Annotated in this window: 576 protein-coding genes, 13 tRNA genes, 3 rRNA genes, 3 pseudogenes and 1 riboswitch (1 of these 596 cut by a window edge); of the genes and pseudogenes, 326 read left to right on the plus strand and 269 right to left on the minus strand. The window is 44.1% G+C overall.

The window, feature by feature from the left end; all coding sequences use genetic code 11:
• From ACYVNW_RS13590 to ACYVNW_RS13650, 13 genes are all read left to right on the plus strand, one after another.
• Positions 1 to 2,246, plus strand: the 3' portion of a protein-coding gene (locus ACYVNW_RS13590; RefSeq protein WP_460680417.1) for an ATP-dependent Clp protease ATP-binding subunit. Its footprint begins 235 nt before the window's first position; only the last 2,246 of its 2,481 coding nucleotides appear in the window; its start codon lies beyond the left edge, outside the window; the stop codon is at positions 2,244 to 2,246.
• 92 nt (positions 2,247 to 2,338) lie between these two features.
• Positions 2,339 to 2,779 (plus strand): type VI secretion system contractile sheath small subunit, encoded by a 441-nt coding sequence (locus ACYVNW_RS13595; RefSeq protein ID WP_460680418.1) that lies wholly within the window; start codon positions 2,339 to 2,341, stop codon positions 2,777 to 2,779.
• A gap of 46 nt (positions 2,780 to 2,825) precedes the next feature.
• Entirely contained in the window at positions 2,826 to 4,214 is a 1,389-nt protein-coding gene (locus tag ACYVNW_RS13600) for a DUF5458 family protein (RefSeq protein WP_460680419.1), read from the plus strand.
• Positions 4,215 to 4,333: 119 nt separating this feature from the next.
• Positions 4,334 to 4,900, plus strand: coding sequence for an NAD(P)H-dependent oxidoreductase (locus ACYVNW_RS13605; protein ID WP_460680420.1), 567 nt, complete (start codon positions 4,334 to 4,336; stop codon positions 4,898 to 4,900).
• A 105-nt stretch (positions 4,901 to 5,005) separates the two neighbouring features.
• Entirely contained in the window at positions 5,006 to 5,404 is a 399-nt protein-coding gene (gene tssD / locus ACYVNW_RS13610; protein ID WP_460680421.1) for a type VI secretion system tube protein TssD, read from the plus strand.
• A gap of 77 nt (positions 5,405 to 5,481) precedes the next feature.
• The gene (gene tssD, locus ACYVNW_RS13615; RefSeq protein WP_460680422.1) at positions 5,482 to 5,874 is read left to right on the plus strand and encodes a type VI secretion system tube protein TssD; all 393 of its coding nucleotides are present in this window, start codon (positions 5,482 to 5,484) and stop codon (positions 5,872 to 5,874) included.
• A gap of 87 nt (positions 5,875 to 5,961) precedes the next feature.
• Complete coding sequence (locus ACYVNW_RS13620; protein WP_460680423.1) at positions 5,962 to 6,876, plus strand: hypothetical protein; 915 nt, start codon at positions 5,962 to 5,964, stop codon at positions 6,874 to 6,876.
• 1 nt (position 6,877) lies between these two features.
• Positions 6,878 to 7,507 carry a hypothetical protein gene (locus tag ACYVNW_RS13625; protein ID WP_460680424.1) on the plus strand — a complete coding sequence of 210 codons (630 nt, stop codon included), beginning with the start codon at positions 6,878 to 6,880 and terminating at the stop codon, positions 7,505 to 7,507.
• A gap of 17 nt (positions 7,508 to 7,524) precedes the next feature.
• On the plus strand, positions 7,525 to 9,264 hold the full coding sequence (locus ACYVNW_RS13630) for a type VI secretion system Vgr family protein (RefSeq protein WP_460680425.1): 1,740 nt from the start codon (positions 7,525 to 7,527) through the stop codon (positions 9,262 to 9,264).
• A gap of 17 nt (positions 9,265 to 9,281) precedes the next feature.
• Positions 9,282 to 10,130, plus strand: a complete 849-nt coding sequence (locus tag ACYVNW_RS13635; RefSeq protein ID WP_460680426.1) for a hypothetical protein — start codon at positions 9,282 to 9,284, stop codon at positions 10,128 to 10,130.
• Positions 10,131 to 10,136: 6 nt separating this feature from the next.
• On the plus strand, positions 10,137 to 10,943 hold the full coding sequence (locus tag ACYVNW_RS13640) for an SUKH-3 domain-containing protein (protein ID WP_460680427.1): 807 nt from the start codon (positions 10,137 to 10,139) through the stop codon (positions 10,941 to 10,943).
• A gap of 22 nt (positions 10,944 to 10,965) precedes the next feature.
• The gene (locus ACYVNW_RS13645; RefSeq protein WP_460680428.1) at positions 10,966 to 12,840 is read left to right on the plus strand and encodes a zincin-like metallopeptidase toxin domain-containing protein; all 1,875 of its coding nucleotides are present in this window, start codon (positions 10,966 to 10,968) and stop codon (positions 12,838 to 12,840) included.
• A gap of 5 nt (positions 12,841 to 12,845) precedes the next feature.
• Positions 12,846 to 13,154: an immunity protein Tsi6 family protein gene (locus ACYVNW_RS13650; protein ID WP_460680429.1), complete on the plus strand. Its 309-nt coding sequence runs from the start codon at positions 12,846 to 12,848 to the stop codon at positions 13,152 to 13,154.
• Positions 13,155 to 13,729: 575 nt separating this feature from the next.
• Here ACYVNW_RS13650 and ACYVNW_RS13655 read toward each other — a convergent pair.
• The 4 genes from ACYVNW_RS13655 to ACYVNW_RS13670 form a co-directional block, all read right to left on the minus strand.
• Positions 13,730 to 15,463 (minus strand): hypothetical protein, encoded by a 1,734-nt coding sequence (locus ACYVNW_RS13655; protein ID WP_460680430.1) that lies wholly within the window; start codon positions 15,461 to 15,463, stop codon positions 13,730 to 13,732.
• A 46-nt stretch (positions 15,464 to 15,509) separates the two neighbouring features.
• Positions 15,510 to 15,881, minus strand: coding sequence for a hypothetical protein (locus ACYVNW_RS13660; RefSeq protein ID WP_460680431.1), 372 nt, complete (start codon positions 15,879 to 15,881; stop codon positions 15,510 to 15,512).
• A gap of 321 nt (positions 15,882 to 16,202) precedes the next feature.
• A complete protein-coding gene (locus tag ACYVNW_RS13665) occupies positions 16,203 to 16,607 on the minus strand; it encodes a hypothetical protein (protein ID WP_460680432.1) in 405 nt (134 codons plus the stop codon).
• The gene (locus ACYVNW_RS13670; protein WP_460680433.1) at positions 16,607 to 18,457 is read right to left on the minus strand and encodes an RHS repeat domain-containing protein; all 1,851 of its coding nucleotides are present in this window, start codon (positions 18,455 to 18,457) and stop codon (positions 16,607 to 16,609) included. Before ACYVNW_RS13670 ends, ACYVNW_RS13665 begins: the two co-directional genes overlap by 1 nt.
• Before the next feature lie 466 nt (positions 18,458 to 18,923).
• Here ACYVNW_RS13670 and ACYVNW_RS13675 point away from each other — a divergent pair, with 466 nt between their 5' ends.
• Positions 18,924 to 19,127: a hypothetical protein gene (locus tag ACYVNW_RS13675; RefSeq protein ID WP_460680434.1), complete on the plus strand. Its 204-nt coding sequence runs from the start codon at positions 18,924 to 18,926 to the stop codon at positions 19,125 to 19,127.
• A gap of 6 nt (positions 19,128 to 19,133) precedes the next feature.
• On the opposite strand, the gene ACYVNW_RS13680 is transcribed toward ACYVNW_RS13675, so the two are convergent.
• From ACYVNW_RS13680 to ACYVNW_RS13705, 6 genes are read right to left on the minus strand one after another with little or no spacing between them, the layout of a single operon-like run.
• A complete protein-coding gene (locus ACYVNW_RS13680) occupies positions 19,134 to 27,500 on the minus strand; it encodes a scabin-related ADP-ribosyltransferase (RefSeq protein ID WP_460680435.1) in 8,367 nt (2,788 codons plus the stop codon).
• A 15-nt stretch (positions 27,501 to 27,515) separates the two neighbouring features.
• Positions 27,516 to 28,271 carry a hypothetical protein gene (locus tag ACYVNW_RS13685; protein ID WP_460680436.1) on the minus strand — a complete coding sequence of 252 codons (756 nt, stop codon included), beginning with the start codon at positions 28,269 to 28,271 and terminating at the stop codon, positions 27,516 to 27,518.
• Positions 28,272 to 28,321: 50 nt separating this feature from the next.
• Entirely contained in the window at positions 28,322 to 35,056 is a 6,735-nt protein-coding gene (locus tag ACYVNW_RS13690) for a hypothetical protein (protein ID WP_460680437.1), read from the minus strand.
• Positions 35,057 to 35,061: 5 nt separating this feature from the next.
• Positions 35,062 to 35,505 carry a hypothetical protein gene (locus tag ACYVNW_RS13695; protein WP_460680438.1) on the minus strand — a complete coding sequence of 148 codons (444 nt, stop codon included), beginning with the start codon at positions 35,503 to 35,505 and terminating at the stop codon, positions 35,062 to 35,064.
• Positions 35,492 to 36,574, minus strand: coding sequence for a DUF928 domain-containing protein (locus ACYVNW_RS13700; RefSeq protein WP_460680439.1), 1,083 nt, complete (start codon positions 36,572 to 36,574; stop codon positions 35,492 to 35,494). The genes ACYVNW_RS13695 and ACYVNW_RS13700 overlap by 14 nt, the downstream gene beginning before the upstream one ends.
• 5 nt (positions 36,575 to 36,579) lie before the next feature.
• Complete coding sequence (locus tag ACYVNW_RS13705; RefSeq protein WP_460680440.1) at positions 36,580 to 39,432, minus strand: hypothetical protein; 2,853 nt, start codon at positions 39,430 to 39,432, stop codon at positions 36,580 to 36,582.
• A 468-nt stretch (positions 39,433 to 39,900) separates the two neighbouring features.
• Between ACYVNW_RS13705 and ACYVNW_RS13710 the strand changes: the two genes are divergently transcribed.
• On the plus strand, positions 39,901 to 43,419 hold the full coding sequence (locus ACYVNW_RS13710; RefSeq protein ID WP_460680441.1) for a PKD domain-containing protein: 3,519 nt from the start codon (positions 39,901 to 39,903) through the stop codon (positions 43,417 to 43,419).
• A gap of 109 nt (positions 43,420 to 43,528) precedes the next feature.
• On the opposite strand, the gene ACYVNW_RS13715 is transcribed toward ACYVNW_RS13710, so the two are convergent.
• Positions 43,529 to 43,600, minus strand: a tRNA-Glu gene (locus ACYVNW_RS13715).
• Positions 43,601 to 43,776: 176 nt separating this feature from the next.
• On the opposite strand from ACYVNW_RS13715, the gene ACYVNW_RS13720 reads away from it, so the two are divergent.
• Together ACYVNW_RS13720 and ACYVNW_RS13725 are read left to right on the plus strand one after the other, a co-directional pair.
• Entirely contained in the window at positions 43,777 to 44,565 is a 789-nt protein-coding gene (locus ACYVNW_RS13720) for a ThuA domain-containing protein (protein ID WP_460680442.1), read from the plus strand.
• Positions 44,566 to 44,577: 12 nt separating this feature from the next.
• Positions 44,578 to 46,362 carry a glycoside hydrolase family 9 protein gene (locus tag ACYVNW_RS13725; protein WP_460680443.1) on the plus strand — a complete coding sequence of 595 codons (1,785 nt, stop codon included), beginning with the start codon at positions 44,578 to 44,580 and terminating at the stop codon, positions 46,360 to 46,362.
• A gap of 631 nt (positions 46,363 to 46,993) precedes the next feature.
• On the opposite strand, the gene ACYVNW_RS13730 is transcribed toward ACYVNW_RS13725, so the two are convergent.
• Positions 46,994 to 48,118: an acyltransferase family protein gene (locus tag ACYVNW_RS13730; RefSeq protein ID WP_460680444.1), complete on the minus strand. Its 1,125-nt coding sequence runs from the start codon at positions 48,116 to 48,118 to the stop codon at positions 46,994 to 46,996.
• 226 nt (positions 48,119 to 48,344) lie between these two features.
• Here ACYVNW_RS13730 and ACYVNW_RS13735 point away from each other — a divergent pair, with 226 nt between their 5' ends.
• The 3 genes from ACYVNW_RS13735 to ACYVNW_RS13745 are packed head-to-tail and all read left to right on the plus strand — an operon-like array spanning position 48,345 to position 50,823.
• Positions 48,345 to 49,478 carry an acyl-CoA dehydrogenase family protein gene (locus ACYVNW_RS13735; RefSeq protein WP_460680445.1) on the plus strand — a complete coding sequence of 378 codons (1,134 nt, stop codon included), beginning with the start codon at positions 48,345 to 48,347 and terminating at the stop codon, positions 49,476 to 49,478.
• Positions 49,475 to 50,215 (plus strand): PIG-L deacetylase family protein, encoded by a 741-nt coding sequence (locus ACYVNW_RS13740; protein WP_460680446.1) that lies wholly within the window; start codon positions 49,475 to 49,477, stop codon positions 50,213 to 50,215. The genes ACYVNW_RS13735 and ACYVNW_RS13740 overlap by 4 nt, the downstream gene beginning before the upstream one ends.
• Before the next feature lie 14 nt (positions 50,216 to 50,229).
• A complete protein-coding gene (locus ACYVNW_RS13745) occupies positions 50,230 to 50,823 on the plus strand; it encodes a class I SAM-dependent DNA methyltransferase (RefSeq protein ID WP_460680447.1) in 594 nt (197 codons plus the stop codon).
• On the opposite strand, the gene ACYVNW_RS13750 is transcribed toward ACYVNW_RS13745, so the two are convergent.
• Positions 50,762 to 51,982, minus strand: a complete 1,221-nt coding sequence (locus ACYVNW_RS13750; protein WP_460680448.1) for a glycosyltransferase family 2 protein — start codon at positions 51,980 to 51,982, stop codon at positions 50,762 to 50,764. The two genes, ACYVNW_RS13745 and ACYVNW_RS13750, sit on opposite strands and share 62 nt — an antisense overlap.
• 195 nt (positions 51,983 to 52,177) lie before the next feature.
• A pseudogene (locus ACYVNW_RS13755) lies at positions 52,178 to 54,022 on the minus strand (serine hydrolase domain-containing protein).
• Positions 54,023 to 54,235: 213 nt separating this feature from the next.
• Between ACYVNW_RS13755 and ACYVNW_RS13760 the strand changes: the two are divergent.
• A complete protein-coding gene (locus ACYVNW_RS13760) occupies positions 54,236 to 54,988 on the plus strand; it encodes a histidine kinase (RefSeq protein ID WP_460680449.1) in 753 nt (250 codons plus the stop codon).
• Between the two features lie 254 nt (positions 54,989 to 55,242).
• A complete protein-coding gene (locus tag ACYVNW_RS13765) occupies positions 55,243 to 55,971 on the plus strand; it encodes a LytR/AlgR family response regulator transcription factor (protein WP_460680450.1) in 729 nt (242 codons plus the stop codon).
• Positions 55,972 to 56,218: 247 nt separating this feature from the next.
• Here ACYVNW_RS13765 and ACYVNW_RS13770 read toward each other — a convergent pair.
• Positions 56,219 to 56,290, minus strand: a tRNA-Glu gene (locus ACYVNW_RS13770).
• Between the two features lie 206 nt (positions 56,291 to 56,496).
• Here ACYVNW_RS13770 and ACYVNW_RS13775 point away from each other — a divergent pair.
• The 6 genes from ACYVNW_RS13775 (at position 56,497) to egtD (ending at position 62,944) form a co-directional block, all read left to right on the plus strand.
• Positions 56,497 to 56,778 (plus strand): DUF427 domain-containing protein, encoded by a 282-nt coding sequence (locus ACYVNW_RS13775; RefSeq protein WP_460680451.1) that lies wholly within the window; start codon positions 56,497 to 56,499, stop codon positions 56,776 to 56,778.
• Positions 56,771 to 58,162 carry a mercuric reductase gene (locus ACYVNW_RS13780; protein ID WP_460680452.1) on the plus strand — a complete coding sequence of 464 codons (1,392 nt, stop codon included), beginning with the start codon at positions 56,771 to 56,773 and terminating at the stop codon, positions 58,160 to 58,162. The genes ACYVNW_RS13775 and ACYVNW_RS13780 overlap by 8 nt, the downstream gene beginning before the upstream one ends.
• Before the next feature lie 104 nt (positions 58,163 to 58,266).
• A complete protein-coding gene (locus tag ACYVNW_RS13785; protein WP_460680453.1) occupies positions 58,267 to 59,226 on the plus strand; it encodes an ABC transporter ATP-binding protein in 960 nt (319 codons plus the stop codon).
• Positions 59,223 to 60,800 carry an ABC transporter permease/substrate-binding protein gene (locus ACYVNW_RS13790; RefSeq protein WP_460680454.1) on the plus strand — a complete coding sequence of 526 codons (1,578 nt, stop codon included), beginning with the start codon at positions 59,223 to 59,225 and terminating at the stop codon, positions 60,798 to 60,800. The genes ACYVNW_RS13785 and ACYVNW_RS13790 overlap by 4 nt, the downstream gene beginning before the upstream one ends.
• Positions 60,797 to 61,942 carry an ergothioneine biosynthesis protein EgtB gene (egtB, locus tag ACYVNW_RS13795; RefSeq protein ID WP_460680455.1) on the plus strand — a complete coding sequence of 382 codons (1,146 nt, stop codon included), beginning with the start codon at positions 60,797 to 60,799 and terminating at the stop codon, positions 61,940 to 61,942. Before ACYVNW_RS13790 ends, egtB begins: the two co-directional genes overlap by 4 nt.
• A gap of 24 nt (positions 61,943 to 61,966) precedes the next feature.
• Positions 61,967 to 62,944 carry an L-histidine N(alpha)-methyltransferase gene (egtD, locus tag ACYVNW_RS13800; RefSeq protein ID WP_460680456.1) on the plus strand — a complete coding sequence of 326 codons (978 nt, stop codon included), beginning with the start codon at positions 61,967 to 61,969 and terminating at the stop codon, positions 62,942 to 62,944.
• Between the two features lie 287 nt (positions 62,945 to 63,231).
• On the opposite strand, the gene ACYVNW_RS13805 is transcribed toward egtD, so the two are convergent.
• Positions 63,232 to 63,684: a hypothetical protein gene (locus ACYVNW_RS13805; RefSeq protein ID WP_460680457.1), complete on the minus strand. Its 453-nt coding sequence runs from the start codon at positions 63,682 to 63,684 to the stop codon at positions 63,232 to 63,234.
• 182 nt (positions 63,685 to 63,866) lie between these two features.
• On the opposite strand from ACYVNW_RS13805, the gene ACYVNW_RS13810 reads away from it, so the two are divergent.
• The 3 genes from ACYVNW_RS13810 to ACYVNW_RS13820 all read left to right on the plus strand — a co-directional run bounded on the left by ACYVNW_RS13810 (position 63,867) and on the right by ACYVNW_RS13820 (position 65,574).
• Positions 63,867 to 64,784, plus strand: a complete 918-nt coding sequence (locus tag ACYVNW_RS13810) for a DnaJ C-terminal domain-containing protein (RefSeq protein ID WP_460680458.1) — start codon at positions 63,867 to 63,869, stop codon at positions 64,782 to 64,784.
• Positions 64,785 to 64,796: 12 nt separating this feature from the next.
• Positions 64,797 to 65,087 (plus strand): chaperone modulator CbpM, encoded by a 291-nt coding sequence (locus ACYVNW_RS13815; protein WP_460680459.1) that lies wholly within the window; start codon positions 64,797 to 64,799, stop codon positions 65,085 to 65,087.
• Between the two features lie 82 nt (positions 65,088 to 65,169).
• Entirely contained in the window at positions 65,170 to 65,574 is a 405-nt protein-coding gene (locus ACYVNW_RS13820) for a hypothetical protein (RefSeq protein WP_460680460.1), read from the plus strand.
• 82 nt (positions 65,575 to 65,656) lie between these two features.
• Here ACYVNW_RS13820 and ACYVNW_RS13825 read toward each other — a convergent pair whose 3' ends face one another.
• Positions 65,657 to 67,204: a Do family serine endopeptidase gene (locus tag ACYVNW_RS13825; RefSeq protein ID WP_460680461.1), complete on the minus strand. Its 1,548-nt coding sequence runs from the start codon at positions 67,202 to 67,204 to the stop codon at positions 65,657 to 65,659.
• Positions 67,205 to 67,392: 188 nt separating this feature from the next.
• Here ACYVNW_RS13825 and dapF point away from each other — a divergent pair, with 188 nt between their 5' ends.
• Positions 67,393 to 68,178, plus strand: coding sequence for a diaminopimelate epimerase (dapF, locus tag ACYVNW_RS13830; RefSeq protein WP_460680462.1), 786 nt, complete (start codon positions 67,393 to 67,395; stop codon positions 68,176 to 68,178).
• A gap of 42 nt (positions 68,179 to 68,220) precedes the next feature.
• On the opposite strand, the gene ACYVNW_RS13835 is transcribed toward dapF, so the two are convergent.
• On the minus strand, positions 68,221 to 69,573 hold the full coding sequence (locus tag ACYVNW_RS13835) for a sugar transferase (protein WP_460680463.1): 1,353 nt from the start codon (positions 69,571 to 69,573) through the stop codon (positions 68,221 to 68,223).
• 506 nt (positions 69,574 to 70,079) lie between these two features.
• On the opposite strand from ACYVNW_RS13835, the gene ACYVNW_RS13840 reads away from it, so the two are divergent.
• The 22 genes from ACYVNW_RS13840 to ACYVNW_RS13945 all read left to right on the plus strand — a co-directional run bounded on the left by ACYVNW_RS13840 (position 70,080) and on the right by ACYVNW_RS13945 (position 96,372).
• Positions 70,080 to 72,527, plus strand: a complete 2,448-nt coding sequence (locus ACYVNW_RS13840; protein WP_460680464.1) for an SLBB domain-containing protein — start codon at positions 70,080 to 70,082, stop codon at positions 72,525 to 72,527.
• Positions 72,528 to 73,613, plus strand: a complete 1,086-nt coding sequence (locus tag ACYVNW_RS13845; protein ID WP_460680465.1) for a Wzz/FepE/Etk N-terminal domain-containing protein — start codon at positions 72,528 to 72,530, stop codon at positions 73,611 to 73,613.
• A gap of 114 nt (positions 73,614 to 73,727) precedes the next feature.
• Positions 73,728 to 74,498 (plus strand): glucose-1-phosphate cytidylyltransferase, encoded by a 771-nt coding sequence (rfbF, locus tag ACYVNW_RS13850; RefSeq protein ID WP_460680466.1) that lies wholly within the window; start codon positions 73,728 to 73,730, stop codon positions 74,496 to 74,498.
• A 22-nt stretch (positions 74,499 to 74,520) separates the two neighbouring features.
• Complete coding sequence (rfbG, locus tag ACYVNW_RS13855) at positions 74,521 to 75,624, plus strand: CDP-glucose 4,6-dehydratase (protein ID WP_460680467.1); 1,104 nt, start codon at positions 74,521 to 74,523, stop codon at positions 75,622 to 75,624.
• Positions 75,609 to 76,067, plus strand: a complete 459-nt coding sequence (locus ACYVNW_RS13860) for a hypothetical protein (RefSeq protein ID WP_460680468.1) — start codon at positions 75,609 to 75,611, stop codon at positions 76,065 to 76,067. The genes rfbG and ACYVNW_RS13860 overlap by 16 nt, the downstream gene beginning before the upstream one ends.
• 3 nt (positions 76,068 to 76,070) lie before the next feature.
• Positions 76,071 to 76,928, plus strand: a complete 858-nt coding sequence (locus ACYVNW_RS13865; RefSeq protein ID WP_460680469.1) for an SDR family oxidoreductase — start codon at positions 76,071 to 76,073, stop codon at positions 76,926 to 76,928.
• The gene (locus ACYVNW_RS13870; protein ID WP_460680470.1) at positions 76,928 to 78,298 is read left to right on the plus strand and encodes a protoporphyrinogen/coproporphyrinogen oxidase; all 1,371 of its coding nucleotides are present in this window, start codon (positions 76,928 to 76,930) and stop codon (positions 78,296 to 78,298) included. Before ACYVNW_RS13865 ends, ACYVNW_RS13870 begins: the two co-directional genes overlap by 1 nt.
• Positions 78,295 to 79,248, plus strand: a complete 954-nt coding sequence (locus ACYVNW_RS13875; RefSeq protein ID WP_460680471.1) for a glycosyltransferase family 2 protein — start codon at positions 78,295 to 78,297, stop codon at positions 79,246 to 79,248. Before ACYVNW_RS13870 ends, ACYVNW_RS13875 begins: the two co-directional genes overlap by 4 nt.
• A gap of 34 nt (positions 79,249 to 79,282) precedes the next feature.
• Positions 79,283 to 80,731: a flippase gene (locus ACYVNW_RS13880; protein WP_460680472.1), complete on the plus strand. Its 1,449-nt coding sequence runs from the start codon at positions 79,283 to 79,285 to the stop codon at positions 80,729 to 80,731.
• A 32-nt stretch (positions 80,732 to 80,763) separates the two neighbouring features.
• On the plus strand, positions 80,764 to 81,669 hold the full coding sequence (locus tag ACYVNW_RS13885; RefSeq protein ID WP_460680473.1) for a glycosyltransferase family 2 protein: 906 nt from the start codon (positions 80,764 to 80,766) through the stop codon (positions 81,667 to 81,669).
• Between the two features lie 38 nt (positions 81,670 to 81,707).
• Positions 81,708 to 82,589 (plus strand): glycosyltransferase family 8 protein, encoded by an 882-nt coding sequence (locus ACYVNW_RS13890; RefSeq protein ID WP_460680474.1) that lies wholly within the window; start codon positions 81,708 to 81,710, stop codon positions 82,587 to 82,589.
• Between the two features lie 48 nt (positions 82,590 to 82,637).
• The gene (locus ACYVNW_RS13895) at positions 82,638 to 83,516 is read left to right on the plus strand and encodes a glycosyltransferase family 2 protein (protein WP_460680475.1); all 879 of its coding nucleotides are present in this window, start codon (positions 82,638 to 82,640) and stop codon (positions 83,514 to 83,516) included.
• Between the two features lie 406 nt (positions 83,517 to 83,922).
• Positions 83,923 to 85,047 carry a UDP-galactopyranose mutase gene (gene glf, locus ACYVNW_RS13900; RefSeq protein ID WP_460680476.1) on the plus strand — a complete coding sequence of 375 codons (1,125 nt, stop codon included), beginning with the start codon at positions 83,923 to 83,925 and terminating at the stop codon, positions 85,045 to 85,047.
• Between the two features lie 16 nt (positions 85,048 to 85,063).
• Positions 85,064 to 85,984: a glycosyltransferase family 2 protein gene (locus ACYVNW_RS13905; protein WP_460680477.1), complete on the plus strand. Its 921-nt coding sequence runs from the start codon at positions 85,064 to 85,066 to the stop codon at positions 85,982 to 85,984.
• Positions 85,985 to 86,202: 218 nt separating this feature from the next.
• Entirely contained in the window at positions 86,203 to 87,102 is a 900-nt protein-coding gene (locus ACYVNW_RS13910; RefSeq protein ID WP_460680478.1) for a glycosyltransferase family 2 protein, read from the plus strand.
• The gene (locus tag ACYVNW_RS13915) at positions 87,099 to 88,130 is read left to right on the plus strand and encodes a hypothetical protein (RefSeq protein ID WP_460680479.1); all 1,032 of its coding nucleotides are present in this window, start codon (positions 87,099 to 87,101) and stop codon (positions 88,128 to 88,130) included. The genes ACYVNW_RS13910 and ACYVNW_RS13915 overlap by 4 nt, the downstream gene beginning before the upstream one ends.
• Positions 88,130 to 89,290, plus strand: a complete 1,161-nt coding sequence (locus tag ACYVNW_RS13920; RefSeq protein WP_460680480.1) for a glycosyltransferase family 4 protein — start codon at positions 88,130 to 88,132, stop codon at positions 89,288 to 89,290. The genes ACYVNW_RS13915 and ACYVNW_RS13920 overlap by 1 nt, the downstream gene beginning before the upstream one ends.
• A gap of 41 nt (positions 89,291 to 89,331) precedes the next feature.
• Positions 89,332 to 90,570 (plus strand): hypothetical protein, encoded by a 1,239-nt coding sequence (locus ACYVNW_RS13925; protein ID WP_460680481.1) that lies wholly within the window; start codon positions 89,332 to 89,334, stop codon positions 90,568 to 90,570.
• A gap of 30 nt (positions 90,571 to 90,600) precedes the next feature.
• Positions 90,601 to 91,680, plus strand: a complete 1,080-nt coding sequence (locus tag ACYVNW_RS13930; protein ID WP_460680482.1) for a glycosyltransferase family 4 protein — start codon at positions 90,601 to 90,603, stop codon at positions 91,678 to 91,680.
• On the plus strand, positions 91,673 to 92,767 hold the full coding sequence (locus ACYVNW_RS13935) for a glycosyltransferase family 4 protein (RefSeq protein ID WP_460680483.1): 1,095 nt from the start codon (positions 91,673 to 91,675) through the stop codon (positions 92,765 to 92,767). Before ACYVNW_RS13930 ends, ACYVNW_RS13935 begins: the two co-directional genes overlap by 8 nt.
• A 104-nt stretch (positions 92,768 to 92,871) precedes the next feature.
• Positions 92,872 to 94,338, plus strand: coding sequence for a glycosyl hydrolase family 28 protein (locus ACYVNW_RS13940; protein WP_460680484.1), 1,467 nt, complete (start codon positions 92,872 to 92,874; stop codon positions 94,336 to 94,338).
• 192 nt (positions 94,339 to 94,530) lie between these two features.
• Positions 94,531 to 96,372, plus strand: a complete 1,842-nt coding sequence (locus tag ACYVNW_RS13945; protein WP_460680485.1) for a DUF5060 domain-containing protein — start codon at positions 94,531 to 94,533, stop codon at positions 96,370 to 96,372.
• Between the two features lie 434 nt (positions 96,373 to 96,806).
• On the opposite strand, the gene ACYVNW_RS13950 is transcribed toward ACYVNW_RS13945, so the two are convergent.
• The 3 genes from ACYVNW_RS13950 to ACYVNW_RS13960 all read right to left on the minus strand — a co-directional run bounded on the left by ACYVNW_RS13950 (position 96,807) and on the right by ACYVNW_RS13960 (position 98,074).
• Complete coding sequence (locus ACYVNW_RS13950; RefSeq protein ID WP_460680486.1) at positions 96,807 to 97,085, minus strand: hypothetical protein; 279 nt, start codon at positions 97,083 to 97,085, stop codon at positions 96,807 to 96,809.
• 64 nt (positions 97,086 to 97,149) lie between these two features.
• On the minus strand, positions 97,150 to 97,806 hold the full coding sequence (locus ACYVNW_RS13955; protein WP_460680487.1) for a DUF4279 domain-containing protein: 657 nt from the start codon (positions 97,804 to 97,806) through the stop codon (positions 97,150 to 97,152).
• Between the two features lie 194 nt (positions 97,807 to 98,000).
• Positions 98,001 to 98,074, minus strand: a tRNA-Pro gene (locus ACYVNW_RS13960).
• 222 nt (positions 98,075 to 98,296) lie between these two features.
• Here ACYVNW_RS13960 and ACYVNW_RS13965 point away from each other — a divergent pair.
• From ACYVNW_RS13965 to ACYVNW_RS13980, 4 genes are read left to right on the plus strand one after another with little or no spacing between them, the layout of a single operon-like run.
• Entirely contained in the window at positions 98,297 to 101,620 is a 3,324-nt protein-coding gene (locus ACYVNW_RS13965; protein ID WP_460680488.1) for a DUF4175 family protein, read from the plus strand.
• 1 nt (position 101,621) lies between these two features.
• Complete coding sequence (locus ACYVNW_RS13970) at positions 101,622 to 102,044, plus strand: ATP-binding protein (RefSeq protein WP_460680489.1); 423 nt, start codon at positions 101,622 to 101,624, stop codon at positions 102,042 to 102,044.
• On the plus strand, positions 102,044 to 102,472 hold the full coding sequence (gene ybeY, locus ACYVNW_RS13975) for an rRNA maturation RNase YbeY (protein ID WP_460680490.1): 429 nt from the start codon (positions 102,044 to 102,046) through the stop codon (positions 102,470 to 102,472). The genes ACYVNW_RS13970 and ybeY overlap by 1 nt, the downstream gene beginning before the upstream one ends.
• 45 nt (positions 102,473 to 102,517) lie before the next feature.
• Positions 102,518 to 103,027: a glutathione peroxidase gene (locus ACYVNW_RS13980; protein ID WP_460680491.1), complete on the plus strand. Its 510-nt coding sequence runs from the start codon at positions 102,518 to 102,520 to the stop codon at positions 103,025 to 103,027.
• A 75-nt stretch (positions 103,028 to 103,102) separates the two neighbouring features.
• Here the strand turns inward: ACYVNW_RS13980 and ACYVNW_RS13985 are convergent, their stop codons facing one another.
• From ACYVNW_RS13985 to ACYVNW_RS13995, 3 genes are read right to left on the minus strand one after another with little or no spacing between them, the layout of a single operon-like run.
• Positions 103,103 to 103,864, minus strand: a complete 762-nt coding sequence (locus tag ACYVNW_RS13985; RefSeq protein WP_460680492.1) for an MlaD family protein — start codon at positions 103,862 to 103,864, stop codon at positions 103,103 to 103,105.
• Positions 103,861 to 104,652, minus strand: coding sequence for an ABC transporter ATP-binding protein (locus tag ACYVNW_RS13990; protein WP_460680493.1), 792 nt, complete (start codon positions 104,650 to 104,652; stop codon positions 103,861 to 103,863). The genes ACYVNW_RS13985 and ACYVNW_RS13990 overlap by 4 nt, the downstream gene beginning before the upstream one ends.
• Before the next feature lies 1 nt (position 104,653).
• Positions 104,654 to 105,433 carry an MlaE family ABC transporter permease gene (locus ACYVNW_RS13995; protein ID WP_460680494.1) on the minus strand — a complete coding sequence of 260 codons (780 nt, stop codon included), beginning with the start codon at positions 105,431 to 105,433 and terminating at the stop codon, positions 104,654 to 104,656.
• Positions 105,434 to 105,722: 289 nt separating this feature from the next.
• On the opposite strand from ACYVNW_RS13995, the gene ACYVNW_RS14000 reads away from it, so the two are divergent.
• The 4 genes from ACYVNW_RS14000 to mnmG are packed head-to-tail and all read left to right on the plus strand — an operon-like array spanning position 105,723 to position 110,402.
• The gene (locus ACYVNW_RS14000) at positions 105,723 to 106,379 is read left to right on the plus strand and encodes an NAD(P)H-binding protein (protein ID WP_460680495.1); all 657 of its coding nucleotides are present in this window, start codon (positions 105,723 to 105,725) and stop codon (positions 106,377 to 106,379) included.
• Positions 106,376 to 108,250, plus strand: coding sequence for an ABC-F family ATP-binding cassette domain-containing protein (locus ACYVNW_RS14005; RefSeq protein ID WP_460680496.1), 1,875 nt, complete (start codon positions 106,376 to 106,378; stop codon positions 108,248 to 108,250). The genes ACYVNW_RS14000 and ACYVNW_RS14005 overlap by 4 nt, the downstream gene beginning before the upstream one ends.
• 4 nt (positions 108,251 to 108,254) lie before the next feature.
• Positions 108,255 to 108,509, plus strand: a complete 255-nt coding sequence (locus ACYVNW_RS14010; RefSeq protein WP_460680497.1) for a CBU_0592 family membrane protein — start codon at positions 108,255 to 108,257, stop codon at positions 108,507 to 108,509.
• Between the two features lie 30 nt (positions 108,510 to 108,539).
• Positions 108,540 to 110,402 (plus strand): tRNA uridine-5-carboxymethylaminomethyl(34) synthesis enzyme MnmG, encoded by a 1,863-nt coding sequence (gene mnmG / locus ACYVNW_RS14015; RefSeq protein ID WP_460680498.1) that lies wholly within the window; start codon positions 108,540 to 108,542, stop codon positions 110,400 to 110,402.
• Positions 110,403 to 110,437: 35 nt separating this feature from the next.
• Here the strand turns inward: mnmG and ACYVNW_RS14020 are convergent, their stop codons facing one another.
• Positions 110,438 to 110,605, minus strand: coding sequence for a hypothetical protein (locus tag ACYVNW_RS14020; protein WP_460681029.1), 168 nt, complete (start codon positions 110,603 to 110,605; stop codon positions 110,438 to 110,440).
• Here ACYVNW_RS14020 and ACYVNW_RS14025 point away from each other — a divergent pair.
• Positions 110,538 to 112,184, plus strand: coding sequence for an Ig-like domain-containing protein (locus ACYVNW_RS14025; protein WP_460680499.1), 1,647 nt, complete (start codon positions 110,538 to 110,540; stop codon positions 112,182 to 112,184). The genes ACYVNW_RS14020 and ACYVNW_RS14025 overlap by 68 nt on opposite strands.
• On the opposite strand, the gene ACYVNW_RS14030 is transcribed toward ACYVNW_RS14025, so the two are convergent.
• Complete coding sequence (locus tag ACYVNW_RS14030; protein WP_460680500.1) at positions 112,174 to 112,689, minus strand: gamma carbonic anhydrase family protein; 516 nt, start codon at positions 112,687 to 112,689, stop codon at positions 112,174 to 112,176. The genes ACYVNW_RS14025 and ACYVNW_RS14030 overlap by 11 nt on opposite strands.
• Positions 112,690 to 112,866: 177 nt before the next feature.
• Here ACYVNW_RS14030 and ACYVNW_RS14035 point away from each other — a divergent pair.
• Positions 112,867 to 112,939 (plus strand) — tRNA-Gly (locus ACYVNW_RS14035).
• Between the two features lie 3 nt (positions 112,940 to 112,942).
• Here ACYVNW_RS14035 and nadB read toward each other — a convergent pair.
• The gene (gene nadB / locus ACYVNW_RS14040; RefSeq protein WP_460680501.1) at positions 112,943 to 114,538 is read right to left on the minus strand and encodes an L-aspartate oxidase; all 1,596 of its coding nucleotides are present in this window, start codon (positions 114,536 to 114,538) and stop codon (positions 112,943 to 112,945) included.
• A 410-nt stretch (positions 114,539 to 114,948) separates the two neighbouring features.
• Between nadB and nadA the strand changes: the two genes are divergently transcribed.
• On the plus strand, positions 114,949 to 115,941 hold the full coding sequence (gene nadA, locus ACYVNW_RS14045) for a quinolinate synthase NadA (protein ID WP_460680502.1): 993 nt from the start codon (positions 114,949 to 114,951) through the stop codon (positions 115,939 to 115,941).
• A 287-nt stretch (positions 115,942 to 116,228) separates the two neighbouring features.
• Here nadA and ACYVNW_RS14050 read toward each other — a convergent pair whose 3' ends face one another.
• Positions 116,229 to 117,728 (minus strand): DNA/RNA non-specific endonuclease, encoded by a 1,500-nt coding sequence (locus ACYVNW_RS14050; RefSeq protein ID WP_460680503.1) that lies wholly within the window; start codon positions 117,726 to 117,728, stop codon positions 116,229 to 116,231.
• A gap of 109 nt (positions 117,729 to 117,837) precedes the next feature.
• A complete protein-coding gene (locus tag ACYVNW_RS14055) occupies positions 117,838 to 119,205 on the minus strand; it encodes a DNA/RNA non-specific endonuclease (protein WP_460680504.1) in 1,368 nt (455 codons plus the stop codon).
• Positions 119,206 to 119,408: 203 nt separating this feature from the next.
• Here ACYVNW_RS14055 and thiL point away from each other — a divergent pair, with 203 nt between their 5' ends.
• Both thiL and ACYVNW_RS14065 read left to right on the plus strand, forming a co-directional pair.
• Complete coding sequence (gene thiL, locus ACYVNW_RS14060; protein ID WP_460681022.1) at positions 119,409 to 120,449, plus strand: thiamine-phosphate kinase; 1,041 nt, start codon at positions 119,409 to 119,411, stop codon at positions 120,447 to 120,449.
• A 45-nt stretch (positions 120,450 to 120,494) separates the two neighbouring features.
• Positions 120,495 to 121,562, plus strand: coding sequence for a sodium:calcium antiporter (locus tag ACYVNW_RS14065; protein WP_460680505.1), 1,068 nt, complete (start codon positions 120,495 to 120,497; stop codon positions 121,560 to 121,562).
• A 43-nt stretch (positions 121,563 to 121,605) separates the two neighbouring features.
• Here the strand turns inward: ACYVNW_RS14065 and ACYVNW_RS14070 are convergent, their stop codons facing one another.
• The 7 genes from ACYVNW_RS14070 to ACYVNW_RS14100 all read right to left on the minus strand — a co-directional run bounded on the left by ACYVNW_RS14070 (position 121,606) and on the right by ACYVNW_RS14100 (position 127,658).
• Entirely contained in the window at positions 121,606 to 122,343 is a 738-nt protein-coding gene (locus tag ACYVNW_RS14070; protein ID WP_460680506.1) for a 3-keto-disaccharide hydrolase, read from the minus strand.
• 64 nt (positions 122,344 to 122,407) lie between these two features.
• Positions 122,408 to 123,799 (minus strand): DNA recombination protein RmuC, encoded by a 1,392-nt coding sequence (locus ACYVNW_RS14075; RefSeq protein ID WP_460680507.1) that lies wholly within the window; start codon positions 123,797 to 123,799, stop codon positions 122,408 to 122,410.
• A 64-nt stretch (positions 123,800 to 123,863) separates the two neighbouring features.
• Positions 123,864 to 124,106: a hypothetical protein gene (locus ACYVNW_RS14080; RefSeq protein ID WP_460680508.1), complete on the minus strand. Its 243-nt coding sequence runs from the start codon at positions 124,104 to 124,106 to the stop codon at positions 123,864 to 123,866.
• Between the two features lie 64 nt (positions 124,107 to 124,170).
• The gene (locus ACYVNW_RS14085; RefSeq protein ID WP_460680509.1) at positions 124,171 to 124,491 is read right to left on the minus strand and encodes a hypothetical protein; all 321 of its coding nucleotides are present in this window, start codon (positions 124,489 to 124,491) and stop codon (positions 124,171 to 124,173) included.
• A gap of 160 nt (positions 124,492 to 124,651) precedes the next feature.
• The gene (locus tag ACYVNW_RS14090) at positions 124,652 to 125,140 is read right to left on the minus strand and encodes a gliding motility lipoprotein GldH (RefSeq protein ID WP_460680510.1); all 489 of its coding nucleotides are present in this window, start codon (positions 125,138 to 125,140) and stop codon (positions 124,652 to 124,654) included.
• Positions 125,124 to 126,509, minus strand: a complete 1,386-nt coding sequence (locus ACYVNW_RS14095; protein WP_460680511.1) for a PSP1 domain-containing protein — start codon at positions 126,507 to 126,509, stop codon at positions 125,124 to 125,126. The genes ACYVNW_RS14090 and ACYVNW_RS14095 overlap by 17 nt, the downstream gene beginning before the upstream one ends.
• A gap of 6 nt (positions 126,510 to 126,515) precedes the next feature.
• A complete protein-coding gene (locus tag ACYVNW_RS14100) occupies positions 126,516 to 127,658 on the minus strand; it encodes a DNA polymerase III subunit (protein ID WP_460680512.1) in 1,143 nt (380 codons plus the stop codon).
• Positions 127,659 to 127,838: 180 nt separating this feature from the next.
• Between ACYVNW_RS14100 and ruvX the strand changes: the two genes are divergently transcribed.
• Complete coding sequence (gene ruvX, locus ACYVNW_RS14105; protein WP_460680513.1) at positions 127,839 to 128,258, plus strand: Holliday junction resolvase RuvX; 420 nt, start codon at positions 127,839 to 127,841, stop codon at positions 128,256 to 128,258.
• Positions 128,259 to 128,265: 7 nt separating this feature from the next.
• On the opposite strand, the gene ACYVNW_RS14110 is transcribed toward ruvX, so the two are convergent.
• Positions 128,266 to 129,324 (minus strand): serine hydrolase domain-containing protein, encoded by a 1,059-nt coding sequence (locus ACYVNW_RS14110; protein ID WP_460680514.1) that lies wholly within the window; start codon positions 129,322 to 129,324, stop codon positions 128,266 to 128,268.
• Positions 129,325 to 129,972: 648 nt separating this feature from the next.
• Here ACYVNW_RS14110 and ACYVNW_RS14115 point away from each other — a divergent pair.
• The 5 genes from ACYVNW_RS14115 to ACYVNW_RS14135 all read left to right on the plus strand — a co-directional run bounded on the left by ACYVNW_RS14115 (position 129,973) and on the right by ACYVNW_RS14135 (position 133,312).
• Positions 129,973 to 130,611, plus strand: coding sequence for an O-methyltransferase (locus tag ACYVNW_RS14115; RefSeq protein ID WP_460680515.1), 639 nt, complete (start codon positions 129,973 to 129,975; stop codon positions 130,609 to 130,611).
• A gap of 3 nt (positions 130,612 to 130,614) precedes the next feature.
• Positions 130,615 to 131,136, plus strand: coding sequence for a glucosaminidase domain-containing protein (locus ACYVNW_RS14120; RefSeq protein WP_460680516.1), 522 nt, complete (start codon positions 130,615 to 130,617; stop codon positions 131,134 to 131,136).
• Positions 131,137 to 131,329: 193 nt separating this feature from the next.
• Positions 131,330 to 132,172 (plus strand): glucosaminidase domain-containing protein, encoded by an 843-nt coding sequence (locus tag ACYVNW_RS14125; RefSeq protein WP_460680517.1) that lies wholly within the window; start codon positions 131,330 to 131,332, stop codon positions 132,170 to 132,172.
• A 61-nt stretch (positions 132,173 to 132,233) separates the two neighbouring features.
• A complete protein-coding gene (locus ACYVNW_RS14130; protein ID WP_460680518.1) occupies positions 132,234 to 132,986 on the plus strand; it encodes a peptidase associated/transthyretin-like domain-containing protein in 753 nt (250 codons plus the stop codon).
• Complete coding sequence (locus ACYVNW_RS14135; protein ID WP_460680519.1) at positions 132,983 to 133,312, plus strand: hypothetical protein; 330 nt, start codon at positions 132,983 to 132,985, stop codon at positions 133,310 to 133,312. Before ACYVNW_RS14130 ends, ACYVNW_RS14135 begins: the two co-directional genes overlap by 4 nt.
• A 55-nt stretch (positions 133,313 to 133,367) precedes the next feature.
• On the opposite strand, the gene ACYVNW_RS14140 is transcribed toward ACYVNW_RS14135, so the two are convergent.
• Both ACYVNW_RS14140 and ACYVNW_RS14145 read right to left on the minus strand, forming a co-directional pair.
• The gene (locus ACYVNW_RS14140) at positions 133,368 to 134,147 is read right to left on the minus strand and encodes a TlpA family protein disulfide reductase (protein ID WP_460680520.1); all 780 of its coding nucleotides are present in this window, start codon (positions 134,145 to 134,147) and stop codon (positions 133,368 to 133,370) included.
• A gap of 50 nt (positions 134,148 to 134,197) precedes the next feature.
• Complete coding sequence (locus ACYVNW_RS14145) at positions 134,198 to 134,713, minus strand: GNAT family N-acetyltransferase (protein ID WP_460680521.1); 516 nt, start codon at positions 134,711 to 134,713, stop codon at positions 134,198 to 134,200.
• A gap of 87 nt (positions 134,714 to 134,800) precedes the next feature.
• Between ACYVNW_RS14145 and ACYVNW_RS14150 the strand changes: the two genes are divergently transcribed.
• The gene (locus ACYVNW_RS14150) at positions 134,801 to 137,236 is read left to right on the plus strand and encodes a S9 family peptidase (RefSeq protein WP_460680522.1); all 2,436 of its coding nucleotides are present in this window, start codon (positions 134,801 to 134,803) and stop codon (positions 137,234 to 137,236) included.
• Positions 137,237 to 137,393: 157 nt separating this feature from the next.
• Here ACYVNW_RS14150 and ACYVNW_RS14155 read toward each other — a convergent pair whose 3' ends face one another.
• The gene (locus tag ACYVNW_RS14155) at positions 137,394 to 137,900 is read right to left on the minus strand and encodes a uracil-DNA glycosylase family protein (RefSeq protein WP_460680523.1); all 507 of its coding nucleotides are present in this window, start codon (positions 137,898 to 137,900) and stop codon (positions 137,394 to 137,396) included.
• 160 nt (positions 137,901 to 138,060) lie between these two features.
• Here ACYVNW_RS14155 and ACYVNW_RS14160 point away from each other — a divergent pair, with 160 nt between their 5' ends.
• Together ACYVNW_RS14160 and ACYVNW_RS14165 are read left to right on the plus strand one after the other, a co-directional pair.
• Positions 138,061 to 138,606, plus strand: coding sequence for a peroxiredoxin (locus ACYVNW_RS14160; protein WP_460680524.1), 546 nt, complete (start codon positions 138,061 to 138,063; stop codon positions 138,604 to 138,606).
• Between the two features lie 173 nt (positions 138,607 to 138,779).
• Positions 138,780 to 139,364 (plus strand): carboxymuconolactone decarboxylase family protein, encoded by a 585-nt coding sequence (locus ACYVNW_RS14165; protein ID WP_460680525.1) that lies wholly within the window; start codon positions 138,780 to 138,782, stop codon positions 139,362 to 139,364.
• A 311-nt stretch (positions 139,365 to 139,675) separates the two neighbouring features.
• Here ACYVNW_RS14165 and ACYVNW_RS14170 read toward each other — a convergent pair whose 3' ends face one another.
• From ACYVNW_RS14170 to ACYVNW_RS14185, 4 genes are read right to left on the minus strand one after another with little or no spacing between them, the layout of a single operon-like run.
• Positions 139,676 to 141,226 carry a DHA2 family efflux MFS transporter permease subunit gene (locus tag ACYVNW_RS14170; RefSeq protein WP_460680526.1) on the minus strand — a complete coding sequence of 517 codons (1,551 nt, stop codon included), beginning with the start codon at positions 141,224 to 141,226 and terminating at the stop codon, positions 139,676 to 139,678.
• A gap of 8 nt (positions 141,227 to 141,234) precedes the next feature.
• The gene (locus tag ACYVNW_RS14175) at positions 141,235 to 142,296 is read right to left on the minus strand and encodes an HlyD family secretion protein (protein WP_460680527.1); all 1,062 of its coding nucleotides are present in this window, start codon (positions 142,294 to 142,296) and stop codon (positions 141,235 to 141,237) included.
• 14 nt (positions 142,297 to 142,310) lie between these two features.
• The gene (locus tag ACYVNW_RS14180; RefSeq protein ID WP_460680528.1) at positions 142,311 to 143,681 is read right to left on the minus strand and encodes a TolC family protein; all 1,371 of its coding nucleotides are present in this window, start codon (positions 143,679 to 143,681) and stop codon (positions 142,311 to 142,313) included.
• 2 nt (positions 143,682 to 143,683) lie between these two features.
• Positions 143,684 to 144,313, minus strand: a complete 630-nt coding sequence (locus ACYVNW_RS14185) for a TetR/AcrR family transcriptional regulator (protein WP_460680529.1) — start codon at positions 144,311 to 144,313, stop codon at positions 143,684 to 143,686.
• A 197-nt stretch (positions 144,314 to 144,510) separates the two neighbouring features.
• Here ACYVNW_RS14185 and ACYVNW_RS14190 point away from each other — a divergent pair, with 197 nt between their 5' ends.
• The gene (locus ACYVNW_RS14190; protein ID WP_460680530.1) at positions 144,511 to 146,958 is read left to right on the plus strand and encodes a PIG-L family deacetylase; all 2,448 of its coding nucleotides are present in this window, start codon (positions 144,511 to 144,513) and stop codon (positions 146,956 to 146,958) included.
• A gap of 398 nt (positions 146,959 to 147,356) precedes the next feature.
• Positions 147,357 to 149,540, plus strand: coding sequence for a TonB-dependent receptor (locus tag ACYVNW_RS14195; protein WP_460680531.1), 2,184 nt, complete (start codon positions 147,357 to 147,359; stop codon positions 149,538 to 149,540).
• Positions 149,541 to 149,622: 82 nt separating this feature from the next.
• On the opposite strand, the gene ACYVNW_RS14200 is transcribed toward ACYVNW_RS14195, so the two are convergent.
• Together ACYVNW_RS14200 and ACYVNW_RS14205 are read right to left on the minus strand one after the other, a co-directional pair.
• A complete protein-coding gene (locus ACYVNW_RS14200) occupies positions 149,623 to 152,352 on the minus strand; it encodes an ATP-binding protein (RefSeq protein ID WP_460680532.1) in 2,730 nt (909 codons plus the stop codon).
• Positions 152,353 to 152,588: 236 nt separating this feature from the next.
• Positions 152,589 to 153,746 carry a hypothetical protein gene (locus ACYVNW_RS14205; RefSeq protein WP_460680533.1) on the minus strand — a complete coding sequence of 386 codons (1,158 nt, stop codon included), beginning with the start codon at positions 153,744 to 153,746 and terminating at the stop codon, positions 152,589 to 152,591.
• 332 nt (positions 153,747 to 154,078) lie between these two features.
• Between ACYVNW_RS14205 and ACYVNW_RS14210 the strand changes: the two genes are divergently transcribed.
• Complete coding sequence (locus ACYVNW_RS14210) at positions 154,079 to 154,261, plus strand: hypothetical protein (protein WP_460680534.1); 183 nt, start codon at positions 154,079 to 154,081, stop codon at positions 154,259 to 154,261.
• A gap of 114 nt (positions 154,262 to 154,375) precedes the next feature.
• Positions 154,376 to 156,085, plus strand: a complete 1,710-nt coding sequence (locus ACYVNW_RS14215) for a sodium:solute symporter family transporter (RefSeq protein WP_460680535.1) — start codon at positions 154,376 to 154,378, stop codon at positions 156,083 to 156,085.
• A 20-nt stretch (positions 156,086 to 156,105) separates the two neighbouring features.
• Here the strand turns inward: ACYVNW_RS14215 and ACYVNW_RS14220 are convergent, their stop codons facing one another.
• The 3 genes from ACYVNW_RS14220 to ACYVNW_RS14230 form a co-directional block, all read right to left on the minus strand.
• Entirely contained in the window at positions 156,106 to 156,948 is an 843-nt protein-coding gene (locus ACYVNW_RS14220; protein ID WP_460680536.1) for a DUF2911 domain-containing protein, read from the minus strand.
• A 366-nt stretch (positions 156,949 to 157,314) separates the two neighbouring features.
• Positions 157,315 to 157,812 (minus strand): anti-sigma factor family protein, encoded by a 498-nt coding sequence (locus tag ACYVNW_RS14225; protein WP_460680537.1) that lies wholly within the window; start codon positions 157,810 to 157,812, stop codon positions 157,315 to 157,317.
• On the minus strand, positions 157,809 to 158,390 hold the full coding sequence (locus ACYVNW_RS14230) for an RNA polymerase sigma factor (protein WP_460680538.1): 582 nt from the start codon (positions 158,388 to 158,390) through the stop codon (positions 157,809 to 157,811). Before ACYVNW_RS14230 ends, ACYVNW_RS14225 begins: the two co-directional genes overlap by 4 nt.
• A 276-nt stretch (positions 158,391 to 158,666) precedes the next feature.
• On the opposite strand from ACYVNW_RS14230, the gene ACYVNW_RS14235 reads away from it, so the two are divergent.
• Together ACYVNW_RS14235 and ACYVNW_RS14240 are read left to right on the plus strand one after the other, a co-directional pair.
• On the plus strand, positions 158,667 to 159,041 hold the full coding sequence (locus tag ACYVNW_RS14235; RefSeq protein ID WP_460680539.1) for a DUF6249 domain-containing protein: 375 nt from the start codon (positions 158,667 to 158,669) through the stop codon (positions 159,039 to 159,041).
• Positions 159,042 to 159,118: 77 nt separating this feature from the next.
• Complete coding sequence (locus ACYVNW_RS14240; RefSeq protein WP_460680540.1) at positions 159,119 to 159,817, plus strand: hypothetical protein; 699 nt, start codon at positions 159,119 to 159,121, stop codon at positions 159,815 to 159,817.
• A gap of 24 nt (positions 159,818 to 159,841) precedes the next feature.
• Here ACYVNW_RS14240 and ACYVNW_RS14245 read toward each other — a convergent pair whose 3' ends face one another.
• Positions 159,842 to 161,104: a sensor histidine kinase gene (locus ACYVNW_RS14245; RefSeq protein ID WP_460680541.1), complete on the minus strand. Its 1,263-nt coding sequence runs from the start codon at positions 161,102 to 161,104 to the stop codon at positions 159,842 to 159,844.
• A 155-nt stretch (positions 161,105 to 161,259) separates the two neighbouring features.
• Here ACYVNW_RS14245 and gltX point away from each other — a divergent pair, with 155 nt between their 5' ends.
• Positions 161,260 to 162,777: a glutamate--tRNA ligase gene (gltX, locus tag ACYVNW_RS14250; RefSeq protein ID WP_460680542.1), complete on the plus strand. Its 1,518-nt coding sequence runs from the start codon at positions 161,260 to 161,262 to the stop codon at positions 162,775 to 162,777.
• Between the two features lie 191 nt (positions 162,778 to 162,968).
• Here gltX and ACYVNW_RS14255 read toward each other — a convergent pair whose 3' ends face one another.
• A complete protein-coding gene (locus ACYVNW_RS14255) occupies positions 162,969 to 164,591 on the minus strand; it encodes an NADP-dependent glyceraldehyde-3-phosphate dehydrogenase (protein ID WP_460680543.1) in 1,623 nt (540 codons plus the stop codon).
• Positions 164,592 to 164,944: 353 nt separating this feature from the next.
• On the opposite strand from ACYVNW_RS14255, the gene ACYVNW_RS14260 reads away from it, so the two are divergent.
• On the plus strand, positions 164,945 to 165,628 hold the full coding sequence (locus ACYVNW_RS14260) for an OmpA family protein (protein WP_460680544.1): 684 nt from the start codon (positions 164,945 to 164,947) through the stop codon (positions 165,626 to 165,628).
• Here ACYVNW_RS14260 and ACYVNW_RS14265 read toward each other — a convergent pair.
• The 10 genes from ACYVNW_RS14265 to ACYVNW_RS14310 form a co-directional block, all read right to left on the minus strand.
• Entirely contained in the window at positions 165,622 to 166,098 is a 477-nt protein-coding gene (locus ACYVNW_RS14265; protein ID WP_460680545.1) for a hypothetical protein, read from the minus strand. The two genes, ACYVNW_RS14260 and ACYVNW_RS14265, sit on opposite strands and share 7 nt — an antisense overlap.
• A 207-nt stretch (positions 166,099 to 166,305) precedes the next feature.
• Positions 166,306 to 166,980, minus strand: a complete 675-nt coding sequence (locus ACYVNW_RS14270; protein WP_460680546.1) for an energy transducer TonB — start codon at positions 166,978 to 166,980, stop codon at positions 166,306 to 166,308.
• A gap of 33 nt (positions 166,981 to 167,013) precedes the next feature.
• The gene (locus ACYVNW_RS14275; RefSeq protein ID WP_460680547.1) at positions 167,014 to 167,733 is read right to left on the minus strand and encodes a peptidoglycan DD-metalloendopeptidase family protein; all 720 of its coding nucleotides are present in this window, start codon (positions 167,731 to 167,733) and stop codon (positions 167,014 to 167,016) included.
• Positions 167,720 to 168,094: a 30S ribosome-binding factor RbfA gene (gene rbfA / locus ACYVNW_RS14280; protein ID WP_460680548.1), complete on the minus strand. Its 375-nt coding sequence runs from the start codon at positions 168,092 to 168,094 to the stop codon at positions 167,720 to 167,722. The genes ACYVNW_RS14275 and rbfA overlap by 14 nt, the downstream gene beginning before the upstream one ends.
• Before the next feature lie 78 nt (positions 168,095 to 168,172).
• Positions 168,173 to 168,541 carry a hypothetical protein gene (locus tag ACYVNW_RS14285; protein WP_460680549.1) on the minus strand — a complete coding sequence of 123 codons (369 nt, stop codon included), beginning with the start codon at positions 168,539 to 168,541 and terminating at the stop codon, positions 168,173 to 168,175.
• A gap of 11 nt (positions 168,542 to 168,552) precedes the next feature.
• The gene (locus tag ACYVNW_RS14290; protein ID WP_460680550.1) at positions 168,553 to 169,731 is read right to left on the minus strand and encodes an ABC transporter permease; all 1,179 of its coding nucleotides are present in this window, start codon (positions 169,729 to 169,731) and stop codon (positions 168,553 to 168,555) included.
• Positions 169,732 to 169,813: 82 nt separating this feature from the next.
• Complete coding sequence (locus ACYVNW_RS14295) at positions 169,814 to 170,449, minus strand: MBL fold metallo-hydrolase (protein WP_460680551.1); 636 nt, start codon at positions 170,447 to 170,449, stop codon at positions 169,814 to 169,816.
• Between the two features lie 110 nt (positions 170,450 to 170,559).
• A complete protein-coding gene (gene gldD, locus ACYVNW_RS14300; protein ID WP_460680552.1) occupies positions 170,560 to 171,186 on the minus strand; it encodes a gliding motility lipoprotein GldD in 627 nt (208 codons plus the stop codon).
• A complete protein-coding gene (locus ACYVNW_RS14305; protein ID WP_460680553.1) occupies positions 171,150 to 171,950 on the minus strand; it encodes a shikimate dehydrogenase family protein in 801 nt (266 codons plus the stop codon). Before ACYVNW_RS14305 ends, gldD begins: the two co-directional genes overlap by 37 nt.
• 54 nt (positions 171,951 to 172,004) lie before the next feature.
• Entirely contained in the window at positions 172,005 to 172,769 is a 765-nt protein-coding gene (locus ACYVNW_RS14310) for a phosphosulfolactate synthase (protein WP_460680554.1), read from the minus strand.
• A gap of 152 nt (positions 172,770 to 172,921) precedes the next feature.
• Here ACYVNW_RS14310 and ACYVNW_RS14315 point away from each other — a divergent pair, with 152 nt between their 5' ends.
• Both ACYVNW_RS14315 and ACYVNW_RS14320 read left to right on the plus strand, forming a co-directional pair.
• Positions 172,922 to 173,929 (plus strand): S41 family peptidase, encoded by a 1,008-nt coding sequence (locus ACYVNW_RS14315; RefSeq protein WP_460680555.1) that lies wholly within the window; start codon positions 172,922 to 172,924, stop codon positions 173,927 to 173,929.
• On the plus strand, positions 173,930 to 174,310 hold the full coding sequence (locus ACYVNW_RS14320) for a S41 family peptidase (RefSeq protein ID WP_460680556.1): 381 nt from the start codon (positions 173,930 to 173,932) through the stop codon (positions 174,308 to 174,310).
• Positions 174,311 to 174,380: 70 nt separating this feature from the next.
• Here the strand turns inward: ACYVNW_RS14320 and ACYVNW_RS14325 are convergent, their stop codons facing one another.
• Positions 174,381 to 175,787 (minus strand): tetratricopeptide repeat protein, encoded by a 1,407-nt coding sequence (locus tag ACYVNW_RS14325; RefSeq protein ID WP_460680557.1) that lies wholly within the window; start codon positions 175,785 to 175,787, stop codon positions 174,381 to 174,383.
• A 237-nt stretch (positions 175,788 to 176,024) separates the two neighbouring features.
• Here ACYVNW_RS14325 and amaB point away from each other — a divergent pair, with 237 nt between their 5' ends.
• The 3 genes from amaB (at position 176,025) to ACYVNW_RS14340 (ending at position 179,890) form a co-directional block, all read left to right on the plus strand.
• On the plus strand, positions 176,025 to 177,566 hold the full coding sequence (gene amaB / locus ACYVNW_RS14330) for an L-piperidine-6-carboxylate dehydrogenase (RefSeq protein ID WP_460680558.1): 1,542 nt from the start codon (positions 176,025 to 176,027) through the stop codon (positions 177,564 to 177,566).
• Positions 177,567 to 177,631: 65 nt separating this feature from the next.
• Positions 177,632 to 179,251: a S8 family serine peptidase gene (locus tag ACYVNW_RS14335; RefSeq protein ID WP_460680559.1), complete on the plus strand. Its 1,620-nt coding sequence runs from the start codon at positions 177,632 to 177,634 to the stop codon at positions 179,249 to 179,251.
• A gap of 78 nt (positions 179,252 to 179,329) precedes the next feature.
• Positions 179,330 to 179,890, plus strand: coding sequence for a hypothetical protein (locus ACYVNW_RS14340; RefSeq protein WP_460680560.1), 561 nt, complete (start codon positions 179,330 to 179,332; stop codon positions 179,888 to 179,890).
• A gap of 31 nt (positions 179,891 to 179,921) precedes the next feature.
• On the opposite strand, the gene ACYVNW_RS14345 is transcribed toward ACYVNW_RS14340, so the two are convergent.
• Entirely contained in the window at positions 179,922 to 180,698 is a 777-nt protein-coding gene (locus ACYVNW_RS14345) for an outer membrane beta-barrel protein (RefSeq protein WP_460680561.1), read from the minus strand.
• Positions 180,699 to 181,031: 333 nt separating this feature from the next.
• Here ACYVNW_RS14345 and ACYVNW_RS14350 point away from each other — a divergent pair, with 333 nt between their 5' ends.
• The 3 genes from ACYVNW_RS14350 to ACYVNW_RS14360 all read left to right on the plus strand — a co-directional run bounded on the left by ACYVNW_RS14350 (position 181,032) and on the right by ACYVNW_RS14360 (position 183,545).
• On the plus strand, positions 181,032 to 182,015 hold the full coding sequence (locus tag ACYVNW_RS14350) for a pyruvate dehydrogenase complex E1 component subunit beta (RefSeq protein ID WP_460680562.1): 984 nt from the start codon (positions 181,032 to 181,034) through the stop codon (positions 182,013 to 182,015).
• Between the two features lie 94 nt (positions 182,016 to 182,109).
• Positions 182,110 to 182,712, plus strand: coding sequence for a hypothetical protein (locus tag ACYVNW_RS14355; RefSeq protein ID WP_460680563.1), 603 nt, complete (start codon positions 182,110 to 182,112; stop codon positions 182,710 to 182,712).
• 92 nt (positions 182,713 to 182,804) lie between these two features.
• On the plus strand, positions 182,805 to 183,545 hold the full coding sequence (locus tag ACYVNW_RS14360; protein WP_460680564.1) for a hypothetical protein: 741 nt from the start codon (positions 182,805 to 182,807) through the stop codon (positions 183,543 to 183,545).
• Between the two features lie 126 nt (positions 183,546 to 183,671).
• Here the strand turns inward: ACYVNW_RS14360 and ACYVNW_RS14365 are convergent.
• A tRNA-Asp gene (locus ACYVNW_RS14365) sits at positions 183,672 to 183,785 on the minus strand.
• Positions 183,786 to 183,936: 151 nt separating this feature from the next.
• Here ACYVNW_RS14365 and ACYVNW_RS14370 point away from each other — a divergent pair.
• On the plus strand, positions 183,937 to 184,416 hold the full coding sequence (locus ACYVNW_RS14370; protein WP_460680565.1) for an Lrp/AsnC ligand binding domain-containing protein: 480 nt from the start codon (positions 183,937 to 183,939) through the stop codon (positions 184,414 to 184,416).
• A gap of 4 nt (positions 184,417 to 184,420) precedes the next feature.
• Here ACYVNW_RS14370 and ACYVNW_RS14375 read toward each other — a convergent pair whose 3' ends face one another.
• Both ACYVNW_RS14375 and ACYVNW_RS14380 read right to left on the minus strand, forming a co-directional pair.
• The gene (locus ACYVNW_RS14375) at positions 184,421 to 186,694 is read right to left on the minus strand and encodes a Tex family protein (RefSeq protein ID WP_460680566.1); all 2,274 of its coding nucleotides are present in this window, start codon (positions 186,692 to 186,694) and stop codon (positions 184,421 to 184,423) included.
• Positions 186,695 to 186,781: 87 nt separating this feature from the next.
• Positions 186,782 to 187,240 (minus strand): DinB family protein, encoded by a 459-nt coding sequence (locus ACYVNW_RS14380; protein ID WP_460680567.1) that lies wholly within the window; start codon positions 187,238 to 187,240, stop codon positions 186,782 to 186,784.
• A 536-nt stretch (positions 187,241 to 187,776) separates the two neighbouring features.
• Between ACYVNW_RS14380 and ACYVNW_RS14385 the strand changes: the two genes are divergently transcribed.
• Positions 187,777 to 188,124: a hypothetical protein gene (locus tag ACYVNW_RS14385; protein WP_460680568.1), complete on the plus strand. Its 348-nt coding sequence runs from the start codon at positions 187,777 to 187,779 to the stop codon at positions 188,122 to 188,124.
• 135 nt (positions 188,125 to 188,259) lie between these two features.
• Here the strand turns inward: ACYVNW_RS14385 and ACYVNW_RS14390 are convergent, their stop codons facing one another.
• On the minus strand, positions 188,260 to 189,942 hold the full coding sequence (locus ACYVNW_RS14390; RefSeq protein WP_460680569.1) for an ArnT family glycosyltransferase: 1,683 nt from the start codon (positions 189,940 to 189,942) through the stop codon (positions 188,260 to 188,262).
• 136 nt (positions 189,943 to 190,078) lie between these two features.
• On the opposite strand from ACYVNW_RS14390, the gene ACYVNW_RS14395 reads away from it, so the two are divergent.
• The 4 genes from ACYVNW_RS14395 to infB all read left to right on the plus strand — a co-directional run bounded on the left by ACYVNW_RS14395 (position 190,079) and on the right by infB (position 195,366).
• Positions 190,079 to 190,363, plus strand: a complete 285-nt coding sequence (locus ACYVNW_RS14395) for a hypothetical protein (RefSeq protein WP_460680570.1) — start codon at positions 190,079 to 190,081, stop codon at positions 190,361 to 190,363.
• 143 nt (positions 190,364 to 190,506) lie between these two features.
• Entirely contained in the window at positions 190,507 to 190,971 is a 465-nt protein-coding gene (gene rimP, locus ACYVNW_RS14400; RefSeq protein WP_460680571.1) for a ribosome assembly cofactor RimP, read from the plus strand.
• A 1-nt stretch (position 190,972) separates the two neighbouring features.
• On the plus strand, positions 190,973 to 192,208 hold the full coding sequence (gene nusA, locus ACYVNW_RS14405; RefSeq protein WP_460680572.1) for a transcription termination factor NusA: 1,236 nt from the start codon (positions 190,973 to 190,975) through the stop codon (positions 192,206 to 192,208).
• 68 nt (positions 192,209 to 192,276) lie between these two features.
• Positions 192,277 to 195,366: a translation initiation factor IF-2 gene (gene infB / locus ACYVNW_RS14410; RefSeq protein ID WP_460680573.1), complete on the plus strand. Its 3,090-nt coding sequence runs from the start codon at positions 192,277 to 192,279 to the stop codon at positions 195,364 to 195,366.
• A gap of 68 nt (positions 195,367 to 195,434) precedes the next feature.
• On the opposite strand, the gene ACYVNW_RS14415 is transcribed toward infB, so the two are convergent.
• The 3 genes from ACYVNW_RS14415 to ACYVNW_RS14425 all read right to left on the minus strand — a co-directional run bounded on the left by ACYVNW_RS14415 (position 195,435) and on the right by ACYVNW_RS14425 (position 197,790).
• Positions 195,435 to 195,575, minus strand: coding sequence for a hypothetical protein (locus ACYVNW_RS14415; protein WP_460680574.1), 141 nt, complete (start codon positions 195,573 to 195,575; stop codon positions 195,435 to 195,437).
• Positions 195,576 to 195,687: 112 nt separating this feature from the next.
• On the minus strand, positions 195,688 to 196,719 hold the full coding sequence (locus tag ACYVNW_RS14420; RefSeq protein ID WP_460680575.1) for an LLM class flavin-dependent oxidoreductase: 1,032 nt from the start codon (positions 196,717 to 196,719) through the stop codon (positions 195,688 to 195,690).
• 105 nt (positions 196,720 to 196,824) lie between these two features.
• Positions 196,825 to 197,790 carry an ATP-grasp domain-containing protein gene (locus tag ACYVNW_RS14425; protein WP_460680576.1) on the minus strand — a complete coding sequence of 322 codons (966 nt, stop codon included), beginning with the start codon at positions 197,788 to 197,790 and terminating at the stop codon, positions 196,825 to 196,827.
• Between the two features lie 255 nt (positions 197,791 to 198,045).
• Here ACYVNW_RS14425 and ACYVNW_RS14430 point away from each other — a divergent pair, with 255 nt between their 5' ends.
• The 4 genes from ACYVNW_RS14430 (at position 198,046) to ACYVNW_RS14445 (ending at position 202,841) form a co-directional block, all read left to right on the plus strand.
• Positions 198,046 to 198,264 carry a hypothetical protein gene (locus ACYVNW_RS14430; protein ID WP_460680577.1) on the plus strand — a complete coding sequence of 73 codons (219 nt, stop codon included), beginning with the start codon at positions 198,046 to 198,048 and terminating at the stop codon, positions 198,262 to 198,264.
• A 241-nt stretch (positions 198,265 to 198,505) separates the two neighbouring features.
• Positions 198,506 to 200,647 (plus strand): DNA helicase RecQ, encoded by a 2,142-nt coding sequence (gene recQ, locus ACYVNW_RS14435; protein WP_460680578.1) that lies wholly within the window; start codon positions 198,506 to 198,508, stop codon positions 200,645 to 200,647.
• A gap of 21 nt (positions 200,648 to 200,668) precedes the next feature.
• Positions 200,669 to 201,976, plus strand: a complete 1,308-nt coding sequence (locus tag ACYVNW_RS14440) for a UDP-N-acetylmuramoyl-tripeptide--D-alanyl-D-alanine ligase (RefSeq protein WP_460680579.1) — start codon at positions 200,669 to 200,671, stop codon at positions 201,974 to 201,976.
• Positions 201,977 to 202,160: 184 nt separating this feature from the next.
• Positions 202,161 to 202,841, plus strand: a complete 681-nt coding sequence (locus ACYVNW_RS14445; protein ID WP_460680580.1) for a porin family protein — start codon at positions 202,161 to 202,163, stop codon at positions 202,839 to 202,841.
• A 105-nt stretch (positions 202,842 to 202,946) separates the two neighbouring features.
• Here ACYVNW_RS14445 and ACYVNW_RS14450 read toward each other — a convergent pair whose 3' ends face one another.
• Positions 202,947 to 204,788, minus strand: a complete 1,842-nt coding sequence (locus ACYVNW_RS14450; protein WP_460680581.1) for an ABC transporter ATP-binding protein — start codon at positions 204,786 to 204,788, stop codon at positions 202,947 to 202,949.
• 410 nt (positions 204,789 to 205,198) lie between these two features.
• Here ACYVNW_RS14450 and ACYVNW_RS14455 point away from each other — a divergent pair, with 410 nt between their 5' ends.
• The gene (locus tag ACYVNW_RS14455; protein ID WP_460680582.1) at positions 205,199 to 206,986 is read left to right on the plus strand and encodes a DUF885 domain-containing protein; all 1,788 of its coding nucleotides are present in this window, start codon (positions 205,199 to 205,201) and stop codon (positions 206,984 to 206,986) included.
• Between the two features lie 262 nt (positions 206,987 to 207,248).
• Here the strand turns inward: ACYVNW_RS14455 and ACYVNW_RS14460 are convergent, their stop codons facing one another.
• Together ACYVNW_RS14460 and ACYVNW_RS14465 are read right to left on the minus strand one after the other, a co-directional pair.
• A complete protein-coding gene (locus ACYVNW_RS14460; protein ID WP_460680583.1) occupies positions 207,249 to 208,565 on the minus strand; it encodes a gluconate:H+ symporter in 1,317 nt (438 codons plus the stop codon).
• 49 nt (positions 208,566 to 208,614) lie between these two features.
• Positions 208,615 to 210,936 carry a glycoside hydrolase family 3 protein gene (locus ACYVNW_RS14465; protein WP_460680584.1) on the minus strand — a complete coding sequence of 774 codons (2,322 nt, stop codon included), beginning with the start codon at positions 210,934 to 210,936 and terminating at the stop codon, positions 208,615 to 208,617.
• 322 nt (positions 210,937 to 211,258) lie between these two features.
• Between ACYVNW_RS14465 and ACYVNW_RS14470 the strand changes: the two genes are divergently transcribed.
• Both ACYVNW_RS14470 and ACYVNW_RS14475 read left to right on the plus strand, forming a co-directional pair.
• A complete protein-coding gene (locus ACYVNW_RS14470; RefSeq protein ID WP_460680585.1) occupies positions 211,259 to 212,086 on the plus strand; it encodes a M57 family metalloprotease in 828 nt (275 codons plus the stop codon).
• Positions 212,087 to 212,700: 614 nt separating this feature from the next.
• Positions 212,701 to 214,995: a S8 family serine peptidase gene (locus ACYVNW_RS14475; RefSeq protein ID WP_460680586.1), complete on the plus strand. Its 2,295-nt coding sequence runs from the start codon at positions 212,701 to 212,703 to the stop codon at positions 214,993 to 214,995.
• A gap of 25 nt (positions 214,996 to 215,020) precedes the next feature.
• Here ACYVNW_RS14475 and ACYVNW_RS14480 read toward each other — a convergent pair whose 3' ends face one another.
• Positions 215,021 to 215,869: a hypothetical protein gene (locus tag ACYVNW_RS14480; protein ID WP_460680587.1), complete on the minus strand. Its 849-nt coding sequence runs from the start codon at positions 215,867 to 215,869 to the stop codon at positions 215,021 to 215,023.
• Between the two features lie 62 nt (positions 215,870 to 215,931).
• Here ACYVNW_RS14480 and ACYVNW_RS14485 point away from each other — a divergent pair, with 62 nt between their 5' ends.
• On the plus strand, positions 215,932 to 216,504 hold the full coding sequence (locus tag ACYVNW_RS14485; protein ID WP_460680588.1) for a thiamine pyrophosphokinase: 573 nt from the start codon (positions 215,932 to 215,934) through the stop codon (positions 216,502 to 216,504).
• 59 nt (positions 216,505 to 216,563) lie between these two features.
• Here ACYVNW_RS14485 and ACYVNW_RS14490 read toward each other — a convergent pair whose 3' ends face one another.
• The gene (locus ACYVNW_RS14490) at positions 216,564 to 217,463 is read right to left on the minus strand and encodes a S66 peptidase family protein (RefSeq protein ID WP_460680589.1); all 900 of its coding nucleotides are present in this window, start codon (positions 217,461 to 217,463) and stop codon (positions 216,564 to 216,566) included.
• Positions 217,464 to 217,503: 40 nt separating this feature from the next.
• On the opposite strand from ACYVNW_RS14490, the gene metG reads away from it, so the two are divergent.
• Both metG and ACYVNW_RS14500 read left to right on the plus strand, forming a co-directional pair.
• Positions 217,504 to 219,570 carry a methionine--tRNA ligase gene (metG, locus tag ACYVNW_RS14495; RefSeq protein WP_460680590.1) on the plus strand — a complete coding sequence of 689 codons (2,067 nt, stop codon included), beginning with the start codon at positions 217,504 to 217,506 and terminating at the stop codon, positions 219,568 to 219,570.
• 97 nt (positions 219,571 to 219,667) lie between these two features.
• A tRNA-Arg gene (locus tag ACYVNW_RS14500) sits at positions 219,668 to 219,739 on the plus strand.
• A gap of 186 nt (positions 219,740 to 219,925) precedes the next feature.
• On the opposite strand, the gene ACYVNW_RS14505 is transcribed toward ACYVNW_RS14500, so the two are convergent.
• The 5 genes from ACYVNW_RS14505 to ACYVNW_RS14525 all read right to left on the minus strand — a co-directional run bounded on the left by ACYVNW_RS14505 (position 219,926) and on the right by ACYVNW_RS14525 (position 228,306).
• On the minus strand, positions 219,926 to 221,263 hold the full coding sequence (locus tag ACYVNW_RS14505; protein WP_460680591.1) for a histidine-type phosphatase: 1,338 nt from the start codon (positions 221,261 to 221,263) through the stop codon (positions 219,926 to 219,928).
• 77 nt (positions 221,264 to 221,340) lie between these two features.
• Complete coding sequence (locus ACYVNW_RS14510) at positions 221,341 to 222,714, minus strand: hypothetical protein (RefSeq protein WP_460680592.1); 1,374 nt, start codon at positions 222,712 to 222,714, stop codon at positions 221,341 to 221,343.
• A gap of 12 nt (positions 222,715 to 222,726) precedes the next feature.
• Entirely contained in the window at positions 222,727 to 225,528 is a 2,802-nt protein-coding gene (locus tag ACYVNW_RS14515; protein WP_460680593.1) for a TonB-dependent receptor, read from the minus strand.
• Between the two features lie 277 nt (positions 225,529 to 225,805).
• On the minus strand, positions 225,806 to 226,237 hold the full coding sequence (locus ACYVNW_RS14520) for an SRPBCC family protein (protein WP_460680594.1): 432 nt from the start codon (positions 226,235 to 226,237) through the stop codon (positions 225,806 to 225,808).
• 176 nt (positions 226,238 to 226,413) lie between these two features.
• Complete coding sequence (locus tag ACYVNW_RS14525) at positions 226,414 to 228,306, minus strand: FG-GAP-like repeat-containing protein (protein ID WP_460680595.1); 1,893 nt, start codon at positions 228,304 to 228,306, stop codon at positions 226,414 to 226,416.
• A gap of 575 nt (positions 228,307 to 228,881) precedes the next feature.
• On the opposite strand from ACYVNW_RS14525, the gene ACYVNW_RS14530 reads away from it, so the two are divergent.
• The 3 genes from ACYVNW_RS14530 (at position 228,882) to ACYVNW_RS14540 (ending at position 234,527) form a co-directional block, all read left to right on the plus strand.
• Positions 228,882 to 231,938, plus strand: coding sequence for a SusC/RagA family TonB-linked outer membrane protein (locus tag ACYVNW_RS14530; RefSeq protein WP_460680596.1), 3,057 nt, complete (start codon positions 228,882 to 228,884; stop codon positions 231,936 to 231,938).
• Positions 231,939 to 231,964: 26 nt separating this feature from the next.
• Positions 231,965 to 233,506 carry a RagB/SusD family nutrient uptake outer membrane protein gene (locus tag ACYVNW_RS14535; protein WP_460680597.1) on the plus strand — a complete coding sequence of 514 codons (1,542 nt, stop codon included), beginning with the start codon at positions 231,965 to 231,967 and terminating at the stop codon, positions 233,504 to 233,506.
• Positions 233,507 to 233,621: 115 nt separating this feature from the next.
• The gene (locus ACYVNW_RS14540; RefSeq protein WP_460680598.1) at positions 233,622 to 234,527 is read left to right on the plus strand and encodes a metallophosphoesterase family protein; all 906 of its coding nucleotides are present in this window, start codon (positions 233,622 to 233,624) and stop codon (positions 234,525 to 234,527) included.
• Between the two features lie 73 nt (positions 234,528 to 234,600).
• Here the strand turns inward: ACYVNW_RS14540 and ACYVNW_RS14545 are convergent, their stop codons facing one another.
• Entirely contained in the window at positions 234,601 to 235,668 is a 1,068-nt protein-coding gene (locus ACYVNW_RS14545) for an SDR family oxidoreductase (protein ID WP_460680599.1), read from the minus strand.
• 165 nt (positions 235,669 to 235,833) lie between these two features.
• Here ACYVNW_RS14545 and ACYVNW_RS14550 point away from each other — a divergent pair, with 165 nt between their 5' ends.
• Positions 235,834 to 237,129 (plus strand): BamA/TamA family outer membrane protein, encoded by a 1,296-nt coding sequence (locus ACYVNW_RS14550; protein ID WP_460680600.1) that lies wholly within the window; start codon positions 235,834 to 235,836, stop codon positions 237,127 to 237,129.
• Positions 237,130 to 237,186: 57 nt separating this feature from the next.
• Here the strand turns inward: ACYVNW_RS14550 and ACYVNW_RS14555 are convergent, their stop codons facing one another.
• Positions 237,187 to 237,960 carry an NUDIX hydrolase gene (locus ACYVNW_RS14555; RefSeq protein WP_460680601.1) on the minus strand — a complete coding sequence of 258 codons (774 nt, stop codon included), beginning with the start codon at positions 237,958 to 237,960 and terminating at the stop codon, positions 237,187 to 237,189.
• A gap of 92 nt (positions 237,961 to 238,052) precedes the next feature.
• Between ACYVNW_RS14555 and ACYVNW_RS14560 the strand changes: the two genes are divergently transcribed.
• The 3 genes from ACYVNW_RS14560 (at position 238,053) to ACYVNW_RS14570 (ending at position 242,598) form a co-directional block, all read left to right on the plus strand.
• Positions 238,053 to 240,416, plus strand: coding sequence for a glycoside hydrolase family 3 C-terminal domain-containing protein (locus ACYVNW_RS14560; protein ID WP_460680602.1), 2,364 nt, complete (start codon positions 238,053 to 238,055; stop codon positions 240,414 to 240,416).
• 119 nt (positions 240,417 to 240,535) lie between these two features.
• On the plus strand, positions 240,536 to 242,098 hold the full coding sequence (locus tag ACYVNW_RS14565) for a phage tail sheath family protein (RefSeq protein WP_460680603.1): 1,563 nt from the start codon (positions 240,536 to 240,538) through the stop codon (positions 242,096 to 242,098).
• A 29-nt stretch (positions 242,099 to 242,127) separates the two neighbouring features.
• On the plus strand, positions 242,128 to 242,598 hold the full coding sequence (locus ACYVNW_RS14570) for a phage tail protein (RefSeq protein ID WP_460680604.1): 471 nt from the start codon (positions 242,128 to 242,130) through the stop codon (positions 242,596 to 242,598).
• Between the two features lie 27 nt (positions 242,599 to 242,625).
• Here the strand turns inward: ACYVNW_RS14570 and ACYVNW_RS14575 are convergent, their stop codons facing one another.
• Positions 242,626 to 243,672, minus strand: a complete 1,047-nt coding sequence (locus ACYVNW_RS14575; RefSeq protein ID WP_460680605.1) for a metallophosphoesterase — start codon at positions 243,670 to 243,672, stop codon at positions 242,626 to 242,628.
• Positions 243,673 to 243,837: 165 nt separating this feature from the next.
• On the opposite strand from ACYVNW_RS14575, the gene ACYVNW_RS14580 reads away from it, so the two are divergent.
• A complete protein-coding gene (locus ACYVNW_RS14580) occupies positions 243,838 to 244,074 on the plus strand; it encodes a hypothetical protein (protein ID WP_460680606.1) in 237 nt (78 codons plus the stop codon).
• Between the two features lie 143 nt (positions 244,075 to 244,217).
• Here the strand turns inward: ACYVNW_RS14580 and ACYVNW_RS14585 are convergent, their stop codons facing one another.
• On the minus strand, positions 244,218 to 245,699 hold the full coding sequence (locus ACYVNW_RS14585; protein WP_460680607.1) for a hypothetical protein: 1,482 nt from the start codon (positions 245,697 to 245,699) through the stop codon (positions 244,218 to 244,220).
• A 58-nt stretch (positions 245,700 to 245,757) separates the two neighbouring features.
• Complete coding sequence (locus ACYVNW_RS14590) at positions 245,758 to 248,532, minus strand: TonB-dependent receptor (RefSeq protein WP_460680608.1); 2,775 nt, start codon at positions 248,530 to 248,532, stop codon at positions 245,758 to 245,760.
• A gap of 202 nt (positions 248,533 to 248,734) precedes the next feature.
• On the opposite strand from ACYVNW_RS14590, the gene ACYVNW_RS14595 reads away from it, so the two are divergent.
• The 6 genes from ACYVNW_RS14595 to ACYVNW_RS14620 all read left to right on the plus strand — a co-directional run bounded on the left by ACYVNW_RS14595 (position 248,735) and on the right by ACYVNW_RS14620 (position 252,795).
• The gene (locus tag ACYVNW_RS14595) at positions 248,735 to 249,058 is read left to right on the plus strand and encodes an ArsR/SmtB family transcription factor (protein ID WP_460680609.1); all 324 of its coding nucleotides are present in this window, start codon (positions 248,735 to 248,737) and stop codon (positions 249,056 to 249,058) included.
• Positions 249,059 to 249,264: 206 nt separating this feature from the next.
• A complete protein-coding gene (locus tag ACYVNW_RS14600) occupies positions 249,265 to 249,564 on the plus strand; it encodes a hypothetical protein (protein WP_460680610.1) in 300 nt (99 codons plus the stop codon).
• Positions 249,565 to 249,736: 172 nt separating this feature from the next.
• The gene (locus tag ACYVNW_RS14605; protein WP_460680611.1) at positions 249,737 to 250,972 is read left to right on the plus strand and encodes a cation:proton antiporter; all 1,236 of its coding nucleotides are present in this window, start codon (positions 249,737 to 249,739) and stop codon (positions 250,970 to 250,972) included.
• A 184-nt stretch (positions 250,973 to 251,156) separates the two neighbouring features.
• On the plus strand, positions 251,157 to 251,810 hold the full coding sequence (locus ACYVNW_RS14610) for a response regulator (protein ID WP_460680612.1): 654 nt from the start codon (positions 251,157 to 251,159) through the stop codon (positions 251,808 to 251,810).
• Between the two features lie 209 nt (positions 251,811 to 252,019).
• Positions 252,020 to 252,379, plus strand: a complete 360-nt coding sequence (locus ACYVNW_RS14615) for a response regulator (protein ID WP_460680613.1) — start codon at positions 252,020 to 252,022, stop codon at positions 252,377 to 252,379.
• 35 nt (positions 252,380 to 252,414) lie between these two features.
• Positions 252,415 to 252,795, plus strand: a complete 381-nt coding sequence (locus ACYVNW_RS14620; protein WP_460680614.1) for a single-stranded DNA-binding protein — start codon at positions 252,415 to 252,417, stop codon at positions 252,793 to 252,795.
• Between the two features lie 51 nt (positions 252,796 to 252,846).
• Here ACYVNW_RS14620 and ACYVNW_RS14625 read toward each other — a convergent pair whose 3' ends face one another.
• Both ACYVNW_RS14625 and ACYVNW_RS14630 read right to left on the minus strand, forming a co-directional pair.
• The gene (locus ACYVNW_RS14625) at positions 252,847 to 254,253 is read right to left on the minus strand and encodes a hypothetical protein (protein WP_460680615.1); all 1,407 of its coding nucleotides are present in this window, start codon (positions 254,251 to 254,253) and stop codon (positions 252,847 to 252,849) included.
• Between the two features lie 228 nt (positions 254,254 to 254,481).
• Positions 254,482 to 254,868, minus strand: a complete 387-nt coding sequence (locus ACYVNW_RS14630; protein WP_460680616.1) for an HYC_CC_PP family protein — start codon at positions 254,866 to 254,868, stop codon at positions 254,482 to 254,484.
• A gap of 391 nt (positions 254,869 to 255,259) precedes the next feature.
• Between ACYVNW_RS14630 and hisS the strand changes: the two genes are divergently transcribed.
• Positions 255,260 to 256,633, plus strand: a complete 1,374-nt coding sequence (hisS, locus tag ACYVNW_RS14635; protein ID WP_460680617.1) for a histidine--tRNA ligase — start codon at positions 255,260 to 255,262, stop codon at positions 256,631 to 256,633.
• Positions 256,634 to 256,860: 227 nt separating this feature from the next.
• On the plus strand, positions 256,861 to 257,940 hold the full coding sequence (locus tag ACYVNW_RS14640; protein ID WP_460680618.1) for an SMP-30/gluconolactonase/LRE family protein: 1,080 nt from the start codon (positions 256,861 to 256,863) through the stop codon (positions 257,938 to 257,940).
• Positions 257,941 to 258,007: 67 nt separating this feature from the next.
• Here ACYVNW_RS14640 and ACYVNW_RS14645 read toward each other — a convergent pair whose 3' ends face one another.
• A complete protein-coding gene (locus ACYVNW_RS14645; protein ID WP_460680619.1) occupies positions 258,008 to 260,161 on the minus strand; it encodes a S9 family peptidase in 2,154 nt (717 codons plus the stop codon).
• A gap of 194 nt (positions 260,162 to 260,355) precedes the next feature.
• Here ACYVNW_RS14645 and ACYVNW_RS14650 point away from each other — a divergent pair, with 194 nt between their 5' ends.
• Positions 260,356 to 263,214 carry a M16 family metallopeptidase gene (locus tag ACYVNW_RS14650; RefSeq protein ID WP_460680620.1) on the plus strand — a complete coding sequence of 953 codons (2,859 nt, stop codon included), beginning with the start codon at positions 260,356 to 260,358 and terminating at the stop codon, positions 263,212 to 263,214.
• Between the two features lie 330 nt (positions 263,215 to 263,544).
• Here the strand turns inward: ACYVNW_RS14650 and ACYVNW_RS14655 are convergent, their stop codons facing one another.
• The 3 genes from ACYVNW_RS14655 to ACYVNW_RS14665 are packed head-to-tail and all read right to left on the minus strand — an operon-like array spanning position 263,545 to position 265,477.
• Entirely contained in the window at positions 263,545 to 264,555 is a 1,011-nt protein-coding gene (locus ACYVNW_RS14655) for a DUF4407 domain-containing protein (RefSeq protein ID WP_460680621.1), read from the minus strand.
• A gap of 2 nt (positions 264,556 to 264,557) precedes the next feature.
• Positions 264,558 to 265,169 carry a hypothetical protein gene (locus ACYVNW_RS14660; protein WP_460680622.1) on the minus strand — a complete coding sequence of 204 codons (612 nt, stop codon included), beginning with the start codon at positions 265,167 to 265,169 and terminating at the stop codon, positions 264,558 to 264,560.
• 2 nt (positions 265,170 to 265,171) lie between these two features.
• A complete protein-coding gene (locus tag ACYVNW_RS14665; RefSeq protein WP_460680623.1) occupies positions 265,172 to 265,477 on the minus strand; it encodes an HNH endonuclease in 306 nt (101 codons plus the stop codon).
• 331 nt (positions 265,478 to 265,808) lie between these two features.
• On the opposite strand from ACYVNW_RS14665, the gene ACYVNW_RS14670 reads away from it, so the two are divergent.
• Positions 265,809 to 266,282: a hypothetical protein gene (locus ACYVNW_RS14670; RefSeq protein WP_460680624.1), complete on the plus strand. Its 474-nt coding sequence runs from the start codon at positions 265,809 to 265,811 to the stop codon at positions 266,280 to 266,282.
• A gap of 249 nt (positions 266,283 to 266,531) precedes the next feature.
• Here the strand turns inward: ACYVNW_RS14670 and ACYVNW_RS14675 are convergent, their stop codons facing one another.
• Entirely contained in the window at positions 266,532 to 267,044 is a 513-nt protein-coding gene (locus tag ACYVNW_RS14675; RefSeq protein ID WP_460680625.1) for a hypothetical protein, read from the minus strand.
• A 51-nt stretch (positions 267,045 to 267,095) separates the two neighbouring features.
• A complete protein-coding gene (locus ACYVNW_RS14680) occupies positions 267,096 to 267,725 on the minus strand; it encodes a hypothetical protein (RefSeq protein WP_460680626.1) in 630 nt (209 codons plus the stop codon).
• A gap of 41 nt (positions 267,726 to 267,766) precedes the next feature.
• Here ACYVNW_RS14680 and ACYVNW_RS14685 point away from each other — a divergent pair, with 41 nt between their 5' ends.
• A complete protein-coding gene (locus ACYVNW_RS14685; RefSeq protein ID WP_460680627.1) occupies positions 267,767 to 267,952 on the plus strand; it encodes a hypothetical protein in 186 nt (61 codons plus the stop codon).
• Between the two features lie 24 nt (positions 267,953 to 267,976).
• Here the strand turns inward: ACYVNW_RS14685 and ACYVNW_RS14690 are convergent, their stop codons facing one another.
• The 4 genes from ACYVNW_RS14690 to ACYVNW_RS14705 form a co-directional block, all read right to left on the minus strand.
• Positions 267,977 to 268,534, minus strand: coding sequence for a DUF4251 domain-containing protein (locus ACYVNW_RS14690; protein ID WP_460680628.1), 558 nt, complete (start codon positions 268,532 to 268,534; stop codon positions 267,977 to 267,979).
• Between the two features lie 228 nt (positions 268,535 to 268,762).
• The gene (locus tag ACYVNW_RS14695) at positions 268,763 to 269,206 is read right to left on the minus strand and encodes a hypothetical protein (protein ID WP_460680629.1); all 444 of its coding nucleotides are present in this window, start codon (positions 269,204 to 269,206) and stop codon (positions 268,763 to 268,765) included.
• 102 nt (positions 269,207 to 269,308) lie between these two features.
• Entirely contained in the window at positions 269,309 to 269,890 is a 582-nt protein-coding gene (locus ACYVNW_RS14700) for a TetR/AcrR family transcriptional regulator (RefSeq protein WP_460680630.1), read from the minus strand.
• A 69-nt stretch (positions 269,891 to 269,959) separates the two neighbouring features.
• Positions 269,960 to 270,709, minus strand: coding sequence for an SDR family NAD(P)-dependent oxidoreductase (locus ACYVNW_RS14705; RefSeq protein ID WP_460680631.1), 750 nt, complete (start codon positions 270,707 to 270,709; stop codon positions 269,960 to 269,962).
• Between the two features lie 272 nt (positions 270,710 to 270,981).
• Here ACYVNW_RS14705 and ACYVNW_RS14710 point away from each other — a divergent pair, with 272 nt between their 5' ends.
• From ACYVNW_RS14710 to ACYVNW_RS14730, 5 genes are all read left to right on the plus strand, one after another.
• Positions 270,982 to 271,929: a hypothetical protein gene (locus tag ACYVNW_RS14710; protein WP_460680632.1), complete on the plus strand. Its 948-nt coding sequence runs from the start codon at positions 270,982 to 270,984 to the stop codon at positions 271,927 to 271,929.
• A 54-nt stretch (positions 271,930 to 271,983) separates the two neighbouring features.
• A complete protein-coding gene (locus ACYVNW_RS14715) occupies positions 271,984 to 272,970 on the plus strand; it encodes a hypothetical protein (protein ID WP_460680633.1) in 987 nt (328 codons plus the stop codon).
• A gap of 388 nt (positions 272,971 to 273,358) precedes the next feature.
• On the plus strand, positions 273,359 to 274,330 hold the full coding sequence (locus ACYVNW_RS14720) for an NADP-dependent oxidoreductase (RefSeq protein WP_460680634.1): 972 nt from the start codon (positions 273,359 to 273,361) through the stop codon (positions 274,328 to 274,330).
• A 6-nt stretch (positions 274,331 to 274,336) separates the two neighbouring features.
• Positions 274,337 to 275,254: a helix-turn-helix domain-containing protein gene (locus tag ACYVNW_RS14725; RefSeq protein ID WP_460680635.1), complete on the plus strand. Its 918-nt coding sequence runs from the start codon at positions 274,337 to 274,339 to the stop codon at positions 275,252 to 275,254.
• A gap of 165 nt (positions 275,255 to 275,419) precedes the next feature.
• A complete protein-coding gene (locus tag ACYVNW_RS14730) occupies positions 275,420 to 276,700 on the plus strand; it encodes a hypothetical protein (RefSeq protein ID WP_460680636.1) in 1,281 nt (426 codons plus the stop codon).
• 17 nt (positions 276,701 to 276,717) lie between these two features.
• Here the strand turns inward: ACYVNW_RS14730 and ACYVNW_RS14735 are convergent, their stop codons facing one another.
• From ACYVNW_RS14735 to ACYVNW_RS14745, 3 genes and pseudogenes are all read right to left on the minus strand, one after another.
• On the minus strand, positions 276,718 to 277,260 hold the full coding sequence (locus ACYVNW_RS14735; RefSeq protein ID WP_460681023.1) for a sensor histidine kinase: 543 nt from the start codon (positions 277,258 to 277,260) through the stop codon (positions 276,718 to 276,720).
• Between the two features lie 9 nt (positions 277,261 to 277,269).
• Positions 277,270 to 277,353, minus strand: a pseudogene (locus ACYVNW_RS14740) (hypothetical protein); the annotation flags it as partial.
• Between the two features lie 75 nt (positions 277,354 to 277,428).
• A pseudogene (locus tag ACYVNW_RS14745) lies at positions 277,429 to 278,142 on the minus strand (PAS domain S-box protein); the annotation flags it as partial.
• Positions 278,143 to 278,533: 391 nt separating this feature from the next.
• On the opposite strand from ACYVNW_RS14745, the gene ACYVNW_RS14750 reads away from it, so the two are divergent.
• Entirely contained in the window at positions 278,534 to 278,824 is a 291-nt protein-coding gene (locus ACYVNW_RS14750) for a hypothetical protein (RefSeq protein WP_460680637.1), read from the plus strand.
• Positions 278,825 to 278,913: 89 nt separating this feature from the next.
• Here ACYVNW_RS14750 and ACYVNW_RS14755 read toward each other — a convergent pair whose 3' ends face one another.
• The 4 genes from ACYVNW_RS14755 to ffh form a co-directional block, all read right to left on the minus strand.
• Entirely contained in the window at positions 278,914 to 280,452 is a 1,539-nt protein-coding gene (locus ACYVNW_RS14755; protein ID WP_460680638.1) for a YifB family Mg chelatase-like AAA ATPase, read from the minus strand.
• 165 nt (positions 280,453 to 280,617) lie between these two features.
• Positions 280,618 to 281,004: a hypothetical protein gene (locus tag ACYVNW_RS14760; RefSeq protein ID WP_460680639.1), complete on the minus strand. Its 387-nt coding sequence runs from the start codon at positions 281,002 to 281,004 to the stop codon at positions 280,618 to 280,620.
• Between the two features lie 110 nt (positions 281,005 to 281,114).
• Complete coding sequence (locus tag ACYVNW_RS14765; protein ID WP_460680640.1) at positions 281,115 to 282,710, minus strand: M1 family metallopeptidase; 1,596 nt, start codon at positions 282,708 to 282,710, stop codon at positions 281,115 to 281,117.
• Between the two features lie 78 nt (positions 282,711 to 282,788).
• The gene (gene ffh, locus ACYVNW_RS14770) at positions 282,789 to 284,117 is read right to left on the minus strand and encodes a signal recognition particle protein (RefSeq protein WP_460680641.1); all 1,329 of its coding nucleotides are present in this window, start codon (positions 284,115 to 284,117) and stop codon (positions 282,789 to 282,791) included.
• A gap of 283 nt (positions 284,118 to 284,400) precedes the next feature.
• Between ffh and ACYVNW_RS14775 the strand changes: the two genes are divergently transcribed.
• Both ACYVNW_RS14775 and ACYVNW_RS14780 read left to right on the plus strand, forming a co-directional pair.
• Positions 284,401 to 284,655 carry a type II toxin-antitoxin system HicA family toxin gene (locus tag ACYVNW_RS14775; protein ID WP_460680642.1) on the plus strand — a complete coding sequence of 85 codons (255 nt, stop codon included), beginning with the start codon at positions 284,401 to 284,403 and terminating at the stop codon, positions 284,653 to 284,655.
• A 64-nt stretch (positions 284,656 to 284,719) separates the two neighbouring features.
• Complete coding sequence (locus ACYVNW_RS14780) at positions 284,720 to 285,025, plus strand: type II toxin-antitoxin system HicB family antitoxin (protein WP_460680643.1); 306 nt, start codon at positions 284,720 to 284,722, stop codon at positions 285,023 to 285,025.
• 41 nt (positions 285,026 to 285,066) lie between these two features.
• On the opposite strand, the gene ACYVNW_RS14785 is transcribed toward ACYVNW_RS14780, so the two are convergent.
• On the minus strand, positions 285,067 to 286,146 hold the full coding sequence (locus ACYVNW_RS14785) for a DUF3078 domain-containing protein (protein WP_460680644.1): 1,080 nt from the start codon (positions 286,144 to 286,146) through the stop codon (positions 285,067 to 285,069).
• A gap of 132 nt (positions 286,147 to 286,278) precedes the next feature.
• Entirely contained in the window at positions 286,279 to 287,655 is a 1,377-nt protein-coding gene (locus ACYVNW_RS14790; RefSeq protein ID WP_460680645.1) for an FAD-dependent oxidoreductase, read from the minus strand.
• A gap of 55 nt (positions 287,656 to 287,710) precedes the next feature.
• On the opposite strand from ACYVNW_RS14790, the gene ACYVNW_RS14795 reads away from it, so the two are divergent.
• Together ACYVNW_RS14795 and ACYVNW_RS14800 are read left to right on the plus strand one after the other, a co-directional pair.
• Positions 287,711 to 289,387, plus strand: coding sequence for an amidase (locus ACYVNW_RS14795; protein ID WP_460680646.1), 1,677 nt, complete (start codon positions 287,711 to 287,713; stop codon positions 289,385 to 289,387).
• Between the two features lie 22 nt (positions 289,388 to 289,409).
• On the plus strand, positions 289,410 to 289,943 hold the full coding sequence (locus ACYVNW_RS14800) for a YfiT family bacillithiol transferase (protein ID WP_460680647.1): 534 nt from the start codon (positions 289,410 to 289,412) through the stop codon (positions 289,941 to 289,943).
• Positions 289,944 to 290,092: 149 nt separating this feature from the next.
• On the opposite strand, the gene ACYVNW_RS14805 is transcribed toward ACYVNW_RS14800, so the two are convergent.
• Together ACYVNW_RS14805 and ACYVNW_RS14810 are read right to left on the minus strand one after the other, a co-directional pair.
• On the minus strand, positions 290,093 to 290,278 hold the full coding sequence (locus tag ACYVNW_RS14805; protein ID WP_460680648.1) for a hypothetical protein: 186 nt from the start codon (positions 290,276 to 290,278) through the stop codon (positions 290,093 to 290,095).
• A gap of 234 nt (positions 290,279 to 290,512) precedes the next feature.
• Complete coding sequence (locus tag ACYVNW_RS14810; RefSeq protein ID WP_460680649.1) at positions 290,513 to 292,315, minus strand: tetratricopeptide repeat protein; 1,803 nt, start codon at positions 292,313 to 292,315, stop codon at positions 290,513 to 290,515.
• A 228-nt stretch (positions 292,316 to 292,543) separates the two neighbouring features.
• Between ACYVNW_RS14810 and ACYVNW_RS14815 the strand changes: the two genes are divergently transcribed.
• The gene (locus tag ACYVNW_RS14815; protein WP_460680650.1) at positions 292,544 to 292,981 is read left to right on the plus strand and encodes a hypothetical protein; all 438 of its coding nucleotides are present in this window, start codon (positions 292,544 to 292,546) and stop codon (positions 292,979 to 292,981) included.
• An 8-nt stretch (positions 292,982 to 292,989) separates the two neighbouring features.
• Here ACYVNW_RS14815 and ACYVNW_RS14820 read toward each other — a convergent pair whose 3' ends face one another.
• The 4 genes from ACYVNW_RS14820 to porX all read right to left on the minus strand — a co-directional run bounded on the left by ACYVNW_RS14820 (position 292,990) and on the right by porX (position 297,545).
• A complete protein-coding gene (locus tag ACYVNW_RS14820) occupies positions 292,990 to 293,979 on the minus strand; it encodes a YihY/virulence factor BrkB family protein (protein WP_460680651.1) in 990 nt (329 codons plus the stop codon).
• A gap of 159 nt (positions 293,980 to 294,138) precedes the next feature.
• Positions 294,139 to 295,365, minus strand: coding sequence for an alanine dehydrogenase (locus ACYVNW_RS14825; RefSeq protein ID WP_460680652.1), 1,227 nt, complete (start codon positions 295,363 to 295,365; stop codon positions 294,139 to 294,141).
• Between the two features lie 59 nt (positions 295,366 to 295,424).
• A complete protein-coding gene (tsaE, locus tag ACYVNW_RS14830; protein ID WP_460680653.1) occupies positions 295,425 to 295,841 on the minus strand; it encodes a tRNA (adenosine(37)-N6)-threonylcarbamoyltransferase complex ATPase subunit type 1 TsaE in 417 nt (138 codons plus the stop codon).
• A gap of 153 nt (positions 295,842 to 295,994) precedes the next feature.
• Positions 295,995 to 297,545 carry a T9SS response regulator signal transducer PorX gene (gene porX / locus ACYVNW_RS14835; protein WP_460680654.1) on the minus strand — a complete coding sequence of 517 codons (1,551 nt, stop codon included), beginning with the start codon at positions 297,543 to 297,545 and terminating at the stop codon, positions 295,995 to 295,997.
• Positions 297,546 to 297,686: 141 nt separating this feature from the next.
• Between porX and ACYVNW_RS14840 the strand changes: the two genes are divergently transcribed.
• The 7 genes from ACYVNW_RS14840 to ACYVNW_RS14870 all read left to right on the plus strand — a co-directional run bounded on the left by ACYVNW_RS14840 (position 297,687) and on the right by ACYVNW_RS14870 (position 304,387).
• The gene (locus ACYVNW_RS14840) at positions 297,687 to 298,913 is read left to right on the plus strand and encodes an HD domain-containing protein (RefSeq protein ID WP_460680655.1); all 1,227 of its coding nucleotides are present in this window, start codon (positions 297,687 to 297,689) and stop codon (positions 298,911 to 298,913) included.
• Positions 298,914 to 298,973: 60 nt separating this feature from the next.
• Positions 298,974 to 300,023, plus strand: coding sequence for a UDP-3-O-(3-hydroxymyristoyl)glucosamine N-acyltransferase (gene lpxD, locus ACYVNW_RS14845; RefSeq protein ID WP_460680656.1), 1,050 nt, complete (start codon positions 298,974 to 298,976; stop codon positions 300,021 to 300,023).
• Positions 300,024 to 300,050: 27 nt separating this feature from the next.
• Positions 300,051 to 301,457 (plus strand): bifunctional UDP-3-O-[3-hydroxymyristoyl] N-acetylglucosamine deacetylase/3-hydroxyacyl-ACP dehydratase, encoded by a 1,407-nt coding sequence (locus tag ACYVNW_RS14850; protein ID WP_460680657.1) that lies wholly within the window; start codon positions 300,051 to 300,053, stop codon positions 301,455 to 301,457.
• The gene (gene lpxA / locus ACYVNW_RS14855; protein WP_460680658.1) at positions 301,454 to 302,236 is read left to right on the plus strand and encodes an acyl-ACP--UDP-N-acetylglucosamine O-acyltransferase; all 783 of its coding nucleotides are present in this window, start codon (positions 301,454 to 301,456) and stop codon (positions 302,234 to 302,236) included. Before ACYVNW_RS14850 ends, lpxA begins: the two co-directional genes overlap by 4 nt.
• A 92-nt stretch (positions 302,237 to 302,328) precedes the next feature.
• A complete protein-coding gene (locus ACYVNW_RS14860; protein WP_460680659.1) occupies positions 302,329 to 302,973 on the plus strand; it encodes an ABC transporter ATP-binding protein in 645 nt (214 codons plus the stop codon).
• Between the two features lie 62 nt (positions 302,974 to 303,035).
• Positions 303,036 to 303,599, plus strand: coding sequence for an elongation factor P (efp, locus tag ACYVNW_RS14865; RefSeq protein ID WP_460680660.1), 564 nt, complete (start codon positions 303,036 to 303,038; stop codon positions 303,597 to 303,599).
• A 218-nt stretch (positions 303,600 to 303,817) separates the two neighbouring features.
• Positions 303,818 to 304,387: a 5-formyltetrahydrofolate cyclo-ligase gene (locus tag ACYVNW_RS14870; protein ID WP_460680661.1), complete on the plus strand. Its 570-nt coding sequence runs from the start codon at positions 303,818 to 303,820 to the stop codon at positions 304,385 to 304,387.
• A gap of 123 nt (positions 304,388 to 304,510) precedes the next feature.
• On the opposite strand, the gene ACYVNW_RS14875 is transcribed toward ACYVNW_RS14870, so the two are convergent.
• The gene (locus ACYVNW_RS14875) at positions 304,511 to 305,500 is read right to left on the minus strand and encodes a hypothetical protein (RefSeq protein WP_460680662.1); all 990 of its coding nucleotides are present in this window, start codon (positions 305,498 to 305,500) and stop codon (positions 304,511 to 304,513) included.
• Positions 305,501 to 305,555: 55 nt separating this feature from the next.
• On the opposite strand from ACYVNW_RS14875, the gene ACYVNW_RS14880 reads away from it, so the two are divergent.
• Positions 305,556 to 306,566, plus strand: a complete 1,011-nt coding sequence (locus ACYVNW_RS14880) for a dipeptide epimerase (RefSeq protein ID WP_460680663.1) — start codon at positions 305,556 to 305,558, stop codon at positions 306,564 to 306,566.
• Between the two features lie 58 nt (positions 306,567 to 306,624).
• On the opposite strand, the gene ACYVNW_RS14885 is transcribed toward ACYVNW_RS14880, so the two are convergent.
• The 5 genes from ACYVNW_RS14885 to ACYVNW_RS14905 all read right to left on the minus strand — a co-directional run bounded on the left by ACYVNW_RS14885 (position 306,625) and on the right by ACYVNW_RS14905 (position 311,965).
• The gene (locus tag ACYVNW_RS14885) at positions 306,625 to 307,014 is read right to left on the minus strand and encodes a hypothetical protein (RefSeq protein WP_460680664.1); all 390 of its coding nucleotides are present in this window, start codon (positions 307,012 to 307,014) and stop codon (positions 306,625 to 306,627) included.
• Between the two features lie 283 nt (positions 307,015 to 307,297).
• Positions 307,298 to 308,725 carry a DNA repair protein RadA gene (gene radA, locus ACYVNW_RS14890; protein ID WP_460680665.1) on the minus strand — a complete coding sequence of 476 codons (1,428 nt, stop codon included), beginning with the start codon at positions 308,723 to 308,725 and terminating at the stop codon, positions 307,298 to 307,300.
• A 282-nt stretch (positions 308,726 to 309,007) separates the two neighbouring features.
• Complete coding sequence (locus tag ACYVNW_RS14895) at positions 309,008 to 310,558, minus strand: Rne/Rng family ribonuclease (RefSeq protein ID WP_460680666.1); 1,551 nt, start codon at positions 310,556 to 310,558, stop codon at positions 309,008 to 309,010.
• A gap of 232 nt (positions 310,559 to 310,790) precedes the next feature.
• On the minus strand, positions 310,791 to 311,651 hold the full coding sequence (locus ACYVNW_RS14900) for a tetratricopeptide repeat protein (protein ID WP_460680667.1): 861 nt from the start codon (positions 311,649 to 311,651) through the stop codon (positions 310,791 to 310,793).
• Positions 311,652 to 311,668: 17 nt separating this feature from the next.
• Positions 311,669 to 311,965: an HU family DNA-binding protein gene (locus tag ACYVNW_RS14905; RefSeq protein WP_460680668.1), complete on the minus strand. Its 297-nt coding sequence runs from the start codon at positions 311,963 to 311,965 to the stop codon at positions 311,669 to 311,671.
• Between the two features lie 186 nt (positions 311,966 to 312,151).
• Between ACYVNW_RS14905 and mutY the strand changes: the two genes are divergently transcribed.
• Complete coding sequence (mutY, locus tag ACYVNW_RS14910; protein ID WP_460680669.1) at positions 312,152 to 313,222, plus strand: A/G-specific adenine glycosylase; 1,071 nt, start codon at positions 312,152 to 312,154, stop codon at positions 313,220 to 313,222.
• A 6-nt stretch (positions 313,223 to 313,228) separates the two neighbouring features.
• Complete coding sequence (locus ACYVNW_RS14915; protein WP_460680670.1) at positions 313,229 to 313,657, plus strand: single-stranded DNA-binding protein; 429 nt, start codon at positions 313,229 to 313,231, stop codon at positions 313,655 to 313,657.
• A 225-nt stretch (positions 313,658 to 313,882) separates the two neighbouring features.
• On the opposite strand, the gene ACYVNW_RS14920 is transcribed toward ACYVNW_RS14915, so the two are convergent.
• Positions 313,883 to 316,060, minus strand: coding sequence for a S9 family peptidase (locus tag ACYVNW_RS14920; RefSeq protein WP_460680671.1), 2,178 nt, complete (start codon positions 316,058 to 316,060; stop codon positions 313,883 to 313,885).
• 94 nt (positions 316,061 to 316,154) lie between these two features.
• Here ACYVNW_RS14920 and ACYVNW_RS14925 point away from each other — a divergent pair, with 94 nt between their 5' ends.
• Positions 316,155 to 317,675, plus strand: a complete 1,521-nt coding sequence (locus ACYVNW_RS14925; RefSeq protein ID WP_460680672.1) for a serine hydrolase — start codon at positions 316,155 to 316,157, stop codon at positions 317,673 to 317,675.
• 14 nt (positions 317,676 to 317,689) lie between these two features.
• Here ACYVNW_RS14925 and ACYVNW_RS14930 read toward each other — a convergent pair whose 3' ends face one another.
• Both ACYVNW_RS14930 and ACYVNW_RS14935 read right to left on the minus strand, forming a co-directional pair.
• Positions 317,690 to 321,187, minus strand: coding sequence for a T9SS type B sorting domain-containing protein (locus tag ACYVNW_RS14930; protein ID WP_460680673.1), 3,498 nt, complete (start codon positions 321,185 to 321,187; stop codon positions 317,690 to 317,692).
• A 131-nt stretch (positions 321,188 to 321,318) separates the two neighbouring features.
• The gene (locus ACYVNW_RS14935; RefSeq protein WP_460680674.1) at positions 321,319 to 321,540 is read right to left on the minus strand and encodes a YtxH domain-containing protein; all 222 of its coding nucleotides are present in this window, start codon (positions 321,538 to 321,540) and stop codon (positions 321,319 to 321,321) included.
• A 317-nt stretch (positions 321,541 to 321,857) separates the two neighbouring features.
• Here ACYVNW_RS14935 and ACYVNW_RS14940 point away from each other — a divergent pair, with 317 nt between their 5' ends.
• From ACYVNW_RS14940 to ACYVNW_RS14980, 9 genes are all read left to right on the plus strand, one after another.
• Positions 321,858 to 322,433: a TerD family protein gene (locus ACYVNW_RS14940; RefSeq protein WP_460680675.1), complete on the plus strand. Its 576-nt coding sequence runs from the start codon at positions 321,858 to 321,860 to the stop codon at positions 322,431 to 322,433.
• On the plus strand, positions 322,434 to 323,126 hold the full coding sequence (locus tag ACYVNW_RS14945) for an HAD family hydrolase (protein WP_460680676.1): 693 nt from the start codon (positions 322,434 to 322,436) through the stop codon (positions 323,124 to 323,126).
• Entirely contained in the window at positions 323,126 to 323,965 is an 840-nt protein-coding gene (locus tag ACYVNW_RS14950; RefSeq protein ID WP_460680677.1) for a phosphoribosyltransferase family protein, read from the plus strand. The genes ACYVNW_RS14945 and ACYVNW_RS14950 overlap by 1 nt, the downstream gene beginning before the upstream one ends.
• Complete coding sequence (locus ACYVNW_RS14955; RefSeq protein WP_460680678.1) at positions 323,955 to 324,509, plus strand: TerD family protein; 555 nt, start codon at positions 323,955 to 323,957, stop codon at positions 324,507 to 324,509. Before ACYVNW_RS14950 ends, ACYVNW_RS14955 begins: the two co-directional genes overlap by 11 nt.
• A 6-nt stretch (positions 324,510 to 324,515) precedes the next feature.
• Positions 324,516 to 325,130 (plus strand): TerD family protein, encoded by a 615-nt coding sequence (locus ACYVNW_RS14960; RefSeq protein ID WP_460680679.1) that lies wholly within the window; start codon positions 324,516 to 324,518, stop codon positions 325,128 to 325,130.
• A gap of 65 nt (positions 325,131 to 325,195) precedes the next feature.
• The gene (locus tag ACYVNW_RS14965) at positions 325,196 to 326,326 is read left to right on the plus strand and encodes a toxic anion resistance protein (RefSeq protein WP_460680680.1); all 1,131 of its coding nucleotides are present in this window, start codon (positions 325,196 to 325,198) and stop codon (positions 326,324 to 326,326) included.
• 9 nt (positions 326,327 to 326,335) lie between these two features.
• On the plus strand, positions 326,336 to 327,298 hold the full coding sequence (locus ACYVNW_RS14970; RefSeq protein ID WP_460680681.1) for a hypothetical protein: 963 nt from the start codon (positions 326,336 to 326,338) through the stop codon (positions 327,296 to 327,298).
• A gap of 28 nt (positions 327,299 to 327,326) precedes the next feature.
• On the plus strand, positions 327,327 to 328,130 hold the full coding sequence (locus tag ACYVNW_RS14975; protein WP_460680682.1) for a TerC family protein: 804 nt from the start codon (positions 327,327 to 327,329) through the stop codon (positions 328,128 to 328,130).
• A 19-nt stretch (positions 328,131 to 328,149) separates the two neighbouring features.
• Complete coding sequence (locus ACYVNW_RS14980) at positions 328,150 to 328,602, plus strand: phosphatidylglycerophosphatase A family protein (RefSeq protein ID WP_460680683.1); 453 nt, start codon at positions 328,150 to 328,152, stop codon at positions 328,600 to 328,602.
• Between the two features lie 135 nt (positions 328,603 to 328,737).
• On the opposite strand, the gene ACYVNW_RS14985 is transcribed toward ACYVNW_RS14980, so the two are convergent.
• Positions 328,738 to 329,010, minus strand: a complete 273-nt coding sequence (locus tag ACYVNW_RS14985) for a hypothetical protein (protein WP_460680684.1) — start codon at positions 329,008 to 329,010, stop codon at positions 328,738 to 328,740.
• Positions 329,011 to 329,210: 200 nt separating this feature from the next.
• Here ACYVNW_RS14985 and ACYVNW_RS14990 point away from each other — a divergent pair, with 200 nt between their 5' ends.
• Positions 329,211 to 329,900, plus strand: coding sequence for a hypothetical protein (locus tag ACYVNW_RS14990; RefSeq protein ID WP_460680685.1), 690 nt, complete (start codon positions 329,211 to 329,213; stop codon positions 329,898 to 329,900).
• A gap of 155 nt (positions 329,901 to 330,055) precedes the next feature.
• Complete coding sequence (locus ACYVNW_RS14995; RefSeq protein WP_460680686.1) at positions 330,056 to 333,079, plus strand: outer membrane beta-barrel protein; 3,024 nt, start codon at positions 330,056 to 330,058, stop codon at positions 333,077 to 333,079.
• A gap of 93 nt (positions 333,080 to 333,172) precedes the next feature.
• Here ACYVNW_RS14995 and ACYVNW_RS15000 read toward each other — a convergent pair whose 3' ends face one another.
• Complete coding sequence (locus ACYVNW_RS15000) at positions 333,173 to 333,577, minus strand: response regulator (protein WP_460680687.1); 405 nt, start codon at positions 333,575 to 333,577, stop codon at positions 333,173 to 333,175.
• Positions 333,578 to 333,649: 72 nt separating this feature from the next.
• The gene (locus tag ACYVNW_RS15005; protein ID WP_460680688.1) at positions 333,650 to 334,219 is read right to left on the minus strand and encodes a biliverdin-producing heme oxygenase; all 570 of its coding nucleotides are present in this window, start codon (positions 334,217 to 334,219) and stop codon (positions 333,650 to 333,652) included.
• A 214-nt stretch (positions 334,220 to 334,433) separates the two neighbouring features.
• On the opposite strand from ACYVNW_RS15005, the gene ACYVNW_RS15010 reads away from it, so the two are divergent.
• A complete protein-coding gene (locus ACYVNW_RS15010; RefSeq protein ID WP_460680689.1) occupies positions 334,434 to 335,030 on the plus strand; it encodes a hypothetical protein in 597 nt (198 codons plus the stop codon).
• 149 nt (positions 335,031 to 335,179) lie between these two features.
• Here ACYVNW_RS15010 and ACYVNW_RS15015 read toward each other — a convergent pair whose 3' ends face one another.
• A complete protein-coding gene (locus ACYVNW_RS15015) occupies positions 335,180 to 336,034 on the minus strand; it encodes an oxidoreductase (protein ID WP_460680690.1) in 855 nt (284 codons plus the stop codon).
• Positions 336,035 to 336,233: 199 nt separating this feature from the next.
• Here ACYVNW_RS15015 and ACYVNW_RS15020 point away from each other — a divergent pair, with 199 nt between their 5' ends.
• Entirely contained in the window at positions 336,234 to 337,250 is a 1,017-nt protein-coding gene (locus ACYVNW_RS15020) for a tetratricopeptide repeat protein (protein WP_460680691.1), read from the plus strand.
• Between the two features lie 28 nt (positions 337,251 to 337,278).
• On the opposite strand, the gene ACYVNW_RS15025 is transcribed toward ACYVNW_RS15020, so the two are convergent.
• The 7 genes from ACYVNW_RS15025 to era form a co-directional block, all read right to left on the minus strand.
• Positions 337,279 to 337,983: a DUF4241 domain-containing protein gene (locus ACYVNW_RS15025; protein ID WP_460680692.1), complete on the minus strand. Its 705-nt coding sequence runs from the start codon at positions 337,981 to 337,983 to the stop codon at positions 337,279 to 337,281.
• An 80-nt stretch (positions 337,984 to 338,063) separates the two neighbouring features.
• Complete coding sequence (locus ACYVNW_RS15030) at positions 338,064 to 338,270, minus strand: hypothetical protein (protein ID WP_460680693.1); 207 nt, start codon at positions 338,268 to 338,270, stop codon at positions 338,064 to 338,066.
• On the minus strand, positions 338,270 to 338,857 hold the full coding sequence (locus ACYVNW_RS15035; protein ID WP_460680694.1) for a hypothetical protein: 588 nt from the start codon (positions 338,855 to 338,857) through the stop codon (positions 338,270 to 338,272). Before ACYVNW_RS15035 ends, ACYVNW_RS15030 begins: the two co-directional genes overlap by 1 nt.
• On the minus strand, positions 338,841 to 339,320 hold the full coding sequence (locus ACYVNW_RS15040; RefSeq protein WP_460680695.1) for an RNA polymerase sigma factor: 480 nt from the start codon (positions 339,318 to 339,320) through the stop codon (positions 338,841 to 338,843). The genes ACYVNW_RS15035 and ACYVNW_RS15040 overlap by 17 nt, the downstream gene beginning before the upstream one ends.
• A 524-nt stretch (positions 339,321 to 339,844) precedes the next feature.
• Positions 339,845 to 340,168 (minus strand): hypothetical protein, encoded by a 324-nt coding sequence (locus ACYVNW_RS15045; protein WP_460680696.1) that lies wholly within the window; start codon positions 340,166 to 340,168, stop codon positions 339,845 to 339,847.
• 269 nt (positions 340,169 to 340,437) lie between these two features.
• Positions 340,438 to 341,739, minus strand: a complete 1,302-nt coding sequence (gene der / locus ACYVNW_RS15050; RefSeq protein ID WP_460680697.1) for a ribosome biogenesis GTPase Der — start codon at positions 341,737 to 341,739, stop codon at positions 340,438 to 340,440.
• Between the two features lie 130 nt (positions 341,740 to 341,869).
• Positions 341,870 to 342,748 (minus strand): GTPase Era, encoded by an 879-nt coding sequence (gene era, locus ACYVNW_RS15055; protein WP_460680698.1) that lies wholly within the window; start codon positions 342,746 to 342,748, stop codon positions 341,870 to 341,872.
• 81 nt (positions 342,749 to 342,829) lie between these two features.
• On the opposite strand from era, the gene ACYVNW_RS15060 reads away from it, so the two are divergent.
• The 3 genes from ACYVNW_RS15060 (at position 342,830) to ACYVNW_RS15070 (ending at position 344,930) form a co-directional block, all read left to right on the plus strand.
• Positions 342,830 to 342,906, plus strand: a tRNA-Met gene (locus ACYVNW_RS15060).
• Positions 342,907 to 343,233: 327 nt separating this feature from the next.
• Positions 343,234 to 344,385, plus strand: coding sequence for a zinc-dependent alcohol dehydrogenase (locus ACYVNW_RS15065; protein ID WP_460680699.1), 1,152 nt, complete (start codon positions 343,234 to 343,236; stop codon positions 344,383 to 344,385).
• An 11-nt stretch (positions 344,386 to 344,396) separates the two neighbouring features.
• Positions 344,397 to 344,930, plus strand: coding sequence for a hypothetical protein (locus ACYVNW_RS15070; RefSeq protein ID WP_460680700.1), 534 nt, complete (start codon positions 344,397 to 344,399; stop codon positions 344,928 to 344,930).
• A 356-nt stretch (positions 344,931 to 345,286) separates the two neighbouring features.
• On the opposite strand, the gene ACYVNW_RS15075 is transcribed toward ACYVNW_RS15070, so the two are convergent.
• From ACYVNW_RS15075 to ACYVNW_RS15095, 5 genes are all read right to left on the minus strand, one after another.
• Entirely contained in the window at positions 345,287 to 346,138 is an 852-nt protein-coding gene (locus tag ACYVNW_RS15075) for a 3-keto-disaccharide hydrolase (protein ID WP_460680701.1), read from the minus strand.
• Between the two features lie 230 nt (positions 346,139 to 346,368).
• Entirely contained in the window at positions 346,369 to 346,884 is a 516-nt protein-coding gene (locus tag ACYVNW_RS15080) for a cupin domain-containing protein (protein ID WP_460680702.1), read from the minus strand.
• 18 nt (positions 346,885 to 346,902) lie between these two features.
• Positions 346,903 to 347,289 carry a DUF4267 domain-containing protein gene (locus ACYVNW_RS15085; protein ID WP_460680703.1) on the minus strand — a complete coding sequence of 129 codons (387 nt, stop codon included), beginning with the start codon at positions 347,287 to 347,289 and terminating at the stop codon, positions 346,903 to 346,905.
• 72 nt (positions 347,290 to 347,361) lie between these two features.
• Positions 347,362 to 347,949: a Crp/Fnr family transcriptional regulator gene (locus tag ACYVNW_RS15090; protein ID WP_460680704.1), complete on the minus strand. Its 588-nt coding sequence runs from the start codon at positions 347,947 to 347,949 to the stop codon at positions 347,362 to 347,364.
• A 107-nt stretch (positions 347,950 to 348,056) separates the two neighbouring features.
• Positions 348,057 to 348,764 carry a hypothetical protein gene (locus tag ACYVNW_RS15095; RefSeq protein WP_460680705.1) on the minus strand — a complete coding sequence of 236 codons (708 nt, stop codon included), beginning with the start codon at positions 348,762 to 348,764 and terminating at the stop codon, positions 348,057 to 348,059.
• Positions 348,765 to 349,013: 249 nt separating this feature from the next.
• Between ACYVNW_RS15095 and ACYVNW_RS15100 the strand changes: the two genes are divergently transcribed.
• The 4 genes from ACYVNW_RS15100 (at position 349,014) to ACYVNW_RS15115 (ending at position 355,163) form a co-directional block, all read left to right on the plus strand.
• The gene (locus ACYVNW_RS15100; RefSeq protein ID WP_460680706.1) at positions 349,014 to 350,369 is read left to right on the plus strand and encodes an alkaline phosphatase family protein; all 1,356 of its coding nucleotides are present in this window, start codon (positions 349,014 to 349,016) and stop codon (positions 350,367 to 350,369) included.
• A gap of 148 nt (positions 350,370 to 350,517) precedes the next feature.
• Positions 350,518 to 351,525, plus strand: coding sequence for an SDR family oxidoreductase (locus ACYVNW_RS15105; RefSeq protein WP_460680707.1), 1,008 nt, complete (start codon positions 350,518 to 350,520; stop codon positions 351,523 to 351,525).
• Positions 351,526 to 351,684: 159 nt separating this feature from the next.
• Complete coding sequence (locus ACYVNW_RS15110) at positions 351,685 to 353,022, plus strand: sigma-54-dependent transcriptional regulator (protein WP_460680708.1); 1,338 nt, start codon at positions 351,685 to 351,687, stop codon at positions 353,020 to 353,022.
• A gap of 50 nt (positions 353,023 to 353,072) precedes the next feature.
• Positions 353,073 to 355,163 carry a KUP/HAK/KT family potassium transporter gene (locus tag ACYVNW_RS15115; protein WP_460680709.1) on the plus strand — a complete coding sequence of 697 codons (2,091 nt, stop codon included), beginning with the start codon at positions 353,073 to 353,075 and terminating at the stop codon, positions 355,161 to 355,163.
• Positions 355,164 to 355,364: 201 nt separating this feature from the next.
• On the opposite strand, the gene ACYVNW_RS15120 is transcribed toward ACYVNW_RS15115, so the two are convergent.
• From ACYVNW_RS15120 to ACYVNW_RS15135, 4 genes are all read right to left on the minus strand, one after another.
• The gene (locus ACYVNW_RS15120; RefSeq protein WP_460680710.1) at positions 355,365 to 359,129 is read right to left on the minus strand and encodes a sensor histidine kinase; all 3,765 of its coding nucleotides are present in this window, start codon (positions 359,127 to 359,129) and stop codon (positions 355,365 to 355,367) included.
• Positions 359,130 to 359,187: 58 nt separating this feature from the next.
• A complete protein-coding gene (fabD, locus tag ACYVNW_RS15125) occupies positions 359,188 to 360,075 on the minus strand; it encodes an ACP S-malonyltransferase (RefSeq protein ID WP_460680711.1) in 888 nt (295 codons plus the stop codon).
• Between the two features lie 95 nt (positions 360,076 to 360,170).
• Positions 360,171 to 360,809 carry a GTP cyclohydrolase I FolE gene (folE, locus tag ACYVNW_RS15130; protein WP_460680712.1) on the minus strand — a complete coding sequence of 213 codons (639 nt, stop codon included), beginning with the start codon at positions 360,807 to 360,809 and terminating at the stop codon, positions 360,171 to 360,173.
• Between the two features lie 96 nt (positions 360,810 to 360,905).
• The gene (locus ACYVNW_RS15135) at positions 360,906 to 361,322 is read right to left on the minus strand and encodes a 6-pyruvoyl trahydropterin synthase family protein (RefSeq protein ID WP_460681024.1); all 417 of its coding nucleotides are present in this window, start codon (positions 361,320 to 361,322) and stop codon (positions 360,906 to 360,908) included.
• Between the two features lie 75 nt (positions 361,323 to 361,397).
• Between ACYVNW_RS15135 and mqnB the strand changes: the two genes are divergently transcribed.
• Together mqnB and ACYVNW_RS15145 are read left to right on the plus strand one after the other, a co-directional pair.
• A complete protein-coding gene (gene mqnB / locus ACYVNW_RS15140) occupies positions 361,398 to 362,009 on the plus strand; it encodes a futalosine hydrolase (protein ID WP_460680713.1) in 612 nt (203 codons plus the stop codon).
• Positions 362,010 to 362,104: 95 nt separating this feature from the next.
• Positions 362,105 to 362,956: a menaquinone biosynthesis family protein gene (locus ACYVNW_RS15145; RefSeq protein WP_460680714.1), complete on the plus strand. Its 852-nt coding sequence runs from the start codon at positions 362,105 to 362,107 to the stop codon at positions 362,954 to 362,956.
• A gap of 203 nt (positions 362,957 to 363,159) precedes the next feature.
• Here the strand turns inward: ACYVNW_RS15145 and hflX are convergent, their stop codons facing one another.
• Positions 363,160 to 364,344, minus strand: coding sequence for a GTPase HflX (gene hflX, locus ACYVNW_RS15150; protein ID WP_460680715.1), 1,185 nt, complete (start codon positions 364,342 to 364,344; stop codon positions 363,160 to 363,162).
• Positions 364,345 to 364,551: 207 nt separating this feature from the next.
• Here hflX and ACYVNW_RS15155 point away from each other — a divergent pair, with 207 nt between their 5' ends.
• Entirely contained in the window at positions 364,552 to 364,944 is a 393-nt protein-coding gene (locus tag ACYVNW_RS15155; RefSeq protein ID WP_460680716.1) for a DoxX family protein, read from the plus strand.
• Between the two features lie 13 nt (positions 364,945 to 364,957).
• Here the strand turns inward: ACYVNW_RS15155 and ACYVNW_RS15160 are convergent, their stop codons facing one another.
• From ACYVNW_RS15160 to ACYVNW_RS15190, 7 genes are all read right to left on the minus strand, one after another.
• Positions 364,958 to 365,275 (minus strand): hypothetical protein, encoded by a 318-nt coding sequence (locus tag ACYVNW_RS15160; protein ID WP_460680717.1) that lies wholly within the window; start codon positions 365,273 to 365,275, stop codon positions 364,958 to 364,960.
• Positions 365,276 to 365,451: 176 nt separating this feature from the next.
• Positions 365,452 to 365,805, minus strand: coding sequence for a hypothetical protein (locus tag ACYVNW_RS15165; protein WP_460680718.1), 354 nt, complete (start codon positions 365,803 to 365,805; stop codon positions 365,452 to 365,454).
• A gap of 271 nt (positions 365,806 to 366,076) precedes the next feature.
• The gene (locus ACYVNW_RS15170) at positions 366,077 to 367,162 is read right to left on the minus strand and encodes a transglutaminase domain-containing protein (protein WP_460680719.1); all 1,086 of its coding nucleotides are present in this window, start codon (positions 367,160 to 367,162) and stop codon (positions 366,077 to 366,079) included.
• Between the two features lie 79 nt (positions 367,163 to 367,241).
• Positions 367,242 to 368,027 (minus strand): indole-3-glycerol phosphate synthase TrpC, encoded by a 786-nt coding sequence (gene trpC, locus ACYVNW_RS15175; protein WP_460680720.1) that lies wholly within the window; start codon positions 368,025 to 368,027, stop codon positions 367,242 to 367,244.
• Positions 368,028 to 368,237: 210 nt separating this feature from the next.
• A complete protein-coding gene (locus tag ACYVNW_RS15180) occupies positions 368,238 to 368,840 on the minus strand; it encodes an anthranilate synthase component II (protein WP_460680721.1) in 603 nt (200 codons plus the stop codon).
• 72 nt (positions 368,841 to 368,912) lie between these two features.
• Positions 368,913 to 370,319 (minus strand): anthranilate synthase component I family protein, encoded by a 1,407-nt coding sequence (locus tag ACYVNW_RS15185; protein ID WP_460680722.1) that lies wholly within the window; start codon positions 370,317 to 370,319, stop codon positions 368,913 to 368,915.
• Between the two features lie 220 nt (positions 370,320 to 370,539).
• Positions 370,540 to 370,986 carry a cytochrome B gene (locus ACYVNW_RS15190; protein WP_460680723.1) on the minus strand — a complete coding sequence of 149 codons (447 nt, stop codon included), beginning with the start codon at positions 370,984 to 370,986 and terminating at the stop codon, positions 370,540 to 370,542.
• Between the two features lie 146 nt (positions 370,987 to 371,132).
• Here ACYVNW_RS15190 and ACYVNW_RS15195 point away from each other — a divergent pair, with 146 nt between their 5' ends.
• Entirely contained in the window at positions 371,133 to 374,213 is a 3,081-nt protein-coding gene (locus ACYVNW_RS15195) for an amidohydrolase family protein (protein WP_460680724.1), read from the plus strand.
• A gap of 22 nt (positions 374,214 to 374,235) precedes the next feature.
• Positions 374,236 to 375,558 (plus strand): amidohydrolase family protein, encoded by a 1,323-nt coding sequence (locus tag ACYVNW_RS15200; RefSeq protein WP_460680725.1) that lies wholly within the window; start codon positions 374,236 to 374,238, stop codon positions 375,556 to 375,558.
• A 75-nt stretch (positions 375,559 to 375,633) separates the two neighbouring features.
• Here ACYVNW_RS15200 and ACYVNW_RS15205 read toward each other — a convergent pair whose 3' ends face one another.
• The 4 genes from ACYVNW_RS15205 to ACYVNW_RS15220 form a co-directional block, all read right to left on the minus strand.
• Positions 375,634 to 376,446, minus strand: coding sequence for a DUF4397 domain-containing protein (locus tag ACYVNW_RS15205; protein WP_460680726.1), 813 nt, complete (start codon positions 376,444 to 376,446; stop codon positions 375,634 to 375,636).
• A gap of 20 nt (positions 376,447 to 376,466) precedes the next feature.
• A complete protein-coding gene (locus ACYVNW_RS15210; protein WP_460680727.1) occupies positions 376,467 to 378,080 on the minus strand; it encodes a SusD/RagB family nutrient-binding outer membrane lipoprotein in 1,614 nt (537 codons plus the stop codon).
• A gap of 17 nt (positions 378,081 to 378,097) precedes the next feature.
• The gene (locus ACYVNW_RS15215) at positions 378,098 to 381,217 is read right to left on the minus strand and encodes a SusC/RagA family TonB-linked outer membrane protein (RefSeq protein WP_460680728.1); all 3,120 of its coding nucleotides are present in this window, start codon (positions 381,215 to 381,217) and stop codon (positions 378,098 to 378,100) included.
• A gap of 182 nt (positions 381,218 to 381,399) precedes the next feature.
• Positions 381,400 to 382,590 (minus strand): anhydro-N-acetylmuramic acid kinase, encoded by a 1,191-nt coding sequence (locus tag ACYVNW_RS15220; RefSeq protein WP_460680729.1) that lies wholly within the window; start codon positions 382,588 to 382,590, stop codon positions 381,400 to 381,402.
• A 97-nt stretch (positions 382,591 to 382,687) separates the two neighbouring features.
• Here ACYVNW_RS15220 and ACYVNW_RS15225 point away from each other — a divergent pair, with 97 nt between their 5' ends.
• Positions 382,688 to 383,821 carry an acyltransferase family protein gene (locus ACYVNW_RS15225; RefSeq protein WP_460680730.1) on the plus strand — a complete coding sequence of 378 codons (1,134 nt, stop codon included), beginning with the start codon at positions 382,688 to 382,690 and terminating at the stop codon, positions 383,819 to 383,821.
• 52 nt (positions 383,822 to 383,873) lie between these two features.
• Here ACYVNW_RS15225 and ACYVNW_RS15230 read toward each other — a convergent pair whose 3' ends face one another.
• The gene (locus ACYVNW_RS15230) at positions 383,874 to 384,269 is read right to left on the minus strand and encodes a hypothetical protein (protein ID WP_460680731.1); all 396 of its coding nucleotides are present in this window, start codon (positions 384,267 to 384,269) and stop codon (positions 383,874 to 383,876) included.
• A gap of 86 nt (positions 384,270 to 384,355) precedes the next feature.
• Complete coding sequence (locus ACYVNW_RS15235) at positions 384,356 to 384,607, minus strand: hypothetical protein (RefSeq protein WP_460680732.1); 252 nt, start codon at positions 384,605 to 384,607, stop codon at positions 384,356 to 384,358.
• Positions 384,608 to 384,673: 66 nt separating this feature from the next.
• Here ACYVNW_RS15235 and ACYVNW_RS15240 point away from each other — a divergent pair, with 66 nt between their 5' ends.
• Both ACYVNW_RS15240 and ACYVNW_RS15245 read left to right on the plus strand, forming a co-directional pair.
• The gene (locus ACYVNW_RS15240) at positions 384,674 to 387,208 is read left to right on the plus strand and encodes a ligase-associated DNA damage response DEXH box helicase (protein ID WP_460680733.1); all 2,535 of its coding nucleotides are present in this window, start codon (positions 384,674 to 384,676) and stop codon (positions 387,206 to 387,208) included.
• A gap of 20 nt (positions 387,209 to 387,228) precedes the next feature.
• On the plus strand, positions 387,229 to 387,783 hold the full coding sequence (locus ACYVNW_RS15245) for a sugar O-acetyltransferase (RefSeq protein ID WP_460680734.1): 555 nt from the start codon (positions 387,229 to 387,231) through the stop codon (positions 387,781 to 387,783).
• 13 nt (positions 387,784 to 387,796) lie between these two features.
• Here ACYVNW_RS15245 and ACYVNW_RS15250 read toward each other — a convergent pair whose 3' ends face one another.
• The 4 genes from ACYVNW_RS15250 to ACYVNW_RS15265 form a co-directional block, all read right to left on the minus strand.
• A complete protein-coding gene (locus ACYVNW_RS15250) occupies positions 387,797 to 388,552 on the minus strand; it encodes a TerC family protein (RefSeq protein ID WP_460680735.1) in 756 nt (251 codons plus the stop codon).
• A gap of 69 nt (positions 388,553 to 388,621) precedes the next feature.
• Positions 388,622 to 389,872: a hypothetical protein gene (locus tag ACYVNW_RS15255; RefSeq protein ID WP_460680736.1), complete on the minus strand. Its 1,251-nt coding sequence runs from the start codon at positions 389,870 to 389,872 to the stop codon at positions 388,622 to 388,624.
• Positions 389,853 to 390,422, minus strand: a complete 570-nt coding sequence (locus tag ACYVNW_RS15260; protein ID WP_460680737.1) for a hypothetical protein — start codon at positions 390,420 to 390,422, stop codon at positions 389,853 to 389,855. Before ACYVNW_RS15260 ends, ACYVNW_RS15255 begins: the two co-directional genes overlap by 20 nt.
• Complete coding sequence (locus ACYVNW_RS15265; RefSeq protein WP_460680738.1) at positions 390,419 to 390,979, minus strand: RNA polymerase sigma factor; 561 nt, start codon at positions 390,977 to 390,979, stop codon at positions 390,419 to 390,421. The genes ACYVNW_RS15260 and ACYVNW_RS15265 overlap by 4 nt, the downstream gene beginning before the upstream one ends.
• A 185-nt stretch (positions 390,980 to 391,164) precedes the next feature.
• On the opposite strand from ACYVNW_RS15265, the gene ACYVNW_RS15270 reads away from it, so the two are divergent.
• The 7 genes from ACYVNW_RS15270 (at position 391,165) to ACYVNW_RS15300 (ending at position 398,387) form a co-directional block, all read left to right on the plus strand.
• Entirely contained in the window at positions 391,165 to 392,283 is a 1,119-nt protein-coding gene (locus ACYVNW_RS15270; protein WP_460680739.1) for a DUF4407 domain-containing protein, read from the plus strand.
• A gap of 137 nt (positions 392,284 to 392,420) precedes the next feature.
• Positions 392,421 to 392,756 (plus strand): tRNA-binding protein, encoded by a 336-nt coding sequence (locus ACYVNW_RS15275; RefSeq protein WP_460680740.1) that lies wholly within the window; start codon positions 392,421 to 392,423, stop codon positions 392,754 to 392,756.
• A gap of 215 nt (positions 392,757 to 392,971) precedes the next feature.
• Positions 392,972 to 393,451, plus strand: a complete 480-nt coding sequence (locus ACYVNW_RS15280) for a nucleoside deaminase (protein WP_460680741.1) — start codon at positions 392,972 to 392,974, stop codon at positions 393,449 to 393,451.
• A gap of 78 nt (positions 393,452 to 393,529) precedes the next feature.
• On the plus strand, positions 393,530 to 394,147 hold the full coding sequence (locus ACYVNW_RS15285) for a superoxide dismutase (RefSeq protein ID WP_460680742.1): 618 nt from the start codon (positions 393,530 to 393,532) through the stop codon (positions 394,145 to 394,147).
• Between the two features lie 306 nt (positions 394,148 to 394,453).
• Entirely contained in the window at positions 394,454 to 395,467 is a 1,014-nt protein-coding gene (locus tag ACYVNW_RS15290; RefSeq protein ID WP_460680743.1) for a quinone oxidoreductase family protein, read from the plus strand.
• A 443-nt stretch (positions 395,468 to 395,910) separates the two neighbouring features.
• A complete protein-coding gene (locus tag ACYVNW_RS15295; RefSeq protein WP_460680744.1) occupies positions 395,911 to 397,356 on the plus strand; it encodes an amino acid permease in 1,446 nt (481 codons plus the stop codon).
• Positions 397,357 to 397,361: 5 nt separating this feature from the next.
• Positions 397,362 to 398,387: a flavin reductase family protein gene (locus tag ACYVNW_RS15300; RefSeq protein ID WP_460680745.1), complete on the plus strand. Its 1,026-nt coding sequence runs from the start codon at positions 397,362 to 397,364 to the stop codon at positions 398,385 to 398,387.
• A 188-nt stretch (positions 398,388 to 398,575) separates the two neighbouring features.
• Here ACYVNW_RS15300 and ACYVNW_RS15305 read toward each other — a convergent pair whose 3' ends face one another.
• The 3 genes from ACYVNW_RS15305 to ACYVNW_RS15315 all read right to left on the minus strand — a co-directional run bounded on the left by ACYVNW_RS15305 (position 398,576) and on the right by ACYVNW_RS15315 (position 403,178).
• Positions 398,576 to 399,778 carry a PepSY-associated TM helix domain-containing protein gene (locus ACYVNW_RS15305; RefSeq protein WP_460680746.1) on the minus strand — a complete coding sequence of 401 codons (1,203 nt, stop codon included), beginning with the start codon at positions 399,776 to 399,778 and terminating at the stop codon, positions 398,576 to 398,578.
• A gap of 12 nt (positions 399,779 to 399,790) precedes the next feature.
• Entirely contained in the window at positions 399,791 to 402,151 is a 2,361-nt protein-coding gene (locus ACYVNW_RS15310) for a TonB-dependent siderophore receptor (protein WP_460680747.1), read from the minus strand.
• Between the two features lie 91 nt (positions 402,152 to 402,242).
• Positions 402,243 to 403,178 (minus strand): LysR substrate-binding domain-containing protein, encoded by a 936-nt coding sequence (locus ACYVNW_RS15315; RefSeq protein ID WP_460680748.1) that lies wholly within the window; start codon positions 403,176 to 403,178, stop codon positions 402,243 to 402,245.
• Between the two features lie 177 nt (positions 403,179 to 403,355).
• Here ACYVNW_RS15315 and ACYVNW_RS15320 point away from each other — a divergent pair, with 177 nt between their 5' ends.
• From ACYVNW_RS15320 to ACYVNW_RS15335, 4 genes are all read left to right on the plus strand, one after another.
• Positions 403,356 to 405,200, plus strand: coding sequence for a rhomboid family intramembrane serine protease (locus tag ACYVNW_RS15320; RefSeq protein WP_460680749.1), 1,845 nt, complete (start codon positions 403,356 to 403,358; stop codon positions 405,198 to 405,200).
• A gap of 165 nt (positions 405,201 to 405,365) precedes the next feature.
• Positions 405,366 to 406,790, plus strand: a complete 1,425-nt coding sequence (locus tag ACYVNW_RS15325; RefSeq protein ID WP_460680750.1) for a glycogen synthase — start codon at positions 405,366 to 405,368, stop codon at positions 406,788 to 406,790.
• Positions 406,787 to 408,049: a glucose-1-phosphate adenylyltransferase gene (locus ACYVNW_RS15330; RefSeq protein ID WP_460680751.1), complete on the plus strand. Its 1,263-nt coding sequence runs from the start codon at positions 406,787 to 406,789 to the stop codon at positions 408,047 to 408,049. Before ACYVNW_RS15325 ends, ACYVNW_RS15330 begins: the two co-directional genes overlap by 4 nt.
• Before the next feature lie 79 nt (positions 408,050 to 408,128).
• Positions 408,129 to 408,320 carry a hypothetical protein gene (locus ACYVNW_RS15335; protein WP_460680752.1) on the plus strand — a complete coding sequence of 64 codons (192 nt, stop codon included), beginning with the start codon at positions 408,129 to 408,131 and terminating at the stop codon, positions 408,318 to 408,320.
• A 91-nt stretch (positions 408,321 to 408,411) separates the two neighbouring features.
• Here the strand turns inward: ACYVNW_RS15335 and ACYVNW_RS15340 are convergent, their stop codons facing one another.
• Positions 408,412 to 409,089: a metal-dependent hydrolase gene (locus tag ACYVNW_RS15340; protein ID WP_460680753.1), complete on the minus strand. Its 678-nt coding sequence runs from the start codon at positions 409,087 to 409,089 to the stop codon at positions 408,412 to 408,414.
• Between the two features lie 165 nt (positions 409,090 to 409,254).
• Between ACYVNW_RS15340 and ACYVNW_RS15345 the strand changes: the two genes are divergently transcribed.
• Positions 409,255 to 409,752 (plus strand): DUF1003 domain-containing protein, encoded by a 498-nt coding sequence (locus tag ACYVNW_RS15345; protein WP_460680754.1) that lies wholly within the window; start codon positions 409,255 to 409,257, stop codon positions 409,750 to 409,752.
• A 9-nt stretch (positions 409,753 to 409,761) separates the two neighbouring features.
• Here ACYVNW_RS15345 and ACYVNW_RS15350 read toward each other — a convergent pair whose 3' ends face one another.
• From ACYVNW_RS15350 to ACYVNW_RS15370, 5 genes are all read right to left on the minus strand, one after another.
• Complete coding sequence (locus tag ACYVNW_RS15350) at positions 409,762 to 410,187, minus strand: DUF1810 domain-containing protein (protein WP_460680755.1); 426 nt, start codon at positions 410,185 to 410,187, stop codon at positions 409,762 to 409,764.
• A 91-nt stretch (positions 410,188 to 410,278) separates the two neighbouring features.
• Positions 410,279 to 410,434 (minus strand): lmo0937 family membrane protein, encoded by a 156-nt coding sequence (locus tag ACYVNW_RS15355; protein WP_460680756.1) that lies wholly within the window; start codon positions 410,432 to 410,434, stop codon positions 410,279 to 410,281.
• A gap of 181 nt (positions 410,435 to 410,615) precedes the next feature.
• On the minus strand, positions 410,616 to 410,999 hold the full coding sequence (locus ACYVNW_RS15360) for a nuclease A inhibitor family protein (RefSeq protein WP_460680757.1): 384 nt from the start codon (positions 410,997 to 410,999) through the stop codon (positions 410,616 to 410,618).
• Positions 411,000 to 411,153: 154 nt separating this feature from the next.
• Positions 411,154 to 411,468, minus strand: coding sequence for a YbaB/EbfC family nucleoid-associated protein (locus ACYVNW_RS15365; protein ID WP_460680758.1), 315 nt, complete (start codon positions 411,466 to 411,468; stop codon positions 411,154 to 411,156).
• Positions 411,469 to 411,488: 20 nt separating this feature from the next.
• Positions 411,489 to 412,661: a serine hydrolase domain-containing protein gene (locus tag ACYVNW_RS15370; RefSeq protein WP_460680759.1), complete on the minus strand. Its 1,173-nt coding sequence runs from the start codon at positions 412,659 to 412,661 to the stop codon at positions 411,489 to 411,491.
• Between the two features lie 869 nt (positions 412,662 to 413,530).
• On the opposite strand from ACYVNW_RS15370, the gene ACYVNW_RS15375 reads away from it, so the two are divergent.
• The 12 genes from ACYVNW_RS15375 to ACYVNW_RS15430 all read left to right on the plus strand — a co-directional run bounded on the left by ACYVNW_RS15375 (position 413,531) and on the right by ACYVNW_RS15430 (position 425,641).
• Positions 413,531 to 414,052 carry a YceD family protein gene (locus tag ACYVNW_RS15375; protein WP_460680760.1) on the plus strand — a complete coding sequence of 174 codons (522 nt, stop codon included), beginning with the start codon at positions 413,531 to 413,533 and terminating at the stop codon, positions 414,050 to 414,052.
• Positions 414,053 to 414,069: 17 nt separating this feature from the next.
• Entirely contained in the window at positions 414,070 to 414,261 is a 192-nt protein-coding gene (gene rpmF / locus ACYVNW_RS15380; RefSeq protein ID WP_460680761.1) for a 50S ribosomal protein L32, read from the plus strand.
• Positions 414,262 to 414,276: 15 nt separating this feature from the next.
• The gene (gene plsX, locus ACYVNW_RS15385; RefSeq protein ID WP_460680762.1) at positions 414,277 to 415,215 is read left to right on the plus strand and encodes a phosphate acyltransferase PlsX; all 939 of its coding nucleotides are present in this window, start codon (positions 414,277 to 414,279) and stop codon (positions 415,213 to 415,215) included.
• A 12-nt stretch (positions 415,216 to 415,227) separates the two neighbouring features.
• Entirely contained in the window at positions 415,228 to 416,217 is a 990-nt protein-coding gene (locus ACYVNW_RS15390) for a beta-ketoacyl-ACP synthase III (RefSeq protein ID WP_460680763.1), read from the plus strand.
• An 82-nt stretch (positions 416,218 to 416,299) separates the two neighbouring features.
• On the plus strand, positions 416,300 to 416,794 hold the full coding sequence (gene accB, locus ACYVNW_RS15395) for an acetyl-CoA carboxylase biotin carboxyl carrier protein (RefSeq protein ID WP_460680764.1): 495 nt from the start codon (positions 416,300 to 416,302) through the stop codon (positions 416,792 to 416,794).
• 95 nt (positions 416,795 to 416,889) lie between these two features.
• Entirely contained in the window at positions 416,890 to 418,233 is a 1,344-nt protein-coding gene (gene accC, locus ACYVNW_RS15400) for an acetyl-CoA carboxylase biotin carboxylase subunit (protein ID WP_460680765.1), read from the plus strand.
• Positions 418,234 to 418,307: 74 nt separating this feature from the next.
• Entirely contained in the window at positions 418,308 to 419,177 is an 870-nt protein-coding gene (gene tatC / locus ACYVNW_RS15405; RefSeq protein WP_460680766.1) for a twin-arginine translocase subunit TatC, read from the plus strand.
• A gap of 23 nt (positions 419,178 to 419,200) precedes the next feature.
• Positions 419,201 to 419,635 (plus strand): ribose 5-phosphate isomerase B, encoded by a 435-nt coding sequence (gene rpiB, locus ACYVNW_RS15410; protein WP_460680767.1) that lies wholly within the window; start codon positions 419,201 to 419,203, stop codon positions 419,633 to 419,635.
• Positions 419,636 to 419,688: 53 nt separating this feature from the next.
• Complete coding sequence (locus tag ACYVNW_RS15415) at positions 419,689 to 421,239, plus strand: M28 family peptidase (RefSeq protein ID WP_460680768.1); 1,551 nt, start codon at positions 419,689 to 419,691, stop codon at positions 421,237 to 421,239.
• Positions 421,240 to 421,399: 160 nt separating this feature from the next.
• The gene (locus tag ACYVNW_RS15420) at positions 421,400 to 422,785 is read left to right on the plus strand and encodes a LutB/LldF family L-lactate oxidation iron-sulfur protein (RefSeq protein ID WP_460680769.1); all 1,386 of its coding nucleotides are present in this window, start codon (positions 421,400 to 421,402) and stop codon (positions 422,783 to 422,785) included.
• Between the two features lie 4 nt (positions 422,786 to 422,789).
• Complete coding sequence (locus tag ACYVNW_RS15425) at positions 422,790 to 423,359, plus strand: dihydrofolate reductase family protein (RefSeq protein WP_460680770.1); 570 nt, start codon at positions 422,790 to 422,792, stop codon at positions 423,357 to 423,359.
• Positions 423,360 to 423,655: 296 nt separating this feature from the next.
• Positions 423,656 to 425,641: an alpha-ketoacid dehydrogenase subunit alpha/beta gene (locus tag ACYVNW_RS15430; RefSeq protein ID WP_460680771.1), complete on the plus strand. Its 1,986-nt coding sequence runs from the start codon at positions 423,656 to 423,658 to the stop codon at positions 425,639 to 425,641.
• Here the strand turns inward: ACYVNW_RS15430 and ACYVNW_RS15435 are convergent.
• On the minus strand, positions 425,638 to 426,249 hold the full coding sequence (locus ACYVNW_RS15435) for a SprT-like domain-containing protein (RefSeq protein ID WP_460680772.1): 612 nt from the start codon (positions 426,247 to 426,249) through the stop codon (positions 425,638 to 425,640). The two genes, ACYVNW_RS15430 and ACYVNW_RS15435, sit on opposite strands and share 4 nt — an antisense overlap.
• Positions 426,250 to 426,520: 271 nt before the next feature.
• Here ACYVNW_RS15435 and greA point away from each other — a divergent pair, with 271 nt between their 5' ends.
• On the plus strand, positions 426,521 to 426,994 hold the full coding sequence (gene greA, locus ACYVNW_RS15440; RefSeq protein WP_460680773.1) for a transcription elongation factor GreA: 474 nt from the start codon (positions 426,521 to 426,523) through the stop codon (positions 426,992 to 426,994).
• 89 nt (positions 426,995 to 427,083) lie between these two features.
• Positions 427,084 to 427,500, plus strand: coding sequence for an HIT family protein (locus ACYVNW_RS15445; protein WP_460680774.1), 417 nt, complete (start codon positions 427,084 to 427,086; stop codon positions 427,498 to 427,500).
• 11 nt (positions 427,501 to 427,511) lie between these two features.
• Here ACYVNW_RS15445 and ruvC read toward each other — a convergent pair whose 3' ends face one another.
• The 3 genes from ruvC to ACYVNW_RS15460 form a co-directional block, all read right to left on the minus strand.
• The gene (gene ruvC / locus ACYVNW_RS15450) at positions 427,512 to 428,108 is read right to left on the minus strand and encodes a crossover junction endodeoxyribonuclease RuvC (protein WP_460680775.1); all 597 of its coding nucleotides are present in this window, start codon (positions 428,106 to 428,108) and stop codon (positions 427,512 to 427,514) included.
• Positions 428,109 to 428,126: 18 nt separating this feature from the next.
• Entirely contained in the window at positions 428,127 to 428,765 is a 639-nt protein-coding gene (aat, locus tag ACYVNW_RS15455) for a leucyl/phenylalanyl-tRNA--protein transferase (RefSeq protein ID WP_460680776.1), read from the minus strand.
• A 263-nt stretch (positions 428,766 to 429,028) separates the two neighbouring features.
• Positions 429,029 to 429,271, minus strand: coding sequence for a helix-turn-helix domain-containing protein (locus ACYVNW_RS15460; protein ID WP_460680777.1), 243 nt, complete (start codon positions 429,269 to 429,271; stop codon positions 429,029 to 429,031).
• A 407-nt stretch (positions 429,272 to 429,678) separates the two neighbouring features.
• Between ACYVNW_RS15460 and ACYVNW_RS15465 the strand changes: the two genes are divergently transcribed.
• Both ACYVNW_RS15465 and ACYVNW_RS15470 read left to right on the plus strand, forming a co-directional pair.
• The gene (locus tag ACYVNW_RS15465) at positions 429,679 to 430,818 is read left to right on the plus strand and encodes an acyl-CoA dehydrogenase family protein (RefSeq protein WP_460680778.1); all 1,140 of its coding nucleotides are present in this window, start codon (positions 429,679 to 429,681) and stop codon (positions 430,816 to 430,818) included.
• Between the two features lie 44 nt (positions 430,819 to 430,862).
• The gene (locus ACYVNW_RS15470; RefSeq protein ID WP_460680779.1) at positions 430,863 to 432,089 is read left to right on the plus strand and encodes a TlpA disulfide reductase family protein; all 1,227 of its coding nucleotides are present in this window, start codon (positions 430,863 to 430,865) and stop codon (positions 432,087 to 432,089) included.
• Positions 432,090 to 432,714: 625 nt separating this feature from the next.
• On the opposite strand, the gene pdxA is transcribed toward ACYVNW_RS15470, so the two are convergent.
• Entirely contained in the window at positions 432,715 to 433,770 is a 1,056-nt protein-coding gene (pdxA, locus tag ACYVNW_RS15475; RefSeq protein ID WP_460680780.1) for a 4-hydroxythreonine-4-phosphate dehydrogenase PdxA, read from the minus strand.
• A gap of 238 nt (positions 433,771 to 434,008) precedes the next feature.
• Here pdxA and rsmA point away from each other — a divergent pair, with 238 nt between their 5' ends.
• The 3 genes from rsmA to ACYVNW_RS15490 all read left to right on the plus strand — a co-directional run bounded on the left by rsmA (position 434,009) and on the right by ACYVNW_RS15490 (position 436,320).
• A complete protein-coding gene (gene rsmA, locus ACYVNW_RS15480; protein WP_460680781.1) occupies positions 434,009 to 434,791 on the plus strand; it encodes a 16S rRNA (adenine(1518)-N(6)/adenine(1519)-N(6))-dimethyltransferase RsmA in 783 nt (260 codons plus the stop codon).
• Positions 434,792 to 434,854: 63 nt separating this feature from the next.
• Entirely contained in the window at positions 434,855 to 435,790 is a 936-nt protein-coding gene (locus ACYVNW_RS15485; protein ID WP_460680782.1) for an NAD(P)-dependent oxidoreductase, read from the plus strand.
• Between the two features lie 98 nt (positions 435,791 to 435,888).
• A complete protein-coding gene (locus ACYVNW_RS15490; protein WP_460680783.1) occupies positions 435,889 to 436,320 on the plus strand; it encodes a hypothetical protein in 432 nt (143 codons plus the stop codon).
• Between the two features lie 75 nt (positions 436,321 to 436,395).
• Here the strand turns inward: ACYVNW_RS15490 and feoB are convergent, their stop codons facing one another.
• The 4 genes from feoB to ACYVNW_RS15510 all read right to left on the minus strand — a co-directional run bounded on the left by feoB (position 436,396) and on the right by ACYVNW_RS15510 (position 441,689).
• The gene (gene feoB, locus ACYVNW_RS15495) at positions 436,396 to 438,510 is read right to left on the minus strand and encodes a ferrous iron transport protein B (RefSeq protein WP_460680784.1); all 2,115 of its coding nucleotides are present in this window, start codon (positions 438,508 to 438,510) and stop codon (positions 436,396 to 436,398) included.
• 9 nt (positions 438,511 to 438,519) lie between these two features.
• The gene (locus ACYVNW_RS15500) at positions 438,520 to 438,735 is read right to left on the minus strand and encodes a FeoA family protein (protein ID WP_460681025.1); all 216 of its coding nucleotides are present in this window, start codon (positions 438,733 to 438,735) and stop codon (positions 438,520 to 438,522) included.
• An 86-nt stretch (positions 438,736 to 438,821) separates the two neighbouring features.
• On the minus strand, positions 438,822 to 441,086 hold the full coding sequence (locus ACYVNW_RS15505) for a response regulator (RefSeq protein ID WP_460680785.1): 2,265 nt from the start codon (positions 441,084 to 441,086) through the stop codon (positions 438,822 to 438,824).
• 6 nt (positions 441,087 to 441,092) lie between these two features.
• Positions 441,093 to 441,689: a DUF6436 domain-containing protein gene (locus tag ACYVNW_RS15510; protein ID WP_460680786.1), complete on the minus strand. Its 597-nt coding sequence runs from the start codon at positions 441,687 to 441,689 to the stop codon at positions 441,093 to 441,095.
• A gap of 504 nt (positions 441,690 to 442,193) precedes the next feature.
• Between ACYVNW_RS15510 and ACYVNW_RS15515 the strand changes: the two genes are divergently transcribed.
• A complete protein-coding gene (locus ACYVNW_RS15515) occupies positions 442,194 to 444,233 on the plus strand; it encodes a tetratricopeptide repeat protein (protein ID WP_460680787.1) in 2,040 nt (679 codons plus the stop codon).
• 110 nt (positions 444,234 to 444,343) lie between these two features.
• Positions 444,344 to 446,320, plus strand: a complete 1,977-nt coding sequence (locus ACYVNW_RS15520; RefSeq protein ID WP_460680788.1) for a gliding motility-associated C-terminal domain-containing protein — start codon at positions 444,344 to 444,346, stop codon at positions 446,318 to 446,320.
• A gap of 151 nt (positions 446,321 to 446,471) precedes the next feature.
• Here ACYVNW_RS15520 and ACYVNW_RS15525 read toward each other — a convergent pair whose 3' ends face one another.
• Complete coding sequence (locus tag ACYVNW_RS15525; protein ID WP_460680789.1) at positions 446,472 to 448,271, minus strand: M61 family metallopeptidase; 1,800 nt, start codon at positions 448,269 to 448,271, stop codon at positions 446,472 to 446,474.
• A 303-nt stretch (positions 448,272 to 448,574) separates the two neighbouring features.
• On the opposite strand from ACYVNW_RS15525, the gene ACYVNW_RS15530 reads away from it, so the two are divergent.
• From ACYVNW_RS15530 to pdeM, 12 genes are all read left to right on the plus strand, one after another.
• Positions 448,575 to 449,666, plus strand: a complete 1,092-nt coding sequence (locus ACYVNW_RS15530) for an efflux RND transporter periplasmic adaptor subunit (RefSeq protein WP_460680790.1) — start codon at positions 448,575 to 448,577, stop codon at positions 449,664 to 449,666.
• Between the two features lie 8 nt (positions 449,667 to 449,674).
• Complete coding sequence (locus ACYVNW_RS15535) at positions 449,675 to 452,794, plus strand: efflux RND transporter permease subunit (RefSeq protein WP_460680791.1); 3,120 nt, start codon at positions 449,675 to 449,677, stop codon at positions 452,792 to 452,794.
• A gap of 7 nt (positions 452,795 to 452,801) precedes the next feature.
• On the plus strand, positions 452,802 to 454,154 hold the full coding sequence (locus ACYVNW_RS15540) for a TolC family protein (RefSeq protein WP_460680792.1): 1,353 nt from the start codon (positions 452,802 to 452,804) through the stop codon (positions 454,152 to 454,154).
• Positions 454,155 to 454,205: 51 nt separating this feature from the next.
• Complete coding sequence (locus tag ACYVNW_RS15545; RefSeq protein ID WP_460680793.1) at positions 454,206 to 454,583, plus strand: response regulator; 378 nt, start codon at positions 454,206 to 454,208, stop codon at positions 454,581 to 454,583.
• Positions 454,580 to 455,431 (plus strand): N-acetylglucosamine kinase, encoded by an 852-nt coding sequence (locus ACYVNW_RS15550; RefSeq protein WP_460680794.1) that lies wholly within the window; start codon positions 454,580 to 454,582, stop codon positions 455,429 to 455,431. Before ACYVNW_RS15545 ends, ACYVNW_RS15550 begins: the two co-directional genes overlap by 4 nt.
• An 87-nt stretch (positions 455,432 to 455,518) precedes the next feature.
• Positions 455,519 to 456,511, plus strand: a complete 993-nt coding sequence (locus tag ACYVNW_RS15555) for a toxin-antitoxin system YwqK family antitoxin (protein ID WP_460680795.1) — start codon at positions 455,519 to 455,521, stop codon at positions 456,509 to 456,511.
• 33 nt (positions 456,512 to 456,544) lie between these two features.
• Positions 456,545 to 457,501 (plus strand): hypothetical protein, encoded by a 957-nt coding sequence (locus tag ACYVNW_RS15560; RefSeq protein WP_460680796.1) that lies wholly within the window; start codon positions 456,545 to 456,547, stop codon positions 457,499 to 457,501.
• 181 nt (positions 457,502 to 457,682) lie between these two features.
• The gene (carB, locus tag ACYVNW_RS15565; protein WP_460680797.1) at positions 457,683 to 460,502 is read left to right on the plus strand and encodes a carbamoyl-phosphate synthase large subunit; all 2,820 of its coding nucleotides are present in this window, start codon (positions 457,683 to 457,685) and stop codon (positions 460,500 to 460,502) included.
• A 202-nt stretch (positions 460,503 to 460,704) separates the two neighbouring features.
• Positions 460,705 to 461,625 (plus strand): glycerophosphodiester phosphodiesterase family protein, encoded by a 921-nt coding sequence (locus ACYVNW_RS15570; protein WP_460680798.1) that lies wholly within the window; start codon positions 460,705 to 460,707, stop codon positions 461,623 to 461,625.
• A gap of 141 nt (positions 461,626 to 461,766) precedes the next feature.
• Entirely contained in the window at positions 461,767 to 463,092 is a 1,326-nt protein-coding gene (locus ACYVNW_RS15575) for an APC family permease (RefSeq protein WP_460680799.1), read from the plus strand.
• A gap of 170 nt (positions 463,093 to 463,262) precedes the next feature.
• Positions 463,263 to 463,811, plus strand: a complete 549-nt coding sequence (locus ACYVNW_RS15580) for a YciE/YciF ferroxidase family protein (RefSeq protein ID WP_460680800.1) — start codon at positions 463,263 to 463,265, stop codon at positions 463,809 to 463,811.
• A gap of 282 nt (positions 463,812 to 464,093) precedes the next feature.
• Positions 464,094 to 464,738: a ligase-associated DNA damage response endonuclease PdeM gene (pdeM, locus tag ACYVNW_RS15585; RefSeq protein ID WP_460680801.1), complete on the plus strand. Its 645-nt coding sequence runs from the start codon at positions 464,094 to 464,096 to the stop codon at positions 464,736 to 464,738.
• Here the strand turns inward: pdeM and ACYVNW_RS15590 are convergent.
• Positions 464,646 to 465,863, minus strand: coding sequence for a hypothetical protein (locus ACYVNW_RS15590; protein ID WP_460680802.1), 1,218 nt, complete (start codon positions 465,861 to 465,863; stop codon positions 464,646 to 464,648). The two genes, pdeM and ACYVNW_RS15590, sit on opposite strands and share 93 nt — an antisense overlap.
• 214 nt (positions 465,864 to 466,077) lie before the next feature.
• Here ACYVNW_RS15590 and ACYVNW_RS15595 point away from each other — a divergent pair, with 214 nt between their 5' ends.
• From ACYVNW_RS15595 to ACYVNW_RS15605, 3 genes are all read left to right on the plus strand, one after another.
• Entirely contained in the window at positions 466,078 to 466,866 is a 789-nt protein-coding gene (locus tag ACYVNW_RS15595; RefSeq protein WP_460680803.1) for a succinate dehydrogenase cytochrome b subunit, read from the plus strand.
• A 24-nt stretch (positions 466,867 to 466,890) separates the two neighbouring features.
• Entirely contained in the window at positions 466,891 to 468,825 is a 1,935-nt protein-coding gene (locus ACYVNW_RS15600) for a fumarate reductase/succinate dehydrogenase flavoprotein subunit (protein ID WP_460680804.1), read from the plus strand.
• 91 nt (positions 468,826 to 468,916) lie between these two features.
• Entirely contained in the window at positions 468,917 to 469,714 is a 798-nt protein-coding gene (locus ACYVNW_RS15605; RefSeq protein WP_460680805.1) for a succinate dehydrogenase/fumarate reductase iron-sulfur subunit, read from the plus strand.
• A 193-nt stretch (positions 469,715 to 469,907) separates the two neighbouring features.
• Here ACYVNW_RS15605 and ACYVNW_RS15610 read toward each other — a convergent pair whose 3' ends face one another.
• From ACYVNW_RS15610 to ACYVNW_RS15635, 6 genes are all read right to left on the minus strand, one after another.
• Positions 469,908 to 470,927 (minus strand): asparaginase, encoded by a 1,020-nt coding sequence (locus ACYVNW_RS15610; protein ID WP_460680806.1) that lies wholly within the window; start codon positions 470,925 to 470,927, stop codon positions 469,908 to 469,910.
• 48 nt (positions 470,928 to 470,975) lie between these two features.
• The gene (locus ACYVNW_RS15615) at positions 470,976 to 471,743 is read right to left on the minus strand and encodes a TatD family hydrolase (protein ID WP_460680807.1); all 768 of its coding nucleotides are present in this window, start codon (positions 471,741 to 471,743) and stop codon (positions 470,976 to 470,978) included.
• A 46-nt stretch (positions 471,744 to 471,789) separates the two neighbouring features.
• Complete coding sequence (locus tag ACYVNW_RS15620; RefSeq protein WP_460680808.1) at positions 471,790 to 472,767, minus strand: FKBP-type peptidyl-prolyl cis-trans isomerase; 978 nt, start codon at positions 472,765 to 472,767, stop codon at positions 471,790 to 471,792.
• A 58-nt stretch (positions 472,768 to 472,825) separates the two neighbouring features.
• The gene (locus ACYVNW_RS15625) at positions 472,826 to 473,788 is read right to left on the minus strand and encodes an FKBP-type peptidyl-prolyl cis-trans isomerase (RefSeq protein ID WP_460680809.1); all 963 of its coding nucleotides are present in this window, start codon (positions 473,786 to 473,788) and stop codon (positions 472,826 to 472,828) included.
• A 10-nt stretch (positions 473,789 to 473,798) separates the two neighbouring features.
• The gene (locus tag ACYVNW_RS15630; protein WP_460680810.1) at positions 473,799 to 474,809 is read right to left on the minus strand and encodes a DHH family phosphoesterase; all 1,011 of its coding nucleotides are present in this window, start codon (positions 474,807 to 474,809) and stop codon (positions 473,799 to 473,801) included.
• Positions 474,810 to 474,949: 140 nt separating this feature from the next.
• Positions 474,950 to 475,618 (minus strand): hypothetical protein, encoded by a 669-nt coding sequence (locus tag ACYVNW_RS15635; RefSeq protein WP_460680811.1) that lies wholly within the window; start codon positions 475,616 to 475,618, stop codon positions 474,950 to 474,952.
• A 139-nt stretch (positions 475,619 to 475,757) separates the two neighbouring features.
• Here ACYVNW_RS15635 and ACYVNW_RS15640 point away from each other — a divergent pair, with 139 nt between their 5' ends.
• Together ACYVNW_RS15640 and ACYVNW_RS15645 are read left to right on the plus strand one after the other, a co-directional pair.
• Positions 475,758 to 476,177, plus strand: coding sequence for a nucleoside-diphosphate kinase (locus tag ACYVNW_RS15640; protein WP_460680812.1), 420 nt, complete (start codon positions 475,758 to 475,760; stop codon positions 476,175 to 476,177).
• 505 nt (positions 476,178 to 476,682) lie between these two features.
• On the plus strand, positions 476,683 to 476,880 hold the full coding sequence (locus ACYVNW_RS15645; protein WP_460680813.1) for a hypothetical protein: 198 nt from the start codon (positions 476,683 to 476,685) through the stop codon (positions 476,878 to 476,880).
• Here the strand turns inward: ACYVNW_RS15645 and ACYVNW_RS15650 are convergent.
• From ACYVNW_RS15650 to ACYVNW_RS15665, 4 genes are all read right to left on the minus strand, one after another.
• Positions 476,867 to 477,157: a DciA family protein gene (locus tag ACYVNW_RS15650; RefSeq protein ID WP_460680814.1), complete on the minus strand. Its 291-nt coding sequence runs from the start codon at positions 477,155 to 477,157 to the stop codon at positions 476,867 to 476,869. The genes ACYVNW_RS15645 and ACYVNW_RS15650 overlap by 14 nt on opposite strands.
• On the minus strand, positions 477,141 to 478,250 hold the full coding sequence (gene recF, locus ACYVNW_RS15655) for a DNA replication/repair protein RecF (protein WP_460680815.1): 1,110 nt from the start codon (positions 478,248 to 478,250) through the stop codon (positions 477,141 to 477,143). Before recF ends, ACYVNW_RS15650 begins: the two co-directional genes overlap by 17 nt.
• A gap of 319 nt (positions 478,251 to 478,569) precedes the next feature.
• Positions 478,570 to 479,076: an REP-associated tyrosine transposase gene (locus ACYVNW_RS15660; protein WP_460680816.1), complete on the minus strand. Its 507-nt coding sequence runs from the start codon at positions 479,074 to 479,076 to the stop codon at positions 478,570 to 478,572.
• Between the two features lie 418 nt (positions 479,077 to 479,494).
• Complete coding sequence (locus tag ACYVNW_RS15665; RefSeq protein WP_460680817.1) at positions 479,495 to 480,904, minus strand: alpha/beta hydrolase family protein; 1,410 nt, start codon at positions 480,902 to 480,904, stop codon at positions 479,495 to 479,497.
• Between the two features lie 276 nt (positions 480,905 to 481,180).
• On the opposite strand from ACYVNW_RS15665, the gene ACYVNW_RS15670 reads away from it, so the two are divergent.
• The 7 genes from ACYVNW_RS15670 (at position 481,181) to ACYVNW_RS15700 (ending at position 486,278) form a co-directional block, all read left to right on the plus strand.
• Positions 481,181 to 481,858 carry a tetratricopeptide repeat protein gene (locus ACYVNW_RS15670; protein WP_460680818.1) on the plus strand — a complete coding sequence of 226 codons (678 nt, stop codon included), beginning with the start codon at positions 481,181 to 481,183 and terminating at the stop codon, positions 481,856 to 481,858.
• Positions 481,859 to 481,885: 27 nt separating this feature from the next.
• Entirely contained in the window at positions 481,886 to 482,380 is a 495-nt protein-coding gene (gene ribH / locus ACYVNW_RS15675; protein ID WP_460680819.1) for a 6,7-dimethyl-8-ribityllumazine synthase, read from the plus strand.
• A gap of 242 nt (positions 482,381 to 482,622) precedes the next feature.
• The gene (gene ytxJ, locus ACYVNW_RS15680; RefSeq protein ID WP_460680820.1) at positions 482,623 to 482,952 is read left to right on the plus strand and encodes a bacillithiol system redox-active protein YtxJ; all 330 of its coding nucleotides are present in this window, start codon (positions 482,623 to 482,625) and stop codon (positions 482,950 to 482,952) included.
• 142 nt (positions 482,953 to 483,094) lie between these two features.
• Positions 483,095 to 483,973 (plus strand): lipoyl synthase, encoded by an 879-nt coding sequence (lipA, locus tag ACYVNW_RS15685; RefSeq protein WP_460680821.1) that lies wholly within the window; start codon positions 483,095 to 483,097, stop codon positions 483,971 to 483,973.
• 24 nt (positions 483,974 to 483,997) lie between these two features.
• Positions 483,998 to 484,549: an RNA polymerase sigma factor gene (locus tag ACYVNW_RS15690; protein ID WP_460680822.1), complete on the plus strand. Its 552-nt coding sequence runs from the start codon at positions 483,998 to 484,000 to the stop codon at positions 484,547 to 484,549.
• 1 nt (position 484,550) lies between these two features.
• Entirely contained in the window at positions 484,551 to 485,399 is an 849-nt protein-coding gene (locus ACYVNW_RS15695) for an anti-sigma factor (protein WP_460680823.1), read from the plus strand.
• A gap of 231 nt (positions 485,400 to 485,630) precedes the next feature.
• Complete coding sequence (locus ACYVNW_RS15700) at positions 485,631 to 486,278, plus strand: START domain-containing protein (RefSeq protein WP_460680824.1); 648 nt, start codon at positions 485,631 to 485,633, stop codon at positions 486,276 to 486,278.
• A 124-nt stretch (positions 486,279 to 486,402) separates the two neighbouring features.
• Here the strand turns inward: ACYVNW_RS15700 and ACYVNW_RS15705 are convergent, their stop codons facing one another.
• Positions 486,403 to 487,605: an acetate/propionate family kinase gene (locus ACYVNW_RS15705; protein ID WP_460680825.1), complete on the minus strand. Its 1,203-nt coding sequence runs from the start codon at positions 487,603 to 487,605 to the stop codon at positions 486,403 to 486,405.
• A gap of 95 nt (positions 487,606 to 487,700) precedes the next feature.
• Positions 487,701 to 489,794: a phosphate acetyltransferase gene (gene pta, locus ACYVNW_RS15710; RefSeq protein ID WP_460680826.1), complete on the minus strand. Its 2,094-nt coding sequence runs from the start codon at positions 489,792 to 489,794 to the stop codon at positions 487,701 to 487,703.
• A 470-nt stretch (positions 489,795 to 490,264) separates the two neighbouring features.
• Between pta and ACYVNW_RS15715 the strand changes: the two genes are divergently transcribed.
• Both ACYVNW_RS15715 and ACYVNW_RS15720 read left to right on the plus strand, forming a co-directional pair.
• A complete protein-coding gene (locus ACYVNW_RS15715; RefSeq protein WP_460680827.1) occupies positions 490,265 to 491,356 on the plus strand; it encodes a hypothetical protein in 1,092 nt (363 codons plus the stop codon).
• 146 nt (positions 491,357 to 491,502) lie between these two features.
• Positions 491,503 to 491,985, plus strand: coding sequence for a hypothetical protein (locus ACYVNW_RS15720; protein WP_460680828.1), 483 nt, complete (start codon positions 491,503 to 491,505; stop codon positions 491,983 to 491,985).
• Positions 491,986 to 492,011: 26 nt separating this feature from the next.
• Here ACYVNW_RS15720 and ACYVNW_RS15725 read toward each other — a convergent pair whose 3' ends face one another.
• Positions 492,012 to 493,097, minus strand: coding sequence for an NAD(P)-dependent alcohol dehydrogenase (locus ACYVNW_RS15725; RefSeq protein WP_460680829.1), 1,086 nt, complete (start codon positions 493,095 to 493,097; stop codon positions 492,012 to 492,014).
• A 234-nt stretch (positions 493,098 to 493,331) separates the two neighbouring features.
• Between ACYVNW_RS15725 and ACYVNW_RS15730 the strand changes: the two genes are divergently transcribed.
• Both ACYVNW_RS15730 and ACYVNW_RS15735 read left to right on the plus strand, forming a co-directional pair.
• The gene (locus ACYVNW_RS15730) at positions 493,332 to 494,018 is read left to right on the plus strand and encodes a DUF421 domain-containing protein (protein WP_460680830.1); all 687 of its coding nucleotides are present in this window, start codon (positions 493,332 to 493,334) and stop codon (positions 494,016 to 494,018) included.
• 58 nt (positions 494,019 to 494,076) lie between these two features.
• Entirely contained in the window at positions 494,077 to 494,466 is a 390-nt protein-coding gene (locus tag ACYVNW_RS15735) for a hypothetical protein (RefSeq protein WP_460680831.1), read from the plus strand.
• On the opposite strand, the gene ACYVNW_RS15740 is transcribed toward ACYVNW_RS15735, so the two are convergent.
• Both ACYVNW_RS15740 and ACYVNW_RS15745 read right to left on the minus strand, forming a co-directional pair.
• The gene (locus ACYVNW_RS15740) at positions 494,438 to 495,052 is read right to left on the minus strand and encodes a Crp/Fnr family transcriptional regulator (protein ID WP_460680832.1); all 615 of its coding nucleotides are present in this window, start codon (positions 495,050 to 495,052) and stop codon (positions 494,438 to 494,440) included. The two genes, ACYVNW_RS15735 and ACYVNW_RS15740, sit on opposite strands and share 29 nt — an antisense overlap.
• Before the next feature lie 67 nt (positions 495,053 to 495,119).
• Entirely contained in the window at positions 495,120 to 497,558 is a 2,439-nt protein-coding gene (locus ACYVNW_RS15745; RefSeq protein ID WP_460680833.1) for an AsmA family protein, read from the minus strand.
• 175 nt (positions 497,559 to 497,733) lie between these two features.
• On the opposite strand from ACYVNW_RS15745, the gene ACYVNW_RS15750 reads away from it, so the two are divergent.
• Positions 497,734 to 500,568: an ATP-binding protein gene (locus ACYVNW_RS15750; RefSeq protein ID WP_460680834.1), complete on the plus strand. Its 2,835-nt coding sequence runs from the start codon at positions 497,734 to 497,736 to the stop codon at positions 500,566 to 500,568.
• A 516-nt stretch (positions 500,569 to 501,084) separates the two neighbouring features.
• Positions 501,085 to 502,062, plus strand: coding sequence for an acyltransferase family protein (locus ACYVNW_RS15755; RefSeq protein WP_460680835.1), 978 nt, complete (start codon positions 501,085 to 501,087; stop codon positions 502,060 to 502,062).
• 42 nt (positions 502,063 to 502,104) lie between these two features.
• On the opposite strand, the gene pepT is transcribed toward ACYVNW_RS15755, so the two are convergent.
• The gene (gene pepT, locus ACYVNW_RS15760; protein WP_460680836.1) at positions 502,105 to 503,361 is read right to left on the minus strand and encodes a peptidase T; all 1,257 of its coding nucleotides are present in this window, start codon (positions 503,359 to 503,361) and stop codon (positions 502,105 to 502,107) included.
• Positions 503,362 to 503,436: 75 nt separating this feature from the next.
• Here pepT and ACYVNW_RS15765 point away from each other — a divergent pair, with 75 nt between their 5' ends.
• From ACYVNW_RS15765 to ACYVNW_RS15780, 4 genes are read left to right on the plus strand one after another with little or no spacing between them, the layout of a single operon-like run.
• The gene (locus ACYVNW_RS15765; protein ID WP_460680837.1) at positions 503,437 to 504,183 is read left to right on the plus strand and encodes an outer membrane beta-barrel protein; all 747 of its coding nucleotides are present in this window, start codon (positions 503,437 to 503,439) and stop codon (positions 504,181 to 504,183) included.
• Positions 504,184 to 504,190: 7 nt separating this feature from the next.
• A complete protein-coding gene (locus ACYVNW_RS15770) occupies positions 504,191 to 504,541 on the plus strand; it encodes an MmcQ/YjbR family DNA-binding protein (protein ID WP_460680838.1) in 351 nt (116 codons plus the stop codon).
• A gap of 38 nt (positions 504,542 to 504,579) precedes the next feature.
• Positions 504,580 to 506,337, plus strand: coding sequence for a M14 family zinc carboxypeptidase (locus tag ACYVNW_RS15775; RefSeq protein WP_460680839.1), 1,758 nt, complete (start codon positions 504,580 to 504,582; stop codon positions 506,335 to 506,337).
• Positions 506,337 to 506,951, plus strand: coding sequence for a rhomboid family intramembrane serine protease (locus ACYVNW_RS15780; protein WP_460680840.1), 615 nt, complete (start codon positions 506,337 to 506,339; stop codon positions 506,949 to 506,951). Before ACYVNW_RS15775 ends, ACYVNW_RS15780 begins: the two co-directional genes overlap by 1 nt.
• Positions 506,952 to 506,965: 14 nt before the next feature.
• Here the strand turns inward: ACYVNW_RS15780 and ACYVNW_RS15785 are convergent, their stop codons facing one another.
• A complete protein-coding gene (locus ACYVNW_RS15785) occupies positions 506,966 to 507,604 on the minus strand; it encodes a DNA-3-methyladenine glycosylase family protein (RefSeq protein ID WP_460680841.1) in 639 nt (212 codons plus the stop codon).
• 65 nt (positions 507,605 to 507,669) lie between these two features.
• Between ACYVNW_RS15785 and ACYVNW_RS15790 the strand changes: the two genes are divergently transcribed.
• The gene (locus ACYVNW_RS15790) at positions 507,670 to 508,953 is read left to right on the plus strand and encodes a replication-associated recombination protein A (RefSeq protein ID WP_460680842.1); all 1,284 of its coding nucleotides are present in this window, start codon (positions 507,670 to 507,672) and stop codon (positions 508,951 to 508,953) included.
• Between the two features lie 137 nt (positions 508,954 to 509,090).
• Here ACYVNW_RS15790 and ACYVNW_RS15795 read toward each other — a convergent pair whose 3' ends face one another.
• The 3 genes from ACYVNW_RS15795 to rsgA form a co-directional block, all read right to left on the minus strand.
• Positions 509,091 to 509,417: a nucleotide pyrophosphohydrolase gene (locus tag ACYVNW_RS15795; protein ID WP_460680843.1), complete on the minus strand. Its 327-nt coding sequence runs from the start codon at positions 509,415 to 509,417 to the stop codon at positions 509,091 to 509,093.
• Between the two features lie 10 nt (positions 509,418 to 509,427).
• On the minus strand, positions 509,428 to 509,886 hold the full coding sequence (gene dtd, locus ACYVNW_RS15800) for a D-aminoacyl-tRNA deacylase (protein ID WP_460680844.1): 459 nt from the start codon (positions 509,884 to 509,886) through the stop codon (positions 509,428 to 509,430).
• A gap of 142 nt (positions 509,887 to 510,028) precedes the next feature.
• Complete coding sequence (rsgA, locus tag ACYVNW_RS15805) at positions 510,029 to 510,949, minus strand: ribosome small subunit-dependent GTPase A (protein WP_460680845.1); 921 nt, start codon at positions 510,947 to 510,949, stop codon at positions 510,029 to 510,031.
• 270 nt (positions 510,950 to 511,219) lie between these two features.
• Here rsgA and thrA point away from each other — a divergent pair, with 270 nt between their 5' ends.
• From thrA to ACYVNW_RS15825, 4 genes are all read left to right on the plus strand, one after another.
• Positions 511,220 to 513,664, plus strand: coding sequence for a bifunctional aspartate kinase/homoserine dehydrogenase I (gene thrA / locus ACYVNW_RS15810; RefSeq protein ID WP_460680846.1), 2,445 nt, complete (start codon positions 511,220 to 511,222; stop codon positions 513,662 to 513,664).
• Positions 513,665 to 513,753: 89 nt separating this feature from the next.
• Positions 513,754 to 514,713: a homoserine kinase gene (locus tag ACYVNW_RS15815; protein ID WP_460680847.1), complete on the plus strand. Its 960-nt coding sequence runs from the start codon at positions 513,754 to 513,756 to the stop codon at positions 514,711 to 514,713.
• 21 nt (positions 514,714 to 514,734) lie between these two features.
• Complete coding sequence (gene thrC / locus ACYVNW_RS15820; protein WP_460680848.1) at positions 514,735 to 516,045, plus strand: threonine synthase; 1,311 nt, start codon at positions 514,735 to 514,737, stop codon at positions 516,043 to 516,045.
• Between the two features lie 7 nt (positions 516,046 to 516,052).
• Positions 516,053 to 516,658, plus strand: a complete 606-nt coding sequence (locus tag ACYVNW_RS15825; protein ID WP_460680849.1) for an HAD family hydrolase — start codon at positions 516,053 to 516,055, stop codon at positions 516,656 to 516,658.
• A gap of 7 nt (positions 516,659 to 516,665) precedes the next feature.
• Here the strand turns inward: ACYVNW_RS15825 and ACYVNW_RS15830 are convergent, their stop codons facing one another.
• The 7 genes from ACYVNW_RS15830 to murQ all read right to left on the minus strand — a co-directional run bounded on the left by ACYVNW_RS15830 (position 516,666) and on the right by murQ (position 526,812).
• The gene (locus tag ACYVNW_RS15830) at positions 516,666 to 517,958 is read right to left on the minus strand and encodes a hypothetical protein (RefSeq protein WP_460680850.1); all 1,293 of its coding nucleotides are present in this window, start codon (positions 517,956 to 517,958) and stop codon (positions 516,666 to 516,668) included.
• A 65-nt stretch (positions 517,959 to 518,023) separates the two neighbouring features.
• Positions 518,024 to 519,280 carry a hypothetical protein gene (locus tag ACYVNW_RS15835; RefSeq protein ID WP_460680851.1) on the minus strand — a complete coding sequence of 419 codons (1,257 nt, stop codon included), beginning with the start codon at positions 519,278 to 519,280 and terminating at the stop codon, positions 518,024 to 518,026.
• 70 nt (positions 519,281 to 519,350) lie between these two features.
• Positions 519,351 to 520,307 (minus strand): methylenetetrahydrofolate reductase [NAD(P)H], encoded by a 957-nt coding sequence (gene metF, locus ACYVNW_RS15840; protein WP_460680852.1) that lies wholly within the window; start codon positions 520,305 to 520,307, stop codon positions 519,351 to 519,353.
• Positions 520,308 to 520,340: 33 nt separating this feature from the next.
• Positions 520,341 to 524,021 (minus strand): methionine synthase, encoded by a 3,681-nt coding sequence (gene metH / locus ACYVNW_RS15845; RefSeq protein ID WP_460680853.1) that lies wholly within the window; start codon positions 524,019 to 524,021, stop codon positions 520,341 to 520,343.
• Between the two features lie 195 nt (positions 524,022 to 524,216).
• A riboswitch (SAM riboswitch) is annotated at positions 524,217 to 524,330 on the minus strand.
• A gap of 128 nt (positions 524,331 to 524,458) precedes the next feature.
• Positions 524,459 to 525,196, minus strand: coding sequence for a Bax inhibitor-1/YccA family protein (locus ACYVNW_RS15850; protein WP_460680854.1), 738 nt, complete (start codon positions 525,194 to 525,196; stop codon positions 524,459 to 524,461).
• A gap of 54 nt (positions 525,197 to 525,250) precedes the next feature.
• Positions 525,251 to 525,817, minus strand: coding sequence for a hypothetical protein (locus ACYVNW_RS15855; protein WP_460681026.1), 567 nt, complete (start codon positions 525,815 to 525,817; stop codon positions 525,251 to 525,253).
• A gap of 167 nt (positions 525,818 to 525,984) precedes the next feature.
• A complete protein-coding gene (murQ, locus tag ACYVNW_RS15860; protein WP_460681027.1) occupies positions 525,985 to 526,812 on the minus strand; it encodes an N-acetylmuramic acid 6-phosphate etherase in 828 nt (275 codons plus the stop codon).
• Positions 526,813 to 526,905: 93 nt separating this feature from the next.
• Between murQ and ACYVNW_RS15865 the strand changes: the two genes are divergently transcribed.
• The gene (locus ACYVNW_RS15865) at positions 526,906 to 528,507 is read left to right on the plus strand and encodes a S41 family peptidase (protein WP_460680855.1); all 1,602 of its coding nucleotides are present in this window, start codon (positions 526,906 to 526,908) and stop codon (positions 528,505 to 528,507) included.
• Between the two features lie 48 nt (positions 528,508 to 528,555).
• Here the strand turns inward: ACYVNW_RS15865 and ACYVNW_RS15870 are convergent, their stop codons facing one another.
• The 5 genes from ACYVNW_RS15870 to ACYVNW_RS15890 form a co-directional block, all read right to left on the minus strand.
• Positions 528,556 to 530,037, minus strand: coding sequence for a DUF1090 domain-containing protein (locus ACYVNW_RS15870; protein ID WP_460680856.1), 1,482 nt, complete (start codon positions 530,035 to 530,037; stop codon positions 528,556 to 528,558).
• A 151-nt stretch (positions 530,038 to 530,188) separates the two neighbouring features.
• The gene (locus ACYVNW_RS15875; RefSeq protein ID WP_460680857.1) at positions 530,189 to 530,794 is read right to left on the minus strand and encodes a lipoprotein signal peptidase; all 606 of its coding nucleotides are present in this window, start codon (positions 530,792 to 530,794) and stop codon (positions 530,189 to 530,191) included.
• Positions 530,794 to 531,180 (minus strand): TraR/DksA family transcriptional regulator, encoded by a 387-nt coding sequence (locus tag ACYVNW_RS15880; RefSeq protein ID WP_460680858.1) that lies wholly within the window; start codon positions 531,178 to 531,180, stop codon positions 530,794 to 530,796. Before ACYVNW_RS15880 ends, ACYVNW_RS15875 begins: the two co-directional genes overlap by 1 nt.
• Positions 531,181 to 534,573 (minus strand): isoleucine--tRNA ligase, encoded by a 3,393-nt coding sequence (gene ileS, locus ACYVNW_RS15885; RefSeq protein ID WP_460680859.1) that lies wholly within the window; start codon positions 534,571 to 534,573, stop codon positions 531,181 to 531,183. It abuts the gene before it with no gap.
• 197 nt (positions 534,574 to 534,770) lie between these two features.
• Positions 534,771 to 537,164, minus strand: a complete 2,394-nt coding sequence (locus tag ACYVNW_RS15890; RefSeq protein ID WP_460680860.1) for a TonB-dependent receptor — start codon at positions 537,162 to 537,164, stop codon at positions 534,771 to 534,773.
• A 215-nt stretch (positions 537,165 to 537,379) separates the two neighbouring features.
• On the opposite strand from ACYVNW_RS15890, the gene ACYVNW_RS15895 reads away from it, so the two are divergent.
• Together ACYVNW_RS15895 and ACYVNW_RS15900 are read left to right on the plus strand one after the other, a co-directional pair.
• Positions 537,380 to 538,384 (plus strand): sensor histidine kinase, encoded by a 1,005-nt coding sequence (locus ACYVNW_RS15895; RefSeq protein WP_460680861.1) that lies wholly within the window; start codon positions 537,380 to 537,382, stop codon positions 538,382 to 538,384.
• 32 nt (positions 538,385 to 538,416) lie between these two features.
• Entirely contained in the window at positions 538,417 to 539,178 is a 762-nt protein-coding gene (locus tag ACYVNW_RS15900) for a LytR/AlgR family response regulator transcription factor (protein ID WP_460680862.1), read from the plus strand.
• On the opposite strand, the gene ACYVNW_RS15905 is transcribed toward ACYVNW_RS15900, so the two are convergent.
• Entirely contained in the window at positions 539,175 to 539,951 is a 777-nt protein-coding gene (locus ACYVNW_RS15905; protein WP_460680863.1) for an SDR family NAD(P)-dependent oxidoreductase, read from the minus strand. The two genes, ACYVNW_RS15900 and ACYVNW_RS15905, sit on opposite strands and share 4 nt — an antisense overlap.
• Positions 539,952 to 540,085: 134 nt before the next feature.
• On the opposite strand from ACYVNW_RS15905, the gene ACYVNW_RS15910 reads away from it, so the two are divergent.
• Together ACYVNW_RS15910 and recO are read left to right on the plus strand one after the other, a co-directional pair.
• A complete protein-coding gene (locus tag ACYVNW_RS15910) occupies positions 540,086 to 540,472 on the plus strand; it encodes a diacylglycerol kinase family protein (RefSeq protein WP_460680864.1) in 387 nt (128 codons plus the stop codon).
• Complete coding sequence (gene recO, locus ACYVNW_RS15915; RefSeq protein ID WP_460680865.1) at positions 540,462 to 541,187, plus strand: DNA repair protein RecO; 726 nt, start codon at positions 540,462 to 540,464, stop codon at positions 541,185 to 541,187. Before ACYVNW_RS15910 ends, recO begins: the two co-directional genes overlap by 11 nt.
• Here the strand turns inward: recO and ACYVNW_RS15920 are convergent.
• On the minus strand, positions 541,179 to 542,285 hold the full coding sequence (locus ACYVNW_RS15920; protein WP_460680866.1) for an AI-2E family transporter: 1,107 nt from the start codon (positions 542,283 to 542,285) through the stop codon (positions 541,179 to 541,181). The two genes, recO and ACYVNW_RS15920, sit on opposite strands and share 9 nt — an antisense overlap.
• Before the next feature lie 63 nt (positions 542,286 to 542,348).
• The gene (locus tag ACYVNW_RS15925) at positions 542,349 to 542,594 is read right to left on the minus strand and encodes a hypothetical protein (protein ID WP_460680867.1); all 246 of its coding nucleotides are present in this window, start codon (positions 542,592 to 542,594) and stop codon (positions 542,349 to 542,351) included.
• 174 nt (positions 542,595 to 542,768) lie between these two features.
• Here ACYVNW_RS15925 and ACYVNW_RS15930 point away from each other — a divergent pair.
• Positions 542,769 to 542,843, plus strand: a tRNA-Val gene (locus ACYVNW_RS15930).
• A 200-nt stretch (positions 542,844 to 543,043) separates the two neighbouring features.
• Here the strand turns inward: ACYVNW_RS15930 and ACYVNW_RS15935 are convergent.
• Positions 543,044 to 543,128 (minus strand) — tRNA-Leu (locus tag ACYVNW_RS15935).
• A 55-nt stretch (positions 543,129 to 543,183) separates the two neighbouring features.
• A tRNA-Gly gene (locus ACYVNW_RS15940) sits at positions 543,184 to 543,259 on the minus strand.
• A 325-nt stretch (positions 543,260 to 543,584) separates the two neighbouring features.
• Here ACYVNW_RS15940 and ACYVNW_RS15945 point away from each other — a divergent pair.
• From ACYVNW_RS15945 to ACYVNW_RS15980, 8 genes are all read left to right on the plus strand, one after another.
• Complete coding sequence (locus ACYVNW_RS15945; protein ID WP_460680868.1) at positions 543,585 to 544,748, plus strand: Gfo/Idh/MocA family protein; 1,164 nt, start codon at positions 543,585 to 543,587, stop codon at positions 544,746 to 544,748.
• Positions 544,749 to 544,914: 166 nt separating this feature from the next.
• On the plus strand, positions 544,915 to 545,313 hold the full coding sequence (locus tag ACYVNW_RS15950; RefSeq protein ID WP_460680869.1) for a hypothetical protein: 399 nt from the start codon (positions 544,915 to 544,917) through the stop codon (positions 545,311 to 545,313).
• 127 nt (positions 545,314 to 545,440) lie between these two features.
• Positions 545,441 to 546,568, plus strand: a complete 1,128-nt coding sequence (locus tag ACYVNW_RS15955; protein WP_460680870.1) for an efflux RND transporter periplasmic adaptor subunit — start codon at positions 545,441 to 545,443, stop codon at positions 546,566 to 546,568.
• 66 nt (positions 546,569 to 546,634) lie between these two features.
• Complete coding sequence (locus tag ACYVNW_RS15960) at positions 546,635 to 549,799, plus strand: efflux RND transporter permease subunit (protein ID WP_460680871.1); 3,165 nt, start codon at positions 546,635 to 546,637, stop codon at positions 549,797 to 549,799.
• A 60-nt stretch (positions 549,800 to 549,859) separates the two neighbouring features.
• Positions 549,860 to 551,251: a TolC family protein gene (locus tag ACYVNW_RS15965; protein WP_460680872.1), complete on the plus strand. Its 1,392-nt coding sequence runs from the start codon at positions 549,860 to 549,862 to the stop codon at positions 551,249 to 551,251.
• Between the two features lie 276 nt (positions 551,252 to 551,527).
• A complete protein-coding gene (locus ACYVNW_RS15970) occupies positions 551,528 to 553,972 on the plus strand; it encodes a T9SS type B sorting domain-containing protein (protein ID WP_460680873.1) in 2,445 nt (814 codons plus the stop codon).
• A gap of 7 nt (positions 553,973 to 553,979) precedes the next feature.
• Positions 553,980 to 554,963: a PorP/SprF family type IX secretion system membrane protein gene (locus tag ACYVNW_RS15975; RefSeq protein WP_460680874.1), complete on the plus strand. Its 984-nt coding sequence runs from the start codon at positions 553,980 to 553,982 to the stop codon at positions 554,961 to 554,963.
• A gap of 9 nt (positions 554,964 to 554,972) precedes the next feature.
• Positions 554,973 to 556,697, plus strand: a complete 1,725-nt coding sequence (locus ACYVNW_RS15980; protein ID WP_460680875.1) for an OmpA family protein — start codon at positions 554,973 to 554,975, stop codon at positions 556,695 to 556,697.
• A gap of 116 nt (positions 556,698 to 556,813) precedes the next feature.
• Here ACYVNW_RS15980 and ACYVNW_RS15985 read toward each other — a convergent pair whose 3' ends face one another.
• The 3 genes from ACYVNW_RS15985 to ACYVNW_RS15995 all read right to left on the minus strand — a co-directional run bounded on the left by ACYVNW_RS15985 (position 556,814) and on the right by ACYVNW_RS15995 (position 560,820).
• Complete coding sequence (locus ACYVNW_RS15985; protein WP_460680876.1) at positions 556,814 to 557,509, minus strand: arylesterase; 696 nt, start codon at positions 557,507 to 557,509, stop codon at positions 556,814 to 556,816.
• Positions 557,510 to 557,574: 65 nt separating this feature from the next.
• On the minus strand, positions 557,575 to 560,124 hold the full coding sequence (locus tag ACYVNW_RS15990) for an ABC transporter permease (protein ID WP_460680877.1): 2,550 nt from the start codon (positions 560,122 to 560,124) through the stop codon (positions 557,575 to 557,577).
• A 9-nt stretch (positions 560,125 to 560,133) separates the two neighbouring features.
• Complete coding sequence (locus tag ACYVNW_RS15995; RefSeq protein ID WP_460680878.1) at positions 560,134 to 560,820, minus strand: ABC transporter ATP-binding protein; 687 nt, start codon at positions 560,818 to 560,820, stop codon at positions 560,134 to 560,136.
• 177 nt (positions 560,821 to 560,997) lie between these two features.
• On the opposite strand from ACYVNW_RS15995, the gene ACYVNW_RS16000 reads away from it, so the two are divergent.
• Genes ACYVNW_RS16000 through ACYVNW_RS16015 form a run of 4 tightly spaced genes read left to right on the plus strand, consistent with a single transcriptional unit; the run spans position 560,998 to position 565,532 of the window.
• Entirely contained in the window at positions 560,998 to 562,113 is a 1,116-nt protein-coding gene (locus tag ACYVNW_RS16000) for a Gfo/Idh/MocA family protein (RefSeq protein WP_460680879.1), read from the plus strand.
• A 55-nt stretch (positions 562,114 to 562,168) separates the two neighbouring features.
• Positions 562,169 to 563,572, plus strand: coding sequence for a sensor histidine kinase (locus ACYVNW_RS16005; protein ID WP_460680880.1), 1,404 nt, complete (start codon positions 562,169 to 562,171; stop codon positions 563,570 to 563,572).
• 30 nt (positions 563,573 to 563,602) lie between these two features.
• Positions 563,603 to 565,264, plus strand: a complete 1,662-nt coding sequence (locus tag ACYVNW_RS16010; RefSeq protein ID WP_460680881.1) for an NAD(P)/FAD-dependent oxidoreductase — start codon at positions 563,603 to 563,605, stop codon at positions 565,262 to 565,264.
• 1 nt (position 565,265) lies between these two features.
• Positions 565,266 to 565,532 (plus strand): UBP-type zinc finger domain-containing protein, encoded by a 267-nt coding sequence (locus tag ACYVNW_RS16015; RefSeq protein WP_460680882.1) that lies wholly within the window; start codon positions 565,266 to 565,268, stop codon positions 565,530 to 565,532.
• On the opposite strand, the gene ACYVNW_RS16020 is transcribed toward ACYVNW_RS16015, so the two are convergent.
• Positions 565,529 to 566,089 carry an RNA 2'-phosphotransferase gene (locus ACYVNW_RS16020; RefSeq protein ID WP_460680883.1) on the minus strand — a complete coding sequence of 187 codons (561 nt, stop codon included), beginning with the start codon at positions 566,087 to 566,089 and terminating at the stop codon, positions 565,529 to 565,531. The two genes, ACYVNW_RS16015 and ACYVNW_RS16020, sit on opposite strands and share 4 nt — an antisense overlap.
• 43 nt (positions 566,090 to 566,132) lie before the next feature.
• On the opposite strand from ACYVNW_RS16020, the gene ACYVNW_RS16025 reads away from it, so the two are divergent.
• From ACYVNW_RS16025 to ACYVNW_RS16100, 16 genes are all read left to right on the plus strand, one after another.
• Positions 566,133 to 566,855: a sulfite oxidase-like oxidoreductase gene (locus tag ACYVNW_RS16025; RefSeq protein WP_460680884.1), complete on the plus strand. Its 723-nt coding sequence runs from the start codon at positions 566,133 to 566,135 to the stop codon at positions 566,853 to 566,855.
• 105 nt (positions 566,856 to 566,960) lie between these two features.
• Positions 566,961 to 567,033, plus strand: a tRNA-Phe gene (locus tag ACYVNW_RS16030).
• 100 nt (positions 567,034 to 567,133) lie between these two features.
• Positions 567,134 to 568,030, plus strand: coding sequence for a glycoside hydrolase family 16 protein (locus ACYVNW_RS16035; protein ID WP_460680885.1), 897 nt, complete (start codon positions 567,134 to 567,136; stop codon positions 568,028 to 568,030).
• Between the two features lie 219 nt (positions 568,031 to 568,249).
• Entirely contained in the window at positions 568,250 to 568,834 is a 585-nt protein-coding gene (locus ACYVNW_RS16040) for an RNA polymerase sigma-70 factor (RefSeq protein ID WP_460680886.1), read from the plus strand.
• 96 nt (positions 568,835 to 568,930) lie between these two features.
• The gene (locus ACYVNW_RS16045) at positions 568,931 to 569,881 is read left to right on the plus strand and encodes a FecR family protein (RefSeq protein ID WP_460680887.1); all 951 of its coding nucleotides are present in this window, start codon (positions 568,931 to 568,933) and stop codon (positions 569,879 to 569,881) included.
• Positions 569,882 to 570,197: 316 nt separating this feature from the next.
• Positions 570,198 to 573,470, plus strand: a complete 3,273-nt coding sequence (locus tag ACYVNW_RS16050) for a SusC/RagA family TonB-linked outer membrane protein (protein WP_460680888.1) — start codon at positions 570,198 to 570,200, stop codon at positions 573,468 to 573,470.
• 11 nt (positions 573,471 to 573,481) lie between these two features.
• Positions 573,482 to 575,125 carry a RagB/SusD family nutrient uptake outer membrane protein gene (locus tag ACYVNW_RS16055; RefSeq protein WP_460680889.1) on the plus strand — a complete coding sequence of 548 codons (1,644 nt, stop codon included), beginning with the start codon at positions 573,482 to 573,484 and terminating at the stop codon, positions 575,123 to 575,125.
• A gap of 36 nt (positions 575,126 to 575,161) precedes the next feature.
• The gene (locus tag ACYVNW_RS16060; RefSeq protein WP_460680890.1) at positions 575,162 to 576,301 is read left to right on the plus strand and encodes a SusE domain-containing protein; all 1,140 of its coding nucleotides are present in this window, start codon (positions 575,162 to 575,164) and stop codon (positions 576,299 to 576,301) included.
• Between the two features lie 62 nt (positions 576,302 to 576,363).
• Positions 576,364 to 577,527, plus strand: a complete 1,164-nt coding sequence (locus tag ACYVNW_RS16065; RefSeq protein ID WP_460680891.1) for a glycoside hydrolase family 76 protein — start codon at positions 576,364 to 576,366, stop codon at positions 577,525 to 577,527.
• 78 nt (positions 577,528 to 577,605) lie between these two features.
• Positions 577,606 to 579,030 carry a glycoside hydrolase family 125 protein gene (locus tag ACYVNW_RS16070; RefSeq protein ID WP_460680892.1) on the plus strand — a complete coding sequence of 475 codons (1,425 nt, stop codon included), beginning with the start codon at positions 577,606 to 577,608 and terminating at the stop codon, positions 579,028 to 579,030.
• Positions 579,031 to 579,088: 58 nt separating this feature from the next.
• On the plus strand, positions 579,089 to 580,168 hold the full coding sequence (locus tag ACYVNW_RS16075) for a glycoside hydrolase family 76 protein (protein ID WP_460680893.1): 1,080 nt from the start codon (positions 579,089 to 579,091) through the stop codon (positions 580,166 to 580,168).
• Between the two features lie 53 nt (positions 580,169 to 580,221).
• The gene (locus ACYVNW_RS16080) at positions 580,222 to 582,243 is read left to right on the plus strand and encodes a beta-L-arabinofuranosidase domain-containing protein (RefSeq protein WP_460680894.1); all 2,022 of its coding nucleotides are present in this window, start codon (positions 580,222 to 580,224) and stop codon (positions 582,241 to 582,243) included.
• Between the two features lie 11 nt (positions 582,244 to 582,254).
• Positions 582,255 to 584,765, plus strand: a complete 2,511-nt coding sequence (locus ACYVNW_RS16085) for a glutaminase family protein (protein WP_460680895.1) — start codon at positions 582,255 to 582,257, stop codon at positions 584,763 to 584,765.
• Positions 584,762 to 585,520, plus strand: coding sequence for an SGNH/GDSL hydrolase family protein (locus tag ACYVNW_RS16090; protein WP_460680896.1), 759 nt, complete (start codon positions 584,762 to 584,764; stop codon positions 585,518 to 585,520). Before ACYVNW_RS16085 ends, ACYVNW_RS16090 begins: the two co-directional genes overlap by 4 nt.
• Before the next feature lie 288 nt (positions 585,521 to 585,808).
• Positions 585,809 to 588,091, plus strand: coding sequence for a GH92 family glycosyl hydrolase (locus ACYVNW_RS16095; protein WP_460680897.1), 2,283 nt, complete (start codon positions 585,809 to 585,811; stop codon positions 588,089 to 588,091).
• 203 nt (positions 588,092 to 588,294) lie between these two features.
• A complete protein-coding gene (locus ACYVNW_RS16100; RefSeq protein ID WP_460680898.1) occupies positions 588,295 to 589,641 on the plus strand; it encodes a PhoH family protein in 1,347 nt (448 codons plus the stop codon).
• 19 nt (positions 589,642 to 589,660) lie between these two features.
• Here the strand turns inward: ACYVNW_RS16100 and ACYVNW_RS16105 are convergent, their stop codons facing one another.
• Complete coding sequence (locus ACYVNW_RS16105) at positions 589,661 to 590,029, minus strand: hypothetical protein (RefSeq protein WP_460680899.1); 369 nt, start codon at positions 590,027 to 590,029, stop codon at positions 589,661 to 589,663.
• Positions 590,030 to 590,099: 70 nt separating this feature from the next.
• A complete protein-coding gene (locus tag ACYVNW_RS16110; RefSeq protein WP_460680900.1) occupies positions 590,100 to 591,071 on the minus strand; it encodes a GlxA family transcriptional regulator in 972 nt (323 codons plus the stop codon).
• Positions 591,072 to 591,207: 136 nt separating this feature from the next.
• Between ACYVNW_RS16110 and ACYVNW_RS16115 the strand changes: the two genes are divergently transcribed.
• Positions 591,208 to 592,476 carry a multidrug effflux MFS transporter gene (locus ACYVNW_RS16115; protein WP_460680901.1) on the plus strand — a complete coding sequence of 423 codons (1,269 nt, stop codon included), beginning with the start codon at positions 591,208 to 591,210 and terminating at the stop codon, positions 592,474 to 592,476.
• A 15-nt stretch (positions 592,477 to 592,491) separates the two neighbouring features.
• Here ACYVNW_RS16115 and ACYVNW_RS16120 read toward each other — a convergent pair whose 3' ends face one another.
• Positions 592,492 to 594,111 (minus strand): ATP-binding protein, encoded by a 1,620-nt coding sequence (locus tag ACYVNW_RS16120; RefSeq protein ID WP_460680902.1) that lies wholly within the window; start codon positions 594,109 to 594,111, stop codon positions 592,492 to 592,494.
• 313 nt (positions 594,112 to 594,424) lie between these two features.
• Between ACYVNW_RS16120 and ACYVNW_RS16125 the strand changes: the two genes are divergently transcribed.
• Positions 594,425 to 597,241 (plus strand): outer membrane beta-barrel protein, encoded by a 2,817-nt coding sequence (locus ACYVNW_RS16125; protein WP_460680903.1) that lies wholly within the window; start codon positions 594,425 to 594,427, stop codon positions 597,239 to 597,241.
• Between the two features lie 99 nt (positions 597,242 to 597,340).
• Here ACYVNW_RS16125 and ACYVNW_RS16130 read toward each other — a convergent pair whose 3' ends face one another.
• Positions 597,341 to 597,811, minus strand: coding sequence for a hypothetical protein (locus ACYVNW_RS16130; RefSeq protein WP_460680904.1), 471 nt, complete (start codon positions 597,809 to 597,811; stop codon positions 597,341 to 597,343).
• Positions 597,812 to 597,967: 156 nt separating this feature from the next.
• On the opposite strand from ACYVNW_RS16130, the gene ACYVNW_RS16135 reads away from it, so the two are divergent.
• Positions 597,968 to 600,082 carry a prolyl oligopeptidase family serine peptidase gene (locus ACYVNW_RS16135; RefSeq protein WP_460680905.1) on the plus strand — a complete coding sequence of 705 codons (2,115 nt, stop codon included), beginning with the start codon at positions 597,968 to 597,970 and terminating at the stop codon, positions 600,080 to 600,082.
• 101 nt (positions 600,083 to 600,183) lie between these two features.
• Here the strand turns inward: ACYVNW_RS16135 and ACYVNW_RS16140 are convergent, their stop codons facing one another.
• Together ACYVNW_RS16140 and ACYVNW_RS16145 are read right to left on the minus strand one after the other, a co-directional pair.
• Entirely contained in the window at positions 600,184 to 600,669 is a 486-nt protein-coding gene (locus tag ACYVNW_RS16140; RefSeq protein ID WP_460680906.1) for a hypothetical protein, read from the minus strand.
• A gap of 177 nt (positions 600,670 to 600,846) precedes the next feature.
• Complete coding sequence (locus tag ACYVNW_RS16145) at positions 600,847 to 601,434, minus strand: porin family protein (protein ID WP_460680907.1); 588 nt, start codon at positions 601,432 to 601,434, stop codon at positions 600,847 to 600,849.
• Positions 601,435 to 601,565: 131 nt separating this feature from the next.
• Between ACYVNW_RS16145 and ACYVNW_RS16150 the strand changes: the two genes are divergently transcribed.
• Positions 601,566 to 601,781, plus strand: a complete 216-nt coding sequence (locus tag ACYVNW_RS16150) for a hypothetical protein (RefSeq protein WP_460680908.1) — start codon at positions 601,566 to 601,568, stop codon at positions 601,779 to 601,781.
• A gap of 195 nt (positions 601,782 to 601,976) precedes the next feature.
• Here ACYVNW_RS16150 and ACYVNW_RS16155 read toward each other — a convergent pair whose 3' ends face one another.
• The 4 genes from ACYVNW_RS16155 to ACYVNW_RS16170 form a co-directional block, all read right to left on the minus strand.
• Positions 601,977 to 602,492, minus strand: a complete 516-nt coding sequence (locus tag ACYVNW_RS16155) for a hypothetical protein (RefSeq protein ID WP_460680909.1) — start codon at positions 602,490 to 602,492, stop codon at positions 601,977 to 601,979.
• 75 nt (positions 602,493 to 602,567) lie between these two features.
• Complete coding sequence (locus tag ACYVNW_RS16160; protein ID WP_460680910.1) at positions 602,568 to 604,301, minus strand: S41 family peptidase; 1,734 nt, start codon at positions 604,299 to 604,301, stop codon at positions 602,568 to 602,570.
• A gap of 129 nt (positions 604,302 to 604,430) precedes the next feature.
• The gene (locus tag ACYVNW_RS16165; RefSeq protein WP_460680911.1) at positions 604,431 to 605,012 is read right to left on the minus strand and encodes a DUF922 domain-containing protein; all 582 of its coding nucleotides are present in this window, start codon (positions 605,010 to 605,012) and stop codon (positions 604,431 to 604,433) included.
• A gap of 301 nt (positions 605,013 to 605,313) precedes the next feature.
• Complete coding sequence (locus tag ACYVNW_RS16170) at positions 605,314 to 605,541, minus strand: hypothetical protein (RefSeq protein ID WP_460680912.1); 228 nt, start codon at positions 605,539 to 605,541, stop codon at positions 605,314 to 605,316.
• 221 nt (positions 605,542 to 605,762) lie between these two features.
• On the opposite strand from ACYVNW_RS16170, the gene ACYVNW_RS16175 reads away from it, so the two are divergent.
• A complete protein-coding gene (locus tag ACYVNW_RS16175; RefSeq protein WP_460680913.1) occupies positions 605,763 to 606,071 on the plus strand; it encodes a lipoprotein in 309 nt (102 codons plus the stop codon).
• 38 nt (positions 606,072 to 606,109) lie between these two features.
• Here the strand turns inward: ACYVNW_RS16175 and ACYVNW_RS16180 are convergent, their stop codons facing one another.
• The gene (locus tag ACYVNW_RS16180) at positions 606,110 to 606,493 is read right to left on the minus strand and encodes a hypothetical protein (protein WP_460680914.1); all 384 of its coding nucleotides are present in this window, start codon (positions 606,491 to 606,493) and stop codon (positions 606,110 to 606,112) included.
• Complete coding sequence (locus ACYVNW_RS16185) at positions 606,494 to 607,429, minus strand: SPFH domain-containing protein (protein ID WP_460680915.1); 936 nt, start codon at positions 607,427 to 607,429, stop codon at positions 606,494 to 606,496.
• A gap of 85 nt (positions 607,430 to 607,514) precedes the next feature.
• Here ACYVNW_RS16185 and ACYVNW_RS16190 point away from each other — a divergent pair, with 85 nt between their 5' ends.
• Positions 607,515 to 607,694: a hypothetical protein gene (locus ACYVNW_RS16190; RefSeq protein WP_460680916.1), complete on the plus strand. Its 180-nt coding sequence runs from the start codon at positions 607,515 to 607,517 to the stop codon at positions 607,692 to 607,694.
• Between the two features lie 54 nt (positions 607,695 to 607,748).
• On the opposite strand, the gene ACYVNW_RS16195 is transcribed toward ACYVNW_RS16190, so the two are convergent.
• Positions 607,749 to 608,285, minus strand: coding sequence for a C40 family peptidase (locus ACYVNW_RS16195; RefSeq protein ID WP_460680917.1), 537 nt, complete (start codon positions 608,283 to 608,285; stop codon positions 607,749 to 607,751).
• A 458-nt stretch (positions 608,286 to 608,743) separates the two neighbouring features.
• Between ACYVNW_RS16195 and pdhA the strand changes: the two genes are divergently transcribed.
• From pdhA to ACYVNW_RS16220, 5 genes are all read left to right on the plus strand, one after another.
• Positions 608,744 to 609,739 carry a pyruvate dehydrogenase (acetyl-transferring) E1 component subunit alpha gene (gene pdhA, locus ACYVNW_RS16200; protein ID WP_460680918.1) on the plus strand — a complete coding sequence of 332 codons (996 nt, stop codon included), beginning with the start codon at positions 608,744 to 608,746 and terminating at the stop codon, positions 609,737 to 609,739.
• Positions 609,740 to 609,781: 42 nt separating this feature from the next.
• Positions 609,782 to 611,524, plus strand: coding sequence for a 2-oxo acid dehydrogenase subunit E2 (locus ACYVNW_RS16205; RefSeq protein ID WP_460680919.1), 1,743 nt, complete (start codon positions 609,782 to 609,784; stop codon positions 611,522 to 611,524).
• Between the two features lie 110 nt (positions 611,525 to 611,634).
• Complete coding sequence (locus ACYVNW_RS16210; protein WP_460680920.1) at positions 611,635 to 612,195, plus strand: TetR/AcrR family transcriptional regulator; 561 nt, start codon at positions 611,635 to 611,637, stop codon at positions 612,193 to 612,195.
• Between the two features lie 16 nt (positions 612,196 to 612,211).
• On the plus strand, positions 612,212 to 613,120 hold the full coding sequence (locus ACYVNW_RS16215) for an NAD(P)/FAD-dependent oxidoreductase (protein ID WP_460680921.1): 909 nt from the start codon (positions 612,212 to 612,214) through the stop codon (positions 613,118 to 613,120).
• 9 nt (positions 613,121 to 613,129) lie between these two features.
• Positions 613,130 to 613,837: a uracil-DNA glycosylase family protein gene (locus tag ACYVNW_RS16220; protein ID WP_460680922.1), complete on the plus strand. Its 708-nt coding sequence runs from the start codon at positions 613,130 to 613,132 to the stop codon at positions 613,835 to 613,837.
• Between the two features lie 116 nt (positions 613,838 to 613,953).
• On the opposite strand, the gene ACYVNW_RS16225 is transcribed toward ACYVNW_RS16220, so the two are convergent.
• The 14 genes from ACYVNW_RS16225 to ACYVNW_RS16290 all read right to left on the minus strand — a co-directional run bounded on the left by ACYVNW_RS16225 (position 613,954) and on the right by ACYVNW_RS16290 (position 626,071).
• Positions 613,954 to 614,664, minus strand: coding sequence for a DUF4197 domain-containing protein (locus tag ACYVNW_RS16225; RefSeq protein ID WP_460680923.1), 711 nt, complete (start codon positions 614,662 to 614,664; stop codon positions 613,954 to 613,956).
• Between the two features lie 82 nt (positions 614,665 to 614,746).
• The gene (locus ACYVNW_RS16230) at positions 614,747 to 615,757 is read right to left on the minus strand and encodes an inorganic phosphate transporter (protein WP_460680924.1); all 1,011 of its coding nucleotides are present in this window, start codon (positions 615,755 to 615,757) and stop codon (positions 614,747 to 614,749) included.
• A 25-nt stretch (positions 615,758 to 615,782) separates the two neighbouring features.
• Entirely contained in the window at positions 615,783 to 616,433 is a 651-nt protein-coding gene (locus ACYVNW_RS16235) for a DUF47 domain-containing protein (protein ID WP_460680925.1), read from the minus strand.
• A 52-nt stretch (positions 616,434 to 616,485) separates the two neighbouring features.
• Positions 616,486 to 617,556, minus strand: a complete 1,071-nt coding sequence (locus ACYVNW_RS16240; RefSeq protein ID WP_460680926.1) for a sensor histidine kinase — start codon at positions 617,554 to 617,556, stop codon at positions 616,486 to 616,488.
• 50 nt (positions 617,557 to 617,606) lie between these two features.
• Positions 617,607 to 618,302 carry a methyltransferase domain-containing protein gene (locus tag ACYVNW_RS16245; RefSeq protein ID WP_460680927.1) on the minus strand — a complete coding sequence of 232 codons (696 nt, stop codon included), beginning with the start codon at positions 618,300 to 618,302 and terminating at the stop codon, positions 617,607 to 617,609.
• 227 nt (positions 618,303 to 618,529) lie between these two features.
• The gene (locus tag ACYVNW_RS16250; RefSeq protein ID WP_460680928.1) at positions 618,530 to 619,660 is read right to left on the minus strand and encodes an NAD(P)/FAD-dependent oxidoreductase; all 1,131 of its coding nucleotides are present in this window, start codon (positions 619,658 to 619,660) and stop codon (positions 618,530 to 618,532) included.
• Positions 619,661 to 619,679: 19 nt separating this feature from the next.
• Positions 619,680 to 620,786, minus strand: coding sequence for a type III polyketide synthase (locus tag ACYVNW_RS16255; RefSeq protein WP_460680929.1), 1,107 nt, complete (start codon positions 620,784 to 620,786; stop codon positions 619,680 to 619,682).
• A gap of 9 nt (positions 620,787 to 620,795) precedes the next feature.
• A complete protein-coding gene (locus ACYVNW_RS16260; RefSeq protein WP_460680930.1) occupies positions 620,796 to 621,272 on the minus strand; it encodes a YceI family protein in 477 nt (158 codons plus the stop codon).
• Between the two features lie 11 nt (positions 621,273 to 621,283).
• A complete protein-coding gene (locus ACYVNW_RS16265; protein ID WP_460680931.1) occupies positions 621,284 to 621,817 on the minus strand; it encodes a YceI family protein in 534 nt (177 codons plus the stop codon).
• Between the two features lie 108 nt (positions 621,818 to 621,925).
• The gene (locus ACYVNW_RS16270) at positions 621,926 to 623,290 is read right to left on the minus strand and encodes a carbohydrate porin (protein WP_460680932.1); all 1,365 of its coding nucleotides are present in this window, start codon (positions 623,288 to 623,290) and stop codon (positions 621,926 to 621,928) included.
• Positions 623,291 to 623,324: 34 nt separating this feature from the next.
• Complete coding sequence (locus ACYVNW_RS16275) at positions 623,325 to 623,981, minus strand: HD domain-containing protein (protein WP_460680933.1); 657 nt, start codon at positions 623,979 to 623,981, stop codon at positions 623,325 to 623,327.
• A gap of 54 nt (positions 623,982 to 624,035) precedes the next feature.
• On the minus strand, positions 624,036 to 624,281 hold the full coding sequence (locus ACYVNW_RS16280; RefSeq protein WP_460680934.1) for a helix-turn-helix domain-containing protein: 246 nt from the start codon (positions 624,279 to 624,281) through the stop codon (positions 624,036 to 624,038).
• A gap of 112 nt (positions 624,282 to 624,393) precedes the next feature.
• Positions 624,394 to 624,894 carry a hypothetical protein gene (locus ACYVNW_RS16285; protein ID WP_460680935.1) on the minus strand — a complete coding sequence of 167 codons (501 nt, stop codon included), beginning with the start codon at positions 624,892 to 624,894 and terminating at the stop codon, positions 624,394 to 624,396.
• A gap of 4 nt (positions 624,895 to 624,898) precedes the next feature.
• The gene (locus tag ACYVNW_RS16290) at positions 624,899 to 626,071 is read right to left on the minus strand and encodes a THUMP domain-containing class I SAM-dependent RNA methyltransferase (protein ID WP_460680936.1); all 1,173 of its coding nucleotides are present in this window, start codon (positions 626,069 to 626,071) and stop codon (positions 624,899 to 624,901) included.
• A gap of 83 nt (positions 626,072 to 626,154) precedes the next feature.
• Between ACYVNW_RS16290 and ACYVNW_RS16295 the strand changes: the two genes are divergently transcribed.
• The 6 genes from ACYVNW_RS16295 to ACYVNW_RS16320 all read left to right on the plus strand — a co-directional run bounded on the left by ACYVNW_RS16295 (position 626,155) and on the right by ACYVNW_RS16320 (position 636,844).
• Entirely contained in the window at positions 626,155 to 626,517 is a 363-nt protein-coding gene (locus ACYVNW_RS16295) for a DUF3127 domain-containing protein (RefSeq protein ID WP_460680937.1), read from the plus strand.
• Between the two features lie 811 nt (positions 626,518 to 627,328).
• The gene (locus ACYVNW_RS16300; protein ID WP_460680938.1) at positions 627,329 to 629,131 is read left to right on the plus strand and encodes a sensor histidine kinase; all 1,803 of its coding nucleotides are present in this window, start codon (positions 627,329 to 627,331) and stop codon (positions 629,129 to 629,131) included.
• Positions 629,132 to 629,144: 13 nt separating this feature from the next.
• Positions 629,145 to 629,843: a response regulator transcription factor gene (locus tag ACYVNW_RS16305; RefSeq protein WP_460680939.1), complete on the plus strand. Its 699-nt coding sequence runs from the start codon at positions 629,145 to 629,147 to the stop codon at positions 629,841 to 629,843.
• Positions 629,844 to 629,991: 148 nt separating this feature from the next.
• Positions 629,992 to 631,560, plus strand: a complete 1,569-nt coding sequence (locus ACYVNW_RS16310; RefSeq protein WP_460680940.1) for a M28 family metallopeptidase — start codon at positions 629,992 to 629,994, stop codon at positions 631,558 to 631,560.
• 247 nt (positions 631,561 to 631,807) lie between these two features.
• Positions 631,808 to 636,007 (plus strand): two-component regulator propeller domain-containing protein, encoded by a 4,200-nt coding sequence (locus ACYVNW_RS16315; RefSeq protein WP_460680941.1) that lies wholly within the window; start codon positions 631,808 to 631,810, stop codon positions 636,005 to 636,007.
• Between the two features lie 108 nt (positions 636,008 to 636,115).
• The gene (locus tag ACYVNW_RS16320; protein WP_460680942.1) at positions 636,116 to 636,844 is read left to right on the plus strand and encodes a DUF3891 family protein; all 729 of its coding nucleotides are present in this window, start codon (positions 636,116 to 636,118) and stop codon (positions 636,842 to 636,844) included.
• 28 nt (positions 636,845 to 636,872) lie between these two features.
• Here ACYVNW_RS16320 and ACYVNW_RS16325 read toward each other — a convergent pair whose 3' ends face one another.
• Genes ACYVNW_RS16325 through ACYVNW_RS16335 form a run of 3 tightly spaced genes read right to left on the minus strand, consistent with a single transcriptional unit; the run spans position 636,873 to position 638,945 of the window.
• Positions 636,873 to 637,598, minus strand: a complete 726-nt coding sequence (locus tag ACYVNW_RS16325) for a GDSL-type esterase/lipase family protein (RefSeq protein WP_460680943.1) — start codon at positions 637,596 to 637,598, stop codon at positions 636,873 to 636,875.
• The gene (gene lipB / locus ACYVNW_RS16330) at positions 637,595 to 638,302 is read right to left on the minus strand and encodes a lipoyl(octanoyl) transferase LipB (RefSeq protein WP_460680944.1); all 708 of its coding nucleotides are present in this window, start codon (positions 638,300 to 638,302) and stop codon (positions 637,595 to 637,597) included. The genes ACYVNW_RS16325 and lipB overlap by 4 nt, the downstream gene beginning before the upstream one ends.
• The gene (locus ACYVNW_RS16335) at positions 638,292 to 638,945 is read right to left on the minus strand and encodes a 4'-phosphopantetheinyl transferase family protein (RefSeq protein WP_460680945.1); all 654 of its coding nucleotides are present in this window, start codon (positions 638,943 to 638,945) and stop codon (positions 638,292 to 638,294) included. The genes lipB and ACYVNW_RS16335 overlap by 11 nt, the downstream gene beginning before the upstream one ends.
• 79 nt (positions 638,946 to 639,024) lie before the next feature.
• On the opposite strand from ACYVNW_RS16335, the gene dcd reads away from it, so the two are divergent.
• Both dcd and ACYVNW_RS16345 read left to right on the plus strand, forming a co-directional pair.
• Entirely contained in the window at positions 639,025 to 639,561 is a 537-nt protein-coding gene (gene dcd, locus ACYVNW_RS16340; RefSeq protein WP_460680946.1) for a dCTP deaminase, read from the plus strand.
• A gap of 89 nt (positions 639,562 to 639,650) precedes the next feature.
• Positions 639,651 to 642,383 (plus strand): TonB-dependent receptor plug domain-containing protein, encoded by a 2,733-nt coding sequence (locus tag ACYVNW_RS16345; RefSeq protein ID WP_460680947.1) that lies wholly within the window; start codon positions 639,651 to 639,653, stop codon positions 642,381 to 642,383.
• 129 nt (positions 642,384 to 642,512) lie between these two features.
• Here the strand turns inward: ACYVNW_RS16345 and ACYVNW_RS16350 are convergent, their stop codons facing one another.
• Positions 642,513 to 643,388, minus strand: a complete 876-nt coding sequence (locus ACYVNW_RS16350; RefSeq protein ID WP_460680948.1) for a hypothetical protein — start codon at positions 643,386 to 643,388, stop codon at positions 642,513 to 642,515.
• 78 nt (positions 643,389 to 643,466) lie between these two features.
• Between ACYVNW_RS16350 and ACYVNW_RS16355 the strand changes: the two genes are divergently transcribed.
• Positions 643,467 to 643,748, plus strand: a complete 282-nt coding sequence (locus ACYVNW_RS16355; protein WP_460680949.1) for an ATP-dependent Clp protease adaptor ClpS — start codon at positions 643,467 to 643,469, stop codon at positions 643,746 to 643,748.
• A gap of 175 nt (positions 643,749 to 643,923) precedes the next feature.
• On the opposite strand, the gene ACYVNW_RS16360 is transcribed toward ACYVNW_RS16355, so the two are convergent.
• A complete protein-coding gene (locus tag ACYVNW_RS16360) occupies positions 643,924 to 644,988 on the minus strand; it encodes a branched-chain amino acid aminotransferase (RefSeq protein WP_460680950.1) in 1,065 nt (354 codons plus the stop codon).
• Between the two features lie 79 nt (positions 644,989 to 645,067).
• Here ACYVNW_RS16360 and ACYVNW_RS16365 point away from each other — a divergent pair, with 79 nt between their 5' ends.
• The 5 genes from ACYVNW_RS16365 (at position 645,068) to ACYVNW_RS16385 (ending at position 649,684) form a co-directional block, all read left to right on the plus strand.
• A complete protein-coding gene (locus ACYVNW_RS16365) occupies positions 645,068 to 645,469 on the plus strand; it encodes a hypothetical protein (RefSeq protein ID WP_460680951.1) in 402 nt (133 codons plus the stop codon).
• Positions 645,470 to 645,551: 82 nt separating this feature from the next.
• Positions 645,552 to 646,529: a DUF2157 domain-containing protein gene (locus ACYVNW_RS16370; protein WP_460680952.1), complete on the plus strand. Its 978-nt coding sequence runs from the start codon at positions 645,552 to 645,554 to the stop codon at positions 646,527 to 646,529.
• Positions 646,526 to 647,707: a hypothetical protein gene (locus tag ACYVNW_RS16375; RefSeq protein WP_460680953.1), complete on the plus strand. Its 1,182-nt coding sequence runs from the start codon at positions 646,526 to 646,528 to the stop codon at positions 647,705 to 647,707. Before ACYVNW_RS16370 ends, ACYVNW_RS16375 begins: the two co-directional genes overlap by 4 nt.
• 89 nt (positions 647,708 to 647,796) lie before the next feature.
• Positions 647,797 to 649,116 carry a S41 family peptidase gene (locus tag ACYVNW_RS16380; protein WP_460680954.1) on the plus strand — a complete coding sequence of 440 codons (1,320 nt, stop codon included), beginning with the start codon at positions 647,797 to 647,799 and terminating at the stop codon, positions 649,114 to 649,116.
• Between the two features lie 79 nt (positions 649,117 to 649,195).
• Complete coding sequence (locus ACYVNW_RS16385) at positions 649,196 to 649,684, plus strand: universal stress protein (protein ID WP_460680955.1); 489 nt, start codon at positions 649,196 to 649,198, stop codon at positions 649,682 to 649,684.
• On the opposite strand, the gene ACYVNW_RS16390 is transcribed toward ACYVNW_RS16385, so the two are convergent.
• The 3 genes from ACYVNW_RS16390 to ACYVNW_RS16400 form a co-directional block, all read right to left on the minus strand.
• Positions 649,681 to 650,973 carry an HAD-IB family phosphatase gene (locus ACYVNW_RS16390; RefSeq protein WP_460680956.1) on the minus strand — a complete coding sequence of 431 codons (1,293 nt, stop codon included), beginning with the start codon at positions 650,971 to 650,973 and terminating at the stop codon, positions 649,681 to 649,683. The two genes, ACYVNW_RS16385 and ACYVNW_RS16390, sit on opposite strands and share 4 nt — an antisense overlap.
• A gap of 384 nt (positions 650,974 to 651,357) precedes the next feature.
• Positions 651,358 to 652,248 carry an aldo/keto reductase gene (locus tag ACYVNW_RS16395; protein ID WP_460680957.1) on the minus strand — a complete coding sequence of 297 codons (891 nt, stop codon included), beginning with the start codon at positions 652,246 to 652,248 and terminating at the stop codon, positions 651,358 to 651,360.
• 64 nt (positions 652,249 to 652,312) lie between these two features.
• Positions 652,313 to 652,633 carry a hypothetical protein gene (locus ACYVNW_RS16400; protein WP_460680958.1) on the minus strand — a complete coding sequence of 107 codons (321 nt, stop codon included), beginning with the start codon at positions 652,631 to 652,633 and terminating at the stop codon, positions 652,313 to 652,315.
• Positions 652,634 to 652,820: 187 nt separating this feature from the next.
• Between ACYVNW_RS16400 and ACYVNW_RS16405 the strand changes: the two genes are divergently transcribed.
• From ACYVNW_RS16405 to ACYVNW_RS16425, 5 genes are all read left to right on the plus strand, one after another.
• Positions 652,821 to 653,783: a hypothetical protein gene (locus ACYVNW_RS16405; RefSeq protein ID WP_460680959.1), complete on the plus strand. Its 963-nt coding sequence runs from the start codon at positions 652,821 to 652,823 to the stop codon at positions 653,781 to 653,783.
• A gap of 69 nt (positions 653,784 to 653,852) precedes the next feature.
• The gene (locus ACYVNW_RS16410; protein WP_460680960.1) at positions 653,853 to 654,284 is read left to right on the plus strand and encodes a hypothetical protein; all 432 of its coding nucleotides are present in this window, start codon (positions 653,853 to 653,855) and stop codon (positions 654,282 to 654,284) included.
• Positions 654,281 to 655,501: a hypothetical protein gene (locus tag ACYVNW_RS16415; protein WP_460680961.1), complete on the plus strand. Its 1,221-nt coding sequence runs from the start codon at positions 654,281 to 654,283 to the stop codon at positions 655,499 to 655,501. The genes ACYVNW_RS16410 and ACYVNW_RS16415 overlap by 4 nt, the downstream gene beginning before the upstream one ends.
• A gap of 112 nt (positions 655,502 to 655,613) precedes the next feature.
• Complete coding sequence (locus ACYVNW_RS16420) at positions 655,614 to 656,507, plus strand: helix-turn-helix domain-containing protein (protein ID WP_460680962.1); 894 nt, start codon at positions 655,614 to 655,616, stop codon at positions 656,505 to 656,507.
• Positions 656,508 to 656,573: 66 nt separating this feature from the next.
• On the plus strand, positions 656,574 to 657,314 hold the full coding sequence (locus ACYVNW_RS16425; protein ID WP_460680963.1) for an SDR family oxidoreductase: 741 nt from the start codon (positions 656,574 to 656,576) through the stop codon (positions 657,312 to 657,314).
• Between the two features lie 178 nt (positions 657,315 to 657,492).
• Here ACYVNW_RS16425 and ACYVNW_RS16430 read toward each other — a convergent pair whose 3' ends face one another.
• The 4 genes from ACYVNW_RS16430 to ACYVNW_RS16445 all read right to left on the minus strand — a co-directional run bounded on the left by ACYVNW_RS16430 (position 657,493) and on the right by ACYVNW_RS16445 (position 660,800).
• Complete coding sequence (locus tag ACYVNW_RS16430) at positions 657,493 to 658,023, minus strand: hypothetical protein (protein WP_460680964.1); 531 nt, start codon at positions 658,021 to 658,023, stop codon at positions 657,493 to 657,495.
• A gap of 7 nt (positions 658,024 to 658,030) precedes the next feature.
• On the minus strand, positions 658,031 to 659,209 hold the full coding sequence (locus tag ACYVNW_RS16435; protein WP_460680965.1) for a hypothetical protein: 1,179 nt from the start codon (positions 659,207 to 659,209) through the stop codon (positions 658,031 to 658,033).
• Positions 659,181 to 659,678 carry a hypothetical protein gene (locus tag ACYVNW_RS16440; RefSeq protein ID WP_460680966.1) on the minus strand — a complete coding sequence of 166 codons (498 nt, stop codon included), beginning with the start codon at positions 659,676 to 659,678 and terminating at the stop codon, positions 659,181 to 659,183. The genes ACYVNW_RS16435 and ACYVNW_RS16440 overlap by 29 nt, the downstream gene beginning before the upstream one ends.
• 153 nt (positions 659,679 to 659,831) lie before the next feature.
• Positions 659,832 to 660,800, minus strand: a complete 969-nt coding sequence (locus ACYVNW_RS16445) for an NAD-dependent epimerase/dehydratase family protein (protein ID WP_460680967.1) — start codon at positions 660,798 to 660,800, stop codon at positions 659,832 to 659,834.
• Positions 660,801 to 660,878: 78 nt separating this feature from the next.
• Between ACYVNW_RS16445 and ACYVNW_RS16450 the strand changes: the two genes are divergently transcribed.
• From ACYVNW_RS16450 to ACYVNW_RS16470, 5 genes are all read left to right on the plus strand, one after another.
• Positions 660,879 to 661,016, plus strand: a complete 138-nt coding sequence (locus tag ACYVNW_RS16450) for a hypothetical protein (RefSeq protein WP_460680968.1) — start codon at positions 660,879 to 660,881, stop codon at positions 661,014 to 661,016.
• A gap of 28 nt (positions 661,017 to 661,044) precedes the next feature.
• Positions 661,045 to 662,229 carry a formimidoylglutamase gene (locus tag ACYVNW_RS16455; RefSeq protein ID WP_460680969.1) on the plus strand — a complete coding sequence of 395 codons (1,185 nt, stop codon included), beginning with the start codon at positions 661,045 to 661,047 and terminating at the stop codon, positions 662,227 to 662,229.
• A gap of 48 nt (positions 662,230 to 662,277) precedes the next feature.
• Positions 662,278 to 663,441 carry a redoxin domain-containing protein gene (locus ACYVNW_RS16460; protein WP_460680970.1) on the plus strand — a complete coding sequence of 388 codons (1,164 nt, stop codon included), beginning with the start codon at positions 662,278 to 662,280 and terminating at the stop codon, positions 663,439 to 663,441.
• 216 nt (positions 663,442 to 663,657) lie between these two features.
• The gene (locus ACYVNW_RS16465; RefSeq protein WP_460680971.1) at positions 663,658 to 664,818 is read left to right on the plus strand and encodes a redoxin domain-containing protein; all 1,161 of its coding nucleotides are present in this window, start codon (positions 663,658 to 663,660) and stop codon (positions 664,816 to 664,818) included.
• A 164-nt stretch (positions 664,819 to 664,982) separates the two neighbouring features.
• The gene (locus tag ACYVNW_RS16470; RefSeq protein WP_460680972.1) at positions 664,983 to 668,594 is read left to right on the plus strand and encodes a carboxypeptidase-like regulatory domain-containing protein; all 3,612 of its coding nucleotides are present in this window, start codon (positions 664,983 to 664,985) and stop codon (positions 668,592 to 668,594) included.
• Positions 668,595 to 668,608: 14 nt separating this feature from the next.
• Here ACYVNW_RS16470 and purD read toward each other — a convergent pair whose 3' ends face one another.
• Complete coding sequence (gene purD, locus ACYVNW_RS16475; protein ID WP_460680973.1) at positions 668,609 to 669,883, minus strand: phosphoribosylamine--glycine ligase; 1,275 nt, start codon at positions 669,881 to 669,883, stop codon at positions 668,609 to 668,611.
• Between the two features lie 236 nt (positions 669,884 to 670,119).
• Between purD and secA the strand changes: the two genes are divergently transcribed.
• The 3 genes from secA to ACYVNW_RS16490 all read left to right on the plus strand — a co-directional run bounded on the left by secA (position 670,120) and on the right by ACYVNW_RS16490 (position 675,183).
• Positions 670,120 to 673,419, plus strand: a complete 3,300-nt coding sequence (gene secA, locus ACYVNW_RS16480) for a preprotein translocase subunit SecA (protein ID WP_460680974.1) — start codon at positions 670,120 to 670,122, stop codon at positions 673,417 to 673,419.
• A 125-nt stretch (positions 673,420 to 673,544) separates the two neighbouring features.
• Positions 673,545 to 674,006 (plus strand): SPOR domain-containing protein, encoded by a 462-nt coding sequence (locus ACYVNW_RS16485; RefSeq protein WP_460680975.1) that lies wholly within the window; start codon positions 673,545 to 673,547, stop codon positions 674,004 to 674,006.
• Positions 673,999 to 675,183, plus strand: a complete 1,185-nt coding sequence (locus tag ACYVNW_RS16490) for a M20 metallopeptidase family protein (RefSeq protein ID WP_460680976.1) — start codon at positions 673,999 to 674,001, stop codon at positions 675,181 to 675,183. Before ACYVNW_RS16485 ends, ACYVNW_RS16490 begins: the two co-directional genes overlap by 8 nt.
• A gap of 358 nt (positions 675,184 to 675,541) precedes the next feature.
• Here ACYVNW_RS16490 and ACYVNW_RS16495 read toward each other — a convergent pair whose 3' ends face one another.
• The 9 genes from ACYVNW_RS16495 to ACYVNW_RS16535 all read right to left on the minus strand — a co-directional run bounded on the left by ACYVNW_RS16495 (position 675,542) and on the right by ACYVNW_RS16535 (position 685,160).
• Positions 675,542 to 676,354: an enoyl-ACP reductase FabI gene (locus ACYVNW_RS16495; protein ID WP_460680977.1), complete on the minus strand. Its 813-nt coding sequence runs from the start codon at positions 676,352 to 676,354 to the stop codon at positions 675,542 to 675,544.
• 35 nt (positions 676,355 to 676,389) lie between these two features.
• Positions 676,390 to 677,175, minus strand: a complete 786-nt coding sequence (locus ACYVNW_RS16500; protein ID WP_460680978.1) for an energy transducer TonB — start codon at positions 677,173 to 677,175, stop codon at positions 676,390 to 676,392.
• A 5-nt stretch (positions 677,176 to 677,180) separates the two neighbouring features.
• Entirely contained in the window at positions 677,181 to 678,842 is a 1,662-nt protein-coding gene (gene recN / locus ACYVNW_RS16505; protein WP_460680979.1) for a DNA repair protein RecN, read from the minus strand.
• A 141-nt stretch (positions 678,843 to 678,983) separates the two neighbouring features.
• Positions 678,984 to 680,993 carry a M56 family metallopeptidase gene (locus tag ACYVNW_RS16510; protein ID WP_460680980.1) on the minus strand — a complete coding sequence of 670 codons (2,010 nt, stop codon included), beginning with the start codon at positions 680,991 to 680,993 and terminating at the stop codon, positions 678,984 to 678,986.
• A gap of 8 nt (positions 680,994 to 681,001) precedes the next feature.
• Entirely contained in the window at positions 681,002 to 681,373 is a 372-nt protein-coding gene (locus ACYVNW_RS16515; protein WP_460680981.1) for a BlaI/MecI/CopY family transcriptional regulator, read from the minus strand.
• 278 nt (positions 681,374 to 681,651) lie between these two features.
• The gene (gene porD / locus ACYVNW_RS16520) at positions 681,652 to 682,548 is read right to left on the minus strand and encodes a type IX secretion system protein PorD (protein WP_460680982.1); all 897 of its coding nucleotides are present in this window, start codon (positions 682,546 to 682,548) and stop codon (positions 681,652 to 681,654) included.
• A complete protein-coding gene (gene coaBC / locus ACYVNW_RS16525; protein ID WP_460681028.1) occupies positions 682,532 to 683,746 on the minus strand; it encodes a bifunctional phosphopantothenoylcysteine decarboxylase/phosphopantothenate--cysteine ligase CoaBC in 1,215 nt (404 codons plus the stop codon). Before coaBC ends, porD begins: the two co-directional genes overlap by 17 nt.
• Before the next feature lie 105 nt (positions 683,747 to 683,851).
• Positions 683,852 to 684,190: a DNA-directed RNA polymerase subunit omega gene (locus ACYVNW_RS16530; RefSeq protein WP_460680983.1), complete on the minus strand. Its 339-nt coding sequence runs from the start codon at positions 684,188 to 684,190 to the stop codon at positions 683,852 to 683,854.
• A 16-nt stretch (positions 684,191 to 684,206) separates the two neighbouring features.
• The gene (locus tag ACYVNW_RS16535) at positions 684,207 to 685,160 is read right to left on the minus strand and encodes an outer membrane protein assembly factor BamD (protein WP_460680984.1); all 954 of its coding nucleotides are present in this window, start codon (positions 685,158 to 685,160) and stop codon (positions 684,207 to 684,209) included.
• 938 nt (positions 685,161 to 686,098) lie between these two features.
• Between ACYVNW_RS16535 and ACYVNW_RS16540 the strand changes: the two genes are divergently transcribed.
• The 5 genes from ACYVNW_RS16540 to rrf all read left to right on the plus strand — a co-directional run bounded on the left by ACYVNW_RS16540 (position 686,099) and on the right by rrf (position 691,537).
• Positions 686,099 to 687,622 (plus strand): 16S ribosomal RNA (locus tag ACYVNW_RS16540).
• Between the two features lie 308 nt (positions 687,623 to 687,930).
• Positions 687,931 to 688,005 (plus strand) — tRNA-Ile (locus tag ACYVNW_RS16545).
• A 25-nt stretch (positions 688,006 to 688,030) separates the two neighbouring features.
• A tRNA-Ala gene (locus ACYVNW_RS16550) sits at positions 688,031 to 688,104 on the plus strand.
• 245 nt (positions 688,105 to 688,349) lie between these two features.
• Positions 688,350 to 691,239: ribosomal RNA gene (locus tag ACYVNW_RS16555) — 23S ribosomal RNA — on the plus strand.
• A 186-nt stretch (positions 691,240 to 691,425) separates the two neighbouring features.
• Positions 691,426 to 691,537, plus strand: a 5S ribosomal RNA gene (gene rrf / locus ACYVNW_RS16560).
• The 16S, 23S and 5S rRNA genes sit together here with 2 tRNA genes alongside, the layout of an rRNA operon.
• Positions 691,538 to 691,590: the final 53 nt, after the last annotated feature.

Below are 691,590 nucleotides of genomic sequence, written 5' to 3' on the forward strand. Positions count from 1 at the left end.
AAATGCTGGGCAACAGTGCCGTTAAGCTGGTATTTGAAGAGGCCGATAACGTACGCATCAAATTAGGGCACGATTTAATTACACCTGTATGTGTACTGGTAGCTTTGGTAAAGCCTAATGTAGGTTTCGAAGTAAGCCAGTTAAAATCATTCCCAATAAAAGAGAAAGAACTGCTGGATGTTTACCTGCAGGATGAACAGATACAACAGGCTGTAACTCCACAAGCCACCGGCGGTACTGCAGAGGCTACAAAAAGCACAGGTGCATTACTTAAATACTGTATTGACCGTACTGAACTGGCCCGCCAGGGAAAAACCGACCCCATCATTGGCCGGGATAAAGAAACCCGCATGGTAATGGAGATATTAAGCCGGCGCACCAAACCCAATGTCATCATCACCGGTGATGCCGGGGTAGGTAAAACCGCATTGGTAGACGGCTTTGCATTGGATATTGTCAATAATCAGGTACCGCAATCGCTGTTAAATGTGCAACTGTTCGAGCTGGATTTGGGTTCGCTGATTGCGGGTGCTTCTTATAAAGGAGAAATTGAAGACCGCCTGAAAAATATCCTGCGGGAGATTAAGCAATTCGATAAAGCCATTCTGTTTATTGATGAGATACATACGCTGTTAGATAATAAAGGCCCCATAGGTGGTGGTGTAGGCAATTTGCTGAAACCCGAACTTGCACGTGGAGAAATTACGGTAATAGGCGCCACCACTATTGATGAATACCGCAAAATTATTGAGCCTGAGCAGGCCTTTAGCCGCCGTTTTGAGGTATTACAAGTAAACGAGCCCGATATTGATACGGCTATAAAAATGATGGAAAAGCTGGTGCCGCAGTATGAGCAGCACCACAGCCTTAGCATTAACCCCAATGTAGCCGGAGAGTGTGTACGCCTGGCAAAACGTTACATGAAAGACCGCCGTTTGCCTGACTCGGCTTTTGACTTACTGGACCGCACCATGGCTGCCATCAGGCTGATGAACGACACTTCGGAGTCTACATTAACCGATTTAAACGCGCAATTAAAAGAACTAAAAGAAAGTGAGGCCGACGCAGGTGAAAAGTTGAGAGCGGCCAAATGGTTGTATTCACTGTTACAAAACAGGATGAGCGCCGTGTTACTGGGCAAACTGGAAGATGAAACCCAGGTAGAAGCTTTTGAAACTGCAGATGAGTACATTACTTATTTTGATACCAACCTGCCACGCCTCGAAGAACTGGCCACCAGTAAAGCCAGCGAGGTAGATAAAGAAGATATTGCAGCTATCATCTCCTATAAAACTGGCATTCCATTAGGTAAAATACAAGCGCAGGAAAAAGAACGCCTGCTGAATATGGAAAACTTCCTGAAGCGCCGGGTAGTAGGGCAAGACCAAGCCTTGAAAGCCGTGGCCGATGCCATACTGGAATCGCGCAGCGGTCTGAATAAAAAAGGTCAGCCGATTGGCTCTTTCTTTTTATTGGGGCCAACCGGTACCGGTAAAACAGAACTGGCCAAATCTATTGCCGAGTTTTTATTTAACGATGAAAAGGCGATGATCAGGTTCGACATGTCGGAATTTAAAGAGGAACATTCTGCTGCTTTATTGTATGGTGCGCCTCCGGGATACGTGGGTTACGAAGAAGGCGGGTTGCTGGTTAACAAAATCAGGCAGCAGCCTTATTCGGTGTTGCTGTTTGATGAAATTGAAAAAGCGCACCCTTCGGTTTTTGATATTTTCCTCCAGATTTTGGATGAAGGCCACATGCACGACCGGTTGGGCAAAGAGGGCGATTTTTCCAATGCACTTATCCTGTTTACTTCCAACATCGGCAGCGAGTGGATAGCCGAGCAACTGCAAAAAGGCCACCTGCCGACATCAAACGAGTTGATGGAAGTTATGGCCCGGCATTTCCGCCCCGAATTTTTGGCTCGCCTGTCTGAGATTGTGCCGTTTGCACCTATATCTGAGCAAAACGTGGTGCGCATTTTTGATATACAGCTCAAGAGCCTGATAGAGGCACTTGGCCGGATGGGCATTGGCTTCAGCATTACCGAAGAAGCAAAAAACATGCTTGCACTAAGTGGCTTTACGCCTAAATACGGCGCACGCCAGTTATCAGGTGTTATCAGAAATCAATTGCGCCGGCCTATATCGAGATATATCATATCCGGTGAGTTGAAGAAGGGGCATTCTATTCATGTGGGCAAAGAGCCGGAAGCCGATAAATTATCCTGGAAAATTGATGCATAAAATATGCCCGTTATGCCGTTTAAATCAAACAATTACAAGTTTTAATACTTTATAACAGAGACTCATAACCATCTACTTAATTACAGAGCATCATGTTTAATTACGAAATTGGAGGCAACGAGAGAAAGATTGATACCTCAGAAGCCTTTGGCGAGATATCGCCCAATAAAACGCTGTTTATACAAAAGCTTACTGATAATGAACCTTTAAGACCCGAGAAGGTAGAAGGTTTGAAAACAGTAGAGGAAGTTTTTGAACACTATAAACCAAACGTAAGTGTTGAGCTGGAGAACCAGGAAGGTGGCACTGTAAATGAAACCTTGAACTTTCATAACCTGGGCGATTTTGGGGTGAAAAACCTGGTACAGCAAAGCAATTACCTGCGCAAGCTTAATATTGAGCGCCAAATGTATCTCAATATCATTAAGCAGTTGAAAACCAACAAAACGCTTAAATCATCACTTGATAACGAAGAAACTAAAGCCGCTTTTTTAAATGCGCTTAAAAACTTTGTGCAAGAGCTTGAAAAATAATTATCTGTAACCATCACCGCTTTATCCATACTTAAGCAATTCAACTATGGCATCGTTAAACGAGCAAGCAAATAGCAATTCAGCAGCAGAATTTAAGCAGGCAGAACGGCCTTCGGCTGCACCTGCACAATCATTATCGCAAAGCTTAGAGAAACTTTCAAAAGTAGGCGGTTTTGATTTGCTGGAAACCACCATTGACGGTCTGCAAAACCTTAATCCCGACCGTAAAGCCAGAAAGCAGATATTTTTAACCGACGACGAAAAGAAAAGCGAACGCGAAGAGCTGAAGCAAAAGCTAAACCAATGGATAGCCGCCTTAGAGGGCTCAAATTCGGTTAGCGAAATGATTGAGCAAAGCACTGCCAAGTTGGAGCAGGCAGAAGAGAATTTGAATAAGAACGTACATTCGGTGCTGGAAAGAACACGCGAACTGGAACAAGCTTACCGCTCTGTACATTTATTTTATAAAAACACAGAATCGGATAAACTGAAAAATGTGGTAATGATGAATGCCAGCATGGATCAGTTAAAGGAACTGGACAACCCACGTTTTATTGAATACGTAGGTAATGAGCTGAAACAAAACTACGACCGTTTAGATTTGCGCCAAAACTACTCCATTATGGTTGTACCGGGTTACCTGGGGTCAAACAAAGTGGTGGAACGCTGGTCGAAAATGGCTTTCGAGAACAAAGTAATGCTGGTAACCGACTTTGCAGACTTAGACCAGCCGGATGACGTAATTGACCTGTTTACCTCTGCCAACCTTACCGGTGGCGATGCTTACAAGTCAAACACTATCATGACCTGTAACTGGCTGGTAGGCCGCGGTAAAGTAGCCGAAGTGGGCGAAGAGGACGATTTATTTGTGCCTGGCTCTGCTGCCTTGGCCGGTAAAATGTACTACACCCTAATGTCGCAGGTTACGGCCGGTAAAAAACACGGTGCGGTAAACGAAGTGGATGGCGTGCGCTTTGATTTGAAAAAAAGCGAAATATCTCATCTGGAGCGCATCGGTTTGGTGCCTATGGTAAACGAGTATGGCAAAGTAATGGCCTTCTCGGCTAAAACCTTGTTTAATGGCGATAACATTGGTTTGCAAACTTACTCTGTAGTGCGTGTATTCGATTACATTACCAAAGTATTGTTTGATTTCCTGAACCGCAGAGCTTTCGAAAACTGGAACTCAAAAACCGAACAGGACTTGCGCTCGCAGATTGTGAAGTTTCTGGATAACATTCAAGGCCCTGACCGCCTGATTGAACGCTTCAAAATTATGCGTTTTGAGCGCGACGAGGTGCAGAAGGACCGCATTCACCTGGATATTCACATCACACCTTACTTCCCGGCTAAAAGCTTTGTGGTAAAACTTGATGGCCATAAAGGTGATGATGAAAGCACCACATGGAATACTGCTTACGATTTGCAGCGTTAATTAAATTTTTAAATACTTGAAATTGCCCGCTTACCAGTCATGAAACGCATGATTGGTGAGCGGGCTTTATATATAACCACTTTTTGTTTTGTTAATATACTGTTTACATTTGCTGGCAAATGAAGCAGATATTAATCATCAATGCAGATATCAATAAAACTGATATCACACAGGCATTAATAAATGCTTACCGTTCTGGTGCCGAAGTATCTGGAGCCAGTGTGAGGGAACTCAACATTGCCGACCTCATTTTTAATCCCAATAAGCAATTTGATAATCGCGCTATCGAACTGGAACCTGATTTGCAGCACGCGCTCCAGCACATTGCAGGTGCCAACCATCTGGTTATTTTTTCGATGGTGTACAAAGAGTTTATTCCTACAAAAATTAAAGGTTTTTTTGACCGGTTATTTTTCCCTGATCAGGTTTTTAATCTAAATAATAGCGTACGTAATAATTTCAGCGGCAAATCGGCCAGAATTATATCTGTACTGGATGAGGCCTCCTGGCGCGACTGGCGCATTAATGAAAAAGCCACTTACATTCCTATAAAAAAGGTAATTTTAGAAAAATGCCTTATTAAGCCGGTACGTACTAGCACTATTGGCTATATACAATCGTTGCAAAACGAGTATAGTGTTAAATGGCAAAAGAAATTATACTCGTTCGGCACTAAATTAATCTAATGGTTAATTTATTTATTGTTTTATAAAACAAAAGGCAAATTTCAACGTTATCATAAAAAAGCACTGGTGGTCAGTGCTTATAAGGTAACCTTAAAATTTGTCGTTATGGCTTTCAAAGCAAGATTAAATTTTTCGGGCAGAGAGTACGATGTACTTAATTGCTCGTATGCCCTTAACCGTGATGTAGACTCGAAAGGACGCCCGTCATCAGGTGTTTACGGCGGTACAATTGATGTAGAGATTGAATCTACAGAAGACACTTCAATTGTTGAAGCAATGGTAAACAATCAGTATAAACCACTCACTGGTACAGTATTGATTAAAAAATCCGAAGAGGATGCCAAAATGAAAGAACTCAGTTTTGGTGATGCTTACATTGTTAAGTATTCAGAAGGCCTGAATATCTTAGGTGATACCCCAATGAGCCTGAAATTTACTATTTCGGCCCGTACCTTAAGGGTAGGTAACGCCGAGCATGTAAATGATTGGCCGGGTCAGCGTTAATTGCCCAGTCATCTTTAGCCGGCGTTCAGCTGGCATAACCTTTGTTTAAATTTCTTATAAACTTAATTCATATCTATATGGCTTTCAAAGCAAGATTAAATATAGGTTCTAAAGAGTTTGACGTGCTGCAATGCAGCTACTCTTTAAGCCGCGATGTTGACGCCAAAGGCCGTCCGTCATCAGGTGTATACGGTGGTACCGTACAAGTGGAAATTGAATCTACTGAAGACACCTCAGTAATTGAATCAATGGTGAACAATCAGTATAAGCCATTGAGCGGTACTGTAATATTCAAAAAATCAGAAGAGGATGCTAAAATGAAAGAGCTTTCTTTTGAAGAAGGTTACATCATTCAGTACAACGAGGGTTTATCTATCATTGGTAATAACCCAATGTCTTTAAGCTTCGTTATTTCTGCACGCAAATTAAAAATCGGCAATGCCGAGCACGAAAACGACTGGCCGAAATAATTTCGAACTTGTTTGTTGATCAATATAAAGCGGAGAAGATAGTAAGTATCCTCTCCGCTTTTTTCTTATCATGCTATTCCTCAATTTATGATTAAGAAAAAGAGAGTTATAAAACCCGCTTCTCCTACTGTTAAAAAAAAGACTGTTTCTTCGGCGCCTACCGCAATGGAGTACATCTCTTTGTTTGATACCTGCGAGATTAAGAAGGAAAAAATTGGTGAGATTGATAAATTGATTGATGAGAAATTAACCATCAATATGTCGAGGTATCAGGGTATTTCCACTACCATTAAATCGGGTGGTACTCCTCAGGTATCTGCATTAACACCTGAGTTTCAATTAAATTATATCCCGTTTTACAAGCGTTTTGGTACACCAGCGCCTGCCGATACATCCAACTTTTCTCCCAATAACTTTTTCAACAAAACGCCGTCTGTTTTTCAAGGTTTAAATCAGGGTACGCAAAGCTTGTTGCCGGGCTTATCTCAGTTAAATTATATGGATGGCAATAACTCCCTTTTCAATAAAGACATTTTCTCCGGCACCAGTTTTTACAGCAGCGGCGCAGGTATCCCCTGGTACTTTATTGCGTGTGTGCATTACCTAGAATGTTCTTTGAGTTTTAAAAAGCATTTACACAACGGCGATCCTTTAACCGGCTATACGGTTCACGTTCCGGCTCATCGACCCAAAGTTGGGCACCCGCCTCCGTTTACATTTGAAGAGAGCGCATTTGATGCGCTCAAACTGATGAAATACGACCAAGTAACCAACTGGAGCCTGCCATTTATTTTGCAAAAGCTGGAAGGCTACAATGGTTTTGGCTATAATAAGCGTGGTGTACATACGCCGTATTTATGGAGTTATTCCAACCATTATACCAAAGGTAAATATGTAAAAGATGGGGTGTTTGATGCCAACGCAGTATCATCACAATTAGGAGCCGCAGTGATATTAAAACGTATGGAACAGCGGGGACTTATCAGTATACCCAGAAATTAATATGAAGCTGTACGGTTATAAATATGTATTTGCATTGCTGCTCATCACCTGGGTGCAGTTGAGCTATGGTTGCCAGCAGAGCCGTGTTGAAACTGATAATGCTGTAACTGCAAAACCCAAGAGCAGCGAAGCTGCGGTTGCACAAAATGCTGCTCAATCAACCCGCCAGCACCTTACTGATGAGCAACTGTTCAGGCAATTTCTGCAAAAGTTTAAAAATCAGGTAAAACAGCGTAACAAGGCCGCACTTAACATGTTATTTTATTTTCCATTGCAAACCGACCCGCAGTGGACCAATGAAGACCTAAAAGCGCGCAATGTAAATGCAAACGAGGGATTAATCAATAAAAACCAGTTTGAAGGATATGTTAACGATATGTTTCCTGCTGAGGTTATCAAATTAATTGCATTGAGCCGAGAAGATGACCTGTCGGAAATTGAACGTACCTCACCGGAAAGCTATTATAAAAGCTTAATTAAGGTAACAGATAAAGGAAGCAGGATATACGAACTCGAGAAACAGTATGTTCAGGATAACGGGCAGGAAACCTCATTTGGATTTGTGTTCGGAAAAATAAACGGCAATTATAAAGTAATTAGCTATTACCGCCCATGGCCGCTTAAAGGCTAGCCACTAAACCAATACCTATGGAAACCAAAATCAAAGTAGACATTAATATAGAAGGAACTGTAATTGCTCATTTTTCTGCATTTAGCTTAACCCAGCGGTTCAATGAGCATCATACCTTCGAACTGCGCTTCAATCACGACCAGATTGAAAATACGAATGATGTTACCATTGAAAAATCAAAAGATTTTATTGGTAAAAACCTAACCATACAGTTTGGAACGGCAGACGGCAGCGAAAACCAGTTTACCGGGAAAATTACAAAGGTAGAAATTGCCCAAAGTCACGGCTTTCAGGGCGATATTTTGGTGAGTGGTTATAGCCCGAGTATATTAATTGACCGCGGGCCTGATTTGGGTTCATACCTCAATAAAGACCTTTCAGCTATTCTAAAGCAGGCTACCGCTGATGCTCCGCAAAACGATTTCAACTTTCAAATTAAGCCGGCCTATACTTCTCCTATTGATTACATCATTCAATACCGGGAAAGCGACTTTGAGTTTATCAACCGGTTGTCGGCCGAGTATCATGAATGGTTTTATTACGATGGTACTCAACTGGTGTTTGGTAAACCTGATAAACTTGATGAGGTTAATTTAATATACGGCCGCGATTTGCACAGCCTGCAGTATGGTATGCAAATCGCTCCCCTCACCTATCAAAAATTTTCGTACCACTCACAACAAGACGAACTGCTGCAAGCCCAACCGGCCGACAGTTCATCAGGATCGCCAGACCTATCTCATGCCATTGCTGCTTCAAAACAGGTATTCAGCAAGCGGTACAGCGAGCCTTTGGAAGTGCGTGTAAATTCGCAAAAAGAAATAGACACCTTTGTAAATGATGAGCACAAAGCGCTGGTATCAGAGCTGCTTACCATTATGGGCAATGGCAATAACACCCAGGTAAAGCTGGGCAGCGTGGTTAATATCAGTACCAGTATGCGGGCCGAAACCGGTTTTAAGGTGCAGGATTTTGGCAAGTTTCTGGTAACTGCTGTTTATCACCAGTTAGACGGCGTAGGGCATTACCAAAATACATTTGAAGGCGTAGCCGCCGATAGTGAGAAATTGCCGGTAAGGCAAGCCCAAAAGCCGACGGCCGATATGCAACTGGCAACTGTGTTGGATAATGACGACCCCAAGCAGCAAGGGCGTATTAAAGTACAATTTAAATGGCAATGCACCTCAAATGACCCTACCGAATGGTTAAGGGTTGTAAGCCCAAATGCCGGTAACGGCGATACAGGTAAAAACCGGGGCTTTTTGGTAGTGCCCGAAAAAGGCGACCAGGTAGTTGTGGGCTTCGAGGAAGGTAATATAGCCAAGCCGGTAGTTATGGGTAGCGTATACCATAGCAACAATGTAGATAGCAGCGGCTTTGTTAACAGTAACATTAAAGGCATGACTTCGCGTAAGGGAAGCCATTTGCAGTTTGATGATGCAGCGCATGCATTAACATTAGCCACCTCAGCAGCCAACACTGTAAACATTCATCAGCAGCAAGGTGCCATACAAGCTGTGGCAGCTCAAACCATCAGCCATAAGTCGGGCGAAAATTTGATTGAAATTAAAAACAAAGATGGCTCAATCACCCTGAACTCAAAAACCACCATTACCATACAGAGCGGCGAAAGTTCAATTACGCTTAACACCAACGGAACTATAACCATTAAAGGTAAAAACATTAATATTGAGGCAGAGCATAATCACATTAAGGGTGAAAGTAAAATTGACGGAGGAAATGTATTTATCAACTAAAGCGGTGAAATTATAGCATGTGGAGTATCTTAAATAAAGAAGAAAGCCAAATCGCTATACTTCAACCAAATGTTACACAAAAATATTTGTGCACTATAGACAGCGACATTCAAATTGGCACGTTAAAAGTAGCCACCGTAACTGAATGCAGATGGGTAGTTACAGTAAAAGAAGTGAAAACGCAGGGCTATCGGCTCGAAATTTTAACGCTCGATAATCACATCATTAAAACCAATAACCCCTCAGTGCATGATGTTGCTGCGCTCAACAATTTGTTTAAAGAGATATATAATGAATTAGACGTTGAGGTTGACCGTTCGGGAAAGTTGCTTAAAATTCATAACGTATCACAAATCAGAAACAAGTGGCAGCGGGTAAGAAGCCAATTGAAAGAAATGACGGCTGATGAAACCAGTATCAACAGTGTTGTTCAGCTCAACGACAATATTTTTGATAATGATGCAAACATCTTTCATACCGTAGGCGCTATTGAGTTTTTTGAAATTTATTTTAACGGCATTTACGGCAAAACTTTCCCTTATAACGGGCATTTTATGCGTAAAAGCAAATTTCAGGCGGCTGACATTGATTGGAACATTAATTATTCACTTAGCAGCGACCGGCCCAATAACGTTCGTTTTGAAGGCACGAATACCGGAAGACCATCGGCAGAATGGCTGAAGAATGCCTATGGGCATTTTATTTTTTTAGAACCCGCTACGCTGGTGCCGCTGATTACCTGTAAAGGTAATTATACCATAAATGCGCAAACAGGGTTAATCACCAGTGCAGAGTATTATACCGAAGAGGTGGTGCACACCCAGCTTTTATATAACAAAATTAAATACACGCTTTCTGCTTACTAATTGGATATGCAGTTAACCACACCCTATACCGAAACAACCTTGCAGATACTTAAAGCCGGCGGCTGGTATGAAGGCAGGAAAGTGAGCCCGGAGCCGCTACAGCAGGCGCTTGGTGAATATGAAGGCGAAGAATTTCCTATGATTGAAAGCGCCGTTAAACTCTATCAGGAAATGGGCGGGTTAAAGTTTTCGTTCTACAACAGCCAGGCAAAGCACGAAAACATCATTGGCTTTGATGCTGAAAAAGCAACTGAGTACCTGTTTCCTGGCGACGTTGCTGAGGAATATCTGCCGCTTTCACAAAGCCGGCACCTGATTCCGGTGGGATACTGGAATGATAGCTCGCGCATTATGTTTATTGATGAGCAAAGCCGGCTGTATTTGGGCGCTGATGCTTTTTTTGAGTTATTAGGCAATACGCCTGCCGAGGCGCTCAACCGCATCTTCGGCAACCAGGTGCATATTCCCTCTAATGAAGAGATTGCCTCGATAGAGAGAACACATATACAGGCTCCGCCCCAGCCCCCAAAGCGAGTAAAAAAAGAGGGCTTTTTTTCAGGCCATAATGCGCAGCAAGCATTTCAGGCAGCTAAAAAGCTGCTCGATGAAAAAAAATACACTTACACCAACATAGGAGAGCCTCGCAAGGAGTCCGGCTTTTTGATAGAAGAAACCGGAGAGGTGATTGATGTTTGGGTGATTAGCTATGATCAGGTAGTTCCCAACTTTGATGACAACGTTTCGTTCATTTATTTGGATGATAGAGACCTGGAACTGATACATATTCTTACCAAGTATGGATACGATTATTAGCGTATAACACGAAAGGTTTACCATGAGTAAGTTTTTAAACGAAAGCGACTTTTTCATGTGCAGCGGTGGCATGATGCCGGCCCGCATGAAAAGCTCACAGGTGGTAGTTAGCAAAAAAAACGAGGTTAAGTACATCCGTATAGTTGATGTACAAACCACATCATTTGGTGACTTTGTGTGCAAGAAGCTGATGTTGCTAATGGCGGTGGCTGCTGTGTTATTTGCCTTGCTGTGTGCAGTAACCGGCGGTGCTGCTTTAATTGCTGCAGCGGCAATTGGCGGTGCTGTAGGTGCGGCGGCCGGTGCACTTATTTGCGGTTATAAAGCAGCAGCAGCCCGTAAGTGGCTAATGCCTAAAGAACAGGTATATATTGCTGGCCAAAAGGCCCTTACCGATAGTTCTTACATGGTTTGTATGGCCGTTGGCACTGAGCAAATCAGGCTGGCGCCACATATTAAAAACTGGTGGCAGGCGCTGGCAGTAGGCGTTACCAATTTTGCCGGCGAAATGTTTAAATGCATTATGGTAGGTGCAGCCGCAGCCGGAGGTTTAGTCATATTAACTGAAGGTATAGGAGCTTTCTTATCCAATGCGGCAGCCAATTACCTGTTAACACTTACCTCTGCAAGCGGTCTGGCGCTGCGCGGAGGCCTCGGTGTAATGGAGGGCGTACAGGATAAGTATGTTAAAGGTGAAAGTACTGCAGATGCATTTACCCATGGTTTTGGCAGCGCCGTATTTGGATTAGAGCAAGGTACCATGCAAAGCATGGGCAATATAGTTACCGGCCAGGGGCGCCCCGAAGATTTTGCCGGCCTGCTGGCTTGGGGAGCACCTATTGCCCCAGCCGAAGAAGCTGCCAAACCAATAGACGCAGATGCTATGGGTAATGGCGGGGCTTGGGAGGGTAAACCTCAAAGTGGTAATACAGGTTTCTTGGATAGTCCACGTATGAGCAGGGCTGAAATTCAAGAATATCAAAAAGGATTAAATGAGCAAGGGATAGATTTTGCAGTAGATAAAAAAGGAGTTTTGCCCGAAGGCATGAGAGGCGGTTTTAATAATGAAACCGGAACCGTTTACTTGCGTAAGGGGGCTACACATTATGAAGCATTCCATGAAGCACAACACGCTAAACAATGGAAAGAATTAGGAAAAGAGGCCTATCAAAAGCAAACAACAGCAGAAAAGGAAACCTATGTTTATGATCAGATAGCCAAAAACAAAGATCAATTTAGCCAAGCTGAATTAGAACACGCTGAGGAGTATGTTAATGGCAAAAGAGCCGATGAAGGTTTACCACCTGTTATGGATGCCATGGAGGGCGGCAGCCCTGCAAAAGGAGCTGATGGTGATGTATTTGAAGATCCCGCAGCAGTAAAAGAGAATGCCAAAAAGCAGCCTACCGAAGAGGAAATGGCAGCGCTTAAAGCGCAAAGACGGCAAATGGCCGAAGATTTTTATTTAAAGCACAATCCGGGTAAAGATGCCGATGCTGTTGCATCCGAACTGAACGGTATAGATTTTTCAAAACCGGTAAGCATAGTAAAAATACCGCCCGACGGTTTGGGCCCTAAGGGTAATGAGCTTCATCAATTTACTAAAGTAAATACCGAGGGCGAAGTATTAAGAGGGCAATACTATACCGATAATCCAGCCAATACACCATCAGAATTGGGTATCTCTGATAAGTATAATGTGAGAGACAAAAGCTGGAAACATACCGATGAAGTAAGAACTGTACAGCAGGAGAAAGTAGTTTTTGATGAAAATAAACCTATCGAAGGATTGAAAAGTACATCAAAAGAAATTGATGATAGCTGGAGCCTGAAAGACGGTCAAAAAGTGCCGACTAAAGGTGGCGGCAGTCAAATTTATATCCCTAAAAACCAATAAAAACGATGCAGATTCCTGTTATCACCACAAAAGCATCATTTAAAAAGATGATCAATGAAACTATTGAGGAAACCGAAAACTTGAAAAACAAGTTTCCTGAAATAAGTATGTACAACACGCTTTTTTTACAACTAATAGCACTACGAAGTTTATTGGTAGAGCAAAAATTAATTGTTAGCAAAACTGATATTGATGAGCAATTCACTATAGGCGCAATTGCCACTAAAAACTTTGATTATGAGCATGATCTTTATGCTCAAAAATTAGTGCGGATATTCGGCGCAGCACTGCGCTACAATGAATTACAGGCCTGACATTGTATAACAAAGATTAAAAGTAAAGCCGGTAACATTATACCTCACATTTATTTGCGCCTTTACCTGTGAAACCAAAAAGGCTTTGCAGATTACTCGCTTGCAAAAGTTTTCAGGCAATCAAACTAGTCCGCAGGGTAATAGAAACATCGATACAACAGAGTTAAATAGATACAATTTAAAACATTCAACATACTGTAATTTAATACATCAAGTTAGTGTATGTATTAAATTGATTTTAATTAAATCTATCTAAACCCGTTGAAATAAAGCAAAAAGTGTTCATACATTCATCCGTTGATTAAACCCTACGTACACTTTGGCAAAAGCTAAATTTCACCTCGACAATTAACCTCTATTAAAAAGTGTATTTATCTTTTTTGATGTTCTTTTATAAGGCTAACAATTCCCTTTTTCTCAGCTACAAACCGTTGCGGCATCAATTTCTAAATATTTTCTAACTGATTCTTTTTAGGGGTCTGTAAGCTTTCAGTTTACCTGACAGTATCGTTTAATCAAAGTTAAACGGCAGGTAACCTAAATACCTAATGAGATAGGTAGTATGAATTTCATACTTACTTTTGTTTTGCCTTCAATTCGTCTACTTCTTTTTTCAGTTCAATAACATACAGGGTCAATTCTTCAACTTTTTTTAGCAGTAACTTGTTCATCTCTCCCAGATTTTGCCCATTTTTTTCAATTTCTTCTTCTGAAGGCATTTCTGGTAAGTGATGGTTTTTATCTACATAGGCTTTCACTTCAGTAAGCGAAGGCAGTTTGTAATCAGATTTGAACACATAATCGGGCCAGCCGGCACTTTGCAGTTTAACAGTTACAACCTCTGCTAATATGCCGCCTCCTACGGCCAGCTTATTTGCTCCTAAACTTCCGGCAAAATTAACGGCATTGCCTATTAACACTTCGCCATTGGCCCTAATGCGCATTAATTGAGTTTGCACATTGGTATTACTGTAATCGTAAAAAGCAAACCCGCCTTTTAAGCCACTTGCCTGGTTAGAAATGAAATCCGTTTCACCTTCTCCTGCACTGCGGTTCCAACCGATTAGCATTTGAGCTGAACCAGCTAAAAAGCTGATATTATCTAACCCGTTACCATTGCCGGGCCCTAAATTTCCATAACTTGAACCAGATAATATAGTTCCGTTTGCGGAGATAGTTGCACGGGGCGTAGTTGTACCAACACCTAAAAACCCATTAGAAGCGATGCGCATTCTTTCTTTAAAAGTACCATCACTTTGAGTAGTACTAAACCACATGTTTGACGGAATAGCAGTACTGGTTGGTGCCCCATCAACAGAAACTCCCATTTGTGCCGACCTCAGTAAATTAGTGCCATTATATGCCCAGTAGTCTGTATAACCGATATTATCTGTTGATTGAACAGACAACCTACTACCTGAAGTCCCTCTGTAGCGATTAAAATAAGACCGGGTACCTTGCCAGCCGGTATTGTTAAATGACTCTCCACCGATTTCTGTATAAGAATTATCCATTGCACTACGTATACTTCCCCATACATCCAGCTTTGCTAAAGGTATTGTATTGCCTATACCCACATAACCGTTAGTTGCTATAGTCATTCGCTCAGTTCCATCAGCCCAAAGGTGCATTGCATTGCCGGTAGCTGCTTTCAACGTTAAACCACTGTTATCTCCCCATATTTCCCCTTTTAAGGCTGCTCCCTTCCAGAAGTCAATAAGGCCGCCATTGGTGTTATTTTTTAAAGTTAAAGCCGAATATCCACCCAGATATGTAGGAGAAGTTGTTCCCACCCCTACTCCACCGAGTGATACCGAAAACATATCGGTGCCGTTTGTTCCCATAGCAATAAGCCCGGCTCCCGGATAGGTTGGATTTGAATTACCTAACTCAATAAAAGCGTTTTCACCGTTCGACCCTGTAATATCATAAGCAAACTGTAAACGGTAAGCTGTTCCTATATATTCACTGCCTGCAGGCGCTGCATAGCGGCGGTAAGGAGCAATTTGAAATTTACCGGAATGCCCTCCGGTATTTACATGATGTATTTCGAATGGATATAAATAGGCGCCCGGGTTGTTAGCCAGTGTGGAGCCCCCGTTACCTACAATGAATGAAACAGCCGGATTACCGTCTGGCCCCGTCATGGTGGGGTTAACGCTGAGTTTGGCTATAGGTTGGGTAGTACCAATGCCCACATTACCGGTGTTTGTATTATAAATATTGTTGCTGCCAGCGGGCTGTAACCACTGTGCGGAGGAGGAGAGCCCCAAGCCGGTTAAGGCCAGGACAATTAAAAGCTTTTTCATTAATGATAAGGTTGAGGAGAACGAATATATAGCGTAATAAATGCGTTTAATAGGTAACAGTTGCCGCCCTTGCGTAAATTGAATCTTTACGCCTTGCGCTGAAAGCAGCTAATTCCTGCGGTGTTAAAATAGCTTGGAACTCATCAATCAGTTGCTTTTGAAGTGCTTGTAGTTGGAGCGGTGTACTGTTAGTATTTAGCGCATTGGTTAAAGTACTTTCCTCCTTTTTAAAAAATTCGGCCAGTGTTAGTTGTTTCTGCGGCGATATACCTGCAATTGCAACAATGTCTTTTACTTTAGAGACAACAGAAAGCTGATAGCCCAGAGTATCTAATGGATTAAGGTTAGCAGGATGAAACTGTGCTGTGGCAGAAAAGGTAACTACCAAAAGAATTGCACAAGCAACAATAAACTTCATTTGTGATAAGTGATAAGGTTAAACCAGTGTATAATATCTATTTATAGGCAGTGCACTAAACAGCTATTTACTGGCTTAAAAATAAGCAAAAGTAGCTTGATATGCAAAACAGTATATGATATGAATGCATACTTATTTACAAATAATATAAGTTGCCCAGTTGGTTGGTGAGCTCATAGCGTTTGTTACCCAAGGTGTTCCAGGCGGTGGTTACATTGCCGCTGGCTAAATTTACATTGGGCTGCCATAAATCTAAACGGCTGCTGCCCGCGCCATGTGGCAGTACATAAAGGACCTAATTAATTATTTCTTATAGTTTAATTAAAGATATTGAAGTGGTTCGTTATAATCTTGTATTTCCTTATATAAGGATACATCTTCAATTATATAATCTTCGTTTTCAAATAATACCTCCCAGATCCATATATAAAATAGCTTGGCATCATCAGGATGGTCAAAAGGGATTAATTTGCTGTTAAATTCTTCTGAAAAATCAATTCTGTTAGTGGTTAAATAATAAGACAGTGAAGTTTTTGCCTTGAATTTAAAAACCGCTGAATAGTTTCCTTCATAATATGGTTTTATCATTTCACTAATAATCGCTTTGATTGTTGATTCATCATTGCAATCAATATTCCAATATTTCAAGACCATATCATCATCATCCGCACCTCCGGTTAGAAGACCAGTAAAATAGCCTATATAAGCACTATTAATTTCTATCATTATTTTTTTAATTCAGGGTAAAGTGTATAAGGTTGTCCATTTCTAAAAACCGCTTGTACATCAGAGGTTGTTGTAACATGACCATTGTCTCCTCCTTTTAAATAACCTTCCCCAACAGTGTAACCCATGTCAAATGTAAAAGAAGTTTTTCCTGTGGTATTATATATTTGCTTTGCTTTATTCAAAGCCTCAAGTTGTATGACATTGGATATGAACCTAGAAGCATTAACCGGCCTCCCCTGTTTACCATCAGGAGTAACGCCAGTTGTAGCTCTATTATACTGTTCTGCTAATGTGGTACCTGCACCATGGCGAGAAACGAAATGTGCATTTGGGATAGTAAACTCTTCTTTAACTAATATTATTTTAGCAGCAACTTCTTTGCCAACACCATCTACCTTATCTTTAATTTGATCCGTTATAAGTTTGGGGATGTCTTCAAGTGATTCAATATGTAGCAATCCTTTTAATGAGTTTACTCCATCTAAAACTTTTTTAGCTTTATCATAACTGATGGTCTGTTTCCATGCTGGGTCATTTAAATCTGGTAAGTTTTTTGGACTATACCCTTTAGGCATGCTTACAAAGCTGCCTTTGTATTCTACGAAGTTTAGTTGTATACCATAATCTTTTAAATTCGGACTAATTTCAGTTGGTGGAGCATCATTAATACTTACTTTAAATGATAAAGGATCGTTTATTGTTACAACATTAGTCGTTTTAATTTTAACAGTACCATTTTCATTTATCAGTCTAATAAGGTAAAATTTAAACTCTCCCCCATCTTTATCTAAACCAGCTATAGGGCTATTCGCAGCAAACTGATAGGGAGTATACCAAGGGTAGTTTTTTGTCAACGGGTCCACGCTCAAAACCCTCGCTATCCTGGGGTCATAAATGCGCATGCCGTAGTCCTGCTCATTACCCAGGCCCTTGCCCGCATCGTTATCGTTCTCCTTACCGTTAAAGCCGTAGCGGTAAGTGTCGGTGGCCACTTGCCTACCGGGTTGCAGGGCACCAAAGGCGTAGTAGTCCTGCGCACTGGTTACCTCTGCATCGTAATAGTCAACGGTGGTGCTGTTAGAGCTGTGCTGTAGCCTGCGGTCTGTTATGGTAGCCAGTACATTGCCTAAATGGTTGGTGAGCTCGTAGCGCTTGTTGCCCAGGGTGTTCCACGTGGTGGTTACATTACCATTAGCTAAATTTACATTGGGTTGCCATAAGCCTAAACGGCTGCTGCCATACAATTGCTGCTCGCGCCAGGTGGTGGTGCCGCCAGGCGTTGTTTCGTACACGGCCAGCGGGTTGCCCTGCGCATCGCGCACATAATAAGTAGAGAGGGACGAGGTAGCTTTGCTTACCCGGTTGCCTCCAGCATCATAGCTGTAGCTTAATAAACCTGCGCTGTTGGTGATGCTGCGTATCTTACCATATACCGTCCAGTCTACACTGGTCAGTCCCGCCTGTACGTCCTGGGTTAAATTGCCGATAGCATCGTACTTATAATTGTCAGGCAGCTGGCTGTCCAGGTCGGTAGCGTAGTTGCCCGCAGGTACCTGGTCCGTCAGGTAATTGAGCTTGTTGTTTTGCAGCCGGCCGAACTGGTCGCGGTTGTAGCTGTAGCTCAGGTTGTCCATCGCCAGGGGGCTGCCTGTAGCCGTGCCGTTGCGGTAGGCCGTCAGGATGTTGCCGTTGCCATCATACGTAAAGCCTTCGTTGTGCTCGGCACTGAGCGTAAGGCTGCCGCCCGCCTGGCTTTGGCGCAGCACGGTAAGGGCGGTAAGGCGGTTCAATTGGTCATACCTATACAGGTAGTTGTTCCATTGCGCCCCCAGTTTGGGTACGTTCACCGAAGCCCCCGCTATGTTGCCGTTGTACAGCGGGCTAAAGGCTGCCTGGCCGGGCAGCTGGGTTTCAAAGGGCGGGGTGCCGGCGGCTACCGGGCTGTAATCACTGCTGTTGTAATACAGGTTGTAGCCGTAGGCATCCCTGGCTATGCACCATAGATTTAAACAGTTATTTATATAATCTCAAAGAACGCAGGTACCAGTTATAAATTATAAGTGTATGAGAAGTGAAAACAGCGGTTTTTTTAATGAATAAAGAAGCGACGCTAATAAACATCCTGACAACCAAATGTCGAGTACCTCAACTTGACAGCAGATGGGTTTCCTTTATCATCGCTTTAAATTTAATGAATTATTCAAAGCAGTTTAGTATTTCGTACACGTATGGTTACAAACTAGTGCTAAAAAGAGGAGCTTGCAATAAACTTAAGTTTTTTAAATAAAATTTCTTTATTATAATTACAACTATATGAAAAAAGAACCTTCTGAAGAAGCTATTAAAGAAGCTTTAAATCATCCAAATGAATGGGTATATGAAATTGATGGCTTTTTTAATAAAGATGAAGCTATCCCACCTCAAGCTATTAAAGGAGCTTGGAAAGTTGATTCTAAAGGCAAAATTAGTGGGAACTTTATCCCCAATCCAAACTATGTAGATCTCAGCAGTATATAATCAATATTAATTTGGATTAGCTTGTTTATAAGCAGGATTTACTATAAAATTTTTTGTGTTTATTTTACCATCCTTAATCTGATAAGCACCTTTTATTTGACTGTTTGGTATTTTCGTGTCAAAAATTATTTCCTGCTCTTGAAAATATGGATTCTCCCTTCCCTCTAAAGCCTTGTAATAGTTATTAACATTAATACCTTTGCCTGTGTCGTCTACTATATATAAATATCCATCTTTAGCCTTTTTAGCGGCTTGAACTGATGATTTAGAAGTACCAATGAATACCGATGGTGTATTAACTTCCACATAATCAATTACATCTGTACCAGTTCCTTTGGCTTCAAATCCTGATTTAAAAATTTCAACTGGTGATCTTGTATCACCTCTAAATAGTGTGTTAGCGGCTTTAATTTCAGTAATCTTAAATAAATCTTTTCCTGCCGTAAAAAACCGTCCAAATAAATATCCTGTTGCTTCTCCTAAAGCTGCATTTCCAATATGCTGCCATGATTCCTTGTCTTGTTTGATACGCCCTTCAGCTGTTGTAGCTCTATTATGATTAAAGGCACTAGCCAACTCAGACGCGATCAGCATTCTTGATAACCATCCTTTAGTTACATATATGTCTATCAATAAAACTGGTCCAATTAAATTTGCTTTGCTTGTATGAATAGCCGTTGCAGCATCTGCATCAACCACTGACTTTCCTGTTTTTTTATCAAATTTCATCGGTGGAGCCCACTCAAGGCCCTCTAAATCCACCCCATCAATCGGCCTATTACTTGCAAACTGATATGGCGTCAATTCAGGGTATTTTGGCATTAATGGATCCACACTCAAGAACCTACCTACCCTAGGGTCATAAATGCGCATGCCGTAGTCCTGCTCATTGCCTAAACCTTTGCCCGCATCGTTATCGTTCTCCTTGCCGTTAAAGCCGTAGCGGTACGCATCAGAGCTTATTTGCCGGCCGGGTTGCAGGGCCCCAAAGGCATAATAGTCCTGGGCACTGGTTACCTCCGCATCATAGTAATCAACGGTGCTGTTGTTCGAGGTGTGCTGCAGCCTGCGGTCGGTTATCGTAGCCAGCACGTTGCCCAAGTGGTTGGTCAGCTCGTAGCGCTTGTTGCCCAGCGTGTTCCAGCTCACGTTGTTGTTGCCGTTAGCCAAGTTTACATTGGGTTGCCATAAACCTAATCTTGAGGAACCGTATAGTTGCTGCTCGCGCCAGGTAGTGGTGCCGCCTGCCGTTTCATACACGGCCAGCGGGTTGCCCTGTGCATCTCTAACATAGTAGGTGCTCAGGCTGCTGGTCGCCTTACTCACTCTGTTACCGCCGGCATCATAGCTGTAGTTCAGCGTACCTGCGCTGTTGGTGATGCTTCTTATCTTACCGTACACCGTCCAGTCTACACTAGTTAAACCGGCCTGTACGTCCTGGGTCAAATTGCCTATGTTATCGTACTTATAATTGTCAGGCAACTGGCTGTCCAGGTCGGTGTTGTAGTTACCCGCCGGTACCTGGTCCGTCAGGTAATTGAGCTTGTTGTTTTGCAGCCGGCCGAACTGGTCGCGGTTGTAGCTGTAGCTCAGGTTGTCCATCGCCAGGGGGCTGCCTGTAGCCGTGCCGTTGCGGTAGGCCGTCAGGATGTTGCCGTTGCCATCATACGTAAAGCCTTCGTTGTGCTCGGCACTGAGCGTAAGGCTGCCGCCCGCCTGGCTTTGGCGCAGCACGGTAAGGGCGGTAAGGCGGTTCAATTGGTCATACCTATACAGGTAGTTGTTCCATTGCGCCCCCAGTTTGGGTACGTTTACCGAGGCACCGGCTATGTTACCGTTGTACAGCGGACTAAAGGCCGCCTGGCCGGGCAGCTGGGTTTCAAAGGGCGGGGTGCCGGCGGCCACCGGGCTGTAATCATTGCTGTTGTAATACAGGTTGTAGCCGTAGGCATCCCTGGCTATGGTGGGGTGCAGGGCGGCGCCGTCACCGCCCATATCTTTGGCAGTGATTACGGCGGTGCTGTTGACGCCTTTGAGCCAGCCCTGCAGGGTATAGGCATAGTCTATGCCCTGCACCTTGCCCCGCACGTCGCCCAGCTCTACGCGGGCCAGCGGGCCGTGCAGGTAGTAGCGGTAGCTGGCATCCAGCCGGCGGTTATCGGCCAGCAAACTGCTGCCGGTGTAGGGGCTAATGAGGGCCTGCGTGCCGCTCCAGGCTTCGGTGAGACGGTTTTCGGCATCGTACTTATAGGCGTAATAAAACTGGTCGGTAGCGTTTTGCTGGTAGCGCACAAAGTTTACCTTACCCGAAACCAAATCATACTCATAATCTATGCGCTTGGGCTCGGCATCACCGGTTTTGTACAGGCCGCCTATTTGCTGCCACAGGGTTTTTACGTTGCCGTCTAAATCGTAATTGTAATAGGTGGCGTTCAATACCGGGCCGGCAGCGGTTTCGCGGTAGGTGCTGGCGGCTACGCGCTTGCGCAGGTTATCCTGCCCGGGCACGGGTACCATACCGTTGCCGGTTGTGGCCTGGTCATACCAGGTTTGGGTAATCTGGCTATTGGTACCAACAATTAAAAAGCCGCTTATTGCACCATGGGGCAGGTAGTCGGGGCTGCCCAGGTTTATGGTGTTCTGCTGTTTCTGGCCCACCTCGGTAATGCGGCCAAGTACATCGTATTTAGTGTAGCTATAGTTATTGTCGGGCTGCTGCTTATCATTTTGTGAGGCCACCAGGCGGCTTAGCAAATCGTACCAGTAGCGGTTGGTGCCGCCATCGGGCGTGGTTTGGCTTACTACCTGGTTGGTGCTGTTGTAGCTGTAAGTGGTCATCAGCCCGTGGTCGGGATAAATGGGCGATATGCGGGTTTCTTTGGTGCTGCCAGCGGCAATAGTGGTAGGGCCGCCGGGGTTGGGCACATTAAACCGGAACCACGCCATATCGGGCTGGGCCGGGTAAAAGCAGTTGTTGTTGGCATTAATTACAATTTCGCCGGCGGCATCCATCAGGCGGTTGTATATACGCATGTGCTTAATGGTTGCCAGGTTATCGGGCGCCTTTACCGGCCCCGAAGCGCCGTTTACCTGCCAGTCACACCCGGCCCGCATTCCGTTACTAATGGGGGTAATATAGGTACCGTTAAGATACAGGGCAATAGGGCTACCGGTAGCCAAGCCTGCACCCTGTATCACCACATGCACCCAGGGCCGCAGCGGCACCAGGCTGCTGATGTTGCCCGTAACATGGTTAGACAGGATGAACTGCCCGGTATTGGCCGGCGCACCAGGCTGTAATGAGTACACATCCACATTGAGCAGGCCACCGCTGATGCACATTTGCAGCATGTATTTACGGTCGGGCGTGGTTACCAGCAGCTGGTTGGCGTTTTTGCTTTGGGTGTACAGCCAAAACTCAATGGCATGGTTACCCCCGGCAGCCAGTGCAGTGCTGAGGGCGTTAAAGGCGGCAGTATTATCCACTACCGGCTGGGCACCGGCATAACCGGCCTCGCAAACCGAGGCATCAAAGCCACGGGCGTCTTGAACCCATTGGGTTTCGGCATCCGAGAGTAACTGCACACCTTCGGGCGGCACGGTGCGCACCAGGTTATCGGCCTGATCGTAATAATACAAAGTATGATGATAAATGCGCTGCGTGGTTTGCAACGTTGCTGAGGCCTGCGCCTGCTTGCAGGTGTTAATATAATCGGCCTTAAATTTGGCCCGCTCATTGGCAATATATTCAGCATAACTTGCTTTGCCGTTGTTCACCGCCGTTTCCAGCAGTTCTTTTACGCAGCTGTAGGGATCAATCGCGACAGACGTATACGGCGGAATGTTGGCCAGAATGGCGTTGGGGTCTGTTTTGGCGGCAAAGGCCTGATATTGGTCATATGACAGGGCGAAGCCAAAGCGCTGGTTCATGTAATTGCTCAGTATCTCGCTGTAATTGGCATGAGCTGTGTTTAACTGGTTGCCAAAATCGGCCGAGAGGGCAGCCAATGCCTGCGCATAATCGGTTTTGGTAATTACGCCTTGATTAGACGGGTCTAAAAATACAGGCAGGGTAACGTTACGTTCTGTTAAAAACTGGCAGCGGGTACATGAGCGCTGCAATACGGCCAAATCTTCGCGGCTCATGGTCATGGCCTCCTGGTAGGTGTTTACCAGGTAGGCATATATATCAGGGGTTGAAGTATTGCCCTGTGCTGCCGAAGCTCTTGAAGTAAGGGTGGCAAGCAGGTTACAGATTGAGGGATTACTGTTGGCAATACTTACCGGCGCCCACTGGTTTTTGGTGGTATAAGGTGAGGGACCATCTATCAGCCAGGGGTTAAGATCCATGGTATAAGCCGGTAACTGCAACACGCCTTTAATGGCGCTGCCAAAGCTAGTGTAAGCCGGCTGCGGCGAAACCGAAGGTGAGCTGGTACTGGCGCCCATCGGGTGGTCAATATCCCCGCCTGATATACAAACTCCAACCAAACGCTGGCGTAATAGATTACGAGTATAGTTATCAATGCCACGGCTATCCAGGCCGGCCTGCAGGCGCTGCATCCAGGCATCGGCATTGGCCGCGCATGTCTCACCTACGTTTTGCACTATCAAGGCCTTGGCTGCCTCATTAAGCTGGGCACTTTGGTCTTGACTAATTGATGTAACCGAAGTAGAAGGTTGATCAATCACCCGGGGAGTTTTATTGGCATACTCAGGCGGGCAGTTATTTGACGGAGCCACATAAGCCGGAGGCGGCGTGCTTACATAACCGCTGCAAAAAGAAATTGAAGCGCCGTTATCAGTAGATACTTGCTGAAAGAATGCACCAGTTATGCCTTTGATGCAATCTAAAGTCATTTTATAATAAGCATGTTCACAATCAAAATTTGTAAATCCAATGTACTGGAGTGGAGAACTAGGAGTTACATCTATAGAAGAGTTTGTTATTGTTCCGGGGTTAGATGCACTTTGACCTCCATATCGAGTATAACTAAGTTTAACTGTAACATTAGCACCTGTTATTATATTACCATTGCTATCTTTCACTATTAGCCTTGTTCTTCGAGGTTGATATATGGTTCTGGGGCAACCAGGTTCCGTTGAAAGAGGAGTTGGGTCAGCCTCATCTACGATTGTTACATAATAATTTGTAGTAGTTCCGCTTGGCGGTGCTATACCCGGAACATTATAAACCAGTGGTGGCCCGATGGGGCAACTGTTGCCACATACTGCGTTGCGAGCCAGCACTACATATTTTTGCTTTAAGTCAAAATAGGCATCACGGTAGGCCTGCCATTCGCGGTCGGGTACCCGGCAGGTATTGTCTGGCGAACAATTCCAGGAGGGGTTACCATTTATGTTAATGTTACCCGGTGCACTGCAATACAGCACATAATCATTGAATTGCATCAGGCTTTTTACCGGATAGTCTGCACTTACCGGAAAATGCAAAAAGCTGGATGAGTATGAAAGCAAATCAGCCCGCATCTGACTTTGATACTGGTAACCGGGCGCACCGCTTTGGGTAAAAAACTTATCAGCATTCAGCAGCCAATCACTGTTATTGGTTGATGCATAATTTAAAGGTGTAGCACTCCTTATTTTAATTACATCGGCTGCTGAATTGATGTCATTTTTTACATCTTCATCCCAAGAAAAATAATCTGAATTGGCTTCGCAAAACGTTAGTTTACAATATTCCGGATGATCAGGCAAAAAGCGCTCAGCCCACTCAGGCTTCCAGTATTGAATAAGCAATGCCAGTTTAAAATTGGCATCGTATGGCGAGCTTTGACTGCCATCTTCCAGCGTCACCAAGTTGTTTTGATAGTCTGGATCCGTACTTGCTTTTGGTGGAAAGCGATAACGCCAGTTCTCTGTTCCATCAGGCCGAAGTTTGGCCAATGCATTAATACTGATTTCCAAGGCGCTACCGTTAGTATCAAATAAGGCGTATTGCCCCCCCGGAGAAACATCCAACATCATGTCGTTTTTCAGGTCTGCACAGGGTGAAGATTTACATCCCGCCTGCATTTGATCACATTTAGCTTTTAAAGAATTGTAGAGAGTTCCTGCCCAAGTATCAAAATCACCACTGTTTACGCTACCTGCATTCACATCCAGCGCTAAAAACTTTTTACGGATAGATGTTATAAAATCAGCCTGCCCGCCTGACAACTGCATGGTACAGGTATGGCAATCTGCATAACAGCCGGAAACATCAATATCATTTAAATAACGGGTTTTAATGTAATTGAATTCCTGCTCTAAATAGCCTTTTGCAGTAGCTTGCTGTACAAAATTATCACTCAATTTTTGTATCACATCGCTGTTGAGCGCCAATTCAATACTGATATTGTATTCACCTATTTTGTTAATAGGTATAGTAAACTGCTGAGGAGTTTCATCACCGCTGTACCCACACACAGTACCATCAGAACCCATTTTGACTACCGCTGCTGAGCCGGCAACTAATTCTCCGCAATCATTAGTAACCTGCAACTTCATTTCATAGTAACAATTGCTGCAAATTTGTAAGGCCGGGTTAGGATAAGTGCTGGTGAGCTTCTTCATATTAAAAGTAAGCACATCGTTACCTGTAACAGAAGCCAGATAAGTGGTAACAGCGCTTAACTTTAACTCAGTACTGTTATAAGTAAACTTATCAGGACTGATTACCTTTAAATTCAATGTTTTGTTAGACTCTGCTGCTGTGTATGAAGGCAGTGCATCCTGATTAGCCGGATTTTTTCCGGCCAATGAAGTGGCAATGGTTTTACCACTGGCATTCAGATAGCTGATACTAATTTGATTATTAGGGTCAACAACTACATTTTTAAGATAATGTTCTGCATAACCTACATCATTACCAAACAAACGGTCAATTTCCCATTGCTCGGGTTTGCCGTAATAATATTTGGTAGTTTTACTAGGATCGGCAGCTGAGCCGCTACCTGGCTGATAGTTCGGCCCTACGCCCCCTTGTAATTTAATACGGCCAGTGTTATCTGGTGTGTATTGTGTAACCGATAAGGGATACCCACTTGCATCGGGCAAGTAATTATAAAGATAGTTACTGCTTTTAAAAGTATTATTGGCCGAATAATACCATGCCGCCCCTGATGTTGAGCTACTTAGCTGCCCAGGTAAAATTTCGCAGTTGGCACCAATATTATTAAGATTTTGAGCATTGTACGCTTTACCCGAAGTATTAAGGTTGAAATTTGAAATATATCTTAAATAGGGATTAGCTTCTTTAACTGGCGCAGGCAAAATACTGGCTGCTGCCCTGCCTATTTCATCATAAACATTTTCTTGTACTAAGGCAATATTATCTGTATTATTGATAGTAACTGTTTGGCGCCCTCTTAAAGTACCATCAAAGTAGCTGATCACCTCCTTCTTTTTGCCATCTTCAGCATAAGCTGCCGAGTACTGCCAGTTTAAATTAAAATCAGGTGAGGGATCTTCTATCTTAACAATTGCATATTTTCCGTTAAGTTGCTTGTAATTCCAATTACCTGTTAGCCTTAAGCCGTCAGCCGTATATTGAACCTGCCGTATTCTGGCCAGCAGGTAGTCATCTGTTGATATAGTTGATAATAGATACTGATTACCAGATGTGGTTATCCGGCTGGCATTGTTACGAAACAACTGGTTGGCTACAGAGTTATAAGTAGCATCATCAACACTTAATGTTCCGTTATATATATTTTGTGTTGCGGTGAAATTATCATTACCATTATTTAAAGTAGTCCATTCAATATCATATTCCTCTGCCCCAGCTACTGCACCCCAGTTTATTGCAAGCATATGGTTATTTACTGCATACACAGGTGCAATAACTGCCTGCGGCTGAAATTGATAGTGCCGGTCTATCACAATACTGCTGCTCAGTTGCACCATTTGAGGAGCCGGAGCTGCTCCTCCATTGGTATTTACACTCATTACCGTAACTACTACTTTGTAAGCGCCAGTAAAAGCATAACTATCAACTGATTTATAGGTACTGCCTTGCCCAGGTATATAATTTACAGTAAGTGGCACGGTAACACTGGTTGGTGCCACAGCAGGATTAGGATCTGAATATGTATCTATTTTTACGTTTAGTGTGTACGTAAACTGATAGTTAATTAATACACTATCAACTACCCTTAGAGTCACACTGTTTTTAACAGTACTGTTAGTTATAGCTAACCAGTTATAATTAGAATTCTGAAACTTTTCATCTTTAACTGTTAATGCACTGTCTTTTGCAAAAGGACCATATTTGTAATTATAATATGGCTCTATACCTGCATGACAGAGATGAACAAAACCGAGTATTAAAAACAGCGTAAGTAAGGTAAATTTTTGGATAAGGTTAGGCATACTAAAGGGCTGTAATTACATTTGAAGTAATTGATATTGCGCAAATTTTGGCTTCAGCTTCCACTTACCGCCAGTATTTTCAATTACATTTTGGGCTGAAAAATAATTATTAATCTGAGCTTGCTTTAACCAATGATTGATCCGAACATCAATGATTTTTTCATTGTCTTTTCGCAGTGGTTCTTCCGGATTACTTAACCGAATGAAAAAACGCTTAAAACTTAGCTCGCCGGTAGTATAAGAAACAGAATATTGCTTGCAGCTAACGTGATGTTCGTTGGAAAGCGTTAGTGTCTCTACCGAATCTTTTACCTGACTGGTAAGTTGATAACTTTCAAAATTTAAAGCATCGGCTAAGCCTTTTGTTAATTTGAACACACTGTTATCTACCACAGGCTGCTGGGCAGAAATTAGAATACTTTTAGCCTTGTGATCAATAAACAGGTATACGCCCTCGCCGTTATAAGTTTCTGTTTGGCCCAGTTTGTAATACAGATTATTTGCTTTATGGCACATGATAAATGGCACATTGTTCATTTTAAGTGCGGTATCAGCCTTGTCAACTATGGTCATTGTGCCCCGCATAGTGATGGTATCCTGCTGCTGATTGCACTTTTGCATCACCTCGTTAAAGCGGGTCAGCAATTTTGCATCATATATGATATTGGGTTCAGCAACCAAGGTATCGGCATGATTAACAGTTTTATGAGGCTTTACATAATAAGCCCGTGCCCCAGCCAAGGCAACAGTTAAAGTCACAACACTCAGCATAATTATGCCGGGAAGTTTTATGCTTTTCAAAATTTTTGTCATCACTATTTTTATTGCGCTTTCCTGAAATAAGATGATCGGGATTCTTTGATGGTAGCTATACCTTTTTCGGTTTCTTTCTTAACCCTTACCAGTAAGCCTTCATCATCATACTCGTAAAAAGTAGCAAATGCGTTTTCATCCAGTTCCGCCATCAAACGCATTGTTTTATCATCATAAGCATAGCTTTTTAAATGAGAAGCAAAAGGGTGAATGCGAATGTCATCAATATAGACACCACTGCCTATCGGTTTCAAAGTTAAAGCCAGGCTACTTCCGGCAGACAGGTCATTCATGTTGAAAGAACCCTCTACCAGTTTCCAACCTTCTACTACAGCTTTACATTTAAGTGTAACCGCTGTACCATTTTTAAGCAACTGCACGTTCACCGTACGATCATTAGGATTGCCATCTTTCACCCAAGCATTAAACAAATAGGAATCTGTACCAGCAGCTATGGGCTCAAAACCATGCGGGTACAGCCCTTTGATATTTTGGGTTGTGTACTGTGATTTATTATCCAATATTAGATAATCTCCAGTTTTATGCTTCTGGGTGTGCACTATGGTATTTAACACTACGCCTTCTGTAGGAAGCCCAACACTATAATTGCCACTATGCGATACCGTATTTACCGCCAGCTGTTTGATGGTTTTACTGGTAGAAATTTGAGTAAACTCGGGTAAATTATCTGTATTGTTAGTTGTATAATAATTATCCTCCAGGCTGTTGGCATAAATTTCGCGGTTCATGGCATTGCTGGCCACGGCGGCAGGCAGTTCGCCGTTAAAATCAAACAAAGCGGCACTGTAACGCCCCAGCGCATCTACATTTTCCAGCTGTTGGCCATATTTGTCATATAGGGTAACGGTATTGGCGGTGGTCCAACGCTCTACGTTGGTGCCTTTCACGCTCCAGCCGGCGGACAGCCCGTTGGTTAGGCTACTGTCGAAATACCAATAGCTGTAAAATTGATTAATAAACCCACTGTTACGAATATCAAGCCCTTTCTGAGTAGCATTATTTGTTTTACGGCTTTGCTGGAATACCTTGGTTTGATAAGCGCGCCAGTTTCCATAGAAGCCGGTGATGTATGGATTTACGATTTGAGAAAGTGTGTAAGTATTATTGACATTACAATAACGATCTTTATAAGATTGACCGTTAGACCACATATAATGATCAACTAAGCCGCCAACAACATAATAATAGTTACTATTTCCGCCGCTAACGTTATAATTACTATTTCCGCCGCCACCAACTAATAAAAAACTGTTCAGATCATTCCGGTTTTGTAAGCTCCTTGTTGAAAATAATACATTCAAGCCAGCGCCTGCATTGTCCATATTCAGTAATTCATCACGAGTATTATTATAAATCTCTAAAGCTGCATATGGAACACCGAAACCATTATTGGAAGTTGCAACATTTGGGATATTTAACCCTATTAAGTGTTGGCCAGCAGTTACATAGTGCCCCTCCATAAACCAAACATTAGCTCCGCTTACTCCTAAACTATATTGATTACAATCTATATATAATAGTCCTCCATAATCACTTTGTGAAGTGGTTGAAGTTGCGAAGTAATATGTTTTTGAAACCGGAAAGTTAACTAACATATAAATCCCTCCACCCCAAATTGTGTTCGTATTTTGTGGAGTAAATGCTGCAGGCCATATTGCTACATCTTTAGTTCTACCTGTAATATTTTGTTGCCCTCCCCATAATGAAGAGTTCACTACTGTATATCCATTATTGTTAGGATTAGCTGGATCATATATTTCCGCCGGATAAACTGGAGGCGAGGGTACGCTTGCCTTTGCTATTGCAAAATTGTACGAAGTATTTTCAACTAGGGTAGCATCATTATTTACAACCATGTTTACTTTCGCCCCCCACTGATCATCATAAGTAGTTGCCGAAGCATTAATTACCTTCAAATCACTTATATCATCCGCAGAGAACAACTGGTTGGGGCTGCCAATCCTAGCAAGAGGATTATTCATGCATACCATCGTGCTTGTACCGGCCGAAAGCATATTACGGTAGCCGGAGCGCACTACTTTGGCTAATGATAGGGCTGTAGTGGTCGCCAAGGTGCCATCCCGCTTAATCAGTTTTTTGGTTAGGGCAGTACCCCCGGGTGTAGCGTTGTTAATTACCCAGTAATGTTCGGCATTCGTTCCTTCGGCGCTAATGAGTTCATCACCTGCGGTTAAAAAATCGAGATAAGTACTGACATTGGTAATTTCGCCATTGGCGTTGGTGGTAAGGTCTTTCAAAACGATGCCCCCATTTCTCCCTGCATCGCCCATAGCGGCATACTTCCAGTATGCCGGCATAGTTACCGAGTAAATGCTTTGTTTAAATTCGTTTTGTGTTTTAGTTACTAATGGCTCACCAGTTAGTTTATCAAAGGCAATATTTTCAGTAGCGACAGATGACCCATTCTGCATTTTTACCACTCTACTGATAATACCATAACTCTGTATAATTTTTACTGAACTGGCTGAGCGGAACATTTTGTACTCACTGTTCACATGAATAGGAAAGTGAGGAATACCTATACCAAAGAAGGTTAATAAAAATATGTCTGTCCCTAAATTGATGGCTTTACCATTGTTGTTGGATTCCTGTTCCCTAAAATCAGTAAAGTACTCTACATCGCGCCCTATAGTTGCGGTAGATTTTACACCATTGATATCTACTACATCGGCTGTATTATCCAGGCTCATGCTGCCGCCGTTATCAACTGATTTATAATAATATTCTGTAGATGACAGTTTAGCTCCTCCTTTATCGTATGAACTCACCGCTTTGGCCTTCCCGTCCATATCGTTCAACTCAATAGTATATCCTTGTGATAAGCTCAGCTTTTCTATTACTGAAGTACTCATAAGTGAAATAAAGTTTTCCGGTTTGTAATAATCAGGATCTATTTCAGATACAGTAACCTTTACCGGAAAATCCTTGGTGGTGTAAAACTCATTTACATCGTAGCCGGAATTGAGTGTAGGTTGCTGGTTAGCTCCTAAATTGGTTACCGTTACTTTACTGTACGTTACTGATGGTGCCGGAAAGAAAGATTCGCCAAAAGGCTGTTCCAAATTAAAATAATTTGTAATGCCTCCCTTAATCTTTTCAGTGTAAGGCACAGGGTCATGCATTGAATTTTCATCGCCTCCAATAGCCGGCTCATAGCTGGCTACGCCGCTACTAATGGTTTTGTTATTTTCAATAGTTGTATAATTATATACCTGGCCATATTTGGCCGGCAAACCGGGGTTACTTGCAGTATTTAAATTGACCATGTTGTTCCATTTGTCATCAATCGATATTTGCTTTACCCGCACTGCTCCACCCAATTTCTTGCTACCGGAAACTGCCATCTTTACAAAGCTGCCTGCTATATCTACCTCCGTAGCCACGCTCTTACTATTGGCTCTTTTATAAAAATTCCCGGTAAGTTCCTGCAAATTTTTAGCTGCATTGATAATAGCGCTAACAGCCCCGGATATTTTACTACCGTTATCTTTTACCCTATTCCTGAAACCTGGGTAAGCATAACGAGGATATTCTGTTTTAAAACGCTGCCATGCCGAAATAGCTACAGGATTAATGCCGCCATCAATATCATACATGTCCTGAAAAACAACACTGGCCACATTATTGGCAACGGTAACCTGCTTTACTTTAGCATAACATGGTACATAATCGTACCAGTATCTGGCATCGCCTTCTGAAGTTACCTTAACCCTCATTTTAGTATACAGATAATCGGTTCCGTTAAGATATTTATTCTTAAACCATGAAGTAGCCACTGCCGGATCTGTACCGTTTGAAGGAGTTTCTGCCACGGCTACTTGTACACCGATGCTTTTATTCAGCCTGTTTATAGGGTCTGATGCATTTCTGGGTATCAAACCCAAAATAGGCGTCATTACCGAAGCACGCTTATTTTGAACATAAGCGTAATCACCTGATTCATAATTTACATTAATCTCGCCCCCGGTAGGCAGCTTAATATTGTTCAATTGCCACAGGGCTGATGATGGTATCTGATCTGCAGATTGGCTTGTATACGGAAAAACCTCATTATCCAGCCCGTTTTGGTTTTCCGTTTTAAGTTTATAGTTCCCCCAGCGGTCAGTTACCATCTGGCCATACTGTACATCATTGTATTTAGATGAACTGGTGATATAATTAAATTCGTAAAAATTTCTTTTGCCTTTATCCGAATTACCGTACTGAAACCAAAGCCGCTTTAATGTTAACTTACCACTGCCTTGCACCGCAACATTCGGCACACCTTTACAAAGAGCGTCATTATCAGCAGCGTATTCCAGCTTTACCACCTTTATTGGGCGTGTTACGTCAGCTTTTGAGTAAAGCCTGATTTCGCGTAAACGCTTTTGCCGTACATTTAAATCAGGGGTTCCCAACCAGTCCTGAACACCTAAGGCATCATTGCGGTCTTCAGTTATAAAGTAAACAATTTTTGTTTTAGTTTCAATTGAGCTCAGATACCATAAATCCTTTGTACCATATACTACACTTCCTTTATCATCATCAGGATCTGCAGCCAAGCCCTTTTGAATAGTGGCACCACTATATGGTGAACGCCAGCCGAAAGAGCCATCGACTTTGCTATAATTAAATTTAATAGCAGTACCCAAGTCATCATCTGTAATACCATCACCGGTTTTGTCCACATAATCGGGCGAGAGTATGGCCGTAAGTAAATAGCTGGTAGCATAAGGCGCTCTACTTTCCTTATGGTAATATTCATCAATACTATTGCCATTACCTTTGGGCTGCGACGAAAGTGCTTCGGCCGGAATGGTATTAATTATACCATTGTCGGGGTAACTTGCCAACGGGCCCAAGGCAAAACTGTATTCTTCATGTTTATGATTGTAAACCGGAATCCCATACACCATTCTTTTTCCGGCTTCATCAGTTACCGTAAGCTCAGAAATGTGCCTTGTTTTGGCATCACCAACATCCCTTGATACTGGTTCTTCTTTAAGCTGGGGTTTATTATTGGCAGGTACTTGAAAAGATTGAACTGGGTAGTCTTTATAATTGTTAATATATTTATCTAAACCTGCTCCTCTGGCTGCTTCGCCTGCAGTTAAGTAAGATATCGCAGTTTTACCAGAAATGCGTTGGCTTTGTTTTAAATTGCCTACAGCTAAGGGGGCCCCATTAATGTTCCCTTTGCTGCGGTACGATGCATTAGCCCGATCGGGTGTAATATTAAGCAGCACTGGGCTCTTCTGTGAAAGCTTGTCATAGAGGTTATTATCGGCAACTCCGCGTTCACCTATCATTTTAAAATAAACATGCTGATTATTGGGGTTTTCTTTATCTAAATCCTGAAAATCTCCTTTGTTTAAATAATCATTATCGTTTTTCCATTTTCCGGTTTTGGTAGTACCATCTAAATCATAGTACTCCACTCCACCGTGAAAAAGATTTCCTAAACCCACATCAAGTCCAAGGGTTTTTACATCACTTTCATCTTTTGTTTGATTATCAAAAAATACACCTGAACCGCCACGATATAGCCTGAACTGCCCCGAACCGGTTTGGTTAGTATAACTCCATAGATCGGGCAAATGCACTGGTAGCGCAATATTAGGAATGCTTGGAATTATCGGATTATCTTTTTCACGAACAAAATCCATCATCGCATCAGGTTTGTTTTTGCCCCGTTCGGCGTATAAAAAACCGTAAGCAGGCTTTTTATTCATTTTTGAAGCGATTACACGTGTGTTACGATAGCCGGTACCACCTAAACCACCATAGAAAATGGTAAACGCAGCACCCGCATTAAAGCTAAAGCTTTCATAACTTGACTTATAAGGCACCTGCACTGTTGGATAAACGGGCTCCGTATTATAGCTTATACTTGATGAGGAAAAGGTTTCACTCCAGCTACCTTCTGTTTTTTCTCCTGCTTTCTTACCTTCTTTTGCTGCATAAGTGCCGTAACTGGCACCCAGTGTGCGAGATTTAAGTCCCGAGCGGCTATTGTAACCAAAAGAACCCGTTATACCGGCCTGCCCTGTTGTTTTGTCAGCTACCCCTTTACTTATCGAGAGAGAAAGATAAGGAGAAGCATCCACCCCAGTTTGTGTGTTTGAATTAATGCCAAAGCCTAAACTACCTGTTAGGTTTGAACTATTGGCAAAAGAATAAGAAATGCCGGCATTAACACCCAGTTCAGCACCGATGCCTGTGTAGTTGTCACTAAATACACCAAAGCTTAATGAACCAGAAGGGCGTATATCTTTAGGGATTTTCTCTGTACCCTTTACTTCTAATTTGGCTACAATTCTCCCTCCTACGGTAATTTTGTCCTTTACATGATCGTAAGTACTTATGGCATCATCATCGCCTGACATGTCATCAGCAATGCCTCTAACCTGCCTGTTGATGGCACCGGGGTTTAAACTCCAGCCTAAACCAACCCAGCTGGCCTCGTCATCAATACCGCCCCCTGATTGATAATTTAAATTGATTGGATATCCGTCAATATCTAATAATGGAATATTATATTTAAAACTGCCTGTTTGTAAATCCACCATATCAGAAACGCCAGCAGGTTGAAATCCTTTAACCTCAGGCTGGTCTGGTCCGGAAGTAAGCGCATATGATGCAAGCGGAGTTATTAAATTAACACCAAAAGTGAATAGTAACAGTATAGCTATTTTTCTGCTATACTTAAATACTGTAATCATGCTGGTTATAGGTTATCCACACTAACTTTATAAACTTTGTCGTTAATGTGCTGATCGTGAAAAATTAATGTTCTACTTTGTAATAAGTCTTTATTTCTGAAAGCCACCAAGTACTCGAAAGTGCCGTTTATACCATTAGCTACCGCTTGTACATCTGCAGGATATACATGAAGATTTTTATCTTCAAGATAAAAACAGCTGTCTGCACGGTACAATAACTGCTGCTTTACCTTTGCAGGCATTGCACTAAGAACATCAGCAGATGGCGTTAGCCTAATTTGCAGTGTTGTATACGCTGTACTATCTGCGGGCAATGGTGGCACAAGCACCTGCATAACTATTTCTTTATCTATACTTTGGCTAAATTTATCAGGGGCATTATGGCAAGACATAAAAGCCATTAACACAATTACAGCAACTAGTAAAATTTTGCTATTAAATATTTTCATATAAAAATCTGAGTACTTTTTTTGAGCCATCAGGCAGCCAGATATTCATTAAATAATATTTACCGCTGTGTAATCCTTTTTGGTCTGCCAAATCAATAAATACTTTATTGTCGCCTGCCCTGAGTTTAATTTTGGGTAGCTTTTGAATAGTTTTCTCGCCCGAAAGGGGCTGAATATTGTATTTAAGTGCTTGATTTTCGTAAGGATTAACGATCATGAATTTAATAAATCCGTAAGCGATATAATAGTTGCCTTTGATGAGATCATCTATCTCCCGATATCCATCATCACTTAATGGTTGCGCTTTGGCCTGCTCTGTACATTTCAAAGTAAATGACCACACCTCTGAGCGGTTTAAAATAGTTTGATCTTTATAGGCTGTTACCTGCCATGCATATTGCTTGTCTTTTTCCAGTTGGGGTACAATTGACGGATAAGGAAGAATAGGCGAAGGAATATTACGCTGATTAATGATTGGAAGGTTATAATTTAAAGCTTCAGTTGCGTTTTGACCTTGTTTTATTTCGGTAAGTACAAGCTGATAATAGGCCCCTGCAACCCCTGGAATTAAAGGCTGCCAGCTGAATAATGGCCTTTTTTCACAAATCTGATCTTGATTATAAGGCTCAATTAAATGTAAATCGGCAAAGGGAGCCAATGTGTAAGAAAAACATTGCTCTAATGGTGGATTATCAGAGTTAATAAAATTTAAACTAAAGCAATATTCGTAATCACCCTCAGGGAACAACCTGCTGGAGGCTGTGAGCTGGCCTATACGATTACCCGTAAATTGTACTGCAGCAGCATTAACTGCTGATGAAGGCAGAGGATTGTTACCAGGCAATATTTGAAATGCAGGCGTTTTAATTATACAAACTGTACCTGCGGCGCGTTCGGTTATGACAATGTTTAACGAGGCATTTTGAACTGTATATAGATTATTAATTCTGCAATTAAATATACCATCCACACTACGCCCTGATATTTCTGGTATAAACTGAAATACCACTTGAGCAGAAGATTGAAAACAAACAAGCAAAAGCATTAAAACGATGCTGTATTTAAACATTTAAATTAATAATTTAAGTGATATCTTATTGATAACTCTGCCCGGCATGAAGCATACAAATCTTTGTATAAAGGTGTAATCAAGTTTTCACGAACATCTATATACGTACTCACATCAAACTTTCGTGCATTTAGTAACTGCAAGCTTTGCCTTACTCCCACCTGCTTGGCAATTCCCGTATTGTTGAGGTAAGTTAAACCTGTTGAAAGGTTAAGCTTGCTTAAAAAGCTGTATTGGTAAGTAAGGTCACTGTTCAGCATATCGCCAATAATGTGGTAGGCTGCTAACTCCTTATTATAAAATACATTTAAGGTAAGTGCATTTTTGTTTAATAAAACACTTTGAGTATAATTAAGCAGGGCTGTACTGCTGCCGGCCTGTGAAGCATAAGTATTAGAAAAGCTTTGCATCGCCAGCGTTAAATGACTTACGCTGTAGTTTTTACCAATTTTATAATTTGCATTTCCATCAAACTGATATTTTTCAAAGCCGTACACAGGTGTATTTACATTAGCAATTCTTTTATCAGTAGCATTGTTGCTGTATCTAACTCCCACATTAAAATTTTTATTTATTGTGTATCTGCTATCCAATTGTATCTGGTAAGTTTTCCAACGATCATTCGAAGTATAACTGATAGGCTGGTTGTTAAAGTCAGAGCGGATATTCAAGACCAGTTTATTTTCGTAAAACGCTTTTTTTAAGTTACCGCCGAATTTTAACCGGGCGCCTCCAAAACCATTGTTTCCTGGGTTTTGATATCCCATGCCTGAATAGCTGATATAGGCATTGTCAGACATATTGATTTCTTGTATATCTAAATGGTGATTGAGGCCCAATGCCAATGATTGGAAAAGATCAGTGGACAAATCTGGCCTTATCCCATCCTTTCTTTGCAGGATAGCTTCGCTACCAAGTTGATATTTATTATTAAAAAGCGTATTAGATTTTGACACATCAAATGAGAAGGTTCCCGCATTATCTGTTTGGATGGATTTATTTACTGTGAAGGTGATATTATTGGAAGATATTGCAGGTACATAATATGTATTGGTATATGCCTGCCCCGTAAACGAACTGATTATAGAGATTTTTACCGGGCCATATCCAGCTTTTCTTACTACTGTACTGATGTATGTTAAGTCTCTGGGCCTATTATATACCGATGTTTGATATTCTGCATCCTTAAGCGCATTAAGATCATTTATTTTACCATATCCTAAAGTAACAGGAAAACCTACCGATTTGAAGCTAACACTGGTTCCTTTGGTAAACAAATCTGACCCTTGCGTACTGCCTGGTATTTGAGAACCAAATGCACCAAATTTGAAAGCAGACAAAGCACTAAAAACATGTTGTAATGTATTTTTAGGAGCCTTTGTATAAAAACTACTCTCCAATTCAGAAAGCGAAGCGTTAGTACCCTTTTTGTCAAGATAATTTTGTATTTGAATAAGCTTGGTTATATCACTTCCGTTTGAAGTTAACTGTTTTTGCAACTGGGTTATTGAACTAGTTAATTCTTTAATGGCAGCCAAGCTGCTCGTATCTGCTTCATACACATTAGCACTTAAACCGCGTACATTGCTTAAACCGAGCGGACTGCTAATATTTAAAGAGGATATTTGAGGATTAGAGGTTACAGTTTCGGAAAGCTGTTTGAATATTAGCTGATCTGTTTGCTGTTGATTACTTGTAAGGTTTTTAACAACCGACAAAAAATTGACTTGGGTACTAACAGGATTATAATTTTGTTCCGCTTGTAGGTTTAAAGAGTCCGTTAACCCCTTATAAAAAACCTGGCGTAACTTTGCTATTCTTTCCTGTTCAGACAGGTTTGCTAATTCTGCCAGATTGCTCTTGCTACCCAGATATTGATTGAGTGATTCGCTTTTTGCTATGCTTACAGCCCTAAGTTGCGCAATAGGCAACTGGTATTTATCAATTAAACCACTTGTAATGCTTTGTTGCAAGAATTTATCATTAAGCGCATCATGCAGTATGTTCGAGTATGGTGTAGCCTTTAAGACATTTTGTAGCCTTTCTTCTATTTGCTTCTTATTAGCCGTTAATAAATGTTGTACATTTTCAGGATTTTTTAAATAGCTTACCAGTACCTGGCTGGATGCAGATTGCACAAGGCTTTGTTGCCTGTTGTTAATTTGTTCAAGAGCCATTTTTTGCGTATAAGCAGTTAAACTTAAACCTGCAAAGGCATCTTTACTAAGATCAACATACTTTTGTAAATCACTGCTGAACGAATTTACAAACTGTTTATAATCGAAATCTATTTTGAATAGGTCACCGTAGCTGCTGTATGGCGACAACCGGTTGATGAAATTCTTACTTGTAGAGTAATTGAATTGAAGGGGTAAACCCCATACTTGTAAATTGGCACCTATATTTACAACATTTACCCATTTCCTGCCCACATCAACAGTCGGTACAATATAAGTAGGCTGATATTGTACCTTTTCTTCTAATAATATATTTGCGGAAAATGCTTGCGCCTTAAATTTTGGCACTTTACCTAACAGCGAGCTTTTAGCTTGGTTAAATTGATTAGTTATAGTTGACTTATAATTATTAAGAAGATTCTGGGGATTAAGATTATCCAATTTGTTTTGCAATTGAATTTGATTCACCATCCCGCTTAAAGATGCCGGCATTGCTGCGGTATCAATAAATACCTTCTTTGAATTGTAACCGGGCTTTAAAGTATCTGTGTTGAAACCTCCTTTATCTTGCGCTGCCAACCAGTAACTGCATGTACACAATAACCCCGTAAATAAAAAATGTTTAATGCTTTTTTTACAGCCATAGCCTGCATCAATAAGCAAATAAGGTATTTTTCTCATTTGAGAAAGAGAAGTGTTATAAGGTATGTTAGGCTAAATTCATCTGCTGCTAATTAAAGCAACATATTGCAATATTAAGTTGAAATGCCGCTGTTGGTGTTTGAGGGCTTAAGTAATCGGCGATGCCAAGATATAATTAGGATTCATTGTGTATAAGTTAAGGTTGAGTTAAAAGAAGCTCTGATCAATTAGATTCGAGTTTCTGCTTTTCAAAAATATATTTTTTTAACTATTTCAAATCATAAATTCAAAAAAAATAGATATTAAAAAAAACAATCCGATGCGGAGTAAACAATTCCGATTTCATTTCTTATAAAGTTTAAATATTTTATCATATTTTAGCCTAAATTGTCCTAAACTTTGCCATCAAAACCGATGCACTTCTTTTTAAAAAGAGCTGCTCTAGCTTCATATACATTATTTGTACGATTTATTTTTGTATTAATCATCCTACTCGGCTCCCCTTTATTGGCCTCAGCACAAAATGTTTCTAATAAAGGAAACGAGTTTTGGGCCGTCTTTCCAACTCACGAACCAGATTTCGATAAAGCGTTTAACCCGCTTTTAGCTAAAATCAGTGTATTTATAACTAGCACTCAAGCTTCATCCGGTACCATATCAGCAGGCTCTTTTTCACAAAAATTCACCGTTAACTCCAATAATGTAACTGAAATACCCATACCCTATTCTGCTTCTTATATTGATGCTTCGGATGCAGGAAAAATTTTACATAACCGGGCAATTCATATTGTAGTTGATCCAGGGCAGCCAGAAGTTGTGGTATATGCACACATTTTTGCAGGTAAACGCTCAGCTGCCAGCCTGATTCTTCCTAAAGAAGCACTGGGCCAGCAATACTTTAGCATGAATTATCCGCAATACAGTAATGAGGGTAAAAATTATATTACTGTTATAGCATCTGAACCTAATACTAAAGTTTTTTTTAAAAAAAACGGCAATGACCTTATTCCGGGCGGTGTTCTACTGCCGCAGGTAAACGATGTATATGAATATTTATCTGATGAGGATTTAACCGGTGTATCAGTTGCAGTAAATGTACAAGAATCAGGATGTAACCGCTTTGCTATGTTCTCAGGTTCAACGGGCGTAAAAATTACTGCCAACAATTGTACGCCAACTTCCCTTGATCCGCTGTTTCAGCAATGCTATCCTACAGAGGATTGGGGAACCGAATATGGCATTATTCCCTTTAGCATGATAAGCTCCGGCAAACAGGCACCTGTTAGAACAAAAGGGCAGATAGTGAGAGTGCTGGCTAAAGATGATCAAACTTTATTGACTGTAAATGGAACCCAGGTAGCCAAACTTAATGCAGGGCAATATTATACCAGCAGCCCTATTGATATAGCCAGTATCATCACAGCCAACAAGCCTGTAACTGTAGCTCAATATGCGCTTACACAAAACTGTAGCGCTTCTAACAATTCGCCGGATGCCGGATATAGTGATCCCGATATGGTATTGCTCAATCCGCTTGAATACAGAATAAGTAATACCACCGTCTACTCTTCAAACCGAGAAAATATAACCGAGCAATACATCAATGTGTTAATGAAGTCAACTGCTGTTGCCAGCTTCAGAATTAATAACATGCCTCCTGCAAAACCCTTTACTTCTGTGGCCGGAAGCTCAGGTTACTCCTACCTGCAATTAGATTTAAAGGCTTACCCTACCCATGTTTTTACCCTTACTGCAGATTCTGGTTTTAATGCAACCGCTTATGGATTTGGTGACGTAGAATCTTATGCATATTCGGCCGGCACCAACTTGGCAGCCAGCCAATCGTTAAATGTTATCAGTAATCAAACACAGCAAGTTATCGATTCTGCCTGTATTGAAGATGACTATCACTTTAAGCTCACCTTACCTTATTTATCGCCTAAAATTATATGGCAGATGGATAAGAACGAGGCGCCCATTATTCAGGAAAGTCCGCAAGCTGTTCAAACAGCTTTAAATGGCAAAACAACGTATGAATACTTACTTTCTAAAACAAAGGCTTATCAAAATGCGGGCAATCATCAAATACTGATACAAGCAAGCTATGCCGCCAATTATAATAATTGCAGCACCGGCAACCAGAAAATCACCGGATCATTCAAAGTAATTGCACCTCCCCAAGTTGCTTTTAGCAAACAGCACAATACTTGCAGCTCAACTGTAAAGTTTACCGATTTAAGTAAAGACAATATTCATCCTGTTATTGGCTGGATGTGGGATTTTGGCGATTCAAAAGCTGCTCTTGATCAGCAAACCTCTGCTTTGCAGCATCCCACCCATACGTATACTGATACTGGAGTTTATGTAGTAACGCTAACTGCAACCAGCTCAACCGGGTGCCAGTCGTTTAAGCAAGATACTGTTCAAATCCATCAACGGGTGATGCCTGATTTTACTTTTACACAACCCAACTGTGCGGAAAAAAAAATTGAGTTTTTAGATAATAGTCAAACGTATCATTATAAAGCCAGATCATGGAACTGGAACTTCGGTGATAATGATTCTGTGACTGTTTATAACAATACCCCTATTATACATATTTATAAAACACCAGGTGTTTACCAGGTAACGATGACGATGCAAAATAACTTGGGGTGTAATAGTCCGATTGTTACAAAAACACTTAATATATCGGCCAAACCCCAACCTGATTTTTCATCCTCAGCTGCTTGCTTAACAGATGCTTATACTTCATTTACCAATCTTTCAACCTCCCCTGAAGGCTCCCAATCGGCACTCTTGTATTTTTGGAACTTTGGCGATAACAAATCAACCATCAACAACCCAAACACTTCTACACTTAAAAACCCTACACATAAATATAGCGAGGCAAAATCTTTTAAAGTTACACTTACGGTAACTACACCTAACGGCTGTGACAGCACCATACAAAAAACTATTATGGTTAACGGGGTTACCCCAAAGGCTGATTTTGAGGTTTTGAATGGTAATATCATCTGTAGCGGACGCGAGGTAACATTCAAAGATTTATCCAGGGTGCTTGATGCCGGAAAAATCACAAAGCTGGAGTGGTACTTCGATGCTACCAATCACCCTGAAGAGAAAGTTGAAATAACAGAGCTTAGCAGCAACCAACTTTACTATCATACTTACCCTAAATTTTATCAATTATCGGGAAGCAAGCAAGTAACTGTTAAATTATTAGCTTATAGTGGCAACATATGTTTAGATGAAATTTCGAAAACAGTTACTTTAATGCCTGCTCCCCAAATTATTTTAAATGATATAAATAGCGTTTGTATTAATGCAGCCCCTTTTACGTTAACGGCCGGCAATGAAACCAGTGGCCTAACCGGAACAAACAGCTACACTGGAAAAGGTATAATAAAAGATAATCTTTTTTCTCCTAATGCTGCAGGCTTGGGAAAGCATGAAATTACTTATCATTTTATTACAGCAAATGGCTGCACAGATTCAGCGATGCGATATATTACCGTTGTAGCTCCTCCGCAACTGTCATTCTCTAAAAATTCAATCACCATTAGGAGAGGGACAGGTATACACTTACAACCCCAATATTCGGGTTCAAAACTAAATTTTCAATGGTTACCTCAGTTGGGGCTGGATAGAAGTGATATTGAAACCCCTTTAGCCTCTCCAACAACAACTACAACTTATACATTGATTGCCTCAAATGGTACTTGTAACGAAAATGCAAGTATAACGGTGCATGTACTTCAACCTGTTTTGATTTACAATACATTTACCCCAAATGGCGACGGACTCAATGATTTGTGGAATATTGAGCATATTGAAGATTACCCTGAAGCACATATTCAAATTTTCAACCGTTGGGGAGTTTTATTATTTCAATCTATTGGATATTCACATCCATGGGATGGCAAATACAAAGGCGCAGATGTACCTGCAGGTACATATTATTACTTAATCCAGTTACAGCATGAAGAGAAGCCTTTATCTGGTTACATTACGTTGATTAGATAAGATCTGCAATCTACCTAAATAAATCAAAATGTGTTCGCAATTACGCTCGCATGATAAAACAAAAAACCCTTGCAAGTTACTCACTTACAAGGGTTTAAAATAGACTCAGTAGCCCGTAGGGGAATCGAACCCCTGTTTCAAGAATGAAAATCTTGCGTCCTAACCCCTAGACGAACGGGCCATGCCTGGCTAACAAAATTAAAGATGCAAAGCTAACCTTTTGTTTTTTGTTTAACAGCGTGCAAATATACTAATTATCCGGATTGAGTGCAAACGATGTCGTAAATTTTCTTCAAGCGAATATTTTATTTCATTACTTTTAAAGTATTCCTGTAAACAAATCCCGAAGTGCTGCCCATGAAAAAAATAGCTTATTACTGTACGCTGTTCATCTTAAGCATTACTACTGCGCTTACCAGTAACGCTGCAATTATAGAAATGAAGGCACCGAAACCGCGTTTTAGGGTGCTGGCCTTATACGAAAACGGCGGCCATCATGTGGCTTACTCCCGGGCAGCCCGCATTTGGCTCAACCGCCTGGCGGCCGACAGCAACTTTACAATAGATTACATCCAGCGGCCCAACCAGCTTACCGATTCCATTCTTAACCAATACCAGCTCTTTATTCAACTGGATTACCCGCCATATGGCTGGGGTAAAACGGCCGAACTGGCTTTTCAGCACTACATGGAACAGGGTGATGGCGGATGGATTGGTTTCCACCATGCCAGTTTATTGGGCGAGTTTGATGGCTTTGCCTTGTGGCCCTGGTTTTACCGGTTTATGGGCAGCATTCGTTTCAAAAATTATATTGCCGATTTTGCTTCGGCTAAGGTAATAGTTGAAAACAGCAGCCACCCAGTGATGAAGGGCGTACCTGCTTCGTTTATTATCCAACAGGATGAATGGTATACTTACGATGCCAACCCGCGGCCAAATGCACAGGTGTTGGCGCATGTAGATGAAAGTACCTACCAGCCCGATTCGGATATTAAAATGGGTGATCATCCGGTGATTTGGAGCAACCCTCAAATGAAATCCCGTAATGTATATATTTTTATGGGGCATTCTCCTGCTTTATTCCAAAACACGGCCTACACCACTTTATTTCGTAACGCTATATTTTGGGCAGCGTATCACCATTAATTTTTCCCTCCAATGAAACCCTTACTACTCTTTTATGCGCTGTTTATCATGTGCAAACTGGCTATGGCGCAACCCGATAGCATTGTCATTCACCTCAATCAGGTTGCTTTTGAAGCGCAGGGCCCCAAAATAGCAGTTATTAGCACCAATAGCCCACTACAGGCAGGTATCGCCTTCATAGTAAAGTCAGATGATCCGCGCCATCAAATAATCTATACTGGTTCGCTTACCGGCCCGCAACAAATTACCGACTGGGCACCCGGCAAATTTTATTACCAGGCCAACTTTTCTCCGGTTACCAATCCGGGTAAATATGTGGTCACTTTGGTTCAAAACAACGTGGCCGTCAAGTCATCCGCTGCTTTTCAGATTGACAACAATGCCTTAGCTAAGCTTACCCTCCCTTCTATCATTCATTATTACCATAACCAGCGGGCTAATACGCCGCAAGAACTGGAGGCCGACCGCCACCTGCTGCTGTACGGCAGCAACCAGCGGGTTGATTTGCACGGCGGCTGGTGCGATGCTTCGGGCGATGTAAGTAAATATTTTTCGCATTTAGCATATGCCAACTTTGTATCGCCGCAGCAAATACCATTGGTCACCTGGACAATGCTGAATGCCGCTGAATCCATGCCTAAAATGCTTACCGAAACGGGTGTGAAAGATTCAATAGACAACGAGGCACTATATGGAGCCGACTACCTGCTGCGCTCGCTCTCCAAAGAGGACTATTTTTACATGATCGTGTTCAGCTATTTTAAAAAAGACCCCGAAGCCCGCCGCATAGTGGGGCTGCTGGCCGATAGTAAAACTACCAACCAGTACCAAGCGGCTTTTCGCGAAGGGGGCGGCATGGCCATTGCCGCGCTGGCCCGCGCCGCCCGCTGGCCGCAGCATGGCGAGTATACACAAGCTCAGTACCTGACCGGCGCTAAACGCGCTTTTGCCCATCTGTTGGTGCATAATAAAGAATACGATGATGACGGCAGAGAAAACATTATTGACGATTACTGCGCCCTGATGGCTGCCACCGAATTATGGAACACCACCCACGAGGCGCAATACCAGCAGCAAGCCCGCAAACGTGCCGCTAATTTAACCCGCCGACTGGTACCGCAAGGCTATTTTGTGGCCGATGATGGCAGCCGCCCCTTCTGGCATGCAGCCGATGCAGGCATGCCTGTTGTGGCGTTATGCCGATACCTGGAATTAGAGAAAGACACCCGCTATAGAAACTCCGCTTTAGCCACCATTAAAAAGGCAATTGATTATAACCTGCGCGTTACACAGGAAGTAAGCAACCCTTTTATGTATGCCCGGCAAACCTTCAGGTACCACAACCAGATACAAAACGGCTTTTTCATTCCGCACGAGAATGAGACCGGCTGGTGGTGGCAGGGTGAGGATGCCCGCCTGGCCTCACTGGCGGCGGCAGCCATTACAGGCGGCAGGTTGGTGTACCCCGATGCCCGGCAGCCCTGGGGTGTACGGCCTGATATAGCCGCTTACGCCGCCCGGCAGCTGGATTGGATATTGGGCAGTAACCCGTATGATATGTGCATGCTGTATGGCTTCGGGCAAAAGAATGTGCCTTACATGAGTTCCAATTATGGCCACGGCTCGCAGCGGGGCGGTATTAGCAACGGCATTACCGGCGGCGATGGCCACCCCGACGGCAGCGGCATTGCCTTTAAAACCGAAGCCGCCGGCAACGAATGGCGCTGGACGGAACAATGGCTCCCCCACGCTGCCTGGTTTTTACAGGCGGTGGCCGTAATGGCAAAGGAAAGGTAATGTGAATTTGGTACAATTTGCAAGCGCTTAGCAGTGCAATGGCGGCGGGTGTTCACGTTCACGTGTCGTGAACACTTGTGAACACTGACATATTTATGCTACTGCATTAATAGTTAACCTACTTTCGACACAATAGCTATAAATCTTTGATTTTAAGCCTATTGTCAAAACATTTCTTTGAAGCACAAAGTGTTCATGGCAAAACCGTGAACAGGCGTGAACACCCGTGAACGTTCATGAACACCTCCGTGAACGCTGTGTGAACAGGCCATTATATGCCTGTGGTTGGTATGAGTACCAACCGCTACTTGCACTGCGCGTACCCAAACGCTGTTTCCGGCTATGCTACGTTGCAACCTATCATTGATGCGCCCCGTCGCTTGAGCCTATGCTCATATGGTGGTTGGTGATAACACCAACCGCAGGCAGGAAATATTGATATTACCAGCAAGCTGAAACCTTGTTGTATGGTTGCTCTAAGTTACCCCGCTCTTCGAAGTTTCCAACTTCGAAGCAATATGCCAGTAGATTTCATCTACCCGAAAACCACTGACATATTTATACCACTGCTGCAGGTGTTTTGCAATGCTCTACTTCAGCATTCGTAGCATGCAGTACCTCTCCTACTGCCTTACACCGCCATCTTCTTCCGCAGCCATTTCCGTACCGGCTCATCGTACCATTTCAGGCAGGCGTAGGCCAGCAGTACGGCCACCACAAAAGTGAGCACACCATAGGGCAGGTATTGCTGCCAGTGCAGGTTCGGGTGGTTGCTTACCCAGGCGGTATATACATAAATAAAGCTGTAATGGGTAATGTATATGGGGTAAGAAATATCACCCAAAAAGCGACACACTTTGGTAGCTGCCTTGCCCTTAACCTGTCCGCTGGCACCCAGATACACAATCAGCGGGAACACCAGGATAATGGTTAATGCCTCGTACAGCCCATTAGCCCATAAGTGTTCAGCCCCGCCAATGCGTGGCATGGCCAGTGCGACCAGCAGCAACAAACTGCACCAGGCAAAGGCATTAGGTATAGCTGTTAATTTTACCGTGCGCGAAAGCAGCAAGCCTGCAAAAAACGGGAACATTAGCCGGGTTAAACCGGTGCGTATACCCTCGGCATCCAACGACCATCCGCCCACTACATCGCCGGTTGGCGCAGTTACGGTATAGTGAATGAGCGCCGCACCAGAAATGAGTACCAAAACTGACAGTGCCGTTTTCGAGAACCGGCGTACCACCAGCGCATACAGTATATTGGCCACATACTCGTAAAACAACGACCATCCCGGTCCATCCAGCGGGTGCATCTCGTGCCAGCCCCTGATATCGGCCGATACCGGCAAGGGGAACAGGGTAAAGCCTACCAGCATCACCAGCAGCAGTTGCCACACCGGCACCTGCAGTATACCCGGAAAGGCCACCGAGCCTTGAAAGTAAAACAGGGCCGCCCCTACCAGCATCCCCATCACTACCATGGGCTGCAGCCGGGCAAGCCGCCGCTTAAAAAAGCCGCCAACGGTCAGCTGGTTCCAGCGATCGTCATACGCATAGCCGATCACAAAACCCGAGAGCAGGAAAAAGAAATCAACCGCCAGGTAGCCGTGATTAATCATCAAATCGAGGTGACTGGTGGAATGGGTTTCCAAAATGTGAAAGATGACTACTGTAAGGGCAGCCACACCGCGCAGGCCATCCAGTATCATGTAATGCGGCTTGGTAGCCGGCTGGTTGTTCAAAGAAGAAATCATTATTCAGGTTAAAGCAGGTTGAAACCGGTGAGCAGCACGATTTAATAATCGTTTATACCCATGTTATTGTGCTAAGATAATTATAACTGTTGCAATTAAATAAGAGCAGGATATTAAAATGCATTCTTGTAAGCAACATCAGTGTTTTTCAGCCATATTCTTGCTGGTGCAAAAAACAAAAGTCCTGCTTTGTAGCTTTCTAATAGCGTTACTATCGCCTTCCATTATGATTGCTTCTACCCTGGCTCCGCCGCTTTTGCGGGAGGAAACGTTTTTACATATTGCCCGCCTTTCGGCTGCTACTGACGAAGCCGGCACCTTCCCCGAACAAGAGTTTGAATTGCTGCACGATGCCGGTTTGTTACAAGTGGTACTGCCCGGCCACCCGCTCGATTTTCATCAGCCGCACACTGCTGCGCTGCTTCAGCTACTCAAAGAAGCAGGAAAAGCAAGCCTGCCGGTAGGCCGTATTTATGAGGGTCACATCAACGCCCTATACTTAATTCATTTGTTTGCCTCTGCCGAGCAGCAGGAAAGCTGGTATGCCGATGCCAACCTGCATCAAAAACTCTTCGGCGTATGGAACACCCAGGCAGCAGGCGGTATACGCATCCATGATCTGGGCAATGGCCGTTACCAGTTGGAAGGGGCTAAAACCTTTTGTTCGGGGGCGGAGCATATCCAACGCCCGCTCATTACCGGCGAATGGGTATCGCCCACTAAAAAAGGCTGGCAAATGTGCATCATTCCTACCGAAAGGGTGCAAGCCATTAAGGCCGACGCTTCCTTTTGGAAACCGCTGGGCATGCGTTCATCCGTAAGTTACCGGATGGATTTTAGCGGCATCATCCTCACCGAGGATGACCTCTTGGGGCCACCCGATGCTTATTACCAGCAACCCTATTTTGGCGGCGGCGCTATCCGCTTCGCGGCTGTGCAATTGGGCGCTGCCGAAGCCATACTGCAGGAAACCCACCGCTTTTTACAAGGCATGGGGCGTACCGATGATGCTTTTCAGCGCACCCGGATGGCCGAACTGGCCTATCTTACTGAAACCGGTAACCTATGGCTTAACCAGGCCGGGCAAAAAACCGACGAATGGCTGACCCAACCCGAAACCAACGACAAAATACTGGCCTACGCCAACATGACCCGTACCGTAATTGAAGATCTTTGCCTGCGCGCCATGCAGTTAGCCGAGCGTTCGGTAGGTTCACGCGGATTAATGAAACCTGATGCCCTGGAGCGCATCCACCGCGATTTAACCACTTACCTGCGCCAGCCTGCACCCGATGCAGCTAAGGCAGCCATAGGTGAATATGTATTAACCCAGCCACAAACCAATCAATTGTGGGCATGAGCGGGCTGTGGTATGAAGAGGCGCAATTGCTAAACGCCGAAAATTTAATGCAGTTGGGCACAACCCTGATTGTAGCACCGCACCAGGATGATGAATCACTGGGCTGCGGTGGACTGATTGCCCTGCTCCGCGAACTGTATATACCCGTACATGTGGTGTTTACTACCGATGGCAGCCTGTCCCACCCTAATTCTAAAACCTACCCGGCTTATGAATTAATGCAATTGCGGGAAAAGGAAGCGATCGCTGCATTAAAAATTTTAGGTGTAGATGAGCTGCAAGTCACGTTTTTACGCCTGCAAGACGGCAGTTTACCTGCTACAGATCAACCAGGGTTTATTCAGGCGGCAAATGCAGTACAGCAAGTGCTGCTGAGCGTGCAACCGCACACCATTGTTACGCCCTGGCAGCGCGACCCACATCCCGACCACCGGGCTACCTGGCAAATGGTAAACCATGCCATTGGGCAAACCGGCGCTATTTATCGCCGGCTGGAATATCTGGTTTGGCTGTGGGAACGCGCTGCTGATGATGATTTGCCAAAACCCGGCGAGACGAAAGTATGGAAGGCTGACATTACACCGGTCAACCAGCGCAAGCAGGAAGCCATCAGGGCGCATCTGTCGCAAACTACCCGGATGATTGACGATGATCCGGAAGGGTTCATATTATCACCAGAAGTGCTGGCACACTTTAATACTGGCCAGGAAATATTTGTAGAACGCACTGAACATTAAGTTAACCAGAACAAATGCCACAAGCTGACCAATCATTACCGGAAAATTATTTTAACGAAGTATATCATGCCCACGATGATCCCTGGAATTTTGAAACCAGTGATTATGAGCGCGAAAAGTATACCGCTACAGTAAATGCCTTACCCAGGGAAAAATATGAAAATGCCTTTGAGATAGGTTGTTCTATTGGGGTATTGAGCCGTATGCTGGCTGATAAATGCGAGAAACTGCTATCGGTTGATGTGGCCGAAGCGCCGCTGGTAAAAGCCAGGCAGCGCCTGCAGGATAAACCGCAGGTAACCTTGCAAAAAATGACGGTGCCTAACGAGTTTCCGGAGCAGGAGTTTGATTTGGTGATGATGTCTGAAGTGGGCTATTACCTGTCTATGCCTGATTTGGAGCGCCTGCAGCAGCAAATCATCAGCCACCTGAAACCGGGCGGACAATTGATGCTGGTACACTGGACACCCTACGTGCATGACTACCCGCTCACGGGTGACGAGGTGCATGAATCTTTTTTAAAATTGACCGGAGCCGGCCAGCCCTTTAAGCTGCTGCTTCAGCGCCGTGAACCCAATTACCGTATGGAACTGCTGGAGCGCCAGTAATCGTTTTACTTGCTATCAGGGTTCTTAATTGTGTAATGGCGGTTTCAATAAGCTGCCCGTAATTGTACTGCTTGCTGTAATGTTGTTGCAGCGCCTGCTCTACTTTATGCCACAACTGCCCAAAATACCGGGCATTCATCATTTCATGCAGTAAAGCCTTTTTTGTCCACAAGGTTTTTTGTGCTATGATATTTATAGGTTGCTTGTCTGCTGCCCCCTGTTGCTGCACCTGCAGCCAGCAGCGGCGCAGGCTGCTTTTAACATTTAACAAAAGCAACGAGTATTCAACCGGCTCTACCGTTTGCTGTATGTTGGCATCCTGCTCGCTGGTCCATTTACGTAATTGCTCTGAAAGGCCGATGCTTACCCGCCCATCTAACCGGGCCGAAGTATAGGCTTTAACTTTAAAACTTTTGCGTATACGGGCATCCTGCTGCTGCAATGCCTGATGAAAAGCCATATCCTCCAAACAAGATACCTGCGGCAGGCGGCCTGCCTGCTCATACATAGCGCAGGTAACCGCAAGGCTGGCCCCGAAATATTGAAAATGGCGTGGCATAGGGTCATGAGACAGGGGATCAATCAGTGCTTCGGCTTGGGCCAGCAGGCAACGGTAGGTAACATCGCGCAGGTGACTGCGCCGTGCTGCACCTACGTGGTTTTGTGTGAGTATCCGTCCGCCTACAGCATCGCTGCCCTGGGCAATTTCTTCCATAATATGGTATATCCACTGGCTATCTACCAGCGTATCGCCATCGGTTGAAGCAATGATGCCGTTCTTGTTTCCGGCCCGGTGCAGGCGGCTGTAGGCTTCATCCATCAGCATACGGCGCACGGTGCCAATATTGGCTAAGGGTTGGGGTAACTGTATGTGGTCGATGTGCAATTGAAATTCAGGATACGCCTGCTGATAGCGCTTGGCTATTTCGTAAGAGTGATCAGTGCAGTTATTAATCAGCACCAGTACCTCATAAGTATAGGGCCTCACTGGATGCTTATGCTCATCCGTTTGCAGGCGCAAGGCTTCTAAAGTTTCCCAAAGGCTTTCTGCCTCATTACGTACCGGCACAATAGTGCATACTTGTAAATTTGATTGCGGTAAAGGCGCAGAAGCAAAAATTACCGGCAACATCAAGTCTTTGGGTACAATCCTATGCATAAGTGTGTTAAAATAGCGTATCAGCAAAAATGCTATCTTAATAACGCACAAAGGCTTACCCGGTTTGAGCAGTTAATATTAATAACGAATCTCGGCAGCAAGCATCTTAAATAGAAGAAGTGCAATTTATGCGATATAAATCGCACTTTTTGATAACGCTATGGGGCTAAGCATGAAAATTTAAGCATAGGTCAGCTATAAAATCCAAGTACATAAACCAATCCATCCATATTTGGCAAGCAGGATGTTTAACAGGAAAAGGCCAAACAGTGTTACAATCAGATAAATTCTGAGGTATAGATTTTTTACCGTATACTGGAACTTTGCCAACCAAAAAATAGCAAGAACAGCTAATACAGGGCTCAAACTAAAGCTTATGGCTATAGATATTGAACGCAATGTAACGGTGCTGAACTGATACAACAAGTAATTGTTCTGATTGACCTCATTAAAGCACCAACCGCCCCACAGCAAACATAAAGTACTTAGCATAGGAAGTACAAACACCCATACTTTCTCTTTACTATACTTCCTAAGCACTCCTTTTCCGAGCGCATATAAACCAACAAAGACGGATACGATAGCTAATATTATCGAAATTAAGATGGTTAGTATCTTGGCAAAAGCGACAAAAGCTGGTACTTCTTCACAGTAATGCTTGTTGATGATTAACACTCTTTTACCCTCCTGATTTTTAGTAAATGCAATTGTTGGTTGGGTTGATCCAAGTTGTACGAACAATCTTGACGAAGCTTGCATTATCAACTTCTCTTTACCTAAAATATTGAAATACAAATGCCTTTGATGCCTTTTAATGTGCACCACCATAAATAAATCCAAGAATGATAATGGTTTGAACCGGGAATCTTTGGCTTGATAATATCCTTCGTATGATTCCATGTCCTTTACTTCAACCGGCATTGTTTTCAACGCCTTAGCAGGCATCCTGACTGGTAAATAACTGGTTAATAAATCTTCAATCCTACTAATTCCTCCTCCATTAGAAGCAATGACAAAACCTATACCCAAAGCACGATTATAACGGTAACAAGATCTGAACGTACCCAACATTCCATCATGGCCACGAAATAAACCAAAGTCTTCATTCCCTAAGGCATAACCGCTTTTTAAACCAGCTCTGGCAGCCAACGCAACTTCAGGCGTCTCCATACGTGTTATACTGGATGAAGTAAGTAGCGGATCGCCGCTTTTTAAACAAAACCGAACGAACTTCAACATATCTGCCGAGTTTGACCATAAAGAACCCGCAGCGCCCATTAACAACGTAACTGATGGAACTGCCTGAATACTGCCAGAGGATAAAAGTTGATACTCCTTAGCATCATACCGGGTCATTGAATATAAGTTAAAATTAGAATGCGTCATTCCGAGCGGGCGCAGTACGCGCTGGGTCAGAAAACGATCATATTCCTGTCCGGTCAGCTTTGCGATGATATAACCCAGAATAACATAGTTTACATTACAATAGGTGTAACGCTCACCAGGCCGCCACCTCGAAACCATAGAGGATGCTTGCCGCATCATCATTTCTTTTGCAGTGTATGCCCGGCGCTCTAAACTATACATGTTACCCAGCTTAAAATCATCGAAGCCAGTGGTTTGCTCCAATAAATCCTGCATCCGGATTGGATTGGTTATCTCCCAAGGATTTTGGAAAGGCACTTCCGGGGCAAGTTGTTTCAATCGGTCGTTTAACCTTAATCATCCCTGTTCAACAAGCTCAAGTATGGCAACGGCAATCAATGATTTAGTGATAGATCCCATCCGGAATAGCGTAGCTTGATCAACCAGTCGCTTTTTTATTACATCAGCATAGCCGAAAGTACCGGAATACAGGTCAGCATTCTTTGTTGTTATCCCTACCATTAAGCCAGGAATATGATATTGCTTCACTAAGGCAGTAATAGAATCTGTTAACTGATGGAGGTTAGCAATTTTCTTAGGTGGTTGTGCAACACAATTGAAGTAACCTAATATTGCAATCAGAAAAATTAAAAGACGTTTTTGGAAATGATTCATGCTTAAAATTCAAACAATTCAGGCAGGCGTACTAAACATGAGGCCATACGCTGGTTCTTGCAATACAGACAGGTTAACTTGTTATACCAATACTTTAGTCATCCTTTTAAAGCTGTTTGAATAGTTATCGGCATTGTTCGTACAAGTAAATTACCACTTGGTGATATAAATTAAGATATTCGGATTGTGGATGGTATAAAAGTTATATCCAGGTTGTTTTTTGTAAAAGGTGGCTGGCTGCATTTTTGGTTTCTTATCGGTTTATTTTTGATAACTGCAGCCATCACCTTACAAAGCAGGCATTACCGAACTGTTTCACCAAGAGCGGGGCTCGTTTACGTGCTGCTTATCAGTTCCATTTACACAGGCCGCTGGCTTGTTCAGCAATTTATTATTATAAGCCGATGGTGGCTATTCGTTCTTTTCGGTGTGTTAGCAATATGCTTGCTATCTGGCATTGGCATTGCTGGAATGTATTATTTGCTGGGATACCATGATGGAGCCAATATTTCATCCCTTGTGGTTATAACACCGTTACTGGTTATTGTAAGCATACTCATAGGAAGTTTAATTTCTATCTTACGTATTTTGGTCAGGCAACAACTCAGTGAAGCACAGGCACTGGAATACCAGAAAAATGCAGAAATCAAACAACTTACAGAGAAATTAAGCCCTCATTTTTTATTTAATATACTTAACACGCTCTACGGCTTATCTATTAACGCACCGCAGCAAGTGCCTGATTTGCTACTTCAATTATCAGGCCTGCTCCAGTATAATGTGTATAGCAGTAATTTAACGCTGGTATTGTTAGATGAAGAAATCGCTTATCTATCAAATTATATCGCCTTACAACGTGTACGGATGATGGACAGATTGAAACTGGAAATTAAAATTTCCAATTCAGGCAGCCATATCAGAATAGCGCCATTGTTGCTGAATTACGTTTATCGAAAATGCTTTTAAACACGCCAGAAATAGCCTGTCTGAAACAGTGGAGATAACTATTAAACTTTGGACAACTCCAGAGAACATCTATTTTACTGTATGCAATAGTTTAGCAAATTGCCTGGAACACAGTACTGATACAGCAAATCAATCTGGGTTTGGTTTACCTGCTACCATTCAGCGGTTGGACTTACTCTATCCCAAGGCATACTCCCTAAAATATGGTGAGAGGAATAAAAACTTTGAAGTGGAATTAATATTGGAAAATCGTTTTGAATAAGCTAACCTGTATTATTGTAGATGACGAACCTGTGGCAAGGGATCTATTGGTGACTTATTGCAGCTATTTATCCAACCTGGAAATTATTGCCGTTTGTGGCAATGCGCTTTCGGCCAGGGAAGTAATGGCTAATAAAAAAGTTGATCTGCTTTTTTTGGATATTGATATGCCGGTGCTGGACGGCATTAGTTTGCTAAAAACGTTAAACTATATGCCACAGGTAATTTTTACTACAGCTTATACAGAACATGCAGTGACTGCCTTTGAAATGGCTGCATGCGATTACTTAGTGAAGCCATTCCCATTGGAAAGGTTCATTAAGGCGGTTGATAAAGCTAACATGCACACGGCTGTATCATTAATTCCAACGCAAGTAAACCCATCTCATATCCTTATTAAAGCTGAGAACAAGCTCTATCAGCTTCGGAGTGATGAAATACTTTTTGCAGAGGCGAGTGGTAATTACTCTAAGATTGTGCTTTTTAAGGAAACGATAAAGCCTAATATCAGCTTTACCGCCTTGGAAGAACAACTTTCCAAAAAGCATTTTTTAAGAGTACACCGTTCCTTCATTATCAACCAGGAAAAGGTAGATTACATAGAAGGTAACCGAATCTTTATTGGAACGTTTGAGATACTAATTGGCAATAGTTATAAAGAAAAAGTGGCGATAGCCTTTAGCCAAAATAGTGATAGAACTATATTTTATACCTTACCGTAGATCATCTAAATATAACAACCAGAAAAGATACTATAGTGGCTAAAGTGCTCCTTTCCGTTACTGTTTTAACGGTTCCTATAGAAGCCCAATTTTGCCGTAAATGAATAATGAAACTTCGTCAAAAATCTCAAAAGGTTGTTTCATATAGTTGTATTGAGCACCGATGTGCCCCCTTATAACTTTCACCCTATAGCGACTCCTTAAACGCAAAAAGCGCAATTCCTATGAGAAGAATTGCGCTTTTTAGTAGCCCGTAGGGGAATCGAACCCCTGTTTCAAGAATGAAAATCTTGCGTCCTAACCCCTAGACGAACGGGCCCTTCACCATGTACAATCAGCAACAGATATGCCTTTTGCTTCGGGACTGCAAAAATAGAACTTTCTTTAAACCTGCAAAAATTTAATTGAAATTTTTTATTACCGTTTATTCGTATTAGGATTGAACTTGTATACTACTGCTCAAACAAAATCATCACACATACATTTATTTTAAATTAACTTTTCCGCTCCTTAAACTCAACTTGCATGAAAGCCGTTTGGAACAACCAAATCATAGCCGAAAGTGACCAAACTATTGTTATTGAAAACAATCATTATTTTCCGCCCGATAGTGTGCATCACCATTTGTTAACCCCCTCCTCTACCCATAGCACCTGCCCTTGGAAGGGTGAAGCTTCGTATTATACTGTTAATGTGGATGGCAAGCAGAATAAAGATGCGGCTTGGTATTATCCTGCCCCAAAAAATGCAGCTGCACAGATTAAAGATTACGTTGCTTTTTGGAAAGGAGTTCAGGTAAGTGAGTAATCAAATATTTGATGCCATTATTATCGGCTCGGGCCAGGCCGGCAATCCGCTGGCCCGCAAATTGGCAAAGGCAGGTAAAAAGACGGCAATTATTGAAAAACGCCTGGTAGGCGGTACTTGTGTGAATGATGGCTGCACGCCTACCAAAGCTATGGTAGCCTCGGCCAAAGCGGTATATGAAGCGCAGCACTCTGTAGAGCTAGGTGTATCGGTGAGCGGCTACCGGATAGATATGCCCGCCATTAAAAAGCGCAAGGATGATATTGTAGAACATTCGCGTAGTGGTAACCAGGAAGACTTGGAACAAACCGAAAATTTAAGCCTGATTTTTGGGGAGGCGACTTTCACCGGGCCCAAAACCATACAGGTTAAACTGAATACGGGCGGTGAACTGCAGCTACAGGCCGAATTGATTTTTATTAATGCAGGGGCTAAAACCATCATTCCTGATATTGAGGGTTTGGATCAGATTGATTATCTGACTTCTACTACGATCTTAGATTTAGAAACTGTGCCTGAACATATTTTAGTTATTGGCGGTAATTATATTGGTTTAGAATTCAGTCAGATGTTCCGTCGCTTTGGTAGCCGGATTACTTTATTGGAACGGGGTCCGCGCATTATGGCCAAAGAAGATGAGGATATAGCTGCTGAAATACACACGCTACTCGAAGCAGAGGAAATGGAAATTTATACTGAAGCCCAAACCCAGAAGTTTGAAAAATCTCCCGACGGCAGTATTACGGCTTATGTAAACGTTAAAAATGAAATAAGGCAAATCACCTGCTCGCACGTACTCATTGCCGCCGGCCGGGAGCCACAAACCAAAGCCCTTAATTTACAGGCCACCGGGGTAAATACCGATGATAAAGGGTATATTAAAGTAAACGGAAAACTGGAAACCAACATTCCGGGCATTTATGCGCTGGGTGACATAAAAGGCGGCCCGGCGTTTACCCATATTGCTTATAATGATTATACTATTGTATACCGCAACTTATTAGAAGGCAGTGATTTATCCACTGAAGGCCGCCCTGTTCCCTACTGCATGTTTACCGATCCGCAGCTGGGTCGTGTAGGCATCACCGAAACAGAGGCTCGCAAACAGGGCCTCAACATTAAAGTGGCCAGCCTTCCTATGAAACGCGTAGCACGTGCAATAGAGGTGGGTGATACGCGTGGCCTGATGAAAGCCGTAGTAGATGCCGATAGTAAGCAAATTTTGGGTGTAGCTATATTAGGCGAAGAAGGGGGCGAAATTATGTCGGTATTGCAAATGGCCATGGAGGGCGGCATCACTTATGACCGCATCCGGTATTGTGTGTTTGCTCACCCTACTTATACCGAATCGCTGAATAATTTATTTATGCAAATTGAGGATTGAGCATAATATTCTCTTAATTTTATAATTACAGGCGGCATCTCTATTTATGCCACCCGTAATTACTATGCAAAAGTACCTGTTGCGTAGCCACCTTGCATTTTTACATGATTAAAGCAGAACAGCTTACTAAAACCTATGGCAGCACTAAAGCGGTAAATTGTATCAGCTTTGAAGTGGCCGAACAGGAAAATCTGATTTTGCTGGGTACCAGCGGCTGCGGCAAAACTACTACGCTAAAAATGTTGAACCGACTGGTTGAACCCGACAACGGCACCATTACCATCAATGGCCAGAACATTGCCAGCCAGCCGCCCGAGCAACTGCGCCGCAACATAGGGTATGCAATGCAAAACAATGGCTTATTTCCGCATTATACCGTAGCCGAAAATATTGCCATCGTACCCCGGTTGTTAAAGTGGGATGAAAAGCGCATCAGAAACCGTACGAATGAATTGCTGGAAAAATTGCATCTATCAACCGATCATCTGCCACAATACCCCAACCAACTGAGCGGCGGGCAACAGCAGCGGATAGGTTTGGCAAGGGCACTGATGGCTGATGCACCGGTATTGCTGATGGACGAGCCTTTTGGTGCTTTGGATAACATTACCCGTGCTAAAATTCAGCAGGAATTTAAACAGTTGGACGAGTTAAAGCGCAAAACCATAGTCATGGTAACCCATGATGTGCAGGAAGCTTTTGAACTAGCCGATCGCATATGCCTGATGGACAAGGGGCGCATTATACAAAGCGGCACCCCGGCCGAGTTACTGTTCAAGCCTGCGTCGACTTTTGTAAAAGATTTTTTGCAGGGCCAGCGGTTGCAGCTGGAACTGAAAACAATCCGTTTAAAAGATTTATGGCCGTACCTGCCCTACGCTGCAAATCACGAACCACCGAGGTTAACCATAAGCGAAAGTATATGGAATGCCTTGGAAATGATGAAGTCTCATTCACAGGCTACTGTTTGTAAAAACGCACAAGAGCCCGAAGCCAGCAAACTTTTAAACAGCGAATTATTAATGTCGGCATTTCGCGAATATCAAACCCGGTTCACCGCATGAACGAACCCTCACAAAACTTATGGCAGTTTATGTACCAGGAACGTGATAAGCTGGCGGTACAAACACTGGAGCACATCGGGCTTACCTTTATTTCGTTGCTGTTCGCCATAGTAATTGGGCTACCATTAGGTATTCTTATCGCACGGCGACGAAAACTTTCCGGAACAGTACTGGGTACAGCCGGTGTACTGCAAACCATACCAAGCATTGCCCTTTTAGGCTTCATGATTCCGCTATTGGGTATTGGCGCCAAACCGGCTATTGTTGCCTTGTTTCTTTATGCCCTGCTACCTATCATTCGCAATACCTATACCGGCATTACCGGCATTGATAGTGCCGTAAAAGAAGCAGCTATGGCTATGGGAATGACGCCCGGGCAAGTGCTCACCAAAATAGAATTACCCTTAGCCATGCCGATAATACTGGCTGGTATCCGTACTGCTACTGTAATTAATGTGGGCGTTGCTACATTAGCCTCTTACATTGCAGCCGGCGGCCTGGGTGAGTTTATTTTTGGCGGAATATCGCTTAACAACAGCAACATGATTTTGGCTGGTGCCATCCCTGCTGCCTGCCTGGCCGTGTTGTTTGATTTTTTGCTATCGCGATTACAAAAGCTGAATTTTAAAAAACTGAAACCAGGGCTGTATGCCTTCACTTTAATTACCATACTCCTATCCGTCTTTTATTTGGTTCCTTCGGCCTATGGCAGTAAATTAATTGCAGGTTTTACCCCCGAATTTATGGGCCGGCAAGATGGCGATTTGGGGCTGCACAATAAATATCATCTCAATATCCACACCATTGTAATTAATGATGCGGTGATGTACAAAGCCGCTTATGAAAAGCAATTGGATGTCATCAGTGGCTATTCCACCGACGGGCGTTTGAAAGCTTACCAGCTAACCGTTCTGCAAGATGATAAAAGCATCTTCCCTCCTTATTACGCCGCCCCCATTGTAAACGAAGAAGCATTGAAGCGCTTTCCGGAATTGGAGAAAACGCTGAACTTATTGGCTGGCCTTATCACCGATTCGGCCATGACAGAAATGAACTACCGTACTGATTACCTGCACCAATCGCCGGAACGGGTGGCTAAAGAGTTTTTGGTAGCTCATCACCTATATCAGCCCAGCCGCAATGGTAATACCGGCACCGTGCGTATTGGTTCTAAAATTTTTGGCGAACAGTACATTCTGGCCAATATATACAGTATGCTGATCAGGGGTTATACCTCTTACAATGTAGCGACTAAGACCGGCTTGGGCGGCACCAAAATATGCTTTGATGCGCTCACCAATAAACAGGTTGATTTTTACCCCGAATATACCGGCACCGGTTTACTGGTGCTTTTGCAGCCCGATACTCAAACAGTAAGCGCTCTAACGCATGATAAAGACAAAACGTATCAGTATGTTAAAGCGGCCTTTGCCAGTCAATATCATATTGCTTGGTTAAAACCTATTGGCTTCAATAATTCGTATGCTTTAATGATGCGCAGGCAGCAGGCAAATGCGCTGGGCATCAAAACAATTTCAGATTTGAAACAGTTTTTAGATAAGAACCCGAAATGACTTTACTTGAACGCTACCAAACGGTACGCAAGCGTACCGAAACCATATGCGCCCCTCTGCAAACCGAAGATTATGTAGTACAGCCGGTAGTGGATGTAAGTCCGCCCAAATGGCACATCGGGCATACTACCTGGTTTTTTGAAACTTTTATACTGAAGCCTTACTTAATGGGCTATCAGGAATACAATCCCGAATACAACTATGTGTTTAATAGTTATTACGAAACCGTAGGCGCCCGGGTAATCCGTACCGACCGCGGTAATTTGAGCCGGCCTACAGTAATTGAAGTGTATCAATACCGCGAATATGTAGACCATGCCATAGCCAGCCTGTTATGCGAAGAACTGACACCTCAGTTGCAGGAGCTTTTTACTTTAGGCTTAAACCACGAGGAGCAGCACCAGGAATTGTTAATGACAGATATCAAGTATATCCTTGGCCACAACCCGCTTTTCCCTGCTTACCGGCATGATTACACTTCACCTAAAGCAGTGCAGGAAGAAGGTTTTATAAGCATACCAGAAGGCATATACGAAATTGGTTTTCAAGGCGAGGGCTTTTTCTTTGATAATGAACTGAACCGCCATAAGGTGTACCTTAACCATTACGAGATTAGCCGCAGCTTGGTCACCAATGCCGAATATCAGGAGTTTATCAATTCCGGAGGTTACCAGGATTTCAGGCATTGGCATGCTGAGGCTTGGGATTGGGTGAACAAGAACACAGTTACCGCACCGTTATACTGGCATCTTATAGACGGGCAATGGCATGTGTACACTTATGCAGGCTTGCAAGCGCTTAATTCAGATGAGCCGGTACAGCACATCAGTTATTACGAAGCTTATGCCTACGCTTCTTGGAAAGGCATGCGCCTGCCTACCGAGTTTGAATGGGAAGCGGCTGCCACTCAGTTTAGCTGGGGCAAATGCTGGGAATGGACAGAAAGCGCTTACCTGCCCTATCCGGGCTTCAGTAAAGCGCCCGGCGCTATTGGCGAGTACAACGGTAAATTTATGGTGAACCAAAAGGTGCTGCGCGGTGCATCAGAAGTAACGCCGCCCAGCCATAGCCGTATTACTTACCGTAATTTTTTTCACCCGTATTTACGCTGGCAATTCACCGGTATCCGGCTGGCCCGTTAATTATAACATACTTATCTGCTACTTATGAATACTGTTACCGATACCTTGACTAATACCGTGCAAGACACAACTTTTTACCACGATGTAATCAGCGGCCTGCAATCTTCGCCCAAGCATTTACAATCCAAATACTTCTATGATACTGCCGGCGACAAGCTGTTTCAGCAGATTATGAATTGCCCGGAATATTATCCTACCAACTGCGAACTGGAGATTTTCACACAGCAAACCGCCGAACTGTGCGAAGCGATGATGGCCGACGGCAGCCCTTTTGATTTGATTGAACTGGGAGCCGGTGATGCCACAAAATCTACTTATTTGCTGCATTACCTGCTGGAAAAACGAGCACAGTTTACTTATCTGCCTATCGATATTTCGGCTAATACCATTACTTATCTGCAAGCGGCATTACCAGCAGCATTGCCTAACTTAAAAATTACCGGATTGAACGGTGATTATTTTGATATGCTTAAAAAAGCGGCGCAATTGTCCAACCGGCGTAAAGTGGTATTATTTTTAGGCTCTAATATCGGTAACATGCCGGTACAGGAGGCTGAGGCTTTTTGCCGTGAATTGCGCGCCCATCTTTCTCCGGGCGACAGGGTGCTGATTGGAGTTGACTTAAAGAAAAACCCTGAAGTAGTTTTAGCTGCCTATAATGACCAGCAGGGCATTACCCGGCAATTCAACCTGAACTTGCTTACCCGCATGAACCGTGAGCTGCATGCCGACTTTGATCTTAACCAATTTGCCCATTACCCTACCTATGATCCGGGCACGGGGTCCTGTAACAGCTACCTGATTAGCTTACAGCAACAGGAGGTGCATGTTGGCGAGCATACCATCAAGTTTGAAAAAGACGAATACGTTTTCATGGAAGTCTCGCAGAAGTATAGCCTGCCGCAAACAGAAGCATTGGGTAACCAAGCCGGCTTCAAAGCACTGGCAAGCTTTACTGATAGTAAAGCTTGGTTTTTAGATGCAATTTGGGTAGCGATATAAACCGTTTAATTATTTACGCTCATTAATTTTTTCCTAATTTTTATTAGGTCCGCTAAATACGACTGCCAATCAAGTACCTACTTTATTGGGTTATGTATCATAATGACTTAGAATTTTAGAAGACCTATATGTCAGATAATTAGTCATCTCTTATATTCTTGCGAGTATATCAGAGAATAGTTATAATTAAAGCATCAAAAAAAACAGGTTGTGCATCATTATACAAAAGTATATTAGCGCACAACCTGATTAAATATTACAATGCCAGGCATTTCACTATCATAAGCCTAAAGCATCTTATGATCATATAACAGCAGGTAAGCCCAGGTTAAAATAAACACCAATGAAATAACCACTGGTGATACCCGTTGAAAGCTGCGGTCAAACTTGTTTCCGTTAATCATGGGGTAAGGCTGCTCACCCGAGCTGCCGTTGGTATGCTCTTTATAATTTAAACGCAGTTTGCGCAGGTACATTAACCCGGCCAGTACATCCACAAAAGTAAAAACCGCTACAATGAGTGCCGCTATCGGAAAGATAAGGGCCAGCATCTTTTGCTTGTTCATCAACTCTGGCGTAGGTGCCTTAGCCGTGACCAGCATAGCATACACGTTAAAGAAGAAGGATTGCCCGATAGACAACCAGATTACACGGCTGTTGATGGCATTATCGTAATGCTCTATCTGCGCCCGTGTTACCTTATAGAGTTCTGATACCGGAGGTTGTTCTTGATCAGGCATATAGTTTATATTTTTTAATTATCAGCTTAATTTTATTCCTATTGGTAAACAGGATATAAGGGTACGGGTTTGGACTAAAAACATTATTATCAACACTTTTTATCTTTCATCACTACTTTTTTACAACCATCCGCTGCTTTGGGTTGTTCTTCCTGTATCCAACAAGGTGATTTTTAAAAAACATGGCTTTTATAGATTACTACCAAATATTAGGTATCGACAAAACAGCGTCAGACAAAGACATTAAAAATGCCTACCGTAAGCTGGCCCGTAAGTATCATCCCGATTTAAACCCCAATGATGCCGAGGCCAACAAAAAGTTTCAGCAAATCAATGAGGCCAACGAGGTATTAAGCGACCCGGAAAAACGCAAGAAATATGACCAGTATGGTGAGAACTGGCAGCATGGCGAAGCTTATGAACAGGCACAACAGCAGCAAAGCCGCCAGTATAGCGGTTACCAGGGCGGCGGGCCCGAAGGCGGCTTTAATTTCGAATCTTTCGGTGGTGAAGGCGGCGATTTTTCTGATTTTTTTCAGTCCATGTTTGGCGGTATGGGTGGTAGTGGCCGCAGCCGTCAGCAAGCCCGTTACCGTGGGCAAGATTTTAATGCAGAACTGCGCCTTACTTTACAGGAGGCTGCCGAAACGCATAAAAAAACCCTCGCCGTTAACGGCAAAAACATACGTATTACCATACCCGCCGGTGTTGAGAATGGCCAAACCATAAAAATAGCCGGCCATGGTAGCCCCGGTGCAAATGGCGGCCCCGCTGGTGATCTATATATTACGTTCAATATTGCAGAAGATACCCTATTTAAACGCATTGGGAATGACTTGTACCAAACCATTCAGTTAGACTTGTATACTGCCGTATTGGGTGGAGAAATTACAGTTGATACGCTAACCGGACAAGTAAAACTGAAAGTGAAACCCGAAACGCAGAACAACACCAAAGTTAAATTAAAGGGCAAGGGCTTCCCGGTATATAAAAAGGCTGATGAGTTTGGTGATTTGTATTTAACTTATGAAGTACAGTTACCTACTAACCTTACCGAAGCACAAAAAGAGTTATTTAAACAATTGCAAAATCTTAGCTAACCGATTAAAGTTATGGAAAACGGACAATATATCACCATACAGGAGTTTTGCGGCTATCATCATGTTGAATACACTTTTGTGGATGCTCTAACCGAAGCTGGCCTGGTGCAGATTACTACTATTGATAAAACTCACATGATTGCCGAAAGTGAACTGCCCCGGCTGGAGCGCATGATCAGGCTGCACCAGGAGCTGGATATCAACGTGGCCGGCCTTGAAGCCATTAGCCATTTGCTTGAGCGCGTACAGGCTATGCAAGAAGATATGCGCCAATTGCGCAGCAGGCTAAGTTTATATGAATAGTTACATCATATATACAAACTATGAATACGATATAGTTTGTGTGTAGACTTTTTATATCTTTACTTTTAATTAGAACTCAAAGATGTCTATTAAAAGGAAAGTTCAAAAAAATAATTCTGAAGAAAGATTTGTAAAAAAAATAGAAAATACCCTGTTTGATATGATTGATACCGATGACCCGGTTCACTTATATATGCATACCGACATCTGTAAAGTGTTGCAACAAACAGAAGCCAGCATTAAAATTTCAGACAAATACACATCCGGCGAGTATCATTTAAAACAACTCAGCAAAGGCGATTTTCAGAAAACGCTTGAAGTAACCGAAGCCTTGTATGAAACCTGTATCCGCTTCGAAAAGCCCGAGCTGGCGCTGATTGTATCTTCAGAAGTAATACGTGCTTTACTGCAATGCAAAGTACCGCTCAACTGGATAGACGGTAAATTTATACCTAAGGAAGATACCGATACTATGGCTTCAGAATAGTCATCAACTCTATACATTATTCTAAAATAAAAAGCCCCGGTTGTAACAACCGGGGCTTTTTATTTACTTATTACTTTTGAGCTTATCTTACATCAAAAGTGCTGCTGAAACGGGTGCCGTCAGGATAATAGCCGGCTATTATAATCTGGCCGTTGCGCAGGTTGGTAATGGCTTTATCAATATCAGCTACCCCACCAATAGGTTGCCTGTTGATGCTGGTAATCACCGTACCTACCGGAATTTCAGTATCAGAGAAGAAACCGCCATCGCGTACCTGGGCTACCACTACACCAGAGGTGATATGATATTTAGCTTTTTGCGCCTGGCTCAGCGGCTGGAAGCTTGCCCCAAGTTTATTGTACAGCTCTTCGGCCGATTTTGATACCGCCGCTGTACGGGTAGCTGTACCGGCATCAGCATGCAGGGTTACATCTACAGTGCGCTCATCACCGCCACGTACGTAGGTTAGTTTAATTTTATCGCCGGGTTGCAAACGAGCCACACGCTCTTGCAGGTCTGATGACTCATTAACGGTATTACCTTCAACTTTAGTAATTACGTCGCCTGGTTTTAAACCGGCCTGTGCAGCTCCGCTGCCTGCAATTACATCATTTACATACAAACCTACGGTTCTGTCGCTTTTAACGGCAGCAGCCTGGTCAGGGTCGCTCAAATCGCTAAAGCTCACACCTACATAACCGCGTTTAACCGATCCGAAGCGCTCAATATCATTCAACACTTTTTTAGCCAGGTTAATAGGGATGGCAAAACCATAACCTTCGTATGAACCGGTGTGCGAAGCAATAGCAGAGTTAATACCAATCAGCTCGCCGCGGGTATTCACCAGTGCACCACCACTGTTACCAGGGTTAATAGCGGCATCAGTTTGAATAAATGACTCGATACCACGGTTTACGCGAGGTGCATTTTGCGTACGGCCAAAAGGATTTGAATCCTCTTCATCGCTGCGGCCAATAATACCAATACCACGGCCTTTAGCACTCACAATACCTGCAGTTACGGTAGAGGTTAAATTAAAAGGATTACCTACGGCCAATACCCATTCACCTACACGCACATCATCAGAGTTACCTAATTTAACAATAGGCAGATTTGATGCGGTAATTTTAATCAGGGCCAAATCGGTATTGGGGTCGGTGCCAATTACTTTACCTTTAAAATGGCGGTGGTCATTCAGCGTTACATCAATATCGCTGGCTTTTTCAACTACGTGGTTATTGGTTACAATAAAACCATCGGTTGAAATAATTACACCCGAGCCTGAAGCACGTTGCGGTGTGCGCTGCTGAGGGCGCATACGCTGGCCGAACATATCTCCAAACAAATCTTCAAACGGATCGCGGCCGCTGCTGCTACCGCCTTGCGCTGAAGGATTGTAAGTAGTACGAATATATACCACAGCCGGGGTAACCGCAGCTGCAGCTTGGGTAAAATCAACATCACCGGCAGATGATTTTACTTCCGGGAGGTGATTGCTGGCAAAATAAACTTTCTGGCGATCCTCAAAGCTCATATTATCGGCTTCCTTTTTTTCGAAAACCTTGTATGTGCCCAGCGCCATTGCCCCGCCAACAAAGGCAGTTAATAACGTTAAACCAACTTTTCTCATATCAATAATTAATAATTTACTTGTTTGTTATTACTGGTGGTCAAATTTAATACCATATAGACGATGGCAGCAACAATAAGTTATGTGCATTTTTGTTAAAAAATGTTAAACTTAGCTTTGCAGCAAAACCCGCTATAAAAAGTGATGTTTTTGCCGCTTTTAATTATATACAATATACCGAATTTCAAATGAATTTGCAATTTTATAAGTATCAGGGTGCAGGTAATGACTTTATCCTGATAGATAACCGTCAAAATATAATCAATCATCGCCAACCAGAGTTAATTGCCCATTTATGCGACCGCCGTTTTGGCATAGGTGGCGACGGAATAATGTTTTTACAGGATAAGGAAGGCTATGATTTTGAAATGGTATATTACAATTCAGATGGTCAGCCCAGCAGTATGTGTGGCAACGGAGGCCGCTGTATAGTAGCTTTTGCGCATTTTTTGAAGGTAATTGGCACCGAAACCACCTTTCTGGCAGTTGACGGGCCACACTATGCCAAAATTTCCGGATTGGGCGATTGGGTAAGTTTACAAATGATTGATGTAGCAGAAATCAGCAGAGATGCCGATGCCTATGTATTGAATACCGGCTCACCACATTATGTGCAACTTACCGAGGCACTGGCTGAGAAGGACGTGTATAATGATGGCAGAGCTATCCGCAACAACGCTACCTATCAGGCCAAAGGCATTAATATCAATTTTGTAGAACCTGCAGAGCAAGGCTACTTTGTTCGCACTTACGAGCGCGGCGTTGAAGATGAAACTTATGCCTGCGGCACCGGTGTTACTGCAGTAGCATTAGCCATGGCCCGGCACGAAGGCAAAACCGGTAACATCAGTACTCCTGTTAAAGTATTGGGAGGCAACCTTAACATCAAGTTTCATTATGATGGGGAGCGATATACAAATATCTTCTTAGAAGGCCCGGCATTACAGGTTTTTAAAGGTGAGATTACAGTTTAAATTTACATAACAATAAAGGCCGGTAAATACCGGCCTTTATTGTTATTTTCCTTTTCCCTGTATCATCACTTTCACTGTTTTAAAAATGATGTTTAAATCGGAGTTCAGCGTAATGTTTTGCAGGTACTGCAAATCGTAGTGCATGCGGTCACACATTTGGTCTACGTTCTCGGCATAGCCGTATTGAACCTGGCCTATTGAGGTAATACCCGGCTTTATTTTTAACAAGTGTTTGTAGTTCGGGCTTTTCTCGGTGATTTGCTCAATAAAGTGGCGGCGCTCAGGGCGCGGACCTACTATAGACATATCGCCGCGCAGCACATTCCAAAACTGAGGCAACTCATCTAAACGCGTTTTACGCATTACCTTACCCCATTTGGTTATACGCGGATCTCCATCGCGAGCCAGTTGCGGGCCGGCCTTTTCGGCATCCACGTACATGCTGCGAAACTTGATAATCTTAAAAGGTTTACCGTTTAAGCCTACCCTTTCCTGTGTGTAAAAAGCAGGTCCTTTTGAAGTTACTTTGGTAATTAACCAAAGGCCTGCAAACACCGGTGCACCTGCCATCATTAAGGTAGATGAAAATGCCACATCAAAACCGCGCTTTAATAACCTGATCTTTCTGTCAACCGCATGGTTAGACTGCAGTTGTAATACGGGCAGATTATCATAATTTATAAGCTTAGCCGCAAATGTATGCGTAAGCATTAAGTCTGATACTACCTTGATTTTAACTTTATACGTTTCACCAAACTGCACTAAGAAGTTCAGCAGGCTTTCATCCATATTTTTGTAACAGATAAAAATCTCATAGGGCTTTTTGGCCAGCAGTTGCTCAGTTAAATCTTCTTCAGACAGGGATGCACAATTGTCACCCAAGCTGGTGTCAATTAAATCATAGCCATACTCACGGTGATTAACGAAATGCTCGGCCAATCTCGCTGCAATGTTTTCTTCGCCCAATATAATAATGTTGCGTGCATTGTACCCATTCCTGCGGATGTAATCCAAAAACAGGGAAAGGCAAAGACGCTGAAAAATAACAAGCAGGATGAATATAGTATAGGTAATAAACAGCTTTTCGGCAGGGATGCGATAAATATCTAAAAAATAAATACAGCTGAATACGATAAGTAAGTGGTAAAGGATGTTTTGAAAAAACTTGTTCAGGTAGTTTTTAAGTTGCAGCGGCCTTGGTATTTTATAAGTATTGGCAATAGGCGCTAATACAACCCACACCACATTAACCAACAGTATGAACTGCGGCCCGGCGCTGCTAATATTATAATTGTTAAGCGCTATATAAATAGGATTGTACAGCGCAATGTTGAGCAGTATTATATCGCACAAAAAAGTAAAACCAGGAAGATATTTTGAGTAGCGATAGGGCATTAGCAGATGTTTATATGAGATTAAACGTAAATTCTATAATTACAAAAAAACCTAATTTGTTTTACAAATTTGTTTTACTAACCCCATATGCAAATATAAATCCAATAATCACCTCTTCTTGAACTCTCATAACATTTAACTAAAACATAATATATTTAATTGTTAAATACACTTCAGGACGCTCTACAACGACTTAGAGCAATTCGTAAAAAATTTTTAAATTTTTTTTCATGTTTATATTTTCTCATCAATTGACTTTAAAACTATACATGTTGTTCAAATAATTAAACAAAACTTCCGGCTCTGTGTTTAACCTGTATATTTATTAGTACTCTTTACTGCTTATATGCCGATCCATATTATACCTTCATTACCATGTGGCAAAATTTGTCATTAACATAAAAGAGTATATTTGTACGCCTTAACAAACGTCTACCGTAAATTCTTTAAAAATTTACCTACTGAATTTACCATATTAATAAATGCTTTAGCATCTATTTCATACTATGAATAAAACCGTACTTCGTATAGCGTGTATAGCGTTAGCATCTTTCTTAACAACTGTACAACCCGCTTCGGCACAACTCATCAGCAGTGGTAACCTGTCAACCCTTAATGTCGACCAGCTCTCTGATAAACAAATTGCCGATGCATTGCAGCAGGCACACAGCAGCGGCCTTACTAATGATCAGGTGATCAGCCAGGCACGCCAGCGCGGTTTACCGGCATCTGAAGCCACCAAACTGTCAACCCGTATGGCCGCACTGGGAAATCAGCGCACTGCTACCGATACAGAAGACGTTGTTACCAGCCGAAAAGTAAACCAGCCTGTAACTGCTGATACCGTTTCGTCTGCATCTTCACTTACATCGCAGCTGCCTATTTTTGGTGCCAATTTGTTTTCGGGCCGAGATTTAAAATTTGAACCGAATTTAAGGTTGGCTACTCCGGTGAATTATGTTTTGGGGCCCGATGATCAATTAAATATTAATGTATACGGCAACTCATTGGTAAACTGGAAATTGAATGTTTCGCCCGAGGGCAATATTAACATTCCGGGTGTAGGCGTACTTAATGTAGCCGGCAAAACGGTGGAACAGGCCACCTCAGCCATTAAAGGTAAATTGGCTGCCAATAATTATGCTATCGGCCGGGGCACCAGTGTACAGGTAACCTTAGGTGATATCCGCAGCATTAAAGTGATTATTACGGGGCAGGTAGTAAAGCCAGGTACCTTTACCATACCTTCATTAGCTACGGTGTTTAATGCCCTTTCGGCAGCGGGCGGCCCCAGCAGCAACGGTACCTTTCGTCAAATACAGGTAATCAGGAATAACCGCATCATCAGAACGCTTGATATTTATGATTTTCTGGTAAAAGGCGATCAAAGAAATAACATTGGTTTAAGAGATCAGGATATTATCTATGTGCCTACTTATCGTAACCGCGTATCTATAAAAGGGCAGGTTAAAATTCCGGCTTATTTTGAAGTTGTGCCCGGCGAAACATTGCAAAACGTAATTGACTTTGCCGGTGGCTTTACCGACCGTGCCTATACCGCACGCATCCGCGTATCGCAAGTAAATGACCAGCAGCGCCGCATCAGTGATATTTTTGAGAGTGATTTTAAGAGCTACATCCCGTTGCGGGGCGATGCTTATACTGTAGATGCTATACTTGACCGCTACGAAAACCGGGTAACGCTTAATGGCGCCGTATTCAGACCGGGCGAATTTGAGTTGAGCAAAGGGCTAACGCTTTCTCAATTGATCACCAATGCTGCAGGCCTGCGAGAAGATGCTTTTATGAACCGCGGAACAATAACACGCTTAAAACCTGATAACACTACAGAAACCATAGCTTTTAATGTTAAAGATGTTATCAGTAAAGTGAATGATATTCCGTTGCAACGCGAAGATGTAATTAACATCTCGTCTATTTTTGATCTGCGCAGCCAGTATCTGGTAAGCATCAACGGCGAAGTGCGCAGCCCGGGTAATTACCCTTACTCAGATAGCCTGCGTGTTGAAGATTTGATATTAAAAGCCGGAGGTTTCAGGGATGGTGCCAGCACTGTTCGCATTGAAGTAGCACGCCGTGTTACTGACAGCGATCCGCGTTCTAAAAATGCCCGTGTTGCCCAGGTGTTTACCATAAACGTTAACCGCCAGCTCACGCCCGAACAAGGCAACTTCGTGTTACGCCCTTTTGATATTGTTTCTGTGTATACCTTGCCAGGTTACGAGTCACAGCGCATAGTAAAGGTAGAAGGTGAAGTATTATATCCTGGTGTTTATACAATTGAGAAGAAGGACGAGAAGATTTCGGACATTATTAAGCGTGCAGGTGGCCTTACAGCACTGGCCGACGTATCGGGCGGAACACTACGCCGCGAAAATACGGCTATCTTAGGCATTGACCCTGCCCGGGCCGATACCGGCGCCATCAGCCGTGAGCGCAATGCCCAATTGAACCGTCTTAAACAAATTAACCGCGACAGCACCAGCGATTTCCGCAATAACTATGTAGGTATCAACCTGGAAAAGATATTAGAGAACCCCGGCTCAAAGGCAGACTTGCTGCTGGAGTCTAATGACCTGATACGTGTTCCTAAAGAGCAGCAGATTGTAAAAGTTAACGGCGAGGTATTATACCCAAGTGCGGTAGTATACAGTAATGGCAAATCATTCAAGAGCTATATTTCTAATGCCGGCGGATTTTCTCCTTACGCACTGGAAAGAAGGTCTTACGTAGTTTATCCTAACGGAACCGTTAAAGCAACCCACAAGTTCCTGTTCTTCCGCGTTTATCCTTCCGTAAGGGCCGGAAGCGAAATTTATGTTCCTCGCAAGCCGGTAAAAAGAGGTATTTCTACACAAGAAATTTTAGGCTTAACTACAGGCGTGGCTTCACTGGGTGCGATTATATTAGGTATTATCAGTTTAAATAAATAAATGCAATCCTATACAGATACTTCAAAGACTCTGGATCCTGACGAGGTTACCGTTAAGGCATTAGTGCTGAAAACCGGGCGCGGAGTTAAGTACGTGCGTTCGAAATGGTGGGTTATTTTAATGGCAGTAATAATTGGCGGTGCACTTGGTATAGCTTACGCTTTTTATAAAAAACCGGTTTACACTTCCGAATGCACGTTTGTAATGGATGATGGCAGTAACCGCGGCGGGGGCGCCCTAGGCTCTTATGCAGCACTAGCCTCGGCATTCGGTTTTGATGTAGGCGGCAGTAGTGGCAGTTTATTTCAGGGAGATAATATTACGCAGCTGTATCAGTCCAGGCTGATGGTAGAATCCACGTTATTGTCAAAAGCAAACTTTAACGGGAAACCAGAACTATTAGTTGATCGCTATCTTGACATGAAAAAGATGCGCAAAGGCTGGGAAAATAATCCTAAATTAAAAAACCTCCGCTTTGATATTCCCAAAGAGCAGTTCACGCGGCAGCATGACAGTATTATAACCAATATTGTAAACGATATCAATAAAAATTTGTTAACCGTAAGCAAGGTAGACAAAAAGCTGAGTTTGGTAAGCGTTAAGGTTAAAGCACCTGATGAACTGTTTGCAAAAGCTTTTACCGAAAGTATTGTAAACACTGTAAATGCCTTTTACATTCAAACCAAAACCAAAGGCTCTATGCAGGCTGTTAACCTGCTGCAGCACCAGGCCGATAGTTTGCGCCGTGTACTCAATGCCTCGTTAAGCGGTACTGCTGCAGCGGCAGACTATAATCCGAATCCGAACCCGGCACTGCAAGTTCTCCGGGTACCAGTTCAACGCAAACAAATTGATGTACAAACCAGTTCAGCTATTTATGCAGAAGTAGTTAAGAACTTAACTATAGCCCGCAGTTCATTGCAAACAGCTACACCCATAGTGCAGATTATTGACAGCCCCGTACTGCCGTTAGCAAAAGAAGGCGTAGGCAAATTAAAAGCAGCGTTAACCGGAATGCTGATCGGCGCTATGCTGAGCATTATTATGCTGGTTGTATACAAATTGTATAAAAATTTAATGAGCTAATATACCGGCTATGCAACTGGTTATAGCCTTAATTAACTTATAAGCCGAACAGGCGCAGCTGCTAACAGCAGCATATGATAGCAACACATTATCCTATACACTAATAAAAAACAAATGAAAGTTGTACTCTTAGCAGGTGGCCTTGGAACACGTCTTTCCGAAGAAACCACTTTAAGACCTAAACCTATGGTTGAAGTAGGTGGCATGCCCATTTTATGGCACATTATGAAAATCTACTCCTCTCACGGGTATAACGATTTTGTGGTTTGCTTAGGCTATAAAGGTTATTTAATTAAAGAATACTTTGCCAACTACTTCCTTCACAAATCTGATGTAACTATTGATCTTTCTGATAACTCATTAAAAGTACTGGACTCACAAGCTGAACCCTGGAAAATTACACTGGTTGATACCGGGGTAGATTCATTAACAGGTGGCCGCATTAAACGAGTACAGCAGCATATTGGTAACGAACCCTTCATGCTTACCTATGGTGATGGCGTAAGCGATGTAAACATTACTGAACTGGTTAAATTTCATAAAGAGAACGGCAGGTTATGTACTGTAACTTCAGTTCAGCCATCAGGCCGCTTTGGCGCTTTAAACATTGGCGAGAACAATGAAGTACACTCTTTTATGGAAAAACCTAAAGGCGATGGTTCATGGATCAACGGAGGTTTTTTTGTTTGCCAACCAGAGGTGTTCGATTACATTGAAGGCGACCTGACTACATGGGAGCGCGAGCCAATGGAAAACATTGCAAAAGAAGGTCAGATGGACACCTACAAACATCATGGTTTCTGGAAACCGATGGACACCTTGAGAGATAAACAAGAGTTGGAGGCTGACTGGGCTTCTGGTAACGCAAAATGGAAAACCTGGTAAATCAACTGGTAAAAAATTAAATATGTTCAACAACATCTACGCAGGAAAAAAAGTATTAGTTACAGGGCATACCGGCTTTAAAGGTGGCTGGTTAAGCTTATGGTTAAAATTAATGGGGGCCGATGTATACGGCATCTCGAATGAAATTTATGAAGACCCTTCATTATTTGATGTAGCCAGCATTGAAAGTCAAATGCATTCCTACATCGCCGACATTCGCGATCTGGAAAAAATGAAAGAAATCATCAGCGATATAAAGCCTGATTTTCTATTTCACCTGGCGGCTCAGCCTATTGTTAAAAAAGCTTTTGAAGACCCGATTGATACATTTACTACCAATATTATCGGTACGGCCAATATATTAGAAGCCCTGCGCTTGTCTGATTTCCCTTGCATAGCCGTAATGATTACCAGTGATAAGTGCTATGATAACGTAGAGTGGGTATGGGGATATAAAGAAACTGATCATTTAGGTGGCAAAGATCCATATTCAGCATCGAAGGGCGCAGCCGAACTGATGATCAAAACTTATTTCCATTCTTATTTTAAAAAGGATAACCGCGTAAAAATGTCATCTGTTCGCGCCGGTAACGTAATTGGTGGCGGCGACTGGGCCAATGCCCGCATTGTGCCTGATTGTTTCAGAGCCTGGGCCGATGACCAAAAGGTAGTGATCAGAAGCCCTGATGCTACTCGTCCGTGGCAGCACGTACTGGAGCCTCTAAGCGGCTACCTGCGCACCGGGCAGTTACTGGCCGAGCCGGGTAAAGTTGACATTAATGGCGAAGCTTACAACTTCGGCCCGCCAACCGACCAAAACTATACCGTATTGGACTTGCTGAAAGAACTGGCTATAAACTGGGACCCCAACAATACAGATATTTTACAGGTAGAACCTTCTAATTTCCCTGAATCGGGCTTATTGAAGCTGAATATTGATAAAGCTTTGTTTGATCAGCAATGGAACCCAACGCTTAATTTCAAAGAAACAGCTGCCTTTACTTCTGACTGGTATAAGTTTTATTACCAACAGCACCCTGAAAACATGCTGGACTTTACCATGAAACAGATTAACCAGTACATTGACGTGGCCAAGCAAAAAGGTTTACCATGGGCACTGAAATAATAGAAGGCGTATATTTTTATCCGCTCACACCCATCCGCACCACAGGGGGCAGTGTAATGCATGCCGTTAAAGGCTTGGATGAGCACCTGCCCGCCTTTGGCGAATGCTACTTTTCAACCGCTAAAAGTCAAGATCCTAAAGCTTGGAAAAAGCACTCACGCATGATATGCAACCTTTTCGTTCCTAAAGGTGCGGTGCGGTTCGTGTTTTATGATGACCGCTCTGGTAGTACCAGCGAAGGCAAAATAGCAGAGCTTACCGTTTCGGACGCCAATTATGGCCGCTTGGTTATTAACCCGGGCATCTGGTTTGGCTTTTCGGGTGTTGCAGCGGATGGCGAGGAAAGCATCATTCTTAACGTAGCCAGCATACAGCATGATCCTGCAGAGAGTATCAGGCTGGAGCCGGGTGATGAAAAGATTCCGTTTACCTGGACATTTTAATTTATGAAAGTATTTTTAACCGGCGCTTCAGGCATATTGGGATCAGATATTCTGAACGTGTTGCAGCAGGAAGGCCACGAAGTATTGGGGTTTAATTCTGCCAATATTGAACTGGGCAACCTTGCCAACGTGAAGCAAAAAGTATTGGATTTCCGGCCTGAAGTAGTTATCCATTCAGCCGCCATGACTAATGTAGACTTGTGCGAGGATGACAATGCGGCTGCAATTACCACCAATGTAATCGGTTCGCAAAATTTGGCGCAGGTAGCAGCACAAGTCAACGCACGCATTGTTTACATTAGTAGCTGTGGCGTATATGGCAACGGCAAAACCACACCTTATACCGAACTGGATGAAACGCAGCCTTTAAATTACCACCACTACACCAAACTGGAAGGTGAAAAGCGGGTTAAAGAACATAATAAAGATTTCCTGATTATTCGCCCGGGATGGTTGTTTGGCGGCACTACGCAGCACCGCAAAAATTTTGTGGAAGCCCGGCGTAAAGAGGCCATAAATTCAACACTGCTTAAAAGTGCTTTTGATAAAGTAGGTTCGCCCACCTATACACTTGATTTGGCCAAACAGCTCATAACATTGCTACAGGGCGGGTACTTAGGCACTTTCAACGTAGTAAACGAAGGCTGCGCATCAAGATATGATTATGTGGCCGAAATTGTTAAACTGTTTAACCTGCCAGCACAGGTGGAGGCAGTAGATTCAAAGGCATTTCCGCGCCGGGCCGCTATGCCCGATAACGAATGCCTGGACAATATGTACCTTAGGTTACGCAACATCAATCAGATGCCGCACTGGAAAGAAGCAATTAAAAATTACATCACTCATACTTATAATATATAATGTATACCATACTTGGTGCCGGGCTAAGCGGATTAAGCATAGCCGATCATTTTCAGAAAAAAGGGATTTCTTTCAAATTATATGAGGCCAAAGCGCACGGCGGCGGCCACATCCATAGCGAAACTGTGGATGGATTTGTATGGGATGAAGGTCCGCACGTATCATTTACCAAGTATGAGTATGTAAAAAACTATTTTGCTGATAATGTTAATCAGCAATATTTAGAATACCCTACCAAGCCTACCAATTATTATAAAAATAACTGGATTATGCACCCGGCGCAATCCAACATGTATGCAGTGCCGGAGCCTCTGCGCAGTAACTGCGTGAATGATGTAATTGCCATACGCGAAGAGCTACCGGCTGATTATAATCCGTCTAATTACCAGGAATGGATTGATTATGCCTTTGGTAAAACCTTTGCGCATAACTTTCCGGAAGCTTATACCAAAAAATATTGGACCACAGCACCTGTAAACCTTACTACCGACTGGATTGGCAAGCGCATTTATTTTCCGGAGATTACCGATATGGTAGAGAGCGCAAAGGGCCCACTTGAAAAGCAAACGCACTATATCAGTAAAGTACGTTACCCCGAGCAAGGCGGCTTTTATTCTTATATTAAATCTGTTGAGCAGGCTATTGAAAATATCAGCTATAACAAAAAGCTCAAATACGTTTCATTCGAAAACAAAGAGCTGCAGTTTGAAGATGGCGAAACCACCAGGTATAAAAACTTGATCAGCACCATTCCACTGCCCGTTTTAATATTGAACAGCGATGCGCCAGAAATTATTAAGCAAAGTGCACGTAAACTCAAATGCTCTCAGGTACTGATTGTAAATGTAGTGGCTAACCATGCCCCAACGGTAGATAACCACTGGATTTATGTGTACGATGAAGACTTATACTCTACCCGTATTAATTTTACCGATTTACTGGCCCCTAAAAACGGCATTGAAGGCAAATGCGGTATACAGGTAGAAGTATACTTTTCAGACTATCACCCGCTCAATACCGATGCCAAAAGTATTGAAGCTGCTGTATTGCAAGAGCTGATTGTTATGGGTTTAATTAAAGCCGAAGATAGTATTGAAAGCTATCATTCTAAATGGATTGATTGGGCCAACGTAATTTTTGATAATGAGCGTATAGCAGCACAGGAAGAGGTTTATGGATGGCTGCAAGCGCATGGCTTGCAACGTGAAGCAGATGAACTGGAACCCATGACTGATTGGGATACCAAGGAAGTACAACCTTTGGGTAGTATTATTTTGGCCGGCCGGTTTGCCCAATGGAAATATTACTGGACGGATGATTGCGTAATGCGGGGAAAATATATTAGTGAGTGCGTAGCAGAGCAAAAATGAAAAAAATTCCAATTTTATTAATTACCAAAGACCGCCCAACTTTACTGGAAAAGGTGCTAATGCGCCTGATGAAGTATACAGATTGGTCGAAATTTGACTTATGGATATTAGATAATTATTCCACCGATGCCAACAGGAAAATTATCAACATGTATAAGTACATGTACCCGTTCATTAACGTATACGCTACCACTTACAATCAGTTGGCGGTTATACAAAACGAGGTTATCGGTAAGCTTAAAGCTGATTTCTATATCAAAATAGATGATGATATACTGGTAACCGAAAACTGGACGGATGCTTTTGTAGGCGTTTATGAGCGCAACCATAACAACATGAGCTTTGGCTCGGTAACTATACCGATTAATGGTTTCGGCTGGGTACCTTTTATGGAAATCATGAACCTTACCGAAGAGTTTAAGGCCCGTTTTCCGAATACGCCGCTTAAACAGGAATGTATGGATGTGGCCGTATACCAGGACAAAGAAGTAAATGAGTTTTTGTGGAACCACTGCCTGGATTTAGATAAAACAGCCGAAACCTTTATCAAAAACCAGAACGGCCAATTTCAAGATCTTATCTGCCCTCACCGGTACTCAATAGGCGCTATTGTGTTTTCGCACAAGTTTTGGGAGGATATGGGTGGCTGGTTTGTACAGGGTGATTTTCAGCACGTTCTAAAAAAGCAGGCGCGACTGCAAAAAATAGCCGCATTTATTAAACGCAACCGTCCGCCCCGCCATAATGATAATAAGTTTGCCCTCATTGCCGATATACTTTCAGAAGCACACCAGGGCCAGTTAGGCTTTGAAGAGCGCGAGGTATTCAATTACAGCCAGCAAAAGGGCATGATTATTCCGGTAACTACCCAAGGCGTTGTATTCCATTTTTCATTTGGCCCTGTAGATCAGTATCTGATGAACCGGGTATATACAAAAATCAAGTTCTGATTATAGTGTTTCATCATTCTTCTTTTGATTTGTTATGATAAAGAAAAACCTGTTTTATAATTCTTTATTATCAATAAGTCAGTTCATTTTTCCACTGATTACTTTTCCCTACTCTTCTCGGGTATTAGGGCCGCAGGGTATAGGGTCGGTGAATTTTATTGATAGTTTCACGCAGTACTTCCTTTTGTTTTCGGCGCTTGGCATACCCTTGTACGGCGTACGCGAAATAGCAAAACGGAAGAACAACCCTGAAGAGCTATCAAAAATATTCAACGAGATACTGTCTATACACTTTGTATCAACCTGTATATTTTCAATTATTTATCTTGCGTGCGCCTTTACGCTCCCAGCCTTGCGGGTGCACCTTGATATTGTGCTGGTAGGGATTGTCATCCTGATGGCTAATGTGTTCATGATAGAATGGCTTTACCAAGGCATAGAGCAGTTTTCTTATATCACCACACGTGCACTCATTGTCAGGGTGCTTTCGGTTATATTTTTGTTTGTGTTTTTAAAGCCAGGTTCTAACCCGGTTATTTATTATGGTATATCAGCCAGCGGCTTTGTTATTACCAGTATACTCAACATGTTTTTTCTCAAAAAGCATGTTAAGCTCAAATTTACTTCCTTCAATTTTAAAGAGCACTTAAAACCCCTGGCGGTTATCTTGGGCTCCAACCTGGCCGTGAGCGTTTACTTGCTGATGGATAATATGATTCTGGGTTTTATTAAAAACGAGTCGGCAGTGGGTATTTATTCAACTGCCATACGCATTGTTAAACTTCCATTTGCTGTTATTGTTGCCATTAGTACCGTAATTATACCCCAGGTAAGCCAGGCATTCAGAGATCAGGATACCGAAAGGGTGCAATCACTCATTGATAAGTCCTTTTCGTTTATATGCCTGCTTGGCATTCCTATTGCTGCAGGCCTATATATAAGCTCATCATTTTTGGTACATAACTTTGCAGGGCCTAAATTTTCGGGCGCTGTTGGGGCAGTACAAATCCTGTCTCCTGTAATTATGCTGGTGGGGTTAAACAACATTTGCGGGTTCCAGATTTTAACCCCTATCGGAAAGGAACAATATTTGCTCAGAGCGGTTATTATAGGCATGGTTACCAGCCTGGTGCTTAACCTTTGCCTTATACCTGTGTTTTCATATACAGGCGCTGCTGTAACCAGCCTGTTAACAGAATGTGTAGTTACATTTTTTTGCTACTACTTTGTGCGCAAATTTATTACCATCAGGTTCGACAGCAAGATTTTTATACAATGTACCCTTGGTGTGATAGCATTTTTCCCTATAGCGTACCTGATAAGGAACAGCTTGAATGTAAATTTTAATATCAAAGAAATTATCATCATTCTGAGCTGCGCTGCTTTTTACGCGCTTTACACCTGGTTCTTTGTAAAGAACATATACGTATTAAATTTCAAACAATTGATTATCAATAAGGCGCTTGCTTTCAGGAGTAATTAATTATAAAGAGTATTAAAATAATTATCTAAATAATGGTTTCAGCAGTAGTATTAGCTTATAACAGGTGTGCGGAAGTATTAAAAACAGTATCAGAGCTAAAAAAATTTTCTACTACCCTGCCCTTTCCCTTAGAAATTATTGTGGTTGACAATGAGTCTGTAGATGATACTTCGACGCAAATCAAACAGCTACACCCCGATATTAACTTAGTTCGGATAGATAAAAACAAAGGCATTGCCGGATGGAATGCTGGCTTTGCTGTTGCGAAATATAAATATATGCTTGTACTGGATGATGACAGTCACCCCGAATCGGGCATTGCAGAAGCTGTTAATTATATGGAGCAACACCCGGATACCGGGATATTGGCTTTGAATGTAACGTCTGGCCCTTATCTTACCGATACCTGGTTGTGGCAAAATGGCCAGCCCTGGCAGCACGAACAGGAGATATTAGGCTTTTTTGGTTGCGGCGCATTAATTAAAAAAGAGGTATACGAAAAAATTGGCGGGTTTAATGAGTGGATGATTGTATATGGCCACGAATGGGAATACGGCATTAGGTGTATAGAGGCTGGCTATAAGGTTAAGTACTTTAAACATAGCAGCATTAATCACCGGGCCAGTTCAATTAATAGATCGCAGCGCAGGGCCAGAACCTTTGGTACCCGTAATGATATGGGCATTGTATATAAATATTTTTCTAACCAGAGATGGAAGTATATTTTCACCATGCTGTTTAACAACATTAAACGTGCAAAATCGGGTGATTTTGTGAGTGCTTACTACGATATATTAGGATTTATAGAATTCATGAAATTCAGGCACACCCTGTCTTATACACCGGTATCAAAGCAAACACAAAAGTTCTTTACCGACAATTACATGAATACCCACCCAGTGTTGGGGTTCATTACCAAACCCTTCAAAAAGCGTTAATACTGAACCATATTAAGTTTGCGAGCCCATTATAGTAAATGAAAAAAAAGTTTAATATATTCTTTGCTATCGACAAAAGGTATGTGCAGCATTTTACTGTTGCAGCAACGTCTTTGCTGGAGAATAATAAAGATTTGGATATAAATATTTATGTGCTTCATGATATAGAAGACATGTCTGTTCTGGACATCACCATTCGCTTTATCAAAGAGAAGTACAATGTTGATCTGAACTTTATTCCGGTTGGGGATGTTGATTTTTCAAAGTTCAGGTTAACCGAGCATTATCCAAAATCCACTTATTACCGCCTGCTGCTTGCAGATTTAGTGCCGGAACACATCAACGAAGGATTATTTTTGGATTCGGACCTGATTATTACCGGATCACTCAAACCCTTAGCCGATATTGATATTTCGCAGCATTACATTTGTGCGGCAAGTGAGGCCTCTGTAGCTGATAATGCCGAGCGCTTAAATCAGCTTGGGTTTCCGAACAAAAGCTATTTTAATGCCGGTGTTATACTGGTTAACCTGAAAAAATGGAGAGAAGAAAATCTAACCCAAAGGTTTTTTTCTATAGTGAATCAGTACTCCAAACACCTGGAGTGGGTAGATCAGGATGTACTAAACATGTGCTTTGCCAATAACTGGTATAGGTTCGATAGTACTTTTAATGCCATTCACCTTATCAGAAAATTGCCGGTTACCCCGGTAATTGTACATTATGCCAGTTATTCTAAACCTTGGTATTATGTTGATACTCATCCATATAATTACTTGTACAAAAAGTATTTAAACCTTACTCCTTTTAAGGGAAGCAAACCGGTCGGCTTCTCATTAAAGAACTTTATTTTAAAAAACGGCCGTTTATTTAAACGTCAATTAAGAGAAACAGGAATACTTAAGTACGCTAAACCATAATTAAAATTGGGTTGTTAGTGTAATTGTTATTCCTTGTCATAGCTACCAATGGTATCAGCAGTCATTTTATCATATAACAGGCGCAACGAGGTGCTGATTACAGTTGAAAAGCTAAAGGCGCTAAGGCCTACCCTTCCCTTTCCTCTTGAAATCATTGTTGTCGACAATGCATCTGCGGATGATACCTCTGAGCAAATCAGCGCACAGCATCCGGATATTACACTTATTACAAAACCAAAAAACAATGGCATTGCAGGTTGGAATGAAGGGTTTAAAGTTGTAAAATCAAAATACATACTGGTATTGGATGATGACAGCTGCATTGAACATGGATTAGCCGAGGGCGTAAATTACCTTGAAAACAATGAGAAGGCAGGTATACTTGCCTACAACATTGTTGACCAGGATTTTAAAGGAGACCCGCACTTAGACCCTGAAAAGGCTTGGAAAAACGAAGAACGCATTGTAGGCTTTATTGGATGCGGTGCTTTAATCAGAACTGAGCTATACCACCACATAGGCGGATTTGCCGACTGGATATACGTTTACACCCATGAATTTGAATATGGCATCAGGTGCCTCAATGCAGGGTATGATATAGTATTTTTCGATAAAGGTGTAGTGGTACACCGTACCAGTAACATTAACCGCTCTGTAAAGCGGCAGCGCATTTATGCTACCCGCAACGAAATGGCTATTGTTTATAAGCATTTTGGCCACAACAGGTGGAAATACATTTTCAGGGTATTGGTCAACAACCTGAAATTTATAAAACGTGAAGGTTTAAAAAGTGGCTACTATATGATGCTGGGCGCTTTTAAATTTTTAACACTTAGAAAAACGCTGGGCAATGTCCCTGTAAAAAAAGAGGTGCAAAATTTTTATGCGGAAAACTTTTGGTCTACTAAACCTGTTCTCAATAAGTAACATGAATCCCTAACATTTAGTATGGGATGAGCAACCTGTTAAAGTTGATCTGATTATAAATAAATCAGATAGTAAGATTGCGGCTTCTGGCTGTGTTTTTGTCACAAATAGAACAAGCTACAAATCATTAGGAATTTTAAACCGGGCATCATCCTTTAACAATAATCTGAGATAATTGATTCACAGATTGTTAGGAAACAACTACGCTATTTCTGTACTTGTGCGCAACATATTTACTCATTAAATTAATATTTCGGATTGGTTTTAAAGCAAATACCGGCCTGTTTACAGGACGCTTTATGATATAAATCCAACACGAAATATGCATTTAAATAAGTAAAAGCAGACTTTAATTTTAAACGACTGATACTATAAAATATACGGTATACATCTATCTAAACGCAAAATGCAAAATCAAAAAAATTATGACTATCTCATTGTAGGGAGTGGGCTGTTCGGCTCTGTTTTTGCCCACGAAGCCAAAAAACGCGGAAAAACCTGTTTGATTATCGACAAACGCAGCCATGCAGGCGGCAATGTATATTGTAAAAATGTAGAGGGCATTAATGTGCATGAGTACGGCGCTCACATTTTTCACACCAATGATAAAGCCATATGGGATTATGTAAACTCTTTTGTAGAGTTTAATCGTTATACAAATAGCCCTGTAGCTATATATGAAAACGAGTTGTACAACCTGCCCTTCAACATGAACACCTTTTATCAGTTGTGGAAGGTAAAAACGCCTGATGAAGCCAAAGCCAAAATACAATCGCAAATTGAGCAGCTGAACATTGGCGAGCCTTCAAATTTGGAAGAACAGGCACTTTCTTTAATCGGTACGGATATTTATGAGAAACTGATTAAAGGCTATACTGAAAAGCAATGGGGCCGCTCGGCTACTGAACTTCCGGCCTTTATCATCAAACGCCTACCAGTGCGTTTCACTTATGACAATAACTACTTTAGTGACAAGTATCAGGGTATCCCTATCGGGGGCTATAATAAACTTATAGAAGGCCTGCTTGAGGGCATAGAAGTAAAACTTGGCGTTGATTATTTTGAGGATCGCGAAAGCTGGAATGCTCAAGCAGATCAGATTGTGTTTACCGGCAAAATTGATCAGTTTTACAACTACCAGTTTGGCCAGCTGGAATACCGCAGTGTGAGGTTTGAGCATGAAGTGCTCGACAAGGAAAACCACCAGGGCAATGCAGTAGTTAACTATACTGAACGAGAAGTGCCTTACACCCGCATTATTGAGCATAAGCACTTTGAATTCGGTACACAACCCAAAACAGTAGTTACTAAAGAATATCCTGAAGAGTGGACGACTGAAAAGGAACCTTACTACCCTATAAACGATGCTAAAAATACAGCTGTGTTCAAGCAGTACAGCGAACTGGCCGACCAGGAAAGCAATGTCATCTTTGGTGGCCGCCTTGCCGAGTACCGGTATTATGATATGCATCAGATTATAGGCTCTGCCCTTAAAAAGGTAGCCGATCATTTTAGCAGTGTTTCCATTTAATTAACACTTGTAGCTTATGCAAAGTATAGTAGCCGTTATCGTTACTTACAACCGACTGAGCCTTTTAAAAGAAGCTGTAGCCGCTGTAAAAAATCAGTCTTACCCTGTTAAGCATCTTATTGTGGTCAATAATGGCAGTACCGATGGTACTGCCGATTGGCTTAATGAGCAAGACGGAATTATTATTGAACACATTAAAGATAACTGTGGAGCTTCGGGCGGCTTTTACACTGGTTTAAAAAAAGCGGTTACCTATCACAGCGACTGGCTTTGGGTAATGGATGATGATACTATTGCCAATGAAAATGCATTGCAAAAACTGGCCGAAAAAACAACGGTTACCGACGAGCCGATTGGCTTTATTGGCAGCAAGTGCATCTGGACGGACGGGAAACCGCATTACATGAATTTACCGGCCATAAAGCCCAGCTTTAATGAGCGTATGCCTTTCAATAAGTATGATGCCGATGGATTATTCGTTATAGAATCTAACTCATGGGTGTCTATCCTGATTAATACCGAAGCCATAAGAAAGGTAGGTTTGCCCTATAAAGAGTTTTTCTTCTGGAGCGATGATTTGGAATATACGCAGCGCATTACCAAAGCCGGGTATTTAGGCCTCTATTGTAAAGATAGTGTTGTGGTGCACAAAACTGCCATTAACTATTGCCCTGATTTTTACCGCGATACCGTTCCCAATCTGTGGAAACACAATTACGGTTTCCGTAATGAGTTTTTTCTGAAAAAGAAGTATTATGGCTTTACGTATTACTTCTTTTGGCTATTTGCAAAAATAGGTTACACCTCTTTTAAGCTGTGCCGTATCCGCAAAGACCATCAGTTAATGTTTATCCGCGTATTGTGCGACTCGGCTTGGAAATCGCTTTTTTTCAATCCTAAGATTGATAAAATTATGATGGAAGAGACGATTTTATAACTTAATCCGTTTTAAGTATCGAAATAACACTTACAAATTTTAAAACATTTGCCTTGTTTATGTGTTTGGCAGCATAAACGTTTTTTAATTTCAGCTTTAAATCGCTTACGGCAATTTGTGTTTTGATTATTTTAGCCCGTGCTTGCCATAAAAGTTTTGCGTTTTAACCGTTTATTTTTGAATGCACATTTTTATGGGCAATTAAATACTGACTTTACATGATTAATATAGTAGCCGTTGTTGTTACAAATAACCGGCTTGTATTATTGCAAGAAGCAATAGCAGCAATAAAACAGCAAACCTACCCTTTAACAGACATCGTTGTAGTAGACAATGCCAGTACAGATGGTACCCAGCAATGGTTAGACGAGCAACAAGGCCTTATTGTAATTAAACAAGCGAACTTAGGCGGCTCGGGTGGCTTTTATACAGGCATTAAAAAAGCGTTATCACTTAATGCCGATTGGATTTGGGTGATGGATGACGATAGCATTTGCCGTGAAAACTCTCTGGAAATGCTGGTTGATGCGCTATTGCCTATAACAGAACCTGTAGGATTCATTGGTAGCAAAAGCGTTTGGAAAGATGGCAATCCGCATTTAATGAACTTGCCGGCCATTAAACCTTCATTTAATAAAACCATTCCCTTCAACGTATACGATGATCAGGGCCTATTACTGGTTGAAACCACTTCTTTCGTTTCATTGCTGATTAATGCGGAGGCTGTAAGAGAAGTTGGACTGCCTTATAAGGAATTTTTTATCTGGGGTGATGATCAGGAATACACCAAGCGCATTACAACAGCCGGCTATTTAGGCTTGTACTGCTCAAACAGTATTGTACTGCACAAAACAGGCATCAATTACTTTCCCGATTTTTACCGCGATACCGTACCCAATTTATGGAAACATAATTATGGCTTTCGTAATGAGTTTTTTATGGTAAAAAAGAATAAAGGCTTTTTGTATTTCATCTTTTGGCTTATCATTAAAGTAACCTATACTTCATTTAAGCTTTGTACCATACGGAAAGATCATCGTTTAAAATTTATTGGTGTTTTGTGTAATTCAGCATGGCGCTCTATCTTCTTTAATCCTCAAATTGATACCGTAAAATGAAATATCAATTTTGCATCCGGTTTAAAAATATTGATGCCAACTCTGCCGCCAGTAAAGCCGTAATAGATTGTAACCGCATTTTTTCAGCTCTGGGTTATCAGGATTATACATTCACGGTAGGCGACAATAAGCAAAAGCTAAAATATTACTGCCTGCTGTTAAAAGAACTGCTTACCTTCTTTTTTTCTGTTAAAAAAGGGTCGGTGGTAGGTATTCAGTACCCGCTGCTTAGCATCAACAACGTATTTAAGCGCTTTATTAAAGTTGCACGGTTAAAAGGCGTAAAGTTTTTTTGCGTTGTACACGATTTAGAATCACTGCGCACCGGGGGCAAAGATCAGGCCTTAATTCATACCGAAATAGAAAACCTGAACTGGTATGATATTCTCATTGTACACAACCCTGCAATGCGCAATTGGTTACAGCAACATGGCGTTAGCCGGCCCATGATATCACTGGAGTTGTTTGACTATCTGTCTGATGGTTTCGAAGTGAGTAAATCTGCCGGCCCGGCCGATGCTATTGCATTTGCAGGCAACCTGAGTAAAAGTACCTTCATTTATAATTTGGGCAAATTAAATACCAAGCGGTTTAATGTGTATGGCCCCAACTTTAATCAGGAAAAAGCCGCAGAAAATGTAAATTTGAGCTGGAAAGGCGAATACAGCCCCGATAAAATACCAGAAATGCTGCAAGGCAGTTTTGGTTTGATATGGGATGGCAATCATATTGATGTATGTGATGAGATATTGGGCAATTACCTGATGTATAATAATCCTCACAAATGCTCATTGTATATAGCGGCCGGTTTACCGGTAATTGCACCTGCAAATTCGGCCATAGGTGCTTATATTAAACAGCACAATATTGGCATACTGGTCGATTCACTATATGACCTGGACGTATTAACCATTGATGATACTTTGTATACTACCATGAGAAACAATGTAATGACCCTCAGGGCGAAAGTGATAAAGGGCGATTACTTTGCAGAAGCCGTACGTAAAGCCGAGAAAGAACTATGCTAATGAAAGAAAAGAAGCAGGTGCTATATGTATTCGGTGGAGCCAAAGCCCAGGGTGCTGAAATTGTAATTGAACGGATGATGTCTTATAATACCGATAAGGTAAATGCACATCTGTTTATTTCTCCCGGCGACTTTGCTGATGCACTGATTGAAGCCAAAAAGCCTTATCACATTACCAAAATAAATCAATTAAAAAAGTTAAACCGCAGCAGTACCAGTGCATTTAAATTTATTGTGCGGGCATTAACCAATTACTTTTCCATTTCTTATCAGGTTTACAAATATCTTAAAAAGCACAACATACATACTGTACATGCCAACACCATGGTACCGGCAGCCTACATGCTACCGTTGGTACTGTATTCGCGCTTCTTTTTTAAAAAGGTAAAATGGTATTGGAGTGACCATGACCTTAAGTACTTTTCTAAAATAGACAGTATTCAATCCTCCTTATGCTGCAAGCTTTATGATACCACACTGGTAGTTTCAGAGGCAGTTAAGCGAAAACACCACAGTAGCCCAAAAGCCCTTGTATTATACAATGGCTTGGATATGAATCTTTTTAAAGCTGATGCATTGGTTAGAGCAGCTTTTCGCAGTGAACTAGGTTTAGCAGGGCATCATTTACTCATAGGTATAGCAGCCAGTATTAACCCCGATAAAGGCCAGCTGGAGCTGATTGAAGTATTTAACCAGCTAATTGAAGAACACCCGGATATCAGGCTTATTCTTGCCGGAAGCTACGCCATCAATACACCTGAATATGAAAGCAAAATAAAAGCCACCATTGGAAATAATAGTGCTATTATTCATAAAGGTTTTATTAAAGATATGACTACCTTTTACAACGGTTGTGATATTGTAATTAACAACAGCAATGAACACCGCAGCGAGTCATTAGGTACCACTATATACGAAGCAATGGCGTTTGAAAAAGTTGTTGTGGCCTCTGATACCGGTGGCACGCCCGAAATCATTACAGATCAAAAAGATGGTTTTTTGTTTAAAGTAGATAAGGGTGATGCCTTAAAAGCACAATTGAATGATGTAATTAACCGTTACCATTCATTAACCGCCGTCAGAACCGAAGCCCGTAAAAAAGCTGATGATAAATTTAATATCCAAACGATGATAAGCAAGTATAATGCAATTATACAATAAGGCCAGGTAACAGTACACACAAGCCCGGCACCAGTACGTTTATGGAAAGCTTTTTAATTTGTTCAACCCTGCTTGTTTTAACCTTGGGTGGCTATATATTATGGCCCAGCAGATATAATGCATTACAGCATTTATCTGTTGGCGGTGCCTTTGTATCTATAGTAGTACCCACCATGATCTTGTACATACAAGATTATTATCCTGCCGATATTGTACACCTATATACGCAAATATTAGTTTTAGGTACAGTTGCATTCCTGGCAGGTATGTTTTTAGGCTATATATTAGGTCAGGGTTTAACAACACGTTTTTCTTTTGATGTGATGGGTGTTGAAGCCTATGAAAAAAGAGTAACTAATATTACCACTAATATGATGATGGCCGGCGTTATCGGCTTAATTATCAGCTATGCAGTTATGGGTTTTATACCCATGTTTGCTGAGGATCCTATTTCAGCTAAACTATTCAGAGGGCAATACCAGGCACCTTACAGCCGGGTGGCCTCTTTATACCGTGCCTCTTTCTTTATTCTGTCTACTATTATGCCTATTGCCTGTATCATATGGTACCGATTCAGGCATAAAATGCTGCTGCTGTATATTGTTTCAGCATTGGTATTGATGGCCATGTCATTAGCCAGAAGCGGGGCATTTACCGGGGTGATGATTGCTTTCGCCATTATCATGTCGTTTAAAAGCCGATGGCATTTTGCCATACTAATGGTGGTACTTATTGGTGTATTCGTGCTTAGTTCGTTCTTTTATTACCTGGTAGGAATCAGGGAATACACCGGCGAAAAAAATATCTGGCAGATTATTACTGCGGGCACGCCCGACGTACCCGACCAGTTAGACTTTCTAAGTTTTTTTGAGGAAAGCCCGCAATGGACGTATGGCCGAACGATGTATGGCGGCCTGATACCCGGCCACTATAAATGGAACCCTGCCGTATTTACACTTGTTACTGTTAATCCTGGCAAAGATATCAATGACATAGGATCGGGCGGCTTACGCCTGCCTTTGCCTATGTGGGGCTATGTTTCGTTTGAATGGGTGGGCGTCATCCTGTTTTCTTTGTTTACCGGCATTTTTACCGGCTTGTTTATCAGGATAACGAAAAATTTGTTCAGGAAATATGAATCCATAATCATCAGAACAGTCGTGCTGATTGCCTTCGGAACAGTGTTCGGGTTGCTGGTTAATTTTACGCAGCTCAGTATTTATAGCATTCCGCCTACTATTGTAAGTTTGTTTTATTTATACAGGTTCAGGTGGAAGTAAAAGGGCGATCATACGCTCGAGGTTATTAAAATGAAAAATGTTTTTTTAAATGGACGGTTTTTAACCCGTTCGCTAACAGGCGTTCAGCGTACGGCCTATGAGTTGGTCACCGCGCTGGATGAACTGATTGATACCGGTGAAATTGATTTACAGCAATACTCTTTTTTCCTGATCTATTCCGGAGAAATTATTAATCCTATTCAGCTTAAGCATATTAAGCTACTAAAGAAAGGCTTTTTTACCGGTAACCTTTGGGAACAATTTGAACTTCCGTTATACACGTTTGGCAGTCTATTGCTTAGCATGGGTACCATTTCAACCCTGTTTAAAACCAAACAGATGGTAATTGTGCATGATGCTTCCTTTAACGTAAATCCGGGGTACTTCTCATCCGGCTTTCGCCTCTGGTACAACTTTGCCATACCCCTGCTGGCCAAAATTTCCAGGCACATGATCACGGTTTCAAATTTTTCGAAGAAAGAACTGATTGAACATTGCGGTTTTAAGGCCGAAAATACCTCAGTGGTTTACAATGCCGCCAACCATATCAGGCGTTTCAACGAGCCAGGCAGCGATTTTATTGAAAAAATTGAGCAGTTGAAGCCCTATTGCCTGGCAGTAAGCAGCCTCGGCGCCAATAAAAACTTTGAGGGATTGAGCCGCGCGCTTAATCAAATTGATTTCCGAAAATACCAAATGGTAATTGCAGGCGGTGTGATAGGCGCTTTAAAGCAATCTTCGCGCAGTAAAGCCATCAATTATTTAGGCTATGTTTCTGATGCCGAACTCAAATATCTGTATGGTAATGCTTCTTTGTTTGTATTCCCTTCATTTTACGAAGGATTTGGTATACCGCCCTTAGAAGCCATGCTGATGGGTTGCCCTGTAGCCGCCTCACACACTTCTTCTATCCCGGAAGTGCTGGAAGATGCCTGCGCCTATTTTAACCCGGCCGATGACAGCAGCATTGCCGCCGCTATTGACGAGTTGATTAATAATGAAGGGAAGTTAGCCGAACTAAAGAACAAAGGGTTAGCGCAGGCGGCTAAATATAACTGGCATAAAAGCGCCAGGCAGGTGTACCAGTTAATAAAGCAATACAGTGATTAAGAAAAAGATTTTACATACCGGCCTTTCTACAGGTGGAGTAAAAACCTATATGGCTCATGTATTTGAATACATGGATAAAGATGCTTTTGAATTTGTGGTGGTTGCCCCGCCTGATAAGATATTTGAAGAGTTCTGCCAAAACCTCCGCATCCCTTACTATTATGCTGAGTTAGAACGGGGCAATAATCCTGTAAAAAATGCCGGTGTATTGTTGAACCTAATCAAAGCCATCAGGAAAGAAAAGCCGGATATTATACATGCCCATAGCGCCAAAGGTGGCTTTTTGGGAAGAATAGCAGCAAAGTTTACAGGCACTAAAGTTATATATACTCCTCACGCATTTTCATACCTCTCATTCACCGGTATGAAGCGAATGGTTTTTTTCGGGCTGGAAACCATGGCCAAAAAGTGGACAGATTTACTTTTGGCCATATCCTACTCTGAAGCCAACCGTGCTGTATATGAATTGGGGCACAATAAAAACAAGGTAAACGTAATTTTAAATGCTGTACCTGTTGATTTAAAGCCGGCGCGACCTGTAGGCGGAAACATAAAAATCAGGATGATTGGAAGGCTTACGCTACAGAAAAACCATATGCTGTTTTTAGAAGTAGCTAATATCCTGCTGAAAAAGTATCCTAATGTTGAATTTTCTGTTTTAGGTGCAGGCATACACGATCATTTGGCGGATGAAATCAATGCTTATCTGGAAGAGCACAACTTAACCGAAAAAATAAAATTCGAAAGCTGGGGCGATCCTCAAACCAGTATCCGGTTTCTTCAGGAGGCCGATATTTATGTAATGACTTCTGTTTTTGAAGGCTTGCCCTTCTCACTATTGGAAGCCATGCTATTGGAAAAACCCTGCGTTGTTACCAGGGTTGACGGCAATACCGATGTGATTCAAAATAACGAAAATGGTTTCTCCTGCCTTACTGTCGATGAGTTTGTTGAAAAACTCGAGGCGCTGATTACCCAACCTGAACTGCGCCTTAAAATAGGACGGGCGGCGGCTGAATATGTGAAATCAAAACACGATATCAGGAAGACAATTAAACAATTAGAAGCGGTATACACCAATATTTAAAACGTTACTTGCCATTTTTTACCGTTATTAATTAAAACACCAGTAAATAACGTTGGTTAGCTAATGTGCTGTTTAGCTGTTAATGTGGTTTTAATTGTAAATATATGCGTGTACTCATCTCTTTAGGTTATAAAAATTGTTTACTGGCGGGATTTATATCTTTACTGGCCTTTACCTGTAATGCGGCAACAAATAAAATTTTAAAAACTTATCCGGCACCTAAAGGCGCAGTATTAAGCAGTGCCTTTAAAGTAAGTGTTGATACCAAACCCTTATCTGTTTACTTAGCTAAAGTTGCTGCAGGCAATGCAGTAAGGCGGTTTAAAGCTGTAGATGATCTATTGCATTCCGAACAATATTTTGATGAAGCAGCTTTCACTTATTTCGACCTTCAAGGCACTGCTACAATAACTGTTACCGTTAATCAGAACGTACGGAGTGCAAAAATTCTGCCTTCATCAGCCGGCATCAGGCCTGTGCTGGGCAGGCATACCGTTTCGTTCAAAGTATCAAAACCTCAAAATCTTACTATTGAAATTAACGGGGAGGTAGTAAAATCGTTGCATGTATTTGTTAACCCCATTGAAACGCGTGTACCTTCAAGTAAAGATCCCAATATAATTTATTTTGGCCCGGGTATTCATAAGGTGAGCCATATGGTGATTGGCGATAATAAAACCGTTTACATTGCGCCTGGCGCCGTGATACAGGCGGTTGTTGACCCTAAAGCACCTTTTGGTATTGAGCCTTCCGGGCTAAAAAACTATGCTCCGGTATTTGAGCTAAGGGGTAATCATATCAAATTTTATGGGCACGGCATTATTGATGGCAGCGCCCTGCCTACCCATGCCGGCAATTTTATTTACGTTCATGGTACCGATGTGCAAATGAATGGTGTAATCCTGGTTAATTCTGCCGGTTGGACAGTGCCTCTAAGGCAGTGTACCAACGTAAATATAAGCAACATCAAAATATTAGGATACAGAGCTAATACCGATGGCATAGACATTTGCAACAGTCATAATGTAACGGTAGATAAATGTTTCGTCAGAACAAATGATGATTTGATTGTGATTAAGACGGAACTGGGAGAAGGCCCGTCAGACCATATTGTGGTAAAAAATTGTGTGCTTTGGAACCAGCTGGCCAATGCCTTAAGCTTGGGTGCCGAGCTACGGCACGATGTATCTGACGTATTATTCAGCAACTGCGATATTATACATGATTACAGCCGGGCCTGGTGCCTGCGCGTATTTCATACCGATGCATCCACCATCAGCAATATTACTTTTAACCACATCCGGTTGGAGGAGGCACACTTGTTTATTAACTTATGGATAGGCAAAACCCAGTATGAATCTCATGATAGAGCCGCAGGGCATATCAGGCAGGTAACATTCAGTAACATTACGGCTACAGGCAACCCGCTTAATATAGATATTGTAGGTGCAGGCGATCAAAACAAAGTAGAAGGTGTATATTTTAAAAACATTAAGGTTAACGGAAAACCGTTAGACAGGGATATGATTAAGACCAACCCTTTTGTAAGTAACATTCAATTACAACCTTAAGCCTACTAACTTTAGGATGATGTATTACGGTTGAAAACTGCCCGGTAAGTTTTTAGCAACAATTTTATTAAGTATAGCGCAATTTTGATAGGTTAGTTTATTTTTATAGCCAATATACTTTGCTGGTAGAGTATAAAAGAAATTAAAACTAATCTACCCGCTGTAAATCAATCAACAGCGAACCATCATCCCATGAAAAACCTTGCGCTGGCAGTACTCCTCTTTTTTGCACTACCTTTTTTGCCCTGTAAGGCTCAAATTACAGTAACTGCCGATTCGGCCTCGGTTGGCCGTTTTAATGTAATTGAGCTTACCATTCATCATCCTCAAACTTACCCCAATAATTGGGAAGCAGTTACTATTAATGCGGTATTCAGCGGGCCGCAAAACATAACGGTAAATGGCTTCTATTATGATATCAATACCTGGAAAGTCCGCTTTGCTCCTCCTCAAACCGGTAAATGGAATTATGCCATTGAATTTAAGGCTCCCGGCGGAACGTACACCGCTACCGGTAACTTCGATTGCATAACTTCATCTACAAAAGGTTATCTGCGGCGACATCCTACCAACCCGTTCAGGCTGGTTTATGAAGATGGTACGCTGTTTAACGGACTTGCTTTTGAAGATTGTATATCAGATTTTAATCAAAACGGTACCCCTCTGGATGATTTTGGATTTGATGGCGAAAAAATGAATCCGCCGACTTATTACGGGCGACTTACAGATTTAAAAACATATATGGATGCCTATGGCAACGAAGGTGCGCGTTTCAACCTATTCAGGTGGACTACGGATAATTGCTCTTTCAGGACGTGGAACGATATCAATCCCAATGGCAATACCTATAATTTAAACGAAGGAAAATATGGCGACACTTTGGTTCGCTCGTTGCGTGATCATAATATTCGCATATGGCTTACCTTTTTCGGGCCGCCTGTGTTTAACAATATTGATGGCAGTACTCCTTTAGAGGAAGCGGCAATAAAACGCTACATTAATTACATGGTTGCCCGCTACGGTGCCTACGTAGACATCTGGGAGCTTTTTAACGAAGCATCGGCATCAGAATATTATTTGAGTGTTATCCCCGCTTACATACGCTCTATTGACCCCTATAAAAGGTTGATATCTGTAAGCGATGAGCAGCCTAAGAACCCTTCTATTGATATTGTAGCCCAGCATTGGTACCAGCGGGAGCCTGAACTGGAAAGTGACCAGGTAACCTTTGATCGTATTAACCCACTCAAACTTTTCAACAAACCCATATTGTTCGGCGAGCAAGGTAATTCTGTTGCCAACTGGGACCCGCTCTCGGCCTTACGTATGCGCATCCGCACCTGGACCTCATTTTTTGCAGAAGCAGTTCTGGTATTCTGGAACACCTCCGCCAGTAAAAGTTACGAGCATCCTAAATCTGCCAACATCTATTTGGGGCCCGAAGAACGCGGTTATATCAGGGCATTGCACGATTTTTCAGCCCTGGCAGATGCGGATGTAAAATTTGCTTTAATCAAACCCATCAATTCGTACCAGGTAAGAGGTTATGGCCTGCGCTCAAATAAAGTGATTATGGGTTACTTCCATCATTATGATACACATGATAGCCAGGTAACCACCAGCTTTAAATACCGGCTTTTCAGGCCGGGTAAAGTTTATTGGATTAACCCGGCTGATAACTCAATTATTTCATCGGCCGACTTACCCTACGGAGACCAAACCATTACCTCTCCTCCTTTTGCGGTTGATATTGCCATGCGCATTATGGTAGACAATTCTCCTTTTGCTTTCAATGAAAATGACCCGCTTGATGCTATTTTATACCCTAATCCGGCTGATAATGTGACTTACATTAACGGTAACTTTAACGGCACCGCACATATTGAGATGTTTGATATATTGGGACATAAAGTGTTTATTCAAAACAATGTAGCCAATAACCAGGTGCTAAATCTTGATCTAAAATCAGGAGTTTATATTTATCGCATTGAAACCGACCATCGCAAGGTAACCGGGCGATTGATTATAAGGTAATAAGTAAAAAGCCTTTGAACTTTAAATTCAAAGGCTTTTTACTGTTACAACTGTAAGATAGCCGGGATGGCAGGATTTGAACCTACGACCTCCTGCACCCCATGAGAGCAGCCTACTGTCTGTTTTATTGATAATTGGGCTAATTAAAGCACTTATATAGCTCTCTGTACTTTATAGGAGTAAACAAAGAGGTAAACATGTATGCGAAGTTACAAACTTAGCGTGGTTCCTCAACAGCGTTTACTGCTTAAGTGATTAGCTATTTTTGAAGCCAACACTCAGGCAAGGGCTGGATTAAGCAAAGGAAGAACAGAATAAATTTAAGGAGGTGTGTAGGGCTGTGTTTATGCCGTAGTTCCTTTAAGCGTATCCAGACGGTGGCCTACCTTTGCTTTAAATGTAGATAGCCGCTCTCCGGTCATCTTAGTTTTATTTTACTTATAGCTTATGCGCCCTTTAAATGTTGGCTCTACTGTCATCAATAATATCATGAGCCCACACATTACACCAAATGTGATAGCCTCAGTTTTACTCACCGTAATATTATTGAGAATATCCTCTTGATGCTGATTTAAAGGTTTGCTATCCACCACCGTGTCTTGAACCTCATATTTGTAGCTGACCAGGCTGTTAGCATAGCCAAAAGCAGATAGTAAGCTGAGTAACAAAAAAGCAGCCGTAAGAATGATGAGTAGACGTCTTCTGATATGCATATTACTTAACATTGGGTTTAGGCTAAGATAGTATTCTTGTAGCGTAGCATCAATAACTGTTTACTTACACAAAAGGTTTTCCTGTGGCGTACTGGCTAAATTCGATCCCCAGATTTAACCCGCTCATGCGCCTAATTACCTCCTTGCTTAGGTAAGGTCCTCCAATCAGTCCATTACCGTAGTGTATGTCCTGATCTACCTGTATATAAGCATCTGCCTGCATTACTAATGCCGCAACGCCTGCGTTGTCCTGCTCCAGGTAGTCCAGTAGCTTCATTAACTTATCTTCGAACGCATCTGGCTCCGGATTAGGCTCATAGTTGGCGCAGCTATAGGTGTATGTAACTTTACCTGATTTTCTGAGTTCTCCCTTGTTAAAACTTTCACTTGCCTGAAGTGTAGACAACACTTGAATTTGCGCTGCGGTTAATGTTTCTGAGCTAGCCCTTAGATAAACTTTATTATAACTCTCTGTATTAATGTACCTGATGGCAACTTCCGGCTGCGTATCTACTCCTATGGCTAAGTAAAGCCTTTCGCCTACCATGGAAAAGTAAACGATAGCTAAGCCTTTTGGCTCCTCCATGTCTATTCTTGCGATAACTGGTTTCCCTTCAGCTTTAACCACCTCGTATATTTGCAGGTATTGCTCTGTTGCTCCCCAGCTTTGGGTTTCCAGCTCCTGCAATGCTGCTTGTGTAACTTGCTCTTGTATACCCATGTGTTAATATTAGGTCACAGCCAAGATAACACTTACCAACTAAACTCATTATCCAAACTGACCTTACTTTTTCTTCCTTTTATAAAGGAAGATAACCTTTTTGGACAATAATGTACACATCGGTACTAAACAAAAAAAGCATAACCAGTTAGCCTTAAATGCTTTCTGAATATGCTTTGTATGAGATTCTTAAGTCGGGATGGCAGGATTTGAACCTACGACCTCCAGCACCCCATGCTGGCGCGATACCGGGCTACGCTACATCCCGAGTGGTATATACCGGGGGTGCAAATATATCGCTTTAATAATTAGCTGCAAAATTTGCCTTAAAGTAACAGCCTACTTGTTTAAAACCAGAGTAAGCTGAGATTATATAATGGCAAGCTTTTATTCAAGCGCCGCATGTATACCGTAACGACTGCATTTTTCGTTAACTAATCACTTTCAAATGCTGTAAATTTTGTAGCATTCTGTACATTAGTTGTTAAGCATGGCGGTAACCAGCAATTACAATTTTCTTATTCATCAAATTAATGCTTTCATCCGCAGGTATGAATTGAACCGCTTACTGCGCGGATTAATTTTTTTAGCCGCCGGCATGTGCAGCGCCTTTTTGATCATTGCTTTATGTGAATATTTTGGTAATTTTAATACTGGCTTACGCACGTTGCTGTTTTACTTTTTTATAGTACTCAATTCATTTTTGCTCCTTTGGCTGGTAGCACCTCCCCTAATTGCTTACCTGCGCTTAGGAAAAACGTTATCTCATGAGCAAGCTGCCGAAATTATTGGCCTGCACTTCACTGATGTAAAGGACAAATTGCTGAATACACTACAGTTGAAACAACTGGCCGAACAGGATATACAGCACCGCCAGATTATTGAAGCCAGCATTAATCAGAAAATTGAAGTGTTAAGGCCAGTAAGCTTTCCGTCGGCCATTAATTTTAAAACCAACCGCAGATTCTTAAAATGGGTGATATATCCGCTGCTTATTATTTTAATTATAGCTGCTATTGCACCGTCTATACTTACTGAAAGCACACGACGGATTATCAGGCATAATGAATATTTTGCACCGGTTGCCCCTTTTGAATTTGAAGTGCAGAACCACAGCCTGACCGTAGTCCAAGGCGAAGATTTAAAGTTAGATGTTAAACTCAAAGGCAGCCGTTTGCCCAATGAGGTGTACATAGAAATGGCAGACCGTTCGTTCAAGTTAACTAAAGAAAACATCAGCCGCTTTAATTACTTGTTTACCAATGTGCAGCAGCGCATAGTATTCCGGCTTTCAGCCAATGGTTACCTATCGGCCCCTTACGAAATTAAGGTGGTGTATAAACCTTCTTTATTACACTTTAATGTGCAGCTCCGCTATCCGGCTTACCTGCATAAAAAGAACGAAGTATTAGCTAATACAGGCGAGCTGAACATTCCGGCAGGTACCGCAGTAACCTGGCAGTTGAGTACTAAAAACGCCGCCGGTGTGCAGTTTAGTTTGAATGGCGTAAATGCCTTTGCCAAGCCAGCAGGCAATAGTTATTTTGAGTATGCCAAAAGCATTTTACATAATACACATTATACCATAATACCGGTAAGCAACATAGCCCTTCGGAGAGATAGCGTTGCTTATAATATTCATGTGATAGCAGACCAGGCGCCCGAAATTGCGGTAGTGCAAATAAAAGACTCCATAAGTACAAAGGCATTATATTTTAATGGCAAGATACGTGATGATTATGGCTTCTCTTCCCTCAATTTTTTTGGTGTAATCAATAATCCTGATCATCCGCAGCAAAAAACAGTAATTAGAAAAACTGTTAAAGCAGACTTAACCAAAAACCAAAGCAGCTTTTTCTATTATTTAAATACAGCAGATATACCGGCTAAGCCAGGCAGTACTGTTTCTTATTATTTTGAAGTAGCCGACAATGATGGTGTTAACGGGCCTAAAAAAGTGCGTTCACAAGAGTTTACCTTACAAGTTCCGGATATGCAGCAACTGGATAAACAGCTGAATGCAGGAAGCCAGGCAGTAAAACAAAAGATGCAGTCGGCCATTAAACTGGCAAGCCAGTTAGAACGGGAAACCCAACAATTGAACCAATCTCTGTTCAACAAATCCTCTCTTTCTTACGACGAGAAGAAGCAACTGGAAAACCTGATGCAAAAGCGTAAAGAACTGAACGATTTGATTAAAGACATTCAGCAGGAAAATAAAAAAAACGCCTACAACCGCCAGGAAAATCAGCAGCAAGATGCCGATCTTACGGCTAAACAAAAAGAAATGGAGCAGCTGATGAACCAAATGGCTGATCCTAAAACACAGGAGATGCTGAAGCAGTTAGAAAACTTACTGCAGCAAAACCAAAAAGAAGCCACGCGCAACGAACTATCAGAAATGCAGTCGGACAATCAGTCGGTTAAAAAAGATTTGAACCGGATGTTGGAGTTGTATAAAAAACTGGATTTCGATCAGAAACTGAATCAAAACATTAATCAGCTTAACCAACTGGCGCAACAGCAACAGCAATTGGCGCAGAAAACAGGTGAAAAGATGGCCAGTACCCAGCAGTTACAACAAGAACAGCAGCAGCTACAACAAAAATTTAATGAGTTGAAAAAAAGCCTGGCCGACTTGGATAAAACCAATGAGCAACTGGATCAAAAAACCAATTTCAAAAACCCCGAGCCGCAAAGTAAACAGGTAGAGCAGCAGATGGAGATAAGTGCTGCGCAACTGCAAAAAAATAATCATAAGAGTGCACAGCAAGCCCAGCAGCAAGCCGCACAGCAAATGCAGCAAATGGCCAGCCAGATGAAGCAACAGGAGCAGGAAAGCGAAGAACAGCAAAATCAGTTAAATTTACAGCAACTGCGCGAATTAGTTAAAAATTTGGTCAATAGTTCATTTGAACAAGAAAAATTAATGCAACGCCTGCGCAGTATCAGCTCAAATGATGCATCTTATGTATCTTTGGCCCAACGGCAAAAAGATATTAAGGACAACCTGAAAACGGCTGAAGATACTTTATATGCTTTAAGCACGCGGGTGCCACAAATACAGGCCGCAGTAAACCAGGAAATAAAAAGTATTAATGAGCATATTGCTAGTGCGCTTACCTTGATGGATGAGCGGCGCACACCTGAGGTGAACCGCCACCAGCAATATGCCATGACCAGTATGAATAACCTGGCGCTGATGCTAAGTGAAGTAATGAACCAGTTGCAGCGCATGATGAAGAATTCAAAGCCGGGTAGTGGTAAAAAGCAAGGTTCATTATCGCAGCTATCGCAGCAGCAGCAGCAATTGAACCAAAATATGCAGCGTATGCGCGAGCAATTGCAGCAACAAGGCAATCAGGGGAAAAGTGCCCAGAGCAGTACCAGTGAACAACTGGCCCGCATGGCCAGGCAACAGCAAATGATACGGCAGGCGCTTGAAAAATACAGTAATGAAGAAACCAATCCGGGGAGTGCGGGTGCCAGCGAGCTCAACAAAATAGCCCGGGCAATGGAACAAACAGAAAATGATATCGTAAACAAGAATATTACAAATGAATCGTTAATACGTCAGCAACAAATTCATAGTCGTTTGCTGGAAGCTGAGAAGGCAGAACAGCAGCGTGAACAAGATAAACAGCGGGAAAGTACAGCAGGGAAAAGCTTTCCGCCGGGCTACATCAAAGCGCTGCAAAATTATCAGCAACAGCGTACTAAACAAACGGAGCTGCTGCAAACCGTACCTCCGGCACTGAATTTGTACTTTAAACAACGTGTTAAACTTTATTTCGATCAATTAAATGCACAATAACATGCAAGAAGCGAATATCCCAATTACCGAATTATATACATTACAACTCCCTTCCAAGCGCGACAGCATTACGCAACTGGAGGCTTTAATTGAAGATATAGCAGACAAGCACAATGTAAGTGAAGATACTTTTGCTAACATGATGACCTGCCTGAACGAAGTGGTGACCAATGCTATTGTACACGGAAATAAACTCAATCCCGATAAAAAAGTAATTGTAAATGCCGAAGTAGATGCCAAGCGCATTGTATGGACGGTTACCGATGAAGGTGAAGGCTTTGATTATATTAATTTACCCGACCCTACTGCTGAAGAAAATCTGGAGAAGCTGACAGGGCGCGGTGTATTTATTGTTAAGCATCTGGCCGACCAGTGCATATTTAACGCTTTGGGTAACGAAGTGGAACTTCATTTTAAAATTTAATGCCGGCTATTCATTTTTTTGAAGAAGATATTGCCTACAATTTAAAGCAGAAATTAAAAGTAAAACAGTGGATTAAGGACACTATTATTGCTGAAGGCTTTAAACTGGATGAACTGAATTTTATTTTCTGTTCAGACGCTTATCTGTTAACCATCAATCAGCAATACCTTAATCATAATACTTATACCGACATTATTACTTTTGACAATTCGGAGCGCGAAAGCTACCTTACAGGAGACATTTTTATCTCAGCCGAGCGTATAGCAGAAAATGCACAAAAGTTTGATGTTGACGCCGCTACAGAAATGCACCGTGTAATTATACATGGTACTCTGCACTTGCTGGGCTATAAGGATAAAACTCCGGCTGATAAAACATTAATGACCCAAAAAGAAGACTTTTACCTGACGAAAAGAACTTTCGTTTAGATATCTTTCCTTTATTTTTACAGCATCAATTAAATCACACTGATAATGAAAATCTTAGCTTTATTTTTTGCCCTGCTCTTTACTGCGCCCAGCTCAGTATATGATTTCAAATTAAAAAATATTGATGGCAAAGCATTTGACCTTTCAAAATATAAAGGTAAGAAGCTACTAATTGTTAACACAGCCTCAAAATGCGGTTTTACACCACAGTACAAGGAATTACAGGAGCTTGCAGATAAGTACAAAGGCAAAGTAGTGGTAGTTGGCTTCCCTGCCAATAACTTTGGCGGCCAGGAGCCCGGACTAAATGCAGAGATTAAAACTTTTTGCGAAAAGAATTACGGCGTAACTTTCCCTTTAAGCGAAAAAGTAAGCGTAAAAGGCGATGACATCAGTCCGTTATTCAAATATTTAACCAGCGCCCCTAATCCTGATTTTACCGGTGAAATTAAATGGAACTTTGAAAAGTTTTTAATTGACGAAAATGGTAAATTGGTTCACCGTTACCGCTCGCAAACAAAACCATTAGACCCAGCAATTACAAGTCAGTTGTAATTTTATGGTATACAAAACAAAAGAGGCGCTTGTAAGCGCCTCTTTTGTTTTAAGCTAATTCCTACCACACTTATGTTAATCTTTCTTTTTAGCCGCCTTTTCAGCCTCTTTACGGGCCTTTTCGATAGAGTCACGACGTGCCTTCTCTGCTTTGCGTTTCTTCTTAAAAAAGCCGCGTAATAAGAAATTATGTTGTGCTGCTTTTAAATCCTCATTCAATGTTTGTGTACTGGTGTTTACGTTTCTGACGGTAGTTTTAGCTGAAGCTACGGTAGTTTCTAAATCTCTGGCCATTTTATCATTACTTATTAAACGGCCCAAAGTGCCCTTTCCGGTGTTCACCTTTTTAAATATCCCCGACAAGCTTTCTGATAAATCGGCTGCATTATCCGCAACCTTGGTAATACGGGCAATAATTTTATCTACATCTACCGGGTTAACAGCTACAAGGTGCTGACCATCATTTACAACCTTCGTGCTGCCAGCTCCTGGGCTAATGGTAACCAGCTTATCCCCCATTAAACCGTCGCTGCCAATGGCCACTTTAGCATCCTGCTTAATGAATTTTTTAACGTTGTTATTTATAGTTAAGTCCACCCTTACTGTGCTATCGGTAACAATATTTATGCTTTCTACTACACCAATGTTTATACCGGCAAACCGTACATTATTACCTACCATTAGCCCGTTTACATTTTTAAATATTCCGTATACCCTAAATGTAGATGTGAACATACTTTTTTGGTTACCAATTAAAAATATCCCTAAAAACAGGATAAGTAAACCAGCAATTACAAAAATGCCTATTCTTATTTTTTGTCCGGATGTTGCTTTCATTTGATATCAAGGAAAAAGGATTTTACAAATTCATCGTTTGATTGTTGCAGCTCTTCAAAAGTTCCTTCAGCTACATACTCACCATCTCTCATTACTACTACACGGTCGGCAGTTACTTTAGCGCAATCCATATCGTGGGTAATAATGATTGAAGTGGTTTTATATTTTTTCTGCATTTGCAGTATAAGCTCACTGATTTCGCGTGAAGTGATGGGATCTAATCCGGTTGTAGGTTCATCATACAACATGATCTCCGGGTTAACAATTAAGGTACGTGCCAGGCCAATGCGTTTACGCATACCGCCCGATAAATCTGAAGGGATTTTGGCTGCAGCATCTGGTAACCCTACACTTTCCAATACTTCCTTTACACGCTGGTCAATTTCAGCCTGATCCTTTATTTTTAATACGCGGGTTAAGGGAAATTCCAGATTCTCTTTTACCGGCATAGAATCATACAGCGCAGCCCCCTGAAACAGGAAGCCTATTTTTGAGCGCAGTTCTTTTAATTCAACATCGTTTAATTCGGGCACCTCTTTCCCAAACACTTTTATTGACCCTCCATCCGGCATCAGCATACCTACCAAACATTGAATGGTCACTGACTTGCCCTGACCCGAACGGCCTAATACCACCAGGTTCTCTCCTCTTTTAACTGTAAGATTAATATCTTTTAATACTTCTTTTTTGCCAAAGGACTTTTTAAGGTGCTTGATCTCAATTACGTTCTCATGTAATGAATCAGGTGTTGCTACGTTCTGCTCAACTGATGTATTCACGCTTTCCATTTTAGTAAAACAAGATGTTGGAAATTTGTACAACCAGCATGTCAATAAAGAAAATCCATAAGGATGCAGTTACTACAGCCGAATTTGCCGCTAAGCCTACACTCTCCGTACCCCTGTTGGAGTTATAACCTTTGTAACACCCTACAAATCCAATAGCCAAACCAAAAAAGAAGGTTTTAATTAAAGCCGGCATGTAATCGGTAAAATCAAGCGCAGAAATACATTTATTTAGATACAATGGAAAGCTTATGTTGTCGGTGATGTTTAAAGCGATATAACCACCCACTAGGGAGATAAAGTCACCTATCATAGCCAGTAACGGAATCATGAGTGTAGTAGCCAGTATGCGTGTAACCACCAAGTATTGCACAGGATTAGCGCCAGATACTTCCATTGCATCAATCTGCTCTGTTACTTTCATGCTGCCTAATTCGGCTCCTATGCTAGATGCAATTTTACCGGCGCAGATGATAGCTGTAATAACCGGACCTATCTCGCGTATTACAGAAACAGACAGGGTATGTGGCAACATACTTTCTGCTCCGAAAGAAACCAGCGTAGGCCTTAACTGCAAAATGAGTACCAGGCCCATAATGAACGACGTAATGCCTACCAGCATGAAAGAGCGGTAACCAATTTCGTAGCATTGCCTGATAAATTCAGACCATTCAAATCCGCCTGAAAATATGTTTCGCACAAAGCGCCCAAAAAATATACTCTGGTCACCTACACCTTCTATCCAACGTTTCCACGAAGGTTCTTCTATAATCTGCTCTGCCATATAGCTAATAAAAATTAAAATTGGTTAAACAGCTGCAATCAACAGTAAGCTAGGGCACCATTAAACTGGAGATGTATGATGCCGGTTGTTGAAGCGATATAGTTATTCAACTTAATTTTGTCACTTTTTGTTTACACTCTGGCTATAGAAGCGTTTGAAATATGCTAAATCTTTGCTCAATATCACCAGACAAAAAAAGTTGTCTTTAAAAGCAATATTTGCGTCATACCCATCTTAAATAAGTTAATCTCCTGTTACTTTTCTTATTTTTGTAAATTATTAGGAGTGAATGGCATACAAAGCAATTATAGCTGGAGCAAGCGGACTGGTAGGATCGTCATTACTCAAAATTTTGCTCGAACAACCGGTGTATGATCAAGTGGTTGCTTTGGTAAGAAAGGAACTACCAATCAGTCATGCCAAATTGGTACAAGTGGTTATTAATTTTGATAGTTTGCACCAACAGGCTGCTTTATTGCATGGTCATGCTTTGTTCTGCTGTCTGGGTTCTACCCGCAAAAAAACACCACGTTTATCTGACTATCGTAAAGTAGATTTTGAATATCCTTTAGCTTTAGCAAATATATCACTGGCTAATCATATCACTCAATTTCACTTTATATCTGCCATTGGTGCTAACGCTCAATCTGGCAACTTTTATAATAAGCTTAAAGGTGAAATTGAACAGGCCATTGAGAAATTGAATTTAACTTGTCTGCATATTTACCAGCCCTCGCTACTAACAGGGCAGCGTAATGAATTTAGATTTGCAGAACGAATGGCTGCAATGATGATGAAGGTTATTGACCCATTATTAATCGGCAAATTAAAAAAGTATAGAAGTATTAAAGCGAATGTGGTTGCCATGGCCATGTTCAAACAATCATTACAACATAAAGAAGGGATATACATCCACCCTTCTGATCATATAAAACAATTAGCGTGAGTACTTATTTATCTGCTGAAAATTTAGGTCATTCTTTTCATGACCATTGGCTTTTTCGAAACCTTACTGTTGGTATCAACCGTGGCCGCAGGGTGGCGCTGGTAGGCGTTAATGGTGCAGGGAAGTCTACCTTACTGAAGTTACTGTCTGAACAGTTTTTACCTATGGAAGGTAAAGTGGTACATAGTAAAGATGTACAGATTGGCTACCTGGATCAAGATCCGAAATTTGATAAAGAGGCTACTATTAGCGATTTCATTTTTAGCGCTGATAATGAACAGCAACAACTTATACGGCGGTATGAAGAGTTATTGACCCATGAGCCAGATAATCAGAAAGCCATTGATAAGGTAATGGAACAGTTAAGCGCTACTAATGCCTGGGAATATGAATACCAGATAAAAAATATTTTGGGTAGGTTGGATGTGCATGATTTACAGCAGAAGATCAGCACATTATCTGGTGGGCAAAAAAAGCGTCTATCATTAGCTAAGTTATTAATCGCTGAGCCTGATGTGTATGTATTGGATGAGCCCACTAACCACCTGGATATTGATACGATTGAATGGCTGGAAAAATTACTGACCGAAGGCAGTAAAACCATCCTGATGGTAACGCATGACCGTTACTTTCTGGATAATGTATGTAACGAAATTATTGAATTGGACCGAGGCAAGGTATTCTCTTATCAAGGCAACTATGGATACTTCTTAGAGAAAAAAGCAGAGCGCCAGGCTACACTCGATGTACAGTTTCAACGCAATTCAAATTTGTTAAAAAAAGAACTGGAATGGATGCGTCGTCAGCCCCAAGCACGCGGAACCAAATCTCAGGCTCGCATTAATGCTTTTTATGATCTGGAAGAAAAGACTAAAAATGCCGGCCCCAATGCCAAGGTGGAGTTAAGCATAAAAACTGCTCGCCAGGGAAATAAAATTTTAGAGCTACATCATATAGCGAAGTCTTTTGATCATAAACATATTATTGATGACTTCAATTATGTTTTTAAAAAAGGCGACCGTATAGGTTTAGCCGGTAAAAATGGTAGTGGCAAATCAACTTTGCTCAACCTTATTACGAGTGCTATACAGCCGGATAAAGGGGAAGTAATTAAAGGAGAAACTACCGTAATGGGATATTTTCATCAAGCAGGTATGAACTTTTCCCCCAACGAACGTGTGATAGAAGTGGTTAAAAATGTGGCTGAGTACATCACTATGGCTGACGGAAAACAAATTTCTGCTTCCCAGCTGCTCACCCAGTTCCTCTTCCCTCCTGCTAAACAGCATGGCATGGTGGCTAATTTGAGTGGAGGTGAAAAAAAGCGCCTGCAACTCATGAGCATCCTGATTAAAAACCCAAACTTTTTAATTTTAGATGAGCCGACCAATGACTTGGATATTGATACGCTAAACGTATTAGAGGAGTTCTTACTTTCCTACAATGGTGTACTGATGCTGGTTTCGCATGACAGATACTTACTTGACCGCTTAACGGATCAATTATTTATTATGGAGGGCACAGGTCAGGTCACTTTATACAACGGTAATTACTCGTCTTACAAAGATGAAATTGAATATAAGAAAATAGCGGAAAAACAAGGTGCCAGTATAGTAAAGCAACCGGCACCTGCCCCCCTTACGGCTAAAAAGAGCAAATTAAGCTTTAAAGAAACAAAGGAGTTGGAAACGCTTGAAACAGAAATTGCAGCATTAGAAAATCAAGTTAAGCAATTAACATCAGAACTAAATTCGGGTAATGGTGACTATGAGAAAATATCGAATCTGTCTAAACAAATAGAATCATTAACTGCTGCTTTAGACAAAAAAAGTATGCGCTGGATGGAATTAACTGAACTTAGCGAAGCTTAAAATTATGAGTACTTCAGATATTATTGCCTCTTTAGGCGTTATCATATTATTGATTGGTTTCCTTTTAAACTTGTATAAAAAGATATCATCAGATAGTAAGTTTTATGCGCTATGTAACTTTGTTGGAGCCAGTTTATGTGGCTTTTCATCGTATTTAATCAAGTTCTATCCTTTCGTTTTATTAGAAAGTATATGGGCTTTGGTTGCGTTATCATCACTAATTAAAGTTCCACGTGGAACATCAAATAAGGACTTATAAGACGTTCCACGTGGAACATACACAAAAAACATGTTCAATAAATACAATGTAATAGTGGCTGGCGCAGGCCATGCAGGCTGCGAAGCTGCTGCTGCTGCCGCTAATATGGGTTCATCTGTACTGTTGATTACCATGAATATGGGAACAATTGCACAGATGAGTTGCAACCCGGCAATGGGTGGTGTGGCTAAAGGACAAATTGTTCGGGAAGTTGATGCCCTGGGAGGATATTCAGGCATTATAGCTGATAAGACAACCATTCAGTTCAGGATGCTGAACCGCTCAAAAGGGCCGGCAATGTGGAGCCCACGTACTCAAAACGATCGGATGCGCTTTGCAGAAGAGTGGCGCATAACATTAGAGAGTATACCAAACCTCGATATATGGCAAGATACCGTGGTAGGATTACTGGTTAAGAATGGTAAAGCTTGCGGTGTAAAAACAGCCATGGGTGTTGAGATTGAAAGTGACGCCGTCGTACTTACCAATGGCACTTTCCTAAATGGAATTATTCACATAGGCGAAAAACGCTTCGGCGGTGGGCGCACAGGTGAAAAGGCTGCCCATGGTCTAACTGAACAACTGGTAGAATTAGGCTTTGAAGCCGGACGAATGAAAACGGGTACCCCACCACGCGTAGACGGCCGAACTTTAAATTATTCGGTAATGGAAGAGCAATGGGGTGATGAACAACGTGGCCGCTTTTCTTATACCGATGTACCATTACCAACTGAACAACGTTGCTGCTGGATTACCTATACAAATGGGCAGGTACATGAAACTTTGAAAGAAGGCTTCGAAAAATCACCTATGTTTACCGGCCGCATAAAAGGTTTAGGGCCGCGCTACTGCCCTTCTATTGAAGATAAGATTAACAGGTTTGCCGAACGTGACCGGCACCAGATTTTTGTTGAACCTGAGGGATGGAATACTGTAGAAATTTATGTAAACGGCTTCTCTACTTCACTACCCGAGGATGTACAATTTAAAGCGCTGCGCTTGATACCAGGATTCGAGAATGCTAAAATGTTCAGGCCTGGCTATGCTATTGAATATGATTACTTCCCTCCTACCCAATTGAGCTTAACACTGGAAACTAAATTAATCAGTAACCTTTTCTTTGCTGGTCAAATAAATGGAACTACAGGTTATGAAGAGGCGGCATCTCAAGGTTTAATAGCTGGCATCAACGCTCATCAAAAAGTACATGATCAGCATGAACTGATTTTGAAACGTTCTGAATCTTACATTGGTGTATTAATTGATGACTTGATTACTAAAGGTACAGAAGAGCCTTACCGAATGTTCACCTCTAGAGCAGAGCATCGCCTGTTGCTTCGTCAAGATAATGCGGATATCCGGTTAAGCCCTAAAGGTCATGAGTTAGGCTTGATTAGCGATGAGCGATTGGAAAAAGTAAAAAGGAAAGTGGCAAACTCTGATGAGATTGTAAAATTTACCAAAGCAAAATCAATTGAACCTTCTAAAGTAAATACTTTATTAGAGGAACTTGAAACGAGTCCTTTAAATCAAAATACCAAGCTGTTTAATTTGCTCAGTCGCCCGCAGGTAAGTTTTGAGGATTTGCAGAAAGCTGATGCTGAACTAAACCAGCTCTTATCAAAATATGATCAGGAAACTGTAGAGCAGGCTGAAATAAAAATCAAATACGAGAGTTATTTTGATAAAGAAATGGAGATCGTAGAAAAGATGAAGAAAATGGAAGACCGGGAAATTAATCCCGACTTTAATTATCATCAGTTAGTTTCTTTGTCAAAAGAAGCCCGAGAAAAATTAATGAGAATTAAACCGCGCACTTTGGGTCAGGCCTCTCGCATTTCGGGTGTTTCACCTTCTGATATTTCTGTGTTGATGGTGCATGTAGCACGATAAACACATAAGATGCTGTAAATCAAAGCATTCACATATTAAATAAATGCTTTAAGTAAATTTTTCTTTAAAGCCTTTATTTTTGATTTTTGAGTACAATCTTCATTAAACCTAAAAAATCGCTTATAACGCTTAAAAATGGCTTTAAATTCAAAGTGCTTGTTTTTTGCAAAAATTTCTGTCCTTTTTGTTGTTTTGCTCTTCATTTTTTCGTGTGCAAGTATACAACGCCCTCAGGGCGGACCCAAAGATTTTGCTCCACCTAAATTATTGCAGGCAACACCAGATAACATGACGCGTAATTTTAAAGCTCAACAAATTACGCTTGAGTTTGACGAGTATTTTAAACTGGCCAACCAATATCAGGAAATCAGTATTAGCCCGGCACAAGAAAAACAGCCTGAATATAAAATTAAAGACAAGAGTTTGGTAATTAACCTGCGCGACTCGCTGCTTAAGAACACTACCTACGTTATCAACTTCGGCAAAGCGATTGCTGATAACCATGAGGGCAACATCCTTAAAAATTTTACCTATGTGTTTTCTACCGGTCCGCACATCGACTCTTTGAGTGTATCAGGTTCGGTGAGTAATACCCAAACTGGTGAAAAGGAAAAGGATGCTACAGTCATGTTATTTCCCCTGGATCAGGATACCGCATTCTTTGGTAAAAAGAAACCTTACATTTTTACTACTACCGACTCTGCCGGTAACTTTTCTTTAAATAACCTACATGATGGCGATTACCGTATTTATGCTTTGAAAGAAGCCACGCCCGATAAAGTATATAATAACGATGCTGAGCTGATTGCTTTCTTAAAAAGACCTATTCATCTTACCGGCGATACCAGTAACGTGCAGCTGAAACTTTTCAGGCAGATACCCGAAAAATTCAGGGTTGTAGATAAGCATGTTACCCCTGAAGGCGCCCTATTTTTTAGTTTTAATAAAAGCCTGGTAACACCTGATGTGAAAGTAAACTATCCGCCCGATTTTGACCGGCAAAAACTGGTTGATTTTACAAAAAACCGGGATACAGCATTGGTTTACATGCGCAATATGGATTTTGACTCCATTAGTGTATCAGTAGTTGATCAAAACAAACTATTAGATACAGTATACCTCAGAAAAGGGCGTAAAGAAAGTTTCACGCGCAATTTAGGCTTTGGCTACAACATCAATGTAGATAACCACCTAAAACCTAATACCGATCTTCAAATGACGGCTAACATCCCGATTGAAAGTTTCGACCAATCGCGTATTCAGCTCACTGAAGACTCTGCGCAGGTAAGCGGTTTTACTATTCAGAAAGATGCTGCCAACCCTAAAAGATTATTATTAAAGTATCGGTGGAAACAAGATGTACGCTATGAGTTAACTTTATTGGAAGATGCATTCACCGATATATATGGTGATAAAAACAAACGCCAGCTCAAGCGCTTCACCGTGGACAAGCCTGAAAATTATGGTACCCTCACCGTAAAAGTAACGGTACCGGATAGCACTAAATCTTACATTGTGCAATTAACCGATCCGAAGCAAAATGTCTACCGTTCAGATATAATAAAAAAGAATACATCATTGGTATATAAAGATTACTTTGCTACCAAATACCGGGTAAAAGTAATTTATGATAACAATGGTAACGGCCGCTGGGATAGTGGTAATGTAAAGCAAAAAGTTTATCCCGAAAGCATCTGGACGGATACCAAAGAAATTACCCTGCGACCCAACTGGGAACAGGAGGAAACTGTAGCTATTCCGAAAGAAATAATTACGCCGTAGTGAACCAGCCGGAATACATTACATAATTATTCGGTAAACGATCTAAAAGCTGCTTCTGCTCGTCAGTAAGCGGCTTTATTTTTTTGGCAGGCGTACCGGCATACAGGTAGCCCGATTCGCATACGGTATTTTCGAGCACTACCGAACCAGCACCGATAATGACATATTCTTCTACCACGGCATGATCCATCACAATAGCGCCCATGCCAATTAGTACATTATTTTTCACCGTACAACCATGTACAATAGCATTATGCCCAATGTTTACATTGCTGCCAATAGTGGTTGGTGCTTTCTGATAAGTGGCATGTATTACTGCCCCATCCTGAATATTGGTCTTATCCCCTACCCTAATGTAATGTACATCACCCCTCACCACGGCATTAAACCAAACCGAGCATTGGTTACCCAAGGTAACATCACCTACAATAGTGCAGTTTTCAGCAATAAAACAATCGTTACCCCAGGTAGGTGTTTTGTCTTTTACAGGCAGGATGAGCGGCATAGTGAGTTGATGAATTAATGTGCAAATATGCAGATGTGGTAAAATTCTGTCATTGCGAGGAACGAAGCAATCTCGTCGTATAAATTGTTAAGAAGAATAACTACAAGATTGCTTCGTTCCTCGCAATGACAAAATTATTAATTGATTAATTAAATTTCTTTATGTTTGAATACTTAAGCGGAAATAGCTCAGCTGGTAGAGCATCAGTTTCCCAAACTGAAGGCCGCGGGTTCGAACCCCGTTTTCCGCTCATTTACTTCAACACCGTATCTACCGCTTCAGCCGCATGTTCTGGGTAATCTGTAGTATAATGCAGTCCCCGGCTCTCTTTACGCAGCATGGCCGACTTTACCACAATATAAGATACTTGTATCAAATTACGCAGCTCGCATAATTTGACGGATAGCTTGGTGCGCTTATAAAACTCCTCTGTCTCTTCATAAAGTAAACGCAGCCGGCGCATAGCACGCTCCAAGCGAAAATCGGACCGGACAATGCCGACATAATCATTCATCAGCTTTTGCATCTCGCGGATATTGTGGGTCACCAGCACATCCTCGTTGGAGAGCTGCACCCCTTTTTCGTCCCAATCCGGTATCTGGTCAGGAATAGTCTGATTTCCAAATTGTTGTACCGCATTTTCATAAATACGGTGGGCAAATACCAAGGCTTCTAATAATGAATTGGAAGCCAAACGGTTAGCACCATGCAAACCTGTAGATGAACATTCGCCGCAGGCATACAAATTTAAAATTGAAGATCTGCCGGCATGATCTACCATAATACCGCCGCACATATAATGGCAGGCAGGCGATACGGGAATCATATCCTTAGTCATGTCAATACCAATGTCCAGGCACTTGGCATAAATATTCGGGAAGTGGGCTAAGATATCTGCCTTGCTGCGGTGACGTACATCCAGGTACACATAATCTTCGCCCGATTTTTTAATCTCGGCATCAATGGCACGGGCTACGATATCACGCGGGGCTAATGATTTGCGCTCGTCGTACTCTTGCATAAATTCTTCGCCATTAGTGCGCTTCAGTATTCCCCCAAAACCACGTACGGCTTCCGAAATTAAGAAAGACGGATACTCACCGGGATTATACAAGGCTGTGGGATGGAACTGTATAAACTCCATATTACGCACACGGCCTTTAGCACGGTACACCATGGCCACACCATCGCCGGTAGCAATTACCGGGTTGGTAGTAGTGGCATAAATATGCCCGGCACCACCAGAGGCCATTACGGTTACCTTTGATAAAAATTTATCTACCTGCTGTGTTTCTGTGTTGAAAGCATAAATACCATAGCAGGTAATGTCGGGTGTCGACTTATCTACATACTGCCCCAGGTGATGCTGCGTAATTAAGTCGACGGCAAAGTGATGGGTAAGCACTTCAATATTGGGGTTCTGATGAATCTGCTCCAGCAGGGCACGTTCCATTTCAAAACCGGTAATGTCTTTATAATGCAGTACCCGGTATTCGGAGTGGCCGCCCTCTTTAGCCAGGTCATACATGCCTTCATTCGTTTTGTCGAAGTTGGTACCATAGTCAATAATTTCGCGGATGCGTTCCGGACCTTCAGTGACTACAATTTCTACCACTTCCTTATCGCACAACCCGTCGCCGGCAATCAGCGTATCCTGAATATGCTTTTCAAACGAATCCTCTTGTTTATCCACAACTACGGCCACACCGCCCTGAGCATACTTCGTGTTTGATTCATCGGCGCTGGCCTTTGTAACTATCAGAACCTTACCATGCTTGGCGGCCTTAAGGGCAAAACTGAGCCCGGCGATACCTGATCCGATCACCAGGAAATCCACATTTTTCGTCATCGTAATTCTATAAAATGTGTAAAAGTAGCAGATATGTGAATAACCGCTTCAAAAGATGTTAATTTTGCGTAAGTAAAAAGTGAAAAGTTTGTGCAAATGTGGATAACTCTACATTTTACTGAACACAAGTGTAAGTTGCTCCTGATTTTTAAATGTAATTCACAGCACAATCCACATTTTCAGTAAGAAGATTTATTTCACATTTTTTGTTTGTTAATAACATGTGGAGAACGTGGATATACTGTAAATCAATAACTTAATTCTGTGCAGTATAGAATAACCTGTGGATAAAATGGTGATAACTCAAAATGCAAAGGAATTAACGCTTGAGTTTTACCCCATACCAACACCTTAACAAACAATAAGAATATATATTAATTATAATACTTGTATTTATTAGGTTGTGAACAATGACGGTTGCTGAAGAAATTGACATTAAAGGATACGCGGACGAATACATCGACCCTACGCTGGACTTGTACGATGAGATAGAACGGCTGAAAAAAGAAAAGAACGCCGTGATACTGGCGCACTATTACCAGGAGGGCGACATACAGGATATTGCCGATTACATAGGCGACAGCCTGGGCTTATCGCAACAGGCCGCTAAAACGGATGCGAATATCATTGTATTTGCCGGTGTACACTTTATGGCAGAGACGGCCAAGATTCTCTCCCCTGCCAAGAAAGTATTGCTGCCCGATATTAAAGCCGGCTGCTCACTGGCCGACAGCTGCCCGCCGCACCTGTTTAAAAAGTTTAAAGAGCAGTACCCCGATCATTTGGTAATTACCTATGTAAACTGCACTGCAGAACTGAAAGCGCTAAGCGATATTGTATGTACCAGCAGCAACGCTGTGCAGATTGTAGAAAGCCTGCCGCCTGACCAAAAGATCATCTTCGGGCCCGACCGTAATTTGGGGGCTTATGTTGCCAAGAAAACAGGCCGCGATTTGGTGTTATGGAATGGTGCCTGCATGGTACATGAGATCTTTTCGCGTGAGAAGATTACCAAACTCAAAGAACGTCATCCCGGCGCTAAGCTGCTGGCTCACCCGGAGTGTGAGGAAACGATATTACAGATGGCCGATTATATCGGCTCAACCACAGGTATTCTGAAATATGCTACTTCACACCCAGATAAAGAGTTTATTGTGGCTACTGAATCGGGCATCCTGCACCAAATGCAGAAAGATAACCCAGAGAAGGTGTTTATACCGGCTCCACCGAATAATACTTGTGCGTGCAATGATTGTCCCCACATGAAAAGAAATACGCTGGAGAAGCTTTATTTATGCCTTAAAAATGAACAGCCTGAAATTACCTTGCCAGCTGATATTATTGCGAGAGCTGTAAAGCCGATTGAACGGATGCTGGAGATTTCAGCGCAACTGGGATTGTAAGATTGATGTTCAGATATGCGCGTATGTGCAGATAAATCTTTATTAGCGTAATAGAAAAGCCGCTTCAAGAGCGGCTTTTCTATTATTTATAAGCTATTGTCATTGCGAGGAGGAACGATGTTACAATCGCTTGCTATGCGGGGCGAAGATGCCTCTGTGCGATTGCTACGCTGTCGCTCGCAATGACAAGATTTTAGAAATGTAAAAAAGGGGATTGATGATCAACATCAATCCCCTTTTATTAGCATCTGCACATACGCACACCTGCATATCTACACATCAAAAAATTAAATTCCTGCATCTACTTTTACCTCAATCGCATCCTGAACGCTTTGTGGCAGGCTGGAAAGCAGGTTGTAACCGGTGGCTTTTTCAATATCGCGTACGCTTACAATGTATTTGGTCCAGTCGGTGTTAATGCTGTTTACGTTTGGTGTATTCACTGCAATTACACGGGTGTTATTGGTTACGCGTAATAAATCGCCATTACCATTCGGAATAATTACGGCTACTTTCCAAACATTGCTTGGTACAGTTACGTGGCCATTATCAATAGTAGTTACTGTAGCTGTGCTCTTGCTGCCCACACCACCAGTACCATAGCTACCCATAATGATGTAAACCTCGTTGCCTGCACCTACCTGGTTACGTAAATAACCTTCCAGGTTATTCCAGGTTTGCTGGTTATTTTGTGGTGCCTGCGGAATCATGTTTGTCATCAGGAAAGTAGCGGCGTTAGCATTAGCTGAACTGGTACGATCGGCTGAAGGGCAGTTATGGCCGCGGTCGAATCCTGTACCTGAATAGCTGTTGCTTTGTACTACGTACATAGATGAGGGTAAACCGTTGAAACCGGCAAAATTATCTAAACGACCGGTGGCATTGGTGGTATTGGTGGCATCTAGGTGCCAGCTTACCCAGTTAGGTGTACCGCGAGATGAACTGTAGCTTTCAGTATAGTACCCTTGGTTTAATAGATAATTGTCTAACAATGCGTTATTAGCGCCTGAAGGGTTACCGAATAATAAGTTATTGTTATCGCCGCTTGCCGGAGGCGCATCAGCGCCTACAGTAACACCACGAGGAGCAGTAGCTGTACTTGTAGCTGTTGTATCAACAGGGTTGGTATCAGGTGTGCCTACAATTACACCGGCATCGCCCATACCATTAAAAGTAATATCATCAATACTGATTCTCACTCTGTTGCTGCCATTTAAATCAGAAGTGTTAACAATACGAAAACGCTGAGCGGCAGTATCAGTAATCATAAAAGTGGTAGTTGCCAGGGTAGCTGTATCTGTAGGGTTAACCGTTGCACCAACTTTAGTATAAGTCTTGCCGCCATCTTTTGATGATTGCAATTCCCAATACCCTTTTAAAAGCGTTGTTACATTTGGCCCTGGCTTTTGCTTATCAGCAAAATTGGTAAGTGCCGATTTAACAGAAACGGATGTTACATGCTTAATATTGAAATTCATGCTTAAAATACCATTTCGTTTGGTATTACCATTGGTACCCTGTATGCGTACATCCTGTCTTCCGTTCTTTACATCACTTTTATCGGTACCCAATAAAGCACCGTCCAAGTTCCATGAACCTGTAGCTAAAGTAACATTGTCAGCATCATAGCTGGTTTTAACTCCGCTTTCAAAATCTTCAGTGATGGTAAAAGGCTTTGGTGCAACAGGCAATACCGGGTCAGGGCCGCCGCCATCCATGTTTCTGTCTTTTTTACAACTGGTAACTGCTAAAGCAATTCCAACGAAAAGTAAAAATCTAAATTTCATATAAATTAATTAAGCTGCAAAAATGCAAAAGCTGTGTTAAATTAATGTTAACACAGCTTATTTGTATTACAAATATGACAAATTTTGTAACTGCAAGTAAAATAACAAGTTAAACTGATGAGCCACCATCTTTCTTAGCTTCGAGTATAGATTGGATACTGGTGGCCACATTTGACATGATATCCAGCCCTGTAGCTGCTTCAATGGCATCCACCGTAGTAATGTAAGTGTTCCAGTTAGTGCTGATAGAGTTGGTGTTGGGCATATCTACAGCAATCACCCGGGTGCTGCTGGTAATGCGGCCTAAATCGTTGTTGCCGTTAGGTATTACCACAACTACCTTCCAGGTGCGGGCCGGTACGGTAACATTGCCGTTATCAATAGTGGTGGCAAAGCCATTAGCACCTGTACCGCCTGAACCATAAGAGCCACAAATGACATAACACTCGTTACCTGCACTCACCAATGAGCGGGTATAGTTTTCGAGGTTGGCCCAGGTTTGCTGGTTGTTGTTAGGGGCCTGCGGCATCATGTTGTCCATTAAAAAGGTAGCCCGGTTGGCATCAGTAGTCGTGGTACGGTCGGCCGAAGGGCAGTTGTGGCCGCGGTCGAACCCTGAACCTGAGTAGCTGGTACTTTGCACCTGGTACCATCCTGATGGCAAGGTAGCATCGTTACGGAAGGCATCCGTGCGGTCAGTTGCACCTAATGAAGTGCTGCCTAAGTACCAGCTTACCCAATTAGGTTTACCCTGATCGCGGTTGTAAGATTCAATGAAGTAAGTTTGATCTTTTAAGTAATTGGCAGGAAACATTACACTATTTTGTGCATTGCTGGGGTTACCCAATAGCAGGTTTGAGTTATCAGTTGCAGTACCTGTACCTCCGCCGGTTCCTGTTCCTGAATCATAGCTGGTCACCACAACATCATCCAGGTTAATGCGGTTGGTACCGCCCGAAGTTTTGCGCACCTGAAAGCGCAGGCTGCCACTTTGGTTCACTGTAAATATAGCGGTTTGCAATGCAGTACTGCTGGTGGTAATAGTGCTGCCTACCTGAGTATAGCTGCTGCCACTGTTTGCCGATACCCATAATTGCCATTGTGAACTGCCATCGCTGCCATACAGGGCGTGTTTAATGGTTACGGTAGAAGCGCCTGTGCTCACATCAAAATTCATACTCAGGGTACCGGTATTGCGCATACGTACCGACTGGCTGCCGCTTTTGGCATCCGAACTGCTATTGCCAATCAAGGCGTCATCCAGCGTCCAGCTGCCAGAAGGTAAGGTTACTGATGCTGCAGCATAAGATGTTTTGGTAGCCGATTCAAAACCTTCGCTAAAAGTTTGGGTTACCGCCCTTGGTGTGGTGGTAGTTTCTGCTACAGGCTCATCTATGCCCTGCACATCCTTTTTACAGGAAGAAAACAGCAGTGCGGAAACCACCGTTAAAGAAAGTAAATGTTTAATTTTCATCATGAGTATTGTTGTTTGATGGGGTATGAATGAAGTATTGAAAATCAATACCTTATTACGCAATAATCCGAATGGAAGTTGAGCCCGCAGGTTAGGGAAAGATTAATCTTTAATCAATTATAAGTTAAGTCTGTGCGTATTCCGTGTAACCGCATTTAAAACTGCTTTTGTACCTTTGTTACCCTAAACGGTACTACGCTATGAGCATGTTTGACAATAAAGAAACCACCCATATATCACAATTAGGCGAGTTCGGCCTGATTGAGCACCTCACCAAAAATGTAAAATTGCATCATCCCGGCACGCAAAAAGGCATAGGTGATGATGCGGCCGTATTGGATTATACTGGTAAAAAAGTACTGGTAAGTACCGATATGCTGCTGGAAGGCATTCATTTTGATTTAGCTTATACCCCATTGAAACACCTGGGCTACAAAGCCGTGCAGGTAAACCTGAGCGATATTTGCGCCATGAATGCCACCCCGGCGCAGATTACTGTTTCCATCGGCCTATCCAGTAAATACACCTTAGAAGCTATTGAAGAATTGTATGAAGGCATTTACCTGGCCTGCGAAAAATATAAAGTAGATTTAATTGGCGGCGATACCAGTTCATCGAAACAGGGCCTGGTGATTAGTGTAACTGTGCTGGGTTATGCTGATGAATCGGCGATTACCTACCGTAATGGTGCCGAAGAGGGTGATTTGATTTGTGTTTCAGGCGACTTGGGCGGTGCTTATGTGGGCCTGCAATTGCTGGAACGCGAGAAACTGATTTACCTGGAAAACCCGAACATTCAGCCTGATTTGGAAGGCAAAGATTACATTGTAGAACGCCAGTTGAAGCCTGAAGCGCGGCAGGACATTGTACAACTGCTGAAAGACCTGAATGTAAAGCCAACCTCGATGATTGATGTATCCGACGGTTTGGCCTCAGAAGTGCTGCATATTTGCCGACAGAGCAATAAGGGCTGCAACTTGTATGAAGAAAAAATACCGGTTGACCCTATGACTTACGAGACTGCCCGCGAATTTAACCTCGATCCTACCATATGTGCCCTGAGTGGCGGCGAAGATTATGAGCTGCTGTTTACCGTTAAACAGGCCGACTACGACAGGATTAAGCACGATGTAGACATCAGTATCATTGGTTACATTACTGAGGCTTCAGCCGGCTGTAATTTGATCTCTAAAGGTGGCAGTGTACATGAGCTGAAAGCACAGGGCTGGAATGCATTTAAAGCGTAAGCTAAAATAGATAAATCTATATCTGCTGATGTATGTTTAGCAGGTATGGATTTATCTATGCTATCATTGCCTGTATTATTGCTCATTTTTGTGTTGGCTGCTGCGGCCATATGGCTTGCAGGTATCAAATTATCCAACACTACGGATATCCTCTCCACACGCTTTAATATCGGCGAAGCATTGGGTGGAGCTATTATACTGGCTGTGGTTACCAATTTGCCCGAAATTGCTATTACAGTAAGTGCTGCATTAAAAGGCGATCTAAGTATTGCCATCGGTAACATTCTGGGTGGGATAGCGATACAAACAGTGGTACTGGTAATATTGGATGTATTTGGAACAGGTAAAGCATTTAATTTAACTTATAAGGCCGCTTCCATTCCGCTTATTTTAGAGGCATTATCTGTCATTGCCATTTTATCATTGGTAGTTATCGGGCACCAGATGCCGGCATCGTTCATATTTTTGCGTGTTGAGCCGGCAAGTATGTTAATAGTGGTTTGCTGGATGATTAGTTTATGGCTGGTAAATAAAGCCGGTAAAGGTTTACCGTGGACAGAGCAGGGGCATGCACCTGATAGTCAGGCCGAACCAAAAGGCCATGCTCAGGATAAAACCGGGCAGCAGGCAAAAAACCAGAGCACTGCAAAAGTAGTAATGCTGTTTTTAGGTTGCGCACTGATTACACTTGTTGCAGGCGTAGCGTTAGAAGTAAGCGGTGATGCTATTGCCGGTAAAATACATATGGGCGGGGTAGTGTTTGGCGCCACAGTGCTTGCCCTGGCCACCTCACTGCCCGAAATTTCTACCGGATTGGCTTCTGTAAAATTAGGTGACTACAAACTGGCCATGAGCGATATTTTTGGCGGCAATGCGTTTTTACCGGTACTTTTTCTGGTGGCCTCATTGGTATCAGGAAAAGCTCCGTTGCCGCAGGCACAGCATTCCGATATCTACCTTACCTGTCTGGCCATGCTGCTGACTATCATCTACATTTGTGGCATGATCTTCAGGCCAAAACGGCAATTTTTAAATATGGGTATAGATTCTATACTGGTTTTGCTTGTTTATCTGCTTGGCGTGGGCGGTTTATTTTTAATCAGCAATCATTAATCAGGTTGCTACTTAATTAATGATTGCTGTAATCCATATAAACCTACAGTTTTTTGATTTTAATATCCCTGAAATAGGTAGCATCCAAATGGTCTTGTAAAGCTATTTTGCCTTCTGTGGTCTTTCCAAAGTCGGGGTAAACCTGCATTTTTCCTTGTTGTATGGCTTTCTTCCAGTCTTCACTGTTTAAATCTGCCGTGGCGGTTACTTTACCATTTAAATAGATGGTTACTTTGCCATTTTGCTGTGTAATGCGCCCGGTATTCCACTGCCCGAAAGGCTTAGGTTTAGCCGACTCATTGGTGGGTATTACATTAAATATACTACCCGCCATTTGTGTAAGATGACCTTTGTGCACAGGCGAGTTTTCATCATCTTCCAATTGCATCTCGGGGCCGGTTACAAAGGTGGCACCGTGCTTTTTATCTTCCTGCACATCTATCATCACGCCGCTATTACCGGCTTTGGCAATCTTCCACTCGTATGCTAAATCGAAGTTTTTATATACCGAATCTGATACCAGATCGGCATGGATATTTTTAATTTTCGAATCGCACCACAATTCGCCGTTACTCACCTTCCAGGCCGATGCGGTATCGCCTTTGTTGTAAATGTGCCAGTTGTGCATGGTTTTTCCATCGAACAAAAGTTGCCAGCCATCTTTTTGCTCTTCAGCGGTGAGGGTGTTGTGAGAGGCAGTTGTTTGCTGGCAAGAGGTGGCCAATAAAGCAGATACGGCGAGTAAACACGCAGGAATTACTTTGTTAAGAAGTGGTTTCATATTCAGGTTAACGATTGGAGTGCTGTAAATTCAGAACCCATTGGCTGTTACCGTAAATATATAATTATTGTAATTGATTATCATCAACCGCATCACTAATATACCGCTGCTCAATCTGCTTATTTGCCTTCGCCCCTAACTTCTTCACTTTTTCTGCGGTAATGGTAAGGTTACCCCGGCCTTCCGAGAGCTTGTTCATGGCGCGATCAAAGGCATCCTGACTGGTTCTCAGGTTTTTGCTCAGGCTGTCCATATCGCCCAAGAAGCCAACAAACTTATCGTACATCTCGCCGCTGAGGCGGGCAATTTCCATTACGTTGCGGTTCTGGCGTTCCTGCTTCCACATGCTGGCAATGGTGCGCAGGGTGGCCAGTAAGGTGGATGGACTTACAATTACTACCCGCTTGTCCCAGGCATCGTTAAACAGGTCGGCATCTATCTGTACCGCAAAACTAAAGGAGGACTCTATGGGTACAAACAACAACACAAAATCGGGCGAGTTAATTTGCTTTAAGTCATGATAATTTTTGGCCGACAGGTTGTGCACATGCCCGCGCAATGACTCCACGTGTGCTTTGGCATGCAATTTACGTTCCTCCTCGCTTTCGCAGTTCACCAGGCGGTCATAAGCAATAAGTGATACTTTAGAGTCAATAATGAGGTGCTTATTATCTGGCAAATCAATTACTGCATCCGGGAAGTAACGGTTACCATCGTGCGACTGGTAATTGGCCTGCAAACGGTACTCCCGGTCTTTCACCAAACCGGAGCGCTCCAATACTTTTTCCAGGATAAACTCGCCCCAGTTGCCCTGTTTCTTATTATCACCTTTCAGGGCTGTAGTTAAGTTCTTAGCCTCGTTACTGATCTGGTTGTTCAACTCCATCAGCTGCGTAATTACCCCTTTCAAGGTATTGCGTTCGGCAGCCTCCATATTATACACCTTGTCTACCTTTTCTTCAAAAGCTTTGATGTTTTCTTTTAGTGGGGTAAGGATATGATCCAGATGGGTTTTATTGACATCCGTAAATTCGCGCGATTTCTCTTTCAGGAGCTTCTCGGCCACGTTTTCAAACTCACGTTGCAAGTGCAGGCGAGTTTGAGCCAGCTCTTCTTTTTGCTCGGTAAATTTTTGCTGCTGGGCCTCATTAAATGATTGTGCACGTTGCAGGTTGCGGTTGGCTTCGGCCAGTTCCAGGCGCTCGTCTACCAGTTCGCCGTTCAGCTTTTCAATATCCTGCTGTAACAGGGTTACAATATTGTCTTTTTCGGTAACCAGCCCACGGCATTTTTCTTCGGCAATAGCCAGACTTATTTTCAGCTGTTCGTTAGCTACCTTTAAGCTTTCAAACTCTTCGGCACTGATAACACCAACGGTTGCCTGCGGCTTTTTGATAAACAAAACCACCGCTATGGCTAAAATTACTACCGCAACTATAATCGCAATCATCCCCATTTGATAATAATATTAGCAAATGTAGGAAGTAATTTATGAAGATTGCTAAATTTTATGTAGGTGCTTAGTGTTTTGTACTGTCAACAGTAGGGCTACTCACACCTTTTCCGTTACTCGACATATCAGAACCTCCTGTTGAGGTACTGGCTGGCGTACCTTGCCCCAAAGCTTTTAAAGTATCAGCAGGGCCGGAGTTACCATTGCTCTGACTTGAGTCTTGCGCTGCACCGCCGGTTTGGTTAGTGCCGTTACATGCAGCAATAAACAATGCACCGCCTGCTATGATGGATAAAATCAGCTTTTTCATATCAAAACATTATATAAATTTAACAGAATTGCTGAGCAGGGGTTTCTTTTGAAAGTGTGTATTATTAATTAAGCGTATCTTCTGATTCATCATAAAAGGCGAATATCAAAAAATCGTGAACTTCATTTTCATTATGCTCGCTCATTAATTTGTAGGTATAATCTACATAAAAGTTTGCGATCGGTGCATTACTGTTAGTTGCGATATCATCTAATAGTTCCAACTCAATCTCATTTGGCGCTGTCCTGTAAAATGCTGTAATCAGCATATTACCTTCTATAAGATCAATATCTAGATATAAAAATCTTAGATTTTCAGTTACCTTTTTTGCCAACTGCCTATATACTTTAGTTGATAAGTGGTATTTTTCTTCCTCAATTGTCATATTGTTTTATATTAAATTTGTGATATTGCGATGAGTTGGACAATTGTAACTGACTTAAAATTTTAATATATCTTTTTTGTACTAACAAGTTTACCCAATAAAACTTAAAAAGGCAGGGTTTGTTAAACGCTGCCTTTTAATCAAGTTTTTATTCGCTTTTTTATTCCGTAGCCTTCTCCACCCTCAAACCTACATCACTTACTTCCCTAAGCGGGTTATTACGCATGTTCTGCTCTATCTCAAAATGGTAAACGCCCCTGCCGGGGAAATGAAAACCGGTTTTAAACGGAATCTGATAGCTGTATAAGTTTCCGCTGCCCTTGCCCAGCCATTCGCCGTCAGGGTTGGCCAGCTTAAATTCGTAACGGGTGGTATGCATTTTGGCAGCGCCTGCCTTGCCTTCGCTGATGAGGGCAAACAGGTTGGAATACTTATAATCGGCCGTTACCCGCAGGTTCAAATACAGGTTGTAAGCCGACGTGGTATCCTCAATGCTAACGTCGTATTTAATTTTATTTACATAAGCCCAGTTGCGGTTATCAATACGCGCATTCTGGTCCAATACCGCACGCGGATCAGTACAGCGCACTAACACTAACATAACAACGCAGGCCGAAAGCCGTAAGCCATATCTAAGCGCCGCCTTCATTCCGGTTACCTTGCTGTTGGTTATTAGGGTTTTGCCTGTTTTGGTTACGGTTGCGGTGATGGCGACGGTTATTCTTTTTGGCCGGATTTGCCGGCGTTTGGCCACCCTCGGCTTTGGTTACCTCAACAGTTACCGTTTTAATGGTTTCTTCAATTACCACCTTTTGTACCTGCGGCTGTTTGGCCTGCTGGTTACGGTTATCTGGCTTGCGCTCGCCTTGTGGCTGTTGATTGTTTGGCTTTTTGTTCTTCTTCTTTCTATTGTTGTTACGGTTGCTGCGTTCATCCAAACGGGTTAAGCTGTCCTGCCCTACCACGTTCTCGTAATCAAGCACTTTTACCGGCTCATCTTTTTCTATTACCTCATCGCTCAACTCAGCTGGTATCACACCTTCCTTATTCAGCTTTTGTATTTCTTTTACGCGGCTTACCGGCAATACAATCCAGTTTTCGGCACCGGGCATGCTAAACCACATGAGGCGCTTAAAAATGTCTGTTTTTTGCAGGCGAGCGTCACCTTGCTCGGTACGCAACATGTGTACGTTATCGGGGATGTGTTTTAAAGCATCCATGTAAGTATCCAGCTCGTAATTGAGGCAGCACTTCAATTTACCGCATTGGCCGGCCAGTTTAAGCGTATTGAGCGATAAATTTTGATAGCGCGCTGCCGCAGTAGACACCGTTTTGAAATCGGTAAGCCAGGTAGAGCAGCATAGCTCGCGTCCGCAGGAGCCAATACCACCTAAACGGCTGGCCTCCTGGCGCATGCCAATCTGCCGCATTTCGATACGAATACGGAAAGCCTCAGCCATCTTCTTGATCAGTTCGCGAAAATCGACCCGACCTTCAGCGGTATAATAAAAGGTAGCTTTGGTTTTATCGCCCTGGTAATCTACGTCGCTTATTTTCATCGACAAATTGAGGTTCAGTGCCAGGGTACGCGCCTTGTGCATGGTTTCCCATTCCAGGTCTTTGGCGGCTTTCCACTTGTCTACATCGGCCTGGGTGGCACGGCGGTAGATTTTTTTGGTGACATCGTTTTCCTTTACGCGGCGCTTGGTCATTTGCATGCGCACCAGTTCGCCGGTGAGCGATACGTGGCCTACATCATACCCGCCCGAAGTGGTTTCTACTACTACCAGTTCGCCGTTTTCGAGGTAAATATTATCCTGGTTCACATAGAAATCCTTACGCGAACCTTTAAATTTAACTTCGATAATTTGAAACGGCTTATAATTTGCCGGCATGTCCATGTGCGACAGCCAGTCGTAAACATCTAATTTACTGCATCCGTTGGTGAGGCAAGCCCCATTACTTTTGCAGCCAGCCGGTGCGCATCCGCCCCCGGTTGAGCAACTTCCACATCCCATAATTGGTTATATATATTGAGTCCCTTGCGGGAGCATTTTAAAATGTAATATCTTAACAATCTGCAAAGATACATCTAAAAATAAAATTTTAGGGTTGGCATTGCGCTCAATATGGTAGTGCGCTTTTTCCAACTCGGCACATATAGCCTCTGCCATGGGCAAGGTAATAAAATTTACCATTTTTTTTGCCGTCTCTAATTCGGCAGGCGGCAGGTGTACCAGCTCTTCGGCCCCGGCCAGCAGCAGGCAACACTCGCGCAGGTAACTGATGCCATAGCGCAAAAAGTTTTTCTGGTTTTCGCGGCCGGCTTTGGCAATAGGCTCTACAAAGTTGCTCATTACATTGGGCACTTTGTTACTTACACAATCGCGCAGCCAGTTTAAAAAAGGCAGATGGTAGCCTTTGCCATCCTGCTGTTTTAACAGTTGCAGGGCTTCGGTTAAATTACCATTGCTTAAGTAAGCTGCCTCGGCAGCGGCTGCTTCTGTATGCCCGTGCTTAATCAGTTCTTCTTTTACTTCCTCGTAGCCAAGTGCCGGTATTTTAACCAGCTGCGTACGCGATAAAATTGTGTTCAGTATCTGATCCTGATTTTGGGCAACCAGTAGAAATAGAGTATTGGGCTGCGGCTCTTCAATCAGCTTTAACAACGTATTGCCTTCTTTATCCAAATACTCTGGAAGCCACAGAATCAAAATTTTGTATTCGGATTCGAATGGCTTTAAACTTAGTTTTTTAATAATCTGGTGGCACTCGGCGATGTTAATGTTGGCCTGCTTATTATCGGCCTCCAGGTAACTGCGCCAGATATCCATACTCAGGTAAGGATGTGCGGTTAAAGCTTCACGCCACTGCTCAATAAATGAAAGGGCGGTATCATCCTTGTGCTTGGCAAAAAACGGATATGAAAAGTGCAGATCGGGGTGTACCAACTTCTGATATTTACGGCAGGAAGCACATACCCCGCATGAGTCCTGAGGTTGCTTATCCTCACAGCTTAGATATTGCGCATAAGCTACGGCCAGCGGTAAGCTGCCCGATCCTTCAGGGCCTAAAAACAATTGGGCATGGCTTACCCTGTTTTCTTTCACCGTAGCCAGTAAACGTTGCTTGGTGGCCTGCTGGCCCACTATATCCTTAAACTGCATTGGGGCAAGATAGGAATTAGATGTGAGATGTAAATCAGATTTGAGATGTTAGATATGAGATTTGAGAGAAGAAAAATGTAATAGGTAACTATAAATTTAGAGGCATCTCACCGGCTTTTAGCTGTATCTTTGCGCAAATAGGTTCTCAAATTTCATATCTAACATCTCAAATCTCTCTACATGCGGGTAATGGCTTTTGATTATGGTACCAAGCGTATTGGTATAGCAGTAACTGATCCGCTACAGATGATTGCCGGTAGCCTGGACACCGTACACCCCAACCAGATTATAGATTACCTGAAAAAGTATTTGCAAACTGAGCAGGTAGAGCGCTTTGTGGTAGGCGAGCCTAAACAAATGGACGGTACCCCTTCGCAATCTTTTCAGCATGTAAAGGGCTTTGCGGGCCTGCTGAAAAAGAATTTCCCGGGCATTGAAATCGAAATGATGGATGAGCGATTTACCTCAAAAATGGCATCGGCAGCTATACTGCAAAGCGGTATCAAAAAGTCGGAACGCCGTAATAACAAGGCTTTGGTAGATACGGTATCGGCTACTATTTTACTGCAATTGTGGCTGGAAAAGAAGGCATTTTTGTAATGATCATTTATTTCTCTATTTCAGCAAACACTGCATCAGCAATGTCTTCCAGTAATTGTGCGTCCTGATGGTCTGATAATATCACAATACCCACTTTATTCCGGGTACTGAAACGCAGCAGTGCGGAATTACCAAAAGTATCGCCGCTCTTTTCCAGGTAATGCGGATAAATTTCCCAACCCAACCCAACTACATGCTTATTATCACTGTAGTAGCGTTTGTGCGACAGGTTAATTGCTTGTTTCAAACTGGCTGGCGGATTTAATTGTGCTTGTACATATTTCAGCATATCAGCCGCGTTGGAGCGCAGGCCACCAGCCGCTGCAACAGTATTTAATATCATAGCCGGTTTTGATTCACCTTTGGTAGTAAAACGCCCGGCAATGTTGCCGCTGCCATATGTGCCCAAATAAGTTTGTTTCAAACCCAGCGGACGAATCAGCTGACTTTTGAGCAGTTGCTCATAGCTTTGGTGCGTAGCATTTTGCAGCAGTAAACCCAACAGAGCATAAGCATAATTATTATAGTGATAATCATGATGTCCGTCTAATTCTTTAGTGCGTTTCAGTACCTGATAAATATAACCAGGGTTAACCAGACTAAAAGGTTGCGATGGGTTTTGCTTAAATAAATCATTAATATATTCATCATTGCTCAAATTAGGCAAGCCCGACTGGTGCGAAGCCAGATCAGTAAGTTTTACCTGGTGCTGTAATTTGGGCGCCAAATTAAAATGCGGAGGCAGGTAAGCATCCATATAGGCGTTGGCGCTGATGTGCTTGCCGGCTATTTGCTGCGCCAGCAATAATCCGGTAAAGGTTTTGGTTACCGATCCTACCTCAAACAGGGTATTTTGATCAATAGCTTTTTTGGAGCCAGCCCTTTTGCCAGTGGTGATATAAAATGTTTTATTGCCTTTCACCACACCTATACTAACGCCATAGTCTGCATGGGTATAGAGTAAACCACCTTGTTTAAATAATAACTCGTTGATTTCGGCTTTTTCAACCTGGGCATGGGCAGTTAACGTGATGACAGCAAAAATGGAAAACAGGATTTTCTTCATACGGATACTATAACGGCAAAAATGCATAATGAGTTTAAAATGCGGTAGTAGAATTTATTACTTTAGATGTTTCTGGTATTTCTTCGTTAGGTTGGGTCGCCCGTTATGAAAGGCAGTGGATGCTACTTTTCTTTTTCCGCAAAAGAAAAGTAACCAAAAGAAAACTCGTGGCTGCGTCTTTTTCTTTGTAGGCACTATGCGTGGGCGGCCGGTAGTGGTGGCCGAAAAAGCCAAGGTCACAGGTTGAGGGTATGGGTGTGCAGTTGTGACAATTGCTTGAATCAGAATTTACAGGATTTGAGAATGAACAGAATGCTTAACACCCCCGCGTCATTGCGAGGTACGAAGCAATCTCTATGCACCTTGTCTTAGTCGGGCGTTGAAAGATTGCTTCGTACCTCGCAATGACGTGATGGTGATAGGTGTACGCTGCTTGTTTCTTCTTAACTTTTGTTTTCTGCTTCTTAGCTCTTGATTCTCTTCCGTCTGTGTCAGCCCCTCAGCTTTGGACGAAAGGCGGGCTGTACTTGATTTTTTGGTTCTTTTGTATCAAGACAAAAGAACAATAACATTCAATAAAGCACAAACTCAACCAGCGGATAGCACCACAAAACACTAAACCGCCAAATATCCTACCTTTGCCCTACTATGGAAATCTTAGACCCAGCCTTGCAGCAATACTTGGATGCACATTGCGATCCGGAACCTGAAGCTTTGCAAAAAATTAATCGTGATACTCATGTACAGGTATTGCAGCCGCATATGCTGTCGGGGCACTACCAGGGGCGGGTGCTGAGTATGCTGAGTAAGCTGGTAAGGCCAAAGCATATTTTAGAGATAGGTACCTTTACCGGATATGCTACCATTTGCCTGGCGGAAGGCTTAGTTGAAGGCGGTAAAATTGATACCGTAGAGGTAAAACCCGAGCTGGAAAACCGATTGTTCAACAACTTTCAACTGGCCGGATTAACTGATAAAATCAGCCTGCACATTGGCAACGCGGCTGAAATTATATTTGGATTTTCGGATAATTATTTTGATCTTGCATTTATCGACGCCGATAAAAAAAGTAATTTAGCTTATTATCAGGCAGTTATACAAAAAACAAAACCAGGCGGTGTAGTAATAATTGATAACGTTTTGTGGAAGGGAAAGGTGTATGGGCCAGAAAATGATGCCCAAACCGAAACTTTTAGAAAACTAAATAGCCAGATAACTGTTGACCCTCGGGTAGAAAAATTCATTCTGCCTGTTCGAGACGGCCTTCTGGTTATCAGAAAACTATAAATTATGAAAAAACTCTTACTGATTGCAGTTCTTTTTTTAAGCTCTTTTGCTGCTTCGGCTCAGAACTCTTCACAATCCTACATTCAGAAGTTCAAAGATAATGCCATTCGCATTATGCATGAGAGCGGTGTTCCGGCAAGTATCATTTTAGCTATTGCCATGCACGAATCTGCTAATGGAAACAGCTCTGTTGCTCGAAATTTGAACAATCATTTTGGTATGAAAGGCCGCAGCCAAGTTTCGGCCGGTCATAAAAAGATACACTCATCCTATAAACAATACAATTCTGTAGTAGATTCTTTCCAGGATTTTGCCCGCATCATGACTGAGCGTAAGCAATTTAGCCACCTTTCGGAAAGCCTTACCCACTATGATTACAAGAATTGGGTACATGGCATTCAGCGCAGCGGTTATGCCAGCAGCCATTTATGGGGTTCGCAAGTGCTGGGCCTCATTAATAAATATGGCCTGCATGCGTATGACGAAAGTCCGGACTCTACTAAAGTAAAAGAAAGCAGCCGCTAATCAGGTATTCAACATTAAGGATTCTTTTTTGTCATTGCGAGCGTTAGCAGGCAACCGCATGGAGATATCTGCGCTTATGCTATGACCAAATTATTGTCTGCATAGGTGAGGCATACATAACAAGCACATACTTTTTTTATCTGCCAGCAGTTTAGTAAGTTTGAAACAGTGTTAGCCCTGTAAATTAAACTGAATGATTAAACGGATTGCCCCCTGCCTGGCTTTATGTGCACTGCTTTGTTACTCCTGTTCATCACATAAAAATGTAGCCGGTATTACCAAAAGGCAGGCGCATAACAGTAATGAGCAACTGGAGCGCGAACGCAGTGAGGCCATCAAAAACTTTGTTCCTTATACAGCAGCTTCTTACATACAGCGTTTTAAAAGTGTGGCCATACAAGAAATGAACCTGTACGGCATACCAGCCAGTATTACACTGGCGCAGGGGCTGTTCGAATCGGGTTTTGGTAATGGTAGTTTGGCTAAGGTAGCCAACAACCATTTCGGCATTAAATGTACTGCAGATTGGAAAGGCCGGAGCTATTACAAAAATGATGATCAGGAGAACGATTGTTTCCGGGTGTATGACAACCCTGAAGATTCGTTTCGTGATCATTCTAACTTTTTAAAGCGTAAACGCTACGCAGCGCTGTTCGAGCTGGATAAAAACGATTATGAAAGCTGGGCTTATGGGCTCAAAGCTGCAGGCTATGCCACCAATCCCAAGTATCCCGAATTACTGATTAATACCATCAAAAAATATAACCTCGACCAGTATGACCGGCCTGAAGGCGAAATGCAAAAAATTAGGCGCGAAGACCGGGTACTAACTGAAATCAACCAAAATATTGGCAAAGCTGTAAAAGACTCCATCATCAGCAGTACCCCTGCCAACCGCCTGTACCGTGTGCAGCAGGGTGATACACTTTATTCTATTTCCAGGCGTTTTGGTATCACTGTTGATGAGTTAAAAACGCTGAACCAAATGAGTGATAATACGGTAAAAATTGGTCAGCAACTGGTGGTGGTTAAATAAGGATGTTAAAATAAGTTAAACTATCCGGCATCACCCTGTTCTAAATTAAATTTGCCTGATAATGAAGTTTCTGCTGCTCTTGATTTTATCTGCTTTCACCCTATCCGCTTTCTGCCAGGAAAGAACGGTATCGGGTGTGGTGGCTGATAAAAGCACGCAGGAGCGCATTGCTAAGGTAAGTGTTACCAATACCCGCAATGGCAAGGTAATTTACAATAATTTAAAAGCAGAGTTCACCATTACAGCCCGGCCGGGCGATGTATTGGTATTCAACAGGCAAGGTTATTTCTCCGATACTTTAAAAGTGCCGGTGAGCACCGATATGGCCGTTTACCTGAAACCCAAAGCCATTATGTTGAAGCAGGTGACTATAAAAGACTCGCTGCTGAGCCCGACCCAGCGTTTAGCTAAAGCCAAGGAAGAAAACAGTAAAGCTTATGGGTCACTGGCTAATCATGATTTGTTGAGCGTAGGCCCAGGCGTGGGTGCCGGTATCAGTATCGATGCCATCTGGAACATGTTGAGCCGCAGCGGTCGCAATGCCACCCACCTGCGTAAACTGATAGACCAGGATTACCGGCAGGATGTAATTGACTATCGCTTCAATAAACCATTTGTAGCGCAGATTACCGGTTTAACAGAACCCAATCTCACCCAATTTATGCAGCGTTTCAGGCCCAGTTACTACATGGTAACGGTGGCTTCTGATTATGAGTTTATCAAATACATTAAAGGTAACCTGATGCGTTACCAGCGCAATCCGCACGGTGTACAGGTGCAGCCCTTGCCACAAATAACTACAGCATCTAAATGAAATACCCGGTAGCTGTATGGCCTTTTCTGAAAGTGAGCGGCATGGCTGTTTATCCGTTTATTGTGGTACAGAAAGCCTCCATGAAAACCGATCAAGTACTTATCCGCCACGAAACCATCCACATGAAGCAGGCGCAGGAATTATTGATTATTCCATTTTACCTGCTTTATTTGTTTAATTATCTTATCAACCGTTACAAATACCGAGACCATAACACAGCATACCTGAATATTGTATTTGAGCGCGAGGCTTATCATTACGAAGCTAATCCTGCTTATTTAACCAGGCGAAGATTTTGGGCTTGGCTACAGTTTATAAAAAGTTAAGGTTCAAATTATTTGTTTTGATGTTACAAGCATAGGTGAGCATATTAAACATGTGTTATAACGCCACCTCTCTTTTTAGTGCGCCGGCAATAGGAGTAACATAAGTATCAACAGCAACAATTACCCCTCTTTTATTGATGATCATATGTGTTGGAAACAAATTAAGCCCAAGTTGATGCATAATGTAAGATTCCTGGTTTGGCACCACCGCATAATTTAAGGAATGACTTTTTAGGAATTGTTGCAAATCTTTTTTTGAATCGAGCGCAAGGCTGATGAACAGGATATCTTTTCGGGTTTTATACTGGCTGGCTATTTCGTTTACTTCATCAAACTCCTGAATGCAAGCACCACAACGGATAAACCATGTTTTTAATACCAAGATCTTCCCTTTGGTATTGGCATTGGTATATAAGTTGCCGTTGATATCAGTAAAACGGAATGCAGGCATCACCTTATTGGTTTTGCTGTAGTGGTCGTATTCTGTTCTGGCCAAGTCCTTTACAATGCTTTTAAAGCCGTTTAATGCTTTTGCATCAAACTTATAGAGCTTATAATAAGAGCATGCATCTTTAGTGGTTAATTTTACCGGGTAATAGTTCCCGGTCATCAGCATTTTTAAAGCTTTGGTTTTGGTGATAATGGCCGACTGCGGCGTAAGCCCTACAAAATCATCATTCAGATTCAGGTAATGGCTTTCATAAAATCGCCAGTTTTGCAGGTTACTGGTAATTTGCTCAGGCGGCATTACCGGTCGGCCCGGTTTGTAAGTTTGGGCAAAGCTGATGAGTTTGATACTGCACAATAGTAAAAGAAACAGGTAAGACTTTTTCATAAGTAAGGTTTAACAAGGTATAATGTGGCTTTTATTCAAATATAATTTACTTACCGGATTTTGTAAGCCGCGTATACGTGCTCATCAAACACCTCCTCATTTTTAATTACTGATTGCCGCAAAATTCCCTGCTTTTCATACCCGGCTTTTTCCAGCACCCGCATCGATTTAGGATTTTTACTAAGTACGCACGCTTGTATACAAATAATATTCAGCGTATCAAATGCATGTTGGGTAATCAATTTTACGGCCTCGGGCATGATGCCTTTACCCCAGTGTGCTTCACTGAGCCAGTAGCCCAGTAGCGGTGTTTTGCGGTACACATCGCTGCGTAGTTCTACACCCAATGCACCAATAGCCTCGCCATTTACTTCGATAGCCAGGTGTAAACCCGCAATGTTGGTCCGGCTATTAATGAAGGCAATAGCATCATTCAGCGTATAAGGCTTGGGGAAGCGGTCTAACAGAAAGTCATAAACGTTAGCGTTGTCGGCATGCCGCTGCATGGCCGGGGCATCGTTAATGGTCCAGGGGCGAAGTGTAAAACCGTTGCCGTATAAGTGCATAAGGTAACAATTGAGTTAGTGGTACGGTGTAATCTGCTGCAACTTATTAAATTGCAGCCTGATTTACCAGCGTTGTTCCATCCGGATATGAAAAAAATACTGACTTTATTATTATTAACTGGTGCTGTAACCGGTACCCAGGCTCAAACTTTAGGCCCGCTTACGGTAGAAAAAATTATGCGCGATCCCAAATGGATGGGTACCTCGCCCGACCGCATTCGCTGGAGCGACGACAGCAAAAAGATATATTTTACCTGGAACTCTGATAAAGCCGACCAGGATGCCCTATACAGTATTACCACAGGTAACCTGCGCCCGCAAAAAATGAGTATGGATGAGCGCAGGCAAATGAGTTCGCCCAATGGTACCTGGAACCGTAAACACACCGCCAAACTTTTCGAGAGCAATGGCGATATTTTTTTGTATGACCTGAAAGCTGGTAAAACTACTCAGCTTACCTCAACCACCGATCGTGAAAGTAATGCGGCTTTCGTGGCAGATGAAAGCGGCATCCTGTTTATGCGGGCAGATAACCTGTATTTGTTAAATATGAAATCGGGCTTGCTAACGCAATTAACCAACTTCAGCCGCTCATCAGTGGGTGCAGCAACGCCTGCTTTTGCTGCCGGCCGCCGGGGAGGTGCAGCCGCGCAGGGAAGTGTAACCATGCGCCAAGGCAATAGTACCGACCCTCAGGCTCAATGGCTGAAAAATCAGCAAACAGAACTGTTTGAGGTCATCCGTGATAAAGAAAAAACAGACAAAGAAGAGGCAGCCGACCGCAAGGCTTTGCAGCCAAAACGGTTAAAGGAAATCCCGATAGGTGAGCAATCACTGAGTTATGTGCAATTAAGCCCCAACCAGCGATATATTACTTATCGCCTCATTAAGCAGGCCGAGGGTGCTAAAGCTACCATTGTGCCCAACTATGTAACGGCTTCAGGATACACCGAAGATATTAATAACCGCACCAAAGTAGGTGCGCCGCAATCTACCTCGCAAAGCTTTGTGTTCGACCGTGAACGTGATACAGTGTATGCCATTGCTACTACTGATATTCCGGGTATTAAAGATTTACCCGATTATGTAAAAGATTACCCCAAACAACTGGAAGAGCGCACCCGCCGCAATGAAGACCGTAGAGTAACCATTAACGGCCCATACTGGAGTGAAGATGCCAAAAACGCCGTGGTAGTAATTAATGCCCAGGATAATAAAGACCGCTGGATAATGAAGTTGGATGCCAACACTGGTAAATTAAGTTTGATTGACCGCCAGCGTGATGAAGCCTGGATTGGCGGCCCCGGCATTGGCGGCGGCAGCTACTCGGGCGGCACAGTAGGCTGGCTGGATAATACCCATTTTTATTTCCAGAGCGAAGCCAGCGGCTATTCACACATTTATGTGGCCGATGTAACCAGCGGTACCAAAAAGCAACTCACCAGCGGTAATTGGGAGGTACAAAGCTTGGATTTATCAAACAATAAAAAGACTTTTTATTTTACAGCCAACAAAGAGCACCCGGGTATCACTGAGTTTTACCGTATGCCGGTTACTGGTGGTACTCCTGTGCAAATTACCAGCATGAAGGGCGGCAACGAAGTATCATTGTCGCCCGATGAAAGATGGCTGGCTATCCGGTATTCCTATAGCAATAAACCATGGGAGCTGTACTTGCAGCCCAATAAGGTTGGGGCGAAGGCTATGCAGGTAACCAACTCTATTACCCCGGAGTTTAAATCGTACGCCTGGCGAGATCCGGAAATGGTCACCTTCAAAAACCGCTTTGGCAACACCGTATATGCCCGGGTTTACCCGGCCAAAAATCCGGCGGCTACACGCCCCGCAGTCGTATTCGTACACGGAGCCGGCTACCTGCAAAATGTACATTATTGGTGGAGCAGTTATTTTCACGAATACATGTTTAACAATATGCTGGCCGACAATGGCTATACGGTAATTGATATTGATTATACGGGTAGTTCGGGTTATGGCCGCAACTGGCGTACCGGCATCTACCGGCACATGGGTGGCAAAGATTTGGACGACCAGGTAGACGGTGTAAAATATTTGGTTGAAAAATATAACATCGATCCTAAACATGTGGGCATGTATGGCGGCTCTTACGGTGGTTTTATGACGCTGATGGCCCTGTTTACGCAGCCCGATGTATTTGCTTCAGGCGCGGCCCTGCGCTCGGTTACCGATTGGGCACATTATAACCATGGGTATACCGACAATATTTTGAACGAACCTTACAACGATGAAAAAGCCTACCGCCAGAGTTCCCCCATCTATTTTGCCAACGGCCTGAAAGGCAACTTGCTGATGTGCCATGGCATGGTCGATCAAAACGTAAACTTTCAAGACATTGTGCGCCTCACCCAAAAACTCATCGAACTGCATAAAGACAACTGGAGCCTGGCCCCTTATCCGGTAGAAGACCACGGCTTTACCACCCCCAGCAGTTGGGCGGATGAGTATAAGCGGATATATCACTTGTTTGAGACAACGCTGAAGTAGCGCCCCCTAACCCCCTGAAGGGGGAACAGAAATCAAGGTAACTATAAATCTCCACCCCGCCATTGCGAGGTACGAAGCAATGACGGGGTGGTAAGGTGTGGGTAATATTATAATTGTAAGTAATCTTCAATTCCCCCTTCAGGGGGTTAGGGGGTACTCACCACTCCACCGAGCGCATGGCACTTACCATACCGCTGATGCTGTTGTTAAAGTTCGTCATGCTACCCAACGGAAAAGGGATGGAGGCTATTTTCTCAATGCTTTCGGCTTTGGATTGGCTGATGGCTTCGAGCGCATACTTTTCAATGGCTTTCATGGTGATGATGATCAGCCGGGGCTGCATCTCGGCTATGCGTTCGGCTAAGTAGGGAATACCGCGCCGGCGTTCTTCATTCTGCTCTTTGGGCGAAAGGTGTTTAACCGGCACCAGGCAGATGTTGTCCAGATAGCAGCCAAAAGCCTTGTAAAAGTCTAAAAACTCATCTTTGTCTGCAAACTCACCAAACACCTGGGTAAATGCTGCTTTAACCGCTTTAAACAACTCTGAATTTTTTCGATAAAAAAAGCGGCTGCCTGCCGCCGGTGCATCGGCAATGAACAATACATTCACCTTTTCGGGTTTATAATGCTGGCGCAGATCGTTAAAGTTGTCAATGCTTTCCATTTGAAAATGAAAATCAACAAGTTGTAAAATTGTTTCATCAACAAGGGCAATAACATTTAGCTTATAATATAGATTTCGCCTATATGGCATCGAATATTTCAATGATTAAGGCCAGCAAGAAAGTGTATCTTTGACACAAAATATTTAAATAACCATCTATATGATATCTGTAGGAGAAAAATTTCCATCGTTCAGCAAAACCGCTTGCGTAAGCATTGAAAAAGGTAAAGAGTTTGAAACCTTAACTTCTGATTACTTAGTAAACGAGGATAACGTTTGGACCGTAATTTTCTGGTGGCCAAAAGACTTTACTTTTGTTTGCCCTACCGAGATTGCAGAGTTTAATAAGAGCTTTGGCGAGTTCCGTGACCGTGATGCCCGTTTGATCGGTGCTTCAACCGACTCTGAATTTGTACACGCTGCCTGGAGAAGAAACCATGATGACCTGCGCGACTTGAAATTTCCGATGCTGGCTGATACTTCAAAATCATTGGCTGAAGATTTAGGTATATTGGAGCCAAATGAAAAAGTAGCTTACCGTGCTACCTTCATCATCGATCCTCAGGGCATGGTACGTTGGGTATGTGTAAATGACCTGAACGTAGGCCGTAACGTTAAAGAAGTATTGCGCGTACTTGACGGTTTACAAACCGACGAGCTTTGCCCTTGCAACTGGGAAAAAGGCCAGGAAACTTTAACTGTATAATTAATTTGCATAACAAGGTCTCCGCACTGATAAAGGCGGAGACCTTTTTTTGTCTATACTAAAGTTTGTCATTGCGAGGAACGAAGCAATCCCGTAGCTGTGCTTCTTCGCCCTGTATACGATGAGATTGCTTCGTACCTCGCAATGACAATTTAAATTATAATACTACTACCATGAGCGAAAGCACCGAAATTATACAGGAAATATTACAAAGCATCGGCGTTGATGCCGGCTATCGTACCGACAGTTTAACTTTGCTGGAAAAAGGTGAATCACGTTATCTGCGCGATTTGAAATTGAATTTTACCAGCACACTCACATCTGAGCAATTAAGCACTAAAGAATGTGCCTTATTGGGTTTAACTACTGCCATCAACAATAACAACGGCCCCTTAACCCAATTTTTTACGGCCTATGCCGAGCAACAGGGCGCTACCGCAGCTGATATAGCTGAAGCCGCAGCCTGTGCTTCTTTACTGGCATCAAACAATGTATTTTACCGTTTCCGCCACTTTACGCAGAAGGAGAAGTATACCCAGATTCCGGCACGCATCCGCATGCAGATTATGATGAAACCGGTTACCGGCAAAGAATTTTTTGAGCTGATGAGCTTGGCTATCTCTGCCGTAAACGGCTGCGAAATGTGCGTAAACGCACACGAAGATTCATTGATTAAACTGGGCACCACCGAAGAGCGCATTTTTGATGCTGTACGCATTGCCTCATTAGTAACCGCCACCGGAAAAATCATTTTTTAAGTACTTATTAGTGCTTATTTTGTAATAATATAGTTACAATTAAACCATTACTTATAGCAATTTCTCTTTTCGGGAAAATTCCTACTAATTTTATAGGGAAGATTAAACAACCTGTTAGGCCAATTATACTTTTTTGTTTTACAAAGAAATTAATAGTCAAGTAGGGTAAGTACTAAACGTTTTTAATTGTTAATTTTTTTGGGTAAAGCCGCCTTGTAGAGGGCGGCTTTTATTATTTCATCTCAACTTCATCACGAAACAAAAAAGGCCCTCTCCGTAGAAAGGGCCTTTCAGATATATATAGATTAACTTTAGTGGGCATCAGCAGGCATAGCCACTGCTTTGCGGAAAGGCTGCAAATACAGCAATGGTATGGAAAACAACATCACCAAGCCGGTTAGCCAATAGGCATCATCATAAGTAAGCAAAATACTCTGACGGCTGATTACACCTTCCATCTGTGCATAAGCCAGGCGGGTAGCATCGCTTATGCTGCGGCCATGCGCTATACCATTGGCAATCATACCTTGCAGGCGCTGATTGAAGGTAGGGTTGTACTGGTTGATATTCACCAGCAAATTATTACGGTGTACACCTTGGCGAATATGGATGATGGTAGTTAAAGCCGCAATACCGAATGAACCGCCCAACTGGCGCATCATGTTATTTAAACCGGTACCCTGGCCAATTTCTGGGCCTTTCAAATCGGCAATAGCTAACGTAGTGAGTGGCACGAATAACAGCGCCATACCTACGCCCCGGATAGCCAGCGGCCAAAAGAAATCACCCTGTCCGGTAGCCAGTGTAGACTTGCTCAGCATATGGGTAAACACAAAGAATAAAAACATACCTACCGTAGCCATAAACTGTGCAGGCACACCATTATTCAGCATTTTACCTACAAAAGGCATCATGGCAATGGTAAACAAACCGCCGGGTAGCAATAAAAGGCCTGTTTGAGCCGCCGAGAAGTTGAGCAAGCTCTGACAGAATATCGGAAACACAAACACCGACCCATACAAGCCAAATCCCAGAATGAACGAAGTAAACATCCCCACCGAGAAACTGCGGTAGCGCATAATGCTGAAGTTTACAATAGGGTGGCTGGTAGTCAGCTCTCGCCAGATGAACAGTAATACACCTATAACGGCAGTTATGGTTAATACAATGATATAAGTTTTGGCAAACCAGTCTTCCGACTCACCTTTTTCCAATATGGTTTGTAAACTGCCTACTGCAATAGCCAACAGGGCTATACCCCACCAGTCTACGGGTTGCCCCTTACCGGTTTTAGGTGTGGGCCTTACATAAATATAAGTAAATATCGCTGCCAAAATACCTACCGGGATATTCACATAAAATATCCAGGGCCATGAAAGCTGGCTATCAGTAATGTAACCACCAATAGTTGGGCCTACAGTTGGACCTACTACCGCACCTAAACCAAACAACGCCGTAGCGGTACCTACCTGCTCACGCGGCCAGGTTTCCAGCAGGATGGCCTGAGAAGTGGAAATGAGGCCCCCACCCGCCATACCCTGTAAAATACGGAACATAATCAGCTCGGTTAAGCTGGTGGCATTACCGCACAGGAATGAGGCGATGGTAAATACAATAATAGAAGTAAGAAAATAGTTTTTACGGCCGAATACGCTACCCAGCCAGCCCGACATGGGCAGGATAATTACGTTGGCTACCGCATAACCGGTGGTAATCCAGGCCACATCCTCAAGCGTGGCACCCAGATTACCCTGTATGGTAGGCAGCGAAACGTTTACAATCGTGGTATCAATCAGCTCCAGTAGGGAGGCTGTAATTACCGTAATGGTAATGATCCACTTTTTAAAGCCGGTTTCAGCCATGATCTAATTTAGTCTTTAATAACTACAGAAACATTTACACTCATGCCCGGACGCAGTTTATCCATGGTCTCTTTGCTGGCATTGATTTTAATTTTTACCGGTACACGCTGTACTACTTTCACAAAGTTACCGGTAGCATTATCCGGTGGCAGTAAAGAGAATTTAGCGCCTGTGGCCGGAGAGAAGTTGTACACTGTACCATCCAATTTCAATTCCGGGTAAGCATCTACTTCAACTTCTACCTTCTGGCCGTTACGGATTTTATCCAGCTGGGTTTCTTTAAAGTTAGCGGTAATGTATAAGCTGTTATCATTTACAATAGAGAACAGCGTTTGGCCGGCTTGCACCAATTGACCAACCTGAATACTCTTTTTAGAAGTAACACCGCTGGCAGGAGCCATTACGTTGGTGTATGATAATTGCAATTTGGCAAAATCAACATCAGCCTGGCGCTGTGATACACCGGTGTTGGTTACTTTTAACTGGTTGCGTGTGGCACCTACTTGTTCTTGTGCTGCTTTGTATTGGTCTTGTGCGGCACGTACATTGGCCTGGGCTACTTCCAGATCAGATTTAGCCTGGTCATACTGCTGGCGGGTAATAGAACCATCCTGAATCAGGTTGGCATAGCGGGCAAAATCTTTGCGTGCTCTTTCCAGTTTAGCCTGTTGCGATACGATGTTGGCGCGGGCGTTAGCGGCGTTGGCTGCATTCGTATAAATCTGCGATTCGCCTACACCTACGCTACCTGCTGCACCTTGTTGTGCGGCGCGGGCCTGCTCTAATTTTACTTTATAATCACGGTCATCAATTTTAACCAGTTGCTGGCCTTTGCTCACGTGTTGGTTATCTTCAAAATAAATACTGTCTACATATCCGCCTACACGGGCTACTACTGGGCTGATGTCGCCATCAATCTGGGCATCATCGGTATCCTCGTGCTTGCTGTAATACAGCCATTCTTTCACCCCGAAAATGATACCTACAATCAATACGATTGCCAGTATAATCGGGACTACTTTATTTTTCTTTTTAGGTTCTTGTTCTTGTATAGTTTGTTCCTGTGCCATGGTAGTAATTTCAATTATTGTTTGTTAAGTTTTCCGGTTGATTTTAATAAGTTGTAGTAAGCCATACCTACATCGGCTTTTGCCAGTTCGAGGTTGGTTTGTGCCTGGTATACCAGCGTTTCAGCATCAGCACGATCGGTAGCAGAGGCAGTGCTGTTGGCGTACCTTGAAGCCGTAATACGGTTGTTTTCATTAGCCTGCGCAATAGACGCCTGCAGCAGGTGTACGCGGTCAACAGCAGCAACATAATTCTGGTAGCTGCGGTTCACTTCGTTTTTGATATTATCTAAAGTAACATCCCGGTTAATACTAATCTGGTCGCGCTCAATGCGGGCTTGAGCTACTTTATTCTTGTTGTTCCACAATGAGCCAAAGTTCCATGACAGGGCCAGGCCTGCGGTGATCGGAGTAACAAAATTCCCCTTGGTAGGGAATGGGTTAGCTGATATGTCCAGATAATAAGCAGCAGCGGTAGCAGCCAAAGTTGGCAGCTGGTTAGCGCGTACATTTTTGATGTTGATATCAGCTGCACGGCCGCGCAAATCAAGCGATGTCAGCTCCTGGCGGGTAGCCAGCGCAGTGTCCAGATAGCTGCTCAATGGTGAAATCGGGCGCTCGGTATCTACCACCTGGGTAATATTCAGTTGGGTGCTTTCAGGCAAACCCAATAACACATCGAGGTTGAAATTAATAATCTTGCGGTTGTTTTCCAGGTCGATACCATTCAGTTCGATGTTTGAGCGTTGTAATTGAAAACGCAATACATCATTCTTGGTTACCAAACCCTGATCGAACAGGCGCTGAGCCTGATGAATTTGCTGATCAACTGCATTTAAATTGGCCTGTACTACTTTTTTGTTTTGCAGTACCTTGTACAGGTTATAATATTCGTTTACAATATCAATAGCAATCTGGTCTTTATCGCGGTCAGCATCCAGTCGGGCCACCTGTACCAGCAAGTCGGTCGACTCTTTGGCATAACGGTAACGGCCGCCACCATAAATTACTTCTTCGGCCGAAACGGTGCCCAGGTTGGCATTAGCGCTTTTAGGCAAAGCCAGGCTTTGCTCACCAACGGTTAACTTATTGGCCGGAATTTGCGCCCGGCTGTAAGCAAAACTGGCGCTGCCGGTAGGTAACACCAAATCTTTAGCCTGGTTGTACTGGTTTACAGCCTGATCGATACGTGATTGTGACAGGCGCAGTGTTTTACTGTTTTGCAGGCCTAATTTAATAGCTTCATCTAAAGTGATAGGCCGGTCTTGTGCTGTGGCTGCCTGGAAACTGAATAGCGCCGGCAGGGCAGCCATCAGGCCCCAGCGACCCAGTTTTTGCAATGGGTGCTTAATTGGGTAAGGGTGTTGTTTATTCAAAGGGGTTGTCATTTTCAGTTAACTAAATATGCTTTTAACAAATTTTTCATGTAGGTTTTTAAACGGGGTTTCAGGTTGTTTTCCATAATGTCGGGGTTTTGAATATCAAACCCCAGCATCAACGAAGAAACGCCACTGGTGTTCATAATAAAATTTTTAACGCCGTGTATAGTTGCAATCAGCAAATCGGTATCAGCATCTTTTTTAAATTCATTACGGTCAATGCCTTCCTGTAATATCTTCCTGAGTTCAATTACATTATTCATAATAATATGATTCAACTTATCTGATAACTCCCCGCGTTTAAGGATGGCCATTTCCTGATACAGCAATCTTTGAAAGCAACTGTTGGTAAATACCCTGTCTACATAGGCTTCAACATAATATTCAACCTTTTGCCAGGAACTGAGCTTGTCATCACTTCCTATATTTTGAAGTAAATTTTGAAATACAGAGATACGGCGCTCAAAAATGGCTAAGAACAAACCCTCTTTTGAGCCAAAATAATAGTTCAGCATGGCCATGTTTACACCAGCCTCGCTCGAGATGGTACGTGTAGAAGCACCATCATAACCCAGCTCTGAAAACACCCGCTCGGCTACATCAAGGATATGATCCTTTTTATCTGTCTTTTCTTTGTCCATTATTTTCAGTGCACAAAGTTAATCAAACGATTGATTAAGTATATTGTTTCTATATTTGTTTGACAGTTTATGACAATTTGGAGATAAATGTTGCCAAAATATGAGCAGATGCAGCTATTACTTATAAATATTATAAGCACTTTTGAATTGAAATGTTTACCTGTTTTGTTTAATTTTTAGCAAAAAATATTTGAGCTATGCGATACATCAGCCTATATATTATATTACTTACCTGTACCCTTGTAGTAAAGGCGCAAACTGCACCGCCGGCCGATGTAGCTACCAAAAAGCAACAGCTTAAAAAGCTGAACACTTTGGGTAGCGTACTTTATATTGCAGCCCATCCTGATGATGAAAATACACGCCTGCTGGCCTACTTGGCACAAGAGAAACATTACCGCACCGGCTACCTGGCCCTCACCCGCGGCGATGGCGGCCAGAACCTTATTGGAAACGAACAGGGCGAATTATTAGGGCTCATCCGCACGCAGGAACTATTGGCTGCACGCCGTATGGATGGTGCGGAACAGTTTTTTACCCGGGCCAATGATTTTGGTTTCTCTAAGAACCCGCAGGAAACCTTAAGTATTTGGGATAAAGAAAAAATATTGGGCGATGTGGTATGGGTGATCCGCAAATTCAGGCCCGATGTGATGATTTGCCGTTTTCCTACCACGGGCGAAGGCGGCCACGGCCACCACACCACCTCGGCCATACTGGCGCAGGAAGCTTTCAGTGCCGCGGCCGATCCTAACCGTTTTCCGGAACAGTTGAAATACGTAAAGCCCTGGCAGGCCAAACGCCTGCTGTGGAATACCTTTAACTTTGGTAATACCAATACCACCTCAGCCAGCCAGTTTAAGATAGATGTAGGCGGTTACAACCCATTGTTAGGCAAAGGCTATGGCGAAATTGCAGCCGAAAGCCGTTCTAACCACCGTACACAGGGCTTTGGCAGTGCCCGCCAGCGTGGGCAGGCATTGGAGTATTTCAAAACCATTTTGGGCGATGCCCCGCAAACCAGCCTGCTCGATGAAGTAAACACCACCTGGAGCCGCGTAAAAGACGGTGATGCCATTAGTACCAATATTGATATCATCAGCAAAAACTTTGATGAAGACCACCCCGAGAAATCGGTATCGGCATTGGTAAAACTATCCGATCGCATCAGTAAGGTAGGCGATGTATACTGGCGCACGCAAAAAACTGATGAATTGAACAACCTGATAGCCGAATGTGCCGGCCTTTGGTTTGAAAGCTATGTAACTGAGCCCACTTATGCCGTAGGCGACCAAATGCAGGTGCGTTCACAAATCATCAGCCGTTTTGGTGGCAACATTAAAGTAAGCAGCGTAAACGGACAAACCTTTAATGGTGGCCGCCTGCTGCCTGATAATGAACTGCAGAACTTTGAAAGCACTACAACTGCCGAAAAGATTACTCAGCCCTACTGGCTTGAAGGACCGCATGGCATAGGCATGTATACCATTAATGATGACCTGAAAGTGGGCAACCCCGAAAACCCGGATTTGCCTAAAGCAGCTTTTGAATTTGTAATAGATGGCAAACCCATCCGTTATGAGCGCCGCCTGGTATATAAATCGGTAGACCCGGCGCGTGGCGAACTTTACCAGCCGGTAGAAATTGCACCACCGGTAACAGCCAACATTGAGAATAAGGTGTACATTTTTAGCACCCGGCAACCGCAAAAAATACAGTTGAAGCTAAAAAGCTTTACTGCCAACGCTTCAGGTACTGTAGCCCTGAAGCCGTTAAATGGCTGGAAAATCAGTCCGGCCAGTATTGCGTTTGCGGATAAAGCAAAGGGTGCCGAGTGGACAGAAACCTTTACAGTTACACCGGCTAATGCTACAGCCAATGTAGCCCAGGTGCAGGCAGTAGTTTCGGTTAACGGAAAAGCCTACCCATTGGGTTTTCAGCGCATACAGTACGAGCATGTACCCAATATTACACTGTTCCCCTTTGCGCAGGCTAAATTGGTGAACCTCGATTTAAAAACTGTGGGTAAAAAAATTGGTTACCTGCCCGGTGCCGGCGATTTGATGCCCGAAGCCTTGCAGCAGGTAGGTTACGAGGTGCACCTGCTTACGGATAATGAAGTAATGAATGCTGACCTCTCCAGCTATGATGCCATTGTAACTGGCGTAAGGGCCTATAACGTACTGGACCGGTTGCCTTATGAGCAGCCCAAACTGATGGCTTATGTAAAGAACGGAGGTAACCTGGTGGTGCAGTACAACAATTTTGCCGGGTTGAAGGTAAACCCGATTGGGCCTTACCCCTTCCGTGTGGTAAACGAGCGGGTAACCAATGAAAATGCCAAAGTAACCGTACTGGAGCCGCAAAGCCCGCTGCTCAACTATCCGAATAAAATTACCCAGGCTGATTTTAACGGCTGGATACAAGAGCGGGGCCTATACTTTGTAACCGATATTGCACCCGAGTACCAGGCGCCACTGGCCATGAATGATGCCAACGAAGCGCCCAATAAGGGCTCACTCATTAGCGCAAATTACGGTAAAGGTCGCTTTGTATATACCTCGCTGGCCTTTTTCAGAGAGTTACCGGCCGGTGTGCCGGGTGCTTACCGGTTGTTTGTAAACTTGCTGAGCAAGCCGAAATAATAAACCCATATATTTGCCCCGTGAAGCTACTCTGTTTGTTCTTCCTTTCCTTCATCCTGCTGCTGTCGGTAAAACCGTGTTGCGCAGATGATAGTTGTGATGGGCAGCGGGTATCGTTTTCAGTAAAAAAATCTAAGCTGCCACAGCAAAAAGACTGTGGCGGCTGCTCTCCTTTCTTTTCGTGCGGCTCGTGCACAGGGTTCACCCTTATGCATCCGATAAACTATACGCTTGAAATCATAGAAGAACCTCTGCCGCGCAGTTATCCGTCGTATCACTCTTTTGAATTGTTTAAGTTGGCCCAAGCTATCTGGCAACCGCCACAGCTGGGTTAAGCTTGCACTTTAAGCTTTTAATAAAAGCCCGGCTTACAGGTATTAACTTCAATTCAAAATCAAATGAAATTTATATACGTGCTCATGGCAGCACTGTGCTGTGCCGTTATGGCCCATGCACAACACACATTTAAGGCCATAGTTAAAGACAACTCTACCCGGCAACCTTTAATTGGTGCTACCGCATTATTGCAGGGTACTACACAAGGTGCCGTTGCCGATACCAGCGGTTTACTCATACTTAAAACTGTACCTGATGGCAGGCAGGTAATTCAATTTAGATATGTAGGCTACATTTCCCATACAGATACTTTAACCTTTCCACTAACATCAACAGCGCCGGTAATAATTTACTTAAGCCGTAAGCAGGAAGATGGGGAAGAACTGACAGAAGTACGAGTATCGGCCACCCGTAGCCGCCGCACTATTGCCAGTATCCCCACACGAATAGAGGTCATCTCAGGAGAGGAACTGGAAGAAAAGGGCAACATGAAACCCGGCGACATCCGGATGCTGCTGGCTGAAAGTACAGGTATACAAACCCAGCAAACGTCGGCTACCAGCGCCAATGCCAGTATCCGTATACAGGGGCTGGATGGTAAATATACACAGATCATCCGCGATGGCTTTCCGCTATACTCCGGCTTTTCAGGTGGCTTGGGCTTATTGCAAATTGCCCCGCTGGATTTAAAGCAGGTGGAAGTTATCAAAGGCTCAGCTTCTACCCTGTATGGCGGCGGGGCTATTGCCGGGTTAGTGAACCTGGTATCCAAAACGCCAACAAATGAACGCCAGCTCAATTTTATGCTCAACGGCACTTCAGCCCTGGGACTTGATGCCAGCGGGTTTTATGCCGAAAGATTTAAAAAGCTGGGTATCACTATTTATGCCGCCTATAACCATGGCAGCCCTTACGACCCTGCGGATATTGATTTGACGGCCATTCCTAAGTTCAACCGCTTTACACTCAACCCCAAATTGTACTTTTATTTTAATGAGCGTACCATGTTAATGGCCGGTATTAACAGTACCATTGAAAACCGCATAGGCGGCGATTTGCATTATATTAAAGGTAATGGCAGTGCAGCGCATTCTTATTTTGAGGAAAATAAAACCGGCCGTTATAGCTCACAGTTACAATTAATCCATCAGCTTGACAGCAGCCAGACCTTCACTATCAAAAATAGCGTAAGTTATTTCGACAGGGTGATTACGCTTCCTCAATACCGGTTTTCGGGTGTACAGTTATCTACTTACACTGAGGCCAATTATACACGCAACGGAAAGCGTGCTGATTGGGTTGCCGGCTTTAACCTGCTAACCGACCATTTTGGCGAAGACCCTAACAACAACTTTCCATTACGCAGCTACACCTACAATACCATAGGTGCTTTTGTACAGAATACCTTAAATGCAGGCAGTGGTGTAAGCATAGAATCAGGCTTCAGGGGCGACTATCATAACAAGTACGGTTTCTTCCTGCTGCCAAGGGTTTCGGGCTTATGGAAAATCAACACCCATTTTTCAACCCGCCTGGGTGGCGGCCTGGGGTATAAAGCGCCCACTGTTTTTACTGAGGATGCTGAGCGCATACAATTCAGAAATGTGTTGCCGATTGATGTCAACAACACCAAAGCCGAGCGTTCCTACGGGGCTAACTATGATATGAATTACCGTGGAAGCTTGTTTGACGGGCAATTGGGCTTAAGCATTAATCAATTGTTTTTTTACACTTACATACAAAGCCCTATTCTGCTCAGGGCATTGCCCGATGGTAATTTTCAATACCAGCAGCCCAGTGGCGATATCCATGCCAAGGGTACAGAAACTAATGTGAAGTTTACTTACCAAGATTTTAAGCTGTACATAGGCTATACACTGGCTGATGTGAAACAGCATACAGGCAATGTTTTCAGCACTTATCCGCTGGTATCGCGCCACCGCCTGAATAACGTGCTGATGTATGAGATAGAAGATCAGTGGAAGATAGGTGCCGAAGCCTATTACTTTAGCAGGCAGCAATTAAATGACGGTGCCATAGGCAAGGCCTACTGGACGGCAGGTTTGATGGCAGAAAAGTTATGGGAACGATTTTCAATATTCATCAACTTTGAAAACCTCACTGATACCCGGCAAACTAAATTTGATACCATTTATACCGGTAGTATCACTAACCCAACCTTTCGCGATATTTACGCGCCGCTGGATGGCTTTGTGATTAACGGCGGCATTAAACTGAAGTTATAAGCTCCAAGGCCTAAAGTAAACAGTAAAAGTCCCGGTATACGCCGGGCCTTTACTATATAAACCGTTTGAAGTTGATCAGTGCTCAGATTTGCTGGTTCGGAATGATTACTCTGATGCGTGTGCCTTTTCCTGCTTCAGACTGGATATCGACCTTGCCATTCAGCAATTTAATTTTATTACGGATGGAGGACAGGCCAATGCCTGTTTTTTGGGATGGGTTTTCTGGCATTCCTTTACCGTCATCGTTTACTTCAATAGTTACTGTTGTTTTGGTTGCGGTAATGGTGATATTTACGTTGCTGGCTTCTGCATGCTTTACTACGTTGAGCATCAGTTCCTGCGTGGTGCGGTATATGGCCAGTTCAAGGTACCTGGGCAGCCGGCGGTACAGCCCCTTGTAATAACAATTAAATATGGTATCATCGCTCAGCTGCTGGCAAATATCATCAATGGCCGATCGCAGGCCGAACTCCTCCAGTGTGGAGGGCATCAGTTCGTGCGAGATACGCCGGCTTTCTTTAATGGCATCCATCATCAGACTTTCGGTATAAGCCTTTGCTTTATTAAACCGTTCAGGATGGCTGATGGCTTCCTGCCGGTCAATGTTATTCATACTGATTTTGATGCCATACAGAAGCTGCCCCAGCCCGTTATGCAGGCTTTCAGACATGCGCCGCCTTTCTTCCTCCTGGGCGTTGAGCGTTTCACGAAAAACTTCCATTTGCTGCTCGGCTTTTAACTGTTGCAGCTTTTCTTCGGCCCGGCGCATTGCAGTGATATCCATATCCACCCCCAGTACCCGATGATGGTAGCCGGATTCATCTCTGGTAACAGAGGCTTTGATGTGCAATACTTTGATGTGGCCGCTTATTTCTAATTCAAGCGCTTCTTCAAATGCTTTTTCGCCGCTTTTCAGGTATTTTACCAGGCGTTCGGCTGCTGGCCGGCTGGCTTGTGTTGCATATTGCGAATAAATTTCAGGTTTTATCCCTGCTTCCTTTTCCAATTCAAAAAGGCGGTACATCCCGTCGGACCATGTTAGAACGCCGGTTTGTAAATTATAATCCCAACTGCCGATGCGCGCCAGTTCTTCTGATTGTTGTAGCAGCAGCAGGTCTTTAAGGCGGTCTGCTTCTGCCTGTTTCATCTCTGAAATGTCGGCCGTGCTGGTAGCCACCCCATCATCCAGTTTAACCACCGACTGATGGAACCAGCCATCAAACTGCTCATGTACATAATGTTTGATATAACGCTGCGGGATGCCGCTTTCGGTTACATCTACAAAACTTTTAAATATACCTTCCGTAATTACACCTGGGTTGGTTTCCAGCAAGTTTTTATGCATTACATCGCCATACAAATATGACGAAGTGTAATTATTTAAAATCCAGATAAAATCAATAATCTGCCCTTCATCATTTCGTACAGCTTTAAAAACCTGTATCATGTTAGGCGAGCTATCCAGTGTACCCTGAAGTAATTGTTCGCTTTCTTTGAGTTCGGCAGTACGTACGCGCACTTCTTCCTCTAAACTATTCTTAAATTCCTGTAACTGTGCCTCGGCCTTTTTACGGGCTGTAATATCATTGCCTGCGCCAATCCACTCTGTAATGTCTCCCTGCTCATTTAAAATTGGGATAGCCTTCGAGTGTACCCAGCCAATGGTACCATAGGCCATATATACCTGATGTTCCAGGTCAAAAGTTTGCTTCAGCTCAATGGCTTTATTAATTGTGGCCCAAACTGTTGCCTGCGCTTTGCGGGGTATATAGGTATCTATCCAGTTATCAATCGGCTCCAGAGTGTTCTTTAAATGCTCTTTACTGGTAAGGTTAACCATTTGTTTCCAATCGGCGCTCATACGGTACATCAGGTTCGAACTGGCCGCTATAAAGGAGCGGAAGCGCTGCTCGTTCAGGCGCAGTGCTTCATCGGCCTTGGCCCGGTCAATAGCCGCCCATACACGCTCGGCAGTTTCAGCCACCAGTTGCGTTTCCCACCCTGCCCAAGTACGCGCGCTGCGCATGGCTGCACAAAACGCGCCCACCAGCAAGCCATCCTTCACCACTGGTACGGCAATCCATGCCATGTGCAATGCAGCAGTTGCAGCGCGGTCGGCATCAGGGATGATGGGCGAGGTAAATACATTATCTACAATAACAGGCTCGCCACGCTGGTAAAGGGGTATCACGAAGCCCAGATCTGATACCCGGTATTCGCCCACAAAAAGAGGTTCGCCATTACGCACATGGTCGTTTTTTATCACGCCGTAATCTCTGGCTACATCAATCTCCGCATAATAGGTATGGTCGGCTTCCAAGTGTTCGCCAAGCAGGCGGCAGGCTTCCTGTTCAATGGCCAATGGGTTGCCTAAAGGGCGAAGCGCATCGGTAAGCTGTAGCAGAAAAGTTTGCCGTTGCTCATTGATTCTGCAATCGGTAACGTTTTCAAAAAACACAGCTACTAAATTTTCCTTTGCCTTACCCAGGCGCGATGCATGTACTGCATAATAACAGTTGGTGAAGGCGTTATAACTCTCCATACGGCAGGGCTGGCCGGTTTTTGCTACCTGGTGGTAAGCGGCCAGCCAGTAAGGCTCAATGCCGGGCACCACTTCACTCACTAACTTACCATTTGTATTGTGCAGGCCGGTTTGCCGCTCAAAGGCCGCGTTGGCTTCAATCAGGCGATAATCTACAGGTTGAGCGTCAGCATCATACAGCAGCTGAATAACATGGAAGCCCTGCCCGAGCTGATGAAACAACTGGCGATATTGCTGATCAGTCAACATTTTGGGGGGAATTGCTGACATAAGCCAACCGGATGAAATGTTTATGGAATGTTACAGAAACCTGTTAATACTAATAACTATTATTCTTAAATTGTTTAGAAAATAACTTTTCGGTTTAGCTGTAGGCGTATGTTCCTTGCATAAATAGGCATTTTTTTAAAAAGTTACGGTGCTTAGTTGCCCTGTTGGGTGTTCAATACTTTTGAAATGATAGGGGTGATATTAACTAATAATTTGACTCCTAATTTACTTAAATCTTAAACAGCAGGAGCATCTGCAAATTTGGTAGTATACCAATGATTAGGCTTAAGGTAGATTACGTTTTTCTGAAAATCCAGCACTGTATTGAATCGCTTTAACACATCGCTCCCCAAATAATGAACGTTAACGCCCGGCATAGGTTTGCCTTGTGTCATTACCTGAGCCGGAACGTTTTTCAATACAAATTTTCCGATTTTTAACACTTCAAGGTTAGAAGTGATAACAGGGATCTCGTTACCTTTCGTACCGTGCATAATTACCCGCTTAATAACCTGCATTTTTCCGGCCGGAAACTGTGACGCTGCGAGTGCATCATGATCAAGCATTACCGCCCGTTGATAGCCCAGATCAAAAAAGAACAGGCTTTTTTGTGTAGTGCCGCTTTGTGAAATGGCACTTTCAATAAAGGGCTTGTTTTTGATAAAGGTAAGGTTAAATTTTTCGTACCCGCTGTTGTGCAATACTTGCTTTGGCATTTGCGAATGGACAATCATTCGGTTATGGTCATAATCCAGTTCTACAATCAGGCCATCAAACAAGTTCCAGCCCAGCAGGCCATCCACTCCGTTGCCAGCTATGGTGATATCGTAGAGTTTGCTTTTAAAAATTTTGTTTCCCACCTGTATGTTGTATTCGGTGCTATAAAGTTTAGGCTGCGATTTTACCTTCTGCTTTAAGCCATCATTAGTGATACAAATTTCGGTGGCACCGCTGTCAAAATTAAGGAGTAAAGAATCGGTCCCGTTTAATACAATCGGCAGGTAATTGGTATTAAACTGATTGATGAAAAAAGGAACGGTATCACGAACAGCAACAGGGAGCTTACTGAAGTCTTTTATTTCAGTACTTTGTATGCGGGTAAGACAGGAATCTGTGCCGTTGAGCAACACAATAAAATCTTTGTACTTCCCTGGCGCTATTTTAAAGCTGATGGAGTCGATATCCGTTTTAAACTTTACAACGGCTGGCCTGCTCAGTTTACCGGTAGAATGAATGTCCAGCTTTATTTTCGGGTTAATGCCCCAGGCTGATACAGCGCCGTACGGCTCATATATTTGGGCCTGATTAGTGGTTGAACGCACCACCGGCAACCGGTTTTGTGAGAATCCGCAAAATGAAACCAAAGTGAGTAATAAAGTGAACAGCTGCTTCATGCCCAATGCTTTTAAGCCCTAAATATAATCATAAAGCCAACTGCAAGCTTTTAATTGTCATAACCCATATCTGAACTCTCTGTTTATTTTACAAGTACTGACAAGTTGATGCCACTGTTGCGGGTGTTTCACCTGTTGCATAATGTTGCAGTTGTTTCACTCTGTTGCGCGTAACACTTGTGCAACACCTTAATGTTCATCTGCTCAAACCACTATAGACTCTGGTGGTTAAAAGAGATAAGTAATTTAATATTAAGCTTTACGCTGTATTGCATTTCGATGAATGATGCACTACTTTTGCGGAGAGTTAAAAAAACAGATCGGATATTACTATGGAACATAAAGAAGATAAAAGCCAGGATGCCATTTTTTATATTGTAGCTCTTGTTAGTGGCTTGTTTACAGGTGCTATTATTAACCATGGCTTTGTATGGATACCTGTTGGCGGTATACTGGGCTTATTAACCGCAGCATTATTTATTAAATTACTGGTGAGAGGCCGTGAGGAGGTCTAAAGACCAACCTGATCTTCCTTCATTTATAAAAAGCTGGAACCAGTTTTACGGTATTGTTGCCGTATGGCTGGTTTTTTTAATTTTTGTATTTTGGCTCATCACACAAACCCTTAAATGAGCCTTACCGACTGGATTGTATTAGCCGCTACCCTGCTTACCGTAATTGGCTATGGCTTATGGAAGAGTGGGCGCAGTACAAATACCAGCCAATATTTAATGGGTAACCGCTCGTTGCCCTGGTATACCATCGGCCTGTCGGTAATGGCTACACAGGCCAGTGCCATTACGTTTCTGTCGGCCCCGGGCCAGGCCTTTGATGACGGGATGCGCTTTGTACAGTTTTATTTCGGCCTTCCCCTAGCCATGATTGTGCTGTGCATCACCTTTGTGCCCATCTTTCACCGCCTTAAAGTTTATACCGCCTACGAGTACCTGGAGCAGCGCTTCGACCTGAAAACGCGGGTGTTAACGGCCTTTTTGTTTCTGGTGCAGCGGGGCCTATCTACCGGTATTACCATTTATGCACCTTCGGCTATCTTATCGGTTATACTTAACCTTAATATTGTAGTCACTACGGTGTTTATTGGTACACTGGTGATTTTATACACGGTTTACGGGGGTACCAAGGCCGTATCTTATACCCAGTTGCTGCAAATGAGCATTATTTTCGCAGGTATATTTATGGCGGGCGTGGTGGTAGTGCAGCTGTTACCTGCCAATGTGGGCTTTATTAACGCCTTGCAAATTGCCGGAAAAATGGGGCGCATGAACGTTATCGACTGGCATTTTGACCCCGCCAGCCGCTACAATGTATGGAGCGGGTTGATTGGTGGCTTCTTCCTGCAATTGTCTTACTTCGGCACCGACCAGAGCCAGGTAGGCCGCTACCTTACCGGCAGCTCGGTAGGCCAGAGCCGCATGGGTTTAATTATGAACGGATTGATTAAGATACCTATGCAGTTTCTTATTCTGCTGATTGGTATATTGGTATTCTCTTTTTACCAGTTTAAGCCGGCTCCCTTGTTCTTTAACAGTTATGCGGTTAATGAGGTAAGGCACAGTGCAGGCGGCGCGCAATACCAGCAACTGGAAAAGCAATATGCCGGTTTATCGGCGCAAAAGCAGCAGGCAGCGCATCAATTGGTAGTTGCGCTGAAGCAAGATAACCCAGCCCAAATCAATCGGGCGCAACAGCAGCTAAAAGCAGTAAACGTTTTGGCGGATACCGTACGCAAACAAGGCGTTGCCCTAATCAAACAAGCCAGCAAAACCGCCGATACGGATGATACCAATTATATCTTTCTCAATTTTGTGATCCATTATCTGCCACGCGGACTCATCGGTTTACTCATCGCCATTGTGTTTCTGGCCTCTATGGGTTCTACAGCAAGCGCCTTAAACTCGCTGGCCTCTGCTACCGTGATAGATGTATATAAGCGTATGGTGAATAAAGAAGCCACCGATAAGCAATACCTGGCTGCTTCACGCCTGGCAACTTTGTTTTGGGGCGTGGTATGCATTGTAATGGCCTTATATGCAGGTCGGCTGGGAAATTTACTGGAGGCGGTTAACCAACTGGGCTCGTATATTTATGGCGTAATACTGGGTGTTTTTGTAGTGGCTTTTTACTGTAAACGCATCCGTGCCAACCAGGTATTTACGGCCGCCCTATTGGCCGAAGTAATAGTAATTGTATGCGGTTGGTTGAACCTGGTAGCCTATTTATGGTTTAATGCCATTGGCTGTATAGCCGTAGTGGTATTCGCTTGGATATTACATCTGCTCCGTAAACACAAACACCCAGCTGTTGAGCCGGGTGTTTGATGTTAGTTATCAAAATGATTTTATTTCACTTGTTTCACTACAGCTTCGTTTAAGCGGAAGTACTCATCGTTGTTACTTTCTTTGGCCAAACGGGCGCCTTCCCGGGCGGTAGCGGCGGCGCCTGCTTTATCCCCCATTTTAAGTTGGATGCGGGCTTTCCATAGTTTCATCATCGGGCTTTTAGCATTTGCCTTATCTGCCTCATTAATCCAGCTTAAGGCTTTATTTAAATCCTGGCCGTTTTCATAATAATACTGGGCAGCCTGAAAGTAAGGCTTCTTTTCACCTTTCATAGCTTCTTCAATACTGGCTACTATGCGGGTATTTATTTCAGTAGTCATGGGTATACTTACTACGGTATTTGCCCACATGAGTTGCAGTTGGCAGGTAGTAGGCAGTACGTCGGCAAACTGAATGGTAAAGGTTTCTGCTATTTGTTTCAGTTTAGTGGCTTTTACTTTAAAGCGCAATACATCGTCTGCCTCTTTATAAGTATAAGCGCCCCATTGTTTGGCATTCTTATTTAAAATGATGGTCCATTCATCTTTATTCGGAATAGTAAACAAGCCATACTCGCCCGGCGCTACCTTGTTACCGGCAAGTGAAACCTCATCGGTAAATGTAATAACAGTAGCCGAGTTGGCGCCGGTACGCCATACCTGGCCGTAAGGAGCCAAATCAGCAAATACTTTGCGGCCTTTCACATTCGGGCGCGAATAAGCAACTGTAACTTTACCCAAGCCAAAATCCTGAACGATGGTTTGACCTGAACTGGCTTGCGGAGATTTAAAGCCTTGTGCCTGTACACCCAATGTGGCAGCCAGGCAAAGCAAAGCGATACAATAAGTAAATAATTTTTTCATGCAGGAATAAGTTTATCCGCACGAAGATAGTTAAAATGCGATGAGTTGTAGGATAAGAATATGAGGCTTGAATGTAATGCAAATGTGTCTAAAAAATAAAAAGCCGTTCGGACTTGCTCCGAACGACTTTCAACCTAAACCTTATCACAATTAAACTGGTAAGTTTACCAGTTCGATTATTTTAACTCAATTGCCATACCAAAATTGTAACAAAAGTTAATTTTTTTAAAAAACTCTCTCAGCTATCAGAAATGCCGTTTTTGAAATATTGTCATAAATTCAAGTTCTTTCAGCTGGCAGGCAACGATGAAAAGTATACACTTTTGCTAACACTTGTGTATAATTTTATACACAATTTGAGTCAAATCATACCTGTTTGGTAGAGTTTCGCTTACGCAGATAACCGTCAAATAACGCTAAACCTGCCAGTACATCAAAAAAGATGAAAGCTTTCATTACCGGGGCATTAAATATATTTTTTACAGCAGGTAACTGAATAGAACTAAACCATTGGCTAAATGAAAAATCGCTTGTCCATTTGATACTTGCCAGCGTCGGAAGTAATAAAGCGGCAATGCACACAAAGAATAACCCAGCCAAAAACTTAATGATATTGGGGTTAATGGCAGCCTTTAAAGGTTGGCGTGCTTCCTGCGTGCGGATGTTTTCCATTACATTGTAAGTGAAAGCCATTGGCGGTTCCTCAAACTCGAGGCTCTGTAGTTCGACATTAAACAGTATCAGTTCCTGGTATTTACTGCGCCAGGCTTCATCCTGCTCAATTAATAAGCTGATGGCCTGCTGCTCCTCTGGAGTGCAGTTGCCATCTATATAGTTCCAAATGCGTTCTTCTATGGTATTCATAGCAGTTCGTTTACTTCGTGTTTTAATAAGAGCTGCAGCTTATCTTTCAAACGCTGCCTCGCCCTGAATAGTTTAACCTTAATTGTATTAGGCTCCATACCCAGTGCTGCACCAATTTCCTCCAACGTTTGCTCACTGTTGTAAAACAGGGTTATAATGGCGGCATCATCGGGTAACAACTGGCCGATAGCCTGGTTTACATAGTAAGATTGCGACCGGCGTTCGGCCTGGTTATTTTCCAGGCTGCTGTTGCTGTTTTCCAGTTGAATATATGTGTCTTCGTTATCAATCGAAGTAGTATCAAGCTTTTTCTTACGTAAAAACGTCATGGCGGTCGTATACACCACGCTGTACAGCCAGGTACTGAATTTTGATTGCTGCTGAAAAGAGCTTAAAGCCCGGTAGGCCTTTACAAAAGTATCTTGTGCTACCTCTTCAGCATCCTCACGAGTTTTTACAAAGCGCATAGCCAGCGTAAACACAAAGCGTTGGTGGCGTTTTACCAGCAGGGCGTAAGCCGCCTGATCGCCATCCAGCACCTGTTGTATCAGTTCAATATCGGTCAGCTTACTTTGCATTTGTTCAACTGCAAGATATGACTACGTTATTTCGGTTGAGGTTACAGGTAAATAGAATTATTATGATGTTTTATTATTCGGGTCTTCATTAAAAACTATCGTAAATAAACTTTGCATAAACACTATAATGTTATGTGCCTCATCTCTTTTTGATTTACAATTTAAAAAAAATTAAATGGGGTGTAACCTGCTTAAAAAAGCTGTAGTCATAGCTGTTAATTGTACCACGGTGGTGCAATTAACCAACAATATACACAACATTTAAATTTTATAGTTATGGGAGGCCCAGGAGTATTCGGAATTATAGTAATTACATTTTTTGCCATGTTATTTGGCTTAGGTTACCTGCGTAACCGCGAAAGTATGGCCATGATTGAGCGCGGTATGGATCCACGCCGTTACCGGCCGCAGGCTGCACCTTATCAAACCCTGAAGTGGGGCTTACTGATGATTGGTGCCGGTTTGGGACTGTTTATAGCTTTTATGCTGGACCGTTTGGTGTTCGGTAATTCTGAACACGATAATGCGGCTATTTATTTTGCACTGATTGCGGTGTTTGGCGGGTTGGGTTTGTTTATTTCTTACCTGATTGAGAAAAAAGAGTATGTAGCCCAAAAACAAGTTATAGCAGCGCAAGAGCAGGTGTATTAATATAATTAAAATATAGCAACTGCATACTTACATTAAGGGTGTAGTTGCTATATTTGATTATATGTAAATGCCTTATTATGAAAAAATTATTAATTGGTGCAATAATGCTTACCGCAGCGGTATCCTCAGTAAGCGCACAATCGGCTAAGAGCAAAAAAGTAAATCTTCCGGATGGTTCGCAACTGGTATATGAAGTAGCTGCTGATGGTAAAACAAAAGATGGAACCTACGTAGTAAATAACCGCGAAAATAAAGAGTTATGGATGAATGGTTACTACAAGGATAATAACCCTGTGGGCACCTGGACTTTTTTTAATGATAAATACGAGCCCGCTTTACGTTACAATTATAGCCAGAAGAAGATAACGTACATCAACAACGACAGCTTTAAAGACATTGCCGTGAATATACTGAGCGATGATGAAGCTGTAAAGAAAGGAGCCAGTATTCCTATCCCTTTATGCTCAATTGATGAATTAAAGGCTCTGATAAGCAGCAAAGTATATTTGTTGTACGATAACGTAAACAGTGAGCTGGAAACTAAAGTTGTTGCCCATGTGAATGCAGAAGGTAACGCTCATTATACCATATCTTACCCTACTTCAAATGGTAAAACAGAGGAAGGCAAATTGGTGATAGATAATGGTCAATTTAAAATCAACTGGCTGCCCAGTAAATTCAATGACAAACCCATAGATTCAGAATTTATTATGACTGTTTCTATTACACCGGCCAATGTAGAAAGATGGCACCGTTTCAGGTGGGATGGTAATTAATATTACAAATATTGATAAAAGCCGTTAAGCTATGCTTGCGGCTTTTTTTGGCTTGTTTTTTACCGGGCGGGTAACATTGTTAAGCACAATACGGAAAGTAGTGCCTTTACCCAACTCCGATTCTTTTACAAAAATCTGCCCGTTGTGGTAGTTCTCAACCATCCGCTTGGTAAGAGACAGGCCCAGGCCCCATCCGCGCTTACGGGTAGTATAACCCGGCCTGAATACGGTATCAAATTTTGAACGGGGGATGCCCTTGCCGGTATCGGTTACATCAATATAAATAAGGTTTTGAGTTTTGTTGGAGCCCACTTCTACACTGATGCTGCCAGCTTTACCTTCGATAGCGTTTACCGCATTTTTTAATAAGTTTTCAATCACCCAGTCAAACAGCGGTACATTGAGGCCGGCTTTCAGGTTTTGATTGCCGGTAAGCTCAAAGCTGATCTTATCACTCACCCTCACTTTAAAATAATTAATAAAATCTTCAACCACTGCATATACCTGATGAGGTTCCAACACCGGTTTAGAACCTATTTTGGAAAAACGGTCGGCTACTACTTCCAGCCGTTTTACATCATTTTCCATCTCCAGCATCAGCGGGTCGTTCTCAGCATTAAATTTGTCCTTCAACAGCTCAATCCATGCCATTAACGATGATATAGGCGTACCTAACTGGTGAGCCGTCTCTTTAGCCAGCCCTACCCAAACTTGGTTCTGTTCGGATTTTCGGGAGGAGCTAAATGCCGTATAAGCCGCCAGTAAAAAAATAGCGATTACCGTAAGCTGTATATAAGGGAATACCCTAAGCTGGGTAAGCAGTAATGAATCTTTATAGTATACCAGCCAGTACCCTTTGGCAAAGCCAAACCCGGTACGGATTTTTATCGGCTCGTGCTGCGATTTCATCAGCTCCAGTTCCGATTTAAAATATTCCGGATCGTAATTTTTGGGTTTCTGGCCCGGTTCCAGTATCTCATCGGTAATTTTAATGAAAGTCTTGGTAGAGTCTAAACCACGAGTGTTGATGATATCGCCTTTATAATCGGTAATAATAGCAGGTACGGTTAGGCTATCGCGCACCGCAAAAACGAAGTTGAGGTAATCGTTATCATCTGAGGATAATACCTGGCTCATGGTAAGCGCCCATAGCTGAGCGCGGGTACGCTCAGACCGGCTGATGTTTTTCACCAGGTATTTGGTATATAAAAGGGAGCCGCTGGCAATCACGATGGCAAAAGCCAGCAGGATATATTTCCAGCGCTTGTTCTGTTGATACGGATTCATAAGCCATTCAAATTACGCAAATTAGCGCGGATTGTTGTATGCATCTGCAAAATCAAATGAGTTGCTGCCCGCTTTTCTCATTTCGGTCTCATTTAAAACCAATTAAATTAGCCCCTGTGTTGTAGGGGGCACTGTGGGGCTGTATCTTTGGCCCCATGATGCCAGACAATTCAGTAAGAGTAAGGTTTGCGCCCAGCCCTACCGGTGGTTTGCACCTGGGTGGTGTGCGTACCGTGTTGTTCAATTACCTTTTTGCCCGCAGGCACAACGGTAAGTTTATACTGCGTATTGAAGATACCGACCAGAACCGCTATGTTGAGGGCGCGGAAGATTATATATTTGAGTGCCTGCAATGGTGCGGCCTTATACCAGATGAAAGCCCGTTAACAGGCGGCCCATTTGCACCATACCGCCAAAGCGAACGCAAAAGCCTGTACCGCGAATATGCCGAAAAGCTGGTAGCGCAAGGAAACGCCTACTATGCTTTTGATACCCCTGCCGAACTGGAGCAAAAGCGCAAAGAGGAACCCAATTTTCAATACGGCCACAACCAGCGTTACGATATGCGCAACTCGCTTACACTAAGCGAGGCCGAAGTGAATCAACTACTGGATGCTGGTACGCCGCATGTCATCCGTATTAAAATGCCGGTAGACGAAACCGTAAGCTTTACCGATATGATACGCGGCGATGTAAGTTTTGACACCAACCTGGTGGATGATAAAGTGCTGTTAAAAGCCGACGGTATGCCTACTTATCACCTGGCCGTAGTGGTGGATGATTACCTGATGCAGATTTCGCACGCCTTCCGCGGCGAAGAATGGTTGCCTTCTGCACCGGTGCATTTGTTATTGTGGGAATATTTGGGCTGGAAGGCGCAAATGCCGCAATGGGCACATTTGCCTTTGATATTAAAGCCCGATGGGCATGGCAAACTCAGCAAGCGCGACGGCGCTCGTTTGGGCTTCCCGGTATATGCCATGAACTGGTTTGATGCTAAAACTACGGAAACTACACCTGGTTTTCGCGAATTGGGCTTTTTACCCGAAGCTTTTGTAAACCTGCTGGCCATGCTGGGCTGGAATGATGGTACTGACCAGGAAATTTTTACCATAGAAGAATTAATTGAGAAATTCTCTATCGACCGTGTAAGTAAAGCCGGCGCAAAGTTCGACTTTGAAAAAGCCAAATGGTATAATGCCGAATGGCTGAAGCGTTTGCCAATGGAGGCTTTATTACCGGAAATTGAGGCGTTGCTGGATGAAAAAGATATTGAATTTAAAGAAAACTACGTAAAGCAGGTACTGCCACTGGTTCAGGAACGACTGGTATTCATCAATGATTTCTGGAGCCAGGCTTCCTTCTTTTTTGAGCGCCCGGCTGAATATGATTTAAACGCGGTAAAGCCGAAATGGACCGAAGGTAAAACTGATTTCTTTAATTTGTTAACCAATGTTTATGCAAGTTTAGGCAATTGGAATGCTGCCAGTTTAGAAGAAGCCTTTAAAGCACTGATGGCCGAAAAAGGCTTTAAGCCCGGCGATGTGATGCTGCCTTTCCGCATTATGCTGGTAGGTGGCAAATTCGGCCCGCATGTGTATGATATTGCTGCACTGCTGGGCAAAGAAGAAACTTTGGCCCGGGTGCAGGCGTTTTTGACAGCAATAGCTTAAGTCAACAGACTTTGTCATTGCGAGCGATAGCGTGGCAATCGCTTGCTATACAGAGGCGCAGATACTTCCGTGCGGTTGCCACGCTATCGCTCGCAATGACAAGTTAAATGTTGGTTAATTTGTGCATTTGATATAAAAGAAAAGCGGCTACTGATAAAGTAGCCGCTTTTCTTTTATATGCACAATTATATTTAGAAAATATAATTCGTGCTTAAAAAGCTGGAATCATGGTCGTTCACAATTTCGTTGAGCAGTTGCTTGTTGGTATCGTTAAGTTTGGTAGCTACCAGTGAGCGGATAGAGAATGAACGCAGGGCATCATGTACCGACAGGGTACCCTCGGCGCTGTCTTTACGGCCGGTGAACGGGAAGTTATCCGGGCCGCGCTGGCATTGGGCATTGATGTTCACACGGCTTACCAGGTTCACGTAAGGATCAATCAGTTCACCAATCTCCTTGGCATCATTACTAAAGATACTTACCTGCATACCATGCGGCGAATCAATTTGATATTGAATCGGCTCCTCAATGCTCTCGAACGGAATCACCGGAATTACCGGGCCAAACTGCTCTTCCATATAGAGCTTCATCTGGTTGTTTACTGGGTACATCACGGCCGGGAATACAAATGACTCTACAGTATCGCCGCCATGTTCGTTCATAATCTGAGCGCCGTGGGCTATGGCATCATCAATACACTCTTTCAGGTAATCGGGCTTGTTAGGCTCGGCTACCGGGGTAATGTTTACCTTTTCCGTCCAGGGCAGGCCGGGTTTCAGGGCGCTCACGGCTTCGCTCAGCTGCTTTACAAACTCATCGGCTACATCCTTCTGCACAAAAATTACTTTAATGGCTGTACAACGCTGCCCATTGTATGACAGCGAACCCAGAATACACTCACTTACCGCCAGTTTAAGGTCGGCATGTTTGGTGACTACGGCGGCATTCTTGGCGTCCAGACTTAATACCGCACGCAGGCGGTTAATTTTTGGATGACGTTTTTTCAAATCATTGGCCACCTTGCTGGAGCCAATAAATGCCAGTACATTAATTTTACCGGTAGCCATTAGTCCGGGGGTTACATTGGCACCACGGCCATAAATGGTATTTACCACCCCTTTCGGAAATGCTTCCTGAAAAGCTTTCAATAACGGGTAATGTAATAAGGTACCATGCTTTGGTGGTTTAAATAATACGGTATTGCCCATAATGATGGCCGGAATCAAAGTGGTAAAAGTTTCGTTCAGCGGGTAGTTGAACGGACCCATACACAGCACTACACCCAGCGGCGAGCGACGGATTTGGGCAACTACACCTTCTTCCATCTCAAAACGTGATGACTCACGGTCAATTTCTTTCAGGGCATCAATGGTAGCGTTAATGTAATCAACGGTACGGTCAAATTCTTTAGCCGAGTCGGTGTAGGATTTACCGATTTCCCACATAATGAGTTTTACAATCAGCTCGCGCTGTTCGCTCATTTTGTATACAAACTTTTGCATACACTTAATGCGGCCGTCTACACTCATGGTAGGCCATTCGCCACGGCCGTTATCATAAGCAGCCATTGCTGCATCCAGTGCCTCCATGGCTTCTTTTTCGGTGCCAAGCGGGTAGCTGCCAATCAGCTTGCGCTTCAGTCCTTCGGCGGTAGGAATGCAGATGGGTGAATACACCTCGCTTACCTCACCATTCCACGGAATCATCTCGCCATTGCTCAGATACTCCCGCTGATGAATTTCCTCAATCCGGAACTTTTCCGGTATCTGGCTTTCATCAACAAATAAGTTACGTAGCTCGTCTTTAAAGCCCATTGTTTATGAATTTTTGATAGTTAAATGTGACTATTGAACAAGAAGTTGAACAGGCATATATCGGTTTAAGTTTTGATGTTTAAGGCCTGTTTATAAAAACAAGTATAAGTAATTACATATAAATGATGCAACGCTCCTACATTATAAAGGCGATAAGTATAGCCAAGCCTACATTCTGAATGTTTCCGGCACCAGTTTCTTAAAACAAATTCTTTACTTTGATTATTTGCGTAGTGTTATCAGATAGTGCTTAAATAATTGATAGTCAGTGCTTTTTAAGTATATCCGATTTCGGTTGACCCGGTTTGGCATCAGCTTTGTTACAAACCAAGCACATCTATATTTAAAATATTATGAAAAATTTAAAACTTACCTCTGCCATTGCAGGTGTAGCCATAGTCGTATCAAGCTTTGCTAATACCGGTTGTAACTCATTTACTAAAACACAAAAAGGCGCTGCCATTGGTGGTGTAGGTGGTGGTACTCTGGGTGCAGTTATTGGTAAAGCTGCTGGTAATACTGCTTTGGGCGCTATTATTGGTGGTGCTGTAGGTGGTACCGCAGGTGCTTTCATTGGCCGTAAGATGGACCGCCAGGCTGCTGAGATTAAACAAAGCGTACCCGGTGCTACTGTAGAGCGCGAAGGCGAAGGTATTGTGGTGAAATTTGATTCAGGCATTTTGTTTGACGTAGATAAAACCGATTTAAAACCGGATGCCAAATCTAATTTGCAAAACCTGGCTACTTCATTGAATAACAACCCGCAAACTAATATCCTGATTGTTGGACATACCGATAATACCGGTACTACAGCTCATAACCAGGATTTATCAGTACGCCGTGCGGCAGCTGTGAAGGCTTATTTAACCGGTTACGGTGTAAGCGGCTCGCGCTTAACTACCAAAGGTGAAGGTGAAACTGAACCTATTGCTGACAACAATACCGAAGCCGGCCGTTCACAAAACCGCCGTGTAGAGCTGGCTATTATTGCTAATGACCAGTTGAAACAGGAAGCCCGCCAAAATGGTGGTCAATAATTGTTATTGATTTTAATAAGTAAAAGGAGCAAGATTTTTCTTGCTCCTTTTTTGTTTGTGCAGTTATACGCTGGATGGTTCTGTGCTTTAATGAATGTTAGTTTACTTTTTGCTTGATCAAAAAGTAACAAAAAATCAAGGCAGAAACAATCCTTCACCCGCACAAGGCCACCGCATGGCCCGGGCGGTTTCTGCCAGCCCACCGCGCCTGGGTGAGGATGCATTCCCTCCCTCAAGCACGTCATTGCGAGGAACGAAGCAATCTCTATACACCGTTTAAGCATGATACAGAGAGATTGCTTCGTTCCTCGCAATGACGTGATGTTGATGTGTGCTGCTTGTTCCTTCATAATCCCTGTTTCTTTGCTCTTGATTCTCTTCCTTCCCTTCGTCAGCCCCTCAGCTTTGGGTGAAAGGCGGGCAGCACTGATGGCTTTGTGTGATGGAGAGAGGCCTTTTAGTGTTTGCACTGCCACAAAACACAGTACAAGCCGCACATACGCAAACACTAAACAGCCTGTGGTGTTGACCGGCTTTGCAGGGCAGGCCCCGTGCGGCAAAAAGCCTAAGCGGGCTGTACTTGATTTTTTGGTTCTTTTGTATCAAGACAAAAGAACAACAACGAACATTAAGCACAAGACCATCAAGCGGATAGCACCACATAACAAACCCAACCACTACTTCTTACAATACTTTGCAATCATATCATCGGCCCTGTTACTGCCAATGTTGCGGATGAATTGCCAGGTTTCGCAGGCGCCTTCGCTATCGCCTTGGCGCTGCTTTTCTTCGGCTTGCTGTAACACATCGGTAATAAAATCATCATCGAAACCTAATTGCTTTTTCAACCGGTCAATTTCAGGTTGCTTGGTGGTGTCGGCTTTGCCCAGGTATTTGTTTTTGTAATAGTTGGTTACCGCATTTTGCAGTTCCTGCCGGGCCAGGTAATTATTAATGGCAGTGGATTGATTGACTTGATTTGAATTGAGGGCGCACCTGGAGTAATCGGGCGTAAACCGTACGGGTAGTACCAGTGTGGTGTTACCCTCATAGCCGGCTGGCAGATCCCATTTATTAGAAGTCATTTTTACTACACGCAGGGCTTCATCATCTAAATCAATGCCCAAACCTTGTTGTACATTGGCGTCATATATTTTGCCGGCTTTATCCAGCTTAAAAGCTACCTGCACTACGCCGGCAATGCAGTTTTGCCTTGAGTATTCGGGGTAAATAATATTTTTGGTAAGATAAGCATCCAATGCGCTGCTACCGCCTTTGAACTGAGGCTGCGCAAAGGCACACATTGGGAGTATGAGGTAAGCAATGCTGCTTAGTAATTTTTTGTAGAACATACGTTAAGTTAATGGCTTTAATTAACAATTAACTTAACGTATAGTTGCGGCTTTAAATTGTAAAATCAATTCAGGATCAGGGATGTTACGCTGATAGACACCCTGCTCAGAGTAACGGCATACACCGGGGTAGTCGCCTTTGTAGCCCTGCATATCAAACATCAGCTGAAAGTGCAAATGCGGCGGCCAGCCACCGTTTTCTTCTTCGGTGCCGAAAGCAGCTATTTGCTGGTTTACAGCTACAGGCATACCCTCATACAAGTTAATCATGCTTTCCCGGTTCAAGTGTCCGTATAAGCTGTATAAGGTTAAGTCGTTCAGTTTATGCTGTAAGACGATGGTCGGCCCGTAATCGCCAAAATGGTTATTATCCTGAAAGCTATGCACCTGTCCTTGTAGCGGAGAGTACACCGGAGTTCCGGCTGGCGCCCATATGTCAACACCCAGGTGCAGGCGGCGCGGTTCGCTTTCGGTATTAAAATGCGCACTACGTGCATAAAGGGTGCGGTGTTCCATGTACCCCCCAATCCCATACCGGTAACCGCCGGCTTGCAATTTTTCATTTACCCAGGCACTAAACTTAGGCGTATCGGCCACATCATCAGCGCTGAGTTCGGTGTTGGCCGCAGTAAAGTCAAACTGTAACAAGCGGTCGGTGTCCTGGTTAAAATCTACCACTTTACCTACAGCCTCAGGGTGCTGTTGCAGGTAAGCGGCCAGTTGCTCATGAAGCGGGTATTCAGGACTCAGCATTGTTTTGCTGATCTTCTTTACTGATTTTATCGAAAATCTTGTCCATGCGCTCTACATACTCATTGGTGTCATCCACAAAAAACTCCAGTTGGGGGATAACCCTTACTTGATCTTTAATGCGTGCGCCCAGCTTGTAGCGGATTTCTGAAGCATGTGTTTTTACGGTTTGCAATGCCTGCTGTGTATTGGTATTGTTAAAGAAGCTTAAAAATACGCGGGCAATAGCCAAATCGGGGGTTACCCTTACTTTGGTAATAGTCACCAAAGTATTAGGCAAAAAGTTCATTCCTTCCCGCTGAAAAATAGCAGCTAAATCCTGCTGTATTACACCGGCAAATTTTTGCTGACGTTTTGATTCCATAATAGTTAATTAACGTAATGCAGGCAGATGAGTTTCTGCTGCAGATAAATATAAAGGTGAATAAAAAGAGGGAAGGCTTTAATTACATTCCTGTGGTATCTCTTTGGTGATTTTTACCAGCCGGCGCACTACCAAAGTGCTGTCATATTCTGAGCCAATACCTTCCTTGCCTGATGCTTCTTTATCGCCCTGCACCTCAACATATACGGGTTCATAAGGCTTTTCAAAGTTCATGTTGGCGTATTCCAGCTCCAGTTTATTCGATTTGTCGGTTACCCAGTATTCGTGGCCGGTTTCGCAATCTTTAAATGATTTTACTTCGGGGCCAAAGCTGTATAAACCCTTATATACCTTTGGCTGAGCCGCTTTATTTCCATCCAGGTTACAAGAGCAGCAAATGCTTACCGCTATAAATACAACAATCGCCCGAAAAAATCTGAACTGCATAGCCAACAAATTTATAATTCTTGTTTAATATCGTCTAATCCTTTCACACTTAAACGCGCACTGATGCCTGATGCCAGCGCAGCAATTACAGTTACCGTGAGCAGGACCAAGGCAAAGTCGGTAGCTTTTACATCAACTGGGTAGGCATCTACCACCATCAGGCTGCCGCCCATTTTAATAAAGCCGAAATGCTGTTGCAATAAACAAAAAGCAAGCCCTAGCAGCATACCTGCCAGGCAGCCCACCATGGAGATCAACATACCCTCAAAAAAGAAAATACGCTGAATGAGCCCACGCCCTGCCCCCAGACTGCTCAGTATGGCAATATCCTTACGTTTATCAATTACCAGCATGGTAAGTGAACCAATGATATTGAATATGGCAATAATTAATACAAAGGTGAGAATTAAAAATACGGCCCATTTCTCGGAATGCAGTATTTTGTACAGCAGCGTATTTTGCTCATAGCGGTTTTTCACTGTAAACTGCTTGCCGATATGCGCCTCAATGTCTTTTTGTATAGCCGACAGTCGTGTGCCTTTTTTGTAATTTAACTCCAGCGAAGACACCTGGTTTTGCTCATCCAGCAGGTTGCGGGCAAAGGCAATTGGGGTTACCATCAAGTTATCAAAATCCTGCTGCACAGAAAATATGCCCGAGGGATCAATATAGCCAATTACAAAATCATCGGCCGGGTTAATGCTGGTGCCGCTGCTTTTTCGGTTGGGCGAAAACACCTGCAACTGCGTTAACTGGTCATTGATGTTTACCCCCAAACTGGACTGCACCGTAGTGCCGATTACCGCATACTGATGCCCATTGGTATTAAGTGTGAATGATCCCTGTACAATGGTGCTGTCCAGCTGCGGATTTTTCAGAAAATCGTCACTTACACCTTTAACCATACCAATAAACTGCCGGTTTCCGTACCTGATCAGGGCTTTCTCCTGCAGCACCTGTGTACAAGAAAACAAATGCGGGTCTTTCTTTAGTTCGTTAAAGTAGGCCGTGTTCGGATTAAACGTTTTACCCACTTTGGGCTCAATTTTCAATTCGGGTGTAAAGTTGTTGTAAAGTGATAAAATCACCGTTTCAAATCCGTTAAAAACCGACAGGATAATAATTAAGGCAGCGCTGCCAATCAGTACACCCACCATTGAAATGCCGGAAATGATATTTATGGCATGCATCTTTTTACTCGAAAAAAGATACCGCCGGGCTATATACATGGAGGTGTTCAAAACAATTGAGCTTTAAATAGATAGTAAGATACTAAAAAAACGGGTTATATTCTTTTTCGTAAGCAATAGTGGTTTCGGGGCCATGGCCCGGATAAATTATAGTTTCATCGGGCAGTACAAACAGCTTTTCTTTAATGTTGCTAATAAGTTGCTGATGATTACCACCGGGCAAATCGGTGCGGCCTACACTGTTTCTGAACAGTACATCGCCGCCTACTACCCAGCCGTCTTGCACGTTGTAAAAACATAAATGTGCCGGCGAATGGCCGGGTGCAAAAATGAGCTGTAGGGTAGTATTGCCAAATTGTATGGTGCCGGTTTCCGGCAGATAAGTTTCCGGCAAGGGTGATAACTCATACCGAAGGCCGCTTTGCTGCGCCCAGGCCGGCACTGCTTCCAGTAAAGGTAATTCTCCTTCATTAAATTGAGGGAGCAAGCCGTATTGCTGATGTACAAATAAGTTGCCCAGCACATGGTCAATATGGCAGTGCGTATTCAATAATAACGCCGGCTTCAACTGATGCTCATTAATAAAATTAACTACTGCATTTTGTTCCGCAGCAGTATACATACCCGGATCGATAATAGCGCATTCGCCGCTTTCATCATAAACAAGGTAAGTATTTTCCTGATACGGATTATTGGGAAAGATTTGTAGCTGAGCCATAAACAAAGGTAGTAAATGCCCCCTAACCCCCTAAAGGGGGAATAGAAGTTTATTTTAACAGGAATGAACAATAAAGATTTGAGGAAAGCTTCTGTTCCCCCTTTAGAGGGTTAGGGGGCTTTCCACTTAAAGCTTTTAATCATTACTGCCATATCCTTTTTCACAAAATCAAGCACGGGCTGGATGGAATCCAGTTTGGGTTCGCTGTTGAAGTATAAAGCGCCGCGCAGGTAATGCCGGGTACTGTCAGTAAGATAAAACTGGGCCGAAGAAGCGGTATTGCCATCAATGGTATAGTAAATGCCGTATATTTTGCGCTCAGGGTAATGAATTACGCCTTCATCAATACCTGTAGCTTTAACTGTATGTTTAAATGCAAATTTGTGGGCATATTCAATCAACTTGTCAAACTGGGCTTTAGAAGTTATCGTTTCATACGTTAAGTGCAGGGTAGCATTAAATTGCGGAAACTGCATATTAATAAAGCAGGGCTTGGCACGGGCATCTTTATCCGGCTCAATAATAGCATAGCTGGGATAATTAAATGTATAAGGGCAATCTGAGTTGTAAGCCTGGTAACTATGCTGCGGGAATACTACTCGGAAATAGCCGCGCGGCTTAGGCGAATAATCATTATTGCCCCCACAAGCGGCCAGCAGCAAGCAGCTTAAAGCCAGCAGCAGAACAGGTAAAATGCCTGTTAGGGGTGCTTTTCGTTGGAGTTCCAGATTTCCCATGATTTTTCGGCCTGCAATATCAGCATTTCATAACCATTTTTAGTAACAGCGCCCTGCTCAGCCCCTTTTTTCAAAAATAACGTTTGCTCGGGGTTGTACACCATATCATACAACAGGTGATTTTCGGTCAGTTCCTCATAAGGTATAGTGGGGCATTCATCAATATTGGGTGCAGTACCCAATGGCGTGGTATTAATAATGAGCAAGTGACTGGCGATATGCTCAGGAGTCAGTTCATCAAATGTGATATGATGGTCGGCCTTTTTGCGGGTAACCGATTTATAGCTGATGTTTAAGGTGCTTAAAATATACTTCACTGCACGTGCGGCACCACCGTCACCTAAAATCAAGGCGCTGGTATGCTGTGCTTTCAGTAGGGGCTTTAATGACATTTCAAAGCCATACGCATCGGTGTTAAAGCCTTCCAGCATGTACTCTTTGCCTTCAATACCTACCTCGCCCGAAAAAGCAGCGGTAACAGGGCTGATTTGCGAAATGCGTATGCAGTTTACCGCCCCAATCTCCCTGGCGTATTCACTCATTGAATCCAGCATGGGCAATACTGAAACCTTGTGCGGTACGGTTACATTCAGTCCGCATAGTTGAGGTTCGCTTTTCAGTAATCCGTCAAGCTGGTCAATACTGGCTAAAGGATAAAGTTCGTAGGATGCATTATGAATATGCTCTTCCTCAAACTTTTCGGTAAAGTACTTTTTTGAAAATGAGTGCGAAAGCGGATGGCCAATTAGCCCGTATTTTTTCATGCTGATGAATTGAAACGCAATGTTACTTATTCCAATTTAAACAGCCAACGGGTACTATTGATTTAAGAAATGGTCAAATGTATCGCTGCGCAAGCCCAGGCGCAAAGTTTCCAGCGGAATCAAGTCAAACGGGGCAATGTTACCTAAATTAACGTTGGTGCCCAGTAATTTAATAAACCAAACCTGCTGCGCTTTCTGCGGTGCCTCCCAAATAATGGTATCCTGCTGAATTTGAGTTAATATCTCATCAACCAAACCCTGCCTTACTTCGCCCGAATCGCGATAGATGCCGACGTTGCCACTTTCGCGTGCTTCGGCAATCACCTTCCACGAGCCGGCTTCCATTTCGGCTTTAATCAGCTGTATCCATTTATAAGGCGCAAATATTTTTTGCACATCTTTAGAGCCTACCTCTGACACTACCGTTACCTGCTGGCTGAGTTTACGGATGTATTCGCATTTTTCTTCATGCGGAATAGTAATAGAGCCGTCTGAAACTTCGGCATATTCCATCTGGTATTTATCAAGCAGGCGGCAATAATCATCAAACTGGTTGCGGATAATAAAAGCCTCGAACAAGGTGCCGCCAAAGTAAGCAGGCAAACCGGCGTCTTTGTATAACTTGAGTTTGTCGCTTAAATTGGGTGTTACATAAGAAGTAGCCCAACCCAGTTTCACCAAATCGGTATGAATGCCCGAAACTTCAATAAAGTCTTCGGCCTGGCGCAGGCTTAAGCCTTTATCCATAGCCATAGTTAAGCCGTTGGTACGCGGTTTTTGAGAACGGTCGGGAATTTGAGAAAGCGAATAATTCAGCATAAAAACAATATGTTATAGCCTATAACCAAAAGTTTTAATATTACAAAGATGGGAATTTAATTTTAGACTTATATTTTTAATATTGCTATTCGCATCATTTGCCTGCATTAAATATGTTATTTTTAGCATTTAACAATCTTATACTTATCACCATGAAAAGATTTCTTTTTACCGTATGGATAATTAGTTTATTCAGTACATGTGCATTTGCCCAGCATTGTAATTGTGAAACAGAATTTGGCTATATTAAATCGTACATGGAAAGAAATTATGCCGGTTTTGAAGACAAGCAGGCCATAATAACCAAGGCAAAGTATAACCAATTGGTAAAAAGTTATTTGGCCCTGGCAAAGGCACCATATGGTAACGAGGAGTGTTTAATGATTATTTACCGTTTTCTCTCGGCTTTTAAAGATCATCATGTATCTGTAAGGGCTACGTTTGATGCGAATAAACTCGATTCGGCATACATCAGTCAGCGACAGATTATTCCTATATCGGATGAGAAAATTTCACAATTAAGAAAATCCACCACGTTTGAAGGGATTTATGATTTTCATGATCCGGCCAGATACAAAATAGCAGTAATTAAAGATCAAACACTGCTGCATGACTACATTGGTATAATTGTGAATTCGAACTTGCCCGGATGGAAAAAAGGCATGATAAAGTTTGAGGCCAAAATGGAAACTGATAGTTTAGGTAAGGGCGTATTGTATATGCTGAATGGTATGCCCAAGCTGGAAAGCTTTTCTTTCAGAAAAGATGCGATTTCGGGTGACTGGCATCGTGAGGGCACCACTCCTAACAGATCTGCTTATAACAGTAAACTGGTTGATGCCAAAAAACTGACTGATAAAACCTTATATATCAAAGTGGCCAGCTTTGGTACTTACAATGCCAAAAATGTCGATTCTCTATTGTTAGCCAACAAGGAAAATTTAAACCGTATGCCTAATCTGGTACTCGATCTTCGTGGAAATGGTGGGGGAGCCGATTATGTTTACCGTCCTTTAATGCCTTATATGTACACTTCTCCTGTGCGTTATCGAGGCACAAGTATATGGGCAACTCCTGAAAACATTAAAGGGTGGAAGCGATACCTGGAGGATGATGAGATGTCTGCAGAGAATAAGGCTTCCATTCAAAAAACCATTTAGTTGCTTGAAGCCAATAAAGGTAAATGGGTTAATAAAACCTATGATGCCATATTATCGAATTATGAAAAATTATCTGAGCCCTCTAAAATAGTTATTCTGATCGATGGAAATTGCGCCAGCAGCACTGAAGAATTTTTGCTTTTTGCGCGGCAGAGCACAAAAGTAACGCTGATGGGTAAAAACACTTCTGGTACATTAGACTATTCTAACGTACTGGAAGTGCCCTTTTCATGTATGCCTTATATTTTGAGATATTCTTCCTCACGCAGTAACCGCGTAATTCATGGTGAGGGAATAGATAATACCGGCATCAAGCCTCAGTATTATTTGTCTGACAAGGATGACTGGATGGAAAAAGCAGTAGTCTTTTTAGAGAAATAGGGATAGGTATTAACGGCTCAATAAAAAAGCCCGTACAATTTGCACGGGCTTTTTTATTGATCTATGATTTTTATCGGGTGTACCGGTTAATAATATCCAGGATAATCTTATTCTTTTGCAATTGCGGCAGGTAGTCAAACAAGATATAATGCTTCTCCGGGTCGGCAGTTAAGGCCTGCTCCAGATTGGTTAAAGCCTCGTTATAATCGCCTTTGGCAAACAGGTAGGCCACCATGCGGTAGTACAGCTCAGCTGTATCTGGGTTGTTCTTGATGGCTTGTGCCATCACCTCAATGGCATCTGTCAGCCGGTCCTGCTCATACAAAATAGAAGAATAATCCAGCCAGGCATCCATATCCAGCGGGTTCAATTCCACCACTTTTTCGTAAGCTTTTTCGGCTTCATCCATGTGGCCCAGCTTGTACTCGGCATCGGCAATGGCAAACCAGTAATCGGCATTGGCAATATCCAAATCCAGCGCTTTGCGATAAAAATGCAATGCCTCAAAATAACGCTCTTCAAAATCAAGCGTTACCCCAATGCCAAACCAGGCATCAGCCAGTTTAGAATCCATCCGTACCGATTTTTTGTAAAACGAGCGGGCTTCATCCATTTGCTCCAATTTTTCGTAGCACTCGCCAATGGCACAATAAGTATCAGCATTGGGCTGTTCGTATTCGAAGGTTTGGCGGTACACTTCTATAGCTTCTGCATATTTCTCGAGGTTTACTAAAGCATTGCCTTTATTAAAGTAGGCTGATGCAAAGTTATCCTTAATTAAAATAGCATAATCATAGGCATCAATGGCCTTTTCAAACAGGCTCATTTTGGTGTAAGCATTACCTAAATTATACCAGGCGGCATAGCTGTAAGGTTCGGTATCAATATATTGCTGATAAAACTGTATGCTTTCCTCCTGGTTGTCCAGCACATCGTAGCAAAAAGCCAGTTCGTACAGGGCATCCTGGTTTTCCATGTTCTGCTTCAGGCACTTCTTCAGGCAGTCTATAGCAGCATGGTAGTCGCCCATGTTCTGGTATACATAAGCCATATGCAGCAGGATATCGTCGGTATCTTCGGCCATGCCGAGCGCTTTTTCATAATTCTCCAGTGCCTCGCTATAGCGCTCCATACTTTCGTACAGGTTGCCGCGAATGATATAAATATCGGCATCCGAAGCCTCCAAAAGGGCAGCTTTATCTAAGGCTGCAAACGCTTCAGACACCCGGTTGGTTACCACCAGCAATTGTGCCTGTTTAATTAAAAACACGGCTGCATAAGGATGCTGGTTGCGGGCATACTCTACTACCTGTAATGCACGTACCGCATCGTTCTTTTCAATATAATAATCAATAATGTTTTCAAATGCCGATGCATCAAAAAAATACTGATCATGATTGCGGATCATCTCCTCGTAGCGCTCTACTGAAAACTTCGGGTCTTCGGTAAAGCCATAGTCAAAATCATCTTCTTCCATTCAACCTCTATTTCAGAATTTATATCAATATACAACAATTACCGTAGTATACCAAACACTAAGTACCTTTATAAGCAGCCCCAGGGCGTTTAAGTTTTTAACAAAACAGCCGCCTTTTTCCACACACGCCTTAACTTACTGATAATTAAACCAAAAGCAAGACGTTACTTAAACAGCACTTGTGACAACAAATTTTGTGTGTGCAAAATTTTACATTTGCCTTATTAACACCACACTATGAATTTCGACATCCGCCCTGTTCTTCAACAGCTTCAAATTGCTGATCTCAACCCTGCGCACAGTACCGGCGCTACACATGGGCGTGCTGATACTGATCAAATTAAAACCATTCTTTCCCCGGTTAACGGGCAAGCCATTGCTACAGTTTGCATGGCCGGCTCAGCCGATTATAACACCATTATGCCTGTAGCCGAACAGGCGTCTCTGCAATGGCGGCAATGGCCTGCGCCCAAGCGTGGCGAAGTAGTACGCCAGATTGGCCTTGCCCTGCGCGAGCATAAAGAGGCGCTGGGTAAACTGGTGTCTTACGAAATGGGCAAAAGCCTACAGGAAGGCTGGGGCGAGGTACAGGAGATGATTGACATCTGCGATTTCGCCACCGGCCTGAGCCGCCAGCTCAACGGCGCTACCCTGCACTCGGAGCGGCCCGAGCACCGCATGTATGACCAGTATCATCCTTTGGGTGTGGTAGGTATTATCTCAGCTTTCAACTTTCCGGTAGCAGTATGGAGTTGGAATGCCATGCTGGCCTGGATTTGCGGTAACGTATGTATATGGAAACCTTCGGAAAAAACACCGCTTACCGCCTGGGCCTGCCAGCACATTGTGCAGCAGGTATTTGAGCGTAATGAAGTGCCCGAAGGTGTATCAAACCTGATTGTAGGCGACCGCGCCGTTGGTGAACTGATGGCACGGGATGGCCGCATTGCTTTGCTGTCGGCTACCGGTTCTACCCGCATGGGTAAAGCTGTAGCGGCGGCTGTAGGCGCCCGCCTGGGTAAAAGTTTGTTGGAACTAGGCGGCAACAATGCCATTATTATTACCGAAAATGCCGACTTAGATATGGCGCTGATTGGTGCAGTGTTTGGCGCGGTAGGCACTGCCGGGCAGCGCTGTACTACCACCCGCAGGCTCATTATTCACGAAAGTATTTATGAAAACTTTAAGCAGAAACTCATTAATGCTTATGAGCAATTGAAAATAGGTAACCCCTTGGATGAGGCCAACCACATGGGGCCGCTCATTGACCATGACGCGGTGAATACTTACCTGCAAGCCATTGAAGATGCCAAAGCGCAAGGCTGCCGCTTTATAGTAGAAGGCGGCGTATTAACCGGCGAGGCCTATGCATCGGGCTGTTATGTGAAGCCTTGTATTGCTGAGGCCGAAAATCATTATGCCATTGTACAGCACGAAACCTTCGCGCCCATCTTATACCTGATGAAGTACCAAAACTTAGATCAGGCCATTGCCATGCAAAATGGTGTACCGCAGGGCTTGTCGTCTGCAATCATGACGCAAAATTTGCGCGAGGCAGAACAATTTTTATCAGCCCGGGGTTCTGATTGCGGAATTGCCAACGTGAATATCGGTACCTCCGGAGCAGAAATTGGCGGTGCGTTTGGCGGCGAGAAAGAAACTGGCGGAGGCCGCGAGTCGGGCTCTGATGCCTGGAAAGTATACATGCGCCGGCAAACCAATACCATTAATTATTCTACCCGGTTGCCACTGGCACAGGGCATACAATTTGAATTATAAACTGTACTTTCATATTTATTACGCGCTTATAACTAATGAACAAATTTTATTGTTGCTTAACAGGAATGGCTGCAGCCGCCCTGTTTAATTTTCAGCAAGCTGCCGCACAAACTGCTCCCGCTACCCTGCCCGATCCACCTAAAAACTGGCATACCATGGATTTAAAAACTGATGGCTTTTACGGCATCAGCTTAAATCAGGCTTATATGGCTCTAAAAGGTAAAAAGAGTAAGCCGGTACTGGTAGCTACGATTGACAGCGGTATTGACACTGCCCAAAAAGACCTGAAACCCGTATTATGGATAAATACCAAAGAAATACCGGGTAATGGTAAAGATGATGACGGTAACGGTTACGTAGATGATATACATGGCTGGGACTTTTTAGGTGGCCCAGGCGGCAAATGCGACTTTACCGAAACTACCGAAGAGGTACGTGAATATGCTAAACTGCAAAGCAAATACGGCACTGCCACCAGCGCCCCTGCCGGGCAGGAAAAAGAGTATGCTTACTGGCTAAAGGTAAAAGCCACCCGCGATTCAACCATTGCTAAATCATCGGCCGAAATACAGAATTTAACCCCAGTGATGAATGCACTGATGATTACCAGCGGCTTCGTAAAAAAAGGTTTGAACTTAGGGCCTGATGGTACTTTTACCAAGAATGATTTAAACCGCCTGAAAAGCACCAATGATACCATTGCACAAAGCAAAAATGTATGGAACATGATTTTTCAGGAAGAAGGCGGCAGTACCAATAACGCCAAGGTATTGAAAGAGCTAAGTGAGTACATTACCAAACTGAACAACGACATTACCCCCGACCTTACTGCCCGCCAGCGTATTGTAGGCGATAACCCTGATGTAAGGGACGGCAAACCTTATGGTAATAACCTGCTCAAGTTTGAAGATGCTTCGCATGGTACCGGTGTAGCCGGCCTCATTGGTGCGGTTCGCAATAATAACTATGGTGTAAACGGCGTAGCTGATAATGTGCGCATTATGGCCATTAAGGCTGTACCTAACGGCGATGAATATGATAAAGACATTGCCAATGCTATTCGGTATGCCGTTGATAATGGCGCCAAAATAGTGAACATGAGTTTTGGCAAAAAGATATCGCCACATAAAGAATGGGTAGATGAAGCTTTTAAATATGCTGCCGACCATGATGTGTTGCTGGTACAAGCTGCTGGTAATGATAATCAGGACGTAGATGCCAAGCCACAGTACCCCAACGATACTTTTGTTGATGGCTCGGTTACTAACCTGGATAATGTGATATGTGTAGGCGCATCAGGCCCCCGCCGAGATACCAAACTGGCGGCCAGCTTCAGCAACTACGGCAAAAAGAATGTAGATGTATTTGCTCCGGGCGTAAAAGTAACCTCGGTAGATAAAGATGCGGAGTTTAATACCGCCGACGGCACCAGCTTTGCCTCGCCGGTTACTGCAGGTGTTGCGGCTTTGCTGTTGGAGTATTATCCTGACCTGAGCGCACGCCAGTTAAAACAGGCCATTTTGCAGTCGGCCAAACCTTTAACCGGCACTATGGTAGTAAAACCCGGCGCTAAAGAAGGTACGCCTAATGTTGACTTTACCACCCTCAGCAAAACCGGCGGTGTGGTGAACGCTTACCAGGCGGTACTCATTGCTTCTAAAATGAAGGGTGAACGGAAAAAATAAGTTCTCAAACAAAAAAGCGGGTTTAGGCCCGCTTTTTTGTTTCTATCTTATATGTTTGCGTTAATCTTAATCACTACAATGAAACGCTTTATCCTGCTATGTGCTGTAGGTATCATTAGTCTACATCATGCCACCGCTCAAACCGGCAACAGCACATACCCGTTCATGAAAATCAAGGGTATCCCTCTTGCCGCAAACAAATCATCTATTGTAAAATCATTCGGCAAACCTCAAAAAATATACAGGCCCCATTATGATTGTGGCTTTTTTTCTGAAGACCAGGGACACCCCTATTATTTACTACAATACGCCAATTTAAACTGGATAGGTAATGAAAAAGAAGGTTATCAGGCGGAAGATATATTTTTTACTCCAGAAAGTAATTACCAATTAACTTTTAAAGGGCACTTCCTCTCGGCCAATACCTCTATTCAGGAATTTATGAAGCTTTCCGGAATTAAAGAATTTACTACATCAAAGGCAGGAGAAAGCCCGGAAGATTTATTGCGATTTACACATCACAACCCCAATATTATTGTTAAAGCGATAAATTTATTGCCTGCAAAAGGGGATGGCAAATACATATTCTTTTTTGTAAAAGACAAACTGGTTAAAATAGAGCTTTGGACGCCTTGTTAATATATAGCCAGATACAAGCAATCCCTATAGATTACGGAAAGCGGTAACTCAACGATACCCCGCTTGCCCAAGAGGTATAGATAGTGCCCGACTCTGAAGCACCTTCACGGCTGTTGTAACTATAGCTATAATTTCCGAATACATTGTATTGGGTATGTACGCCCAGGCTCACATCTTCGGTTAGTCGGAAGCTTAAACCCAGTTTAGGGGCAATATAACCCTGGGGTTCAGAAGCGCTGCCAGAAAAGGTAGCGCCTGATACTGCATCCAGCGAGATGAATTTATAGCTGCTAAAGTAATTACCTGAGTTGATACCGGCTACCAAACGCACCTTGGGGTTAATGGGGAACTGGTACATTGCGCTCAGGTAAAAGCCATAGCTTACATAGCTGCCAAAGCTGGTAGCGCTATATACAGTACCATATTGATCTGCCTCATAAAATGTGCTTTGCTTGGGTTGCAACACGCGGTAACTGCCATGAAGGCCAAACACCCAGTTGTTATAGTAATATTGTAAACCTACCTCGCCCGATGGTGAGGCCTTGTATATCTCTTTCAGGTTGTGCATGGGTACATCAATGTTTACCCCGCCAGTGAGCCCGAAGCCGGATTGTGATGAGTTACCATCAAAATTCATGCGCATGGTATTGTACTGCGCCTGTGCTGCCGAACCGGCCAGCACCAGTAGTATAAATACGGCAGTTTTAAAAGCAAAATTTAAATTAAGCGCTTGTAGTGTAACTATTGGCTTTAAACGCCGTTTAACAGTAAAAGCAGAAATCCGGTTTAAATCAGGAGCACAATACATTGCAATAAGTTAGGAGCCAATAAAAGTAGAAAATATATTTCAAATCGAAATCATGTGCCGGGTACAGATGATTAATCCTAACAAAAAATTGCGCCATCATCGAACCAGCTTTTTAACCAGCTTATACCTTCCGGCATAAAATTACGCTGCTCTCTAAGTGCAAACCGCATATGAGCCTCCCTGCTTTGTGCATTTTGTTGAGGCGAAATTGTACTGAAGTTTAATTATTTATCATTATTAATGTAAAAAAGTTGCAGGGTACGCGGTGCGGGTTGTTTTTCGCATTCCATTACCTATATTTGCGTGCAAAAATTTTCATTTTTTAATTAGATAATGAGAGAAATACAGTTCAGAGAAGCGCTTCGTGAAGCTATGAGCGAGGAGATGCGCAAGGATGAGAAAATATACCTGATGGGTGAAGAAGTTGCTGAATATAACGGCGCTTATAAAGTAAGTCAGGGTATGCTGGATGAATTTGGTGCCAAACGGGTAATTGATACGCCGATCTCTGAACTGGGTTTTGCCGGTATAGGTATCGGTTCAGCCATGAACGGCCTGCGCCCAATCATTGAGTTCATGACCTTTAACTTCTCGTTGGTGGCCATTGACCAGATTATTAACGGTGCAGCCAAAATGATGTCAATGAGCGGTGGCCAGTTCTCGGTGCCGGCGGTATTCCGTGGCCCTACCGGTAATGCCGGTATGCTGAGCTCGCAGCATAGCCAGTGTTTTGAAAACTGGTATGCCAACTGTCCCGGCTTAAAAGTAGTAGTGCCATCAAACCCGGCCGATGCTAAAGGTTTGTTAAAGCAATCTATCCTGGATCCGGATCCGGTAATTTTCATGGAATCGGAGCTGATGTACGGCGATAAAGGTGAAGTGCCTGAAGGCGAATATTATATTGAGCTGGGTAAAGCCAAAGTAACCAAAGAAGGTACCGATGTAACTTTAGTAGGTTTCGGTAAAATTATGAAGGTGGTTAATGCTGCCGCTGCCGAATTGGAAAAAGAAGGCATTCATGCCGAGGTGATTGATTTGCGCACCGTACGCCCTATTGACTACGCTACTGTAATTGAATCGGTGAAGAAAACCAACCGCATGATTTTTGTAGAAGAGAGCTGGCCTTTGGCTTCGATCTCTACTGAGGTAGCTTTCAAAGTGCAAAAAGATGCTTTTGATTACCTGGATGCACCTATCCTGCGCATTACCGGCGGCGACGTTCCGCTTCCATACGCTCCAACCCTGATTCAGGAATATTTGCCTAACCCTGAGCGTGTGATTAAGGCGGTAAAAGAGGTAATGTATATTAAAAAGTAAATTATTAAAACCATCTATAATTTAAAAGCCTGCTTAATGCAGGCTTTTTTGTGTTCTGATAATAAATTTAAACCTTAACCATCCTGCTTTTATCATGTTAAAGCGTATTATAATTTTCTGCTTTATTGCTTTTTGTACCATAAATGTGTACAGCCAAAATATAACTGAACTTGAAAGTGCGGGAACAGGCGCAAAACTTCAAGCCGATGAGGCTATTATTTATGGAAATTTTGTTCAGAAGCTTAGTTATTGGAAGAGCGGTTACCAGCAATATATCTTTATCAGGAATCTGGATACACATGCCATCTACTGCTTTCAGGTAAAATCAAAATTAGGTGGTGCTAAAATGCGCCTGTTCTGCTATCATATCCCCTTGGGTAATTATGAAATTCTGAATTATTATTACAGCAAGGCTACCTGGTATGGTAATACTCAAGGATTTAATTCGCCGGTATTTAAGAATATAGATATTGATGTGAACGTAAAAAACAAGCTTGACAGCGGACTGATTAAGCGTGAAGACTTACACCGCTTTACTTTTAGCGCAGCAGGCAATACTTTGGTTTATTTAGGCACCTGGCATTTTGACACCGGTATAATTTCGTTTACCAACAACAAAGCCGAAGCAGACCAAAAGCTACAACCTGAATATACTTATTTGATTTTTAAAGAGGCACTCATCAATATACCTGATTAAAAATGAATTTACTTAAGAATGCTGTTTGGTTGGTGTGCATAATGCTGGTCGGCTATAGATGCACACCTGCAAATCATAAGCAGAAAGCATCAGTGATAAATAACTCAAATCACATCTTACCTTTTGATACTGCTTATAAAACCATACATGTATTAGTTGCCTTATGCGATAATAAATACCAAGGCATTGTACCGGTGCCCACAAAAATAGGTAACGGGCAAAACCCTGAAACTAATTTATACTGGGGCAATGGATATGGTGTTTATACTTATTTTAAACATAGTAAAGACTGGCAGTTCGTGAGCACTCAAAAATCAGGAGGTCAGGTTTTGGAGCGAGCTATATTTAAGCATCGTAAACAAAAATTTTATCTGGTGGCTGATGCTTACGACGGACGGTACATCAAAAATTGTATCATCAGTTTTTTAAACAGCAGTACTGGAAAAATTAAAGACACCCTTAAAGTTACCAAGCATACTTTAGGCATTTATGGTAATGCCAATTTGCTAGCATACATTGGGCATAACGGCCTGATGGATTTCGAATTGAATGATGAATACCAGAGCACTGATGGGCGCACCCGCAATTGCATTGTATTGGCTTGTTACAGCAAAAAATATTTTGGCTACTATGCCCGCAAAGCCGGCATCAACCCATTGCTATGGACTACTAACCTAATGTGCCCCGAAGCTTATACCTTACATGATGCTATTACAGATTATATAAACAAAGGTAATAATGATAGTGTCAGAAACAGTGCTGTAACAGCGTATAATCGTTATCAGAAGTGTGGGATAAATGTAGCAAAAGGTTTATTGGTAAGTGGTTGGTAGGGAGGTCTTACTTATAATGATGTTATCATTATAAGGTTCGATCACAAAACCCTTATAAAAAGCAAAGCCCCCTGATGGGCAGGGGGACTTTTACTAACCAATTATAAACCTAAATTATGAGAAGAGCTGTTGGGGAAGGATTCGAACCTTCACAGAGTAGTTAGTCCTTTTCAGGATTTCCTATTGTTCTCCGCCACCGGGACAAGGAGGTGTGTCTGCCAAAAATTTCACCACCCAACATTGTTTTGTCTTAAGAACGAAGCATCTTTTTTGTTGTTGCTTGATACAAATGTAAAGCACTTATCAATTTCTTGCAAATATTTCAATAAAATATTTTTATTTTTATTTGATTTTTAATTAAACTTGTACTTAAGTAAACAAATCAAAATTTATGCCTCACAAGAAAGCCCATAATTTAGAAATTGATAATCTGGATATACAGATTTTGTCTATCCTGATGAAGAACGCAACCACCCCCTATACGGAGATTGCAAAAGATTTAATTGTATCGGGCGGCACCATACACGTGAGAATGAAAAAGCTGGAGGAGATGGGCATCATTAAAGGTGCAAGCCTCGAAGTTGACGCACAGAAGCTGGGCTTTGATATTACTGCCTTTTTGGGTATATATCTCGAAAAAGGCTCGCAATATAATGATGCCGTGGCAGCATTAAAGGATATAAAAGAGATTACCGAGTTATACTACACCACCGGCAGCTGGAGCATCTTTGCAAAAATTGTATGCCATGATACAAGCCATTTGCGCGAGGTGTTAAACGAGCGCATACAGAGTGTACCAGGCATACAACGTACAGAAACATTTATCTCTTTAGAAGAAAGTATTAAACGTCAGATTACACTAACGGACTAAACAATTACTTAAACTTTGCTTTCAGGGCTGCCAGCTTGGCCTGCATGTCCATTTCGGGTTGCTTCTGGGTTTGATTCCGGTTGCTGCCTGTATGGTTCCGTTGCATGGGTTGCGCTGGCTTTTTTGTGCCTTGCTTTTTGTCTGCCTCTGCTGCAGCCTCTTTCATAGATAATGAAATACGCTTACGGTTGGCATCTACCTCGGTTACTGTTACCTCTACATGCTGGTGTACTTTTAATACCTCATTCGGGTCTTTGATGTAGCGGTTGGTAATCTGGCTCAGGTGCACCAGGCCATCCTGGTGTACGCCAATATCAACAAAGGCACCAAAATTGGTAATATTGGTTACGATGCCGGGCAGCTTCATTCCCACTTTTAAATCTGTAATGGCATTAACGCCTTCAGTAAAACTGAAAGCCTCGAACTGCTCACGCGGGTCGCGGCCGGGTTTGGCCAGCTCGGCCATAATATCATTCAGGGTAGGCAAGCCTACATTACCGGTTACATACTTTTGCAGCGGGATGGCCTTGCGCAGCTTTTCATTCTGCATCAATTCGGTTAAGGTATGGCCGGCATCTTTAGCTATACGCTCTACCAGGGCATAGCGCTCAGGGTGCACGCCGCTTGCATCCAGCAGGTTTTCACCACCACGTATACGTAAAAAGCCGGCTGCCTGCTCATAGGCTTTATCGCCCAGGCGGGCTACTTTCTTCAATTGCTCACGACGTTTAAAGGCACCGTTCTGGTTACGGTAGTCTACAATGTTTTGTGCCAGTTGCGGCCCCAGGCCCGATACATAGGCTAAAATCTGTTTGCTGGCAGTATTCAACTCCACGCCTACCGCATTTACAGCGCTAACAACGGTATCATCCAGCGAGGTTTGCAGTTTATTCTGATCCACATCGTGCTGGTACTGGCCAACGCCGATAGATTTAGGGTCAATTTTTACCAGCTCTGCCAGTGGGTCCATCAACCTGCGACCGATAGATACTGCTCCGCGTACGGTTATATCCTTGTCCGGAAATTCTTCGCGTGCCACTTCTGATGCGGAATAGATAGATGCGCCACTCTCGTTCACCATTACAATAGTAGTGCCCGCTAAATTCAAATTGCGTACAAATTGCTCGGTTTCGCGCCCGGCGGTACCGTTGCCGATAGCAATGGCTTCAATTTTATACGTTTCGGCCAGATGCTTAACCGTTTTCTCGGCCTCACGTGCCTGCCCGGCACCGGTATGCGGATAAATGGTGGTATTTTCCAGCAATTTACCCTGCTCATCCAAACATACCACTTTACAGCCGGTACGGAAGCCCGGATCAATGGCCATTACGCGGCGCTGCCCCAGCGGTGCAGCCAGTAATAACTGACGGGCATTTTCGGCAAATACCCGAATGGCCTCTTCATCTGCCGCTTTTTTAGTCAGCAAGCGTACCTCGGTTTCTATCGAAGGTTTGAGCAGGCGTTTGTAGCCATCGGCAATAGCCAAACGTATCTGGTCTGATGAAGTGTTATTGGCCGTTACAAAAGCACGGTCAATTAAAACCATCGCCTCATCCTCGGGCGGTACAATATCCAGGTATAAAATTTCTTCTTTCTCGCCGCGGCGCATGGCCAGTACCCGGTGCGAAGGTGCGCTTTTCACCGGTTCCGTCCAGTCGAAATAATCTTTGTATTTAATGCCGCTTTCCTCTTTACCCGGCGCTACCTTCGATACAAATTCGCCTTTTTGGGTAAACAGTTCGCGCAGCTGGGTACGGATTTCGGCATTCTCGCTGATGGTTTCCGCTATAATGTCGCGGGCGCCTGATAGGGCTTCTTCGGGAGTGGTTACGCCTTTTTCAGCATCTATATATTTGTCGGCTTCAGCCTGTAAATCTACCTTGTTTTGGGTCAGGATCAAATCGGCAAGCGGCTGTAAGCCTTTATCGCGTGCGGTAGTGGCGCGGGTTTTACGTTTAGGGCGATACGGCAGATACAAGTCTTCCAGCACCAGCATGGTTTCTGCTTCATGCAGTTGTTTTTCCAGTTCGGGCGTTAGTTTGCCCATGTCGGTCAATGATTTCAAGATGGCTTCGCGGCGCTTATCCAGGTCGCGCAGTTGCTGCATACGGTCGCGGATGGCGGCAATCTGCACTTCATCCAGGCTTCCGGTAAGTTCTTTACGGTAACGGGAGATGAAGGGCACGGTAGCACCTTCATCCAATAAGTTTACAGTGGCAGTTACTTGCTTTGATGATACGGCAAGCTCCTGCGCTATTTTAATATAATGATCAGTCATTGTCTGCAATTTTCAGGACTGCAAAGGTGGGGTAGTTTACTGAAAGTTGGAAGTGGATTTTTGAGAAAATATCGCCGGACTTACATCCTATCCAACTACCCTTTTCAATGCCTGTATATATCCTAAATGCAGCCCTTCATGGAAAGGCAAGAAGCTTATTGCATCCTCAATGCTGTTAATTGCAACGCCGTAACGGGTAGTCCATGGTGTATAATCAGCAAAAATGCCGTTGGCGTAATCTTTTTCAAGTTGATCAACAGTAGATATCATCGACTCTTTAATCTCATTTAACTCTGCCGGGGTTACAGGCCGTTCGGGTTTGGTGTCTGATGTATATAAACCAAAAAAAGTATCACTCACACGTATAGGTAATCCTACGCGCCAGTAGCAAATCTTTTGCTGTGCAGCTATAATGTGGCCTAAATTCCAGATGATGTTATTGTTAAAGCCGGCAGGCACCTGGTTTAATTGTGCCAAAGAGAGTTGCTCAGTTAATGAAATTAAAAACTGGCGGGGCTGGCGGATCATTTCAAAGCTTTTTTGCATGAACAAAAGTATCGTTATTTAACGCCTTTATTTAACCGGATAACCGGCAAGTGTTCACGTTCACGTGTCGTGAACACCTGTGAACACTTTTATGACGTTTAAGTAAGTGAAACTTAACTGGTGTAAATTAAATATTGATATAAGATAGTAATATTCAGGCCAATATGGATGAATAGTTGGTTTTGCTTATAGTTAACAGCAATGTGCGTGAACGCTCGTGAACAGACGTGAACACCCGTGAACGTTCATGAACACTTGGGTTGCCGGGCCGTGAACACTGGCATGAACATGTCAGTGTAATCACAAACCATTGTCAGGCGCTCATCCACTTGTCATCTTGAGCGGCCCCCTGAGCTGGCGCGAGTTTGCAACTTGTGACCGCATAAGTATAGTCCGTCCTTATTATTAATTTACAAAATGGTACGAGTTGCAAACTCGCACCAGCGGAGGGTGTTAGAGAAGGAGTTGTGGATCCAATTCCAACAACAAGCTCATCTGTTAGTACCAAAGTTGTTAAAAATTGATTAGTAAATAAAATGCAAAAAATCGGCGATCAATTTCTTTGGCAAGCCAAAATCAATTATAGCTTGAGAGTTACACCAGGAAACCCTTTAGACTATGATAAAGATGAATATATTAGAATGGTTGAAATTGGGCTAGAATATTTTAAACAAGGAAAAATAGATGAATTTGCAACCTTTTTTATGGAAAGTCAATATTACATTCCTTTATGGGTTGCTCATATTATTTTAAGATTTGCTAAACCAGACAATCAACTAGCAGAGGAGTGTATTCAAATAATAAAAGATTTTGCTGATTATCCTATAGATGAAAAAGTTGCCAATGAGGAAAAGCAATGGCTAAAGGAAAATAAAAATCCCTGACCTGAGTAATCAGTTTATACTGGCCCCTACCACTAGTGTAAGTTTAGTGCAACGTAACTTAAGACCCCAAATGCAGCAAGCTTTCAGCTTGCGGGTAGCAGTTCCAAGCAAGTGCGGTAATAAAGCGCCTTCCTCTTACTTGCTCACCTTGATCAAATAATTCCACTCCACTACCTTATAACGCGTGGCCGGGTTTAAAAATTTGGGGGTCAGGCGGGTGATACCGTAGTCGAGGTCGCGGTAGGCGGTGGCTATCTTGAAGCCATCGCGCAACAAGCCGGCTTTGCCTACCTCGCTGGTGAGCAGCCATACGGTTTCGCCCTGGTTCAGTTTGCGGGTAATATCTTCGTTTACAAGCGTGGGTGCCAGGTTGCGGGTATAAAAATCAAAGGTGGTGCTATGGAAATAGTAATTGTACAGTTCGTTTCGGGGAATGTGGTTGCGGTTGGCTACCTGTGCCAGCCCTACGCCTGCCTGGTAATTAAGCAGTTGCGGGTAGGCATTACCATTGAGCAGTACATTGGCCATGGCTATTATAAAAGTTGATGCTGCCACCATCCGCACCAGTAAACTGCGCTCTTTAAACACCACGTAAAATGCAGCGCCTAAAAACAACAGGGATAATAGAGCAACTATAGGCGAATGAACCGGAAAGCACCATGCATCAACCACCGCCACAATAATAAATATAACGGCCGCCACAAAATACTGCACATACAGGTAGCTGCGTAATGTGCGTTCCTGACGGTGTTCCTGTACGTACATCACCTGCCCGGCGGTAAGCAGGGCAAAGAACGGGAACAGGATATTTAAGTAATGCGGCAGCTGGTAGCCCGATGAAGAGATGATGGCGAAGATAATAATGATAGTACCAACAGTTAATAATTCCGCACCTTTAATACGGGCAAACCGGGTTTTGATAAAAAAGCCAATTTTGGTAAAAAAGGCCACATAAGTAAGCAGGCACCAAGGCAAAAATGCCCACAATGCAGTGTGGAAGAAAAAGAAATAATCTTTATGCCCTTTGCCCCATTTAGAGCCTTCCAACCGCTCAAAGTTTTGCGACCACAGGATAAACCTCACGCCCGAAATATGATTCATGCCCCGCGCCATGGCCTCGGGGTGTAAGTCGTATTGCAAATAGTAGCAGTACACACAGGGCGAAATAAATACGGCCCACAACAATAAAACCACCAGCCAGCGCCAGTCGAACATCCGTTTCCAGTTGCGCTGATATAGCAGTAAAAAAAACAGGGCCACACAAGGCATTACAAAGCCAATCATGCCCTTGGTAGTAAAAGCCATGGCCAAACCCAGCGCTGCCAGCACATAATTATACCAGCGTGTAAAGTAAGCGGCTTCTACCAGTTGCCAGGTGGCAAACACAATACTGGCAGTGAGTATAGCATCCATGCGCACATCATTATTGGCCAAAAACTGCGCCTGTGCACTGGCATACATCAGCGCCGCCAGTAAACCGGTTTGCTGGTTGTACAGCAGTTTGCCTAAGCGGAAGGTGGAATAAAAGCCCAAAATGGTAAGCAGCAAGGAGGGCAGCTTATAAGCGATAGTATTGACACCGAATATATTGTAAGATAAAGCCGCCAGCCAGAAATGCAGATGGGGTTTGTCCAGGTAATTCATGCCACGGTCAATCAGGCGCACGTAATCATGGTTGAGGTACATGTGCATGGCAATATCGGCATGGTGCGAGGCATCCTCATTCATGAGTGGCACAAACAAGCCGTAGATGTAAGGCACCAAAAGTGAAACAAACAGCCAGAACCAGGTTTTATTGTTGATATAGTTTTGTGTCATGAGGGGGCAGCGGCAGCTAAAAACATCCGCCGTATGGCGCAAAAATACTCAAATTTAGCATAAGGGCTTAGCCTGGCCCCAAATGCCCAAAACATTCACTTTCGCCCTTGTGTTAAAGCTTGTAAATACTATACCGATGAAAACATTAACCTATATAGCAGGTGCCGCTTTTATAGCCGCCTCGTTAACTGCATGTACCGGCAACGGCGATAACTCTAATAAAACCCTGCATGGTACCACTGATACCATGAATGCAGTAGCCGGCTCAAGCGCAGGCGGCGTTAATCATGCCACTACGGCTGATACCTCTTACAACGGCAACAAAAACCGCGGTAGAGACTCCACCAGTAATGGCAATGCCAACCCCAGCGGACATGTAGAAAACGATACCACTAACCAGAATAAGTATCACAGGCCGTAAAATACTGGAGTAGAAGTAATGAAAAGTGTTGCTTCTAACTTAAAAACACTTGAAAATCAAATATTAATTCTTATATTTGCACTGAATAAAAGAGGGGACCTGTGTCCCCTCTTTTTAGTTTTGAAAAAAATCGGGAGAGACGGATGAACGTTGAACAACGGGTTAAACAACTGGTAGAAGAAAAAATAGCCGACCGCCCCGACCTGTTTATTGTAGATATCAAATTGCAGGGCGGTACTAAGCTGGTGATTTTAGTAGATGGCGATCAGGGTGCAGGTATTGATATTTGTGCGCAAATAAGCCGTCATGTAGGCTTTCACCTGGAAGAGGAAAACACAATTGAACATGCCTATACGCTGGAGGTGTCATCGCCGGGTATTGATACGCCGCTGAAACTCACCCGCCAGTACATTAAAAACATTGGCCGCCAGGTAGCCGTAAAAAAAGCAGACGGTACCAAAGCCGAAGGTGAACTGAAGCTGGCCGGCGATGAGAGCATCACGATAGAAGAAAAAATTAAACCCAAAGGGAAGAAGGCTGAACTGGTTGAAACCACCATCCCGATGAGCGATATAGCAGAAACCAAAGTTTTAATATCATTTAAGTGAAATGAGCAATATTAATTTGATTGATTCCTTTCAGGAATTTAAAGACTTTAAGAACATTGACCGCCCTACCATGATGAGCGTGCTGGAAGACGTTTTCAGAAGCATGATCAGAAAGAAGTACGGTACCGACGAAAATTGCGACGTAATTGTAAATACCGATAACGGTGACTTGGAAATTTGGCGCACCCGTACCGTAATGGAAGATGGTTTTTCGGAAGATGACGACCTGGAGATTGAACTGGCCGAGGCCCACAAATATGATGAAGACCTGGAAGTAGGCGATGAGTTTGTAGAGCAGATTACTTTAGAAAGCTTTGGCCGCCGCGCTATCCTGGCCGCCCGCCAAACGCTGGTATCTAAAATTCTGGAACTGGAAAAAGACGAAATCTTTAAAAAATATAAAGACCGCGTAGGTGAGATTGTAACCGGCGAGGTATACCAGGTTTGGAAAAAAGAAACCCTGGTGCTGGATGATGAAGGCAACGAGTTATTGTTACCTAAAACTGAGCAGATCCCGGCAGACTACTTCAAAAAAGGCGACAGCGTGAAAGCGGTGGTATATAAAGTGGATATGATGAACAGTAATCCTAAAATCATCATCTCGCGTACTGCACCCGAGTTTTTACAGCGTTTGTTTGAATTGGAAGTGCCCGAGATTTTTGATGGCTTAATTACCATTAAAAAAATTGTACGCGAACCGGGCGAAAGAGCAAAAGTGGCTGTAGAGTCATACGATGATCGTATTGACCCTGTAGGTGCCTGTGTGGGGATGAAAGGTTCACGCATCCATGGCATCGTTCGGGAGTTGAAGAACGAGAACATTGACGTTATCAATTACACCAATAATACACAGCTGTACATTCAGCGTGCTTTATCGCCTGCTAAAATTACTTCCATTAAACTGGATGATGAGCGCCATACGGCAGCAGTTTATTTAAAGCCCGATCAGGTATCATTGGCCATTGGCCGTGGCGGTCACAACATTAAACTGGCCGGTAAACTGAGCGGATACGAGATTGATGTGTACCGCGAAGCCGACGAGCAGGAGGAGGATGTGGACATCGAAGAATTCTCAGATGAAATTGATGGCTGGATTATTGATGAGTTTAAACGCATTGGCCTGGATACCGCAAAATCAGTGCTGGCCTTAACCCCCGGCGAACTGGTGAAGCGTACAGATTTGGAAGAAGAAACTGTAAAAGAAGTATTATCAATTCTGCAAGCAGAGTTTGAATAATCTGAATATGCCAATTAAAAGTAGTAAATTTGCGTATATTCTTAAGCAAGAGAAAGAAAATCTATTAAATGTCAGAAGACAAAAGCATAAAATTAATTAAGGCAGTAAAAGAGCTGAACATTGGTATGGGTACCATTGTCGACTTTCTGGCTAAAAAAGGCTACAAGGTAGAAAAACAACCAATGGCCAAGCTGGATGGTGAAATGTACTCCGCATTGTTAAAAGAGTTTGCTGCTGATAAAGACGAAAAAGAAAAGGCCAAGCAAATCAATATCGGGAAAATCCGCAGGGATGAGCCTGGCCAAGCCCCTGAGAAGCCGCAGGAGCCCCGCTCACGCGATTTCGAGAACAGGGAAATTCTGATCAAGAATACCGGTAGTTCTTCTGCCGATAAGCCTAAGCCTACCGAGGCACCTGAAGTTAAACCTGATGGCTTGCCTGGTGTTAAAGTAGTAGGCAAAATTGATTTGAATAACCTGAATGCCCGGCCAAAGCCGGCTGAGCAGCCACGCCAGGAAACCCCTGCGCCAAGCCAGCCTGCAGCTGCTGCACCAAAGGCAGAAACACTGGCTCCGGTGCCAACACCTGAGCCTGCAGCTCCGGCACCTCAGCCGAAAGCTGAACCGGCACCAGCCCCGGTTGCGCCTAAAGCAGAAGTTCCTGCACCAAGCCAGCCTGAGCCTGCCAAAGCTGCGCCGGAGGCACCAAAGCCTGCCGCTCAGCCACCGGTGGCAGAAGCGCCTAAGCCAGCGCCTGCTCCGGCAGCTCCTGTAGCAGAAACACCTGCGGCCACGGCACCAACCCCAGCTTCTGAGCCGGGAAGCGGAAACGGTGAGAATGAGGTAATCAGGGCGAGAGCCGAGCGTTTGAGCGGCCCGCACGTAATTGGTAAAATACAGTTGCCGGTAGATAATGGCCGCCGTGGCGGTGGCCCGGTAGCGTCTTCATCAAACGCCGACCATAAGCGCAAGCGTAAGCGTAAAGATAACCCGCCGGGTAACAACCAGCAGGGTAACAATAATAACCAGCCCGGCCAGCAACAAGGCCAAGGTGGCCAGCAAGGTGGTGGTTTCAATCGCCAGGGTAGCGGTCAGCAAGGCGGTGGTTTCAATCGCCCGGGTGGTCCTAACCAGGGTGGCGGCAACCGCCAGGGTGGCTTTAACCGCGGCCCGCAGCAGGGCGGCCGTCCTGATTTCAGGAACCGTAATGCCGGCGCACCGCAAAACACCGGTCCTAAAGAAGAGCCTACAGAAAAAGAAATACAAGACCAGATTAAAGCTACACTGGCTCGCTTAAGCGGTGCCGGTAAATCGGGCAAATTTGCGCAGCGGGCTAAATTCCGCCGTCAAAAACGCGATGATGTAGCTGCATCGGCCGAGGAAGCAGCACTGGAGCAGGAAGCACAATCACGGGTACTGAAGGTAACCGAGTTTGTAACTGCCAACGAGCTGGCTTCATTGATGGATGTATCAGTAACCCAAATTATCTCAACTTGTATGAGTTTGGGTATGTTCGTATCCATTAACCAGCGTTTGGATGCCGAAACCCTGACCATTGTGGCCGATGAGTTTGGCTATGCCGTTGATTTTGTAAAACCAGAGGACGAAGAAGTTAACCTGGAAGAAGAAGATGCACCGGAAGATTTGATTCCGCGCTCTCCTATTGTAACCATTATGGGTCACGTTGACCATGGTAAAACTTCATTGCTCGATTTTATCCGCAAAACCAACGTAATTGCCGGTGAGGCGGGTGGTATTACCCAGCACATTGGCGCTTATGAAGTACAGGTAGGCGGAGATCGTAAAATTACCTTCCTGGATACACCGGGTCACGAGGCGTTTACCGCCATGCGTGCACGTGGTGCCCAGGTAACCGATATTGTCATCATCGTAATTGCGGCTGATGATAGCGTGATGCCACAAACCCGCGAGGCTATTAACCACGCGCAGGCTGCCGGTGCCCCTATCATTTTTGCCTTCAATAAAATTGATAAGCCCGGCGCTAACCCTGATAAAGTGCGTGAGCAATTAGCAGGTATGAACATTTTGGTGGAAGAGTGGGGGGGTAAATACCAAACTCAGGAAATTTCAGCAAAATCAGGCTTAAATGTAGAATTACTGTTAGAAAAGATATTACTGGAAGCCGATTTATTAGAGCTGACTGCTAATCCTAACAAACGTGCTGTAGGTACAGTAATTGAAGCTGCCCTTGATAAAGGGCGTGGTATTGTAACCACAGTACTGGTACAGGCAGGTACACTGCGTGTAGGCGATCCTATTTTGGCCGGTTCATATAGCGGTCGTGTAAAGGCGTTAACCAACGAGCGCGGCCAGCGTGTGAATTCGGCAGGCCCGTCGGCACCGGTACAAGTGTTGGGTATGCAGGGCGCACCAACCGCAGGTGACCGCTTTAACGTAACCGAAACCGAGGTAGAAGCCCGTGATATTGCCAACAAACGTTTACAATTACAACGTGAGCAAGGCCTGCGTACGCAGAAACACATCACGCTTGATGAAATTGGCCGTCGTTTGGCTATTGGTAACTTTAAGGAACTGAACATCATTGTAAAAGGTGACGTGGATGGTTCTATTGAAGCGCTGTCGGATTCATTATTGAAACTGTCAACCGACCAGATACAGGTAAATGTGATTTCGAAAGCAGTAGGTCAGATTTCCGAATCAGACGTATTGCTGGCTTCGGCATCAGATGCGATTATCATTGGTTTCCAGGTACGCCCGTCAACCAGTGCACGTAAACTGGCCGAGCAGGAGCAGATTGATATCCGCCTGTATTCCATCATCTACGATGCAATTAATGAAATTAAAGCAGCGATGGAAGGCATGCTGGCACCGGTGTTCGAAGAGAAGATTGTGGCCAACGTGGAAATCCGCGAAACCTTTAAAATCAGCAAAGTGGGTACCATTGCAGGTTGTATGGTGCTGGATGGCAAAATTACCCGTAACAGCAGCATCCGCATTATTCGGGATGGCGTAGTGGTTTACACCGGCGAACTGGCTTCATTGAAACGTTACAAAGACGACGTAAAAGAAGTAAATGCGGGTTACGAGTGTGGTTTGAACATTCAAAACTTCAACAACATTGAAGTAGGCGACATTGTGGAAGCTTACGAAAACGTAGAAGTAAAACGTAAGCTGTAATCATATTAAGTTTTCAAAAGAAAGGCTGCCTTATACATTAAGGCAGCCTTTTTTGCTTTTAAGCTATTTTACATCCGGTTATGCCGGTGCTGGCGGTAATGATGTTTGGTATAGCGGTGGTGATGCCTGCGGTGAAACGGTTGGGCGCTTGCGCTTTCGGCCGTAAATAAAGCCAAAAAAGCATAGGCTAAATATTTAATGAGTCTCATAAAATGGGTGTGTATGCTGGAGCGACACTTAGCAGGCCACAATGTTTATTTAAAGCAAAATGCTTTATGGCAAATCTAAAGCCTTTTGCTTTAAATGTTGATGTAAACGTTGTTAAGCACTTATACCAGCCTGAATAATGTGCTCGGCAAAACGCTCCATTTCCTCTAACTGCGGACTGCATTGCAGCAAAAAGAAGTTTACGCCCACCTTTTCAAACTCGGCTATACGGTCTTGTACCTTCCATGGGGTGCCGGTAAGGCCACTACGCAATCCGCGGTTCGATACGGAGTAATCCTGTAAGGATACCTGCTGTTCTAACTGCGTGCCCAATAACCATTGCTGGTAATTTTTATATCCTGAGCTGCCTGCTTTTACATTAGTAATACGATCCAGTTCCTGCTTTACTTCCTGCTCATGGTTACGGATGATGCTATAAGCAGCCACACCATACGTCATGGGTGGCAGGCCTTCTTTATCGCGGCGTTCTTGCAGGTCAGCAATACGGCGGCCAATCATATCGGGCGAGTCGCCGTGCATTACGTAACCATCACAGGTAGAAGAAATCAGATCTTTAGCGGCTTCAGATTCACCGCCGGCATAAATTTTAGGCCTTGGCTTTGATACCGGTTTAGGCTGCAAAATATTATCTTTTACCTTGTAATATTTGCCCTCAAAGCTAAAGTTGTCCTGCTTCCATACGTTATCAACCACTTCCAGCCATTCGCGGGTACGGGCGTAGCGGTCATCGTGCTGCTCAAACTGTATCCCATACTTTTCAGCCTCGTCCTTCCACCATGAGGATACCACATTTAATGAAATACGTCCGTTGCTGATGTGGTCAATATTGGCAGCCTGTTTGGCCAGTTGCGCCGGATTATGGAAAGTAGGGCGTACTGCTACCATCAGTTCCTGCTTATGGGTAACGGCAGCCAGCGCCGCAGCGGTAGACCAGGCATCCAGCGATGGCGCTTGTTCACCTTTAATATCGTTTAAGTATAATTCGGCAATCAGCGCCAAATCAAACCCTATCTCTTCGCTTCTGATGGCCAGTTTTTTGGTATATTCCCAGGTGGGCTGCATATTTTCATCATCCACATTACGCAGCCATCCGCCAAAAACCGGCATCCAATATCCGTAGTTCATAAACCCCTCCCTAAACCCTCCCCAAAGGGGAGGGAATGTTGTTTTTTTATTAAAATTTTTAAATAATGTGTTAAAGCCCTCTCCATTGTAGAGGGTTGGGAAAGGTTATACCTCCGCAGTTTCCTGCACCAACTGCTGCTCTAAAAATGCTACCAAACGCTCGTGCGGATTGAAGCCGATCACATTTACGGCATCAGCCACAAAGTTGGATAGGGCATTTACATCGTAATAATAAATTTCGCCATCGCGGTCATCTACCATATACTCAATGCCGCCTACATCAATACCGCTTTGCTGTACCAGGGTTTCAATGTTGGCAATCACCTCGGCAGGCGGCGTATAAGCTTCTACCTTCAGGCCATTTTTGGGGGCATCCAGGGCGCAGGCATTGCGCACCAAATCCTGTCCGGCTGTAGTTTGGCAAATATCAGCAGGGCACAGGTTAAAACTTTCGCCGGTGGTGTACACCCTGATGGCATATAAATATTTACCACCCAAAGTTTCTACACGGGTAATATAACCGCCGCGCGCCGGAACGAATTCCTGAACCAAAGCAGTATGGTCTACCCCAAAGTCAATCTGGTTATTCGCAATGGCCTCGCGAATTTCTTCAACCGAGTTAAATTTTTCAATGCCGGCACCACTGCCACCAATATTGGCTTTTACTACAATAGGGAAACGCAATCCCTCAGTAGCCGCCTCAATTTGTGACACATGGTTAACCACGTGCGATTTAGGGTACTTAATGCCCAACTGCTGCATCAGCATCATTTGTAGCGCCTTCGAAGTCTCGTAGGTAAAAGCTTTATAGCCGTTAATTACCCTGATGCCATGGTTCTCCAAGTGTTTGAGGTAATTTAAAGTATGAAAAGTGCCCTGTATACCATCGCGCAGATAAGCAGACGGGCTCATGCGGTTAAAAAATAAGGAGAACTCTGGCTTGGCTTCTTCAATAGCAAAGCGGTGCTGTGTAGGATTGATAGAAACATAGGGCAATCCTCTTTTTTCAAGCTCGGCAAACAGCGGCTTAAACCAATCCGGATGCTCATGAAATATAGCAATAGGCTGCATAATAGTATATTTTATAATTGTAAATACAAGTGTATTGAAGCTGATACGGGTGAACCAGCTTGCAATATTTAACTGAATAAATTGGTAACCCGAGTTTATGTTTAAACAGGTTACAACAAAAATAGATAATCTATAAAATTAATAGACTATTGGTATTGAATATTTTACAAAAATAAATTGGGTTTTATTATTAATTAACACCAAATTTAGCTAACCAATTATACCTCTTTACCTTATGAGCAAAAGTGCCCACCTATGGTGTATAGCTATATTACTTTTTTAAGTAGTATGGTATGTGCCCAACCTTTGTCTGATAGCGCTTCCAATGTAAAAGATCAGGGGCCGGCTACGTATTATCATGTGGCCATTGGCCAGTCGTCGGGCTTATACAACGGTATTGAATATATACCTCACCCCGCAAATATTACAGGAGTTGCTTATTATTTAAATAATGATTGGAACGGTAGACTTTAATCTCAAAGCTATTTCTCGAAATGACGTGGTGACTGAAGGCTGGGTTCATTTTTGTATTAAGGTTAATTTATATTTTGGATAGCCATGTTATTAAATGTCGGTACCACACCGTTCACGATGAAATTTGATTTACTGTTCCGCCCATTCCCAAATTCCATCAATTACAATTTGGGCAAAAACACCAGTATATTTTCCTTGTACACCTCGCCCAAAAATCGTATCTTAAAGGTTGATTTTGGATATGACACCCTTACAGGCACTGCAAAAATATTTTGGTTACAGCAGCTTCCGGCACCAGCAGGAAGCCATTATATATCATTTACTTAAAGGCGGCGATGCCGTAGCCCTGATGCCCACCGGCGGCGGCAAGTCACTGTGCTACCAGCTTCCGGCTGTATTATTTAATGGCTTAACCATCGTAATTTCGCCGCTGATTGCACTGATGAAGGATCAGGTAGATGCCCTTAATGTAAACGGCATCCCGGCGGCTTACCTCAATTCATCACAAAACCCCGGCGAACAGCAGGAAGTAATGAACCGGTTGAAAGCCGGTCAGATCAAATTGCTATACCTCGCCCCTGAGCGCCTGTTCAGCAATGGCAGCGCTTTGGTGGGCTTTTTAAAAAGCTTGCAGGTAAGCTTGGTTGCTATAGATGAAGCGCACTGTATATCGCACTGGGGCCACGATTTCAGGCCCGAGTACCTGATGCTGGCTAACCTGAAAACGGAGTTTCCTAAAACGCCTGTAATTGCCCTAACAGCCACAGCCGATCAGTTAACTCAGCAGGATATTATTGAAAAGCTGGCCTTGCATCAGCCTGCCCAATTCGTTTCGTCTTTTAACCGGCCCAACATCAGTTATAAAGTAGTACCTAAAAAAAATAGCTATCAAAAGTTGCTGGCATTTTTAGATGAGCGCCGGGAGGATTCAGGTATCATTTATTGCTTATCGCGAAATTCAACAGTTGATTTAGCCAAACAGCTACAGGCCGAAGGCTATAAGGCAGAGGCTTACCATGCCGGATTAGACCATGAAACGAAGGCCCGCAACCAGGAAATGTTTTTGCGCGATGAGGTGAAAATTATGGTGGCTACCATTGCGTTTGGTATGGGCATCAATAAATCTAACGTGCGCTATGTGGTGCATATGGATTTACCTAAAAACATTGAAGGCTATTATCAGGAAACCGGTCGTGCGGGGCGTGATGGCTTGCCTTCGGAGGCACTATTATTCTTCTCGCCGGGCGATGCTTTTAAACTGCAAAGTTTTGCCAAAGTAGAGGGCAACGAGGAGCAAAGCCGGGTGATGCTGAAAAAGTTGGACGATATGGTAAATTATTGCCAGCTGCATACCTGCCGCCGCCAATACTTGATGCATTATTTCAACGAGGAGTTTCCTGACCATTGCGGCTCATGCGATGTATGCCTCACTGAATTTAAACGGTTCGATGGTACGGTTATCGCCCAAAAGGCCTTATCGGCTGTGGCACGCTTACAGGAGCGTTTTGGCAGCGGCTATGTCATCGACTTTTTGCGAGGTTCGCAAAGTGAAAAGATAAGGGAGGAGCACAAGCAGTTAAAAACGTATGGCATAGGTGCCGACATCAGCAAGGCCGACTGGCAGCGTTACCTGCGCGAGCTGGTGCAGCTGGGCTATCTGCAACCCACCGATGACCAGTACCCTACTTTAAAGCTAACCGCCAAAAGTGCCGCCGTGTTAAAAGGCCAGGAAACGGTACAATTAATTGAGCAGGAGGTTGAAGAGCAGCATGAGGTAAAAGCCTTACCTTATGAGGCCGAACTGCTGCAGCAGCTAAAAGCCATCCGCTGGACGATTGCCGAGCAGGAGAACGTACCGGCTTATATCATCCTGTCGGATGCAGCCTTACTGGAAATGGCTACCTATCTGCCGCAAACACCACAAGAATTAAAGCATATTTCAGGGTTCGGCGATGTAAAGCTGGAGCGTTACGGGCATCAATTTTTACCTGTAATTGTTGCCTATGCCGAGAAGCACGGCTTAAGTTCACAAATGAAGCACAAAGCTACCAAGCGTGAGCGCAAGCCAAAAGCGCCGGGCAGCAAAGCAGGCAGCAGCCAGCTGGAAAGCTTGAACCTGTTTAAATCAGGTTTAACGGTGGCCGAGATTGCACACGAACGCGGTTATTCGCCCATGACTATTGAGGGGCATTTATGTTCATTTGTGCAAACCGGCGATTTAAAGGTAACTGAGCTGGTGCCTGCCCATAAAATGTCCGCCATTGAAGATGCAATACAAAGCTATGGTGCCCAGCGCCTGGCGCCTTTAAAAGAGGTGCTGGGCGAAGAGTATTCTTACACCGAAATAAAAGCTGTAGTAAGCTGGCTGAACCGAACTGAATAATTAGCAAATTTGTTACCAGTTATGACGATTGAGCAATTGTACGAGCTATATCTGGCTCATCCTGTAATTAGTACCGATACCCGCAAGATTGCGCCGGGCAGCCTCTTCTTTGCTTTAAAAGGCGAAAAATTTGATGCTAATACCTTTGCTGCCCAGGCTATAGAAGCTGGTGCTGTATATACAATTATCGATAATGCAGAATACGATACCAGTAACCAATGTATTGTGGTAGACGATGTGCTATCCACTTTGCAGGATTTAGCCCGGTATCACCGCAGCCAATTGAAAATTCCCGTAATTGGCTTAACGGGTTCTAATGGGAAAACCACTACCAAAGAATTAATTAATGCGGTGTTATCACAACGTTTTGTAACGCATGCTACACAGGGCAATTTAAACAACCATATTGGCGTGCCTTTAACTATACTGGCGCTGAATTATAAGCACGAAATTGCGGTGATAGAGATGGGAGCTAATCATCAGAAAGAAATTGAACTGCTGTGCAGTATTGCACAGCCTACCCATGGTTTAATTACCAATATAGGCCGCGCCCATTTGGAGGGTTTTGGCGGTATAGAGGGCGTAAAGAAAGGCAAAGGTGAGCTGTATTATTACCTGAAAGCTGCCAACGGCATTGCCTTTGTAAATAGTAACAGCTCAGATTTGATGAAAATGCAGGCCGACCGTAGTTTAAATCAAACTTACTTTTACGGCAGCGGCCAAACAGAAAACTTTATCAGCGGACAACTTACTGAAAATGCACCTTACCTAAAGCTTAGCTGGACGAACAATCAAACACAGGAAACGCACATAGTTGAATCTCAACTTACCGGTGCTTATAATCTGGATAATATTTTGGCTGCTATTGCTATTGGCACCCATTTCGGGCTGGATGCGAAAGAAATTAATATCGGTGTTAGTACTTATGCACCGGGTAACAACCGCTCGCAGATTGTAAGAACCGCAACAAATACATTAATCTGCGATTATTATAATGCCAACCCCAGCAGCATGGCCGTGGCTATTGATAACCTGAGTCAACTACAGGCCGGCCGCAAAGTGCTGATTTTGGGTGATATGTTTGAAATGGGTGACGAAGCTGCCGCTGAGCACCAGTTCATCCTGCAAAAAGCGCTGGAGGCTCGGGTAACCGACCGTATTTTTGTGGGTAAAGAATTTTGCCGCCTGTTACCGCAGCATAACGCCGTATTTTACCAAACTGCCGAAGACGCCATTGCTGCATTGCAGCAAAAAACATTTACCAATGCCACTATACTAATCAAGGGCTCGCGTGGCATGGCGCTGGAACAATTGGTGCCTTATTTGTAAAATAACCCTTTTGTCATTGCGAGGAACGAAGCAATCCCGTAGCGGTGTTTCTCCGCTCTGTATACAACGGGATTGCTTCGTTCCTCGCAATGACAAAGAAATACTGCAGAAAAATATTTTCTTCCTGAATAAACCAATCCACTTTGCCCATATCTATACTGTAATTCAAAAAAGAAGAATCAGTATGAAAAAATTTTTATTTATGGCTATAGTCCTGCTCATGGCAGGCATTACAGCAGCCGATGCCCAGTACTATCGCCCGCGGCCGCGCTACCGCCGTCCGATACCATCGCACCGTGAGCAGCGCCGTTCGGATGATTTTTACAGGCCGCGTATCGGTTTAACCGGTGGCGTTAACATTGCCGATATTGTGAGCGATGATTATGATGATTTTAATACTCGCAGCAAAGTGGGCTTCAATGCCGGTATCATATTCGATGTGCCTGTGGTGTATCCGTTCTCTATAGCACCCGAAGTGTTATACTCACAAAAAGGTTATCGTGCCAACACCAATTATGGCAGTTTTGCACAACGTGCCAATTTTATTGATGTGCCTGTACTGGCCAAATTTAAACTGGCCCCGGCTTTTAATGTGTTGGTAGGTCCGCAATTTTCTTTCCTGCTGTCTACCCGTAACACTTACTACAACGGCTTTACACCTACATATGAAGAGCGCTACAATTACAACGGCGATAAAAGCTTTGTAGATGGCGTAATTGGTTTAAGCGTAGATGTAAACCCTAACGTAGAATTACGTGCCCGTTACACTATTGATTTGCAGGCAAATGATGCCAACGGTTCAACCGATGGCTATCCTAACTACCGCAACTCAGTTTGGCAATTCGGCTTAGGCTTTAAGTTTTAAAGCCTAAGGCTAAAAGAGAAAGGACAAAAGACAAAGGATGTACACCTAAATCTTTTGTCCTTTCTCGTTTATCGAAAGTCTTGTTTCTTGACTCTTGATTCTCTCCTATTCCTCTGCAAACGTTTGCATATCTATCAGTTTGCGGTACAAGCCGCCGGCTTGCATCAGTTCCTGGTGGGTGCCCTGTTCTACAATGCGGCCGCTTTCCAGCACGATGATTACATCCGCATTTTGGATGGTACTCAACCGGTGAGCAATGATGAGTGAAGTGCGGTTTTTCATCAGGTTATTTAACGCATCCTGCACTAATTTTTCCGATTCGGTATCTAGCGCCGAGGTGGCTTCATCCAGTAGCATGATCGGCGGGTTGCTCAGTACGGCCCTGGCAATGCTGATACGCTGCTTCTGCCCGCCCGAAAGCTTGGTGCCGCGGTCGCCGGTATTGGTTTGATAGCCCTCTTCTGATTGCTCGATAAAATTATGCGCATTGGCAATGCGGGCAGCCGCTTCTACCTCTTGTGGCGTAGCGCCGGGACGGCCAAAGGCGATGTTGTTATAAATGGTATCGTTGAACAAGATGGATTCCTGGTTCACAATACCCATGAGTGCCCGTAACGATTGTGCGGTTACCTGGTTAATGTTGTGCCCATCTACCAAAATCTCACCCGACTTAGGTTCAATAAATCTCGGGATTAAATCCATCAGTGTAGTTTTACCACCACCCGATGGGCCTACCAAAGCTACCGTTTGCCCTTTTTTAATGGTGAAATTAATATTACGAAGTACTTCCTTCTCTCCGTAAGCAAAGCTAACGTTCTTAAACGTCAAGTCATTTTCAAAACCATTTAAAGCCGTAGCAGCAGGGGCATCATTAATCTGCGGTTTTACGTCAATCAGCTCCAGCACCCGCTCGCCGGCGGCAATGCCGGAGTGAATGCTGCTAAACGAATCGGAAATGGACTTTACCGGGCGCATCAGCTGCGAAAACATGGCCACATAACCAATAAACGCTGCCGGCGATAGACTGGACTGGTGGTTAATCACCAGATAACCGCCATACAACACAATGCCGGCTACCATACTTACGCCCAATGCTTCTGATACCGGCGAGGCCATTTGCTGACGGCGCGCCATAGCTTTTACAATTCTGGTATACTCTTGGTTCTCATTATCAAAGCGCTGCTTGGTATAGTTGGTAGCGTTAAAAGCTTTAATAATTTTAATGCCGCCCAAAGCTTCATCCAGATAGCTGATCATACGTCCGTAGCTTTGCTGTGAAGCCACGGCCTGCGCTTTTAGCTTGCGCACAATGCGCGAAATCAAAAAGCCTGAAACCGGGATCACCAGCAAAGAGAATAAGGTAAGTTTAGGCGAAATAAACAGCAGGAAAGCCAAAAATACAATCAGCTGTAAAGGCTCTTTAAATATGACCTGCAATGTGCCGGTAACCGAAAACTGTACTACCTGCACATCAGAAGCTATTTTAGAAATGATATCGCCTTTGCGCTCGTTGTTAAAATAGCCCATATGCAAATCCATCACATTATCAAACACGGCACGGCGCAGGTTGAGCAGCGTATGTGCACGCAAATTTTCCATAATGCGCTGAGACAGGTAACGGAACACATTGGCCAACACTACAGAAGCAATAATAACCCCGCAGGCAAATTGTAAGGCACCCCAGGTACCGTAGCGGGTAATAAATACATCTACATAATAGGTGAAGAAAGCCGAAAGATTGGTAATAGCTGGTGCGCCGCCTCTGATAACCGCCTGTATTTTGGCCTGATTAACAGCCGAGTCTTCAAACAGAGTTTCTAACAAAGGTATGAGTAAAGCCAGATTGAGCGTGTTAAATACTACCGAAAACAAGGTGGCAATTACATAAGGGATGGCAAACTTCTCGATGGGTTTAGCAAAAGAAAGCAGCCTGAAATAAGTTTTCATCTAAAGTAATAAGGAGGCAAAATTAGGTAAAATTTTCAGTCATTGGCGTAAATGCACCCTGAGCATAATTGATATGGATTTAGTATGGCAATACTCAAAGGTTTAAAACAACAAAACCCCGGCAAGAGCAACTTGCCGGGGTTTTGTTGTTTGCCCTGTTAGGGCGTTATCATTATTAGTCTTTCTTTTTAGAAGATGACTTTACACAATTCGGTACAGTTTTACCGTTTTTCTCTTTGGTTCCCTTTTTTTCGTAGCCTGACCAGCAGGTGCTTTTCTTGGTAGTTGCCATAACGTTATTGTTTTAGTGATATATAAGGTTAGACAATTACCGTTCCAATATTTATTTGCCCTGTAACTGTTACAATGATACATTTACAGTATCTAAAATAGTAAACATTCCAGTGTACATGAATAAGTTTCTATCATTATCAGTTTTAGCTGCCGTAGCAGGAATAGGTTGCATACCCATAAAAGTAAAGGCTCAGCCGGCACAAAGCAGCAAAGCTTGGGTAGCCAAATCAGACCGTTATACCCAGTTGTTGATTGATTTGGATAAAAAATACTCGCCTGAATATGGTTCATCTCAGGGGCTGGCCGAATACGACACTCAGATTTCGGTGCCTACTTTGGCTACTCAACTGGCCGAGCGCAAAGATGAAGAGACTTTAGCAGCCCGTTATAAAACAGCGTTAACTACCGAAAAAGATGCACAGGTAGCGCAGGATCTGCATATTCTGATTGACCACCTGAACCTGGGTTTCCGCCAGCAGGATTATAACTTACAGCATGAAGTGCCGTTTTTGAATGCGGCTGAGATTATCTATGGCGGGCTTGAAATCTTGCTGGATGACCAAACACCCGAAGCTCGCCGAAAAGCGGCCATCATCCGCATGCGTAAATATGCCGGGATGGAAAAAGGCTATCGTCCGCTTGCCGCTATTTTACAGGAACGGGTGATTGCCCAAATGATTAAGCCAAATGTTATTTATCCATCCCGTCAGGAAATGGAAGTAGCCCTGTCACGCAATGCCAGTATTATAGAAGGCATTGCTGAACTATGCGAAAAATTCAAACTCACCGGCTGGGAACAGCCCTATGCACAACTAAAAAAGCAGGTAGATGCCTACGACCAGTGGACACGTGCCCAGGTGCTGCCCAAAGCCCGTACCGATTTCAGGTTGCCGCCGGCTGAATATGCTTTGGCTCTGGAAGGTTATGGTATTGAAATGCCGCCTGCTGAATTAGCCAAAATGGCCCATGCCGCTTTTACCGACATTCAGAACCAGATGCAACCCATTGCCGCGCAAATAGCACAGCAACGACACCTGCGCTCGAGTGATTACCGCGATGTGATGCACGAGTTGAAGAAAGCGCAGGTACATGGCGATTCAATCATCCCACTGTATGAGCGGCATTTAAAAGATATTGAAGAGATTATCCGCCAGCACCAATTGGTCACTTTGCCTGCCCGGCCGGCCATTATCCGCTTGGCTACGGCTGCCGAAACGGCTCAAACACCGGCGCCGCATATGGTGCCACCACCTTTTTTGAACAACACCGGCCAGCGCGGAGTATTTGTACTACCGCTGAACATGCCACCTGCGCCCGGCGAAAAGAAAGCTAATCAATACGACGATTTTACATTCGATGCTGCCTCCTGGACCATTATTGCCCATGAAGCGCGCCCGGGGCATGAGCTGCAGTTTGATAAAATGGTAGAAGAAGGTGTATCAAAAGCTCGCTCGCTATATGCTTTTAACTCTACCAATGCCGAAGGCTGGGGCTTGTATTCAGAATCCATAGTGTTGCCATATATGCCGTTGGAAGGCCAGCTGGTATCATTAGACTACCGCCTGCTGCGTGCTGCCCGCGCCTTTTTAGACCCGGAACTACAGGCCGGTAAAATTACCCAGCAACAAGCCATGGAGGTGCTGACTAAAGATGTAGTACAATCTACGGCTATGGCCCAGCAGGAAGTGGAGCGTTATACCCTGCGTGCCCCTGGCCAGGCCAACAGCTATTTTTATGGTTACACCAAAATGATTGCCCTGCGTAAGGCAACTGAGCAGGCTTTAAGCAATAAGTTTAATGCCCTGCGCTTCCATGATTTTGTCCTGTCACAAGGCTTGCTGCCGCCAGATTTAATCAGGGATGCAGTGCTGAAAGAGTTTATTCCGGCTGAGCAATCAAAATAACTGTTTACTTTATCCTTTTTAGTTTCGGCCTAAACGTAAGGAAATACAAAGCTAAATAGTACATTAAACTGTCATTGCGAGCGATAGCGTGGCAATCGCACGGGGGCAGCTGCGCCTCTGTATAGCAAGCGGTTGCCACGCTATCGCTCGCAATGACAATACGTAATTATACCTTTCTTATTCTGTCAGCATTCGCTGTAAGAAGTGTTTATGAACGCTTATAGGCGTTCACAATACATAAATACATATGCTTGTTGCCAAACTAAATAAAGGCATTAATCAGCATTACTCCTGCCAATCCGGCAAAGGCAACGATGGATTCCATCATGGACCAGGAACGGAGTGTATCTTTGATGCTGAGGTTAAAATATTCTTTAAATAGCCAGAAGCCGCTGTCGTTAAAATGGGAAAAGGCCAAACTGCCGGCGCCAATGGCCAGTACCATCAGGTTAGGGTCAGTGTGTTGCTGTACAGTCAATGAGGTAACCATGCCGGCAGCCGTTAATCCAGCCACCGTGCTTGAGCCTAAGCAAATACGAATCACTGCAGCAATTAACCAGCCGGCCACCAGCGGATGCACAGGCAAATGCTTCAATCCTTCGGCAATGGTATCGCTGATGCCGCTATCGGTTAGTACTTGCTTAAATGCACCGGCCCCGGCAATAATGAGCAGCACCAGGGCAATATCTTTTACTGCATCGGCATAAATGGTGTTGATTTGCAGCATGGTTTTACCCTGCCTGATGCCTAATGTAATGGTGGCCACAATTAATGCAATCAGCATTACAATAGAGCCATCACCAAAAAATGAAATGAACTTAGTAAGCGAACTATCATCAGGCTGATGGAACTGGTTGTAAAGCGTATTCAGCATGATAAGCAGTACCGGCAGCAGGGCGGCCATAAAACTGCTGAAAGCGCCGGGAAGCTTCTCGGCAGGAATCTCTTGCGGACGGAAAGCCGCCAGCGGCTGCGCTGTAATACCTTTGAGCGTAGAAGCAAACACCGGCCCGGCCAGTATAATGGTAGGTATGGCAATAATGAGTCCGTAAACCAAAGTACGCCCGATATCGGCATGAAACTGCCCGATAAGTGCTACCGGCGAGGGGTGCGGCGGCAAAAAGCCGTGTGTGACTGACAAGGCCGTTACCATAGGCAGGCCGGTATATACCGCCGGTAGTTTATACTTGTAGGTAACTGAAAAAATTAGAGGTACTACTAACACAAAGCCAATTCCATAGAATAAAGTCAGCCCGGTAATAAAGCCGGTAGCCATCAATCCCCACTGAATATATTTTTCACCGGTAATACCAATCAACACTTCGGCAATTTTTTGCGCCGCGCCGCTTGCCGCAATCAGTTTACCCAGCATGGCACCCAGGCATACAATAATGGCCAGTTGCCCCAGTGTATCACCCAAGCCCTTTTGCACTGATGTGGTTACTTTGGCTATCGGGATGCCCAGCAGCAAGCCCGCAGCAATTGAAGCCAATAAGAAAGCCAGAAAGGGATTAACCTTAAGCCAGCTCACCAATAACACTAACAGTGCAATACAAAACAGTATAGTAAAAAAGGGCATGGAAATATTTCAGGTTAAAATGGTAGACAAATAGAATTAACGCATCAATTTACTTTTTTACATATTTAGCTGTACGTGCATCTCTAATCACACCCTTCCAGTTTAAGCCGTAGCCAAAATTGTAGGTATGGCCCTCGCTGTCTTTATAGCATTTCATATCCAGCGGTACATCTTCATCCTGTTTTTCTACGGTTTTCATATCGGCCGGCATTTGCATAGGCAACAAAGCAGAGGGTTCGCGTGCACCGGTAATAATATCCAGCAGCGCCTGATCTTGCACACCGAAGTGAGCGAGTATGCCGTTGGCTTTGTTTTCAAACTCCGAAAACACCATCGGGTTATTCAGCAGTACTGATACAATAACCGGTTTGCCCTTCATTTGGGCGTATGTATCAGTCACCATATTCAAATCAGTGGTATTGGTGGCCGTAGCGCTTTTGCCTTTATAGCTGCGGTTGGTAAAAGTTTCGAGCGGGTCGCCACCGGCAATACTGGTGGTACGGGCATCTGTAGCGGTGTAAAGTTTGTACTGCAGGGTGATGGGTACATAGCCGGTGCCGCCCTGCTTTACATCGTCATTGCTGTAACCGCTACTGGCCGGACTGTTAATGAATACCAATCCGTAATCAGCTTCATCAGGGTTATCGGTTACTCTGAAGTATTTTTTAACCAGGTTGATGTTCACAGGGTATTCCAGTTTTTCCGGCATAGGTATACCTAAAAAATTAACGCCGGCCGGAGTGTACTGCTTGGGTACGTAAACCGTTTTTTGCCTTTGCAGCGGTAATACATGGTTTTGGTTTTTCAGCATCACAATAGATTTCAGCTGCGCCTCGTAACCTGCCTTCATAAATTCCGGCTTGCCTACGGTGGTCTGTGAAACTTGCGGATTGAGATAAGGATTTTCGAATAACCCGGTTCTGAAAATATTTTTAAGCAACCGTACCGCCGATTGCTCGAAGCGCTTGCGCATAAACAGTTCGCCATGCTCTTTAGCGCCAATATTGTAAGCTTCAATTAGTGGAGCTGCTTCATTATTACCGCCAAACTGGTCAACTCCGGCCATTAATGCTTTGTAGTGCCTTTGAGCAACAGTCAGTTTTTCTACACCCCAAGACTTACCGGTGAGGAAGGTGTTTACCGAAGTTTCATCAGCAGTAACCAGCCAGTCGGTACATACCACACCATCGTAATGATATTTGTTACGCAGCAAATCAGTGATAATGTATTTGTTGTAGTTGTTGCCTACGTTTTCGCCGTATTTGGTATCCTGCCCGTAAGAGATGGTATAATAAGGCATTACTGCGGCTGCCATACCGGTTTTGCCTTTCAGTCTAAAAGCGCCTTCAGTAAAAGGCATCATGTTTTTGTTAAAAAGTTTACCGGGATAAACAGCATACTTTCCATAACCATAATGGGCATCGCGTCCGGCTTCGCCCGAGCCGCCGCTGGGCCAATGTTTTACCATAGCGTTTACACTGGTGTAGCCCCAGCCACCTGCAATTTCCTGGCTGCCAGCCGAGGTTTGAAAACCATCAATGTAGGCGCGGCCCATGTCGGTAGCCAGCAGCGGGTCTTCGCCAAAAGTACCGCTTACGCGGTTCCAGCGTGGGTCGGAGGCAATATCTACCTGCGGCGACAGTGCGGTGGCAATACCCAGTGCCCGGTATTCGGCTGCAGCAATATGGCCAAACTGCTCAACCACAGCCGGGTTAAACGTAGCCGCCATTCCCAATGAACCCGGCCACATGGAAATTTGTCCGCCTGCACCGGCATTAAATTCGGCAAAGGCTACCGTGCCATGCCGCGGATCAGAACTGGTATTTACCGGTATACCCATGCCGGTACCTTCGGCCAGCGCCTGCATGTTATTGTTCCACTCGGCCGCAATAGCCGGACTTTCTACCGAAGTAACCAGCACATGGCGTACATTATCTTTGGTTAAAAATTCCCTTTGCTGGTCAGACAAATCAGATGCCTTGGCGCCGCTTTCTTTAAATGTTTTACCGTTGTAAGTGCCCGCAAAAGGACCGGCGGGTGCTGCAGGCACAGGTTGATGGCGGCTGTACAGCATTAAGCCTGCAATTTGCTGCAAAGACAGTTTGCCTGCCAAATCTTTAGCTCTAACATCAGCTGGCAGCCGCCAGTCTTCGTAGGAGTCAAGTTTGCCGTTTTTGTTTAAGTCTTTAAATGACAGTTTTCCCTGATGCAGAATGCGGATACCTGAAGACGAAGAATATTTCAGTAATTGCCCGCCCGGATTGCGAACTGTAACAATCTCACCGGCAGCGGGAGCATTGATATTCGCCAGGCCTGCAGCACCGCAAAGTAAACCTGAGGCTAACAAAAAAAGAGGGGAAAACTTAATCATGGTGGTTGAATTGGTAAGGCAATATAATACAAATGGCTCGATATACAAGGTGCTAATAAGGGGTAAATGATTCGCCGTTTCAACTGAACCCAAGGGACGATAAAGCAGGTTAAAAAATTATTAAAAATATTTTTTTGCCTCAAAAACTACATTTAAGATAGATTTTGCAGGTTTTTAGTTTTTTCTGTGTTTGGGGTTTGCCGAATAATTAAAAAACTGTGTAACTAAACGTTTACATACGCCGTACAATTCAGTAAGCTGGCCAGCTTAACATCATCAAACAATTATTTTTTACTGTTTTATTTAACTAAAACTTTCTATTATGAAGAAAAAAATGCTACTCAAAACCGGCGTGGCTTCACTGCTGGTGGCTACTGCTTTGTTTGCCTGTAAAAAAAGCAGCGATGTAACTGCAGTGAACAGCCAGAGTGAAATTTCGGCAGCTACATTAAAAAGTATTTCCAATTTAGGTTTCAGCACCGACCAGGCCCGTAAAGTAGATGGCGGTTACCTGGTGGAAGGCGATATTGTGCTTACTGATGCCAATTTGAGCGAAACCAGCACCAGTCCAACTCTGCGCATTGCCGAATCGGAACAATACCGTACCACCAACCTGGTAAAAAACCTGCCGCGCACCATTACCGTATCAGTTTCTAACCTGCCAACGGTATACTCTACCGCTACCGATGCCATGATTTCGCGCTACAATGCACTTAACCTGCAAATTAAATTTCAGCGCGTAAGCAGCGGCGGCCAGGTGCAAATTGTAGGCTTTAACGAAGGGCCAAGCGGTGGTTACATCACTTTAGGCTCATCAGGTTTTCCAACTTCATCGGGTAATCCTTTTAACCAGATTAAAATGAATACCAATGCCTCAGCTTATGGCAGCAACCCCAACCAGGGTTACATTACTTCGGTGCTGCAGCACGAAATGGGGCATTGTATAGGTTTCCGCCATACTGATTACTTCAATCGTGCTTACAGCTGCGGCGGTACTGCCACCAACGAAGGTTCAGCCGGTATAGGCGCTATCCAGATTCCGGGTACACCATCTGCCGCTGATGCCGGGTCATTTATGCTGGCTTGTTCTAACGGTACCGACCGTACCTTTAATACTAACGATAAAGTTGCGCTTAATTACCTGTACTAAGCCAATCCGAATTATTTATTTTGTAATTTGAAATCGTAGTTTTACGCAAAGGGGAGTTGATCAAACTCCCCTTTATTGTTATCTGCCTGCAATTCATGATTAAACTATTTACCTGTTTTGTGCTGCTTTTCAGCTTAAGCGTTAATCAATTGCGTGCGCAGCAACCTGTAAGCGAGCGCAGACTTACCGAACTTTATAGTAAGCAGCCAAATCATCAAATATTATTAACTGATACCACCCGGTATTATCTGGTCAGGCTCCGCCATCCCGATAGGGCAGCGTTAAAAAATGTAAAGGTGCATAAACGGGTAGCTTATAATTACTATGTGGTGTCTTCAGCTATGGCTTTGCAACCTGATGATATGATTGCTGAGGTGAGCCCGGCTAATAGCTTATGGAAAGCGGCCGACAACCTGGCTCAGCAATATCAGCAGCATCCTAAATCCACAATTCAGGTTGAGCTGGTTACAACGACAGTAACTGATGCTGTTTTGAACAGCCTGAATACCTACGGAACAGTAATCGGGCATCAGCATAATGGTGCCGTCTTAAAAGTAAATTTGCAACAACTGCCCGGGTTGCTGGCACAGCCTTTTGTACAGTTTGCCTCTCCTGTGCGCATAGCTCACGAAGAATTAGTAATCAGTGATTTGGATTTAGGGGTCAACCGCATTTCGGCCATTAGGGATCATTATCCTGATTTGTTGGGCACCGGCATCAATGTAGCGGTAAAAGAAGACCGTTATGATGAAGATTTGGATTTACTGGGGCGGTCTTTTACTTCTTTTCAGGCTTCAAACACTACATCGGGTCATGCTACCATTATGGCCACATTAATTGGGGGCAATGGCAATACCTTTATACAATCGCTGGGCGCTGCGCCTGCGGTACGTTTTACGTCTTCTACTTTTGCCCGGTTGTTGCCCGATAGCACGCCTGTGTTTAATCAATATCACATCAGTGTGCAAAATCACTCGTATGGCACAGGCATTGAGAATTACTATGGCATTGAGGCGGTGGCTTATGACCAACAGATACATGATGCCGATACGTTAATGCACGTGTTCTCGGCAGGTAATATTGGTACCACTACGCCCACCACAGGTATATATAACGGGATAAGCAACCGCGCCAATTTATCAGGCACCTTTAAGCAAGCCAAAAACGTGTTGGTAGTAGGCGGAACCGGCCGTACCAGTGTACCAGAAGCATTAAGCTCTAACGGACCGGCGTATGATGGCCGGGTAAAGCCCGAATTGGTAACCGATGGCGAGGATGGTACCTCCGGTGCAGCCGCTTTAACTTCGGGCACAGTAGCTTTGCTGCAGCAGGCTTACAAGAAGCAGTATGGCAAAATGCCTTCATCTGCTTTAATTAAAAGTATACTTATTAACTCTGCCGATGATTTAGGCAACCCTGAAGTAGATTTTAAAACCGGCTACGGACAATTGAATGGATTGGAAGCTTTGCGTACCCTGTTAGATGGGCGCTTTAAAAGTGGTAGCTTAACCAATGGGCAGCAAGCCGGCTTTCAAATTACTGTGCCGGGCAATTGCAGTAAACTCAAAGTATTATTAGCCTGGAATGATGTAGCCGCAGCCCTGAATGTACCCGTGGCTTTGGTTAATGATTTGGATTTGACTGTAATTACGCCCAATGGTGCCATCTATTTGCCTTGGACTTTAAGCACTTATCCATCTGCCGATTCACTAAACAGAACAGCGGTACGCGGCCGCGATTCACTAAATAACACTGAACAGGTTACATTGAATAACCCTGCAGCCGGAACCTATATGATACAGGTAAAAGGTAAACAGGTGAATAGTGGTGCACAAGCTTTTTATGTGGCTTACCAAACCATTGTTGCCAACCACTTTGAATGGACCGATCCCGCGGGCGCAAACCTGCTTTTCGCAGATGCGGAAAACTACCTGCGCTGGCAAAGTTCTTATCCGGCAGGAACCGTCGGCCAGCTCAGTATAAGCTATGATCATGGAACCACCTGGGCAGTGTTGGGCAATTCAAAACTCGATAATAGTTTTTACCTATGGGCAGCTCCAAATGTATTTACGAAAGCTATGGTACGAATGACTGTTAATGGGCAGAACTATACAAGTACGGAATTTACATTATCTAAGCCGCTCACGCTGAACATAGGCTACAATTGTACTGACGGCACACTATTACACTGGAACCCGCAACCCGGTGCTATTGGTTATACTATATATTCTTTAAAAAATAATGTACTTCAAAAACTGAGCACTGCTACAGATACCACATTGCTGATACCGCCTGCAATGCAAACGTCAGCCTATTATGCGGTTAGTGCTTTGGGCAGCGGCTTTGAAGGATTAAGAAGTTATACAATAGATGCTACTGCACAAGGTGTGGGGTGTTATATCAAAACTTTACTGGCCAATGTTACCCCGGCTAATACAATAGAATTGAATTTGCAGGTAGGTTCGGTACTAAATTTAAAATCTATCACCTGGCAAAAGCTCACCTTTGCTAATACGTATACTTCTATTGGAATTACAGAGGTAAATAATCAGACACTCACCTATCAGTTTACGGACAGTAATCCGGTAAAAGGCCTGCAATATTACCGGGCTATGCTTACTTCAGCTAACGGAGCAGTTATTTATTCAGAACCGGCAAGTGCAGTATTACTTCAGGCCGGGCAATTTACAGTGTATCCTAATCCTGCAGGTAGCCAGATTACCGTTCTGAGTGGGGAAGGCAATAGTTATGCTATTAAATTTTATGATGTGACGGGGCAGCTCAAGCTTGAAAAAACTTTCAGCGAATTGCAAAATACAGTGCCGCTTAACCTTATTCCGGGTAATTATATTTATACCATTAGCCAGAATGGTAAGGTGTTGAGTAAAGGAAAGTTGATTAAAATATAACGTCTATTTACAAAGGTACACGGAGTCAGGCCTTCCACCAGTTTTTTAGCTTTTTAAAAAAATCTTCTTTCCGTGGTTTAGGCAGCTCGTCGTGCGTGAGTTGATGGTCATAATGATGCTGTAATTGCTGCGCATAGGCCTGCTGTTCAGCATTGCCCTGGCTAAACGCTTTTATATAAGGCAATACATTGGCGCTCAGCATACTGTTCATCGAAACCGTTTGGTATTCGCTGCGCCCTGTAGCCTGTGGGTTGGTATTATTTTCCGGCTGACCATTCTCGGCAAAATAATCAATCTGGTAGATTTTGGGGTTAAGCTTTTTTAACCGTTTGGTGCCCTTGCGCTCGTTACGCCAAGGGTGCTCGCCCTTGTGCAGTTGCTGTAACAAAAATTCACGCTTCCAAAGCGTTACCTGGTGCGACATGAGAAAGCCTGATTTTTCATTATCTAATAACCCTACCTGGAAACCTTGCAAAGTATAAGGAGTGGTTTGCGTAACATAAGCATCAGAACTGCTTAATTTTACTTGCTGCCACTGCTGTGCAGCTGCTGTTTTGAACAGCTCATTAAAAAAGCGTCCGTTCACGGGTTTATTCAGCCACATATCCTCCTGAAAGTAGATCACATAATCCTCTTCAATCACCTCGCGCAGCAAATAGGCCAGGCGGTCGGCCCATTCGCCTTTGCCGGATTGGATAGTTTGGAAACCCTGTAATTGCACATTCAGTGTTTCGGTGGCAAAGTAATATTGGCAGGGAACAGAAAAATCCCAGTATTGGTTAAAACTGAAATTAAAGCCAGGATACAAGAACCGGTACCTGTCGCAGGTATGTACCAGCAAGGCAAATGTATAGGTGGGTTTGGGTACAGTCATGGCTTCAATGCAAATATGGGATTTATCTGCAAGGGCAGCTCCATTTAATTAAATTTGAAGCCATGTCATCACACCATATTGTACGCGAAAAGCAAGAGCCTGCGCTGTTGATTTTAAGCTTAACCGGTTTTGATACCGAACACTTAGGGCAATTATTAGAATGGAGCCCTACGCTGATTGCAGCGGCTCCGGTAGCTGATGACTTATTAGCTGCAGATATACACATAGATTATTTGCTGACTGATAATGCAGACACGCCCCCTGCACAACCCGGATTACAAATCATCACGGCTGCACCTGATGATTTTTTGAAAGCGGGTTTAAATTTCCTGATTGAAAAAGGCTACCCGGCAGTGAACCTTATTACCCATGAGTTTGAACCGCAGGTTTACGAAACCTACTGGGAATCCATTAACCTGGTGATTTACTGTATGCAACAGAAAGCCTACGCGGTTAAATCTGGCTTCGAGAAGTGGCTGCCTGCCAAAACACATCTTTACATCTTCAATCCGCCGGTTGATTTAAACCGCAAGAACCTGTTATTGCAATCAGGCAATGCCTGGCTGGTACCTGATGATGGCAGGATTCAGCTACGGTTTTCGGCCTCGCGATTGATCATTGCAGAGGATATTTAACCTCGTTCATTAACCATCAGCTATACCATTATGCACTGCTTCAAATCAACCTGTATTTGTTACAAGTAACTACCGGTTACCTGTCGCTCACTTACATTAAGCAGCAGCTCCCGCCCAAAAATTAACGCCTGATTATCCGGAATATGGCCGGCCGGGAAATCAAAGCAAACCGGATAGATATACTCGTGTACTACGTTCATTACCATTTCGGGCACGGTTTCACCAAAAGGAATGTCATTATCCTTTAATTCGGTAAATCCTCCTACCATTAAACCGGCCAGTTTAGCCAGCTTGCCGGCGCGTTTCAAGGCACGCAACATACGGTCAACCGAATACAGATATTCGCCTACATCTTCAATAAACAGAATCTTGCCGTCATAACTATAATCAGATACAGAACCCAGTATCGATATCAGCATGGCTAAATTACCACCAATCACTTCAGCCTGTACCTTCCCCGGCCGGTTTAACACATGCGGGGCAAAACTGTAATTAACTTCCTCGCCGAACAAGGCCCGCCTCAAGGTTTCCAGCGAAGCCGCAGAACCTTCGGTAATATTCACCGGCATTTGCCCATGCAGGGTTTGCAGCTGGTGGTTGGTATGCAAGTGGGCGTGCAACACAGTGATATCACTAAAGCCAATGAACCATTTAGGATGATTAGCTAATCGGGAGAAATCTACCTGGTCAATCATCCGCACGGTGCCATAGCCGCCACGGGCAGCAAATACGGCTTTAATGCTGTCATCATTCACAAAACGCTGCATGTCTGCAGCGCGCAGGGCATCATCGCCGGCAAACTGGTTCCACGAGGCGTTGATGGTATCGCCCAATACCACTTCCAGTTCCCAGCTTTGTAATAGTGCAATAGCATCATCCATAGGCTTGGGCAGCTTTTTGGCCGGGCAGGTAATAGCTACCTTATCGCCTTTTTTTAAGTAAGGGGGCGTTGTGCTCATATTTGAATATCTTTGTGGGCTGTTAAATTAACTCAACATAGTGGAAGCACAAAATTATAAACGATATACCATTACAGCGGCATTGCCTTATGCCAATGGCCCCAAACATATCGGCCACCTGGCCGGCGCTTATATTCCGGCCGATTTATATGCCCGCTACCTGCGCCTTAAACGCCGCGATGTGGTATTTGTATGCGGGTCTGATGAACATGGTACCGCCATTGCCAATCAGGCCATGAAGGAGGGAACTACTCCGCAAGCTATCATTGATAAGTACCACGAACTGATTAAATATTGTTTCGATAAACTGAATATCTCTTTTGATATTTATCATCGTACCAGTTCACCGTTACACCACGAAACCGCTCAGGAGTTTTTTACCAACCTGAACGATAAAGGCATATTTGCCGAGCAGGAATCGGAGCAGTATTATGATGAAGAAGCCGGCGCCTTTCTGGCCGACCGCTATATTGTAGGCACCTGCCCTAATTGCGGCAACGAGAATGCCTATGGCGACCAGTGCGAGCGCTGCGGCACTTCATTGAGCCCAGATGAACTCATTGACCCACGCTCTACCCTAAGCGGTAACAAGCCCGTAAAGCGCCCTACCAAGCACTGGTATTTACCCTTAGATCAGTACGAGGGGTTTTTAAAAGAATGGATTTTAGAAGGCCATGCCGGCGACTGGAAAACCAACGTGTACGGCCAGTGCAAAAGCTGGATTGACGGCGGTCTGCATCCCCGCGCTGTAACCCGCGATTTAGACTGGGGTATTAAAGTACCGGTAGCAGGTGCCGATGGCAAAGTACTCTACGTTTGGTTTGATGCGCCTATCGGCTATATATCAGCTACCCGCCAGTGGGGTATCAATAATAACAAGGATTGGGAGCCTTACTGGAAAAGCCAGGACACCAAACTGGTGCATTTTATTGGTAAGGATAATATTGTATTCCATTGCATTGTGTTCCCGGTGATGCTGAAGGCGCAGGGCGAGTTTATTTTACCGCAAAATGTGCCGGCTAATGAGTTCATGAATCTGGAGGGCGACAAAATGTCGACCAGCAGGGGCTGGAGCATTGAGATGCATGAATACCTGGAGGATTTTCCGACCCGCATTGATGAATTGCGCTATTATTTAACTGCCATTGCTCCCGAAACCAGCGACAGCGAGTTTACCTGGAAAGATTACGAGGCCCGTGTAAATAACGAGCTGGTAGCCATTTTGGGCAACTTTGTGAACAGGGTAATGATACTGATGCACAAATTTTACGACGGTAAGGTGGAAACTGATACCGATAAACTGGTACTGACCGATGCAGCACTATTTACTGAAGTAGGACACCTGTACGATGAGCTTGAAAAAAGTTTTGAAGGCTATAAATTTCGCCAGGCGCAACAAACGGCTATGGAAATGGCCCGCCTGGGTAACCGCTATTTAACTGAGCAGGAGCCCTGGAAAACGATTAAAACCAACCCGGAGCAGGCTAAAACTGCATTGCATAACTGTTTGGTATTGATTGGTCATTTGGCTACTGCCTTCCAGCCATTTTTACCGGACACCACGCAAAAGATTTTCAACATGCTGAACTGGGAGCGTAGCACCGTCCACTTTGATGAAGAAGTGAGTTTTGCCAACGGGCACCAGTTGAACCCCGCCTCGTTGCTGTTTGAAAAAATAGAAGATGAGGTCATCGAAAAGCAGATACAGAAATTACAAGCCAAAAAACAACAAGCAACGCCCACCATGCAGGAAAGTACCCCGATAGCCACACCAGCCAAAGAAAACATTAACTACGAGCAGTTTGCCGCCATGGACATCCGCACCGGCACCATCCTGACTGCCGAAAAAGTAGCCAAAACCAAAAAGCTGCTGAAGCTGACTATTGATACCGGTATTGACCAGCGCACCGTAGTATCGGGCATTGCCGAGCACTACGAGCCCGAAGCCATTATTGGCAGGCAGGTAAGCATCTTGGTTAACCTGGAGCCTCGTGAGATTAAAGGTATCCTGTCGCAGGGGATGATTTTGATGGCCGAAAATGCAGAAGGCAAACTGAGCTTTGTGTCACCCATTGATGCTATGCATAACGGCTCGGTAGTGCGGTAACCGTTTTTAATATGCAGGTGTGCAGGGAAAGAAGATAAAAACTGCACATTTGCACACCAGCATATCTGCACATCTCTGTATATTTGTGCCATATCCTGCCCCTGTAGTTCAACGGATAGAATAGAAGTTTCCTAAACTTTAGATATGAGTTCGATTCTCGTCGGGGGTACTAAACAGGAACAAGCCAGAAGGAGTTCCGGCTTGTTCCTGTTTATTTGCAATAAAAATGGTAATGTATGAGTTAGTTGCCAAAATTGATAAATCTTACCATTTCGCCATTTTTGTTCTTTTGAAAAAATATCTCATTTTCTCATAAATCCTTCAAATTGATATAGCTTCTGTTCATTATTCCAGCTTATAGCACCGTTTGCAGATAGCTACTCATATGAGCGTTTAAAGATGCGCCGGCTTGCCGTAATCTGTTCAGGTAAAAATTTCGCATATCTTCCCAGTTATAATAAAAGCGGTAATGTGTTTTCAGGCCGGTTATAAGCGCAGGCTTTTCATTCAACAGTACCTTTACCAAAAGGTTGCCTTTGGTATTTTTGTATAAAATCCACTGAATATTTGCACTCAAAGGAATAACCTGATTTACCTTCCAATTCCTGTCAAACTGCGATATATGATTAGTAATACTATTGGCTATACTCAAATTCATTAATGTAGCAAAGGGTGAGATGGTTTCAGCGTGGCCAAAGCGTAGCCTGGCGCTTATTTTACCTTGCTTCAGAAAATCATCTGTACTTTTTACAAAGTCAACCAATAAAGGAACGGCAATCTTCACCTGGATACCCATAGCATCAGTTCCGGGGCCCTTCTTTAGAAAATCTTCCGCAGCATCAATTTTGGCTAATTTTTCCAGCTCAGTACATGTAAAGAAAAGTTCAAAATCTAAATCGGCAGGTTGATAACCGGCATTTTGTATTTCTGCTTTAAGGGAGTGGGTAATAGTAGCAAAGCCAAATAAATCCGACACAAAATTTTCCTGGACTTCATTATTCATCCGGCTCAAAAAATCCGCCTTAAATAGGCGTGCAGTAATGGCATGATTGATTTCATTTAACTTGAGCTGTGCTTTTAAAGCAGCCAACTGGGGCATCCAGGATCCGGCCTGCTCAAAATTAAGGTAGGCCGGTGATAAATCATAAAAGCGCAGGGCTGTATCATTGATGCCCTGTTGCTCCACATCAGCACCTAAAGGTTTTGGCAGGCCACTTACAAATGCCTCGGCGCTTTGTTTCGTGCGCACTTCTTTACTATAACTTACCTGTATATGCGGTTGTTCGGCAAAAACTCTTGTATTTTCATGATACATACGGGCAGCAATTCCCTGTAATTCCGCCTTGCCTTCTGCTGAAATGTTTTTGACATTACCCTTTTCCACCTTTTGAAGGTTAGCCAGCATTTGCTTCAGCATTTCACCATTTTTTGTAAGCAATCTTTCGCTATCAGCCTGATTGATCAGTTTGTAAATATCAGCTGATTCAGGTGGCTTGGTCAGATGCCTGGCACCATGCCGTCCAACATAGTTTATAAATACCGGCTGATATCCTGGCGGAATGTTGCCTTGTTCCGGCGAGGGCGCTTCATACAAAGTTTTAGTGCCTAAAAAATCGCCTTTACAATGCTGTGCTTTTACAGATAGTGTTACTCCTGATAAAGCCAGGTTAAGCAGTAGAAAAAACTTTTTCATTCAAAAAATATCTGGATATAAAAATGCAGGATAGCCGGGCTATCCTGCAAAATTCTAATTATAAAAACATAAAATTATTAATGTTGATTACCTGTACCATCGGTTTGGTAGGCTCCCAAATCTTTCCCTGGCAAATCAACCACAGCAACCAATTTACCGGTAGAAGTCACTAAAGATAATGGCTTGAAGTCTGTTTTGCCTTTACCCACTCCCAGGGAGGAAGGCTGCAGGCGGAAATTAGCATTACCCACCATTACCAAATACGCTGGCTGAACCGAAGCGCTTAGCGGGCCGGGATTTGAAGTGTAATTAAACTGGTTAAGGTCGTAGCTATAAAACAAAGGATTATTTTGCTGTGGTGTAGTGCCATGAATATCGTTTGACTGAAATGCTGCTTTGCCATCACCCGCTAAGAATTGAGTTACAATAGCCTGTGAGTTTCCGTAATACAATTGATTGTTATAGGATATATTCTGTAAATCGGCATCGTTCACCAGGCGTATTCCAAACCGGCAGTTCAATATTAGATTGTTATACACTAAACCACGCGCTGCTTTTTCGTAATTAATAGAGCCGCCGCGCCCGGATTTGGTTTGCCTGAAGCCACAGTTTACAATGGTGTTATTATACATGTTTACATTACATTGTACACCAGAACTGCCAGAATCTGAAGCCTTGATGGCATTGGTGGCTGCACCAATCATCATATTATAAGCAATATCACCTGTGGTGCCGCTCTTCATATTAAAGAACTCGCCTCCCGCCTGTCCGCACAGTTCAAAAGTATTACGCATAATATTGATTTTGCCGCCTACTACGCGGATGGCATCATCTTTACTGCCAAATACCCATGAGTCCTCCAGCACAAAGTTCTTTTTTATATTACCGAAATAGATGATGTAACGGGGATCGCCCTGAGCGTAAATAGCTGCATCATTATTCGGGCCCGATGGGCCGCCTGCAAATTCAAGATGCGTCCATTTGATAATAACATCACCGCCATTACCACCGGTGGATGGGGAACAGACAATGCCTCCCCAATACCCGTTAAAAACGTTAGTATAGCTGCCATTGGTAGCCTGGTTATGCAAATCCACAGCGTTGCCCACGGTAATGTAGTTAGGCGCTTCCTTGGTGCCCAGGCTGATAAACGTACCATGTACGATAATTTCAGGGCTGGTTTGATAAGTTTTACCGTCGCCAATAGCAATCAGCCTTACGCCGCTTTGCATTTGAAGGGTATCACCATCATTAACGGTAATATCTGATGTGAAATAATAGGTCTTGCCGCTTAACAAGGTGCCTTTAATTGTCCCTTTCAGCGTATCTGAAGTAATTGGGCTGCTTACCTGTACTAAGCCCTTTGAAATATTTAAATCTTCGGCCTTATGGCAGCCATTAAGCAGCAGCAGGCCACTTAATGAGAATAAAAGTAATTTTATTAATTTCATCTTGATAACGAATTATAATCGGTAACGTAGACCCAGTAAATAGTAGCGGTTGTAAGTATCGCGGCGGATGAAGGCATTGCTGCCCTGCGTATACTGTGGCGGTATAGCTAAACCTGCCGGATAGGGGCGGTGGAGCTCCAACTCATAAGGTGTATTTAACAGATTGGTGGCTTTAAGGTATCCGTAAACATGCTTGAACAGGCGCTTCTCGGTTGAGAAATCAAGTGTGGTAAATCCTTTTTGCCACACATCATTATCCAGGTAGCCTGATACCAAATTGATACGCGAACCGGTATACACTAATGATAACTGTGCATCCAAGCCAATTTTATTTTCCTTATACAACAGGGAGAAATTGCCGATATTTTTAGACTGCCCCTGCAATGGGCGGCTTTGCTGCTCTAAACGGTTAGTAACCACACCGGCATCGTTACGATAATTATACAGCTTTGTGGTAGTGATTTTAGAATTGGTGTAGGTATAATTTGCCCGTACCCCAAAGTTGTGCACATACTTTACAAACTCGAGTTCAAAGCCATAGTTATGTGCTAAACCAAAATTTTGTGGTTGCAGTACCAGGTTGGTACTGGTGCCGCCGGCGCTGCTGGTTTGGCGCACTAAAGCGTTTTCTACCGGGTTATCAATGCTTTTATAAAATACACCTACCAGCAATTCATCTAAACCTTTAGGGAATAGTTCATAGCGCAAATCAAAGTTCTCTGCCGTGGTGCGTTTTAAGTAGGGATTGCCTACCTCTTTGTAATCGGCATCCGGGTCGCCAGAGGTATGAGGCACAATTTCGTAAAAGTTGGGACGGCTGATAGCTGAGTAATAAGATAGGCGCAGATTCTGCTTATCGTTCAGCATGTACTTAAAGCTTAGGCTGGGCAGGAAGTCATAATACTGGTTAGAGCCGTTTTTGCCATCCACAGTTTCTGCCGTGTTGGTTTGATAAGCTTGCTTGGTATGTTCATAGCGTACACCACCAACGGTTTGTAGTTTACCAAGGATAAATTTAAATTGGCCATACCCTGCCGCTATCTTTTCCTGAAAATTATAATTTAGAGCATCATTGGCCCGCCCTTGTGGCGTAAATACATAAAAGCTGTTATTGTTGATGTTGCCATCAAACGTTTGGGCAGTATTACCATCCAAGCGCAGGTCATATTGGTCGTAATCACTATGGCGGTCTTTATCGCGGTACATACCGCCTGCACTTAGCTCCAACCGGGTGCCCAATACCTCGGGACTGTAAATAAAGTTCAAATAACCCGTTTTGTCCTGATCAGTATTATGACTGAAAATGCGGGTTTGGGAGGACAAGGCATCAAAGGTTAATGGGTTTTGTACCACTGAACCATTGGGCTGAATAATTAAGCCTGTATTCAAATTCAAACTGGCGCGGTCCGGCTCATTAAAAATGGCTTTGGAATACAATACAGTCCAGTTGATTTTGAAATTTTCAGTGAGGCGATGATCGCCTTGCAGGTTGGTGTTATAAATAGTTTGCACCGTGCGGTCGCTGCGGTAAGTTTCATTAACGCGGCCATTGCCAACAGCGGTACGGCCTATGAAACTGGTATCAGATACCGAGCGGTATTCGTTTTGGTTCAGATTAATCAACGAGGCATTCAAGTTGATTTTGTTCCATGAGCTAAACCGGTAATCGAGCTTGCCAATCAAAGCCGATCGCTGCTGTTGTATACTGTAGTTGCGTAATTCAAAATTCTGTGCATCGGGGGCATTTGTAATCAGATTTACTTGTGTATCAAAAAATACACCATCCGTGTGGCGGTAAGTGTTTTGGTAGCTTCCGGCCAGCATACCACCCAGCTTTTTGTTACGGCTGCGGCCGCCAATACTTAAACCCAAAATAGTAGCCAGTGGCACATCCTTTTTAGAGTAGTAATAAGGATTATTTGGAAAATCGCTCATGCTGGCCAGATAATTAGACCCGTTTTTAATGCGGGGCGACTGGCTTAGGCTCGCGCTGTGGTCAAACTTGGTAAAGCTGCCATTGAAAAAGTTTTCTGCATAACCCGTTCCCACATTCAGACGGAGGGTGAAATCATCCGGTGCTTCCTTAAGTGCCAGGTTAATAGCACCGCCAATAGCATCCCCTTCCATATTAGGCGTAAGTGATTTGTATACTTCCAGGCGGTCTACAATATCAGCCGGAAAGATGTCCAGCGGTACATAGCGGTTGGTATTGCTCGGGCTGGGAATTTTGATACCATCAATCAGCGTATACTGGTAACGTTGCGGCATACCACGGATAATGGCATATTGCGCCTCGCCATTGTTACTTCGCTCTACTGATAAACCGGAGATGCGCTGGGTAACGTTGGCAATGGTAATATCGGGCGATACCTCAATGCTTTTGGATGAAACGGCATTCAATACCTGGTCTGAACGCTGCACCAATCGGCGGGTGGCTTGGTCGGTGCCACCGTTGCGGCCGCTTGTTATCTTGACTTCAGTAAGGTCGGTTTGCTTGTTTTGCAGCGATAGGTTAATTGTAGTTATTACATTATTGGTTACATTGATGTGCTTTTCCTCATCTTTGTACCCTATATATTTTGCTTCAATCTCGTAAGAACCTTCAGCTACATTACGAAAGGTATAGGTACCGTCTAAACCTACACCAGTGGATGTTTTTTTTCCGGTTTGTTTGTTTTTAAGCGTAACTACAGCGCCGGGAAGCGGCTCGTTGCTTCTTTGGTCAGTCACCAAACCTTTAACTATACCACCTGCAAAAGCAAGGGTATAAAGGCACAATAGTGATAAAATTAACAGGGGTAAAAATCTTTTCATTAAATGCGCAGAATTTTAAGCAAAAGAACTTTGCGCATTTAATGATAACATCAGCATGATGTTATGTAATTATTAAATTGCAGTAAATACCCCCTGTTTTGCCTGCTTATAAAGCGGAGTAGACATAGCTTTACACTTTGCTTTCTGCGCTTTTGGGTCGATGTATGTATCTGTTGTTTTACTGCTCCTTAAAACTTGCTTTTTTATTTAAAAGAGAATTAATGTGAAACTAAGAGATATTACACCACTTTAAAGTAGCAATAACTTGTAAGAGATTTTATGCCGAAGTTTCAACTTGCTTTTTATAATTATCCAATATTGCCTGCCAGCCGCCTTGCTGCATTTCTCGGGGGTGGGTGGTTTCAGGGTCAAAGGTTTCGGTAACCTTGGTAGTGTTATCGCCTGCAGGCTCAAATATTACTTTTATGGTTCTGCCGTCGCCAAGTACATATTCAATAATGTGCTGGGGCTCAATCTTGGTATAAGTACCTTCAAAATCAAAACTAAAACTGCCGTCTTTAGCGGCCATGGTGGTTTTGAGTTTGCCGCCAACGCGCAAATCATTTTCAGAATGGGGCACATGCCAGTCGTCTGAAGCAAAGGCCCACTGTTTGATGTGCTCAGGCTCATTAAATACTTTCCATGCTGTTTCTACTGAAGCGTTTACGGTTGTTTCAATAGTGATCGGGCTTAAATCGGTGGTTTCCATGTAATGTATTTTAAGTGTGGTTTGATATTTCAAAATTAGCAATCGGGCAAAATTACGTGAGGGGCAAAAGCGACAAGTAAAGAGGGCAATACTGCCTTTAATTACCGGTTTTTACATTCAAAAGCCGGTAATGATAGCATTACCGGCTTCCTTAAATCATTCTATTATCTTTTTCCTTACTTGGCAAAATAATTCCGCAGTTCGCCGCTATTCTCGGCATAGTTCCAGCGGTTTTGATCGGCTTTGCCGTCGCCATTAATATCAGCAAAAAAGAAATCGGTATCGGCGCTTTGCGAGGTGCCCCGCAACGAATATACCGGGCCATTAAACTCATTGGCGGTGCTTGAAAAATATACCTTTACCTTACCAATATAGTTATTGGGATTCCAGTAAATTTTATCGGCACGCCCATCGCCATCCACATCAGCAAAGTAAAACGATGTAGCCGGGGTACCACTGGAGGCGCCCGAGTTGCTGAAGCTGGATGAAGCCGTAAAGGTACCGTCGCCGTCGGCCAGGTACACCATGGCCTTGCCCGAATTTAAATCAGAGTGCCAGTAAATTTTGTCGGCACGACCGTCGCCGTTCACATCAGCATAATAATAAATAGTACCAGCAGTAGTACTGGCACCTTCGGTGTTGGAAATCACTGTAGAACTGAAATTACCGCCTGAAGTAGCCAGGTAAACGCGCGTATGGCCCGAGTCAAAAGTAGCGTTCCAATAAACTTTATCTGCTTTGCCATCACCGTTCACATCAGCAAAATTGTACAGGGTGGTGGTACCGGCGCTGGTACCTTCAGGGTTATCTACTACGGTTGAGCTAAAATTACCGCCCGAGGTGGCCAGGTAAACGCGCGTATGGCCCGAGTTAAGGGTAGGATCCCACTTAATTTCATCGGCCTTACCATCGCCGTTTACATCGGCATAATAATAGCGTGTAGTGCTCACTGTAGAAGCGCCTGCCGTATGCGCCACGGCTGGTGAAGCAAAAGTGCCAGTGCCGTTAGACAAAAACACCTGCGGGCGGCCATTGTCATAAGTAGGGTTCCAGTATACTTTGTCATCCTTACCATCGCCATTAATATCAGCAAAATAGAATTTAGTGCCAGCATTGGCGCTTTTACCGTTGACGTCGGCATGCGGGCCGCCAAAAATGGCAGGCACAAAATCGGCCATTACAGGCCAGTGGTCAGAAGGCCAATAGCCGTTATAACTGGTAGTAATTACTTTTGACGAGGTGAAAGCCATACTGCGGCTGCTCATTATCCAATCAATTTTAGCACTGCCGGTAGCATCCCAGCCATGAAAAGTGAAGTCACCGTCAGTATCGCCCAGTGCATCCACTACATCCAGGCTGCTTTTCAGGTTGTTCACCTCATCGGTGCCAGGCTTGGCATTAAAATCGCCAAATATAATTTCAGGCAAATCTTCAGTATTAAATTGGTTTACAGCAGCCACCAGGTTTTGTGAATTTTGCATCCGCACAGATGCTGAATCAAACTGCCAGTGGATGTTACTTACAAAATACCGCTGCGAAGTAGTTTTATCCAGCAGAATAGCCCAGGTACCGGTATTGGTAGGCCCCAGCACAATAGTACCGCTGCTTTGTAGTGTGAAGCGGCTGGTTTTGTAAAAAATTACTTTAGGCGATCCTTTACCGGCGGTTTCATCATAATATACACTATAGCCTAAGGTACCCATTTGCGATATAAACCAGTTTTCGAAAGCATTATCAGTAAACTCCTGCATCCCGAAGATATCAGGATTGTTATCTACTATAATCTGCCGAATGTTACCCTGCCGTTCGCCGATGGTTTGCGGGTCAGAGTCTTCGTTATGCCTCACGTTAAAAGATAACACCCTGATTTTCGATGCATCTGTTACCGCACGGGGCTGGGTAAGTTCAGCAGATGAACTGGCATTAACCGGGAGATCTTTTTTACATGCCGAAAACAACAGGGTAGCCGCCAGGCAAGCGGCGACTAAAGGCTTTAAGCGCAATAAATTAAAATCGCAGCTTTTGTGAGTGTGCAGGCTGTGAGCCTGATTTAGGTAATTGTTTTTCATTGAATAGTATAGGGTTTTGTTAAATGGCGCTGAGGTAATTCTTAAAATATATGTCATACACAAGTGCTTTTAACAACGTTAATAGCCACAGAATAATAAGCAGGCGTGCAGGCATGAATTAAGTAGATAACATAGGCTGTGGGTAAAATTACAAGTTGCCAACCATGCAATTATTCAATTAATATTATCTTATAGTTAAGTAGTGGAGGCGGTTTACGCTTAAAGTTAAGGTAGTATGATATTTAATTTTCAGTGACATAAGCAGATTTTTAATATCATTCAATATGTTGATATTGAGGATTGACCAGAAAATCGCAGTTTTATTCATTTTAGTTGTAACCAGTTCAAAATATTAATTCTGTGTGAACTTTAGTGCAGGTTTTCCTATCCCATTTATCAAAAAGTTAACGTTGGTTTAATTTTTATTACACACCATAAACCGACGTTTGCCAGCAATTGCAAAACGCTCCTCACCCGTCATTTTCCTGTTTTGCAGCGTAACTACATTAATCTTGGTATCTATGCAGAAATTCTACACAATTAAATTATGGGGTAAGTATTTGTTCAATTGCTGTTTGCTTTTTTTGATCTTGCAACGGGTAAATGCACAGCAAAGTACCGGAACCATCAGGGGCCTGGTATCAGATAATACCGGGCCGTTGCCTGGTGCTACCATTGCCATTAAAGGTACCACCACAGGTACAGTGGCCAGCGCCAGCGGCACTTATACATTACGGGTACAGCCCGGAACATATACCGTTACGGCCAGCTTTATTGGTTACTTACCTAAAGAGGTAAAAGATGTTAAAGTAACTGCCGGAGCCGAAACGGTAGTAGATTTGCAACTGGGCGCAGGTACAGGCAGCCAGCTGCAAGAAGTAACAGTAAGTTATGGCCGCCAGCGCCGCAGGGAAATTACCGGCTCGGTAGCTACACTGGATACTGCCCCTTTGCAGGATATGCCGGTGCAGCAGTTTGCACAGCAATTGCAGGGTAAAGTGGCCGGTGTATCGGTAGTGCAAAGCAGCGGGCAGCCAGGGCGGGGTGTCGATTTCCGTATCCGGGGTTCAGCTTCGTTCTATTCAGATAATCAGCCGTTATTTGTAGTGGATGGCTTGCCTATTACCGGGAGCATCAATAACATTAACCCTGCCGAAATTGAAAGTTTCAGCGTACTTAAAGATGCTTCGGCAACGGCGCTGTATGGTTCAAGGGCGGCCAACGGCGTTATCCTGATTACGACTAAGCATGCCAAAGCCGGCGATTCAAAAATTGAGTTTAACGCTAACTATGGTGTGCAGAAGCTACCGGGTAACAGGGTGCCCAAAGTAATGAATGCCCAACAATACGCCACGTTCATGAACGAGCGTTTTCAGGACATCCGCCGTTACGAAAACCCGGCCACACAAACGCCAGCCGAGTATCTTGACCCTTCACAGTATGGCGAAGGCACCAACTGGTATAAACTGCTTACACGTACTGCACCAATTCAAAATTATGACCTAACAGTGCAATCGGCCACCGAAAAATCGTCATCCACAGCAGTTTTTGGATACCAGGAGCAGCAGGGGGTGCTTATTAACACCGGTACTCGTTTATTCACCGGCAGGTTAAATAAAGATTTAACCCTGGCCAGTAATAAGATTAAAGTTGGTTTCAGCCTGGCGCCAAGCTACCGGCTTGATCATAATAACCGCTTAAACACCGATGGTGTAGGCGGTTTATTCGAGCGCATCTTTGAGGCCAGTCCGCTAAAATCGCCTTATAATGCCGATGGCAGCTACAACCGCGATACTTACTCACCGGGCATGGTAGCCTACATCAATCCGCTGGCCCAGTTTAATTTAACCAATGATGATTATAAAACTACACGCATTTTAGGCAACGCCTATTTAAACTATGAGTTTTTAAAAGGCTTGCAACTAAAGATCAATACTGGTGTTGATAAAGCCAACGAGATACGCCATTACTATCAGTCGGGTGTGGTGAGTTCGACCGCCAATAATCCTACCGGTACCAGCAGTGCTGTTGATAACGGTTCTTATACAGCCGAAGCCTATTTAACTTATAACAAGACTTTTAATAATGATCACCGTCTTGAAGTTTTAGGGGGATATTCAATACAGAAGTTCACTCAGGAAAATAATACCCTGACCGGCTTGGGCTTCCCGAATGATGACATCACTTATTTAACTGCTGCCACCAGCGTTACCGGCAACAGTAATTATACGGCTTATGCGCTGCTCTCGGCCATAGGACGTATTAACTATAGTTACAAAGACCGTTATTTACTACAAGCGTCTTTCCGTAACGATGGCTCGTCAAGATTTGGTGCAGATCGCAAATTCGGTACTTTCCCAGCAGTATCTGCCGGCTGGGTAGTAAGCGATGAAGCCTTTATGGAACGGTTTAAGCTGATTAACTTTTTCAAAATAAGAGCTGGATATGGCCTTACCGGAAATAACTTTTTTAGCAATTACACAGCACAGTCAACCACCTCCAATTACTATTATGACCTTAATAATGTAATTACGCAAGGCACTACCTTCAATAACCTGGGCAACCGTAATCTGCGCTGGGAGCGCAGCAAGCAGTTAGACATTGGTATTGACTTAACTATTCTTAATAATCGCATCAATATTACTTACGATTATTATCATAAGATTACTGATGGCCTGATTCAAAACCAGCCGCTACCTGTGTCTTCAGGTTACCCTTCAGTTTTAAACAATGTAGCTAAACTGGCTTTCTGGGGGCATGAGATCAGTATCAATACCATAAATATTTCCAACAGTAACTTCAAATGGAACAGCAGCTTCAATATGTCGTTTGACCGCAACATTATAAAAGCACTGGTTGATCCGGACTATATACGCCGTAACAATACGGTATCCTCAGATTACTTCCGCAATCAGGTAGGGCATCACCTCGGCGAGTTTTATGGCTTTGAGTTTTTGGGTTTGTATAAAGATGCTGCTGATCTGGCCAACTCGGCCAAGTATCAGGCTACAGTCACATCTCCCACTGGCATATCTGATATTGGTACTATTAAAGTAGCCGATATAAACGGCGATGGCGTAATTGATGATGTAAATGACCGTACTTTCATTGGCGATCCTACGCCTACGTTCACCGGCGGGTTCAGCAACTATTTTACCTATAAAAAGTTTGATCTCAGCATCAGTACAGCCTTCTCGGTAGGTGGTCAAATCCTGAATGCGGCTAAATGGGCTTACCAAACCAATCTGGATGGCTCGCGTGTACCGCTGGCTGCCGCTGCCGACCGTTGGCGCTCTGTAGATAATCCCGGCTCGGGTATTTATCCGCGCACCAAAGCGGGCACCACCGTTTTGGGGCGTAACGTGAACAGTCAGTGGTTGGAGAACGCCTCGTACTTTACAGTTAAAAACATATCGCTGGGTTATACTGTGGGTTTAAAAGACAAATATCTTCTGAAAAACTTGCGCTTCTATGCCTCGGTACAGCAGTCCCTGGTACTTACCGGCTATAGCGGTATGAACCCCGAAATTAATTTTTCGGGGCAAGATGCCACGCTCGGTATTAAGGTAGATGAAAACGCCTATCCTATACCCCGCACCTATTCTTTCGGCCTGACAGCCACCTTTAAATAACGGTATTTTACTATCAGCCAATTTATATGAAAAAGATATATTTTTGTTTTGCACTGTTAACCCTAACGGCAACTTCATGCAAAAAAAGCTTTCTAGATCTTTCGCCTAAAGGCCAATACACGGATAAAAATTATTTCCTGAACGATGCCCAGTTTAAGCAGGCCGTTATTGCGGCGTATGCCCCATTGCGCGACCTGATGGTGAATGATTTCTATTTCTCGGAAATGCGCTCGGATAATACCTTTTACCAATCGGCATTATCCAACCGCGGAACAGCATTTGTAAACCGTGAGAATATTTCCGACTTCAAAGATTCTCCGACCAACACTTATACTGCAGCCGAGTGGCAATACCTGTATCAAATTATATCAAGGGCAAACATTGTGATTTCGCGCTTAAAAAATGCTTCGGGCATACCTGCGGCATCGGTAAACAGTTACGATGGGCAATGCAAATTTTTAAGGGCCTTCGCGTACTTTAAACTGGTAAGGTTATTTGGCGGCGTTCCGTTGTTCCTGAATGAGGTAACCACCCCCGATGCTGCATTTTTGCCCCGCTCATCGGCCAATGAGGTGTATAAACAAATTATTGCCGATGCAACCGATGCTGTTAATGAGCTGGCGGCCCCTGCAAAATTTCCGCAAACCGGCGAAGCCACCAAAGGTTCGGCTACGGTATTGCTGGCCGATGTATATGTAACCCTAAAACGCTGGGCCGATGCTGAAACCTTGCTGAACACGCTGCCGGCCATGGGCTACGCCCTGAATGCTGATTATGGCACCGCATTTTCTCCGGCCAACAAAAACAGCAAGGAATCTATTTTTGAGGTGCAGTATCTGGATGGCACAGCCACTGGTAGTACGCCTAATGTACTCACCGCTTACTTTTTGCCCCGCAGCACCAGTACCGCATTGTTAACCGGTATAGCCATCAATAATAGTGGTATGGCTGGATTAAATACTCCAACGCCGGATCTGATTAGTACATACGAGGCGAATGATAAGCGGCTGGATGCCTCTATTGGTATTGCTGAGGGCACTTACAATGCCAGTGATTTATTTACCTTTTCGGCAGTAAAAAGCGCTGTGGGTTACACTACGCCGCCTACCGGGAAAGTGGCTGTGCCGTATATTAAAAAATACCTGCATGCTCCACTGACGGCAATTACCGGCTCTGGCGATAATATGCCTATTTATCGTTACTCAGAGGCACTGCTGTTGCTGGCCGAAGCACAGAATGAACAAGGCAAATCACCGTTGACGGCGCTGAATACGGTGCGCACCCGCGCTGGCCTGCCTGCAGCTGCAGGAGCCGACCAGGCGACTATGCGTAACACCATATTGCACGAACGACGTGTGGAACTGGCCTTTGAAAACAAACGCTGGCATGATTTGGTACGTACCGGAACTGCTATCAGCACACTTAATGCTGCCGGTGCAAAACTTAAATCGCAGTTCAGTTACCTGCCTGCTGACGGGCGCATTGTAACTGATTACAGGCTGTTATTTCCGCTGCCGGCTGCCGAAGTGGGTTTGAATACGCAGCTTACACAAAATCCGGGCTATTAACGCACCAAGTATATTTAACTGCAATCATTAACAGCGCATCAGGTTGATATAAAATCAGGCCTGATGCGCTGTTTGTTTAAATCCTTATTATTTTTATAATTCATCTCATCATGGTATGAAAAGACGCTCGGCATTAAAAAACTTAGGCGGTGCTTTATTGCTGCCGTCGCTCGCTCAAGCCATTCCTGCAACGGCTAAAAAACCGGTAATGCGCATTGCACACATCACCGATGTGCATTTGAAAAACGAATTGAATGCGCCGGCCAAATTTGCAAAGTGCCTGCACCACCTGCAAAGCCAGCAACCTAAAGTAGATTTCATTTTAAACGGCGGCGATGTGGTATTCGATATGAATAAAGAAAACCTCAGCGCTATTAGCCAGCAGTGGCAACTGGTACACCACACTATGCAAACCGAATGCAGCTTGCCGGTACGTTACTGCCTGGGCAACCACGATATCTGGTGGTATGAAAACAGCAAGGGGCAACCCACTTATGGCAAGCAGTATGCTATGAACCAGCTGAAACTGAGCAACCCGTATTATAGCTTTACCCAAAATGGCTGGAAGTTTATTGTGCTGGATAGCGTGCATCTGGATGTAGACGGCACATGGTATATTGGTAAACTGGGCGACGAGCAGTTTGCCTGGCTGGAAAACGAGCTGAAGCAAACCAATGCAAATATGCCGGTACTGGTATTATCACACATTCCAATTCTTACCGCCACCAATTTGATAGAGGATAACGTTGTAAATAAATGGGTGATGCTGGGCGGCGATATGCATACCGATACCGCAAAAATCATCAGCCTGTTTTACCGGCACCCTAATGTGAAGCTCTGTTTAAGCGGCCATATCCACTTACGCGAAAAATTAGTATACAATAATGTAACCTACCTGTGTAACGGCGCGGTAAGTGGTGCCTGGTGGAACGGCAACCGCCGTGAAACAGCACCCGGTTATGGCTTAATTGACTTGTATGCCGATGGTAGTTTTGAAGAGCGGTACGTCAATTATTTATAATACATTATCTCCATGCAGCTTAATCCCCAATGGTGGCATTAAGCTGCATGGAAAATAAAAGTCTATATTTTATTTAAGGAATAAGATGTTCTGCCTTTAATTGTTCAAACAAGCTGAAAAATGATTCGCGTGTATCCTGGTAAAGCGTGAAACCCATTTTGCGGCTTTTAGACATATCTGTCATTACTTCTATAGGGCGGCCTAAATCTAAATCCGTATGCCAGGCAGAAGCCAGGCGGTTAAAATCGGATTCTTTAAGCTGGTATTTTACAGCCATGCTTTTCCATAATTCGCCATCACCGGCCAGTTCTGCTTCCAAAGGATGAATGGTACCATCAAATCCGGCAGCTTCTATTTCAAACCAGTCGGCCAGTTTTTGCCATAGCCACTTCCACCTGAACACCTCACCATTAGTGATATTGAAAGCCTGGTTTTTGGCAGCATCAGTAGTGGATGCCCAAATGAGCTGCTCGGCCAGTATACGAGCATCGGTGACATCTGATAAACCATTCCATTGTGCCTCAGAGCCGGGAAACTGAAAAGATCTGCCGGTCTCCTTACATATACTTGCATACACGGCTAAGGTAGTACCCATATTCATGGCATTGCCAACGGCTTTACCAATTACAGTATGCGGCCGGTGAATGCTCCAGGTAAAACCATCACGTTTGGCGGCGGCATATACTTCATCCTCTTGTGCATAATAAAAATTTTCAATATCCAACCGTGGGTGTTCCTCACGTACTGGTGTTTCGGGTAATGTGCCTGCCTTTGCATAAGCTTCAAAAGGCCCTAAGTAGTGTTTTAACCCGGTTACCAAGGCTACATGCTGTACACTTTTTTGCGGCGATAATGCATTCAGCAGGTTGCGCACCATCAGGCTGTTCACACGAATATTTTCAGCTTCTGTTTCGTTCCGCATCCAGCTGGTGATAAAAACATGAGTGGGTTTAATGTTTTCAAGCGCTTGCTGTAAGCTTTCAGCATTTAACAAGTCCGCAGCAATAGGTTGCAAATTTTTAATATCAGTATTGGGGTTACGGGCTAAACCGTAAGTTGTCCAGCCTTTTTCAATCAATTTTTCCGCTAGGTTACTGCCAGTAATGCCACTGGCTCCAACCACTAATGCAATTTTATCCATATGTATGAAATGCAATTCTGTGACAAATGTTCACGAAACACCATAGTGAGTAATACTCATAATGTCAAAACTTTTAATTGACACGGTAGTTTACCTCTCAGTTATCCATCATGCATACCTGCTATTATGCCTAATTGCTGTCATTTAAAAAAAATACACTTATGGATGCTTGTATTGCTGACAGGGTTAACGGCGATACATAAGGTTAGCTATGCCCAAGTGGCCCCACCGGTAGATTCTTTAAAAAAAGATTCATTACAAATAAAGAGCGGGCAGCGTAACAATGCATCGCAAAATCTCAGTAGTCAATACGATGTAGGCGATTTAATACGTAATCTGCTTCACCCCGGCCGTAAAGCTGATGTTACAAAACAAGGCTCGGGCATTACAGTAGTGCCCAACATTTCGGCTAACCCTACCATTGGGTTTCAGATAGGCATTAAAGCTGTTGGTGCCCGAAGATTAGGTAATGATCCCAATACCCTGTTATCCGTTGGCGCTACTTCAGCATCTATCACTACTAAAGGCATCATTTATTTTTATCTGAATCATAATATATTCACGCCGGGCAACCGTTGGAATTTTCAGGGAAGCCTTGTGGCTGCTAAGACCGTAACTCCCGATTTCGGTTATGGTATAGGCCGTGGCCGGGCTGAAGGCAGCACAGCTGACGTTATATTGGCCAACCCTGCGCATAAAGGTTATGCCATCCATTCCAACTACTACAATTTCAGGGAGAAAGTATACAAGGAGGTTTCTAAGGGCTTATTTGTAGGTGGCGGACTATCGTTTGATATCAGGCGGAATATGGATAAAAGCGACTCGACCAGCGCTACGCCTTCAGGCGTTTATAATCGTAAATATGACTTTCCGGGCGATCATTATTCAGCTAACGGCTTTTTATTTAATGTGGAGTATATCACGCGTGATAACCCCAACAGGCCTTATAAAGGTATTTATTTTGATGCTGGCATACGCCTTAATCAAACCTGGATTGGCAGCACCAGAAATGCTATGCAATTCACTACCGATTTCCGGAAATACTTTAGCCTATCTAAATCCAGACCTGAAACGGTACTGGCCTTTTGGAACTGGGGTTCTTACCTCGTTAGCGGAGCTATACCTTACCTGGAATTGCCGGGTACAGCCAGAGACGGCAGTTTCAGAAGCGGCAGAGGCTATACAGCACAATACTTCAAAGGAACACAATACAATGATACCGAAGCCGAATTTCGCTTCCCGATTACCAAAAACAAGTTTTTAAGCGGGGTTGCTTTTGCCAACATGCAAACGGCTAATGATTTGCAGGGCACTAAAATATTCCAGGTTTTTCAACCCGGTTATGGGGCAGGTTTACGGGTATTGTTCAATAAGGCCACCCGCACCAACCTGGCCTTGGATTATGCTTTTGGGAAATATGGCAATAAAGGTTTCTTCTTGAATTTGAACGAAGCGTTTTAAGGTGTAAACCCGACCGTGTCACTCAGAATGACATTATAGTTTGTAAAAGAATCTATCTTAAAAGTTCTGCTCTAATCCATTCTTTAAGGCTTCAAAGTATTTTTCTTTATTAAAAGAGTACAGGTAAGGGGCCTTGTGTGCTGCGCCGGAGTAGAGTTTGTCCTTTTTTTCCAGTACCCCATAAGCTAAAATTTTACGGTTAAAGTTACCGCGGTCCAGCTTACGGCCCAAAATTGTTTCATAAATCACCTGCAGGTTTTTTAAAGTAAACTCTTTGGGCAGCAGGTTATAGCCAATAGGCTGATAGTTGAGTTGCAGCCGCATGGCCTGCAAAGCTTTTTCTACAATTTGCCGGTGATCAAATATTAAACCGGGTAAATCGTTCAGGTTATGCCATTCGCAGCGTTCCGAAAGTTCATCGGGTTGAGGGCTCACCCGTTCGTATTCTACCAAGGCATAATATCCTACCGAGATAAAGCGCTGCATCAGCCAGCTATTTGCAGACAGATCGAAATCATATCCGTCAAAAGTTTCCTGAATGAATTCAATTTTGGTACGGGCGGTGTCACCAAAAATATGAAATTGCTGCAAAAATAAGTCCTCGAGCTGGGTACGGTCTTTTAAAACCCTCACAGCAGCATCTTCCACATTTTCTTCTTTAAAAACGTAGCCACCCGGTAATCCCCATTTACTGCCTTCGCGCTTTTGCAGCAGCAGTACTTTCAATTCATTATCATGAAAGCCAAAAATCACGTTGTCAACCGATACCGATGGCAGAAAGTAATGCTGTGCGTTAAGCAAAAGTTCGGTAAAGGATATTTTTTCGCCCATTTGGTAAAGAAAAAATAAACTTGGTGATTATGCAAAATAAAGTTTATTATTGAGTCAAAATAACTCAATAATAAACTTAAAATCATTTTTTCATGCAACTCAAACGTTTACATTGCGGCGTTATAAGTGCGGCTTTATTGCTCTCGGGCTTTTCAGCAGCGGCACAAAATAAGGTGCCTCAACTGGGCAAAGCCCCGGTTAAAGAGGTAATAAAAGCCATGACTTTAGAGGAAAAAGTACAGCTGGTGGTGGGCGCCGGCTTCAATATGCCAGGTATGGCCAGTAATGGTACAGGTGTAGGTCAAACGCAGGATCGCGTACCCGGTGCTGCGGGTACCACGCACGCTATTCAGCGTCTGGGCATCCCTTCGCTGGTTACCTCAGACGGGCCTGCTGGCGTACGTATTGATTCGGTACGCAAAGGCAATCCGGGCAAAACCTATTACGCTACCGCCTGGCCGGTGGCTACCCTGCTGGCTTCAACCTGGGATACCACAGTGGTAAAACAAGTAGGTATGGCTTTCGGGCATGAAGTGAAGGAGTATGGCATTGATATTATACTGGCGCCTGCGCTAAACATCCACCGTAACCCGCTGGGTGGCCGTAATTTTGAGTACTATTCTGAAGATCCGCTGATTGCCGGTCGTATGACGGCCGCCATGGTAAACGGACTGGAAGCAAACGGCATCGGTACCTCTATCAAGCACTTTGCCGCCAACAACCAGGAAACCAACCGCAATACCGTAAATACCATTGCAAGCGAAAGAACATTACGCGAAATATATTTAAGAGGCTTTGAAATTGCCGTAAAGCAGTCTCAACCCTGGACGGTGATGAGCTCTTATAATCTGATAAACGGCACTTATGCATCGGAGAGTAATGACTTGCTGACTACCATTTTGCGTAAAGACTGGGGTTTTAAAGGTTTTGTAATGACCGACTGGTTTGGCGGAAAAAATGCTGCCGCGCAAATGCAGGCCGGCAACAACTTGCTGATGCCAGGTACGCCTGCGCAAAGCAAACAGATTATTGATGCTGTAAAAGACGGCCAGCTTTCTGAACAAGTTTTGGATGAGCAGGTAGCAGGCATATTAAATATCATTTTGCAATCACCTTCATTTAAAGGTTATAAATATTCAGACCAACCCGACCTGAAAAAGGATGCGCAGGTAGCCCGAGCCGCAGCTACCGAAGGCATGATTTTATTGAAAAATCAAGGTCAGGCTTTGCCGTTAAAGCAAGCTATGCGTAACGTAGCAGTATTCGGTATTAACGGTTATGAATTGATTGCAGGCGGTACAGGCAGCGGTGATGTGAACAAGGCTTACAAAGTTTCATTGGTACAAGGGCTAAATAATGCAGGATATACTATAGATAATGAAGTAAAAGGCGCCTATAGCACATATTTGGCTGATTATACCCTGAAGCACCCGAAAAAAAGCTTCTTTGCGGAATTCATGAATCCATCGCCACCTACACCGGAATATGCGCTGGATAAGGAAATGATTACTAAAAAAGCATCGTCTACTGACGTAGCGATTATTGCTATTGGCCGCAATGCAGGCGAAGGCCGCGACCGTAAAGTAGAAGGCGATTATGACCTGACGCCTACTGAGCTGGAAATGATTAAAACAGTAACTGATGCATACCATGCCCAGCACAAAAAAGTAATTGTGGTACTTAATATCGGCGGTGTAATTAACGTAACACCTTGGCGCAACGGGCCTGATGCCATTCTGTTAGCCTGGCAACCCGGCTTGGAAGGCGGTAATGCCATGGCCGATATACTGAGTGGCAAAGTCAACCCTTCGGGCAAACTGGCTACTACTTTCCCGGCAGCTTATGCAGATGTGCCTTCGGCCAAAACCTTTCCGGGTAAAGAGTTTCCTGAAAAGGCAACTACCGGCATGCTGGGCATGAAAGCTATCCCGGCCGAAGTTACTTATGATGAAGGCATATATGTAGGTTACCGTTATTACAACACCTTTAAGGTGAAGCCTGCTTATGAGTTTGGGTATGGCTTATCATACACCACTTTTAGTTATAGCCCGGTTAAGCTAAGTTCTTCTGCCTTTAGCGGAAGTTTAACCGCTACAGTAACTATTACCAACACTGGTAAAGTAGCCGGTAAAGAAGTAGCCGAACTGTACTTAAGTGCACCTAAAGGCAAGCTGGATAAACCCACAGAAGAACTAAAAGGCTTTGCTAAAACCCATACCTTACAACCCGGCCAGTCGCAAACATTAAGCTTTACATTAACAGCCAAAGAACTGGCTTCCTTTGATACCGATGCATCTTCCTGGGTAGCCGATGCCGGTAAGTATACTGTTAAGGTAGGCGCATCATCACTAAATATTAAGCAAACTGCTGGTTTTACCCTGGCTAAAACGCTGCTGGTAGAAAAAGTACACAAGGCACTTGCACCACAAGTGACTATCACTGAATTGCACCCGTAGTAAAATATTCCAATCTCTGATTTGGATGTTGTTGATTAAGTAAGCGCTTCCGGCATTGCCGGAGGCGCTTTTTTATTGCTGTATTTTTGTGATATTTAAAAAGTTATTCAACCACCTCAATGAACTTATCCAACATCAATACTCCGGGCGTATACATTCAAGAAGTAAATAGTTTTCCTAACACTGTGGTACAGGTGGAAACCGCTATTCCGGCATTCATCGGCTATACCCCGCAGGCCATGTATGAAGGAAAATCATACAGCCATATTCCTACACTCATTACTTCATTTGCTGATTTTCAGGCAATCTTTTGCTACCCCGATCTATCTGCAAAGCAATACCGCCCACAATATTATGCGGTGCCTCAACAAAATAATGAAGGTAGCGGCACCATACGGATAAATCATACTGATTACGCCTGTTTACCTGACCCTGATACCATTTATTACCTGTATAACAGTGTACGCTTGTTTTATCAAAATGGCGGTGGCAAAGCCTATATTGTTTCTGTTGGCACTTATGGACCGGCTTCGGGCAAAACTATTAACGGTGATGGCAGGTTAGTTAATTCAAACGTATTGCTTACTGATTTGCAAGCCGGTTTAGCCCTGCTAAAAAATGAGGAGGAGCCTACGATGTACATTTGCCCCGAAGCTACATTGTTGTCTGTAGCCGATAACAGCACCCTGATGCAGGAAATGTTATTGCAATGCAGCCAGGTGCAAACTGCCATAAGTGTATTTGATATTATAGGCAGCAAAAGGCCTGACCCGGCTACTTTTATGAATGATATTAATACCTTCAGGCAGGGTACAGGTGTTGAAGGGTTAAACTATGGTACTGCTTATTACCCATTTGTAGGCACTACCCTGATGCAGATGACTGATATTGATTATACCAACTTGTTTGGTGGCAATATACAGCAATTAGCCACTATTATCAATCCGCCCGCTCAGGCAGATGCAGTCACTACCACTATACTTAATGATATTCAACAATCAGATGGCGATAGCTCAGCCACCGCACTTCATCATCAAGCTCTGATAAACGCCAATGCAGCCTATAAAGCAATTATTGAAGCTGTTTTGGCTGATGCCAATATAATGCCGCCCAGCGGAGGTATGGCCGGCGTTATGGCAAAAACAGATACAATGGTTGGTGTGTGGCAGGCACCGGCCAACACTTCAATTGTAGGTGTGGTTTCTTTACCCATTCAACTTAATGATGCACAACAGGAAAAGTTGAATGTAGATGCACTTACAGGCAAGTCAATTAATGCCATTCGCTCATTCAATGGCTCAGGTATATTGGTTTGGGGCGCACGCACGCTGGACGGTAATAGTGAAGATTGGCGTTATTTGCCGGTAAGGCGAACCATAACCATGCTGGAACAATCTTGTAAAATGGCTGCAAACGCTTATGTATTTCAACCCAATGTGAAAAATACATGGGAGGCTGTTAAATCAATGATCAACAGTTTCCTGACCACTATATGGAAAGCTGGCGGACTGCAAGGTGCATCCCCAAGTGACGCCTTTTCGGTTGATTGCGGACTGGGCAGTACCATGACGGCTGATGATGTGTTAAACGGCTATATGAATGTAACGGTTAAAGTGGCGGTTATGCGGCCGGCAGAGTTTATTGTTATCACCTTTCAGCAGCAAATGGCTGTAACCGGTTAAAAAAAATACATTTAGCCTGATTATATCATATGAGTACACCAACAAACGATAGCAACATAAAAAATGAAGCCTGGCCGATGCCTCAATTCGGGTTTGAAGTTGATTTCGGAACGGAAGTAGGAAATGCCACTTTTCAGGAAGTATCCGGATTGGATGTAGCACAGCCGCCTGTTGAATACCAGCCAGGCAACAAAGCGGTGTTCTCAAACATCAAACCGCCAGGCATTGCACAGGTTGGCAACATCACCCTTAAACGTGGTATATTTGTGAGTGATGCTACGTTTTGGGAGCGGCATAGTGAACTATCATTAAATAACATTAAGCGATACACCGTTACTATCAAATTATTGGATGCAACCGGTGAACCCCTTATGCAATGGCAACTTCAAAATGCCTGGCCGGTTAAAATTTCCGGTACCGATTTAAAATCAGATGCTCATGAAGTAGCTGTTCAAACGTTGGAGATGGCATATGAGGCTATGGTCGTCATAAATGAATGAGATTGCTTTCTGTAGCTTTATTCCTGCTTATTGCTTGTCGAACAATGGCACGGTAAATTGACTGTCGCCATCAGTTTCCTCTTCTTTAAAATAGGGAGAGAATGTTCTTACACTAAGCTCATTCTTTTTTACCGAAAATTTGTACAGGCGCATTAAGCCGTGGCCGCCGTTAGGGCGGCTTTGGTAATCGTTCAGAAAAGTTTTAATGGTATGGCCGTTGTATACATCGGTGCGGTAGCCTTCGCCGTTATCGCCTACGTGTCCGCACAGCATCATAAACAGGTTCGGGTTATTTTTTAAAGCTTCGTAAATTGCTTTGCCTTCGGCGTTAAACGGAGCTTGCGGGGTATTTGTGCCCTTAACCGGATTAAAATGCAGTATAGAGTGGCTGACTACAATAGCCTTGCGCGAAGCATTTTTTTTCAGTACCTCATTGGCCCAGCTGTACATATTGGCCTGGTCTTCGTTATGTGCATCAAACTCTAAGAACAGTACCAAAAAATCAATGCCTCCGGCGGTAAATACATCATAATGGCTATCATTATTGGTGCCGTAATGGCCACCATAATACGGGCGGCCTTCAAAATGTTTTATGCCAAAATACTGGTTATAAAAGTTAGTGGTACCCTTTACCGGGTATTGTGACGGAAACTGATCATGATTGCCTACCGTTAAGCCGTAAGGGATGCTCACCGGGTTTTCCAGCCCGTAAAGCGCTGTTTTTGCTAAGTACCATTCTGAGCGGGCGGTAACCGGGTTATCGCCATGTTCGGTAATGTCGCCCATGTGTGCTACGTAAGCTATATTCTCTTTCTTTTGGTTTTTCTGTATCCATTCAATCTGCGCCTTAAACATATCAAAGGTGCCGCCCAGTTGTGCTTGCGCCAGATAGTATTGGGTGTCGGGCAGCACGGCAATAGAAAAGTCGCCGGGCGCTACTGTGGCTGCAGGTCCGGGCGTATTTAATACGGTTTCGGTAGAGGCCGTTTCCTGTGCCATTACGGCTTCAGAACCGTTTACAACTGAACCAGCAATTAAAGAAAAGGATAAAAGTTGAACCAAAGAAAATTTCATAACAGACGCTTTAGCATGTGCATCAAAAGTAGGTACCCTATATTAACTGCATGTTAAATAACAGGTGCTGCAATTGCATATCTGCGCTAAAAAGTTCAACATTAAGTCTGTTGTAGTGTTATGCTATAATATCTCCAGTTTGGGGAACATTAATCATTAAAAATTATGAACCCATCTTCATTCAACCTCAACATCGGTACACGCAAAATAACAGCTACCCCTGATGCCAATGTGCAAGTTAAAAACGGGGAACTGACCGGTACATTTGTGTTAACCGAAAATGATAAAGCTGCCGGAACGATAAGCTTCGATCAAAAATCATGGGAAAACAAGAATACCGGCGATTTAAGCTATGTAGAACTGGAAGCCATTGCCGAAGAACTGATGATGCAATATGTGTAATTGATTTGGTTACGGTTTATGCTAATGATGCAGGCTCTGTATAGGGGGCAATGCCTTGGTCGTGCATAACTTACATATGTTTTCATAAAAAAGCAGGGCTGGTATATACCAGCCCTGCTTTTTTATGATGATTGATATAACGCTTATTTTACTGCACCAGGTGTAGTATAAGGTAGGTTCTGAGGGTCATAAGTGGCCCAGCCAGAAGACCAGTCGGTGGTACCGAAAGCGCCTTTATAATCTACTTTCTCGAAGAAAGAATCGGCATACTTACCGGTAAACGCAGCGCCTGTAGCAGCTACTGAACCTGCTTTTAAAGTAAAGTTAGGGGTACCTGCATTGGCATTACCAGATGCTTTGAAATCCAAGCCATATTTTAAAGGATCATTCAATAAGGCGGTAACTGATTTGGTAGCATCAAATACGTTATTGGCACGCAATGTAGCCTCAAATAAAGATTTATTCTGACCTTTTACTTCATTACCCTTTACGTTAGAACCGTAAATGATATTGCCTGCAAATACCAGGCGGCCGGCATTAAAGTTGGTTGAAGTAGCGCCTGCAGTAGCTACAGTACCGTCATCAATATAAACACCTTCAGTGTAGTTGGTTAACAAAGAGTTGCTGATGCTGATAGCAGAGTTACGGCGAATTTGAGCCGCATGCTGGAAGTTCGCATTGATGTTGCTGGTATTGTTATCAGTTAAGTTTTTGTCCAGCATCGGGCCAACAATCGTCATGTTTGAGAACATAGCGCTGGTTTGTGGCGTATTGTTTGAACCCGAAGCATCGTTGTCAGATTCGAAACCGTTAGAGCCTGAGAAGTCGGCTACTACCTGTGCACGTTGTGCTAAACCAAACTGTACTTTACCAGAAAAACCAAAGTCGGTATCAAAGTCATCATCCACTGCACCGATAGATAATAAGTGCTTGGCTGTAACTGTACCACCAAACCACTCATAAGAGTCATCGCCTGAGCGGTAAACTTCAATATAATCTAAAGTGGTACCGGCACCTACACCGCCCATAGTTAAACCGTTAATCTCGTTATCTGGTGAAAACGGAATACCTGCGTACTCAATACGTACATATTTCATAACACCAGAGTTATCATTGGCATCAGTACCACCGTATTGAATATAGGTAGCTGCATCGCCGCCGTTGGTAGGAATCAAACCACCTTCAATGGTAGCTACGCCACCTGATGGATTAATAGGCGCTTTACCCAGCAGGATAACACCGCCCCAGTCGCCACTTGAACGGCCGCCGGCTGCTACGTTAGAGGTAAATACGATAGGTTTATCTACTGTACCAACAGCATTGATTTTTGAACCGCGGGTAATAACCAGTGTGCCTTTGGTAGCTTTATCGCCTTTAATAATGGTACCCGGCTCAATGGTTAACGTTGCGCCGCTAGTTACGTACACAAAGCCTTTCAGGTAATAAATTTTACCGGCTGTCCAGGTAGTATTGGTTTTAATGTCGCCGGTAACCTCTACTACGTTAGAATTAGTGCCGGTTCCGGTTGTTGGAGGTACGGTACCGCCATTATCAACGCTGTTTTTGCTACAGGCTGAGAACAGCAGGGCTGTGCCTAATAAGAGTACAAGTGAATGCTTTTTCATGTGTGTTAATTGGGGTAATGTTGTTTTCTGTTTTATTTAATTTTAAGGTTGCGCTGTTTTAAAAGGTATAGGCGTATGAAATTGTGAAGGTTTGGCCCAGCTTGTATTGGCTGATAATATTGCCCCGGCTGCGGCTGGTGCCTATTTCATATTGGTTGGTGCTATTTTTGAAATAGAAAGTTGTGTTTTGATTGAAAAGGTCGCTGCCATTCAGTTTGAATTCACCTTTGCCTTTTTGCACCCGGTAGCCTATTTGTAGATCAACCACATTTCTTGAATTTTCATAAACGGCAGGGAACACATAGCCGCGGGCTTTGAAAATGCGTGGGCCGACGCGATTGTACAGCAGGTTAAAATTTAGTTTGTTGTTATAAGCAGTTTGTAACAGGCCAGCGTTAATTACATAAGGTGCTTGCCCTACCATCGGGCGTTTATTAGTTTGTTCAATCAATGTTAAGCGGCTATCAGTTACTACCGATTTTATTAGGGCTACATTGGTATACAGCGTAGTATTTTTAAGGTTAGCACTTAAGAAATCAAGCGTTTTTCGCAACTCAAACTCAACACCATAGTTGTTGGCTTTTTCAGAATTGAAATAGGTGTAATCAGGCGTTGAGTTTTTATCATCAATGATAGACTCGATGGGGTTTTTGAAGTTTTTATAAAAAGCAGATACTGATATAATTTGCCCTGCCGACGGGTAGAATTCGTACCGTAAATCCAGGTTATGAATTTGTGTCCGTTTCAAGGTAGTGCTACCGGTAATATTGGCCAGCAGTTCAAAATCATAATAAGCAAATGGTGCCAACTCTCTTAATTCAGGGCGTGCAACAGTGCGGGAGTAAGATAACCTGAGGTTAGCTTTTGGCGTTACACTATATGTTAAATTGGCCGATGGCAAAAAGTCTAAATTATCCAGTTTGGTTTCTGCCAAACTTGGATCTTTAGTTTGTAAACCTAAATCAAATTTTTCTACACGTAAGCCCCAAACCAAACGGAGCTTCTCACTAAACTTATTATCCAGCATAGCATAGGCTGCATTTGTTAAGGTATGAGCAGTGTAAGGGTCTTTAGTAGTTGTAATTTCTCTGAAATTGTAATAGTTTGCATTAATCAGGTTCCTATTAAATAATTGACTAAGTGGATATTGCCTTACCTGGTCGGCATTGTCGGCAAACACATTCAGCTCTGCACCGATAAAGCGGGGATCAAACGTGCGATAGCGGTATTGTGATGCCAGGCCGGCTTTGAAAGTAGCTTTTTGATTAAACAAGGTTACAGGCTTGGTGTAGTCAAGTTGGGCTGCGCCAATGTTTTCATTTAGGTCAGAAAAAAAACGGGCATTTTGTTTACCTACAGTAGTGTTATCGGCCAGATACACACCATTAATTTGTGCATAATTGGTTTTACGCTGATCGGGCTGATTGTTGGTGATGTTACTGTAGCTGGCTATCCAGGTCAGTTTAGAATTATCATCACCTAAACCATGGTCGCCCTGTAGGGTGGTTTTAAATAAACTTTTTTGAATTAAGTCAAACGCAGTAAAACGGTTATCCGGGTTTTGGGTTTGCCCGTTATAGCCGGTACGGTATAGGTACTGGTCGTCAAAACTGCGGTTATAAATATTTTTCCAAGTAATTTTATTCTTACCATAAGTGTAAGCAATGTTAGCTAATGCACCCAAATTGGTAGAAAACCGGTACTTGGTATCATTGAAATCAAATTCATAATAATTGATTTTTAAATCAGGTATGATTTGAAAGGTATTACGATAAGTGAGCGCAAAAATAGCACCCAGGCGGTTACCGTTTTTGCCAATCTCTTTTACGCGACCAAACGAGATTTGATAATTTTGATTCGGTAAGGCTTTGTAATTATATACACTAAAATTAGGATTGAGTGAGCGAAGAACCGCGTTATTACGCTCTTGAGTAAAAGCGCCACTGGCGGCTTCAGCGGTTGACGGGAAGTTTTTAGGTAACTGCCTCGAACCGTTATCAAAACCCAGATAATCAGTAAAATTGCGGTAGCCGCTTTGGAAGTTTTTAAAAGTGGTGTTGGTGTTATAACCCAAGCCAGCATTAATGCTTATAAAATTTTCTTCAGGGATATCGCGCGTTACAATCTGTACGGCGCCGCCGGCAAAATCACCAGGCAGGTTAGGCGTAGCCGTTTTACTTATAATCAGGTTATCAATCAGGTTGGCCGGTACAATATCAAACGAGAAAGCTTTGCGATTAGGCTCGGTGCTTGGCAGCGGCGTATTATCTAAAGAGGCCGTATTATAACGGTCACTTAAACCGCGCACCACCACAAATTTGTTATCCTGCACGGTGGCACCGCTTACACGGCGCAACACTTCAGATGTATTCTTATCAGGCGAGCGTTTTATGGCTTCGGAGGTGATACCATCAGTAATAGCCGCATTATTTTTTTGTTGCGCGTAAAGCGAATTTACGGACTCCTGGCGATAAGTAGCCTTTACGGTTACTTCTTTCAGTTGCTGTGATGATGCCTGGTCTAAAGTAATGTTCAGCGAGGTGGCATTGCCGGCTTTTACCTGTATATCTGAGATTTGCTTGTTTTGATAACCTACATAACGTACCAGTACGGCATGTGTACCGGCACTTATACCAGTTAACGTATATTCGCCATTTACGTTGGTAGCTGTACCCTTAGTAGTACCCACTACCAAAATAGATGCACCAATGAGCGGTTCTCCAGATTTGCGATCGGTTATTTTTCCGGCAATTTTTCCGGCTTGCTGAGCAAAGGCAGTAAGGCCGGATAATAGAACAATTACAATGAGGGAAAGGGATCTGAGTTGAAGCATAGCGTTTAATCACCGCAAAGCTATTGGCCCCTTGTTAAGCAAAAATTAAGATGAGATTATCAAATCGCATATTTAATATAATGCATTTGTGGGGTTTAGTTAACTTAATTTAACATAAGCCCCGGAATTAGATTTTGATTAGAATTGCGCTGTCGGCAAATTAATTTCTTTCAATCGGTTTACATTTGCTTAAGAAATAAGCATGGCAAAACATAAAAAGTCTGAGTTTACCGCTGCAGACCAGCGGTTGTCTGACACGGCAAAGGCCTTGTCGCATCCTGCCCGCATTACCATTATGCGACTGCTGGCCAGTCATCCTGGCTTTACCTGCGGAGAAATTGTTGATGTGCTACCCCTGGCCCAGCCTACGGTATCACGTCATTTAAAAGAATTACAAATTGCCGGGTTAATTACTGTAGCCTTTGATGGCAAACGCTCATTATATGAAATTAACTGGAATAACTGGAACCAGGGGGCTGCTGAATTTACTACCTTACTGGGCCTGGCTCCGGTTCAGTCGGCCTGAGTAAAGGCATCATTGGCAAGTTAACAAAAGCATAATACTCCATTTACAATAAGGCAACCCAATTTTTACATTATTGCACAATAGTTAAGTACTACCTGTTGTCCTGCCTTTCTATACCTTAAAGTTTTATAGTATTTGCATAAGGATAAAGGTGTTATACTTAACATCTATAAGCAAATAGTGAATATAAAATCAGGGAAGAATTGATGGGCCAAACAAAAGCTAAATTTGATTTGCAGGATGTAGAACTGGCTAATTTTACCAGGGCGCTGGCTTTACCTGCCCGTATCAGTATTATCCGTACCTTATTAAAGCAGGAAGATTGGGTGCCCAGCACCAGGTTTGACAGTCTTCCTTTAAGTCCGCAGGTAATAGAACGCCATCTCAATGCCTTAAAAACCGCCGGCCTCATTTGCAAAATGAGCCGTAACAGCATCACTTTTTGTAAACTAAATACCGAAAATTTCAGATACCAATCGGGCTACCTGGCTGCATTAGTAAAATAGTTGGAGTAATGCTGGCAGCACCCAGTTTAAAGTGCTAATGCAGATTATAGCAGCTTTACTATCCAGGGGCAACAGTAAAACTTATGTACCTGCTGCTTGTTGCAAAAGCAGGTTTTGGCGTGGGTTTATTTCAACTTTTCTTACCTTTCTGCCGGTAAACGCCTATGCTTTTATGGACGTACAAGAAATTTTTACCATTATTCTGGTAGTTACTGCCCTGTTTTCTTACATCAATCACCGTTTAATTAAGTGGCCGCCTACTATAGGCATTATGGTGCTGTCGCTGCTGTCATCAATATTATTGGTTACGTTAGGTACGGCCCAATTTTTTATTTTCGAGAAAGTGGTGCAATTAATCAAGTCGCTTGATTTTCACGAAGTGCTGATGAACTTTATGCTTAGCTTTCTGCTGTTTGCCGGTTCTATTCATATTAAAGCATCCGCATTAAAAAAAGAATTGTGGCCCGTAATGCTGCTGGCCACTATGGGTACGCTGCTATCTACATTTTTGGTAGGCTTTATGGTTACCTACCTGTTTCAGTGGATAGGTCATCCTGTTCCATTTATTTATTGTTTGCTGTTTGGCGCACTTATTTCGCCTACCGATCCTATTGCCGTTATCGGTATATTAAAACAGGCCAAAATGCCGGCCAGCCTTGAAATCAAAATTCAGGGAGAGTCATTATTTAACGATGGCATTGCCGTGGTAATTTTCATTACCATCACAGAAATAGCTGCCTCAGGCACCGGCCACGCTGATGTTTGGAGCATTGGTAAACTTTTTTTACAGGAAGCCGTAGGCGGTTTGTTGTTTGGCGGTTTACTGGGCTACATCGGCTACCTGCTGCTCAAAGGCATTGATGACTACAAGGTAGAGGTGTTGGTTACACTGGCTATAGTAGCAGGTGGATATGCTCTGGCCAACTGGCTGCATGTATCGGGCCCGCTGGCTATGGTGGTAGCAGGGATCATTACCGGCAATAAAATTAAACACGAAATCATGTCGGCCCAAACGCAGGATTACTTAGATAAGTTTTGGGAACTGATAGATGAGATTTTGAATGCCATTTTGTTTCTGCTGGTAGGTTTCGAAATGCTGGTGATTAAAATTAACACCCTGGTACTCATTATTGGTTTTATTGTTATTGGTTTGGTGCTGCTGGCCAGGTGGCTTTCTGTACTGGTGCCTGTAACGCTGTTGCGGTATAAAATAAAATTTGAAAAAAATGCGGTTACTATACTTACCTGGGGTGGTTTGCGGGGAGGCATTTCAGTAGCGCTGGCCTTATCTTTAAGCAGCAATATGTACCGGGATGAATTTGTGCTGATGACTTACATGGTAGTGGTTTTTTCTATTTTGGTACAGGGGCTTACCATTGGAAAAGTAGCGGTAAAGGCACTTGGTTAAGGAGGTGTGTAATTTCGATGCTTGTTAAACCATTGGCTTTTAATTGCGTTTATAGGGTGATATGCTGATACGCCTTGCCAAGCCGATACAAAAGGCGATTAATTGCTTAGATTAATCGCCTTTTTATTTTAAAAATTAATATTGAATATTGTTATACCAAACACTATTGTAAAGTAGGCACTCTATGATAAAAATTGTTCTTACAGAAGACCACAATGTGGTACGCAATGGCATCAGATCATTACTTGAAAAGTCGGGTTTTGTTCAGGTAATTGGCGAAGCTGTGAACGGACAAGAAGCCCTGGCTTTGCTGAATAGCGGGCTGATACCCGATATATTGTTTACCGATATTAATATGCCCGGCATAAGCGGCCTCGATTTAATTACTGAAATTAAAGCCACTTACCCCCAGGTTAAAGTAATTGTACTCAGCATGCTGGATAATGAAAAGTATGTAATCAAAGCTTTTCGTTCGGGCGCCTCCTGCTATTTGCTTAAAAGCATCAGGGCTGATGAAATGATATTTGCCATACAGCACATTCATGCCAATGAACGCTATCTGTGTTCCGAATTGTCGCTGCGCTTTTTAGATCGCCTGATACACTTGCCCGAAATCAGTACCCTGCATGAAATAGGAGCCCATATTGATTTTTCGGAACGCGAACTGGAAACACTCGAATTGATTGCACAGGGGCTTACCAACCAAGATATTGCCGAGCGGCTGTATACCAGTAAACGTACTATTGAAGGTTATCGTAAAAGCATGCTTGAGAAAACGGATATGCCCAATACTGCGGCTCTCATCCGCTTTGCTATACGCAATGGTATCATAAACTAAAGATTAATAATATTAATCTATAATATTGGTTTAAAAGACAGTACGTTTAATTAATAGTATAATATACGTATTTATATCCGTATAGATACCGTATTTATACGCAGTTGCACAAAAATTTCCGAATTATTTTTACAACCAAAAGGTTTAATCTTAAAATAATTATAATTTAACTATAAATTATAGTTGCCAAAAGATAAATGTTGCAAAGTATGCCAAGGAAAATTTTGATTATTGATAATGACGAGGATATACTCGATGTGCTACAGGAGGCTTTGAACTACGAAGGTTTTGAAGTAGTAACCGCAATGGATGCTGATGATATCCTATCTGCAGTACAGCATCACCAGCCGGATTTATTGATGATTGATTACCTGTTAAACGGCATTAATGGTGGCGAATTATGTAGTCAGATAAAAAAGAATGAGGCTACCTGTAATTTGCCTGTCGTTATTATTTCTGCATACCCCCGGGTGTTGCAATCATTAGGCACTTACAACTGCAATGCCTTTATCCCTAAACCTTTCGATTTAAATGATTTAACCCATACCCTTACCCGGTTAATAGCCTGATTGAATTATATATCACTTTAAATATTTGCTGAGAGATGTTGAATAATTGTGGAGTAAACAAAGTGTTTTTATTAGGGGTAATTAGCAAGGAGCCCAGGTGGCATAAAAGCAACCCCGGAATGGAGTTACTATGTTTTCCCTTAACTACCCAGGAGGATATAGGCAAAAACGGAGCAATAATTGAGCACCTTGAAATTCATCTGATTAAGGCACCAATTAAAAGCGTGGCCGATTTGCACCTTAAAAAGGGCCAAACCATTCATTTGGAAGGTAAAATACAAACCACTGCTTTTACGGATGAGCAAAATATCCGCCGGTACAAAACAGAGATTATCGCGGTGCGCATTACCATAGTGGCACAGGCCAATACTGCTACAATTACTGAGTTGACAGAAGAAAAAATAAACCAATTATAAATTTAATAATAACCCGCCTTGCTTATGCAAGGCGGGTTTCTTTTTTAGGCATTACATCACCATGCTCGGCATATGCTGATGGCTTTGCTTACGAATACTCATCTTCATCAATGAAGGGTTAATGCGCAGGTATACTTCAAAGCCTATTGGTACAGTACTGTATAAATTGCGTATCTGTACTGGCGAAAGGTTAACCGTAGCCTGTATACCCAGGCGCAGGTCGGTATTTTTTACTGTAGTTAAAATGCGGTTAGCGCCTAGTGTAAATGCATTAATGTTCAGGTTGGGGTTAACCGGGTACAGGTTCAAAATATCCAGTTCTTCGGCATCTTTTTGCACAAACTCGTAGCGGCCGTAAACAGCGGTTTTGGGCAATTGTAAGTTGCTTTCCAGCAACACGGCAGGTTGTGTTTTGCCATGTTCGGTATGGTGGTTTTGCCCGTATACCAGTGTGGTGGCAATATAACTGTCGGTAGTTAACCATTTAGTATGGATGGCTGATGCGGTGAAACGATCTACATTATCGTGGGTATCTAAATCTTCGGGGCTGCGTATCCACCCGTTAGAGGCCTGCAAAGCCCACTCGGCCGAAGGGTTGTAGGATAAGCGCACCGAGTAAGAGTCGAACCCGATTTTGTCAAAACCATATCGCTCTTCATCCGGTTCGCGACCTTTAAAAGCGGAGCCTTCTAATTTAAAATTACGGTACCTGAAGCCCAATGTAGCCACCCCGAAAGTAATATGCGTAGCATCGGCATAATGATGGCTTAGCGGCGCATCAGGGTTATTATAAGCCGAAAGGCGGTGCATAAACACCGGTGGGCCCAAAGCCGGCTCTCCGGGATAACCGAACGAGGCATATACGTCGGTTTGAGGCGCAATGCGCTGGGCATAATTTACGGTAAGCTGCGAAAATAAATCGTGCGGGTGCTGCTGGTCTACCAGCTTTTGTCCCTTGTACGATTCGCCGGTTTGATACAGCAGAGGGTAACCGCCCAAGCCAACCAAAAAAGGATCAAAAGAGAACATGGTATTCACTGAGAATAATCCGTTTTTGCCCACTTTGCGCTGGGTCATAAACATCAGCCAGTTGGGCGCGTCTACCTGGTTACCGCCACGGCCTGCAGTTTTGTTAAACAAATCCTGATTAGTATAGCGGGGCACAATATTGCCGTGCACCATGCTCATCCACTTTTTACCATGAATCATGTACGCATAAACAGGCGTAGTATCTGGCATCCACGATGAGCCCGAACCGTCGCGACTCATGGGTAAATCGAGCGAGAACTGGCTGCTCATCATGCTGTGCCCTTGCATTTGCATTTGGCTGTGGTCGTGGTTCATAGGTGCGCCCGGCATTGTATTCTTATCCTGCATTATCATGCGCTTGTGCATGGCGCTGTCGGCAGCTGTACGTTTAACAGGTTGGGTAGTATCAGCTTTATTTGCAGGCTGCATATCCATATGGTGTTGATGCTGCGCTTGAACCCTGGCAGTTATTAGTATTGCCAATAGTATTAAAAAGTATTTTTTCATGTTAAAATAGGTGTAGTGCATTAACCGGCAGACAAAGCATGTCTCGCTCGGCAAAAGCATTCTTAAAAAGAAAATTGAACTTAAATTAGGCTAAGGATATAGCCTTATATCAATGCAAGCTGAGATCCCAGCTGCATAACATGGAAAGAATCAAATACGGAAATTGCAGTTTTTTATAAAAACCGGACAGGCACTCGCCGGCACACCGGGCGGGCCGCGATACACCGGTACCTGTAATTGCCGGCTGCTTAAAGCCGGTTTTAAATCGGCATACCTGGTGGCAGGTTTAACTACTGCCATTACAATAGCCGAATATCCAGCTTTGGTAAACTCGTGGCTGTCTTTTACTTTAACAGTAAGTTGTTTGCTTTTGCAGCAGTCGGGCAGTTCATTGCGTTTAATCAGCTTACAATCCGGTTTGCTTTCGTAAAGTTTAACAGACGCCACCCGGCCGAAGCAGTAATGAAAGTTAAGGCCAATACCCATAGCTGTACCGAGGTACAGCAAAGTCATGAGTAATATGGCAGCGCGTTTCATCACAAAGGCAAAGGTAGTAAGAAGTCAATTAAAGTTCATTAAAGAAATCTCATGTAATCCATCACGTCATTGCGATGAACGAAGCAATCTCTCAGGCTCAGTTCTAACCAGGCTTATAGAGATTGCTTCGTTCCTCGCAATGACGTGGTGTTAGATATCAGTTAAACTGTTGTTTAAACATTAAATAAATGTTAATAAGTAAATTTGCAGGTTAAATAAAAATTATAGAATATTACAAAAGTTTCATCTGCGGCAGAGTCCCCCCCGGGCCGATTTGAAACTTGCTAACCAATTATAAATCCTATTTTCATTAAGCGTTATACCGGTATTTTGCCGCTGTTTTACCACAGTGCTGCACTGCCGATATAGCGCTTTTTTTTACCTTTGCCGAATGGCATCTGTGAAACCTTCTGTACCTAAAGGCACGCGCGATTTTTCGCCCGCCGAAATGGCCAAACGCAATCATATTTTCGACACCATTAAAACTGTTTTCCGCAAATACGGCTATCAGCAAATCGAAACGCCTTCGATGGAGAACTCAAATACATTAATGGGTAAATATGGCGAAGAAGGTGACCGCCTGATATTTAAAATTTTGAATAGCGGCGACTATTTGGCTAAAGCTAATGAACAAAAACTGATAGACCGTAACTCTTTGAGCTTAACGGCTGATATTTCAGAAAAAGCCCTGCGCTACGACTTAACTGTTCCCTTTGCACGCTATGTAGTACAGCACCAAAACGAAATTACTTTTCCGTTCAAACGCTTCCAGGTACAACCTGTATGGCGGGCCGACCGGCCGCAAAAAGGCCGCTACCGCGAGTTTTACCAGTGTGATGCCGATGTGGTAGGTTCTGATTCCTTATTAAACGAAGCCGAGTTTATCCTGATTTATGATGAAGCTTTAAGTAAATTAGGGCTCAAAGATTTCAGCATAAAAATCAACAACCGCAAAATATTAGCCGGCATCGCCGAAATTATCGGCAAGCCGGAACTGATTGTGGACATGACGGTAGCCATAGATAAACTGGACAAAATTGGTTTAGAAGGGGTAAGTAAAGAATTACTGGAACGTGGCTTTACCCAGGAAGATATTGAACGCCTTGAGCCGGTTATCCTGCTGCAAGGTACCACCGAAGAAAAAATAGCCGAATTAAAAACCGTACTGTCCGCATCAGAAACCGGTCTGAAAGGCATAGCAGAACTGGAAACGGTATTTGATTACCTGAAATATTTTAAACTGCAACGCGCTACCGTTGAACTGGATATTACTTTGGCCCGTGGCTTAAATTACTATACTGGCGCCATCTTTGAAGTAAAAACCAATGAAGTGAAAATGGGAAGTATTGGCGGCGGCGGCCGTTACGATGATTTAACCGGCATGTTCGGCCTCAAGGGCTTAACCGGTGCCGGCATCTCCTTTGGCGCCGATCGTATTTATGATGTGCTGGAAGAATTGAACCTATTCCCTGAAGCCACCAGCCAAACCACACAAGTATTGATTTGCTGTTTCGATAAAGAAGGCGAGCACTTTGCCCTGCCGGTAATGCAGCAACTGCGCAGCCAGCAGGTAAGCACTGAACTGTACCCGGCCGGAGCCAAAATTAAAAAGCAGTTGGATTATGCCAACAGCAAGCAAATTCCGTTTACCATTGTCATTGGCAGCGATGAAATGCAAAGCGGCCTGCTTACATTTAAAAACATGCTAACCGGCACACAGGAGAAGCTAACGGCCGAGCAAATTGTAGCGGTGCTGGCCGAATAAGCAAGCTTTTAACATATTTGAATAAGGCGGTTAGTGTTCTACTAACCGCCTTATTGTTTTGTAATATATTCCCGTCATTGCGAGGTACGAAGCAAGCTTTCTGCGTTGTGTCTTAATCAAGTGTATAAAGATTGCTTCGTACATCACAATGACGTAAAGGGGGTAAAATAGCGTAAACCTCTCCGCCTTTCCCCTGTTCATTAAGCAGTTGAATTAACAACGGCATCATGAAAGCACTCTTTTTGTCAGGCTTATTATTTGTTACCTTAATTATGAGCACCTCAGCACAAAACCGTCAGTCGGCTCAGTTGATTGAAGTGGCCGAATTCGGGCATTACCAGCCTATTGGCTTGGCGGTTACTCCCAAGGGGCGCGTATTTGTTACCTTCCCTTTCCGTGAGCCTTATCGGTACGGCCTGACCGAACTGGTAAAAGGAAAAACACGCCCTTACCCTAATGCCGAATGGAATACACATAATGAACTGGATGCCCAGCACCATTTAATGAATGTGCAGGCCTTATACGCCGATCGCCACAACTACTTGTGGGTGTTAGATCCTTCCAATCCGGGTGAGAAGGAAACCATCCCGCCAGGTGTGAAACTGCTCAAGATTAACTTAGCAACCAACAAAGTTGAGCGCATTTACCGGTTTGAAGATCTGCCGCGCGCTCAAATTGCCTTAAACGATGTACGTGTAGATAATCAGCATCAAATGGCTTATTTATCCGAACCCAAAACCAGTTCGGTAGTGGTGCTCGATTTAAAGACTGGCAAAAGCCGCATGGTACTTACCCAAAGCCAGTTCACCAAGGCCGACCTCGATTTTAAACTACACCTGGATAACCGCGATGTGGTAGACAAGGATGGTAAACCTTTTAGTTCCAATGTAAACGGCATAGCTTTAACACATGATGATCAATACTTTTACTTTAGGGCCATTAATCAAACCAAATTGTACCGCATTGCTACAAAGTATTTAGCTGATGCAGCTTTGAATACAGTACAATTGGAAAGCCATGTAGAGCAGGTAGCCGCCCCCGGCGTATCTCATGGTATGATTGCCGATAACAAGGGAAATATTTATCAAAGCAGTTCGCCGGATAAATCTATCAAATATGTAACACCTAAAGGTGAGGTTAAAGTATTGGTACAAGACGACCGCCTGAGCTGGCCCGACTCATTTGGTATTGGCAGCGATGGCTACTTGTATATAACCGATTCGCAGATTAACCGCACACCTAAGTACAATCAGGGAGAAGACAGGGTAGTATATCCTTTTAAACTGTATAAAGTGAAGTTGCCTTAGTAAGTGATGCAGGATAATGCTGATGTTACTGAAGTGTAATTACTATGCTATTACTCACCATATAATATCATTCATTTTTAATATATCTGCCAAAAAACTCATAAATGCGCAGCATCTGGTCAATGCGCTGGCGTACGTTGCCCGAGCGGGAAAGCTCGTGGGTGCCGCCGGGATGCTGAACATACTCCACCGGGCGGTTCAGAACTTTAAGCGCTTTATACATCATTTCGCCCTGTACAATGCCGGTGCGTAAATCAGTTTCGCCATGCAGTATTAAATAAGGGGTGGTAATATAGTTTACATAAGTAAACGGCGATTCTCTTGCCAAAATCGGTTTCACGGCCGCCTCCCATGGGTAGCCGCCAAAATACATAGGAACCAGGCGCCAGGAATTGCCTTCGCCAAAAAAGGTAGTTAAATCATACACCCCGCGCTGTGATGATATGGCGGTGAAGCGCTTGGTATGTCCGGCCAGCCATGCGGTAAGGTACCCGGCATAAGAGCCGCCGGTGGCAACAGTTTTAGTTCTGTCGCCCCAGCCCTCGGCCAAAGTACCATCCAAGGCAGCCAGTACATCTTCGGCCGGGCCGGTGCCCCAGTCGCGATAGTTGGCTTTCAAAAAATTAAGCCCATAGCCACCCGAGCCGCGTGGATTGGAATACACTACACCATAACCATGGGCGCAAAAAAACTGGTATTCGTGCCACATGCTGGCTTCGCCCGGCCCCCACATGGCCGTGGGGCCACCGTGTATCTGTAGCATTACCGGGTACTTTTTGCCAGCCTCAAAATCAGTGGGTTTCATTACCCAGTATTCTACCTTTAAACCTTTGCTGTTGGTATAGTATTTCTTTACAGGGAAGCTGAGTTGCTTATCCTTCAGCCACTCGTAATTCAATTCCGTAATGCGTTGGGATGCTTTATTATCTAAATTACTGGTATAAAGTTCATAGGGATTAGCAACCTCTGTTTTGACATAGATCAGTTGAGTAGCACCTACCGCCAAACTGCTTATGCCAGCTTCGAAATTGCCCAAGGGCTGAGGTTTCAAATTGCTGAGGCTTACCCGATAAATTGGAATACCGCCATTAGATTGCGCTGTAAAATACAAATATTCGCCATTGGCCGACCAGGCAAAATTGCCTGCCGAGCGATCAATAGGTATGGTCAACACTTTGGCGGGTTGCTGTGCATCATAAATGTGCACCTCGGGTATATCAATTGCCGTGCTCTTACCCGAAGTATATGCCATATACCTGCCCGAAGGCGATACCGAAGCATTGCTTAGCATGCGGCCCGGCACCCGCAGCAAAGGCTGCAATGTGCCGCCGTTAACAGGTACGGTATAGATAGAGGATTGTAAAGCCCGGTCGGGGTTAGTAGTGCTGTCTGTAGCCGTGAGTACGATGCTGTGGCCATCTGGCATAAAGCGGGCGCTGCTGTAGTTGGCAAAACCCCAGGTAACCGGGCGGGCCGTCGTATTACCTCCGGCATCCATCAGCATATATTCGGTAAAGAAAAACTCAGGTTCGGTGCTGGCTTCTCCCTCAAAATTGAGCCGGTTAAATACTTTGGCTTTACGGTCGGTTTCGTTTTGCGCTAAATAGCTGCGTATGGCATCCATGTTGCCATTAGCATCTGGCTTGATACCTAGTGTAACGGAAAATTGCGTGTAGCCCGGTTTTTCACTTGCCCAGGCAGGCACACGGTGCGAAGGATTAAACAGGCTATCTTGCTCCAATTCTTGTAATGACAGCAAAGTAGTAAACAACAACTGCTTTCCATCCGGCGAAAATTGGGGCTGCGAGGCGCCATATTTTGCACGGGTTAATTGTACCGGTTTGCCGCCTCCGGCAGCCGGAATGGTAAACAGCTGCCCTTTGCCTTTTACCAGGCTTACAAACACAATGGATTGATCATCCTTCGACCATATGGGTTGGCTGCCGGCGCTATCGGTAAGTAAATAGGGTTCACTATGGCCATCAGTAGCGATAATCCATATCTGGGTGAGATAGGCATATTCTTTGGTATTTCGCTTATCGGGCACAATGGTAGTAACGGTGAATGCAGCCTTGCTGCCATCGTGCGAAAGGGCAACACCTCCTATCTGTTTAATGCGGGTTAAATCTGTTACCTCAATGCGGCTGCTGCTTTGCTGGGCCATGCCAGGCTTTATATAAATCAATAAAAGCAGCAGATACAGGAGTACAGATTTTTTCATATTCAATATGGCAGATAACTCAAAATAGTAATTATAACTTGTGCTGCGCAGACTGGTTTTAATACGGATGCAATTGATTGTCACAAATTGGTTACAATAGCTGCTACTATTCTGCATACCCGTAAAAACTCCTAATATTATTCCTTTAATTCAAATCCAACAAAATTTTAGTTTCGAATAAATCTGCAACGATAATGACTAAATCTTTAAAAACAGCATTGTGGGCATCGGCCATGGCATTCATGGCGGTTACTGCTACTGCGCAAACTACCATGCAGCCCAAGCTGGTAGAAAAAGTTACCCGTAAGGGCAGCGAGCTGGTGATCCCCTTCGAACGCTATTTACTGCCCAACGGACTGACCGTAATTTTGGCTGAAGACCATTCTGACCCCCTGGTACACGTGGATGTGACCTACCACGTAGGTTCGGCACGCGAGGAAATCGGTAAATCGGGCTTTGCCCACTTCTTTGAGCACATGATGTTCCAGGGCTCAGACCACGTGGCCAACGGCGATCACTTTAAAATCATCACAGAAGCCGGTGGTACCCTGAACGGTTCTACTAACCGCGACCGTACCAATTATTACGAAACTGTGCCTGCCAACCAGCTGGAAAAAATGCTGTGGCTGGAATCAGACCGGATGGGCTTTTTGCTGGATGCTGTAACTCAGCAAAAGTTTGAAGTGCAGCGTGCTACTGTAAAGAACGAGCGCGGCCAAAATTATGATAACCGCCCTTATGGTTTAGCTTCAGAATATACTTCTAAAAATTTGTATCCTTATGGGCACCCGTATTCTTGGCTGACTATCGGTTATATTGAGGAGTTGAATAAAGTAGGTGTAAACGACCTGAAGAACTTCTTTTTGCGCTGGTACGGCCCTAACAACGCGACCATTACCATCGGCGGCGATTTGAATCCTAAGCAAACCTTAGCCTGGGTAACCAAGTATTTTGGCAGCATTCCACGCGGACCGGAGGTGAAGAAAGCTTACTTCCCGGCGCCTACTTTATCCGCCGACCGTTATGTGTCTTATACTGATAACTACGCTAAATTGCCTTTGCTGTCTATCACCTATCCGGGTGTGAAAACTTATGATAAGGATATGTCGGCGCTGGATGCACTGGCGGAAATTATCGGCCAGGGGCGTAACTCCATTTTTTACAAAAACTTTGTAAAAACCCGTAAAGCGGCGCAGGCTTCCATGAATTCATCGAACACTGAGCTGGCGGGTGAGATCGGTATTTTTGTGGTACCTTTCCCGGGCCAGACGTTAGCTGATGCCAAGAAAATGGTAGATGAATCATTCGCTGAGTTTGAGAAAACCGGTGTTACCGATGATGCATTAACCCGCTTTAAAGCCAGCGCTGAAGCCAACTATATTAATGGCTTAGCCAGTGTAAGCGGCAAGGTATCAGAACTGGCGCAAGCGCAGTATTTAACCGGCGAGCCCAACCAGATTGGCCGCGAACTGGCCGACATCCGCGCTGTGACCAAAGAAGACGTAATGCGCGTGTACAACAAGTACATTAAAGGTAAGCCGGCTGTTATATTAAGCGTATTGCCTAAAGGCGGTACCGTACAGCCTGTAGCTGCCGACAACTATACCATTAACACCGCTGGTTACAAAGCGCCTGATTATGGTTATGCAGGTTTAACCTACAAAAAACCAAAGGACAACTTCGACCGCTCGAAACGGCCAGGTGTGGGTGCCAATCCGTCTATCAAGGTTCCGGCGATATGGTCGGCTACTACGCCTAACGGCATTAAGATTTTAGGTACACAAAATAATGAAATCCCAACTGTGGCCATGAATATGACCATTGAGGGCGGCGGTTTGTATGCGGTGAACAACCCATCAAAAGCTGGTTTGGCCGGTATTGTGGCCCGCATGATGAATGAGGACACCCAGAAGTACACCGCCGAGCAGTTTACCTCTGAGCTGGATAAGCTGGGCAGCGATATCAGCATATATGCCGGTGCCGAGCAAATGGTGGTGAGCGTATCATCATTAACCAAAAACCTGAACGCTACCATGGCTTTGCTGCAAGAGCGTTTACTGCACCCTAAGTTTACACAGGATGCTTTAGACCGTATCAAGAAGCAAACCATTGAGGGCCTGAAACAGGCTAAAACCCAGCCTGCAGGTGTGGCTACTACCGTATACAACAAAATACTGTACGGAACTGATAACGTGCGCACTTATGCCACTACCGGTACCGAGCAAACTGTAGCCGGTATTACCCTGCAGGATGTAGAGGATTATTATAACAACAACTTCTCGCCATCGGTAACTAAAATTGTGGTGGTGGGCGATGTGAACCAGGGTACGGCCCGTGGCAGTTTAGCCTTCCTGAACAGCTGGCCTGCCAAGAAGGTGAACATACCAACCCCGGCTGCCGGCAAGCAGTTTGACAAAACCACCCTGTATTTGGTGGATGTACCCGGAGCGGCACAATCTGAAATACGCATTGGTTACCTGGATAACCTGAACTATGATGCCACCGGCGAATATTACAAGCTGGGCATTGCCAACTATATTTTAGGCGGCGCGTTCAACAGCCATATTAACCTTAACCTGCGCGAAAAACGCGGCTGGACCTATGGTGCCCGTTCCGGCTTCTCATCTGGTAAATACGGTGGCGATTTTACCGCCTCGGCAGGTGTGCTGGCTACGGCTACCGATAGCTCAGTGGTGGAGTTTATGAAGGAAATACGTAACTACCGCGCTACCGGCATTACCCCTGACGAACTGAAGTTTACCCAAACCTCCATCAGCCAGAGCGATGCCCGCCGCTACGAAACCAATGCCCAGAAAGCAGCGTTTTTATCGCGCATGCTGGAGTATGGTTTGGCGCCTACCTATGCCGATGAGCAGGGCAAGATTTTGGCCAACATTACCCCCGGCGAAATTAACCAGCTGGCCGCCAAATACCTGAACCCCGATAACATGGTGATTTTGGTAGTAGGCGACAAAGCCCGCGTGCTACCCGGCCTGCAAAAATTGGGTTACCCCATTGTGGAGCTGGATGCCGACGGCAACCCAAAACAATAATTTTTTAATTAACTCAAACAGCAAAGGCCCGGCGTACTGCCGGGCCTTTTTTGGTATCATTTAAGCGGTGCTGCGTGGGTGCTGCGCGCAGCGGATGCAGCAGGTGCAGCACTACGCAGCAGGCGCAGCACCCTGAAGCAGTGCGCAGCACCCGCAGCACCACGCAGCAGTGGCATGTTGATGTCAGTGGTTTTTAGGGGTTATACAATTTGGAGGCTTGGGGTATCGAAATTGGAAGCTTTGAAGAAGCAAGCGTTATTAAGGTTAGTGGAGCAGCGGGTTGGTGCATAAAAAAGGCACAAGTTGTAAACTCGCGCCAGTGTATGGGTGTCAATGTATAGAAGAAGTCTCTATAGCTTGATACATTAGAGCTAATTTTCTTTTCTGTAATGCCATATGATGCCGAATTGTGAGATCGTAGTCGTTTATGTTTTGTTCATCATTTTTCTTACTAAACATAACAAATAGTTCTATACCTATTAAGAAAGTTAACCACAAAAGCCATACTATCAATGCAACCCAAGAGCTTTTAATTAAATTAACCATAACTATTAATTCATCCAAAAAGCCAGTTTTGTCTTTTATTTCTTTTTCTAAATCAGTTCTTAATTTTATTAATGATGCTTCTTTTGTCGCTTTATCAGTTCTTAAGTCACTTATTTGTTTATCAATAGGAGCTATTAAAGCAATATTTGGGTTGGGTATTGAATTGACAGACACGGTATTTGTTTTAACAACATTAATAGACTGCCTTGTTGCCTTCGTAGAATCTTGGCTCGTGGTTACAACTGGTTGTATATTGCTTTGTGAACTGACTGATTTTATAACAGGGTGCAGAGTAATATCATCGGTTAACTTTTTCCTTTCATTTTCATGTGCAAGTAATGATTCTTGAAGCTGTACAATTTGAGTTTTTATCTCCTTTTCCTTGCTTGGAAGTATCTTATCTACCTTTGCATTCAAAGTTTCAAGTTTTCCTAATTCAATATCTTTTTGAAATATAATTTGGTCTATGATGATAGATCCAATCAAAGCCATTACTATGGCAATCAATATTCTAAAGTTATACATACTCTTATTTGTGCTTGTTGAGAGTATAATTTGCCTTTCAATTTGAATGATTATGAAACATAGAATTAATGCACCAATTACAGAACCCCAAAGTTCTCCACTAAGATATCTTTTAGTAAATACAAACCCAATAAAAGACCACATGACACAAACTATCATCATTGCCGAAGTATATCTTTTTAATGCTTTAACAGATACTTCACTTGAGGCCGCTATGATGTTGTAATTGTAACCTGTTAAAAAGCAGCCAAATTTAATCCACCATTTCATGACTAAAATTTCCTTGTTAAGATATTATGGTGCGAAATTGCTGCTAATCCATTTTTAAAACCTCTGGTATAGCTTATTATTATCCCTTTACAATCTCCCTCATTCTTTTCAACGTTGTCTTCTATCTCTTTTACCTTTTCCATGTGGCCAAGCGCAATTCTCTTTTTCATTTCTAATTCTTCAACAATATCTACCATACCACTTCGACCTCTACTTAATATATGATATTCAGTTTCTTGAATAAAATCTTCATAAAAGGTTTTAACTTTATTAATTGTACGGACTAATTCATTTTTTAACGCCTCTAAGTTTTGTTGCAAATGAGTAGTGTCCGGATTTAATAAGGCATCATCATAACCTTTAGCTTCATGATTGCGATCCAAAAAATGATAAAGCAATGCAATGTTGTTATCTGTACTAGTTTGTGTTTCCATTGGTGGTTTAGGGAGTATTATTTGTTCTTTACTAATTTGTCTTTGATCCGTTTGGGGGGCATGTTCAATAAAAATTCGTTCTTCTATTTCAGGCAAAGGTTTTTCCTGATTATGAGTGTCCATAGCTTCAACTGTGTTCAGTTGTACTGCACGGCGGTTAAAAAGGTCAAAGATTCCCATAATTATATTGACAAGGTTGGTACTTTGAATCTGTTATGTCCTCTATGATGACAGCTTTTGCAAAGTGTAATCAATAATTCATTAACATAGTCCCACGGCGGCTTGAACTGATTTTGGCTTTTTATGTAGTGATATTGCCTATGATGAACTTGTAATTCTTCAGTATTTCCGCATATCACGCAGTGGTGTTTATCTCTAATTAGAATTTCAGCGCGTTTTGAACGCCATCTTTCATCAAATAGCAATTCACCATAAGTTCCATGTGCTGGTGCATTTAAATCAATTGTTCCACCTTTTTGTGGTATCAATGTGTTATCGTGGTAGTGATGATAATTGGGTATCCGTCGGGTAAGGTTCAACGACGGATATCGGTATTTATTCATAAAAAGGCTTAGGTATATTTATTATTAATTAAAAAATCATTATTAGATTTAAATCGTATAATGACTTTCCTTTTATAAATATAAGTATATTTTAATACATATATCTATCACAATGTAATAATAAGTATTTAGGTGATAACCTTCCATACATTGGTCTAATTTTAACACATCGTAATTTAGACACTAAATGCGGTAAGGCTCTAGCTTACTTGTGTGCAGCGAATTTGGGTACAGGGCTTCACTAAAAATTTGAATTATGAAATTTATAATCATTTGGGGATTGTCTTTATTGGGATTACTGATTCAAAATGTCAAACCTGGCGTTAATGAAGTAATGGCCTATGTAAGGTCTAAATACAAAACCCCTGAATCAGTTAGAAACGATTGTCATTGGAACTATGCTGTAGTAAAAATCAAGACTAATCAGCACAATGTTATCACAGGATATGAATTATTGAATGATGCTTCAAAAGATATGTATGGCAGCTTTAGGTTTTTATTAAGTTACCGGTTTTCCGATAAACTCAATTTAAAGCAGCGGCCTGTGGTTTTTTGCCTGACGGTCGATAACCAAAAGTTTGATTGCATACCAGATCAGGCAACGCGTAATCCACCCTCAGAAGTAGTGGCCAGCATTATGTCGGTATTCGAGGCTCAACGGCGTAAACAGCCAAATACTATATTCATTTATGATCTTGCTGAGAGCATCGTATATAGTGATTCAAAATAAATGATATAAAAGTTTTTAGTACCGAAATACTGTCTACTTCTATTCAAGCTTTGGCGCTTGAGTGGAAGCAGATACAACAGAAGAAAAGCAAATTAATTGTTAAAGATAACCCCTCCTTAAATGGCCTAAGTTCAGCACAGTGTAACTTAGACCCAAAAGGCAAGTAATCTTCTAACTTACTTGCCTTTTCACATATTTTATCGCCGCCTTCACTGTTTAAAGGTGAATACAGGCTTCAATATTTAAATTTCAATTGCTACTGGTGAGGTGCCAGCGTGCCTTCAACTTATTCACCAGTTGCCTTACCTGTTTGGGGTAATCGTTGGCATCGGCACCAATGCTAAACAGGTAATTGTCTTTCACCAGGTAGTACCCTTCGGCATTATGTGGCAGTTTGGCCTGCTCCCTTATACGGGCCGCTTGGTTCTTGTATTCTACAATAAAAACAATAAGGCCGTTCTCGGCATGTTTGGATGGGATATAGGAGGCTACAAATACCCGGTTGATTTGGCGGGTATCTACGTTTTCGTACAGGCCTAAGCCTATCAGTTTTTTATCGGTCACTATCCCCTGGTTGGCACTCAGGCTCAGTTGCTTGTCTGCCTTACTAAAAGGGCCCGCCAAGGTAAAGCCCTGAGGTATATCAGCCTTGGTAAGCCGGTAAGGAAATGGCTTTTGTGTCTGGCCAAAAGCGCCCGTAGCTATAGCTGTACAAAGCCATAGTAAACCTGCAAATATGAATACGGTCCTTCTTTTCATCATTCGTGGCTCTAAATGTTAAAACGTATGATTCAGTGCTTTTCAAAAGCAGTATTAATCGTGGTCGTGCTTCGTGGTGTAGGTGGCAATCATCCGGTCGAGCACTGTTTTGTAGCTGCCCTGGTACGAGCCTTTTACGCTATTATCGATAAATATCAGCTGAGCTTTTTCAACCCTCCGGCCATTCACTACCGTACCATAGTCTTTAGACAAAATCATGGATACGCCGGGTCGTACATTGCGCCACAGGTAGGCAGAACCGGTAAGGTAAGGTTTGTTCTGCCGGTCGCGTTCCTGAATTTGTTTTTCCAGCACCACAGGTTTCGCCCGGTGTTTATTAAAAATGTAGGTATTGATGGCTTTTGAGGAAGCCTCAGTATCAAACCAAATCACCAGCCCCACTATTTTTTTCTCTTCTACCGAGTTGAGGATAAACTGGGTTTGGCTCTCGCCATCCAGCTTCACCGGCCCGAAGGTATAACCTTTGGTATCATAAACAGAATAGGCAGGCAAGGTACTCAGGGGCTCCAGGCGGTCGGCAGAGCGCCTGCGGCTCTGAATCAGCGTTTTAGGGTTCTCCTTAAAAGTAAGCTTTTCCAAATCCAGGTTTACCCGTGCATCGGGCTGCGCCTGGCACGCATAGCCCATCATTACCATAGCACAAAACAGCAGTATATTTTTCATTGGCAGGTGTGGTAAATACAACATCAACGTTAACGGGCTCTATGATGTTTGGTGTAAACCAAGACCTTTTTTTTGTCCGCTTACGCCTTAATGCCTTTGTAATTGCCATATTTTACCAATTGCTCCTGCACCTGTTGCGGGCTGAGGTAGTGCAGGTAACTCATCAGTTCGGGCAGATAGCTTTCAAAAGTGGGGTGTTTGGTGCGGTTAGCTGCGTAAATAATTAAAAGCTGAAGGATAGCTGAATGTAATTACTGCTTAATAGCATCCCCTTTGAATATGGGTCTGGAATAAGGCGTATTGGTGTAAATATCTTCACTGGCTTCTAAAGAAGTAATATCTCCATAATAAGTTACCGGATGCATATTGGTGAAAGTGATATACATATTTGCAGAGCCGTTGTTAGCCACATTAAGCTCTATGCTACGAATATTGTACTTACTTTGAGGGCTTAAAAGCAGTTGAGTAGATCCATTCTTCTTTATTTTTACCTTGTACTTATTATAAGTAGAGTTATATGTTAAAAAGCCATAATTAGGTAAGATAGGGCCCGCGCCTTCCCAATGACTGGAAGGGTAATACAAATTTGATATTACACTATTGCTGTCTATCTTAAAGACAGAATAAAAACTGCTGCTAAGAATTGCACGGGGCGTACCTGGCTCTTGTACAGCATTAGCTATAAATACAAACCTTTTGTTCGCTATAGCATCTTGGATAGTATTGGAGGTCTTTAAAGTTTGCTGTGCGTAAATACTTTTACCCAACAATAAGCTCAATACAATGAAAAAAATCTTAATAGGTTTCATAGGATGATAGGTTATTATTAATCAGACTATAAATCAATATATAGGTTTAATTTTTTATTAGATTATTTTCACCATTTACTTTTATTTGAGTTAATTGTATTTTTTATAGTCAGCATTTTAAATGCTTATTTTAATTAAAACATTAAATATTCCCCAACTAAAAACTTAGCTTAAAATAAATCTAAAATGCTTTATTTTAAGCTAACTTAATAAAGTAACTAAGTAATATTATCGGTACTTCACATCAAGTAACACCTGCGTATGGCCGTTTGAGTAATAGGGCGCGGTGCTGTTGGCAGTTGCCTTTAACTCATCATTAATGTAAATTTTGCCGGTAGAAGTGGCTTTGTCTCCATCCAGTACCATATCCACATGCAAGTTAATGGAGCTGGTGCCATTGTCGGGGATGGTGAGGTCTTTCTTCCAGGTGCTGCCGGTATAAGTGTCAAACAGGTAGCCGCCTTCGGTGCCGGTAAACATTAACTGGTTATGGCCCGGAGAGGTTAAGGCCGGTACAGAACTGGTTACCTCGTAGGTAAGCTTAATCATCTTCTGCGGTGCCGGTTCAGGGTTGGGGGCCGGGTTGTCTTTCGCCTTCTTTTTGCAGCCCAAGCTTATTAATAACAAAAGGGAAAAGCATAGGGCGATGTAACGTGCGTAAAATGGTTTCATATAGTTGTGGTAGTGACACCAAACCAACATTAGGATACATTGAAAGTTTTGATTTCTGCCTTGTTGTACGCTTATCAGGCAAATTCAGCAAGTACATCCTTTCTAATCCAACACCGTAAGCACCACCCGCACCACATCCTCAAAAAAGCTTTTGTCGGTGGTTGATTTTACTGAAACCTGCATGCCTTTTACTGTATTGTTCAGAAAACGGGCCAAAGCTTGGGCATCTTTGGCGGGGGGGATTTCGCCGCTCTCCTGCCCCTGGCGCAGTACTTTTAAAAAGGCACTTTCCAGTTGCAGCTCGTTCTCGCAAACCAGCGCATTTACTTTAGCATCGTGGGCAGCCAGTTCAATGCCGGCATTCACTACAAAGCAGCCGCGGCGATTTTGGTCGTTCAGCAATTCGCCCACCACTAGGTCGAGTATACCTCTAATGGCGGCTTTGGCTGAGGGTACCTGGCTAATCAGGGTACACAATTGGTTGCCATAGCCCTGCTGGTAAGCTTCCAGCGCTTTCAGGTACAGCTGGTGCTTATCGCCAAAGGTATCATACAAACTCGAGCGGCTAATGCCCAGGCCGTCTACCAGTTCCTGCATCGAGGTGCCGTTATAGCCCTTGTCCCAAAACAGACACATGGCCTTTTTCAGTACTTCCTGCTCATCAAAATCTTTCGTTCTGGCCATAAAAAAGCAAAAGCTTTATGCTGATTACTCAACACAAAGCTACCAATTATTTTAATGGATTTTCGGGGTTTATCGCATACCGCCGCTGGCAATCAATACCTCGCCGGTGAGCCAGCCTGAGTCTTCGGAAGCTAGGAATACGGCAATCGGCGCAATATCTTCCGGCTGGCCAATGCGCCCCAGCGGTACCTGCGGTTCCATCTGTTTTTGCAAATCGCCGCCAATAAAGCCTGCGGTATGTGTGCCCTCCGTTTCTACCATGCCCGGATTAATGGCATTGACACGGATCTTTTTCGGGCCCAGTTCTTTTGACAGTACCTGAGTAATGGCGTCTACCGAAGCTTTGGTAGCCGTATATACCGAACTTTGCGGCGGCGTAATACGCGATACCGTTGAACTGATATTGATAATGCTGCCCCCACGTTCGCCAAAGCTTTTAACAGCGCCCTGGGTTACCAGTAACAGGCCCAATACATTGGTATTAAACTGGCGGTGGTAATGCTCTTCAGTAATAGCTTCAATAGCGCCAAATTCGTAAACGCCGGCATTATTAACTAAAATATCCAGGGGGCCAAATGCAGCCTCGGCTTCGGTAAACAGGCGCTCTACGTCGGCCGCTTTAGAAACATCGGCTTGTACTGCTACGGCTTTACCACCGGCGGCTGTAATTTCATCTGCTACTTTCTCAGCTCCTGCCTTGGCTGATGCATAGTTTACGATAACTGCTGCACCTTCGGCAGCTAAACTTTTGGCAATACCTGCACCAATACCTTTTGAGGCTCCGGTTACTAATGCTACTTTGTTTGCTAATTTTTTCATGTTCTGTGTTATTTAGGAATGAACGTTCCAATGTATATCCATTTTGGAATATTCGTTCCGTAATAATAAAAAGATTATGAATAGATGACAGAAGGAAGAAGCTGCCAATACATGAGATATAAAAGGTTAATTGTTGTAATATAAATGTTACCATTGAAGTTAAATCATGTTTCTTTTTAAGAAAACTTACAGATTAAATTGATGTTTATATCTCAATTATTACTTCCTAACTAAAGCTCAAGGATTTCTTAAATAAACCTAAAGCCTTTCATATGAAAAAAACATCTTTACTTATTCTGACTTTGTGCGGCTTATGTTTGTTTGCCTGTAAGAAAGAGCATCATGCCACTATTGATGACAACAGCTCACAAAGTACCGGAACTCGTTATCCCGTATCGTTTAATGTATCCGGTTTTAGCCAAAATATTAGTCCAATTAATGCCTCGCCCAACCGTATCAAACTGGCCGCTACCAGCAGTGCAGATTCTTTACGGCAAAACTTAAACCTGCTGTATTACCTGGTATTTGACAGTAACAACAAGCTGGTGCACCGGTTGCTACAACATGCTGGCGATGCCGGTTTTGGTAGTGTAACCGATAGCCTGACTACTGGAAAGTACACCGTGTTTTTTGCCGGATCGTTAAGTAACGAGCTCAATGTGGTTAATTATGCCAACTTTTCACCTGTGCTGTTATCCAACCATTACATTGTATTTAATAACCCAAAGTTTGATGACTGGGGGCACACTTACTTTAAACAATATGATTTACAGGTAGGTAATCAAAACCAGCAGCAGCAGCTTACGCTTGATCGCATTGGCGGGCAACTGCAGGTGAATATACAGGATGCCATACCCGCCAGCGTAACCAAAATCAGCATTGCATTTGTTTATAACGAAATTTATCGTTTTCCGGGCAATTTGAGTTTTACTGTGCCTAACAATTACAACAACATGGACTCCATTACCGTGGCCAAACATGCGATGCCATACCAGTTTTTAAATGATAATTTACCGGGTAACATCACTGCTGATGTATACATTACCGCTTACGATAGCAGGAATGCGAGCCTGTATAAAGCCCTTGTACCTGCAGTAAGCGTGCAGGGAGGTAAAAAGACAGTGCTCTCGGGTTACTTGTTTAAAGGTAGTGGCAATACAGGTGGCTTTACTGTAAATACACAGCCACTGGGCGGTACTGCCTCCACTATCAATTTTTAAACAGTATATTATCTTATCTATCCTTAACCATTTCCAATCGTAATTCAGGTATCCATGAAAAATATTACCTACTATACCGCAGCTCTTTTATGTTTGCTGTGCTTTTCGTGTAAAAAAGATCATTCGGGCGATAAGCCTGATAATACAGGCGCCGATACTAAATTGTATCCGTTTACCCTTTCGCTGGCATCTTTTTCACAAAATATGACAACGCTCGGCATACGTACAGAATCAACTAACCAGCCTGCGGTAAAAACTAATGCCATAGCTGCCTTAAAAGACACCATTGATGTGCTGTATTACACCATAAACAACGGCTATCGCAACACCCGCTCATTAACTCAAACTTCTGATATGGCGGACTTTGGCACCATCAGGGACAGTGTACCAGCCGGCACTTACACGGTATACCTGGTAGCCGGTAAAAAAGGTTTGATAAAAAGCAGAGCCTATATAGGCGATCCTTCTTTTGATTCACTGGATGATTTTGTTTATGCTGCTGATTCAAATACAGTAGCCTCAAACATGGCCCCCTGGAAAGATGTTTTTGTGAAAAAGCTTACTTTTAAAGTGCCGGGCGTTGCTCCGGCAGCACAGCAGGTAACATTAGAACGTGGCGTGGCCCAGTTGCAGATTAATGTTACTGATGCTGTACCTGCCAATGCTGCAACTGTTGAAGCAGACATTATTTATGATATTGCTTCAATTAATTATGTGCCGCAATGGAATGGTAGCAGACCTCTAAATGCTAACGCATTTGCATTAACGCCTAAATATAAAGTGAAAGTTCCGGCAGCAATGATAGGGGAAACAGGCTTGCAACTCACTACTTATACCATGAACTATTACTACCCATTTTCGGTGATACTTACGGCTTATGATGCAGCAGGCAACCGTATAGCAGGTAAAAACATTGATAATGTTACCGCTAAGCAAAATATGCGCACCGTGCTCAGCGGCAAATTATTTGATGGTGTACCATCTATTGGTTTTGGTGTAACTACTAATCAAGCCTGGACAACAGTCAACAGGGGCTTTTAAATTTTTATAGACTGAGGCGAGCCGGTATATTGCAGGTCGCCTCAGTCTAAAGTATGTTAACCTTCGCATAAGCTTTGGAACAAATACACTCATGCCAGTTATAACAACAGCTGCACCAGCTGATTGCATTCTACAAGTTTTTAAAATAGAAGCCATCTGAACTTTTAAGTTGCTTTATATTTCCTAAGGCACTTAAAAAGATAACGTATTAACTGTCGGTTAGCTGCCTGATACTTGTACTACGCCGTTTAAGGTAATAAACAATAAACTTTCTCATAGCCATCTAAGCCAGATAAGATGTTCTGGCTTTTTGGCTAAACCAAAGCGCCATTCGGCTAAATGTTGATATAAACTCTTTATCACTTTTGTGTATCAAGAATAAAGTACCATGAAAGCAGTAAGAGTGAATGAATTTGGCGGACCGGAAGTAATGCAGCTGGAAGAATTAGCATGCCCAACACCAGCACCCGATGAAATTTTAGTAAAAATGTATGCCACCAGTGTTAACCCTGCCGATTATATCATCCGCCAGGGGGGCAACGAGGCCTTGCGTGCCTACCTTAAATTGCCGCTGGGTTTGGGCCTGGATGCCGCAGGCGTAGTAGAGGAAACCGGAAGCGAAGTGACATCATTTAAAAAAGGCGACCGGATTTATGGCGTGCCTAACTTTCCGGGCGATGGCAGTTATGCTGAGTGTATTGCGGCTAAAGCCAGCCAGTTCTCAATGATGCCGCATATTACGTTTAACGAGGCCGGGGCATTGCCCTCTTGTGCCTTAATTGCCTGGAATGGTATTGTAGATTTGGGCAAAGTACAGCCAGGGCAGCGGGTGCTGATACATGGTGCAGCAGGTGGCGTGGGTAATTTAGCGGTGCAGTTTGCCAAAGCTATGGGGGCCTATGTAATTGGTACCGCATCAGCCTATAACTTTGAGTTTTTGAAATATTTGGGCGCTGATGAGGTAATTGACTACAACCATCAGAAATTTGAAGAGCTGCTGAGTGATGTGGATTTGATTTTTAATGCCTCACCGGTGCGCGATAGCAGCATCAGGTTTAAATCGGTAGATGTGATTAAAGAGGGCGGCATCTATGTATGTACCCACCTGGATCAGCCCCTGGAACAAGAGTTTTTGAATGCACTCGCCAAAAAGAAAGCCACCGGTACTTTAGTGGGGGGAGGAAATGTAACTACTTACACCTCCTCATTGGAGGGAACCACGCGGCTCATCAACGCAGGCCGGGTAAAAGCAGTGATCAGCAAAGTGTACCCTTTAGCTGAAGTTGCAGCGGCCCACCGCGAAAGCGAAACCAAACACGTGCGTGGTAAAATTGTATTGGAAATAAGAAAAGAAGATTAATCTCCATTGAAGCGTTTTAAAACCATCAGCGAGTTTTTGCAGTTCAGGCAGCTGCCTAAGCCTGAGCATCCTTTAATTAGTGTGTTTGAAGTGAAAAACGCTGAAAGTTTGCAATTGGCCGAGCCAGCAGCCTGGTGTTATGATTTTTATTGTATCGCATTAAAAAATATAGTGAATGCTGATGAAATCAAGCTCAAATACGGGCAACAGACGTACGATTATGATGAAGGCATATTATCATTTGTAGCTCCCGGCCAGGTGCTGAGTTTAGCCATTGCTCCAAATACCGTACAAGTCAAACAATCAGGGTGGATGTTGCTCATTCATCCTGACTTTTTATGGAATACGACCCTGGCCAGTACTATTAAGCAATATGATTTTTGGGATTACTCGGTAAACGAAGCTCTGTTTCTATCAGAAAAGGAAGAGGTGATATGGGTGGATATAGTAAACCGTATACAGCAGGAAAGCCGGTTGAACATGGATAAATTCACCAAAAGCATCATTATCTCGCATCTGGAAACTTTACTTAAATACGCCGACCGTTTTTATCACCGGCAATTTATTACCCGCGAAAAAGCAAACCATCAAATACTGGAACGTTTAGAGCGGTGGTTGAATGATTATTTAAATAATGATGATTTGATTAAAAAGGGTTTACCTACAGTAAGCGCTGTAGCTCAGTCTTTAAACTTGTCAGCCAAGTATCTCAGCAGCTTGCTTAAAGTACTTACCGGGCAAAATACGCAGCAGCACATTCACGAAAAGCTAATTGAAAAAGCTAAAGAAAAGTTATCTACTACGCAGTTATCGGTAAGTGAGATTGCTTACCAATTGGGCTTTGAACATTTACCCTCATTCAGTAAACTGTTTAAGGCAAAAACTGAAATGTCGCCGCTCGAGTTCAGGCAGTTGTTTAACTGATGCCTTACATAGGTAGCCTGATATAGAGGTTGCACCATTTATGCTTTGTACTTTCAATGTTTAACTTTTGCTAACCTTTAGCTTTAATGTTATAAATGAATAATAAATCTGTACAGCGGAAATAAACTTGTTGCAGTTTATATTTGGTGATTCAATTAAGCTGTTTTGAAAAAGTTATTTGTTATATCAGCTATTTTGCTGGCAGTTTTATCTTCATCTTTTTTGCCTTATAAATGTCCACAGCAGCTTGCGGTTACTTTTCCGAGCTACAATGCTGTATATCCTCCCTCGGCGAATTATCCTCACCCGTTTAAATTAGCGCAGGATTACCCTGATACCTATAACCAGGAAGAAGCTTTTAATTGGGAAAAAATTGATTTCAAAGTTCACCCCGAAAAATACATGAAAACAGTATTAAACTATTGTTTAGAAGGTAACAAGGAGGTTGATTTTGAAGTGCAGCGCAATAAGTACCGAAAATGGTACCATGCACCCTGGCTGCATGATGATGGTAAGTATAGTAAAGGGGGAAAGTACATAGGTAACGGACGTGAGTTTGTACATGGCTTAACACGTGAGCGTTTTACGCCGGCTTATGAATTACATGCCCACCAAAGCACAGACCTGGAAACGTGGGCTATCGGGTTTTATAATGAGCGCGGAGGTTATACGTTAAATAAAGTATGGCGTTCGGGCCCGAACCCTAAGCCGGAACTTTCTGATTTTCCGGAAGGAACAGTGGCGTTCAAACTGCTATTTACCGATGGAACAACACAGCAATTGCCTTTTATGAAAGGAAGCCTTGAATGGATAGCAAATATTTACCCCAAAAATCCGTTAAAAATAAGTGATCCGGAATTAAAGCGAGTGAACCGGTCGGTAAGGCTTTTGCAAATAGATATAGCTGTAAAGGATCATCGTGCTGAAAGAACCGGCTGGGTTTTTGGTACATTTATGTATAACGGTTACAGCAGCGGAAGCACCATATGGGACAGGTTGGTACCAGTAGGGCTTTCCTGGGGGGATGATTCGGCTATAAAAGATGCAATGCGCACAAAAGGGGCTTTTATAAACAACCATTTGCGTGAATGCTATATTAACGAAAAAATTATAGAACCAGCAGGTGAGAAAGAGCCCGGTGCTTTATACATACGCCACCTGGGCTTGGGAGGGCGCCTTAATGGGCCTGTTGATAATCCTGGATCATCCTGCATTTCCTGTCATGGCCGTGCCGCTAATGACATGAGTGGTATAGTTGCAAGCTTTGGAAAGCTGGGCAATATCAATAATTATTCTGATGATGATTTTGGTGAATATTTCAGCACTGTTCCTGCAGGTACCGGAAAAATAGTTCAGCAGGGAAGAAGCTTTACCCGTACCGATTACTCTATGCAGGTAGCTATCGGGATACGCAATTATTATGCATGCCGGAATCAAAGTAAGTGATGGACTTTAATTACAGGTTATTTAAGCGTTACCGGTTGTTCAACAACGGCTAATGGTAACCTGAAATAAAAGGTTGATCCTTTTTCGTATTCACTTTCTAATCCTATCTCCCCGCCATGCAACCTAATGATTTCGGCGCATAGGAAAAGTCCTATCCCGAAACCAGATACTACCTTGGTTTGTTCGTTATGTACCCGGTAATACCGGTTAAAGATTTGAGATTTATCTTCCAACCTTACACCTATGCCTTGATCTTGAACGCTTAATTGCGCCTGCCCTGAATTTACCGAGATGCTTATAGTTATTGGCTTTTCTATTTTGGAGTACTTTGCCGCATTGTTAAGTAAGTTAGTAATAACCGACAGGGTTTTTTCTTTATCAGCAAATACCTTGGCTTCAGTTGCTGAGGTAAACGCTATTTGACGGTTGGGCATTACCAGTTTGCATTCTTCCAGCGCCTCCTCTACTAAGCCAGTTAAATCAAATGTTTCCTTGTTCAGCTCCAGCATACCCGATTCCAGCCTAGAAAGATTAAGGAAGCCGTTGACCATATCGGTCATCTTTTTAACCTGATTGTTTACTTTACGCAAGGCTTCAGAAAAAAAAGAGTCACCAGCTTTCAACGCCCTGACTTCCAAAATCTGCAGGTATGCCTTTACGGAGGTAAGAGGTGTTCTAAGTTCATGACTGGCAACGCCAATAAATCCAGCTTTTTGGTTTTCAAGGCTTACCCGCGAAGTAATATCTCTGCAATGCGAAACCAATGCATTAATGCCAGATTCATTCAAATAGTTAAATAAATCAACCTCTAACCAACCTTGGGTACCATCTTTACGGATAAATTCAAGTTTTAAAACTTCTTTGGCGCCGGGCTCATTAAGAAGGTGTGCCAGGCAGTTTTGATAATTTATAAATGAGTTTTTAGTAAATAGTTTGTCCACCCGGGTAGCCAGATACTCATCAGTAGTGTAGCCAAATATGGCTGTTACCCTTGGGCTAACATAAGTTGCCTGGCCACTAATATCCCTTAATACCAACAGTTCGCATGCTTGTTCAACAAGCAATCTAAATTTATTTTCAGAAGCCTCACATTTTCTCAATGCACGGGTCATGAAATATCCCATTGCTGATATCAGGAGGTTCTGTAATGAAAAAATGATCATTTGGGTTGTAAGCCGGGGTTTAAAAACAAATGAAAAATACGGTTCCAAAAAAAAGTAGTCCATAGCGGCCGTACATACAAAACCCATAATCAGTCCGGCAACCCAACCAGAATACCATGTAGTACCAATAATTACAGTTGTATATAGTAAAAATGGTGTTCTGTTACCCAACTCTGAATTAAAAGCAAATTTAAATAAGGTGATAGCAACAAGTAAAAAAACAGGAAACAGAAACTTTCTTATTTGCTCGTATTTTTTTATGTAAATAAAGGAAGCCAAGGGATAATTGATTTATAAAAAGACTTTAAAGTTAGTGAATCATATACTACAATAAAGAGTAAAGGTGGTTTAAAAAGCACTTATAATTATAATTTGTTTACAGTTAAAAAGCTGATAAACTAATGGTTACGTTTTTATACTATAATGTGCGATATTTAACGTTAGATTATAAACTCAATATATGTTGGTGTGCAAATGCACAAGTTGATCTTCAGTAATTGTACTATACTTTTTGATATAAATATAATATCATAAATCCCAGGCAATTTCAGGAGAAGTTACGCTACTTACACTAATGTTGGTTAACAGCAGGGATATTATATCAAAACCAATTAATTAACTATTTGTTAATTATGTTAACTAAATTCATAGTATCTTAAGATTAACTGTTATGGCAAATCAACAAGAAAATCAGCAAAAGCCCGAAGGCAACCAGCCCCAATATGATAATGATATTGGCGGTGTAAATGTAAATCAGCCCGACCCGAAAACGCAGAACAATACCGGGTATGCAGGTACCACCAATGCAGTAAGCGAAAACCACCAGGAAAGTGATAGCTACCAGATTGCACCCGAAGATACCATGATTGGCTACAATGGTAATGATGAGCAAATGAATATGGACCTGGGTGACAAAGATAAGCTAAGAAGCGGCAAAAGTGGTGTAGATGATAATGACTAAGCTATGCCTGCCATTACAATTTAAAAGCCGCTCCTGTTTTGTTTGAGCGGCTTTTTTATGATATACTTCGATGGATTTAATATTGAATTTTAACCCGCCCAGCCTTCGCGATCCAGGCTTCTGAAGTGTATGGCCTCGGCTAAGTGTGCCAACTCAATATCATTGCTGCCGGCTAAATCAGCAATGGTGCGGGCCACCTTTAAAATACGGTCATAAGCACGGGCGGAGAGGCCCAGCTTTTCCATAGCTTTTTTAAGCAGGGTTTGTCCGGCGGCATCAATCTGGCAAACTTCGCGCACCATTTTAGAACTCATTTGGGCGTTGGCATGTAAATCTGGCTTATTGCCAAAGCGCTCCACCTGTATTTCGCGTGCTTTGATGACCCGCTCGCGGATGTCGTCGCTTTTTTCAGAAACCCGCTCGGAAGATAGTTCGCTAAAATTCACCGGCGTTACCTCCACATGCAAATCAATACGGTCTAATAAAGGGCCTGATATTTTACTCAGATACTTTTGTACCGTTCCGGGAGGACAAATGCACTCCTTTTCCGGGTGATTATAGTAGCCACAGGGGCAAGGGTTCATGCTGGCAATCAGCATAAAGCTGGAAGGGTACTCTACCGTCATCCGCGCCCGTGAGATGGTAATGCGGCGTTCTTCCAGCGGCTGGCGCATTACTTCAAGTACAGTACGTTTAAATTCGGGCAACTCATCTAAAAACAGTACGCCGTTATGGGCCAAAGAAATCTCGCCGGGCTGCGGGTTGCCGCCTCCACCTACAAGAGCCACATCAGAAATGGTATGGTGCGGTGAGCGGAAAGGCCTTATTGTTACCAGCGCATCTGCAGCTGCCATTTTACCGGCTACCGAGTGTATTTTGGTGGTTTCTAAAGCCTCGTGCAGGGTTAATGGCGGCAAAATAGAAGGTAAGCGCCGCGCCAGCATGGTTTTGCCGGCGCCCGGCGGACCAATTAATATTACATTATGCCCACCTGCAGCAGCAATTTCTAAAGCGCGTTTGATGTTTTCCTGCCCTTTTACATCACTGAAGTCGGTATCATAGTTGCACAGGCTGTCGTAAAACTCTTCGCGGGTATTCACTATGGTAGGCTTCAACTGGCCTTCACTGTTGAAAAAGTCAACTACCTCTTTCAGGTTCTCAACGCCGTACACTTCCAGCTCATTTACAATGGCGGCCTCACGGGCGTTTTGTTTAGGCAGGATAAAACCCTTATAACCTTCTTTACGTGCCTGTATGGCAATTGGAAGGGCACCTTTAATGGGCCGCAATTCGCCATCCAAGGCCAGTTCGCCCATAATTAAATATTTGTCTAATTTCTCTGTCTCTATCTGGCTGGAAGCGGCCAGAATGCCGGTAGCAATAGTAAGATCATAAGCCGAACCTTCTTTGCGGATATCGGCTGGGGCCATATTAACCACCAGGCGCTGGCGGGGCATGTGGTAACCGCAGTTTTTTAGGGCCGAATCAATACGGAAATAGCTTTCTTTAACCGCATTATCGGGCAAGCCCACAATAAAATAATTGGTACCCGAAGTAATATTAACTTCAACTGTAATGGTACTGGCCTGCACCCCGTAAACCGCACTGCCAAACGTTTTAACTAACAAAAGATTTAGATTTTTAGATAATGCGGTTAAGATAGGGAGTTTTTTTGATGTGCTGGTAAGCGGAAATTAAATCCTGCAATTACCTCGCTATCCTGTTAAAATGAAAACGCCATTGCTGTTTAAGGCAATGGCGTATAAGTAAAATACTATTTTTGAATAATGCGTTTATCTCACCAGCATGGCCACAGAGAATACACAAACAATAATTACATTCAATAGCAGCACTACCGACCATATGTTTTTATTATGTCGGCTTAACACAGCCATGCGGTCATTCAGGCTTTTCAGCCATTTATTGTTCAGCAGCACCAGGTAGTTCAGCAGCATAAAAAATACGGTGCCCAATGTCATATACAAAGCTATTTCGGCTGTAATATGTACCAAGTGCGAGCTTACCATAAATTGTAAACCCATCAACACATAAGTTAAAACCAAAATAAGCAGAAAGCTTACATTAAACAGCGATTTGGCTTGCGGTAATTTACCCTGGCCAAAGTTTTTGAATATCCACCGGTGCACCATTACGTAAATGGATTGATATGAGTTAATCATGGCTTAAGTGTTTAAATGTTTATACTTGGTACCTTGTCAGCCGCGCTGATATTAAGTTTAACGATGCAATATAATATTTTGTTCAGCGTAAAGAAAAATATTTTTAGCTTTTAATTCTTGTTTTCAACAACATTAAATTTTGATAATAGGGTTACTTTAGGGTCAATTACAATTAACGGGTTACTGGCTCCTGCAGGTAATTGAACCCGGGTTTCTTTACCTATTACATTTACCGTATACACATGGTGGTTGATTTTTACCTCCAACGGAAGTTCAAACAAGTGTTGCTGTTGTTGGATGATGGTGAGAGCAACGGTTTGCTTGCTTTGGTCATAGCGCCAGTTAATGGCCAGATCGGGCATGCCCGCTGTTAGCAGCCACTGCTGAAAGAATGGCTGTAAACTTTGATGGCTGGCCTGCTCCATTACCAACCGGAAATCATCGGTATTGGCATTGCGGCCTTTGTATTTGGCATAGTAAGTACGTATGCCCTGCCAAAAAGCTGCATCGCCTATGCGGCGGCGCAGCATGTGCAACACCCAGCTGCCTTTTTCATAACTGTTGGCATTTAAAAGCTGCATATAGTTATTGTGCACAGTGGTATCTACCACCGGAGTTAAGTTTTCCATTTCGAAAGCCTGTACTTTGCTGCGTTGCTGAGCCATGCGCCTTTGCAGGCTGTCGGCCCCGTATTTGCGCTCCAGGTAGTAATTGGTCATGTAAGTGGCAAAACCTTCGCTCAACCATACATGGTGCCAGTCTTTTTCGCTTATGGCATCGCCAAACCACTGGTGGGCAGTTTCGTGGGCAATCAGGTCTTCCACGCCTTTCTTTTGGTTTACCGATTCCTCGAAATAAAATATAGCACCGGCATTTTCCATACCGCCAAAAATGGTTTTTGATTGCACGTTGGCCAGCTTTTGGTAAGCAAATGGCCCTATTTGCTGAATAAAGAAAGGCAGTATGTTTGCTGCTATTTTGTAAGATTTAAATCCGGCCTCCCTGTTTTCCGGAAATACATAACTGTATACCGGGATATCGTCGGGTTTACCCGATTGTTCCACTGCAAAATTAGCTACACCAATAACCATCACTTTGGTGGGCAAATCGGCAACTTCGGCCCAGTGGGTTAATTTCATTTGGTTAGGTAATAGCTTTTCCTGCTTTTTCAATCCGTTGGCAATTACCTGGTAGTGTGCCGGGGCGGTTACTACAAATTCTACTGAGGCTTTATCGGCCGGATCATCCACACAGGGCAACCAGTTATGCGCCCGGTTGGGCCAGTTATCGCCGAAGAAAGTACGGTGGCCATATTTGTTGGTGGAGATAATTAACCCATCGGCCGGTATGCCATTGTAATTGATGGTGTACGTATGTTGCCCTGACTGGACAGGGGTATAGATAGTCAGCGCATCACTATCCTGCTTAAATTTTACAATTTTGCCGGCTTCTTTAACCGAACTCACCAACATGCCTTTACCGGTTTGGCTTCTCTTAACCAGGTTGAGACTGAACGACTGCGCCGGTTTAATAAACTGAACAGTAACAGCAGCCTGCCCCTGAATATTATTACTGGCATCGTTTAACTGTAAAGCGAATTTGTAGTGCTGTACATTGATGGCGGAGTTTGGAACCTGGGCTTGCGATATTGCACCTGATACTGGCAGCAAGCCAACCATACCGCATATGTAATGGATTAATTTCATGTATAAATGTTAAAGCCGTTTTAAATATGAATTTAAAACGGCTTTAATGTATATAATTACTACTAATTGTGCAACGGCTTACATCTTCGGCATGCGGCGCATCATGTTGGCCATGGCGGCGGGGTTGCTCATTTGTTTCATTACCTTGCGCATATCGTCAAACTGCTTAATCAGGCGGTTAACTTCGGCCAGTTCGGTACCCGAGCCTTTGGCAATACGGTTACGGCGGCTTTGGTTAATAATGTCCGGATTTTCTTTTTCCTGCGGCGTCATAGATTGAATAATGGCCTCGATAGCTTTAAAAGCATTATCATCTATCTCTACATCCTTCATCATTTTGCCTACACCGGGTATCATGCCCATCAGATCCTTCATGTTACCCATTTTTTTGATCTGCTGTATCTGGCTGTAAAAATCGTTGAAGTCGAATTTATTTTTGCGTATTTTCTTTTGAAGTTCGGCAGCCTGCTTCTCGTCAAACTGCTGCTGGGCACGTTCTACCAGTGATACCACGTCGCCCATGCCCAATATACGCGAAGCCATACGGTCGGGGTGGAACACATCCAGCGCTTCCATCTTTTCGCCGGTACCGATGAACTTAATTGGCTTGTTTACTACTGATTTGATAGACAGCGCCGCACCACCACGGGTATCACCATCCAGCTTGGTTAGTACAGCTCCGGTAAAATCCAAACGATCGTTAAAGACCTTGGCGGTGTTCACCGCATCCTGGCCTGTCATGGCATCTACTACAAATAAAATTTCGTGCGGGTTTACAGCCGCTTTAATGCGCTCAACTTCCTGCATCATGGCTTCATCTACCGCTAAACGGCCGGCGGTGTCAATGATGACTACATTATGGCCGTTTTGCTTTGCTAAGGCCACACCTTCACGGGCAATGGCTACCGGGTCGTTGCTTTCGCGGTTGGCATATACGGGTATGCCAATCTGGCCGCCCAATACTTCCAGCTGGTCAATCGCCGCAGGGCGGTACACGTCATCGGCTACCAGTAAAGGCTTTTTGTTTTTCTGCGTTTTTAGAAAGTTAGCCAGCTTGCCGGTAAAGGTAGTTTTACCCGCACCGTTCAAACCTGCAATCAGGATAACGGTTGGCGTGGCCGGAAAATTTAATTCTGATGTACTGCCACCCATCAAGGCGGTCAGTTCATCATTCATAATCTTGGTAAGTAACTGACCCGGAGAAATGGTGGTGAGTACGTTTTCGCCCAGCGCTTTCTGGCGCACTTCGTCAGTAAATGCTTTAGCGGTTTTATAGTTAACGTCGGCATCTAATAAGGCTTTACGGATTTCCTTCATGGTTTCGGCCACGTTGATTTCTGTAATGCTGCCCTGTCCCTTCAGGACTTTAAACGCCCGGTCTAATTTATCGGAAAGATTTTCAAACATGAGTTTTTAAATTCTGATCTTTTTCAAAAGGACACAAAGTTAAGCTTTTGTAAGCAAATGAATTAATACATAAGCAAGTCTATTTATTGTTTATATAATCTTTGACTTGCAACTAAATTTCAGTTGCTTATATTGATGTTCTTAATTATATTTGTATTATTATAGTAACTTATATAAAGGTTGCTTTACCCTCATTCCCCTTTTTACAATATTATTAAACTAAGGAGGAGCTTTATTATGAAAAATAGCAGATGTATCCCTGCACAAGAAACAACCGGCAAAAATGTCGCAGCACGAGAAACTAAGAAACAGACTTTTATCGGTTCCTAAAGATTTTACTTGGGACGAATTAGTTAAAATACTTACCCATTATGGGTACAAAGAACTCACCGGTGGCAAAACCGGAGGATCCCGAAGAAAATTTTCGGATCAAAATAACAACATTATTAGCTTACATAAACCTCATCCGGGCTCGATTGTTAAACAGTATGCACTCCGAGAGGTTATAGAACATTTAAAAGCCAGGGGGCTGATTTAATTTGACAGACGTTATTCAATATAAAGATTATTATGCATCGGTGCACTTTAGCGCCGATGATGAGGTGTTTTTTGGAAAAATATTAGGAATCAACGATTTAATAAGCTTTGAGGGAGAATCTGTTGGCGACTTAAAAAAAGCCTTTGCAGAAGCCGTTGAAGATTATTTAGAAACCTGCGCCGATTTAGGCAAAACGCCCGAAAAAACTTATAAAGGTACTTTTAATGTGCGTGTGCCTGCTACACTTCACAAAGAAGCCGCTTTGTTTGCCGCTGTGCGAAATATTACTTTAAATGAGTTTGTTAAAGTAGCACTTTCATATACACTACAGCATAAAGAAGATATTAACCAATCTCTTCAATCTCAATAACTGATTGGTAAAAACAATGCGGCTGCAATCATTTGCTTGTTTTACGGGAATTTATACAATACCCCAAAATTCAGGTTTTCATTGCCCTGCAATTTGGTAGAGGCATCGCGGTCATAAATACCCGTACCGGTAATAGTTACCTGTACCCAGCGGTTTACTTTTGCGGCCAGCGTTAAATCCAAGCGGTGATCTATATTTTGCAATGAGCGCCCGTAAGGAATAAATAACTGGTAGCGGGTATTGAGGTGCAGGTTTTGGGCAATGTCTTTATCAAACAGGGCCACTACCTGAAAGGCGAGTTCGTTTTTAAACGTGTGGCCTGGTGTTACGCCATAGTTGCCCGGCAGGTTACGGGCAATGTTGGTATCCAGCACAAAGGTTTGCCGGGCAGTACCTGTACCCAGGCGCAAATCAAAGTATTTGGTAGGCTTATACTCAAAACCGATGGACTCGGTTAAATAGCCCGGCGACATAAAACGCGAGATCAGCAAGGGGGGATTCAGTTCCACATTATTGGCATCCAGGTATTGATAACCTTTAGCAAACTGCGACTGAAAGTTGAGCGAGCCGAAGAAAAACCAACTTTTAGACAGCTGGGTAGCTAACTTATTATCCCAAAAAATACGGTCGGTGGTTTTTCGCAGCTGCTGGCCTGCATTGCGCGATTGGCCATACTGTAAAATCAGTTCGGAGGTATAATTCAAAGGCGCTTTGTTATACTCTACCCGGTAATCAATATTTCCACCAATAGCCAAGGAGTTTACACCACCACCGGCCCAGTTATCACTAAATACCGATTGGTTGAAGTTGATACCGATAGTGGCATACTTACGCCAGTAACTAATCTTGTAATCCAGCAACGTAACCGGAATTTTTTGCGGTTCAATTTGTACGGGGCGCAGGCGCAGGGGTAAAGAATTGGGGCGTGGAGCAATGCGGTAGCGGTTGAGTATATTGGTATCGATCTTCACGCTATCGGCTCGCCTGATGCTATCGGCCCGTAGCCGGGCAACTACCTGTTGTAAACTGTCAATTCTCCGCAAACTGTCTGTTTGCTGGGCACGGGCCGTAAAGGCCGCCATTACACACAGTACACAAATCCATACTCTTGCTTTCCACATAGCTATATGCAAATAAAAACAAAAGGTGCTGTTTTTTAAAGTTTAATGTAAAAAGGATAGCACCTTTCAGTTAACGTTCTTTTTCTTCAATTATGAGGGGAGCATCCTAGGTAAAGGGAAGCACATCTGTTATTAATTAGTCATGTTGCCTGCTAAATCTACCCTGCGGGCAAAAGGGTTTAAATACTGATTAGCCAATACCGCAAACTCGCGGCGGGTAATAGGGCGGTTTATAGCAAAAGGGGTTTTAAAATGATAAGCCAGTTGCCATTGCCGCTGTATACGGCTTTCCATCACCTTTGGGTCGGTTAGTGTAAACTCGCTCATCAGCGATAACATATTACCTATTGTAAATTGCTCACCCGGCTTTACTTTATTAAACCACAAAAAAGAGCGGGTATACAGTTCCATCAGTACAGGTTTAATTTCTGTTGTTTTCACCGGGGTGTCGGGCTCAAAAAGCATTTCATTGGCTTTGTTTGGTGCCCCCAACATGCCTTGCAACAGGCCGGTGGCGCTTACCTGGTGAATGGACCGGCGGTCGGGGTCAGTAGCTTCAATATCACTAAATGGCAGCAGGTAACCCTTAAAATCCAGTAGTTCGCCTTGTATGCTGCGCACATTAAGATTGCGGGTAGTGGTTTCGTAAAAAGCACAGAAAGCAGCAATGGTACCTACGCCCTGCCCTAATATCAACTGTGCCGAAGCATTATCAAGCGCGCGGTTAATAGCATAAGCAGCCGATACATGCGGCCCGGCAACCAGTACATTTTCTACACTTTTGGCCACTACTGCACCAAGTGGTAGTGCAAATGCCGGCAGCGGTTTACCGTTGCTCAGGCGGCCATCATTTACGGCAATAGCGGTGCGGTACAATTTGTTATTGATATAAGGGGTGTATACATCATCTACACCAGCATGTACACAACCAATTAACTGGCGGCCGGTACTATCCGGGTGGTCAGCATCTGTGGTAAATACAGCACCGGCTTTAATGGCCGCTTCGCTGTTGGGCGTAGCATCAATCAATACCCGCGCTTTAACAGTTTCGGTATGGCCGTTAGTAGTTATGCTTACATTCCAGTAATCGCTGTTTCTTTTAATCGCCGTCCATGAAGTATTAAAATGTATGGTCAGATTTTTTACGGTATCAGTTAGTTGCCGTAGTACGGTATTGGCAACATCTGCAGTTAATTTTAAAGGTGCAGCAGCCGTGGTGTCATACCCTTTTGTTTTACTATAATAAGCGGTTACTTTTTTTCGGAACTCGCCCCAAATACCGGATGCTAATGTTGTGTTCTCATTAATTGCAAAATTACCCCAAGCAGGAACACCTAAATAATTACCCGATTCAATTAATACGGTTTTTACTTTGCTGCGGGCACATTGTAAAGCTGCCGCCGTTCCGCTGTACGTTCCGCCGATGACCACCACATCTGTTTTAATAGTTTGGGCAAAAACGGCAATTTTTGTAAAAATGATGAGGATAAACAGGATATATTTTAACATGTGCGGAATAAAACAAGCTTAAAACGCTAAATTAGGGCAAACCTTTTGCGTATACATGAAAATTTCTACTAAAAAGTATTTAACCATAGGCGCTATCAGCGGTCTGAGCTTCATCTTTGGTGCATTTGTTAGTCATCGCTTTGACGAAGTGCTGCTGATTAATGCCGGCAATCTGCGCGAGGCTCAGCATGTAATTGGCTTTAGTTTTAATTCGACACAACTTGACTCGGCCGTATTAAATGCTAATCAAAACATGAATAGCTATTCTGCCCTGCGCCAGATAAAAATGCCTAATAGTGTAGTACCGGCACTCAACTTTAATCCGGTGCCTGTAGGCTTTACCAACCCTGATGTTAAAAACGGCTTCAAGTTAAGCAAGGCTGTTAAGGTGCAGTTACCGGCTAACCGCAACGAGCTGGCTTTTTATACCATTACTCAACTGGCCGAACTGATACGCACCAGGCAAATCAGTTCGGTTGAACTTACTAAATTTTTCATTGCCCGTTTAAAGCAGTATCAGCCCAAGTTGCTTAACGTAATTACAATTACTGAAGCACATGCCTTAAAAAAAGCAGCCGAGGCGGATGCTGAAATTAAAGCAGGGCATTACCGTGGCGTACTGCATGGTATTCCTTTCGGGGCTAAAGATTTACTGGCTCAAAGGGAGTACAAAACCACTTTTGGTGCTGTACCTTACCAAAACCAGCAATTAGATGTTACCGCTACTGTAATTACAAAACTTGAAAATGCCGGCGCTATACTGGTTGCCAAAACCACTTTAGGCGAACTGGCGCAAGGCGATGTATGGTTTGGTGGTAAAACCCGTAACCCTTGGGACATCAGCCGGGGCTCCAGCGGTTCGTCGGCCGGCTCGGCTTCAGCCGTGAGCGCCGGCTGTGTGCCTTTCGCTATCGGCTCCGAAACTTTGGGTTCTATTGTGTCGCCTTCTACCGAGTGCGGCGATACCGGCCTGCGACCTTCCTTTGGGCGGGTAAGTAAATACGGGGCTATGGCGCTGAGCTGGAGTATGGATAAACTGGGCCCTATTGCCCGCAGCGTAGAGGATGATGCCATTGTGTTTAACGCCATACAAGGCACCGATGCTAATGACCTGAGCACTATTGCTGCACCATTTAACTACGATGGTACAGTTAAAAGCCTGAAAGGCTACAAAATTGGTTATATAAAAAACGATTTCGATCGTAGATCAGATACGCACACCAGTGATTCGCTTACCCTGAATAAATTGAAAGAGTTAGGTGCAGAATTAGTGCCTATTGAGTACCCGCAGTTCCCGATAGGGGCTTTGCGGTTCATTTTAAGCGCAGAGGCAGGGGCGGCTTTTCAGGAATTGTTATTTACACATAAAGAAGACCAGATGGTGCTGCAAAACAGATCGGCATGGCCCAATACATTCCGTTCCAGCCAATTTATACCCGCCACTGAGTATATACAGGCTAACCGTGCCCGTACCCTGTTGATACAGCAATGGTATGAAAAATTAAAGGGGCTTGATTTGTACATTGCCCCTACCTGGACATCAAACCTGGTGTTAACCAACCTAACCGGTAACCCTTGCTTGGTACTGCCCAATGGCTTTAATGCCCAGGGCCGGCCTACCAGCATCACCTTTATGGGGCAGTTGTTTGGTGAAGGGAAGATGCTGCAGGCTGCTAAATTATATCAGGATGCTACTGATTTTCACAAGAAGCATCCGGCAATGAATTTTTAAGATTTTACATTTTTGACTCCACATGAAAACTGAAGAACAATTACGGTACCCGATTGGAAAATTTCAGCCACCGGCCTCTTACACCCGTGAGGACTTGCTGCATTATATACATGACATTAAAACCTTGCCTGGTAAACTGCGCAATGCAGTAATTAAGCTTACCGATGCACAGCAAAATACCCCGTACCGCACCGGCGGCTGGACGTTGAAGCAGGTAGTGCACCACTTGGCCGACAGCCACATGAATGCCCTATGCCGTATTAAGCTGGCACTTACCGAAGATACGCCCACCATTAAGCCTTATTACCAAGCCGACTGGGCGCTGCTGGCCGATTACCGCCTGCCGGTAGAATCATCATTAAAACTGCTGGAGGGTTTGCACCAGCACCTCACTACCCTGTTTGAAAGCTTTACCGAGCCCGAGTGGGAGAAGGCTTATTTGCATCCCGAATCGGGCAAAAAAGTATCGCTAAAACACATGTTGGCTTTATATGCCTGGCATGGCAACCATCACCTGGCGCATATTACAGAAACAAGTAAGGAGTTTGGCTTATAGTTGCCTAATATAGATGCTTATGATATCATACTAAAAGCGCCTTGAAGTCATCAAGGCGCTTTTAGTATAAACTGTATTTCACTCAGTCTTAACCCGGCGAAAGCCCATAAACATGGCGCTTTCTGCCAGTGTACAAGCGTTGGATAAGGTTAGGAGCTAAGTTCTTCGGGCTGTTTATATACAGAACCCCACACATATGATTTTTGATAGCAAACGCTGCACCGGTAGCGTTTAATGGGCAACCAAAACAAAAAGGTACGTACAAAGGCCCCCCGGCGGGTACGCTCATCTAATACGCCTTTATTACATTTAGGACATTTTTTTCTGCTTTCCATAAGCCATTGGTAATGGTGTATAAGTTGCATGCGGTTATTTTCGCAAAAGTTTAATTAATAGCTTAAATTTAATTAGTACGCAAAAGTAACGGGTTACATTGCTTAAACACTAATAATGACAGGGGACAAAAAGGGGACAAAAGCAGGCAAAAGTCCTTTTTTTACTCAGTACACGCCTTGTATGAGTATTAATAATGAAGGCGCAGGATAAATTGGGGACAAATATACAAGAGCTTACAGGGTAGCCAGTAAATTGCTCAACTCTTCATCATTATTGATGTTTATTTTTTTGCGCAGGCGCTGGCGTGCTTTTTTTACGCCATCTGGTGTAATGCCCAGCATACCGGCCATCTCGCGGCCGTTAAGGTTGAGTTTAATCAGCGCCATCAGGCGAGTATCGGTTGCAGTAAGGTGCGGAAACTGTTTACGCAGATTGTAAAAGAAAGTGCGGTGCACGCCCGAAAATATCCGCTTAAACTCTTCCCAGCTCTCATCGGTCATCAGGTGCACCTGCATCAATTGTGCTAACTGCAGGGCTCCGTAGTGGTTATCGTGCTGTAACTGCAAGCGGTCTACTTCTACCTGAAATTCATCAATTAACCGGTTTTTTTCTTTCAGGCTTTGGGTATAGTTGGCTAAGGCCACTGCAGCATTGGCGCGCTCTGCTTCAGCATTCTGTTTTTCTGCTTTAAATAATTCTTTGTTCCGGTTGGCTTCGAGCCGCTGCTGATGATAAACCAAAAAGCTGATGACTACAATCAGTAGTAATAAAACAATGATGGCGTTGCGTTTAAACGCGCTGTTGGCAGCATCGTTTTTTACCTGGTTCAGCTGCATGGCACTTCTTTCCATTTCGTAATTTAAACGCACACGTTCAACAGCCGCAATATTATCGCGTCGTGTCAGGCTATCGTTAGCCAGTTCAAATATTTTATGATAGTATAAAGCCTGCTGCAAATTGCCGGATTGCTCGTTGGCCTGGGCCTCCAAACTGTAATAGTTAACTTTAAGTTTCAGAGCCTCGTTTTTTAATTGATGCAATATAGCAGCAGCCTTAACGAGCTGTACCTGGGCCGATGACAGACTTCCGCTGTCGAGGTTGATTTTAACCAGGCGCAATAAAGCCGCGACGGCGTTGCGGTTTTCGCCAAACCGGAACGATTCGATATAATCGGTAGTAATTAAAGGCAGCGCCTTTCGGTACTGATGTGTTAAAAAATAAATGGAACCAATATTACCCGAAGTAATGGCAATCCATATGCTGTCGTGCTGTAGTTTAGCTATATGCAGGGCCTTGCTAAAATAACTGATGGCTTTGGGGTATTGCTGCGTATTGCGGTAAATTAAGCCCAGCGTATTCATGATACCCATACGGTGCCGGCCAGAAGGCAACTCATACTTTAAAGCGGTTTGCAATAGTGTTCTGGCATTGGCCCAGTCTTCAATACTGAAATACAAGTTGGCCTCCTGCATAAAATAGATCCCCATTTGCGGAAAGCGGTTTAAACCATATTTGCGAAACCGCTCATTGGCCTGCAAAAAATAATCGGCAGCTGTGCTGTACTTGCTATAAACAAAATAATACAAAGCCTGGCGGTGCAGGTAAATGGCAACTTCTTTATCCAGGTGATGCTCGTGGGCAAAGTGAACCGCCTGACGGTAATACGATGTGCTGCGCTTGTTGAAGCCCCAGTTCACTGAGTAATAGTCAGCCCGCATATCGAATACGGCACATTCCAGTGGCCGGTCTTTAAGTTTACGCGCCAATTGTGTAAGCGCTGTTAGCGTCTGCATTGCAGTTACCGTATCCTGCTTGCGGCAGTTATTTTTGTAAATACGGTTAGCGGCCTCTATGCGCTGCCCGGCTGGTAAGCGTTTAATACTTTCAAATAAGGTGTTGTTAGTAACTGGGGACTGTAAAGTTGCTGCTTTTCCGAAAGTAAAAGAAAGCAGCAGGAAGATAACACTTATAAATGCAGCAGGGGATATAAACCTTAACCGGCTGAATTGAGCATGCAGGGGAACCCTAAGTGTCATCTGAATTGTGTATAAAATTCGGCGAGTGTGAAAATAAGGAGTTTTTCCGGGTATCAGAAACTTATATTGCAGGCAATCTCGATACCTGTATATCATTTGTAATAAAAATCAATTGATATGATGCAGCAAAACTGAATGAACAAAGAATACATGAATGGTTACGCAACCAATATTTCAATTCAACTTTATACCTTTGAGGCCTGAAGATTTACATAATTCAGCCCTGCCATGAAAAAGCTATATATTCCTGTTGCCTGCCTGTTATCAGGTGCATTATTTTCCTGCTCACAATCTGCCCCGGCTAACAAACCAGCGGCCGATTCAGGTGCAACGGCAACCAAAACAGCCCAGGCCACTGCACCCAAAACAAAACTGATTGGCGTTTGGCTGGATGAAGCCATTAAAAGCGAGCAAGGACAGCAAATTGCTTATCAACTGGTACGCCTGGATAAGAAAACCTATCTGCAAGTAATCACCTTCACCGGCAAAAAGCTGAATATTGATGATAATCCGCCACTTTCACCTTCAGCCACTGAATTAAAGCAAAGCGGTCAGCAGTTCATCAGTACTGAGCCTACGCACGAAATTTTTTCGTTCAGCAAAAACGGCGATTTAGAGGTGTATGATAAAACCGGTTTAATAATGAAATGTAAGCGGATGCTGTAAGCCGTTTATTATTCCTCCTTTTCAACCGCAGCTTTGATACTGCCGTGCAGTTCCGGGTTTTGCGGCGGTAACTTAGCTACCGTTTCTTCTACTTCTTCTTGCTTAATATGTACTGCATAAGGCGCCGGCTCAATATGGCTGCCATTGGCCTCGGCATATACCTGGGTAAACTCTGCGCCAATGTATAAGATGGCTGCTGTATAGTAAACCCACACCAGCAATACAATAATGGATCCGGCTGCACCATAAGCCGAACCCTGGGCCGAGTATTGCAAATATAAACTGATTAGATACTGACCTAATAAAAAGAGCAGTGCGGTAAAAAATGCACCAGAGCGCACATCCTTCCATTTAATTTTTGCATCGGGAAGCACCTTAAATATTGTACCGAAAAGAACCGCGATTACTAAGAAAGAAACCGCCAGATTAATAGCACTAAATATCCAAAGGGTAACATCAGGTAAAAAGCGCTGTAACCTGTCACTAATGGCATGAATTACAAAGTTGACCAGCAGCGAAGCCATTAGCAGAAAGCCCAGGCCACCAATAATAGAAAATGATAAAAAGCGGTTGGTTAATATTTTTACCCAGCCCCGTTTAGGCTTGGGTTTTACCCGCCAGATGATATTCAGCGAATCCTGAATCTCCAGAAATAAACTGCTGGCACCAATAAGCAGGGTAACAATGCCCGAAATAAGCGCAAAGCCGGTTTTGCCCGAAAATTGCAGATTTTTAATTACATCCTGAATTTGAGCAGCAGCGCCGGAACCTACATAACGGGCAATTTGTGGATATAAGCTATTGGTAGCTGCCTCATGTCCGAAAAATAAACCGGCCAGCGAGATAATCAGAATTAATAATGGAGCGATGGAAAATATAGTATAATAAGCAAGGGAGGCGCTCATTTTTAAGCCGTTATCATCAGAAAAATTGGAAAATGTGGTTTTCAAAACTCTCCACAATTCTTTAAGATAGGCTTTGCTGAAATATTTTTTCATAGGATGTAAAACGTTTAAATGCAATACAACTGCGAGTTGTTGTAATGCCTGCGCCTTGTGTATTACAAGAAGCTTAAATCTAAAGTTTTACAAATTGCAAAAAACATGCCGTTGATAAGTTCGGTACCGGCGCAACGTATTATAAAATCATGGAAATTACTATCTGGCCGAAACTACCAGTAAGTCCAGATCTTTACAAGGCAGGTTAAAACGCTCGCCCAGGTGTTTGTTGGTGAGGTGACCGTTGTAAATGTATACTGCATTACGCACACCTGCCTTTTGCCATATCACATTACCAATACCGCCCTTTTCGCCAATATCCAGCAAAATAGGGGTAAATATATTGGTTAATGCATATGTAGCCGTACGTGCCACGCGCGATGCAATATTGGGTACACAATAATGAATTACATCATACTTGCGGAACACGGGCTGGGCATGGTTGGTTACACGTGAGGTTTCAAAGCAGCCGCCCTGGTCAATACTTACATCTATAATCACCGAATTGGGCTTCATGTGGCTTACAGTTTCCTCGGTTACAATACAGGGGCTGCGGCCATCTTCGGCGCGCATGGCACCTATCACTACATCGCAGGTGGTAATGGCCTTCTCTAACACAATAGGCTGCATTACCGAGGTAAATACCCGGTTACCGATGCTGCTTTGCAGGCGGCGCAGCTTATAAATGGAGGGGTCAAATACTTTTACTTCAGCACCCAATGCCAGGGCGGTACGGGCCGCCAGTTCGCCTACGGTTCCGGCACCTAATATCACAATTTCGGTAGGAGGCACACCGGTTACGCCGCCCAGCATCAAGCCTTTGCCATTAAATACATTGCTGAGGTATTCGGCGGCTATCAACACAGAGGTTGCACCTACAATTTCGCTCATGGCACGTATTACGGTAAGTACGTTGCCTTCATCGCGCAGGTGCTCATAAGATAGTGCGGTAATGCGCTTGGCCAGCAGGGCTTGCAGTGTTTCGGCTTTCAGGGTCGACATTTGCAAAGTAGATATCAATATCTGTCCCGGCTTCATCAATTCAATCTCAGGCAGCGTAGGCGGCGCTACTTTTAGTACAATATCAGACTCGTACACAGATTTGCTGTCGTACACAATGCGGGCGCCCTGTTCGCTGTAATCCTGGTCAGAGAAGTTAGCGGCCTGGCCAGCGTTGGTTTCCAATACCACCTCGTGGCCATTGTTGACCAGCAGTGCAACCGAAAGTGGGGTTAAGGCAATCCGGTTCTCCTGAAAAGAAATTTCGCGGGGGATGCCAATCTGTAAACTATTCTTTTTGGTTTGCACGGCCAGCATTGACTCCTGCGGCTGCATCATGGCCTGCCTGGCAACATCTGAAAATCCACTATATAACCCTGAGCTCATGTCGCTGTATCTGTTTTCCGGATGATGAAGTTACATAAAAAATCCGGCCTGGATGAAATTTAAGTGTTTTCTATACCCAAATGCCTTACCTGCTGCGCATCTACAGTAAGGCTGATGCGGGTATAATGTTCAGGCAGCAAATCGGCTATTTTTTCCGGCCATTCCACAAAGCAGTAATCGCCCGAATAAAAATACTCTTCGTAACCCATATCCAGTGCCTCCGTTTGATTTTTCAAACGATAAAAATCAAAGTGATATACTTTTCTTTCCCGGCCCTGGTATTCATTTACAATGGAGAAAGTAGGGCTGCTGGCCTGCTCCTGCACGCCCAACTGGCGGCACAGTTCTTTGATTAATGTAGTTTTACCGGCACCCATTTCGCCGTAAAAAAGAAAAACTTTTTGCTGGCCGGCTTGCGTGAGGACCATATTAGCGGCCTGGGAGAGATCGTTTATGGATTCAATTATAACTTGCACAGGTTTTTATTATAGTATCTTTTCATCACGTCATTGCGAGAAACGAAGCAATCTTTCTGTAACATTTTATAATTAAACATAAAGAGATTGCTTCGTTCCTCGCAATGACGTATTGTAGAACACAAAATTAATCGAATTACTTTATGCTAAATCCTACTTCGGCCCGTAAGTAGCGATCGGCACAATCATCTCCTCTAACGAAATACCCCCATGCTGGAAAGTTTCATTATAGAAATTCACAAAGTGGTTGTAATTGTTAGGGTACACAAAGTAGCTGTCTTCCTTAGCAAACACAAAGCTGGAGCTTACGTGCAGGCGGGGCAGCATGGCATCGGCCGGATTGCGCACATGGAATACTTCTTTAGCGGTAAAATTTAAGTTTTTACCCTGCTTATAGCGCAGGTTGGTATTCGTATTACGGTCACCGATGATTTTGCTTGGGTTTTTTACTTTAATGGTGCCGTGGTCAGTAGTTATAATCACCCGTGCCTGTTTTTGCGCCAAAAATTTCAGCAAATCCAGCAAAGGTGAGTGCTCAAACCAAGACAGGGTAAGGGAGCGGTAAGCGGCATCATCACTGGCCAGTTCGCGTATCATCTGCATATCGGTACGGGCATGCGATAGCATATCCACAAAGTTGTATACTACCACATTAAGTTCGTTCTGCATCAGGTTATTGATGGAGTCATTCAATGCCCGGCCTTCGTCGATATTTAAAATTTTATGGTAGGAGTACTTACACTCTTTGCGCAGTGTACGCTTAATCTGGTCGCCCAAAAAGGTTTCTTCATGCAGGTTTTTGCCGCCTTCATCCTCATCATTTTGCCATAGGCCCGGGAAACGTTTTTCCATATCAATAGGCATCATGCCGGCAAATATGGCGTTACGGGCGTATTGGGTAGCGGTAGGCAAAATACTGTAGTAGGTATCTTCCTCTTCCAGCCTAAAGTATTCGGTAATGATAGAATTAATAATCCGGAATTGGTCGTACCGCAGGTTATCAATTAAGATGAAAAATACCGGGCCGCTCTCCAGTTTGGGGAACACCTTCTTTTTAAACAATTGGTGCGAAAACGTAGGTGCCTGATCTGGGTTCTTCAACCAGTCAATGTAATTACGCTCCACAAACTTACAAAACTGGGTATTAGCCTCTGCTTTTTGCAGGGTTAATATCTCATGCATGCCAGCATCTTCCAGGCGTTCCAGTTCCAGTTCCCAGTAAGTTAGTTTTTTATAAACATCCACCCATTCCTGGTGGCTCAGGTTTTCGTTCAGGGTCATGCCCAGGTTACGGAAATCCTGCTGGTAAGCCATCGTAGTGCGCTCGGTAACCAGTCGCTTGTTTTCAGTAAGCTTTTTAATGGTGAGCAGTATCTGCTTGGGGTTTACCGGCTTAATCAGGTAATCATCAATGCGTGAACCAATGGCATCTTCCATCATGGGCTCTTCCTCATTCTTAGTGATCAGCACTACCGGAATATCGCCGTTAATGTTTTTAATTTCCATCAGCGTTTCCAGGCCGGTAAGGCCGGGCATATTCTCGTCCAGAAACACCAGGTCGAAATAACCGCCTTTAAAAGTATCCACTGCATCGGTGCCATTGGTTACTGTAGTAACCTTGTAACCTTTTTCGTTTAAAAATAATATATGAGGGCGTAGTAAGTCGATCTCGTCATCGGCCCAGAGTATGTTGGTTTCCTGCATAAGTAGCGCAAATATGTTCGGTTATAACTGTATATCCATCCAATTGTTGTAAAAATAATAAGGCTGTTAACATTTATTAACACTATAATAGTGCAGGGTTTGCTTTAATTTAACATTTTTGCAAAGTACTTACAGGCACACTTGAACAAGAAGAAAATTATTAATGACCCGGTTTACGGTTTCATCACTGTACCTACCGATTTGGTGTTTGATTTAATTGAGCACCCCTACTTTCAGCGTTTAAGGTATATCAAGCAGCTGGGCATGACACACCTGGTGTACCCTGGTGCATTGCATACCCGCTTTCATCATGCCCTGGGTGCCATGTACCTGATGGGATTGGCCATACAAACACTGTGTGATAAAGGCCTGGATATTACCCTTGAAGAAGAGGAGGCTGTACAGGTTGCCATTTTACTGCATGATATTGGCCATGGCCCTTTTTCTCATGCACTGGAAACCCACATCGTGCAGGGCATATCGCACGAAGATATTTCAGTATTGCTGATGGATAAGCTAAACCAGCGCTTTGAAGGTAAACTTACCATGGCCATCCAGATTTTTAACGACTCCTACCCTAAAAAATACCTGCACCAGTTGGTATCGAGCCAGCTGGATATGGACCGGCTGGATTACCTTAACCGCGATAGCTTTTACACCGGCGTATCAGAAGGTGTCATCAGCTCCGAGCGCATTATTAAAATGTTGAACGTGGTAGATGATAATGTGGTGGTGGAAGCAAAAGGTATTTATTCTATCGAAAAGTTTTTGGTAGCCCGCCGCCTGATGTACTGGCAGGTATACCTGCATAAAACCGTCACCTCGGGCGAACAGTTGCTGGGCAAAATACTAAAGCGGGCACGTATGCTATCGCTTAAGGGTAAGGATCTTTTTGCTACACCTGCGTTAAAGCACTTTTTGGCACAAAACATCTCAAAAGAGATGTTCGAGCATGAAGATCACCACATCGAAACCTTTACCTGCCTTGATGATACGGATATCATGGCAGCCGTTAAGGTATGGATGAGCAGTGATGACAAGGTGCTGGCTATGTTGTGCCGCAATTTTATACAACGCTGTTTATACCATGTGGATATTAGTAACACACCACCCAATGATGTGCTGGTAGAAGAACTGCGCCGCAGAGCCATGAAAAAATATGGCGTTAACGAAGAAGAAGTGGAATATTTTGTGTTTACCGACGTCATCAGCAATAATGCTTACAAGGTGAACGATGCTAAAATAGGTATACTTATGAAAGACCGTACCATTACGGATATTACGGTAGCCAGCGATAATTCAAATTTGGAAGCACTGGCCCGCACCGTAGAAAAATATATACTTTGCTATACCAAAGACTTGGTTTAAAACGTATTGAGGCTAATGTTTATAATTTGCTGCTTAATTTTTAACCTTTAAATTTGCCCGATGCAATTTACTGCCCAGGAGATAAGCTTGTTGCTGAACGGAACTGTTGATGGAGATGCTGCGGCGGTCATCAGTCAATTGGCTAAAATAGAAGAGGCCACGGCTGGTGCATTGTCTTTCCTTTCTAATCCTAAATACGAACAATACTTATATACTACACAGGCTTCGGCCGTTATTGTAAACCGCGATCTGGTACTTACCGAGCCGGTAAGCACCACTTTGATACGTGTAGACAATGCCTACAGCGCCTTTTCTATATTGCTGGAAAAATATAATTCGATAAAGCTGGATAAAAAAGGAACAGAGGAGCCGCATTATATTCATCCTTCGGCCAAAATTGGCACTACGCCCTACATTGGCGCCTTCAGCTACATTGGCCCTGATGTAAAAATTGGTAACAATTGCAAAATTTACCCCAACGTATACATTGGCGATAATGTAGAGATAGGGGATAATGTGACCTTGTTTGCCGGCGTAAAAATTTATTTTGATTGCGTGCTGGGCAGCAACATCACTGTACACGCCGGCGCAGTTATTGGCAGCGATGGTTTTGGGTTTGCGCCCAAGCCTGATGGCAGCTACACCAAAATAGCACAAATTGGTAATGTGGTAATTGAAGATGATGTAGAAATTGGTGCCAATAGCACTATTGACCGTGCCACCATGGGCTCTACCTTAATTCACCGGGGCGTAAAGCTGGATAACCTGATACAAGTAGCGCATAACGTTACCATTGGGCATAATACCGTAATTGCAGCACAAACCGGCATTGCCGGAAGCTCTACAGTAGGCAGCAGTTGTATTATTGGCGGTCAGGTAGGTATTGTAGGCCACCTTACCATTGCCGATGGTACCCAAATGCAGGCTCAAACCGGCGTTAACAGCTCTATTAAAGAGCCCAACAAAAAATGGGGCGGTACACCGGTACAACCTTACCAAAATTTTTTGCGATCAAGCGTTGTGCATGACCGCCTGCCGGATTTGGAAAAGAAAATCAGAGAATTAGAAAAAATTATAACAGAACTACGCAGCCACCCCGAAAGCATATAAGCGGTTTGGCCATCAACTTGAAGTAGGATGAACGTAAAACAGAGAACTATTAAAGCGCCGGTATCGGTATCGGGCACAGGGTTACACACGGGCGAACGTGTAACTATGACTTTTAATCCTGCTCCTGAAAACCACGGGTTTAAGTTCAGGAGGATAGATTTGGAAGGGCAGCCCATTATTGATGCTGATGTAGACAATGTAACTGATACCTCGCGCGGTACCACCATTACCCAAAATGGTGCCAGCGTAAGTACGGTAGAACACGTATTGGCCTCTCTGGTAGGGTTGGAGCTTGATAATGTGCTGATTGATATGGACGGTCCCGAAACACCTATTATGGATGGTAGTTCGATGCCGTTTGTAACGGCTTTAGCCAAAACCGGCTTTACAGAGCAGGAGGCCGATCGCGAATACTATCACATTCCCTACAACATACATTACACCGAGCCCGACCGTAAAGTAGAAATGGTAGCTATGCCACTGGATGACTACCGCTTTACCTGTATGGTAGACTATAACTCGGCCGTACTGGGTACACAGCATGCCAGTATTTCTACATTAAGCGAGTTTGAAAAAGAAATCGCCTCATCACGTACTTTCTGCTTTTTGCACGAACTGGAAATGCTGATGAAGCATAACCTGATTAAAGGCGGCGACCTGAACAATGCCATTGTGGTGGTTGATAAAGAGGTGGATGAGGAAGAATTAGCCCATCTGGCCAAAATGTTTAACCGTGAGGAGATACAGGTAGCCCCTCAGGGTATTTTAAATAATATTGAGCTGCGCCACCAAAACGAGCCGGCACGCCACAAACTGCTGGATATGATTGGCGATTTGGCGTTGGTGGGCGTTCCGCTGCGCGGCCACATTATGGCCGCCCGCCCCGGCCATGCTGCTAACGTAGCCTTTGCCAAAAAAATTAAGGCACTCATTAAAAAAGAGCGCAGCCGTAAACACATTAAGGTATACGACCCTAATGCCAAACCGGTGTATGACACGGTGCAGATTATGAATATTTTGCCGCACCGCCCGCCCATGCTGTTGGTAGATAAAATTTTAGAACTGACTAAAACGCATGTGGTAGGCCTTAAAGGGGTAACCATGAATGAGCCTTTCTTTAGCGGCCATTTTCCGGGTGCGCCGGTAATGCCGGGTGTGCTGCAGATTGAAGCTATGGCCCAAACCGGCGGCATTTTGGTGTTGAATACGGTGCCTGATCCTGAAAATTACCTAACCCTATTCCTTAAAATTGAAAACGCACGGTTTAAGGATAAAGTACTGCCCGGCGATACACTGATTTTCCGCTGCGATTTAGTAGCGCCAATTCGCCGTGGTATTGCCCAAATGAAGGGTATTGGTATGGTAGGCGAAAAAATAGTAGTTGAAGCCGAGCTGATGGCACAAATTGTAAAATACAAAGAGAAAGAAGCATGATCCAGCCATTAGCCTATATTCATCCGCAAGCTAAAATAGCCGATACTGTAGTGATTGAGCCGTTTGTGACCATACACAAAAACGTAGAGATTGGCGAGGGTACCTGGATTGGCTCTAACGTAACCATTATGGAAGGCGCGCGCATAGGTAAGAACTGCCGCATTTTTCCGGGCGCTGTGATTTCCGCTATTCCGCAGGATTTGAAGTATAAAGGCGAAAATACAGTTACTATTATTGGTGATAATACCACCATCCGCGAATGCGTAACCATTAACCGGGGTACCAGCGACCGCTGGAAAACCGAAATTGGGCGCAACTGCCTGATTATGGCTTACTGCCACGTAGCGCACGATTGCTTTGTGGGTGATTACTGCATATTTTCCAACAATACAACTTTAGCTGGTCACATTACTGTAGGCGACTATGTAGTGCTGGCAGGTATGGTGGCTATTCATCAGTTTTGTAAGGTAGGTTCACATGCCTTTATTACCGGTGGTTCACTGGTGCGTAAAGATGTGCCGCCTTATATCAAAGCTGCACGCGAGCCGCTGTCTTATGCCGGTATCAATTCGGTAGGTTTGCGCCGTCGTGGCTTTTCTGATGAAAAGATCAACGAGATTCAGGATATCTACCGTACGCTGTTCGTAAAGAACAACAACGTAACCAAGGCCATGAATATCATTGAAACCGATTTTAAGCCCACCGAAGTGCGCGACGAGATCCTCAACTTCGTACAAGGCTCGCAACGCGGTATAATGAAAGGCTTTGGCAGTAATTAAATGGTTCATTTGTTCATTGGGTAATTAGTTCATTAAGCATTTACTGTAACTAATTACCAAATGAACTAATGAACCAATGAACTAATAACCCAATGACCCACCTCACCATATCCCTTCAAAACACCGGCCGGCGGTATAACCGCGAATGGATTTTCAGGGGGGTGGATTACCAGTTTCAATCTGGCGAGAGCTATGCCATCTTGGGGCCGAACGGTTCGGGCAAATCTACATTGCTGCAGGTGCTCAATGGCAGCTTGTCGCCATCAGAAGGTGCAATTGCCTATACGCTCAATCAAGCGCCATTGCCAGTAGAGGCTGTTTACCAACACCTAAGTATTGCAGCACCTTACCTCGAGGTACTGGAAGAATTTACCTTAACTGAAATGATTGATTTCCATTTTCAGTTTAAAACCATCCGACCGGAGATCACTAAAAAACAAATCATCGAATTACTGGGGCTGCACAGCAGCCGGCACAAAGCCGTGCGCTATTTTTCATCGGGTATGAAGCAGCGCTTAAAGCTGGCCCTGGCTTTTTGTGCTGATACCCCTCTGCTGGTACTCGATGAGCCTACCTCAAACCTGGATAACCAGGGGGTAGATTGGTATCACCAACTGGTGACCCAGTTCTCGGCCGGCCGCCTTACACTGGTAGGCTCCAATCAGGAGCATGAATATAGCTTTTGCCGGCACCAGCTGCATATTACCCAATATAAACCACAGCGGGTTACGCGCTAAGTGCTTAACAGCTTGTTTGTTTGCCCCGAAGTGCCTAAGTTTGCACCCTCGAATCAATTTTTATGGCTAAAGCATCAGAAGTAAAGAATGGAAATATCCTGCGGTTCAATGGCGAGCTGGTTCAGGTAGAAGAATTTATACACCGTACGCCGGGTAACCTGCGTGCATTTTATCAGGCGCGTATGCGCAACGTTAAAACCGGTAAATTGGTAGAGTACCGTTTCCGTACCGATGAGGAAGTAAACATTGCCCGTGTAGAAACCAACGATTACCAATACCTGTACGAGGATGGTAACGATTTGGTAATTATGGACAACACCACTTATGACCAGTATAACGTACCTAAATTTTTATTCGGTAACGGCGTTAAGTTTTTAAAAGAAGGTGCTAACGTAATTGTAGCTTTTGAAAGCGGCGAGCCCATTATGGGCAAAGCCCCGGCCTCAGCCGAACTGGAAATTACTTACACCGAGCCGGCCGTAGCAGGTAATACCTCAACCAACGCCCTTAAAAATGCTACTGTTGAAACCGGTGCCGAAATTAAAGTGCCTCTGTTCATCAACATTGGCGACCGGGTAAAAGTAGATACCGAAACCGGCGCTTACGTAGAGCGTGTAAAGGCTTAATTGGCTTTTAAAGATACCTACTTACATGCTGAGCGACGGCGAAGCACCTGTATCATAAAATACCACTGTCATGCTGAGGCACTTGAAGCATAGGTGCAGAGTTGTTCATCGGAGCAATTTGTGCAACCACCCTTCAACGAGGCTCAGGATGACAGTGGTATTTTATGATACAGGTGCTTTATTGGCGTTCAGCATTTTTGTTTAACACATTTTCGCCCGTGACCAAAAAACAACTCCGTCAATTATATTTCGGTAAACGGCAGCAACTGTCGGTAGCCGCATATGCGGAGTTAAATGCACTATTATTACAGCAGTTTCAGCAGTTGAATTTCAACAGTATCCGCTGCATTCATCTTTTCTTGCCAGCTTTAGAGCGCAAAGAGCCTGATACTTTTCTTATTCGCAATTGGCTCAAAGCTCATCATCCGCATATCACCTTAGTTTTCCCCAAAGCTGATTTTGCAAATTACACCATGCAAAGTTATGCCGATAATGAGCACCTGCAATTGGCTGTAAATAACTTTGGCCTTACGGAGCCTGCAGATGGTAATTTGGTAGATAATTCACTAATTGATTTAATTATTGTCCCCCTGCTGGCCGTTGACCGCCGGGGGTACCGCGTAGGCTACGGCAAAGGATTTTATGATCGTTTCATCGGCCACTGCCGGCCAGATGTACGCCTGGTAGGCTTATCGTTTTTTGAACCGGTGGAGGCAATCGAGGATTTACACGAATTTGATGTACCACTGCAAATGTGTGTAATGCCGACAGGCATCTATCAGTTTTAAATAGATAGGCATTATATCACTGTCATTGCGAGGAACGAAGCAATTTCGTCGTAAATATTTTGAACTGCACAGTTACGAGATTGCTTCGTTCCTCGCAATGACAAATTTTGGTTGAACATGCTGTTACAAAGGCAGCTCTATCTCTTTCCCATTTACCAACCTTCCTTCCGCATCAAACAAAAAACTCATTGGCTTTTCGGGATTCTTGATAATTTCAAACAAAATGAAACCCCATTTTTTCCAGAAGCTTTCCAGTACCTGGCCGTAGGTTTTTTCCTGCCAGTCGTCAAAAGGCGGCTTTTGGTGATGGCTACGCAGTGGCATGGCTTCAATGTCAATTACATCGGGCAAATGCAGTATTTCGTATTCAGGCAACCGGTTAAACAAATAAGCAGAGTAAAAAAAGCGGGCGCACACTTCCTCAAACTGAATAGGATGCAATATCTGCTCTTCCAGCTGCTTTAATAATTCGCGGTGGTAAAAGCGGTTAGCGCCGTTATCCTGCAGGCAGATAATCAATCCAAAATCTTTTACCCGAATAGAAAAGGTCAGCGTATTAATTTCATCACGATAACTGAACTCATTTTCGGCATTGTTTACTTTAAACAGCGCTACGCTGTAAGGCTTAAAACCTTCAAACTGAATTGGTAAATTCAGCGTTTGCAACATTAAGTGCAAATGGCTGAATTTGTGCCGCAGCGCCTGCGATAGATGGAAGCCTTCGCCCAATGCATGTTGCTGGCGTATACCGGCCTGCATTTCGTTAAATATAATGCCGTACAATAACTTTCCGGCCCATTGAAATAATTTGAGTTCCTCTAACTGCTTTACCGCTTCATAGCCTTGTTCAAAAGCATCGGCCACCTCATTTTCCAGTGGCTCCAGGTACTGGTTGTTTACCTGGGCAGCACAAGGTATTTTCAAATCTTTATAGCTGGTGTAGCTTTCATCCAGCAGTTTAAAGGCTTTATCTTCCAGTTGATGGCGTGCCATTAGCCAAGCCGGAAATACCTGTACTTTTTCTTCTTCAGAATTTAAAGGCTGCCCGGTTAAAAAGCAATTGCGGTTGCTAAAGTTAAAATGCTCGAACGGTGAGTAAAGTTGTGCCGACATGGGCTGCAAAGATACACAGCTTTTAGCCGATTAATTTTTAGCTTTGATTTTTAACATGAAACTGACGTATCAGGCCTTCGAGCTGCAATTAAAGCACCGCTTTACCATAGCTAAATTTTCGCGCACCTCAACCCCGCTCATGTTGCTGCAATTGGAACACGAGGGATATACCGGTTATGGCGAAGCCTCTATGGTGCCTTACATGGGCGAAAGTATAGAAACCGCAACAAAGTTTTTGCAATTGGTGGATATTGGTCAGTTTCGCTATCCATTCAATTATGCAGAGATTATCAACTATCTGGACAGCATAGGTACCGGTAACCCTGCCATTAAAGCGGCTACTGATATTGCCCTGCACGATTTGGAAGGTAAGCTCGCGCAGCAGCCCTGCTGGCAGCTATTAGGCAGTAACCCGACTCAAATGCCGGTGAGCAGCATTACCCTGGGTATAGATACCCCCGAAGTGCTGACGCAAAAAGTGAAGGAGGCCGAAGGTTTTAAAGTAATAAAAGTAAAGCTGGGCAGCGATAACGATAAGCAACTGATTACCACCATACGCAGCCTCACCGATGTGCCCCTTTACGTAGATGCCAACCAGGGCTGGACCGATCGCTTTGCCAGCCTCGACTTGATTTATTGGCTGCAGGAGCAGGGCGTTCAACTGATTGAGCAGCCCATGTTAAAAACAGATACAGAGGGCAATGCCTGGTTAACAGCCCGTAGCCCTATCCCTATTATTGGTGATGAAGCCGTACAGCGCCTGGCCGATGTAGCAAAAGCGGCTGGTGTTTATCATGGCATTAATGTAAAATTGATGAAATCGGCCGGGATGCATGAAGCCAAACAAATGATTGATAAAGCCCGCCAATTGGATTTAAAAGTGCTGATTGGCTGCATGAGTGAAACCAGTTGCGCCACACTGGCCGCGGCAGCCCTGGCACCGCAATGTGACTGGGCCGACCTGGATGGTCCTTTTCTAACCAGTAATAATCCTTTTACAATACCACACTTTCAGGATGGTAAATATATATTGAGTGATGCACCCGGCTTAGGTATTGAAAGCTGAAACAATGTTCCCGTTAAATTAAAAAGCCTGTTATCAAATCAATAACAGGCTTTTTAATTTATTTCATGTTGGCAGTGCTATCCTTTTTCATTTTGCGGTTGGCCTGCATTTTTTGCTTTTTCATTTCTTTTATCTGGGCAAACTGCTGTTGTTGGGTGGGGGTAAGCACGGCGTTGATCTGCGCCTGCGTATCTTCGGCAATTGCCTTTTTCTTTTTACCGTTGCCTTTATGGCCTGCCTGTGCTTTTAGGCTATCCAGTTCAGTAGCGCGGGTTACATAAATGGCATCTATCTTTTTAGCCTGCTCATCGGTTAAGTTCAATTGCTTTTTCAGGCTCTTAGTGGCACGATCAGCCTTTTGCTGTGGCGTTAACGGTGTTTTAGTTTGTGCATTGGCCGCAAAGCCTAAGCCGGCTATCAATGCCAGCATTAAAAATAATTTTTTCATGTTGGGTTTTAAGGTATTAGATGGTGTGTAATGATTAAAGGTTTATCAGGCGCAAATTAAAAGTTTTGTTACAGAATTTTTATAGAAATATCAATACGGTGCCAAGTTATACAGAAAGACTCACTTGCACGTCAATATATGCAAGTGAGTCAATGCTGTTATGTAGAGTCGTTCATCGGAGCGGCTTTTGCAACCACCCTTCGACGGTGCTCAGGATGACAGTGGCGTTTGATAATACAGGTATTGCGCTGACGTTCAACATGGCAAGGAGGTTATCTGTTACTTACCCGAACAGCAACCCAAACACTTCTTCAATACGCCCTACCGTTTTAATTTCAATACTGAAGCGGGATAAATCCATCTGTGCTTTATCTTTTTTACCAGAAGGCAGATTGTATTTAGAAATAAATATTTGCTCAAAGCCCAGCTTTTGTGCCTCGGCAATGCGTTGCTCAATGCGGTTTACGGCACGTATCTCACCCGATAGGCCCAATTCACCTGCAAAGCAGGTTTTGGATGGGATAGGAATATCCTCGTGTGAAGACACAATAGCCACTGCTAAGCCCAAATCAATTGCTGGGTCTTCTACCTTAATACCACCGGTAATGTTCAGGAATACATCCTGACTGGATAGCCTGAAGCCACAACGCTTTTCAAGCACGGCCAGCAACATGTTCATACGGCGCGTATCGAAGCCCGTAGCCGAACGTTGGGGCGTACCGTATGCGGAAGTGCTCACCAGCGCCTGCGTTTCAATTAGCATAGGTCTAAGTCCTTCTAACGTGGCGCTGATAGTTACCCCGCTTAAGGCTTCATCCCGCTGCGATAATAAAATTTCGGATGGATTGGATACTTCGCGCAAACCGGCGCCCAGCATTTCGTAAATACCCAACTCTGAGGCTGACCCAAAGCGGTTTTTGTTGGCGCGCAGTATGCGGTATACATGGTGCTGGTCGCCCTCAAACTGTAGTACGGTATCTACCATGTGCTCCAGAATTTTAGGCCCCGCAATAGAGCCATCTTTGGTAATGTGGCCGATGAGGAATACCGGGGTAGAGCTTTCCTTGGCGAAGCGCAGCAATTCGGCCGTACACTCGCGCACTTGTGATACGCTGCCTGGTGTAGATTCAATGTGTGACGAATACAGCGTTTGAATCGAATCCACCACCACCAAATCGGGTTGGATGACCTCAATTTGCTTAAAAATATTTTGGGTAGAAGTTTCCGTCAGGATAAAGCACTCCTGCCCATTAATGCCTTTACCTTTCAGGTAAGGTGTTAATCGCTCGGCACGCATTTTAATCTGCCGGTCGCTTTCCTCACCCGAAATATACAGTACCTTCATATTCGGCATACTCAGGGCCACCTGCAGCATCAGGGTAGATTTACCGATGCCCGGCTCGCCGCCAATGAGCACCAGCGAGCCTGATACAATACCGCCGCCCAATACCCGGTTCAGTTCCTGGTCGGGTGTAATAATGCGGTGCTCTTCGCTGTATTGAATATTAGCTACCTGCACCGCCTTGTTGGCACGCTGCATAGAAGTTGAGCCCGAGCCGGTCGCTTTCCAATCAGGTATAGCAGCGTTGGGCTTTTCTATCACCTCTTCAACAAAGGTGTTCCATTGCTGGCAGGCCGGGCATTTGCCCAGCCATTTGGGCGACTCGAAGCCGCAATGCTGGCAGAAATATGATGTTTTAGTTTTAGCCAATGTATTTGATGTGCAAATTAAGTTTTGTCATTGCGAGGAACGAAGCAATCTCGTAACTATGCCTATTCAAAATATTTACGACAAGATTGCTTCGTTCCTCGCAATGACAAAAGAAGAATACTCATATAAATATAAATAAAAAAGCTGATGTTCGGGCTTGCCAAACATCAGCTTTTTGTAATTTGTAATCGTTTCTTTTCTAATGATTCAGACCGCACCTGGTGCTATCCTACTATTGCTGTTATTATCATTTGCACATATGCATATCAACACATCTGCACATCAGAGCTTTATTTCTTCTTCTTTCGAATTAAAGAAATGGAACTCCGTCATCTGGTAAGACGGATTGCTTTTCACCTTGATCCACTGGTTGTATTTGAAGTACCAGCGTACTTGCTGGCTCATCAACCCTTTTTTAATATAGGCTTCAATATACGGGTGAACACAAAGCGTAATTTTTTTCTCGTTCTGCTCTACCAGGATATAGTTAAAATTATTCTCGATATCATCCATCAGTAATATAGTCGGACGGATGGTACCGGTACCATGGCAGGTAGGGCAAACTTCGCTGGTTACAATGTTCATTTCGGGGCGCACCCGCTGGCGGGTAATTTGCACCAAACCGAACTTGCTGGGCGGCAATATGGTATGCTTGGCCCGGTCATGCGCCATTTCTTCGCGCAGCCAGTCAAACAGTTCCTTGCGGTTTTGCGGCTTGTGCATGTCAATAAAATCAACTACCACAATACCGCCCATATCGCGCAGGCGCAGCTGGCGGGCAATTTCACGTGCCGCCTCTTTGTTTACCATCAGGGCGTTCTCTTCCTGATTTTCCTTATTGGCTGTGCGGTTACCGCTGTTAACATCAATAACGTGCAAAGCCTCGGTATGCTCAATTACCAGATAAGCGCCGCCGGGCAGATTTACAGTTTTACCAAAAGCCGATTTAATTTGCTTTTCGATACCGTAATGCTCAAATATGGGCTCACGGTGTTTGTGCAGCCGAACAATGTTTTCCAAATCGGGCGATATTTCATGCACGTAGGATTTTACTTCCTCGAATATCCCGTTATCATTCACATAAATGTGTTGAAAATCAGGGTTTAGAATATCGCGCAGTAAGGTAGATGTACGGTCAATCTCGCCTAGTATTTTCTTAGACGGATCGGTAGCCGGCAGCTTGGTCATAAAGGTTTCCCATTTGGCAATCAGATCCAGCAAGTCCTTTTGCATTTCGGTTACGCCCTTGCCTTCTGATACGGTACGAACAATAACACCAAAGTGCTCTGGCTTAATGCTTTCAATAATTTTGCGCAAACGGGTACGCTCGGTATTACTTTTTATCTTTTTTGAGATAGAAATAGTTTCCGAGAATGGTACCAGTACCACATAACGCCCTGCAATTGACAAATCAGAGCTTAAACGCGGTCCCTTGGTTGATATGGGTTCCTTGGCAATCTGCACCGGAATCAACTGTCCCTTGGTTAACACCTCGGCAATTTTGCCCGATTTGTTAATGTCCGCCTCCAGCTTAAATTTGTCCAGCAGTTTTGACTGGTAACCGCCGGTACGCACCTGCTTGGTTAATTTCAGCAAGCTTTGCACCTGTGGCCCCAGGTCTAAATAATGCAAAAAAGCATCCTTCTCGTAGCCTACGTCAATAAAGGCAGCATTAAGACCGGGCATGATTTTTTTAACCTTGCCCATGTAAATATCCCCAACGGTATAATTATTGGAAACCTGCTCTTTATGAAGTTCAACGAGTTGCTTATCCTGCAATAAAGCAATAGTAGCCCCATTTGGGGATGAATCGATAATTAATTCTTTTATCAACTGCTACTCCATTTTGTAAGGCAACCCTCCCGGCTGCCTCAATAAAAAGAAAAGAATAAGTAAAAAATATAACCCATTGCCTGCCGTTAAGCAAACAATGGGTTTACCGGCGGGCCGGCTTATTTTTTCTTATGACGGTTTTTTCTTAAACGTTTTTTGCGTTTGTGAGTAGCCATTTTATGTCTTTTACGTTTTTTTCCGCTTGGCATAATTTTTTAAATTTTTAAGTGAGTTAATTTTTTAATTCGTTTATAAAATCGTCAATACGTTTCCCAAAGGTTGGGTCAGGCATTAATTCTTTACATTTTTGGTAGGCCGCAATTGCTTCCTGTTTCTGGCCCAGCTGTTTGTAGCTTTCGGCCAGGTAAAAGTACGGTTCCAGTATTGATTTTTTAGCATCGGGCTTTTGCGCTATCATGGTTTTGAAGCGGCCCACAGCCTTATCATACTGGCCCGATTTCATGGCAAATTGGCCTAAAGCCAAATTTGCATTCCAGTTGTTGGGGTCTTTTTCCACCACACCACGCAGTAAGCCAATACCTTCCATCGGGCTGGCGGCAGCGCCGTTAACATCGGCAATACCCAGTCCGGTTTGTGCATCTAGGCTTTCGGGCTTCTGCTTCAATGCCTGCTGAAAAGCTGCAGCGGCATTAGCTACAAAGGCAGGCTGCATGGTGGTATCCTGCGTAAACTTATAAGCATCGTTAAAGCGGGTGCCGGCAGTCAGCCAGTCTTCAAACTGGTTTTGGTCTTTAGCCAACTGTTGGTAATAGAAAGCTGCAGGAGCGGGTTGATTTACATCATCCCAAGCTTTGGCCAACTGGCGTTGCACTTTTTGTTTGGCATCGCCTTTGGCAGTTTTCAACTGGGTTTCAAGCGTGGCAATCTGCGTAGCCAGGTTTGGGGTAACAGCCGCCTTGGCCGCTGCCGAAACCATATCTACCGTTACATTGGCCACCGGGGCAGCCTCGGTAACCTGGCCTGCGCTTGAACGGCCCTCTTTAGGCTTAATCAGCCCTTTTACCGGCTGCAAATACAAATAGCCCATCATTAATGCAACGATGCCAACTACAGCTATTTGTTTCTTATTCATAATGCGGGTGTTTTAAATTATTTTTTTGCTTTTTTGTTGCCGGTTTTTACTTTCTCAACAAAGGTTTTAGCCGGTTTAAAGCTGGGCACAAAGTGCTCAGGGATAATGATCGCTGTATTTTTAGAAATATTACGGGCGGTCTTTTTCGCTCTTTTTTTAACTACAAAACTTCCGAAACCTCTTACGTATACGTTCTCGCCTTCTACCATTGAGGTTTTTACTACCTTGAAAAACGCCTCAACAGTTTCCTGCACATCCACTTTCTCTATGCCTGTTTTAGATGAGATTTCAGCAATTATTTCCGCCTTGGTCATATCTTTTTTCGATTAATTTTTATTGTAAATACTTAACTGTTTTGGGGTTGCAAAAGTATAGGTAAAAACGGAAAGAGAAAAATAAAACAACGTTTTTTTTAACATACGGCACTGATGTTGACATAAACTTTATAAACTTTTGGCTTACAATTAGGTAAATCCTAACATTTTTAGTATTTTTATATAATGAATTTTGCTGATGAGATAGTGAGCTGGTACCAGCAAAACAAGCGTGATTTACCCTGGCGGCACACCACCGATGCGTACCTGATCTGGCTGTCGGAAATTATATTGCAGCAAACCCGCGTAGAGCAGGGAATGCCTTATTATAAGCGTTTTGCAGAAACTTACCCCACCGTTGCTGATTTTGCCGCAGCAAGCGAAGATGAAATATTAAAGCTGTGGCAGGGCCTGGGTTATTACTCGCGTGGGCGCAACATGCTGGTTACTGCCAGGCAGGTAATGGCTGAGCATGGCGGTGTTTTTCCTACTTCGTTTGAGGAACTGATACGCCTGAAAGGCATTGGTGAATATACGGCTGCAGCCATATCTTCTTTTGCAGCTAACGAAGCCAAAGCCGTAGTTGATGGTAACGTGTACCGCGTATTGGCACGCTATTTTGGTGTGGATACCCCCATAAACAGTACCGAAGGCATCAAAACTTTTAAAAAGCTGGCCGATGAAGTGTTGAACCAAACCGAACCCGGTTTGCATAACCAGGCCATGATGGAGTTTGGTGCCATGCTGTGCAAGCCTAAAAGCCCGGCTTGTGGTACTTGCCCGGTAAGGCAGGGATGCCAGGCTTTTTTACATAACGCCGTAGCGCAACTGCCGGTAAAATTAAAAAAGACAAAAGTGAGGGAGCGCTTTTTTACGTATTTTTTATATACCGACGGTGAGCGCATTTTACTAAACAAGCGAAATGATAAAGATATATGGGCCAACATGTATGATTTGCCGCTGATCGAAACATTATCGCCGGTATCTCCGTATATATTAATAGAACAGGCTGAAGCACAGCAATTTTTTGGTACCGACAATTCCATTAAAGAAGTGTTTGGCAATCAAACCCATGTACTTACCCACCAGCGTCTCGACGTTAGATTTGTACAATTAGCTGATCCTCCAATTCAATTAGAACAAAACTGGTTTTTCACAGAAGTAGAAAATTTAAAAAATTTACCTCTTCCTAAAATCATTTTTATATTTTTAACTAAATTTTTAAATTTAAAAAACAACTCCCTGTTCTCGATTTAAACTAATATGTCTGGTATTAATAAAGTAATTTTAGTGGGTCATTTAGGGAAAGACCCAGAAGTGCGTCACCTGGAAGGCGGCGTATCTGTAGCGAGCTTTCCGCTGGCTACCTCCGAAAGTTTTAACAAAGATGGCCGCAAGGTAGAGCAAACCGAGTGGCATAACATTGTAATGTGGCGTGGTTTGGCCGATGTAGCCGCCAAATTTTTGCAAAAAGGCAAACTGGTATACATTGAGGGCAAGCTCAGAACCCGTTCATTTGAAGATAAAGGCGGTATTAAAAAGTATACCACCGAAATAGTGGCTGAAAACTTTACCATGTTGGGCCGGAAAAGTGATTTTGAAGCTGAAGGCGGCCAACGCCAGGGCTACAAGGCGGAGGAAGAGGTAGAGCAAACGTTTAGCAGTAATGGCGAAGACGATTTACCATTTTAACCCTCAAACTTAAACTTTTATAATTGAAAGAGCCGCCTCGGAAGGGAGCGGCTCTTTTGTTTTATTACTGCTAAAAGGGCCTTGCAACTTCTTCACTACGTCATTGCGAGGTACGAAGCAATTTCTCTGCAAGCGACTTCATATAACGGCTTTGTAAGTCGAGGATTGCTTCGTACCTCGCAATGACGCAATGGAGATGATTTTAAATGAATATAACCTTCAGTCTTATCTCCCTCCCGGTGCGCAATGTTCTTTTAAGTATTGAGTAAACAAGCCCCGCAGGTGTGCGTTAGTACCTTCACCTTCGGAGATGCTGTGCGTACGGTTGGGGTATGACATCAGTTGGAACTGCTTATTATATTTTACCAGTTCGTTAATTAACAATTCGGCATTTTGATAATGCACATTGTCATCACCCGTGCCATGAATATACAGCAAATTGCCTCTCAGGTTTTTGGCATACGTAACCGGCGAGCCTTTTACAAAGTAGGCGCGGCCTTCTTCGGTAGTAGGCACACCCATATAACGCTCCTGGTAAATATTATCATAAGTTAATTGCCAGCCCACAGCGGCTACCGAGATACCGGTTTTATAAATCTCCGGATATTGGAACATCAGGTTCAAGGTAGATGAACCGCCGCCGCTCCAGCCATGCACGGCAATGCGGCTGGTATCAATAAAAGCATATTTTTTAATCATCTCGCGGGCACCTAATGCCTGGTCACGTATGTTGATGATACCGATATTCCGGTAAATCGCTTTACGCCATTCACGGCCTTTGGGGGCAGGTGCGCCACGGTTATCCAATGAGGCATAAATATAACCATCATCAGCCATGCTGCCATTATACAGGCGGTTAAAGCCAATACCATAAGTATCGGTAACAGTTTGTGAGGCCGGTTCGCCATATACAGTAAATACAAGGGGGTATTTTTTATTCGGGTCGAAATTGGTAGGTTTTACCATCCAGCCGTCCATTTCTACGCCATCGGTAGTAGTTACTTTAAAGAACTCTACCCGGTGAGGTGCGGCAGCATCCACTGCTACTGTACTACCGCTCAGGTGCTGGTGTTCGGGCAAACTGATTACTTCGCTCTGCGGGCGGGTGTAGTTGTTAGAAAAGGTATGCAGCGCAATTCTGCCATTGGGCGAAATCTCATAACCATGCGTGCCTGGCTGGTCGGCAGGTGATACCCGTTCTGGCTTGCCGCCAGTCAGTTTTACACGGTACAAGTATTTTTGTGTAGCATTATCTGGCGAAGCAATAAAATAAATTAAACCATCAGCTTCGTCTACCAGGCTCAGGTTGATCACATCATACTTGCCGGGCGTCAATAGTTTTTCTTTGCCATCGCGGTCTATGGTATAAACATGTTTCCAGCCATCTTTTTCGCTCAGCCATATAAACTTACGGCTCTTGTCAATCCACTGCCAGCCCGACTCATCGCGTACGTCTACCCAGGCCTTATCATCTTCCTGATGGATGACGCGGGTAGTACCGTTTGATACATTGCACATGAACACTTTCGCCTCGTTTTGCGCGCGGTTTAGCTGCTCTAAAATCACTTCGTTAGAGTTATCGGCCCATTGCATGCGCGGGATGTAATGCTGCACCGGGTCGCCGGGTACCTGCAGCCAGCGGGTTGGGCCACCGTTTACGTTCACCACACCAATACGTGCCGAGCTGGGATCTTCGCCAGCAGTAGGATATTCAACCGGTACTACAAACGGATAGTGCTTGTCGGTGGTGTTCAGCATCAGATAGTTCGGAATCTTGCTGGCATCAATTTGCCAGTAAGCAATGGCATGCCCATCCGGCGACCAGCGGAAGCCGTCGCGACAGTCAAACTCTTCCTCATAAGCCCAGTCAAAGGTGCCGTTAATCAGCTTTAGTGTGCCATCGGTAGTTAAAGGAGTGATTACGCTGCTGGCCAAATCTTCCACATAAATATTATGTTCGCTTACATAAGCTACCTTAGCGCCGTCTGGCGAAAACTTGGCAAACATCAGCGAAGATTCGGGTTTGCCAGCGCCCAGTTGCTTCAGGGTTTTGGTTTTTAAATCCAATACCCAGTAATCGCCGCGGGTATCATAGCGCCATACTTTTTTGGTATTGGTATTTAATAAAATTTTCTGCCCGTCATCAGATAAAGTGAAGCGGCGCACCTGCAATGCCGGCTTGCCTGCAGGCGTTAACATGGCTTGTGTAGCCAGAACTGTTTTTTTAGAGGCATCGCGGCTGTCAAGCTCTACAATTTCGCCGCCCTGGGTGCGGTAATACTGATAGCCGTCTTTGGCCCATTGGGTGCCCCGCCCAAACTGCGCGGCAGCAGGCTTACTGAAGCCCAGAAAGCCGGCCAGCAGTACTGCGCCCAACAAAGGCTTGTAAAATTTCTTATTCATATAATCAATAATTAAGTTGAGGTTGTTACGTAATGTAGCGATTGCTTTTTCGTTAACCTTTGGTGTTTACGATGGTAAATTTATTGTCTCTGTAATGAAAAAACTATACTTTTTATTTTTTTGCTGCTTCGCCCCCATATTGTTACATGCCCAGCGCATCAATCGCGATAAGTTTTTGCGCGATAGTTTGGACAGCTACGTAAACCGCGCCCTCACCAACTGGCGCATACCGGGTGCAGCAGTAGGTATAGTAAAAGACAATAAAATTGTGCTCATACGCGGCTACGGCATCAAGGAGCTGGGCTTGAATGCCAAGGTGGACAACAATACCTTGTTCATGATTGGCAGTAACACTAAAGCTTTTACTGCTACGGCCCTTGCCACTTTGCAAGCCGAGAATAAAATTAACCTGAACGACCGGGTAACCAAATATCTGCCCGATTTTAAACTGTATGACCCCTTAGCCAATAGCGGTGCTACCTTACGCGACTTGCTTTGCCACCGCCTGGGTTTTGAAACCTTTCAGGGTGATTTTGCTTTTTACAACAGTAACCTTAGCCGGCAGCAGGTGATAACTACGCTGGGTAAAATCAAGCCGGTTTATCCTTTCCGCAGCAAATGGGGCTATACCAACGCGGCTTTTTTAACAGCAGGCGAAGCTTTAGCCCAAATAACCGGCCAGCCTTGGGAAGCTTATATTAAAGAAAAGTTTTTTGCCCCGCTGGGGATGACCAACTCGCTGGCTCTATCGGCGGATTTTGGAAAGGCACTGAACCGTTCGGCGGCTCATACCATTGTTGATAACCGCTTAACGGCTATCCCTTATGCACAAATTGATAACATAGCACCTGCAGGCAGTATTGGCTCATCGGCAGCTGATATGAGCAAGTGGATGCTGGCGCTATTAAACGAAGGCAAAGTGGGCGCTAAACAGGTGATACCTGCTACTGCCATTGAAGCTACCCGTCAACCGCAGGCTATAGTAGGCCAGGCCGAAACCGGCGAATTTGAACTGTACGGCTTGGGTTGGTTTTTGGAGCAGTATCACGATCACCGGCTGGTATTGCATACCGGTGGCGTTAACGGTTTTGTATCTTCGGTTACGCTGGTGCCCAGCCTGAAACTGGGTATTGTGATTTTAACCAACAGCGACCAAAATGATTTGATTTCCTCGCTCAACCGCGAAATTATTGACGCTTACCTAAAGCTGCCTTACCATGGCTATGCCGACCGTTCGGCCTCGCAAACCCGTGCTTATAATTTGGCCGAGCAGCAGCGCGATCGTAAGCTGCGCGATTCAGTAGCACTGAACCTGCGCACCGAAAAAAGCCTAAACGATTATACCGGCACTTACTATAATGAAATTTATGGCAACGTAACCGTTGCCCGAGGCGAAAGCAATGATTTAATTATGCGCTTCGAGCATCACCCTAAAATGTCGGCCCGGATGCAATCACTGGGCGGAAACCGCTTTTATACCGTGTTTTCTGATCCGGCTTTTGGTAAAGCCATCCTGCCCTTTTATGTGCAGAACAATACCGTAACCGGCCTGCGGGTAAAGGTAGCCGACTTTGTGGATATGATGCCTTATGATTTCAGGAAAGTGAGCAAGTAATCCTTGCTCACTTTTTATCTTAATACAGTAATTGAACCCGACAGAACAGCGCTACTATTTCTGAAGTTAATTATATAATAATATACGCCTGTTGGTACCTGGCTGCCATTTTTGGTACCATCCCAAGGCTGGCGGTAGCCGATAGATTGATGTACCGCTTCGCCGTAGCGGTTGTATATAGTCATGTTGCAATCATTATAGGCCAGTAAACCCGGAATGTTCCATACATCGTTTACCCCATCTCCGTTAGGCGTAAATGTGTTGGGGATCACAATCTCGGCAATGCGCTGTGTATTGATGTGTACCATAATGGTATTGGTATTCACACTTGGGGTAATTACACATTTACCGGTTGCGGTGATGGTACAGCTTACTACATCTTTATCTGCCAAAGTACTGCTGGTAAACGTCGGGCTGTTGCCCCCGGTGCTGATACCGTTTACCTGCCAGTTGTAATATAACTGTGGCCCCGTTGCCGGGGTAATAGCAGCTGTAAAGGTAACAGGCACACCGGATAATACCGCGCCTGTTGTTGATGAACTGATAGATGCCGTTATTGAAATGTTGGGGTTTATTGTAACCGTTGCAGTATTGGAAACTGCCGATGCTACAGGCTTGCAACCATCATTATTGGTAACTATACATGTAACCACATCACCTGTTTTTAGCGTACTGCTGTTAAATGTAGCCTGGTTGCTTCCGGCATTAATGCCGTTTACACTCCACTGGTAAGTAGGTTTGGTGCCTGCATTTACCGGGTTTGCGGTAAACAGTAAGTTTTCGCCCTGGCATTTATCGTACGTAGTTGGAGTGATAGTTAGTGATGGGGTAATCAGCGGAACTACTGTAAATGTTCTGGATACCGGCTGTGCTTTTATATATAAAGGGCCTTCATCCTGATTGGCTGTAATAGTTACTGTTCCTGGCGCTAATATAGTAATCTGCCCTGTTGCAGAAACCGTGGCCACCGCAGGGTTGCTGCTGGTATAAGTAAGCGGAATTACGTCGCTGTTGCTGAGTGCATTGGCCGAAAAGCTAACATCGCAGGTTGACTTAGTTGCAATAGCAGGAAAATCAATTACCTGAAATAGTTTGAAGGTATAAAACTGTGGTACAGGGGTTGCCGGTAAATAGTTATCATTACCTTTTTGATAGGCTGTAATGGTGGTATAGCCTATATCAATTACATATACATTACCGTCATTGCCTACATAGGCAACATCCGGGTTGCTGCTGGTGTACGTAATAGGCGTTTCATTGTTGGTACTGGTGGCGTCGGTTTGAAGCGCGCCATTCAAATCCATAGTAGCGGTAGTCGGGGGCGGAAAGTTGATGATGGATGGTTGAAGTGCGGCATTTACCTTGATATTAACAATGGCTGAACTACTGCCAAACGAGTTATATGCCGTTACGGTATAATTTGTAGCAGGCGATGCAACTGTGGGCGTACCACTGATAATTCCGGTTGCTGGATCAAATACCAGCCCTGCCGGTAGCGGTTTATCTATGGTATACTTACTTCCTGATACTTTTTCAACTGACTGGTTGTAAGTAGTGGCGTTCAGCATATAAACATTTCCGTTATTATCGGTTTCTAAATCTACAGCATCGCCGGGTGTGTTAGATGCTGATTTAGTTAACGTACCAGTTGAAATATCATATTTATATAATAAAAATTGTCCATTTGCAGCAAAATATAAACTACCATCATTGGCGGCAGTCAGCGCTGTGTAAGTTCCAAAGTTTGGTAGGTTGATGCTGAAAGAACTAATTTGCCCGGTAGCTACATCAACCTGATAAATTTTAGTTGATGCAGGTTCGGTATAATACAATGTTGTTCCTGCCGCATTTACTGCAATACCCGGAATAAAACTAAATGAATGTAAATTAATAGTTGTGATTTGCCCATTTGGCGTAATTTTTTCAATTCCCTGCTTTTGTAGTGCATATACGTTACCAGCGGCATCAGTAGTTACGTTAAGGTAATTATTGCCACTGCCTATATTTACAGCCGAACCTGTAGCAATATCTATTTTCCATAGGTTGGACGTAAGGTAATCCACTCCATATAAATATTTACCTGCCCGGTCTACAGCCAATTTATAAGGATATGAAACGGAAATATTTAAAGAAGATCTACTACCGTTTGGTGCAATTATTTCGATAGCCTTTTTTGTAGAACTGTTAATATAAACATTACCCGAGGCATCTGTGGCAATGGCGGTGGAGTAGTTCAAATTATTAATCAATGTGGTTAAAGAGGTAGTTGCTGTGGGTAAGCCACCGGTATTAACAGGTACTAACTGTACTATAGCCTGGTTAACTGAGTACACATTAGGAGTTGGATAGCTGATTTTAGGCGGACTTGCAGCTAACGGATCTTTTACTTCGAGGCTAAACGTAGTTATACTGTTACCGGAAGCATTATAGGCTGTAATGGTATAGGTGGCGGCAGCAGAACCGGTTGTAGGCGTACCACTAATTTGCCCGGTTTCGGTATCAAATACCAGTCCGGCTGGCAGAGGCTTGTCAATGCTATATTTAAGATTACTTATTTTTTCAATTTGTGGAATGTTATTATCAGCATCCAGCAGATAAATATTTCCACTGTTATCCAACGCTAAATTTATTCCCCTTAATGGTACAAAGTTGTTAGCGAAAGGGCCTGTTCCCTTAGTTTTGCCATATCGGGTAGCTAACAAAGTTGTTTTGCTTAAGGTTAGCGCATCAAACTTCTCTACAGATGCATCAGTATTAATGCCATAAAGATTGCCTTCATCATCAGTACATATAGATGCATACATTTGGTAAAGCGGAGTGCTAACCGCTATGGTGGTTACAACATGGGTAAGCGTATTAAGTTGGAATACCTCATTGGTTATCGCATTCGTCCAATACACCAATGTGCCAGCAGCATTTACAGCAAGGTGTGCACCACCATAGTATTTAAAGGCAGGAGAAATAGTGGTTTTGTTACTACCATCGGGCAACAGCTTTACAATGCCTGTTTGCTGAATTAAATAAATATTACCACTGGCATCTACGGCTATATCGTTCGAGGTTTCACTCGAAAATTTACTTGCGGTGCCCGTCATTAAATCAGTTTTCCAGATGCTCAGATCAAGGTAGTCAATAGAGTATAAATACTTTCCTCCTCTATCAACCGCCATAGCATAAGGATGCAAAACGCCAACCTTTATAGTAGATGTACTGCCATCTACTTTATGTACTTCAATTGTATTACTAAAGGGGTCTGCAACATAAATGTTCCCTGCACCGTCTACGGTAAATACATGCGTATACATGTTAAAGGTTAAGGCTATTACTGTACTTGCACTGGTACCAGTTACAGCTCCGCCGCTATTAACGGGTAGCACAGGATTTATGCTTTGATTAATGGTATAAACCTGCGGAGAAGGATAAGAAATATTGGGTGCCTGTGCTGCGGCCAGTTGGAAAGAAAAAACAGCGCACAGCCAAAACAACAGCTTAAATAAGGTTCGGGTAATCACAATTATGCTCAGGATAAGGGATGGTTGAAATCCTGATGCAAAATAATTGAATTAAATGAAATAATCCATCCAATCCTTTTAAAAAGCTGGTTTAACGAATAGGCCCCGGTTTTGGCCGGGGCTTATTTATATTATACAGTGGCTTGTTCCTGGTAGCCGGAGGCTTTTTCTTTTACCTTATCAGCAATATCATTAAAGTATTTCTCGCCGGTGGTTTTCAGTTTGTCCATATATTCCGGTGCTTTATCCTTCAGGTCGTCAATTAATGCACGGCCGTTTTCATCTTTTTTGGTTAGGTACTTTACGCCATAGGCTACTGCGGCGCCAATGGCCACGTATTTTAATAAACTCATAGTAGTAGTGTTTTGATGTTAATTATACAAAGTGTTACAAGTATGGTGCCAGTAAATGCTGTTACAGGGATATGACTATATAAGTATTTAATTGTTACACAGCTTTATAGCGCCTTTTTATTGCTGCCCCCCCCCAAACGATATACTGTAACAGCTTAATATAATTTAAAGCTGCATAGGGTTAGTTTTCGAATATGCTTATCTTACCCTCCATTAAACAGATGCACCCAGGCTGAAAATATATGAACCTGTATTGTAATATTCGGGCAGCAGGTGCATCTAACAGGTGTTTATAATTCACTACATATAGCAAACCTATGGCTATAAATTTGCAAAAAGGACAGCGTATTGATATCGGCTTGTCCAAAATCAGCGTCGGCCTGGGCTGGAACCCCAATGAGGGCACCGGCTACGCTTTTGACCTTGATGCCTCGGCATTTATGATTAATGCCGACAGGCTTATTCCCAAAGAGGAATTCTTTGTATTCTATGGTAATACCGACTCGCCTGATGGTGCTCTGCACCACTCGGGCGACGACCCCACTGGCGGCAACAGCGATGGCGGCGATGATGAAACCATTACGGTTGATTTAAGCAAGGTAGATGACCGCATTACTGAAATTCTGTTTGTAGTTACCATTCATGAAGCCATATTGCGCCGCCAAAACTACGGTCAGGTGCGCGATTCGTACATCCGCCTGGTGGATGAAAGCAATGGGCAGGAGATTGCTAAGTATGAACTGGGCGAAGATTTTTCCATTGAAACCGGCGTAGAGTTTGGCCGCCTGTACAAACGCAACGGGCAGTGGAAATTTGAAGCTTCGGGCGTGGGTTACCGCGAGGATCTGGCCTTCTTTTTAAGTAAATATTTTAAAGGGGAGATCATTAAGTAAATGTCGGCCTACTATCATTATTCATTTGATCTCTGGTTGACGCTGATTCGCTCTAACCCGGCGTTTAAGCAGCAGCGGGTGGCTTACTTTCTTCAGCATTATAACTATGCACGCAAAAGCATCGAAGAGATTGCGGCCATCTTCAGGCAGGTAGATATAATGGTGAATGCCATTAACGAAAAAACCGGCAAAAATGTAGATTCGGATGAAATGTATCTGATGGTACTGAGCATCATGAATGATTATCAATTGCCCATGCATGAGGTAGATATGGTGCAGATAGGTGCAGACATGGATGCACTGTTTTTTAATTATATGCCGGTAATCTATTGCGCTCAAACCAGGGATGTGCTTAGCCAATTAAAGCAGCAGGAAGATTGTACGCTAAGCCTGCTCAGTAATACCGGCTTCATCAGGGGCGAAATACTGAGGCAGGTATTGCAGCAATTAGATATTGCGCCTTACTTAAATTTTCAATTGTATTCGGATGAAGTCGGCCTGTCGAAACCTAACCCCAAATTTTTTGAGATGCTGCTGCAGGGGGCAGCGCAGTGCAATAAAAAAGCCTTGCCTGCGAATATAATCCATGTAGGTGATAATAAAAATGCAGATATTGAGGGCGCATTGAAGGCTGGCATACAAAGCCGGCTCATCAATTCCAATAACCAATGTATCACTTGTTTGCTTAGCTAATGGCCGCTACCTACTCATTACACAAAATATATAGCCCTGCAGAATTTGGATTTAGCCCGGGTTTGTACAGCCGTTTTAAATTTGGCGATGGTGTGGCAGCGCAGCATTTTGGCGAAACCCTGGCTGATGGTTTTATTGAATACCTAAAATCAAACCCCATCTGTGAGCAGTTGGTGGTAATCTCCAGCCCCTACTCGTTTATCCCCACGGCTACCTTTGCCATGAAAGACCATTTTGTTTACCGGTTGAACCATTATCTGGCCGAGAATGGTTTGCCTACGGTACAGGAAACCAAAGTACACCGTACCATTACCTACAAAGAAGATTACGGTGAATTAAACGCCGAGGAACGCATGCGCCTCATCGGTAATGATTCTTTTCATATTGATAAAGCTTTTTTAGAGGGCAAAACCCTGCTGTTTCTGGACGATATTAAAATTACAGGCAGCCATGAGCGCATGATCCGTAAAATGGCTGCCGAATATGGTTTGAACAATACCATGTACATGCTGTATTTCGCCGAGCTGGCCGATTCAAATATCCACCCCAATATTGAGAATACACTGAACTATTATGAGGTAAAATCCATCTTTGACCTCGATCGTATCATTAATGGTCAGGATTTTCGTATCAATACCCGGCTGGTGAAGTATATTCTCAATTATGAGCACGGCAGCTTCAGATTATTCATTCAGGATCAAACCGATGCCTTCATCCGGCAGTTATATCATATGGCTATAGGTAACGGCTATCATTTAATGGAAAGTTACGAGGCCAATTTAATTTATATCAAGAACCACTTATTTACCAATCAAAAAATAACATCACATGGCAATTAACTTGCAAAAAGGCCAGCGCGAAGCTATTAACGCACCCAAGTTCGTTATCGGCCTGGGCTGGGATACCAACAGTTCGGTAACGGGCGCAGCATTCGATCTGGATGCTTCTGTATTTATTATGGGCGATAACAAAAAAATACTGGCCGATGAATATTTTGTGTTTTACAATAACGCTAAATCACCAGATGGCGCGGTAGAACATACCGGCGATAACCTAACCGGCGCCGGTGATGGCGACGATGAGCAGATTAAGGTAGACTTATCAAAGATTGACCCGCGCGCTACCGAGATCTGCATTGTGGTAACTATTCATGAAGCTGAGAGCCGCCGCCAGAACTTTGGGCAGGTGCGTAACTCTTTTGTGCGCATTTTTGATGCAGGTACCAATGCCGAATTATTAAAATACGAGCTGGAAGAAGATTTTTCTATTGAGACTGCAGTCGAGTTCGGCCGTATTTACAAACGCAACAACGAGTGGAAATTTGAAGCTGTAGGTGCCGGCATGAAGGGCGGCCTGCAAGATTATTTAAACAAATACAACTAAACCGATATGGCAATCAATCTGCAAAAAGGGCAGCGCATTAACCTGCAAAAAAGTAATGGTACCTCGCTGCAAAATGTATGTGTAGGCATTAACTGGGGTGCTATTGAGCACAAAGGCTTATTCGGCATCGGCTCACGCAAAGAGGCCGTTGACCTGGATGGCAGTTGCGCCTTGTTCGATGCCAATAAAAAGCTGGAAGAAGTGGTGTACTTCGGCCACCTAAAATCAAAAAACGGCGCGGTAAAGCACAGCGGAGATGATTTAACTGGTGATATGGGTGGTGATGATGGCCAGGATAACGAGGTAATTACTTTAGATTTTTCCATGCTGAGCCCTTCTACCGAGTATGTAGCCTTTGTGCTGAACAGTTTCCGTGGGCACGATTTTGGCAAAATTCCTTTTGCCTCCATCCGTATCTATGAAGGTACACCAAAACGCGTAAACGAAGTATTTGCCAAGTATGACATTGCTCACGGTGCCGGTTTTGCGGGCCACGTATCTATGGTGATGGGCGTTTTCTATAAAAAGAACGGCGAATGGAAATTCAATGCCATTGGCGAGCCGACCAGAGACCGCGACCTGAAGCAAACCGTACAAACGGTAGCGCAACAGTATTTATAATTGTATTACCTATTTGCCGGGTGTGTAATTGATTTATATCCGGTAATTCTTAAAACACAATCACAATGGATACCCCAACCATAGAAATGCCCGAAATGCCGGCTGGTGATAACCTGCCCTCTGGCAACCCCTCACAGCTAAAGTTGGATAAAGACGGCAATGTAAATATGGCTTTGATTAAGCCGGAAGATGAAGCCAAATATGCCCAGCTAAGCAAAGACCTCAAACCAGGCAATGCCGATGCGGTGTTGAATTATGGCGTAGAGGTACAAAACTCCATGGAGAAGTACAGCAACCAGTTTTTGAGCTCGGTGCGTACTTACAACTCCGGCGAAGTAGGCGGCCTGATTACCGACTTGCTGACCGAACTGAACTATATTGATGTAGATGAATTGAACCCGAAAGGCTTGAAAGGCTTTTTGATGAAAATCCCTTTTCTGCGTGGCGTAGTGCTTGATGTAGAAAAACTGTTTGCCAAATATGATTTAGTGGTGAATAACATCGACAAGATCACCAATAAAATAAAAGCCGGCCGTTTGAACTCTATTAAAGATAACAGCTCGCTGCAAACCATGTTCGATAGCAATGTGCAGTATATTAAGCAAATGGAGGAGCTGATTATTGCCGGACAGTTAAAATTCAACGAACTCAGCATACAGCTGGCCGCCATGGAAGGCCGTCCGCAGGATTACAACGACTACGAGATTGCCGACATGCGCGATTTTGTGAACCGCCTGGATAAGCGCCTGGCCGATATGAAGGTGGTGCGCTTCATCATGATGCAATCTTTAGCGCAAATACGCGTGGTACAGAACAACAATACCTCTATAGCCGAAAAAGCACAGTCTATTATTTCTACCACCATACCGGTTTGGAAGAACCAGCTCACTATTGCCGTGGCGCTTAACCGTCAGAAGGCCAATGTGGAGATGCAGAAAAAGGTATCGGACGCTACCAACACCATTTTGCAAAAAAATGCCGATTTGCTGAAGCAGAACAGTATTGATGTAGCCCGTGAAAATGAGAAAACTGTAGTTTCTATTGATACGCTGAAACGCACCACACAATCATTAATTGAAACATTGAGCGAGGTGAAACGCATTCACGAAGAAGGTACGCAAAACCGCAAAGTACTAAACGGCGAGCTACAGAAATTAGAAACCGAGCTGCGCAAAAATGTAACGAATGTTGGCTAATTTTGCCGAATGGATGAAACCCGTACGGCGATATTAAATGACTCGAGGCGAATCATCAGCAAGCTGCAACTGCTTGCTGTATTTTTCGGCGATGAGATCATTTATAAAATATATCTGCGTAGTCAGATCATTCACCAGTTGTTTGAGAATAACCCCGAACTGGATATCAATAAGCTGGAGCTGTTCCACCTGCAGTTTACCCAAACGCTGGTAGAACTGCTCCGCAAAATAAAGCGCAACAATGAGCAAAGCATTAGCCTGCTGCTGGAAGAGATGCAGATCAATAAAGATTTGATAGACCAGTTGCAGAGCTCAGGCCTTAGCCGTCAAACATTCCAATTGGAGCAGCAACGGCAGGCGCTGAAGGTGAATAACTCGCTGCGCAAGTTGTACGAGGCATTGTCTAATGACTCGGCCGAGTACCCTTTCGCAAAAAACATTAACGGTTTCAGCGCACGTTTTGCGGCCGATTTTTATCGCGAGGTGCCGCCCGAGGCGATGGTGGAATGGATGAAGTATGCGCCTAACGAGATTTACCAGAATGCCTATGCCGTTATTCAGCGCAAACTGATGGGTACGTTGTGTAAATACGAATTCCGGACTTCATTTTATGAGGGGGTACGTTATGGCGATACTGTTGCCGAAATTTATCAGCTGAGTGGTACCGACCGCTTCTTCATTTTCTTTTTAGCACAGGGCCTGTTCTTGTTTTTTGATATTGATAAACTCAATAATTTAGAAAACAACAGCGGGGCTTCACAAAAGGAAAACTTGATTCAGGAACTGAACAATAAAAACACTCAGCTGCAAAACAGTATTAATTTGGTGAAATCAACCTTAAGTCCTGAAATTAAACAACTGCTGATTGAGAACCATAAAAAATTAAATGACATGAACTTTCTGCAAAGTATTGCCGATGTGGATGCACAGGCAAACATCCTGAAAGCAATGCTGAACACAGATATCATCTAAACCAAATCTTAATATTACCTTTACCTGTATGGATTTTGTACACCAACTTTTAGGCTCAGATATTAAAGCCGCCCTGCTGATTATCCTTAACCTTATTGTAATTGAAAGCTTGCTTTCGGTAGATAATGCCGCAGTGCTGGCCACCATGGTGATGGATTTGCCGCAAAAAGAACGCAGCCGTGCTTTGCGCTATGGCATCATTGGCGCTTATGTATTGCGTGGCGCCTGTTTGCTGCTGGCTTCGTTTTTAGTAAAAGTGTGGTGGCTGAAACCTTTGGGTGGTTTATACCTCATTTACCTGGCTTTTGATTATTTTAAAGGCAAGGCCAATGAGGGCGAAGAAGAGGAATCAGTAGATAAGGGCGGCAACTGGCTGTACAAATCAACCGTAGGTTTGGTAGGTAATTTTTGGGCTACTGTAGCTTTGGTTGAGGTAATGGATTTGGCATTTTCTATTGATAACGTATTTGCCGCCGTGGCCTTTACTGATCATATCTTTTTAATTTATACCGGGGTATTTATCGGTATACTGGCCATGCGTTTTGTAGCTCAGGCCTTTGTTAAATTGCTGGAGAAGTTCAGTTTTTTGGAAACTGTTGCCTTTGTTGTGATTGGCTTATTGGGTACTAAATTGGCCGCTTCTTTATACACTCATTTTTATCCGGGTACGCCTATTGCTGAAGCCCTGGAAGGCGAAAAGGCTGATATCTTCGTATCAGTATTTACTGTAGCCATATTTGTACTGCCGGTGCTGAGTTCATTGTTATTCAACTTTCCGAGAAAACGTGCAGTAGTAGCCGAGAGGGCTGAGGACGTTTTAGATAAAAGTTAACCTGCACTAATTACTTCTGATGAACAAATTAATTGCCTCTTGGGGTGGCATTGGCTATATTAAAGGCGGTGGTACCATTGCTGCCGCTGTTACCTGCCTGCTGGTGTATCCGTTGTGGCAAACAGGTGCAGGCCAAAACCCTTGGATATTTTTGCTCATTACCATCGTTGTTACTTTAATTGGTATTTACGTAGGTAACCAGGTAGAGCCAGACTGGGGTAAAGACAGTTACCGGGTAGTGATTGATGAGGTAGCAGGTATGCTGGTTACCCTGCTTTTTTTACCTCAGCGGCTGGATTTGATGATAGCCGCTTTTATCCTCTTCCGCTTTTTTGATATGGTAAAGCCCCTCGGCATCCGCAAAATGGAAAATCTGCCTGCTGGTACCGGTGTAATGATGGACGATGTATTGGCGGGCGTATATGGCAACATTCTGCTGCAAATTGCGGTAGTACTGTTCAAACTGCGCTAATTCTTACGAAGCAGTGGCTACTTCTGCGGTTGCAACAGACCATTCATAGATTTCATCCCCTAAATAATTTTGAAAAGCCGGTACTAAGGTATCATCAGGCGCTGCTTTTAAAACTTATGTAACAGGCAGGCTGAATTACTTCAACTGGCTTATATTATCAAAAAAGGCTACCTGTAAATCCAGCAGCGATTTTATTTTAATTTGCTCGCCATAGGCATCAAAGCAGGTAAAACGGCTTTTGGCTGGTTCATCATTTTTTGCCTTTTCCAAAAAATTGAACGTCTCGAAAAAATAATGATTGGTGGTCACATTATTTTTTTTATTTAAATCTGATGAATTTAACTGAAACCCGATGGCATCCATCCAATGATGCACTTTTGAGTGTAAAGAAATGCCTGTATTGTTCATGAGTTAAAGTTTTCATATCTCAACGAAATTTTTATAAACATTGTTTATAACTTTTTGCAAAAAGCTGTAAAACAAAAATTTTGAGTTTGAGTTAACGGCTGGCTCTATCGGTGCCGATGGCACTTTTATGCCTTAAACGTCCTGAAACCAAATGCAGGATATACCGTATAGAGTACCACAGACTAATATTTGTGACCTATATGAGAAGATCTATTTACCTATTTTTTATAAGCCTGCTGGCTTTAACTTTAAGCATTTCTGCCTGTAAAAAGAAAGGCGATCCGGGTCCGCAGGGCGAGAAGGGTGAAACCGGCGCCACTGGTGCTACAGGTGCAACCGGGCCCGCAGGACCTCAGGGTGCAACAGGCCCGGCCGGGCCAACAGGAGCTGCTGGTGCTGCAGGGGCAGCCGGAGCGCCGGGTGCAAAAGGCGATAAGGGAGATACAGGTGCCACCGGGGCTACAGGTGCAACGGGTGCAACCGGAGCTACAGGTGCCACAGGCGCTGCAGGGAAAGACGGCAAAGACGGTACTAATAACGTAGCTACTTACCTGTTGTCGGGTAAAACGGTAACCTTAACCGGTTATACTACTTTAGCCATTCCGGCCATTACCCAGGATATTGTAGATAATGGTGTGGTACTGGTGTATTTCAAGGTAAGCGGCGGCACCTCGTGGTATGCCCTGCCTTACAACGAGGCAGACCGTACTTTAACCTTATCCAGTTATGGCGTGGGTTATATCAACTTGAAATCTAATTTTACCGAATCGGGGCTTGATTTTAAAGTGGTAGTGATGAGTGGTACCACTGCTGTAAAATTACAGGCCGCGCATCCGGGTATAAATTTACAAAGTGCTGCCCAGATGGCACAATACTTAAGCATAAATTAAAAAAGCAGTATAATAGTTAATGAAGGAGCCGGCAATTGCCGGCTTTTTTTGTTATAGTGTAACAATAGTATGATTATTAGGGTATTAACTAAACAAATTGAACTTTTGTAGTCCGATAATGTATTACTGAAATATTATATAGTTCTGCAAAGTTTATGATGAAGCGATTTTTACTTTTCCTTTCCCTGGTTTGCCTTTCGGCAATCACTTACGCACAAAAAGGGCGGCCGGTATTAGGTACTGTGGTTGACAGTACCAAACAAACCCTGCCTGGCAGTACCATTGTACTTACCTCAGAGGCTGGCGACAGTGTAGCCACGGCTGCCAATGGCGACGGCCGCTTTATTTTCCCGGCGGTAAAAGGTACCAAACTGGTGCTGCTTATCCGTTCATTTGGTTACCAAACGGTACGCAAGCGTTTTAATGCGGCTAATGATGGTAAAGCTTCAGAGCTGGGCAATATTGTGTTGCAAGCCGAGTCAAAACAATTAAATACAGTTACCATTACGGCCAAAGCTACGCCCATTGTAGTTAAAGAGGACACGGTACAATACAATGCCAGTGCCTATAAAGTGCGGGAAGGTGCCCCGGTAGAAGACTTGCTGAAGAAGCTACCCGGAGTAGATGTGGATGCCAATGGCAACGTATCTGCACAAGGCCAAAGCATTACTAAGGTGCGTGTAAATGGTAAAGATGTGTTTGGTGGCGATGTGCAAACCATTACCAAAAACTTGCCGGCCGACATTGTAGAGAACATGCAAATTGTAGATGACTATGGTGACCAGGCTAATTTAACCGGTATACGTACCGGCGAACCCAATAAAATATTGAATATTACCATCCGTAAGGATAAAAATAAAGGCTATTTCGGTCAGTTGACTGCAGGTGATGGTTATGATGGCCAACCTGCTCCTGCCGATAACAACAACCGTTATTTGGTGAATGGAAGCTTGTTTACCTTTAAAGGCGATCAGCAAATTGCGGTATTGGGCAGTTTAAACAATACCAACGCCAATACTTTTTCGTTCGGGCAGGCCGGTGGCGGCTTTGGCGGCGGCGGGCGGGGTGCAGGTGGTAACTTTGGCAATGGCGGCGGCGGTGGCGGCGGTCGTGGTAACGCAGCACGTGGTGGTGGCGGCAACTTTAACAGTGGTTTGGCTACTACCCAAGATGGTATTAACCGTGCCGGCTCTATCGGTACAAACTTCAGAGACCAATGGGGTAAGTGGACTGTTTACGGTAGCTACAGCTTTGCTGATAATTCATCTTATACGAATAGTTACTCGGTGCAAACATTGTTGAGCCAAACTAACCCGGGCGTGAATAACCAAGCCAGCATTAGTAATGATAACTCTATCAATCATCGCTTAACCTGGAATATGGAATGGCGGCCTGATACACTGAATTATTTAAAAATTACACCCACATTTAGTTATTCAAAGTCCATAACCACTTCGTTTGACTCGGTTAATAATACCCGGCTGGATACAGCTTCAATGTTATACAATACGCAGCTGCGTTATTTTTCTAATACTTATGCCAACTCCAATTCACCAAGTGTAGGGTTAACAGCTTTGTATAACCACCGCTTTGCTAAACGAGGTCGTAATTTCAGCTTAAATTTAACAGGTAATACAGGGGGCAGCGAACAGTCGCAACAAGCCCGGTATACTTATTTGGTTAACTCTTTAAGTGTGCCTCCTAACCTATTGGTGTATAACAGTAGCCGCACCAGCAGTGTAGGTGGTAACTTATCTTACAGCGAGCCTATTGCTAAAACCACATATCTGGAACTAAATTATGCGTATAACCATTCGTATACGTCAACTAATAAAGAATCATACTCATTGGGCTTAGATAATCAGTATCCGTTTTTGGTTAACAATTTGAGTAACGATTATCATTATACCTTTACTACCAACCGTATTGGCTTAAATTTGCGGGGCATTCAAACTAAATACAATTATGTGTTAGGGGTGGGCGTGTTGCCCGCTACGCTGGATGGTTACTCAGCTACAGCAGCAGCGGCTGGTGTAGGTCGCATTCGTACTACTACCGTTAACTTTGCGCCAACTGCACGCTTTGTTTATAATTTTGCCCGAAGCAATTCATTAAGCTTTAATTATGATGGTACCAGTAATCAGCCATCATTTTCTCAATTGCAGCCGGTGGTTGATTTTTCTAATGCCCAGTTCCCGGTACAGGGTAATCCTAACTTAAAGCCTTCTTATACCAATAATGTGTCTATCCGGTATAACAAGTTCAGCATTCAAACCGGCAACGTGTTCTTCAGTAATATTTCATTTAGTCAAACCAACAATCAGGTAGTATCTACCTTAGTTAACTTTCCACGTGCTTTTAGTTCAGCCGTATTGGCTAACAACCCGGATTTGGCCAGATACCAGAATACCCGTTTAACACAGTATACAAATGCTGATGGGTACTATACAGCCCGTGGCTTTGTTACCTATGCCAAACCCTGGATGGAGAGAAGGTACACTTTGTATCTTACCGGTAGTGCCTCTTATACCAATAACGTAGCCTTTATTACCGATGTGGATGCTAATAATAATTATAATCAACAACGTAACGTAGCCAAAACATTCAATGTTACCCCGGGTGCCAGTTTCAGAACTGATATTACAGATGTGATTGATACCCGCGTATTTGCTAATTATAATATTTACAACGTAAACAACAGCATTGAATCATTAAACTCCATTGGTAATCATACCCGTACATTAGCTTTTGGTGTGAACGGCAAAAATTATTTATGGAAGAACTGGACTGTAAGCTATGACTTTACCCGTAACGTAAATTATGGCTATGGCGATGCACTTGTAGTGCCTAATCCTAACATTTTAAATGCTTATGTAGAACGTCGTTTTTTGAAAAACAATATTGCTACTATACGGGCATCAGCATTCGATATTTTTAATCAAAATAAAGGGGTATCATTTACGCCGGGTTCTACCTCGAACACCTTTCAGGTGGTTAACCGTTTGAGCCGTTATTACCTGTTAACTTTTACCCTGCGCCTGCAAAAGTTTGCCGGCCGCTCGCCAATGCAACAAGGAGGCGAGCGCAGAAGAGGCCCGGGCGGTGATCGTGGCGGCTTTGGCGGCCCTGGTGGCGGAGGCCCTCCGGGAGGTGGCGGTTTCGGTGGCCCTAATGAATAAGCAGCAATGCTGCAACAAAAAAGCCTTAGCTATTATAGCTAAGGCTTTTTTGTTATGTTATTATTTTGATGCCGGTGAATAGTGTAGCCTTGGTTAGCTTTTTACCATCACTTCATTAATTACGCGCTCTAAATCTTCTAAATCAAATGGCTTGGCCAGGTAGGTTTCGGCACCAGCATGATCGGCCAGAAGCTGGATGTCACTATTAGCTGAGAAATAAACTACCGGTATATCGCGCAGGTTCTCATCCTTCTTTAAGGTTTGAGTAGCCACAATGCCGCCCGAATCCGGAATCCAATTGTCCATCAAAATCACATCCGGGTTAATTTCAGATACCTTTTCAGTAATATGATTACAATCAGTAAAGGTGTGCACCTCCCAGCCTTGTTCTTCTAATATATATGAGCAAATGGATAGGATATCCTCGTCGTCGTCAAAAATTACAACTTTTTTATTGGTAGGGGTATTCATAGGATCATTACCACGCTTTATCAGCATTCATACAAAGCTAATAAATAAAATAAATAATTAAATACTAATTAAATTTTCAACAGCAATTTAAGCTTTTCATCAGCTATTCTTTTCTATCCACTGCTTAAATTTTACAAAAGTTTCATTGGCTGCCGATATTACTTCAGCTTCATCGGCAGGGTGCTGCGCCTGTGCGTTCAGCGCAGTTTTGAACCTATCCCACATCTCTCCTGAGGTTTCGCCATAACCGTTGAAAAATGATAAGCCATTGCCTTCAGGTAACTGTAGCTGCTTTGCTATCATTTTGCTGATGATTTGTCCGCCTAGGGTAGATCCCTCAATTACATATAATGCGCCAAATGCCTGCAGGTAGTTTTGCAGCAGGGGTAAATCGGCAGCGCTGGCTTTAGGCTGTATAGTGCCGCCCAGCGCTGTAATATCTTCGGCCAAGGCATCAGTTTTACGGCGCTCACTGTAATCGCGCAGATGCGAGGTGCCTATGTGGTTTTTGATGGTATCTTCCAGTCCACCAAAGTAAGTATAGAATAATTGCAGCAGGTTAATGTATTCGGGTACGGTGCGTATGGCCTTCATGCGCAGCACCAGTTGTTTTTCCAGTTGCTGGTGGTTGGTATCAGTAGCAATTTTCAGTTGTTCGGCTAATATCATGTTCTTTTACGGGTAGGTGTAAACGGCTGTAAAGGTAGTGGTTAATACTTGATAACAAAAGCAGATAGGCTTTGAAGTATAATTTACAAAAAGTGCCTTGAATGCAGATGATAATAATGAGCTGAGCTAAATAAACCTACTTCGCAATTAACTATAAAGCAATAAATAATAAGCGCGTACTCTTAAATATTATTTGTGGCATAATAATCGCAATATGTCTGCATTACAGAAAGCTATGTATACATTTAAATTACCTTCCATTAACCTAAAACCTGTTAAAAATAAATTTAAAGACAAGTTTAATGAACTGGCCAAAGGCGGCTTTGAGCAGATATTTAAGCGAATTGACCAATTGGGCATCAAAAAGGGAGTTGACCAATTGGGGTTGGATAAATTTATTAACCAGTGTGCCCTGCTGGCTGCCGGTTCGGGCTTACTTACAGGTACCGGCGGCGTGGCCACCATGGCCGTGGGTGTGCCGCTGGATATGATCAATTTGATTACGCAGCAGTTCAGGGTAACCATGGCTGTATCTTACTACCACACGGGTGCCTACAAGGTTTCGTTTGAAGACTTCTTTAAAATTGTAGCGTCTTCGCTCAAGGTAGATGCCGGCATGACCGTAAGCAAAAAAGTAATGGAAGAGGTAGCCGAAAAATTGATGGTTAACATTGGCTCCAAAACTGCCGAGCGATTGGTGCCGGTAGTAGGCGCCGTCATTGGTGGTTCGGCCAATTATTTGTTCATTAAGCGGGTTGGCGAATCGGTGAAGGGGATGTATCCAAAAGCGGGTAAGGTGATTAAGATATAGAAAATAATACCTGACTATACATCATATCTTATATCATTTCGACCGTAAGGAGAAATTTTCTTCGAGTGATAGCACTGCAGCAGACTGGCTTGGCGGAGAAGATTTCTCCTTACGGTCGAAATGGCAAGTTTGATAGTTGTTTATTGAAACTACCGCTCATTCTCCGGAAAATCGGCGCTGAATGTCAAATCTTTCCAAGCTTCAAAATTATCCTTTAGCATATTGTTCTTTTCAATAGCCATATTATATGCCATTTCTCCGAGTAACAGGCGCAAATGTGGCGTACCTTGCTCTACTGCATCAATAATGGCCTGGCTGCCGCGTACCGGGTCGCCTACCTGCTTGCCGCTGCCTTCCAGGCTGGCGTTCATGCGTTTGCCTACAGTTTCTTTATAATCGTCTAATTGCGTTTCGGTGCGGCTGGTAGACCGGCCGGCCCAGTCGGTACGGAATGGCCCAGGTTCAACCACTAGTACTTTAATACCCAGTGGCGCTACTTCCTGTGATAAGGACTCTGATAAGCCCTCAACCGCAAATTTGGTAGCATGGTAAAAGCCGGTAGCTGTAAAAGCCCGCAAGCCACCTATTGAAGAAAAATTGACAATGGTGCCCGAGCGCTTTTCGCGCATGACCGGCAAAACAGCCTGGGTTAAACTCACCAACCCGAAAAAGTTGGTTTCAAACTGTGCCCTGATTTTTTCTTCCTCCCCTTCTTCAATACTGGTAAAATAGCCATAACCGGCGTTGTTGACCAGTACATCTATTTTGCCAAATTTTTGCTGCGCCTGTGCAACTGCTGAAGCAACTTGTGCTTTGTCGGTTACATCTAAAGCCAGTACCAGGGCATTATCAGTATAGCCATCTGCCAAATCTTGTATCTTAGTGGTATCACGTGCAGTAATTACGGCGTTGTAACCTTTCTGCAAAATGAGTTTTACCAGCTCTCGGCCAAAGCCGGTAGAGCAGCCGGTAATAAACCAAACCGGTTGAGTTGTATTTTCCATAGCTGAAATAAGTATATGATATAAGTTTAACTGAGGAACAACAACCATGCTAAAGCCGGTACAAAAATGATATGCATGGTAACTTGACACCGGTGTGAATAAAAACCTTTACAACAACTGTTAAACCTGCACCGCAATCTGGTGTTAAACCCATATTAGTACCGGGAATTAGTTACTTTTCGGTTTTATTTAAAGCGTAATGAAAAAACTTCACTACATTATTATAATCATTACAACGCTTGCATTTACGCAACATGCATGCGCACAGGATGCCCGTTCATTGGTTAAAGAAGGTACAGAACTTAGCAATGCCCATAATTATGCAGAGGCGATAAATAAATATAAAGCTGCTTTGCAGTTGGAACCCAACAATGCTACGGCTAATTACCAGTTGGCCTTTTCATTAAACGCCGCAGGTAAAGGGCAGGAGGCCTTACCGTATTTGCAGAAAGTGATACAGTCAACTGCTTCGGCCGGGGTGCGTAGCAGCGCTTATGGTTTGATGGCTGGTATCTATGATCAATCCAAACAAGCTAAAAAGGCTATAGAAAGTTATCAGGAAGGTATTCAGCTGGATTCGGCAAGCTATGCCATGCACTATGGCTTAGGGCTGGCTTATTTTCGTAACCACCAGTATGCACAGGCAGAACAAAGTGCCATTAAAGCCCTGCGGCTTGATGCCGGGCAGGCTGATGCGTTCAGGCTGTACGGCTTGGTAACTTTTCATCAGGATAAACGCTTACCGGCACTACTGGGCTTTTGCAGCTATTTGGCCTTGCAGCCCAACGGTACCAAAAGCAACGAAGTATATGGTAACCTGCAAGGCATTTTGCAGGGTGGCGACTTAAAACCTGAGCCTGGCGTAGCCCGCCCCCGGCCTGATGCCAGTACCTTGGCTTTAAACCGGGTAATTACACAATCGGTTGCAGCTATGGCTACCCGCCGATACATTACTGCTGCCGACCAGTTGAGTGCCCAGTTACAGGCCATTTTTGCAGGCGCAGGCCAGCTTGCACCAAAGCAAGCCCGGCAGGATGCTTTTTTCAAAGCGTTGGCTGCGAGGTATGCCCAATTGGCGCAAACGGAACATATGGCGGCCTTTGCACGCTACATAAGGCAGGGAACAGATGCTACTGCCGCCGCCTGGCTGAAAGCACATGCCACGCAGGTAACAGTATTAGAAGGGTGGATGAAAGAAAACAAATTAAATAACTAAGCATAAGGTAGCCAGATTTTGCAGCTTTTTAAGCTTGGTCGTCGGGTAACAGCAGTACAAAGAAGTCGATCACCAGGGAAACAACCTCATTGTTTTTTGTCAGGCCCCAATAAGCCGGATACACGCCGTCGCCGTAGCCTGATTGAAACATGGTAATGTTAAGGTCGGTATCAGGAATTTGAAAATTCACCCAGTTGCCCGGGTCATTGGGGCCTGTTGAGCTTTTTTCGAATTCTGCTTCAAAGAAATCGTCATACATGTTGGCATCAGGGTGCTGCTTAATAAACTCATCAGCAAACTTGTTATAAGCTATTCCTGCCTGCTCATCAAAAAAGCTGCCCAAGCCTGCATCCACCGGGAAACCAAAGAAATCGCTTTCCTCTTTTAATTCCAAAACGTCTTCTCCATCGCGTGTAGCCAGCACCCATTTGTCAGCCGTCTGGGTGCTAAACTCTAATTTAGCAATAGCGTATCTGTCGCCCGAATCTTTTGTTTTGGCAATGTAGATTTTGACAGGGTATTTCCCTGGCTTTACGGTTCTGCTCAGGGGCGGCATATCGGGTGTTACCAGCGGATCGCACACCACAATCTTTCCTGATGGTACCGTAAGGTTGCCAATGTTTAAAACCTCTACCGGTATATCTTCAACAACCGGGTTATTGAAAATTACATTGTAATCTGCATGCGATAGCTTTTCTGCCTGCTTACTTTTCTTTTTAAATAAACCGAACATATCAGGTTGGTTTTAATTGTGATAAGCTATAAATTTAATAAGAATCTAAAAAATTCCAAGTTGCAGGCCAGGTATCTGATTTAAATTTGGCAAATATGCTGCTTTTGCCTGCTTCGCTGAAGTTTAACAATAGCAATCATTTCAATAGCCAAACCCAGACCTGTAATGAAGCCTCTCATGCTATCAGGCAGAGGATAATAGCGGTTTATAACCGGCGTTAAAGTAGTAAGCAATAAACCTGTAATCAGGTACCATAAGGCTGGTTTTGATGCGGGGTAGTGTTTCATTAATATTTGAGTTGATTCAATATTCTTTCGAGTTGCGCTTTGGTAGCATCCAGCTTTTGTTCATCTTTTTTAAATGCACGGGGGCGTACCACAAACCACAATACAGCCAGGTAGGTTAGCATAACAGCATAAACCACATAAAACCACCAAGTGTGCTGATGCAGCGGCTCGTACATGTACAACATCCAGCCTATTGAGCACAGCAACACAATAACTACCATTGTTCTCTTATAATAGCGAAGTTGATTTTGGCGTGTTTGCGCTATGAAAGCTAAAAAATCTGCGTTACTGCAATCATCCAGCCGGTAAAAGCGCCCGAGCGATCTGATATTGGTTACGGCCAGCCACATACCACCAGCTATAATCATGGCCCCGCCTGTATAAGTAGTTACAAGTTTAAACGGCGTTACAAGCAATATAACAAGCATAAGTAAAGACAGCAGGCAGGCCGCTATAATAATCATCCATTTGTTGCGCAGTTTCTGAGAACGAAAGCGCCTGATAAGCCGGTACATCTCAGTTGAACTGGGCAGGCTGTTTGTTTTTGCGGTGTGCCAAATGGCTTTCAAATCATTTAAATTGTCCATTTGCTTTAAATTTTAGTGCCAGCTTCTCTTTAATCCTGTGAATTTTAATACGCACGTTACCACTGCTTAATCCTACAATTTCAGCTATCTCGGCCTGTGGCAAGCCCTCCAGCTCAAGGGAGATGATGATGCGGTCAGTTTCCGGCAGTTCGGCAATACATTGGTACAAAAAGTTTAGTTTGTCCTCGGGCGATTCTTCCCTTACATCAGCCAGGTGCAGGGGCATCTCAGCCGGTGGCATGCGTTTGGCCACTTCCAGTGCACGCAGGCAATGATTGGTGGCAATACGAAAAATCCAGGTGCTCATTTGTGATTGATGGCGAAAGCTGTGCAGGTTTTTCCAAACCGAGATAAAGGTTTCCTGCAACAGGTCTTTAGCCTGGTCGGCATCATTGGTATACCCTAAACATACCCGGAATACTTGCGGGGCATAAAGGTTATATATCGTATCAAAATCTGCCATCTAAATCCAGCAAATTCAGCTGCTGTTGTGCCGGTTTAGATACGGGCATGTAGTAAATGTTACGGTCGTTTAACAGATTTATTAATGCACAATTTGCTTCTTTTAACCCAGTCTATGAAGCAGTGCTTTACCTCACCGTTTAACTGTAGTTGCAATGCTTGCACATGGGTTCACACTTGTTCACTGACTCGGGTGTTCATGAACGTTCACGGGTGTTCACGCCTGTTCACGAGCGTTCACGCTCATCAGGTTTAACTATGAGTAAAATTGTTGATTTTTACTTATGTTGCTAAAATCAGTTATTTAAATGAAAATTCAATTTTCACCGGTTAAATTATACTTACTTAAACGTCATAAAAAGTGTTCACGAGCGTTCACGACACGTGAACGTGAACACCTGGCTGGTTGCAGGTGGTGCATGGTAAAATGCGGGCACCGAAAAGTTGTGGTATGATTTGATAGATATTAGACAGGGCTATAATGCAAGCGGTGGCAGTTGGAGGCCTGCCACCGCAAAAAAAATTTTACTGAGCTTTCGCCAGCGTTTTAAAATCTACCGGCTGGTTATTGCCTTTTACAGGACTTACAAAACGGATAGAGGCATTGGGAACCCGTCTGATTTCGCCGCTGCCCAATTGCACTAAACTAAAAATGCGTTTGCCCATCAGGGTATCGCGCAGGTAAGTAACAGTATCATGGTTCATGGACAGGCCGGCCCGGTACGAGAAAACAACCTGGTGTGAATTGCTGCCCCGTAAATCGCCGCCGGGCAGGCGAGCGGCCAGTTTAGATTGCGCCATTGCACGCCCGGCTGTGAGCGCCAATAACAGGAGGAAAAATGTTTTCATTGGAGGGAGGAGTGTTAGGAGGTAATGTTTAGTTAATTCATGTTAATAGATTTTGTAGGTTATACTGTAGAATACACAAATGTAGTATTCTTAATTTGAATAATAAGCAAGTATTTATACCTGATTTTCTGATATTTATACGTTTGTTAACTTTTTATTTTACTATGAGTTTAAACATCATTTTGTGAATTACTTTATTGAATAAAACAGCAAAGGCGCCGGTAATTACCCGGCGCCTTTGCTGTTTTGTATGTTGCTTATGTGGTTTGCTATTTCTGCCTGAAAAATATTTGTATCGGTACACCCGAAAAGTTAAAGTTTTCGCGCAGTTTGTTTTCTATAAAGCGCTTATAAGGCTCTTTTACATATTGCGGCAGGTTACAGAAAAAGGCAAACATGGGCGAAGTGCCTTTAATCTGCGTAATGTATTTAATTTTCACGTATTTGCCCTTTAATGCCGGCGGCGGATAGTTTTCTATAATGGGGAGCATTACATCATTTAAAGCTGATGTAGCTACTTTCTTGCTACGGTTGGCATACACCTGCTCGGTAGTTTCAATTACCTTCATGATGCGCTGCTTTTCGGTTACTGAGGTGAAAACGATAGGCACATCGGTAAAAGGCGCAATTTTTTGGTGTATCTGCTCTTCAAATACCTTAATGGTTTTGCTGTTCTTTTCAATCAAATCCCATTTGTTTACCACCAGTACAATGCCTTTCTTATTCTTTTCGGCCAGATGAAAAATGTTGATATCCTGTGATTCCAGACCTTCCTGGGCATCAATCATCAGTACAATTACATCGGCTTCTTCCAGGGCTTTAATTGTGCGCATTACCGAGTAAAATTCAATGTTCTCTTTTACTTTGGTTTTTTTGCGCAAACCGGCGGTATCAATCAGCATAAACTCATGGCCGTACTGGTTGTAATGGATATGGATAGAATCGCGCGTGGTGCCGGCAATCGGTGTTACAATATTGCGCTGCTTACCTATCAGGGCATTTATAAATGAAGATTTACCAACGTTAGGGCGGCCTACAATGGCGTACTTAGGAAGGGTATTTTCCTCCGTTGGTTCCTCATCAAAACTTTTAATCAATTCATCCAGCAACTCGCCGGTGCCTGAGCCGGTCATGGAAGAGATATTATAAATTTCGCCTAAACCAAAGCTGTAGAATACGGCAGCATCGTTTTGCTGGGCATTATTATCTACTTTGTTTACCACCACATATACCGGCTTTTTGCTGCGGCGCAGCAGGGTAGCAATCTCATCATCCAAATCGGTAATGCCGGTAGTTACATCTACCACAAATAAAATGGCGGTAGCCTCCTCCAAGGCAATAACTACCTGCTCACGAATGGCAGCTTCAAATACATCTTCGGAGTTGGCTACATAGCCACCAGTATCAATTACGGTGAAGGTGCGGCCCACCCATTCAGCCACGCCGTAATGACGGTCGCGGGTAACGCCGCTCATGTCATCTACAATGGCTTTACGGCTTTCGGTTAAGCGGTTATATAATGTTGATTTGCCCACATTCGGGCGGCCTACAATGGCTACTATATTACTCATGGTTATTCAGAATCAAGAGCCAAGAATCAAGAGTCAAGATATTCATCTGCCTGCTTTTTTCTCTAACTCTAATTTTATCACATTTTTGTTTTATATCTTGATTCTTGGCTCTCGGCTCTTGAATCTATTTTCAGTCCTCATACCCGAATTTCTTCAGGTAATTCTTTTTACTGCGCCAGTCGGCAATTACTTTAACAAACATTTCCAGAAATATTTTTTTCTGAAAAAACTCTTCCATGCTGCGGCGGGCATACGTACCCACAATTTTCAGCATTTTGCCTTGCTGGCCTATTAATATATTTTTTTGCGATTCGCGCTCCACAATAATTTCGGCGCTGATGCGGTAAATATGGTCTTCTTCTTTGAACGCTGTAATTACCACCTCGGTACTGTACGGAATTTCCTTTTTATACTGCTTGAATACTTGCTCGCGTATCATTTCGGCCGCAAAAAAGCGGTCGTTACGGTCGGTAAGGGCATCTTTCTCGTAATAAGCCGGATGCTCGGGCAGGTGTTCCATTACAAAATCCATAATGGCCCTGATGTTATGCTCGTGCAGGGCTGAGATAGCAAAGATGGCTTTTGGGTTTAGCTTTTCTTGCCAGAAAGCGGCCTTTTGCTTTACCGTTTCCTCATCGCTCTTGTCAATTTTATTAATCAATACCACCAAGGGGGCTAATGAGCCTTGTAGTTTGTCAATTACATCAGCTTCGTCATACTTCTCATTTACATCCGTTACCAGCAGCAGCAGGTCGGCATCTACAATAGAGCCTTCTACCTGGTGCATCATGCTTTCCTGCAGGGCATAAGCCGGTTTGATCACGCCGGGGGTATCAGAAAAAACAATTTGATAGTCATCGTCGTTTACAATACCCAGAATGCGGTGGCGCGTGGTTTGCGCCTTTGGGGTAATGATTGACATGTTTTCGCCCACCAAGGCATTCATCAGGGTTGATTTCCCTGCGTTGGGTTTACCAATAATACTCACAAATCCGGCCCGGTGACTCATATAGAAAAAAAAATTAAAATAATATTTGGACTGCAAAGAAACGAATTATATCTTTGCAGTCCCAACAAAAAACAAAAACAGTGCGGGATGGAGCAGTTGGTAGCTCGTCGGGCTCATAACCCGAAGGTCGTAGGTTCGAGTCCTGCTCCCGCTACCCAAGAAACAAAGAAGCCTCAAATCGAAAGATTTGAGGCTTCTTTGTTTATAAATACATTGGATAGGCTTATACTAAAGATATATTAATCTAAGATTAACTTTCGGACGGCGTTCAAAAGTAAATTCATTAGTATTCTCCTCTTTCTACTTTAATCCAAGTATTAAACCATCATACTGCTACCTACTCATTAAAATCCCTTATCCTTTTATCTTGCTAAGTAATTTAAATCAACATTAAAATATTTCCCATTGGTTAAAAATTTAATAATATCGAAAACATACCACTTTTAGGAATGTTTTAATTAAAAAAGGAGGTAATCATGTTAGCTATGAATTATCGAGGCCCATTTAGAATTAGGGCCGACCGGGACAAGCCTGTCCCCCAAATCCAACATCCCTTTGATGCTATTGTACGAGTCACGCGGTCACTGATTTGCGGTTCTGACTTGCACTTGTATCATGGACTGGTGCCAGACACCCGGGTAGGAATGACCTTTGGGCATGAGTTTACGGGCGTGGTAGAAGAAGTAGGCTCAGGCGTACAGAAACTTAAAGTTGGCGACCGGGTACTTGTGCCTTTCAACATTGCCTGCGGTACTTGCCCTTTCTGTAAACAAGAGTTGTATGGCAACTGCCATGAGTCAAACCCTGAGGCTACGGCAGTAGGCGGATTTTTTGGTTATGCACATATCGCAGGGGGATATGATGGCGGACAAGCGGAATATGTCCGTGTACCTTTTGCAGACGTTAGCCCAACTGTAATCCCAGATGGGATGGACATTGAAGATGCCGTACTGCTAACGGATGTTGTACCAACTGGCTATCAGGCGGCTGAAATGGGCGGCATCAGAAAAGGTGATACCGTTGTGGTTTTTGGTGCAGGGCCCGTTGGTATTATGGCAGCAAGGTGTGCCTGGCTATTTGGAGCCGGAAGGGTGATTGTGATTGACCATATTGATTACCGGCTGGAGTTTGTTAAAAAATACGCTTATTGCGAGGCGTACAACTTCAGTGAAATGGATGACCCTGTTGTATTTCTGAAAAAACAGACAGATTGGTTTGGTGCCGATGTCTGTATCGACGCTGTAGGTTGTGATGCCGCAGGCAGCGCTATGCAAACTATTACGGGGAAGAAGTTACTCTTACAGGCAGGCGCAGCAACGGCCTTGCACTGGGCCATTAATTCAGTTAAAAAAGGTGGTATTGTTTCAGTAGTGGGTGTATATGGCCCACCATTTAACATGGTGCCAATGGGGAGTTTGATGAACAAGGGGATTACCCTGCGTGCCAACCAGGCATCAGTTAAAAGGCTACTGCCAAAGCTAATAGATCACGTGATGGCAGGACGATTGAATCCTAAAGGCATAATTACACATCGTTTGCCGCTGGAAGAAATATCGGATGCTTACCACATATTTTCTGCCAAGAGAGATAATTGTATCAAACCACTTTTAATTCCACCAAGAGCCGAAATGGCTTAACTAAATTTGTTATGGAAAAGATTAAAAAAGAGCCGGATCAAATCTCTGGCATTGATAGAAAAATAGCAGATGTATCCAAAGACCATATTCCTGGCTGGGGCATAGATGCAGATCCTGAAAATGATCCTACATACCCCATGAAGCACTGGAATGGTGCAGATTACCAACGGATCAACTACGAAAAACCTCCGCAGCAACGCGTAAACATGGAGATATTGCATTCAATTGAACGACCAGGTATTACCCGCGTTTTCGGCACTTCAACGCCACCCATTGGCTTAAGCGGCAACATCAGGCGCTGGGCATACAAATACAGCGAAGCAACAACCGCGCATTGGATGGGGCTGATACTGGCAGACCGCGTGAATTCAGTAGAAGGCATTATTGATGATTTTACGAGGGGAACCATACCTGATCTGTTCAAAGAACGAGGCTGGTCTGCTGAATGGAAGTATAACAGGCAGGGATTTATAAAAAGTGCGTTAACCGGGGTTTTGATAACCACGGCTCTTATAGCCTTATTTACTTCTAAATCCAAAAGGTAAACGGAGTGATACAGAAAGGCTACGTAATGTCGTAGCTTTTCTGTATAATACATTTCAAATTAGGCGTATTAGTAATGAAAAAAGGGAAGACAGTTCAAGCAAAGTTAATCGCCTATTTAGTAGTCCTAAACAGATAAAACCAGACCGATTAGATAATTAAGTAACTTTAAGTTTAACAATTAATGATTCGATAATCGTCTTATTGTGGCTACTCAAGTAAAAAAGCCTCTTAGAGAAATCTGAGAGGCTTTTTTGGTTATATCCTACAATTAAAGGCAATTTTTAAATTTGTTCAAAGGTAAAGCTTTGAACATTAGTTCTTTGCTTCATATACTGTTAATAGCACTATAGGAATATCATTTACCTTTTGTGGTTAGGTCTACCGGCAGGCGATTGATGGGCTGCATACGAATATTACGGTAAAAGATCTCAGCCCCTTCAGACTGTAGCTGGATCTTGCCTTTTGCCATTGGGCTGGTAGTGCCGTTGTCAATCTGGCTGTTGTGATACAACACCATGGCAACTTTTCCGTTGAGAACGTGGATGCTGGTATCGCCATGGCAATATAGGTCAAGCGTATTCCACTCGCCAGACGGTTTTTCATCGCCCGCCTGCTTTATGCAATGCCTGCCGTTCTTGCTTTTGTCGCTAAAAGATAACAAAGGGCCATTGGCATCATAAACGTAGTCGGTTTCACTTCTTTTAACAGCTGGTATATCAGCTGCGCCGCCAGCACAGCCCCAATAATCGCCGCAATTTCCTTCCTCTACCTGAAATTCCTGCGCACGCATCCAGGCCATGTAATCAGCACCAAACTTGCCAACCGAGTGGTAAAGTAAACCGCTATCCTTTTTGTTGCCCTTTTTCTTCTGGCCCCAAAGCAGTTTACCCCATTTGAATTGTAATTGAAGGTGGTAATTCTCATACTCCTGCTTGGTAGTAATTGCACCCCAGTTTTCTCCCGATATTCTGATGATCTTTTCACCATTCTCATTAACAATGGTGAATACTTTACGCGGGTCATTGTTCAAGCCTAAAGGTGTTGCACTTAGTGGCTTGCCATTATCATCCAGGTCGGGGCCAAGATACGTATCCCAGCCGCTCAAATCTTTACCGTTAAACAGATTCACCCAGCTGTCTTTTTTTACTGAGGTGAGTGACAGGCATAGCATGCCGGCAAAAGCGAATAAGAAAAAAATGTGTTTCATGGTTAAATAATCGGTTAAACGAATATACCACTATATGATGCATTATTTAAGGGGCATTAAGTAATAAAGTGATTACTTAATGCCCTACCTGTTACATAGCTTACAAGTAGCTGAAATCCATTTGCTGCCAACGATTTTATATGAAGTAAGAGTAATAGATAGCCCCCGTTGTAAAGCCACTACTTAATTATAAGGTGAACTGGTAAAAGTTGCCATTGCGGCCAAGTGGTTTACTGGAGGCAATATTTAAGTTCAAGCTCCTTTAAGCGCCCTTTTCTAATTGCTTTTTTAGCCAGATAATTAAAAAGTGGTGCTGCAATTTTTTGTATGCCGACCATTTTAGAGTTATTTAAATAAACGAACAAAGCCAGGTCTGTTAAATTTTTTGGTGTTCCTGCAGCACTGGCCAAGCCATCTGTGGCCAGCCCTTTTGATATCAGCAGCGCATTTTCAAAGTTTTTATTGCCCGGGCTTACCGTTACCCTGATTAAACAATCGTTATCTGAAGTATTGTGAAAGTAGTGCTTTTCATTAGGCTGAATGGTTACTTTATCGCCTATGTTTAATTGCTGAATCCGGTTGTTTAATCCTACTTCAAGAGTTCCTGTCAGTACTTCAAAACTTTCAGCAAACAGGGTGTGGTAATGCCATGGTGTTTTCTCTCCCGGAATGATGTTGAATTCAACCACACTTTCGCTATGAGTATCTGCTGAATTGATCAGTTTAATATATCCTTGCGTTTTCATATAATTTGAGTTAAGATGTTATCGGGTTGAAGATTTATTGATGAGTAAGATAGCGCCAACAGTAGCGCATACCATAATGGCAGCCATATGGGGTATGGCCTGTACAATGCCGTTATAGTTTTTGCTTAATACAATCAGCATATCGGCAATCGGAATCAGCGTTCCTGCGGCCAGCGTAATTCCTAAAGCTTTGGGTTGTTTAGTAAGTACAAGAAGACAAATCAGCAAACCTGAAAACACATCACGAATGCCTTTGATGTAATGAAAAGAGTAGTCGGCATGCTCATTGAAGTGTATCCCGTAACCAGCCTCTGCTGTTTCGGGTGCCAACAGAAACCGGGTGCCGATAAAAAGCATTCCTAACCCGGTTAGAAAAGCAAGTGCCATAGAAATTTTGTGTGTCATGATTATATGTTTTAAATGATGACACAAAATTCCATATCCCCCAGCCGGCATTCATGCACTTGGGTTAACAAATCACTTTTCAGCAAAAATTCTTTTGCGGATACGGCTAAGTGATTGGGGCTTTACCCCTACATAAGATGCAATATGATATTGGGAGATTCTTTGCAGTAGAGCAGGGTGCTTATCTAAAAATTTTTCATAGCGCAGCTCAGGCGTATCTGTATAAAACGAGCTGAGGTCTTGCAGGGTTTGTATAAATACCTGTTCAATCACCAACCGGCCAAACCGCTCGGCCCCGTTCACTGAACTGTAAAACAGTTGCAAATCATGATAAGAGATTTGCAAAATTTCACAGTCTTCTAATGCCTGAATGTTTTTTGTTGAGGGCAATTGCGGAATAAAGCTTTCATAGTTACAAATGAAGTTGTTTTCCTGGGCAAAATCGTAAGTTTTATCCTCGCCGTCATGATTGATATAATACCGCAGGACGCCCTTGTTGACAAAGCCCACCTGTTTGCAAATTTGTCCTTCTGCTAAAAAGAAGTCTCCTTTTTTGTAAGCTTTTTCTTTAAATAAAGAGCTGACGGTATCTTGTTCTGCCGGGCTTAATGTTATGATCTGTTGTATGCTCTGAAGCAGGTTATAAATAATAGCAGGCATCGATTTGAAATGATTATCAGCAGCAAAGGTTTAAAATTATATGCATATCAGTTCAGTATACAGCTGGAGTGATGTGAATATAATTCGATTTGCTTACTAATAACGTTTTATTTTTTGGCAAATCCTTGGGCGGTCAGTTTGAAGCCCTGCAAGTTCATATGATACTGGTTTTGAAACATAGCGGCAATGCTTTGCCGGTAGGCAGCCTGGGTATTGGCTTTTATAGTTTCCTGATAGCCTAAAGCCAGTATTACGGTTTGCAGTTTAAGTTCCTCACCCAATTGAGCCCGCGTGGTGGCTGAGCTAAATTTAGGGTTTTGAGCAATAATACTTGCGGCCTGCACCCGTACGCCACGCTCCATAGTTGGGGTTACCTGGCTGTCTTGTACGTTATTTACAATCTGGTAACCAGCCACCAGGAGGCCCGCCAGTGCATCCGCCAAATTGTTGTTGTGCAGGGCAGATGTTTTCAGCATTTGCTGGTATACCTGATCATAATCGGCTTTACCCGGCCCGAAAGTCGCCTTCAAGGTTTGAGCGCCCTGAGGGCTTTGGCTTTGCAGTCGCCTGGCAAAACTGGTAACTACCTGCTGCCGCAAGGCTGGTGTAGAACTGTAAGCAAAACTGGTTTTAGCAGGAGCTGCTGACCGACCGCTGGCTTTATTGCCGTAAGCAAGATTGCCTATATTGCCTGTCCAGCCAGCCATCAGCGTAGGATCAAGCGCCATAATAGGGTCCTGTGCATAAGTGCAATGGGCGGTAAAAAGCAAAGCACTCAGCAGCGCGCCGGCCACTATCTTGATGAGCTGTTTCATATTAGTAAATGAAGTATTGTGCAAATCAACCATTAGTTAAACTCTTATTCAAGTTCCGTTACTTATCAATTTAATATCTTAAATGTTAAAATGTTTGCATTTAAAATGCTGTTAACCAATGGTTGTGATACTTTTAAGTAAGCAATTTTGTGCTTAAGCATAGGGTACGCTTGTGCCATTTAACCAATCCTTAATATTACCGCAACATTCAGCGCAGGTACACCGCCTATTTTCGCAGCAAAAAAACGGATGAAAAAATTATTACTCAGCATTGTTTCAGTTTTGCTGATCGGCACTTTGGCCAAAGCCCAGGAAAGTCATGTGGTATTGATCAGTATTGATGGCTTACGCCCTGAGTTTTACATGGACCCTTCCTGGGGTATGGTGAACGTCAGGCAGGGCATGAAGGCCGGCGCTTATGCTGAAGGCGTTCGGGGCAGCTTTCCTACAGTAACATATCCTTCTCACACCACCATTGTAACCGGGGTACTGCCGGCCAAGCATGGTATTTATTACAATACGCCCGTAGAGCCGCTGGGTATATCGGGCAAATGGTTTTGGTATTATAAAGATATAAAGGTACCCACCTTGTGGACAGCTGCCAAAGCGGCCGGCTTAACTACAGCAGGCGTGAGCTGGCCTGTTACCGTTGGTGCACCTATTGATTACAATTTGCCCGAGTATGTAATATTACCCAAGGGCAAAGGTGAAAAGAAAGATGAGATCAAAGCCCTTTACGAAGAGTCGAACCCTAAAGCATTATACCAGGAAGTACAGGATAACGCCATTGGTAAATTCGGCGAGTATGGTGCCAGCTTCGATTTTTATAACAGCGACCAGAATAAAGCCCGTATGGCGGCTTACCTGATACGCCGGTATAAACCTTCATTTTTAGCTATACATATTGCCTTAACCGATCACTTTGAGCACGAAGAAGGCCGCGATGGGGATAAAGTGCGCTCAACCGTAGCCGGAGCTGATGCGGCGGTTAAAACCATTATAGACGCCGTTGAAGCTGCAGGCCTGCGTAAAAATACCACCTTCATTATCACCGGCGATCATGGTTTTGTTAACATTCATACCCAGGTAAACCCAAATGTACTATTGGCACAAGCCGGTTTGTATAATGATGCACATAAAGAAGATTGGAAGGCCTATTTCCAGGCCAGTGGCGGCTCCGCCTTTCTGCACTTGCGTAACACAAAAGATAAAGCCACGCTCGAAAAAGTAAACCAAGCATTAGCTGCTTTGCCTGATGGCGTCAAAAAAACGTTCCATATACTGGATAAAAAAGCACTGACCGCAGCCCAAGGCGACCCGAATGCTGCCTTAGCCTTGGCGGCTTATCAGGGTTTCAGTTTTGGTGCTAAAGCTACAGGCGAACTATTGACCGCAGCCAAAGGCGGCACGCATGGTTATCTGCCTACCGATTTTAAGGAAATTCAAACCGGTTTTGTAGCTTTTGGACGCGGCATCAGCCCTCATGTGGTAATACCGCAATTGGGGCAGGAGGATATTGCGCCACTCATTGCTGGTTTGCTGGGGTTGAAGCTGCAAACAGATGGTGTGCTTTATCCCGGTCTGTTGGTTGCAGAAAAGAAATAAAAGCAAGTTTAATCCGGATATATAATCGCAAGCCGCTAAAAATAAATTAGCGGCTTGTTTTGGTTAATTAATGCTGGTAAACAATTAATTAAAAACTAATTCTCTGACGATAAGTTATTTATTCAATATTAAATACGCATACATCGCCATGAATGAAAAAGACAAAATGAACCGCCGTACCGTAATCAGCGGTTTAGGCGCAGGCCTGGCCGCCGCCGCAGTAGCGCCGGTTATGTCAGCCTCGGCAGCGCCGGTTAGTGAGCCCGCAGCACCGGCAGGCTTGGTTGACCCAACCACCAAATATCCCAGACCGCCGTTTAAAAGCCAGTCACAACCCTGGCCTGGGCTGGTAAGCCAGATGGACCCACGGCCAGATCATGGTGAAAAAAGTTATAAAGGCTCGGGCCGTTTAACCGGCCGTAAAGCGCTCATTACCGGTGGCGACTCTGGCATGGGTCGTGCCGCTGCCATTGCCTACGCACGCGAAGGCGCTGATGTAGCCATCAACTATTACCCTACCGAAGAGCCGGATGCACGCGAAGTAATTGCTTTAATAAAAGCCGAAGGCCGCAAAGCTGTAGCCATTCCCGGCGATTTGCGCGACGAGGCTTTTTGCAAGCGTTTGGTGGATGAAGCTGTACAAAAACTGGGCGGATTAGATATACTGGTAAGTAATGCCGGCCGCCAGCAGGCGCACGATTCGATATTGGATATTACCTCGGAGCAATTTGACTGGACAATGAAAACCAATATTTATGCGCCTTTCTGGATCATTAAAGCCGCCCTGCCGCACATGCCGCCGGGATCTGTAATCATTGGTACCACTTCGGAACAGGCTTATGACCCTACGCCCGATTTGTACGATTACGCCCAAACCAAGGCCGCTACCATGAATTACGTAAAATCATTGGCTAAACAATTAGGGCCTAAAGGTATACGGGTAAATGGCGTAGCGCCAGGCCCCATCTGGACTCCATTGCAGGTAAGCGGTGGTGCCAGTCAGGAAAAACTGCAAAAGTTTGGTGGTCAAACACCGCTCGGTCGTCCCGGTCAGCCGGCTGAGTTAGGTTCTATATATGTACAGTTAGCCGCTAACGATGCCAGCTTTGCCACCGGCCAGGTATATGGTGCTGCAGGCGGTGCCGGGCAACCATAAGATTCTTGACATGAACAGCAGAAAGCCGCTTAATTAATTATTGAGCGGCTTTTTTGTTTAAACCGAACCAAAGAGGTTTATTGTTCATATTTATATCGAAACCCAGCTTAAGCCCATATCAATAACAATAGCTAATATTGCCGATAAATATATACCCGCATGAAAGCTCCTTTACTCATTATTGACGACGAGCAAAAGCTAAGTCAGCTACTGGCCCGTATTCTGCAACTGGAAGGTTATCAGGTATGGCAGGCTGCTACAGCTAAAGAAGGTTTGAAGATTTTAACGCAAGAAGAGATTTTTGTGGTATTGAGCGATGTAAAGTTGCCCGATGCCAATGGGGTGGAACTGGTAAAAACCGTTAAAGACAAATCGCCCTATACAGAAGTAATATGTCTGACAGCTTATGGCACTATTGCCGATGGCGTAACAGCCATCAAAAACGGAGCTTTTGATTACATTACCAAAGGTGATGATAACGACCGGATACTCCCCCTGGTAAGTAAAGCCACTGAAAAAGCAGAGTTGCAATTTAGGCTCTTTCAAATGGAGCGCAAACTGATAAAGCGCCACAGTTTCGAAAGTATCATCGGGCGTTCCAAGCCTTTGCAACAAGCCATAGAACTGGCTAAAAGGGTATCGGTAACCGATACTACCGTTTTACTATTAGGCGAAACCGGTACAGGTAAAGAGGTATTTGCCCAAGCCATACATTATAACAATAATCGTAAACAAAAAAGTTTTGTGGCGCTTAATTGCAGCGCCTTTAGTGCCGAGTTGCTGGAGAGTGAATTGTTTGGTTACAAAGCAGGCGCTTTTACCAGTGCTACCAAAGATAAAAAGGGCCTGATTGAAGAAGCAGATGGTGGCACCCTATTTTTGGATGAGATAGGCGAAATGAATATTGATTTGCAGGCCAAATTGCTGAGAGTATTGGAGGCAGGTGAGTTTATTAAACTGGGGCAAACTAAAACCCAAAAAGTAAATATCCGCATTGTAGCGGCTACTAATCGTAACCTGGAAGAGGAGGTGGGGAAAGGAAATTTCAGGCGTGATTTATTTTACCGCCTTTCCATATTTGCAATCACCCTGCCTTCTTTGAATGAGCGCACTGAGGATATCCCGCTGTTGGCGGCGCATTACCTGAAAGAGTTTTCGGCCAAAGTGAACCAACAGGTAAATCATATAGATGATGCCTTTATGGAGCAGCTGAAAGCTCATCGCTGGAAGGGTAATATCCGGGAGCTGAAAAACCTGATAGAACGGGCGGTAATCATCTCCAACACTTCAACTTTAACTGCTGACTTGTTACCATTTGATTTTATTAATGCACCTGTACAGCAATCAAACAGTTTTGATTTGGCCGTAATAGAAAAGCGGCATATTGCTTATGTACTTAACCATACCCGAGGTAATAAAACTGAGGCTGCGCGGTTGCTAAACATAGGTTTAACTACGCTTTACCGTAAAATTGAAGAGTATAAACTGATAGTTTAGGCAAAAAGTTACCCTACCAAAATGAAAATTAACCCTTCCATTTTGGTAGGGTGAAAACAGACATAAAAGTATGTAAAGTGCCTTTGTGGTTTAAAAAGGCACATTGCATATGGTCGGCACAGCAATTGTTAACTGCCCTGATACAACGAAAGCCTTGTATTAGGCAGGTACATATGCAAACTCCTCATTTAAGAAAACTATCAGCTGCCGGCGTGCTGATTACGCTTGGAATCATTTTTGGTGATATTGGTACTTCACCACTTTACACATTTCAAACTTTATTAAAAGAAGGCGGCCGGGCCGATGCTTTTTTAGTGTTGGGCGCCATCTCCTGCGTGTTCTGGACACTTACACTACAAACCACTTTTAAATATATCATTATCACACTACAGGCCGATAATAAAGGCGAGGGTGGCATTTTCTCATTATACGCTTTAGTGAGGCGGTATGGTAAAAAGCTGGCTATACCGGCTATTATTGGTGCCGGTACTTTACTGGCCGATGGTATTATTACACCGCCCATCTCGGTTACCTCAGCTATTGAGGGTTTGGGCCTGGTGCCTGCGTTGAGCAAGGATTTTATTCCGGGCAACGAATTGATTTTGGGCATTGTCATTGGCATTTTGTTGTTATTATTCTTTTTTCAGCAATTTGGTACCAATGTGGTAGGTGCAGCATTTGGGCCGGTAATGCTTATCTGGTTTTTGATGCTGGGTACATTAGGGATGAGTCAGGTAGTACATTGCCCTGCTATATTTAAAGCGCTGAATCCTATGTATGGCTGGCATTTGCTTACCGAGCATCCTAACGGCTTTTGGCTGTTAGGCGCTGTGTTTTTGTGTACCACCGGTGCCGAGGCGTTGTACTCAGATTTGGGGCATTGCGGCCGCAAGAACATACAAGTAAGCTGGATATTGGTAAAAGTGTGCCTGGTATTAAATTACCTGGGGCAGGGGGCCTGGGTGCTTACTCAAACCAAGTATCATAGTTTCGAGGGCGTTAATCCGTTTTTTGAAATTGTACCGCATGCTTTTTTGATACCGGCTATTGGTATTGCTACGCTGGCTACCATTATTGCCAGTCAGGCGCTCATCAGCGGCTCTTTTACCCTCATCAGCGAAGCCATCAGTATGAATTTCTGGCCGCGGGTAACCGTAAAATTCCCCTCCAACATCCGGGGACAAATTTATATTCCCAGCATTAACTGGATTTTGTGTTTTGGCTGTATCGCGGTAGCCTTGTACTTTAAAACTTCTGAGGCGATGACGGCAGCTTACGGTTTTTCTATTACCGTAGCCATGCTGATGACCACCTTTTTAATGTACTACTTTATGCGTTACAAGAAGCACTGGCCGTTGTGGATAGTGATAATAATTGTGTGCATGTTTGTAGCCGTTGAGGGTTCATTCTTTGTGGCCAATGCTGTAAAAATTGTAAAACGGTTATTCTTCCTGGTATTTGAAGTAGGCTTGATTTTTACCATGTACATTTGGTACCGCGCGCGCCAGATTACCAATCGCTTTCTGACTTTTGTTGATTTGAAGGATTACATACCGATGCTAAATGCCTTGAGTCAGGATGAGGGCATCCCAAAATTTGCCACGCACCTGATCTATTTAACCAAAGCCAATAACAGCCGACAGATAGAGGAAAAAGTTATCTATTCCATTTTGAGCCGCAAACCCAAGCGGGCCGATGTGTACTGGTTTGTGCATATTGAGCGTACCGATGAACCGTACACAATGGAATATACTGTAGAAGAGCTGGAAAACGATAAAATTATCAGGCTGGAGTTCCGCATTGGTTTCCGTATTCCAGCGCGCATTAATGTATTGTTCCGTAAAGCGCTGGAAGAAATGATTGCCCGCGGCGAACTGGACATCACCAGCCGCTACGCTTCACTGGGAAGCTACAACTTGCCGGCGGATTTTCAGTTTGTACTCATCGAGCGTTTCCTGTCTTACAATAACATCCTGAGCACAGCAGAAAGCTTTATCCTGAACAGCTATTTTAATATCAGCAACCTCGCCATGAGTGATGCCAAGGCTTTCGGGCTGGATACCAGTGAGACAAGGATTGAAAAGATACCATTGGTGGTTAATCCACTTAGTAATATCAAGCTAAAGCGGGTAGAAGTATAGGCGACCGGTAATTTCAAAAGCTTTCGGACGCGTCATTGCTTCATACCTCGCAATTACGCGTTTAGGAAAATGTACATACTTTATATACCCGTAAACTCTTTTAAAAAGAGTTAGAACGCTTAGATTTCAAGCCAGCGATGCAGGCAAAATCAACATACATTCATTCTGTATTAATTATACAGCAGGCTTTTTTATATGTAACTAAAATCTTGATTTAGGAAAATTAAGGAAAAATGTAGTACCCACATTGGTTTCGGTTTCAAACCACACCTTGCCGCCTGCATTTTCAATAGAATTTTTAACGAAGGCCAGCCCTAAACCTGTACCCGAACTTTTGGTAGTAAAGTTAGGCTCAAATATGCGTTCGCGAAGATTATCGGGGATACCGTTACCGTTATCTTTTATTTTAAGCAAGATGCTGTGCTGATGAATGTTGTAGTCAATTTGAATATCTCCGGGCCGCTCTGGTGGCATGGCTTCAATCGCATTTTTTAACAGGTTGTTAAAGCAGCGCAGCAACTGGTCGCGGTCGGCCAAAATCATAAATTTAGCATCATCGGCCTGGAAATCAATTTTTACATTATCCATATGTTTAAATATGGTAACTGCCTGGCTTAACAAATCCAGGATATTAACCCGCTCCATGCGTGTATCCGGCATTTTAGCGAAAGCCGAAAACTCGGATGCAATGGACGACAAGCTTTCAATTTGCTCCACAAACGATTTGCTGAAACGCTCAAACTTCGTATCAAATTTAGGGTCTTTATCCTTCCATGATTTTTCGAGCAGCTGCAAGCCCAGTTTTAGCGGCGTAAGGGGGTTTTTAATTTCGTGCGCTACCTGCTTGGCCATTTCGCGCCATGCGCTTTCCCGCTCAGATTGTGCCAGGCGGCTGGCGCTGTGCTCCAGCGCAGCAATCATGTGGTTATATTCTTTCACCAAGGCACCAATCTCATCGTCACGCTCCCAGGCAATCGGCTCATTCTTTTTGCCATATACCGTACGGCTCAGGCTTTGCTGTATAAAATTAAGCGGCGCTGTAATTTGTCGCGCTACCACAACTGCCAGCAAGCCGATGGCAATAAAAATAAGCGCATAAATATTAATCATGGCATTCAGCAACGAGCCAATGCGTTCCTTGTAGTCGGCCTCATTAGAGAAATAAGGCAGTTGCAGATAGCCTATAGTCTCATTTTTTGAGTCGCGGATGGGTGCGTAAGCTGATTTAAATTTCAAATCGCCAATTTGCTCTGCATTTACCACTACAGATTTTTGAAGTTTATCCAGCTGCACATAGGCACGCCCGTTCATGCGGCGGGATAATAGTCCATAATCGTATATTTTAGGCTGGGTAGCCAATACCGGTATGCCCTGTTTATTAAAGAGAGTAATGTCAGCCGAAAAGTTTTCAGCAAACTCATTAAACAGCAGTTGGCTATTGTCGGTCATCTCACGCAGCCGGTCAATTTGGCTGGCCTCAAATGCCGAAGCTACCCGGGTGGCTTTATCAGCCATCATTTCATCCTGCTGTTCAATGTACTGCGATTTGATAGAGAGGTAGGTAATTACCCCTACCAGCACCAGCGTAAGCACAACAGAAAAAATCATGAATAATTGTATGCGGGTTTTGTACAGAATGCGGTTCAACTTTACTTTGAACGACCAAATAAGCTGGTTGTCTTTAATGCTTAATACCTTTACCCGTGCCCAAAGCCAGATGATCGTCATGGCAATTAAGCCAAAGGCAAGCAGCACAATAAAAAAGAAAGTAAGCGTGTTGATGCTGTTAAATGCCGTGTCATCTTCGCGGGTTACAATAATGAGTTTGCGCTGACTGGGCTGATAAATTAAGTGGTTGTATTTGGCAACCCGCTGAAACCAGGGTTTGGCTTGGTTGGCATCTTGCGTGGTTTTGAAGGTATAGTTTTTAAGTTTACCGGTAAACTCGGTGTTTACGGTATTATAAATGTATTTGCCGTTCTGACTTTGCAGATTACCATTGCTGTAAAAGGCATAAGAATAACCTTTAAACTCGTTACCTGTGGTTAGCTCACTGTTTACCAACACCTGCGGATAAGAGTAGTTAAACTGTAGTGGTTTTGATTTTAAATCAATAATAATAGTACCCAGTAATTTACCTTCCTGGTATACCGGAATAATAGCAAAGTAGCTCTTAAACCCAAAAGCATTGTTTTCACGATAAAAGTAATCTGATACTTTAAATGAGCTGTAAAGTACCATATCCTTAAAATCGCTGAGGGCAAAGCGGTTAGTGGCGTCAATAGCTTTACCGGCTGCATCAAACTCATTGATTTTTAGATTATAATCAGTGAGGTAACCATCAAAATAGTTGGTTTGGAAATGGGTTTTCAGGTACTCGCCGGTATAAGAATGATTGAGAAAGTATTCGGTAAGTACCTGGTCGTGCGTGATGCGTTTTTCTACCTGCCTGAACAGGCGGTTGGCCACGGTATCATCTGCATTTTCCAGTTTATGTATTAATACCTTGCGCAACTCTTTTTCTTTAAGCGACCGGAAACCGCTGAATTTTACAGCTACGATTAATGAAAAAATAACAATAATACCAAGGAAAGAAAATGGCTCAAACCTGCTCCGGTTATATAATACGGCATACCCCCTGATAATCACAATGGCACCCCATAAAATAAAAAGCAAAGTAAACACTTGGTGATACCAGGTAGAAGCTAAGGTAAGCAGGGCCATGCTGCCTGTAACAATATATAGTTTTTGATTCTGTGACAGCATAAGCCGGTTGCTCAGGCTTACAAATGCTTCATTGAATAAGAATACGCTGAGCAGGCAAAAACATAGCACAATAACAGCCAGCACACTGTAGCCCGATAAATTCAGGATATTATCTAAATCAAAATTAACGCCCGATTTAATTACCAGGCCGGCAAACAGGTTGAGCAACTGCGTAAGCAGTAAGGCAATAATTACTACGCCTGCAGTAGCCATAATATAAGCCGGCCACTTAATGAGCCGTTTTCGAAATAAACGGTGGCGGTAATAATATACAAAAGAGGCTATCCAGCACAAGCCTAAAATGTTAAGACAAAGGTCGCCCAGTGAGGGAAAGACCGGCCCGTTATGATAAAATTTATGGCTGAAAAGCGACAATTCATAAATTACAGAAGGGTAACTGTAATATAAATTAATAAAGCGCAGACCAACAACAAATGTACTTAACAGGCCAACCGCAACCCATATGCGGCCTCTATTGGCATAATGCACCGCCATTAAATGCATAAGCAGGCATAAAACTAACAGGCCTGCACCCCACAACAATACCTCAAAATCTAAAAAAATATGATTTTCTCTAAACCCCTGCTTTAATTTAACCGAAAACAGGTATTGATGATTAAGGCTGCTGATGGTAGTTACCCGCCTGTCGCTGATATCTGCAATTTCCAGGTTGTCATCAGTTAGCAGGTCGCGGTCAAAGCAATTGCCTAAGTATTGATTTTGTATTTGATAATCACTACGGATGGGAATAAAAAACATGGCGCTGAAATTGCCCTGCGTTTTTTTAATTACTTCGTAGTAGCCATTTGGCTGATGGATTAAAGAGGTGCCATCTTTGATTATAGCCGGATTATTGGGAAGGACTTTAATACCCGACCAGAAATTGATCTTACCATTATGCAGGGTAAGCATCCAAATTCTTTTTTCACGGGTATATTCGTCAATCAGATTAAAAGCATGCTCTGGCTTTTGGTTGAGTGTTTTAAGTTGATTGAATTTTTCGGCGGTAAGCAGTTGGTTAACCCATTTTTCTTTTTTGTGAAGGTGATCTTCCAGCGTTTTTGCCGATTGAATTAAGTTATCCTGCGGAGTATAAAACCAACGCACAATTACTGCTGTGAACATTAAACTGGCACACAGCAGCGCCAGCAGAATACGTATTTTTACCGAAACACTCAACTTCGTAACTTTAGAACTCAATACAGGAAACTAAAATACTACAAAAAATATAAGCCACAGTTTCCTGCGGCTTATATTTTTATTCGTTTATGGCGGCGCTGGCGGTAACAGCGGTGCGGTCTACCTTTTTTACCAAGCCTTGTAAAACATTACCGGGGCCGGTTTCAGTAAATGAGGTAGCACCATCCTCCAGCATGTGCATCAGGGTTTGTGTCCAGCGCACAGGGCCGGTTAACTGGGCAATCAGGTTATGTTTAATCTGCTCAGGGTCGGTATGCGGTTTGGCATCAATATTTTGATAAATAGGGCATACCGGAACAGAAATTTGTGTATTCACAATGGCAGCTTCCAGCTCGGCACGCGCTGCTTCCATTAAAGGCGAATGGAAAGCGCCGCCTACATTTAATTTTAACGCACGTTTGGCGCCGGCTTCTTTTAATTTTTCGCAAGCTGCATCAACTCCGGTAATAGTGCCCGAGATTACCAACTGACCTGGGCAGTTATAATTAGCCGGAACCACTACGTCGCTTACACGCTGGCAAATATCCTCTACTGTAAAATCATCAAGGCCTAAAATAGCAGCCATGGTTGAAGGTTGAATTTCGCAGGCTTTTTGCATTGCATTGGCACGGGCCGCCACCAGGCGCAAACCATCTTCAAATGATAAACCACCTGCCGCTACCAGGGCCGAGAATTCGCCCAGCGAGTGACCGGCTACCATATCAGGTTTAAAATCACTGCCCATTACTTTGGCTAATATCACCGAGTGTAAAAATATAGCAGGCTGGGTAACGCGGGTTTGCTTTAGGTCTTCTTCAGTACCGTTAAACATTACATCGGTAATGCTAAAGCCTAAAATCTCGTTGGCCTGCTCAAACAATCGGCGGGCCCGCTCATGGTTGTCATAAAGGTCTTTCCCCATGCCTGGGTACTGCGCACCTTGTCCGGGAAATAGGTATGCTTTCATTCGTTGGTTGATTAAGTGAGAGGTTGATTGTGTGAGTAGTTGATTAAGTGAATGACTCTAAACATAACCACTCACTTAATCAACTACTCACACAATCAACTCAATTTCGACGCTATTAAATTTAAAAATTCGGTGCGGGTTTTTTCTTTCAAAAACTCGCCGGTAAAGGCAGAAGTGGTGGTTACCGAGTTTTGTTTTTGTACGCCGCGCATGCTCATACATAAGTGGCGGCATTCAATTACCACGCCTACGCCCAAAGGCTCCAGGGTTTCTTGTATACAATCGCGTATCTCGTTGGTTAAACGTTCCTGCACCTGTAGCCGGCGGGCAAAGGCATCTACAATGCGCGGTATTTTGCTCAGGCCTACCACATGTCCGTTCGGGATATAAGCTACATGTGCTTTGCCAAAAAAAGGCAGCATGTGGTGTTCACACATCGAGTAAACCTCAATATCTTTTACCACCACCATCTGGCTGTACTCTTCTTTGAACATAGCCGATTTTAAAATCGCCTGTGCATCCAGTGCATAACCATGGGTTAAAAACAGCATGGCTTTGGCTACGCGCTCAGGTGTTTTCAGCAGCCCCTCGCGGGTAGGGTCTTCGCCAATTTGTTTCAGCACCTCGTTGTAATGGCCCGAGAGGCTGGCAATCAGCTCAGGGTTATAGCGGTCTACCTTGTGGTAACCATTAATGCCGGCATCGCGGTCCGGAATGTCGTTATCGTCAATCATGATTAGTTGATTAGTGAGTGGTTAATCAGGTGAGTGGTTGGTGAAATAAATAGTTATAAAATTTAACTGTTCACTCAATCAACTACTCGCTGTTCTCTATCCACCAAAATATTCAGCCGAATTATTCTCAGTTTCATATAGTTTCACTGAGTGTAAAAATACGCCTTCGTAAGCTTCAATGGGGCCCTTTAACTGGTTGAATATCTCAATGGTGAGTATTTCAGTAGATGCCATTTTGCCTGCCATAAAATCTACATCTTTATTGAGGTTTTTATGGTCGAGCTTGTCAATTACATACGTATTAATAATTTCTTTAAGTTCTTTTAAATCTATCAGGTAACCGGTGGCGTGGGTTATTTCACCTTTTACGGTTACAAACAGGTTGTAATTGTGGCCGTGCCAGTTGGGGTTGGCACACTTGCCAAATACTTCCTGGTTTTTTTCTGCGCTCCACTCCTCGCGGTACATGCGGTGGGCGGCATTAAAATGCTCTCTGCGCGTAATGTGAATCATCATAACAAAATTGGGTGCAAATATACAAAACAAAAACAGGTGGGTTGTTTTATATTAGCTTGCAAAAAACAACCTATGAAAGTATTGGTAGTATCGGCCACGCCATTTGAAGTAGCACCCTTAACTGCACATTTTGGCAGCGAGGTAGAAGTACTGGTAACCGGTGTAGGGATGGTGGCTACTGCTTTTGCTTTAGGCAAGCACCTGGCTGGCCATCAGTATGATTTATTGTTGAACCTAGGTATAGCCGGTAGCTTTGACCGCAACATTAAACTGGGTGAGGTGGTAGAAGTGAGTACCGACACACTATCAGAATTAGGCGCTGAGGATGATAGCCGTTTCATTACTATTAATGAATTGGGCTTTGGCGAGGGAGAATTTGAAGCTACAGTTTCATTAGCTGATTACTACAATGCCGAACCGCTTAAAAAGGTAAACGCCATTACCGTAAACACTGTACACGGCAACGCGCATAGCATTGCACAGTTAATTGAACGGATGCCTGCTCAATTGGAAAGTATGGAGGGCGCTGCCTTCTTTTATGCCTGTCGGCAATACCAGGTGCCGGGCCTACAAATCAGGGCTGTGTCAAATTACGTGGAGAAGCGTAACCGCGATGCCTGGCAGATTGGGCTGGCTATTAAAAATCTGAATACTTTTGCTGTGAAACTTTTGAGTGAATTGTAAATAGAGAATAGTTGATTAGGTAAGTAGTGGTATTACTCATTATATTTTTCAACTACTCACCTAATCAACCACTCACGTAATCAACTATTACTACCATGAAACTAACACTCGGCTTTTCGCCATGCCCAAATGATACGTTTATTTTTGATGCGCTGATTCATCATAAGATTGATACCGAAGGATTGGAATTTGAAGTATTTTACGATGATGTGGAAACATTAAACCAGAAAGCTTTTCGGGGCGAATTGGATGTGACCAAACTTAGTTACCATGCCTTTGCGTATGTGGCCAACCAGTATGTGTTGCTGGATGCCGGCAGCGCCTTAGGCTTTGGCGTAGGCCCAATGCTGATTTGTAAGACTGATCCGGAGCAATTGCTTAACGAATTAAAAGCTCAAAACTCAAAAGTTAGAATTGCTATTCCGGGCAAATATACTACCGCTAATTTTTTATTGAGCCTGGCCTTCCCCGAAGCGCAAGACAAGCAGATACTGGTATTTTCGGATATTGAGAATGCCGTATTGGACGGCCGGGTAGATGCCGGACTCATCATCCACGAAAATCGCTTTACCTACCAGGACAAAGGCCTAAAGAAAATTATTGACTTGGGCGATTACTGGGAAAAAGAAACCGGCTGTGCTATTCCGCTGGGCGGCATTGTAGCTAACCGTAACCTGCCAGAAGAGGTGCAACATAAAATTAACCGCGTATTGCACCGCTCGGTAGAGTTTGCTTTTGCCAACCCTAAATCGGGCCTGGATTTTATTCGTTCTCATGCCCAGGAAATGAGCGAAGAGGTAATGTACAAGCACATCGAATTGTACGTGAACCAGTATTCACTGGATTTAGGTGCGGAGGGCAAAAGGGCCATTCAGTACATGTTTGATAAAGCAAATGAAGAGGGTATTATTCCGGAAATTAAAGAGGAGCTCTTTTTGAACCCATAACCCCCCGAAGGGGGAAAAGAAAGTGTACCCACTCCGTCATTGCGAGGAACGAAGCAATCTTTCTGCATCTTGTTTTTACTTGGTGTATGAAGATTGCTTCGTTCCTCGTAATGACGGAATTTCATAAACACAAAAGCCGCTTAGTAAAGCGGCTTTTGTGTTACATATTATTTTTCTACTCCCCCTTCAGGGGGCTGGGGGGGTCAATACAGCAACGCATCATAAGGGTAACGTTCCTGATGAATAGCAATCACTTTATCATACAACAGCTTCCTGAACTCATCCACATTCTCTTTTTTCAAGGCCGAAATGAAGATAGCCGGGCTGTTATTGGCAGCCATCCAGCTGTGCTCAAATTCTTCAATGGTGAGTGGCTGGGCCGGGTCTTCGGGGTGGTGCTGTACTGGTTGATAGGCATCTATTTTGTTAAACACCGTGATAATAGGTTTGTCAATTACGCCTAAATCTTTTAACGTTTCGTTCACCGTTCTAATCTGATCCTCAAAGTTAGGATGCGATACATCTACTACATGAATTAAAATATCAGCCTCGCGTACCTCATCCAGTGTAGATTTAAAACACTCTACCAAATGGTGGGGCAGCTTACGGATGAACCCTACGGTATCGGACAACAGAAAAGGCAAATTATCAATTACTACTTTACGCACCGTAGTGTCCAGCGTAGCAAACAACTTGTTTTCAGCCAGGATATCTGATTTAGATATCATGTTCATGATGGTAGATTTACCTACGTTGGTATACCCTACCAAGGCCACACGCACCAGCTGATGGCGATTTTTGCGCTGAGTTTCGTTCTGCTTGTCAATATTCCGCAGCTTTTCTTTCAACAGCGATATCTTGTTCAAAATTAAACGACGGTCAGTCTCAATCTGCGACTCACCCGGGCCGCGCATACCGATACCACCTTTCTGGCGCTCCAAGTGGGTCCACAAACGGGTTAAACGTGGCAGCAGGTATTGCAGCTGCGCCAGTTCCACCTGCGATTTAGCCTGCGAGGTTTGCGCACGACCGGCAAAGATGTCTAATATCAGATTACTGCGGTCTAAAATTTTAACCTGCAACTCGTTTTCAATATTGCGCAGTTGTGAAGGTGAAAGTTCATCATCGAACACCACCATATCTATTTCTTCGGCCTTTACGTAAGCCTGTATCTCTTCCAGTTTACCTGAACCTACAAAGGTAGCACGATCCGGCTTTTGCATTTTTTGCGTAAAATATTTTACCGTGAGTCCGCCGGCTGTAGTTACCAGAAACTCCAGCTCCTCCAAGTATTCTTTCTCCTGTTCTTCGGTTTCATTAGGTGTAATGATACCTACCAAAACAGCCTTTTCTTGCTTAATAGCAGTATCATAAAATTTTTGTCTCATTACTGATGATAGGGCAATTGAAATGCCAAGTTAATAAAAGGGGCATAATAAGTTAAAATAGTGCGAATTAATGCCAAAATAGCAGTGATAAATTGATGTATAGCGCCAAGTCTTCGTTTAATTCAAATGACTGACAATTGCTCTAAAACTAAAATAATAAAAAGCAGGTTATCTAAAATATACTGATCAGATACGCTATTATAATTTATGGAAACTCAAGAAACTGTTAAAAATATAGCCCGCATCGTGCTGGGCGCTAACCTTATTGTTGCCGGCATAGGGCATTTAACTTTTGCCCGCAAAGGCTTTCAAGCCCAGGTACCCAACTGGGTGCCTTTAACCAAAGATGATACCGTAGTTTACTCCGGTTATGTTGAGATTGCTTTAGGCAGCGCCATCGTATTTGCCCCTAAAAAATATCGAGAAACTGTAGGTAAAATTGCAGCTTCGTTTTTTACCGCCGTTTTTCCGGGTAATGTTGCGCAATATACCCATCACCGCAGCGCATTAGGTTTAAATACCGACCAAAAACGGTTTACGCGCTTGTTTTTCCAGCCCGCTTTAATATTGTGGGCATTGGGCAGCACCCATCAAAAATAGAATTTAAATAAACTTAAAATAACTGCTCATCACTCGGTTTGCAGATGGCCTTTCGCCAGGCTAACGATTGCCGGTTATCTGCAAAAAGCAATTGCGGCTGATGTAGCCAGGCTTCCATCCGGGCAATCATTTGTTCAAGTTGCGCTTCACTTAACTGACTGATCGCAGTTTTGGATGAATTAAGGTGATGATACCATACGTCCTGAAACAGCCAGTCTAATACAATGCGGTTAAAGCAGTGGTTGTGGCGAACTGGTTGGGTAAAAGCTGCAGGAAGTGTTTCGTTTAAAAGTTGTTTGTAGCGGGAAATTAAGGCAGCATGGGTTTTCATTTTGCTACTGTGACTGTATCCAATACATTTGATGCTTAATTACTAAACCTCATGTTTTTAAAGGCTTCTGCTATCTTAATCCAGCAAATTGAAACAGGGAATTAAACAAACAAACCATTATGATTTCTTTATGGTTTGCTTGTTTGTTTTATACCATAACTTCTGGCTTTATATAATTATGGGTTAATACGAGGGCGGCCAGAATAATAAAAATGAGTGCTTTCGTCGTCATTCAAGGTTACGCCCACCCGTGCAACTCCACTGGGGTCAACTGTGCCACTAAAATCACTTACATAATCAGTAGTAGAATTAAAAACGTAAACTCCAGTTACCTGGGCAAATCCATCTGGTTGATCTTCGCCCCAAATTTCATAGGTAAGACCATTCCGGTCAAAGTAGCCAATAACCCGCTCCTGTGTTTTTGTGGCTTGAGTTGCGTTACAAACTTTTGAGGAGATTTGCTTTACTGTAAATGATGAGGACATAATTACCAAAAGCATCATAGCACATAAATACATTAATTTCTTCATAGTGTTATATTGGTTTAATTTATATGCAAAATATAAAATTAAAAGCAATAAGATGCTTCTTTGAAAATATTTTTTTAATTATACTGCTTACTTGCCTGCCATTCATAGTTGCATTATTAAGATGACACGCAAATATTTTATTTTCAGTAAATTAAATGATTACTTAAAAGTGGAATGCGATATGCGTAATGCCGACTATGTTTTGTGAAATTCTTATATTGTTTTAAAAAAAGAGGATGTTAACTTCAGGTTAACTTAGGTGTATTTCGGGTTATCTCCCTGCATTCACTTTAAAGCGCATCACTCGTTTATAGTCAAATAAGATGTCGAGGTAGTTGAGCGAATAATCCCTCACTACGTAAGCAAACTCATAAGTATTGCCATGCTGCCGGTAAGGAATATATTGCTGCCGTTTGAGTGCCATAGAGTCAAGTACTCGTACGGCTTCCCGCTTATTGATGTATTGCATCGTCCATATTTCCTGGTTTTGAAACATGTTGGAGTTGATCTGCACTTTCTGTACCGGGCCGGGATAAACGATAGAGAACCGCACGGTATCACCCCGTTTGGCATTGATGATGCCATTTTTAGGCGCAATTAAATGAATATCAGCAACTACATCAGATTCATAAAAGGGATTGGCTGAAAAATCTGTCTGGGTATAGCGGGGCAGCAGCACCCATTTTGTATCTTCAGGGAAGTGGTTTTTGGCAAAGTCGGCCGCGGGTGTAAGCCAGTAATACTCATTATAGTGCTTATGAAACTCCTTCAAACGGCCATCATCATCTTTGGCGCAGCCGCCTGCCGCCCAGGTAGCATCCAGCAGGTGATAAGTGCCATTGAGCCATACGGCGTTCCAGGCATGGTCAAGATCGCCGGGTGTGCCTATCTCATAAAATTGCGTGCGCGTATAGCCGGTTACCATTTCAGCTTCGATACCTGCTATGCGGCACATGCGTTTAAACAGCAGTGCATAGCCTTCACATACGGCCTTGCCGGTATTCAGGGCTTTATCTATATAGCCATTCTCCCATACCTGCTTTTTGATCTCACAATCGCGTTCATCATTGCAATGATACGTTTTAGGTTCCTTGCCTTTGTAGGCATATCGGTTATAGTACTTATGGTCGTAAGCAATGTTATCCGTAATCCACCTGAAGATGGCCCGGGCTTTCAGTGTTTGGTCGGTAAAGGGGTCAGTCAGTTGGTGGGTGAGGCGGGGTAAGTCGCCCTCATAACGGATATGGAGGGCCAAGGTATCAGCTTTTGAATAATCAATCTGGTGAACAGGTTGTGCAAACAGCAATGCAGGGGTAATCCAGAAGGATAAACAAATGAGAAGTTTATAGATGTTCATTGATAAAGCAGGTTAAGGTTCTGGTTGATAAATATAACCTTTCCAACTTGTAATTAAAACTGTACAGCTACTCAAATTATCATTGCATCTCTCTTACAAAGTCTACCATCGCCTCACCGGGATTAGTCTGCTTCATGAAATTCTCGCCAATTAAAAATCCGCTGAAGCCGGCCTGTTTCAATTGGTTAATGATAGCCGGATCGCTGATAGCACTTTCAGATACTTTCAAAAATTCATTCGGGATATGTTCCGCTAACTGGAAAGAGGTATCTACTGATACACTAAAATCGGCCAGGTTGCGGTTGTTTACACCAATGGCATCCAGGTTAGGGTCGATGCTTCGCTGCAGCTCTTCCAGATTGTGCACCTCCAGCAGTACGCTCATCTCCATGCCTTTGGCCAAGGCAGCAAATCGTTTAATTTGCTCTGGTGTAAGAATAGCAGCAATCAACAGAATTACATCGGCACCAATGGCTTTGGCCTCTACAATCTGATATTCATCAATCATGAAATCCTTGCGCAGGATGGGAATTTCATTCACTCGGCGAGCCTTGGTCAGGTCGCGTTTGCGGCCCATAAAAAACTTATTGTCTGTTAACACAGAAAGACATGATGCCCCGGCGGCGTTATAAGCCTGTGTAACTTCCATTACGTCTGCTTCGCCGTTGATCACACCTTTAGAGGGTGAGCGGCGCTTAAACTCGGCAATAATACCGGTACGGGCCGGGTCGGTTAAAAACTGCTTCAGTGAGTATGGCGTACGGTGGAAGTGTTCGGCTTCTTCTAACGTAGTATACGAAAAGCGCTTTTTACCTGCTTCTACTTCTGTTCTTTTATGTGCAACAATGCGATCTAATATGGTCATACGCCCTCCGCCCCCTAAAGGGGGAACTTTTGTGTGATGTTTTGTCATTGCGAGCGATAGCGTGGCAATCGCTTGCTGTACAGAGGCGCAGATGCCTCCGTGCGATTGCCACGCTATCGCTCGCAATGACAAAGCTGTATATGTTATATTCTGCTAATTTAAAAACTCAAACCAATGAACCCATAAAAAACTCTAACTCCTGCTTCCCCTTTAGGGGGCCGGGGGGCTAATCCAATTCGCCAGCATTGCCTTACCATGATCGGTCAGTACCGATTCAGGGTGAAATTGTACGCCACGCACATCATAAGTGTTATGGCGCAGGGCCATAATAGAGTTGTCTTTTTCATCAATGGCCGTAACGGTTAATTCAGCAGGTAGCCCTTCGTGATTCACCACCCAGGAGTGATAGCGGGCCACATTAATGGTTTCGGGCAGGCCGGTAAACAACTGCTCGCCGCTTTCGGTAACCTTTACCGGTGTGGCAATACCATGCATGGGGCGGCTCAAATTATGCAAGGTGCCGCCAAAAGCTTCGGCAATAGCCTGTTGGCCCAGGCATACGCCCAAAATGCTTTTCTTTGGCGCATATTCTTTGATTACATCTAAAAGCAATCCTGCTTCCGACGGTATACCCGGACCCGGTGACAGGATGATTTTATCAAACGCTTCCACATCTTCCAGTTTAAACTGGTCATTACGCCATACTTCGCATTCCAGGCCCAATTCATTTACCAGGTGCACCAGGTTGTAAGTAAAAGAATCGTAATTATCTATAATCAGTATGCGGGGTGCACCGCTGTGTTCATTAGTCATTGGTTCATTAGTTGTTCGTTCCAAACTTGTTAATTAACTCCCTCTCCTTCGGAGAGAGCCGTGGTGAGGTTCTTAAAGTTCCTCTGCCAACTCCATTGCCCGGCGCAGGGCGGCTACTTTGTGATTTATTTCGTTCAGTTCGCTTTCGGGTACCGAATCGGCCACAATGCCTGCGCCTGCCTGGTAGTGCAGCGTATTGTTTTTGCTTAAAAAAGAGCGGATCATGATGGCATGGTTGAAATCGCCGTTGAAACCCAGGTAACCCAGGGCGCCGCTGTAAAAGCTGCGCTTAATGTTTTCATTCTCGTCAATAATTTCCATCGCCCGGTATTTGGGTGCACCACTTAGCGTACCGGCCGGAAAGGTATCGGCCACAATTTTAAATGAAGGCACACCGGGTTTTAATTTGCCGCTTACTTTAGATACCAGGTGAATGAGGTGGGAGTAGTATTGTATTTCTTTAAACGCTTTTACTTCCACCTGCTCGCAATGGCGGCTTAAATCATTACGGGCCAAATCTACCAGCATCACGTGCTCGGCTGACTCTTTAGGGTCATTCTCCAACTGACGGGCTATTTCGGCATCCTTCTCATCGTCGCCGCTGCGCCTAAAGGTGCCAGCAATGGGGTGAATAGTTGCCACCCGATTTTTAATGGTAATCTGCGCCTCGGGCGATGAGCCGAAAATGCGGAAGTTGCCATAATCAAAATAAAACAGATACGGCGAAGGATTGATGGACCGCAGGGCACGGTACACGTTAAACTCATCGCCGGTAAACTGCTGCGAAAAACCGCGCGAAGGCACAATCTGGAACACATCGCCCCTATACACGTGCTGCTTCATCTTTTCTACGATGCTGATAAAGCCTTCATCGGTAAGGTTAGATTGTTCGCTGCCTTTCAGGTTGAACTGATACTCCGGGAAGTTTTTGTTTTTAATGAGATATTCAATTTTCTCCAAGCCGTCAGTATCATTATCACCAAACTGGTTATGAAAAATGTACAGTTCGTTCTTGAAGTGATCAATACCGATAATATAACGGTAAAAATGATACTGCATTTCCGGTATTTTGCGCACATCGTTTTCACCACTTTTCAGGCGGATGGTTTCAAAATGCTCTACGGCCTCATGGGTAAAATAACCGAATAAACCGTTGGAGATGAGCTTTACCGGTGCATCCTGTGTGCTAAAGGTTTTTAAGAAGCCGTCTACCTCATCGGGCAAACTAAAAGTGCCGGGGGATAGACTTTCTTCACTGCCATCCGGAAAATGTTTGTTGAGAGTACCATCACTTAATATTAATCCGCCGGCCGGATCGCAGCAAATATAGCTGTGGCTGTTCTCGCGGCTGTGGTAATCAGAGCTTTCCAGCAGCAGCGAATTCGGGAAGATATCGCGCAGGCGGAGGTAGATGCTCACCGGTGTAGTGGTATCTGCCAGTATTTTTTTGAAGGTGGTTGTAATGGTAAACTTACTCATCAGAAAACGGTATAAAAAAAGAAAACCCGGCACTTACTTGTAGCCGGGTTTCATTATCAGGTTTATAATTGTTTAATCTTTCAATTCCATAAAAACTTCCGGCGCTCTATAGTATAGAGTGCCACCAGTTTTGAGCGATATGTGCATTGTTCATGTGCATCACCGTAGCAAATATATAAAGAAATTTAGTTTTGCAAATTTTTTCTGCAAAAAAATAAAATTATGCTGTTACCTGAAAAAATCCTCTTTTGCTGAGCACAATTGCCACTGCAACAAGCACTAAAGCCAGGGTGTAAAAAATAGTAATGGCGCGGTGTTTGGCTTCGGGTAAAACCAGTTTTTTTGCGCGACTGTGGCCAATAGTAATCAACACAATAGCAAAAATCATCATGGTAATGTGCTCCGAAGTCCAGTAGCGGGTTTCAAAGCTTTTCATGGCAGCACTGGTAAACTGTACATAAGGGCTTAAAAAGTATAGTGCTAAACCTAACAGTAACTGAATATGTGCCGAAATCATGGCAAACAGGTTGAGTTTCCGGTTGCCGTCGGTATAAGGCTTTTTGCCCAGCCAGCCGGTTAATGATTGCAAAATGGCCAGTAATACCAGCAACATCACCACAAAGCGGAAGCCGGAGTGTAAATGCTTAATAATATCGTAAGTTGACATTGTGATTTTTTTGCCGAAGATACGAAAAAGACATCAAAGCCTGTTTTCCGGCCGCTTTTGTTGTAACAAATGCGTATGAATGGATAAGGATAAAGTGATTAAAACTATATTTAAAGGTCTAATCATTAAATTATTGTTAAACGCTGATGAAAAAACTTTTACTTTTTTGTTTTGCCCTGCTCATTGCTGATTTAAGCCAGGCGCAGGAAACCTTTCCGGTCAATGGGCCGGCCGACATCAGGCCGGGGCAGTATGCCTTTACCCATGCCACCATTGTAGTAAGCGCCGATCAAACCATTGAAAACGGTACCCTGCTGGTAAAAGATCGCCAGATTGAGGCCGTAGGTGCAGGCACCACAGTACCGAAAGGTTATGTAGTGGTTGATTTAAAAGGCAAATACATCTATCCGGGTTTAGTAGATGCCTTTACTACCTATGGCATGCCCGAGGCACCACGCCAGGCCTTCCCGGCAGGCGGTTTTGGCCGGGTCTCTACACCGGTATCTACCAAGCCGGGTGCTTACGGCTGGAACGAGGCGATACGCCCTGATGTAAACGCCGGCAAACTTTTCCATGTAAATGCTACCCGTGCCGAGGAATATAAGCGCAATGGTTTTGCCACCGTACAAACCTTTGTGCAGGATGGCATTGCCCGCGGTACTTCGGCCGTAGTGAGCCTGGGTGATGAGCGCGATAACGAGGTGATGCTGAATGACCAGGCTGCTGCACATTACTCGTTCAGCAAAGGCACGGCGGCTACCAATTATCCATCGTCGCTAATGGGTAGCATTGCCCTGCTGCGCCAAACCTTTCTGGATGCCGCCTGGTACAAAACCCAAAATAAAGAGTACAATATCTCCTTAGCCGAATTTAACCGTACGCAAGCCCTGCCGCAAATTTTTGAAGTAGGCGATGTACAAAGTGTGTTGCGTGCCGCCAAAATTGGCCGCGAGTTTGGCAAACAATATATATTTAAAACCGATGGTGACGAGTATCAACGCATTGATGCCATTAAGGCTTTAGGCAGCAGTTTCATCATCCCGGTAAATTTTCCGGCGGCTTATGATGTAGAGAACCCACTGGATGCCCGCAACATCAGCTACGAGCAGATGAAGAGCTGGGAAATGGCACCTACCAATCCGGCGGCTTTAGAAAAAGCAGGCATCCGGTTTGCCATCACCTCTGCCGGTTTAACCAACAGCCGCGAGTTTTGGGCCAATATGCGTACTGCCATTGATAACGGTTTAACTGAGGCACAGGCCCTGCGCTCGTTAACCGTAATCCCGGCCGAAATGCTGGGCGTAAGCAACCAGGTAGGTACGTTAGCTAAAGGCAAACTGGCCAGCTTCATCATTACCTCAACCGGTTTGTTCAAACGCGATAATGTTATTTACGAAAACTGGGTGGAAGGCCGCCCATTTGTGGTCAACTCTATGAACATTGCCGACCTGCGTGGCACTTATGCCTTAACCGGCGACGGCCTGGCCGGTGCTACCCTGCGCATCACCGGTACACCATCGGCCTTAGAGGCCAGCGTGGAGCGTGCCAATGGTACTGATACTACCCGCACCCGCGGCACCTTAACCCGCAGCGGCGAGATGGTTACTCTATATTTCGATTTACGTAATAAACCGGCCGGCACCATGCGCCTGGAAGGTTATATTGCCTCTATGCAGCCAACCGTACTGCGTGGCAGCGGTGCTTTGCCTGATGGTACGCCTATTAAATGGACGGCTACCAATTCGGGCACTGCTGCAACATCAGCTGCAACCGGTGGACGTGGCGGTAACGCGGCTGGTGCCGGTCGTGGCAATGCATCCATCGGTACTTTAGTGTATCCGTTTACGGCACAAGGTTATACTGAAGTGCCTAAAGCTGAAACCGTATTATTTAAAAATGCTACCGTTTGGACCAACGAAAAAGAAGGCATCTTGCAAAATGCCGATGTACTGATTGAGGGTGGAAAAATAAAAGCTGTAGGCAAAGGCCTGGCCGCAGGTGGCGCTAAAGTAATTGATGCTACCGGCAAGCACATATCGGCCGGTATAGTAGATGAGCACTCGCACATTGCCGCTACGGGCGGTATCAACGAGGGTACACAAGCGGTAACTTCAGAAGTACGCATTGCCGATGTACTTGATGCCGAGGATATCAATATTTACCGCCAGCTGGCAGGTGGGGTGACTACTTCACACATCCTGCATGGTTCGGCCAATCCTATCGGTGGCCAAACCCAGTTAATGAAGCACCGCTGGGGTTTACTACCTGAGCAGTTGAAGTTTGAAGGTGCAGGCGGCTTTATCAAATTCGCTCTGGGCGAAAACGTAAAGCAAAGCAACGGCAACACGCCAAGTGGGCCAAACATCCGTTACCCGCAAACCCGTATGGGCGTAGAGCAGGTGTATGTAGATGCCTTCACCCGTGCCAAAGAGTACAAGGCGGCCCGCGCTGCTAAAAACAGTACCACCCGTCGTGATCTGGAGCTGGATGCTTTAGTTGAAATTCTGGACGGTCAGCGTAATATTACCTGCCACTCTTATGTGCAATCGGAAATTAATATGCTGATGCATGTGGCCGATTCCATGGGCTTTAAGATCAATACTTTTACCCACATTTTGGAAGGCTATAAAGTAGCCGATAAAATGAAGGTGCGCAACATTGCAGGTTCTACTTTTTCTGATTGGTGGGCTTACAAAATGGAAGTGGCTGAAGCCATCCCTTACAACGGTAAGCTGATGCACGAAGTTGGTGTAGTTACCGGCTTTAACTCTGACGATGCCGAGATGGCCCGCCGCCTGAACCAGGAAGCCGGCAAAGCGGTAACTTACGGTAACATGAGCCAAGAAGATGCCCTAAAACTGGTTACCCTGAACCCGGCTAAAATGTTACATGTAGACAACCGCATCGGTAGTCTAAAACCAGGTAAGGATGCCGACTTGGTGGTATGGTCGGCCAACCCGCTATCGGTTTACGCCGTAGCTGAAAAAACCTACGTAGATGGTGCCCCTTACTGGGATATGGAGCGCGATGCGCAGCAGCAAAAGGCCATGAAGGCCGATGAAAGCCGTATCATCCAAAAAATGATTGCTGCCAAAGGCCGTGGTGCAGTTACCCAACGCCCCGGCGGTTTCCAGCGCCCTCGCTTATACGAATGCGAAACCCTAGAAGATGATGCCTTTGTGGTAGCCGACGAGTACATGAAACACAAAGCCGAACTACAGAAATAACAACCCATTCAGAGAAAATAACATGAAGAAAAATATTATATTAAGCCTGGGCGGGTTGTTGCTGAGCGCATCACTCGCTTTCGGGCAGGCCAATATTATGCCGGCCAAGCCACAAAGCGCCCCAGTAGTCATTACCGGCGCTACTATCCACATAGGCAACGGGCGTATCATTAATAACGGTTACATTGCTTTTGACAAAGGAAAGATCACCGCCGTAGGCGAAGGTGCCGCCCCTGCCATAGCCGGTGCTACCCTAATCAATGCCAATGGCAAACAGGTATATCCCGGCTTTATTTGCCCTATTACCTTATTAGGTTTGGTGGAGTTTGAAAGCGTACGCGCCACTATAGATGACAGCGAAACCGGCGACCTCAACCCGGATGCCCGTACCCTGATTGCCTACAATACCGATTCGAAAGTCATTCCTACTGTGCGTTCGAACGGGGTGTTGCTGGCACAGCCTACGCCTGATGGCGGCACCATCTCGGGCCAGTCCTCAGTAATGATGCTGGATGGCTGGAACTGGGAAGATGCCGCCTACAAAAAAGATATCGGTATTCACATGACCTGGCCGATAGTACGCACAGGCCGTGGCCGACGCAGCGGCTTTAACCTGGCTACAGGTGGTAGCCAGCTATCGCCTGCCGAGATTGCACAGCGGGCTATTGATAACATCAACAGCTTATTTAGCCAGGCTAAGGCTTACAATGAAACCAAACCTGCAGTAACCAATCTGCGCTTTGAAGCCATGAAGGGTTTGTTTAACGGCACTAAAAAGCTGTTTGTAAATGCTGACGGCGCGCGCGAAATTGTACAGGCCGTTAACTTCGGTAAAAAATATGGCGTACAAACCGTTATTGTAGGTGGCCGCGAATCGTACCTGGTGGCTGATGTACTGCGCGATAACCAGGTGCCGGTCATTATCAAAGAAACCCAAGCACTGCCTGATAAGGATGAAGATGATGTATTTCTTCCTTATAAATTACCGCATTTGCTGCAGGATGCAGGCGTGCTGTACGGTTTAACCGGTATTGGTTTCTGGCGTCAGCGCAACCTGCCTTTTGAGGCTGGGCAAGCGGTAGGTTATGGCTTAACCAAAGAGCAGGCCCTAAGCATGATCACCCTGAACAACGCCAAAATTTTGGGGATTGATAAAACTACAGGTACGCTTGAAACCGGCAAGGATGCCAACCTGTTCATTTCCTCCGGTGATGCTTTGGATATGATCACCTTAAATGTAGAGAACGCTTACATCATGGGGAAAACCATCAACCTGGATAACCTGCATAAACAATTGTACCGCAGGTACAGCGAAAAATATGGATTGAAAGCAGAGATTAAATAATTGCAACAGTCCTTTAAAACAAAAGCGCCCCGGTGTACACCGGGGCGCTTTTGTTTTAAAGGACATTTACTCAATTTATCTGTTTACATAAACGCCTAATGTTGCACCGGCAGCAACGCGGCTGGTGGTATTCGGGATGGTATAAGCGGTGTTAAAACCATATGCCCATAAGGTATAAATACGTCCCGGAATGAGCGATACACTTAAGGTTTTACCTACAACGGCCTGGCTGGCAGTTTGCTTCATGGTTAGCTGGTATTGCGAGCCGGCCGGAATAGCATCAACCGCAATAAAATTGCCAACACCTCTTGGCGCCAGATTATTGAAGTAGGTAGTAATGGTAGTAGGTACCGAAGCATTGGAGGGTACCAACCCTCCGGTAAGGTCAACTGCATTTCCATCGGGCATTGCATTTACAAAGCGGATGTAAGCTTTGTCACTTGCAGCAACCGGTAATTTGTCCTCTACTATCAATGGGTTTACAGTGGTAGCAGTGGGTTGACCAGTAATAAAGATGCTGTAGTATGCACCTTCATTCAAGGTTAAAGCCGTACTGTTTAAAGTGGTGCCAAACGGGATGACAGGTGCCGCAGCAGGTACAGGTGTTGGTGTATTCACAACGCTTTTAAAGGTATAAGTACCCGCACCGGCACTGCTATAATTGTTATTGGGAAAGGTGACCGGGTAAGCCAGTGCAGTACCGTTAATTTTAGTGTCGTTTAAAAATACGTCAACATTTGGCGCACCGGGTACGGCATAAATAAAACGGGTAAATGCACCACCGTTAACCGGGTTGTTCGGAATAATGGGATAATCATTCTTTTTACAGGCAGTAAAAGCAGAAGCCATTAATGCCATCAGGTATATTCTTTTTGCAATTGTTTTCATGTAACTCATTATTAAAATGGTTATTGATTTTGACTGAACCAGGGCTCTACAGTATGGTAATCGGTTTGTAAAGCGCCGATTTTACGCAAGGCGTCAATATTCCACACGTATTCTGAATTGTAACGAGGGCGGGCACGATAAGCCAGCTTGCCATTATTATCAGGGAATAAAGTTTGTGGTGCCACTGGTGGAGAAAATCCCTGGTAAACGTTGGTGTCATAATGGAAGCGGCGCATATCCACCCAGGTTTCTAACTGGCCGTAGCCAAATTCGGCAATATACTTCTGTTGTAAAATATCGCTGAGTTGCAGTGCAGCAGGGCTTTGTTTTACGCATTTACCTGCCAAATAAGCGGCTTGTGCAGTTGAAGATATATTATTGGCCGAACCTGCGATGCTGTTACCTACCGGAGGATTGCTCACAAAATCGAGGTGGGCAGCAATGCCAAGTTTGTAAGCAGCCAACGCGCCCGACTTATCACCTTTTCTGAACAAAGCCTCGGCTTTCATAAATTGCAGCTGGGCATAGGTGATGATTACAGCACGAGAGTTATCTCTGAATATATATTTTGCCGGATAACCTGCAGTTGGCGGCGTGTTTACAATAACGCTTGATCCGCTGGCCACTGCCGAAGGGTAACCCCACAAGTATGGGATGCTGGCACTGGTGTTCAGGCGGTTAGGGTCGCCGGCTGCGGTGAGTACACCACGGTAAATGCCGTCTTTACTGGCGGTCAGCATCAGGCGCAGCCGTGGGTCAACTGTGGTATCCTGCGTAGCTGCACCGGTAAAAATACGACCGTCGAGCAGGCGTACCATATAGTCAGACTGGCGGAAGGAGTTCAGATTTTGCCTTGCAGGGCCCCAGAAGTTACCATCGCCGGTTGAGCTGCCGTTACATTGTACGGTTGCATTGTCGGCATTGCTCTGGAACGAATGATCAACATAATAGATTACTGAATCCGCATTGTAATTGGATTTGTTAGTACGGTGATGGTAATTCATCGCCATTAAGGCGTTTACAAATTTGATCCACTTGGTGCGGTCGCCGTAATACATGTAATCGCCACGGCCCAAACTGGCTGTTGATACAGCACCATCGGTACGGTTAAGGTAGTTCAGTGCTTCGTTGCATAAGCGTCTTACCTCGGCGTATATTTCTGGCTGAGAATCGTAATCAAACACCGTACGGGTAGGGTCCCAGGCCTGTTTCAGTATCATTTCATTATACTGGTCAGTACTCACCTGCCAGCTCCATGCCCTAATGGCATAGCCTACACCCATATAATCCCATTTCTGGTTCTTTTGGGCATCCTGCCACATTAAATCCACATTGGTGCCAATAGCATAATAATGCTGGCGCCACATTTCGCCAAAGGCATCAGAGCCCGAGGCGTAGCCCTGGCGATCCCAGGTGTTGGCAGCGGTTGAGCTTCCCCACTGTTGTACGTATTGCCCGGCATAGCGCCCGTCAAACCAAAGGCCGCGTGCCATATTCGCTTGCATAGAAGGCAGCAGAGCGGCCGCATCGGCCACCTGGGGAGTACTGGGGTTTTGGTTTACATCAAGGTACTTTTTACACCCTGAGGTAACGGTAATTGCAGCCATTGCTGCTATATAAAAAATCTTTTTCATCTCTTCAGTTCTTGAAATTATAATCCTACACGAACACCGAATAATATGGTGCGTGGTGTTGAAAGTGTACCATAATCAAAACCGGCTGCACCCGAACCTAAGGTTGAAGCGTTAGTGCCGTTCACATTAGGGTCAGCGCCTGAATAATTAGTAATCATAAATAAATCGGTACCGGTTACAAACACGCCTGCACTTTTGAATACATGCTGACGGCCTAAAATAGATTTAGGAAGGCGGTATGATAAGGTAACATCCTGCAAACGCACCCAATTGATGTTGTGCTCAATAAACTGGCTTTCTACAGTTGCAGCGGTATAATAATCTTGCTGATAGTAAGGTGTTACCACAATATTATTGATAGTTGGGTTAGCTGAATTTTCACGGCCATCGCGCAATACGCCCGGAATTACACGCGGAGTTTCGCGGTCAAGCGTATTGGTGCTTAAGCCCCTACGGGTTAAAAAGAAAGCATTACCATTCCATACGTCGCCGCCATGGCGTATATCAAACAGGAAGCTTAAACTTAAATCTTTATAGCTAAAGCTGTTTTGCCACCCCATGGTAAAATGCGGCTGGCGGTCACCGGTTTTCTGAATGGTAGTGGTTTGGATCGGCAAACCATTATCAGGGTTAATCAGCAACTGGCCCTGGTTGTTGCGCTGATAGTCAAACGAACCAATAGTAGTTGGGCTTGAACCCACAAATATACTGGCCCTGATGTTGGCCAGGTAAGTATCGGAGTTATAGTATTCAGAAATACCAGGCGCAAGGCTGAGTACTTTGCCCCATGCATGGGTAAAGTTCACAATAGTATTCCAGCTAAAATTTGCACTTTTTACCGGTGAGCCGGTTAATTGCAACTCAATACCTTGGTTACGTAACGAGCCACCGTTCAAGTATTGCAGCACGAAACCGGTACCATAACTGGTACGTGGGTTAATGATTTGGTTGGTAGGTTGGGTGTTGTAATAAGAGGCATCCAAACCTAAGCGGCCATTGAAGAACTGCAATTCAGTACCCACCTCGAATGAGTTGGTACGTTCAGGCTTCAAGTAAGGGTTACCACCGGTTACATCATAAGCATAACCACCACCAGTAGTAGCTTGCGAAGCCAAGTTGCTACGGGTTAGGTAAGGTGCAGGGGCATCTTTACCTACTTGAGCATAAGAGAAGCGCAGCTTTCCGTATGACAATATGCTGTTATCTTTTAAAAATCCGAGCTTTGTAAATTCGAATGCTAAGCCTGCTGATGGGTAAAAATAGCTCCAGTTAGCCGGTGCCACAGTTTCGTTACCCAAGAAGGTTGAAGACCAGTCATTACGACCAGTAACGGTTAAAGTTAGCAGCTCATTCCAGTTCACTAATAAACGGCCAAATAAAGCCTGTCTTCTGCGCTGGTTGATGGTGTTTTTATTGCGCTGTGTGGTTGGGTTAGTATTGTTAATACTATTAAAAGTAGGATCGTAGAACTGCTCACCATAAAATGAATTTACTTCATCTTTAATGGTGTAATTTTCTGCACCTACTGTAAGCGTACCTCTAAATGCATTCACCTTTTTGTTGGCAGTAGCTAAGAACGAGGTATTGGTAATTAAACTGTTATCAGTATAATTTTCAATAATACCACGTGCCGAAATACCACTGGTGGCATTAAAGCCATTCAAAGGTGAATTTTGGGTAGATGAACTTTGTGGGTTTAATAAGGTATTACCCTGGGTGTTTGAAAAATCGATACCGCCTAAAGCACGCAGGTTTAACCATTTAAAGGGATCATAAGACAACTCATAGTTACTCAAAGCGCGGTTGGTACGGTCGCGGTTGATGTTGTAATTGGCATCAAAGTAAGGGTTATCCGGGTCTGATGCATCCGCACCTGTCAGGCGGCGGCGGGTACCGTCAGGGTTCAGGTAATTGGTAACATCATCGTTCACCGGCCAGGTTAACAAATTGAAAAATGTACCTGTTGCGCCTTTATTCAGTTTACGGGTATCGTTATTAAAGTAATTTACCGAACCTGTTGCCAAAAATTTAGGTGTGATTTGCGATTGCCCTTTTACCCGGATAGATACTTTTTGGTTGCTGGCTACCGGGAAAGTGCCGTTATCCTTGCGGTATTGGCCTGATAAATAAAAATTATTCTTTTCGTCTCCGCCCTGAATGTTCAAGTTATGGATTTGACCAAAAGCTGTTTGTAAATAATTCTTAGTGTTGTTATAAATTGGCGTGCCTGCAGGATATCGGGGACCGAAATAAGAACGGATAGTAGGGTCAAACGCTCCGTTGGTACCACGGTCATACACGGTTTGAATATCCGGAATGCGGTAAACATCAGCGAAGCTGAAAGAGTTACTGTAATTGATTTGTCCGCCACCTTTACGGCCGCTCTTGGTGGTAATAATAATAGCGCCCGATGCACCGTCGCTTCCATACAACGCAGCCGCCTCAGGGCCTTTCAATATGGTATAGGTTTCAATATCTTCGGGGTTAATGTCGGCCGCACGGTTGTTGTAATCGGCATTGCGGTTAGCACCGTTTGAGGCCAGTGCTCCCTGTGCAAAGGTGTTATTATCAATACGGATACCGTCAACAATAAACAAAGGCTGGTTATTACCGCCAATAGAGTTGATCCCGCGCAGGTTAATAGAGGCCGATGCGCCTGGTTGCCCGCTGGTACTGGTTACGGTTACGCCCGGTGATCTGCCTTGCAAGCCGTTTAAAAAGTTAGAGCGTTTGGTATCGGCTACATCAGCACCTTTTACCACAACAGTTGAATAAGCCAGGTCACGTTTTTCCTGCTTAATGCCAAAGCTGGTGGTAATGGTTACTTCCTGCAGGTTTTTGGTATCAGATTGCAAAGCCACGTTAATAACGGTTTGCGTACCTACCACCCGTTCGGCAGTTACGCTGCCTACAAATGTAAACACCAAAGTTTGGCCGGTAGCGGCGCTAATGGTATACTGGCCGTTACCATTGGTGCTGGTAGCGGCAGTGCCGCCTTTAACTTTTACCGTAACGCCGGGCAGCGGGCCGCCATCATCGCTACTGGTTACTTTTCCGGTAATGGTTTGTGTTTGCGCCATTACCTGCATGGCGCAACAGTAGCATACCAGAAGAAAGGAGAGTAGAATTTTCTTCATACACATCTAATTAAAAAATAAAAACTAATAAATTCTTTGAACGAAAAAGCTTAAAACTAAACAGCAAAGTCAGTAACACCACACACGCATGGTGTTTAATGCACACACGTATTGAGATTTAATTAAAATTTTCGGCTGAATTTAAATATTTTTAATTTTTTAAAACAAACTTTACTTTGATTTTATTTTGGGAAGCTGAGCTTGCCCATAAGGGTAGCCGGAGCGGTACCGATAGCCAGTGGTTCGCCTGTTAAAAACTCGTTTCCAAGCAGGGCAAACAGTACAGCTTCTTTGGCATCGGGGTTTAAATTGATAGCGCTGCTGCTGCTGATCTTAGCCTGAGGCAAGTACCCGGCCAGGGTATTCATCACATAAGTATTATGGCTGCCTCCGCCACTTACCAATACCGTTAATGCATTAGCTTTTACAAATGAGTTTATAAAATCTGCAACGGCTTTGGCAGTGAAATGGCTGAGGGTGCAAACGAGATCAGCAGGTGATACAGGGTTGAGCAGGGCATTTAGCCGGTTGTTGAGATAACTCATACTAAATAATTCCTGCCCGGTAGTTTTGGGGGCAGGCTCAGTAAAAAAAGGATGTTCCAGCAAGGCTTGTAGCAGGACTTCATTCACTTGTCCGGAAGCAGCAATTTGTCCGCCTTCGTCATAGGCCTGGTTGAAATATTGACGGCAAGTGGCATCAATTAAAGTATTTGCAGGGCCAACATCGGTACAAATAATTTGGGAGCTGTCGCCATCAGCAGGCAGATAGGTTAAATTGGCAATGCCGCCTAAGTTAAGTAGTATGCGATCTTCACCGGGCTTGCTGCCTAAAATAACGTCGCCATACAAAGCCAAAGGAGCACCCTCCCCACCCGCAGCAATATGTTTCTGCCTGAAATCGCTGATGGTTAAAATGCCGGTTTTTGCTGCAATATGGTCACCATCGCCTATTTGCAGTGTTGCGTCTGGGAAATCATCCCGGTGATGCAGCCGTTTGGGGGCATGGTAGACAGTTTGGCCGTGGCTGGCTATATAATCTACATCTTGGGGTGTGATGTTCCATTCATGCAAAGCGCTTAAAACCATGTCAGCATGTAAAGTACCGATGGAGGCATTCAGCAGGCACAACAATTCCAAATCAATTTGCCTGCCGGCAAACACCTGTTTTACTTGTTGCTTAAACTCCACGGTGTAGGGTATGGTTAAAAAATGCAGCAACTCATAGCGGGTTTGCAAACCATGGCCGCTGAACCTGCATAAAGCAATATCCAATCCGTCGAGCGAGGTGCCCGACATCAGGCCAATGCCTAAACGTTCCGGCTTTTGGGCAACGTAGAGTAGTTTTTGCAGGTTGCTGTTTAGTGGCGCCATGGGCTAAAGTTATAAAATTTGAAAAGTAATTGGACCGCCATGCCTAATAAGCTAAAAATCATCTATATTAGGAAACCGATTAAGACCTCTGAACCCAATGACTGAACTTACTGTGCAACCTAAAATCAGGTTGCTTTCTCTGGATGTATTTCGTGGCATTACCATGGCCGCCATGATTTTGGTAAACAACCCTGGCAACTGGAAACAGGTGTATGCCCCGCTTGACCATGCCGAATGGAATGGCTGGACACCTACCGACTTAATTTTCCCGTTCTTTTTGTTTATGGTGGGCGTTTCTATCGTATTTGCGATGGAAAGCAAAAAAGCAGACCCGGCCAACCATGGTAAACTGATCTGGAAGGCCTTTCGAAGGATGATTACGCTGATTGTCATTACTATGGCTACCCGGTTAATCTATCATCATGATTTATCTACTATCCGCCTCCCCGGTGTATTGCAGCGCATTGCAGTGGTATATTTTATATGTACGCTGCTGTATTTGACTACTTCTACTAAAACTCGTTACTGGATATTTGCCTTTGTACTCATCAGTTATTATCTGATTATGACGCTGGTACCTGTACCTGATTACGGACCGGCCAACCTGGAGCCTGCTACTAACTTGGGTGCCTGGCTGGATCGTTTGGTGTTTACCACTAACCACCTTTGGGCCGAATCAAAAACCTGGGATCCTGAGGGCTTGTTAAGCACCCTGCCGGCCATTGGTACCGGTTTGTTTGGCATTGCCGTAGGTACTTGGCTTAAACGTACCGACCACGATAGCGGCAACAAGGTAAGCTGGATGCTGACCTACGGTATGCTGGCGCTAACGGCAGGTTTTGTGTGGGATTGGTTCTTCCCTATCAATAAAAAATTATGGACCAGCTCTTTTGTGCTGTTTACTGGCGGACTAGCTACCATGGCGCTGGGTATGGCCTACTGGCTGATTGATGTGCACAAACATCGCCGCTTTACTTCATTTTTCAGCGTGTTTGGCACCAATGCTATTGTAGCTTATATTTTGAGTGATATTCTGCCCAGTTTATTAAACTTTATCAAACTGCCATCTAATGGTAAAAGCGTAGGCTTTATGCGTTTTATGAGCGAGCAGGTGTTTGAGCCCTTTTTATCGCCCAAAAATGCTTCACTGGCAGGTGCTATTCTATTGGTATTAATTATCTGGTTGATATTGTACCCACTGTACCGTAAGAAAATTATGGTTAAGATATAGTTAGTCTGTAAACTTGTCATTACGAGGCGCCTCGTAATGACAAGTTCTACTATTACCCTCTGAAATTAAAATTCTTCGCCGCTTTATCGCCCGGCAAATGTACAATGATGGCCGAGCAGTGCTGCTTGCTGTCGAACTCAAAGGCAATGCCTTTTGCTATGTCGTCATATACTTGATAGTTGCCGGAGGCATCATGTAATGCGGCGCCTTTTTCTAAATGGTAAGCTGAGTTAACGGTTTGAAATGAAGCGCCGGCAGAAATGCCGTTAGCTAATTTGAATGCCGGAGAGGTGATACGGATTTGTTTTACCCGTAATGTGGCTTCATCTTTACCACCATAATTATGTTGTAAAACTAAATTGGTTTGATGGCCGCCAAGCTGGTGGTTGGCGTACCATACCATATAAGCCGTGCCCATAGCGGCGTCCTGATGGTCGGGTTTTCCCAAACGATTCAGTACCTGGTCAGCTGATTCATTCAGCCGGGTTTGCCCGATGCCAATGCCCGGTTCAATAGCATTAGCCGCGTTGGTATCTACTTTTTTTTTAAAGTATCCTTGGGGTTAACCGATATTTCGGTGGCTTTGTAGCCGGTAGCCGGTTCGGCAAAGCTTTTGGCTTGCGATGGAGCGGCAGTATCCACCGCTGTAGGCGCTGTACCTGCGGCTGCCCCGGTAGTGGTGCTTGTAGCTGAAGAGGTATCAGTAGTATCGCTGCTGGTTTTGGTGCCGCTTTGCTGGCAGGCTGCTGCGGCAAAAAGTAACGGAATAAAAAATAATTTTTTCATGCGCTGATGATTTGTGAACTGCCTGAATAACATCTTGGCGGCTAATTGGTTTATAAGAGATAAGATATGAACAGCGGCCCGAAGATAATTAGCGAATGGTTTAAGCAAAAAAAGTGGAAGCAATTTCCGTTTCAGAAAGAGATGGAGGAGGCTTACCTATCAGGCTATTCGGGCCTGTTGAACGCGCCTACCGGTAGCGGTAAAACTTTTGCTTTATTTCTGCCCTTTCTGGCCGCTTACATCAACCAGTACCCCGACACTTATCAGACCCGTACCAATAACGGCTTGCTGATGCTATGGATTACCCCGTTGCGGGCACTCACCAACGATATCCGTAAAGCCATGCAGCAGGTATGTGATGATTTAGGCCTGCCTTGGCAGATAGCCACCCGCACCGGCGATACCTCTGCTGCAGAAAAGGCGGCTTTAAAGCGTAAACTACCCGAAGTCCTATTGACCACCCCCGAAAGTCTGCACCTGATGCTGGCGCAAAAAGATTATCCCAAATTGTTTAAAAGCCTCGAAGTAGTAGTGATTGACGAGTGGCACGAGTTGCTGGGCACCAAGCGGGGGGTACAGGTAGAACTGGGGTTAAGCCGGTTAAGGTACCTCGCCGGAGAAGGTCAGGGCGGGGTTCGCATCTGGGGTATTAGCGCTACCATCGGTAATTTGGAACAAGGTGCTGAGGTATTGTTGGGTAACAGTTTTCCGAAAGATCACATCCGCATGGTGAGGGCGAATATTGATAAGAAGCTGGACATCCAGTCCGTCATCCCACAAGATGTAGAAAATTACTCCTGGACGGGCCACATTGGTTTGCGCCTGCTGCCCGAAGTGATGGACATAGTAGCCGCCAGTAAAACCACCCTCATTTTTACCAATACCCGCGCCCAAGCCGAAATTTGGTATCATGCTATTTTAGACAATTACCCGGATTATGCCGGCATTATGGCCATGCACCATGGCTCATTGGATAATGATTTACGCAACTGGGTAGAACAAGCTCTGCACAACGAAATGCTGAAACTGGTGGTTTGTACCTCGAGTTTAGATTTAGGCGTTGACTTTCGGCCGGTAGATACCGTGATACAGGTGGGCAGCCCCAAAGGCGTGGCGCGTTTTATGCAGCGGGCCGGCCGTAGCGGGCACCATCCGGGCGCTACCTCCAAAGCTTACTTTATTCCTACGCACTCCATGGAATTGCTGGAAGGCGCAGCCCTGAAAGAAGCCATATTTACCGGCCACATGGAAAGCCGCGATCCGGTATTGCTGGCCATAGATGTGCTCATTCAGTACATGGTCACTTTGGCTGTATCTGATGGCTTCAAGGCTAATGAATTATTTAAAGAGCTGAAAAGCACCTATGCCTTTGCCGATTTACGCGAGGAGGAATTTGGTGAGTTGCTGGATTTTATTACCACCGGCGGCCAAACGCTGTCGCAGTATGATGAGTTTTTGAAGGTGGAAGTAGAGGACGGCTTGTACAAAGTGAACAGCCGCCGGGTAGCCATGCGGCACCGCATGAGCATTGGCACCATTACCAGTTCGCCAAGCATCAGGGTAAAGCTGCTGCATGGCGGCAGTTTGGGTACCATTGAAGAAGGCTTTGTGGCGCGGTTAAAACCCGGTGATAAATTTTGGTTTGCCGGCCGTAGTCTGGAGTTTGTGCAGGTAAAGGAGATGACCGCCATCGTAAAGAAATCAAATGCTACTAAAGGTTTAATTCCGAGCTGGGCGGGCGGGCGTATGCCACTGTCGTCTCAATTGTCGGAGGTGTTTCGTTTAAAGTTGGATGAGGTGGCACATGGCCTGGAGAAAGATGCCGAGGTAAAGGCATTGAAACCCTTATTTAATTTGCAGTCCAAATTATCTCATCTGCCCAAAAAGAACGAGTTTTTGATTGAAGCCTTTGAAAGCCGCGACGGGCACCACCTGCTGTTTTATCCTTTTGAAGGGCGTTTGGTGCACGAGGGGATGGCTTCGCTGATTGCCTACCGGATATCAAAACTTAAGCCGGCCACCTTTAGCATAGCCATGAATGATTATGGCTTTGAGTTATTAACCGACGATGAAGTAAACATAGAACAAGCACTGGAAACGGATGATTTGTTCACTGCCCATAACTTACTGGAGGATATTCAAAACAGCTTAAATGCCAACGAAATGGCCCGCCGCCGTTTCAGGGATATTGCTCACATTGGCGGATTGGTATTTACTGGCTACCCCGGCCAGCAAATCAAAAACCGGCATTTGCAGGCCTCTACCTCACTGCTGTTTGATGTGTTTGAAGAATATGAGCCTAACAACCTGCTGGTGCGGCAGGCTTATAACGAGGCGCTGGCTTATCAATTAGAGGAGTTCCGGCTGCGGGCTGCTTTGCTGCGTATTCAGCAGCAAAGCATTGTGCTAAAGAAAATCAAGCGGCCTACGCCTTTTGCCTTCCCAATTATGGTTGACCGCCTGCGCGAGAACCTGACTACCGAAAGCCTCGAAGACCGCGTAGCCCGCATGGCCCGCCAATACGATACTTTTGATGATGAACCGGAAGAAATGCCGGTGGTAGCTAAAAAGCGTGGTTACAAAAGAACTGCAGGGAAGTAAGCTGATAATTATATCTAAATATGAAAACAGAGCTTGAAAAAATGCTGGCCGGCGAATTGTACGTAGCCGCCGATGAGACTTTAACCGCCATGCGGTTGAAAGCCCGACAACTGTTTACCGCCTATAATCAGCTGGGCTTCGAAGGCAACGAAGCCTGCCATACGCTGCTCAAACAATTATTGGGCAAATGCCCGGATACCATAGATATTCAGGGGCCGTTCTACTGCGATTACGGCTGCCACATTTTTGCAGGCGAAAATCTGTTCATCAACTTTCATTGTATTATACTGGATTGTGCAGCGGTAACTATTGGCAGTAATGTGGCCATAGCCACCGGTGTGCAAATTTTGACCGCGCATCACCCCACCTTGGCATCGGAGCGAATTAAAGGGCCTGAACTGGCTTCGCCGGTAACTATTGGCGATAATGTATGGATTGGTGCCGGTGCTATTATCTGTCCGGGTGTAACCATTGGCGCTCATACCACCATTGGTGCAGGCAGCGTAGTTACCCGTGATATTCCGGCCAATGTAGTAGCCGCAGGTAATCCCTGCCGGGTAATCAGGCAGCTCTAAGATTGCGGTGGTGTTACGCTTTTGCCCGCACTTTTTTGCGGCTGGCTCGTAGGTTCAGCAACTCTACCAGTATGGCAAAGCCCATAGCAAAATAAATATAACCTTTAGGCACTTCCTGGTCAAAGGCATCCAGCACCAGCGAAAAGCCGATGAGCAGCAGGAAAGATAGCGCCAGCATTTTCACTGTTACGTGCTTGTTTACGAAATTGGCAATGGGCGTGGATGCCCACATCATTACGCCTACGGCAATAATTACGGCGGCAATCATAATTTCAATATGCTGTGCCATGCCCACAGCGGTGATTACCGAATCGAGCGAAAATACAATATCTAAAATGGCAATCTGAAGTACAATGCCCCAAAAGGAATTGGATTTGCTTGTAGTGGTACTTTCCTCTTCTCCCTCAATTTTGTGGTGTATTTCTGCAATGCTTTTATATATCAGGAATAACCCTCCTGCCAGCAAAATCAGATCCCGGCCCGAAAATTCGAATCGCCTCATCCATTCTTTATCCGAAATATGGAATGCATCAGCTAAATTAAATAACGGCGCAGTAAGCTTCATTAACCAAGTAATAGAAAGCAGCAGCAATATGCGGGTACCCATGGCTAAAATTAAACCCAAACGGCGGCCTTTGGCTTGCTGGTCGGCGGGTAGGCGGTCGGCTTGGATAGAGATAAAAATAATATTATCAATGCCTAATACAATTTCAAGTATGGTAAGGGTGGCCAATGAAACCCATGCTTCGGCGCTGGTGAGTAATTCCATAAGCCATAAAATAACAAAACCCCTGCCGCAATGGCAAGGGTTGAGCTTGTATTTATCAGGTAGGGACTATTAATTGAATTTTACGCTGCCATAGGCTGATGAAATTTGTACCTGTGCATCGGCATTGCCTTTACCATAAGTGCCCTGATAGGTTTTGGTTGGACTAAAACCCCTGCTGCCAGGCTCAGGTGTACGCCGTGTAATGTTTACCCGGTTGTTGTCAAAGTCGAAATCGTTATAAGATACCGATACATTAAAGTTAAAATTGCTACGGGGGGTAGGTGATAATACCACACTGGAATAAGCAGAGTTAATTTTCAATGATTTCAGATCATCATCAATCTCGCCGATTTTAATGCCGCCCAGGTAGGCCAGGCTCAATGCAACATCACCTCTTAATTTACCCAAACTTACATTGCCATAGCTAATGCTGCCACGCAGGTTACTTACATCGCCTAAGTTTACATCGCCATAGGCAAAGCTGATTTTGCTGCCACCAAAATTGACAACCTTAACATTGCCATAGCTGCCAGAAATCACCGAAGCCGGGTTACTGATGCGTTGTGCGGTTACATTAGTATAGGCAACTGCTAGTTTAACTTCGCCGCTCAGGTCGGGCAGTATTACGCTGCCATAATTATTGCTGATGCTCAATTGAAGTTTTGCAGGCATATATACCGTGTAGTTGATATCAATACTGTGATGGTTACCGTGGTTCCATTTGCTGTTTTGAGTAATGTTGGTTTTAAAGCTGATCGCATTTCCGTCCTTGCTGTCATCAATATTTACCATATCAATGCCATTTTGGGCAATGGCTTCGTCATTAGCTTGTGCTTTAACCTGCACATCTACCTTTACCTCATTTTTTGCCCAAGTATTTACGGTAATACGGCCATACAGGTTGCTCAAGCTTAAGCGGTCGTTGTCATCGGCCGAATAGCTTTTACTGTAGTTCTTTACCTTTACAAAATCGTACTTGTCTTGCGCATTGTTATTATCGCCATTTTGGAAAGTAGTATTGGAGTTGAAGTTTTGAAAGTTGCCTTTAAACTCCTTATTCATGCGCTCACCCATTTCCTCCATGCTCTTGCCCATTTTTTTGAAGCTTTCCTGCATGGCGAAAGTTTGTTTTTGCCAATCCTGCTTACGCAGTTTTTCAAATTTCAACTTCATTTTAGAAAGGTCGGTGCGGCTTAGCGTATCGGTCATTTTCATGGGCGGCAGTGGCGGTAGCGGTTCGGTTTGCAGGCCGTAGCTCAGGTTGGCGGTGAACAATAATAGAGTAAGTGCGAATAAGATATTATATACTTTGCGTGTCATGGTTTTGATTTTTGAATTGGTTGAATTGTTCTATTACTTCAAGTTGTTGATTAAGCACCTCGGTTTGTATTTGCAAGTTCCGGATCATTGCACGTAAAACACGTTCCTGGTTAGGGCTGGTGGCTAAATCATGTTTAAGCTTTTTATAGGTGGCGTCCATTTTTTCAATTTCGGCGCTAAAGTTTTTATAGAGTTGCGGGTCAACCCTGGCCATGGTTTTTACCTCGGTACGTTTGGTAGCCACCAGCGAGGCATAATGCATTTGCTGTTTGGCATACTCAGGGTTAATGGCCGCCAGGTCTACTCCCTTGTTGCGCTCATTACGCAGGTAGAATACAAAGCCGATACCCATTACCATAATTATCATGGCGGCAATGCGCAATACAAAACCCAGGGTGTAGGTGCGTGCCGCAGGTTTTAATTGTACTTCTTTGGCTTCAAATTGTGGTGGCAGCTTTTGCTCAATGCGGTTCCATAGCTCATTGTCGGGTTCCAGGTCATCAAACTGCTCACGGTTATCTCTGATATATTCTTCTAATCTCCTGCTCATCGTGTAATTCCTTTATGCTTTAAAATTTCTACCAGTTTGCGTTTTGCCCGCAAAAACTGGGTGCGCGATGTATTTTCGCTGATGTTCAACACTTGTCCTATCTCCTCATGGTCATACCCTTCCAGTAAATACAGGGAGAGTACCACCCGGTAGCCATCAGGCAGCTCTTGCATGGCTTGTTTTACCTGCGCTGCCTTATAAATTACCTCTTCATCATCTTCAAACTCTTCATCGGGCAGGTTCTCCAGTTGCTCATCCTGCAATTCGGCCCAGGCCATTTTGCGCTTGCGCAGCAGGTTGATAGACCGGTGCACCACAATTTGCTTCAGCCACAAGCCAAACGTGGTTTCCTGCCTGAAATCTTTTATGCGGTTAAATGCATCTAAAAAAGCCTCCTGCACAGCGTCTTCAGCTTCTGCTATATTGCCTACTACCCTGAACGCTACGTTCAGCATGGCCTTGGCATACAGGCGATAGAGCTCATAGCAAGCCTTTCGGCTGCCCTGCCGGCATTCCACTACCAAATCGTAGTGTTTATCCACATATAAGGTTTCCAAAATTGTGATGAGTTATCTGAGTTAAATGACGCAGAAATTTCCGGTACGTTGCATCAAGGCAAAAAAATAATGAAAATAGTTCATCATCTTAACATCATCCTTATAATATTCCCATCTCTGCGTTGTAACATTCAGGTACCCCGGGCGTTCTAATAAATAGCATTAAAAGCTAAGCTTAGATTTAAATGAAAAAAATTACCCGCTTCTTCTGGTTCTGTTCAGGAGCGCATGTAGAAACTTTACGCAAATACCCCATTGAGCATAATAAATATGTGGGTATTGGCGCTACTATATTTTTTACGGCTTTATTCGCTTCTTTATCAGGCGGCTATGCCATGTACTTCGTGTTCAGTGGCAACCCACTGGCCGTGGTATTTGCTATTCTGTTCGGTTTAATTTGGGGCACGGCCATTTTTAACATGGACCGCTATATAGTTGGCAGCATCAATAAACAGGGCAGCACCAATCAGCAAATACTGCAGGCTACACCGCGTATTTTGCTGGCCATTATGATTGGTGTGGTGATATCGCGTCCGCTGGAGCTGAAAATTTTTGACAAAGAAATTCGACAAAAACTCAAAACATCTTATCTGAAAGGGCAGAACCGCCGTATTGATACACTGCAGAAAACGTACAATCAGAAATATACCAATGAGTTTGCCAAGCTGAAAGATTTGCAACTGGAAAGAGATTCATTAACCAAAGACATCAACCGCTCTCGCGTGCTGTTAAATGAAGAGGTATTTGGCTCGAAGAATGACCAAACCTCGGGTATGGCCGGCTACGGCAGCAACGCCAAACGGCAGGAAGCGGTATTAGGTGAGAAGCAGGCTCGCCTGCAAACCGTAACCCAGGAGCTGGGCAAACTGGAGCAGTACCTAAGTGAGCGTAAAAGTTATGAAGGGCTAAACAGTACACGTTTGTTTACCGACAAGCAACTGGACAGCCTAGCCAATATTGCCGGCTTTGCCGACCGTAACTGGGCGCTGGGCCAGCTGGCTTTTACCAACGAGGGCAAGAAAGACCTGGACACCTACATGGCCGAATCTTTTATTGCCTATCTGTTTATTCTGTTTGAGTGTTTGCCGGTGCTGGTAAAGCTAATGTCGCCCCGTGGGCCGTATGACGTGGCCATACACCGCATTGCTGAAGCCAACATCCATTTTGCCGACCGCGACCGGGACCGGGATGTGGCTGTAACCGACAGTACGTTTGATCACCAGCTGGATGTAGATATTGAACGCCGCAAGCGCATCATCAGTGCCCAGTCTGACTTTGATTTAGAACGGCATAGCTACGATTAACAGTTAAAAGTTGAGATAAACTTATTTAATTTGTCATGCTGAGAGACAGCGAAGAATCTGTACACTTGTTAGCCTAAGTACAGGTTCTTCGCATCGCTCAGCATGACATTTTTGTTTCATACTACTATCTTCGCCCTATGCAAACCATCACCTGGACTGATTTTGAAAAAGTAGAGCTGCGGGCCGGAACGGTGCTGCAGGTACTGGATTTTCCGGAAGCACGTAAACCGGCCTATAAATTACAGGTAGATTTTGGTGAATATGGCATCCGCTGGTCGAGCGCGCAGATCACCAGGCATTATACCAAAGAGGAGCTGGTAGGCCGGCAGATTGTGGGCGTTACCAACTTCCCGAAAAAGCAGATTGCCAATTTTATGTCGGAGTTTTTAGTAACCGGCTTTGCCGATGAAAACGGTGATATTGTGCTTACGGCTGTGGAAAGGCCTGTGCCTAATGGGAGTAAGTTGATTTAATTACTATACCTTCCCAACTTGTCATTTCGACCGTAGGGAGAAATCTTCTTTGGGCGATAGGTCTACAGTAGACCAGCATTGATGACGAAGATTTCTTCTATCGTCGAAATGACAGGAAAAGATTTAATTATATCCTTGTTCGCCGTGCTTCCCCGAAGCCTTTATATTTGCATGGCAAGCACATAGCCTCTGCCCTTGAATTTTAAATCCATTACATGAGATATATTACCTTCGGCGATGAAGAACCTGCAATATCGCCCGATGACTTTTTTATGGCTGAGGCCCTGCGCGAAGCCAAAGTGGCTTTGGCCGAAGATGAAATTCCTATCGGCGCTGTGGTCACCTGCCGCGGACAAATCATTGGCCGGGGGCATAATTTAACCGAGCGTTTAAATGATGTATCGGCCCATGCCGAGATGCAGGCGCTTACGGCAGCGGCCAATTATATAGGCGGCAAATATTTAAAAGACTGTACCTTATATGTAACTATGGAGCCTTGCGTAATGTGTGCTGGTGCTTCCTACTGGTTCCAGGTAGGGCGTATTGTGTTTGGGGCTTATGATGCTAAGTTGGGCTTTGGGCGGCTAAACCAAAAGGTAACTCATCCTAAAACTACCATTACCGGTGGTATACGCGAAAATGAGTGCTCGCAGCTGGTAAAAGACTTCTTTAAAAGCAAACGCCTCAAAACTTAACATTAAACTGAACAAATATCAGGCTGAGGCCTTTATATTTGCACATATACATTTTTTAACCTTAAAAAAATAGTTCTTATGGCATTTACCCTACCGGCGTTACCGTACGCGACTGACGCTCTCGAACCGCACATTGATAAAATGACCATGGAAATTCACCATGGCAAGCACCACCAGGCTTATGTAACCAACCTGAACAAGGCACTGGAAGGCAAGCCCGAAGCCAATGAAAGCATTGAGCAGATTGTAAAAAACATTTCTAAATACCCTGCTGCTGTACGTAACAACGGTGGCGGCCACTATAACCACACCCTATTCTGGACTTTGTTATCACCTAACGGTGGCGGCGAGCCTACAGGCGAACTGGCACAAGCCATTACCAGTACTTTTGGTTCGGTAGCCGAGCTGAAAACCAAAATGAACGAAGCTGGTGCTACCCGTTTCGGTTCAGGTTGGGCATGGCTGGTAGTTACTGCCGATAAAAAACTCGCGGTAACCTCAACCCCTAACCAGGATAACCCATTGATGGACCTGCCGGAAATTGCGGTAAAAGGTACACCAATATTAGGTATCGACGTTTGGGAGCATGCTTACTACCTGAAATACCAAAACCGTCGCCCTGATTACCTGGGTGCTATCTGGAACGTGATTAACTGGAACCACGTAGCGGAACTGTATAAAAAAGCGATTGCCTAAGCATTTCGCATTCAATAAAAAAAGCGGCAGGTTAACTTGCCGCTTTTTTTGTGTCCTGTGTTTAATTTTAATGGTGCTTCAGGGTGCTGCACGCAGCATGTGCAGCGCTACGCAGCAGGCGCAGCACCCTGAAGCAGTGCGCAGCACCACACAGCACCCGCAGCAGTGGTATAAATGTGTCACTACCTGGTTTGTGTACCTCATCTACCCTCATCTACTTGTCATAAAAACTCTACTAACTTAGTATACTAATTATAAACACACTATTATTGCGGACAATTGTTACAACCCTATATACAACTAACTATGAAAGCAGTAGTATTGACCGGCAAAGACGAGCCGCTAAGCATACAGGAAGTAGAGAAACCCACACTGGCCTCAGGCGAAGTGCTGGTGCAAATTAAAGCTGCCGCCCTTAACCGGCGCGATTACTGGATTACCATTGGCCAATACGCCGGTATCAAATACCCGTCAATTTTAGGGTCTGATGGTTCGGGTGTAGTAGTAGAAGCGGCTGATGAAGCCGGACAGGCCTGGCTCAACAAAGAAGTAATTATTAACCCCAGTCATGATTGGGGCGAGCACCCGGAATATCAGGCTGCAGATTTTAAGATTTTAGGATTGCCCGAAGAGGGTACTCTGGCCGAATATGTAAAAGTACGGGCCGAGTATCTGGCCGAGAAACCGGCGCACCTGACCTGGGAACAGGCAGCGGCCATCCCGCTGGCTGGCTTAACCGCTTACCGCGCCTTGTTTACAAAGGGTAGGTTAAAAAAAGGTGATAAAGTGCTGGTGAGCGGCGTAGGTGCAGGTACCGGCAGCTTTGCCTTACAATGGGCCGTAGCAGCAGGATGCCAGGTGTTCGTAACTTCCGGCTCGGGCGAAAAGATTGAGCAGGCCCGCAAACTAGGCGCGGCAGCCGGGGTAAGCTATAAAGCGCAGGACTGGGCCGAGCAGTTGAAAGAACTGGCAGGTGGTTTCGATGTAATTATTGACAGCGCCCTGGGCGATGGCTTTGCTAAACTGATTGACTTATGTAACCCAGGTGCCCGCATTGTATTTTTTGGCGGTACGGCAGGTAACATTCCTGAATTAAACGGCCGGGTAATTTTCTGGAAACAGATACAAATTTTAGGCACCACTATGGGTACCATCGAAGAGTTTACAGCCATGGTTAACCTCGTTAACGAGCACCAGATTGTACCTGTAATTGATGAAGTTTTCCCAATGGCCCAGGCACAGCAGGCGGTTGATAAAATGGGTAATTCGGCCCAGTTCGGTAAACTGGTGCTGGTGAATTGCAATATTATTGGAAAGTAAAATAAAAACAATGTTACGCTGAGCGATAGCGAAGCAGCACCTGTACAATTGATATCTACAAGTGAATCAACACTGTCATGCTGAGGCACTCGAAGCATGGGTGCACAGGCCATACATAGGAGCGTTTATGCAACTACCCTTCGACGTGGCTCAGGATGACAATGGCAGTGTTTCAAAAGGCGAAGAACCCACCTTATGCTCGTTTATAACGAGCCGCTTAAAAATGTTGGGCGCGTTTGTAAGGCCTCTGCGCTTTGCCGGTTTATCGCCTTGCAAACGAGCGTCAGGAAAATAGTTACAGAGCCATTCATAGCAGCAGCCTGTGCGCCTATGCTTCGAGTGCCTCAACATGACAATGGTACTTTGCTTGTAAATGTTGATATACAGCTGCTTCGCTGTCGCTTAACATAACATTTAAAATTAAATAGAATATAACGCCTTTCATGCTCAAAAAATCCATCCCTCAACTCATCGAGGAGTCTAAAAACGAAGGTTCGCAATCATTAAAGCGTTCGCTGGGGCCGGTTAACCTGATACTGATTGGTATCGGTATCATCATCGGGGCCGGTTTGTTTTCCCTTACGGGCATTGCAGCTGGGCAGCATTCGGGGCCCGCGGTTACCATATCATTTATTATTGCGGCACTGGGCTGTACGTTTGCGGCTTTGTGCTATGCCGAATTTTCGGCCATGATACCCGTGGCAGGTAGTGCTTATACTTACTCCTACGCTACCATGGGCGAGCTTTTTGCCTGGATCATCGGCTGGGATCTGGTATTGGAATACTCGGTAGGTGCGGCTACAGTAGCCATCAGCTGGTCGCAGTACCTGTCCAAATTCCTGTCATGGTACGGCTTGTACCTGCCGCCGCAATTGATGCTGTCGCCTTTTGAAACCGCTAAGGCAGCTAACGGCAGTAGTGTGCATGGTATTATCAATTTACCGGCTGTACTTATTGTCATCCTGATTACCGGTATACTCATACGGGGTACCAAAGGTTCGGCTTTATTTAATGCCATTGTGGTTACTTTAAAGGTAGGCGTAGTGCTGGTGTTTATTGCGGTGGGCTGGCATTTTATCAATCCGGCTAATTATCATCCTTACATTCCGCAAAATACAGGTACCTGGGGCGAGTATGGCTGGTCGGGCATCTTGCGTGGCGCAGGCTTGGTATTCTTTGTATTCATTGGGTTTGATGCCGTATCAACTGCAGCGCAGGAAGCTAAGAATCCGCAACGCAATATGCCTATCGGTATCATTGGCTCACTGGTGGTATGTACCATTCTGTTCGTACTGTTTGCTTATGTAATGACCGGGATGGCGAATTATAAGGAGTTCATCGGCTCGGGTGCACCGGTGGCTATTGCTATTGAAAAAACGCATTATTTGTGGCTGAATAAAGCTATTGTGCTGGCTATCCTGATTGGTTATACCTCGGTGATTCTGGTTGATTTGCTGGGCCAGTCGCGCGTATTTTTCTCCATGTCGAAAGACGGATTGCTGCCCAAAGTATTTTCTGATGTACACCCGGTATTCCGTACCCCCTGGAAATCTAATCTGGTACTGTGCGGTTTTATCGCCCTGTTTGCGGCCTTTGTGCCTATTAGCGTGGTAGGCGAAATGACCAGCATCGGTACACTGCTGGCCTTCGTGCTGGTTTGCGCCGGGATAATTATCCTGCGTAAGCAGCAGCCCGATTTACACCGGCCTTTTAAAACCCCATTGGTTCCGTTGGTGCCTATCCTGGGTATATTGACCTGCTTTGGCATGATGACCTTTTTGCCCGGCGATACCTGGATACGTTTGATTATATGGCTGGCCATTGGTTTGGTGATTTATTTCGCCTACGGTAAAAAACATAGTGTAATTGGCCGGGGCATTGCTAAATAAAACCTATGGCAAATGAGCTTCAGTTACGTGTAGAGCGCATTGTTTGGGAAACGCCGGATACAGCTACTTTTTATTTAAAGGAACTGTCGGGCCAAAAGGTAAATTACCTGGCTGGTCAGTTTATCACGTTGCTGTTTCAGCACCACCAAGAAGAAATCAGGCGTTCGTACTCCCTGAGTTCATCGCCTGATGAAGAGCTGCTGGCCATTACGGTAAAGCGAGTAGAGAATGGTGAAATATCGCGCTTTCTACTGATGCATACAAAGGTTGGTGATGTATGGCCGGCCATTCCGCCAGCTGGTAAGTTTACTGTTGCCGAACCTGTAACGGCACCGCATTTGGTGTACTTTGCTGCTGGTGGCGGCATTGCGCCTGTATACGCCCATCTGAAGTATTTGTTATCCCGGCAAGGGAGTAGCCGCATTATGCTCATCTATAGTAGTCAGCAAGAGAATGGCATTATTTTTAAACCAGAGCTGGATGTGTTGGCAGCCCAACATAGCAACCGCTTCAGTATTCATTATTTTATCAGCAGTCAGCACAAGCGTTTAAATAATATTGGGGTAGAGCAACTGGTTCAACAAATTATCCCGTCAGGGCAGTTGCATGATGTGCAATTTTACCTCTGCGGCCCATTTGATTATATGCGGATGGTGCGGCTTACGCTGCAGTTTATGGATGTAAAGCCTAACCACATCCACCGCGAAAACTTTGTGTTGGAAACTGTACCGGTGCTGAGCGCTATTACTAACTTTCCGCCCCATAAACTGCGTATCTTTTTTAATAATGAGTGGCATGATGTAGTGGCGGGCGAAAACCAGTCTATTTTACAGGCCGCCTGGCAAAATAACATACGCTTACCCTTTAGCTGCCGCAGCGGCGTATGTTCGGCCTGTGCCGCCCGCTGTACCGGCGGTAAAGTAGAGCTGATGAAAAACGAAGTGTTAACCGATGAAGATTTAGCCCAGGGCTGGATACTCACCTGCACAGGGTATGCATTGAGCGATGATGTGGTAATAGAGCTGAAGTAGCTTATTACCTATTTATTATTAGGTCATGCTGAGGCACTCGAAGCATGGTCACAGACCGCTGCTATGAATGGCTCTGCAACTACCCTTCGAGTGCCTTAGGGTGGCAATGGTTGTATTTGTGTGAAAAACAATAGCGAAGAATCCAACTACATCTTCTTCGCTATCGAGAAATTACCGTTTAAATATGGTCAGTTAGCGCCTTTATTCAGCACCGCTGTTCTGGGCATAAACTTAGGTTTGCCTTCCATTGCTTTTTCCCTTCGCTGTACTACATGCTTTACTTTTTGAGTTTTCGGCTTTTTGCGCTTACCCAGCCAGATGATGATGCCGGTGAGCGGCAGGCTGGCGCAAATGAAGCTTACTAAAAAGGCAATGATTTTACCTGTAATGCCGAAGATCTGGCCTACATGAATATCATAGTTCATTTCAATTAATTTTTGCCCTGCGCTTTTTTTAGCATAAGGTACAGCACTCAGCAGTTTGCCGCTGTATTGGTCGAAGTAATAATAGCTGTTATGGTCAAATCGTAATGAATTTGGATAAGCTGTTACCCCTATACTGCCATTGGCTGCTGTGTTCTCACTAAAGAGGTACATTTGGGCATATGGAGCCATTCGCTGAGCTGCAGAAAATGCCTCATTGATAGCGGGTTGTAATTGCTTTATTGCTTTTTGGGTAGAATCTGATGTGGGGATAACCCTTTCTGCCGGGTAGTCCTTACCGCCATTAGCTGCCAGGTACATGCCTTTGTTTACCCACTGAAAAGCAATGGCCAGGCCGGTAATCGCCAGTACCAAGGCAATGCCACAGGCATAGAAGCCCAGTACATTATGCAGGTCATAGTTTACGCGGCGCCATTTGCCTTTCCATTTAATGGTAAAGCTGCGCTTGCGATCACTCTTGCGCTTCGGCCACCACAAAATCATACCCGTAATGAGCAGGATGACGAATATAACTACCGACACACCTACCACCATACTGCCAACATTGGCCGGCAATAGTAAGTACAGATGAATATATTTGATGATGGTAAAAAAATCGGTAGCCGTATTTTGCGTGTGCAGTACCTGGCCGGTGTAAGGGTTAAGGTAAATCAGGTTCAGTTCCTTATTGGGCATACTGGCGTAGAGCATGGCCGGGCGATCTTTTCCATAATAATAAGTATAGCTGGCTGTAGCGCCGGGGTACTGCGCTAATCCTTTTTGTTTGATAATTGAAGGCGGCAGGTAGGCCTGCTGCTGTGGTTGCACATGCCGCCACTCGTACATCGCATCCTGTATCTCATCCTGAAAACAAAATATGCAACCGGTAACACTCACAATAAACACCACCAGCCCGGATACAAATCCGAGCCAGCGATGAACAAACAAAAAAGAAGACCGTACCGTCATGCTAAATATTTTTTAAAACCGGTAACCAATAGTTGCCCTTACATTGGTTGGCGCTTCTACCTGCCAGTTGTAAACGGTGCTACCGGTTGGGCTTAGATAATCTTGGTGGCCGCCAGAAATCAAGTAGGCGTTTAGCAAATTATTAACGTTTACGGCTACATTAAATCTTTTGAATTGATAAGAAGCGCCGGCATCCAACCGGAAATAGTTTGGCAAATCAGTTTCGCGGGTGCTTAAGCTCCAGGGGTAACGGTGAATTTGCCATTGGTAACCCACAGATAAACCTAAGCCTTTCAAAGTACCACGCTGTAAGCGATAGGTTAACCAGGCATTAGTAACGTGACGCGCAAAGCCAGGCACCGGAGCGCCGATGCGTGTGGTATCTGTGTCTTTAGAAATTTCTGAATTGGTATAGGCATAATTGGCCATCAGGTTTAAGCCGGTAATGATTTCGCCACGAGCGTCAAATTCCACTCCATGAGTTTTAGTTTGACCTAACTGTATCACATAATTGGCATTAGGATGGGCAGGGTCACTTACCAGCTGATTATTTTTCAATATTTGATAAATGGATACCGAAGTGCTCCATTTGCCATTAAACCAATCTCTTTTGATGCCTGCCTCCAGGTTATTACCGGTAACCGGTTTTACAGTACCGCCTTCAAACAGCGTTCCGCTTTGCGGCAGGAAAGATTGATCAAATACACCGTACACCGCCGTAGCCGGATCTATAGAGAAGCTTACGCCGACACGGGGAGTAAATTGCTTGTTCTTTGCCTCTCCCGCGTAAGAATCAACAGTTAAAGCATGTGTATAACGGCCAGCCAAAGTTAAGCGCAGGCGCTGATCAAAGAAGCCAAGCTCATCCTGTACATATAATGATTGATAGTGCTGTATGCTAACTGCACCTGCACCACGTACACTAAGCGGAGTGGCATGGTCAAACACCGGTAAAGTAACAGCGCTGTTGTTAGGATTGTAAATATTGAAAGGTGTAGTAGGGTCAAGTGAGCCGGACTGGCCGTAATCAGCAATGTAAAACTTATCGCCAATATCCACGCCGCTTAAAATGCGGTGCCGTACAGCACCGGTTTTAATTTCGCCGTTAACAAAAGCTTGTAAAGATTTAATGCGGTTGCTGGCATCCCAAATACCAAGGCTGCGGTCAACGTTGCCATTATCAGCAATGCTGTTAATCCAATAGCTATAGGCGTTTTGCTTATAGTTGAAATAAGCGCCTTGGGCGGTAAATTTCCATTTATCGCTAAACTTATGCTCATAGTTTAAAAAAGCACTCTGATCATAAATATCTGACCTTGGTGAATTGGCAGGGGCGAAGGTAAAGTAACGCGATAAATCATTATATCCTTTGGTGGAAAACAAATAAGCGGTGCCAAAAGCGCTCATGCGCACTCGTTGGTAAGTGTATTCAGCAGTTAATGTGTTCTTGTCATCAAATTTGTAACGCAGCACCGGAGCAATAGAAAGGCGGTTTGAAAAATCAAATGGGCGCCATGAGTCAGATAGTTGTCCCATCAGGTTCAATCGATATTGCAGTTTGCCATTGCTGGTGAGCTTGCCATCAAAATCGGCAGATGCGCGGTAATTGTTGAAACTACCTGCCGTAAAATCAAACGACTGACGGGTAACGCCGGTAGGCTTCTTGGTTACCACATTATAAAAGCCGGAAGGATTGCCGCTGGCCAGCATAAAACCTGCGGGACCCTTAACAAACTCAATACGGTCAACAAATGACATGTCCTCATTTAACGGACCCCAATTAGCTTCCAGGTTAACGCCATTACGGTAAGGAGCAATCCGATCGCCGCGGCCATAAATTAGAGCATAATTACCCCAGTGCTCCTGCAATACCAAGCCACTTACATTGCGCGTTGGGCCTTCCAGCATGTTCAGGATTTGCTGGTCTTTAATCTGGTCATTGGTAATCACCTGAATGTTTTGTGGTACTTGAATTAAAGGCTCGCCCAAACGTAAAGTAGGCGAAGGGTCATCTACTTTATAACGTTTTCTACTGGTAGTAATGGCTACTTCTTTAAGGGTGCCCGAGTTTTCGCGAAGCATAAAATTTATTATAGTAGTACCTGCAGCTACATTAACAGTTTTTTCTTCAGTAGTTAAGCCAATGGCTGATACACGGATAGAATAAGTGCCGGGTTTTATTTTATTGAGCTGAAATTTTCCGTATTCATTAGTCATCACACCTACAGTAGTACCTGGAATGGCTACAGAAACTGCTTCAGCGGGATTACCATCAGAAGTGGTAATAGTTCCTTTTACAATTCCGTTTTGTTGTGCATAGGTATAGCCTGAAAGTTGAACAAGAGATAAGATAAGTAGTAAAGTAAACTTCATTTTATTTAGACCAATTATAAACAATGGTGCAAATGTAAACTTTGAACATATGACAACCAAATTATTTATAATTAATCTAAATAATGATGCGTTAGATATTCATGATATTTTTCTTCTTGCGACTTTTTAAACGTTTGGGAACAAACTCAATAATTTCAGTCTTTAACGCTTCTATCATTCGGCGTTTTAAATAGTTTTTAGGCACCACTAAACTAATCTCGCGCGCTGGCTCGGGCGATTTAAAATAACGTACTTTTTCCAGCTGGCGTTCGGTGAGGTCAGCTATAGCTAATTCGGGCAATATAGTGGCGCCATTGTTTTGGTCAACCATGCGCTTCAGGGTTTCTATGCTGCCGGTGTTGTATTCAAAATGCTGAGTGCCGCGGTTGCTTTTACGGCGCTGGCATAAATTGAGTACTTGGTTACGCATGCAATGGCCTTCGTTTAATAGCCACAGTTCATCTATATCTATTTCCTCGGCGGCTACATGTTTCTTTTTGTAAAGCTTACTGGCTTTAGATACATAGCCTACAAAATTTTCATAAAACACCGGGAACTCCAGTAGGGCATGGTCATGAAGGGGCGTAGAGAGTATGCCGCAATCAATAATGCCCAGTTTTAATTGCTGAATAATTTGCTCTGTGTTCTGTTCCCAGATCAGCAGTTTTACCTGCGGGTACTTTTCCATAAAACGGGAAATAATTTTAGGCAGAATATATGGCGATACGGTAGGTATAATTCCAATCTTAAGTTCTCCGGCCAGTTCCTTGTTCCGGTCTTCAATGATTTCTTTAACCTTATAGCTTTCGGCTAATACTAAACGGGCTTGAGCCACAATCTCCAATCCTACTTCAGTAGTAGTTACAGGTTGATGGCTGCGGTCGAATATTTTAACGCCCAGGGTATCTTCCAGCTTTTGTATCTGCATACTTAATGTGGGCTGGGTGATATAGCACTTTTCGGCCGCCTGTACAAAGCTTTTATAGGTATCAACGGCTACAATATATTCAAGTTGAACTAAGGTCATGAAACTTATAGTTTTTATCAATTCAAATATAAAATTATATTGATAGAAGTTATAAAGTGTTCAAGTATTGGATTATGTGCGATCCATTTGAAGTAGATTAAATTGGGTGTTATACAGGCGTAATTTCATCTGATTTTACTTAATTTGAGGTCTGTAATTATCACAATTTTATTCGTTATGGATTCTTTTATCAAGAAGCTCAAGTTAATATACCTGCCGTATTTATTAATTGCAATTGGCTTCATCAGTGTTTACTCATTTTTAAACTGGTTGTTGGTGATTCAAACCGGTTGGTTAGCTTTAAAAGAAACATGGATTAATTTCGGTTTACCCTTCGGTTTGCCTGCTATTCCGATATGGATATGGTTACGCCCACGCATCAAGCTTTTGAGGTTAAAGCGTAAAAATGGGAAAGATTTGGTTGACTTCTACTTTTTTATCGCTTGGATAACTGTTAGTGCCCCAACAGTTATTGCACAGGAATATTTACTTACTGCTACCGGAAAGCTTACTGAACTAACAACTCCCTCAACCCTCAATTCTCATTCGCTTACCAAGTATTACACCTTAAAGCAATATTACATTGATAAAAAGCATATTGGGGTTTATAATAAAGCCGAAGTAAGTGGTAAACATAATGAGCACATAGATTTCAATATTTATGTTGCCTGCCCTATTTTGGACCATCAGCCGATTGTAAAGCAAATTGCGGTTAATAAGGGTTCGGTAAAACTGCCAGAGTTAAATTTAAAGCATCCGCTTATTATCATTGATGGTGTGCCCTCGGCTCCGTCACGCTTAAATGAAATTAACCCGCAGGATGTAAAATCTGTAAATGTATTGAAAGAGGCAGCCGCAACAGCAATATATGGTATGCGTGCAGTTGACGGCGCCATATTAATACAGCTCAAAACATCAAACCCACCCGAAGACGTATTTGTAGCTCCGGATGCATGGCTGGGCATCACCTATTCTAAACAAATTAGTAACAGAGGAAGTGCCCAAGAAAAGGAACAGGCCTTTCGTGAATTTGCCGAAAGTTGTGAGGAAAAGTTTAAGCAGGAAAACTTGTCACAGTTTACTTATCTCGACCGCATTGGTAATACTGAAAACCGGGAAGGGTACACAAATGCACTTAAAAGGTTTAATCTTAATAATGAGGCAACTCCTATATTTTTAGAACTCCGGCATGATCCTTTTGCTGCGCGTAACGGAAATAAACTGCAATGGATATTCGGCGCTTTTGGTATAGGTGCCGGTATATGGTTAATCATGCTGCTATTTCCGAAGCTGGCCAATACCGAAGTTATAAAGTTTAACAAGGGCATCAATAATAGAAAAGAATCAGAATTCAAGGATGTTGCAGCCTTCTTTATACCCAACAGACAGCAATGGGCGCTTCCTGTTATTATTGATTTAAATCTGTTGCTATACACTGCCATGGTGCTGGCCGGACTTGGGTTTGTGAATTTTGATACAGAGGGAGTAATTAAATGGGGAGCTAATTACGGGCCTTTAACAGTTAATGGCGAATGGTGGCGCTTGTTTACCTGTACATTTTTGCATGGTGGCATTATGCACCTGTTAAACAATATGTATGGGCTGTTTTTTGGTGCTGTGTTTTTGGTGCCGCTTATTGGCAACAAGCGGTTTGTCATAAGCTATGTAATATGCGGTATTGTAGCCAGTTTCACCAGTTTGTACTGGCATCCCATGGTAATTAGTGTTGGTGCTTCAGGAGCAATCATGGGTATATTTGGCATTAACCTGGCACTAATTACTACCAACAGGGTGCCTGCCGATGCTAAAAAGTTTTTGCTTATCAACTGTGTGATATTTGTAGGGTTAACATTGCTGCTGGGGCTGGCTGGTGGCGTTGATAATGCAGCACATACAGGCGGTTTGGTTTGCGGCCTGGTAATTGGTTACCTGTTGAACTTCACGGCGTCTGATTGGCCCAAACCGCCAACTCAGCAGCCTATTGAAAATGAGCTAACCCACGAGGCTACCCTGCATGAGTAATGATTCAGCCGCATGAATTAAAATATCAACAAATAATCCTGTTTGCAGATATATACTTATAACTGTTCACCTCTTTAAAATATAAATTAAATAAAAACACATCCTGCATTTGGGCGCTTAGTATTTTATTAAACAATTCTCTAACTTGACCCCTTTACCTATCTTATGAGAGTTTATCATTTAAGCGCCGAATGTTACCCGATTGCCAAAGTGGGCGGTTTGGGCGATGTGGTGGGCGCTTTACCCAAGTATCAGAACCTGGCCGGCATTGATGCTGCCGTGGTGCTGCCGCATTACGACCGCAAATTTGTGCACGAAAACGAGTTTGAAGTGGTGTTCCGCGCCTCTAACCGTTTGGGCGACCGCCGCCTGGAGTTTGAAGTGTGGAAAGAGAAAACCAACAAACTGGGTTTCGAGCTTTACCTCATTCATATCCCCGGTTTGCTGGACCGCCCTGAGGTATATAGCTACCCTGATGAACGCGAACAGTTCATTGCCTACCAGCTTTCTTTTTTGGACTGGATTACATGGAGCCAGCAAACGCCCGACTTGATCCATTGCCACGATCATCATACCGGGTTGGTGCCTTTCCTGCTGCAGCATTCGGCTTTATACCGCAGGCTGTCAAAAACACCAACGGTGTTTACTATACATAACGGGCAATACCATGGCGCCTTCGGTTGGGAAAAATTTTATTACTTGCCCGAAATCGACCCTGCTGCAACCGGCTTGTTAGACTGGAGCGGAGGAATTAACCCGCTGGCCTCTGCCATTAAATGCTGTAATCATTACACGGCAGTATCGCCAAGTTATTTGCTCGAACTGGCTGAGCGTTCCAACGGCTTAGAATATCTGTTCTTTTTAGAACGAGCCAAAGGTTCGGGTATTATTAACGGTATTGATACCGAGGTTTGGGATCCGGCAACAGATGCCGCCTTAGCTGCCAACTATGATATTACAACGGTAGATACCCAAAAGCAAAAAGATAAAGATGCGCTATGCGAGCGTTTCGGCCTGTCACCAGAGTTGCCGCTCATCTCTTTCATTGGCCGCCTGGTGGTAGAAAAAGGAGCCGATTTACTGGCTGATGCCTTTAGCGATAGCTTAACCGAGCATGCCGGTCACCTGAATATTTTGGTGCTGGGTACCGGCGATAAAGATGTGGAAGAAGCATTGAAAGCGCTGGAGCCACAGTTTCCGGAAAACTACAAAGTGTACATCGGCTATAATGAAGATTTAGCCCACCTTATTTATGCCGGTAGTGATTTTCTGCTCATGCCTTCGCGTGTGGAGCCTTGCGGCTTAAATCAGTTATATGCATTGCGCTACGGGACCATGCCGGTGGTGCATAGCACCGGTGGCTTAAAAGATACGGTGATTGATTTTGGCGAAGATGATGGCTATGGTATTTGTTTTGACCAAAACAATGTTACCGATATTGTTGCTTCTATTAGCCGGGCAAAAGTATTATTTGAGAACACTCCCCATTTACAATTGTTACGTAAACGTATGATGGCGCTTGATTTCTCCTGGGATCAGTCGGCCAGGCAATACATCCAATTATATGAAAGCTTAACTCCTAAAATATGAATTCAAAAGTAATAAGTATCGTACTGGGTGGGGGGCAGGGCAGCCGCCTTTCGCCGCTTACCGCTACCCGCTCCAAGCCGGCAGTACCTATTGCAGCTAAATACCGTTTGGTAGATATTCCCATCTCCAACTGCCTGCACTCCGGTATCGAACGTATATTTGTGCTCACGCAGTTTAATTCAGCCTCATTAAACAAGCACATTAAAAATACTTATCACTTCAGCAGCTTTAGTGATGCTTTTGTAGATATTCTGGCTGCCGAGCAAACCCCTACCAGCGCTGGTTGGTTTCAGGGCACAGCCGATGCCGTACGCCAAAGCTTGCACCACCTGAGCGTATGGGATTTTGAGTATGTACTCATTTTATCGGGCGACCAGCTTTACCAGATGGATTTTCAGGAAATGATAGATCAGCATGTGAAAAAAAATGCGGATATTTCTATTGCTACCATCCCCGTACATGCCAATGATGTGCCCGGCTTTGGTATTTTGAAAACTGATGAGCAAAATAAAATCACGGCCTTTATCGAGAAGCCTAAATCAGATTTCGAGAGTTGGGCATCAGATGTAAGCGCCGAAATGCAAAACCAGGGCCGCGTGTACTTAGCCTCTATGGGTATTTACATGTTTAACCGTAAAACCCTATATGAACTATTGGAAGGCAACAGCCATCCCGATTTTGGTAAGGAAATCATCCCGCAGTCTATTAAAACCCATAATGTGCTGAGTTATCAGTATGAAGGTTATTGGACTGATATTGGTACCATCCCATCTTTCTTTGATGCCAACCTGGAGTTAACGGACGATATTCCGCGGTTTAACCTGTTTGACAAGCACCACATTTTTACCCGTGCCCGCATGCTGCCGCCTTCTAAAATATCAGGCACCCAGCTGGACAGAGCCCTGGTAGCTGATGGTTGTATCATCAATGCCAGTTTGTTAAAGCGCTCTGTTATTGGTATTCGTACCCGCATAGGTCACGGCACTACGCTGGAGAACTGCTATGTAATGGGCAGCGATAATTATCAAACTTTGGAGCAAATTAAAGAATCGAAGGAAAGCGATACGCCTATTATGGGTATTGGCGATAATTGCTGCATTAAAAATGCCATTATTGATAAAAACAGCTATATCGGTAATAATGTAACCATTAATTGTGGCAGTAAAATAGCTGACGGCGATTATGGGTCATACACCGTGCAGGATGGTATTGTGGTAGTAAAAAAGCGTGCGGTAATACCACACGGCACTACAATTTAAAGTTGCGAAAGTTAAAACATTTTCAAACGAAGTTGAATTATTACAGTAATCACTATACGAAAACTAAAAATAAACAACTATGAAAAAGTTAATGTTAATGATGGCCCTGTCTGCTATCTCTTTCGGAAGCGCATTTGCTTATGAGTTTACCCCAGCTAAAGCTGATGTAGTACAAACTGACACCATCAAAACGAAAAAAGTAAAAGTTAAAGGCAACAAAATGAAGAAGAAAAAAGTAGTTACTAAAAAAGACACCATGTCTAAAATGTAATTAAGCTTCATTATTATAAAGCAAAAGCGCCCTGGTATGACATCAGGGCGCTTTTGCTTTATAAAGTGTTTTAAACTTTCAGCAGTTTGTTTTAAAGCGAAAGCGTTTCGCCAATAGCAGGCAGTTTTAAATTAAGATCTGCTTTCACAAACTTTTCTTTCGCTTCTTCCACATCAATTTTAATGGGTGGAAAAGTGTCATAATGTACACCAATGATGTTTTTGCAATTGATAAAATCAGCTGCTTTTACGGCATCATCAATGCCCATCGTATAGTTATCTCCAATAGGCAGGGCAGCCCAGTCTAAATTTTCATCAGCCAATAACTTCATATCATAAGTTAAAGCAGTATCGCCGGCAAAGTAAAATTTCTTGCCTTCGGCATAGATTACAAAACCAGCCGGGTTGCCGCCATAGCTGCCGTCAGGCAGGCCGCTGGAGTGCAGGGCGGTTACCATTTTTACACGGCCAAAATCAAAATTAAAACCACCACCCAGGTTCATGCCATGCGTATCGGCAATGCCTTGTCCGGCCAGCCATCCGGCAATTTCGGCAATGGCAATTACTTTAGCACCGCTGTTTTTCTGAATAGTAAATAAATCGGCAATATGATCGCCATGGCCGTGCGAAAGCAGGATGTAATCCGGTTTCAAGGCATTGATATCAATAGCCGAAGCTAAAGGGTTGGGCGATATAAAGGGATCAAACAATAATTTTTTGCCATTCACCTCCAGCTCGAAGGCGGCATGGCCGTAATATGTGAATTTCATAAGCAGGGCAAAGGTAGGCAATATGAAAAGATGTAGTGTGATTTTGTTGATACGGTAAGTAGTGTGAATGTCAGAAATAGCAAGGGTAAACGCTATATTCGTTCAATAAATTAAACTTTTATTGGTTAAAAAGCTCATAACAAGTGTATTTGATTGACAATATGTATGGCAACAGCAGAAAATAAGCAAGAACCGGAAGCGCCCGTAAAATCAAAGCTGGATATACCCAAAAGCTACAGCCATCGCATTGCCAACTTTTTAATCGGCGCTTTTGGCAGCATGGCCTTTCTGTTCATCATCATCGCCTTTTTTGTGTTTTGGATTGACTGGAACCTTAATCTCATCACCAACTTTAAACCCTTTGATCCTTTCCCGTTCCCGATACTCACTATGGCGGTATCTATGTTCGCCATTATCCTTTCCATTACGGTACTAATTAGTCAGAACCGCCAGAACCGGATAGAAAAGATACGGCAGCAAGTAGAATTTGAGGTAAACGTACGCGCCGAAAACGAAATTACCAAAGTGCTAACCATGCTGCACGACATTCAGAAAAAACTGGGTATGGAAGAAGGGCCAGACAAAGAGCTGGAAGAAATGAAAGAAAAGCTCGATATTAAAGAGCTGCACCAGAAACTGGATGATATGGAAAGCGAAAGCTGATAAAGCGTACTATTGAGCTAATAAACTTAATGTTTTAGTGTCTTTAGCACCGCCGAAAAATTCATTCAGCACTTGTTGAAACACAGGATTTGCACCCGGAGCAGCTGCAAACAAAGTCATGCTCGATCTGAGCTTCATATCATCCGGGCTGCCGAATACTTGTTGGGCACCTCTGGCGGGTTGTTTCAGTAAGGCTTGGCAGATTTCAACCAGCCGGCTGCCTAAAACCGGATGGTTTAAATAAGCTTCGGCTTCCCTGATATCCTGAATACCGTAGTATTGTGATGTAGAGCTAAACCCCAAGCCTTTTAACTGCGGAAAAATATACCACATCCAATGGCTGCGCTTACGCCCGTTACTGATTTCTGCTAAAGCAGTTTGATAGTCGGATTGCTGGGCTTCGACAAATCTCTGTAGTGAATAATTGCTGGGCATAATAATGGAGTTGATAACTGAGTTTCTTGTATAAAAACTAAAGCCACTGTATGGTGGCTTTAGTTTTTATAGCAATGTATCGAAGTATTAATTACACCGCTGTGCCTCTTCTCAGAAAACCTAAAATTAAGGCGATGATTGCAATTACTAACAATACGTGGATTAATCCGCCGGCTGAATAAGCAAATGCGCCAATAGCCCAACCAATGATTAAAATAACTGCGATGATATACAATAAGTTGCTCATGATGAATGTTTTTTAAGTAGATTGATGTTGTTAATTATAACAAGTAATTTACAATCAGCATGCCATAACCTACTTAAAGTATAACTTTAGTCAATTCATCATAGATTAAAGCTATAATTGTATGTTTAATTAAACAGCATGGGAATAAAATAGTACTGTTATCAGCACTTATAATTGCAATTTACGTTTCTATCAGTCGGGTGCGCATTCCGGCAATGCTGCCATCATTGGCTTTGCCTAATATAAATACGTCTATTTGTACCTCACCTACACGGTAAACTGTTAAGCCGGCCAGTTCCTGCTTTAATGCAGCTGCCAGCTGGCTAAACTTTTGTGCCGTAGCCGGCGATACTGAACCAGAAGCCGGGTTGGTCATGTTACGCAGCAGGTAATCGAGCGTAATGGTTTCAACCGGTGTGCCGGCGGGTTTTCCGGCCAGGCTTAATGCCAGTTGCTCATTAATAGTTGTAGCAGGTGCCGAAACATAAGTAAACGGCTCATCCGATTCGCTCATCATCAGCAGGCCGCTGGCTGCATTTTCTAATTTGGTTTGAATGGTGTTCATAGATAGGTAAAGAATAAAATGCTGTATAAACAAAAATGTCATTCCGGGCGATAGCGAGAAGTCTCCTTAACCAAGCTCGTCTGTAATAGATTGAGCGCTTGAAGAAGATTTCTCCCCAACGGTCGAAATGACAAGGGGAAAAACAATAAATGTTTTATTGTCCAAACATACCACCCAGGGCACCTGAATCGCCAAACATGTTGCGCGCCATGGCAGCGGTTTCGCTTTGGCTTGCATTTTCAGCCTGTTCTAACGCTTTGTTGATAGCTACAGCTAATAGCTCTTCCAGTTCCTCGCGGTCGGCTTGCTGGTAAAAGCTATCCTCAATGCTGATGGTTTTAATAGTTTTGTTGCCGGTGGCTGTAACGGTAATTTTACCGCCTTCGGCCATGCCGGTTACGGTAATAGCATCCAGGCGTTGTTTTACCTCGGCTGCTTTTTGTTGAGCTTCAAATATTTTATCAAACATGGTATAATGGTTAAATTATATTAATCGGCATAAGCGCCCTTACGAATCACCGGCATATCGGTAAGCTTATAAAGGTCATCAATTTGGGCAATGCTGCCATTAAATACATTACTTAAAATTACAATAGTAACGTGATTGTTCAAATCGCGCACAAACATATTTTGAAAACCATGCCACCAGCCGGTATGGTAAATTACCACCTTGCCGTCATCCTCAGTAAACAAGCGCCAGCCCAGGCCGTAATTAAAGTGTTTATGGTGTTTGGGCTCAGGTGCTGTGGGTGTATAGGCCATTTTCATGGTTTCGGGTTTCAAAAGTTTTCCTTTTTGCAGCCCCTGGTCAAACAGGTACATGTCTTTTACGGTAGAGTAAATTCCTTTGTCACCAATTACACCATCCAGGTAATTAGGCACCACCGAGCGTCGCCAAACACGGTCATATCCCCAAACGTTGGTAGGCACAGCTTTGTCTTTGGCTTTGGAGTACACAACGGTATTCTTCATCCCCAGCGGATCAAAAATGTTTTCTTTCATAAACTGTGCATAAGGCATACCCGAAGCTTTTTCGATAATAGCCCCCAGCAGCATGAAATTGGTATTGTTGTAAAAAAAGGTTTGCCCCGGCTTGTTGTAATAGTGCGGGTGATATTGCTTATATAATGCCAGCACATCAGTATTATACATAGGTTTATGCTGGTCCCATACTTTCTCGAAGGCATACTGATAATTATTCATGCCACTCTGGTGGCTCAGCAGCATACGCACGGTAATGCCGTGGTACGGAAAATCAGGAAAAAAGTGTTGTACACTATCATCCAGTTTAAGCTTGCCTTGCTCCATCAGCATTAAGGTAGCTGTGCCGGTAAATGGCTTGCTCACGGAAGCAAGTTGAAAACGCGAGTCAATGTTTAGGCTATCGCGGCGCAGATAATCTGCCCAGCCGATAGAGTTTTCATAAATAATCTTGCCGTCTTTAGCCACCAGAATATTGCCATTAAAGCCATGCTTAGCATGCAAATTTTGCACAAAGGCATCAATTTTACGGTCGGCCGTTTTCGGATCGTAGTATAAAATCTTGCGGGTATCAAAGGGTATACTGGCCGCAGTGGTGCTCTCTTTTTTATGATTGGAACAGGAAAATAAGGGCAGTATGCACACCGCTGCCTTGAATATATTTTTATACACAACTCTCATAAAACAATACTCTCGCTCTAACGCACGCGAAAGTGAGAAATTATACTATAGTTAAGAAGTAAAAGTTTTAAATTAATTGTTGTTTATGGTGCTATGCGCTTTGTTGGGCTTGTGCTGTTATTTTCGTTATTGTTCTTTTGTCTTGATACAAAAGAACCAAAAAATCAAGTACAGCCCCATAAGGCTTTTTGCCGCACGGGGCCAGCGCTGCAAAGGCAGTTAGCACCACAGGCCTTTTAGTGTTTGCGTATGTGCGGCTTGTGCTTTATTGAGTGGTAGTGCAAACACTAAAAGACCTCTTCCTTACGCTCAGGGCCATTATGTGCTGCCCACCTTTCATCCAAAGCTGAGGGGCTGACAAAGGAAAGAATCAAGAGCCAAGAGTCAAGAACCAAGAAACAGGGATTAAGAAGGACCAAGCAGCGTAGAGATATCGTTAACACGTCATTGCGAGGAACGAAGCAATCTCTATACGTCAAGTAAAGGCATTAAGCAGAGAGATTGCTTCGTTCCTCGCAATGACGTACTTAAGTAATGCATCAATACTTCTTCGCCCAGGCGCGGTGGACTGGCAGAAACCGCCCGGGCCATGCGGTGGCCTTGTGTGGGGGAAGGATTGTTTCTGCCTTGATTTTTTGTTACTTTTTGATCAAGCAAAAAGTAAACTAACATTCAAAACAACACTAACCCATAATGCGGATAGCAGCACAAAAATTATATCCTCACTACATTCATTTAATATAGATCAAGCCTTGAGTCATTATAATTCATCTCTGTTTGTCACCGCACTTATCCACAATTTAACTATTTGAAAAAAGACTTTTCCACATGCGAGAATTTGCTTACATTTGCGGGCTAATTATCGCTCATTGAAATCATTAAAGAAATATTCAATTCCGTTCACCGGCTTAAAGCTGGGCAAACACGAGTTTGACTATGTGATTACTGACGCTTTTTTTAATGAGTTTGAGTATTCACTGGTAAAAAAGGCCGATGTGCAATGCCATGTGGAGCTGGATAAGCAGGAAACCATGCTTATCCTTAACTTTCACATTAAGGGCACTGTGGGCATGAACTGCGACCGCTGCCTGGCTTCTTTTCCGCTGCCGCTTGATTTAAAAGAGCAGCAGATTGCCAAATTTGCCGAGGCGGAAGTTGACCAGGACGAAGAAATTATTACCCTGAGCAAAAACGATCATGAGATTGATATTGCCGGGCTGATATACGAATACATTACAGTAGCGGTGCCATTTATTGCCACCTGCGGTAATGAAGGGAATACCCCTTACTGTGATAAAGAAATGCTGGACAGATTAAATAAGCTGTCGGGCAGTGAAGATGAAAACAAGGGCACAGACCCCCGCTGGGATGCGCTCAAAAACATTAAATGAATTAATTTTAGGAAGTTATGCCAAATCCGAAACGTAAGTTCTCCAAATCAAGAACAGCAAAGCGCAGAACCCATTACAAAGCTGAAGCGCCTACTTTAACTACATGTACCACTACTGGTGCTGTGCATTTACCTCACCGTGCTTACATGGTTGACGGCAACCTGTACTACAACGGTAAAATACTGATTGATAATACTGCAACTGCCTAAGTTTAATTTTCTGCAATGAAGATTGGCTTAGATATTATGGGCGGCGATTATGCTCCGAAAGCAACAGTTTTAGGAGCAATAGCCGCTTATAAAGCATTATCGCCCGGGCAGCAACTGGTGCTCATTGGCGATAAAAATGTTGCTGCACCTATCCTTCAGGAAAACGACTTTAACCCCGATCTGCTGGAATTCGTGCATACCACCGAAGTAATTGGTATGAGCGAACATCCCACCAAGGCTATTGTACAAAAACCCGACTCCAGCATTAGTGTAGGATTTAAATTGCTGAAAGAGGGGTATTTGCAGGGCTTCGCCTCGGCCGGTAATACCGGTGCTATGCTGGTGGGCTCCATGTTTAGTGTAAAAACCATACCCGGCGTAATACGCCCGGCTATGACAGCTATTGTACCCAAACTGAAAGGCGGTTTGGGTATTTTGTTGGATGTGGGTGCCAATGCAGACTGTAAGCCAGATGTGCTGTTACAGTTTGGGGTATTAGGCAGTTTGCTTGCTCAAAATATTTATAACATGGCTAACCCTAAAGTAGCCCTGATGAATATTGGCGAGGAAGAAGAGAAAGGCAACCTGCTTGCACAGGCTACCTACGCTTTAATGAAGGAATCCACCCAGTTTAACTTCGTGGGCAATATTGAAGGGCGCGACCTGTTTACAGATAGCGCTGATGTTGCCGTGTGCGATGGTTTTACCGGGAACGTGATTTTAAAACTGTCAGAATCTTTTTATGTAATTACCCTGAAAAAGGGATTTAAAGATGAATTTTTTGACCGTTTCAACTACGAGCAATATGGCGGCAGTCCTATTTTAGGCGTGAATGCCCCGGTTGTAGTAGGCCACGGCATCTCCAACCCTGAAGCCATTAAAAACATGATGCTGCTTACCCGGGATATGGTAGAAAGCAATCTGGTAGAGAAAATAAAGCAGGCTTTTCAGTAATTTAGTATACCTATGAGTAAAATTCATGCTGCAATTACTGCAGTGCACGGGTACGCCCCCGAGTATGTGCTCACCAACCAGGAACTGGAAACTATGGTAGATACCAACGATGAGTGGATAACCTCGCGTACCGGTATCAAAGAGCGCCGCATACTGAAAGGCGAAGGCTTGGCTACATCTGATATGGCCGTTCCGGCCGTACAGGCGCTTCTCGAAAAGCGAGGCATCAGCGCCGAAGAAATTGAACTGATTATTTTTTGTACCACTACGCCCGACATGCCCTTCCCGGCAACGGCCAACATCTTGGCTGATAAGGTAGGCGCTAAAAACGCCTGGGGTTTTGATTTGCAGGCGGCCTGTTCAGGCTTTGTATATGGCCTGTCAACCGGTGCACAGTTTATTGAAAGCGGCAAGCATAGTAAGGTGCTGGTAGTAGGGTTTGATAAAATGTCATCCATTATCAATTATCAGGATCGTGCTACCTGTATCATTTTTGGTGATGGCGGCGGCTGTGCCTTGCTCGAACCCAATACAGAAGGCAATGGCATCATAGATTCCATACTGAAAAGCGATGGAGCCGGCCGTAATTATCTGCACCAAAAAGCAGGCGGTTCATTAAAACCGGCCAGCCACGAAACGGTGGATGCTATGGAGCACTTTGCTTACCAGGAAGGTCAAACCGTATTTAAATTTGCGGTAACCAACATGGCCGAGGTAGCTGCTGAGATAATGGACAAGAATAGCCTTACCAGTGATGATATTGCCTGGCTGGTACCGCACCAGGCCAATAAGCGTATCATTGATGCCACTGCTAGCCGCATGGGCATCAGTGCCGACAAGGTTATTGTAAACATTGAGCGTTACGGCAATACCACCAACGGTACCATACCGCTGTGTTTGTGGGAGTGGGAAAATAAGTTTAAAAAAGGAGATAACCTGGTATTGGCGGCCTTTGGCGGCGGGTTTACCTGGGGTTCTATCTACCTGAAGTGGGCTTATTAATTTTCCGCAACATTTTTAGTTTAATTTGTTATACCTTAGATTTTTATATAAATCTTAATCCAAAACCAATTTCATCCTAAGCATGGATATTAAACAAATTCAGGATTTAATTCGCTTTGTATCAAAAGCAGGGGTAAGTGAAGTATCAATTGAACAGAATGAGTTCAAGATTACTATCAAAACCGGTCAGGCACAAACTGTAGTTACGGCTACTGTACCGCTTGCTGCACCTACACCGGTTCAGGCCGCACAGGTTTCAGCTCCGGTAGCTAATGCACCTGCACCTATTGCTGCAGCCGAAGCTGCTGCTGCCCCGGCCGCTGCCGATACCTCAAAATACATTACTATCAAATCGCCAATGATTGGTACTTTTTACCGTTCGGCCAGCCCTGATAAGCCATCGTTTGCAAACGTGGGCGACGAAATTAAAAACGGTTCGGTATTGTGCATCATTGAGGCCATGAAACTGTTTAACGAAATCGAATCAGAAGTTTCGGGCCGCATTGTAAAAGTACTGGTTGAAAACTCTACTCCGGTAGAATATGACCAGCCTTTGTTCCTGGTAGAACCCATGTAATTATCCGGGTTGATTGGGTGAATGGTTGACTAAGTGAGTGGTTCTATCAACTTAGTTAACCATTCACACAATCAACCATTCACTAACATAACCCTATGTTTAAAAAAGTACTTATAGCCAACCGTGGTGAAATTGCCCTGCGAATTATTCGCACCTGTAAAGAGATGGGCATTAAAACTGTGGCCGTATACTCTACTGCCGACCGCGACAGCCTTCATGTGCGCTTTGCCGACGAAGCCGTTTGTATTGGCCCGCCGCCCAGCCGCGATTCTTATTTAAATATCCCCAACATTATATCAGCTGCCGAAGTAACCAATGCGGATGCTATCCATCCGGGTTACGGCTTTTTGTCTGAAAACGCTAAGTTTTCGGCCATATGTGCTGAGTATGGTATCAAGTTTATAGGCGCCACTGCCGATCAGATCAATGCCATGGGCGATAAAGCATCGGCCAAAGCTACCATGAAGAAAGCCGGTGTGCCTACCATTCCGGGCTCTGAAGGTTTATTGACTGATGTGAAGCAGGGCATACAAGTAGCCGGAAAAATTGGTTACCCCATCATATTGAAAGCTACTGCCGGCGGTGGTGGCCGCGGTATGCGCATTGTGTGGAATGATAATGAATTTGAACCCGCCTGGGATTCGGCCCGTGCCGAAGCCGGTGCCGCTTTTGGTAACGATGGTATTTACCTTGAAAAGTATGTAGAAGACCCACGCCACATTGAAATACAAGTGGTAGGCGATCAGTATGGTAAGGTATCTCACCTGTCAGAACGCGATTGCTCTATCCAGCGCCGTCACCAAAAACTGGTAGAAGAATCGCCTTCACCTTTCATGACGGATAAGCTGCGCAAGCAAATGGGTGATGCCGCCGTTAAGGGCGCTAAAGCTGTAAAATACGAAGGTGCTGGTACTATTGAGTTCTTAGTAGATAAACACCGCAACTTCTACTTTATGGAAATGAACACCCGTATCCAGGTAGAGCATCCGGTTACCGAAGAGGTCATCAACTTCGATTTAATTAAAGAGCAGATTAAAGTAGCAGCCGGTATTCCTATTTCAGGCAAAAATTACGAGCCAACCATGCATGCCATTGAGTGCCGTATCAATGCTGAAGATCCGTTTAATAGTTTCCGCCCGTCGCCGGGTAAAATTACCAACTTCCATTCTCCGGGCGGCCACGGTGTACGTGTAGATACGCATGTATATACCGGATACATCATTCCGCCAAATTACGACTCGATGATTGCCAAGCTGATTTGTGTGGCCCAAACCCGCGAAGAAGCATTGAATACCATGGAGCGTGCATTAAGTGAGTTTGTAATTGAGGGTGTAAAAACCACTATTCCTTTCCACTTACAGCTGCTGCGCGATCCAAACTTCAGGGCTGGTAATTTTACCACCAAATTTATGGAAACCTTTGAGCTGGTAACGCCGTAAGTTGTAACATAAAAAATATAATTAAAATACCATTCTTAAGTTAATAGGAATGGTATTTTTGTTTGCCTCAAAAAATGGAAGAAGAGAATAAAATTATAAAAGCAATCAAGGAAAAAGGACAAAGCATGGAAGCCGAAATGTCTTTTTTCGACCATTTGGAAGAATTAAGATGGCACCTCATTCGCGCCTCTATTGCTATTGTGATATTTACCGGCCTGGCCTTTTATTACTATGACTGGATATTTAGCAAGATCATCATGGGGCCGGCCAATAAAGATTTTTGGACATACCAAATGATGTGTAAACTGGGTAACGCCCTCCACCGCTCGGGCTGGTGTATCGACGCTATTCATATTAAACTGATGAATAATGAACTGGCAGGCCAGTTTACACTGCAAATCAACTCTTCTTTAATTATTGGCGTTACCTTGGGTGTGCCTTACCTGTTATTTGAATTATGGCGTTTTATTAAGCCGGCCTTGCATGATAAAGAGCGCAAAGCGGCTAGTGGCTTCGTAGGTTATGCTGTATTTTTGTTCCTGCTGGGTGTGGCATTCGGGTATTTTGTAATTACTCCTATGTCAGTTAACTTCCTCCTGAGTTACCAAGTAAGTGCAACTATCGAAAACCTGATCAGTATTGATTCCTATCTGTCATCAGTAGCCACGCTTACGCTGGCAACAGGGGTAGTATTTCAACTTCCGATTCTGGTATACGTACTCTCTAATTTCGGTATACTCACCGCCAAACTGATGAAAGAAAGCCGTCGCTATGCGGTGGTGATTATCTTGATCATAGCTGCCGTGGTAACGCCCACGCCCGATATGATTACCATGACGGTTGTAGCCATTCCATTATTTATTTTGTTTGAGGTAAGTATTGTAGTAGCCGGTATGGTTGAGAAACGCCGCCAGCAAAAGCAGGATGCCATTGCCAATAGCTAAATGCTCGATCCATTAATATCATTATGAAAGAAAACTTAAAAATAGCCATCGGGTCTGATCACGGCGGATTCTCTTATAAGCAGGAACTTTTGCAGTATTTACAAGGCGCAGAAGTAAAGGATTTTGGTACTTATTCGGCCGATGCTGCCGATTACCCTGATTTTGCCCATCCGGTTGCCTCGGCTGTAGAAAGCGGCGAGTTTGATTTTGGTATATTAATTTGTGGCAGCGCCAATGGGGTAGCTATCACGGCCAACAAACATCAGGGTATACGGGCTGCCATTTGCTGGCAACCTGAACTGGCCAGCCTGGCGCGCCAGCATAATAATGCCAATGTGGTGTGCATACCTGAACGCTTTATCTCATTGGAAACTGCCAAAGAAATTGTTGATCGCTTTTTAAGCGCCGATTTTGAAGGTGGCCGCCATGCCAACCGGGTAAACAAAATATCCTGCTGAAAAATCAGCAAAAAATTACAACTTGCTAAACTATTAACTGATTTTATTTAGATATGAAAAAAACAGCATTGTGCATTACGTTCATGGCGTCAGCCATTGCCGCATGTGCGCAAAACTCTACGGCTACCAAGTACGCCAAGTACATTACGGCCGAAGATGCCCGCAAGCACCTGAGCATACTGGCATCAGATGAATTTGAAGGCCGGGAAACCGGTAAGCCCGGCGCCGATAAAGCCGCTAATTATATTGCCAACGAATTTAAAAAGTTGGGTCTGCAGGCACCGGTAAATGGTTCGTATTTTCTAAATATTCCGCTGGTAGAAACCAGCTTTAATGTCAATAACTTTACCCTGAATGGTACACCATATACCTTTGGTAAAGATTTTTATGCCACCGGTAACTCTGACGCAAAAACCCTGAACGCAAAAGAGGTGGTATTTATTGGCTACGGCTCGGCCGAAGAACTGGCCAATGCAGATATTGCCGGTAAAGTAGTATTAATGATAAGCGGTGCCAAACCTGGCGCAGCAGCAGGAACACGTGCCTCACGTGCACAGTTAATGCAGCGTTTGGCAGAAAAAGGCCCGGCAATGGTATTAAATGCCAATGCTAACCTGGCAGCTATGCTGCAACGTATGGCAGGCCAGTTAGGCGGTGGTCGTTTAGAGATTAAAAAGGATAACGCAGCACCGGCCAGGCAGCAGCCTGTAACGGTAACGGTTACGCCTGAGATGGCCGACCAATTGTTGAAGAACAGCGGTAAAACCTATGCCCAGTTAAAAACAGCTGCTGATGCAGGTGTAGCTACTGAAACCCTGAAAGCGGACATCTCAGCTGCTTATGGCTCAGTTAAAAAAGATGTGAAAGCAGTAGATGTATTAGGTTATATGCCAGGTTCTGATGCTAAATTGAAAAATGAAGTATTGGTAATCTCCGGTCACTATGACCACATCGGCTTAAACCCTAACGGCCCCGATAAAGTAAATAACGGCGCTGATGATGATGGCTCAGGCACTACTGGGGTGCTTGAAATTGCCCGTGCTTTCAGCATGGCCAAAAAAGCCGGTAAAGGCCCGCGTCGCAGCATCTTGTTTTTGGGTAACGTAGGCGAAGAAAAGGGATTGTTAGGCTCTGAATTTTATACCGATCATCCGGTATTCCCGCTGGCAAATACCATTACCGATTTGAATATTGACATGATTGGCCGTATCGGTTTTGATTATCAAAACAAACCGGATTCTGCCAATAACCTGTATGTAATTGGGTCTGCCATGCTGAGCAGCGATTTGCGCAAAATCACTGAAGAGGTGAATAATAAATACACCCAAATCCACCTGGATTATAAGTATGATGACCCTGCTGATCCGAACCGTTTCTATTACCGTTCAGATCACTATAACTTTGCCAAGCATGGTGTGCCGATTATTTTCTATTTTAACGGTGTTCACCAGGATTACCACCAACCCGGAGATGAGGTAAGTAAAATTAACTTCCCGCTGCTGGCTAAACGTGCACAGTTAGTATTCTATACCGGCTGGGAATTAGCCAATCGCGATCAGCGCCCGGTAGTAGATGGAAAAGCCAACTCTGACGGCACAAACTAAAATGCTCAATGACTGCAGGCAGCAGTCAAAACAGCATAACAATATGGCACATTAAACGTTGAATGCCGGGTAACATCATTTGTGACCCCGGCATTCGCTATTTAAGGCGTATTATCCGATATTTACATTATTGCTTTAAAGGCAAGCAGGAAAAAGGAACATGTCAACTACCGCTAAAGAGTTTATAATAGCATCAGAGGAGAAAGCATTTGATTTAAAACACCGCCAGGTAATTGACCATAACATAGGTAAATATGATGTGGCAGTGCAGCGTGGCCTTTCACGGTTGGTAAACTTGGAAAGTGCCAAGCGGAAAGCGCACGTAACCAAATGGCGGGTAATGGAAAATTTAGACCGCTTCCTGCTCGATTTTGAGGCCAATTTTCAGCGCCGTGGTGGTAAAGTAATTTGGGCCAATGATGCTGAGGAAGCTAACCGCGAAATATTAGGTATTATACAACGGGCCGGCGCTAAAAAAGTAATTAAATCAAAAACAATGGTAACCGAGGAACTGCATTTAAATGAGTTTCTGGAAGCCAACGGTATCGAATCATTAGAAAGTGATTTGGGCGAATACATTGTGCAGCTATTGGGTCAAAAACCCTATCATATTGTTACGCCGGCCATGCACCTCTCTAAAGAAGACATTGCCAAGCTGTTTAACGAGCGTTTTGGTACCCCCATTGATGCCACACCTGAGCAACTTACTGCAAAAGCCCGGGAGTTGCTACGCCAAAAATATTTGCAGGCCGATGTGGGAATCACCGGCGCTAATTTTCTGATTGCAGATACCGGCAGTATTGCCCTCAGTGAAAACGAAGGCAATACCCGCCTGAGCACCACATTCCCGAAAATACATATCGCCGTGGCTGGGATAGAAAAACTGATTCCGTCTATTGCCGATTTAGACTTGTTTTGGCCGTTGCTGTCAACACACGGTACCGGGCAAAATTTAACAGTTTACAATACCCTGTTAAGTGGTCCCCAGCAGCCTAACGAAACAGATGGGCCTGAAGAAATGTATGTGGTTTTGCTGGATAACGGTCGTACAAATGTTTTAGCACAAAAAGATCAGCGGCAGGGCTTGTACTGCATTCGTTGCGGAGCCTGCCTTAATGCCTGCCCGGTATATCAGAATATTGGCGGGCATACTTATAACACCACCTATACCGGGCCTATCGGCTCTATCATTACCCCGCACATGCAGGGTATGGAAGAGTTTAAGCACCTGAGTTATGCCTCCAGCTTGTGTGGCAAATGTACCGAAGTATGCCCGGTAAAAATCGATTTACATAAAATGCTGTTGCTTAACCGCCGCGATGCGGTGAAAGAACAACTGGTAACTCAACAGGAAAAATGGGGCTGGGCGGCCTGGAAAAAAGCAATGCTAAGCCGTAAGCTAACTGATTTTTTCAGCGGCAAAACCAAGAACTTTTTAATGCGTTGGTTCTTCAAGAAATCATGGGGCAAATACCGCCAGATGCCTGATGTGGCCGGTAAATCATTCGCCCAGCAGTGGAAAGAACAACACGATACCGAAATTTAACAAAATGCGTAAAGTAATACTAAATCTGGCTGTAAGCTTAGACGGTTATATAGAAGGTCCCGGCGGCGAATACGATTGGTGCTTTACCGATCAGGATTATGGTATGTCTGAATTTTTCAGCGAAATTGATACCATCTTTTTAGGCCGCAAAAGCTATGAGCTATTAATTACTGCAGAGGAAAACCCTTTTCCGGGTATTAAGAAGTACGTTTTTTCTGACACCTTGCCCGAGGTACAGCACGAGGAAATAGAGGTGATAGGCAAAGCTGATTTTAAGCAAACCGTAACCGAACTGATTAACCAGGAAGGCGGCCATATTTGGCTGTTTGGCGGTGCCGATTTGGTCAGCAGCTTTTTGGCTGAAAAATTAATTAGTGATTTTACGCTATCCATCCACCCGGTGTTATTAGGGGGCGGCAAGCCTTTATTCCGGCCATTTCAGCAGCGTACCGAACTGATGCATATCGATACCATTACTTATCCCAGCGGTTTGGTGCAGTTAAAGTATATTTTGAAACCGCATCTTGATTATGATTTGCTGGAAGATAACTATGTGCACTCGAATGCGTTTTAAGTCATAACGGGTTTGTCTACTTGTACATCTTTCGCGTTAGGATAGCAGCGTAAAGCTCGCAGCGAGGTACGGGTGAGGACTTGCAGCGAATAGCCCGGGCCGCAGGCAACGCCCACTTATTAATAAAGAAGTGGATTGCTGAAGTAATGAGCAGCGTACTAATTATTTATCTAACTTAATCAACATCTAACCATCATTCCCTTAACCAACAATTACATAATCATTACTCTTTCAAAGCGCTTGTTGGGTCTTCATTTCTTATTCCTGTTTCGCCAAAACTTCTTTAGCTTAGTGTTATGATTTTCGACCGGCGCGATTTAAGTAACAGCACTCTGATTAATTTCTATAAGACACTGCTGTGGCCGCGGCTGGTAGAAGAGAAAATGCTGGTGCTGCTGCGACAGGGGCGTATTAGCAAATGGTTCTCGGGCATCGGTCAGGAGGCTATTGCTGTAGGTGCTACCCTGGCGCTGCAACAAGATGAATATATATTGCCCATGCACCGCAACCTGGGTGTATTTACAGCCCGCAATATGCCTTTAGCCCGACTAATGGCGCAATGGCAGGGGAAACCCTCCGGATTTACTAAAGGCCGCGACCGCTCGTTCCATTTCGGTACGTATGAGTATCATATCGTGGGTATGATTTCGCATTTAGGACCTCAGTTAGCAGTGGCCGATGGTATTGCTTTGGGCGATGTATTGAGCCGCAAACCAAAAGTTACCTTGGCTTTTACCGGCGAGGGCGCTACCAGTGAAGGCGACTTCCATGAGGCGCTTAATGTAGCCGCCGTTTGGAACCTGCCGGTAATATTCTTGGTGGAGAATAACGGCTACGCACTGTCTACCCCAACTAATGAACAGTATAAATGCGCCCGAATTGTAGATAAAGCCATTGGCTATGGCATGGAAGGGCATCAGATTGATGGCAATAACTTTTTAGAAGTATATCATACTATAAAGGATTTGGCGGCCAGCATGCGCCAGCAACCCCGCCCTGTATTATTGGAGTGCTTAACCTTCCGGATGCGGGGGCATGAAGAAGCATCAGGTGTAAAATACGTACCTGCCGAGTTTTTGGAGGAATGGAAGGCCAAAGACCCGGTATCAAATTTTGAGCAGCAACTGATAGACCATTTCATTATGCGCCCGGAGTGGCCGGAAATTATCCGCCGCGAATTGGTACCGCTTATTGATGCTGAAGTGGAAAAGGCTTTGCTTGAAGATGAATTAATACCTAACGTACAAATTGAATTGCAGGACATGTATGCGCCGGTAGATTCCATACCCTCAGCCAATCGCAACTCATCACCGGCTATGGTAAACAAACGCTTTATTGATGCCATTAGTGATGCGTTGCGACTGGCTATGCAGCAACACCCTAACCTAATACTAATGGGGCAGGACATTGCCGAATACGGCGGCGCCTTTAAAGTAACTGAAGGCTTTGTTCAGGAATTTGGCAAGGCGCGTGTGCGCAATACGCCGCTGTGCGAGTCGGCCATTGTAGGTACAGCTTTAGGCTTGGCTATTAACGGTCATAAATCCGTAGTGGAGATGCAGTTTGCCGATTTTGTAACCTGTGGCTTTAACCAGATTATAAATAACCTGGCCAAAACGCACTACCGATGGGGCCAATCTGCCGATACCGTAATTAGAATGCCTACAGGTGCGGGTACAGGGGCAGGGCCTTTCCATTCGCAAAGCAATGAGGCTTGGTTTACTAAAACGCCGGGATTGAAAGTAGTTTATCCGGCATTCCCGGCTGATGCCAAAGGATTATTGATGGCTGCTATAAATGACCCCAACCCGGTCATTTATTTTGAGCATAAATATTTATACCGAAGCCTGAACGGTGAGGTGCCCGAAGGTAATTATGAAGTTGAAATAGGTAAAGCCCGTGTAATAACCGAAGGTACACAAGTAACTATCATTACTTACGGCTTAGGTGTACACTGGGCTTTAGAGTGGGTGGAGCTGCATCCCCAATATTCGGTAGAAGTATTAGATTTACGAAGCCTGCAACCTTGGGACAAAACAGCGGTGGAAAACAGTGTAAAGAAAACCAGCAAAGTGCTGATCTTACATGAAGATACTTTAACCAGCGGCTTCGGCGGGGAAATTGCAGCATATATTATCGAGCACTGCTTTGAGTACCTGGACGGGCCGGTAATGCGCTGCGCAAGCCTGGACACCGCCATCCCGATGAATAAAGGTTTAGAAGACCAATTTCTGGCTAAATCACGATTAGCAGAAATGATGGAAAAATTGATTAAATATTAATCGCTAATTACTTCAACCTCTGCCACTGGGCTAAACAGATAAATCCGCTTGGTGGCTACTTCCACGCATTTATAACGCTTGCGCAATTGTTCACCTTTTTTGAACACCCGATCGCCTTTAAATTTGAATAAGCTATGTAAGGGTAGTTTTTCTACGGTGAGTACATCCGGTTTAGGAGCATCATAGCTGCGCAGGGTGCGGTATAAGTTTAAATCAGAACAGCTGGAGGCTGCCGGGTTGTTTAAATACCGGGTAATGGCCTGTTGAATATCAGCCGGGAACACCTGCTGCTCGAAAAACGGCTGCATCATCTTTTTAAAATTCTGCTTCCACTCGGTGCCATGCGGCTTTACTTTATTCTGGTGCTGGTTCCAGGTGTGCAGGTGGGCAAACTCATGTACGGTGGTTACCAAAAAAGCATAAGCGTTCAGGTTATGGTTAACCGATATACGGTGCCCTTTGCCCTGAAACGGAGGGCGGTAATCGCCAAATTTGCTGTTACGGTTGCGCGATATTTTAAATTCGCACTTAAAGTAATCTATCCACCTGCTGATTAAGGGGGCCGCTGCCGGCGGCATATATTTTTCCAGTACTTTCGTTTTCTCCACGTCTACCTCAATTCAAATATAAACAAAGGGTTGGAATGGTATACTTCCTATAATAGCTCTTTATTATAACCTTCAATTAAAGAAAATTTGGAGAATAAAATTTAAAACGCTTATCTTCGTTTTATACTCAAGCAAGACTATGATGGCCAGGCGCTGCATAGTCTTGTTTGTTTTTTATAACGGTACGTCCTGCCTTTAACAGAAAGCGCAGGGCGGTTTTGTTTAAACATCATCTATTCATTAAAAGAAGACATTGTAAATTATAAGTGTTATGGCAGAAGTAGCATACTACACCAAAGAGGGATTAGAAAAACTGAAAGAAGAGTTACAACAGTTGAAAACTACCGGCCGTGCCAATATTGCCAAAGCTATTGCCGAAGCGCGCGACAAAGGTGACCTATCTGAAAATGCAGAGTATGACGCTGCTAAGGAAGCCCAGGGCCTGCACGAAACCAAAATTGCCAAATTAGAGGAAACTTTAGCCAATGCCCGTATTTTGGATGAATCGAAGATGGATACTTCTAAGGTGCTGGCTCTATCTATAGTGAAAATCAAAAATATTAAAAACGGCGCTACCATGACCTATCAGTTGGTATCAGAAAGCGAAGCCGATTTAAAGGCCGGTAAAATATCAGTAAGCTCTCCTATTGCCAAAGGCCTGTTAGGTAAAAAGGTAGGCGAAAAAACCGAAATACAGGTACCTGCCGGTAAAATGGAATTTGAAATTTTAGAAATCAGTCGATAGTATAGTATATACAGATGTGCGGATGTAGCAAAACAATTTGCACATCTGTATATTTATAAATTGCACATCAATTATAATATACACCTTTTATGGCAAGCATTTTTTCAAAAATTATAGCAGGCGAAATACCATCACATAAAGTAGCCGAAAGCAACGATTTCCTGGCTTTTTTAGATGTTAACCCGCTGGCCGAAGGCCATGTGCTGGTGATTCCGAAGCAGGAAACCGATTACATTTTTGATTTGGATGATGCCACCTATACTGGCCTGCAATTGTTTGCCAAAATTGTAGCTACTGCCATTAAAGAAGCGATACCTTGCCGAAAAGTTGGCGTAGCTGTTATTGGGTTAGAAGTGCCGCATGTGCACATTCACCTCATCCCCATGAACCGGGTGGATGATTTGAACTTTGCCCGCCCGAAGCTTAGCTTTACTGAGGAGCAACTGGCTGCCACTGCTGAAAAGATCAAGCAAGCCTTACGCCACGATTACGAAGAGCAAGCCTAAAACTCCGGTACTTAGAGCGGCTTTTTAATTTTTAAAGGTGAGGCTACGCGCCTTGTATTTTCTTTTACAAAAGATTCCCAGCCCGAATAGGTAATTTTACTGCCCCTGCCGGTGGTGATTTTTTGAAAACTGTGGCATACGGCCACGGCCAATCCATCAGTAGCATCCAAAAACTCAGGTGTTTCCTGAAAGTTAAGCAAACGTTGCAGCATAGCCGCTACCTGTTCTTTGGTGGCATTACCGTTACCGGTGATGGATTGCTTAATTTTACGCGGAGAGTATTCGTTTACCGGTACATTGCGCGATAATGCCGCCGCAATAGCTACACCCTGCGCCCTGCCCAATTTTAACATTACCTGTATATTTTTGCCGTAAAAAGGGGCCTCAATAGCTAAAGTGTCAGGGTGGTAATTATCAATAAGCGCTTGTGTTTTTTCAAATATGCGCTGCAGCTTCAGCATGTGGTCGTCCGTTTTTTCAATTTTAACGATGCCCAGGCTAATGAGCTCCAGCTTGGTGCCGGTTTCTTTCACTAAGCCGTAGCCCATTACGGCCGTACCGGGGTCAATGCCTAAAATAATCCGTTCCTTCCTGTCTATCTGCTGCATACCAATACAAAGGTACGCTTAGCCGGTGGTATTTTGCAGTACCTGCAAATATTCTTTACGACTGATGTGCCTGGCGCCCATGCTCTCCAGGTGTTCGGTATGCACCTGGCAGTCTATCAGGCGGTACAGGCCGCTTTGCGCTAATGTGATGAGTGCAGTTTTAGAGGCATTACTTACCCGGCTAAACATACTTTCTCCGCAGAATACCTGCCCAATGGCTACTCCGTACAAGCCGCCTACCAGTTCCTGCTGCTGCCATATTTCGTAAGAGTGTGCGTAACCTTGCTGATGTAGTTGAATGTAAGCCTGCTGCATTTCGGTAGTAATCCAGGTGCCGTCCTGCCCTTCGCGCGGGGTAGTGGCACAGGCTCCTATCACTTGCTCGAATGCCTGGTTTTGGGTGATGGCAAAGCGTTTGGAGCGCAATACCTGATGCATGCTTTTGGAAATTCTAAGTTCATTGGGGTAAAGCGCAAATCGCTCATGTGGCGAGTACCACAGGATGGGTGTATCGTCACTGTACCAGGGAAAAATACCATGGCTATAGGCCAGCACTAAGCGGTTTACGCTTAAATCGCCGCCTACAGCCAATAAGCCGTCGGGCTCGGCAAGTTCGGGATCAGGAAACAACAGCCGTTCATCCAGCCTGAATATCATAGGCGCAAGTTACGCGGCTTTACGATGAATTACCAGCTTTTTGTTGCAGTAATAAAAATTACAATGCCTTAATTATGTACTCTGGCATTTGCATTAACATCAATCTAAGAAATAAAGCGAACAAGTAAAATTGATTGAATATAAATTAATATGTTCGATTGCTTAATTTAATATGTTTTGTACCTAATAACATACAGCAATTAAAAAGCACTGTATAGAATAACAGAATTGTACTAAAAACTTAACAGTGAAAAATCAGCCAGTTAATATACTCCTTGAAAAAAACCAGATAAAGAAACATCAAAATAAGCGCATATTTTGCGTAGGGTTTCCAGCCTGATATCTATTTTTCCTGATTCTAAACGTGCGATATTAATATTGGTATCAGTATAAAATTTCTCTTGTGTAATGCGGTGCTGGCGGCGAACTTTACGTATTTGTGCAGCAACTTTCTTCTTAAAAGCTTCGTCGGTTTCTATAATAACCTTATTATCAGAGGGGAGCATATAGGGTGAAAGTGTGAGTGAGTTTAGTTTTATTTTTGAATGGGCTAAATATAAAGCTTCCTTTACAGTATATGTTATGCTGTATTAAAATATTCTCATATTATTATTTGTGCTGGTTTATTTAAAATATATTCCTCGCTAAAAAAAGTTTGGCTTCACATTTGTATTATACCTCACGACTCTGCAACTATCTGTGAAAAATATTAAAGTTTACATCTACCTGTAAAAAACTTTTAAAAAAGCATTCTCAGACGCCCAAGCTGAGGTAAGTTTGTTCTTTGTTTTGGGTTTAATCAATAGTTTAAATTAATTAGGGGAAAGGGAGCTTCAAAAGAGCTCTCTTTTTTTGTGATAACATTTTTTACTATGCATGCATAGTATTATATTTGAGCACCAACGACATAAACATGCATTTCGAATTTACTGAAGAACAACTGATGATACGCCAGGCCGCGCGGGATTTTGCCCAGCAAGAGCTTAAACCCGGCGTAATAGATCGCGATGAACACCAAAAGTTTCCGGCCGAGCAGGTAAAGATGCTGGGCGAGCTGGGCTTTTTAGGTATGATGGTTTCGCCGCAGTATGGTGGCAGCGGTATGGATGCCATCTCTTATGTGCTGGTGATGGAAGAGCTATCTAAAATTGATGCTTCTGCTTCAGTAGTGGTATCGGTAAATAATTCATTGGTTTGTTATGGGCTGGAGAAATTTGGCAACGAAGAACAAAAACAAAAATACCTGATCCCTTTGGCTAAAGGTGAGCAGATTGGCGCTTTCTGCCTTTCAGAACCCGAGGCAGGCTCTGATGCTACCTCACAGCACACCACGGCTATTGATATGGGCGATTATTACTTGTTGAACGGTACCAAGAACTGGATTACCAATGGCAGTACTGCTTCTACTTACCTGGTAATTGCTCAAACCGATGTAGCCAAAGGGCATAAAGGCATTAATGCCCTGATTGTTGAGAAGGGCATGGAAGGCTTTACCATTGGTGCAAAAGAAAATAAACTGGGTATACGTGGCTCTGATACCCATTCGCTGATGTTCACAGATGTGAAGGTGCCCAAAGCGAACCGCATAGGTGACGACGGCTTCGGGTTTAAATTTGCTATGCAGACGCTGGAAGGTGGCCGCATTGGCATTGCTGCGCAAGCGTTAGGTATTGCCTCGGGCGCTTATGAACTGGCTGTGCAATATGCTAAAGAACGCAAAACCTTTGGTAAACCTATTGCTGAGCACCAGGCCATAGCCTTTAAACTGGCCGATATGGCTACGCAAATAGAAGCTGCACGCTTGTTGTGCCTTAAAGCGGCCTGGTTGAAAGATCATCATCAGCCTTATGCTGAAGCCGCCTCTATGGCTAAACTTTATGCCTCAAAAGTGGCTATGGATGTAACTGTGGAAGCTGTGCAGGTACATGGTGGTTATGGCTTTGTGAAAGAGTACCATGTAGAGCGCCTGATGCGTGATGCCAAAATTACGCAGATTTACGAAGGCACTTCAGAAATTCAGAAAATCGTCATCTCTCGCGGATTGTTGAAATAAGTTAAAGGTTTTGCCTAATTTAGCCTACTAAATCAGTAGACTTTATGAAAGGCAAAACCTTTATTGCTATACTTCTGCTTAGCTTTATAACTTTAAGCAGCTTTGCGCAAAAACTTAAGACAGGCACCTGGCGTGGTGTACTCACCACCGAAACCAAACACGAAATACCATTTAATTTTACCATAAAAGATACCGCCGGCAGGCAGTTGATGACCATCATCAATGGTAATGAACGCTTTAAGGTTACTGAGATCAGCGCCAAAGGCGACTCGGTATTCATTAACATGCCGTTGTTTGATTCGGAGTTCAGGTTAAAGAAGCAGGGGCAAATTTTAACCGGTAACTGGGTTAAGCACTTAGGTGAGCGGGACGCAATTACGCCTTTTAAAGCTACCTATGGTCAAAACTGGAGATTTTTTGAGGTAACTACCCAAATGTACAGGGACATTGCCGGCAAATGGTCGGCTGTATTTGGTGAAGGTGATACTCGTGATACAACTGTAGGCGTATTTCAGCAAAAAGGGAATAAAGTAACCGGCACTTTTTTAACTACCACCGGCGACTATCGTTACCTGGAGGGAACCGTAACCAGTAATAAGCTTTACCTTTCTTGCTTTGATGGCGGGCACGCTTTTTTATTCACCGCTGATTTAGCTGATGACCATACTTTAACCAATGGTCAGTTTTATTCCGGCTATAGCGGTAAGGATGTGTGGACAGCCGTAAAGAACCCCAATGCCGCCCTGCCGGATGCTTACCATTTAACAGGTATTAATCCTGATGTTAAATTTAACTTTTCTTATCCTGATTTAAATGGCAAGAAGGTTTCGTTGAGCGATCCTCGTTTTAAGAACAAGGTAGTGATTGTGGAGATTATGGGTTCCTGGTGCCCTAACTGTATGGATCAAACAGCATATTTGGTCAATTACTATAAAAAGTACCACAAGCGTGGTGTTGAAGTAGTAGATCTGGCTTATGAGCGTGCTCCTGATTTCAATAAATCAAAGCAATCATTGCTGCGCGAGGTCAATCATTTCAACATTCCTTACCCGGTGCTCATTACCGGGTATACCAGCAATAAAATGGAAACTGCTAAAAGCTTGCCAGGCATTACCCGTTTTATGGGTTTTCCTACTACGCTGATTATTGATAAAAAGGGTAAGGTACGCAAAGTGTATACCGGCTTCAGCGGCCCCGGCACCGGTAATTATTATACGGAGTTTGTAGATGGTTTTGAAAGGTTAACAGATGAGTTGCTGGCGGAGAAGTAATTTTTCTGTTATTGGTTCTGTGCTTTGTTGAATGTTGTTGTTCTTTTGTCTTGATACAAAAGAACCAAAAAATCAAGTACAGCCCACTTAGGCTTTTTTGCCGCACGGTGCCAGCGCTGCAAAGGCGGTCAGCACCACAGGCTGTTTAGTGTTTGCGTATGAACAGGCTGTGCTTTGCCCGTTGCCAGTGCAAACACTAAAAGGCCTTTCGCCACCGCACAACCCAACACGTGCTGCCCGCCTTTCGCCCAAAGCTGAGGGGCTGACAAGGGAGGAAGAGAATCAAGAGTAAAGAACCAAGAATTAAGAAGGAACAATCGGCGTACGCATATTATCCCACCGTCATTGCGAGGAACGGGCGCCATCTCTATACGCCTGATTAAGGCAAAGCGCAGAAAGATTGCTTCGTTCCTCGCAATGACGTGCTTGAGGGAATGCCTCTTCGCCCAGGCGCGTTGGGCTGGCAGAAACCGCCCGGGCCATGCGGTGGCCTTGTGCGGGGGAAGGATTGTTTCTGCCTTGATTTTTTGTTACTTTTTGATCAAGCAAAAAGTAAACTAACATTCAACATAGCACTAACCCAACCCGGATAGCAGCTGAATGAAGCAACAGCATAAAAAATCTATCAGTCCCTATCCCTGCTCAATTTACTAAAGGGTAGGGTATTCTCGGCCAGTTCGGTAATTTCGCGGCGGTTTTTGACAATATGAATGGCGGAGAATAAGGCTTCGCGGAAAGAAACTTCAGAGGCCTTGTTTTTACCGGCAATGTCATAAGCGGTGCCATGGTCGGGCGAGGTACGTACAAAGCTTAAGCCGGCGGTATAGTTTACACCCGATTCAAAAGAAATTTGTTTGAATGGAATCAGGCCCTGGTCGTGATACATGGCCAGTACAGCATCAAACTTCAGGTAAGCGCCATTGGCAAAAAAGCCGTCGGCCGGGTAAGGGCCAAAGGCTAAAATGTCATTAGCACGGGCTTCTTCCAAAGCAGGAGCAATAATGTCTTTTTCTTCATTGCCAATCAGTCCGTTATCGCCCGCATGCGGGTTCAGGCCCAATACAGCAATCTTAGGTTTGCGAATCCAGAAATCCTGTTTCAGGCTGGTATTCATCAGCTTTAGTTTAGCCACTATTTTATCAGCACTGATGCTTTCAGAAACTTTAGCCACCGGAATATGGCCGGTAACTACACCTACGCGCAAGGTGTCGCTTACTAAAAACATCAATACTTCGGGGGCGCCGTTACGCTGCTGCAGGTATTCGGTATGGCCCGGAAAATTGAAGTTTTCGTTTTGTATATTGTCTTTATTAATGGGGGCAGTCACCAGGGCATCAATTTCGCCGGCCACCAGGTCATCCGTAGCGCGTTCTAATGAAAGAAAGGCGTACTTACCACCGGTTTCATTGGCTATACCAGGTTCGAGGCGCACATCCTCATCCCAGCAATGAATAATGTTAGCTTTCTTATGGTTAGCCTCCGCGGGATGGGTGATGATATTGAAGTTTAAATCATGAATGTTGCAGGTGCGGCGGTAGAACGAAGCCAGTTTGGTGTGCCCGTAAACAATAGGCGTACAGTAATCAAAAATACGGCTATCAGCCAGTGTTTTAATAATTACCTCAAGGCCAATGCCGTTAACATCGCCGATACTGATTCCAATTTTTAATTTTTCACTCATAGCTTTGGTATAATTACACTGATTTAGTGATGGCCGCACCTATCAATACAGTGTCTGCACCTGTTAAAGCAGCGATTATAGCATTTTTTTTACACTTATGGCTACTTAGTGATGGATTAACCATGCAGTGCCTTACTTGTTTAATTAATTAGTCGTCGTTCATTTAGAGTGCAATCGCCAAATCGATCCGTATAATCTTTCAAATTATACCTTAATTTGCACAAATTTTAATCTTTCCATGTCGGTAGTAAGGGCTAAAAAACATCTGGGTCAGCATTTTTTAACAGATAAAAATATTGCCACCCGCATTGTGGATGGCCTGCGGCCTGATGACCGTTACCGCCAGGTACTGGAAGTAGGCCCGGGCATGGGTATCCTGTCCGATATCCTGCTGCAGCGCGATACTTATGAAACTTACCTGATTGATATTGATACAGAATCTTATGAGTTTCTGCAAAAAAAGTATCCGCAGTTAGGCAACCGTTTACTGAATGCTGATTTTTTGGAACTGGATTTTCAATCTTTGTTTCAGCAGCCTTTTGCCATTATCGGTAATTTCCCCTACAATATTTCATCACAAATTTTATTTAAAGTGCTGGATAACCGCCAGCAGGTAGTTGAGGTAGTCGGCATGTTCCAAAAGGAAGTAGCCGAGCGTTGTACGGCTAAAGCTGGCAGTAAGGAATATGGTATATTAAGTGTGTTTTTGCAGGCCTATTACAAGGTAGAATATTTGTTTACCGTAAAAGCTGGTGCCTTTAATCCGCCGCCCAAAGTGCTTTCCGGCGTTATCCGTTTAACCCGTAATGAGGTAAGGGAGTTGCCCTGCGATGAAAAGTTGTTTTGGCAGGTAGTAAAAGCCGGCTTTAACCAGCGACGCAAAACACTGCGCAATGCTGTATCTGGCCTGATGAATAAAGAAAGAATGGGCGATGAACCACTATTAGAACTTCGTGCCGAGCGGTTGACTGTGGATGACTTTGTGAGGCTGACAAACCGTATTAAAGAAAGTAATTCTTAGGTTCAAATGCCATTGTCACACTATCGCTCACAATGACAAAAAAATGTATAACACTACTCTACCATGAATAATAAGCTTCTCATTGTTGATGACCTGCATCCTATATTTATTGAAAAAGCCGGGGCATTAGGTTACGAATGCGATTACAGGCCGGATATAAAACAGGATGAGGCCATACAACTATTGCCTGCATACCTTGGGCTCGTCATCCGTTCCAAATTTCAGGTAAGTAAAGAAATAATAGATGCAGCACCGCAATTGCGCTTTATTGCCCGTGCCGGTGCCGGTATGGATAACATTGATGAAGCTTACGCCCTGCAACGCGGCATTGAATTGATTAATGCGCCGGAAGGTAACGCAGATGCTGTTGGCGAACATGCGGTAGGCATGCTGCTGACCCTGCGCAACCATTTGGCCACTGCTGATGCCGAAGTGCGCGCCGGTTTATGGCAACGTGAGGAGAACCGGGGTTTTGAACTGAAAGGTAAAACCATAGGCATCATTGGCTATGGGCACATGGGGCAGGGCTTTGCCCGAAAGCTGGCCGGGTTCGAAGTCAACGTGATTGCTTATGATAAATACAAGACCGGTTTCAGTGACCGTTATGCCCGCGAGGTGAGCATGGAGGAAATTGTAAAGCACAGTGATGTACTGAGTTTGCATGTACCGCTAACAAACGAAACCAATGGGCTGGTGAACGAGGAGTATTTGTTTCACTTTCGTAAGCCCATATTTCTGATCAATACATCGCGTGGTAAAGTAGTAAAGGTGCAGGCGGTATTGGATGCCTTAAAACAAGGCAAAATTTTAGGGGCTGCTTTGGATGTGCTGGAGGTAGAAAAATTTCCGGCTTTAGGTGAGCAGCATTGGTTTGAGAAACTAAAGCAAAGTAAGAAAGTATTGCTTAGCCCGCACGTAGCCGGCTGGACTTTTGAATCATACCAAAAGATAAGTGAGGTGATGGCTGCAAAGCTAAAGCCTGCCGCTGATTGGGCTTAAATTATATAGACAAGATAGGATAAAAAAAAATATTAAAACTCTTTCTGATCTATAAGGTTATACTTGCAGATAATTTTGATAACCAAAAAGCAAAATTTATGAAAAAGGTAAGTATAATGATGGCCGTATTGGCCACCTGCGCATTTGAATATGCCGTAGCAAAAGGAAATGATAATGGCCCTGCCAAAAAAATAATAACTGTTAATCGTGGTGTAGTAATGGGTAAAGACACTGTACCGATGAACCCCACTAACCGCAGGACTGTACCCACACGTACTAACCCTACCACCAGCCCGAACAGGCCAACCACCATGCCGAATAGCCCAACCACAAACCCAAGCTATCCGACTACGAGTCCGACTAACCCAACGGTGCCAACTACCAATCCAACATACCCAACCAATCCTACCACAAACCCAATGAACCCAACAAGCCCGACCAGGCCAACAACGGTTCCGCCAACTACAGTGCCTCCAACCACTGTACCAACCACAACAAATCCAACCACTGCGCCACCGGTTCGTCCGTAATTGCAGTGTAATTGATATAAATAAACAAGGGCCGATGAGATCATCATCGGCCCTTGTTGGTATAATCAGGAAATATTATTTGAGTAGTTGGTAAGTAAGGAAACTGACTACATAAGCCAATACCGTCATGTAGGCAAATTGAACTGCCGGCCAGCGCCAGTTCTTGGTTTCGCGGTACACAGTAGCTACAGTGCTGGCGCACTGCATGGCAAAAGCATAAAACATCATTAATGAAAAGGCCACTGCCAGTGTAAATGCAGGCTGACCAGTATTGGCATTGCGTGCATTACCCATTTTCTGCTCTACCGATTCAATCTTATCGGCATCACCATCCACACTATATATAGTGGCCATGGTGCCCACAAATACCTCGCGGGCGGCAAAAGATGTAATCAGGGCGATGCCAATTTTCCAGTCAAAACCCAGTGGGCGTATTACCGGTTCAATAGCATGGCCTAATTGCCCCGCATAAGAGTTTTCCAGTTTTTCAGAAGCGATGATCCGCTTCAAATCATCAGCGTTAACTTTTTGCGTATACTGCGGCTGGCTGTATTTAGCATCAATTTGCTCAAAGCGCTTGCCCGGCCCATATGAGGCCAGTACCCACAAAATAATTGATACAGCAATAATTACTTTACCAGCTTGCAATACAAAGGTTTTAGCCCGCTCATACATAGTAAACAGCACATTGTTCCAGCGCGGCATGCGGTATACCGGTAATTCCATAATGAAGTAGCCACGTTCTTTGGCTTTTAAAATAAACTTCATTACATAGGCTACCACAACAGCCGATACCAAGCTGAGCACGTACATGCCGGTTAAAGCCAAACCTTGCAGGTTAAATACCCACCATACATTACGGTTGGGTACCACCAGTGCAATGAGTAAGGTATATACCGGCAGGCGGGCCGAGCACGCAACCAGCGGTGTTACCATAATGGTAATCATGCGGTCTTTCCAGTTCTCGATGGTGCGTGTACTCATAATAGATGGTACCGCACAGGCAAAGCCGCCAATTAATGGTACTACTGATTTGCCGTTTAATCCCACTTTACGCATCAGCTTGTCCATCATGAAGGTAACCCGTGCCATGTAGCCGGTATCTTCGAGTATGGAAATAAAAGCGAACAGGATAGCAATTTGAGGTATAAATACCATTACGCCACTTAAGCCTGCTACAATACCATCGGCCAGCAAATCTACCAGCGGCCCGGCAGGCAAATGATCGTGCATAAAACTTTGCAGCCACACAAAACCGCTTTCAATGAGGTTCATGGGCAGCTCCGACCATGAAAAAATAGCTTGAAAAATAAAAAGCAGGATACCGATAAAAATGATAAAGCCGAAAACACGATGGGTGAGCACTTTATCAATTTTGTTGCTGATGCTTTCATCATGTGCCGTCTCTTCTTTGGTTACCGTATCATATAGAATATCATTGATGAAATTATAACGGGCAATAGTTTCTGTGGCTTGTGCTTTTTGCGAGTGGAAAGCATGCTGCTGTTCTAACTCCTCAATGCGGTTGCTTTTATCAGGCGATAAAAAGTTCAGTGTTTCGTGCTGGTGTGCCAGTTGCAGGGCATAGTATGGATTATCAATTTCCATTTCCTCGCCAATACTGTCAATCAGCTGCGGGGCAATAGCATGTACATCAATAGTATCCTGTTGCAGGGCAAATTTATTGGCGTAAGCAATTCCTTTTTTTAAATCGTCAATACCCTGGCCTTTGCGTGCCGAAATAGGAATAACCATCACGCCCAGTTTAGCCGCCAGCGCATCTACGTCGACATGGATACCATTTTTAGCGGCCATATCCATCATATTCAGTGCTACAATTACCGGAATTTTTAAATCGGCTACCTGAGTGTATAATAACAGGTTACGTTTTAAATTAGTGGCATCCAGTATCACCACCACCAAATCGGGGCGTAGGGCATTGGCTTGGTCGGCCAGTACAGAAAAAACGATGGATTCGTCGCGGCTTTTTGGGTATAAGCTGTAAGTACCAGGCAGGTCAATAATCTCGGCTGTGCGACCATCGGGTAAGTCGCAAAAACCGGTTTTTTTATCCACCGTAACACCAGGAAAATTACCTACTTTTTGATTGAGGCCTGTTAAGGCATTAAAAACTGTTGATTTACCGGTATTGGGGTTACCTACAAGTGCAACGCTGATCTCAACTTTCAATTTAATTCACTACTGTAAGATTATAGTTGCGGCTTCGCGTTTGCGCAGGCTCAGCATATAGCCGGATACATTGATCGCAATAGGATCTCCCAGCGGTGCTACACGGGTAACACTAATCTCCTCACCAGGTAAACAGCCCATCTCCATCAGCTTTACAGACATTTCTAAGTCTGTAAATTCCTTTACTATACCTTTTTTACCTACTTCAAGTTGCGAAAGCTTCATGCCTATAAATTGATAATTCAAATGTAGGCTTATTTAAATTAAATCCAAATAGGATGTATTTTATTATCAAATAAATTACAAAAGTATTATGAAGGCTGGGTTAAGCTGGATTTATTCCATCGCTTAAAAGTTCGTAACAACTCGGGCATTTGTATAGGTTTACCCAAATAATCATCCATGCCGGCCGCAATACATTCTTCCCGGTCGCCGGTCATGGTATTGGCGGTAAGCGCTATAATTACGGGTTGTTTAATAGGTAACGCCCGTATGGCAACTGTAGCTTCCAGGCCGTCCATTACCGGCATTTGCATATCCATTAATACTACATCATAAGTTTTATTTTGCACGGCATGCACGGTTTCCAGGCCATCTTCGGCTACATCGGGATGATAACCCAGCTTGCGCAAAATCTGGACAATCACTTTTTGGTTAATTTTATTGTCTTCTGCTATGAGTATACTGAATGGGTATTGTTCGGCAAACTGGGTAGGTATAGTTTCCAGCTGCGCTTTATGGGTGGTAGTGGTTTGTTGCTGGTTAAGGCAATCCATCACGTGCCGGCTTAAGGCATCATGCTTAATGGGTTTGGTAAGCACAAAATCAAATAGGGTGCCCAGTAACGAAATGCGCTCATCGCCAATTGAACTCAGCAGAATAACAGGTAATTGCGGATATAAAGTTTTAATCTCTTTAGTCAATGTGATGCCGTCGGTTTCGGGCATATTGGCATCTGTAATTACCAAATCAAAGCGCTGTTGCATTTTTAGTATCTCAAGTGCTTCTGCTGCCGATGTGGCTAATACAGGCTGTAAATTCCAGTTGCTAAGCTGAATTTTGAGTATAGTGCAATTGGTGTGATTGTCGTCAACTACCAGTATGCGTTTGCCGGTATGCTTGGCCATGTCATAAGGCACAAGCGATGCATCTTGTTTTACCCCTTTCTGCGTAGTGATGGTAAAGCTAAATACCGAACCTACCTGCGGCACGCTGCTTACATTGATGGTACCTCCCATCAGCGTTACCAGCTTTTGCGAAATAACCAGTCCCAAGCCAGTGCCGCCATACTTACGGGTGGTAGAAGAATCTACCTGGCTAAAGGCTTTAAACAGTTTGTCAATTTTATCGGGTGCAATACCAATACCGGTATCATGTACTTCAAACTTAAGGGTGATGCGGCCGGAGTCATCTGCTTCCGGCATTAACACCTTTACAATTACTTCTCCTTTCGAGGTAAATTTAATGGCATTGGTAACCAAGTTGGTTAATACCTGTTGCAGGCGTGCTTTATCGCCTATAAGCTGTAATGGTATGCCCTCAGTAATAAAGTAAGCGAGTTCAATGCCGGTTTGTGCTATTTTACCGGCAAACATATCCAATACTTCTTCTATACAAAGGCGAAGATTAAACTCGGCCTTTTCAATTTCCATATTGCCAGCTTCAATTTTGGAGAAATCGAGCACATTATTAATTACGCTGAGTAAATTTTCGCCGCAGGTATGTATGGTATCAGTAAACATGCGCTGCTGCTCGCCCAGTACGGTATCATGCAACAGGGCCGACATGCCAATGATGCCATTGAGTGGGGTGCGTATTTCGTGGCTCATGGTAGCCAAGAATATGCTTTTAGCCTGATTGGCTTTTTCAGCTTCCAGGCGGGCTTTGTCCAGCAGGGCATTGTTGCGTAGCAGCTCATCATTCAGCTCTTGCAATGTATGTGCATGCATCAGGCGCTCTTCCTGCACTACGGCTTCTCTTTGCATTTTAGCCATTTGTATGCTCTGCAAAATTTGCTTTTTGCCATACTCATTTAACTGATATGCCCATAAACCGCTAATGAAAAAGATGATGGCAGTTAGCGCCATGTGAATAACGAAAGTCTGCAGATCGAAATAATTGAGCTGGGTAAAATATACGCCCGGTACGCCGCTATCCTGCAAATAACTAAACAACGTATGGTGAATGCCAACAACCACAAGAAGCGGTATCTGCAGCCGCCATTTTTGGTAAGTAATTAGCATAGCACTGCCAATAAAGGCAAAAAAGTGCATCTCTAACAAACCATGCATCTCATACAAAAACTGGGCGAACAAAATACCCAGGATTGCACCCAGCACGTATTGGTATAAATCAGACTCAGGTAACAATACTTTAACCGAATAATAAGCAGCTAAAGAAAGTGTGCTGATACTTAACGCAATCAGCCAAGTATCATAAAATGAAGCAAACACCAGCCCCAGGACGAAGTAACCCGCCAAAAAATAGTTCACAAACCTGTCAGAGCGCTCTTTAACCTCGTTGCGCATCTGTGCTTTAATGGTGTTGTAATCTATATATGTGTTTAAGGTTGACATAAAAGCTTAATTGTAAGATTTTGATAAACTGCAGCCATAAGCTGTAGTAGCATACGTAGTAAAATGCATAGCCGGTTTTTGCTCCAGCAAGTTGGTTAAAGCTATGCGTGCATACTCAGTTTCGGTATTGGTGCAATACCTGTTGCTGTTGTAATTGCCCCGGTAATACAGTTGCCTGTTGGTGGTTAGTATTGCTGCCTGTGGGGTAGAGTATACACCGCATGCCAAAGCCAGCGCCGGGTTAACAATTACAGGTATGCTCAAATTGTATTTTTCTTTTACCTGTTGCCGGGTATAATACTTTTCGTTCATGAGTACCACAGCAAAATTTACACGGTTACCGTACCTGCTGATCAAGCTTTTCACATGCTGAATATTGAAGCGCGAACAAGGGCAGTCGGGATTAAAAAAGTGTAGTAAAACAGGTTTGTGGTTATTAAAACCCAATTCACTATCCAAATGGATAACAGCGCCGTTAGGTATGGGCTTATAGCCCTGGGGTATAGGTGTAGGTAAGCTATACTGGTATTGCTGATGCCAAAAGATAGCGCCGATGCTAACAAATAGTAACAGTAACCAAAGGTAAACGAATAGCTTTTTCAAGTTAGTCAGAGTTTAGGGCAAGTGAAAACGCCTGTAACCAAGGTTAAGCGGTTCAGGTGCCTGTGTTTAGTAGTGGATATACACAAAGTGGGGGTGTTTGGTTTTTGAATTGATAAACTTTTTAAGAATAAAATTATTCGTCCAATTTTGTTATAAATAATTAACTGTGAGTTGATTATAGTGTTTAAATGTTACGTTAATCTCATATTATGTAATATACTCAGGGCCTGCATACTATTGCCTGGATTGATTTAAGACGAATTATTGTGCCAGGGAGGCAATGTAACAATAGCGTTATGTACTGTGAAGAAATGCAGCAACATGGTATTGGTCAAACTTAAGCTCGTTAGGTTAAAAGCCCCAAATTTAACAGTATTTCGCCTGTTTACATATCATTCAGTGTACTCTTTTTGGTTGTGCCCGACAGGTGTAGCGTAGTAATTAAATATATCTTTTAATTTAATTATTCGTAAAAAGGATATAGCTTTGAGTAGTGCTTTTGTAATGAGTAAGTTAAACGCTGTGCTTTTTCCCCTGATTGCGGTGTTGCTGTGTGCAACCTATGGCAATGCTGTGGCGCAGGTTGTAAGTAACAATGCAGCACCCTCCGCTCAGATAGAGGCTTACACTAAACTCATTACCCGTTACCGCTACGATAAACCCGACTCGGCCCTTTTTTTTACCGCTAAAGGTTTGGCTTATGCTAAAGCCAGGCATGATAAACCGGGCGAAGCCATGATGCTGAATCAGTTAGGCATGATTAACGATAATCGGGGCAAATACGAAGAGGCACATCGTAATTATATTGAGGCGCTAAGCCTATATCAATCTCTTGGGCAGGCCAAAGGGATGGCTACGGAGCGCATCAGGCTTGGGGTGGTGGAAATGCGCCAGGGCAATTATGATAAAGCCATTGATTACTTTTTGCAGGCTTTAAAAACCAGTGAAAGCATACACGAGCCTAAAGGCATCATGGAGGCCTATATTACTTTGGGTGAAGCTTATATGGGGCAGAAAAAATACCCCCAAGCTATAGATTACCTGAAAACTGCTGAAGCCATAGATAAAACCATCCCGTTTTCCAATTTATCGCTTAATCTGCGTAATGATTTTGGCATCAGCTACACAGCCACCGGCGAGTTGGCTAAAGCCAAAGCTTATTTAAACGATGGCATCAGTAAAAGCAATACACCACAGTACCAGGGTTTGAATATTACATTAATTAATAACCTGGCTGCTGTATATGCCAAGCAGGGCGATAGTGATTACTGTATCTGGCTGCAAAAGGCGGCCTTACGTAAAGCGCAATACATTCATAACTTTTTACGCGAAGAGCAAACTTTAAACGGCCTGGCTAAAACTTACCGTACCATTAATGTTGACAGTAGCTTAAACTATTTAATGCAGGTAAAAGCTTTAGCCCAAAGCAAGGATGCCCATAAACAGGTAATTGAGGCACTGCAAAACATAGCTGAAATTTATACGCAGAAAGGCAACTATCAGGCAGCCTTAAAAGCCCGCAATGAGCAGTATGCGCTGGCCGATCAATTCTTTTACAAAGAAATGGCCAGGCAAATTGCCAGCCTGCAATCTGATTATGAACTCAGTAAATCAAAAGCTAAAATTCAGGAACTCCGCTTTGTAAACAGCAGGCAGCAGTTAGAGCACCGCATTATTACTGCAATTGCAATAGGTGCAATGCTGATTTTGGTAGTGCTCATGTGGTATCATTACCGTACCCGCAGTTTGAATAAGTTGCTGCGTAAACTAAACCGAAAGCTGGACGAATCCAACCATATTAAAGATAAGCTGTTTTCGATTATGGGGCATGATTTGCGTACGCCCTTTATCTCGGTCATCAATCTGCTCAATTTTATTGATGATGAAGATTTGCCGCCCGATAGCCGTAAGGAACTTATTAATGAACTTAACGTAAGCACTCACGCTTCGCTCGAAACGCTGGATAGCTTGCTGCGCTGGGGCGAAATGCAGATCAAGGGCATACGCCTGAACCAGACCGAATTCTTGGTAAAGCCCGTTGCCGACCGCATACTGGTGCTGTTGCACGAAGCTGCCGGCTACAAATCCATTGAGGTGATCAATTATATAGGTTCCGAAGTAAAAGTATACGCAGATGTAAATCATATTGAGTTTGTACTGCGCAACATGGTAGCCAATGCCATTAAATTTACCGGTACCGGCGGCCGCATCAAACTAAATGCCCGCGCCAATGTGGCCAAACGCAGCGTAGTATTACAGATAGAAGATAATGGTGTAGGTATTCCACCAGAAAAGCTGCCACACATATTTAACCTTAGCAACATCAGCAGTAACGGTACTTATAACGAGAAAGGCACCAGTTTAGGCTTATTGATGTGCAACGAGTTTATACAAGCCAATTCGGGTACTATTAAGGTAGAAAGTGAACTGGGTAAAGGCTCAGTATTCACAGTAGAATTGCCCGTTGCTTCTGATGCCTTATTGCACAAGCGGCGCAGGTTCAGGCTTAAATTATTCCGTCATCAGTCGTTTCACCAAAGCTAATAGTCTTTCTGCTTTTTCAGCACTCTTACCCTCAATTACCTTGCTGCTCCGGGTTCGGGCTAATTTACTACATTTATAGGCCCGCGTATTTGAGTGCGCTATAAACCCTGATGTGTTTTAATAAACGTATTTTTCTTGTAGCTTTTTTATTGCTGGCCGTAATGTTAGGCTCCCGTGCGCAGGATTGCAGCGGAAACTTAGGGGCACCAGTGATAAGCGAAACTTTTGGACGTGGCAGTTCTACCATTGGCCCGGCGCTTTCAGCCACGCAAACCAGTTTAAAATATATGGCCGATGTTTGTGTAGGGCAGGACGGCACCTATACGTTGCTGAATGCGCTTGGCGGGAATTGTTTTAGTGGTACATGGCAGGCCATCCCGCGCGATCATACACGCGATGGCAACGGTTATATGATGATCATTAATGCCTCCATAGCGCCGAGTGTGTTTTTTACTTATCGCATCAGCGGCAGTAAATTATGCGGAGGCACCACATACCAGTTTGCGGCCTATATCATGAACATTGTGCACCGGCAGCCATCTACCCAAAACCATATTGAGCCGGATGTAATATTTCGTATAGAGAAACCAGACGGAACATTAATTGCACCACCTTTTGATACACAGCCGATACCAGCTTCAGATATTTCGGAGCACTGGGTTCAGCAAAGTACCTTTTTTATCGCACCAACCGATGGTTCTGACATCATAGTGAAAATGCTTAACAAAGCACCCGGAGGCGCCGGTAATGATTTAGCGCTGGATGATATTACAGTAAGCCCCTGCGGCCAAATTATTCCCACCGGGTTTAGCAGTATTAACAGTAGTAACAGCAAGGCCAATTGTGCGGGCGACAATATCAGTTACCCATTGGTTTGCGATGCCAGCCGGTATAGTAACCCCAGCTTTCAGTGGCAGCAAAATTTGAACGACGGGCAGGGTTGGGTAAATATTTCAGGCGCTACGCAAAGTACATACGTAGTGAACAAACCTAATGCTGCAGCAGGCAGTTACCAATATAGGGTAGGGTTATTGAACGATTATCAGGCCGGTTCTGAATACTGCCGTATCTACTCCGCTCCGCTTACTATTATTGTAAATGCACTGCCTGTGGCTGTTGTACCAGCTACTACCAGCGTTTGCGCCGGTCAGCCGCTACGCCTGAGCGCCAGCGGCGGCGAACGGTACCAATGGTCAGGTCCTAACGGTTTTGCCTCTATGGAAAGTAACCCGCTGGTTGCCGTCAGTGCTGCTGCAGGTATGTCCGGCGATTATACAGTTACCGTTTTTAGCAACAACTGCGCCTCTTTGCCTCAAAAAACCAAAGTGACGGTATTGCCCGCCGCGGTCATCAGCAACGTAACAGCAAATAGCGCTATTTGCGAAGGTGACCCGATACAATTACAAGTAACAGCTGCCAATGCTACACGCTACCGCTGGTCGCCCGCGGCAGGGTTAAGCCAAACGGATATTGCCAATCCTATAGCCCGGCCGGCTACCACTACTACTTATACTGTAGAAGTAAGCAATGAAGGTTGTGCAGAACTATCTGTCAGCAGGCAGGTGACTATTACCGTTAACCAAAAACCGGTGGCCGATGCCGGGCCTGCGGTAAAGCTGGTAGCCGGGCAAACTGCCCAGTTACATGGCTCAGTTACAGGCACTGAGGTTACCTATTACTGGACCCCTGCTACTGGTTTGGATGACCCCTCCTCGCTCCATCCGGTTACCCGCGCCACGGCCGATATCACTTACACTCTGCATGCAGTTTCACAAACCGGCTGTGGCGAGAATATTAATAGTGTTGAGGTAAAAGTGCTGCCTAAATTGATTGTGCCTAATACCATCAGTCCCAATGGTGACGGCGTAAATGATGTTTGGACAATTGAGGCCCTGGAAAGTTATACAGACGCCGAAATTACCATTTATAACCGGCAGGGGCAGCAGCTTTACCATAGCTTGGGCTATAGCCTTCCCTGGAATGGTACTTATAGTGGTAAGCCCCTACCTGCAGGAACTTACTATTATGTCATTGATTTAAAGGGGCAGTTGCCCAAACTATCCGGTTGGTTGCTGATTGTGAGATAGAGGTGAGTTATAAATGCACTAAACAAAAATGTCATCTTGACCATAGGGAGAAATCCTCTTCAAGCTATAAGTCTGCAGTAGACCAGCTTGATGATGAAGATTTCTCCCTGCGGTCGAAATGACAAAATGGAGAATGAGGAAAATAATCAGCTTACTCCAGAGTCAGCCATTTTTTTCTTACCGATAACTGCTCGGCGCTGGGATTGGCTACGCTTTCAATATGGTATTTTACGGCAGTGTCCTTCAGTAAAGTTACCGGTAGGTTTAGCGTTTTGCCATCACGTACAACGGTTACCATAATTTTATCACCTACCTGCTTACCATTGATTAAAGCAGTAGGGCTGCTTACCGGCACACCATCAATGGCAGTAATTTCATCGTTCACATTAATGCCATCTACCCATCCGGCAGAGCCGCGCAGTACATTGGTTACAATGGCGCGGTTAGGTACCCGGGCCAGGGCTATACCCAAGGTAGGCTCATTGCGGCTGGCGTTATCATTTACCGCTTTGTACCCGGCATAATTGAGGTAATGGTTATAATCCATAGCATCAACGCTGTTGATATATTTTTTATAGAAGTCATCCAGGTTTTTGCCGGCAAATTTTTCAAAGCCTTGCTTAAACTCGGCATCGGTATAGCCACGTTTCTTGGTTTTGTAATACTCGTTGTACATATAGCGCATTACATCATCCAATGAGTATTTGCCTTTGCTGTCTTTGATGATTTCCAAATCCAATAACAGGGCTACCAACGAGCCTTTGTTATAATAAGAAATAGAGGTGTTAATGGAGTTCTCATCCGGGCGGTATCCTTTAATCCAGGCATCATAGCTGGATTGCGACAGGGGCTGCACTTTGGTACCAGGCGTATTGTCAACTGTGTTCATATCTGCCGCCAGTACACCCAGGTAATTTTCAACCGGGTACAGGTTGGTGCGGTGCACAATCAGGTTGTCGTAATAAGCGGTAAAGCCTTCAGCAATCCACAGGTTGGTGGTGTAATTCTCATTATCATAGTCAAACGGACCTAAGGCAATTGGGCGTAGGCGTTTCACATTCCATAAATGGAAATGCTCGTGCGCCACCAATGATAAAAAGCCCTGGTAACCCGCTTCTGTATTATAACGGTCGCGTGCAGCACCCAGTGTGGTTGAGCTCAGGTGCTCCAGGCCGCCTCCGCCGCGCAGCAGGTTATGTACAATAAATACATAGTGCTTATTGGGGTTCTCACCATAAATGGCTGTTTCTTTTTCCACAATGGTAGCCATATCTTTTTTCAGGCGCTCCTTGTCGTAGTTGCCGCCACCGTACATCGCTACTTCGTAGTGTACGCCTGCCGCATCAAAATAAAAGATATCCTGGTTGCCCACTTCAATCGGCGAATCGAACAAAATATCATAGTTAGGCGCTTGCAGGGTGAAGTTATCACCCTTTACGCGCTCCAAACTGCTTGATACTTGGTCCCAGCCTTTATAGGGTTTGATGTGTACAGTAGAAGGCTGGTTCAACATGCCTTCAGGGTACAAAAAAATGCCGGTAGTCGACAGAAAGGCATGTGATACATCAATAAAACTGGTACGTACCGATACCTCAAAGCAATATACCCGGTATTTAACAGTCACTTTTTCTAACCCCGCAGTGGTTAAGCGCCAGATGTTTTTGCGCACCTTGCCTGTAGCTACGGCTTTGCTGCCCGATGATGCCGAGAGCGATTCGATATTTTTTTCGAACTCGCGTACAAGGTAAGAGCCGGGTGTCCAAACCGGCATTTTTAAGTCTAAGGTACTTTGTTTGAGGCCCGATATGGTCATTTCCAAATCGGCATAATGCGCCTGCGCCTCAGGGAAAGTAATGGTATAATTAATTTGAACGCCATTAGCGGCCTGTGTGCTTTGCTGCATGAGAATAAGAATTAAAAAGCCAAAAATAGCCGGATACAACTTTTTCATGGTCGCAATTTATAAAAAAATGCAGTTTAATGAAGTTGTAACATGGTTGATACAAGCTACTTAAAGCTTAAGTATGTCGTTAATTTTGTAAGCTGTGCTTGTATTTGCTTAGCAATTACATTAAACCTAATTGAAAAATTAATAATTAAGAATGCTGCCCGAACAGAGTAAGCTTAGCATTGTATATAAACGAATGACCCATACCCAACTCATGAAAATATTTATTGGCAGGATGCCGCTTTCTTCAGTTTTTTCACCTGTTAATACACAGCTCTCCATTCATTAATTTCCGCAAAGCAGCACATGAAAACCAGATACATCGTTTACCTTTTACTGGCCCTTGCGGTAGCTTTTTTATTTTACAATAAATTTCATGGCAAAAAAGCTGATGAAACTGCGCAGGGCGGCGGAGGTGGTAAGGGCGGAGGCAAAGGCGGCGGCCGCGATAAAGGCCCGGTGCCGGTAAGGGTAATGCTTGTAAAGGATACCGCCCTGAACAACAGTATTGATGTAACCGGTACGCTTGACCCCAACGAGCGGGTGAACCTCATTAGTCAAACGGCTGGTAATATTACCAATATTTATTTTCAGGAAGGCAGCAAGGTAAGCAAAGGCCAGGTGCTTGTGAAAGTGTATAACCAGGATTTGGTAGCCTCGCTGAAACAGAACCAGTACCAGGTGGCTTTGGCTAAAGAAAATGAGTACCGCAACCGGGTACTGCTGCAAAAGGAAGCGGTAAGCCAGCAAGAGTACGACACTTCTTTGTCCTCCTACAATTCATTAAAAGCACAGAGTGACGTAATTAAAGCGCAAATTGCACGCACTATTATTCGTGCGCCGTTTTCGGGCACTATTGGTTTACGGAATGTGAGCCCGGGTGGCTACCTGTCAACCGCTACACCGATTGCCACGCTGGTAAGTACCAACCCCATGAAGGTAACCTTTTCGGCACCCGAGCGCTACGGGCCGTTAATTAAAGTAGGCAGCCGCATTAGTTTTACCACAGCAAGTTCAGGTAACAGCCATACAGCCACTGTTTATGCCGTTGAGCCCAGCATTGATTTAAACTCGCGCACCATTACCATCCGAGCCAAAGCGCCCAATGCCAATGATGAACTAACAGCCGGTGGTTTTGCCAAAATCAATTTTACGCTGGACCAAATACCCCGCGCTATTATGGTACCTACCGAGTGTGTGGTACCCGATATTAAAGGCAGCAAAGTATATCTGGTAAAAAACGGGGTAGCAGCAGAACAACCTGTAAAAACAGATTTGCGTACCGCAACCCAGATACAGGTAACTGAAGGGCTGAAAGCCGGCGACAGTTTAATTGTGAGCGGTATTATACAGATGCGGCCTGATGCCAAGCTGAAAATTTTAAAAGTAGTTAAGTAAAATTATACATGAGTTTATCCTCAACCAGTATAAAACGGCCGGTGCTGGCCACAGTAATGTCTATTGTTATTGTGGTGTTTGGTATTATTGGCTATAAGTTTTTGGGCGTACGCGATTTCCCTTCGGTAGATCCGCCCATTATTACGGTAACGGCCAATTACTCGGGCGCCAACGCTGATGTAATTGAATCGCAGGTGACCGAGCCGCTTGAGAAAGCCATTAACGGCGTACAGGGTATTCGTAACATTTCCTCCACCAGCTCAGTAGGGGTAAGCCGCATTACAGTAGAGTTTAACTTGGATGCGGATTTGGAAACAGCAGCCAATGATGTACGCGACAAAGTAAGTCAGGCCCAGCGCCAATTGCCGCAGGATTTGGACGCTGCCCCGGTAGTTACTAAAGCCGATGCCAATGCCGATAACATTATTACCCTAACGGTAAGCAGTAATACCCGTAACATTACCCAGATTGATGATTATGCCGAAAACGTATTGCAGGAGGGCCTGCAAACCATTCCGGGCGTAAGCCAGATCAATATTCAGGGGCAGCGCCAGTATGCCATGCGTTTATGGATCGACCCCAATAAGTTGTCGGCTTACAAACTAACCGCAACTGATATTCGTGATGCGCTTAACCAGGAAAACGTAGAATTACCTGCCGGTAAAATTGAAGGCAACAATACAGAAGTAACCGTACGCGCCCTGGGTAAACTGGTAACCGAAAAAGACTTTAACAATTTGATTATCCGCTCTGACAGTAATCGGGTGATCCATTTTAGTGATGTAGGGTATGCCGTGTTAGGGTCAGCTAATGAGGAAACATCCTTAAATGAGTCGGGTGTGCCCGAAGTAGGTTTGGCCGTAGTGCCGCAGCCAGGTGCCAATTATGTACAGATTGCCGAGGATTTTTATAAACGCCTGGATCAGATTAAAAAAGATTTACCGCCCGATATCACCTTAAAGGTAGCGCTGGATAACACCAAATTCATCAACCAATCCATCGAAGAAGTTCAGGAAACGCTGTTGATTTCTTTTGTGTTGGTGGTGATTATCATTTACCTGTTTTTTCGCGACTGGCTGATTGCTTTCCGCCCGTTGATAGATATCCCGGTATCATTAATCGGTACCTTCTTCATTATGTACATATTCGGTTTCTCTATCAACATTCTTACCCTGTTGGGTATTGTGCTGGCTACCGGTTTGGTGGTGGATGATGGTATTGTGGTTACCGAAAACATCTATAAAAAGATTGAAGGCGGAATGGCCATACGCAAAGCGGCGTTTGAAGGTTCGGCAGAAATATTTTTTGCTGTTATCTCTACTTCGGTTACGCTGGCAGCTGTGTTCTTGCCCATTGTATTTTTGGAGGGCTTTGTAGGCCGCCTGTTCCGCGAGTTTGCGGTAGTGGTAGCCGGGGCAGTATTGATTTCGGCTTTTGTGTCGCTGTCATTAACGCCCATGCTAAACGTGAAGCTGATTCGTAAAAATCAGAAAAAATCTAAGTTTTACGAGCGTACCGAGCCTTTCTTTGAAAAGATGACTAAGGCTTATACTGAAACACTGATTAGCTTTATGAAGCGCAAATGGGTGTCAGGTATCATATTGGTGCTTTCGCTGGTCATTGTAGGCATCTTGGTAAAGGCTACGCCTTCTGAATTGGCTCCGCTGGATGACCGCAGTTTGCTGCGCTATACCGTAACCGGCTCTGAAGGCGCTTCTTACGAGTTCATGACCAAGTACATGACCAATGTGTCCAATCTCATTCAGGATTCTATTCCCGAGGCAGATGTAAACATTTCTATCGTATCGCCTAACAGCGGTGGTGGCGGTTCTGCCAATACAGGTTTTGGCCGTATCGGACTGGTAGCGCCCGACAAGCGTACCCGGAGCCAACAGGAAATTGCCGACTGGATGAACAAAAAACTAAGCCGCTTTCCGGATGCCCGTACCCTGGTGGTACAGGAGCAAACCATCAGTGGTGGCGGTAGCGGGTCGCGCACCTCGCTGCCTATACAGTATGTAATCCAGAACCAAGATTTTGAGAAAATACGTAAAGTGCTGCCTCAATTTTTTGCAGAGGTCAATCGTAGCCCGGTGTTCCAGACTGCCGATGTGAACCTCAAATTTACCAAACCCGAGCTACGCATCACTACCGACCGCGACCGTGCCCGCGATTTGGGGGTTACTGTAGGTGATATTGCCTCTACCCTGCAACTCTATTACAGTGCCGGGCGCTTAAACTATTTCCTGATCAGCGGTAAGCAGTACCAGGTTATTGGGCAGGTTGACCGTGCTAACCGCGACCAGCCGCTGGATTTAAAATCAGTTTATGTGCGCAGTACCAAGGGGAATTTAGTGCAGTTGGATAACGTAGTGAAACTGGCCGAGGATGCTACCCCGCCCTCTATTTTCCACTTCAATCGTTATAAATCGGCTACGGTGCAGGCAGGGCTTTCGCCGGGACATACCATTGGCGATGGCATTGCCGAAATGGACCGTATTGCCAAAAAATTGCTTGATCCCAGCTTCAGTACCGATTTGAGCGGCCCCTCGCGCGATTTTGCCGAGAGTTCATCAAACATCTTATTCGCCTTCGGCTTTGCACTGTTGCTGATCTATCTGGTATTAGCTGCACAGTTTGAAAGCTTTGTCGATCCGTTTATTGTAATGCTTACCGTGCCGCTGGCTATTGCGGGGGCTTTCCTGTCGTTATGGTTCTTTAACCAAACGCTCAATATCTTTAGCGAGATCGGAATGATTACCCTGGTTGGTTTGGTTACCAAAAATGGTATCTTGATTGTAGAATTTGCCAACCAGCGCATGGAGCATGGCCTCAAAAAGTATGAAGCCGTAGTAGAAGCAGCTACCGCCCGTTTACGTCCTATTTTGATGACCAGTTTGGCTGTAGTGTTAGGTGCCGTTCCTATTGCCTTTGCTTTGGGCTCGGGGGCTAAAAGCCGGGTATCATTAGGTATTGTAATTATGGGGGGAATGATGTTTTCATTGATTTTAACTTTATATGTTATCCCGGTAATGTATGTGGTTTTTGCCTCAAAAGTACGCCGTAACCCCGATGAAGAGCCTAAAGAAGAACCGGCCAAAGCGCCTTTATTAATTGAAAATTTATAACCCGTATATGAAGTTGAAGCAGATCATCCTCTTAATTATAGCGGGCTTTATATCGTCATTTACCTCAGTGCAGGCGCAGCAGGCTCCGCCGGTACAAAAAGCGCCCCTGCTTACCATAAGAGAAGCAGTAGAAACCGCCCTGCAAAATAATTACGCCATAAAAATATCAACCAATAACCGCGATGTAGCCAAAAATAATACCAGCCTGGCTAACGCAGGTTTCTTTCCTGTAGTAACTGCCGATGTAACCGTAAGTAACAGTATACAAAATGTAACCCAAACGCGTGCAGATGCTACCGGTGCGCTGAATACCACTAACATATCGGGTGCTCGTAATAGCGGCACCACTTACGGACCTAATCTGAATTGGACCATCTTTAACGGCTTATACATGTTTGCCGCTTATGACCGCTTTAAAGAATTACAAAAACTGGGCGACGTAAGGTTGCGTGATACCATACAAGGAACGGTGGCAGCGGTATTAAGCAGTTACTATAATTTAGTGAATCAGACGCAGCAGATTAAAGCCCTGCAGGGGGCAATTGCTATTTCGCGCACGCAGTTGCGTTATGCACAGGCCAAGTTTCAGGTAGGGCGGGTTTCAAAACTGGATGTGTTGAATGCGCAGGTAAACCTCAATACGGATACTGCCGCCCTGATTACGCAGTTGCAAGAGTATAAATCGGCACAAATTCAGTTAAATGAACTGCTGGTACGTAACCCTCGTACCGATTTTTCCGTATCAGACACTATTTTAGTAGACGATCAGTTGAAATTAGGTGATATTTTAAATCAGGCGCAAGCGCAAAATCCGGCAGTACTTTCGGCCGAAATTAATAAGCGGTTGGCTGAAACCAATTTACGGCTGGTTCGCTCTACCCGGTATCCGCAGGTAGCGGTAAATGCCGGTTATATTTATACATCCAATCAAAATCCAACGGGTTTTGCACGTGCGCAAAACAGCAACGGCCTAAATTACGGACTCACTGCATCTATTAATATCTTTAACGGTTTCAATCAATGGCGGCGCGAACGTAATGCCAAACTGCAACTGGCCAACTCCAACTTAAATGAAAAACAGATACGGTTGGACATAGAGGCGCAAATCAGTAACTTTTATTCCAGCTACTTATCCGGGCTGGATTTGATTAAACTGGGCCAGGCCAATGTGGAAATTGCCAGAAAAAATCTGGAGATTTCACTTGAAAAATATCGTATAGGAAACATTACGCCACTGGAGATACGTGAGGCACAACGTAACTACCTGGATGCACAATCCAGATTTTTTGCGGCACAATACCAATCTAAAATTGCCGAAGTAACATTGAGGCAATTAACGAATAGTATAAATATTCAATAAAAATATATACTTGATAGCTAATTAATTCTAAACCCCTTATATTTGAATTTAATGTCTCTCAACTATAAGACCTGCTTACTGATTGACGATAATTACATTGATAATTTCGTAACGCGCAGAATACTGGAAAGCAGTAATTTTGCCGAAAAAATCATTGTAGAACAATCAGCGCCTGATGCTATTGACTCATTGCGCGACGGTAGTATTTGTCCGGATGTGATTTTTTTGGATTTGCGTATGCCGATGATGAATGGCTTTGAATTTTTGCAGGAATACGATAAACTAAACCTGGAAAATAAAAATACCACAAAAATATTTATGCTGTCGTCATCGCTTGACCCTACTGACGTGAAGCGCTCCAGCCAGAATAAGTACATCAGCCAGTTTATTCACAAGCCGCTTACCCATAAAATTTTAGAAGAACTTTGAGTAAAATCCTGGTAGCCGACAGCGGATCATCCAAAACCGATTGGCTTTTAACCGGGCAGGAGGCGCCTGTAAGTTTTAAAACCAGCGGCTTAAACCCCTACTTTTTAACCGAAAAGGAAATTGTTAAAGTAATTCAAACCCAGGCGGCCGAAATGCTGAGCCAGGGTGCTGAAGTAACTGAAACTTATTTTTTCGGCGCCGGCTGTTCCAGTCCAGACAGGCGCGAGATTGTATCCAACGCCTTAAGTCAGCTTTTCCCGAAAGCTTTTATCAGTGTAGACAGTGACCTGCTGGGCTCGGCTTATGCTACCTGCGGGCGTGCACAGGGTTTGTGCTGTGTACTGGGTACAGGGTCAAACATTTCATTTTTTGATGGTGAGGATATTCACGCAGGCAAGCACGGCCTGGGCTTTGTGCTGGGCGATGAAGGCTCGGGCACCTGGTTTGGCAAAGCGCTGATAACCGGCTACCTGTATGGTCAAATGCCTGAAGAGGTAGCTTCCCGTTTCAGAAAGGACTATCAGCTCACCAAAGATGAAGTGATTAACCGGGTATACCAGCAGCCCAATGGTAATTCGTACCTGGCCTCATTCGCCAAATTCTTGAGTGAAATTAAGCAAACCGCTTACGGTAAAGCTTTAATTAATAAGGGGCTTTCCGAATTTATTGAAACCAACATTAAATCTTACCCTGAATATAAAAAGTATCAATGTAACTTTGTAGGCTCCATTGCCTGGTACTTTGCCGATGAACTAAAAGCACTGTGTGAAGCGCAGCACATCCGCGTGGGTAAAATCATACAACAGCCGGTAAATGATTTGCTGCAATTTGTGTTGTCTAAAAATTGATTTTGCCTTTCTTATTTGCTTTATAAGCATATCATAAAAAATCTCATTATTTTAGGGAATTAAAACTTAACCTAATTCCTTATTTCGATGAAACTGTTTTTTACGCTTTTACTTATCACTATTTATATTAATTGCCTCGCACAAAAGCACAATACTTATTATTTTAAAAATAATGGTCGTGAAGTATCCCATCCGGATAGCGCTGATTATGTTAGAGTTGTAAGTGAGCCGGATGCAGGAAGTGAATTATACAATGTAGCAGAATATTATAACAATAAGGCCAGGAAACTGATAGGCAAGTCCTCAGACGTTGATCCTGTACGGTATCAGGGTTATGTGCTCACTTTTTTTCCTAATGGTAAAAGGGAATCAGTAACTCAATACGTTAATGGTTTTGCCATTGATACCGCTTCTTCTTACTATCCTAACGGGAAGAAACATATAGTTAAACATTATATGTCTGTTGATACTACTCGCAAGTCATTTCTTCCGGATAACGACAGCCGGCAAATTATTGATGCAGTATATGATTCAACTGGTACTGCCCTGGCAATTAACGGTAACGGAAGATATATAAGTTACAATGATGTCTTTACCACTGTTGTTGAACAGGGAGAACTTAAAAATGGTAAACGTACAGGCGTTTGGACAGGGATAGACAAAGCAATGCAGCTTAGTTTTACTGAAACGTACGAAGATGGGAAGTTAATGTCAGGTACATCCACAGATAAGACAAATAGTGTGGTAGCATATACAGGTAGTCGTTCAACCCAAGTTGACTATCAAACCGGGTTTAAAAATTATTATAGAAGCTTAAGTGACGAGATATTTAGCTACCGTTACCATTTAACCGGAGATGCAGTGATCAAATGTTATATTAATAGCAATGGAAAAATAGAGGATATAAAATTTGCTATACCAATGGAACCGAGGCTGGAGCCTCTAATCCTTAAAGCTGTAAGTAAATTTACAAATTGGATTGCAGCAACCAAATACGGTCGTAATGTTGGAACTCCTTACATAATCTCGCTTAGTTTCAGGTCTGAAGTTAGATTCGGAGTAAGTAGTAAGATATTCTAAAAAAAGCTATATTGTGTCCTCTAATTAATGATAATGAAATTTCTTTTTACCATAGGCCTCACTTTACTGGCCTTTGCCGGCTTTGCACAAGATAAAACCGTATTTTATTTTAAGTACAACGGCAATAAAGTGGCTGTTGCCGACAGTGCCGATTTTGTACGGGTAATTACCCCGCCCGACTCAGCCTCTACTTTATTTAATGTACAGGAATTTTATACTGCTAATGGCAAGCGTAAACTTATTGGCAAATCAACTGCTATTGATCCTATTGTGCTTGAGGGGCAATGCGCTACCTTTTACATTAACGGCAGCCGGGAGTCGGTAACTGATTATAGTGGCGGTGCGTATTTAGGCAACAGTTATATGTATTATCCGAACGGAAAGCTGCATACCCTGCTTACATACGATACCCTGAATGCTAAAAATTATGATTTGAATTATAAAATAATCACCTGTAATGATTCTACCGGCGCCGCTACTGTAACCGATGGCAATGGGCATTACATAGATTATAATTTGCTTACCCGTACCATTTCTGAAGAAGGAAATGTAAAGAATGGCAGCCCCGACGGCGAATGGCATGGCAACTATCCGGACAAAGTTACTTTTACAGATACATATCGCAACGGGCAGTTTGTTTCAGGTGTGTGCACCATGCCCAATGGTATCAAGTATACTTATCAGCACAAAGCACAAAGCCCTGAATTTAAAGGCGGCGATGAGGTATTTATGACTTACCTGAAAAAGAAAGCGGCTTATAAAGCGCCTGCAGTGAAGAAGGGTGCGCCTGCCACGCCTAAAAAAATTGTACTGATGACCTTTATTGTTACCCAGCAGGGAAAGCCGGTAAATGTTAGACTATTTGGAAGCTATAACCCGGTAACCGATAAGGCGCTGGTAAATGCCGCACTTACCTCAACCGGATGGAAACCAGCCTTGCAAAACGGGCACCCGGTAGATGCGCCTTATAACCTGGCGGTGAAATTATAAGATGATAGCCTTGTATAAAAACAGGGCAGGCGAATAAATTAACTTTTAAGCCAAAAAAGATTTTCAAATCATTACCTTTGCATCCCGACGCTGAGTCGGGATTTTTTCTTTTCAGCGCATAGCATAACAGTGAAATTCAGGCTTTTTGAATTTTAACTTTTAAAATTTGATTTAACGAACTATGCCCAAAAATACATCCATTAAATCCGTACTAATTATTGGTTCAGGTCCTATCATTATTGGTCAGGCCTGCGAGTTTGATTATGCCGGCTCTCAAGCGGCCCTTTCGTTGAAAGACGAAGGCATCACTGTCTCTATCATCAACAGCAACCCAGCCACCATCATGACCGATAAGGTTATCGCCGATCATGTGTACCTGTTGCCTTTAACCTGCGATAGTATAGAGCAGATTTTGCAGGAGCAAAAGATTGATGCGGTACTGCCAACTATGGGCGGCCAAACTGCATTGAACCTGTGCATCGAAGCTTCAGAACGCGGCATTTGGGAAAAGTACAATGTGAAAGTGATTGGTGTAGACGTTGCCGCTATCGAAAAAACCGAAAACCGCGAAGCCTTCCGCCAACTGATGGTGGATATTGGCGTAGGTGTAGCCACATCTAAAATTGCCAACTCATTTTTAGAAGGCAAAGAAGCTGCGCAGGAAATAGGTTTCCCGCTGGTAATTCGCCCGAGCTATACGTTAGGGGGTACCGGTGGTGGCTTTGTGCATAAAAAGCAGGATTTTGATGCTGCCCTAAGCCGAGGCCTGCAGGCATCTCCTACCCACGAGGTACTGGTAGAACAAGCGGTATTGGGCTGGAAGGAATTTGAGCTGGAGTTACTGCGCGATAACCGCGATAATGTGATTATCATCTGCTCTATCGAAAACTTCGACCCGATGGGTATTCATACCGGTGACAGCATTACCGTAGCCCCGGCCATGACCCTGAGCGACCGTTGCTACCAGGAGATGCGTAACCAGGCAATCAAGATGATGCGCGCTATTGGCAATTTTGCTGGTGGCTGTAACGTGCAGTTCTCGGTAAACCCGGCCAACGAGGAGATTATTGCTATTGAGATCAACCCGCGTGTATCGCGTTCATCGGCCCTGGCCTCTAAAGCTACCGGCTACCCGATTGCTAAAATTGCTGCGAAGCTGGCTATCGGTTATAATTTGGATGAACTGCAAAACCAAATTACGCAAACCACTTCGGCTTACTTTGAGCCTACGCTGGATTATGTAATTGTAAAAATACCGCGCTGGAACTTTGATAAATTTAAAGGTGCCAACAAAGAACTGGGCCTGCAAATGAAATCGGTAGGTGAGGTGATGGGCATTGGCCGCAGCTTTATTGAGGCTTTGCAGAAAGCCTGCCAGAGCTTAGAAATCGGCCGCGCCGGTTTAGGTGCCGATGGTCGCCAAAGCCGCAATCTTGAAGAAATTATGGAGAGCCTGGAGCATCCGAGCTGGGACCGCTTGTTCCATGTGTATGATGCTTTAAGTTTGGGTGTGCCTATCGAATCGGTACGTAAAGCTACCCTGATTGACCGCTGGTTCCTGAACCAGATACAAGAAATTGTAACCATGGAGAACGAGCTACGCCGTTACTCTGTGAATAATATCCCACCTGATTTCCTGCTCACTTTAAAGCAAAAAGGATTTTCAGATGTACAGATTGCCTGGGTACTGGGTGCCAACACCACCGAAGACCAGGTGTATGATCGCCGCAAGGAATTAGGCATCAACCGCGTGTATAAAATGGTAGATACCTGCGCGGCTGAGTTTCAGGCGCAAACGCCATATTATTACTCTACTTACGAAGGTGAGAACGAATCTATCGCATCAGATAAAAGAAAGATCATTGTATTAGGTTCAGGCCCTAACCGTATTGGTCAGGGTATTGAGTTTGATTATAGCTGCGTGCATGGCTTGCTGGCAGCTAAAGAAACCGGTTTTGAGGCCATCATGATTAACTGTAACCCTGAAACCGTATCTACAGACTTTAATATGGCTGATAAGCTGTATTTCGAGCCGGTATTCTGGGAGCATGTACGTGAAATCATCGAACTGGAAAAACCCGAGGGGGTGATTGTACAGTTGGGTGGCCAAACGGCGTTGAAGATGGCTGAAAAGCTGCATCAGCATGGTATCAAAATTATCGGTACCTCGTTTAACGATATGGACATTGCCGAAGACCGCGGCCGTTTCTCTGATTTGTTAAAAGAACTGAACATTCCATACCCTAAGTATGGCGTAGCCGAAAGCGCTGAAGAAGCTATCAAAGTAGCCCACGAAGTTGGTTACCCAGTATTGGTGCGCCCTAGCTATGTATTAGGCGGCCAGGGCATGAGCATTGTGATTAACGATGAGGATTTGGAGCGTGCAGTGGTTAACCTGCTGAAAAACCTGCCAGGTAACCGTGTATTGATTGACCACTTCCTGGATCGTGCTGCCGAGGCAGAATCAGATTCCATTTGCGATGGCGAAGATGTGCACATTATCGGTATGATGGAGCACATCGAGCCTGCAGGTATTCACTCCGGCGACTCTTATGCTGTACTGCCACCGTTTGATTTATCAGACAAGGTGCTGAGCCAAATGGAAGAATATTCAATAAAGTTAGCCAAAGCTTTAAACGTGCGTGGCTTGCTGAATATTCAGTTTGCCATAAAAAATGATAGCGTGTATGTAATTGAGGCTAACCCGCGTGCATCGCGCACGGTGCCTTTTATTGCCAAGGCTTATGATGTGCCTTACATCAACATCGCAGCCAAAATAATGCTGGGTGTGAATAAATTAAAGGACTTTACTATTGAGCGCAAACTGAAAGGGTATGCTATCAAAGAACCGGTATTCTCCTTCAGTAAGTTCCCTGAAGTAAGCAAAGAGCTGGGCCCAGAAATGAAATCCACAGGCGAAGCGATCCGCTTCATCCCTGACCTGCAGGATCCTTATTTCAGGCACCTGTACAAAGAGAAATCAATGTACCTGAGCAAGTAATATTATCAAGCGCCTCTGTAAAGAGGCGCTTTTTTTATGCTGTTGCAAAGCCCGCTCCCTACCCTTCCTTGGGAGTGTAGGGAGGGATTAAAAAAAGCGTTAATCTAAAAAGCGCTGTCCTCCTTAACAATCATTTAACGCAACTCTAACAAACCAAGCCTGTTGTAGCTCTAAATTTGCATATTCAATACAAAAGCTATTTATGAAATTTCATTTCCGGCATTACTCCGTATTCGTTCTTGTCTTGTTTGCCGCCTGTAGCACCCCAAAGCAATTTATCAAGCAAGAACCTTCTATCTTCTATAAAGAGGCCCACCGCGGCGGCAGGGGCCTGATGCCGGAAAATACTATACCCGCTATGCTGAACGGTATAGCCAACGGCGCCAATGTATGCGAACTGGATACCTATACCAGCGGTGATGAGCAGGTGATTGTATCGCACGATCCGTACATCAACTACCAGCATTCATACAATGAACAAGGGCAGGAACTAACCAGGCAAGATGCTCAGAAGTTTGTGCTGCACCAAATGCCCTATGCTGAAATCAAAAATTTTGATACCGGGTCTAAGCCTTATCCTTCATTTCCGCAACAGCAAAAGTTAAAGACGCACATTCCTCTATTGGCCGATTTGATTGATTCGGTAGAGGCATATACGGCAAAGCAGCACCTCAAACCCATGTTGTATAACATCGAACTCAAAACTTCAGTAAAAAATGATGGCGTATTAAATGATACGCCCGCTCAACTGGCCGATAAAGTAATGCAGGTCATCAATAGCAAACATATTACCAGTCGTGTGCATGTTCAGTCATTTGATATACGGGCTCTGCAGTATATGCATAAAGCCTATCCGAAAGTAACCTTGAGTTTCTTGGTGGAAAATAAGAGCAGCGCAGCTGATAACTTTACTGCGTTAGGGTTTTACCCACCATTTTATAGTCCGGCGTATCAGTTGGTTACCCCTGAACTGGTAACTTTTTGCCATAGTCACCATATACAGGTTATTCCGTGGACGGTGAACACCACCGAAGCCATGCAGCACCTGATTGATATGGATGTAGACGGGCTAATTACAGATTACCCTAATTTATTCAGCAGGCTGAATTACGCCAAACGCTAATCGCAGCAAGGGGGATGCTGCTTCAAATGTGCAAGTGTTCGCAAAACTCAGGTATAAGTAAATAAATGTACTCTACCGATGAATCTTTAAATTATCTGGCGGCAAAAGCTAAACCCCTAAATTTTTTTAATTTAGGCAGCTATGCCTGCCCACGCCCGCTCCCGTAAAATACATACGCTGCAACTAATAGCTATTGTGTTTTTTACCGTATCGGGCGGCCCCTACGGCTTAGAGCCTTTGCTGGCTTATGCCGGCGAGCATGCAGCGTTGCTTATCCTGCTAATCACACCCCTGCTTTGGGATATTCCGGCTATTCTTACTGTGCTTGAGCTTAACAGCATGATGCCGGTTACCGGCGGCTATTACCAATGGGTAAAATATGCTTTAGGCCAACGTTGGGGCTTTTTCGAAGGCTGGTGGACCTGGCTTTATACCTTTGTAGATTTGGCCATTTACCCAGTGTTGTTTGTTGAATATGCAACTTACTTTTTTCCGCAACTGGCAGCTTATAAAATAGTGGTGTGCCTGGCCGTGATCTGGCTGTCGGCCGGATTAAATATTCGGGGTATTACCGAAGTGGGCCGATTATCGTTGCTGTTGAGCGTGCTGGTGCTGGTACCTTTTGTAGTATTGTTTATTGTAATAGTTACCCACCATACAGGTTCATGGGCTATGGCGCACCCCAGCCTGCAGCATTTGCCATTCCCATCCTTTAGTATGGCCTTGTATACCGTAATGTGGAATTGCCTGGGTTGGGATAATGTAACCACTTATGCCCGCGAGGTAGACAAGCCTGTACGTTCTTACCTTATTTCGGTAGCTGTGGCCTTTGTGTTGGTAATGGTTATTTATGGCTTAGTGATCTACTTTGCGCAACAATCAGGCATTAAGCCTACACTATTGGCTGAAGCGGGTTTCCCTGCCTTGGGCGAACTTACCGGGGGGCAATGGCTGGGTAAACTGATTGCCGCAGGCGGGATGGCCAGTACCTTGGGCATTTACGCAGCGGTGCTGCTGTCGGTGTCCCGCGTGCCGCAGGCCATGTCTGACGATAAATTGCTGCCTGCTTTCCTGCATCATCTGCATCCGCGTTATAAAACGCCTTATGTGTCTATCCTAATCTGTTCTGTAATTGTTAGCCTGATGGTGTTGTGGACCTTTGGTGAACTGCTGGTGATTGATGTTACCGTATATGGTGCCGGGGTTACATTAGAGTATGTGGCGCTTATTCAACTGCGCCTGCATGAACCACAAAGGCACAGGCCCTTTAAAATACCCTTGCCGGTGGCCGGTTTGGTATTAATGGCATTGTTGCCTTTAACCGTATATGTGGTGGCACTGTCAGGTGCTTTCCTGTCTGAGGGGAGCGGCATCCGGCCGGCGCTTTTTGCTATTGGAGCATTATTAACAGCAGAGGTTGGCTGGCAGTTGGTAAAATTAAGCCGGCGATACAACAATATGGGTTAAGCTGAATTTTTTTTATTGTGATAACCCATACAATGTTTATTGCTGTGCGATGATTTTACAAAAAAGACGGCCTTAAGTTTCTTTAAATTATCAACTATTTGTTTACAAGTTAATAGAACTATAAGTTGTGTTAAGGGTTGAATACATAGAACATTTAAAGAACTAAGATTATGGCAACTACAAAAAAAGCTAAAGAAATAGAGCATACCGACAACGTAGAAGAATCAGCATTAAAAGAGTTATTTGTTGATGAATTGAAAGATATCTACTGGGCTGAGCAACATTTGGCTAAAGCATTAGCTAAAATGGCTAAAAACGCAACTTCGGATGAGTTACGCCAGGCGCTTGAAACTCACCAGGCCGAAACTGAAAACCAGGTAAGCCGTTTAGATCAGGTTTTCGAATCTATTGAAGAAAAAGCCACCGCCAAAAAATGCGAAGCGATGGCCGGCTTGATTAAAGAAGGTGAAGAGATTATGAAAGATACCGAAGACGGCAGCATCACTCGCGATGCCGGTATTATTTCGGCCGCTCAAAAATCAGAACATTACGAAATTGCCTCATACGGTACCCTGCGTACCCTGGCCGAAACTTTAGGGTATACCGAAGCTGCACAGTTATTGGAAGAAACTTTGAAAGAAGAAAAGAAAACTGATGACCTGTTGAGCAAAATTGCCAAGAGCGCTATCAACCCCAGAGCAAAAGCAGAAAAAGAATAACTACTGATTAAGTTTAAAAACAATAAAGGCCGGGCTTTAAGCCCGGCCTTTATTGTTTTTAAACTTGCCTCTACCTTTTCAATTCGACCGCAGGGAGAAATCTTTTTCATCAAGCCGGTTTACTATAAACTTATCGCTCGAAGATGCTTTCTCCCTGCGTTCGTAATGACAGGAGAGGATTGATGATTTTCATTATATTGTAAATGAAATGTTTGCTGCGCCTCTGTATAATCACTTCCTAAATATTTTAGTATTTTTGTGATAGGAATGATAACGCAGGGTTTGGATTTTAATTTGTTAGGGCAGGATTTAGTGTTGCTGCCTGAGAAGGCTATATACTGGAAACAGCAACGGGCACTGATTGCGGCTGATGTACATTTGGGTAAAGTAGGGCACTTTCGTAAAGCTGGTATAGCTGTGCCGCAGCAACTGGCGCAGGATGACTTGGTGGCACTTACCCGTTTAATTCAAACTCATCAGCCGAAGCATATTTATTTTCTGGGCGATTTATTCCATAGCGATAAAAATACCGACTGGAATTACTTCGCTGCCTGGCGTGAACAATTTGCAAGCATTAACATCCATCTCATCATCGGCAACCACGATATCATTGACGAAACGCATTATCATCAACTGAATATTGCCACCCATGAGTCGTTGTCTGTTGGCCCGTTCCTAATGTTGCACCACCCGTTAAGCGTACTCGAGTTACAGCAAAGCAGCGGCTATGTGCTTTGCGGACATGTCCACCCGGGGGTAAAGCTGGTAGGCAAGGGGCGGCAGGGCATTACCCTGCCTTGTTTTACCTTTGGTGCCCGGCAGGCCATATTACCGTCATTTGGCAAATTTACCGGCCGCGTAGCTATACGGCACCTGCCCTCCGATCATGTTTTTGGAGTATTGCAGCACCGTGTGATTGCGATGTAATTTTTTCAGGTAATCCTGCACCTCAAATACAATTTTACTAAAAGGTATGTCGCGCTGTAAAATCTTCCAGTTGCTGTCTACCAAATAATAAGTAGGCATGGTGGTAATCAGCCAGGCCGCAGCATTGGCCGATTCATTGCCTTTCAAATCTGAGTATTGGGGCCAGGTCAGGTGATCATCCTTAATGGCAGTCGTCCACCAGTCGCGTTTGCTGTCTAACGAAATGCTGATGATGCCTGCTTTTTTCATGTCCATTTGCTGCACCATGTTATTTACAAAGTCTTGGTGATTTAAACGACTTATTTCGTTGCCGGCCCGCCAAAAATCAATTACATACACTTGTTTGTTTAAAGCTTTTTTATCAAACTTTTTGCCGTCGGGCGTAGCTCCGAAAATTTCAGGGGCGGCAGATCCCGGTACCAATTTTAATAAGGTGTTTAGTTTCTCGCCAATCTCCTGGCCTTCAGGTGTATTCTTGGCTGCTGCACTGAATTTTTGATAAATGGAATTGTAAGCTACCGGGTCGTTCTCATAACTTAAGGTAGCCATTAGGTGAGCGTTGATGGCACTATTGGGATGATCATTTACAAAAGTTCTGAAAGCATCCAGGTTCACTTTTTGCTTGCGGCTTTGTGCATCTACCAGGCGGGCGCCAAAAAGCAGGTATTCCTGTTCGGTAGGTGGCGTTTTGCCGTGCAGTTTAGCTTCTAATTCAGCCACCAGGTTATTAGCTGCAGATACGCTGCGGTCATAAATGGCGTAATAATCTGATAAGTCCTGCTGGTTTTTTGAAGTAGATGTAATCTTAGGGTATTTCTTTAAATCTCCGTCAACCGTTTCTACCTGGTAAGTGCCCGGTTCCAGGTAAACTTCATATGGTTCATGCTCTTTATCCATATGGTCGTTATCCATAATGTTTAGCGTGTAGTAGCCCGGGTGCTCCAGCATGGCGGTAGCTTTAAAGGTTCCGGTTTTGATGGCATCATCGCACAAGGTATTGTTGCCGTCTTTCACCGAAAACAAGCCATGGGTAATACCTGGCGCTTTACCGGTGAAGTCAACACGCGAAGAAGAAGAGCAGGCGTTTAATAAAACTGCAGGCAGCAGTAAGTATAATAGTTTCATGGATAAAGAGTAGTAAGCATCTAAGATAGCAGCGCGGCCTAACTGTTGCAAGCTAAAACTACATATTACCATGATATTCATTGGTAGTGATGTTTAAACACTCAAATATTATCTTAGAATGTTTCTAAATAGAAATTAGGTTTGCATTAACCGTCATCCTTGGCTCATCTTTCGTGTTATAATGAATAATTTTGCGGGATAAATTTTTTGTGTAATGAACGAAACCAAACAAACCTTTAACTCTTCGTTAGGTAAGAAGCTGATTATGGCTTTAACGGGCTTGTTTTTGTGCCTTTTTTTAATTGTGCATTTGGGCGGTAACCTACTGCTCTTTAAAAACGATAACGGTTATTCCTTTAACGTGTATGCCAATTTCCTGACTCATTTTCCACCCATTGAGGTGATTGCCTACCTTTTGTATGCTTGTATCCTCATCCACACCATTTATGCCATTATACTAACCACCAATAACCGCAAGGCCCGCCCTGTGGATTATGCGGTGAGCACCAAGTCTGATGTGTCATTCTCATCAAAAAACATGGGTTTGCTGGGTGCTATCCTGTTTTTGTTCATCGTAATTCACATGGGCGATTTCTGGTTCACCTACAAATACGATGTAGTGCCGTTTAAAGAATACCGCACCAACCTGTTAAGCGGTGCAACAACAGCGGCCAATTTCACGCCACAATCTGCTGATTTTGAAAAATCAATATCAACTGAAGGCGATTTTGAGATACTGCGTGTGAAAGATTTGCATGCACGTGTTTCTCAAAGCTTCAGCCATGCCTGGTATGTAGTGTTTTATGTAATAGCCATGGTGGTTTTATCGTTTCACTTAAAGCATGGTTTCCAAAGCTCATTTCATACACTGGGCTGGATACACCGCAAATACAAGGGTATTATCTATTTTGTAGGTAAATGGGTATTTGCTGTATTAATCCCGCTGGGCTTTGCCGCTATGCCAATTGTTTATTTCTTAATGAGTCCTAATAAAACGCTGTAAGGCTGATTAAATATTTAATTATCTATGACTTTAGATTCTAAAATTCCCGAAGGGCCAATAGCCGAAAAATGGAGCAAGCATAAGTTTAACTTAAAGCTGGTTAACCCATCAAACAAGCGTAAATACAACATTATTATTGTGGGTACCGGTTTGGCCGGTGCCTCTGCTGCGGCTTCTTTAGCCGAGTTGGGTTATAACGTAACTGCATTCTGTTTTCAGGACAGCCCGCGCCGTGCGCACTCTATTGCTGCGCAAGGCGGTATCAATGCGGCTAAAAATTATCGTAATGATGGTGATAGTGTTTATCGGTTATTTTATGATACCATTAAAGGTGGTGACTACCGTGCCCGCGAAGGCAACGTTTACCGCCTGGCCGAGGTATCAGTAAATATTATTGACCAGTGTGTGGCGCAGGGTGTACCTTTTGCCCGCGAATACGGTGGTTTGCTGGATACCCGCTCATTTGGTGGTACCCAAGTATCGCGTACTTTCTACGCACGTGGCCAAACCGGACAGCAGTTGCTGCTGGGTGCTTACTCGGCGCTTAACCGCCAGATTCACGAAGGCAAGGTGAAAATGTATACCCGTACCGAAATGCTGGATTTGGTAACTATTGACGGCCATGCCCGTGGTATTGTTACCCGTAACTTAAAAACCGGTGAAATTGAAACGCACGCCGGCCATGCTGTATTGCTGTGTACCGGTGGTTACAGTAACGTGTTCTATTTGTCAACCAATGCTGCTGGTTCAAACGTAACTGCTGCATGGCGGGCACACAAGCGTGGCGCTTACTTTGGTAACCCTTGCTTTACCCAAATTCACCCTACCTGTATCCCGGTAACCGGTACTCATCAGAGTAAATTAACGCTGATGTCAGAATCATTACGTAATGATGGCCGGGTATGGGCTCCAAAAACAAAAGAAATTGCCGAAAAGCTGCGCAAAGGCCAGATTAAGGTAAATGATATTAAAGAAGAAGACCGCGATTACTTCCTGGAGCGTAAATATCCATCTTTCGGTAACCTGGTACCGCGCGACGTAGCTTCTCGTAATGCCAAAGAAATGGTAGACGAAGGCAAGGGCGTAGGTGGTTCTGGTGTAGCCGTGTTCCTTGATTTTAAAGAAGCGATTGAACGTTTAGGCGAAGACAGCGTAAGGGCTAAATACGGTAACCTGTTTGATATGTATTATCAGATTACCGATGAAAACCCGTATAAAATGCCAATGCGTATTTACCCGGCTGTACACTATACCATGGGTGGCCTTTGGGTTGATTATAACCTGAGCACTACCATCCCTGGCTTATATGCACTGGGTGAGGCCAACTTCTCTGATCATGGTGCCAACCGCCTGGGTGCTTCTGCACTGATGCAGGGTTTAGCCGATGGTTACTTCGTAATTCCTTACACTTTGGGCGATTACCTGGCTAATATTGGCCCGGCCCCGGTAAATGCACAGCATCCGGCTTTTGCCGAAACCAAACGCCAGGTGCAGGAAAATATCAAAAAGCTGTTATCGTTAAAAGGTAATAAAACCGTAACCGAGTATCACCGCGAACTTGGCCATATTATGTGGGAATATTGTGGCATGGCCCGCAGCGAAGAAGGTTTACTTAAAGCCAGAGGGCTGATTCAGGCATTGAAGGAAGATTTCTGGAAAAACGCGATTATCACCGGTGAAAATGAAGAAATTAATGCTGCGCTTGAAAAAGCGGGCCGCGTTGCTGACTTTATTGAACTGGGTGCACTGATGGTGGAGGATGCCCTGATGCGCCGCGAATCATGCGGTGGCCACTTCCGGGTAGAATCACAAACACCAGAAGGCGAGGCCTTGCGTAATGATGATGAATTTGCTTTTGCCGCTGCCTGGGAATTCAAAGGTGAAAACCAACCCGAGGAGCTACACAAAGAACCATTGGTATACGATAACGTACATTTAACACAAAGAAGCTATAAGTAAAAGAGAATCAAGAGTCGAGAACCAAGAATCAAGACAATTTCAACATCTTGATTCTTAGTTCTTGATTCCTGACTCTAAATCTTTAAAAGATATGAGTAACGAGAACGGATTAATGAATCTGACACTGAAAGTTTGGCGTCAGAAAAATGCACAGACTGCTGGCAAGTTTGTTACTTACAAAGCTGATAACATTTCGGCTGATATGTCATTCCTGGAGATGCTGGATGTGGTAAACGAAAGTTTGATCCATGCCGGAGATGAACCTATCCATTTTGACCACGATTGCCGCGAAGGTATTTGCGGTATGTGTTCATTATATATTAACGGCCGTCCGCATGGCCCTAAGCGTGCTATTACTACCTGCCAGCTGCACATGCGAAGCTTTGCCGATGGTGATACCATTACCATTGAGCCATGGCGCGCCCAAGCCTTCCCGGTATTAAAAGATTTGGCGGTTGACCGCTCTGCTTTTGACCGTATACAGCAGTCAGGCGGTTATGTATCGGTAAACACCGGCGGTGTGCCCGATGCCAATGAAATTGCCATCCCAAAAGTAGTTGCCGATGAAGCCTTCAATTCAGCTACCTGTATTGGCTGTGGTGCCTGCGTAGCGGCTTGTAAAAATGCTTCAGCTATGCTGTTCGTATCAGCTAAAATTTCGCAAATGGCTTTGTTACCACAAGGCCAGCCAGAGCGCTACCGCCGCGTACAAAGCATGGTAGCCCAAATGGATGCTGAAGGTTTTGGTAACTGTACCAACACCGGTGCCTGCGAAGCCGAATGTCCTAAGGAAATTACTTTGAACAACATTGTTCGCATGAACAGTGATTATTTCACCGCAAAATTCTTCAAAGAAGAAGAAGTGCCTGAAAGTTCAAGAGAAGCATAAGCTCTTTTGATTTTATACATAACAAAGGCGGCCTGTAATTTACTACAGGCCGCCTTTGTTATGTAAGTCCTTTATTGTCATTGCGAGCGATAGCGTGGCAATCGCTTACTGTACAGGGGCGCAGATGCCTCCGTGCGATGGTTACGTCGTTCCTCCTCGCCATGACAAAAGAGACGCAAATAAGTAAGCTAACCTACGAAACCGTTAACTCCCCCCTGATATCCATTTCCAGCCACTCCCTCACTTGTTTAGGGTCGTCAGACTGGCCAAGCAAGTACATCATTTTGGTTACAGCGGCTTCAAAGGTCATATCATAGCCATTGGCTACGCCAATGTCTTTTAACATCTTGCTGGTTTCGTAACGGCCTAACTCCACCGTGCCTACTTTACACTGCGAAATATCAACAATTACTTTACCGCTGTCTATTGCGTTTTTTATGCAGTTAATAAACCAGGTATCGGTGGTGGTATTGCCTGCACCAAAGGTTTCCATCACAATGCCGCGTACATTGGCATTCACAATTGCTTCTACCGCTCGCTGGCTAATGCCCGGATAGAGTTTCAATACCGAAACCTCGTTTACCAAATGCTTATGTACAACTAAATCGCCGGGGGTAGGTTGCCTGATGTCGTTAATGCTGAAGCGCAGGTGTACACCAGATTCGGCTAAAATAGGGTAGTTGGGTGAGCGAAATGCTTCGAATTTTGATGAATTGTATTTGAAAGCGCGGTTACCACGGAAAAGCTTGTAATCAAAATAAATACAAACCTCGGGTACGCGGGCACGGTCGTTCTTTTTGGCTTTGGCAATCTCAATGGCTGTCATCAGGTTTTCCTTAGCGTCAGTACGGATAGCGCTGATGGGCAATTGAGAGCCGGTAAAAATGACGGGTTTACCTAAATTCTCCAGCATAAAGCTGATAGCTGAAGCGGTAAAGGCCATGGTATCAGAGCCATGTAATACAACAAACCCATCCACCTCATGATAATGCTGTTCAATTAATCCGGCTAACTGGCTCCATATGGCAGGGCTCATGTTGGAGGAGTCAATCACTTCGTCAAAAGAATGCACTTTAATGCGGCAGTTCAGGCGTTCCAGTTCCGGCACATTATCCATAATCTGCTCAAAGTTGATGGGGCGAAGCACCTTGGTTTTAGGGTCGCTCATCATACCAATGGTACCACCGGTATATATAATCAGGATTTGGCACATAATTCAGGTTATCGGATAAAAATATATAAAACAGGTTTAATTTATGGGTTACACACCGAAAATTCTTTTGGAATTAAGCGTAGTCACTTCAGCAACGTTTTCGATGCTTGTTTGGTGTAAATCGGCTATTTTTAGTGCAATATAAGTAAGGTAAGCGCTTTTATTAGGTTTGCCACGGTAAGGTACAGGAGTTAAATAGGGCGCATCGGTTTCCAGCACCAGGTGTTTTAAGTCCAGTTGTTGTACTACTTTATCCAACCCCGCATTTTTATAGGTAACCACACCGCCAATACCCAAGTAAAAGCCCAGATCAATAATTTGCTGAGCTTGCTCCAAAGTGCCCCCAAAGCAATGAAAGATGCCCCGTAGCTTCTCATCCTGCTCCTGCTGCAATATCTCATATCCCTCGTTAAACGCATTGCGGCAATGAATTACAATAGGTAAATCAATACTTTTAGCCCAGGCAATTTGTTGGTGAAAGGCGTCCTGCTGCTCTTTCAGGTAAGTAGTATCCCAATACAAATCAATGCCTATTTCGCCAACGGCATAAATTTTTAAATCACTTCCAGAGGTTTTAATCAAATCAATCTGCTCCTGCCAATCCGGCTTCACCTCGCAGGGGTGCAGGCCAAGCATGGCGTAGCAGTTTTGCGGATAAGTTTGCACCATATCGCGAATCAGTGGTACAGATTCGGCAGAAACATTGGGCAAAAACAGGCGGCTGATGCCGGTATCAAAGCATTGCTGCAAATGTTCGGCCCTTAAATCAGGGTCAGTATCGTAATACTGGTGGGTATGTGTATCGGTTAACACCATGCTGCAAATGTAAAAAAGGCTTCCGTTTATAGCGGAAGCCTTTTTGTCAGTTCTTTCTAACGTTTTTTCGGGGTGCAGTACGCGCCGGTGCCGCTTTAGCAGCGGCCGGTTTAGGGGCAGTATGTTTCTGCGGCTTTATTTTCACCAGTTCGATATCAAACACCAAAGTGCTGTAAGGAGGGATATCGCCCTGGCCCTGTCCGCCGTAACCCAAGTTTGAAGGAATAATTAAAGTGCCTTTAGAGCCTTGGTTCATCAGTAACAAGCCTTCATCCCAGCCTTGTATAACGCGGCCCTGGCCCAATACAAACTCAATGGGTTCATAAGGCCTGCCATCCTGAAATACACCGCCTGCTTTGGCATCAGCCGCAATGCTGGAGTCAAATACCTTACCGCTTAATAAACGGCCGGTATAATTGACCAGCAGGGTATCGCCGTTAACCGGCCTGCGGGCATTTGAGGGGCGGGTAATTACATACTTTAAACCTGAAGTTGTAGTGCGTACGGCCAACTTGTGGCTGGCTATGTACTTAGCGGCTTCAGTAGCTTCGGCTTGCTTTAATTTATCAAGCGCAGCCATCGCCTCGGCACGGGCCTCGGTTAAACTTTGGGCTTTAACTACTTTAATGGCGTAATTAACGGTGCTGCCTTTAGGTAAAAATGGCGGACGCTGAGTTTCAAGGCCGTTTTTGAAAATGGAGTCGGCCGGAATCCTGATCAATAAACTATCACCGGGCGCCACCTGGGTAAACACATCCATCAGGTCGGCTACGCTTTGCGAAGGTTGTACCCGTATTTGCACCGGGTGGCCTAACTGATAGCTGCTGAATAGTACTGAATCGCGCTCGGTTTTTTGGATTACATTGAACGTAACAATATCATCTAATTTGATTTTAGGAGCTGTACTATGAGTAAAAACACGGTAGGCCGCACCTTTTGGTGTACGAATGTAACCGGGTTGCGCCTGTGCCTGCAGCAGTGCGGCCAAGCAGCCGAACAGGCAGAAACTTAAAAACTTTTTCATTACGAACTAAAAGGGCCTTTCTGTTTCAAGAAAGGCCCGGTATGGAAATATAAGTTGATTATCGGGCTTGCGGCGCCATTGTTGCCGGTGCCTGTGGTTTTGGAGCATTAGGGTTTGGATGCACAATGTCAACCAATTCAACTTCAAACGCAATTGGCGCATAAGCCGGTACCGGACCTAAGCCTTGTGCACCGTAAGCCAGTTTTGACGGAATGAGGAAGGTTGCTTTAGCGCCTTTGTTCAGCAGCAATAAGCCTTCGTCCCAACCCGGAATTACAGCACCCATACCTACCGGTAAACGGATAGGCTCATAGTGGCGCATAGGGTCGAGCTTTTTGTTTTTGGCAGCTACTTCTTTAATGCTGGTATCAAACATGGTACCGTTGGTTAACGTGCCTACATAATTTACTACTGCAGTATCACCTTTGGCAATGGTAGGGCCAGAGCCTGGCTTGTCAATCTGGTACATCAAACCATCGGCAGTGGTAGTAAGCTTCAAGCCTTTGTCGGCAATATACTTTTTAATTTTTGCCGGTTCTTGCTTGTTTAAAGCTTCGGCCTGTGCTTTAAAATAATCCGTAACACGAGCCTGGAATACCGGGTCGGTTTGGTTGCCTTTGGCAATTACCTTATCAATTTTTACTTCGTAAGTAATGTACTTGCCTTTAAAGCCCGGAGGTTTAGGCTGACCTTTTTTAAATACCGAGTCGGCGTTTACTTTAATGGTAGCGCTGTCGCCTTCGCTCAGTAAGCTGATGCCTGCATATACATCGCCTTTGTATTGTGGCTTCGGCATCATGGTAGGTACCGGTTTGCCGGCATCATAAGTGCTGAACATTACCGAATCAGCATCATTTTTTGCAATTAAGTTGAGGCTTACAAAATCGCCTTCTTTAACAGTTTGGCCGGGTTTGTCGGTATGTATATCATAGAGTAAGCCGCCTTCGCCTTTTTTAAAGCCACTGTTGCAACTGGCCAGGCCAATAGCCGCAACAGCTAAAAACATTAAGTTTTTGTTCATTGGTTGTTTCTTATTGAATTAATAGTGTTTTATACTCGGGTAATATAGATTTAAATTGTTGTACTACAGCCTCCAGGCTATCTGATGATTGCCCCCCGGCTGCATTGCGGTGCCCGCCGCCATTGAAGTATTTTTTGCAAATTTCGTTGGCCGGAAACTCTGCCTTTGATCTTAACGACAGTTTTACTTTATCCTTGCGTTCTACCATAAAGGCCGCCAGGCGGATGCCGGTGATTGACAAGGCATAGTTCACTACGCCCTCAGTATCGCCTGTGGCAATATCATATTTTTCTAGTTCCTCGTGGGTAACTGATATAATAGCTGTATTGTATTCGCGCAGCACTTCCAGTTTGTTGCTCAGGCAATAGCCCAAAAAACGTAAACGATTTTCTGAGGCGCTATTGTATACCAGTTCATGAATACGCCAGTTTACGGCACCGGCATCAATCAAATCAGCCACCATGCGGTGCACAGCCGATGTGGTGTTGGGCAGTCGGAACGAGCCGGAATCGGTCATGATACCGGTGTACAGACAGGTGGCTACTTCAGGGGTAATTTTTTCCTTGTCGTTTAGCTCTGTGGCAATAAACTCATAAATGAGTTGTGCAGTAGCGCAAGCTTTAATATTCCAGTGGCGGTAATCATCAAATCCTTCAGGCTCCAGGTGGTGGTCAATCATCACCTTTTTTGCGGCTGAGGCACGCACCAGTTCGCCCATCTCATTAATGCGGCTCAGGGCATTAAAATCGAGGCAGAAAATCAGTTCAGCTTCGGCAATCAGTTGGGCTGATTGCTCGGGTTGTTCGGTGTAAATCATCACCTCCTCGTTGCCCGGCATCCAGCTCAAAAACTCCGGATAATCGGTAGGGGTAATCACCTGTACATAATGGCCCAGCTGTATCAGGTAATTATATAAACCTAAAGACGAACCCATGGCATCACCATCAGGTTTATGATGGGTGGTAATCACCACTTTGCGGGGCTGCGCCAATAGTTCGGTAAGCGAGGCTAACGTTAACATTCAGTATTCAAAAATAGCTGCAAAGCTAAGTAAATTAATTCAGAGATAGGATTAAGGATTTCGGATGTTCAAATCCGTATTGGAAAATGTTTAATGTGAAAAGTTTCTTTGAACAAGCGTTTTTGTGAGGATTCAAATAATTATTTAATCAGCCATGGAAACAACCATTCTAAAGCTTGCCTGAACTTCGATTGTTTTTTAGCATGGACGATGTGTTTATGGTTTGGTAATTCATCTTCAAAGAATAAGTTGTAGTCAGCTAAAGTGGTATCCTCAAGCCAGCGAAAACTGTTCGTGGTATTTACGTTAATGCCTTCTTCAGCATACTTTGTAAATGGTTCAGGTATCCATGCAAAAGCAACGGCAGTGTTCCATCTATTGTTAATGGAACTTAGATAAAACCAAGTATCTATTGGGGGCCAGTCATTGATATCAATGAAACCGTCGGTTGCGCTTTCTGAAGCACCGTCATACGTGGTGGTGTCCATCTCAACAAATAGTATTTTGCCTTCGCTGGTAAGTTTTGGTGAAGTGCCTGCCACTAATCTTTTGTGGATCATTTGTTCGTTGAACAAAGATTTGTATAACTCATTTTTATCAAGCGGATCAACTAACCACTCTGCAGTATTCCAATAAAAGTTTTTGTAATTAGAAACTTTATATGAAAACAAACTTTGCCCATTAATATCAGGATTGTAGCTGCGCAAAATTTGAGCTGGATTTAAATGTGTATTGTTTAGCTGAAGCGAGCAGTACTGCTGTGTGAGCAATAAATTCTCTTCAAATACTTTGCGGTCAATTGAGGGCATGGCTTGTGTTTAAAAGATTACTATAAGGGCAACAAGCACTGTATGCTGCCCTATGTTTCAGGCGGATAATGATAAAAATCCCAATTCAAACCTCCGATATCCGAAATTAAGCGTAATTTTGCGGCAATTTAAAAACACTATGGCAACCAACAAAACTTTCACCATGATTAAGCCTGATGCGGTAGCAAACGGCCACATTGGTGCAATTTTAGACAAGATTATTCAGGGCGGCTTCAAAATCAGCGCCATGAAGTATACTTACTTAACCCCTCAAAAGGCAGGCGAATTTTACGAAGTGCACAAAGAACGTCCGTTCTATAGTGCCTTGGTTGAATTCATGTCATCAGGCCCTATCGTAGCTGCTATTCTGGAAAAAGATAACGCAGTTGAAGATTTCCGTAAGCTGATTGGTGCTACCGATCCGTCTAAAGCAGAGCCGGGTACCATCCGTAACCTGTTTGCTAAATCAATTGATGCCAACGCGGTTCACGGGTCAGATTCTGACGAGAATGCCGCCATTGAAGGCAGTTTCTTCTTCTCAGGTTTCGAGAAGTTCTAAGCCGTACATCAGGTAAAATATCATAAAAGCCTTGCCGGTGCAGGTAAAGCGGAGCCGTTTTTAATGGCTGGCTTTTATATGCATTGGCAAGGCTTTTTTTTATGGGTGCTGCGCGCAGCAGGTGCAGCATGTGCAGCACTACGCAGCACGCGCAGCACCCTGAAGCAGTGCGCAGCACCCGCAGCAGTGGCGCAAACGTGTCAGTAATTTTTATTCAAATTGGTATAGCGATTGATGGTGCGACATCGCTCGCTATACAGAGGCGCTGATGCCTTCGTGCAACGTCCACGTCGTTACTCCTTGCCATGGCAGATGGTTGGACAGTTGTAATTTTGATGTTCTTTTACAGCTGCTCACATTCCAAACAGTGGTAAATTAAACGCCAAAAAATTAGCCGCCGGTTTGTGATTGCCGTTTATTGTGTTTAGCTTTACGCTTGTAAACCCCAAGCCTCATAACAATTGCCAAAATTGAACCTGTGTATTGGTAATTAAGTTATTGAATTATGAAACTGTTAGGTAGATACGTTGCTTACGCTGCTATTATGGTGCTGCTCATTATCGGCTCAGTGCTGCTGATTAAGAACCACCCTGAGGTGCAGTTTGCGTTCCTGATTCCGGGCGTGTTTATTGTTACTTATACCGTAATGCGCGATAACCTGTTTTCGCGCCAAACCACCCTGCGCTCTTTCAGAGGAAGATAATCTCTTCTACAATTACGCCTTCGGCTTTGCAATTAATGCGCTCCATAATCTGGCTCCGCATCATCATTAAATCTTTTTTCACTACTGAAGATTCTATCCGCAGGAACATTTTTTTGTTGCTGATGAATATTTCACTGGTGCGGTTGGCTACAGCTTTGCCCACAATTTCACTCCAGCCGGTAATCACGGCGGTTTCGTCCCAGCGGCGGCGTATTTTGTAAACATTCAGCATTTGCTCAATGGCTTCCTTCAGGGTCTTATCATTCGCTTTGCGCATCGGCTTCTCCTTGGTTTACGTAAAACAGTTTTACTTCTTCATTAATAGCGCCAAAGGTTTCTACTACCCGGCGGGGGCTGGCATCGGTAATAAATACCTGCCCAAACTCATGGGCCGATACCATTTGCATTAGTTTGGTAATGCGTTTCTCGTCCAGCTTATCAAAAATATCATCGAGCAGTAGCAGGGGCTTAAAGCCTTTTTGCTGCTGCAGGTAGCTGTACTGGGCCAGCTTGAGCGCAATCAAAAATGATTTTTGCTGCCCTTGCGACCCAAACTTTTTAAGCGGCATCTCGTGTATGGTAAATTCCATATCATCGCGGTGTATGCCGGCGGTGGTGCGCTGCAAAATGCGGTCTTTATCGGTGGTTTGGCTTAGCAGGCCGGCAAAAGGGGTGTTAAACAGTTGCGACTCGTAACTGAGCTTTACCTGCTCGGCATTATCACTAATAAAGGCATAGTATTGGTTAAATATACTGGTAAAGCTTTCCATAAAAGCTTTACGTTTTTCGAACAAACTGTTGCCGGCAGCTACCAGCTGCTCATCATAAATTTCCAGCAGGCTGGGATCGAACCGGCCGCTTTCGCCCATGCTTTTGAGCAGGATGTTGCGGTTGGTGAGTATCTTGTTATAGCCAATAAGCTCATCCAGGTAATAATGGTCGGTTTGCGAAATTACATTGTCCATAAAGCGGCGGCGTTCCTCACTGCCTTCCATAATAATGCTCACATCGTAAGGTGATACCATTACCAGCGGGAATAGCCCAATATGGTCGGCCAGGCGTGGGTATTCCTTTTTGTTGCGTTTAAACTGCTTTTTTTGATTGCGTTTTACCGCTACCGAAACCGTATCGTGCTGCTCATCGCGCACAAACTGGCCGCTCACCATAAAAAAATCGGTACCGTATTTAATCTGCTGGTTATCTATGGCGTTAAAATAACTTTTGCACAGCGAGAGATAATGGATGGCATCCAGCAAATTGGTTTTACCTGCCCCGTTATCGCCCACAAACGCATTTACCCCCTCGCTGAAAGTTAAATCAGCGTTGGTGTAATTTTTAAAGTTAATAAGCGACAGTTGTTGCAGATACATGGCGTTGCCCCAAAGGTAAAGCTTTAGGCTATTGCGTTATTAACAATCGGATGTGGAAATGTTGATGGAGGAAGAAGGAATTTAAAGTGCTATATGGCTCAAAAAAGGGCACTGCCTGTGGTTGGTGTTATCACCAACCACTCACATTTCCACAGGCTCAACCCAAATGATGAAATATCGCGTTTAGGTAAGTCACTGCATGAAGTGGTACGGTGATAACACCGACCACAGGAAGTGGCAGGAGAAATATGTATTAAATTTGTTAGTACCTTCGGTTGGTGTTATCACCAACCGCTCATACCCTACAAACCCAACCTATCTACACATGCTCCAGGTAGTGTGTAATTAAGGGATTGGTAGCACCCTTTAAATAATAAGCCGCAGAAGAATGCAAGTAATCTTCTTCCTGCACACAATACCCGGCTTTCACCGGGTTGTAATGTATATACTGTAGTTTCTGCTCCAGCACCTGCCGGTTGTGCAGTATTGCTTTGTGAGGCCGGCGTTCCCAAAACTGGTAAGCCCTGTCGCGTTGTGTGCTTTGGTAAGTACTTAAACTATTTGCATCCGCTATCAAACTAAATTTGAGTTGCTGTGCAGTATATTTAGCGAAATGCTGCTGGATGTTTTTATCCCGCCATTCCGGCTGTTTGCACCAAAGCAGATGAATATGGTTATGCATAATGACATAAGCGTACAACCAGATGCGTTTATCATCTACCAGAAATTGTAAACTGTCGAGTATGATTTGCTTATGCTCGTCCGGCTTGAGCAGTGGTTGCCAGTTGAGGCAGGTAGCGGTATAAAACTCAATTTCAGATGGCACGGCTGAAAATAAGGGTTAACTATGGTTTGTGCAAGTAGTGGTGCTTATATTAGGCTTGTGCTGGTATGGCGGTTGGTGATAACACCAACCGCAGGCAGTGAATTGGCCCCAATAGTAAATAAGCCTGCTCATCCCACTGTATACACATTACATAAAAGCTGAAAGCAGATACCATTATAAAAAATAGCAGGAAAACTGACTGTCCAGTCAGTTGAAACCAGTTTGGACCACTATGCTCTTCCATATCCATCGAGTAACAAAACTACATTTATTTGCCTGCGGTTGGTGTTATTACCAACCACTCATGACTGCATAGGCTCAACCCAATATATTTAATTAATAATTGAAAATAATGTTTCTGTTTAGGCACTGCAAGTAGTGGTTGGTGATAACATCAACTACAGGCAATGAATTCTTTTCATAGCTGGCTTATCCAAACCGACACTTTCTCTAATGCCACGGGATTCACTGTTTCTTCAATTTTTCCGTATTCGGCTACAGAACCGGTGTTTGCCTTCTGAAACAGGTGGTTCAGGCCGGGCAGGGTTACTTCCTGATGGTTTTTGTTGTCTGCTTTTTGTAAACTGTTTTTGATGGCTGCCAGGTTTGCGATGCTGTTCACCTGCATATCTAATGTGCCATTCAAGGCCAATACAGGGCATGTTACTTTTGTCAGGTAATCGGATGGGTTAACACTCATAAAATATCTGAACCAAGGGGTATTCACCTGGCTTATGGTTTGATTAATAATGTCATCCAACTTACTGTCGCCCAATGAACCGGCCGGATAACTGCGAAAGTCTTGCCGTAGCAGGGTATCCAGCTTTACCTTAAGTGCATCAGCAGATAAATTGGGGTACTGGTTAATGGCATTGTACAGCTTTTGATTGGTAGCCACATTCATTTTTACTACATCGGCCGAGGCACCGCTCAACCGGCTCTGATCGGCAGTTTGCTGTGCCATCAGTTGAGGAATGGGTACACCCGGGCCGGCCAGCAGTACTATAAAAGCCACATTTTTATTCCGGCTGGCAATCATTGGCGCAATCAGGCCGCCCTCACTATGGCCCATCAGGCCAATGGCTACGTCTTTCATATCGGGGCGAGCTTTTAAATACGCAACGGCAGCTTCGGCATCATCTGCAAAATCAGCTGAGGTAGCCTTGCTAAAATCGCCTGTGGATTTGCTTACACCCCGGTCATCATACCGTAGTACGGCGATGCCGTGGCGGGTCAAATAATCGCTCCATACCAAAAACGGTCGGTGCCCCAATAGCTCTTCATTACGGTTCTGTGCACCCGAACCGCTGATAAGGACTACTGCTTTTGAAAACTTACCGTCCTGCGGCAGGGTTAAAGTGCCGGCAAGTTGGTTGCCGCCTTTGGCATTGGTAAATAATACATCTTCTTGCTTGTATGGAAAATCAACGGGATCCTGTGGTTTGCGCACCACCGCTTTAGCTGCTGCGTCGGGCTGTTTAGTTTTGAATAAATTCAAGGGCAATTCAATACCGCCCTGCTTAAAGATACCGGCAATTTTAGCACTATCCGTGCGATAAGTGCCAGTGTAAGTAATCTTAAACTGACTGGCATCTATAGTAAGCTGGTTATTGATAAAAGTAGTTTTATCGGTAGCCAGGCCATTGGCGCCCTGGTCGGGGCTGTCAAAGGTAGAGGTGTAGATATCACCTGTTTTGCTGATATGAAACACCAGATGAATGTTGGTACCCTGTACAGCCAATGTGCCATACCAGGCCCCTTCAACAGATTGAGCCTTAGTATATAGTATATTAAACAGTAAGCCAAGCAGCAAAGTCCATTTTTTCATGGTGTAATATTTTTGAGTGATTTAAGTTTAAATAGCTTATCACTAAGCTAAAACTATTTAGAATATTGCTGTGATAAAATATGTTAAATAAGTTGCTATTACTTTAAACTCACTTTACGATAAGTAGCTTTATTGCAGCACAGCCCCTGTTGAGTGCAGAATTAATAAAGGCATTATTTCTTTAACCCATGAGTATCAATACGTTTTTCATGAAAAAGCACTTGCTTAAATTCAATAAAACCTTATTTTTGCACTCCTAATTTTAGAATTATAGTGATGTTGAAACCCGAAGCCAATACTAAAGTTACACCTGAGCCAAAACAATTTGGGCAAACCGGCAGCTTTGTGCGCGATAATCAAAAAAGCCTGTTGTTTATCAGTGTGGCTGTATTAGCACTGATTGTAGGTTATATTGCCTACCAGAAATTATACCTGGCCCCACGCGAGGTAAAAGCCACCGACCAAATGTATGTAGCGCAGCAAGCCTGGCAGCAAAAAAACTGGGACAAAGCCCTCAAAGGCGATGCCGGCTACCCCGGATTCGAAAAAATCATCAGCGAATACAGCAATACCAAGGCCGCTAACCTAGCGTATTATTATGCAGGTATCGCTTACTTAAACAAAGGCCAGTATGGCAAAGCGGTAGAGAACCTCACCAATTACCATGGCGATGATTATATGATTGCCGCCGAAGCTTTGGGCAGCACCGGTGATGCTTACGTGCAGATGAACAAGCTGAGCGATGCCGAATCTTATTTCAAAAAAGCAGCTGACAAAGCCAACAACAAATTTTTAAGTCCGCTTTATTTAAAGAAACTGGGCTTGGTGTACGAGGCAGAAAATAAGCCGAAAGACGCACTGGATACTTACAAAAAGATCAAAGCTGATTATCCGGAAAGCACAGAGGCGCAAAGCATTGATGCTTATATTGGCCGCACCGAAGCTAAACAATAATATTACACTTAATACCGAGCCGCTTACATGGCCACATACTTAAAAAATCTATCAGACTTTTCGGGCACTCATGTGCCCGATGCTGTTAATTACCGTTTCGGCATTGTAGTGGCCGAGTGGAATGCGCAGATTACCAACGCACTGTACCAAGGCGCTTATCATAGCCTTATTCAATACGGAGCCAAGGAAGAAAACATTGTTACTTACCCGGTACCGGGGAGTTTCGAGTTAACCTCGGGCGCTGATATACTGCTGCAAAAACTTGATTTAGATGCCGTGATTTGCTTAGGTTGCGTAATACAAGGCGAAACCCGGCATTTCGATTTTATTTGCAACGCCGTAGCCAATGGCATCAGCAATGTATCCATCAAACACAATAAGCCTGTAATTTTTGGTGTGCTTACTACTGATAACGAGCAGCAGGCCTTAGACCGCGCCGGTGGCAAGCATGGTAACAAAGGCGATGAAGCTGGTGTAACCGCCATAAAAATGGCGCATCTGGCTGCAACAGTAAGCCAATAAATTGCGTATAATTGTTTGATTTTAAAACGCTCAATACAATGAAGAAACTGATTTGCATAGGTTTACTGGCCCTTTCGCTGGGTAGTGTGGTATCATCATGCTCAAATAAACTATGCCCGGCTTATAACTCTTATCCGCGCCGCGGCCGCTAACCATAATTGTGTCATTTTAAAACTGTTCGTATAAAGCAACTGTTTTAACTTATAATTTTGAAGCAGATTTGAATTAAGGAACACGATAATATGAATTGGACCCAGTTAAATTCGGCTACACAGCTGGATGATATTAAAGCGCACGAAGGCTACGCCATTATTTTTAAGCACAGCACCCGCTGCTCTATCAGCATGATGGCTAAAAAACGTTTTGAATTAGACGGCGATAAACTGCCCGACAGTATTCCGCTTTATTTTCTGGATCTGATTAAATTCCGTGATTTGTCAAATCAGGTGGCCAATGATTTTCAGGTACATCACGAGTCGCCGCAACTGCTGCTGATCAAAAGCGGCGAGTGTATATTAGACCAGTCGCACGGTGCTATCTCGGTTGACGAAACCTTAGAGATGGTACAATAAGCTATAATATGTAAGATATTTAAAGCGCTTCGTTAGAAGCGCTTTTTTTTGTATCTGCATTTAACTGTTACTTCATATATCATTTGCACGTAACACTTTTCAGTCAACAGCTTCGTATATATATTTTAACTATTTTTGTAGTATGATTGATTTGCCGGTAATCCCAGCCAACCAGGTACAGCGCAAGCCCGACTGGTTGAGGGTAAAACTTCCTGTAGGTAAAGAGTACGCACATGTACGCAGTTTGGTAGATACCCATAAGCTGCACACCATTTGCGAAAGCGGTAACTGCCCCAATATGGGCGAGTGCTGGGGTGCTGGTACAGCCACTTTCATGATATTGGGCAACATCTGTACCCGTTCCTGCTCGTTTTGTGCCGTAGCCACCGGCCGGCCGCTGGCGGTTGATATGGATGAGCCCAACCGCGTAGCCAATTCAGTAAAGTTGATGCAGGTGAAGCATTGTGTAATCACTTCTGTTGACCGTGATGATCTGAAAGATGGCGGCTCTATCATCTGGGCCGAAACCATCAATGCCATCCGCCGCGAAAGCCCTGAAACTACGCTGGAAACCCTGCTGCCCGATTTTAAAGGCAACTGGGAGAACCTGGCCCGTGTACTGGCCGTGCGCCCCGAGGTGGTATCACACAACCTGGAGACCGTGCGTCGCTTAACCCGCGAGGTGCGTATACAGGCCAAATACGATCGCAGTTTAGAGTGCCTGAAGCAGATTTCAGAAGCCGGCTTGCGTACCAAGTCAGGTATTATGCTGGGTTTGGGCGAGCAGGAAGAAGATGTAATTGAGGCAATGGAGGATTTGCTGGCTGCAGGCGTGCATATATTAACACTGGGGCAGTATCTGCAGCCTACCCGCAGCCACCACCCGGTAATAGATTGGGTAACCCCTGAGCAGTTCAAAAAATATAAAGACATAGGTTTGGCCATGGGCTTTAAGTATGTAGAGAGCGGGCCGCTGGTGCGTTCATCTTACCATGCCGAAAAGCACTTGTTTGATATTTGATAAATCCTTTCTACCTTCAACCCATTGACCAAGAAACACAAAATAACCCTGAGCGAGGAGGAACTGATACTGGCTTTGCGCCGCCGCGAAAAAGTGGCTGCCGAAGCTTTGTATGATATGTATTCGGCTGCGCTGTTTGGGGTAATTTCCCGCATTGTAAATGATGAGGCCACAGCCGAAGACGTTTTGCAGGAAACTTTTATAAAAATATGGAATTCTTTTTCGGGCTATAGTGCCGAAAAAGGCCGCCTGTTTACCTGGATGATTAATATTGCCCGTAATTTGGCAATTGATAAAGTTCGATCCAAAGACTTTAAAAATCAATCTAAAAACCAGGAGCTTGAAAATAACGTAACTTTCATAGACGAGCAAAAAAACACAGTTTACAACCCTGATTTGCTTGGCTTAAAAGATTTAGTGGAAACGCTGAGACCCGAGCAGAAACTGATTCTTGACTTCATATATTTTAAAGGTTATACGCATGTAGAAGCTGCCGAAGAACTGGGCATACCCTTAGGTACGGTAAAAACCAGATTGAGAATGGCCATACAGCAGTTAAGAACACATTTTAATTAAAGTGGAAGAACAGGTTAACACATACATTAACTCGGGTATACTTGAACTATACGTACTCGGCAGCCTTACCCCCCATGAACAGCGGGAGGTAGAAGAAATGGCTGCCCGGTATCCGGAGGTGCGTACAGAATTGCAGGAGATTGAAAAATCAATGCACTTATATGCCGAGGAGCACGCCATTGAGCCGCCGGCTACTACCAAAGACCGGGTGCTGAACAGTTTAATTACCAACTTGGCCGATGATCGTAATTTAACATCGTCCGTACACCAGCAAGAGACGAAAAGGGCCGAAGCCAAGCTGGTGGATATGAGAGCCGGGCGCCAAACTTCGTTTTACAAGTATGCATTTGCAGCTTCGTTATTGTTGCTGTGCTTAAGTATTGCGGCTTTGGCTACCTTGTATAATAGTTTACAAAAGGCTAACGGGCAATTATTAAGTCTGCAAACGCAAAATCAGAAATTCAGCAACCTGGTAAAATACCAGTCTGATGTGCTGGATGTGTATCAAGGTAACGACTTTAAGCGTGTTACGCTGAAAGGTATGCCTAAGTCGCCTAACTCTACATTAGATGTGGCTTTTAGCCCGGCTAAAAAGAAGGTGATGCTGAGTACTGCCCATATGAACTTGCCGGTTAATGATAAAAGTCACCAATACCAGTTATGGGCTTTGGTAAACGGGAAACCGGTTGATTTGGGTGTATTTGATGCGCAAACCGATTCGGCAACCAATCAGGGCATGCTCGAAATGAAATCCATTGCTGCGGCTGATGCGTTTGCCGTAACGCTTGAGCCACGCGGTGGCAGTACAAACCCTACACTTACCGAAATGATGGTAATGGCAAAGCTATAATTTAGCTTTGCTGTTATTTCCATCTGTATAAAGGTATAACAACATATTTTTTAATTATAGCAGCGCAACTGTACAGCAGTTGCGCTGCTGCATTATATACCATTGTTTTAGTGAGAATTGCTATCGGTTAATTTATATTTGATTCAGCTTAAACAAAAGCATGTATTTGAAGTCATAACCTGCATTGCTACTGCCTGTAACTGCGCAGTATATAATTGTTTATTACCCAATATGTATAAAAAAATATGGATAGCACTTATTGCGTGCATTTCTGTTCTTTCAGGTTTTGCCCAGCAGCCCTGGCAGCTTAGCACCAATCAGGATGGTATTAAAGTATATACACGCCCGGTTACCAATTCTAAATTCAAAGCTTTAAAGGTAGAATGTGAGCTAAATGCGACGCCTACACAGGTGGCGGCATTGCTGCTGGATGTAGATGCCTGCAAAGATTGGGTTTACCACACCAAATCCTGCACATTGCTGAAGCGTGTATCACCATCTGAACTGTATTATTATTCGGAAGTAAGCGTGCCCTGGCCAGCCGAAAACCGCGACTTTATTGCCCATGTAATCATCACACAAAACCCCGAAACTAAAGCAGTAACGATGGATGCACCTTGCGTGCAGGGTATGGTGCCTGTGAAGAGCGGCATTGTACGCATTGAGCATTCTACCGGGCGGTGGACCATTACTCCGGCAGGAAGCAATCAAGTAAAGATAATTTACGAGTTACAGGTAGATCCGGGTGGTGATATCCCGGCTTGGCTCACCAATATGTTTGCCACGCAGGGGCCGCTGCAAAGTTTCAAAGCGTTGCGCCAGCAATTGCAAAAGCCGGCTTATCGTAATGCACGGTTAGCTTTTATTAAAGAAGAGTAAGCAGATTCGGCTTTGAAAAAGAATGTCATTGCGAGGAACGAAGCAATCTCGTAGCTGTGCTTGTTCGATATGTTGGTGACGGGATTGCTTCGTTCCTCGCAATGACAAGTTTGGAGAATTACTATCACTTACTTACCAAACTATAGCACAAACTGGCAATCTCCAGCTCTTCGTTGGTGGGTACAATTAAAACTTTCACTTTTGATAACGGCGACTGTATTTCGCGAATCCCTTTCGCACGGGTACTGTTAACGGCTTCGTCTAACTCAATGCCTAAATAGTTTAAGTTTTTACAGGCCAGCTGGCGGGTTAATGCATCATTTTCACCTACACCGGCGGTAAATACCAAGGCGTCCAGTCCATTCAATACGGCTGCATAAGCACCAATGTATTTTTTTATACGGTAGGCGTACATCTCGTAAGCCAGCTGGGCATTGGCATCGCCACGCTCAATGGCAGCAGTAATATCGCGCATATCGCTATAGCCGGTGAGGCCCAGCATACCGCTTTGTTTATTCAGTATTTCAGTTACCTGTTCGCTGGTAAAGCCTAATTGGTTTACCATATAAAAAATTACCGATGGGTCTATATCACCTGAGCGGGTGCCCATAATCAATCCGGCCAGCGGGCCTAAACCCATGCTGGTATCTTTACATACGCCGCCATCAACCGCCGCCATGCTACAGCCATTACCCAGATGAATGCTGATGAGTTTGGCATCGGGCTTTTGCAAATAACCAGCCGCCTCGCGGGTTACATACTGGTGGCTGGTGCCATGAAAGCCATAAACGCGGATATGATGCTCGTTGTATAATGAGTTGGGTATAGCAAAGCGATAAGCCATAGCGGGCAGCGTTTGGTGAAAGGCGGTATCAAATACCGCCACTTGCGCAGCCTGCGTAAATATGCTTTCGGCTACCTCAACACCTAATAAGCTTGGCGGGTTATGTAAGGGAGCTAAAGCGAACAGTTTTTTAATCTCTGCTTTTACTTCAGTTGTAATTAAGATAGGGGCTGCAAAGCGGTCACCGCCGTGTACAATGCGGTGGCCAATGACTTTAATCTCATCCGGACTGGTAATTACGCCGATCTCAGCATCTGTAAGCAGCTGTACTGCATGTTCAAGGCCTTTGTGATGGTTGGCTATGGGCAGGGTTAATTTGCGGCTCTGCTCTTCTCCGGCGGTGTTATAAACCTTATGGGTAATCACCGCATCGCCCATACCAATGCGCTCAATTAAGCCTGAGCATACCGGCTGATTGTCCGGCATCCGGAATAGCTGATATTTAATAGAGCTGCTGCCCGAGTTAATAACGAAGATGTTCATATTGCTTATGGTTGATAGTTCATGGTTGATGGTTCATAGTAAGAATTTGAATTTTATTTTGCTATGATCTATGATCTATCAACTATGAACCAAAATTAATTTCCCTGCCCCTGTATAGCAGTAATAATTACGGTATTAAAAATATCATCCACTGTACAGCCGCGGCTCAAATCATTTACCGGCTTGTTCAGTCCCTGCAGCATAGGGCCAATGGCCAAAGCACCGGTTTCGCGCTGTACCGCTTTATAAGTATTGTTGCCAGTATTCAAATCAGGGAAGATGAGCACGCTGGCCTGGCCGGCTACTTCCGATCCGGGTAGTTTGCTGTTACCCACAATAGGGTCAACAGCGGCATCGTATTGGATTGGGCCTTCTACTTTTAAATCAGGCCGTTTCAATTTTACCAGTTCGGTGGCCCGGCGTACTTTTTCCACATCTTCGCCCTCGCCCGAGGTGCCCGATGAATAGGACAACATGGCTACCCTCGGCTCAATACCAAAACGCTGACTGCTCTCTGCCGAAGAAATGGCAATCTCGGCCAGTTGCTCGGCGGTAGGGTTGGGGTTTACGGCGCAGTCACCAAACACCGATACGCGGTCGGGTAAACACATGAAGAATACAGAGGAAACCACTGAAATGCCCGGCTTGGTTTTGATAAACTGTAAGGCTGGCCTAATGGTATGCTGTGTGGTATGCACCGCGCCCGATACCATACCATCAGCATGGCCCTTATACACCATCATGGTACCAAAATACGATACGTCGGTCATCATATCGCGGGCCATCTCCAGGTTTACATTTTTGTTTTTGCGCAGCTCATACAGGGTTTCTACATAGTCTTCGTACAAGTGCGAAGCTGCCGGATTAATCACATGAATTTTATTCAAATCCAGCTCCAGGCCTAAGCGCTTGCTGCTGGTCATGATGTCTTCGGGGTTACCCAGAATGGTCAATTCCACAATATCCTGGGCAACCAGGCGGGCAGCGGCTTTCAGTATGCGTTCATCGTTACCCTCGGGCAATACAATGTGCTTACGCTGACTTTTGGCCCAATTGGTAATCTGGTACTGGAACATGCGCGGCGTAATGCCCCCGCCGGCTTTAAAGGTGATAATGCGCTGGTCTAAAGTTTTTACATCTACATACTTGTTAAATGTATCAACAGCCAGTTGTACCTTCTTGGTATTATCCGGCGTGATGCGCGAGCGGATGTTACCGATATTGGTGGTGGTTTGAAAAGTGCCTGTTTTTACCGCAATAATGGGCACTACAGTTTGCAAGCCTTCAATCAGCCTGATGATAGGCTCTTCCGGCTCGCTGCCTGCAGTAAGTACAATGCCGGCCACCTGCGGATAACTGGTAGAGAGGTTGGCCTGTAGGGCAGCAATAATAATATCGCCACGGTCACCGGGAGTAACAATCAATACATTCTCGTTTAAAAAGTTCAGGAAGTTAGGCACCTGCATGGCACCGGTTACAAAATTGTCTACCTGGTTAGTCAGGCGTTCTTTGCCGAACAATAGCTTACCACCCAGGCTATCTAATATTTCCTGCATGGTAGGGGCGTGCAGGCCCTTTTCGGCAGGAATGATGTTAATGGTGATATCCTGCGGTAGCTGCTCCCTTAAAAGTTCCGATACGTCGCTTACCTGGCTGGTATCTACCTTGTTTACAATAAGGGCAAGTACCTGTATTTCGCGGGCCTCAAAGTTGCGTACTACGGTAATGGCGGCATTCACTACCTGCGCTGTAGTTTTACCCTCGCCAGGGATCACCACAATGGCCGGTGCCCCCAGGTTTTTAGCTATAGATACATTAATTTCAAACTCAAAGGCAGTGCCTTCGCCTTCATAATCACTACCTTCAATTACCGTGAAGTCGTACTGGTCTTCCAGTTGCTTGTATTTGTGGATAATGGTATCAATCATTTCGCCCTGGTTCTCGCCTTCCATGCGGTGCATGGCTTCGGGCCAAGTAAAGGCATAGGCATCCTCATAGCTCACCGGCAGATCAAAGAATTTTAATACGGTTTGAATATGGTCGTCGGCCTTACCCGGAGCGCTGCTAATGATAGGTTTATAAAAGCCTATTTTCTGGGCTTTGCCCAGCAGCATATTAATTAAACCCAATGATACAATGGACTTGCCGCTATTGGGCTCGGTACTGGTTACAAAAACAGTTTTAATCATTTACGTCGCCAATTTATACAGATAGATGCACGGTAAAAACAGTATTGACAAACATAGCAAGTAATAGTTCACAAAGCATGTAGGTTTTATAATAATTATTAGCCTGTTTTATTTGTCGTTTAAATTAAACGGTAATGAATATTTGCTTGCTTATTTATACGGTGTTAGTGTTTTTGATTGTTGAAATAATGCAGTAAAAATCATAATAAATTTAATTGTTAAAAACTGGGTTGATTAAATTCTTATTAAGAGCGATTTCGATCCTAAACACCTATAAATAAAATAATAAAAATAATTTTTAAATGCTAATATTTTTAGCTATTTTTATGCTGTAATCAAAGGATGATGTACTATTCATAGTGTTTTTTGTGATAGGATTTTTTCATGACATAATAGCACTTTCTTTTAACGAAATTTATGCCTAATTGGCGATAAATTGAGTGAGGCATTCAATTTGATATATAGTGCATATGCAAGCCGATACGATAGATTTAAGAACCAACAAAAAGATTAAAACAACAGCGATGGAAGCGTTAGAATTAACCATGATTAGTGATGAAATGCAATCATCTATTACCCACATGGCGCAAATGCGCAATGCCCTGATTGCATTTACAAAAGAGGTGCTGGTAAAGGATCAGGATTATGGCGTAGTTCCTGGCGTGCAAAAACCAACACTGTTAAAACCAGGTGCTGAGAAACTAATGAACTTATTCAATATGTCGGTAGAATTTGAGTGTACCGATAAAGTGTTGGATTTACATTCGAAGTTTCTGGCCTATACTTATAAAGCTACAGCCAAAACAGCATTGGGTCGTATAGTTACCCAGTGTGAAGGCAGCGTTAACAGCTACGAACCTAAGTACCGCTATGTATGGATGGAAAAAGCCAAACCCGACCAGGCTACGCAAGATCGCTTGAAGGCTGAAGGTACCGGTAAGTTCCGCAAAAGCAGCAGTGGCTGGATTTGGGTAGAGCGTACTGAAAACCCTGATTTGGTGGGCTTGCAAAATACCATGCAAAAAATGGCGCAAAAACGTGCCTTTGTAGGCGCTATCCTGTTAGCTACCAATGCATCTGAATTTTTTACCCAGGATGTGGAAGATATGGGCTTTATTGATGTAGAAGCTACCGTGGTAGACAGCAAGCCTGCAGAGAAAGCAGTAGCTACTAAACAGCAGCCTGCTGCCCCTGCACCCATAGTAGAAAAACCGGTAGCCGATAAACCTGTAGCAGAAAAAGCTGCTCCGGTTGAAAAGCCGGCTATTGATAACCCCGTAGCTGATAAGCAGCCGCAACCTGTAACTGCTAAACTAGCTGTACCCGAGCAGCCTGCCGCCCAGCAACCGGCTAAGCGTAAAACAGCAAAAGTGGCTGATGTAGCTGCCGCTGTGCCTGATCCTGCCATTCCGGGTGAGACACGCCTGGCTATAGCACAGGCCAAGGATGTAGCCGCATTGTATATCATCCATAAAAACAATGTCGGTTTACACCATAATGATCAGTTTATTAAACTGCTTTCGGCTAAGAAAGCAGAGATCAGAAAAGGTGTAGCCGCTTAATATAGATTAAACCTCAAAATATGAAAACCTGCAATTCCCTGTTGCAGGTTTTTTTTGTGAGTATAAGCCTAGATGTGTGGTAAAAAAATGAGTATAGCTTATAAATGAAATTTTCTTAAATTGCTCTCCTTCAACCCATAATAACCATGAGAATCCAAACTTTATCTGTACTGGCTGCTGCTGCATTGCTGGCCGCCTGTAATTCGTCTAACAATACTCAGTCCAATGCCGATCAAAAAGCTGACTCGGGCTTACAATTGAACGGTACCTGGAAACTGGTATCGGGTGCTACCATCACCAAAGGGAAAACCGACACTGCCGGCTATGATACCAAAACGCAGGAGATGATTAAGGTAATCAATGACACCCATTTTGCTTTTTTGAAACACAGTATTGGCGGCGATACCAGCAAAGTAACCGGTTTTGATGCTGGCGGTGGCCGTTATGAATTAAAAGACAGCAGTTATACCGAGCACCTGGATTATTACAATAACAAAAACTGGGAAGGTAAAACTTTTAATTTTACAGTAAGCCTGAAAGGCGATACATTGATACAGCAGGGAATAGAAAAGGTAGAAGGGGCAGGCGTAGACCGCAAGATCATCGAGAAATATGTAAAGGTAAAGTAAGCACTTTACCTTTACATTATATTGTATTAGCTGGCTGTCTCGGTTTTCAGGCTTTGCATATCTATTACAAAACGGTAGCGCACTTCCTCGTCGCTCATTTTGTCATAAGCATCATTAATATCTTGCATGTTGATCATCTGCACTTCGGGAGCGATGCCATGTTCGGCGCAAAAGTCAAGTACCTCTTGGGTTTCGGCAATACCGCCAATTAATGAGCCGGCCACCGAGCGGCGGTGCATGGCTACCGGCATATTGTTCAATGCCTTGTCATAAGGGCCAAGCAAACCTACGGTTACCAGTACGCCATCACGCTTTAATAGATTTACATACTGGTTTACTTCAAAAGCATCCGGTATGGTAACCAAAATAAAATCCAGGCTTAGTTCCTGTGCGGTCATGGCATCTTTATCGGTTGAAATCAGCACGTGATGGGCGCCGAAATTTTCGGCATCTGCACGTTTTTCTTCATCGCGGGTAATGGCTGTTACCTCAGCGCCTAAAGCAGAAGCCAGTTTCACTGCCATGTGGCCTAAGCCGCCTATACCTACTATGCCCACTTTGGTGCCTTGTGTAACGCCCCAATGTTTTAAAGGTGAATAAGTAGTAATACCTGCGCATAAAATGGGAGCAGCTGCTTTAATATCCAATGCATCAGGTATACGCAATACAAACTTTTCTTTTACCGTCATGCGTTCGGAGTAACCGCCAAAAGTATTGTAACCGCTGCCATCAGGTTTCATGGGGCCGTTGTAAGTGGCGGTCCAGCTTACAGGACCTTCACAATAATTTTCCTCGCCTTCTTTGCAGGGGTTGCATTGCTGGCAGGAGTCAATCATACAACCTACACCTACAATATCACCTACTTTATATTTAGTAACGGCTGAGCCTGCTTCGGCCACACGCCCTACAACCTCGTGGCCGGGCACGCATGGGTACAAGGTATTGCCCCAGTCATTTTTTACCTGGTGTAAATCAGAGTGGCAAACGCCGCAGTATAAAATGTCAATAAGTACTTCGTCGGCTTCGGGCGGCATACGCTCAAATTCCATTTCTGACAAGCTGCTGAATAGTGAACCGGTAGCGCCGTAGCCTTTGGTTTTTATGGCCTCCATAAGTGTTGATGATGTGATTAATAATGTGTTATAACATTAATCAACAGGTAATACTATATAGTGTTTCTTGTAAAGAAAATAATTATACTATAAGATATCGTTGATTGATGCCGCAGCTTAAACATCGTTCTATGGATTGCCTGAACGCGGCTAATGTGACTACATATCAGTTGTTTAATGCATATGCTAACAATTAGCCGAACCCTGCGTTAATTAAAAAAAATTATAGCTGATATGCAATTTGACGCCCAGAAAGCGCTTCTGAATGATTTGGATTGGGAGTTTGCCTTTGAAATAGTAGTGCGCACCTTTATTATGTTTACCCTGATACTGGTGGTACTGCGCCTGTCGGGGAAAAAAGGAGTGCGGCAGCTTTCCCTGTTCGAGGTAGCTATTATTATCGGCTTGGGCTCGGCAGCCGGCGACCCCATGTTTAACCGAGATACGGCCATTGTACCGGCTGTGCTGGTATTTATTACCATATTGCTTTTTTACCGCGTCTTAACCTGGCTGGCCATAAAGTCAGAACGTTTTGAGGGCCTGTTGGAAGGTGAGCCCATGTACGTGGTGGAAGACGGTATGTTTGTGGTATTGGAGCAGAACAAACATACCTTTGCCAAAGATGAGTTTTTTTCAGAGATGCGGCAGCAAAGTATCGAGCACCTGGGGCAGGTGCGTACCGCTATACTGGAAACCAATGGTAACCTCAGCTTTTACTATTTTTCTGATGATGATGTAAAACCAGGATTACCCGTACTACCCAAGGTTTACCGAAATAAAAGTAAGCAGGTGCCTCACAAGGGGCAGTATGCCTGTACGTATTGTGGCAAGGTAGAACATATTGATACTGAAATGCACCAATGCCCCCGTTGCAGGCAGAACGAGTGGGTGGAAGCCATTAGTACCTGCAGAATTTCCTGAGTAAACGCTACGCACAAAACGCAGCTCTTGTTGTTATACTACTTTAACGCATCAACCTATGAATAAGCGCATTGTATCTATTGTTGTTCTCATTGTTGTTTTAGTACTGGCAGGGGTATTTTATTACCGGTATTACTTTGTTTTTGGCGATGGTACAAAGGCAGGCACCATGAATTACTTTGTGCATAAAGGTTATTTGTTTAAAACTTATGAAGGCAGGCTGATACAGAGCGGTTTTAAATCTCCAACACAGGGGGCAGTGCAATCCAATGAGTTTATGTTTTCAGTAACTGACAAACATATAGCAGATTCTCTTGAGAAAAATGCAGGTGCTTATTTAACTCTGCATTATAAAGAGTATAAACATACTTTACCGTGGCGTGGAGTAAGCGTGTTTGTGGTGGATAGTATTGTATCTATTACGCCGGTGAACCCAATGCAGCCTTAATTTGGTTTAACTCCCCGGGCGTAACACCCAGGTAAGCGGCCAACAGGTGGGCCGGGAGCCGCTGCAAAAGGCGGGCCCGGTTTTGTACCAGTTGTTGATAGCATAGGGTTGGGCCGTTTGCTTTTAATCCCGACAGAAACTGATATAAGCCTTGCAGTTGTGCTTCTATATTTTGTTTATGTATTGGTAAATACCAGTTAAAGCTTTTGCAAGCCAGGTTCCACTGTGTGCGGTTGATGGCCAACAAATGGCCATCTTCTGTAGCTTGTAGGCTTAAGGTAGTAGGCTGCTCTTCAATAAAAGAATAAGGATCGGCCACAAACTCATTCTCCTCATAAAAGCCTAAAGTTTGCTCTGTGCCATCATAATGACGTATATACAACCTGAAACAGCCACCAGCTACAAAATAGATGTAATTAACGCGCCTGCCGTGGGTAAATACATGCTGCCCTTCTTGCAATTGCTTGTACTGAAACAAACTGCAAAATTCTATCGCCTCCTGCATTGAAATGTGTTCAGGCCGCGCCTGCAGCCATTGCATGAGCATTTGGGTGGCAAATGCTGTATCGGTATCTCTGTTGCTCATGTAAAAAAAGAAGGCGCTGCTGCAAAGGAATAGTTTGCAGCAGCGCTGTTATCAATAGACTTCAATTCTATCTGAGTTTTATTTTTACTCCGCCATTGTCGTTGTCCACAGCTGCTAAATGAAGTACAATACCCTTCATCCGGCGTTTTTGCAGTTCTTGTTTATCGGTAATGTCTTTATCTTTTTCAGGATTACGCAGTGGTACGTCCATCGAGATATTGGTGCCCCGTCCTAAAGAGTAAATGCCGGACACATTCATGTTCAATACACTGGAGTTTACCTGCATAGGCTGTATCGTTATTTTTTCGCCGTGCAAATCAAAGTGCCCATTAAGGTCATTTAAAGTGATATTACTTAAATCGCGAAAGGGTACATATTTGTCAATAGTTTTCAGTGGCCCATAATTAATTAAAGCGCCGTTTCTTAAATTAATGTTCACAGTTCCGTTTACTGAATTTTTACCTAATTCACCCTCATTGGTTACAATGCCAGTAATGTTGGCTTTGGCCGAAAGCAAGCCTTTCAGGTTATTGTACGTCAAATCCTTCATGCCGAAATTATCAAAGGCATAAAAGAAATTGCGCACGTTTACATTGCTTACCACAGTGTTCAGTGCAAAACGGTTGTTGGTGGTTTCGCCCTGGATTATGCGCCCACTGGCACTTAAAGTGCCTCCGGCCTGATTTGAGGTTAAAGTTTTCAGGGTAATGCCTTCCGCTTCTACAGTAATATCGGCATGGGCATCGGTGGCCAAAAACTTTTTGTAGTGGAGGTTGGCAATACGCATGTGCATTTCGGCACGAGATTTTTCAAATACATCGTTAAATTGATCAATAAAGCTCCCGGTATTAGCCATGGAGGCCGCCTTGGTATTGGTATGCTTAACCGGAACCGATTTGCGCCGGGTGTTTAAAAAGCCCAAAAATTCGGCCAGATACAATTGCGGACTGGTAATTTGCCAGCTGATCAGAATCTGCTCGGGAGCGCTATAATATAAATTCAAAAAGTTTTTTACCTGTGCCTGCATCAGTACAATGCTGCGGCCGGTTTGCAGCCTGATTTTATTGAGCAACAAATCGTTACCCGAAAAAACGACTGAAATGCCGGTATTCTTGAAATTGAGGTTACGCGGTACATAGCTGGCATCGGCATGCACTACATTGATCTGCCCTGATATGAGTGGCTTGTACAGTTTGAAATCAACTATGTTGGCTTTTACATCTAACTTCAGGCTGGCATCGCCTTTGTCAAAGCGCAGGGTTTGTGTACCCAGAATATTGTTCATGTTGCGTACATCAAACTTTGAACGGACAGTGCCCTCAGCCACCGGATTGCTCAAATTGTGAATAATGGCGGAATCAATATTAATAGGGAGCTCTTTGTATTTAGCATTCAGATCTAAAATTTTTATAGCCGAGTTCTCATCGCTTAAACCCATACCCTTCATGTAATTATTGGTGAATACGCCGTTGAAGCTGCATTCGGTAAATTCGCCGCCTAAGGCCTGTAACACATTCTTTTCTACATGGCAGGTCACAAAAATCAATGGGTCGCCTCCGCCTGAAAAGGCGCCTTTAAGCAGGCATTTTACCGCTATCGGGTTTTTTAAATCAAACTGGTTTAGTTTTTTTGAGATGTTTGCTGCTAACAGAGAAGAAGCATGTCGCCATAATAGCTGTTCGGTGGCAATATTAATAGTGAAATCGGTATTTGGGCTGCCCAGGTTAAACTGTGCGCCGATGGTGAAAGGGTCATCGCCAATATTTAATTTATTAGGCGCTACCGTAATGATTTTTTTATTGTCGTCGTAAGAGACATTAAAGGGCCCGGCCAGTCGCTTATCTTTAATAAAGCTACCTTTTTTGGTATTAAAAGCCATGCTCTTAGCCAGTACATCCAGGTCGAAATCTGCTTTCCAGCCCGAATCGGGGTAATCCATATTGCCCGAAAGGCTGTTGATTGCAAATTGGAAAAGTTTGCTGGCCTGTTGATTGTCCAGCGTAAAGCTGACCTGGTTTAAATCAAACTGCTTAATTTCGGTTGAGCTTTCACTGTCATCTTTCTTTTCCTGCTTTTTGGAATTAGCCTTTTTCTTAAAAACAGAAGTATTGCTATAGCCGGTGCTATCGGTAAACAGATCGATTGCCGCATTATCTATTCCTATCTTGTTTACCTGTACAGTGCCTCGTAGTAATGCCGCCGCGTTAACTGATACTGATAGTACCTTAGCGGTAAGAAAGGTGTGGTGATGGCGTGCCCATTGCTTATCCTTCAACGTTACATCATTCAGTTTTAAGGAAATATTCGGGAACCGGCTAAAAAACGCAGGATCCATGCTGCCAATGGTAAGTGTGCCATCCAGATTTTTATTCAGGGTGGCGGTCACCATAGCCAGTACTTTCTTTTTATGTGTAGTAATATATAGTGATATGGCAATAAGCACCACCAGCACAAAGGCCACTAAAGCACCCAGTATTTTAAGTATTGTTTTTAACCACTTCGGCATCTGATCTTAATTTAATAATTAAGGGTTAGAGTGCTTGTTTTGTTTCAGAGCGGATGGGTAAGGCGGTGGATTATAACTGTATTTTTCACTGTATAAACTGGCAGTATACTTGTAAGCCGTTAAAAGTTAACCAATATTAAAATATGTGCCCATAAGGTATTATTTTAGGGGAGTGATGACCCCTAAACAACTTATCGGATTTATACTCCTGTTATCTACTGTTTTTGTCAGCAGCAAAAGCAGCGCCCAAACCGAAAAGCAACTGTTAAAGAAATTGCGCGGCCTGCGCGATCAGGATTCGGCCGCCGTTATGGCTAATCAATTATTGCAGCAAGCCCGCCAAAAGCATGATGTTCCTTTCGAGGCAAGGATCAGGCTGGCTCAAGCCTACCAAGCCTATGGCAGCGGTTTGGAAGCGAAGGCTTTAGCGTATGGCCGGCAAGGTTTTCAGTTAGTTACCGTTAAAGATACTGCTACATATGTACTGGCTGGAGATATGGTGGCCTACATGTTAAGCCGGCAGGATAAAAATGCCGAAGCGCTGCAAATGGCCTTTAAAGTATTACGGGTAGCAGATGCTCATGGCTGGAAAAAAGAAAGTATATGGGCTAAAATTTGCGTAACCGACATATACCGTGCTTTTGATGATATTAAACATGCCCTGCCGTATGCACAGCAGGCAGCTGATGAGGCTTTGGCCATGAAGGATACCGCAGGTTATGTAGGTGCCTTGTCCAATCTTTCCAACCTGCACTCCGCCATGCGCGGTCACCAGCCGCATAATTTGCCGCTGGCTGTTAAAGAAGCCGAAATTACTTTACGGGAGCCTTACTCGCATTTTGTAAAAGATGATTTTACCCGTGCCCGTTACATGACTAACCTGGGTCGTTTGTACGAAATGACGCATCAGCTGGATAAAGCCGAGGCGATACTCAAGAAATCTTTAGCCCTTATACAACAAAAGAAATTTACCGGTTTGGAGATACCCGCCCTGAATGAGCTGGCTACTGTAATGAACGACCGGCATCAGTACCAGGCCGCTATTAATTATGATTTGCAGGCACTGGCAAAGCTGCCTCTATCACAAACTAACCGTGCCTGGCAGCGCAATATTTACAACCGCCTTGCCGATGCCTATGAGGGGCTGAAAAATTACGAACGGGCATTGGAATATACCCGCAAAGGACAGGCGATTGAAGATTCTATCAAGGCAGTTAACCAAACCAATATTGCTCAGGAAACCGATGCTAAATATAAAGCCGACAAGCGATTATTGAAAGCTGACAGTGATGCCCGGCTTGCTCATCAGCAGCGTAATTTTATTTTGATTATAAGTGGTTTCGGTTTAGCGGTATTGCTGGTTATTTATTTTTCTATTATGGCCAGGCGAAGAAAAGAAGCTGAGTTGTTAACTGAGCAAAACAAACAGCTGGCCCGGCTGGATGCTATGAAGAGTCGCTTTTTTGCCAACATCAGTCATGAGCTGCGTACGCCTTTAACCCTGATTATGGGGCCAACCGATCAATTGTTGAATCAGGGTAAGGCATTGAGTGATGATCAGCATAGAAAACTGCTGCAATCGGTAATGCATAACAGCCGCAAATTATTGGGTATGGTAAACGAGTTGCTGGACTTGGGTAAAATAGAAGCCCGTAATTTGCCGGTTAACTTGCAACCCGTTGCTTTATCATCGTATTTGCAGGTATTATACCAGGGTTTTGCCTCAGCGGCGGCCTACAAAGGCGTGTATTATAGTATGCGCAATACGGTAGATAAAAGTATCAGCGTACAACTGGATAAAGAAAAATTTGAAAAAATCATCAATAACTTCATCAGTAACGCCATTAAATTTACCCCTGCCGACCATACAGTAACGGTAACGGCTTCATTTCATAATGATGAATTGTTGGTTGAGGTAGCCGATACCGGCAGTGGCATCAGCCCCGAAGATTTACCGCATATATTTGATCGCTACTACCAGGGTACACGCCCATACCAACAGGCCGAAGGCGGTACGGGCATTGGGCTGGCTATCGCCCGTGAATTTGCCGAATTGCTGGGTGGTAAAGTTTCGGTACAAAGCCAGTGGGGGCAGGGGGCAACGTTTAGTTTGCGTTTGCCGTTAAGCCCTGCCTTGGTTGATGAGGTGGTAACAGAGATGCCTGCTACGCATGAAGCTTCGCAGTTGCCCGAATCCAATGGCAGTCAGCTGGTGATGTTGGTGGAAGATCATCCCGAAATGGCAGCACATATCAGCAGCGTATTGCAACCTATATACCGGGTGGTAACAGCACGTAATGGTATAGATGCCCTGCATCAGCTGGAAAACATGGCTGCGTTGCCCGATCTGATATTATCAGATGTAATGATGCCGGGTATGGATGGGTTTACCCTGCTCGAAGAACTGAAGAAGCATTCGTCTTATTTCAGCATCCCGGTAATTATGCTTACTGCGCTGGCAGATAGCAAGAACCGCCTGAAGGCCCTGAATATTGGGGTGGATGATTACTTAAGCAAACCATTTACAGGTAATGAACTGCTGCTGCGCATAAATAACCTGCTGCAAAATGCAGCGGCACGAACCACCAAAGTTGTAAATGAACAGCCTGTTTATGAACCTACTCCAACCGAACCAGGCAGTATTGCAGAAACCGAAGATGTTGTACCAGAAGTACCAGTACCGGCTTCGCCTGCAGATTTGGTGTGGCTTGCCCAATTGGAGGAATTGGTAAGAAAATATGTGGGCAAAACCGATTTAAGCATTGAGCTGATCAGTGTTGATCTGGCCATCAGCCAGCGGCAATTGTTCAGGCGCATTAAGCAGCTTACGGGGCTTACCCCAAACAAGTACATTCGTACCATACGCTTGCAGGTAGCGCGCGAAGCTATTGAAAGCGGCCGTTACCGCACCATTGCTGAAATTGCCTATGCGGCAGGTTTTGAAACACCGGCCTATTTCAACAAATTATTTAAAGAAGCATACGGGCGAGATGCAGGAGATCTTTTGTAATAAACCACAATTAACTAAAAATTATAATTAACAAGTAAAAGGCATAAATATTAAGCTAAATGGCAGCTTTGTTAAAGTAAATGGCAGGTTTATTTATCATGAATCGTTCAGATTTGTATTCATAACGCCAAGTGATTTTTACTATTAATTAAACACCATTTTGCTCTTGTTTATGACTACTGATTTGCAATCCCCCAAAAAAGATTTCCACCTGTCGCCGGTTTGGGCAGCACCTCTTAAAAATATTAAGGTCAAAATTAACTGCCCGCGGTGCGGCAGCGCCGATTGCGACCGTATACCACGAGGCGCTTTAGTAAGGCTGTTGCTGCCTTGGGCTGCAGTGAAGCACTACCGCTGCGCCCGTTGTTTAAAAAAGTTTTATAAGCCAAAGTAAAAAGGTTAAGCAAAATATTAGCCCTGCCTTATCACCATTACTATTCCTGCCCCAGCTGTTTGAGGGCAGGATAGTAAGTAATGAGCGATGCACGGTTGGCTTTACATAATCCTTAACAGCGAATGATTATCTTGGCCCTCAAGATGATTGGCGGAGATAAAACCATATATAGCATAGTTTACCTTCGGGCCTTAGCCGCACTGGCAGTTTGTGCAATACATTTTAAGCTTAGTACTGGTGTTACCATCAATAAATTTTTTGATTATATTATAGATAATGGGCACCAGGGCGTAACTGTATTCTTCGTTATTTCGGGTTTTATACTGCCTCTATCTTTATTCCGAAAAAGTTATACAACCAGCAGCTTCTTCATTTTTATATTAAAAAGAAGTTTGCGTGTTGACCCACCATTCTGGTTTTCAATTTTTTTGCTGTTTACCATCGGCTTCTATCCTCTGAGTTTGTTAAAGTTGGATACCTTGCTGTGTCACATTACTTATACCGTGCCATTTTTTAAGCACCAAAACTGGTATACCAGCGTGTATTGGACATTGGCTATCGAGTTTCAATTTTACTTGCTGTTGGGATTGTTGTTTCCTTTGTTAATGAAGCTGCCAAAGCTTTTAACTGTTGTATTGATTATTGCGCTTAGTTACTACTGTTTGCGTTTTACCGTAAGAGAATTTATCATATCTTATGTATACCAATTTGTGTTTGGCTTTATCGCATTTTTGGGCTATGCACAATTAATCAAAGCCAAACATTTTTGGGGAGTTATAGTAGCGTTTACAGTTTTAATTTGTCTGAGTAAATCAATAATAAGCGGCGCTGTTCCTTTTTTAACGGTGCTTGCAATTACACTATTTAAACCCGGTAAAATTGAACCAGTTGGCAATTTTTTAGGTGCTATTTCTTATTCACTCTACTTGGCTCATATTCCTGTAATGGCTTGGATTAATCATATGGTTTCAGGATACCACGTATCTCCGGTTGCCCTTTGTGGTTTATATATACTGATAATCGTTCCGGCAGCTTATTTAATGTATATAGTAATAGAGCGCCCGGCTCTTAAGTTATCTAAAAGAGTATCTATGAGTTAATTCCTGTATTTCAAAGTTTATTCTGTTAGTTTACATTAACGGTTACTCGCTTCGTTCTTCCCAAATCTGGCAAAGGGCCACAATGGTACGCACGGCGCTCTGCATGTCTTGCACTGATACCCATTCCTGTTTGCCATGAAAAGCATGCTCTCCGGCAAAAATATTGGGGCAGGGCAGGCCCATGTATGACAGGCGCGAGCCATCGGTGCCCCCGCGGATGCTGCATAGCTGAGGCTCCAGTCCGGCGCGGCGGATGGCTTCCAGCCCATATTCTACTATTTGCGGGTGCTGGTCTAAAACCTGCTTCATATTGCGGTATTGCTCTTTTACCTGCAACTCGTAGCTGCTTCCCGGAAAGCGGGCTATAACTTCATCAGCAATATGCTTAATAACCTGCGCATGCTTTGCCAGCTTTTCTTCGGCAAAATCACGGATGATAAATTCGATGGTCGCTTGTTCGCCATGTCCTTCTATACTTACCGGGTGTACAAAACCTTGTTTGCCTTCAGTACCCTCGGGTGATAGTTCAAAAGGCAGGGCAGCAATAATTTCGCCCGCAATCTTTATGGCATTCTGCATTTGTCCTTTTGCAAAGCCGGGGTGTGCGCTAATACCATGGATGATCAGTTTAGCGCCATCAGCCGAAAAAGTTTCATTTTCCATATTCCCGGCAGTTTCACCATCTATAGTATAACCGGCAAAGGCGCCCAGCTTTTGTATATCTACCTTATCGGCGCCGCGGCCTATTTCCTCGTCGGGCGTAAACAGGATTTTAATGTCGCCGTGTTTAAGCTCCGGATGCTGTAACAACTGGTAGCAGGCATCCATAATTTCGGCCACACCGGCTTTATTATCAGCTCCCAGCAAGGTGGTGCCACTGGCAGTGATGATATCATTGCCTATTTGGTTTTTAAGTTCGGGATGTCGGCTGGGGTTAAGTATCTGGGTAGGGTCATCGGGCAGAACAATGTCTGCTCCCTGATAATTGGTATGGATAATGGGCTTTACATTGGCGCCGCTACTGTCGGGTGAGGTATCCATATGTGAGCAGAAACAGATGACCGGCACATTTAATTTTGAAGTATTGGCAGGCACAGTGGCGTACACATAACCATAATTATCTAGGTGTGCATCAGTAATTCCCATGTCCTGTAGCTCCTGCACCAGCAGCCGGCCTAAATTTTTTTGCTTTTCGGTGGATGGAATGGTAACCGAATGGGGGTCAGATTGCGTATCAATGGTTACATATTGCATAAAGCGCTCTGTAACTGTATAGTTGAAAAATGGGGTGTTACGCATATATAAATATTTGTTATATTTTTGGTGAACGGCTGCCAATATAATCAGCTTACCCCTAAAGTTTAAATTTTATTGATGAGGAATAAGAAATTACGTCCTGTTGCCCTGTTATTGATTTTCTTGAGCATTAGTGGTTGGGTTAAGGCGCAAAGCGGTTACAATTATTCGCCTTTCGGCATTGGCATAGGTTACAGTTCGGTAAAAGCCTATGCAGATTTAAAGAAACAAAACACCCACCAGGCTTACAACATCAACGCATATTATAATTATAGTCCTTACCTGCCTGTAGCGGCCGAATTGCAATTCGGTACCCTTTCGGGCGGCAGCAACAGCGACAGGAAAATTGATGCCAGCGGCCGCCAATATACCAACGCTTATAAAGCATTAATACTGCACGCGGATGTAATGGCCGGCGAGATACTGAATTATGATGACAGCTTTTTTAAAAACCTGATTAAAAATTTTTATATAGGTACAGGTTTCGGGCTGATTTATAATAACATGACCTTTATACAGCGCAAGGATTTGTATAACCCGGCTTACGGTAGTTTTCCGGGTTCAGACAAGGGTTTGAACGTGATGATACCACTGCGTTTTGGTTACGAAATAAAGTTCTTTAACTCTTATGATGAACCGGTATTTGCTATTGATTTGGGTTACCGGCACAATGTAACTTTAGGCGAAGGTCTGGACGGTTATGATGACCCTCCGCAGATTTTTAAAAACAACTCGTTTGACCAGTACCGGCAAATTACCGTGGGTATTAAAGTCAATTTTGGTGCGCCGGTAGCGTATAACAAAAATATAAGAAGGGGCTTTTAACATGGATATGGAAACCCTGCATAATTACTGCCTGGGCAAACCGGGCACCACCGATGGTTTTCCGTTTGGTGAAGATACGCTGGTGTTTAAAGCTGGTAACAAAATATATGCTTTGGCCGATTTAGCCAATGGTGACCGCGTAAATTTAAAATGTGACCCCGAGCTGGCCGTTGAATTGCGCGAGCGGTATGAAGAGGTACAGCCCGGCTATCACATGAACAAAACGCATTGGAACACCGTTTTCCTGAACGGATCGCTTACTCAAAAGCAATTGTTTGAAATGATAGACCACTCTTACCAACTTATTATAGCCAGCCTGCCCAAAAAGATACAGGCCGAAATTAAGGCTCTGAGTTAATAGGGGTTTATAAGGCATTGCTTTATATTTGTAAGGCCATGTCTACTTCAATCAAATATTTTCTGGCGGCTTTAGGGCTTTGCCTGGCGCTTGCAATACCATCCTACGCACAACTTACCCCATTTGAGCAAAGCAGTGATAAAAATTACACCGCTACTTATGCTGAAATTATTGCCTATTACCAGCAGTTAGGTAAGCAATACCCGCAGCTTAAACTCATCAATTATGGCACTACTGATGTAGGCAAGCCGCTAACCTTAGCTGTGCTTTCTAAAGATAAAATATTTGACCCGGCAGCCATCAAAAAGCAACACAAGCGCGTGCTGCTTATCAATAACGGCATCCATCCCGGCGAGCCGGAGGGAATTGATGCCAGCATGATGCTGGTACGCGATCTGTTGAAAAAGAATCAGTTACCCAAAGATGTAGTGTTGTGCTTCATTGCAGTATACAATATTGATGGTTGTTTGAACCGGGGTGTATCGCGCATCAGTCAAAACGGGCCCCGGGCTTATGGCTTTAGAGGTAATGCACGAAATTTAGATTTGAACCGCGATTTCATTAAGGCTGACAGTCGCAACGCCTTGGCCTTTATGCAGATACTGAATACCTGGCAGCCGGAAGTATTTTTAGATAACCATGCCAGCAACGGCGCCGATTACCAGTATGTAATGACGCTGATTGAAACCCAAAAAGACAAGCAAAACCCGCTGCTGGCTGAATATACTTCAAAAACTTTATCGCCCGAGTTATACCGCCGCATGAAGCAGAGCGGCTACGAGATGACGCCTTATGTAGAAAGCCTGAAAACTACACCTGACTCTGGTATTGTAGCCTTTTTGGAAACCCCGCGCTTTTCGAGCGGTTTTACGGCTCAGCGCAACATCATCAGTTATATTACCGAAACGCATATGCTAAAGCCATATGATAAAAAGGTATACGCTACCTATGATTTTATGCAGCACCTGATTGCCATTTGCCAGCGCGATGCCCGGCAAATAGGCGAACTGAAAGCTAAAGCCGATGCACAGGTTGCACAGCAAAAAACATTCGCCTTAAATTGGGAGCCCGATATGGGGCGTTTTGATACGCTGCAGTTCAAGGGTTACACCGCCGGTTACAAACCCAGCACCATCAGCGGTTTTCCGCGCCTGTATTATGACCGTAGTAAACCTTTTACTAAACCCATCAGATACTATAACACTTATAAGGCCACACAATTTGCTGATAAGCCTTTAGCCTACATCATCCCGCAGGCCTGGGGAAAAATTATCGAACTGTTTAAGCTGAACCATGTAACCATGCAGCGCTTAAAGCACGATACGACCCTGAGTTTGCAGGTGTATTACATTGCCGATTATAAAACAGCAACCCGCCCTTTTGAAGGCCATTACTTACACAGTAATATACAGCTAAGGCCAGTAAATAGCAGTATTAAATATTTAGCCGGAGATTACATTGTATACACCAACCAGGCCTGTAACCGCTATATTGTAGAAACGCTGGAGCCGCAGGGTGTAGATTCATTTTTTACCTGGGGTTTCTTCGATTCTGTTTTGGGGCAGAAAGAACATTACTCTGATTATGTGTTTGAAGATATTGCCGCTGAGTATCTGAAAAAGCACCCGGAGCTAAAAGCACAATTAGATGCCGAAAAGGCGCAAAACCCTAAACTGGCTGGCAGCGGCCCCACGCAGTTGGAATGGGTTTACCGGCACTCTGAGTACTATGAGCCTACCTACCTGCGTTACCCGGTAGGGCGTTTGTTAACCCCTGCCAAATTAGATATCAATTAATGGAACAATATTTTATTTATGCCCCGGTAGCCTCTACCATATTTGTAATTACCATAGTAGTCAGCCTGTTGGCTTTTTACAATGAAAGCTGGCTGCGCAGCATGATGCTGCATCCTTACAGCGTATCGAGAGGAGGGCGCTTGTATACAGTGATTACCAGCGGATTTATTCACCGAGATTGGATGCACCTGCTGTTTAACATGATGACCTATTACTTTTTCGCCTTTCAGTTAGAGGCAGGTTATTTAGGGCATTGGCAGTTTGGTTTACTGTATATCGCCAGTTTGATATTAAGCGATCTGCCCACTGTAGGCAAGCACCGGGATGATGGTTGGTACTATAGCTTAGGTGCATCAGGGGCGATCAGTGCCTTGTTGTTTAGCTTTATCCTGTTCAACCCTACAGCACGGATGGGCTTGTTGTTTATACCCATTCCTATCCCTGCCTGGATATTCGGTATCCTTTACCTGGTCTATTGTGCTTACTCCTCTAAACAATCGCGCGATACCATTAATCATGATGCTCACTTTTTTGGCGCCATCAGTGGGGTAATGATTACTATTTTGCTGTACCATGGTATTATAGGAGAGTTTTTGCGTCAGTTTGGTTTGTAAATCAAATAATAAGGTTACGCCTTTACCACTGGTTTCTTTCGGCTCAAGTAGTAATGCCACAACAAATAAGTAGCCACAGTACGGTAAGGCCGCCAGCTTTCGGCTATAATGGTCAATTGCAGGCGGGTAACATCCGGGGGTAATGGCATCAGCATTTTCATGGTGCGAATGATAGCCAGATCGCCGGCCGGAAAGATGTCGGGCCGGTGCAGTACCATCATCAGGTAAATATCCACCGTCCAATTACCAATGCCTTTTAGTTGCATCAGCTGTTTCCTTATTTCTTTATCCGGCAACTCAGGCAGAGCTTCCAAATTCAATTGCCCGCTGATGATAGCCCCGGCCAAATGTTTTACATAAACAATCTTTTGCCGGCTAAAGTAACAGGCTTTTAACTCTTCATCTGTTAATAGCAGTACTCGGGCAGGCGTAATTTCTTCTATGCGTTCCTTCAATTTTAATAATGCGGATAAAGCTGAGGCCAGCGATACTTGCTGCTCCAGTATCACATGCACCAATGTTTCAAACGTATTGGGCCGGCTCCAAATGGGTGGATAGCCGTAGCGCTCAACAATAGTATAAAACACCGGGTGCTGCTGCGCCAGCTGGTTGCAGATGGTATAGATGTTAGAGGAATCGAAATGGGAAAGCATTGCTATAATAACCTTGAAGCTAATATTAGGTTTTCGACTTAACTTTTCAGAATTTTACCTTCACTATGAATAATCTGCCTCCTTTAGCCGAACGTATGCGCCCCAAAACGCTGGATGATTATGCCGGGCAGCAGCATTTGGTGGGGCCGGGGGCAGTACTGCGTAAAGCCATTGAATCGGGCAATCTGCCTTCTATGATTTTCTGGGGGCCACCGGGTGTAGGTAAAACTACGCTGGCTTATATTATCTCTCAAAATTTAAACCGGCCTTTCTTTTCACTTAGCGCTATTAACTCAGGCGTAAAAGATGTGCGCGAGGTAATTGAGAAAGCCGCCCTGTACAAGCAGGGCGGACAAACCCTACCGGTGCTGTTTATTGATGAAATTCATAGGTTTTCTAAATCACAGCAGGATTCATTGTTGGGGGCTGTAGAGCGTGGCTTGGTGACCCTTATCGGTGCTACTACCGAAAACCCTTCTTTCGAAGTAATCTCTGCATTGCTCTCGCGGGCACAGGTATATATTTTACAACCGCTAAGTGAAGAGGACCTGATTCATCTGCTGCAAAAAGCCATTCATGAAGATGAGTTGCTAAAGCAAAAGTCAATCGTTATTAATGAGTACGAGGCGCTGCTGCGCTTATCGGGAGGGGATGCCCGAAAACTGCTCAATATATTTGAATTATTAATTAATGCGCTATCCGGCAACGCCGAGATAATAATTAACAACGAAGTGGTGCTGGAGCATGTACAGCAGAACATGGCCTTGTATGACAAGGCCGGCGAACAGCATTACGATATCATTTCGGCCTTCATCAAATCCATGCGCGGCAGCGACCCTAACGGGGCTGTATACTGGCTGGCCCGTATGCTGGTGGGCGGCGAAGACCCCTCGTTCATTGCCAGGCGTATGCTGATTCTGGCTTCAGAAGATATTGGCAACGCCAACCCCAATGCCTTATTACTTGCCCAAAGCTGTTTTGAAGCGGTAAATGTTATCGGTATGCCCGAGGCGCGTATTATACTGTCGCAAACGGCGGTATATCTGGCCACCTCAGCCAAAAGCAATGCCAGTTATATGGCCATTGGCGAGGCAATGGATTTGGTACGCCGCACCGGCGATTTGCCTGTACCCCTGCATTTGCGCAATGCCCCAACCAAACTGATGAAAAATATTGGTTACGGTAAAGAATATAAATACGCCCACAGCTACGAGGGCAACTTTACCGATCAGGACTTTTTGCCCGACCAGTTGAAAGGCACCAAACTATACGACCCCGGCCAGAATGCCCGTGAAAACGAAGCCCGCGAAAAGTTAAGGAAGCTTTGGGGGGATAGGTATAAATATTAAATGATTTAGCTACCAACCGTCATGCCGAACTTGTTTTGGCATCCCATATGCTAAACTTGTTGTAGATACTATAATTTTGCTTGTCCTGAGAGGTGCTGAAACAAGTTCAGCAAGACATGTATTATTGTTTAAGTATTTTACTTCAATTTCTCATTATTTCGGTGCCTGTCTGCGTCGCGGATGCTTTTCTTTTCTAAATTATTCTCCAGTGCCTCGGTAAGGTTAATGCCGGTTTGGTTGGCCAGGCAAATAAGTACAAACAGCACATCAGCCATTTCATCGGCCAAATTAACTTCGGTATCTGATTTTTTGAAAGATTGCTCGCCATACTGCCGGGCCATAATGCGGGCCACTTCACCTACCTCCTCCATCAAAATGGCGGTATTGGTCAATTCATTAAAGTAACGGATACCGGTGGTTGTAATCCATTTATCTACCAGTTGCTGTGCCTCGTCTATACTCATGCAGGTAAAATTAATGATTGTCTTTATCTTTCGTATCCATTACGATGGTAACGGGGCCATCATTCATTAAGCTGATTTTCATGTCGGCTCCGAAAATGCCGGTTTGAGTAGGCTTGCCGGTCAATACCGTTAATTTCTCAATCATATACTCGTACAATGGTACCGCTACATCGGGTTTGGCGGCACGGATAAACGATGGCCGGTTACCCTTTTTAGTTTGCGCATACAAGGTAAATTGAGAAATTAATAAAATGTGGCCATCTACATCGGCCAGCGCTTTATTCATTAAACCGTTTTCATCACCGAACACACGCATGCCGGCTATCTTTTGCGCCAGCCAGTCAGCATCTTCGGTAGTGTCTTCATGCTCAATACCCAGCAAAACTAAAAAGCCGGTTTCAATTTGTCCGGTAATTTGCTGGTCAACAGTACAGGAAGCGTTTAATACGCGTTGGATAACGGCTCGCATAAATAAATGTAGTAATTAAGATTTTTTGTCATTGCGAGCGCCAGCGTGGTAACCGCAGGGAGGCATCTGCGCCTCTGTACAACAAGCGATTGCCACGTTGTTCCTCTTCGCAATGACAACGTGTGGTTAAATTGATTAAAGCTTACGCCCTGGTATCATTGCCATGGTAAATACTCAGGTAACTATCATACCTCGAAGGCGCAATTTCACCTTCTTCCAAAGCCGCTAATACGGCACAGCCAGGCTCGTTAATATGGCGGCAGTTATTAAAACGGCAATCGTGCATACGCTCACGCATTTCGGGGAAGAAGTGGCCAAGTTCCTGTTGCTCAATGTCAATAATTCCCAGTTCGCGTATGCCGGGGGTGTCAATTAAACGGCCGCCGTAGGGCAGGTCATACATTTCGGCAAAGGTGGTGGTGTGCATACCCTTGTCGCTCCACTCCGAAATTTCGGTAGTACGCAGCTCCAGGTGTGGTAATAGCGCATTCATCAAACTGGATTTGCCCACGCCCGAGTGCCCCGAAAGCAGGGTGGTTTTGTCTTTTAACAAAGCCTCCAGCAACTCGATATTCGTGCCTTGCAGGGCCGATACCTCGTAACAGGGATAACCAATGCTTTCGTAAATATCTTTGTAAACCGCCAGTACCTCCAGGCCTTCTTCGCTGAATAAATCCAGTTTATTAAATACCAATACGGCCGGTATATCATAAGCCTCGGCCGTTACCAAAAAACGGTCAATAAAGCCGGTTGAGGTGCGGGGCGATGCCAGGGTAACCACCAGAAAAGCCTGATCCAGGTTAGCCGCAATAATTTGCGCCTGTTTTGATAGGTTGATGGACTTACGGATGATATAGTTTTTACGGTCGTAAAGTTTGGTGATAACGCCGGTATCCTGGTCGGGCTCACCTTCAAAATCTACCAAATCGCCTACAGCTACGGGATTAGTGGTGGTTAAGCCTTTAATGCGGAATTTGCCTTTAATACGGCAATCGTATCTGTGCCCATCCGGTGTTTGCACCTGGTACCAGCTTCCGGTTGATTTTGTGACGATGCCTTGCATATATTGCCAAAAGTATAAATTTGAACAAAGGCATTTTGAACAAAAAGTTTTTTAATTATTGCATATATAAAAAATATCCCTTTACTTTACCAGTGTTGCTAAGGCAACAAGTATATGATTTTGAACAACATCACCATTACCACTACTATTATTACCACCGGTATAAACCACGGAGGAAGATAGTTTATGGTGTAAACTAAATAGCAAACCAAAAAGCGCCTTCCTCCAAAACGGGGAAGGCGCTTTTGTTTTAAAGGCATTTGTAAGCGTATGAAAGTAGTAAAGTTCGGAGGTACATCGGTAGGCAGTGTAAATAGCATTGCTGCAGTGGTTAACATTTTGAAGCAGCAGCACCCGCCATTGCCGGTTGTGGTGGTATCGGCCATGAGCGGTGTAACCAACCTGCTCATCAGCATGGCCGGGCAGGCCATGCAGGGGCAGGATTTTTCGGCCGATTTAACCACCCTGCAAAACTGCCATTTTGAAGTGGTAAAGGCATTACTACCCATACAGCAGCAAAACCCGGTATTTACCCGCTTAAAACTATATTTTAACGAATTGGAGGATTTGCTGCAGGGCGTACAAACGCTTAAAGAGCTCACCGCCAAAACCCGCGACCTGATTGTAAGCTACGGCGAGCGCTGCTCAGCATTCATGATTGCCAAAATTGCGGCGCAGTATTTTGATGAAGCACTTTTTGTAGATGCTACCGAACTGATTAAAACCGATAGTGCCTTTGGCCAGGCCCGTGTAAATACCGAGTTGTCTGAATTGCTTATCAAAAACTTTTACAACCTGCATGCTGATAAATTATTGGTAGTTACCGGTTTTATTGCCAGCAATGAAGTGGGGCAGGTAACCACATTAGGCCGGGGTGGCAGCGATTATACAGCTGCCTTATTCGGTGCGGCTTTGAATGCCAGCGAAATTGAAATATGGACCGATGTAAACGGCATGATGACCGCCGACCCGCGCATGGTGAAAAAGGCGTTTTCATTGCCAGAGCTGACTTACACCGAAGCCATGGAGTTGTCTTACTTCGGCGCTAAAGTGATCTATCCGCCTACCATGACACCGGCTTTCCTGAAGCGTATCCCAATAGTGATTAAGAATACTTTTGAGCCGGAGTTTGAAGGCACGGTAATTCAATATCAGTGTAAGGCTTCAGCATTGGCTATCAAGGGTATTTCTTCTATTGATAAAGTAAGTGCCATTAATGTACAGGGGAGTGGTATGGTGGGTAAGGCAGGTTTCAGTGGCCGGTTGTTCTCTCTGCTGTCGCGTGAGCATATTAATGTGATATTGATTACCCAGTCGTCCTCAGAACATAGCATCACTTTTGCGGTGAGCCCAACCGATGCTGATAAGGCTTGTAAGTTAATTGAACAGGAGTTTGAACTGGAAATTTTAGCGCAAAAGCTGGATGCGCCAGTAGCTGAACACGATTTATCCATTATGGCTATTGTGGGCGAAAACATGAAGCAAACACCGGGCATGTCGGGCAAGTTGTTCCATGCCCTGGGCCGCAATGGTATCAATGTGAGGGCTATCGCACAAGGTTCATCAGAGTATAATGTATCGGTAGTAATAGCCGAAAGCGATTTAAATAAAGCGGTGAACGCTGTACACGAAGCTTTCTTTACCAACCTCAACAAAACCTTAAATGTATTCTGCCTCGGCACCGGCAATATTGGCAAAACTTTGTTACGCCAGTTGCAGGAGCACAGTGTGAATTTAGAACAATATAACCGTATTCAGGTAAAGATAGCCGGCATCAGTAACACCCGTAAAATGCTGCTAAATGCTGATGGTATACCCTTAACCCAATGGCAGGAGCAATTGCAGGAGGAAGGCGCACAGGCAGATTTAGCTTTGTTTGTTGACCAAATGATTGCCATGAACCTGCCTAATTGTGTGTTTGTGGATAACACCGCCAGTCCGGCCCCGATTGAGTACTACGAGAAAGTATTTAAGGCAAGTATTTCGGTAGTTACCTGTAATAAGCTCGGAAATTCGGGCGCTTACAGCCGGTACCAATCTTTCCATAATTTAGCTTTACAGCATGGTGTAGATTTCTTTTACGAAACCAATGTAGGGGCTGGGCTACCCATTATCCGTACCCTGAAAGATTTGATGATCAGCGGCGACCGCCTGCAGCGCATTGAAGCGGTGTTATCGGGTACCATATCTTTTATATTTAACAGCTTTAAAGGCGACGCCAATTTTCACGATGTGGTAAAGCTGGCACAGGAAAAAGGCTATACTGAGCCCGACCCCCGCGATGATTTGCGCGGCACCGACTTTATGCGCAAGCTGCTCATTTTAGCGCGCGATGCCGGTTATCAGATGGAGGCCGAAGATGTAGAACTGGAGAACATACTGCCACAAGCCAGTATTCATGCCCAAACCGTAAGTGATTTTTATGATTCGCTAAAAGCTGGAGAGGCTTACTTTAACAATTTGAAGCAGCAGGCCGAAAGCAGCGGTAAAGTACTGCGTTACATTGGCAAGCTTGAAGATGGTAAAGCCAGCATCAGTTTGCAAATGGTGGATGATCAGCACCCGTTTTATATGATGTCGGGCAGTGATAATATCATCGCCTTTACTACCGACCGCTACAAAGACCGCCCCATGGTGGTGAAAGGCCCAGGCGCAGGCGCTGAGGTAACTGCTGCCGGCGTATTTGCAGATTTAATAAATGTAGGGGCCAATTGAAAAAGAAGCAAGAGGCAAGAATCAAGAAACAAGATTTTCCTTCAAAGAAGTGTTAGTTAGGTATAATAATATTATAGAGGATTGAAGTTATGATTAATTTGAACCCCCCTTCGGGGGGCAGGGGGGTAAGGGTTTTTGCCCCTGCTACCGTAGCCAATGTGGTTTGTGGCTTTGATGTACTGGGCTTTGCGGTAAATGAGCCGGGCGATGAAGTGATAATGCGGCTTACCGGCAAGCCAGGTATCACCATCAGCAAAATAACCGGCGATAACGGCCGGTTGCCTATGGACCCGGCCCGTAATACAGTAAGTGTAAGCGTACAGTATTATTTGCAATCCATCGGACGGCCTGATTTAGGCTTGGATATTGAACTGCATAAAATGATGCCGATTGGCAGTGGTTTGGGTTCCAGTTCGGCCAGTACGGTAGCCGGCTTGTTTGCCGCCAAAACACTGCTGGGCGACGAAACAGATATCATGCAGTTGCTGCCTTTTGCCATGAAGGGCGAGGAGATGGCCTGCGGGCATGGCCATGCCGATAATGTAGCTCCTGCATTGTTAGGCGGCTTTGTACTTATCCGCAGCTATGAGCCGCTCGAGGTGATCCGTTTGCCGCACCCGGAGGGTTTGTATTGTGCTGTGGTGTTTCCTGATGTGGATGTACCCACCCGCGAGGCCCGGCAGATTATCCGCAATAAAATATTACTGAAAGATGCCGTTACCCAGTGGGGTAACATTGCAGGGCTGGTGAGCGGCCTGTTTATGCAGGATATAGATTTAATTGGCCGCAGCATGCAGGATATACTGGTAGAGCCGGTACGTTCCATGCTGATTCCTGATTTTTACCGGCTGCGCGAATTGGCGATGGAGGCGGGAGCCGTAGGCTTTGGCATATCAGGTTCAGGCCCTTCAGTGTTTGCCCTTACTAAAAACGAAGATACCGCACGCCGTATTACCCAGCGCTTACAACAGCATTTAACTCAAATTAACATTCAATCACAAGCTTACGTATCACCGGTAAACGCTGCCGGTCCGCGTGTATTGGATTAATTATCATTGACTGAACTTACGATGAAACTATATAGTACCAACGATAATTCCCGGCAACAAGTAGCCTTTAAAGAAGCTGTGTTTAACAGTATGCCGCAGGACAAGGGCCTGTACATGCCGCTTGAAATTGAGGCCATGCCTTCATCTTTTTTCGATGAATTGGCACAGCTCTCTTTACCCGAAATTGCTTTTCAGGTGGCCCGGCACTTATTGCAAGGTGCCATCCCGGAGCAGGATTTAAAAGCATTGATTGAGGATGCTATTAATTTCGAAGCGCCGGTAAAGCCGTTGGAAGAGGATGTATATGTACTGGAGCTCTTTCATGGCCCTTCGCTGGCGTTTAAAGATTTTGGCGCCCGTTTTATGAGCCGGGTAATGAGTTACTTTTTACAACCCGGCGAAAAGCAACTGGATGTACTGGTAGCCACCTCTGGTGATACCGGTGGCGCGGTGGCTTTGGGTTTTTTAGGTGTACCCAATACGCGGGTTACTATTTTGTATCCCAAAGATAAAGTAAGTTTGATACAGGAATTACAGCTTACCACCAACGGGCAAAACATCCGCGCTGTTGAAATAGACGGTACCTTTGATGATTGTCAGGCACTGGTGAAACAAGCCTTTACAGATGACGAGCTGAATGCACAGTTCCGGCTCACTTCTGCCAATTCTATTAATATTGCCCGGCTGATTCCGCAAACCTTTTATTATTTTAATGCCTACGCCCAACTATTGAGGCAGGGTAAGCATAAAGTAGCATTCGCCGTACCCAGCGGTAATTTTGGTAATATAGGCGCTGGCTTGCTGGCCTGGAAACTCGGGCTACCAGTACAGCAGTTTATTGCGGCAACCAATGCCAATGATACTGTTCCTCAGTTTTTAAAAACAGGTGTTTACCAGCCCAAGCCTTCGGTGCAAACCATAGCTAACGCCATGGATGTGGGTAATCCCAGCAATTGGGTACGCATTGCAGAATTGTTTAAAGATGACGCATCGGCTTTAACTCAGTTGGTAATGGGCTATAGTTATACCGACGAACAAACGCATGAGGCCATCCAGCATTTATATGCCAAATATGGTTATATAGCGTGCCCGCACACAGCCATTGCCTGGCGTGCGCTCAAAGAGTGGCAAACCAGTAACGGGACTGATGTGGCAGGTGTATTTCTATCTACCGCACATCCGTGTAAATTTCCGGAGGTATTTGAGGATAGCATCAGGCAAAACATCCAAGTGCCTGAACAAGTAAAAGAAATAGAAAACAAGGCGCAGCATAAAACGACTATGCCTAACAATTTCTCTAAGTTTAAGGCCTATTTATTAAATAACAATTAAGCCAGTAATGATTGATACTTTGATTTTTGATTTAGGCGGTGTACTCATTGATTGGAATCCCGAATACCTGTACCGCAAGTTGTTTACAGATGAGGCGGCCATGAAAGACTTTTTAGCTACCGTTTGCACACCGGACTGGAATGAAGAGCAGGATGGCGGACGAAGTTTGCAAGAAGGTACAGAGTTACTGGTAAAGCAATTTCCGCAGCAGGAAGCCAACATCAGGGCATTCTATGGTCGATGGGAAGAAATGCTGGGTGGTGCTATTGAGGGTACGGTAGAACTGTTTAAACAGCTAAAGCAAAGTGGTCACTATAAAATTTATGCCCTCACTAATTGGTCGGCCGAAACGTTTACCATTGCTTTACAGCGCTATGAGTTTTTAAACTGGTTTGACGGTATCGTGGTATCGGGCACCGAAAAAATGCGTAAGCCTGATGCAGTTTTTTACCGGTTGCTATTAGAGCGCTACCAGGTAAACCCACATCAGGCTTTATTTATTGATGATAATTACCGCAATATTTTAGCCGCACAGCGGTTGGGCATACAAACTGTACATTTTACTGGCGCCGATGAATTGCAACAGCAGTTATATGCTCATCAGCTACTTTAAGGGTTATTTAATTTCTATTGAAACAGTAATGTACGCCTATTGCTATAGTTTGCGTTTTAATGCTGTAAAATGAATAGTTGCCATAACTTACAGGTATGTTGTATTGGGCATAAAGTTCAAATTTCTTGTTAATCATTGCGCCGGCTTTTACCGGGAAACTAAACCAACCGGCATCAAGCTTTTGGTAATTATCCTTTATTGTTTCCGTAGTGCCTATAAATGGATAACTTTCTACTCTTTTGTATTGATTGCCGCTATAAATGGAAAAGTTATAACTTAATCCAGTACCCAAGTATATTTTGAGTGGGTTGGTGTTATAAATATTGTATAATAATTGAGGTGAAATGGAGATATTCAACTGTTTGAAATTGTAAAAAGATTCAGAATATACATTGCCAGTAGCAGCTGATCCATCGGCTGCCAGGTAATCAAATTTTGGCGAAACGTACGAAAGATTAACCTCCCCCCGGAAAACCATTTTTTGAACATCTGCGTTCTGAAAGAAATCATATCCGGCACTAAAAAATGGAGCTACATTTTTTGAACCATTAGTTTTTGCAAATTCATTAGCACCTGAAAATGAAGTTGTATGGAAATTTATACCACCTCCAATGAACGCACGCCCATTGTTGTGATGCTTATCTGCAGCTTTCTTGTTAGTATTGATGTAGCTTAAAATTTCAGAAATATCACTTACTGTATAATTGGTATGCTCCAACTTTCTTTGTACCTGCTCTGCTACTTTGAACCTGATTAGTAATGAATGAAGTTGATTCAGATAGCCTGAAGTAGCAATCACCACATTATCATTATACGGATCAGAATATCTGAAATAGCTAAGTTCGTATGGTTTTCCATCGTATTCTTGTATAAATAATCTGTTACGAGCTTCATCATTATAACTCAATAAGGAAACATGATTACCCTCAGCTTCCATCCTTAAAAAGGTTTCAGTTTGGTAGGTAGTTGTATCTAATGGCAAGAAGGCGTTATTTGAACTGTTATTGGTTATGATTGCACTACGGCTGATACGGCCTGTATAAGTAATATATTTTCTTGAACCGGTTATTGCAAAAGATTTCAAATCAGAAGGTTGGTAGGTAACAGCTTCTTTATCTGTCATTTTTTTTTTAAATTCAACAGATTTTGGAGAACGCGACCATTCTCTGGCGTTAATATAACCACTAATTGAATCACCATTGGCAACAATAAGATACCCTTTTTGATAATTAGCTTGGGCAAAAGAAAATATTGGCGTTAAAAGGATTAAAAACAGCCAAAAATATTTTGGAGATATCATATATAATAAACGTTAAGAATTAGTACGTCTTGAAATTTCAATTAAAGTGTTTGATTGAAGCTTAGTTATATCTTCCGTTTGTTATGGGGATTAAAACAGTAATGTATGCCTAATCCAACACTTTGTGTGCTTAGAGAAAAATTCTGGTAATTGGTATAGGCAGCAGGAAAAATGTATTGGGCAAATATCTCTATTTTTTTATTAATCAGTATTCCGGCCTTAAATGGAAAATTAAACCAGAAGCTTTCTAATATATAATAATTCTTTATATTAACTTGGTTAGTTGCAGCATTGTGATATTTTGAATTGCTGTATTTTGAAAGGTTGAAAGCAAAGCCAGCATCAAAAAAAAACTTCAAGTTGTCTGTGCTGTAAATGTTGTACATAACTTGAGGTATTACTGTAAAATTCAGTTGATTGAAGTTAAAAGAGTCGCTCCCATCTGGTGTACTATAATTATAAGTAGTTTCTTTAAAATTGGCAGAATTATGTGAAACCATAAATTCACCACGAAATACTATTCTTTTTGTATTTGGGTTAGCAAAAATGTCATAACCTGCGCTAAAAAATGGCATTACTGCTGTAGAGCTGATGCCAGTAAACAGGTTGTTTCCCGAGAAGGCTGTATTTTGATAGTTGACCCCACCACCTATAAACAAACGGCCGTTGGGGGTTTTGCTAATATCAGTTGCCTGATAGCCATTAAAGGAATTTACAATACGTTTCAAGTCGGTAATGCCATAATCAGCATTTTGTATTAAATGCTTGAGCTGGCTATCGGCATCATATTGGTTAGCCAGTTGAAGTAATTGCCCTCTGTAACCCCAAGTGTTAACTATAGTCATAGAGTTATATTCACTGCTGTATATATGGTAACTAAGCTCATCAGGTGGTAGCCCTGGAGATTGAATAAAAAACCTTGTTTTTAAACGGTCAGTATAACTTAGTAGTGTAGCTTTTGGGCCTGTAGTAAGTACCTTTAGAAAAACTGCAGCTTGACGGGAATTAGTATCCAGAGCAGGCGGTATTCTGTTAATATCGGTAGCATCCATACTTAATTTACCGTTGTAAGTTATAAAACGGTCTATTCCGCCAACCTCAAATAATGTTAAGTTTGCAGGTGTATATACTGTGCTGGCATTATCAGTAAGCGTTCTTTTAAAATTAATTGTTTCAGGATTTCGGTTCCATTCACGGGTATCAATGTATCCACTCAATGTGTCACCGCTGCTTAAAATCACATAGCCTTGACGATAATTAACTTGCGCAAAAGAGAATACAGGTAATAAGAAGCCCAGTAGCAATAAGTAAAAATATTTCATGTAATAAGGTTGAAAATAATAAAGGCCGAATATAAGAAATCGGCCTTTGAATCGTTCTTGAAAAAGAAAGTTAAAATATAGCTTCTGCTATACGTTTAGTAGGCCCGGCGTTGCCCATAGTGTAAAAGTGCAGTACCGGTACGCCGAATTCAACCAGTTCCTTACATTGGTTAATCATCCATTCAATGCCTACTTCTTTTACTTCCTTGTCATCTTTACAGGCATGCACGGCATCGCTCAAATCTTCAGGGATATCAATGTGAAAAATTTTGGGCAAACTCACCAATTGCTTTTTTGAAGTTAACGGTTTCAAACCCGGAATAATAGGGATGTTAATATCATTTTCACGGCATTGCTTTACAAATTCTTTGTACTTGCTTACATCATAAAACATCTGGGTTACCATAAACTCGGCCCCGACTTTTACTTTATTGTGCAGGTGCCTGAAATCGGTTTTCAGGTTGGGCGATTCAAAATGCTTTTCGGGGTAAGCGGCTATGCCGATGCAGAAATCCGTTTTATAAGAAGTATCCTGATAATCGTGCAGGTAAATGCCATTGTTCATGTCCACAATCTGCTGCTGCAGCTCAATGGCGTATGAGTGGCCGCCCTGGGTAGGTATAAAGCCCGGATCGGTTTTACGGGCATCGCCGCGCAGGGCCAGTACATTATCAATACCCAAAAATTGCAAGTCAATTAAGGCATACTCGGTTTCTTCTTTAGTAAATCCGCCGCATATTAAATGCGGTACCGTATCTACGCCGTACTTATGCATAATGGCAGCGCATACCGCCACGGTGCCGGGGCGCTTGCGGTAAGTTACTTTTTCCAAATAGCCATTTGGTGCTTCTTTGTATACCAAATCCTCGCGGGAGGAGGTCACGTCAATAAATGGCGGCTTAAATTCCATCAAGGGGTCGATGGTTTTATAAATACCATCCATGCTTTGCCCTTTAATAGGTGGAAGCAGTTCGAACGAGAATAGAGTTTTGCCGTTGGCGTTTTTAATGTGTTCAGTTATTTTCATTTATAGTACTTGCAAAGCAAGCTCTCAAAAATATTAAATTTGATATGCTAAGTTAGGTCCTAACCATCTTTCTACGGTGTCAACAGACATCACCTTCCGTTTAGCATAATCTTCAACTTGGTCTTTACTGATTTTATTTAACCCAAAGTACCTCGATTGCGGGTGCGAAAAGTAGAAGCCGCTTACCGATGCCGCCGGCATCATGGCCAGGCTTTCGGTCAAATACATGTGGGCATTGTCTTCTGCTTTCAGCAGGTCGAACAGGGTGGTTTTCTCCGTATGGTCGGGGCATGCCGGGTAGCCCGGTGCCGGGCGGATGCCCTGGTACTGCTCTTTGATGAGTTCCTGATTACTCAGGTGCTCATCATGGGCATAGCCCCAGTATTCACGGCGCACCAGTTCGTGCATTTTTTCGGCAAAGGCTTCGGCCAGGCGGTCGGCCAGGGCTTTGGCCATAATGCTGTTGTAGTCATCATGGTCCTGTTCAAATTTAGCCACCAACTCGTCGCAACCCAAGCCGGCAGTTACGGCAAAGCCGCCAAAGTAATCGGGCACGCCGCTATCTTTCGGGGCAATAAAATCAGACAGTGCATAATACGGCTCGCCTTTCGGCTTTTCGGCTTGCTGACGCAGGGTATGTATGCGGCTTAATAACTGCGTACGGCTTTCATCAGCGTATAACTCAATGTCATCGCCTACACTGTTTGCCGGCCAAAAGCCGATAACCCCATTGGCCTGCAATAGCTTTTCATCAACAATTTGTTTCAGCAGTACCTGCGCATCATCGTAAAGCTTTTTGGCTTCGGTGCCTACGGTTTTATCATCAAATATTTTGGGGTAGCTGCCACGCAGCTCCCAGGTATGGAAGAAGGGTGTCCAGTCGATATAAGGCAGCAGTTCTTCTAATGAATAAGCCTCTATCACTTTAGTGCCGGTAAAAGTAGGCTTAGGCGCTACATCACCATCTAAACTGATCTGAAAACGTTGCGCACGGGCTTCTTCCAGGCTCACAAAGCGTTTATCTGATTTTTTATTCAAATGCGCTTCGCGGGCTTTGGCATATTCATCTTTAATGCCTTGAATATAGCCATGTCGTTGCTCCTTGTTCATCAGGCTGCTGCATACGGTTACACTGCGTGAAGCATCCAATACGTGGATAGCCGCACCGGAATAATTAGGCGCAATTTTTACTGCGGCGTGGATGCGCGAAGTAGTAGCACCACCTACAATGAGCGGCATGGTAAAGCCTTCGCGCTCCATCTCTTTGGCAAAGTGCACCATTTCATCTAATGATGGAGTAATTAATCCGCTCAGGCCGACGATATCTACCTGGTGCTGCTTGGCGGCTTCGATGATTTTTTGTGCAGGCACCATTACCCCTAAATCAATTACCTCGAAGTTGTTACAAGCCAATACTACACCCACAATGTTTTTACCAATGTCGTGCACGTCGCCTTTAACCGTAGCCAGTAGTATTTTTCCGGCATTACTGCGCTGATCGGCACTGGCATTATTTTTCTTTTCTTCTTCAATAAAAGGCAGCAGGTAAGCCACCGCTTTTTTCATTACCCGGGCCGATTTTACCACCTGTGGTAAAAACATTTTACCCGAGCCAAACAGGTCGCCTACGATGTTCATGCCATCCATTAGCGGACCTTCGATTACTTCCAGGGGTTTAGCATATTGCTGTCGGGCTTCTTCCACATCATCATCCAGGTATTCTACAATGCCTTTCACCAGGGCATGGCTCAGGCGCTCAGCTACCGGCGCTTTACGCCAGGCTTCGTCTTTTACTATTTCTTTGCCTTTGCTTTTTACGGTTTCGGCAAATTCTACTAAGCGCTCTGTGGCATCCGGCCGACGGTTTAGCAGTACATCTTCTACCAGTACCAACAGGTCTTTCGGTATCTCTTCATATACCTCGAGCATACCGGCGTTAACGATGCCCATATCCATACCGGCTTTAATGGCATGGTATAAAAAGGCAGAGTGCATAGCCTCGCGTACTACATTGTTACCACGGAACGAGAAGGAGATATTACTTACCCCACCGCTTACCTTGGCATAAGGCAGGTTCTCTTTAATCCATCGGGTAGCATTAATGAAATCGACCGCATAGTTGTTGTGCTCCTCTAAGCCGGTAGCAACCGTTAAGATATTGGGGTCAAAAATGATATCCTGTGGTGCAAAGCCTACTTCGTTCACCAGGATATCGTATGAGCGTTTGCAGATTTCAACCCGGCGTTCGTAATTGTCGGCCTGGCCCTGCTCGTCAAATGCCATCACAACGGCGGCGGCACCATAACTCATTATTTTGCGGGCATATTCCTTAAACTTTTCTTCGCCTTCTTTCAGCGAAATAGAATTCACAATGCCTTTGCCCTGCAAACATTTCAGTCCGGCCTCTAAAACCGTCCATTTAGATGAATCCACCATGATGGGCAGTTTGGCAATATCGGGTTCGGAAGCCACCAGGTTCAGGAACTTGGTCATTACCGCTACCGAATCAATCATGCCCTCGTCCATGTTAATGTCGATCACCTGCGCGCCACCTTCTACCTGCTGGCGGGCTACGGTAAGGGCAGCCTCGTAATCCTCGGCTAAAATCAGTTTCGAAAACTTAGGGGAACCGGTGATGTTGGTACGCTCGCCTACGTTGACGAAGTTGGTTTCGGGTGTGAGGGTTACCGCTTCTAAACCGCTCAGGCGCATATAGTTTTGCACCTGCGGAATGGTACGAGGTGGGTGTTTGGCCGCCTTTTCGGCAATGCAACGAATGTGATCGGGCGTGGTGCCGCAGCAGCCGCCTACAATATTCACCAAGCCGGCCTGCATAAAATCATCTACCAAGTGGGCGGTTTCATGCGGTACTTCATCATAAGCGCCAAACTCGTTGGGCAAACCCGCATTAGGGTAGGCCGAAATGAATACATCTGCCTTTTCAGAGAGTTCCTCTAAGTGGGGGCGCATTTCTTTAGCACCTAAAGCGCAGTTTAAGCCTACCGACAACAGGTTGGCGTGGCGGATGGAGTTCCAGAATGCCTCCACCGTTTGGCCTGATAACGTACGACCCGAAGCATCGGTAATGGTGCCTGAGATCATGATGGGCAGGTGCTTGCCGGTTTCATCCGCATAGCGGTTGATGGCAAACAGGGCGGCTTTGGCGTTTAAGGTATCAAATATGGTTTCTACCAGCAATACATCTGAACCGCCGTCTACCAGTCCGCGTACCTGCTCATAATAAGCTTCGGCCAAATCATCGAAGGTAACGGCACGATAACCGGGATCGTTTACGTCTGGCGAAAGGGAAGCTGTACGGTTGGTTGGCCCTACGGCACCGGCCACAAAGCGGGGTTTATCCGGATTTTTGGCCGTATACTCATCTGCAGCTTCACGGGCAATGCGGGCACCTTCATAACTAAGTTCATAGGCCAGTTCTTCCATATGATAATCGGCCAGTGAAATGCGCTGCGTACTAAAGGTGTTGGTTTCAATGATATCAGCCCCGGCCTCCAGGTACTCACCATGGATGGCCTTGATGACGTCGGGGCGGGTCAAATTCAGTAGATCATTATTGCCCTTTAAATCAGATGGGTGATTGGCAAAGCGTTCTCCACGGAAATCTTCTTCCGTAAGCTGGTAACGCTGAATCATGGTACCCATGGCACCATCAATAATGAGTATACGTTTCTGAAGTTCGTTTCTAATATCCATATGTTGAGATATGAGATGTTAGATATGAGATATGAGATATCAGATATGAGTTAGAAGTAGTTAAGTTATGGGAAACGATTAATCCATTACCTAAACGCTTCTATTTCATATTTCATATCTCACATCTCAAATCCCACATCTTAAAAAAAGCTTATTTAGAAAAAGTTGGTATACACGCAGACGGTGTTAACTTTTCGCTTATCTGCCTTTAACCCTGTAAGTTACGGGTTGAAGTAGAATGTAGCACCTTGTAAGTACAGGTTGCTAAGATTTCGCCGGGTCTATTCCCTCCATCTTTCTACATAAGCCATACAAAGGTGCAACATTTGCAGCGAATAAGCAAGCCCATAAAGTGCTTGTGTATAAGCTGAAAGCCACATTTAGTCATAAAAAAAGCCGCCTTGTTGAGGCAGCTTTTAAATTTATTTAAAACTTTATTATCTGCGGCGGCCAAACAGGCGCAGCAAGTATAAGAACAGGTTCACAAAATCCAGATATAAGGTTAAGGCACCCAAAATGGCTAATTTACCTGCGGGCAGGTTGGCATCCATACTGCCGCCCAGGCGTTTAATGCGCTGTACATCATAAGCGGTTAAGCCGGTAAACACAATTACGCCAATATAGGTAAGTACCATGTTTAACTGCAGGCTTGGGAAAAGCATGTTCAGCAATGTAGCAATGACCAAGCCAAATAAGCCAATCATCATGATAGCGCCAAATTTGGTTAAATCCTGCTGGGTAGTATAACCTGCTACAGCCATAATGCCAAATACTGCAGAGGCGGTGATAAATACACCTAAAATAGAACCCGCTGTATATACCAGGAAAATGAAGCCCAGGCTGGCACCCATCAGTGCTGCAAAAAGCAGGAACAGTAAGGCCAATACAGGTTTAGATAAACGGTTGAAGCCAAATGACATAACCAGTGTAAATGCCAATGGGGCAAAAGTTACTATAGTGCCTAAGCCCGTGCGCATCCCTGTTGTAGGGTTAATTAATAAGAACAACAATGATGTATAAGCAAATAAATAAGCGGTAATGGCTGATAGCGCTAAGCCGCCAAACATCCAGGCAAATACATTGGCCATAAAGCGGCGAGATGCAGCCGGATCTTCAATATGGATTACATTTTCGTATTGATAATCGTTACTGTAATCGGTAGTGTGGTTATCCATGTGTATAATAATTGATAATGGTGCTAATGTAATATTATTTGTGATAATTCAATGTTAATTCAAACGGCGTGTTAACTGCTCTTCTACACGTTTAAACACCTGTAAAGGTTTTAGTGTACGCCAGCTTAAATCATCCAGTACCCCTCCAAAGTTGATGTAATAGTCAATATTGCTCTGCTTAAACTCGCGGATAACATGGTCCCGAAAGTTAATTCCGGCAATCCAGCCATCTTCTACATCGCCGAACCATTCCTCGTAATAGCAATCGTCGGAAGAATGGAAGTTGAGCACATTCTCACCAATCAGGATAAATTTGTTGAGGCCATTGTCCATCATCAGTTCCAATATTTCGCGCTTCAGCATCATAATGTCGTTATTAATGGCATCGTTCCATTCACCAATCAGTTCAATGATGGTATACCCCCGCTCATAATCAGCAAACAGTACTTTGATGTATAATGTATTTGAGCCGAAAGAATCCCACTGCGGATGCAGCAGATAGTTGTACACCTGTTTATCAAACTCAAACTCACTGTACTCTGTAGCGTAAAAGGGCGAATATTCGTCCTCTGCTGCAATGTAATCATCCCTCCACTTGTAATAGGGTTCTATCTCGTGCATCTTTTGTTTTATGTGCAGATATGCAGATTTGCACATGTGCAGATGGCACATTAATGCTTGTTTGCATATCTAAATTTATTAATAATTCATTTTATACAGTTGCCTTTTCACTTTCTTCATCTGCACATCTGCATACCTGCACATCTGCATACCTGCACATCTGCACATTACTTACCTAAATGCAACTCCACGGCTTTCCGTACGCTGCCGGTTTCTTTCAACAGTTGTTCAGCTTCCGCCTCAGCTAAACCCGTTGCCTCCATTACCATGCGGGTGCCGCGGTCAACCAGCTTATGATTGGTTAACTGCATATCTACCATTTTATTACCTTTTACACGGCCCAGTTGTATCATAACCGTAGTGGTGAGCATATTGAGCACCAGTTTTTGTGCGGTACCGGCTTTCATGCGTGTAGAGCCGGTTACAAATTCAGGCCCGGTCACCACTTCTACCGGAAACTGTGCCTCTGCTGCCACGGGGCTACCACTATTACATACCACACAGCCGGTAGCCAAGCCGTGTGCGTTTGCAGTTTTTAAGCCGCCAATTACATAAGGTGTACGGCCCGATGCGGCAATGCCCACCACTACATCTTTATCGGTAATATTAAATGCTGATAAATCTTTCCAGGCCTGTTCGGCATCATCTTCGGCAAACTCTACAGCTTTGCGTATGGCACCATCGCCACCGGCAATAATGCCGACCACCATATCAAAAGGTACACCATAGGTGGGTGGGCACTCCGAGGCATCTACAACACCCAAACGGCCGCTGGTGCCGGCACCAATATAAAACAGGCGACCGCCTATCCTCATTTTTTCGGTTACGGCTGTGGCCAGCGCCTCAATTTGCGGCAGGGCTTTCTCTACTGCATCCGGTACGGTTTTATCCTCGCGGTTGATGTTGTCCAATAGTTCCCGTACCGACATTTGGTCAAGGTGCTGGTAGTTGGAATCTTTCTCGGTAGTGTTGATCATAGTTATGGTTTGCTGTATACAAAAATCGGTAAAATAACAGCAAGTACAAGGTTCTGCACAGATAAATTATATAGGGTTAGGGTCAAATTATTACCTTTATCCCAATCTATAATGAAACAGACGGCGGTTGTAATATTCAGGGTAGTTATCTTATTACTGGTAGGTTTTACCATCGGCTTTATCGTCAGCAACGCCAGTTTCTCCGGCAACAATCTCAACCTCTACGGCAACGGCGAAAGCAAGGTTGAGCGTGTGGTACAGTTGTTAAAAAACAACTATGTGGATTCGGTCAACACCGATACCTTGGAAACCAACGCCATTGACCAGATGCTGCAAAGCCTGGATCCGCATTCCTTGTATTTACCCCCGTGGCAGGCCCAATCAGTAAACGAGCGATTAGAAGGTGGTTTTACCGGCGTAGGCGTTACTTATATTTTGCTGCGCGATACTTTAGCCATAACTAAGGTTTACCCCGGCGGACCTGCGGCCAAAGCCGGCTTGCAAAGCGGCGATCGTATTTTAACTATTAACCGTATGCCGCTATCAGGCAGGCATATTACCTTATCACAGGTAGGTCAGTTGTTTGCCGGTGCGCCCAATACTCCGATAACATTGAGCGTATTGCACTGGAACAGCAAAGCCGTACAAACTTATGTGCTTAACCGCGGACGTGTTACCTTAACCAGCCTCGATGTAGCTTATATGGCTGCGCCGGGTACAGGTTATATCAAAATCAGCAAATTTGCTTCTACCACCGATGCCGATTTTAAAGGTGCATTGCAGGAATTGCTGCAACAAAAAATGCAGCGGCTGATATTGGATTTACGTGGTAACGGCGGCGGTTATCTGAGCGCAGCCACCGCTATATCGGATGAGTTTTTACCTAAAGGAAAGCTGATTGTTTACACCCAGGGCCTGCATGAAAAGCGGACCGATTACCTGGCTACCGATTCGGGTTTGTTTCAGCAGGGCAGGGTAGTGGTATTGATTGATGAGCATTCAGCCTCCTCCAGTGAGATTGTAGCCGGCGCTTTGCAGGATTTGGACCGGGCCGAAATTGTAGGCCGCCGCTCCTTCGGTAAAGGTTTGGTGCAGGAGCAGTTTTTGTTCAACGATAGTTCAGCGGTTAATTTAACCGTAGCCCGGTATTATACCCCTTCGGGGCGTTCCATACAAAAATCATATAAAAATGGTACCGTAGCCTACCATGAAGAACTGGAACAGCGCGCCCAAACCGGTGAGCTATACGGCAGCAAAAACCGGTATACAGACAGCCTGCAGCATACCTCATCGCGCTACCGTACCTCCGGCGGGCGGCAGGTATATAGTGGTGGTGGCATCATGCCTGATGTATTTGTGCCGGAAGACCCCAGTGTGAACAATACGCTGGTAAAAGAATTGAAAAGTAATCAACTGTTTACAGCTTACGCCATTGATCGTTTGCAGCCCATATTGAGCAAATATCCATCAGCAGCGGCATTTGCAGCACAATACCAGCCCGGTGATGGAGATTTAACCGCCTTTATTGTGTATGCTTCGCGTACCCTGCCCGAAATGGACTCACAGGAGATACGGGCTGCCGCCGGTTATTTAAAGCAATTGATAAAAGCTTATGCCATACAGTTGAAATGGGGCAATGCGGCTTACTACCAGTTTTTGAATGAAAAGGATATGGATGTGAAGAAGGCGGTAGAGGTGATTTCGAAAACATAGCAATTGCCTGCCCTCAGTTTTGAAGGCAGGTAATTAAAGAACTATACATTACATTGTGTTCTTTTGCAAATCTATAGTATAACTACGGCTAAACAAGCCTTTTAGTTCTAAGTAAGGCACAACGTAAGTATTACTATACCATAATACATTTCCTGAAGTAAAACTTTTTTTCGCAAGTTTTTCTTTCGATAAAACTGTCATCTTTTCCCAATTGCCAGTCGTTAAATTAAGTACGCTATAAAGCCCTTTTATCTTATCTGTATTACCAAAATTTCCTATACTGTATAGTTTGTCGTTGTTAATGCGATAAGATAATGGTAAATATTGTCCTATGAATCTGTAATTTACAGGCAACAATTGCTGGAATTTCATACGCAATTCATTGTCATATCCGGTAATAATGTTTGTATATTCATAATAGGCAAAAGTATTATTAAACGATGTTGCTTCGCGAGTGGATAAGACAACAACCAAATGGTTGTCTTTTTCTTGCAAATATCTGATGCTTAATTTGTCACTGCTTCTTAGCTGCGCATCATCACATTCCTTATTGATAGTTTGATAGGCTTTTTCAAGCCCTTTAATTCTGGGCTTGTTGTATATATCTGTGAGCAATTGTGTTTTTTGTGCAGCAAAATCAAACTTTATAAGGTTAAGTTGATCGTCTTTATTGCTGTTTCGGCCATAAAGGCCTACATAAATTATATTATTGTTATCTTTAGAAGCAGATGTAATGATACTGCCTCCAAAATTATCAGGATCGCTTTTCAATAAATCTACCGTTTGTTTAAGCTTCGCTATAGGTTTTGGGTCACCAAAATTGTATTTAGCAACTTCAATATTTCCATTCCCATCATAACCTGTAATCAACAGATTACCTAGTTTGCTGCAATCTGTGTCTAAAATGTAATCGCTGCTGATTTCAGGTGTAAATGTATTTACAGGTTCCAAGCGCTCGTTAAATTCAATTGCAGTAAGACCAGTTGTAGTGCGCGCTTGCTTAGATATGCGCGCTAAAGCAAAAATAGCCAAAGGCCCGAAGCTTCCATGTATTCTGCGTTCTACTGCCGACCGGCGTACTAATAATTTAAAATACTCAGCGTTAACAGGGTCAATAAAAAATGTAGGTTCCTCTTTGTAATTATCATTATCCTGATAAATAATTTTTTCAGCAACGACTTTTCCACTCGCAGGATCAAGTATATAACCTGTATAAGTGTTATTAATACCGCCTTTCATGGTACTGTAGTCGGTCGATGCTACCGCAATAATTTCATTTTTGAATTTCCCGGCTACTAATGAATTTCCCTTTAAATTGGTTTGCCAAACAATATGCATTTGTTCATCTATAGCAATCAAATCAAATGATTTATGATTTGATGCGGTTGAAATAACATTAATTTTATCGTTGACTTTAAATGAACTGATTTCATCTACACCTTTTTGAAAATCGCTAAAAAGGTTTGGGTTTTGTGCGCATGCCAGAAAAGGTAATGCCATAAAAAGGCATTGCAGGACAAGTTTTCTCATAAAAAGTGATAAGTTGTTGTTGAGCAGGAAAATTAATAAGAAATAAGCGAATTGCAAAAAGCCTTTAAACAACAAAAGCCGCTCATTGGAGCGGCTTTTGTTGTATTATCTATAGATGTACATAATCACGCATCTGCAGATCCTTAAAAATTTATTCTTCTACCACTTCGCTGTGTGGGTTGCTTACTTCGTTTACCTCGCTTTTAAAATAGCGTTTTTGGTATAACAGAATCATAATCACACCTACGGAGATAGCAGCATCGGCCAGGTTAAATATCGGCCTGAAAAACTCGAATGGCTGGCCGCCCCAGATGGGTACCCATGAGGGAAAAGTGCCTGAGATGAGCGGGAAATAAAACATATCTACCACCCGGCCCTGAAATATAGGGGCATATTTGTAAATCAGGCCATAAAACGTAGAGTCGATGATATTACCGGTAGCGCCGGCAAAAATCAGGGCTACGTTCATCACCAGTCCGCGGTGGTATTTGTGCCTGATGAGGTACACCAGGCCGTAACCAATACCACATACAGCTACAATACGAAACAACGTTAACAGCAGCTTGCCACCTTCGCCTCCCAGCTCCCAGCCAAAGGCCATGCCGTTATTTTCGGTATAAAGCAGCATGCCTTTACTGCCCAAAAAGCGAATTTGCTCGCCCATATACATATTCTTACGCACCCAGATTTTAATCAGCTGGTCGGCCAGAATAATGAATGTTGCTGTAAGGAAAGGTTTAGTATACGCTGCCTTCATTAATATTGCTTCAGTTTAGCTTCCATACTTAAGGTAGTGTGCGGCACGGCACGCAAACGCTCTTTTTGAATCAGCTTGCCGGTTTCGCGGCATACACCGTAAGTTTTGTTCTCAATACGCACCAGGGCAGCTTCCAACTGCTCAATAAATTTTTTCTGACGGGCGGCCAGCTGGTTGATTTGCTCTTTTTCTAATGTAGCAGAGCCGTCTTCCAGTGTTTTGTAAGTGCCGGCAGTATCATCAGTGCCGTTCAGGTTCGGGCTGCTTAATGATGATGCTAAAGCGTTTAACTCTTCGCGGGCTACACGTATTTTCTCGAGAATGATGTCTTTAAATTCCTGTAATTCTGAATCAGAATATCTGGTTCTTTCGTTTTGTGGTTCCATTTATAATTTAGTTATAGCGATCAGTACTTCGTTGTTATTAATATCTGTTTTTTCGCCATCCTGCATCTGGTCATCAAACGCAATTCCGGCAGCCAAAACTTCAGCGCGAATATAATCCATGTGAGTGGTTACAGCATCGGCAATTACAGCAGGGCACATTAACTTTATGTTAATTTTATCAGTAACATCAAAATTGTTGCCCTTACGCATATTCTGTATCCGGTTGATAAATTCCCGGGCAATACCTTCCTGCTCCAATTCGTTGGTAAGCGTAACATCTAAAGCCACGGTTAGTTTGCCTAAATTGGCTACCTGCCATCCGGGTACGTCTTCGGCTATAATTTCTACGTCGGTATTGAGTATTGTGTAGCGTGTTTCGAGTATAGAGATTTGGCCTTCGTTCTCCAGTTTAACGATGTCTTCCTGGCTTAACTCAGTAATGGCCTGCGCTACCAGTTTCATGTCTTTACCTACCTTGGCGCCCAGAGCTTTAAAGTTAGGTTTTACCTTCTTTTTAACAAAGCCGGCGGTATCAGTAATGTACTCAATGGCTTTGATGTTGGTTTCAGACAAGATCAGTTCTTTTACCAAATCTACCTGATGCTCAAAATCCTTATTTAGTATCGGCAATAATATTTTGCTCAGTGGCTGGCGTACGTTAATGCCTACCTTTTTACGCAACGACAAGGTTAAAGATGAGATGTTCTGCGCCAATTGCATACGTTCTTCCAACGCGGCATTCACCAAATCCTGATGATAAGCCGGGAAATCGGCCAGGTGAACAGACTCGCAATTTTCAAGGTTGGTAGCGCCGTTTAAATCCTGGTACAAACGCTCAGCAAAGAACGGTGCAATAGGCGACATCAACTTGCTGATGGTGACCAAACAGGTATATAACGTTTGATAGGCCGAAAGCTTATCATCCGAATTGTCAGATTTCCAGAAACGGCGGCGGCTGAGGCGCACGTACCAGTTGCTCAGGTGTTCATCCACAAAATCCTGGATGGCACGGGCAGCCTTGGTAGGCTCAAAGTCGGCATAAAATTCGTCTACCTCCTTGGTTAGCGTATTCAGCAGCGAGATGATCCACTGGTCAATCTCGGGGCGCTGGGTCAGTTCAATATCTGCTTCGCTGTAATTAAAGCCATCAATATTGGCGTATAAGGCAAAGAAGGAGTACGTATTGTACAGAGTGCCAAAGAATTTACGGCGAACCTCGTCCAAGCCCTCAATATTAAACTTCAGGTTATCCCAGGGCGATGCGTTGCTGATCATATACCAGCGGGTGGCATCGGCACTGTATTGCTCAATGGTGGCAAAAGGATCAACGGCGTTGCCCAAGCGTTTCGACATTTTGTTGCCGTTTTTGTCCAGCACCAAACCGTTAGATACTACGTTTTTAAAAGCAATACCCGGGTTGTTATTAGCCGCATTAATGGCTTTTACCTTCTCGCTGCTTTCACTCAACATTACCGCAATGGCATGCAGGGTAAAGAACCATCCACGGGTTTGGTCAACGCCTTCGGCGATGAAGTCGGCCGGGTAAGCATTTTTAAACTCTTCCTCGTTTTCAAACGGAAAATGCCATTGTGCATATGGCATGGCGCCGCTATCAAACCAAACGTCAATCAAATCCGGCTCACGGAACATCTTGTTGCCACTTGCAGCTACCAATATCACATCATCCACGTACGGGCGGTGTAAATCGGGTACGTGCGAGCCTTCGGGCATATAGCCGGCAGCTACTGATTTTTGAATTTCGGCTTCCAGTTCGGCGATAGAGCCAATGCATTTTTCCTCGGTGCCATTCTCCTCGCGCCAGATGGGTAGCGGGGTACCCCAGTAGCGTGAGCGCGACAGGTTCCAGTCCACCAGATTTTCCAGCCAGTTACCAAAACGACCTGTACCGGTTGATTCAGGTTTCCAGTTGATTTGTTTGTTGAGGGCAACCAATTTTTCCTTTACTGCAGTGGTGCGGATAAACCAGCTATCCAGCGGGTAGTATAATACTGGTTTATCAGTACGCCAGCAGTGCGGGTAGCTGTGCTCGTATTTTTGTACGTTGAACGCTTTGTTGTCTTCTTTCAGTTTAATGGATATCAACACATCTGTGCCTTTGAAATCAGATTGGGCGCGTTCTTCGTCGCTATAATATTCTTCTTTTACGTAGCGGCCGGCAAAGTCGGTCACTTCATCCACAAAGCGGCCTTGTTTGTTGACCAGCGGTACATCATGGCCGTTTTCATCCTTTACCATTACGGCAGGTACGCCGTTGGCTTTGGCTACCCTAAAGTCATCCGCACCAAAAACAGATGCAGTATGCACGATGCCTGTACCGTCATCAGTAGTCACAAAATCGCCCGCAATCACACGGAATGCATTTTGTTCCATGTCTTCGTTGGTCACATACGGCATCAGCTGGTGATAGCGCAAGCCCACCATCTCAATACCTTTAAAGCGGCCGCAAATTTCCCATGGAATGATTTTGTCGCCGCCTTTGTAATCCTGGAAGGAAGCGTTTTCGCCTTCGGCTCTAAAATAGCGGCTCACCAAATCTTTAGCCAGTACCACGCTTACCGGGGTATAAGTGTAAGGGTTAAAGCTGCGGATTTTTACATAATCGATATCATTGCCTACGGCCAGCGCACAGTTGGATGGTAAAGTCCAGGGTGTGGTGGTCCAGGCCAAAATGCAGGTATCTTCGCTCTCGTGCTCAAATAATACCGGCATCAAAGGGTGCTGCTGGTCGTTCTTTAAGTGAAACTGAGCGGTGATGGACGTATCCTTCACCATGCGGTACGTACCCGGCTGGTTCAGCTCATGTGAACTTAAACCTGTACCTGCTTTAGGCGAGTAGGGTTGTACGGTGTAGCCTTTATACAGCAAATCCTTGTTGTAAAACTCTTTGAGTATCCACCACAAGGTTTCAATATAGTTGTTCTCATAAGTTACGTAAGGGTTTTCCAGGTCTACCCAGTAGCCCATCTTTTCGGTCAGGTCATTCCAGATGTCGGTATAACGCATTACCTCCTTGCGGCAGGCGGCGTTATAATCTTCTACCGAAATGCTTTTGCCAATATCGTCTTTGGTAATGCCTAAGGCTTTCTCAACGGCCAGCTCAATAGGCAGGCCATGGGTGTCCCAGCCGCCTTTGCGTTTTACCTGATAGCCTTTTAAAGTTTTATAACGGCAAAAAATGTCTTTAATAGAGCGGGCCATTACGTGGTGAATGCCCGGCATACCATTGGCCGACGGTGGACCCTCATAAAAAGTATAAGGGTTGCTGGCCGGACGGCTGCTGATACTCTTTTCAAATATGTTTTGCTGTTTCCAAAACTCCAAGATATCCTTACCGGTTTGCGATAAGTTGAGTTGTTTATATTCCTTGTACATCAATAAGTTCCACCTCAATTTTAGAGGTGCAAAGTTAAGGTTTTCAGGCTTTAGAAACAAGAGAAGAGAGTCAAGAGACAAGAATCAAGAGCCGAGACTTTTACCGCTTAATCACTCTGCAGTAAGGCGTTAATCTGATATGCAGATTGATGACCTGTCTTGACTATTTATTCTTGTCTCTTGACTCTCGAAGCTAATTACATTCTTCCTTCCTCGGCGGCGCTGCCGGTTTGGCGGCTGCGGGCGGTTTTTAGTTTGGTGTTACCAAAATTGTAAGTAAGGCCCAGGGTGAAGCGGCGGCTTTCCCATTCGTTGTTCCAGCGGGTGTTAACGTTGTTGTATTGTAAAACACTGCGGTAGCGGTTGCCAAAGAAAATGTCACGCACTTTGAAGCTCAGGGTCATGCGTTTATCCATAAAGGTTTTGCTCACGCCGGCATCAATCTGTGAACCTGAAAGCGTGCGGGCCAAGCCGGAGATAGAAGGCGAGTAATACTGTGCAGAAAGCTGAATTTTTACATTTTGCGGCAAAAAGAAGGTTTGATCCAGGTTGCCTGACCATGAAAAGCGGCTGCTGTTATAGGGCTGGCCTTGCACCAAGGTGCTCACTTTGTCATAAGCAGCATCCAGTTCGGCGTTTACATTCCACCATTTTTTTACGTTAAAGCTACCTGCAGAGGTGGCGCTTAAGGTGCTGGTGCTGCCCAGGTTTTCGTAGCGGTTGATGCTTTCTTTGGTGATGTCATTTTGATAAATCACACCGTTTACTACATCATTTACCTTAAGGTAGCTGAGGCTTAACACCTGAAAGCTTTTGTAAGTGTAATTGAACACATATGATTGTGAAATGGAAGGTTGCAAATAAGGGTTACCTTGTATTGCAGTATAAGGATCGGTATAGCGGATAGCTGAGTTCAGGCTGCCGTAGCCAGGTCTGCTGATGCGGCGGCTGTAAGAAGCGTTCAGCTGGTTGTTATCGTTAATTTTATAGGTTACAAATGCGCTGGGGAATAGCTGCCAGTAATTGCGTTTTACTATCTCGTTGCGGGTAAGTGAGTTTGCAGTAGAAACAGTTTGCTCGGTGCGCAGGCTGGCTTTCACCTCCCATTGTTTACCAAATGATTTGTTGATGGTAGCATAAGCCGCATTGATGTTTTCATCATACCTGAAGTTATTGCTGCGCTTAGGGTCAGTGATCCATCCGTTGGTTTTCAATGAGTCAAATACCACATTGCTACGGGTAGCTACCCAACTGCTTTTTAAGCCGGCTTCAAATTGCCAGTGGTTGGCTAAGGGTAAAATGTAATCGGCTTTAATAGCTTTAATATTATAGTTTACCGGCGAATTGTTGCGTAACATTACAGGAGTGCCAATGGTATTGCCTGTGGCATCGAAGTAAGTATTGGTATAGCGCTGGTCTGCAGTGGCGGCGCTGTGCACATAGTCGGCATCTACGCTCAGTTTCTGGCCGGTAGTATCAATGGCAAAACTGTAGTTCAGGTTAAAGTTGTAGGTGTTGTTGTCGCTGTTTTGCGGTCCGTCGCCGTTTACGCCGCCCACCTGCTGGCCTAAAGCATTCAGGGTAGAAGAGCGGCTGAATACATCGGCATTGGTAGGGGAATTATAACCCTTAAACATCAGGCCGAAAGTTTGTTTAGTGCTGGCATAAAAATCGGCACCTACAGTATAGCTGGTGGAGTAAGTTTTAGGGTGCCAGTAGTTATACTGGTTATATACCTCATTATCAATTTGACGACTCAAGGTTAATTTGTTGTAAGAATCATAGTAACCGCTGTTGGCACGGGTATACAGGCTGAACTTGCCGGTATTGTAGTTTAAATTAAGGCCACCATACAGTTTGCCATATTTGCCATAGCTGGCATTGGCGTTGGCAGTACCGTTATAGCCTTGTAGTTTATTACGTTTCATAATGATGTTGACCATGCCTGCAGTACCTTCAGCATCATAATTGCCCGGAGGATTGGCAATCAGTTCTACTTTACTAATGGCATTGCCCGGCAGTGTTTTCAGGTAATTGCTCAATTCGCTGCTGCTCATATATGTACGGCGGCCGTCAATCATTACCACTACACCGGCATTGTTGCGGTATAAAATGTTATCATCTTTATCCAGGCGAATGCCGGGCGCTTTTTTCAATACATCCAAAGCATTATCGCCGGTGGTGTTTAACTTTTCTACATTCACCACCAGGCGGTCGCTTTTTTGCTGCAGCTGCGGAACGGTGGTGGTTACAGTTACTTCTTTTAGAGCTTTTTGCTGCTCGGTTAATATTACAGTGGGTAAGGTTAAAGGCTGACCGTTATAATTCACAGCCGCGCTGTAGCCGCTGCCAAAACTTACCATGCTGGCTTTAATAATGTAGTTGCCAGGCTTGATGCCGGTAAAAATGAACTTGCCATCCACGTCGGCAATCTTTGCCGCGGTGCGGGCCGAATCAGGTAAATGGAGAAGGGATATGGTGGCACCGGTTAAAGGTTCGTTGTTCTTGCTTACCACGCTTCCGGCAATCTGCGCTTTGGCTGCCAGTGCAGTAGTAACTAATAAGGCGGTTGATATAATTAGCTTTTTCATTTTTTGAATCTGTTGTTTAGCGTTGTTGATTCAAAGGTGCGGTTGCTTGCCGTGCTTAAAAATAATATAATCCCAACCCCTCATAATTTTATCTCAACCCCGTAAAGGAGGGTAATTGGAGATGTTTTAAGGTTTTAGTGGTTTGGTATCAAAAAATAGGGTGTTGGGATAAAGATTTGAAACAGTTGCAACGCGTTGGTATATCTTTACGCCTTATGAAGAAGAGGGAGATTTACTATCACATTATCGGCTGGGTAATTTATATATTGTATATTGTTGTCGGGTTTGCTATTGAGCCGCATAAATTCAGCAATGAGTTGTTTACAGCATCTTTTATGCTGCTTAAAATTCTTGAATTTTACTTCTTTTATTTATGGGTTTATCCGCGCTTCCTCAACAAGAATAAAATCCCTCAACTCATTGGCGGTGTACTTTTGGGTATTGCCTTATTTATTGTTGTTCGGCACACGTTAGAGGAAGTTGTTCTGTTTCACATTTTTCATATGCACAATTATTTCGGTTATACTGCCTTAAGCTATATTGCTGATAATGTGTATTACAGCTCATCGGCCATTGTATTGAGTCTAGCAGTTTATAGCAGCTTTGATGCTTTGCGTAAGCAACAGGAAAACAAGTCGTTACGTGAAGAGAAAGTAAAAGCTGAGCTGGCCTTTTTGAAATCGCAAATCAATCCGCATTTTTTGTACAACACGCTCAATTACATTTATTCATTGGCTTACCCGGTATCTGACCAATTGGCCGATGCGGTGATTAAACTATCACAGCTGATGCGGTATATGCTGACAGAAAGCAGCAATGAAGAAGTTGATTTACAGAAAGAGGTAGATTACATTGAAAATTATATTTCTATTTATCAGCTGCGTTTTGGCGATAATTTTAATGTGGAGTTTACCACGCAGGGCAACATAGGCGGGCAGCGCATTGCCTCATTAATGCTGATTCCTTTTGTAGAAAATGCTTTTAAACACGGGGTGGTAGATGACCCTGAGCGCCCGGTACGTATTGTGTTAAAATTAACCGGCAACCGGCTTGAGTTTACGGTGAGTAATAGAATCAACCAGCAACAAAAAGATCATTCGAGCGGGGTAGGGCTGGTCAATATCCGCCGGAGGCTGGAATTGATCTATCCGGGCAGGCATGATTTGCTGGTATCAGCCAATGGGCAAACCTATAAAAGTACATTGCAGATTACTTTATAAATCTTCTGAAATATCAGCCTATATTTAGCCCTATGATACGTTGCCTTGCCGTAGATGATGAAGCTTACGCCACCAAAATTATAGCCGATTATGTTACCAAGATACCCTTTTTAGAACTGGTAGGTACTACCACCAGCGCTATTAATGCCCTTACGCAAGTACAACAGGGAGGCATTGACCTGGTGTTTTTGGATATACAAATGCCTGATTTAACCGGTATACAGTTTCTGAAATTATGTGCCGGCAAATGCAAGGTAATATTAACCACCGCTTACCCCGAGTATGCACTGGAAGGTTACGAACATGATGTGGTAGATTATCTGCTGAAACCCATTGCCTTCGACCGTTTTTTAAAAGCAGCGCAAAAGGCTTATAATTTATTACAGGCCGCTCAGGTACCAGTGCCTGCGGTGCCTTCTGTTATTTCACCGCAAATTGCAGATGCACCGATAGATACTTCAACTCCAGCTAACAGTAATTATATATTCTTTAAAGGCGACAGCAAGAATAAATTTTTGAGGGTGAACTATGAAGATGTGCTTTATATAGAGGGCCTGAAAAACTATATTTCTATTTTTACCGGAGATCAGCGCCTGGTTACTTATCAAACCCTGCGCGATTTGGAGGATCAGCTGCCACAGCCACCCTTTTACCGGGTGCATAAATCGTACATCGTATCTGTCAATAAAATCAGGATGATTGATGGCAACCTCATTTATATTAATGATCAAACCATCCCGATTGGTGAAACCTACCGGGACGATTTTTTCAGGGTGATACGAGAAGGGCGTTAAAGTATGTTACGCCCCGCGCCGCCATCAATCTGGATGGTAGTGCCGCTTACATAAGAAGCCTGGCCTGATGCTAAAAAGGTAACTACCGCAGCAAATTCCTCCGGCTTGCCAATACGACCCAGTGGTATGGCTTTAGCTTTTTCTTTCAATGCTTCCTCCGGGTCTTGCCCGGCAGGTAAGGTATGTTTCAGGCGGTCAGTGGCAATCATGCCCGGGCCAACATTGTTTACTGTAATGTTATGCGCGCCTAATTCCTCGGCTAATAGCTTGGCCATACCTACCACACCCAAGCGCATACTGGTAGACAGTACCGAGTTACCCAATACCGATTTCACCGATCCGCTGATGATATTGATGATACGGCCACTGCCTGTTTTCTTCATATAAGGTAATACCTGCCGGCTGGTGCGGGCAAAGCTGAGCAAATTAAGTTCAAAAGCTTTCTGCCATTGCTCATCATCAAAATCTTCAAACTGAGCGAAAGGTGGTCCGCCGGCGTTGTTCACCAAAATATCAATTTGGCCAAACTCTTTTCCGGCCGTTTCAATAAGGTGCGTAATCTGGTCGGCTTGTGATACATCAGTCGCTATAGCTAACACTTTACGGCCGGTTTGCTGCTCAATTTCGGCTGCAGTACGGTGAAGCTCATCAGCATTACGTGAGGCAATGATTACATGGGCGCCTTCGGTTGCTAAACTGGTGGCAACGGCTTTGCCCAAGCCTTTGCTGGAGGCTAATATCAGTGCTACTTTGTCGGTAAGTTGTAAATCCATTTGGTATGTGGTTGATGTAAGTAACAGGCAAGTTTAAGCCTTGTTGATGGATAAGCAGCCGTAAATATTATATTTTATAAAATAAACCCTGATATTGCAGCAGGGGATGGGTACCATCATTCATTATTATTTGTATGAATTTATTGGGTAGTTTACGAAAACTGATACGCAGCTTTGGCTATGCTTTCAAAGGGATTGCTTATGCTGTCACCTCGCAGCTCAATTTCAGGGTTCACCTGGTAGCTACCCTGGTGGCGGTATATTTAGGGTTCGCCCTGCGTATTTCGGTAAACGAATGGCAGTGGATTGTGTTAAGTATTACATTGGTATTGGTAACCGAATTATTAAACACGGCTTTAGAAACACTTACCGACCTGGTATCGCCAGAATATAATGTAAAGGCAGGCCGGGTAAAAGATGTAGCTGCCGGTGCGGTAGTTATTACTGCCGTGTTTGCGGTGATTAATGCTCTGTTTATTTATCTGCCTAAATTGTTAATCTTGTTTCATTATGCTTCATAAAACCCGCGGGATAGTTTTTAAGGTAACCGATTATGGCGAAACCAGCGTAATTGTACAGGTGTTTACCGAAAAATTCGGATTACAATCTTACATCATCAACGGGGTAAAGCGCCCTAAAGCTAAAATTACCCGCAACATGCTGCAGCCCCTGCACTTGTTGGATTTGGTAGTCTATTACAAAAATACGGGTTCGGTACAGCGCATTAAGGAGCTAAAGAATGTACCGTTGCTGCAAACTATTCCTTATGATGTGATTAAAAGCGGCATTGCACTATTCTTGAACGAAGTTTTGTATAAAGCGGTAAAGCAGCAAACGCCCGATGAGCAGTTGTTTGAATATATTTACAATTCAGTTGAGTTGCTGGACCATGTAGACAAAGGATTGGCTAATTTTCACTTGTTGTTCTTGATTGGACTTACCCGTTACCTGGGTTTTTATCCGGATAGTACCAATGCGGAAGAAAGTGATTATTTCGATATGAAAAATGGTGTATTTACCCGTTATAAGCCTGATACTACACTCTATCTTTCGCCCCCGTATACCCATATTTTTTATGAGCTGATGCAATATGGCTTTGATGATATGGATCAGCTTAAAATCAGCAATGATGAACGGCGAACGCTGATTATCCGCATACTGGAGTTTTTTGCCCAGCATATTGAAGGTTTCGGCAACATTCATGCACACGAAATATTGGAAGAAGTGTTAAGCTGATGCTTTACCTGTAATTTTGTTGAATAACTTTTTGATGCTGCTCTCGCCGTCGTCTTTCTTTTGCTTGTCGCCGCTGCCCAGCAGATAGCCATAGGGTTTAAGCGGCTCAATATGATCGCAAATAATTTTGATGATGCCCAGCATCGGGATGGCCATTACCATGCCGCCAATACCCCAAACAGCTTCGCCCACTACCAATATAAATATGGTGAAAAATGGGTTGAGGTTTACCTGATCGCCCACCACCAGTGGTTCAATCACATAAGATTGAATAAACTGTACCAATCCATAGGTAATTAATATGCCAATCACCAATGATGAGTCTCCGCCCTGCGCTAAGCCCATCAGCACGGTAATGCTGGTGCCGGTTAGGTTACCTACGAAAGGAATTAACTCCAAGGTGCCGCACAAAATGGCAAAGAAAATGGCATCTTTCACGCCTACTATGCTAAAGCCGATGCTGTACATGATCCATAAAATCACAATCATTAGCCCTAATCCGCCCAGGTACTGCTGAGTTACCTTGCCCGATTTTTGAATGATTTCCGCTGCCTGTTCTTTTTGTTCTGGTTTTACCAGTTTATAAATAAATTGTTTGAAGTGCTGCCTGAAGTAAATGAGTAAAAAGGTGTAAATGAGCACCAGTATAAAATTGACAAGTACACCACTTGCAGTATCCAATAAACCGGTAATAAAACTGCCTGCCTTTCCCAAACCGCCGGATTGTTGCTGTTTGATGACCTGCTGCTGTTTCTGAGGTGAAATGCCGAATGTAGAGCTGATAAAGGCTTTAACCTGGGTAAGCAATTCATTAAAGCGGTCTTCAATAGATGATAAATCTTTAATAACGCCTTTAAGCTGCCAGAATAATAACCCGGCTAATACAGCAATAATTAAAATCAGTGTAAAAACACCCAAAAATGCTGATACGCCTTTCGGCGTGCCTTTCTGTTCAAACCAACGGCTTACCGGCGTAAGCAGCAGGGCCAGGAGCAGGCCTAAAGTAAGCGGAACAAGTACTGATTGTGAAAAATACAGCACCACAAAGCTCAAAATAAAAAAAAACAGGATGCGTATGGAAAGGGTAAGATTGCGCATTAAAGGGAAGTAAGCAGAAAAAGAAAAACAGCCGGCAAAGCGCCGGCTGTTATAAATTAGATATTACTGATCTTGCTCAATAATATGTTTGGCTAAAAACTGCAGGTTTGAAGCTGGTATTTCATTGCCCGAAATTTGCTTCAGGCTGCCATCGGGTTGTAGTTCTAATTCTGCGTTCATGTTGTTATCCATGTGCAGACTTACCTTATTGCCTTTTTTTACGGCGGTACATGAAATAATACGCTCGGAGTAATTAATATCAAATTTGTATTGCTTCTCGCTGCTGTTATCCGGGGTTTGGTTGTCCATAATGTTTCTGAGATGATTTATAAGTATAACACCGCACGGATAACAATGTTTACTTTTGATAAATGGATGGCTTTTTAAAATTAAAACCGCTGTAACAGAAGCGATAAGAAGAAAATTTAAAATTTATTTTGCAGAAATGTAAAGTGCGTGTATCTTTGCAACACCAAAAACAAAGGGAGCATAGCTCAGCTGGTTCAGAGCATCTGCCTTACAAGCAGAGGGTCACAGGTTCGAATCCTGTTGCTCCCACTAAAGAAAAGCCTTTCAGTATTACTGAGAGGCTTTTTTGTTTTAAAGTTGTATTGCACCTGCAGTAGCTTACAAGTAAACCCATGAGGCCAATTCGGTATAGGTGGAAATTTTTGCCAGAAAGGAAATTTGATCAATTTTGAGTTGAGCAAACAGGTATAAAACCACAAGAGCCCTGCTGGTATTCAGCAGGGCTCTTGTACTCAGAGCGGGAATCGAACCCGCACTCCTTTAACGGGAACAGGATTTTAAGTCCTGCGTGTCTACCAGTTCCACCATCTGAGCAGGTGTGGGTGTTAACAACAAATCCCTTCTTTGTATAGGGCAAGAGAAGGGATTGTGGAGCGAAAGACGAGATTCGAACTCGCGACCCCGACCTTGGCAAGGTCGTGCTCTACCAACTGAGCTACTTTCGCTTATGGGCCTTTAACGTGGTGGCCGGGCGTTTAAGTCACTGCCATTCCGTTTTGGAGGTGCAAATATAAGCTGCAAATCCGGTTCTGCAAATTATTTTTTACAGTAATCCTGCAAGTAGCTGTATGCGTGATAATAAAAATAAATTGAAAGAAGAGTTTAACCTCCGCAAGTCTGCATTTTTAAGGCAGATGTAAATTAACGTTTAGCCTTTACAAATTTTAATTGTAGTTTGCATTGCCTTTAGGCAAACACTGCACTGATGGTAAGTCAGTGTTTACCTAAAGGCAAGTTTACAATTATCAAAACTTATCAATACATAAACTTATGAACAGAAAATTGAGGATGGGGATGATTGGTGGAGGCAAAGATGCCTTTATTGGCGCCATACACCGCCATGCCGCCTTTATGGATGGGCAAATTGAATTGGTTTGCGGTGCACTCAGCGTTAATCCTGAAATTGCCAAAGAATCGGGCCGGTTATTGTACCTGCCAGAAGACCGGATATATACTTCGTATCAGGAAATGATTGAAAAGGAAAGCCAGCTGCCCGAAGGTGAGCGTATGGATTTCATTACCATCGTTACCCCAAACTTCGCCCACTTTGCTCCGGCTATAATGGCACTGGAGCATGGCTTTCATGTAGTTATTGAAAAACCCATCACTTTAAATCTGGATGAAGCCAAGCAACTGAAGCAAAAAGTAGAAGAAACCGGTTTATTGTTGTGCCTTACCCATACTTACTCGGGCTACCCCATGGTAAAACAAGCCAAAGCTTTGGTAAAAGATGGCGCTATAGGTAAAGTAAGAAAAGTGTTTGTAGAATATCCGCAGGGATGGTTAAGTAAATTATCTGAGCGCGAGGGTAATGCGCAGGCTGCCTGGAGAACTGATCCTTCAAAAAGCGGTAAAAGCGGATCGATGGGCGATATAGGTACCCACGCGGCACATTTAGCCGAATATATTACCGGACAGAAGATAGCCAAGCTATGTGCAGATTTAAATGTAATTGTACCCGGCCGTGCACTTGATGATGACGGTGCAGTGTTATTAAAATTTGATGGCGGTGCCTCTGGTGTATTGATTGCTACCCAGGTAGCAGCCGGCGAAGAAAATGCATTGAAGATACGTGTGTATGGCGAAACAGGCGGCTTAGAATGGGCACAGCAGGAACCTAACACCTTGCTCGTAAAATCATTAGATCAGCCAACGCAAATACAGCGTGCTGGTGCAAGTAACAGCTACTTGTATCCTTCGGCTAAGCACGTATGCCGTACGCCGGGAGGTCATCCGGAGGGTTACCTGGAAGCTTTCGCCAACATTTATAAAAACTTTGCTTTGGCGCTTTCAGCAAAAATAAACGGTACCGATCCTCAAACTGACGTGGCCGATTATCCGGGTGTTGAAGAAGGTATTCGTGGTATGGCTTTTATTGATAATGTAGTCGCTTCTGCACATGCTGAACAGAAGTGGACGGATTATACAATATAGTTCCACTTCTGCCGGCAACTATATGCCGACTGTTAAAAGGCTTAAATTTCGCTGTTGATTGTACAGCGAAATTTAAGCCTTTTTAATTAATAGGCATTGTTTTTAACTGCTATAATGAAAATTATATCGCCTTCGGACTGAAAAAGCCTTAACTTTGCATCTGCACATGTGGAAAAAGTGGTTTAACATAGTTCTTTGCCTGTGGCTGATTAATGCAGTTACCTGTTACCATGCCACTAATCCTTTTGATGATGTTGCTGAGGTGGCCGGCAGTGATCATTGTGCCTCCGCCTGCGTTACTATTAATACCTGGGCAGATTATATTTCAAATGCAGTTGCCGATGACAGTGATGCCATCATCCGTAAGTTTCATAAAATTAAAATGCAAAGGCGCTATGTGCATGCAAGGGCGCCCCAGGTAAACCTGTTTTTACCGGCAGTGCTTTTGGCCTGCTTATATATATTAGCCAGAAAGCGTTTAGCGGTAAATGCTCCCAATTACCCGGCTGAAGAAGCCACGCGTCCGGCTTATTATAATTTTCTTTTCCGGCTTAGTCCTTTTTGAGTTTTGTTTTAAATGCTTTATCAATGGCATCGCCCGTTCGGTGCTTCATGGCAGGCGTTTGCTTCATGCATAATACCTGTCATTGGTGTTAAGAATATTTAAAATACAAAATATAAACTCAATAACCATGCGTTATGCTTATTGCTGGCTCGGCCTTGTTTTATCAGGGTTAGTAGCCGGCTGCTCTTCTAAAAATCAAAACGAAAATTCAAATCAGGATACCCTCCAATTGCCGGTGCTTACCTTGAGTACCAAAGATACGGTGTTGCAAACGCCTTATGTGGCCGATATTCAAGCCCTGCGGAATGTAGAGGTACGCTCCAGGCTAAAAGGTTTTCTCGAAAAAATATATGTAGACGAAGGGATGCCTGTGCACAAAGGGCAAATCCTGTTCAAGGTAAATGATGCGGAGTACCGCGTGGCATTATCCAAAGCTAAAGCTGCCCTCAGTAATGCCGAAGCCGAGGCCGTGGCTACCCGCCTGGAGGTAGACCGCGTGAAAATGCTGGTCAATAAAAATGTGATCTCTGCTTCTGAGCTGGAAGTGGCTAAATCCAAGCTAAAATCAGACGAAGCAGTTATTGCCGAAATGCGGGCCAATGTGCAAAACGCACAAAATCATCTGGCTTATACTATTATTCGCGCACCTTTTGATGGTATTATCGACCGTATTCCCCTTAAAGCCGGAAGTCTGATTGATGAAGGAATGCTGCTCACCAGTTTGTCTGACATCAGCTCCGTTTATGCTTACTTTAGTTTTCCTGAAAACGAATACTTACGCTACCAGCGTGCTAAAAACAATAAAGAGGAAGCCGATAGTACGGTAAAGCTGGTGCTTTCTGATGGTAGCAAGTATTCACATACCGGAACCATTGAAACCATTGAAGGTGAAATAGAACAAAATACCGGCTCTATCGACCTGCGAGCTAAGTTCCCCAATCCGCACCGTTTGTTGCGCCATGGGGCCAGCGGCAAAATTTATGTATCGGCTGATAAGGATGATGTGCTGATGGTACCGCAAAAATCAGTCTTCGAAATTCAGGATAAAAGTTATGTGTACCTGGTAGATAAAGCCAACAAACTGCATATGCAAAGCTTTACGCCAGCTACCCGTTTCTCGCAATACTATATTGTAAAAGAGGGCCTGAAAGCAGGTGACAAAATTTTATTTGAAGGTACGCAAAACGCGCGCGACGGTATGATCATTAAACCGGAACCTGTAAAAAGTAACCGGATACTAATGGCTAAAGATTAGCCCCTCATTATTTAACTACAGCCTGCTTGTCGGGCTGTTAACCAACCACTTTTAAAAGCATATAGCATGTTTAATATATTTATTAAGCGGCCTATATTATCGCTGGTAATTTCATTAATGATTACCTTGTTGGGTGTATTGGCCTTGTTTACCTTGCCCATTACTCAATTTCCTGATATAGTTCCGCCATCTGTTACTGTAACGGCCAATTATACCGGCGCCAACGCTGAAGTGTGTGCCAAAGCGGTAGCTACCCCGCTCGAAAGGGCCATTAACGGTGTGCCGGGTATGACTTATATGTCTACCGTGTGCAGTAACGACGGGCTTACCGTTATTCAGATTTATTTTAATGTGGGCATTGACCCCGATCAGGCGGCGGTAAACGTACAGAACCGTGTAGCCACCGTAATAGATGAATTGCCCGAAGAGGTGATCAAAGCCGGCGTAACCACCGAAAAGGAAGTAAACAGTATGCTGATGTACCTCAATATTATGAGTACGGATAAAGCGATGGATGAGAAGTTCATCTACAACTTTACCGATATTAATGTACTGCAGGAACTAAAGCGTATTGATGGCGTAGGCCGTGCCGAAATTATGGGCGCCAAAGAATACGCCATGCGCGTATGGCTCAAGCCCGACCGTATGATGGCTTATCATGTATCCACCGATGATGTCATCAAAGCCATTCGCGACCAAAACGTGGAAGCGGCGCCGGGCAAAACCGGTCAGAGTTCTGACAAAGATCCGCAGATGCTGCAATATGTACTGCGCTACCCCGGTAAGTTCTTTGAACCGAAGCAATACGAAAATATTGTTATCCGTGCCGACGAAAGCGGTACAGTGCTGAAATTAAAAGAAGTAGCCAACGTAGAGTTTGGTTCACTCACCTACAGCATGGTTTCCGAAACTGATGGCCGTCCTTCTGCTTCGATCATGATTAAGCAACGCCCCGGTTCCAATGCCAGCGAAGTAATCACCAACATTAAAAAGCGTATGGCCGAATTAAAGGGAACCTCATTTCCTACCGGCATGAGCTATAACATCAACTATGATGTGTCCCGCTTTTTGGATGCCTCCATTCACGAAGTATTACGTACGCTGGTAGAAGCCTTTTTACTGGTATTTGTAGTGGTATACATATTCCTCCAGGATTTTCGTTCCACGCTGATTCCGGCGCTGGCAGTGCCGGTTGCATTGATAGGTACATTGTTTTTTATGCAGATGCTGGGCTTCTCCATTAATCTGCTTACTTTATTCGCGCTGGTGCTTTCTATTGGTATAGTGGTGGATAACGCCATTGTGGTGGTAGAAGCGGTACACGTAAAAATGTCTGAGGAGCATTTGAGCCCAATGGAGGCCACGCTGAGTGCCATGAAAGATATCAGCGGTGCTATTGTGGCCATTACATTAGTAATGTCGGCTGTGTTTGTGCCGGTAGCTTTTATGTCGGGCCCGGTTGGTGTATTTTACCGCCAGTTCTCGTTAACTATGGCTATTGCCATTGTAATCTCAGGCGTAAATGCAGTTACGCTTACCCCGGCATTGTGCGCTATTATGCTGAAACATCATGATGTCAACGCGAAAAAAGGCTTCATCGGTCGTTTCTTTGACGGTTTTAATAAGCGGTATGATGCCATAGCAGGTAAATACTCCGGCTTTGTATCAAAAATTGCAGGCCGCAGTGCCATTACTTTAATCCTGTTGCTGGTATTTTTTGCCGGTACCTGGGGCTTGAGTGCTATCCTGCCTACAGGCTTTATTCCTACCGAAGATCAGGGGATGATTTACGTTAACGTAACCGCCCCATCAGGCGCTACCGTGGAGCGTACCGAAGATGTGCTGAAAGAAATTCAGCGGCAAACCAAGGAGATGAAGTCGGTAGAATCGGTTTCCATACTGGCAGGTTACAGCCTGGTAAACGAGGTGGCCGGCGCTTCGTATGGTATGGCGATGATCAACTTAAAGCCTTGGGAAGAGCGTGATCAGTCGTTAGATGAAGTAATTGCCGAACTGCAAAAGCGTACCCGCAATATTGCTGATGCTTCCATCCAGTACTTCCCGCCACCTACGGTGCCAGGCTTTGGTAATTCCAGCGGGTTTGAAATACGGATGCTGGATCGTACCGGCTCCGGCGACTTGCAACAAACGGGGCGGGTGTCTAAAGATTTTATTACAGCACTTAATAACTCGCCGGAGGTGAACGGGGCCTTTTCTACTTTCGACCCCGACTTTCCGCAATACATGATTAAGGTGGATCAGCAGATGGCGGCCAAAAAAGGCATTACCATTGATAAGGCCATGTCAACACTGCAAACCTTAATGGGGAGTTATTACGCCTCTAACTTCATCCGCTTCGGGCAAATGTATAAGGTAATGGTGCAGGCCTCGCCTGAATACCGCACTAACCCCGAAGATGTACTGAAGTTGTATGTAAAGAATGAAAAGGGCGAGATGGTGCCGTTTTCTACCTTCATCTCCATGGAGCGGGTATATGGGCCGGAGCAGTTAACACGCTACAATATGTACACTTCGGCTATGGTAACCGGCGATGCCTCACCTGGGCACAGTAGCGGTGATGCCATTGCCGCTATTAAACGCATAGCAGCCGAGAAACTCCCCAAGGGCTATTCCTTTGAATGGTCGGGCATGACGCGGGAGCAAATATTGTCGGGCAATCAGGCTATTTATATTTTTATCATCTGTTTGGTGTTTGTTTACCTGCTACTGGCAGCGCAGTATGAAAGCTTGCTGCTGCCCTTTGCAGTTATACTCGCACTGCCCACAGGTATCTTCGGGGCTTTCCTGCTGTTAAAATTAACGGGATTAGAGAACAATATTTATGCGCAGGTGGCACTGGTGATGCTGATTGGTTTACTGGGCAAAAACGCCATCCTGATTGTTGAATTTGCTGTTCAACGCGAGCGTGAAGGGGCATCGGTCATACAGGCTGCCATTGACGGTGCAGCCTCGCGCCTGCGCCCCATCCTGATGACTTCTTTTGCATTTATCGCCGGTCTCATTCCGTTATGTGTTGCCAGCGGGGCCGGGGCCATGGGTAACCGTTCTATCGGTACGGCCGCAGCAGGAGGGATGTTGCTGGGTACTTTGCTCGGCTTGGTACTAATTCCGGGCTTATATGTGATCTTTTCCAGCCTGGCCGGAAAGAAAACTAAACAAGAACCTGTTGCAGAGTTACCCGAAGAAGAATTACATCATACTTATCATTAAATGCCATTGCCCATCATGTACAGACGAAGATTTAAAATTTTATATATATCCCTAATATTCATGACCTCATGCGTTGGCTTAAAGACCGTAGAAGTGAAGCCGCCGCAAAAAATACCGGATACCTATTCGGGTACGCCTGACTCGGCTAACGTAGCTGTGTTGCCAGTATCTCAGTTTTTTACTGACACCTATTTGGTTAACCTGATTGACACTGCCATGCGTGCAAACCCGGATGTATTGAGCGCATTAAAGCGGATTGAGATTGCCAACGCTACCCTACGCTATAATGGCTTGCAGTTGCTGCCCTCTGTAAATTTAAGCGCTACGGCAGGTTTAGATAAATACGGTGATTACACCCAAAACGGGGTGGGTAATTACGATACCAACCTGTCGCCTAATATCAATTCTGACCAACGCATCCCTAACCCGGTGCCCGATTATTTTGTTGGGGTAAGGAGTTCGTGGGAAATAGATGTTTGGGGAAAACTGCGCAGCCGGAAAAAAGCGGCGCTCAACCGTTTCCTGGCCAGCCGGAGCGGTTACCAGGCTGTGTTAACTTCTCTTACATCTCAAATTGCGGTCAATTATTACCAATTGCTGGCACTGGATAATGAACTGAAGATTATTCATAAAAATATTGAGCTACAGCGCAATGCGCTGGAAATTGTGAAAATACAAAAGCTGGGTGCCCGTGCCAATGAGCTGGCGGTACAGCAATTTTTAGCGCAATTAAGGCGTACGCAATCATTAGAATATCAAACGTTGCAGCAAATTACAGAAACAGAAACTCAGCTGAATGTGCTTACAGGGCGTTTTATGCAACCCATTAGGCGCGATACTTCTATTACTATACTAAAAACCCCCGTCGCCGTTAATGCCGGTGTGCCTTCACAACTGTTGCTGAACCGTCCTGATATCCGCGAGGCAGAGTTTGAACTCCGCGCTTTTAATGCGGATATTAAAGCAGCCCGCGCGGCGTTTTTTCCAACGGTTACATTGTCGGCTTCAGCCGGGTATAACTCCTTTAATGCCGGCTTGCTGTTCAATCCGGCCTCGTTAGCTTATGGTATAGTGGGCGGACTAACAGCGCCCATATTCAATCGTAAATTGATCCGTGCCGATTATGAACGCACTGTTGCCCAAGGTAATCAGGCGCTGTATAACTATCAGAAAACTATATTGATAAGTTTTCAGGAAGTAGTGAACAGCATGAAAAGTATCGAAAATTATACTCAAATGTATAAGCGCAAGCAGGAAGAAGTTCAGGCGCTCAATAATGCTGTATCCATATCCAACGATTTATACCTAGTAAACCGGGCAAATTATTTGGAAATTATTACCGCCCAGCGCAATGTACTGGAAGCTGAACTGGAGATGGCCAATATCAAAAAAAATATCTTTATCGGTACTATCAACCTTTACCGGGCAGTTGGCGGAGGCTGGCACAGATAACTGCATTCGCAATCTTTTTTATTGTTAAACGAACAAAGCCCGGGTATTGCCATCCGGGCTTTGTTCGTTTTGTGCTACTTGTATCTGCGCGAGGTAGCTTGCAAAGCTCTCCATCGTAATTTTTAACAACAACTGAATTTGTATTATTCGGGGATAAATAGTTACTTTCAACGCTTGATGTAAACGTATTTTGCATCAAATTATCCATTAAGCCATTAACAAACCAACCGGGTTCACAAAGTGCATGTGTGTAGCTTTAACAGACAGATAAAGTGGATGTATCCGTTAGCGGTCTTCCTTCTCTTTTTGCCCTGGCTGTTAAAAGCTGAAGGCAGTAAAGAGTTAACTGCCAATGGTGGTAACCGTGCTTATCTGCTTTCTTCTCCTAATGCCAATAGCTCATTTCCGTTTCCTACACGTGGTACCATGAAGGTATATGCAAAAGCCGGCGAAACCATTTATGTAGGGTCAAGTGCACAAGGGATAGGCTCGGGTACCATCAATCTACGTGCACCCGATGGTGCCTATTACACCAGTGGAACATCAACTACTGTAGGAGTAATAGCCAACCGCAGCCAGGAGGCGGCAGGCCCCATGCCCAATAGCGGTGGATACAGGCCATTTACACAAACTGTTTTGCCTTCTCAAGAGGGTATCTGGGAAGTTGACTTCATTCCGCCTACCGGCGGTACCGATTTTGGCGGCAATCCTACACCGGTAACCGCAGGTGCCAACTGGAGCCAGGCCTACAGTCAGTATGTAACCGCGTTTGATGTATCGGTGCGCAATGCGGCTAATAACAGCTTTTTAACAGGGCGTGTATTTACCAATGTTTTATCGGGCATATTGGGCACTTTTGATGTAGGCTTCAATGCCATATTGTATATTTTAACCAAAGATGGCTATCAGTATACTTTAGATAACAACGGGCAGGCAGGTAATGGATTTACCTTTTTCGCCAATAATAAAGGCTTGAGAAATGCAGACGGCTCCCCAGCTTACAGCAGTTTAAACCGCACTACCAACCCCAATGTGCAAGACCCGCGAAGCGCAGATACACCATCGGATATTACCCATAAAATATTTTTTAATGCCCCGGCAGCAGATATGCCAACTGCAGCAAACACAGCCGGAGGTGGCAGTACCTGGTTGTTGAATTTACCGGTTGAGCCCACACTAAGCAACGTTAGCTTTACTGGGACTGAAGGAACACCCGGAAAGGGTGGTACAGCACCCTTAGGGGGTAATATTGCCTTTACTGCTACCGCAAATGGTACTTATGTAGTAGGTATAGATGTGAACAAAAACGGATTGTTTACCGATGCTGTTGACCGCCGCCTCACCGGTACAGTAAATGCCGGCATAAACCAGGTAAACTGGGATGGTTTGGATGGTACCGGTAACAAAGTGCCTGCCAGTGTAACCAGTTATACTGCTTCGGTGACCGTATCTCTATTCGCAGCCGAGGTACATTTCCCGTTTTTTGATGTAGAACGTAATGTGAACGGTATAAAACTAACCCGCATTAACGGCGCATTGGCCCCCGATAATACCATTTACTGGAATGACAGCCCGGTAACCATAGTAGGGGTGCCTTCTAACCCTATTACCAATTTAACAGGTATCAGCAGCCTGGTGAATGGGCATAAATGGGGCAGGCCAAGTTCGGCAGATGATGATGTAGACTTTGGGAATAACAGGAGTATTGATACCTGGGCTTATGCTACTGAGCCGCCGCTTACTGGTACAGTTAATTTTGTATTACAGGAAGCCGATTTGGAAATCAGTAATTTAACTACTGCTATTGATTGTGCCACCAGGAAAATAACGTATGCGGTTACTGTTAAAAATAACGGTCCTGCCGATGTAACGGGAGGTAAGTTTTCATTTACTTTTCCTAATGGCTTAACGCGTATTGCGGTAACCAGTGCAAATACATCAGGTGCCTCCGCTGTGCAAGCAGAAGCAACTACAGCCACGCAGTACTCGGCAACACTTAACATAGCTAATGGCAGTACTCGCACTTTTACCATTACCGGCAATGCAGATGGTAATGTGGGTAATACCACAAACATAATGGCATTCCTGTTGCGCCCTGCCGATGTTACCGACCCCGGTGCTACCAATGCTGATGCAGCCGCACCTGTTGATGCCGCTGCCGAATGCAATGCTTCTTCAACCAACTCTTGTAATAATATTAAAACAGGTACTACGGTAATAGTCCAGGCGCCAGATGCCGGGCCAGACCAGTCAGTAGTGTTAAATACCACAGTAAATTTGACTGCAAGTTCAGCGGGCACCTGGTCTCAGGTAGGTAGCACACCGGTTTTAGCAAGTATTGCTACTCCCAATGGTGCAAGCACAACAGTAACCGGCTTAACCACAGCAGGGGCGTATCAATTTATGTTTACCAATAGTAATGGCTGCACCGATGTGGTAACTGTCAGTGTGTTTTCGGCCGATACTGCTATACCTAATATCATTACACCTAACGGCGATGGTAAAAACGATGTGCTGGAGATTGAGAATATCGGCTTTTATCCCAATAGCCAGCTATTGATATTTAACCGCTGGGGTAACGAAGTTTACCGATCCGAAAACTATAACAATACCTGGAATGGTAGTGGACTGGCTGATGGTACTTACTATTATTTGTTTAACCGCAAAGAAGCCACCGGTAAAATAACACCCTTTAAAGGCTGGATTTATTTAAAACGTTGATGTGGATATGGGCAGCTTAAATAAATCCATAGGGCTAATGATTATGGTAATGCTTACAGCGTTGCATGTACAGGGGCAGCAAACAGTGCAGTTCAGTCAGTACATGTTTAACGGCCTGGCGGTTAACCCGGCTTATGCAGGTTATAAAGAGGACTGGACCCTGAACCTGAGCAGCCGCCTGCAATGGGCCGGTATTGAAGGTTCGCCCAAAACAAATACCATTTCTATTGATGGTGTAACCAATGCCGAAAGTAAAAATATTGGCTTGGGTCTGCTGGTAGTGAACGATCGGCTGGGGCCCGAGAATAACTCATCAGTGTACGCTAATTATGCCTACCGCCTGCGTTTGGATGAAGACGACACCCAGCGCCTGAGCTTTGGCATTGCCGCCGGTTTAACACAATATCGCATTGATGGTTCAGCGTTTAGCCCTGCGGACGTGAGCGATGGTTTGCTGATCTCAGGCACTCAAAGTACAATCAATGCTGATTTCAGGTTGGGTGCTTATTATAGTTCCAGTACTTTTTACGCCGGCGCTTCTCTGTTAAATTTATTTCCCGGAACGGTTTCGCGCAGCAACGTGATTTTTATCAACCAGGCGCGTGCATTGTATGTAACTGCCGGCCTGGTGGTGCAGCTCTCCGGCTGGCTGGATTGGAAACCTTCTGTAATGATCAAAGATGATTTTAAAGGCCCTACCAATGCCGATATTGCCAGCTACCTGCTGTTTAATAAAAAGTTTTGGCTGGGCGCAGCTTACAGTACCGGGGTGCCTTTTTACAATAAAAGCAACTTGCAAAGCAACCTGGCTAAAAGTGATGCGGTTACAGCCATGGCGCAATTTTCGGTCAGCGATTTTTTTCGCATCGGTTATGCCTATGATTTTACCACCAGTAACCTGTCTGGCTATCAAACCGGCTCGCATGAGTTATCGTTAAGCTTAACCTTTCGCCGCAAGAGGCCCCGAATTATTAGTCCAAGATATTTCTAAATGATGGGTATGAAAAGAATCTTGGCAATTATTATATTTTTTATGTGTACGGGATTGCTGGTGCAAGCCCAGGAGCAGTTAACCAAACGGCAACTGGCCGAACGTGCCTTTGAACGTTATGAATATTACCGGAGCCTGAATTTATACCTGGAACTGATTGGTAAAGTGCATTACCAGGTGCACGATGCAGAGCGCATAGCCGATTGCTACCGCCTGATGAATGACGATGTGAATGCCGAAGCTTGGTACGCCCGTTTAATCACCGAGCCGCAAGCCAGCCTGAACGTTATTTATTATTATGCCGAAGCGTTGCTGCACAACCATAAATTTGAAGCGGCTAAAGTTCAGTATAAAAGTTACTATCAGCATTTCAACTCACCACAGCAACTCAACTTCAAGCTGGCCACCTGTGATTCTGCTGCGGCCTGGATAAAGCGCCCCAATGCTTTTGCAGTTAAAAACGATAAACAGTTAAACAGCTATTATGCCGATTGGGGGGCAACCCGGTACGGTAAAAACGGAACCGTTTTCGTATCAGACCGCCGGTTGGATGAAAAGCGGAAAGGTATCGACCAGCGTAGTGGCAACCAGTATACACAATTATTCTTAGCCGATGGTGAAAGTGTAGTGTTAATGCCTTTGGATACTAAAGGCAGCGAGATATTTAAAGGCGATTACCATACAGGCCCTGTAGCATTTAACGCCACCGCTGATACTGCTTATATAACCATAACTACAAATGTGCCTGTAAATTCGTTGCCTAAAGAGGTAAATAAAAATCAGCGTTTGTATACCCGTCGCCTGCAATTGGTGATGGCAACCAAAGCAGGGAGCAAGTGGAGTAACTTTATAAACTTGCCTTTTAACAATGTGCAGCAGTATTCGGTAGGCCACGCGGCGCTGTCGCGCGATGGTCAGTTGCTTTATTTTGCCTCTGATATGCCGGGCGGCAAAGGCGAAACCGATATCTGGTATTGTGAAAAACAAGCAGATGGTACTTGGAGCAAGCCGGTAAATTGCGGACCAATTATTAACACTGCCGAAGCTGAGGCTTTTCCTATGTTAAACGGCGATGTATTATATTATTCTTCAAAAGGGTTGCCGGGCATGGGCGGCTATGATTTGTTCCGGGCTGTTGGCAGTAAAAACCAATGGACAAAGCCTGAAAATTTAAGATTCCCGGCTAACTCCACCCGCGATGACTTTTATCTGACCACTGCCGATGGCTTGAACGGATACCTGTCTTCTAACCGTGAAGGCGGTATAGGTAGCGATGATATTTACCACTTTAGCTACACGCCGCCACCGGCAGCAGCAATAAAACCAGCCCTAAAGCCTGATGCGCCTGGGCATAAACAGCCTGACTTTAATGCACCTAAAATCCCCATGCTGGCGGTGATTTATTACAATTTAGATAAATACAGTATTCGCACTGATGCTATAGCCGATCTTGATCGGGTGGTGCAAGCATTGAAGTCGAATCCCACTATTCGTATTGAAATTGCTTCTTTTACTGATATCCGTGCTTCTACTACTTACAACATGGCCTTATCTGCCAGGCGGTCGGCAGCAGTGGCGGCGTATCTGATTAAAAATGGTATTGCTATGGAGCGGTTCATCACCCGAAACTATGGCGAGAGTCGGCCGGTTAGCCAATGTGATGATGAAGCGAATTGCACAGAGGCCGAACATCAGTTGAATAGAAGAACAGAGATAAGAATATTGGGTCAGTAAAATCTTCTGTCATTGCAAATGGTAGTGTTACAATCGTTTGCTGTACAGAGCAAAGATGTTTCTCCGTGTGATTGGTCACGCTATCACTCGCAATAACAATAAGGAAGTTTACTGTGCTACTTTAATTCTCCTTCCAGTACCGCCCAAACATTATTAGCCAGAATTTTTGCACCGGCAGGCGTAGGGTGAATACCATCTTTCTGGTTAAGTGCGGGCACGCCACCCACGCCTTGCAGCAGAAAAGGCACCAGTGCAATATGATTCTTTTGCGCCAATTGCGGGAAAACTGCCTTAAACTGTGCCGCATAGTTTGCACCCATACTGGGTGGTATCTGCATGCCGGTTAATACAATTTTAGCTTTGGGATATTTCGCTTTTACCTTGTCTATAATAAACTGCAGGTTGCTGCTTGTTTCGCTGCTGGGTATGCCGCGCAGGCCATCATTGGCGCCTAATTCTAATATGAATATATCTACAGGTTGCTTTAATGTCCAGTCAATACGGCTTTTACCACCCGCTGTAGTTTCACCGCTCACCCCGGCGTTTACAATTTTATAGGGCAATTTGGCTGAATCAATTTTGTTTTGCAAAATGCTTGGATAGGCGTCTTTGTCCGGATCGTCCAAACCATAACCTTCTGTTAAACTATCGCCAAAAACCAACACGGTTTTAGTGTTTGAAGTACTGCTTTGCTGTGTTGCAGCAGATGAAGTAGTATCATTTCCGGTGCTATTGGTAGCGGTGTTTTTATTCTGGCAAGCCATCAGCAATAAAGCAGATAGCATGGCGTATGTAAGGTTATTTTTTTTCATGATGGATAGATAGCCAAATAAGCTTATTGTTTTTTCCTAATTTCGAAATGGTAAGTAGGATTATATTAAGTAGAACGCAAAATCTCAAGCGGTGGTTTGTTCAGGGCGCCACGGCTGTTCAGTAAGCCAATAGCTACAGTTAATGCGGCTACGCCCAGCAATAGCCACAAAGCCGGTGTATAATTCACTACAAAAGGCAAGTCAAAACTATACTTGGCCAGCAGTATGCTGCCAGCCAAACCAATCACAATGCCGGTTAGTGCCGAAAGGGTGCCCAAAAACAAATATTCTAAAGCGGTAATGGTGAATATTTGCCTGCGGCTGGCTCCCAGGGTGCGCAGCAGCACACTTTCGCGCATGCGCTGGTATTTGCTGATGCGTACAGAGGCAATAAGTACCACTAATCCCGTAATCATGCTAAAGGCGCTCATAAAGCGGATGATGTAACCAATCTTGTCTAATAACTCATCTAATGTGGTAAGTACCAGGCCTAAATCAATAATGGATACGTTAGGGAACCGCTGTACCACCGCCTGCTGAAATTTAGCCGATACCGTACTGGACGGTACATGAGTCAGCTCCACAAAAAACTTGGGCGCTTCTTCCAGCACCCCGGTTGGAAACACGACCTGGAAGTTGGTTTGCACCTTACTCCAGTTTACTTTACGCAGGCTGCCTACAATGGTGTTAATGCGTGTGCCCTGCACGTTAAACGTAAGGTGATCGCCAATTTTTGCATGAATGCGTTTGGCCAGTCGCTCGTCTAATGATACCGGTACATCGGTGGTTGAGGTGGCCTTACCTGTCCATTTACCGGCAGTTATTTTCTCGGTCGAAGTCAGGAAATCGCGGTAGGTAACCCGGTATTCGTAAGCCAGCGCCCGGCGTATATCGTTTTTTGTGGTATCGTTTTTTAAGGAAGCCGCAGTAATGTTATTGATTTTTTCAAGTTTGATAGTAACAATAGGTACCTGCTGTACTACAGGCAGGTGGTTTTGTTTCGTTAGCTCCTCTACACCTTTTTGCTGATTGGTTTGAATATCAAATAATATCATGTTCGGCTGATTGCCGCTGGTAGACAGCGAAACCTGCTGGATGAGCATGGATTGAATGAAAATCAGCGTACAGATAAACATGGTACTCAGCCCGATAGACACCATCAGAATAATGGTTTGGTTATTGGGACGGTACAAATTGGCAAAGCCTTGCCGCGCCAGGTAGCTCCAGGAATTGGAAACCAGTAAACGCATTAAACGCATCAGTAGCCAGGCCACCAGGCTTAAAATACCAAAAGCAACTAAAATACCCGCCGTAAAGGCGGCGCTTGCCGGCCAGCTTTTTAACTGCAAATAAGTGAAGGAAGCAATAAACGCCAGAATAAGCGCATACACCAGCCAGCGCAGAGGATCGCGAGCGGCGTTGCTTTCCTGGTCAGTGATACGCAATGTGTTCAGCGGCGATATATTGCGGATAGACAACAGCGGCAACAAAGCGAATAACACCGAAATTACCATCCCTAAAGCTACACCCTGCCCGAAAGCCAGCCATGAAATATCGGCCGACATGGTGAAAGGTAAAAAGTCTTTCAATACCATAGGCAGCAGTTGTTGCACCAGCGTACCTAATAGTGCACCAATCACAGAACCAATAAACCCGATACCTAAAATCTGGATCAGGAAAATCAAAAAGGCTTCCCAGGCTTTTACGCCCAGGCAGCGCATAATGGCTATGGAAGGTATTTTTTCGCGGATGTAAATATTGGTGGCACTGGCTACACCCACGCAGCCCAGTAACAGGGCGATGAAACCTACCAGCGATAAAAAGTTAGCCAAATCGCCAAACGAACGGCCGGTGCTTTCTTTGCGGGTGGCAATGGTTTCGTAATGCAAACCTTCTTTATCTAAACGGCCGTCAATAGATTCGGCCAGTTTATCAACATTCGTTCCAGGGTTGAACTTGTAATAATAGCTGGTATTTACGCGGCTGCCTTTATCTATCAAGCCGGTTTCATTGAGGTAGGATAGTGGCACGTATACAATTGGGGCTACCGTTGCAGCCACGCCGTTCTGACCGGGAGCCTGCTCCAGTTTGCCTGCAATTAAAAAAGTAACCTTGCCTACTTTCACCGAGTCGTTTACTTTAACGCCGAACTGCTGCATCAGTGTTTTGTCTACCAAAGCATAACGGCCATTTTTAAAAGTTCGGCCCGCTGCTTTTGGGGTAGTTTCAATTTCGCCATAATAAGGGAAGTTGCCCTGCAGTGCTTTAATTTGCACCAGCCGGGTGCCGCCGCCTTTTGGGAAAAGCACCATCGAGGCAAAGCTGCGCTCCTGCGAGCGATCATCGCCCAGGCTGTCTAACAGGGGTTGTATCGTTTTACTTACCGGTTTATTGCCGGCAATCATCAGGTCGGAGCCAATGAGCAAGCCAGCTTGATCATTGATATCTTTCTGCAGGTTATAACTAAATGAGTAAATACCCACCAGCGCGGCAATGCCAAATACAATAGAAGAAATAAAAAGCAGCAGGCGCGAGCGGTTTTTACGGCTGTCGCGCCAGGCCATCTGGAGCAGCCAGCTTAAGCTTCGCTTATGGTTAGGGGGCGTTTGTTGCATGGGTGTGGCTTAAGCGTTGGTGTATTCGTCGGCAATCAGCTTACCGCCTTTTATTTTTAAAATGCGCTGGGTTTTGGCCGCCAAATCCAAATCGTGGGTAACTACTACCAGTGTGGTACCAGCATCGCGGTTTAAGTCAAACAGCAGCTTAATTACTTTTTCACTGGTTTCGGCATCCAGGTTGCCGGTTGGTTCATCGGCAAATAAAATTTTAGGCTGATTGGAGAATGCCCGGGCCAATGATACCCGCTGCTGCTCACCGCCCGAGAGCTGCGAAGGGTAATGGTGCCCCCGGCTGGCCAGGCCAACCTTATCCAGTAAATCCAATGCACGTGCTTTGATATTGCGCTCGCCGCGCAGCTCTAAAGGCACCATTACGTTTTCTAATGCCGTAAGTGTAGGCAGCAGCTGGAAGTTTTGGAAAATAAAGCCCACGTACTGGTTACGCACCTGTGCACGTTTATCTTCACTTAGTTCACCTAAATTAATCTGATTCAGTTCCACCTTGCCCGAGCTGGAACGATCAAGCCCGGCGCATAAGCCCAGCAGCGTAGTTTTGCCGCTCCCCGAAGGGCCCACAATGGCGTTGGTAGAGCCGGTAGTGATGGCGAAGTTAATGTCTTCCAGTACCGTTAACGTGCGGCCGGCGCTTTGATAGGTTTTGCCTAAGTTGGCTATATTAAGTATAGTATCCACAGTAGTTTAAATTAATAACAGCAATGAACGTAAGGTATTCATTCTTACTCACAAACAGAATAACGAACCGCCTGTTTAAGAATTATACCTCAGCAAGTTGTTATTATTTAGATGTGAACGTTCACTAATTGTTACAACGCTTAATCTTACTTATAAAACCACCTTTAATCCTTTGCCATGTCAAGTTCAAAAGTTTCTCGTCGTAAGTTTTTACAAAGCGGTTTATTAGGTGCGGGCGCTCTGGCCTTAACGCCTGGTTTTTCGGCGTTGGCTTCCTGCATTGGCGGGACTGAGAAAAGACTGGGTATTGCGCTGGTGGGTTTGGGTGGTTACAGCAGCGGGCAACTGGCACCGGCTTTGCAGCAGACTAAAAATTGTTACCTGGCCGGTTTGGTTACCGGTACACCTGAAAAAGCTACCCAATGGGCGCAGAAATACGATATTCCGCAAAAGAACGTCTACAACTACCAGAACTTTGACGAGATTGCTGGTAATAAGGACATCGATATTGTGTATGTGGTGCTGCCTGTAGCACTGCACAAAGAGTTTACCATTAGGGCGGCGCAGGCCGGTAAGCATGTAATTTGCGAAAAACCCATGGCTGTAAATGCTGCCGATTGCCGGCAAATGATTGCCGCTTGTAATAAAGCTAACCGTATGTTATCTATCGGCTACCGTTTGCACTTTGAGCCGCACAATATGGAAGTGATGCGCTTGGGGCAAAAGCAGGTGCTGGGTAAAGTAACGCAACTTGAAAACGCCAACGGCTTTTATTATGGCGGCGACCCGAATGCCTGGCGTTTAAAAAAAGCCTTATCGGGCGGCGGCGGATTGATGGATATGGGTATTTACGCTATACAGGGCGCCCGTTACACCCTGGGGCAAGAGCCAATTGCCGTAATGGCCCGCCAGGAAAAGACCCGTCCCGAATTGTTTAAAGAAGTGGATGAAACCGTATTTTGGGAGCTGGAATTTCCGGGTGGGTTTAAATCGCAGGGGAAATCGAGCTATAACAACAACTGGAGTTATTTGAAAGCCAAGGCCGAAAAGGGCTGGTTTGAACTCGAGCCGGCTTATGGCTACGGCGGTATACAAGGCAAAACTTCATCCGGTGTAATGCCTTACCCGCAAATTAACCAGCAGGCGGCACAAATGGATAATTTTGCCCAATGTGTAATGAGCGGCAAACCTACCCGCGTACCCGGCGAAGAAGGTTTGAAAGATATGCTGGTGGTAGATGCTATTTACCGCAGCCTGCAATCCGGCAAGCCGGAAAGAATTTTGAAGGTATAGTGTGCCTTTTATCAGGTATTGATTTACCTTTAGGTTCATCTTACATCCGCATACTATGCTTCAACAAGTAACCCCTGAATGGCTGCAATCTATTGAGGTTTTAAAAGAAGTTCCTTTAACACAGCTTAACTGGCTCATTCAGCATTCTCAACAAATGTTGCTAAAAGAAGGCGAGTTTCTGGCTCAGCCCGGAACGGTGCTCAATGCCATGCATGTTGTTATTAATGGCAAAATGCGCCTGTATATTCCCCAACAGCAGGGTGTAAGAGAAATTGGCGTATTTGAGCCGGGCGACATTACCGGCTATCTACCGTTCTCGAGAGCCAAAAGCACCCCCGGGTTTGTAGAAGCTTTGGAAGAAACCCAGCTGATGCGTTTGGAAAGCACTGAAATGCCGGAAATGATACGCGAGTATTTTGAGCTTACCCAGGCGCTGGTGCATGTAATGGCCACCCGCATACGCAATTTTACCGCCCTGCAACAGCAAAACGAAAAAATGATGGCCCTGGGCAAGCTTTCGGCCGGGCTGGCGCATGAGCTGAATAACCCGGCAGCCGCCATAGCCCGCGATGCAACGGCTTTGAATAACTTGCTGCAGTTAAGCCCTGAGCATTTGCAGGGAATGCTGGCTTCGCAAATAGGTGCTGAACAGGCAGAGGTAGTTACCCGATGCTTGTTTGATGCCCTAAACAAAGAGAACAAACCGGCCATGAGCCTGATGCAGCGCTCAGAAGCCGAAGATGATGTAAACGATTGGCTGGAAGACCACCACGTACCCAATGTATGCGATATTTCGGAGCCTTTTGTGGCCAGCGGGTTAACCGTGAAAGAACTGGAGTTATTTAAACCGCACATCCCTGAACCGCAATTGCCTATGGTAATGAAATGGATAGGCAAAAGCTTGTCAGCTGGTCGGTTAGTGAGTGATATCCAGGAATCATCGCGCCGCATATCTGAACTGGTAGGTGCAGTGAAGAATTTCACCCACATGGATAGGGGGCAGGATAAGCAATATGCCGATATTCATTTGGGCATTCGCAACACACTTACCATACTTAACCATCGCATCAAAAAGGCTAAAGTTAAATTGATAGAGAATTTTGATACCTCCCTGCCGCCAGTGAGTGCCCTGATTGGTGAGCTTAACCAGGTATGGACCAACTTAATTGATAATGCAGTTGATGCTCTGGAGTCGGTACCGGATGCGACGCTGGAAATCAGGACCCGGCGAGACGGTATATTTGTGCAGGTTTGCATTATTGACAATGGCCCCGGTATTCCCGAAGATATTTGCAGCCGTATTTTTGAGCCTTTTTTTACCACCAAGGAAATGGGAAAAGGTACCGGCTTGGGTTTGGATGTAGTGCACCAGATTGTGCAGCAGCACCATGGCACCGTAAAGGTAAATTCAAGGCCCGGCCGCACGGCGTTTGAGGTTTGTTTCCCAATCAATGGATAAGGTGTTGCTAAATTTTCTAACTTTAAACCGATGAGTCTGCCCATAATTATTTCTGTTGATGATGATCCGCAGGTATCCCGGGCGCTGAACCGCGATTTGCGGCAGCAATACCGGCAAACCTACCGTATACTAAGTACCACCTCGGCCAATGAGGCTTTAGAAACCTTAAAAGAGCTGAAAAATACAGGTGAAACCGTGGCTTTGGTAATTTCAGACCAGCGCATGCCCGAGATGGAAGGCGTTGATTTTCTGAAGCAAGCGGCTGTATATTACCCCGAGGCAAAAACCGTACTGCTTACTGCCTATTCTGATACCAATGCCGCCATTAAGGCCATTAATGATATCCAGCTGGATTATTACCTGATGAAACCCTGGAACCCGCCGGAGGAAAAACTGTATCCGGTAGTCAATGATTTGCTGGATGATTGGCAAAGCCATTACCAGCCGGCTTTTAAGGGAATTAAGGTAATCGGCTACCAGTTTTCACCTGCTTCGCATGATATTAAAGCCTTTTTGGCCGGTAATCTGATTCCGTACCAGTGGCTGGATGCCGAAACTGATAAGGAAGCCAGGCGCTTAATTGATATTAACGGTTTGACGTTGAAAGATGCGCCCTTTATTATTTTTGAAGATGGTACCTGCATTTGCAACCCCAGTATCCGCAACATTGCTACCCACATCGGCTTAAACCCCGAAGTAAAAAATGAGATTTATGATGTGGTCATAGTAGGCGCTGGTCCGGCCGGGCTGGCTGCAGCGGTATATGGCGGCTCTGAAGGCCTGAAAACCTTATTGATTGAGCGCCGTGCTCCGGGCGGGCAAGCTGGTACCAGTTCGCGTATTGAAAACTACCTGGGTTTCCCATCTGGTTTGAGCGGGGCTGATTTAACCCGGCGTGCGGTATCACAGGCTACCCGCTTTGGTACTGAATTACTGAGCCCGCAATCGGTAAAAGATATTCAGCAGCAAAACGGCTACAAAACCTTGGTGCTGGAGGACGGAAATACCATCAACAGCCGCAGCGTGATTATCACCACCGGGGTTGATTACCGTAAATTAGAAGTAAAAGGTGTAGAGCAGTTTACGGGTGCAGGTATTTATTACGGCGCAGCCAACACGGAGGCCTATGCCTGTACCAACCAGGAAGTATATGTAATGGGTGGCGGTAATTCGGCAGGGCAGGCGGCCATGTACCTGTCTAAATTTGCCGGAAAGGTATACATCATCATACGTAAAAAGAGCCTGGCTGATAGTATGTCGGCTTATCTGATTGATCAAATCAGTAAGGTAGACAACATAGAATTACTGCCCGAAACTGAAATACAGGAAGCTTTAGGTGAAGGGCACTTACAGGAGCTGGTGTTGATTAACAGGGCTACCAATGAAAGCCGTAAGGTTCCGGCAGCTGCCCTTTACATCTTCATTGGTGCTAAGCCTTATACCGACTGGATACAGCTCAATATCATCAAAAACAATAAAGGCTTTATTGAAACCGGCCGCGATTTGCAGAACCATGAAACCTTTGCCGGTATATGGAAGCAGCAGCGCGAGCCTTATTTGTTAGAGACGAGTTGCCCCGGTATTTTTGCCGCCGGCGATGTACGTGCCGGTGCCATGAACCGTGTGGCTTCTGCCGTAGGCGAAGGTTCTATGGCCATTAGTTTTATACATAAATATTTAGCAGAAGTATAATATGCCCGAAATTTGCCAGCACCTGAGTGTCATAACCGAACTCAAACAACCAGAAGCTTATGTATGTGAGGAATGCGTAAAAGCGGGCGGGACTTGGGTGCACCTGCGCACCTGCCAAACCTGCGGCGTTACCTTATGCTGCGATTCATCGCCCCATAAGCACATGACGAAGCATTTTCATCATACCCAGCACCCGGTAGTGATCTCTGCCGAGCCGGGCGAGCGCTGGCTGTGGTGCTATGCGGATGAAATGATGGCAGAGTATTAAACTTCGCGTTCAATAACGCTGATATATTTGGCAGGCACAGCATCAGTTAGCCATACGCTGTTGGCCGAGAGGTAAAAGGTAAAGCCGTCTTGCTGCATACGCTGTGCATCTATTACCAATACTTGTGGTTTGCCATGCCGTTGCCCTACTTTAATGGCGGTAGCAGTGTCGGCACTTAAATGCACATGCTGGCGGCTGCGTTTTTCTAAGCCGTTATTTAAAATAGAGGGCAGGTTTTGTACGGCTGTGCCGTAGTAAAGTATAGCTGGTGGCTGGGCTGGCACATAACCTAAATCCACCTGTACCGAATGCCCCTGGCTGGCCCTGATTTGTGTATGGTCATTGTTAAAAGCGAAGCGCTTTTTATTGTTGGTTTCAACTACATGCATCAGCATATCCATATCAACTTTCATTTGATGCTGGTTTAACTGTTGCAGTAATTGAGCAACATCCGTCCAGCCATTTTCATCCAGGCTGATGCCTATAGTTTCGGGCTGATGGCGCAACGCTAAACTTAAAAATTTGCTGATGCGGGTGGTTTCCTTCTCGCTAATCATTATGAGCTGTAAATAGGTTTCAATTGTCTAATCTATTACTTTTATGATTAACAAGCTTGCCCCTATGGAAGAATCAGATAAATTGAACCGCATTATAGAAGCACGAATGAAACTAAAGGCCCGTTTCGAAGAGCAGATGCGGCAAACACCTTCAGTGGCCGATCATGCGCCCCAAGGGCAGGGTGAGCCCAACCGCCATGGTATGCCTGCCGTTCCTGTTGGTCAAACCCTTACCCACAAATGGCCGGTGCTGGATTTAGGCTATCATCCCAATATTCCGCTCGACCGCTGGCGGCTTACTATTGATGGCGCTGTGGAGTACCCGCTGCGCTTAACCTGGAAGCAACTGCTGGCTCTGCCCCAAACCAAAGATGTATCAGACTTTCATTGCGTAACCACCTGGTCTAAACTCAATATGCACTGGAAAGGGGTGAGCCTGCTGGATTTAGCCGCCCTGGTGCAACCCAAACCTGAAGCTACACATATACTTTGCTATGGTTATGATACCTATACCACTAACCTGTCGCTCTCCGAAGCGCTGAAGCCCGATGTGTTGCTGGTGCATAGTTATGAAGGCCAGCCGCTGCCCGTTGAACATGGCGGCCCCCTGCGCATGATTACCCCGCAGTTGTATGCCTGGAAAGGTACCAAATGGATTAAACGCATCCAGTTTTTAACTGAAGATAAACCGGGCTTTTGGGAGGATAGGGGATATTCTAACACTGCCTATCCCTGGCGTAATGATCGCTACAGTGATGATGAATAACTTAAGTGGCAAACACTCAATGTCTTAATCAGGCGCTGTCAACTATTTTCAAAAAAAATTTTGTGAACTAAAAAAACACACTACATTTGCAGACCCCAACGGGATGGTATCATAGCTCAGTTGGTAGAGCAAAGGACTGAAAATCCTTGTGTCGCTGGTTCGATTCCAGCTGATACCACAAAAAAGGCTTTTAGAGTAAAATCTAAGAGCCTTTTTTATTGCTATAGCTTTTGGTTAAATTGCCGGCTTAATTGATATCAGGCCAAACATTACAACAAATGAATATTAAAAAATTAAAATATAAAGGGCTGATTTCGGCGCTGGCTATCACTGTGCCCTTTTGGGTGGCTTTGTCATCATCGGTTATAAAGGATAATTCGCCTGCAAAAGGAAAGGTCATCTTTTTTGAAGATTTCAACAGCTCAAAGCTTGACCGTGCCCGCTGGAACGTAGAGGTGACAGGCATGCACGTCAATAATGAGTTACAGGCTTATGTTGATTCGGCCTCAACCGCGTTTATTGCACACGGCAAAGCAGCCGAAGGCGCTCAGAACGGCGCCCTGGTATTAAGGCCGCAATCGACCCCGAACTTCATCACCAAAGACGGCCAGCATTTCGATTTCATCTCAGGCCGGATAAATACACGCAGCAAATTTGAATTTACCTACGGTACTGCCGAAGCCCGCATTAAAATGACGGCAGGCGATGGCCTATGGCCGGCCTGGTGGATGTTGGGCAACGGCAACTGGCCCGCCTGCGGCGAAATTGATATTATGGAATATGTAGGCGAGCCCGACTGGATCAGTTCTGCCGTGCATGGCCCCGGTTACAGCGGTGAAACGCCGTTTGTAAACCGTATGTACCTGTCGGCAAAGCAGGATGTAACCCAATGGCATACCTACGCCGTAGAGTGGACTGCCAATGCCATGAACTTTAAATGTGATGGTAAATTACTGTTCAGGGTAACCCGGCCTATGGTTGAGCATTATGGCAAATGGGCATTTGATAATAAAAAGTTCCTGATTTTGAATTATGCTTTGGGAGGTGCCTATCCTGTAAAGGTAAACGGCGTAAAACAGCCTTATGAAGGTATGCCCGCCTCAACTGTTGGCCTCATTAAAGCTGGCAAGGCTAAAATGCTGGTAGATTGGGTGCGTGTAACCAGTAATGACTGAGCGCCCTGCCTGTAACTACCTAATTGTATTTAATACATACCCTTAAAACCGCTTTTTTACATATGAAAGGCGGTTTTTTCGTTTAGTAGCGCTGCGATACCGTATCACTTATTTAAGGCATAAGTGTAACCAATTTGATATTAAATTTTTATTTAATGAAAAAAATATTGTAAATATGCCCTGCCAATTGTAATTCAAAAATTTCAGTTTCCTTACCTCATGCCGGCTAAAACAGTTGCTTGTATATGGTCTGATGATCAGTTATTATCCATGCTTCGCCAGGGCGACGGGCATGCATTTGAGCTGATTTACCAGCAATATGCCGCTAAGCTATATGCCGCTGCCTACAATTTGCTGCGCAACCGCGAAGCTTCAGAAGATGTAGTGCAGGATTTATTTGCTGAACTTTGGCTCAAGCATCATCAGTTACATATTACTTCGTTGCAGGGCTACCTTAAAGTGGCTACCCGTAACCGGGTATTGATGCATATACGCAGCAAAAAAATAGCCTTAAGTGATGAGGTAATTGATATGCTGGCCGAAAAATATCAGGAAGCAGACGGTCGCTTATTGCAGCAGGATTTAAACCAGGCTTTGGAACTTAATTTGAATAAACTGCCCACCAAGTGCCGTGAAATTTTTAGCATGAGCCGCATGCAGCAATTATCTAACAAAGAAATTGCCGAGCAATTACACATTTCCATCAAAACTGTTGAAAATCAAATTACCATTGCCCTTCGTTACCTCCGTTCAGGCTTAAGCGATTTTCTGCCACTTATTGTGATGGTATTGATGTTCAGGTAATTACTCATCGTTAATTTATATTAAAAAAAAATATTAAAAAAACAGGGCTGCTCTTTGGGGGCAGCCCTGTTTTTTTGCATCCTACATATAATTCCAATGAAACCATTTTTCAGAAAATTTAAACCTCATCATAGTTCTGCTGCCCAAAAAGCAGCGCAAGAGCGTCAGATTCATCAATATTTTGATGATGTGGACCTCAATAAACCGGCGGGAGCAGAGGCTGGTGAATTCGATAGTACTCAGGTTTATAACCGTGTAATTGAACAAATAGATGCTGCCAATAGCCACAAACAGGCACGCCGCAAAAATATAATGGTTGCCGCTGCCATCACTGGCTTTCTGTTGCTTTCGGCGGTGGCTGTATATATGCTTCAGGTGCAAGCGCCTGTAAGTTACAAAGAACTGGCGGCTGCCAATGGGCAAATTAGTCAGGTAACACTGGGTGATGGTACCCAGGTGTGGCTCAACAGTGGAAGCCGGCTGCGCTACCCTGAGGAATTCCGTGGCAATACGCGTGAAGTTAGCCTGCAGGGCGAAGCGTTTTTTGAAGTGAAACACAATGCCAGTCAACCGTTTCTGGTTCATTCGGGCAAGCTTGTTACCCAGGTTTTGGGTACCAGCTTTAACGTTAAAGCTTACGCTACCGACCCGGTAATGAAAGTAGATGTAGTAACTGGCAAAGTAGGTGTGATTAACAAAGTGCAAAAAACGGCTCAAACTATTTTTCTAACTGCCAACCAGGAGGCCGTGTATGATATTAAACATGCACAGCTGCGTAAAAACGAGGTTGCCGAGGGCGTAGTGCTCAGCAGCTGGAAAGATGGAAAGCTGGTATTTAAAAATCAATTATTGCCCGAGGTATTGAATGCCTTGCAACGCCGTTTCAGCATACGCCTTGCGGCGGATGATAACCTGCACAAGTGTACTATATCTGCCGATTTTACCGGCGTGGCCCTGCCCGATATATTAACTATCCTGTCGAGGCTGGTAAAAGGAAAAGTTACCCAATCGCAAGCCGTATACCAGTTACATGGTAAAGGGTGTTAAGCAAATCGAATTAACCAATTAGTAATTAATATAAACCAATTATGAAATCCATATTAAACACAACACACAACCAAACTTAAAAAATAAACCCTATCCAAATGGTTTTGAATAGGGTATCAAAAAGATGAGTTTTAACGAAGTATCAGGTTACCAGAGGTCCAATTCTATACGCCTGAACTTCAATTATTAACCTTTTTAATTATTCAAATTTATGAATATATCTCTATTTTATAATGGAGTGCTTCGCTATGTGTTCAAATTAATGAAATATACTACACTTGTCTTTTTCGTAATTTGTTGCGTATGCTTTACAGCTATGGCCAACAGCTCTTATGGCCAAAAATTTCTGGACAGTAAAGCGCGTATTGATTTCAACAACGTTACTCTGGCCGAGGCGCTGGAGCAAATGGCCGCCGGTCAGCATGTAAAATTTGCTTATTCGGATGCCGTAATTCGCAGAACTGGAAAAATCAGCCAGTCGTTTCGTGGTAAAACCATCCAGGAAGTGCTGGTAAGCCTGCTTACGCCCCAGCAGTTAACCTACAAAGTGGTAGATGATGTAGTGGTGATTGAAGAAGCTACCTTTTCGGATGCGAAAAAGCAAAACCAGGCGCAACAAACCCCGGTTCGTGGTGTGGTTACCGATAGTAAAGGCGAACCACTGCCTGGCGTAAGCATTAGGGTAAAAGGTACCCAGGTAGGTGCAGTAACTAATGCCAACGGCGAATACAGCGTTAATGCAGGCAGCGATGCCGTGCTGGTGTTCTCGTTCATCGGCTTTAATTCGCAGGAAATACCTGTGGGCAGCCGGTCTAACATCAATGTAAAACTGGCCGAACAAAACAGCGCCTTAAGCGAGGTTGTAGTAGTAGGTTATGGTACTCAAAAACGTGTAAACGTAGTAGGTGCGGTAGACCAGATTACTTCTACAGCTATTGAAGGCAAACCTTCGGTAAACCTTACTCAAGCGTTGCAAGGCGAGTCACCTAACTTAATTATTCAGCAAAACAGTGCTGAACCGGGCGCTTACCCCAGAATTAATATCCGGGGTGTAAGTTCATTAAATAATAACAATCCGCTGATCGTAATTGATGGTATTACCGGTGGTGATTTGAATTTGCTTAATCCGCAGGATATTGAAAGCGTATCGGTACTAAAAGATGCAGGTAGTGCTGCTATTTATGGTTCGCGCTCGGCTAATGGTGTTATATTGATTACCACTAAAAAAGGTAAAAATAATTCACCTACTACGCTTACCTATAACGGGCAGGCTGGTATACAAGTACCTCGCATTACTTATCGCCCTGTAGAAAGTTATGAGAATGCGATACTCAGAAATGAATCTGTAGTGAACGCCGGACTGGCACCTATTTACAGCCCTCAAACTATCCGCAATTTTCAGGAGCAAGGCAGTAATGAGTGGTTTTTAGATGCTATTTTAAAAAATGCGGTATTGCAAAACCATAACCTGGCTTTAACAGGCGGTAGTGCTACCTCTACTTATTTGGTTTCAGCAGGTGTGACCGATCAGCGGAGTAATTTAGTTGGGCCTGGCTATGGCTTGCGCCGCTATAACTACCGCATGAATTTGAATACGCAGTATGGCAGGTTGAAGCTGACCAGCATCCTGTCTTATGCACGCACTGAAATTAAAGAGCACTCCTACAACACAGGTACTCTGATTGTAGATGCTGGCCGTACGCCAACTTATTACCCTATACAAGATGCACAGGGTAATTATTTGACTAATGACGTATTGACAGAGTTTAACCCATTGGGTATCTTAAAAAACGGGGGTTATCGTAGTACTGATAACGACAACGTTTTCGCCAATTTAACAGCAGAACTGGCTATTACCAAAGACTTTAAGGTAAGAGGTGTGTTTGGTGGAACCTTGTTCTCTAACCATACCTTCGGGCGCGTGGTGCAGGTAAACTTTTTGCCCAAAGGTGTTTATGGTGCCGACCGTAATACCAATGATGATAATGTAAAGAACCTGTTCATCAATACCCAGGTACTGGCTGAGTACAACCATACTTTCAAGAAAGAGCATAATGTAGGCGTATTAATTGGTGTGGCTAACGAGTCAACTACCAACCGCAGCAATTATTTGCGATTGAAGTATACAGATCCTGAGTTGGGTACACCAGTTACGGGTACTGTTATTGATCCTTCTTCAACAGCTACCAATAATAACACAACGGAAAATAGCCTCAACTCTTTGTTTGGCCGGGCTACATACAACTTCAAAAATAAATATTATGGTGAAGTAGATTTTCGTGTTGATGCTTCTTCGCGTTTTGCGCCGCAAAACCGCAATGCCTTCTTCCCTTCAGTGTCCGGTGGTTACCGTATAAGTGAAGAAAGCTTTTTAGAAAATTACCGTAATAAAGTAGGTGATATTAAGCTGAGAGGTTCTTATGGTATATTGGGCAGTCAGTCTGCTCCAGATTATGCTTATTTGAATACTTACCGTTCTTCACCTGATGCTTATGCTTTTGGTGGCTCAAGTGTTAGTGGTACAGGTATTACGTTTGTTGATCCCAACATTCGCTGGGAGCGTGCTGCAACCCTTAACCTGGGTGTAGATGCCAGTTTCCTGAGAAACGCCTTAACAGTTTCTTTTGATTACTTTGACAAAACCACAAGCGACATCTTATTGCAACCTGTAATATCAGGTGCTTATGGGGCCACTATCTCAAGGTCGAATATAGCTAAAGTGCAAAATAGGGGCTGGGAGTTAAACCTGAACTATCGTATTAACGGTAAGAACTTCAATCACTCATTTAACTTTAACGTAGGTGATACCAAAAATAAAGTACTGGCCCTTGCTAGTGGCGATATTTTAAATACGTATGATGAAATGAGGGTAATTGACCGTGTAGGCCTGCCCATTGGTTCATACGTAGGTTTAAAACGTGATGGCTATTTCCAAAACCTGAACGATGTATTAACCAGTGCCAAGCCAACCGGTTTAACAGTTGTGCCCGGTGATAACAAATATGTGGATGTAAATGGTGACGGTGTAATTGATAACAACGATAGCTTTGTATTAGGTAACGCTTTCCCTCGCCTTACTTTTGGCTTTACCTATGCTGTAAATTATAAGCAATTTGATTTCAATATGTTTTGGCAAGGCGTAGGTAAGCGCAGTACTTTCATCCGTGGTGAGCAGGTTGAGCCATTCCACTTTGGTTACTCGCAGGTAATTTACCAGCATCAACTGGATTACTGGACACCGCTTAACCCTGATGCCCGCTATCCGCGTTTGGCAGCCAATGGTAGTCAGTCTAACGAAAACAATTTCAGAAGGGGATCAGATATGTATCTGTTCAATGCTTCATATTTGCGTTTGAAGAATATACAACTGGGCTATACTTTGCCATTAGGGGTAGCTAAGGCCATCGGTATGAAAAAGGTAAGAGCTTACCTGTCAGGACAAAACCTGCTTACTTTTTCGGGCTTAAAATTCCTCGATCCTGAAACCACAGAGTTTGACACTGACTTACGTGCGGGCAACGGTGCAAACAGCGGCCGTTCGTATCCAACGCCTGTGTATTATGGGTTCGGTATTGATATTACCTTATAATCATGAACAACATGAAAAAAAATAAAATATTAAATAAAACCATACTTTTTATGGTGCTGGTGGTACTGGTGTCGGCATGTAAAAAACTGGATTTGGCGCCGGTAAACGGCTTTACTGATCCTACTTATTGGACAACCACTGAAAAGGCAGCCAGCGTATTAAATACGGCATATGGCCAGATGTACCGCAACGATTATTTCTTTTACAACGAAGGCGCATCTGACAATGCCTACAACGGTCGTGGCGATCAAAATGGCGTTGCCTCACTGGCAGCAGGTACTTATGATGCTTCATTGCCCCGTATCAAAGAAGAATGGGGAATCCATTATAGCGGCATAAAAACCTGTAATATATTTTTAGAAAATGTAGACCGTGTTACCAACATGGATGCCGCTTTAAAAGCCCGCATGAAAGCAGAGGCGCGTTTTATACGTGCCTTCCATTACTTCCAGTTAGAAACCTGGTTTGGTGATGTGCCTTTGTTTCAAAAAGACCCATCCATCGAAGAAGCAAATAACGCAGCCCGTACACCCAAAGCTGATGTTGTAGCTTTTGTTTTAAAAGAACTGGATGAAGCTGCAGCAGCATTACCGGTAAACACCGCTTATGCTGCTGCCGACCGTGGCCGTATTACCAAAGGTGCAGCCGTTGCTTTAAAAGCACGTGTGCTGCTATACGAAAGCCGTTGGGCTGAAGTAGCAACTACCTGTGAGCAATTAATGAATGGTAATGCCAACGGTACTTACAGCTTGTTCCCTTCATACGAGGGCGTATTCCTGCCGCAAAATGAATATAACAGCGAAGTAATGCTGGATTTGGAATATGTACCGGCTACCAGCGGTAACCGCAACTACAACAGCTTCTTTGATTTTGCTCCGTTAGCGGTAGGTGCCCGCTTAAATGCTTTGGCGCCAACGCAAGAGCTGGTAGACAGCTATTTGATGACGAATGGTAAACGCATTAACGAGGCCGGTTCGGGTTATGATGAAAACAACCCTTATGTCAACCGCGATCCGCGTTTAACTTACACCGTAGTATACAACCAGTACCAATGGCGTAAACCGGATAATACGATACAAACTATTTATACCAAGCCGGGCTCTGATCCTAATCCCGACGGTCCGGATCAGTACAAACCGGGTGCAGTAAGTTCACCTACCGGGTATTATATCCGCAAGTATTATGATCCAACCGGTAACCCTACTAACTTCCAGTCGGGCTTGAACCTGATACTGATCCGTTATGCTGATGTACTTTTAATGTATGCCGAAGCTAAAAACGAATTGGGCCAATTGGATGGTAGCGTATGGGATAAAACCATTAGGGCACTGCGTAGCCGTGCCGGCTTAACCAATGCTGCTGCATTAACCTTCCCGGGCGGTAGCCAAACCACCCTGCGCGATGTGGTGCGCAACGAGCGCCGCACCGAGCTGGCTATGGAAGGCCTGCGTGTATTTGATATTCGCAGATGGCGCATTGCTGAGAATGTACTGAACGGCTGGGCGCATGGCGCCAAATATGGTACTCCGTCAGTAGATAATGGATACATCAGGGCTAACCTGCGCAGTTTTGACAAAAACAGAAATTATCTGTGGCCTATTCCGCGTGATGAACGTGCTATTGACCCTAATCTTACTCAAAACCCAGGCTGGTAATTAATTGATCATAAAACATTAAAATCAACATAAGTGATGAAAAGAATATTTTATTGCCTTATTACAGGCATAGTAGCACTGCTGGTAGTAGCAGGCTGTAAAAAAGACAAAGGCTTAGAGCATACCCAAGTTTCAGCAGTAAGCAACCTGTTTGCTCCTGAGAACAACAAATTTGTCCAAATCGTTTCAGGTGCCACCGGCTCCGTTTCTTTCGAGTGGGAGCAAGCCCGTGCCGAAGATAATGGCCTGGTGTTGTACGAAGTAGTATTTGACAAGATAGATGGCGATTTTTCTAAACCGCTTTACACTACTCCATCAGATAACAATGGTTTGTTTAACAAGCTTACCCTTTCTTACAGCGACCTAAATAAAATTATGGCTACTGCAGGTGTAAAGCCACAAGAGTCTGGTAAAGTGAAATGGACTGTACGTTCATCTAAAGGCATTAACGTGCAACCATCAGACCAGAGCCGGGTAATTGAAGTGCAGCGCCCTGCCGGCTTTACCGATTTGCCAAATGAAGTTTATGTAACCGGTTCGGCTACCGAAGGTGGTGAGGATTTAAGTAAAGCTGTACGCATGAAACAAACCGGCCCGGGCAAATTTGAAGTATATACTTCATTAAAAGCGGGTACTTACCATTTCTCAAACCGTAATACTGGTACTCCTGCAACTTTCTCTTATGATGGTACTAAATTAACTGAAGGTGGTAATACGACTGTAACCGGCGCAACCAAAGTAATGAAGGTGGAAGTAGATTTTAATAACGCCACTTTTAAAACAACCGAAGTTGCAGCCGTAGGCTTATGGTTCTCGGGCGATAATAAAGTATGGTATGATTTGCCGTATGTATCAGGTGGAGTATGGCAGATTAACAATGCTTCTGTGGTATTCAAACAAGAATCATGGGGCCGCGATGAGCGTTATAAATTCAGGTTTACCCTTAAAGATGCTGCAGGTACTTCAAGCTTCCAGTTTTATGGTAGTGTAAATGGTGATAACAGCCGCCCTGATGCCAATACCCCTGCCTCTTTCTACTACATGGTACCGGTAAACAGCTCGCAGTATGATAACAGCTTTAAGTTTGTAGGCGCTGCTGACAATAAAACAGCCGATATCCGGGTTGATTTCAGTGCTACTGCTCCGGCTTATACGCACTCGGTAACTGTTAAATAATTTAATATGATTTCATCTGTTCTGCAAAGCCACAGGCTTTGCAGAACATTATTAACGTATTTATGAAACTTAATACTCGCTATATCACCATGGCGGCAGTGGCAGGATTAACGTCTTTGTCGCTCGGGTCATGCCTTAAGGATAAGCCTTTTCCGTTATATGAAAACGGCCCCAAAACTGCGCCTGTAAATTATACTTATGCAGCAACGGCCGATTCTTTGCAAACGGCTACTTATAACACGTTCATTTCTGCTAATGGCAGCTACTTTGTGCAAAACAATGCAGGCAACACCAATTACAACTACTGGCCGCAGGCACACACCCTTGATGTATTTACTGACGCCTTTTTGCGTACTAAAAATGAGATTTACCGCCAGCGCATGAAATCATTGCTAAATGGTACGCGTGCTACCAATGGCAACAAATATCAGAATGATTATTATGATGATATGGAATGGTTGGCTTTAGCCAGCTTACGGGCCTTCGAAGCTACACAAGATAATGACTATTTAACGGCTGCTACTACTTTGTGGACGGATATAAAAACCGGAGTAAACAGTCAGCAGGGTGGAGGTATTGCCTGGCGCAAAACGCAGTTGGGCTATAAAAACACACCAGCTAACGCGCCTGCTATTATTTTTGCCTGCCGCTTGTATCGCCTGCAAAAAAATCAGGCCGATTTAGATTTGGCCAAAAGTTTATATAGCTGGATGAAAACCACCCTGGTTGATGCCTCAAGCGGTATCATTTGGGATGGTATCAACTCTGCCGGTAACGGGCAATTGGATAAAAATAAATTTACTTACAATCAGGGCGTATTTATTGGTGCTGCTTTAGAGTTATATAATGTAACCAAGGATGCTTCGTACCTTAATGATGCTGTAAAGAATGCTTCGGCTACCATTGCCGATCCGGACATTACGCCGGGCGGATTGCTCAAATCAGAAGGTCAGGGTGATGGTGGTTTATTTAAAGGTATATTGGTAAGGTACATGACCTTGTTGATTCAAAACGGCGACATTAGCGCTACCAGCCGTGATGCTTATGTGAACTTTATGAAATACAATGCACAAACCCTTTACAGCAAAGGTATTGCCCGCCCAAGCATGATGGTAAGTCCGGATTGGAAAACTTTGCCGTCAGGTTCTACCGATTTAACAACCCAAATAAGCGGGGTAACAATGATGGAAGCTGCAGCTACCTTAAAAGCTGCCGGTAAATTATAATATTTGTATTTCAACCAAACCGGGACATTGTATCAAAGGCCGCTGCTGTTATCGGCGGCCTTATTAATATAAAACGAAATGCAAAGAAGAAAATTTATTCAAAGCACTGCACTTTTAGGGGCAGGCGTAATTGTGGCCAAAACACCGGCATCGGCTTTCGCCCTTGAAACTTACCCCCAGGTGCGGGTGCCTGTTGCCAAACGGAAGTTCACTTCAAAAGCCGTAGAAGGCGCCATCAAAGAGTTCCGTTCAAAAGTGAAAGATCAGGAGCTGGGTTGGTTATTTAACAACTGCTTCCCCAACACGCTGGATACCACAGTAACTTATAGTGTAAAGGATGGCCGGCCTGATACCTATGTTATCACAGGCGATATTGATGCCATGTGGCTGCGCGATTCGAGTGCACAGGTGTGGCCGTACATGGCTTTTGTAAAGCAGGATAAACCTTTGCAGCAGCTTATTGCCGGGGTAATTAACCATCAGGCTAAATGTATTTTAAAGGATCCGTATGCGAATGCTTTTTATAATGACCCGAATAAAGTAGGTGAGTGGGCGCACGACGTAACCAAAATGCAGCCCGGTTTGCATGAACGCAAATGGGAGATAGATTCACTTTGTTATCCTATTCGGTTAGCCTATCGTTATTGGAAACTTACCGGCGATACCAGTCCGTTTAATGACCAGTGGAAACAAGCGGTAGCTTTAACCCTCAAAACCTTCCGCGAGCAGCAGCGCAAGGAAAATGACGGCCCATACTCGTTCCAGCGCAAAACGGCCTGGGCTACCGATGGCGTTCCCATGAATGGCTTTGGCTATCCGGTTAAACCTGTAGGCCTTATCTGTTCAGCCTTCCGCCCGAGCGATGATGCTACCATATTTTCTTTCCTGGTTCCGTCTAACTTTTTTGCAATAGTAAGTTTAAAGCAGGCTGCCGAAATGGTAACCGCTATTGCCAAAGACGAAGCGCTGGCCGGTCAGCTTACCGCTTTAGCTACTGAAGTAGAGCAGGCGCTGCAACAGCATGCAATTATTGATCATCCGCAACTGGGCAAAGTATATGCCTACGAGGTCAACGGTTTTGGCAGCTTCAATTTAATGGATGATGCTAACATACCGAGCTTACTGGCCATGCCTTACCTGGGTGCTGTGAATGTAAATGATCCGGTATATCAGAATACCCGTAAACTGGTATTGTCTGAAAACAATCCGTTCTTTTTTAAAGGCAAAGCTGCCGAAGGTATAGGCGGCCCGCACATTGGTAAAGATATGGTATGGCCGCTTAGTATTATTGCACGGGGCTTAACCAGTACCGATGATAACGAGATTCGTCAGTGCATTCAAACCTTAAAGCGTACCCATGGCGGCACGGGCTTTATGCACGAGTCATTCAACAAGGATGATGCTGCTAAATTTACCCGCAGCTGGTTTGCCTGGGCCAACACCATATTTGGTGAACTGCTTTGGGAAACTTACCAAACCAAACCGCAATTGCTTAACGCATAACATCAAAGGCTGCTTCGTATAAAAACCGAAGCAGCCTTTAATTTTTCAATAAACACCTATGAATTTTAAATCGATTTACACGATAGGCTTGCTCCTGCTTTCAACCGGAGCAATTAAGGCCCAAACCAAAACTAATTATACTGAACGCATCCGCCTGATCAATCAAGCTGTTGACCAGCATTTAACCGACCACAGCACCGGCCTGTACTTCGAAACTACCGACAGTTCCAAGAATGAAAACAAACACTCCTGGTTATGGCCGCTATGTGCATTGGTACAGGCAGCCAATGAGATGGAAACTTTGCAGCCCGGTAAACATTACATGCAGCCGGTGGAGAAAGCCATTGAGCAATATTACAGCAATGTACCGCCCGTGCCTGCCTACCAGGATTATGTGACCAAGGAGCGCTTGAGCAGCCGCTTTTACGATGATAATGAATGGATTGCCATTACCTACCTCGATGCCTACAACCGTACCCATAAAAAGAAGTATCTGGACATCTCTAAAATGATTTACCGCTTTATAGAAAGCGGAACTGATACGGTAGCCGGCGGTGGCGTATACTGGAAAGAAGGCGACCATACCACCAAAAATACCTGCTCAAATGGGCCGGCTATATTGGTAGCGTTGCAGTTGTACAAAATCACTAAGCAAAAAGCGTATTTGGATAATGCATTAGCGCTGTATAAGTGGACTAACCGTTATCTGCAGGCACCCAGTGGCATTTATTATGATAATGTAAAGGTACCTTCTTTGAAATTAGCTCCGGCATTTTATACCTATAATACAGGTACCATGCTGCAATCAAATGCGTTGCTGTATCAAATCACCAAAAACAAAACTTACTTAGCCGAGGCTCAGCGTATAGCTAAAGCAGGCCGCGACCATTTTTTTAGAAACGGCCGATTGCCCGGCGGCGAATATTGGTTTAATGCCGTAATGCTGCGTGGATACGAAGAATTGTACAAAATTGACCGTAATAAAGCGTGGATTGATTTTTACATAACAGATGCCGAGCAGATTTGGGATAAAGAACGTTCAGCTGATAACCTGGTGAGCGCCAGGCCCACCAAACGCTTAATTGATCAGGCAGCCATGATGGAAATTTATGCACGTTTACAGCGCTTAACTAAATAAATAATTGTAATTTGCTTTATAATTGTAAATAAGACAGTAATTAACATCTATCTATGAAATTGGGTTTAGCCGTTTTAGGTGCAGTACTGTACTCATCACTGGCGCTGGGGCAAGGTGTGGTTTCAAAGCTGCCTTCAGTAAATTATGTAAACAACCGTGCTCCGTTAAAGCAGTCGCCTTACGTGGCTTTGCCTTTGGGGGCTATTAGCCCGCAGGGGTGGTTGCGCGAGATGCTGGTGAGGCAAAAGAACGGCTCAACCGGGCAGTTGGATAAATTGTACCCTCTGGTGATGAACCAGCGCAACGGCTGGCTGGGCGGTGATGGCGACCAATGGGAGCGTGGCCCTTACTGGATAGATGGTTTACTACCGCTGGCTTACATCTTAAAAGATCAGCAGCTTATTGCTAAAGTAAAACCTTGGATAGAATGGACGCTGAAGAGCCAGCAACCTGATGGTTATTTTGGTCCGGCTAAGGATTATGGCCCAGAAGAGGGAATACAGCGTGACAATAGCCATGATTGGTGGCCAAAAATGGTAATGCTGAAAGTATTGCAGCAATATTATTCGGCCACGCAAGACCAGCGGGTAATTCAGCTGATGTCCAATTATTTCAAATACCAGCTAAAAGAATTGCCCACCCATCCGCTCGACCATTGGACATTTTGGGCCCGCTACCGCGGAGGGGATAATCTCATGATGGTATACTGGCTGTACAATATTACCGGTGACTCATCATTACTAAAACTGGCTGATTTAATTCATAGTCAGGTATTCGATTATACCAACTCATTTTTGAATACCAATATGCTGGCTACCATTGGCAGCATACACTGTGTAAATTTGGCCCAAGGCATTAAAGAACCCATCATCTATTATCAGCAGCATCCCGAACAGAAATACTTAAATGCCGTAAACAAAGGCTTTGCCGATTTGCAAAAACATGATGGCACTGCACAAGGCATGTATGGCGGAGACGAAGCTCTGCATGGCAATAACCCCACCCAAGGCTCAGAATTGTGTTCGGCGGTGGAGATGATGTATAGCCTGGAAAGCATTTTGCCTATTACAGGTAACGTCAGCTACGCCGATCATTTAGAAAAAGTAGCTTTTAATGCCCTGCCTACTCAAATTACGCCCGATTTTATGCGCCGGCAGTACTTTCAGCAAGCTAACCAGGTGCTGATGTCGCGCCAGGTGCGCAACTTTGATTCGGATCATGAGGGAACGGATATATGCTACGGCCTGCTTACCGGCTATGCCTGCTGCACGTCCAATATGCACCAAGGTTGGCCCAAGTTTACCCAAAACTTATGGTATGCCACGCCTGATAATGGGCTGGCGGCTTTAGTGTATGCGCCTAATGAGGTAAAAGCCAGGGTAGCTAACAACATCGAAGCGGTGCTTAAAGAGGAAACCAATTATCCGTTTGATGAAACTGTTAAGTTCACATTAGGATTAAACAAAATAAAAACGGCCACTTTCCCCTTATACCTGCGCATACCGGCCTGGTGTACCAGGGCAAGTCTGAAGGTGAACGGACAGATAGTAAGTAGCCCCGAAGGCAATCAAATTGTAAACTTAAACCGCCAGTGGAAAAATGGCGATGTAATAGAGCTGCAATTGCCCATGCACATTACCAAAAGTAAGTGGTATGAAAATTCAGCCTCGGTAGAACGTGGCCCGCTGGTATACGCTTTAAAGATAGGCACACAAGTAAAAGAAGTAAAAAACACGAAAGACCCGTTGACTTACGGCGATGCTTATAATGAAATTTATCCAACTACGCCCTGGAATTACGGTTTCATCGAAAAATTGATACGCAAGCCTGAAGAAAGCTTTACAGTAAAGAAATCAGGCAGCGTGTCCTCCTATCCCTGGACGGCCGAGGGGGCACCTGTTATACTGCAAACCAAAGCCAAGCGCATTCCTTCATGGCAGTTGTATAATGGTGTAGCAGGGCCTGTACCTTACAGTATAGTACCCACCATACAAACATCGGCCGAGGAAGAGATTACCTTAATACCCTATGGCTGCACACAATTACGTATTTCCCAATTTCCAATAGTTCCCTAAATTATCTCTACATGAAATTCAAATCATCCATACTACTCTTGGCCTTGGCAGGTAGCTGCGGCCTGGCAAAAGCCCAGGTGAAACATGCGCCGGCTTATCCGCTCATTACACACAACACCTATTTCAGTATCTGGTCAAACAACGATACCCTGACGGCTGCACCTACGCAGCACTGGACCGGTAACGACCATTCACTAATTGGCGTAATTAAAGTGGATAATAATTTTTACCGCTTTATGGGTAAAGAGCCCAATGTATATAAAACCGTGCTTACCACTTCGGAGGATAAGCCGTTTACCGCTAAGTACACCGAAAGCTCGCCGGGCGAGGGCTGGGCTGCCATAAACTATAATGACCGCGCTTGGAAAACCGGCGCTGCACCCTTCAGTGATAACAAAGCGCAGGCAAAAACTTTATGGACTGGCAAAGATATTTGGATGCGCCGTGAATTTACAGTAGCCAACCCGGTAACTAACAAACTGATGCTTAACCTGCGCCATGATGATGATGCAGAAGTATACATCAATGGTGTAAAAGTAAAAGAGGTGCCGGGTGCAAACCACGAATTTCGCACCATTGCATTGGATGGCAAATACAATAACATCCTGAAAAAAGGTAAAAATGTACTGGCTATCCATTGTGTAAATACCGGTGGTGAAGCCTGGCTGGATGCGGGATTGCTTGATCAGCAAAAAGAAAAGCTAAGCAACAAGATTCCGGTAGCGCGCCAGCTAGCAGTACGTGTGAATGCTACGCAAACCATTTATCAGTTTAAATGTGGCAAAGCTGACCTGGAGGTTACTTTTACCTCACCATTGCTGATGAATGACCTGCGTTTGTTCTCCCGCCCGGTTTCTTACATCAGTTATAAAGTAAAATCAAACGATGGCAAAAATCACCAGGTTAGCATCTCTACCGGTGCCTCCGGCGACATTGCCGTAAACAAACCTTCGCAGCCGGTTACTACCCAGCAGTATACCTCTTCAGGTGGACTAACGGTATTAAAAGCAGGCTCAGTAGAGCAGCCGGTATTGCAGAAAAAGGGTGATGATTTACGCATTGACTGGGGCTATATGTATTTAGCCGCACCTAAGTCTGAAAATGCGGTGCAATATGTTACCAAAGGAACCGAATCAGTAAATGCTTTCTTTACTGGTCGTACGGCCAGCACTTACAAAAAGGGCACGCAGGTGATGTTAAATACTGTATTGCCTTTAGGCTCGGTAGGTAAGAAAGCAACAGAACGCTTTGTAATGCTGGGTTATGATGATTTGTACTCAGTACAGTATTTTAAAGAAAATCTGCAACCCTGGTGGAAATCGGAATATCATACCACCATTGATGCCGAGTTGGCCAATGCCGCTGCCGATTACCAGGCAACAATGGAGAAATGTACGGCTTTTGACGAGAAACTATACAAAGATACCAAAGATGCAGGCGGTGAGCAGTATGCCGAACTTTGCGTAATGGCCTATCGCCAAAGTATTGCCGCGCACCAGTTACTGAAAAGCCCGCAGGGCGATTTGTTGTTCCTGTCTAAAGAGAATTACAGCAACGGTTCTATCAATACAGTGGATGTCACTTATCCGTCAGCCCCTATGTATTTAATCTATAACCCAGAGTTACTGAAAGGTATGCTGAACGGTATATTTTATTACAGCGAAAGCGGCCGTTGGAAAAAGGATTTCCCAGCACACGATTTAGGTACTTACCCTATCGCCAACGGCCAAACCTATGGCGAAGATATGCCGGTTGAAGAGGCAGGTAACATGCTGATTTTAACTGATGCAATTGTAAAAGCCGATGGTAATACCAATTATGCTAAAAAGCACTGGGCTACTTTAACTAAATGGGCGCACTTCTTACTACAAGAAGGTTTAGATCCGGCCAACCAGTTATGTACAGATGATTTTGCCGGCCACCTGGCCCGTAACGCCAACTTATCGGTAAAAGCAATTATGGCTATTGGCAGCTTCTCACAATTAGCCGGTTTATCTAACTATCCTGAAATTAAGGCCCAATACCGTAAGGCTGCCGAGGAAATGACCGCGAAATGGCTGCAACTGGCTAAAGCCGGCGATCACTACTCATTGGTGTTTGAGCGCCCCGATACCTGGAGCCAGAAGTATAACATGGTTTGGGATAAAGTGCTTGACCTGCACCTGTTCCCTAAAGAGGTATACGAAACCGAGATGAAGTACTACCTTACCAAGCAAAACAAATATGGCTTGCCTTTGGATAGCCGTAAAACCTATACCAAATCTGACTGGATTATGTGGACGGCTACGCTGAGTGATAACCAGCGCGACTTTAAAAAGCTGATAGAGCCGGTATATGAATATAGCCAGCATACTACTTCACGTGTGCCTATCAGCGACTGGCACGAAACCACCGACGGTAAAATGGTCGGCTTCCAGGCCCGTAGTGTAGTAGGCGGTTACTTTATTAAACTGCTGGATAAAAAATGGGACCAAGCCAATGGCGGAACTTTAGATACTAAAGCTAACTCCCAGGGCAAGTGAGATTAACGCTATTAATAATTGCGCTGGCAGTAATGACTGCCGGCGCTAAAGCACAAACCATCCCTGCAAATGACAGGGAAAAGCAGGATCGTGAAGAGGCAGAGCGGCGTAAACGCGATGAAGCTTTTCATAAAGATTGGTCCAATACCCAACGCTATGCAGCGGCCAACCAGCAGGTGAAAGCCTCGGCACCAAAACATAACAGTGTGGTGTACATGGGCGATTCCATTACCGATTTTTGGATTGGTAATGACTCTACCTTCTTTGCGGCCAACCCGTATTATGACCGCGGCATCAGCGGGCAAACTACCACGCAAATGCTGGTGCGTTTCAGGCAGGATGTAATTAACCTGCGCCCCGCTGTGGTAGTGATATTAGCCGGTATTAATGATATTGCCGAAAACAACGGCCCTATCAGTATAGAGGATGTGTTCGGCAATCTGCAATCAATGGCTGTACTGGCTAAAGATGCAGGTATTAAGGTAGTGCTGTCATCGGTATTGCCGGCCTACGCTTTTCCGTGGCGGCCTAATATCAACCCGGTGCCCAAAGTGGCTCAACTGAATAGCTTGATTAAAGCTTATGCAGCTAAAAACCACATTATATACCTCGATTATTATTCGGCCATGGCCGATGAGCGGCAGGGATTGCCTGAAAGCCTATCTCGCGATGGAGTACATCCGAATCTGGCGGGCTACAAAGTAATGGAGCCACTGGCCCAAAAGGCGATAGCGCAAGCACTGAAGGGTAAATAATTTAAAAATATTTGCATTATTACACTGATTAATAGTTGCTTCCTTTGTCATACTTAGCCCCGTTGAAGAATAGTTGCAGAAACGTTCATCGGAGCGGCCTGTGCGCTTATGCTTCAACGGGGCTCAGCATGACAGTGGAGGTGATGTGAGGCATATTTGAATATTACCACCCGAAGAAGATTTCTCCCTGCGGTCGGAATGACAACATAGGAGTTTGACAATAGTACGAATACACAGTTTTTATCATCTCTCTTGTTAATATCTGTTATTTTCTGTTTTAATTTACATATGAAACTACCAAAACTGTTTTTAGCCGCCGGGCTGTTACTATCCACCGCGTTGGTGCATGCACAGGCGTTTGAACCGGCCGAGTATGTGAACCCTTTGATGGGTACACAATCGAACTATGAGCTTTCTACCGGCAATACCTATCCGGCGGTAGCCGTGCCCTGGGGGATGAACTTCTGGACACCGCAAACCGGTAAAATGGGTGATGGCTGGCAGTATACTTATGATGCCAATAAACTGCGCGGCTTTAAACAAACGCATCAACCCTCACCCTGGATGAATGATTACGGGCAGTTTGCCATTATGCCGGTAACCGGCCATATGCAGTTTACGCAGGATAAACGCGCCAGCTGGTTTAGCCATAAAGCAGAAATCAGCAAGCCTTATTATTACAGCGTTTACCTGGCCGATCATGATGTAACTACCGAAATTACCACCACTGAGCGTGCAGCGCAATTTCAACTGACCTACCCTAAGTCTGATAGCTCGTTTGTAGTAATTGATGCTTTTGACAGGGGCTCATATATTAAAGTGATTCCGGGTCAGAATAAAATTATAGGTTACTCCACCCGTGTAGCCCGCGGGCCGGCACCAAATTTTAAAAACTACTTTGTTATTTATACCGATAAGCCCTTTACTGTAGCCCGCACCTGGCACGACAGTACACTGGCCGACAACGGCAAGCTGGAAATGGACAGCAAGCATGCCGGTGCCATTATTGGGTTTAAAACCGCTAAAGGTGAAAAGGTACACCTGCGTGTAGCTTCTTCATTTATCAGCTTCGAGCAGGCCGAACTAAATTTGCAGCGCGAACTGGGGCATGACAGCTTTGCCCAAACCGAACAAAAGGCGCGTACCTTATGGAACGCTACCTTAGGCCGTGTAAAAGCCGAAGGCGGAACCGATGAGGAGATGCGTACTTTCTATTCATGCCTGTATCGTATGCTGTTCTTCCCGAACAAGTTATACGAGGTAGATGCCAACAATAAAATTGTACACTGGAGCCCATATACAGGCAAAACTTCACCCGGTTATATGTTTGCCGGTACAGGTTTCTGGGATACCTTCCGTGCCCTATACCCATTCCTGAACCTGATGTACCCATCCATTAACAAAGAGATGCAGCAGGGTCTCATTAATGACTATAAGGAGGGCGGCTGGCTTCCCGAATGGTCGAGCCCTGGTTACTCAGATGTAATGGTGGGTAACAACTCGGCTTCTGTAGTGGCGGATGCTTACATTAAAGGAGGACGCGGGTATGATATCAATACCTTGTACGAGGCATTGGTACATGGCGCCAATAATGAAGGCCCGCGTGCTACCGGCCGTAAAGGAGTACAGTATTACAACAAGCTGGGTTATGTGCCATATAACGTAAAAATTAATGAAAACGCAGCACGTACACTGGAGTATGCTTATGATGATTTCGCCATCTATCAATTAGGTAAAGCCCTGAACAAGCCGGCTGCCGAAATTGAAGTATATAAAAAGCACGCACAAAACTACCGCAACCTGTTTGACCCGGCCAGCGGCCTGATGCGCGGTAAAAATGAAGATGGTACTTTCCAGTCGCCGTTCAGTCCTTTCAAATGGGGTGATGCCTTTACTGAAGGCAACAGCTGGCATTATAGCTGGTCGGTATTTCAGGATGTGCAGGGGCTGATTAACCTGATGGGCGGCCGCAATAAGTTTGTAACCAAGCTGGATTCTGTATTTACCATGCCGCCGGTATTTGATGACAGTTACTATGGTGGCGTCATCCACGAAATTCGTGAAATGCAAATTATGGGGATGGGTCAGTATGCACATGGTAACCAACCTATCCAGCATATGATTTACCTGTACAATTACGCCGGCCAGCCCTGGAAAACCCAGTACTGGACCCGTGAAGTAATGAAGCGCCTGTACAAACCTACACCTGATGGTTATTGCGGCGATGAAGATAATGGACAAACCTCAGCCTGGTATGTATTCTCGGCCATGGGCTTTTACCCGGTAACCCCGGCTACCGACCAATATGTGCTGGGTACGCCGCTATTCAAAAAGATGACCTTAACGCTGGAGAACGGCAAAAAAGTAATTATTAATGCCCCGGCCAGCAGTGCTACCAATAAATATGTGGGTGCGTTGCAGTACAACGGCAAGCCTTATGGTAATACCTGGTTAAGCCACAGTGCCTTGCAGCAAGGTGCAACTATTAATGTAAGCATGCAGGCTGCGCCAAATAAAACCAGAGGTACTGGCTTAAAAGAAGTACCTTTCTCTATGTCGGCAGCACAATAATCATTTAGCTGGTTTAATATCAGAGTTGCTTGATTAAGCAGGCAGCCCTTAAACCCATAAGATAATAGCATTAATGCAAATTGTCTTATGGGTTTTTTATGTTAATACCTTTGCATAATATGTAACGTGGCAGGTATCAAAAGTATATTGTTTAAATACTCATTCTGCCAACCACCTTGTGCAAAATCTGTTAAATTAGCAACATGTCTAAAGAAAGCAGGAGCCGCCAGTCGCAAAAAATATTCGTGTTGGACACTTCGGTGATCCTATATGATCACAACGCTTTTGAAAACTTTCAGGAGCATGATGTGGCCATTCCGGTGCAGGTGCTGGAAGAACTGGACAACATGAAGAGCGGAAACGATACCCGCAACTTTGAAGCCCGCAGCTTTATCCGCCTCATGGACGAGCTGGCTGCCCAGCAAACACTGAATAAATGGATACCGCTGCAAGGGCAAAACAAAGGCCGCTTCAGGGTAGCCATGGATAATCCCTCATCGGGCATTAATGCTGAAGCAATCTTTGGGCCTGGTAAAACCGACCACCGCATACTAAATGCAGCTTTGGGCTTGCAGCAGGAGCATCCGGATAAAAAGGTGATTTTGGTATCAAAGGATATCTGCCTGCGCCTCAAAGCCAAAGCTTTAAACCTGAATGCGGAGGATTATGAAACGGGTAAAATTAAAAACCTGGATGAACTATATAGTGGAAAGTCATCGGTTGATAAGCTGCCGGAGAAAAACATTAACCATTTTTTGAAACAGCAGGTGGTGGCACCTGCCGATTTGGGTATTACACCGCCGCCGGGCAATCGCTTTTATGTGCTCAACAGCAAAAATAAAACGGCGCTTGGTTTTTATAACAGCAACAGTGGGGCAGTAGAACATGTATCAGAGCAGCCGGTATTCAATATTCATCCCAAAAATCCAGAGCAGGCATTTGCTATTCACGCCTTGCTGGATCCGGCTATTAAACTGGTAACCATACAGGGTAATGCTGGTACAGGTAAAACGCTCATTGCCCTGGCCAGCGCTTTGGAGCAGCGCAAAACTTACCGGCAGGTATATATTACTCGGCCTATTGTGCCGCTGAGCAATAAAGACATCGGCTTTTTGCCAGGCGATGTAAAAAGTAAAGTAGACCCTTACATGGCTCCCATTTGGGATAACCTGAAATTCATTCGTGAGCAGTTTGCAGAAGACCCCAAAATGCAGACTAAAATAGATGAGTTGGTGAGCAGCGATAAAATTTCCATTGCGCCGCTGGCTTTTATCCGCGGGCGTACGCTTACCAAAATATTTTTTATTGTGGATGAAGCACAGAATTTAACACCACACGAGGTTAAAACCATTATATCGCGTGCCGGAGAGAACAGCAAGTTTGTGTTTACGGGCGACATTTACCAGATTGATACCCCTTATTTGGATGCCGAAAGCAATGGCCTGTCATACCTGATTGACCGCGCTAAAGATCACCCGCTATATGCACACATTACACTGCAAAAAGGCGAGCGAAGTGAACTGGCCAATCTGGCAACAGAATTGTTATAACCCGAAAAATTAGCAGTTGCTATTTTTCGAATGCTATTTGATATTGCTTATTCACAAGTTTAATAATGCAGGTAGCAACAGGAGCCGTTGCCGCCGGTGAGTTAACATAAGCTTTACTGAGGCCTAAATCAAACGTAATTACATTATTAGTGCCGATTTCTACAATGCGCAGTTGCGAAAAATCATTATCAATATATTCCAGGTAACCGGTGGTTTGGTTAATTTGTACCGTACCATAATGGTTGGTGCGGTTATCACTTACCAATACTACATCATTTAGCGGCGCACCCGTAGCATTTTGTATGCGTAGCTGGTAGGGAGGATAATGTTTTTTGCAGGCGCCCAATACCAGGCTAATGGCAAGAAGCAATAGATAAAGCTTTTTCATTGGTGATGTTTGGGTGTAAATGTACATGCGGGTGCTAAAATACAACAATTGTACAGAAAGGGCGGCTGCTTTAATTAATCTGAAACTTTTCCCGGTATTCGGTAGGCGTCATGCCTACATTCTTTTTAAATATTTTCCGAAAGGCTTTCTGGTCATTATACCCCGAGTTGAACATTACTTCGGTCATTTGCTGGCGGGTTTGTTCCAGTAACTTTTTAGCGCCTTCAATGCGTAGCTTTTGTAAATATTCTATGGGTGTGCAGCCGGTGGCTTGCTTAAAACGGCGCACCATATTGCGGCGGCTCGAGGGCAGGTCTTTAATCATCTCCTCAATAGTAGCGGCATCCCGGTAGCCGGCCTCAATGTTGCGCTGGGCCTTGGCTACTAACTCATCCTGATGGTTATTGGAAGGCGAAAAGGTGGCGAAATAAGTTTGGTGCTGGCGATCCATGTCAATGGCGAAAATTTTGGCAGTTCGGATTGCCATTTCCCGGCCGCAGTATTGGGTAACTAAATGCAGCATTAAATGAAAACTGGAGGTGGAGCCCCCGCTGGTATAGATGCCATCATCGCTGGTGACTACCTGGTAAGGCATTAGTTTTACATCAGGAAAGGCAGCGGCAAAGGCACCGCAGGCATCTACATGGGTAGTAGCGGCTTTGCCTTTTAACAAACCACTGGCACCCAACAAAAATGCACCGGTACAAAAACTGGCCAGCGAAGCGCCACCTCTAAACTGCTGGTGAAGCCATGGAATAAATGCCTGATTTTGCTGTATAGCTTGCTGCATACTATTGGTGGCAAACGCAGGTATCAATATCACATCCAGTTTAGCGGTTTCGGCCAAAAGAGCGCCGCTGCCCGGGCGCAGGGTAGAGGCTACATGCTTCATTTCATCATCAAGGCATAAAAGTTGAATTTGAAAAGCAGCTTCACTGTTTTCAACGGTAGTCAGATGGTTTACGGTGTCAAAAACATCAAGTATGGCGGCTATGCTTAATAGCCGGTATTGCTGCGTAAGTAAAATGCCTAAATGAATCATGTGCTTAAGTGGTTATGCCTTAAAATTAAATAAAAATTTGTCTCAAACACGCCTTAAAGATGACTTTTATTATCGTTTCATACCCGGCCTTAAACTGTATCTTCGTGCCGCTTTCAGTTTCTGTATTCATTTACTAATGGAAAATTCTGTACCACTTACACCGTCAGTTTTACCCCGCAGAGGGTTAATCATATTCATTTTGGGCCTGCTGGCTACCATTGATCCATTTTCAATTGACTTTTACCTGCCGGCTTTTACTCAAATTGCTAAAGATGTACACAGCACACCGGCCCGCGTATCGCTATCCATCTCCAGCTACTTCATCGGTTTAGCTTTAGGGCAATTGATGTACGGGCCTATTGTAGACCGTTTTGGCCGTAAGCGGCCACTGTATATAGGTATGGCTGTATACATGATTACCTGTTTGGCCTGTACCCAGGCGCATAGTGTGGAGGCATTAATTTTTTACCGCTTTCTGCAATCGCTGGCTGGCAGTGTGGCGGCTGTAACTACTTTTGCCATGGTGCGCGATTTCTTTCCGGTAAAAGAAAGCGCCAAAATATTCTCCATGCTGGTGCTCATTATTGGTATTTCGCCGCTGGCGGCACCAACGGTGGGCGGTTTTATTACTGCGTATATGGGTTGGCATTGGGTGTTTATTTTACTGATTATTATAGTGGCGCTGGTGCTGCTGCTTACATTTTTATATCTGCCTCCGGCTGCGCCGCCCAATACTTCGGTATCTTTAAAACCCAAACCTATATTGCTTACTTTTTGGTCGATAGTGAACAATGCACAGTTCATGACTTACATTCTTTCGGGCACGTTTGCTTTTGCAACGCTATTTATTTATGTAGCCAGTGCGCCTGTGGTGTTTATGGAAGTATATAAAGTGAGTCCGCGCACGTTTGGCATTATCTTCGGCCTGTTGTCGTTTGGCTTTATCGGCAGCAGTCAGCTTAATATCCTCCTGCTCAAAAAATACCGGAGCCGGCAATTATTCAAAGCGGCATTGCTATGCCATTGTGTACTTACCCTTGTGTTTTTAGTTGCAGTATATAACGGTTGGCTAAGTATGGAAGGCATTATTATAATGTTTTTATTTACGTTAGCTTGCCTGGGTGCTATCAATCCTAATGCTTCCGCCATGGCCTTGGCGCCTTTAAAAAATAATATTGGCAGCGCATCGGCATTGATGGGCTTTTTACAAATCGGTATTGCCGGGGCTATATCGGGTTTGGTTGGCGTAATTGATTTGAAAAACATCGTACCCATACCGGCGCTGATGTTAGCCACCAGCCTTGTAGCTATACTGATTTTATGGTTAGGCACCCGCCGTATAAAACAGGTAATTGAGCCGGAAGATGTGAATCAGGGAGATGAAATGATTATTGTGCCACATTAACCGGTTCGGTGCCCTTTATGAACCGGCATTTAAAGGCAGTGTAAACCAAAAAGTACTGCCTTTGCCCATTTCGGTATCTACGCCGATTTGCCCGTTATGCTTGGTAATAATTTCTTTACTGATATATAAGCCGAGTCCAAGGCCCGAAAACTGCAGTCCGCTGTAGTCAGCACGAAAATAGCGCTCAAACAGGTGTGGTAATTTATCGGGTGGAATACCCGGCCCGAAATCGGTTACCAATACCTTAACCTCGGCGGGTGTTTTTTGGGCAGCGATAATAATATTGCGAGAGTTGGGTGCGTATTTAACGGCATTGTTTACAAAGTTTACCACCACTTGGTCTATCTGGTGCTCATCGGCATATACTTCGGTGTCAATATCACCTTTCAGGATAATATCGTGCGTTCCGGCTGTGCGAATGTGGTTGCAACAATCGGCAAGCATATCGCTTAACTTAAATACTGTTTTATGAATTTGCCATTGGCCCTGTGTAATGCGGTTGGCATCCAGCAAATCGCTGATCAGACTATTCAGCTTGTGTAAGCTTTTGTTGGATTGCGCAATCAGTTTTTGCATCTTTTCAGGTGCCGGGTTATCCTTCATGCGGTCGAGGAGTTGCAAGGATGCTTTTAGCGCGGTTACAGGCGTTTTAAGTTCGTGGCTGGCAATGCTGATAAACTCTTCGCGCTGGCGCAGCAAATTACGCCGGTTGGTTACATCCATAAAAGTACCTATACCGCCGGTAATGTTACCGGTTTGGTGGTCAATTATAGGTGCAGCGTTAATAGAAATGTAAAATCTTTCCCCGTCGGGTGGCTGCACAGCAATTTCCTGGTCATAAACCGACATGCCTGTGCGCATCATTACTGCCATCGGGTGGTCTTCGGGCGGCAGGGGCGTGCCATCTATCCGCAGGTTCTGCCATTGCGGGTCATCAAAAGTACGTTCTTTAATCGCGCTTTCTTTTAGCCCTAATATGCGTTGTGCCATGGGGTTAGCATACGTCATACGGCCGTTGGTATCAATAATGCCTACACCTTCGGCCATCGTATCCAGTATACTTTGCAGCCGTTGCTCGCTGGTGGTTAGTTTATCATTAATGGTACGTTGTGTTTCGGCCTCCTGCAGGGTTTTTAACCGCAATTCTGTTTGCTCCATGGCTACCTTAGCCAGGCCCTGCAATATTTCAATATCATGAGTTGAAAATTTACGCGGCACCTGGTCTACAATGCAAAAAGTACCTATAATAAAGCCATCACTTGTAATTAACGGGGCTCCTGCATAAAAGCGCAGTCCAAAAGCACCATGCACATAAGGCTGGTTGGCCAGCAACGGGTCTTGCAGGGCATCTTCAATTACGGTCACTTCGGGTTGTAAAATGGCAAGCGCACACATGCTTTCGCCTCGATCCAACCGTACCAAATCGCCCAGGCCTATGCCGGCTTTAATGTATTCTTCATCCCCGTTAAGAAATGAAATATGTGCAATGGACGATTTAAATATAGTTTGTGCCAAGCCAGCCAGATTATCAAAAGCGGGTTCAGCGGGAGTATTGAAAATCTGATAGCGTTTAAGCGCTTTCACACGTTCTGCATCATTGTCAGGAATCAGGTTGATGCCGTAAACGTTTTTCATGAAATCGATACTTGCTAATTGGTGAAATGATTTTTGATAAAGGTATGTAAATTACCTATGGTTTAATATCTGTTCCTTTCTTAACCAAACTATTATAGCTGCTTATCATCAACAGCGTCTTTTTAGTTTGCTTATACTTCTATTTAAGCCATTACTAAAAGAATGTAACGGGATAGTTACTGCAATAGTATCAGGTTTTTGCAACGTAGCAGTAGCCATAGGGGTCTAATTGTTAAATATTGTTAAAACATTTACGAAGCGTTCGTAGATTAACTAATTTATTAGTTAAATTAGCGCTTTCAACCCTTAACACATGTATAAATTTACCCTGCACCTGCTCCTCTTTTTTCTTTTATGTTCATCGGCTATAGCACAAACTGGTACGCTTAATGTAAAACTGGTAGAAGCGCAAACCAACCAGCCGGTTGAGTTTGCCACAGCTGCCATTGTGCGCCTGCCCGATTCTGTGGTAGTGAGGCGTATTGCCTCAGATCACAACGGGCTCATTATCGTTGGTGGCTTGGCGCCGCATAGCTACAGGCTTGTGGTCAACCTGGTAGGCCTGAAAACCGAAAGCAAAAACTTCGGCATCACAACCCAGCGTTTAAACGTTGATTTAGGCATCCTGAAAATGGAACCCGATGTGCGTACCCTGAAAAGCATTAATGTAGAAGGGGCGAAAGACCCGGTAAAAATTAAAGGTGATACCACCGAATTTAATGCAGGCTCTTACAAAACGCAGGTAAATGATAATGTAGAGAACCTGCTGAAAAAAATACCTGGCGTAGATGTTGACCGCGACGGCAAAATTACTGCCCAGGGCAAGCAGGTCACTAAAGTACTGGTAGATGGCAAAGAGTTTTTTGGTAACGACCCTAAAGCGGCCACCAAAAATCTGCCTGCCGATGCTATTGATAAAGTGCAGGTCATCAACGATAAAACCGAAAGCACTAAGAATACCGGTATTGATGACGGGCAGCGTGATAAAGTAATTAACCTGAAATTGAAAGCCGACCATAAGAAAGGCTGGTTTGGCAATGTACAGGCCGAAGGTGGGACAGACAACCGCTATTTGGCGCAGCTTAACCTAAATCATTTTAATGACAAGCAGCAGTTTTCTGTATTGGGGCTAAGTAATAATGTAAATGAATCGGGCTTTAGTTTTGAAGATTTGAATGCTTTTACGGGCAACAATGTGTTCGGCAGTTTTGCCTCGAATGATGGCAGCAGTTATATTTCTATTGACCGTAGCGGCCGGGCTAATGTAAACGGCGCTTTTAGCGGCGTGCAGGATGGTTTGATTAAATACAATTCAGGTGGTTTAAATTTTTCTGATGTTTTTGGTAAAAAGGAGCAGCTAAAATTTAATGCAAGCGCCATTACGCTGGTAACCTCAAACTATCTCACACAGCTTACCGATATTCAGGATGACCCAAACAACCTGTATACGCACCAGAACAGCATCAGCCGTAATACCAACAACAGCTATCGCTTTAACCTGAATTTTGATTACAAGCCAGATACACTGAATAATATCAAGTTCAAGCCGGTGTTCTCGTTCGGGGTAAAATCAACCAACTCTTTGCTGCAATCTTATAGTACAAACATTAAGCAGGATAGCGTGAACCGCATTGGTCAATTGCTGGATCAGTCGGGGCATAATCCATCTTATGGTGGGCAGTTCACTTTTAATCATAAATTTAAAGGGGGTAAAGGTTCGGTTAATGCTTTTGCTACAGGCAACTATACAACTAACAACCAGAGTTATATTAACCAATATACCGCCCGTTATTATGCACCCATCAGGAAGGATAGTACCACCAACCAGCAAACCGATCAGGATAACAGTGGTACCTACCTTACCGGTACGGCCTCGCTGGTACGGCAGTTGAATGCCAAGCGTAAGCTGAGTTTTACGCTAAGTGAGGGCTATAGTTACCGAAAAGATAATGCCAACCAGTATACGGTAGACTACAATGCGATAACTGGCCAGTATGATATTTTTAATGCGGCTTATAGTGGTATCACCAATAATCAGAACTGGCGTTATACTACCACTGCCGGCCTGAACAAAACCGGTGATGTGACTTGGAATCTGAACTTGGCTGTTGCCAATTTAGGTTTGGATGGTAATTACCGGGTGAACAACCAGGGCGGCCCCATCAGCCGTAACAACTGGGCGTTTCTACCCAATGCCTCGGCCAGTTTTAAACAGAAGAATGGCGCTAACCTTTACCTCTCACTGTATTCGAGTGCACAGTTGCCGCAAGCATCTGATTTGCAACCTGTGCTGAATAACACTAATCCGCTGTACATCAGGTTGGGTAACCCGGAGTTAACCTTGTCGCGCACGTACAGCATCAATGCTAACTATAATTTATTTGATCAAAAAACAAGTTCATATTTTGGCTTCTATGGTTACTTTGCGCAAACATGGGCCGGTTTTTCTACCCAAAGTATTGTAAGCACCAGCGGGGTAATTACCACCCGCCCTATTAACACCGATGGTAATTTCACTTCAAACCTGGGTTTCAACTGGAGCAAGCCCACCAAAGTAAAAGGCCTGAAATATAACCTGGGTAGTTATTTTCAAACCAGCCGGGCTGTAAACTATATTAATGACAACCAAAATGCCGTGCTGCGTTTTACACCACAATTATACGGTGGCATTAACTACGATAAAGATGTGGTGCAGCTTTCGTTGAATGGCAGCGGCAATTACAATACGGCCAGCAATTCTTATCAAAAAGCGGCTAACCAGCATTATTATACCTTTGACAATTTTGCTTCGGCCAGTGTAAAGCCCACCAAGAACTGGCGCATCTTTACCGATGTGAATCAGCGCCTGTTCCGCGGGCAGCCTTCAAGTTCCAATACCTCATTTTACATCTGGAATGCCGGTATAGAGCGTTACCTGCTGCCTAAGCAAAATTTAACATTGTCTATCAATGCTTTCGATTTGCTGGACAAAAATGCCGGCCTGCGCCGTACCATCACCAATACCGGGCAGATCCAAAACATCCAGACCAATACCATTAGTCAGTTCTTTTATTTTAAAATCATTTACAAGTTGCTGAAGTTTGATGATAAAGGAGGAAAAAAGAATAACGGTGGGCTGATTGTATTTTAATTAACAAAAAATTGAACCATTTTAAACCTAAAGAGGCTACCCTATATATAGGGTAGCCTCTTTAGGTTTTTGTTAATTATTTTAGGGAAAATAGCGTCGCTACTGTAATTCCAATTTTTCTTCGTAAGTCAACTTCAAATCCTCTTCGGCTTTTTCAGCGGTAGGGCGGATGGTTACAAACCGTGCTACCAGCAAGGCCGCCACCAGTATGTATAATATATTGCCGGTCAGAAAATAAGCTACCAGGCTAAATAAAGAAGGCACTTCGAGCAGGGCGTAGCATACAATTAATGCCGATTGGTAAGCCGCCATTTTTTCCTGCAGTGCAGGCAGCGGGATGGCTTTTGCTATCAGCTTAGGAAATATAAACTGGCTTAAAGCCACCATTACTACCGCTATAGCGGGTACCAGGTATTTGAATATATCCAGGTTTGCTTGCGGATCGGTGCCTGATGATCTGAGGAAAAAAAATACTATGCCAAACAGTACCTGACCGGCTAACAACGCCAGGTGAATGATCGTAATTGTTTTTAAAATTGCTTTTGGCGTTTGTATAAGGTACTGCGGCATTGTTTGTAATTATGAAGTGCTGAATTTCGGTTTATAAAAGGTAGTAAAGTGAAGGTAAGGATAAAAGCATGGTCAATGCAAGTATTTTGCCGTAAGTAGTCCGTTATATTTTAGCGGCAAAATTTTTATATTTAAGCTGCGTTTAAACCTTAGCCAATGAAAAATACTTATCTATGGGCTGCGGCTGTGTTATTTTGCAGCAGCAGTTATGCACAACCCATGAAAAATACGTCTTTAAATTATCCGCAAACCAAAAAAGGTGCGGTTACCGATACCTATTTTGGCACTGAAGTGCCCGACCCTTACCGCTGGCTGGAAGATGACCGCGCTGCTGATACCAAAGCCTGGGTGCAGGCCGAGAATGAAGTAACGCAGAGCTATCTAAGTAAAATACCATACCGCCAGGCCATTTACCAGCGCCTGGAAAAATTATGGAACTACGAGAAATTTGGTGCGCCATTTAAGCGCGGGCAATACCTGTATTATTATAAAAACGATGGACTGCAGAACCAGGCGGTACTGTACCGGCAACTCAATAACGGCGCTCCAGAAATCTTTTTGGATCCCAATAAGTTTTCGGCCGATGGCACCACTTCTTTATCTGGCATCAGCTTTAGTAAAGATGGCAGTTTGGCGGCCTACCAGTTATCCGAAGGAGGCTCTGACTGGACAAAAGTAGTGGTGATGCGCACCGCTGATAAAAGTGTGGTAGGCGATACCCTGAAAGATGTAAAGTTTTCGGGATTAGCCTGGAAAGGGAATGAGGGTTTTTATTACAGCAGTTACGATAAGCCTAAAGAGGGTAGCCAGCTTTCGGGTTTAACGCAGTACCACAAACTATACTTTCACCGGTTGAATACACCGCAAAGTCAGGATAAATTGATTTTTGGTGGCGAACAAACTCCGCGCCGTTATATTGGCGCTTACCTCACCGAAGATGAGCGTTACCTGGTAATTACCGCTGCTAACTCCACCACGGGTAATGAGTTGTATTTGCAGGATTTAACCCAGCCCAACAGCCAAATTATTACCGTAGTTGATAATTTCGACAATGAACACGAAGTGGTGGATAATGAAGGCACCCGGCTATTTATCCATACCAACCTGTATGCGCCCAACTACCGGCTGGTTACCGCACAGGTATCTAAACTTACCCCGCCGGACTGGAAGGAACTCATTCCGCAGACCAAAAATGTATTAACGGTTGCAACGGCAGGTGGTAAACTGTTTGCCGAATATTTAAAAGATGCTACCTCGCTGGTACAGCAGTATAACCATAACGGCCAACTGGAACGTACCATTGAACTGCCCTCAGTGGGTACAGCTTCAGGCTTCAGCGCCCGTAAAGAGGATCAGGAAACGTATTATACTTTTACGTCTTACATTTATCCGCCTACTATTTTTAAGTATGAAATAGCTACAGGAAAATCTACGCTGTACAAAAAATCGGGTGTGCAGTTTAACCCTGATGATTACATCTCGAAGCAAGTATTTTATCCCTCAAAAGATAATACCAAAATCCCGATGATTATCACTTACAAAAAAGGTACGGTGATGAACGGGCATAATCCAACAATGCTGTATGGTTATGGTGGTTTTAGTGTAAGCTTAACGCCTGCCTTTAGCACCTCTAATATTGTGTTGCTGGAACATGGCGGTATCTATGCCGTACCTAACTTGCGGGGTGGAGGCGAGTATGGCGAAAAGTGGCACCGCGCCGGCATCAAAATGAAAAAGCAAAATGTGTTTGACGATTTTATAGCCGCAGCTGAATACCTCATCAAGAACCATTATACCTCTAAAGATTACCTGGCGGTTTCAGGCGGCTCCAACGGCGGACTGCTGGTGGGCGCCGTGCTTACCCAGCGGCCCGATTTGTTTAAGGTGGCCTTCCCGGCGGTAGGCGTACTGGATATGCTGCGCTACAATCAGTTTACGGCAGGTGCCGGATGGGCTTATGATTATGGTACGGCGCAGGAATCGGAAGACATGTTCAGGGAATTGTACCGCTATTCACCTTACCATGCGCTAAAACCACAAACCTATCCGGCCACGCTGGTGACTACGGCCGACCATGACGACCGTGTGGTACCTGCCCATTCTTTTAAGTTTGCCGCCCGTTTGCAGGAAATGCAGAAAGGTACCGCCTCGGTACTCATCCGCATTGAAACCAAGGCCGGCCACGGCGCCGGTAAGTCTACCCAACAGGTCATTAACGAGCAGGCCGATAAATGGGCATTCATGTTTCATGAAATGGGGCTGGAGTGGTAAGCTTTCTGGAAATGAGAAATGCTTAATTACCTGGCTCTACCTGGAGTTAATGATATTACAAACCCCAAGTAGAGCCAGGTATAGTCTTATTTTAAGATTTTTTACTGAATTTGCATTACGCCAGAAGGAATAGATTTGGTCTTCAATAATTTAAGTGTTAACAGGGATGCATCGCTGTTGATAACCAGCGTCATGATTTTGCCGTTAATAATAGTAGCTCTAAATGTTTTCTGATCATCACTCATTGAACCCTTGTTCGCGCTTATCGGAGTGTTGTAATTGTTATAATTTGCCGGATGGGCTATATGGCCTGCTTCAATCACCCCGGTAACTACAGTTGTTGACGCGTTGGTGTGATAACCAGTGATTTCATAATTACACACTTTATTGGAGTTGCCCGTATGAATGTTAAGTAAACCGTTAGGGAAAAACTTTATGAGTTGCAATTTAGCTTGAGGGTCGGTGTTGCTCCATTCGCCTGCAATCAGGCTTTGCCCACTGGTATCAATATTGCCGGTTTTAAATGAACTTAATGTGCTGCACATTAATACAGCAAATAACATCATATACGCCTTTACTGGTTTCATAGCATGTAACTATTTGATTATGAAATTCAATAAATTTAAACAATAAATAAGCCTTTTTGCTTTCAAATTTACAATAAGCGCACAAGACGGAAGCATAGTACAAATTGCCCCATTTGTGAGCTGCTTTTGTACTATGCTTTTCCCTTTTTTGCTTAAGAAGGGAGTAATGAAGCTCCCTTAAAATATCTTAAACCCAACGCTCAGTGCCCACAGGTTTTGACGCTGGCCGTAATTAGGGTTAATCTTGGTGAGGCCACCTTCGTAGCGTAAATCGGCGGTAATGTTGCCAATATCCACACCACCACCCGCCTGGAAGCCCAGGGTGCTGTTCTTGTAATCACCAAAATCGTTGTAAGCGCCACTTACATTATCGCTAAAGTTCTGGCTTTTGCTCAAAATATAAGAGTATACCGGGCCTACCATCAGCCTGAAATTTAGTTTATCGCCACCAAAACGTTTGCCTAATAACAGGGGCACGTTTAACGTAGTAAAGGTAACTTTACCATTGGTGGTAGTGGTGTTATTAGTGGTGTTGAAATCAAATTTACCGCCTTTGCTGCTCAGGTATAACTCGGGTTGCAGGTAAGTGCCGCCGCCTAAACGGGCAAATAAACCGGCTTGGTAGCCTGCCACGGTGGATTCTTTAACGTTATCGGTATTGATTTTGGAGAAATTAACCCCGCCTTTAACGCCTAACGATACCTGCGCCTTAGCGCTCAAGCTCACCACAATAAGGGCGGCTATACTTAATAAATACTTTTTCATGTGATGTAATTAATTTGAACACGTTTGATGTAAATTATTCAGATTGGTTTAATTAAAAACGCAAGTACCAGATGTTAAAGTGCCTGCCTGACACTTTTTTTATATTTTTGCTGTAAATACAAGTAACCATCATGGCAGAAATTACCATTAGTAATAAAGATTGGCCCCGCGTAAAAATCAAACTGAAACGCAAGTATAACCACCTGAACGACGAGCAATTACAGTATACCGAAGGCCAGGAAGACCAGCTGATTGACCGCCTGGCCCAACTGGTAGACCGCGACCGCACTTACGTGATTTTCACGCTGAAAAAGGCATTGGTGAATATTGATAATAATAGGTTATAGAAAAGGTTCATTCTATAGGGTGTCATTTCGACTGTAAGGAGAAATCTTCTTCGGGCGATATGTCTACTGTAGACTGGCTTGACTAAGAAGATTTCTCCCGCTGGTCGAAATGACGGGGAAGTTTCAAAACACCAAACACAAAAAAAGGGAGGATTACTGAGTAACCCTCCTTTTTTAATAGATATCTGTGCCGGCTTAAAAACGGCCGTGGCCACGACCATGCCCTTTGCCATTTCCCCAACCATTGCCGTGATCTTTGTAATGGCCATAAGCATGACCACGGCCATTGTTGCCCGGACCATTCCAGTGGTTGCGGTAACGGTCATCGCGGCTGTCGCGAATTATAGCCTGACCTCTGCGGTTGCGGTAGTCGGCGTAATGTGAGCGGTAGTAATCAGCCCGGTTCCATGGGTTAGATTGATTAATTACCACTTTGTAGCCGTTGTATAAATCATAATTACCATAGCGGCCTGGTAAACTGGCTGAACGTATCCAGCGGTTATTTTGCAGGTATACATACTGGTGTGCAGGCACATCGTAGTAAGTATCAATATCAGGCATGTAATAATAATTGGCCTGATCATATCCTACAGGGCCCCAATCGGGCTGGCTGCCAATATTTATATTTACACTGGCCCTAATCTGGGCGTTTGAAGCTTGGAAGGCAAAGCAACTGAATGCTAAGGTTGCGGCAAATATTAACTTTTTCATAGTTTCTAAATTTGTAAGTATGACTTACTGAAACCTCGAAAAGTTTATTCTGTTTTTGTATCAGTTTAGTTACGATTAACCTGCCGGCTGTTGCTGCGTTTTGGTAGCGGCCAGAACAGGTTGCGGTTTGCCAATAATACTGTAACTGCCGGTACCATGCAAAATACTATCCAGCCGGGACTTATTTTGCATGGTGCGCACGGCCTCGGCCAAATCACGGTCGTACTTCAAATTTACTTCGTAACGGCCTTTTTCGTAGTAATAGCGGTCGGCAATCTCGTTTTCCAGTATTTGTTTAATTTCCGGCTTATACTGCTGCAAATCGTTTTGCTTACTGGCGTTCAGTTTAGCTTTCAATACCTCGTACTCGGCCTGTATTTCGTTAAACTGCTTCTCACGGGTAGTTTCTGATTTAAGCAGTTCCAGCACCTTATCGCTGTTCCGGCTATAGGTGTAATTTTTGCCGTTCAGGTATTTTACAAAGGCATTGTACTCCTCATCGGTAAGGTTAAAGTTCCTGACCTGGGCAATTTTAGGATGCGTACTTGCATACAGGTTAGCGTAATCAAATATCAGCAGTTTGCTCACCAATGCCTGGGTAATATCAGCAAAACGCTCTTGCTTTATAAGCAAATCCGGGTATACGCCGCTGCCGTCATACACTGTGCGCCCGTTGATAGTTTTGAACGGATGTAATGAGGAATCCGCCAGTTTAACTACACTGCCATCTTTTTTACGGTGGGCATAATCCAGCGCCTGTATACAGCGGCCAGATGGGATAAAATATTTGGCAATAGTAATTTTTACCAGGTTATTATAAGGCAGGCTAAACGTTTGTTGTACCAGGCCCTTGCCGTAGCTGCGCTGACCAATTACCACTGCACGGTCTAAATCCTGCAGTGCGCCGGCCACAATTTCTGCTGCCGAAGCAGAGCGGCCGTTTACCAACACCACCAGCGGCAAGTTGGTTTCCAAAGGCGTATTCATGGTGCGGTACACATAATTTTTATCCTGCACCTTGCCTTTTTGCGATACTACGGTTACATCCTTGTTTACAAACAAGTTTACAATCTTGACCGCCTCCTGTAGTATACCACCACCGTTTGAGCGTAAATCCAGAATTATGCCCTGTGGCTTGTTCTTTTGCAGGCTTACCAGCGCAGTAGTAACCTCATCAGCAGCGTTCTCTAAAAATTTATCCAGCCGGATGTACCCCATATTGCCTCTCACCATGGTATAGTAAGATACATTAGGCTGCCGAATTTCGGTGCGTAATATATTTTTCACCGCCGGTGCTTCGTCGCGGCGTTTAAGCAGCAATTTTACCGTGGCGTTTTTGCCGCCTTTAAGCAATGCGCTTACCTCATCGGTAGTTTTACCGGTGAGGTCAATATCATTCACTTTAACCAGTTGGTCACCGGCGCGGATATCCGCCTTCTGTGCCGGATAACCTTCAACCAAATCGGAAATATAAATCTTCTGATCGCGCGAAAAAATACTGACACCAATACCCGCATATTGGGTGTTAATGTAATGCAGCTTGTAATTCTCCAGTTCGGCTTCAGGGACAAACTCGGTGTAGGGATCCAGCCCGTCAAGCATGGCATCTACGCCGGTTTTTACCATTTGTGTGTTGTTGATATTGTCTACATAATTAAGATTCACTTCTTTATAAACCGAAGCAAACACATCTAAATTTTTAGAGATATCGAACAGATCATCAAAGCTCCATAAGCCTGCGGCCAATATCAGTGCGCCTGCACCAAGGGCAAATTTCTTTAAAGGTTTTCCGGCCAACACGTTTTTCATCGCACAATACGGGTAAAGGCTTAAATATAAACGGTTTTAATAGAACTTAACACTGTAGGTTGATTTTTATTCGAATGTTGAATAAGGATGCTGTTAGCAAAGGTTCTGGAAATATACGGCTCAGCGCTTTTAATAATTTCGGCTGTCTGCATTTCTTTCCCGGTAAGCATAGTTACGCCACGAACTGATTTGGTTGCCGAACCAGGCGTTCCACTGGTTTTGGCGGTCGCGGTCGAGCATATGCATCGTGTCAGATTCGTAATCCTGGTTCAGGTTCCGGTATTTTGTATCAATAGATGTGAAAATCTGCTTGACTTGCTCCGGGTAATTAGGGCCGTAACGCGTTTGATTGAAAGCCTGCAATAATTCCTGCTGCTCTAAGTAAGCCATATTATAATGGCCTTGTTCGTGACGGAGGATTTCGTCTATCTTTCCGCTTTCCATAGCATGCACCTTGTTCATCCACGATTTTTGGTGGTTCATGTTCATGTTTACATAAAAAGTAAGCACATACTGTCCGTTACGGATGCGGGCATCATAACTATAACTAATCTGGCAGTTGGTATAAGCTACAAATGCCGAATTGGTGCCCGGCGGGTAGCCCCAAAAATCATCCATCGTAAGCCGATGCCAGGGCTGGGCCATCAGCGTTGAGGATAGCAGCAGGCATACAGCCAGCAAGCCGCTCCATCGCACAAGTTTTAAGTACATCAATTAATCAGGGGGTAAAAATTTATCTTACGATGGTGATTTACCAAAAAGGTTTAACCTCGTTTTAGGTTATACGAAAATAATTATCGCTTGTTGCGTGGGAGGGAGGAGATTACTTGCTTAAAAATATTACGTTAAGCAAGTAGTAGTAGCCATTAGAATTTAAAAAAAGGTGTCATTTCGACCGTAGGGAGAAATCTTCTTCACCAAGCCGGTCTATACCAGATTTATCGCTCGAAGAAGATTTCTCCCTACGGTCGAAATGACAAGAGGGGATATATTTGAAGAATAATTAAATCACTTACTTGTTCAGCGCCAGGCGGGGAGACGAAGCTACGCACACCGGGCGTACTGTAGCTGCAGGTACTGCTTTACGGTTTAATGCATTGGCGCGTGCCGGCTCGTTGCCATTACCGCATTTGCCCAGCAGGGTATAAATAATTACAAAGATAATGATGGTGGATAAACAGCCGCCGCCCAGTTTTTTGGCGCCCCAGCCCGCAATTAGTGCACGGAAAAAGTTATTCATAGTTATAGAGTTGATGTGTTACGATTAACACCAATACGGCTGCATAGTTTTGAAGAACGCTATTTTGAATAGGTGCATTGTGGCCTGCAATCTGTACCGAAAATGCACATTTAAGAAAAAATCATGGCTTGCACCTGCATGCCTATCCAGATATATTTATATTTGAGTACACAGTAAGGTATTACACCACTGTTTTACATTTACCATTTTACCTGCCGTTTATGCTTAAGAAAATATTCTTTATTACCCTGTTGACAGCTGTACTCACATCCTGCTCTACCTATACAAGTATGCTTCATGCTAATGTGAAGAAAGTAGAATTGGGTATGGCCAAGGCGCAGGTGATTTCTATTATGGGTGATACCTACAGATTATCCGGATTAAGCCAGAATATTAACGGTGTGAAAAAAGAAGCCATCTGGTACCCAGCCACGCAGCAAAGTATTTTCTATTTCACCTTTGAGGGCGACAAACTAATAGAATGGCACGAGAAATTTTTAATTTCTGATAAAGAAGAGCTTACGAAGTAAATGTGCTCTCTGTTGATGTGTATATATTAATGAAAAAGTTAAAATTGCTGTAAATGTTCTTTTAACAATGACCCAACAGGCCAAAATTCATCATCTTCATATTTTGCCCAGTGTTGGCTTAAAAAAAGCAGATATTCGTTTTTTAAAGCATCTTCTACAACTTTCAAAAAGCTTTCTTGTAGTTCTTTATCATATATGTTGGCTTGCAACGCTTCATTATATGAAGCAACAATAAGTTCATATAGATCGTAGTATATATAAGTGCTAAATGCATTGCGGTAATATTCTATAAATTCATGTGTTCTTGTTCCATCCGCATTGACAATACCCCAATCTTGCTCATTGATATCATAAGGAAGACCTAAATCTTCACAAAGCTTTTTCCTGTTCTGTTCAATTATTGATAAATCTATTGCATTCATCTACTCCTTCACCTTATCCATCTGCAGCAAATTCAAACTCATCATTTCCCGTAAATTCTTCTGCATAGCATCGCTCGAGCCATCCAGGAAGATGACATTGCCTTTGGAGTTTTCAGAAAAATGCTTGATGGCTTCTGTCCACATGGTGAACAGGATGACAGAGGTGTCCATATTGGCCTGGTGCATTTCTTTGGCCGCTACAGACATCCCTTTGGCTACTTCTTCGCGGAACAGAGCTACACCTTGTCCGCGCAGCTGCGCTGCCTGGCGGTCGGCTTCCGCAGATATTTTAATGGCGTTACCCTCAGCCTCGGCGGCCTTGGTCTTGGTAATGAGCAGTGCCTGGCCTTCGTTCTCGGCAGCGGCCTTCAGGTTATTAGAAGCTACTACCTGGCTCATGGAGCGCATAATCACTTCATCAAACGTAATATCGTTCAGCTGTAAATCCTGCAAATGGTAACCCCAGCCTTCCAGTATCTGGTCTATCTGTTCTTTTACATGCTCTACAATATCGCGGCGTAGAATCAGTACATCGCTCTGTCGCTTAGTAGCTACAAAGGCACGGATAGAACCTTCTACGGTGCGCACCAAAGCCTGCATCAGGTTGCGTTCGTCCACAAACTTAAAAGCAACGGCCTTAATGGTTTCCTCATCCTGATTGAGCACTGAGTACAGCAGCATGGCTTTGAAATATACATTGGCCTGGTCAACCGTTACGGCCTGAAACTCCAGTTCTACCGATCGGTTTTGGATGGAGATGCGTGAATACAATTGCTCAATCAACGGAATTTTAAAATTGAGGCCGGGGGTAATAATGCGGCGATACTTACCGAAAACGGTAATTACGCCGATGTTTCCCTGCTGAATGGTTACAAAAGAGGTAAAAACCACCAGCAGGATGATAAAAATTAAAACGTAACCTAAAACGCTAAGCATATTTGTGTGTTATAAAGCGAATAAATATAATGATATAAACATCAACCTTTTATTGTATTAACTTAAAATACTTCGACCTATGAACATGAAACGTACTTTTGGCGGTATACTTACCGTGTTAGGCATCATCGGCCTGATTTACACCGGCGTGCAAATTATTCAGCATCAGGGCTCTGTTACTACATCTATTGTAGTGGGCTTGATTTCTGTCCTGTTTTTCTTCTCGGGCATTGGCCTGGTGAAAAACACTAAAGATGAGATGTAAATAAAAAAAGCCCCTCAAAATTGAGGGGCTTTCGTATATATGCTTACTGGTTGCTTATTTACTATCGGATAATAAGCGACCGCCTTTGTAGTAGTAGCGGGTCCAGTACGGATCGGCTAAATAACTGATCATTACACCTTTGCTTGATGAAGCATGGGCGAATTTGCCGTTGCCGATGTAAACCCCAACGTGGGTAATAGCGCGGCTGTGTATTTTAAAGAATACCAAATCTCCTTCTTTCAACTCATCTTTATCTACCGGGGTAGACATGCTGAATATATTACGGCTGTTGTTACCGATAGAAGTATTAAATACTTTATTATATAACTGGTATGCAAAGCCAGAGCAATCAATACCACGTTTGGTATCGCCGCCTAAGTGGTAAGGAGTACCGATCCAATCGTATACGAATTGAAATAATTTTACGTTAGAAGTAGCAGAAACCGCTACACCCATAATTTGCGAAAAGTAATCTTTAGAAAGTGACTCTTGATCGTCTTGAACAGGGATGGAGTTTGGAACACTTTTTGATTGCGCCTGCGACGCTAATATGCTCAGAGATAGGGCAATAGAAAGGGCTAATTTCTTCATCAAATAGCTAAATTTCAGGGTTTACTTTAATCGTTGTTTATTAATCTGGACACTGTTGTCTATTGAACAATACAAAGCTATGTATTTTTTTTAATCCACCAAATCTGAAACAAACTTTTTCTAAAATTAAATTCCAGGTTGTTTTTAATTAAAAGCTGTAGCTGTTGGTTAATTTGTAGCTGTGTTAAGTTAAAAAAAACGATTGGGCAATTGTATACGGAATTTGGAGCAGAAGGGTTACAGCCGGATTCATAGTTTTTGCTAAACCGACTTTTGAAGTGCCCATATGCCTTGGTTTATACCTTATATAATAGGCGCAAAATCAAGGTTCGTTACAGCAGGAGTCTTTTCTGGCTCCGCCAAATAATATTTTGCAACAATTGTACAGGTTTTTCCTTTTTTACAAGGATATAATTAGATTTGCGCATTCTGAAATTTAGAAACAGGTTGTTTGACAAATGAGTTCAATCGAAATTACTAAAGATACCTACCTGAAGTGGTACGAATCAATGCTGCTGATGCGCAGATTTGAAGAAAAAACAGGTCAGCTGTACGGACAGCAAAAAATCAGAGGTTTTTGTCACTTATATATAGGTCAGGAAGCGTTAATGGCCGGCGCCATGTCGGTACTGCGTCCTGAAGACAGCATGATTACCGCTTACCGCGACCATGCCCACGCTATTGCCAAAGGCACCAGCCCCAATGCAGTAATGGCCGAAATGTATGGTAAAGCTACTGGTTGCTCTAAAGGCAAAGGCGGCTCTATGCACATGTTTGATAAAGAAAACAAGTTTTTTGGTGGTCACGGCATTGTGGGCGGTCAGGTACCACTGGGTGCCGGTATAGCCTTCGCCGAAAAATATAATGGTACCGATAACGTATGCGTAGCCTACATGGGCGACGGTGCTGTACGCCAGGGTGCCTTAACCGAAACTTTCAACATGGCTGCTTTGTGGAAATTGCCTGTAATTTTTGTTTGCGAAAACAATGGTTACGCTATGGGTACTTCGGTAGCCCGTACCACTGCTGACGTGGATATCTATAAATTAGGCTTGCCTTATGGTATCCCATCTTCGGCTGTTGATGGTATGGACCCGGTAGCTGTGCACAATGCCATGGACGAAGCTGTTGAGCGTGCCCGTAAAGGTGATGGCCCAACTTTTCTGGAAATGCGTACTTACCGTTACAAAGGTCACTCCATGTCTGACCCTCAAAAGTACCGTACCAAAGAAGAGGTAGAAAGCTACAAAGCCAAAGACCCGATTGAAATTACTAAAGAAGCCATTGAGAAAAACGGTTATGCCGATGAAAAATGGTTTGAAGAAGTTGCAGCCCGTGTAAAGGCACAGGTGGATGAAGCGGTTAAATTTGCCGAAGAGTCGCCATGGCCAGAGCCATCAGAACTGTATACCGATGTGTATGTAGAGGATAACTACCCTTACATCAGAGACTAACCGATTATAAACGTATATCAACATACTATTCATCAATAACCTATGGCTGAAGTAGTTAAAATGCCTAAAATGAGCGATACCATGACCGAAGGGGTTATCGCGAAATGGCATAAAAAAGTGGGCGATCAGGTAAAATCGGGCGATTTGCTGGCCGAAGTTGAAACTGACAAAGCCACGATGGACTTTGAATCTTACCAGGATGGTACCTTATTATACATTGGTGTTGAAGAAGGTAAACCTGCCCCTGTAGACACTGTTATTGCCGTACTGGGTAAAGAAGGCGAAGATTATAAATCACTTTTAAATGAAGGTGGTGGCGCTGCTCCTGCTGCAGAGCAAAAAGAAGAACCTGCAAAAGAAGAAGCTAAACCCGCTGCCGAGGCTAAGCCTGCAGCACAAGCTGCAAAGCCAGCGGTTGACCCGTCAACCATTCCGGCTGCGGTGATCCGTATGCCTTTGCTGAGCGATACCATGACCGAGGGTACCATTAATAAATGGAACTTTAAGGTAGGTGATAAAGTAAAATCAGACGACTCGCTGGCCGATGTAGATACCGACAAAGCTACTATGGAAGTAGTAGGTTATGAGGAAGGTACCTTATTATACATTGGTGTTAAAGAAGGTGAAGCCGCCAAGGTAAACGATATTATTGCCATTGTTGGTAAAGAGGGTACCGATATTACACCTTTACTGGATGGTGGTGCCTCAGCTCCTGCGGCTGAACAAGCTCCTGCTGAAGCACAAACCGAAGAAGCACCTGTTGCAGAGCAGGAGCAAGGTGGTGCATCAACTGAAGATGACAGCCGTGTAAAAGCGTCGCCTTTAGCCCGCAAAATGGCTAAAGATAAAGGCATCAACCTGAATGATGTAAAAGGCTCAGCAGAAGGTGGCCGTATCATTAAAAAGGATATTGAAGAGTACAAGCCGGGTGCTAAAGCACAAGGTGCGGCTCAGAGTGTAGATGGCCAGAAACCGGCCCCTGCACAACAGCCAATGGGTGCTTCATTAAGCCAGATACAGCAAGAAGAGGCGGCCAGCGCTAAAGCGAAAGAAGGTGCAGCCAAAGCCGGCCCAACCATTACCATACCTCAGTTTGTAGGGCAAGAGAAGTTTACCGAAAAGCCGGTAACGCAAATGCGTAAGGTGATTGCCAAGCGCTTAAGCGAAAGCTTATTTACTGCGCCGCACTTCTATTTAACTATGTCAATTGATATGGATGCTGCTATTGTAGCCCGTACCAAAATGAATGAGGTAGCGCCGGTAAAGATATCATTTAATGATTTTGTGGTGAAAGCCTGTGCCGTTGCTCTAAAACAACATCCGGCTATTAACTCATCATGGTTAGGTGATAAAATTCGTTACAACGAGCACGTGAATATTGGCGTAGCTGTAGCGGTTGACGAAGGCCTGTTGGTACCGGTAGTACGTTTTGCCGATGGTAAATCATTAAGCCATATTTCGGTTGAAGTGAAAGAGTTTGCCAAAAAAGCAAAAGACAAAAAACTACAGCCATCAGATTGGGAAGGTTCAACTTTCACTATCTCTAACTTAGGTATGTTTGGTATCGATGAGTTTACTGCTATTATTAACTCACCTGATTCTTGCATTCTGGCCGTAAGCGGCATTCAGCAAGTACCGGTAGTGAAGAATGGTGCGGTAGTACCAGGGAACGTAATGAAGGTAACCTTAAGCTGCGACCACCGTGTGGTTGACGGTGCCACAGGTGCTGCCTTCCTGCAAACCCTGAAATCATTACTGGAAGAGCCGGTAAGATTACTGATCTAAGCATCAATCTAAAATTGCTATACTAAGCCCTGCATAAAATAATGCAGGGCTTTTTTGATGATTATAAAATTAATGTCTCATATATGTGACATATTGCATACATTTGTGATATGGAACAGGTGAGTACTGCAAGCAAGATTATATCATCGGCTATAAACATTCTCAATCAGGATTATTCGGCTTCATTAGAAACTATAGCTGCTGAAGCCGGTGTAACCCGCAGAACTTTACACCGCTATTTTACAGATCGGAATCACTTGCTGGAAAGTTGTATGAAGGAGATTCAGCAAGCTTGCCGGCAGCAAATGTTGGGTGTGCTTAACAATAATGATGCACCCTTAATGCAATTAAAAAAGATGTTATACGCCGGTATAGATTGCGGCAGTAAATACACTTTTCTGCATAAAATACACCAGCACCCAGGCCACCAGCATGCACATGAAAATTCAGATTGCCGCCAGTATGACGAACTAAACGAGCGGTTTTTCAAACTCATTCATAGTTTGAAAAAGGACGGCCACATTAACACTGAACTGACCACTGGCTGGATACTGGCCTTATTTACCGGGGTTATTTCTGCCACTGTAAACGCAACAGTAACCGGGGCAGTAGCTGTAAATGACAGGAAAGATTTTGCCTGGTTTTCTTTTAGTAAAGGTATAGGTTGTTAACTGTAATTGTAAACAAATGGAATTGAAACAAAAATACGATGTAATCATCATTGGAGGCAGCTACGCCGGTTTAGCGGCCGCCATGTCATTGGGGCGTGCCTTAAAGCAGGTGTTAATTATTGATAGTGAGCAGCCCTGTAACCGGCAAACACCACATTCGCATAACTTTATTACTCATGATGGGGCAACCCCAACTGCTATAAAGCAGGCAGCAAAAGAGCAGGTGCTGCTTTATCCTACCGTACATTACCTAACCGGCATAGTCACCAAGGTTTCCGGGCATAACAAACAGTTTGTAGTGGCAACTGATAGTGGTGCGAGTTACGAAGCAAAGAAGCTACTGCTGGCCACAGGTTTAAAAGATATAATGCCGGCTATCCCGGGTTTTGCCGAGTGCTGGGGCATTTCGGTGATCCATTGCCCTTACTGCCACGGTTATGAGTACCGTAACCAGTCAACCGGTATTCTATTGAACGGCAATGCCGCTTTTGATGTAGCGAAATTGATTAATAACTGGACTAGTGAGCTAACTTTATTTACCAACGGGAAATCTACGCTTACCAGCGAACAGGCGCTTAAGTTACAGGAGAAAAATATTCCTGTTGTTGAGCAGGAGCTGAGGGAAATAGTACAAGAACACGGAAATATTAAGCATTTATTATTTCAGGATGGATCAACGGTTGAAATAAAGGCACTGTATGCACGGCCTGCCTTTGCTCAGCATAGCGATATACCTGCGCAGCTGGGTTGTAAACTTACAGAAACTGGTTTAATTGAAACCGATGAGTTTAAACGAACATCTGTTACGGGTGTATATGCTGCCGGTGATAATTCAAACCAGATGCGGTCTGTAGCCGTTACAGTAGCATCAGGTACTGCTGCCGGTGCCATGATTAATCATGATATGATTAATGAGTCATGTTAAAGTTTAAAGATGTCAACTTTTGCTCAACAGGTTATAAATTTTAATGCCCATCTGCACTGGACGGGTGGCGCACTGCCGCCCGGCATCCGCATCCTCAATCCCTTTCAGGAATCTCCGCAGGCTTTACGGATTTCTGAAGAGTTTTATAGCAAGTATTGTAATGATACACAGAAACGCCATATTGTTCTGGGCATTAATCCAGGCCGCTTTGGAGGCGGTTTAACAGGCATTCCGTTTACTGACCCTAAGCGATTGCGGCAGGAGTGCGGTATCCATTATGACGGAAAAGATACGCACGAAACCTCATCGGTATTTGTATACGAAGCTATCAATGCTTTTGGCGGTCCCGAAGCTTTTTATAAGCACTTTTATGTCAACGCCATCTGCCCGCTGGGCTTCACTACGGTAGATGATAAGGGACGAGAAAAGAATTACAACTACTACGACAGTAAGCAGCTTACCGAAGCTTCTTATGATTTCATTGTAGAAACTTTAAGGCAGCAACTCAGCTTTGGCATTTATACGGATGTATGCTTTTGCTTGGGTACAGGCAAAAATGAAAAGTTTCTGAAAGCTTTAAATGCCAAATATCAGTTCTTCGACCGTATTGTGGCATTGGAGCATCCCCGCTTTGTGATGCAATACAAAACGGCCAGTAAGCAGTTTTATATTGATAAATACATGGAGGCATTTGAATCTGTATTGGATAAAAAGTAGTTAACCTGTTTTTCTTTATTGCGGGCGGTAACGTAGCCGCGAGACGAAGGCATTTGCGCCTATGAATAGTAGCCATTGCTATGTTACCGCTCTCAATAATAAAAAGGAACTTATTTTCAACTCTTCTTACTAAAAAAGCCGAACACCTGTTGCAGCAACGGCGTGGTACGGGCTGATAAGTTTTGGCGGATGTTTAATTCTTCCTGGACAATCTGATAGAAAATACCGTCAATCGCTTTTTGAGTTACATAGGCATCCAACTCAGGATTCAGCTTGGTGAAAGTAAGCGGTATTTTATTGTATTGTGTGGCTAAAGTGCTGTATAATTTCGGGGCGCCTACTTTACTTAAGCTGGCATGAATAACCGGTTTAAACTGGGCAATGAGTTCTTGGTTGGTGGTTCGCCTGAAATACTGGGTAGCGGCATCCGGACCTCCGGTTAAAATGCTGGTCGCATCTTTTAAAGTCATCTGCTTAATAGAGCTGACAAATATAGGCGCAGCTTTACCGGCGGCATCCTCAGCTGCACGGTTTAAAGATAATACCAGGTTATCGCAAAGCTTATTAAAACCTAATTTGCGCAATGTTCTTTCTGCCTTTTGCGCCTCGGGCGGAAACAGAATTTTTACTGCAGCATCGCCAAAAAAGCCATTAAGGGCAGATAGCTTTGAGGTGCTTTTGTTGGTGCCTTGCTCCAAGGCTTGTTTCAATGCCGAGGCAATCTGGCTGGAGGTAGGGTCATCCGTAACTGTAGTATGGCGGGTATCAAAACTGCTTAATGTAAAGAAGGCCAGCAGCAGGGGTAAACATAGTAATGCTTTTTTCATAGGTGGTGTATAAAGCAAAACTGCTGCCAAGGGCAGCAGTTTAAAGTTGAAATATTTTTTGGAGGAGAATCAGATACTGAAGTTACCCTATAAAATGTACCAGTGAAAATACAGCAGCCGCAATAATTGCAGAGATAGGGATTGTAATAATCCAAGCCCAAACCAGGTTAAAAGTAACACCCCAGCGCACGGCTGATACCCGCTTGGTTAAGCCCACACCGATAATAGAACCGGTGATGGTATGTGTAGTTGATACCGGGATACCTAAACGCTCGGTCATAAACAAGGTAATGGCACCTGCGGTTTCGGCACTCACACCTTCAAGCGGAGTTACCTTGGTGATTTTGCTGCCCATGGTCTTAACAATCTTCCATCCGCCCGACATAGTGCCTAAGGCAATAGCGGTATAACAGGCCAGCGGAATCCAGTCAGGCATGTGTGCGGTACTGCTAATTACATTAGAAGCTACCAAGCTCACATAAATAATACCCATCACCTTTTGTGCATCATTACCACCGTGGGCAAAGCTCAACGCGCCTGACGAAATGAGCTGGGCGCTTTTAAACCAGCGTTCGGCCACCGCAGGGCGAGAATTTTTGCTGAGGTGCAAAATGATAATAGTGATGAAATAAGCAATGATTAAGCCGATAAACGGTGCCAATACGATGTATAAGACAATGCGAATTACATAGGTGTGGTTAATAGCGTCCATCGGGTTTATACCCATGTATAAAGCATGCGTCATGCCTGCACCGGCAAAACCGCCAATAAGGGTATGTGATGAACTGGACGGAATGCCGAACCACCAGGTAATCAGGTTCCAGGTAATGGCAGCTATCAGTCCGGCTAAGATCACTTCAATGGTAATGAAGTTTTCGTGTACAGTTTGTGCCACCGTTTTAGCCACCTTATGGTCTTTAATAAGGAAGAAGGCCAGGAAGTTAAACGCAGCAGCCCAAAGTACAGCCTGAAAAGGCGTTAAAACCTTGGTGGAAACAATAGTAGCGATAGAGTTGGCCGCATCATGAAAACCGTTAATAAAATCGAAAATCAGGGCAAGGGCAATTACTACAATCAAGAGGGTGGTAATCATCGGGTTGATTTGAGTTTTATCGTGATTAAGCGTTTTTAACCAGTATCGATTCCATTACGTTGGCTGCATCTTCGCACATATCAGTAGCGGTTTCAAGCGCAGCTAATACTTCTTTGTATTTGATTACTTTAAGCGCATCCGTTTCATATAAAAATAAATCGGCTACGGCGCGGTCAAATACGTAATCAGCCTGATTTTCTACGCTGTTAATGCGAATGCAGGAGTCGGCAATATTGCGTACATTTTTCAGGTCTTTTAGTTCGCGCACAGCTTTCTCCAAATCAGTAGAAGCTTGTAATATCAATTCGGCCAGTTTCTGTATAGGCTCAGTAATTTCATCTACTTTATACAGGCTCATGCGGTTGGCCGACCCCTGAATGTAATCAGCCACATCATCAATGGCGGTAGCCAGGGCATGAATATCTTCGCGGTCAAATGGAGTGATGAAGTTTTTTCCAAGTTCTAGGTAAATCTGGTGGGTAAGTTCGTCGCCTTTGTTTTCCAGCTTGTCAATCTGTTTATAAAGCTCTTCGCGTGCATCTAATTCTTTCGAATTTACAGCTTCTACCATCAGGGTTGCCATATCTACCACATTACTGGCAGCTTGTTCAAACAGTGGGAAGAATACTTTTTTATCCTTAGGTACAAAGTACTGGAAAATGCTGTTTAATGACATATTTTAAATTAATAAGTACTGCAAAGGTACACTTCGCAATGTTAAGTTAATGTTAACTATTTAATACTGGTATACCCGGAATATTAGGAAAAGCCGGTTGTTTGGCCTTTTGCAGCGTAAAGCCAAAGGTGGAACCCAAGCCTGCTGTACTGCGTACATTAATAGTTTGCTGATGTGCCTCAATAATATGTTTAACAATAGCCAGCCCCAGCCCCGAACCTGCAATCTGCCTCGAACGACTGGAATCAGTACGGAAAAAGCGCTCAAACAAGCGTGGCAGGTATTTTTCTTCAATGCCGATACCATCATCAGTGACTTCAATCAGCACCTGATCGTGCAGGTTGAATAAACTTACCGAAGTGTTACCACCTTCTTTACCGTATTTAAATGAGTTATCAATCAGGTTCACCAATACCTGCCTTATCTTTTCACGGTCGGCAGTCACATTAATCGGCTCATCGTACTTCTGTTTAAATATGAGTTTGATATGATGCTTCTTGGCCTTCATCTCCAAAGATTCCATCACTTCTTTAATCAAATCATTTACTTTAAACTTTGCGTAATTGATTGGAATTTCGCCCGATTCCAATTTAGAAATTTCATCCAGATCTTTAATCAGGTAGCTCAACCGGTCCACATTGCGCGAGGCCTTGTTTAAAAACTGCATCGCCATTTCCTTGTCCTCCAGTTCATCATCTAAAATAGCATCAATGTAGCCTTGTATAGCGAATAGGGGCGTTTTAAACTCATGCGAGATGTTGGACAAAAACTCGCGCCTAAATTTTTCCTGCCTTTTCAGTTCATCAATTTCTGATTTCTTTTCGCGTGCCCAGTTTTTTACTTCCTGTTCTACATCATTAATCGGGTCATTGCTGATGTGCTCGCCCAATGCATCGCGCAAATCGTTCCCTAATTTGAGATTATGAATGAGTTTGTAAATCAGCTTTATTTTAGAGTAAATGTATTTTTCAATGAGGTAATAAAAAACCAGGAAACTGGTAACAAAGCTGGCCGTAAAGGTAACGGCAGCATCATACCAGCGGTGCATAAAATAGTAGTTAACAATAGTGATAGTTACTGCAACTGCACCGGCCGTAATCAAGATAAGTACCCTGAGCTTCATACACAAAGCTAAGGTTTATAAGTTAAGAAATTGTTATGCCTTTCCTTATCCTATTTATAGATAATGAGTTGCCACCTGAACGCCCATTTCCATTGCAGGCGGTAATTGGTGATGCCGGCTTTGGCCAGAAGCGCTTGCAATTCACGTTTTTTAAAACTGCGCTTTACCGACAGCGGCCCATCATACTGCATCATTTTATTGCGGATAATGTACTTGGCTAAAAACTTAATAGAATAATATAATAGCCAATGCCGGTGTAAATCGGTAATAATGATGCCCCGGCGGGCCGACTGGTACATGTTTTTTACTAAAGCTACCCATTCGTCATCGCCAAAGTGATGGGTAAACAAGCTGGAAATAATGATATCGAATTGCTTTGATTGCAGTTCCGGGCTCATTACGTCTGACTGTAGATAACCGACGTTTGGGTAAGCAGCCGTTTCTGTTTTAGCAAAGGCGATAGCTGCCAGTGCGGCATCTACACCTGTAAATGTTAAGTTTAACTTATTGAGCTGCGCCCAGCGCGCAATGGCTTTAAGCGCATCACCACCACCGCAACCCCAGTCGCTGATGTGATTGCCGGTTTTTACCGGAAATTGCTTTAAGGCATTAATCAGCATACTGTGACCACCAAACCAGGCATTGAGGTTACCCAGCCCTTTCAGCAAAGGATTGAGTTCTGATGCAGGCAATTCAAAATCATCCATTATTTCTGCTTCGTCAATGCGCTGGGCTAAGTCAACCATAGGTGTTTGTAAATGTTGTATTTATTAGTATTGTTATGCGGAGCATTACCCCGGCACTTGTACTGAAATAATTCTGTAAATGAACTTCCCCTTGTCATGCTGAGGCACTTGAAGCATAGACGCACAGGCGGCTGCTATTTAAGTTTCTGCACCTATCCTTCGACGGAGCTCAGGATGACAGCGGTTACAGTGAGCCAGCATTCTTTTACTAATCATTAAAGGCAAAATCAGGCAAATGGTTTGCCGTGAGTTTTACCAATAAGGTGTGGCATGAGGCCGGGCATCAGGTTAGCGGCGCCAATGGCCATATCGATAGCCATGCGGGTGCCAAACAGGTTTTGCAGCCTACGGCCCAACCAAAGGCGGCGGGCAAATTGGTGGTTCCAGGTGCGGGTATAATCCTGCTCAAGTGCTGCGCGTTGCTGAGGGCTGAATGTCTGCTGCGGCCAGTAGTGTTGGATTACGGTTTCAGATAACAGTTTAGAAGAGTGGATGGCCATCGTCATGCCGTTGCCGCATAGCGGAGCAATCATGCCGGCGGTATCACCGCTCATTAATATGTGCTGCTCTACCGGCGCTTTCTTCTCAAACGAAATCTCGTTGATGACCTCTGGCTTATCCATTAAAATTTCCGCCTGGCTAAACAGCTCTTTCAGGTAAGGGTTTTTGCAGATGATGTGCTCCTGTACACCGTCCAGTCCGCCATATTTACGCACATCATCGCGGTGCACCAATGAACACATACACCATTTGCCGTCATCTACCTTAACTACACCACAGTAGCCATCTTTATAATTGTTCAGCTGGATCAAATCATCCGGAAACGGAATTTTGGCGTGCACCTTAATGCCTACGTAGGGGCTGCGGCGATAAAAGAAGCGGCGGTTAAGCTGCTTATCCAGATTGGAGCGTTTGCCGAACGCACCGATTACCAGGGGTGCAGTGAGGGTTTGACCGGGCAGCACCACTTCAAACTGGTTATTGTTGAAATGAATATCGTTAATATGGGTATTCAGTAAAAACTGCACACCTTCAGCCTGGGCTTTCTGGTACAGGAAGTTGTCGAAAGTATAGCGGCTCAAACCAAATCCACCTAAATCAAGCGGTTGAGCAAGTTTTTTGCCCGATACCGAAGTGACCTCCAGCCGGTTAATGTGCGATACTTTTAAAGGCTCCACATCCAGCCCAAGCTTATCAAAAAAGGGGAGTACCTCGTTAGAAATGTATTCGCCGCATACTCGGTGAAAGGGGTAGGCTTTCTTTTCAATGAGTGTTACTTTTAAGCCCGCCCGGTTCAGTTGCAGTGCATTAAATAAACCGGCCAGTCCGCCACCGGCAATAATTACATCAGGATTCATGGACACTTGTAGACGACTATTACATTGTTAATACCATACCTTCTACGGTTAAGCCCGGCCCAAAGGCATAGCTGGCAATGTGCTCGTTTTTTAAGCCGCCGGCCTGCAGCATTTTATTCAGCACGAACAAAATAGTGGCCGATGACATATTACCGTATTGGCGCAATACTTCATACGCATGCATATTGCTTTCTTCGGGTAAATCCAATGCCTGCTCTACAGCCTCTAATATTTTGCGGCCGCCGGGGTGAACAGCGTAGGCGCCAATTTGCTGTGGTGTAAAACCGGCCCGGGCTACCATGCGTTCGGTAAGCGCTTTAATATGCCGGTGGATTTGCTTAGGTACTTTTGAAGTGAGCTTCATCTCAAAGCCGGTATTACCCACATACCAGCCCATTTCGTTGCGGCTTTCAGGCATGAATTCTGAGTAAAAGCTGTTCAACTCTAAGCAGGGTTTATCGCCGGTATGATTGGCGCTATTTTCTACAAAGGCTGCTGCCGAACCATCTGAGAACAGGGAGTTGGCTACCCAGTTATCTAATGTGTTTTCTTTCTGAAAGTGCAGGGTACATAGCTCTACACTTACTACCAGTACTTTGGCATCGGGGTTGGCACGGCAAATGTAATCAGCGGTTTTAAGGCCATTAATGGCACCGTAGCAGCCCATAAAGGTAATACAGGTACGCTCGGTGGTACGTTTGAGGTTAAGTTGCTCTACCAGGTCAATATCCAGGCCGGGGGCATACATGCCAGTGCAGCTTACGGTAACCAAATGCGTTACCTGCTCAAATATATCTGTGTCAAACTGCGCGGCACAATTACGTGCTGCCTGAACAGCAATTTTTATAGCTTCCTGCTGGTAAAGCTGTAAGCGGTTCTTCGTAGATGCAAAAACCGGCTCTTCAGGCCGGTTTTCGAAAAAGGTATAATCTTCCGGGTTCGACTTTTTGAAGTCCTCAATTACCGTATAGCGCTTTTCGATGCTGGAATGGTCGTAAATACTTTTTAAGCGGGAAGCCTGAGTGCTATCCAGCCCAAAAGATCTGGCCATAAATTCAAAAGCTTCTTTTTGCGAAACGCTGTGTTCGGGGTTTGCAATACCAATAGCACTGATGCAACTGCTCATAACTTTAACTTAATACATGGTCTGTACAGCTATAGTTACTTTAATATCGTTGCCCGTCATGAAACTTTTACTGCCGATATTGAAGTCGGTTCGCTTAATATTAAATTCGGTATTAAACAAGCCTTTGTTCGCTGTTCCAGTATAAGTAAAAGGTATTGTTAACTGCTTTGTTTTATTTTTTATCTTAAAAGTAAAATCGCCTATATACTGGTCATCTTTTTGATGATGGATACCTATCGATTGCATGTGAATTTCGGGATAGACCTCTGCCTCAAAAAAGTCTTTGCTTTTTAAATGATCATCTCTCATCTTGTTCTTAGAATCCAGGCTGGCTACTTTGAGGGAGGCTGAAATGTTGCCGTGTTCAGGATGTTTCGGGTTAAAGTCAATTGCCGCTTTCACTTCTTTGAACTGTCCTACAGAGTTAAAAAGCCCCATGCTTTTTGTTTGATAAGTAACCGAAGCTTGTGATAAGGTATGTTGCATGATAAGTAAATTTAAAAAGTGGTTTGTACATTCACTGTTACCTTAGCATCATCTGCCATCATCAGGCTTTTACCGCCAATACCAAAGTCGGTGCGTTTGAGGGTAAAAGAACCATTAAATGTACCGGTATTCCCATTCTCTGTATAAGTAAAAGGCATGGTCACATTTTTGGTTTTACCCTTAATGGTTAAAGCAAACACACCTGTATAAGTATTACCTTTAACCGGCTTGATGGATACCGATTTCATGGTAATTTGCGGGTGCCGGGCGGCATCAAAGTAATCTGCGCCTTTAAGGTGGTTGTCACGCATCTCATTATCCGAATCTAAACTGTTTACTTCAATTGCAGCACTTATACTGCTGGTTTCGGGATGTGCTTTGTCAAAATCAATATCGGCCTTTACATCGCCAAACTTACCATCGGTATTAAAACCCATGTTCTTGATCTGATAAGTAACCAATGATTTGGTAACAGTATGTTTTGTTTGTGCAAGTACACCGGTAACACCCACCAGTAGAAAGCACAAGACGATGATTCTTTTCATTTAGCTAATTTACTATAAATAACGCGAGATAGATGATTACAATATGTGCCCTCTTAATACAAAAGGCCAGATGTATGGTCCGGCCTTTAAGTATTTGATGAAATATCGTTAAAATTCAACGTGTGCCCGTATAGAAAAAATATGCACTGGTCCGCGGTCTTGGTTGTATGCCGGGTTGACCACAAACTGGTAATCGGGCGATAACCAGAAGGCTTTTTTGTAAGCGTTCAGTTTGTAATAAAATTCGCCAATAAACTCGGGTGCATAATGCAGTGCACCATCGCCTATGATAAAGCCATAGCCACCAGAGGCCAAATACTCACGGTGCGGTTCAGAAATGCCATTACCTACAAAGGCCAGTCCCATCTCATCATCGCCGCGTTTCCAGCTGCTGCCTTTTAAGGTAGCACCAAAGCTAACAGAGCGGTCAATTTCGGTAAATGCCCAGGTTTCGGTATGTCCGTCATTAATGCTGGCTTTAGCAAACACGCCAAAATCCTTAGTCAGGTACTGGTCGGCACTAATACCGAAGCCATATTTGTGGTGGCCATAAGCCAATACGGTATCAATAGTAGGTTGTGTGCGGGTAGCTGCAGCAAAAGCCAGGGCATCGCGGTATTTACCCATTTTGCCATTGTTGCGGAAACCCAGAATACGCACAGTACCTTTGTGACCGTTCAGGGTGTATCGTTTTTCAAACTCCAGGGTTTGTGTATTGCCTTTGCCAAGGCGCTCATCCCAAATGTAACCATTGGCGGTAGTGGTGGTCATGGTATAGGCGAAACGTAAAGTCCAGGTGGGCATACCTAATTCCGCATAGCTGCCGATGACATAGCCACGGGTATTAGCCGGGTAATCCCAGGCGCCGTTATCCATCAACGACCAGTTCATGAACTGGCTGCGGGCATCGTGCGCAAATTCATTGCCATCAAAAAAGTCGGCCATGCCAAATTTACCTGCCGTGATAGCAAAGTAGCGCTTGCTTTTTAAACCGCTCAGCTGGTTAAAATCATCAGGTATAGTATCTTTTTCATTGCCCCATTCAAAGTTTTGGGTCAGATACAAGCGGGCAATGTAAATTTTTGGCGAGGCGCTGCCTACCCGGAAAGCTTCGCCGTTGGGGAAGCCGGCAATACCCAATGTTTGGCTAAAGCCTGAGCCGCCCGAAATTTCGGGGTTGAAATAAGCTTCTGCACCTTTCCATAATCTGGCACCGCCAAACAGGGTTCCGGTTAGGGTACTTGCCGCTTCGGTTTTAGGCAGTAAACTATTATCGCCGGTGTATTTGGCCGAAAATGAAGGGTGGGTTTGGGTAATTACCGTTTGCTGGAAGTGAAAATTGAAACGTTGTTGTTTAACGGTGCTGTCTTTTTTATTATCCAGCTTAAATACAGGGCCACGATTGTCTTGTGCCGAGGCGAACTGAAAGGTAAAAAAAGAAGTAATTATTAATAAAAGTAAAGGTTTTTTCATGCACTACAAATTTGCGTAAATGTAGTGCTTTTACTTAAACGGTACCCTGCCACTCGGCATAAAATTGTTGCAGGTAATATTCCATAAATGCGTGTCGCTGAGCGGCTAAGTGCTGGGCTGTCGCCGTATTCATCTTATCTTTCAGCAACAGTAGCTTCTCATAGAAATGGTTGATGGTAGGAGCAGAAGAATTTTTGTATTCTTCCTTGCTCATATTAAGATTAGGTGAAATATTAGGGTTATGGATTTCCCGGTTTTTGAAGCCGCCATAACTAAAGGCGCGGGCTATACCGATAGCGCCAATGGCATCCAGCCGGTCGGCATCCTGTACTACAGCCAACTCGGGCGAGTGAAAACTTATTTCGCCGAAGCTTGCCTTGAAAGACATATGCCGGATGATTTGCTGTACATGGTTGATCAACTCGTCATCAGCGCCAATACTTGTTAAAAAAATACCGGCTGTTTTTGGGCCGATCTCTTCATCGCCGTTACGAAACTTGCTGTCGGCAATGTCATGTAACAGGGCTGCCAGTTCTACTACCAGCAGGTTCACCGGTTCTGTAGTGGCTATAAGTTTAGCATTGTTCCATACCCGGTAAATATGCCACCAGTCGTGGCCGCCTTCGGCTTGCTGTAAAGTTTGCTGAACGTAAGCAGCGGTTTGCGCTACCCAATTGGTTGAATCTGCCATTGTATAATGAGAATAAGAAGGCAAAGATAGAAACCGGAGGCTAAGTATTTAATCTCAGCTCGCCAGTTTTTCCGGGTGTTTGGTTCCCAGCAGTTCTAAAGAATCTACTTCTAAAATTTCTGCAATTTGAAATAAACGCTCTAATGTAATTTTGGTATAACCCAGCTCAATTTTGCTGTAAGCATTTTGAGAGATGTTAAGTTTAGCCGCCAGGTACTCCTGTGTATAATGGAGTTGCTCGCGTAATTTTCTAATGTTTGAGGCTACCGTTTTAATCTTGGCAGCTACAGTTTGCTTCATAAATTTTAATTAGTATGTAATCTGGTATCAGCTAACCAGATATTTACGAAGCGATTTTGCAGGCAGATTTCTAATTATGAAAAAAAGTTGCTGAAATAAAAAAAGCCTGTGGTTACAGGCTTAAGTCGTAATTTACGGTGACGGCTGGCAATAGTGTTACCATATCGAGCGGCACCTGGTTGTAAGTGAGTACCGGCTTCCGGCTGGCATAATACTCGTAAACGGCTTGCTGTGCTTTTGCACTTGTACCGGCTGCAGGAGCGTTAAAGGCAATGTTAAACGGAAGAATAAAATCGTGCAGTTTCTCCTTATCCGGAATAATCCATTTACGGTCCGACTGCTTGATGGCCTCAATCAAAGGTTGAGTCAGGCGCAGGTCATCAGCATAATACACGATGATTTTTTTGATGGAACCCTGCTCATCGGCCGTAAACTTAAATATTACTGTACCTGCAGCTGCTTTATTGCTTAATTCGGCCGGTATAGCAATGTGGGTTTTAAAATAGTCCATCATTACCTGCTTGCCACCCTGAAAAGGGAAGGCTAAACCGGTTTGTGCTTTTGCGGCTATGGTGCTTAAAAACAGCAGGCCAATAAATAGTATTTTTTTCATCGTATTAATCTTCCTTAGGCGCTCTTTTGCTACCCTGATACAGTTCATACTCCAGCAGGCGGCAATCCAGCTTGCCATTATAAAACTCAATGCGGCGCTCTGCCTTTAATCCAATTCTTTTGGCTAAATCAGGGTTACCGGTAAATACATAACCACGGTAGCCGCCACATTTTTGCTTCAAAAAATCGCCAATGCGGGCGTAGGTCGCTTCCAGTTTAGAGTGCGTTCCTAAGCGTTCGCCGTACTCAGGATTAAACATAATGATGCCGGGTTGCTCTGGCACCTCAGTGTCTGCAAAATCACAAACAGCAAAATCAATTAAATGTTCTACGCCTGCGGTTCTTGCGTTCTTCTGGGCAATGTCAATTGCATCGGCAGAAAGATCGGTGGCTATAATTTTAAAGCCGGTTTCTTTTTTGCCATTGTCTTTTAGTTTGCGGCGCTCATTAAAAAACACCTGCTCATCATAGCCCATCAGGTGCATAAAGCCATAATTCATTCTGAAAAAGCCCGGACTTTTATGCGTAGCCAGCAAGGCGGCTTCAATAGCCAATGTGCCTGAACCACACATGGGATTAATAAAGGTGCTCTTTTTATCCCAGCCGGTAGCCATAATGGTAGAGGCCGCCAGTGCTTCCAGCATCGGAGCTTTGCCCGGCAGCTTGCGGTAGCTATGCTTGGCCAGGGTTTCGCCCGAGGTATCGGCAAAAACTTCAGCCTTGTCATCCTGCCAATAGAGGTGAATAACTGTTTTGTTTTGCTCAGGACCTGAGTTTGGCCGGATGCCTTTAACCGATTTAATGCGGTCAACAATGGCATCCTTCACCTTCACATTAGCAAACAGCGGTGTGCGGATATACTCGTTGTTTACATTGGAGGTGATGGAAAAGTAGCCGCTGAAATCAATCAGTTGTTCCCATTCAATAGTGACCAGCTGCTTATAGAGTTCTTCCGGGTCGGCAGCGGTAAAAGTTTTCAGTGAATACAGCACCTGGCTGGCACAACGCAAGTTAAGGTTGAGCGCAATGCAATTGTTTACAGTGCCGGTAAGTTCAACGCCGGTTGAAAACACGCGGTCGGGCTTAAAGCCCAGCGCTTCTATTTCCTGCTGTAAATGGGGCGAAAGCCGCTTGTTGCAGGTAATAATGATTTTACTTTTGGTATGAAATATATCCATGTTTGAGGGTCAAATTTATGATTAAATTATACCCTATTTATAATTTAATGCATTATCTTTACCATTTATAAACGTAAGCCATTATGGAGATTAAAGGAAAAGTACATGAGGTGTCGCAAACCCAGCAGGTTACCGACAGCTTAAAAAAGAGAGAGCTGATACTCGAATATATTGAAAATCCGCAGTACCCTGAGTACCTGAAATTTGAAGCTATACAGGACCGTTGCAACCTGTTGGATAATGTGCGCGTAGGTGATGATGTTGAGGTTTCTTTTAACCTAAAAGGTCGCCCTTGGACTGACAAAACCGGTAAAAAGACATATTTCAACTCCCTGCAGTTATGGAAAATCAGCGTATTGAGCGGCGCTAATAACAATACCGTGCCTGAATATGCCCCGCCGGTTGATTTAGGCTCAGCACCTGATGATGACGATTTGCCTTTCTAATCATTAAAAATAATATATTGAAGCCCTGCTTAGTTGATAAGCAGGGCTTTTTTTGTGATTTTGTGCTGTATTTTCGTTGATGTTCTTTTGTCTTGATACAAAAGAACCAAAAAATCAAGTGCAGCCCGCTTAGGCTTTTTGTCGCACAAGGCCAGCCCTGCAAAGGCGGTTAGCACCAAAGGCTGTTTAGTGTTTGCGTATGAACAGGCTGTGCTTTGTTTCTGGCAGTGCAAACACTAAAAGGCCTTTCCCTGCGCTCAGGGCCACCAAGTGCTGCCCCACTTTCGCCCAAAGCTGAGGGGCTGACGGGGAAGGAGAGTCAAGAGTCAAGAACAAAGAATCAAGAAATAACTGGATCACACACATCACCATCACGTCATTGCGAGGTACGAAGCAATCTCTATAAGCTTGAAGAGGTTAAATGCAAAGAGATTGCTTCGTTCCTCGCAATGACGTGAGGGTGAGCTAAGTATCACAATGCATTCTTAAATTTTGCAAATTTTGCTTCAGACAACTGCAACCACAAAACCTTAAATACCCCTAACCTGTGGCCTTGGCTTTTTCGGTCACCACCACACTTGCCTGCCCACCGCGCCCCTCATAGAAAAAGACGCAGCCACGAGTTTTCTTTTTGGTTCTTTTTCTTTTGCGGAAAAAGAAAAAGAACATCCACTGGCTTTCATAAATGGCAACCCTGCCCTCATGAAATGCTAAGTAGTCATCTAATTATCTCTTTACCGACGCTATTTGTTAAAAATTGTTAAAGCCCTGAGCGTCGGCACTTAATTAAGTATTTTTGTGGGAAGCACACATGAGAAAAAGAAGTATTGGCCTGATAATCGGATTGATGGGGTTTGCCTTGCTGGGAGTGATGGCTATGCAATGGTATTTTTTGCGGCAGAGTTACCAGCTGCAATCCAAACTGTTTGACCACTCGGTGAATGAGGCGCTGGATAATGTGGTGACCAAAACAGCCCTGCAGGATGCCAATAATTTCTTGCACCGCAAAGCCAATCTCACCTTGCAGCGTCAATTTAGTTCAACTACAGTTCAGTCAAAGCGGTCTGTTGCCGACTCTGTAATCCGTGCCCGTGCCAATAAAGCCCACATGCAAAAAATTGCTTTGCTCAGGGATAGCCTGAACCGATTATTGCAGCACAAAAAGCAAGAAGAGGAAATGGACAACGCCATAAAAAGTGGCCGTTACCTGAGTTTTAAGTACGAAGAGTTTGTTGATGAAAATGGCATACTCATCCAGCGCATCGCCCCACCCGAAATTGTGCAGGCGCCTGCCGAATCTAAAAAGCCGGTGCAAAAATATGATGTTCGCACTTATGAATATTACGATCCGGTATTGGGCCGCCAGCAATTGCCGGTACGCCAGATTAACCCCGAATGGCAGCGTGAGCAGTTACGAAAATTAAAAGCCAAGCAGCTAAAGCAAATTAAGCGAATGCTGGTAGCCGATTCGATTGCGCAGTTGGAAAGATCAAAGCCATCTGCTGTTCAAACCACGGTTTTTCAAACGCTGGCCGAAGAGTACCAAAAATCAGATGAGCCGCTCCGCAAGCGCATCAATGCCATGTGGATTGATTCCCTGCTGAGGCTGGAATTGCGTAACCGTGGTATAGATTTGCCTTTCAGCTATGAAGTTTCAAATGCCAATAATGATTCGTTGATTTTCTCCAACGCATCAGCAAAAGATGTGGATAAACCCCGCTTTGTGGCTGAAAATACTTATGAGATGCCCATTTTTGGCAAAGAATTGGTGAATGATCCTGGCCGGGTGCGCTTATATTTTCCTGACAAGGATGCACACATCCGTGGTATGATGACATACACCATCTCTATTAGTGGCGGGTTACTGGTTATTTTGCTGCTTTGTTTCGGTTATACCATTTTTTCTATTTTGAAGCAGAAGAAAATTTCGGAAATGAAAACCGACTTCATTAACAACATGACCCACGAGTTTAAAACGCCGGTATCCACCATCATGATTGCCAGCGAAGCGCTAAAAGACCCCGAAGTTGCTACCAATAGCGCAAGGGTGGGCAGGTTAGCTGATATTATTTACGAAGAGAACAATCGCCTGGGCAGCCACATTGAGCGAGTGCTGAATATTGCCCGTATTGAAAAGAACGACTTTAAGCTGGACATCAGCACCGTTGATATTAACGAACTGATTACAGATGTGCTTGACAGTATGGCCCTGAAGCTACAGAAATATGATGCACAAGTAGAACTGCGTTTAGATGCGGCCAATGCACTTATAGAAGTAGATGAACTGCACTTTTCGAACGTGATTTATAACCTGGTAGACAACGCCATTAAATACAGTAGCGGCCAGCCGCAAATTACCATAACTACGCTCAATAGAAACGACCAACTGGTTATCCGCGTGGCAGACAAAGGTATTGGTATGAGCCGCGACCAACAAACCAAAATATTTGAGCAATTTTACCGCGTCCCTACCGGTAACCTGCACGATGTAAAAGGTTTTGGCTTGGGCCTGAGCTATGTAAATACCATTGTTAACCGCCTGGATGGCACTATTGGAGTAAAATCAGAAAAAGATAAAGGCTCTGAATTTGAGCTGAAATTTAAAACCGCCTAATTGCACATATCACATGAAAAAAATTTTACTGGTAGAAGATGACCCTAACTTGGGTTTGCTGTTGCAAGATTATTTGCAACTGAAAGGAAAATTTGATGTGGTGCTGTGTAAAGATGGTGATGAAGGCTTGCAGCAGTTTACCAAGGATAACTATGATTTGGTAATACTGGATGTAATGATGCCAAAAAAAGATGGCTTTACCGTAGGAAAAGAAATACGTAAGACCAATCAGCAGGTGCCTATCATATTTGCTACGGCCAAAACCATGATTGAGGACAAAACGCAGGCCTTTACACTGGGTGGTGATGATTATATCACCAAGCCGTTCCGTATTGAAGAATTGCTGCTGCGTATTAATGCTTTGCTTAAACGCGTAACCGGCGATGAAAAACAGCAGGAAGCAAAGCCTACCCGGTTTGCAATAGGCAAATACGATTTTGACTATACCACCCAAATGATTAACCTCCCTTCGGCCGGTACACATCAAAAGTTATCTACCAAAGAAGCCGAGCTGCTGCGCCTGCTGTGCCTGCGTAAAAACGAGGTACTTACCCGCGAAGAAGCGTTGATTAATATATGGCACGATGACAATTACTTCAACGGCCGCAGTATGGATGTGTTTTTAAGCAAGCTGCGTAAATATCTGAAGGAAGATTCATCAGTAGAGATAATTAATGTACACGGGCGGGGGTATAAATTGTTGGTAGATTGATCAAAGTGAATTTTAAATAACTCTTATTTCAGGCAAATATTTTACTCTATACTAAAGTGTTGTGTAACAACTTTGTTAAGCCAAAATTATAGTCTAATCAGCACTAAATAAATAAGTTTGTTAGCAGTATTAATTAACTGAAACAAACATGAAGAAAAATCTACTTTTTACCGGCTTACTTATGGCTGGCATCAGCTGCAGCGCTTTGGCGCAAGAGGTGGTTGACCAGGCTATGGTGCAAAAAATACGCCAGGAAGGTTTAAACAACTCAAAAGTAATGCAAACTGCATTTTACTTAACTGATGTTTCCGGTCCGCGTCTTTCCAATTCTCCTGAATTGAAACATGCACAAGATTGGATAGCAGGTCAGTTCAAAACCTGGGGTTTATCTAACGTAAAGCTGGAACCATGGGGTAAATTTGGTAAAGGCTGGGATGTGCAGAAAAATTATGCTGCCATTACTGTGCCTTACTACCATGCAATTATTGCTATCCCTAAAGCCTGGACGGGCAGTACCAATGGCCCTATTCGTAGCGATGTTGTATTAATTAAAGCCGATACTGTTACGGATTTAGATCAGTATAAGGGTAAGCTGGCAGGTAAGATTGTAGTTTTTGATAACGCTACTAAATTAGGTCAGGGTACTACACCAGACTTTTTGCGTTATACCGACCAGCAACTGAGCGATATGGCTAATGCTACGGCCGAGCCGGAGCGCCGCCGTCCGCAGGGAGGCCCTAATGGTACGCCTAACCCGCAAATGGCAACCCGTATGCGCATGATACGGATGCGTGCTACCATCAATAAATTTTTAGTAGACGAGCATGTAGGTTTAATTTTAAGCCAGGCGCGTGGCACTGATGGTACTGTGTTTACTACCAATGGTGCGTCTTATGCCGATACCGCTAAAATTGCTGCTCCTGAACTTGAAACCAGTGGTGAAGATTATAACCGCATTGTTCGCTTGTTAAAAGGTGGTATCGCCGTACAAATGGAAGCCGATATCAAAACCAAATTTTACACTGATGACCTGCAAGGCTATAATGTGATTGCCGAAATACCCGGTACTGACAGAAAACTGAAGGAACAGGTAGTAATGCTGGGCGGCCACTTCGACTCATGGCATGGTGCTACCGGTGCAACTGATAACGCAGCGGGCAGCGCGGTAATGATTGAAGCTATGCGCATTTTAAAAGCGGTTAATTTTAAACCGAAACGTACCATCCGCATTGCTTTATGGAGTTCAGAGGAGCAAGGCCTGTTCGGCTCACGTAATTATGTGACTAACCATTTCGGTAATGTAAAAGATGGATTTAAGCCTGAGCAGCAAAAGGTATCTGCCTATTACAACTTAGATAACGGAACAGGTAAAATTCGTGGCATCTACTTGCAGGGAAATTCAGCTGTAGCGCCTATTTTCAAAACCTGGTTAGAACCGTTTGCCGATTTGGGAGCTAATACGGTAACCATCCGCAATACCGGCAGTACCGACCACGTGGCATTTGATGCCGTAGGCATCCCCGGCTTCCAGTTTATCCAAGATCCGATGGATTACTTTGCCCGTACTCACCACAGCAATCAGGACACTTATGACCGCCTGGTGGAAGATGACCTGAAACAGGCAGCTACCATTGTAGCTTCACTGGTATACCACACCTCACAACGTGCCGAAATGCTTCCCCGCAAAGAGCAGCCTAAACCGGTGGCCGCACAGTAAGGCTATACATATTTAGTACAAAAAAGCCTCCGGTATTTTCCGGAGGCTTTTTTGCTTTATGGCAAACGTTTGGGCAACGGTAAAATCATTTTTCACAACGCCGCTGATTATTAATATATTTAGCCCCAAGTAACTAAACCTTGCGGTACTCGTACAAAGCAAGTATAAACCTGTATAATTAATTTTTTCTTTTAAACCTTCGCGCAGGAGTTGTGGCCTGCCTTGCAGTTGGCGGGGAGCTATTGATATGATGAAAGTTGTAAGGCTTTTGGTGTATGTGTATTGCCTGTGCATGCCATTTACGGTTGGGGCGCAATACGCGAGCCTGAAATTTTCGCATCTGGGTACCAGTGATGGTCTATCGCAGGTCAATATCAATCGTATTTTGCAGGATAGCCGGGGCTTTATGTGGGTAGGTACCCGTAATGGCCTCAACCGCTACGACGGTTATCGCTTCACTATATATCGCTATAACCCAAGCGATGAACACTCTTTAAGCAATAACTCCATATCAGATATAGCCGAAGATGCCAATGGTGATATCTGGCTGGCTACACAAAGCGGCCTTAACCGTTTTGAGCGCCGTACGGGCCGTTTTATCCGGTATATGCACCAGGAACGTAATGCCAACAGCGTTTCCAGCAACGTAATTAACCGGCTGGCTTTTGACGGGCGGCGCACCCTGTGGATAGCTACCCAAAACACGGGCCTTGATGAGTATGACTTGCGTAACGGCACTTTTAAACACCACCAGCATCAGGAAGGTAATGAAAGCAGTATTGGCAGTAATAATGTACGATCGGTATATATAGACTCGCACCATAACATCTGGGCCGGAACCGACCGCGGCGGGTTAAATCTATATCATCCGCAATCGCAAGCTTTCAGCAAATATGCTTACCATGATCCGGTAACAAAAGCGCTTGCCGGTAACAACATGATTAGTATTCTGGAAGGCGGGCCTCAGCAACTTTGGGTGGGCAGTCAGGATGACGGCTTGTTTTTGTTTGATATTAAAAATCAGACCTTTACCCGCTTTGCTAATCAGGCTGGTAATGCGCAAAGTATTTCGAGTAATACCATTTACTGCTTAAGTACTGATGAACGGGGTAATCTTTGGATAGGCACCGAAAATGGTGGTTTATGCATACGTGATAAACAAACCGGCAAATTTTACCGCTACGAACATGATGAGATAGACCAAAACAGCATCCGTGGCAATTCTATCTATTCTATTTGCCGCGACCGCACCGGTAACATGTGGGTGGGCGCTTTCAGTGGCGGGATTAATTTGTTCAAAAAGTCTACGTCCAGTTTCTCGCTTTATCAGCATAATGCTTCACCGCACAGCTTGTCAAATAATTTTGTGCTCGATGTAAATGAAGGCCGTAAACACAACATCTGGATAGGTACTGACGGAGGAGGACTCAATAAGTTTGATCCTGCTACCGGCAGTTTCATTAGTTTTAAAAAGCCGGCTAATGGCGCGAATGGGATTACCGGTAATTATGTGCTGGTGAGTAAAGAAGACGCTGAGGGTAACCGTTGGATAGGTACTTGGGGCGATGGCCTGAGTATTTATAACCTGACTACAGGTACTTTTAGAAATTTAAAGCATGACAATGCCAAGCCTCAGGGCATTGGCGGCAATAATATTTATTACCTGATCCATGCCCGCAATGGCAAAACCTGGCTGAGTACATTTAATGATGGGTTGGATTGCTATGATCATAAAACTGGCATTTTTACCCATTACAAATTTAGTGCAGATAATGTACATAGCCTGGGCAGCGATCACATCTATTCATTATATGAAGACCGCCAGGGCAGGTTATGGATTGGAACAGCAGATAACGGGTTGAATCTGTTTAATCCGGAAACGAATACGTTTACCTGGTTTCAGCATGATGATCAGCTTAACAGCATCAGCAATAACGCCGTTACTGATATTTTTCAGGATAGCAGAGGCCGTATATGGCTGGCTACGCTGGCGGGCTTAAATCAGTTTAACCCCGATACCCGGCGGTTCACTGTATATACCCGTAAAAATGGCTTGCCCAGCGAGGTGATTTATGCCATACGCGAAGACCTCCGGGGTAAATTATGGATCAGCAGCAACAGCGGCTTGTCGCAGTTTGACCCAGACAAGCAAACTTTTAAAAATTATACCACAGAGGATGGTTTACAGGGCGATGAATACAAACCGCATTCGGCCCTGCTGGCGCATGATGGCAGGTTGTATTTTGGTGGTATTAACGGGTTCAATGTTTTCAGCCCGGGCCAGGTGTTGAAACCGGCCGGCTTTGCTCCCTTGGTCATTACTTCATTCCAGGTATTCAACAAAGTACTTACGCCGGCTAAGCAAGCTTCTGATACTGCCTTACTGCAAAGTGATATCGCCGATGCCCGCCATTTGCGGCTTTCATATAAGCAGTCGGTTATCTCATTTGAATTTTCGGCGTTAGACTATGCCTCACCCGACCAAAAGCAATATGCTTATCGCCTGGAAGGTTTTGATAACGAATGGAACTATATTGGCAGCCTCAACAAAGGGGCCTATACCAACCTGCCGCCCGGCGATTATACCATCCAGTTAAAATACCGTAACAGTGCTGGTTTGTGGTCGCCCGTAACGGAGGCTTTGCACGTAAGCATCGTGCCGCCCTTCTGGCTTACGTGGTGGTTTGATATTTTAACCTTGCTTTTTATTGTCGGGGGCGTATATGCTATTTTTAAATACCGTATTGCTACCATCAAAAAGCAAAAGAAACGCTTAGAACGATTAGTGTTGGAACGCACCGAGCGGCTGGCACACCTAACCATTGAGGAGCGTAACTCACGCCAACAGGCCGAAAAAGCGAGGGAAGAAGCTGAAAACGCTAACAAAGCAAAAAGTGTCTTTTTAGCTACCATGAGCCACGAGATACGTACGCCTATGAATGGAGTCATCGGTATGGCCAGTTTATTGGCTCATACGCCCCTTAACGCAGAGCAAAAGGAATATACCGATACGATCATCAGCAGTGGAGATACCTTATTAGGTGTGATTAATGATATTTTGGATTTCTCTAAAATAGAATCTGGCAACTTGGAACTGGATGAGCACGATTTTGATGTGCGCGATTGTGTAGAAGGCGTGCTCGATCTGTTTGCCCCAAAAGCATCGCAGCTAAATTTGGATTTGGTATACCAGATTGATTCCAACGTGCCAATCCAAATTGTGGCCGACCCATTGCGGCTGCGGCAGGTGTTAATTAATCTGGTGGGCAATGCCATTAAATTTACCACTAAAGGCGAGGTATTTATCAGCGTAAGTGCAGTAAACGCAGAAAGTGAACAATTAGAGCTCCGGTTTGCCGTGCGCGATACAGGTATTGGTATACCTAATGATAAACTGGGGCGCTTGTTTAAAGCGTTTTCACAGGTAGACTCCAGCACCACCCGCAAGTATGGCGGCACCGGTTTAGGGCTGGCCATCAGCGAAAAGCTGGTACAGCTAATGGGCGGTACAATTGGCGTAGAAAGTCAGCCGGGTGTTGGCACCACTTTCAGTTTCACCATCAAAGCCTGTGCAAGTAATAAATCAGCCCGTACTTATATCAACCTTAATCTTACAGCGCTCGAGAACCGGCAGATTTTGATGGTTGATGATAATGCCACCAACCGTGATATTATAAAAACGCAGCTGCGGCAATGGAAATTTAAGCCATTGGTTGCCGCAACAGGCGCCGAAGCTTTGCAGTTGTTACAAGCAAACCCCGAAGTGGATTTGGTGATTTCTGATATGAACATGCCGGGGATGAATGGTGTAGCGCTGGCTCAGGAATTAAAAAAGTTACGGCCTGACTTGCGCCTCATCTTATTAAGTTCGGCAGGTAACGAGCAGAGCAGGCAAAATGCACATCTGTTTGATGCCATTTTAAGTAAACCTGCCAAGTATCACCAATTACACCATCACATTGTGGAGTTGTTGAAACATGCCGATAAGCAGGAAATGGATACCCAGCCCGGGCACAATCATTTGCCTGCCAGCTTTGCGCAGCTGTACCCAATGGATATTCTGGTGGCTGAAGATAATGCCATTAACCAAAAGCTGGCCATGCATATTCTGCAAAAAATGGGTTACCAGCCCAAAGTAGCGGCTAACGGGCACGAAGTGCTGGAGGCGGTAGCCAACCATCACTACCATTTAATTTTTATGGATGTGCAAATGCCCGAAATGGATGGGCTTGAGGCTACCCGCTTCATCAGGCAGCATGTGAGCCGGCAACCTGTTATTGTGGCCATGACGGCAAATGCCATGACCGAAGACCGAGAAGCCTGCCTGCAAGCCGGTATGGATGATTACCTGAGCAAACCCATTAAGCTGGCCGAGTTGGTAGCTGCTTTGGAAAAATGGGGGAAGGCGATGAAAACCGGCGAGGTGGCAAAGGGCCAAGTCGATTGAAGCTTTTCTCTTACCAGGTGTCTGATTTATTGATATACTCCGCACTAAGTTCAAATTAATTATAACAGGCAACTAACCAAAAGCGCTTCCTTATTGTATTACATTATCATGATTGTAAACTACACTGCAAGCGGTTGGGAGGTAATTACGCAGCGGGCGCACGGGCTGCTGGCCGCACAGATCGCCATGCACTGGGCCAAAAGCAAACGCCCTGCCCGCTGGACGGAAACTGTACTGGCTATTGCCGAACATGATGATGCCCAGATAGAACTGGAGGCTGACGATTTACTCACCCCACAGGGTGGCCCGGTAAATTTCGCCATGAAATTGTTTGAGCCGGAGCATTGCCGCAGGCTGGCTGATTTTTCTTTGTCTAAAAGCCGGTATATTGCTTTGCTTACTTCCATGCACATGGTTTTTCTGTATCAGAAGGAGGAAGAAACTAATCCGCTGGTAAAACCGTTTTTAGCCGAGCAAAGGCGATTGCAAAAGGAGTGGTGCACGGCTTTACATATAGATGCAGCAGAAGCCAAACGCATTTATGCTTTACTGGAATGGTGCGATGCCTTCTCGTTGCTGCTTTGCCGCCACGAAGTGCAACCCGAGCACCGTACCATTGAAATTAGTGAGGGGCCAGATAAAAAACAATACCGTTTACAACAGTTGCCTTCCGGTGCACTTACCGTTCATCCCTGGCCATTTGAGGATGACCGCTTTGAGCTTTACTTGGAAACCCGCTTGATTGAACAATTAACGTTTAAGAGCAACGAGGAATTTAAGCAGTGCTTTTTAAATGCACAGGTAACAGAAAAGCATTGGTTATTTACCAAAAAGTAAAGCCAAATATTATTGTTCCGTCAGTCAGCTATTTTAAGCTTTGCTGTACCACATTCAATAATTGCTGCACCCAAAGTGCATACATCTTTCCGGAAGGATGCAAGCCATCGCCCGCAGTTAATGAGGCATCGGTAGCTGCCTGCTTCGAGATGTTAGTGATATAAGTATAATTAGCGCCCACCTTTTCGGTTTCAATCCGGTTAATGGAGTTAAACTGATCAATTTGCTGTGCAATCGCATCACGGTCCTGGCCTTCGGCATAGGGTGTAGAACCCCAATCAGGAATAGAAATTACAAACACGCGTTTGGCGTTATTGCCCGCATAGCGGATAGCCGTATTCAATAACTCAACAAACTCCGAACGGTAAATAGTTTGGTTATAGCCCCGGTACTGGTTGTTCACTCCGATTAACAAAGTAACGAAATCAAATTTTTGATTGATACCTGCTTTGTTGATAGCAGTTATCAGCTCATCGGTCGTCCACCCCGTGCGGGCAACAATAACAGGTGACTGGGCTTTGGGGTAACCATTTGCATGCAATTGCTGAACGAGCTGGTATGGGAAAGACTGATCTGCACTTACCGCTTCTCCAATGGTATAAGAATCACCCAGGGCCAGGTAGCTGATGCTGTCAGCAGAAGGTGTAACCGTAATTGCTGCAGGTACAGTAGTGGGCGTATGGTTTTCCATGTTGTTCTTGGCGCAGCCTGTAAAAAATGAAAATGTGAGTATAATGCAGTTAATCAGTTTCATGCTACCAGTTCCATATCAAATAATACGGAAATATGGTGTTGCAGGATTTGTTCAACCTTTTTTATATCTACAGCATGCCCCAATTCACGCTCAATAGAGGTAACGTCTTTATCATCAATACCGCAGGGCACAATGTTCTTAAAATAATCCAAATGCGAGTTGACATTCAGCGCCAGGCCATGCATGGTTACCCAGCGGCTGCAGCGTACACCCATGGCGCAAATTTTACGCGCGGCAGGCTTGTCGGCATCCAGCCAAACGCCGGTGTAGCCAGGGTAACGTTCACCCTTTAAGCCAAACTCGCCAATGGTAAGCATTACTGCTTCCTCCAGTGTGCGCAGGTATAGGTGGATATCAGTAAAAAAGTTATCTAAATCCAGTATTGGGTAACTCACCAGCTGGCCGGGGCCATGGTAAGTAATATCGCCACCACGGTTAATAGGATAATATACGGCTTGTTTTTCTTTTAAACCGGCTTCGTCTAATAGCAAATGTTCGGGTTTGCCGCTTTTGCCTAAAGTGTATACATGCGGGTGCTCGCAAAAAATCAGGTAATTGGGAGTAGGGGTTTCCGCATCCACAAGGCCGTTGCGCATGTCGGTTTTTAGCTTTACGGTTTCGGCAAACAGGGCTTCCTGCTGCTCCCAGGCTTGTTTATAATCAATCAGGCCCCAATCCTGCACGGTTACTTGTTTATTTTTCATTTGTTGCACCTTTTACGTAACCAATCATATAATTTTCAAACTGCAGGTACTGTACCTGGTACTGCAAATCAAGAGCCCCTTTTTGTAAAGTAGCCTGTATGTGGCCCTGGCCGTTAAAAGTAAACGGCTGTAAACGGATATGGTCTAAAAACGATACCTCTTTGCGGCCATGGCATTTATAGATAGCCTCTTTGGCACACCAGCAGGCATATAAATGCGGTATGCGTTGTTCTGGTTCAATAAAAGCCAGTTCCTGCGGTGATAAAAATTTGGTAGCAATACGCTCCACCTTTTCTTTAATCTGCTCAATGTCTATGCCCACAGGCTCCGTTTTGCTGATCATTACTGCCGCATAATCAAATGAATGGCTAAGCGAGATGTGATAAGGCAGATTCACTAAATAAGGCTTGCCGTAAGCATCTACCTGGCAGTTGATGTAATCATCGGTGCGCAGCATACGGCGCAGCAGTACGCGGGTACCCAGCCAGTGTAGGTGACGTTTACCGCTGCTCAGGGTTTGTACATAGGCTTTCTCTTGCTCGTCCAGCTGTAACTGATGGTATAAATCATCAGCTTCCTCTTCAATTCGCCACACGGCAAATTCGGTATTGTTATCCAGCTGTTGGGTAAATGCTAAAGCCATTTCAATAAATTACAAAACGGATGGCAAAATTATTCAATTAATTCTACTTTTAAGGCACTAAAAAAGTACCCCAGGTTTTATGATTTTGTCAGACAAGCGCATCCTCGAAGAAATTGAAAAAGGCACCATAATTATTGAGCCTTTTAAACGTGAGTGCCTGGGTACCAACTCTTACGATGTGCATTTGGGTAAACACCTGGCCACCTACCGCAACCGCGTGCTGGATGCCAAACAGCACAATGAGATTGATCACTTTGAAATACCTAAAGAAGGTTTTGTGCTGCAGCCCGGCACTTTATACCTGGGGGTAACTGTAGAATATACCGAAACCCACCGCCATGTGCCTTTTCTGGAAGGTAAATCGAGCACCGGCCGGCTGGGTATTGATATTCATGCCACTGCCGGTAAAGGTGATGTGGGCTTTTGTAACACTTGGACGCTGGAAATTTCTGTAGCCCAGCCTGTTCGCATTTACGCCGGTATGCCTATAGGGCAGTTAATTTACTTTGTGGTAGAAGGCGATATAGAAACTTTTTACAATTCAAAAGACAACGCCAAATACAATAACCCTACTACCCGACCGGTAGAGAGCATGATGTGGAAGAATAACTTTTAATGTTAATTTATTGTGCGTTGCTGCACACATAAACTTAACATTGTACGTTCTGTAAATAGCTGATTTGTATATAAATTAGCTGTCGCATTATGAACTACAAATACAAGCCTGCCTACCTTTTATCTGCCTTATTTACTGCCTTTGTTTTACTTGCCGGTTTTGTGAAATGGGACGATGATCCTATTAAGAAAATTGTTGCCCAACTGGAGAAATGGACAGAGACCTATCCGCAGGAAAAAGTGTACCTGCACCTCGATAAACCTTATTATGCTGCAGGCGATAACCTGTGGTTTAAAGCCTATGTTACTGTTGGCCCTAAACATCAGCTTTCTGCCCTAAGCGGAACATTGAATGTAGAGCTGATTGACAGCCGCGACTCCATCAAAAAGGCCATCAAACTTCCTGTAACCAGTGGCATCTGCTGGGGCGATTTTGGCCTTTCGGATAGTTTGGAGGCAGGCACCTACCGTATACGCGCCTACACCAATTGGATGCGTAACTTTAGTGATGAATACTTTTACGACGAGCCTATTGTAATTGGCAATGCGCTTAATGATGCGGTATTGACCAGTGCTACGTACAATTATACCGGTCAGCAAACTAATGCTACAATTACCTACACCAATTTAAACCAAACTCCTTATGCCGGAAAGCAGGTAAATTATACAGTAAAACTGGACAACCGCCAGGTTGCTAAGGGTAAAGGCTTAACCGATGCTAAAGGTAATTTGTCTATCACGTTTCCCGTCACAGTAGCTAATTATCGTTCAGGGCAGTTGGTTACCCAAATTAAGGTGGCCGATAAACGTACCGTAGACCAAACCATTGCTTTTCGTGCTGCTGCAGGGCAAACCAATGTGCAGTTCTTTCCGGAAAGTGGTAATTTGGTGGGTGGTATCAGTTCTATCATTGCTTTTAAAGCGGTGGGTGCCGATGGCTTGGGAGCCAGCATCAGGGGCGAGGTACTGGATAACGATAACCAAAGCGTAGCTACCCTGACTACCCGCCACGCCGGTATGGGTAATTTTGCTTTACTACCGCAAAGCGGCAAAACCTATCATGCTGTAATCACTTACCCCGATGGTACAAAAAACACAGTAAACTTACCACATGTACAAAGCAGTGGTTATGTATTAAGCCTGAACCAGAATAGCGAAAATGTAAAGGCGCGCATAGCTGTAAGTCCTGATCTGGCAGGTAAAGGCGATGCAAGCAATATCACCTTGATAGCTCAGGCCAACGGTGTAATATGTTACGCAGGTAAAGTAAACCTGCAAGGTGCAGGCTACAGCGCTAATATACCTAAAAGCCGTTTCCCTTCAGGCATTACGCAGTTTACCCTGTTTGCTGCCAACGGCCAGCCTGTGGCCGAGCGCCTGGTGTTTGTACGCAATGCTGCCGACCTGTTGCAGCTAAATGTAAGCTCTGCAAAAAGCGCTTACACTCCGCGTGAGCAGGTGAAAATTAATGTACATGCACAAAATAGTCAGGGTAAGCCGGTTTTGGGCTCATTTTCAGCAGCGGTAATTGATGAAACCAAAGTGCCGGTAGATGAGCAGGCCGAAAGCACCATACTTTCCAACCTGTTATTAACCTCAGATTTGCAGGGCTATATCGAAAAGCCCAATTATTATTTTACCAATATTGATGACCAGGTGAACCGTGATCTGGATGTATTGATGCTTACCCAGGGTTATCGCCGTTTTACCTGGAAGAACCTGCTGGCTGATAACTTTCCGGCGCTGAAATATCAACCCGAGAAGGCGCTGAAGGTATCGGGCACGGTAGAAACCATGGGCGGTAAACCGGTGCCCAACAGTAAAGTAACTTTGCTGGCTACTGCAGGTGGCGCTTTTATTTTAGATACGGTAACCAATGCACAGGGCCGGTTCTCGTTTGATAATTTGCTGTTTAAAGACAGCGTAAGATTTATTGTACAAGCCAGAACCGACAAAAACAAACGTAACGTGCAGATTAAAATAGATCAGCCGGTGCAGCAATCGGTAATGGACAATAAGTTGAATGCAGATTTGATAATGAGCACCAATCCAAATTTGATAACTTATTTAAAGAACAGCAGGCTGCAATATGACAATGATGTAAAATATGGCCTGAATGGGCACACGATTTTATTGAAAGAAGTAGTTATACGTGAAAAGAAAGCGCCGATACTACAGCACTCTGCCAACTTAAACGGAGCTGGCAATGCTGATCAGGTTATAAAAAGCGACGTATTTGATCAACTGGGTTGCGTTACTATCGATCAATGTTTGCAAGGCAGGCTGGTAGGCGTAATTTTCAGGAATGGTGTGCCTTATTCTACCCGCAGTATTGGTTTAAGCGGCAATCGCCCAATGCAAATCATTATAGATGGCACCTATGTGAGTTCTGATTTTTTACTTTCGCTGAATCCGCACGATGTGAGCAGTGTTGAAGTATTGCGTTCGGGCGGCAATACCGCTATTTACGGCAGCCGGGGCGGTAATGGGGTAATCATTATCAATACCAAGCGGGGCGATGAGTATACGGCAAGCACTTATGCTCAGTACTCGCCTGGGGTAACTACTTATATGCCCAAAGGCTTTTATGTAGCCCGCGAATTTTATAAACCGGTATATGCCGGCCCTAAGGCTACCCATAGTATAGCTGCAGATTTACGCACCACCATTCATTGGGAACATAACCTGGTAACTGATAATGACGGTAACCTGAGTTTTGATTTCTTTAATGCCGACAGTAAAGGCACTTACCGTGTAGTGATAGAAGGTATTGATGCCGACGGTAACCTGGGCCGGCAGGTGTATAGGTATAAGGTAGAATAAATTTAGCTACTATTCATATACAATTTTGTCATTGCGAGCGATAGCGTGGCAACCGCACGGGGGCATCTGCGCCTTGGTACAGCAAGCGGTTGCCATGCTATCGCTCACAATGACAGCAGTAATAATTACCTACTGCTCCAAATAAAATTTATCCCAGAAATCTACAGACTTCGACATTTCACCGCGGTTAGTCGCCATAGCACTGCCACCCCGGCCTGCGCCGCCGCGCATACCGCCACCGCGCATGCCGCCGCCCATACCACCACGGCCCATCCCGCCGCCCATGCGGCCTCCACCCATACCACCGCCTTGCATACCACCGCCATCGGTACCGGCAGTTTGCTTGAAGCCGTTTACTTTAAAGTTGAACGCCCATTCGGCTTTGCTTAAATCTTCATGCTCAAAAAAATGCAGGGGAATAGCCACCTCATATAATAAATAGCCCCGGTCATCATAGCTCATGGCGGTTTTAAAGCCATAAGTATTTGAGGTGGTAATCATGTCGCTTTCTACTTCTTTAAAGCCGGTAACTTTAATATTGCGCAAGCTGGTGAGCCGGGCGCGCATCATCTCTTCATGGGCAGCCTGCGGGTTGTTGCCATCTTCAGCAGGCGGTATTATTGGGCGTTGTACTGAACCTTCGGTACCTAAGGGGAAGGTTAGGCTGTAAGTATCTTTCTTTTTACCTCTGGTATTAATACTGATGGTTAAGCCATTGCTCAATACCCGCATTTGTTCGCTGCGGTCGCCCAGGCGTATGGCGAAATAAATATTGTCATGATCATTAGCAATATTATAACCCATCTGCATATCTGTGTTATAATACTTCAGGCTATCTCCCCATTCATGTAAATTGCCATCAACCACAATGCCGGCAGGCGGTTTTGCTAATTGATGGGAGGCTTCTGGAGTCTGAGCTACAGCAAAGTAACCGCTGAATATAGAAGCTAAAACGACAATGAGGCATAAGCCTGTTTTACGGAGGGTAGTAGAGATGAGGCGCATAAAATGATGGTAATTTGCCAAAGTAAACTGCACATCACCTGATTTATTATTGATTTTCGGTAACTTTGCTGTTAGATTATGCCAACGGAAACACAGGAAGAAACCCTTACGCTCGACGAGATACTGGCGAGCCTGAAAGAAATGCATCGCCTGATTTTATGGAACGATGACCATAATACCTTTGAACACGTCATCCATTGCATGATGAAATACCTCGACTATACTGAACCTCAGGCTGAAAAGATTGCCTGGAAAGTACACAACGAAGGTAAATGTGCCGTATTGGAAGGTTCATTCACCGAAATGGAGGTTTACCGAAAGATTTTACAGCAAGAGGGGCTGACTGTAACTGTAGATTGATAAGGAATTAAAATTGTCATTGCGAGGAGGAACGACGTGGCAATCGCACCGAGGCATTTGCGCCTCTGTACAGCAAGCGGTTGCTACGCTATCGCTCGCAATGACAAGTATATCAACTACAAAAGGCGATGAGGAACTCATCGCCTTTTGTAGTTGTATAACAGCACAGATTTACCTACACTACATAATTCCAGCCATGCGGATCCTCGGCTTGGCCGTAGCGTATAGCATCTAAAGTGTTCAGTACTTTTTGCGAAAACTCGCGGGTGGCCGGGTCGCTCAGGGTAAACTCTTCGCCATTATAGGTGATGGAACCTACCGGGGCAACTACGGCAGCGGTGCCCGCGCCAAAAGCATCCTGCAGGGTGCCATTTTTAGCAGCTTCCACAATTTCGGTAATAGACACGCGGCGCTCTTCTACCGGCATACCCCAGTCATGCGCCAGAGCGATGATAGTTTTGCGGGTAATGCCATCCAGTATACTGTCGCGGGTAGATGGGGTAACCAGTTTGCCATCAATCACAAACATAATATTGGCCGATCCCATTTCTTCGGCGTATAAATGCTCTTTAGCATCCGTCCAAATCAGTTGATCAAAACCTTCTTCAACCGCTTTGCGGGCGGGCAGCATGGCGCCCCCATAGTTACCGGCTGCTTTGGCATACCCAAAACCTCCTTCGGCAGCACGGGTATAATATGTTTCAAATTTTACGCGCAGCGGCTTGGAGAAGTATGGACCGGTTGGGCCGGTTAATACTACAAACTTGTATGTTTTTGATGGCGTAACACCCAGGTAAGGGTCAGTAGCAAACATAAATGGGCGGATATACAGCGAGTGGTTAGCTTTGGCCGGAATCCAGTCGCGATCCAAATCTACCAATGCGGCCAAGCTTTGTATAAATAGCTCTGCGGGCAGCTGCGGCATGCATAAACGCTCGGCCGATTTGTTAAAACGCTCAGCATTGGCATCCGGGCGGAAGATAGATACCTGGCCATCGGCATGTTTATAAGCTTTCAAGCCTTCAAAAAACGACTGTCCGTAATGCAGGGCCGAAATGGCCGGGCTCATCTCAATAGGGCCATAAGGCAGTATCTCAAAGTTCTTCCATTCGCCGTCTTCATAGTCGGCCACCAACATGTGGTCAGAGAAAGTTCGGCCAAAAGGTAAATTATCGAAATCCGTTTGGGCTAAACGGCTGTTAGTAATTTTGCTGATTTTAATGTCCAATGTTTCAGTCATAGCGCTGAGGTAATTGATGTGAAAGCGGCAAGTTAGGATTTTTTGCATTAAACTTAATCATACACACATCCGAAAAACCATGAAAACAATCTGTTCCCTGCTGTTCGCCATGCTGCTTTCAGCCACCCTGTATGCACAGCGCCCGGTAACTTTTGGTACCATCCCGGGCTACATTGGCAACTGTGCCAACCGCTATTACCTGTCATCGGCCGATAAGAACCGCGGCCAGATCATTTGGGTAGATGATTTTAATAAAGGTGCCCTGCGCATTGGCGGTAAAACCGAAAAACTGAAATCATTGAAATTTCCCGACCGGCTGAAGTACGGCTTTTATAACAAAAATTATACGGTAAGCATCCGCATCGTTTCGCAGAAAAATACTTCGGGCAATACGTTTACCGGCAAGGCTACTTTTACGGTGTTCAAGGGTAAAACCATTATTTATAACCGTAATACCATTGTGGCGGGCGGCTGTTCGTAAGCAATTGCTGCGCTAAATACAGGTGTAATTCAGTATACTTGATACTTTAAGCCTTAGTAATAAATTGAAAGTAGCATTATAAGTGAATTACACACTGTTTAAAAAGTTATATGAAGAAGGGCTGATTAGTGAGTCTTCATTTCAGCAAACGGAGCAAAAGCGGTTAAATCCGCTTATCTCCGTCTTTTGGGAAATCAGAATGTTGCTGTATGCTGGCATTGTTCTGCTAACTACAGGTGTAGGTATACTCATTTATGAAAATATAGACAGCATAGGGCATAGTGTAATTGTAGGTTTACTGGCCTTACTCACTGCCGGGTGCTTTGGCTATTGCTTTAAGCATAAAAAGCCCTATAGTCACGCTAAGGTGCCTGCACCCAATGCATTTTTTGATTATATACTGCTTTTGGGTACCTTAAGTCTGCTTACTCTCTTGGGATACCTGCAATTTCAATATCAGGTATTCGGGCAGCATTATGGCATGGCTACTTTTATGCCTATGTTGCTATTGTTTAGTATTGCCTATAGTTTCGATCATTTGGGCATACTTAGTTTAGCCATTGTAAACTTAGGCTTGTGGATGGGAATTTCAGTCACCCCGCAGCACTTGTTAGATAGCAAAAATTTCGAAAGCCCAACCCTGATTTTCACTTATCTGGGATTTGGTTTGCTGCAATTACTGGTGGGCTGGTTAACTCATCGTTATATTATTAAACGGCATTTTGCTTTTACTTACCAGCATTTTGGTATACATATTTCTTTTATCGCTTTACTGGCCGGTTACTTTTATTACTACAATGGGGCTGCAGTACTTTGGCTGTTGGGCGTAGTTGTGTTGGCGGTAGTTGCTTTTGTTTATGCGCGTAAGCAGCATAATTTTTACTTCTTACTGCTTGCGGTATTATATGGCTATTTAGCCTTATGCTGTTTAATAGTAAGAGGGCTTATTTCTATTAATGATGGATCTGGAATTCCTATCCTGGTTACCTATTTTCCTCTTTCAGCTGTGCTGATAATTCGTTGGCTCATCAACCTTCATAAATTATTCAAAGCAATATGATTATCTATAACAGAACAGCGCTCGACAACCTGCATGTGCAGGAGCAAGCGCATATTGCTCATCAAAATAAATTAATTACAGAAGCTGAAGAATATACGATTAAACAAGCCTATCCAATTAATCTGTATCACCCTAACTTATGGGTTAGGGTAAGTTTATTTGTGCTCACTTTAGTCATTTGTGCCTTCTCGCTGGGTTTACTATGCCTTATGTTGGCCGAGGCCAATGCAATTGACAGTCCGGTTTGGCCCATGCTGTTGGGTGCAGGGCTTTATTTGGCTTTAGAGCTCATGGTAAAGAATAATAGGTACTATAAGGCTGGTGTGGATGATGCCTTGCTTTGGCTGTCGGGTGCTTTGGTAACCGGGGGCTTTATTTGGATGCTGAGCGAAATGAACCGTAATAGTGGGCATGAAATAGTTATCAGTACATTCATTTGTGTTTTAAGCCTGATATTAACGTTGCGCTTTACCAATTGGCTAATGAGCATGCTGTGTTGCCTGGCCGGGTTATGCATCGTATTTTTTGTTTGTCAAGCGGTCGGAACTAGAATGACTGCTGCCTTACCCTTTATATTAATGCTGGCTTCAGGCCTGCTGTATTCACCGGGAGTAAAGCTTGACCATTACCCACAAGCTTTGCATTATAAAGAATGCCTGGTTGCTTTTCGGTTTACCTGTTTAATAGCCCTGTATGCTGCCGGAAACTATTATCTGATAGATGATTTGCAGCAGCGCTTGTTAGGCAGCAATAGTTCCGGTAAGCACCAGGTGGCGTTTGGTTTTATTTTTTGGGTGTGGACCATTGCACTGCCATTAGCTTATATCGCCATAGGCTTAATCAAACGGAATACGCTGTTGCTTCGAACCGGTCTGCTGGTATCAGTTGCTGCCGTGGCTACCTTCAGAACCTATTATCATATTTTACCAACTGCATGGGCACTATCCTTGGGCGGGGCGCTGTTATTGCTGCTGGTGTATGCTTTAGTTCGCTATTTAAAAGTGCCCAAACATGGCTATACCTACGCCGAACAGTATACCGGCAACAAAGCCGACCAAATTAATGCGGAATCCTTAATCACGATAGCCACTGTACCTCATGCCCATGCTCCTGTACAAGAGCAGAGCCGCTTTGGTGGCGGCAGTTTTGGTGGCGGTGGCTCGAGTAGTAATTTTTAATTGCCTTATTAAATAAGGCACTATCGGATTCATTAACGAGTGTAACCTGTTTCGCTGTCTTCGCGTCAGAGTTTGCAAATGCACAAGTTATGAAACTGATTAACCTTATAGCTGCCGGTTTAATATCGTTAACCGGCAGCGCCTTTGCACAACCAGCGGTACCATCTGCGCCAATTACCGCAGCCGAAAAGAACCGCACAATTGATACACTGCTGCAAACGCTTAACAGCCGGTATGTGTTCCCGGAGGTGGCTAAACAAACAGCACAGTTTATCCGAAAGCAGCAGGCTAAAAAAGTATACAATGCGCTTACTGATGGTAATGCCTTTGCCACACAACTGACACAGGATTTGCAAGCCAGTAGTAAAGATCATCATTTACGAATAGAATACGTGCCTGATGGCATACCCGAAGAGCCTGAACATGATTTAATGAGCATTAACCCGGCCGATAGGCCCTGGCTCACCAAGATGTACCGCAATTTGAATTACGGCATCCGCAAGGTAGATGTGTTAAAAGGCGATGTAGGTTACATTGATGTGGATTTCTTTTGTGCACCCGAGTTTGCCGGTGAAGCTTATGTAGGAATGATGAACTACCTTGCCCATACCGAAGCCTTGATTATTGACCTGCGGCGTTGTGGCGGCAGCCGCTCGCCCGAAGCGATTCCTTTTCTGTGCAGCTATTTCTTTCAGGATCCGGTAGATTTGGGCGATACCTATTGGCGTAAAGGCGACCGGGTAACTCAGAACTGGACTTATGCTTATGTGCCCGGTACACGTTACCTAAACAAGCCTATTTATGTACTGGTGAGCCGAGCTTCATTTTCAGGTGCCGAAATGCTGGCCGATGCATTGAAGTTTCATAAGCGGGCAACCATCATTGGCCAACCTACGGGCGGTGGCGCTAATGCAGGTGGTTTTTTGAGGGTAACCCGGCATTTTTCGGCTTTCGTGCCTGTAGGCCGCCCCATTGGCCGGCCCAGCTGGGAAGGGGTAGGTGTACAGCCCGACAGCCTAGTGCATCCGGCACTGGCACTCAATATGGCACAGCACCTGGCCATGCAGCACACCATAAACACTACTGACGAAGCTGTTTGGCGCGATGCCCTGAAAGATTGGATTAAAGAGATTGATGCACAAAAGCCGGTATTAAAACCTATTGCTTTTGAATTGCGGGGTTATCCTAACGCTAAAAATGTATATGTGGCTGGCACCTTTAACAACTGGGTAATGGAGACTACACCTATGCAGCGCAAGGGCGACAAATGGGTAGCCGGTAGCGAAAGTGAAGCCGGGCAGCTGGAATATAAATTTGTGGTGGACGGTAAATGGATGGTAGACCCTGATAATACCAGAACTAATGGCAGCGGTCCGGATGCCAACTCGGTGAAAGTAGTACAGCCCTGACATATGGTAAACTACCGGGAATGTGCTTCACACATAATAGGGGTTTATGTGTTACTAAAACAGACATTCCCCGATACGTATGAACATTCAAAAAATTCTGATTGGAATTGATGATAGCATGCATGCCGAGCATGCGGCAAGCTTTGGATTCAATTTAGCCCGTACTTTAAATGCAACTGTAGGTTTGGTGCACATTACAGAACCTGGCATAATGCCGCCCACAGGTACAGATAGCATGATTGGTTTAACCACCATGGGCACCCCGGTTGAAGAAATTATTAACCCCGAACTGATGCAGTTACAGGATCAGCAGAATAATAATCTGCTGAAAAGAACCATCAGCCAGTATGGTGAAGGTTTACAGGTGAGTGAATTTACTAATTTTGGCACCACGGCCGAAGGTATAATTGACTGCAGCAAAGATTTTGGGGCCGACCTTATTGTGATGGGTACCCACAGCCGCACCGGGCTCGACCGCTTTTTGATGGGCAGCGTAGCCGAAAAGGTTATCCGCGATTCCATGATTCCGGTACTGGTAGTACCGATGAAGACTGAGAAAGAAGATTAATACAGCAATCTGAACTTAATGGTATGCTCGATGGATTTTAATTCATTGAGCACCTGCTGGTCGTAACCGGCATTTACATCGGTAATTACATAGCCAATTTGGCTGTTAGTCACTAAAAACTCGCCTACAATATTAATTTGGTGATTAGAAAATACCTGGTTAATCTGCGCAAGTATGCCCGGTACATTTTTATGGATGTGTATCACTCGGTGGGCATTATGCACGCGTGGTGGCTGCAAATCCGGAAAATTGGCGCTCATGTGCGTACGGCCTTCGTTCATAAAAGCCATTACCCGTTTGGGGATGAAATCAGTGTTGCGCGGATTATGCTTGGGGTCGTCAAAAACAATGATGCCGTTTTCAGCGGCTACCTCGGCCAGCTGGCGGCTCTGCACTTTGCCAAAGCAACCGATTACTTTTAACCGGCCGGCATTTTGTAGTTGTTCAATGGTAGGCTGGTGCGTTTCATCGCATAGCAATACACCGGCTTCTTCCAGGTATTTATCTTCAATGGCTTCGCGCTGGCGGATATTGTAACCCTCTTTCTGCATTTGCTGTAATGCCTCTTCGCCTACGTGGCCTACTACCAAACACTTAATACGGTTTTTAGGGTAGGAGATAGCCCGAGGCAAACGGTTGATATATAGAAATTCATCAAAGCTGGGCGTAATATGGTCAGCTTTTTCTATGACCGATTTTCGCTCTATGTTCTCCGTAAAAGCAAAAAACTTTTTGATGATGCCTGATTCTTTCAATTGAAAATCAGAATAACCATCGCCAATGCCGAAGATGTCGCCCTGCAAATCCAATTCGCGCAGCAGCTTCACCTTGCCACCCTCCTGCGAGAGCGGGTTGGCGCGGTCATAGCCTACAATGTTGCCATCTATGTCGAACAGGAATGTATTGGCGTAGATGTTTTCTTTTTTAATATGGTATTCGGTTACTACCGGGGTGATAAACTCTTTAAACCCGCCCGATACAATCAGCACTTCGTCTTGGTGCTGCTTAAAGAAAATATCATTGCGTGAAAAAGATACCGACACTTTTTTCCGCAGATGCTTTACCAGTTGCTTTAAATGTTGCTGGTTGGCTTGCAGTAATTTGATACGCCCCTCTAAACTATCACTGAACGACATTTTGCCCTCCATGGCGGCATTGGTAAAGTCCTCAATTTGCTGATAGATTTTTTCCCGATCGGGGTGCTTTTTGAGGGATATGCGTGCCAGTTCATCCAGCGCCTCTACCTGGGTAAAGGTGCTGTCGAAGTCAATAATATAGTATTGGCCCATGCGTAGTATGCAGATTTGTTAGTTACAAATGTGCAGAAATTTTTGCTGAACGGTGGCAGAAATAACTAATCATACGTCGGGTGTTCACGTTCACGTGTTGTGAACGCTCGTGAACACTGACACGTTTATGCTACGGTATTAATAGTTAAACTATTTTTAACAGAGATATGATAAAAGATTGATTATTAATTTTTTGCTGAAATAATTCTCTGAAACGCAAAGTGTTCACGGCCAAACCGTGAACAGGCGTGAACACCTGTGAACACCCGTGAACGTTCATGAACACTTGTGCCAGCGCATACCGGCAGAAGAGGTAATTAATCAACTATTGTCATTGCGAACGATTGCTACGCTATCGCTCGCAATGACAATAGTTGTATTCCCTTACCCTAAAAATTCCATATCCTCAGCCGTAAGCTGAATATCAGCCGCGGCCAGGTTCTCCTGCAGGTGTTTTACCTGCGAAGTGCCCGGAATAGGCAATATCCAGGGCGAGCGGTGCAGCAGCCAGGCAATATTCATTTGCGCTGTGCTCACATTATATTTTCTAGCCAGCTGCGACATCTTATCTTCCTCACCTCCGGCTTTGGGCAGGGCAGTGTATAAAGAGAAGAACGGAATGAGGGGGATCTGGTGCTGCTCGCACAGGTCCAGTACTTCTTCACCACCATAGGTTTCGCCAAATTCTTCGTTGAGTGTGCCGCGCTGGTGGTAGCCATACATGTTTTCTACGCTGGCAATAGGGCCATGCTGTAAACCTTGCTCCAGTTCCTGGCGGTTAACATTGCTCAGGCCTACATGCAAAATTTTGCCTTCCTGCTGCATTTTAAACATGGCATCCAGCATTTCTTCGTAAGATGCCTGGCGGTGAGGGCTCATACGCAGGTGAACGAGCTGTACCTGCTCAATCTGCAGGGTACGCAGGTTGTTCTCAATAGCAGTACGCAGATTGTCGGGAGTGTTAAACGCTATCCAGCTTTTATCGGGCTTGCGGGTGGCGCCTACCTTGGTACAAATCACCAGGTCATCAGCATAGGGGTACAACGCTTCTTTAATGAGGCGGTTAGTTACATCCTCACCGTAATAATCTGCTGTGTCTAAAAAATTAACGCCGCTGGTTACAGCCGTTTTTAACACATTCAGTGCTTCTGGCCGGTTAGGTGGTTCGCCGTAAATACCTTCGCCGGTAAGGCGCATAGTGCCATAGCCCAGGCGCGATACCGTAAGCGGATGCGCAGTGCCGGTTCCAATGGTAATGGTTTCAGGTGAAATCATAAGTATCAGAAATTAATTTTTATTGGTTTAATTCAGCAAAACAACCCGTTTTTGCGCTTACTGTTTACTGTGCGCCGTTAAATGACGGATGCCTTACAATTTGCGCTGCCATGCTTTGCAAATCCTGCCCGGTAAAGGCGCCTATGCCGTTAAACTCGAAATCTTTTTCGCCTTTTACGGTGATGGTGCCCAGTACGCCATCGGCAGGTGTATCTACCGAGCGGGCCTGCTGGTAATTCAGCCAGTCTTCGGCCGGGTCAACGGCATAAATCTGATAGGTATTTCCTCCTTGCGCCTGCACTTTCAGGCGGCGTTGGGTTTCGCCTACGGCTATTTCAAAATCTTCCATCATTTTTTGCTTTTTCTTGAAAGACAGTGGGAACATCAAAATGTTTGTATCGCAAATGTTGAATAAAATGCATGAGGATAAAACTATTCAAGCACAAAAGCAATTGATGATTAATTGATGCAACAGTCACAACATGTTTTAAGTATGTGTTGTTATTTATATAGTTACCTATAAGAGAATAAATGGTAGAATTGAATTATTTTACTTTACGCCCAAACCTGACATGAACACCAACAGAAGCAGATTTTCATTTTTTTCAGAAGAACAATCAATAAATCCAAACTCATCAACCCCTGATCAAGGTCAGCCTGTTGCGGCTGCCCAAACAAACGTTTCGGGTACACCCCAATATAACAGGTTGGCGCGTTACCGGTGCGAGCAGATCAATATTAACCAGGTGGCAGGCAATACGGCCTTTTCATCAGAAATAAAAACACAGTACCTTTTATCGGCAACCAACTCCTCAAACAAAAGTTACTACATTAAACTGGAGGATTACCTGTATGCTCTGGATCCCAAAACTATGGAGGTGGCATTCCAGATAGTTGAACCCGTAGAGTTTATCCGCAACAACATTAAGTTTGTACAGAACACAGCGGGCGAAATTACAGACGTACTGAACCTCGAACAGTTACGGAATGATTGGATTAAATTCAAAACTGACAGACTGCCTCACATTGATTTTTTTAAGCAGTTGCAAACGCAAAACTCCAAAACTACCGATGATATGTTGAATACGGGCGATGCGGAGTTTGCCAGCAGCGAAAGCTTTAAGAGCATCATAGATAAAAATCTGTTCTACCATATTTTGCTGAAAGCCAATGCAGGCGATGCCTTGCCAGACTTTACTTTTAACCAGTTGTCTCAATTATTTCCGGGGCAATACTTAGACGTTGATGTTGAAGTGAAAAAGGTTTCAGAAAATGCCCTTACCAAAGCTTATGTGCTTACCGGGCATTTAAACCGGCATAACATCAGTGAAGAGGCGTTAAAAAAGCAATACGATGAAATATATAAGCCGTTAGTGAAATACAACTTTACTGAGTTTGATTACACTTACCGTATAACCTATACGCTGGATACCGCAACTGGCATTTTAATTGATGCTTATGCTACAATGGCCGAGAAGATTAAAAACAACTACGAAAGTATAACAGAGTTTAAAATAAGGCGGGTAGAATTATAGGGTATGAAAGATCAGGTTTTTTATCTCGCAAAAAGTAGAAGAATACTTCTGTCGATTCCATTGCTTTTTATGGGGTTTTTATTTTTTGCATTTGGTGCTATTGGGGGAAGGTCTGAAGATTTGCTTAAACTCAATCACCTGTTCAGGATAAATAATTTGTTTGCGCTTATATTCTTAGCTTCAGCTTTCTATCTGCTGTTGCAGCCTCATATACCGTTGCTCAAATTTGAAAATGACAGGTTCAGGTATAACGGCTTTATTTTGCGTGATACTTACCGGGGCGGTGCTTTTTTTCCGCTTTTTCCTTACTTGTACAGAAACTTGTCTTCGTTTAAACTATATACAGACATTAGCAAAGCAGAGCAAAAAAATGCAGGTATAATTTTAACAAAGAAAGATCATTCAACATTTACTAAAAATCCGGTACTGCTGCAAACTGGTTTGTTTAGCGAGCCAGACAGGCAGGTAATTTTAAATCTATTAAATGGTTATATAAAATGAGCAGTTCTTATATTCCCAAAGATACTTACACCGTTTGCACTTATCAATTAAATGCAGAGCCCAAAAAGTTAATAGTAACCCGTAAAGCAGTTTCTGTTTTTAAGCACGCTAAAGAAAAACCTTTATTGACTGTGGATGACAGAAATATAAACGAGGAGTTTGTGTGTAAAAGCCCCATGAATACCATGGCATCCTTCTTGGCTTTTGGGGCAGGTGTACTGGTTGCGGCGGTTGCGTTGACCAACCCGGTAGGCTGGGTGGTTTTAGGTTGCGTAGCATTGGCTGCGGGTGCGGTATATGCAGTGGTAACTATTACGCATAAATGTTCAGGCCCTTTAAAAAGCGGATCGTGGACACTGCCTCACCCTAAGGCTCAATTTAATTCATGCCAGGCCATTACAGAAGTTTCAATGCTGAAATGTAATGTGGGCGGTGTTCTTAAACCGTTTTTTAGTTACGCTGCCGCCAAGGACGCCGCTGAAGACATTATGTGGAATAACCTGGCCGAGCTTGGTCTTAATACCGTAGGTTCGTTTTTCGGAGGTTTGTTACTGCCTGGTGCACTTGCAGGCGCTACAGGTATTGCAATTGCAAAGTTTTTAGGAGGTACGGTAGTTGGCATAGGCAGTATGTACGGACTTACTTATGCTGAGCGTGCAGCATTAAGAAGCGATGGCGAGCTTTCTAATAATCAAGTGTATACCAACTTAAATAGCGACGCTGTAGATAGTAACTCCTTTCTCCCTACTTACTCTGACCCTTACTATTACAACCCTGGGGCATTGGGCAATATACAGGATTTGAAAAACTTTGCGGAAGCCTATAAAAAGGGGCAGGCCGGTGCAGCAGATTATGGTGTACAATCGCAACTAAACGAAATAGCAGGGCTGAACAGGCAGCAACTGTACCGCAATGCTACTGCCCGCAGTTTATTGCAACGCATGAATAACGGCGAACTGCCGGAACTGCGCAGGGCAATGACACGGTATAACTCCAACCGGGTTAACCCTACTATGGCAGCACAGGCTATTGAAGCAAACAACGAGTCGTTTAAAAATAATTTGAAAGCCATGTCGCGTAAAGGCGGAGAAGGTTTGTTGTTTTTCCTGCCAATGGTATCTACTTATTTTACAGAAAATGCACGTAAAGCCTTTGCTGAAGAAGCGTTGAAAGATATGGGGCATGGCATCAATGTATCAGCTAACCAGCCGCAATAATCGATTATATTCAGCGGTAACACAAAGTGCCTGTAGCGAAAGCGGTTTTTACTATTGAAATGGGCTACCTGCTATTAACTTTTATGCGCAAAAAGTGATAGCTTTATCAACCATGCATGTACTTAATTCGTATCAGCAAATTCCGGTTTACAATTTAGAACCGGATGAGGTGGCAGGTAATAAACATTTCAGGGTGTACAACTTTGAAGGTAACCTGCCTAATCAGTCTGAACTGCTGATTCCGCACCGCAAAAATCATTACCTGATTGTGTTTATCCGGCAGGCTGCCCAAACCCGGCAGTGGATAGATATGGAACCGGTATTGCTGCAGGATAATACCGTTTATTTTACGGGCCCCAACCGCACCATTATGAAAGAGGAATTTAAGCAGTTGTGGAGCACAGGCATTGCATTTACACCCGAATTTTTGTCTGACCAGGGCAATAGCGCATTGCACCAGTTGCCACTCATCCAAAACCCGCAAAATGGTTTTGAGCTGGTGCTTACTGATGCGGATATTGTTTTTATAGAAGATATGCTGGCCAAAATCAACGCAGAATATCGGCACCCGAACGAGTGGCGCTGGCGCATGGTAGCTGCTTACCTTTCGGTATTGCTTACGTATTTAAGCCGCCTATACACGGAGCAATATAAGGCCACTGAAACCTCGATGGATAAATTGCTGCTTAAAAGTTTTCAGGCCAAAATAGAAGAGTGCTATCGCGAACTGCACGAGGTGGGCGATTATGCTTCGTTGCTGCATATTTCGGCAGGCCATTTGAGCGAAGTGGTAAAACTGCAAAGCGGTAAACCGGCCATTAAGCATATTCATGACCGGTTGGTGCTGGAGGCGCGCCGGCTGCTGTTCCATACTCACCATGCGTCAAAAGAGGTTGCTTATGAATTGGGTTTTACCGATGCCTCATACTTCAACCGCTTCTTTAAGCGCGAAACTGGTGTAACACCCGTTGAGTACCGGGCCAACATCCGTAAAATGTACCATTGATACCGCCGGATGTGTTACCGCCGGCGTTAATATCCGGTATACATTTGTACTGTTAAAAATTTAGATATGAAAACAGTATTAATTACAGGAGCCAACAGAAGCATTGGTTTTGAAACCGCCCGCCAGTTATTACAACAAGGATATTATGTATACCTGGGATGCCGCAATTTGCAAAAGGGGCAAGAGGCCGTTAATCAGTTACATGCCGAAGGCTTAACAGAGGTAGAACCTATAGAAATTGACACCAATAGCGCGGCATCTATACAAGCCGCACGTCAGGCCATCGGCCAGAAAACTGAAGTACTGGATGTGCTGATTAACAATGCCGGTATTTTGGGCAATAACGGGCCGCAGCTTGCTACTGATACCGAGCTTGGCGTTTTCAAACAAGTATTTGAAACCAACTTTTTTGGTGTGATTGAAGTTACCCAGGCGTTTTTGGATTTGCTGAAAGCTGCAACCGAGCCGCGCATTGTAAATGTGACCTCCGGCTTGGGTTCTCTTACCCTGCACAGCGACCCTACATGGAAGTACTATGTAGTGAAGCCGGCCGCCTACGTATCTTCAAAAGCAGCCTTAAATGCTTATACGATTATGCTGGCTTATGAGCTGCGCGATACCGCATTTAAAGTAAACGCCGTTGACCCCGGCTACACCGCCACAGATTTTAACCATCATTCCGGCCCCGGCACCGTAGCTGATGCCGCCGCCCGTGTAGTAAAAGCTGCCGTATTAGGCGCTGATGGCCCAACCGGACAGTTTTACAGTGATGATAATGCACCTGAAACGGGTATTAGTCCGTGGTAAAGATGTAGCGGTGCAGGTTACTTTTATACACATTGTTGCAAATGTTGCGCTTGTTGCACGCAACATTTGCAACAGTGGCGTGTAGGTGTCAGTGGTTGTTGAGTAGATGAAATCTCTACAGGCATAAAGCTTCGAAGTTAAAAACTTCGAAGGACAGGAGGGACCAAAGCCATATAAATTACTCAAACTTCAGACTGCTGATAATCATATCATATACTTTCTTGCCTTCCGCTGCATCTGCTACGTTGCATTCAACCGAACCGCTAACTGACTTGGTGTTCTGAGTGTTGAAAGAAATGAAGCGGTAGTATTGTATGCCATTATATATATAGCTTCTGCTTAATACCGACTTGTGATCATCAGTTTGTATGAAGGAGTGGTAACTGGTGTCATTTTTAAATAAATGGTCTATTCCATTTTTCAAAATGGCCAGGTGATTGGCCTCTGCTGGCTCATTACCTGTATGCAAATTAACAAGCGCATTACCAATTACATAAAATTGATCAGAGCTAAAGCTGGTCAGTTCATCTAATATAGATTTGTTACCACTCAATTTGCGCATGACATGCAATTTGGCTTGCGCAGCCGTAACTTTTTGAGCGCCTGTAGTGAGCCTTAAGCTGGCTGCATTGCCAAGCAGTAGTTTTTCCTGTGCCCGGCAACCCAGGGCAGATAAGCCGATAAGGAAAGTGATCATCAGTGTTTTCATGTTCTATCTATTCTAACGGGTTTGTAGGGCAAGGGTTAGGGGCAACAGTTTCAATACCATTGTTATTTACAATTTGAAAAGGTTGGTAGGTCATCGAGCTAGCATCAGCCTTATATACATTAATAGCATCACCAAACTTTTTTAGCAATGCATATACGCCTGCCATGCCGAGACCAGATGTAGGGTTTTTGTCGAAATATAATTGTCCAATATTTATATAATCGGCTTTAAAAGCATTTTTTTGTGCTTGCGTGGTATACAAAGTATTGTAGAGGTCCAGCATTTTGTTCCAGTCTTTAATCATTACAATGTAAGAGCCATTACTGGTTAAGGTAGTTACTGAGGCATTACTTTTGTAAAAATCTTTGTCTGCCTGTGAAGCCAATCTTATTTCACTATTATACAATGGCGAAAAAATAGCAAAAACATCATTAGGTGAGGGCCCGTTATCATCTGGATGGTTATGCGAAAATCCAACAGTGTATCCCTTATCATTATTCCATGTGGGCGTTGGTGTCCATGAATCATCTGCGCCATTGGTGGTTACCGGCGTAGATACCGGTACGCCGTTCACATTTGGCTGGCTGATGTTTTGGTTAGCTCCATATTCAACATTGCTGTCAGAAATATGCCCTTTTATTTCATCATTTTGGGCTTTTACGGTTGTGTTTTGGGCTTTGGCACTTACATATTTGCTCTGCTTACAGGGGTCGGTCGGGTCATTATCATTGGGGTCAGGCCCGGTGGGTGCTGGCGGGAAGGTAGGTCCACTGCCACCGCCACCACCGCCGCCGCCAGGGGCCGGGGGTTGGGGGCCGCCGCTGCCGCCGCCACTGCCATCATCACATACCTGGTAGTAGGTGGTGGTATAATTGGGGGTACAGGTAGGCGCAATATCACCGGCGCTTACACAGGTATAAGTTACAGTGGTAATAGCACGTGTTTCGCAACCATTGGCATCGCGCAGCATAGGCTTCACCGCTTCTGTTTTCAGTGCCGGTGTTAGGGCTGTGCCGCCTGCCGGGCCAGCTGCCTGGGTAATGGTACCGTTAATCAACCCCTCCCTATAGCGGTAGCCTTTTAGCAGCTGCCCGCTCAAACTGTAATATAGTACTTTGCCTGTAAAGTTAGCCTCGCGTGTTTGGTAATTGTTTTGTTCAAAATGGTTGGCCGGGGTTATCCACATAAGCCGGGTCTCCCATAATCACCATCAGGCAGGCGCTAAAGCTGCCGGCCTGGTTACGGATAAATAAAAACTCGGTTTTGGTATAATTTTTACCGGGCGTAGCAGGTGCAGCACTGGTTTGGTTTTCCAGAAAGTAAAGTGTGGCATTATTTAAAGGTGCTTCTGCCACCTCATTATTGCCACGTTTAAATGTAAAGGCGCTGCCCCACAGTGGGCTGAGGCCATTGCTCCAGCTTCGCCTGCTTTCACCAACATCAAGGGTTCGTACGGTACTGGTGGCAGCCGTAAGCACAGGGGCATTTTTTTGGTACCAGGCTTGGGCATCAGCCACCAGGCTGTTGTCTTTTAAGGCTGGCTGCAGGTTTGAAGTTGCATGGTCTTTCCGGCAACTGTAAGCAAGTACAAGTATTAATGTAGCTGATAATATAGCATAAAGCTTTTTGGATAGCCGTAGTTTAGGTAAATTCATGAAGTAGCGACAAGTTTGGTAAACAAATATAATGAAAAGCATTATACCTGGCGCTGCTCACAAATAAATGTCTGGCATTGATATATTATAACTACGCAAGGCAAACAAAGTAGCTACGGATGAATCACAAAAGATTATACATGAGCAAAATAGCTATTTCTTCGATCTTTCGCACACCTCCCCAATGGTCTTTACTACTGGTTTAAACTCCATCCCGGTAGCCTGTACCAGTTTGGTATTGCTGTAGTTCTGCACTACAGAAGCCGATTGTGCCGCAATTTTATCCAGCGATGGGGCTTTGCCGGTGAGGGTACCCACTAAGGCTGATGCCCGCCAGGCCAGTTCCAGCATCCAGGGTTTGGCTTCGGTAGCGGGGGGCTTGATGCCAAAGCATTCGGCAATAGTAGTAGTCAGCTGTCTGAAGGGCCAGTTTTCAGCGTTCACAATGAAACGCTCGGCGGTGATGTCGCCCTGCATCAGTAAAATCATGCTCTTGGCTACATCTTCTACATCTACCAGTCCGCAGGCACCGCGGGTATAAAATTTGAGGCCTTTGCGCACGGTTTCAAAAATCTGGCCGCTACCATCTGTACCGGCATTGGCGCCGATGATAACTGAAGGGTTCACAATAACGGCGTCCAAACCTTCGGCAATGCCGCGCCATACTTCCATTTCACTTTCAAGTTTAGAAATGGCGTATACATTATTGACCGGTGTTTCCTCTAAATGATGGTTTTCGGTAATCATTTCGCCATGCTTGGACTGCCCTATCGCCGCAATGGAGCTCACATGCACCAGGCGGCAACCAAACTGTAAACACAGGTTTACGATGTTAGCCGTGCCTTCCACATTGGTTTTAATCATGGGGTTTTTATCCGCCTGTTTAAATGATACCCAGGCGGCGCAGTGGTATACCTGGGTAATGCCTTCAAAAGCATCTTCCAGCGCGAATACATCCAGTAGGTCGGCATCGGCCCATTCAATTAAACCGGCGTAAGGCTTTAACAAATCAGGTATCACCGAACTGCTGCGTTTAATGCAGCGTATGCGTTCGCCGGTTTGTGCCAGTTGTCTGGCCAGTTCTGAACCTAAAAAGCCGGTAGCGCCGGTAACCAATATCATGTGCCGAATATTTTGTGAAACATCGCAAATTAATTGAAATTAAATGGATATTTGAACTTTTCTGTAAGGTGGCGGGTGATGAGAATTATAAATACCGGTTGTCAACCGCATTGTCGTTTCGACCGCAGGGAGAAATCTTCTTCAGGCGGTAAATCTGTAGCAGACCGGTATGGCGAAGAAGATTTCTCGCTATCGCTCGAAATGATACTTGTATAGAAATGTGAATATTTTGTAAGCGTTAGATATGTCGTTAGCGGATTTTTTTACCCCTGTTGATCTGGATAAGATCACTCCCAAACAAGGGTTCGGCCCGGCTCAATTGGGCAGCAAAGCCAGGTTTTACACTGATGAGTTTCCCGATTTGGATGAGCAGGTAGTAAACCTGGCCATTATTGGCGTGCAGGAAGACCGCCATGCCGTAGGCAACCCTGGCTGTGCTTTGGCGCCTGATTATATCCGTGAGAAATTCTATCAGCTGAATGAAGGCGGTTATCAAACTAAAATTGTCGATTTAGGCAATATCCGCCAGGGGAATACGGTGAGTGATACCTATTTTGCCCTGCGCAGTGTGGTAACCGAGCTGGTAAAGCAGGAAATTGTACCTATTATTTTAGGGGGTGGGCAGGATTTAACCTACGCTCAGTATTTAGCTTACGAAGAACTGGAACAGCGGGTAGATTTAGTGGTAGTGGATTCGCACTTTGATTTGGATGAGGATGAAGAATCGGAATTTTCTGAAACTACATCGCGTTCTTTCCTCAACAAAATATTTCTGCACGAGCCTAACTACCTGTTCAATTACAGTAACCTGGGTTATCAAACTTACTTTGTAAGTCAGGACAGTTTGCGGGTAATGGAAAAGCTGTTTTTTGACGTGCATCGTTTAGGCGAAGTCACCGGTAAAATGGCGGTTACCGAGCCGGTAATACGTAATGCCAATATGCTGAGTTTTGATGTGGGTGCTATCCGCTCATCAGACGCGCAGGGCAATGCCAACGCCACCCCCAACGGCTTTTATGGTGAAGAAGCCTGCCAGATTTGCCGTTATGCGGGCTTTAATGATAAACTAAGCTCTATCGGTTTTTATGAGTTTAACCCGGCGTTTGACAGCAACGGGCAAACTGCCTTTCTGATTGCCGAAATGGTTTGGTATTTTGTGGATGGCTATTATAATCGTAAAAGCGATTTTCCGCTCAACCCTAAATCACAGTATCTGATTTACAAAACCACTTTGCAGCATGACGACCACGAGATGGTATTTGTAAAAAGCCGTAAAACCGACCGCTGGTGGATGCAGGTGCCTTACCCTACCAATGGCTCGGCCAATGAGCGCTTCCATTTGGTGCCTTGCCTGTACCAGGATTATGAAACGGCCGTGGCTGGCGAAATGCCCGACTTATGGTGGCGTACTTTCCAAAAATTGGTGTAAACATACGGTAAGCCACACTTTTACGTTAAGCGTACAGATAATTATAGAATGACTAAAAAAATAATATGTGGCCTGATGGCGCTGCTGCCTTTGGGCGCTATGGCGCAGGTAGGCGGTAATTTTACCATTAAAGGCAAAGTGGGCAAATTAAATGCACCTGCCCAGGCTTATTTGTTTTACCAGGTAGGCGCTAATAAGGTGGTAGATTCGGCCGCTATTACCAATGGTAGTTTTGAACTGTCGGGCACGGTGCTATCTCCTGTGAATGCCGGATTGGTAATTGATCACCAAGGCATTGGTATGGCCCGCTTAGCCAACCAAAGCTCGGCCGCAGCACCGCCCGATGCCTTGAGTTTTTACTTGGATAAAGGCAATATGGCCATCATCAGCTCCGGCGATTCAGTGAAGAAAGCCGAGATTACCGGCTCTGCTCTCAATGATGATAACAAGCACTTGATGTCACAGTTGGAAACTGTAAAAGCGAAAGTACAAAGCCTGTATGCCGAAGCACAGGCGGCACCTGCCGCGCAGCAGCAGTCGGCCGATTTTAAAGCCGCCATGCAGCGCCGCTTTAAGTTGTTGCAGGCCGAGCAGGAAAATACTTTAAAAACGTTTATTAAATCGCATCCGGATAGCTATTTGAGTTTATTGGCCCTAAGTTCGTTAGGTGGCCCATCGGCAGATCCGTCAGTACTGGAACCTTTATATAATTCATTGTCGGCCGGTTTAAAGGAGTCGGAGCAGGCCAAGCAGTTATACAGTTCTATCCAAACCCTTAAAAATACGGCAGTAGGGGTAATGGCGCCCGATTTTATCCAAAATGATGTGAACGGTATGCCGGTAAAGCTGTCTTCCTTCCGTGGTAAATACGTATTGCTCGATTTTTGGGCTTCATGGTGTCCGCCCTGCCGTCAGGAGAACCCCAATGTGGTAAAAGCTTATAATAAATATAAAGCAAAAAAATTTACGGTAGTAGGCGTATCGCTCGACCGCCCCGGTGCTAAACAGGACTGGATTAATGCCATTAAAGCCGACGGCTTGACTTGGACGCAGGTATCAGACCTTAAATATTGGGATAATGATGCCGCCGCCCTTTACTTTGTACGCAGCATCCCACAAAACTTTTTAATTGACCCCAACGGTAAAATTATCGCTAAAGATTTACGCGGCGAAGATTTGAATAACAAGTTGGCTGATTTATTAGGAAAATAAGGCCATCTATAATAGCATATAAAAGCCATTCTACAGTGTTAGAATGGCTTTTTGCTTTAAGGTAAGTCGCAAAGCAATCAATATTTAATTTATATTCTACTAAATCAGTAGATAATATATATAATTGTAAAAAAAATATTCAAAGGCATTATTAACTAAGAAGTTATCATTTTAATGTATATATTGGCTTTGCTTAATACTTAAACTCATATCTGTATGAAAAAAACAATGCTCACGCTGCTGGCTGCGCTACCCGCCCTGGCCTTTGCACAAGAGAAGTATACCATTAAAGGTAAAATTGGTACGGCTACACCTGCCACCAAAGTATTTTTAACTTACCGCAATGATGGTAATAATATTACTGATTCTTCCAAGGTACAAAACGGCAGTTTTACCTTTACGGGTACAGCCCCAACTATTACCTTAGGTACCTTAGTGGTAGATTACAAAGGTGCTGGTTTGGCCCAAATGGACCGGAAAAGCAAGGCTGATGTATTGCCGGTTTACCTGGTCAGCGGTACTACGGTGGTAAACAGTACCGACTCTTTATCAAAAGCGAAAGTGAGCGGTACCAAAGTAAATACCGATTATGTGGCTTACCAGGCTTTTATGAAACCGGCAAATGCTAAGTATCAGGACCTGATGGCGATGTACAGCAAAGCCACCAAAGAGCAGCGCGAATCGAAAGAGTTTGATGACGATTTTGAAAAGAAATATGATGCGGTACAGCTGGAGCAGCAAAATGCCAACAAAGCCTACATTCAATCGCATGGCGACTCTTATGTAAGCCTGCAGGCTCTAAGCGCTGCCGGAGGTGCCTACCCCGAATACACTGAGATGCAGCCGCTGTATGCCAAGCTTTCACCTGCGGTACAAAATACCAAAGCAGGAAAGGCCTATGCTGAACGGTTAAATAAATGGAAAGCGGTAGCATTGGGTGCACAAGCGCCAGAGTTTGCACAGGCCGATACCAACGGTAACGTCATTCAGCTGGCCTCTTTCAAAGGCAAATATGTTTTGGTTGATTTTTGGGCTTCGTGGTGTGGCCCTTGCCGTGCAGAAAATCCTAACGTGGTAAAAGCTTACAACAAATATAAAGGCAACAACTTTACGGTGCTGGGTGTATCACTTGACCGCCCCGGTGCTAAAGACAAATGGCTGAAAGCCATCCATGACGACCAGCTCACCTGGACCCATGTATCAGACCTGAAATACTGGAACAACGAAGCTGCCCAGTTGTACGGCGTGCAAGCCATCCCGCAAAATTACCTGCTGGATCCTAACGGCAAAATCATTGCTAAAAACATCAGAGGTGAAGAGTTGAACCAAAAACTGGCAGATATTTTCGGTAAAAACGATAAAGCTAAAGCAGAGTAATTAATACTCGTTCAATAATAAAGGCCGGTTATATAACCGGCCTTTATTGCTTATAACTTTTTACGCTTTTTAATTTTGAGAATTAGATGTGGGGTTTCGGTATCATAATCAAGAGTATAGCCCGATGCTGTTTTATTACAGTCATGTTGCTTTGCCTTAATTTTATGGCTGTCGCCCAGGTAGCGGTTACAGGCCGGGTAGTAAACATCTTTGATAAAAAGCCTATAACAGGAGCCAGTATATTCATCAGTAATACTACAATTGGCAGTACAACTGCCGAAGATGGCAGCTTTACTCTACAAAATGTGAAAGCCGGGCAGTATGGCCTTGTAATAACTTGTATAGGATACGAACCTTACACTCAAAACATTACAATTGGAACTGCCGGGTTTAATACTCCGGTAATTCAACTTGTAGCCAAGGCAACTGCACTGCATACTGTAACTGTAAAAGCTGAAAACGCCTACGTGCGTGAGCGTAATTACGACGAGTTTAAAAAAAGTTTTTTAGGAATATTGCCATTCGCCAAAAGCTGCACAATACTTAACCCTGAGGTGATCAATTTTGAAGAGGATAATAGCATTGGAGTATTGAAAGCATCGTCTGATGATTTTATAATTATTGATAATCAGGCTTTAGGATACCGCATAAGGTATTTATTAAAAAAGTTTGTCAAATCGGGTACTGATGAAACTATCCACTACGATGGCTCAGTATTATTTGAAAAAATGAAGGGTAGCCCGGCGCAGCAGCGGCAATGGCAAAATGCCCGTCAGCGCGTATACAAAGGCTCGGCTATGCATTTTTTAAGGGCAGCATTGGAAAACCGAATGGAAGAAGAAGGTTTCAGGGTTTTTCAATACCAGATTCGTAATAACCCTGAGCGCCCGTTACAACAGTTGCTGCAGGTAAAAATCAATCGCTTTAATAAATTAAAAGCTCAATATAAGCCTTATAAGGATTCCTTAACGCAATGGAAAAAGCTGGCCCGGCTGCCCGAAAGTATAAAAACGTTGCAGCGCTTCCCGTTACAGCAAAGCGAGATTATTATGCGTACCGACCAGCCCGGCTTGTATGCTTTGGGTTGTAATATGGATGGTATATACATCACCTACCAGGAGCATCGTAATTTCTCATCCAGGTATTCTGTTAACAATTTAGATAACGTTTATAATCACCAAAATACCCTGCTCAACTTTATTGCGCCTTATACTTATTTTGATGCCAACGGGTGGGTGATTACGCCCGGCAACACATTTATAACCGGCGCATGGGCTGCCAATAGTATTGCTTACCTATTGCCGGTAGATTACTGGCCGGATGATAATACTGCTGTTGATGCGCTGGCCTTAAAGCAGGAAGGGTTTAATAAGGCTATAGACACGGTATTGCGGCAAATTGATCTATATGGAGCACAGCAAAAAGCGGCAACGCTGTTTGTGCATTATGATAAAACAGTTTATACTCCCGATGAAAATATATGGTTTAAAGCTTATTTGCTCAATCAACGTACTGCAGATACCACAAGCCGGAAGGATGATGTACTGGCATTTAGTCTGGTGAACAATAATAGTCGGCGTGTGGTACTGAGCCGGCAAGTTCTACTACAGGATGATGGTGCGTACGGGCAGCTGGTGGTGCCAGACTCTGTACCACCGGGAAGATACAGTTTGGTTGCTTACACCAACCGCCTGGTGAGTGGCAAGCCCGAATATACATTTGTACAACCCATTACAATTAAAACTGCTGAAAAATCCGAATTAAAAGTGGACGTGAGCTTTCCCGGGCTCAATGCCATTTCAGGGGGAGCGCAAGCGGCTGACATAACAGTCTTTGCCCCGGGTCAGGTGCCTGCTAAGGCAGCCCGGCTTCGGTACTGGCTCAGTAACACAGAGGGAGGTATTGTTTCCAATACAGTAAGGCTGGATAACGAGGGTAAATGTAGGATTCGTATTCCTGCAGGCGAAACCGGTGCATCTTATCGCACATTAGAAGTTGAAGTGGTATTTAACGGGCAAAAGCAATACCTCACCGCAATTATACCTCAGAAGCAGGCGGGGCAAAAACAAACAGAAGAAAATATTAAGTTCTATCCGGAAGGGGGAAACCTTGTTGTTAATGTACCCGGCTGGATAGGATTTGAAGCTAAAACTGAAGCCGGTACACCTGTTAAATTGAATGCAATCCTGTATCGCAACAAGCGACCGGTTGATACCATATCAACCAACAGCTATGGTATCGGCAAGTTCAAACTTAACCCGCTTGCCAATAGCGAATATGAAGTTAAATTGTTGGGGCAAAACAACGTGGGCCGTACTTATGCATTGCCTGCCATTCAGGCGGCAGGTCCGGTACTGCATCTCAGCCAGGCCGTTGCTGATGATACCCTGAGTATTCAACTACGTGCACGGTTACCGCAAACCTGCTATGTGGTTGTGCATAATTTCAGGCAGGTTTTTGATGCTTTTGAGATGCAGGCTAAGGCGGGCGGCAGGCCGGTAACCATTAATCTGAAAAGTTTACCTAAAGGTTTGGCTGCAATTACCATTTTAGATAATCAGCTACAGCCCTGTGCGGAACGTTTATTTTTTGCACATTACAACAGGCGTCCGCAACTAAGCGTAGTTACAGATAAACAAGACTATCCAAAGCGTGGCTTGGTCAGTTTAAAGTTAAAAAGCCCGGTAAGCGGGCAGGTATCAATCGCTTGTGTACAGTTAAATCGGTTGCCTGCACAAAACCATACTGATATTGAAAGTTACTTGTATTTGCAGCAGGATTTGGGGCGCATACCACTCACAGAAGATAATTTAGCTAATACTGCTGATAGCCGACAGAACCTCGAAAACCTGTTACTGGTAAAAGGTTGGCGGCGCTACAATTGGCAAGAAATGATGATAGCTACTCCGGTAAGCGGGCCAGCTGCTGGAGCAGTGAACTACCTTTTTTATAGTGGCGCATTCACTAATTATGCCCGTCCGCTCTCAAAGCCGGCAGACTTAATGATCATGGGAGATTCCGGCCTGCATCCCATAAAAACAGACCGTACGGGTAAGTTTACCTTAGTTAACAGAGATGTGATGGCAAGCCCGAACAAGAAAATAAATCTGATGGCTTTTCATTACGATCCAGCTACTTATAAAATTTTTGTTAACAACCCATACCTTACGATGGACAAGCAATTAGCTATCGCCTTAAAAATAGATTCTGCCTTTCAGCCGGTTACTTTAAATAACAATAGTCTGTCAATTGCAGAGGGTTTGAAACAACCTATTGCACTCAGGCAGGTAAACATCAGAGGAAAATGGAACAACGAGATGTTTCAGAAAGAGGTCAACTCTCCGGCAAAAAATGCCAATGAGTGCGGCGACTACGTGTGTAAATATGGTATACTTAATTGTATGAACCATATGCGTGATCCTAAAAACAAACCAGCTATTAAATACCACTCTTATTTTGTGTTACCCGGAGACTTGGTCGCTACCATGTATTTGGGTTGTGATATTGCGCCTAAAGCGCAGCTTTATACCGTAATTGAAGGAATTAAATACAGCAAGGAGTTTTATGGGGCAGATTATGCCAAAATGAATCCTCCTGAGCCTGAGTACCTGTCTACTGTTTTTTGGAAACACGCTGTGCAGCTAACGGCCGATGCAGAAACCGAGCTGAAATTTTACAATAGCGACATCGCCGGCCCTTTTAAAATAGTAATACAAGGCATTGCCGGGAACGACGTAGTGTATCGTACCGTAGAGATCGATGTGAGAGAAAAGTAGTTTAAGCTACTTCTCTATATCAGATCAAATCCGATATCCTTTCTGAAATATTTACCATCGTAATAAATCCGGCTGGCATCTAGCGTAGCCTGTTGCAAGGCGCTGAATAAGTCATCTTGTAATGATGTGATGGCAAGTACACGGCCGCCGGTGGTAATTACATCTTCGCCTTGCAAGCTCGTACCGGCATGGAAGGCGATAGAGCCGCGTACATTATCCAAGCCGGTAATGGTACGGTTTTTTAAATACTCGCCCGGATAACCGCCAGCTACGCACATTACGGTAGCAGCTATTTTATCCGATACGTTAAGCGCTTTCTCGTTCAGGTTTCCTTCGGCTACGCCCATTAGCAGCTCCACCAAATCAGACTCGATACGGGGCAGTACACTTTCAGTTTCAGGGTCTCCCATGCGGCAGTTATATTCAATCACCCAGGGTTCTCCTCCGCAATTCATCAATCCGATAAAAATAAAACCTTTATAGGGAACATTGTCCTTTTTCAATCCTTCAACAGTAGGGATCACCACCTGCTGTTCTACCTTTTGCATAAAGGCAGCATCGGCAAACGGCACCGGCGAAACAGAGCCCATACCGCCGGTATTCAGGCCGGTATCACCTTCGCCTATGCGTTTGTAATCTTTAGCCTCGGGTAAAATTTTGTAGCTGTTGCCATCGGTTAATACAAATACCGATAGCTCAATGCCCTGCAAAAACTGCTCAACTACCACCTTTGAGCTGGCCTCGCCAAATTTAGCTTCGGTCAGCATCTGTATAAGCTCTTGCTGGGCTTCCTGCAGGCTTAAACAAATCAACACGCCTTTGCCTGCTGCCAGTCCGTCAGCTTTCAATACCACCGGCAAGCCACAGGTGGCTAAATACTCAAATCCTTCCTGTAAAGTTTCGCGGGTAAAGGTACGTGAGGCAGCGGTAGGGATGCCGTGGCGCTGCATAAACTGCTTGGAGAAATCCTTACTGCCCTCCAGTTGAGCGGCCTGTTGCTGCGGGCCAATCACAGGAATGCTTTTCAACTGATCATCAGCCAGAAAGAAATCATGAATACCTTTTACCAAGGGTTCTTCGGGGCCTACTACCACCAGCTGAATCTGGTTGTCCAGCGCAAATTGTTTAATGGCTTCAAAGTCGGTCACCTTTAAATTTACATTGGTGCCGTACTGGCCGGTACCGGCATTGCCCGGTGCAATAAACAATTGTGAGCATAACGGGCTTTGCGCCATCTTCCAAGCAAAAGCACTTTCGCGCCCGCCCGAGCCTAAGATCAGGATATTCATGCGGGCAAAGATACGAGAATGCCACCTAACCCCCCAAAGGGGGAACGGAAGTTTTCTGTTAAGTACTGAAAGTAAAAATATTAACCATAGCAATAAGAATAGTTAGTAACATAAACTTCCCCCTTTAGGGGGTTAGGGGGCTACTTTTCTATTTTTTTCTTACCTTTACCTGTCATAATGGCTTCAAATTGCCATTGGCGCAATAATTGAATAAAGTGCAGTAAGCAGAATAGTATATGTTAGGATTTATCAGTAAGCTTTTCGGAAGCAAATCAGAACGCGATATCAAAAGCATCCAGCCTTTGGTAGAAAAAACGAAGAGCGAATTTGCCAAGCTCGAAATGCTCAGTAATGATGAGCTTAGGGCAAAAACCATAGATTTTAAAGATCGCATCCAGCAGGGCCTGGCCGAGATAGATGAAAATATCCGCGCCGCCAAAGAAGAAGCCGAGCACCCCGAAGTGGATGTAAATGCTAAGGTAGAGCTGTATGCCCGTGTAGATAAACTGGAAAAAGACCGCAACAAAGAGCTGGAGGTGATTCTGTTGAATATCCTGCCCGAAGCTTTTGCTGTGGTAAAAGAAACTGCCCGCCGCTTTGCTGCCAACAAAACTATTGAAGTTACCGCTTCTGAGTTTGACCAGATGCTGGCGCAGTTTAAGCCGAATGTAGTGATACAGGGCGATAAAGCTATTCATCATAATACCTGGAGAGCTGCCGGTAATGAAGTAACCTGGGACATGGTGCATTATGATGTGCAGCTGATTGGTGGTATTGTACTGCACCAGGGTAAAATTGCTGAGATGGCTACCGGTGAAGGTAAAACCCTGGTGGCTACACTACCAGCTTACCTGAACGCACTGGCCGGACAAGGCGTGCACATTGTAACTGTAAATGATTACCTGGCCCGCCGCGACTCAGAGTGGATGGCGCCGTTGTACGAGTTCCATGGCCTTTCGGTTGATTGTATTGACCGCCACGAGCCTAATTCGCCGCAACGCCGCAATGCATATCTGGCTGATATTACCTTCGGTACCAACAACGAATTCGGTTTTGATTACCTGCGTGATAACATGACCGGCGACCCCGCCAGCCTGGTACAGCGCAAACACCATTTTGCCATGGTGGATGAGGTGGACTCGGTGTTGATTGATGATGCCCGTACGCCTTTGATTATTTCAGGCCCGGTACCACGCGGCGATGAGCATGAGTTTTATATGCTGAAGCCACGCATTGAGCGCCTCGTAAACGTACAGAAAAGCTATATCAATACGGTATTGAACGAAGCCAAGAAGCAAATAGCTGAAGGCAAAATTGATGCCGATGCCGGTGGCTTGGCTTTATTACGTGCCCACCGTGGTTTGCCTAAGAGCAAAGCTTTAATTAAATATTTGAGCGAAGGCGCTAACCGCCAGGTATTGTTAAAAACAGAAAATTATTACTTGCAGGATCAGGGTAAAGAAATGCCGAAGGTAGATGCCGACCTGTATTTTGTAATTGACGAAAAAAATAACTCGGTTGAATTAACCGAAAAAGGTATCGAACTGATTACCGCTTCGGGCGAAGATGCACAGTTTTTTGTGATGCCTGATGTGGGTAGCGAGATTGCTGAGATTGAAAAATCAAACCTGAGCGCCGAAGAGAAAGTAATGCGTAAAGACGAGCTGATGCGCGATTTCTCTATCAAATCAGAGCGTATCCACTCGGTTAATCAGTTACTGAAAGCTTACACTTTATTTGAGCGTGATACCGAGTATATTTTGGATGACGGAAAAGTAAAGATTGTGGATGAGCAAACAGGTCGTGTGCTGGATGGCCGCCGCTATTCTGATGGCTTGCACCAGGCTATTGAGGCTAAAGAGAATGTGAAGGTAGAAGATGCTACCCAAACTTTTGCCACTATTACCCTGCAAAACTATTTCCGTATGTACCACAAACTGTGTGGTATGACCGGTACTGCCGTAACTGAAGCAGGCGAGTTCTGGGAAATTTATAAGTTGGACGTGGTAGAAATACCAACCAACCGGGGTATACAGCGCGATGACCGTCAGGATTTAGTATACCGTACCATCCGCGAAAAATACAATGCCGTGGCCGATGAGATTGTGGCCTTAACCCAGGCCGGTCGTCCGGTACTGGTGGGTACAACTTCGGTTGAAATTTCGGAGTTATTGAGCCGTATGCTGAAATTGCGTGGCATTAAGCATAACGTGTTGAATGCCAAGATGCACCAAAAGGAGGCCGATATTGTGGCCGAAGCGGGTAAAGCAGGCACCGTAACCATAGCCACCAACATGGCCGGCCGTGGTACGGATATTAAGCTGGGCGCAGGTGTTAAAGAGGCTGGTGGTTTAGCCATTGTAGGTACCGAGCGCCACGAATCTCGCCGGGTTGACCGCCAATTACGTGGTCGTGCCGGTCGTCAGGGCGATCCGGGTTCTTCACAGTTCTTCGTTTCACTGGAAGACGGCCTGATGCGTTTGTTCGGCTCAGAGCGTATTGCCAACATGATGGTACGTATGGGTATTGAGGAAGGCGAAGTGATTCAGCACTCCATGATTACCAAATCCATTGAGCGTGCGCAGAAGAAAGTAGAAGAAAATAACTTTGGTATCCGTAAGCGTTTGCTGGAGTATGATGATGTGATGAACTCACAGCGTACGGTAGTATACGCCAAACGTAAAAACGCATTGTTTGGCGATCGCTTAGATGTGGATCTGAACAATACCATTTATGATGTGGTAGAAGATGTGGTAACCGAGTTTAAAGACAGCAATAACTATGATGGCTTTGAACTGGAAATCATTCGCCTGTTTGCCGTAGAGATTGAAACCTCGAAAGATCAATTTACAGCCATGAATGTGGCACAGTTAACTGATGCTACCTTCGAGACCGTAATTAATTTCTATCACCGTAAACAGGAAGCTATCGCCGAGCAGGCCTTCCCGGTACTGCAGGATGTATACCAAACCCGCGGCGATATGGTAGAAAATATCATTGTGCCTTTCACTGATGGTATTCATGGCATACAGGTAGCAGTTCCATTAGCCAAAGCGGTAGAGAACCACGGCTTGGAAGTATTTAAATCATTTGAGAAGAGTGTAACACTTTCTTTAATTGACGAGGCTTGGAAAGAGCACCTGCGCGAAATGGATGAATTGAAGCAATCGGTACAGAATGCTGTTTATGAACAGAAAGACCCATTGCTGGTTTATAAGTTCGAAGCTTTTGAATTGTTCCGCCAGATGCTGGCCAATGTGAATAAAGAGATGGTAACGTTCCTGTTCAGAGGAGGCATCCCCGTACAGCAGCAGCCTGATGAAGTTCGCGAGGCCCGCCCGGTACAACCGAGTGTGGACATGCGTAAAATGAGAACTTCTAAACCCGAACTGGTGCAGGAAAACAACGGCGTACCTGTAGAGGATTTACAGGAAATGCAAAAGCAGGAGCCTGTACGTGTAGAGCAAAGAATTGGTAGAAACGATCCTTGCCCATGCGGCAGCGGCAAAAAGTTTAAAAACTGCCACGGCGCGTAATTAGAATAAAATAATTAAAGACGTCATTGCGAGGTACGAAGCAATCTCTCTACATCATGCCAAATGAGCGTTTAGAGGTTGCTTCGTTCCTCGCAATGACGTTAATAGCTAATTAAGAAATCGAAATGAATAAAGCAGCACTTGTTTATAAAGCACTCATGTTTGTAAGCAGTTGCTGCTTATTTGTTATAGTATCGGCTAATCAATCTACCGCTCAAACACGCGGCAGGGTAGAGGTAATTAAAGACAGCCGTATTGATACCCTGATTGCCCGACGATATACCCCTAAAAAGGCCGGTGGTTTAGGCAGCCCTTATTCTACCTTTGGTTACCGGGTGCAGTTCTTTAGTGGCTCTAACCGTAGAGATGCTTTCCGGGCACAAACCCAGTTCCAGGAGATGTTCCCGGAGTACCGTACTTATATCAGTTACAAAGAACCCAATTTTAAAGTTAAAGCCGGCGATTTTCGTTCGCGCATGGAGGCAGGCAAATTACTGCAGCAATTGCGTTCGCAGTTTACTTCGTTGTTCATCCTGTCCGAGCGTATTAATCCGCCGCTTAATCCAGTTCCCGAAAACAATGATTAAGGAAAAAATTCAAGCGCTTGCCAAAGCCATCTATGGCGATGTAGTCAACACCCGCCGTCATTTACATATGCATCCCGAATTGTCATTTCATGAGGTAGCAACTTCTGCTTATGTGGCTGCACAACTGGATGATTTGGGTATTCCGTACATCCGTATGGCAGATAACGGGTTGGTGGGTTTGATCAAAGGCAGTAAACCATCCGATCAGGTTATCGCCTTGCGGGCAGATATGGATGCTTTACCCATTGTTGAAGCTAACGAGGTAGGTTATAAATCACAAAACCCCGGCGTTATGCATGCTTGCGGTCACGATGCCCACACCTCATCGCTATTAGGTACAGCTAAAATATTAACCGAATTAAAAGATGAGTTTGGCGGTACTGTAAAACTGATTTTTCAGCCGGCTGAAGAAAAGCTACCCGGTGGCGCCAGCTTGATGATTGCTGAAGGTGTACTGGATAACCCCAAGCCGCAGGCCGTAATCGGTCAGCACGTAATGCCGCTGATTGACGCCGGTAAAGTAGGTTTCCGTGCTGGTAAATATATGGCCTCTACTGATGAACTGTATGTAACCGTAAAAGGCAAAGGGGGCCACGGCGCACAGCCCCAGCAAAATATTGACCCTGTTATTATTACCGCACATATTTTGACTGCTTTGCAGCAGGTGGTAAGCCGCTTTGCCGACCCGAAGAGCCCTTCGGTGTTATCTTTCGGTAAAGTAATTGCCAATGGCGCTACTAATGTGATCCCTAACGAGGTTTACCTGGAAGGTACTTTCCGTACGATGGATGAGAAATGGCGTGAAGAAGCGCACCGCCGTATGAAAAAAATGGCCGAAGGCATTGCCGAAAGCATGGGCGGAAGCTGCGAATTTAACATCATGAAAGGCTATCCTTTTTTGATCAATGAAGAAAAGCTAACCGCTGCCACCCGCAGCCATGCCGAAGATTACCTGGGCAAGGAAAATGTGCTTGATCTGGATATCTGGATGGCCGCCGAAGATTTTGCCTATTACTCACAGGTAGCCGACAGTTGTTTTTATCGCCTGGGTACCCGCAACGAAAGCCGGGGCATTACCTCATCAGTACATACACCAACTTTTGATATCGAAGAGTCGGCGCTGGAAGTCAGCACCGGTTTAATGGCCTACTTAGCTTTAAAGCAATTAGGAAATTAATATAAAAAGGCCTGTGTAAGCAGGCCTTTTTCGTTCACTGCTTTTCTATTGTACTGAGCGCCAGCGAAGCACTTGTACATAAACTCTTTCAAGCGCACTTACGTTGTCATGCTGAGGTACTCGAAGCATAGGCGCAGAGGCTGCTCAAATGAGCGTTTCTGTTACCACCCTTCGACGGAGCTCAGGATGACAAAGGAAGTGCTAAAAAGCAATAGCGTGATTTAGCGTGGAGCTTTTTCGCTGCCGCTCAGAACGACGTTTATGCCAATTATATGTCTTAAACACCATTTCAACAAAAAGTACCACCAACAAAAAAGGCGCTGTATATACAGCGCCTTTTCATATTTAAAATCAAATCTTATTTCTCCATCTGCTCAATCACTGCTTGGGTAACGCCGGTGAAAGAGAAGCCACCATCATGAAACAGGTTCTGCATGGTTACCATTTTGGTTAAATCTGAGAACAGGGTTACACAATAATCGGCACATTGCTCGGCTGAGGCATTACCCAACGGACTCATTTTTTCGGCGTAGCTGATAAAACCATCAAAGCCTTTTACGCCAGAACCTGCGGTGGTGCGGGTTGGTGATTGCGAAACGGTATTGATGCGTACTTTTTTCTCAATACCATAATAATAGCCAAAGTTACGGGCAATGCTTTCCAGCATCGCTTTGTTATCGGCCATATCATTGTAGTCAGGGAATACACGCTGGGCAGCAATATAAGTTAAAGCCACTACAGAACCCCACTCGCTGATGGCATCCTGTTTCATAGCCACCTGCAATACGCGGTGTAAGCTCAGGGCCGAAATATCTAAACCTTTATGGGTAAAATCGTAGTTATTTTCAGGGTAGCGGTTGTTTTTGCGCACATTTAAGCTCATGCCGATAGAGTGCAGTACAAAATCTACCTTGCCACCAAAATGTTCCTGGGCTTGGGTAAACAGGTTTTCAATATCTGCAGTCACGGTAACATCGGCCGGAATTACCGGTGCGTTGATTTGCTCGGCCAACTGATTGATGGCACCCATGCGCAGGGCGATAGGGGCGTTGGTTAACACAATCTCGGCGCCTTCTTCGTGGCAACGCAATGCTGTTTTCCAGGCGATTGATTTTTCGTCCAGCGCTCCGAATATAATTCCTTTTTTACCTTTTAGTAAGTTATAAGCCATGGTTTTGAGTGTTTTTTCAAAGCGGTAAAGGTATGCTATTTATCAGTTAATTGAAAATTGATAATTACGGATGATTGACTGGCCACCGCCCGCCCATCATAGCGGGCAGGTTTCCATTTTGGGCTACGTTTAACCGCAGCCAAAACGGCTTCATCACAACCGTAACCAATGCCCCGTACCAATTCATAATCATGCAACGAGCCATCAGGCTGTATCACAAAGCTTACCTCAACTGCACCTTCTATATTAGCTTTAACTGCTTTTTCGGGATAGGTTATTTGTGAATTGATAAAATCCTGAAACTTAACTTCATTTTGTGAGAAGCGTGCCGGAACCCATACATCGTGAGCAATACCGTAAAAATCAAGCAGTACAGAATTGGTGATGATTTTAAATTTAGGTATTTCTTTTTTCCTGTTGCGCTTCGCTGTAATTGTAGCTAAAGTTTTTTGTGCTTCAGGTTGTTCAATTGGGGGCAAATGTATTTGTATATACCTGCTGCCTGAATTGATACAGTGAATCACTTTTTTATCCCAATAGATATCTAAGGTATCATGAGGCAATGCACCTTTTATTACAAATTTGCCTTGCTTATTGCTTTCACCATAAGGGTGGTAACCTTTGTAAACAAAATGCCGGTTCCGTGAAATCAAAAGTAAGTCAGCAACAGGATTACCCAAGGCATCATAGGCTTCACCTGTAATATTAATGGTATCCTGAGTTATGTTTTCGTAGGTAGGCTTAGGCTGTGCGGGAATATATTGCGCTTTGCAAAGTGCAGATGTGATCAACAACAGGCAAAAGGGTAGTGCAATTTTCATTGCCCTTACCCTTTCAATAGTTCCTTAGCGTTCTTCAATGCACTTTCACCCGGATTATCGCCGCTCAGCATTTTGGCAATTTCGGTTACCCGTTCCTGCTGGCTCAGTTGTTTCATGCGGGTGGTAGTAGTAGCGCCTGCATTGTCTTTATAAACAAAATAGTGGCTGTTGCCTTTGCTGGCAATTTGCGGTAGGTGAGTAATGGTAATTACCTGCAGATTGTTAGCCAGGCGTTCCATAATCTGGCCTACCTTGTTGGCTACCTCGCCCGATACACCGGTATCAATCTCATCAAAAATGATGGTAGGCAATGCCGTATAGCGGGCAATGATAGATTTTATACTCAGCATCAACCGCGAAAGCTCACCACCGGAGGCCACCTTGCTCATTTCGGATAAAGCATGGCCTTTATTGGCCGTAAACAGGAATTTGATTTGATCTGTGCCGTTTTTTGTTAGTTCACTATTGGGTGTAGGCTGCTGCTCCACTTTCAGGATGGCATTGCCCATACCCATTTCGCTTAATGTTTCCATTACCTGGCGCTCAATTTCGGGTATGGCTTGGCTGCGGTTGGCTGATAGTTTTGCAGCCAGGTGCTCCAATTCTTCTATTTGCAGGGCAATTTGCTCACGCAGGGCCTCGATCTCTTCGCCGCCCGACTCTACCTGCTGCAATTTGTTGGATAAATCTTCCTGAATAGCCAGCAGTTCAGTATTGCTGCTTACCCGGTGTTTTTTTTGCAGGTTGTATATCAGTGTAAGGCGGGTGTTAATTTCATAGGCACGCTCCTCGTTAACCTGGGTGCGGTCTTCCAGTTGCTCAATTTCGCCGGCAATATCACGCAGTTCAATTACAGCACTGTTTAAACGCTGGTGTAAATCAGCTATCTCGTTGCTGAATTTCTCTAAGGCGGATAACTGCTGACCGGCTTCGCGCAGCTGCAGAATGGCTGCGGTTTCACCCTCCTGCATCAGGTAATGGGCGCCGCTCAGGCTGCGTTTAATTTCTTCGGCGTTATTTAAAGCATAGAGTTCCTGCTCCATGCTTTCCTGCTCGTCAGGCTGCAGGTTGGCTTTTTCCAGTTCATCAAACTGAAACTGGTAAAAATCTAAATCGGCTTTAGCTTTTTCGTTCTCATCAATCAACTGCTGCAAACGGTTTGCATTTTTGCGATAAGCACGAAACTTGCCCTGGTAATCGCTTAACTGTGTAGCATGGCCGGCAGCGGCGTCAACTACCAGCAACTGAAATTCCGGATCGTTGATCTCCAATGTGGCATGCTGGGAGTGAATATCAATCAGCTTTTCGCCCAGCTGCTTCATGGTAGCCAGATTTACCGGCGTATCATTTACAAAAGCGCGCGACTTGCCATCGGCGGATATTTCGCGGCGTAGTACGGTTTCAGCCTCATAATCGAGGTCATTATCTTCAAAAAAAGCTTTTAAGTGAAAATCCGAAATTTTGAATAGCCCCTCAATCACACACTTTTTTTGCTGATTAAAAAAGTAGCGGCTCTCGGCGCGCTGGCCTAATATAAGCGACAAGGCACCCAGTATAATAGATTTACCAGCACCGGTTTCACCTGTGAGTATGTTTAATCCGCCATCAAAACTGATGTCCAGATTGTCAATTAATGCGTAGTTATTTATGGTAAGCTGATGCAGCATAAAAAAAGTATCCTCTTGCTTAGAGGATACTAAATTACAAATAATGAGCCTAAATTGTTAGGAATTGTATATCGGTAATCTTGTCAGTAACTGAGGGAAAAGGGAGTGATAGAGATAATCAAATATTAAATATCGCTTCGTTTAACAACCACGCGGACCGGGTTTGGCCAGAAAATTTTTATAAAGGAAAGTCATATCAGCGCCTGTTTTTTCAGGCTGTTCTTTAGCCTCCGGTTGTTCTAGCTGCTCCGGCTGCTCTTTCATTGCTTTTTCAGGATGCTCTTTCAACCATTGTTTGTAGGCAGGGCTTTGTAGGTATTCCTGTAATTTTTTGCTGGCTTTTTGCAGTTCCTGCTGCTCCTGCTTCATTTTAGGGTTTTGCTGGTAAGCTTTCATCTTGGCTTCCAACTCTTGCATCTTAACTTTTGAGGTTCCATCAAACTTACCTTTATAGGCTTGGGCAATGCTATCGCTTAACCGATGAATGTTTTCCTGCTGTTGTTTCCAATCTGTAGAAGTGTACTGTTTTGCCATTTGTGAAGCTGCCAAGCCAATTTGCTCTTGGGCTTTTATAGCTTCGGGCGAACTGCTGATTTTACCGATGGATTGACTAAGGCGAGTAATTTCGGCCATTTGTTTTTTGTAAGCAGCACTATTGGTATTTAAGCCAGCCAATTTAGCACTTGCCATACCTAATTGTGCGGACATGCGTTGAAACTCGGGTGTGGCAAATGATTGGGCCAGTTGTTTGCTGGCATCGGCCAGTTGTTGGTTCAGGCGTGCCTGTGTTTCTTTATCCGGCTGTTGCATAGCTACCTTAACCGCCATTTCTGCTTGTTGCGATATCAAATGCTGCATTTCGGGCGTATTGTATACTTCAGCTATCTTAGCGCCTTCTTTGCCCATTTCTTCGGCGTACTTAGTAAACTCAGGGCTGGAGTAATACTTGCCCACTTTATTTGCATGCTTTTCTATCTCTGCACTTAGTCGGTCAAGTTCAGGATTGTCACCTTTACGGTATTTTCTTCCTGATATGGTTTTGATTGAAGGTTTTGAGGCGATTTTTGATGGCTTAGGCCTGATGGTATCGCCCATCATACGGCTGATGATAGCCGGCTTTTCAATTTTTACCGACAGCTTGCCGTCTTTCAATTCAGGGTTGATCCATGCAATGCTGCCGAAACTGATGCCTACAGCAAGTAGACTTAATAAGAGGTGGCGAAGGTTGCCCGAAGGCTTTGGTGTTTTCATGATACGTTGTATTCGGTTAAATAAATGATATTTTTTGCCGGTGGCTGCCATCGCTAATTGCAGAGCCACCTGGCGGTTGGTTTCCAGTTTAAGTAAAGCCTGGGCATACACCAGGGGCTGCCCGGTAATGCTGACGACTATATCATCGCAGCAATTCTCACGTTCCTCGTTCAGGTAACGGTTAAACAACTGTGCAAAGGGGTTGAAGAACAACAGGGTAGTTGCCAGTTGCTGGAACAGGTTAAGCAAAAAGTCGTTACGGCTAATGTGGGCGAGCTCATGCAAAAGTATGGCCTCAATTTCGGTAGCCGATAAGCCGGTAGAGAGGGTAACCGGTAGCAAAAGCACTGGCTTTAAATGCCCCATTACACAGGGCACATTCACATACTCACTGACGATTAACCTTACCGGGCGCTTTAGATTGAAATGCTGAACGGCTAAATTATTGGCTTGTATTTGCAGCGCTGTAGCTATTGTGTTAAAGCGTTTAGCTAAACCCAAATGGTACCAGGCATAGCCCATGCGGCAACTGCTGATGATAAAGCCACATACATATATAAAGGTGATGTAGGGCAGGTAAATATTTAAATCGAACTCATAACGGTTTACCGCTTGCAAAGGTTGATAGGCCGGCTCAAATGATGGTAGTGCATCAGTAAGTTTTAAAGGTTGTGCAATTACTTTAACATCGGCTTTTAACTGTACCAGCAGTGTATATAAAAACCATAACGTTAAACTAAACATGCCTGCGGCCAACAAGCGGTATTTGCTTTTAGCAGATATCTCCGGAAAGCAAAACAAACACATCCGGATAAACATATAAATCAATAGACCCTGCCATAGCGAGTGAATAATAGTGATGCCTAAAATGTGGCTTACTGCCTGCCAGATGCTTTGCATAGCTTTATTTATTTTTTGGGTGAGTTAAACTGATCCAGGTAATTTTTGATGGCTTCAATCTCATCGGTCGAAGTCTCGTGATTGCCCAGGGCCTGCATGACTAAATCGGCAGCTGAGCCTTTGAATACGGTAGAGATAATCTTATCCAATGCTGACTTTTGTGCCTGCTTCTGGCTTACTTTAGCTTTATAAATATGGGTTTTAGCCGATGTATCCCGGTCGACCAGTCCTTTGTCGAACATAATCTGCATCAGTTTCAGGGTAGTGGTGTAACCAGCCTCTTTGCTTTTGGCTAATTCCTCGTGCACTTCACGTACGGTAGCCTGCTTCTTAGCCCAAAGTACCTGTAGTATTTCTAACTCACTCTCAGTGTATTTCATATATACGAATCTCTTCGTACAAATATCTACGATGATTTTCGTATATGCAAATGATTTAAAAAATATTTTTTGAATACTAATTTTAATGATGCGTAAAAATGAAAGCCGTATTTAAAACATCAGAGCATGTTATTTCGACCGTAGGGAGAAATCTTCTTCATCAAGCCAATCTGCTGTAAACTTATCACTTGAAGAAGATTTCTCCCTACGGTCGAAATGACATGAGGGGAAGGCCGCTATTTATATTAAAAGAAAGAGTTTTTGCCGATAGCGACAGATCAATTCATCAATAACACCTGATACTTATTCCCATTTGCCGGATCGGCTTTTAAGAAGATGTTAGCAGCCTGCTGTTTTTGCTGAATGTTGGCGCCACTGTAAATAGATACCAGTTCGTCGCGCTTGGCTGAGAAGAATAGATTGGGCAGCATGGCACCGAGACGGGTACGGTCTAACTGTGTTAATACAGGCAATACCGCATCAATGCTTTGCAAACCACGGCCCGGATTATCGGCCATTAAATCCAGCCCGTTACGATGATAATCATAAATAAAGCTGCGCAGAGGGATATAAGTTTTATTCGCCAGGTTTTCAGATAGCCAATAGCGATTCAGGTTGTTGTCAAAGGCCTTCCACCCTTTGTAAGATGAGGATTGGGCGTTAATTACCACATTTTGCGCGCTGGCAAAAAAAGGCGTACCGCCATAACGGGCAAAACTATCATAATCAAACCCCACAATAAGGTAGGCATAATAAGCCAGCACGGAAGTTAAATTGCTTTGAAAGTTCTGATCATTGTAATCCATGGTTTGCCCTTCGGTATACACAAAATCAAAATCGCGGTCGTTGGTATTTAATAGGGTAGTATTATAAGAAGAGTTATATACCGGGCGCGAAGATTGCACCTGCAGTTCGCCGCTAAAGTTGCTGCCATTATCCCAGGCGGTAATATTGAGTACAAAGTTGCAGTCAATTTTTTCAGCAGGCTTAATTACATCAGGTGTCCATTTGCGGCCGTTCAAAAAATCGCGTATGGCATTTTCCAATGCCTGAAATACCCGTTTATTGGTTGTTTGCACCTTGGGCGACAATACCTGTACACGCGCATTCAAATCCTGCGCCCAGGTAAAGGTGCTTAAGCATAGTAAAAGTAACAGGCTACTTAGTTTCTTCATGTGGTGGCAACAATTCAATTACCTTAGCGCAAATATCTCGGGCTACCTCAGTTTTAGTTTTAAGTGCGAACGTAGTTTTATGCAAGTTCTTATCAATCAGAGTTACCTTATTGGTATCGGTTTTAAATCCGGCCCCGGCATCGTTCAATGAGTTCAGCACAATTAAATCGAGGTTTTTACGCTGCAGCTTTTCAATGGCATACTGCTCTTCATTATTTGTTTCGAGCGCAAAGCCGACTAATAATTGGTTTGTACGTTTTTGTTCACCCAGTCGTTTTAAAATATCGGTAGTTTTTTTCAGTTCGATATTTAACCCGGCTTCCTGCTTTTTAATTTTTTGTGCTTGCGGCTGTGCCGGTGTATAATCGGCTACGGCAGCGCTCATAATGCAGATATCGGCCTGTGTAAACACTTGCTCGCAGGCAGTCAGCATTTCGGCAGCCGACGTAACTTGGATAAGATGTGCCGCATTATCCGTATGCTGCGCCGTTGGCCCGCTAACCAAGGTAACTTCGGCACCTAAACTCGCCATCTCATCAGCTATAGCATAGCCCATTTTACCCGATGAGTGGTTGCCAATGAACCGCACCGGGTCAATCGCCTCATAAGTAGGGCCGGCTGTTACCAGCACTTTCCGTCCTGCTAAAGGTAGTTGGTGATTCATATGCTGATGAAGGAAAGCCACAATTTCCTCCGGTTCGGCCATACGCCCTTCGCCATTAAGCCCGCTGGCTAATTCTCCGCTGCCCGGCGGTATCAATATATTATGGTATGATAACAGCTTACTGATATTGGTTTGCGTGGCCTGATGCTTCCACATATCCAAATCCATTGCCGGTGCGAAGTATACAGGGCATTTAGCCGATAGGTAAACAGCACTTAATAGATTATCGCATAATCCACCGGCCAGTTTGCCCAATGTATTAGCGCTAATTGGAGCAATGAGTAACAGATCGGCCCAAAGGCCCAATTCAACATGGTTATTCCATTCGCCGGTGTCAGGTTTGAAATAATTGACCGATACCGGCTTTTTAGAAAGGGTAGATAAAGTTAAGGGCGTGATAAAATGCGTAGCATCTTCTGTCATTACTACCTGCACCTCTGCGCCGGCTTTTATGAGCAGCCGTACCAATAATGCCGATTTGTAAGCTGCAATACTGCCGCAAACGCCCAAAACTATTTTTTTACCCTTAAGCACGTTGTAAATTTTTAAGTTCAAAAGTAAATAATCAAAGCTCAAAACACAGCAAAGGCGCTAAAAATCATTTCAGCGCCTTTGTTATAACGTATAAGTATAAGATACTTACTTAGTTTCCTGTTCTTTGGCCGGGTTGCGGTAATATACTTTACCGTCAATAAACTCCTGTACCGCTACTAATACTGGTTTTGGCAGCTTTTCGTAGTGTTTAGAAATTTCAATTTGCTCGCGGTTTTCAAACACTTCTTCCAGGTTATCATTTGATGAAGCAAACTCAGAAAGCTTCTGGTGTAACTCTTCTTTCAAATTGTTCGATAACTGGTTGGCACGCTTGCCCATAATTACAATCGACTCATAAATGTTATCGGTTGACTGGTCAAGCTCGCGCAGGTCGCGGGTGATGGTGCTGCCTGCTACAGTTGATGGTTTATTATTATTGCTCATATCTATTCTCTTGCTATTATTCTTGTGGTGGAATTTTTTGATGTTCGTTAATATCAATTGATGATTGCGTAGGCTTGATCTTATCAGCGCTGGTGTCTTGCTTGGCTATTTCTTTGGCCAGCTTGCGCGGGTTTTCTGCTGCCAGTTGTGCAAGCTCGCGTTTTACACGTACAATGCCGTTTTCGCTGTCGCGTTTATATTGCTGTGCATTACGCAGGTAAGTACTGCTCGGGTATTTTTCTTCAAATTGATCAACCATGGTAGAGGTTTGCGCATAGCGTTCTTCTTTACGTACCTCTAAACTTACTTTGGCATATTCATATTGTGAAACAATACTCAGGTACTCCAGCTCTTCAGCATACTTAGTATCCGGATAGTCACGTAGCACATTACCCATTGAAATTACAGCCGATTTATAATCACCTATAGTATAATATAGCTTTGCGTTAGCATAGGCTTTTTCCTCAAGGCGGTCACGCAGGTTCTGAATGATTTTGTTAGCCTCGGTTACGCGGTCGCTTTTCGGGTATAAATTGATGAACAGCTGCATGGCATCAATCGCTTTCTGCGTATTTGACTGATCTAATGAAAAGCCGGGCGCATCCAGATAATAACAATAAGCGTTCATGAAGCGGCACTCTTCAGCTCTCGGGCTGGTAGGGTAGGTTTCGGCAAACTGCTTGAAGTGATAACTGGCCGAAGTATAGTCCTTCAGTTTATAATTAGTGTAGGCATAATAATAGAATAGATCTTCGGCTCCGCTCTGTCCACGGTAATGAGGCGCCAGGTTTTCAAATAAATCAAGCGCACGCCCGTAATCTTTCTTATTATATAGTCTAACCGCTTCCTGATACTTGCGTGGGTTGTTGTTGCTGGCCTTGAGCTTTTCAAATTTGCTCTTACATCCAGCTACTATAATAATAAATGCAATAAACAGCGTTGCAATATATACGAATTGCTTTTTAAACATCCTGCAAAGATAGTTGAATAATGTAAATCAATCAATTAATAATTAGAGGGCTAAAATAATAGTATTGTCACAACAGGTGTAATTACATTAGTACATTTAACACTATTTAACCAATGTATGCGATATAATAGCTGAATAAAAGGAGGAAGAACGAAGTGTCGAAAATATACTGCCTGTAAAACAAGGCATTAGAAGATTACAGGCAGGATTTAACGCAAACAGTTTGCAAGAATCAATACTGTTTGTACCTTTGCAGCCCGCAAAAGAGATAGCGGAGTTCTTTAACATCAAGCTAATAACAACAAGAGCAAAACAAAACGGTTTTTTAATTTTTAAAAAAAAGTTTTGAAAATGTGATAAAGGTTGTTACCTTTGCACTCCCGATTAACACCGGGCAGTACATTGAAAAAGCTTAAAAGCGACGGTTAAGAGTAGTGTTGAAGCGATGTTTAATCTCTTCAAAATTTCACTCAAAAAATTTGAAAAATAATTTGGAGAGAATAAGAAAAACAATTACCTTTGCACTCGCAAAAACAACGAAGCTTCCGGTCAATCTGGGAGCAGAGAAAACAAGCAAATCAAGTAACCTTACGGGGTTAACGAGAGATAAAAGAGGCGGCCCGCGACGGTGACTGCTGAAGAAAGTTCTTTTAAAGGAAGATAAGATCATGCAAGCGAGGCTTGGTGAAGTGGAGTTAAGCTAAGAGGCTTAATGCAAACGACATCATGGCGCGTAAACATAGAAGGAAAACAAGCAAGCAAGCTAAGAATATCCCTGAAGTCAATTTGGAAAAAGGATCGGCTTACTTACCTTGAGAAAGGTGGGTTAAGCGCTAAGGCAATAAACAAGACAAAACAAGTTAATTGATTAGTAAGATTCTAACTTTGAGAAAAGTATAGGGTCAGAGCAATTGAACTTAACATTATAAAGAATATTTACAATGGAGAGTTTGATCCTGGCTCAGGATGAACGCTAGCGGCAGGCCTAATACATGCAAGTCGGACGGGATTGGGGAGCTTGCTCCCCATGAGAGTGGCGCACGGGTGCGTAACACGTATGTAACCTACCTTCGTCAGGGGGATAGCCTCTCGAAAGAGAGATTAACACCGCATAACATAGTGAAGTGGCATCGCTTTACTATCAAATATTTATAGGACGAAGATGGGCATGCGGGACATTAGCTAGTTGGTAAGGTAATGGCTTACCAAGGCAATGATGTCTAGGGGATCTGAGAGGATGGCCCCCCACACTGGTACTGAGACACGGACCAGACTCCTACGGGAGGCAGCAGTAAGGAATATTGGTCAATGGGCGCAAGCCTGAACCAGCCATGCCGCGTGCAGGAAGACGGCCCTACGGGTTGTAAACTGCTTTTGCGCCGGAATAAACCCTCTTACGTGTAAGAGGCTGAATGTACGGCGAGAATAAGGATCGGCTAACTCCGTGCCAGCAGCCGCGGTAATACGGAGGATCCAAGCGTTATCCGGATTTATTGGGTTTAAAGGGTGCGTAGGCGGCCTGTTAAGTCAGGGGTGAAAGCCGGTAGCTCAACTACCGAAGTGCCTTTGATACTGATGGGCTTGAATGCAGCTGAAGTGGGCGGAATGTGACAAGTAGCGGTGAAATGCATAGAGATGTCACAGAACACCGATTGCGAAGGCAGCTCACTAAAGTGCGATTGACGCTGAGGCACGAAAGCGTGGGGATCAAACAGGATTAGATACCCTGGTAGTCCACGCCCTAAACGATGAACACTCGATGTTGGCGATATACGGTCAGCGTCTAAGCGAAAGCGTTAAGTGTTCCACCTGGGGAGTACGCCCGCAAGGGTGAAACTCAAAGGAATTGACGGGGGCCCGCACAAGCGGAGGAGCATGTGGTTTAATTCGATGATACGCGAGGAACCTTACCCGGGCTTGAAAGTTAGCGAATGATTCAGAGACGAATCAGTCCCTTCGGGGACGCGAAACTAGGTGCTGCATGGCTGTCGTCAGCTCGTGCCGTGAGGTGTTGGGTTAAGTCCCGCAACGAGCGCAACCCCTGTGAATAGTTGCCAGCACATAATGGTGGGGACTCTATTCAGACTGCCTGTGCAAACAGAGAGGAAGGAGGGGACGACGTCAAGTCATCATGGCCCTTACGTCCGGGGCTACACACGTGCTACAATGGATGGTACAGCGGGCAGCTACCTGGCAACAGGATGCCAATCTCGTAAAGCCATTCACAGTTCGGATCGGGGTCTGCAACTCGACCCCGTGAAGTTGGATTCGCTAGTAATCGCGTATCAGCAATGACGCGGTGAATACGTTCCCGGGCCTTGTACACACCGCCCGTCAAGCCATGGAAGCTGGGGGTACCTGAAGTATGCAACCGCAAGGAGCGTCCTAGGGTAAAACCGGTAACTGGGGCTAAGTCGTAACAAGGTAGCCGTACCGGAAGGTGCGGCTGGAATACCTCCTTTCTAGAGAAGCATTAGCGCTGGCTACCGGTATATAGCAATGTATATCATCAGCGGCTATCCTTTTTCTACAATGGCGCAGGTTATTCAAATATTGGCGAGCTGTATAAGTAATCCATTCGAATGTTTACAACTCACCTGCGTGATCTTTTCCTTTCTTTATTCAAACACACGAACGAAACGCGTACGCACTAAGGAGTGCGCACAAGTAAAGAGGAAACCCTAAGTAAAGAGAAAGCTCATATCAGTGGGCGCCAGACGAACGAATCACGAGGGTGCCTGTGTCTGTAAGTTTTGCAGACCAACCACAGAGTCCCGTAGCTCAGTTTGGTTAGAGCACTACACTGATAATGTAGGGGTCAGCAGTTCAAATCTGCTCGGGACTACTATAGCGTAAGCGACTTTACGAGAGGGGAATTAGCTCAGCTGGCTAGAGCACCTGCCTTGCACGCAGGGGGTCAACGGTTCGAATCCGTTATTCTCCACACTTGCCAAACGGCGTTCAATAGTTTACTAGTTCATTGGTTAAGCCCAATGTACAAATGAACAACTGAACAAGCCACCGGCAAAACGTTCTTTGACATCATGGAAAGAAGTAATTGAAGAAAAACTGAGTAAGACAACAGTGAAGGACAATTACGGCAGGCCGTCAGTAGTTAGCAATAACGAAAGCGTCTGAAAGTAATATCCAAATAAAAGCATACCCTTACGAGCAAAAGCGTAAGGTGTAGAAGAAAGTAAGAAAGGGCACACGGGGGATGCCTTGGCTCTCAGAGGCGATGAAGGACGTGATAAGCTGCGATAAGCTGCGGGGATTTGCACATAAGAGTTGATCCGCAGATTTCCGAATGGGGAAACCTAATCTATTGAAGATAGATTGCATATAATGCGCAAACCCGCTGAACTGAAACATCTAAGTAGGCGGAGGAGAAGAAAACAACAGTGATTTCCTGAGTAGTGGCGAGCGAAAGGGAAGGAGCCCAAACCAGTTATGTTACGGCATACCTGGGGTTATAGGACCACGATATTGTATCATAAAATGAACCGGAAGGGCATGGGAAGGCCCGCCATAGAGCATGAGAGCTGCGTACGGGTAAGTAATATGGGCATAGTGGTATCCTGAGTACCGCGAGGTCGGAGACGCCTTGTGGGAATTTGCCGGCACCATCCGGTAAGGCTAAATACTCCTGAGAGACCGATAGTGAACCAGTACCGTGAGGGAAAGGTGAAAAGAACCCCGAGCAGGGGAGTGAAATAGAACCTGAAACCGTGTGCTTACAAGCGGTCGGAGCGTACATGTTGCGTGACGGCGTGCCTTTTGCATAATGAGCCTACGAGTTACTCTTCTCTGGCAAGGTTAAGGGCTTAAGGCCCGAAGCCGAAGCGAAAGCGAGTCTGAACAGGGCGTGCAGTCAGAGGAGGTAGACGCGAAACCTTGTGATCTACCCATGGCCAGGTTGAAGGTGCCGTAACAGGTACTGGAGGACCGAACCGATAAGCGTTGAAAAGCTTCCGGATGAGTTGTGGGTAGGGGTGAAAGGCTAATCAAACTGGGAAATAGCTCGTACTCCCCGAAATGTTTTTAGGAACAGCGTGGCGGTCAAGTTACAAAGAGGTAGAGCTACTAATTGGGTGCGGGGGAGTCAAATCCTACCAAATCCAGATAAACTCCGAATGCTTTGTAATATACGCTGCAGTGAGGCTCTGGGTGCTAAGGTCCAGGGCCGAGAGGGAAAGAACCCAGACCATCAGCTAAGGTCCCCAAATTACCATTAAGTTGAACTAACGAGGTCCGGCTGCACAGACAGCTAGGATGTTGGCTTGGAAGCAGCCATTCATTTAAAGAGTGCGTAACAGCTCACTAGTCGAGCGGCCGGGCATGGATAATAAACGGGCATTAAATGGTATACCGAAGCTATGGATTGTATATTGATATACACTGGTAGGGGAGCATTCTAACGGCGGAGAAGCCAGAGGCGGCAAGCCCTGGTGGAGCTTTTAGAAAAGCAAATGTAGGCATAAGTAACGATAAGGCGGGAGAGAAACCCGCCCACCGAAAGACTAAGGTTTCCTGATCAACGCTAATCGGATCAGGGTTAGTCGGGGCCTAAGGATAAGCCGAAGGGCGATTCCGATGGACAGCAGGTTAATATTCCTGCACTTTTTTATGCTGCGATGCAGTGACGGAGTAGTGAAACTTCCGCGAACTGACGGAATAGTTCGTTAAAGGCCGTAGGTATAGGGCGTGTAGTTAAGTACGCATGCTTTGCTGAAAGCTGATAGTACCGCAAACCTTCGGGCGAGCGGATAGTGAAGGTAACCAGGCTTCCAAGAAAACCTGCTAAGCTTCAGGCATAAAAAACCCGTACCGTAAACCGACACAGGTAGTCGAGGAGAGAATCCTAAGGTGCTCGAGTGATTCATGGCTAAGGAACTCGGCAAAATGGCCCTGTAACTTCGGGAGAAGGGGCGCTGGTAGCAATATCAGCCGCAGTGAAAAGGCCCAGGCGACTGTTTAACAAAAACACATGGCTTTGCAAAATCGAAAGATGACGTATAAGGCCTGACACCTGCCCGGTGCTGGAAGGTTAAGAGGGGATGTTAGTGCTGTAAGGTGCGAAGCATTGAATCGAAGCCCCAGTAAACGGCGGCCGTAACTATAACGGTCCTAAGGTAGCGAAATTCCTTGTCGGGTAAGTTCCGACCTGCACGAATGGTGTAACGATCTGGGCGCTGTCTCAGCCATGAGCTCGGTGAAATTGTGGTATCGGTGAAGACGCCGGTTACCCGCAACGGGACGGAAAGACCCCATGCACCTTCACTATAGCTTAACATTGATGCCGGCTGCAGGATGTGTAGGATAGGCGGGAGCCAGTGAAGCGGGTTCGCTAGGACTCGTGGAGGCAATCTTGAAATACCGCCCTTTCTGCAGTGGGTGTCTAACCCCTGACACAGGGGAACATTGTTTGGCGGGTAGTTTGACTGGGGTGGTCGCCTCCAAAAAGGTAACGGAGGCTTTCAAAGGTAAGCTCAGTACGCTTGGTAACCGTACGGGGAGTGCAATAGCATAAGCTTGCTTGACAGTGAGGCCGACAAGCCGAGCTGGGTCGAAAGACGGATATAGTGATCCGGTGGTTCTGCATGGAAGGGCCATCGCTCAAAGGATAAAAGGTACGCTGGGGATAACAGGCTGATCTCCCCCAAGAGCTCATATCGACGGGGAGGTTTGGCACCTCGATGTCGGCTCGTCACATCCTGGGGCTGGAGAAGGTCCCAAGGGTTCGGCTGTTCGCCGATTAAAGTGGCACGCGAGCTGGGTTCAGAACGTCGCGAGACAGTTCGGTCCCTATCTGTTGTGGGCGCAGGAAGTTTGAGTGGGGCTGACCTTAGTACGAGAGGACCGGGTTGGACAAGCCGCTGGTGAACCTGTTATGCCGCCAGGTGTACGGCAGGGTAGCTACGCTTGGAATAGATAAGCGCTGAAAGCATCTAAGTGCGAAACTAGCCACAAGATGAGACTTCCATTGAAGGCCGTAGTAGACGACTACGTTGATAGGTGACAGGTGTAAAGCTGGTGACAGCATAGCCGAGTCATACTAATCGCCTGAAGCTTTCTTCGAAAAGCATCAAGGTGGGCATTGCCGAACAGGCTTTGCCCATCCCAAAGCACACAGCAGTATAGAAATATACAAACTAAAGCACTGCAAAAGTCTTACCCAGGCTTTTCCTTCAATCACTCCTTTCCCTGAATTGTCATTGTTGTAAGCTGCAGCCCCAGGCCGGCAGCCCACCAACACTTAAAATATTCAGGTGCCTATATCGGCGGTGTCCACCTCTTCCCTTTCCGAACAGAGTAGTTAAGCCCGCCAGAGCCAATGGTACTGCCGTAACAGGTGGAAGAGTAGGTCGGCGCCATACCTTACAAACTAAACCCCCTTACTGAATAAGTATGGGGGTTTTCTGCGTTGTGG

Source organism: Mucilaginibacter koreensis (assembly GCF_054783355.1).

What these genes read in the sequence shown, in the direction of transcription:
- ACYVNW_RS14955 (WP_460680678.1), top strand. Translation starts at nt 323,955, where the DNA reads ATGGCAATTAACTTGCAAAAAGGCCAGCGCGAAGCTATTAACGCACCC.
- nusA (WP_460680572.1), top strand. Translation starts at nt 190,973, where the DNA reads ATGAGCAATATTAATTTGATTGATTCCTTTCAGGAATTTAAAGACTTT.
- ACYVNW_RS13835 (WP_460680463.1), bottom strand. Translation starts at nt 69,573, where the DNA reads ATGCCCTATCGCTACTCAAAATATCTTCCTGGTTTTACTTTTTTGTGC.
- ACYVNW_RS15925 (WP_460680867.1), bottom strand. Translation starts at nt 542,594, where the DNA reads ATGGACAACCAAACCCCGGATAACAGCAGCGAGAAGCAATACAAATTT.
- ACYVNW_RS15005 (WP_460680688.1), bottom strand. Translation starts at nt 334,219, where the DNA reads ATGATATTAGCCGAACAACTGAAAATTGCTACTGATACCAACCACCAG.
- ACYVNW_RS13825 (WP_460680461.1), bottom strand. Translation starts at nt 67,204, where the DNA reads ATGAGAAAAGTTGGTTTAACGTTATTAACTGCCTTTGTTGGCGGGGCA.
- ACYVNW_RS14130 (WP_460680518.1), top strand. Translation starts at nt 132,234, where the DNA reads ATGAAGTTTCTGCTGCTCTTGATTTTATCTGCTTTCACCCTATCCGCT.
- ACYVNW_RS14680 (WP_460680626.1), bottom strand. Translation starts at nt 267,725, where the DNA reads ATGAAAAATATACTGCTGTTTTGTGCTATGGTAATGATGGGCTATGCG.
- ACYVNW_RS15305 (WP_460680746.1), bottom strand. Translation starts at nt 399,778, where the DNA reads ATGACGGTACGGTCTTCTTTTTTGTTTGTTCATCGCTGGCTCGGATTT.
- ACYVNW_RS15630 (WP_460680810.1), bottom strand. Translation starts at nt 474,809, where the DNA reads ATGTTAACGTTAGCCTCGCTTACCGAACTATTGGCGCAGCCCCGCAAA.
- ACYVNW_RS16360 (WP_460680950.1), bottom strand. Translation starts at nt 644,988, where the DNA reads ATGACTGAAACATTGGACATTAAAATCAGCAAAATTACTAACAGCCGT.
- ACYVNW_RS14520 (WP_460680594.1), bottom strand. Translation starts at nt 226,237, where the DNA reads ATGGAAACCACCGATTTAAGCCCGATCACTATTGAAACAACCGTAAAC.
- ACYVNW_RS14535 (WP_460680597.1), top strand. Translation starts at nt 231,965, where the DNA reads ATGAAAAAGATATATTTTTGTTTTGCACTGTTAACCCTAACGGCAACT.
- ACYVNW_RS14380 (WP_460680567.1), bottom strand. Translation starts at nt 187,240, where the DNA reads ATGCAAAAAAGCTTTGAAATGATCCGCCAGCCCCGCCAGTTTTTAATT.
- ACYVNW_RS14080 (WP_460680508.1), bottom strand. Translation starts at nt 124,106, where the DNA reads ATGAAAAAGCTGATTTTATCCATCATAGCAGGCGGTGCATTGTTTATT.
- ACYVNW_RS16000 (WP_460680879.1), top strand. Translation starts at nt 560,998, where the DNA reads ATGTCAAGTTCAAAAGTTTCTCGTCGTAAGTTTTTACAAAGCGGTTTA.
- rsgA (WP_460680845.1), bottom strand. Translation starts at nt 510,949, where the DNA reads ATGCAAGGCATCGTCACAAAATCAACCGGAAGCTGGTACCAGGTGCAA.
- ACYVNW_RS15705 (WP_460680825.1), bottom strand. Translation starts at nt 487,605, where the DNA reads ATGAACATCTTCGTTATTAACTCGGGCAGCAGCTCTATTAAATATCAG.
- ACYVNW_RS15765 (WP_460680837.1), top strand. Translation starts at nt 503,437, where the DNA reads ATGAGGAATAAGAAATTACGTCCTGTTGCCCTGTTATTGATTTTCTTG.
- ACYVNW_RS14990 (WP_460680685.1), top strand. Translation starts at nt 329,211, where the DNA reads ATGAGAAGATCTATTTACCTATTTTTTATAAGCCTGCTGGCTTTAACT.
- ACYVNW_RS14985 (WP_460680684.1), bottom strand. Translation starts at nt 329,010, where the DNA reads ATGAACAATACAGGCATTTCTTTACACTCAAAAGTGCATCATTGGATG.
- ACYVNW_RS16335 (WP_460680945.1), bottom strand. Translation starts at nt 638,945, where the DNA reads ATGGCTTTAGCATTTACCCAACAGCTGGATAACAATACCGAATTTGCC.
- ACYVNW_RS14125 (WP_460680517.1), top strand. Translation starts at nt 131,330, where the DNA reads ATGATTAAACGGATTGCCCCCTGCCTGGCTTTATGTGCACTGCTTTGT.
- ACYVNW_RS13740 (WP_460680446.1), top strand. Translation starts at nt 49,475, where the DNA reads ATGAGCGGGCTGTGGTATGAAGAGGCGCAATTGCTAAACGCCGAAAAT.
- ACYVNW_RS15195 (WP_460680724.1), top strand. Translation starts at nt 371,133, where the DNA reads ATGAAAAAACTTTTACTTTTTTGTTTTGCCCTGCTCATTGCTGATTTA.
- ACYVNW_RS14925 (WP_460680672.1), top strand. Translation starts at nt 316,155, where the DNA reads ATGAAAAAACTATACTTTTTATTTTTTTGCTGCTTCGCCCCCATATTG.
- ACYVNW_RS14655 (WP_460680621.1), bottom strand. Translation starts at nt 264,555, where the DNA reads ATGAAATGGTGGATTAAATTTGGCTGCTTTTTAACAGGTTACAATTAC.
- ACYVNW_RS14305 (WP_460680553.1), bottom strand. Translation starts at nt 171,950, where the DNA reads ATGAAAAAATACGGGCTAATTGGCCATCCGCTTTCGCACTCATTTTCA.
- ACYVNW_RS15285 (WP_460680742.1), top strand. Translation starts at nt 393,530, where the DNA reads ATGGCATTTACCCTACCGGCGTTACCGTACGCGACTGACGCTCTCGAA.
- ACYVNW_RS14000 (WP_460680495.1), top strand. Translation starts at nt 105,723, where the DNA reads ATGGCATACAAAGCAATTATAGCTGGAGCAAGCGGACTGGTAGGATCG.
- ACYVNW_RS14090 (WP_460680510.1), bottom strand. Translation starts at nt 125,140, where the DNA reads ATGAAGGCGGCGCTTAGATATGGCTTACGGCTTTCGGCCTGCGTTGTT.
- ACYVNW_RS14995 (WP_460680686.1), top strand. Translation starts at nt 330,056, where the DNA reads ATGATGAAGCGATTTTTACTTTTCCTTTCCCTGGTTTGCCTTTCGGCA.
- dapF (WP_460680462.1), top strand. Translation starts at nt 67,393, where the DNA reads ATGAATTTGCAATTTTATAAGTATCAGGGTGCAGGTAATGACTTTATC.
- ACYVNW_RS13675 (WP_460680434.1), top strand. Translation starts at nt 18,924, where the DNA reads ATGAAAAAAGAACCTTCTGAAGAAGCTATTAAAGAAGCTTTAAATCAT.
- ACYVNW_RS15460 (WP_460680777.1), bottom strand. Translation starts at nt 429,271, where the DNA reads ATGCTCCCCTCTGATAATAAGGTTATTATAGAAACCGACGAAGCTTTT.
- ACYVNW_RS16315 (WP_460680941.1), top strand. Translation starts at nt 631,808, where the DNA reads ATGATGAAAGTTGTAAGGCTTTTGGTGTATGTGTATTGCCTGTGCATG.
- ACYVNW_RS15980 (WP_460680875.1), top strand. Translation starts at nt 554,973, where the DNA reads ATGAAAAGAATCTTGGCAATTATTATATTTTTTATGTGTACGGGATTG.
- ACYVNW_RS13925 (WP_460680481.1), top strand. Translation starts at nt 89,332, where the DNA reads ATGGAAAGCTTTTTAATTTGTTCAACCCTGCTTGTTTTAACCTTGGGT.
- ACYVNW_RS14615 (WP_460680613.1), top strand. Translation starts at nt 252,020, where the DNA reads ATGCCAAGGAAAATTTTGATTATTGATAATGACGAGGATATACTCGAT.
- ACYVNW_RS16160 (WP_460680910.1), bottom strand. Translation starts at nt 604,301, where the DNA reads ATGAAAAACGTGTTGGCCGGAAAACCTTTAAAGAAATTTGCCCTTGGT.
- ACYVNW_RS16245 (WP_460680927.1), bottom strand. Translation starts at nt 618,302, where the DNA reads ATGGTTGACTTAGCCCAGCGCATTGACGAAGCAGAAATAATGGATGAT.
- ACYVNW_RS15715 (WP_460680827.1), top strand. Translation starts at nt 490,265, where the DNA reads ATGCAAGCCGATACGATAGATTTAAGAACCAACAAAAAGATTAAAACA.
- ACYVNW_RS15445 (WP_460680774.1), top strand. Translation starts at nt 427,084, where the DNA reads ATGGCAAGCATTTTTTCAAAAATTATAGCAGGCGAAATACCATCACAT.
- ACYVNW_RS15570 (WP_460680798.1), top strand. Translation starts at nt 460,705, where the DNA reads ATGAAATTTCATTTCCGGCATTACTCCGTATTCGTTCTTGTCTTGTTT.
- ACYVNW_RS13700 (WP_460680439.1), bottom strand. Translation starts at nt 36,574, where the DNA reads ATGTTTAAATACAGCATCGTTTTAATGCTTTTGCTTGTTTGTTTTCAA.
- ACYVNW_RS15105 (WP_460680707.1), top strand. Translation starts at nt 350,518, where the DNA reads ATGAATGAAAAAGACAAAATGAACCGCCGTACCGTAATCAGCGGTTTA.
- ACYVNW_RS14900 (WP_460680667.1), bottom strand. Translation starts at nt 311,651, where the DNA reads ATGAATAAGAAACAAATAGCTGTAGTTGGCATCGTTGCATTAATGATG.
- ACYVNW_RS14580 (WP_460680606.1), top strand. Translation starts at nt 243,838, where the DNA reads ATGAACCCATCTTCATTCAACCTCAACATCGGTACACGCAAAATAACA.
- thiL (WP_460681022.1), top strand. Translation starts at nt 119,409, where the DNA reads ATGTTTGACAATAAAGAAACCACCCATATATCACAATTAGGCGAGTTC.
- ACYVNW_RS14765 (WP_460680640.1), bottom strand. Translation starts at nt 282,710, where the DNA reads ATGAAATTAATCCATTACATATGCGGTATGGTTGGCTTGCTGCCAGTA.
- ACYVNW_RS13725 (WP_460680443.1), top strand. Translation starts at nt 44,578, where the DNA reads ATGAAACCCTTACTACTCTTTTATGCGCTGTTTATCATGTGCAAACTG.
- ACYVNW_RS16100 (WP_460680898.1), top strand. Translation starts at nt 588,295, where the DNA reads ATGTCTAAAGAAAGCAGGAGCCGCCAGTCGCAAAAAATATTCGTGTTG.
- ACYVNW_RS15890 (WP_460680860.1), bottom strand. Translation starts at nt 537,164, where the DNA reads ATGAAAAAGCTAATTATATCAACCGCCTTATTAGTTACTACTGCACTG.
- ACYVNW_RS14215 (WP_460680535.1), top strand. Translation starts at nt 154,376, where the DNA reads ATGAGCCTTACCGACTGGATTGTATTAGCCGCTACCCTGCTTACCGTA.
- ACYVNW_RS14975 (WP_460680682.1), top strand. Translation starts at nt 327,327, where the DNA reads ATGGATTTTGTACACCAACTTTTAGGCTCAGATATTAAAGCCGCCCTG.
- ACYVNW_RS15625 (WP_460680809.1), bottom strand. Translation starts at nt 473,788, where the DNA reads ATGAACAAAAACTTAATGTTTTTAGCTGTTGCGGCTATTGGCCTGGCC.
- ACYVNW_RS16405 (WP_460680959.1), top strand. Translation starts at nt 652,821, where the DNA reads ATGAACACCAACAGAAGCAGATTTTCATTTTTTTCAGAAGAACAATCA.
- ACYVNW_RS16235 (WP_460680925.1), bottom strand. Translation starts at nt 616,433, where the DNA reads ATGTCATTAAACAGCATTTTCCAGTACTTTGTACCTAAGGATAAAAAA.
- ACYVNW_RS15825 (WP_460680849.1), top strand. Translation starts at nt 516,053, where the DNA reads ATGATTGATACTTTGATTTTTGATTTAGGCGGTGTACTCATTGATTGG.
- ACYVNW_RS15430 (WP_460680771.1), top strand. Translation starts at nt 423,656, where the DNA reads ATGATTTTCGACCGGCGCGATTTAAGTAACAGCACTCTGATTAATTTC.
- ACYVNW_RS13845 (WP_460680465.1), top strand. Translation starts at nt 72,528, where the DNA reads ATGCAATCCTATACAGATACTTCAAAGACTCTGGATCCTGACGAGGTT.
- ACYVNW_RS14575 (WP_460680605.1), bottom strand. Translation starts at nt 243,672, where the DNA reads ATGAAATTTTCTTTGGTTCAACTTTTATCCTTTTCTTTAATTGCTGGT.
- ACYVNW_RS14940 (WP_460680675.1), top strand. Translation starts at nt 321,858, where the DNA reads ATGGCTATAAATTTGCAAAAAGGACAGCGTATTGATATCGGCTTGTCC.
- ACYVNW_RS13660 (WP_460680431.1), bottom strand. Translation starts at nt 15,881, where the DNA reads ATGAAGTTTATTGTTGCTTGTGCAATTCTTTTGGTAGTTACCTTTTCT.
- ruvC (WP_460680775.1), bottom strand. Translation starts at nt 428,108, where the DNA reads ATGCAGCAGATAGACAGGAAGGAACGGATTATTTTAGGCATTGACCCC.
- recQ (WP_460680578.1), top strand. Translation starts at nt 198,506, where the DNA reads ATGACACCCTTACAGGCACTGCAAAAATATTTTGGTTACAGCAGCTTC.
- rpmF (WP_460680761.1), top strand. Translation starts at nt 414,070, where the DNA reads ATGCCAAATCCGAAACGTAAGTTCTCCAAATCAAGAACAGCAAAGCGC.
- amaB (WP_460680558.1), top strand. Translation starts at nt 176,025, where the DNA reads ATGAATTTCGACATCCGCCCTGTTCTTCAACAGCTTCAAATTGCTGAT.
- ACYVNW_RS14120 (WP_460680516.1), top strand. Translation starts at nt 130,615, where the DNA reads ATGAAAAAACTCTTACTGATTGCAGTTCTTTTTTTAAGCTCTTTTGCT.
- ACYVNW_RS14620 (WP_460680614.1), top strand. Translation starts at nt 252,415, where the DNA reads ATGTTGAATAATTGTGGAGTAAACAAAGTGTTTTTATTAGGGGTAATT.
- ACYVNW_RS16240 (WP_460680926.1), bottom strand. Translation starts at nt 617,556, where the DNA reads ATGAAGCTCAGGGTACTTATCTTGATTACGGCCGGTGCAGTTGCAGTA.
- ACYVNW_RS14515 (WP_460680593.1), bottom strand. Translation starts at nt 225,528, where the DNA reads ATGAAAAGATTTTTACCCCTGTTAATTTTATCACTATTGTGCCTTTAT.
- carB (WP_460680797.1), top strand. Translation starts at nt 457,683, where the DNA reads ATGCCCAAAAATACATCCATTAAATCCGTACTAATTATTGGTTCAGGT.
- ACYVNW_RS14225 (WP_460680537.1), bottom strand. Translation starts at nt 157,812, where the DNA reads ATGAATACCATAGAAGAACGCATTTGGAACTATATAGATGGCAACTGC.
- ACYVNW_RS14750 (WP_460680637.1), top strand. Translation starts at nt 278,534, where the DNA reads ATGGCAAATCAACAAGAAAATCAGCAAAAGCCCGAAGGCAACCAGCCC.
- ACYVNW_RS14555 (WP_460680601.1), bottom strand. Translation starts at nt 237,960, where the DNA reads ATGGGCGAAAAAATATCCTTTACCGAACTTTTGCTTAACGCACAGCAT.
- ACYVNW_RS16210 (WP_460680920.1), top strand. Translation starts at nt 611,635, where the DNA reads ATGGAACAGGTGAGTACTGCAAGCAAGATTATATCATCGGCTATAAAC.
- ACYVNW_RS15080 (WP_460680702.1), bottom strand. Translation starts at nt 346,884, where the DNA reads ATGAAAACGCAAGGATATATTAAACTGATCAATTCAGCAGATACTCAT.
- ACYVNW_RS15635 (WP_460680811.1), bottom strand. Translation starts at nt 475,618, where the DNA reads ATGCCCTCAATTGACCGCAAAGTATTTGAAGAGAATTTATTGCTCACA.
- ACYVNW_RS14585 (WP_460680607.1), bottom strand. Translation starts at nt 245,699, where the DNA reads ATGAAAAAGCATTCACTTGTACTCTTATTAGGCACAGCCCTGCTGTTC.
- ACYVNW_RS15420 (WP_460680769.1), top strand. Translation starts at nt 421,400, where the DNA reads ATGTCAACTACCGCTAAAGAGTTTATAATAGCATCAGAGGAGAAAGCA.
- ACYVNW_RS14670 (WP_460680624.1), top strand. Translation starts at nt 265,809, where the DNA reads ATGAAATTTATAATCATTTGGGGATTGTCTTTATTGGGATTACTGATT.
- ACYVNW_RS15615 (WP_460680807.1), bottom strand. Translation starts at nt 471,743, where the DNA reads ATGGTGTTAACCGATACACATACCCACCAGTATTACGATACTGACCCT.
- ribH (WP_460680819.1), top strand. Translation starts at nt 481,886, where the DNA reads ATGGCCACATACTTAAAAAATCTATCAGACTTTTCGGGCACTCATGTG.
- ACYVNW_RS15600 (WP_460680804.1), top strand. Translation starts at nt 466,891, where the DNA reads ATGACTTTAGATTCTAAAATTCCCGAAGGGCCAATAGCCGAAAAATGG.
- ACYVNW_RS15215 (WP_460680728.1), bottom strand. Translation starts at nt 381,217, where the DNA reads ATGAAGAAAATTCTACTCTCCTTTCTTCTGGTATGCTACTGTTGCGCC.
- ACYVNW_RS16125 (WP_460680903.1), top strand. Translation starts at nt 594,425, where the DNA reads ATGTATAAATTTACCCTGCACCTGCTCCTCTTTTTTCTTTTATGTTCA.
- ACYVNW_RS15465 (WP_460680778.1), top strand. Translation starts at nt 429,679, where the DNA reads ATGCATTTCGAATTTACTGAAGAACAACTGATGATACGCCAGGCCGCG.
- ACYVNW_RS14610 (WP_460680612.1), top strand. Translation starts at nt 251,157, where the DNA reads ATGATAAAAATTGTTCTTACAGAAGACCACAATGTGGTACGCAATGGC.
- ACYVNW_RS14970 (WP_460680681.1), top strand. Translation starts at nt 326,336, where the DNA reads ATGGATGAAACCCGTACGGCGATATTAAATGACTCGAGGCGAATCATC.
- ACYVNW_RS15505 (WP_460680785.1), bottom strand. Translation starts at nt 441,086, where the DNA reads ATGTCAACCTTAAACACATATATAGATTACAACACCATTAAAGCACAG.
- egtD (WP_460680456.1), top strand. Translation starts at nt 61,967, where the DNA reads ATGAATACTGTTACCGATACCTTGACTAATACCGTGCAAGACACAACT.
- ACYVNW_RS16185 (WP_460680915.1), bottom strand. Translation starts at nt 607,429, where the DNA reads ATGCTTAGCGTTTTAGGTTACGTTTTAATTTTTATCATCCTGCTGGTG.
- ACYVNW_RS15160 (WP_460680717.1), bottom strand. Translation starts at nt 365,275, where the DNA reads ATGAAAACCCATGCTGCCTTAATTTCCCGCTACAAACAACTTTTAAAC.
- ACYVNW_RS14775 (WP_460680642.1), top strand. Translation starts at nt 284,401, where the DNA reads ATGTCGCAGCACGAGAAACTAAGAAACAGACTTTTATCGGTTCCTAAA.
- ACYVNW_RS15030 (WP_460680693.1), bottom strand. Translation starts at nt 338,270, where the DNA reads ATGAAACACTACCCCGCATCAAAACCAGCCTTATGGTACCTGATTACA.
- ACYVNW_RS14600 (WP_460680610.1), top strand. Translation starts at nt 249,265, where the DNA reads ATGGGCCAAACAAAAGCTAAATTTGATTTGCAGGATGTAGAACTGGCT.
- ACYVNW_RS16015 (WP_460680882.1), top strand. Translation starts at nt 565,266, where the DNA reads ATGCCCGAAATTTGCCAGCACCTGAGTGTCATAACCGAACTCAAACAA.
- ACYVNW_RS14715 (WP_460680633.1), top strand. Translation starts at nt 271,984, where the DNA reads ATGAAAAATATTACCTACTATACCGCAGCTCTTTTATGTTTGCTGTGC.
- mqnB (WP_460680713.1), top strand. Translation starts at nt 361,398, where the DNA reads ATGAAAGTATTGGTAGTATCGGCCACGCCATTTGAAGTAGCACCCTTA.
- ACYVNW_RS14240 (WP_460680540.1), top strand. Translation starts at nt 159,119, where the DNA reads ATGAAAAAATTATTAATTGGTGCAATAATGCTTACCGCAGCGGTATCC.
- ACYVNW_RS14525 (WP_460680595.1), bottom strand. Translation starts at nt 228,306, where the DNA reads ATGAAAAACAATTACCTAAATCAGGCTCACAGCCTGCACACTCACAAA.
- der (WP_460680697.1), bottom strand. Translation starts at nt 341,739, where the DNA reads ATGAGTAATATAGTAGCCATTGTAGGCCGCCCGAATGTGGGCAAATCA.
- ACYVNW_RS16510 (WP_460680980.1), bottom strand. Translation starts at nt 680,993, where the DNA reads ATGCAAAGCATCTGGCAGGCAGTAAGCCACATTTTAGGCATCACTATT.
- ACYVNW_RS16355 (WP_460680949.1), top strand. Translation starts at nt 643,467, where the DNA reads ATGCCAACGGAAACACAGGAAGAAACCCTTACGCTCGACGAGATACTG.
- ACYVNW_RS16145 (WP_460680907.1), bottom strand. Translation starts at nt 601,434, where the DNA reads ATGAAAAAGTATTTATTAAGTATAGCCGCCCTTATTGTGGTGAGCTTG.
- ACYVNW_RS15335 (WP_460680752.1), top strand. Translation starts at nt 408,129, where the DNA reads ATGAAAAAGTTAATGTTAATGATGGCCCTGTCTGCTATCTCTTTCGGA.
- ACYVNW_RS14150 (WP_460680522.1), top strand. Translation starts at nt 134,801, where the DNA reads ATGAAAAAAATACTGACTTTATTATTATTAACTGGTGCTGTAACCGGT.
- ACYVNW_RS16140 (WP_460680906.1), bottom strand. Translation starts at nt 600,669, where the DNA reads ATGAAACCAGTAAAGGCGTATATGATGTTATTTGCTGTATTAATGTGC.
- ACYVNW_RS15960 (WP_460680871.1), top strand. Translation starts at nt 546,635, where the DNA reads ATGTTTAATATATTTATTAAGCGGCCTATATTATCGCTGGTAATTTCA.
- ACYVNW_RS14540 (WP_460680598.1), top strand. Translation starts at nt 233,622, where the DNA reads ATGAAAAGACGCTCGGCATTAAAAAACTTAGGCGGTGCTTTATTGCTG.
- ACYVNW_RS16445 (WP_460680967.1), bottom strand. Translation starts at nt 660,800, where the DNA reads ATGATATTGGTTACCGGCGCTACCGGCTTTTTAGGTTCAGAACTGGCC.
- hflX (WP_460680715.1), bottom strand. Translation starts at nt 364,344, where the DNA reads ATGAGACAAAAATTTTATGATACTGCTATTAAGCAAGAAAAGGCTGTT.
- ACYVNW_RS14710 (WP_460680632.1), top strand. Translation starts at nt 270,982, where the DNA reads ATGAAAAAAACATCTTTACTTATTCTGACTTTGTGCGGCTTATGTTTG.
- ACYVNW_RS16295 (WP_460680937.1), top strand. Translation starts at nt 626,155, where the DNA reads ATGGAGATTAAAGGAAAAGTACATGAGGTGTCGCAAACCCAGCAGGTT.
- ACYVNW_RS16075 (WP_460680893.1), top strand. Translation starts at nt 579,089, where the DNA reads ATGAATTTTAAATCGATTTACACGATAGGCTTGCTCCTGCTTTCAACC.
- ACYVNW_RS15220 (WP_460680729.1), bottom strand. Translation starts at nt 382,590, where the DNA reads ATGGCGCCACTAAACAGCAACCTGCAAAAACTACTCTACGTTGCCCAA.
- ACYVNW_RS15530 (WP_460680790.1), top strand. Translation starts at nt 448,575, where the DNA reads ATGAAAACCAGATACATCGTTTACCTTTTACTGGCCCTTGCGGTAGCT.
- ACYVNW_RS14010 (WP_460680497.1), top strand. Translation starts at nt 108,255, where the DNA reads ATGAGTACTTCAGATATTATTGCCTCTTTAGGCGTTATCATATTATTG.
- ACYVNW_RS14980 (WP_460680683.1), top strand. Translation starts at nt 328,150, where the DNA reads ATGAACAAATTAATTGCCTCTTGGGGTGGCATTGGCTATATTAAAGGC.
- ACYVNW_RS16260 (WP_460680930.1), bottom strand. Translation starts at nt 621,272, where the DNA reads ATGCAACATACCTTATCACAAGCTTCGGTTACTTATCAAACAAAAAGC.
- ACYVNW_RS16130 (WP_460680904.1), bottom strand. Translation starts at nt 597,811, where the DNA reads ATGCCGCAGTACCTTATACAAACGCCAAAAGCAATTTTAAAAACAATT.
- era (WP_460680698.1), bottom strand. Translation starts at nt 342,748, where the DNA reads ATGAGTCACCGGGCCGGATTTGTGAGTATTATTGGTAAACCCAACGCA.
- ACYVNW_RS16415 (WP_460680961.1), top strand. Translation starts at nt 654,281, where the DNA reads ATGAGCAGTTCTTATATTCCCAAAGATACTTACACCGTTTGCACTTAT.
- ACYVNW_RS16535 (WP_460680984.1), bottom strand. Translation starts at nt 685,160, where the DNA reads ATGTTTAAAAAGCAATTCGTATATATTGCAACGCTGTTTATTGCATTT.
- ACYVNW_RS13950 (WP_460680486.1), bottom strand. Translation starts at nt 97,085, where the DNA reads ATGCATATCAGAAGACGTCTACTCATCATTCTTACGGCTGCTTTTTTG.
- ACYVNW_RS14465 (WP_460680584.1), bottom strand. Translation starts at nt 210,936, where the DNA reads ATGATTAAGTTTTCCCCTCTTTTTTTGTTAGCCTCAGGTTTACTTTGC.
- ACYVNW_RS15165 (WP_460680718.1), bottom strand. Translation starts at nt 365,805, where the DNA reads ATGAAGAAATTAATGTATTTATGTGCTATGATGCTTTTGGTAATTATG.
- ACYVNW_RS15100 (WP_460680706.1), top strand. Translation starts at nt 349,014, where the DNA reads ATGAAAAAATTATTACTCAGCATTGTTTCAGTTTTGCTGATCGGCACT.
- ACYVNW_RS14065 (WP_460680505.1), top strand. Translation starts at nt 120,495, where the DNA reads ATGGATTTATCTATGCTATCATTGCCTGTATTATTGCTCATTTTTGTG.
- secA (WP_460680974.1), top strand. Translation starts at nt 670,120, where the DNA reads ATGTTAGGATTTATCAGTAAGCTTTTCGGAAGCAAATCAGAACGCGAT.
- ACYVNW_RS16455 (WP_460680969.1), top strand. Translation starts at nt 661,045, where the DNA reads ATGTCGTTAGCGGATTTTTTTACCCCTGTTGATCTGGATAAGATCACT.
- ACYVNW_RS16500 (WP_460680978.1), bottom strand. Translation starts at nt 677,175, where the DNA reads ATGAAAATTGCACTACCCTTTTGCCTGTTGTTGATCACATCTGCACTT.
- ACYVNW_RS14595 (WP_460680609.1), top strand. Translation starts at nt 248,735, where the DNA reads ATGGCAAAACATAAAAAGTCTGAGTTTACCGCTGCAGACCAGCGGTTG.
- ACYVNW_RS16305 (WP_460680939.1), top strand. Translation starts at nt 629,145, where the DNA reads ATGAAAAAAATTTTACTGGTAGAAGATGACCCTAACTTGGGTTTGCTG.
- ACYVNW_RS15670 (WP_460680818.1), top strand. Translation starts at nt 481,181, where the DNA reads ATGTTGAAACCCGAAGCCAATACTAAAGTTACACCTGAGCCAAAACAA.
- ACYVNW_RS15610 (WP_460680806.1), bottom strand. Translation starts at nt 470,927, where the DNA reads ATGTGCCAAATCCTGATTATATATACCGGTGGTACCATTGGTATGATG.
- ACYVNW_RS13945 (WP_460680485.1), top strand. Translation starts at nt 94,531, where the DNA reads ATGAAAAACCTTGCGCTGGCAGTACTCCTCTTTTTTGCACTACCTTTT.
- ACYVNW_RS15240 (WP_460680733.1), top strand. Translation starts at nt 384,674, where the DNA reads ATGAACAGCGGCCCGAAGATAATTAGCGAATGGTTTAAGCAAAAAAAG.
- ACYVNW_RS14605 (WP_460680611.1), top strand. Translation starts at nt 249,737, where the DNA reads ATGGACGTACAAGAAATTTTTACCATTATTCTGGTAGTTACTGCCCTG.
- ACYVNW_RS14720 (WP_460680634.1), top strand. Translation starts at nt 273,359, where the DNA reads ATGAAAGCAGTAAGAGTGAATGAATTTGGCGGACCGGAAGTAATGCAG.
- ACYVNW_RS16060 (WP_460680890.1), top strand. Translation starts at nt 575,162, where the DNA reads ATGAAAAGAATATTTTATTGCCTTATTACAGGCATAGTAGCACTGCTG.
- ACYVNW_RS13630 (WP_460680425.1), top strand. Translation starts at nt 7,525, where the DNA reads ATGGAAACCAAAATCAAAGTAGACATTAATATAGAAGGAACTGTAATT.
- ACYVNW_RS14170 (WP_460680526.1), bottom strand. Translation starts at nt 141,226, where the DNA reads ATGGCTGAAACCGGCTTTAAAAAGTGGATCATTACCATTACGGTAATT.
- ACYVNW_RS14355 (WP_460680563.1), top strand. Translation starts at nt 182,110, where the DNA reads ATGTTAAAGCGTATTATAATTTTCTGCTTTATTGCTTTTTGTACCATA.
- ACYVNW_RS16400 (WP_460680958.1), bottom strand. Translation starts at nt 652,633, where the DNA reads ATGTTCCCACTGTCTTTCAAGAAAAAGCAAAAAATGATGGAAGATTTT.
- ACYVNW_RS14690 (WP_460680628.1), bottom strand. Translation starts at nt 268,534, where the DNA reads ATGAAACCTATTAAGATTTTTTTCATTGTATTGAGCTTATTGTTGGGT.
- ACYVNW_RS15945 (WP_460680868.1), top strand. Translation starts at nt 543,585, where the DNA reads ATGAACAGAAAATTGAGGATGGGGATGATTGGTGGAGGCAAAGATGCC.
- ACYVNW_RS16300 (WP_460680938.1), top strand. Translation starts at nt 627,329, where the DNA reads ATGAGAAAAAGAAGTATTGGCCTGATAATCGGATTGATGGGGTTTGCC.
- ACYVNW_RS16490 (WP_460680976.1), top strand. Translation starts at nt 673,999, where the DNA reads ATGATTAAGGAAAAAATTCAAGCGCTTGCCAAAGCCATCTATGGCGAT.
- ACYVNW_RS14695 (WP_460680629.1), bottom strand. Translation starts at nt 269,206, where the DNA reads ATGAAACCATTTTACGCACGTTACATCGCCCTATGCTTTTCCCTTTTG.
- ACYVNW_RS14295 (WP_460680551.1), bottom strand. Translation starts at nt 170,449, where the DNA reads ATGGCTCAGCTACAAATCTTTCCCAATAATCCGTATCAGGAAAATACT.
- ACYVNW_RS14100 (WP_460680512.1), bottom strand. Translation starts at nt 127,658, where the DNA reads ATGCAGTTTAAGGATATAGTGGGCCAGCAGGCCACCAAGCAACGTTTA.
- ACYVNW_RS16070 (WP_460680892.1), top strand. Translation starts at nt 577,606, where the DNA reads ATGCAAAGAAGAAAATTTATTCAAAGCACTGCACTTTTAGGGGCAGGC.
- ACYVNW_RS15535 (WP_460680791.1), top strand. Translation starts at nt 449,675, where the DNA reads ATGAGTTTATCCTCAACCAGTATAAAACGGCCGGTGCTGGCCACAGTA.
- ACYVNW_RS16365 (WP_460680951.1), top strand. Translation starts at nt 645,068, where the DNA reads ATGAAAACAATCTGTTCCCTGCTGTTCGCCATGCTGCTTTCAGCCACC.
- ACYVNW_RS15645 (WP_460680813.1), top strand. Translation starts at nt 476,683, where the DNA reads ATGAAACTGTTAGGTAGATACGTTGCTTACGCTGCTATTATGGTGCTG.
- ACYVNW_RS14505 (WP_460680591.1), bottom strand. Translation starts at nt 221,263, where the DNA reads ATGAAAAAGTTTTTTCTACTGCTTAACCTGGCTTTATCAGGAGTAACA.
- ACYVNW_RS15275 (WP_460680740.1), top strand. Translation starts at nt 392,421, where the DNA reads ATGCAAACCATCACCTGGACTGATTTTGAAAAAGTAGAGCTGCGGGCC.
- ACYVNW_RS15665 (WP_460680817.1), bottom strand. Translation starts at nt 480,904, where the DNA reads ATGAAAAAATGGACTTTGCTGCTTGGCTTACTGTTTAATATACTATAT.
- ACYVNW_RS14510 (WP_460680592.1), bottom strand. Translation starts at nt 222,714, where the DNA reads ATGAAATTAATAAAATTACTTTTATTCTCATTAAGTGGCCTGCTGCTG.
- ACYVNW_RS15170 (WP_460680719.1), bottom strand. Translation starts at nt 367,162, where the DNA reads ATGAACATCTATAAACTTCTCATTTGTTTATCCTTCTGGATTACCCCT.
- ACYVNW_RS15545 (WP_460680793.1), top strand. Translation starts at nt 454,206, where the DNA reads ATGTCTCTCAACTATAAGACCTGCTTACTGATTGACGATAATTACATT.
- ACYVNW_RS15065 (WP_460680699.1), top strand. Translation starts at nt 343,234, where the DNA reads ATGAATTATCGAGGCCCATTTAGAATTAGGGCCGACCGGGACAAGCCT.
- ACYVNW_RS13875 (WP_460680471.1), top strand. Translation starts at nt 78,295, where the DNA reads ATGAAAAAAATTCCAATTTTATTAATTACCAAAGACCGCCCAACTTTA.
- ACYVNW_RS15985 (WP_460680876.1), bottom strand. Translation starts at nt 557,509, where the DNA reads ATGAAAAAAAATAACCTTACATACGCCATGCTATCTGCTTTATTGCTG.
- ACYVNW_RS14395 (WP_460680570.1), top strand. Translation starts at nt 190,079, where the DNA reads ATGAAAACATTAACCTATATAGCAGGTGCCGCTTTTATAGCCGCCTCG.
- ACYVNW_RS16350 (WP_460680948.1), bottom strand. Translation starts at nt 643,388, where the DNA reads ATGCGCCTCATCTCTACTACCCTCCGTAAAACAGGCTTATGCCTCATT.
- ACYVNW_RS16195 (WP_460680917.1), bottom strand. Translation starts at nt 608,285, where the DNA reads ATGAAGAAATTAGCCCTTTCTATTGCCCTATCTCTGAGCATATTAGCG.
- ACYVNW_RS15855 (WP_460681026.1), bottom strand. Translation starts at nt 525,817, where the DNA reads ATGCACGAGATAGAACCCTATTACAAGTGGAGGGATGATTACATTGCA.
- ACYVNW_RS14340 (WP_460680560.1), top strand. Translation starts at nt 179,330, where the DNA reads ATGAAACGCTTTATCCTGCTATGTGCTGTAGGTATCATTAGTCTACAT.
- ACYVNW_RS14880 (WP_460680663.1), top strand. Translation starts at nt 305,556, where the DNA reads ATGAAACTGACGTATCAGGCCTTCGAGCTGCAATTAAAGCACCGCTTT.
- ACYVNW_RS16385 (WP_460680955.1), top strand. Translation starts at nt 649,196, where the DNA reads ATGAACATTCAAAAAATTCTGATTGGAATTGATGATAGCATGCATGCC.
- ACYVNW_RS15740 (WP_460680832.1), bottom strand. Translation starts at nt 495,052, where the DNA reads ATGAGCAACAGAGATACCGATACAGCATTTGCCACCCAAATGCTCATG.
- ACYVNW_RS16375 (WP_460680953.1), top strand. Translation starts at nt 646,526, where the DNA reads ATGATTATCTATAACAGAACAGCGCTCGACAACCTGCATGTGCAGGAG.
- lipB (WP_460680944.1), bottom strand. Translation starts at nt 638,302, where the DNA reads ATGAAAAATAAACAAGTAACCGTGCAGGATTGGGGCCTGATTGATTAT.
- ACYVNW_RS15965 (WP_460680872.1), top strand. Translation starts at nt 549,860, where the DNA reads ATGACCTCATGCGTTGGCTTAAAGACCGTAGAAGTGAAGCCGCCGCAA.
- ACYVNW_RS14795 (WP_460680646.1), top strand. Translation starts at nt 287,711, where the DNA reads ATGAAAATTTCTACTAAAAAGTATTTAACCATAGGCGCTATCAGCGGT.
- ACYVNW_RS15365 (WP_460680758.1), bottom strand. Translation starts at nt 411,468, where the DNA reads ATGTTTGATAAAATATTTGAAGCTCAACAAAAAGCAGCCGAGGTAAAA.
- rfbG (WP_460680467.1), top strand. Translation starts at nt 74,521, where the DNA reads ATGTTCAACAACATCTACGCAGGAAAAAAAGTATTAGTTACAGGGCAT.
- ACYVNW_RS15090 (WP_460680704.1), bottom strand. Translation starts at nt 347,949, where the DNA reads ATGCCTGCTATTATTTATAACCTGCTTCAGAGCATACAACAGATCATA.
- ACYVNW_RS16220 (WP_460680922.1), top strand. Translation starts at nt 613,130, where the DNA reads ATGTCAACTTTTGCTCAACAGGTTATAAATTTTAATGCCCATCTGCAC.
- ACYVNW_RS16025 (WP_460680884.1), top strand. Translation starts at nt 566,133, where the DNA reads ATGATTAACAAGCTTGCCCCTATGGAAGAATCAGATAAATTGAACCGC.
- ACYVNW_RS15880 (WP_460680858.1), bottom strand. Translation starts at nt 531,180, where the DNA reads ATGGAACCACAAAACGAAAGAACCAGATATTCTGATTCAGAATTACAG.
- ACYVNW_RS14220 (WP_460680536.1), bottom strand. Translation starts at nt 156,948, where the DNA reads ATGAAAAAATTATTTACTTATTGTATCGCTTTGCTTTGCCTGGCTGCC.
- ACYVNW_RS16045 (WP_460680887.1), top strand. Translation starts at nt 568,931, where the DNA reads ATGAAACCATTTTTCAGAAAATTTAAACCTCATCATAGTTCTGCTGCC.
- ACYVNW_RS14790 (WP_460680645.1), bottom strand. Translation starts at nt 287,655, where the DNA reads ATGTTAAAATATATCCTGTTTATCCTCATCATTTTTACAAAAATTGCC.
- ACYVNW_RS14235 (WP_460680539.1), top strand. Translation starts at nt 158,667, where the DNA reads ATGGGAGGCCCAGGAGTATTCGGAATTATAGTAATTACATTTTTTGCC.
- ACYVNW_RS14590 (WP_460680608.1), bottom strand. Translation starts at nt 248,532, where the DNA reads ATGCTTCAACTCAGATCCCTTTCCCTCATTGTAATTGTTCTATTATCC.
- ACYVNW_RS14825 (WP_460680652.1), bottom strand. Translation starts at nt 295,365, where the DNA reads ATGAGCTCAGGGTTATATAGTGGATTTTCAGATGTTGCCAGGCAGGCC.
- ACYVNW_RS16435 (WP_460680965.1), bottom strand. Translation starts at nt 659,209, where the DNA reads ATGTGGATAACCCCGGCCAACCATTTTGAACAAAACAATTACCAAACA.
- ACYVNW_RS14020 (WP_460681029.1), bottom strand. Translation starts at nt 110,605, where the DNA reads ATGAAGAGCAAAACAACAAAAAGGACAGAAATTTTTGCAAAAAACAAG.
- ACYVNW_RS14810 (WP_460680649.1), bottom strand. Translation starts at nt 292,315, where the DNA reads ATGACACTTAGGGTTCCCCTGCATGCTCAATTCAGCCGGTTAAGGTTT.
- ACYVNW_RS14185 (WP_460680529.1), bottom strand. Translation starts at nt 144,313, where the DNA reads ATGGACAAAGAAAAGACAGATAAAAAGGATCATATCCTTGATGTAGCC.
- plsX (WP_460680762.1), top strand. Translation starts at nt 414,277, where the DNA reads ATGAAGATTGGCTTAGATATTATGGGCGGCGATTATGCTCCGAAAGCA.
- ileS (WP_460680859.1), bottom strand. Translation starts at nt 534,573, where the DNA reads ATGTACAAGGAATATAAACAACTCAACTTATCGCAAACCGGTAAGGAT.
- ACYVNW_RS14030 (WP_460680500.1), bottom strand. Translation starts at nt 112,689, where the DNA reads ATGCCGCTCATCCTGCCTGTAAAAGACAAAACACCTACCTGGGGTAAC.
- ACYVNW_RS16280 (WP_460680934.1), bottom strand. Translation starts at nt 624,281, where the DNA reads ATGAAGCAAACTGTAGCTGCCAAGATTAAAACGGTAGCCTCAAACATT.
- metH (WP_460680853.1), bottom strand. Translation starts at nt 524,021, where the DNA reads ATGGATATTAGAAACGAACTTCAGAAACGTATACTCATTATTGATGGT.
- ACYVNW_RS14685 (WP_460680627.1), top strand. Translation starts at nt 267,767, where the DNA reads ATGATGTTTGGTGTAAACCAAGACCTTTTTTTTGTCCGCTTACGCCTT.
- ACYVNW_RS14875 (WP_460680662.1), bottom strand. Translation starts at nt 305,500, where the DNA reads ATGTCGGCACAACTTTACTCACCGTTCGAGCATTTTAACTTTAGCAAC.
- ACYVNW_RS15970 (WP_460680873.1), top strand. Translation starts at nt 551,528, where the DNA reads ATGTATCCGTTAGCGGTCTTCCTTCTCTTTTTGCCCTGGCTGTTAAAA.
- ACYVNW_RS15190 (WP_460680723.1), bottom strand. Translation starts at nt 370,986, where the DNA reads ATGTCAACTTACGATATTATTAAGCATTTACACTCCGGCTTCCGCTTT.
- ACYVNW_RS16165 (WP_460680911.1), bottom strand. Translation starts at nt 605,012, where the DNA reads ATGTACTTAAAACTTGTGCGATGGAGCGGCTTGCTGGCTGTATGCCTG.
- ACYVNW_RS14165 (WP_460680525.1), top strand. Translation starts at nt 138,780, where the DNA reads ATGAGCGAAAGCACCGAAATTATACAGGAAATATTACAAAGCATCGGC.
- ACYVNW_RS16440 (WP_460680966.1), bottom strand. Translation starts at nt 659,678, where the DNA reads ATGAATTTACCTAAACTACGGCTATCCAAAAAGCTTTATGCTATATTA.
- ACYVNW_RS16270 (WP_460680932.1), bottom strand. Translation starts at nt 623,290, where the DNA reads ATGAAAAAACCTTTACTTTTATTAATAATTACTTCTTTTTTTACCTTT.
- ACYVNW_RS16110 (WP_460680900.1), bottom strand. Translation starts at nt 591,071, where the DNA reads ATGATTCATTTAGGCATTTTACTTACGCAGCAATACCGGCTATTAAGC.
- ACYVNW_RS13985 (WP_460680492.1), bottom strand. Translation starts at nt 103,864, where the DNA reads ATGAAAGCAACATCCGGACAAAAAATAAGAATAGGCATTTTTGTAATT.
- ACYVNW_RS14085 (WP_460680509.1), bottom strand. Translation starts at nt 124,491, where the DNA reads ATGACAATTGAGGAAGAAAAATACCACTTATCAACTAAAGTATATAGG.
- ACYVNW_RS13645 (WP_460680428.1), top strand. Translation starts at nt 10,966, where the DNA reads ATGAGTAAGTTTTTAAACGAAAGCGACTTTTTCATGTGCAGCGGTGGC.
- gldD (WP_460680552.1), bottom strand. Translation starts at nt 171,186, where the DNA reads ATGGGAAATCTGGAACTCCAACGAAAAGCACCCCTAACAGGCATTTTA.
- ACYVNW_RS14255 (WP_460680543.1), bottom strand. Translation starts at nt 164,591, where the DNA reads ATGGGCTTTAAAGACGAGCTACGTAACTTATTTGTTGATGAAAGCCAG.
- ACYVNW_RS14965 (WP_460680680.1), top strand. Translation starts at nt 325,196, where the DNA reads ATGGATACCCCAACCATAGAAATGCCCGAAATGCCGGCTGGTGATAAC.
- ACYVNW_RS15955 (WP_460680870.1), top strand. Translation starts at nt 545,441, where the DNA reads ATGCGTTATGCTTATTGCTGGCTCGGCCTTGTTTTATCAGGGTTAGTA.
- ACYVNW_RS13745 (WP_460680447.1), top strand. Translation starts at nt 50,230, where the DNA reads ATGCCACAAGCTGACCAATCATTACCGGAAAATTATTTTAACGAAGTA.
- ACYVNW_RS13980 (WP_460680491.1), top strand. Translation starts at nt 102,518, where the DNA reads ATGAAAATCTTAGCTTTATTTTTTGCCCTGCTCTTTACTGCGCCCAGC.
- ACYVNW_RS16410 (WP_460680960.1), top strand. Translation starts at nt 653,853, where the DNA reads ATGGGGTTTTTATTTTTTGCATTTGGTGCTATTGGGGGAAGGTCTGAA.
- ACYVNW_RS15520 (WP_460680788.1), top strand. Translation starts at nt 444,344, where the DNA reads ATGTGTTTTAATAAACGTATTTTTCTTGTAGCTTTTTTATTGCTGGCC.
- ACYVNW_RS15010 (WP_460680689.1), top strand. Translation starts at nt 334,434, where the DNA reads ATGTCTGCATTACAGAAAGCTATGTATACATTTAAATTACCTTCCATT.
- ACYVNW_RS13695 (WP_460680438.1), bottom strand. Translation starts at nt 35,505, where the DNA reads ATGAAAATATTTAATAGCAAAATTTTACTAGTTGCTGTAATTGTGTTA.
- ACYVNW_RS14070 (WP_460680506.1), bottom strand. Translation starts at nt 122,343, where the DNA reads ATGAAACCACTTCTTAACAAAGTAATTCCTGCGTGTTTACTCGCCGTA.
- ACYVNW_RS15155 (WP_460680716.1), top strand. Translation starts at nt 364,552, where the DNA reads ATGGAAACTCAAGAAACTGTTAAAAATATAGCCCGCATCGTGCTGGGC.
- ACYVNW_RS16150 (WP_460680908.1), top strand. Translation starts at nt 601,566, where the DNA reads ATGGCAGAAATTACCATTAGTAATAAAGATTGGCCCCGCGTAAAAATC.
- ACYVNW_RS16460 (WP_460680970.1), top strand. Translation starts at nt 662,278, where the DNA reads ATGACTAAAAAAATAATATGTGGCCTGATGGCGCTGCTGCCTTTGGGC.
- ACYVNW_RS15045 (WP_460680696.1), bottom strand. Translation starts at nt 340,168, where the DNA reads ATGAAAACATTTTTCCTCCTGTTATTGGCGCTCACAGCCGGGCGTGCA.
- porX (WP_460680654.1), bottom strand. Translation starts at nt 297,545, where the DNA reads ATGCAGGAAACCAACATACTCTGGGCCGATGACGAGATCGACTTACTA.
- ACYVNW_RS15730 (WP_460680830.1), top strand. Translation starts at nt 493,332, where the DNA reads ATGCAATTTGACGCCCAGAAAGCGCTTCTGAATGATTTGGATTGGGAG.
- hisS (WP_460680617.1), top strand. Translation starts at nt 255,260, where the DNA reads ATGGCATCTGTGAAACCTTCTGTACCTAAAGGCACGCGCGATTTTTCG.
- tatC (WP_460680766.1), top strand. Translation starts at nt 418,308, where the DNA reads ATGGAAGAAGAGAATAAAATTATAAAAGCAATCAAGGAAAAAGGACAA.
- ACYVNW_RS14375 (WP_460680566.1), bottom strand. Translation starts at nt 186,694, where the DNA reads ATGACTGATCATTATATTAAAATAGCGCAGGAGCTTGCCGTATCATCA.
- ACYVNW_RS14545 (WP_460680599.1), bottom strand. Translation starts at nt 235,668, where the DNA reads ATGGATAAAATTGCATTAGTGGTTGGAGCCAGTGGCATTACTGGCAGT.
- pdxA (WP_460680780.1), bottom strand. Translation starts at nt 433,770, where the DNA reads ATGAGTGAAAAATTAAAAATTGGAATCAGTATCGGCGATGTTAACGGC.
- purD (WP_460680973.1), bottom strand. Translation starts at nt 669,883, where the DNA reads ATGAATATCCTGATCTTAGGCTCGGGCGGGCGCGAAAGTGCTTTTGCT.
- ACYVNW_RS16135 (WP_460680905.1), top strand. Translation starts at nt 597,968, where the DNA reads ATGAAAAATACTTATCTATGGGCTGCGGCTGTGTTATTTTGCAGCAGC.
- rbfA (WP_460680548.1), bottom strand. Translation starts at nt 168,094, where the DNA reads ATGGAATCAAAACGTCAGCAAAAATTTGCCGGTGTAATACAGCAGGAT.
- ACYVNW_RS14145 (WP_460680521.1), bottom strand. Translation starts at nt 134,713, where the DNA reads ATGCACTTATACGGCAACGGTTTTACACTTCGCCCCTGGACCATTAAC.
- ACYVNW_RS16215 (WP_460680921.1), top strand. Translation starts at nt 612,212, where the DNA reads ATGGAATTGAAACAAAAATACGATGTAATCATCATTGGAGGCAGCTAC.
- ACYVNW_RS16205 (WP_460680919.1), top strand. Translation starts at nt 609,782, where the DNA reads ATGGCTGAAGTAGTTAAAATGCCTAAAATGAGCGATACCATGACCGAA.
- ACYVNW_RS15540 (WP_460680792.1), top strand. Translation starts at nt 452,802, where the DNA reads ATGAAGTTGAAGCAGATCATCCTCTTAATTATAGCGGGCTTTATATCG.
- ACYVNW_RS16450 (WP_460680968.1), top strand. Translation starts at nt 660,879, where the DNA reads ATGAGAATTATAAATACCGGTTGTCAACCGCATTGTCGTTTCGACCGC.
- ACYVNW_RS14075 (WP_460680507.1), bottom strand. Translation starts at nt 123,799, where the DNA reads ATGGGGATGATTGCGATTATAGTTGCGGTAGTAATTTTAGCCATAGCG.
- fabD (WP_460680711.1), bottom strand. Translation starts at nt 360,075, where the DNA reads ATGAAAGCATACCTATTTCCCGGACAAGGTGCGCAGTACCCAGGCATG.
- ACYVNW_RS14440 (WP_460680579.1), top strand. Translation starts at nt 200,669, where the DNA reads ATGACGATTGAGCAATTGTACGAGCTATATCTGGCTCATCCTGTAATT.
- ACYVNW_RS14675 (WP_460680625.1), bottom strand. Translation starts at nt 267,044, where the DNA reads ATGATGAAAAGAAGGACCGTATTCATATTTGCAGGTTTACTATGGCTT.
- accC (WP_460680765.1), top strand. Translation starts at nt 416,890, where the DNA reads ATGTTTAAAAAAGTACTTATAGCCAACCGTGGTGAAATTGCCCTGCGA.
- ACYVNW_RS14350 (WP_460680562.1), top strand. Translation starts at nt 181,032, where the DNA reads ATGAGAGAAATACAGTTCAGAGAAGCGCTTCGTGAAGCTATGAGCGAG.
- ACYVNW_RS14180 (WP_460680528.1), bottom strand. Translation starts at nt 143,681, where the DNA reads ATGACAACCCCTTTGAATAAACAACACCCTTACCCAATTAAGCACCCA.
- ACYVNW_RS15490 (WP_460680783.1), top strand. Translation starts at nt 435,889, where the DNA reads ATGAAAAAGGTAAGTATAATGATGGCCGTATTGGCCACCTGCGCATTT.
- ACYVNW_RS15525 (WP_460680789.1), bottom strand. Translation starts at nt 448,271, where the DNA reads ATGAAAAAGTTGTATCCGGCTATTTTTGGCTTTTTAATTCTTATTCTC.
- ACYVNW_RS13785 (WP_460680453.1), top strand. Translation starts at nt 58,267, where the DNA reads ATGATTAAAGCAGAACAGCTTACTAAAACCTATGGCAGCACTAAAGCG.
- ytxJ (WP_460680820.1), top strand. Translation starts at nt 482,623, where the DNA reads ATGAATTGGACCCAGTTAAATTCGGCTACACAGCTGGATGATATTAAA.
- lpxA (WP_460680658.1), top strand. Translation starts at nt 301,454, where the DNA reads ATGATCCAGCCATTAGCCTATATTCATCCGCAAGCTAAAATAGCCGAT.
- ACYVNW_RS14135 (WP_460680519.1), top strand. Translation starts at nt 132,983, where the DNA reads ATGAAATACCCGGTAGCTGTATGGCCTTTTCTGAAAGTGAGCGGCATG.
- ACYVNW_RS15905 (WP_460680863.1), bottom strand. Translation starts at nt 539,951, where the DNA reads ATGGATTTACAACTTACCGACAAAGTAGCACTGATATTAGCCTCCAGC.
- tssD (WP_460680422.1), top strand. Translation starts at nt 5,482, where the DNA reads ATGGCTTTCAAAGCAAGATTAAATATAGGTTCTAAAGAGTTTGACGTG.
- ACYVNW_RS16285 (WP_460680935.1), bottom strand. Translation starts at nt 624,894, where the DNA reads ATGAAAAAAATACTATTTATTGGCCTGCTGTTTTTAAGCACCATAGCC.
- ACYVNW_RS16175 (WP_460680913.1), top strand. Translation starts at nt 605,763, where the DNA reads ATGCTTAAGAAAATATTCTTTATTACCCTGTTGACAGCTGTACTCACA.
- ACYVNW_RS13905 (WP_460680477.1), top strand. Translation starts at nt 85,064, where the DNA reads ATGCAAAGTATAGTAGCCGTTATCGTTACTTACAACCGACTGAGCCTT.
- ACYVNW_RS14425 (WP_460680576.1), bottom strand. Translation starts at nt 197,790, where the DNA reads ATGCAGCCTATTGCTATATTTCATGAGCATCCGGATTGGTTTAAGCCG.
- ACYVNW_RS16390 (WP_460680956.1), bottom strand. Translation starts at nt 650,973, where the DNA reads ATGGGCCAATACTATATTATTGACTTCGACAGCACCTTTACCCAGGTA.
- ACYVNW_RS14325 (WP_460680557.1), bottom strand. Translation starts at nt 175,787, where the DNA reads ATGGAAGAAGATGATTTTGACTATGGCTTTACCGAAGACCCGAAGTTT.
- ACYVNW_RS13820 (WP_460680460.1), top strand. Translation starts at nt 65,170, where the DNA reads ATGTCTATTAAAAGGAAAGTTCAAAAAAATAATTCTGAAGAAAGATTT.
- ACYVNW_RS16010 (WP_460680881.1), top strand. Translation starts at nt 563,603, where the DNA reads ATGAGTCTGCCCATAATTATTTCTGTTGATGATGATCCGCAGGTATCC.
- ACYVNW_RS14485 (WP_460680588.1), top strand. Translation starts at nt 215,932, where the DNA reads ATGTCATCACACCATATTGTACGCGAAAAGCAAGAGCCTGCGCTGTTG.
- ACYVNW_RS14205 (WP_460680533.1), bottom strand. Translation starts at nt 153,746, where the DNA reads ATGAAGCAGCTGTTCACTTTATTACTCACTTTGGTTTCATTTTGCGGA.
- ACYVNW_RS15720 (WP_460680828.1), top strand. Translation starts at nt 491,503, where the DNA reads ATGAGAATCCAAACTTTATCTGTACTGGCTGCTGCTGCATTGCTGGCC.
- ACYVNW_RS15330 (WP_460680751.1), top strand. Translation starts at nt 406,787, where the DNA reads ATGAATTCAAAAGTAATAAGTATCGTACTGGGTGGGGGGCAGGGCAGC.
- ACYVNW_RS15735 (WP_460680831.1), top strand. Translation starts at nt 494,077, where the DNA reads ATGAATAAGCGCATTGTATCTATTGTTGTTCTCATTGTTGTTTTAGTA.
- ACYVNW_RS14785 (WP_460680644.1), bottom strand. Translation starts at nt 286,146, where the DNA reads ATGTGGAAAGCAAGAGTATGGATTTGTGTACTGTGTGTAATGGCGGCC.
- dcd (WP_460680946.1), top strand. Translation starts at nt 639,025, where the DNA reads ATGATTTTGTCAGACAAGCGCATCCTCGAAGAAATTGAAAAAGGCACC.
- ACYVNW_RS13625 (WP_460680424.1), top strand. Translation starts at nt 6,878, where the DNA reads ATGAAGCTGTACGGTTATAAATATGTATTTGCATTGCTGCTCATCACC.
- ACYVNW_RS13890 (WP_460680474.1), top strand. Translation starts at nt 81,708, where the DNA reads ATGAAAAAAAAGTTTAATATATTCTTTGCTATCGACAAAAGGTATGTG.
- ACYVNW_RS14630 (WP_460680616.1), bottom strand. Translation starts at nt 254,868, where the DNA reads ATGAAACGCGCTGCCATATTACTCATGACTTTGCTGTACCTCGGTACA.
- ACYVNW_RS14860 (WP_460680659.1), top strand. Translation starts at nt 302,329, where the DNA reads ATGACCCACCTCACCATATCCCTTCAAAACACCGGCCGGCGGTATAAC.
- ACYVNW_RS16515 (WP_460680981.1), bottom strand. Translation starts at nt 681,373, where the DNA reads ATGAAATACACTGAGAGTGAGTTAGAAATACTACAGGTACTTTGGGCT.
- ACYVNW_RS13940 (WP_460680484.1), top strand. Translation starts at nt 92,872, where the DNA reads ATGCGTGTACTCATCTCTTTAGGTTATAAAAATTGTTTACTGGCGGGA.
- ACYVNW_RS14275 (WP_460680547.1), bottom strand. Translation starts at nt 167,733, where the DNA reads ATGCTGAGTCCTGAATACCCGCTTCATGAGCAACTGGCCGCTTACCTG.
- ACYVNW_RS14700 (WP_460680630.1), bottom strand. Translation starts at nt 269,890, where the DNA reads ATGGCCAGAACGAAAGATTTTGATGAGCAGGAAGTACTGAAAAAGGCC.
- ACYVNW_RS15555 (WP_460680795.1), top strand. Translation starts at nt 455,519, where the DNA reads ATGAAACTGTTTTTTACGCTTTTACTTATCACTATTTATATTAATTGC.
- infB (WP_460680573.1), top strand. Translation starts at nt 192,277, where the DNA reads ATGTCAGAAGACAAAAGCATAAAATTAATTAAGGCAGTAAAAGAGCTG.
- ACYVNW_RS15035 (WP_460680694.1), bottom strand. Translation starts at nt 338,857, where the DNA reads ATGGACAATTTAAATGATTTGAAAGCCATTTGGCACACCGCAAAAACA.
- ACYVNW_RS15895 (WP_460680861.1), top strand. Translation starts at nt 537,380, where the DNA reads ATGAAGAAGAGGGAGATTTACTATCACATTATCGGCTGGGTAATTTAT.
- ACYVNW_RS14490 (WP_460680589.1), bottom strand. Translation starts at nt 217,463, where the DNA reads ATGAGCACAACGCCCCCTTACTTAAAAAAAGGCGATAAGGTAGCTATT.
- ACYVNW_RS14450 (WP_460680581.1), bottom strand. Translation starts at nt 204,788, where the DNA reads ATGAAAACTTATTTCAGGCTGCTTTCTTTTGCTAAACCCATCGAGAAG.
- ACYVNW_RS13790 (WP_460680454.1), top strand. Translation starts at nt 59,223, where the DNA reads ATGAACGAACCCTCACAAAACTTATGGCAGTTTATGTACCAGGAACGT.
- ACYVNW_RS14200 (WP_460680532.1), bottom strand. Translation starts at nt 152,352, where the DNA reads ATGTCAGCAATTCCCCCCAAAATGTTGACTGATCAGCAATATCGCCAG.
- trpC (WP_460680720.1), bottom strand. Translation starts at nt 368,027, where the DNA reads ATGACCATATTAGATCGCATTGTTGCACATAAAAGAACAGAAGTAGAA.
- ACYVNW_RS14115 (WP_460680515.1), top strand. Translation starts at nt 129,973, where the DNA reads ATGGAAATCTTAGACCCAGCCTTGCAGCAATACTTGGATGCACATTGC.
- ACYVNW_RS13605 (WP_460680420.1), top strand. Translation starts at nt 4,334, where the DNA reads ATGAAGCAGATATTAATCATCAATGCAGATATCAATAAAACTGATATC.
- ACYVNW_RS14565 (WP_460680603.1), top strand. Translation starts at nt 240,536, where the DNA reads ATGAACTTATCCAACATCAATACTCCGGGCGTATACATTCAAGAAGTA.
- ACYVNW_RS15500 (WP_460681025.1), bottom strand. Translation starts at nt 438,735, where the DNA reads ATGAAGCTTTCGCAACTTGAAGTAGGTAAAAAAGGTATAGTAAAGGAA.
- ACYVNW_RS16465 (WP_460680971.1), top strand. Translation starts at nt 663,658, where the DNA reads ATGAAAAAAACAATGCTCACGCTGCTGGCTGCGCTACCCGCCCTGGCC.
- egtB (WP_460680455.1), top strand. Translation starts at nt 60,797, where the DNA reads ATGACTTTACTTGAACGCTACCAAACGGTACGCAAGCGTACCGAAACC.
- ACYVNW_RS14455 (WP_460680582.1), top strand. Translation starts at nt 205,199, where the DNA reads ATGAATAAGTTTCTATCATTATCAGTTTTAGCTGCCGTAGCAGGAATA.
- ACYVNW_RS14920 (WP_460680671.1), bottom strand. Translation starts at nt 316,060, where the DNA reads ATGAATAAGAAATTTTACAAGCCTTTGTTGGGCGCAGTACTGCTGGCC.
- ACYVNW_RS13640 (WP_460680427.1), top strand. Translation starts at nt 10,137, where the DNA reads ATGCAGTTAACCACACCCTATACCGAAACAACCTTGCAGATACTTAAA.
- ACYVNW_RS13690 (WP_460680437.1), bottom strand. Translation starts at nt 35,056, where the DNA reads ATGATTACAGTATTTAAGTATAGCAGAAAAATAGCTATACTGTTACTA.
- ACYVNW_RS15830 (WP_460680850.1), bottom strand. Translation starts at nt 517,958, where the DNA reads ATGATATCTCCAAAATATTTTTGGCTGTTTTTAATCCTTTTAACGCCA.
- ACYVNW_RS14140 (WP_460680520.1), bottom strand. Translation starts at nt 134,147, where the DNA reads ATGAAAAAGTCTTACCTGTTTCTTTTACTATTGTGCAGTATCAAACTC.
- lipA (WP_460680821.1), top strand. Translation starts at nt 483,095, where the DNA reads ATGATTGATTTGCCGGTAATCCCAGCCAACCAGGTACAGCGCAAGCCC.
- ACYVNW_RS13840 (WP_460680464.1), top strand. Translation starts at nt 70,080, where the DNA reads ATGAATAAAACCGTACTTCGTATAGCGTGTATAGCGTTAGCATCTTTC.
- ACYVNW_RS13885 (WP_460680473.1), top strand. Translation starts at nt 80,764, where the DNA reads ATGGTTTCAGCAGTAGTATTAGCTTATAACAGGTGTGCGGAAGTATTA.
- ACYVNW_RS13775 (WP_460680451.1), top strand. Translation starts at nt 56,497, where the DNA reads ATGAAAGCCGTTTGGAACAACCAAATCATAGCCGAAAGTGACCAAACT.
- ACYVNW_RS14110 (WP_460680514.1), bottom strand. Translation starts at nt 129,324, where the DNA reads ATGAAGAAAATCCTGTTTTCCATTTTTGCTGTCATCACGTTAACTGCC.
- ACYVNW_RS13735 (WP_460680445.1), top strand. Translation starts at nt 48,345, where the DNA reads ATGATTGCTTCTACCCTGGCTCCGCCGCTTTTGCGGGAGGAAACGTTT.
- ACYVNW_RS14095 (WP_460680511.1), bottom strand. Translation starts at nt 126,509, where the DNA reads ATGGGATGTGGAAGTTGCTCAACCGGGGGCGGATGCGCACCGGCTGGC.
- ACYVNW_RS14155 (WP_460680523.1), bottom strand. Translation starts at nt 137,900, where the DNA reads ATGGAAAGCATTGACAACTTTAACGATCTGCGCCAGCATTATAAACCC.
- ACYVNW_RS16155 (WP_460680909.1), bottom strand. Translation starts at nt 602,492, where the DNA reads ATGAAAAAGTTAATATTTGCCGCAACCTTAGCATTCAGTTGCTTTGCC.
- ACYVNW_RS16275 (WP_460680933.1), bottom strand. Translation starts at nt 623,981, where the DNA reads ATGGCAGATTCAACCAATTGGGTAGCGCAAACCGCTGCTTACGTTCAG.
- ACYVNW_RS14285 (WP_460680549.1), bottom strand. Translation starts at nt 168,541, where the DNA reads ATGCAGTTCAGATTTTTTCGGGCGATTGTTGTATTTATAGCGGTAAGC.
- ACYVNW_RS14270 (WP_460680546.1), bottom strand. Translation starts at nt 166,980, where the DNA reads ATGTTCTACAAAAAATTACTAAGCAGCATTGCTTACCTCATACTCCCA.
- ACYVNW_RS16230 (WP_460680924.1), bottom strand. Translation starts at nt 615,757, where the DNA reads ATGATTACCACCCTCTTGATTGTAGTAATTGCCCTTGCCCTGATTTTC.
- ACYVNW_RS15485 (WP_460680782.1), top strand. Translation starts at nt 434,855, where the DNA reads ATGAATAATAAGCTTCTCATTGTTGATGACCTGCATCCTATATTTATT.
- ACYVNW_RS15580 (WP_460680800.1), top strand. Translation starts at nt 463,263, where the DNA reads ATGGCAACTACAAAAAAAGCTAAAGAAATAGAGCATACCGACAACGTA.
- ACYVNW_RS14310 (WP_460680554.1), bottom strand. Translation starts at nt 172,769, where the DNA reads ATGCTGAATTATTCGCTTTCTCAAATTCCCGACCGTTCTCAAAAACCG.
- ACYVNW_RS16120 (WP_460680902.1), bottom strand. Translation starts at nt 594,111, where the DNA reads ATGAAAAACGTTTACGGCATCAACCTGATTCCTGACAATGATGCAGAA.
- ACYVNW_RS14560 (WP_460680602.1), top strand. Translation starts at nt 238,053, where the DNA reads ATGCAACTCAAACGTTTACATTGCGGCGTTATAAGTGCGGCTTTATTG.
- ACYVNW_RS16005 (WP_460680880.1), top strand. Translation starts at nt 562,169, where the DNA reads ATGCTTCAACAAGTAACCCCTGAATGGCTGCAATCTATTGAGGTTTTA.
- ACYVNW_RS15975 (WP_460680874.1), top strand. Translation starts at nt 553,980, where the DNA reads ATGGGCAGCTTAAATAAATCCATAGGGCTAATGATTATGGTAATGCTT.
- ACYVNW_RS15185 (WP_460680722.1), bottom strand. Translation starts at nt 370,319, where the DNA reads ATGAGTAAGTTTACCATTACAACCACCTTCAAAAAAATACTGGCAGAT.
- ACYVNW_RS14660 (WP_460680622.1), bottom strand. Translation starts at nt 265,169, where the DNA reads ATGGGAATCTTTGACCTTTTTAACCGCCGTGCAGTACAACTGAACACA.
- ACYVNW_RS14315 (WP_460680555.1), top strand. Translation starts at nt 172,922, where the DNA reads ATGAAAAGATTTCTTTTTACCGTATGGATAATTAGTTTATTCAGTACA.
- ACYVNW_RS15020 (WP_460680691.1), top strand. Translation starts at nt 336,234, where the DNA reads ATGAAAAAACTTCACTACATTATTATAATCATTACAACGCTTGCATTT.
- thrA (WP_460680846.1), top strand. Translation starts at nt 511,220, where the DNA reads ATGAAAGTAGTAAAGTTCGGAGGTACATCGGTAGGCAGTGTAAATAGC.
- ACYVNW_RS16065 (WP_460680891.1), top strand. Translation starts at nt 576,364, where the DNA reads ATGAAACTTAATACTCGCTATATCACCATGGCGGCAGTGGCAGGATTA.
- ACYVNW_RS15785 (WP_460680841.1), bottom strand. Translation starts at nt 507,604, where the DNA reads ATGCTTTCCCATTTCGATTCCTCTAACATCTATACCATCTGCAACCAG.
- ACYVNW_RS15210 (WP_460680727.1), bottom strand. Translation starts at nt 378,080, where the DNA reads ATGAAAAAGATTTTTTATATAGCAGCAATGGCTGCAATTACCGTTACC.
- ACYVNW_RS14055 (WP_460680504.1), bottom strand. Translation starts at nt 119,205, where the DNA reads ATGATGAAAATTAAACATTTACTTTCTTTAACGGTGGTTTCCGCACTG.
- ACYVNW_RS14805 (WP_460680648.1), bottom strand. Translation starts at nt 290,278, where the DNA reads ATGGAAAGCAGAAAAAAATGTCCTAAATGTAATAAAGGCGTATTAGAT.
- ACYVNW_RS16250 (WP_460680928.1), bottom strand. Translation starts at nt 619,660, where the DNA reads ATGAATCCTGATGTAATTATTGCCGGTGGCGGACTGGCCGGTTTATTT.
- ACYVNW_RS13810 (WP_460680458.1), top strand. Translation starts at nt 63,867, where the DNA reads ATGGCTTTTATAGATTACTACCAAATATTAGGTATCGACAAAACAGCG.
- ACYVNW_RS13635 (WP_460680426.1), top strand. Translation starts at nt 9,282, where the DNA reads ATGTGGAGTATCTTAAATAAAGAAGAAAGCCAAATCGCTATACTTCAA.
- ACYVNW_RS14640 (WP_460680618.1), top strand. Translation starts at nt 256,861, where the DNA reads ATGAAAGCACTCTTTTTGTCAGGCTTATTATTTGTTACCTTAATTATG.
- ACYVNW_RS15205 (WP_460680726.1), bottom strand. Translation starts at nt 376,446, where the DNA reads ATGAAAACAATTGCAAAAAGAATATACCTGATGGCATTAATGGCTTCT.
- ACYVNW_RS15280 (WP_460680741.1), top strand. Translation starts at nt 392,972, where the DNA reads ATGAGATATATTACCTTCGGCGATGAAGAACCTGCAATATCGCCCGAT.
- ACYVNW_RS14230 (WP_460680538.1), bottom strand. Translation starts at nt 158,390, where the DNA reads ATGCAAAGTAAGCTGACCGATATTGAACTGATACAACAGGTGCTGGAT.
- ACYVNW_RS16190 (WP_460680916.1), top strand. Translation starts at nt 607,515, where the DNA reads ATGAAACGTACTTTTGGCGGTATACTTACCGTGTTAGGCATCATCGGC.
- ACYVNW_RS16085 (WP_460680895.1), top strand. Translation starts at nt 582,255, where the DNA reads ATGAAATTCAAATCATCCATACTACTCTTGGCCTTGGCAGGTAGCTGC.
- ACYVNW_RS14190 (WP_460680530.1), top strand. Translation starts at nt 144,511, where the DNA reads ATGCGATACATCAGCCTATATATTATATTACTTACCTGTACCCTTGTA.
- ACYVNW_RS14445 (WP_460680580.1), top strand. Translation starts at nt 202,161, where the DNA reads ATGAAAAAATTTTTATTTATGGCTATAGTCCTGCTCATGGCAGGCATT.
- ACYVNW_RS13865 (WP_460680469.1), top strand. Translation starts at nt 76,071, where the DNA reads ATGAAAGTATTTTTAACCGGCGCTTCAGGCATATTGGGATCAGATATT.
- mnmG (WP_460680498.1), top strand. Translation starts at nt 108,540, where the DNA reads ATGTTCAATAAATACAATGTAATAGTGGCTGGCGCAGGCCATGCAGGC.
- ACYVNW_RS13730 (WP_460680444.1), bottom strand. Translation starts at nt 48,118, where the DNA reads ATGATTTCTTCTTTGAACAACCAGCCGGCTACCAAGCCGCATTACATG.
- ACYVNW_RS14415 (WP_460680574.1), bottom strand. Translation starts at nt 195,575, where the DNA reads ATGAGACTCATTAAATATTTAGCCTATGCTTTTTTGGCTTTATTTACG.
- ruvX (WP_460680513.1), top strand. Translation starts at nt 127,839, where the DNA reads ATGCGGGTAATGGCTTTTGATTATGGTACCAAGCGTATTGGTATAGCA.
- ACYVNW_RS15180 (WP_460680721.1), bottom strand. Translation starts at nt 368,840, where the DNA reads ATGACTAATGAACACAGCGGTGCACCCCGCATACTGATTATAGATAAT.
- thrC (WP_460680848.1), top strand. Translation starts at nt 514,735, where the DNA reads ATGAAACTATATAGTACCAACGATAATTCCCGGCAACAAGTAGCCTTT.
- ACYVNW_RS15425 (WP_460680770.1), top strand. Translation starts at nt 422,790, where the DNA reads ATGCGTAAAGTAATACTAAATCTGGCTGTAAGCTTAGACGGTTATATA.
- ACYVNW_RS14625 (WP_460680615.1), bottom strand. Translation starts at nt 254,253, where the DNA reads ATGCAGCCTGCAAATAAAGCTGATACTACCCAACCTGTTAAACGTACA.
- ACYVNW_RS14645 (WP_460680619.1), bottom strand. Translation starts at nt 260,161, where the DNA reads ATGAAAAAATCTGTACTCCTGTATCTGCTGCTTTTATTGATTTATATA.
- ACYVNW_RS15390 (WP_460680763.1), top strand. Translation starts at nt 415,228, where the DNA reads ATGAGTAAAATTCATGCTGCAATTACTGCAGTGCACGGGTACGCCCCC.
- ACYVNW_RS16080 (WP_460680894.1), top strand. Translation starts at nt 580,222, where the DNA reads ATGAAATTGGGTTTAGCCGTTTTAGGTGCAGTACTGTACTCATCACTG.
- ACYVNW_RS14160 (WP_460680524.1), top strand. Translation starts at nt 138,061, where the DNA reads ATGATATCTGTAGGAGAAAAATTTCCATCGTTCAGCAAAACCGCTTGC.
- rfbF (WP_460680466.1), top strand. Translation starts at nt 73,728, where the DNA reads ATGAAAGTTGTACTCTTAGCAGGTGGCCTTGGAACACGTCTTTCCGAA.
- ACYVNW_RS13910 (WP_460680478.1), top strand. Translation starts at nt 86,203, where the DNA reads ATGATTAATATAGTAGCCGTTGTTGTTACAAATAACCGGCTTGTATTA.
- pta (WP_460680826.1), bottom strand. Translation starts at nt 489,794, where the DNA reads ATGATTAAAACTGTTTTTGTAACCAGTACCGAGCCCAATAGCGGCAAG.
- mutY (WP_460680669.1), top strand. Translation starts at nt 312,152, where the DNA reads ATGAATTTTGCTGATGAGATAGTGAGCTGGTACCAGCAAAACAAGCGT.
- ACYVNW_RS15650 (WP_460680814.1), bottom strand. Translation starts at nt 477,157, where the DNA reads ATGCGCAAAGCGAATGATAAGACCCTGAAGGAAGCCATTGAGCAAATG.
- ACYVNW_RS14470 (WP_460680585.1), top strand. Translation starts at nt 211,259, where the DNA reads ATGAAGAAAAAAATGCTACTCAAAACCGGCGTGGCTTCACTGCTGGTG.
- pdhA (WP_460680918.1), top strand. Translation starts at nt 608,744, where the DNA reads ATGAGTTCAATCGAAATTACTAAAGATACCTACCTGAAGTGGTACGAA.
- ACYVNW_RS15725 (WP_460680829.1), bottom strand. Translation starts at nt 493,097, where the DNA reads ATGGAGGCCATAAAAACCAAAGGCTACGGCGCTACCGGTTCACTATTC.
- ACYVNW_RS15835 (WP_460680851.1), bottom strand. Translation starts at nt 519,280, where the DNA reads ATGAAATATTTTTACTTATTGCTACTGGGCTTCTTATTACCTGTATTC.
- ACYVNW_RS15270 (WP_460680739.1), top strand. Translation starts at nt 391,165, where the DNA reads ATGAAAAAAATTACCCGCTTCTTCTGGTTCTGTTCAGGAGCGCATGTA.
- ACYVNW_RS15750 (WP_460680834.1), top strand. Translation starts at nt 497,734, where the DNA reads ATGACCCCTAAACAACTTATCGGATTTATACTCCTGTTATCTACTGTT.
- ACYVNW_RS13920 (WP_460680480.1), top strand. Translation starts at nt 88,130, where the DNA reads ATGAAAGAAAAGAAGCAGGTGCTATATGTATTCGGTGGAGCCAAAGCC.
- ACYVNW_RS16425 (WP_460680963.1), top strand. Translation starts at nt 656,574, where the DNA reads ATGAAAACAGTATTAATTACAGGAGCCAACAGAAGCATTGGTTTTGAA.
- ACYVNW_RS13930 (WP_460680482.1), top strand. Translation starts at nt 90,601, where the DNA reads ATGAAAAATGTTTTTTTAAATGGACGGTTTTTAACCCGTTCGCTAACA.
- ACYVNW_RS16530 (WP_460680983.1), bottom strand. Translation starts at nt 684,190, where the DNA reads ATGAGCAATAATAATAAACCATCAACTGTAGCAGGCAGCACCATCACC.
- ACYVNW_RS14420 (WP_460680575.1), bottom strand. Translation starts at nt 196,719, where the DNA reads ATGAACTACGGATATTGGATGCCGGTTTTTGGCGGATGGCTGCGTAAT.
- ACYVNW_RS14345 (WP_460680561.1), bottom strand. Translation starts at nt 180,698, where the DNA reads ATGTATTGTGCTCCTGATTTAAACCGGATTTCTGCTTTTACTGTTAAA.
- ACYVNW_RS15245 (WP_460680734.1), top strand. Translation starts at nt 387,229, where the DNA reads ATGAAAACAGAGCTTGAAAAAATGCTGGCCGGCGAATTGTACGTAGCC.
- ACYVNW_RS15640 (WP_460680812.1), top strand. Translation starts at nt 475,758, where the DNA reads ATGGCAACCAACAAAACTTTCACCATGATTAAGCCTGATGCGGTAGCA.
- ACYVNW_RS16430 (WP_460680964.1), bottom strand. Translation starts at nt 658,023, where the DNA reads ATGAAAACACTGATGATCACTTTCCTTATCGGCTTATCTGCCCTGGGT.
- ACYVNW_RS15790 (WP_460680842.1), top strand. Translation starts at nt 507,670, where the DNA reads ATGAATAATCTGCCTCCTTTAGCCGAACGTATGCGCCCCAAAACGCTG.
- ACYVNW_RS14800 (WP_460680647.1), top strand. Translation starts at nt 289,410, where the DNA reads ATGAAAACTGAAGAACAATTACGGTACCCGATTGGAAAATTTCAGCCA.
- efp (WP_460680660.1), top strand. Translation starts at nt 303,036, where the DNA reads ATGGCTAAAGCATCAGAAGTAAAGAATGGAAATATCCTGCGGTTCAAT.
- ACYVNW_RS15145 (WP_460680714.1), top strand. Translation starts at nt 362,105, where the DNA reads ATGAAACTAACACTCGGCTTTTCGCCATGCCCAAATGATACGTTTATT.
- ACYVNW_RS13720 (WP_460680442.1), top strand. Translation starts at nt 43,777, where the DNA reads ATGAAAAAAATAGCTTATTACTGTACGCTGTTCATCTTAAGCATTACT.
- ACYVNW_RS14935 (WP_460680674.1), bottom strand. Translation starts at nt 321,540, where the DNA reads ATGAGTTTATTAAAATACGTGGCCATTGGCGCCGCAGTAGCCTATGGC.
- ACYVNW_RS15745 (WP_460680833.1), bottom strand. Translation starts at nt 497,558, where the DNA reads ATGCCGAAGTGGTTAAAAACAATACTTAAAATACTGGGTGCTTTAGTG.
- ACYVNW_RS16265 (WP_460680931.1), bottom strand. Translation starts at nt 621,817, where the DNA reads ATGAAAAGAATCATCGTCTTGTGCTTTCTACTGGTGGGTGTTACCGGT.
- ACYVNW_RS15620 (WP_460680808.1), bottom strand. Translation starts at nt 472,767, where the DNA reads ATGAAAAAGTTTTTAAGTTTCTGCCTGTTCGGCTGCTTGGCCGCACTG.
- ACYVNW_RS15085 (WP_460680703.1), bottom strand. Translation starts at nt 347,289, where the DNA reads ATGACACACAAAATTTCTATGGCACTTGCTTTTCTAACCGGGTTAGGA.
- ACYVNW_RS13705 (WP_460680440.1), bottom strand. Translation starts at nt 39,432, where the DNA reads ATGAGAAAAATACCTTATTTGCTTATTGATGCAGGCTATGGCTGTAAA.
- aat (WP_460680776.1), bottom strand. Translation starts at nt 428,765, where the DNA reads ATGATATTCAGGCTGGATGAACGGCTGTTGTTTCCTGATCCCGAACTT.
- ACYVNW_RS14335 (WP_460680559.1), top strand. Translation starts at nt 177,632, where the DNA reads ATGGCTGCAGCCGCCCTGTTTAATTTTCAGCAAGCTGCCGCACAAACT.
- ACYVNW_RS15755 (WP_460680835.1), top strand. Translation starts at nt 501,085, where the DNA reads ATGATTATCTTGGCCCTCAAGATGATTGGCGGAGATAAAACCATATAT.
- ACYVNW_RS15235 (WP_460680732.1), bottom strand. Translation starts at nt 384,607, where the DNA reads ATGAAAAAATTATTTTTTATTCCGTTACTTTTTGCCGCAGCAGCCTGC.
- ACYVNW_RS13915 (WP_460680479.1), top strand. Translation starts at nt 87,099, where the DNA reads ATGAAATATCAATTTTGCATCCGGTTTAAAAATATTGATGCCAACTCT.
- ACYVNW_RS13860 (WP_460680468.1), top strand. Translation starts at nt 75,609, where the DNA reads ATGGGCACTGAAATAATAGAAGGCGTATATTTTTATCCGCTCACACCC.
- ACYVNW_RS14570 (WP_460680604.1), top strand. Translation starts at nt 242,128, where the DNA reads ATGAGTACACCAACAAACGATAGCAACATAAAAAATGAAGCCTGGCCG.
- ACYVNW_RS14195 (WP_460680531.1), top strand. Translation starts at nt 147,357, where the DNA reads ATGAAATTTATATACGTGCTCATGGCAGCACTGTGCTGTGCCGTTATG.
- ACYVNW_RS14210 (WP_460680534.1), top strand. Translation starts at nt 154,079, where the DNA reads ATGGAACATAAAGAAGATAAAAGCCAGGATGCCATTTTTTATATTGTA.
- ACYVNW_RS14050 (WP_460680503.1), bottom strand. Translation starts at nt 117,728, where the DNA reads ATGAAATTTAGATTTTTACTTTTCGTTGGAATTGCTTTAGCAGTTACC.
- ACYVNW_RS13955 (WP_460680487.1), bottom strand. Translation starts at nt 97,806, where the DNA reads ATGGGTATACAAGAGCAAGTTACACAAGCAGCATTGCAGGAGCTGGAA.
- ACYVNW_RS14390 (WP_460680569.1), bottom strand. Translation starts at nt 189,942, where the DNA reads ATGACACAAAACTATATCAACAATAAAACCTGGTTCTGGCTGTTTGTT.
- ACYVNW_RS14370 (WP_460680565.1), top strand. Translation starts at nt 183,937, where the DNA reads ATGCCTCACAAGAAAGCCCATAATTTAGAAATTGATAATCTGGATATA.
- ACYVNW_RS15515 (WP_460680787.1), top strand. Translation starts at nt 442,194, where the DNA reads ATGAGTAAGTTAAACGCTGTGCTTTTTCCCCTGATTGCGGTGTTGCTG.
- ACYVNW_RS16290 (WP_460680936.1), bottom strand. Translation starts at nt 626,071, where the DNA reads ATGGATATATTTCATACCAAAAGTAAAATCATTATTACCTGCAACAAG.
- tssD (WP_460680421.1), top strand. Translation starts at nt 5,006, where the DNA reads ATGGCTTTCAAAGCAAGATTAAATTTTTCGGGCAGAGAGTACGATGTA.
- ACYVNW_RS15075 (WP_460680701.1), bottom strand. Translation starts at nt 346,138, where the DNA reads ATGAAACACATTTTTTTCTTATTCGCTTTTGCCGGCATGCTATGCCTG.
- ACYVNW_RS14430 (WP_460680577.1), top strand. Translation starts at nt 198,046, where the DNA reads ATGGTGTATAGCTATATTACTTTTTTAAGTAGTATGGTATGTGCCCAA.
- accB (WP_460680764.1), top strand. Translation starts at nt 416,300, where the DNA reads ATGGATATTAAACAAATTCAGGATTTAATTCGCTTTGTATCAAAAGCA.
- recF (WP_460680815.1), bottom strand. Translation starts at nt 478,250, where the DNA reads ATGTATCTGCAACAACTGTCGCTTATTAACTTTAAAAATTACACCAAC.
- ACYVNW_RS15070 (WP_460680700.1), top strand. Translation starts at nt 344,397, where the DNA reads ATGGAAAAGATTAAAAAAGAGCCGGATCAAATCTCTGGCATTGATAGA.
- ACYVNW_RS14735 (WP_460681023.1), bottom strand. Translation starts at nt 277,260, where the DNA reads ATGACCGATATGGTCAACGGCTTCCTTAATCTTTCTAGGCTGGAATCG.
- ACYVNW_RS15470 (WP_460680779.1), top strand. Translation starts at nt 430,863, where the DNA reads ATGAAAGGCAAAACCTTTATTGCTATACTTCTGCTTAGCTTTATAACT.
- ACYVNW_RS13870 (WP_460680470.1), top strand. Translation starts at nt 76,928, where the DNA reads ATGTATACCATACTTGGTGCCGGGCTAAGCGGATTAAGCATAGCCGAT.
- metF (WP_460680852.1), bottom strand. Translation starts at nt 520,307, where the DNA reads ATGAAAATAACTGAACACATTAAAAACGCCAACGGCAAAACTCTATTC.
- ACYVNW_RS15815 (WP_460680847.1), top strand. Translation starts at nt 513,754, where the DNA reads ATGATTAATTTGAACCCCCCTTCGGGGGGCAGGGGGGTAAGGGTTTTT.
- ACYVNW_RS15000 (WP_460680687.1), bottom strand. Translation starts at nt 333,577, where the DNA reads ATGCTGATAAAGCGTGGTAATGATCCTATGAATACCCCTACCAATAAA.
- nadA (WP_460680502.1), top strand. Translation starts at nt 114,949, where the DNA reads ATGACGGTTGCTGAAGAAATTGACATTAAAGGATACGCGGACGAATAC.
- pepT (WP_460680836.1), bottom strand. Translation starts at nt 503,361, where the DNA reads ATGCGTAACACCCCATTTTTCAACTATACAGTTACAGAGCGCTTTATG.
- ACYVNW_RS15360 (WP_460680757.1), bottom strand. Translation starts at nt 410,999, where the DNA reads ATGAACACCATTCAAACCAAATTAGAAAATGCAGCCAGCGGCCTGCTG.
- ACYVNW_RS16485 (WP_460680975.1), top strand. Translation starts at nt 673,545, where the DNA reads ATGAATAAAGCAGCACTTGTTTATAAAGCACTCATGTTTGTAAGCAGT.
- folE (WP_460680712.1), bottom strand. Translation starts at nt 360,809, where the DNA reads ATGATTGACGATAACGACATTCCGGACCGCGATGCCGGCATTAATGGT.
- ACYVNW_RS15355 (WP_460680756.1), bottom strand. Translation starts at nt 410,434, where the DNA reads ATGAGCAACTTATTGTATATCATCGCAGTTATTTTAATCATTGGTTGG.
- lpxD (WP_460680656.1), top strand. Translation starts at nt 298,974, where the DNA reads ATGCAATTTACTGCCCAGGAGATAAGCTTGTTGCTGAACGGAACTGTT.
- ACYVNW_RS15415 (WP_460680768.1), top strand. Translation starts at nt 419,689, where the DNA reads ATGAAAAAAACAGCATTGTGCATTACGTTCATGGCGTCAGCCATTGCC.
- ACYVNW_RS15595 (WP_460680803.1), top strand. Translation starts at nt 466,078, where the DNA reads ATGAACGAAACCAAACAAACCTTTAACTCTTCGTTAGGTAAGAAGCTG.
- ACYVNW_RS15605 (WP_460680805.1), top strand. Translation starts at nt 468,917, where the DNA reads ATGAGTAACGAGAACGGATTAATGAATCTGACACTGAAAGTTTGGCGT.
- ACYVNW_RS16380 (WP_460680954.1), top strand. Translation starts at nt 647,797, where the DNA reads ATGAAACTGATTAACCTTATAGCTGCCGGTTTAATATCGTTAACCGGC.
- ACYVNW_RS15225 (WP_460680730.1), top strand. Translation starts at nt 382,688, where the DNA reads ATGACTGAACTTACTGTGCAACCTAAAATCAGGTTGCTTTCTCTGGAT.
- ACYVNW_RS15910 (WP_460680864.1), top strand. Translation starts at nt 540,086, where the DNA reads ATGAATTTATTGGGTAGTTTACGAAAACTGATACGCAGCTTTGGCTAT.
- ACYVNW_RS15990 (WP_460680877.1), bottom strand. Translation starts at nt 560,124, where the DNA reads ATGCAACAAACGCCCCCTAACCATAAGCGAAGCTTAAGCTGGCTGCTC.
- ACYVNW_RS14550 (WP_460680600.1), top strand. Translation starts at nt 235,834, where the DNA reads ATGCTTGTATTGCTGACAGGGTTAACGGCGATACATAAGGTTAGCTAT.
- ACYVNW_RS14385 (WP_460680568.1), top strand. Translation starts at nt 187,777, where the DNA reads ATGCAAAAAATCGGCGATCAATTTCTTTGGCAAGCCAAAATCAATTAT.
- ACYVNW_RS13970 (WP_460680489.1), top strand. Translation starts at nt 101,622, where the DNA reads ATGCAAGAAGCGAATATCCCAATTACCGAATTATATACATTACAACTC.
- ACYVNW_RS16310 (WP_460680940.1), top strand. Translation starts at nt 629,992, where the DNA reads ATGAAGAAAAATCTACTTTTTACCGGCTTACTTATGGCTGGCATCAGC.
- ACYVNW_RS15780 (WP_460680840.1), top strand. Translation starts at nt 506,337, where the DNA reads ATGGAACAATATTTTATTTATGCCCCGGTAGCCTCTACCATATTTGTA.
- ACYVNW_RS14960 (WP_460680679.1), top strand. Translation starts at nt 324,516, where the DNA reads ATGGCAATCAATCTGCAAAAAGGGCAGCGCATTAACCTGCAAAAAAGT.
- ACYVNW_RS16050 (WP_460680888.1), top strand. Translation starts at nt 570,198, where the DNA reads ATGGCCAACAGCTCTTATGGCCAAAAATTTCTGGACAGTAAAGCGCGT.
- ACYVNW_RS15770 (WP_460680838.1), top strand. Translation starts at nt 504,191, where the DNA reads ATGGAAACCCTGCATAATTACTGCCTGGGCAAACCGGGCACCACCGAT.
- ACYVNW_RS13600 (WP_460680419.1), top strand. Translation starts at nt 2,826, where the DNA reads ATGGCATCGTTAAACGAGCAAGCAAATAGCAATTCAGCAGCAGAATTT.
- ACYVNW_RS13595 (WP_460680418.1), top strand. Translation starts at nt 2,339, where the DNA reads ATGTTTAATTACGAAATTGGAGGCAACGAGAGAAAGATTGATACCTCA.
- ACYVNW_RS16325 (WP_460680943.1), bottom strand. Translation starts at nt 637,598, where the DNA reads ATGAAACTGATTAACTGCATTATACTCACATTTTCATTTTTTACAGGC.
- ACYVNW_RS13895 (WP_460680475.1), top strand. Translation starts at nt 82,638, where the DNA reads ATGGTATCAGCAGTCATTTTATCATATAACAGGCGCAACGAGGTGCTG.
- ACYVNW_RS16040 (WP_460680886.1), top strand. Translation starts at nt 568,250, where the DNA reads ATGCCGGCTAAAACAGTTGCTTGTATATGGTCTGATGATCAGTTATTA.
- ACYVNW_RS15850 (WP_460680854.1), bottom strand. Translation starts at nt 525,196, where the DNA reads ATGGATAACCACACTACCGATTACAGTAACGATTATCAATACGAAAAT.
- ACYVNW_RS14705 (WP_460680631.1), bottom strand. Translation starts at nt 270,709, where the DNA reads ATGAAAAAATTAGCAAACAAAGTAGCATTAGTAACCGGAGCCTCAAAA.
- ACYVNW_RS16095 (WP_460680897.1), top strand. Translation starts at nt 585,809, where the DNA reads ATGAAACTACCAAAACTGTTTTTAGCCGCCGGGCTGTTACTATCCACC.
- ACYVNW_RS15920 (WP_460680866.1), bottom strand. Translation starts at nt 542,285, where the DNA reads ATGCGCAATCTTACCCTTTCCATACGCATCCTGTTTTTTTTTATTTTG.
- ACYVNW_RS15135 (WP_460681024.1), bottom strand. Translation starts at nt 361,322, where the DNA reads ATGATTCACATTACGCGCAGAGAGCATTTTAATGCCGCCCACCGCATG.
- ACYVNW_RS16470 (WP_460680972.1), top strand. Translation starts at nt 664,983, where the DNA reads ATGGCTGTCGCCCAGGTAGCGGTTACAGGCCGGGTAGTAAACATCTTT.
- ACYVNW_RS14480 (WP_460680587.1), bottom strand. Translation starts at nt 215,869, where the DNA reads ATGACTGTACCCAAACCCACCTATACATTTGCCTTGCTGGTACATACC.
- ACYVNW_RS14885 (WP_460680664.1), bottom strand. Translation starts at nt 307,014, where the DNA reads ATGAAAAAATTATTTTTAATGCTGGCATTGATAGCCGGCTTAGGCTTT.
- nadB (WP_460680501.1), bottom strand. Translation starts at nt 114,538, where the DNA reads ATGACGAAAAATGTGGATTTCCTGGTGATCGGATCAGGTATCGCCGGG.
- ACYVNW_RS15025 (WP_460680692.1), bottom strand. Translation starts at nt 337,983, where the DNA reads ATGTTCGGTTTATTTAAAAAGAAAAGTAAGCAGGCAGAAAAGCTATCG.
- ACYVNW_RS14260 (WP_460680544.1), top strand. Translation starts at nt 164,945, where the DNA reads ATGAAAAATTTAAAACTTACCTCTGCCATTGCAGGTGTAGCCATAGTC.
- ACYVNW_RS15310 (WP_460680747.1), bottom strand. Translation starts at nt 402,151, where the DNA reads ATGAAGTTTACTTTACTACTTATCTTATCTCTTGTTCAACTTTCAGGC.
- ybeY (WP_460680490.1), top strand. Translation starts at nt 102,044, where the DNA reads ATGCCGGCTATTCATTTTTTTGAAGAAGATATTGCCTACAATTTAAAG.
- ACYVNW_RS13665 (WP_460680432.1), bottom strand. Translation starts at nt 16,607, where the DNA reads ATGATAGAAATTAATAGTGCTTATATAGGCTATTTTACTGGTCTTCTA.
- greA (WP_460680773.1), top strand. Translation starts at nt 426,521, where the DNA reads ATGGCAGAAGTAGCATACTACACCAAAGAGGGATTAGAAAAACTGAAA.
- ACYVNW_RS15110 (WP_460680708.1), top strand. Translation starts at nt 351,685, where the DNA reads ATGAAAGCTCCTTTACTCATTATTGACGACGAGCAAAAGCTAAGTCAG.
- gltX (WP_460680542.1), top strand. Translation starts at nt 161,260, where the DNA reads ATGATGCCAGACAATTCAGTAAGAGTAAGGTTTGCGCCCAGCCCTACC.
- ACYVNW_RS15870 (WP_460680856.1), bottom strand. Translation starts at nt 530,037, where the DNA reads ATGAGAAAACTTGTCCTGCAATGCCTTTTTATGGCATTACCTTTTCTG.
- ACYVNW_RS16255 (WP_460680929.1), bottom strand. Translation starts at nt 620,786, where the DNA reads ATGAGCAGTTGCATCAGTGCTATTGGTATTGCAAACCCCGAACACAGC.
- ACYVNW_RS14915 (WP_460680670.1), top strand. Translation starts at nt 313,229, where the DNA reads ATGTCTGGTATTAATAAAGTAATTTTAGTGGGTCATTTAGGGAAAGAC.
- recO (WP_460680865.1), top strand. Translation starts at nt 540,462, where the DNA reads ATGCTTCATAAAACCCGCGGGATAGTTTTTAAGGTAACCGATTATGGC.
- rimP (WP_460680571.1), top strand. Translation starts at nt 190,507, where the DNA reads ATGAACGTTGAACAACGGGTTAAACAACTGGTAGAAGAAAAAATAGCC.
- ACYVNW_RS14760 (WP_460680639.1), bottom strand. Translation starts at nt 281,004, where the DNA reads ATGATTAACTCATATCAATCCATTTACGTAATGGTGCACCGGTGGATA.
- ACYVNW_RS14290 (WP_460680550.1), bottom strand. Translation starts at nt 169,731, where the DNA reads ATGCATGCCATAAATATCATTTCCGGCATTTCAATGGTGGGTGTACTG.
- ACYVNW_RS13680 (WP_460680435.1), bottom strand. Translation starts at nt 27,500, where the DNA reads ATGCCTAACCTTATCCAAAAATTTACCTTACTTACGCTGTTTTTAATA.
- rpiB (WP_460680767.1), top strand. Translation starts at nt 419,201, where the DNA reads ATGAAAGAAAACTTAAAAATAGCCATCGGGTCTGATCACGGCGGATTC.
- ACYVNW_RS15795 (WP_460680843.1), bottom strand. Translation starts at nt 509,417, where the DNA reads ATGAGTATAGACGAGGCACAGCAACTGGTAGATAAATGGATTACAACC.
- ACYVNW_RS15290 (WP_460680743.1), top strand. Translation starts at nt 394,454, where the DNA reads ATGAAAGCAGTAGTATTGACCGGCAAAGACGAGCCGCTAAGCATACAG.
- ACYVNW_RS13995 (WP_460680494.1), bottom strand. Translation starts at nt 105,433, where the DNA reads ATGGCAGAGCAGATTATAGAAGAACCTTCGTGGAAACGTTGGATAGAA.
- ACYVNW_RS15345 (WP_460680754.1), top strand. Translation starts at nt 409,255, where the DNA reads ATGGCAACAGCAGAAAATAAGCAAGAACCGGAAGCGCCCGTAAAATCA.
- ACYVNW_RS16115 (WP_460680901.1), top strand. Translation starts at nt 591,208, where the DNA reads ATGGAAAATTCTGTACCACTTACACCGTCAGTTTTACCCCGCAGAGGG.
- ACYVNW_RS13750 (WP_460680448.1), bottom strand. Translation starts at nt 51,982, where the DNA reads ATGCATAGGATTGTACCCAAAGACTTGATGTTGCCGGTAATTTTTGCT.
- ACYVNW_RS14175 (WP_460680527.1), bottom strand. Translation starts at nt 142,296, where the DNA reads ATGGCACAGGAACAAACTATACAAGAACAAGAACCTAAAAAGAAAAAT.
- ACYVNW_RS14025 (WP_460680499.1), top strand. Translation starts at nt 110,538, where the DNA reads ATGGCTTTAAATTCAAAGTGCTTGTTTTTTGCAAAAATTTCTGTCCTT.
- ACYVNW_RS14905 (WP_460680668.1), bottom strand. Translation starts at nt 311,965, where the DNA reads ATGACCAAGGCGGAAATAATTGCTGAAATCTCATCTAAAACAGGCATA.
- ACYVNW_RS15315 (WP_460680748.1), bottom strand. Translation starts at nt 403,178, where the DNA reads ATGACCTTAGTTCAACTTGAATATATTGTAGCCGTTGATACCTATAAA.
- ACYVNW_RS14950 (WP_460680677.1), top strand. Translation starts at nt 323,126, where the DNA reads ATGGCCGCTACCTACTCATTACACAAAATATATAGCCCTGCAGAATTT.
- ACYVNW_RS16345 (WP_460680947.1), top strand. Translation starts at nt 639,651, where the DNA reads ATGAACTACAAATACAAGCCTGCCTACCTTTTATCTGCCTTATTTACT.
- ACYVNW_RS13620 (WP_460680423.1), top strand. Translation starts at nt 5,962, where the DNA reads ATGATTAAGAAAAAGAGAGTTATAAAACCCGCTTCTCCTACTGTTAAA.
- ACYVNW_RS15260 (WP_460680737.1), bottom strand. Translation starts at nt 390,422, where the DNA reads ATGAGCAGGAGATTAGAAGAATATATCAGAGATAACCGTGAGCAGTTT.
- ACYVNW_RS15300 (WP_460680745.1), top strand. Translation starts at nt 397,362, where the DNA reads ATGGCAAATGAGCTTCAGTTACGTGTAGAGCGCATTGTTTGGGAAACG.
- ACYVNW_RS16170 (WP_460680912.1), bottom strand. Translation starts at nt 605,541, where the DNA reads ATGAATAACTTTTTCCGTGCACTAATTGCGGGCTGGGGCGCCAAAAAA.
- ffh (WP_460680641.1), bottom strand. Translation starts at nt 284,117, where the DNA reads ATGTTTGAAAATCTTTCCGATAAATTAGACCGGGCGTTTAAAGTCCTG.
- ACYVNW_RS13685 (WP_460680436.1), bottom strand. Translation starts at nt 28,271, where the DNA reads ATGCTGAGTGTTGTGACTTTAACTGTTGCCTTGGCTGGGGCACGGGCT.
- ACYVNW_RS16035 (WP_460680885.1), top strand. Translation starts at nt 567,134, where the DNA reads ATGAATATTAAAAAATTAAAATATAAAGGGCTGATTTCGGCGCTGGCT.
- ACYVNW_RS15700 (WP_460680824.1), top strand. Translation starts at nt 485,631, where the DNA reads ATGTATAAAAAAATATGGATAGCACTTATTGCGTGCATTTCTGTTCTT.
- ACYVNW_RS15200 (WP_460680725.1), top strand. Translation starts at nt 374,236, where the DNA reads ATGAAGAAAAATATTATATTAAGCCTGGGCGGGTTGTTGCTGAGCGCA.
- ACYVNW_RS15350 (WP_460680755.1), bottom strand. Translation starts at nt 410,187, where the DNA reads ATGCCCAGCAATTATTCACTACAGAGATTTGTCGAAGCCCAGCAATCC.
- ACYVNW_RS15590 (WP_460680802.1), bottom strand. Translation starts at nt 465,863, where the DNA reads ATGAAACTATTATACTTACTGCTGCCTGCAGTTTTATTAAACGCCTGC.
- ACYVNW_RS15325 (WP_460680750.1), top strand. Translation starts at nt 405,366, where the DNA reads ATGAGAGTTTATCATTTAAGCGCCGAATGTTACCCGATTGCCAAAGTG.
- ACYVNW_RS16180 (WP_460680914.1), bottom strand. Translation starts at nt 606,493, where the DNA reads ATGAATGCAATAGATTTATCAATAATTGAACAGAACAGGAAAAAGCTT.
- ACYVNW_RS15250 (WP_460680735.1), bottom strand. Translation starts at nt 388,552, where the DNA reads ATGGAATTACTCACCAGCGCCGAAGCATGGGTTTCATTGGCCACCCTT.
- ACYVNW_RS15340 (WP_460680753.1), bottom strand. Translation starts at nt 409,089, where the DNA reads ATGAAATTCACATATTACGGCCATGCCGCCTTCGAGCTGGAGGTGAAT.
- ACYVNW_RS15560 (WP_460680796.1), top strand. Translation starts at nt 456,545, where the DNA reads ATGAAATTTCTTTTTACCATAGGCCTCACTTTACTGGCCTTTGCCGGC.
- ACYVNW_RS15575 (WP_460680799.1), top strand. Translation starts at nt 461,767, where the DNA reads ATGCCTGCCCACGCCCGCTCCCGTAAAATACATACGCTGCAACTAATA.
- ACYVNW_RS14815 (WP_460680650.1), top strand. Translation starts at nt 292,544, where the DNA reads ATGAAAAAGCTATATATTCCTGTTGCCTGCCTGTTATCAGGTGCATTA.
- dtd (WP_460680844.1), bottom strand. Translation starts at nt 509,886, where the DNA reads ATGCGAGCCGTTATCCAACGCGTATTAAACGCTTCCTGTACTGTTGAC.
- ACYVNW_RS16225 (WP_460680923.1), bottom strand. Translation starts at nt 614,664, where the DNA reads ATGAAAAAAGCATTACTATGTTTACCCCTGCTGCTGGCCTTCTTTACA.
- ACYVNW_RS16020 (WP_460680883.1), bottom strand. Translation starts at nt 566,089, where the DNA reads ATGATTAGCGAGAAGGAAACCACCCGCATCAGCAAATTTTTAAGTTTA.
- ACYVNW_RS15040 (WP_460680695.1), bottom strand. Translation starts at nt 339,320, where the DNA reads ATGGCAGATTTTGATACGATATATAACCTTTATGCCCCGCAAGTATTC.
- ACYVNW_RS14460 (WP_460680583.1), bottom strand. Translation starts at nt 208,565, where the DNA reads ATGCCCTTTTTTACTATACTGTTTTGTATTGCACTGTTAGTGTTATTG.
- ACYVNW_RS13815 (WP_460680459.1), top strand. Translation starts at nt 64,797, where the DNA reads ATGGAAAACGGACAATATATCACCATACAGGAGTTTTGCGGCTATCAT.
- recN (WP_460680979.1), bottom strand. Translation starts at nt 678,842, where the DNA reads ATGCTGCATCAGCTTACCATAAATAACTACGCATTAATTGACAATCTG.
- ACYVNW_RS15320 (WP_460680749.1), top strand. Translation starts at nt 403,356, where the DNA reads ATGGATTCTTTTATCAAGAAGCTCAAGTTAATATACCTGCCGTATTTA.
- ACYVNW_RS14945 (WP_460680676.1), top strand. Translation starts at nt 322,434, where the DNA reads ATGTCGGCCTACTATCATTATTCATTTGATCTCTGGTTGACGCTGATT.
- ACYVNW_RS16495 (WP_460680977.1), bottom strand. Translation starts at nt 676,354, where the DNA reads ATGGCTTATAACTTACTAAAAGGTAAAAAAGGAATTATATTCGGAGCG.
- ACYVNW_RS15865 (WP_460680855.1), top strand. Translation starts at nt 526,906, where the DNA reads ATGAAACAGACGGCGGTTGTAATATTCAGGGTAGTTATCTTATTACTG.
- ACYVNW_RS15875 (WP_460680857.1), bottom strand. Translation starts at nt 530,794, where the DNA reads ATGAAGGCAGCGTATACTAAACCTTTCCTTACAGCAACATTCATTATT.
- ACYVNW_RS14245 (WP_460680541.1), bottom strand. Translation starts at nt 161,104, where the DNA reads ATGAATCCGTATCAACAGAACAAGCGCTGGAAATATATCCTGCTGGCT.
- ACYVNW_RS16055 (WP_460680889.1), top strand. Translation starts at nt 573,482, where the DNA reads ATGAAAAAAAATAAAATATTAAATAAAACCATACTTTTTATGGTGCTG.
- ACYVNW_RS15095 (WP_460680705.1), bottom strand. Translation starts at nt 348,764, where the DNA reads ATGAAACAGCTCATCAAGATAGTGGCCGGCGCGCTGCTGAGTGCTTTG.
- ACYVNW_RS15295 (WP_460680744.1), top strand. Translation starts at nt 395,911, where the DNA reads ATGCTCAAAAAATCCATCCCTCAACTCATCGAGGAGTCTAAAAACGAA.
- ACYVNW_RS13805 (WP_460680457.1), bottom strand. Translation starts at nt 63,684, where the DNA reads ATGCCTGATCAAGAACAACCTCCGGTATCAGAACTCTATAAGGTAACA.
- porD (WP_460680982.1), bottom strand. Translation starts at nt 682,548, where the DNA reads ATGAAGAAACTAAGTAGCCTGTTACTTTTACTATGCTTAAGCACCTTT.
- glf (WP_460680476.1), top strand. Translation starts at nt 83,923, where the DNA reads ATGCAAAATCAAAAAAATTATGACTATCTCATTGTAGGGAGTGGGCTG.
- ACYVNW_RS16105 (WP_460680899.1), bottom strand. Translation starts at nt 590,029, where the DNA reads ATGAAAAAGCTTTATCTATTGCTTCTTGCCATTAGCCTGGTATTGGGC.
- ACYVNW_RS16320 (WP_460680942.1), top strand. Translation starts at nt 636,116, where the DNA reads ATGATTGTAAACTACACTGCAAGCGGTTGGGAGGTAATTACGCAGCGG.
- ACYVNW_RS15775 (WP_460680839.1), top strand. Translation starts at nt 504,580, where the DNA reads ATGTCTACTTCAATCAAATATTTTCTGGCGGCTTTAGGGCTTTGCCTG.
- ACYVNW_RS15255 (WP_460680736.1), bottom strand. Translation starts at nt 389,872, where the DNA reads ATGACACGCAAAGTATATAATATCTTATTCGCACTTACTCTATTATTG.
- rsmA (WP_460680781.1), top strand. Translation starts at nt 434,009, where the DNA reads ATGTCGGTAGTAAGGGCTAAAAAACATCTGGGTCAGCATTTTTTAACA.
- ACYVNW_RS16420 (WP_460680962.1), top strand. Translation starts at nt 655,614, where the DNA reads ATGCATGTACTTAATTCGTATCAGCAAATTCCGGTTTACAATTTAGAA.
- ACYVNW_RS15950 (WP_460680869.1), top strand. Translation starts at nt 544,915, where the DNA reads ATGTGGAAAAAGTGGTTTAACATAGTTCTTTGCCTGTGGCTGATTAAT.
- ACYVNW_RS13965 (WP_460680488.1), top strand. Translation starts at nt 98,297, where the DNA reads ATGGCGGTAACCAGCAATTACAATTTTCTTATTCATCAAATTAATGCT.
- ACYVNW_RS13990 (WP_460680493.1), bottom strand. Translation starts at nt 104,652, where the DNA reads ATGGAAAGCGTGAATACATCAGTTGAGCAGAACGTAGCAACACCTGAT.
- ACYVNW_RS13655 (WP_460680430.1), bottom strand. Translation starts at nt 15,463, where the DNA reads ATGAAAAAGCTTTTAATTGTCCTGGCCTTAACCGGCTTGGGGCTCTCC.
- ACYVNW_RS16395 (WP_460680957.1), bottom strand. Translation starts at nt 652,248, where the DNA reads ATGATTTCACCTGAAACCATTACCATTGGAACCGGCACTGCGCATCCG.
- ACYVNW_RS13650 (WP_460680429.1), top strand. Translation starts at nt 12,846, where the DNA reads ATGCAGATTCCTGTTATCACCACAAAAGCATCATTTAAAAAGATGATC.
- ACYVNW_RS15370 (WP_460680759.1), bottom strand. Translation starts at nt 412,661, where the DNA reads ATGAGAGTTGTGTATAAAAATATATTCAAGGCAGCGGTGTGCATACTG.
- ACYVNW_RS14650 (WP_460680620.1), top strand. Translation starts at nt 260,356, where the DNA reads ATGACTAAATCTTTAAAAACAGCATTGTGGGCATCGGCCATGGCATTC.
- ACYVNW_RS13880 (WP_460680472.1), top strand. Translation starts at nt 79,283, where the DNA reads ATGATAAAGAAAAACCTGTTTTATAATTCTTTATTATCAATAAGTCAG.
- ACYVNW_RS14820 (WP_460680651.1), bottom strand. Translation starts at nt 293,979, where the DNA reads ATGAAAAAATATTTCAGCAAAGCCTATCTTAAAGAATTGTGGAGAGTT.
- ACYVNW_RS15015 (WP_460680690.1), bottom strand. Translation starts at nt 336,034, where the DNA reads ATGGAAAATACAACTCAACCGGTTTGGTTTATTACCGGCTGCTCTACC.
- ACYVNW_RS15900 (WP_460680862.1), top strand. Translation starts at nt 538,417, where the DNA reads ATGATACGTTGCCTTGCCGTAGATGATGAAGCTTACGCCACCAAAATT.
- ACYVNW_RS14850 (WP_460680657.1), top strand. Translation starts at nt 300,051, where the DNA reads ATGAACGTAAAACAGAGAACTATTAAAGCGCCGGTATCGGTATCGGGC.